835 protein-coding genes, 14 tRNA genes, 1 other RNA gene and 9 pseudogenes (2 of these 859 cut by a window edge) are annotated in these 905,959 nt (G+C 63.7%); 347 read left to right on the top strand and 512 right to left on the bottom strand.

Features of this window, described 5'->3' with window-relative positions:
• The 5 genes from ACMGT0_RS12035 to ACMGT0_RS12015 all read left to right on the top strand — a co-directional run.
• Nucleotides 1-186: the 3' portion of a YXWGXW repeat-containing protein gene (locus tag ACMGT0_RS12035; RefSeq protein WP_054064207.1), read on the top strand. The gene continues 135 nt to the left of window position 1, outside the view; 186 of the gene's 321 nt are visible here — the last part of the coding sequence; its start codon lies off the left edge, out of view; the stop codon is at nt 184-186.
• A gap of 81 nt (nt 187-267) precedes the next feature.
• On the top strand, nt 268-849 hold the full coding sequence (locus ACMGT0_RS12030; protein ID WP_054064206.1) for an RNA polymerase sigma factor: 582 nt from the start codon (nt 268-270) through the stop codon (nt 847-849).
• Nucleotides 846-1,283: a hypothetical protein gene (locus tag ACMGT0_RS12025; RefSeq protein WP_054064205.1), complete on the top strand. Its 438-nt coding sequence runs from the start codon at nt 846-848 to the stop codon at nt 1,281-1,283. Before ACMGT0_RS12030 ends, ACMGT0_RS12025 begins: the two co-directional genes overlap by 4 nt.
• On the top strand, nt 1,280-1,753 hold the full coding sequence (locus ACMGT0_RS12020; RefSeq protein WP_416772734.1) for a periplasmic heavy metal sensor: 474 nt from the start codon (nt 1,280-1,282) through the stop codon (nt 1,751-1,753). Before ACMGT0_RS12025 ends, ACMGT0_RS12020 begins: the two co-directional genes overlap by 4 nt.
• 90 nt (nt 1,754-1,843) lie before the next feature.
• Nucleotides 1,844-2,053, top strand: a complete 210-nt coding sequence (locus tag ACMGT0_RS12015; RefSeq protein WP_054060818.1) for a YXWGXW repeat-containing protein — start codon at nt 1,844-1,846, stop codon at nt 2,051-2,053.
• A gap of 118 nt (nt 2,054-2,171) precedes the next feature.
• Here ACMGT0_RS12015 and ACMGT0_RS12010 read toward each other — a convergent pair whose 3' ends face one another.
• The 4 genes from ACMGT0_RS12010 to ACMGT0_RS11995 all read right to left on the bottom strand — a co-directional run bounded on the left by ACMGT0_RS12010 (nt 2,172) and on the right by ACMGT0_RS11995 (nt 6,602).
• Complete coding sequence (locus tag ACMGT0_RS12010; protein WP_054060819.1) at nt 2,172-2,438, bottom strand: hypothetical protein; 267 nt, start codon at nt 2,436-2,438, stop codon at nt 2,172-2,174.
• Between the two features lie 129 nt (nt 2,439-2,567).
• Nucleotides 2,568-3,908, bottom strand: a complete 1,341-nt coding sequence (locus tag ACMGT0_RS12005) for an ArnT family glycosyltransferase (protein WP_416772731.1) — start codon at nt 3,906-3,908, stop codon at nt 2,568-2,570.
• Nucleotides 3,909-4,039: 131 nt separating this feature from the next.
• Nucleotides 4,040-5,272 (bottom strand): diaminopropionate ammonia-lyase, encoded by a 1,233-nt coding sequence (locus ACMGT0_RS12000; protein ID WP_054064202.1) that lies wholly within the window; start codon nt 5,270-5,272, stop codon nt 4,040-4,042.
• A gap of 79 nt (nt 5,273-5,351) precedes the next feature.
• The gene (locus ACMGT0_RS11995) at nt 5,352-6,602 is read right to left on the bottom strand and encodes a Zn-dependent hydrolase (RefSeq protein WP_054060822.1); all 1,251 of its coding nucleotides are present in this window, start codon (nt 6,600-6,602) and stop codon (nt 5,352-5,354) included.
• A 167-nt stretch (nt 6,603-6,769) separates the two neighbouring features.
• Here ACMGT0_RS11995 and ACMGT0_RS11990 point away from each other — a divergent pair, with 167 nt between their 5' ends.
• The 4 genes from ACMGT0_RS11990 (at nt 6,770) to ACMGT0_RS11975 (ending at nt 10,374) form a co-directional block, all read left to right on the top strand.
• The gene (locus ACMGT0_RS11990; protein ID WP_054060823.1) at nt 6,770-7,237 is read left to right on the top strand and encodes an Lrp/AsnC family transcriptional regulator; all 468 of its coding nucleotides are present in this window, start codon (nt 6,770-6,772) and stop codon (nt 7,235-7,237) included.
• 93 nt (nt 7,238-7,330) lie between these two features.
• Entirely contained in the window at nt 7,331-7,897 is a 567-nt protein-coding gene (locus ACMGT0_RS11985; protein WP_416772729.1) for an antibiotic biosynthesis monooxygenase, read from the top strand.
• A 156-nt stretch (nt 7,898-8,053) separates the two neighbouring features.
• A complete protein-coding gene (locus ACMGT0_RS11980; RefSeq protein ID WP_416772727.1) occupies nt 8,054-8,950 on the top strand; it encodes a glyoxalase in 897 nt (298 codons plus the stop codon).
• 17 nt (nt 8,951-8,967) lie between these two features.
• Nucleotides 8,968-10,374: an alginate export family protein gene (locus ACMGT0_RS11975; protein WP_054060826.1), complete on the top strand. Its 1,407-nt coding sequence runs from the start codon at nt 8,968-8,970 to the stop codon at nt 10,372-10,374.
• Nucleotides 10,375-10,812: 438 nt separating this feature from the next.
• Here ACMGT0_RS11975 and ACMGT0_RS11970 read toward each other — a convergent pair whose 3' ends face one another.
• From ACMGT0_RS11970 to ACMGT0_RS11960, 3 genes are all read right to left on the bottom strand, one after another.
• Nucleotides 10,813-12,096 (bottom strand): MFS transporter, encoded by a 1,284-nt coding sequence (locus ACMGT0_RS11970; protein WP_054060827.1) that lies wholly within the window; start codon nt 12,094-12,096, stop codon nt 10,813-10,815.
• Nucleotides 12,097-12,141: 45 nt separating this feature from the next.
• A complete protein-coding gene (locus ACMGT0_RS11965) occupies nt 12,142-13,281 on the bottom strand; it encodes a mandelate racemase/muconate lactonizing enzyme family protein (RefSeq protein WP_416772725.1) in 1,140 nt (379 codons plus the stop codon).
• Between the two features lie 100 nt (nt 13,282-13,381).
• The gene (locus tag ACMGT0_RS11960) at nt 13,382-15,256 is read right to left on the bottom strand and encodes an alpha/beta fold hydrolase (protein WP_416772723.1); all 1,875 of its coding nucleotides are present in this window, start codon (nt 15,254-15,256) and stop codon (nt 13,382-13,384) included.
• A gap of 105 nt (nt 15,257-15,361) precedes the next feature.
• Between ACMGT0_RS11960 and ACMGT0_RS11955 the strand changes: the two genes are divergently transcribed.
• Nucleotides 15,362-16,213 carry a LysR family transcriptional regulator gene (locus ACMGT0_RS11955; protein WP_416772721.1) on the top strand — a complete coding sequence of 284 codons (852 nt, stop codon included), beginning with the start codon at nt 15,362-15,364 and terminating at the stop codon, nt 16,211-16,213.
• Nucleotides 16,214-16,288: 75 nt separating this feature from the next.
• Here ACMGT0_RS11955 and ACMGT0_RS11950 read toward each other — a convergent pair whose 3' ends face one another.
• From ACMGT0_RS11950 to ACMGT0_RS11940, 3 genes are read right to left on the bottom strand one after another with little or no spacing between them, the layout of a single operon-like run.
• Nucleotides 16,289-17,347, bottom strand: coding sequence for an NAD(P)H-dependent flavin oxidoreductase (locus ACMGT0_RS11950; protein WP_416772719.1), 1,059 nt, complete (start codon nt 17,345-17,347; stop codon nt 16,289-16,291).
• A gap of 45 nt (nt 17,348-17,392) precedes the next feature.
• On the bottom strand, nt 17,393-18,562 hold the full coding sequence (locus tag ACMGT0_RS11945) for a YbfB/YjiJ family MFS transporter (protein WP_416772717.1): 1,170 nt from the start codon (nt 18,560-18,562) through the stop codon (nt 17,393-17,395).
• A 14-nt stretch (nt 18,563-18,576) separates the two neighbouring features.
• A complete protein-coding gene (locus ACMGT0_RS11940; RefSeq protein ID WP_416772715.1) occupies nt 18,577-19,434 on the bottom strand; it encodes a LysR family transcriptional regulator in 858 nt (285 codons plus the stop codon).
• Between the two features lie 239 nt (nt 19,435-19,673).
• Here ACMGT0_RS11940 and ACMGT0_RS11935 point away from each other — a divergent pair, with 239 nt between their 5' ends.
• The 3 genes from ACMGT0_RS11935 to ACMGT0_RS11925 all read left to right on the top strand — a co-directional run bounded on the left by ACMGT0_RS11935 (nt 19,674) and on the right by ACMGT0_RS11925 (nt 21,601).
• On the top strand, nt 19,674-19,937 hold the full coding sequence (locus tag ACMGT0_RS11935; protein WP_054060951.1) for a CopG family ribbon-helix-helix protein: 264 nt from the start codon (nt 19,674-19,676) through the stop codon (nt 19,935-19,937).
• 34 nt (nt 19,938-19,971) lie between these two features.
• Nucleotides 19,972-20,142 carry a hypothetical protein gene (locus ACMGT0_RS11930; RefSeq protein ID WP_239688124.1) on the top strand — a complete coding sequence of 57 codons (171 nt, stop codon included), beginning with the start codon at nt 19,972-19,974 and terminating at the stop codon, nt 20,140-20,142.
• A gap of 295 nt (nt 20,143-20,437) precedes the next feature.
• Complete coding sequence (locus ACMGT0_RS11925) at nt 20,438-21,601, top strand: hypothetical protein (RefSeq protein WP_416772713.1); 1,164 nt, start codon at nt 20,438-20,440, stop codon at nt 21,599-21,601.
• Here ACMGT0_RS11925 and ACMGT0_RS11920 read toward each other — a convergent pair.
• From ACMGT0_RS11920 to ACMGT0_RS11900, 5 genes and pseudogenes are all read right to left on the bottom strand, one after another.
• Nucleotides 21,590-21,891 (bottom strand): annotated as a pseudogene (locus ACMGT0_RS11920) (IS5/IS1182 family transposase); the annotation flags it as partial. The gene ACMGT0_RS11925 and the pseudogene ACMGT0_RS11920 sit on opposite strands and share 12 nt — an antisense overlap.
• Nucleotides 21,892-22,093: 202 nt before the next feature.
• The gene (locus ACMGT0_RS11915; RefSeq protein WP_416772711.1) at nt 22,094-24,388 is read right to left on the bottom strand and encodes a UvrD-helicase domain-containing protein; all 2,295 of its coding nucleotides are present in this window, start codon (nt 24,386-24,388) and stop codon (nt 22,094-22,096) included.
• Nucleotides 24,375-25,175, bottom strand: a complete 801-nt coding sequence (locus tag ACMGT0_RS11910) for a hypothetical protein (RefSeq protein WP_416772709.1) — start codon at nt 25,173-25,175, stop codon at nt 24,375-24,377. Before ACMGT0_RS11910 ends, ACMGT0_RS11915 begins: the two co-directional genes overlap by 14 nt.
• Nucleotides 25,176-26,118: 943 nt before the next feature.
• A complete protein-coding gene (locus tag ACMGT0_RS11905) occupies nt 26,119-26,397 on the bottom strand; it encodes a DUF3077 domain-containing protein (RefSeq protein WP_416772707.1) in 279 nt (92 codons plus the stop codon).
• Between the two features lie 442 nt (nt 26,398-26,839).
• Nucleotides 26,840-28,327, bottom strand: coding sequence for a Fic family protein (locus ACMGT0_RS11900; protein WP_416772705.1), 1,488 nt, complete (start codon nt 28,325-28,327; stop codon nt 26,840-26,842).
• A 282-nt stretch (nt 28,328-28,609) separates the two neighbouring features.
• Between ACMGT0_RS11900 and ACMGT0_RS11895 the strand changes: the two genes are divergently transcribed.
• Nucleotides 28,610-29,797, top strand: coding sequence for an MFS transporter (locus ACMGT0_RS11895; RefSeq protein WP_273820663.1), 1,188 nt, complete (start codon nt 28,610-28,612; stop codon nt 29,795-29,797).
• Between the two features lie 97 nt (nt 29,798-29,894).
• Here the strand turns inward: ACMGT0_RS11895 and ACMGT0_RS11890 are convergent, their stop codons facing one another.
• Nucleotides 29,895-30,908 carry a zinc-binding alcohol dehydrogenase family protein gene (locus tag ACMGT0_RS11890; RefSeq protein WP_416772702.1) on the bottom strand — a complete coding sequence of 338 codons (1,014 nt, stop codon included), beginning with the start codon at nt 30,906-30,908 and terminating at the stop codon, nt 29,895-29,897.
• A gap of 140 nt (nt 30,909-31,048) precedes the next feature.
• Here ACMGT0_RS11890 and ACMGT0_RS11885 point away from each other — a divergent pair, with 140 nt between their 5' ends.
• Nucleotides 31,049-31,984, top strand: coding sequence for a GlxA family transcriptional regulator (locus ACMGT0_RS11885; protein ID WP_416772700.1), 936 nt, complete (start codon nt 31,049-31,051; stop codon nt 31,982-31,984).
• A gap of 28 nt (nt 31,985-32,012) precedes the next feature.
• On the opposite strand, the gene ACMGT0_RS11880 is transcribed toward ACMGT0_RS11885, so the two are convergent.
• Entirely contained in the window at nt 32,013-32,930 is a 918-nt protein-coding gene (locus tag ACMGT0_RS11880) for a LysR substrate-binding domain-containing protein (RefSeq protein ID WP_273820661.1), read from the bottom strand.
• A gap of 181 nt (nt 32,931-33,111) precedes the next feature.
• Here ACMGT0_RS11880 and ACMGT0_RS11875 point away from each other — a divergent pair, with 181 nt between their 5' ends.
• The 4 genes from ACMGT0_RS11875 to ACMGT0_RS11860 all read left to right on the top strand — a co-directional run bounded on the left by ACMGT0_RS11875 (nt 33,112) and on the right by ACMGT0_RS11860 (nt 37,120).
• Nucleotides 33,112-33,861 carry an SDR family NAD(P)-dependent oxidoreductase gene (locus ACMGT0_RS11875; protein WP_416772698.1) on the top strand — a complete coding sequence of 250 codons (750 nt, stop codon included), beginning with the start codon at nt 33,112-33,114 and terminating at the stop codon, nt 33,859-33,861.
• A gap of 86 nt (nt 33,862-33,947) precedes the next feature.
• Nucleotides 33,948-35,246 carry an MFS transporter gene (locus ACMGT0_RS11870; protein ID WP_416772696.1) on the top strand — a complete coding sequence of 433 codons (1,299 nt, stop codon included), beginning with the start codon at nt 33,948-33,950 and terminating at the stop codon, nt 35,244-35,246.
• A gap of 18 nt (nt 35,247-35,264) precedes the next feature.
• Nucleotides 35,265-36,116, top strand: a complete 852-nt coding sequence (locus ACMGT0_RS11865) for a transketolase (RefSeq protein ID WP_416772694.1) — start codon at nt 35,265-35,267, stop codon at nt 36,114-36,116.
• Nucleotides 36,113-37,120 (top strand): transketolase family protein, encoded by a 1,008-nt coding sequence (locus tag ACMGT0_RS11860; protein WP_054060735.1) that lies wholly within the window; start codon nt 36,113-36,115, stop codon nt 37,118-37,120. Before ACMGT0_RS11865 ends, ACMGT0_RS11860 begins: the two co-directional genes overlap by 4 nt.
• Nucleotides 37,121-37,201: 81 nt before the next feature.
• On the opposite strand, the gene ACMGT0_RS11855 is transcribed toward ACMGT0_RS11860, so the two are convergent.
• Together ACMGT0_RS11855 and ACMGT0_RS11850 are read right to left on the bottom strand one after the other, a co-directional pair.
• On the bottom strand, nt 37,202-37,969 hold the full coding sequence (locus ACMGT0_RS11855; protein ID WP_416772692.1) for a carboxymuconolactone decarboxylase family protein: 768 nt from the start codon (nt 37,967-37,969) through the stop codon (nt 37,202-37,204).
• 48 nt (nt 37,970-38,017) lie between these two features.
• Nucleotides 38,018-38,461, bottom strand: a complete 444-nt coding sequence (locus ACMGT0_RS11850; RefSeq protein ID WP_416772690.1) for a cupin domain-containing protein — start codon at nt 38,459-38,461, stop codon at nt 38,018-38,020.
• Nucleotides 38,462-38,562: 101 nt separating this feature from the next.
• On the opposite strand from ACMGT0_RS11850, the gene ACMGT0_RS11845 reads away from it, so the two are divergent.
• Together ACMGT0_RS11845 and ACMGT0_RS11840 are read left to right on the top strand one after the other, a co-directional pair.
• On the top strand, nt 38,563-39,450 hold the full coding sequence (locus tag ACMGT0_RS11845; protein ID WP_416772688.1) for a LysR family transcriptional regulator: 888 nt from the start codon (nt 38,563-38,565) through the stop codon (nt 39,448-39,450).
• 271 nt (nt 39,451-39,721) lie between these two features.
• On the top strand, nt 39,722-40,639 hold the full coding sequence (locus ACMGT0_RS11840) for a LysR substrate-binding domain-containing protein (RefSeq protein ID WP_416773472.1): 918 nt from the start codon (nt 39,722-39,724) through the stop codon (nt 40,637-40,639).
• A gap of 30 nt (nt 40,640-40,669) precedes the next feature.
• Here ACMGT0_RS11840 and ACMGT0_RS11835 read toward each other — a convergent pair whose 3' ends face one another.
• A complete protein-coding gene (locus ACMGT0_RS11835) occupies nt 40,670-41,110 on the bottom strand; it encodes a cupin domain-containing protein (protein ID WP_416773471.1) in 441 nt (146 codons plus the stop codon).
• A gap of 493 nt (nt 41,111-41,603) precedes the next feature.
• Here ACMGT0_RS11835 and ACMGT0_RS11830 point away from each other — a divergent pair, with 493 nt between their 5' ends.
• Entirely contained in the window at nt 41,604-42,362 is a 759-nt protein-coding gene (locus ACMGT0_RS11830) for an SDR family oxidoreductase (RefSeq protein WP_416772686.1), read from the top strand.
• A 122-nt stretch (nt 42,363-42,484) separates the two neighbouring features.
• On the top strand, nt 42,485-42,703 hold the full coding sequence (locus tag ACMGT0_RS11825; RefSeq protein WP_416772684.1) for a tautomerase family protein: 219 nt from the start codon (nt 42,485-42,487) through the stop codon (nt 42,701-42,703).
• A 121-nt stretch (nt 42,704-42,824) separates the two neighbouring features.
• Here ACMGT0_RS11825 and ACMGT0_RS11820 read toward each other — a convergent pair whose 3' ends face one another.
• The 5 genes from ACMGT0_RS11820 to ACMGT0_RS11800 all read right to left on the bottom strand — a co-directional run bounded on the left by ACMGT0_RS11820 (nt 42,825) and on the right by ACMGT0_RS11800 (nt 48,976).
• A complete protein-coding gene (locus ACMGT0_RS11820; RefSeq protein ID WP_416772682.1) occupies nt 42,825-43,844 on the bottom strand; it encodes an XdhC family protein in 1,020 nt (339 codons plus the stop codon).
• 11 nt (nt 43,845-43,855) lie between these two features.
• Complete coding sequence (locus ACMGT0_RS11815) at nt 43,856-45,208, bottom strand: c-type cytochrome (protein ID WP_416772680.1); 1,353 nt, start codon at nt 45,206-45,208, stop codon at nt 43,856-43,858.
• A 16-nt stretch (nt 45,209-45,224) separates the two neighbouring features.
• The gene (locus ACMGT0_RS11810) at nt 45,225-47,471 is read right to left on the bottom strand and encodes a molybdopterin cofactor-binding domain-containing protein (RefSeq protein ID WP_416772679.1); all 2,247 of its coding nucleotides are present in this window, start codon (nt 47,469-47,471) and stop codon (nt 45,225-45,227) included.
• The gene (locus ACMGT0_RS11805) at nt 47,471-47,929 is read right to left on the bottom strand and encodes a (2Fe-2S)-binding protein (RefSeq protein ID WP_054057671.1); all 459 of its coding nucleotides are present in this window, start codon (nt 47,927-47,929) and stop codon (nt 47,471-47,473) included. The genes ACMGT0_RS11810 and ACMGT0_RS11805 overlap by 1 nt, the downstream gene beginning before the upstream one ends.
• A gap of 105 nt (nt 47,930-48,034) precedes the next feature.
• Nucleotides 48,035-48,976 carry an AraC family transcriptional regulator N-terminal domain-containing protein gene (locus ACMGT0_RS11800; protein WP_416772677.1) on the bottom strand — a complete coding sequence of 314 codons (942 nt, stop codon included), beginning with the start codon at nt 48,974-48,976 and terminating at the stop codon, nt 48,035-48,037.
• A 340-nt stretch (nt 48,977-49,316) separates the two neighbouring features.
• On the opposite strand from ACMGT0_RS11800, the gene ACMGT0_RS11795 reads away from it, so the two are divergent.
• Both ACMGT0_RS11795 and ACMGT0_RS11790 read left to right on the top strand, forming a co-directional pair.
• Nucleotides 49,317-50,726: a hypothetical protein gene (locus ACMGT0_RS11795; RefSeq protein WP_416772675.1), complete on the top strand. Its 1,410-nt coding sequence runs from the start codon at nt 49,317-49,319 to the stop codon at nt 50,724-50,726.
• 307 nt (nt 50,727-51,033) lie between these two features.
• Entirely contained in the window at nt 51,034-52,260 is a 1,227-nt protein-coding gene (locus ACMGT0_RS11790; protein ID WP_416772674.1) for an aminotransferase class V-fold PLP-dependent enzyme, read from the top strand.
• Between the two features lie 16 nt (nt 52,261-52,276).
• Here the strand turns inward: ACMGT0_RS11790 and ACMGT0_RS11785 are convergent, their stop codons facing one another.
• The 11 genes from ACMGT0_RS11785 to glnT form a co-directional block, all read right to left on the bottom strand.
• Nucleotides 52,277-52,870 (bottom strand): Lrp/AsnC family transcriptional regulator, encoded by a 594-nt coding sequence (locus tag ACMGT0_RS11785; protein ID WP_416772673.1) that lies wholly within the window; start codon nt 52,868-52,870, stop codon nt 52,277-52,279.
• Between the two features lie 215 nt (nt 52,871-53,085).
• Complete coding sequence (locus ACMGT0_RS11780; RefSeq protein ID WP_054058037.1) at nt 53,086-53,469, bottom strand: VOC family protein; 384 nt, start codon at nt 53,467-53,469, stop codon at nt 53,086-53,088.
• Between the two features lie 55 nt (nt 53,470-53,524).
• Entirely contained in the window at nt 53,525-53,962 is a 438-nt protein-coding gene (locus ACMGT0_RS11775; protein WP_416772671.1) for a YqaA family protein, read from the bottom strand.
• Nucleotides 53,963-54,043: 81 nt separating this feature from the next.
• On the bottom strand, nt 54,044-54,232 hold the full coding sequence (locus tag ACMGT0_RS11770; RefSeq protein WP_054058039.1) for a DUF1289 domain-containing protein: 189 nt from the start codon (nt 54,230-54,232) through the stop codon (nt 54,044-54,046).
• Nucleotides 54,233-54,235: 3 nt separating this feature from the next.
• Nucleotides 54,236-55,165: a CDF family Co(II)/Ni(II) efflux transporter DmeF gene (gene dmeF / locus ACMGT0_RS11765; RefSeq protein ID WP_054063687.1), complete on the bottom strand. Its 930-nt coding sequence runs from the start codon at nt 55,163-55,165 to the stop codon at nt 54,236-54,238.
• A gap of 7 nt (nt 55,166-55,172) precedes the next feature.
• The gene (locus ACMGT0_RS11760; protein WP_273820629.1) at nt 55,173-55,448 is read right to left on the bottom strand and encodes a metal/formaldehyde-sensitive transcriptional repressor; all 276 of its coding nucleotides are present in this window, start codon (nt 55,446-55,448) and stop codon (nt 55,173-55,175) included.
• Between the two features lie 137 nt (nt 55,449-55,585).
• Nucleotides 55,586-56,911: an ammonium transporter gene (locus tag ACMGT0_RS11755; RefSeq protein WP_273820628.1), complete on the bottom strand. Its 1,326-nt coding sequence runs from the start codon at nt 56,909-56,911 to the stop codon at nt 55,586-55,588.
• Nucleotides 56,912-57,247: 336 nt separating this feature from the next.
• Entirely contained in the window at nt 57,248-58,582 is a 1,335-nt protein-coding gene (locus ACMGT0_RS11750) for an FMN-binding glutamate synthase family protein (RefSeq protein WP_054058043.1), read from the bottom strand.
• A 15-nt stretch (nt 58,583-58,597) separates the two neighbouring features.
• The gene (locus ACMGT0_RS11745) at nt 58,598-59,281 is read right to left on the bottom strand and encodes a protein glxC (protein ID WP_054058044.1); all 684 of its coding nucleotides are present in this window, start codon (nt 59,279-59,281) and stop codon (nt 58,598-58,600) included.
• Nucleotides 59,278-60,198 (bottom strand): class II glutamine amidotransferase, encoded by a 921-nt coding sequence (locus tag ACMGT0_RS11740; RefSeq protein WP_416772667.1) that lies wholly within the window; start codon nt 60,196-60,198, stop codon nt 59,278-59,280. Before ACMGT0_RS11740 ends, ACMGT0_RS11745 begins: the two co-directional genes overlap by 4 nt.
• Before the next feature lie 73 nt (nt 60,199-60,271).
• Nucleotides 60,272-61,606: a type III glutamate--ammonia ligase gene (glnT, locus tag ACMGT0_RS11735; RefSeq protein WP_054058046.1), complete on the bottom strand. Its 1,335-nt coding sequence runs from the start codon at nt 61,604-61,606 to the stop codon at nt 60,272-60,274.
• A gap of 287 nt (nt 61,607-61,893) precedes the next feature.
• Here glnT and ACMGT0_RS11730 point away from each other — a divergent pair, with 287 nt between their 5' ends.
• From ACMGT0_RS11730 to ACMGT0_RS11700, 7 genes are all read left to right on the top strand, one after another.
• Nucleotides 61,894-62,499, top strand: a complete 606-nt coding sequence (locus tag ACMGT0_RS11730) for a helix-turn-helix domain-containing protein (RefSeq protein WP_054058047.1) — start codon at nt 61,894-61,896, stop codon at nt 62,497-62,499.
• Between the two features lie 261 nt (nt 62,500-62,760).
• Entirely contained in the window at nt 62,761-63,627 is an 867-nt protein-coding gene (gene purU, locus ACMGT0_RS11725; protein WP_054058048.1) for a formyltetrahydrofolate deformylase, read from the top strand.
• Nucleotides 63,624-64,529: a bifunctional methylenetetrahydrofolate dehydrogenase/methenyltetrahydrofolate cyclohydrolase FolD gene (gene folD, locus ACMGT0_RS11720; RefSeq protein ID WP_054058049.1), complete on the top strand. Its 906-nt coding sequence runs from the start codon at nt 63,624-63,626 to the stop codon at nt 64,527-64,529. The genes purU (ACMGT0_RS11725) and folD (ACMGT0_RS11720) overlap by 4 nt, the downstream gene beginning before the upstream one ends.
• On the top strand, nt 64,511-65,752 hold the full coding sequence (locus tag ACMGT0_RS11715; RefSeq protein ID WP_054058050.1) for an FAD-dependent oxidoreductase: 1,242 nt from the start codon (nt 64,511-64,513) through the stop codon (nt 65,750-65,752). The genes folD (ACMGT0_RS11720) and ACMGT0_RS11715 overlap by 19 nt, the downstream gene beginning before the upstream one ends.
• A gap of 10 nt (nt 65,753-65,762) precedes the next feature.
• Nucleotides 65,763-66,068 carry a sarcosine oxidase subunit delta gene (locus ACMGT0_RS11710; protein ID WP_054058051.1) on the top strand — a complete coding sequence of 102 codons (306 nt, stop codon included), beginning with the start codon at nt 65,763-65,765 and terminating at the stop codon, nt 66,066-66,068.
• Nucleotides 66,065-68,962, top strand: coding sequence for a 2Fe-2S iron-sulfur cluster-binding protein (locus ACMGT0_RS11705; protein WP_416772663.1), 2,898 nt, complete (start codon nt 66,065-66,067; stop codon nt 68,960-68,962). The genes ACMGT0_RS11710 and ACMGT0_RS11705 overlap by 4 nt, the downstream gene beginning before the upstream one ends.
• Nucleotide 68,963: 1 nt before the next feature.
• Complete coding sequence (locus ACMGT0_RS11700) at nt 68,964-69,566, top strand: sarcosine oxidase subunit gamma (RefSeq protein WP_054063690.1); 603 nt, start codon at nt 68,964-68,966, stop codon at nt 69,564-69,566.
• 80 nt (nt 69,567-69,646) lie between these two features.
• Here the strand turns inward: ACMGT0_RS11700 and ACMGT0_RS11695 are convergent, their stop codons facing one another.
• Nucleotides 69,647-70,558 (bottom strand): LysR substrate-binding domain-containing protein, encoded by a 912-nt coding sequence (locus tag ACMGT0_RS11695; protein WP_152973065.1) that lies wholly within the window; start codon nt 70,556-70,558, stop codon nt 69,647-69,649.
• 156 nt (nt 70,559-70,714) lie between these two features.
• On the opposite strand from ACMGT0_RS11695, the gene ACMGT0_RS11690 reads away from it, so the two are divergent.
• On the top strand, nt 70,715-73,768 hold the full coding sequence (locus ACMGT0_RS11690; protein WP_416772661.1) for an FAD-binding and (Fe-S)-binding domain-containing protein: 3,054 nt from the start codon (nt 70,715-70,717) through the stop codon (nt 73,766-73,768).
• Here ACMGT0_RS11690 and ACMGT0_RS11685 read toward each other — a convergent pair.
• The 8 genes from ACMGT0_RS11685 to ACMGT0_RS11650 form a co-directional block, all read right to left on the bottom strand.
• Entirely contained in the window at nt 73,755-74,744 is a 990-nt protein-coding gene (locus tag ACMGT0_RS11685; protein WP_416772659.1) for a 2-hydroxyacid dehydrogenase, read from the bottom strand. The genes ACMGT0_RS11690 and ACMGT0_RS11685 overlap by 14 nt on opposite strands.
• An 11-nt stretch (nt 74,745-74,755) precedes the next feature.
• Nucleotides 74,756-76,036 (bottom strand): MFS transporter, encoded by a 1,281-nt coding sequence (locus ACMGT0_RS11680; protein ID WP_054061479.1) that lies wholly within the window; start codon nt 76,034-76,036, stop codon nt 74,756-74,758.
• A gap of 63 nt (nt 76,037-76,099) precedes the next feature.
• On the bottom strand, nt 76,100-77,050 hold the full coding sequence (locus tag ACMGT0_RS11675; RefSeq protein ID WP_416772657.1) for a sugar kinase: 951 nt from the start codon (nt 77,048-77,050) through the stop codon (nt 76,100-76,102).
• Nucleotides 77,043-77,822, bottom strand: a complete 780-nt coding sequence (locus ACMGT0_RS11670) for a sugar phosphate isomerase/epimerase family protein (protein ID WP_054061481.1) — start codon at nt 77,820-77,822, stop codon at nt 77,043-77,045. Before ACMGT0_RS11670 ends, ACMGT0_RS11675 begins: the two co-directional genes overlap by 8 nt.
• A 61-nt stretch (nt 77,823-77,883) precedes the next feature.
• Complete coding sequence (locus ACMGT0_RS11665; protein WP_416772655.1) at nt 77,884-78,906, bottom strand: LacI family DNA-binding transcriptional regulator; 1,023 nt, start codon at nt 78,904-78,906, stop codon at nt 77,884-77,886.
• Nucleotides 78,907-79,109: 203 nt separating this feature from the next.
• A complete protein-coding gene (locus ACMGT0_RS11660; protein ID WP_054063697.1) occupies nt 79,110-80,408 on the bottom strand; it encodes a cytochrome c in 1,299 nt (432 codons plus the stop codon).
• 13 nt (nt 80,409-80,421) lie between these two features.
• Nucleotides 80,422-82,206 (bottom strand): GMC family oxidoreductase, encoded by a 1,785-nt coding sequence (locus ACMGT0_RS11655; protein ID WP_054056573.1) that lies wholly within the window; start codon nt 82,204-82,206, stop codon nt 80,422-80,424.
• Between the two features lie 3 nt (nt 82,207-82,209).
• A complete protein-coding gene (locus tag ACMGT0_RS11650; protein WP_054056574.1) occupies nt 82,210-82,950 on the bottom strand; it encodes a gluconate 2-dehydrogenase subunit 3 family protein in 741 nt (246 codons plus the stop codon).
• A gap of 335 nt (nt 82,951-83,285) precedes the next feature.
• Between ACMGT0_RS11650 and ACMGT0_RS11645 the strand changes: the two genes are divergently transcribed.
• From ACMGT0_RS11645 to ACMGT0_RS11635, 3 genes are all read left to right on the top strand, one after another.
• A complete protein-coding gene (locus ACMGT0_RS11645; protein ID WP_192842646.1) occupies nt 83,286-85,376 on the top strand; it encodes a TonB-dependent siderophore receptor in 2,091 nt (696 codons plus the stop codon).
• A 15-nt stretch (nt 85,377-85,391) separates the two neighbouring features.
• The gene (locus ACMGT0_RS11640) at nt 85,392-86,114 is read left to right on the top strand and encodes a DUF4198 domain-containing protein (protein WP_054063700.1); all 723 of its coding nucleotides are present in this window, start codon (nt 85,392-85,394) and stop codon (nt 86,112-86,114) included.
• Between the two features lie 337 nt (nt 86,115-86,451).
• Nucleotides 86,452-88,161, top strand: a complete 1,710-nt coding sequence (locus ACMGT0_RS11635; protein ID WP_416772652.1) for an amidase — start codon at nt 86,452-86,454, stop codon at nt 88,159-88,161.
• Between the two features lie 70 nt (nt 88,162-88,231).
• Here ACMGT0_RS11635 and ACMGT0_RS11630 read toward each other — a convergent pair whose 3' ends face one another.
• Genes ACMGT0_RS11630 through ACMGT0_RS11610 form a run of 5 tightly spaced genes read right to left on the bottom strand, consistent with a single transcriptional unit; the run spans nt 88,232 to nt 94,822 of the window.
• Nucleotides 88,232-89,758 carry an APC family permease gene (locus ACMGT0_RS11630; protein ID WP_054063701.1) on the bottom strand — a complete coding sequence of 509 codons (1,527 nt, stop codon included), beginning with the start codon at nt 89,756-89,758 and terminating at the stop codon, nt 88,232-88,234.
• Between the two features lie 59 nt (nt 89,759-89,817).
• The gene (locus ACMGT0_RS11625; RefSeq protein ID WP_054063702.1) at nt 89,818-90,573 is read right to left on the bottom strand and encodes a gamma-glutamyl-gamma-aminobutyrate hydrolase family protein; all 756 of its coding nucleotides are present in this window, start codon (nt 90,571-90,573) and stop codon (nt 89,818-89,820) included.
• A 47-nt stretch (nt 90,574-90,620) separates the two neighbouring features.
• Nucleotides 90,621-91,898, bottom strand: coding sequence for an NAD(P)/FAD-dependent oxidoreductase (locus ACMGT0_RS11620; protein WP_416772650.1), 1,278 nt, complete (start codon nt 91,896-91,898; stop codon nt 90,621-90,623).
• Nucleotides 91,899-91,931: 33 nt separating this feature from the next.
• Complete coding sequence (locus ACMGT0_RS11615; protein WP_054056581.1) at nt 91,932-93,425, bottom strand: aldehyde dehydrogenase; 1,494 nt, start codon at nt 93,423-93,425, stop codon at nt 91,932-91,934.
• An 11-nt stretch (nt 93,426-93,436) separates the two neighbouring features.
• On the bottom strand, nt 93,437-94,822 hold the full coding sequence (locus ACMGT0_RS11610) for a glutamine synthetase family protein (RefSeq protein WP_054056582.1): 1,386 nt from the start codon (nt 94,820-94,822) through the stop codon (nt 93,437-93,439).
• Between the two features lie 206 nt (nt 94,823-95,028).
• On the opposite strand from ACMGT0_RS11610, the gene ACMGT0_RS11605 reads away from it, so the two are divergent.
• A complete protein-coding gene (locus ACMGT0_RS11605) occupies nt 95,029-95,916 on the top strand; it encodes a LysR family transcriptional regulator (protein ID WP_054056583.1) in 888 nt (295 codons plus the stop codon).
• 35 nt (nt 95,917-95,951) lie between these two features.
• Here the strand turns inward: ACMGT0_RS11605 and ACMGT0_RS11600 are convergent, their stop codons facing one another.
• Both ACMGT0_RS11600 and ACMGT0_RS11595 read right to left on the bottom strand, forming a co-directional pair.
• A complete protein-coding gene (locus tag ACMGT0_RS11600; protein ID WP_416772647.1) occupies nt 95,952-96,245 on the bottom strand; it encodes a metal-sensing transcriptional repressor in 294 nt (97 codons plus the stop codon).
• A 58-nt stretch (nt 96,246-96,303) separates the two neighbouring features.
• Nucleotides 96,304-96,654: a DUF3147 family protein gene (locus tag ACMGT0_RS11595; RefSeq protein WP_054056585.1), complete on the bottom strand. Its 351-nt coding sequence runs from the start codon at nt 96,652-96,654 to the stop codon at nt 96,304-96,306.
• A 693-nt stretch (nt 96,655-97,347) separates the two neighbouring features.
• Between ACMGT0_RS11595 and dusA the strand changes: the two genes are divergently transcribed.
• On the top strand, nt 97,348-98,349 hold the full coding sequence (gene dusA / locus ACMGT0_RS11590) for a tRNA dihydrouridine(20/20a) synthase DusA (protein WP_081005861.1): 1,002 nt from the start codon (nt 97,348-97,350) through the stop codon (nt 98,347-98,349).
• Between the two features lie 178 nt (nt 98,350-98,527).
• On the opposite strand, the gene rssC is transcribed toward dusA, so the two are convergent.
• Both rssC and rssB read right to left on the bottom strand, forming a co-directional pair.
• Nucleotides 98,528-99,010 (bottom strand): anti-sigma factor antagonist RssC, encoded by a 483-nt coding sequence (gene rssC / locus ACMGT0_RS11585; protein ID WP_054056588.1) that lies wholly within the window; start codon nt 99,008-99,010, stop codon nt 98,528-98,530.
• Nucleotides 99,010-100,191 (bottom strand): two-component system response regulator RssB, encoded by a 1,182-nt coding sequence (gene rssB / locus ACMGT0_RS11580; protein ID WP_054056589.1) that lies wholly within the window; start codon nt 100,189-100,191, stop codon nt 99,010-99,012. Before rssB ends, rssC begins: the two co-directional genes overlap by 1 nt.
• Before the next feature lie 275 nt (nt 100,192-100,466).
• Between rssB and ACMGT0_RS11575 the strand changes: the two genes are divergently transcribed.
• Nucleotides 100,467-100,763: a PilZ domain-containing protein gene (locus ACMGT0_RS11575; RefSeq protein ID WP_054056590.1), complete on the top strand. Its 297-nt coding sequence runs from the start codon at nt 100,467-100,469 to the stop codon at nt 100,761-100,763.
• A 129-nt stretch (nt 100,764-100,892) separates the two neighbouring features.
• Here the strand turns inward: ACMGT0_RS11575 and ACMGT0_RS11570 are convergent, their stop codons facing one another.
• On the bottom strand, nt 100,893-101,579 hold the full coding sequence (locus ACMGT0_RS11570; RefSeq protein ID WP_054056591.1) for a VacJ family lipoprotein: 687 nt from the start codon (nt 101,577-101,579) through the stop codon (nt 100,893-100,895).
• 197 nt (nt 101,580-101,776) lie between these two features.
• On the opposite strand from ACMGT0_RS11570, the gene ACMGT0_RS11565 reads away from it, so the two are divergent.
• Both ACMGT0_RS11565 and ACMGT0_RS11560 read left to right on the top strand, forming a co-directional pair.
• Nucleotides 101,777-102,385: a hypothetical protein gene (locus ACMGT0_RS11565; protein WP_054056592.1), complete on the top strand. Its 609-nt coding sequence runs from the start codon at nt 101,777-101,779 to the stop codon at nt 102,383-102,385.
• Between the two features lie 121 nt (nt 102,386-102,506).
• A complete protein-coding gene (locus ACMGT0_RS11560; protein ID WP_054056593.1) occupies nt 102,507-102,770 on the top strand; it encodes a DUF4404 family protein in 264 nt (87 codons plus the stop codon).
• Between the two features lie 77 nt (nt 102,771-102,847).
• On the opposite strand, the gene ACMGT0_RS11555 is transcribed toward ACMGT0_RS11560, so the two are convergent.
• The 8 genes from ACMGT0_RS11555 to ACMGT0_RS11520 form a co-directional block, all read right to left on the bottom strand.
• Complete coding sequence (locus ACMGT0_RS11555) at nt 102,848-107,704, bottom strand: NAD-glutamate dehydrogenase (RefSeq protein WP_054056594.1); 4,857 nt, start codon at nt 107,702-107,704, stop codon at nt 102,848-102,850.
• A gap of 373 nt (nt 107,705-108,077) precedes the next feature.
• Nucleotides 108,078-108,932 (bottom strand): hypothetical protein, encoded by an 855-nt coding sequence (locus ACMGT0_RS11550; protein ID WP_241494417.1) that lies wholly within the window; start codon nt 108,930-108,932, stop codon nt 108,078-108,080.
• Nucleotides 108,922-110,346: a hypothetical protein gene (locus tag ACMGT0_RS11545; protein WP_054063796.1), complete on the bottom strand. Its 1,425-nt coding sequence runs from the start codon at nt 110,344-110,346 to the stop codon at nt 108,922-108,924. Before ACMGT0_RS11545 ends, ACMGT0_RS11550 begins: the two co-directional genes overlap by 11 nt.
• Entirely contained in the window at nt 110,343-110,981 is a 639-nt protein-coding gene (locus ACMGT0_RS11540) for an ABC transporter ATP-binding protein (RefSeq protein WP_054063797.1), read from the bottom strand. The genes ACMGT0_RS11545 and ACMGT0_RS11540 overlap by 4 nt, the downstream gene beginning before the upstream one ends.
• Before the next feature lie 88 nt (nt 110,982-111,069).
• Nucleotides 111,070-111,849 carry an ABC transporter permease gene (locus tag ACMGT0_RS11535; protein ID WP_416772641.1) on the bottom strand — a complete coding sequence of 260 codons (780 nt, stop codon included), beginning with the start codon at nt 111,847-111,849 and terminating at the stop codon, nt 111,070-111,072.
• Between the two features lie 37 nt (nt 111,850-111,886).
• The gene (locus tag ACMGT0_RS11530) at nt 111,887-113,236 is read right to left on the bottom strand and encodes an ABC transporter ATP-binding protein (protein WP_416772639.1); all 1,350 of its coding nucleotides are present in this window, start codon (nt 113,234-113,236) and stop codon (nt 111,887-111,889) included.
• Nucleotides 113,226-113,972: an ABC transporter permease gene (locus ACMGT0_RS11525; RefSeq protein WP_416773469.1), complete on the bottom strand. Its 747-nt coding sequence runs from the start codon at nt 113,970-113,972 to the stop codon at nt 113,226-113,228. Before ACMGT0_RS11525 ends, ACMGT0_RS11530 begins: the two co-directional genes overlap by 11 nt.
• Before the next feature lie 154 nt (nt 113,973-114,126).
• The gene (locus ACMGT0_RS11520; RefSeq protein WP_416772637.1) at nt 114,127-115,047 is read right to left on the bottom strand and encodes a glycosyltransferase family 2 protein; all 921 of its coding nucleotides are present in this window, start codon (nt 115,045-115,047) and stop codon (nt 114,127-114,129) included.
• A 311-nt stretch (nt 115,048-115,358) separates the two neighbouring features.
• Here ACMGT0_RS11520 and ACMGT0_RS11515 point away from each other — a divergent pair, with 311 nt between their 5' ends.
• The 10 genes from ACMGT0_RS11515 (at nt 115,359) to ACMGT0_RS11470 (ending at nt 128,434) form a co-directional block, all read left to right on the top strand.
• Entirely contained in the window at nt 115,359-115,715 is a 357-nt protein-coding gene (locus ACMGT0_RS11515; protein ID WP_054056597.1) for a hypothetical protein, read from the top strand.
• Between the two features lie 178 nt (nt 115,716-115,893).
• Entirely contained in the window at nt 115,894-116,853 is a 960-nt protein-coding gene (locus tag ACMGT0_RS11510; protein ID WP_054056598.1) for an AAA family ATPase, read from the top strand.
• An 8-nt stretch (nt 116,854-116,861) separates the two neighbouring features.
• On the top strand, nt 116,862-117,806 hold the full coding sequence (locus ACMGT0_RS11505; RefSeq protein ID WP_054063801.1) for a DUF58 domain-containing protein: 945 nt from the start codon (nt 116,862-116,864) through the stop codon (nt 117,804-117,806).
• A complete protein-coding gene (locus ACMGT0_RS11500) occupies nt 117,803-118,297 on the top strand; it encodes a DUF4381 domain-containing protein (protein ID WP_054063802.1) in 495 nt (164 codons plus the stop codon). The genes ACMGT0_RS11505 and ACMGT0_RS11500 overlap by 4 nt, the downstream gene beginning before the upstream one ends.
• Entirely contained in the window at nt 118,290-119,366 is a 1,077-nt protein-coding gene (locus ACMGT0_RS11495; protein WP_416772633.1) for a vWA domain-containing protein, read from the top strand. The genes ACMGT0_RS11500 and ACMGT0_RS11495 overlap by 8 nt, the downstream gene beginning before the upstream one ends.
• Nucleotides 119,363-121,126: a tetratricopeptide repeat protein gene (locus ACMGT0_RS11490; RefSeq protein WP_054063804.1), complete on the top strand. Its 1,764-nt coding sequence runs from the start codon at nt 119,363-119,365 to the stop codon at nt 121,124-121,126. The genes ACMGT0_RS11495 and ACMGT0_RS11490 overlap by 4 nt, the downstream gene beginning before the upstream one ends.
• Complete coding sequence (locus tag ACMGT0_RS11485; protein ID WP_416773465.1) at nt 121,126-122,772, top strand: BatD family protein; 1,647 nt, start codon at nt 121,126-121,128, stop codon at nt 122,770-122,772. Before ACMGT0_RS11490 ends, ACMGT0_RS11485 begins: the two co-directional genes overlap by 1 nt.
• A 159-nt stretch (nt 122,773-122,931) precedes the next feature.
• Entirely contained in the window at nt 122,932-124,176 is a 1,245-nt protein-coding gene (locus ACMGT0_RS11480; RefSeq protein ID WP_054063805.1) for an exonuclease SbcCD subunit D C-terminal domain-containing protein, read from the top strand.
• Nucleotides 124,173-127,814 (top strand): AAA family ATPase, encoded by a 3,642-nt coding sequence (locus ACMGT0_RS11475; RefSeq protein ID WP_416772631.1) that lies wholly within the window; start codon nt 124,173-124,175, stop codon nt 127,812-127,814. The genes ACMGT0_RS11480 and ACMGT0_RS11475 overlap by 4 nt, the downstream gene beginning before the upstream one ends.
• Complete coding sequence (locus ACMGT0_RS11470) at nt 127,811-128,434, top strand: glutathione S-transferase (RefSeq protein ID WP_416772629.1); 624 nt, start codon at nt 127,811-127,813, stop codon at nt 128,432-128,434. The genes ACMGT0_RS11475 and ACMGT0_RS11470 overlap by 4 nt, the downstream gene beginning before the upstream one ends.
• Nucleotides 128,435-128,455: 21 nt before the next feature.
• On the opposite strand, the gene ACMGT0_RS11465 is transcribed toward ACMGT0_RS11470, so the two are convergent.
• From ACMGT0_RS11465 to ACMGT0_RS11410, 12 genes are all read right to left on the bottom strand, one after another.
• Nucleotides 128,456-128,662, bottom strand: a complete 207-nt coding sequence (locus tag ACMGT0_RS11465; RefSeq protein WP_054059167.1) for a hypothetical protein — start codon at nt 128,660-128,662, stop codon at nt 128,456-128,458.
• 281 nt (nt 128,663-128,943) lie between these two features.
• Complete coding sequence (locus ACMGT0_RS11460; protein WP_054059168.1) at nt 128,944-129,123, bottom strand: hypothetical protein; 180 nt, start codon at nt 129,121-129,123, stop codon at nt 128,944-128,946.
• A gap of 157 nt (nt 129,124-129,280) precedes the next feature.
• Nucleotides 129,281-130,453 carry a lactonase family protein gene (locus ACMGT0_RS11455; protein ID WP_054059169.1) on the bottom strand — a complete coding sequence of 391 codons (1,173 nt, stop codon included), beginning with the start codon at nt 130,451-130,453 and terminating at the stop codon, nt 129,281-129,283.
• The gene (locus ACMGT0_RS11450) at nt 130,443-130,727 is read right to left on the bottom strand and encodes a DUF5629 family protein (protein ID WP_273820535.1); all 285 of its coding nucleotides are present in this window, start codon (nt 130,725-130,727) and stop codon (nt 130,443-130,445) included. The genes ACMGT0_RS11455 and ACMGT0_RS11450 overlap by 11 nt, the downstream gene beginning before the upstream one ends.
• A gap of 195 nt (nt 130,728-130,922) precedes the next feature.
• Nucleotides 130,923-133,298 (bottom strand): efflux RND transporter permease subunit, encoded by a 2,376-nt coding sequence (locus ACMGT0_RS11445; RefSeq protein ID WP_054063808.1) that lies wholly within the window; start codon nt 133,296-133,298, stop codon nt 130,923-130,925.
• Between the two features lie 21 nt (nt 133,299-133,319).
• A complete protein-coding gene (locus tag ACMGT0_RS11440; RefSeq protein ID WP_416772625.1) occupies nt 133,320-134,372 on the bottom strand; it encodes a WD40/YVTN/BNR-like repeat-containing protein in 1,053 nt (350 codons plus the stop codon).
• A gap of 437 nt (nt 134,373-134,809) precedes the next feature.
• The gene (gene pepN / locus ACMGT0_RS11435; protein WP_416772623.1) at nt 134,810-137,467 is read right to left on the bottom strand and encodes an aminopeptidase N; all 2,658 of its coding nucleotides are present in this window, start codon (nt 137,465-137,467) and stop codon (nt 134,810-134,812) included.
• 12 nt (nt 137,468-137,479) lie between these two features.
• Nucleotides 137,480-138,310, bottom strand: a complete 831-nt coding sequence (locus tag ACMGT0_RS11430; protein WP_416772621.1) for a DUF2797 domain-containing protein — start codon at nt 138,308-138,310, stop codon at nt 137,480-137,482.
• Nucleotides 138,307-138,567: a YeaC family protein gene (locus ACMGT0_RS11425; protein ID WP_054059175.1), complete on the bottom strand. Its 261-nt coding sequence runs from the start codon at nt 138,565-138,567 to the stop codon at nt 138,307-138,309. Before ACMGT0_RS11425 ends, ACMGT0_RS11430 begins: the two co-directional genes overlap by 4 nt.
• Before the next feature lie 33 nt (nt 138,568-138,600).
• Nucleotides 138,601-139,479 (bottom strand): rhomboid family intramembrane serine protease, encoded by an 879-nt coding sequence (locus ACMGT0_RS11420; protein WP_416772619.1) that lies wholly within the window; start codon nt 139,477-139,479, stop codon nt 138,601-138,603.
• Nucleotides 139,476-140,450 carry a metallophosphoesterase gene (locus tag ACMGT0_RS11415; RefSeq protein WP_416773463.1) on the bottom strand — a complete coding sequence of 325 codons (975 nt, stop codon included), beginning with the start codon at nt 140,448-140,450 and terminating at the stop codon, nt 139,476-139,478. The genes ACMGT0_RS11420 and ACMGT0_RS11415 overlap by 4 nt, the downstream gene beginning before the upstream one ends.
• Complete coding sequence (locus ACMGT0_RS11410) at nt 140,447-141,337, bottom strand: NAD(+) kinase (RefSeq protein ID WP_054063812.1); 891 nt, start codon at nt 141,335-141,337, stop codon at nt 140,447-140,449. The genes ACMGT0_RS11415 and ACMGT0_RS11410 overlap by 4 nt, the downstream gene beginning before the upstream one ends.
• Before the next feature lie 106 nt (nt 141,338-141,443).
• On the opposite strand from ACMGT0_RS11410, the gene ACMGT0_RS11405 reads away from it, so the two are divergent.
• Complete coding sequence (locus tag ACMGT0_RS11405; RefSeq protein ID WP_054063813.1) at nt 141,444-142,394, top strand: DUF1853 family protein; 951 nt, start codon at nt 141,444-141,446, stop codon at nt 142,392-142,394.
• A gap of 16 nt (nt 142,395-142,410) precedes the next feature.
• Here the strand turns inward: ACMGT0_RS11405 and ACMGT0_RS11400 are convergent, their stop codons facing one another.
• Nucleotides 142,411-143,694 carry an arsenic transporter gene (locus tag ACMGT0_RS11400; protein WP_054061558.1) on the bottom strand — a complete coding sequence of 428 codons (1,284 nt, stop codon included), beginning with the start codon at nt 143,692-143,694 and terminating at the stop codon, nt 142,411-142,413.
• Between the two features lie 286 nt (nt 143,695-143,980).
• Here ACMGT0_RS11400 and ACMGT0_RS11395 point away from each other — a divergent pair, with 286 nt between their 5' ends.
• Nucleotides 143,981-144,532: a cytochrome b gene (locus ACMGT0_RS11395; RefSeq protein WP_054061559.1), complete on the top strand. Its 552-nt coding sequence runs from the start codon at nt 143,981-143,983 to the stop codon at nt 144,530-144,532.
• 181 nt (nt 144,533-144,713) lie between these two features.
• On the opposite strand, the gene ACMGT0_RS11390 is transcribed toward ACMGT0_RS11395, so the two are convergent.
• Together ACMGT0_RS11390 and ACMGT0_RS11385 are read right to left on the bottom strand one after the other, a co-directional pair.
• Nucleotides 144,714-145,631: a 1-aminocyclopropane-1-carboxylate deaminase/D-cysteine desulfhydrase gene (locus ACMGT0_RS11390; protein ID WP_416772616.1), complete on the bottom strand. Its 918-nt coding sequence runs from the start codon at nt 145,629-145,631 to the stop codon at nt 144,714-144,716.
• 82 nt (nt 145,632-145,713) lie between these two features.
• Nucleotides 145,714-147,750, bottom strand: coding sequence for an NADPH-dependent 2,4-dienoyl-CoA reductase (locus tag ACMGT0_RS11385; protein ID WP_054061327.1), 2,037 nt, complete (start codon nt 147,748-147,750; stop codon nt 145,714-145,716).
• 209 nt (nt 147,751-147,959) lie between these two features.
• Between ACMGT0_RS11385 and ACMGT0_RS11380 the strand changes: the two genes are divergently transcribed.
• The 3 genes from ACMGT0_RS11380 to ACMGT0_RS11370 all read left to right on the top strand — a co-directional run bounded on the left by ACMGT0_RS11380 (nt 147,960) and on the right by ACMGT0_RS11370 (nt 151,523).
• Complete coding sequence (locus ACMGT0_RS11380; protein ID WP_054061328.1) at nt 147,960-149,099, top strand: nitrilase-related carbon-nitrogen hydrolase; 1,140 nt, start codon at nt 147,960-147,962, stop codon at nt 149,097-149,099.
• Nucleotides 149,096-150,136, top strand: a complete 1,041-nt coding sequence (locus ACMGT0_RS11375; protein ID WP_416772614.1) for an AraC family transcriptional regulator — start codon at nt 149,096-149,098, stop codon at nt 150,134-150,136. The genes ACMGT0_RS11380 and ACMGT0_RS11375 overlap by 4 nt, the downstream gene beginning before the upstream one ends.
• 349 nt (nt 150,137-150,485) lie before the next feature.
• Nucleotides 150,486-151,523 (top strand): transketolase-like TK C-terminal-containing protein, encoded by a 1,038-nt coding sequence (locus ACMGT0_RS11370; protein ID WP_416772612.1) that lies wholly within the window; start codon nt 150,486-150,488, stop codon nt 151,521-151,523.
• Between the two features lie 63 nt (nt 151,524-151,586).
• Here the strand turns inward: ACMGT0_RS11370 and ACMGT0_RS11365 are convergent, their stop codons facing one another.
• Nucleotides 151,587-152,057, bottom strand: coding sequence for a MarR family winged helix-turn-helix transcriptional regulator (locus ACMGT0_RS11365; RefSeq protein ID WP_054061442.1), 471 nt, complete (start codon nt 152,055-152,057; stop codon nt 151,587-151,589).
• Nucleotides 152,058-152,232: 175 nt separating this feature from the next.
• Here ACMGT0_RS11365 and aceE point away from each other — a divergent pair, with 175 nt between their 5' ends.
• Nucleotides 152,233-154,911 (top strand): pyruvate dehydrogenase (acetyl-transferring), homodimeric type, encoded by a 2,679-nt coding sequence (aceE, locus tag ACMGT0_RS11360; RefSeq protein ID WP_416772609.1) that lies wholly within the window; start codon nt 152,233-152,235, stop codon nt 154,909-154,911.
• A gap of 9 nt (nt 154,912-154,920) precedes the next feature.
• Here the strand turns inward: aceE and ACMGT0_RS11355 are convergent, their stop codons facing one another.
• A complete protein-coding gene (locus ACMGT0_RS11355; protein WP_273820522.1) occupies nt 154,921-155,829 on the bottom strand; it encodes a DUF2242 domain-containing protein in 909 nt (302 codons plus the stop codon).
• 84 nt (nt 155,830-155,913) lie between these two features.
• On the bottom strand, nt 155,914-156,813 hold the full coding sequence (locus ACMGT0_RS11350) for a LysR family transcriptional regulator (protein WP_054063819.1): 900 nt from the start codon (nt 156,811-156,813) through the stop codon (nt 155,914-155,916).
• A gap of 124 nt (nt 156,814-156,937) precedes the next feature.
• Between ACMGT0_RS11350 and ACMGT0_RS11345 the strand changes: the two genes are divergently transcribed.
• Nucleotides 156,938-158,131 (top strand): MFS transporter, encoded by a 1,194-nt coding sequence (locus ACMGT0_RS11345; protein WP_416772607.1) that lies wholly within the window; start codon nt 156,938-156,940, stop codon nt 158,129-158,131.
• Nucleotides 158,132-158,225: 94 nt separating this feature from the next.
• Here ACMGT0_RS11345 and ACMGT0_RS11340 read toward each other — a convergent pair.
• The 19 genes from ACMGT0_RS11340 to leuC all read right to left on the bottom strand — a co-directional run bounded on the left by ACMGT0_RS11340 (nt 158,226) and on the right by leuC (nt 177,217).
• Nucleotides 158,226-158,302: transfer RNA gene (locus ACMGT0_RS11340), tRNA-Asp, on the bottom strand.
• 117 nt (nt 158,303-158,419) lie between these two features.
• A tRNA-Asp gene (locus ACMGT0_RS11335) sits at nt 158,420-158,496 on the bottom strand.
• A 72-nt stretch (nt 158,497-158,568) separates the two neighbouring features.
• Nucleotides 158,569-158,644: transfer RNA gene (locus ACMGT0_RS11330), tRNA-Val, on the bottom strand.
• A 136-nt stretch (nt 158,645-158,780) separates the two neighbouring features.
• Nucleotides 158,781-159,539 carry an SDR family oxidoreductase gene (locus ACMGT0_RS11325; RefSeq protein WP_192842717.1) on the bottom strand — a complete coding sequence of 253 codons (759 nt, stop codon included), beginning with the start codon at nt 159,537-159,539 and terminating at the stop codon, nt 158,781-158,783.
• 17 nt (nt 159,540-159,556) lie between these two features.
• A complete protein-coding gene (locus tag ACMGT0_RS11320; protein WP_054058660.1) occupies nt 159,557-160,768 on the bottom strand; it encodes an O-succinylhomoserine sulfhydrylase in 1,212 nt (403 codons plus the stop codon).
• Between the two features lie 197 nt (nt 160,769-160,965).
• Nucleotides 160,966-162,471 carry an amidophosphoribosyltransferase gene (purF, locus tag ACMGT0_RS11315; protein WP_017904424.1) on the bottom strand — a complete coding sequence of 502 codons (1,506 nt, stop codon included), beginning with the start codon at nt 162,469-162,471 and terminating at the stop codon, nt 160,966-160,968.
• A 41-nt stretch (nt 162,472-162,512) separates the two neighbouring features.
• Complete coding sequence (locus ACMGT0_RS11310; protein WP_054058661.1) at nt 162,513-163,070, bottom strand: CvpA family protein; 558 nt, start codon at nt 163,068-163,070, stop codon at nt 162,513-162,515.
• Nucleotides 163,071-163,164: 94 nt separating this feature from the next.
• On the bottom strand, nt 163,165-163,878 hold the full coding sequence (locus ACMGT0_RS11305; RefSeq protein WP_416772604.1) for an SPOR domain-containing protein: 714 nt from the start codon (nt 163,876-163,878) through the stop codon (nt 163,165-163,167).
• Entirely contained in the window at nt 163,862-165,169 is a 1,308-nt protein-coding gene (gene folC / locus ACMGT0_RS11300) for a bifunctional tetrahydrofolate synthase/dihydrofolate synthase (RefSeq protein ID WP_416772602.1), read from the bottom strand. Before folC ends, ACMGT0_RS11305 begins: the two co-directional genes overlap by 17 nt.
• Complete coding sequence (gene accD, locus ACMGT0_RS11295) at nt 165,166-166,086, bottom strand: acetyl-CoA carboxylase, carboxyltransferase subunit beta (RefSeq protein ID WP_054058351.1); 921 nt, start codon at nt 166,084-166,086, stop codon at nt 165,166-165,168. The genes folC and accD overlap by 4 nt, the downstream gene beginning before the upstream one ends.
• A 106-nt stretch (nt 166,087-166,192) precedes the next feature.
• The gene (locus ACMGT0_RS11290) at nt 166,193-166,813 is read right to left on the bottom strand and encodes a phosphoribosylanthranilate isomerase (protein ID WP_054058350.1); all 621 of its coding nucleotides are present in this window, start codon (nt 166,811-166,813) and stop codon (nt 166,193-166,195) included.
• Nucleotides 166,814-166,876: 63 nt separating this feature from the next.
• A complete protein-coding gene (gene truA / locus ACMGT0_RS11285; protein WP_054058349.1) occupies nt 166,877-167,701 on the bottom strand; it encodes a tRNA pseudouridine(38-40) synthase TruA in 825 nt (274 codons plus the stop codon).
• 138 nt (nt 167,702-167,839) lie between these two features.
• Entirely contained in the window at nt 167,840-170,461 is a 2,622-nt protein-coding gene (locus ACMGT0_RS11280; protein ID WP_416772599.1) for a FimV/HubP family polar landmark protein, read from the bottom strand.
• A gap of 208 nt (nt 170,462-170,669) precedes the next feature.
• Nucleotides 170,670-171,671 (bottom strand): aspartate-semialdehyde dehydrogenase, encoded by a 1,002-nt coding sequence (locus tag ACMGT0_RS11275; RefSeq protein ID WP_054063825.1) that lies wholly within the window; start codon nt 171,669-171,671, stop codon nt 170,670-170,672.
• A gap of 232 nt (nt 171,672-171,903) precedes the next feature.
• A complete protein-coding gene (gene asd / locus ACMGT0_RS11270) occupies nt 171,904-173,016 on the bottom strand; it encodes an aspartate-semialdehyde dehydrogenase (RefSeq protein WP_054059667.1) in 1,113 nt (370 codons plus the stop codon).
• Nucleotides 173,017-173,084: 68 nt separating this feature from the next.
• Nucleotides 173,085-174,167 carry a 3-isopropylmalate dehydrogenase gene (leuB, locus tag ACMGT0_RS11265; protein ID WP_416772597.1) on the bottom strand — a complete coding sequence of 361 codons (1,083 nt, stop codon included), beginning with the start codon at nt 174,165-174,167 and terminating at the stop codon, nt 173,085-173,087.
• A gap of 57 nt (nt 174,168-174,224) precedes the next feature.
• Entirely contained in the window at nt 174,225-174,989 is a 765-nt protein-coding gene (locus ACMGT0_RS11260) for a class I SAM-dependent methyltransferase (protein WP_054063827.1), read from the bottom strand.
• Between the two features lie 154 nt (nt 174,990-175,143).
• Nucleotides 175,144-175,788, bottom strand: coding sequence for a 3-isopropylmalate dehydratase small subunit (leuD, locus tag ACMGT0_RS11255; RefSeq protein WP_017906554.1), 645 nt, complete (start codon nt 175,786-175,788; stop codon nt 175,144-175,146).
• Nucleotides 175,789-175,798: 10 nt separating this feature from the next.
• On the bottom strand, nt 175,799-177,217 hold the full coding sequence (gene leuC, locus ACMGT0_RS11250) for a 3-isopropylmalate dehydratase large subunit (protein ID WP_054059671.1): 1,419 nt from the start codon (nt 177,215-177,217) through the stop codon (nt 175,799-175,801).
• 154 nt (nt 177,218-177,371) lie between these two features.
• On the opposite strand from leuC, the gene ACMGT0_RS11245 reads away from it, so the two are divergent.
• Nucleotides 177,372-178,262: a LysR family transcriptional regulator gene (locus ACMGT0_RS11245; RefSeq protein WP_054063829.1), complete on the top strand. Its 891-nt coding sequence runs from the start codon at nt 177,372-177,374 to the stop codon at nt 178,260-178,262.
• A gap of 65 nt (nt 178,263-178,327) precedes the next feature.
• Entirely contained in the window at nt 178,328-181,600 is a 3,273-nt protein-coding gene (locus tag ACMGT0_RS11240; protein WP_054059673.1) for an EAL and GGDEF domain-containing protein, read from the top strand.
• Between the two features lie 83 nt (nt 181,601-181,683).
• Here ACMGT0_RS11240 and ACMGT0_RS11235 read toward each other — a convergent pair whose 3' ends face one another.
• The 10 genes from ACMGT0_RS11235 to gltX all read right to left on the bottom strand — a co-directional run bounded on the left by ACMGT0_RS11235 (nt 181,684) and on the right by gltX (nt 187,652).
• Nucleotides 181,684-182,133, bottom strand: a complete 450-nt coding sequence (locus ACMGT0_RS11235; RefSeq protein WP_054059674.1) for an Hsp20 family protein — start codon at nt 182,131-182,133, stop codon at nt 181,684-181,686.
• Between the two features lie 124 nt (nt 182,134-182,257).
• A complete protein-coding gene (locus ACMGT0_RS11230; protein WP_054059675.1) occupies nt 182,258-183,217 on the bottom strand; it encodes a tRNA dihydrouridine synthase in 960 nt (319 codons plus the stop codon).
• Nucleotides 183,218-183,293: 76 nt separating this feature from the next.
• Nucleotides 183,294-183,728 (bottom strand): acyl-CoA thioesterase, encoded by a 435-nt coding sequence (locus tag ACMGT0_RS11225; RefSeq protein WP_054063831.1) that lies wholly within the window; start codon nt 183,726-183,728, stop codon nt 183,294-183,296.
• Nucleotides 183,729-183,771: 43 nt separating this feature from the next.
• Complete coding sequence (locus ACMGT0_RS11220) at nt 183,772-184,605, bottom strand: alpha/beta fold hydrolase (RefSeq protein WP_273824979.1); 834 nt, start codon at nt 184,603-184,605, stop codon at nt 183,772-183,774.
• A gap of 30 nt (nt 184,606-184,635) precedes the next feature.
• The gene (locus tag ACMGT0_RS11215) at nt 184,636-185,175 is read right to left on the bottom strand and encodes a TetR/AcrR family transcriptional regulator (protein ID WP_054057980.1); all 540 of its coding nucleotides are present in this window, start codon (nt 185,173-185,175) and stop codon (nt 184,636-184,638) included.
• 187 nt (nt 185,176-185,362) lie between these two features.
• Nucleotides 185,363-185,438 (bottom strand) — tRNA-Glu (locus ACMGT0_RS11210).
• 125 nt (nt 185,439-185,563) lie between these two features.
• Nucleotides 185,564-185,639, bottom strand: a tRNA-Ala gene (locus ACMGT0_RS11205).
• Between the two features lie 56 nt (nt 185,640-185,695).
• Nucleotides 185,696-185,771: transfer RNA gene (locus tag ACMGT0_RS11200), tRNA-Glu, on the bottom strand.
• Between the two features lie 85 nt (nt 185,772-185,856).
• Nucleotides 185,857-185,932: transfer RNA gene (locus tag ACMGT0_RS11195), tRNA-Ala, on the bottom strand.
• Nucleotides 185,933-186,170: 238 nt separating this feature from the next.
• Nucleotides 186,171-187,652, bottom strand: coding sequence for a glutamate--tRNA ligase (gene gltX, locus ACMGT0_RS11190; protein WP_054057981.1), 1,482 nt, complete (start codon nt 187,650-187,652; stop codon nt 186,171-186,173).
• Between the two features lie 229 nt (nt 187,653-187,881).
• Between gltX and ACMGT0_RS11185 the strand changes: the two genes are divergently transcribed.
• Together ACMGT0_RS11185 and ACMGT0_RS11180 are read left to right on the top strand one after the other, a co-directional pair.
• Nucleotides 187,882-188,928 (top strand): HlyD family secretion protein, encoded by a 1,047-nt coding sequence (locus ACMGT0_RS11185; RefSeq protein ID WP_416772591.1) that lies wholly within the window; start codon nt 187,882-187,884, stop codon nt 188,926-188,928.
• A gap of 49 nt (nt 188,929-188,977) precedes the next feature.
• Nucleotides 188,978-190,468, top strand: a complete 1,491-nt coding sequence (locus ACMGT0_RS11180; RefSeq protein ID WP_192842754.1) for an MDR family MFS transporter — start codon at nt 188,978-188,980, stop codon at nt 190,466-190,468.
• 127 nt (nt 190,469-190,595) lie between these two features.
• Here the strand turns inward: ACMGT0_RS11180 and ACMGT0_RS11175 are convergent, their stop codons facing one another.
• A complete protein-coding gene (locus ACMGT0_RS11175) occupies nt 190,596-191,495 on the bottom strand; it encodes a LysR family transcriptional regulator (protein WP_054059829.1) in 900 nt (299 codons plus the stop codon).
• 103 nt (nt 191,496-191,598) lie between these two features.
• On the opposite strand from ACMGT0_RS11175, the gene ACMGT0_RS11170 reads away from it, so the two are divergent.
• The 7 genes from ACMGT0_RS11170 to ACMGT0_RS11140 all read left to right on the top strand — a co-directional run bounded on the left by ACMGT0_RS11170 (nt 191,599) and on the right by ACMGT0_RS11140 (nt 199,495).
• The gene (locus ACMGT0_RS11170; protein WP_416772589.1) at nt 191,599-193,023 is read left to right on the top strand and encodes an aldehyde dehydrogenase family protein; all 1,425 of its coding nucleotides are present in this window, start codon (nt 191,599-191,601) and stop codon (nt 193,021-193,023) included.
• 175 nt (nt 193,024-193,198) lie between these two features.
• The gene (locus ACMGT0_RS11165) at nt 193,199-194,143 is read left to right on the top strand and encodes a 2-hydroxyacid dehydrogenase (protein ID WP_054059831.1); all 945 of its coding nucleotides are present in this window, start codon (nt 193,199-193,201) and stop codon (nt 194,141-194,143) included.
• Nucleotides 194,140-194,343 carry a hypothetical protein gene (locus ACMGT0_RS11160; RefSeq protein ID WP_204375748.1) on the top strand — a complete coding sequence of 68 codons (204 nt, stop codon included), beginning with the start codon at nt 194,140-194,142 and terminating at the stop codon, nt 194,341-194,343. The genes ACMGT0_RS11165 and ACMGT0_RS11160 overlap by 4 nt, the downstream gene beginning before the upstream one ends.
• 107 nt (nt 194,344-194,450) lie before the next feature.
• Nucleotides 194,451-196,277: a glycoside hydrolase family 15 protein gene (locus tag ACMGT0_RS11155; RefSeq protein WP_416772586.1), complete on the top strand. Its 1,827-nt coding sequence runs from the start codon at nt 194,451-194,453 to the stop codon at nt 196,275-196,277.
• A 186-nt stretch (nt 196,278-196,463) separates the two neighbouring features.
• Complete coding sequence (locus ACMGT0_RS11150) at nt 196,464-196,967, top strand: hypothetical protein (RefSeq protein WP_054059833.1); 504 nt, start codon at nt 196,464-196,466, stop codon at nt 196,965-196,967.
• A 334-nt stretch (nt 196,968-197,301) separates the two neighbouring features.
• Nucleotides 197,302-198,561 (top strand): Nramp family divalent metal transporter, encoded by a 1,260-nt coding sequence (locus ACMGT0_RS11145; RefSeq protein ID WP_416773459.1) that lies wholly within the window; start codon nt 197,302-197,304, stop codon nt 198,559-198,561.
• 70 nt (nt 198,562-198,631) lie between these two features.
• On the top strand, nt 198,632-199,495 hold the full coding sequence (locus ACMGT0_RS11140) for a LysR family transcriptional regulator (protein ID WP_416772584.1): 864 nt from the start codon (nt 198,632-198,634) through the stop codon (nt 199,493-199,495).
• 103 nt (nt 199,496-199,598) lie between these two features.
• Here the strand turns inward: ACMGT0_RS11140 and hcnC are convergent, their stop codons facing one another.
• From hcnC to ACMGT0_RS11115, 5 genes are all read right to left on the bottom strand, one after another.
• Nucleotides 199,599-200,867 (bottom strand): cyanide-forming glycine dehydrogenase subunit HcnC, encoded by a 1,269-nt coding sequence (gene hcnC / locus ACMGT0_RS11135; protein ID WP_416772582.1) that lies wholly within the window; start codon nt 200,865-200,867, stop codon nt 199,599-199,601.
• Nucleotides 200,868-200,870: 3 nt separating this feature from the next.
• Nucleotides 200,871-202,268: a cyanide-forming glycine dehydrogenase subunit HcnB gene (gene hcnB, locus ACMGT0_RS11130; RefSeq protein ID WP_416772580.1), complete on the bottom strand. Its 1,398-nt coding sequence runs from the start codon at nt 202,266-202,268 to the stop codon at nt 200,871-200,873.
• Complete coding sequence (hcnA, locus tag ACMGT0_RS11125) at nt 202,265-202,579, bottom strand: cyanide-forming glycine dehydrogenase subunit HcnA (protein WP_054059842.1); 315 nt, start codon at nt 202,577-202,579, stop codon at nt 202,265-202,267. Before hcnA ends, hcnB begins: the two co-directional genes overlap by 4 nt.
• A 317-nt stretch (nt 202,580-202,896) precedes the next feature.
• Nucleotides 202,897-203,319, bottom strand: a complete 423-nt coding sequence (locus ACMGT0_RS11120; RefSeq protein WP_416772578.1) for a hypothetical protein — start codon at nt 203,317-203,319, stop codon at nt 202,897-202,899.
• 93 nt (nt 203,320-203,412) lie between these two features.
• Nucleotides 203,413-203,488, bottom strand: a tRNA-Asn gene (locus ACMGT0_RS11115).
• A gap of 243 nt (nt 203,489-203,731) precedes the next feature.
• Between ACMGT0_RS11115 and ACMGT0_RS11110 the strand changes: the two genes are divergently transcribed.
• Entirely contained in the window at nt 203,732-204,352 is a 621-nt protein-coding gene (locus tag ACMGT0_RS11110; RefSeq protein ID WP_054059839.1) for a glutathione S-transferase family protein, read from the top strand.
• A gap of 225 nt (nt 204,353-204,577) precedes the next feature.
• Here the strand turns inward: ACMGT0_RS11110 and lepB are convergent, their stop codons facing one another.
• From lepB to ACMGT0_RS11070, 8 genes are all read right to left on the bottom strand, one after another.
• The gene (gene lepB / locus ACMGT0_RS11105) at nt 204,578-205,246 is read right to left on the bottom strand and encodes a signal peptidase I (protein ID WP_416772576.1); all 669 of its coding nucleotides are present in this window, start codon (nt 205,244-205,246) and stop codon (nt 204,578-204,580) included.
• Nucleotides 205,247-205,458: 212 nt separating this feature from the next.
• On the bottom strand, nt 205,459-206,490 hold the full coding sequence (locus ACMGT0_RS11100) for an alpha/beta fold hydrolase (protein ID WP_193394223.1): 1,032 nt from the start codon (nt 206,488-206,490) through the stop codon (nt 205,459-205,461).
• Between the two features lie 29 nt (nt 206,491-206,519).
• On the bottom strand, nt 206,520-207,266 hold the full coding sequence (locus ACMGT0_RS11095) for a putative DNA-binding domain-containing protein (protein WP_416772573.1): 747 nt from the start codon (nt 207,264-207,266) through the stop codon (nt 206,520-206,522).
• Complete coding sequence (locus ACMGT0_RS11090; protein WP_054057654.1) at nt 207,263-208,114, bottom strand: DUF692 domain-containing protein; 852 nt, start codon at nt 208,112-208,114, stop codon at nt 207,263-207,265. Before ACMGT0_RS11090 ends, ACMGT0_RS11095 begins: the two co-directional genes overlap by 4 nt.
• A gap of 83 nt (nt 208,115-208,197) precedes the next feature.
• The gene (locus tag ACMGT0_RS11085; RefSeq protein ID WP_054057655.1) at nt 208,198-208,464 is read right to left on the bottom strand and encodes a hypothetical protein; all 267 of its coding nucleotides are present in this window, start codon (nt 208,462-208,464) and stop codon (nt 208,198-208,200) included.
• A 53-nt stretch (nt 208,465-208,517) separates the two neighbouring features.
• On the bottom strand, nt 208,518-209,285 hold the full coding sequence (locus ACMGT0_RS11080) for an alpha/beta fold hydrolase (RefSeq protein ID WP_054057656.1): 768 nt from the start codon (nt 209,283-209,285) through the stop codon (nt 208,518-208,520).
• 76 nt (nt 209,286-209,361) lie between these two features.
• Complete coding sequence (locus tag ACMGT0_RS11075) at nt 209,362-209,799, bottom strand: DoxX family protein (protein WP_054057657.1); 438 nt, start codon at nt 209,797-209,799, stop codon at nt 209,362-209,364.
• A complete protein-coding gene (locus ACMGT0_RS11070; RefSeq protein WP_017906588.1) occupies nt 209,796-210,071 on the bottom strand; it encodes a DUF2282 domain-containing protein in 276 nt (91 codons plus the stop codon). Before ACMGT0_RS11070 ends, ACMGT0_RS11075 begins: the two co-directional genes overlap by 4 nt.
• Nucleotides 210,072-210,386: 315 nt before the next feature.
• On the opposite strand from ACMGT0_RS11070, the gene ACMGT0_RS11065 reads away from it, so the two are divergent.
• Genes ACMGT0_RS11065 through ACMGT0_RS11050 form a run of 4 tightly spaced genes read left to right on the top strand, consistent with a single transcriptional unit; the run spans nt 210,387 to nt 213,405 of the window.
• Nucleotides 210,387-211,607 (top strand): SpoIIE family protein phosphatase, encoded by a 1,221-nt coding sequence (locus ACMGT0_RS11065; RefSeq protein ID WP_416773457.1) that lies wholly within the window; start codon nt 210,387-210,389, stop codon nt 211,605-211,607.
• Nucleotides 211,604-212,173: a SiaB family protein kinase gene (locus ACMGT0_RS11060; protein ID WP_054057658.1), complete on the top strand. Its 570-nt coding sequence runs from the start codon at nt 211,604-211,606 to the stop codon at nt 212,171-212,173. Before ACMGT0_RS11065 ends, ACMGT0_RS11060 begins: the two co-directional genes overlap by 4 nt.
• Before the next feature lie 19 nt (nt 212,174-212,192).
• Nucleotides 212,193-212,582 carry a DUF1987 domain-containing protein gene (locus tag ACMGT0_RS11055; protein WP_054057659.1) on the top strand — a complete coding sequence of 130 codons (390 nt, stop codon included), beginning with the start codon at nt 212,193-212,195 and terminating at the stop codon, nt 212,580-212,582.
• A 22-nt stretch (nt 212,583-212,604) separates the two neighbouring features.
• Nucleotides 212,605-213,405, top strand: a complete 801-nt coding sequence (locus tag ACMGT0_RS11050; RefSeq protein WP_416772569.1) for a GGDEF domain-containing protein — start codon at nt 212,605-212,607, stop codon at nt 213,403-213,405.
• Here ACMGT0_RS11050 and ACMGT0_RS11045 read toward each other — a convergent pair whose 3' ends face one another.
• The 3 genes from ACMGT0_RS11045 to ACMGT0_RS11035 form a co-directional block, all read right to left on the bottom strand.
• Entirely contained in the window at nt 213,406-214,731 is a 1,326-nt protein-coding gene (locus ACMGT0_RS11045; RefSeq protein ID WP_054063843.1) for an OprD family porin, read from the bottom strand. It abuts the gene before it with no gap.
• A 370-nt stretch (nt 214,732-215,101) separates the two neighbouring features.
• The gene (cfa, locus tag ACMGT0_RS11040) at nt 215,102-216,289 is read right to left on the bottom strand and encodes a cyclopropane fatty acyl phospholipid synthase (RefSeq protein ID WP_273825005.1); all 1,188 of its coding nucleotides are present in this window, start codon (nt 216,287-216,289) and stop codon (nt 215,102-215,104) included.
• Between the two features lie 337 nt (nt 216,290-216,626).
• The gene (locus tag ACMGT0_RS11035) at nt 216,627-217,823 is read right to left on the bottom strand and encodes an amino acid aminotransferase (RefSeq protein ID WP_054057662.1); all 1,197 of its coding nucleotides are present in this window, start codon (nt 217,821-217,823) and stop codon (nt 216,627-216,629) included.
• 337 nt (nt 217,824-218,160) lie between these two features.
• On the opposite strand from ACMGT0_RS11035, the gene uvrB reads away from it, so the two are divergent.
• Complete coding sequence (gene uvrB / locus ACMGT0_RS11030) at nt 218,161-220,176, top strand: excinuclease ABC subunit UvrB (RefSeq protein WP_054057663.1); 2,016 nt, start codon at nt 218,161-218,163, stop codon at nt 220,174-220,176.
• A gap of 126 nt (nt 220,177-220,302) precedes the next feature.
• On the opposite strand, the gene ACMGT0_RS11025 is transcribed toward uvrB, so the two are convergent.
• Nucleotides 220,303-221,112 (bottom strand): sulfite exporter TauE/SafE family protein, encoded by an 810-nt coding sequence (locus ACMGT0_RS11025; RefSeq protein WP_416773455.1) that lies wholly within the window; start codon nt 221,110-221,112, stop codon nt 220,303-220,305.
• A gap of 108 nt (nt 221,113-221,220) precedes the next feature.
• Here ACMGT0_RS11025 and ACMGT0_RS11020 point away from each other — a divergent pair, with 108 nt between their 5' ends.
• Entirely contained in the window at nt 221,221-221,976 is a 756-nt protein-coding gene (locus ACMGT0_RS11020; RefSeq protein WP_054063844.1) for an AraC family transcriptional regulator, read from the top strand.
• A gap of 84 nt (nt 221,977-222,060) precedes the next feature.
• Entirely contained in the window at nt 222,061-223,029 is a 969-nt protein-coding gene (locus tag ACMGT0_RS11015) for a hypothetical protein (RefSeq protein ID WP_416772566.1), read from the top strand.
• Nucleotides 223,030-223,034: 5 nt separating this feature from the next.
• Here ACMGT0_RS11015 and ACMGT0_RS11010 read toward each other — a convergent pair whose 3' ends face one another.
• Nucleotides 223,035-223,610: a hypothetical protein gene (locus tag ACMGT0_RS11010; protein ID WP_416772565.1), complete on the bottom strand. Its 576-nt coding sequence runs from the start codon at nt 223,608-223,610 to the stop codon at nt 223,035-223,037.
• A 190-nt stretch (nt 223,611-223,800) separates the two neighbouring features.
• Nucleotides 223,801-224,793 (bottom strand): diaminopimelate epimerase, encoded by a 993-nt coding sequence (locus tag ACMGT0_RS11005; RefSeq protein ID WP_416772564.1) that lies wholly within the window; start codon nt 224,791-224,793, stop codon nt 223,801-223,803.
• A 158-nt stretch (nt 224,794-224,951) separates the two neighbouring features.
• On the opposite strand from ACMGT0_RS11005, the gene ACMGT0_RS11000 reads away from it, so the two are divergent.
• Nucleotides 224,952-225,599 carry a carboxymuconolactone decarboxylase family protein gene (locus ACMGT0_RS11000; RefSeq protein ID WP_054063846.1) on the top strand — a complete coding sequence of 216 codons (648 nt, stop codon included), beginning with the start codon at nt 224,952-224,954 and terminating at the stop codon, nt 225,597-225,599.
• A 22-nt stretch (nt 225,600-225,621) separates the two neighbouring features.
• Here ACMGT0_RS11000 and gudD read toward each other — a convergent pair whose 3' ends face one another.
• Both gudD and ACMGT0_RS10990 read right to left on the bottom strand, forming a co-directional pair.
• The gene (gene gudD / locus ACMGT0_RS10995; protein WP_416772563.1) at nt 225,622-226,974 is read right to left on the bottom strand and encodes a glucarate dehydratase; all 1,353 of its coding nucleotides are present in this window, start codon (nt 226,972-226,974) and stop codon (nt 225,622-225,624) included.
• A gap of 46 nt (nt 226,975-227,020) precedes the next feature.
• Entirely contained in the window at nt 227,021-228,376 is a 1,356-nt protein-coding gene (locus ACMGT0_RS10990) for an MFS transporter (protein ID WP_416772561.1), read from the bottom strand.
• Nucleotides 228,377-228,726: 350 nt separating this feature from the next.
• Between ACMGT0_RS10990 and ACMGT0_RS10985 the strand changes: the two genes are divergently transcribed.
• Nucleotides 228,727-229,443 carry a FadR/GntR family transcriptional regulator gene (locus tag ACMGT0_RS10985; protein ID WP_054063848.1) on the top strand — a complete coding sequence of 239 codons (717 nt, stop codon included), beginning with the start codon at nt 228,727-228,729 and terminating at the stop codon, nt 229,441-229,443.
• Nucleotides 229,444-229,447: 4 nt separating this feature from the next.
• Here the strand turns inward: ACMGT0_RS10985 and ACMGT0_RS10980 are convergent, their stop codons facing one another.
• On the bottom strand, nt 229,448-229,894 hold the full coding sequence (locus ACMGT0_RS10980) for a winged helix-turn-helix transcriptional regulator (protein ID WP_416772559.1): 447 nt from the start codon (nt 229,892-229,894) through the stop codon (nt 229,448-229,450).
• A 101-nt stretch (nt 229,895-229,995) separates the two neighbouring features.
• Here ACMGT0_RS10980 and ACMGT0_RS10975 point away from each other — a divergent pair, with 101 nt between their 5' ends.
• Nucleotides 229,996-231,198, top strand: a complete 1,203-nt coding sequence (locus ACMGT0_RS10975; protein WP_416772557.1) for an MFS transporter — start codon at nt 229,996-229,998, stop codon at nt 231,196-231,198.
• Nucleotides 231,199-231,200: 2 nt separating this feature from the next.
• Here the strand turns inward: ACMGT0_RS10975 and ACMGT0_RS10970 are convergent, their stop codons facing one another.
• Nucleotides 231,201-231,740 (bottom strand): cytochrome b, encoded by a 540-nt coding sequence (locus ACMGT0_RS10970; protein ID WP_054061563.1) that lies wholly within the window; start codon nt 231,738-231,740, stop codon nt 231,201-231,203.
• Nucleotides 231,737-232,816 (bottom strand): catalase family peroxidase, encoded by a 1,080-nt coding sequence (locus ACMGT0_RS10965; protein WP_416772555.1) that lies wholly within the window; start codon nt 232,814-232,816, stop codon nt 231,737-231,739. Before ACMGT0_RS10965 ends, ACMGT0_RS10970 begins: the two co-directional genes overlap by 4 nt.
• Before the next feature lie 185 nt (nt 232,817-233,001).
• On the opposite strand from ACMGT0_RS10965, the gene ACMGT0_RS10960 reads away from it, so the two are divergent.
• Together ACMGT0_RS10960 and ACMGT0_RS10955 are read left to right on the top strand one after the other, a co-directional pair.
• The gene (locus tag ACMGT0_RS10960) at nt 233,002-233,508 is read left to right on the top strand and encodes an RNA polymerase sigma factor (RefSeq protein ID WP_416772553.1); all 507 of its coding nucleotides are present in this window, start codon (nt 233,002-233,004) and stop codon (nt 233,506-233,508) included.
• Nucleotides 233,505-234,254: an anti-sigma factor family protein gene (locus tag ACMGT0_RS10955; RefSeq protein WP_054063852.1), complete on the top strand. Its 750-nt coding sequence runs from the start codon at nt 233,505-233,507 to the stop codon at nt 234,252-234,254. The genes ACMGT0_RS10960 and ACMGT0_RS10955 overlap by 4 nt, the downstream gene beginning before the upstream one ends.
• A gap of 168 nt (nt 234,255-234,422) precedes the next feature.
• Here ACMGT0_RS10955 and ACMGT0_RS10950 read toward each other — a convergent pair whose 3' ends face one another.
• On the bottom strand, nt 234,423-235,259 hold the full coding sequence (locus ACMGT0_RS10950) for an IclR family transcriptional regulator (protein ID WP_054061314.1): 837 nt from the start codon (nt 235,257-235,259) through the stop codon (nt 234,423-234,425).
• Nucleotides 235,260-235,504: 245 nt separating this feature from the next.
• On the opposite strand from ACMGT0_RS10950, the gene ACMGT0_RS10945 reads away from it, so the two are divergent.
• From ACMGT0_RS10945 to ACMGT0_RS10905, 9 genes are all read left to right on the top strand, one after another.
• On the top strand, nt 235,505-236,533 hold the full coding sequence (locus tag ACMGT0_RS10945) for an ABC transporter ATP-binding protein (protein WP_416772550.1): 1,029 nt from the start codon (nt 235,505-235,507) through the stop codon (nt 236,531-236,533).
• Nucleotides 236,530-237,405, top strand: coding sequence for an ABC transporter permease (locus tag ACMGT0_RS10940; RefSeq protein ID WP_054061316.1), 876 nt, complete (start codon nt 236,530-236,532; stop codon nt 237,403-237,405). The genes ACMGT0_RS10945 and ACMGT0_RS10940 overlap by 4 nt, the downstream gene beginning before the upstream one ends.
• On the top strand, nt 237,406-238,200 hold the full coding sequence (locus ACMGT0_RS10935; protein ID WP_054063854.1) for an ABC transporter permease: 795 nt from the start codon (nt 237,406-237,408) through the stop codon (nt 238,198-238,200).
• Nucleotides 238,201-238,207: 7 nt separating this feature from the next.
• Nucleotides 238,208-238,498: a (2Fe-2S)-binding protein gene (locus tag ACMGT0_RS10930; protein WP_054063855.1), complete on the top strand. Its 291-nt coding sequence runs from the start codon at nt 238,208-238,210 to the stop codon at nt 238,496-238,498.
• Nucleotides 238,495-239,850 carry an FAD-dependent oxidoreductase gene (locus tag ACMGT0_RS10925; protein WP_416772548.1) on the top strand — a complete coding sequence of 452 codons (1,356 nt, stop codon included), beginning with the start codon at nt 238,495-238,497 and terminating at the stop codon, nt 239,848-239,850. Before ACMGT0_RS10930 ends, ACMGT0_RS10925 begins: the two co-directional genes overlap by 4 nt.
• Nucleotides 239,847-240,962 (top strand): NAD(P)/FAD-dependent oxidoreductase, encoded by a 1,116-nt coding sequence (locus ACMGT0_RS10920; protein WP_416772547.1) that lies wholly within the window; start codon nt 239,847-239,849, stop codon nt 240,960-240,962. Before ACMGT0_RS10925 ends, ACMGT0_RS10920 begins: the two co-directional genes overlap by 4 nt.
• Nucleotides 240,963-240,995: 33 nt before the next feature.
• The gene (locus ACMGT0_RS10915; RefSeq protein WP_054057401.1) at nt 240,996-242,048 is read left to right on the top strand and encodes an ABC transporter substrate-binding protein; all 1,053 of its coding nucleotides are present in this window, start codon (nt 240,996-240,998) and stop codon (nt 242,046-242,048) included.
• Nucleotides 242,049-242,367: 319 nt separating this feature from the next.
• Complete coding sequence (gene zapE / locus ACMGT0_RS10910) at nt 242,368-243,492, top strand: cell division protein ZapE (protein WP_416772545.1); 1,125 nt, start codon at nt 242,368-242,370, stop codon at nt 243,490-243,492.
• Between the two features lie 83 nt (nt 243,493-243,575).
• Nucleotides 243,576-244,883 carry a leucine-rich repeat-containing protein kinase family protein gene (locus ACMGT0_RS10905; protein ID WP_416772543.1) on the top strand — a complete coding sequence of 436 codons (1,308 nt, stop codon included), beginning with the start codon at nt 243,576-243,578 and terminating at the stop codon, nt 244,881-244,883.
• Nucleotides 244,884-245,006: 123 nt separating this feature from the next.
• Here ACMGT0_RS10905 and ACMGT0_RS10900 read toward each other — a convergent pair whose 3' ends face one another.
• Nucleotides 245,007-245,711 (bottom strand): YebC/PmpR family DNA-binding transcriptional regulator, encoded by a 705-nt coding sequence (locus tag ACMGT0_RS10900; protein ID WP_054057399.1) that lies wholly within the window; start codon nt 245,709-245,711, stop codon nt 245,007-245,009.
• A 216-nt stretch (nt 245,712-245,927) separates the two neighbouring features.
• On the opposite strand from ACMGT0_RS10900, the gene ACMGT0_RS10895 reads away from it, so the two are divergent.
• A complete protein-coding gene (locus tag ACMGT0_RS10895) occupies nt 245,928-247,733 on the top strand; it encodes a type VI secretion system Vgr family protein (RefSeq protein ID WP_416772542.1) in 1,806 nt (601 codons plus the stop codon).
• 16 nt (nt 247,734-247,749) lie between these two features.
• Here the strand turns inward: ACMGT0_RS10895 and ACMGT0_RS10890 are convergent, their stop codons facing one another.
• Nucleotides 247,750-248,607: a LysR substrate-binding domain-containing protein gene (locus ACMGT0_RS10890; RefSeq protein ID WP_054063860.1), complete on the bottom strand. Its 858-nt coding sequence runs from the start codon at nt 248,605-248,607 to the stop codon at nt 247,750-247,752.
• Nucleotides 248,608-248,721: 114 nt separating this feature from the next.
• On the opposite strand from ACMGT0_RS10890, the gene ACMGT0_RS10885 reads away from it, so the two are divergent.
• Together ACMGT0_RS10885 and phnX are read left to right on the top strand one after the other, a co-directional pair.
• Nucleotides 248,722-249,876, top strand: a complete 1,155-nt coding sequence (locus tag ACMGT0_RS10885; protein WP_054063861.1) for a 2-aminoethylphosphonate--pyruvate transaminase — start codon at nt 248,722-248,724, stop codon at nt 249,874-249,876.
• 10 nt (nt 249,877-249,886) lie between these two features.
• A complete protein-coding gene (gene phnX / locus ACMGT0_RS10880) occupies nt 249,887-250,714 on the top strand; it encodes a phosphonoacetaldehyde hydrolase (RefSeq protein WP_416772539.1) in 828 nt (275 codons plus the stop codon).
• Nucleotides 250,715-250,965: 251 nt separating this feature from the next.
• On the opposite strand, the gene ACMGT0_RS10875 is transcribed toward phnX, so the two are convergent.
• Nucleotides 250,966-251,523, bottom strand: a complete 558-nt coding sequence (locus ACMGT0_RS10875; protein WP_054057395.1) for an NADPH-dependent FMN reductase — start codon at nt 251,521-251,523, stop codon at nt 250,966-250,968.
• 219 nt (nt 251,524-251,742) lie between these two features.
• Here ACMGT0_RS10875 and ACMGT0_RS10870 point away from each other — a divergent pair, with 219 nt between their 5' ends.
• Complete coding sequence (locus ACMGT0_RS10870; protein WP_416772537.1) at nt 251,743-251,979, top strand: hypothetical protein; 237 nt, start codon at nt 251,743-251,745, stop codon at nt 251,977-251,979.
• Between the two features lie 99 nt (nt 251,980-252,078).
• Nucleotides 252,079-252,975 (top strand): LysR substrate-binding domain-containing protein, encoded by an 897-nt coding sequence (locus ACMGT0_RS10865; RefSeq protein ID WP_054057393.1) that lies wholly within the window; start codon nt 252,079-252,081, stop codon nt 252,973-252,975.
• A gap of 3 nt (nt 252,976-252,978) precedes the next feature.
• Here ACMGT0_RS10865 and ACMGT0_RS10860 read toward each other — a convergent pair whose 3' ends face one another.
• The 5 genes from ACMGT0_RS10860 to ACMGT0_RS10840 all read right to left on the bottom strand — a co-directional run bounded on the left by ACMGT0_RS10860 (nt 252,979) and on the right by ACMGT0_RS10840 (nt 258,008).
• Complete coding sequence (locus tag ACMGT0_RS10860; protein WP_054063864.1) at nt 252,979-253,551, bottom strand: GNAT family N-acetyltransferase; 573 nt, start codon at nt 253,549-253,551, stop codon at nt 252,979-252,981.
• A 19-nt stretch (nt 253,552-253,570) separates the two neighbouring features.
• Nucleotides 253,571-255,826 (bottom strand): Orn/Lys/Arg decarboxylase N-terminal domain-containing protein, encoded by a 2,256-nt coding sequence (locus ACMGT0_RS10855; protein ID WP_416772535.1) that lies wholly within the window; start codon nt 255,824-255,826, stop codon nt 253,571-253,573.
• 118 nt (nt 255,827-255,944) lie between these two features.
• On the bottom strand, nt 255,945-256,685 hold the full coding sequence (dnaQ, locus tag ACMGT0_RS10850) for a DNA polymerase III subunit epsilon (protein ID WP_054057390.1): 741 nt from the start codon (nt 256,683-256,685) through the stop codon (nt 255,945-255,947).
• Nucleotides 256,678-257,130, bottom strand: a complete 453-nt coding sequence (gene rnhA, locus ACMGT0_RS10845; RefSeq protein ID WP_054057389.1) for a ribonuclease HI — start codon at nt 257,128-257,130, stop codon at nt 256,678-256,680. Before rnhA ends, dnaQ begins: the two co-directional genes overlap by 8 nt.
• 119 nt (nt 257,131-257,249) lie before the next feature.
• Nucleotides 257,250-258,008: a class I SAM-dependent methyltransferase gene (locus ACMGT0_RS10840; protein WP_054063866.1), complete on the bottom strand. Its 759-nt coding sequence runs from the start codon at nt 258,006-258,008 to the stop codon at nt 257,250-257,252.
• Nucleotides 258,009-258,082: 74 nt separating this feature from the next.
• On the opposite strand from ACMGT0_RS10840, the gene gloB reads away from it, so the two are divergent.
• The 7 genes from gloB (at nt 258,083) to ACMGT0_RS10805 (ending at nt 268,024) form a co-directional block, all read left to right on the top strand.
• The gene (gene gloB, locus ACMGT0_RS10835) at nt 258,083-258,862 is read left to right on the top strand and encodes a hydroxyacylglutathione hydrolase (protein ID WP_054057889.1); all 780 of its coding nucleotides are present in this window, start codon (nt 258,083-258,085) and stop codon (nt 258,860-258,862) included.
• A gap of 100 nt (nt 258,863-258,962) precedes the next feature.
• Nucleotides 258,963-260,375, top strand: a complete 1,413-nt coding sequence (locus ACMGT0_RS10830; RefSeq protein ID WP_054057846.1) for a LysM peptidoglycan-binding domain-containing protein — start codon at nt 258,963-258,965, stop codon at nt 260,373-260,375.
• 267 nt (nt 260,376-260,642) lie between these two features.
• Nucleotides 260,643-262,472: an extracellular solute-binding protein gene (locus tag ACMGT0_RS10825; RefSeq protein ID WP_054057847.1), complete on the top strand. Its 1,830-nt coding sequence runs from the start codon at nt 260,643-260,645 to the stop codon at nt 262,470-262,472.
• Complete coding sequence (locus ACMGT0_RS10820) at nt 262,469-264,316, top strand: extracellular solute-binding protein (protein WP_054063868.1); 1,848 nt, start codon at nt 262,469-262,471, stop codon at nt 264,314-264,316. Before ACMGT0_RS10825 ends, ACMGT0_RS10820 begins: the two co-directional genes overlap by 4 nt.
• 1 nt (nt 264,317) lies before the next feature.
• Entirely contained in the window at nt 264,318-265,391 is a 1,074-nt protein-coding gene (locus tag ACMGT0_RS10815) for a microcin C ABC transporter permease YejB (protein ID WP_054057849.1), read from the top strand.
• 1 nt (nt 265,392) lies between these two features.
• On the top strand, nt 265,393-266,412 hold the full coding sequence (locus tag ACMGT0_RS10810; RefSeq protein WP_054057850.1) for an ABC transporter permease: 1,020 nt from the start codon (nt 265,393-265,395) through the stop codon (nt 266,410-266,412).
• Nucleotide 266,413: 1 nt separating this feature from the next.
• Nucleotides 266,414-268,024 (top strand): ABC transporter ATP-binding protein, encoded by a 1,611-nt coding sequence (locus ACMGT0_RS10805; protein WP_416772528.1) that lies wholly within the window; start codon nt 266,414-266,416, stop codon nt 268,022-268,024.
• 202 nt (nt 268,025-268,226) lie between these two features.
• Here ACMGT0_RS10805 and ACMGT0_RS10800 read toward each other — a convergent pair whose 3' ends face one another.
• The 9 genes from ACMGT0_RS10800 to ACMGT0_RS10760 all read right to left on the bottom strand — a co-directional run bounded on the left by ACMGT0_RS10800 (nt 268,227) and on the right by ACMGT0_RS10760 (nt 277,390).
• Entirely contained in the window at nt 268,227-270,086 is a 1,860-nt protein-coding gene (locus ACMGT0_RS10800) for a SurA N-terminal domain-containing protein (RefSeq protein WP_416772527.1), read from the bottom strand.
• Nucleotides 270,087-270,321: 235 nt separating this feature from the next.
• Complete coding sequence (locus ACMGT0_RS10795) at nt 270,322-270,594, bottom strand: HU family DNA-binding protein (RefSeq protein WP_017906642.1); 273 nt, start codon at nt 270,592-270,594, stop codon at nt 270,322-270,324.
• A gap of 149 nt (nt 270,595-270,743) precedes the next feature.
• Complete coding sequence (lon, locus tag ACMGT0_RS10790; RefSeq protein ID WP_054057853.1) at nt 270,744-273,140, bottom strand: endopeptidase La; 2,397 nt, start codon at nt 273,138-273,140, stop codon at nt 270,744-270,746.
• A gap of 166 nt (nt 273,141-273,306) precedes the next feature.
• On the bottom strand, nt 273,307-274,590 hold the full coding sequence (clpX, locus tag ACMGT0_RS10785) for an ATP-dependent Clp protease ATP-binding subunit ClpX (RefSeq protein ID WP_017906644.1): 1,284 nt from the start codon (nt 274,588-274,590) through the stop codon (nt 273,307-273,309).
• A gap of 112 nt (nt 274,591-274,702) precedes the next feature.
• Nucleotides 274,703-275,338 (bottom strand): ATP-dependent Clp endopeptidase proteolytic subunit ClpP, encoded by a 636-nt coding sequence (clpP, locus tag ACMGT0_RS10780; RefSeq protein ID WP_010445788.1) that lies wholly within the window; start codon nt 275,336-275,338, stop codon nt 274,703-274,705.
• An 87-nt stretch (nt 275,339-275,425) separates the two neighbouring features.
• Complete coding sequence (gene tig, locus ACMGT0_RS10775) at nt 275,426-276,736, bottom strand: trigger factor (RefSeq protein ID WP_054057854.1); 1,311 nt, start codon at nt 276,734-276,736, stop codon at nt 275,426-275,428.
• Between the two features lie 325 nt (nt 276,737-277,061).
• Nucleotides 277,062-277,146 (bottom strand) — tRNA-Leu (locus tag ACMGT0_RS10770).
• Between the two features lie 58 nt (nt 277,147-277,204).
• Nucleotides 277,205-277,280, bottom strand: a tRNA-His gene (locus ACMGT0_RS10765).
• 33 nt (nt 277,281-277,313) lie between these two features.
• Nucleotides 277,314-277,390: transfer RNA gene (locus ACMGT0_RS10760), tRNA-Arg, on the bottom strand.
• Between the two features lie 290 nt (nt 277,391-277,680).
• On the opposite strand from ACMGT0_RS10760, the gene folD (ACMGT0_RS10755) reads away from it, so the two are divergent.
• Nucleotides 277,681-278,535, top strand: a complete 855-nt coding sequence (gene folD, locus ACMGT0_RS10755; protein WP_273826350.1) for a bifunctional methylenetetrahydrofolate dehydrogenase/methenyltetrahydrofolate cyclohydrolase FolD — start codon at nt 277,681-277,683, stop codon at nt 278,533-278,535.
• A 193-nt stretch (nt 278,536-278,728) separates the two neighbouring features.
• On the opposite strand, the gene cysS is transcribed toward folD (ACMGT0_RS10755), so the two are convergent.
• Together cysS and ACMGT0_RS10745 are read right to left on the bottom strand one after the other, a co-directional pair.
• A complete protein-coding gene (gene cysS, locus ACMGT0_RS10750; RefSeq protein WP_416772523.1) occupies nt 278,729-280,111 on the bottom strand; it encodes a cysteine--tRNA ligase in 1,383 nt (460 codons plus the stop codon).
• Between the two features lie 18 nt (nt 280,112-280,129).
• A complete protein-coding gene (locus tag ACMGT0_RS10745; RefSeq protein ID WP_054059617.1) occupies nt 280,130-281,827 on the bottom strand; it encodes a glutamine--tRNA ligase/YqeY domain fusion protein in 1,698 nt (565 codons plus the stop codon).
• Between the two features lie 242 nt (nt 281,828-282,069).
• On the opposite strand from ACMGT0_RS10745, the gene ACMGT0_RS10740 reads away from it, so the two are divergent.
• On the top strand, nt 282,070-282,573 hold the full coding sequence (locus ACMGT0_RS10740) for a peptidylprolyl isomerase (protein ID WP_054059618.1): 504 nt from the start codon (nt 282,070-282,072) through the stop codon (nt 282,571-282,573).
• A complete protein-coding gene (lpxH, locus tag ACMGT0_RS10735) occupies nt 282,570-283,319 on the top strand; it encodes a UDP-2,3-diacylglucosamine diphosphatase (RefSeq protein WP_054059619.1) in 750 nt (249 codons plus the stop codon). The genes ACMGT0_RS10740 and lpxH overlap by 4 nt, the downstream gene beginning before the upstream one ends.
• A 109-nt stretch (nt 283,320-283,428) precedes the next feature.
• Here lpxH and ACMGT0_RS10730 read toward each other — a convergent pair whose 3' ends face one another.
• The 4 genes from ACMGT0_RS10730 to ACMGT0_RS10715 all read right to left on the bottom strand — a co-directional run bounded on the left by ACMGT0_RS10730 (nt 283,429) and on the right by ACMGT0_RS10715 (nt 288,178).
• Nucleotides 283,429-284,958 carry a DHA2 family efflux MFS transporter permease subunit gene (locus ACMGT0_RS10730; protein WP_054059620.1) on the bottom strand — a complete coding sequence of 510 codons (1,530 nt, stop codon included), beginning with the start codon at nt 284,956-284,958 and terminating at the stop codon, nt 283,429-283,431.
• 63 nt (nt 284,959-285,021) lie between these two features.
• Nucleotides 285,022-286,221, bottom strand: a complete 1,200-nt coding sequence (locus ACMGT0_RS10725) for an efflux RND transporter periplasmic adaptor subunit (protein ID WP_416772521.1) — start codon at nt 286,219-286,221, stop codon at nt 285,022-285,024.
• A gap of 15 nt (nt 286,222-286,236) precedes the next feature.
• Nucleotides 286,237-287,706: an efflux transporter outer membrane subunit gene (locus ACMGT0_RS10720; protein ID WP_416772519.1), complete on the bottom strand. Its 1,470-nt coding sequence runs from the start codon at nt 287,704-287,706 to the stop codon at nt 286,237-286,239.
• On the bottom strand, nt 287,696-288,178 hold the full coding sequence (locus ACMGT0_RS10715) for a MarR family winged helix-turn-helix transcriptional regulator (protein WP_273826346.1): 483 nt from the start codon (nt 288,176-288,178) through the stop codon (nt 287,696-287,698). Before ACMGT0_RS10715 ends, ACMGT0_RS10720 begins: the two co-directional genes overlap by 11 nt.
• 364 nt (nt 288,179-288,542) lie before the next feature.
• Between ACMGT0_RS10715 and ACMGT0_RS10710 the strand changes: the two genes are divergently transcribed.
• A complete protein-coding gene (locus ACMGT0_RS10710; protein WP_054060717.1) occupies nt 288,543-288,947 on the top strand; it encodes a type II toxin-antitoxin system HicB family antitoxin in 405 nt (134 codons plus the stop codon).
• Nucleotides 288,948-289,105: 158 nt separating this feature from the next.
• Here ACMGT0_RS10710 and ACMGT0_RS10705 read toward each other — a convergent pair whose 3' ends face one another.
• On the bottom strand, nt 289,106-289,711 hold the full coding sequence (locus ACMGT0_RS10705) for a tRNA-(ms[2]io[6]A)-hydroxylase (protein WP_054060711.1): 606 nt from the start codon (nt 289,709-289,711) through the stop codon (nt 289,106-289,108).
• 216 nt (nt 289,712-289,927) lie between these two features.
• Between ACMGT0_RS10705 and ACMGT0_RS10700 the strand changes: the two genes are divergently transcribed.
• Entirely contained in the window at nt 289,928-290,788 is an 861-nt protein-coding gene (locus tag ACMGT0_RS10700; RefSeq protein WP_054060712.1) for a universal stress protein, read from the top strand.
• An 18-nt stretch (nt 290,789-290,806) separates the two neighbouring features.
• On the opposite strand, the gene ACMGT0_RS10695 is transcribed toward ACMGT0_RS10700, so the two are convergent.
• Nucleotides 290,807-291,277, bottom strand: coding sequence for a DUF1289 domain-containing protein (locus ACMGT0_RS10695; RefSeq protein ID WP_054060713.1), 471 nt, complete (start codon nt 291,275-291,277; stop codon nt 290,807-290,809).
• A gap of 454 nt (nt 291,278-291,731) precedes the next feature.
• On the opposite strand from ACMGT0_RS10695, the gene acnB reads away from it, so the two are divergent.
• Entirely contained in the window at nt 291,732-294,332 is a 2,601-nt protein-coding gene (gene acnB / locus ACMGT0_RS10690) for a bifunctional aconitate hydratase 2/2-methylisocitrate dehydratase (RefSeq protein WP_054060714.1), read from the top strand.
• 128 nt (nt 294,333-294,460) lie between these two features.
• Here the strand turns inward: acnB and queF are convergent, their stop codons facing one another.
• Together queF and ACMGT0_RS10680 are read right to left on the bottom strand one after the other, a co-directional pair.
• Entirely contained in the window at nt 294,461-295,291 is an 831-nt protein-coding gene (queF, locus tag ACMGT0_RS10685) for an NADPH-dependent 7-cyano-7-deazaguanine reductase QueF (RefSeq protein WP_054060715.1), read from the bottom strand.
• Between the two features lie 81 nt (nt 295,292-295,372).
• Nucleotides 295,373-295,903: a cupredoxin domain-containing protein gene (locus tag ACMGT0_RS10680; RefSeq protein WP_054060716.1), complete on the bottom strand. Its 531-nt coding sequence runs from the start codon at nt 295,901-295,903 to the stop codon at nt 295,373-295,375.
• A 155-nt stretch (nt 295,904-296,058) separates the two neighbouring features.
• Between ACMGT0_RS10680 and ACMGT0_RS10675 the strand changes: the two genes are divergently transcribed.
• Together ACMGT0_RS10675 and ACMGT0_RS10670 are read left to right on the top strand one after the other, a co-directional pair.
• Complete coding sequence (locus ACMGT0_RS10675) at nt 296,059-296,739, top strand: heavy metal response regulator transcription factor (protein WP_416772515.1); 681 nt, start codon at nt 296,059-296,061, stop codon at nt 296,737-296,739.
• Nucleotides 296,739-298,100: a heavy metal sensor histidine kinase gene (locus tag ACMGT0_RS10670; protein WP_054063876.1), complete on the top strand. Its 1,362-nt coding sequence runs from the start codon at nt 296,739-296,741 to the stop codon at nt 298,098-298,100. The genes ACMGT0_RS10675 and ACMGT0_RS10670 overlap by 1 nt, the downstream gene beginning before the upstream one ends.
• Nucleotides 298,101-298,210: 110 nt before the next feature.
• Here ACMGT0_RS10670 and ACMGT0_RS10665 read toward each other — a convergent pair whose 3' ends face one another.
• The 3 genes from ACMGT0_RS10665 to ACMGT0_RS10655 all read right to left on the bottom strand — a co-directional run bounded on the left by ACMGT0_RS10665 (nt 298,211) and on the right by ACMGT0_RS10655 (nt 301,464).
• Nucleotides 298,211-299,455, bottom strand: coding sequence for a lipoprotein-releasing ABC transporter permease subunit (locus ACMGT0_RS10665; RefSeq protein WP_054060450.1), 1,245 nt, complete (start codon nt 299,453-299,455; stop codon nt 298,211-298,213).
• A gap of 67 nt (nt 299,456-299,522) precedes the next feature.
• Nucleotides 299,523-300,206, bottom strand: coding sequence for a lipoprotein-releasing ABC transporter ATP-binding protein LolD (lolD, locus tag ACMGT0_RS10660; protein WP_162491352.1), 684 nt, complete (start codon nt 300,204-300,206; stop codon nt 299,523-299,525).
• 7 nt (nt 300,207-300,213) lie between these two features.
• Entirely contained in the window at nt 300,214-301,464 is a 1,251-nt protein-coding gene (locus ACMGT0_RS10655) for a lipoprotein-releasing ABC transporter permease subunit (protein ID WP_273826391.1), read from the bottom strand.
• 95 nt (nt 301,465-301,559) lie between these two features.
• Between ACMGT0_RS10655 and ACMGT0_RS10650 the strand changes: the two genes are divergently transcribed.
• Together ACMGT0_RS10650 and ACMGT0_RS10645 are read left to right on the top strand one after the other, a co-directional pair.
• On the top strand, nt 301,560-302,147 hold the full coding sequence (locus tag ACMGT0_RS10650) for a PilZ domain-containing protein (RefSeq protein ID WP_054060448.1): 588 nt from the start codon (nt 301,560-301,562) through the stop codon (nt 302,145-302,147).
• A gap of 64 nt (nt 302,148-302,211) precedes the next feature.
• Nucleotides 302,212-302,934 carry a glycerophosphodiester phosphodiesterase gene (locus ACMGT0_RS10645; RefSeq protein ID WP_054060447.1) on the top strand — a complete coding sequence of 241 codons (723 nt, stop codon included), beginning with the start codon at nt 302,212-302,214 and terminating at the stop codon, nt 302,932-302,934.
• A gap of 42 nt (nt 302,935-302,976) precedes the next feature.
• On the opposite strand, the gene sthA is transcribed toward ACMGT0_RS10645, so the two are convergent.
• Nucleotides 302,977-304,371 (bottom strand): Si-specific NAD(P)(+) transhydrogenase, encoded by a 1,395-nt coding sequence (gene sthA, locus ACMGT0_RS10640; RefSeq protein ID WP_054060446.1) that lies wholly within the window; start codon nt 304,369-304,371, stop codon nt 302,977-302,979.
• A gap of 166 nt (nt 304,372-304,537) precedes the next feature.
• Complete coding sequence (locus ACMGT0_RS10635; protein ID WP_416772511.1) at nt 304,538-305,560, bottom strand: FAD:protein FMN transferase; 1,023 nt, start codon at nt 305,558-305,560, stop codon at nt 304,538-304,540.
• Nucleotides 305,561-305,871: 311 nt separating this feature from the next.
• On the opposite strand from ACMGT0_RS10635, the gene ACMGT0_RS10630 reads away from it, so the two are divergent.
• On the top strand, nt 305,872-307,158 hold the full coding sequence (locus ACMGT0_RS10630) for an MFS transporter (protein ID WP_017906674.1): 1,287 nt from the start codon (nt 305,872-305,874) through the stop codon (nt 307,156-307,158).
• 179 nt (nt 307,159-307,337) lie between these two features.
• Here ACMGT0_RS10630 and ACMGT0_RS10625 read toward each other — a convergent pair whose 3' ends face one another.
• Nucleotides 307,338-308,801 carry a glyceraldehyde-3-phosphate dehydrogenase gene (locus ACMGT0_RS10625; RefSeq protein WP_054057095.1) on the bottom strand — a complete coding sequence of 488 codons (1,464 nt, stop codon included), beginning with the start codon at nt 308,799-308,801 and terminating at the stop codon, nt 307,338-307,340.
• A gap of 351 nt (nt 308,802-309,152) precedes the next feature.
• Between ACMGT0_RS10625 and mfd the strand changes: the two genes are divergently transcribed.
• Genes mfd through ACMGT0_RS10610 form a run of 3 tightly spaced genes read left to right on the top strand, consistent with a single transcriptional unit; the run spans nt 309,153 to nt 315,891 of the window.
• The gene (gene mfd / locus ACMGT0_RS10620; RefSeq protein ID WP_054063877.1) at nt 309,153-312,602 is read left to right on the top strand and encodes a transcription-repair coupling factor; all 3,450 of its coding nucleotides are present in this window, start codon (nt 309,153-309,155) and stop codon (nt 312,600-312,602) included.
• A 12-nt stretch (nt 312,603-312,614) separates the two neighbouring features.
• Nucleotides 312,615-313,181 (top strand): CsiV family protein, encoded by a 567-nt coding sequence (locus ACMGT0_RS10615; RefSeq protein ID WP_054057093.1) that lies wholly within the window; start codon nt 312,615-312,617, stop codon nt 313,179-313,181.
• Nucleotides 313,182-313,212: 31 nt separating this feature from the next.
• Nucleotides 313,213-315,891 (top strand): SNF2-related protein, encoded by a 2,679-nt coding sequence (locus ACMGT0_RS10610; RefSeq protein ID WP_416772508.1) that lies wholly within the window; start codon nt 313,213-313,215, stop codon nt 315,889-315,891.
• A 127-nt stretch (nt 315,892-316,018) separates the two neighbouring features.
• On the opposite strand, the gene nagZ is transcribed toward ACMGT0_RS10610, so the two are convergent.
• The gene (gene nagZ / locus ACMGT0_RS10605) at nt 316,019-317,017 is read right to left on the bottom strand and encodes a beta-N-acetylhexosaminidase (RefSeq protein WP_193394224.1); all 999 of its coding nucleotides are present in this window, start codon (nt 317,015-317,017) and stop codon (nt 316,019-316,021) included.
• Between the two features lie 166 nt (nt 317,018-317,183).
• The gene (psrA, locus tag ACMGT0_RS10600; RefSeq protein WP_054057091.1) at nt 317,184-317,891 is read right to left on the bottom strand and encodes a transcriptional regulator PsrA; all 708 of its coding nucleotides are present in this window, start codon (nt 317,889-317,891) and stop codon (nt 317,184-317,186) included.
• A gap of 251 nt (nt 317,892-318,142) precedes the next feature.
• On the opposite strand from psrA, the gene lexA reads away from it, so the two are divergent.
• Both lexA and sulA read left to right on the top strand, forming a co-directional pair.
• Entirely contained in the window at nt 318,143-318,751 is a 609-nt protein-coding gene (gene lexA, locus ACMGT0_RS10595; protein WP_026145583.1) for a transcriptional repressor LexA, read from the top strand.
• Between the two features lie 10 nt (nt 318,752-318,761).
• Nucleotides 318,762-319,226: an SOS-induced cell division inhibitor SulA gene (gene sulA / locus ACMGT0_RS10590; RefSeq protein ID WP_273824092.1), complete on the top strand. Its 465-nt coding sequence runs from the start codon at nt 318,762-318,764 to the stop codon at nt 319,224-319,226.
• Nucleotides 319,227-319,370: 144 nt separating this feature from the next.
• Here sulA and ACMGT0_RS10585 read toward each other — a convergent pair whose 3' ends face one another.
• The 7 genes from ACMGT0_RS10585 to ACMGT0_RS10555 all read right to left on the bottom strand — a co-directional run bounded on the left by ACMGT0_RS10585 (nt 319,371) and on the right by ACMGT0_RS10555 (nt 327,800).
• Nucleotides 319,371-319,607 carry a hypothetical protein gene (locus ACMGT0_RS10585; RefSeq protein ID WP_054057089.1) on the bottom strand — a complete coding sequence of 79 codons (237 nt, stop codon included), beginning with the start codon at nt 319,605-319,607 and terminating at the stop codon, nt 319,371-319,373.
• Between the two features lie 185 nt (nt 319,608-319,792).
• A complete protein-coding gene (locus tag ACMGT0_RS10580; RefSeq protein WP_054057088.1) occupies nt 319,793-320,314 on the bottom strand; it encodes a DUF6586 family protein in 522 nt (173 codons plus the stop codon).
• 179 nt (nt 320,315-320,493) lie between these two features.
• Nucleotides 320,494-323,115, bottom strand: a complete 2,622-nt coding sequence (gene topA / locus ACMGT0_RS10575) for a type I DNA topoisomerase (RefSeq protein ID WP_054057087.1) — start codon at nt 323,113-323,115, stop codon at nt 320,494-320,496.
• A gap of 115 nt (nt 323,116-323,230) precedes the next feature.
• Nucleotides 323,231-323,467 carry a DUF1653 domain-containing protein gene (locus tag ACMGT0_RS10570; RefSeq protein WP_054057086.1) on the bottom strand — a complete coding sequence of 79 codons (237 nt, stop codon included), beginning with the start codon at nt 323,465-323,467 and terminating at the stop codon, nt 323,231-323,233.
• 86 nt (nt 323,468-323,553) lie between these two features.
• The gene (gene fadA, locus ACMGT0_RS10565; protein WP_054057085.1) at nt 323,554-324,729 is read right to left on the bottom strand and encodes an acetyl-CoA C-acyltransferase FadA; all 1,176 of its coding nucleotides are present in this window, start codon (nt 324,727-324,729) and stop codon (nt 323,554-323,556) included.
• A 29-nt stretch (nt 324,730-324,758) separates the two neighbouring features.
• Nucleotides 324,759-326,906 (bottom strand): fatty acid oxidation complex subunit alpha FadB, encoded by a 2,148-nt coding sequence (gene fadB / locus ACMGT0_RS10560; protein ID WP_054057084.1) that lies wholly within the window; start codon nt 326,904-326,906, stop codon nt 324,759-324,761.
• A 456-nt stretch (nt 326,907-327,362) separates the two neighbouring features.
• Nucleotides 327,363-327,800 (bottom strand): hypothetical protein, encoded by a 438-nt coding sequence (locus tag ACMGT0_RS10555; protein WP_416772505.1) that lies wholly within the window; start codon nt 327,798-327,800, stop codon nt 327,363-327,365.
• Between the two features lie 107 nt (nt 327,801-327,907).
• On the opposite strand from ACMGT0_RS10555, the gene ACMGT0_RS10550 reads away from it, so the two are divergent.
• Nucleotides 327,908-328,348, top strand: a complete 441-nt coding sequence (locus tag ACMGT0_RS10550) for a universal stress protein (protein WP_054057082.1) — start codon at nt 327,908-327,910, stop codon at nt 328,346-328,348.
• Between the two features lie 216 nt (nt 328,349-328,564).
• Here the strand turns inward: ACMGT0_RS10550 and ACMGT0_RS10545 are convergent, their stop codons facing one another.
• Nucleotides 328,565-330,484 (bottom strand): ATP-binding cassette domain-containing protein, encoded by a 1,920-nt coding sequence (locus ACMGT0_RS10545; protein ID WP_416772503.1) that lies wholly within the window; start codon nt 330,482-330,484, stop codon nt 328,565-328,567.
• 229 nt (nt 330,485-330,713) lie between these two features.
• Between ACMGT0_RS10545 and ACMGT0_RS10540 the strand changes: the two genes are divergently transcribed.
• The gene (locus ACMGT0_RS10540) at nt 330,714-332,642 is read left to right on the top strand and encodes a transglycosylase SLT domain-containing protein (RefSeq protein WP_416772501.1); all 1,929 of its coding nucleotides are present in this window, start codon (nt 330,714-330,716) and stop codon (nt 332,640-332,642) included.
• An 82-nt stretch (nt 332,643-332,724) separates the two neighbouring features.
• Here the strand turns inward: ACMGT0_RS10540 and ACMGT0_RS10535 are convergent, their stop codons facing one another.
• Complete coding sequence (locus ACMGT0_RS10535; RefSeq protein ID WP_054057079.1) at nt 332,725-333,531, bottom strand: MOSC domain-containing protein; 807 nt, start codon at nt 333,529-333,531, stop codon at nt 332,725-332,727.
• A gap of 112 nt (nt 333,532-333,643) precedes the next feature.
• Nucleotides 333,644-334,579, bottom strand: coding sequence for a chemotaxis protein CheV (locus ACMGT0_RS10530; RefSeq protein ID WP_054057078.1), 936 nt, complete (start codon nt 334,577-334,579; stop codon nt 333,644-333,646).
• 574 nt (nt 334,580-335,153) lie between these two features.
• On the opposite strand from ACMGT0_RS10530, the gene ACMGT0_RS10525 reads away from it, so the two are divergent.
• The 3 genes from ACMGT0_RS10525 (at nt 335,154) to ACMGT0_RS10515 (ending at nt 337,623) form a co-directional block, all read left to right on the top strand.
• Complete coding sequence (locus tag ACMGT0_RS10525; protein WP_416772499.1) at nt 335,154-335,618, top strand: hypothetical protein; 465 nt, start codon at nt 335,154-335,156, stop codon at nt 335,616-335,618.
• Between the two features lie 458 nt (nt 335,619-336,076).
• A complete protein-coding gene (locus ACMGT0_RS10520) occupies nt 336,077-336,967 on the top strand; it encodes a sensor histidine kinase (protein WP_416772497.1) in 891 nt (296 codons plus the stop codon).
• Complete coding sequence (locus ACMGT0_RS10515; protein ID WP_054057075.1) at nt 336,964-337,623, top strand: response regulator; 660 nt, start codon at nt 336,964-336,966, stop codon at nt 337,621-337,623. Before ACMGT0_RS10520 ends, ACMGT0_RS10515 begins: the two co-directional genes overlap by 4 nt.
• On the opposite strand, the gene yegS is transcribed toward ACMGT0_RS10515, so the two are convergent.
• Nucleotides 337,607-338,500 (bottom strand): lipid kinase YegS, encoded by an 894-nt coding sequence (gene yegS / locus ACMGT0_RS10510; RefSeq protein ID WP_273824100.1) that lies wholly within the window; start codon nt 338,498-338,500, stop codon nt 337,607-337,609. The genes ACMGT0_RS10515 and yegS overlap by 17 nt on opposite strands.
• 437 nt (nt 338,501-338,937) lie before the next feature.
• On the opposite strand from yegS, the gene ACMGT0_RS10505 reads away from it, so the two are divergent.
• From ACMGT0_RS10505 to ACMGT0_RS10445, 13 genes are all read left to right on the top strand, one after another.
• Nucleotides 338,938-340,374, top strand: coding sequence for an undecaprenyl-phosphate glucose phosphotransferase (locus ACMGT0_RS10505; RefSeq protein ID WP_054057073.1), 1,437 nt, complete (start codon nt 338,938-338,940; stop codon nt 340,372-340,374).
• Between the two features lies 1 nt (nt 340,375).
• A complete protein-coding gene (locus tag ACMGT0_RS10500) occupies nt 340,376-341,833 on the top strand; it encodes a mannose-1-phosphate guanylyltransferase/mannose-6-phosphate isomerase (RefSeq protein ID WP_054063886.1) in 1,458 nt (485 codons plus the stop codon).
• A gap of 69 nt (nt 341,834-341,902) precedes the next feature.
• Nucleotides 341,903-342,676 (top strand): polysaccharide biosynthesis/export family protein, encoded by a 774-nt coding sequence (locus tag ACMGT0_RS10495; protein ID WP_416772493.1) that lies wholly within the window; start codon nt 341,903-341,905, stop codon nt 342,674-342,676.
• Between the two features lie 18 nt (nt 342,677-342,694).
• Nucleotides 342,695-344,689: a GumC family protein gene (locus ACMGT0_RS10490; protein ID WP_416772492.1), complete on the top strand. Its 1,995-nt coding sequence runs from the start codon at nt 342,695-342,697 to the stop codon at nt 344,687-344,689.
• Entirely contained in the window at nt 344,689-345,879 is a 1,191-nt protein-coding gene (locus ACMGT0_RS10485; protein ID WP_416772490.1) for a glycosyltransferase, read from the top strand. Before ACMGT0_RS10490 ends, ACMGT0_RS10485 begins: the two co-directional genes overlap by 1 nt.
• On the top strand, nt 345,869-347,203 hold the full coding sequence (locus ACMGT0_RS10480; RefSeq protein ID WP_416772488.1) for a beta-galactosidase: 1,335 nt from the start codon (nt 345,869-345,871) through the stop codon (nt 347,201-347,203). The genes ACMGT0_RS10485 and ACMGT0_RS10480 overlap by 11 nt, the downstream gene beginning before the upstream one ends.
• A complete protein-coding gene (locus tag ACMGT0_RS10475) occupies nt 347,200-348,420 on the top strand; it encodes a glycosyltransferase family 4 protein (RefSeq protein ID WP_054061496.1) in 1,221 nt (406 codons plus the stop codon). The genes ACMGT0_RS10480 and ACMGT0_RS10475 overlap by 4 nt, the downstream gene beginning before the upstream one ends.
• Nucleotides 348,411-349,511, top strand: coding sequence for a glycosyltransferase family 4 protein (locus ACMGT0_RS10470; RefSeq protein ID WP_054061493.1), 1,101 nt, complete (start codon nt 348,411-348,413; stop codon nt 349,509-349,511). The genes ACMGT0_RS10475 and ACMGT0_RS10470 overlap by 10 nt, the downstream gene beginning before the upstream one ends.
• Nucleotides 349,511-350,899, top strand: a complete 1,389-nt coding sequence (locus tag ACMGT0_RS10465; RefSeq protein WP_416772486.1) for an O-antigen ligase family protein — start codon at nt 349,511-349,513, stop codon at nt 350,897-350,899. Before ACMGT0_RS10470 ends, ACMGT0_RS10465 begins: the two co-directional genes overlap by 1 nt.
• Nucleotides 350,896-351,717: an acyltransferase gene (locus tag ACMGT0_RS10460; RefSeq protein WP_054059648.1), complete on the top strand. Its 822-nt coding sequence runs from the start codon at nt 350,896-350,898 to the stop codon at nt 351,715-351,717. Before ACMGT0_RS10465 ends, ACMGT0_RS10460 begins: the two co-directional genes overlap by 4 nt.
• A gap of 9 nt (nt 351,718-351,726) precedes the next feature.
• Nucleotides 351,727-353,151, top strand: coding sequence for a lipid II flippase MurJ (locus tag ACMGT0_RS10455; RefSeq protein ID WP_416772484.1), 1,425 nt, complete (start codon nt 351,727-351,729; stop codon nt 353,149-353,151).
• A gap of 3 nt (nt 353,152-353,154) precedes the next feature.
• A complete protein-coding gene (locus tag ACMGT0_RS10450) occupies nt 353,155-354,081 on the top strand; it encodes a glycosyltransferase (protein ID WP_054060349.1) in 927 nt (308 codons plus the stop codon).
• Nucleotides 354,082-354,232: 151 nt separating this feature from the next.
• Complete coding sequence (locus ACMGT0_RS10445) at nt 354,233-354,565, top strand: hypothetical protein (protein WP_416772482.1); 333 nt, start codon at nt 354,233-354,235, stop codon at nt 354,563-354,565.
• A gap of 51 nt (nt 354,566-354,616) precedes the next feature.
• On the opposite strand, the gene recR is transcribed toward ACMGT0_RS10445, so the two are convergent.
• The 4 genes from recR to ACMGT0_RS10425 form a co-directional block, all read right to left on the bottom strand.
• Nucleotides 354,617-355,219, bottom strand: a complete 603-nt coding sequence (gene recR, locus ACMGT0_RS10440) for a recombination mediator RecR (protein WP_054060348.1) — start codon at nt 355,217-355,219, stop codon at nt 354,617-354,619.
• 134 nt (nt 355,220-355,353) lie between these two features.
• On the bottom strand, nt 355,354-355,692 hold the full coding sequence (locus tag ACMGT0_RS10435) for a YbaB/EbfC family nucleoid-associated protein (protein ID WP_054060347.1): 339 nt from the start codon (nt 355,690-355,692) through the stop codon (nt 355,354-355,356).
• Between the two features lie 63 nt (nt 355,693-355,755).
• Nucleotides 355,756-357,858: a DNA polymerase III subunit gamma/tau gene (dnaX, locus tag ACMGT0_RS10430; RefSeq protein ID WP_416772480.1), complete on the bottom strand. Its 2,103-nt coding sequence runs from the start codon at nt 357,856-357,858 to the stop codon at nt 355,756-355,758.
• A gap of 209 nt (nt 357,859-358,067) precedes the next feature.
• Complete coding sequence (locus tag ACMGT0_RS10425) at nt 358,068-359,768, bottom strand: putative bifunctional diguanylate cyclase/phosphodiesterase (RefSeq protein ID WP_416772478.1); 1,701 nt, start codon at nt 359,766-359,768, stop codon at nt 358,068-358,070.
• Nucleotides 359,769-360,195: 427 nt separating this feature from the next.
• Here ACMGT0_RS10425 and ACMGT0_RS10420 point away from each other — a divergent pair, with 427 nt between their 5' ends.
• Nucleotides 360,196-360,510 carry a helix-turn-helix domain-containing protein gene (locus tag ACMGT0_RS10420; RefSeq protein WP_054056846.1) on the top strand — a complete coding sequence of 105 codons (315 nt, stop codon included), beginning with the start codon at nt 360,196-360,198 and terminating at the stop codon, nt 360,508-360,510.
• A 6-nt stretch (nt 360,511-360,516) separates the two neighbouring features.
• Here ACMGT0_RS10420 and ACMGT0_RS10415 read toward each other — a convergent pair whose 3' ends face one another.
• Nucleotides 360,517-361,512, bottom strand: coding sequence for a DMT family transporter (locus ACMGT0_RS10415; protein ID WP_416772476.1), 996 nt, complete (start codon nt 361,510-361,512; stop codon nt 360,517-360,519).
• Nucleotides 361,513-361,618: 106 nt separating this feature from the next.
• Between ACMGT0_RS10415 and ACMGT0_RS10410 the strand changes: the two genes are divergently transcribed.
• The 4 genes from ACMGT0_RS10410 to ACMGT0_RS10395 all read left to right on the top strand — a co-directional run bounded on the left by ACMGT0_RS10410 (nt 361,619) and on the right by ACMGT0_RS10395 (nt 365,012).
• Nucleotides 361,619-362,494, top strand: a complete 876-nt coding sequence (locus tag ACMGT0_RS10410; protein WP_416772474.1) for a LysR family transcriptional regulator — start codon at nt 361,619-361,621, stop codon at nt 362,492-362,494.
• Nucleotides 362,495-362,578: 84 nt separating this feature from the next.
• Nucleotides 362,579-363,481 carry a DUF2167 domain-containing protein gene (locus tag ACMGT0_RS10405; protein WP_416772472.1) on the top strand — a complete coding sequence of 301 codons (903 nt, stop codon included), beginning with the start codon at nt 362,579-362,581 and terminating at the stop codon, nt 363,479-363,481.
• Between the two features lie 161 nt (nt 363,482-363,642).
• Nucleotides 363,643-364,188 carry a kinase inhibitor gene (locus ACMGT0_RS10400; RefSeq protein ID WP_416772470.1) on the top strand — a complete coding sequence of 182 codons (546 nt, stop codon included), beginning with the start codon at nt 363,643-363,645 and terminating at the stop codon, nt 364,186-364,188.
• A gap of 2 nt (nt 364,189-364,190) precedes the next feature.
• A complete protein-coding gene (locus ACMGT0_RS10395) occupies nt 364,191-365,012 on the top strand; it encodes a helix-turn-helix transcriptional regulator (protein ID WP_416772469.1) in 822 nt (273 codons plus the stop codon).
• Nucleotides 365,013-365,150: 138 nt separating this feature from the next.
• On the opposite strand, the gene ACMGT0_RS10390 is transcribed toward ACMGT0_RS10395, so the two are convergent.
• The 3 genes from ACMGT0_RS10390 to ACMGT0_RS10380 are packed head-to-tail and all read right to left on the bottom strand — an operon-like array spanning nt 365,151 to nt 367,006.
• Nucleotides 365,151-365,459, bottom strand: coding sequence for a YciI family protein (locus tag ACMGT0_RS10390; protein WP_054063898.1), 309 nt, complete (start codon nt 365,457-365,459; stop codon nt 365,151-365,153).
• Between the two features lie 26 nt (nt 365,460-365,485).
• Nucleotides 365,486-366,115 carry an FMN-dependent NADH-azoreductase gene (locus ACMGT0_RS10385; protein ID WP_054056853.1) on the bottom strand — a complete coding sequence of 210 codons (630 nt, stop codon included), beginning with the start codon at nt 366,113-366,115 and terminating at the stop codon, nt 365,486-365,488.
• Nucleotides 366,116-366,172: 57 nt separating this feature from the next.
• The gene (locus tag ACMGT0_RS10380) at nt 366,173-367,006 is read right to left on the bottom strand and encodes an alpha/beta fold hydrolase (protein WP_416772468.1); all 834 of its coding nucleotides are present in this window, start codon (nt 367,004-367,006) and stop codon (nt 366,173-366,175) included.
• A 127-nt stretch (nt 367,007-367,133) separates the two neighbouring features.
• On the opposite strand from ACMGT0_RS10380, the gene ACMGT0_RS10375 reads away from it, so the two are divergent.
• Nucleotides 367,134-368,132: a GlxA family transcriptional regulator gene (locus tag ACMGT0_RS10375; RefSeq protein WP_054056855.1), complete on the top strand. Its 999-nt coding sequence runs from the start codon at nt 367,134-367,136 to the stop codon at nt 368,130-368,132.
• Between the two features lie 194 nt (nt 368,133-368,326).
• Here the strand turns inward: ACMGT0_RS10375 and ACMGT0_RS10370 are convergent, their stop codons facing one another.
• The 14 genes from ACMGT0_RS10370 to ACMGT0_RS10305 form a co-directional block, all read right to left on the bottom strand.
• A complete protein-coding gene (locus ACMGT0_RS10370) occupies nt 368,327-368,923 on the bottom strand; it encodes an anthranilate synthase component II (protein ID WP_416772466.1) in 597 nt (198 codons plus the stop codon).
• The gene (locus ACMGT0_RS10365; protein ID WP_416772464.1) at nt 368,920-370,395 is read right to left on the bottom strand and encodes an anthranilate synthase component I family protein; all 1,476 of its coding nucleotides are present in this window, start codon (nt 370,393-370,395) and stop codon (nt 368,920-368,922) included. The genes ACMGT0_RS10370 and ACMGT0_RS10365 overlap by 4 nt, the downstream gene beginning before the upstream one ends.
• A gap of 1,691 nt (nt 370,396-372,086) precedes the next feature.
• On the bottom strand, nt 372,087-373,001 hold the full coding sequence (locus ACMGT0_RS10360; RefSeq protein WP_416772462.1) for an alpha/beta fold hydrolase: 915 nt from the start codon (nt 372,999-373,001) through the stop codon (nt 372,087-372,089).
• A 6-nt stretch (nt 373,002-373,007) separates the two neighbouring features.
• Nucleotides 373,008-373,895, bottom strand: a complete 888-nt coding sequence (locus tag ACMGT0_RS10355; protein WP_416772460.1) for a DMT family transporter — start codon at nt 373,893-373,895, stop codon at nt 373,008-373,010.
• Nucleotides 373,896-373,902: 7 nt separating this feature from the next.
• Nucleotides 373,903-374,514 carry a flavodoxin family protein gene (locus ACMGT0_RS10350; RefSeq protein ID WP_416772458.1) on the bottom strand — a complete coding sequence of 204 codons (612 nt, stop codon included), beginning with the start codon at nt 374,512-374,514 and terminating at the stop codon, nt 373,903-373,905.
• Between the two features lie 4 nt (nt 374,515-374,518).
• Nucleotides 374,519-375,205, bottom strand: coding sequence for an iron-containing redox enzyme family protein (locus tag ACMGT0_RS10345; RefSeq protein ID WP_416772456.1), 687 nt, complete (start codon nt 375,203-375,205; stop codon nt 374,519-374,521).
• Nucleotides 375,198-375,752, bottom strand: coding sequence for an acetyltransferase (locus ACMGT0_RS10340; protein ID WP_416772455.1), 555 nt, complete (start codon nt 375,750-375,752; stop codon nt 375,198-375,200). The genes ACMGT0_RS10345 and ACMGT0_RS10340 overlap by 8 nt, the downstream gene beginning before the upstream one ends.
• Nucleotides 375,753-375,765: 13 nt before the next feature.
• Entirely contained in the window at nt 375,766-377,121 is a 1,356-nt protein-coding gene (locus ACMGT0_RS10335; protein WP_416772453.1) for a phenylacetate--CoA ligase family protein, read from the bottom strand.
• A gap of 475 nt (nt 377,122-377,596) precedes the next feature.
• An RNA gene (ffs, locus tag ACMGT0_RS10330) (signal recognition particle sRNA small type) lies at nt 377,597-377,693 on the bottom strand.
• 349 nt (nt 377,694-378,042) lie between these two features.
• A complete protein-coding gene (locus ACMGT0_RS10325; protein WP_416772451.1) occupies nt 378,043-378,357 on the bottom strand; it encodes a DUF6124 family protein in 315 nt (104 codons plus the stop codon).
• A 722-nt stretch (nt 378,358-379,079) separates the two neighbouring features.
• Entirely contained in the window at nt 379,080-381,437 is a 2,358-nt protein-coding gene (gene ligA / locus ACMGT0_RS10320; RefSeq protein ID WP_416772449.1) for an NAD-dependent DNA ligase LigA, read from the bottom strand.
• A 151-nt stretch (nt 381,438-381,588) separates the two neighbouring features.
• The gene (zipA, locus tag ACMGT0_RS10315) at nt 381,589-382,455 is read right to left on the bottom strand and encodes a cell division protein ZipA (protein WP_054056862.1); all 867 of its coding nucleotides are present in this window, start codon (nt 382,453-382,455) and stop codon (nt 381,589-381,591) included.
• 259 nt (nt 382,456-382,714) lie between these two features.
• Entirely contained in the window at nt 382,715-386,203 is a 3,489-nt protein-coding gene (gene smc, locus ACMGT0_RS10310; protein ID WP_416772447.1) for a chromosome segregation protein SMC, read from the bottom strand.
• Nucleotides 386,204-386,205: 2 nt separating this feature from the next.
• The gene (locus tag ACMGT0_RS10305) at nt 386,206-386,865 is read right to left on the bottom strand and encodes a GntR family transcriptional regulator (protein WP_054056864.1); all 660 of its coding nucleotides are present in this window, start codon (nt 386,863-386,865) and stop codon (nt 386,206-386,208) included.
• 395 nt (nt 386,866-387,260) lie between these two features.
• Between ACMGT0_RS10305 and ACMGT0_RS10300 the strand changes: the two genes are divergently transcribed.
• The 6 genes from ACMGT0_RS10300 (at nt 387,261) to guaD (ending at nt 395,525) form a co-directional block, all read left to right on the top strand.
• Complete coding sequence (locus ACMGT0_RS10300; RefSeq protein ID WP_054063904.1) at nt 387,261-388,277, top strand: terpene synthase family protein; 1,017 nt, start codon at nt 387,261-387,263, stop codon at nt 388,275-388,277.
• A gap of 19 nt (nt 388,278-388,296) precedes the next feature.
• On the top strand, nt 388,297-389,148 hold the full coding sequence (locus tag ACMGT0_RS10295; RefSeq protein ID WP_054056866.1) for a geranyl diphosphate 2-C-methyltransferase: 852 nt from the start codon (nt 388,297-388,299) through the stop codon (nt 389,146-389,148).
• 277 nt (nt 389,149-389,425) lie between these two features.
• The gene (xdhA, locus tag ACMGT0_RS10290) at nt 389,426-390,880 is read left to right on the top strand and encodes a xanthine dehydrogenase small subunit (protein ID WP_054056867.1); all 1,455 of its coding nucleotides are present in this window, start codon (nt 389,426-389,428) and stop codon (nt 390,878-390,880) included.
• A complete protein-coding gene (gene xdhB, locus ACMGT0_RS10285; protein WP_416772443.1) occupies nt 390,873-393,269 on the top strand; it encodes a xanthine dehydrogenase molybdopterin binding subunit in 2,397 nt (798 codons plus the stop codon). Before xdhA ends, xdhB begins: the two co-directional genes overlap by 8 nt.
• A 100-nt stretch (nt 393,270-393,369) precedes the next feature.
• Nucleotides 393,370-394,212, top strand: coding sequence for a xanthine dehydrogenase accessory protein XdhC (gene xdhC, locus ACMGT0_RS10280; RefSeq protein WP_054056868.1), 843 nt, complete (start codon nt 393,370-393,372; stop codon nt 394,210-394,212).
• A gap of 8 nt (nt 394,213-394,220) precedes the next feature.
• Nucleotides 394,221-395,525, top strand: a complete 1,305-nt coding sequence (gene guaD, locus ACMGT0_RS10275; protein ID WP_416772441.1) for a guanine deaminase — start codon at nt 394,221-394,223, stop codon at nt 395,523-395,525.
• Nucleotides 395,526-395,782: 257 nt separating this feature from the next.
• On the opposite strand, the gene ACMGT0_RS10270 is transcribed toward guaD, so the two are convergent.
• Nucleotides 395,783-396,538, bottom strand: coding sequence for a GntR family transcriptional regulator (locus ACMGT0_RS10270; protein WP_054056870.1), 756 nt, complete (start codon nt 396,536-396,538; stop codon nt 395,783-395,785).
• Between the two features lie 218 nt (nt 396,539-396,756).
• Here ACMGT0_RS10270 and ACMGT0_RS10265 point away from each other — a divergent pair, with 218 nt between their 5' ends.
• Nucleotides 396,757-397,947 carry a benzoate/H(+) symporter BenE family transporter gene (locus ACMGT0_RS10265; RefSeq protein ID WP_054056871.1) on the top strand — a complete coding sequence of 397 codons (1,191 nt, stop codon included), beginning with the start codon at nt 396,757-396,759 and terminating at the stop codon, nt 397,945-397,947.
• 131 nt (nt 397,948-398,078) lie between these two features.
• Here the strand turns inward: ACMGT0_RS10265 and ACMGT0_RS10260 are convergent, their stop codons facing one another.
• The 4 genes and pseudogenes from ACMGT0_RS10260 to ACMGT0_RS10245 form a co-directional block, all read right to left on the bottom strand.
• Nucleotides 398,079-398,783, bottom strand: coding sequence for a methyl-accepting chemotaxis protein (locus ACMGT0_RS10260; protein WP_416773452.1), 705 nt, complete (start codon nt 398,781-398,783; stop codon nt 398,079-398,081).
• Between the two features lie 204 nt (nt 398,784-398,987).
• Nucleotides 398,988-399,890 (bottom strand): annotated as a pseudogene (locus ACMGT0_RS10255) (HAMP domain-containing protein); the annotation flags it as partial.
• A 268-nt stretch (nt 399,891-400,158) separates the two neighbouring features.
• Nucleotides 400,159-401,583, bottom strand: coding sequence for a PLP-dependent aminotransferase family protein (locus tag ACMGT0_RS10250; protein WP_054056873.1), 1,425 nt, complete (start codon nt 401,581-401,583; stop codon nt 400,159-400,161).
• 250 nt (nt 401,584-401,833) lie between these two features.
• On the bottom strand, nt 401,834-402,595 hold the full coding sequence (locus ACMGT0_RS10245; RefSeq protein ID WP_054063909.1) for an SDR family oxidoreductase: 762 nt from the start codon (nt 402,593-402,595) through the stop codon (nt 401,834-401,836).
• Nucleotides 402,596-402,845: 250 nt separating this feature from the next.
• Here ACMGT0_RS10245 and ACMGT0_RS10240 point away from each other — a divergent pair, with 250 nt between their 5' ends.
• Nucleotides 402,846-403,853, top strand: a complete 1,008-nt coding sequence (locus ACMGT0_RS10240) for an NADP-dependent oxidoreductase (RefSeq protein WP_054056875.1) — start codon at nt 402,846-402,848, stop codon at nt 403,851-403,853.
• 83 nt (nt 403,854-403,936) lie between these two features.
• Here the strand turns inward: ACMGT0_RS10240 and pyrF are convergent, their stop codons facing one another.
• Nucleotides 403,937-404,635, bottom strand: a complete 699-nt coding sequence (gene pyrF / locus ACMGT0_RS10235) for an orotidine-5'-phosphate decarboxylase (RefSeq protein ID WP_416772438.1) — start codon at nt 404,633-404,635, stop codon at nt 403,937-403,939.
• Between the two features lie 260 nt (nt 404,636-404,895).
• Between pyrF and eat the strand changes: the two genes are divergently transcribed.
• From eat to ACMGT0_RS10220, 3 genes are all read left to right on the top strand, one after another.
• Nucleotides 404,896-406,260 (top strand): ethanolamine permease, encoded by a 1,365-nt coding sequence (gene eat / locus ACMGT0_RS10230; protein ID WP_054056877.1) that lies wholly within the window; start codon nt 404,896-404,898, stop codon nt 406,258-406,260.
• A 121-nt stretch (nt 406,261-406,381) separates the two neighbouring features.
• Nucleotides 406,382-406,549 (top strand): DUF2897 family protein, encoded by a 168-nt coding sequence (locus ACMGT0_RS10225; RefSeq protein WP_081005883.1) that lies wholly within the window; start codon nt 406,382-406,384, stop codon nt 406,547-406,549.
• Between the two features lie 99 nt (nt 406,550-406,648).
• Nucleotides 406,649-407,209, top strand: coding sequence for a TetR/AcrR family transcriptional regulator (locus ACMGT0_RS10220; protein ID WP_017906749.1), 561 nt, complete (start codon nt 406,649-406,651; stop codon nt 407,207-407,209).
• Between the two features lie 68 nt (nt 407,210-407,277).
• Here the strand turns inward: ACMGT0_RS10220 and ACMGT0_RS10215 are convergent, their stop codons facing one another.
• From ACMGT0_RS10215 to mtnA, 13 genes and pseudogenes are all read right to left on the bottom strand, one after another.
• A complete protein-coding gene (locus tag ACMGT0_RS10215) occupies nt 407,278-407,604 on the bottom strand; it encodes a ComEA family DNA-binding protein (RefSeq protein ID WP_054056878.1) in 327 nt (108 codons plus the stop codon).
• Nucleotides 407,605-407,715: 111 nt separating this feature from the next.
• Complete coding sequence (locus ACMGT0_RS10210) at nt 407,716-409,710, bottom strand: polysaccharide biosynthesis protein (RefSeq protein WP_416772435.1); 1,995 nt, start codon at nt 409,708-409,710, stop codon at nt 407,716-407,718.
• An 80-nt stretch (nt 409,711-409,790) separates the two neighbouring features.
• Nucleotides 409,791-410,810 (bottom strand): MraY family glycosyltransferase, encoded by a 1,020-nt coding sequence (locus ACMGT0_RS10205; RefSeq protein ID WP_416772433.1) that lies wholly within the window; start codon nt 410,808-410,810, stop codon nt 409,791-409,793.
• 614 nt (nt 410,811-411,424) lie between these two features.
• The gene (gene ihfB, locus ACMGT0_RS10200) at nt 411,425-411,721 is read right to left on the bottom strand and encodes an integration host factor subunit beta (protein ID WP_054056881.1); all 297 of its coding nucleotides are present in this window, start codon (nt 411,719-411,721) and stop codon (nt 411,425-411,427) included.
• A 133-nt stretch (nt 411,722-411,854) separates the two neighbouring features.
• Nucleotides 411,855-412,136 carry a hypothetical protein gene (locus ACMGT0_RS10195; protein WP_416772431.1) on the bottom strand — a complete coding sequence of 94 codons (282 nt, stop codon included), beginning with the start codon at nt 412,134-412,136 and terminating at the stop codon, nt 411,855-411,857.
• 194 nt (nt 412,137-412,330) lie between these two features.
• Nucleotides 412,331-414,016 (bottom strand): 30S ribosomal protein S1, encoded by a 1,686-nt coding sequence (gene rpsA, locus ACMGT0_RS10190; RefSeq protein ID WP_010449734.1) that lies wholly within the window; start codon nt 414,014-414,016, stop codon nt 412,331-412,333.
• A gap of 120 nt (nt 414,017-414,136) precedes the next feature.
• Nucleotides 414,137-414,826 carry a (d)CMP kinase gene (gene cmk / locus ACMGT0_RS10185; RefSeq protein ID WP_017906411.1) on the bottom strand — a complete coding sequence of 230 codons (690 nt, stop codon included), beginning with the start codon at nt 414,824-414,826 and terminating at the stop codon, nt 414,137-414,139.
• Between the two features lie 20 nt (nt 414,827-414,846).
• Nucleotides 414,847-415,764 (bottom strand): annotated as a pseudogene (locus ACMGT0_RS10180) (prephenate dehydrogenase/arogenate dehydrogenase family protein); the annotation flags it as partial.
• Nucleotides 415,765-415,774: 10 nt separating this feature from the next.
• On the bottom strand, nt 415,775-416,887 hold the full coding sequence (gene hisC / locus ACMGT0_RS10175) for a histidinol-phosphate transaminase (RefSeq protein WP_054056884.1): 1,113 nt from the start codon (nt 416,885-416,887) through the stop codon (nt 415,775-415,777).
• Between the two features lie 11 nt (nt 416,888-416,898).
• On the bottom strand, nt 416,899-417,993 hold the full coding sequence (gene pheA / locus ACMGT0_RS10170; protein ID WP_017906408.1) for a prephenate dehydratase: 1,095 nt from the start codon (nt 417,991-417,993) through the stop codon (nt 416,899-416,901).
• Nucleotides 417,993-419,078, bottom strand: coding sequence for a 3-phosphoserine/phosphohydroxythreonine transaminase (serC, locus tag ACMGT0_RS10165; protein ID WP_416772427.1), 1,086 nt, complete (start codon nt 419,076-419,078; stop codon nt 417,993-417,995). The genes pheA and serC overlap by 1 nt, the downstream gene beginning before the upstream one ends.
• 202 nt (nt 419,079-419,280) lie before the next feature.
• A complete protein-coding gene (gene gyrA, locus ACMGT0_RS10160) occupies nt 419,281-422,079 on the bottom strand; it encodes a DNA gyrase subunit A (RefSeq protein WP_054056885.1) in 2,799 nt (932 codons plus the stop codon).
• 324 nt (nt 422,080-422,403) lie between these two features.
• Nucleotides 422,404-423,480, bottom strand: a complete 1,077-nt coding sequence (gene mtnA, locus ACMGT0_RS10155) for an S-methyl-5-thioribose-1-phosphate isomerase (protein WP_054063915.1) — start codon at nt 423,478-423,480, stop codon at nt 422,404-422,406.
• 114 nt (nt 423,481-423,594) lie between these two features.
• On the opposite strand from mtnA, the gene ACMGT0_RS10150 reads away from it, so the two are divergent.
• From ACMGT0_RS10150 to ACMGT0_RS10130, 5 genes are all read left to right on the top strand, one after another.
• Nucleotides 423,595-424,926 (top strand): TRZ/ATZ family hydrolase, encoded by a 1,332-nt coding sequence (locus ACMGT0_RS10150; RefSeq protein ID WP_416772426.1) that lies wholly within the window; start codon nt 423,595-423,597, stop codon nt 424,924-424,926.
• Nucleotides 424,927-424,990: 64 nt separating this feature from the next.
• Nucleotides 424,991-425,689, top strand: a complete 699-nt coding sequence (ubiG, locus tag ACMGT0_RS10145; RefSeq protein WP_273824137.1) for a bifunctional 2-polyprenyl-6-hydroxyphenol methylase/3-demethylubiquinol 3-O-methyltransferase UbiG — start codon at nt 424,991-424,993, stop codon at nt 425,687-425,689.
• A 3-nt stretch (nt 425,690-425,692) separates the two neighbouring features.
• The gene (mupP, locus tag ACMGT0_RS10140) at nt 425,693-426,364 is read left to right on the top strand and encodes an N-acetylmuramic acid 6-phosphate phosphatase MupP (RefSeq protein WP_054060541.1); all 672 of its coding nucleotides are present in this window, start codon (nt 425,693-425,695) and stop codon (nt 426,362-426,364) included.
• 124 nt (nt 426,365-426,488) lie between these two features.
• Nucleotides 426,489-427,229 (top strand): YciK family oxidoreductase, encoded by a 741-nt coding sequence (locus ACMGT0_RS10135; protein WP_054060542.1) that lies wholly within the window; start codon nt 426,489-426,491, stop codon nt 427,227-427,229.
• 363 nt (nt 427,230-427,592) lie between these two features.
• Nucleotides 427,593-428,519: a GGDEF domain-containing protein gene (locus ACMGT0_RS10130; protein WP_054060543.1), complete on the top strand. Its 927-nt coding sequence runs from the start codon at nt 427,593-427,595 to the stop codon at nt 428,517-428,519.
• Nucleotides 428,520-428,576: 57 nt separating this feature from the next.
• On the opposite strand, the gene ACMGT0_RS10125 is transcribed toward ACMGT0_RS10130, so the two are convergent.
• The 7 genes from ACMGT0_RS10125 to ACMGT0_RS10095 form a co-directional block, all read right to left on the bottom strand.
• Nucleotides 428,577-429,332, bottom strand: a complete 756-nt coding sequence (locus tag ACMGT0_RS10125) for a TenA family transcriptional regulator (RefSeq protein WP_416773450.1) — start codon at nt 429,330-429,332, stop codon at nt 428,577-428,579.
• Nucleotides 429,333-429,415: 83 nt separating this feature from the next.
• On the bottom strand, nt 429,416-431,875 hold the full coding sequence (locus tag ACMGT0_RS10120; protein ID WP_416772423.1) for an EAL domain-containing protein: 2,460 nt from the start codon (nt 431,873-431,875) through the stop codon (nt 429,416-429,418).
• A gap of 209 nt (nt 431,876-432,084) precedes the next feature.
• Nucleotides 432,085-433,884: an ABC transporter ATP-binding protein gene (locus ACMGT0_RS10115; protein WP_416772421.1), complete on the bottom strand. Its 1,800-nt coding sequence runs from the start codon at nt 433,882-433,884 to the stop codon at nt 432,085-432,087.
• Nucleotides 433,877-434,479, bottom strand: a complete 603-nt coding sequence (locus ACMGT0_RS10110; RefSeq protein WP_192842784.1) for a DsbA family protein — start codon at nt 434,477-434,479, stop codon at nt 433,877-433,879. Before ACMGT0_RS10110 ends, ACMGT0_RS10115 begins: the two co-directional genes overlap by 8 nt.
• Nucleotides 434,480-434,515: 36 nt before the next feature.
• Complete coding sequence (locus tag ACMGT0_RS10105) at nt 434,516-435,454, bottom strand: rhodanese-related sulfurtransferase (RefSeq protein ID WP_054060548.1); 939 nt, start codon at nt 435,452-435,454, stop codon at nt 434,516-434,518.
• A 101-nt stretch (nt 435,455-435,555) separates the two neighbouring features.
• Nucleotides 435,556-435,852, bottom strand: coding sequence for a BolA family protein (locus tag ACMGT0_RS10100; protein WP_054060549.1), 297 nt, complete (start codon nt 435,850-435,852; stop codon nt 435,556-435,558).
• Nucleotides 435,853-435,864: 12 nt separating this feature from the next.
• On the bottom strand, nt 435,865-436,386 hold the full coding sequence (locus ACMGT0_RS10095) for a DUF2059 domain-containing protein (protein WP_017906393.1): 522 nt from the start codon (nt 436,384-436,386) through the stop codon (nt 435,865-435,867).
• Nucleotides 436,387-436,581: 195 nt separating this feature from the next.
• Here ACMGT0_RS10095 and ACMGT0_RS10090 point away from each other — a divergent pair, with 195 nt between their 5' ends.
• On the top strand, nt 436,582-437,976 hold the full coding sequence (locus ACMGT0_RS10090) for a class II fumarate hydratase (RefSeq protein WP_416772418.1): 1,395 nt from the start codon (nt 436,582-436,584) through the stop codon (nt 437,974-437,976).
• Between the two features lie 151 nt (nt 437,977-438,127).
• Here ACMGT0_RS10090 and ACMGT0_RS10085 read toward each other — a convergent pair whose 3' ends face one another.
• Complete coding sequence (locus ACMGT0_RS10085; RefSeq protein ID WP_416772416.1) at nt 438,128-439,090, bottom strand: DMT family transporter; 963 nt, start codon at nt 439,088-439,090, stop codon at nt 438,128-438,130.
• Between ACMGT0_RS10085 and ACMGT0_RS10080 the strand changes: the two genes are divergently transcribed.
• Together ACMGT0_RS10080 and ACMGT0_RS10075 are read left to right on the top strand one after the other, a co-directional pair.
• Nucleotides 439,089-439,274 carry a hypothetical protein gene (locus tag ACMGT0_RS10080; RefSeq protein WP_416772414.1) on the top strand — a complete coding sequence of 62 codons (186 nt, stop codon included), beginning with the start codon at nt 439,089-439,091 and terminating at the stop codon, nt 439,272-439,274. The two genes, ACMGT0_RS10085 and ACMGT0_RS10080, sit on opposite strands and share 2 nt — an antisense overlap.
• 26 nt (nt 439,275-439,300) lie before the next feature.
• Complete coding sequence (locus tag ACMGT0_RS10075) at nt 439,301-439,504, top strand: DUF6316 family protein (RefSeq protein WP_017906389.1); 204 nt, start codon at nt 439,301-439,303, stop codon at nt 439,502-439,504.
• 76 nt (nt 439,505-439,580) lie between these two features.
• On the opposite strand, the gene ACMGT0_RS10070 is transcribed toward ACMGT0_RS10075, so the two are convergent.
• Together ACMGT0_RS10070 and pap are read right to left on the bottom strand one after the other, a co-directional pair.
• The gene (locus ACMGT0_RS10070) at nt 439,581-440,765 is read right to left on the bottom strand and encodes a thiolase family protein (protein WP_273826122.1); all 1,185 of its coding nucleotides are present in this window, start codon (nt 440,763-440,765) and stop codon (nt 439,581-439,583) included.
• Nucleotides 440,766-440,867: 102 nt separating this feature from the next.
• Complete coding sequence (pap, locus tag ACMGT0_RS10065; RefSeq protein ID WP_054060554.1) at nt 440,868-442,394, bottom strand: polyphosphate:AMP phosphotransferase; 1,527 nt, start codon at nt 442,392-442,394, stop codon at nt 440,868-440,870.
• Between the two features lie 139 nt (nt 442,395-442,533).
• Here pap and mnmC point away from each other — a divergent pair, with 139 nt between their 5' ends.
• Nucleotides 442,534-444,528, top strand: coding sequence for a bifunctional tRNA (5-methylaminomethyl-2-thiouridine)(34)-methyltransferase MnmD/FAD-dependent 5-carboxymethylaminomethyl-2-thiouridine(34) oxidoreductase MnmC (gene mnmC, locus ACMGT0_RS10060; protein WP_416772411.1), 1,995 nt, complete (start codon nt 442,534-442,536; stop codon nt 444,526-444,528).
• Nucleotide 444,529: 1 nt separating this feature from the next.
• On the opposite strand, the gene ACMGT0_RS10055 is transcribed toward mnmC, so the two are convergent.
• Nucleotides 444,530-449,362: an NEL-type E3 ubiquitin ligase domain-containing protein gene (locus ACMGT0_RS10055; RefSeq protein ID WP_416772409.1), complete on the bottom strand. Its 4,833-nt coding sequence runs from the start codon at nt 449,360-449,362 to the stop codon at nt 444,530-444,532.
• A 271-nt stretch (nt 449,363-449,633) separates the two neighbouring features.
• Here ACMGT0_RS10055 and ACMGT0_RS10050 point away from each other — a divergent pair, with 271 nt between their 5' ends.
• The 4 genes from ACMGT0_RS10050 to ACMGT0_RS10035 all read left to right on the top strand — a co-directional run bounded on the left by ACMGT0_RS10050 (nt 449,634) and on the right by ACMGT0_RS10035 (nt 454,879).
• On the top strand, nt 449,634-451,406 hold the full coding sequence (locus tag ACMGT0_RS10050; protein WP_416772407.1) for an N-acetylglutaminylglutamine amidotransferase: 1,773 nt from the start codon (nt 449,634-449,636) through the stop codon (nt 451,404-451,406).
• A 4-nt stretch (nt 451,407-451,410) separates the two neighbouring features.
• Complete coding sequence (gene ngg, locus ACMGT0_RS10045; RefSeq protein WP_054063923.1) at nt 451,411-453,156, top strand: N-acetylglutaminylglutamine synthetase; 1,746 nt, start codon at nt 451,411-451,413, stop codon at nt 453,154-453,156.
• Between the two features lie 215 nt (nt 453,157-453,371).
• Nucleotides 453,372-454,565, top strand: coding sequence for an osmoprotectant NAGGN system M42 family peptidase (locus ACMGT0_RS10040; protein WP_054057769.1), 1,194 nt, complete (start codon nt 453,372-453,374; stop codon nt 454,563-454,565).
• An 86-nt stretch (nt 454,566-454,651) separates the two neighbouring features.
• Nucleotides 454,652-454,879 (top strand): YheU family protein, encoded by a 228-nt coding sequence (locus tag ACMGT0_RS10035; RefSeq protein WP_017906378.1) that lies wholly within the window; start codon nt 454,652-454,654, stop codon nt 454,877-454,879.
• Between the two features lie 10 nt (nt 454,880-454,889).
• On the opposite strand, the gene csrA is transcribed toward ACMGT0_RS10035, so the two are convergent.
• Nucleotides 454,890-455,087, bottom strand: coding sequence for a carbon storage regulator CsrA (gene csrA / locus ACMGT0_RS10030; protein WP_054057770.1), 198 nt, complete (start codon nt 455,085-455,087; stop codon nt 454,890-454,892).
• Nucleotides 455,088-455,272: 185 nt separating this feature from the next.
• On the bottom strand, nt 455,273-456,088 hold the full coding sequence (locus ACMGT0_RS10025; protein WP_054057771.1) for an SDR family oxidoreductase: 816 nt from the start codon (nt 456,086-456,088) through the stop codon (nt 455,273-455,275).
• 317 nt (nt 456,089-456,405) lie between these two features.
• Between ACMGT0_RS10025 and ACMGT0_RS10020 the strand changes: the two genes are divergently transcribed.
• Nucleotides 456,406-456,558, top strand: a complete 153-nt coding sequence (locus tag ACMGT0_RS10020; RefSeq protein WP_081005919.1) for a DUF3309 family protein — start codon at nt 456,406-456,408, stop codon at nt 456,556-456,558.
• Nucleotides 456,559-456,633: 75 nt separating this feature from the next.
• Here the strand turns inward: ACMGT0_RS10020 and ACMGT0_RS10015 are convergent, their stop codons facing one another.
• The 5 genes from ACMGT0_RS10015 to ACMGT0_RS09995 form a co-directional block, all read right to left on the bottom strand.
• Nucleotides 456,634-458,715, bottom strand: a complete 2,082-nt coding sequence (locus tag ACMGT0_RS10015) for an LTA synthase family protein (RefSeq protein ID WP_054057772.1) — start codon at nt 458,713-458,715, stop codon at nt 456,634-456,636.
• Nucleotides 458,716-459,057: 342 nt separating this feature from the next.
• Entirely contained in the window at nt 459,058-459,249 is a 192-nt protein-coding gene (locus tag ACMGT0_RS10010) for a PLDc N-terminal domain-containing protein (protein ID WP_010449788.1), read from the bottom strand.
• 218 nt (nt 459,250-459,467) lie between these two features.
• Complete coding sequence (locus ACMGT0_RS10005; protein WP_054057773.1) at nt 459,468-459,998, bottom strand: hypothetical protein; 531 nt, start codon at nt 459,996-459,998, stop codon at nt 459,468-459,470.
• Between the two features lie 93 nt (nt 459,999-460,091).
• Nucleotides 460,092-460,610: an ankyrin repeat domain-containing protein gene (locus ACMGT0_RS10000; protein WP_054057774.1), complete on the bottom strand. Its 519-nt coding sequence runs from the start codon at nt 460,608-460,610 to the stop codon at nt 460,092-460,094.
• Nucleotides 460,611-460,718: 108 nt separating this feature from the next.
• Nucleotides 460,719-462,557, bottom strand: coding sequence for a long-chain-acyl-CoA synthetase (locus tag ACMGT0_RS09995; protein WP_416772402.1), 1,839 nt, complete (start codon nt 462,555-462,557; stop codon nt 460,719-460,721).
• Nucleotides 462,558-462,936: 379 nt separating this feature from the next.
• Here ACMGT0_RS09995 and ACMGT0_RS09990 point away from each other — a divergent pair, with 379 nt between their 5' ends.
• Nucleotides 462,937-463,209: a DUF3509 domain-containing protein gene (locus ACMGT0_RS09990; protein ID WP_017906369.1), complete on the top strand. Its 273-nt coding sequence runs from the start codon at nt 462,937-462,939 to the stop codon at nt 463,207-463,209.
• An 18-nt stretch (nt 463,210-463,227) separates the two neighbouring features.
• Here ACMGT0_RS09990 and ACMGT0_RS09985 read toward each other — a convergent pair.
• The 4 genes and pseudogenes from ACMGT0_RS09985 to aroC form a co-directional block, all read right to left on the bottom strand.
• Nucleotides 463,228-463,407: pseudogene (locus ACMGT0_RS09985) on the bottom strand (helix-turn-helix domain-containing protein); the annotation flags it as partial.
• A gap of 397 nt (nt 463,408-463,804) precedes the next feature.
• Nucleotides 463,805-464,350, bottom strand: a complete 546-nt coding sequence (locus ACMGT0_RS09980; RefSeq protein WP_054063927.1) for an acireductone dioxygenase — start codon at nt 464,348-464,350, stop codon at nt 463,805-463,807.
• 24 nt (nt 464,351-464,374) lie between these two features.
• Nucleotides 464,375-465,529 carry an MFS transporter gene (locus tag ACMGT0_RS09975; RefSeq protein ID WP_054063928.1) on the bottom strand — a complete coding sequence of 385 codons (1,155 nt, stop codon included), beginning with the start codon at nt 465,527-465,529 and terminating at the stop codon, nt 464,375-464,377.
• Nucleotides 465,529-466,620 carry a chorismate synthase gene (gene aroC, locus ACMGT0_RS09970; RefSeq protein ID WP_054057779.1) on the bottom strand — a complete coding sequence of 364 codons (1,092 nt, stop codon included), beginning with the start codon at nt 466,618-466,620 and terminating at the stop codon, nt 465,529-465,531. The genes ACMGT0_RS09975 and aroC overlap by 1 nt, the downstream gene beginning before the upstream one ends.
• A gap of 82 nt (nt 466,621-466,702) precedes the next feature.
• Here aroC and ACMGT0_RS09965 point away from each other — a divergent pair, with 82 nt between their 5' ends.
• Together ACMGT0_RS09965 and ACMGT0_RS09960 are read left to right on the top strand one after the other, a co-directional pair.
• The gene (locus tag ACMGT0_RS09965) at nt 466,703-467,704 is read left to right on the top strand and encodes an alpha/beta hydrolase (protein ID WP_192842685.1); all 1,002 of its coding nucleotides are present in this window, start codon (nt 466,703-466,705) and stop codon (nt 467,702-467,704) included.
• A gap of 100 nt (nt 467,705-467,804) precedes the next feature.
• A complete protein-coding gene (locus ACMGT0_RS09960; RefSeq protein ID WP_054057781.1) occupies nt 467,805-468,596 on the top strand; it encodes a hypothetical protein in 792 nt (263 codons plus the stop codon).
• A 110-nt stretch (nt 468,597-468,706) separates the two neighbouring features.
• On the opposite strand, the gene prmB is transcribed toward ACMGT0_RS09960, so the two are convergent.
• Entirely contained in the window at nt 468,707-469,615 is a 909-nt protein-coding gene (prmB, locus tag ACMGT0_RS09955; RefSeq protein WP_054063930.1) for a 50S ribosomal protein L3 N(5)-glutamine methyltransferase, read from the bottom strand.
• Nucleotides 469,616-469,834: 219 nt separating this feature from the next.
• Between prmB and ACMGT0_RS09950 the strand changes: the two genes are divergently transcribed.
• The 5 genes from ACMGT0_RS09950 to ACMGT0_RS09930 all read left to right on the top strand — a co-directional run bounded on the left by ACMGT0_RS09950 (nt 469,835) and on the right by ACMGT0_RS09930 (nt 472,611).
• Nucleotides 469,835-470,425, top strand: coding sequence for a cysteine hydrolase family protein (locus ACMGT0_RS09950; RefSeq protein ID WP_054057783.1), 591 nt, complete (start codon nt 469,835-469,837; stop codon nt 470,423-470,425).
• Nucleotides 470,426-470,557: 132 nt separating this feature from the next.
• Nucleotides 470,558-470,881 (top strand): hypothetical protein, encoded by a 324-nt coding sequence (locus ACMGT0_RS09945; RefSeq protein WP_416772398.1) that lies wholly within the window; start codon nt 470,558-470,560, stop codon nt 470,879-470,881.
• A gap of 75 nt (nt 470,882-470,956) precedes the next feature.
• The gene (locus ACMGT0_RS09940) at nt 470,957-471,514 is read left to right on the top strand and encodes a Smr/MutS family protein (RefSeq protein ID WP_054057785.1); all 558 of its coding nucleotides are present in this window, start codon (nt 470,957-470,959) and stop codon (nt 471,512-471,514) included.
• A 78-nt stretch (nt 471,515-471,592) separates the two neighbouring features.
• On the top strand, nt 471,593-472,138 hold the full coding sequence (gene folE / locus ACMGT0_RS09935) for a GTP cyclohydrolase I FolE (RefSeq protein ID WP_416772396.1): 546 nt from the start codon (nt 471,593-471,595) through the stop codon (nt 472,136-472,138).
• A 101-nt stretch (nt 472,139-472,239) separates the two neighbouring features.
• Nucleotides 472,240-472,611 (top strand): glutathione S-transferase N-terminal domain-containing protein, encoded by a 372-nt coding sequence (locus ACMGT0_RS09930; protein ID WP_054057786.1) that lies wholly within the window; start codon nt 472,240-472,242, stop codon nt 472,609-472,611.
• Nucleotides 472,612-472,670: 59 nt separating this feature from the next.
• On the opposite strand, the gene ACMGT0_RS09925 is transcribed toward ACMGT0_RS09930, so the two are convergent.
• From ACMGT0_RS09925 to ACMGT0_RS09915, 3 genes are all read right to left on the bottom strand, one after another.
• Nucleotides 472,671-473,066, bottom strand: coding sequence for a lysozyme inhibitor LprI family protein (locus tag ACMGT0_RS09925; protein WP_054057787.1), 396 nt, complete (start codon nt 473,064-473,066; stop codon nt 472,671-472,673).
• Between the two features lie 107 nt (nt 473,067-473,173).
• Nucleotides 473,174-473,776 (bottom strand): glutathione S-transferase family protein, encoded by a 603-nt coding sequence (locus ACMGT0_RS09920; protein WP_054057788.1) that lies wholly within the window; start codon nt 473,774-473,776, stop codon nt 473,174-473,176.
• Nucleotides 473,777-473,786: 10 nt separating this feature from the next.
• Nucleotides 473,787-474,953, bottom strand: coding sequence for a PLP-dependent aminotransferase family protein (locus tag ACMGT0_RS09915; protein WP_416772393.1), 1,167 nt, complete (start codon nt 474,951-474,953; stop codon nt 473,787-473,789).
• An 83-nt stretch (nt 474,954-475,036) separates the two neighbouring features.
• Between ACMGT0_RS09915 and ACMGT0_RS09910 the strand changes: the two genes are divergently transcribed.
• The 3 genes from ACMGT0_RS09910 to ACMGT0_RS09900 all read left to right on the top strand — a co-directional run bounded on the left by ACMGT0_RS09910 (nt 475,037) and on the right by ACMGT0_RS09900 (nt 477,840).
• Nucleotides 475,037-475,477 (top strand): MarR family winged helix-turn-helix transcriptional regulator, encoded by a 441-nt coding sequence (locus tag ACMGT0_RS09910; protein ID WP_054057790.1) that lies wholly within the window; start codon nt 475,037-475,039, stop codon nt 475,475-475,477.
• Nucleotides 475,478-475,789: 312 nt separating this feature from the next.
• A complete protein-coding gene (locus ACMGT0_RS09905) occupies nt 475,790-477,139 on the top strand; it encodes an NCS2 family permease (RefSeq protein WP_054057791.1) in 1,350 nt (449 codons plus the stop codon).
• Nucleotides 477,140-477,213: 74 nt separating this feature from the next.
• Nucleotides 477,214-477,840 carry a LysE family translocator gene (locus tag ACMGT0_RS09900; protein ID WP_054063934.1) on the top strand — a complete coding sequence of 209 codons (627 nt, stop codon included), beginning with the start codon at nt 477,214-477,216 and terminating at the stop codon, nt 477,838-477,840.
• A 113-nt stretch (nt 477,841-477,953) separates the two neighbouring features.
• Here ACMGT0_RS09900 and uraH read toward each other — a convergent pair whose 3' ends face one another.
• On the bottom strand, nt 477,954-478,307 hold the full coding sequence (gene uraH / locus ACMGT0_RS09895) for a hydroxyisourate hydrolase (protein ID WP_054057793.1): 354 nt from the start codon (nt 478,305-478,307) through the stop codon (nt 477,954-477,956).
• 408 nt (nt 478,308-478,715) lie between these two features.
• Between uraH and puuE the strand changes: the two genes are divergently transcribed.
• The 14 genes from puuE to ACMGT0_RS09825 all read left to right on the top strand — a co-directional run bounded on the left by puuE (nt 478,716) and on the right by ACMGT0_RS09825 (nt 493,159).
• Entirely contained in the window at nt 478,716-479,654 is a 939-nt protein-coding gene (gene puuE / locus ACMGT0_RS09890) for an allantoinase PuuE (protein WP_054057794.1), read from the top strand.
• Nucleotides 479,651-480,166, top strand: coding sequence for a 2-oxo-4-hydroxy-4-carboxy-5-ureidoimidazoline decarboxylase (uraD, locus tag ACMGT0_RS09885; RefSeq protein ID WP_416772389.1), 516 nt, complete (start codon nt 479,651-479,653; stop codon nt 480,164-480,166). The genes puuE and uraD overlap by 4 nt, the downstream gene beginning before the upstream one ends.
• 78 nt (nt 480,167-480,244) lie before the next feature.
• Complete coding sequence (alc, locus tag ACMGT0_RS09880; protein WP_054057796.1) at nt 480,245-481,246, top strand: allantoicase; 1,002 nt, start codon at nt 480,245-480,247, stop codon at nt 481,244-481,246.
• 160 nt (nt 481,247-481,406) lie between these two features.
• Nucleotides 481,407-481,919 carry an ureidoglycolate lyase gene (locus tag ACMGT0_RS09875; protein WP_416772387.1) on the top strand — a complete coding sequence of 171 codons (513 nt, stop codon included), beginning with the start codon at nt 481,407-481,409 and terminating at the stop codon, nt 481,917-481,919.
• Nucleotides 481,920-482,051: 132 nt separating this feature from the next.
• Complete coding sequence (locus ACMGT0_RS09870; RefSeq protein ID WP_054063936.1) at nt 482,052-483,353, top strand: urate hydroxylase PuuD; 1,302 nt, start codon at nt 482,052-482,054, stop codon at nt 483,351-483,353.
• Nucleotides 483,354-483,579: 226 nt separating this feature from the next.
• Nucleotides 483,580-484,935 carry a nucleobase:cation symporter-2 family protein gene (locus ACMGT0_RS09865; protein WP_416772385.1) on the top strand — a complete coding sequence of 452 codons (1,356 nt, stop codon included), beginning with the start codon at nt 483,580-483,582 and terminating at the stop codon, nt 484,933-484,935.
• Between the two features lie 203 nt (nt 484,936-485,138).
• Nucleotides 485,139-485,924, top strand: coding sequence for an outer membrane protein OmpK (locus ACMGT0_RS09860; RefSeq protein ID WP_054063938.1), 786 nt, complete (start codon nt 485,139-485,141; stop codon nt 485,922-485,924).
• A 271-nt stretch (nt 485,925-486,195) separates the two neighbouring features.
• Nucleotides 486,196-487,449 (top strand): OprD family porin, encoded by a 1,254-nt coding sequence (locus ACMGT0_RS09855; RefSeq protein WP_416772383.1) that lies wholly within the window; start codon nt 486,196-486,198, stop codon nt 487,447-487,449.
• A gap of 259 nt (nt 487,450-487,708) precedes the next feature.
• Nucleotides 487,709-488,533, top strand: a complete 825-nt coding sequence (locus tag ACMGT0_RS09850) for an NAD-dependent epimerase/dehydratase family protein (protein ID WP_054059544.1) — start codon at nt 487,709-487,711, stop codon at nt 488,531-488,533.
• Nucleotides 488,534-488,565: 32 nt separating this feature from the next.
• Entirely contained in the window at nt 488,566-489,453 is an 888-nt protein-coding gene (locus tag ACMGT0_RS09845) for an SMP-30/gluconolactonase/LRE family protein (RefSeq protein WP_054059545.1), read from the top strand.
• Between the two features lie 78 nt (nt 489,454-489,531).
• Nucleotides 489,532-490,503, top strand: a complete 972-nt coding sequence (locus ACMGT0_RS09840) for a TRAP transporter substrate-binding protein (protein WP_054064100.1) — start codon at nt 489,532-489,534, stop codon at nt 490,501-490,503.
• A gap of 71 nt (nt 490,504-490,574) precedes the next feature.
• Complete coding sequence (locus ACMGT0_RS09835) at nt 490,575-491,102, top strand: TRAP transporter small permease (RefSeq protein ID WP_054059547.1); 528 nt, start codon at nt 490,575-490,577, stop codon at nt 491,100-491,102.
• Nucleotides 491,103-492,383, top strand: coding sequence for a TRAP transporter large permease (locus ACMGT0_RS09830; RefSeq protein WP_054059548.1), 1,281 nt, complete (start codon nt 491,103-491,105; stop codon nt 492,381-492,383).
• 167 nt (nt 492,384-492,550) lie between these two features.
• The gene (locus ACMGT0_RS09825; RefSeq protein WP_054064099.1) at nt 492,551-493,159 is read left to right on the top strand and encodes a TetR/AcrR family transcriptional regulator; all 609 of its coding nucleotides are present in this window, start codon (nt 492,551-492,553) and stop codon (nt 493,157-493,159) included.
• Between the two features lie 118 nt (nt 493,160-493,277).
• Here ACMGT0_RS09825 and ACMGT0_RS09820 read toward each other — a convergent pair whose 3' ends face one another.
• On the bottom strand, nt 493,278-493,718 hold the full coding sequence (locus ACMGT0_RS09820) for a GlcG/HbpS family heme-binding protein (protein ID WP_054059550.1): 441 nt from the start codon (nt 493,716-493,718) through the stop codon (nt 493,278-493,280).
• Nucleotides 493,719-493,979: 261 nt separating this feature from the next.
• Between ACMGT0_RS09820 and gcl the strand changes: the two genes are divergently transcribed.
• The 7 genes and pseudogenes from gcl to ACMGT0_RS09785 all read left to right on the top strand — a co-directional run bounded on the left by gcl (nt 493,980) and on the right by ACMGT0_RS09785 (nt 500,880).
• The gene (gcl, locus tag ACMGT0_RS09815; RefSeq protein ID WP_416772382.1) at nt 493,980-495,755 is read left to right on the top strand and encodes a glyoxylate carboligase; all 1,776 of its coding nucleotides are present in this window, start codon (nt 493,980-493,982) and stop codon (nt 495,753-495,755) included.
• A gap of 142 nt (nt 495,756-495,897) precedes the next feature.
• Nucleotides 495,898-496,680: a hydroxypyruvate isomerase gene (gene hyi, locus ACMGT0_RS09810; protein WP_416772381.1), complete on the top strand. Its 783-nt coding sequence runs from the start codon at nt 495,898-495,900 to the stop codon at nt 496,678-496,680.
• A 42-nt stretch (nt 496,681-496,722) separates the two neighbouring features.
• Nucleotides 496,723-497,613, top strand: a complete 891-nt coding sequence (locus ACMGT0_RS09805; protein ID WP_416772380.1) for a 2-hydroxy-3-oxopropionate reductase — start codon at nt 496,723-496,725, stop codon at nt 497,611-497,613.
• A gap of 234 nt (nt 497,614-497,847) precedes the next feature.
• Nucleotides 497,848-497,964 (top strand): annotated as a pseudogene (locus ACMGT0_RS09800) (hypothetical protein); the annotation flags it as partial.
• Entirely contained in the window at nt 497,954-498,832 is an 879-nt protein-coding gene (locus ACMGT0_RS09795) for an urea transporter (protein ID WP_416772379.1), read from the top strand. The pseudogene ACMGT0_RS09800 and the gene ACMGT0_RS09795, both read left to right, overlap by 11 nt.
• Nucleotides 498,833-498,967: 135 nt before the next feature.
• Nucleotides 498,968-499,792, top strand: coding sequence for an ion transporter (locus ACMGT0_RS09790; RefSeq protein WP_416772378.1), 825 nt, complete (start codon nt 498,968-498,970; stop codon nt 499,790-499,792).
• A 92-nt stretch (nt 499,793-499,884) separates the two neighbouring features.
• Nucleotides 499,885-500,880 carry a sulfate ABC transporter substrate-binding protein gene (locus ACMGT0_RS09785; RefSeq protein ID WP_054064095.1) on the top strand — a complete coding sequence of 332 codons (996 nt, stop codon included), beginning with the start codon at nt 499,885-499,887 and terminating at the stop codon, nt 500,878-500,880.
• Nucleotides 500,881-500,997: 117 nt separating this feature from the next.
• Here ACMGT0_RS09785 and ACMGT0_RS09780 read toward each other — a convergent pair whose 3' ends face one another.
• The 10 genes from ACMGT0_RS09780 to ccmA are packed head-to-tail and all read right to left on the bottom strand — an operon-like array spanning nt 500,998 to nt 508,349.
• Nucleotides 500,998-501,393 carry a hypothetical protein gene (locus ACMGT0_RS09780; protein WP_054064094.1) on the bottom strand — a complete coding sequence of 132 codons (396 nt, stop codon included), beginning with the start codon at nt 501,391-501,393 and terminating at the stop codon, nt 500,998-501,000.
• 10 nt (nt 501,394-501,403) lie between these two features.
• Nucleotides 501,404-502,612 carry a c-type cytochrome biogenesis protein CcmI gene (gene ccmI / locus ACMGT0_RS09775; RefSeq protein ID WP_273819365.1) on the bottom strand — a complete coding sequence of 403 codons (1,209 nt, stop codon included), beginning with the start codon at nt 502,610-502,612 and terminating at the stop codon, nt 501,404-501,406.
• Nucleotides 502,609-503,079, bottom strand: coding sequence for a cytochrome c-type biogenesis protein (locus ACMGT0_RS09770; RefSeq protein ID WP_273819364.1), 471 nt, complete (start codon nt 503,077-503,079; stop codon nt 502,609-502,611). The genes ccmI and ACMGT0_RS09770 overlap by 4 nt, the downstream gene beginning before the upstream one ends.
• Nucleotides 503,076-503,612 (bottom strand): DsbE family thiol:disulfide interchange protein, encoded by a 537-nt coding sequence (locus ACMGT0_RS09765; protein ID WP_054060537.1) that lies wholly within the window; start codon nt 503,610-503,612, stop codon nt 503,076-503,078. Before ACMGT0_RS09765 ends, ACMGT0_RS09770 begins: the two co-directional genes overlap by 4 nt.
• The gene (locus ACMGT0_RS09760) at nt 503,609-505,582 is read right to left on the bottom strand and encodes a heme lyase CcmF/NrfE family subunit (protein WP_273819363.1); all 1,974 of its coding nucleotides are present in this window, start codon (nt 505,580-505,582) and stop codon (nt 503,609-503,611) included. Before ACMGT0_RS09760 ends, ACMGT0_RS09765 begins: the two co-directional genes overlap by 4 nt.
• Before the next feature lie 2 nt (nt 505,583-505,584).
• Nucleotides 505,585-506,040, bottom strand: a complete 456-nt coding sequence (gene ccmE / locus ACMGT0_RS09755) for a cytochrome c maturation protein CcmE (protein ID WP_054064092.1) — start codon at nt 506,038-506,040, stop codon at nt 505,585-505,587.
• Nucleotides 506,037-506,213, bottom strand: a complete 177-nt coding sequence (gene ccmD, locus ACMGT0_RS09750) for a heme exporter protein CcmD (RefSeq protein WP_054064091.1) — start codon at nt 506,211-506,213, stop codon at nt 506,037-506,039. Before ccmD ends, ccmE begins: the two co-directional genes overlap by 4 nt.
• Nucleotides 506,210-506,968, bottom strand: a complete 759-nt coding sequence (locus ACMGT0_RS09745) for a heme ABC transporter permease (protein WP_192842782.1) — start codon at nt 506,966-506,968, stop codon at nt 506,210-506,212. Before ACMGT0_RS09745 ends, ccmD begins: the two co-directional genes overlap by 4 nt.
• Before the next feature lie 44 nt (nt 506,969-507,012).
• Nucleotides 507,013-507,681, bottom strand: a complete 669-nt coding sequence (gene ccmB / locus ACMGT0_RS09740) for a heme exporter protein CcmB (protein ID WP_054060532.1) — start codon at nt 507,679-507,681, stop codon at nt 507,013-507,015.
• Nucleotides 507,678-508,349 (bottom strand): cytochrome c biogenesis heme-transporting ATPase CcmA, encoded by a 672-nt coding sequence (gene ccmA / locus ACMGT0_RS09735; RefSeq protein ID WP_162491354.1) that lies wholly within the window; start codon nt 508,347-508,349, stop codon nt 507,678-507,680. Before ccmA ends, ccmB begins: the two co-directional genes overlap by 4 nt.
• A 161-nt stretch (nt 508,350-508,510) precedes the next feature.
• On the opposite strand from ccmA, the gene ACMGT0_RS09730 reads away from it, so the two are divergent.
• Complete coding sequence (locus ACMGT0_RS09730; RefSeq protein ID WP_416772374.1) at nt 508,511-510,082, top strand: flagellar hook-length control protein FliK; 1,572 nt, start codon at nt 508,511-508,513, stop codon at nt 510,080-510,082.
• Nucleotides 510,079-510,408, top strand: coding sequence for an EscU/YscU/HrcU family type III secretion system export apparatus switch protein (locus tag ACMGT0_RS09725; protein WP_416772373.1), 330 nt, complete (start codon nt 510,079-510,081; stop codon nt 510,406-510,408). Before ACMGT0_RS09730 ends, ACMGT0_RS09725 begins: the two co-directional genes overlap by 4 nt.
• A 76-nt stretch (nt 510,409-510,484) precedes the next feature.
• Here ACMGT0_RS09725 and ACMGT0_RS09720 read toward each other — a convergent pair whose 3' ends face one another.
• From ACMGT0_RS09720 to ACMGT0_RS09405, 64 genes are all read right to left on the bottom strand, one after another.
• The gene (locus ACMGT0_RS09720; protein ID WP_054060529.1) at nt 510,485-510,877 is read right to left on the bottom strand and encodes a DUF2802 domain-containing protein; all 393 of its coding nucleotides are present in this window, start codon (nt 510,875-510,877) and stop codon (nt 510,485-510,487) included.
• A complete protein-coding gene (locus ACMGT0_RS09715; RefSeq protein WP_010449884.1) occupies nt 510,878-511,360 on the bottom strand; it encodes a chemotaxis protein CheW in 483 nt (160 codons plus the stop codon). It lies immediately after the preceding gene.
• Nucleotides 511,361-511,439: 79 nt separating this feature from the next.
• Complete coding sequence (locus tag ACMGT0_RS09710; RefSeq protein WP_416772371.1) at nt 511,440-512,312, bottom strand: CheW domain-containing protein; 873 nt, start codon at nt 512,310-512,312, stop codon at nt 511,440-511,442.
• 69 nt (nt 512,313-512,381) lie between these two features.
• Complete coding sequence (locus ACMGT0_RS09705; RefSeq protein ID WP_054061402.1) at nt 512,382-513,170, bottom strand: ParA family protein; 789 nt, start codon at nt 513,168-513,170, stop codon at nt 512,382-512,384.
• A gap of 52 nt (nt 513,171-513,222) precedes the next feature.
• Entirely contained in the window at nt 513,223-514,110 is an 888-nt protein-coding gene (gene motD, locus ACMGT0_RS09700) for a flagellar motor protein MotD (protein ID WP_054061401.1), read from the bottom strand.
• Nucleotides 514,111-514,120: 10 nt separating this feature from the next.
• Nucleotides 514,121-514,861, bottom strand: a complete 741-nt coding sequence (locus ACMGT0_RS09695; protein ID WP_054061400.1) for a flagellar motor protein — start codon at nt 514,859-514,861, stop codon at nt 514,121-514,123.
• Complete coding sequence (locus ACMGT0_RS09690; RefSeq protein ID WP_054064089.1) at nt 514,861-516,003, bottom strand: protein-glutamate methylesterase/protein-glutamine glutaminase; 1,143 nt, start codon at nt 516,001-516,003, stop codon at nt 514,861-514,863. The genes ACMGT0_RS09695 and ACMGT0_RS09690 overlap by 1 nt, the downstream gene beginning before the upstream one ends.
• Before the next feature lie 52 nt (nt 516,004-516,055).
• Complete coding sequence (locus tag ACMGT0_RS09685) at nt 516,056-518,371, bottom strand: chemotaxis protein CheW (protein WP_416772368.1); 2,316 nt, start codon at nt 518,369-518,371, stop codon at nt 516,056-516,058.
• Between the two features lie 14 nt (nt 518,372-518,385).
• Entirely contained in the window at nt 518,386-519,174 is a 789-nt protein-coding gene (locus tag ACMGT0_RS09680; RefSeq protein ID WP_054061318.1) for a protein phosphatase CheZ, read from the bottom strand.
• A 22-nt stretch (nt 519,175-519,196) separates the two neighbouring features.
• Nucleotides 519,197-519,568, bottom strand: a complete 372-nt coding sequence (locus tag ACMGT0_RS09675) for a chemotaxis response regulator CheY (protein ID WP_003183998.1) — start codon at nt 519,566-519,568, stop codon at nt 519,197-519,199.
• A 191-nt stretch (nt 519,569-519,759) separates the two neighbouring features.
• The gene (fliA, locus tag ACMGT0_RS09670) at nt 519,760-520,500 is read right to left on the bottom strand and encodes an RNA polymerase sigma factor FliA (RefSeq protein WP_054064087.1); all 741 of its coding nucleotides are present in this window, start codon (nt 520,498-520,500) and stop codon (nt 519,760-519,762) included.
• Entirely contained in the window at nt 520,497-521,330 is an 834-nt protein-coding gene (fleN, locus tag ACMGT0_RS09665) for a flagellar synthesis regulator FleN (RefSeq protein ID WP_017902274.1), read from the bottom strand. The genes fliA and fleN overlap by 4 nt, the downstream gene beginning before the upstream one ends.
• Before the next feature lie 121 nt (nt 521,331-521,451).
• Complete coding sequence (gene flhF / locus ACMGT0_RS09660; RefSeq protein WP_054061320.1) at nt 521,452-522,780, bottom strand: flagellar biosynthesis protein FlhF; 1,329 nt, start codon at nt 522,778-522,780, stop codon at nt 521,452-521,454.
• Between the two features lie 11 nt (nt 522,781-522,791).
• The gene (flhA, locus tag ACMGT0_RS09655) at nt 522,792-524,921 is read right to left on the bottom strand and encodes a flagellar biosynthesis protein FlhA (RefSeq protein ID WP_054061321.1); all 2,130 of its coding nucleotides are present in this window, start codon (nt 524,919-524,921) and stop codon (nt 522,792-522,794) included.
• A 128-nt stretch (nt 524,922-525,049) separates the two neighbouring features.
• Nucleotides 525,050-526,189 (bottom strand): flagellar biosynthesis protein FlhB, encoded by a 1,140-nt coding sequence (gene flhB / locus ACMGT0_RS09650; RefSeq protein ID WP_416772364.1) that lies wholly within the window; start codon nt 526,187-526,189, stop codon nt 525,050-525,052.
• A 2-nt stretch (nt 526,190-526,191) separates the two neighbouring features.
• A complete protein-coding gene (gene fliR / locus ACMGT0_RS09645) occupies nt 526,192-526,974 on the bottom strand; it encodes a flagellar biosynthetic protein FliR (RefSeq protein ID WP_054061323.1) in 783 nt (260 codons plus the stop codon).
• A gap of 1 nt (nt 526,975) precedes the next feature.
• The gene (fliQ, locus tag ACMGT0_RS09640; RefSeq protein ID WP_054061324.1) at nt 526,976-527,245 is read right to left on the bottom strand and encodes a flagellar biosynthesis protein FliQ; all 270 of its coding nucleotides are present in this window, start codon (nt 527,243-527,245) and stop codon (nt 526,976-526,978) included.
• Between the two features lie 20 nt (nt 527,246-527,265).
• Nucleotides 527,266-528,018, bottom strand: a complete 753-nt coding sequence (gene fliP, locus ACMGT0_RS09635) for a flagellar type III secretion system pore protein FliP (protein WP_054061325.1) — start codon at nt 528,016-528,018, stop codon at nt 527,266-527,268.
• Entirely contained in the window at nt 528,018-528,452 is a 435-nt protein-coding gene (gene fliO / locus ACMGT0_RS09630; RefSeq protein WP_054064085.1) for a flagellar biosynthetic protein FliO, read from the bottom strand. The genes fliP and fliO overlap by 1 nt, the downstream gene beginning before the upstream one ends.
• Nucleotides 528,453-528,911 carry a flagellar motor switch protein FliN gene (fliN, locus tag ACMGT0_RS09625; protein ID WP_054061282.1) on the bottom strand — a complete coding sequence of 153 codons (459 nt, stop codon included), beginning with the start codon at nt 528,909-528,911 and terminating at the stop codon, nt 528,453-528,455.
• 54 nt (nt 528,912-528,965) lie between these two features.
• Complete coding sequence (gene fliM / locus ACMGT0_RS09620; RefSeq protein ID WP_054061283.1) at nt 528,966-529,934, bottom strand: flagellar motor switch protein FliM; 969 nt, start codon at nt 529,932-529,934, stop codon at nt 528,966-528,968.
• Nucleotides 529,935-529,943: 9 nt separating this feature from the next.
• A complete protein-coding gene (gene fliL / locus ACMGT0_RS09615) occupies nt 529,944-530,456 on the bottom strand; it encodes a flagellar basal body-associated protein FliL (RefSeq protein ID WP_054061284.1) in 513 nt (170 codons plus the stop codon).
• Nucleotides 530,457-530,658: 202 nt separating this feature from the next.
• Nucleotides 530,659-532,071 carry a flagellar hook-length control protein FliK gene (locus ACMGT0_RS09610; protein WP_273819354.1) on the bottom strand — a complete coding sequence of 471 codons (1,413 nt, stop codon included), beginning with the start codon at nt 532,069-532,071 and terminating at the stop codon, nt 530,659-530,661.
• A gap of 87 nt (nt 532,072-532,158) precedes the next feature.
• Complete coding sequence (locus ACMGT0_RS09605) at nt 532,159-532,518, bottom strand: Hpt domain-containing protein (RefSeq protein WP_081006041.1); 360 nt, start codon at nt 532,516-532,518, stop codon at nt 532,159-532,161.
• Nucleotides 532,519-532,547: 29 nt separating this feature from the next.
• Nucleotides 532,548-534,254 (bottom strand): ATP-binding SpoIIE family protein phosphatase, encoded by a 1,707-nt coding sequence (locus ACMGT0_RS09600; RefSeq protein WP_416772360.1) that lies wholly within the window; start codon nt 534,252-534,254, stop codon nt 532,548-532,550.
• A 5-nt stretch (nt 534,255-534,259) separates the two neighbouring features.
• On the bottom strand, nt 534,260-534,565 hold the full coding sequence (locus tag ACMGT0_RS09595; RefSeq protein ID WP_054059747.1) for an STAS domain-containing protein: 306 nt from the start codon (nt 534,563-534,565) through the stop codon (nt 534,260-534,262).
• 134 nt (nt 534,566-534,699) lie between these two features.
• Nucleotides 534,700-535,149: a flagellar export protein FliJ gene (gene fliJ, locus ACMGT0_RS09590; protein ID WP_273819352.1), complete on the bottom strand. Its 450-nt coding sequence runs from the start codon at nt 535,147-535,149 to the stop codon at nt 534,700-534,702.
• A gap of 7 nt (nt 535,150-535,156) precedes the next feature.
• The gene (gene fliI, locus ACMGT0_RS09585) at nt 535,157-536,515 is read right to left on the bottom strand and encodes a flagellar protein export ATPase FliI (protein ID WP_054059745.1); all 1,359 of its coding nucleotides are present in this window, start codon (nt 536,513-536,515) and stop codon (nt 535,157-535,159) included.
• The gene (gene fliH, locus ACMGT0_RS09580) at nt 536,505-537,287 is read right to left on the bottom strand and encodes a flagellar assembly protein FliH (RefSeq protein WP_054059744.1); all 783 of its coding nucleotides are present in this window, start codon (nt 537,285-537,287) and stop codon (nt 536,505-536,507) included. Before fliH ends, fliI begins: the two co-directional genes overlap by 11 nt.
• Nucleotides 537,288-537,297: 10 nt before the next feature.
• Nucleotides 537,298-538,317, bottom strand: coding sequence for a flagellar motor switch protein FliG (gene fliG / locus ACMGT0_RS09575; RefSeq protein WP_017902256.1), 1,020 nt, complete (start codon nt 538,315-538,317; stop codon nt 537,298-537,300).
• Nucleotides 538,310-540,091, bottom strand: coding sequence for a flagellar basal-body MS-ring/collar protein FliF (fliF, locus tag ACMGT0_RS09570; RefSeq protein WP_416772356.1), 1,782 nt, complete (start codon nt 540,089-540,091; stop codon nt 538,310-538,312). Before fliF ends, fliG begins: the two co-directional genes overlap by 8 nt.
• A 15-nt stretch (nt 540,092-540,106) precedes the next feature.
• The gene (gene fliE / locus ACMGT0_RS09565; RefSeq protein ID WP_054060745.1) at nt 540,107-540,436 is read right to left on the bottom strand and encodes a flagellar hook-basal body complex protein FliE; all 330 of its coding nucleotides are present in this window, start codon (nt 540,434-540,436) and stop codon (nt 540,107-540,109) included.
• Nucleotides 540,437-540,571: 135 nt separating this feature from the next.
• Nucleotides 540,572-541,972, bottom strand: coding sequence for a sigma-54-dependent response regulator transcription factor FleR (gene fleR / locus ACMGT0_RS09560; RefSeq protein ID WP_416772354.1), 1,401 nt, complete (start codon nt 541,970-541,972; stop codon nt 540,572-540,574).
• 2 nt (nt 541,973-541,974) lie between these two features.
• On the bottom strand, nt 541,975-543,162 hold the full coding sequence (locus tag ACMGT0_RS09555; RefSeq protein WP_162491356.1) for a sensor histidine kinase: 1,188 nt from the start codon (nt 543,160-543,162) through the stop codon (nt 541,975-541,977).
• Nucleotides 543,163-543,290: 128 nt separating this feature from the next.
• Nucleotides 543,291-544,766: a sigma-54 dependent transcriptional regulator gene (locus tag ACMGT0_RS09550; RefSeq protein WP_054060748.1), complete on the bottom strand. Its 1,476-nt coding sequence runs from the start codon at nt 544,764-544,766 to the stop codon at nt 543,291-543,293.
• Between the two features lie 172 nt (nt 544,767-544,938).
• The gene (locus tag ACMGT0_RS09545; RefSeq protein ID WP_054064080.1) at nt 544,939-545,235 is read right to left on the bottom strand and encodes a hypothetical protein; all 297 of its coding nucleotides are present in this window, start codon (nt 545,233-545,235) and stop codon (nt 544,939-544,941) included.
• Nucleotides 545,236-545,248: 13 nt separating this feature from the next.
• Entirely contained in the window at nt 545,249-545,644 is a 396-nt protein-coding gene (fliS, locus tag ACMGT0_RS09540; RefSeq protein ID WP_054060750.1) for a flagellar export chaperone FliS, read from the bottom strand.
• A 129-nt stretch (nt 545,645-545,773) separates the two neighbouring features.
• Nucleotides 545,774-547,249 (bottom strand): flagellar filament capping protein FliD, encoded by a 1,476-nt coding sequence (gene fliD, locus ACMGT0_RS09535; protein ID WP_054060751.1) that lies wholly within the window; start codon nt 547,247-547,249, stop codon nt 545,774-545,776.
• Nucleotides 547,250-547,331: 82 nt separating this feature from the next.
• On the bottom strand, nt 547,332-547,709 hold the full coding sequence (locus ACMGT0_RS09530) for a flagellar protein FlaG (protein WP_054060757.1): 378 nt from the start codon (nt 547,707-547,709) through the stop codon (nt 547,332-547,334).
• A gap of 73 nt (nt 547,710-547,782) precedes the next feature.
• Nucleotides 547,783-548,643 carry a flagellin domain-containing protein gene (locus ACMGT0_RS09525; RefSeq protein ID WP_054060752.1) on the bottom strand — a complete coding sequence of 287 codons (861 nt, stop codon included), beginning with the start codon at nt 548,641-548,643 and terminating at the stop codon, nt 547,783-547,785.
• 236 nt (nt 548,644-548,879) lie between these two features.
• The gene (locus ACMGT0_RS09520) at nt 548,880-549,149 is read right to left on the bottom strand and encodes a hypothetical protein (RefSeq protein WP_416772350.1); all 270 of its coding nucleotides are present in this window, start codon (nt 549,147-549,149) and stop codon (nt 548,880-548,882) included.
• A complete protein-coding gene (locus ACMGT0_RS09515; RefSeq protein ID WP_416772349.1) occupies nt 549,146-550,438 on the bottom strand; it encodes a motility associated factor glycosyltransferase family protein in 1,293 nt (430 codons plus the stop codon). Before ACMGT0_RS09515 ends, ACMGT0_RS09520 begins: the two co-directional genes overlap by 4 nt.
• A 74-nt stretch (nt 550,439-550,512) precedes the next feature.
• On the bottom strand, nt 550,513-551,439 hold the full coding sequence (locus ACMGT0_RS09510; protein ID WP_416772347.1) for a ketoacyl-ACP synthase III: 927 nt from the start codon (nt 551,437-551,439) through the stop codon (nt 550,513-550,515).
• Nucleotides 551,440-551,670: 231 nt separating this feature from the next.
• Nucleotides 551,671-552,723 carry a pseudaminic acid synthase gene (gene pseI / locus ACMGT0_RS09505; RefSeq protein WP_054060756.1) on the bottom strand — a complete coding sequence of 351 codons (1,053 nt, stop codon included), beginning with the start codon at nt 552,721-552,723 and terminating at the stop codon, nt 551,671-551,673.
• Nucleotides 552,716-554,221, bottom strand: coding sequence for a UDP-2,4-diacetamido-2,4,6-trideoxy-beta-L-altropyranose hydrolase (pseG, locus tag ACMGT0_RS09500; protein ID WP_416772344.1), 1,506 nt, complete (start codon nt 554,219-554,221; stop codon nt 552,716-552,718). Before pseG ends, pseI begins: the two co-directional genes overlap by 8 nt.
• Nucleotides 554,218-554,928 (bottom strand): pseudaminic acid cytidylyltransferase, encoded by a 711-nt coding sequence (gene pseF / locus ACMGT0_RS09495; protein ID WP_054060555.1) that lies wholly within the window; start codon nt 554,926-554,928, stop codon nt 554,218-554,220. Before pseF ends, pseG begins: the two co-directional genes overlap by 4 nt.
• Nucleotides 554,925-555,545 (bottom strand): pseudaminic acid biosynthesis-associated methylase, encoded by a 621-nt coding sequence (locus ACMGT0_RS09490; protein WP_054060556.1) that lies wholly within the window; start codon nt 555,543-555,545, stop codon nt 554,925-554,927. The genes pseF and ACMGT0_RS09490 overlap by 4 nt, the downstream gene beginning before the upstream one ends.
• Nucleotides 555,546-555,578: 33 nt before the next feature.
• Entirely contained in the window at nt 555,579-556,748 is a 1,170-nt protein-coding gene (gene pseC / locus ACMGT0_RS09485; RefSeq protein WP_054060557.1) for a UDP-4-amino-4,6-dideoxy-N-acetyl-beta-L-altrosamine transaminase, read from the bottom strand.
• A 130-nt stretch (nt 556,749-556,878) separates the two neighbouring features.
• On the bottom strand, nt 556,879-559,821 hold the full coding sequence (locus ACMGT0_RS09480; protein ID WP_416772341.1) for a TIGR00180 family glycosyltransferase: 2,943 nt from the start codon (nt 559,819-559,821) through the stop codon (nt 556,879-556,881).
• Nucleotides 559,822-559,874: 53 nt separating this feature from the next.
• Nucleotides 559,875-560,609 carry a cephalosporin hydroxylase family protein gene (locus ACMGT0_RS09475; RefSeq protein ID WP_054060559.1) on the bottom strand — a complete coding sequence of 245 codons (735 nt, stop codon included), beginning with the start codon at nt 560,607-560,609 and terminating at the stop codon, nt 559,875-559,877.
• A gap of 20 nt (nt 560,610-560,629) precedes the next feature.
• Nucleotides 560,630-561,700: a class I SAM-dependent methyltransferase gene (locus ACMGT0_RS09470; protein WP_054060560.1), complete on the bottom strand. Its 1,071-nt coding sequence runs from the start codon at nt 561,698-561,700 to the stop codon at nt 560,630-560,632.
• A complete protein-coding gene (locus ACMGT0_RS09465; protein ID WP_081006077.1) occupies nt 561,690-562,547 on the bottom strand; it encodes an NAD-dependent epimerase/dehydratase family protein in 858 nt (285 codons plus the stop codon). The genes ACMGT0_RS09470 and ACMGT0_RS09465 overlap by 11 nt, the downstream gene beginning before the upstream one ends.
• A 5-nt stretch (nt 562,548-562,552) precedes the next feature.
• The gene (locus ACMGT0_RS09460; protein ID WP_416772339.1) at nt 562,553-563,779 is read right to left on the bottom strand and encodes a methyltransferase domain-containing protein; all 1,227 of its coding nucleotides are present in this window, start codon (nt 563,777-563,779) and stop codon (nt 562,553-562,555) included.
• Nucleotides 563,776-564,336, bottom strand: a complete 561-nt coding sequence (locus ACMGT0_RS09455; RefSeq protein WP_054064067.1) for a dTDP-4-dehydrorhamnose 3,5-epimerase family protein — start codon at nt 564,334-564,336, stop codon at nt 563,776-563,778. The genes ACMGT0_RS09460 and ACMGT0_RS09455 overlap by 4 nt, the downstream gene beginning before the upstream one ends.
• Entirely contained in the window at nt 564,333-565,415 is a 1,083-nt protein-coding gene (rfbG, locus tag ACMGT0_RS09450) for a CDP-glucose 4,6-dehydratase (RefSeq protein WP_054064066.1), read from the bottom strand. Before rfbG ends, ACMGT0_RS09455 begins: the two co-directional genes overlap by 4 nt.
• Nucleotides 565,397-566,170 (bottom strand): glucose-1-phosphate cytidylyltransferase, encoded by a 774-nt coding sequence (rfbF, locus tag ACMGT0_RS09445; RefSeq protein ID WP_416772335.1) that lies wholly within the window; start codon nt 566,168-566,170, stop codon nt 565,397-565,399. The genes rfbG and rfbF overlap by 19 nt, the downstream gene beginning before the upstream one ends.
• Before the next feature lie 255 nt (nt 566,171-566,425).
• Nucleotides 566,426-570,013 (bottom strand): glycosyltransferase, encoded by a 3,588-nt coding sequence (locus tag ACMGT0_RS09440; protein WP_416772333.1) that lies wholly within the window; start codon nt 570,011-570,013, stop codon nt 566,426-566,428.
• Nucleotides 570,014-570,129: 116 nt separating this feature from the next.
• On the bottom strand, nt 570,130-571,707 hold the full coding sequence (locus tag ACMGT0_RS09435) for a flagellar hook-associated protein 3 (RefSeq protein WP_273819336.1): 1,578 nt from the start codon (nt 571,705-571,707) through the stop codon (nt 570,130-570,132).
• A gap of 13 nt (nt 571,708-571,720) precedes the next feature.
• Nucleotides 571,721-573,781: a flagellar hook-associated protein FlgK gene (gene flgK, locus ACMGT0_RS09430; protein ID WP_273819335.1), complete on the bottom strand. Its 2,061-nt coding sequence runs from the start codon at nt 573,779-573,781 to the stop codon at nt 571,721-571,723.
• Nucleotides 573,782-573,791: 10 nt separating this feature from the next.
• A complete protein-coding gene (gene flgJ, locus ACMGT0_RS09425) occupies nt 573,792-575,090 on the bottom strand; it encodes a flagellar assembly peptidoglycan hydrolase FlgJ (RefSeq protein WP_054064061.1) in 1,299 nt (432 codons plus the stop codon).
• A 10-nt stretch (nt 575,091-575,100) separates the two neighbouring features.
• The gene (locus ACMGT0_RS09420) at nt 575,101-576,210 is read right to left on the bottom strand and encodes a flagellar basal body P-ring protein FlgI (protein WP_017902224.1); all 1,110 of its coding nucleotides are present in this window, start codon (nt 576,208-576,210) and stop codon (nt 575,101-575,103) included.
• Nucleotides 576,211-576,222: 12 nt separating this feature from the next.
• Nucleotides 576,223-576,918, bottom strand: coding sequence for a flagellar basal body L-ring protein FlgH (gene flgH, locus ACMGT0_RS09415; protein WP_054061206.1), 696 nt, complete (start codon nt 576,916-576,918; stop codon nt 576,223-576,225).
• A gap of 53 nt (nt 576,919-576,971) precedes the next feature.
• The gene (gene flgG, locus ACMGT0_RS09410; protein ID WP_010449983.1) at nt 576,972-577,757 is read right to left on the bottom strand and encodes a flagellar basal-body rod protein FlgG; all 786 of its coding nucleotides are present in this window, start codon (nt 577,755-577,757) and stop codon (nt 576,972-576,974) included.
• Between the two features lie 46 nt (nt 577,758-577,803).
• A complete protein-coding gene (locus ACMGT0_RS09405) occupies nt 577,804-578,544 on the bottom strand; it encodes a flagellar basal body rod protein FlgF (protein WP_054061204.1) in 741 nt (246 codons plus the stop codon).
• A gap of 329 nt (nt 578,545-578,873) precedes the next feature.
• On the opposite strand from ACMGT0_RS09405, the gene ACMGT0_RS09400 reads away from it, so the two are divergent.
• On the top strand, nt 578,874-579,740 hold the full coding sequence (locus ACMGT0_RS09400) for a hypothetical protein (RefSeq protein WP_054061203.1): 867 nt from the start codon (nt 578,874-578,876) through the stop codon (nt 579,738-579,740).
• Entirely contained in the window at nt 579,737-580,459 is a 723-nt protein-coding gene (locus tag ACMGT0_RS09395; RefSeq protein WP_054061202.1) for a TylF/MycF/NovP-related O-methyltransferase, read from the top strand. The genes ACMGT0_RS09400 and ACMGT0_RS09395 overlap by 4 nt, the downstream gene beginning before the upstream one ends.
• Nucleotides 580,460-580,532: 73 nt before the next feature.
• Here ACMGT0_RS09395 and ACMGT0_RS09390 read toward each other — a convergent pair whose 3' ends face one another.
• A complete protein-coding gene (locus ACMGT0_RS09390) occupies nt 580,533-582,089 on the bottom strand; it encodes a sigma-54-dependent transcriptional regulator (protein ID WP_054061201.1) in 1,557 nt (518 codons plus the stop codon).
• Between the two features lie 322 nt (nt 582,090-582,411).
• Here ACMGT0_RS09390 and phhA point away from each other — a divergent pair, with 322 nt between their 5' ends.
• From phhA to ACMGT0_RS09360, 6 genes are all read left to right on the top strand, one after another.
• Nucleotides 582,412-583,197 carry a phenylalanine 4-monooxygenase gene (gene phhA, locus ACMGT0_RS09385; protein WP_054061200.1) on the top strand — a complete coding sequence of 262 codons (786 nt, stop codon included), beginning with the start codon at nt 582,412-582,414 and terminating at the stop codon, nt 583,195-583,197.
• Between the two features lie 102 nt (nt 583,198-583,299).
• Nucleotides 583,300-583,656, top strand: a complete 357-nt coding sequence (locus ACMGT0_RS09380; RefSeq protein WP_017903286.1) for a 4a-hydroxytetrahydrobiopterin dehydratase — start codon at nt 583,300-583,302, stop codon at nt 583,654-583,656.
• Complete coding sequence (locus ACMGT0_RS09375; RefSeq protein WP_054064059.1) at nt 583,656-584,849, top strand: amino acid aminotransferase; 1,194 nt, start codon at nt 583,656-583,658, stop codon at nt 584,847-584,849. The genes ACMGT0_RS09380 and ACMGT0_RS09375 overlap by 1 nt, the downstream gene beginning before the upstream one ends.
• Before the next feature lie 192 nt (nt 584,850-585,041).
• Nucleotides 585,042-585,173: a hypothetical protein gene (locus ACMGT0_RS09370; protein ID WP_275044058.1), complete on the top strand. Its 132-nt coding sequence runs from the start codon at nt 585,042-585,044 to the stop codon at nt 585,171-585,173.
• Between the two features lie 85 nt (nt 585,174-585,258).
• Entirely contained in the window at nt 585,259-585,441 is a 183-nt protein-coding gene (locus tag ACMGT0_RS09365; protein ID WP_054061197.1) for a hypothetical protein, read from the top strand.
• Between the two features lie 99 nt (nt 585,442-585,540).
• Nucleotides 585,541-586,746 (top strand): MFS transporter, encoded by a 1,206-nt coding sequence (locus ACMGT0_RS09360; RefSeq protein WP_081006113.1) that lies wholly within the window; start codon nt 585,541-585,543, stop codon nt 586,744-586,746.
• Nucleotides 586,747-586,924: 178 nt separating this feature from the next.
• On the opposite strand, the gene arfB is transcribed toward ACMGT0_RS09360, so the two are convergent.
• From arfB to ACMGT0_RS09325, 7 genes are all read right to left on the bottom strand, one after another.
• A complete protein-coding gene (gene arfB, locus ACMGT0_RS09355; protein ID WP_416772326.1) occupies nt 586,925-587,338 on the bottom strand; it encodes an alternative ribosome rescue aminoacyl-tRNA hydrolase ArfB in 414 nt (137 codons plus the stop codon).
• A gap of 85 nt (nt 587,339-587,423) precedes the next feature.
• On the bottom strand, nt 587,424-588,845 hold the full coding sequence (locus ACMGT0_RS09350) for an amino acid permease (RefSeq protein WP_054061195.1): 1,422 nt from the start codon (nt 588,843-588,845) through the stop codon (nt 587,424-587,426).
• Nucleotides 588,846-589,452: 607 nt separating this feature from the next.
• Nucleotides 589,453-590,661 carry a 23S rRNA pseudouridine(2605) synthase RluB gene (rluB, locus tag ACMGT0_RS09345; RefSeq protein ID WP_054064058.1) on the bottom strand — a complete coding sequence of 403 codons (1,209 nt, stop codon included), beginning with the start codon at nt 590,659-590,661 and terminating at the stop codon, nt 589,453-589,455.
• A gap of 265 nt (nt 590,662-590,926) precedes the next feature.
• A complete protein-coding gene (gene scpB / locus ACMGT0_RS09340) occupies nt 590,927-591,988 on the bottom strand; it encodes an SMC-Scp complex subunit ScpB (RefSeq protein ID WP_054064057.1) in 1,062 nt (353 codons plus the stop codon).
• Nucleotides 591,989-592,000: 12 nt separating this feature from the next.
• Entirely contained in the window at nt 592,001-592,699 is a 699-nt protein-coding gene (locus ACMGT0_RS09335) for a segregation and condensation protein A (protein ID WP_192842678.1), read from the bottom strand.
• A 120-nt stretch (nt 592,700-592,819) separates the two neighbouring features.
• On the bottom strand, nt 592,820-593,449 hold the full coding sequence (locus tag ACMGT0_RS09330; RefSeq protein WP_054057593.1) for an L-threonylcarbamoyladenylate synthase: 630 nt from the start codon (nt 593,447-593,449) through the stop codon (nt 592,820-592,822).
• 13 nt (nt 593,450-593,462) lie between these two features.
• Nucleotides 593,463-594,329, bottom strand: a complete 867-nt coding sequence (locus ACMGT0_RS09325; RefSeq protein WP_054064055.1) for a PHP domain-containing protein — start codon at nt 594,327-594,329, stop codon at nt 593,463-593,465.
• Nucleotides 594,330-594,413: 84 nt separating this feature from the next.
• On the opposite strand from ACMGT0_RS09325, the gene ACMGT0_RS09320 reads away from it, so the two are divergent.
• From ACMGT0_RS09320 to ACMGT0_RS09295, 6 genes are all read left to right on the top strand, one after another.
• Nucleotides 594,414-595,010 (top strand): septation protein A, encoded by a 597-nt coding sequence (locus ACMGT0_RS09320; RefSeq protein ID WP_054057595.1) that lies wholly within the window; start codon nt 594,414-594,416, stop codon nt 595,008-595,010.
• A gap of 1 nt (nt 595,011) precedes the next feature.
• Nucleotides 595,012-595,311, top strand: coding sequence for a YciI family protein (locus ACMGT0_RS09315; protein WP_054057596.1), 300 nt, complete (start codon nt 595,012-595,014; stop codon nt 595,309-595,311).
• A 109-nt stretch (nt 595,312-595,420) separates the two neighbouring features.
• Nucleotides 595,421-595,828 (top strand): translation initiation factor 2, encoded by a 408-nt coding sequence (locus ACMGT0_RS09310; RefSeq protein WP_416772322.1) that lies wholly within the window; start codon nt 595,421-595,423, stop codon nt 595,826-595,828.
• Nucleotides 595,829-595,862: 34 nt separating this feature from the next.
• On the top strand, nt 595,863-596,540 hold the full coding sequence (locus tag ACMGT0_RS09305) for a response regulator transcription factor (protein WP_054057598.1): 678 nt from the start codon (nt 595,863-595,865) through the stop codon (nt 596,538-596,540).
• A gap of 163 nt (nt 596,541-596,703) precedes the next feature.
• Nucleotides 596,704-597,138: an LTXXQ domain protein gene (locus ACMGT0_RS09300; RefSeq protein WP_054057599.1), complete on the top strand. Its 435-nt coding sequence runs from the start codon at nt 596,704-596,706 to the stop codon at nt 597,136-597,138.
• Nucleotides 597,139-597,260: 122 nt separating this feature from the next.
• Nucleotides 597,261-598,598: a sensor histidine kinase gene (locus ACMGT0_RS09295; RefSeq protein WP_054064054.1), complete on the top strand. Its 1,338-nt coding sequence runs from the start codon at nt 597,261-597,263 to the stop codon at nt 598,596-598,598.
• 83 nt (nt 598,599-598,681) lie between these two features.
• On the opposite strand, the gene ACMGT0_RS09290 is transcribed toward ACMGT0_RS09295, so the two are convergent.
• Entirely contained in the window at nt 598,682-599,242 is a 561-nt protein-coding gene (locus ACMGT0_RS09290) for an NAD(P)H nitroreductase (RefSeq protein WP_054064053.1), read from the bottom strand.
• A gap of 119 nt (nt 599,243-599,361) precedes the next feature.
• Between ACMGT0_RS09290 and ACMGT0_RS09285 the strand changes: the two genes are divergently transcribed.
• Nucleotides 599,362-600,816: a TrkH family potassium uptake protein gene (locus ACMGT0_RS09285; RefSeq protein ID WP_054061179.1), complete on the top strand. Its 1,455-nt coding sequence runs from the start codon at nt 599,362-599,364 to the stop codon at nt 600,814-600,816.
• On the opposite strand, the gene ACMGT0_RS09280 is transcribed toward ACMGT0_RS09285, so the two are convergent.
• On the bottom strand, nt 600,773-601,834 hold the full coding sequence (locus tag ACMGT0_RS09280; protein ID WP_416772319.1) for an AraC family transcriptional regulator: 1,062 nt from the start codon (nt 601,832-601,834) through the stop codon (nt 600,773-600,775). The genes ACMGT0_RS09285 and ACMGT0_RS09280 overlap by 44 nt on opposite strands.
• A gap of 319 nt (nt 601,835-602,153) precedes the next feature.
• On the opposite strand from ACMGT0_RS09280, the gene ACMGT0_RS09275 reads away from it, so the two are divergent.
• Entirely contained in the window at nt 602,154-602,465 is a 312-nt protein-coding gene (locus ACMGT0_RS09275) for a DUF962 domain-containing protein (protein ID WP_054061177.1), read from the top strand.
• 21 nt (nt 602,466-602,486) lie between these two features.
• Here the strand turns inward: ACMGT0_RS09275 and ACMGT0_RS09270 are convergent, their stop codons facing one another.
• Entirely contained in the window at nt 602,487-603,308 is an 822-nt protein-coding gene (locus tag ACMGT0_RS09270) for a UDP-2,3-diacylglucosamine diphosphatase (protein WP_054061176.1), read from the bottom strand.
• A gap of 131 nt (nt 603,309-603,439) precedes the next feature.
• Here ACMGT0_RS09270 and ACMGT0_RS09265 point away from each other — a divergent pair, with 131 nt between their 5' ends.
• From ACMGT0_RS09265 to ACMGT0_RS09255, 3 genes are all read left to right on the top strand, one after another.
• Nucleotides 603,440-604,195, top strand: a complete 756-nt coding sequence (locus ACMGT0_RS09265) for an AraC family transcriptional regulator (RefSeq protein ID WP_273819325.1) — start codon at nt 603,440-603,442, stop codon at nt 604,193-604,195.
• A 78-nt stretch (nt 604,196-604,273) separates the two neighbouring features.
• Nucleotides 604,274-605,164, top strand: coding sequence for a DMT family transporter (locus ACMGT0_RS09260; protein WP_416772316.1), 891 nt, complete (start codon nt 604,274-604,276; stop codon nt 605,162-605,164).
• Nucleotides 605,165-605,309: 145 nt separating this feature from the next.
• Nucleotides 605,310-605,606 (top strand): hypothetical protein, encoded by a 297-nt coding sequence (locus ACMGT0_RS09255; protein ID WP_054061538.1) that lies wholly within the window; start codon nt 605,310-605,312, stop codon nt 605,604-605,606.
• Between the two features lie 56 nt (nt 605,607-605,662).
• Here the strand turns inward: ACMGT0_RS09255 and ACMGT0_RS09250 are convergent, their stop codons facing one another.
• From ACMGT0_RS09250 to recQ, 4 genes are all read right to left on the bottom strand, one after another.
• On the bottom strand, nt 605,663-605,947 hold the full coding sequence (locus ACMGT0_RS09250; RefSeq protein WP_054061539.1) for a SelT/SelW/SelH family protein: 285 nt from the start codon (nt 605,945-605,947) through the stop codon (nt 605,663-605,665).
• 9 nt (nt 605,948-605,956) lie between these two features.
• Nucleotides 605,957-608,167 carry a FimV/HubP family polar landmark protein gene (locus ACMGT0_RS09245; RefSeq protein WP_416772313.1) on the bottom strand — a complete coding sequence of 737 codons (2,211 nt, stop codon included), beginning with the start codon at nt 608,165-608,167 and terminating at the stop codon, nt 605,957-605,959.
• A 129-nt stretch (nt 608,168-608,296) separates the two neighbouring features.
• Complete coding sequence (locus ACMGT0_RS09240) at nt 608,297-608,731, bottom strand: MarR family transcriptional regulator (RefSeq protein ID WP_054058297.1); 435 nt, start codon at nt 608,729-608,731, stop codon at nt 608,297-608,299.
• Nucleotides 608,732-608,884: 153 nt separating this feature from the next.
• The gene (recQ, locus tag ACMGT0_RS09235; protein WP_416772311.1) at nt 608,885-611,014 is read right to left on the bottom strand and encodes a DNA helicase RecQ; all 2,130 of its coding nucleotides are present in this window, start codon (nt 611,012-611,014) and stop codon (nt 608,885-608,887) included.
• Between the two features lie 281 nt (nt 611,015-611,295).
• Between recQ and ACMGT0_RS09230 the strand changes: the two genes are divergently transcribed.
• Together ACMGT0_RS09230 and ACMGT0_RS09225 are read left to right on the top strand one after the other, a co-directional pair.
• Complete coding sequence (locus ACMGT0_RS09230) at nt 611,296-611,883, top strand: YecA family protein (protein ID WP_054058299.1); 588 nt, start codon at nt 611,296-611,298, stop codon at nt 611,881-611,883.
• A gap of 16 nt (nt 611,884-611,899) precedes the next feature.
• Nucleotides 611,900-612,295 (top strand): YbaN family protein, encoded by a 396-nt coding sequence (locus ACMGT0_RS09225; protein WP_054058300.1) that lies wholly within the window; start codon nt 611,900-611,902, stop codon nt 612,293-612,295.
• Here ACMGT0_RS09225 and ACMGT0_RS09220 read toward each other — a convergent pair.
• Together ACMGT0_RS09220 and ACMGT0_RS09215 are read right to left on the bottom strand one after the other, a co-directional pair.
• Complete coding sequence (locus ACMGT0_RS09220) at nt 612,292-612,894, bottom strand: tRNA-uridine aminocarboxypropyltransferase (RefSeq protein WP_416772309.1); 603 nt, start codon at nt 612,892-612,894, stop codon at nt 612,292-612,294. The two genes, ACMGT0_RS09225 and ACMGT0_RS09220, sit on opposite strands and share 4 nt — an antisense overlap.
• Nucleotides 612,895-612,908: 14 nt before the next feature.
• Nucleotides 612,909-613,802 carry a LysR family transcriptional regulator gene (locus ACMGT0_RS09215; RefSeq protein WP_054058302.1) on the bottom strand — a complete coding sequence of 298 codons (894 nt, stop codon included), beginning with the start codon at nt 613,800-613,802 and terminating at the stop codon, nt 612,909-612,911.
• A 167-nt stretch (nt 613,803-613,969) separates the two neighbouring features.
• Between ACMGT0_RS09215 and speB the strand changes: the two genes are divergently transcribed.
• The 5 genes from speB to ACMGT0_RS09190 all read left to right on the top strand — a co-directional run bounded on the left by speB (nt 613,970) and on the right by ACMGT0_RS09190 (nt 618,905).
• Nucleotides 613,970-614,920 (top strand): agmatinase, encoded by a 951-nt coding sequence (speB, locus tag ACMGT0_RS09210; protein WP_054058303.1) that lies wholly within the window; start codon nt 613,970-613,972, stop codon nt 614,918-614,920.
• A 9-nt stretch (nt 614,921-614,929) separates the two neighbouring features.
• Nucleotides 614,930-615,340: a YybH family protein gene (locus ACMGT0_RS09205; protein ID WP_054058304.1), complete on the top strand. Its 411-nt coding sequence runs from the start codon at nt 614,930-614,932 to the stop codon at nt 615,338-615,340.
• A 54-nt stretch (nt 615,341-615,394) separates the two neighbouring features.
• Nucleotides 615,395-616,906: a purine-cytosine permease family protein gene (locus ACMGT0_RS09200; protein WP_054058305.1), complete on the top strand. Its 1,512-nt coding sequence runs from the start codon at nt 615,395-615,397 to the stop codon at nt 616,904-616,906.
• Nucleotides 616,907-617,052: 146 nt separating this feature from the next.
• Nucleotides 617,053-618,432 carry a sodium:solute symporter gene (locus ACMGT0_RS09195; protein WP_054058306.1) on the top strand — a complete coding sequence of 460 codons (1,380 nt, stop codon included), beginning with the start codon at nt 617,053-617,055 and terminating at the stop codon, nt 618,430-618,432.
• Nucleotides 618,433-618,665: 233 nt separating this feature from the next.
• A complete protein-coding gene (locus tag ACMGT0_RS09190) occupies nt 618,666-618,905 on the top strand; it encodes a hypothetical protein (RefSeq protein WP_054058307.1) in 240 nt (79 codons plus the stop codon).
• Between the two features lie 129 nt (nt 618,906-619,034).
• Here the strand turns inward: ACMGT0_RS09190 and ACMGT0_RS09185 are convergent, their stop codons facing one another.
• The 4 genes and pseudogenes from ACMGT0_RS09185 to ACMGT0_RS09170 all read right to left on the bottom strand — a co-directional run bounded on the left by ACMGT0_RS09185 (nt 619,035) and on the right by ACMGT0_RS09170 (nt 621,764).
• The gene (locus ACMGT0_RS09185; protein ID WP_273819320.1) at nt 619,035-619,163 is read right to left on the bottom strand and encodes a PA1414 family protein; all 129 of its coding nucleotides are present in this window, start codon (nt 619,161-619,163) and stop codon (nt 619,035-619,037) included.
• Between the two features lie 166 nt (nt 619,164-619,329).
• Nucleotides 619,330-619,761: pseudogene (locus tag ACMGT0_RS09180) on the bottom strand (methyl-accepting chemotaxis protein); the annotation flags it as partial.
• A gap of 111 nt (nt 619,762-619,872) precedes the next feature.
• Nucleotides 619,873-620,643: pseudogene (locus ACMGT0_RS09175) on the bottom strand (PAS domain-containing protein); the annotation flags it as partial.
• 284 nt (nt 620,644-620,927) lie between these two features.
• Nucleotides 620,928-621,764, bottom strand: coding sequence for a S1 RNA-binding domain-containing protein (locus tag ACMGT0_RS09170; protein WP_416772306.1), 837 nt, complete (start codon nt 621,762-621,764; stop codon nt 620,928-620,930).
• Nucleotides 621,765-621,981: 217 nt separating this feature from the next.
• On the opposite strand from ACMGT0_RS09170, the gene ACMGT0_RS09165 reads away from it, so the two are divergent.
• Complete coding sequence (locus ACMGT0_RS09165) at nt 621,982-622,842, top strand: DUF6279 family lipoprotein (protein ID WP_416772304.1); 861 nt, start codon at nt 621,982-621,984, stop codon at nt 622,840-622,842.
• Between the two features lie 18 nt (nt 622,843-622,860).
• Here ACMGT0_RS09165 and ACMGT0_RS09160 read toward each other — a convergent pair whose 3' ends face one another.
• Nucleotides 622,861-623,253, bottom strand: coding sequence for a hypothetical protein (locus tag ACMGT0_RS09160; RefSeq protein WP_054058311.1), 393 nt, complete (start codon nt 623,251-623,253; stop codon nt 622,861-622,863).
• A 108-nt stretch (nt 623,254-623,361) separates the two neighbouring features.
• Nucleotides 623,362-624,708, bottom strand: a complete 1,347-nt coding sequence (locus tag ACMGT0_RS09155; RefSeq protein ID WP_416772302.1) for a DEAD/DEAH box helicase — start codon at nt 624,706-624,708, stop codon at nt 623,362-623,364.
• A 196-nt stretch (nt 624,709-624,904) separates the two neighbouring features.
• On the opposite strand from ACMGT0_RS09155, the gene ACMGT0_RS09150 reads away from it, so the two are divergent.
• The gene (locus ACMGT0_RS09150; RefSeq protein WP_054058313.1) at nt 624,905-626,203 is read left to right on the top strand and encodes a mechanosensitive ion channel family protein; all 1,299 of its coding nucleotides are present in this window, start codon (nt 624,905-624,907) and stop codon (nt 626,201-626,203) included.
• Between the two features lie 111 nt (nt 626,204-626,314).
• On the opposite strand, the gene ACMGT0_RS09145 is transcribed toward ACMGT0_RS09150, so the two are convergent.
• The 4 genes from ACMGT0_RS09145 to ACMGT0_RS09130 all read right to left on the bottom strand — a co-directional run bounded on the left by ACMGT0_RS09145 (nt 626,315) and on the right by ACMGT0_RS09130 (nt 629,688).
• Nucleotides 626,315-627,133, bottom strand: coding sequence for an HDOD domain-containing protein (locus ACMGT0_RS09145; protein WP_054058314.1), 819 nt, complete (start codon nt 627,131-627,133; stop codon nt 626,315-626,317).
• Nucleotides 627,134-627,381: 248 nt separating this feature from the next.
• The gene (locus tag ACMGT0_RS09140; RefSeq protein WP_416772300.1) at nt 627,382-628,257 is read right to left on the bottom strand and encodes a carboxylate/amino acid/amine transporter; all 876 of its coding nucleotides are present in this window, start codon (nt 628,255-628,257) and stop codon (nt 627,382-627,384) included.
• 369 nt (nt 628,258-628,626) lie between these two features.
• Nucleotides 628,627-629,226, bottom strand: coding sequence for an FMN-dependent NADH-azoreductase (locus tag ACMGT0_RS09135; protein ID WP_054058316.1), 600 nt, complete (start codon nt 629,224-629,226; stop codon nt 628,627-628,629).
• Between the two features lie 147 nt (nt 629,227-629,373).
• Nucleotides 629,374-629,688 carry a hypothetical protein gene (locus ACMGT0_RS09130; protein WP_054058317.1) on the bottom strand — a complete coding sequence of 105 codons (315 nt, stop codon included), beginning with the start codon at nt 629,686-629,688 and terminating at the stop codon, nt 629,374-629,376.
• A gap of 49 nt (nt 629,689-629,737) precedes the next feature.
• Here ACMGT0_RS09130 and ACMGT0_RS09125 point away from each other — a divergent pair, with 49 nt between their 5' ends.
• The 4 genes from ACMGT0_RS09125 (at nt 629,738) to ACMGT0_RS09110 (ending at nt 633,966) form a co-directional block, all read left to right on the top strand.
• Entirely contained in the window at nt 629,738-630,661 is a 924-nt protein-coding gene (locus tag ACMGT0_RS09125; protein ID WP_054064042.1) for a LysR family transcriptional regulator, read from the top strand.
• 14 nt (nt 630,662-630,675) lie between these two features.
• Nucleotides 630,676-631,479: an alpha/beta fold hydrolase gene (locus ACMGT0_RS09120; RefSeq protein WP_054058318.1), complete on the top strand. Its 804-nt coding sequence runs from the start codon at nt 630,676-630,678 to the stop codon at nt 631,477-631,479.
• A gap of 3 nt (nt 631,480-631,482) precedes the next feature.
• Complete coding sequence (locus tag ACMGT0_RS09115; RefSeq protein ID WP_054064041.1) at nt 631,483-632,049, top strand: peptidylprolyl isomerase; 567 nt, start codon at nt 631,483-631,485, stop codon at nt 632,047-632,049.
• A gap of 84 nt (nt 632,050-632,133) precedes the next feature.
• Nucleotides 632,134-633,966 carry an ABC transporter ATP-binding protein gene (locus tag ACMGT0_RS09110; protein ID WP_054058320.1) on the top strand — a complete coding sequence of 611 codons (1,833 nt, stop codon included), beginning with the start codon at nt 632,134-632,136 and terminating at the stop codon, nt 633,964-633,966.
• Between the two features lie 15 nt (nt 633,967-633,981).
• Here the strand turns inward: ACMGT0_RS09110 and ACMGT0_RS09105 are convergent, their stop codons facing one another.
• From ACMGT0_RS09105 to aceK, 5 genes are all read right to left on the bottom strand, one after another.
• Nucleotides 633,982-635,106: a GNAT family N-acetyltransferase gene (locus tag ACMGT0_RS09105; RefSeq protein ID WP_416772296.1), complete on the bottom strand. Its 1,125-nt coding sequence runs from the start codon at nt 635,104-635,106 to the stop codon at nt 633,982-633,984.
• Nucleotides 635,107-635,487: 381 nt separating this feature from the next.
• Nucleotides 635,488-636,855, bottom strand: coding sequence for an OprD family porin (locus ACMGT0_RS09100; RefSeq protein WP_054058322.1), 1,368 nt, complete (start codon nt 636,853-636,855; stop codon nt 635,488-635,490).
• Between the two features lie 284 nt (nt 636,856-637,139).
• Nucleotides 637,140-638,261: a beta-ketoacyl-ACP synthase III gene (locus tag ACMGT0_RS09095; protein ID WP_054064040.1), complete on the bottom strand. Its 1,122-nt coding sequence runs from the start codon at nt 638,259-638,261 to the stop codon at nt 637,140-637,142.
• Between the two features lie 200 nt (nt 638,262-638,461).
• Nucleotides 638,462-642,373, bottom strand: coding sequence for an ATP-dependent RNA helicase HrpA (hrpA, locus tag ACMGT0_RS09090; protein WP_416772293.1), 3,912 nt, complete (start codon nt 642,371-642,373; stop codon nt 638,462-638,464).
• 85 nt (nt 642,374-642,458) lie between these two features.
• A complete protein-coding gene (aceK, locus tag ACMGT0_RS09085) occupies nt 642,459-644,180 on the bottom strand; it encodes a bifunctional isocitrate dehydrogenase kinase/phosphatase (RefSeq protein ID WP_054058325.1) in 1,722 nt (573 codons plus the stop codon).
• Between the two features lie 144 nt (nt 644,181-644,324).
• On the opposite strand from aceK, the gene ACMGT0_RS09080 reads away from it, so the two are divergent.
• The gene (locus ACMGT0_RS09080; protein WP_416772291.1) at nt 644,325-645,233 is read left to right on the top strand and encodes a DMT family transporter; all 909 of its coding nucleotides are present in this window, start codon (nt 644,325-644,327) and stop codon (nt 645,231-645,233) included.
• Between the two features lie 158 nt (nt 645,234-645,391).
• Here ACMGT0_RS09080 and ACMGT0_RS09075 read toward each other — a convergent pair whose 3' ends face one another.
• The 3 genes from ACMGT0_RS09075 to cysK form a co-directional block, all read right to left on the bottom strand.
• A complete protein-coding gene (locus tag ACMGT0_RS09075) occupies nt 645,392-646,255 on the bottom strand; it encodes a DMT family transporter (RefSeq protein WP_054058326.1) in 864 nt (287 codons plus the stop codon).
• A gap of 360 nt (nt 646,256-646,615) precedes the next feature.
• Nucleotides 646,616-647,554 carry an aspartyl/asparaginyl beta-hydroxylase domain-containing protein gene (locus ACMGT0_RS09070; protein ID WP_054058327.1) on the bottom strand — a complete coding sequence of 313 codons (939 nt, stop codon included), beginning with the start codon at nt 647,552-647,554 and terminating at the stop codon, nt 646,616-646,618.
• Nucleotides 647,555-647,810: 256 nt separating this feature from the next.
• Nucleotides 647,811-648,785: a cysteine synthase A gene (gene cysK, locus ACMGT0_RS09065; RefSeq protein ID WP_054058328.1), complete on the bottom strand. Its 975-nt coding sequence runs from the start codon at nt 648,783-648,785 to the stop codon at nt 647,811-647,813.
• Between the two features lie 127 nt (nt 648,786-648,912).
• On the opposite strand from cysK, the gene ACMGT0_RS09060 reads away from it, so the two are divergent.
• From ACMGT0_RS09060 to ACMGT0_RS09050, 3 genes are all read left to right on the top strand, one after another.
• Nucleotides 648,913-649,992, top strand: a complete 1,080-nt coding sequence (locus ACMGT0_RS09060) for a DUF748 domain-containing protein (RefSeq protein WP_416772288.1) — start codon at nt 648,913-648,915, stop codon at nt 649,990-649,992.
• Between the two features lie 151 nt (nt 649,993-650,143).
• Nucleotides 650,144-650,989, top strand: a complete 846-nt coding sequence (locus tag ACMGT0_RS09055; protein WP_054058329.1) for an AAA family ATPase — start codon at nt 650,144-650,146, stop codon at nt 650,987-650,989.
• A 20-nt stretch (nt 650,990-651,009) separates the two neighbouring features.
• Entirely contained in the window at nt 651,010-652,188 is a 1,179-nt protein-coding gene (locus ACMGT0_RS09050; RefSeq protein WP_416772286.1) for a vWA domain-containing protein, read from the top strand.
• Nucleotides 652,189-652,312: 124 nt separating this feature from the next.
• Here ACMGT0_RS09050 and ACMGT0_RS09045 read toward each other — a convergent pair whose 3' ends face one another.
• From ACMGT0_RS09045 to ACMGT0_RS09035, 3 genes are read right to left on the bottom strand one after another with little or no spacing between them, the layout of a single operon-like run.
• Entirely contained in the window at nt 652,313-653,230 is a 918-nt protein-coding gene (locus tag ACMGT0_RS09045; protein ID WP_416772284.1) for a biotin-dependent carboxyltransferase family protein, read from the bottom strand.
• Nucleotides 653,227-653,931: a 5-oxoprolinase subunit B family protein gene (locus ACMGT0_RS09040; RefSeq protein ID WP_416773445.1), complete on the bottom strand. Its 705-nt coding sequence runs from the start codon at nt 653,929-653,931 to the stop codon at nt 653,227-653,229. Before ACMGT0_RS09040 ends, ACMGT0_RS09045 begins: the two co-directional genes overlap by 4 nt.
• Before the next feature lie 11 nt (nt 653,932-653,942).
• On the bottom strand, nt 653,943-654,695 hold the full coding sequence (locus ACMGT0_RS09035; RefSeq protein WP_416772282.1) for a 5-oxoprolinase subunit PxpA: 753 nt from the start codon (nt 654,693-654,695) through the stop codon (nt 653,943-653,945).
• 145 nt (nt 654,696-654,840) lie between these two features.
• On the opposite strand from ACMGT0_RS09035, the gene ACMGT0_RS09030 reads away from it, so the two are divergent.
• Nucleotides 654,841-655,758: a LysR family transcriptional regulator gene (locus ACMGT0_RS09030; RefSeq protein WP_054064035.1), complete on the top strand. Its 918-nt coding sequence runs from the start codon at nt 654,841-654,843 to the stop codon at nt 655,756-655,758.
• A 105-nt stretch (nt 655,759-655,863) separates the two neighbouring features.
• Here the strand turns inward: ACMGT0_RS09030 and ACMGT0_RS09025 are convergent, their stop codons facing one another.
• From ACMGT0_RS09025 to ACMGT0_RS09015, 3 genes are read right to left on the bottom strand one after another with little or no spacing between them, the layout of a single operon-like run.
• A complete protein-coding gene (locus tag ACMGT0_RS09025) occupies nt 655,864-656,397 on the bottom strand; it encodes a DUF2937 family protein (protein ID WP_054058335.1) in 534 nt (177 codons plus the stop codon).
• Entirely contained in the window at nt 656,388-657,185 is a 798-nt protein-coding gene (locus ACMGT0_RS09020; RefSeq protein ID WP_054058336.1) for a class II glutamine amidotransferase, read from the bottom strand. The genes ACMGT0_RS09025 and ACMGT0_RS09020 overlap by 10 nt, the downstream gene beginning before the upstream one ends.
• A gap of 32 nt (nt 657,186-657,217) precedes the next feature.
• Nucleotides 657,218-657,715, bottom strand: coding sequence for a hypothetical protein (locus ACMGT0_RS09015; RefSeq protein ID WP_054064032.1), 498 nt, complete (start codon nt 657,713-657,715; stop codon nt 657,218-657,220).
• A gap of 89 nt (nt 657,716-657,804) precedes the next feature.
• Between ACMGT0_RS09015 and ACMGT0_RS09010 the strand changes: the two genes are divergently transcribed.
• Nucleotides 657,805-659,856, top strand: coding sequence for a S9 family peptidase (locus ACMGT0_RS09010; RefSeq protein ID WP_416772279.1), 2,052 nt, complete (start codon nt 657,805-657,807; stop codon nt 659,854-659,856).
• An 83-nt stretch (nt 659,857-659,939) separates the two neighbouring features.
• Entirely contained in the window at nt 659,940-660,413 is a 474-nt protein-coding gene (locus tag ACMGT0_RS09005) for a cyclic nucleotide-binding domain-containing protein (protein WP_054061379.1), read from the top strand.
• Here ACMGT0_RS09005 and ACMGT0_RS09000 read toward each other — a convergent pair.
• Nucleotides 660,410-660,682 (bottom strand): hypothetical protein, encoded by a 273-nt coding sequence (locus tag ACMGT0_RS09000; RefSeq protein ID WP_054061380.1) that lies wholly within the window; start codon nt 660,680-660,682, stop codon nt 660,410-660,412. The two genes, ACMGT0_RS09005 and ACMGT0_RS09000, sit on opposite strands and share 4 nt — an antisense overlap.
• On the opposite strand from ACMGT0_RS09000, the gene ACMGT0_RS08995 reads away from it, so the two are divergent.
• The 4 genes from ACMGT0_RS08995 to ACMGT0_RS08980 all read left to right on the top strand — a co-directional run bounded on the left by ACMGT0_RS08995 (nt 660,672) and on the right by ACMGT0_RS08980 (nt 662,418).
• A complete protein-coding gene (locus tag ACMGT0_RS08995; RefSeq protein WP_416772277.1) occupies nt 660,672-661,016 on the top strand; it encodes a hypothetical protein in 345 nt (114 codons plus the stop codon). The genes ACMGT0_RS09000 and ACMGT0_RS08995 overlap by 11 nt on opposite strands.
• Entirely contained in the window at nt 661,013-661,387 is a 375-nt protein-coding gene (locus ACMGT0_RS08990) for a YajD family HNH nuclease (protein ID WP_054061381.1), read from the top strand. Before ACMGT0_RS08995 ends, ACMGT0_RS08990 begins: the two co-directional genes overlap by 4 nt.
• 117 nt (nt 661,388-661,504) lie before the next feature.
• A complete protein-coding gene (locus ACMGT0_RS08985) occupies nt 661,505-661,972 on the top strand; it encodes an RNA methyltransferase (protein ID WP_054064031.1) in 468 nt (155 codons plus the stop codon).
• Nucleotides 661,973-662,043: 71 nt separating this feature from the next.
• The gene (locus ACMGT0_RS08980) at nt 662,044-662,418 is read left to right on the top strand and encodes a DUF2892 domain-containing protein (protein WP_416772274.1); all 375 of its coding nucleotides are present in this window, start codon (nt 662,044-662,046) and stop codon (nt 662,416-662,418) included.
• Between the two features lie 148 nt (nt 662,419-662,566).
• On the opposite strand, the gene ACMGT0_RS08975 is transcribed toward ACMGT0_RS08980, so the two are convergent.
• Entirely contained in the window at nt 662,567-663,805 is a 1,239-nt protein-coding gene (locus ACMGT0_RS08975; protein ID WP_416772272.1) for a hypothetical protein, read from the bottom strand.
• 23 nt (nt 663,806-663,828) lie between these two features.
• Nucleotides 663,829-664,278: a YcgN family cysteine cluster protein gene (locus ACMGT0_RS08970; RefSeq protein WP_054061384.1), complete on the bottom strand. Its 450-nt coding sequence runs from the start codon at nt 664,276-664,278 to the stop codon at nt 663,829-663,831.
• Nucleotides 664,279-664,556: 278 nt separating this feature from the next.
• Here ACMGT0_RS08970 and ACMGT0_RS08965 point away from each other — a divergent pair, with 278 nt between their 5' ends.
• Nucleotides 664,557-665,150: a nitroreductase family protein gene (locus ACMGT0_RS08965; RefSeq protein ID WP_054061385.1), complete on the top strand. Its 594-nt coding sequence runs from the start codon at nt 664,557-664,559 to the stop codon at nt 665,148-665,150.
• 103 nt (nt 665,151-665,253) lie between these two features.
• Here ACMGT0_RS08965 and ACMGT0_RS08960 read toward each other — a convergent pair whose 3' ends face one another.
• The 8 genes from ACMGT0_RS08960 to ACMGT0_RS08925 all read right to left on the bottom strand — a co-directional run bounded on the left by ACMGT0_RS08960 (nt 665,254) and on the right by ACMGT0_RS08925 (nt 671,861).
• On the bottom strand, nt 665,254-666,186 hold the full coding sequence (locus tag ACMGT0_RS08960; protein WP_054061386.1) for a D-2-hydroxyacid dehydrogenase: 933 nt from the start codon (nt 666,184-666,186) through the stop codon (nt 665,254-665,256).
• Between the two features lie 161 nt (nt 666,187-666,347).
• Entirely contained in the window at nt 666,348-666,641 is a 294-nt protein-coding gene (locus ACMGT0_RS08955) for a YcgL domain-containing protein (RefSeq protein ID WP_054061387.1), read from the bottom strand.
• On the bottom strand, nt 666,638-667,771 hold the full coding sequence (gene rnd / locus ACMGT0_RS08950; protein ID WP_054064028.1) for a ribonuclease D: 1,134 nt from the start codon (nt 667,769-667,771) through the stop codon (nt 666,638-666,640). Before rnd ends, ACMGT0_RS08955 begins: the two co-directional genes overlap by 4 nt.
• Nucleotides 667,772-667,912: 141 nt before the next feature.
• Nucleotides 667,913-668,590, bottom strand: coding sequence for a class I SAM-dependent methyltransferase (locus tag ACMGT0_RS08945; RefSeq protein ID WP_054064027.1), 678 nt, complete (start codon nt 668,588-668,590; stop codon nt 667,913-667,915).
• 143 nt (nt 668,591-668,733) lie between these two features.
• Nucleotides 668,734-670,116, bottom strand: a complete 1,383-nt coding sequence (locus tag ACMGT0_RS08940; RefSeq protein ID WP_416772270.1) for a glutamine synthetase family protein — start codon at nt 670,114-670,116, stop codon at nt 668,734-668,736.
• Between the two features lie 97 nt (nt 670,117-670,213).
• Nucleotides 670,214-670,399 (bottom strand): hypothetical protein, encoded by a 186-nt coding sequence (locus ACMGT0_RS08935; protein WP_054060237.1) that lies wholly within the window; start codon nt 670,397-670,399, stop codon nt 670,214-670,216.
• 105 nt (nt 670,400-670,504) lie between these two features.
• A complete protein-coding gene (locus ACMGT0_RS08930; protein WP_416772268.1) occupies nt 670,505-670,864 on the bottom strand; it encodes a 5-carboxymethyl-2-hydroxymuconate Delta-isomerase in 360 nt (119 codons plus the stop codon).
• A gap of 73 nt (nt 670,865-670,937) precedes the next feature.
• A complete protein-coding gene (locus ACMGT0_RS08925) occupies nt 670,938-671,861 on the bottom strand; it encodes a LysR family transcriptional regulator (protein WP_054060235.1) in 924 nt (307 codons plus the stop codon).
• Between the two features lie 342 nt (nt 671,862-672,203).
• Between ACMGT0_RS08925 and ACMGT0_RS08920 the strand changes: the two genes are divergently transcribed.
• The 4 genes and pseudogenes from ACMGT0_RS08920 to ACMGT0_RS08905 form a co-directional block, all read left to right on the top strand.
• A complete protein-coding gene (locus tag ACMGT0_RS08920) occupies nt 672,204-672,527 on the top strand; it encodes a type II toxin-antitoxin system RelE/ParE family toxin (protein WP_054060234.1) in 324 nt (107 codons plus the stop codon).
• On the top strand, nt 672,524-672,901 hold the full coding sequence (locus ACMGT0_RS08915) for an addiction module antidote protein (protein WP_054060233.1): 378 nt from the start codon (nt 672,524-672,526) through the stop codon (nt 672,899-672,901). Before ACMGT0_RS08920 ends, ACMGT0_RS08915 begins: the two co-directional genes overlap by 4 nt.
• Before the next feature lie 469 nt (nt 672,902-673,370).
• Nucleotides 673,371-673,856: a LasR-specific antiactivator QslA gene (locus ACMGT0_RS08910; protein ID WP_416772266.1), complete on the top strand. Its 486-nt coding sequence runs from the start codon at nt 673,371-673,373 to the stop codon at nt 673,854-673,856.
• A gap of 86 nt (nt 673,857-673,942) precedes the next feature.
• Nucleotides 673,943-674,125: pseudogene (locus ACMGT0_RS08905) on the top strand (helix-turn-helix domain-containing protein); the annotation flags it as partial.
• A gap of 174 nt (nt 674,126-674,299) precedes the next feature.
• On the opposite strand, the gene ACMGT0_RS08900 reads toward ACMGT0_RS08905, so the two are convergent.
• From ACMGT0_RS08900 to dapA, 5 genes are all read right to left on the bottom strand, one after another.
• Nucleotides 674,300-674,389, bottom strand: a tRNA-Ser gene (locus ACMGT0_RS08900).
• Between the two features lie 84 nt (nt 674,390-674,473).
• Complete coding sequence (gene purC, locus ACMGT0_RS08895) at nt 674,474-675,187, bottom strand: phosphoribosylaminoimidazolesuccinocarboxamide synthase (RefSeq protein WP_416772265.1); 714 nt, start codon at nt 675,185-675,187, stop codon at nt 674,474-674,476.
• Nucleotides 675,174-675,974, bottom strand: coding sequence for an MBL fold metallo-hydrolase (locus tag ACMGT0_RS08890; protein ID WP_054064105.1), 801 nt, complete (start codon nt 675,972-675,974; stop codon nt 675,174-675,176). Before ACMGT0_RS08890 ends, purC begins: the two co-directional genes overlap by 14 nt.
• Before the next feature lie 6 nt (nt 675,975-675,980).
• Nucleotides 675,981-677,093 carry an outer membrane protein assembly factor BamC gene (bamC, locus tag ACMGT0_RS08885; RefSeq protein ID WP_416772263.1) on the bottom strand — a complete coding sequence of 371 codons (1,113 nt, stop codon included), beginning with the start codon at nt 677,091-677,093 and terminating at the stop codon, nt 675,981-675,983.
• A 17-nt stretch (nt 677,094-677,110) separates the two neighbouring features.
• Nucleotides 677,111-677,989 (bottom strand): 4-hydroxy-tetrahydrodipicolinate synthase, encoded by an 879-nt coding sequence (gene dapA / locus ACMGT0_RS08880; protein WP_416772261.1) that lies wholly within the window; start codon nt 677,987-677,989, stop codon nt 677,111-677,113.
• A gap of 330 nt (nt 677,990-678,319) precedes the next feature.
• Here dapA and ACMGT0_RS08875 point away from each other — a divergent pair, with 330 nt between their 5' ends.
• The gene (locus tag ACMGT0_RS08875; RefSeq protein ID WP_054060229.1) at nt 678,320-678,880 is read left to right on the top strand and encodes a glycine cleavage system protein R; all 561 of its coding nucleotides are present in this window, start codon (nt 678,320-678,322) and stop codon (nt 678,878-678,880) included.
• 9 nt (nt 678,881-678,889) lie between these two features.
• On the top strand, nt 678,890-679,363 hold the full coding sequence (locus ACMGT0_RS08870) for a peroxiredoxin (RefSeq protein ID WP_054060228.1): 474 nt from the start codon (nt 678,890-678,892) through the stop codon (nt 679,361-679,363).
• A 187-nt stretch (nt 679,364-679,550) separates the two neighbouring features.
• Here ACMGT0_RS08870 and ACMGT0_RS08865 read toward each other — a convergent pair whose 3' ends face one another.
• Together ACMGT0_RS08865 and ACMGT0_RS08860 are read right to left on the bottom strand one after the other, a co-directional pair.
• Nucleotides 679,551-680,621 (bottom strand): AI-2E family transporter, encoded by a 1,071-nt coding sequence (locus tag ACMGT0_RS08865; protein WP_054060227.1) that lies wholly within the window; start codon nt 680,619-680,621, stop codon nt 679,551-679,553.
• A 32-nt stretch (nt 680,622-680,653) separates the two neighbouring features.
• Nucleotides 680,654-680,893, bottom strand: a complete 240-nt coding sequence (locus ACMGT0_RS08860; RefSeq protein ID WP_054060226.1) for a sulfurtransferase TusA family protein — start codon at nt 680,891-680,893, stop codon at nt 680,654-680,656.
• A 129-nt stretch (nt 680,894-681,022) separates the two neighbouring features.
• Here ACMGT0_RS08860 and ACMGT0_RS08855 point away from each other — a divergent pair, with 129 nt between their 5' ends.
• On the top strand, nt 681,023-682,456 hold the full coding sequence (locus ACMGT0_RS08855; protein ID WP_416772257.1) for a M48 family metalloprotease: 1,434 nt from the start codon (nt 681,023-681,025) through the stop codon (nt 682,454-682,456).
• Nucleotides 682,457-682,673: 217 nt separating this feature from the next.
• Here the strand turns inward: ACMGT0_RS08855 and nadA are convergent, their stop codons facing one another.
• Entirely contained in the window at nt 682,674-683,732 is a 1,059-nt protein-coding gene (gene nadA, locus ACMGT0_RS08850) for a quinolinate synthase NadA (protein ID WP_416772255.1), read from the bottom strand.
• 386 nt (nt 683,733-684,118) lie between these two features.
• Here nadA and coaA point away from each other — a divergent pair, with 386 nt between their 5' ends.
• Entirely contained in the window at nt 684,119-685,045 is a 927-nt protein-coding gene (gene coaA, locus ACMGT0_RS08845) for a type I pantothenate kinase (protein ID WP_054060223.1), read from the top strand.
• A gap of 68 nt (nt 685,046-685,113) precedes the next feature.
• Here the strand turns inward: coaA and ACMGT0_RS08840 are convergent, their stop codons facing one another.
• On the bottom strand, nt 685,114-685,656 hold the full coding sequence (locus tag ACMGT0_RS08840; RefSeq protein WP_416772253.1) for a hypothetical protein: 543 nt from the start codon (nt 685,654-685,656) through the stop codon (nt 685,114-685,116).
• A gap of 269 nt (nt 685,657-685,925) precedes the next feature.
• Here ACMGT0_RS08840 and gspE point away from each other — a divergent pair, with 269 nt between their 5' ends.
• Genes gspE through gspD form a run of 11 tightly spaced genes read left to right on the top strand, consistent with a single transcriptional unit; the run spans nt 685,926 to nt 695,902 of the window.
• Nucleotides 685,926-687,629, top strand: a complete 1,704-nt coding sequence (gene gspE, locus ACMGT0_RS08835) for a type II secretion system ATPase GspE (RefSeq protein WP_416772251.1) — start codon at nt 685,926-685,928, stop codon at nt 687,627-687,629.
• Nucleotides 687,630-687,631: 2 nt separating this feature from the next.
• Entirely contained in the window at nt 687,632-688,846 is a 1,215-nt protein-coding gene (locus tag ACMGT0_RS08830) for a type II secretion system F family protein (RefSeq protein ID WP_416772249.1), read from the top strand.
• Nucleotides 688,847-688,858: 12 nt separating this feature from the next.
• Nucleotides 688,859-689,278 carry a type II secretion system major pseudopilin GspG gene (gene gspG, locus ACMGT0_RS08825; RefSeq protein WP_416772247.1) on the top strand — a complete coding sequence of 140 codons (420 nt, stop codon included), beginning with the start codon at nt 688,859-688,861 and terminating at the stop codon, nt 689,276-689,278.
• A 2-nt stretch (nt 689,279-689,280) separates the two neighbouring features.
• On the top strand, nt 689,281-689,736 hold the full coding sequence (locus tag ACMGT0_RS08820) for a GspH/FimT family pseudopilin (protein ID WP_273819291.1): 456 nt from the start codon (nt 689,281-689,283) through the stop codon (nt 689,734-689,736).
• Nucleotides 689,733-690,104, top strand: a complete 372-nt coding sequence (locus tag ACMGT0_RS08815) for a type IV pilus modification PilV family protein (protein WP_416772245.1) — start codon at nt 689,733-689,735, stop codon at nt 690,102-690,104. Before ACMGT0_RS08820 ends, ACMGT0_RS08815 begins: the two co-directional genes overlap by 4 nt.
• Nucleotides 690,101-690,718, top strand: a complete 618-nt coding sequence (locus ACMGT0_RS08810; RefSeq protein WP_416772243.1) for a prepilin-type N-terminal cleavage/methylation domain-containing protein — start codon at nt 690,101-690,103, stop codon at nt 690,716-690,718. Before ACMGT0_RS08815 ends, ACMGT0_RS08810 begins: the two co-directional genes overlap by 4 nt.
• Nucleotides 690,715-691,440, top strand: coding sequence for a general secretion pathway protein GspK (locus ACMGT0_RS08805; RefSeq protein WP_054064013.1), 726 nt, complete (start codon nt 690,715-690,717; stop codon nt 691,438-691,440). Before ACMGT0_RS08810 ends, ACMGT0_RS08805 begins: the two co-directional genes overlap by 4 nt.
• Nucleotides 691,437-692,525 carry a PilN domain-containing protein gene (locus ACMGT0_RS08800; protein WP_416772241.1) on the top strand — a complete coding sequence of 363 codons (1,089 nt, stop codon included), beginning with the start codon at nt 691,437-691,439 and terminating at the stop codon, nt 692,523-692,525. The genes ACMGT0_RS08805 and ACMGT0_RS08800 overlap by 4 nt, the downstream gene beginning before the upstream one ends.
• The gene (gene gspM / locus ACMGT0_RS08795) at nt 692,500-693,123 is read left to right on the top strand and encodes a type II secretion system protein GspM (RefSeq protein ID WP_416772239.1); all 624 of its coding nucleotides are present in this window, start codon (nt 692,500-692,502) and stop codon (nt 693,121-693,123) included. Before ACMGT0_RS08800 ends, gspM begins: the two co-directional genes overlap by 26 nt.
• Complete coding sequence (locus ACMGT0_RS08790; RefSeq protein ID WP_273819286.1) at nt 693,120-693,620, top strand: general secretion pathway protein GspN; 501 nt, start codon at nt 693,120-693,122, stop codon at nt 693,618-693,620. The genes gspM and ACMGT0_RS08790 overlap by 4 nt, the downstream gene beginning before the upstream one ends.
• Nucleotides 693,621-693,643: 23 nt before the next feature.
• Nucleotides 693,644-695,902 (top strand): type II secretion system secretin GspD, encoded by a 2,259-nt coding sequence (gene gspD, locus ACMGT0_RS08785; RefSeq protein WP_416772237.1) that lies wholly within the window; start codon nt 693,644-693,646, stop codon nt 695,900-695,902.
• A gap of 174 nt (nt 695,903-696,076) precedes the next feature.
• Here the strand turns inward: gspD and ACMGT0_RS08780 are convergent, their stop codons facing one another.
• On the bottom strand, nt 696,077-696,406 hold the full coding sequence (locus ACMGT0_RS08780; RefSeq protein ID WP_192842643.1) for a hypothetical protein: 330 nt from the start codon (nt 696,404-696,406) through the stop codon (nt 696,077-696,079).
• Nucleotides 696,407-696,805: 399 nt separating this feature from the next.
• On the opposite strand from ACMGT0_RS08780, the gene ACMGT0_RS08775 reads away from it, so the two are divergent.
• Entirely contained in the window at nt 696,806-697,207 is a 402-nt protein-coding gene (locus ACMGT0_RS08775) for an antitoxin Xre-like helix-turn-helix domain-containing protein (RefSeq protein ID WP_054056489.1), read from the top strand.
• Nucleotides 697,201-697,899 carry an RES family NAD+ phosphorylase gene (locus ACMGT0_RS08770; protein WP_054056490.1) on the top strand — a complete coding sequence of 233 codons (699 nt, stop codon included), beginning with the start codon at nt 697,201-697,203 and terminating at the stop codon, nt 697,897-697,899. The genes ACMGT0_RS08775 and ACMGT0_RS08770 overlap by 7 nt, the downstream gene beginning before the upstream one ends.
• Before the next feature lie 385 nt (nt 697,900-698,284).
• Here the strand turns inward: ACMGT0_RS08770 and ACMGT0_RS08765 are convergent.
• From ACMGT0_RS08765 to ACMGT0_RS08675, 19 genes and pseudogenes are all read right to left on the bottom strand, one after another.
• Nucleotides 698,285-698,545, bottom strand: a pseudogene (locus ACMGT0_RS08765) (transposase); the annotation flags it as partial.
• Nucleotides 698,546-698,616: 71 nt separating this feature from the next.
• Nucleotides 698,617-698,692: transfer RNA gene (locus ACMGT0_RS08760), tRNA-Lys, on the bottom strand.
• Between the two features lie 63 nt (nt 698,693-698,755).
• Nucleotides 698,756-699,445 (bottom strand): 7-cyano-7-deazaguanine synthase QueC, encoded by a 690-nt coding sequence (gene queC, locus ACMGT0_RS08755; protein ID WP_054064004.1) that lies wholly within the window; start codon nt 699,443-699,445, stop codon nt 698,756-698,758.
• 1 nt (nt 699,446) lies between these two features.
• Nucleotides 699,447-700,094: a 7-carboxy-7-deazaguanine synthase QueE gene (gene queE / locus ACMGT0_RS08750; RefSeq protein ID WP_416772234.1), complete on the bottom strand. Its 648-nt coding sequence runs from the start codon at nt 700,092-700,094 to the stop codon at nt 699,447-699,449.
• Between the two features lie 164 nt (nt 700,095-700,258).
• The gene (ybgF, locus tag ACMGT0_RS08745) at nt 700,259-701,083 is read right to left on the bottom strand and encodes a tol-pal system protein YbgF (protein WP_054064003.1); all 825 of its coding nucleotides are present in this window, start codon (nt 701,081-701,083) and stop codon (nt 700,259-700,261) included.
• 6 nt (nt 701,084-701,089) lie between these two features.
• A complete protein-coding gene (pal, locus tag ACMGT0_RS08740) occupies nt 701,090-701,587 on the bottom strand; it encodes a peptidoglycan-associated lipoprotein Pal (protein ID WP_054056494.1) in 498 nt (165 codons plus the stop codon).
• A 52-nt stretch (nt 701,588-701,639) separates the two neighbouring features.
• Entirely contained in the window at nt 701,640-702,890 is a 1,251-nt protein-coding gene (gene tolB / locus ACMGT0_RS08735; protein ID WP_054056495.1) for a Tol-Pal system beta propeller repeat protein TolB, read from the bottom strand.
• 240 nt (nt 702,891-703,130) lie between these two features.
• Complete coding sequence (gene tolA / locus ACMGT0_RS08730) at nt 703,131-704,189, bottom strand: cell envelope integrity protein TolA (protein WP_054056496.1); 1,059 nt, start codon at nt 704,187-704,189, stop codon at nt 703,131-703,133.
• The gene (tolR, locus tag ACMGT0_RS08725; protein WP_010444249.1) at nt 704,189-704,641 is read right to left on the bottom strand and encodes a protein TolR; all 453 of its coding nucleotides are present in this window, start codon (nt 704,639-704,641) and stop codon (nt 704,189-704,191) included. Before tolR ends, tolA begins: the two co-directional genes overlap by 1 nt.
• 14 nt (nt 704,642-704,655) lie before the next feature.
• Entirely contained in the window at nt 704,656-705,351 is a 696-nt protein-coding gene (gene tolQ / locus ACMGT0_RS08720; RefSeq protein ID WP_054056497.1) for a protein TolQ, read from the bottom strand.
• Nucleotides 705,341-705,808 carry a tol-pal system-associated acyl-CoA thioesterase gene (gene ybgC, locus ACMGT0_RS08715; protein WP_054056498.1) on the bottom strand — a complete coding sequence of 156 codons (468 nt, stop codon included), beginning with the start codon at nt 705,806-705,808 and terminating at the stop codon, nt 705,341-705,343. Before ybgC ends, tolQ begins: the two co-directional genes overlap by 11 nt.
• Nucleotides 705,809-705,946: 138 nt before the next feature.
• Nucleotides 705,947-707,005 (bottom strand): Holliday junction branch migration DNA helicase RuvB, encoded by a 1,059-nt coding sequence (gene ruvB, locus ACMGT0_RS08710; RefSeq protein ID WP_054056499.1) that lies wholly within the window; start codon nt 707,003-707,005, stop codon nt 705,947-705,949.
• On the bottom strand, nt 707,006-707,620 hold the full coding sequence (gene ruvA, locus ACMGT0_RS08705; RefSeq protein WP_054056500.1) for a Holliday junction branch migration protein RuvA: 615 nt from the start codon (nt 707,618-707,620) through the stop codon (nt 707,006-707,008).
• Between the two features lie 114 nt (nt 707,621-707,734).
• Nucleotides 707,735-708,259: a crossover junction endodeoxyribonuclease RuvC gene (gene ruvC, locus ACMGT0_RS08700; RefSeq protein ID WP_054056501.1), complete on the bottom strand. Its 525-nt coding sequence runs from the start codon at nt 708,257-708,259 to the stop codon at nt 707,735-707,737.
• Between the two features lie 150 nt (nt 708,260-708,409).
• Complete coding sequence (locus tag ACMGT0_RS08695; RefSeq protein WP_054056502.1) at nt 708,410-709,156, bottom strand: YebC/PmpR family DNA-binding transcriptional regulator; 747 nt, start codon at nt 709,154-709,156, stop codon at nt 708,410-708,412.
• Between the two features lie 134 nt (nt 709,157-709,290).
• Nucleotides 709,291-711,066, bottom strand: a complete 1,776-nt coding sequence (gene aspS, locus ACMGT0_RS08690) for an aspartate--tRNA ligase (protein ID WP_054056503.1) — start codon at nt 711,064-711,066, stop codon at nt 709,291-709,293.
• 94 nt (nt 711,067-711,160) lie between these two features.
• On the bottom strand, nt 711,161-711,382 hold the full coding sequence (locus tag ACMGT0_RS08685; RefSeq protein WP_026145498.1) for an FmdB family zinc ribbon protein: 222 nt from the start codon (nt 711,380-711,382) through the stop codon (nt 711,161-711,163).
• 181 nt (nt 711,383-711,563) lie between these two features.
• Nucleotides 711,564-711,899, bottom strand: a complete 336-nt coding sequence (locus ACMGT0_RS08680; protein ID WP_054056504.1) for a ribbon-helix-helix domain-containing protein — start codon at nt 711,897-711,899, stop codon at nt 711,564-711,566.
• A gap of 240 nt (nt 711,900-712,139) precedes the next feature.
• The gene (locus ACMGT0_RS08675; protein ID WP_054056505.1) at nt 712,140-712,610 is read right to left on the bottom strand and encodes a Dps family protein; all 471 of its coding nucleotides are present in this window, start codon (nt 712,608-712,610) and stop codon (nt 712,140-712,142) included.
• A 296-nt stretch (nt 712,611-712,906) separates the two neighbouring features.
• Here ACMGT0_RS08675 and ACMGT0_RS08670 point away from each other — a divergent pair, with 296 nt between their 5' ends.
• The gene (locus tag ACMGT0_RS08670; RefSeq protein ID WP_054056506.1) at nt 712,907-713,512 is read left to right on the top strand and encodes a cold-shock protein; all 606 of its coding nucleotides are present in this window, start codon (nt 712,907-712,909) and stop codon (nt 713,510-713,512) included.
• Between the two features lie 83 nt (nt 713,513-713,595).
• Here the strand turns inward: ACMGT0_RS08670 and ACMGT0_RS08665 are convergent, their stop codons facing one another.
• Both ACMGT0_RS08665 and ACMGT0_RS08660 read right to left on the bottom strand, forming a co-directional pair.
• Nucleotides 713,596-713,802, bottom strand: coding sequence for a SlyX family protein (locus tag ACMGT0_RS08665; protein ID WP_054056507.1), 207 nt, complete (start codon nt 713,800-713,802; stop codon nt 713,596-713,598).
• The gene (locus ACMGT0_RS08660; protein WP_054056508.1) at nt 713,799-714,230 is read right to left on the bottom strand and encodes an HIT domain-containing protein; all 432 of its coding nucleotides are present in this window, start codon (nt 714,228-714,230) and stop codon (nt 713,799-713,801) included. The genes ACMGT0_RS08665 and ACMGT0_RS08660 overlap by 4 nt, the downstream gene beginning before the upstream one ends.
• Before the next feature lie 949 nt (nt 714,231-715,179).
• Here ACMGT0_RS08660 and ACMGT0_RS08655 point away from each other — a divergent pair.
• Nucleotides 715,180-716,523 (top strand): OprD family porin, encoded by a 1,344-nt coding sequence (locus ACMGT0_RS08655; protein ID WP_416772226.1) that lies wholly within the window; start codon nt 715,180-715,182, stop codon nt 716,521-716,523.
• Nucleotides 716,524-716,796: 273 nt separating this feature from the next.
• Here ACMGT0_RS08655 and ACMGT0_RS08650 read toward each other — a convergent pair whose 3' ends face one another.
• Together ACMGT0_RS08650 and ACMGT0_RS08645 are read right to left on the bottom strand one after the other, a co-directional pair.
• Nucleotides 716,797-717,639, bottom strand: coding sequence for a mechanosensitive ion channel family protein (locus ACMGT0_RS08650; protein WP_054056510.1), 843 nt, complete (start codon nt 717,637-717,639; stop codon nt 716,797-716,799).
• 123 nt (nt 717,640-717,762) lie between these two features.
• A complete protein-coding gene (locus ACMGT0_RS08645) occupies nt 717,763-718,248 on the bottom strand; it encodes a YajQ family cyclic di-GMP-binding protein (protein ID WP_054056511.1) in 486 nt (161 codons plus the stop codon).
• Nucleotides 718,249-718,369: 121 nt separating this feature from the next.
• Between ACMGT0_RS08645 and ACMGT0_RS08640 the strand changes: the two genes are divergently transcribed.
• From ACMGT0_RS08640 to ACMGT0_RS08625, 4 genes are all read left to right on the top strand, one after another.
• Nucleotides 718,370-719,323, top strand: a complete 954-nt coding sequence (locus tag ACMGT0_RS08640; RefSeq protein ID WP_054056512.1) for a diguanylate cyclase domain-containing protein — start codon at nt 718,370-718,372, stop codon at nt 719,321-719,323.
• The gene (locus tag ACMGT0_RS08635) at nt 719,323-720,240 is read left to right on the top strand and encodes a putative 2-dehydropantoate 2-reductase (RefSeq protein WP_416772223.1); all 918 of its coding nucleotides are present in this window, start codon (nt 719,323-719,325) and stop codon (nt 720,238-720,240) included. Before ACMGT0_RS08640 ends, ACMGT0_RS08635 begins: the two co-directional genes overlap by 1 nt.
• 151 nt (nt 720,241-720,391) lie before the next feature.
• Nucleotides 720,392-722,428: a sensor histidine kinase gene (locus tag ACMGT0_RS08630; protein WP_054061140.1), complete on the top strand. Its 2,037-nt coding sequence runs from the start codon at nt 720,392-720,394 to the stop codon at nt 722,426-722,428.
• 2 nt (nt 722,429-722,430) lie between these two features.
• Complete coding sequence (locus ACMGT0_RS08625; protein ID WP_054061139.1) at nt 722,431-723,015, top strand: cob(I)yrinic acid a,c-diamide adenosyltransferase; 585 nt, start codon at nt 722,431-722,433, stop codon at nt 723,013-723,015.
• A 123-nt stretch (nt 723,016-723,138) separates the two neighbouring features.
• Here ACMGT0_RS08625 and ACMGT0_RS08620 read toward each other — a convergent pair whose 3' ends face one another.
• The 3 genes from ACMGT0_RS08620 to secA all read right to left on the bottom strand — a co-directional run bounded on the left by ACMGT0_RS08620 (nt 723,139) and on the right by secA (nt 728,260).
• Nucleotides 723,139-724,080, bottom strand: a complete 942-nt coding sequence (locus tag ACMGT0_RS08620) for a Nudix family hydrolase (protein ID WP_416772221.1) — start codon at nt 724,078-724,080, stop codon at nt 723,139-723,141.
• Between the two features lie 100 nt (nt 724,081-724,180).
• Nucleotides 724,181-725,398, bottom strand: a complete 1,218-nt coding sequence (gene argJ / locus ACMGT0_RS08615) for a bifunctional glutamate N-acetyltransferase/amino-acid acetyltransferase ArgJ (protein ID WP_054063997.1) — start codon at nt 725,396-725,398, stop codon at nt 724,181-724,183.
• 120 nt (nt 725,399-725,518) lie between these two features.
• Nucleotides 725,519-728,260: a preprotein translocase subunit SecA gene (secA, locus tag ACMGT0_RS08610; protein ID WP_273819271.1), complete on the bottom strand. Its 2,742-nt coding sequence runs from the start codon at nt 728,258-728,260 to the stop codon at nt 725,519-725,521.
• A gap of 308 nt (nt 728,261-728,568) precedes the next feature.
• Between secA and ACMGT0_RS08605 the strand changes: the two genes are divergently transcribed.
• The gene (locus ACMGT0_RS08605; protein WP_054061135.1) at nt 728,569-729,024 is read left to right on the top strand and encodes a DUF721 domain-containing protein; all 456 of its coding nucleotides are present in this window, start codon (nt 728,569-728,571) and stop codon (nt 729,022-729,024) included.
• 4 nt (nt 729,025-729,028) lie between these two features.
• Here ACMGT0_RS08605 and ACMGT0_RS08600 read toward each other — a convergent pair whose 3' ends face one another.
• From ACMGT0_RS08600 to purU (ACMGT0_RS08590), 3 genes are all read right to left on the bottom strand, one after another.
• Nucleotides 729,029-730,516: a helicase HerA-like domain-containing protein gene (locus ACMGT0_RS08600; RefSeq protein ID WP_054061134.1), complete on the bottom strand. Its 1,488-nt coding sequence runs from the start codon at nt 730,514-730,516 to the stop codon at nt 729,029-729,031.
• 228 nt (nt 730,517-730,744) lie between these two features.
• On the bottom strand, nt 730,745-730,921 hold the full coding sequence (locus ACMGT0_RS08595; protein WP_192842815.1) for a hypothetical protein: 177 nt from the start codon (nt 730,919-730,921) through the stop codon (nt 730,745-730,747).
• 41 nt (nt 730,922-730,962) lie between these two features.
• Nucleotides 730,963-731,811: a formyltetrahydrofolate deformylase gene (gene purU / locus ACMGT0_RS08590; protein ID WP_054061143.1), complete on the bottom strand. Its 849-nt coding sequence runs from the start codon at nt 731,809-731,811 to the stop codon at nt 730,963-730,965.
• A 328-nt stretch (nt 731,812-732,139) separates the two neighbouring features.
• Here purU (ACMGT0_RS08590) and mvaT point away from each other — a divergent pair, with 328 nt between their 5' ends.
• A complete protein-coding gene (mvaT, locus tag ACMGT0_RS08585) occupies nt 732,140-732,517 on the top strand; it encodes a histone-like nucleoid-structuring protein MvaT (protein ID WP_054061133.1) in 378 nt (125 codons plus the stop codon).
• Between the two features lie 92 nt (nt 732,518-732,609).
• Here mvaT and sbcB read toward each other — a convergent pair whose 3' ends face one another.
• Nucleotides 732,610-734,046 carry an exodeoxyribonuclease I gene (sbcB, locus tag ACMGT0_RS08580; protein ID WP_416772216.1) on the bottom strand — a complete coding sequence of 479 codons (1,437 nt, stop codon included), beginning with the start codon at nt 734,044-734,046 and terminating at the stop codon, nt 732,610-732,612.
• 162 nt (nt 734,047-734,208) lie between these two features.
• Here sbcB and ACMGT0_RS08575 point away from each other — a divergent pair, with 162 nt between their 5' ends.
• From ACMGT0_RS08575 to ACMGT0_RS08550, 6 genes are read left to right on the top strand one after another with little or no spacing between them, the layout of a single operon-like run.
• Entirely contained in the window at nt 734,209-734,934 is a 726-nt protein-coding gene (locus ACMGT0_RS08575) for an RDD family protein (RefSeq protein WP_054064103.1), read from the top strand.
• Nucleotides 734,931-735,911: a stage II sporulation protein M gene (locus ACMGT0_RS08570; protein ID WP_416772214.1), complete on the top strand. Its 981-nt coding sequence runs from the start codon at nt 734,931-734,933 to the stop codon at nt 735,909-735,911. The genes ACMGT0_RS08575 and ACMGT0_RS08570 overlap by 4 nt, the downstream gene beginning before the upstream one ends.
• Nucleotides 735,898-737,430: a DUF4129 domain-containing protein gene (locus ACMGT0_RS08565; RefSeq protein WP_416772212.1), complete on the top strand. Its 1,533-nt coding sequence runs from the start codon at nt 735,898-735,900 to the stop codon at nt 737,428-737,430. The genes ACMGT0_RS08570 and ACMGT0_RS08565 overlap by 14 nt, the downstream gene beginning before the upstream one ends.
• Entirely contained in the window at nt 737,427-738,590 is a 1,164-nt protein-coding gene (locus ACMGT0_RS08560; protein WP_416772210.1) for a DUF4350 domain-containing protein, read from the top strand. The genes ACMGT0_RS08565 and ACMGT0_RS08560 overlap by 4 nt, the downstream gene beginning before the upstream one ends.
• Nucleotides 738,587-739,603: an AAA family ATPase gene (locus ACMGT0_RS08555; RefSeq protein WP_054063990.1), complete on the top strand. Its 1,017-nt coding sequence runs from the start codon at nt 738,587-738,589 to the stop codon at nt 739,601-739,603. The genes ACMGT0_RS08560 and ACMGT0_RS08555 overlap by 4 nt, the downstream gene beginning before the upstream one ends.
• A 13-nt stretch (nt 739,604-739,616) precedes the next feature.
• On the top strand, nt 739,617-740,948 hold the full coding sequence (locus tag ACMGT0_RS08550; protein ID WP_416772208.1) for a DUF58 domain-containing protein: 1,332 nt from the start codon (nt 739,617-739,619) through the stop codon (nt 740,946-740,948).
• A gap of 181 nt (nt 740,949-741,129) precedes the next feature.
• Here ACMGT0_RS08550 and ACMGT0_RS08545 read toward each other — a convergent pair whose 3' ends face one another.
• Together ACMGT0_RS08545 and ACMGT0_RS08540 are read right to left on the bottom strand one after the other, a co-directional pair.
• Entirely contained in the window at nt 741,130-741,489 is a 360-nt protein-coding gene (locus tag ACMGT0_RS08545; protein WP_054057269.1) for a PilZ domain-containing protein, read from the bottom strand.
• Between the two features lie 225 nt (nt 741,490-741,714).
• Entirely contained in the window at nt 741,715-742,089 is a 375-nt protein-coding gene (locus ACMGT0_RS08540) for a tetratricopeptide repeat protein (protein ID WP_054057268.1), read from the bottom strand.
• A gap of 172 nt (nt 742,090-742,261) precedes the next feature.
• Between ACMGT0_RS08540 and pyk the strand changes: the two genes are divergently transcribed.
• Complete coding sequence (pyk, locus tag ACMGT0_RS08535; protein WP_054057267.1) at nt 742,262-743,713, top strand: pyruvate kinase; 1,452 nt, start codon at nt 742,262-742,264, stop codon at nt 743,711-743,713.
• 171 nt (nt 743,714-743,884) lie between these two features.
• Here the strand turns inward: pyk and ACMGT0_RS08530 are convergent, their stop codons facing one another.
• The 3 genes from ACMGT0_RS08530 to ACMGT0_RS08520 are packed head-to-tail and all read right to left on the bottom strand — an operon-like array spanning nt 743,885 to nt 746,731.
• Nucleotides 743,885-744,634 (bottom strand): enoyl-CoA hydratase-related protein, encoded by a 750-nt coding sequence (locus ACMGT0_RS08530; protein WP_416772205.1) that lies wholly within the window; start codon nt 744,632-744,634, stop codon nt 743,885-743,887.
• Nucleotides 744,635-744,693: 59 nt separating this feature from the next.
• Complete coding sequence (locus tag ACMGT0_RS08525; protein WP_054057265.1) at nt 744,694-745,632, bottom strand: iron-sulfur-binding ferredoxin reductase; 939 nt, start codon at nt 745,630-745,632, stop codon at nt 744,694-744,696.
• Nucleotides 745,625-746,731 carry a sensor domain-containing diguanylate cyclase gene (locus ACMGT0_RS08520; RefSeq protein WP_054057264.1) on the bottom strand — a complete coding sequence of 369 codons (1,107 nt, stop codon included), beginning with the start codon at nt 746,729-746,731 and terminating at the stop codon, nt 745,625-745,627. Before ACMGT0_RS08520 ends, ACMGT0_RS08525 begins: the two co-directional genes overlap by 8 nt.
• 330 nt (nt 746,732-747,061) lie before the next feature.
• On the opposite strand from ACMGT0_RS08520, the gene ACMGT0_RS08515 reads away from it, so the two are divergent.
• Entirely contained in the window at nt 747,062-748,585 is a 1,524-nt protein-coding gene (locus tag ACMGT0_RS08515) for a fumarate hydratase (RefSeq protein ID WP_416772202.1), read from the top strand.
• A gap of 78 nt (nt 748,586-748,663) precedes the next feature.
• Here the strand turns inward: ACMGT0_RS08515 and ACMGT0_RS08510 are convergent, their stop codons facing one another.
• Entirely contained in the window at nt 748,664-749,578 is a 915-nt protein-coding gene (locus tag ACMGT0_RS08510; RefSeq protein ID WP_416772200.1) for a LysR family transcriptional regulator, read from the bottom strand.
• Nucleotides 749,579-749,681: 103 nt separating this feature from the next.
• Between ACMGT0_RS08510 and ACMGT0_RS08505 the strand changes: the two genes are divergently transcribed.
• Nucleotides 749,682-750,176: a DMT family transporter gene (locus ACMGT0_RS08505; protein WP_054063986.1), complete on the top strand. Its 495-nt coding sequence runs from the start codon at nt 749,682-749,684 to the stop codon at nt 750,174-750,176.
• A gap of 84 nt (nt 750,177-750,260) precedes the next feature.
• Here ACMGT0_RS08505 and yiaY read toward each other — a convergent pair whose 3' ends face one another.
• Nucleotides 750,261-751,409 (bottom strand): L-threonine dehydrogenase, encoded by a 1,149-nt coding sequence (gene yiaY / locus ACMGT0_RS08500; RefSeq protein ID WP_416772198.1) that lies wholly within the window; start codon nt 751,407-751,409, stop codon nt 750,261-750,263.
• A 154-nt stretch (nt 751,410-751,563) separates the two neighbouring features.
• Here yiaY and ACMGT0_RS08495 point away from each other — a divergent pair, with 154 nt between their 5' ends.
• Nucleotides 751,564-752,568, top strand: coding sequence for a DUF4917 family protein (locus ACMGT0_RS08495; RefSeq protein WP_416772196.1), 1,005 nt, complete (start codon nt 751,564-751,566; stop codon nt 752,566-752,568).
• Between the two features lie 100 nt (nt 752,569-752,668).
• Here ACMGT0_RS08495 and ACMGT0_RS08490 read toward each other — a convergent pair whose 3' ends face one another.
• The 16 genes from ACMGT0_RS08490 to ACMGT0_RS08415 all read right to left on the bottom strand — a co-directional run bounded on the left by ACMGT0_RS08490 (nt 752,669) and on the right by ACMGT0_RS08415 (nt 770,864).
• Complete coding sequence (locus ACMGT0_RS08490; RefSeq protein ID WP_416772194.1) at nt 752,669-754,009, bottom strand: LLM class flavin-dependent oxidoreductase; 1,341 nt, start codon at nt 754,007-754,009, stop codon at nt 752,669-752,671.
• Entirely contained in the window at nt 754,002-755,423 is a 1,422-nt protein-coding gene (locus tag ACMGT0_RS08485) for an MFS transporter (RefSeq protein ID WP_416772192.1), read from the bottom strand. The genes ACMGT0_RS08490 and ACMGT0_RS08485 overlap by 8 nt, the downstream gene beginning before the upstream one ends.
• Nucleotides 755,424-755,587: 164 nt before the next feature.
• A complete protein-coding gene (locus ACMGT0_RS08480; RefSeq protein ID WP_054061371.1) occupies nt 755,588-756,337 on the bottom strand; it encodes a tRNA-dependent cyclodipeptide synthase in 750 nt (249 codons plus the stop codon).
• Between the two features lie 4 nt (nt 756,338-756,341).
• Nucleotides 756,342-757,112, bottom strand: a complete 771-nt coding sequence (locus ACMGT0_RS08475) for a 2OG-Fe(II) oxygenase (protein ID WP_054061370.1) — start codon at nt 757,110-757,112, stop codon at nt 756,342-756,344.
• A 10-nt stretch (nt 757,113-757,122) separates the two neighbouring features.
• A complete protein-coding gene (locus ACMGT0_RS08470; RefSeq protein ID WP_239688158.1) occupies nt 757,123-758,091 on the bottom strand; it encodes an aliphatic sulfonate ABC transporter substrate-binding protein in 969 nt (322 codons plus the stop codon).
• A complete protein-coding gene (locus tag ACMGT0_RS08465) occupies nt 758,091-760,556 on the bottom strand; it encodes a TonB-dependent receptor plug domain-containing protein (protein WP_054063981.1) in 2,466 nt (821 codons plus the stop codon). The genes ACMGT0_RS08470 and ACMGT0_RS08465 overlap by 1 nt, the downstream gene beginning before the upstream one ends.
• 28 nt (nt 760,557-760,584) lie before the next feature.
• A complete protein-coding gene (locus tag ACMGT0_RS08460) occupies nt 760,585-761,082 on the bottom strand; it encodes a RidA family protein (protein ID WP_054061367.1) in 498 nt (165 codons plus the stop codon).
• An 89-nt stretch (nt 761,083-761,171) separates the two neighbouring features.
• Nucleotides 761,172-762,749, bottom strand: a complete 1,578-nt coding sequence (locus ACMGT0_RS08455; RefSeq protein WP_054061366.1) for a flavin monoamine oxidase family protein — start codon at nt 762,747-762,749, stop codon at nt 761,172-761,174.
• Nucleotides 762,750-762,947: 198 nt separating this feature from the next.
• Complete coding sequence (locus ACMGT0_RS08450) at nt 762,948-764,129, bottom strand: dipeptidase (protein ID WP_054061365.1); 1,182 nt, start codon at nt 764,127-764,129, stop codon at nt 762,948-762,950.
• A gap of 134 nt (nt 764,130-764,263) precedes the next feature.
• On the bottom strand, nt 764,264-765,226 hold the full coding sequence (locus tag ACMGT0_RS08445; RefSeq protein ID WP_416772188.1) for an ABC transporter substrate-binding protein: 963 nt from the start codon (nt 765,224-765,226) through the stop codon (nt 764,264-764,266).
• Nucleotides 765,227-765,240: 14 nt separating this feature from the next.
• Nucleotides 765,241-766,059, bottom strand: a complete 819-nt coding sequence (locus ACMGT0_RS08440; RefSeq protein ID WP_241494427.1) for a class II aldolase/adducin family protein — start codon at nt 766,057-766,059, stop codon at nt 765,241-765,243.
• The gene (locus ACMGT0_RS08435) at nt 766,049-766,987 is read right to left on the bottom strand and encodes a D-isomer specific 2-hydroxyacid dehydrogenase family protein (protein WP_416772185.1); all 939 of its coding nucleotides are present in this window, start codon (nt 766,985-766,987) and stop codon (nt 766,049-766,051) included. The genes ACMGT0_RS08440 and ACMGT0_RS08435 overlap by 11 nt, the downstream gene beginning before the upstream one ends.
• A complete protein-coding gene (locus ACMGT0_RS08430; protein ID WP_416772183.1) occupies nt 766,984-768,189 on the bottom strand; it encodes an acyl-CoA dehydrogenase family protein in 1,206 nt (401 codons plus the stop codon). The genes ACMGT0_RS08435 and ACMGT0_RS08430 overlap by 4 nt, the downstream gene beginning before the upstream one ends.
• On the bottom strand, nt 768,186-768,962 hold the full coding sequence (locus ACMGT0_RS08425; protein ID WP_054063976.1) for an ABC transporter ATP-binding protein: 777 nt from the start codon (nt 768,960-768,962) through the stop codon (nt 768,186-768,188). The genes ACMGT0_RS08430 and ACMGT0_RS08425 overlap by 4 nt, the downstream gene beginning before the upstream one ends.
• A gap of 2 nt (nt 768,963-768,964) precedes the next feature.
• Nucleotides 768,965-769,786 carry an ABC transporter permease gene (locus tag ACMGT0_RS08420; protein ID WP_416772181.1) on the bottom strand — a complete coding sequence of 274 codons (822 nt, stop codon included), beginning with the start codon at nt 769,784-769,786 and terminating at the stop codon, nt 768,965-768,967.
• 184 nt (nt 769,787-769,970) lie between these two features.
• The gene (locus ACMGT0_RS08415; RefSeq protein WP_054061348.1) at nt 769,971-770,864 is read right to left on the bottom strand and encodes a LysR family transcriptional regulator; all 894 of its coding nucleotides are present in this window, start codon (nt 770,862-770,864) and stop codon (nt 769,971-769,973) included.
• A gap of 106 nt (nt 770,865-770,970) precedes the next feature.
• Here ACMGT0_RS08415 and ACMGT0_RS08410 point away from each other — a divergent pair, with 106 nt between their 5' ends.
• The 5 genes from ACMGT0_RS08410 (at nt 770,971) to ACMGT0_RS08390 (ending at nt 777,487) form a co-directional block, all read left to right on the top strand.
• On the top strand, nt 770,971-771,606 hold the full coding sequence (locus ACMGT0_RS08410; protein WP_054061349.1) for a cysteine dioxygenase: 636 nt from the start codon (nt 770,971-770,973) through the stop codon (nt 771,604-771,606).
• Nucleotides 771,603-773,186: a rhodanese-related sulfurtransferase gene (locus tag ACMGT0_RS08405; protein ID WP_416772178.1), complete on the top strand. Its 1,584-nt coding sequence runs from the start codon at nt 771,603-771,605 to the stop codon at nt 773,184-773,186. Before ACMGT0_RS08410 ends, ACMGT0_RS08405 begins: the two co-directional genes overlap by 4 nt.
• A gap of 123 nt (nt 773,187-773,309) precedes the next feature.
• Nucleotides 773,310-773,849: an RNA polymerase sigma factor gene (locus ACMGT0_RS08400; protein ID WP_273819235.1), complete on the top strand. Its 540-nt coding sequence runs from the start codon at nt 773,310-773,312 to the stop codon at nt 773,847-773,849.
• A complete protein-coding gene (locus ACMGT0_RS08395) occupies nt 773,846-774,805 on the top strand; it encodes a FecR family protein (RefSeq protein ID WP_273819234.1) in 960 nt (319 codons plus the stop codon). Before ACMGT0_RS08400 ends, ACMGT0_RS08395 begins: the two co-directional genes overlap by 4 nt.
• A 117-nt stretch (nt 774,806-774,922) precedes the next feature.
• Nucleotides 774,923-777,487 carry a TonB-dependent receptor gene (locus ACMGT0_RS08390; protein WP_054058275.1) on the top strand — a complete coding sequence of 855 codons (2,565 nt, stop codon included), beginning with the start codon at nt 774,923-774,925 and terminating at the stop codon, nt 777,485-777,487.
• A gap of 149 nt (nt 777,488-777,636) precedes the next feature.
• On the opposite strand, the gene ACMGT0_RS08385 is transcribed toward ACMGT0_RS08390, so the two are convergent.
• Both ACMGT0_RS08385 and ACMGT0_RS08380 read right to left on the bottom strand, forming a co-directional pair.
• On the bottom strand, nt 777,637-777,942 hold the full coding sequence (locus tag ACMGT0_RS08385) for a ribbon-helix-helix domain-containing protein (protein WP_017905997.1): 306 nt from the start codon (nt 777,940-777,942) through the stop codon (nt 777,637-777,639).
• A 14-nt stretch (nt 777,943-777,956) separates the two neighbouring features.
• A complete protein-coding gene (locus tag ACMGT0_RS08380) occupies nt 777,957-778,538 on the bottom strand; it encodes a DJ-1/PfpI family protein (protein ID WP_054058276.1) in 582 nt (193 codons plus the stop codon).
• Nucleotides 778,539-778,742: 204 nt separating this feature from the next.
• On the opposite strand from ACMGT0_RS08380, the gene ACMGT0_RS08375 reads away from it, so the two are divergent.
• Complete coding sequence (locus ACMGT0_RS08375; RefSeq protein WP_054058277.1) at nt 778,743-779,654, top strand: DMT family transporter; 912 nt, start codon at nt 778,743-778,745, stop codon at nt 779,652-779,654.
• On the opposite strand, the gene ACMGT0_RS08370 is transcribed toward ACMGT0_RS08375, so the two are convergent.
• From ACMGT0_RS08370 to ACMGT0_RS08355, 4 genes are read right to left on the bottom strand one after another with little or no spacing between them, the layout of a single operon-like run.
• Complete coding sequence (locus ACMGT0_RS08370) at nt 779,642-780,859, bottom strand: class I SAM-dependent methyltransferase (RefSeq protein ID WP_416772174.1); 1,218 nt, start codon at nt 780,857-780,859, stop codon at nt 779,642-779,644. The two genes, ACMGT0_RS08375 and ACMGT0_RS08370, sit on opposite strands and share 13 nt — an antisense overlap.
• Nucleotides 780,860-780,913: 54 nt before the next feature.
• Nucleotides 780,914-781,531 (bottom strand): TPM domain-containing protein, encoded by a 618-nt coding sequence (locus tag ACMGT0_RS08365; protein ID WP_054058279.1) that lies wholly within the window; start codon nt 781,529-781,531, stop codon nt 780,914-780,916.
• A 28-nt stretch (nt 781,532-781,559) separates the two neighbouring features.
• Entirely contained in the window at nt 781,560-782,270 is a 711-nt protein-coding gene (locus ACMGT0_RS08360) for a TPM domain-containing protein (protein ID WP_054063972.1), read from the bottom strand.
• A gap of 28 nt (nt 782,271-782,298) precedes the next feature.
• The gene (locus tag ACMGT0_RS08355) at nt 782,299-782,907 is read right to left on the bottom strand and encodes a LemA family protein (RefSeq protein ID WP_273819226.1); all 609 of its coding nucleotides are present in this window, start codon (nt 782,905-782,907) and stop codon (nt 782,299-782,301) included.
• Nucleotides 782,908-783,143: 236 nt separating this feature from the next.
• On the opposite strand from ACMGT0_RS08355, the gene bglX reads away from it, so the two are divergent.
• The 6 genes from bglX to ACMGT0_RS08325 all read left to right on the top strand — a co-directional run bounded on the left by bglX (nt 783,144) and on the right by ACMGT0_RS08325 (nt 791,685).
• On the top strand, nt 783,144-785,435 hold the full coding sequence (gene bglX, locus ACMGT0_RS08350; protein ID WP_416772171.1) for a beta-glucosidase BglX: 2,292 nt from the start codon (nt 783,144-783,146) through the stop codon (nt 785,433-785,435).
• Between the two features lie 152 nt (nt 785,436-785,587).
• Nucleotides 785,588-787,354: a sensor histidine kinase gene (locus ACMGT0_RS08345; protein ID WP_054063970.1), complete on the top strand. Its 1,767-nt coding sequence runs from the start codon at nt 785,588-785,590 to the stop codon at nt 787,352-787,354.
• Complete coding sequence (locus tag ACMGT0_RS08340) at nt 787,348-788,673, top strand: sigma-54-dependent transcriptional regulator (protein ID WP_273819224.1); 1,326 nt, start codon at nt 787,348-787,350, stop codon at nt 788,671-788,673. Before ACMGT0_RS08345 ends, ACMGT0_RS08340 begins: the two co-directional genes overlap by 7 nt.
• Before the next feature lie 289 nt (nt 788,674-788,962).
• A complete protein-coding gene (locus tag ACMGT0_RS08335) occupies nt 788,963-790,285 on the top strand; it encodes an MFS transporter (protein ID WP_054060843.1) in 1,323 nt (440 codons plus the stop codon).
• Nucleotides 790,286-790,617: 332 nt separating this feature from the next.
• Nucleotides 790,618-790,890: a hypothetical protein gene (locus ACMGT0_RS08330; RefSeq protein WP_416772168.1), complete on the top strand. Its 273-nt coding sequence runs from the start codon at nt 790,618-790,620 to the stop codon at nt 790,888-790,890.
• A 165-nt stretch (nt 790,891-791,055) separates the two neighbouring features.
• Nucleotides 791,056-791,685: a flavin reductase family protein gene (locus ACMGT0_RS08325; protein WP_054060845.1), complete on the top strand. Its 630-nt coding sequence runs from the start codon at nt 791,056-791,058 to the stop codon at nt 791,683-791,685.
• Between the two features lie 14 nt (nt 791,686-791,699).
• On the opposite strand, the gene ACMGT0_RS08320 is transcribed toward ACMGT0_RS08325, so the two are convergent.
• Both ACMGT0_RS08320 and ACMGT0_RS08315 read right to left on the bottom strand, forming a co-directional pair.
• Nucleotides 791,700-791,930, bottom strand: coding sequence for a hypothetical protein (locus ACMGT0_RS08320; RefSeq protein WP_054060846.1), 231 nt, complete (start codon nt 791,928-791,930; stop codon nt 791,700-791,702).
• Between the two features lie 39 nt (nt 791,931-791,969).
• Entirely contained in the window at nt 791,970-792,335 is a 366-nt protein-coding gene (locus ACMGT0_RS08315; RefSeq protein WP_054060847.1) for a putative quinol monooxygenase, read from the bottom strand.
• 347 nt (nt 792,336-792,682) lie between these two features.
• Here ACMGT0_RS08315 and ACMGT0_RS08310 point away from each other — a divergent pair, with 347 nt between their 5' ends.
• Nucleotides 792,683-793,612, top strand: coding sequence for an AraC family transcriptional regulator (locus tag ACMGT0_RS08310; protein ID WP_054060848.1), 930 nt, complete (start codon nt 792,683-792,685; stop codon nt 793,610-793,612).
• A gap of 18 nt (nt 793,613-793,630) precedes the next feature.
• Here ACMGT0_RS08310 and ACMGT0_RS08305 read toward each other — a convergent pair whose 3' ends face one another.
• Together ACMGT0_RS08305 and ACMGT0_RS08300 are read right to left on the bottom strand one after the other, a co-directional pair.
• Complete coding sequence (locus tag ACMGT0_RS08305; protein WP_416772165.1) at nt 793,631-795,079, bottom strand: aldehyde dehydrogenase family protein; 1,449 nt, start codon at nt 795,077-795,079, stop codon at nt 793,631-793,633.
• On the bottom strand, nt 795,079-796,716 hold the full coding sequence (locus ACMGT0_RS08300) for a 5-guanidino-2-oxopentanoate decarboxylase (RefSeq protein ID WP_054063967.1): 1,638 nt from the start codon (nt 796,714-796,716) through the stop codon (nt 795,079-795,081). The genes ACMGT0_RS08305 and ACMGT0_RS08300 overlap by 1 nt, the downstream gene beginning before the upstream one ends.
• A 138-nt stretch (nt 796,717-796,854) precedes the next feature.
• Here ACMGT0_RS08300 and ACMGT0_RS08295 point away from each other — a divergent pair, with 138 nt between their 5' ends.
• Nucleotides 796,855-797,745, top strand: coding sequence for a LysR substrate-binding domain-containing protein (locus ACMGT0_RS08295; protein ID WP_054057989.1), 891 nt, complete (start codon nt 796,855-796,857; stop codon nt 797,743-797,745).
• Between the two features lie 149 nt (nt 797,746-797,894).
• Here ACMGT0_RS08295 and ACMGT0_RS08290 read toward each other — a convergent pair whose 3' ends face one another.
• On the bottom strand, nt 797,895-798,509 hold the full coding sequence (locus ACMGT0_RS08290; protein ID WP_054057988.1) for an NAD(P)-dependent oxidoreductase: 615 nt from the start codon (nt 798,507-798,509) through the stop codon (nt 797,895-797,897).
• Nucleotides 798,510-798,614: 105 nt separating this feature from the next.
• Complete coding sequence (locus tag ACMGT0_RS08285; protein WP_416772162.1) at nt 798,615-799,499, bottom strand: MBL fold metallo-hydrolase; 885 nt, start codon at nt 799,497-799,499, stop codon at nt 798,615-798,617.
• Between the two features lie 113 nt (nt 799,500-799,612).
• Between ACMGT0_RS08285 and ACMGT0_RS08280 the strand changes: the two genes are divergently transcribed.
• Nucleotides 799,613-800,518, top strand: coding sequence for a LysR family transcriptional regulator (locus tag ACMGT0_RS08280; protein WP_054057986.1), 906 nt, complete (start codon nt 799,613-799,615; stop codon nt 800,516-800,518).
• 90 nt (nt 800,519-800,608) lie between these two features.
• The gene (locus ACMGT0_RS08275; RefSeq protein WP_192842693.1) at nt 800,609-800,785 is read left to right on the top strand and encodes a hypothetical protein; all 177 of its coding nucleotides are present in this window, start codon (nt 800,609-800,611) and stop codon (nt 800,783-800,785) included.
• 146 nt (nt 800,786-800,931) lie between these two features.
• Here ACMGT0_RS08275 and ACMGT0_RS08270 read toward each other — a convergent pair whose 3' ends face one another.
• A complete protein-coding gene (locus tag ACMGT0_RS08270; protein ID WP_054057984.1) occupies nt 800,932-801,810 on the bottom strand; it encodes a helix-turn-helix domain-containing protein in 879 nt (292 codons plus the stop codon).
• Nucleotides 801,811-801,972: 162 nt separating this feature from the next.
• Between ACMGT0_RS08270 and pobA the strand changes: the two genes are divergently transcribed.
• Together pobA and ACMGT0_RS08260 are read left to right on the top strand one after the other, a co-directional pair.
• A complete protein-coding gene (gene pobA, locus ACMGT0_RS08265; RefSeq protein WP_054063962.1) occupies nt 801,973-803,157 on the top strand; it encodes a 4-hydroxybenzoate 3-monooxygenase in 1,185 nt (394 codons plus the stop codon).
• Between the two features lie 84 nt (nt 803,158-803,241).
• On the top strand, nt 803,242-804,756 hold the full coding sequence (locus ACMGT0_RS08260; RefSeq protein WP_416772159.1) for an MDR family MFS transporter: 1,515 nt from the start codon (nt 803,242-803,244) through the stop codon (nt 804,754-804,756).
• Between the two features lie 161 nt (nt 804,757-804,917).
• On the opposite strand, the gene ACMGT0_RS08255 is transcribed toward ACMGT0_RS08260, so the two are convergent.
• Nucleotides 804,918-805,769 (bottom strand): cache domain-containing protein, encoded by an 852-nt coding sequence (locus tag ACMGT0_RS08255; protein WP_416772158.1) that lies wholly within the window; start codon nt 805,767-805,769, stop codon nt 804,918-804,920.
• A 175-nt stretch (nt 805,770-805,944) separates the two neighbouring features.
• On the opposite strand from ACMGT0_RS08255, the gene ACMGT0_RS08250 reads away from it, so the two are divergent.
• From ACMGT0_RS08250 to ACMGT0_RS08225, 6 genes are all read left to right on the top strand, one after another.
• Nucleotides 805,945-807,435: a sensor domain-containing diguanylate cyclase gene (locus ACMGT0_RS08250; protein ID WP_054058930.1), complete on the top strand. Its 1,491-nt coding sequence runs from the start codon at nt 805,945-805,947 to the stop codon at nt 807,433-807,435.
• Nucleotides 807,428-807,640, top strand: a complete 213-nt coding sequence (locus ACMGT0_RS08245; RefSeq protein ID WP_054058929.1) for a cysteine-rich CWC family protein — start codon at nt 807,428-807,430, stop codon at nt 807,638-807,640. Before ACMGT0_RS08250 ends, ACMGT0_RS08245 begins: the two co-directional genes overlap by 8 nt.
• A 38-nt stretch (nt 807,641-807,678) precedes the next feature.
• Nucleotides 807,679-808,371 (top strand): pseudouridine synthase, encoded by a 693-nt coding sequence (locus ACMGT0_RS08240; protein ID WP_054058928.1) that lies wholly within the window; start codon nt 807,679-807,681, stop codon nt 808,369-808,371.
• Between the two features lie 310 nt (nt 808,372-808,681).
• Complete coding sequence (locus ACMGT0_RS08235; RefSeq protein WP_416772155.1) at nt 808,682-809,569, top strand: alpha/beta fold hydrolase; 888 nt, start codon at nt 808,682-808,684, stop codon at nt 809,567-809,569.
• A 263-nt stretch (nt 809,570-809,832) separates the two neighbouring features.
• Nucleotides 809,833-809,906, top strand: a tRNA-Gly gene (locus ACMGT0_RS08230).
• 250 nt (nt 809,907-810,156) lie between these two features.
• Nucleotides 810,157-810,981, top strand: a complete 825-nt coding sequence (locus ACMGT0_RS08225) for a 2OG-Fe(II) oxygenase (RefSeq protein ID WP_054058926.1) — start codon at nt 810,157-810,159, stop codon at nt 810,979-810,981.
• A gap of 98 nt (nt 810,982-811,079) precedes the next feature.
• On the opposite strand, the gene ACMGT0_RS08220 is transcribed toward ACMGT0_RS08225, so the two are convergent.
• The 7 genes from ACMGT0_RS08220 to ACMGT0_RS08190 form a co-directional block, all read right to left on the bottom strand.
• On the bottom strand, nt 811,080-812,354 hold the full coding sequence (locus ACMGT0_RS08220; RefSeq protein WP_416772152.1) for a diguanylate cyclase domain-containing protein: 1,275 nt from the start codon (nt 812,352-812,354) through the stop codon (nt 811,080-811,082).
• A 79-nt stretch (nt 812,355-812,433) separates the two neighbouring features.
• Nucleotides 812,434-813,072 carry a LysE family translocator gene (locus ACMGT0_RS08215; RefSeq protein WP_054058924.1) on the bottom strand — a complete coding sequence of 213 codons (639 nt, stop codon included), beginning with the start codon at nt 813,070-813,072 and terminating at the stop codon, nt 812,434-812,436.
• A gap of 80 nt (nt 813,073-813,152) precedes the next feature.
• Nucleotides 813,153-814,310: a phospholipase D-like domain-containing protein gene (locus ACMGT0_RS08210; protein WP_416772150.1), complete on the bottom strand. Its 1,158-nt coding sequence runs from the start codon at nt 814,308-814,310 to the stop codon at nt 813,153-813,155.
• A 3-nt stretch (nt 814,311-814,313) separates the two neighbouring features.
• The gene (locus tag ACMGT0_RS08205) at nt 814,314-814,892 is read right to left on the bottom strand and encodes a YceI family protein (protein ID WP_273826213.1); all 579 of its coding nucleotides are present in this window, start codon (nt 814,890-814,892) and stop codon (nt 814,314-814,316) included.
• A gap of 63 nt (nt 814,893-814,955) precedes the next feature.
• Nucleotides 814,956-815,285 carry a hypothetical protein gene (locus tag ACMGT0_RS08200; protein WP_054058921.1) on the bottom strand — a complete coding sequence of 110 codons (330 nt, stop codon included), beginning with the start codon at nt 815,283-815,285 and terminating at the stop codon, nt 814,956-814,958.
• Complete coding sequence (locus ACMGT0_RS08195) at nt 815,282-816,382, bottom strand: serine hydrolase domain-containing protein (RefSeq protein WP_416772147.1); 1,101 nt, start codon at nt 816,380-816,382, stop codon at nt 815,282-815,284. The genes ACMGT0_RS08200 and ACMGT0_RS08195 overlap by 4 nt, the downstream gene beginning before the upstream one ends.
• Nucleotides 816,383-816,441: 59 nt before the next feature.
• The gene (locus tag ACMGT0_RS08190) at nt 816,442-817,320 is read right to left on the bottom strand and encodes an acyl-CoA dehydrogenase (protein WP_416772145.1); all 879 of its coding nucleotides are present in this window, start codon (nt 817,318-817,320) and stop codon (nt 816,442-816,444) included.
• A gap of 130 nt (nt 817,321-817,450) precedes the next feature.
• Here ACMGT0_RS08190 and olsB point away from each other — a divergent pair, with 130 nt between their 5' ends.
• Both olsB and ACMGT0_RS08180 read left to right on the top strand, forming a co-directional pair.
• A complete protein-coding gene (olsB, locus tag ACMGT0_RS08185; RefSeq protein ID WP_054058919.1) occupies nt 817,451-818,206 on the top strand; it encodes an L-ornithine N(alpha)-acyltransferase in 756 nt (251 codons plus the stop codon).
• Nucleotides 818,206-819,012, top strand: coding sequence for a lysophospholipid acyltransferase family protein (locus tag ACMGT0_RS08180; protein WP_054058918.1), 807 nt, complete (start codon nt 818,206-818,208; stop codon nt 819,010-819,012). Before olsB ends, ACMGT0_RS08180 begins: the two co-directional genes overlap by 1 nt.
• Before the next feature lie 101 nt (nt 819,013-819,113).
• Here the strand turns inward: ACMGT0_RS08180 and ACMGT0_RS08175 are convergent, their stop codons facing one another.
• Entirely contained in the window at nt 819,114-819,701 is a 588-nt protein-coding gene (locus tag ACMGT0_RS08175; RefSeq protein ID WP_054058917.1) for an ACP phosphodiesterase, read from the bottom strand.
• A 156-nt stretch (nt 819,702-819,857) separates the two neighbouring features.
• On the opposite strand from ACMGT0_RS08175, the gene ACMGT0_RS08170 reads away from it, so the two are divergent.
• From ACMGT0_RS08170 to ACMGT0_RS08140, 7 genes are all read left to right on the top strand, one after another.
• Nucleotides 819,858-820,160 (top strand): ArsR/SmtB family transcription factor, encoded by a 303-nt coding sequence (locus tag ACMGT0_RS08170; RefSeq protein WP_054058916.1) that lies wholly within the window; start codon nt 819,858-819,860, stop codon nt 820,158-820,160.
• Nucleotides 820,161-820,173: 13 nt separating this feature from the next.
• Nucleotides 820,174-821,340, top strand: coding sequence for an MFS transporter (locus tag ACMGT0_RS08165; RefSeq protein WP_054058915.1), 1,167 nt, complete (start codon nt 820,174-820,176; stop codon nt 821,338-821,340).
• A gap of 20 nt (nt 821,341-821,360) precedes the next feature.
• Nucleotides 821,361-822,410: an alkene reductase gene (locus tag ACMGT0_RS08160; RefSeq protein ID WP_416772142.1), complete on the top strand. Its 1,050-nt coding sequence runs from the start codon at nt 821,361-821,363 to the stop codon at nt 822,408-822,410.
• A 232-nt stretch (nt 822,411-822,642) separates the two neighbouring features.
• A complete protein-coding gene (locus tag ACMGT0_RS08155; RefSeq protein WP_054058913.1) occupies nt 822,643-823,101 on the top strand; it encodes a hypothetical protein in 459 nt (152 codons plus the stop codon).
• A gap of 171 nt (nt 823,102-823,272) precedes the next feature.
• The gene (locus ACMGT0_RS08150) at nt 823,273-824,487 is read left to right on the top strand and encodes an ABC transporter permease (RefSeq protein WP_416772140.1); all 1,215 of its coding nucleotides are present in this window, start codon (nt 823,273-823,275) and stop codon (nt 824,485-824,487) included.
• Nucleotides 824,488-824,545: 58 nt separating this feature from the next.
• Nucleotides 824,546-824,986 carry a hypothetical protein gene (locus tag ACMGT0_RS08145; RefSeq protein ID WP_054058911.1) on the top strand — a complete coding sequence of 147 codons (441 nt, stop codon included), beginning with the start codon at nt 824,546-824,548 and terminating at the stop codon, nt 824,984-824,986.
• Nucleotides 824,987-825,047: 61 nt separating this feature from the next.
• Nucleotides 825,048-825,908, top strand: a complete 861-nt coding sequence (locus ACMGT0_RS08140; RefSeq protein WP_152974355.1) for a hypothetical protein — start codon at nt 825,048-825,050, stop codon at nt 825,906-825,908.
• A 15-nt stretch (nt 825,909-825,923) separates the two neighbouring features.
• Here ACMGT0_RS08140 and ACMGT0_RS08135 read toward each other — a convergent pair whose 3' ends face one another.
• Together ACMGT0_RS08135 and emhR are read right to left on the bottom strand one after the other, a co-directional pair.
• Entirely contained in the window at nt 825,924-826,811 is an 888-nt protein-coding gene (locus ACMGT0_RS08135; protein WP_054058909.1) for a DMT family transporter, read from the bottom strand.
• Nucleotides 826,812-826,973: 162 nt separating this feature from the next.
• Nucleotides 826,974-827,606, bottom strand: coding sequence for an efflux system transcriptional repressor EmhR (emhR, locus tag ACMGT0_RS08130; RefSeq protein WP_054058908.1), 633 nt, complete (start codon nt 827,604-827,606; stop codon nt 826,974-826,976).
• A 254-nt stretch (nt 827,607-827,860) separates the two neighbouring features.
• On the opposite strand from emhR, the gene ACMGT0_RS08125 reads away from it, so the two are divergent.
• The 4 genes from ACMGT0_RS08125 to ACMGT0_RS08110 all read left to right on the top strand — a co-directional run bounded on the left by ACMGT0_RS08125 (nt 827,861) and on the right by ACMGT0_RS08110 (nt 835,182).
• On the top strand, nt 827,861-829,024 hold the full coding sequence (locus ACMGT0_RS08125; RefSeq protein ID WP_054058907.1) for an efflux RND transporter periplasmic adaptor subunit: 1,164 nt from the start codon (nt 827,861-827,863) through the stop codon (nt 829,022-829,024).
• 3 nt (nt 829,025-829,027) lie between these two features.
• Nucleotides 829,028-832,180 (top strand): efflux RND transporter permease subunit, encoded by a 3,153-nt coding sequence (locus ACMGT0_RS08120; RefSeq protein WP_054058906.1) that lies wholly within the window; start codon nt 829,028-829,030, stop codon nt 832,178-832,180.
• Complete coding sequence (locus tag ACMGT0_RS08115) at nt 832,177-833,628, top strand: AdeC/AdeK/OprM family multidrug efflux complex outer membrane factor (protein ID WP_054063949.1); 1,452 nt, start codon at nt 832,177-832,179, stop codon at nt 833,626-833,628. The genes ACMGT0_RS08120 and ACMGT0_RS08115 overlap by 4 nt, the downstream gene beginning before the upstream one ends.
• Nucleotides 833,629-833,919: 291 nt before the next feature.
• A complete protein-coding gene (locus ACMGT0_RS08110; protein WP_416772136.1) occupies nt 833,920-835,182 on the top strand; it encodes an OprD family porin in 1,263 nt (420 codons plus the stop codon).
• 153 nt (nt 835,183-835,335) lie between these two features.
• Here ACMGT0_RS08110 and ACMGT0_RS08105 read toward each other — a convergent pair whose 3' ends face one another.
• The 10 genes from ACMGT0_RS08105 to pcaR form a co-directional block, all read right to left on the bottom strand.
• The gene (locus ACMGT0_RS08105) at nt 835,336-836,235 is read right to left on the bottom strand and encodes a polysaccharide deacetylase family protein (protein WP_192842797.1); all 900 of its coding nucleotides are present in this window, start codon (nt 836,233-836,235) and stop codon (nt 835,336-835,338) included.
• A gap of 271 nt (nt 836,236-836,506) precedes the next feature.
• Complete coding sequence (gene pcaC / locus ACMGT0_RS08100) at nt 836,507-836,899, bottom strand: 4-carboxymuconolactone decarboxylase (protein WP_054060792.1); 393 nt, start codon at nt 836,897-836,899, stop codon at nt 836,507-836,509.
• Between the two features lie 11 nt (nt 836,900-836,910).
• Nucleotides 836,911-837,705, bottom strand: a complete 795-nt coding sequence (gene pcaD / locus ACMGT0_RS08095) for a 3-oxoadipate enol-lactonase (protein WP_416772134.1) — start codon at nt 837,703-837,705, stop codon at nt 836,911-836,913.
• Nucleotides 837,706-837,716: 11 nt separating this feature from the next.
• Entirely contained in the window at nt 837,717-839,075 is a 1,359-nt protein-coding gene (locus ACMGT0_RS08090; RefSeq protein WP_416772132.1) for a 3-carboxy-cis,cis-muconate cycloisomerase, read from the bottom strand.
• A gap of 46 nt (nt 839,076-839,121) precedes the next feature.
• Nucleotides 839,122-840,417, bottom strand: a complete 1,296-nt coding sequence (locus ACMGT0_RS08085) for an MFS family transporter (RefSeq protein WP_054057639.1) — start codon at nt 840,415-840,417, stop codon at nt 839,122-839,124.
• 174 nt (nt 840,418-840,591) lie between these two features.
• Nucleotides 840,592-841,797 carry a 3-oxoadipyl-CoA thiolase gene (gene pcaF, locus ACMGT0_RS08080; RefSeq protein WP_192842682.1) on the bottom strand — a complete coding sequence of 402 codons (1,206 nt, stop codon included), beginning with the start codon at nt 841,795-841,797 and terminating at the stop codon, nt 840,592-840,594.
• Nucleotides 841,794-842,576 carry a CoA-transferase subunit beta gene (locus tag ACMGT0_RS08075; protein WP_416773442.1) on the bottom strand — a complete coding sequence of 261 codons (783 nt, stop codon included), beginning with the start codon at nt 842,574-842,576 and terminating at the stop codon, nt 841,794-841,796. Before ACMGT0_RS08075 ends, pcaF begins: the two co-directional genes overlap by 4 nt.
• A complete protein-coding gene (locus ACMGT0_RS08070) occupies nt 842,573-843,430 on the bottom strand; it encodes a CoA transferase subunit A (RefSeq protein WP_054057636.1) in 858 nt (285 codons plus the stop codon). Before ACMGT0_RS08070 ends, ACMGT0_RS08075 begins: the two co-directional genes overlap by 4 nt.
• Before the next feature lie 177 nt (nt 843,431-843,607).
• Nucleotides 843,608-844,954 carry an MFS transporter gene (locus ACMGT0_RS08065; RefSeq protein ID WP_054064824.1) on the bottom strand — a complete coding sequence of 449 codons (1,347 nt, stop codon included), beginning with the start codon at nt 844,952-844,954 and terminating at the stop codon, nt 843,608-843,610.
• A gap of 296 nt (nt 844,955-845,250) precedes the next feature.
• Complete coding sequence (gene pcaR / locus ACMGT0_RS08060) at nt 845,251-846,093, bottom strand: pca regulon transcriptional regulator PcaR (RefSeq protein WP_054057634.1); 843 nt, start codon at nt 846,091-846,093, stop codon at nt 845,251-845,253.
• Nucleotides 846,094-846,689: 596 nt separating this feature from the next.
• Between pcaR and ACMGT0_RS08055 the strand changes: the two genes are divergently transcribed.
• Both ACMGT0_RS08055 and ACMGT0_RS08050 read left to right on the top strand, forming a co-directional pair.
• Complete coding sequence (locus ACMGT0_RS08055; RefSeq protein WP_081005909.1) at nt 846,690-846,905, top strand: hypothetical protein; 216 nt, start codon at nt 846,690-846,692, stop codon at nt 846,903-846,905.
• A gap of 371 nt (nt 846,906-847,276) precedes the next feature.
• Nucleotides 847,277-848,752 carry an inorganic phosphate transporter gene (locus ACMGT0_RS08050; protein ID WP_416772129.1) on the top strand — a complete coding sequence of 492 codons (1,476 nt, stop codon included), beginning with the start codon at nt 847,277-847,279 and terminating at the stop codon, nt 848,750-848,752.
• Nucleotides 848,753-849,653: 901 nt separating this feature from the next.
• Here ACMGT0_RS08050 and ccoM read toward each other — a convergent pair.
• Together ccoM and ACMGT0_RS08040 are read right to left on the bottom strand one after the other, a co-directional pair.
• Entirely contained in the window at nt 849,654-849,770 is a 117-nt protein-coding gene (ccoM, locus tag ACMGT0_RS08045; protein ID WP_010449458.1) for a cytochrome c oxidase subunit CcoM, read from the bottom strand.
• A 144-nt stretch (nt 849,771-849,914) separates the two neighbouring features.
• Nucleotides 849,915-850,076, bottom strand: coding sequence for a hypothetical protein (locus ACMGT0_RS08040; protein ID WP_192842680.1), 162 nt, complete (start codon nt 850,074-850,076; stop codon nt 849,915-849,917).
• A gap of 174 nt (nt 850,077-850,250) precedes the next feature.
• On the opposite strand from ACMGT0_RS08040, the gene ACMGT0_RS08035 reads away from it, so the two are divergent.
• The 3 genes from ACMGT0_RS08035 to ACMGT0_RS08025 all read left to right on the top strand — a co-directional run bounded on the left by ACMGT0_RS08035 (nt 850,251) and on the right by ACMGT0_RS08025 (nt 852,915).
• A complete protein-coding gene (locus ACMGT0_RS08035; RefSeq protein ID WP_416772126.1) occupies nt 850,251-851,123 on the top strand; it encodes a LysR substrate-binding domain-containing protein in 873 nt (290 codons plus the stop codon).
• 89 nt (nt 851,124-851,212) lie between these two features.
• Entirely contained in the window at nt 851,213-851,683 is a 471-nt protein-coding gene (locus ACMGT0_RS08030) for a RidA family protein (RefSeq protein WP_054057630.1), read from the top strand.
• Entirely contained in the window at nt 851,680-852,915 is a 1,236-nt protein-coding gene (locus ACMGT0_RS08025) for an aminotransferase class V-fold PLP-dependent enzyme (protein ID WP_054061774.1), read from the top strand. The genes ACMGT0_RS08030 and ACMGT0_RS08025 overlap by 4 nt, the downstream gene beginning before the upstream one ends.
• Here ACMGT0_RS08025 and ACMGT0_RS08020 read toward each other — a convergent pair.
• Nucleotides 852,885-853,226 (bottom strand): hypothetical protein, encoded by a 342-nt coding sequence (locus ACMGT0_RS08020; RefSeq protein WP_054057628.1) that lies wholly within the window; start codon nt 853,224-853,226, stop codon nt 852,885-852,887. The two genes, ACMGT0_RS08025 and ACMGT0_RS08020, sit on opposite strands and share 31 nt — an antisense overlap.
• 240 nt (nt 853,227-853,466) lie before the next feature.
• Here ACMGT0_RS08020 and rapA point away from each other — a divergent pair, with 240 nt between their 5' ends.
• Nucleotides 853,467-856,313, top strand: a complete 2,847-nt coding sequence (rapA, locus tag ACMGT0_RS08015) for an RNA polymerase-associated protein RapA (RefSeq protein ID WP_416772123.1) — start codon at nt 853,467-853,469, stop codon at nt 856,311-856,313.
• A 162-nt stretch (nt 856,314-856,475) separates the two neighbouring features.
• Here rapA and ACMGT0_RS08010 read toward each other — a convergent pair whose 3' ends face one another.
• Complete coding sequence (locus ACMGT0_RS08010) at nt 856,476-857,822, bottom strand: spinster family MFS transporter (protein ID WP_054057626.1); 1,347 nt, start codon at nt 857,820-857,822, stop codon at nt 856,476-856,478.
• Nucleotides 857,823-858,034: 212 nt separating this feature from the next.
• Here ACMGT0_RS08010 and ACMGT0_RS08005 point away from each other — a divergent pair, with 212 nt between their 5' ends.
• Nucleotides 858,035-858,403, top strand: a complete 369-nt coding sequence (locus ACMGT0_RS08005; protein ID WP_054057625.1) for a YkgJ family cysteine cluster protein — start codon at nt 858,035-858,037, stop codon at nt 858,401-858,403.
• 122 nt (nt 858,404-858,525) lie between these two features.
• Nucleotides 858,526-860,817, top strand: coding sequence for a putative bifunctional diguanylate cyclase/phosphodiesterase (locus ACMGT0_RS08000; RefSeq protein ID WP_054061776.1), 2,292 nt, complete (start codon nt 858,526-858,528; stop codon nt 860,815-860,817).
• On the opposite strand, the gene ACMGT0_RS07995 is transcribed toward ACMGT0_RS08000, so the two are convergent.
• Nucleotides 860,705-861,604 (bottom strand): NAD(P)-dependent oxidoreductase, encoded by a 900-nt coding sequence (locus tag ACMGT0_RS07995; RefSeq protein ID WP_081009776.1) that lies wholly within the window; start codon nt 861,602-861,604, stop codon nt 860,705-860,707. The two genes, ACMGT0_RS08000 and ACMGT0_RS07995, sit on opposite strands and share 113 nt — an antisense overlap.
• A 197-nt stretch (nt 861,605-861,801) precedes the next feature.
• Here ACMGT0_RS07995 and ACMGT0_RS07990 point away from each other — a divergent pair, with 197 nt between their 5' ends.
• Nucleotides 861,802-863,976 carry a hypothetical protein gene (locus ACMGT0_RS07990; RefSeq protein WP_054061012.1) on the top strand — a complete coding sequence of 725 codons (2,175 nt, stop codon included), beginning with the start codon at nt 861,802-861,804 and terminating at the stop codon, nt 863,974-863,976.
• A gap of 251 nt (nt 863,977-864,227) precedes the next feature.
• On the opposite strand, the gene ACMGT0_RS07985 is transcribed toward ACMGT0_RS07990, so the two are convergent.
• Nucleotides 864,228-864,533: a DUF2288 domain-containing protein gene (locus ACMGT0_RS07985; RefSeq protein ID WP_054061013.1), complete on the bottom strand. Its 306-nt coding sequence runs from the start codon at nt 864,531-864,533 to the stop codon at nt 864,228-864,230.
• A 349-nt stretch (nt 864,534-864,882) separates the two neighbouring features.
• On the opposite strand from ACMGT0_RS07985, the gene ACMGT0_RS07980 reads away from it, so the two are divergent.
• From ACMGT0_RS07980 to ACMGT0_RS07945, 8 genes are all read left to right on the top strand, one after another.
• Nucleotides 864,883-866,001 (top strand): branched-chain amino acid ABC transporter substrate-binding protein, encoded by a 1,119-nt coding sequence (locus ACMGT0_RS07980; protein ID WP_054061011.1) that lies wholly within the window; start codon nt 864,883-864,885, stop codon nt 865,999-866,001.
• Nucleotides 866,002-866,229: 228 nt separating this feature from the next.
• Complete coding sequence (gene livH / locus ACMGT0_RS07975) at nt 866,230-867,153, top strand: high-affinity branched-chain amino acid ABC transporter permease LivH (RefSeq protein ID WP_054061010.1); 924 nt, start codon at nt 866,230-866,232, stop codon at nt 867,151-867,153.
• Nucleotides 867,150-868,403 carry a high-affinity branched-chain amino acid ABC transporter permease LivM gene (locus ACMGT0_RS07970; protein WP_054061777.1) on the top strand — a complete coding sequence of 418 codons (1,254 nt, stop codon included), beginning with the start codon at nt 867,150-867,152 and terminating at the stop codon, nt 868,401-868,403. Before livH ends, ACMGT0_RS07970 begins: the two co-directional genes overlap by 4 nt.
• Nucleotides 868,400-869,167, top strand: a complete 768-nt coding sequence (gene livG / locus ACMGT0_RS07965; RefSeq protein WP_054061008.1) for a high-affinity branched-chain amino acid ABC transporter ATP-binding protein LivG — start codon at nt 868,400-868,402, stop codon at nt 869,165-869,167. Before ACMGT0_RS07970 ends, livG begins: the two co-directional genes overlap by 4 nt.
• Nucleotides 869,168-869,869 (top strand): ABC transporter ATP-binding protein, encoded by a 702-nt coding sequence (locus ACMGT0_RS07960; protein WP_054061007.1) that lies wholly within the window; start codon nt 869,168-869,170, stop codon nt 869,867-869,869. It begins immediately after the preceding gene.
• Nucleotides 869,870-870,035: 166 nt separating this feature from the next.
• Nucleotides 870,036-870,341 carry a DUF2282 domain-containing protein gene (locus tag ACMGT0_RS07955; RefSeq protein ID WP_054061778.1) on the top strand — a complete coding sequence of 102 codons (306 nt, stop codon included), beginning with the start codon at nt 870,036-870,038 and terminating at the stop codon, nt 870,339-870,341.
• A gap of 8 nt (nt 870,342-870,349) precedes the next feature.
• Entirely contained in the window at nt 870,350-871,234 is an 885-nt protein-coding gene (locus tag ACMGT0_RS07950; protein WP_416772117.1) for a DUF692 domain-containing protein, read from the top strand.
• On the top strand, nt 871,231-871,992 hold the full coding sequence (locus tag ACMGT0_RS07945) for a DNA-binding domain-containing protein (RefSeq protein WP_416772115.1): 762 nt from the start codon (nt 871,231-871,233) through the stop codon (nt 871,990-871,992). Before ACMGT0_RS07950 ends, ACMGT0_RS07945 begins: the two co-directional genes overlap by 4 nt.
• Here ACMGT0_RS07945 and ACMGT0_RS07940 read toward each other — a convergent pair whose 3' ends face one another.
• A complete protein-coding gene (locus tag ACMGT0_RS07940; RefSeq protein ID WP_416772113.1) occupies nt 871,993-872,907 on the bottom strand; it encodes a LysR family transcriptional regulator in 915 nt (304 codons plus the stop codon).
• A 106-nt stretch (nt 872,908-873,013) separates the two neighbouring features.
• Between ACMGT0_RS07940 and ACMGT0_RS07935 the strand changes: the two genes are divergently transcribed.
• From ACMGT0_RS07935 to tsaA, 4 genes are all read left to right on the top strand, one after another.
• The gene (locus ACMGT0_RS07935) at nt 873,014-873,613 is read left to right on the top strand and encodes a short chain dehydrogenase (protein WP_416772111.1); all 600 of its coding nucleotides are present in this window, start codon (nt 873,014-873,016) and stop codon (nt 873,611-873,613) included.
• Between the two features lie 69 nt (nt 873,614-873,682).
• The gene (locus ACMGT0_RS07930; protein ID WP_416772109.1) at nt 873,683-874,357 is read left to right on the top strand and encodes a COG3650 family protein; all 675 of its coding nucleotides are present in this window, start codon (nt 873,683-873,685) and stop codon (nt 874,355-874,357) included.
• Nucleotides 874,358-874,465: 108 nt separating this feature from the next.
• Nucleotides 874,466-876,079, top strand: a complete 1,614-nt coding sequence (locus tag ACMGT0_RS07925; RefSeq protein ID WP_416772107.1) for an NAD(P)/FAD-dependent oxidoreductase — start codon at nt 874,466-874,468, stop codon at nt 876,077-876,079.
• An 11-nt stretch (nt 876,080-876,090) separates the two neighbouring features.
• A complete protein-coding gene (tsaA, locus tag ACMGT0_RS07920) occupies nt 876,091-876,786 on the top strand; it encodes a tRNA (N6-threonylcarbamoyladenosine(37)-N6)-methyltransferase TrmO (RefSeq protein WP_416772105.1) in 696 nt (231 codons plus the stop codon).
• A gap of 116 nt (nt 876,787-876,902) precedes the next feature.
• Here the strand turns inward: tsaA and fpr are convergent, their stop codons facing one another.
• Nucleotides 876,903-877,682, bottom strand: a complete 780-nt coding sequence (fpr, locus tag ACMGT0_RS07915) for a ferredoxin-NADP reductase (RefSeq protein ID WP_016966062.1) — start codon at nt 877,680-877,682, stop codon at nt 876,903-876,905.
• A gap of 122 nt (nt 877,683-877,804) precedes the next feature.
• Here fpr and ACMGT0_RS07910 point away from each other — a divergent pair, with 122 nt between their 5' ends.
• Nucleotides 877,805-878,731: a LysR family transcriptional regulator gene (locus tag ACMGT0_RS07910; protein WP_054060998.1), complete on the top strand. Its 927-nt coding sequence runs from the start codon at nt 877,805-877,807 to the stop codon at nt 878,729-878,731.
• Here ACMGT0_RS07910 and ACMGT0_RS07905 read toward each other — a convergent pair.
• Together ACMGT0_RS07905 and erdR are read right to left on the bottom strand one after the other, a co-directional pair.
• Nucleotides 878,728-879,093, bottom strand: a complete 366-nt coding sequence (locus tag ACMGT0_RS07905) for a diacylglycerol kinase (RefSeq protein WP_416772103.1) — start codon at nt 879,091-879,093, stop codon at nt 878,728-878,730. The two genes, ACMGT0_RS07910 and ACMGT0_RS07905, sit on opposite strands and share 4 nt — an antisense overlap.
• Nucleotides 879,094-879,168: 75 nt before the next feature.
• A complete protein-coding gene (gene erdR / locus ACMGT0_RS07900; protein WP_054060996.1) occupies nt 879,169-879,819 on the bottom strand; it encodes a response regulator transcription factor ErdR in 651 nt (216 codons plus the stop codon).
• A 241-nt stretch (nt 879,820-880,060) separates the two neighbouring features.
• On the opposite strand from erdR, the gene ACMGT0_RS07895 reads away from it, so the two are divergent.
• Entirely contained in the window at nt 880,061-880,963 is a 903-nt protein-coding gene (locus ACMGT0_RS07895) for a DMT family transporter (RefSeq protein ID WP_054060995.1), read from the top strand.
• Here ACMGT0_RS07895 and ACMGT0_RS07890 read toward each other — a convergent pair.
• Entirely contained in the window at nt 880,938-881,657 is a 720-nt protein-coding gene (locus ACMGT0_RS07890; protein ID WP_054061782.1) for a tRNA-uridine aminocarboxypropyltransferase, read from the bottom strand. The genes ACMGT0_RS07895 and ACMGT0_RS07890 overlap by 26 nt on opposite strands.
• 230 nt (nt 881,658-881,887) lie before the next feature.
• Between ACMGT0_RS07890 and ACMGT0_RS07885 the strand changes: the two genes are divergently transcribed.
• Nucleotides 881,888-882,313, top strand: a complete 426-nt coding sequence (locus ACMGT0_RS07885; protein WP_416772100.1) for a PA3611 family quorum-sensing-regulated virulence factor — start codon at nt 881,888-881,890, stop codon at nt 882,311-882,313.
• Here the strand turns inward: ACMGT0_RS07885 and ACMGT0_RS07880 are convergent, their stop codons facing one another.
• Nucleotides 882,314-882,508, bottom strand: a complete 195-nt coding sequence (locus ACMGT0_RS07880) for a hypothetical protein (protein ID WP_054060992.1) — start codon at nt 882,506-882,508, stop codon at nt 882,314-882,316. It abuts the gene before it with no gap.
• Nucleotides 882,509-882,799: 291 nt separating this feature from the next.
• Between ACMGT0_RS07880 and ACMGT0_RS07875 the strand changes: the two genes are divergently transcribed.
• A complete protein-coding gene (locus ACMGT0_RS07875) occupies nt 882,800-883,918 on the top strand; it encodes an LOG family protein (RefSeq protein ID WP_416772097.1) in 1,119 nt (372 codons plus the stop codon).
• Here the strand turns inward: ACMGT0_RS07875 and recX are convergent, their stop codons facing one another.
• The 26 genes from recX to ACMGT0_RS07745 form a co-directional block, all read right to left on the bottom strand.
• A complete protein-coding gene (recX, locus tag ACMGT0_RS07870; RefSeq protein ID WP_416772095.1) occupies nt 883,919-884,386 on the bottom strand; it encodes a recombination regulator RecX in 468 nt (155 codons plus the stop codon). It abuts the gene before it with no gap.
• 8 nt (nt 884,387-884,394) lie between these two features.
• Nucleotides 884,395-885,456, bottom strand: a complete 1,062-nt coding sequence (gene recA / locus ACMGT0_RS07865) for a recombinase RecA (protein WP_054060989.1) — start codon at nt 885,454-885,456, stop codon at nt 884,395-884,397.
• 85 nt (nt 885,457-885,541) lie between these two features.
• The gene (locus ACMGT0_RS07860; protein WP_416772093.1) at nt 885,542-886,072 is read right to left on the bottom strand and encodes a CinA family protein; all 531 of its coding nucleotides are present in this window, start codon (nt 886,070-886,072) and stop codon (nt 885,542-885,544) included.
• A gap of 292 nt (nt 886,073-886,364) precedes the next feature.
• Nucleotides 886,365-886,580: a lysis system o-spanin lipoprotein Rz1 gene (rz1, locus tag ACMGT0_RS07855; protein ID WP_026145515.1), complete on the bottom strand. Its 216-nt coding sequence runs from the start codon at nt 886,578-886,580 to the stop codon at nt 886,365-886,367.
• Nucleotides 886,581-886,835: 255 nt separating this feature from the next.
• Nucleotides 886,836-887,399, bottom strand: a complete 564-nt coding sequence (locus tag ACMGT0_RS07850) for a glycoside hydrolase family 19 protein (RefSeq protein ID WP_054056820.1) — start codon at nt 887,397-887,399, stop codon at nt 886,836-886,838.
• 96 nt (nt 887,400-887,495) lie between these two features.
• Nucleotides 887,496-887,777: a hypothetical protein gene (locus ACMGT0_RS07845; protein WP_054056819.1), complete on the bottom strand. Its 282-nt coding sequence runs from the start codon at nt 887,775-887,777 to the stop codon at nt 887,496-887,498.
• Nucleotides 887,778-887,785: 8 nt separating this feature from the next.
• On the bottom strand, nt 887,786-889,414 hold the full coding sequence (locus ACMGT0_RS07840; protein ID WP_416772090.1) for a hypothetical protein: 1,629 nt from the start codon (nt 889,412-889,414) through the stop codon (nt 887,786-887,788).
• A 136-nt stretch (nt 889,415-889,550) separates the two neighbouring features.
• Nucleotides 889,551-889,919: a tail fiber assembly protein gene (locus tag ACMGT0_RS07835; RefSeq protein ID WP_273819521.1), complete on the bottom strand. Its 369-nt coding sequence runs from the start codon at nt 889,917-889,919 to the stop codon at nt 889,551-889,553.
• Nucleotides 889,916-891,964, bottom strand: coding sequence for a phage tail protein (locus ACMGT0_RS07830; RefSeq protein WP_416772088.1), 2,049 nt, complete (start codon nt 891,962-891,964; stop codon nt 889,916-889,918). Before ACMGT0_RS07830 ends, ACMGT0_RS07835 begins: the two co-directional genes overlap by 4 nt.
• A gap of 13 nt (nt 891,965-891,977) precedes the next feature.
• Complete coding sequence (locus ACMGT0_RS07825) at nt 891,978-892,577, bottom strand: YmfQ family protein (RefSeq protein WP_416772086.1); 600 nt, start codon at nt 892,575-892,577, stop codon at nt 891,978-891,980.
• Nucleotides 892,565-893,605, bottom strand: coding sequence for a baseplate J/gp47 family protein (locus ACMGT0_RS07820; RefSeq protein ID WP_416772084.1), 1,041 nt, complete (start codon nt 893,603-893,605; stop codon nt 892,565-892,567). Before ACMGT0_RS07820 ends, ACMGT0_RS07825 begins: the two co-directional genes overlap by 13 nt.
• Nucleotides 893,595-893,993 carry a phage GP46 family protein gene (locus ACMGT0_RS07815; protein WP_054061787.1) on the bottom strand — a complete coding sequence of 133 codons (399 nt, stop codon included), beginning with the start codon at nt 893,991-893,993 and terminating at the stop codon, nt 893,595-893,597. The genes ACMGT0_RS07820 and ACMGT0_RS07815 overlap by 11 nt, the downstream gene beginning before the upstream one ends.
• Nucleotides 893,993-894,502: a phage baseplate assembly protein V gene (locus ACMGT0_RS07810; protein WP_054056814.1), complete on the bottom strand. Its 510-nt coding sequence runs from the start codon at nt 894,500-894,502 to the stop codon at nt 893,993-893,995. Before ACMGT0_RS07810 ends, ACMGT0_RS07815 begins: the two co-directional genes overlap by 1 nt.
• A gap of 153 nt (nt 894,503-894,655) precedes the next feature.
• Complete coding sequence (locus ACMGT0_RS07805) at nt 894,656-895,705, bottom strand: phage baseplate assembly protein (RefSeq protein ID WP_416772081.1); 1,050 nt, start codon at nt 895,703-895,705, stop codon at nt 894,656-894,658.
• 3 nt (nt 895,706-895,708) lie between these two features.
• The gene (locus ACMGT0_RS07800) at nt 895,709-897,007 is read right to left on the bottom strand and encodes a DNA circularization protein (RefSeq protein ID WP_416772079.1); all 1,299 of its coding nucleotides are present in this window, start codon (nt 897,005-897,007) and stop codon (nt 895,709-895,711) included.
• The gene (locus tag ACMGT0_RS07795; protein WP_416772077.1) at nt 896,997-898,625 is read right to left on the bottom strand and encodes a phage tail protein; all 1,629 of its coding nucleotides are present in this window, start codon (nt 898,623-898,625) and stop codon (nt 896,997-896,999) included. The genes ACMGT0_RS07800 and ACMGT0_RS07795 overlap by 11 nt, the downstream gene beginning before the upstream one ends.
• A gap of 130 nt (nt 898,626-898,755) precedes the next feature.
• Nucleotides 898,756-899,052 carry a phage tail assembly protein gene (locus ACMGT0_RS07790; protein ID WP_026007905.1) on the bottom strand — a complete coding sequence of 99 codons (297 nt, stop codon included), beginning with the start codon at nt 899,050-899,052 and terminating at the stop codon, nt 898,756-898,758.
• On the bottom strand, nt 899,049-899,396 hold the full coding sequence (locus ACMGT0_RS07785; RefSeq protein ID WP_010451233.1) for a phage tail tube protein: 348 nt from the start codon (nt 899,394-899,396) through the stop codon (nt 899,049-899,051). The genes ACMGT0_RS07790 and ACMGT0_RS07785 overlap by 4 nt, the downstream gene beginning before the upstream one ends.
• A 65-nt stretch (nt 899,397-899,461) precedes the next feature.
• Entirely contained in the window at nt 899,462-900,958 is a 1,497-nt protein-coding gene (locus tag ACMGT0_RS07780; RefSeq protein WP_054061792.1) for a phage tail sheath subtilisin-like domain-containing protein, read from the bottom strand.
• Entirely contained in the window at nt 900,958-901,140 is a 183-nt protein-coding gene (locus tag ACMGT0_RS07775) for a DUF2635 domain-containing protein (protein WP_054056811.1), read from the bottom strand. Before ACMGT0_RS07775 ends, ACMGT0_RS07780 begins: the two co-directional genes overlap by 1 nt.
• A complete protein-coding gene (locus tag ACMGT0_RS07770; RefSeq protein WP_273819511.1) occupies nt 901,137-901,721 on the bottom strand; it encodes a hypothetical protein in 585 nt (194 codons plus the stop codon). Before ACMGT0_RS07770 ends, ACMGT0_RS07775 begins: the two co-directional genes overlap by 4 nt.
• Before the next feature lie 93 nt (nt 901,722-901,814).
• Nucleotides 901,815-902,825 carry a phage late control D family protein gene (locus ACMGT0_RS07765; protein ID WP_416772073.1) on the bottom strand — a complete coding sequence of 337 codons (1,011 nt, stop codon included), beginning with the start codon at nt 902,823-902,825 and terminating at the stop codon, nt 901,815-901,817.
• 10 nt (nt 902,826-902,835) lie between these two features.
• The gene (locus tag ACMGT0_RS07760) at nt 902,836-903,048 is read right to left on the bottom strand and encodes a tail protein X (protein ID WP_054061795.1); all 213 of its coding nucleotides are present in this window, start codon (nt 903,046-903,048) and stop codon (nt 902,836-902,838) included.
• Nucleotides 903,041-903,424, bottom strand: coding sequence for a phage tail protein (locus tag ACMGT0_RS07755; RefSeq protein WP_054056807.1), 384 nt, complete (start codon nt 903,422-903,424; stop codon nt 903,041-903,043). Before ACMGT0_RS07755 ends, ACMGT0_RS07760 begins: the two co-directional genes overlap by 8 nt.
• The gene (locus ACMGT0_RS07750; protein ID WP_416772071.1) at nt 903,424-905,649 is read right to left on the bottom strand and encodes a phage tail tape measure protein; all 2,226 of its coding nucleotides are present in this window, start codon (nt 905,647-905,649) and stop codon (nt 903,424-903,426) included. The genes ACMGT0_RS07755 and ACMGT0_RS07750 overlap by 1 nt, the downstream gene beginning before the upstream one ends.
• 128 nt (nt 905,650-905,777) lie before the next feature.
• Nucleotides 905,778-905,959, bottom strand: the 3' end of a protein-coding gene (locus ACMGT0_RS07745) for a phage tail assembly protein (RefSeq protein WP_416772069.1). 400 nt of this gene lie beyond the right edge of the window; only the last 182 of its 582 coding nucleotides appear in the window; the start codon falls outside the window, past its right edge; the stop codon is at nt 905,778-905,780.

The following is a 905,959-nucleotide window of genomic DNA, read 5'->3' as shown; positions in this document are numbered from 1 at the left end:
GAAGCCATTCCTGTCGAACGCCCCGGCTACGCCTGGGATCGCGGGCACTGGCGCTGGGAAGGCCGCGGTTACGTCTGGGAGCCGGGCCACTGGCAGCGCGTGCGCTACAACGCCCGCTGGGAACCGGGCCACTGGGCGCCGCGCGGGCCGAACTGGGTGTGGGTCGAAGGCCACTGGATCCGCTGAATGCAGGCCCCCGGCTGCGCGCCCCGCAGCCGGGCCATCCGCTCAATCCGAAGCTGAGCCACCGGACCGGGATTTGCCATATTGAAAGAAACTGATCCGGACGTTGAATTGCTGGCCCGCATCGGCAACAACGAACCGGCGGCCGTCAACGAGATGGTGTCGCGCAAGCTGCCCCGTCTGCTGGCGCTCGCCGCGCGGATCCTCGGCGATGCCGAAGAGGCGCGGGATGTGGCCCAGGAGAGCTTCCTGCGCATCTGGAGGCAGGCGGCGAACTGGCGCAGCGGCGAGGCGCGCTTCGACACCTGGCTGCACCGGGTCGCGCTGAACCTCTGTCACGACCGCCTGCGCCGGCGCCGGGAACGCCCGCTGGCCGACGACGAGGAGCCGATCGAGGTGCCCGACAGCACGCCGGCGCCCGACGAACAACTGGAAGCGGCCGCCCGCAGCGAACAGATGGCCGCGGCGTTGGCGGCGTTGCCCGAACGGCAGCGCGAAGCCATTGTGCTGCAGTATTACCAGGAGCTGTCGAACATCGAAGCCGCGGCCCTGATGAACATCAGCGTCGAGGCACTGGAGAGCCTGCTGTCGCGGGCCCGGCGCAACCTGCGCGGCCACCTTGCCGAGACGCTCGGCGATGCCGGACTGGGGAGGGAAAGACGATGACGCCCGAACGATTCGCCCAACTGGCCGAGGCCTACGGCGCAGACCTGCGGCGCTGGCCGGCTACCGAGCGGGCCGGCGCCGAGGTATTGCTCGAACAGCGCGACAGCAGCGCCCTCGCCGCCCTCGATCAGGCGCGCCTGCTCGACAACCTGCTGGACAGCCACCAACTGCCGGCACCGGACCCGGCCCTGATCCGCCGGATCCGTCTCTCGGCCGGCCAGAACCGCGCGCCCTCCTTCTGGCAGCGCTATGCTGGCTGGCTGTCTCCGGCCGGCGTCGTCGGCGTCGGCGTGGCCGGGATCGCCGCCGGCATCCTGGTGGCCTCCCTGAGCCTGCCGTTGCCCCTGCATTCCGCCGAAGTGCTGCCCAGTGTCTTCGACCACGGCGATGCCGACATCGTCTTTACCGTCAACGCCGAGGAAACCGAGCAATGACCCCACCCAAGTACCTGAAGCCGCTGCTGGCCGTGTCATTGCTGCTCAATGTGTTCCTGATCGGCGGCGTCGGCGGCGGCCTGTATCACTGGCTGGTCAACGCCCGGCCGGCCGAGGTCGCGGTCAACCAGCATGGCTTGCGTCAGGCGCTGATGCAGTTGCCCGAGCCGCGGCGCAAGCAACTGCGCCAACTGCTCAGGCAGAACCAGGCGAACAGCCAGCCGCTGATCCTGGCCGGGCGTGAAGCGCGCCAGGACGTGATCCGCCAGCTGGAAGCCCCGACCCTGGACCGCAACGCGCTGCTGGCCGACCTGGCCCGGGCCCGGGAAGCGGACAACTCGCTGCGGGTGCTGATCGACAACACCCTGGCGGACTTCGCCGACAGCCTGCCGCTGGATGAACGCCAGGAACTGGGCAAGGCCTTGTACCAGCACGGGCAGGCCAAGGCGAAAATCGCCCGAAAGGAGTGATGACCGCGACGGATTGCGCAGGCCCATGCGTTTAACCGACAGAAGCCCGCCAACCGGGCGTCGGCCCTATCGTCACCCAGGAATCACGCCATGTCCCGAATACTCAAGAGCACCCTTGCCGCCGCCCTGGTGGCGGCCACCCTGTCCGGTTGCGTCGTCGAGCCGGTTCATCCACGCCGCCCGCCACCGATTGTCGAGGTCGTCCCGGTGGCCCCGGCGCCGGGCTACCACTGGGTCGCCGGGCACTACCGCTGGGGTCGCGGCCAGTGGGTCTGGGTGCCGGGGTATTGGCGGTACTGATAGGAGCTGGTGATTTAAAAACGAACAGCAAGACCTGACGACCGATGAGCGCAAGGCACTGCGAGCAATCATCGAACAGGGGAGAACGCCAGCCGGCACCGGGCCGCGTGGCTGCCGGCTAGAGGTCGTCCTGGCCCCCATCCCTGTGCCCCGCTTCCAGGGCGGCGACCTCCTCCACCCGGTCCATCTCGCTGCGCACCACATCGCACAGGTCCTCGCAACAACGGAAGTAGGCACGCTCGGCAATCTTGACCGCCTTGAAGCCCTCCTCCAGCGCTTGCGGTTGCGTCTTGCTCAGGGAGGCCACCGTCAACCGCCAGGCTGCGCGGGCACTGTCCCTGGCCGCCAGATAGGGCTTCAAGCGTTCCGAGTCGATCATCGTCATGGGTGGCTCCTGCCGGGGGCGCTCAACTGTTGTCTGTCTGCAATCAATGTAGTGCGGATCAGGATTATTGCCTCCCTATTTGCGCCCCACCGCCGTCACCGCCAGGCGATCGACCGCACTGACAATGTCTTACCAGAACCAGTACGGCAGAAACTTCGGCGTCGGCTCGTTCGCCAACTCCAGGTGATAGGTGATGGAGTTGAAGAAGAAGGCATCCAGCGCCAGGAACGTGGCGACACCGAACGCCAGGATGATCAGTTCACGATGCCGATGTTCGGCGCAGTGTTTGCCAAGCAGATGACGGGCAACCAGCAGCACGGCCAGACTGCCGAGCACGGCGGGATAGTTGGGCAGGAGTGGATGCACCGCGAAGAAGTTATAGGCAAAGACAAACGCAACCAGTCCAAGGCCAATCCACGGCAGCCTCAGGCAAAAACGCAGCAAGCCGTTCTTCGCACCCTCGAACAGACCGCTCCTGTCGACGAAGATATACGCCGCCAACAGGGAAATCGCTGGCGTGATCGACAGGATATAGCGGGCCTTCTTCGCGTTCGGGATGGTGAAAAACAGGATCAGCGCCATGAACCACGCCGCCAGGTAAAACAGCAAGGCGGTATCGCTCTTGCCAGGCGCGCGAAAGAACGTCCTGTACTTGCGCGCGACGACATACAGCGTGAAAAACACCGTCACGCCATAAGTCACCAGGCCGCTGCTGAAGTAGAAGTAGTAGCGCGGCGCATGGCCGCCGGCGAGGCGATCCAGCCCCTGCATCATCAGCACGTCGTGCAGGAAATCCATTCCCCCCTGCACATAGGCGGCCCACGACAGCAAGGCGACTGCGGCGACCAAAATCAGCCCGGACAGCAACGAAAACAGCCCCAGCGCACGCCACTGCCGGCTCAGCAGGTAGTAGCAGCCGACCACGATCGACGGCCCGATCAGGCCGATAGGCCCGCGAAACGCAAAGCCCAGCGCCAGCCCGAGAAACACCAGGGGCAGCCGTGAAGGGTCCTGTTTCACATCACCGCGATACACCAGGTAAAAGCAGATCAGCGTAAACAGCGCCGGATAGACATCCAGTGCCAGCGAGTTGACGCTGTCGAGGAATGACCAGGTGAATAATGAAAAAAGTGCCCCGTACAGTCCCCACTTGCGGTCGTGCAATGCACCCAACTTGTAGATGAACACCAGTATCAGGGCGGCCGTGATGCAATAAGGCAGGCCCATAGACAACACCGAGACCCGACCGAAAGGCAGGGACACCAGATACATCAGCAGCGTATTGGCAATCGTGTAGTCGGGATAAGGCTTCAAGTCGTCGGCAATGGGAAACAGCGTCACGCCGTGATACAGCATGTATTCGGCGAAATCGACGAAGCGGGTGGTGTAATTGAGAATGGCGGGCTTGTACTGCAGGCCCATGAACACCATCAGCGAGAGCAGGAAAATACTCAGACAGGGCTTCTTCATGACCCGTCCGGTCAAGGCGTCCATAGCGTCAGGGCTTCCAGAAAAAGGCGGATGTTACAGCGGCCCTGGATGGAACACCATGAACATCCGCAGCGCCTGGCGCTGTCGCCATCATTCGACAGCCTGCTCCTTCAAGTGGCGGCGCCTGGGCAATGCGGCGTCCAGGCGTGCTGGCGCTCCAGCACGGCGTCGGCGGTTTCACCCAGCAACTCGGCGTACACCCCGGGAGCGGTGGCGCCTTCGGTGTTGATGATCAGCACCCGTGAGTTCGCATCGAGGCCGACCGCCGCCGCACCACCCTCCTTGACCAGGCGTACGAGCCCGGCCAACCCGGCGACACCGGACTCGCCCGCTACCAGCGGGATGTCGCCGGCACTGCCAGCCGCCAGCCGCCCCATGGCCGCCACCGCTTCGTCGTCCTCGATGGTCATGAAGAAATCGACACAAGGCTCAAGGAACCGCCAGGCCAGCGGCGAGGTTTCCCCGCAGGCCAGGCCCGCCATCACCGAGTCCACCGAGCCGGTGGCTTTCGCCGGCTTGCCCTGCAACGCGCTCTGGTACAGGCAGTCGGCCTGCTCCGGCTCGACCATGACGAAGCTCGGGCGCTGCGCCCCCTGCTGCTGCCACAGGTAGCTGGCGATACCGGCGGCCAGGCCACCGACACCGCCCTGCAGGAACACATGGGTAAACGCCGGAACCTGCGCATCGGCGGTGGCCTCGACGATTTCCGCAGCGATGGTGCCGTAGCCCTGCATCACATCGCGGGGGATCACTTCATAACCTTCGTAGGAGGTGTCGGAGACCACGGTCCAGCCATGGGCTCGCGCCAGTGCCGCAGCCTCCTGCACCGACTCGTCGTAGTTGCCGGCGATGCGCACGATGGTCGCGCCATAGGCGGCAATCGCCTGTTCGCGCTCGATGCTGACATGGGCATGCAGGACGATCACACAGCGGCAACCGATACTCTGCGCCGCAGCCGCCAGGCCCTTGCCATGGTTGCCGTCGGTGGCGCTGATCACGGTGAAGTCCGCCAGTGCCTCGGCGTACCGGCCGTCGAGCAGTTTGTGCGGTTCCAGGCGCCGTTCGGGAAAGGTGCCCAGGATCAGCCGCAGCAAGGCGACCGGCGCCCCCAGCGCCTTGAAGCTGCCCAGCGGCGACCGCACCGACTCGTCCTTGACCGACAGGTGCGCAATGCCCAGTTCCCGGGCCAGGTCGGGCAGCGAATACAACGGCGTGGCGCCGGCATTCAGGCGCTTCCAGGGTGCCAGCCACTGGCGACTCTCCTGGGCCTTGGCGATGCTCATCAGCGACTGGAGCGAATCGGGGTACGGCTGGCGGGTGGCCTTGGGGTTGGCGATCAACATCAGGAGCTCCTGTTGAGAGACAAAGGGGGACCGATACCGCTGGACGCGATGTTCAGCGGCTCGGCGTGACCGGGTGAAATCAGGCAGCGCCAAGGCGGCGACGGACGACGTCGAGCAGCACCTGGGCGCCCTGGATCAGTTGTTCGTCGTCGGTGTGCTCGCGCGGGTTGTGGCTGATACCGCCACGGCTGGGGACGAAGATCATCGCCGCCGGCGCGATGCGCGCGATCATCTGCGCATCGTGGCCAGCACCGGAAGTCATGCGCCGATGGCTGAAGCCGAAGCGTTTGGCGCTGGCCTCGATCTCGTCGGCCAGCTCGGCGTTGAAGACCACCGGCTCGAACCGCACCAGGCGCTCGGTGGTGATGCTGACCCCTTCGCGTTCGGCAATCTGTTCGAGGCAGCGGCTCAGGCGCTGTTCGGCACGGACCAGGCGGGCTTCGTCGGGGTCGCGCAGGTCGACGGTGAAGGTCGCCCGGCGCGGGATGACGTTGATCACATCGGGCTCGAATTTCATGCAGCCGACCGTGGCCAGGGTCGAGCCAGCCTCCACGGCGATGTTGCGCAGCTCGGCGACGATAGAGCAGGCGACGAACCCGGCATCATGGCGCAGACGGGTTGGCGTGGTGCCGGCATGGTTGGCGTTGCCCCGGACCTCGACCTGCTGCCAGGAAATGCCCTGCAGGTTCTCGACCACGCCGATCAGGGTGTTCTCGGCTTCGAGGATCGGCCCCTGCTCGATGTGCAACTCGAGGTACTCATGGGGCACGATGGCACCCGGCTCCAGCGAACCGGCATAACCGATGCGCTGCAACTCGTCGCCCAGGCGCGTGCCATCGGTGCCGATGCTGTCCAGTGCTTCTTCCACCGAAAGGCCGCCGGCATGCACCAGCGAGCCCAGCATGTCCGGCTGGTAGCGCACGCCCTCTTCATTGGTGAAGGCGCCGACGCTGATCGAGCGCTGCGGCAGCAGGCCGGCCTCGCGAAAGGCGCGGATCACCGCCAGGCCGGCCAGCACGCCATAGCAGCCATCCAGGGCACCGGCGTTGGTCACGGTGTCGATATGCGAGCCCATCATCAGCGGGCGCTGATCGCCGCTGTCCTGGGCCGAACGCAGGGTGCCGAAGATATTGCCGATGCGATCGACCTGAACCTCCAGGTCGAGCTCACGCATCCAGCCGACCAACAGATCGCGGCCGGCCTTTTCCGCGTCGGTCAGGGCGATCCGGGTGCGCCCGCCCTGCTCGGCATCGACGCCGACCTGGCCCAGTTCCCGGATCTGCCGCAGCAGCCGCCGGCCATCGAGTTGCAGGGGTGTACTCGCCTTCATCCGCCATATCCTCCGGGGCCGCGCGCGTCGGTGCGCCGCCCCCTGTTATCGATCATGGGAGAATCTTATTCGTTGCCGGCGTACGAAAAGCTTGATTTTCAGGTGATGAATGCAATTTTATTGCGCCACCACGGCACCACTCGCCGTTTGCCTACGGAGCGCTCCCCATGGACCTCGATCACTTCGACCTGGCCCTGCTCGATGCGGTGCAACGCGATGCAGGCACCTCGCAACTGGACCTCGGCGCCCAGGTGAACCTGTCCAGCGCCGCCGTCAACCGGCGCCTGAAGAAACTCTGCGCACAGGGGGTGATCCAGGGCACGGTGGCCCAGGTCGATGCACGGGCGCTGGGTTACCCACTCACGGTCATTACCGAGGTGGAGGTGGAGAACGAGCGTCTGGATCTGCTCGACGACATGAAGAAGACCTTCCTCGCCTGCCCGCAGGTGCAGCAGTGCTACTACGTCGCCGGCGAGTGCGACTTCGTGCTGATCATGCTGGTGCGGGACATGGAGCAGTACACCCAACTGACCCGGCAGCTGTTCTTCGAGAGCAACAACGTCAAGCGCTTCAAGACGCTGGTGGCGATGAGCAACGTCAAGACCGGGCTGTTCGTGCCGACGCTGAGCGAGTGACCGCCGGATCGGGGAAAACAGCACAGGAGTCCAATCACGGATAGTTCTCACTCTCTATCCTGCGCTCATGTTTTCCCTGTGCGAGATTGCCTGATGCCGACCCAGACCGCCCCCCATGACATCGTGACACTCGTGGTCCGGCACCGCGTGCGTGCGCAGTACCTCACCGAGTACGAGGCCTGGCTCAAGACCTCGGTCCGCGCGGCCATGTCCCAGGACGGCCACCTGGGCGTCAACGTCATCCGCCCCGGCGAAGCCGACAACACCTTCACCACCATCGTCCGCTTCATCGACTCCGCCCGCCTGCAGGCCTGGATCAACTCGCAACTGCGCGAGCAACTGATCCGCGAAGTCGCGCCGCTGCTGGAAGAGGAAGATCACCCGGAAATCGAAACCCAGGCCGAGTTCTGGTTCACCCCCAACCACGCCGACTCCAAACAGCCGCCCAAGTGGAAACAGGCGCTGCTCAGCTACGGGGTGATCGCGCCGCTGTCCATGGTCATTCCGCAGCTGTGGGGCCCGGTGTTCCAGGCCAATCCCGTGCTGGGCGGGATCGTGCCCAGCAACCTGATCATCACCGCCTGCATCGTCGGCCTGGTCACCTACCTGATCATGCCCAAGGTGACCCGCTGGCTGGCGCCGTGGCTCGCCGCCAAATAAGCGCGCCCCCTCTGCGACGGAGGGCGCGTTCGGCGCTCCGTCACAACCGAACTACCGCAACCCGATAGCCCTGACTCTCAAGCCATCCGGAACGACGTGGCGCCCGCCATTCGCCATGGGCGCCCTCACCGCCAACCTCCAATGAAAGGGTATTCAATGAAACATTCACTCAAACCGCTCTCCCTGGCCCTGGCGCTGGGCCTCACCGCCTCGCTCCCGGCCCACGCCGCCACCTCCGCCAGCGTGGCCGTCGCGCCGCAATACGACACCAGCCACGTGTATGTCGCCCCGGGCGACGTCGATGCCTTCGTCAAGAGCTTCCTCGCCACCTTCGGCGGCAAGAGCACCCCGCAGGTGGTGGTCAACGTGCTGCCGGTGCCGAGCAGCACCACCTCGCAGTTGCTGCAGACGCCGGTCGGCACCGTGTCGCTGTTCGGTTTCACCACGCCGGTGCCGTACCCGTTCGGCGCCGAACGTAACGGCTACCTGGTCAAGGACCTCGACGTTGCCCTGGCCGAAGCCAAGAAGCATGGCGCCGACGTCATCGTCCACGACTTCCCCGATCCGATCGGCCGCGATGCCGTGGTGCAATGGCCGGGCGGCGTGAACATGCAACTCTACTGGCACACCAAGACCCCGGATTACGCGCCGTTCCAGACCGTGCCGGAGAACCGCGTGTACCTCTCCGAGCAGCGCGCCGACGCCTTCATCAAGGGCTTCGTCGGTTTCTCCCACGGCAAGGTCGTGGCCGATGAAAAACGCCTGGACGGCGCCGTGGTCGGCGAGCCGGGCAAGCCGATCCGCCGGGTCAGGCTGGAGTCCGACTTCGGCAAGATGGTGGTATTCGTCACCGACGGCCACCTGCCCTACCCGTACGGTCGGGAAACCACCGGTTACGAGGTGAGCGACCTGGCCGCGACCCTGGCCAAGGCCGAAAGCTCGGGCGCCCATCTGGTGGTCGAACCCAAGGCCGAGCCGGGCCGCCAGTCGGCCATCGTCGAGTTCCCGGGCGGCTACGTCGCCGAGATCCACCAGCCCGTCGCGGCCAAGTGATTGAAGAGAGGTGAACCATGAGCCGACGCCCTTCGCATAGTCGTTATGCCTGGGCTCTGGCCGTGCTGTGGCCGCTGGGAGTTTCCAGCGGCCATGCCGCCGAACCCGCCGAACGCCCCGTGCTGAAAACCAACCGCTGGCAGGAAGACTGGTCGGTGCTGCAGAACCCGGCCCTCAAGACCGCGCCGCTGGACGATCTCAAGTACATCCCCTTGTCCGCGGACAATCCGGACAGTTACCTGTCGTTCGGCGCCACCCTGCGCGAGCGTTTCGAACTCAACGATGCCGCCGGTTTCGGCATTGGCGGGCGCTCGCGCGACTCCTGGCTGATCCAGCGCCTGCAGGCGCATGCGGATCTGCACCTGAACGAACACTGGCGCGTGTTCACCCAACTGGAAGACGCCCGTGCCTTCGGCAAGGAGGCCATCGGCGGCGCCGACCAGAACCACCTCGACCTGCGCCTGGCGTTTGCCGAGTACGTCGACCAGACGGCCGACCACACCTTCAAGGCGCGGGTCGGCCGCCAGGATTTCGCCTTCGACCTGCAGCGTTTCATTTCCTCGCGCGACGGCCCGAACGTGCGCCAGTCGTTCGATGCGGTATGGGGCGACTGGGAGACCGAGAACTGGCGTTTCATCGGCCTGGCCAGCCACCCGGTGCAGTACCTGGACGGCCGCCACTTCGACGACAAGTCCAACGCGGACGTGGCCTTCCACATGCTGCGGGTCGAGCGGCTGATCGGCGGCAAGAACGAGCTGTCCGCCTACTACGGCCTCTATGAAGAACGCGACGCGCGCTACCTTGATGCCCAGGGCGACGAGCACCGCAACATTTTCGACGTGCGCCTGGGTGGCGCTTCGGGCCCTTACGACTGGGACGTGGAAGCGATGGTCCAGAGCGGCTCGGTCGGTTCCAAGGACATCCGTGCCTGGGGTGGCGGCAGCCGCCTGGGCTACACCTGGCAATCGACCCCGTGGAAGCCGCGCCTGGGCCTGCAACTGGATGCGGCCTCGGGTGACCGACACCCCGGCGACGGCACGCTGAACACCTTCAACCCGCTGTTCCCCAACGGCTACTACTTCTCCCTGGCGGGCTATACCGGCTACAGCAACCTGATCCACGTCAAGCCGTCGATCACCGTCAAGCCGGTCACCGACCTGTCGGTCCAGGCGGCGGTCGGCCTGCTGTGGCGCCAGACCACCGAGGATGCCGTCTACACCCAGCCCAACCTGCCGGTGGCCGGCACCGCCGGACAGGGTGGACGCTGGACCGGTTACTACGACCAGCTACGGCTGGACTACGCGTTCAACCGCAATCTGAGTGGGGCCATCGAGGCAGTGCATTACGAAGTCGGCCAGGCACTGCGCGATGCCGGTGGGGATGACAGCAACTACCTGGGGGTTGAGCTGAAGTTCATGTGGTAGACCGGGCATGCTCGGGTATCCGCAAGTCTTCTGGTGAAGCCGGGGGCCTCTTCGCGGGCAAGCCCTGCTCCTACAGGTCTGCGTCGCACACAGAAGCTGCATACGACACACGTCCCTAGGAGCAGGGCTTGTCGGAACGCCGCACCGCCACACCACCGCGAAGCTCTGGCTTTTTCTTTTGCTTTTGCTTTTGCTTTTGATCTACCCGCCCCGTTCCCAGCCGGCTGAGTGGAGGTTCTGTTTCGAGAGTCGCCCGGCAGGGATGCCGGGCGAGCCGTGTTGGGCCATGGATGGCCCGTCACGGCGTGCTCTCGAAACAGAACCGGAGCGAAGGAACCCTCGCGCAGCGAGGGCCAATGGAGGGGCAAGCGTTTTTGGTTACTTTTGCCGCGACTGGCAAAAGTGACTCGCCCGTAAGGGGCGAAACCGTAACATCAGCTAAACGCGCAAACGGATATACACACCGCCTCCGGCGTCACGCCCCTTCACGGCAACCACAACCACCAGCCCACCGACCGCACAGACCACCGCCGCGACACCGAACGCCCCGCTGTACCCCCCGCCATACTGCACCAGCAGCCCGGTCAACGACGGCGCGATGATGCCCGCGATGTTCGCCAGCAGGTGCACGAAGCCACCGGTACCACCGACGCGATTGCTCGGCACGATGTCCTGGATCAGCGCCCAGCAGATCTGCGGGGTGACGAACAGGAACACACTGGACACGGTGATGCAGGCCACCGCCATGTGCAGCGAGGTCACCCGCGTGGTCAGCAGCACGCAGGTGGCCGCCACCCCCAGCCCGACCACCAGCATGATCTTGCGTGCCCGAATGACGCTGCCCAGTTTCTTGCTCAACACATCGGTCAACACGCCACCCCCGAGGAAGCCCACGGCCGCCCCCAGCCAGGGAATGACGCTGACGATACTCATGCTCTTGATGTCCAGGTGCTGATAGTCCATCAGGTAGCTGGGCAACCAGGTCAGGAAGAAATACAGCACATAGTTGAAGCAGAAGAACGCGGTGGCCACCGCCAGTACCGGTGCCGAGAAGATGCACGAGACCAGGCTGCGCTGCTCCTGCACACCTTCGACGGCGGAAGTGGCGCGGCTGCTGCGAATCAGCTCGCGCTCGGCTGCTGACACCTTCGGATGCTGGTCCGGCGTGTCCTTGAAGAACATCAGCCAGGCCGCCAGCCAGACCATGCCCAGCAGGGCAATCACCACGAACGAAATGCGCCAGCCGAAGTTCAGCGCCACGATCCCGACAATCGGACCGGCCAGCGCCGCCCCCAGCGGCTGGCCGCAGTTGGTCAGGCCCAGCGCGCGTCCCGCCTCTTCCCGTGGGAACCAGTTGGAAATCGCCTTGTTGGTCGTGGTGCCCATCGGCCCCTCGCCCATGCCGAACAGCACCCGGAACACCAGCAACTGGAAGTAGCCGGTGATCAGCGCAGTGGCGCCACAGAACGCCGACCAGGTGCCGGCCGCCAGCGCAAAAACCCGCTTGGGCCCGAACCGGTCAGCCGCCCAGCCGCCGATGAAGCAGAAGGCACAGTAGCCGATGAAGAAACTGCTGAAGATGAAGCCCATCTGGGCGTCGTCAATGTGCAACTCGGTCTTGAGCAGCGGAGCGACCACGGACAGCGCGGCTCGGTCCAGGTAGTTGAGGATGCCGGCGAAAAACAGCAGCCCGGCGATCTTCCAGCGGTAATTGCCCATCATGGTTGTAGTGCCTTTTATAGTTATTCGGACAGGTGATGCGGTGGCTCAGTCGATGACGGCCCTATCGATGCAGTAGGTTTCCAGTACTTCGAGGTCAGGTTTGAAGCCCAAGCCCGGGGTGGTGCCCAGGCGCAGACGCGGTTGGAACGCCAAGGCAGGGAACAACAGGCGTTCGAACTCGATGAAGGGCACTTCCACCGCCACCTCTTCCGGCAGCAGCGTGCACAGGTGGGCCACCGCCAGCAGTCCGGGCCCGTAGTAGAAACAATGCGGCACGGCTTTCACGCCGTATTGCTGGGCCAGCTCGAAGACCTCGAGCATGGCGCCGATGCCACCGATCTTGGCGACACTCGGCTGCACCACATCGATCGCATCCTGGTCGAGCAAGGCGCGCACGCCGTTGACGCCGGCGGCGTTCTCGCCCGCCGACAGCGGCACGCCCCTGGCGCGCACGGTCGCCAGGCCACGGGCATCATCGGGCGGCCACACCGGCTCTTCCAGCCAGGTCAGATCCAGCTCGCGCAGGCGGTCAGCCATGGCCCCGGCCTCTTCCACCGTCCACGGGCAATTGACGTCGACCATCAGCTCGCCCTCCGCAGCCGGCAGCGCCTCACGGGCGGCCGCGATGGAGGCGTAGGTGGTCTCGTGCAGCTTGATCTTGCGAAAGCCCCGGTCGCGGGCACGGCGCACCTGGCGGTACACCTCCTCGGGATCGCCGCCGTAGCTGACCAGGCTGGCGTACAGCTCCAGCTCTCTGGGCGTACCGCCGAGGTAGTCGTAGAGCGGCTTTCCGGCGGCCTGGGCCGCCAGGTCCCAGAGGGCGATATCGACACCCGAGAGCGCATAGAAAATCGGGCCGGTGCTGCCAAAACCGTGCAGGGCGCGGCGGGCCTTCTCCATCTGCGCCCGGTGGTCGGCCACCGCACTGCCGATGAACTGCGGCGCGACCACATCGGTCAGCGCCTTGAAAGTGGCGGGGTTGGAGCCGTGGCCGAAGGCCTCGCCCCAGCCTACCCGGCCATCGTCGGTGGTGACCTTGATCGCCAGGCACTCCATGCGGCGGTGCCGGGGCGAGGCGGCATTGAAGGCATCATCATCCTTGGCCTGGCCCTGGGACTGGCGTTCGACCGTCCCGGCGCTGAAGGGAATGCTCAGGCGGATGATCTCGATACGGCGGACTTTCACAAACACACGCTCCGGTAGCACTTATTGGGGGATTTATTGGCTCGGCTTTGAGGTACGTTATCGTACAACACAAGCAAGAGCCAGTCCCGAGTGCGGCATTCTAACGCACCTGCCCCATTCTCCCGCCCACCAGAACCTCATCGAGCCATCGCGACACTACCTTGAAAATGTCGTCGCAATTGCGCTCGTAGATCAGGCCGTGGCCGTTGCCATGGATGCCCAGTGCGGGCAGATCCAGATGATCGACCCGCGCGCCGGCGGTACGCAGGAACGGCACGATGCTGCTGGCGAAAGAGGCGAACACCGACGTTTCGCCAGTCAGCAGCGCCACCGGCAGCCCCTCGAATGCCGGGATCCGCAACGTCGCCGGGTCAGCTGCACGCACCTCGTCAGCCGTCGCCCGGGGCGGGTCGAAGGTGATCGGCGCCGCGGTCAGCCCCCAGTCCAGGGCGCCGATACCTGGCGTTTCGCCAAACACCGGGCCCATCGGCTCGACCGTGACGATGGCCGCCACCCGTTCCGGCCGTCGATCCGCCAGCAACCAGCCATCAGGGCCCGAGGCGGAATGGGTGACGATAATGGCCTTGCCGATGCGGTCCAGCAGTTGCGCCAGGCGATCCGCGTCGAGGGTCTGTGACGCCGCCAGGTCCGCCGGCATGGGGCCGTAGGCGGCGATGAAGGCATCGAAGGCGGCTTCGTCATCGGCCGCGAACGGCCACTGGGTTTCCTGCCCGCCCTCGGGAAAGTACACCTCCCGGGCCCGCTCGTAGGAAAACGCCGGGCCCATCGGCCCCATGATCTGCGAATGATAGGGCGAGCGCCCATGGCCCGGCCGGTCGACGCAGAACACCACATGGCCGGCCTCGACGAAACGCTGGGCCCAACCCGGGCGCCCATCAGGGGTATCGAGCCATTCGGTGCCCTGCAATGTACCGCCGTGCACCAGCACCACCGGGTATGGCTGGGTGATGTGCTCGGGTGCTTCCCAGGCAACGAACATCGGGCCCTTCTGGAAGTGCCTGCCCGCCTGAGCCACCCGCGGCCCGGTGACCCAGAAATGCCCACGCCGTGAAGTGGTGGGCGCGGCGCTGTACCAGGGGGCCCGGCGCGGATCGGCGGCGCCGGGTTGCAGGGGCACACTGGCGAAGGCTGACCAGTCCCGATCGCCCAGCCCCCCGGCCATGGCCGCCGACATCCTCGAACGCACGACGCTCGCCGCCGGTAACGACAGGCCCTGGTCGGCAGCGGCCGCCAACGCCAGATTGACATCCTTGAGGCCCAGGGCCAGCTTGAAACCCGGCTCGTACTGCTCGTGGACGATGTTCTGCCCGTAGCGTTGATAGCTGGGGCAGGCAAACAGCGTCTGGGTCATGAGTTCGATGAAGGCAGCGGCCTCCAGCCCATGGCAACGGGCCAACGCGCTGGCTTCGGCCAGGGACTCGATGGCCTGGGTGATCATCAGGTTGCCGGCGATTTTCGCGATACAGGCCTGCACCGGCTGTTCGCCGAGCCTCCAGGTTTTCTTCCCGAGCACATCGAACAGCGGCTGTACCCGTGCGATCGCCGCCTCGGCCCCTGCCGCCAGGATGTTCAACTCCCCCCTGGCCGCCACGGCCGGCACGCCGAACACCGGCGCGGCCACCAGCGCCAGGCCCAACTCGGCATGGCGGGCCTGCAAGCGCTCCACGAGCCGAGGCGACAGGGTCGACATCAGCACATGCGTGCAGCGTCCATCGGCCGCCTCCAATACCCCGGCGGCCAGCAGCACGTCCTCCACCGCCCGGTCATCTGCCAGCAGGCTGATCACCACGTCCACCTGGAACGCCGCCGCTGGCGAAGCCAATTCCACCACCCCTTCCAGCCCCTCCAGGGTCTGGGGGCTGCGGTTCCAGGCCGCCACCCGATGCCCCGCCCGAACCAGCCGCGGGATGATCGCCCGCCCCATGCTGCCCACGCCAATAAAGCCAATGTTCATCGCAGTGCTCTCGATTAGGTGCCTGGGCCTATTGTGCGAAGCGCGGGGTTGCGACGGGACTGCCATTGCTGCATCTTCGCCGTTCATTTTTGTACGAGGTGCGCCGTGGACTGGAACGACTTGCGCGTTTTTCTGGCGATTGCCCGCAGCGGCTCGCTGGGCGCGGCCGCCCGGCAACTGGGCGTCAGCCACCCGACCGTCGGCCGGCGCCTGCAGGTGCTGGAGCAGGCCAACGGCCAGGTGTTCTTCCGCCGTACCGGCCAGGGGCTGGTGCTGACCGCCGCCGGTGAGAGCATCCTGCACCTGGCCGAAGAGATGGAGCGCAGCGCCCTGGCCATCGAGCGACGCATCGCCGGCGACAGCGACCAGCCCGAAGGCCTGCTGCGGATCTCCTGCGCGGACTGGTTCGCCGGCTATGTCCTGGCGCCGGTCCTGGCCGAGCTGCAACAGCGCTACCCGCTGATCGTCGCCGAAGTGATCGCCGGCCACCGCCTGTTCGACCTGGCCCGGCGGGACGCCGACCTGGCCTTTCGGATCGTGCCATTCACCGAACCCGACATCGTGCAACGGCGCCTGACGACCCTGCGCTACGGGCTCTACAGCGCCCACCTGCCCGCTCCCACTGCCGCGCAGGGCGAGCAGCCCGGCCTGATCCTGATGAACACCGCGCAGGCGCATTACCCCGACGTGCTCTGGCTACAGAGCCGCTATCCCAGGGCGAAAACCGTCTTCACCAGCAGCAGCCGCACCGTGCAGGCACGGATGTGCGCCATGGGGCTGGGCCTGGCGGTGCTGCCGCGGGCGCTCGGCGACCAGTCGCCGTTGCTCAGGCGCCTGGATATCGACGAAGAGCCGCCCACCCGCAATATCTGGATGGGCTACCACCGGGACATGCGCCAGATGGACCGACTGCGTGCTCTCGCCGACCTGGCCGTGGAGCGGCTCGGCGACGACTGACACGGCCGCTGATAGGCCATCGCGTACCACACCGCCGGTGTTCGCGGCGCCGTTGCAAAAGCCCCCAGCCGTGCTTCAGGGCTGGAGCGCCGCCAGTTCGGCCATGAGCACCTGGACCAGCGCGGCAGCGGGCAGCTCCCGGGCCAGCGGTGCCGCCTGCCCCGCCCATTGCGCCGCGAAGTCGTGACAGCCTTTCGCGGTGGCGGCGGCGTTCAGTTGCTTGTTCGCATCATAGGCATAGGGATAGGCGGCCACCGCCACCTCCCGTCCTTCCAACAGGGTGAAATTGCGGTTGACCAGTCCCCTGGCCGGCCGCCCGGAAATCACGTGGGTGACTTCGGTACGCTCGGCCGCGCTGCCCTTCAAGGCAGCACGGTAGGCCGCATTGGCCGACGACTCCGGGCAAAGAATGAAGGCCGTGCCCAATTGGACGGCCGACGCGCCCAAGGTCAATGCGGCACGGATACCGGCCCCGTCCATGATCCCGCCAGCGGCGATCACCGGCAGCGTGCTGCGGGCCACCAGCAGCCTCGTCAGCGCCAGGGTGCCCATCTTCGTATCCTCGCCGGGGTCGAAGAGGCCGCGATGACCGCCGGCCTCATAACCCTGCGCCACCAGCGCATCGACGCCCGCCTGCTCGGCCAGCCTCGCTTCGGCCAGGCTGGTCACCGAGCAGAGCAGCGTCGCGCCGATGCCCTTCAATGCCGCGATAGTGGCCTGGGGCGGCAGCCCGAAATGAAAGCTGACCACGGCCGGCTTCTCCTCCAGCAGCATCTCCAACATCGGCGCATCGTCCAGGAACGAGCGATAGATCTCGCGCAGCGCCGTGGGTGGCTCGGCGCCAAACTCACGAAACAGCGGGCCCATGACCTGCAACCAGCCCGTGTCCCTGGCCGGGTCGGGCAACGCGGGCTGGTGACAGAACACATTGACGTTGAACGGCTTGTCCGTGAGCGCCGCCGTCTCGCGGATCGCCTGACGCGCCTGCTCGACACTGGAGGCGCCGATTCCCAGGGAGCCCAGCCCTCCGGCATTGGACACCGCCGCCGCCAACTGCGGCGTCGAGACACCGGCCATGGGCGCCTGGATGAGGGGAAGGTGCACATTCAGCAAGGACAGCAGCGTATTCGACATGGCATCACCTGAATGACTGGATGAAAATAACCTGCATGACGCGCCTCACTCGCGCGTAACCGGGCCGACGGTCAAGGCCGCCGCCAGCCAGAGCGCCAGGGTCGCGGTCCACAGGGAGGGGTTGAAGGAATGGGTCCGCGCATAGAGGGCGCCAGCGATCAGCGGTCCGAGGATCTGGCCGATGCCGTGCGCGGCGGTCATCACCGCCATGATGTTCATCCGGAAGTCGGCCGAGACCCGCTTGGCCGCCGGCATCGCGATGGTCACCGTGCCCATGAACGTCGCCCCCACCACCAGGGCACTGGCGATATAGGCCGCGGGCGTCTGGGTGATGGCCGGAAGCAGCACACCGATGCCCTGCAACGACAGGTTGCCGCGCAACGCCGCGCGCGTCCCGAAACGCCCATGAACCCGATGCCAGACGTAGCAGGACGGCGCCGCGCCGAGCCCGAACACCGCCCACAGGTGCACCGGGTTGACCGAACCCAATGCATCCTTGACCAGCAACGGCAGGTAGGTCGCGGTGATGATGTAGCCGAGCCCCGACAGGCCATAGAGGCCGATCAGGCGCCAGGCGGCCAGGGGCAGGTGATCGAGTCGCAACGTCGCTGCCTGCGTCGGTCGCGACGCCAGCGGTCGCCCGTCGAGCAGGAGCGCCCCGCCGCCGCCCAGGATCAGCGACGCGACCGCGAGCACGCCCCACAACTGGTAGGCATCGAGGGCAAACCGCTCGCCGACCGCCAGCAGCTCGGCGGACAAGGCAATCCCGACGCCCACCCCCGCATACAGAATCGGCGCGCCCTCCGGATGAGCCCGGTGCTGCAACAGCCAGAGCGAGGCGGCAATCATCGACAAGGCACTGAACACCCCCGCCGCGCCTCGGATCAGGATGATTGCCCAGGGACTGGAAACCCCACCCAGCAACCCTAGCGATATCACCGTCGCCACCACCGACACCAGTCCCCAGTGACGGGCACTCGGCGCCTGCAGCCGGGCCGCCAGCAAGGCGCCGATCAGGTAGCCCAGGTAATTGGCCGAGGCGGCGAGCGTGCCATCACTGACCGAAAGCACGCCCTCCCCGACCATGACCGGATACACGCCGGTAAAGGCAAAACGACCGAAGCCCATGCCCACCGCGATCACCGCGGCGGCAGCCAGGGCGGAGGTGAAAGGGCGATTCAGCGAAGCAGACGTGTCGAGCGGCGAAGCGAGCATGGCGCCCCCTTTATCTACGAGGCCAGGGCGAGATCCGTGAAGGCGCCGATAGCGGCCGTCCGGCTGCCCTTGCGGTACACCAGCCACGTCGCCACGTTGGCGATCGGCCGGGTGGTGACCGCCGGCGACGGCGGCTGCAGGGCCAGCAGGCTGGTCGGCGCGATGCACAGGCTCTGCCCGGCCACCACGCAGGCGAACATGGCGTGATAGGAGGCCACTTCATGGGTCATGGATACGGCCAGTTCGCCCTGCTCGGCCAGCCACTGCTGACCGACACGACGATAGGTGCAGCCTGCGGCGAAGGCCGCCAGCGTCAACGGCGCCTTGCCCTGCCCCACCGGCATGACGGCCACCAACTGTTCCTCGAAGACCGGCACACCGGCCAAACCGCGATGGGCCAGATCCTCCTCGATGGGGGTGCCCTCCTCGCCCGTCAGCGCCACCAGGGCGCAATCGACCAGGCCATCACCGAGCAAGTCCAACAGCGCCTGGCTGGTACCGGTCTTCACCGCCAGACGCACATTCGGCCAGCGTTGCTGGAAGGCCGTCAGCACCCCGGGCAAGCGGGCGGCCGCCGTGCTCTCCATGCTGCCGATGCGCAACGTGCCTTGCGGCTGCGCGGGATGCAGCACCTGCACTGCCTCCTCCGCCAACGCCAGCAGGCGCTGGCTGTAGTCCAGGAACAGCTTGCCCTGGTCGGTCAACGACAAGCGCCGGCCTTCGCGAACGAACAGGTCGACGCCCAGTTGCTGCTCCAGTGCCTGGATACGGGTGGTGACGTTCGATTGCGCACGGCCCAGGACGACGGCGGCCTTGGTCACGCTCAGTTCGGCGGCTACGGTCTGGAAGATTTCGAGGGAGCTCAGGTCCATTTTAATTCTCTAAAAGAGATTATTAAAAACACTATATTCTCAAATAAAGATTAAATGAAGTGCCAATCGTCTACCAGCCCGGCCCTTCGCCTGGAGTGCCCCGCTCGCCCATTGCCTGGACCTGCGCCTTGATGCTCCTGGCTGGACGATCGCTTGGCGCATCGGGTTTGGTTGAAAGCACTGCCTCCAAAGGCCTACATTTTCCGTTCACGCATGCGTTTTCAGAGGAGGACATGACCATGGCATCGCCCGTACTGTCATTCCGCGTGGAGGATGGGTTGGTTGAGAAGCTTGAGCGTTTGGTTCAAGCAACGGACCGGGATCGCCAATACCACCTGAAGCGTGCTCTGGACCGTTACCTTGAGCCCGAATGCTGGCACATGGACGCCATTGCCGAGGGCATCGCTGACGCGGATGCGGGCAACCTCACTGATCTGAAGGTCATCAAAGCCAAATGGGTGAACCGCGCCAAATATTGTGTTGGCGGACATAGCGGGCAGTGACTTTGAAGCCAGTCATAAATGCTGCGAAACGCGCATGGGTGTGGCGTCGGCCGATGCAGTCATCACCGAGATGATCGAGGCGCTGGAATGCCTGGAAACGTTCACTGGTTTGGGCAGGCCCTCCCAGACGCCAGATGTCAGGGAGCTGATCTTCGCTCGCTATCCTTTCATCGCGCCTTGCCGGTTGCGCTATGGCGAGGTGTAAGCGCTTTGCATTCTGAGCAAGAGGACAGAGCGGGCTGAGGAGTGTTGAATCAGATCCGATCTGCGCTGCGTCCACAAAGTAGGAGCATTCATTTCCGAGTCTGGCTCGGCAGACAAATACGTCCCCTTTCGCTCTCCATACGCTTATTAGTCGCCGACTTCCAGCCTCTGCCAGTGAGAAGATAGGGAAATCTCGTAATCAAGTAGCGGTGCTGATTTTTCTTACGAGCATGTAGTAGCATCCAGAATAGAAAATTTAATCGTAGCGCTGCTTTTTGGAAGGAAGCCATCAAGAAATGAAAGTTTTTTTAAACAGCAAACGCAAAAAAATTTTACTTTACCTATTAATTATATTCATGTCACTAGGGATATTTATTCCCTTGGCAGTGCTGACCAAATACTATTTGAAGCTTGGAAATATTTCTGGAGACCCTCAAGACTGGTCAGCTTTCGGATCTGTACTATCAGGCTCATTCACTTTCCTTGCTGCTATTTCAACAACCGCAACCTTCTTGTTTTTGATATGGCAAAAGAAGGAATCCGACGAAGTGGTCGCAAAACAGATTACCGCCATGCAGTTTGAGCAATACATTAAGCATAGAGCGATATTCATGGAAACCTTAGATGAGCTGGAAACAAAATACGACAAGGACTTTATATTCAGAGAGCGCAATGAACTGTATCGCCTCTTATTCCCAGAGAATGGTGCATTCCACATATCCTATAAAGGATCCAGCTTCTGTGAGTTTTTAGTAGAGAAACTTCAGGATGTATGGAACACACAAAATAAGCTTATCTGTAGCGTAGATGTTTATCATGCAGAGGAATTCTGCTGGACTCTGCGGCAGCTGCATGAGCGACTGGGAATTAACTGGGAGAGGAGGGATCGGGAAGGTGACATCAGTGTATTCGAGACACATATCGATGACAGGGGGAAAAAGAAGGCGGGTTTAAACTTACTCAACATAGCGAACGACTTGGAGCGCACTGACTACATAGTGAGAACCTTACTGGAGTTTTCGGCACAAGAAGAACTATATATAACGATGCGTCGCTACCTCACCGACCTGACCGTTCTTTTCGAGAATCTCTACAATTCAGCATTGGAGCGCGACCAAACCGGAGTGAGCTTTTATTCGGAAACTGATAATGGACTGAGCGCGCTTTATGAACTTTACCAGTACTCCAAGCTCACCATGCATAGAAACGAAAGGATATTCGATCCGATTTATAGCCGTCTCCATGAGGTCATACACAAAGGTAGAGGCGATAAAATTTTTTCGTCTACTGAGACTCTGAGAAATTTTTCTGAGTCATGCAGAAGTCTTGTGATCGACATACAAAAGGATCTTGCAAAAAAAACCGAATCAAGAATAGACATCACAGTGGACGGACTGAATTTTTTAGAAATATACAAAAAAATCAACGACCTAGGCACTGTAAGAAAATTAATGTCGTAAACACCGTCGCCAGCAAGCGAGTGTGGCCATCGTTACAAAGATTTCGGCCAACTTGCAGTAGTGAGCATCCCTGCCGGTGGTGCTCCTTTAATCTGCTGAATAATCGCTCGATAGCGTTGCGCTGTCGGTATTTGGGCCCGTCACACAGACGCGATAAGCCCGGCTTGGGTTTGCGTTTCATGTCACGTAGTGGAATCTCGATAGCGGTCGTAATAGTGCCGTAAGGACTTCGTGCCATAGCCCCTATCGGCCAGGAACCAGCGGCATCGCTTACGTGGTCGGCCTCGTGAGCCGAAAACGAAAACCGGGACTGAAAGCCGCAGAAAACTCGGACACCTATCAGTCGGTCTCGAGTCAAGGTCAAAAGCCACCAATGGAAAAGCGGGACGTATCAAAATAAATCCGTCCCCTTTCCGGTCCCCTTTCCGAAAATAAATCCGTCCCCTTTCCGCGTCCCCTTTCCGGTCAGTCCCCTTTCCGGTCAAAGACAATTCAGAAGCTATAATTCCCCTGTATCATAATTTTTTTATTATGAACTGCAGACTCAAGCACTTCTGAAGACCCGCGAATTTCCTCCCCTATAATCCAGACAACATTTCTTGCGCGCGTCACGGACACATAAAGCCTGTTGTGCGATATATAATTTTGATACATTTTGCTTGCAGTCGATGTGATATTTGCGGTATTTGGCACCCTACCTTTATCAACTCCAGCCAATATAACCGCCTCGAACTCCAACCCCCCAATATAGTCTGATATAGCAACTATATTTGCCGAGCTTTTTTCAGCTATTTTTATCGCTTCTATATCTCCCCGCTTTACAATCTGCGAGATGGGTTTTTTGTTCTCTGCGGCATACCTTAGAGCTTCAGAAAAAACAATTCTATCAAAAAATATAATTGCAATTTGATGTCGCTTTAGCCCTTTTGTAGTGCGTAATTTTTCTGCAGCTTTGAAAGTCTGCTCTAATAGGTTCTTCTGATTGTTCAACATGAAATATTGTGGAACCTCTTCCTCTGAGAGACTCCCGTATATATATGGTGTCTGCGATATTGGATTGTCGAAATTTGTGAAAATATTTGCCCCATGAGACGTAATCGAAAAAGCTAAATCGGTAATAGATGGGGAGCACCTAAATACCGCACTCAGCGTGGTTTTTTCTTCGGATGAATTAATTCCTAAAGACTCGTGGAATTCGGCATCGTTCCATGCAATGTCCCCGAGCGCTTGAGACAAATCAATAGCATATGCTATTGGCGTGGTCTTTGAATTTTTCGTTAAGAAATGAACAAGCGAAAGCTCATTCATATTGAAAAGATGAACTTCGTCTATGAAAATTGAATCGTAACCCTCTTGACTTCGCCTTCTGCGCCATATAGGTGAGTCTAGTTTTGAAATGGCAGAGATTGCAATATCGTCTACGTCGAATTGAGAGAGTTGATTTAGTATTTCTGAGTACTTGCTAAATATATTAAATATAAAACGGCGATCTTCCTCAGATTGTATTGGAAGGCCATAGGCGGGACGTGAGACTAACCGGTAATTATCAAAAGTTTCGTCGCATCGTCCTTTTATCACAACGCTGATCTCATGGCGCATCAGCTCAGCCACTTTGAACAAGTCGTCATTTTCAAGAAAATTATAAAGTTCTTTAGATATGAAGTCCTTATGACCTGCCAAATCCGATGTGTATTCTTGCAGCACTTCTACCAAATGGAGAAGCTGAATGTTTTTTGATTCAAATGTATCTTCATCCAATAGCTCGGATTCATGGATATCATTTTTCAAAAAATCACCACAAACATCTTGGAGAGTTTTTATCTCTACCTTTTGATAGTCATTAACTTTATTGAAGCTTTGGTCTCTATCTAAAACCTCAAAGAAGTATTGGACGTTTTGTGCCATTTCTTGGCTTGGCACAATAAAAAGGAACTTGACTGCGCTTCCGGATCTGTGGGCATCTCTAAGCCAATGTAAGCATTTCAATACCAAACAAATGGTTTTACCACTGCCTGCAGGGCCTTCGATCCTAGAGGGTAGATTGAAGGGTTTATTAATGAATTCAAGCTGTTTTGAAGATAGCTTTTTATATGGATCTTCCGCTCCTAGCAACAGTGATGTTGAAAGTTGCTCCCCTTCTAAAGTTGTGGTATTGAAAAATAAGCTGGTTTGAGGGGATGACTCGGGCTCGGTTTTGTACAGCGCGCGATCAAATATCGCCTCAATCGATTTATTAAAGTTTGTAGTAGAAAACTCTTCTTTGGCGCCATTTCCTTCAGAAGTTCCAAACTTGTAAGTCAGTAAGTGCTTCCCTAGGAAGCGTTTTGAAAGCCTACGCTCCCCTGCACTTCGCTCCACGGTTAGCCGGTAGGAGGTGCCTGCTGTTATTGGGAACGGAAAAACTATTGCTTTTGTTGAGCCGGGCGGGAGGTACTCATTATTATTAAGATTTAAATTATTCCAGAACTTTATAGCGAACCTTAGTAATTTTTGTATTGCCGTTAGAATCATTGCAGGCGATACATCACTAAAGCTTAGCGTTTCAAAATCAATGGTAATTGTGTTCTTTTCGGAGTTATACGATTCCCCAGGCGCCAAGAGAATCTGTCCGTTTTTATAGGAGATGAGTTTTAACCCTATAGCTCCGGCGTCTTGGGGTTCTCCACGACCACAGAGAATATTGATAAGAGATGCAGAGGTCTCAAAATCAATGCTCTGCAATTCCCTATTGCTTATTATCGCCTTGGCTGACTCTTCCGTGACACCTAAAAATTCACTCAATTTCATATAGCCTCCTTACTATGGCCAGATCGTCTTTTGAAATATCTTGAGTGCCGACCCTGCTGTAGAGATGTGAAAAACGTTGAAGTAGCAGTTCTACATGGGGCGATACCAAGGTGGAAATGAAGCATGCTTGCTCATTCGGTCTTACAATTATGTTTTTATAGCTTGTATCTTTTTCTCTCTCGTACTTTACGTGCTCAAGCCCCTTGGATATCTCTCCCAAGGTTTTTTTAGAAATGCATATAGGCTCAGATAGATCTACTACGTAGCCTTTTGGAGGCTCGCTGTCGTGTATTATTCTTTCTAAGAAAAAAGTGTCATTGCGCGTATTTTTGATAATGGCTTCTAGGTACTTTTTCCGATTTTCTTTTATTATTTTATTTTTTGTGGTTATTTCTTTTTTCTTAATAAAGCCTTCAAGATCTTCAAGCTTTAGCCTATCTTGCACCTTGACGCTTTTTTGATCTAAGATCTCTAAAGCCTTATCAAAACCGTAAATTTCAATTGCCACTTTTGAAATCTCGTATTTCTCAAGTATTTCAGAAACAAGGTTTTTAATAGCAGAACTGGACTGATCCGCGACTTCGGCATTCCCTCTTTTTTGCATCCACTCAGATAGTTGATAAATAGGCAGACAGACGAGAGGGCGTGTTTTTTGCTGCGCGATGTCGCATCGAGCAGTTACGATTATTCCGAATTGTGCACTTCCATCTGAAACTTGGAGGCAGTTGAAAATTGATCCCTGAGTATACTTACCCACCGGCGTTTCTTTAGTCAATACTCGCATCATGCCCTCTCAACATTCCCTAATGCTGCATGATGGCAATTTGAACCCACAAGTATCAACAAAAAAATCCACAGAATGAGAGAGAAAACGTAATTTTTTGGGGTGTGCGGGGGTTTTCGCGTGGGGCTGATCTGGTTGCAGGCGTTGACCGAGCTTGGCGGCTATCTGACCAACAACGAGGGCACCATTGCTCACCGCGATGAGGTCCAACCTGCTTAGATCACTTAGGCTCTGTACGAAGATGATGTCGTAAACACTGCATAGCGCAGGCCAGAGAGACCATTGCCGCGTAGTTTTTTGCGAGCTTGTTGTGAAAAATGTGGAAAAATGAGACACCCATCAGCCAGTCTCGTGTCAAGGTCAAAAGCCCCCTCCCCCTGCTATTTTTAAAGGTAGGGTTTGTCCTTCAACTCAACCTGATCGTTGAACCCGTCGAACCCGTTTTCTCATGGTCTGGCTACGACCGAGTCGTGCCTGACACCCATTTGGATCAAGCGATCGCGATACTGCGCGCGCCGCCCTGGCAGCTAACTGCCCCAGAGAAACGTTGGTGCCGCCAAGATGTCCAAAACGCGTCACAGAACTGTGGCTCGTGCTAATACACGTCCAGTCCCAACGGGCTCACTTGGCAGACGACCCGGTTACAACACACTCAGGCGGTGACAGCCGGCTTCCACTCAGATTTTGTGGTTCACGCCCAGTCCCGTTTTGGTTGGCCGGCCATCACCTTAACTCGTCCTTTAGACGAAACAGCGCTTGGCATCGAAAGGCTGTTTCTCCTTCAGGATGTGGTAGCTCGCCCGTGCCAGCTTGTGAGCCAGCGCTTTGGTGGCGAATACGGAATTGACCAAAAAGGGGACTGACCGAAAAGCGAAAAGGGGACAAATTTATTTTCTGTATCTGACTCGTAAGAAAATAGATCCATCTCCTTTCCGTGCCCCCTACCCTACATTGACACCCTAACCAGCATCCCCTGCGTCAGATCATCGATGATCGCTTTACCCATTTCGCTCAAATAATGCGCTGCCCAAGCATAGCGCTCACCATCATTTTCCAGAGCAGCATCAAGGGAAAGTGCTTTGGCGCAGTGGAGCAAAACAGAGGCGTGCTCCATGGCTTCCAGGATAGGCACGTCCGGATTCACCCGAAATAGCTCTCGGCCTTGGGAGCCGCATTGGGAGAAGGTCGTAACGCCGAGGGTTGTGGCTGGGACTGAATCAGTCATTGCTCACCTCCAGCCTGGACCTGGGTGCTGAGTGTTCAACGGGGAATCTTGTTTGAGTGAAGCCGTACATGTGCGAACTCCTATACCCGAGGTAAGAGCTGCCACGTTCGTTTCCAAGCGAATGGGTGGCAGCTGTGCGCAGGTTGGAAAACCGGGGGTATAGGTCCCGGCAGGACCGAAGTCCTCCCGCGCACAGCCGCCATAGCACGACATTGCAGACGAAAAAATAGCGCCTGCCATCGTGGTGGGGCGCCAGTGCGCCTATACCCTGTATTCGGGTTTCCAAGCCCGGTCGTTGAATTGGCAACGACACGGCAAAGGTAGCGCGCACCATCAGAGGCGGCAATGCGACTGGCGGTGCGTATTTAAGTCGAAAAATGTCAATCGGTACAGAGGAACACTTCAGGAGTTGGGTATGCCTTCATATGCCTTCGTCAGAGGATTATGCATCTTCCTCTTGTTCTCTGAGCAAGGCTTGTGTGACCTGCTCGATGTAGTCGAACACTCCTTCCTGGACCGAATACTTGTACTGCTTGCGACGGTGCTTTGAGACCGTGCCGTTTTGCGATAAACACATCATCACCAGGCTGGACAGGTCGCTACCCCGGACGTCGTAGCGTTCGTTCACCGCCTTGATGATCCTGTCGTAGCGCTCAAGGAAAACCGTCTCCTCTCGCAACTCGACTTCGAGAGCGCGCTTGGCCATTTCCAATGTGAATTGCACGCCTGGCGTCGCATCCCAAAAGCGATAAATGGCCGGATGACCGGTGAAGTTGAACGACAGATTGCCCTGGTCGATCCAGCGCACATCCCAGTACTCACGCGCAGGCCGAGAGAACACCTGCAATGTTTCCAGATACAGGCGCTCCTCGCGCTTCATGGCAACCGAAACCGGCAGCAGCAAGCCATTTTCCAACGCACCGGCACGGCATAACGTCTGGTGGATCAGGAAGCGGGAAAGGCGACCGTTTCCGTCCATGAACGGGTGCAAGAGCACAAAACCAAACGAAATGACTCCAGCAGCCACCAGTGGGTCGATCTGCGTGGCGGCGTCATTTCCCAAGGTCATCAATTGTTCCATCAGCTCCCGGCACAGGTCGGGTGGAGGCGGAACATAGCTGACACCAGCAGCACCTTGCAGGCCGTTTGCTAGATGATTCTGTTCATGCCGGAACGCGGCAGCCATGTCGTAAGGATTGGAGAGTGTGGCGTTCTGAAGAGCAACCAGATATTCCTCGCTCAGTGGAGTGCGATCATGTGCCTGCTTGAGCAACTGGATGAAACGTCGAGACTTGTCCTCGCTAGGGGACTCTTTCTCGATCGCGAATGAATCCTGGGTTTCATGCAGGTAGGCCCAGTTGATCGCACGATCCATCATCCCGGATGGCAGGTTCGCGATGAAGTCATGTGCACGAGCAAGAATGTCATGTCCAAGTAGTTCCAGGATTTTAGGTGTGCGCTCGACGGTGGCGCAGTAGGCTAGTGTGCCAATACCGTTGAACTCCACGCGCCAGCGGGAGTTACGCTCGCCGGGCATCGTAACGTATTGCTCCGGATCGAACAGAGGTATGAAACCACCTTTGACTGGAGCATGTTGATTCAGCTCGGCGCCGGTAAAGGCCTCGTAGAGAAAGCAGGCCTTGCGGATGTAGATTCCGTTTGGAGCGTTATGCAACTCGGTTTCCAGTGCAGCAGCGGGAATCTGGGGTAATGCCTGGGCCAGGATGGCGAGATTGACACCCTCATGTTTCAGGGCGAATAGTACGTGTCCCAACAGGTCATCAGGTGCCGGCGCCATTCCAGGTGGCACTGCCAGCGTCCCACCGATCCGTTCAAGGCGAGTGACGGGTTGCACCCTGGCCGGCTGGCGCAAGGGAAAAGCGGAGAGCCGTAACCCGTCCTGCAGCCAGGCATATCCAGCCGTGTTCATGGAGCAAATCCTCATTTTTGATCAATCCGCACAGTTTTTTTTAAGCGGACCAAGAAAATCTTAAGAATTGCAGGTTATCCCAACTTTTTCTTAAGTATCCAGCTCTATCTCATCGTCGTCCGCTTGAGACTGGCCCAGTCAAGTGCGCAAACCCACTTCGAATACACCATCTATTTATAGAACCCCGGCCCTTCATTGACCGCCATCAATCCTCGACGCCCCCACCCCCCATTGTCTAAGATCGGACCTTTAACGTTTCAGCGTATTTCAACAAGGATCCCGATGTCTGTTCATGAGGCGCCACCCGCCACCTACTCGAAAAGCACCGTCGCCAAGATGGAGGCGGCCATGGCGCTGGGAAGCTTTGCCATTGGTACCGGCGAATTCGCCATCATGGGGCTGATGCCGGACATCGCCCACAACCTGCAATTGACCGAACCCCAGGTCGGCCATGCGATCAGCGCCTATGCCCTGGGCGTGATGGTCGGCGCGCCGACCCTGGCGATCCTCGGCGCCAAGCTGCTGCGCAAGCACATGCTGCTCCTGCTGATGGCGCTGTATGCGCTGGGCAACCTGGCGACCGCGTTCGCGCCGTCGTTCAGCAGCCTGGTGGCCTTCCGGTTCATCAGTGGCCTGCCCCATGGCGCCTACTTCGGTATCGCCGCGGTCATCGCGTCGAGCATGGTGGCGAGCAATCAGCGCGCCGGAGCCGTGGCCCGGGTGATGATGGGCCTCACCCTGGCGATGCTGCTGGGCAACCCGATTGCCACCTTCCTCGGACAGTTCTTCGGCTGGCGCTCGGCGTTCGTGCTGGTGGGGGCGATTGCGCTGTGCACCATCGCGCTGGTCTGGCGCTTCGTGCCGCAGCCGCACGACGAGCCCCGTAGCGATCCGCGCAAGGAACTCCAGGCCTTTCGCCTGCCACAGGTGTGGATGGCCCTGGGCATCGCGTCCATCGGCTTTGCCGGGATGTTCTGCGTGTTCAGTTACCTGGCGCCGACCATGCTGGAGGTGACCCAAGTCTCGCCGCAGTGGATTCCGTTCGGCCTGGCGGCCTTCGGGGTAGGCGGCATCATCGGCAATATCGCCGGCGGCAAGCTGTTCGACCGCCTGCAGTTCCGCGCCGTCGGGCTGGTGCTGGTGTGGTCGATCGGGGTGCTGCTGTTCTTCCCCTTCGCCGCCAGCTCGCTGTGGTCGCTTCTGCTGGGCATCGGCCTGGTCGGTACCATGGTCGCCCTGGCCGCGCCGCTGCAGATCCGCCTGATGGACATCGCCCACGAAGCGCCGAGCCTGGCCGCCGCCTCGAACCATGCCGCGTTCAACCTGGCCAACGCCCTGGGCCCATGGCTGGGCGGGATGGCGATCACCGCCGGCCTGGGCTGGACCAGCACCGGCTACATCGGCGCCGCCACGGCGCTGATCGGCCTGGGCCTCTACGGGGTGGCCCGGCGGATGAAGGGCGGGCACTGAGCCCGGACGGCGCCCTCCTCCGGGCGCTGCCGACAACCACCGACGAGCCGCCACGGTGCGGCCCGTCGGGGTCTCGCGGCGCCTCCAGGCGCGCCGCTCAGTCCGGGTTCACTTCCAGTACGAGCTTGCCCTGGGCCCGGCCACTCTCGATGAGGGCGTGAGCCCGACGCAGGTTGTCGGCGTTCAACGGGCCGAAGTGCTCGCCCACCGTGGTGCGCAGGATGCCGTCATCCACCAGCAGGGCCACCCGTGTCAGCAGCGCCTGTTGCAGGGCCTGGTCCTCGGTGCGGTACATCGAGCGGGTGAACATGAACTCCCAGTGCAGCGAGATCGACTTGCGCTTGAGCGGCATGGCATCCAGCGACGCCGGGTCATCGATCAGCGCCAGCTTGCCCTGGGGCTTCAGCACTTCGACCAACTGCGGGTAGTAGTACTCGGTATGGGTCAGGCTGATCACGTAGTCGACCTGGGCCACGCCCAACTCCTTCAGTTGGGCCTGCAAGGGCTGACCATGATCGATCACATGATGGGCCCCCAGCTCGCTCACCCAGTCGCGGGTCTGCGGGCGCGAGGCCGTGCCGATGACGGTGAGCCGGGTCAGCCGGCGCGCCAACTGCACGAGAATCGAGCCGACGCCACCGCCTGCGCCGATCACCAGCAGCGACTGGCCCAGCCCGCCCCCTTCCGCCACCCGCAGGCGATCGAAGAGCAGTTCCCAGGCGGTGATCGCGGTCAACGGCAGTGCCGCGGCCTCGGTCGCGCTGATCGATAACGGACGCCGGGCAGCGATACGCTCGTCGACCAGCCCGTAGTCGGCATAGCAGCCCGGCCGGGTGATGTCGCCCGCATACCAGACCGGGTCACCGACCACGAAACCGCTGACCTCGGCACCCACCCCCTCCACCACGCCGACGGCGTCCCAGCCGAGGATGCGCGGCGCAGCGGGCTGCACGCCCAGACGCAACTTGCTGTCCACCGGGTTGACGGCAATCGCCTGGATTTTCACCAGCAGGTCCCGCGGCCCGGGCACGGGCTTTTCCAGTTCGATTTCGTACAGCGCCCGGGGATCGGCCAGGGGCAACCCGGCCTGATCGTAGACAAAGGCTTTCATTGACGTACTCCTGCGTTGGGCTCGCGGCTCATGAGCCGCAGGCGGCTGTTGGCTGATTCCTGGCCATCATCGTGCCGTCCGTTGACCCGAAAACAAATGACATATAGGGTCATGATTCTAGACATCAGGCGATTACGGACATGCATCGAATAGGCTACCTGCTGAGCGAGGGTTTTCAGGTGATGGCGCTGGGCACCCAGACGGTGTTCGAGTTCGCCAACGTGGTGGCCCAGGAGCCCATCTACCAACTGACCAATTACTCGATGGAGGGCGGCCAGGTCCGCTCCTCGATCGGTGCCGTCGTCGACACCGAACGCGCTGACGGCCAGGCCGCCGATACGTGGGTGGTCTCCGGGGTGGTCGACCCGCTGGCGCATGAGGTCAGCCAGGCCCAGTTGCAATTCGTGCGCGAGTCCGCCGAACACTGCCGACGCACCGTCGGGCTCTGCACGGGTTCGTTCGTGCTGGCCGAAGCCGGGCTGCTCGATGGTCGGCGGGTCACCACCCACTGGGCGTATGCCGATGCGCTGCGCCAGCGCTACCCGGCGGCGCGTGTGGAAGTCGACCGGATCTTCATCGAGGACAAGGGTGTCTGGACCTCGGCCGGCCTCACCGCGGCCATGGACCTGGCGCTGGGCATCGTCGAAAACGACCTGGGCCCGGAGCTGGCCACCCAGGTGGCGCGGGTGCTGGTGATGTATCACCGGCGCAGCGGCGGCCAGTCGCAGCATTCGCGCATGCTGGCGCTGGCGCCCAAGTCCGACCGCGTGCAGGCGGCCCTGGAGCACGCCCGCGCCAACCTGGCCGGCGACCTGACCCTCGAAACCCTGGCCGCTACCGTGCACCTGAGCCCGCGCCAGTTCAGCCGGGTGTTCCTCGCCGAAACCGGGCTGTCCCCGGCCAAGGCGGTGGAACAACTGCGGGTGGAGTCGGCCCGCCACATGATCGAGCGGGGCCGGCATTCACTGGAGGTCATTGCCCGGGAGAATGGTTTCCGTGACCGCCGACACCTGCGCGAGGTGTTCGTGCGCACGCTGGGCGTTTCACCCCTGTCGCTGCGGCGCGAGAAGGCCTGAACAGGGTTGCGGCGACCGCGGCCCCGCGTCAGAAATCGAAGCCGTGTCCCAGCTCCTTCTCCATCCACTGCAGGAAACGCCGCACCCGGGAGAAGTTCGAATGGGCTTTGGGGAACACCAGGTGGTGGGCCGCCACCGGGGCGCTCAGCGATTCGGGTGACACCTTCACCAGTTCGCCGGAGTCGAGGTACTTGCGCGCCAGCAAAGCGCTCTCCAACGCAAAACCCAGACCATGGCTGGCCGCTTCCAGGGTCATGTAGGAACGGTCGAAACTCAACGCGTAGGGTTTCTCCGGACGGGCCAGGCCGTGCTGGGCAAACCAGGCCGGCCATCTGAGCAAGGTGGCCTCGGAGAGAATCAGCTCGCGGTCCAGCAGGTCCATGGCGCTGCTCACCGGGTGTCGCGCCAGCAGTTTCGGCGCCGCCAGCACCTCGAAGGTTTCGTTGCGCACCGTGCGCACTTCGTAGCTGGGCCAGTTGGGCTCGCCATGGCGGATATCCACGTCGATCTTGTCGCGGCTGAAATGCAGGGACTCGTAGGAGCACGACAGGTTGATCTGGATATCCGGATGCTCATCCCGGAACGCCTCCAGACGCGGCATCAACCAGAGCAGGCCGAAGCTCGGCGAGGAATGCAGGCGCAGGCAGTCCAGGCTGACATCGCTGCTGGCCCGTTCGGTCGCCACGGCCAGGCTGTGCAGCAGGCCGGACACCTCCTTCAGGTACTGTTCGCCCACCGGCGTCAGAGTCACGCCGCGTGCCCCGCGCACGAACAGCTGGCGGCCGATCATGGCTTCCAGTTTGGCCAGTTGATGGCTGACCGCAGAGGGCGTGAGGTCCAGCACCTCGGCCGCGCGGGCGACGTTACCGAAGCGCGCAGCCTGCTCGAAGGCCTGAATAGCCCTCAGCGGAGGAAGGGGCGGCGCCGTATCGTCGAGAGAGCGCATGGCAAGGGGTCCGCATGTTTTGTGGCTTTCCATTCAACCACCAAGCCGATCGGCTGACGAGTGCTGAATTTTCTTCAGCACTCAATGATTTTTGCGTTATTGCTCACGCTTCGGCCGAGGACCAAGCTGCGCCTATCGATCTCGCGGATCGACTCCATAAAAACAATCAGGGGTTCTCTTCATGCTGCTGCAAGACAAAGTCATCCTCATCACCGGTGCCGCCTCTGCCCGCGGTATCGGCCGGGCCACCGCCAGTACCTTCGCCGCCCACGGTGCCCGTGTCGTCATCCTCGACCTGGACGAAGCCGCCGCCCGCGATGCCGCCGCGCAACTGGGCGAAGGCCATCTCGGCCTGGCCGCCAACGTGGCCGACGAAGCCCAGGTGAACAAGGCCGTGTGCCGGGTCATCGAGCACTACGGCCGCATCGATGGCCTGGTCAACAACGCCGGCATCACCCAGCCGCTGAAAATCATGGACATCCGCCACAGCGACTACGACAAGGTGCTCGACGTCAGCCTGCGCGGCACCCTGCTGATGTCCCAGGCGGTCATTCCGCTGATGCGCGAACAGGGGTGCGGCAGCATCGTCTGCATGTCGTCGGTGTCGGCGCAACGCGGCGGCGGCATCTTCGGCGGCCCGCACTACAGTGCCGCGAAAGCCGGCGTGCTCGGCCTGGCCAAGGCCATGGCCCGCGAACTGGGGCCGCACAACGTGCGCGTCAATTCGATCGCCCCCGGGCTGATTCACACCGACATCACCGGCGGCCTGATGCAGGACGAGCGCCGCCACGCGATCATCGAAGGCATTCCGCTGGGCCGCCTCGGCGAAGCCGGGGACGTGGCCAATGCCGCCCTCTTCCTGGTCAGCGACCTGTCGTCCTACCTGACCGGTATTACGCTGGATGTGAACGGCGGCATGTTGATTCACTGATGAGCCTCACGCCGGCCCGGCGGCTGGCGTTGTTCTGAATCCAGGGCAGCCCCGCGCGGCCCATAACAACAAGAGATCAGACCCTCATGAGTACCCTCTCCCTGGAGGCGGCCGTGTCCGTCCGCTCCACTGCCTATCGCAAGACCGCCTGGCGGCTCATGCCGTTTCTCATGCTGTGCTACCTGTGCGCCTACCTCGACCGCGTCAACGTCGGTTTCGCCAAGCTGCAGATGATGAACGACCTGGCCCTGAGCGAAACGGTCTACGGCCTCGGTGCCGGCATCTTCTTCCTCGGCTATTTTCTCTGCGAAGTGCCCAGCAACCTGATCCTGCACCGTGTCGGCGCCCGCCGCTGGATCGCCCGGATCATGATCTCCTGGGGCCTCATTTCCGCCCTGTTCGCCTTCGTCGAAACCGCCTGGCAGTTCTACGCCCTGCGCTTTCTCCTGGGTGTCGCCGAAGCCGGGCTGGCCCCCGGCCTGCTGCTGTACCTGACCTATTGGTTCCCCTCCTACCGCCGGGCCAGGATGACCGTGCTGTGGTTCGTCGCCATTCCCCTGTCGGGCATGATCGGTGGCCCGCTATCGGGCTGGATCATGAACCACTTCGCCGGCGTGCACGGCTGGGCCGGATGGCAATGGATGTTCGTCATCGAGGCGCTGCCGACCGTGATCGTCGGCCTGCTGGTGCTGAGCTATCTCAAGGACGGCGTGCACCAGGCGACCTGGCTCACCGACGAGGAAAAGGCCCTGGTCAACCGCGAACTGGCCGAGGACAACAGCCGCAAGGTCACCCACGCCTCGGCCCGGGAGTTCATTCGCGACCGCCGCCTGTGGCTGCTCGCGGGCATCTACTTCTGCGTGGTCATGGGCCAGTACGCGATTACCTTCTGGCTGCCGACGCTGGTGCGCAACGCCGGGGTTTCCGATCCCCTGCACATCGGCCTGCTGACCAGCCTGCCGTACCTCTGCGCCATTGTCGCGATGCTGCTGATGGGGCGTAGCGGCGACCGTCACCAGGAACGTCGCTGGCACCTGGTGCTGCCGATGATTGCCGGCGCCCTCGGGCTGACCCTCGCGGCCCTGCTGGGCGGCAACCTGCCGCTCTCGATGCTCAGCCTGTGCCTGGCCGCCGCGGGCGTGCTGTCGGCGTCCTCGCTGTTCTGGATGCTGCCCACCACGCTGCTGGGCGGGGTCTCGGCCGCCGCCGGTATCGCCGGCATCAATAGCTTCGCCAACCTCGCGGGCTTCTGCTCACCCTATCTGATCGGCTGGATCACCACCTCGACCGGGGCCAGCGCCCTTGGCATGTACCTGATCACCGGTGTGCTGCTGTTCGGCGCCACGCTGGTCCTGCGCATCCCGGCCGCCCAGGTCAACCGTTAAGTTCCCGGAGTCATCACCATGAGTGTGCATTCATCCTCTACCACGGCGCCCTCGCTTGCCGAACGCGCCTACAACATCCGTCGCCATGCCCTGCGCATGGGCCAGGTCCAGGGCCAGGGTTATGTCGGCCAGGCCCTGGGCGCTGCCGACCTGCTGGCCGTGTCCTACTTCCATGCCCTGCGCTATCAGCCGCACGACCCCGAGTGGGAGCAGCGCGACCGTTTCTACCTGTCGATCGGCCATTACGCCATCGCCCTCTACGCGGCGCTGATCGAGGCCGAGGTGATTCCCCTGGACGAGCTGGAAACCTACGGTTCGGACGACAGCCGCCTGCCGATGTCGGGCATGGCGGCCTACACGCCGGGTATGGAAATCACCGGCGGTTCCCTCGGTCACGGCCTGGGCATCGCGGTCGGTGCCTGCCTGGGCCTCAAGCGCAAAGGGTCCGACGCGTTCGTCTACAACCTGCTGTCCGACGGCGAACTGAACGAAGGTTCGACCTGGGAAGCGGCCATGTCGGCCTCGCACTGGAAGCTGGACAACCTGATCGCGATCATCGACGTCAACAACCAGCAGGCCGATGGGCACTCCAGCGAAGTGCTGGCCTTCGAACCCATCGTCGATCGCTGGCAGGCCTTCGGCTGGTTCACCCAGCGGGTCGACGGCAACGATATCCCGGCGCTGGTCGCCGCCTTCGATGCCGCCCGCCAGCACACCGGGCCACAACAGCCGCGGGTGATCATCTGCGATACGCGCATGGGCAAGGGCGTGGACTTCCTCGAATCCCGGGAAAAAACCCACTTCATCCGCGTCGACGAAAACGAATGGGATCTGGCACTGCAAAACCTTCAGGTCGGGAGAACCGCATGAGCACCGCAAACACCCCTCAAACCGGCAAGAAGCGCCTGACCACCTCGGCGATGATCGCGTCCATCGCCGCCGAAGGCCAGGCCACCCGCTCGGCGCCGTTCGGTCACGCGCTGGCGGCACTGGCCGAGCAGCGCCCGGAGATCGTCGGCCTGTCGGCGGACCTGTCCAAGTACACCGACCTGCACATTTTCGCCAAGGCCCACCCGGAGCGTTTCTACCAGATGGGCATGGCCGAGCAGCTGCTGATGAGTGCCGCCGCCGGCATGGCCCGCGAAGGCTGCATACCCTTCGCGACCACCTATGCGGTGTTCGCCTCGCGCCGGGCCTATGACTTCATCTGCATGGCGATCGCCGAGGAAAACCTCAACGTCAAGATCGTCTGCGGCCTGCCGGGGCTGACCACCGGCTACGGGCCAAGCCACCAGGCTACAGACGATCTGGCGATTTTCCGGGCCATGCCGAACCTGATGATCATCGACCCCTGCGACGCCCTGGAAATCGAACAGGCGGTACCGGCCATCGCCGCCCACCAGGGCCCGGTGTACATGCGTCTGTTGCGCGGCAACGTACCGCTGGTGCTGGACGAGTACGGCTACCGGTTCGAGATCGGCAAGGCCAAGACCCTGCGCACCGGCAACGATGTGCTGATCATTTCCACCGGGCTGATGACCATGCGCTCGCTGGAAGCGGCGCAGAAACTGCAGGCCGACGGTGTCGACGTGGCCGTACTGCACGTGCCGACCATCAAGCCCCTCGACGAGCAGACCATTCTCGCCGAAGCGCGCAAGCCGGGGCGGCTGGTGGTGACGGCGGAGAACCATTCGATCATCGGTGGGCTGGGCGAGGCCGTGGCCGGCCTGCTGCTGCGCAACGGCGTCACCCCGACCTTCCGGCAGATCGCCCTGCCGGATGCCTTCCTCGATGCCGGGGCACTGCCGACGCTGCATGACCGCTATGGTATTTCCACTGACGCGGTCAGTGCCCAGATCAAGGCCTGGCTGTAGTCGTGAAGGCTTGCCCAAGGCCGCCTGAACCAGGCGGCCTTGGGCGGCAAAACCATCCTCCCCGCCAGCGCCACGGCGTGTTCAGCGCCGACTCACCTGCGCCAGCGCGTCCCGTGCTCTCGCACCGGCCTCGACGCCGACGCGCTCGGCCAGCACCCGGATCAGTTGCTGCAACTGCTCGACACTCAACCCGGTGTTCAGGCTGATGCGCATATGCGCCTGCAATTGCGGCTCGACACCCTCCAGCGCCGAGAGCATGCCCACCGTCGCCAGTTCACGGCTCTGCCAGTCGAGGTTGTCGCGCTCGAAGATGTCGCCGAACAGGTGGCTGCGCAGGTACTGGTTGGCCACGGGGGCGAAGTCGAACAACGGCCCCTGCACCGGTGCGCCGGACAATCGCGTCTGGTTGGCGGTGCCCGCCGCCAGCAAGGCATCGCCCTGGGGAATGGGCCGCGAGGGCTCGCGGCCCGGCAGGTCGTGGATCCCCTGTTGCCGGCGCGCCTGCTGGACCTTCATCAACTCGCCCAGGGCATTGAGGCTGCGGGGAAAACCGGCATAGGCATACAGCTGCACCAGGATTTCCCGGACATCGCTGATGCTCAGGCCGGCATCCAGGCCCTGGTGCAACGCCGGGCTCAGCCGTGCGAGGTCGCCGGCCGCGGCGAACGCGGCGATCGGGATGATCGCCTGCTGTCGGGCATTGAGTGGTTGATGGTCTACGGAGGCTGTTTCAGCACCACGCATCGAAGGTTTCTCCTCGGCCATTGCCGTCTGTGAAAGTTCGCTCAGCCCCAGCGCCAGGGTGATGGCACCGAGCGCCAGGACGGCCTTGCTTCGTCCACATTCCATTGCCTGTTTCATCGGTCACGGTCTCCCTCCAGTCCCTGCCAAAACGCTTCAGGCCCTTTCCAGCGGCCCGCCCAGGTACACCTCGTCGCCGACCGGCTCCTGCCAGTCGACGGCCTTGCCATCGAGCAGTTCGTTGACCGCCACATGCTGCATCGCCGTGGTCGGTGACGCGCCATGCCAGTGACGGCGGCCGCAGTTGCACCAGATCAGGTCGCCGGGACGGATCTCGGTCTTCGCCCCGCCTTCACACTGCGTCCAGCCCACGCCATCGGTCACCAGCAGCGCCTGGCCCAGCGGATGGGTGTGCCAGTGGGTGCGGGCACCGGGTTCGAAATTGACCACCGCGATGCCGATGCGCGCCGGTGCCGGGGCGGTGAAGATGCGGTCGATGCGCACCCGGCCGGTGAACCAGTCTGCCGGCCCGGCGATGGCGGGGCTCGACCCTGCCCGGTGAACCTGCATGTCGGCCTTGGCCAAATCGCTGTCAGTCATTGCACTACTCCTGAATCAGTAAGGGATAGGGCACTGTAGAGCTGGCTGATTGATTGCTGTAGAGGCAAAATACTGAATTCGGTATGAAGCAGGGCTTAACAATGTCGATCAATGGCCTGGATGACCTGAGCGTGTTCGTTGCCGTGGCGCGCGAAGGCAACTTCACTCGCGCGGCGGCCCGGCTGGGCGTCTCGCCCTCGGCGGTGAGCCAGACCATTCGTGGCCTGGAAACGCGCCTGGGCGTGCGCCTGCTGACCCGCTCGACGCGCAGCGTGACCCGCACCGAAGCCGGCGAACGGTTGCTGCGCGATATCGCCCCGCTGCTCGACCAGATCGAGATGCACCTGGGTAGCATCGCCGAGCTGCGCCAGCGTCCGTCCGGCACGGTGCGCATCACCGCCGATGAAATCGCTATCCATCAGGTGCTGTGGCCCAGGCTGCTGCCGCTGCTGGAGGCCTATCCGGACCTGACCCTCGAACTGGTCACCGACTATGGGCTGACCGACATCGTCGCCGAGCGCTTCGATGCCGGCGTACGCCTGGGTGGCATCATCGACAGCGACATGGTTGCGCTGCCCATCGGTCCGTCGATGCGCATGGTCACGGTCGCCGCCCGCGCCTACCTGGCCCGACAAGGCACGCCCCAGCGCCCTGAGGAGCTGACCGAACATCGCTGCATCAACCTGCGCCTGCCGACCCACGGCGGCCTCTACCCGTGGGAGTTCTCCAGCGCGGGCAACGAGTTTCGCGTGCGGGTCAAGGGGCCGTTGATCCTCAACAGCGCCGTACAGATGCTCGACGCCTGCCGGGCCGGGGTCGGCCTGGCTCAGGTGACGGACCTGCAGGCACAGCCGCACCTGGACGACGGCAGCCTGGTCGAGGTGCTGGCCGACTGGTCGGAGCCGTTTCCCGGTTATCACCTGTACTACCCCAGCCGCCAGCAGACGGCGGCGTTTCGGGTGGTACTGGAGCAACTGCGCTTGAGATGAATGACCTGGAAGCAAGTCGGCAATGCCTTCACCCCAACAGGTAACCGTCCTGGTCTTGTCGCCCGATCGCTTGAGCAATAGGCCCAGTGAGCCGATGGCAGCCAATTCAGGCTGCTCGGTGCCTTCCGGTGGCAACTAGCGGACTCAAGGTCGCCCCTGAACCCGTCGAGGTTGAGCACGAATCAAGCGGGTCGAAATCACGGCAGCGCTCATGGCCAGCAGTGCGCTGACGATGGCAAAATACGAAGGCACACATGAAGGAATCTCATTAATGGCGCGTGACCACTACAGCGGATTGATTGCATTCGTCACTGTGGCCCGTGAAGGCAGTTTTACCCGGGCGGCTGCCGTACTCGGTGTTTCCCAATCCGCCCTCAGCCATACCATTCGGACACTTGAAGAAAGTCTCAACCTGAGGCTCCTGACCCGAACAACGAGAAGTGTCAGTCCAACAGAGGCCGGCGAGCAGCTGTATCGGAATATCTCGACGCAAATTGCTGAAATCGATGCGCAAGTTCAAGCATTGAGTCAATTTCGAGAAAAACCCTCAGGCACCATTCGAATCACCGCGACCGATTACGCAATACGCACCCTCTTGTGGCCGAAGGTGGCGAAGTTTCTTAAAGAATATCCAGATATCACCGTCGAACTGTTTAATGAATACGCATTGGCAGATATCGCCGCTCAACGTTACGACGCAGGCGTTCGGTTCGGTGAGCAACTTGCACAGGACATGATCGCCGTTCGTATTGGCCCTGATGAGCGTTTTGCCCTCGTCGCCACGCCCGACTACCTTGAGGCTCACCCCGCGCCGCATACACCCGACGACCTGATGAAGCACCGGTGCATCAATCTTCGCCTGCCAACCCACGGCGGCCTGTACGCCTGGGAGTTCGCCAGGGACGGAGGCCGGGAAGTCAAGGTCAGAGTCAACGGCCCTCTGATCTTCAATGGGATCTATGAGGTGCTTGAGGCCTGCGTGGCCGGCTTCGGATTGTGTTACGTCCCGGAGTCCATGGTTCTGCCCTACCTGGCTGACGGACGTCTGGTCCGGGTCATGGAAGAGTGGTGTCCGAGGTGGTCTGGCTACCACCTCTACTACCCGAGCAGACGGCAGCCATCCCATGCCATGAGCCTTCTCATCGACGCCTTGCGCTACCAGCCGAGTGACGATCCCAAAGAGCCCTGACGGGTGACCCATTGCAGAGGGCAAGACGGGTTAAACATCACCGGCCGGCGGCAGGTAGTCGGCCTGGGAGACTTCCTCCATCCACTCGACGTTTTTCCCCTCATGCATCGGCGTGATCGCAATGTGGCTCATGCCGTTCTGGTCCGTTGCGCCATGCCAGTGTTTTACCCCCTCGGGGATCCACACGGCGTCGCCTGCCTTGACCCGTTTTCTGGGCTGCCCGATTTCCTGGACCCAGCCAGAACCAGCGGTAATGAACAACCATTGGCCGGCCGGATGGCTGTGCCAGACCGTGCGTGCGCCAGGTGCGAAGGCCACCAGGCCAGAACCGGCAAATGCTGCGCTGCCCGGCGTGGTCAGGCCATCGATGGTGACGTTCCCGGTAAATTGCGCGGGTGTCCCGATGGCGGAGGGAGCGGAGCCGGCGGGCTTGACCTGAATGCTGTCGGCCTGGGCCTCACCTGCCAGCATCAGTGCAGCGGCTGCGGCAATCATGGATTTTTGCATATCGGGTCCTCGCCTGAGTGTCCTGGGCCTCAATGCCCTTGGACCAATCGTTAAATGAAACAAGCATGAAGCTTCTTGTGTTCTTCAGAGATATCAGATGATCCCTCGGGTGATTAGGGCCTGATCACGCAAGCAACCATGAACCCTTTGCATGAATCCTCATCCGACGGGTGCGTTCGTCTTCCCGAACAGACCACCGTCACTCTCCGCAGGCCCCGAAGGGCGGGCGCGTCAACGCCCTTGAGCACATTAAATGCACGCCCTGGCATGGGTTTGCACAACCCCGGTCATGGAGACCCGACGCGATTGATCACACAGCCATTCATGTGAATTTTTCATAGGTGCTAGCGCAGATTGTGCATTTACCCTGCCGAGCGCCGCGTCTCTAATACTTCCACTCGGCGTTGTCACCAGGGTTCATGTTCGGCAACAGCCTCAACGCCAGCATTTAACTTTCTTGGATAAGGAATCGGTTAAATTGACTTCGAACATTGAAGGCAAAGTCATCGTGATTACCGGCGCAAGCAGTGGCCTGGGAGAAGCAACGGCAAGGCTGTTGGCCAAACAGGGCGCCAGGCTCGTACTGGGTGCCCGCCGCCACGATCGTCTTCAGGCACTGGCCGCCGACCTGGGGCTCGGCGAAGAGGCCATCGTGAAGACTGACGTGACCCGCCTCGCGGACGTGCAAAGGCTGGTCGACCAGGCCCTTGCGCTGCATGGCCGAGTCGATGTCCTGATCAATAATGCGGGGCTGATGCCGAGTTCGATGCTGGAGAACCTGCATATCGACGAGTGGGATCGCATGATCGATGTGAATATCAAAGGCGTCCTGTACGGCATTGGCGCCGCCCTGCCAGTGATGAAGCAACAGAAAAGCGGCCACATCATCAACGTTTCGTCAGTCGCCGGGCACAAGGTCGGCCCCGGTGGAACGGTCTACGCGGCGACCAAGCATGCCGTGCGGGTGATTTCCGAAGGGCTGCGCCAGGAGGTCAAGCCCTACAACATTCGGACCACCATCATCTCTCCGGGGGCTGTCGCCACTGAGCTGATCGAGACCATCACCGATCCGGTGATCGCCGAAAACATGCGCAAGACCTACCAGAACGCCATTCCCGCAGACTCATTCGCGCACACCGTGGCGTTCGCGATCAGCCAGCCGGAAGACGTCGATATCAACGAGATCCTGTTCCGCCCGACCAGCCAGGCCTACTGAAAACCCGTCAAACTGATGTACGCTGGAATGATTCAGGCGTCCGTTCACCAGGCCGTAGCCGCGTTTATCCAATAGAGCGCCGCTACGGCTGCCTTCGTCCCCCTGCCACCTATAGGTATCCCATGCCACACGTCATCATCAAAATGTTCGCTGGCCGTTCGAGTGCAGATAAGCAGGCCATTACTCAAGCGGTCTCCGACGCCCTTCAATCGACTGGCATCGCCGAGGACTCGATTTCGGTGGCAATCGAGGACGTCAAACCCGCTGACTGGACGGAAAAGGTTTATCGACCCGATATTCTGAGCGCAGGCGACACCTTGTTCAAACACCCCAACTACTGAGCCCTCCAGGAACGCACGACTCCCGCCGGCAGCCGATGCCGCGCGGCTGAAGTGCCAGGCAATGGGCACCGTTTCGGGTGGTGCTGGAGCGGTTGCGCCTGCGCGGATGCGCGCTGCGACGCTACGCCGAAGACAGGCGCTCGTGCACCTGCTTGGCCCTGGCGACGGTGACGGTATCGGGCAGCTCGATGCCATTCTTGGCGGCCAGAATCTCCGCCATCACGCTCACCGCGATCTCCGCCGGTGTCTTGCTGCCGATGTACAGGCCGATGGGCCCGTGCAGGCGTTCGAGGCTGGCCTCGGTCTCGCCGAAATGCTCGATCAGGCGCTCGCGGCGCAACTGGCTGTTGCGTCGCGAGCCGATCGCACCGATGTAGAACGCCGGGCTGTGCAAGGCTTCGAGCAACGCTAGGTCATCGAGCTTGGGATCATGGCTGAGCGCGACGATGCCGGTGCGCAGGTCGACGGCAAAATCGCGCACGACATCGTCCGGCATGCCGACGAGGTGTTCCACGCCCGGCACGGACCAGGTCTCGATGTATTCCGGGCGCGGATCGCAGACCGCGACCTTGAAGCCGTTGAACAGCGCCATGGTCGCCAGGTACTCGGCCAGCGCACCGGCCCCGATCATCAGCAGCCGATAACCGGGGCCAAGGGTATTGAGCATCCGCTGGCCATCGAAGCTGAACTGCTCCGGCGTCGCGGTGGTGGCAAGGGTCACCTCGTTGGAGGCCACCGCCAGGCAGCGGCGCACCAGGCGACCGGCGTCGAGCTGCACCAGCAGGTCGTCCAGCGCCTGCCGGCTCGGCCGGAATTCGAGGATCAGCTCCAGCGTACCGCCACAGGGCAGGCCGAAACGATGGGCCTCGTCGGCCGTGACGCCATAGCGCACCACCTCGACCGGCCCCTCGCCCAGGCCACTGCCACCATGGGCCGTGGTGTAGCGGTGGATCAGGTCGTCCTCGATACAGCCACCGGACACGCTGCCCACCACTCGCCCGTCGTTACGCAGGGCCATCATCGAGCCCACCGGCCGTGGCGACGAACCCCAGGTGTGCGCCACGGTGGCGAGCAGCACGCGCTCGCCGGCGGCCAGCCAGTCGCGTGCGGTGCGCAGGACCAGCAGGTCGATGCTTTCCATCCGGGCCTCCTTCAGCGCATCTGCAGGATGATCGGGCTGCTGCTGGCCGGATCGGTGTGCCCGCGCAGCTTGCCCACCGCCTGCGCGTCCACCGCGCCAGCCTGGTTGCCCCAGGTGCTGCGCACGAAGGTCAGCACCTCGGCAATCTGCTGGTCCGACAGTTGCTCGCGGAACGCCGGCATGCGGTAGGCGTCCGGCACACCGGCCGCGACCACCCGTTGCGAGCCGTTGAGGGTGATGTTGATCGCCGAAGCACTCTCCCCCGCCAGCGCGGATGTCGCCCCGGCCAGCGGCGGCATCGAGTCGGGCTGGCCCTTGCCGTCCAGGCCATGGCAGGACGCGCAGCGGGTCACGTAGGTGTGGGCGCCGGGGCGCTCCAACTGCGTTGCCGCGGAGGCCGCCTGGTACTGCCTGGGGGCACCGTCGCGCTGGCGGTCGCCGGGCAGCGACTTGAGGTAGCGGGCAATCGCCGCCAGGTCGTCATCGCTCATGAACTGCGTGGAGTTGTTGAACGCCTCGGTCATCGAGCCGAACACCACCGCGTGCCGGTTGCGGCCGGTCTTGAGGAACTGCACGATCTCCGGCTCGCTCCAGCGGCCCAGGCCGGTGTTGTGGTCGGCGCGCAGGCTCGGTGCATACCAGCCATCGAGCAAGGCGCCGGCGAGGAACGGTGCACCGGACTCGTCCAGGGCCTTCTCGTTGAACGCCAGGCCCCGAGGCGTATGGCAACTGCCGCAGTGGCCGGCACCCTGGACGATGTAGGCGCCGCGGTTCCACAGCGGGTCCTGGGCCGGTTTGTCGGTGTAGGGAGCAGAGTCGGTAAACACCGCGTTCCACAGCGCAATCGGCCAACGCAGGTTCAATGGCCAGGGAATCGAACTCTCGGCATTGGCCTGCTTGACCGGTGCCACGCCCTTCATGAAGAACGCGTACAGCGCACGCACATCGTCATCGCTGAGCTTGGCATAGGACGGATACGGCATCGCCGGGTACAGGCGCCGACCGCCCGGCGCGACACCGTGGCGCACGGCGCGGTCGAAGTCCGCCAGGCTGTAGCGGCCGATACCGGTGGCCGGGTCCGGGGTGACGTTGGTGGCGTGGATCACCCCCAGCGGCGTGGCCATTTCCAGGCCACCGGCGAACGGCGCACCGCCCGGCACGCTGTGGCAGGCCACGCAGTCGCTGAGGCGGGCGACATATTCACCACGGCTGACCAGCACCGGGTCGATGTCGGCCACGGCCAGTGGCGGGTGTTCCAGGGACGAGACGGGCTCGCGGGTGACATACCAGGCCAGCAGGCCCGCCGCGACCAGGCACGGCACAGCCAGCCAGGCAGCGGTTCTTGCGAATCGACTGTTGTTCATGAAGGCTCCGCGCAGGTCAGGTGAAGGTGTAGCGGCTCAACGGCAGGCTGCGGATACGCTGCCCCGTCAACCTCGCCACCGCGTTGGCCACGGCGGGCGCCACCGCCGGCAATGGCGGCTCGCCAATGCCGCCCATCTTCTCCCCGCTTTCGACCACCCGTACGTGCACCCGTGCCATGCGCGCCGGCGGCAGGATTGGGTACAGGTCGTAGTTGCGTGCCTTGGGCTTGCCATCGAGCCACACCGCTTCCTCGACCAGCGTCTGCGACAGGCCCAGCGCCACGGCGCCGTTGACCTGCGCCTCGACAATCGCCGGGTTGACGATGCTGCCCGGGTCGATGGCCTGCCAGATGTCATGCACCTTGACCTGGCCGTTCTCGATCGAGACCTCGGCGATCACCGCCGTCTGGGTACCGAACGGCGAGGCCATGGCCACCCCACGGGCACGCTTGCTGCCATCCTCGGCGGTGAACGGGCCACGCTTCCAGCCGCCCGACAGCTCGCCCACCGCGTTGAGCAGCGTGGTCAGGCGCGGGTTGTCGCGCAGCAGGTGCAGGCGCAGCTCGAAGGGGTCCTTGCCGCCCTTGTCCGCCAACTCGTCGAGGAACGCCTCGTAGAAGAAGTCGTTGAGCGAGTTGCCCACCGAGCGCCAGTAGCCGAGCATGGCCGGGCCCTTGACGTAGATCTGCGCAATGCGCTTGTTGGCAATCGCATAGGACTTGCCCGCCAACCCTTCGACGGCGGTGGGGTCGATCTTGTCGCCCTGCTTGCCGGCCAGGGCCTCGGTCGGCCCTTCAGTCGCGCTGATCGCCTCGATAGCGACGGGGAAGCCGTTGTCGTCCAGCGCACCGCGGAACCGCACCGCCGCGATCGGCCGCAGCACATCGCGCAGGAACTCCTCCTCGCGGCTCCAGATCAGCTTGATCGGGCGCCCGACCGCCTTGGCCAGGGCAATCGCCTGGGGATAGGGGTTGGCCGAGCCATAGAGGAAATGCCGACCGAAGAAACCGCCCAGCAGCGGCGAATGCAGGGTGATGCGCGAAGCATCGAGCCCGGTCAACTTGGCGATATCGTTGCGGAACATGTCCGGGGCCTGGTTGGGCAACCAGACCTCCAGCGAACCGTCGGCATTGAACTGCGCCAGGGCCGAAGGCGGCTCCAGCTGGGCATGGTTGAGGTACTGGTTGTGGTAGCTGGCCTCGACGACATTTTTGGCGCCGGCCAATACCTTGGCGACATCGCCCTCGTTTTCGGCATCACGGGCCGGGCCCTGCTCGCTGGCCAGGCGCTGCACATGGGCCTCGCTGGAAAAGTCCGCCGGCATCACCCGCAGCGGTGAATCGGCGGCCGCCTCCTTCCAGTCGACCTGGAGGGCTTCCACCGCCCGCTTGGCGTGCCACCAGCGCTCGGCGACCACCGCCACCGCGCCCGGCAACTGATGCACCGAATGCACGCCCTTCATGGCCTTGACCTGTTCTTCGTTGCGCAGGCTGCCGACGCTCATGCCCAGGCGTGGCGCGTGCTGCACCGCGGCGTGGAGCATGCCGTCGACCTTAAGATCGATGCTGTAGAGCGCACGTCCCGTGGACTTGTCGTAGGCATCGACGCGCTTGACCGGCTTGCCGATCCAGCGGAACTGGCTGGGGTCACGCAGCTTGACGCTGGCCGGATCCGGTACCGGCAGGTCCATGGCGCGTTCCGCCAGTTCGCCATAGGCGAGCGAACGACCGGAGGCTGCATGCAGCACCTTGCCCGGCTCGGTCGACAGTTCCTTCACCGGCACGCCGAGCTGCTGCGCAGCGGCCTGCAGCAACATCGCCCGGGCCAGGGCGCCCAGGCGGCGCATGGTCGGGTAGCTCATGCGCACCGACATGCTGCCACCGGTGATGCGCATGCCGTTTTCCATGACCACATAAGCCTCGCCGGGCGGCGCGCTGTCGACCACGAAGGTGGCCGGGTCGGCGTCCAGCTCCTCGCCGACGATCTGCGCCATGGCGGTGTAGGTGCCCTGCCCGCCTTCCATGAAGGGGCACAGCAGGCGCACGCTGTTGTCCGGACGAATCTCCAGGAACGCCGGCACCTGGGTGCCGCGCTCGACCGCCGCCGCAGCCGCCTGCACCCGCGCCGAGCCCAGCGGCAGGCCGAAACCGAGGACCAGGGAGCCCACCGCCGTGCCAATCAGGAAGCGGCGCCGGGACAGGTTGACCGGGTCGGCCGACAGTTGGCTGAGGACCTCTTCGGCCCCCTCGATACGACTGTTCATCAGGCTTCTCCCTTCTGCGTAGCCAACTCGTGCACGGCGCTATGGATGGCGTTGTAGGTGCCGCAACGGCACAGGTTGACCATCGCGGCCTCGATCTGCGCATCGCTGGGCTTGGGGTTCTGCTTGAGCAACGCGGTGGCGGCCATGACCTGTCCGGACTGGCAGTAGCCACACTGGGCGACCTGGTGCTCGACCCAGGCGGCCACCACGCGCTTGCCCACCTCATCGGCCTCGATCGCCTCAATGGTGGTCACCTCCCGGCCGACCACGCCGGCCACCGGGGTGACGCAGGCCCGCACCACATTGCCGTCCACCAGCACAGAGCAGGCGCCGCACTGGGCCAGGCCACAGCCGTACTTGGTGCCGGTCATGCCCAGGTCATCGCGGATCACCCACAGCAGCGGCGTGTCGGCGTCGGCATCGACCTGATAGGTCTTCTGGTTGATTCGTAGTTCCATGGCTCACCCGCTCATCATCGGTTGATGTTTCTTCGTTATAGGCGGTGAGGCGCCGGCCGGCGCCCCACCGATCGGTACGCCCAACGGCCGCGTACCCTGAAGCGTTCAATAGGCCGCGACCGCCTCGCCGGTGGGCGAGATTTCGGAGGCCTGGCCTCGCAATGCCGCAATGTCGTGACTGGGCGCGGCACCGAAGAGCCGAGCGTATTCACGACTGAATTGCGAAGGACTCTCGTAGCCCACCGCGAACGCCGCCCGCGACACGTCCAGGCGTTCATTGAGCATCAGCCGCCGCGCTTCGTTGAGGCGCAGCCACTTCTGGAACTGCAGCGGGCTCATGCTGGTGAGCTGGCGGAAATGGTGATGAAAGGTCGGCGCGCTCATCTGCACCCGGGCCGCCAGTTCATCGATACGCAGGGGCATGGCGAAGTTCAACTTGAGCCAGTCGATGGCCTTGGCGATCCGATAGCCCTGGCCGTCGACGGCGGTGATCTGTCGTAACCGCGCCGACTGCTCGCCGTGCAGCAGGCGATAGTGAATTTCGCGCAGCACCAGCGGCGCCAGCACCGGGATCGCCTCCGGCTCATCGAGCAGCGCCAGCAGGCGCCCCACGGCCATTTCCAGGGTCGGGGTCATGTTCGCGATGCCCACGCCCTTGCCCGCGCCACGATCACGGGTCGGCGGCGGCAGGCCGCCCTTGGCGATCAGTTCGGCGAGGATGGACACGTCCAGTTTCAGCACCACGCCGACGCAGGGCTGTGCCGGGCTGGCCATGACCACCTCGGAGTTGGCCGGCAGGTCCAGTGAGGTGACCAGAAACCGCGATGGGTCATAAGCGTAGCCCTCGCCGCCGATCCACAGGCTCTTCTGTCCGCGTGCGACCAGGATCAGGCTCGGCTCGACCATGCACACCGAGGGGGGTATCGGCTGGTCACGTCGAAACAGCACGAGGCCGGGGATCGCGGTCGGGCAATCCCCTTGTTGGCTGATGTGTCGATCGATACTCGGTGCCAACGGCGATACCGGGCAGTGTTGGGGCTGGTTCATGGCAACGGACTCCTTCGGTCAAACTCTAGACCGCAGGCAGGGGCTTTCCTATGCATCACCCTGCAACTCCAGAGGATTAGGCAAGGATTCGATTGGATTGAGCGACGACGGCGGGGTGTCGGCCAAGAAATAGGGCCTGATGCAAGGGTTCCACCCGGGCACTGATGGCCACAGGCCCTGTTCTGCCCCACACAACCTGGCCCCCTGGTCCTCCTTCCCGCGTCGGCCCCGTCCGATAGCGGGTGCTATCTATCTACCACTACTGTAGCGACCGGCATGACGACGCCGCCCCGGCGGCGAACGGACATGCTCTTCAGATCAATCCGTACAGGCGTGACATGTGAGCGTAGGTAGCATCATTTCATCGGCCCCCCGGCTGGTGCAGAACAGTGAATCACGGGCAGGGCACATACCCTCGGTGCGCGAGCCGGATCGGACGCAGGCGGACGATGGCCCGGGTGGGGCCGGATCCGCCGAGAGGGCGTCGCCCCCAGGGCAAGCCGGGCAGTCGGCGTTCCGTGCCCTGCTGTCGACACCCGCAGCCGCCTCGGCGCTGATACAGCAGGAGAAGATCGACGTCCTGATCGAACCGCTGAAGCAGGCCAATGCGGTGTTCGCGCAGATATCACGTCCCAGCCCGCTGCAGGACGCACGGCAGGCATTCGAAAAGCACTTCCCGCACGCACCACGGCCGGTGGACCTCAACCATATCCACCTGAAGGTTCATCAGTTGGCCGATACCGCGCAAGCGGAAGACAAGCTGGTCGCCTCGCCCAGCGTTGCCGAGCTGATCGTCGCGCACTACAGCGGCCGGGATATCGACGACCTGCATGGCCGGTACCCGTTCGCTCCCGGCACCTTGTACTACAACCCTGGAAACAGCTACCGACGCGGCGAGGCAACGGCCGCGAGTGACGGGAAGCCACTGCTGCCCGGCTTCACCAGCACACAGGATATCCTTCATTTCATCCGGCAACTGCCATCGAACCAGGCCACGGACCTGGCCAGGCAGCAGACCCGGGCCTTCATCACTCCCGACAAAAACGGCAGGACGCCACACGAGGTCCTGGGAGACATCCGCAAGCAGCAGATAACACTGGAGGCGCGGCAGCAGGACAACGACAGCATCCTCGGCAAGGCGAGCAAGGCGCTGGTCGCAGCGATCGCGAACCACCCGTCCGCGGCCGACCTTGCACGGGCCTACCCCGACGAGCACTCGCGGCCCAGGGTCCACGGCCTTTCAGTCCGCGCCAGCAGCGGCAACCACGTCTTCCCTCCCCTGACGTTGCCGGGGCCGTTCGTGATGGAGCAGCCAGGGAGTGGCGACGAGGGCAGTCTCTTCGTGCTGTGCCTGCCGGGATGGGGACTCAAGGAGTTCGGATCCCGACAGGAACTGATGGCGTCTGTCGCCGCCTCACCGGCACTGTCGAAATTCCTGCCCGAGGAGGTGCAGGCACGCTTGCCGGATGGCACACGCCATGAATTCAACGCGCTCGAACCGATCCCTTCCGACACCCGTATCTTCGCGCACAGTGTCCGCCAGCAGCTCGACAAGCTGGAGCGCGACACCCGCTATCGGCTGGAACAGGCGGGCAAACGCGGGGTGAGCCTGGACGAGTTCGACGGGATCGTCGGTCATTCGGCACGGGATCTTCGCCGGTCGTTCGAACCGCCCCGCTTCGTGTCCCATCCTCCGGTTCAACGCCAGCCCGGGGCCAGCGTGCTGACGGCAATGCCCCTCAGGGCTTGAGACCTTTCAGCCGCCAAAAGGCACGAGGCCATCCCGGCGCCCCGATTGGAACCGGCTTGCCCAGACCCACCGGGGCGCCTCACGCCATGAGCCCGTCAGATGCCGAGATATCAGCCTCGGCGGCCTGGGCCAGACGGATAGCAGCACATCCGTTGAGCCGGACGAATCAAATGCAGTATTCAAACCGCTGAATATGCAGGATTCCTGCATGGAGCCAGTTCTTTCGCCCGCTTTTGCCGACTTCGTGCGCGGCTCAAGCCTTAGGCTATGCCCTATCGAATCCCCGCGCACAACAGGAGTCTTGCCAATGCCCGCCCTGGATCTTTCGTTCATCCGCCGCCAGTTCCCGGCCTTTTCCGAACCCTCCCTGCAAGGCCAGGCGTTCTTCGACAACGCTGGCGGTTCCTACGCCTGCCAACCCGTGATCGACCATCTGGACCGCTTCTATCGTCGGCACAAGATGCAGCCCTACGGCGCCCACCCGGCCTCGCGCCTGGGTGGCGAGCAGATGGATCGCTCGCACGCCGAAATCGCCGCCTATCTCGGCGTGTCGCCGGAAGAGGTGCACCTGGGCCCCTCCTCCTCGCAGAACACCTATGTGCTGGCCGAGGCCTTTGCCAATCGGCTCGAGGCGGGAGACGAAATCATCGTCACCAACCAGGACCACGAAGCCAACAACGGCGTCTGGCGGCGGCTGGCCAAACGCGGAATGGTCATTCGGGAATGGCAGGTCGACGCCACCACCGGCTCCCTCGACCCGAGCGAACTGCAGAAGCTGCTGAGCCCGCGCACCCGGGTGGTCGCCTTCACCCACTGCTCTAATATCCTGGGTGAGATCAACCCGGTGCGGGAAATCTGCGAGATCGTCCATGCCGCAGGTGCCCAGGCGGTGGTCGATGGGGTTTCCTACGCCGGCCATGGTTTCCCGGACGTGGACGCGCTCGGCGCCGACATCTATCTCTTTTCGCTGTACAAGACCTTCGGCCCGCACCTGGGGGCCATGGTCATTCGCCGCCCGTTGATGGACTGGCTCGGCAACCAGGCGCACTACTTCAACGAGGCCTACCTGGCGAAGTGGTTCGTCCCCGCCGGCCCCGACCATGCCCAGGTCGCTGCCGCCAGCGGCGTCACCACCTACTTCGACCAGGTGCATGCCCATCACTTCCCCGCCGCCGACCGCCGCGAGCGCGCCGCCAACGTGCGCCAGCTGTTGCGCTGCGCCGAGGCGGCGCTGCTGCCGCCATTGCTGGAGTTCTGCGCCGGGGATTGCCGCGTGCGCCTGCTCGGCCCAAGCGACGTACGGAACAAGGCCGCCACCGTCTCCCTGCAAACCCTGAACGCCAGCCCGCGCGAGATCGCCGCCCGGCTGGCAACGCGAGGCATCATTGCCGGCGCGGGCCACTTCTACGCGGTGCGCCTGTTGCAGGCGCTGGATGTCGACCCGCAGGAAGGCGTGCTGCGCCTATCCTTCGTGCACTACACCGCCGCCGAAGAGATGCAGCAGTTGATCCAGGCCCTGGACGCGTCGCTCTGACCAGCGACCCTCGCCGTCAGGCCTGGGCGCTGTCCACCACGGCGCCCGGGCCGGCCATGCTGGTCAGCCCGCCCACCAGGTCATCCAGGCAGATGAAGGACTGCGTGCTGCTGATGTCCGGGTGGTTGTTCAGCTCGTCGATGAGGATTTTCGAGAAATCGGCCATCCGCGGGGCGACGACGCGGATCATGAAATCCACATCGCCGGTGACGCCGGTGGCCAGCCGCACCCAAGGGCGGTTTTTCAGCAGCAGGGCCACCCGCTCCCGGGCGCCAGGACTGTTGCGCTGCAGTTTGACGATCACCCAGGCATTGATGTCGTTGCCGAGCCTGTTTTCATCGATGACCGCCGAATAGCCCAGGATCACGCCCTCCGCTTCCAGCCGTTTCACCCGGCGCAGGCATTGGGAAGGCGAAAGGCCCACTTTCAGCGACAGCTCCTGATGGGAAATCCGGCCGTTCTTGCGCAAGACGCCCAGAATCTTCGTGTCCATTCGATCCAGCTTCAGGTCATTCATGTTGGCGCCCGCATAAGATTCCGGCACTAGGCTATGTACGAAATTGTTTGAAACTTGGTTATGCGGCGTTAAAAACCGGCTCGGAATGCTCATTTACTCCAGTAAAGTCGGGCGCGACCCCGGCCGTTCCTCGCCGGTTTTTGCCTTGCCTAACCTGCGTTTCAAACAATTTCGTACACAGCCTAGCCTGCCATGAAATCGCCATAACTGCCCGGCAAAGGTGCAAGACTGGCCGCGAAAGGTTTCCAGGCGGCCGTCAGCGCCAGGCCAGGTGCCGCGCGATCAGGCCATGTCGCCCGCAGCAGCCCTCAGGCACTCAAAGGCTCGGAAATCTCGATCAGGTTCAGGTCCGGGTCCCGCACATAAACCGAACGGATCGGTCCGGTCGCGCCGGTTCGCTGCACCGGCCCCTCGACGATCGGCCACTGCTGCGCCTGCAGGTGCGCGATCACCGCGTCCAGCCCCTGGCTGGCGATGAAGCACAGATCCAGGGCTCCGGGCACCGGTAGATGCGCCTTGGGCTCGAACTCCTGGCCGCGCACATGCACGTTGATCTTCTGGTTGCCAAAGCGAAACGCCAGGCGGCCCTGGCCAAAGGTTTCAAGGCTCATGCCCAGCACGCGAAGGTAGAAATCCTTGCAGGCCTCGACATCGAAAGTGGTCAGTACCAGGTGGTCCAAGTGATCGATCATTGCGTGCTCTCTTGGTTGAAAGGGATCGTCTGTCGACTGCGCGTCGATTCTGCGCTCATGCCCAACCCAGCGTAATCAGGTACAACACACCATAGCGGGCAGCCTTGGCCAAAGTGACGATCGCCAGGAAGCTCCACAAGGGCTCTCGCATCAGGCCGGCGACCACCGTCAGCGGGTCACCGATCACCGGCACCCAACTGAGCAACAGTGACCACCGGCCATAGCGATGGTAGGTGCGCTGGACACTCTCCAGCCGTTGGCCGGACACCGGGAACCAGGCCTTGTCCCGCCAATGCTCCAGATAGCGCCCGAGCACCCAGTTCACCAACGAACCGGCGACATTGCCGACCGTGGCGACACACAGCAGGGCCAGGGCCGGGTGCTGCCCGGCCCAGAGCAGCGCGACCAGAACGGCTTCCGATTGCAACGGCAGCAGCGTGGCGGCGCCGAAAGCCGAAATGAAGAGGCCGAGGTATCCGGTCGTTTCCCACATGATCTCAACCCGTCGGATCCGCAGCGCAGCCTGGCATTCGGCTACCCCATCGGCATTGGATGATTTGCCCGTGGAGACCCACTAGCCCTTGTTTTTCTTCTTGTTGATGCTTTTCATGCGGGCGCTGGCCCGCTGCACCGTCGCCATCTTTTCCGGGCGTTTCATGCCACGCCATTTGCGGATTTCCTCGCGGGTGCGCCCGCAGCTCACGCACATTTCGCTGTTCAACTGGCACAGCGAAACGCAGGGGTTTTCAATGTCCTTCGCCATGGATCAGGCAGCCCGGTATTCGACCGTGAGGTGAGTCACCTCGTGGACCGGCTTCAAGGCCTCGCGCACATCCTCGGCCGACAGCTCCGGGGAGCCCTGCACGCTGACGATCGCCGCTCGCGCCTCAGGCCCGACACGCCAGACATGCAGGTCGGTGATCCTGAGTTTGCCCGACTGGTCGAGCAACTCGCGGATCTCCTCGGCCACGTGCTCGTCGGTCCGGTCCAGCAGCACCGAAGCGGTGTCCTGCATCAGTACCCAGGCCCAGCGCGCGATGACGACGGCACCGACGATACCCATGACCGGGTCGAGCCAGACCCAGCCCAGGTATTTGCCGGCCAGCAGCGCGACGATGGCCAGGACCGAGGTGACCGCATCCGCCAGCACGTGGACATAGGCGGAGCGCAGGTTGTTGTCTTCGCCGTGGGCGTGTCCGTGATGAGGGTCATGCCCGTGACGGTGCCCATGGCCGTGATCATGGCCGGCGCCGCCCGCCAGCAGCAGCGCGCTGACGATGTTCACCGCCAGGCCGATGACCGCGATCAGCGTGGCCGTGCCGAAGCGGACCTGGGTCGGCTCGAACAGGCGCATGAGCGATTCGATGCCGATCCCCAGCGAGATCAGGCCGAGAATCAGCGCCGAGGCGAAGCCGCCCAGGTCACCGACCTTGCCGGTGCCGAAGCTGTAGGCGGCGTTGCCTGCATGCTTGCGCGCGAACGCGTAGGCTGCCGCGGCGATGCCCAGGGCGCCGGCATGGGTCGCCATGTGAAAACCGTCGGCCAGCAACGCCATGGAGCCGGTGATGTACCCGGCGGCAATCTCACCGACCATCATCACGACGGTGAGGATCACCACCCAGAGCGTACGCCGGGCGTTGTCATCGTGGCCGGCGCCAAGGAAGTCGTGGCTGTGCAGAGAGTTCGTGGTGCTCATGGCGACCTCACTTCGAGTAACGGCGAATGGCTTCGAGCAGGTCTTCAACCCCCTGCGCCCGCTCTTCGTCAGTGAGCCCCGCCCGCGCGACATGCTCGCGGGCGTGGTCCTCGATGATCTCGTCGAGCAGACCATTGATTGCCCCACGGGTCGCGGCCACCAGGTGCAGGGTCTTGGCGCACTCTGCATCGCCTTCCAGGGCACGCTCGATGGCCTGGACCTGGCCGGCGATGCGCCTGACCCGCTTGAGCAGGTCGTCCCGGTTGGATTTCATGTGCGACATAGCATACCCCCCTACCCTATATTGAGGCCTATGATGCCGCTCGGCTGTTCCCTTGGCAAGGCAACAATCCTCAAGGGGCGAGTGAAGCCCCTGATCCAGACCGACATGGGCGGCAGAACCTGTCTGCCGCCCCCCACTCAGTGGTTGTAGGCCCGCTCGTTATGCTCGGCCAGGTCCAGCCCCATCTCCTCGACGTGTTCGTCGGCACGCAGGCCGACCAGCAGCTTGACCACCTTCAGAATGATCCAGCTGACCACGAAGCAATATATTGTGGTGAACAGCACGCCCTTGATCTGCGCGACCACTTGGCCGCCCAGGGTCACGCCTTCCACCAGGCCACCCAACGACGGCACGCAGAACACGCCGGTGAGCACCGCACCGATCATGCCGCCGATGCCGTGCAGGCCGAACACGTCCAGACTGTCGTCATAACCGAGGCGTTTCTTCAGCACGGTGACGCTCAGGTAGCAGAACACCCCGCACAGCAGGCCGATCGCCAAGGCGCCGCCGACGCCGACATAGGCACAGGCCGGGGTGATGCCCACCAGGCCGGCCAGGGCGCCGCTGGCCAGGCCCAAGGCACTCGGCTTGCCGACCTTGAACCACTCGGTGAACATCCAGCCGAGAATGCCGGCACAGGCCCCCAGCTGGGTGTTGAGCATGACGATACCGGACAGGCCGTTGAGCCCCCCGCCCGAGCCGATGTTGAAACCGAACCAGCCGACCCAGAGCATCGCCGCGCCGGTCATGGTCAGGCTCAGGTTGTGGGCCGGCATCGGCGCGTTGGCATAGCCCTTGCGCTTGCCCAGCATCAGGCAGGCCGCCAGCGCCGCGACGCCGGCATTGATGTGCACCGCGGTGCCGCCGGCGAAGTCCAGCACGCCCCAGTTGTGCATCAGGGCCCCGGCGCCGCCCCAGACCATGTGCGCCACCGGTGCGTAGACCAGGGTGAACCAGACGGCCATGAACAGCAGCGCCGCCGAGAACTTCATGCGTTCGGCGAACGCACCGGCGATCAGCGCCGGGGTGATGATGGCGAAGGTCATCTGGAAGGTCACGAACACCCCTTCCGGAATGTCGCCGACCAGGCTGTCCGGGGTCATGCCGGCGAGAAACGCCCGGCTCAGGCCACCGACGAAGCTGTTGAAACTGACCTGCCCCTCGACCATGTTGGTGGTGTCGACCACCATGCTGTAGCCGAAGATCACCCACAGCACGCCGACCAGGCCGGCAATGCCGAAGCACTGGGTGAACAGCGACAGCATGTTCTTGGCCCGCACCAGCCCGCCGTAGAACAGCGCCAGCCCGGGCAGGCACATGAACAGCACCAGGACCGCCGCCGTGACCATCCAGGCGGTACTGCCGGTGTTCAGGATCGGGGTATCGGCGGCCTGGGCCAGGGGGGCGCACGCGCCAAGCGCGAGCAGTGCGAGAAGGGATTTGCCGGGTAGACGATTCACCATTTTCGAAGCTCCTGCAATGAGATGGAAAAGTGCCGGGCAGAAAGCGCTGTAAAGATGTGTCGGGCCCTGGAGGCCTCTTTTCGTTGTAGGACTCGAAGCCTGGGGGAGGCTCCCGGGTTCCTGACCAGGCTCACGTGCCTGTTCGCGGATGAGTCCGGCGCCCCGATCGTTCCCACGCTCTGTGTGGGAACGATCAAAGCCCCTATGGTTTGAACGCCTGTTCGCGGCGGTGCGGCGTTCCGACAAGCCATGCTCCTACAGAGGGAGCAGGACTCCCGTTTTGCGTTCGGCGCTGTCCCTGTGGGAGTCGGCCTGCTGGCGCGGCTACGCCAGCGTCTAGTACTGCTGCCCGGGAATCCACGAGGTCCCGGCCAGCGGCACCCGGGCCATGGCCGCGGACTCCACGGTCAAGGCCACCAGGTCCTCGGGGTCGAGGTTATGCAGGTGGGACTTGCCGCAGGCACGGGCCATGGTCTGCGCCTCCAGCACCAGGACACGCAAATAGTTGGCCAACCTGCGCCCACCCTCGACCGGATCCAGGCGTTTCGACAGTTCCGGGTCCTGGGTGGTGATGCCCGCCGGGTCACGGCCGTTCTGCCAGTCGTCGTAGAAACCGGCCGCCGAGCCGATCTTCTTCAACTCCTCGTCCAGCCGCGGGTGGTTGTCACCCAGGGCGATCAGCGCCGCCGTGCCGATGGCCACCGCGTCCGCGCCCAGGGCCATGGCCTTGGCCACGTCGGCCCCGTTGCGGATGCCGCCGGAGACGATCAACTGCACCTTGCGGTGCATGCCCATTTCCTGCAGGGCCTGCACCGCCTGCGGAATCGCCGGCAGAATCGGGATACCGACGTGTTCGATGAACACTTCCTGGGTCGCCGCGGTACCGCCCTGCATGCCGTCGAGCACGATCACGTCGGCGCCGGCCTTGACCGCCAGCTTGACGTCGTAATACGGGCGGCTGGCGCCGATCTTCACGTAGATCGGTTTTTCCCAGTCGGTGATCTCGCGGATCTCGGCGATCTTGATCGCCAGGTCGTCCGGGCCGGTCCAGTCCGGATGACGGCAGGCCGAACGCTGGTCGACACCGATCGGCAGGGTGCGCATGCCGGCGACCCGCTCGGTGACCTTCATGCCCAGCAGCATGCCGCCGCCGCCCGGCTTGGCGCCCTGCCCCAGGACGATCTCGATGGCGTCGGCCTTGCGCAGGTCGTCCGGGTTCATGCCGTAGCGCGACGGCAGGTACTGATAGACCAGGTGCTGCGACTGCCCGCGCTCTTCCGGGGTCATGCCACCGTCTCCGGTGGTGGTGCTGGTGCCGGCGATGGTCGCGCCACGGCCCAGGGCCTCCTTGGCGTTGGCCGACAGCGCGCCGAAGCTCATGCCGGCGATGGTCACCGGAATCTTCAGGTGGATCGGCTTCTTGGCGAAGCGGTTGCCGAGAATCACATCGGTGCCGCACTTCTCGCGATAGCCTTCCAGCGGATAACGGGAAACGCTGGCACCGAGCAGCAGCAGGTCATCGAAATGCGGCAGCTTGCGCTTGGTGCCACCGCCGCGGATGTCATAGATGCCGGTTTCGGCGGCGCGCTGGATTTCCTGGATGGTCAGGCGATCGAAGGTGGCCGACTCGCGCAGCACCGGAGCGGCTTTCGGGGTAGTGGATTCACTCATGTTCTGGCTCCTGGATCAGTAGGCGCTGGCGTTGTCGACTTTGAAGTTGTACAGCTGGCGGGCCGAACCGTAGCGCTTGAAATCGCTGGCCTTTTCGTTGAAACCGGCCTGATTCAGCAGGGCCTGCAGCTCTTCGAGGTGTTCGGGGCGCATCTCCTTCTCGATGCAGTCCGAGCCCAGCGACTCGACCTTGCCCTTGACGAAGATCTTCGTCTCGTACAGCGAGTCGCCCAGCGCATCGCCCGCGTCGCCGCAGACCACCAGGCGCCCGGCCTGGCCCATGAAGCAGCTCATGTGGCCGATGCTGCCGCCGACCACGATGTCGATGCCCTTCATCGAGATGCCACAACGGGCACCGGCGTCGCCCTCGATCACCAGCAGCCCGCCATGGGCGGTGGCGCCCGCCGCCTGCGAGGCACTGCCCTTGACCCGCACGTAGCCGGACATCATGTTCTCGGCGCAACCGACCCCGACGTTGCCATGCACGGTGATCGAGGCCTTCTGGTTCATGCCGGCGCAGTAGTAGCCGGCGTGCCCCTGGATATCCACGGACACCGTTTCGTTGATGCCGACCGCCAGGTTGTGCGCGCCGTTGGGGTGGGTGACCCGCCACTCACGCTCTTCGAGCTGCCGGGCCTGGTCGTGCAGGGCCTGGTTCAGCTCACGCACGGTGCTGGTGGAAAGATCGATGGTTTTCATGGGCGTGCTCCTTGAGCCGATTCGCGTTCCCAGATGTAAAGGGTGGCGGGAACAGGTTCCCAGACCTTGGCCTTGTCGATGCCCGGCAGGCTCGACAGCGCCTGGTATTCCGAGGCCATGGCGACGTAGTCGGCGGTCTCGGCGAGGATCGCCGGCTTGCAGGCGATCGGGTCGCGGATCACCGCGAAGCCGTTGCGGGTGCCGATGGCGAAGGTGAAGAAGCCGTCGAGGTCTTCCAGGGACTTGTCCAGCGCGGTCTTCAGCGAGTCGCCCTGTTGCAGGCGCCAGGCCAGGTAACCGGCCGCCACCTCGGTGTCGTTCTCGGTCTCGAAGTGGATGCCCTCGCGGCGCAGGTTCTGGCGCAGGCGCGAGTGGTTGGACAGCGAGCCGTTATGCACCAGGCACAGGTCGGCCCCGGTGGAGAACGGGTGGCTGCCTTCCAGGGTCACCGCGCTTTCGGTGGCCATGCGGGTGTGGCCGATGATGTGGCTGCCCTTCATCGAGGCCAGGCCGAAACGCTCGGAAATTTCCCGGGGCAGGCCCATACCCTTGAGGATCTCGATGCTCTGGCCGACACTCATGATGCGCACCTGCGGTGCCAGCTCCGCCAGTGCGGCACGCACCGGCGCCTCTTCGGCACGGATCTTGAGGACAATGGCGCTGGCGTTCTGGAACCAGTCCAGCGGTGCCGCCAGCCGGGCTTGCAGCGCCTCGACCAGGGCCTTGAAGTCATAGCCGTCGCGGGTGGCCTGCAAGGTCAACTTGACCCAGCCCTCGCCCACTTCATCGCCATAAATGGCGAAACCGGCACTGTCCGGCCCGCGGTCGGTCATGGCTTCGAGCATCGGCTCGAAAAGCTGGCCGAGCCGGGATTCCAGCGCCGGATTTTTCAGGTAAAGCCCCACAATTCCACACATATCGCAAACTCCCGGGCAGAAGACGCCCTACCCACTTGCAGGGCGTCGGAAACGGTTGGTTGAAACGGCTGGATCAGAAGAATTCGGTGTAGCGCTGCACTTCCCAGTCACTCACATGGCGGCTGTACTCCACCCACTCCATGCGCTTGAGCTTGATGAACTCGCCGACGATCTCTGCGCCCAGTACCTCGGCGAACAGCGGATCGGCTTCCAGCGCATCGCAGGCTTCCTTCAGCGACTGCGGCAGGGTCTTGATGCCGCGGGCGGCGATCTCCTCCAGGCTCAGCTTGTAGAGGTTCTCGTTGCAGACGTTGTCGATTTCCAGCTTGCGGTCGATGCCATCCAGACCCGCGGCGATGATCGCGGCGCTGACCAGGTACGGGTTGCACCCGGCATCCGGCAGGCGGAACTCCAGGCGGCCATAGGGCACCCGGACCATGGCCGAGCGGTTGTTGGCGCCAAAGGCGATAAAGGCTGGCGCCCAGGTGGCACCGGACAGCGAGTTGCCGACCACCAGGCGCTTGTAGGAGTTGACCGTGGGCGCGGCGAACGCGCACAGCGCCGGGCCGTGGGCCAGCAGCCCGGCGGCGAAGTGATAGGCCAGCTTCGACAGGCCCATGCCGCTCGGGTCGCTGGGATCGTGAAACAGGTTCTTGCTGGTCGCGCTGCTGATCGACAGGTGGAAATGCATGCCGTTGCCCGCCCGTTTCGGATCGGGCTTGGGCATGAACGAGCAGATCATGCCCATGTCGTTGGCGATCTCGCCGGCGGCCATGCGGAAGAAGGTGAAGCGGTCCGCCGACTCCATGGCATCGCTGTAGGTGTAGTTGATCTCGAACTGGCCGTTGGCGTCCTCGTGGTCGATCTGGTAGATGTCGAAGCCCACCGGTTGCAGAGCTTCGGTCAGGCGTTCGAGGAATTCGCGCGAGCGCGACAGGCCCTTGTAGTCGTAGCACGGCTTGTCCAGGGCATCGCTGGCGTCGACCAGTTGCAGGGCGCCGCTGGCGTCACGGCGGAACAGGCTGAACTCCGGTTCGAGGCCGGTGTTGAGCGTCCAGCCGCGATCGCTCAGGCGCTCGACCTGGCGCTGCAGCACGTAGCGGCTGTCGTAGGGCCAGGGCTTGCCCTCGACGTGGCCGATGCACACCACCCGACCGTAGCCCTTCTGCCAGGGTACCGGGGTCAGCGACGACAGGTCGCCCTTGGCCATGAAATCCGGCCCGTGAGGTTCCATGCCCATGCCACAGATGGCAAACCCGGCGAACCCCGCCCCCTCTTCGGCAACCATCTCCAGACCCGAAACCGGCACCGATTTGGTCTTGGACGAACCGTGGATATCGACGAACTGGGCCAGCACGTATTTGATCCCGTGCTCCGCGATCAGCCGCTGTGTTTCGGGTGGCAACATGAGCGTTCACTCCTGGCGAAAGGCAAGACGTTATGGTTTGAACCGTCGCTTGCTTCCTGGCCGGAACTTATTCCAATCAGGAAACTTACTTTCCCAATAGGAATGCAATGGCCTTGCCAAGTTTGTCGCTTGGGGTCTGCGGAGCCGCGATTGCGGCTTTTCCTCTGTATATATGGGAAACTCGTTTTCACCGAGGGAATATTCCGCCGCCGAACAAGCGGCCGAGGCCCGAATCGCACATTACTGGTGCGAATTTAAAATTATTGAACGGAAACCGTGCAAAGCCGATGAACACGCCTGACGAAGCACAACCCAAACTCAAGCTCGAGCAGTACCTGGGCATCCAGATCAAGCGCCAGCGCCAGGCCCAGGAACTGAAACTGGCCGATGTGGCGCGCATCGCCGGGATCAGCCAGGGCATGCTGAGCAAGATCGAGAACGCCCAGGTGTCCACCAGCCTGGATATCCTCAGCCGCCTGTGCGACGTGCTCGGCATGCCGATGTCCAAGCTGTTCAGCCAGTACGACCAGCAAGGCGGCAGCGCGCTGCTGGTCAAGCGCGACGAGGGGCTGGAGGTAGTGCGCCGCGGCACCGAGAAAGGCCATACCTACCACCTGCTCAACCACACCCGCGGGCCGAAGAAGAGCTTCGAGGCGTACATGGTGACCATGGACGATGCCAGCGAGGAGTTCCCGACCTTCTCCCACCCCGGCACCGAGTTCCTGCATCTGCTCGAAGGCGAACTGGTCTACCGCCACGGCAACCAGCTCTACCCGATGGAGGCCGGCGACAGCCTGACCTTCGACGGCGAAATTCCCCATGGCCCGGAGAAGCTGGTGCAGGTGCCGATCCGGCTGTTATCGATCATGAACTACGGCACCTCCGGGGAGTAGAGCCGAGCGCTCCCTTCACTGGCCCGCGACGGCCCCAGGGCCACACCGCAACGGTGCTCACGTCGCGGGCAACCACCCCGCAAAATTTCCCACCAGTTAAAAAAGTTTCCAGAAACTCTGGACGCGTCATTGGCTTTCGCCTATAAACCGCACAAAAGAATATTTAATTCCTCGTGGGAATTTTTATTCACCTACAACATCGCCGTTCACCCCTGAATTTCGCCTTGCGCCGAGCTGCCGCCACTCTCCAGAGGACATGCCATGCAACACGAAAAGAACCCTTTCATTCTCAAGATCAGCTGTCCGGCGACCTCCGGCATCGTCGCGGCGGTGACCTCGTACCTGGCCGGCAATGGCTGCTACATCGGTGAAATGGCGCAGTTCGACGACGACTTCAGCGGCAAGTTCTTCATGCGCGCGGTGTTCCGCTTCAACGACGGCCACAGCGGCGACATCGCCCGGCTCAAGGCCGGTTTCGCCGAGGTCGCCCAGGCCTTCGACATGCACTGGGAACTGCACGACACCCGCGAGCCGATGCGCGTGCTGCTGATGGTCAGCAAGTTCGACCACTGCCTCACCGACCTGCTGTACCGCCACCACAAGGGCGAGATGGACATGACCATCACCGCCATCGTCTCCAACCACCTGGACCTGCGGCCCATGGCCGAGCGCGAGGGCATCCGCTTCATCTACCTGCCGGTGACGAAGGAAACCAAGGCTCAGCAGGAAGCGGCGCTGATGAAGGTGGTCGATGAAACCGGCACCGAGCTGGTGGTGCTCGCCCGCTACATGCAGATCCTCTCGGACGATTTGTGCAGGCAACTCTCGGGCCGGGCGATCAACATCCACCACTCGTTCCTGCCCGGTTTCAAGGGTGCCAAGCCCTATCACCAGGCCTACGAGCGCGGCGTGAAGCTGATCGGCGCCACCGCGCACTACGTCACCAGCGACCTGGACGAAGGGCCGATCATCGAGCAGGAAGTTCAGCGGGTCGACCATGCCTATCTGCCGGACCACCTGGTCGCCACCGGTCGCGACACCGAGACCGTGGCCCTGTCCAAGGCGGTGCAGTACCACCTGGAACATCGCGTCTTTCTCAACAACGACAGAACGGTGATCTTCCGGTGAATACCTCCAAGCTGATCGATGGCAAGGCTGCGGCGGCGCGGGTGCTGGCGCGGGTCAAGGCCGAAGTCCGGGAGTTGAAGCAGGCCGGCATCGAGCCTGCGCTCGCGGTGATTCTCGTGGGGCAGGACCCGGCCAGCCAGGTCTACGTGCGCAACAAGATCCTGCGTGCCGAAGAGGCCGGGATCCGCTCGCTGGAATACCGGCTGGGCGCCGACACGACCCAGGCGCAGTTGCTCAGTCTGATTGCCGAGTTGAACGAGGACGACAGCGTCAACGGCATCCTGCTGCAATTGCCGCTGCCGGCCCATATCGAGGAAACCCGCGCCCTGCAGGCCATCGCCCCGGGCAAGGATGTCGACGGGTTCCACAGTGAGAACGTCGGCGGCCTGAGCCAGGGCCGCGAGGTGCTGACGCCCTGCACCCCCAGCGGCTGCATGCAGTTGCTCGAAGACGCCTGCGGCGACCTGAGCGGCAAGCACGCAGTGGTGATCGGCCGCTCGAACATCGTCGGCAAGCCCATGGCCGCCCTGCTGCTCAAGGCCCATTGCTCGGTCACCGTGCTCCATTCGCGCAGCGTCGAGGCCCAGGCCCTGTGCCGCCAGGCCGACATCGTGGTCGCCGCCGTCGGCCGCCCGCGGCTGATCGACGCCAGTTGGCTCAAGCCCGGTGCGGTGGTGATCGACGTCGGCATCAACCGCATCGACGACGGGGAACGCAGCCGCCTGGTCGGCGACGTCGACTTCGACAGCGCCCTGCCCCAGGTCTCGGCCATCACCCCGGTGCCCGGTGGCGTCGGCCCGATGACCATCGCCTTCCTGATGAAGAACACGGTGACCGCTGCCGTTCAGCAGGCCCACGCCCAACGCAGTCACCTGGAGGCCCTATGCCATTCCATCTATTGAAATACGGACTCGGTTCGCAGTACCCGGTCGAGGTCGACCTGCCGCCGCCGAAGGAACTCAAGCCGGCCTACGACGTGGTGATCATCGGCGGTGGCGGCCACGGCCTGGCCACCGCCTACTACCTCTCCAGGTACCACGGCATCAGCAACATCGCGGTGCTGGAAAAGGGCTACCTGGGCGGCGGCAACACCGCGCGCAACACGGCGGTGATCCGCTCCAACTACCTGACCAGCGAAGGGGTGCGCTTCTACGCCGAATCGGTGCGGATGTTCGAGGGCCTGTCCAACGAGTTCGACTTCAACATCATGTACTCCCATCGCGGCCAACTGACCCTGGCCCACACCGACGCGACGGTGCGGTCGTTCCGCCAGCGCGCCGAGGTCAACAAGCACTTCGGCGGCCGCACCGAAATGCTAGACCGCCAGCAGATCCGCGAACTGGTGCCGACACTCAACCTCGACCCCGGCCACCTGCCGGTGCTCGCCGGCCTGTGGCACATCGACGGTGCCACCGCCCGCCACGACGCGGTGGCCTGGGGTTATGCCAAGCAGGCGGCCAAGCGGGGCGTGGAGATTCACCAGCTCACCGAAGTCCAGGAACTGGTGATCGACAACGGCACGATCACCGCGGTGAAGACCAACCGCGGCACCGTCCGCTGCGGCTGCGTGGTCCAGGCCGTGGCCGGCATGAGTTCGCAACTGATGAAGAAGGCCGGCATCCGTTCGCCGATCCAGACCTTCCCGCTGCAGGCCATGGTCACCCAGCCATTCAAGCCGTTCCTCGACCCACTGGTGAGCTCCTCGGCCCTGCACTGCTACGTACAGCAGACCAGCCGTGGCGAAGTGGTGTTCGGGGGCGGTTCCGACCCCTACCCGCTGTTCAATACCCGCTCGACCCTGGACCTGAAGGAAAGCCTGCTGGCCCACGCCATCGAGATGTTCCCGTTCCTGGCCAACGCCAGGCTGATGCGCCAGTGGGCCGGGATCACCGACATGACCCCGGACTACAGCCCGATCATGGGTCTGTCGCCGGTGAAGAACTACTACCTCGACGCCGGCTGGGGCACCTGGGGCTTCAAGGCCACGCCGATCTGCGGCAAGACCATGGCCGAGCTGGTCGCCAGCGGTGGCCGGGTACCGGAGCTGATCAGGCCGTTCGGCCTGGAGCGCTTCGCCACCTTCCAGCAAGTCAACGAAATGGGCGCGACAGCGGCCAGCCACTGAGGAGCGGCACATGAAAGTGATGAATTGCCCGCTCAACGGGCCGCGCAATATCAGCGAGTTCACCTACGGCGGCGAATTCAAGCGGATGCCCGATCCGCAGACCTGCAGCGATGCCGAATGGGCCGACTACGTGTTCAACAGCGAAGACACCCTCGGCGTGGTCCGCGAATGGTGGCTGCACAACCCGTCCAGCTACTGGTTCCTGGCCGAGCGTCACACCGGCAGCGACGAGATCCTGCGCACCTTCGACCCGCGGGAACTGTTCGACAGCCGCGTTGAATTCACAGCCGCGAACACCCAGGAGACCGTGCGATGAACCGCCTCCCCGTACCCATGGGCCTGCTGATCGACCGCAGCCAGCCCCTCGATTTCAGTTTCGATGGCAAGCCCTACCAGGGCTTTGCCGGTGACAGCATCGCCAGTGCCCTGCTCGCCAATGGCCGCTTCCTGCTCTCGCGCTCGTTCAAGTACCACCGCCCGCGCGGCCCGCTGACCATGGCGGGACAGGACGCCAACACCCTGGTGCAACTGCCGCGCGAACCCAACGTGCTGGCCGATACCCAGTTGCTGGAAAGCGGCGTGCAGGTGACCGGGCAGAACTTCAGCGGTTCGCTGGACCATGACCGGGATGCCTACCTCGGCAAGTTCTCCAGGTTCATGCCGGTGGGTTTCTACTACCGCTCGTTCTACAAGCCCCGGGGCGCCTGGAAGCTGTGGGAGCCGATCATCCGCAAAAAGGCCGGCCTGGGCGTGCTCGACCAGAGCTTCCAGCCCGAGTACTACGACAAGGCCTACCTGTTCACCGACCTGGCGGTGATCGGGGCCGGCCCGGCCGGCCTGCAGGCGGCGTTGACCGCGGCGAATGCCGGGGCCAAGGTGCTGCTGGTCGAGCAGCAGCCGATCCTGGGGGGTTCACTGACCTACGCCCGCTTCGACCTCGAAGGCCGGCGTGCCGACAGCCTGCGCCAGGAGCTGGTCGATGCGGTGCAAGGCCACGCCAATATCCGCGTGCTGAAGCAGGCCACCTGCAACGCCTGGTTCACCGACAACTACCTGCCGGTGATCCAGGGCAAGCGGATGTACAAGGTCCGCGCCACCCAATGCCTGGTCACCAGCGGCTCGTTCGACCAGCCGGTGATCTTTCGCAACAACGACCTGCCCGGGGTGATGCTCAGCAGCGCCGCGCAACGGTTGATGAAGCTCTATGCGGTCAAGCCGGGCCAGCGCGCCGTGGTCCTGACCGGCAACGACGACGGCTACCTCGCCGCGCTGGACCTGGATGACCAGGGGGTCGAGGTCGCCGCCCTGGTCGACATGCGCCCTCATCCGGCCAACCGCGAGCTGCTGCTGGAACTGGAAAAACGCGGCATCCCCTGCCACTCCGGCAGCACCGTGTACGAAGCCCTGCACGAAAAGGGTCTGCGCCATGTCAGCGGCGTCGACATCCGCGCGATCACCGGGCAAGGCCAGGTCGCCCAGCAGGGGTTGATCCTGGACTGCGACCTGCTGTGCATGTCCGGCGGCTACATGCCGGTCTACCAGCTGTTGTGCCAGGCGGGTGGCAAGCTGGCCTACGACGACCCGTTGGCGGAGTTCACCCTCAGCGGCCTGCCGCAGAACCTTCGCGTCGCCGGCTCGGCCCATGGCTACCACGCCCTGGACAACGTGCTGGCCGATGCCATCGACGCGGCGGCGCAGATCGTCACCGCGCTGAACCTGGAACTTGTCGCCAAGCCCTTGCCGCTGCGTGCCGAAGCCCCGGTCAACTTCCCCTGGCCGATCTTCCCGCACCCCAAGGGCAAGGATTTCGTCGATTTCGATGAAGACCTGCAGGTCCGCGACATCGTCAATGCCACCCGCCTCGGCTACCGCGACGTGCAACTGGTCAAGCGTTTCTCCACAGTCGGCATGGGCCCGTCCCAGGGCCGCCATTCGGCCCTGCCGACCGCGCGACTGGTGGCCTCGTCGACCCGGCGCAGCGTCAGCGAGACCGGCGTGACCACCGCCCGGCCGCCGTTCGAGGCGGAAAAGCTGGCCCACGTCGCCGGCCGTGCCTTCGACCCGTACCGGCAGACGCCGATGCATCGGCGCCACCTCGAGGCCGGGGCGAAGATGATGCCCGCCGGGATCTGGCAGCGCCCGGCCTACTACGGCAAGCCCGGCCAGCGTGATGCCTGCATGCAGGCCGAGGCGCAACACGTGCGGCACAAGGTCGGCATCATCGACGTCTCGACCCTGGGCGGCCTGGACGTGCGGGGTCCGGACGCCGCCGAACTGCTCAACCGCATGTACACCTTCGCCTTTCTCAAGCAGCCGGTGGGGCGTTCGCGCTATGCGCTGATGACCAATGAACAGGGTGTGGTGATCGATGATGGTGTCTGCGCGCGCTTCGCCGACCACCACTTCTACGTGACCGCCACCACCAGCGGCGTGGACCGCATCTACCAGCAGATGCTCAAGTGGAATGCCCAGTGGCGGCTGGATGTCGATATCGCCAACGTCACCGCGGCGATTGCCGCAGTCAACGTCGCCGGACCGGACTCGCGCAAGGTACTGGAGAAAGTCTGCAGCGACCTCGACCTGTCGGCCGAAGGCTTTCCCTACCTGGCGGTGCGCCAGGGCACCGTGGCCGGGATCAAGGCGCGCCTGCTACGGGTCGGCTTCGTCGGTGAGCTGGGTTATGAAATCCACGTTCCGGCGCGCCATGCGCTGCAACTGTGGGACGCGCTGATGGCGGCCGGCAAGGCCCATGACATCCGCCCGTTCGGCGTCGAGACCCAGCGCCTGCTGCGCCTGGAAAAAGGCCACGTGATCATCAGCCAGGACACCGACGGCATGACCCACCCGGCCGAGATCGACATGGGCTGGGCGGTCAGCCGCAGCAAGCCGTTCTTCGTCGGCCGCCGCTCGATCGACATCCTCGAGGCCCAGCCGCAGAAGCGCAAGCTGGTCGGTTTCACCCTGCCCAGGACCAGCCCGCAACCGCTGGAGGGCCACCTGGTGCTCAAGGGCCCGGACATCAGCGGCAACGTCACCTCCTGCGAGTACTCGCAAACCCTCGACCGGATCATCGGCCTGGCCTATGCCGCCTTCGACCAGGCCACGCCGGGGCAGCAGATTCCGATCCGGGTCGAGGGCGGCGTGATCGTCCAGGCCACGGTGGTGAAGCTGCCGTTCTTCGACCCTGAAAACCAGCGCCAGGAGCTCTGACATGTCCACCCTCATCAGCGAACGTCCCCTCACGCCGGCCCGACTGGCCGAGGGCGCCTTGCAACAATGTGCCCTGATCGACCTCACCGACCTGCCACGGGTCGGCTTTCGCGGCCCGCACAGCGCCGCCTACCTGCAGGCCCGCGGCTTCAGCCTGCCCGAGGCGCCCAACCGCGCCGTCACCCAGGCCGACGGCAGCCATGTGGCGCGCCTGTCGCAGAGCGAGTACCTGCTTCTCGGCAGCCTGGCCGACCGCGGCGCGCGCATCGCCGACGAGGAAGCGCGCTGGGTACTGGACCGCAGCGCCAACTACCTGCTGCCACGCCAGGACAGTCATGCCTGGCTGCAGTTGAGTGGCGTGTGCAGCGCCGAGGTCATGGCCAAGCTATGCGGCGTCGACCTGCGCGCCCAGGCCTTCGCCCCCGGCGCCGTGGCCCAGACCTCGGCGGCGCGGATCAACGTGATCGTGGTCAACCTCGGCGGCAGCGCCGAGCCGACCTTCCAGATCCTCTGCGACCGCGCCTCGCTGGCGTACTTCAGGGAGGCGCTGCTCGATGCCATGGCCGAGTTCGACGGGCAACTGCTGAGCCTGGACGCCCTGTAGCCATCGTCCACGGTGGGTGCCCGCCGGGATGTCGAACGGCTACCGGCCATGGCGCGCTGTCGAGGCGGGCGGCCGTCAGTTCAGCCCGCCCCTTCGGGAAACGGCAGGCTCAGCAGCCACTCGCTGAAGGCGACCAGCGAAGGCAGGTTCTGGTAGCGGTTGGCATACGCCAGGTAATAACTCCTGCCGCTTTCCATGGGCTCGAACAGCACGACCAGGCTGCCCGCGCGGATCTCGTCCTGCACCAGCACCTGCGGCACCAGGCCGATGCCGATACCGGCGACCGCCGCCTGGATGAGGTGGCTGGTGAGTTCGAAGCCGGGCCCCGGGCGCATCAGGCGATGATCCAGGCCGTTGTGCTCGAACCAGTCCGACCAGGCATTGGGCCGGGACACGACATTGAGCAGCGAATGGCTGGTGGCGATCTCGGCCGGCGTCGTCGTGCGGTATTCGGGCAGGGCCGAAGGACTGGCGACGACCACCAGTTCCTCGGTGAGCAGCTTGTGCGACATGAACCCCGGCCAGGAGCCGGAACCGGCGTAGATGATCGCGTTCATCTCGCCGGCGGCACTGGCCAGGTCGGCCTGGATGATCCGCGAATGGATGTGCACGACGATGTCCGGATGCCGGGTGTAGAAGTCATTCATCCGCGGCAGCAGCCACTTGGAGCCGAACGTCGGCAGCACGCCCAGGTGCAGCACGCCTTCCTGGGAACGAAAGGCGATGGTCTTCAGGGTCGCGCTGCGAATCCGCCCCAGGGCCGCCGACAGCTCATGCTGGTACAGCGCCCCCGCCGCCGTCAGCTCGATGCGCCGGCCGTCACGCAGGAACAGTTCGACCCCCAGCAGCGTCTCCAGCGCCTGCACCTGCCGGCTGACTGCGCTCTGGGTCAGCAGCAGCTCATCGGCCGCCTTGGTGAAGCTGCCGTGGCGGGCCGCTGCTTCGAAGGCCACGAGCACCGACATGGAGGGAGTGAGGCGTCTTGGGTTCATTCATAAAGCTCATGCAAAGGCTGCGTGTTTTACGTTTGTCAGCAGCGTGCCATCCGCGAATAATCGAAACTATACCGTTTCGCCCTGACGCTGGCTCAGCCTTGAGCATACGTTAAGCGAATATAAAAACGAATCAGCCTGCAGGAACCGCCACGAATGATCGCCCGCCTCGCCCCCTCCCACGGTCAGACCGACGCCTACGACCGCTTCCTGAAACAACTGGCCAGCGAAGGCTTCGAGGGGGAAATCGCCGGCGACCTGGGCTCCCGGGCGGTGCTGGCGACCGACAACTCGATCTACCAGCGCCTGCCCCAGGCGGCGGTGTTCCCGAAAACCTACGCGGATGTCGAGCGGGTGGCGAAACTCGCCGCCCAGCCGCAGCACCGCGCCGTGGTGCTCACCCCCCGCGGCGGCGGCACCGGCACCAACGGCCAGTCGCTCACCGACGGCATCGTGGTCGACCTCTCCCGGCACCTGAACGGCATTCTCGAGATCAACGTCGAGGAGCGCTGGGTGCGGGTGCAGAGCGGCGTGGTCAAGGACCAGCTGAACGCCGCCCTCAAGCCCCACGGCCTGTTCTTCGCCCCCGAGCTGTCGACCTCGAACCGGGCGACCATCGGCGGGATGATCAACACCGACGCCAGCGGCCAGGGCAGTTGCACCTACGGCAAGACCCGCGATCACGTGCTTGCCCTGTCCACCATCCTGCTGGGGGGCCAGCGCCTGGACAGCCAACCCCTGGCCGCCGAACAGGCCGACCGCGAGGCGGCCCGGCAGGACCTGGTCGGCAGTGTCTATCGCTGCGCCCGCGATATCGCCGACCGGCAGGCGCAACTGATCAGGGACACCTTTCCGCCGCTCAACCGCTGCCTGACCGGCTACGACCTCGCCCACCTGCGCGAGGAGGACGGCGGCTTCAACCTCAACAGCATCCTCTGCGGCTCCGAGGGTTCGCTGGGCTTCATCATCGAAGCCAGGCTCAATGTGCTGCCGATCCCGCGCCACAGCATCCTGGTGAACGTGCAATACGCCGGCTTCATGGATGCCCTGCGTGACGCCAAGGCGCTGATGGCGCTCAAGCCGCTGTCCATCGAGACCGTGGACTCCAAGGTGCTGAAGCTGGCGATGCAGGACATCGTCTGGCACGGCGTGGCCGAGTACTTCCCACCGGTCCCCGGCCAGCAGACCCTGGGCATCAACCTGATCGAATTCAGCGGCGACGACCAGCAGAACCTGGAACGACAGGTCCATGACTTCATCGAACACCTGAAAACCGACACCAGCGTGGTGCGCCTGGGCCACACCCTGGCCGTCGGCAGCGAGGCCGTGAAGCGCGTCTACACCATGCGCAAGCGCTCCGTGGGCCTGCTCGGCAATGTCCAGGGCGAAGCCCGTCCGCAGCCGTTCGTCGAAGACACCGCCGTGCCGCCGGAAAACCTCGCCGACTTCATCGCCGAGTTCCGCGCCCTGCTCGACTCGCACCAGCTCGAATACGGCATGTTCGGCCACGTCGACGCCGGCGTGCTGCACGTGCGGCCGATCCTCGACATGAAGGACCCGCGCCAGGCGGCACTGATCCGCCCGGTTTCCGATGGCGTGGCCGCCCTCACCCGCAAATACGGCGGACTGCTGTGGGGCGAGCATGGCAAGGGCCTGCGCTCGGAGTACTCGCCGGCCTACTTCGGCCCGCTGTACCCGTCGCTGCAGGCGATCAAGGCGGCGTTCGACCCGTTCAACCAGCTCAACCCGGGCAAGATCGCCACGCCTTCGAGCATCAGCGACGCCAGCCTGACCAAGGTCGATGGCGTGGTCCTGCGCGGCGAACTCGACCGGCAGATCGACGAGCGGGTCTGGCAGAGCTACCAGAGCGCCGTCCACTGCAACGGCAACGGCGCCTGCTACAACTTCGATCCCGACGATGCGATGTGCCCGTCCTGGAAAGCCACGCGCAACCGCATTCACTCGCCCAAGGGCCGTGCCTCGCTGGTACGCGAGTGGCTGCGCCTGCAGGGCGCCCAGGGCGTCGACCTACTGGGCAGCGTCGCCACCCGCTTCAGCGTCGGCAACCTGCTGGCCAAGGTGCGCAATAGCCTGGGCAAGCGCCTGGGCGAGCAAGATTTCTCCCATGAGGTGTACGAGGCGATGGCCGGCTGCCTGGCGTGCAAGTCCTGCGCGGGCCAGTGCCCGGTGAAGGTCAACGTGCCGGACTTCCGCTCGCGTTTCCTCGAGCTCTACCACCAGCGCTACCTGCGGCCGCTGAAGGACTACGTGGTCGGCTCGCTGGAGTACAGCATTCCCTATATCGCCCGCTTCCCGCGGCTGTACAACGCGATGATGAATGCGCGGCCGGTGAAGTTTCTGCTCGAACACCTGGTCGGCATGGTCGACAGTCCGCTGCTGAGCCTGATGGATTTCCACCAGGTCTGCGCGCGCTGGAACGTGCAGGTGGCGACGGCGCACAAGCTGTCGCAACTGAGCGAAGAGCAGCGCCAGCGCAGCGTGATCATCGTTCAGGACGCCTTCACCCGCTACTTCGAAACCTCGCTGGCGGCCGAGTGGATCGAGCTGATCGCCCGCCTGGGCTACACCCTTTACCTGGCGCCGTTCGCCCCCAACGGCAAGCCACTGCAGGTGCAGGGCTTCCTCGGTGCGTTCAAGAAGGCCGCGAGCCACAACGCCAAGGGCCTGAAGGCACTCGAAGCCTACGGCATCCCGCTGGTGGGACTCGACCCGGCGATGACCCTGGTGTATCGCCAGGAATACGCCAAGACCCTGGAGCAGGATGCCGCGCCGCGCGTGGTGCTGGCCCAGGAGTGGCTGGCGACCGCCCTGCCGCAGTTGGAAAAACCGCAGGCGCCAGAGACCTTCCACTTCCTGCCGCACTGCACCGAGCGGACCAACGAGCCGGCGAGCGTCGAGCAGTGGAAGAAGGTCTTCGACGGCTTCGGCCTGAAGTTGCAGGTGCTGGCCAGCGGCTGCTGCGGCATGTCCGGCACCTATGGGCATGAAACCCGCAACGCGCAGACCTCGCAGGTCATCTACTCGCAGTCCTGGCAACCCCTGGTGGAGCGCTACCAGCCCAGCGGCCGCCTGCTCGCCGATGGCTATTCCTGCCGCAGCCAGGTCAAGCGCCAGGCCGGTAAAGTGGTGCTGCATCCGTTGCAGGCCTTGCTGGGCCAGCTTCGCCAGCACGCGCCTATCGAGGCGTGAGGGCGTCCCAGGCGCCTTCGTTGACCAGGTTGGCCGGGCGTTTCCCGGCCAGTGCCTGCAGCAGGTTCTCCACCGCACAGCGGGCCATCGCCTCGCGCGTCTCCTGGGTGGCGGAGCCGATGTGCGGCGTCGCCACGACGTTATCCAGGCCGAGCAGGGGCGAATCCGGCGCAAGGGGCTCCTGGCTGAACACGTCCAGGCCCGCCCCGCGAATGCGCCGCTCGCGCAGGGCGTCGATGAGTGCGGCTTCATCCACCACGCGGCCACGCGCGATGTTCACCAGGATCGCTTCGGGCTTCATCAGGGCGAGTTCACGTCGACCGATCAGGCCCTGGGTTTCGGCATTCAAGGGCACGGTCAGGCAGACGAAATCCGCCTGACGCAACAGCTCATCGAGGCTGCAATGACGCGCTGCGTAACGGGCCTCCACCTCGGGCCTGGCGCCTCGACTGTGGTACAGCACGCGCATGCCGAAGCCCGCCGCGCCGCGCCTGGCCAGTGCCTCGCCGATGCGTCCCATGCCGACGATACCCAGCGTCTTGCCATGTACATCGCTGCCAAACTGGGCCGGCCCCAGGCTCGCCCGCCAATGGCCGTCACGCACCCAGCCGGCCAGTTCGACGACCCGGCGGGCGCTGGCCAGGATCAGGGCGAAGCCGGTATCGGCGGTCGTTTCGGTCAGCACATCCGGGGTATTGGTCAACAACACGCGACGACGGCTCAGCTCGGCCAGGTCATAGTTGTCCACGCCCACCGACACGCTGGAAATCACCTCCAGCTGGGGCGCCAGGTCCAGCAGGCTGCCATCGATCCGCAGGCTGGCGCCGAGCAGGCCCCGGGCCCCGGGCAAGGCATCGCGCAAGCGCGCCAGCCCATCGGGCTGGGCGATGTCGACCCAGGTCACTTCGACCTGCTCCTGCAAACGCGCCATCAGATCGTCAGACAGCCGCTTGTACAGCACGATTCTCTTCTTCATTGCAGTATTCCCTAGAGTGTCACGGCGAGACGGGCACCACGGCGCCGCGTCTGCGCGGGGTTGAGCACGGCCGTCAGCACCACGGCGGTCAGCAGCGCGCCACACATGAACAGGTAGGAGGCCCCCGGCCCGCCGGTGACCCCGTTGAGGTAGCCCACCAGCCACGACCCGCCAAAGGAACCCAGCGCGCCCATGCTGTTGATCAGCGCCATGGCGCCACCGGCGACGTTGCTGGGCAGGATCTCCGGCACGATGGCGAAGAACGGACCATAGGGGGCGTACATGCAGGCCCCGGCGACCACCAGCAGCGCGTAGGACAGCCAGAAGTGCTCGGTACCCAGCGCGTAGGAACCATAGAACGCCAGCGCGGCGATCAGCAGCGGCGGCCAGACGAAGCGCTTGCGCTTCTGCAGGCGATCGGAGGCCCAGGAGACGCCGATCATCGCCAGCACCGCCGCCAGGTAGGGCACCGCCGACAGCCAGCCGGCCTGGACGATGTCGACCTTGGCCGCCTGCTTGAGAATGGACGGCAGCCAGAGCACGAAGCCGTACACGCCAATGCTCCAGCAGAAATACTGCAGCGACAGGACGATCACCTGCGGGGTGCGGAAGGCCTCACGGTAATTTTTCACCGGCCGGATGCCCTGCTGCTCGGCCGCCAGCGCCGCCTGCAGATTCGCCTTGTCCGCCTCGCTCAGCCAACGGGCCTGGGCCGGCCGGTCGTCCACCAGGCGCCACCAGAGCAAGGCCCAGATCACCGCGGGCAAGCCTTCGATGATGAACATCCAGCGCCAGTCGAAGTGCTGGATGAGATAGCCGGACACCACCGACATCCAGAGGATGGTGGCCGGGTTGCCGAGGATCAGGAAGGTGTTGGCCCGCGAGCGTTCCGCCCGCGTGAACCAGTGGCACAGGTACACCAGCATGGCCGGCATCACCGCCGCCTCCACCACCCCCAGCAGGAAGCGGATGGCGACCAGCATGTAGACGTTGCTGACCATGCCGGTGAGGGTCGCCAGGCCACCCCAGAGGATGAGGCTGACGAAGATCAGTTTCTTCACGCTGCGTTTTTCGGCGTAGATGGCCCCCGGCACCTGGAAGAAGAAGTAGCCGAGGAAAAACAGCGCCCCCAGCAGCGACGACAGCGCCGGGGTGATGTGGAGGTCTTCGGCCATGCCCGAGGCAGCGGCGAAGCCGTAGTTGGCACGGTCCAGGTAGGCCAGGCTGTAGGTGATGAAGACGATGGGGATGATGTACCACCAACGGCGACGGGCGAGGCTTGTCGTTTGCATGATTCACTCTCCTGAGCTTGTTATTGTTGTCGCAACAGGTTTCGGCAATCCGGTCGGAATGGCTCAAGCGCTCCGGCGCTTGTCCCGATCCTCGAGTTCATGCCGCAAGGGCAGGCCCTCCATGTCTCCGCGGAACTGGACGGCGCGGCTGCCGCACCAGTTGCCACGCGCAACCGCCATCGGCAGCTCCAGCCCTTCGAGCAGGCCACTGAGCACGCCGACGGCAAATGCATCGCCGGCACCGACCGTGTCCACCACCTGCGGCACCGGCACGGCGGCGACCTGTCCCTCATCGCGCAGCGTACGGAAGTAGGCGCCCTGCTCTCCCAGCTTGATCACCACCCCTTGCGCGCCTCTATCCAGGTAGAACGCCGCGATGTCGGCAGGTTCGCGCTGCCCGGTCAGCAGGCGCCCTTCCTCCAGCCCCGGCAGCAGCCAGTCGGCCTTCAGCGCCAGGGCGTTGACTTCACGCACCATGGTGGCGGTGTCCGGCCACAGGGACGGACGCAGGTTCGGGTCGAAGGAGATGCTCCGACCGGCTTCACGCATGGCCTCCACCAGGGCATGGGAGAGCGCCCGGCAGGTCGGTGACAGCGCCAGGGGAATACCGGTGGCATGCAGATGCCGCACCTGGAACCGTTGCCCGGCGATCATCGCCGGCGACAGGTGGCTGGCCGCCGAGTTGCGCCGGAAGTACTCCACGCTCGGGTCGCGGCCATCGTCGCGGCGCTCCTTGAGCTGGAAGCCGGTGGCGTAACGCGGATCGATCTCGACACCTTCACAGTCCAGGCCTTCCTGGCGCAGGCTGTCGATGACGAAACGCCCCAGCGAATCGTCACCGACGCGGCTCAGCCAGCGCACCTTGAAACCCAGCCGGGCCAGGCCGATGGCGACATTGCTGTCCGCCCCCGCGATCCGTTTGCTGAACTGGCTGACATGGGCCAGATCGCCAGGCTGGTCCGCAACGAACATCGCCATGGTTTCCCCGAAGCACAGCACATCGTGTTCAAACATGGCTGACCTCCGCCACCAGCCCGAGCCGGGCCAGGTTGTCGACCTGGGCCCGTGTGACCGCCAACAGGTCATCGCCCACCAGGGGGTACTCCACGGCCCGCACGACGCCGGGGGTGAATTCGCCCAGCAGCGCATCCCAGGCCATCAGGTCCGCCGCACGCGGCCTTACGGCGACCAGGCGCCCGGTGGGTTGGCGCTCCACCGCCTTGCAGTGCACATAGCGCACCCAGCGACCGAGCTGCCGGGCGGCCTGGGTCGCCGACTCGTTCTGCCACTGCCAGTTGCCGATATCGAAGGTCATGCCTACGGGAAGCGCCAGGGCCTCGACCTGTTCGAAGAACGCCAGCAGCGCCGCGATCCGCCCGCCTTGCGGGGTCTGGTCATTTTCCACCAGCAGCCTGGGGACGTCCCGAGACACCAGCCCGCGCAAGGCCGAGACATCGCAACGGGGTTGGTAATGCCCCAGGGACACCTTCAGCGCTACCGCCCCCAGTCGGCTTGCCAACGCCAGCTTCTGCGACAGCAGCGGGTTGAGTTCGCCCTGTTCGGTCCACAGTTCCAGCGGCGAGGAGAACAGGCACTCCAACTGCAGTGCGCCTATCGCGCCGGACAGGGCCGTGGTGTCCGGTACGCCATCGAACAGCTCCTCGCGCAGCTCGACACGCGCCACACCGGCAGCCGCCAGCAACTCAAGAAAACTCTCCTGGCCGGACTGCCGAACGAAGTCGGCACCATAGCTGGAGAGACTGATGGAAACGGGGTTCAAGCGCATTGTTGTGATCCTTTGAAACCGGTTTCATTTTTGGTCGGCAGGCAACCCCCTGCGCAACCGCTCACATACTCAGGTGGGTGGATCCTCGAACGATCAGTTCAGCCTTGAGGTCGATTCGCTTCGGCGCGTCGCCTTCTCCCCGCAGGCGCGCGAGCAGGCATTCGAACGCCGTCACGCCAATCGCCTCGGTCGGCTGGGCCAGGGCGGTGATGCCGCTGCCCACCAGCGGGTACCAGTCCAGCTCGTCCAGCGCCAGCAGGCCGACGTCGTCGAACAGGCGGCAGCCCCTGCTGTGCAGGGCACGCGTGACGGCCAGGGTGGCCACGCCGTTGCAAGTGAAAATGGCCTGTGGGCCGTGGCCGTTCGAGCCGAGGAACCTGGCCAGGTCCGCCTCGAGTTCCGCGCTGATCTCGAGGATCTGCTGGCGAATGCCCGCACGGCGCTGAAGGGATGCGCTAAAGGCCCGCACCCGCTCCAGGCGCGAGCTGGTGCCATCGAGGGGTTCGGTCACCGCCAGGATGTCGCGATAACCGCAAGCCTGCAGGTGATCCAGGGCCTGCTCGACCGCATCGGCATTGTCCAGGCCGACCATGTCGACATTCAGCTCCGGCAACTGGCGGTCGATCAGCACCATGGGCACGTCCCGCTGCAGCTCGACCAGTTCACCCCGATGGTGCCCGAGGGTGTTCACGATCAGGCCTTCGATGTTGTACGACTGCAGCATCTGCAGGTGATGGCGCTCCTGCTCGTCGTCGCGGTTGGTGTTGCACAGCAGCAGGGTGTAGCCATGCTGTCGGCAGGCTTTCTCGACGCCGCGCATGACCGCGACCGAATAGGGATTGAGGATGTCGGCCACCAGCATGCCGATCAACCGCGTCTGACCACGCTTGAGCCCCCGGGCCATCTGGTTGGGGCGGTAGCCCAGTTGCTGGATGACGTCTGCGAGGCGTTGTGCGGTCGCTTCGGCCAGCAACTGACGATCGCCGCCGATGTAGCGGGAAACGGTCGCTTTCGACACACCCGCGGCGCGCGCGACCTGGCTGATGGTGACTCGCTCGCGCGAGCTGGAAGGAAAATCCGTCATCGAAGGGCTCTTGTGATTGTGGTCCGAGACGATGAATGAAACCGGTTTCAATACATCAAAACTGGCTCCAAACGTCATCTACCGTTCGTCGGATGTTAACAAACATTCGACGTCCACAAGCCGCCCGCCTTCGCCGGCCCCTCCCGGCAGCACCGCGCAGAACCCGGGCCGGCCAGAGAGCACCGGCCGGCCCGGGTGGCCTGCTAGCGGTTGGCGTTCCCCGTGTCGCTGCCCGCGGTCCTGGCCGTTTCAGGCGTGCGCAGCCGGGCCACGTCGGCAGCCGTCACGGCAGCGCCCTGGTTGCCCCAACTGGAGCGGATGAAGCTGACCACTTCGGCCACCTCCTGATCGCTCAGGCGCCAGCCGAAGGCCGGCATGCTGATGGTCGATGGCGCCGCGTGCGTCGCCGGCACGGTGCCACCGGCCAGCACCACGTGGATGAGCGAGGTCGGGTCCTGGGTCTGCAGCACCGGGTTGCCGGCCAACGCCGGGAAGAACCGGGTGTAGCCATGGCCGTCGGTGCGGTGGCAGGCCGCGCAGTTGTCGATATAGATCGACGCCCCCGGCTGGCTGTCATCGCCCTTCCACAAGGCGTCCGCGACCTGCTTGTCATAGACGTGAGGCCCGTCATCCGCCCGGCTCGGCGGCAGCGTCTTCAGGTAGCGGGCGATGGCGGTCAGGTCGGCATCGGTCAGGTACTGCAGGCTGTGCTCGACCACGTCGCTCATGCCGCCGAACACCGCGCTGCGCTCACTGCGACCGGTCTTGAGGAACTGTACCAACTGCTCCTCGCTCCAGTTGCCCAGGCCATCCTTGTGGTCACCCCGCAGGTTCTTGGCAATCCAGCCCTCGAGTGGCGCGCTGCCGGCCAGGAACTGCTCGCCGTCCTGCGGGTTGAGGGCCTTTTCCTGCATGGTCAACGCCCGCGGGGTATGGCAGGCACCACAATGCCCCAGGCCCTCGACCAGGTAGGCGCCCCGGCTGACGACCGGATCGGCGTTGGCGGGAGCGACCCAGGCCTTGGCTTCTGGCGCGAACAACCCACGCCAGATCGCCAGCGGCCAGCGCATGCTCAGCGGCCAGGGAATATCGGTGGCCCGGTTCGGCTGCGCGACAGGTTCGACACCCTTCATGAAGTAGGCGTAGAGCGCCTGCATGTCTTCGTCAGTGACGCGGGCGTAGGACGGGTACGGCATGGCCGGGTACAGCGTGCTGCCGTCCTTGCCGATACCCTTGCGCACCGCCTGGTCGAACGCTTCGAAGCTGTAGTGACCAATGCCGCTGGCATCCGGGGTGATGTTGGTGGAGTACACGGTGCCGATCGGCGTCGGCATCGCCAGGCCGCCGGCAAAAGGCTTGCCGCCCTTGGCGGTATGGCAGGCCACGCAGTCGCCGGCACGGGCCAGGTACTCGCCGCGCTTGACCAGCGCAACGTCGGTTTCGGCAGCCTGGGCCGTAGCGCCGGCACCGACCAGGAGGGCTGCGATCAACAGTCTCTTCATGTTCTCTCGCTCCTCAAGCCTGGACCAGCGGGCCGGGATTTTTCAGGTACTGCTCGCGAATGGCCCGGGCGGACCAGTAGGTCAGCGCCGCCACCAGGCCGGTCGGGTTGTACCCCAGGCCCTGGGGAAACGCCGAGGCCCCAGGGACGAACACGTTGTGCACGTCCCAGCTCTGCAGGTAGCGGTTCAGGGCGCTGGTCTTCGGGTCGGTGCCCATGATCGCGCCGCCGTTGAGGTGGGTGGTCTGGTAGCTGGCCGTGTTGAAGTGCTCCTTGACCTTCTTGCCGAGGATGGCAATGGACTTGGGGTTCATCGCCTGGGCGATCCTGCTCAGCTTGTCGACCATGAACCGGTTCATCCTGATGTCGTTTTCCTGCCAGTCAAAGGTCATGCGCAACAGGGGTTGGCCGTAGGCATCGCGGTAGGTCGGGTCCAGGTCCAGGTAGTTGCCGCGGTACGACTGGTGCGCGCCGTGGGCGTCCATCGAGACCTGGTGGGTGTAGTAGTCGGCGGTGGCCTTTTTCCAGGCACTGCCCCAGGCAGGGGTACCCGGCGGGTTGGCAACCCCGGCGATCGGCCGGCTGCCGGCCTGGTTCACCCACATCGGCGAGCCGCCGACGAAACCATGGGGGCCGTGGTCGAAGTTGTCCGCGTTGAAGTCATCGATCGCGATACCGTTGCCGCCAGCACCGATGAAGTTGTTGGTGTAGGTGTCCTTGTCGAAGAACGCCTTGACCGTGCCCATGTTCTGGTAGGCGAAGTTGCGCCCGACCACCCCCTCGTTGCTGATCGGGTCGTAGGGTTTGCCGATGCCGGAGAGCAGCATCAGGCGCACGTTGTTGAACTGGAAGGCGGCGAGAATCACGAGGTCCGCCGGCTGTTCGATTTCGCGGCCCTGGGCGTCGATGTAGGTCACGCCGGTGGCCTTGCGCTTGCTGTCGTCGAGGTTTACCCGCAACACATGGGCGTTGGCGCGCAGCTCGAAGTTCGGCACCTGGCGCAGCGCTGGCAGGATGTTCACGTTCGGCGAGGCCTTGGAGTACATGTAGCACACATAACCGCTGCAGAAACCGCAGAAGTTGCACGGCCCCATCTGCGCGCCGTAGGGGTTGGTGTAGGGCCCGGAGGTGTTGGCCGAAGGCAGGTTGTACGGCTTGTAGCCCAGGTTATGCGCCGCCTGCTCGAACAGCCGGGCCGACACCACGTTCTTCTGCGAGGGCAGCGGGAACGGGTTGGAGCGGTCCGGCGCATAGGGGTTGCCGCCCTTGCCTTCGCCGACCACCTGACCGTTGACGGTCCAGGCCTGGCCCGAGGTGCCAAAGACCTTTTCCGCGAAGTCGAAATAAGGCTCAAGCTCCTCGTAGCTGACACCGAAGTCCTGGATGGTCATGCCTTCGGGAATGAAGCGCTTGCCGTAGCGTTCCTCGTAGTGGCTGCGCAGGCGCAGCTCGATCGGGTCGACGCGAAAATGCACGCCGGACCAGTGCAGCCCCGCCCCGCCGACGCCCTTGCCCGGCAGGAAGGCGCCCAGTTGTCGATTGGGCAGTGCCACGTCATTGACGCTGTGGCGGATGGTCACCGTCTCCTTCGAAACATCGACGAACAGCTTCTTGCGCACACTGTAGGTCAGCTCGTCGATGACCTGCGGGTAGCTGCCCTCCGGGTAGGTGTCCTGCATCGGTCCGCGCTCCAGCGCCACCACCTGCAGCCCGGCCTCGGTGAGTTCCTTGGCCATGATCGCACCGGCCCAACCGAAACCGACGATCACCGCGTCGACCTTTTTCATTGCGTTAGCCATGCCTTATGCCCTCTCGCCGCGAATCGAGACGGCCGGGAACGGGTAAGGCTCGTTGCGCTCGACCCAGTCCATGAAATCTGCCCGGGCACCGGGGAAGCCGATCTGCGTCCAGCCGACCATGCCGCGGTTGCCGCCGTGAATCGGGTCGCAGAAAAACCCTTCGCGGGTGTTCTGCACCAGCAGACTGAAAAACACCTTGGCCGGCACTGGCTCGAAAACGGCCTCACCAGACTCGATCTGGCGAAGAACATGGTCTCGGGTAGCGCTGTCTTGCTCGGCAAAATTTTTACCGGTGGTGGTTTTGCACCAGGCCTGCGCGGCGGCGATGCCCAGGCGGTAGATCTGCTGCGGACTGAGTTGCAACTGGTAGCCCAGCTCCGGGGCGGCGTCGGCCTTGAACGGGCCTTGCATGTACCACTGGGCACCCGTGGCGTAGGGCGTATTCATCTGCCGGTCGATGAACTCGGCAGCGCCCGCTTCCAGTGCCCCTGGACCGAGCTCGTCGGCCGGGATGATGCGCGACACCGCCGCCTGCAGGAATGCCCACTCTTCAGTGGTGAAAAAGGTTGGCTGGTACTGGCTGGGCGGCGGCGTCGCCGGAACCCGCGGCTCACGCACGGGCGCCGCACTCAGCGGGCTGGAGCCGAGGCTCAGTCCGGTGCTCGCCACCGTCACGACGGGTATGAGGGTCAGCGTTTTGCGCAGGAAGTCCCTGCGCGGGTTATCGGGAGCATGCTCGGGCATTTTGATTCCTCATCGACTTCGGGCGACTGCTGAGCGACGCCTTCTGATTTTCGACTGGTCAGGGCTAAAGGGAGGGGGACTGCGTACAGCCGGCTAATTTAGCGTTTTTGCAGGTGCTTTGAAACCGGTTACATCCGCGATACCACTGGAAAGGCTCCAGCCTCCCCGGATCGCCCGATACGCCATCAGCGGTGGAACGCTGGCTGGCCTGGTGGTCGTCAACCCGTTGCCGGCGAGTCCTGGCCCTCCAGCCAGGGTTGCCACCCCCAATCCCGGGCATGGAATTTCCTCGCCTCATAATGTTATGTTATTACGTAATTAATGGAGATTTCACCTTGAGACAACGCGCACCGCTGCTGGCAGGCTTCACCCTCGGACTTCTCGGGCAACCGGTATCAGCAGCCCCCACCCTGATGCTGGAAGACATCACCATCACCGATTCGTACGTCGAAGAACGCGCCGAAGGCCCCGTGCGGGGCTATCGAGCCACCCGCTCGGCCACCGCAACCCGCACCGACAGCGACCTGCGCGACACCCCACAGAGCATCGACGTGGTGCCGGCCCAGGTGATCAGGGATCTCAATACGACCCGTATCGACCGTGCGCTGGACTTTGCCGGCGGGGTCTCGCGACAGAATAACTTCGGTGGCCTGACCTTCCTCAACTACAGCGTGCGCGGCTTCACCACCGGCGAACTGTACAGGAACGGATTCGCCATCAACCGCGGCAGCTACAGCGCCCCCGACACGTCCGGCATCGAACGCATCGAAGTGCTCAAGGGCCCCGCCGCCAGCCTCTACGGGCGCGGCGATCCCGGTGGCCTGGTGAACATCGTGAGCAAACGTCCGCAGGCCGAAACCTTCAGCACCCTGAACATCAGCGCCGGCTCCTGGGACCGCTACCGCGGCAGTCTCGACGTCAACTCGCCACTCGACAGCGAAGGCCAGTTGCTGGGGCGGGTGAACATGGCGGTGGAGGACAACGGCAGCTTTCGCGACCATGTCGACAGCGAACGCCGCATCGTCAGCCCGTCATTGAGCTGGCAGCTCTCGCCGGATACCCGGCTGATGCTCGACAGCGAATTCTCCCGCACCGAAGCGGTGTTCGACCGCGGCATTCCGGCCGTCAACGGAGAACTGGGTTCGGTCGGGCGTTCGACGTTCATGGGGGAACCGAACGACGGACAGATCCGCAACGATAACCAGACCCTCGACCTGGCCCTCGAGCACTACCTGAACGATGACTGGAAGCTGCGCCTGGCCAACCACTACACCCAGGGCACGCTCAAGGGCGCAAGTTCCGAACCGCAGGCGCTGGTCGGTACCACCCTCACCCGCTTCTACCGCGAGCGCGATTTCGAATGGAATGACAACATCACCCAGGCCGAGCTGCATGGCACCTTCGACTGGGCCGGATGGCAGCACCAGACCCTGACCGGCCTGGAGTACGAAAACTACCGCAACAGCCAGAAGTATCCGCAGAGCGCCACGCTGCTGAGCTATGGCCTGGATATCCACAACCCCGTCTACGGCCAGCCCAAGCCGGCCCTGACCCGGCCCAACGACTTCTTCGAGCGCACCGAGAGCTACGCCCTCAACCTGCAGGACCAGATTGCCTTCACCGACCGCCTGCGCGGCCTGGTGGGCGTACGCCTGGAGCGGATCAGGCAGACCTCGCTGAACCGCGCGACGGCGGTCAGCAACAGCCAGGAGAAGAACGTGGCCACGCCACGCGCCGGCCTGCTCTACCAGCTCACCCCGCAGGTCGGTGTGTTTGCCAATGCCTCGACCTCCTTCAAGCCCAACGCCATCGGTACCCAGGGCCAGGTGTACCAGCCGGAGAAAGGCCTGGGTTATGAAACGGGGCTCAAGCTCGATCTGTTCGACAGCCGTATCGGTGCCACGGTCGCGCTGTTCCGGATCGACAAGGAAAACGTCGTCACCACCGATGCCACGGGTGAAAGCGTCGCCGCCGGCAAGGCCCGCAGCCAGGGGCTGGACCTGCAGTTCAGCGGCCAGGTCAGCGATGCCGTGCGGGTGATCGGCGCCTATGCCTACATCGACGCCGAAGTCACCCAGGGCGACACCGCCGTCCCCAAAGGCAGCGACCTGCTCGGCATCCCACGGCACAGCGGCAGCCTCCTGGGCGTCTACGAATTCCAGGACGGCCTCCTGCACGGCTCGGACATCGGCGCCGCCTTCAATTACGTCGGCGAGCGCTCCGGCCAGGCCGGCAGCCGCTTCACCCTGCCCGCGTACAGCACCGTCGACCTGCTGGCGCACTACAAGGCCAGCGAACAGCTCACCCTCGGCCTGAACCTGAACAACCTGTTCGATCGCCATTACTACGAGCGCGCCTACAACAGCACCTGGGTACTGCCTGGCGAACCGCGCAACTTCAGTCTCAGCCTCACCCTCAACCTCTGACAGAAAGGACTCACCATGCAACTGCCACTCAAACTTGTCGGCGTCCTGGCGCTGCTCACCGCCACCCACGTGAACGCCCACGGTCTATGGACCGAACAGCGTCGGGGCAATATCGAAGTCGTCTACGGGCACGGCGCGGAAGACGATGCGTTCCAGGCGCAGAAGGTCAAGCGCGCCTGGGCCTTCGACACGGCCGGCAAGATGATACCGGTGACCGTCCAACGCCTGTCCGACCATGCCCGCCTGCAGCCGCTGAAGCCGGCGGCGGTGATGGCGGTGGTGCTGGACAACGGCCCCTGGTCGCAGACCCCGGACCAGCGATGGGTGAACAAGGACCGCACCCAGGTGCCCAACGCCATCGACTCGACCCATGCGCTCAAGTACAGCCTGGCCATCAACCAGCCAGGCGCCCGCTTGCCCAAACTGGACATGCTGCGGTTGGCGATCATTCCGCAAACCGATCCGCTGACGGTCGGCCCGGGCAATGAACTGGACGTGCAGGTGCTGGTCGATGGCAAGCCCGCTGCGGGCATCGAGCTGTATGCGGATTTTCGCGGGGCGCCTGATGAAATCGGCGGCAAGACCGACGAGGCCGGCCGCGCCCGCATCAAGGTCCGCAACGAAGGCCTGAACGTCATCGCGGCCAAGGCCACGCTGACACTGCCCGACAACGGACCGGTGGCCAAGGAGAGCCTGTTCGCCTCGCTGACGTTCCTCGGCGAGGAACACCATGAATGAGCCGTGCCCGGGCTGAACCGATGCCCGCCCTGGAGAACCTCCCGCCGCCCTGCCATGGCGGCGTGTCCGGCACCTGATCGCAGCCAGGCGACTGCCGGGCAGGCAAGGCCGCCTTCCTGCCCGGCACCACCGAAAGCTTGCACCGCTGAAATGTCACCTTTCGGCCTTGCCAATGTCGCCCCCGACGCCATGCACTTATTCTGCCTGCGAACGGCCAGGCCTGGGAGGCAGGGCGCTGCCGGGGCCCTGGTCCGCTTCCGGCAGCGCCCCCATGCCCATGGGCAAGCGTCTCCAGACCCGCGGCGGATCTTTCTATAAAAAGCAAATGGCATACACCATGATCGAAGTGACCGAACGCTCCATCGCCGAGCTGCGCGATGCCCTTGAATCCGGCAGAACCACTGCGGTGCAGTTGGTAGAAGCCTATCTGGCGCGGATCGACGCCTATGACACCCCGGACACCGCCACCGCACTGAACGCCGTGGTGGTGCGCAACCCTTACGCGCTGGACGAGGCGGCCGCTTCGGACGTGCGTCGGGCGCAAGGCAAGACCCTGGGCCCACTGGATGGCATTCCCTACACCGCCAAGGACAGTTACCTGGTCAAGGGCCTGACCGCGGCGTCGGGCAGCCCCGCCTTCAAGGACCTCGTCGCCCAGCGGGACGCCTTCACCATCGAGCGCCTGCGCGCCGCCGGGGCGATCTGCCTGGGCAAGACCAACATGCCGCCGATGGCCAACGGCGGCATGCAGCGTGGTGTCTACGGCCGGGCCGAGAGCCCGTACAACGCCGCCTACCTGACCGCACCCTTTGCCTCCGGCTCGTCCAATGGTGCCGGTACCGCCACCGCGGCCAGCTTTTCCGCTTTCGGCCTGGCCGAGGAAACCTGGTCCAGTGGCCGTGGCCCGGCTTCCAACAACGGGCTGTGCGCCTACACGCCGTCGCGCGGGGTGATTTCGGTCCGCGGCAACTGGCCGCTGACGCCGACCATGGACGTGGTGGTGCCGTACGCCCGGACCATGGCCGACCTGCTGGAAGTGCTCGACGTGGTGGTCGCCGACGACCCGGACAAGTCCGGCGACCTGTGGCGCCTGCAGCCGTGGGTGCCGATCCCGGCTGCCTCGACCGTGCGTCCGGCTTCCTACCTGAAGCTCGCCGCCACTGCCGATGCCCTGGCTGGCAAGCGTCTCGGCGTGCCCCGCCTGTTCATCAACCGGGACCCCGAAGCCGGCACCAGCGAGAAGCCGGGCATCGGTGGCCCGACCGGCCAACGCATCCATACCCGCCCCTCCGTCATCAAACTGTGGGAAGCGGCCCGCCAGGCTCTCGAAGCGGCGGGCGCCACGGTGGTGGAAGTCGACTTCCCGCTGGTGTCCAACTGCGAAGGCGACCGCCCCGGCGCGCCGACGGTGTACAACCGCGGCCTGGTTTCGAAAGCGTTCCTGCATGAAGAACTGTGGGAGCTGTCCGCCTGGGGTTTCGACAACTTCCTGCGCGACAACGGCGACCCGGCGCTGAACCGCCTGGCCGATGTCGATGGCCCGAGCATCTTCCCCCACGACCCCGGTACCCTGCCCAACCGCGAGGACGACCTCGCCGCCGGCATGGCCGAATACGTGCGCATGGCGCAACAGGGGATCAAGCCGTGGCATGAACTGCCGTCGTTGCCGGACGGACTGCGCGGCCTGGAACGGACCCGCCAGGTCGACCTCGAGGACTGGATGGAGGACCTGCAGCTCGACGCCGTGCTGTTCCCGACGGTCGCCGACGTCGGCCCGGCCGATGCCGATGTGAATCCGGTGTCCGCGGACATCGCCTGGAGCAACGGGATCTGGGTGGCCAACGGCAACCTGGCAATTCGTCACCTGGGCGTGCCGACCGTGACCGTGCCCATGGGCATCATGGAGGATATCGGCATGCCGGTCGGCCTGACCTTCGCCGGCCGCGCCTATGACGACAACGCGTTGTTGCAACTGGCCTCGGCCTACGAATCGACCGGTTCGAAACGGCTCATCCCGCCACGCACCCCGCCGCTCAAACGCGGCTGACCCTGCCATGCCTCGCAGCAGGCTCATCGGTTGCCGATGACGCCTGCCGCGAAGGACCAGCGCCCTCTTCTCAGTGCCTGGTCACCACCGACAAGGTACTGCCCAGGAAAAACGCCGGGGTCCGCCAACGGGCGAACAGCATCAGCACCAGGCCCAGCAGCAGGATGGTCATGGCGATGATGAACACCAGCCCCACGCCCGCGATATGCGAACCACTGCCGAACTCGGGGGAGATGCTGTCGAACGCCGTCTGCCAGAAGATCACCGAGAGCATCGTCGCCCCGAGCAACGGGCACAGGCCGCGCATGAGGAAATGCCGCAGGCTGAAGAACAGGCTGTGGCGGAAATACCAGACGCAGGCGAACGCCGTCAGCGAGTAGTAGAAGCAGATCATCATGCCCAGGGCGGTGATGGTGTCCGCCAGCACGTTGTCGCTCAGGGTGCGCATGGTCACGTAGAACGCCCCGGTGGCGATGCCCGCGGCGATCGTGGCGTAGCGCGGAGTGCGCGAGCGTGGGCAGATGCTGGCGAAACGTTGCGAAACCGCCCCGTAGTAACCCATCGCCAACAGGGTGCGCGCCGGCGAGATGAAGGTCGATTGCAGCGACGCGGCGGTGCTCGCCAGTACCGCCACCGACATCAGGATCGCCAGCGGCCCCATCACCGGACCGGCCAGGTGGGCGAAGACGTTTTCCTGGATCTGCGGATTGCCCAGGCCCCAGCCCGTCTCGCCAATGCCGGCGAACTGCAGGGTCGCGGCAGCGGTGAACAGGTACAGCGCCAGGATCACCAGCACCGTCAAGGTGGCGGCACGTCCGGGCACTTTTTCGCTGCCGACCGATTCCTCACTGACGGTCAGGCACAGGTCCCAGCCCCAGAAGATGAAGATCGACAACGACAGCCCCGCGGCGAAGGCCGAGAACGACTCGATGTTGAAGGGGTTGAACCATTCGGCATGGAACACCACCGGTGCCGAGGGGGGCGCGGCCTGGAACGCCGCGACGGAGAAGCCGATCAGCACCAGCAACTGCAGGGCGACCAGGGCATACTGCACGCGCATGGTCATGCCGATGCCGCGGCAACTGATCCACACCGCGATGGAGATGAACACGCAGCAGGTGACGATGTTGACCAGCAGGTTTTCCCGCATCTGCGCCAGTTCCGGGATACCGGTGAGCTGGGCGAGGAACAGGTAGAAGAAGTCCACGGCCACGCCGGCGAGGTTGGACAGCACGATGGTGGTCGCCGTGACCAGCCCCCAGCCGCCGATCCAGCCGATCATCGGGCCGAACGCCCGGGCCGACCAGGTGAACGAGGTGCCACTGTCCGGCTCGGCCGCGTTCAGTTCGCGATAGCCCAGCGCGACCAGCAGCATCGGCAGGAAGCCGACGATGAACACCGCGGGCAGATACACGCCCACTTCCCGCACGGTGGGCCCCAGTGCGCCGGTCAGGGTGTAGACCGGCGCGATGGTCGATATGCCCAGCACCACACAGGCCAACAGCCCAACCTTGCCCTGGGCCAGGCCCTTGGCGTTCACGGAGTCGTCCGTGCCAGTTATCTCGCGGCCCCGGGCGGCCTCGATGTATTCACTCATAAGCCTTTGTCACCTTTTGGAATTATTTTCAGTGCCGCTGGATCAGGTCCAGGCTCCCGTCAGCGCGCCGCACGTGCCTCGGCGTAGCGTTGGCAGGCCGCCCTGAATGCCTGGAACAGCGTGAGCGACTCGGGGTTGTCCTCCAGGCGCCACTCCGGATGCCATTGCACCCCCACGACAAAGCCTCGCGAGTCATGGACGGAAACGGCTTCGACCAGACCATCCGGGGCCAGCGCCTCGACCCGCAGGGCGGGCGCCAGGCGGTCGATGCCCTGGCTGTGCAGCGAGTTGACGCGAAACTCGGCTGGCAGGCCAAGCTGCTCGAACACGCCGCCGGGTTGCACGTGGACCGCATGTTGCGGCGCGTAGTGTTCGGCCAGCGTTTCCCCTTGCGGTTCGCGGTGATCGAGGAAACCGGGCAGCTCCTGCACGCGCTGGTGCAGCGAACCGCCCAGGCTGACGTTGAGTTCCTGGAAGCCGCGGCAGATGCAGAACACCGGGATGCCCCGGTCGATCGCCAGGCGCAGCAGCGGCAAGGTGTTGGCGTCGCGGGCCGCATCGTGGGCGGTACCTTCCAGGCTCGGCTCACCCTGGTAGAGGGAGGGATGGACGTTGGAAGGCGAACCGGTGAACAGCAGGCCATCGAGGTGTTCCAGCAGATCCCGCGGATCGCTGGGCCTGCTGCGCGCCGGCAGCAACACCGGCAGCCCGGCCTGGGCTGCGGCTTCGACATACTTGTCGCCGACGGTGTGGGAATCGTATTTGCCGAGCAGTTGTCGGCAGGCGGTGACACCGATCAGGGGCACGCGGGACATGGTCAATCTCCAGAAAATGCCGCCGGCGCAGGGCCGACGGCCGACACTCAGATACCCAGGCGATCACGCAACTGGTAGTAGGCGGCGCCCATGGCCGTGAACGGCACGCGCAGCAGTCGCCCACCCGGGAAGGGGTAGTGGGTCAGGCCCGCCAGGGCGTCGAAACGCTCGGCCTGGCTGCGCAGGGCCTCGGCCAGCACCTTGCCGGCCAGGTGGGTGTAGGTCACACCGTGCCCACTGCAGCCCTGGGAGTAGTAGATGTTGTCGCCCAGGCGACCGACCTGCGGCAGGCGCGACAGGGTCAGCAGGAAGTTGCCGGTCCAGGTGAAGTCGATCTTCACGTTCTTGAGCTGCGGGAAGGTCTTGAGCATTTTCGGCCGGATGATCGCCTCGATATCCGCCGGATCACGCGCGCCATAGACCACGCCACCGCCGTAGATCAGGCGGCGGTCGGCGGTGAGGCGGAAGTAGTCGAGGAGGTAGTTGCAGTCCTCCACGCAGTAGTCCTGCGGCAGAAGGCTGCGCGCCAGGTCCTCGGGCAGCGGCTCGGTGGCGAGCACCTGGGTACCGCACGGCATGGACTTGGCAGCCAACTCCGGCACCAGCCCGCCGAGGTAGGCGTTGCCGGCCACCACGACGAACTTGGCCCGCACCTGGCCTTTCGGTGTGTGCACCACCGGGTGCTCGCCCCGCTCGATCCGGGTCGCCGGGCTCTGTTCGTGGATGGCGCCACCCAGCGAGGCGACGGCCGCCGCTTCACCCAGGGCCAGGTTGAGCGGATGAATGTGACCGCCGCTCATGTCGAGCATGCCGCCGACATAACGGTCGGTGCCGACCACCTCGCGGATCCGCCGCTCGTCCATCAGTTCGAGTTGGGTGTGCCCGTAGCGCTCCCAGAGCTTCTTCTGCGATTCCAGGTGAGCCAGTTGCTTGGGGGTGATGGCGGCGAACACGCCGCCGTCCTTCAGGTCGCAGTCGATACCGTAGCGCGCGACGCGCTCACGGATGATCCGCCCGCCCTCGAAGGCCATTTCGCCCAGCAGTTGTGCCTGGCGGGCACCGGTCTGGCGCTCGATGACATCGATATCGCGGCTGTAGCTGTTGACGATCTGCCCGCCATTGCGGCCCGAGGCGCCGAAGCCGACCTTGGCCGCCTCCAGCACCGTGACCCTGAAGCCGTGCTCCAGCAGGAACAGCGCGGTGGACAGCCCGGTGTAGCCCGCGCCGATGATGCAGACATCCGTCTCCACCGACTCGGTGAGGGCTGGATAGTCGGTGTTCAGGTTACGCGACGCCGCGTAGAAACTTGCAACGTGATTGTTCATAGCGAAATTCCTCGAACATGAAAGCGATGCCCGTCAGAGCTTGATCCAGGTCGCCTTCAGCTCCGTGTATTTGTCGAAGGCATGCAGCGATTTATCGCGACCGTTACCGGACTGCTTGAAGCCACCAAACGGCGCGGTCATGTCACCGCCGTCGTACTGGTTGACCCACACACTGCCGGCGCGCAACGCCCGCGCCAGGCGATGGGCCCGCGACAGGTTCTGCGTCCACACGGCAGCCGCCAGGCCGTAGGGGGTGTCGTTGGCGATACGCACGGCTTCGGCCTCGTCGTCGAAATCGATGACCGAGAGCACCGGGCCGAAAATCTCTTCCCGAGCGATGCGCATGGCGTTGTCAACGCCGTCGAAGACCGTCGGCTCGACGTAGCTGCCACCGGTATCCTGCAACGCCCGCCGGCCACCACTGACCAGTTGCGCCCCCTCCTGCCGGGCGGACTCGATGAAGCCCAGCACCGTTTGCAGGTGGCCGTCGTCGACCAGGGCACCGACGCGGGTGTCCGGGTCCAGGGCGTGGCCGGGTTTCCACTGTTGCAGCGCCTTAATCACCAGCGGCAGGAAGCGGGCCTTGACCGAGCGCTCGACCAGCAGGCGCGAGCCGGCGATGCACACTTCGCCCTGGTTGAAGGCGATGGCCGCGGCGGCGGCTTCGGCGGCGGCCTGCAGGTCCGGCGCATCGGCAAACACGATGTTCGGGCTCTTGCCACCGGCCTCCAGCCAGACCCGCTTCATGTTCGACTCGCCGGCATAGACCAGCAGTTGCTTGGCAATGCGGGTGGAGCCGGTGAACACCAGGGTGTCCACGTCCATGTGCAGGGCCAGGGCCTGCCCGACGGTGTGGCCGAAGCCCGGCAGCACGTTGAACACACCCGCCGGAATGCCTGCTTCGAGGGCCAGTTGGGCGATACGAATCGCCGTCAGCGGTGATTTCTCGGAAGGCTTGAGGATCACCGAGTTGCCGGTGGCCAGCGCTGGGCCGAGCTTCCAGCAGGCCATCATCAGCGGGAAGTTCCACGGCACGATGGCCGCGACCACGCCGACCGGCTCACGGGTGACCAGGCCCAACTGGTCAGGGGGCGTCGGGGCGACTTCGTCATACACCTTGTCGATGGCCTCGGCGCTCCAGCGAAGAGCGTTGGCCGCCGCAGGCACGTCGATGCTCAACGAGTCGCCGATGGGCTTGCCCATGTCCAGGGTTTCCAGCAGCGCCAGCTCCTCGGCATGGGCCAGCAGCCGGTCGGCGAAACCGATGAGCACGCGCTTGCGTTGCGCTGGCGCCTGGTTGCGCCAGTCACCGCGCTCAAAACTGGCCCGGGCGGCCTGCACCGCCAGCTCGGCGTCTTCGGCCATGCAACTGGCGATGTCCGCCAGCAGCCGACCGTCCACCGGGCTGGACTTGGCGAATGAACCACCGGCCACAGCGTCCCGATAGCTGCCGTCGATGAAGGCCCGACCTTCGATGCTCAAGCCGTTGAAGCGCTGTTCCCACTGTTCACGTGTTGTCGCTTTCATTGCCGGCTTCCTCAGACGGTGTGCAGGTACCAGTTGTATTCGAGGTCCGAAATGGTGGTTTCGAACTCCTGCATCTCGGCCTCCTTGCACGCCACGAAGATGTCGATGTACTCGGGGCTGATGTACTGGTTCAGCACCTCGCTGTCGTCCAGCTCGCGCAAGGCGTCGCGCAGGTTGTTCGGCAGGCTCTGCTCCAGTTGCTCGTAGGCGTTGCCATCGATGGGGTCGGTGGGTTCGAGCTGGTGGGTCAGGCCGTGGTGAATACCGGCCAGGATCGACGCCATCATCAGGTACGGGTTGGCATCGGCACCGGCGACGCGGTGTTCGATACGAATGGCATCGGCGCCACCGGTGGGCACGCGTACCGCCACGGTGCGGTTGTCCAGGCCCCAGCTCGGCGCGTTGGGCACATAGAACTGGGCGCCGAAACGGCGGTAGGAGTTGACGTTGGGGCAGAGAAAGGCCATCGACGCCGGCATGGTTTCCAGCACCCCGGCGATTGCGTGGCGCAACGGCGCGTGGGTCTGCGGGTCGTCGGTGGCGAAGATGTTCTTGCCGGTCTGCTTGTCGATCAGCGAGATGTGCACATGCAGGCCGTTACCGGCCTGGCCCGGATAGGGCTTGGCCATGAAGGTCGAGTCCATCTCGTGGTCGTAGGCGATGTTCTTCACCAGGCGCTTGAGCAGCACCGCGTAGTCACAGGCCTTGAGCGCATCCTCAACGTGGTGCAGGTTGACCTCGAACTGCGCAGGGGCACTTTCCTTGACGATCGCGTCGGCCGGGATGCCCTGCTCCTTCGCCGCTTCGAGCATGTCCTGGAGGCAGTCGACGTACTCGTCGAGGTCGTCGATCAGGTACACCTGGGTCGACATCGGCCGCTTGCCGGAGATCGGCGAGCGTGGCGGCTGCGGCCGGCCGTTCACGTTTTCCTGGTCGATCAGGTAGAACTCCAGCTCGAATGCCGCGCAGATGGTCAGGCCCAGCGCATCGAACTTCTGCACCACCTGCCGCAGCACTTCCCGCGGGTCGGCGAAGAACGGCCGACCGTCGAGCTCGTGCATGGTCATCAGCAATTGCGCGGTCGGGCGCTTCTGCCAGGGCTCGGCGCTCAGGGTGTTGGGGATCGGGTAGCAGATGCGGTCGGCATCGCCGATGTCCAGGCCCAGGCCCGAGCTTTCGACGGTGGAGCCGTTGATGTCCAGGGCGAATAGCGAAGCGGGAAGATTGATGCCTTTCTCGTAAACCTTGTGCAGGCTGCCGCGCTCGACGCGCTTGCCACGCACGACACCGTTCATGTCGGTGATCAGCAGGTCGACGAACTGAATGTCGGGGTTCTCCTTGAGGAAGATATTCGCTTCATTGAGCTGCACGACACGAGGGGAGACTGGGGAATTCATGACGGGGTACATCCTTGGCGCTGACGGGCTCCAGCGAAACGGTTCGCGAGCCTGCACAGCGTATTTGTTATTTGGCCAACGGCGGGCGGTGGTCCTGCACAGACCTGCGCGCCCGTCCGTGTGCCATTGATTCGCAGTAGCACGCCGAGTATAAGATGGCACCAACGCAAGCCACATCGGCAAACTGGCAAAGGAAGATTGCAACGATGCAATATCAAGTCACCCACAGTGACCTGCACCTGGTGCTGGCACTGGTGCGCGGACGCACCCTGGCCAGGGCCGCCGAGCAACTGCAGGTGGACGTCTCGACGGTGTTCCGGGCGATCCGCAAGCTGGAGGCCAACCTCGAAGTCGCGCTGTTCGACAAGAACCGCCGCGGCTACACCCCCACCGAAAGCGCCAAGGCGATCGCCGAGCAGGCCGAACGGGCCGAGCAGGCGCTGGAGACGGCGCGCATCGCCCTGGCCCATGGGGAAAACGTCATCAGCGGCACGGTGCGCCTGACCTGCACCGATGCGGTGCTGCGCAGCCTGCTGCTGCCCGGGCTCTCGACGCTGATGCCGCGCTACCCGGCCATTTCCTTAGAGATCGCCACCTCCAACAACTTCGCCAGCCTGAGCCGGCGTGACGCGGACATTGCCCTGCGCCTGTCCAACTCGCCCCCCGAGCACCTGGTGGGACGGCGCCTGGGCAAGAGCTCCTACTTCGTCTGCGGGCACGCGAGTTTTCGCGAGGGCTATCGGCAGTCACCCACCGAGCAGCCCTGGATCGCCCCGAACGACTCCCTGGCCGAGCATATCTCGGTGGTATGGCGCCAGCAGGTCTACCCTGGCCTGGTGCCACGCTATCGTTGCAGCAGCATGTCCTCGGTCGGCGGCCTGGTCGGCGCCGGCCTGGGCGTGGCGGCCCTGCCCGACTTCATGGTCAACAGCCTGGAAGGCGTGGAACGGCTGAGCGGGCCGCTGGAGGGGTGCGATACGGATATCTGGCTGCTGACGCGGCCGGACAACCTGTCGTTGCGTTCGGTGCAGATCCTGTTCGACGAGATGGCCAACCTGCTCAGGGGCATGATCGAAACCGGCGGGGCACAGTAGACAACTGGCCGGTCACGCAGATGGCGCGCAGCGCCTTACAGGTACTTGGTGATCTGCCGGAACTCTTCCAGCGGCGCCCTTTCGCCATCGGCCAAGGCACAGACGGCGTGCTCCAGGCAATGGTCGATATGATCCTGGATCAGCGTACGCTTGGCCTGGCAGACCGCCTTTTCGACCGCGTGCAGTTGCTGGGCGATATCCACGCAGGCACGGCCATGCTCGATCATCGTGACAATGCTGCGCAGGTGACCTTCGGCGCGCTTGAGGCGCTTCACGATGGCCTCATGCGATTGATGCGTGTGGTCATGCGGCGGTGTGGGTTGGCTCATGGCACGGTCCGGCGGGAATAAACACTCAGTATCCCCCAGGAGGGGTTGCTCTCCAAGCTCAAAGCAAGTCGATGCCGAATCGACGCAACACCAGGGCGAACAGCAGGAACGCCGCCAGGCTGATCAGGATCCCGACCAGCAGCGCCCACCAGAACCCCAGCCGCGCCAGCAGCAGCGGAAACACCAGGAACATCGGCAGCGTCGGCACGACGTACCAGAAGGTGTACCAGGCATGATTGGCGATCTTTTCCGGGCTCTGCTGCTCATAGTACAGCCAGATCAGCGTCAACAGCGTCACCAGCGGCAGCGCCGCAACCAGCCCGCCCAGCCTGTCACTGCGCCTGGCGAACTCCGACACCAGCACGACGATGGCGGAGGTGACGAAGTACTTGGTGAGTAGCCAGGTCATGGGCTTGGCGTCCGGGGGCGTAGTAGCTTGGGAATACCCTCATCCTATCCCTCCAGGGGGGATACCTCAATACCTATCGACACTGATGGGAAATTGGGACGGACTTATTTTTATAAGTACGGCAGGTGTAAAAGTAAGCCTTCTCCCGTCTTCCAAATATATGCTACGCCAGGCTCTGAAAATGTATGCCGGAGGTAAGCTGCGATGAGTCCTTCCACCATGGTTGGCGATTGCGATGAGGTATTCACTGGCGTGCTCACGACACGAGAAGTCTGCCAAGTGCTGCGAGATGTCGTTCTTGGACGACGAACGATGGTGAAAGCCGGCAGACAAACCGGGAACGGGGCCGACACCGGCCACTTTGCGGTCGATGTCGAGGGGTGGCAAATCACGATTTGCAACGATGGCGATAAGCTCGACTATTGCGAGCAGACTCAGAGCCCGGATGGGAGAACGTGGCAGCTCGCTCCTGGAGATCGATACGGGACTGATCCCATTGCCCTGCTCAGCACCTGGGAGCACAGGGTGCTGGAGGGACTACTGAGAGCGCTTTGATCGCAATCCTGCTCTCTTATCCTACCCCCTTCCTGTGAGCCACCCCATATTCTGGTAAACTCCCCCATTCAGCCCCACGCCACTCAAGCCAGCGCTCTGCTCATTCGCGCCGGCCGCGCCCACAGCGACCGATTTTCCATGCCCTTGAACGACGTTACCTCCTCCCGCCCCGAGCCCTCGCGCCGCTTCAGCGTGGCGCCCATGATGGACTGGACTGACCGCCATTGTCGGTACTTTCTGCGCCTGCTTTCCAGGCACACCCTGCTCTACACCGAGATGGTCACCACCGGCGCCATTCTCCATGGCGATCGTGAACGCTTCCTGCGCTACAACGCTTCCGAGCACCCGCTGGCACTGCAACTGGGCGGCAGCGTACCGGCCGACCTGGCCGCCTGCGCGCGGCTGGCCGAGGACGCCGGCTACGACGAGGTCAACCTCAATGTCGGCTGCCCCAGCGACCGGGTGCAGAACAACATGATCGGTGCCTGCCTCATGGGCCATCCACAGTTGGTGGCCGATTGCGTGAAAGCCATGCGCGATGCGGTGTCGGTTCCGGTGACGGTCAAGCACCGTATCGGCATCAATGGCCGCGACAGTTATGAAGAACTCTGCGATTTCGTCGGCACGGTGCGCGAGGCCGGTTGCGGCAGTTTTACCGTGCATGCGCGGATCGCGATCCTGGAGGGGCTGTCACCCAAGGAGAACCGCGAGATTCCACCGCTGCGCTATGACGTGGCGGCGCGCTTGAAGCAGGACTTCCCGCAGCTGGAGATCGTGCTCAACGGCGGGATCAAGACGCTGGAGCAGTGCCAGGAGCACCTGCAGACCTTCGACGGGGTGATGCTGGGGCGCGAGGCCTATCACAACCCGTACCTGCTGGCTGAAGTGGATCAGCGGCTGTTCGGCAGCACGGCACCGGTGATTTCCCGGGCCGAGGCGCTGGCGCAGTTGCGGCCGTATGTGGCCGAACATATTGCCAGTGGCGGGGCCATGCATCATGTGACCCGCCATGTGCTGGGGCTGGGCACCGGCTTTCCGGGGGCGCGGCGGTTCCGCCAGTTGCTGTCGGTGGATATTCACAAGGCGCAGGACCCGCTGGCGTTGCTGGATCAGGCGGGGGCTTTGCTGGAGGGACGGTGATTGCTGTCCTGGGAGTCAGCTGGAGCGGTGTTATCGTTCCCGACGCCTCGGTGAATCCTCCTTCCACAGCAGATCATCCCCCTGGAAAGCACGGACTAGCCTTTGACATGGCCAGCGCAAAAAGGGCGACATCCGTGGGGATGTCGCCCTTTTTTGTACGCCCTGAGGCGTCAGTGGCTCAACTGCGCTCCAGCGCGTTCACCAGGTCGTGAAACGCTTCGCGGTTGGAGTCGTTCAGCCCCATCAGGATCTTGTGCGCTTCCAGCACCTTGACCCGCACCACTTCTTCCGACTGGTCCTGCGAGGGCAGGTCGGTCAGGCATTCCGGGCACGGGATCGGGCGGTTCACGATGTTGAACACCTGGTCGAAGCCCATGGACTGCAGCAGGCGGGTAATGTCGTCGTGGACAGTCACCAGCGTCGGCAACAGGCCGACTTTCTGCCGCGACAGGATCGAAAGCTTGGCCAGCAAGCCCAGCGTGGTACTGTCGATGCTGCGGGTTTCGGTCAGGTCGATCACGATCGCGGTGAAGTTCAGCGCCGTGAAGATCTTCTCGATCGTGGCATCCAACGCCGAACACAGGGTCAGGCGCACTTCACCCACGAACTTCAGAACGAAGGTGCCATCCTGCTCGGCGAATTGGATTCTACCGGTACTCATCAAAGGTTCCTGCTCAACACTAACAGGGCGATATCATCCGGCATCTCCCCTAGCGTGGCCAATCCAAAAACCTGGCGCAAGCCATCCAGGCTGCCCCCGGCTGTTCTCACCAGTTCAGGCAAGGCAGCCTCTTTCTCTTTGAGTGTATCTTGTTGCAAAAGGTCCAGAATGCCATCAGACATCAGTGTAAGACTGAATGTCGGCGGCAGCTCCAGAATGTGATCCTCGTAGGCGGCCTCGTTGAAGAGGCCGACCGGCAGACCACGCCCCTCCAGGTAACGCACGCTGTCCGGGGTGTAGAGCACCGGCAGCGGCAGGTGGCCACCGATGCTGTAGGTCAACAGCCCGGTTTCCTCGTCGATCACGCCACCGACCATGGTCACGTGCTTGCCCAGCTTGCAGTTGATCAACCCGCGGTTGATATGGCCCAGCACCTGCGAGGGCTTGAACTCCGGCAGCGTGCCATTGCGCTTGGACTCGAACAGCAGGCGCGTGGTCATGAACTTCAACAGGACGGTGACGAACGCCGACGAAGCGCCATGCCCCGAGACATCCGCCAGGTAGAACGCCACCCGCCTCTCGTCGACCCGGAAGTAGTCGACGAAGTCGCCGGACAGGTACAGGGACGGGATGATCTGGTGGGCGAAGTGGAAATCGTCGATGCTCCACGGGCTGACCGGCAGCATGTTCATCTGCACCTGGCGCCCGGCGTTCTGGTCTTCCTGCAGCAGGTGAAGGCTGGCTTCGAGCTCGCGGTTGGCGGCTTCGAGCTTTTCGCGGTAGCGCTGGTTCTCCAGCAGCAGGCGCGCCCGATCGAGGGCCCGGCGCACGGAGTGCTCCAGCACGGCGAGGTCTTCGAGGGGCTTGATCAGGTAGTCTGCCGCGCCCAGGCGCAGGGCCTCGACGGCATCGTTCATGACGCCAGCGCCCGAGACCACGATCACCGGTGTCTGCGGCGAAAGGTCGGAGACCTGGCGGATCAGTTCCAGGCCGCCCATCTGGGGCATGCGCAGGTCACAGATCACCAGGTCGGGCCTTGCTTGCTCGAATACCTGAAGTCCCTGCAGGCCGTTGCCGGCTTGCAGGACGCTGAATCCGCTGTCTTCCAAATAGGCCGCAAGGCTTGCGCGCACTACTTCGTCGTCATCTATTATCAGCAGCGTGGCACTGGTTTTCTGCATGTGGGCAAACGGCGCCAGAATTAGGTTGGCGTAGACAGCAGGGCCTGGACCCCGCTCGTACTACTGGATTCGCTTTCTAGCCTCTCCGGTTCGAGCCGACCGAACGATCAGGTCCGGTGCATCGGTATCAGAGGTGCCCTTCTAAGGCGCAGACGGTACTCTCATCCACCGGGCGTTTCAAGCTCATGCCGATGGTCGCTTGAGGTCTTTACACCTCAAATCACCGGGAGTTATAAGAAGTGTGAAAACCACAACGGAATCGAAGGATGGAGTCGATGAGCCAAACCGATCGTGACTACGAGGAAAAGCGTGATTACATCCGGATGCGCGTCGATGCCGACGTGACGCTGATCCATGCCGGGCTGGAGATTTCGGCGGTGTGCGTGGACCTGTCCAGCAGCGGGATGCAGGTGGCGGCGCCGCGGGCGTTCAAGGCCGGCGATCAGTTGCTGGTGAGGATCGACTCCGATCATCCGTCGCTGAGGGGGCTGGAGGCGGAGACCGAGGTGGTTTGGGTGCGGGATCAGGATGGTGGGCAGCGGTTGGGGTTGCACATTCTCAAGATGAGTTGAGGCAGATCCCCGGGATCTCGGCGGTTCGCCGGCAAACCCGGCGCCCGCAAGGGCCAGCGGCGCTTGCGAAGCGGGTGTGAAATGAAAAAGGCGACTCCAGGAGTCGCCTTTTTGTTGGCCGGCCGACAACTAGAAGTCGTCGACGACCTTGCCGTCCTTCACCTTGAACTCGCGGTTCTGCAGGTAGGCGTTGCGGATGAAGATGTACTTGTCGCCGCTGATCAGCTTCTCGCTCGACAGCAGGCTGGCACGGGTGTCGATCACGTCCAGGCCCATGGTGATGTTGCGCGCTGGCACGTCGTGGATATAGCGGTAGGGTTCGGTGTAGCTGTCGACCACCTTGGCCGGTGCATCGCGCAGGGTGCTCGGGCCGAAGAATGGAATGACCACGTAAGGGCCGCTGTCCAGGCCCCAATGGCCGAGGGTCTGGCCGAAGTCTTCATCGTTGCGCTGCAGCCCCATTTTGGTGCCGACATCGAAGAAGCCGCCCACACCCAGGGTGGTGTTGAACAGCAGGCGCGCGGTATCGACACCCGCCGCCTGGGGCTTGAATTGCAGGACGTCGTTGACCAGGTTGCCGACGTCGCCGAAGTTGCGGAAGATGTTGTGGATGCCGTCTTCCAGGAATTGCGGGGTCACGGCCTGATAGCCCTGGGCCAAGGGTTTCAGGGCGTAGGTGTCCAGCGTATCGTTGAACTTGAAGATTGGACGGTTGACGCTTTCCCACGGATCTTCGTCGGCCGCGTGCGCGGCGAATGGCACCAGCGCCATGCTGGCACACAAAGACACTTGAGCTAGACGATCGATCCAGCGCATAAAAAGAAACTCCTTGGACGAGACGGGATGCGGGCGCCATGCCCTGACAATTGGGGTCAGTATAAAGCGGATACCTGCATTTAGGCAGTATGACCCAGACAAGTCCTACAAAGAATTACAAGTAGGACCGACAGCAAGGAGTCACTCAACTGTCATGGCAACGCCTTATTCTGCGAAGTTATTTCAAGGACGTTGCCATGCCACTCACCGCCGCCGCACCACTGCCCAACCCCACTGCCCTGCTGTTCGGCCTAACCGGCTGCCTGGTGGATTTCGGTGCCCGCGCCCGACATGGCCAACGCCCGGATGAACACAGCCATGCCACCCCTGGCGCACTGGAAGTGTTGCAGGATATGCAGCAGCTCGGCGTACCCTGCGCCTGGATGGATGAATTGCCCCATGAGGTCAGCACGCCCCTGGCCGCGACCCTGCCGGCCTGGGTGAAACCGGCTGGCGCCTGCCCTGATGCCCGTTGGCCATCGCCCAACGCCTGCTGGCAGGCATTGATGGGCCTTGGCGTGCCGCAACTGGAGGGCTGCGTGCTGGTCAGCGGCGAGCCGCGCCTGCTGCAGTCGGGGCTCAATGCCGGGCTGTGGACCATCGGCCTGGCCTCCTGCGGCCCGCTGTGCGGCCTGACCCCGGTGGAATGGCAGGCACTGAGCCGCCAGGAGCGGGAAAGCAAGCGCGGCAAGGCGACCGTGGAACTGTTCAGCCTCGGCGTGCATTCGGTGATCGACCACCTCGGCGAACTGTCCACTTGCCTCGCCGACATCGCCCTGCGTCGCCTCAAGGGCGAGAAGCCCTGATACGTGGCATTGATGGGGATCAGGCACGAATCGCCGCGGTGGATTACGCTGAAAGTCAGGCACCGACCTTTATCGCGTCACGAAGGTCTATGCCAGAGACTATCCATAGAAGGAAACCACCATGCCTGCCCGCGAACTGCAAGAACAACTCGACACCCTGCGCGAGCAACTTGAACAGAACCCGCCGCTGTCCGAGGCCGAGCGCGCCCATCTGCAGGACCTGATGCAGCAGATCGCACTGCAGTTGCAACTGGAAAGCGCAACCCAGGACACCAACCTGGCCGACGGGGTGAACCTGGCGGTCGAGCGCTTCGAACTCGAACACCCGACCATTGCCGGCACCCTGCGCAATATCGTGCGGACCCTGGGCGATATCGGTATCTGACCCTCCACCCGAACCCGAAAAAAAACCCCGACTCTCACGAGCCGGGGCTTTTTTTGATGACAGCTTGTTTCAGGCTATCACAGCCCTGATTGACCACTCAGGGCCAGGTCCATCAGCTCACGGTTGGCGACCGCGTACATGGCGTAGTCGGTGCCGCTGGCGGCACGGATCTCCACCAGCATCGCACGCCAGCGATCGGCCATGCTCGCGTTCTGCTCCAGCCACAGGGCCACACGGGCCTCCATGTCCTGCGGCGCATCGGCCAGCTTGAGCACCGAGATGGTGATCGCACGCTGCTGCCAGTCGACATCGTCGCGGAACGCCTCGCGGGCCTGGGCCTGCCAGTTGTTGGCCACGCGCAGGTCGCTGATCTGCTGGGAGTACCAGGTCAGGTCCAGGGCACTGCCCACCGCGAAGTAGGCCTTGGCCACTTCGGCAGCGTCGTGACCGGTGACGTCGGCGGCTTCGATGATCGGCAACAGGGTGTACAGGTGCGTGGTGCCGGCCACCATGCGTGCCAGCAGTTCCGGTACGCCAGCCTTGACGTAGGCCTGGTAGCGGGTCTGCCAGACTTCACGGGTCGGACCTTCCAGCAGTTCGTCGAGCTTGAGGCCCAACGCCGCCAGGTGCGGACCAAAGTGCGCGACGTCACGGGCGGCGTCCTGCTCGTTGCGACGGCTACGCAGGAACCAGCGGGTGGCACGACGGCCCAGGCGCATCAGCTCGTCCATCAGTTCCAGCTGGGTCTCGGCCGCGACCTTGTAGTCCAGGGCCTCGATCTGACGGAACCAGTGCGGCAGGTGGAAGATGTCCCGCACGATCACATAGGCACCGGCGACGTTCGCCGGGCTCATGCCGGTGGACTCCTTCAGGCGCTGCACGAAGGTGATGCCCATGTGGTTGACCAGGTCGTTGGCGATCTGGGTGCTGACGATCTCGCGCTTGAGGCGGTGACGGCGCATGGCATCGGCGAACTTGCTCACCAGCATCGGTGGGAACGCGGTTTCCATGTCGCGGGTCAGGTAGTCGTCATCCGGCACCTTGGAGTCGAGCAGCGCGGCCTTGAGGTCGATCTTGCTGTAGGAGATCAGTACCGACAGCTCGGCACGGGTCAGGCCCTGGCCGGCGGCAACGCGTTCGGCCATCTGCTCTTCCGACGGCAGGAACTCGATGGCACGGTCCAGCTTGCCACGGCCTTCCAGGTCGCTCATCAGGCGCTTGTACTCGGCGATGCGGTCGTAGGCACGCCGCGCCGCCAGGGACAGGGCCTGGGTCTGCTTGTAGTTGTTGCCCAGCACCAGGCCGCCGACTTCGTCGGTCATGCTGCCCAGCAGCTGATTGCGCTGCTTCTCGGTCATATCGCCGGCCTGCACCACTTCGTTGAGCAGGATCTTGATATTCACCTCGTGGTCGGAGCAGTCCACGCCACCGGCGTTGTCGATGAAGTCGGTGTTGGAGCCGCCGCCATTGAGGCCGAACTCGACGCGACCGAGCTGGGTCATGCCCAGGTTGCCGCCCTCGCCCACCACCTTGCAGCGCAGTTCGTTGCCATTCACCCGCAGGGCGTCGTTGGCCTTGTCGCCGACATCGGCGTGGCTTTCGCTGCTGGCCTTGACGTAGGTACCGATACCGCCGTTCCACAACAGGTCTACCGGCGCCTTGAGCAAGGCGTTGAGCAGCTCGGTCGGGGTCAACTTGTCGGCGCTGATGTCGAAGCGCTCTTTCATCTGCGGGGTGATGGTGATGCTCTTCGCGCTACGCGAGAAGATACCGCCGCCCTCGGACATGATGCTGGTGTCGTAGTCCGACCAGGCCGAACGCGGCAGGTCGAACAGGCGCTTGCGCTCGGCGAAGCTGGCCGCCGGCTCCGGGTTCGGGTCGATGAAGATGTGCAGGTGGTTGAACGCCGCGACCAGCTTGAGCTTGTCGGACATCAGCAGGCCGTTGCCGAACACGTCGCCGGCCATGTCGCCGATGCCGACCACGGTCACGCTGTCTTCCTGGACGTTGATGCCACGCTCGCGGAAGTGACGCTGCACGCCGACCCACGCGCCCTTGGCGGTGATGCCCATCTTCTTGTGGTCGTAACCGGCCGAGCCGCCGGAAGCGAAGGCGTCGCCCAGCCAGAAGCCGTAGTCGATGGCGATGCCGTTGGCGATGTCGGAGAAGGTCGCGGTGCCCTTGTCCGCCGCCACCACCAGGTACGGGTCATCGTCGTCATGCCGCACGACGTTGGCCGGTGGCACCAGCGCGCCGTCCTTCAGGTTGTCGGTGATGTCCAGCAGGCCGGAGATGAAGATGCGGTAGCAGGCGATGCCTTCGGCCGCGATCTCGTCACGGCTGCCGCCCAGCGGCAGGCGACGTGGCAGGAAGCCGCCCTTGGCGCCCACCGGCACGATCACCGAGTTCTTCACCTGCTGGGCTTTTACCAGGCCCAGTACTTCGGTACGGAAGTCTTCCTCGCGGTCCGACCAGCGCAGGCCGCCGCGGGCGACGTTGCCGAAACGCAGGTGCACACCCTCGACCCGTGGCGAATAGACGAAGATCTCGAATTTCGGCACCGGCTTGGGCAGCTCGGGGATCGCGTGCGGGTTGAACTTGAAGCTGAAGTACGACTTGTTCTGGCCGTTGGCGTCGGTCTGGTAGAAGTTGGTCCGCAGGGTCGCCTTGATCAGGTCGAGGTAGCGACGCAGGATGCGGTCTTCGTTCAGCACCTGGACGTCGTCCAGCGCGGTCAGGATCGCCTGCTCCAGGCGCTGCTGCTTGTCGTCGAGGTCTTCGGCGCTGAGCTTGCGGGCCAGGTAGAAACGGGTCTTGAACAACCGGGTCAACTCGCGGGCGATATCGGTGTGGTTGTTCAGGGTGCTGGCGATGTAGCCGAGGTCGAAGCCCAGGCGGATCTGCTTGAGGTAGCGGGCGTAGGCACGCAGCAGCGCCACATCGCGCCATGGCAGGCCGGCGGTCAGTACCAGGCGGTTGAACGCGTCGTTCTCGGCATCGCCACGGACGATGTGGACGAAGGCGTCCTGCAGGGTGTCATTGAGCTGCTGGATATCCAGGTCCAGGCCTTCGGCGGCGCTGAAGGCGAAGTCATGGATCCAGAATTCGCGACCGTTGCTGTGGCGCAGGCGGTAGGGGAACTCGCCCAGCACGCGCAGGCCGAGGTTCTCCAGGATCGGCAGCACGTCGGACAGCGCCAGCGGGGTATCGGCGTGGTAGAGCTTGCAATGCAGCTCACGCTGACCGACCTGGCCCAGCGGCTGGTAGAAGCTCATGACCAGAGGGTTGGCTTCGGTCAGGCTCAGCAGGTGCTGCATGTCGACCACCGCCGAGTGCGCGGCGAAACGCTCGCGATAACCGGCCGGGAAGCCTTTCGGGAAGTCGGTCAGCACGTTGGTGCCATGGGCCTCGCCGAAGCTCTCGACCACCAGGCTGGCGTAATCGTCCTGCCAACTGCGGCAGGCCTGGATCACTTCCTTCTCCAGCAGCACCGGATCGATGTCCAGTCGGTTCTTCGGGTCGACCCGCAGGATCAGTTGCACACGGGCCAGCACGGATTCGGAGAAGAAGGTCCAGAACTCGCAGTCGCTGGCCTTCAGGCGATCCATCAGCACCTGCTGGATCTTCTGGCGCACTTCGGTGGAATAGATGTCACGCGGCACATAGGCCAGGCAGTAGCAGAAGCGGCCGTACGGGTCCTTGCGCAGGAACACGCGGATCTTGTTGCGCTCCTGGATCTGCACGATCGACATCACGGTGCTGAACAGCTCGTCCACCGGGGTCTGGAACAGGTCGTCGCGCGGCAGCACTTCGAGTACCTGGGCCAGTTCCTTGCCCAGGTGGGCCTTGGACTGGAAGCCGGAACGGCGTTCGATTTCCTCGACCTTGCGACGGATGTACGGGATCACCCGCACGCTCTCGCCATAGACCGAGGAGGTGTAGAGACCGAGGAAGCGGCATTCCTTGATCACCTTGCCGTTGGCGTCGATCATCCGCACGGAGACGAAATCCGGATAGGCCGGACGGTGTACACGGCTTGGGTGGGCGGCCTTGGCGAACGACAGCGGGGTCGGTTCGGCCAGGTAGGCGACGGCGTAGTCCTCGATGCGCAGGTCTTCGGCGGTGAGGCCGGCGCGCAGCAGCTTGGTCAGGCCGAGGAAGGAATTGGGGTCATACTCGATGTGACCGCCGTCCTGGTCGCCGTGGACCACGAACTCCTCGTAGCCGAGGAAGGTGAAGTGGTTGTTCACCAGCCATTCGAGGAAGCTCTTGATTTCGGCCTTCTCATCGGCGGCGATGGCGAACTGGCTGTTGTCGATGCCCTGGATCAGCTCCTGGACCTTGGCCTTCATCGGCTCGAAGTCGGCGACCGCGACCCGGACTTCCGCCAGCACCTGCTCCAGCTCCTTGGACAGCACGTTCAGCTCGGCGGCGTTGGCGCAACGGTCGATCTCCAGGTACATCAGCGATTCGTTGAGAATCCCTTCGCCCTGGGTACCCTTTGGCAGAATCTCCAGCAATTCGCCCTTGCTGCCACGACGCACGCTGAGCACGGTGGTCTGCAGGGTATGGATGCTGTAGCCGCGGCGGTTGAGTTCGGTGCGCACCGAGTCCACCAGGAACGGCAGGTCGTGGTGCAGGACTTCCACGGCGGTGTGGGTCGATTGCCAGCCATGGCGTTCATAGTCCGGGTTGTAGACCCGTACTTGGGACTGGGCGTGGTCGAAGCGCTCGAGCAGGCGCCAGGCTGAGAGGGTGCAACCGGCGAGATCGGAGAGTCGACGCTGGGTCAGTTCGTCCAGGGAAATGATGCCGAAGAACTGTTCAGCAAACAGCGCCACTTGTGGCAGTGCCTGCTCGCTGATGTGCTGCGCCAGTGCCGCTTGCAGTTGATGCTGGAAGTCGGCCTTGCTGGCTGCGGTGAAGAACGCCATCTGTGGTACTCCGCTTGGGCTTTGTTTTATATAGAGAGAAGCGTCGCGAGTTTCCCCCGCAAAAGGGGGGGCCTTCATCACTGGGCAGGTGTAGCTTGGGCAGTGCACAGTGACAGGTTGATGATGCTGATCGCGACCCAGGGGTCACATCCACGTTCGAAGATTAGCCTCTTCCACGGCCGCCGCCGGTTTTACAGGCCGGGGCCGGGGAAAAACTATCCGTTGCGAAGCTTAACGAGAGGGCCGACAGGCGTTCTTGCGACGCTGCGACATATTCGGACATTGACAGGCAGCACCGAACGGCTACGGGAGACTTTCAGCCGACGACGCCCACCCATGCGCCTCACCAGGCCAGGAAAGGGACCGGCCGCCTTCAGCCGTCGCGTTTGCCGGCCCCCTGAAGGCCGGCAATCTCAGCGTCCAGTGCCTGCCTGAACTTGTGCAACAGCGCCAGGTAGTTCATCGGATCACGGGCATGGTCGAAAAACCAGGTCTTGTAGCGGCCATACCTGAGCTCATCCAACTGCAACTGGTTTTCGACAAAATCACCGCCGGGCAATACACTGCGGTTGGGCCCCACCCCTTTCCTGATGAAGGCCACACCGGGATAGACATGCAGCGCCTCGATCTCCCAGCTCGGGATCAGTGCTTTCATCTCCTGGGAAAGCAGATTGTTCCGGTTGATGATATCGATGGTCTGCTTGAGCCAGCGCACGGGCGTGTCGAGGAAATCCTTGGCCAGCGTTGAGCCGTCATAAACCGGCCAGTAGGACGTGAAGTAATCCTCAAGAATGTAATACCCTCCAGCCACCACCCCCGTGATCAGATTGAACAGGCTGGTCAACTGGTCGCTGCGCCGGTGACTGCCATCATCGATGATGATGTCGAACGGGCCGTATCGCTTCATGAAACGATCCAGTGCGAGCGGGTCGCCTTGGTCGACCACAAAGGTTTGGATTCTGTCGCTGTCAAGTTCACGCTTGTCGTAGATGTCCAGACCATGGATGGTCGCCAGGGGAAAAACCTCGGCCCAGAGCTTCAGCGAGGCACCGCCCGGGTCGGCGCCCTCGCCTCCCACGCCTATTTCCAGCAGTTTGAAAGGGCGTCCCACGTAATCCAGCAAGTGATTCGCGTAAAACCGGTGGTAATGGTGCGTGACCACCTTGTCACAACCATATCGGCTCCCTACGGCCTGGAGACGCTCTTCAAGGTCCTTTTTACCTGGCATCGGCAAAAACCTCGCGAATGAATGTTCGATGTTTTTCGGTCCAGGTTTCTGCCCACGACCTAGGCCAGTTCACGACGGCATTCTCATAGCGTGACTGGATATCATCCGTCCGTTTGACGCCCTCGATAATGGCTGAAGACAATCGATGCAGATCGGGCGGGACCGCAATGATGTTCCTCGATATGGCGGCGAGGTAGTCCGGCGTCTTGGTCGCAAACGTGTTGGTGACGACGATGGCACCGGAAGCGGCAAGGTCCATCGGGATCAGGCTGGGGTGTGGCGAGGACATCAGGGTCAGGCACAGGTCGAAGGTCTTGGTGACGGCCTCATATTCATCCAGGGGCATCCTGGGCAACTGCACCACCTCCACGCCTTCGGCCAACCGGACAGAGGCATTGCCGATGCCCATCCCGTAGAACTCCCAGTCGCCCTCGTCGAACGCGCCCTTCTTGAACGCCTCGATCAAGGCCAGCGCCGCCATTTCGAACATGTTCCGGTTCACCGCCGGGCGACTGTAGAATACGAACCGCTTACGGCCTTTGCTCTTTTGCTCATAAAACTCTTCCTGCGCGTAAATCGAGGAGGAGCAGGCATTGTCGAAACTCATCGATCGCAGGGGCTGCCGCTCAGGAATGATGGCATTGCTCTTGAGATAGTTTAAAAGGGCACTCGACGACGACAAGGTGTGATAGTTGAAGTCGTAGGAGTTCCTGGAAATACAATACTGACTATTGAATGGATGAAAGGCCGCTTCAAAATCCTGAATCAGATAAAGGAATGGACGCGCGCCCGTCAACTGGGCAATCCTGTTGGCAAAGTAAGCGCTATACCAGACCGTAGCGACACAGTTGTCTCTTGGCGACACCCTCAACGGCACGAGACGCGAACCGATGTACTCGACCTCCATCAATTCGAACAGACGCTCCATGGAGGGAAATTTTTGCAATGCCTTGCGGAACTCGTCTTCGACATAATAGAAATTGTCGAACAGTACCAGTCGCACGCGATAACCCTGTTGGGCGATAAACATCGCCACATTGAAGACCCCAAAGAACCCTGCGGAAATGGTATTGATCGTAAATGCCGGCACCAGCACATTTATGCGCACGGGCGCCTGCTGATCGACGATCACATCGGGCAGGTCATAAGCCCTGTTGACCATCAGGTTGAGCAAGTGCTCGTCATAGAGTTGTGGTCGTTCGAGTTCCGACTTTTCCTGCTCGCGCATCAAGGCGGGCAATGGAAGGAATACATTCGCCACTTTCAATAGGTAGTAAGCCAGCCTGACCCGTGACGGGAGACCGGACAGCGACTTGCCTTCGCGCAGGCTCGCCAGGGCGAGACGGCAGGCATAGGGCCCCAACAGCTCGAATGCGGTCGCCTTGGCTATCCTGAAAATTGCGGCCTTGCTCATACGCTCTCCTTGATCGACTCAATCGCCACGATGCTGCCGGATTCGAGCCTGATGGTTTTATTGCAGAACTTGTTGAGCAACTCCTTCGAGTGAGAGGCCATGACCACGATCTTCGAGCGGTGCATCATGCTTTCCATTCGCTGCCTGGCTTTCTCCTGGAAGGATTCGTCGCCCACGCCGAAGACTTCATCGATCAGCAGGATGTCGCTGGAATAAAGTGTCGAGATGGCAAAGATCAGCCGCAGTTGCATACCCGAGGAATAGGAGCGGATCGGCAGATCCAGATAGCCGCCCAATCCAGAAAACGCCTCGATCTCGGCAATATCCGCCTGCACCTGGCGCAACGGATAACCGTACAGTCGCGCCAGGCGATCGATGTTCGCCCGCCCCGACAATTCATGGTCCGTGCCGACGCCGAGTTCGAACAGGGCACGCACGCTGCCCTGCAGATGACGGGTGCCACTGGAGGGCATGTAGATCCCGGCCAATGTCCGCAGCAGACTGCTCTTGCCCGAACCGTTGTGACCAATCAGCCCCACCCGGTCGCCATCGACCAGCGTGAGGTTGATATCTTTCAGTGCCTGGATGTGAACCGTATGGGAGTCATCCCTGGAAATAATGCCTCCGGTACTCATCCTGACCAATTGCGTCCTGAGAGAGGCGCCCGCTTCGGTAATGACGGGAAAACTCAGCGCAAGATTCTTCAACTGTATGAATGCCATATCAGACCCAAAAGACGATGTTTTTTTTATACCGCCCAAAAACCACGACGGCCAAAATCCAGCCAGCCAGGCTGAGAACAGCCATGCTGCAGTAATCGAAGGTCTCGATCGGCAATGACAACAATGGATTCTTGACCAGGGAAAACAGCGTGGCGATGGGATTCAAGGCGAACCAGGAAAGACTGGAAACGACATCGGACTTCTTGTAGAGGATGGGCGTCATGAAGAACAGGATCGGCATCAACGCCTCGATACAAGGCCCAAGATCCCGAAACCTGGCCCCCAGGGTGGCGATCAACAAGGCGATCCACCAAAGATTCACGATAACCAGCAGAAGACCGAGCAACGCCCAGCCCACATTCGCAACGGTTGGAAAGCCATACAGGCAGAACACGATTAGAACAATCGATATATTGTGTGAGAAGTTGATCAGATGTTTGGAAAGCAAACGCAAGGTATGCAGTGACAGTGGCAACGAATAATTTCGAATGATGGCCGACTGATTGACAAAGCAATTCGACGATTCGGCAATGATCCCGGAAATCATGAACCACAGGACCAGGCCCACGGCGAGATTGGGCAGCATCGCCCGCAGCTCCAGGCCCATGACCGCACTCCATACCAACCCCAACCCAATGACGCCGAGCCCGGTACCCAGGGTGATCCACCAGGGCCCCAACGTACTTCTCGCGTAACGCGCCCGAGTGTCACCGAGGGCAAAACTCAACCAGATATCCCGCCTGGAGACTGCCGCAAGCAGATCCCTGAGTCCCTCCGTCATGGGTGGTTCCCTGTCTTTGTCGAATGCATGGAATTCTTCACAAGCCACTCCTGTTCAGGCCGCTGCCCACGAGGACAGTGTCGTGGGGCTCCTCCGCCAGAGGGTCATGGGTGGATCTGATCAGCAAGGCTTCGTCACACCAGTGCAACTGCCTATGATCGTTGCGCTCGCCATCGGCGATGGCGACCTGGATGACATAGTCGCCCCGGACCAGCCTCGGCATGGGAAACTCGAACGCCACCGACAGGCAGGCACCCGCCGCAGCGGCACCCGGCTTGCCCTGGGGACCGGTGCAGGCGTTATCGCCGAATAGTGTCTGGCCCAGGGCATCCCTGACGGAAAACCCGATGACGGGCTGTTCTATGTGGACATGCACCTCGGCTTCGATCGTGAGGGTGACCCGTTCGCCGCCGGCCACCCAACTCAAAGCGACACCGGCACGATCATTGAGCCCGACATGAACGATGCGTGCCTCCCGCCCACCAAAGGTTCCCGGGGCCTCGGGATCAAAACGGAACACCTGCAGATCGCCCGCCAGACCACAGGCATTGATCTCGCCGATACGCCGGGCCGGGGCCGGCGAAAACCAAGGACCGGTTGGTTTGAAAAGACGCCCATATCCATCCGCATCAGCCCGCCGACCGACCGCCGTCGAGGCCCGCAGGTCCTCCAGATAGGCCGCACAGACCGGGCCAGGCTCGCCGATCCGCCGCTGGGTGCCACGGTCCAACCAGATCACCCGATCACACAGGCCGGTGATCGCCGCGATATCGTGACTGACAAGAATCACCGAATGCCGCTGCTTGAACTCACGAAGAAAGCGCAGGCATCGTTCGACAAAGCCGTCCTCAGCAGCCGCCAGCGCCTCGTCAATCAGCAGGATATCGGCGTCGACATGAGCGATCACTGCAAACGCCAGGCGCACATGCATGGCGCTCGAATAGGTACTCGCCGGCTGCTCCATGAAGCCGCCGATATCGGCAAAGGCGGCAATCGCGGAAAACCGCTGGTCGATCTCCTCCTTGCCCAAACCATGCAGGGTAGCGACCAGGTAGACGTTTTCGCGCCCGCTGAGCCGAGGATCGAATCCGCTCCCCGACTCCAGCAACGCCGCAACACGCCCCGCGGCGAAAATGTGTCCCGAGCTGGGGCTCAGGGTCGCGTCGATGAGCTGCAACAGCGTTGACTTGCCGGCGCCGTTGCGGCCGACGATACCGATAGCCTCACCCCTGTGCATGTCGAACGAAACCTGCTCCAGTGCCCGGAACTCACGACAGGGGCAGTCACGTACCAACGGCAGCATCTGCAGCAGGCGGTCGCGGGGCCGACCATAGCGCCGGTAGCACTTGCCCACCTCCTCGACCCGCAGGACGATCTCAGAGGACATCGGAAAACCCTCCGCGAGTTCTCTGGAAAAACGCCAGTCCGCACCACGCCACCCCTGCACTGGCCAAGACTGACCACAACCAGGCAGAGATATCTGGCAACCGCCCCCAAAGCATCACCAGTCGGGCGTTCTCGATCACCTGGGCGAGCGGATTGAGACCCATGAGGGGACGAAAGGATTCGGGCACCGCCTCGATCGGATAGAAGACCGGCGACAGAAACAGCAGCGCGGTCAGCAATACGCCGACCAACGCACCCAGATTGCGCAGGTAGGTCCCCAACGATGCCAGGATCCAGGACAGCCCGAGGGTGAAGAGCGCCAGTGGCAGCACCACCAGCGGCAACAGCAGAGAGGTCAGGGGCGGTATCTGAAAAAACAGCCCGCACAGGATCAACCAGACGCAGAGATTGATCAGGAACTGGAGAACCGCCCCCGCCAGCAATGCCAGCGGCAATACCTCGAAAGGGAATGCGATTTTCTTCACGTAGTAGCCGTGGGCAAGCACCAGATGAGGTGACCGCCCCAGGCATTCGGCAAAAAGACTGAAAACGATCAAACCGATGAAGATCGTCAGGGAGAACGGCAGAAATAAACTGCCATCCGTTCGCCAATGAGACTGGAGCACCACCCCAAAGACAAAAACATAGATAGCCGACATGAACAGCAGATTGGCCAATGACCGCAACAGTTTCCCGAACGAACCATGGCAACGCCTGGAGAGTTCGTGCCGAACCAATATCAATATAAGACTTCGCTGGTGCCACAACCCTCTGGAAATATCGCTCGTTCTATTCGCGAGTGGGAGCATGCAGTCGAACCCCTGACAATAAAAAAACACCTGGCTTGCAACCAGGCCAGACAAATAGCCAATGAACATCAGATACGGCTGTTCAGATTTTCCTGATCAGCACCGCGAACATCAGCCCCAGGTTTCCAACAGGCGTCTGCCTGTGCACTCCGGAACGCCTGATACCCGAGATCCGGTGAAACAGCGGTTGCTCACGGGCGGTTTTGAAGAGCGACAATATTTCGACATTGCTTCTATCCAGGCGATGTCCCATCAATTCCAGGGCGCGGATGTTCTGCCGATTCCAGTCGTGAAAACGACCATGGACCAGCATGCGGATCCGATGGAGCCGGGCCAGCCACCCGGCATTGCTGCCGACCAGGTTGGCCTTGTGCTGGCGGTAGAGTGTCTTGGGTTGCGGGTCATAGAAGACCACTCCGTCCCGGGCCCCGGACACCAACTGGTAGGCCCACCAGTCATGGGAGGGAATGCAGACATCGGGCCCGGCTTCGCGCAGCAGTTCGCGGGCGGCATGGTTGAACACCATGGTGTTGCCACCCCCGATGTTCTGGACCAGCGCATTGGCGAAGTCCGGAGGCTGGGAGAAACAGGGAGACCGACCGGCGTCGATGCCCAATTCCGAGATCAACCGGGTACGCCCGCAATACAGCGCCGGCACATGCCCGGGTACACTCTGCAACCACATCAGCGCGGTTTCGAGCTTGTCTTCGTTCCAGATATCGTCCTGATCCGACCAGGCATAGAAATCCGCCTGAACTTCGGGACGAAAGGTCAATGACAGGAAGTTGGCGACAAAGCCCTTGCGCGGACCGGAAAAGACCTTCAGCCGTCCTGCTGGCCAATCACCGGTACAACTGTCGACTATTTCCAGTGTGGCATCACTGGAGCCATCATCGGATACCGCCAGGCTCCAGTTGCAATGACTCTGGCGTTCAAAGGAGTTGATCTGCTCGGCCAGAAATCGCTGGCCATTATAGGTGCACATCAGGATCGAGACTTTCAAGACCTTATTCCTCCGTGGAAGATTTTCGGGAAAATCTTGAACCGGACAACGCAGGAACTCGGCTTGGCGATGATTATCAAGACTTCGTCGCACATCGTCTACTGTCAGAAATGACAGGTCTATACGAGAACTCTGAACATAAAATGGAATGAGTGAAGTTAGAACTAAGACACTTCCTACATAATGCCTCCTGGCGGTCGGCGAAGCGAAACCGCGAGCCGATTGCCGGGCCGTCGCCATCGGTTCCTGAAAAATATTGCGGATACAGGCAAAATATCGCCTCTCCCCCGCTCCCCACAGGACACCAGCCCATGCCGTTCAGTACCGCCCACCTCATCGCCAACCCCTGCGACGATGAAGAAGACAACATGGCCATGCTCTGCTGCCACAGTGACAAGGGCGAGATGTTCCTGATGACCCGCTACCCGGACGAGGACGAGCTGGAAATCACCCTGGACGGCGAACCGTCGACCCTGGACGGGGTCAAGGTCACCTTCGGCGCCACCCGCCTGCTGATCGAAGTCGCACCGGGCGACGCCGATGCGCTCAATGGCGCGGACCACCTGGAAATCCTGCACCGCACCGACGCCGCGGAACTGGCCGAGATCGAGCAGACCCTCAGGAACATCCTGGAAGGTACCGGCACCTACGTCAGCGAACTGGGCTGAAAAGCGCAGGTGCGCTGCATCCGTGAGAAATGACTCTCAACAACGCAGGATTTTTCCCGAAAAATCAGAAAAATCCCGTTGTCCGTTAGTCGCCACGACCCTCGATGGATTAAAGTAACGCCCCCGGCGACGACATTTATCCGCATGCCGTCGCCCCCCTCTCCAGGAACACTCATCGATGGAACATCGTGAAGCGCTGCTGGCGCTGCGAACCTTTCTCTCAGCGCAGATTCTCGGCCAGGAAAAGCTCATCGAGCGCCTGCTGATCGCCCTGCTGGCCGACGGCCACATGCTGGTCGAGGGCGCCCCCGGCCTGGCCAAGACCAAGGCCATCAAGGAGCTGGCCGAAGGCATCGAAGCGCAGTTCCATCGCATCCAGTTCACGCCCGACCTGCTGCCCGCCGACATCACCGGTACCGAGATCTATCGGCCCGAAACCGGCAGCTTCGTGTTCCAGCAGGGGCCGATCTTCCACAACCTGGTGCTGGCCGACGAGATCAACCGGGCCCCGGCCAAGGTCCAGTCGGCGCTGCTCGAAGCCATGGCCGAGCGCCAGGTCAGCGTTGGACGCAGCACCTATGACCTGTCGCCACTGTTCCTGGTGATGGCGACCCAGAACCCGATCGAGCAGGAGGGCACCTATCCATTGCCGGAAGCCCAGCTCGACCGTTTCCTGATGCACGTCAAGATCGGCTTCCCGGATGCCGCCGTCGAACGGCGGATCCTGCAGCAGGCCCGCGGTGAAGCGCTCAACGGCGAGGCCAAGCCCGAACGCCGGGTCAGCCAGCAGGCGATCTTCGCCGCGCGCAAGGAAATCCTCGGCCTGTACATGGCCGACGCCGTGGAGGAGTACCTGGTCCAACTGGTGATGGCGACCCGCAGTCCCGCCAAGTTCGACGCGGAAATGGCCGAGTGGATCGCCTACGGCGCCAGCCCCCGCGGTTCGATCGCCCTCGACCGCTGCGCCCGCGCCCACGCCTGGATGGCCGGACGCGACTTCGTCAGCCCGGAAGATATCCAGGCGGTGCTGTTCGATGTACTGCGCCACCGCATCATCCTGTCGTTCGAAGCCGAGGCGGCGGGGATCGACCAGGATCGGGTCGTCCAGCGGATTCTCGACGTCGTCGCCGTCGCCTGACCCCGACAATGATCACCCCGCTACCCGCCGAGCCCGGCATCCGTACCACTCTCGCCGAGTTGATCGAGATGCGTCATCGCGTGCGCGAAGTACGGCTGTTCTCGACGCCGAGCCAGCGCAGCCCGCTGATCGGCCTGCACCATTCGAAACTGCGCGGCCGTGGTGTGGACTTCGACCAGGTGCGGGTCTACCAGGCCGGCGACGACGTGCGCACCATCGACTGGCGGGTCACCGCGCGAACCCAGGAACCGCATACCAAGCTGTTCCACGAGGAGCGCGAGCGACCGATTTTCATCCTCGTCGAGCAGAGCCGGCAATTGTTCTTCGGCTCCGGGCAGATGTTCAAATCGGTGCTCGCCGCCCAGGCCGCCAGCCTGATCGGCTGGGCCGCGCTGGGTCATAACGACCGGGTCGGCGGGCTGGTCTACGGCGACAACGAGCACTATGAAATCAAGCCGCGGCGCAGCAAGCAGAGCCTGTTGCAACTGCTCAACCGGCTGGTGCGGGTCAACCATTCGCTGCACACCGACGTCGCCGCCGGCCAGGATACCCTGGGCCAGGCGCTGATCCGTGCGCGGGAAGTGCTGCGCCCGGGCAGCCTGGTGATCGTGATCTGCGACGAGCGCGCGCTGACCGATGCCGCCGAACGTCAGTTGAGCCTGCTGTCGCGTCATTGCGACCTGTTGCTGCTGCCGGTGTCCGACCCGCTCGACCACGCCCTGCCCGCCGCCGGCCTGCTGCGCTTCGCCGACCGTGGCGCGCTGCTGGAGCTCGACACGCTGAACCCGGAACTGCGCCAGGCCTATCGTGCCCAGGGCGACGCGCGGGCCGCCCGCTGGGAACTGCTGGCGCAGAAGCTGCGGGTGCTGTTGATGCCCCTGAGCACCCAGGGCGAAATGGTCGAGCAGTTGCGCGAGTACCTCAACCCGCAACGGCCGGGAAAACCGTCATGAGCGGCCTGGACCAGTTGCAACCGCTGATCACCCCACCGGTACAGGGTTTCTGGCCGCCAGCACCGGGCTGGTGGCTGCTGATGCTGGCGATGCCGCTGCTGGGCGTCGGCCTCTGGTACCTGCGACGCTGGCTGCTGGCACGACGTCCGCTGCCGCGTGCCGAACAGCCGCTGGACCCGTTACGGCTGGCCGCGCTGGAGGAGCTCGCGCGCCTGCCCAAACCCTACGACGGCGCTCCGGCCGGCGCCTGGCTGCAGCAACTCAACGGACTGCTCAAGCGCCTGTGCCGCAACCACTACCCGGGCAGCCAGAGTCATACGCTCAATGGCCGCCAGTGGCTGGCCTTCCTCGACAACCGCTGCCCGGCCGCCGGCCTGACGCGCTGGATGGTGCTGGTGGAGGGCGCCTACAAGCCCGAGTGCAAACTCGACGACAAGGCCATCGCCGGCCTGAACCAGGCCATCGACACCTGGATCCGCAAGCATGTTTGAGTTCGCCTGGCCGTGGATCTTCGCCCTGTTCCCGCTGCCCTGGCTGCTGCGGCTGGTGCTGCCGGTGGCCGACAGCGGCGAGGCGGCGCTGAAGGTCAGTTTTCTTGCCGATCTCGAAACCCTGGCCCGCCGTCGTGCCCGCCTCAACCTGCCCGGCTGGCGCCAGCAGGCGCGCTTCGTGCTGCTCTGGCTGCTGCTGTTGATCGCCGCCGCCCGACCGCAGTGGCTGGGCGAACCCTTGCCGATCGCCGCCAGCGGCCGCGACCTGCTGGTCGCGGTGGACGTCTCCGGCTCCATGGAATATCCCGACATGCGCTGGCAAGGTGAAGACGTCAGCCGCCTGAGCCTGGTCCAGCACCTGCTGGGCGACTTTCTCGAAAGCCGCGAAGGCGATCGGGTCGGGCTGATCCTGTTCGGCAGCAAGGCCTACGTCCAGGCGCCGCTGACTTTCGACCGGCGCACCGTGCGGGTCTGGCTGGATGAAGCGAAGATCGGCATCGCCGGCAAGAACACCGCCATCGGCGATGCCATCGGCCTGGCCCTCAAGCGCCTGCGCCAGCGGCCGGCCCAAAGCCGGGTGCTGATCCTGGTGACCGATGGCGCCAACAACGGCGGCCAGATCGACCCGATCACCGCGGCCCGTCTGGCGGCCGAGGAGCAGGTGAAAATCTACCCGATCGGCATCGGGGCCGACCCGGAACAGAGCGGCAGCCTGTCGATGCTCGGACTGAACCCGAGCATGGACCTCGACGAACCGGCCCTCAAGGAAATCGCCCAGATCACCGGTGGCCAGTATTTCCGCGCCCGCGACGGCCAGGAACTGCAAAACATCCGCAGCACCCTGGACAAACTCGAACCGGTGGCCCAGCAACCGACCCAGGCCCGCCCCGCCCGCGCCCTCTATCACTGGCCGCTGGCCCTGGCATTGGCCCTGAGCCTGCTGCTGGTGGCCCGCGAGCAGTGGCCGGACAACCTGCTGCAACGCTGGCTGGCGCGTCGCCAGTTCCTCCCGCAGCACCCCGAGTGGCGTGAACGCCTCAAGCGCCTGCGCCTGCGGAGGCGCCGATGAGCGGCGAATTCCTCTCAGGCCTCTGGCCACACTGGTTCCGCCCCGCCTGGCTGGTGCTGTTGCCCCTGCTCGGCTGGTTGTTGTGGCGGCTCTGGCATCGGCAGAAACGGGCCGGACGCTGGCAGATGATCCTGCCGCCGGCCTTCCATCGCGTACTGCTCGGTGGCGGCAGCGGTCGCGAGAGCCGGCTGCCGTGGGTGGTCCTCGGCCTGGGCTGGGCCCTGGCCCTGCTGGCCCTGCTCGGCCCGAGCTGGCAGCGCATCGAGCAATCGACCCAGAAGCCCCAGGACCCGCTGGTGGTGCTGCTGGAGCTGACCCCGGACATGCTCGCCACCGATATCGCACCAAACCGCCTGGAACAGGCCCGGCGCAAGCTGTTCGACCTGATGCGCGCGCGCAGCGATGCGCAGACGGCGATCATCGTCTATGCCGGCAGCGCCCACACCCTGGTGCCGCTGTCCGATGACATGGGCACCAGCCGCAACCTGCTGGATGCGCTGAAGCCATCGATCATGCCCGAACCGGGCCATCGCGCCGACCTCGCGGTCGCCAAGGCGCTGACCCTGCTCGAACGCGGCGCCCAGGGCCAGGGACGGCTGCTGCTGATCGGCTCGTCCCTCAGTGAACAGGAACGCGAAGGCATCCGCCAGGCCCTGGCGCAACAGCCCCACAGCCTGCTGATCCTCGGTGTCGGTACGCGCGACGGTGCCCCGGTCGCCGAGGAGAATGGCGGTTTCCTCAAGGATGCCCAGGGCGCGATCCGCGTACCGCGCCTCGACAGCCCGGGCCTCAAGGCCTTCGCCACGGAAGTCGGCGGCCGCTATCGCCAGAGCCGTGTCGACGAAAGCGACCTGCGCGGCCTCGGCCTGCTCGACGGGCCACGGCATCTGCGCGACGATGGCCAGTTCGTCCAGCTCGACAGTTGGGAAGACCAGGGCTACTGGCTGCTGCTGCCCTTGCTGGTGCTGGCCGCCTGTGCCGGCCGGCGCGGCTGGCTGTTCTGCCTGCCGCTGTTGCTGATGTTCCCGCCACCGAGCCAGGCCTTCGAATTCACCGACCTGTGGCTGCGTCCGGATCAACAAGGCATGCGGCTACTGGAGCAGCAGCGCCCGCTGGAGGCGGCCAGGCATTTCGACGACCCGCAATGGCAGGGCCTGGCGCTCTACGAAGCCGGCGACTATACGGCAGCGGCCCGCAAGTTCGCCGAAGGCGACGATGCCAACGCCCATTACAACCGCGGCAATGCCCTGGCCCAGGGCGGCGAGCTGGAGGCCGCCCTGGACGCCTATGAACAGGCCCTGGAACGCCAGCCCGACCTGCGCCCGGCGCTGAGAAACAAGGCCCTGGTGGAGCAGATACTGGAAGAGCAACGCAGCCGCTCCGAACCCCAGCCGGTCAAGCCCGACGAAACCGCCGCCACCGGCGAGCCGTCCTCCACTCTGCACGACGCCTCCTCCAGCAGCGCCACACCCGCGCAGCCACAGGCAGCCGAGGCCGTGCCACAGACCCAGGACCCGCCGCCGAACACTGCATCGACCGATGCCTCGGCCGCGCCAACAGGTGATAATGAGGTACCGGGCAGCGAGCTGGACGACGAACGGACCACCCGCCCACCGCTGCGCAGCGCCGCGCAGAATATCGAGGGCGAACAGCGCCAGGCCCTCGAACAATGGCTGCGGCAGATCCCCGACGATCCGGGCGAGCTGCTCAGGCGCAAATTCTGGTACGAACAACAGCTCCATCAGGACAAGACCCGATGATCAACCGCTTTTCCGCCCTCTTGCTGTGGCTGCTCTGCTGGAGCCTGCCGGCCCATGCCGACGGGCTGCTCGCCAGCGTCGACCGCACGCGCGTGAATTCCGGTGAATCGGTGGAACTGACCCTGGAATCGCGGGATGTCACGCAGTTCGGCAAGCCGGACCTGGAGCCGCTGGCCGGCGAGTTCGAAGTGCGCGGCACGCGCCAGGTCAACCAGTTGACCACCCTGGGCGGCGACAAGCAGGCGACGACCCGCTGGATCATCACCCTGCTGCCACGACACAGCGGCGACGTGGTGATTCCCGCCTTGCAACTGGGCGAACTGCAGAGCCAGCCGATCACCCTGCAGGTGGTGCAGAGCGACCAGCAGGAACCGACCAACAGCCTGGCCTCGGTGTTCATCGAAACCAGCCTTGACCAGGACAGCGTCTATGTCCAGGCCCAGGCGGTGCTGACCCTGCGCATCTACCATTCGGTGTCGCTGTATGACGACAGCAACCTCAGCCCGCTGCAACTGGGCGATGCACGTATCGAGCAGTTGGGCGAATCGCGCACCTACGAGAAGCTGATCAACGGCGTGCGCCATGGCGTGATCGAGCTGCGCTATGCCATCTACCCGCAGCACAGCGGCAAGCTGGCGATTCCGGCGCTGGTGTTCAGCGCCACCCTGGCGGAGACCGGCCAGGGCCAGAATCAGGGCCAGACACCGGCCGGCCCCAAGCCCGGCAAGCTGATTCACGTCAGCTCGGCCGAGATGACCCTCGACGTCAAACCGCAACCGGCGGCCTGGCCCGCCGATGCACCATGGCTGCCGGCGCGCAGCCTGAGCCTGGGCGAAAGCTGGAGCCCGGAGCCGGACCACAGCCAGGTCGGCGACTCGCTGACCCGCAGCCTCACCCTCAAGGCCGAAGGCCTGTCCAGCGCCCAGTTGCCACCGCTGCCGGCCACCAGTATCAGCGGCCTGCGCCGCTACCCGGACCAGCCGCAACTGAGCAACCAGAACAGCGAACGCGGCCTGATCGGCAGTCGCGAAGAACGTGAAGCCCTGGTCCCGACCCACAGCGGCACCTTTGAGCTGCCGGCGATCAGCGTGGTCTGGTGGAACACCCACGAAGAGCACGTGGAGCGCACCACCCTGCCGGCGCGCAGCCTGCAGGTCACGAACAACCCGAGCCTGGCAGTGGATACGCCGGTCAACAGCGTACCGGCGAACATCGCCGCCGACGCGGCGAGCCTGTGGATCTGGAAGCTCAGCACGCTGCTGCTGGCCTGCACCACCCTGCTCGGCTTCGGCCTGTGGTGGCGCGCCCGCTCGCAGCCGGCGGTGCACCGCGCCGCCCAGGCCGGACCGAGCCCGCGGACCCTGCTCGACGACCTCAAGCGCACCTGCCTGGCCAACGATCCCCAGGCCACGCGCCAGGCGCTCGATGCCTGGGCCCGGCAGCAGCCGGAGACCCTGGCCGAGATGGCCGCGCGCTTCGTACCGCTGTCCGATGCCCTGGACGGCCTGAATGGCGCGTTGTACAGCGAGACCGGCCAGTACTGGCAAGGCGAGGAACTGTGGCGGGTGGTTCGCGCCATCCCGGCGGCCGAACGGGTCCAGGCCCCGGTCGGCGACAGCGGGCTACCGCCGCTGTACCCCAAGTAAGCCCGGCACAGGGGAAGGCGAAAAAAGGGCGCCAAGGCGAAATTTCCTGATGCCTCAAAACCCGTATCGCCACTCCCCGCGGATTTACCAGTAGACTTGTCGGTCTTTCGCACCGCCACCTTGTCCTGAGCGGTCGCCACCGTCTTCGCGGAGTTTGCCTTGCGCCTGTTTCATACCTCCGACTGGCACCTGGGCCAGAACCTTCATGGCCAGGAACGGGATTTCGAACACGCCTGCTTCCTGACCTGGCTGCTCGCCCAGCTGGCCAGCCAACGACCGGACGTACTGCTGATCGCCGGCGATATCTTCGACACCGTCAACCCGCCGGTCAAAGCCCAGGAGCGCCTCTACGACTTCATCGTCAGCGCCCACGAGCAACAGCCGCAACTGACTATCGTGATGATTGCCGGCAACCACGACTCCGGCTCCCGCATCGAACTGCCGGCGCCGCTGATGCGCCGCCTGCGCACCCACGCCCTGGGCCGGGTGCTCTGGCTAGAGGACGGCCAGCTCGACAGCGAGCGCCTGCTGATCCCGCTGCCCGCCGCCAACGGCGAGATCGCCGGCTGGTGCCTGGCCCTGCCCTTCCTGCGCCCGGCCGAAGTCACCGGCGCGCTGCTGGGCGACGATTACCTGCGTGGCATCGGCCAGGTCCACCGCTGGCTGATCGAGGCGGCCAAGGCCAGGCGCCAGCCCGGCCAGGCACTGGTCGCCATCAGCCACGCGCACATGGCCGGCGGCTCGGTTTCCGAAGACTCCGAACGCAGCCTGATCATCGGCAGCGCCGAGGCCCTGCCCGCCAGTCTGTTCGATGCCAGCGTCAGCTACGTCGCCCTGGGTCACCTGCACAAGCCGCAGAAGGTCAACGGCGAAGAACGTATCCGCTACAGCGGCTCACCCATCCCGCTGTCGTTCTCGGAGATCGGCTACAAACACCAGATCCTCGATATCGTGCTCGACGGCGAAACCCTGGTCAGCGTCGAACCACGCCTGGTACCACGCGCCGTCGACCTGCAACGCCTGGGCCCGCTGCCCTTCGCCGAAATCCTGGAAAGGCTCGCCGAGCTGCCCGATGTCGACCTGCTGGCCGACCTGCAACGCCAACCCTGGCTGGAGGTGCGGGTACGCCTCGACGAACCGCAGCCGGACCTGCGCCAGCAGATCGAAAGTGCCCTGCAGGGCAAGGCCGTGCGCCTGGTGCGCATCGCCGCCGAATACGCCGGCCGCGGTGCACGCGAAGACGAGGAAGATAACGCACGCCTGGTCGAGCTCGACCAGCTCAGCCCCCAGGACCTGTTCAGCCGCGCCTGGCAGGACCACTACGGCAACGAAGTGGACGCGCAGACCCTCGATGACTTCGCCCTGCTGTTGCAGGAAGTGCAGCTGGAGGACGAGCAGCCATGAAGATTCTTGCCATTCGCCTGAAGAACCTCGCCTCCCTGGCCGGCCCGTTCGAACTGGACTTCACCGCCGAGCCGCTGGCCAGCACCGGCCTGTTCGCCATCACCGGACCGACCGGCGCCGGCAAGAGCACCCTGCTCGACGCCCTCTGCCTGGCACTGTTCGGCGCCGTCCCCCGGCTGAACACTGCCTCGCGCGATGCCAAGGTGCCGGATGCCGATGGCGAAATCAGCACCGGCGATCCCCGCACCCTGTTGCGCCGCGGTACCGGTGCCGGCTTCGCCGAAGTCGATTTCGTCGGGATCGACGGTCGCCGCTACCGCGCCCGCTGGGAAGCCAACCGCGCCCGGGACAAGGCCAATGGCAAGCTGCAGGCCAGCCGCCAGAGCTTGCGCGACCTCGACAGCGATCAGTTGCTGGCCAGCCAGAAAGGCGAATATAAGGCCCAGCTGGAAGCCTGCCTCGGCCTGAACTTCGAGCAGTTCACCCGCGCCGTGCTGCTGGCCCAGAGCGAGTTCAGCGCCTTCCTCAAGGCCGATGACAACGAACGCAGTGAACTGCTGGAAAAGCTCACCGACACCGCGCTCTACACTCGCCTCGGTCGCCGCGCCTTCGACAAGGCCAAGGAAGCCCGCGAAGCCCACAAGCTGTTGCAGGACCAGGCGGTGGGCCTCACCCCGATGAGCCCCGAAGCCCGCGCCGAACTCGACGAACGCTTCGACAGCGCGCAGCGACAGTTGGAACTGCACAAGGCCCGACTGCGCCAGCTCGAACAGCAGCACGGCTGGCTCAAGGAATTGCAGCAGTTGCAGGACGCCCGCCAGGCGGCTGCCGAACAACTGGAAAGCCTCCGGCAACAAGAGCAGGCACTGGCCGACGAGCGCCTGAAGCTGACACGGCTGGAGCAGTTGGCCCCGCAACGGCACCAGTTTGCCCGCAAGCTGGAAATCGATGGGCAACTGCCGCCCCTGGCCGAGCAGATCACGCAGCAGCGCCAGCAGCATGAGGCGCTGAGCGAACGCCAGGCACAGCTGGAACAGGCTCTGACCACCGCCCAGGCCGCACTGAACAGCGCGCAACAGCAGCAGAGCGGCAGCGCCCCGCTGCTGCGCCAGGCCTTCGACGAGCAAGGCAACCTCGCCCGACTGGCCAGGGATGCGGCACTCGCCGCCCAGGCACAAGACACTGCGCAGCAGGCCCGGGACCAGGGCCAGGCGACCATCCAGGCCCTGCAGGAGCGGCAGCAGCAGATTGCCGAGCGCCTGCAACAGATTGCCACGCAACTGGAGCACAGCAGCGATCTCGCGCCCTTGAGCGAGGCCTGGACCGCCTACCGCGACCGCCTGCAGCAGTTGATGCTGATCGGCAACCGGCTCAACCAGGGCCAGGCCGAACTGGCCGGCCTCGAACGCACCGCCGGCGAAACCGCGCAGGCGCTGGGCACCCAGAAACAGCAACTGGAAGTCCTCTATCAGGAGGCTGCCGCTGAACCGGACGCCGTGGCCGAGCAGATCGGCATTCTCGGCAGCCTGCTGCAGGACAACCGCAAGCAGTTGCGGGCCGTCGAGGACCTGGCCCGGCTATGGTCCAGCCAAAAGGACCTGGACCAACGCGCCGCCCAATTGCAGCAACGCCTGAGCAGCGCCCAGCAGGAGCGTGAGCGCCTGACCCAGGACGGAGTCAGGGCCAAGGCCGAACTGGAGGTGGCCGAACAGACGCTCAACGTCACCCGCGAACTGCTCGAACGTCAACGCCTGGCCCGCAATGCCAGCGTCGAGGAACTGCGCGCACAGTTGCAGGATGACCAGCCCTGCCCGGTCTGCGGCAGCCACGAACATCCCTACCATCAGCCCGAGGCACTGCTGCAGAGCCTTGGCCGCCACGATGAAAGTGAACAGGCCAATGCCCAGGCTGCCGTGGACCGGCTCAAGGAACGGCTTACCGAACTGCGTGCCGAGGTGGGTGGGCTGATCGCCCAGCAGAAGGAACTGCTGGCCCAGCAGGAGCACTTGACGAGCCAGCAGCAGGCCCTGGCGCCCAGCCTGGAAGCGCATCCGCTGGCGGCCCAACTGCTGGACCAGCACGCCGACCAGCGCGATGCCTGGCTGGAGCGGCAAACCAGCCAGTTGAACCAGAACCTGACACGCGACGAGCAGCGCCAGAACGCCCTGCTCACCCTGCAGCAGGACGCCGCGCGACTGACCCAGCAACTGCGCCAGGCCGAAGCCGCGCACCAGCAGGCCGCCGGGCAACTGGAGCAGCAGCAGCGCGAACTGGCCGGCGACCGCCAGCGCCTGGACGATGAACTGGCGGCCTTCGCCACCCTGCTGCCGGCCCCGACCCTGGAGGCCCTGCGCAACGAACCGGCGGCGACCTTCCTGCAACTGGACCGGCAGCTGGCCGAGCGCCTGCAGCAACGGGAACAGCAACGCGATGAACTGGCCGAACAGCAACAGCGCCAACAGGCCCTGGAGCTGGAACTGGAGCGCCAGCAAAGCCGCGAACAGCAGTGGCAAGGCGCAAGGCAACAGTTCGAGGCACTGGCCGCGCAGCAGCAGGCCAGCCAGCAGCAACTGAGCCAACTGCTCGGTGGACACGACAGTGCCGATCACTGGCAGCAGCAACTCGAGCAGGCGGTGGAACAGGCGCGCCAGGCCGAGAGCAGCACCACCCAGGCGTTACAGGACACGCGCACGCAACGGGTACAAATCGCGACCGAGCTCAAGGCCCGGGAGGAGCATCAGCAGGCCCTGGAACAGGAGGCCAACGCGCTGGCGGGGAAGATCGCCGAATGGCGCACCGGCCACCCGGAACTGGACGACAGCGCCCTGCAGAGTTTGCTGGCACTGGACGACAGCCAGGTCGCCGAGCTGCGCCAACACCTGCTGCGCAACGAAAAGGCCGTCGAACAGGCCCAGGTTCTGCTGCAGGAGCGCGAACAGCGCCTGCAGGCGCACCAGGCCCAGCACAACGGCAACCCCGACGCCGAGCAGTTGGCCAGCGCCTTGGCCGACTGTCAGCAGCAGTTCGCCGCCAGCGAACAGCACTGCGCCGAACTGCGGGCCGAACAGGTCGACGACCAACGTCGGCAGGATGCCAACCAGGCGCTGGCGCAGCGCATTGCCCATGCCTATGCCGAGTACCAGCGCTGGGCGCGCCTGGATGCGCTGATCGGCTCGGCGACCGGCGACCGCTTCCGCAAGCTGGCCCAGGCCTACAACCTCGACCTGCTGGTCCACCATGCCAACGTGCAACTGCGTCAGTTGGTGCGGCGCTACCGCCTCAAGCGCGGCGGCAGCATGCTCGGGCTGCTGGTGCTGGACACCGAAATGGGGGACGAACTGCGCTCGGTGCATTCGTTGTCCGGCGGCGAGACGTTCCTGGTGTCGCTGGCCCTGGCCCTCGGGCTTGCCTCGATGGCTTCGAGCACGCTGAAGATCGAATCGCTGTTCATCGACGAGGGCTTCGGCAGCCTCGATCCGCAATCGCTGCAACTGGCGATGGACGCCCTCGACGGTCTGCAGGCCCAGGGGCGCAAGGTCGCAGTGATTTCCCACGTGCAGGAAATGCACGAACGCATCCCGGTGCAGATCCAGGTGCAACGCCAGGGCAACGGCCTGAGTACCCTGGAGGTGAAATGAAAACGGCGCTGCTCTACTCCTTCCGCCGCTGCCCCTACGCCATGCGTGCGCGCCTGGCGCTGCGCTACTCGGGCGTGGCGGTGCAGATCGAGGAAGTCAGCCTCAAGGCCAAGCCGGCGGCGATGCTCGCGCTGTCAGCCAAGGGTACGGTGCCGGTGCTGGCCTGCGGCGATGGGCAGGTGATCGAACAGAGCCTGGAGATCATGCACTGGGCGCTGGCCCGGCATGACCCTGAAGATTGGCTGCTACAGGGCGACCCGCTGGCCGCCCGGGCCGCAATGGCCCTGATCGAGGAAAACGACGGCGACTTCAAGCGGCGGCTGGACCGCTACAAATACGCGGTGCGCTACCCGGCGTTTCCGATGGAGCACTACCGGGCCGAGGCCGAGCCGTTCCTGCGTAAACTGGAAGATCTGCTGCAACAGCGCGACTGGTTGATGGCCGAGCATCGCAGCCTGGCTGACATGGCCCTGGCCCCCTTTGTCCGGCAGTTCGCCCATGTCGATCGGGAGTGGTTCGCGCAGACACCCTATCGGCGACTGCGGGACTGGCTGGAGCGGTTTCTCGCCTCACCGCTGTTTATCGCGGTAATGGCCAAGCCGGCTACAGCTGCCGACTGACCCGCTAGCGTCAGCCGTGAATCAGGCCCCGGCGTCGGCGTTGTGCGCGAGCACGCCGGCGGACTGAGTCTTGTGTTCGAGCGGAATGCTCGGCGTCGCCAACTGGATCGCCGCATCGTCCGAGCCGTGCAGCAGGCTCGACAGACTGATGACGAGCACCAGCGCCACATACAGGCCAATAGCCAGGTAGGCGCCGTGTCGGGCAGATGTCAGGAGGTTGCTGGCCATGGTGTTCTTTCTCCACAGGCGAATGTCATGCCTATAGGATCCATCATAACCGCATAACTAAGTAGGCAACTATTTAAATAGTCGTTATCAGCAATATTAATCGCCAAGAGTCAATAAGCCAGCGTCAAATTTAATCCCGGCTTATATGAATCCTGTTATCGGGTTGAAACAAAAACGGCAGAAACGACAACGCCGGGGCGAATTCACTCTCATGGCAGGCGGTCAATGGACCAACTGCCGAATGAGTGCATTCGCTCCGGCGTTGCGGGCTGGTTCAGCGCTCAGTGTTGAGCCTTGTGATCCAGGGCGGCGTAGAAGTTGGCGCTTTGTTGCAGGTACTTGGGGGTGTAGCTCTGGGTATGGGATTTTTTCTCGCTGATCTCGACGCTGGCACTGGCTGGCAGGGCAACGCTGGCAGAGATGGCGGAAGCGGCGATGATGGAGAAGAGATTGAAGTTCATGTCGAAAACCCTCGAATGTCAGTTGGCTTGCTTGCCCTTTCAGGCCGTGAGTCCAAAGTACATCCGAGAGCTGTTCGGGTTGAAATTCATTGCAGCAGTAGCGGATATCAGCGTGATTAATAGAAGTGCAAGCCCCTTGTAAACCGGGGCCTGCGGTCTATTGTCGCGGCAGGAAGCCGAGGTAGCTCGGCGCCTCGAAGGGCAAGGTCTGCACGGTTTTGCCCAACAGGCCGGTGTCGGCATCGCGCTCGATGACCACGATCTGGTTGCTCTTCTGGTTGGCCACCAGCAGGAACCTGCCGCTCGGATCGAGGGTGAACTCACGCGGGTGATCGCCTTCCACCGAACGCCGTTGCAGTTCCTTGAGCTCGCCGCTGGCCGGGTCGATGGCGAACACCAGCAACTGGTTGGCGGTGCCACGGTTGCTGGCATAGAGGAACTTGCCGTCCTTCGAGGCATGCAGGGCCGCGGCGGCCTTGTCCGACAGCGGCTGCTGGTCAGCCAGTTCCACCCGCTGCTTCTGGGTGAGCTTGCCGTCCTGGTAGTCGAACACGGTGATCTGCGCGCTCATTTCGGTGCTCAGCCAGGCATGCTTGCCATCGGCGCTGAACAGCAGGTGTCGTGGACCACTGCCCGGCGGCAATTGCACGTAGGCCGGGTTGGCCGGGGTCAGCGGCCGTTCCGGGTTGGCCTTGGGGTCATACCGGTAGACGAAAATCCTGTCCGCACCCAGGTCGCTGGCGAAGACGAAACGCCCGTCCGGCGACGACACCACCGAATGCACATGGGCCGAAGCCTGCCGCTCCAGGTTGACCAGGCTGGCCGGGTGGCTGCTGAGCTGGACCGGCGGCGACAGCTTGCCCTTGGCATCCACCGGCAGTACCGCCAGGCTGCCGCCCGGATCTTCCAGTACCGAATAGTTGGCGACGAACAGGTAGCGCTGGTCGCCGCTCAGGCTGGCATGGGTCGGCTCGCTGCCCAGGCTCTGCACCTGGTTGATCGGCTTGAGCTGGTGGCTCCTGGGGTCGATCGAGTAGCTGCTGACCCGGCCGACCGGGTCCTTCTGGCCGGGGCCGTTTTCATTGACCGCGTACAGCCGACGCTGGTCGCCGGAGAGGGTCAGCCAGGAAGGATTGGCGGTCTTGATCACCTGCAGCGGCTTGGGGTCGAGCTTGCCGGTGCGGCTGTCGAACTGCAGGCGGTAGATGCCTTCGCTCCTGCCGGCGGTGTAGGAGCCGACCAGCAACTGGACGGTGTCGCCTGGGGCCGCCAGGACCGGCATCGAGCCGATGCTGCCGGCCATCAGCAGGGGCCAGAACTTACGCATCATCCTGTTCATCCTCCGCTTGCTCCCGGGCACTGAACGCACTCAGGCACACCAGGCGATGCTCGCCGGAGTCGCCGACCACGACCCAGCTCTGCAGGGTCTCGTCGAAGGTGGCCGCCTGCACCTGGGCCAGGCTGAAGCTCCAACGCTTGGCGGCGCGCCCATCCATGCACTCGATCAGCAGGCCGGCATCGTCGAGGGTGAAATCGAAGGCGTGCAGGCCGTCGATTTCCAGCATGTCGCAGGCTTCAAGGGCAGTGGGCAAGGTGTCGATCATGGCGGTTTCTATCATTTTTCGGGAAAGGGGCAATGATAGGCGATATTGCGTCGCAGCGGGTGCCCGCCAGGGGCGGTTCGCGGGCAGGCCCGACGCCTACAGGTCCGTGCCAGGCACAAGACCGAGGTGCACACCGCCCCTGTAGGAGCTGGCGGTGCGGCGATCCGACTTGCCCGCGAAGCTTTTCTGACGGTCTCAATGGGCCAGCAAGGATCCCCCTACCTTGCCCGCCAGCTTCTGCGGCTTGATCAGGAACCGCGCCAGCGCCGGCAGCAGCCACAGCGCCCCGAACATGTTCCACAGGAGCATGAAGGTCAGCATCAGGCCCATGTCGGCCTGGAACTTGATCGCCGAGAAGATCCAGGTGCAGACACCGATCGCCAGGCACAGGCCGGTGAACAGCACCGCCTTGCCGGTGGAACGCAGGGTCTGGTAGTAGGCCTCCTGCAACGACAGCCCGGCACGCAGGAAACTCTCCAGGCGGCTGTAGATGTAGATCCCGTAGTCCACGCCGATGCCCACGCCCAGCGCCACCACCGGCAGGGTCGCGACCTTCACGCCGATCCCCATGAAGGCCATCAGCGCGTTGCCCAGCACCGAGGTCAGCACCAGCGGCAGGACGATGCACAGGGTCGCCGCCCAGGAGCGGAAGGTGATCATGCACATGGCCGCGACGCAGATGTACACCAGGATCAGAATGGTCAGTTCCGCCTGTTTGATCACCTCGTTGGTCGCCGCCTCGATCCCGGCGTTACCGGCCGCAAGCAGGAATTCCAGGCCCTCCCTGCTGTTCTCCTTGGCAAAGTCCTGCACCGCATGAACCGCCCGGTCCAGCGTGGCAGCCTTGTGGTCGTTGAGGAACACCAGCACCGGCGCCAGCGAGCAGTCGGCGTTGTACAGGCCATCGGCGCGGGAGATGGAGTTGTTCAGCACATCCGGGTTGCGCGACAGGGTCTCCCACTTCAGGTTGCCCTCGTTCATGCCCTTGATCATCTGCTTGGACACGGTCACCAGGGAGATCGCCGACTGCACGCCCTCGGTGTTCTGCATCTTCCACATCAGTTCGTCGATCGGGGCCATGGCCGCGTAGCGCGAGCAACCCTCGGACGTGGTCTTGACCATCACCACCAGCACGTCGGAGCTGGTGGAGTAGTTGTTGATGATGAAGCTGTTGTCCTTGTTGTAGCGCGAGTCGGGACGCAGCTCCGGCGCACCCTGGTCGAGGTCGCCGATCTTCAGGTTCTGGCTGTACCAGAGGCCGCCACCGAAGGCCAGCAGGGCCAGGAAAATCGACACCGGGGCCACCCGGGGGCTGGCGAAGTTCGACAGCAGGCGCCAGAACGGGTGTTCGCGGGTCGCGTCCTTCTTGCTGCGCTCGACCGCCTTGCCGCTGATGCCGACATAGGAAATCGCCACCGGCAACAGGATCAGGTTGGTGAACACGATCACCGCCACGCCGATCGACGCGCCGATCGCCAGTTCGCGGATCACCCCGATATCGATGATCAGCAGCGTGATGAAGCCCACGGCATCGGCCAGGATCGCGATCATCCCCGGCAGGAACAGTTGCCGGAAGGTTCGCCGCGCCGCCGTCAGGGCATTGTCGGCCTCACTGGACTGCAAGGCGATACCGTTGATTTTCTGCACGCCGTGGGAGATGCCGATGGCGAAGATCAGGAACGGCACCAGCATCGAGTACGGATCCAGGCCGAAACCGGCGGCATGCATCAGCCCCAGTTGCCAGATCACCGCCACCAGGGTGGTGATCAGCACCGCGATGGTGCTGCGGATACACCAGGTGAACCAGTACAGCAGCACCAGGGTGATGACGAAGGCCACGCCGAAGAACATCACCACCATGATCAGGCCGTCGATCAGGTCGCCGACCTTCTTGGCGAAACCGACGATGTGGATCTTCACGTTGGGGTTCTGCGCTTCGAACTTGTTGCGGATCTTCTCTTCGAGCTGGTGGGAAAACTTCTGATAGTCCAGTTTGAGCAGCCTGCCCTGGTCCTGCGGGTCCGGGTAGGACTCCAGCAGCGGGATATCGACGATGCTCGACTTGAAGTCGTTGGCCACCAGGCGCCCGACCTGGCCGGACTTGAGCACGTTGTTGCGCAGCTGGTCGAGACTGTCGGCCGAGCCGTTGTAGCTCTGCGGGATCACCTCGCCGCCGGCGAAGCCCTCCTCCGTCACTTCGGTCCAGCGCACGCTGGGGCTCCACAGCGACTTGAGGCCGGAGCGATCGACACCGGGGATGTAGAACACCTCGTCGTGGATCTGGCGCAGGGTGTCCATGTATGCCTTGCTGAAGATGTCGCCGTCCCGGGCCTCCACCGAAATGCGCACGGTGTTGCCGAGGTTGGCCAGGTCGTTGCGGTGCTCCATCATCTTTTCAATGAACGGATGCTTGAGCGGAATCATTTTCTCGAAGCTGGTGGACGGACGGATCAGCGTCGCCTGCCAGAACAGGAAGATGCTGACCAGCAGGCAGATCACGATCACTGCCGGGCGGTTGTTGAAAATCAGGCGTTCGAGAAACGTCGCCTTGTCCTGATGATGACTGCTCATGTGAAACTCCCCGCCTTCTTGTTATTTGCCCTGCTCACTGCCGGTTGGCGAGGCGACATGGGCGCCCCCCTGGCCGACCAGGATCAGGTTGCCGTTGCCGGCCGTGGTGACCGCCGATAGGGAAATGCGGTCGGGACGATTGAAGACACTGAAGGTCACGCCGTCATCGGTGCTGCGGATCACACTGCCACCATTGCCGACGATCACCAGCGAACCGTCGGCCAGCAGGGCGCCGCCGGACAGACCGAACTCCAGCGCCCCGCGGGCGGCCTTGAGTTCGACCGGCTCCCAGTTGGAGCCGAAATCGCTGGAACGATAGAGGTTGCCGCGCAGGCCGTAGGCCAGCAGGGTGCTCGGCTCGGCGGTACCGAGCACGCCGAACAGCGAGCCCTGGTAGGGACCGTCGAGGCGTTCCCAGGTCTGGCCCCAGTCGGCCGAGCGGAACATGCTGCCCTGCTCGCCGACGATGAACAGGCCGGAGTCCTTGACCGCGGCGATGGCGTTGAGGTGGTACTGGTCTTCGTTGTCGAGGCGGTCGCTGGCATCTTCCCAGTGCTGGCCGCCATCAGTGGTTTCGAGCAGGGCCCCATAGGCGCCGACGGCGAAACCGGTGTTGGCATCCTTGAACCAGACGTCCAGCAATGGCGCTTCGCGCTTGAGGTCTTCGAACTGCTTGCTCCAGGTGGCACCGCCGTCGTTGCTGGCGAGGATCTGCGCATCGTGGCCGACGGCCCAGCCGTGCTTGTCGTCGACGAAATAGACCGCCGTGAGCAGTTGTCGGGTCGGCACCCGGGCCTGGGTCCAGGTCGTGCCCTGGTCATCGGAAAACAGGATATGCCCGCGATCCCCCACGGCGACCAGGCGGGCACCGGCGTGGACCACGTCGAGCAACAGGCCCTTGGCGGCCTTGGAGGATTCGATGGAGTAGACGCCGTCGGCCGTGCCGGCCTCGGCGGCGCAAAGCGAACCGGCCGGCAGCCCCAGCCCGGACAGAGAGAGCATCGAGGTCAGCAAGACCGCACGCCGCCAGCTCGGCGGACGACGGGAACCCGTACTCTTCACAGGCTCATTCATAGACCTTTTCCCCCTTATTATTGTTAGGTCATCCAACCCTTCAGGGCGCCTTCGAGGACGTTTTCAGCACTGCCGATCGTCTGAAACCGGCAATCTAGAGCCCCTTCCAAGGCTGGAACTATCCTATCGGGCTTTGGAATCGTCTGACAATCGACGCCACGTTATCTTTTGTTAACCCGGGGGTATCGCGGGGGGACATGAATATCGGGGCATCAGGAGGGATGATGAACAAGGACTACGGATGATGCTTCACACGCTCTGCCTGGGAGCACAGCCGTGATGCTGTGCGTCACAAGAGCGGACGCCGAGCGTCCGGGGAGGCATTCCCACGCGGAGCGCGGGAACGATCACAGGCCAGGGGAACAGGATTCATCCGCGAAGGGGCCTTCCGAGCGCTAAAGGCTTCGCGGATAAATCCTGCTCCCACCCGGTACGGGTTAGGCCAGGCTCTTGCTGACCACCTCGAAGACGTCCGCCGACAGCTCGCCCGAAGCACGGATACGCTCCAGCTCGGCCTTCATCAACGCCTGGCGGGCCTTGTCGTATTTGCGCCAGCGGGTCAGCGGCGCCAGCTGGCGCGAGGCGATCTGCGGGTTCAGCGCGTTGAGCTGGATCACGATGTCCGCCAGGAAGCGATAGCCGGAACCGTCCGCCGCATGGAAGTTGACCAGGTTCTGCCCGGCGAACGCACCGATCAGCGCACGCACCTTGTTCGGGTTGCGCAGGGTGAACGCCGGGTGCTCCATGAGTGCCCTGACGCGCTCCAGGCCACCGGGCAGCGTGCTGCCGGCCTGCACGCTGAACCACTGGTCCATGACCAGCGGGTTGTCCTTGAAGTGCTCGGCGAACACCGCCAGGGCCTTGGCTTTCTCCTCCTCGAACGGCGAATTCACCAGCACCGCCAGGGCGGTCAGGCGTTCGGTCATGTTGTCGGCGGCGTCGAACTGCTCCAGGGTCGCGGCCAGTACCTGCGGCTGGCCACTGAGCATCAGGTAGGACAGCGCGATGTTCTGCAGCGCACGACGGGCGAAATGCTCGTTCTCGGCGATGTAGGCGGTGTTCCTCGATACCTCGCGGTTGGCCTGGTAACGCTGCCACAGGCTGTCGAACAGTTGCTCGGCCAGTTGCCGGCGGGCAAATTCGCGGGCCGCGTGAATCGAGTCGACCTCAGCCACTTCGCTGATCTCGGTGAGGTAGGCTTCGCTCGGTAGCGACAGCATCTCGGCGACCATCGCCGGGTCCAGTTGCTCGTTGGCCAGTACACTGCGCAGGGCCACGACCAGGCGCTGGTCGAGCACCAGTTCCTCGCCCTTGCGGTGCTGCCCGATCAGGTCCTGCAGCACCTGCACCGACAGTTGCTGGCCGGCATCCCAGCGGTTGAAACCGTCGCTGTCGTGCTGCATCAGGAACATCAACTGATCGCGGTCGTAGGGGAAGCTCAGCCTGACCGGGGCCGAGAAGCCGCGCAGCAGCGACGGCAACGGCTTGGCGGCAATGCCGACGAAGGTGAAGGTCTGCTCGGCTTCGCTCACCGAGAGCACGCGACTGGTGGCCCCCGGCACCGCCTCACCCGCCAGTTGCAGAGCGATCTCGGCGCCCTGGGCATCCAGCAGGCCCAGCTCCACGGGTATCACGAACGGCAGTTTTTCCTGCTTGTCCGGTGTCTGCGGGCAGCTCTGGCGGAAGGTCAGGCTGTAGGTCTGCGCCTGCGCATCGTAGCTGTCGCTGACCGCCAGGCGCGGGGTGCCGGCCTGGCTGTACCAGCGCTTGAACTGGGTCAGGTCGACACCGTTGGCGTCCTCCATGGCCTTGACGAAGTCGTCGCAGGTCACCGCCTGGCCGTCGTGGCGCTCGAAGTACAGGTCGCTGCCCTTGCGGAAGCCTTCGGCACCGAGCAGGGTGTGGATCATGCCGACCACTTCAGAGCCCTTCTCGTAGACGGTCAGGGTGTAGAAGTTGGAAATCTCGATGAAGCTGTCCGGCCGCACCGCGTGGGCCATCGGGCCGGCGTCCTCGGCGAACTGGTGGGTGCGCAGGTAGGCGACGTCCTGGATGCGCTTGACCGTACGCGAGTTCATGTCCGAGGAGAACCCGGCATCGCGGAACACGGTGAAACCTTCCTTGAGCGACAGCTGGAACCAGTCGCGGCAGGTCACGCGGTTGCCCGACCAGTTGTGGAAGTATTCGTGGGCGACGATCGCCTCGACCCGCTGGTGCGCGGCGTCGGTGGCGGTTTCGGCACGGGCCAGCACAGCGCTGGAGTTGAAGATGTTGAGGCCCTTGTTCTCCATCGCGCCCATGTTGAAGTCGTTGACCGCGACGATCATGAAGATGTCCAGGTCGTACTCGCGGCCATAGACCTCCTCGTCCCAGCGCATGGACTTCTTCAGGCTGTTCATGGCGTGCTGGCACTTGTCGATGTTTTCCGGTTCGACATAGATGCGCAGCGCGACATTGCGCCCGGTCATGGTGGTGAAGCTGTCCTCGACGCACCACAGGTCACCGGCCACCAGCGCGAACAGGTAGGCTGGCTTCATGAACGGGTCTTCCCAGGTCGCCCAGTGCCGTCCGTCTTCCTGCGGGCCGCTGCCGACCGGGTTGCCGTTGGACAGCAACACCGGGTACTGGTGCTGCTCGGCAATCACCGTGGTGGTGAATTTGCTCATCACGTCCGGGCGATCGAGGTAGTAGGTGATCTTGCGGAAACCCTCGGCTTCGCACTGGGTGCAGAACATGCCGCTGGACTTGTACAGGCCTTCCAGGGCGGTGTTGCTCTCCGGGTGGATCTTCACGCTGGTATCGACGGTGAAACGCTCACTCGCCGGTTGCAGGGTCAGGTGATTGTCGTCCAGCTGGTAGTCCGCGGCGCCCAGCTCGCGGTCGTCCAGGCTGACCGACAGCAGTTCGAGCAACTGGCCATCGAGCACCAGCGGCGGCAGGCCCGCCCCGCGTACCGGGTTGCGGCGCATCAGCAGTTGCGCATGGACCAGGGTATGGTCCTCGAACAACTCGAAGGTCAGGTGCGTCTCGTCTATCAGGTACTCGGGGGCCTGATAGTCCTTCAGATAGATCATCTTCGGCTGTTCGGTGCGCATGGGTGCGTCCTTTTACTGATGCACGGCGAGCTGGTAGGCCGTGTATTTACGGATATTGATCACGCCGGTATCGAAGATCAGGTATTGGCCCTTGATCCCCATCAGCGTGCCTTCGGCAATCGGGTTCTTGTCCAGGTTGAAGCTGACGATCTTGGTCGGGTAGGCCTCGATCGGGTAACGGATTTCCAGTGGCTCGACGTCCTGCACCGGCTGGATCGCCTGCAGGCCGAAACGCTCCTGCAGGGCCAGCAGGCCCTCGGCGCAGAACTCGAAGAGCTGGTCGCGCACCTGGCGCAGGTCCACCGCCGGCGCATCGCCCTTGAGCAAGGCGCGCCAGTTGGTCTTGTCGGCCACCTGACTGCGAAACAGGTCCTCGACGAAGCCGGACTGCTGGCGGGTCGCCACGCGCATGATCGGCAACGCCTGGCTGGCGCCCTGGTCGAGCCAGCGGGTCGGCAACTGGGTGGCCCGGGTGATGCCGACCTTGATCCCCGACGAGTTGGCCAGGTAGACCACGTGGTCGGTCATGCAGAACTGCTCGCCCCAGGCCGGCTCGCGGCAGGTGCCGGCGTCATAGTGGCAGCGTTCCGGGCTCATGATGCAGGTGTCGCACTGCGCCAGTTGGGTCATGCACGGGTAGCAGTAGCCCTGGCTGAAGCTGGTCTTGGTCTTGCGCCCGCAGTGGCTGCAGTGAATGGCGCCGAGGAACTCCAGGCGCAGCTTCTGGCCGATCAGCGGATTGACCGGCACCTCGCTGTCGCCCAGGCGGAATGTATATTGCACGGTCGACGCGTCCAGACGCGTCGCCATCTTGCTGACTGCACCACGGCCGAGCTCGATCAATGGATGGCATCCGACTTGAACAGGATGTTCGGAATCGGCGCCGACTTCGACGCGCACTCCTGCGGGCCCATGTAGCCGGTGCGTTCCTCTTCCGGCAGGTTCTGGGTTTCCCAGGCGATCATCGCCTGCAACGACAGCTCCCGCTGTTCGGTGGTGAGCTTGCGGCCGTCGGACCATTTGCCGATTTCCACCGCCAGTTTCAGGCTCTGGTAGATATCGGGGGTGATGTTTTCAATCATTTCGATGAAAGAGGACATTGAAAGTCTCCAGACTTTTTCAAGACATTCGAATCAGGCGGCCAGTTTACGCCGGGACCACAGCCCACCCAACAGACCGGTGAAACATCCGATGAGCAGTCCACCGACGTGGGCGCCGTTGGCGATCTCGCCGAAACCGATGAGAGAGATCACTCCGGACAGGCACACCAGCAACCAGATCAGCATCATCGCCAGCACCCCGCGGGGCAGCCGGTAGACCGGGTTGGGCGCCAGCCACTGGTAGATCCAGCAATGCCCGAGCAGGCCGTAGAGCACACCGGACAGGCCGCCGAACAGGGTCGGGCCACTGACGTAGTATTGGGCGAAGTTCGACACCAGGCTGAACAGCAGGGTCAACCCCAGCAGGTTGATGCCGCCCTGGCGCAGTTCGATGCGCTTGCCCAGTTCCCAGTACCACATACCGTTCATGGCGCTGTGCAGGAAACCGAAGTGCAGCAGCATCGGCGTCACCAGGCGCCACCACTGCCCCGCCGCCAGGCCATCGTCCAGGGGGGTGAACTGGATGTATTCGCCGCTCACGCGAAAATCGAGAAAGGTGAACCAGTGCAGCGTCGCCAGGCTGTCGCCCAGCCAGGTGATCGCACCGACCACCAGGGTCAGCAACAGCACCAGTGCGGTGACCGGGCTGTGGCGCACCTGTTGGGCCAGGCTCGGCCGAACGGGCGCCTGCGCCACGGGCAGTGACGGCACCTCCAGTTGATTGTGCGGATCGCCGTCGGGGAAGCGCTGATAAAGCGCCAGCACATCGGCACTGACCGACTCCGGCACCCACAGCACCTGCTCCCCGCGTTCCTCGTTGACCCGATGCGGCACCTGCAGGCGCTGCAGCAATTGCACGAAGCCGCTGAGGTCGGTGCCCAGTGGCAGGCGCAGGACAGCGGTGGCGGTCATTTCGGAACCTCGGGGCGTTCGACGTCGACCCAGACGAACTTGTTCGGGTCGAGTCGGGTTTCCTGGTCCAGCCGATAGGCCGCCAGCTTGCCGTAGAGCACCGCGCTGTAGTCCAGGCAGGCCAGGTTGGGACGGATCGGCATCGGCCGGCCACTGCGCCAGTAGTGACCGACGAACAGCATCGGTTCCTCCAGGCCGTAGCGCAGCAAGGCGCTCTTCTCCCGCGGCGACAGCGGCTTGCGCGCCACCTGCTCGGGCAGGGCGTCGGGCTGGAAGACGATGTCGCCGTAGGTCTGCGGATCGTCCTCCCAGAATTTGGTGCGGAAGAACGCGCGGGTCAGGCCGTCGCCACCGGTCAGGGTCAGGCCGTCCGGCAGGCGCATGTCGGTGCCGCGCAGCAGGCGATCGAACACGGTGCAGGCAAAGCTGCCGGACACCGCCGACGCCTGGACGAAGTGCTCGTCGATGCGGCCGTGCGGATACTGCGCGCGCAGCGGCTCGATCAGCCCGCCATCCCAGCAGGCATGGACGACGCGGAAACGTCCGGCATCGAGAAACAGCGGCAACTCATAGAACCAGCCGAGGAAATCGTGCCAGTCGGCCGGGTGCCCCTCGAACTGGGTCAGGGTCTCGTGCAGCAGGCGCGCGTGGCGCGGCGTGTGCTCACGGACGAAGTGCTTGCCACTCTCCGGCGGCGCCGGCGTGGTCCAGCCCAGGGCGTTGAACTCGTGGTTGCCCATGATGCACAGCGCCTGCCCGGCCTCGACCATGTCGTGGACGATGTGCAACGCCTCGCGAATGCGCGGGCCGCGGTCGATGATATCGCCGAGGAACACCGCCATGCGCGAGGCATGCCGCCAGACACCGCCCAGCTTGTGATAGCCGAGCATGTCCAGCAGATGTTCGAGAGTATGAGCGCAACCGTGCACATCACCGATCAGATCGTAGCCACGTGCGGGATCGAGCATCAGTCGCCTCCACCACCCAACCGGCTGCCCCAGCCGAGCTTGGTCCTGCAGACTTCGTAATAGTTGTGATCCAGCGGGTGGATCAGGCGCAGTTTCTGCGGCTTCTTGCTGATGGTCACCGTATCACCCGGCGCGCAGGTGAAATGGTTCTGGCCGTCGCAGGAGACTTGTGGGTAGATCTGCATGTCCCGGGATACCACGATTTTCAGTTCGCTGTTGCCATCCACCACGATGGGGCGGCTGGACAAGGTATGGGGGTACATCGGCACGATCACAATGGCATCGAGCTTGGGATGCATGATCGGGCCGCCGGCCGACAGCGCGTAGGCGGTGGAACCGGTGGGGGTGGCGACGATCAGGCCGTCGGCCTTCTGGCTGCAGACGAACTGGCCGTCGATGTACAGCTCGAACTCGATCATCCGCGTCGACTTGCCGGGGTGCAGCACTACATCGTTGAGCGCATCGCCCTGGCCGATGGCTTCCGCGTGGCGGCGCACTTCGGCTTGCAGCAGGAAGCGGTTCTCCACCAGATAGTGGCCGTCGAGGACCTTGGCCACCTCGACCTCGAGGTCGTCCGGACGGATATCGGTGAGAAAGCCCAGGTTGCCGCGGTTGATCCCCAGCACCGGCACGTTGTGCCGCGCCAGCGCGCGGGCGGCGCCCAGCAGGCTGCCGTCGCCGCCGACGACGATGACCATGTCGCAGACCTCGCCGAGCATCTTCCGGGAAGACGTCTGCAGGCCGTGGCCCGGCAGCACTTCGGCGATGGTGTCCTCGAGGATCACATGCATGTGCCGCTCGAGCAGGAAACGCTTGAGACGGCGAACGGTATCCAGCACCTGCGAACTGCCCAGGCGGCCAATGATGCCGATATTGCGAAATTGCTCCATGGGGCTCCTGAAAAAGGTTCTGCGGCAGGCAAAAGAACGATTATGGGCGAAACCCGGTCCGAGACAAAATCCTTTCAGCCTCGAAGCAAACGGCTATGCTCGCAGAATGATCCTGTTTCCCGGCTTGCTCAACCTTCCCCGGCAGTTGCGCCACCCCGAAGTGCGCGACCTGGCCTGGGTCATCCTGGCGCCGCCGATGCTCCTCGACACGCCCTGGCCCCAGCGCCACCCGCTGGCCGGCAGCGACTGGGTGCAGTCGCCCGCACAGCTGGAACACTGGCTGCGCGAACTGGATCGCGACAGTGCCGGGCTGCAGCACTGGCTGGCCCAGGCCACCACCCGGCGACTGGGGCTGTACTATGAGCGGCTCTGGCAGTTCGCCGTGCGCCACGCACCGGGTATCGAACTGATCGGCGCCAACCTGCCGATCCGCCGCGAAGGCCATACCCTGGGCGAACTCGACCTGCTGCTGCGCGACCGCGACGGCGTGCATCATCTGGAGCTGGCGATCAAGCTCTACCTGGGGCCGCAACAAGGCCGTGGCGAAGCGCCGGAGCGCTGGCTCGGCCCCGGCTGCCATGACCGCCTGGACCGCAAGCTGGCACACCTGAGCGAGCACCAGTTGCCGATCTCCGCCCGCCCGGAAAGCCGCGAAGCGCTGGCGGCGCTGGGAGTCGGGCACTTCAGTGCACAGCTGTGGCTCGGCGGTTATCTGCTGTATCCGTGGCCCGGCAATTCGTGTCCGCCGCGCGGGGTGCATCCACAGCATCTGCACGGGCGTTGGCTGCATCAGCGCGACTGGGCGGACTTTCGCGTGCAGAGCCCGCCAGGGCGCTGGCAGCCGCTGCCGCGCCACGCCTGGCTGGCTCCGGCGCACTACGGCGAGGAGCAGGCCTGGACCGAAGAGCGGCTGGATGACTGGCTGGACCAACTTGCACCCCAGGCGCCGGCGCAACTGCTGGTACGCCTGACCCGCAATGGCGCGGGGGACTGGGAGGAAGCCGAGCGGCTGTTCCTGGTGGCCGATCTGTGGCCGAACGTGCCGGGGTCGGTTTGAGGGCCCTCGCGGCGATCTACACGGACAAGCGCAGGGCCAGCGCCGCCAGGGTCACCAGCAGCACCGGCAAGGTCAGCACGATCCCGACCCTGAAGTAGTACCCCCAGCCGATGCGAATATCCTTGCGCTCCAGCACATGCAGCCAGAGCAGGGTCGCCAGGCTGCCGATCGGGGTGATCTTCGGCCCCAGGTCGCTGCCGATGACGTTGGCATAGATCATCGCATCCTTGACCACCCCGCCGGCATGGCTGGCGTCGATGGACAGCGCGCCGATCAGCACGGTCGGCAGGTTGTTCATGATCGACGACAGAAACGCGGTCAGCAGCCCGGTCCCCATGGCCGCGCCCCAGACCCCGTGCTCGGCGAAACGGTCGAGCCAGCCGGCGAGATAGCCGGTCAACCCGGCATTGCGCAGGCCATACACCACCAGGTACATGCCCAGGGAGAAAATCACGATCTGCCACGGAGCCTCGCGCAACACCTTGCGCGTGGAGATCCGGTGGCCACGGGCGGCGATCCCCAGCAGCAGCGCGGCGCAGACCGCCGAAATGGCGCTGATGGGAATGCCAAGCGGCTCGAGGGCGAAACAGCCGACCAGCAGGATACCCAGCACCCACCAGCCGGCAATGAAGGTTGCCCGATCGTGGATCGCGCTGGTCGGAGCCTCCAGTTGCTCGGGGTCGTATCGCGCCGGAATGTCACGGCGGAAAAACACCATCAGCACCAGCAGCGTCGCCGCCACGCTGACCAGGTTCACCGGCACCATGACCGCCGCATAGGCGTTGAAACCGATGTGGAAATAGTCCGCCGAAACGATATTCACCAGGTTCGACACCACCAGCGGCAGGCTGGCGGTGTCGGCGATGAAGCCGGCGGCCATGACGAAGGCCAGGGTCGCCGCCTTGGAGAAACGCAACGCCAGCAGCATGGCGATGACGATCGGGGTGAGGATCAACGCCGCGCCATCGTTGGCGAACAACGCCGAGACCAGCGCCCCCAGCAGGACGAAGGCGGCGAACAGGCGGCGTCCGCTGCCCTGCCCCCAGCGGGCGACATGCAACGCCGCCCAGGCGAAAAAGCCGGCCTCGTCGAGCAGCAGGCTGATGATGATCAGGGCGATGAAGGTCGCGGTGGCATTCCAGATGATTTGCCAGACCAGCGGGATATCGCTGAGTTGGACCACTCCACTGAGCAGGGCCAGCAGCGCACCGAGCATGGCGCTCCAGCCCACGCCGAGCCCCTTGGGCTGCCAGATCACCAGGGTAATGGTCAGCAGGAAAATCAGTACGGCTATCAGCATGAAAAACAGGGTCCGTGGGTTCGGCGGGAGATTCGTGGAGGACGGTTCAGCAAACAGAGTGCCGGACCGGGGAGATAATTCCGCAGGCAGGCGATAAAACACCATCGCCTCTTCACGGGCAAGCCCGTGAAGGGAGCCGCAGGGAGAAAGTCATTTTCATTCACGAAACTTCACAACGCCCCTGCCAATCTGCCTCAGGCAAAGGGCACGAAAGCGTATTAGAGTGTAGGAACGACTCCGCCGCTCAAGAACGGAGCGTCACGCCCTGATGAGTGAGGAACAATCCATGCCCTGGAAGAACACCGACAGCCGCTACAGCAGCATGTCGATCGCCCTGCACTGGTTGATGCTGGTGCTACTGGTCATTGTCTATGGCTGCATCGAGTTTCGCGGCCAGTTTCCCAAAGGCAGTGGTGGCCGGGCGCTGATCGTCGAATTCCACTACATGCTCGGGCTGACCGTGTTCGCCCTGGTCTGGCTGCGGCTGGTGGCCCGGGCCATCGGCGTGGCGCCGAAGATCGTACCGAACCCGCCGACCTGGCAAAGGCTGCTGTCGAAGCTGATGCACATCGCGCTGTACCTGTTCATGATCGCCACGCCGCTGCTCGGCTGGCTGGTGGTCAGCGGCCTGGGTCACCAGGTGATGTTCTATGGCATCGACCTGCCGACCCTGATCGCCGAGAATCGCCCGCTGGCCAAGGAAATCAAGGGCTGGCACGAACTGGCCGGCACCCTGGGCTACTGGTTGATCGGTTTGCACGCCCTGGCCGGGCTCTATCACCACTATGTGGTGCGCGATAACACCCTGGTGCGGATCATCCCCGGCCGCCCATCCTGAGGCACCGCGCCGGCGGCCGAGAGTGGGCCATGCATGGCCCGCCCTGAACAGGCCCCATGCCGAATTCGTGGCCCACACGCACCTGTAGGAGCCCGGCTTGCCGGCGAAGGGGCCCTTCGATCGCCAGGAGGCTGGCAAGCCAGGCGCCTGCGGGTTCGCATGGCCCGTGGAGGGCGTGCCGCTACAGGATCAGACCCCGGCGGCCCTGCAGGCCACCGGTATGTACGAAGACCAATCGCGTACCCGCAGCGAAGCGTGCGGCCTCCACCTGTTCCCGCAAGGCCAGCAGGGCCTTGCCTGTGTACAGGCACTCCAGCGGCACGCCGCCTTGTCGCTCGCTCTCGGCGACAAAGGCCTGCAGGTGCGGGTCGACCCTGGCGAAACCGCCACGGCAGGCATCGACCAGTTCGTAGCCGCTGTCCGCCACGCCGGCCTCGTCGAGGATCTTCGTCATCGAGGGCGCGACACCGTGGTCTGCCGGTACCGCCAGTGCGGCATGGACCCCTCGCCGGCCCGCCTCGGCCAGCACCAGTCCGGCGGCGGTGGTGCCGGTTCCGGCCGCCAGCCACCAGCCGTGGAAGTCATCCCAGCCGAGCCTTGGCAACTGTGCCTCGACCATGGCGGGCAGCACCGTGCAACCGCGCGCGCCCGCCAGTCCGCCGCCGCCCTCGGGCACCCCATGCAGGTGGGGGTAACGGCTGCGCCAGGGCGACCAGAAGTCCGGCGCATGGCGCTTGCGATAACCCTCATAGCCGAGCCAGTGCAACTCCATGCCAAAGGCCTGGAGATCGAGCACCGTCGGGGTTTCGACTGGATGACCACGCAGCAGCCCGACGGTGGCAAAGCCCAAGCGCTTGCCGGCGGCGGCCAGGGCGTGCAGGTGGTTGGAGTGGGCGCCCCCCAGGCTGATCAGGCCTGTGGCATTGACCTGGCGGGCGGCGGCAATGTGCTCGGTGAGCTTGAACCACTTGTTGCCGCTGATCAGGGGATCGATCAGGTCCAGGCGCAGGACCGCCACCTCGACGCCGGCCCGGGCGAGCCAGTCGAGGTGAAGGGGTTCAAGTGGCGCGTGGGGACGCCAGTCGGGCGGAGGCAACATCGGGGGACCGCAACCTGGAAAACGGCGCCCAGTCTATCAAACTGCCCCCCCCTCTGAAGTCAATTGCGGGACACGGCCGGGATCAGAGTTCGGCGGCCAGGCGCGAACCCTGGTTGATCGCCCGCTTGGCATCCAGTTCGGCCGCAACATCCGCACCACCGACCAGATGCACGTTCTGCCCTGCTGCCACCAGGCCTTCCTGCAGCTCGCGCAGCGGGTCCTGACCGGCACAGATGACCACGTTGTCCACCGGCAGCACCTGCGGCTCGCCCTCGCCGATACGGATATGCAGGCCTTCGTCATCGATCTTCAGGTACTCGACGCTGTTGAGCATCTGCACCCGCTTGTTCTTCAGCCCGGTGCGATGAATCCAGCCGGTGGTCTTGCCCAGGCCATCACCGACCTTGGAGGCCTTGCGCTGCAACAGGAACACCTGGCGCGCCGGCGCATGGACCTCCGGCTTGATCCCGGCGATGCCGCCCCGTGCCTCGAGCCCGGTGTCGATCCCCCACTCGTGCCAGAACGCCTGGCGATCCTGGCTGGTGGCAACGCCCTGGTGCACGAGGAACTCCGAGACGTCGAAGCCGATGCCACCGGCGCCGATCACCGCCACCTTGTCGCCCACCGGCTTGCGCCCGAGCAGCACGTCCAGGTAGCTCAGCACCTTGGCATGCTCGACGCCCGGAATGGCCGGCACCCGCGGGCTGATGCCGGTCGCGAGGATGATCTCGTCATAACCGCCGGCCACCAGTTGCGCGACGTCCACGCGGGTGTCCAGGCACAGTTCGACATGGGTGGTCTGCAGCTTGCGCTTGAAGTAGCGCAGGGTTTCGTAGAACTCCTCCTTGCCGGGCACGCGCTTGGCGACGTTGAACTGGCCGCCGATTTCGCCGGCCGCATCGAACAGCGTCACCTGGTGCCCACGTTCGGCCGCCACGGTGGCCGCCGCCAGGCCGGCCGGGCCGGCGCCGACCACGGCGATCTTCTTGATCTGCCTGACCGGCAGGTAGTTCAGCTCGGTCTCATGGCAGGCCCGCGGATTGACCAGGCACGAGGTCAGTTTGCCGCCAAAGGTGTGGTCCAGGCAGGCCTGGTTGCAGCCGATGCAGGTGTTGATCTCGTCGGCACGCCCGGCGGCGGCCTTGTTGACGAAGTCCGGGTCGGCCAGAAATGGCCGGGCCATCGACACCATGTCGGCATCGCCCTCGGCCAGCACCTGCTCGGCGACTTCCGGGGTATTGATGCGGTTGGTGGTGATCAGCGGGATCGACACCGAGCCGCGCAGCTTGGCCGTGACCTTGGTGAACGCGGCACGCGGGACCTTGGTGGCAATGGTCGGGATCCGCGCCTCGTGCCAGCCGATCCCGGTATTGATGAGCGTCGCACCGGCACCTTCGATGGCCTTGGCCAGTTGCACGATCTCGTCCCAGGTGCTGCCGCCTTCCACCAGGTCGAGCATCGACAGGCGGAAGATGATGATGAAATCGGTACCGACCGCCTCGCGCACCCGCCGCACGATTTCCACCGGCAGGCGCATGCGGTTCTCGTAGCTGCCGCCCCAGCGGTCGGTGCGGTGGTTGGTATGGGCCGCCAGGAACTGGTTGATGAAGTAGCCTTCCGACCCCATGATCTCGACGCCGTCGTAACCGGCGGACTGCGCCAGGCTCGAGCAGGTGACGAAATCGGCGATCTGCTTCTCGATGCCCGCCTCATCCAGTTCCCTGGGCTTGAAGGGGTTGATCGGTGCCTGGATCGCGCTCGGCGCCACCTGTTTCGGGCTGTAGGCATAACGCCCGGCGTGAAGGATCTGCATGCAGATCTTGCCGCCCGCCTCGTGCACCGCGCGGGTGACGATGCGGTGCTGCTCCGCCTCCTCGCGGGTGGTCAGCCGGGCCGCCCCGGAGTAGACCCCACCCTCCTCGTTCGGCGCGATGCCGCCGGTGACCATCAGGCCGACACCGCCACGGGCGCGTTCGGCGAAATAGGCCGCCATGCGCTCGAAACCACCGGGTTTTTCCTCAAGGCCGGTGTGCATGGACCCCATCAGGGTGCGGTTGCGCAGGGTGGTGAAACCCAGGTCGAGCGGGGCCAGCAGGTGCGGGTACGAAGTGGCGGTCATGGCAAACTCCAGGACAGGCTAGATCACGGAATGCGGGGGCTCTGCGGCTCCCGTCTGATGTATGACTGGCACATTAAAGAGCCGTCGAGGGCGGCTCAATGATCGAAACTGACAAGTTATTGATCCAAATGCGCAGTCCTGCTTGGCAACTGCCGCCATCAGCCCTACCCTAGTCGATGAATTCCGCCCACGGCCGCCAGCTTTACCCCATGCGCAAATTTTTCGTCGGTACCCTTCTCGTGGCCCTGATCGCCGCACTGACCAGCTACGGCCTCTGGACCAGGCAACGCAGCAGCGGCCACTACCTGTCCGACCTGCGTATCCGGCTCACGCTGAACCAGGGCGTGCCCGGCGAGCATGGCAACCTGCTGGGCATCCAGCCGGAACTGTTCCCCAGCGACTACCAGAGCCTGCCTCGCCTGCACCGCAAGCTCGCCGCCTACCTGCAACAGGCGCGCAGCCTGGGCCTGCTCAACGCCAGGACCGTGGTGGTATTGCCCGAGCATGTCGGTACCTGGCTGGTGCTGCGTGGAGAAAAGGACGACCTGTTCCAGGCCCTCGACCAGCAGGAAGCCATGAACTGGCTGATGGTCAGCAACCCGCTGAAATTCACTGGCACGCTGTTCAAGGCCAAGGGCCGCAGCCGCCCGGACGATGCCCGGCTGCGCATGAAGGCCAAGGCCATGGCCAGCGACTACCAGGCGCTGTTCGGCGGCCTGGCGAAGGAATTCGGGGTGACCCTGGTGGCCGGCACCATCCTGCTGCCCACTCCGTTCGTCGAGCAGGGCACGCTGAAATTCGGTCGCGGCTCGCTGTACAACGCCAGCCTGACCTTCGGCGCCGATGGCCTGCCCCTCGGCCAGCCACAACGCCAGCTGTACCCGACCTTCGAACAGCGCGGCTACGTGCTGGGCGCCGCCGACCAGGGGATGAACGTCGTCGACACCCCGGCCGGCCGCCTGGGCATTCTCATCGGCAGCGACAGCTGGTACCCGAACGCCTACAGCCAGCTCGACGCCCTGGGGGTCAAGCTGATCGCGGTACCGGCCTATGTCGCCGGCAAGGGTAGCTGGGACCGGCCCTGGCGTGGTTTCAGAAGTGCCGTCACCCCGCCCGAGATCAGCCTGCGCCCCGGTGAACTCAGCGAGGGCGAGGCCTGGCACCGCCTGACCCTGATCGGTCGGCCCGCGGCCAGCCAGTCCATCGCCGGCATCAGTGTGTTCCTGCGTGGGCAGCTCTGGGACCAGCGCAGCTCGGGGCAGAGTTTCATCAGCTATAACGGACAGACCTTCACCCAGGACGACGCTGCCGGTCGCGGCGCCCGCCTGATCAACCTGTGGTTGCCATGAAGCCGGTCGCCATGCGCCTCGGCGACCTGTCGGTGGGCTTCGTCCACAGCCTCGCCGACGCGGTGCGCGAGCTGGGTCGCGACCCCGGCGAGTTGCTGGAACAATATGGCCTGGACCCGGCCCGCCTGGCCGAGCCCGGTGCCCGGCTGTCGATCCCGCGCTACATGCGTCTGGGTCACGCCGCCATCCAGCTCACCGGCAACCCGGCACTGGGCCTGCACATGGGTCGCCTGAGCCGCCTGAGCCAGGCCGGCCTGGCCGGCATCACCGCGGCCCAGGCGCCGACCGTGCGCGAGGCGGCCCGCACCCTCACCCGTTTCGAACCGCTCTACGGTTCCAACTACCGCGGCCAGTCGAGTTTCCACGAGGATGCCGAGGGTGCCTGGCTGCGTTTCTATTCCATCAGCCCGTACAACGCCTATAACCGCTTCGTGGTCGACTCGATCATCGCCGGCTGGCTGAAACAGCTGTCCAGCGTCGCCGGCCAGCCCTTGCGGGCCGCACGGATCGACATTGAATTCGGCGCCCCCGACTACGCCGTCGAGTACCACCTGCTTGGCGAGTGCCCGCTGCAGTTCGGCGCCGACATCAACCAGCTACGCCTGGACCAGGCCAGCCTCGGCCTGCGCAATCCGGAACATTGCCCGAGCACCTGGCGACAGCTGCTGCAACTGTGCGAACGGGAACTGGAGCAATTGACCCGCACCCGCAGCCTGCGTGAACGCATCACCCGGTTGCTGGGGCCGTTGCTCAATGGTGGCCGGGAACCCGACCTGGAAGAAGTGGCGGCACGCCTGAAGCTGCCGACCTGGACCTTGCGGCGCAAGCTGGCCGAGGAAGGCACGCAATTTCGCGCGATTCTCAACGATACCCGCCGCGACCTGGCGATGACCTACATCCGCGATACGGAACTGGCCTTTGGCGAAATCGCCTACCTGCTCGGCTTTGCCTCGGCCGAAGCCTTTCAGCGTGCCTTCAAGCGCTGGAACGGCCAGACGCCCGGCGAGTTCCGCCGCAGCCAGCGACATTCCGCCTGAGCAAAAAAAACGCCACCGTTTACAGCTCGGTAGCGTCGTCTGCCGGTTCGACAGGGTCCATCTCGAAAGCGTGGAATTCCAGCAGTTCTTCTTGATAGTCATCCATTGTGAAGCTCCTTGTATTCGCAGGTAAAAGCGCTTGTATTACCGACCCGCCGGGCCAGCATAAGTTGCCCGTATGAAGAAAAAATGAAGCGCTCCCTTACCAGACGAACTCCTCCCTGAAAAAACTAGCAGATGGGTCAGGTTTTTTTCCAGTCATTTTTCATTCATGACACACTTGATTGCATTTGCAATCAAGTGCACAACTGCCTTAAGGTAGAAGGCCCTCCTCCAGGCAGCCCCGAACATGAATGCACTACCCAGCACCACCGAGACCGCCCGTGCCTGTATCGAGGCATTGCAGGCCCTGCCCCAGGTCGGCGGCTCGCCACTGTCCAGCGTGCTGGAGATCGCCGACCGGCTGGAGCATGACCTCGCCGTACCGCAGCGGGCCTGGGTGATCCGCAACCACCGACACCCCGCGGCGACACCGTCGTCCCGGATCAGCGCCTGGTCGATCCGCTTTTCCCGCCAGCACGCTGAAAGGCCCCTGCTGTACCTGCTCAGTGTGGAGCATTCCGCCGGGCTCTGCGCGGTGGCCGAGGAAACCCGGCAGCGCGGCATCTTCTGCAACGATATCGAGACCCTGCCCTCGCGCTGGCCCAAGGGCGCGCAGCCTTCGCTGCCGTTGTGGCTGGCGGGCAATCCGCGCTGCCAGCCGTTCGATCCGGCGTCTGCGGCCGAGGCCAGGGCGATCGTGCTCGGCGCCCTGCAACGACTGTATGTCGAGGGGGATCCGGGTTTCTACTACCTGGCATTGCATGATCGCGAACAGGGGTCGGCGCTGACACCAGAGCAGGCACGGGATGCGTTCAACGGCATGTATTGCCTGGGCGAACGGCATTCTGCGCAGATCCGCCTGCTTGGCGCGGGTCGCGCACTTGAAGAAGTGTTGGCGGCCGCCCGCCTGCTGGAGCAGGACTGGGGCGTGATGGCACAGGTCTGGAGTTGCCCCAGCTATACCCGCCTGGCTCGCGATGCCAGTCGTGCCGAGCGCTGGAACCGCCTGCACCCGAGCGCCCGGAAGCGGCGCTCGCACCTGGCGGACTGCCTGGGAGACAGCAAGGCTCCGGTGATTGCGGTGACCGGTTATCCGCAGACCGTGGTTGCGCCGTTGGCCGGGCCTATCGGCGTGCGCTTCGTTGGGCTCGGCGCGGGATCGGTCGGGCCGGGGGCGCCGGATCGATACTGGATCACCGCCCTGGCCCTGGGGGCGCTGGCGGATGAGCGTCAGATTCCGGCGCAGGTCGTCAGGCAGGCGCACGAGCGTTACAGGCTTGAGTGAAGGCCGCGACCATGTACTCGATACTGTGGGAGCCGGAAGCAGTCAAAGGACCGGCGGGATCTCTCAGGCCTTGCCGCGCTTGCGCGACGCGCTACCGGCACTGCGCGCCAGCTCGGCGGTACGCTCCAGCGCATCGGCAAAGCCACGGCGCTGACCATCGTCGAGTTGCGACAGAAACAACTCGGCCACCGCCTCCTCGTAGATCGCCCACATGCGTTTGCGCAGCACCCGACCCGACTCGGTAATCGATGCCAGGGCCCCACGCCCATCGCCCTCGGAACGCGAGCGCTGCACCAGGCCATCCTTCTCCAGCCGGTCGACCAGCCGCGTAAGGTTGTAGCGCTCGATGGCCATGACATCCGCCAGTTCATGCATCCGCCGGCTGCCATCCGGGCCGCTCTCCAGCCCCCACAGGGCGTCGTACCAGGCATAGGGCGGCAGCCCGGCCTCGGCCAGGCGCCGCTCTATCTCACGGATGACCGTGCGGTGAGCCCGGACAAAGCGAAACCATACATCGGGCTCGTTGGAAGCCATGAATACCCTCCGGGGAAATCAGGAAGGTTGCAATGGTAGCGCATGACGGGATAAATTCGGACATGTAGTTGCAATTGCAATCATTTACGGCGACAGCGCGACACCACCCACCCGGTTCGAGCGTCACCTGCGCGCCGCCATCACGCTGCCCATCGGCAGCCTCCAGGAGCCCGGCATGACTCACCCCAACGCCCTGATTCTCGACGACGACCCACAGGAAACCCGCGAGTGGCTCGAATCGATCGAGTCCGTCCTGTCCACCGAGGGTCGCCCTCGCGCGCACTACCTGATCGACCAGTTGCTGGATTTCGATGTCAACCGTCATGGCGACTTCCACGGTCGGGTCACCACCCCCTACGTCAACACCATCAGCCCCGAGCGGCAGAAACCCTACCCCGGCAACCTGGCCATCGAGCGCCGGCTGAACGCCTACATCCGCTGGAACGCGATGGCCATGGTGCTGCGCGCCGGCAAGCATTCGGGCGTAGGCGGCCATATCGCCACCTACGCTTCGGCGGCGGTGCTGTACGACGTCGGCTTCGATCACTTCTTCCGTGGCCGCACCGACAGCTTCGACGGCGACCTGATCTATATCCAGGGCCACTCTTCGCCAGGCATCTATGGCCGTGCCTACCTCGAAGGCCGGATCAGCGAAGCCCAGCTCGACAACTTCCGCCGCGAAGTCGGTGGCGACGGCCTGTCGAGCTATCCGCACCCGCGGCTGATGCCGGACTTCTGGCAGTTCCCCACCGTGTCCATGGGGCTCGGCCCGATCACTGCGGCCTACCAGGCGCGTTTCATGCGCTACCTGGAATATCGCGACCTCAAGCCGCACCAGGGGCGCAAGGTCTGGGCCTTCCTCGGCGATGGCGAGATGGACCAGCCGGAATCCCTGGCGGCGATCTCCCTGGCCGGGCGGGAAAAGCTCGACAACCTGATTTTCGTCGTCAACTGCAACCTGCAGCGCCTGGATGGCCCGGTACGCGGCAACGCCAAGGTGATCCAGGAATTCGAAAGCCTGTACCGCGCTGCCGGCTGGAACGTGATCAAGGTGATCTGGGGCAGCGGCTGGGATGCACTGCTGGAGAAGGACCGCAGCGGCCTGCTGCGCCAGCGCATGATGGAATGCGTGGACGGCGAGTACCAGAACTACAAGTCGCAGGACGGCGCCTATGTGCGCGAACACTTCTTCGGCAAGTACCCGGCACTGCTGGAACTGGTGGCCGACCTGAGCGACGACGATATCTGGAAACTCTCCCGTGGCGGCCACGACCCGGAGAAGGTCTACAACGCCTACGCCGCCGCGATGCGCCACAGCGGCCAGCCGACGGTGATCCTCGCCAAGACGGTCAAGGGCTTCGGCATGGGTGAAGCCGGTGAAGGCCAGAACATCAACCATCAGTTGAAGAAAATGGACCTGGACGCGGTCAAGGCCTTTCGCGACCGCTTTGGCCTGGAGGTCTCGGACGAACAACTGGCCGAGGAAATCCCCTACCTCAAGCCGCCGGTCGACAGCGAGGAAGCCCGCTACTTCGCCGCCCGCCGGCAGCAGCTCGGCGGTTACCTGCCGGCCCGCAGTTCGCGGTGCGCAAGCCTGCCGATTCCGCCGCTGGACAGTTTCGAGGCGCAGTTGAAAGGCACCGGCGAACGCGCGATCTCCACCACCATGGCCTTCGTGCGCATCCTCGGCACCCTGCTCAAGGACCGGCAGATCGGCAGGCTGGTGGTACCGATCGTGCCGGACGAGTCACGCACCTTCGGCATGGAAAGCCTGTTCCGCCAGATCGGCATCCACTCGGCCGTAGGCCAGCTCTACACCCCGCAGGATGCCGGGCAGTTGAGCTATTACAAGGAAAGTCGCGACGGCCAGATTCTCCAGGAAGGCCTCAACGAGTCCGGCGGCATTTCCTCGTGGATCGCCGCCAGCACGTCCTACAGCAACCACGGCCTGATGACCGTGCCGTTCTACATCTACTACTCAATGTTCGGTTTCCAGCGGGTCGGCGACCTGGCCTGGGCCGCCGGTGATGCCCGGGCGCGCGGTTTCCTGCTCGGCGCCACCTCGGGCCGCACCACGCTGATGGGCGAAGGCCTGCAGCACGACGACGGCCACAGCCACGTGCTGTCCGCGACGATTCCCTGCTGCGTCTCCTATGACCCGACCTTCGCCTTCGAGCTGGCGGTGATCATCCGCGAAGGCATGCGGCGCATGTACGTCGAGCAGGAAGATATCTACTACTACATCACCCTGCTCAACGAGAACTACCCGCACCCGGCGATGCCCGAGGGCATCGAGGACGGCATTCTAAAGGGGCTCTACCTGCTCGAACGTGGCGCCGAACCGGTCGACGGGCAGCCCCGCGTGCAGTTGATGGGCAGCGGTTCGATCCTGCGCGAAGTGCTCGCCGCGGCCCAGTTGCTGCGCAGCGATTTCGGCGTGACCTGCGATGTATGGAGCGCCACCAGCCTGACCGAGCTACGACGCGAAGGGCATGCGGTGGAACGCTGGAACCTGCTGCACCCGCAGGAGGAACCGCGCAGCAGCTACGTGGAAAGCTGCCTGGGCGGGCACGAGGGGCCGCTGGTGGTGGCGACGGACTACATGAAGATCTTCGCCGACCAGATTCGCCCGTTCGTCAACGACCGACGTTTCGTCGCCCTGGGCACCGACGGTTTCGGCCAGTCGGATACCCGCGAGGCCCTGCGGCAGTTCTTCGAGGTGGATCGCCACTTCATCGTTCTCGCTGCGCTCAAGGCCCTGGCCGATGACGGGCAGGTTCCGCGCAGCAGCGTGGCGCAGGCTATCAGCCGCTACGGAATCGAGGTCGACAAACCCGATCCCGCGGCGATCTGAAGCGACGCCTCACTGGGCCGGCGCAGCCGGCTCGGTGGTGGCCGGCGTGGTGGCCGGAGCGGACTCGGTGGCCGGCGGCGTCGTTGCCGGCTGGGCCGGTTTTTCATTGGCCGGTGCAGATTCGGCTGGGGCTGCCGGTGTGGCAGGCGCGGCTTCCGGCAGCGGCTTGATCTGCTCTGGAACGGCTGGAGCGGTCAAGGCAGGCGCGGCGGGGCTTGGCTCTACATGGGCAGGTTCTGCATGAGCCGGTGCCGCTTGAGCCGGTGCCGCATGGGCCGGCTCGGCCGCCTTGGCCGGTTCCGGCGCCGCTTCAGGCCGGGTCGCCGCGGCACTCTCCGGCACGCCGAGATCGGCCTTGGGTTTCTCGTCGGTGTGCTGCTCCTTCTTCACCTCGGGCGGCAGGAACAGCTCCACCAGGTTGAAGAAGCGGTCATAGAAAGTCGCCGAGGACACCGTCTCACTGGCCACCTTGACCATCGAATCATCCGTCGAGCCGATCGGCATCGACACCGAACCCAGCACGCCCACACCCAGGCTCGCCGAGTTGTTGAGCTTCTTCAGCGCGTAACGGTCCTGCAGGGCATTGGCGAACACCGTCGAACGCTTGCCACTGCTGCCATCGGCCGCACAGACGATGCTGAAACTGATCTGCAGGTGGGTATCGCCGGTCTGCTGGAAACTCTTGTTGCCGGTGATCAGCTTGGGGTCGGTGCTGGTGATGATATAGCCCTGGCTGAGCAAGGCGCGTCGGGCCGCCTCGCAGGAGGCCTTCTCGTTCACCGAGTAGTTGCGCGAGAAGGTTCCGGAATCGTCGAAATTCTCATGTTCATAAACGGCGGTCTTGGGCGAGGAGCAACCTGCGGCGCCCACCAGCACCAGGGCCAATGCCAGGGTACGCAAGTGGAATGATGTCGACATTGATAATCCTGAGTAAAACGGTCCGGGGCGTATTGTGCATCAGATCGCCATTCCAGAGCGCGCGCTTTTAGTGTCTTAAATACCTTACGACAGCGATTTTTCAGGAAAAAGACCTTCGCTCAGGTGGTCGATCAGTACCCGCAGTTTTGCAGAGGCATGACGACTTGACGGCCAGAGCATCCAGAAAGTTCCGCTGTGCTCCAGGTAATCGTCGAGCACCCGCACCAATCGTCCCTCGGCCACCGCCTCGTGGATCATGTAGTCCGGCAGGCAGGCGATCCCCAATCCTTGCTGGGCCACGTAACCCAGCACCTCGATCGGCGAGGAGATCATCAGCGTCTTCATCGCCGGCTCCGCCTCGCCCGGAGCCAAGCGCAGCGGCCAGGGTTCCAGCTTGCCGGTGGCGCAGAACTTGTGCCGCAGGCTGGCATGCCCGGCCAGGTCGGCCGGCACCCGTGGCGTGCCGTACTGGCGAAAATAGTCGGGCGCCCCCACCAGTGTCAGTTGGTAGCGCCCCAGGGCGCGGGACATCAATCGCGAGTCCTGGGGCTGGCCGGTGCGCACCACGGCATCGAAGCCCTCCTCGATCACGTCCACCATGCGATCGGACAGGTCGACTTCCAGCTCGATCTGCGGGTAACGCCGCATGAATGCCACCAGCACCGGCATCACCAGCCCGCGCGACTGCGGCAGGCTGATGCGCAGCTTGCCATGGGGCTCGCGGGTGGTGTCGATCAGTTCCTGCTCGGCGGCCTCGGCCTCGGCCAGGATGCGCCGGCTGCGTTCCAGGAACAGTGCGCCCTCGGCAGTGAGCGTGATACTGCGGGTACTGCGGTGAAACAGCCGCACACCGAGCCGGGCTTCAAGACGGGCAATGCTTTTGCCCACCGCCGAGGAGGACACCCCGAGCACTCGGCCCGCCTCGGTGAAACTGCGGGTGTCGGCAACCTGCACGAACACCGAAATACTGCCCAGGCTATCCATCGTCTGGCTCTCCAGGATTACGGACATCAACGTCCGATAAGTTTGGAACTCTAGCCTGTTTTTCTCCCTGGCGCCGTTCTCTAACCTCGCAGCCTTGTCTCGCCCATCACCGACAAGGACTCCCATGAACACACAGCGCTGTAGCGCCACCTCTTCGGCAGAAACCGACCGCCTGCCGCTTTCCGGGCTGCTGGCCCTGGCCGCGGCCGGTTTCATCACCATCCTCACCGAGGCGCTGCCGGCCGGACTGCTGCCGCAGATGAGCACTGACCTGGGCGTCAGCCAGGCGCTGGTCGGACAATTGATCACCGCCTACGCCCTCGGCTCGCTGCTCGCCGCCATTCCCCTGACCCTGCTGACCCAGGGTTGGCGGCGTCGGCCGCTATTGCTCGGCGCTGTCGCCGGCTTTGCGCTGGTCAATGCGGTCACCGCGGTGTCGAGCCACTACTGGCTGACGCTGCTCGCCCGGTGGCTGGCCGGAGTGTTTGCCGGGCTGCTGTGGGCATTGCTGGCCGGTTATGCCAGCCGCATGGTGGCCAGCCACCTGCAAGGCCGGGCAATCGCCATCGCCATGCTCGGAGCGCCCTTGGCCCTGTCCCTGGGCATTCCCCTCGGCACCTTCCTCGGCAACAGCTTCGGCTGGCGCCTGAGCTTCGCGATCATGAGCGCGATGACCCTGCTGCTGATCGGCTGGGTCCGCTGGCAGGTGCCGGACTTCGCCGGGCAGAGCGCCAACCGACGCCTGCCGCTGCTGAAGGTGGCCAGCCTGCCCGGCGTGCAGGCGGTGTTGCTGGTGACCTTCCTCTACGTGCTGGGGCACAACATCCTGTACACCTACATCGCGCCGTTCCTGGCACCGGCTGGCCTGGTCGAACGGGTTGACCAGGTCTTGCTGGTATTCGGCCTCGCCGCCCTGTTCGGCATCTGGGGGACCGGCCTGCTGATCGATCGCTGGCTGCGGCAACTGACGCTGATCAGTTGCATGCTGTTCGGCGGCTCGGCCGTGGCACTGGGATTATGGAATGCCTCGGCCATCCCGATTCATGTCGCTGTCGCGGTCTGGGGGTTGTCCTTCGGTGGCTTGCCGGCGCTGCTGCAGACCGCCCTGGCGAAAACAGCCGCAGAAGCCGCCGACATCGCGCAATCGATGCTAGTCACGGTGTGGAACCTGGCAATTGCCGGTGGCGCCATGAGTGGCGCGCTGGCGCTCAATGGACTGGGCGTGCAGGCCCTGCCGTGGATAGTGGCCGGCTTGCTGGCCGTGGCGTTACTGACGACCGCCCAGGCCCGGCGCAGTGGCTTCCCCGCCAGGGGCTGAAGCGTCGAAGGCGTTCTCGCAGGCAAAAAAAAGCCCCGATAAATCGGGGCTTCTTCTTTCGCTTCGAGGAGTTCAAGGGCCTCGAAGCCTTGTATGGCGCAGCGGACGGGACTCGAACCCGCGACCCCCGGCGTGACAGGCCGGTATTCTAACCGACTGAACTACCGCTGCGTATCGCTCGGACTTGCGTCCGTTTGAAACTTTCAAACCCGTGACAAGGAAAGCTTCGGTACCTTCCCTGTCGCAGATCGTCTGTTTGCTCACCAAACAATCGATCTGTACAAAATATGGCGCAGCGGACGGGACTCGAACCCGCGACCCCCGGCGTGACAGGCCGGTATTCTAACCGACTGAACTACCGCTGCGCGTCGGTTGGAGGTTCTTCACAGAACTTCCGATTCTCTTGCGAGATGCTTTCTTGCGAAAGACTCGAGAAGTGGTGGGTGATGACGGGATCGAACCGCCGACCCTCTGCTTGTAAGGCAGATGCTCTCCCGGCTGAGCTAATCACCCTTTGCTTCGTCGAGGCCGCGAAATTTACGCAGGTAGAGAACCTAAGTCAATAGCCTGCTTGAAGTTTTTCTGAAAAAGACACATTCATGTCAGTTCCGGTACCACGAAAACCTCATGCCAAGCGGGCTGCAGCGCCCTACTCGGCGTAAATCATCTTCCGGCTCATGCCGCCATCGACCACGAATTCCTGGCCGGTGACAAAACCCGCGCCCTTGGACAACAGCCATGCCACCATTGCCGCCACATCCTCGACCGTGCCGACCCGGCCCACCGGGTGCTGGGCATGGTCGCTCTCGCTCAACGGCTCGGCCCGACGCTGCGCCGGGTCACGAGCATCGATCCAGCCCGGGCTGACCACGTTCACCCGGATCTCCGGCCCGAGGCTCATCGCCAGCGCATGGGTCAATGCCAGCAGGCCACCCTTGCTCGCCGCATACGCCTCGGTATCCGGCTCCGACTGCGTGGCCCGGGTCGAGGCGATATTGACGATGGCCCCGCAATGGGCGCGCAGATACGGCGCACAATGCTTGGCCAGCAGCATCGGCCCGCTGAGGTTGACCGCCAGCACCCGATTCCAGTGCGCCAGGTCGAGGCTTTCGAGGGTGATGTTGTGCGGATCGGCAATCGCCGCGTTACAGACCAGCGCATCGAGCCGGCCGAAGCGCCCGAGCACCTCGGCCACGCCCCGGGCCACTTGCGCCTCGTCGGAGACGTCCATGGCGATGAAGCAGGCGTTCTCGCCAAACACCTCGGCCACCTTGCCACCGCGCACCGGATCCAGGTCCGCCAGCACCACCTGCCAGCCCTCGCTGATCAGCCAGGCCGCGATGCCCAGGCCGATGCCCCGCGCCGCGCCGGTCACCAGCGCGACGCGGCCGTTGTTGCCAACGCCCACCTCGAAACCCAACTCGATCACAGTGCAGCCAGGCCGCGCGCCAGGTCGGCCTGCAGGTCAGCCACGTCTTCCAGGCCGACCGCAACGCGGATCAGGCTGTCGCGGATCCCCGCCGCTTCTCGCTCCTGCGGCGACAGACGGCCGTGGGAAGTGGTGCTCGGGTGGGTGATGGTGGTCTTGCTGTCACCCAGGTTGGCGGTGATCGAGATCATCCGGGTGGCGTCGATGAAGCGCCAGGCGCCCTCCTTGCCCCCCTTGACCTCGAAGCTCACCACCCCGCCGAAACCACGCTGCTGGCGCTGGGCCAGTTCGTGCTGCGGATGGCTCTTGAGGCCGGCGTAATGGACTTTCTCGATGCCGTCCTGCTGCTCCAGCCATTCGGCCAGGGCCAGGGCATTGGCACAGTGGGCACGCATGCGCAGGTTGAGGGTTTCCAGGCTCTTGAGGAAGATCCAGGCGTTGAACGGACTGAGGCTCGGGCCAGCGGTGCGCAGGAAGCCGACGACTTCCTTCATCTGCTCGTTACGACCGCAGACCACGCCTCCCATGCAACGGCCCTGGCCGTCGATGTACTTGGTCGCCGAATGCACCACCACATCCGCCCCCAGCTTCAGCGGCTGCTGTACCGCTGGCGTGCAGAAGCAGTTGTCGACCACCAGCAGCGCGCCCTTGGCGTGGGCGATTTCCGCCAGGGCGGCGATGTCCACCAGCTCGGCCAGCGGGTTCGACGGCGATTCGACGAACAGCAGCCTGGTGTTGGGCCTGATCGCCGCATCCCAGCCGGACAGTTCCGCCAGCGGCACGTAGTCGACCTCCACGCCAAAGCGCTTGAAGTACTTCTCGAACAGGCTGATGGTGGAACCGAACACGCTGCGCGACACCAGCACATGGTCGCCGGCGCTGCACAGGCTCATGACCACGGCCATGATCGCCGACATGCCGGTCGAGGTCGCCACGGCCTGCTCGGCACCTTCCAGCGCGGCAATGCGCTCTTCGAAGGCACGTACGGTCGGGTTGGTGTAGCGCGAATAGACGTTACCCGGCACATCGCCGGCAAAGCGCGCGGCCGCGTCGGCGGCGGTGCGGAAAACGTAGCTGGAGGTGAAGAACAGCGGATCGCTGTGCTCGCTCTCCGGGGTACGGTGTTGACCGGCACGGACGGCCAGGGTGTCGAAGGCTACGCCGTCGAGATCGCTGTCCAGCCGACCGGCATCCCATTCCTGACTCATGCTGCCACTCCTTGCTCTCAATCTTTGGAAGATACGGAACCGGCCCCTGGAGAGACGCATATGACTGTAGGAGCAGGGCTTGCCCGCGAAGAGGCCGCCCAAGGCCGCCAAAAGCTTCGCGGGCAAGCCGCGCTCCTACAGGGATCGCGGCCTGGAACGCGGCATACCAGACGCCGCGCCACAGGGCCGGGTTCCAATCAGTTGTTGTACAGATCGATAATCGCGCTGACCGCCTGGGTCTTGGCCTTGGCCGCGTCGTTGCGCGCCTGCTCGATCCGGTTCAGGTAGTGCTCGTCGATATCGCCGGTGACGTACTTGCCGTCGAATACCGCGCAGTCGAACTGTTCGATCTTGATCTTGCCACCGCCCACGGCTTCGATCAGGTCCGGCAGGTCCTGATAGACCAGCCAGTCGGCACCGATGAGGTCGGCAACGTCCTGGGTGGTACGGTTGTGGGCGATCAGTTCGTGGGCACTCGGCATGTCGATGCCGTAGACGTTGGGGTAACGCACAGCCGGGGCCGCCGAGCAGAAGTAGACGTTCTTCGCCCCGGCTTCACGGGCCATCTGGATGATCTGCTTGCAGGTGGTGCCGCGAACGATGGAGTCGTCCACCAGCATCACGTTCTTGCCGCGGAATTCCAGCTCGATGGCGTTGAGCTTCTGCCGTACGGATTTCTTGCGCGCCGCCTGGCCCGGCATGATGAAGGTCCGGCCGATATAGCGGTTCTTCACGAAACCTTCGCGGAATTTCACGCCCAGGTGGTTCGCCAGCTCCAGGGCCGCGGTACGGCTGGTGTCCGGAATCGGGATGACCACGTCGATGCCATGGTCGGGACGCTCGCGCAGGATCTTCTCGGCCAGTTTCTCGCCCATGCGCAGGCGCGCCTTGTACACCGACACGCCGTCGATGATCGAGTCCGGACGCGCCAGGTAGACGTGTTCGAAGATGCACGGGGTCAGGCTCGGGTTGGTCGCGCACTGACGGGTGTGCAACTTGCCGTCTTCGGTGATGTAGACCGCTTCGCCCGGAGCCAGGTCACGGATGAGGGTGAAGCCGAGCACGTCCAGGGACACGCTCTCGGAGGCGATCATGTACTCGACGCCTTCATCGGTGTGACGCTGGCCGAACACGATCGGACGAATGCCATGGGGGTCGCGGAAGCCGACGATACCGTAGCCGGTGATCATCGCCACCACCGCGTAGCCGCCGACGCAACGGTTGTGCACGTCGGTCACTGCGGCGAACACGTCTTCCTCGGTCGGCTGCAGCTTGCCGCGCAGGGCCAGCTCGTGGGCGAACACGTTGAGCAGCACTTCCGAGTCGGAGTTGGTGTTGACGTGACGCAGGTCGGACTCGTAGATCTCCTTGGCCAACTGTTCGACGTTGGTCAGGTTGCCGTTGTGCGCCAGGGTGATGCCGTAAGGCGAGTTGACGTAGAACGGCTGGGCCTCAGCCGAAGTCGAGCTGCCGGCAGTCGGGTAGCGCACATGGCCGATGCCCATGTGGCCCACCAGGCGCTGCATATGGCGCTGCTGGAATACGTCACGGACCAGTCCGTTGTCCTTGCGCAGGAATAACCGGCCGTCATGGCTGGTCACGATACCGGCAGCGTCCTGGCCGCGGTGCTGGAGCACGGTTAGCGCGTCATACAGCGCCTGATTGACGTTCGACTTACCGACGATACCGACGATGCCACACATGCGACGCAACCCCTACTTAATGAATCTGAACTGAACGACTCTTACTGGGCGGGTTTGCCCGGCAAGAGATGCTCCTTGAACGGAATATCAGCGGGTACGCTGATTCCGCTGGCCAGCCACTGACTGCTCCACCCCAATATGAGGTTCTTTGACCAATCTGCAACCATTAAAAATTGTGGCACGAGCCGGGACTCCTGCCACCACGGATCCTGCTGTACCGGCCCGAGGCTGAGCAGCCCGACCGCGACGACCACCAGCAGCGCGCCACGCGCGGCGCCGAAGGCCATGCCGAGAAAGCGATCGGTCCCGGACAGGCCGGTGACGCGAATCAACTCGCCGATAAGGTAATTGATCATGGCGCCGACCAGCAGGGTCGCGACGAACATGATTGCACAGCCCGCGATCACGCGAGCCGAAGGTGTCTGGATGTAGTCGGTGAGGTACACGGACAGCGAGCCACCGAACATCCAGGCGACCACACCGGCGATGATCCAGGTGAGCAAGGACAAGGCTTCCTTGACGAAGCCGCGACTCAAGCTGATCAAAGCAGAAACGACGATTACCGCGATAATCGCCCAGTCAACCCAGGTAAATGGCACAGTGCAGCCTACAGACGGATAAGGCGGCGCATTTTAGCAGAGCGCCGCCTTGCTGGTAAGGCAGTTGTTCGGTGGATTTCGTACAACCCGGCGCTTAACCGCGCTCGGGCTGGAAACGAACGACAAAACCCTTCAGGTTCTGCTGGCGACCGAGCAGGTCGCGCAGGCGATCAGCCTCCGCACGCTCGATCAGGGGACCGACGAAGACCCGGTTCTTGCCATCGGCGGAACGGATATAGGCGTTGTAGCCCTGGCTGCGCAAGCTCTTCTGCAGGCTCTCGGCACCCTCCCGGCTCGACAGGCTGGCCAGTTGTACCGACCAACTGATCGGCAGACCGTTGGGGTCGACGCGATTCTGCGTGGTATCGAGCTTCGCCGGAGCCTGCGCCACCACCTGGGCCGGCGTCTGCGCGGGTACCGCGGCGGGCTTGGCCGCCGAAGCAGGCACGGACGCCGGGGTCGCCGGCTTGGTCGCCGCAACCGGAGCCCCCGGCTTGGTCGCAGGGACAACTGGAGCGACCGGCGTCGCAGTGGCCGGCTTGGCCGCAGGCGCTGCCGGAGCAGCCACGACCTCGTCGTCCTCTGGCGGCAAGGGGTCCTGGGGCAGGTTTTGCGGCTCCGGCACGGCCACCGGCTCGACATGCACCTGGGGCACCACGGGGGCCTGTGGCGCCGCTGGCGGGTCGACACGCACCTGGCGCTGTTCATCCTGACGGGAAAACAGCATCGGCAGAAAGATCACCGCCAGCGCCACCAATACCAGCGCGCCGACCATCCGCTGCTTGTACGCCCTATCCAGCAATGCCATCTGCAGCTTCCTCCGTGGCGCGCCGGGCCAGCCATTCCAGCGCCTCGGCTACGCAAAAGAACGATCCGAACAACAGAATCTCATCATCGACCGTGGCCTGGGCACACTGCCCTTCCAGCGCCGCGGCCACGCTTTCATACACCGTCACCGCCGCGCCGCGGGCCTGCAAGGCAACCTGCAGGTCCGCAGCCGGGCGGCTGCGCGGCGACTGCAGCGGCGTGACCGCCCAATGCTGCACATGGCCATCCAACTGCGCCACCACGCCGTCGAGATCCTTGTCCGCCAGCAGGCCGAACACCGCCAGGCGTCGTCCGGCCAGCGGCTGGCGTGCCAGACGCTGGGCCAGGTACTCGGCGGCATGCGGGTTATGCCCGACATCCAGCATCAGCCTGACCTGCCTACCCTGCCAGTTGACGGTCCGCCGGTCCAGTCGACCCACGATCCGCGTCGCCTGCAGGGCGGCACCGATGCGCTCGGGCTGCCAGGGCAACCCCATCAGCGCATAGGCCTGGAGTGCCAATGCAGCATTCTCCATCGGCAGGTCCAGCAACGGCAGGTCGTGCAGTTCGAGCGGCAGGCCCTGGCCGTCGACACCGCGCCACTGCCAATGACGGTCGGTGGACGCGAGGTCGAAATCGCGGCCGCGCAGCAACAGCGGGCTGTTCAGCTCACGCGCCTTGTCCAGCAGCGGCTGGGGCGGATTCAGGTCACCGCACAGCGCCGGCCGGCCCGCACGGAAGATCCCGGCCTTCTCGTAGGCCACCGACTCGCGGGTGTTGCCCAGGTACTCGGCATGATCGACGCCGATACTGGTCACCAGGGCGAAGTCGGCGTCGACCACATTGACCGTATCCAGGCGCCCGCCAAGACCGACTTCCAGCACCACGGCATCCAGCTGTTCACGCTCGAACAGCCAGAACGCCGCCAGGGTGCCCATCTCGAAGTAGGTCAGCGAGGTATCGCCACGGCCGGCTTCCAGCGCGACGAAGGCCTCGCACAGCTGGGCATCGCTGGCCTCGACACCGTTGATCTGCACGCGCTCGTTGTAGCGCAGCAGGTGTGGCGAACTGTAGACGCCGACCTTGAGACCTTGCGCCATCAACAGCGAGGCGACGAAGGCGCAGGTCGAGCCCTTGCCGTTGGTGCCCGTAACGGTCACTACCCGGGGCGCCGGCTTGCCCAGCCCCATGCGGTTCGCTACCTCTTGCGAGCGCTCCAACCCCATGTCGATGGCCGATGGATGCAGTTGCTCCAGGTAGGCGAGCCAGTCGCCCAGGGTACGTTCGGTCATACTTTTGCCGGTGCCGGTGGAACAACGACAGGCTCGACAGGTGCCGCCACGTACACAGGCGTCGGCAGGCCCATCATCTGCGCCAGCAGGCTACCCAGGCGCGGACGCAGCTCCTGGCGTGGGATGATCATGTCGATGGCACCGTGTTCCAGCAGGAACTCGCTGCGCTGGAAGCCTTCCGGCAGTTTTTCCCGTACGGTCTGCTCGATCACGCGCGGGCCGGCGAAACCGATCAGCGCCTTCGGCTCACCGACGATCACGTCGCCGAGCATCGCCAGGCTGGCGGAAACCCCACCGTAGACCGGGTCGGTCAGCACGGAGATGAACGGCAGGCCTTCTTCGCGCAGGCGTGCCAGCACGGCCGAGGTCTTGGCCATCTGCATCAGCGAGATCAGCGCTTCCTGCATCCGCGCACCGCCGGAAGCCGAGAAGCAGACCATCGGGCAACGTTTTTCCAGGGCGTAGTTGGCCGCACGAACGAAGCGCTCGCCGACGATGGCGCCCATGGAGCCACCCATGAACGAGAATTCGAACGCCGATACCACGATCGGCATGCCCAGCAGGGTACCGCTCATCGAGACCAGGGCGTCTTTTTCGCCGGTCTGCTTCTGTGCCGCGCTCAGGCGGTCCTTGTACTTCTTGCCATCGCGGAACTTCAGGCGGTCGACCGGCTCCAGGTCAGCCCCCAGCTCGACGCGGCCTTCGGCGTCCAGGAAGATATCGATGCGGGCGCGGGCGCCAATACGCATGTGGTGGTTGCACTTGGGGCAGACGTCCAGGGTCTTTTCCAGCTCCGGACGATAGAGCACCGCGTCGCACGACGGGCACTTGTGCCACAGGCCCTCGGGCACCGAGCTCTTCTTCACCTCGGAACGCATGATCGAAGGGATCAGTTTGTCTACTAACCAGTTGCTCATGCTTTCTTTCTCCAATTCGTTTTCGGCCCGTCGGACAACCGGGCCCGCCTGTTTTCTGTGGCGGTAAGCATGGACGGCGGCAGATTGCCGCCCGTCACATCGGCAATCAACTGGCGCGCACCGCCTGGATGAATGCCTTGATCTTCGCGGGGTCCTTGATGCCCTTGCTCTGCTCGACCCCGCCGCTGGTATCCACGGCATACGGCTTGACCTGGGCAATGGCCTGCGCCACGTTGTCCGCAGTCAGGCCACCGGCCAGGATGATCGGCTTGCTCAGGCCCTGCGGCACCAGAGACCAGTCGAAGGCCTCGCCGGTTCCACCCGGCACGCCTTCGACATAGGTGTCGAGCAGGATGCCGCTGGCACCGGGATACGCCCGGCAGGCCGCAGCGATGTCGTCACCGGCCTTGACCCGCAGCGCCTTGATGTACGGCCGGTTGAAGCCCTCGCACTGCGCGCCGGTCTCATCGCCATGGAACTGCAACAGGTCCAGCGGCACCGCATCGAGAATCTCGCCCAGCTCGCAACGACTGGCGTTGACGAACAGGCCCACGGTGGTGACGAACGGCGGCAGTGCGGCAATGATCGCCCGCGCCTGCTGGAACGTCACCGCCCGCGGGCTCTTGGCATAGAACACGAAACCGATGGCATCGGCTCCGGCCTCGACCGCGGCCAACGCATCTTCAATGCGGGTGATTCCGCAAATTTTGCTGCGAACGGCGGACATGTCGTCAGAACCCCAAGGTTTTCCGGATAAAGGCCCGGATGGTAGCAAATGCTTTTCCAGGCGTCAGCCGGCAAGCTCCGAGAAACCGGTGAGGAAGTGTGGCCCGATATAACGTTCGGGCAACTCGAACTCGTCGCGGTACTCCACCTGCACCAGGTACAACCCGAACGGATGCGCCGTCACCCCACCCGTACGACGGATGCGACTCTCCAGCACCTCGCGCGCCCATTCGACCGGGCGTTCACCGGCACCGATAGTCATCAGCACACCGGCGATATTGCGCACCATGTGGTGCAGGAAGGCGCCGGCACGGATGTCGATGACGATCATCTTGCCGTGCCGGGTGACCCGCAGGTGGTGCACTTCCTTGATCGGCGACTTGGCCTGGCATTGCCCGGCGCGGAAGGCGCTGAAATCGTGGGTACCGACCAGGTAGCGTGCGGCCTCGGCCATGCGCTGCTCATCCAGCGGCCGATGGTTCCAGGTGATTTCCTCATTGAGGTGCGCCGGACGGATCTGGTCGTTGTAGATCACGTAGCGGTAGCGCCGGGCGATGGCCTTGAAGCGGGCATGGAAATGCGCCGGCATGACCTTGGCCCAGGTGACACTGATGTCATGGGGCAGATTGATATTGGCGCCCATGGTCCAGGCCTTCATCGAACGCTCGGCGCGGGTATCGAAATGCACCACCTGCCCGCACGCATGCACACCGGCGTCGGTGCGCCCGGCGCACATCAGCGAGACCGGCGAGTCCGCCACCTTCGACAGCGCATCCTCCAGGGTTTCCTGGACCGACAGCACGCCCGAGGCCTGGCGCTGCCAGCCACGGTAGCGCGAGCCTTTGTATTCCACTCCCAGGGCGATGCGGAAAAAGCCTTCGGCCGCCATTTCGGCAGCCGGGTTATCTATATTTGCCAAGAACTTGCAGCCTGATGATTAACGCAAAGGCGTGCATTATAAGGCGCGCGCCCATAACGACAACGGCAGCCCGTGGGCTGCCGCTGTTTTTACCGTTATCGGATCGACTCAAGCCAGGCGCTTGAGCATCGCCCTGGCTTCGCTCTTCTGCGCATCGCTGCCTTCGCTGATGACCTCGGCCAGAATATCGCGGGCGCCATCCTTGTCATCCATGTCGATGTAGGCCTGGGCCAGATCGAGCTTGGTCGCCGCCTCGTCGGTTCCGGCCAGGAAATCGAACTCCGGCTCATCATCCCCCAGGGCGGCGTCCTGCTCGGTAAAGCTCGGCGTCGCCAGCGGCGGCTGCTCCAGGCTCTGGGACAGGCGATCCAGCTCGGCGTTGACATCGTCGAGCTCGTCGGTGAAGGCGTTCGGCCCGGTGTCGGCCAACAACTCGTCAGCCAGCAGATCATCCGCCGCCAGGTCGTCAGTCGCCAGGTCATCGGCCAGCGAAAGATCGAAGTCCGCCGGCAGCCCCAGATCATCCAGCGCGTCGAGGGTCGGCACCTCACCCTCCGGTGCCTTGGGATCATCGGCCAGCCCGAGCAGGAAGTCGTCATCGGCCTGGGCCGCAGCCACCGGTTCGTCACCGCCCAGATCCAGGTCGAAGTCGGAGAGATCGTCCAGACCGCTCAGATCATCCTTGGCTTCGGTCTGCTGCGCCAGTACCGACTCGAAGCTCAGATCGTCGTCGAGCTGCAGGTCATCCAGGCTTTCCTCGACAGCCGGAGCGGCGACTGGCGCCACCGACGGAGAGACGGCCTCCAGGTCATCCAGGCTGAGGTCGAAGTCGTTGTCGAATTCATCCACAACCGGCTCGGGTGCCGCAGCAACCACAGGCTCCGGTGCAGCGACCGGGGCCGGCTCGTCATCCTGCAGCAGCTCCTGGACGAACTGCTCGTCCAGTTCGGCGGCGGCAGCGGCTGCGCCCAGGCCTGCCGCAGCAGCGGCGGCCACGGCCACCATGGCAGGGAAGCGGCTCTTGAGCTGTTCGACCCGAGCCTGGTTATCGCCATTGGCCGGCAGTTGCCGCTCCTGGCGCACGAAGGCATCGCGGTCACCCTGGCGACCGTAGACTTCCATCAGTTTCAGGCGCAGATCGCTGCGCTGCGGCTCGAACTTGACCGCCTCCTCCAGCAGATCGGCGGCCTGGTTCAGATGACCGCGTTCGATATGCAGCTCAGCCTGACCCAGGACATCGGTCGGACGTTCAGCGACGGGAGCCGGCGCCGGGGCCGGCGCCAACTTTACATTGGGCGCGGGTACCTCCAGGCCCTCGAAGCTGCTTTCCGGCATGTCCAGGTCGGCCGCGAAGTCGGTCTCTTCCGACAACGCCTTGGCCATGCGCTGATGCTTCTCGGCTTCCTGCTGGGCCTTTCGACGACGAACCAGCAACAGCAGGAGCAGCAGCGCCACCAGCACCACGGAACCGGCAATCAGCCCCATCAGGATCGGGCTGGACAGCAGGTCGTCGAGCTTGCGCTCTTCGCTCGGTGCCGGCTGGACCGCTGGCTCGACCGGCTTGGCCGCCTCGGCGGGAGCCGGTGCAGGGGTGGCGACGACCGGAGCGGGCTCAGGCTTGGCCACCAGTTCGGCCGACACCGCCGGCTGGGTCGGCGCAGGTGCCGGAGCGGCAGCGGCGGCCGCCCCTTCGGCCTGCAGCTTGGCCAACTGGTCGTTCTTCAGATCGATGAGGCGCTGCAGCTTGTCCAGCTGGCTCTGCAGGTCTTCCATGCGGCTTTTCAGTTCGGCGTTGTCGCGACGGGTCGCGTCGAGGCTCTCCTGGGTCACCGCCAGCTTGTCGCTCAGGGCCTTGCTATCGCCGGCCGCCCCCTTGCCGCCCTTCTTGCCGTTCTCGGCGGAAACCAGGCTCAGCTTGTCCTTGCGCTCGCCCGCGACAGGCGCGCCCTCCCCGCCCTTGTGCCGGGTGGCGTCGAGCTGCTGCTTGCCAGCGGCATGGCCGGCACGACGTCCCTGGCGCCAGGCGGCGTTCTGCGCGGCCACCTCGGCGATCGCCTTGGACTGCGGCAGCGCAGTGCTTTGTACGGTATCCGGCAGACGCAGCACCTGGCCGGTCTTGAGGCGGTTGATGTTGCCATCGACGAAGGCCCCCGGATTCAACGCCTGGATCGCCAGCATGGTCTGCTGCACGGAAGCGCCATTACGCTCCCTGGCAGCGATTTCCCAGAGGGTATCCTTGGCCCCGGTGGTGTACTGCTTGGCCCGGGTCGGTGCGGTGACCGGCGCGTTCGGCGCGACAGCCGGCTTGGCGGCCTCGCCTGCCGGTGCGTATCTGGATGGATCGAGCAACACGCTGTAGTCGCGCATCAGCCGGCCCTGGGGCCACTGCACCTGGACCAGGAAGCGTACGTAGGCCTCGGACAGCGGCTTGCTGGAGGTCACTCGAACCACGCTGCGACCGTTGGGATTGACGACGGGCGTGAAGGTCAGGTCATTCAGGAAATCCTGGCGGTTGACGCCGGCATCGCTGAACGCCTGGGGAGAAGCCAGGCTGGGCACGATATCGGAAGCGCTGAGACCACCGACATCCTGCAATTCGATTTCCACCAGCAGCGGCTGGTTCAGGGTCGACTTGAGGGTCATCTCCCCAAGCCCGAGGGCATGCGCCATACCGGAAGACAGCGCCGAAGCGGCCGCTATTGCTAACACCAGTTTGCGAACTTGAACCATCAGCCTCTTCCTTTGTTTGTGCGTTCCTCGGCCAGCGAGAAGGTGGTGTAGCTGCCTTGCGGCATGGTGTGCGGCCGTGGAAATACGAGCGCATCACCCTGTTGTCGCCGATGCCCCTGCAAGTGCCCGTGGGGCAGCTCACCTTCAGCAACCAACCTGAGCATAGCGTCAGGCCAGAATCATTCTGCAAATTGTCGCCAAGTATCTTTTACAGCGGGTCTTTTATCAACAGCTCGGCCAGTTGCACGGCGTTCAGCGCGGCGCCCTTGCGCACGTTGTCCGTGGTCAGCCACAGGTTGAGCTGTGCCGGATCATCCACGCCATGACGAACCCGTCCGACATAGACCACATCCTGGCCCACGGCGTCACCGACCGCGGTCGGATAATCGTCGCCATCGACCAGCTCGATACCCTCGGCGGCCTCGAGCGCCGCGTTCACCGCTTGCAGATCGACGTCGGCAGCGGCCTGCAGGGACACACTATAGCTATCGCCAAAAAACACCGGGGCTTGAACGCAAGTGACTGAAATTTTTAGTAAAGGTGCTTGCAGCAGTTCGCGCAACTCGTTGACCAGGCGTTTTTCCAGGGGAACATGGCCCCGGGCATCCGGCTTGCCGACCTGGGCCAGCAGGTTGAAGGCCACCTGACGGTCGAAAACCCGGGGTTCCAGCGGGCGCATGTTCAGCAGTTCGGTGGTCTGCCGGGCCAGCTCGCTGACCGCTTCACGCCCCTGGGTGGACATTGCCAGGCAGGCGGTCAGGCTCACCTGGCGAATCTCCAGCAAACCCTTGAGCGGTGCCAGGGCCACGGCCAGCGCGGCGGCCGAAGCGCTCGGGCTGCCGACCTGCAGCGGCCTGCCCAGGCCCGACAGCACCTCGGCATTGGCTTCCGGCACCACCTGCGGCGCCGGCAAGGCGCCCGACAGGTCGATCACCGTGCAGCCAGCCGCCGTCGCCCGTGGCGCAAAACTGAGGGTGACCGCCGGCCCCGCGGCAAAAAACACCAGCCGGGCCTTGGCGAAGTCGAACTCATCGACTTCGCGAACACGCACGTTCTTGCCCCGGAATGGCACCGATTGCCCGGCCGACTCGCTGCTGGCCAGCAGATGCAGGTTGGCCACCGGAAAATCCCGCTCTTCGAGGATCTGCACCAGGGTTTCGCCGACCGTGCCGGTGGCACCGATCACGGCAACATCAAGGGACTGGCTCATGGGATTCTCCTCAGGCAAAACGGGGGGTGCGCACTTTACCCGTGACCGCGCGGTCAGGCAATTTGCCGGTACCTCTGCAGGAGTGGGCTTGCCCGCGAATACACCCCTGAAAGACCGGAAGCTTCGCGGGCACGCCCGCTCCCACAGGGACCACGCCACCGTGAGCGCACCACAGGAAACAAAAAGCCCGCGGCTCTTGCGAGTCGCGGGCTGTCTTCGAGCCTTCAGCGAATCAACGCTCCAGCAGGATCCGCAGCATGCGGCGCAGCGGTTCGGCAGCGCCCCACAGCAGCTGGTCGCCGACGGTGAACGCGCCGAGGAACTGCGAGCCCATGTTCAGCTTGCGCAGACGGCCCACCGGGATGTTCAGGGTACCGGTGACCTTGGTCGGGCTCAGCTCCTGCATGCTGATCTCGCGCTGATTCGGCACCAGCTTGACCCAGGGGTTGTGCTGGCTGATCAGGCCTTCGATGTCGGCCATCGGCACATCCTTGTTCAGCTTGATGGTCAGCGCCTGACTGTGGCAACGCATGGCGCCGATGCGCACGCAGATGCCGTCCACCGGGATCGGGTTCTTGAAGCGACCGAGGATCTTGTTGGTCTCGGCCTGGGCCTTCCACTCTTCGCGGCTCTGGCCGTTCGGCAGTTCCTTGTCGATCCACGGAATCAGGCTGCCGGCCAGCGGCACACCGAAATTCTCGGTCGGATAGGCATCGCTGCGCATGGTCTCGGCGACCTTGCGGTCGATGTCGAGGATGGCGCTGGCCGGGTTGGCCAGGTCATCGGCGACCGCCGCGTGGGTCGCGCCCATCTGGCGGATCAGCTCACGCATGTTCTGCGCACCGGCACCGGAAGCGGCCTGATAGGTCATGGCGCTCATCCACTCCACCAGGCCAGCCTCGAACAGACCGCCCAGGCCCATCAGCATCAGGCTGACGGTGCAGTTGCCGCCGATGAAGTTGCGGGTACCGGTATCCAGTTGCTGGTCGATGACCTTGCGGTTGACCGGGTCGAGGACGATCACCGCGTCATCCTGCATCCGCAGGCTGGACGCGGCATCGATCCAGTAGCCCTGCCAGCCGGCTTCGCGCAGCTTGGGGAAGACCTCGCTGGTGTAGTCGCCACCCTGGCAGGTCAGAATCACGTCGAGGGTTTTCAGCTCTTCAATGCTGTAGGCGTCCTTCAGCGGAGCAATATCCTTGCCCACGGCAGGGCCCTGGCCACCGACATTGGAAGTGGTGAAGAACACCGGCTCAATAAGATCGAAGTCCCGCTCTTCCAGCATCCGCTGCATGAGCACGGAACCGACCATACCGCGCCAACCGATCAGACCTACACGTTTCATCGCAACTACACCTTTTACAAAAGTGGGTCACCGCTTCCGGGGATGAAAGAGGCGGTGGGCCCGAGAGATTACAGATTCCGCAGCGCCTCGGCTACTGCGTTACCCATTTCCTGCGTTCCGACCCGGGTACAACCCTCGGACCAGATATCGCCGGTGCGCAAGCCGCGGTCCAGCACCAGGCTTACCGCCTGCTCGATGGCGGCGGCCGCTTCGTGCAGGTTGAAGCTGTAGCGCAGCATCATCGATACCGACAGGATGGTTGCCAGCGGGTTGGCAATGCCCTGCCCGGCGATGTCCGGAGCCGAACCGTGGCAAGGCTCGTACATGCCCTTGTTGTTGGCATCCAGGGACGCCGACGGCAGCATGCCGATCGAACCGGTGAGCATCGACGCCTCGTCGGAGAGGATGTCGCCGAACATGTTGTCGGTGACGATCACGTCGAACTGCTTCGGCGCACGCACCAGTTGCATCGCCGCGTTGTCGACGTACATGTGGCTCAGTTCGACGTCCGGGTAGTCCTTGGCGACCTCCTCGACCACTTCACGCCACAGCTGGCTGGATGCCAGGACGTTGGCCTTGTCCACCGAGCAGAGCTTCTTGCCACGCACGCGGGCCATGTCGAAGCCGACCCGGGCGATACGGCGGATTTCGCTTTCGCTGTACGGCAGGGTGTCGTAGGACTGGCGCTCGCCATTCTCCAGCTCGCGGGTACCACGCGGTGCGCCGAAGTAGATGCCGCCGGTCAGTTCGCGCACGATCAGGATATCCAGGCCGGCGACGATTTCGCGCTTGAGGCTCGAGGCATCGGCCAGTTGCGGGTAGAGGATCGCCGGACGCAGGTTGCCGAACAGGCCCAGTTGCGCACGGATCTTCAGCAGGCCGCGCTCCGGGCGGATGTCCCGCTCGATCTTGTCCCACTTCGGCCCGCCAACGGCGCCCAGCAGCACCGCATCGGCAGCGCGGGCACGTTCCAGGGTCTCGTCGGCCAGGGGCACGCCGTGCCTGTCGATGGCCGCGCCACCGATCACGTCGTGACTCAGTTCGAAGCCCAGGTCGTACTTCTCGTTGGCCAGTTCCAGCACCTTGACCGCTTCGGCCATGATTTCCGGACCAATACCGTCGCCTGGGAGAATCAGAATCTGCTTGCTCATGCTTTCCTCATGTCATCTGTCGGCGCACCGGTGATACCGGGCGACCTGGAAAAAAGTCTATCGCTCGGCCCACAGCACCAGTACATCTGTACTGAACGAACCATCGGCCTCAATCTCAAAATATTCCCGCACTTCGGCGCCCATCGCCTGCTGCAGCTCGCGAATCGCCACCCGCAACGCTGCCGGGGTGCGCATGCGCTCGACCCAGGAGGTGTACTCCAGACGCAAGCGCTGGCGGCTGGTGCTGCGCACGTGCAGACCCGCCTCGCTGACCTGGCGCGCCCACTCGGCGGCCGAATAATCGCGCACGTGGCTGGTGTCGCGCAGCACCTCGACGGCCTGCAGGTAGGTGTCGAACAACGGGCTGCCAGGCGACATGACGTCGATAAAGGCTGCGACGCCACCGGGTTTCAAAACCCGCCGCACTTCCCGCAGGGCCAGGCCGAGATCGCTCCAGTGATGCGCCGAGTAGCGGCTGAAGACGAAATCGAATTCGCCATCGGCGAACGGCAGGCTCTCGGCCGCGCCGCGCACCGTCACGATGTTGTCCAGGCCACGCTCCGTGGCGGCCGCGGCGACCACGTCGAGCATCTGCTGCGACAGGTCATAGGCCGCCACCTTGGCCACCAGCGGCGCAACGTGGAAGCTCACATGGCCGGCGCCGCAGCCCAGATCCAGCACCCGCGCGTCGGCGCGCCCGGCCAGTTCGGCCTGGAGCAGCGCGAACTCGGCGCCCTGGGCGTGTACGGCGCTGCTCAGGTAGGCAGCCGCCTGTTCACCGAACTGCTTTTGTACCACTTGGCTGTGGGCATTGCTGGTCATGGGGTGGTCCTTCTGTCGGGTTGCCAGGGCGTTGCAGGGGTTTGAGGGCCTCTTCGCGGGCAAGCCCGGCTCCTACAGAGTTGTGCCGAATATACGCACCCAACCTGTAGGAGCCGGGCTTGCCCGCGAAGAGGCCCGCCCCGCCTACATCGGATCAGGCGTCGCGAAACAGCCAAGGCTGGCTGGCACGATGCCTGGCCTCGAACGCCGCGATCGCGTCGCCGTCCTGCAGGGTCAGGCCGATGTCATCCAGGCCGTTGAGCAGGCAATGCTTGCGGAACGCATCGACTTCGAAGTGATAGACCTTGCCATCCGGACGGGTCACGGTCTGGGCCGCGAGATCGACGGTCAGTTGGTAACCCGGGGTGGCCTCGACCTGCTGGAACAGCTCGTCGACTTCGCTGTCGCTGAGAATGATCGGCAACAGGCCGTTCTTGAAGCTGTTGTTGAAGAAGATGTCGGCATAGCTCGGCGCGATGATGCTGCGGAAACCGTACTCGTCCAGGGCCCACGGCGCGTGCTCGCGGCTGGAGCCGCAACCGAAGTTCTCCCGGGCCAGCAGCACACTGGCACCCTGGTAGCGCTCGGCGTTGAGCACGAAGTCCTTGTTCAGCGGACGCTTGGAGTTGTCCTGGTAGGCATAACCGACGTCCAGGTAGCGCCACTCGTCGAACAGGTTGGGACCGAAGCCGGTACGCTTGATCGACTTGAGGAACTGCTTGGGAATGATCTGATCGGTATCGACGTTGGCACGGTCCAACGGCGCGACGAGACCGGTGTGCTGGGTAAAGGCTTTCATGTGTTTTTCCTCAGATCAATTCGCGAACGTCGATGAAACGGCCATTGATGGCAGCCGCCGCGGCCATGGCCGGACTGACCAGGTGGGTACGCCCACCGGCACCCTGGCGCCCTTCGAAGTTGCGGTTGGACGTCGAGGCGCAGTGCTCGCCGCTTTCCAGGCGGTCCGGGTTCATCGCCAGGCACATCGAGCAGCCCGGTTCACGCCACTCGAAACCGGCTTCGAGGAAAATCTTGTCCAGGCCTTCCGCTTCGGCCTGGGCCTTGACCAGGCCGGAGCCCGGCACCACCAGCGCCTGCTTGATGGTCGAGGCCACCTTGCGACCCTTGGCGATCGCCGCCGCCGCCCGCAGGTCCTCGATCCGCGAGTTGGTGCAGGAACCGATGAATACCCGGTCCAGCTGGATGTCGGTGATCGCCTGGTTGGCGGTCAGGCCCATGTACTTGAGCGCGCGCTCGATGGAACCGCGCTTGACCAGGTCCGGCTCCTGGGCCGGGTCCGGTACGTTCTGGTCGACGGCGAGCACCATTTCCGGCGAGGTGCCCCAGCTGACCTGCGGCTTGATCTGGGCGGCATCGAGCTCGACCACGGTGTCGAACACCGCATCGGCATCGGATACCAGGTCCTTCCAGGCCTCGACGGCACGCTCCCACTCCGCGCCTTTCGGAGCGAACGGACGGTCCTTGACGTAGGCGACGGTCTTTTCGTCGGCCGCCACCAGGCCCACGCGGGCACCGGCCTCGATGGACATGTTGCAGATGGTCATGCGGCCTTCGATGGACAGGTCGCGGATGGCGCTGCCGGCAAACTCGATGGCATGGCCGTTACCGCCAGCGGTGCCGATCTTGCCGATGACGGCCAGCACGATGTCCTTGGCGGTCACGCCGAGCGGCAACTGCCCCTCGACGCGGACCAGCATGTTCTTCATCTTCTTCGCGACCAGGCACTGGGTGGCGAATACGTGCTCGACCTCGGAGGTGCCGATACCGTGGGCCAGGGCCCCGAAGGCGCCGTGGGTCGAGGTATGCGAGTCACCGCAGACCACGGTCATGCCCGGCAGGGTCGCGCCCTGCTCCGGGCCGATCACGTGGACGATGCCCTGGCGCACGTCGTTCATCTTGAATTCGGTGATGCCGAACTCGTCGCAGTAGTTGTCGAGGGTCTGCACCTGGATACGCGACACCTGGTCGGCGATCGCCTCGATGCCGCCCTTGCGCTCGGGGGTGGTCGGCACGTTGTGGTCCGGCGTGGCGACGATCGAATCGACCCGCCATGGCTTGCGCCCGGCCAGCTTGAGGCCTTCGAACGCTTGGGGCGAGGTCACTTCGTGGATGATGTGACGGTCGATGTAGATCAGCGACGACCCATCATCGCGCCGTTTCACTTCATGGGATTCCCAAAGCTTGTCGTAAAGCGTTTTGCCGGCCATCAGACGTTTCCTCATCAGCTTGTTTCTATGCCCCGGGCTTATTGATGACTGTTCTCAATAACCCTTTGGCTTGTGAGGTCGATGCTATGAGGTTAGAGTGAATAACTCAAATTCATAATTTTTATGCTTCGGATAGCCATCTGGAATACCGATCATGGACCTGGCCAACCTCAACGCCTTTATCGCCATCGCCGAAACCGGCAGCTTCTCCGGGGCCGGCGAACGCCTGCACCTGACCCAGCCAGCCATCAGCAAACGGATCGCCGGCCTGGAGCAGCAACTCAACGTGCGCCTGTTCGACCGGCTGGGCCGTGAGGTCGGCCTGACCGAGGCCGGTCGCGCCCTGCTGCCGCGTGCCTACCAGATCCTCAACGTGCTCGACGACACCCGCCGGGCCCTGACCAACCTCACCGGCGAAGTCAGCGGCCGCCTGACGCTGGCCACCAGCCATCACATCGGCCTGCACCGCCTGCCTCCGCTGCTGCGGGCCTACACCCGGCAGTACCCCAAGGTGGCGCTGGACATTCAGTTCCTCGATTCGGAAGTCGCCTACGAGGAAATTCTCCACGGCCGCGCCGAACTGGCGGTCATCACCCTGGCGCCGGAGCCCCATCACCTGGTCCGTGCCGTGCCGGTGTGGGACGACCCACTGGATTTCGTCGTCGCCCCCGAGCACCCGTTGGCCAGCAACGACCAGGTCAGCCTGCGGGACATCGCCCACCGACCGGCGGTCTTCCCCGGCGGCAACACCTTCACCCACCACATCGTCCAGCGCCTGTTCGAGGCCCAGGGCCTGACGCCGAACATCGCCATGAGCACCAACTACCTGGAAACCATCAAGATGATGGTGTCCATCGGCCTGGCCTGGAGCGTGCTGCCACGCACCATGCTCGACGACCAGGTCGCGCGCATACCTTTACCGGGCATACAGCTCAGTCGCCAGCTAGGCTATATCCTGCATACCGAACGGACGCTGTCGAATGCCGCACGGGCCTTTATGGCTTTATTGGATGCGCAGACGGATTTGCCGACCCTTACGGCATAAGCCGGCTCGTCTCAGCCCAGGCCTCTTGCAGCAATAACGTGCCTTTCACCCAAGGACTGCCGTTGATGCCCAAGAACGCTAGCCGTATTCCGCCCTTGCCGCGCATCCATGCCCTCGACCCTCACGAGTCGGAAAAGAGCTGGGAAAGCGCCCCGCAGTTGCTGGCCGCCCTCAACGGTGCGCGCCTGGGAGCCTGGTCCTGGGACATCGAGAACGGCCAGGTCAGTTGGTCCCGCGGCACCCAGGCACTGTTCGGCTTCGACCCGCACCAGCCACTGCCCAAGGATATCGACTATCTCGACCTGCTGCCGCCCGAGGACCGCGCCCGCACGCTGCGCGCCTTTCATGCGGTACTCGCCGGCGAGCCGGTGGAACAGGCGATGCACCACCGCATCCGCTGGCCGGACGGCAGCCTGCACTGGCTGGAAATCAGCGGCAGCCTGCTGCCGGACAAGAACGGCAAGCAGCGGATGATCGGGGTGATCCGCGAGGTCACCCAGCAGCGCCAGCGCGAGCAGGCCCTCAGCAGCTCGGAAAAACGCTTTGCCACCCTGTTTCACCTGAGCCCCAACATGGTGCTGCTGACCCGTGAGGAAGACGGCCTGATCAGCGAGGCCAACCAGTATTTCGAAAGCCTGTTCGGCTGGCCGGCGCTGCAGGTGATCGGCATGACCACCCTGGAACTGGGTCTGTGGGTGCACCCGGAAGAACGGGCAAGGCTGGTCAGGTCCTTGCGCGGCAGAACCGACCCGGTCAGCCAGGAGGTGCAGTTCCGCGCCAGCAACGGCCAGATCCACGACGGCATTCTCAGCGCCCAGCGGGTCGAACTGGAGGGCCAGGCCTACCTGCTCAGCACCTTTCTCGATACCACCGAGCGCAACAACGCCGCCCAGGCCCTCAAGGACAGCCAGGAGCGCCTCGACCTGGCCCTGGACTCGGCCCAACTGGGTACCTGGGACTGGCACATCCCCAGCGGCATGCTCTATGGCTCGGCACGCGCGGCGCAATTGCACGGCCTGGAACCACACCCCTTCCATGAGTCCTTCGATGCCTTTTTTGACGGCGTCCCTCCCGAAGAACGCGAAAACATGCGCGATGCCTATCGCAGCCTGCGCGAAGGCCCGGCAGGCAGCTACCAGGTCACCTACCGGGTGCAACTGGAAAATGGCACCTCGCGCTATCTGGAAAGCCGCGCCAGGCTCTACCGCGACAGCGAAGGCAAACCGCTGCGCATGGCCGGAACCCTGCTCGACATCACCGAGCAGGTAGAGCGCGAGCAGCGCCTGCAGGCTTCGGAAGAAAAGTTCGCCAGCCTGTTCCAGGCCAGCCCCGACCCGATCTGCGTGACCCTGCAGGACACCGGCCAGTTCATCGAGATCAACCCGGCCTTCACCCAGACCTTCGGCTGGAGCCTGGACGAGATCCGCCACCGCAGCGCCGACCAGATCGGCCTCTGGGAAGACTCGGCCAAGCGTCTGCAACGCATCCAGCAGGTGATCCGCGACCAGGCGCTGAACAATGTCGCGGTGGTCGTGCACCACAAGAGCGGCCAGGCCCTGACCTGCGTGATCAGCAGCCGGCAGATCGAGGTCGAGCAGCGTCCCTGCATCGTCACCACCCTGCGCGACATCACCCAGCAGCAACGGGCCGAAGCCGCACTCAAGGCCAGCGAGGAGAAATTCGCCAAGGCCTTCCACTCCAGCCCCGACGCCATCACCATCATCGAACGCCAGAGCGGCCGCTATCTGGAGGTCAACGATGGCTTCTGCCGGCTGACCGGCTATTCCAACGCCGAGGTCATCGGCCGCACCGTGTATGAACTCGGCATCTGGGCCGACCACAAGGAGCGCACCTCACTCCTGGAGGAGCTCAAGGAACGCGGCCACGTTCCCCATCGCGACATGCTCGGGCGCAACAAGCGCGGCGACGTGCTGACGGTGGAGATCTCGGTCGAGCCGATCACCCTCAACGAAACCGCCTGCCTGCTGCTGACCGCCCGGGACATCAGCCAGCTGAAGAACGCCCAGGCACAGATCCGTCACCTGGCCTACCACGACCCGCTGACCAACCTGCCCAACCGGGCCATGCTGACCGACCGCCTGAGTCAGCAGATCGCCCTGCTCAAGCGCCACAACCTGCGCGGCGCCCTGCTGTTTCTCGACCTCGACCACTTCAAGCACATCAACGATTCACTCGGCCACCCGGTGGGCGATACCGTGCTCAAGGTGGTCACCGCCCGCCTGGAGGCCAGCGTGCGCATCGAAGACACCGTGGCGCGGCTCGGCGGTGACGAATTCGTGGTGCTGCTCAGCGGCCTGGAAGGCTCACGCAGTGAAGTGACGCAAAAGGTTCGCGACCTGGCGGACACCATCCGCGAGCTGCTGGCCGAACCGATGTTCCTCGACGGCCAGCGCCTGCAGGTGACCCCGAGCATCGGCGTGGCACTGATCCCGGACCATGGCTCGACCCCCGCCGACCTGCTCAAGCGCGCGGATATCGCGCTGTACCGGGCCAAGGACTCCGGCCGCAACATCACCCAGATGTTCCACAGCACCATGCAGAAGGCCGCCAGCGAACGCCTGCGCATGGAGAACGACTTGCGCCAGGCGCTTTCCCGGGGCGAGTTCAGCGTGCACTTCCAACCCCAGGTGGACGCCCGCGACAACAGCATCGTCGGTGCCGAGGCGCTGGTGCGCTGGCACCACCCGGAACTCGGCGCACAATCGCCCACCGAATTCATCAAGGTCCTGGAGGACAGCGGGCTGATCCTCGAAGTCGGCACCTGGATTCTCGACCACGCCTGCGAGGCCTTTGGCGTGCTGTTGCGCGAAGGGTTGATCGCCCACTCCTTCAGCCTGTGCGTGAACATCAGCCCGCGGCAGTTCCGCCAGGCCGATTTCGTCGAACGGGTGGAGCGCTGCCTGCTGCAGCACAACGTGCCATCCTCGATGCTCAAGCTGGAAATCACCGAAGGCATCGTGATCCAGAACATGGAGGACACCATCAACAAGATGCGCCGCCTGAACAAGCTCGGCGTCAGTTTCGCCATGGATGACTTCGGCACCGGCTATTCGTCGCTGACCTACCTCAAGCGCCTGCCGGTGGATGCGCTGAAGATCGACCAGTCGTTCGTGCGTGACGCCACCCACGACCCCAACGATGCGGAGATCATCCGCGCGATCGTCGCCATGGCCCGCAGCCTGGGGCTGACGGTGATTGCCGAAGGGGTGGAACTGCCGGAACAGTTGATGTTCCTCGAAGGCCTGGGCTGCCATCTGTACCAGGGTTACCTGCACAGCCGGCCGTTGCCGCTGGAAGACTTCAAAAGACTTTTGTGAACCCCGCAGCCCCCTTGCGGGAGACGGCCGGGCCGCCAACAAAAAGCCCCGCCGAAGCGGGGCTCTGTCCTGCAGACTCGAGCTTAGTGCTGCAGGGCCGGTTGCTGCGTCCCACCGATCGGGATGCGCTTGGCTTTCGCCTCTTCCGGTACGACCCGCAGCAGGTCGATGTTCAACAGACCGTTGCTCAGGCCGGCAGCCTTGACCTCGATATGGTCGGCCAGGCGGAAGGACAACTTGAAGGCACGCTGGGCTATGCCCTGGTGCAGGTAGCTGACGTGTTCAGCCTTGGCTTCGCGCTTGCCGCCACTGACGGTCAATACGCCCTTCTCGACTTGCAACTCCAGGTCTTCTTCCTGGAAACCGGCGGCCGCGACGACGATGCGGTACTGGTCTTCGCCGTGTTTTTCAACGTTGTAAGGAGGGTAGCTGCTGCCCGGCTCGTTGCGCAGCGCGGTTTCGAACAGATCGTTGAAACGGTCGAAGCCAACGGAGGAACGGAACAGTGGAGCCAGGGAAAATGCGGTAGTCATGTCAATCTCCTGAAATTCAGCGAGTGGTTTGATTCGCGACCCGAATTCGGCATCGCGTACCCCTTAGATAGGAACGCCCAAACGCATTTCAAGAGATTGTCGAAAAATTTTTCTGGCGCCCGCGTCAGGCCGCTTCGGACAGCGGCACCTGCAGCAGACGGCTTACCGTGTCGCAGTCAGTCTCGCGGCGCACATGGCTGAACAGCTCAACCGCCTCCGGGTAGTTGCGCGTCAACATCGCCAGCCACTGCTTCAGGCGACCCGGCGCCTGGCGCGGCGTGAGCTGCGCCCGGGCCTGCAGCCAGAAGTCCTGGAGCAGCGGCAACAATTCGCCCCAGCTCATCTCGACCACTTCTTCACCGGCGCTCTCGGCCGCGATCTGCCGGGCCAGGTCCGGGCGCGACACCAGACCGCGACCGAGCATGAAATCCTTGGCGCCACTGACCTCGCGACAGCGCCGCCAGTCTTCCAGCGACCAGATGTCACCGTTGGCGAACACCGGCACCTTGACCACGTCCTGCACCCGCGCCACCCACTCCCAATGGGCCGGCGGCTTGTAGCCATCGACCTTGGTGCGCGCATGCACGACGATCTGCGCGGCACCGCCTTCGGCCAGGGCCGTACCACAGACCAGCGCGCCATCCGGGCTGTCGAAACCCAGGCGCATCTTCGCCGTCACCGGAATGTGCGCCGGTACCGCCCGGCGCACATGCTCGACGATGCTGTTGAGCAGTTCCGGCTCCTTGAGCAGCACCGCCCCGCCCCGGGACTTGTTCACGGTCTTGGCCGGGCAACCGAAGTTCAGGTCGATCACCTGCGAGCCCAGCTCGCAGGCCAGCGCCGCGTTTTCGGCCAGGCACACCGGATCGGAACCGAGCAGTTGCACGCGCAGCGGCACGCCGGCGGCGGTGCGGGCGTCGGTGAGCAGTTCGGGGGCGAACTTGTGGTAGTAGGCCGGCGTCAGCAGCGAATCGTTGATACGGATGAACTCCGTGACGCACCAGTCGATGCCGCCGACGCGAGTCAGGACATCGCGCAGGATGTTATCGACCAACCCCTCCATGGGCGCCAGGGCAATTTGCATGGGTGACTCTCATTGAAAAAGGCGGATATCGAAAGGCGCGGCAGTTTACGGGGTTCCACAGCAAACCGGTACACCCTCAGGCCGACTGCAGCGCCGGCCCGTATCCCTGGAGAAACTCCTCAGGCATGCGCCTGGGCTTGCCGCTGGACAGCTCGATGCAGACGAAGGTGGTCTGCGCACGCAATAGGGTCAGGTTGTCGCTGGGGCGTACCAGCTGGAAGCGTCGGGTCATTTTCAGGCGCTGGTCCCAATCGACGATCCAGGTCGCCAATTGCAGTTCATCACCTTCGTAGGCGGCAGCCAGGTAGTCGATTTCATGACGCACCACGGCCATCGCCCGGTCCAGTCGGCGGTACTCGCTCAGGTCCAGCCCCAGGCGCTGGGAATGCCGCCAGGCACAGCGCTCCAGCCAGGTGACGTACACCGCGTTGTTGGCGTGCCCGAGGCCGTCGATGTCCTCGGCGGCCACCTGCAGGTCGAGGATGAAGGGTGTCGCCAGATCCCAGCTCATGTACCGCTCCCGGTCGATTCAAAGACCGGGCCAGTGTAACGGATCAGGCCGACTGGCGCTGCGCCATGCTACGCCCGGCCAGCAGCGCGAGCACGCCATCGATCAGCCGCGGATCGGCCAGCACCCGCTGATGGCCGCCGCTTTCCAGGCGCAACAGGCGGCTGTCGAACCAGGCTTCGTGAATACGTCGCGATTCATCCACCGCCACCAGTTGATCGTCTTCGGCATGCACGATCAGGCCGGGCATGTCCATCTGGTAATGCCCGATATCCAGGTGCTCGGCACGCATCCCGACATCCCGTTCGACTTCCCGGATAAACGCCGAACGCGCCCGTGGCGGCAAGCCGACATGCCGGGCGAAGCCCCGCAATACGCCCAGCACCCGTGCCGGAGCGGCAATGCTGACCAGCGCCTCGGTACGCAGCCCGAGCTGGGTGGCGAGCATCGCGCTGGCACCGCCCATGGAATGGCCGATCACCGCCTTGAGCGGCGGCAGCTCGGCGGCGGCCTCGAGCAGCGCGCGGGCAAACGCCACCACATTCGCTTCGTGCCCAGGCGACTGGCCATGAGCCGGGCCGTCGAGGGCCACGGCGGTGTAACCGGCGGCCACCAGCGCCTCGATCAGGCTCGCGAACTGCGTGGGTCGCCCTTCCCAGCCATGCATCAGCAGCACGGTGGGGCCTTGCCCCCAGCGCAGCGCGGAAAGACCGAAACGCAGGGTGATCCTTTCGGCCGTCGCCAGCAACGGCAACTCCCAATCCCGCGGCGAACGCTCGCGGGGCGTCATGAAAACCTGACGCATCCGGCTCGCGGCCACCCGCGGTGCCACTCGTCCCAAGGTGCCATTGATGCCACGTATCCAGCGCAAAGTGTTCATCGGGTATTACCTCAGGCCAGGTCGAAACCTTCAGCGCACCGCCGACTTGGCGGCACGCAGCAATCTGTCGGACAACTCTCCCGGGCCCAGCGCCCGGGCCACGGCCAGGCCACCGATCATCAGGGCGATATCGGCCAGGGCCTTGTCGGTGTCCTCGGGACTGGCCGCCAGTTGCGCGACCATCAATTCCACATGTTCGTTGAGCGCCTCGCGAAAGCACTCCGGCAGGCTGCCGATCTCTCCCACCACCGCCGGCAGCGGGCAGGCATGGTCGACCGCATCGCGATGCTTGCGCGACAGGTAGAACGCGGCAAACAGGGCCCGCCGTTCTTCGCCGCTCAGCGCGTCGTCGACTTCATCCATTTTCGCCCGACGCTGCGCCAGCAATTGCTTGAATGCCTCGAGCATCAAGGCGTCCTTGCTCTCGAAATGCGCGTAGAAGCCACCCACGGTCAGACCGGCGGCGGCCATCACCTCACTGACACTCGGCTCGGCCGGGCCACGCTGGATCAACGCGGCACTGGCAGCCTGCAGGATGCGCTCACGGGTCTGGGCCTTTTTGTCGTTCATTGCCATCTCCAGATATTACATCGGAAATATTATTCTCATAATATTTTTTCGCAAGGTCTTCGCATGACCGCTGGTCTGACTGAAAAATGCGAAAAGGAATTCACTGCGGAAAATAAAAATTTCGGAAAAAACAAAAGGGTCATTCAAAGATGAATGACCCTTAAAAATCCCGCAGAGCGGGTAATCGTGGCGTCCCCTAGGGGACTCGAACCCCTGTTACCGCCGTGAAAGGGCGGTGTCCTAGGCCACTAGACGAAGGGGACGCAAACCCTTCTTTCATTGCAGGAGTCGGCTTGTTGGCGACTTTTGCTGCCCGGTGACTGGATGCACCTGCAGTATCCTGCAACATCAGTTCAGTACCGGTGTGGCCAGGTACTGAACCGTAAATTGGTGGAGCTAAGCGGGATCGAACCGCTGACCTCTTGCATGCCATGCAAGCGCTCTCCCAGCTGAGCTATAGCCCCGGATTTTTCGCCTCTCGGCGCAGCGACATCAAGCTGCAATGTCACTTGTGTGAAACTGGCGTCCCCTAGGGGACTCGAACCCCTGTTACCGCCGTGAAAGGGCGGTGTCCTAGGCCACTAGACGAAGGGGACGTAACCCTTGTGTACCCTATCGGCGCTGGTTCCGATTCGCGGCACAAACTCCAGATCAGTGTAGCGTAACCTGAAGCTTCTAATTTGGTGGAGCTAAGCGGGATCGAACCGCTGACCTCTTGCATGCCATGCAAGCGCTCTCCCAGCTGAGCTATAGCCCCACAGTGTCAGACTTCACTTCATCTCAGCGTTGTCGCTGTGTTTCCGTGTTGTCTTGTGGACGGGGCGCATATTAAGTGCGACCCACTCCCCTGTCAAACTTTTTTTGAACATTTTTCAAAAATTTTTTCCGCGATAACAATCACTTACCGCAATCCCCCGGAAAACCGGGGGTTGTCGGCCACGTCCACAACCGGCAAAGACGGCTATGACGTGGCCACTACCGGCTCAGGCGCCGATTCAGGCAATAGTGCCCAGCAGCTTTTCCCATTCCTTGTTTTCCTTCTTCGACACGCCACCCAGCAGTTCCAGGGCCTGGCGCAGACGGAAGCGCGTCAGGTCCGGGCCGAGGATTTCCATCGCGTCGAGCACCGACACCGAACTCGCCTGCCCGGTGATCGAGGCGAAGATCAGCGGCATGGCATCACGCAGCTTCAGCTCCAGGGCATCGACCACCGCCTGGATGGTCGCGGTGATGCTGTCCTTCTCCCACTGGCGCAGGCTTTCCAGTTTCCACAGGATCAGTTGCATCAGCTTGCGCACATCCTCCGGCGAGAGTTTCTTGTGCTCGAACAGCTTGGCATCCAGCGGCAGGCTGCCGGCGAAGAAGAAATTCGCCAGGGGCGCGACCTGGCTGAAGGTCTCGACGCGGCTCTGCACCAGCGGCGCGATCTTCATCAGGTACTCGGGGTTGAACGCCCAGTTCTGCACGCGGCGGGCGAACTCTTCCACCGGCAGGTCGCGCAGCCACTGGCCGTTGAGCCAGGACAGCTTCTCGATATCGAAGATCGGCCCGCCGAGGGAGACGCGGGACAGGTCGAAGTGGTCGACCATTTCCTGCAGCGAGAACTTCTCGCGCTCGTCCGGCATCGACCAACCCATGCGGCCCAGGTAGTTGAGCATTGCCTCGGGCATGAAGCCCATGCGCTCGTAGAAGGTCACCGAGGTCGGGTTCTTGCGCTTGGACAGCTTGCTCTTGTCCGGGTTGCGCAGCAGCGGCATGTAGCACAGCTTCGGTTGTTCCCAGCCGAAGTACTCGTAGAGCAGGATCAGCTTGGGTGCCGATGGCAGCCACTCTTCACCGCGCAGCACGTGGGTGATGCCCATCAGGTGGTCGTCGACCACGTTGGCCAGGAAGTAGGTGGGCAGACCGTCGGTCTTCATCAGCACCTGCATGTCCATGCGATCCCACGGGATCTCGACATCGCCACGCAGCATGTCCGGCACCACGCAGACGCCTTCGGTCGGCACCTTCATGCGGATCACATGGGGTTCGCCGGCGGCCAGGCGACGGGCCACCTCCTCTTTCGACAGCAGCAGCGCACGACCGTCGTAGCGTGGGGTTTCGCCGCGGGCAATCTGCTCGGCACGCATCTGGTCCAGCTCTTCGGCGGTGCAGAAGCACGGGAAGGCATGGCCCATGTCGACCAGTTGCTGGGTGTACTTCCTGTAGATCTCGCTACGCTCGCTCTGCCGGTACGGACCGTGCGGGCCGCCGACGTCCGGGCCTTCGGCCCAAGTAATGCCCAGCCAGTTCAACGCATCGAAAATCTGCTGTTCGGACTCGCGGGTCGAGCGCAACTGATCGGTATCTTCGATCCGCAGGATGAACTCGCCACCATGCTGCTTGGCAAAGCAGTAGTTGAACAGGGCGATGTAGGCGGTACCAACGTGGGGATCGCCAGTGGGCGATGGCGCGATGCGAGTGCGGACAGTGGTCATGGATGGTCTCGAAATAGAGATAAAACAAAGGGCGAATGGTAACAGGCCGACCGCCCTCGCCTCCAGCATGGGCGGCAGGCAGAGGGCATATAAGCCAAGCTTCGGTCGAAAAAGGGTCTCAGGCCACTAAAACCGGGGGTTTCTCAGTTGGTGGCATTTACCCACTAAGGGCGCTGTGCCAGATTTATCTACCGAGAAGTTCACTAATTATTCCGATCGTTGCCTGCCCATGCCCGCCCAACTCAAACGCCGCCTGTTCGTGTTCCTGCTGCTCGTCCTGCTGATCGCCCTGGGCTTCTTCGCCGAGTGGTTCTGGCGCGGGCGCTTTTATGAAAGCACCGACAATGCCTACGTCCAGGGCGAGATCACCCGGGTTTCCAGCCAGCTCGCGGCGCGCATCGACCAGGTGCTGGTGGCCGACAACCAGCCTGTCGAGCAAGGCCAGTTGCTGGTCCGGCTCGAAGCGGCCGACTTCCAGCTGGCGGTCGAGCGCGCCAACGCCACCCTCGCCACCCGCGAGGCCGAACGGCTGCAGGCGCAGAGCAAGCTGACCCAGCAGGCCAGCCTGATTGCCGCCGCCGATGCCCAGGTCGCCGCCAGCCAGGCCAGCCTGGGCCGCTCGCAGCTCGACCTGTCACGGGCACAGGCCCTGCGCAAGCCCGGCTACGTTTCCGAGGAGCGGGTCACCACCCTGTCCGCCGACAACCACATCGCCCGCTCCCAGGTCGCCAAGGCCCAGGCCGACCTGCAGAGCCAGCGCCAGCAGGTCAACGCCCTGACCGCCGAACTCAAGCGTCTCGACGGCCAGATCGCCAGCGCCCGCACCGAACTGGCCCAGGCCGAACTGAACCTGAGCCGCAGCGAAATCCGCGCGCCGATCAGCGGCCTGGTCGGCCAGCGCGCGGCACGCAACGGCCAGTACGTGCAGACCGGTGCCTACCTGCTGTCCATCGTTCCGGACCAGGCCATCTGGGTCCAGGCCAACTTCAAGGAAACCCAGATCGGCCACATGCACCCCGGGCAGAACGCCACGCTGCGGTTCGATGCCTATGAGGACACGCCGATCCAGGGCCGGGTCGACAGCCTGTTCGCCGCTTCCGGCGCGCAGTTCAGCCTGCTGCCGCCGGACAATGCCACCGGCAACTTCACCAAGGTGGTGCAGCGCATTCCGGTCAAGCTGGTGTTCGCCGCCGACAACCCGCTGCACGGCCTGATCCGTCCGGGCATGTCGGTCACCGTCAAGGTCGATATCCGCGATAACGGCAATGGCCGGTGATGCCCTGATCCGCCCGGTCGGCGAACCGACCCGGCGCGACTGGATCGCGGTGATGAGCGTGATGCTCGGTGCCTTCATGGCGGTGCTCGACATCCAGATCACCAACTCCTCGCTCAAGGACATCCAGGGCGCCCTGTCGGCGACCCTGGAGGAAGGCTCGTGGATCTCCACCTCCTACCTGGTGGCGGAAATCATCATGATCCCGCTCACCGCCTGGCTGGTGCAACTGCTCTCGGCCCGGCGCCTGGCGACCTGGGTATCGCTGGGCTTCCTCGCCTCGTCGCTGTTGTGCTCGATGGCCTGGAACCTGGAGAGCATGATCGTGTTCCGTGCCATGCAGGGCTTTACCGGCGGCGCGCTGATCCCGCTGGCCTTCACCCTGACCCTGATCAAGCTGCCGGAACACCACCGCGCCAAGGGCATGGCGATGTTTGCCATGACCGCCACCTTCGCCCCGTCGATCGGCCCGACCCTGGGTGGCTGGCTGACCGAGAACTGGGGCTGGGAATACATCTTCTACATCAACATCCCGCCCGGCCTGATCATGATCGCCGGCCTGCTCTACGGTCTGGAGAAGAAGGACGCGCACTGGGAACTGCTCAAGAGCACCGACTACGCAGGGATCGTCACACTGGGCGTCGGCCTGGGCTGCCTGCAGGTGTTCCTGGAGGAAGGGCATCGCAAGGACTGGCTGGAATCGGAGTTGATCCTGGCCCTGGGCAGCATCGCCCTGCTGAGCCTGATCACCTTCGTCATCCTGCAACTGTCCAGGCCCAACCCGCTGATCAACCTGCGCATTCTGCGCAATCGCAACTTCGGCCTGTCGAGCATTTCCAGCCTGGGCATGGGGGTCGGTCTGTACGGCTCGATCTACCTGTTGCCGCTGTACCTGGCGCAGATCCAGAACTACAACGCCCTGCAGATCGGCGAGGTGATCATGTGGATGGGCGTGCCGCAGCTGTTCCTGATTCCGCTGGTGCCCAAACTGATGAAATTCGTGTCACCGAAGATGCTCTGCGCCGTGGGTTTCGGCCTGTTCGGGCTGGCGAGTTTTTCCTCGGGGGTACTCAACCCGGACTTCGCCGGCCCGCAGTTCAACCAGATCCAGATCATCCGCGCCCTGGGCCAGCCGCTGATCATGGTGACCATCTCGCTGATCGCCACCGCCTACATCCAGCCCCAGGATGCCGGCTCGGCCTCCAGCCTGTTCAACATCCTGCGCAACCTCGGCGGCGCCATCGGCATCGCCCTGCTCGCCACCCTGCTGGATGCACGAACCCGGGAATACTTCGACTACCTGCGCGAAGCCATCGTCCCGGCCAACCCGCAAGTGGCCGAGCGCCTGGCACTGCTGGCGCAGAAGCTGGGCAGCGATGCCGCGGCACTGGGCAAGCTCAGTGAAATCACCCACCAGCAGGCGCTGATCATGGCCTACAACGACGCCTTCCATTACGTCGGGCTGGCACTGGGCATCAGCATGCTCGCGGTGCTGCTGACCCGGGCGCTGCCGGCGGGCGTCAAGGCCGGGGAGGCGCATTGAGTTCAAGGGCCCCTTCGCGGGCAAGCCCGGCTCCTACAGGGGGAGCGTCGTACACACCATTGGCGGACACCTCATCACTGTAGGAGCCGGGCTTGCCCGCGAAGAAGCCAACACAATCCCGCAGTAACTACAGAAGCGCCCCGCCGCGCTCGCGGATCAGCTCGATCAACGCCCGCAACCCCGCCGGCACGTGTCGGCGGCCCGGGTAGTACAGCGACAGACCATCGAGCGCTGGTGTCCAGTCCCGCAGGACCGGGACCAGAGTCCCCGCCGCCACATCGGCCGCCGCGTTCCACTGCGAGATAAAGGCCAGTCCCAGCCCGGCCCGCGCGGCCTCCAGGACCAGGCCCGGCTCATCCAGGGTCAGCACGCCCGGCACATCCACCTCCAGGCTCTGGCCGTGGCGCGAGAATTCCCAATGGTAGATCCGGCCGCTCGGCATGCGCAGGCGAATGCAACGATGCTGGTACAGATCGGTCGGTGTCTGCGGCAGCGGATGCCGCGCCAGATAGTCCGGGCTGCCCAGCACCAGCAGGCGCAACGGCAGCCCCAGGGGAACGGCGATCATGTCCTGGGGCACACTCTCGTGCAGGCGAATGCCGGCATCGAAACCTTGCGCCACGATATCGATCAGCTTGCTCTCGGTGACGATATCCACATTCATCTGCGGATAACGCCGCATGTATTCGATGAACAACGCCATCGCCTGGTTCGCCGCCCCCACCGACGTGTTGATGCGCAACGTCCCGCTGGGCACACCGGCATGGCTGCCGGCCTGCTCCATGGCCTGACGGATGGTCGACAGTGCCGGCGAGATGCGCTCGACGAACTGCGTCCCGGCCTCGGACAAGGCCACGCTGCGGGTCGTGCGGTTGAACAGGCGGGTGCCGAGCCGCCCCTCCAGCGCCGACACCGCATGGCTCAATGCCGAGGTCGACACGTCCAGGTCGGCGGCCGCCGCGCGAAAACTGCGGTGCCGGGCCACCGCCAGCACCGCTTCCAGTTCACTGAGCCCTGATGTGCGCATTATCCCAAATCACTCACCAAGTCATGCCGATTTATCCCACTTATCAGGCCAATGCTAGTCGCTTACCGTATTCGACACCACCCGAACACGCTTTGGAGCCGCCATGCAACGCATTGACCAGATCTACATCAACGGCACGTTTGTCACCCCCCATGGCCAGGAATGGTTCGACCTGTTCAACCCGAGCACCGCCCGGGTCATCGGCCAGGTCCGTCTCGCCGACGAGCACGACGCCGATGCCGCCATCGCGGCCGCCAAGGCGGCCTTTCCGGCCTTCTCCCGCACCGGCAGGACGGAGCGTGTCGCCCTGCTGCTGCGCATGCATGCCGCCATCTCCGCCCGTGAAGAACAACTCAACGAGGCGATCATCGAAGAGTACGGTGCCCCTGCCTCGCGCTCGCTGTGGATGGCCCGGCACGCGGCGAGCGTGCTGCAGGAGGCGGCCCGGGTCCTGCAGGACTATGACTTCATCCGCCAGGCCGGCAGTGCCCAGGTGAGCATGCAACCGCTCGGGGTCGCCGGCCTGATCACCCCGTGGAACAGCAACGCCGGCTTCATCTGCGGCAAGCTCGCCGCCGCCATCGCCGCCGGCTGCACGGCGGTGATCAAGCCCAGTGAAATGAGTGCCCTGCAGACCCGCATCGTCAGCGAGGCGCTGCATGAGGCCGGCCTACCGCCCGGAGTCTTCAACATCGTCACCGGGCGCGGCGAAACCGTTGGTGCGCGGCTCAGCAGCCACCCGGACGTGGCGAAGATTTCCTTTACCGGCTCGACCGCCGTCGGCAAGCACATCCTGCGCTCGGCCGCCGACAGCCTGAAACGGGTCACCCTGGAGCTGGGCGGCAAGTCACCGGTGCTGATCCTCGACGATGCCGACTTCGACCAGGCCATCCCCCTGGCCCTGCAGGCCGGCTTCATGAACAGCGGCCAGGCCTGCATCGCCGGCACCCGGATCCTGGTACCGGAGCAACGCCTGGCCGAGGCCGAGGCGGCCGTGCTCAAGGCCATTGCCGGGATCCGTAGCGGCGATCCGCGGTCGGCGGACACCAGCATCGGGCCGATGGTCAGCGAGAAGCAGTGGCAGCGGGTGCAGCGTTACATCCGCATCGGCCTCGACAGCGGCGCGCGCCTGCTGAGCGGTGGCGAAGGCCTGCCCGAAGGTCTGGAAGCCGGCTGGTTCGTCCGGCCGACGGTGTTCAGCGCGGTGACCAACGACATGACCATTGCCCGCGAGGAAATCTTCGGGCCGGTGCTGTCGATGATCACTTACCGTGACGAGGAGGATGCCCTTCGTATCGCCAACGACACGCCCTACGGCCTGCAGGCCTATGTGCTGGGCCACGATATCGAACGGGCCCGCAAGGTTGCCGAACGGATCGAGGCCGGGCGCGTGCTGATCAATACCCTGGCCCACGAGCCGAAGGCTCCGTTCGGTGGGTTCAAGCAATCGGGGATTGGCCGCGAGTACGGTACCTATGGCATGGAAGCCTTTCTCGAACCCAAGGCGCTGCTCGGGCTGCCTGCCTGAAATGCGATCCCTGCGGGAGCGTGGCTTGCCCGCGAACAGGTACTCAAGCCTTGCGCAACACCCGGGAATCGCCCACAAGGACCAGGTGGCAATCAGAATCAACTGACAGGCTTGCCCCGGCGGTCCCTCGGCGTTAGGTTGGCCGACATTCACTGGCCAACGGGCGGAGAGCCGCATGTCCAACGTCGTACTGGTGTTGACGGAGACCGTCACCGAATACCTGCCGATCATCGAGCGCCATGGCTTCGAACTGATCCTCGCGCCCACCAGCGCCCTGCGCGCCGAAGCCATCGCCACCCAGGGCGCACGCATCAACGCCGTGCTGACCCGCGGCCCGCTCGGCCTGTTCGCCGATGAAATCGCCGCCCTGCCACTGCTGGAGATCATCTGCGTGATCGGCGCCGGCTATGAAAAGGTCGACCTGCACGCGGCCAGGCAACGCGGCATCGTCGTGACCAACGGCGCCGGCGCCAATGCCTCGTCGGTGGCCGATCACGCCCTGGCCCTGCTGCTGTCGCTGGTCCGTGATATACCCAGGGCCGACGCCTCGGTACGTCGCGGCGAATGGCGCAAGCTGATGCGCCCGTCACTGGCCGGCAAGCGCCTGGGTATCCTCGGCATGGGCGCCGTGGGCCTGGAAATTGCCCAGCGGGCCGCACGGGGTTTCGGCATGGCGGTGAGCTACCACAATCGTCGTCAGCGCGAGGCTATCGAATATGCCTACTGTGCAACGCCAGTCGAGCTGGCTGCCGCCTCGGACTTCCTGATCGTCGCCACGCCGGGCGGTGCCGCGACCAACGGCCTGATCGGCCGAAAGGAACTCGATGCCCTCGGGCCGGACGGTTTCCTCGTCAACATCGCCCGCGCCAGCGTGGTGCTCACCGACGAACTGGTCGCCGCCCTGCAGCAGGAGCGGATCGCCGGTGCAGCGCTGGATGTCTTCGACGACGAGCCGAACGTGCCGGACGTGCTCAAGGGCTTGCCCAATGTGGTGTTGACACCCCACGTCGCCGGCCTGTCGCCGGAGGCTTCGCAGGCGACGGTCAGCCTGGTGGCGCAGAATCTGCTGGCCTATTTCTCTGGCCAGCCGGTCCTTACACCCGTTGCCCTGCCCGAGTGATCGCCCCCCTTTCCCAACGCCCCAAGATCATTCCCGGCGATGGTGTCACCGTCCATGCCAGCACCGAGGACGGCTGGGCCCAAGTCATGTACGTTGCCCGGAACGGTGAGGATTTTACCGGCTGGATCGAGGAAGACCGCCTCAAGCTCGGCGATCACCTGGGTGGCAACCTGGAGCCGGATGACGCCCCTGAGCAGTAAGTCTGCCCTCGGTCTGAACTTCCGTCGAGCCATACCGGTCAGCTCAGTGAGTGCCGCCACGCTGCGCACTCAACCAAGCCTGTTCCTCGACCCGGAGTCCCGCGGCCATGACCGAGCGTTCCAACGAACCCCAGAGCCCAATCGAAGCCCACGGCATCATCGGCGACAGGGGCAGCGCCGCGCTGGTCAACGACCGTGGCAGCGTCGATTTCTTCTGCTGGCCGGCCTTCGACAGCCCGGCGATCTTCTGTGCCCTGCTGGACACGCCCGACGCCGGGATCTTCCAACTGGCCCCGGACCTGCCCGACGCACGCCGCGAGCAGATTTACCTGCCCGACACCAATATCCTGCGTACCCGCTGGCTGAGCGCCCAGGCGGTGGTGGAGGTCACCGACCTGCTGCCGGTCAGCGATGACCAGGACGACCTGCCGCTGCTGATCCGCTGTGTGCGGGTGGTCAGCGGCCAGGCGACGTTCCACCTGCGCTGCGCGGTCCGCCATGACTACGCCCGCGCCGCCACCATCGCCCGCCCCGACGGCAACGACGTCTGCTTCGATGCACCGGGCCAGCCGAGCCTGCGCCTGTGCGCCGACCAACCCTTGCAGGTGGAACGCAATGCCGCCGTCGCCAGCTTCCAACTGGGCCAGGGCCAGGAAGCCGAATTCCTTCTCGGCGCCCTCGACGACCCACGGGTCCGGCTCGGCGACAGCCAACTGGCCCTGCAGCACACCCTGACGTTCTGGCGGCACTGGATCGGCCGCTCCACCTACCGTGGCCGTTGGCGCGAAGCGGTCAACCGTTCGGCCCTGGCCCTCAAGCTGCTGACATCGCGCAAGCACGGCGCGATCCTCGCCGCCGCGACCTTCGGCCTGCCGGAAAGCCGCGGCGGCCAACGCAACTGGGACTATCGCTACACCTGGATCCGCGATGCCTCGTTCACCATCTACGCCTTCATGCGCCTGGGCTATGTCGAGGAGGCCAACGACTTCATGCGCTGGTTGCGCGGGCGTGTCGGCGACGGCTGCGAGCAAGCCATCAAACTCAATATCCTTTACGCCATCGACGGCACCCGGCAGTTGCCCGAAATCGAGCTGACGCACCTGTCCGGCTACGGCGACGCGCGCCCGATACGCATCGGCAACCAGGCCTGGGAGCAGGTCCAACTGGATATCTTCGGTGAGCTGATGGATGCGGTGTACCTGACCAACAAGTACGGCGAAGCGATTTCCCACCAGGACTGGCTGCGTGTCGGCCAGCTCATCGACCACGTCTGCGCCAACTGGAACAAGCCCGATGTCGGCATCTGGGAGATGCGGGGCGGCCCGCACCACTTCCTCCATTCGCGACTGATGTGCTGGGTGGCCCTGGACCGCGCCATCCGCCTGGCCTCCAAGCGTTCGCTGCCGGCGCCGTTCGCCCGCTGGGACCAGGCCCGCCAGGCCATCCACAACGATATCTGGAACAACTTCTGGAATGCCGAACGCGGACATTTCGTCCAGCACATCGGCGGCACCGGCCTGGACGGCTCGATGCTGCTGATGCCGCTGGTACGCTTCGTCGGCGCCACCGACCCGCACTGGCTGGCAACCCTGGACGCCATCGAGAAAAGCCTGGTACGCGACGGCCTGGTGTACCGCTACCGCAACGACGACCACCCCATCGACGGCCTGCCGGGCAACGAAGGCGCCTTCGCCGCCTGCTCGTTCTGGTACGTCGAGTGCCTGGCCCGCGCCGGCCGCGTGGAGCAGGCGCACCTGGAGTTCGAACAGTTGCTGCGCTACGCCAACCCGCTGGGACTGTATGCCGAGGAATTCGATCCCCAGGCCCGGCACCTGGGCAATACGCCACAGGCCCTGACCCATCTGGCACTGATCAGCGCGGCGTGCTTTCTCGACCGCAAGCTCAGCGGCGACGTCACGCCGTGGCAGCCTTGAGCGGCAAGGCTGGGGGCATTTGTATGAAGTTTGTAACGAAACTGAATATAGTTCATGGCCCGTCGATACACTGGGTTGGAATTCTTTCAATCACCCGACATTCGACAGGACATTTCCCATGGTTTTCTCACCAGAAACCGGGCAGGACGCCAAGGCCGCCAGCCACCTTAACGCTGGGGGTCGGGTATGAGCGTAGGTTCGATCACCGCGTGGGCCACCGAGATGCGCTCGCGGGTCCTCAAGCAGGGTACCGCGGCGGCGGAAAAGGCCGCCAAGCAGAAGGTCAAGACCGACGAGGTGCTCAAGGACATCAAGCCGGACCCGAAGGCACTCGACACGGCCAAGATGGCCAAGGACAAGTTGCAGTCGAAATTCCAGGGCTTCGACCCGAAAGCGGTCACCCCCGAGCAGTTGTCCAAATACAGCGACATTCTCAAGGAACAGGGCCTGATCAGTGCCTCCACGGCGAACCTGCTGTCCAGCGCCGGCACGCAGAAAAAGCCGAACGAGAAGTTCAACGCCCTGGACTATTTCGCCAACCAGATCAGCACGCTGCAGAGCGGCCCGAGCAAGAACGAGCCGTTCGCCAACGTCATGATCCCCGAGTACAAGCGGGCGATCAGCGTGATGCTCAACCTGCAACAGTTCGCCAACTCCGGCGCCAGCCTCTCCATCGACACCAAGGCCTGAGGGCCTTGTCTCCATCCGTGGCGCCAGGCGCCACGGGTTGCCTGCCGACAATCCCCCGCAGCTTTCGTGTACCCGTCTGCCTTCTCGCGCCGCGCCTGAAGCGCAAATGATCTTTATCTATCAATGCAAATGATTATTATGTAGATTGAAATCCGACCGATTCGCGCAAACTGGAGCACCCGCAAGATGCCGAGCACAATCAACCGGGCTTGGGCCGGAGCCTGCAAGCGTCTAAGCTGGGGACCCCATTCCTTCAGCCTTGGATCGCCGTGTGAAATTCAGCCTGCCGAAAGTTGCCACCGCCCCCTTCTGCCCTTCTGAAGTGAACGGCTCGATCGCAGTCGACAGCGGCGCGCCGTTCTTCAAGCGCGTGCTGCGCTTCGCCGGCCCCGGTCTGCTGGTCTCCATCGGCTACATGGACCCGGGCAACTGGGCCACGGCCATCGAGGCCGGCTCGCGCTATGGCTACAGCCTGCTGTTCGTGGTACTGCTGGCGAGTCTGGCGGGCATGGCGGTGCAGTGCCTGTGCTCGCGCCTGGGGATCGCCACCGGCCGGGACCTGGCGCAACTGTGTCGGGACCGCTACAGCCCGCGCTCGGCCAAGGCCCAATGGTTGCTCGCGGAAATTTCCATCATCGCCACGGACCTGGCCGAGGTGCTCGGCTGCGCCCTGGCCTTCCACCTGCTGCTGGGCTGCTCGCTGACCTTCGGCATCGTCCTGACGGCTTTCGACACACTGCTGATCCTGGCCTTGCAGAACCGCGGTTTCCGCCGCCTGGAAGCGATCATGCTGGTGCTGGTGGCAACCATCGGCGTGTGCTTCTTCATTGAACTGGTGCTGATCAAGCCCTACTGGCCGCAGGTGTTCGACGGCTTCAAGCCCTCGGTCTCGGCCCTGAGCGAAGCCGCTCCGCTGTACCTGGCCATCGGCATCCTCGGGGCGACCGTGATGCCGCATAACCTCTACCTGCACACCTCCATCGTGCAGACCCGCCTGGTCGGCCAGGACCTCGCCAGCCGCCGCGATGCGGTGCGCCTGGCGCGCTTCGACACCATCGGCTCGCTGGCCCTGGCACTGCTGGTGAACGCGGCGATCCTGATCCTCGCGGCGGCAGCCTTCCACCAGTCCGGACACACCGAGGTGGTGGAGATCCAGGACGCCTACCACCTGCTCGATCCGCTGGTGGGCGGCGCCTTCGCCAGTATCCTGTTCGGGATCGCGCTGCTGGCTTCGGGGCAAAGCTCGACCTTCACCGGCACCATTGCCGGGCAGGTGATCATGGAAGGCTACCTGAACCTGAAGATTCCCTGCTGGCAGCGCCGCCTGATCACCCGCGGCCTGGCCCTGATCCCGGCGTTCATCGGCGTCTGGCTGATGGGCGAAGGCGCCGTCGGCAAGTTGCTGGTGCTGAGCCAGGTGGTGCTGAGCCTGCAACTGCCGTTCGCCCTGTACCCGCTGATCCGCATGACCGGCGACGAACGCCTGATGGGCGAATTCGTCAACCGCTGGTACACCCGGGGCCTGGCCTGGCTGCTGTTCGTGGCGATCAGCGCGGCGAACGTGTGGCTGATCGCCCAGGTGTTCAGCGACTGACCGAGCGGCGCGCAGACCTGGTCGGGTCGCTAGCGGTTACACTGTGCTTCCCTTGCTCCCGGGACGATCCATGGATATCGACCTCGCCCGCACCTTTCTCGAAATCGCCCGCTGCGGCAGCCTGGTGGCTGCCGCCGAGAAGCTGCACGTGACCCAGACCGCGATCACCGCCCGGGTGCAGAAACTCGAAAGTCAGCTCGATGCCAGACTGTTCGTGCGCAACCGCGCCGGCGCCCGGCTGACCGCCGACGGCGAGGCCTTCTTGGTCTACGCCAACCAGCTGGTGCAGACCTGGGATGCCGCCCGCCGCAATCTGCCGCTGCCGGAAGGGTTCAACAACATGCTGCACATCGGTGGCGAAGTCAGCCTGTGCAACCCGCTGATTCTCAGTTGGGCGAAGGCCCTGCGCGAGCACATCCCCACCCACGCCCTGCGCACGGAAATCCGCGACGGCGAGCAGTTGCTGCGCCAGCTCGAACTGGGGGTGCTCGATGCCGCGCTGGTCTATCAGCCCACCTACTGGCCGGGGCTGCAGGTGGAACAGTTGCTGGAGGAAAAGCTGATCCTGGTGCGTCTGGTGGAACAGCCCGACCCTTACGTGTACATCGACTGGGGCGAGAGCTTCCGTCGCCAGCATGACGCCGCCCTGCCGGACAAGGCCCGGGCCGCCGCCAGCTTCAACCTGGGCCCGGTGGCCCTGCAGTTCATCCTGGGCAATGGCGGCTCCGGCTATTTCCGCACCCGCGTGGTCCAGAGCTACCTGGACAGCGGCGTGATGGAGCGGGTGCCCAAGGCGCCGGAGTTCAGCTACCCGACCTACCTGGTGTATGCCCGCGAACGGGACTCGGCCGCTCTGCAGAAGGCCTTCGAGCTGCTGCGCGAAATCGTCAGGGCCGATACCGACTGGTCCCAGCGCTGGGACCCGACGACCTGAACCTCAGGCCGGGCTGACACTGGCACGTCGCCCGTGCCTGGCGAGCACGCTCTGGATGAGCCCCTCTTGCGCAGGCCTCCCCGCGTCAACGCTCCCACAGGTTTCAGGCGGGTGCGAGATCCTTGTGCGGCACTGCCCCCAGGGTCGCGGCAGCGTCGAAGCGATCCGCCAGGAACGGCGTGATATCCAGCGGCAGTGGCTGCTCATTGACCAGGCGTTCGAGCATCACCCCGGTAATCGCCGAGGTCAGGATCCCGGTACGGAAATGGCCGCAGGCATTGAGGTAGCCCTCGACACCCGCCATCGGTCCGAGGATCGGCAGTTCATCGGGCGAACCCGGACGCAGGCCGGCCCAGCAGCGCTTGAGGTTGATGCCCTGCAGTTGCGGTACGCAGCGCACGGCCCCCTGCACCAGCCCGGCCACTTCCGGGAAGGTGGTGGTCACGTCGAAGCCCTTGTCCTCGGTGGTGCTGCCGATCAGGATCTCGCCGTTGTCCTTCTGCGCCATGTAGCAATCGCTGGTGGTCAGGCAGCCACGCAACAGGCCGGGCATGCGTTCGGTCAGGAGGATCTGCCCCTTGACCGGCTTGACCGGAATTGCGATCCCGGTGGCCTGCCGGCTCAGTTCGGCAGCCCAGGCCCCGGCGGCATTGATCAGCGTGGAGCAATGGAACTCGCCCTCCTCCGCCGTCCTTACACCACTCACGCGGCCGCCGTGGTGCAGCACGTCGGTGACGTTGGTGTTGAAAAACAGATCGACACCATTCTGCCGGGCGCCCTCGGTGTAGGCATCGGCCAGGCGGAACGGGTTGACCTGATGGTCGCAGAGAAACTCCAGCGCGCCTTGCGCCTCGCCACTCACCGCCGGCTCGGCTTCGCGCAGGGCGTCACGGTCCAGCCAGCGCAACTGGTCGGCCAGGTGCGGGATGTGCGAGACGATATGTTCGGCATAGAGCCGATCCTCCTCGTCATAGATCACATACTTAAGGCCGGTGCGTTCGAACTTGCAGTCCATGCCGTGACGTTCGAGCAGTTCGCGATGCAACTGCGGGTACAACGCATTGGACTGCAGGGCGAAGTCGAAGAACGACTGCGGCAGGATATGCGGGGTGCTGGAGTCCACCGCCACCGCCGCACCATGGGCCTCGCGACGGCGCCGGGCGGACATCATGCGAAAGAAGATCACCCCGCAGCCCAGTCCCACCGATTCGCCGATGGCCCACAGGCCGCCGGCTGATGCGCGGGTCGCGTTGCCCGGACGCTTGGCATCGATCAGGGCGATCCGCAGGTTCTTCTCACGGGACAGGTGATAGGCGCAGGAAGCACCGATCACCCCACCACCGGCAATCACGACATCGTAGGTTCTGTTCATGGTTCAGGCGTCCTTGCCCAGTTGCTCGAAAGCGGAAAAAGGAATCGGCTCGATAGGAAAACGTGGTCGCAACCAGCCGACGTCGGCACGACCAGTGGCATCACGCAGGCGGTCGCTGCAGTAGCCGACACACATCCGTCCCTGGCAATCGCCCATGCTCACGCGGGTACGCATCTTCAGCGCGGCCATGTCCTGCACGCCCTGGGACAGTGCCAGGTCGATGTCGGCACGGGTGGCGTGTTCACACCGGCAGATCACCGTGTCGGGCCTGGCCAGGTCGATCTGCCGGGTGCCGCGCCGGGTGTAGCGGTCGATACCGGAACGGAACTTGCGGATCTTCGCCAGCCGTTCGAGATAACCCTGGCGCAACGCCAGGGCCGCGTCGGCATCGAGCACATCCCGCTGCATCAGGATGGACACCGCGGCGATCCGTCCGGCCAGCATGGCCGCTTCGCCGCCGCGAATGCCGCCCATGTCGCCGGCCAGGTGAATGTGCGGCTCGCTGCTCTGCTGCCAGACATTGGTCTCGGCGCACAGGTAGCCGTCGGCATTGAAGGCGTGGGCCAGGCCCATCTGCTGGCTGAGCTGGGTGCGTGGGATGAAGCCGTAGCCGACGGCCAGGGTCTGGGCTTCGAGCTGATGCGCCCGTGCCAGGTCCGGTTGCCAATCCTCGGAATACGGCGCCAGGGTCACGTGGGTCAGTTCGTCCTGGCCCCGTGCCTCGACCACGCCCCAGCCGTAGTGCACGGGGATGCCGTGCAGCTTCAGGTAGGCCAGCATGCTCAGGCCATCGAGGAACATCTGCGGCTTGTTCAACAGCACCAGGCTTTCCCGGGCAATGCGGCCAAAGGCGCTGGCTTCGTAGATGCCCGCCACCGGCACACCCGCGGCATGCAGCTGGCAGGCCACCAGTGGCAGCAACGGCCCGGTGCCGGCAATCACGGTCGCGCCCAACGGCTTGACCACGCCACTCTTGATCTGCAACTGCAGACCGCCAAGCAGCATCACCCCAGGCAGGGTCCAGCCGGGAAACGGCACGTTGCGCTCATGGCAGCCGGAGGCCAGCAGCAGTTGCGGATATTCGACCGGATACAGGCATTCATCGGCATCCAGCGCCATCAGCGTCCGTGCGCCCTCGCCGCCGACGATGCGGGTGTTGAGGCGCACATCGACCCGGTCGGCACAGGTGGCGAATTCACCGTGCAGTTTCTCCAGGGTCGAACTGTAGCGCGCCCCCAGGTAGTCGAGATCGACGCCACTGCGCAGGGGCCCACGATAGACCACCCCACCCAGGCGCGAGGCTTCTTCGAACAGTACGCTGGACACCCCATGGCGTGCCAGTTCGATGGCAGCCGACATGCCCGCCGGGCCACCGCCGACGATGACTGGGAGCTGGCTCATAGCACCTCCAGCGCGGCAAAGCGGCTGACGCCGGTTTCGATACGCATGCCGGGTTTGACCAGGGTCTGGCAGGCTCGGCGCTTGAGCCGGCCATCGATCGACACCAGGCAGCTCTGGCACACCCCCATGCCGCAGAAGGCACCGGCCACTTGCCCATGGTCATTGCGCGAAACCTGGCGCAGGCCGACCGACTGCAGCACCGAAAGCACGGTCTCGCCTTCTGCCGCGGGCACATCCTGGCCATTGAGGTGGAGGGTCATATCCGCCCGGGGAAGCGGCTGAATATCGTATTTTCGATCCAGGTTCTGCATGTTCTGCATCATCCATGATTGACGTGAGTGGACGGCCACCCTGAGCCCGGCACTTCCTGGCCCGGCCACGACACACATATGGCGCATCGCGGCCACAGAGTGGTGGTTCGCCGCTGCGCGGGGAACCGATGTCCATCACGTTAAGGGGTTGTCCGGGACAAAACCTTGATCCAGGCCAGTAAAGGTGGGGAAAACCCTACCGGCCGTCAGGGCTGCACAGAGGATTGCAGTCCACAGCAAGTCAGTGCCACAAGCAGGGTTGGCACGCGACTGCCGCTTGCAGAGACGGCAGTCGAGGTATCAAAGCGGCTTGAGTATTACTCGGCGACCGCCTGCAGCAACCACTCGCCATCGCGCTCCACGATCAGGCCGCTGGCCAGCAGCAACGGGCGCAGGCGGACATGCAATTCGGGCTTGACGAATTCCTGCACCCGGGACAGGTCCAGCAGGCCCGGCACTTCCAGCTCGGCCTTGAAGAACGACAGCCAGGCTTTCTTCAGCGCCAGCAGTACGTCGCTCGGGGTGGTCCTGGCGAACTGGCGGTTGACCACCTTGCCCAGCTCGAAGGTGTGCTGGAAGGCATAGCCGGTCTCGACGCCCGAATTCTCCACGCAGCGCAGGCACCGGCACGGACCGTCGGCGAACGCCTGGAGCAGGAAGGCGTTGAAGTCCATCACCGGCTTGAGGGAAAGCCGCTTGTCCACCTGAAACAGATCGTCCTGCTGGGCCATGTCCGCCATGCTGATTTCCTCGACTGTGAGCGACCGCCAGTCGCAGCCGCCTGAATTTCGGGCAAAAAAAAACCTGCATCGCTGCAGGTTTTTTCTTCTATCTGGCTCCACAACCTGGACTCGAACCAGGGACCCAATGATTAACAGTCATTTGCTCTACCAACTGAGCTATTGCGGAATGGCGCCTATGTTACTGATATAAAAAGAGAAGTCAACCCCTGGTCGACAACGGCCGGCCCCTGCCCCACGACGGCCGTGTATCACAGTGTGTCTCCACGGCGTGGCGACACACGTCCTCAAGCATCCAGCGAATGCCGAACACATCCCGGATACATCGACGCGATGAACTATGCCGGTCCCCAGTCCCCCACCGCGGGCGGTCTGGCTACCACAACACCGATTCATCCAGGAGGTCAGCATCATGAGCATCACCCTTTACGGCTTCAGCGGCAGCACCTACGTCCGTACCGTCAGAATGCTTCTCGCCGAAAAAGGCGCGGACTATCGCCAGGTTCCGGTGGACGTCATCCAGGGCGAGCCCCATCACCCCGAGCACCTGCTGCGTCACCCGTTCGGCAAGGTGCCGGTGATCGAGCATGAGGGCTTCAAGGTGATCGAAACCGGCGCCATCACCCACTACCTGAACGAGGTCCTGCCCGGCCCGTCGCTGCTTCCGGACACCGCCCAGGGGCGCGCCCGTGCCAACATGGCGATCGGTATCTACGACGCCTACGGTTACAACGCCCTGGTGGCGGTGGCCGGTTACCACCTGTTCCCCGACTTCATCGGCGGCAGGAACGAAGCGGCTCGCGAGGCCGGTATCGAGAAAGGGCGCCAGGTGCTGCGCGAGCTGATGAAGATCAGGGGCCGGGACCGCTTCATTGCCGGACCGAACGCCTCCCTGGCGGACTTCTACCTGGTGCCGTTCTGCAGCTACATCTCGCAGACCCCGGACGCCGCGCGGCTGTTCGATATCGAGGGCTTTGCCCAATGGTGGGAGCAGGTCCAGGCGCTGCCGAGCTTCCAGGCCACCCAGCCCTGACTCCTGCGCCGGGCCCGCTCAAGGAGCAAGCCTCTTGAGCGGGCCCGCCGTTCCAGCGCCTATCGCCGGCAAGCGGAGCGCCGTCCGGCCATCTCCCGCCCGGAGACCGGGTGGAACACCTGACCGATCTACGACACAACGCCTGCAGGAGCCTGGCTTGCCAGCGAACAGGCCCTCAAGCCTTGCCCAACCCCCGGATTTCCCCCTTCCCACACTCCTGTCCTTTCAGAGAATCCGCTTGCCGGTACGGTCCAGGCGCGGCATCCAGTGGTCGAGGATATCGGCCGAGACCACGATGTGGTGGGCCCGGCCGATCAGCAGGCGGCGTGGCACGAAGCCGATGTAGCGCGAGTCGGCACTGTTGTCGCGATTGTCCCCCAGCATGAAATAACTGTCCGCCGGCACGGTGATCGGGCCGAAATCCCGGGCTGCCGCGACGCCGTGCAGGAACTGCACCCGACGCACGCTGTTGTCCGACGCCTCGGTCACCGACACGCCAGGAATGTCCACACCCTGACCGCTCGGCTCGGCGATCTCCCGGCTATCGCTGTAGCGCGCTGCCACGCCGTTGACGTACAGCACCTCGTTGCGCATCTCCAGCACATCGCCCGGCACGCCAACCAGCCGCTTGATCAGCCGTATGCCGTCCTTGGGCGAGGTGAACGTCACCACGTCGCCGCGCTGCGGATTGCCCAGCGCGGCCAGGGAGATATCGCTCAGGGGCAGCTTGAGGTCGTAGGCCAGCCGATTGACCAGCACCACATCGCCTTCCAGCAGGGTCGGGCGCATCGAGCCCGAGGGAATCGGATTCCAGTCCGCCATGGACGTGCGGAAGATGCCGAAACACAGGAGAAAGATCAGCAGCCCACGGTTATTGACGATCCAGCGTTTCATGGCGACCTCTGAACAGGATGACGTTGCAGAGGTTCTTGTAGCACCCGGCCCCGGGCCGAGCCAAGCGCCTTGTGCAGCGGATCGTCAGTGTTCAGGATCGGTTCAGGCAAGCCGCCCGCATCGCCCATTGACCGAGCACGCGGGCGACTCCAGGCAAACGCCGCCATCGCCCACTCGAGGGCGATGACGGCGACATTGTCCGGCTGGCGGGATCAGGTGCGCCACTTGCCGCCATGCACCAGGTCGGCCACCGCCTCGGCAAAGACCCCGGGCGCCTCCTGGGGCAGGTTATGGCCGACACCGGGAACCTGCCGGTGACTGCGCGGGCCGCTTAAACGTGCTGCGGATGCCTGGCCATCGGTGCCGTCGAGGGTGATGGTCGGCACACTGAGCGCCGGCAGCAGCGCGAGTTTCCGCTCGGCCTCGGCGTAGCTCGGATCACCCTCGGCCAGTCCCATGCGATGCCGATAGGAATGGATGACCACATCGACATAATCCGGGTTGTCGAAAGCCTCGGCTGCCCGTTCGAAGCTCGGCTCGTCGAAATGCCAGGTCGGCGAATGGTTGCGCCAGAGAATTCGGGCGATATCGCGACGATGGGCGGCCAACCCGGCGCGGCCGCGTTCGGTCTGGAAGTAGTGCTGGTACCACAGGCCCCATTCGACTTCGGCCGACAACGGGCTGGCAGCCCTGGCGATGTCCTGGATCAGGTAGCCACTGGTCGACACCAGCCCCACGCAGCGGCTCGGCCGCAGCGCCGCCGCGACGCAGGCCGCACGACCGCCCCAGCCGTAGCCGGCCAGTACTGCCTCGGGGATGTGCAGTTCGTTCATCAGGTCCAGCACATCCTGGCCGAGGGCCGCCTGCTGGCCGGAACGCGGCGTCGCGCTGTCGAGGAAACGGGTGCTGCCGTGCCCGCGCAGGTGCGGCACGATCACCCGGAAACCCTGGGCCGCGAGCAGCGGCGCGACTTCGGCATAGCTGTGGATGTCGTAGGGAAATCCGTGCAGCAGGATTACCGGCCGACCGTTTTCCGGCCCGGTCTCGTGGTAACCGATATCCAGCAGGTCGGTACGCACCTGGCGAATGGGCAGGCGCGCCAGCGGCTTGCTCGACGCTCCGGCACGAGGCGCGGCCTGCCCGGTCGACGCCAGCGCCGGGGCCATGTCGGCCAGGCCGATGGCGGCCGCACCGGCGGCGGCGGACAGCAGGAAGCGACGGCGATTGAACAGAGACTCGGACATGAGGCAGTTCCTTGGCAAAGAGAATGGGGTCAGTCGATCGCGACGATCAGTTCGCTGGCGAGCCAGCCGGCCAGCAGCGCACCCGCCCGGGCCACGCCCTCGGACTCGCCGAGACGCTCGACCAGCCACTGGCACAGGCCGGCGAAACTGCCGTTTGCCTGCACTCGCAGCAGCGCCTGGTACTCCAGGGATTCCAGCGGACGCAGGCGCGAGGTGAATTGCCGACGCCAGACGATCACCCCGCCCGGCTCGGCGAGCATTTCGCTCGCAGGCGGCGGCGTCTCCTCGCACAGCGCCGCCCAGATCGGTTCGGCATTGGTGGTCAGCGCATGGCTCCTGAAAGACGGCGTCAGGCACAGCCGCGCCGTGTCCCAGTCGATGCTCGCCAGCGCCTCCAGTGGCAGGGCCTGGGCATCCTCGGCGACGAAGGCATCGTTGAGCGCCGACTCGATCCAGGCCAGCTCATGCACATCGGGATTGTTTGGAAACAGCTCGACCAGGCTGGCATGGAAGCCCTGCGGGTAGGCATCCAGCGTCCAGGCATGGGGTGGCTGCCGGTCGATATGGGTGATCGCCGCAGCGAGAAACGCCTCGTCACCGATCCACCGGCGCACCTGGGGAAATGACTGCTCCAGGCAACCCACCAATTGCGCCCGGTAGTTGTTCTGGTACACCGCCAGGCCGACTTCCAGGCCCTCGCCGAGACGTCCTGCGGCTTCGTCGGACCCGGTCACCAGCCATTGCCGGAACTGCTGTTGCAATTGCGCCAGGTTCATACCGCCCTCCGCAGGCCGCCACGGGCATTCGCCGCGCCGATGGCACGGGCGATATCCAGTTCCGCCAGCAGCTCGGCCAACGGCGGGATATGGTCGTCGCGCTCGATCATGGTCGCGGCGGTGCCGAAGCGCGCCACCGCCTCGGCATACAGCGCCCAGACCGCCTCACAGACCGGGCTGTCATGGGTGTCGATCAGCAGGTGCTCGCCCTGGCTGTGCCCGGCCAGGTGCATCTGGCGCACGCGGTCGGCGGGCAAGCCGTCGAGAAAGGCCAGGGCATCGAAACCATGGTTGCTGGCACTGACGAAAACATTGTTGACGTCGAGCAGCAGGCCGCAGCCGGTGCGCTCGGCCATCGCGCCGATGAACTCCCATTCGGTCATCGAGGCACCGTCGAAGGCCAGGTAGCTCGACGGATTTTCGAACAGCATGGAACGGCCGAGGGCATCCTGGGCCATGGAAATATTGCGGCAGACGATCTCCAGCGCCTCCTCGGTGTACGGCACCGGCAGCAGATCGTGGGCGTTGAAGTGGCCGATACGCGACCAGCTCAGGTGGTCGGAAACGAACAGCGGGTCGATCTCGTCGACCAGTTGCCGCAAACGACGCAGGTAGTCCGGGTTCAGGCCGTCCGCCGAGCCGATGGACATCGACACGCCGTGCAGCACCACCGGATGCCGCTCGCGGACCTGGCGCAGGATGTGCCGGGGCTGGCCGCCTTCGACCATGAAGTTCTCGGAGATGACTTCGACGAAATCGACCGGAACCTCGGTCTCCAGGAAGTCCCGATAGTGTTCCTTGCGCAGGCCCAGGCCGAAGCCCGAGAAAACAGAAGTGGAAACCGACATCGCAGGTACTCGCTTGAGAGGGAAGCTTGGGTATCCGTGTGGATGCGTGGGGCCACAGGAGTAGCCCCACCACCGGCTTGCGCTTACTTCGGCTCGGTCAGGGTGCCGCCGGCCTTCAGGCACTCGCTCGGGGTTTTCACCACGACGCCCTGCCCCTTGCAGCCGTTCAGGCCCTTGCAGTCGTTCTTGGCGGTGGCGCAGAGGCTTTCGCCCTTGCAGCTGTTGACGCCGTAGCAGCGGCCCGGCTGCTCCTTGTCGGCGGCGCTGGCCGAAACGGTGAAGGAAGCGGACGCCAGGGCGATCAGGGCGGCGGCAGTGGCGAGGCTCAGGCGGGAAGCGGTAGTGGTCATGGTGTCTCTCCAGATAAACAGGGTTGTGGGTGAAGCAATGGGGGTCAGTGGACTTACTTGGCGTTCAACGCGGCTTGCTCGATGACTTTCGCCACCGCCTCAGGCTGCGAGATGTACACGGTGTGGCTGGCCTTGATCTCGGTGACCTTGGAACCGGCACGCTTGTACATCCAGCGCTGCAGGTCGGGGTTCAGGGCCTTGTCGTCGGTGGCGACGATTCCGTAGCTCGGTTTCTTGTGCCAGGCGGCCGCCCAGTTCTGCGTACCGAAGGTCGCGGCAGCGGCCGGTACCTGCGAGGCCGCCAGGAAGTCGGTGCGGTTGGTGGTCTGGTCGGCGGCGAAGTCCTCGCCGAACTTGGCCCGGTCGACGAACAGCAGGCCGTCACGGGTGGCGTGGATGTCATTGCTCGGCGACGGCATGGAGCCGAGCAACTGGCCCAGGGTCTCGCCGACCTCCGGTTGCAACCCGGCGACATAGACCAGTGCCTTGACCTTGTCCCGGTCGCCGGCGATACCGATCACCGCACCGCCGGAACTGTGGCCGACCAGCACCACCGGACCGACCTGCTGGTCGAGGATTTCCCGGGTGGCGGCGACATCGGCATCCAGGCTGGTGGCCGGCTGGTGCACCACGGTGACGTGGTAGCCCTTGTGGATCAGGATGTCGTGCACCACCCGCCAGCCGGAGCCGTCGACGAACGAGCCATGGACGATGACGATGTTCCTGGCACCCGCCGGTGCGGCCGGCTCGGCGGCGGCACTGGCGAACATCGGTGCCGCCAGGGCCAGGGCGCTGAAGGCCAGGATGGGTAACTTGCGCATGCTGCATCTCCTCAAGCCGTCATGGCTTGATGTTGTGGTTGAAAATCTTCAGTTCGAGAGGGCGTCGGACGGCGGGTCAGTTCGAGCCGCGGCGCAACAGCCCATCCAGCGACCACTTGCCGCCGCCGTAGGCGATCAGGGGCAACAACAATCCGGCCCAGGTCAGGTGCGTCGGCCACGCGTCGGGGTAGACGAACACCTCGATCACCGCCGTCATGCCCAGCAGGGCCAGCGCCGCCGGCCGGGTCAGCAACCCCAGCACCAGCAGGATCGGGAACAGGTGCTCGGCATAGGTCGCCAGGTGAGCCGCCAACTCGGGCGAAATCAGCGGCAACGCATACTCCGAACGGAACAGCACGTAGGTCGTCGGTTTGATCGTCAGCAGGCCTTCGACCTTGGTTCGTCCCGACAGGAAGAACACCGAAGCGATCCCGACCCGGGCCACCAGCAGCAACAGGGACTCGGGCAACAGCCGGCCGAGGCCGGCGGTCACCGCGCCGGCACTGCGGCTCATGGTTGCTCCGTCAGGGAACCGAAGCCCTTGGGTGTCTTGATCTGGGTGCAGGTGCCCTTGTCCACCAGGACCCAGGCGTTGCCCTGGTAGTCGGTCTTGGCGGTGCCCGCGCAGGACGTACCGGCACCGGCGGCGCAATCGTTCTGACCGGCCTTGGACACGCCGTAGCATTTTTCCTTGGGGGCCTGGTCATCGGCGGCATGGGCCCCGACCGCGAAGGCGCTGAGGGAAATGGCGAGGGTGGCGGCGAGGGCGGCGTATTTGCTCTTCATGGTGTTCTCCTTGATCAACGATGGGGTGAGCGAATCAGCGGCTCAAGCGGCTGCGCTGTTCGACAGGCAAAGTTAATCGCGGGCGTGTATCCCCTCTGTGTCGCACAACCGGCCAGGGCGTCGCCGGATGTATCAGTCAGCAGTGCGTACACACTGTGATACACAGCCGCGCGGCAGCCGGATCATTCGTTGGCGAATCAGCGGGTTCGGGAGAGCAGACGAGAGATCGTCATACAAGCGTCATATTGGAGCGATAGCGTTGTGCCTTCACTTTGCCCGGCGATTCCCAGCATGCGTGCAGAAAGCTTCTCCTTCATGCGTCCACAACGCTCCCGAGATCACCGTTGTGCCGGAGATCTCTGCCTGCAGATGCCGGCGATAGACGCCAGCAGCACCAACGCCCTGGTGATGGAAACCTTCAGTTCGCAGAAGGAGGTGGCCTGCCTGGCAGTGGTGGAAGAGGCACGGCCCATCGGCCTGATCAATCGCAACATCTTCCTGTCGATGATGAGCAAGCCGTTCCACCGCGAGCTGTACGACAAGAAGAGCTGCATCGCCTTCATGGACAAGGAGCCGCTGATCGTCGACGCCGGCATGAGCATCGAGGAACTGACCTTCAAGACCGTGGAATCCGGGGAAAAGGCCCTCTCCGACGGCTTCATCGTCACCCGCGACGGACGCTTCGCCGGGCTCGGCAGCGGCCTGCAACTGATGGCGGTGGTGGCGGCCATGCAGGCCGAGAAGAACCGCCAGATCATGCAGAGCATCGAGTACGCCAGCGTCATCCAGCGCTCCATGCTGCGCGCCTCGCGGGACACCCTCAAGGCGACCCTGGACGACGCTGTCCTGCTCTGGGAACCCCGGGATGTGGTCGGTGGCGATTTCTATCATTTCTGCGCCTACCCCGATGGCTGGTTCGGCGCGATCGCCGACTGCACCGGCCACGGCGTGCCCGGCGCCTTCATGACCCTGATCGCCTCCTCGTCGCTGACCCAGGCGCTGGCCCGGCTCGGCCCCCGCGACCCCGGTGCACTGCTGGCGGCGGTGAACCGCAGCGTCAAGGAACTGCTCGGCCAGGTGCACAGCAGCGATGGCACACCGGAATCCGATGATGGCCTCGATGCCGCGTTCCTCTGGTTCGACAACGCCAGCCAGACCCTGAGCTTCGCCGGCGCGCGCATGGCGCTGCACGTGCTGCCGCCGGCGGCCGAACAGATGGAAACCCTGGCCGGGCAACGGGTCGGCGTCGGCTACGTGGACAGTGCCATCGACTACCAGTGGCCGGTGAACCGCATCGCGCTGGCGCCGGCCAGCCTGGTGTTCATCGCCACCGACGGCCTCACCGACCAGATCGGCGGCCCGCGCAACATCGCCTTCGGCAGGAGCAAGGCCTTCAACACGATACTGGAGCAGCGCAATCAGCCGGCGACCGTGATCGGCGAAGCCCTGCAACGCACGCTGGCCGATTGGCAGGGAGAGCAGGCCCGGCGTGACGACCTCACCCTTTTCTGTGCGCGTCTTGGAAACGAACCATGATCAATTCGAATGCTGCCCACCCCGACTACCACTTCTTCGATCTGGCCCAACAGCGCAACGTGATCTTCTATCACATGGGCTATTTCTCCCACACCATCGTCAGCGCGATGGCCGAGGTGGTCCGGCTGCAACTGGAGATCTCCGGGGTGAACGGGCCGACGCGGCGCAAGCTGTTCTCGTCCTTCGTCGAACTGTCGCAGAACATCATTCACTACTCCTCCGACTCGCTGCCCGGCGAGCCCGGCGAAGAGTCCGCGCTGCGCCAGGGTGCGGTGTGCATCAGCAGCGAAGGTGACCGCCACCTGATGCTCTGTGCCAACCCCATCGCCAGCGGCGACGTCGAGCGCCTGCGGGAAAAACTCGAGCCGCTGCGCAACATGTCCCTGGAAGAGATCAAGCAGGCCTACAAGGTCACCCTGCGCGCGGAAACCCCGCTGGAAAGCAAGGGCGCGGGCCTGGGTTTCCTGACCATGGCGCGTGACTCGAGCGCACCGCTGGAGTTCGACTTCTACCCAAGGGCAGACGAGCCTGGCACCACGCTGTTCTGCCTCAAAGCAACTATCTGATCAGAGTGACACCATCACCATGGACAATTTCTACATCGAAGCAACCGCCACCTCACCGGAAGTCGACTTTCGTTTCGATCAGAACCTGCTGACGATCAAAGGCGAGTCCTACCCGGAAAATGCCGCCGCCTTCTATGCCCCTGTCCTCCAGCAACTGCGCAGCTACCTCGCCTCCCGCGAGGACACCGTGATCACCACGCACATTGCCCTGGCCTACTTCAACAGCTCCAGCACCAAGATGCTGTTCAGCATCTTCGATGCCCTGGACCAGGCGGCTCAATCGGGCAACGAGATGCAGGTGCACTGGTACCACGACGAGGAAGACGAGACCATTTTCGAGTTCGGCGAAGAACTGAAGGCCGACTTCACCGCGATCGTCTTCAACGACCACGCCACGACCCCCCAATGATTCCCCGACAAGGATGATGAGCATGACCGCTTCAGTCACTCGCGCAGGCGCACAGGCACAGGACGAAGCCGAACCCGACCTGTTCCGCAGCGAAACTGACGCCCTCGAACACGCCCGTTCGATCCTCGCCCTGACTGAGGCCGACGCCACGGTGTACCGGCAGGCGCTCGCCGACCTCACTGTCCACTTCGAGCGCCTGATGCGCGAGACGCGCCGGCTGATCCGCCGCAGCGACCGTGCCGAGCGCGAGATGAACACGCTCAACGCGCAGTTGCAGACCCTGGCACGCCAGCTCGAGTACCGCGCCACCCACGATGCCCTCACCGGTGTGCTGAACCGCGGCGCGGTCATCGACCTGACCGTGCAAGCCCTGCAGAAAACCGGAGCGGTGATGGTGGTGCTGGACATCGATCACTTCAAGCAGATCAACGACGAGTTCGGCCACCCCGCCGGCGATGCGGTGATCCAGGGCATCGTCGGTTGCCTGCGACAGATCGTCGGCAATGCCGGGTTCATTGGCCGGGTGGGTGGCGAGGAGTTCACCGTGCTGATTCCCGGCGGGACGCTCGAAGCCGGCCTGGAACTGGCCGAAAGCCTGCGCCAGACGGTTGCCACGCACGTCTTTGGGGCGCCGGTGAACCGGCAGATCACCGCCAGTTTCGGCGTCAGCGCCAGCCCCATGGGCACCCGCTTCGATTGCGCCTATGGCCGGGCGGATGCCGCCCTGTACCAGGCCAAGCGCACCGGCAGGAACCGTGTGGAAGCGGCGCGGGCGGACACGCCGCCACCGGCCGGAGCAACGCCCTCCTCCCCCGCCGCCTGATCAGAACACCGAGATCGGGTAATCGGCGATCAGCCGCAGCTCGTTGTTGTTGCCCTCGGCCTGGTCGGCGTTGCCGCGATGGAACGACTGGCGCAGGCGCAGGGACAGGTCCTTGGCCGGACCGCCCTGCACCACGTACTTGGCCTCGACATCGGTTTCATGGTGCTCGCCGTCGGCGCCATAGCCATAGGCCCGGTAGGGGCTGTCCGCCGCCATTTTGGTGCCATCGATGTCATCACCGTGGACATAGCGGGTCATGAAGCTCAGGCCCGGCACGCCATAGCTCTGCATGTTCAGGTCATAGCGCGCCTGCCAGGACTTCTCCCCCGGACCGTTGAAGTCCGAGTACTGCACCGAGTTGGCCAGCAGGATCGAGTCGCCGCCGTCGCCGGGGCCGTTGGTGCCGAAGCCGGCATAGTCGAATGGCGTGTCACCATGCACTTTCTGGTAGGCCAGGGTCACCGTGTGAGCGGTCAGGAAGGTGTAGGCGGTAGCGAAGGAGAACGTGGTGTTGTTGATCGCGCCGGCCTTGGCCTGGCCCTCGTCGAGGGTACGGTAGAGGTTGAAGTCGAAGTTCAGCGACTGCCCCGGCGAGAGCGGCAGGGTGTAGTTGGCGTTGGTGTAGTACTGGCGCCAGATGTCTTCGAACTCGGAGCCGTAGAGGGTGAAGTTCAGGTTGTCGCTGACGCTGTACTTGCCGCCCAGGAAGCTGACCGCGTTGGTCGGGACGTTGGCGTAGGTGGCATACAGATCATGGTCGCGGCTGGTGGTGACCACCCCGGTGCCGCTGGTGAAGTGGCCGGCCTCCAGGTCCAGCCCCTTGATCTCGCTGCTCTGCAGGTCGAAGCCGGTAGCGGTTTCCGGGATCAGCCGGGTGCCGCCGGCGGCGAACACCGGCGCGGTCGGCTGCATGTCGCCATAGCGCAGTTCGGTCTTGGAAACCCGCAGCTTGAGCGCACCGCCGGCCTTGGCATAGTCATCCTCGGGAGAACCATCGCGGCCGATCGGCAGGTTGCCGGTGCCTGCGGTACCCGGGCCGCCATCGAGCTTGATGCCCCAGTAGCCGAAGGCATCCACGCCGAAACCGACGGTGCCCTGGGTGAAGCCGGAGCTGTAGTTGCCGAAGATCCCCTGGGTCCAGTCCTTGAGATCGGATTTGCCATCCTTGCGGTCACGGTCGAAATACTGGTTCTTCAGGTGCAGGTTGAGGCTGCTGTCTTCGACGAAGCCCTTGGCGTCACTCTGGTCGGCGATGGCATCGGCCATCGCGACCTGGGCCAGGCCCAGCGATACCGCCAGCGTAAGCAAGTTGATCTTTACCGACATCGTTATTATCCCCTGGTCAATGAAGTTTCACTCTTTTGTTGAAGCGAACGGCAGCGCGCACGCCGTCATCCGCGCGGAGAGTGGAAACGCGAAGCATGGAAAATGGCAGAGAGGCCCGAAGGCCAAGGACAATCTTCAAAAGTACGCAAGCGGGGGATCTGGCCGGGCTTTGTCTGTCGCGCTCCGAAGCACGCCGCTGGGGCGTCCTGGACAGGAACCGGAACATTTCAGAGTGCCGACCAGAGGCCTCTGTTGTTATTTTTCACTGCCGGTTTCTATATATATTTTTCCATTGATTCGAACCATGTTCGAGGCGTTAATTAGCCATGAAAGATTATTCATCGATCATTAACTCGACGCTGCACGGAACTCAGGACACGCGCTGATAACCGCCGATCACGCCCTGTTTCGACAGTACCCACTGCCATAGCTGGATGTCCCTGGCGCGGAACGCCCCGGCGCAGGACAACAGGTAGTAGCGCCACATGCGACGGAAACGCTCGCCCATCTGTGCAGCGAAGCGTGGCCAGGCCGCTTCGAAGTTCTCGTACCAGGCCATCAGGGTCTTGTCGTAATCGGCGCCGAAGTTGTGCAGGTCCTCGACGACGAACAGGCCATCGACGGCATCGCCGATCTGGCCGATGGAAGGCAGGTCGCCGTTGGGGAAGATGTACTTGTCGATCCAGCGGTCGGTGGTGGAATGGCGGCGGTTCTTGCCGATGGTATGCAGCAGGAACAACCCATCGTCCTTGAGGCAGCGCGCGGCGGTTTCCATGTAGACCCGGTGGTTCTTGCGCCCGACATGCTCGAACATGCCGATGCTGACGATATGGTCGAACTGCTCGTCGACATCACGGTAGTCCTGCAGGCGGAATTCCAGCGGCAACCCGGCATAACGCTGCTGCGCCCAAGCGGCCTGGTCCCGGGAAATGGTCACGCCGACGCACTCCACACCATAGTTCTGCGCCGCATAGGACATGAAGCTGCCCCAACCGCAACCGATGTCCAGCACGCGCATGCCCGGCTCCAGGCGCAGCTTGCGGCAGATCAGGTCGAGCTTGGCATTCTGCGCCTCGACCAGGTCTTCGGCTTCGCGCCAGTAGCCGCAGGTGTAGGTCATCCGCGGGTCGAGCATGCTCGCGTAGAAATCACTGCCCAGGTCATAGTGCTGTTCACCGACCTGCCAGGCCCGCTTGCGGTTCTGCAGGTTGAGCAGCCTGACCCGGGCGGCGTGCAACAGCATCGCCATCGGGTTGACTCCATCCGCCAGCCCCGAGCGCAGCAGCCGGGCAAAGAACTCATCCAACTGGTCGGCGTCCCAGTCGCCATCCATGTAGGCCTCGCCCAGCCCCAGGCTGCCTTCGGACAAGGCCCGCTCCGGCACACCCGGTCGATTCAGGCGCATGTCCCAGGGTGCCCGACCGTCCAGGCGCAAGCCGGCCTTGTCGAGCAGCGCTTCGGCCAGTCGATGGGAGCTGCTGGGCGGGGTACGGTCAGGGGAAATATCGGGAGTATCACAGGGCCGGGAGGCTAAAGAATCTTCGCACTTTGACTGCATCGGGAATCCTTACTTCTCAACTTGCACTGGAAGTGGACATCGAGGCCATTGTTCAAACCGTGGACGCAGGCGCTCAGGTTGACTATCGAAGCTCCAGGAAGCTTATGTCCGGGCTCTGGAGCCTGACAAACAAGGATTTGATAAAAGTGCTTTACCGAACTTGTAACAATTTATGAATCCACCGAAGGTGCGGCAGAGAGGCTGATACCTGGGAGTTTGCCGGTAAGGCTTGCCCGCGAAGGGGCCGGCCGGGCGGGAAACGCAAACAGAAAAGCCCGCATCGCTGCGGGCCTTTCCTGCATCCGAAGAGCATGGCGGGAACGGCCCCGCCCCGCGATCAGATCACCTGGACGATGGCCTTGACCACGGTCTCGATGTTGCGCTGGTTCAACGACGCCACACAGATACGGCCGGTATCCAGGGCATAGATGCCGAACTCGCTCTTCAGGCGTGCCACCTGCTCCACGGTCAGACCGGAGTAGGAGAACATGCCGCGCTGACGACCGACGAAGCTGAAGTCACGCTTGGCGCCATGCTGGGCCAGCAGATCGACCATCTGCATGCGCATGTCACGGATGCGATCGCGCATCTCGGCCAGTTCCGCTTCCCACTGGGCACGCAGCTCAGGGTTGTTCAGCACGGTCGCGACGATGGTCGCACCGTGGGTCGGCGGGTTGGAGTAGTTGGTACGGATCACGCGCTTGACCTGGGACAGGACGCGGGCAGTCTCTTCCTTCGATTCGCTGACGATCGACAGCGCCCCGACGCGCTCGCCGTACAGCGAGAACGACTTGGAGAACGAGCTGGAAACGAAGAAGGTCAGGCCCGACTCGGCGAACAGGCGCACGGCGGCGGCGTCCTCGTGGATGCCGGCACCAAAGCCCTGGTAGGCCATGTCCAGGAACGGCACCAGGTCCCGGGACTTGATCACGTTCAGCACGTCCTGCCAGTCGGAGGGGCTCAGGTCGACGCCGGTCGGGTTGTGGCAGCAGGCGTGCAGCACGACGATGGACTTGGCTGGCAGCGCGTTGAGGTCTTCCAGCAGGCCGGCACGGTTCACGCCGTTGCTGGCGGCATCGTAGTAACGATAGTTCTGCACCGGGAAACCGGCGGTTTCGAACAGCGCGCGGTGGTTTTCCCAGCTCGGGTCGCTGATGGCGACGGTGGCGTCCGGTAGCAGTTGCTTGAGGAAATCGGCCCCGATCTTCAGTGCGCCGGTACCACCGACCGCCTGGGTGGTGAGCACGCGACCGGCGGCGATCAGCGGCGAATCCTCGCCGAACAGCAGGGTTTGCACGGCCTTGTCGTAGGCGGCGATGCCGTCGATCGGCAGGTAGCCACGGGAAGCATGCTGAGCCGCGCGCTGGGTCTCGGCTTCGACAACGGCACGCAACAGTGGGATCTTGCCACTTTCGTCACAGTAGACACCCACACCGAGGTTGACCTTGTCGGTACGGGTGTCGGCATTGAATGCTTCGTTGAGGCCCAGGATAGGATCGCGGGGTGCCATTTCGACAGCGGAGAACAGGCTCATTATTGCGGCGGCTCTGAATGGAGGGTGATCGGGGGTGACAACGCTCCAGCCGATTGCACTAGAGCGGTGCACAAACGGGGAGCTAGTATAGAGGCCATCACCGGCGACGGCGACCGGCTATTGTCGGATTCCGACAAGTTTTTTGGATTTATTTTACGCCCGACAGTCGAAATGTAACCCGACGTCCGACAGACGCCTGCCTTGAAAGCGATCGGACGAAACACCATTTCCAGGCTTATGATGCCTTTTTCCGCGACATGCCGTCGTGGACGATCCTTTTCGTCGCTGCGCGGCCTGCCGGGCAGCAGTGCCGGCGCGGCACATCAAGAGGTACGTTATGTCCCAATTCCAGCTCGTCACCCGCTTCCAGCCCGCCGGCGACCAGCCCGAGGCGATCCGCCAGATGGTCCAGGGCATCGAGGCCGGCCTGGCCCACCAGACCCTGCTCGGGGTGACCGGCTCGGGCAAGACCTTCAGCATCGCCAACGTGATCGCCCAGGTCCAGCGCCCCACCCTGGTGCTGGCACCGAACAAGACCCTGGCCGCGCAGTTGTACGGCGAATTCAAGACATTCTTCCCGAACAACGCCGTCGAATACTTCGTTTCCTACTACGACTACTACCAGCCGGAAGCCTACGTCCCCTCCTCCGATACCTTCATCGAGAAGGATGCGTCGATCAACGACCATATCGAGCAGATGCGCCTGTCGGCGACCAAGGCCCTGCTCGAACGCAAGGACGCCATCATCGTCACCACGGTGTCCTGCATCTACGGCCTGGGCAGCCCGGAAACCTACCTGAAGATGGTCCTGCACGTGGACCGCGGCGACAAGCTCGACCAGCGCGCCCTGCTGCGCCGCCTGGCCGACCTGCAATACACCCGCAACGACATGGACTTCGCCCGGGCGACCTTCCGCGTGCGCGGCGACGTGATCGACATCTACCCGGCCGAATCCGACCTGGAGGCGATCCGCGTCGAGCTGTTCGACGACGAGGTGGAAAGCCTGTCGGCCTTCGACCCGCTGACCGGCGAGGTGATCCGCAAGCTGCCGCGCTTCACCTTCTACCCCAAGAGCCACTATGTGACGCCGCGGGAAACCCTGCTCGAAGCCGTCGAGGGGATCAAGCAGGAACTGCAGGAACGCCTCGAATACCTGCGCAACAGCAACAAGCTGGTGGAGGCCCAGCGCCTGGAGCAGCGCACCCGCTTCGACCTGGAGATGATCCTCGAACTGGGCTACTGCAACGGCATCGAAAACTACTCGCGCTACCTCTCCGGACGCGAAGCCGGCGCCCCGCCGCCGACCCTCTACGACTACCTGCCGCCGGATGCGCTGCTGGTGATCGACGAATCCCACGTCAGCGTTCCGCAGGTCGGCGCCATGTACAAGGGCGACCGCTCACGCAAGGAAACCCTGGTGGAATACGGCTTCCGCCTGCCGTCGGCGCTGGACAACCGGCCGATGCGCTTCGACGAGTGGGAGGCGGTGAGCCCGCAGACCATTTTCGTCTCCGCCACCCCCGGCAACTACGAGGCCGAGCACGCCGGCCAGGTGGTCGAGCAGGTGGTACGCCCCACCGGGCTGGTGGACCCACAGGTGGAGGTGCGCCCGGCACTGACCCAGGTCGACGACCTGCTCTCGGAGATCAACAAGCGCGTGGCCCTGGAAGAGCGCGTGCTGGTCACCACCCTGACCAAGCGCATGGCCGAGGACCTCACCGACTACCTCGCCGACCACGGTATCCGGGTGCGCTACCTGCACTCGGACATCGACACCGTGGAGCGGGTGGAAATCATCCGCGACCTGCGCCTGGGCACCTTCGACGTGCTGGTGGGTATCAACCTGCTGCGCGAAGGCCTGGACATGCCGGAAGTGTCGCTGGTGGCGATTCTCGACGCGGACAAGGAAGGCTTCCTGCGCTCCGAGCGGTCGCTGATCCAGACCATCGGCCGCGCCGCGCGCAACCTCAATGGCAAGGCGATTCTCTACGCCGACAACGTCACCGGCTCCATGCAGCGGGCGATCGGCGAGACCGAACGGCGTCGTGACAAGCAGATCGCCTTCAACGAGGCCAACGGCATCACCCCCAAGGGCGTGGTCAAGGACGTCGCCGATATCATGGAAGGCGCCACCGTGCCCGGCTCGCGCAGCAAGAAGCGCAAGGGCATGGCCAAGGCTGCCGAGGAAAACGCCCGCTACGAAAACGAACTGCGTTCGCCGAGCGAGATCAGCAAGCGCATTCGCCAGCTGGAAGAAAAGATGTACCAACTGGCCCGCGACCTGGAGTTCGAGGCGGCGGCGCAGATGCGCGACGAAATCGCCAAGCTGCGTGAGCGCCTGTTGAACGTGTAGCCCTCGATCCCTGATCGCTCCCACGCTCTGCGTGGGAGCACAGCCCGTGACGCTCTGCGTCACCAGAGCGGATGCGGAGCGACCCGCAGGGGCTTGCCCGCGAACAGCCTCACGCTCGGCGCCTCGTCAGCCGAGCACCATCGCCAGCAGCACCAGCCCCAGCAAGCCGATGTAGAACCCTGCATGCAGCCGGTCCGGGATACGCCCGATCAGGGGCGTCGCCAGGCGCATGCCGAGCAGCGAGCCGAGGATCAGCAGGGCGAATGCCGGAAGGTTCACGTACCCGGCGAACCAGGGCCCCAACCCCAGGGGATGGACCCCGGCCAGGAGCACGTAGGTCAACGTCCCGACCACCGCCACCGGCACGCTCAACGGATTGGCCATGGCCGTGGCCAGCGTCATGCTCAGGCCGCTGCGCCTCAGCAACGGCACGGTCATGACGCTGCCGCCCACCCCGAGCAAGGTCGCCACGCTACCGATCAAGACGCCACCCAGCACCGTCACGCCAGGCGTCAATGGCCTAACCGGACGGGTCGCCTCCGCCCGGATGAAACCTTGCCGCGCCAGGCAGTCAAGCAAGGTCAATCCCAGGTAGACGATGAAGGCCCAGCGCAGCACCTCACTGCTGAGCCAACTGGCCAGCACCGCCCCCAGTACCGCGCCCAGGCCGATGAAGCCGGCGAACGGCCAGATCCACTCCCCGCGCAGATTGCCGGCACGCCGGTGCTTGCCGGTGGCGATCAGCGCATTGACGATCATCACGCAGGTCGAGGTCGCCACCGCGATCTGCATCGCCGCCCCGCTGACAGCCGGGTCCGGGCTGTCACGCAGGGCCCGGTACACCAGCGGTACCACCACGAAACCACCACCGAAACCGAACAGCACGCTGGTCACGCCGGCCAACCCGCCCAACAACGCCAACAGCCCGTAAAGCATCATGTCAGGTCCTTTGAGGAACGAAGCCCGCATATTGCTTCGCCAGGGCTTGGCGCGCCTGCGCAAGTCAGCCAATATCATTCGTGATTCGGCCAGACCGCCATCCCCATGCTCAATAGCCCACTCGCCCTGTACGACCACCTGCCCCGGGCGGTGATCGCCATCGGCACCGACTATCCCCGGGGCCACCTGCTGGCCCGCCATCAGCACCGGCGGGCGCAATTGCTCTACGGCGCCAGCGGGGTGATGCATGTGCTGACCGACGACGGCAACTGGATCGTGCCACCGCAGCGGGCGGTCTGGATTCCTCCTCAGGTGCCGCACCAGGTGCTGATGCTCGGCGTCAGCACCCGCAGCCTGTACATCGAGCCCGCTGCGGTCGCGACGATGAGTGCCAGTTGCCAGGTGCTGGAGGTCTCGCCGCTGCTGCGCCAACTGCTGCTGGCCGCCGTCGAGATGCCGGTGGAGTACGCCGAACAGGGCCGCGACGGGGCCCTGGTCAGCCTGTTGCTGCATGAACTGGCCGCCGCCGGCAGCCTGCCGCTGCATATCCCCCTGCCCCAGGACCCGCGCCTGCTGCCGCTGTGCCAGGCCTTCGTCGAACAGCCGGATATCCGCCAGTCGCCCGAGGCCTGGGCGGCGCGGTTGCATATGAGCCTGCGCAGTTTCGGCCGGCTGTTCCACGGCCAGACCGCCCTGAGCTTTTCCCAGTGGCGCCAGCGGGTCTGCGTGGTCCTGGCCCTGGCGCGACTGGCCGAAGGTGAAGCGGTGACGCGCATTGCCCTGGATTTCGGCTACCAGAGCCCGGCAGCGTTCTCGACCATGTTTCGTCGCACCCTGGGCCGGGCGCCCACCGACTACTGAAACGGCAACGGGCCGGACCGACAGGTACACGACGCCAGAATGCCTGTGATATTAATGACCTACCGCGCCGCCGATGGACCGAGCATGAAATTCGACAAAGCCTACTGCGTCAGCCTCGACGAGAAACTGACAATCTACGATGTCCGCGACCTGAACTTCGACGAGACCGTACCCTTCGATTCGGACACGGAAATCTTCCAGTGCCCCAACGATGCCTGCCGCAACGCCTTCGACCGCAGCAACCACCTGACCACCTTCAATGCCCGTCGGGTGCGCTTCAAGCGCACCCCGCACTTCAAGAACACGCCCAGTACCCGGCACCTGGCGGACTGCCCCTACCTCAGCCCGGAAACCGCACCCGACCTGCTCGACCCGGACCAGGCGCCGGACGGGATCGAAGGCGAGCAGAATTTCCCGGTGGAGTTGCTGCTGAGCCGTCGCGTCTACACCCGCAAGCCCAACACGCCAGCCGACTCCGCCCACCCGGAGCCGAAGGAGGCAACCCGCCCGGCGGGCGACAGCAGCGCCACCAGCACGCCCAGGGCGACACCGAATCGCACCAGCGTGTTCGCCCACCCGGTGGAATGCTTCGTCTCCAACTTCGCCAACAAGGATCTGCTCAAGCGCATGCCGCTGACCATTGGCGAGCTGAGCCTGAACTACAACGCCTTCTTCAAGCGGGTCGAGTATTGCCAGGATCGCAAGGGGCTGATCTACTGGGGCAGGATCAAGGAGATCAAGGACTACAGGAGCAGCTTCAGCGTGGTCTTCGACAAGCCGGTCTGGGCCGACCGCAAGCGCTATTCGGTGAACGTCTACCTGAGCAAGAGCCTGATCGAAAACTACCGCCAGCGCACGGCGTTCCTCGAGGAGATCAAGAGTGTGATCGACCAGGCCGATGACCTGTACTGCTTTTTCTACGGGGTGACGCCGGAGCTGAAACAGGTGCCGAGCAAGAAGAACCCGGAGCAGACCTTCAGCGTGTTCAGCTGTGAAATCGAGAACCTGGATCACTTCCTGATTCGCGAAGCGTCAGCCCTCGATACGCCTTGACCGGATCACTCGGCCGCCGTGGCCCGGGTGACCGTGGCACCGGCCCACTGGTAGGTCTTGTGGGCCGCGCAACGGCTGTCGCTGGCCTTGGAGCGGTCGAAGATGAACTCGAAGGTCACCGCCCCCTGGTAGTCGGTGCGCACGATGCGGTTGACGTCCAGCAGATGCCAGTTGCCATCCTGCTTGAGCGAATCCGGCGAGTGATAGACGTCGTTGCCCCTGACCACACCCTGGCGATTGAGCGTGTCCAGATGGAAATTGATATTGGCCTTGTTGCCACCGCCCTCGCCCCCGCTGCGCACGATGCGGTATCTCACCGTACTGACATCGAAATAGGCCGAGCTGCCGGCGGAGGCGAAGGCCACCCTGGCCTCCAGCTCGCCCCGGAAACGCCCGACCGAGCAGGAGAAATAGTCGGTGCGGATTCCGCCCAGCACCTCCGCGGGACTCGGCTCGACACCGTCGGGGGCGGTGGAGGACGCCGCCAGTTGCTCGCCGTTCGCCTGCCCACCCTGGGCCACCGCCGCAAACATCAGCCCCGCACACAACAACGTACCGCATAAACCTCTGAGCGCTTTCATCGCAAATTCCATTTGATCGGGTTGAGAATCCGGGCCCGTTCTTGTGACCCGGTCCGGGAACGGCCGTTATCGGCCGGCGATCCCGTCGATTCATCAAGCCAAAAAGCGCCCGGGGCGGACAAGGGTGCAACGCCCCGGTGGCGAGAGAGGGGAATCCGAACAACACGTCAGCGGTGTTTGGTCGGGACGATCAGACCTGGCGCCGGGCCGTGCCGAACAGGTGCACGCCCTGCAGTTCGCCGCCCTGTTCCAGCAGGCGGATCGGCGCGGTACCGCCCGGCATTTCGACCCGAACCTCGCCCGCGGCGACCCAACCGACCCTCCAGGCCGCACAGGCCACCGCACTGGCGCTGGTGCCCGAGGACGCGGTCGGCCCCTCGCCGCGCTCGAACACCCGCGCCTGCAGGTGCCCCGGCGCCACGAGCATCGCCCACTGCAGGTTGACCCCGGCCGGGCACGGCTCGCCCGCCCCCACCGGTGGCGCAAAGGCAATCGCGGTCAAGCCCTGCTCCAGCGCCGCCTCCAGCATCTGTGGGTTGCTCGGCAATGCCGAGAGCTGCTCCACCAGGGTCACGCAATGGGGATTGCCGACCCGCACGAACTGGCTGCGCTGCCAGGCCTCGTTCAAGCGCGCCAGGGGCGCGACATGGCTCAGTTGACGGCCATTCAACCCGGCCTCCCCGGTGCCGCAGGCAGCGACTGCCGCGGGGCCGAATTCCGGTTTGCCCAGCGCCAGCCAGAAGCCCGGCTGGCCCTCCACCTGCGCCGGTTCCACCGCCGTCGCGACAGGAGACGAACCGCCCGGCTGATCGTGATGGACCCGCAACAGGCTGCTGCCTTCGGCCGCCAGCAGACCCTGCTCGCTCAATGCCTGGGAAAAGATCGTCAGGCCGTTGCCACTGCGCTCGGCCAGGGTGCCGTCGGTATTGACGATCAGCAGATCGAACGGCGCCGCGCACTGGAACGGCCCGACCAGCAAACCGTCGGAGCGATGGTGCTTGCCTCCCCGTCCCGGCTCCTGCCCCGCCCAGCCGCACAGCGCTTGCACCGCCGCAACCGACCAGTCGCGCCGATGCAACGCCGCCCGGGCGGCATCCGCCGGTACGTCGAGCCCCAGTACGCGCAACTCCTCAGGGCTCGCCACCGCATAGATGTTCCCGCGTGCATCATAAAACGTCGCCATGGTCCCGCTCCGGCAAAACCCTCACTTTAGCCGCGATCCCCGTGGGGAAAAACACCCGGGCGTTAGCATTTTCCAGCGGATTGGCTAGGCTGCCAGCTGTCGATGTCCTGCTGTCGTCGACGCGCGAAGGATTCCCCGGATCGCCAATAGGAGACAGCATGAACGACAAAGCCCCCATGGCCGAGCTCTACTGCGAAGGCCGCAAGCAATTCATCGACCTGGTGCCCAACGGCGGCGCCCGCCTGGATGCGCTGTTCCACACCACGCCCGCTCTCGGCGAGCTGGCGGTCGGCGTGGTCTACGGCCACCTGCACCAGCGCCCCGGCCTCGATCCCCGACTGCGGGAGGCCGCGACCTTCGCCGCCATCGTCGCGGCGGGGATGGTCGGCCCGCCCCTGAGTGTACACTTCAAGACCGGCCTGGCCTCGGGGCTGGCCCCGGGCGAATACACCGAACTGCTGTTGCAGGCCTCGGCCTTCACCGGCTTTCCCAGGGCCGTGGCCACCGCCGACAGGCTCAACCAGCTGTTCGCCGAGGAAGGCATGACTTCACCACCCGCGCCGGCGCCACGCGCGGTGGTGCTGGAATTCTGCGACGCGGTGCGGGACAACCGCGAGCACTTTCCGGTCTCGCCACAGATACGCGCGCTACTGCGCCCACCCCACCAGTTGCAGGTCACCGCCACGGCGGCGGACCAGGTGCTGGTGGAGAGTTATCAGAAAGGTCATCCGCTGCCACGGGGCCTGCTGCTGGTGCGCGTCGACGGCGAGCGGATCGTCGCCGTGACGCTGTTCGACCCCGTATAGGGGCCTGTGTGGCCACTAGCAGTCAGCGCACCAGGCAGGGACGCTTGTTGTCGAACGACCAGCCGGGGATCAGGCACTGCATGGCCACGCTGTCGTCCCGGGCGCCAAGGCCCATGTGGCGGTAACACTCATGGGCGCGGGCCACCGCGTCCATGTCCAGCTCGATCCCCAACCCCGGCTTCTGCGGCACCTGGATGAAGCCGTCGACGATCTGCAACGGCTCGCGGGTCAGGCCCTGGCCGTCCTGCCAGATCCAGTGGGTGTCGATGGCGGTGATCTCGCCCGGCGCCGCCGCGGCGACATGGGTGAACATCGCCAGGGAAATGTCGAAGTGGTTGTTGGAGTGCGAGCCCCAGGTCAGGCCCCACTCATGACACATCTGTGCGACCCGTACCGAGCCCTGCAGGGTCCAGAAATGCGGGTCGGCCAGCGGGATGTCGACGGCGTGCAACTGGATCGCATGGCCCATTTCACGCCAGTCGGTGGCGATCATGTTGGTCGCCGTCGGCAGGCCGGTGGCCCGGCGGAACTCGGCCATGACTTCGCGCCCCGAATAGCCGTTTTCCGCACCGCAAGGGTCCTCGGCATAGGCCAGCACCCGATGCTGGTCGCGACACAGGGCAATCGCCTCCCTGAGCGACCAGGCGCCATTCGGATCGAGGGTGATGCGGGCCTCGGGGAAGCGCTCGGCCAGGGCCGTCACCGCTTCCATCTCGCGAGCGCCCTCGAGCACGCCGCCCTTGAGCTTGAAGTCGTTGAAACCGTAGCGCGCCTGGGCAGCCTCGGCCAGGCGGACGATCGCCTCCGGGGTCATCGCCTGCTCGTGGCGCAGGCGGAACCAGGCGTCCTCGGCCTCGGCCTCATTGCGGTAGGCCAGGTTGGTGCGCTGCCGGTCGCCGATGTAGAACAGGTAGCCGAGCACCTTGACCGCTTCCCGCTGCTGCCCCTCGCCGAGCAGCGCCGCCACCGGTACGCCGAGGAACTGGCCGAGCAGGTCGAGCAGCGCCGCCTCCAGGGCGGTGACCGCATGGATGGTGATGCGCAGGTCGAAGGTCTGCAGCCCGCGGCCACCGGCATCACGCTCGGCAAAAGTCTGGCGGACCTGGTTGAGCAGCTTCTGGTAGTTGCCGATGGACTGGCCCAGCAGCAGGCCGCGGGCGTCCTCCAGGGTCGCGCGGATCCGCTCGCCGCCGGGCACCTCGCCGACGCCGGTGCGGCCGCTGCTGTCGGTGATGATGACGAGATTGCGGGTGAAGAACGGGCCGTGGGCGCCACTGAGGTTGAGCAGCATGCTGTCGTGGCCGGCCACCGGGATGACCTGGAAGCCGCTGATGACCGGGGTCTGGCCGGCAGTGCCGAGCGTCTGTGCATTCATGATGGGTACCTGTCTGGCGAAACTGTCGTTTCGAAAAAAGTGTCGTTCAGTGGGATTCGTTCAGGGCCGGGCCGATGCTGCCCGGCACGCCCTGCCCGGGTTTGGGCCGAGTGCGGGCAAAGAACACCAGGATCGCCGCGATCACCGAGGTCGCCGCCAGGCCGTAGAGGCCGCCCTGGATCGAACCGGTGTTCTGCTCCAGCAGGCCGAAGGTGGCCGGTGCGACGAAGCCGCCGAGGTTGCCGGTGGAATTGATCAGGGCAATCACCGCCGCCGCGATCCGCGCATCCAGGTAGGCCTGGGGGATCGGCCAGAACAGCGACGAGGCGGACTTGAAGCCGATGGCGGCGAAACACACCGCGACGAAGGCGAACACCGGCCCGCCGGTGGTCGACATGAACATCCCGGCCGCCGCCACCAGCAGCGCCGTGGCAACCCAGGCCTGCTGGTGCTTCCACTTGCCCGAGGCCGCCGCGAAGGCATACATGGCGATGATCGAGATCAGCCACGGAATGGAGTTGAGCAGCCCCACCTGCAAATCGCTGAGCGCACCCATTTTCTTGATGATGCTCGGCAGCCAGAAGGTCGCCGCGTAAATGGTCAGTTGAATGCAGAAGTACAGCAGGCAGAACAGCAGGATCTGCCGGTCCTTGAGCAGGCTCCAGGTCGACGGCCTGATCGGCATCGACGCCTCGCGGGCCCGCTGCTCCTCGTCGATCGCCTGCACCAGCGCCTCCTGCTCGGCACGGCCCAGCCATCTGGCGTCGCGTGGCGCGGAGTCGAGCCAGAACCAGGTGAAACCACAGAGCACCACCGAGGCCATTCCCTCGATGATGAACATCCACTGCCAGCCGTGCCAGCCCAGGCCTTCGACCTGCAGCAGGGCGCCGGACAGCGGACCGGAGATCAGCGAGGCCAGCGCCGAGCCGCTGAGAAAGATTGCGATGGCCTTGCCCCGCTCCACCCCCGGCAGCCAGCGGGTGAAGTAGTAGATCACCCCGGGAAAGAACCCGGCCTCGGCGATCCCGAGCAGGAAACGCAGGATGTAGAAATGGGTTTCGTTCTGGACGAAGGCCATGGCCGTGGCGACCACGCCCCAGCTGAACATGATGCGGGTCAGCCAGAGCCGTGCGCCGACCTTCTGCAGGAGCAGGTTGGAAGGCACCTCGAACAGCGCGTAACCGATGAAGAACAGCCCGGCACCGAAGCCATAGGCGGCGGCACCGATGCCCAGGTCATGCTCCAGATGCGTGCGCACGAAGCCGATGTTGACCCGGTCGATGTAGTTGACGATGAACATGATGACGAACAGCGGCAGGACATGGCGCTTGACCTTCGCCACGGCGACGGCCAGCAGTGAATCGTGTGCCGCTGACGCGGACGGATCGAGGGTGTGGTTCACGACGGTCTCCCACGGATTATTGTTGTGTGCGGGGTGCTGGCCAACTCAAGCCAGTCGACAGTCATCATACGAGTAGAAAAATCTGCTAACAAGCACTTCGATGTTGTGGCACGCCCTCAACGCTCAGGAAAACGCTCGGAATAAAAATCTAATTAGTTGTTTTATAACAACTAATTTCCAATAAATATATTTTCTCTGGTGAGCCTTTTCATTTGAACCGGACGGGACTGACCCGGCCTTCACGGGAAAAACACCTGAAAGACCGAACTTGTCATACATGTATCGCCGCCACTCACACCACTTGTCGTACGAGTGTTAAGCTTTCCCCCTCACACCCCCACGATACGACCATGAGCACTGACAGCGATCTCCCCACCGCGCGCCGCAAGCGCACGCCCAACCTGGCCACCGACCTGGTCAATCACCTGACTCAGCGGATACGCCTGGGCGAGTTGAAACCGGGCGAAAAGCTGCCGTCGGAAAGCGCGATCATTCGCGAGCACAAGGTCAGTCGCACAGTGGTGCGCGAGGCGATCTCCAAGCTGCAGGCCGCGGGCTGGGTCGAGACCCACCACGGCGTCGGCAGTTTCGTGCTGGAACGCGAGGAGGGCCACGGCCTGCGCCTGAGCGCCGACACGGCCATGAGCGTGCGGGGCCTTCTCGAATTGCGCCTGGGCCTGGAAACCCAGGCCGTCGCCCTGGCGGCCCGCCGACGCACCGATGAACAGCTGCGGCAGATGCGCGCGGCGCTGGACGAGTACCAGAGCCTGCTGGCCAACAACGACAGTTGCGTACCCGCCGACCAGCGCTTCCACCTGCTGATCGCCGAAGCCACCGGCAACCCGTATTTCGTCGAGATCCTGCTGCATCTGGGCAACTCGATGATCCCGCGGACCCGGGTGCACGCAGCCGAACGCGGCAATGCCGACCTGCAGGCCCTGGGCCGCTTGGCCAATCAGGAACACGAGGCGATTCTCGCCGCGATTCGCCGCCAGGATGCCGATGCGGCACGGGCGGCGATGTGGACGCACCTGAGCAACAGCCAGGAGCGTTTCGCCGGCGATTAGACGGTCAGACGGCCGGGATTCGCCGGCAGTCGCCCGGCCCGAGCAGGCGACCGTCCTCGGCGCGCAGTTCCAGCGGCCTGAGCGGCAACCCCTGCTCGCGGTCGACCATGACCGAGTGCGGCTCCTGCGGCCCATAGCAATGCGCCTCGCCCCACTGGCGCAAACCGATGATCAGGTTGAACAGACCCCGGCCCTTTTCCGTCAACACGTACTCCTGGTACGCGCTGCCATCCGACGCCGGAACGATGTCCAGCACCCCCAGCCCGACCAGGCTCTTCAAGCGCGTGGCAAGAATGTTGCGCGCCAGCCCGAGGTTGCGCTGAAACTCGCCGAAGCGGCGAAGGCCGTCGAACGCATCCCGAATGATCAGCAACGACCAGCCATCGCCAATGGCCGCCACCGAGCGGGCCACCGGGCATTCGGCGGCTTCCAGGCTGGAACGTTTGACCATGGCAAGGGACTCCGGCAGAAAAATGTGGTTGCAATGTAAAACCAGCCTCTCTAGGGTACAAGTAGTTTTAAATTGAAACCACCTACTCGAGGAGCCTTGCCATGACGCTTGAAGCCCCGGCCAGCACCGATATCGCGCAGACCGGCAGCCGACTGTCCAGGGTCACAGTGCTGCTGTTCGCCGTCGCCTGCGGACTGTCGGTAGGCAATGTGTACTACGCCCAGCCCCTGCTGGATGCCATGGCCGATACCTTCGCCATGGATCACGCCACGGTCGGCATCGTGGTCAGCCTGAGCCAGGTCGGCTACGGCCTGGGCCTGCTGTTGCTGGTGCCACTGGGCGACCTGTTGAACCGCCGACGGCTGATCGTCGGCCAGATGCTGCTGTCGGTGCTGGCCCTGCTGCTCGCGGCCCTGGCCCCCGACAGTGCCTGGCTGTTGCTGGGCATGAGCCTGATCGGCCTGCTGGCGGTGGTGACCCAGACCCTGGTGGCCTATGCGGCACAACTGGCGGCGCCAGGCGAGCGCGGCCAGGTCGTCGGCAGCGTCACCAGTGGCATCGTCGTCGGCCTGCTGCTGGCCCGCACCGTCGCCGGGGGCATGGCCGACCTGGCCGGCTGGCGTTCGGTCTACCTGTTGTCGGCGCTGCTGACCCTGCTGATGGCCGTGGCACTCTGGCAGGTGCTGCCCCGGCATGAGCCACCCAAGCCGCGCCAGGGCTACGGCGCGCTGATCGTCTCGCTGCTCGGGCTGTTCCGCGAGGAAAAGGTCCTGCGCGACCGGGCGGTGCTGGCCATGCTGATCTTTGCCGCCGGAACCGTGCTGTGGACTCCGTTGGTACTGCCCCTGAGTGCACCGCCGCTATCGTTATCGCATACCGGGATCGGCCTGTTCGGCCTGGCCGGTGCGGCCAGCGCGCTGGGGGCGGCGCGCGCCGGGCATTGGGCGGATCGTGGCCGGGCGCAGTGGGTCAGCGGCCTGGCGCTGACGATGATGCTGCTGTCCTGGTTGCCGATCGCCTTTACCCAATCGTCGCTCTGGGCCCTGCTGCTCGGCGTGGTCACCCTCGACCTGGGCCTGCAGGCGGTGCATGTGACCAGCCAGGCGCTGATCTACAGCGTCCGACCCCAGGCGCAGAGTCGGCTGGCGGCGGGCTACATGCTGTTCTATTCGGTGGGGAGTGCCAGCGGTGCCGTGGGGGCCACGGCGATGTATGCCTGGGGCGGGTGGCCGGGCGTCTGCCTGTTGGGGGCCGCGATCAGTGCCACGGCCCTGGTGTATTGGGGGTGGTCCGTGAGGGAGTGAACTCAGTCCTTGCCCCGCAGCATACTCTCCAGTACCCCATCCCGGCGGATCCAGCCATGGAACAGTGCCGCCGCCAGGTGCATCAGCACCGTCAGGAACAGCAGGTAGGCCAGGTAGCCGTGGGCCTTGCGCAACCAGGCAAAGGTCGCGGCATCCGCCGACAACAGTGCCGGCAGGCGGATCGAACTGCTCAGCATCACCGGATCACCCGCCGCGCCAATCATCGCCCACCCCAGCAACGGCAGCACCAGCATCAGCGCATACAGCAGCACATGGGAGAGCTTCGCCGCCAGCACCTGCCACCCCGGCAGATCCGCCGGCAGCGCCGGCTGCCGCGTGCCGAAGCGCACGGCAAGCCGTACGATCGCCAGTACCAGAATCGCAATCCCCAACGGCTTGTGCAGGTGGATCAGCCACTCGTGCCGTGCCGACACCGAGGCCACCATCCCGGCGCCGATGAACAGCATCGCCAGGATCATCAGCGCCATCAGCCAGTGCAGCAGGCGCGCCAGGGGAACGAAATGTTTCAACGGGGCGCTCATGGACGGGACTCCTGTTGGGCGTGAGTGGCGGGCATCTGGCCGACTTCGCTGGTGCGACGCAGGTAGGAACTGGAATACGCCGCCGAACGCGCCGCCAGCAGCGGGTCGGCCGAGGCCTCGATACCGCTGGGCAGGACCAGCGGGTCGTAGTTGATGTCACGGCAATCGCCGCTGTCCTGCGGTTGCGTGCTCTCCAGCACCAGGGTGCCGGCGTTGAGCACCTTGTGCTCGCCGGTCCAGGCCTTGCTCGCATCGTCGATCGGGTCGCCGGGGTTGGCCAGGGTGATGCGCAGCTCCCATTTCAGCGGACCGGCCGCCAGACGCTGTACCAGATCCTTTTCCAGGAAGTCGGCAGCGGCCGGCGCCACCGCGCCGGGGGTGTCCTGACTCAACGGCACATAGCCCCAGCGTACCGCCTGGCGCTGGCCCGCGGCATTGACCAGGTAGAAGGCGTTCAGCGCGTTGTAACTCTCGGTGGCATAGCTGGCCGAAGGCTTGGCGGTCTTGACCCATTGCAGGAACGGACCGGTTTCCGGATGCGCGGCAAAGAACGCCGCCAGCGCCGCCGGGTTCGGCTTGCCGGTCGCCGGGTCCGGCGCGGAAGCCTTGAGCTGCTCGTAGAAGGCTTGCGGCGTACTCACCGGGAATACCGGCATGCTGTTCATCCCGCTGCGCCATTGCTGGCCGTTGGCGAGAATGAAGCGCAGCCCCAGACTGCGGATCGGCACGCTGCTGTCCGCGGCGTAGGGGTTACCCCCCGGCAGGGCGAAACGCCCTTCCACCGGCACGCTGCCTTCGGCGAAGACCTTGGCGATGGAGTACGGACGGGCTTCAGCGCTGCTTTCGAAGTAGCCCGCGACGCAGACGCCCTTGGCGTGGTTGCGCCGCAGCCCCGGATAGTGGCCGCTGTTGTCCTCCAGCGTATCGACGATGCGCGCGGGCGTCAGGCGTTGCGGATCGAGCCGGCCACCGACATAGCCGAGGGCGCCGGCCAGCGCCGCCACGACCACGGCGATACCGGCCAGACGCAAGACCTTGCTCGTACCGCTCAGTGGCGGCGGGGTGTGATCTACCATGAAAAACTCCAGGGCCCTGGGCGGCCACACGGTTGGGGAGCGAGTAGGACGCAGGTCGTCAGGGGTTATTCCCGGGCGTCGATAATTTATTTCGATCAATATTTTTCCGCTGGCTGGAATAACCTTCAGGCACGGACGTCTTCCTGCATCCAGCGTAGTGACTGACCAGAACCCTGCAGGTTTCCATGAACGATCTCGACGAACAGCTACGTGAACTGATCCCGCGCATGCGGCGCTTCGCCGTGTCCCTGACCGGCAACCCGAGCAGCGCCGACGACCTGGTCCAGGCCAGCCTGGAGCGGGCCCTGTCCAGCTGGGGCAGGAAACGCCCGGACGGCGACCTGCGCGCCTGGCTGTTCTCGATCCTCTACCGGCAGTTCCTCGACGCCCACCGGCGCCAGCGCCGTTATGCGCGAATGCTGGAATTCTTCACCGGCCGCGACGACAGCGAACCTTCGGCGGAACGCACGGTGATGGCACAATCGACCCTGGCCTCCTTCGAACGCCTGCCGGTGGAACAGCGCGCGCTGTTGCTGTGGGTCTCGGTGGAAGGCCTGAGCTACAAGGAAGTCGCCGAGATCCTCGACGTCCCCCTCGGTACCGTGATGTCGCGCCTGTCCCGCGCCCGCCAGGCGCTGCGCCAGCTCAGCGACGGCGAAATCGCCAGCCCTTCCCTGCGGATACTCAAATGATCAGCATGCCTCCCAGCGAACGCGACCTGCACGCCTATGTCGACCATCAGCTCAGCGATGCCGACCGGCAACGGATGGACACCTACCTCGCCAGCCACCCGGACCTGGCCCGCCAGGTCCGCGACTGGCAGCGCGATGCCCAGCACCTGCGCGCCGCCCTGGGGGCGACCCTGCGGATGCCGGCCAACCCCGACCTGGACCCGGTCGCCATCCGCCAGCGCCGCCGTGACCGCTCCCGGCGCCACCTGGCCAGCGCCGCGGTGCTGCTGATCGCGGTGAGCCTCGGTGGCGTGAGTGGCTGGCAGGCCCGCCAACTGACCTTGCCGACCCCGTTGCCCATGGCCGACGCGATGCAGGCCTACCGGATGTTCGCCACCCAGGACATCCTGCCGGCGGACTTCAAGGTCGACGGCAACGGCGACCTGCAGGGCTGGCTCGACCGCTACTTCAGCCGAGCCAATCGCCTGCCGAACCTGGCCGACGCCGGATTCAAGCCGGTCAGCGCACGGCTGCTGAGCACCGAGCAGGGCGCGGCGGCGATGGTCCTCTACCAAGACCCGCAAGGCCGGCGGATCACCTACTACATGCGCCCGCCAGGGCCGCAGAATCACCTGCTCGAACGGGGTCACCGCCGGGACGGCGAATTGCAGGCCGAGTACTGGTCCGGACCCGGCTACAACTACGCCATGGTGGCACCGGCCGATACGCCGGTGGCACAGGTGTTGCGGCAGGCCACGCCGTTCTAGAAAGTCGTGCTCCGGGGTGAACCGTTCGCGGATAAATCCTGCTCCCACAGGGCCAGCGTCTTTCGCAGGATTCATGCACGGCGCAAGCACTTGTGGGAGCCGGATTCACCGATGCGTCGGACCGCCGCGAAACGCTCTTGAAGTCAGCACAGAAACCAGCGGAAGCCGCTATTCCGGGGTACCGAAAATCTGCGAAGGCCTGCGCAACAGCGGGTCGAACGGATTGATCCGCGGTCCGATAGCCGCCGCCTCGCGCTTGAGCAGCTCCACCACCGTCGGCAAACGGTCCGGCCCGAGACGGTCGCTGATGGTCGCCACGCTCAACGCCGCGACCGCCCGCCCATCGCGATCGAGAATCGGCACCGCCACCCCCGCCATGCCCTGCAAGACACCGGTGTTGCGCCCGGCATAGCCGAGCTTGCGCACGCTCTCGACTTCCGAGCGCAGGAACACTTCGTCGTACAGGTGAAAATCCCGCAGCCGCGGCAGGTTGTAGCGGATCACCGTTTCCCGCTCGTCTTCCGGCAGGAACGCCAGGATCGCCAGGCTGCCCTGCCCCACGCCCAGGGCCACCCGGCCACCGATGTCGCCGGTGAAGGTACGGATCGGGAACGGCCCCTCGCTGCGATCCAGGCAGATCGCATCGAAACCGCTGCGCGCCAGCAGGAACAGCGAATCGCCGAGCGAAGCGGACAGCCGCAACAGCGCCGGGCGCACCAGTTCGCGCAGGTTGCCACTGCGCCCGGCACGGGCCGCCAGGGCAAAGAACTCCAGGCTCAGGCGATAGCGCTTGCTGCGCGCGTCCTGCTCGACCATGCCCTCGTCCATCAGGCTGCGCAGGAGCCGATGGGTGGTCGGCTGGGACAGGCCGATGCGTTCGGCCAGTTGCGTGACCCGCTCGCCCTCTTCCGGCGAGTCACCCAGACTGCGCAACACCGCAAACAGTCGGGAGACCGCACCGACTCCGACTTCATTCGATTTTTCATTCCGATCAGTGGAATTCATATGGATATTTCTCACCTAAAAATCTACTGAATGAATGAAACTGAAAATAATCATTCTTTCAGTGAAATTCACTCTTTCCCACATCCTAGGCTTCGTCCTACTCTGCGTCCACAAGGGGCGATTCGAACAACATCGGTAGCCGACAGACGTCGAGCACCACGCACCCACGCAATGCCCTTTCGTCTCTGCCCATGACAAGAAACGTGCGCCTCGCCGCGCACACCAACCAAAGGTGGAACGCAGTTATGGCCTTTCTACGACTTGAAGGCGTTTGCAAGCGCTATGGCGCCCTCGAAGCGGTGGTCGCCACCAACCTGGCGGTGGAAAAGGGCGAGTTCGTCTCGCTGCTGGGCCCCTCCGGTTGCGGCAAGACCACGACCTTGCAGATGGTCGCCGGCTTCGTCGAGGTCAGCGCCGGGCGGATCCTGCTCGACGACCGCGACATCACCCATGCCAAGCCCAGCAGCCGCGGCCTGGGCGTGGTGTTCCAGAGCTATGCGCTGTTTCCCCACATGACCGTCCAGGACAACGTCGCCTTCGGCCTGCGCATGCGCAAGGTACCGGCCGCCGACGTACAACGGCGAGTGGCGACGGTGCTGCAACTGGTGCGCCTTCACCGGCATGCCGAACGCTACCCCCGCGAGTTGTCCGGCGGCCAACGCCAGCGCGTCGCCCTGGCCCGCGCACTGGTGATCGAACCGCCGGTGCTTTTGCTCGACGAACCCCTGTCGAACCTCGACGCCAACCTGCGCGAGGAAATGCAGTTCGAGATTCGCCGTATCCAGCGCGAGGTCGGCATCACCACCCTGATGGTCACCCACGATCAGGCCGAGGCACTGTCGATCAGCGACCGGGTGGTGGTGATGCAGGCCGGCCGTATCACCCAGGTCGACGAGCCCTACCGCCTCTATGAACACCCGCGTACCCGCTTCATCTCCGGCTTCGTCGGCAAGGCCAACCTGTTGCCGGGCGACCGTGACGCCAGCGGCTGTCCGCAGGTCCGGCAACTACCCGGAGAAGGCTCGCTGACCCTCAGCCTGCGGCCGGAAAAGATCGACCTGCTGGCCGCCGGCTGCGGGCGCCTGCAGGGGCGGATCCGCACGCGCTTTTTCCTTGGCAGCCAGTGGCTGTACCGGGTCGAGACCGCCCTGGGCGAGCTCAGCGTGGTTCGCCGCAACGACGGCTCGCCCCCCCTGGAGGAAGGCGGCCCGGTCGGCCTGGACTGGCCCGGCGAACTGCTGCGGGTCCTGGACACCGACGAGGTGTTGGCATGAGCCTGCTGGCGCGGATGCGCCAGGGCCGGCATGGCTACCTGCTGTCGGCACCGGCCCTGGCCCTGTATGTCGGCCTGCTGGTTCTGCCGCTGGGATTGACCGCCGTGCTGTCGCTCAACGTCTTCGACTACCAGAGCGGCGTGCGCAGCGACGCCTACACCCTGGAGCACTACGGCGCGCTGTTCAGCGATCCCTACTTCTACGAGATCTTCCTGCGCACCTTCTGGATCAGCGGCCTGACCACCCTGCTCTGCGTGCTGATCGGCGTCCCCGAAGCCTACATCCTCAGCCGCATGGGCCGTCCGTGGCGCTCGATCTTCCTGATCCTGATCCTCACGCCACTGCTGATCTCGGTGGTGGTGCGGGCCTTCGGCTGGAGCCTGCTGCTGGGCGCCGACGGCCTGGTCAACCAGAGCCTGCAGGCCATTGGCCTGGCCCCGATGAAGCTGCTCTACACGCCGTTCGCGGTGGTGATCGCGCTGGTCCATGTGATGCTGCCGTTCATGATCATCCCGGTCTGGACCTCGTTGCAGAAGCTCGACCCGTCCGCCGAACAGGCCGCGCTGTCCCTCGGCGCCAGCCACGCCAAGGTGATGCGCCTGGTGGTGCTGCCGCAGGTCATGCCCGGCGTGCTGTCCGGCACGCTGATCGTGTTCGGCCTGTCCGCCAGCTCTTTCGCGATTCCCGGCCTGCTCGGCGGACGCCGGCTGAAGATGGTCGCGACGCTGGTCTACGACCAGTACCTGTCGGAACTCAACTGGCCGATGGGCGCGGCGATCGCGGTGACGCTGCTGCTGCTCAACCTGCTGATCATGCTGTCGTGGAACCGCATGATCGAACGTCGCTACAAGAAATCCCTGGGGGCCGCGTAAATGTCCAGAAACGGCCCGTTGGCCCTGCTGTTCCACAGCCTGATCGTGGTGTTCATGCTCGCTCCGCTGGTGGTGGTGTGCCTGGTGGCCTTCACCCCGGAAAACACCCTGAGCCTGCCGACCACGGATTTTTCCCTGCGCTGGTTCCGCGCCGTGTTCGAGCGTGCGGACTTCGTCCAGGCGTTCTACAACAGCCTGCTGCTGGCCTTCAGCGCCGCCAGCCTGGCGACGGTGATCGCGGTGCCGGCCGCCCTGGCGATGACCCGTCATCAGTTCCCCGGGCGGGACTTTCTCAATGGCCTGTTGCTCTCGCCGATCATCATTCCGCACCTGGTGCTCGGCGTGGCGCTGCTGCGGCTGTTCGCCCTGATGGGGGTCAATGGCAGCTTCAGCTGGCTGATCCTGGCTCACGTGCTGGTGATCACCCCCTATGTGCTGCGCCTGGTGCTGGCCGCCGCCATCGGCCTGGACCGCAGCGCCGAGCAGGCCGCCGAATCCCTCGGTGCCGGGCGCTTCACGCTGTTTCGCCAGATCACCCTGCCGATGATCCTGCCCGGCGTCGCCGGCGGCTGGCTGCTGGCGTTCATCAACAGTTTCGACGAGGTGACCCTGTCGATCTTCGTCACCTCCCCTGCGACCCAGACCCTGCCGGTGCGCATGTACGTGTACGCCACCGAATCCATCGACCCGATGATGGCGGCGGTGTCGGCCCTGGTGATCGCGCTCACGGCATTGACGATGATTCTGCTCGACCGGGTCTACGGCCTCGATCGGGTCCTGGTAGGCAAACAATGAGGCCGCTATGGCGCTGCTGAAACGACTGGCCGAGGCACAACGCCCGGCCCTGGACTTCACCCTCGACGGCCAGCCGGCCCGCGGCCTGCAGGGCGATACCCTGCTGACCGCGCTGCTCACCGCCGGCGAGCACCTGCGCCACAGCGACTTCGGCGGCGAACCCCGGGCCGGCTTCTGCCTGATGGGCGCCTGCCAGGACTGCTGGGTCCGGCTGGCCGATGGGCGCCGGGTCCGCGCCTGCTCGACGATGCTCGAAGCCGGGCAACAGGTGAATCGCGAAGGGAGGTCGAAAGCATGAAACCCGTGCTGATCGTCGGTGCCGGTCCGGCCGGGATTCGCGCCGCCCAGACCCTGGTCGAACATGGCCTGCGACCGATTCTGCTGGATGAATCGCCACGGGGTGGCGGGCAGATCTACCGGCGCCAGCCGGAAAACTTCCGCCGTTCGCCCGGACAACTGTATGGCTTCGAGGCCGGCAAGGCCGAAGCCATCCACCAGGCCCTCGATGAGCTGCGCGAACAGCTCGACTATCGCCCCGACACCCTGGTGTGGAACGCCGAACACGGCGGTCTCGACACACTGCACCAAGGCCGCGCCGAACACCTCGAATACGCGGCGGTGATCGTTGCCACCGGTGCCACCGACCGCGTGCTGCCGGTACCCGGCTGGACCTTGCCGGGCGTCTACAGCCTGGGCGCGGCGCAGATCGCCCTGAAATTCCAGGGCTGCGCCATCGGCGAACGGGTGGTCTTCGCCGGCAGCGGCCCCCTGCTCTACCTGGTGGCCTATCAATACGCCAAGGCCGGGGCGAAGGTCGTCGCGGTGCTCGACAGCTCACCCTTCGCCGCACAATGCCAGGCCCTGCCGGGGCTGCTCAGGCAACCGCTGACCCTCGCCAAGGGCCTGTACTACCGGGGCTGGCTGAGCGCCCACGGCATTGCCGTGCACCAGGCCGCGCAACTGCAACGGATCGATGGCGAACAGCGGGTAGGCGGGCTGAGCTGGCGCCAGGGCGAGCAGTCGCACGCCCTCGACTGCGACGCCGTGGCCTTCGCCCATGGCCTGCGCAGCGAAACCCAACTGGCCGACCTGCTGGGGTGCCGGTTCAGTTGGAATCCCCTGAACCGCAGTTGGCTGCCGGAACGCGACCGCGCCGGGCGCAGCAGCGTGGCCGGGATCTACCTGGCTGGCGACGGTGCCGGCATCATGGGCGCCGACGCCGCGGAAATCGCCGGCGAACGGGCCGCCCTGGCACTGCTGGAAGACCAGGGCTACAGCGTCGACCCCGACCGTACCGCCGACCTGGAAAACCGCCTGGAACGCATCGGCCAGTTCCGTACAGGCCTGGAGAACGCCTTCCCCTTTCCCGAACACTGGGCCCGCCAGGCGCCGGACGAGCTGATGCTCTGCCGCTGCGAGGAAGTGCGGGTCGGCGAGGTACGCACGGTGGTTCGCGAAGGGCACTGGGAGATCAACCGGGTCAAGGCCCACTGCCGGGTCGGCATGGGCCGCTGCCAGGGCCGCATCTGCGGTGCGGCGGCGGCGGAGATCATTGCCTGCGAGAGCGGCCGGCCCCTGGAGGCCATCGGCCGTCTGCGGGCCCAGGCACCGATCAAGCCACTGCCGTTCGGGCTGGAGGTGGCGCCATGATCGAAGTCGAGGTGGCCATCCTGGGCGGTGGTATCGTCGGTTCCTCGGCCGCGCTGGCGCTCAGGCGCCAGGGGCGCAGCGTGGCCCTGCTGGAGCGGGATTTCTGCGGCAGTCATTCCAGCGGCGTGAACTATGGCGGGGTACGTCGCCAGGGCCGCCCGCTGTCGCAGTTGCCCTTGTCCCAGCGCGCCCACGAGATCTGGAGCCGCCTGCCCGAACTGATCGGCATCGATGGCGAATACCAGCGCTCCGGCCATCTCAAGCTGGCCCGCAGCACGGCCGACCTGGCCGCCCTGCAGGCCTACGCCGACAGCAGCCAGGGTTTCGGCCTCGACCTGCAGATACTCGATCGCGCGCAACTGCATCGGCGTTTTCCCTGGGTCGGGCAGATCGCCGAGGGCGCCTCGTTCTGCCCCGACGACGGTCACGCCAACCCGCGCCTGGTGTCGCCGGCCTTCGCCCGGGCCGCACGCCAGCTCGGGGCGACCGTGCTGGAGCAGAGCGAGGTCAGCCGGGTCGAACACGATGGCCGGCGCTTTATCCTGCACACCGGCCATGGCCAGGAAATCCGCTGCGCCTGGCTGCTCAACTGCGCCGGCGCCTGGGCCGGCAGCCTCGCCGCGAAGTTTGGCGAGCCGGTGCCGATTCACGCCGGCCACCCGGCCATGCTGGTGACCGAACCGTTGCCGCTGGTGATGGATGCCAGCACCGGCGTCGAGGGTGGCGGCATCTATGCCCGCCAGGTCAGCCGCGGCAACTGCGTGCTGGGCGGCGGCCAGGGTTTTGCCCTCGACAGCGCCCGGGCCCGACCGGGCCAGCAGGCGGTCCTGGAAATACTCCGCCAGGCCGTCGAACTCTACCCGTTTCTCGAAGGTGCCCAGGCGATCCGCACCTGGAGCGGCACCGAGGGCTACCTGCCCGATCGCCAGCCGGTGATCGGCCCGAGTTCGACCCAGCCCGGTCTGCTGCACGCCTTCGGTTTTGCCGGGGCGGGCTTCCAGATCGGCCCGGCGGTGGGCGAAGTGCTCGCCGAACTGGTCTGCCAGGGCCAGTCCTCGACGCCGATCGAGGCCTTTTCCATCCACCGTTTCCACGCCATTCCCGCCGCTTGAGCGGGCCGTCAGAACCCAGAGGAAGATCGCGCCATGAACCATGCCCCACGCAATGCCCTGATCGGTTTGTCCTGCCTGCCGCTCGCCGCCCTGCTCCTCGCCACGCCGGCCCAGGCGGAGCCGACGCTGTACCTGGGCATGAACGGCGGGACCATGGAACGGCTGTACGCCGACAAGGTACTGCCGCCCTTCGAAAAGGCCAACAACGTCAAGGTGGTGATCGTGCCCGGCACCTCCGCCGACATCCTCGCCAAGGTCCAGGCGAGCAAGGACAACCCGCAACTGCACGTGATCTTTCTCGATGACGGGATCATGTACCGGGCGATCTCCATGGGCCTGTGCAGCAAGCTGCAGGACAACCCGACCCTGGCGCAGATTCCGGCCAAGGGCCGGATCAAGGACGAAGCGGTGGCGGTCAGCCTGGGCGTGACGGGGCTGGCCTACAACACCCGCCTGTTCAAGGCAAAGGGCTGGGCCGCCCCCACCTCGTGGATGGACATGGCCGACAGCAGATACAAGGACAAGCTGGTGTTCCAGTCGATGTCCTCCTCGACGTTCGGCCTGCACGGTTTCCTGATGTTCAACCGGCTCCAGGGCGGCAACGAGACCAATGTAGACCCGGGCTTCAAGGCCTGGCCGACGAGCGTGGGGCGCAACGTGCTGGAGTACATTCCCAGCTCGGCCAAGCTGTCGGAGATGGTCCAGACCGACGAGGCCGCGCTGTTCCCGCTGACGCCGACCCAGGTCACCGCGCTCAAGCTCAAGGGCATCCCGGTGGAGTACGCGCAGCCCAAGGAAGGCGCGGTGGTGCTGAACGTCGCCGAATGTGCGATTGCCAACAACAACCAGCCGGAGCTGGCGCAGAAGCTCGCCGAGTTCCTGCTGACGCCCGAGGCCCAGGCGGCGGCGCTGGAGGATGGCGACCAGATCCCGTCCAACCCCAATACCCCGACCAGCGAGCGCACCCGTGGCCAGGTCGAGGCGATGAAGCAGTACCTGGAAACCGCCGTGGCGATCGACTGGGATCAGGTCAACCTGCTGCGTCCGGAGTGGAACGCCCGCTGGAACCGCAGCATCGAACGCTAGAATCGTCGGGGCCCGCCGATGCCGCCCCGGCAGGTCGGGGATGCCGGGGCGGGCAATATCGTGCCGGGCCCCGCGTTCACCGCGTAACGTGCAGAACAAACGAGATAGCCATATGCCGGCGCTGTTTTCCGCGCCCGCCGGCACAGGGCATTCGTCGCCCCGGCAGCCATTCCCTTTAGAGATTGCTGGCCGCCCCATTTTCTATTGGTAGAATCGCGGCAGTCCCCGGCAACATGGCACTGCACCACCCAAGTTGCAGCGTTGCCCGGGAGACCAGCACCGCAACGCTCGGAATCTTCACGCAAGGGGACTTTCTCCGTTGGCCGCCACACCTCCTCACCGCCCAGGCAGCAAATCACGCTGGCCGGCACTGCGCCGTCTCTTCGGCAAGACGGCGCCGGGCAAGGCTGGCGTTGCCAAGCCACACCACGATGTCCATGAATACTTCCGGCGCAAGGCCAGCCACCAGGGCTATACCCTGAGCCACAGCCAGCAGCGGGTCATCGAACGCATGGCGCAACAGGCCACGACCCTGTTACAGGGCGCTCCCTCGCAGTTGCGCAGCCTGTACCTGCACGGTGCCGTTGGCCGGGGCAAGAGTTGGCTGCTGGACGGTTTCTTCCAGGCGGTGCCGGTCGCCGAGAAACAGCGGCTGCACTTCCATGATTTCTTCGCCCGCCTGCACCAGGGCATGTTCAGCCATCGCGAAAACCCGGATGCCCTGGGCGCCACCCTGGATGAACTGCTCGTCGACTGCCGGCTGCTGTGCTTCGACGAGTTCCATGTCCATGACATCGGCGACGCCATGCTGATCACCCGGCTGTTCAAGGCCCTGTTCCAACGCCAGGTGCTGCTGGTGGTGACATCCAACTACCCGCCCGAGGGGCTGCTGCCCAATCCGCTCTATCACGCGCGGTTCAAGCCGGTCATCGACCTGATCAACGCACGCATGGAGGTGATGGAGGTTGGCGGCCCCCACGACTATCGCAGCCAGTCGCGCAGCCACACGCAGCAGCAGTTCACCCATGGCCAGTACATCTGGCCCGGCAGCGCCGAGCAGCGCCAGGCTTTGTGCTTGCCGGAACGGGGTGTGCCGGCAAGCCCGCTGACGGTCGGTGCGCGGCAACTCAAGGTGCGCCAGACCCACGACCGCTGCGTGCGCTTCGAGTTTGCCGACCTGTGCGAAGAGCCGACAGCGGTGATGGACTATCTGGAACTGTGCCGACGCTTCGACAACTGGATCATCGACGAACTGCCCAGCCTGGAAGACTGCCCGATCGCCAGCCAGCAACGCTTCATCAACCTGATCGACGTGCTCTACGACCAGGACAAGCGCCTGCAACTGATCGGCGCCCGGCCCCTGCGCGACAGCCTGGGTGGCAACGCCATCGACCTGGCGCGCACCCGCAGCCGACTGGGGCAACTGGTGGAGGTCGGCCCCTGAGCGCGACAACGAGCAAGGTCGCGCCCGGACGGCTATGATGGCGGCCTTTTTCGATGATCGTGACCCGTACGGAACGCCCGCTCATGCACACCCTTGATCAACTGCGCGCCGGCCAATTGGCCGGTATCCGGCGACTCGACCTGTCCTGCGGGCTGACCGAGTTTCCCCGGGAGATCTTCCAACTGGCCGACTCCCTGGAAATTCTCAACCTGAGCGGCAACCGCCTGAGCAGCCTGCCGGACGACCTGCATCGCCTGCCGCACCTGCGTATCCTGTTCTGTTCCGACAACCTGTTCACCGAACTGCCCGGTTGCCTGGGCCGATGCGCCCAACTGAGCATGGTCGCGTTCAAGGCCAACCGGATCGAACACGTGCCGGCGGCGGCGTTGCCGCCGTTGCTGCGCTGGCTGATCCTGACCGACAACCGCATCGCCGAACTGCCCGACGAGCTGGGACGCCGCCCTCGGTTGCAGAAGCTCATGCTCGCCGGCAACCGGCTGCGACAACTGCCGGCCACCCTGGCCGACTGCCACAACCTGGAACTGATCCGGATCGCCGCCAACCAGCTGGACGAGTTGCCGCCATGGCTGCTGACCCTGCCGAGCCTGGCCTGGATCGCCTATGCCGGCAATCCGCGCCTCGACCACACCGGCGAGGTACTGGCCGGTGATACCACGCCGAATATCGACTGGGCGCAACTGCAGCTCGAACAGCGGCTGGGCGAAGGCGCCTCGGGGGTGATCAGCCAGGCCCTGTGGAACCGTCCTTCGGCTGCGGCCAAGGCGGTGGCGGTCAAGCTGTACAAGGGCAGCATGACCAGCGACGGCTCGCCCCTGAATGAAATGAACGCCTGTATCGCCGCCGGCCTGCACCCCAACCTGATCCGGGTCGAAGGCCGCATCAGCGGTCATCCCGATGAGCAGGCCGGGCTGGTGATGGAACTGATCGATCCACGGTTCGCCAACCTCGCCGCCCTGCCCAGCCTCGACTCATGCAGCCGCGACGTGTATCGCGACGACACCCGCTTCAGTCCCGCGCAGGCGCTGCGCATGGCGCGCGGCATAGCCTCGGTGGGTGCACACCTGCATCGCCTGGGGCTGTGCCATGGCGACCTGTATGGACACAACATCCTCTACAACAGCGACGGCGATTGCCTGCTGGGGGATTTTGGCGCAGCGTCGTTCCATTCGCCGACCGATAGCCTGGAAAGCTGTGCGTTGCAGCGGATCGAGGTGCGGGCGTTCGGGATTCTGCTGGGGGAATTGCTGGAACGGGTCGACGGGGATTTCGAATCTGGAGTGTTGGAATCACTGCAGGGTCTGCAAGAGCGTTGCATTCAGCCGGATGTCTTGGCGCGGCCGGGTTTCGAAGATATTTGCGCGCAGCTCTAAGTAGTGCGGGCCCCTGTCGCGGATAAATCCTGCTCCCACAAGCTTTGCGGCGTCCACAAGATTTGTGGTCACCGCGATACAGGGTGGGAGCAGGATTTATCCGCGAACGGGCCGCAACAGGAATCAGCCCGCCAGGCCGACGAACATGTCCTGCACGTCGTCATGGTTGTCCAGGCCTTCGAGGAAGGCTTCGACTTCAGCCATCTGCTCGTCGCTCAGGCCGCTGACCGGGTTCTTCGGCTGGTAGCCCAGCTTCGCCGACAGCACGGTGAAACCCTGCTCCGGCAAGGCCTTCTGCACCGCGTCGAGGTCGGTGGTCTCGGTGATGAACAGGGTCGCGCCGTCTTCACCCGGCTCGAAATCCTGGGCGCCGGCTTCGATGGCCGCCACTTCCGGATCGGCGTCCGGGCTGTCCGGCGAAGCCTCGATCAGGCCGACGTGGTTGAAATCCCAGGACACCGAACCGGAAGCACCCAGTTGGCCCTTGCGGAACGCCACGCGGATTTCCGCCACGGTGCGGTTGACGTTGTCGGTGACGCACTCGACGATCAGCGGCACCTGGTGCGGAGCAAACCCTTCATAGGTCACACGGTGGTACTGCACGGTTTCGCCCAGTTGGCCGGAACCTTTCTTGATGGCGCGCTCCAGGGTGTCGCGAGGCATCGAGGCCTTCTTCGCCTGCTCGACCACCAGGCGCAGGTGCGCGTTGGTGGCAACGTCCGCACCATTGCGCGCAGCGATGGTGATTTCCTTGACCAGCTTGCCGAACAGCTTGCCCTTGGCGTTGGCTGCCGCCTCTTTGTGTTTAACCTTCCACTGTGCGCCCATTACTCACTCTCTCGATCAGTGGCGTCGTGACATTTATTGGCCGACGCTTTGCGCGCAGTTTATACGGCAAAAAGTCACGGATCGACCAAAACCTGACAATCGCTACGACTCTGCGCAGATGATCGTAGGCAATTTCCCAAAAGCTGTTTTGCTGGGTCCCGATATCTCCGTCATTTCGTACCCTCTGCCACAACGTCCCCGACAAAAAGAGATGAAATGGCTCAGGACAAGGCACGACAGATCTCACTGGCAATCGCTTCCCTTCCCGCCCCCCTGCAGGTGATTCGCTTCAGTGGGCACGAAGCCCTGAACCAGCCCTATCGCTTCGACATCGAGCTGCTGGGCGATGACCCCGAGCGGGACCTGCAGACCTTGCTGCATCAACCGGCGTTCCTCGGTTTCGGCCAGCCAGGGGCAGGTATCCATGGGCTGATCCATGAAATCGGCAGTTGCTACCTCGGCGCCAGCCGCTGCCACTACCAGGTGGTGCTGGGGCCACGCCTGGCGTTGCTCGAAAACAGCGCCAGGCGTCGGGTGTTCCATGACCTGAGTGTCCCCGAGATCCTCGCGCGACTGCTCGACAGCCATGGCCTGAAACCCGTCGACTATCGCCTCGAACTCGGCCAGGGGACCTACCCGCCCCGCCCGTACTGCCAGCAGCATGAGCAGGACGACCTGCAGTGGCTGAACCGGCTCTGCGAGGAAGAAGGTATCCACTATCACTTCGAGCACAGCCCCCGGCAGCATGTCGTGGTCTTCGCCGAGGATCCCCAGGCCTTCCCCGAACGGCCGGGCCTGCTGCGCTACAGCGAAACGCCGTTCAATGGCCAGCCGGCGGTCCACCGGTTGCATGAGCGGCATGCGATGCCTCGTCCGCTCGACAGCCGGCGATCGCCCGGGAGCGGCTGCTCGCCCTGGCCGTCCCCGGTCTGCCACGGGCCATCGGACCCTCATGGCGCAGCCAACCAGGCCGGGCCCTACGGCCTGCACTCGACGCCCGGCGATCCACGGCAGCGCCACGAACGGCAATGCAGCCGTCGCGCCCTGGAACGCCTGCGCTGTGACAGCCGACTGATCCAGGGCAGCAGCGACCTGGGCGAACTGCACAGCGCCGATGTGCGCCATCTGGGCAACCATCCCCGCCAGGCATTCAACGACCAGTGGCTGATCACCGAAGTCCGGCACTGGGGTGAACAACACGTCGACGGCGAGCTGCCCCAGACCCTCCCACACGACGCAGGCCTCGGCCCCCCTGGCTATCGCAACCACTTTCGGGCGATCCCCTGGGCCACCCCCTTCCGCCCGCCTCTGCGCCAGCCCCGCCTGCAACCACGGGGCTACCAGTTGGGAACCGTCCTCGGCCCCGCGGGACAGTCGGCCCGGCCCGATGCCCAGGGACGGCTGCATGTGCAGTTGCAGGATGCCCTGCACGCGCCGGACGCCGCTCCCGGCTGCTGGATTCCTCTCGGGGTCGCCGAAGGCAGGGCCCCGATGGTAGGCAGCCAGGTGCTGATCGGGTGTGTCGACCACGACCCCGAACAGTTGGTGATCTGCGGTTTCCTGAGCGATCGGCAGCCGAAACTCCAGGCGCCGCCCGAACCGCGGAGCGAGGACGAAATGCCCGGGGAAATCTACCTCTACGAACAGCCACGGCAGCCCGGCACCTGCCTGGGCAACAGCGTCTGGTACATCGTGCGCATGCCGCGGCCCGGGCTCGGGGAACTGGCACGCCTGAACCGCGAAGACATCCTGCTCGAAGGCAGCAGCGATGCCCGCGGCATGGCCATGCTGAGCCCTTGCCAGCGACATCGGCTGGCACTGGAACTGGCCGACACGCCGGAACAGCTCTGGCTGCTCTACCCCGGCCAGTGCCTGGCCGTGCACGAATACCTGCGCCAGCACTGGAGCCCCGCGCAGCGCCGGGCGTTTCTCCAGGCAAGCCTGAACAGCCTCTCCGGCAGTTGTGGCGCAGAACTGAACAGCGTCTACGAATGGCTGATCAGGCCCTCGGCACCGGACTGAAGAGCCTAACCGGGGATCACGCCAGCAGCCCGAGAAACGCCTGGATCAGGCGCAACTCGGTACGCCGCTCCAGGCAACCGACCATGTGCCGGTTGCGCAGGCCGTCGCCGATCAGCGGCACGGCCCTGACCCTCGGGTCGTGGCTGACCTCCAGCGAGGAAACGATCCCCAGCCCCAGGTCGGCGGCCACCGCTTCGGTCACCGCTTCACGACTGTCCAGCTCCAGCAGCACCCGCGGATGCACCCCGGCCAGGCCACACGCCTGGTCGAAGGTCCGCCGGGTGATCGACGAAGGTTCACGCAGCACCATGATCATCTGGTCCAGGCGTTGCAGCGCGATACCCTCGGGTTCGTCCTGCCAGGGATGACCGGCCGGCACCAGCACACAGATCCGCGATTCGTTCAAGGCCTGAAGATGCAGCCCCTTGCGCGGCTCGACTTCGGTCAGCACCGCGACGTCAGCATGTTCGGCGAGCAACGCCGCCAGGGTTTCCTGGGCATTGCCCAGCCGCAGGTTGACGGTGACCCCCGGATAACGCTCGCGCAGCCGGGCGAGCATCGGCATCACCAGGTGCGGCCCATCCGCCGCGACCTCCAGGCGCCCGGTCAGCAACTGGCGGTTGGCTTCGAGCATGACCCGCGCCTCTTCGGCCAGGCCGAACATTGCCCGGGTGATCGCCGCCAGCCGGGTGCCCTGCTCCGTCAACTCCACCCGCCGTGCCGTCCGGCGCAGCAACGTGACCTGGTAATGCTCCTCCAGAGCCTTGATATGCCCGGTGACCGCCGGCTGGCTGATGAACAGCCGGGCGGCGGCACGGGTAAAGCTGCCCTCGCGGGCCACGGCATCGAATGCACGGAGTTGGAACAGGTTCATTGTTATCGGCCTCACTGATAGCTCGCATAACAACAAACAATTTGATTGATGACAAGGCAAACCGCAACGTATGCCGAGTATCCCGTCAATGATCAGCGCTGCAAGGAAATCCCCATGAGTACCGCCCCCCTCCTGCTGACTCCCGGCCCGCTCACCACCTCGGCCCGTACCCGCCAGGCGCTGTTGCTGGACTGGGGCTCGTGGGACGAGCGCTTCAACCGGCTGACCGCCAGCGTCTGCGAACGCCTGCTGGCCATTGTCAACGCTGCCGACAGCCATCACTGCGTGCCGTTGCAGGGCAGCGGGACCTTTGCCGTGGAGGCCGCCATCGGTACCCTGGTGCCCCGCGACGGCAAAGTGCTGGTGCTGGTCAATGGCGCCTACGGCAAGCGCCTGGCGAGCATCTGCTCGGTGCTGGGCCGGGCCTTCTGCACCCTCGAAAGCGCCGAGGACCAGCCGAGCGACGCGGCCGAGGTCGAACAGCGACTGCTCGCCGACCCGGCGATCACCCATGTCGCGCTGATCCACTGCGAAACCGGCACCGGCATCCTCAACCCGCTGGAGCCGATCGCCGAGGTCGTCGCCCGCCATGCCAAACGCCTGATCATCGACGCCATGAGTTCCTTCGGCGCCTTGCCCATCGACGCCCGGCTGGTGCCGTTCGATGCCCTGATCGCCGCCTCCGGCAAATGCCTGGAAGGCGTGCCGGGCATGGGCTTCGTATTGGCCCACAAGGCCAGCCTGGCCGAGGCCGGTGGCAACTCGCATTCGCTGGCGCTGGATCTGCATGACCAGCAGACCTACCTGGCACGCACCGGCCAGTGGCGCTTCACGCCGCCGACCCATGTGGTCGCCGCCCTGCATGAGGCCTTGCAGCAATATGCCGAGCAGGGCGGCCAGCCGGCGCGTCTGCGACGCTATGCCGACAACTGCCAGGTGCTGCTCGAGGAACTCGGCAAGCTCGGCCTGCGCAGTTTCCTGCCGGAAGCGATCCAGGCACCGATCATCGTCACCGTGCATGCACCACAGGACCCGCACTATGAGTTCAAGGCGCTTTATGAGCGGGTCAAGGCCAAGGGCTTCATCCTTTATCCGGGCAAGCTGACCGAGGTCGACACCTTCCGCGTCGGCTGCATTGGCGACATCACCCGCCACCACCTGCAGGCCGCGGTCCAGGCCATCGGCGAGGCCCTGCACGAGATGGGCGTGGCGACCTTGCGCGTGCCGGGCGTTGCCACGCCCACCCTGAACAGCCACTTCCGTGCTTGAGGCAACCACCATGAACTACACCCGACCAACCCGGCTGCAAGCGGCCATCCTCGACTGGGCCGGCACCGTCGTCGACTTCGGCTCGTTCGCCCCCACCCAGATCTTCGTCGAAGCCTTCGCCGAGTTCGACGTGCAGGTCTCCATCGACGAGGCGCGCGGACCGATGGGCATGGGCAAGTGGGATCACATCCGCACCCTGTGCAACCAGCCACAGATCGCCGAGCGCTACCGCAAGGTGTTCGGCCGCACGCCCAGGGATGTGGATGTGACGCAGATCTACCAGCGCTTCATGCCCTTGCAGATCGAAAAGATCGCCGAGCATTCGGCGCTGATTCCCGGCGCACTCGAGACCATCGCCGAACTGCGCCGACAGGGGCTGAAGATCGGTTCGTGTTCCGGCTACCCGGCCCAGGTAATGGCCAAGGTGGTCGAGCTGGCGGCCAGCAAGGGCTATGTGGCCGACCATGTGGTGGCCACCGATGAAGTGCCCAACGGCCGCCCCTGGCCGGCCCAGGCATTGGCGAACGTGATTGCCCTGGGCATCGATGACGTCGCCGCTTGCGTGAAGGTGGACGATACGGTTCCGGGCATTCTCGAAGGCCGCCGCGCGGGCATGTGGACGGTGGCCCTGGTCTGCTCCGGCAACGCCCTGGGACTGGACTACGAGGCCTACCAGGCACTGGACAGCGCCAGCCTGGCGGCCGAGCGCCAGCGCATCCATGGCTTGTTCGAAGGCTCCCGCCCCCACTACCTGATCGACACCATCAACGAGTTGCCGCAGGTGATTGCGCAGATCAACCAGCGGTTGGCGAACGGGGAGATGCCACAGGCCTGCTGATTTCCAGTAACGGCCTGAATCGCTAAACGCTTCGCGGATGAACCGGACCGCCGACACCCAGAGGGTTACACCCGTGTGGTAGGAGCGGCCGGCCGACGCTCGGTTGCCCGCGAAGCTTCTGGCGCATTCAAGACCGCCTTCGCTGGCCCCATCGGGACTTGTGGCGTTCACCCGGCTTGCGCTCCCCCCAATACCCCGCGGGAGCCGGCGATCCTGCGCTCCGATTTATCCGCGAAAGGGCCCTGGAGCCATCAGGCCTTCTGGTGCTGCTCCACCCACTGCCCATAGGCATTGATGAAGCCCTGCAGGAACGGCCTGCTCTGCTCCGACAACTTGCCCGTCTCATCGAACGCACTGCCCGCCCCGCCGAAATAGGCCTCCGGCTGCTGCATGCAAGGCACGTTGAGAAACACCAGCGACTGGCGCAAATGGTGGTTGGCGCCGAAGCCGCCAATCGCCCCCGGCGATACGCTGATCACCGCCCCCGGCTTGCCGCTCCAGGCGCTTTTGCCGTAAGGCCGCGAACCGACGTCGATGGCATTCTTCAGCGGGGCGGGCACCGAACGGTTGTACTCCGGGGTCACGAACAACACAGCATCGGCCGCGGCAACCTGCTCGCGGAAAGTGGTATAGGCCGCCGGCGGCGTGCCATCAATATCCTCGTTATACAGCGGAAGGTCGCCGATCTCGACAATCCTCAGCTTCAGATTGGCCGGTGCCAACTCGGCCAGGGCCAGGGCCACCTTGCGGTTGATCGACTCTTTTCTCAGGCTGCCAACCAGCACAGCGACGGTATGGACATTACTCATGGGCACTCCTGATACGTGGGACAAGGGAGCTTTAGGTATAGATGATCAGCCGCAACCAATGTCGGATTTTTTCCCAGCACAACGCAGGATATGGCCCCTTGCCAACGCTGTAACCGGCAGGATCGGCCGACTATTTTTTTCCCGGGACAAAACTTCCCGGAGCCGGGCAAGGTCTACAGAACCGCAAATCGGCAGTTAATTTCCAGAGGTTCAATACAGATGGCTGCAGTACTCGTCGGACAATTTCATGCACGGGACGCGGAAGGACGCGTGTACTCCGTGCATGAGTTCCAGGAATCCATGCCTTCGGAGGGAGGCCTGGCCGGCACGGAGCCCGTCACCACCTACAAACTGGCCATTGGCGATCGGGTCAATAAACTCGACGACAACGAGTTCCTGCTGGTCCAGTCGGGCATCACCCTGATTCGCGAGCCCGATACCCTTTCCACCCCTTGATGGCGCATGGCTGAACGCACGGTGACCTGCAGTCTTGCAGGCCAACTTGGGGTAGGATCAGTCCACTGACCTCCTCCGTGCGGGACATGGACTTCAAGCATGCGTCTACGCCATATCGAAGCAATCCAGGCCATCCTGCAGACCGGCAACCTCGGCCCCGCCGCCGAGTTGCTGCAACTGCCGGCGTCCACGCTCAGTGCCACCCTGCAGGAGGCCGAGCAGCAACTGGGCTTCCTGTTGTTCGCCACGGTGCGCGGGCGTATGCAGGCGACGCGTGAAACCCGCGAGCTGCAACCGCAGATCAGCCACCTGTACCGGGAACTGGAACCGTTGCGGCGCCTGGCCGCGGAGTTGCGCCAGCATCAGGCGCCGCCCCTGCGGGTGACCTGCACCCCGACGCTCGCCCAGCATCTGCTGCCGCAAGGCATCGCCGCCCTGCGCCGACGCTTTCACGACACCCCTTGCACCCTGGCCAGCCAGCACACCCGCGACATCGTCCGCAGCCTGCTGTTGCGCGAGATCGAACTGGGCCTGAGCCTGCACGATCCCGAACATCCGCAGATCCGCTGCGAGGCGCTGGCCCAGGGCAAGCTGCAACTGCTCGCCCCCCACGGCTGGTTGCAACCCCGGCAGAAGTACATCTCCCTGCAGGATCTGGCGGGTCAATCGATGATCGGCCTGGAACAGCAGGACACCCTCAGCCTGCTGCTCGACAGCAAGCTGCAGGGGCTGCGCCCGCCCCCCCAGGTGCAGACGCGGGTACAGACCTACCAGATGATGCGCAGCATGGTCGAGGCCGGCGAAGGCCTGGCGATCGTCGACCCGTTCACGGCGGTGGGGGCCAGGGATGGCGGGCTGGATGTCTGCCCGCTATCGCCGGCCATCCCCATCACCCTGCATGCCCTGACCCTCGGGGAGCGCGAGCCATCACCCGCGCAGAAGGCCCTGCTGGAAATCATCGGCGAAAAGGCCGCGGCCATGCTGGCGCCGACCTGACCGTCAGATCTGCGGCGCGAACAGCAGGTACCAGAACAGCGCCACTTCGCGGGTCTGGGCGTCGATCCCGCGGTAACGCAGGTGGTCCATCCCACCCAGCACGTAGCCGCAACGCTCGTACAGGCGACAGGCGCCCAGGTTGTTGTTCTGGGTTTCCAGCATCACCCCCGACAGGTTCTTCCTCTGGCTCCAGAAGCGCACCTCGTCGAGCAGGGCCCTGGCCACGCCGTGACGCCGCGCACGGGCATCCACCGCCAGTTCGTCGACATGGGCAAAGCCGTTCCAGTTGGTGCTGACCACCACATGTCCGGCAGGACGGCCATCGAGGTAGGCCATGAAGATCGCACTGTCCGCCTTGCCGCGGTAGCTGGCGAATTCCTCGGGATCGATGCCATAGCACTTGCGGTAGGGAGCCACGGTGCTCAGGGGCCACTGCTCGACCTTGCGGCCCATCTCGGCGCGGCCATAGGCCCTGACCTCGAAGCTGAAATCGCTGCCCCAGATGTACTCGGAGAAGCCCTCGTCGGCCACCCGGACCGAGACTTCAGGGTCTTTCGGGTTCATGACTAAATGCATAGGGCGAACTGTCCTGTCCTCATTCCTTGATGCAATCGACGGTATAGCAGCGGCCATCACCGTTGTCTTCATGTTGCAGGCCGTGCACATCCGCGACGAAACCGGGGAAACCACTGTCGAACGCCCGGGCAAAGGCCAGGTAGTCGATGATCGAACGGGTCGCCTCGGTAAAACGTTCGCCCGGCATGATCAGCGGAATACCCGGCGGATAGGGTACCAGCATGACCGCCGCGACCCGCCCTTGCAACGCATCGATCGACACCGCCTCGACCTCGCCACGGACCAGCCGATCATAGGCATCGGCGGGTTTCATGGCGACCTCGGGCAGTACCGTGTACATGCGCTTGAGATGCCTGGCCGTGGCATTGCTGCGATAACAGCCATGCAGTTGGTCGCACAGCTCGCGCAGGCCCATGCCCTGGTAACGTTGCGGCCCCTGCCGGGCCACCGAGGGCAGGCAACTGGCCAGGCCGACATTGGCGTCGTAGTTGCGCTTGAACTCCAGCAACTCCGTAAGCAGCGTGCTCCATTTGCCCTTGGTGATCCCCATCGAGAACAGCACTAGGAACGAATAGAGACCGGTCTTCTCCACCACCAGCCCGCGCTCCCAGAGAAACTTGCTGACCACCGCCGCCGGAATGCCATGCTCGCCCAGGGCACCGCCGGCGGTGAGCCCCGGCATCACCAGGGTGACCTTGATCGGATCGAGCAACACATAGTCCTCGGCAACGTCACCGAAACCATGCCAGTCGGCCTGCGGTTCGAGCAGCCAGTCGGCGGTCTCGACCCTGTCGATGCCTTCCACCCGCGGCGCCTGCCAGATGCTGAACCACCAGTCATCGGCGGCAATGTGCTGGCGCAGATTGGCCAGGGCGCGGCGAAAACTCAGCGCTTCATCGAACATTTCCTGGAGCAGCGAGCGTCCCGCCGGCCCTTCCATCATGGCCGAGGCCACGTCCAGGGAAGCGATGATGCTGTATTGCGGCGAAGTGGAGATGTGCATCATGAACGCTTCGTTGAAACGGTCGCGGTCCAGCTGTCGCGCCCCGCCATCCTGGACATGGATCATCGAGGCTTGGCTGAAGGCCGCGAGCAGCTTGTGGGTCGAGTGGGTGGTGAACACCAGCGGGCTGTCCGCAGTGCGCGTGGTGCCCATGCCATAGCGCCCGGCAAAGAATTCATGGAAAGCCGCATAGGCATACCAGGCTTCGTCGAAATGCAGGACCTCGACGCTGCTGCCCAGGCTCTGCTTGATCAGTTCGGCGTTGTAGCAGAGGCCGTCGTAGGTCGAGTTGGTCACCACCGCCAGCTTCACCCGGGGTAGGCGCCCACGGGTGAGCGGGCTGGCGTCGATCTTTGCCTGGATCGACTCGTGGCTGAATTCGCTCAGGGGAATCGGGCCGATGATCCCCAGCTCATTGCGCTCCGGACACAGGTACAGCGGAATCGCGCCGGTCATGATGATCGAATGCAGCACCGACTTGTGGCAGTTGCGGTCCACCAGCACCAGGTCATCCCGGCCGACCATCGAATGCCAGACGATCTTGTTCGCGGTGGAGGTGCCATTGATCACGAAGAACGTGTGGTCGGCACCGAAGTTGCGTGCGGCACGGGCTTCGGCCTCGGCCAGCGGGCCGGTATGGTCCAGCAGCGAACCCAGCTCCGGCACGGAGACCGAAAGGTCGGAACGCAGGGTGTTCTCCCCGAAGAACTGGTGAAACGCCTGCCCCACCGGACTCTTGCGGTAGGCCACACCCCCGCCGTGGCCGGGCGTATGCCAGGAATAGTTGGAATCGGCGGTGTGCTGCACCAGCGCCCGGAAAAACGGTGGCAGCAGGCCATCCAGGTAGTTGCGCGCCGCCCGGGCGACTTGCCGGGACAGGAACGGTACGGTGTCTTCGAACAGGTAGAGGATGCCGCGCAGCTGGTTGAGCTCGCTCATGGCATCGGCCGGTGCATTTTCAAGGGTGACCTGCTCGCCCAGGGCGAAGATCGGCAGGTCGGGAGCGCGGACCCGCGCCAGGCGGATCAACTCGACCATGTTCTGCAGCAGGTGGGTGTTTTCCCCGGCGCCCTCGGCGGCGATCAGCAGGCAGGCCAGGCCATGATGGGTTGAGGCGACCAGGCGGCCCTCGGCGTAATCGACAGCGCAGAAAACGCTGAAACCGTCCTGTTCGAGCTCTTTGGCGATTCCCCGTACCCGATCCCCGGCGACCGTGTCCGCCTTGATGTCGCGGTGCACGATCAGGATCGGAAACTTCAAATCCTTGTACATGGTTTTTTCAATCCTGAAGCGACGAGACACCGCCCGTCTGTTCCTTCAGGGTAGAAGCTGTTTGTCCTACATGTGAAGTTGAAACAGGAGAAAGGAGATCTCTTGTAACAAACAACCCCTACTGCGCTGCAGCTTCCGCCAGTTGTGTCCAGAGCGCCGGTGCGCCGGCGGACTTGGCAATGATCTCCAGGCGCGCCTGGTGCTCGGCCAGTTCGCTCTCGCTGGCACGGATGATCCGGCCCGGCTTGCGCTCGGCAGACAGCCGACGGATTTCACTGGCCTGGCCAGCTCCACCTTCGGCACCGTCGCCGCTGTTGCCGGCCAGGGACAGGCTGGTCTGGCCACCGGTCATGGTCAGGTAGACGTCGGCGAGAATCTCCGAGTCGAGCAAGGCGCCGTGCAGTTCACGGCCGGAGTTGTCGACGCCGTAGCGCTTGCACAAGGCATCGAGGCTGTTGCGCTGTCCCGGATGGCGCTCCCGGGCCATCAGCAGGGTGTCGAGAATGCTGCAATGCTGGCTGATATCGGCGCGGTCGTGCTGCCCCAGCAGGGCGAACTCGTTGTTGATGAAGCCAACGTCGAACGCCGCGTTGTGGATGATCAGTTGCGAGCCCTTGATGAACTCGAAGAACTCGTCGGCCACCTCGGCAAAGCGCGGCTTGCCGATCAGGAACTGGTCGGTGATACCGTGGACGCCGATCGCCCCCTCGTCGCTTTCGCGGTCCGGTTGCAGATAGACGTGGAAATGCCGCCCGGTCAGGCGGCGGCCGATGATCTCGACGCAACCGATCTCGATGATCCGGTGGCCGTCGGTCACCGGCATACCGGTGGTTTCGGTATCGAGTACCACACTACGCATGCTTGACTCCTCGCACTTCATCCACACCGCGGTTGGCCAGTTGGTCGGCGCGTTCGTTGCCCGGGTGGCCGACGTGCCCGCGTACCCATTTCCATTTCACGTTGTGGCGGTTGACCTGCTCGTCGAGCTGCTGCCACAGGTCGGCATTTTTCACCGGCTCCTTGGCCGCGGTTTTCCAGCCGCGCTTCTTCCAGTTGGTCATCCACTCGGTGATGCCTTTCATCACGTACTGGGAGTCGGTCACCAACAGCACTTCACACGGCCGCTTGAGCTCTTCCAGCCCACGAATCGCGCCCAGCAGTTCCATGCGGTTGTTGGTGGTATTGGCCTCGCCGCCCCAGAGTTCTTTCTCTACCCCCTTGAAGACCAGCAGTGCGCCCCAGCCGCCCGGGCCGGGGTTGCCCTTGCAGGCGCCATCGGTGAAGAGTTCAACGGTATCGCTCATTACAACCTTTCCATCGAAAAATGCCCTGTGGGCCATCGGCGACTGGCCGATGGCGCCCGGACCGGCAAGGCCGGCCCGCGAAAGAAAACTGCCCGGGTTGCAGGTGAAGGCCCGCGGTATCAGGGCTCGCTGGGCCGCCGGTTGACCTTGGCCAGCGGCAGCGGCACCAGTTTGCCGACCGGTTCGCGTCGGACCTGCTGGACCGGCCGCAGGCCGATCATGATCTTGCGGGCGACCAATAGATAGAAGCCGCCACCGGCCAGTTGCCAGCGACCGGCGACACGTTCCCAGCCCGCCAGCCGCGCCTGCCAGGCAGGTGAAGCCAGCGGCGGACGATAGCACCCGAAGCGACGTTTCTCCAGCGCGAAGCCCAGCAGGTTGAGCCAGTCGGCGACCCGCGAGGGCGAAATGCAGCGGGCCTGGCGCAGGGCATCGTGGGCGAACACATGCCGCAGCCCCCAGGCGCTCCAGGGGTTGATCCCGACGATCAGCAGGTGCCCGCCGGGGCGCACGCTGGCCGCCGCTTCGCGCAGCAGGCCATGGGGCGACAGGCAGAAATCCAGGCCATGCTGCAGCACCACGACATCCGCCGCGTGCTCGCTCAGCGGCCACGCCCGTTCGTCGCAAACGATCTCCACACCCGGCAACGGCGCCCCCAGGCGCACGTTGCGGCGCACCTGCTGCGCTTGCGGCGGGTTCTCGGCCGATGGCCCGTAATGGACCAGGTAACCGCCGAAGTAACGCCCGAGTTCCTCGTCGAGCATGCGCCGCTCTTCATCGAGCAGCAGTTGCCCCAGCGGCCCGGACAACCAGTCACGGGCCGCGCTGACCAGTGCCAGCCAGTCAGGATCGGCCTGAGCGAACGCTTTATCGGTCATTGTCTGCTCCAACTCGCCATGAGCCATACCAGCCTCTAAGATGCGCCAATGTTTTCCGCTTGGCGACCTCCAACATGATACAGATCGATGCACTGCCCGCCTTCACCGACAACTATATCTGGCTGCTGCGCGACGATGCGCAACGGCGCTGCTCGGTGGTCGACCCGGGTGACGCGGCACCGGTGCTGGCCTGGCTGGAAGCGCATCCGGGCTGGCGACTGGACGACATCCTGATCACTCACCACCACCATGACCATGTCGGCGGTATCGAACGCCTGAAGCAGGCCACCGGTGCCCGCGTGCTCGGCCCGGCCCACGAGAACATCCCGGGCCGGGACGTGGCGCTGCAGGACAACGACCGGATCAGCGTACTCGATCGGCCATTCCAGGTGCTGGCCGTGCCCGGCCACACCCTGGGGCATATCGCCTTCTATCAGGCGAATGAGGAAACGCCGCTGCTGTTCTGCGGCGACACGCTGTTCGCCGCCGGCTGTGGACGACTGTTCGAGGGCACGGCCGAGCAGATGCACGCGTCCCTGAGCCGGCTGGCGGCCCTGCCGGCCAACACCGCGGTGCACTGTACCCATGAATATACCCTGGGCAACCTGCGCTTCGCCCAGGCCGTCGAGCCGCAAAATCCGGATATCGCCGCGCGACTGGAACAGGTCGGCCAGTGGCGTGCCGAAGGGCGGATCAGCCTGCCGTCGAACCTGGCCCTGGAACTGCGCACCAACCCATTCCTGCGGGTCGGCGAAACATCTGTTAAAGAAAAAGCGGACGAACGGAACGGCCGCGACAACCGGTCGCCGAGTGAGGTTTTTGCTGCCCTGCGGGCCTGGAAAGACCAGTTCTGAGGCACGGCGGTGGGCGGTTCGGGCAGGCTCGATAGTTGACCGGACCCTGAGCGCTTTCTAGAATCGCCCGACATTTTTGCCCGGAACTACCTTCCAGCCAATGTCGTCACCTAACCGCAAACCCATCAATTCAGGCACATTGACGCGATTGGCTCAGGCGGTCGCCGTGGCTGTGTCCGCCACTTTGGCGGGTTGCCAGGGCTTTCATCATCCCTCGGACAACGGCAACGAACCGACGCCGAATCTCAACGTCCGGCTCAAGCAGAAACCGATATGGGCCGGCGAGAAAGCCAACCCGACGCCGCCACAGGATGTCTGGGAGCGCATGCGCCAGGGCTTCAAGCTGCAGGACGGCCTGGGCGTGAACCCACGCATCGAGCAGCAGCGGCTGTGGTTCGCCAGCAACCCGTCGTTCCTGGAAAACGCCAGCGAACGCGGCACACTCTATATCCATTACATCGTCGAACGTCTCGAAGAACGCAACATGCCGCTGGAGCTGGCGCTGCTGCCAGTCATCGAGAGTGCCTACAACCCGATGGCCTATTCCCGAGCCGATGCGGTCGGCCTCTGGCAGTTCATTCCCTCCACCGGGCGCAACTTCAACCTGCGCCAGGACCGTTTCTATGATGGGCGCCGCGATATCACCGCCTCGACCATCGCGGCGCTGAACTACCTGACCCGCCTGCACGACATGTTCAACGGTGACTGGCTGCTGGCCATGGCCGCCTACAATGCCGGCGAAGGCACGGTCAGCCGGGCCATCGAGCGTAACGAAAAGCTCGGCCTGCCCACCGACTACTGGAACCTGCCGCTGCCCCAGGAAACCCGTGACTACGTGCCCAAGCTGCTGGCCCTGTCCCAGGTGGTGATGTCGCCGGAAGCCTATGGCGTGAACCTCAACCCGATCGCCAACGAACCCTACTTCGCCAGCGTCGAGGTCAACCAGCCGTTGGACCTTTCCCGGGTCGCGGCACTGGCCGAGATCGACGAGGACGAAATGATCCAGCTGAACCCGGCCTACAAGCAGAAGGCGACCCTCGACGGGCCGCAGCACCTGCTGGTGCCGAGCTCCAAGGCGCAGTTGCTGACCGCCAGCCTGTCGAACCTCAAGCCCGAGGAACTGGTGAGCATGCGGCCGAAGAAGCCGGTTTTCGAGAACGTCGCCAGCAATGGCCCGGCTCGCCTGAACCGTCGCTACAAGGTCAGGAACGGCGACAGCCTGTCGTCGATCGCCAAGGCCAACAAGGTCGATGTCAAGGAACTGCAGCGCTGGAACAAGCTGTCCGGGCACAAGCTGAAGGTCGGCCAGACCCTGGTGATGGAGGACAACGTCCGCGCCTCGGTCAGCAGGAAGCCAGCGACCCCCACGACCTACAAGGTGCAGAAAGGCGACTCCCTTTATATTGTCGCCAAGCGTTTCAACGTTGAAATGCAGCACCTCAAGCGCCTCAACCCGCGTACCGGCCAGGCCCTCAAGCCAGGGCAGATCCTCACGGTTTCCCAGCCGCGCTGATCACCCATCACCAAGGCACCTGTGTATGAGTGAACTGTAGGCTGGGGGAGCCGGATTCATCCGCGAAGCTTTTAGAGGCCTCAAGGGCCATTCGCGGATAAACCGGGGCGCCGGACCGGCGGCTCCCACAGGGGTTTGTGAAGAGTCAACCATGGCGGATAGCCAGCAAGTCCGTTCCGACAAAAGTAGCGGCCTTTTTCCTGCCGATACAAGCTGTTAAGGTAAGATCCATAGAGCCCAAGCAGTCTGGACCGGATCCCTGAGCTGATGCGTCCCCTCCTCCCGTTCTTCATCAGCCTGGCCTTGAGCTTCCCCGCAAGCGCGACAATCAGCGAAAGCCACGGTTATGCGCAGTTCGGTACGCTCAAGTACCCCGCCAGGTTCACCCACTTCGACTGGGTCAACGCCGATGCGCCCAAGGGTGGCACCTTGCGGGTCATGGCCTTCGGTACCTTCGACACGCTCAACCCCTACACCTTCAAGGGCACCAGCCCGGTGTCGACGCCGAACTTCCTGCAGTATGGCGTCAACGAACTGAACGAAACCCTGATGGTCGGCACCGGCCAGTATGCGCCGTCCGGCGACGAGCCGACGTCCAGCTACGGGCTGATCGCGCAAACGGTGGAGTACAGCGAGGATCGCAGTTGGGTGGTGTTCAACCTGCGCCCCGAGGCGCGTTTTCACGACGGAACGCCGATCACCGCCTATGACGTGGCGTTTTCCTATCGACTCCTGCTCAAGGAGGGGCACCCGCAATACCGCACCAGCCTGCAGGAAGTGTCGCGGGTCGATGTGCTCGGGCCGCAGCGGATCCGCTTCGTCTTCAAGCGTTCAGGCAACCCGCTGCTGATCCTGCGCCTGGGTGAGCTGCCGGTGCTGCCGCAACACTACTGGCAAGGCCGCGACTTCAAGGCCACCACCTTCGAGCCGCCACTGGGCAGCGGCCCCTATCGCATCACCCGGGTCCAGCCGGGCCGGCAACTGGTATTCGAACGGGTGAAAAACTGGTGGGGCGAGAACCTGCCGGTCAATCGCGGCAAGTACAACTTCGACCGGGTCGAGGTCGAGTTCTACCGGGACAGCGATGTCGCCTTCGAGGCCTTCAAGGCCGGTGAATTCGATATCTACATCGAGCATCAGGCCAAGAACTGGGCCAGTGGCTACAGCTTTCCCGCCGTGCTGCGCGGCGACGTGATCAAGGCACAGATCGCCCACCAGATCCCGACGCAGACCCAGGGCCTGTTCATGAACAGCCGCCGCAGCGCCTTCGCCGAGGACAAGGTGCGCGAGGCCATCGGCCTGATGTTCGATTTCGAGTGGACCAACCGCACGCTGTTCAACAATGCCTATCAGCGGGCCATGAGCTACTACCCCAACAGCGAGTTTTCCGCCAGCGGGCTGCCGGTCGGGAAGGAGTGGCTGCTGCTCTCGCCCTATCGCGAGCAGTTGCCCGCCGCCCTGTTCACCCAACCCTTCAGCCTGCCGCGCACCGATGGCCGCGGCATTCCCCGCGAAACCATGCGCCGCGCCCTGGGGCTGCTCGCGCAGGCCGGCTGGAAGCTGGACGGTCAACGCCTGGTGAACGGTGCCGGGCAGCCGCTGCACTTCGAAATCCTGCTGGTCAACCCGAACCTCGAGCGGATTCTCCAGCCTTATGTCGAAAACCTTGCCAGTATTGGCGTGGACGCCCACCTGAGAACCGTGGATCGTGCCCAGTACAAACAGCGCCTGGATCAGTTCGATTTCGACATGATCCTGATGACCCTCGACCAGACGCTCAGCCCCGGCCTGGAACAATGGCAGTACTTCCACTCCAGCCAGGCAACCGTCAAGGGCAGCAAGAACTACGCCGGCGTCGCCAACCCGGTGGTCGACCGCCTGCTCGAAGCCCTCCTGGCCGCACAGTCACGGGACGAGCAACTGGCCGCCGGCCGCGCCCTGGACCGGGTGCTGCTGTGGCAGCACTACATGATTCCCAACTGGTACCTCAACTATCACCGCCTGGCCTACCGCAACCGGTTCGCCTTCGTCACCACGCCGCCATACACCCTGGGCCTGAGCGCCTGGTGGATGAAAGCTTCGGAGAAAGCCCAATGATGCCCTTGCGCGCCCTACTGCTCTGTGCCGGTGGCCTGCTGTCGATCGGTATGACCGGTTTCGCCGGCGCCGCACCACAACATGCCCTGACCCTTTACGACGAACCGCCGAAATACCCCGCCGACTTCAAGCACGTCGACTTCGTCAACCCCGATGCGCCCAAGGGCGGTACCTTCCGCGAGTCGGCCTCCGGCAGCTTCGACAGCCTCAACCCGTTCATCAACAAGGGCGTGCCGGCCGATGGCATCGGCATGATCTACGACACCCTGGCCCGCCAGGGCCTGGACGAACCCTTTACCGAGTACGGACTGGTCGCCGGCAAGATCGAGAAAGCCCCCGACAATAGCTGGGTACGCTTCTACCTGCGGCCCGAGGCGCGTTTCCACGATGGCCACCCGATGCGCGCCGAGGACGTGGTGTTCAGCTTCGAAACCCTGATCAAGGACGGCGCCCCGCTCTACCGCGCCTATTATGCCGATGTCGCCGAGGTGGTCGCCGAGGACCCGCTGCGGGTGCTGTTCAAGTTCAAGCACACCAACAACCGCGAGTTGCCACTGATTCTCGGCCAGTTGCCGGTATTGCCCAAGCACTGGTGGGCCACCCGCGACTTCAACAAGGGCAACCTGGAGTTCCCCCTCGGCAGCGGGCCGTACAAGCTCGCCGAGGTCAAGGCCGGACGCTCGGTACGCTACGAGCGGGTCAAGGACTACTGGGCCAAGGACCTGCCGATCAACCGCGGGTTCTACAACTTCGATGTGATGACCACCGACTACTACCGCGACAGCAGCGTCGCCCTCGAAGCTCTCAAGGCCGGGCAGTTCGACTACTGGCTGGAAATGAGCGCGAAGAACTGGGCCAATGCCTACAACACCCCGGCCGTGGCCCAGGGACGGCTGATCAAGGAACAGATTCCCAACGGCAACCCGACCGGCATGCAGGGTTTCGTCTACAACCTGCGCAAGCCGATGTTCCAGGACGTGCGCGTGCGCGAGGCATTGAGCCTGCTGTTCGACTTCGAGTGGAGCAACAAGCAGTTGTTCAACGGTGCCTATACCCGCACCCGCAGCTATTTCGAGAACTCGGAGATGGCCGCCACCGGCCTGCCGGACAAGGCGCAACTGGCAATCCTCGAACCGCTGCGCGGCAGGATTCCCGACCAGGTATTCAACCAGGCCTACCAGCCGCCGGTGTGCGACGGCAGCGGGATGATCCGCGACCAGCAACGCCGCGCCTACCAACTGCTGCTCGACGCCGGCTGGCATATCGTCGACGATCGGATGGTCGACACCGAGGGCAAGCCGGTGCGCATCGAGTTCCTGCTGGCCCAGACCGATTTCGAACGGGTGCTGCTGCCGTTCAAGCGCAACCTCGGCGACCTGGGGATCGACCTGGTGATTCGCCGGGTCGATGTCTCCCAGTACATCAACCGCCTGCGCTCGCGGGACTTCGACATGGTCGTCGGCAGCTTCCCGCAGTCGAGCTCGCCCGGTAACGAACAGCGCGAATTCTGGATGTCAGCCAGTGCCGACAAGCCCGGCAGCCGCAACTTCATGGGGCTCAAGGACCCGGCCGTGGACACCCTGGTGGAACAGTTGATCAATGCCGACTCAAGGCAGAGCCTGGTCGACCACGCCCGGGCGCTGGACCGGGTGCTGCAGTGGGGCTTCTACGTGATCCCGAACTGGCACATCAAGACCTGGCGTATTGCCTACTGGGATCATGTCGCCCATCCGAGAGTCTCGCCGACCTACGATGTCGGCACCTCCACCTGGTGGATCAAGCCGGACGCAAAACCGGTGGCTTCGCCGGAAAACACCAACGGCACCGGCGCGGGGCAACCATAAGATGCTGGCTTACATTCTACGGCGACTGCTGCTGATCATCCCGACCCTGTTCGGCATCCTCCTGATCAACTTCGTGATCATCCAGGCCGCCCCGGGTGGCCCGGTAGAGCAGATGATCGCCAAGCTCGAAGGTTTCGACGGTGCCACCAGCCGGATCGCCGGCGGCGGCTCGGAGGTCTCGGTGGCCGGTTCCAGCTATCGCGGGGCGCAGGGCCTGGACCCGGCACTGATCAAGGAAATCGAGCACATGTACGGCTTCGACAAGTCGGCGCCGGAACGCTTGTGGATCATGATCAGGAACTACGCGACCCTGGATTTCGGCGACAGCTTCTTTCGCGACGCCAAGGTCATCGACCTGATCAAGGAGAAAATGCCGGTATCGATCTCCCTTGGCCTGTGGAGCACGCTGATCATGTACCTGGTGTCGATTCCCCTGGGCATCGCCAAGGCGACCCGGCATGGCAGCCACTTCGACGTCTGGACCAGTTCGGCGATCATCGTCGGTTACGCGATCCCGGCGTTCCTGTTCGCCATCCTGCTGATCGTGGTGTTTGCCGGCGGCAGCTACCTGAACTGGTTCCCCCTGCGCGGGCTGACCTCGGGCAACTTCGACCAGTTGAGCCTGTTCGGCAAGGTCTGCGACTACTTCTGGCACCTGGCCCTGCCCGTCACCGCCCTGGTGATCGGCAACTTCGCGACCATGACGCTATTGACCAAGAACAGCTTCCTCGACGAGATCAACAAGCAGTACGTGATCACCGCCAGGGCCAAGGGCCTGACGCAACGTCGCGTGCTCTACGGCCACGTGTTCCGCAACGCCATGCTGCTGGTGATCGCCGGCTTTCCCGCGGCCTTCATCGGCATCTTCTTCACCGGCTCGCTGCTGGTGGAAGTGATCTTCTCCCTCGACGGCCTGGGCCTGATGAGCTTCGAGGCGGCGATCAACCGCGACTACCCGGTGGTCTTCGGCACGCTGTTCATCTTCACCCTGCTGGGCCTGGTGATGAAACTGATCGGCGACCTGACCTATACCCTGGTCGACCCACGTATCGACTTCGAACATCGGGAGCATTGAGATGCAGCTTTCCCCCCTCAATCGCCGACGCTTCGAGCGTTTCAAGGCCAACAAGCGCGGCTGGTGGTCCCTGTGGCTGTTCCTCGGGCTGTTCGTCATCAGCCTCGGCGCCGAGCTGATCGCCAACGACAAGCCGCTGGTGGTGCACTATGACGGCGGCTGGTATTTCCCCGCCCTCAAGCGCTACCCGGAAACCACCTTCGGCGGCGAGTTCCCGCTGGAGGCCAACTACAAGAGCCCGTACATCCGCGAACTGCTCAAGGCCAAGGACGCCTGGGTGCTGTGGGCGCCGATCCCCTTCAGCTACCAGAGCATCAACTACGACCTCAGGGTGCCGGCCCCCGCCCCGCCCTCGGCCGACAACCTGCTGGGCACCGATGACCAGGGCCGCGACGTGCTGGCGCGGGTGATCTACGGCTTCCGCATCTCGGTGCTGTTCGCCCTGACCCTGACGGTCCTCAGTTCGATCATCGGCGTGGTCGCCGGCGCCCTGCAGGGCTTCTACGGCGGCTGGGTCGACCTGGCCGGGCAGCGCTTCCTGGAAATCTGGTCCGGCCTGCCGGTGCTCTACCTGCTGATCATCCTCGCCAGTTTCGTCCAGCCCAACTTCTGGTGGCTGCTGGGGATCATGCTGCTGTTTTCCTGGATGAGCCTGGTGGATGTGGTCCGTGCCGAGTTCCTCCGTGGCCGCAACCTCGAGTACGTAAGGGCGGCCCGGGCGCTGGGCATGCAGAACGGCGCGATCATGTTCCGCCATATCCTGCCCAATGCCATGGTCTCGACCATGACCTTCATGCCGTTCATTCTCACCGGCGCCATCGGTACCCTGACCGCCCTGGACTTCCTCGGCTTCGGCCTGCCACCGGGGGCGCCATCGCTCGGCGAGCTGGTGGCCCAGGGCAAATCCAACCTGCAGGCGCCATGGCTGGGTATCAGTGCGTTCGCCGTGCTGGCGATCATGCTCAGCCTGCTGGTGTTCATCGGCGAGTCCGCCCGCGATGCCTTCGATCCGAGGAAATGAGATGAATCAGGACAATCTGATCGAAATACGCGACCTCGCCGTGGAGTTCGTCGTTGGCGAACAGCGCCAGCGGGTGGTCGAAAACGTCAGCTTCGATATCCGTCGCGGCGAGACCCTGGCCCTGGTCGGCGAGAGCGGCTCCGGCAAGTCGGTGACCGCACACTCGATCCTGCGCCTGCTGCCCTACCCGCTCGCGCACCACCCCAGCGGCAGCATCCAGTACGCCGGCCAGGACATGCTGACACTCAAGGAAAAGACCCTGCGGCACATTCGCGGCAACCGTATCGCGATGATCTTCCAGGAGCCGATGACCTCGCTGAACCCGCTGCACTCGATCGAGAAGCAGATCAACGAAGTCCTCGCCATCCACAAGGGCCTGACCGGCAAGGTCGCCACCAAACGCACCCTGGAGCTGCTGGAACTGGTCGGCATACCCGAACCGCACAAACGCCTCAAGGCGCTGCCACACGAGCTCTCCGGCGGCCAGCGGCAGCGGGTGATGATCGCCATGGCCCTGGCCAACGAGCCGGAGCTGCTGATTGCCGATGAGCCGACCACGGCGCTGGACGTCACCGTGCAACTGAAGATCCTCGACCTGCTCAAGGAACTGCAGGCGCGCCTGGGCATGGCCCTGCTGCTGATCAGCCATGACCTCAACCTGGTGCGGCGGATCGCCCACCGGGTGTGCGTGATGCAGCAGGGGCGCATCGTCGAGCAGGCCGACTGCGAAGCGTTGTTCAGCCAACCGCAGCATCCGTATACCTGCGAACTGCTCAGCGCCGAACCGAGCGGCGCACCCGCGGCCAATCCGGTGGGTGCACCGCTGCTGGAAATCGAGGACCTGAAGGTCTGGTTCCCCATCCGCAAGGGTCTGCTGCGGCGTACCGTCGATCACGTCAAGGCGGTGGACGGCATCAACTTCAGCCTGCCCCAGGGCCAGACCCTGGGGATCGTCGGCGAGAGCGGTTCGGGCAAGTCGACTCTGGGCCTGGCCATCCTGCGGCTGATCGGCAGCCAGGGCGCCATCCGCTTCGAGGGCCAGGCGCTGGACGGCCTGTCCCAGCAACAGGTACGGCCGTTGCGGCGGGAGATGCAGGTGGTGTTCCAGGACCCGTTCGGCAGCCTCAGCCCGCGCATGTGCGTCAGCGAGATCGTCGGTGAGGGCCTGCGCATCCACAAGATCGGCACCCCGGCCGAACAGGAACAGGCGATCTTCGCCGCCCTGAAGGAAGTCGGCCTCGACCCGCAGACCCGCCACCGCTATCCCCACGAGTTCTCCGGAGGCCAGCGGCAGCGGATCGCCATCGCCCGGGCCCTGGTGCTCAAGCCGGCGCTGATCCTGCTCGACGAGCCAACCTCGGCCCTGGATCGCACCGTACAGCGCCAGGTGGTCGAACTGCTGCGTTCGCTGCAGGTCAAGTACAACCTGACCTACCTGTTCATCAGCCATGACCTGGCGGTGGTCAAGGCACTGAGCCACCAGTTGATGGTGGTCAAGCACGGACAGGTGGTGGAGCAAGGGGATGCAAGGGAGATATTCGAGGCGCCGCAACACCCCTATACCCGGCAATTGCTGAAGGCTGCGTTTCTTACACCCGAGAAGGCCTCGTAGGCCTGCTCGGGCCCCTTCGCGGGCAAGCCCTGCTCCTACAGGATCAGTGTCGCTCTCAGTTTCCACATACGACACAAAACTGTAGGAGCAGGGCTTGCCCGCGAAGAGGCCGGACACCGCGCCACAGCATCTGGATTGACAGAAACAGGAAGGCCGCTCGATTGAGCGGCCTTCCTGTTTACGGCGAACGGTATCAGCGACTTCAGAAGCGCTTGATCTCCGCCTCGCCTTCCAACTGCTTGCGATACGCGGCGAAGTCCTGCTGGCCGATACGCGAAGCGAGGAAGCGACGGTAGGACGCCTTCTCCTGATCGGTCGGCGCAGCACCTTCGTTGACGCCGCTCAGGCGCACGATGACCAGGTTGCCATCAGCGAGGGTCACGGTGTCGAAGGTCGGCTTGTCCTTGGCCGCAGGCTTTGGCATGCGGAACAGGGCCTGCAGCACCGCAGGATCGACACCTTCCTGGCCACGGGTGACGGCTTCCTGGACCTTCCAGGACTGACCGGCCGGCAGCGCCTTGCCTTCACGCAGGCTGGCGATCAGTTCGTCGGCCTTGACCTTCGCCGCCGCGGTGGCGTGCTCCTTGGTCAGTTGCTTGCGAATGCTCGCATCGACACTTTCCAGCGGCAGTTGCTCCGGCTTGCGGTGCTCCTTGGCGCGCAGGACGATGACAGTGTCCGGGTCCAGGTCGATGGCGCTGCTGTTGGCACCCTCATCCAGAACCTCCGGGCTGAACGCGGCGGTCACCACGGCACGGTTGGCCGCAATGCCTTCGCCGCCTTCACGACCGAACGGCGCGGTGGTCTGTACCTTCAGGTTCAGGTCCTGGGCTGGCTGGGCCAGGTCGGAAGCCTCGAACGACGAGTCCTCGAGCTGCTTGGTCGCCTCGACGAAACGCTGCTCGACCTGCTGGGCCTTCAGCTCGCGGGTCAGCTTGTCCTTGAGGCTGGCGAAGGTCGGCACTTCAGGTGCCTCGACGCCCAGCAGCTTGATCAGGTGGTAGCCGAACTCGCTGCGTACCGGGCCCGATACCTGCCCCTTATTCAAGGCATACAGCGCCTTTTCGAAAGCCGGATCGTAGACGTCAGGGCCGGCGAAACCGAGGTCACCGCCATTGTTGGCCGAACCCGGGTCCTGGGAGAACTGCTTGGCCAGGGCCGCGAAGTCCTCACCCTTGGCCAGGCGCTGCTGAATCTCCTCGATCTTCGCCTTGGCCTGGGCATCGGTGACCTTGTCGTTCACTTCGATCAGGATGTGCGCCGCACGACGCTGTTCGGCCAGGTTCGAGGTTTCCTTCTTGTACAGGGCCTGCAGGTCCTCGTCCTTGACGCTGACCTGGTCGAAGAAGGAAGACTTCTTCAGCTCCAGATAGTCCACGACCACCTGGTCCGGCGTCATGAATTCCTTGGCGTGCTTGTCGTAGTAGGCCTTGACCTCGTCATCGGTCAGCTTGACCGCAGCCGGGTCGCTCTTGACGGTCAGGGAGGAGAAATCACGGGTCTGCTTCTCCAGGCGGGCGAACGCCAGCACCTGGTTGTCAGTCACGAAACCGCTGCCCGCCAGACCGGCGCGTACCTGGCCAATGAGCATTTCCTGAGCCAGCATCTGGCGGAACTGCATCCGGCTGTAGCCCAGTTGGCGAATCACCTGGTCGAAACGATCGGAATTGAATTTGCCATCCACCTGGAATTCAGGCGTCAGCAGGATGACCTGGTCCAGCGCCGCTTCGGAGAAGGCGAATTTCGATTTCTCGGCGCCTTGCAACAGCAGCTTGCGATCGATCAGCCCCTTGAGAGCCGATTCGCGGAGCATTTTTTCATCCAGCAGCGATGGGTCGAAATCCTTGCCCAGTTGCTGCATCAGCTGGCGACGTTGCATGTCGACGGCCTGGCTCAGCTCGTTCTGGGTGATTTCCTCACCATTGACCTTGGCCGCGTCCTGACTGGTGGAGGTGGCCCGGAAAATGGCATCGAAACCGGTCAGCGCCATCAACAAAACGATGACCCCGATAATGGTCTTGGCAATCCAGCCTTGTGAATTGTCCCTGATATTTTGCAGCATGCGTCCCCCAGAAACGGTTGAACCTCAAGAATGGACAACCGTGGAGCGTGGGTAGAGTCCGGATAGAAGAAAGGCGCATCCGAGGATGCGCCTTCTCGTAACTGGCGGAGCGGACGAGGATCGAACCCCGGTGTGACAGGTCAGCAGCCCTGGTGGGCCTGGCCAACCGCTTTACCGCTCCGCTGCCAGGTCGGGAGCGAGCCCGACCTGGTACAGGCAAAGGCGTTGAAGAAACTCAGTTGACCGCTTCTTTCAGTGCTTTACCAGCCTTGAAACCTGGCTTCTTGGCAGCCGGGATTTCCAGCGTCTTACCGGTCTGTGGGTTACGACCAGTGCGAGCAGGGCGATCGGTCACGGAGAAAGTACCGAAGCCAACCAGTACAACGGAGTCGCCGGCCTTCAGAGCGCCAGTGACGGATTCGATTACTGCGTCCAGCGCACGGCCAGCAGCGGCTTTCGGGAGATCAGCAGATGCGGCGATAGCATCAATCAGTTCCGACTTGTTCACTCTAAGTCCCCTTATATCTATTGAGTATGTTTCTAAGTTTTTGGTGAAAGCTAAAACAGGTGCTGAATGGCCTACAGCCACTTATAAGAGCCGCTTTATAACAAGGGCTCTAAAAAGCTGTCAAGGAAGCCCCCCAGGCAAGATCTCTACTAATGGGTACTGATTCTTTCCTTGGAATCCGAATCGCGTTTCTCATCCTTCGCGACGATCTCCGGAACCACATCTGGCAAGGGCTCCGGGGCGTATTGCAGCGCAATTTGCAGGACTTCGTCAATCCATTTAACCGGTTTAATCTGAAGATCCTGCTTAATATTGTCAGGAATTTCCTTCAGATCGCGCACGTTCTCTTCCGGAATGATCACGGTCTTGATCCCACCACGGTGAGCGGCCAACAATTTCTCCTTCAGCCCACCAATCGCCAGCACCTGGCCACGCAGGGTGATCTCGCCGGTCATGGCGACATCCGCACGCACGGGAATACCGGTCAGAGCCGACACCAATGCGGTACACATTCCTACACCGGCGCTCGGACCATCCTTAGGCGTGGCCCCTTCCGGCATGTGGATGTGGGTGTCGCGCTTCTCGTGGAAGTCCAGCGGAATACCCAGGCTCTTGGCCCGGCTGCGCACCACGGTCTGGGCGGCGGTGATCGACTCGACCATCACATCGCCCAGGGAACCGGTCTTGATCAGTTGCCCCTTGCCCGGTACCACCGCAGCCTCGATGGTCAGCAGCTCGCCACCGACCTGGGTCCAGGCCAGGCCGGTCACCTGCCCCACCTGGTCCTGCTGCTCGGCCAGGCCATAGCGGAACTTGCGCACGCCCAGGAAGTGCTCCAGCAGGTCGGAAGTGACCTTCACCGAGAAGCGTTTTTCCACGGCATGCTCTTTCACCGCCTTGCGGCAGACCTTGGCGATCTGCCGCTCCAGGCCACGCACACCGGCTTCGCGGGTGTAATAGCGGATGATGTCGCGGATCGCGTCCTCTTCGAACTCCAGCTCGCCCTTCTTCAGGCCGTTGGCCTGGATCTGCTTGGGCGACAGGTACTTGGTCGCGATGTTGATCTTCTCGTCCTCGGTGTAACCCGGCAGGCGGATCACTTCCATCCGGTCCAGCAGCGCCGGCGGGATATTCATCGAGTTGGAGGTGCACAGGAACATCACATCGGACAGGTCGTAGTCGACTTCCAGGTAATGGTCGTTGAAATTGTGGTTCTGCTCGGGGTCCAGGACCTCCAGCAGTGCCGAGGCCGGGTCGCCACGCATGTCGCTGCCCATCTTGTCGATTTCATCGAGCAGGAACAGCGGGTTGCGTACCCCCACCTTGGTCATTTTTTGTATCAATCTTCCCGGCATCGAACCGATGTAGGTCCGACGGTGACCACGGATTTCCGCTTCGTCGCGCACGCCACCGAGGGCCATGCGGACGAACTTGCGGTTGGTCGCGTTGGCGATCGACTCCGCCAGGGAAGTCTTGCCGACACCCGGAGGACCGACCAGGCACAACACCGGCCCGCGAATCTTCTTCACGCGCTTCTGCACGGCGAGGTACTCGAGGATCCGCTCCTTGACCTCTTCCAGGCCGTAGTGATCGGCATCGAGGATGTCCTCGGCCCGCTTGAGGTCCAGGCGCACCTTGCTCTGGGCCTTCCACGGTACCTGTACCAGCCAGTCGAGGTAGGAACGCACCACGGTGGCCTCGGCGGACATCGGCGACATCTGCTTGAGCTTGTTCAGCTCGGCCTGGGCCTTGGCCAGGGCGTCCTTGGGCAGGCCGGCGTCATCGATGCGCTTCTTCAGCTCCTCGATTTCGTTGTGGCCCTCGTCGCCATCGCCCAGTTCCTTCTGAATGGCCTTCATCTGCTCATTCAGGTAGTACTCGCGCTGGCTGCGCTCCATTTGTTTCTTGACGCGGCCACGGATGCGTTTTTCGACCTGCAGCAGGTCGATTTCCGCGTCCAGCAGCGCCAGCACGTGCTCGACACGGGCCGGCAGTTCGATGATCTCGAGGATTTCCTGCTTCTGCTCGATCTTCAGCGCCATGTGCGCGGCCATGGTGTCGACCAGGCGGCTGGGCTCATCGATGCTGTTGAGCGAGGACAGGACTTCGGCCGGAACCTTCTTGCCCAGTTGCACATACTGCTCGAACTGCGAGAGAAGGCTGCGCACGAACACTTCGGATTCACGATCCGGCGCCTCGGTTTCCTCGATCAGCGCCACCTGTGCACGGCAATGGCCGTCGATTTCGCTGAAATGCTCGACAGTACCGCGCTGCTCGCCCTCGACCAGCACCTTGACGGTGCCATCAGGCAGCTTGAGCAGTTGCAGCACGGTCGCCACGGTGCCGACCCGATACAGCGCGTCTTCGCCCGGGTCATCATCGGCAGGATTACGTTGGGCCAGCAGCAGGATCTGCTTGTCGCCCGTCATCGCGGCCTCGAGGGCTTCGATAGACTTCTCGCGCCCCACGAACAGCGGGATAACCATGTGCGGATACACCACGACATCACGCAATGGCAGGAGAGGCAATTCGATGGTCGTCTTCATGATTTCGCCTCTACGGCGGCCCTGAGGCCGGAAACAGGTGGAAAGAAAGCTTGGGACCAAGATGGGGGCTACCCGGAAAAAAAACAAGCGCCCCTCTTCGCAAAAGCCCGCGCAAAAGCAAAAGGGGGCCCTGAGGCCCCCTTTTTCGGGTCACGCACGTCAGCACTCAGGCGTCAGGTGCGGCCTTGGCGGTCGGCTCGCTGTTTTCATAGATGTACAGCGGCTGGGACTTGCCTTCTATGACGCTTTCGTCGATCACCACTTTACTCACGTCGGACTGCGACGGGATCTCGTACATGGTGTCGAGCAGGATGCCTTCGAGGATGGAACGCAGGCCACGGGCACCGGTCTTGCGCTCCAGGGCACGACGGGCCACGGATTTCAGCGCATCGGCACGGAACTCGAGGTCGACGCCTTCCATTTCGAACAGCTTGGCATACTGCTTGGTCAGGGCGTTCTTCGGTTCGGTGAGGATCTGCATCAGCGCGGCCTCATCCAGCTCGTCCAGGGTCGCCAGCACCGGCAGACGGCCAACGAACTCGGGGATCAGACCGAACTTGACCAGATCGTCAGGCTCGACTTCACGCAGGGACTCGCCGACCTTCTTGCCCTCTTCCTTGCTGCGGACTTCGGCGCTGAAACCGATGCCGCCCTTGGTCGAACGGTTCTGGATGACCTTTTCCAGGCCTGAGAACGCACCACCGCAGATGAACAGGATGTTACGAGTGTCGACCTGCAGGAATTCCTGCTGCGGGTGCTTGCGACCGCCCTGCGGCGGCACGGAAGCCACGGTACCTTCGATCAGCTTCAGCAGGGCCTGCTGCACCCCTTCGCCGGAAACGTCGCGGGTAATCGACGGGTTGTCGGACTTGCGGGAAATCTTGTCGATTTCGTCGATGTAGACAATGCCCATCTGGGCCTTTTCCACGTCGTAATCACACTTCTGCAGCAGCTTCTGAATGATGTTTTCCACGTCCTCGCCCACATAGCCCGCCTCGGTGAGGGTGGTTGCGTCAGCGATGGTGAACGGCACATTCAGCAGGCGTGCCAGGGTTTCGGCCAGCAGGGTCTTGCCCGAGCCGGTCGGGCCGATCAGCAGGATGTTGCTCTTGCCGAGTTCGACGTCGTCACTCTTCTTGTCGCGCTGGTTCAGGCGCTTGTAGTGGTTGTATACCGCTACGGCCAGAACCTTCTTGGCACGCTCCTGACCAATGACGTACTGATCAAGGATGCCGCTGATTTCTTTAGGCGAAGGCAATTTATGCGCGCTGCTCTCGGCCTGTGCCTCCTGCACCTCCTCACGGATGATGTCATTGCACAGGTCGACGCACTCGTCGCAGATAAAGACCGAGGGGCCGGCAATCAATTTGCGCACTTCATGCTGGCTTTTGCCACAGAAGGAGCAATAAAGCAGCTTGCCGTTGTCCTCGCCGTTGCGGGTGTCAGTCATTCGTTCGATCCAAATCCGATAGGCTTGCAACACAAGATGAAGGCTATTGCGGGCTTTTTCAAGCCCGCAGGTGATCGGACCGGCCGACCACCCCTGTTTTGTGCCGCTTATTTCACGCGGGACGCTTTTCGATCACTTCGTCGATCAGGCCGTATTCACGTGCGGCGGTGGCGCTCATGAAGTTGTCGCGGTTGGTGTCGCGCTCGATTTCTTCGAGCGTACGCCCGCTGTGCTTGGCCATCAGCGTGTTGAGGCGCTCGCGGATGAACAGGATTTCCTTGGCATGGATTTCGATGTCCGATGCCTGGCCCTGGAAACCGCCCAGTGGCTGGTGAATCATCACACGCGAGTTCGGCAGGCAGAAACGCTTGCCCTCGGCCCCCGCGGTCAGCAGGAACGCACCCATGCTGCAGGCCTGGCCGATGCAGGTGGTCGATACGTTCGGCTTGATGAACTGCATGGTGTCGTAGATCGACATGCCCGCAGTCACCGAACCGCCTGGGGAGTTGATGTACAGATGGATGTCCTTGTCCGGGTTTTCCGCTTCAAGGAACAGCAGTTGCGCACAGATCAGGTTGGCCATGTAGTCTTCCACAGGACCCACCAGGAAAATCACTCGCTCCTTGAGCAGACGCGAGTAGATGTCATAGGCGCGCTCGCCACGAGCAGACTGCTCGACAACCATCGGGACCAGGCCGCCGGCGGCCTGGATATCAGAGTTCTGCTGAATATAAGAATTACGGAACATGCTCTGCACCCAAATAGTCATGTCTTGAATACGCATAAGCCAGCACGAGGCTGGCTTATGGTGTGTATTTTCCAACGAGTCAGAAAATCAGTCGGCTTTTGGAGCTTCCGCCGGCTTGACTGCTTCTTCGTAGGAGACCGATTTATCGGTCACTTTCGCCTTCTGCAGAACAGTATCCACAACTTGTTCTTCCAGCACAACCGAACGAACTTCGTTCAGCTGCTGCTCGTTCTTGTAGTACCAGGACACAACTTGCTCGGGTTCCTGATAGGCCGAAGCCATTTCCTGGATCAGTTCGCGAACGCGCTCTTCGTCAGGCTTGAGGTCGAATTGCTTGACCACTTCAGCCACGATCAGGCCCAGAACCACACGGCGCTTGGCCTGCTCTTCGAACAGTTCGGCCGGCAGTTGGTCAGGCTTGATGTTGCCACCGAACTGCTGAACAGCCTGCACGCGCAGACGGTTGACTTCGTTGACCAGCAGAGCCTTTGGCACTTCGATCGGGTTGGCAGCCAGCAGGCCGTCCATTACCTGGTTCTTGACCTTGGACTTGATCGCCTGACGCAGTTCGCGCTCCATGTTCTTGCGAACTTCGGTGCGGAAGCCGTCCAGGCCGCTTTCCTTGATACCGAACTGGGCGAAGAAGGCTTCGTTCAGCTCAGGCAGGGTTGGCGCGGAAACAGTGTTCACGGTGACGGTGAACTCGGCGGCCTTGCCAGCCAGGTCCAGGTTCTGGTAGTCCTCGGGGAAGGTCAGGTTCAGAACGCGCTCTTCACCGGCCTTGGCACCGACCAGGCCGTCTTCGAAGCCCGGGATCATGCGGTTGGAACCCAGAACCAGCTGGGTGCCCTTGGCGGAACCGCCAGCGAAGGCCTCGCCGTCGACCTTGCCGACGAAATCGATGTTCAGTTGGTCCTCGTTCTGGGCAGCGCGCTCGGCCACTTCGAAACGGGTGTTCTGCTTGCGCAGGATTTCCAGCATGTTGTCCAGGTCGGCATCAGCCACTTCGGCGCTCAGGCGCTCGACGGCGATGGAGTCGAAACCGGCAACGGTGAACTCCGGGAACACTTCGAAGGTAGCGACGTATTCCAGATCCTTGCCTTTTTCCAGCACCTTCGGCTCGACCGAAGGCTGGCCAGCAGGGTTCAGCTTCTGCTCGACCACGGCTTCATAGAAGGAAGCCTGGATCACGTCACCTACCGCTTCCTGACGGGCATCAGCTTCGAAACGCTGACGGATCACGCTCATTGGCACCTTGCCAGGGCGGAAGCCTGCAATCTTGGCCTTTTGGGCAGTCTGCTGCAGACGCTTGTTGACCTGGGTCTCGATGCGCTCAGCTGGCACGGTGATGCTCATGCGGCGCTCAAGAGCCGATGTATTTTCAACAGAAACTTGCATGGATATTCCTCGTTGCACAGACGTTAGCCGGCCGTTTCCGACCTCAGAAGCAAGGGCATGCATTCTAGTGGGTCATACTCAAGAAGTCACCCCGCTGAAAACGAGCAGGAAACAGCCGGTAATTATTCGTCGGAACAGGCTGTTGGCATCCTTTTCCGACAACACGCAATCACTCGTGCCAGAGCCGTCGCCGCCCTTCTCCCCGATGGAAGAAGCAACCGGCCGACACCCGGGCCGGCAGCCTTGCGGACCTGCCGAGCGCTGAAACAAAAACGGCGCAGCCCTTGTTCAGGTGCTGCGCCGTCTTTTGTATTTGAAGCCAATCTGGTGCGGACGAAGAGACTCGAACTCTTACGCCTCGCGGCGCTGGAACCTAAATCCAGTGTGTCTACCAATTCCACCACGTCCGCGGGTCAAACCGTTAAAGCAAAGACGCCAGATGATTAATCTGGCGTCTTTATTCGAATATGGGGTGGACGATGGGGATCGAACCCACGACAACAGGAGTCACAATCCTGTGCTCTACCAACTGAGCTACGCCCACCATATTGCGTTACTTGTGCCAAAGCTGCCTGAATGGCGCACCCGGCAGGACTCGAACCTGCGACCATCCGCTTAGAAGGCGGATGCTCTATCCAGCTGAGCTACGGGCGCCTTATTAATTTGTACTCTACAATGACTACAAACTAAGAGCTTTCAATCTTGCTGAGCCAGACTGTAACATCCGCCTATTCAGCTCGACCTTCTCAACCAGTGCTAGGCTGTGCCCGACAAGTGCGACGAATGTTATAGACGAGTCGGAAGGTCGTCAACTCTTTTTTGAAAAAAATTTAGAAATATAAAGGAGTTAGGGGAATATCCAGACCAAGCGCCTTTGCCCTCGCGCCCTGGCGTGCGAGAATGTGCACTCTTTTTCCACCCCTTTCGATGGTTAATCACGCGTCATGACTGCACAACTAATCGACGGCAAGGCGATCGCCGCTCGTCTGCGCCAGCAGATCGCTCAACGTGTCGCCGAGCGTCGCCAGCAGGGTCTGCGTACGCCAGGCCTCGCAGTGATTCTGGTCGGCAGCGATCCTGCCTCCCAGGTATATGTCTCGCACAAGCGCAAGGATTGCGAAGAAGTCGGCTTCATTTCGCAAGCCTATGACCTGCCTAGCGAAACCACGCAACAGGCACTGACCGAGTTGATCGACCGCCTGAATGACGATCCGAGCATCGACGGCATCCTGCTTCAGTTGCCGCTGCCCGAGCACCTGGATGCATCCAGACTGCTGGAACGCATTCGCCCGGACAAGGATGTGGACGGTTTCCATCCTTATAACGTCGGCCGCCTGGCCCAGCGTATCCCGCTGCTGCGCCCCTGCACCCCGAAAGGCATCATGACCCTGCTGGAAAGCACCGGTGCCGACCTCTACGGAATGAATGCGGTAATCGTTGGCGCTTCCAACATCGTCGGCCGCCCGATGGCCATGGAACTGCTGCTGGCCGGCTGCACCGTGACCGTGACCCACCGCTTCACCAAGGATCTGGCCGGCCACGTCGGCCGCGCCGACCTGCTGGTGGTGGCCGCCGGCAAGCCGGGCCTGGTCAAGGGGGAGTGGGTCAAGGAAGGCGCCATCGTCATCGACGTCGGCATCAACCGCCAGGAAGACGGCAAGCTGGTGGGCGACGTGGTCTACGAGACCGCCCTGCCCCGCGCCGGCTGGATCACTCCGGTTCCGGGCGGCGTTGGCCCGATGACCCGCGCCTGCCTGCTGGAAAATACCTTGTATGCGGCCGAATCGCTGCATGCCTGACAGGTGATAGCAGTCAAGACAGGGCACCTTCGGGTGCCCTTGTTGTTTGTGGCGGCCCTGTTCGCGGATGAACGCGACGCACAAAGGGCTTGTGTTCAGTGGGAGCAGGATTCATCCGAGAACAGGGCCCTACCAGACACCCCAAAACACAAAAACCCGCACAAGGCGGGTTTCTGTTCACTCAGCGCAAGGCTCAGTCAGCCAGCCGCCAGGTCGTACCGCCCTTGCCGTCTTCCAGCACCACGCCCATGGCGGTGATCTGGTCGCGGATCCGGTCGGATTCAGCCCAGTCCTTGTTGGCCCGCGCAGCCAGGCGCGCCTGGATCAGTGCCTCGACCTGTGCCGCATCGACACGACCTTCGGCACCGGCCTGCAGGAACTCGTCCGCCTCCAGCTGCAACACGCCCAGCACGTCGGCCAGTTGCTTGAGACGCGCCGCCAGCCCCGCCGCCGCCTCGACATCGATCTCGCGCAAGCGGTTGATCTCGCGCACCATCTCGAACAGCACCGCACAGGCCTCGGGGGTACCGAAGTCGTCGTTCATTGCCTGGGTGAAACGCTCGACGAACGCCTCGCCACCGGCAGCCGGCACGTTCGGCAGGCCCTTCAATGCATGGTAGAAACGCTCCAGGGCGCCCTTGGCGTCCTTGAGGTTATCTTCCGAATAGTTGATGGCACTGCGATAGTGGCTCGCCACCAGCAGGTAACGCACGACTTCCGGATGGTACTTGTCCAGCACGTCGCGAATGGTGAAGAAGTTGTTCAGGGACTTGGACATCTTCTCGCCATTGATGCGGATCATGCCGCAATGCATCCAGGCATTGGCGTAGGTCTTGCCGGTGGCCGCCTCGCTCTGGGCGATCTCGTTCTCGTGGTGCGGGAACTCCAGGTCGCTGCCGCCACCATGAATGTCGAAGGTCTCGCCCAGGCAGCAGGTCGACATCACCGAGCATTCGATGTGCCAGCCCGGACGCCCGGCGCCCCAAGGCGATTCCCAACTCGGCTCACCCGGCTTGGCCGCTTTCCACAGGACGAAGTCCAGCGGGTCCTGCTTGGACTCGCCAACCTCGATCCGCGCACCGATGCGCAGGTCTTCGATCTTCTTGCGCGACAGCTTGCCGTAGCCCATGAACTTGCCGACACGGTAGTACACGTCGCCGTTGCCCGGGGCGTAGGCATAGCCCTTGTCGATCAGGGTCTGGATCATCGCGTGCATGCCGGCGATATGGTCGGTGGCCCGCGGCTCCATGTCCGGCTTCCTGATATTCAGGCGCGCCTCATCCTCGTGCATTGCCGCGATCATGCGCTCGGTCAGCGCTTCGAACGACTCGCCGTTCTCGTTGGCCCGGTTGATGATCTTGTCGTCGATGTCGGTGATGTTGCGCACATAGGTCAGGTCATAACCGCTGAAGCGCAGCCAGCGGGTCACCAGGTCGAAGGCGACCATGCTGCGGCCGTGGCCCAGGTGGCAGAAGTCGTACACGGTCATCCCGCAGACGTACATGCGCACCTTGTTGCCGTCCAGCGGCTTGAAGACTTCTTTGCTCTTGGTGAGCGTGTTGTAGATCGTAAGCACGTTAATTCCTTGACTGAATCACTGACCCCAGGAGTCGCGCAGGGTCACGGTACGGTTGAATACCGGGGCACCTGGTTTCGAGTCCTTGATATCCGCGCAGAAGTAGCCTTCGCGCTCGAACTGGAAACGGTCTTCCGGCTGTGCGTTGCCCAACGAGGGTTCGGCACGACAACCGGTGAGGACCTGCAGGGAATCAGGGTTGATGTTGTCCAGGAAACTTGCGCCGTCTTCGGCCTTCTCCGGGTTCGGCGAGCGGAACAGACGATCGTACAGGCGCACCTCGCACTCGACGCTGGCAGCCGCCGGCACCCAGTGGATCACGCCCTTGACCTTGCGACCCTCGGGGTTCTTGCCCAGGGTGTCCGGGTCATAGGAGCAGCGCAGTTCGACGATGTTGCCATCGGCATCCTTGATCGCCTCGTCGGCACGGATCACGTAGCTGCCGCGCAGGCGCACCTCACCCGCCGGCTCCAGTCGCTTGTAGCCCTTGGGCGGCTCTTCCATGAAATCGTCGCGATCGATGTAGATCTCGCGGGCGAACGGCAACTGGCGCACCCCCATGTCTTCCTTCGGATGGCAGGGCAGTTCGAGGTTCTCGACCTGGCCTTGCGGGTAGTTGGTGATCACCACCTTCAGCGGACGCAGCACGCACATGGCACGTGGCGCGCTCTGGTCGAGGTCGTCACGGATGCTGAATTCCAGCATGCCGAAGTCCACCACACCGTCGGAACGGTTGGTGCCCACCATCTCGCAGAAGTTGCGGATGGATTTGGGCGTGTAGCCGCGACGACGGAAGCCTGACAGGGTCGACATGCGCGGGTCGTCCCAACCATTGACGTGCTTCTCGTCCACCAGTTGCTTGAGCTTGCGCTTGCTGGTGATGGTGTAGTTCAGGTTCAGCCGCGAGAACTCGTACTGGCGCGGCTTGCACGGCACCGACAGGTTGTCCAGGAACCATTCGTACAGCGGACGATGGCCTTCGAATTCCAGGGTGCAGATCGAATGGGTGATACCCTCGATGGCATCCGACTGACCGTGAGTGAAGTCATAGTTCGGGTAGATGCACCACTTGTCACCGGTCTGGTGGTGATGGGCATGGCGGATGCGGTAGAGGATCGGGTCACGCAGGTTCATGTTCGGCGAGGCCATGTCGATCTTGGCCCGCAATACACGCTCGCCGTCCTTGAACTCACCGGCCTTCATGCGCGCGAACAAGTCGAGGTTCTCCTCGACGGAACGCTCGCGGAACGGGCTGTTCTTGCCCGGCTCGGTCAGGCTGCCGCGGTATTCCTTGGCCTGCTCTGGAGTCAGGTCGTCGACATAGGCCTTGCCGGCCTTGATCAGTTCGACCGCCCAGTCATGCAGTTGATCGAAATACTGCGAGGCGTAGCGCACTTCGCCGGCCCACTCGAAACCCAGCCACTTGACGTCACGCTCGATGGCGTCGATGTACTCCTGATCTTCCTTGGCCGGGTTGGTGTCATCGAAACGCAGGTGCGTGACGCCACCGAACTCCTGGGCCAAACCGAAGTTCACGCAGATCGACTTGGCGTGACCGATGTGCAGGTAGCCGTTGGGCTCAGGCGGAAAACGCGTGACGATCTGGGTGTGCTTGCCCGAATCCAGGTCGGCCTGAATGATCGGGCGCAGGAAGTTGACCGGGACAGCCGGGCCGGTCTTGGCGTTCGAAGTAGGGTCGACAGTGGGCTTGCTCATAAGATCCTTGGACGTAACAAGTGCGTGGCCCGGATAGGCCGGGTCAATCAAAACTCCTATCATAGCCGAACCTGTCAAGCCCCTGACAGGGCCAGCCGGAAAACCGCTGCTTTTAATACCGGCGGTATAAAAACCCTCGAAATGCCCGGCAAGCACGTTAAACTCCCCGCCCAGGTTGTGGCGCAGCCCCTTGAAGGGGCCGGCCACGTCCCACGAATTTCCTGAACAGAGCGATAGCTACCATGACTCAAGTCAAACTGACCACCAACCACGGCGAGATCGTTCTCGAGCTGAACGCCGAAAAAGCCCCGCTGACCGTTGCCAACTTCGTTGAATACGTCAAGGCCGGCCATTACAGCAACACCGTGTTCCACCGCGTCATCGGCAACTTCATGATCCAGGGCGGCGGTTTCGAGCCAGGCATGAAGGAAAAGAAAGACAAGCGCCCAAGCATCCAGAACGAAGCGGACAACGGCCTGTCGAACGACAAGTACACCATCGCCATGGCCCGTACCATGGAGCCGCATTCGGCTTCCGCGCAGTTCTTCATCAACGTCACCGACAACGGTTTCCTCAACCACAGCGCCAAAACCGTTCAGGGCTGGGGCTACGCGGTATTCGGCAAGGTGATCGCCGGCACTGAAGTGGTCGACAGCATCAAGGGCGTTGCCACCACCATGAAGGCAGGCCACCAGGACGTACCGGCAGAAGACGTGATCATCGAGAAAGCCGAGATCGTTGAGTGATACTGCTGATTTCAGACTTGCATCTGGAAGAGGAGCGCCCGGACATCACCCGGGCGTTTCTGGATTTCCTCGCCGGACGCGCCCGTTCGGCACAAGCGTTATATATCCTTGGCGACTTCTTCGAAGCCTGGATCGGCGACGATGCCATGACCCCTTTCCAACGCTCGATCTGCGCGGCACTGCGCGAGGTCAGCGAGGGCGGCACCCCGATTTTCCTGATGCACGGCAACCGTGATTTCCTGCTCGGCAAGGCCTTCTGCAAGGCAGCCGGAGCCACGCTGCTCAAGGACCCGAGCGTGGTGCAGATCAATGGCGAGCCGGTGCTGTTGATGCACGGCGACAGCCTGTGCACCCGCGACGAGGCCTACATGCGCCTGCGTCGCTACCTGCGCAACCCCATCAGCCTGTTCATCCTGCGGCACCTGCCGTTGCGTACCCGGCACAAGCTGGCGCGCAAGCTGCGCAGCGAAAGCCGGGCGCAAACCCGGATGAAAGCCAACGACATCGTTGATGTGACCCCGGAGGAGATCCCGCGGATCATGCAGCAGTATGGCGTGCACACCCTGGTCCACGGCCACACCCACAGGCCGGCGATTCACAAGCTGCAGCTCGGCAGCCAGGCGGCGAAGCGAATCGTGCTGGGTGACTGGGATCGCCAGGGCTGGGCATTGCAGGTTGACGAGCAGGGATTCCACCTGGGCGAGTTCGAGTTTCCGCCACCGCCGGCGTTGCCCCTGCTCCAGTAAAAAGCTTCGCGGGCAAGCCCGGCTCCTACAGATTCACGTCTTACATTAATGCATCAAACGACGTTGAACTGTAGGAGCCGGGCTTGCCCGCGAATGGGCCTGACTCGGATTAATGCCCGGCCGACGCTGGCCCGGCCTTCGCCGCGAACGGCGGCTTGGCCAGCCAGACCAGCAGCATCAAGCCCATGAAGCCCCACCCGAGCAGCGTAAAGTAGTCCACGGTCGACAGCATGTAGGCCTGGCTGTTGAGAATCTGATCCAGCTGGCTGTAGGCCTGGCTCCCCGCGCCACCGAGATTGTTCAGCGCCTCGCGCGTCGCCGGGTCGAACGGCGTGATGCTTTCGCTCAGGTAGGCATGATGCTGGTCCGCCCGGCGAATCCAGATCCAGGTGGTCAGGGATGCGGCAAAACTGCCGCCGAGCGTACGCAGGAAGGTCGCCAGGCCGGCACCGTCGGCGATCTGCTGCGGCGGCAGGTCCGACATCAGGATGCTCAAGGTCGGCATGAAGAACAGCGCCACGCCGATCCCCATGAACAGTTGCACCAGCGCCACGTGCTCGAAGTCCACCTCGTTGGTGAAGCCGGCACGCATGAAGCAACTCAGGCCGATGGCCAGGAAGGCGATCCCGGCCAGCAGGCGCAGGTCGACCCGGTTGGCGTACTTGCCGACGAAGGGCGACATCAGCACCGGCAGGATGCCGATCGGCGCCACCGCCAGCCCCGCCCAGGTCGCGGTATAGCCCATCTGGGTCTGCAACCACTGCGGCAGAATCAGGTTGATGCCGAAGAACCCGGCGTAACCGAGGATCAGCACGATGGTGCCGATGCGGAAGTTGCGGTAGGCGAACAGCCGCAGGTTGACCACCGGATGCGCATCGGTCATTTCCCAGATGACGAACACCGCCAGGGCGATCGCCGAAATCACCGCGCCGATGACGATGAAATTCGATTCGAACCAGTCCAGGTCGTTACCCTTGTCTAGGATCACCTGCAGCGCGCCGACACCGATGATCAGGGTCAGCAGGCCGACATAATCCATCGGCTGCCGACTGATCACCACCGGCCGCGCCTTGAGCTGCTGACGCACCACGGCGGCGGCAAAAATGCCGATCGGCACGTTGATGAAGAAAATCCACGGCCAGCTGTAGCTGTCGGTGATCCAGCCACCGAGGATCGGCCCGGCAATCGGCGCGACCACCGTGACCATCGCCAGCAACGCCAGGGCCATGCCTCGCCTCGCCGGCGGATAGACGGCGATCAGCAGCGTCTGGGTCATCGGATACAGCGGGCCGGCCACCAGCCCCTGGAGCACTCGGAAGCCCACCAGTTCGGGCATCGAGGTGGAAATACCGCAGAGAAACGAGGCCAGCACGAACAGCAACGTGGCCCAGATGAACAGCTTCACCTCACCGAAGCGCCGGCTCAACCAGCCGGTCAACGGCAGGGCGATGGCGTTGCTGACGGCAAAGGAAGTGATGACCCAGGTGCCCTGCTCCGAACTCACCCCCAGGTTGCCGGAAATGGTCGGCAGCGCCACGTTGGCGATGGTGGTGTCGAGCACCTGCATGAAGGTCGCCAGCGACAGGCCGATGGTGCTGAGCAACAGGCTCGGCGGGGAAAATGATGCGTTCGAACTCATCGCGAATCCTTTGGAACGGGGCAGGCGCTGCGACCGCGAGGGCCGCAGCGGGGGACTGGCGACTCAGCGCTGCGCGGTCTTGGCCGCCGTTGCGCTGTTCTCATGGATCAGGCGGTTGATCACCGCATCGGCGTCAGCCAACTGCTGCTGATAGACGTTGGTGCTGAACGAAGCCTTCTGGGGCGGCTGCTGTGCCAGCACCGGACCACTCTGGTCGTGCAGGTCGACCTCGACCTGGGTCGACAAGCCGATCCGCAGCGGATGCTTGACCAGATCCTCGGCGTTGATGTGCACACGCACCGGCACCCGCTGGACGATCTTGATCCAGTTACCGGTGGCGTTCTGCGCCGGCAACAGGGCGAAGGCGCTGCCGGTACCGGCGCCGAGGCTGTCGATGGTACCGCTGTATTTCACGTCGCTGCCGTACAGATCGGCCTCGATGTCCACCGCTTGGCCGATCCGCATCTGGCGCAGCTGGGTTTCCTTGAAGTTGGCATCGATCCACAACTGGTCCAGCGGAATCACCGCCATCAATGCGGCCCCCGGCTGTACACGCTGACCGAGCTGCACGGTGCGCTTGGCGACATAACCGGTCACCGGCGCGACCAGCGTGCTCCGGGCATGAGCCAGGTACGCCTGGCGCAACTGAGCAGCGGCCGCCTTCACATCGGGATGGTTGGACACCACCGTGTCGTCGACCAGTGCATTGCTGCTGTTGAGTTGCTGCTCGGCGTTGCTCAAGGCGCTCTGGGCCGAGGTCAGGTCGTCACGGGCGTGGGACAGTTCCTCCTGGGAGATCGCACCGCTGGCGGCGAGATTCCTGCGGCGGGTGTAGTTTTCCTGGGCCTTCTGCACGGCCGCCTTCTGCGCCACCACCTGGGCCTTCATGCCGTCGACGTTGCTGTACAGGCCGCGCACCTGGCGCACGGTCTTGGCCAGATTGGCCTCGGCGCTCTGCAGGCCGACTTCGGCATCGCTCGGGTCGAAGTTCACCAGCACCTGCCCCTCATGGACCAGGTCACCGTCATCGGCACCGATGCTGACCACCGTACCGGTGATCTGCGGCGTGATCTCCACCACGTTGCCATTGACATAGGCGTCGTCGGTACCTTCGCTCCAGCGGCCATAGAGTTCGTGCCAGCCCCAGACCGCCGCGCCGCCGACGGCGACCAGGGCGAGGGCCAGGAGCATGATCTTGCGTTTGCCGGAGTTGGCGGCACCGGGGTTGTTTTCAACGGAGTTGTTTTGGGCAGGGTTAGCCATGACAAGTACCTTGAATTAGTGGGTCCGTGCAGCCGGGCTCGAATCGCCCAGGGCGATGTTCTCGGCGTGAAATCCACCGCCCAGGGCCTGCATCAGTTGAATGGAAAGGTCGATCTGCTGGGCATTCAGTTCCGCCAGCTGGCGCTGGGCCTGCAACAGGGTCTGCTCGATGGTCAGCACGTCCAGGTAGTTGCCGATGCCGGCGCCATAACGCTGGACCACGGTGTCATAGGACTGCTGGGCGATATCCGCCGCATGCTGCTGGACAGCGATCTGCCGGGCGATCTCGCGCAACTGCTGGATCGTGTCGCTGACATCCCCAAGCGCCTTGACCAGGCTCTTGTTGTACTGCGCCACCGCCAGGTCGTAGTCGGCATCCTTCGCATCGAGCCCGGCGCGCAGGCGGCCGCCGTCGAAGATCGGCAGCGAAACGGTCGGCGCGATGCTGAAGAAACGGCTGGCCGAACCGAACAGGGCGTCGCCCAGCAAGGCCTCGGTGCCGGCCGCGGCACTCAGGTTGAGATTGGGGTAGAAACGCGTCTTGCCGGCGGCGATATCCTTGCTCGCGGCCTCGACCCGCCAACGCGCGGCCACGAGGTCCGGACGCCGGCCCAGCAGCTCGGCCGGCAGGCTCGAAGGCAGGGCGACCACCGCAGGCTGGAGGATTTTCGGCCGGGCCAGCTCGTTGCCGCGGTCCGGCCCCTTGCCCAGCAAGACGGCCAGGGCGACCTTGGCGCTCTGCAGTTTCTTGCGTGCATCGATCACCTGCTCCTCGGAGCTGGCGGCCAGGCTTTCGGTCTGCTGATACTGGTAGTGGCTGTCGATTCCGGCACTCAGGCGGCGCTGGCCCAGTTCGAGCATCTGCCGGGTGCGCTTGAGATCATCGTTGGCCAGGTCATAGACGATATGCGCCTCGCCCAGGTTGCTGTAGGCCCGCGCCACATCGCCGGCCAGGGTCAGGCGTGCCGCCTGCTGGTCGACCTCGGCGGCCCGCGCCTGACCGAGCGCGGCCTCCCAGGCGTCACGCTGGCCGCCCCAGAGGTCGAAGGTGTAGTTGAAGTCCAGGCCCAGCTTGCGCACGGTGTCGTAGTTGCCACCCTGCCCGCTCGGGTCCTGGTCACGAGGCAGGCGGGAACGGGTCACCCCGGCGCTGGCATCGAGGGTCGGCAGGCGGGCGGCATCGGCGGCATAGGCCGCGGCGCTGGCCTGGTGGGTCCGCGCACTGGCGACCTGCATGTCCGGGCTGTCGCGCAGCGCTTCCTGGATCAGCCCGTCGAGCTGCGGGTCGCCCAGGCTTTTCCACCAGTCGGTCGACGGCCAGGCCGCCGGCGACAGCCGGATACCCTTGAGCGACTGTTCAGCCTTGAGATCCTTCGCCTCCAGGCTCACTCCAGACGTCGTCAGCCCCTGGTAGCTGGCACAACCCGCCAGGGCCATCGCCAGGAACATCAGACTGAAACCGCTGCGCAAGGTTTTACCGTTCATTTTTTTCACCCAGCCGCAACTGGGTGATCGAGTCCCCGGCTGCCAGCAAAATCTTCTTGAGAATGTCTTCCAGGGTCTGCAGCTCGTCCCGGGTGATCGCACCCGCCAATTCGTTCATGGCGTCGGCGCCGATTTCCGGCAGGCGGTCCGCCAGGGCCTGGCCCTGTTCGGTCAGTACCAGACGGACCTGACGCCGATCGCCCTCCGAACGCTGGCGCACCAGCAGTTCCTTCTGCTCCAGGCGATCGAGCATCCGCGTCATCGAGCCGCTGTCGATGGACAGGTGGCGGCACAGCTCGGCCGGCGAATCGACGCCGAACTGGGCCATGATGATCAGCACCTTGAACTGCGCCGCGGTAATGCCGTACGGCACCATGTGGGTATCGATGATCCGGTCCTTGAGCAACGCCGCGCGCCCCAGGAGCAGGCCGAGATGGCAGTTGTGAAAGTTTTCCGGAAGGAAATGCTTCATAGAGTCACCAGAAAGCTGCCTAGGCAGAGAGTTGCTCAGATATTACTGCCTAGGCAGTTAATGTCAAAGAAATTGTTAGCAAGCTTTTCAAACAACCGATGGAAGGCACCGGCTGATAGCCGGCGGAAATAGGCAGCCTCCGGCTTGGACGAAAGCGCACTGAACTCCGGCCCTGCCACCTCGCCTCACCTGCCGGGAGACGAGTGGCGCCGACTTTCGAGAAATAACTCTGGGAACACCTTCGAAATCGCTGTCTGATGGAAGGACAGTCAGGCTTTCCTGAACCAGTTGGTCAGGGCTTCAAGGGTTGAAAAACAAGGAAACGGGCGGGCCTGCCATGAACCGGCTCACCCAGGAGGACATCATGCAATATCCCATTGCCATTGAATGGGGTGATGAACACACCGCCACCGGCGTACAGATCCCGGACATTCCAGGCGCCGTGACCGCCGGCGACAGCTTCGAGGAAGCCTATGACGCCGCCATCGAGATCGCCCACATCCGCCTGGAGGAAATCGCCTCGAGCGGCGAGCGGGTACCGATGCCGTCGCCATTGCTGGCCCACCGGCAAAACCCCGACTTTGCCGAAATGGGTTGGGGCCTGCTGGAAATCGATATTTCGCCCTACCTGGGCAAGACCGAGAAGGTCAACGTGACCCTTCCCGGCTTCGTGATCCAGCGCATCGACCGCTACGTGCGCGACCACCGGATCAAGAGCCGCTCGTCGTTCCTGGCCGAGGCGGCACTGGAAAAGCTGGTTCGCGCCTAGTGGCCTGTACGGTTAATTCGAATACTCAAATTCGGGTACAGGGGTTTGCCAGGCAAGGCGCCATGACGAGTCGTAGCCGAGCTACGGCCAGGAATGGCAACGCAGTCTGGCGAAGCCCTGGACCCGGCGTTGAGTGCGCGAATTAGCCACACAGGCCACTAGACAGCCGGGACGCCGCTGTGGAAGCGAAACTCGACGTCCGGCGACTCGATCAGCTCCTGCTCCACCAGCCGGACCTTGTGGATCACCCGGGCGATATCCGCAGCGTCGCCATACTGGTAGGCCAGCTTCAGATAACCCTGGAAATGCCGGGCCTCGCTCTTGAGCAGGCCGAAATAGAACTTGCCCAACTCTTCATCCAGGTGCGGCACCAGGGCCTCGAAACGCTCGCAACTGCGGGCCTCGATAAAGGCCCCGACCACCAGCGTGTCCACCAGTTTCACCGGCTCGTGGTTGCGCACCACCTTGCGCAGGCCCGAGGCGTAGCGGCCGGCGGAAAGCTGGCGCAAGTCGATCCGACGACGCTTCATCAGGCGCATCACCTGCTCGTGGTGCACCAGTTCCTCCCGCGCCAGCCGCGACATCATGTTGATCAGGTCGACATGCGAATGGTACTTGGCGATCAGGCTCAGGGCCGTGCTCGCCGCCTTGAACTCGCAGTTCTTGTGGTCGATCAGCAGGGTTTCCTGATCGGCCAGCGCCGCCTGCACCCAGGCGTCCGGCGTGCGACAGCCGAGAAACTCATGAATTTCCGGCAGGTTCACAGGAAGGCTCCCGGCAGTGCGCAGCGAAGGGGGTCGAACAACGAAAGAATCGGCAACATGGGGCTCACAAGGGATCAGGCAACTCAAGGCCGCCGATTATACGGGTCCCGGGGCGGACCACCAGCCATCGTCCTTGATATGCATCAAGTTCGGGGCGAACGCAGGGCAACTATAGTTAGGTCATGCCGTCTTCGAACCTCTGGGAGCACGCTGACCATGCAAGCCATTCGCAGCATTCTGGTGATACTCGACCCCGATCACGCCCACAGCCTGGCGCTCAACCGCGCCAAACTGATCGCCAAGGTCACGGATGCCCACCTGCATCTGCTGATGTGCGACCCGCGGCACGACCATAGCGCCCTGCTCTCGCTGCTCAAGAGCCAGTTGCATGACGACGGCTACAGCGCCACGGCGGAACAGTCCTGGGACAAGACCCTGCACGACACCATCATCGGCGTGCAACAGGCCGAAGGCTGCGGCCTGGTGATCAAGCAGCACCGCCCCGACAGCCCGCTGAAAAGGGCCCTGCTGACCCCTTCGGACTGGAAACTGCTGCGTTTCTGCCCCTGCGCGGTGCTGATGGTCAAGACCGAGACGCCCTGGGCCGGCGGGGTGATTCTCGCCGCGGTGGATGTCGGCAACGCCGACGAGGGCCATCGACACCTGCATGCGAACATCATCGATCATGGCTATGACATAGCCAGCCTGGCCAAGGGCCACCTTCACGTGATCAGCGCCCATCCCTCGCCGATGCTCTCGGCCGCCGATCCGGTGTACCAGTTGCGGGAAACCATTGAGGCGCGCTATCGCGAGCAATGCCGGGCCTTCCAGGCGGAATTCGACGTCGATGACGAACACCTGCACATTGCCGAGGGGCCGGCGGACGTCTTGATTCCGCACACGGCCCACAAGCTGGGCGCAGTGGTCACGGTGATCGGCACGGTGGCGCGGACCGGGATTTCCGGGGCACTGATCGGCAATACCGCGGAAGTGGTGCTGGACTCACTGGAAAGTGATGTGCTGGTGCTCAAGACCCAGGAGATCACCGACCACCTGGAGGAACTGGCCAGGGGCTGAGGCCTGCCGGCGTCCGGTTCAGGGGCCCAGCGCCTCCTTGAGAAACCCCGGCGCGATATAGCGCTCGTAGTGCGCCTCGGACAGCAGGAAGAACTCGCGATCGATGGCATCGCGCAACTCCGGCAGCCCCCAGTCACGAAACTCCGGCAGCAGCACCATGCCATAGGCCTCCAGCTGGTTGATCACCCGCGCTCCTCGCGCAATCAGCTGATAGGCCCAGCAATACTCCGACTGATGGGGCACGAAGCGGATCTTGCGCGCCTCCAGTTGCTGGCGCAGCCTGAGCGGGTCGAACACCTCCAGCTTGGCCACCATCACCTGCACCAGCAACTGTTCCAGACGCAGCCACACCGCACGCTTCTGCTCCTCGCTGTAGCCATTCCAGTGGATCACTTCATGGTGGAAGCGTTTGCAGCCGCGACACACCAGGTCACCGTAAACCGTGGAGCAGAGGCCGACGCAGGGGGTCTTGATAGTCTGATTGGGCATGGGCAGGACAAACGCGCGGAAGCAAAACAGGCCCGCATGTTAGCCCTTTGTCTAACAAGGGTCACCCCCGAACCTGTAGGGCTTACCTTACCTTTCTTTGGAATATGCCGTAGAATCGTTCTGCCTTTTTAGGCGCCAATGTCCGTTGGAAGCTGTTTTCAAAGCGTCACGAGCACAGTTTAGGGTGGAACCGTCCCAGGGCGCTTCATCCGCCGGGTGTCAGTCACCCTCATCCTGAAGAACGACGTTGGCTCGGGAATTTCCGCCCGGAAGTTCCCGCGCCGACCCTCATCTGCTCCGTTCCGAAGGCGTAAAACTTTGAAAACAGCTTCTGTTGGAAATCGCGGAAACTCTGGCCAAGCGGCCCAAAAAGCCCCTACAGCGCATGAGTGCCGTGCATTTCTGGATGAGCGTCCCGGACACCCATTTGGGACCACTGATGAGGGTAATAACTGTGCTTGAAGCCTACCGCAAACATATCGAAGAGCGCGCAGCCCTGGGTATCGTGCCCCAGCCGCTTAACGCCGAACAAACCGCAGGCCTGGTCGAGCTGCTGAAGAACCCCCCGGCTGGCGAAGAAGCTTTCCTCGTAGACTTGATCACCAACCGCGTTCCGCCTGGAGTGGACGAAGCCGCCTACGTCAAGGCCGGCTTCCTTTCCGCCCTGGCCAAGGGCGAAGCCAAGTCCCCGCTGCTGGACAAGAAGCGCGCGGTTGAACTGCTCGGCACCATGCAGGGCGGCTACAACATCGAGACCCTGGTTGCCCTGCTGGACGACGCCGAGCTGGCGCCGGTTGCCGCCGAGCAACTCAAGTACACCCTGCTGATGTTCGACGCTTTCCACGACGTGGCTGAAAAAGCCAAGGCTGGCAACGCCCACGCCAAGGCCGTCCTGGAATCCTGGGCCGCCGGTGAATGGTTCACCGCCCGTCCGGCCATCGCCGAGAAATACACCCTGACCGTGTTCAAGGTGCCTGGCGAAACCAACACCGACGACCTGTCCCCTGCCCCGGACGCCTGGTCGCGCCCCGACATTCCGCTGCACGCCCTGGCCATGCTGAAAATGGCCCGCGACGGCATCGAGCCTTCCCAGCCAGGTTCGGTCGGCCCACTGGCACAGATCGAAGCGGTCAAGGCCAAGGGCTTCCCGGTTGCCTACGTCGGTGACGTGGTCGGTACCGGTTCCTCGCGCAAATCCGCCACCAACTCGGTGCTGTGGTTCTTCGGCGACGACATTCCGTACGTACCGAACAAGCGCGCCGGTGGCTTCTGCTTCGGCACCAAGATCGCCCCGATCTTCTACAACACCATGGAAGACGCCGGCGCCCTGCCGATCGAATTCGACTGCACCAACCTGGCTATGGGCGACGTCATCGACGTCTATCCGTTCAAGGGCGAAGTGCGCCGCCACGGCAGCGACGAGCTGGTCACCAGCTTCGAACTGAAAACCGAAGTACTGCTGGACGAAGTCCGCGCCGGCGGCCGTATTCCGCTGATCGTCGGTCGCGGCCTGACCGGCAAGGCTCGCGCCGAGCTGGGCCTGCCACCATCGGACCTGTTCAAGGCACCTGAAGCACCGGCGGCCAGCACCAAGGGCTTCACCCTGGCGCAGAAGATGGTCGGCAAGGCTTGCGGCGTCGAGGGCATCCGCCCGGGCACCTACTGCGAACCGAAGATGACCACCGTCGGCTCCCAGGACACCACCGGTCCAATGACCCGTGACGAACTGAAGGACCTGGCCTGCCTGGGCTTCTCCGCCGACCTGGTGATGCAGTCCTTCTGCCACACCGCGGCGTATCCGAAGCCGATCGACGTCAAGACCCACCACACCCTGCCCGACTTCATCATGACTCGTGGCGGCGTGTCCCTGCGTCCAGGCGACGGCATCATCCACAGCTGGCTGAACCGCATGCTGCTGCCTGACACCGTCGGCACCGGTGGCGACTCCCACACCCGCTTCCCGATCGGTATCTCCTTCCCGGCCGGTTCCGGCCTGGTGGCCTTCGCGGCCGCCACCGGCGTCATGCCGCTGGACATGCCCGAGTCGGTACTGGTTCGCTTCAAGGGCAAGCTGCAGCCTGGCATCACCCTGCGCGACCTGGTTCACGCCATCCCTTACTACGCGATCCAGCAGGGCCTGCTGACCGTAGAGAAGAAAGGCAAGAAGAACATCTTCTCCGGCCGCATCCTGGAGATCGAAGGCCTGAACGACCTGACCGTCGAACAAGCCTTCGAACTGTCCGACGCCTCGGCCGAGCGTTCCGCTGCCGGCTGCACCATCAAGCTGCCGGAAGAGGCGATCGCCGAATACCTGAAGTCGAACATCACCCTGCTGCGCTGGATGATCGGCGAAGGCTACGGCGATGCCCGCACCATGGAGCGTCGCGCCCAGGCGATGGAAGCCTGGCTGGCCAAGCCCGAACTGCTGGAAGCCGACAAGGACGCCGAGTACGCCGCGGTCATCGAGATCGACCTGGCCGACGTCAAGGAGCCTGTGCTCTGCGCGCCGAACGACCCGGACGACGCCCGTCTGCTGTCCACCGTTGCCGGTGACAAGATCGACGAAGTGTTCATCGGTTCGTGCATGACCAACATCGGTCACTTCCGCGCTGCCGGCAAGCTGCTGGACAAGGTCAAGGGCGGCATCCCGACCCGTCTGTGGCTGGCTCCGCCGACCAAGATGGACGCTCACCAGCTGACCGAGGAAGGCTACTACGGCATCTACGGCAAGGCCGGTGCGCGCATGGAAATGCCGGGCTGCTCGCTGTGCATGGGTAACCAGGCACGTGTGCAGACCGGTTCGACCGTGGTCTCCACCTCGACCCGTAACTTCCCGAACCGCCTGGGTGACTCCACCAACGTCTACCTGGCTTCGGCCGAGCTGGCGGCGGTCTCTTCGATTCTCGGCAAGCTGCCGACCGTCGAGGAGTACATGGAGTACGCGAAGAACATCGACAGCATGGCTGCCGACATCTATCGCTACCTGAGCTTCGACCAGATCGCCGAGTTCCGCGAAGCCGCGGCCAACGCGAAGATCCCGGTCGTTCAGGCCTAAGCGACAGCGCAATGGAAAAAGCCCCGACTCGTCGGGGCTTTTTCATGCCTGCTCACTTGGCCTGACCCGCTGCGCAGAAGCCGTCAGCTCTGAGGGGAACCGCCTCCCACAGAGGCGTACCAGATGGGTTACTGGCGCACCAGCCGCCGGTTCTGGAACGCCACCACCTCGGTACTGCGGTACGGGTTGATATCCAGCCCGCCCCGGCGTACGTAGCGCGCATAAACCGTCAGTTTTTCCGGCTTGAGCAACCGCTGCAGGTCGAGGAAGATCCGCTCCACGCACTGCTCGTGGAAGTCCGAGTGCTGACGGAAACTCACCAGGTACGCCAGCAGGCTGGCATGGTCCAGCGCCGCCCCACGATATTCCACCACCACGCTGCCCCAGTCCGGCTGGCTGGTCACCGGGCAGTTGGACTTGAGCAGATGGCTGTGCACGCTTTCCTCGACCACGCGCGACGGATCGCAACGCAGCAGCTCAGGACGCGGATGGGCGTAGTCACTGACACTGATATCCAGGTCATCGATACAGGTGCCCGGCAAGGCCACCACACCTTCTGCCTGTACGTCGCCCAGCCGACGAATACGCACCCCCACCGGCTTGCCCGCCGCCGCCGACAGATCGGCGCGCAGCACCGCCTCCAGGCTCGGGATATCGGCAAATGGCGTCTGGTTCAGGGAGTTGAGATACAGCTTGAACGACTTGGACTCGATGATGTTCGGCGAGTCGGCCGGAATGCTGAACTCGCCGATGGCCACCACCGGCTTGCCGGACGGCAGCAGCCAGGACAGCTCGAAGCAGTTCCAGAAGTCCACGCCGTGATAGGGCAAGGTCTCGGCACTCAACCCCAGCTCGGCCCATTTCGCGGCGCGCGGAATCGGGAACAGCAAGGAAGGCGTATAAGTGGCGATGTATTCACTGGACTTGCCCAGCGGCGAATGTTCGGCTGCGGGATGCATAACGAAAACCTGAAAGAATGAACCCGACAAGTCTATCGGGTTTACGCCCGGCTTTCAGCGTGCAAAGGCAGACGACCTGCCTCAGCGGTCAATTTTCAGCCGGCCAACCATGCCCGCCTGGTAGTGACCGGGGATATTGCAGGCGAACTCCAGGCTGCCGGCCTTGCTGAAGGTCCAGGTCAGTTCGGCGGTCTTGCCCGGCTCGACCAGCACGCTGTTGGGGTCGTCATGCTTCATCATGCCGTGATCCATGGCACCGCCCGCCATGCTGGAATGATCCATCGCCGGCATCTTCATGCCGGTCGGCGTCAACATGCCGCTCTGCTGCATCTTGAGCATTTCCTGCTGGTGCGCGGCATGCATCGCCGCCTCACCCAGGTTGAACTCATGCAGCAATTGACCCTTGTTGACCAGCACGAAACGCACGGTCTCGCCGGCCTTGACCTCCAGCTCCTTGGCATCGAAAGCGATATCGGTCATGGTCACTTCGATGGTACGGGTCGCCTTCGACGCCGGCGCCGGCTGACCGAAGTCATAATGCCCGGCGGGCGAGGCCAGGGCCGCGGAACTCAGCAGCAGGCCGGCAAACACGAGGCTGTTGCGCACAAACATGGTCACACTCCAATGGAATAGGTTTCACTCTGTGCAAGACTGTAGAACCAGAGCGCTGCCACCAGCCTGACCGGCAGATTACAACTTTGTCAGCTTGGGCCCGAAGCGCCGGACGACCTGTATAACGTTACCGTTCCATTTGCCACGAGTCATCCATGAAACTGCTGATCGTCGAAGACCAAGCGAAAACCGGCCAATACCTGCGCCAGGGCCTCAACGAGGCCGGCTTCAACTGCGAGCTGGTGGCGGATGGCACCAGCGGCCAGCACCTGGCGCTGACCGGCGACTACGACCTGCTGATCCTCGACGTCATGCTGCCCGGCCGCGACGGCTGGCAGATCCTCCAGACGGTGCGCGCCGCCGGCCTGGAAATCCCGGTGCTGTTCCTCACTGCCCGCGACGCGGTAGAAGACCGGGTCCACGGCCTGGAACTGGGTGCCGACGACTACCTGGTCAAGCCCTTCGCCTTTTCCGAACTGCTGGCCCGGGTCCGCAGCCTGCTGCGCCGTGGTGGCGGCAATACCCAGGACACCAGCCTGCAGGTTGCCGACCTGCGCCTGGACCTGATCCGCCGCCGGGTCGAACGGGCCGGCCAGCGCGTCGACCTGACCGCCAAGGAATTCGCCCTGCTGGAAATGCTCCTGCGCCGCCAGGGCGAAGTGCTGCCCAAATCGCTGATCGCTTCCCAGGTCTGGGACATGAATTTCGACAGCGACACCAATGTCATCGAGGTCGCCATCCGCCGCCTGCGCCTGAAAATCGATGATACCCACTCCAACAAGCTGATCCATACCGTGCGCGGCATGGGCTACGTACTCGAAGAACGGGCCCTGTGATGCGGCGTCTGTCTCTCGCCGGGCGCCTGGCGCTGCTGTTCGCCGCCTGTACCGCAACGGTGTCGCTGGTGGCCGGCGTGCTGTTCAGCCGGGCCAGCGAGTCGCACTTCGTCGAACTCGACCAGCAGTTGCTGGATGGGCGCCTGGCCGAACTGCGCAGCCTGCTGGGCCAGGTGGCCGACCTCGGCGACTTCCAGCCGCTGCACGAGCGCCTGCAAGGCGAAATCAACCTGCGCCCCGACCTGGCCCTGAGAATCCACGGCGCCGACGGCCAGCTCTGGTTCGACAGCGCCCGCGCCCTGCCCGAGAAACTGCCCGCCCAAGCCGGACTGAACAGCCTGCTGAGCGGCACCAGCGCCTACCGGATCTTCAATGTACCGCTGACGCCGGGCCGGGCGGACTCCGCCCAACTGACGCTGATCCTCGACATCACCCATCACCAGCATTTCCTGCAGCGCATGCAGCAGTTGATCTGGCTGACGGTCGGCCTTTCGGCCCTGGCCACCGCCCTGCTCGGCGCCTGGGCCGCCCGCAGCGGCCTGCGCCCCCTGCGACGCATGAGCGAAGTGGCGGGCGGCATCTGCGCCCACTCGCTGACCCAACGCCTAGGCATCGGGCAGATGCCGGCGGAGCTGGCCGAGCTGGGGCAGGCCTTCAACGCCATGCTCGGGCGCCTGGAGGACTCGTTCCAGCGACTCTCGGCGTTCTCCGCCGATATCGCCCACGAACTGCGCACGCCGCTGTCGAACCTGCTCACCCACACCCAGGTCACCCTGACCCGACCACGCCCACTCGAGGACTATCGCGAGGCGCTGCACAGCAACCTCGAGGAACTGCAATGGATGGCGCAACTGGTCAACGACATGCTGTACCTGGCCAAGGCCGACCATGGCCTGCTGAACCCGAGGTTCGAGCAGCTGGAACTGGCCGACGAGGCCGATGTGCTGCTGGAGTTCTTCGCACCACTGGCCGAAGACAACCAGGTCCGCGTGAGCCGCAGCGGCACGGCGAAACTGCTGGGCGATCGCAGCATGTTGCGCCGGGCGCTGTCCAATCTGCTGGACAACGCGCTGCGCTTCACGCCGATGGGTGGTGAAATCCGGATCAATCTGGAGACGACGGCAGCAGGCCTGCGTGTCAGTGTGCAGAACAGCGGTGAAGGGATCGCGGCGCAAGCGCTGCCGCGGCTGTTCGACCGGTTCTATAGGGCGGATCCGGCCCGCCATGAAGGGAGCAACGAGCATGCCGGCCTGGGACTGGCGATTACCCAGTCGATCGTGCGGGCCCATGGTGGGCGGATTCATTGTGAATCGGAGGGAGGCTGGACACGGTTCATCATCGAATTGCCGTGCCAGGCTTGAGGGCCTCTTCGCGGGCAAGCCCGGCTCCTACAGTCCGGCGTCGTTCACCCATGATGCATACGACACCGATCTGTAGGAGCCGGGCTTGCCCGCGAAAACGGTATCCCGGCTTACGAGTAGCGCAACGCCTGCGCCGGCTCGGTCTTCGCCGCGCGATACGCCGGATAGAGCGTCGCGAGAAAGCTCATGATGAACCCGGCCGAACAGATCAACACCACATCTCCCCCCTGCAACTGCGACGGCAGGTTGCTGACGAAGTACACGTCGGAACTGAAGATGTGCTGCCCGCTGATCCGCTCGATCCAGCCCACCAGCTCACTGACGTTCAACGCCGCGATCACGCCGAGCACACCGCCGATCAGGGTGCCGACGATACCGATCACCGTGCCCTGAACCATGAAGATCGCCATGATCTGCCGCGGTGTGGCGCCGATGGTACGCAGGATGGCGATGTCCGCGCCCTTGTCGTTCACCACCATGATCAGCGTCGCGATGATGTTGAACGCCGCCACCGCGACGATCATCAGCAGCAACAGGCCGATCATGGTCTTTTCCATCTTCATCGCGCTGAACAGGCTCCCCTGGGTGTGAGTCCAGTCATCGGCCTTGTAGCCGGCGCCCAGGTCGCCGGCGATGGCGGTGGAGACCTGCGGCGCGGCATACAGGTCCTTGACCGCCAGGCGCACGCTCTGCACCTGGTTCGGCTGCCAGTGCTGGATCTGCGCCGCGTCGGCCATGTGGATCAACGCCATGGAACCATCCAGTTCGGCACCTACCTTGAACACGCCCACCACGTTCAGGCGCTGCATGCGTGGGGTGATGCCACCCGGATCGGGGCTCACTTCCGGGACGATCAGGGTCAGCTTGTCGCCGACATTGAGGCGGAAACGCCGGGCGGTGATCTCACCGATCACCACGCCGAACTCGCCCGGCTTCAGGTCTTCCAGCCTGCCCTGGACGATATGCTGGGCAACGATCGAGACCTTGCCTTCCTGGGCCGGGTCGACCCCGCTGATCTGGATCGGCTGCATCGCCCCCTTGTACGACAGCATGCCGTCCATCTCGGTGAACGGCACCGCCGCGGTGACCTGGGGATTGCGCATCGCCGCGGCAGCCACCGGCTGCCAGTCGTCGATGGGCTTGACCCCGACGATGGTCGCGTGGGGCACCATGCCGAGAATCCGCGACTGCATTTCCTTCTGGAAGCCGTTCATCACCGACAGCACCACGATCATCGCCAGCACGCCCAGGGCGAGGCCAATCATCGAGGTCATCGAGATGAACGAGACAAAACGGTTGCGGCGTTTGGCACGGGTGTAGCGCGTGCCGATGAAAATCGATAACGGTCTGAACATTCGCAGGCCACCGTAGAAAATAATCGAGCCGGCCACCGAGGACACCCACGGGGCCGGCCAGGGCGAATCAGATTGCGACCAGCTTGCCGTCGGTCAGGTGCAGCACACGGTCCATCTGGCGCGCCAGGTTCATGTCATGGGTCACCACCAGAAACGCGGTCTGCATCGAAGTGCTGAGCTCCAGCATCAGGTCCTGGATACCCTGGGCGGTATGGTGGTCGAGGTTGCCGGTCGGCTCGTCGAGCATCACCAGGCCGGGCTTGTTCACCAGTGCCCGGGCGATCGCCACGCGCTGGCGCTCACCGCCGGACAACTCGGCCGGCTTGTGCTCCAGGCGATGCCCCAGCCCTACCCGCTCCAGCAACGCCGTGGCGCGCTGACGCGCCTCGGGGATCGCCGTACGGCCGATCAGCAGCGGCATGCAGACGTTCTCCAGGGCGGTGAATTCCGGCAGCAGGTGGTGGAACTGGTAGACGAAGCCCAGCGCACGGTTGCGCAGCAATCCACGGGCCTTTTCGCCCAGCGCCGACAACTCCTCGCCGGCCAGCCAGACACTCCCCTTGGACGGCGTATCCAGCCCGCCCAGCAGGTTGAGCAAGGTACTCTTGCCCGAACCGGAACTGCCGACGATCGCCACCCGCTCGCCCGCGTACAGCTCAAGCTGCAGACCGGACAGCACCACCACCGACTCCGGGCCCTCCTCGTAGGATTTGCCCAGGTTGCGGCAACTCAGCACTGCTTTATCACTCATGCCCAACTCACTCATAACGTAGCGCCTCCGCAGGCTGGGTGCGCGCCGCACGCCAGGCTGGATACAGGGTGGCGAGGAAACTCAGGACCAATGCCGCGCCACAGACCATCAACACGTCCTCGGCCATCAGTTGGGACGGCAGGTAGTCGATGAAATACACGTCGGCATTGAGGAACTTGTGGCCGATCAGGCCTTCGAGGGCGGAGATCGCGGCACTGACATTCAGCGCGGCGAAGATCCCCACCGCCGCACCAATGAGTGTGCCGACCACGCCGATCACACTGCCCTGGACCATGAAGATCGCCATGATCTGCCCGGGCGTGGCGCCCAGGGTGCGCAGGATCGCGATATCGCCCTTCTTGTCGTTCACCACCATCACCAGCGTCGAAATGATGTTGAACGCGGCAACCGCGACGATCAGCAGCAACAGCAGGCCGATCATGGCCTTTTCCATCTTGATCGCCTGGTACAGGTTGCCGTGGGTACGGGTCCAGTCACGAGCGTAGTAATGGTTGTCGCCCAACTGCTGGGCGATCTCCCAGGCCGTGCGCGGCGCCTGGAACAGGTCGTCGAACTTCAGCCGCAGCCCCTGGACCTGGTCCGGCTTCCAGCGGTGCAGGCGCGCCAGGTCGTCGAGGTTGGTCAGGCCCAGGTAGCCATCCAGCTCGCCGGCACCGACATGAAAGATCCCGACCACGGTGAAGCGCTTCATCCGCGGGAACATGCCCGCCGGCGTCACCGAAACCTCCGGGGCGACGAAGGTCAGCTTGTCGCCAAGGCCGACGCCAAGCTTGGTCGCGGCCTTGTCACCGATGACGATGCCGAAGCTGCCCGGCGCCAGGGCATCGAGCTGGCCCTGCTGCATGAAGCGGTCGATGATCGACACCTTGCGCTCCTGCGCCGGGTCGATGGCGTTGAGCAGCACCTTCTGCACCTGGCCGTTGTTGGTCAGCAGCCCCTGCATCTGGGTGAAGGGTGCCACGGCGGCCACCTGCGGGTTCTGCCGGACCTTGTCCGCCAGGCTCTGCCAGTCGCTGATCGGCTCGCCCGATTCGATGGTGGCGTGGGGCACCATGCCCAGCACGCGATCGCGCATTTCCCGGTCGAAGCCGTTCATCACCGACAGCACCACGATCATCACCACCACGCCCAGGGCGAGGCCGATGATCGAAGTCAGGGAGATGAAGGAGACAAAATGGTTGCGACGCTTTGCACGGGTATAACGCGTACCGATAAATACGAAGAGTGGTCTGAACATGTCGGGGGCTGGTTCGAAGGAAAAGAAGACGTCCATGTGGCGAGGGCGGGTCAGCAGCTTTACACTCAGACCATTGCCTCTGCCTTGGGTTCGCCATGTCGACATTAGATGAAGAAGATCGCCGCGAATACTACCGTATCGAGGACACGATCGCACTGGAAATCCGCCCCCTGTCCGCCGCCGACGCAGCGGGCAAGGATGTGTTGCAGGATGCGTCGCCGCTCTTCAACCTGTTGAGCGAACTGCACCTGAGCGAGTTCGAGTCGCAGCACCTGCTGCGCCAGGTCACCGAGCGCGACCGCGCCCTCTCAGCCTACCTGAAATCCCAGAACAAGCGCATCGATCTGCTGAGCCAGGTGATGGCCATGACCATCCTCGGCGAAATCGGCGAGCCGCAGTCGGTGGTCCTCTCCGAAGGCGGCATCGAGTTCGGCCATGACGTGGCCTACCCGGCCGGCACCCGACTGGCGATCAAGCTGGTGCTGATGCCGCAGGCACTGGGCCTGTTGCTGCGGGCCAAGGTCACCCATTGCGAACCGCAGAGCCTGGGCTCGTTCGAAATCGGCACCGAGTTCGAATCATTGACCGATGCCCAGCGCCAGTTGCTGGCCCGCTATATCTTGCAGAAACAGGCGCAGCAACGGCGCCTGGCCCGCGAGCAGAACGACCCCGAGGCCCATTGAGCCTCGGGGTCATCGTGCGCCCCCGATTACTTGCCGAATCATTTTTCCCTTGTAAGGAGCAGTCGTGACTCTGATTTATGGCCATCGTGGCGCCAAAGGCGAAGCGCCGGAAAACACCCTGACCAGTTTCCAGGAATGCCTCAAACACGGCGTCCGCCGCTGCGAGTTGGACTTGCACCTGTCCATGGATGGCGAACTGATGGTCATCCATGACCCGACCCTCAAACGCACCACCGACCGGCGTGGCAAGGTGGTCGAGCACACCGCCGCCGAGCTGGTGACCTACGATGCGCGCAAGGGTGGCCCCGGCTGGCTCACCGCCTGCCCGATCCCGCGCCTGGAGGAACTGTTCGAGCAGTGCGATTTCGAGCACTGGCAACTGGAGGTCAAGAGCGCCTCGCGCACCCGCGCGGCGACCACGGTACTGGCGATTCGAGAACTGGCACAGCGCTTCGGCCTGCTGGACAAGGTCACCATCACCTCCAGCTCCCGCGAAGTGCTCAAGGCCGCCCTGGAGCTGACCCCGGACCTGTCACGCGGCCTGGTGGCCGAATATGCCTGGCTCGACCCACTGAAGGTCGCCCAGAGCTATGGCTGCGAGTTCCTGGCACTGAACTGGACACTCTGCACCCCGGAACGCCTGCTCAAGGCCCAGCGTCAGGGTCTGCACGTGTCGGTGTGGACAGTCAACGAGCCGGCGCTGATGCGCAGGCTCGCCGACTTCGGCGTCGATAGCCTGATTACAGACTTTCCCGGTTTGGCCACGGCCACACTTGGGAAAGGCTGAAATCGGTCTCCCCGGCCGGCTCAGGCCACCGGCCGGAGCCGCTCAAAAAAGCCGGTTCAGGCCATCGTAGGCAGCTACCCGATAGGCTTCGGCCATGGTCGGGTAGTTGAAGGTGGTGTTGACGAAGTACTTCAGGGTGTTGTTCTCACCCGGCTGGTTCATGATCGCCTGGCCGATGTGGACGATCTCCGAAGCCTGGTAGCCGAAGCAGTGCACACCGAGCACTTCCAGGGTCTCGCGGTGGAACAGGATCTTCAGCATGCCTTGCGGCTCGCCGGCGATCTGGGCGCGGGCCATGCTCTTGAAGAATGCCTTGCCCACTTCGTACGGCACCTTGGCCTTGGTCAGCTCATGCTCGTTCTTGCCGATCGAACTGATCTCCGGAATGGTGTAGATACCGGTTGGCACATCGTTGACATACCGCCAGCTGCCGTTGTCGACGATGCTGCCCGCGGCCGAGCGGCCCTGGTCGTGGGCGGCACTGGCCAGACTCGGCCAGCCGATCACGTCGCCGGCACCGTAGATGTTCGGCTGGCAGGTACGGTAGTTCTCGTCCACCTCGATCTGGCCACGGCCGTTGACCTTGACGCCGATGTTCTCCATGCCCAGCTTGTCGGTGTTGCCGGTACGGCCGTTACACCAGAGCAAGGCGTCGGCCTTGATCTTCTTGCCCGACTTCAGGTGCAGGATCACCCCGTTGTCCAGGCCCTCGACCCGGTCGTACTCCTCGTTGTGGCGCACGGTGATGTTGTTGTTGCTGAAGTGATAGCTCAACGCCTGGGAGATTTCCGAATCGAGGAAGCTCAGCAACTGGTCACGGTTGTCCACCAGCTCGACCAGTACCCCCAGGCCACTGAAGATCGACGCGTATTCGCAACCGATCACCCCGGCACCATAGATGATCAGCTTGCGCGGAGTGTGGCCCAGGCTGAGGATGGTGTCGCTATCATAGATACGCGGATGGTTGAAATCGATGTCGGCCGGGCGATAGGGGCGCGAGCCGGTGGCGATGATGATGTGCTTGGCCACCAGTTTTTCGACCACGCCGTTGGGGCAGACCACTTCGACGGTCTGTTCGTCAGCGAAGCTGCCGGTACCGAAGAACAGGTCGACCCGGTTGCGGGCGTAGTAGCCGGTGCGCGAGGCGACCTGCTTGGCGATCACCTTCTCGGCGCTTTTGAGCACGTCCGGGAAGGAGAACCAGCGCGGCTCCCCGATGGCCCGGAACATCGGGTTGGTGTTGAACTGCATGATCTGCCGCACGGAGTGACGCAAGGCCTTGGACGGGATGGTCCCCAGGTGGGTGCAGTTGCCACCGACCTGACGGCGGCTGTCGACCATCGCGACCTTGCGCCCTGCCTTGGCGGCGTTCATTGCCGCACCCTCTCCAGCGGGGCCGGAACCCAGTACCACTACGTCGTAGTTGTAGACAGCCATGCGTACTCCTCAGAACAGGCCGAGGCACCCCTCTGGCACCTGCGGCTAAATCACGTCGCGGCAGCGACATGAAGGATCAAATCTCGGTGTGCAGTCTATAGATGCGTGAACGCCGCGCACATTAACCCTTGGTCGCGTCGTAAGCCAGCTTTGCCTGCACTACATGTTAATGCGCAGCAGCCTTCGGCAATCTGTCAAACGCCGAATTCGTTCGTGTGACGAAAGCTTTATCGGCACGGATCACAAAAAAAGCAGCGATATCGTGTTTTTCCGCATAGTCCCAACCCCGCTCCGGGCCGAGGATCAGCAACAGCGTCGACAAGCCATCGGCCATCAGCGTCGAGGGATGAATCACCGTGACCGCCGCCAGGTCATGGGTGACCGGCGCGCCGGTCAACGCATCGAAGGTATGGGAATAGCGCTTGCCATCCTGCTCGAAATAATTGCGATAGTCACCTGAAGTGGACACCCCATAACCGTCGATGTCGACGATCCGTTGCGCGACCTGCCGATCGTCCCGCGGCACCTCCAGGGCAACCCGCCAGGAACCGCCATCGGGCTTGCGCCCCACGGCCTTGAGCTCGCCCGTGACCTCGACGAGAAAACTGTCGATCCCCATCTGCGCCAGCTGCGTGGCAATCCGGTCCACAGTGTAGCCTGCGGCAATGCTGTCGAAATCGACCTCCACCGCGGCGTCCTTGCACAGGCGTTCGCCATCGACATGCAGATGGGCATGGCCGACCCGCTGGCGGGCCGCCGCCAGTTGCGCGGCATCCGGGACCTTTTCCACACGCCCCTGCGGGCCGAAGCCCCAGAGATTCATCAGCGGTTCGACCGTCAGGTCGTAGGCACCGTCACTCGCAACGGACAGCGCCTCCCCCGTGCGCACCAGTTCGAGAATCGACGCCGGCATGACCTGACAACGGTTGGCCGGCAAAGCATTGAAGCGGACGATGTCCGAGTCGCCGCGATAGGTCGACATCTGCCGGTCGACCTGGGCCAGGATCGCCTCGACCTCGTCCTTGACCCTGGCAGGCGCCGGCCCGCCAGCACGGCGCACATACTGGAGCGAGTAGCTGCTGCCCATGGTCGGGCCGCCAAAACGCTCCAGCGCGCCCTGCCCGTCGCAACCGGTCGACAGCGCCAGGACCGCACCCGCCAGCCATGGGCCGGGTGATCGCAGAACCATCCTGAAGAACTGAAGAGAGGGCATAGGCTCGCAGTCTGCACAATTCAGAGCTACCCATTATGCGCCAAATTAAAGCAGGCCCAGTATTCATCAGGGCAATGCATGCTTCCCACTTCCCTAAGATCCACGGCGAACGCTCTACCCCGTGGCTTATGCCATTTAGCCAGCAAGCTCGTTTTTTTGTTGCCCGACAACCTTAATACACATATCGTTACAAAACTGTTCTGCCAGCGTGTGCATGCTTGAAAGAGTCAGTAAGGACGAGCAAAACGAAGGATTGCTTATAAGACAGCCAAAGTGAGTGAATAAAAATGGCCTCGAATACGGGCAAGGGCAAGGCGATCTTTCGCGTTGTCAGCGGCAACTTCCTTGAGATGTTCGACTTCATGGTCTATGGCTTCTACGCCACGGCCATCGCTAAAACCTTCTTCCCCTCCGACAGCGCCTTCGCTTCCCTGATGCTCTCGCTGGCCACCTTTGGCGCCGGCTTCCTGATGCGTCCATTGGGGGCGATTTTCCTCGGTGCCTACATCGACCGCCACGGTCGCCGCCAGGGCCTGATCATCACCCTGGCCCTGATGGCCGCCGGTACGGTGCTGATCGCCTGCGTGCCGGGCTACTCGACCCTCGGTGTCGCCGCTCCCCTGCTGGTGCTGCTGGGCCGCCTGCTGCAAGGCTTTTCCGCGGGCGTTGAACTGGGCGGCGTCTCGGTCTACCTGGCCGAGATCTCGACACCGGGCCGCAAGGGCTTCTTCGTCAGTTGGCAGTCCGCCAGCCAACAGGCCGCGGTGGTCTTCGCCGGCCTGCTGGGCGTGGGCCTGAACCACTGGCTGAGCCCCGAGCAGATGGGGGAATGGGGCTGGCGCGTACCGTTTCTGGTCGGCTGCCTGATCGTTCCGGCGATCTTCATCATCCGTCGCTCGCTGGAGGAAACGCCCGAATTCCAGGCACGCAAGCATCGCCCAACCCTGTCGGAAGTGATGCGCTCGATCGGCCAGAACTTCGGCCTGGTCCTGGCAGGCATGGCCATGGTAGTGATGACCACGGTGTCCTTCTACCTGATCACCGCCTACACCCCGACCTTCGGCAAGGCCGAACTGCACCTATCGGATTTCGATGCTCTGCTGGTGACCGTGTGCATCGGCCTGTCGAACTTCTTCTGGTTACCGGTGATGGGCAGCGTTTCCGACAAGATCGGCCGCAAGCCACTGCTGCTGGCGGCGACCATCCTGGCCATCCTCACCGCTTACCCGGTGCTGTCCTGGCTGGTGGCCGACCCGAGCTTCAGCCGACTGCTGATCGCCGAACTGTGGCTGTCGTTCCTCTACGGTTCGTATAACGGTGCGATGGTGGTGGCCCTCACCGAAATCATGCCGACCGAAGTGCGTACCACCGGCTTCTCCCTGGCCTACAGCCTGGCGACCGCGACCTTCGGCGGTTTCACGCCGGCGGCCTGCACCTACCTGATCCATGTACTGGACAACAAGGCGGCACCGGGCATCTGGCTCAGCGGCGCAGCGGTGCTGGGGCTGATCGCGACGCTGGTACTGTTCCGTGGCAACAAGCATGCGCTGCGCACCGCGCAGACCGCGGCGTAAGATAAGAGAAGCTTCGCGGGCAAGCCCTGCGCCTACAGGTTTGGGTCGTACATTGGATTCAGGTACGACTTCGGACTGTAGGAGCAGGGCTTGCCCGCGAAAGATGTCCTGCAAACCATCCTTGAATACGCCTCAAAAAAAACGCCCCGACAAGTCGGGGCGTTTTCATTTGCAGTCGCTTAGCGTGGGAACGCTGGCGGGTTGACCCCGGCCATGTCTTCCATCACGCGGACCACCTGGCAGCTGTAACCGAATTCGTTGTCGTACCAGACGTACAGGACAACACGATTGTCGTTGCAGATGGTCGCTTCGGCGTCGACCACACCGGCGTGGCGCGAACCGACGAAGTCGGTGGAAACCACTTCCTGCGAGTTCACGAAGTCGATCTGCTTGTGCAGGTCCGAGTGCAGCGCCATGTAGCGCAGGTACTCGTTGATCTCTTCGCGAGTGGTGGCGGTGCCCAGGTTCAGGTTCAGGATCGCCATCGACACGTTCGGCGTCGGAACGCGGATCGCGTTACCGGTCAGCTTGCCGGCCAGCTCAGGCAGGGCCTTGGCGGCAGCGGTGGCAGCGCCGGTTTCGGTGATGACCATGTTCAGCGCGGCGCTGCGGCCACGGCGATCGCCCTTGTGGAAGTTGTCGATCAGGTTCTGGTCGTTGGTGTACGAGTGAACGGTTTCAACGTGACCGTTGACGATACCGAACTTGTCGTTGACCGCCTTCAGTACCGGAACGATGGCGTTGGTGGTGCAGGACGCCGCCGAAACGATCTTGTCCTCGGCCGTGATCTCGGCATGGTTGATACCGTGCACGATGTTCTTCAGCTTGCCCTTGCCCGGCGCGGTCAGGACCACGCGGTCGATACCCGGGCAGGCCAGGTGCTGGCCCAGGCCGTCGGCGTCACGCCATACACCGGTGTTGTCCACCAGCAGGGCGTCCTTGATGCCGTACTGGGTGTAGTCCACCTCGGTCGGGTTCTTCGCGTAGATAACCTGGATCAGGTTGCCGTTGGCGGTGATGGTGTTGTTTTCCTCGTCGATGACGATGGTGCCGTTGAACGAACCATGCACCGAGTCACGACGCAGCAGGCTGGCGCGCTTGGTCAGGTCGTTGTTGGCACCCTTGCGTACGACGATGGCACGCAGGCGCAGGCCGTCGCCGCCACCGGTCTTCTCGATCAGGATGCGGGCCAGCAGGCGACCGATACGACCGAAGCCGTACAGCACCACGTCGGTACCCTTGCGGGCGGCCGCGTTCTGCTGGCCAACCACGTCGGCCAGTTCTTCACGGACGAACTGCTCGGCGCTACGGCCGTTGCCTTGTTCCTTGAATTTCACCGCCAGCTTGCCCAGGTCCACCGAAGCGGCGCCCAGCTTGAGCTCGCTCATGGCCTTGAGCAGCGGGAAAGTCTCGTGGACGGACAGTTCGGCATCGTCGCTCTGACGATGACGAGCAAAGCGGTGAGCCTTGAGAATCGCGATGACAGACTGGTTGATCAGGCTGCGGCCATAGATCGAGCTCACCACATTGTTGTTGCGGTAGAGCTGACCGATCAGCGGAATCATCGCTTCTGCAAGTGCTTCACGATCAATCCACTCACCAAGACACTGGTCGGGCTTCTGAGTCACGGGAACCTTCCACATGTAGGGGCTTAAAAAAGGGGCTACATTATGCCGCCGAGTCGCTCTGCGAGCAATGCGCGACTGTCGCCCTTCGTCACACAAAATTCCCTCGAAAAAATCACGACCCTCACGCAGGCCAGTAAACACGCGGCTTTCAGAGCGCCCTATTTTGGGGCGAAGGACATGACTTGTCTGTAACCCTCCGAAACACAGCTGCAATACCGCACTACATATTCAGGAAAAAACCACCTTTTTTTGTCATAGCCACTACATTTTCCTCGCCACGCAATAGACACAGTCTGCGACTGACAGGCGGCACCCGGGGCCGTTACAATTGATGAATTTGCCGCAACGCTTGGAGCTCAACCTTCCGTGCCCGTTCTGCGTCTACCGCTACTGCCTGCCGCGACAGGCAAACAACACTGGGGCAACCTCCCCGGTGCCGCCCTGAGCCTGGCCATTGCCGAGGCTGCCAGCGCCGCCGGGCGCTTCACCCTGCTCCTGACCGCCGACAGCCAGAGCGCCGAACGGCTGGAGCAGGAACTGAGTTTCTTCGCCCCCGATCTGCCGGTGCTGCATTTCCCGGACTGGGAAACCCTGCCCTACGACCTGTTCTCGCCGCACCAGGACATCATCTCCCAGCGTATCGCCAGCCTCTACCGGCTGCCGGAACTGGAGCATGGCGTGCTGGTGGTGCCGATCACCACCGCCCTGCACCGCCTGGCGCCGACCAAATTCCTGCTCGGCAGCAGCCTGGTGCTGGATGTCGGCCAGAAGCTGGACGTGGAGCAGATGCGCACCCGCCTGGAGGCGGCCGGCTACCGCTGCGTCGACACCGTCTACGAACACGGCGAATTCGCCGTGCGCGGCGCCCTGGTCGACCTGTTCCCGATGGGCAGCAAACTGCCCTATCGCATCGACCTGTTCGATGACGAGATCGAGACGCTGCGCACCTTCGACCCGGAAAACCAGCGCTCCATCGACAAGGTCGATTCGGTACGCCTGCTGCCGGCCAAGGAATTCCCGCTGCAGAAGGAAGCACTGATCCGCTTCAAGGCGCGCTTTCGCGAACGCTTCGACGTCGACTTCCGCCGCTGCTCGATCTTCCAGGACCTCAACAGCGGGATCACCCCCGCCGGCATCGAGTACTACCTGCCGCTGTTCTTCGAGGAAACCTCGACGCTGTTCGACTATCTGCCCCAGGACACCCAGGTATTCTCCCTGCCGGGCATCGAGCAGGCCGCGGAGAACTTCTGGAACGACGTGCGCAACCGCTACGAGGAACGCCGTATCGACCCGACCCGGCCACTGCTGCCGCCGGCCGAACTGTTCCTGCCGGTGGAAGACTGCTTCGCCCGCCTGAAGAGCTGGCCACGGGTCGTCGCCAGCCAGCAGGACGTGGAAACCGGTGTCGGCCGCGAGCGCTTCGCCGCCCGCGAGCTGCCGAACCTGGCGATCGAAGCCAAGGCCAACCAGCCGCTGGCGGCGCTCTCCGGCTTCCTCGAGCAGTTCCCCGGCCGCGTGTTGTTCACCGCCGAATCCGCCGGTCGCCGGGAAGTCCTGCTGGAACTGCTCGAACGCCTCAAGCTGCGGCCGAAAACCGTCGACAGCTGGCCGGAATTCGCCGCCGGCAAGGAACGCCTGGCGATCACCATCGCCCCGCTGGACGAGGGCCTGGTCCTCGACGACCCGGCCCTGGCCCTGATCGCCGAAAGCCCGCTGTTCGGCCAGCGCGTGATGCAGCGCCGCCGCCGGGAAAAACGCGCCGACGCCAACAACGACGCGGTGATCAAGAACCTCACCGAACTGCGCGAAGGCGCACCGGTGGTGCACATCGACCATGGCGTCGGCCGCTATCTGGGGCTGGCGACCCTGGAAATCGAAAACCAGGCCGCCGAATTCCTCACCCTGGAGTACGCGGAGGGCGCCAAACTCTACGTGCCGGTGGCCAACCTGCACCTGATCGCCCGCTATACCGGCAGCGACGATGCCCTCGCCCCGCTGCACCGCCTGGGCTCGGAAACCTGGCAGAAAGCCAAGCGCAAGGCCGCCGAACAGGTTCGCGACGTGGCGGCCGAACTGCTCGACATCTATGCCCGCCGTGCCGCCCGCGAAGGCTATGCGTTCAACGATCCGAAGGCCGACTATGCGACCTTCAGCGCCGGTTTCCCGTTCGAAGAGACGCCGGACCAGCAGAGCGCCATCGAGGCGGTACGCGCCGACATGCTGGCGGCCAAGCCGATGGATCGTCTGGTCTGCGGCGACGTCGGCTTCGGCAAGACCGAAGTGGCCATGCGCGCGGCCTTCATCGCCGTACACGGCGGCAGGCAGGTGGCTATCCTGGTGCCGACCACCCTGCTCGCCCAGCAGCATTACAACAGCTTCCGCGACCGCTTCGCCGACTGGCCGGTGACCGTCGAGGTGATGAGCCGCTTCAAGTCCGCCAAGGAAGTCAGCGCTGCCGTCGCCGACCTCGCCGAAGGCAAGATCGACATCGTCATCGGCACCCACAAGCTGTTGCAGGACGACGTGAAGATCAAGAACCTCGGCCTGGTGATCATCGACGAGGAACACCGTTTCGGCGTACGCCAGAAGGAACAGCTCAAGGCCCTGCGCAGCGAGGTCGACATCCTCACCCTGACCGCCACGCCGATTCCGCGCACGCTGAACATGGCCGTGTCGGGCATGCGCGACCTGTCGATCATCGCCACGCCGCCGGCGCGCCGGCTGTCGGTGCGCACCTTCGTCATGGAGCAGAACAAGAGCACGGTCAAGGAAGCGCTGCTGCGCGAGCTGCTGCGCGGCGGCCAGGTCTACTACCTGCACAACGACGTGAAGACCATCGAGAAGTGCGCCGCCGACCTCGCCGAGCTGGTGCCGGAAGCGCGTATCGGCATCGGCCACGGGCAGATGCGCGAGCGCGAACTCGAACAGGTGATGAGCGACTTCTACCACAAGCGCTTCAACGTGCTGATCGCCTCGACCATCATCGAGACCGGTATCGACGTGCCGAGCGCCAACACCATCATCATCGAGCGGGCCGACAAGTTCGGCCTGGCCCAGTTGCACCAGTTGCGCGGCCGGGTCGGACGCAGCCACCACCAGGCCTATGCCTACCTGCTGACGCCGGGTCGCCAGCAGATCACCGCCGACGCGGAGAAGCGCCTGGAGGCGATCGCCAACACCCAGGACCTGGGGGCCGGCTTCGTCCTCGCCACCAACGACCTGGAAATCCGCGGCGCCGGCGAACTGCTGGGCGACGGCCAGAGCGGGCAGATCCAGGCGGTGGGTTTCACGCTGTACATGGAAATGCTCGAGCGCGCGGTGAAGGCCATCCGCAAGGGCGAACAGCCGAACCTCGACCAGCCGCTCGGTGGCGGCCCGGAGATCAACCTGCGCCTGCCGGCGCTGATCCCCGAGGACTACCTGCCGGATGTGCACGCGCGCCTGATCCTCTACAAGCGTATCGCCTCGGCGACCGACGAGGAGGGCCTCAAGGACCTGCAGGTGGAGATGATCGACCGCTTCGGCCTGTTGCCCGAGCCCACCAAGAACCTGGTGCGCCTGACCCTGCTCAAGCTGCAAGCCGAGCAACTGGGGATCAGGAAGATCGATGGCGGCCCGCAAGGCGGACGCATCGAGTTCACCGCGGACACACCGGTCGATCCGCTGGCACTGATCAAGCTGATCCAGGGGCAACCCAACCGTTACAAATTCGAAGGCGCCACGATCTTCAGGTTCATGGTGCCGATGGAGCGTGCGGAAGACCGCTTTAATACACTGGAGGCGCTGTTCGAGCGCCTCACCCCGAAATCTGCCTGATAAGGACGCCGTATGCGCCTGATCCCATCGCTGGCCGTGTTGTTGGCCCTGCTCACCCCGGCCGCCTTCGCCGACGAGCCGTACCAGGTCGAAATGATCCTGGTACGGCAGAACCTCGAACAACCCTTCCAGAGCCAGCCGGCACCGGAAGACTGGGCGCGGGGGGCGAAAGCCATCACCGCCAGTGACGAGCGCACCCCCAGCCTGAACGACATGGCGGCCAAGCTCAGCGCCAGCGGCAACTACGAGGTGCTGCTGCACAAGGCCTGGCAACAGAACCTCGGCGACCAGCCGAGCGTCGTGTCGATCACCGCAGGCCAGGAGCAGTTCGGCCAGTTCCCGGTGGAAGGCACCCTGAGCCTGACCCTCAAGCGCTTCACCGAGGTGCAGGCGCAGTTCTGGGTCAACGGCTTCGACAGCAACGGCGTGGTCAATGCCAGCGAACGCCTGAACCAGACCAGCCAGACCAAGAACGGCCAGCTCAATTTCCTCGACGCCGGCCACCTCGGCCTGCTGCTCAAGGTGACCTCGCTGAACGCCTCCCGCCGCGAAGCGCCGTCCCAGAACCTCGACCAGTGACCGTCCGATGCCGTCGCCCGTGACGCCTGCCATGACCAAGCCGCTCGCCCCGTCATGGGCCAGCCGCTTCAAGGAACAGAGTCTGGAGCGCGGTCGCCGCTACGCGATCGAAAACCGGGTGAGGATCGTCGAGGCGGCCGACAGCACCATCACCGCCAGTTGCGAAGGCTCTGGCGGCAACATCTATCGGCAGACCATCCATCTTCGCGAGTCGGCCAAGGGCACCCTGCTGATCGTCGACGCGACCTGCACCTGCCCGGTGCGCAGCAACTGCAAGCATACGGCGGCGGTCCTGCTGAAGGTGCAGCAGACCCTGGCCTATCCGGCCGCGGAGAAAGACGCCGAACTGCTGGAAAAGCTCCAGGCGGTGCTCGACTCGCGCCCGCCACCCCCGCCCCAGGAGCTGCTCGAGGACGTGCAGCCGGTACCACGGCTATGGCTGGCCAGTGTCGAATTCAGCGCCTTCGAGCCACGCAATGGACGCATGCAGCGCTACATCCAGCACCGCGCGGCGCTGTCCTTCAACTACCTGGGCGAGTACGCCAGCGGCCAGAAGAACGCCGACATCCTCCTGCGCCAGGAACATCGGAACCTGCGCATCCGACGCCAGCCCGAGGCGGAAAAAGCCTTTCGCGAACAGCTGCGCCTGCTCGGCTTCAAGGTCGCCACCCGGCAAAGCAAGGCCCTGCCGGAAAGCGCCGGCGAGCTGTACGAGATGGTCAACGACAGCGCCTGGCTGACCTTTACCCTCAATGAGCTGCCAAACCTGCGCGAACAGGGCTGGGAATTGCAGATCGACGAAGACTTCGGCTTCGACCTCAGCCCCGTCGACGACTGGTACGCCACCGTCGACGAAGCCCCGGAACGCGACTGGTTCGACCTCGAACTGGGGATCATCGTCAATGGCGAGCGCCTGAGCCTGCTGCCGATCCTGCTCAACCTGATGCGTTCGCACACCGAACTGCTCAACCCCGAGCGACTGGCCCGACGCCGGGACGACGAACTGATCCTGGTGAACATTCCCGCCTCGCCCAGCGGCAGCCATGGCCCGCTGCAGGTGGCCCTGCCCTACGGGCGCCTCAAGCCGGTACTGAACACCCTCGGCGAGTTCTACCTGGAAGAACCCGGCACCACCACACTGCGCCTGAGCAACGCCGATGCCACCCGGCTCAACCCGCTCGACGGCCTGCCGCTGTTGTGGGAGGGCGGTGCCCAGATCCGCAGCCTGGCCGAACGACTGCGTGATATCCGCGAATACAGCGCGAGCATTCCCGAAGGCCTCAACGCCACCCTGCGCCCGTACCAGCACGAGGGCCTGAGCTGGATGCAGTCGCTGCGGCAACTGGAGGTCGGCGGAATCCTTGCCGACGACATGGGCCTGGGCAAGACCCTGCAGACCCTGGCCCACATCCTCAGCGAAAAGAACGCCGGTCGCCTCGACCGTCCGTGCATGGTGGTGATGCCCACCAGCCTGATCCCCAACTGGCTCGACGAGGCCGCGCATTTCACGCCGCAGCTCAAGGTCCTGGCGCTCTATGGTGCAGCGCGCAAGAAGCATTTCGAACGGCTGGGTGAGTACGACCTGATCCTCACCACCTACGCCCTGCTGCCCAAGGACATCGACACGCTCAAGGCCCAGCCACTGCACGTGCTGGTGCTCGATGAAGCGCAATACATCAAGAACCCCGGGAGCAAGGCCGCCCAGGCGACCCGCGAACTCGAGGCGCGGCAACGCCTGTGCCTGAGCGGCACGCCGCTGGAAAACCACCTGGGCGAACTCTGGTCACTGTTCCACTTCCTGCTGCCGGGCTGGCTGGGCGATGCCAAAAGCTTCAATCGCGACTACCGCGTGCCCATCGAGAAACATGCCAGCGAAGTTCGCCTGCAACACCTGAACGGACGGATCAAACCGTTCCTGCTGCGCCGCACCAAGGAACAGGTGGCCACCGAACTGCCGCCCAAGACCGAGATCATCCACTGGGTCGAACTCAACGAGGCGCAACGCGACGTCTACGAGACCATGCGCCTGGCCATGGACAAGAAGGTCCGCGACGAAATCACCCGCAAGGGTGTGGCGCGCAGCCAGATCATCATCCTCGAGGCGCTGCTCAAGCTGCGCCAGGTCTGCTGCGACCTGCGCCTGGTCAGCGACGCCACGCCACCGACCCGCGGCAGCGCCTCCGGCAAGCTCGACAGCCTGATGGAAATGCTCGAGGAACTGTTCGCCGAGGGCCGACGGATCCTGCTGTTCTCGCAGTTCACCTCGATGCTGTCACTGATCGAGGCCGAGCTGAAGAAACGCCATATCGCCTACGGCCTGCTGACCGGCCAGACGCGGGACCGACGCGCGCCGGTGAAGGACTTCCAGAGCGGCAAACTGCAGATCTTTCTCATCAGCCTCAAGGCCGGTGGCGTCGGCCTGAACCTGACCGAAGCCGACACCGTGATCCACTACGACCCGTGGTGGAATCCGGCGGCGGAAAACCAGGCGACCGATCGGGCGTACCGGATCGGCCAGGAAAAGCCGGTTTTCGTCTACAAGATGATTGCCCGGGGTACGGTCGAGGAAAAGATCCAGCACCTGCAACAGGAAAAATCCGACCTGGCCGCCGGCGTGCTCGACGGGCGCCAGGCCGGCGACTGGCAGTTGCAGAACGAGGATATCGAGGCGCTGTTCGCGCCGTTGCCGGACAAGAAAGCCGGGCGTTGACGTCCTTTAAAAGCTTCGCGGGCAAGCCCGGCTCCTACAGATTCGTGCCCTACACCTATCCGATGTACGACACATACCCTGTAGGAGCCGGGCTTGCCCGCGAATGGCCCCTCGACTATGACGCCACTCAATCGATGAGCTGAGCCTCGCGCAGCGCCCCAAGCGCCTCCAGCCACCGCGGTTCCTGGCGATAATCGGTCCGCGCAAACCCCTGTCCACGCATCCGCGCAATCCGCGACGATGGCGTCACCTTAAGACGCTGCGCCGCGCTCAGGGCCAGCTCCGCCGCCGCCCGGTCATTGCACACCAGCCCCATGTCGCAGCCAGCCGACAAGGCCGCCTCGATACGGCTCGCCGCATCCCCCACCACATGGGCACCGGCCATGGACAGGTCGTCACTGAAGATCACCCCGTCGAACTTCAGCTCACCGCGCAGAATCTCCTGCAACCAGCGCCGCGAGAAACCGGCGGGTTGCGCATCGACCTGTGGATAGATCACATGGGCCGGCATCACCGCGGCCAGTTGCTGGCCCAGGCGGGCGAAAGGCACCAGGTCACGGGCGCGAATGGTCTCCAGGCTGCGCTCGTCGACCGGAATCGCCACATGGGAATCCGCCTCGGCCCAACCGTGCCCGGGGAAATGCTTGCCGGTCGCCGCCATGCCGGCTGCCTTCATCCCGCGAATGAACGCCCCGGCGAGTTGGGCCGCACGCTCGGGATCGCCCTCGAAGGAACGGCTGCCGACCACCGCACTGCGCTGATGATCCAGGTCGAGCACCGGGGCAAAACTCAGATCGAGCCCAACCGCCAGCACCTCCGTCGCCATCAGCCAGCCACAGTGCTCGGCCAGGCGCTCGGCATTCGGGTTATCGGCAATCGCCCGCATCGCCGGCAGGCGCACGAAGCCCTGGCGCAAACGCTGCACCCGCCCACCCTCCTGGTCGACGGCGAGCAGCAGGTCCGGACGAATCGCGCGGATCGCCGTGCTCAGCTCACGAACCTGGCGCGGGCTCTCGATGTTGCGCGCGAAAATGATCAGCCCGCCCACTTGCGGCTGGCGCAACAACTGGCGATCTTCGGCCGTCAGCCAGGTGCCGGCGATATCGACCATCAGGGAGCCTTGCAGGGCAGTACTCATAGGAAATCCTTGTGAAGAAAAGCCAGGCGCGTGAACGCCCTGCCGCGGAGGGCATCCGGCAGATGAACGGGAAAAAGGAAAAGAGGGGGAGGAAAGGAATCGCGCATGGGCGGCAAGCTTAGCCGATCAAGGCCAGCGCGCCCACCCGAATGCGTCAGGCCTTGACGACAGGTGCCGCCGACTTGCTGCGTGGACGCAATTGTGCCGCAGCCATGGCCTCGTCGGTCACGCCGCTGTCGGCACGCATGCCGGCCGCCAGAAAGGGCACCATCAGGCGCATCACCGTCTCGATCGAGGTGTTGACGCCGAAGTCGGTCTCGGCGATCGCCCGCAACGCCTTGATCCCGGACATGCTGAAGGCGGCCGCACCGAGCATGAAGTGCACGCGCCAGAACAGCTCGATCGGTGGAATACGAGGGGCCGCTTCATTGACCAGCAGCATGTAGCGGCGAAACACCTTGCCGTACATGTCTTCCAGGTAACGTCGCAGGTGCCCCTGGCTCTGGCTGAAGGCCAGGCCCAGCAGGCGCATGAAGATCGACAGGTCGTTACCGCTGCGCGGCTGAACCACCAGGGCCTGTTCAACGAGGATTTCCAGCAGTTCTTCCAGGGTCGGCTTGACCTCCGGCTTGGCCTGGCGGCGCTCCAGCTCGCGATCGAGGCTGACACAGAACGGCCCGAGGAAACGCGAGAAGACCGCCTGGATCAGGGCCTTTTTCGAGCCGAAATGGTAGTTCACCGCCGCCAGGTTGACCCCTGCCTTGCTGGTGATCAATCGCAACGAGGTCTCGGCGAAACCTTTTTCCGCGAACAATTGCTCGGCAGCATCGAGAATGCGTTCAACGGTTTCCGACTGGGCCATGGCTACTCCGCCTGACAAACACTTGTTTGAAACATACGTTTCAGCCCACGGAATGTCAAGTCTGCCGGTCCATTTCCGGCCAGTCAGTCAGGTATTAAATCATAGAACCGGCCACCTGTAGCAGCACGCTCACGATGGCGGCCGACACCCTCCCCGACAACCGTCCGGCGGCCACCGTGAAAAGGAGGATTGCCAAGCGCCTCCCACTGTATATAATTCCAGTCACTGTATAAAAAGACAGAGCCATCAAAATGCTAAAACTGACGCCCCGCCAAGCTGAGATTCTGGCTTTTATCAAACGCTGCCTGGATGACAACGGCTATCCGCCCACCCGTGCGGAAATCGCCCAGGAACTGGGCTTCAAGTCGCCGAACGCGGCCGAGGAGCACCTCAAGGCCCTGGCCCGCAAGGGCGCGATCGAAATGACGCCGGGCGCCTCACGGGGCATTCGCATTCCCGGCTTCGAAGCCAAGGTCGACGAATCCACCCTGCCGATCATCGGTCGCGTCGCCGCCGGTGCGCCCATCCTCGCCGAGCAGCATGTCGAGGAATCCTGCAACATCAACCCGACCTTCTTCCACCCCCGGGCCGACTACCTGCTGCGCGTTCACGGCATGAGCATGAAGGACGTCGGCATCTTCGACGGCGATCTGCTGGCCGTACACACCTGCCGCGAGGCCCGCAACGGCCAGATCGTGGTGGCGCGCATCGGCGAGGAAGTCACCGTCAAACGCTTCAAGCGCGAAGGCAGCAAGGTCTGGCTGCTGGCGGAAAACCCCGAATTCGCCCCTATCGAAGTCAACCTGAAAGAGCAGGACTTCGTCATCGAAGGTTTGAGCGTCGGCGTCATTCGCCGCTGAAGGAGGCATCATGCAATTCCAGACTCCACAACACGCCCAGTTGCCCCTGTTCGAAGCGTTCATGATGCAGCCGCTGGCCCCCGTCCTGAAGGACGTGGTCGAAACACCCTGGAGCACCGAGCCCGAGGCCTTCAGCGAATTATCGCTGCGCGGTGGGAATTGCCTGAGCCTGCTGGCTCCTATCCTGCGCGAGCTGAGCCAGGACCAGGATGCCCGCTGGCTCACCCTGATCGCCCCGCCCGCCAGTGTCACCCAGGCCTGGCTGCGGGAAGCCGGGCTGAACCGCGAGCGGATTCTGCTGCTGCAGCCCGGCAGCGCACAGAACGCCCAGCAACTGGCTTGCGAAGCCTTGCGCCTGGGGCGCAGCCACACCGTGGTGAGTTGGTTGAACCCGCTGAACAGCAGCGCTCGTCAGCAACTGATCAACGCCGCGCGCAAGGGCGACGCACAGAGCCTGAATATTCGCCTGGGTTGAAGTGGACTTGAAGCGGGGCCAGGGACAGCCAGGAAAGCCAGGCAGGCTCTTTGTACCTACCCACAAGGCTTCTCCAGGGCAGAGAAGCCAATCAGGACCAACGACTCGTTACCGATAGGTGCCCGAGCCAGGCATGAGCGCTACTCAGTGAAGAACCCGCGGGCCGTCGTCTTCTTTCTCGAGTTCGCCTTCCACCAGACGCCCCGCCATCTGCACGCCAACACTCAGCATGGCCTTGGCCACTTCGACATGCTGGCCCTGCAGGAAAGCCTTGGCGTCTTCGGAGAAGTTCAGAGTGACCAGAGAACCTTCGTCCTCGGCGCGGCGCAGCTCGATACGGCCGTCCGGCAGCTCGACAATTTCTAGAAAGGACGTAGGCATAAAAGTCTGTTCTCCACGAAAGGCTGGTGGCCTGTAGGGTCAATTCGGATGGATGCACGCGAATTCAGCCAATAGGCCACTAATATCATACCAGTCATTCATGGCAACTCGCTCAAGATCTCAACAGCTTTCGTTACCGCCTGATGAACAACTGACAGACGGAACCTACATCCTGAGCGTGCGAATCAGCACTCGCTCAGCCCGTCACGGAAGCGAATCGCCAGGGCCTTGAGGTTCTGCCGCCAGCTTTCCAGCTCCTCGCGTCCCAACTCCGGCGCGACCTCCTCGTCCAGACTGACCGCCTCGATCAACGGCTGCAACACGTCACCCTTGGGCTTTCTTGGCGCCTGGGGCGGCAGGTAGAGCGCAGAGTGGGCAGCGATCAGTCGTGCCAGCCAGCTTTGCGGGCTGTGGGCCAGCTCCACCAGCTCGGCCATTTCCGGAATGGCGATGGATTCCAGCACCTCCCGGGTCAGCAACAGCTCGGCGCGCGGGGCACTGGCCTGGGGCAGGCGGTAGAAGCCGGCGATCTCATGGCACAGCCCGAGCAAGGCGCCGTAGAGATGGAATACCGCGGCTTCGCGCTCGGCCTGGGTCAGCGCCAGCGCGTTCATCGCCCGGCTCTCCTCGGCCTTGCCCAGGGCTTCCAGAGCGAGGCCGGCGTAGAAGATCTTCTGGTTGGTACGGGTATAGAGTTCGTTGGCCATGATGGCGCACTCCCAAAAAGAGATCACACAGGCCCTTCCGGCAGGAGCCGGGCTTGCCCGCGAATGCGCCTTCAAGGACGCCAGAAGCTTCGCGGGCAAGCCCGGCTTACAGGGAGGGAGCACCGGGTTTTGCATCAGGCCCGGCCCTGCGCGGGCCAGGGCCTCAACCGACAACCGGGTCAGGCGCCCTGACGCTTGTCTTCCACCTTCCACTTGCCACTGTCGTAGAACGCCTTCCAGCCGGTCGGCTTGCCGTCGACCTCGCTCTGCACGTACTGCTCCTTGGTCTTGCGGCTGTAGCGGATGACCGCCGGACGACCGTCCGGGTCCTTCTGCGGCGCTTCGCAGAGGAAGTGGTACTTCGGATCGATCTCAGCCTTGTGCGGGACGATCTCGAGCACCAGCGGCGCACGGGTCTCGCGGTTTTTCGGGAACTGGCTCGCCGCCAGGAACAGGCCCGAAGCACCATCACGCAGGATATAGGTGTCGTCGACCTTCTCGCACTTGAGCTCCGGCATCTTCACCGGGTCCATCTTCGGCGGCGCCGCATCGCCGCTCCTGAGCAACTTGCGGGTGTTCTTGCAGGTCGGGTTGGTGCAACCGAAGAACTTGCCGAAACGGCCGGTCTTGAGCTGCATCTCGCTGCCGCACTTGTCGCACTCCAGGCTCGGCCCTTCGTAGCCCTTGATCCGGTAGTTGCCCTCCTCGATCTCGTAGCCGGCGCAATCCGGGTTGTTGCCACAAATGTGCAGCTTGCGCTTCTCGTCCAGCAGGTAGGCATCCATCGCCGTGCTGCAGATCGGGCAACGATGCTTGCCGCGCAGCACCAGGGACTCCGACTCGCCCTCGTCGTCCGCGGCGATCTCGTCACCCGGGACCAGGTTCACGGTGGCCTTGCAACGCTCTTTCGGCGGCAGACTGTAGCCCGAGCAACCGAGGAACACGCCGGTCGAGGCGGTACGGATCTGCATTGGCCGACCGCAGGTCTGGCATGGGATATCGGTCATCACCGGCTGGTTGGCGCGCATGCCGTTTTCCGCGCCCTCGGCCACTTCGAGCTTCTTCTTGAAGTCGCCGTAGAACTCGTCGAGCACGTTCTTCCAGTCGCGCTCGCCCTGGGCCACGTCATCGAGGTTCTCCTCCATGTCCGCGGTGAAACCGTAGTCCATCAGGTTCGCAAAGCTTTCGGCCAGGCGCTCGGTGACGATGTCGCCCATCTTCTCGGAATAGAAGCGACGGTTGTGCAGCGCCACGTAGCCGCGGTCCTGGATGGTGGAAATGATCGCCGCATAGGTCGAAGGACGACCGATGCCGCGCTTTTCCATTTCCTTGACCAGGCTGGCCTCGGAATAACGCGCCGGCGGCTTGGTGAAGTGCTGGCTCGGATCGAGCTGGATCAGCTTCAGCACCTCGCCCTGGGCCATGTCCGGCAGGACGTCGTCGTCGCCCGGCTTGCTCAATTGTGGCAGGACCCGGGTGTAGCCGTCGAACTTGAGGATACGGCCCTTGGCACGCAGCTCGAAGTCGCCGGCGGCGACGCTGACGGTGGTCGACAGGTACTGCGCCGGCAGCATCTGACAGGCCACGAACTGGCGCCAGATCAGCTCGTACAGGCGCTCGGCGTCACGCTCCATGCCCGACAGCTTGCTTGGATCGGTATTGACGTCGGAAGGCCGGATCGCCTCGTGCGCCTCCTGGGCGCCTTCCTTGCTGCTGTAGACGTTGGGGGCGGACGGCAGGTATTTCGCGCCGAATTCGCTCTCGATATAGGTCCGCGCCATCGCCACGGCGTCGGCCGAGAGATTGGTCGAGTCGGTACGCATATAGGTGATGTAGCCGGCTTCGTAGAGACGCTGGGCCATCATCATGGTCTTCTTCACCCCGAAGCCCAGGCGGTTGCTCGCCGCCTGCTGCAGGGTGGACGTAATGAACGGTGCCGACGGCTTGCTGCTGGTCGGCTTGTCCTCGCGCTTGGCGATTGTGTAGGCCGACGCCTTGAGCTTCTCCAACGCGGCCATGGCCTGGGCTTCGTTCAGCGGCTTGAAGGCCTCGCCGTTCTCGCGAGCCACTTCGAAGCGCACCTTGGCACCCTTGCCCGTGCCGAGGTCGGCATGCACTTCCCAGTACTCTTCGGGGATGAACGCACGGATCTCGCGCTCGCGCTCGACCACCAGCTTCACCGCCACCGATTGCACACGGCCGGCGGACAGGCCACGGGCGATCTTCGCCCACAGCAGCGGCGAGACCATGTAGCCGACCACGCGGTCGAGGAAGCGTCGCGCCTGCTGGGCGTTGACGCGGTCGATATCCAGCTCGCCCGGTGCCGAGAAGGCCTCCTGGATCGCCTTCTTGGTGATTTCGTTGAACACCACGCGCTTGTAGCGGCTGTCATCACCACCGATGGCTTCGCGCAGGTGCCAGGCAATGGCTTCCCCCTCGCGGTCCAAGTCGGTTGCGAGATAGATGGTGTCGGCATCCTTGGCGAGGCGGCGCAGTTCCTCGATCACCTTCTCCTTGCCGGGAAGGATCTCGTAGCGGGCCTTCCAGCCGTGGTCCGGGTCGACGCCCATGCGCGCCACCAGTTGCTTGCGCGCCTTCTCTTTCGCCGAGAGCGCAGGCGCCTCGCCGGCAGCGGCCTTGCCGCGCTTGGCGGCAGGCTCCTTGACGGCACTGGCCGAACCGCTGGTGGGCAGGTCTCGGATATGGCCGATACTCGACTTCACCACGTACTGGGTTCCCAGATACTTGTTGATGGTCTTGGCCTTAGCCGGGGATTCCACAATGACCAGCGATTTGCCCATGGATCGGAAAATTCCTGAATGCTAGAAGTGAGAGCGCAGCCCGCGCCTGGCGCGGCACCGCTATATATAGTGGCAACAAGGTGAGGTCAAGCACAGGGTGCTGCGCGACCAGCCCTCAAGCCCTGGAAAAAATACTCGGCTCGGCCTGCACCAAAGCAAAGCGTGGTACCCGTTCGCCGTCAACCTCGACCGACTCCAGGAACATGCTCAAGGGGCGTACCCAGAAACCGTATTCGCCATACAGCGCCTGGTAGAACACCACTTCCTCCTCGGTCTCGGAATGCCGCGCCACACTGAAAACGCGGTACTGCGGCCCCTTGTAGTGCTGATAGAGCCCGGGTTGCAAAGTCATGTATCGGCCCTCTTACAAAATAAAATAAAAAAAATCGGAAAAACAAAAACCGGGGCACCAGGCCCCGGTTTCCGTCATCGAAACGCTTAGACGCGTTCGAAGACGGTGGCAATGCCCTGGCCGAGGCCGATGCACATGGTGGACACCCCGAAAGTCCCGCCGTTCTGTTTCATCACGTTCAGCAGGGTGCCGGAAATCCGTGCACCGGAACAACCGAACGGGTGACCCAGGGCGATGGCACCGCCGTGCAGGTTAACCTTCTCGTCCATCTTGTCGAGCACTTTCAGGTCCTTCAGCACTGGCAGGGCCTGTGCGGCGAAGGCTTCGTTGAGCTCGATGAAGTCGATGTCGGTGATCGACAGACCGGCACGCTTGAGCGCCTTCTGGGTCGCCGGCACCGGACCATAACCCATGATCGCCGGATCGACACCGGCCACCGCCATCGAACGGATCACCGCCAGTGGCTGGATACCGAGGTCCTGGGCGCGCTGCGCCGACATCACGATCATGCACGAGGCACCATCGGTGATCTGCGACGACGTACCCGCAGTCACGGTACCGCCCTTGGGGTTGAACGCCGGCTTCAACGCCGCCAGGCTTTCCAGGTTGGTTTCCGGGCGAATGGTCTCGTCGTAGTCGAAGACCTTCAGGAAGCCGGCCTCGTCATAACCCTGCATCGGGATGATCTCGTCCTTGAACTTGCCTTCCACGGTCGCCTTGTGGGCGAGCTGGTGGGAGCGCACGCCAAAGGCGTCCTGTGCTTCACGGGTGATGCCGTGCATCTTGCCGAGCATCTCGGCGGTCAGGCCCATCATGCCCGAGGCTTTCGCCGCGTACAGCGACAGGTGCGGGTTCGGGTCGACACCGTGCATCATGCCGACATGGCCCATATGCTCGACGCCGCCAACGACGAAAACGTCACCATTGCCGGTCATGATCGCCTGGGCGGCGGTGTGCAGCGCGCTCATCGACGAACCACACAGGCGGCTGACGGTCTGGCCGGCCGCGGTGTGCGGGATCTGGGTCATCAGCGAGGCCATGCGCGCGATGTTCCAGCCCTGCTCCAGGGTCTGGTTGACGCAGCCCCAGATCACATCCTCGACCTCGTTCGGGTCGACCTTGGTGTTGCGTTCCAGCAGCTTGCTGATCAGGTGCGCGGACATGTCCTCGGCACGGGTGTTGCGGTGCATGCCGCCCTTGGAGCGGCCCATCGGAGTACGACCGAAGTCGACAATCACGACGTCTCTAGGATTCAAGCTCATATAGTTCACTCTCGCTCTAGTGTGGGCGCTTAACCGAAGAACCGCTGGCCGTTCCTGGCCATTTCACGCAGCTTCGCGGTCGGGTGGTACAGCGCGCCCAGATCGGCGTACTGGTCAGCCAGGGCAACGAACTCGGCCACACCGATCGAGTCGATGTAGCGCAGCGCACCGCCACGGAAGGGAGGGAAACCGATGCCGTAGACCAGGCCCATGTCAGCCTCGGCGGCGGTGGCGACGATACCGTCCTCCAGGCAGCGCACGGTTTCCAGGCACAGCGGGATCATCATCCAGTTGATGATGTCCTCGTCGGTCACTTCACGCTGCTCGTAAACGATCGGCTTGAGCACTTCCAGCACCGACGGGTCGGCGACCTTCTTCTGCTTGCCGCGCTTGTCGGTCTCGTAGGCGTAGAAGCCCTTGCCGTTCTTCTGGCCCAGGCGCTTGGCGTCGTACAGTGCGTCGACAGCCGAACGACGATCGTCCTTCATGCGATCCGGGAAGCCCTCGGCCATAACGTCGCGACCGTGGTGACCGGTATCGATACCGACCACGTCCATCAGGTACGCCGGGCCCATCGGCCAGCCGAACTTCTCCATGATCTTGTCGATACGGACGAAGTCCACGCCGGCGCTGACCAGCTTGGCGAAACCGCCGAAGTACGGGAACAGGATACGGTTGACCAGAAAGCCCGGGCAGTCGTTGACCACGATCGGGTTTTTGCCCATCTTCTTGGCATAGGCCACGGTGGTGGCGATCGCCTGTTCGCTGGACTTCTCGCCACGGATCACTTCCACCAGCGGCATCATGTGCACCGGGTTGAAGAAGTGCATGCCGACGAAGTTTTCCGGACGCTTGAGGGCCTTGGCCAGCAGACTGATGGAGATGGTCGAGGTGTTGGACGCCAGTACGGCATCTTCCTTGACCTGGGCTTCCACTTCAGCCAGCACCGCCTGCTTGACCTTCGGGTTCTCGACGACCGCTTCGACCACCAGGTCGACGTGGCCGAAGTCACCGTAGGACAGGGTCGGACGGATGCCATTGAGCACCTCGGCCATCTTCGCCGCGGTCATGCGGCCTTTCTCGACACGGCTGACCAGCAGCTTGGCGGCTTCGGCCAGGCCCTGCTCGATACCGTGCTCGTTGATGTCCTTCATCAGGATCGGCGTACCCTTGGACGCCGACTGGTAGGCGATACCGCCCCCCATGATGCCGGCGCCGAGTACGGCGGCCTGCTTCACGTCCTGGGCGATTTCGTCGTAGGCCTTGGCCTTCTTCTTCAGTTCCTGGTCGTTGAGGAACAGGCCGATCAGGCTCTCGGCCGCCGAGGTCTTGGCCAGTTTCACGAAGCCCGCGGCTTCGATTTCCAGGGCCTTGTCGCGACCGAAGTTGGCGGCCTTCTGGATGGTCTTGATCGCCTCGACCGGTGCCGGGTAGTTCGGGCCAGCCTGGCCAGCGACAAAGCCCTTGGCGGTTTCGAAGGCCATCATCTGCTCGATGGCGTTGAGCTTGAGCTTGTCCAGCTTCGGCTGGCGCTTGGCCTTGTAGTCGATCTCGCCGGAAATGGCGCGCTTGACCAGGTCCAGGGCGGCCTGCTGCAGTTGCTCAGGCGCCACCACGGCATCGACGGCGCCGACTTTCAGGGCGTCTTCGGCACGGTTTTCCTTGCCGGCGGCGATCCACTCGATGGCATTGTCCACACCGATCAGGCGTGGCAGGCGCACGGTACCGCCAAAGCCCGGGTAGATGCCCAGCTTGACTTCCGGCAGACCGATCTTGGCGCTGCCGGACATGACCCGCAGGTCCGCGGCCAGGCACATTTCCAGACCGCCGCCCAGGGCGATGCCGTTGATCGCGGCCACGGTCGGAACGGCCAGGTCTTCGAAATCGCTGAAGATCCTGTTGGCTTCGAGGTTACCGGCCACGAGCTCGGCATCGGGCAACTTGAAGTTGTCGACGAATTCGGTGATGTCGGCGCCGACGATGAACACGTCCTTGCCGCTGCTGACGATCACACCCTTGACCGAGGCATCGGCCTTGATGGTGTCCACCGCCTGACGCAGTTCGTTCAGGGTGAGACGGTTGAACTTGTTGACGGACTCACCCTTGAGATCGAACTTGAGTTCGACGATGCCACTTTCAAGAGCCTTAACCGTGATGGCTTTACCTTCGTAAATCATCAACTGATCTCCACGATATGGAAGCTGAACAGTACACGTCGGTCGCTAACTTCCGGCCCGCATTGACGTCACCGTCACTGCCACGCCCAGCCGCCAGGCACACCCGCCGACGCGATAGTCGGGATTCTGTAAGAGCCGTCTGTCAGACAAACGCTCAATTCATACGCCCGTTTGATTTGGGTGTGGACACCTTCACGGAATTCGCGGCAATTGTCAATTGCCGAAAACACCCCGAAAAATACGACTTTCCGGTCACTTTCCAGGCGCGCAGGTGCCGCCGCAGCCGGCCTGATGAAGCTTCATTCATGAAATCAATAACAGGCGAAGCGACCAGATCAGGCATAAAACCAGGAACGGGCCTACCAGACTCCAAGAAAGAGCCTAGTGGAAAATATGGACACTTTTTATGAAGGGAAGGTGCCAGAGCGGTTGGGCCGATGAACTGCCCCCTGTCGGTCAGGCCAGCGCCTTGAGCACGGTGGCGATATCCTGGAGCACCTGCGCATCACCACGCTCGCCCCAGCAGAGCGCGATCATCTGTGTATCCGCCTCGACCTTGTAGACATTGGCCGGCAACGTCCGCAAATGCGCCAGCAGAGCCTCGTCCGTGAGCACTTCCCGCCACCGGTTGAGCCAGACTCCCGGCTCGCCCTGCCAGTAACACCAGCATTGCGGCGCCTTGCCGCGTCGCGGCCGATGGTATTGCGCACACGGGCTCGGCGGCTGCGGGGACAGCCAGTGCGGCCACTCCTGAGGCGCCAGCTGCATGCCCAGGCCGATACGGCGCGCTTCCATGCGCAGGGCCATCCGATCGCTCTGGCGGCGCGACGGACGCAACCATGCCAGAGGACTGAGAACCACCGCCAGGATTGACACCACTATCCAGACCGTCATATCTCTACTCCCCGAAGATTATTCATGAGCGATTGATTCAGGGCAGAACCAATCAGCTTGAAACGAGCCATAATCAATACAATTGCGATCCTCAGGAGGTGCCTGCAATGCCCTACAACCACATTCTGGTTGCCGTCGACCTGACGGAAGAGTGCGACCCGGTCATTCATCGCGCACGTGAACTGTCGGTCAGCAACAACGCCAAGCTCTCGCTGGTCCATATCGTCGAGCCCATGGCCATGGCCTTTGGCGGCGACGTCCCGATGGACCTGTCTCAATTGCAGCAACAGCAGTTCGACCAGGCCAAGGAGCGCCTGGAGCGGCTGATCAACAAGTACCCCGAGATCTCGAAAGACACCTGCCACCTGACCTACGGCCAACCGCGCCAGGAAATCCATCACCTGGCCAAGGAGCAGCACTGCGACCTGGTGGTGGTCGGCAGCCACGGCCGCCACGGCCTGGCCCTGCTGCTCGGCTCCACGGCCAACGACGTGCTCCACGGCGCCCCCTGTGACGTCCTCGCCGTGCGCCTGCAGAACAAGGGCTGAACCCCGACACCCCTTTGACAGACACCCAAACCCCGTGGGAGCGGGCTGGCCCGCGAAGCAGACAACACAGTGCAACTGATTCCCCGCGAAAGGCCATTCGCGGGGAATCAGACCCCCACAAGGGCCACGCCCGGCAAGCCACGGGGCAAAAACGGCTCCTGCAAAAAGCCCGGCCTCACCTGGTGAAGCCGGGCTTTTTTATCCCCTCCCGATCAATCAGGCATCCAGCTCGGCCCAGCGCTCGACCATCGCATCCAGTTCGGTCTGCAGCGTTTCCAGCCTGGCCAGCACGGCGGTCGTTTCGGCAACCGGGCGCTGATAGAACCCCGCCTCGGCCATCTCGGCCTGCACGGCGGCGATTGCCTGCTCCTTGGCATCGATCTCGCCCGGCAGAGCTTCCAGCTCGCGCTGCAGCTTGTAGCTGAGCTTCTTCTTCGCCGCTGGCGCTTCGACCACCGGCGCCACCTGCGCAGGGGGCGCCGTGACGATCGCCGACTCGAGCCCGGCCTTGCCGGACTTGCTCTCGGTCACGCCCAGCAAACGTGGCGAACCGCCCTGGCGCAGCCAGTCCTGATAGCCGCCGACGTACTCGCGAACCTTGCCCTCGCCTTCGAACACCAGGGTGCTGGTCACCACGTTGTCGAGGAAGGCCCGGTCGTGGCTGACCATCAGCACGGTGCCCTGGAAGGTCAACAGCACTTCTTCCAGCAGCTCGAGGGTTTCCACATCGAGATCGTTGGTCGGCTCGTCGAGCACCAGCAGGTTGGCCGGCTTGCTGAACAGCTTGGCCAGCAGCAACCGCGCCCGCTCGCCACCGGACAGCGCCTTGACCGGCGTGCGCGCCCGCTGCGGGCTGAACAGGAAATCGCCGAGGTAACTGAGCACATGGCGGCTCTGGCCATCGATCTCGATGAAGTCACGACCTTCGGCGACGTTGTCGACCACGGTCTTTTCCAGGTCCAGCTGATGGCGCAACTGGTCGAAATAGGCCACCTCGATGCGGGTGCCCTCCTCGACCTTGCCGCTGGTCGGTACCAGACCGCCGAGCATCAGCTTCAGCAGCGTGGTCTTGCCGGTGCCGTTGGCCCCGAGCAGGCCGATACGGTCGCCACGCTGCAGGACCATGGAGAAATCCTTGACCAGGAACGGGCCGTCCGGATGGGCGAAGCTGATGTTGTCGAGCACCATCACCTGCTTGCCGGACTTCTCCGCGGCTTCCAGCTGGATGTTCGCCTTGCCGGTGCGCTCGCGCCGTTCGCTGCGCTCGACGCGCAGTGCCTTCAACGCACGGACGCGGCCTTCGTTACGGGTACGCCGGGCCTTGATGCCCTGGCGGATCCACACCTCTTCCTGGGCCAGGCGCTTGTCGAACAGCGCGTTGGCAGTCTCCTCGGCCGCCAGCATGGCTTCCTTGTGCACCAGGAAGCTGGCGTAGTCGCCGTTCCAGTCGATCAACCCGCCGCGGTCCAGTTCGAGAATACGGGTGGCCAGGCTCTGCAGGAAGGAACGGTCGTGGGTGATGAAGAGCACCGCGCCCTGGAATTCCTTGAGGGCATCTTCCAGCCAGGCAATCGCGCCGATATCCAGGTGGTTGGTCGGCTCGTCGAGCAGCAGCAGGTCCGGCTCGGCCACCAGCGCCTGGGCCAGCAGCACGCGACGACGCCAGCCACCGGACAGCTCGGCCAGGGTCTTGTCGGCCGGCAACTGCAGACGGCTCAGGGTGCTTTCGACCAGGGTCTGCAGGCGCCAGCCATCGCGGGCCTCGAGGTCATGCTGGACACGCATCAGCTTGTCCAGGTCGGCATCGGTGACGATGTTCTGGCTCAGGTGATGATACTGCGCCAGCAACTCCCCTACGCCGTCCAGCCCCTGGGCGACGACGTCGAACACGGTGCGCTCGTCGGCCACCGGCAGTTCCTGCGGCAGTTCGCCGATCTTGAGCGCAGGCGCGCGCCAGACGGAGCCGTCGTCGGGCTTCTGGTCGCCCTTGACCAGCTTCAACATGCTGGACTTGCCTGTGCCGTTGCGGCCGATGATGCACACCCGCTCACCACGGGCGATCTGCCAGGACACCTTGTCCAACAACGGCATGGCGCCGAAAGCAAGGGACACATCGCTGAATTTGAGCAGGGTCATGAGCTTCTCCAAAAACCGGGCGCGCATTCTACCCGATGTTGAGCGGCGAGGCGGCCGCGATTTTCGCCAGCGGTCGAAGCCCGCGTCGCCTGCCACATGACATTTGGTATCAAGTTGCGTACACGAGGCCGGCAAAACTTTCGCCCCCCGCCGGCAAAAGGCTAAGCTACCCGACAATCAGTACCGGCCTTGCGGCCTGTGCTTGTCCGTTTTTTTGCCCGGAAGTCTCATGCGCAGCCGTCTTTTCAACTTCTTATCGTGTCTGCTTCTTTCCACCTGCGCCGTCCAAGCTGCACAGGCCGTCGACCTCGCCCAGCAACGTCAACTCTACGATGACGCCAAGCGCGCCCTGGCCAAGGGCGATTCAGGCCCGTATTTCCAATACCGCAGCGCCCTGCAGAGCTACCCGCTGGAGCCCTACCTGGCCTACGACGAACTGACCGCGCGACTGAAGACCGCCAGCAACGCCGAGATCGAGCAGTTCCTCGCCGAGCACGGCGACCTGCCCCAGGCCAACTGGATGAAGCTGCGCTGGTTGCGCTGGCTGGCCGAACGTGGCGACTGGGCCCCCTTCGTCAAGTACTACGACCCCAAGCTGAACTTCACCGAGCTGGACTGCCTCAACGGCCAGTACCAGCTCAGCCACAACCTGCGCGCCGAAGGCTTCGCCACTGCGGAAAAGCTCTGGCTGACCGGCAAGACCCAGCCCAGCGCCTGTGATGCCCTCTTCGACAGTTGGGCCGCGCAGGGCCAACTGACCGAACAGAAGCGCTGGCAACGCGTCAAGCTGGCCGCCGAGGCCCGCAACTACGGTCTGGCCACGGCCCTGGTGAAAGGCCTGAACACCCTCGGCCCACAGGGCCGGCTGATGATCGAGGTGGCGCAGAAACCCGATCTGCTGAGCCAGCCGGCGCGTTTCGTACCCGCGGACGAGGCGATGTCCGACGTGGTCGGTCTGGGTCTGCGCCGACTGGCACGCCAGGACCCGGACAAGGCCATGGCGCTGCTCGACGGTTATGCCACGAGCATGCACTTCTCCCGTGACGAGAAAGTGTCCATCGCCCGCGAGATCGGCCTGACCCTGGCCCGCCGCTATGACGGCCGCGCCCTGGAAATCATGACCCAGTACGACCCGGAATTGCGCGACAACACCGTCACCGAATGGCGCCTGCGCCTGCTGCTGCGCCTGGGCCGCTGGGAAGAGGCCTACCAGTTGACCCGCCGCCTGCCGCAGGACCTGGCCAGCACCAACCGCTGGCGCTACTGGCAGGCCCGCAGCCTGGAACTGGCCCAGCCGCAGAACCCGCAGGCGCAGGTACTGCTCAAGAACGTCGCCCGCGAGCGTGACTTCTATGGCTTCCTCGCCGCCGATCGCTCGCAGACCCCTTACCAGTTGACCAACCGGCCACTGGTCCTCAGCCAGCAGTTGATCAACAAGGTCCGCAACACCCCGGGCGTGCGCCGTGCCCTGGAATTGCACGACCGCGGGCAGATCGTCGATGGCCGCCGCGAGTGGTACCACGCCAGCCGCCACCTCAGCCGCGACGAAATGGTCGCCCAGGCCAAGCTGGCCTACGACCTGAAGTGGTATTTCCCGGCGATCCGCACCATCAGCCAGGCGCAGTACTGGGATGACCTGGATATCCGTTTCCCCATGGCCCACCGCGACACCCTGGTCCGCGAGGCCAAGCTGCGCGGCCTGCATTCGAGCTGGGTGTTCGCGATCACCCGCCAGGAAAGCGCCTTCATGGATGATGCGCGCTCCAACGCCGGGGCTACCGGCCTGATGCAACTGATGCCCGGCACCGCCAAGGAAACCGCGCGCAAGTTCAGCATCCCGCTGGCTTCGCCGCAGCAGGTGCTGGATCCGGACAAGAACGTTCAATTGGGCGCGGCCTACCTGAGCCAGGTGCACGGCCAGTTCAACGGCAACCGCGTACTGGCCACCGCCGCCTACAACGCGGGCCCGGGGCGGGTAAGGCAGTGGCTCAAGGGGGCGAACCACCTGAGCTTCGATGTCTGGGTGGAGAGCATTCCGTTCGACGAGACCCGCCAGTACGTGCAGAACGTGCTGTCCTACGCGGTGATCTACGGTCAGAAACTCAATGCGCCGCAGCCGCTGGTGGATTGGCACGAGCGGTTCTTCGACGATCAGTGATCCGTGGAACTTGAGCAGGGCTTGCCCACGAATGAGCCGGTAAGCCCGACACGAAACCCGGGCTCCACCGAGACTCGGTGGCTCACTCGAGAATCGTCACCGGCATTCCCACTTCCAGCCGCCCCACCCCGTCATTGACCAGGTTCTGCCCGAAAAACACATTCCCGTCCTTCTCCCGGTAGGTCTTGAGGGTGGTCAATGGCTCGCGGTCGGCGCTGCGCTCACCGGACTGCGGATCGATGGTGGTGAGGATGCAGCGCGAACACGGCTTGACCAGCCGAAACTCGATCTCGCCAATCCGGATCCGCTTCCACTGGTCCTCGGCAAACGCCTCGCTGCCCTCGATGACCAGATTCGGCCGAAACCGCAGCATCTCCAACGGGCGCCCGACCCGCCGGGACAGGTCCTCCAGCGACGCCTGTCCGATCAACAGCAAAGGAAAGCCATCGGCAAACGCCACACGGTCATCATCGCGACCATAACCGGCCTCGGTGCTGCGCGCCCGCTCCTGTGGCACATGGACCAGCCTTACCGGCTTGCCGATGAAGCCGCTCAACCAGGCCGCGGCTTCATCGCCGGCATCGGGCACCCGCAGGGTATCGTTCCAGATGGTCACGCCACGCAATTGCTCATCGGCGGCCGGCAACGCCACCTCCAGCGGCGCATGCCCCGGCGCGCTCAAGGTCAGCCCGCCCGCGGCACTCCACAGCGCCGACAACTGGCTCATGCCGGACACGGCACGCTGGGTCAGGAAGCGTCCGCTGGCCTCGTCCACGAGCATCCAGCGTCGATCCCCCGCCAGCCCCAACTCATCGAGCGAGGCATGAGACAAGTGTTCGCCCTTGGCAGACTTGAGTGGATAACGATACAGCGCGCTCAGACGCAACATGAGAACCGGCTCCGGGATAAAAGACCACGATATACGAGCCGTTCGCCCAATCAAAGGCAACGCAACGATAACAACGACCAGGGGCGGGCCTTACACCTGCCCCCAGGTTCGGTCAGGCGCCGGGATGATCCAGCAGCAGGCGCTGGCGAACCACATCCACCAGCTTGTCCGGCTGGAACTTGGAGAGGAAGTTGTCGCACCCGACCTTCTTCACCATCGCTTCGTTGAAGCTGCCGGACAGCGAGGTGTGCAGCACCACATACAGGCCACGCAGGCGCGGGTCGTTGCGGATCTCGGTGGTGAGGCGGTAGCCGTCCATTTCCGGCATTTCCGCATCGGTGAACACCATCAGCAGTTTCTCGGTCATCACCGCACCGGAATCGGCCCAGGTCTTGAGCATGTTCAGGGCCCTGAGGCCGTCACTGGCGATATGCAGCTTCACCCCCAACTGGCCCAGGGTGTCGCGCAACTGCGACAGGGCCACCTTGGAGTCGTCGACCAGCAGCACCTCGCGCCCACGGGCGTGCTCCATGATCGGATCATCGAGTTTTTCCCGGGAAACCTTGGCGTTGTACGGCACGATTTCGGCAAGGACTTTTTCCACGTCGATGATTTCCACCAACTGGTCGTCGACCTTGCTGATGGCGGTCAGGTAATGCTGGCGCCCGGCGCTGCCCGGCGGCGGCATGATCGCCTCCCAGTTCATGTTGACGATGCGGTCCACGCCACCGACCAGGAACGCCTGCACCGAACGGTTGTACTCGGTCACGATAATGGTACTGTCGGGGCCCGGCACCAGCGGACGCATGCCGATCGCCTGGGACAGGTCGATCACCGGCAGGGTCTGTCCACGCAGGTTGACCACCCCGCAGACAAAGGGATGGCGCTGGGGCATCAGGGTCAGTTTGGGCAGTTGCAGGACTTCCTGCACCTTGAACACGTTGATCGCGAACAACTGGCGACCGGCCAGGCGGAACATGAGAATCTCCAGACGATTCTCTCCCACCAGTTGCGTACGTTGGTCTACCGTGTCGAGAATGCCGGCCATCAATCACTCCTGGGGCGCTGATACAAAGAACTTCATTATGAGAGTTATCGGCCGCTTTCGCCGGACCTTGACCCCCATGCAAAATGTCACGCAAAACGTTTGATGTCACATTAACATCATGCTTTACTGAGTGCACTGTCCGGACTCGACACATCTCGCGCGAGGCGACCACCGGATCGGCTTTTTGTTCCCCTGCCTAGGGGAATCCCCTAGCAACAATCAGGTGCAACCTGATATTCGCAATATCCAATAGCCATTAATGTGACGCCATTCTCATTACATGAATGGAGTCAGGCTTTTGCTTTCAATCGCGGGACGGTGGCCGGAAAACCAGGCAAAACGCCTCACAGCTCTGGTTAAGACGCTCTGGATCGGTCCTCTTGGGCGATCTTTGCACTCGCCGCGAGTGGGCCTGTCGAGCATCGACCGCACCTGCCTGAGAATTCTTCGCAATCACTCTGCACCGAAACAATCGGCAGCAGACTGCCGCTCCGCCCTGTTGACTGACATCAACTTAATGCCGTTCGCCAAGCGCGACCTTCTATCGCCTGCCGATGTTTCATGGAGATAAAGCATGCTGAACGGTAAAGAATGGCAGGCCAAACTGCCGGAATTTCTGGTGGAAGCAGAGCAACTGCAAACAAAGATGCAGGAGTGCTGCCAGCATCTGGCGCTGATCCGCAACGACAGGGATGCCATCGACTGCCTGCTGGCCGCCCTGCACAAGCTGAGCGGCCGGGCCGACGTACTCGGCGTGCACTGCATGGCGAACTTTTCCCGGCATGTGCACGACGTGCTGAACCACGCGCCCGAACGGCTCAACCTGCACGACGACGCCTTGCAGGCCCTGCAGGGCTGCCTGACCCTGCTGGCGTGGCAACTGGAACTGATCGACCCACATACCGGCCAGTTAGGCCTGGACGACAGCGAACAGGCCGAACTGATTGCCGACCTGGCGGCACAGATCGAAGTCTCGACAACCCTGCTTGCCGAGGCGAAAGACTTCACGCTGATCACCTTTCCCGGGCCTTCCGCCTGAACCGCAGAGCCCTGGTCAAGCCTCTCGCCAGGCCCGGGCACTCCCCTCAAACAAAGCCAAGACCAACTAACGAACAACTTTCGGTGTTTTGAGCCGGGCGTTCTTATGCGCGCAAATAACAGCGCGATAAACTGCAGCGATTTCAAACATAAACCGATAGCCAAAGCGGCTGGCGAGTCATCTGGAACCGGCGTGCAGAAAGTTGACCGAGCGGACATATATCAATAGGGACGACCAACCTTAAACGAAGTGCTACTATGCTGCCCGCTTGCTTATGTACTTGATGGCAAAATGAATTCCGGGACAACGGCATAGGATCCAAAAGGTAATAGCACTTAGCCACAACCCCTATATCAAGTTGTACATTAATATTGAACCGTAACGTTTTTTCAAACGGAGTCCTGCCAGTGGTTACGGCCGGACTCTTCGCCCCGGACACTTATTTGGCTCCACACGCTATGTACGCCAGACTCCAGTCACTAAAGCCTTGGCTCACCTCACGCAAGAATGCCCGCCGGCTGACCGTCGTGCTGTGCGTCGCCTCGGCCATCGCCAGCCTGGCGCTTTACCTCAATGGCTCGCCGCTGTCCCTGGGGTTGCTGCTGTTGAACCTCGCCATGCTGGCCAGTCTCTGGCTGCAGTATCGCGATTCGCGCACCTCGATCAATTTCCAACCCCAGGAGCTGGCCGACCGCCTGCTGCAGGTGCAGGAGAACGAACGCCATCGCCTGAGCCGCGAGCTGCACGATGACATCGGCCAACTGCTGACCGCCGCCAGGCTGCAGACCCAGTGGCTGCAAGGACGACTGCCGGAGCAATTGCGCAGCCACTGCGCGGATCTGAACAACACCCTGGACGAAACCCTGGCCAAGGTGCGGGATGTCTCGGCCATTCTCAACCCACGCCAGTTGACCAGCCTCGGACTGGAGGCCAGCCTGCGCGCGCACCTGCTCAAGACCCTGGGCAACACCAGCCTGCACTGGAGCCTGGAATGTCATCAGCAGTTGACCGGGCTGCCCGAGGAGATGGCCGTGACCGCCTTTCGCGTGACCCAGGAGGCTGTCACCAATGTGCTGCGCCACGCCAGGGCCGACAACCTGCTGGTACGCCTCAAACGTCTTCCCGAAGGCCTGTCGCTGTACATCGCCGATGACGGACAGGGTTTTTCCCCGGCCGCCAACCCCGCCGAACAGGGGCAACGTGGCATGGCCGGCATGCTCGAGCGTGCCGAACAACTGGGCGGCCGATTGACAGTCACCAGCGGACCCGGCAAAGGTACGCAAATCGAAGCCCTTCTTCCCTGGGCCCCCCGCGCCCTCGAACGAGCCAGTACGAATAAGGTTCTATGACCTGCAACTTACTTCTTGTGGATGACCACTCACTGATCAGGGCCGGGGTCCGCGCCCTGGTGCTGGAGATTCCCGGCTACGCCGTGATCGGCGAAGCCAGCGATGGCGCGCAGTTGCTCGAAGCCGTCGAACGCCTGAATCCGGATATCATCCTGCTCGACCTGTCGATGCGCGACACCGGCGGGCTCGATGCCCTGCGCCAATTGCAGGCGGTACGTCCGCAGAGCAAGGTGCTGATCCTGTCGATGCACACCGACCCACAACTGATCATGCAGGCCCTGGAAATCGGGGCCCACGGCTACCTGCTCAAGGACACCACCGCGACCGAACTGGCCCAGGCCCTGGAGGCCCTGCGCAACAACGAGCGCTACCTCAGCCCGGCGATCGCCCATACGGTGATCAACCAGGCCCTGACCCAGGCCCAGCGTCATTCACCGGTACCGGCCCAGAGCCACAACCTGACCGGGCGCCAGCTGGAAATCCTCAGGTTGATCGTACGCGGCAAGTCCACCCGGGAAATCGCCCAGGGCCTGGGCCTGAGCATCAAGACCGTGGAGACCCACCGCGCACAGATCATGAAGCGCCTGCAGATTTTCGACGTCGCCGGCCTGGTGCTGTTCGCGGTCCGCGAGCGGATCATCAGTCTCGACGACTGAGCAGCGGCGAATCCACCGGCAGGTGCACCCGCAATGCACCGGGACGGGCCTCGAAACGCAGACTGTCGCTCTCCAGGGGCTCACCGTCGAGGTTCAGGTACAGGCCCTCGGCGACCTTGATCTCGACCCAGGGCAGGCGTGCCCGGACGAACATGTTGTCCAGGCCCCAACCGTCGCTCATCAGCCGTCGCAAGGTACCGACCACCTCCTGGGGAGCCGGCAGGATGCTGATGTCGAGCAGGCCGTCATCGACCAGCGCCTGCGGACACAACACATGCCCGCCACCGGCCTGGCGGCCATTGCCGATACCCAGCGCCAGCAGCTCGCCACGCCAGTGGAAATCCGGCCCCTGCAGTTCGCCATAGGCGGCATGCAGCTCACCGAAGCGCGACAGCCCGGTGAACAGATAGGCCGCGCCGCCCAGCACCTTCTTCAGGTCCTCGGAGGTATTGGCCGTCACCTGGCTGCCGAACCCACCGGTGGCCATATTCAGAAACAACTGTTCACCTACCGCGCCGAGATCGATCGGCCGCGCCGGTACATCCAGCAACTGCAAGGCCGCGGCCGGCTCCAGCGGCACGCCGGCGGCACGGGCGAAATCGTTGGCGGTGCCCAGCGGCATCAACACCAGGCTGGCCTCGGTCCCGGCCAGCGCCTCGGCGATATCGCGCAAGGTGCCATCACCGCCACCGGCAATCAGCTGCCGGTAGCCCATGTGCAGTGCCTCATGGACCAGGCGTTGGGCATCGCCCGCTTCCCAGGTCAACCGAACGGCCAGCTCCCAGCCTTCACGGCGCCGGGCCTCGACCGCTGCCCTGACTTCCTCGTTGAGAGCCTGCTTGCCGTGCAGAATCAGCAATGCCTTGCGCTCGCTCATCGGCGTTTTCTCCTGTGTCGATGGCCTTGACAAATGTGGACCGCAGCCGGATGAAAACGACTTGCCGTGACGGGGATTTATTTCATCGCCGGCCCCCGCGTCGGCTCTAGACCGGCCTCGACCGTCAATACAGCGACGTCGGAAATTTTTTTCAGTGACAGGGTGTCATTCAATTAGCGACCGACTGTTTCATGAGCTTTACTCAAGCCTATACCCTGTACACAGGAGGAAAAAATGTACACATGTGTGGGTGAATACGACTAGAGCAGTCAGACTTGTCCTTGATTGGATGACAGTCAGGACCGGTTGCATCTGACAGAAGAACCGTCTACCAGGGATGGGGCAGCGCAATAAACCTGGAGCGTTGCTATAGGAATTACCTACCGAAGTGCTTCGTAGTTGCCATTTCGAGAGGGTAGAAAAGGAAGGGGGTCTCAATGCGCTTGCAACCAGTCGACAGTCTGTTCCTTACCCGGCCCAGCATGGTCGAGTACTTTCTGTTCGGCATTCGCCTGGTCCATGGGCTCACCGCCATCCTGCCCGGCCTGCTGCTCCTGGTTTACCTGCGCAAGCAAACCCCCGACATCACCGAGAGCTACCTGGCCATCCTGCTGTTCTTCGGTGTCATCAGCGTACTGATCTTCCAGGCACTGGGCGTCTACGCCGAAGCGATCTTCAGCAACATGCTGCGCTTCCAGATCACCCTGTTCGCCTGGTCCTCGGCGTTCTGCCTGCTGCTGTTCATGCACCATGGCCTGCAACTGTTCAACTACCTGGACAACACGCAACTGCTGGTCTGGTTCATCGCCAGCCTGACGTTGTTCGGCATCGAGCGGCTGATCCTGCTGGCGCTGTTCCAGCAACTGATGCAACGCGGCATTTTCCTGCAGAACGCGGTGATTCTCGGCGCCACCGAGAACGGCCAGCGCCTGGCCGAATACCTGTCCCAGCACCAGGACATCCGTTCCGGGGTGATCGGTTTCATCGACGACCGTATCGGCCGGCTGCCCAAGACCATGGTCAACCTGCCGCTGCTGGGCAACTCCAGCGACCTGGAACAACTGATCCGGGAGGAGAAGGTCACCCAGGTGCTGGTCGCCCTGCCCTGGTCGGCGGAAAACCGCATGGACTACATCATTCGCGAACTGCGCCGGTTGCCGGTCAACGTCTTGCTGGTGCCGGACATGGTCGCCTTCCGCCATGCCCACAACCGCATCACCGAAGTCGCCAACCTGCCGATGTTCAATGCCTCCGAAGTCCCCCTGCGCGGCTGGTCGCCGATGTTCAAGCGCCTGGAGGACATGGTGCTGTCGAGCCTGGCGCTGATCCTGCTGTCACCGATCATGCTGCTGGTGGCGATAGCGATCAAGATCGACTCGCCGGGGCCGGTGCTGTTTCGCCAGAAGCGCTACGGCTACAACAACCGGCTGATCGAGGTGTTCAAGTTCCGCTCGATGCACCAGCACCAGGCCGACGCCAACGCCGAAAAACAGACCACCCGTGGCGACCCGCGAATCACCCGGGTCGGACGCTTCATCCGCAGGACCAGCCTCGACGAACTGCCGCAACTGTTCAACGTGTTCGTCGGCAGCATGTCCATGGTCGGCCCGCGCCCCCATGCGACGGCGACCAAGGCCGCCGGCATCCTGTTCGAGGAAGCGGTGAAGGAATACACCTCGCGCCATCGGGTCAAGCCGGGTATCACCGGGCTTGCGCAGATCAACGGCTACCGTGGTGAAACCGATACCCTGGAGAAGATCGAGAAACGGGTGGAGTTCGATCTGGAGTACATCGAAAACTGGTCGATCTGGTTCGATCTCTACATTCTGTTCCGCACTGTCCCGGCAGTGCTCCTGACACGCGAGGCCTTCTGAAATGAGCCTGCTCATTCCCTGCATCATCGCCGGCGGTGCCGGTACCCGACTCTGGCCGGTTTCCCGCGAAGCGATGCCCAAGCCCTTCATGCGCCTGCCGGACGGCGAGAGCCTGCTGCAGAAGACCTTCCGCCGCGCCACCGGCCTGGCCGACGTGCAGCGCCTGCTGACCGTGACCAATCGCGAGGTGTTCTTCCGCACCCTGGATGACTACCGTCTGCTGAACAAGGGCGGCACGGCCCTGGATTTCATCCTCGAGCCCTTCGGCCGCAATACCGCACCGGCCATCGCCGCCGCCGCCCTGCATGTCAGCCGGTTGTACGGCGAGGATGCGCAATTGCTGGTACTGCCGGCGGATCACCTGATCAAGGACCTGGAGGCCTTCGCCAAGGCCGTGCAGAGCGCGCGCAAACTGGCGGATCAGGGCTGGCTGGTGACCTTCGGCCTGGTGCCGACCCAGGCGGAAACCGGCTTTGGCTATATCGAGAAGGGCCAGGCCCTGGACGACGGCAGCTTCCAGGTCGCGCGCTTCGTCGAGAAGCCCGATGCGGCCACGGCCCAACGCTACGTCGACGGCGGCCTGCACCTGTGGAACGCCGGCATGTTCTGCATGCGCGCCGACGCGGTACTGCGCGAACTGCAGGAGCATGCCCCGGATGTGCTGGCGGCCATGAACGAATGCCTGGCCCACAGCCACAGTCGCGAAGGCAGCCAGGAATTGCAACTGGAACTGGACAGCAAGACCCTGGGGCTCGCCCCGGATATCTCCATCGACTATGCGCTGATGGAACGCTCGCGCAAGGTCGCGGTGGTGCCCTGCCAGCTCGGCTGGAGCGACATCGGTTCCTGGCAGGCGGTACGCGAGTTGACCCCGGCCGATGCCAACGGCAACCAGTGCAACGGCGAAACCGTGCTGTACGACGTGAACAACTGCTACATCGACTCGCCCAAGCGCCTGGTCGGCGGGGTCGGTCTCAAGGACCTGATCATCATCGACACCCCTGACGCCCTGCTGGTCGCCGACGGCAAGCGCAGCCAGGACGTGAGACTCATCGCCCAGGAGCTCAAGCGCCAGGGCCACGAAGCCTACCGCCTGCACCGGACGGTGACCCGGCCATGGGGGACCTATACCGTGCTCGAGGAGGGCAAACGCTTCAAGATCAAGCGCATCATGGTCAAGCCCAACGCCTCGCTATCGCTGCAGATGCACCACCACCGCAGCGAACACTGGATCGTCGTCAGCGGCATGGCGCGGGTCACCAACGGCGACAACGAATTTCTGCTCGACACCAATGAATCGACCTTCATCAAGCCGGGCAAGACCCATCGCCTGGTCAACCCCGGGGTGATCGACCTGGTGATGATCGAGGTACAGAGCGGCGAATACCTGGGCGAGGACGATATCGTGCGCTTCACCGATATCTACGGGCGGGCTCCCGTCGAACCCGGCAAATCCTGAAGCGCGGCAAGCGCACCAACACCAAGCCCGTCAGGGAGCTGTAAACATGCACGACAGGACGACCGACCAATGAAAACCCCCTTGCTGATCTTCAGTGTTCTATTACTCAGCGCTTGCAGCATCCCGGCCAAGGTGGTGCTGCCGCAGAAAAACGTGCTCGAGGAAGGTCACAGGGCTGGCGAGGCGCTGGCCGGCAAGCCCCTGCCGGCACAGCGGATCCGTGCCGGCGATACCTTGCGCATCGTACGCAACACCGGCGAGGCACCCTCGATCTCCGCCTTCACCGCCAACTCCATCTATGAGTTGACGCTGTTCACCGTGATGAACGACGGCAGCTTCGCCTACCCCTACATCGGCAACGTCAAGGCCGCGGGCCTGACTCCGCAGGAGCTGACCCTGTTCCTGCAGGACAAGCTCAAGAACATCTACCAGGACTCGGCGCTGACCGTGAACATTTCCACTTCACCGGGCAACACCGTGTTCGTCGGGGGGTCGGTGCGCAACCCGAACAACCTCTCGGTGACCACCGCCACCACCCTGGAACAGGCGCTGATCGGTGCCGGCGGCCTGCTGCCGGTGGGTGACAGCCGCAACGTCGCGCTGCTGCGTCAGGAAGACAACGGCCGCTACAAGACCTATTTCTTCGACTACCGCGACACCATGCTCGCCGGCATCAGCAACCGCCCGCCGGTACTGCTGCAACGCGGCGACGTGATCTTCGTGCCCAAGTCCCACGTGGGCAACGGCATCGAGTGGGTCGACCTGTACCTGAACCAGCTGATTCCGTTCCAGAAATCGATTGGTATCGGGGTGAACTACAACCTGCGTGAAAACAGCAACTGATCGTTAAGGACAACAGACATGATCAATATCCGCTCCTTCCGCGATTTGTTGCGCCTGTTCTTCATCTTCAAGCACGAAGTGAAAATCACCGTGCTGGTGACGCTCATCATCATCCTGCTGGGCGCCTTCCTGCTGCCCAACCGCTACGAGTCCACCGCATTGCTGCTGGTCAAGCCGGGACGCGACACCAGCACCCTGCCGATCGAGATCTCCGATCGCCAGGCGACCATCATTCCCAGTGCCCAGCGCGATCCGATTCTCGACGAGGAGCGCATGCTCACCGGGCGCCCGATCGCCCGCCTGGTGGCCGAGCAGTACCTCAACGAGCTGTCCAGGATGCCGCCACAGGAAGGCTTCCTGGCGACGGTCAAGACCCTGGTCAAGAGCACCGTGCAAGCGCTGGCCGATGCCGGTCGCGGGCTCCTGCAACTGCTCGGGGTGGTGGAGAAGCAGACCCCGGTCGAACGCCTGGCCGACCAGTTGCTGAAGAACTTCAGCGTGACCCACGCCCCCGGCTCTTCGGTCATGGAAATCAGCTTCACCTGGAACAACCCGGCGGTGGCACAGACCATCGTCCAGAGCTGGATCGAGCAGTACGAGCAGGAACGTACCCGCAGCCTCGGACGCAAGAGCCTCTATACCTTCTATGAAAGTGAAAGCAAGGCGACCCAGGCGCGGATTCTCGACTACAAGAAAAAGATCGAGGCCCACCTCAACGAACTGGGGGCGGTGAGCATCTCCGAGCGCCTGAACGATATCTCACGCAATCTCAACAACCTGCGCGGCGAACACCTGAACACCACCCGTGCCGTGGCCTCGACCCGCAGCGGCCTGGAGCGGATCCAGGCGCAGCTCAACAGCATGAAGAAAGAAATCAGCATCGGTCGGCAGATGAGTATCAACCCCGACCGCCAGGACCTGCAGCAACGGATCAACTCCAAGCAGATCGAACGTCAGGAAATGCTGCGCACCTTCAAGGAAGGCGCGCCACCGGTGAAGGCCATGGACACCGCCATCGCCAACCTGGAGAAGCTGCTCAAGGCGCAGAATGCGGTGGTCCAGCGCTCCGACAACCTGGCCCCGAACCCGGTCTACACCCGCCTGCAGAACAGTTTCGCCGACCAGCAGGCCAGCCTCAGCCGCCTGCAGACCCAGGCCGCGCAGCAGAAGACCCAGCTTGAACAACTGGAACAGGACCGCCGCCAGGCCCTGGCGCTCGAACCGGAGATGTCGCGCCTGCAACGCGAACTCGATGCCGCCGAGAAGAGCTTCGCGCTGTACAGCGAGAGCACCGAGAAAGCCCGCATCGACCGCGAACTGGACAAGAGCCGGATCAGCAACATCGCGGTGATCGAACAGGCCACCCTCAACGAAGCCCGGGTTTTCCCCAAGAGCCTGAGCATGATCCTGCTGGCGATTCCCCTGAGCCTGGCCGTCGGCCTGCTGGCGCTGTATTTCTTCTATCTGCTGGACCAGCGTATCCACGACGGCGACAAGATCGAGTCGCGCTTCGGGGTCAAGGTCTGGACCAGCCTGCAGGACATCAGCGACGACAACCCGCAGCGGCGTACCGCCTTCACCGCGAGCATGTACCGGCTCTACGGCGTGCTGCCGCTGGAACGGGTCGCCGAGCACGGCCTGAGCATCGGCCTGACCTCGGCCCGCCGCGGCGAAGGGGTCACCTTCGTCATCGAACACCTCGGCGAACTGCTGCGCCAGCGCGGCCACAACGTGCGGATCGAAGGCGATGGCCCGGCGCAACCGGGGGAGATCCTGCTGCTCAATGCCGGCGCGTTCTTCTCCAACCAGGAAGCCTTCGTGATCCTGCGCCAGGCCGACCTGATCACCCTGATCATCGAAGCGGAAACCACCACCGTGCCGATTCTGGAAAATGCCCTGACGACCCTCAACACCGCCTTCAAGCGGGTCGACGGCATCATCCTCAACCGGCGCCGCTTCGAGATTCCGGAGCGGGTTCTCAACACCCTGGCACGGTTGCGGAGTCACGCCTGATGCATATCGCTCTGCTCGCGCCCCTGCCGCCGGAACAGAACGGCATCGCCGACTATGCCGGCCACCTGAAGACGGCCCTGGAGAGCCAGGGCGTGCGCGTCAGCACACCGCTGGCCGGGCTGGGCAACGACCCGCAGCGGGCGGTCCGGGCGGTGGCCGACCACGACTGGCAGGGCATCGACCTGGTGCACGCGGAAATCGGTGGCGGCCGGCTCGCCGAGTTCAGTGCACTGAAGGCCTTGCGTGCACGCTTTGCGCGGTTGCCACTGACGGCCACCATCCACGACCCGGAACGCCTGGTCTGGCGGCGCGAACGCCTGCCCTGGCCGCTGTCACTGGCCAGCCGCCTGCCCTCGCCCCTGCCGCAGGTGGCCACGGTGCTGGCCGACCCGCTGTGCCTGCGCGAGGAACGGCAACTGGCCCGCAGCCTGACCCGGCTGATCACCCTGACCCGATCGGGCAGCCAATGCCTGCGCCAGCGCATGGGCCTGCGCGGCGAACAGATGGCGGTGATCCCCCACGGCAACCTGGCCATCGAACCCGCGCCGCTGCCACCGCTGGAGCCGCTGAAATTGCTGTATTTCGGCTTCATCTACCGCGGCAAGGGCATCGAGGACCTGCTCGACGCCCTGGCGATCACCCTCACCCAGCAACCCGAACTGCGCAGCAGGCTGCGCCTGACCCTGGCCGGCGGCAGCGAACCGGAAATGGCCTTCGGCCCGTCCGGCAGCTACCTCGATCAACTGCGCCAGCACATCCGGCGCCTCGGCCTGCAGGACAGCATCGACTGGCAGCTCGACCTGCCGGCCGCGGACATCCCCCAGGTGATCCAGGCCCACCACGTGATGGTGCTGCCCTATCGCGAGTCGAGCAAGCTCAAGCTGCTCGGCCAACTGCGTGGCACCAGCGGCGCCTTGTCCTGGGCCGCCGCCTGCGGGCGCGGCGCGATCACCTCCGACGCCCGCTCGTTCGCCGAGGAAGTCGCCCAGGGCAACGGCGTGATCTTTCCCCAGGGCAACGTCACCGCCCTGGCGGCCGAGATCAGTCACCTGTGCGCCAGCCCGGAACTGGCGATCCGCTGGGCCGAACACGCCAGCATGATCGGCAACCAGCGGGTCTGGAGCCAGACCGCCAACCGTTTCCTGCAGGTGTTCGAGCAGGCCTGTCGAGGGCATGAAAATGTGGCGTAAACCGATTCTCTGGGTGCCGTTGCTGGTCGCTCTGGCCGGCGTCCTCAGCAGCCTGCAGTGGCGCGACACCGATGCCCAGTCCTCCTCCCAGGTGCTGCTCAAGGCGCCGCGGGCAATCGAGTGGAAGGACTTCCTCGGGGTCAATGTGCAGTTCCAGTATTTCGAGCCGGATATCTACCAGAAGCAGATGAGCCGGCTCGACGAGCTGGGCCTGAACTGGGTGCGCCTGACCATCCACTGGCCGATGATCGAGCCGCAGCAAGGGGTCTATGACATCGCCGCCCTCGATGCGGCGATGAAGCAGATGCAGGCGCACAACTACAATATCCTCGCCTACCTGGTGGGCTCGCCGGCCTTTGCCAGCAGCGCACCGGCCGGCGCCAGCAATACCGACCAGTACCCGCCCAGGGACTTCAACCTGTTCGCCGATCGCATGGCGACCCTGGTCGAACGCTATCCCCAGGTGAACACCTGGCAGGTGTGGAACGAGCCGAACATCATCTGGCTACCCAAGGAAGATCCCACCGCCTACTACCAACTGCTGACCACCACCGCCAGGGCGATCCGCGCGAAGGTCCCGGGCAAGCCGGTGGCCACCGCCGGCCTGGCCTACTACAGCCAGATGCACAGCACCCCGGGGCTGATGCTCGACAACCTGGTCAGCCAGGGGCTGGCCAGCCAGAACCTCATCGCCGCCTACCACCCCTATTCCGAGCTGCCCGAGGGCGACAGCGCCACGGCCAGGGACTTCCTGACCAAGGGCAACAGCCTCAACAAGTCGCTGCACGGCGCCGGGGTATCGCAGGTATGGGCCACCGAATGGGGCTGGTCGAGCTATGCCGGGCCCAGGGAAATGCAGGCGCTGATCGGCATCTCCGGCCAGCAGGACTACACCCTGCGTCGCCTGGCCCTGATGAGCGCGATGGACTACCAGCGGATCTTCCTGTTCAACCTCAGCGACCTCGACGCCCGGGCCACCCCGCGGGATCAGTTCTACGGCCTGGTAGACCTCGACGGCGAACCCAAGCCGGTCTATACCGCGCTGAAGAACTTCCTCGAAGTGACCGGCCCGAAACTGCAACCGGCCGACACGCCCAACCTGCGCAATGCCCCCGACGACCTGTTCAGCGTCACCTGGACCCGCAACGACGGAGCGCGCGTGTGGATGTTCTGGAGCGCCAGCGGCAGCAGCCTGCAGTTGCCCGGGGTCACCCAGGCAGCCCTGTACGATCCACTGGCCGGCAGCCGTACCGACCTGAGCGACGGCCAGGCCGTCACCGTACCGCTGAAAACCAGCCTGCAACTGTTGGTGTGGTCGCCATGAAGATACTCTGGACTCTGCCCTACCTGCCCTGGCCCACCACCAGCGGCGGCAAGACCCGACAATTCCACCTGCTGCGCAGCCTGGCCGCCCGTGGGCACCGGATCACCCTGCTGGTGCAGTCCAAGAGCGCGCTCGACGAGGCCACCCGCCAAACCCTGCTGCCGCATCTGGAACGACTGATCGTGGTGCCGCGGCGGCCGCTGCGCAGCCTGCGCACACTGCTCACCGCGCTGCTCGCGCCCTACCCGATGCTGGCCGCCGTCAACGGCTCGGCGCCGCAGTTGCAGCAGCAGTTCCGCCAGTTGCTGGAGGAACACTGGGACGTGATCCAGATCGAGCACAGCTACAGTTTCCAGCCGTTCGAGCAACCACTGATCGACAGCGGGCGCGACTTCATCCTCACCGAGCACAATGTCGAGTCGGCCCTCGGTGCGGCCAGCTACGACCGGCTGCCCGGCTGGCTGAAACCCTTCACCCTGTACGACCAGTGGCGCTACCGGCGCTGGGAGGCCCGGGTGTTCGGCCAGGCCACCGAGCTGGTCGCGGTGACCCACGCCGATGCCGATGTTCTGCACGGACAGACCGGCAAGCCGGTGGCCGTGGTGGTCAACGGCGTCGACACCGGCCATTACGCCGGCGTGACCCCTGACCTTGCGGCCCAGCGCCTGCTGTTCATCGGCAACTACGAATACAGCCCGAACCTGGATGCGGTGGAGTGGGCCCTGGAGGAAATCCTCCCGGCACTCTGGAAGCTCAATCCGCAGGTACGCTTCGCCATTGCCGGCTACGGCCTGCCGGACGCCTGGCGCCAGCGCTGGAGCGACCCACGCATCGAGTGGCAGGGCTTCGTGCCCGACCTGCGCACCCTGCAAAGCCGCGCCTCGGTGTTCTTCGCCCCGTTGCGCCAGGGTGGCGGCTCCAAGCTCAAGGTGCTGGAAGCCATGGCCGCCGGCCTGCCGGTGGTCACCACCGACCAGGGCAGCTCGGGCCTGAAGGTCGAGAACGGCCGCCACTACCTGGGCAGCGAGGACCCGCAAGTGCTGGCCCGGATACTCGCCGACGCCCTGGCCGACCCGGCGCGCCTGCAACAGATCGCCGACGCCGGCCGGGCCTACGTCAGGGCCGAACACGACTGGGCCGTGGCCGCCGCACAGCTCGAAGCGGTCTACACCCGACTCCCACAGCTCAAGAAAGAAGAAGTGTCCGTATGCGCATAGGCCTGGATTACCGCCCGACGGCGGGCTACACCCAAACCGGCATCGGCCGTCAGAACCTGGCACTGGAAGAGGCCCTGCGGGCCAACCCCGCGGTGCAACTGCAACTGTTCGGTGTGGCGCCCTATGATCATCCGTTGCGCCGCCGCGTTCATTGCCCACGCTGGGAGGCGCCGCTGCAAGGCATTCACCGGCTGCCCCTGCGCCTGAAGTTCGAAGCCGGCTTCCTTCCCGGTGCCCTGCGCGAGGCCGGGGTGGAAGTCTATATCTGCAACTTCAACATGGGCCTGCCCCTGGGCCGCAAGCCGGCCGGCATGCGCTATGTGCTGCAACTGCACGACCTGTTCCAGCTGACGCTGCAGAACAGCCACGGCTCGCAGATCAAGAGACGGATCTATCGCGCCACCGACCGGCTGTCGATCGGTCACTCGGTGAAGGTCGCCGACCGGATCTGGACACCCTCGCAGTACACCGCCGACGAACTGGTCAAACTGTTCCCGCAGGCCCGCGACAAGGTCCGGGTCCTGCCCAACCTGGTCGATGGTTTCAGCGGCGAGCCGGCCGACATCACCGACCTGCAGTTGCCGGAGCGCTACTGGCTGGCAGTCGGGACCCGCGAGCCGCGCAAGAATATCCCCTGGTTCGTCAGTGCCTGGCAGACCGCCCGCCAGCAATCGGACCAGGTCCCGGAACTGGTGCTGATCGGCGACCCCGAGCACCTGCCCTCGCCGCTGCGGCACCTGCCGGGGCTGCACTACCTCAGCGGTATCAGCGATGCCCAGTTGCACGCGGTGTACCGCCAGGCCCAGCGGTTGTGGCAACCCTCCTACGCCGAAGGGTTCGGCCTGCCGGTGGTCGAGGCGCTGAGCGTCGGCACGCCGGTCGCGGTCGCCAGCGGTTCGTCGCTGGATGAAATCACCCCGCCGCACAGCCCGCGCTTCTCGCCCACCGACAGTCCGGCACTGACCGCCCTGATGCTGAGCCTGGCCGAGGCCCCGGCCGAAGATTCCGGCGCCTTGCGCGAGTGGGCCGCCCGTTACGCCACGGCCGCCTACCGGGAACGCTTCAACCAATTGCTCGGGGAGCTGCAATAATGCCGATCGCGATGCCCATAGCACTGCTGTTCAGCCTGGTCTTCGGTGTGCTGGTCTGGCTGCTGCCGGCCTTCAAGGTGCTGATAGTGCTGGTCGGTATCGCCGGGATCGTGACGATCATCCGCCACCCGCTGTGGGGCCTGTTGCTGTTCAGCGTACTCGCCACCTTCCTGCCCTACTCGACGGTGCAGATCGGCATCCGCACCACGGTGTCCGAGGCGCTGATCCTGCTGGTCTGGGGCAGTGTGCTGGTGCAGGCCATGTTCAACAACCTGCCGGACAAGCCGCCGTTGCTGCGTACCGAGCGCCTGCTGGTGGCGTTGATGCTGTTCAGCGCCTTTCCCTTCGTCGTCGGCCAACTGACGGTGAACGCCGAAGGCAACGGCCCGGTGAACTGGATCCGCTGGTTGCTCAACCTCTCGGTGCTGTTCCTGGTGCCACGCCTGCTGAATACGCCGAAGGCCCGCGAACAGGTGGTGACCGGCCTGCTGCTGGGCACCCTGATGATGCTCTTGCTGTCGATCCCGGTGTTCCTCAAGAACGGTACCGCCACCAGCATGACGCCGATCCTGGAAAGGCTCGGTTATGGCGGTATCGCGGTGCTGGGCGACAGCCTCAGCGCGATGTCCAATCGCATGGGCTCGCCATGGATGCACCCCAACGTCACGGGCGGCGCCATGGCCCTGCTGCTGCCAGTGGCCTTCTGCTTCGGCCTGACACGGCAGGGCTGGCCACGGGCGCTGGGCTTCGCCGTCGCCGGCCTGGGCGCGGTGGCCCTGCTGCTGAGCGGCTCGCGCGGCGCGCTGCTGAGCCTGATCGTGGTGCTGATCTGGCTGGCGCGCAAGCGCGTGCCCTACACCGGTCGCCTGCTGATGGGCGGCGTGGCCTTCGGCGCCCTCCTGCTGATGTTCTATCCGCCGCTGCAGGATCGCCTGCTGACCCTCTTCTCCACCAACGATGCCAGTACCAGCGTGCGCTTCGACGAGTACGCGCACTTCCCGCAGGCCATGGCGATGTTCCCCTTCGGTATCGGCTTCAAGACCGAGCCCCCAGTGCCCGGTACCGGCCTCTGGGGGATATCCAACCTGTGGCTGAACTTCATCTACAAGCTCGGCATTCCCGGCATGCTGCTGTTCGTCACGGTCATCTGGAACTGGTGGCGGGAAACCCGCCCCCACCAGGAGACCATCCGCCTGACTGCGGACAATGCCCTCTGGCTCGGTAGCACCGCCGGCCTGGTGGCCGCCCTGCTCAGTGGTATCTTCGACCACTATTTCAGCTTCACCCAGGTACTGATCGCCCTGTTCTGGCTGCTGCTGGGCCTGAACCTGCACGAAGCCCGACGCCTCAAGCCCAAGGCCTCGAGCCTTTCTGGAGCCCGCCCATGAAACACCGTATGTTGCACTCGCAGAACCTGCGAGAGGCCCTGCCCGAATATGCAGAGAAGATGGCCGTCAGCCTGGAGGAACTGCAAGCCGCCTATGAGTGGATGCTGGAAAACGATGTCTGCTTCGAACAACCGCTCAAGGGCAACGTGCTGTGCTTCATCAGCTACCTGAACATCGAACCACGTATCGAAAACCCGCTGGCCCGGCGTTTCTATGCCCTGCTGGGGCGCGAGATCAAGGGCGCGCTGATCCCGCTCTACGGCATCAACTGGCCGACCCTGCGCGACCGCATGCTGCGCTGGTGGGAACTGGCCTACAACATCCTCATCTGCAAGATCCCCAGTCACACCCTGCGCCTGCTCTGGCTGCGTCTGGGCGGGGCGAAAATCGGCAAGGGCTCGACGGTCTGGCGCAACACCGAGGTGCTGGGTGTCGACAGCCTGCGCATCGGCAACGACAGCACGGTCGGCTGGCACTGCCAGCTGGATGCCCGCGGCGGACTGATCATCGGCGACCACGTGACCATTGCTTCCCACGTACTGATCATCGCTGGCGGGCATGATGTCCACGCGCCGGAATTCTGGGCGGTCGGTGGGCCGGTGTATATCCGCGACTATGCCTGGATCGCCAGCCGTGCGCTGCTGTCCTTCGGTGCCGACATCGGCGAGGGCGCGGTGGTCGGTGGCCAGTGCGTGGTGTCCAAGCCGATTCCGGCCTACGCCATCGTCGGCGGCCCGGATGCGGCGATCAAGGGCGAACGTTGCCGTGGCCTCAACTACAAGGTGGGCGGCAAAGGCCTGTTCACTTTGTTCCACTGAGCCACGCCGATGTTCGGATCGACCCTCTGGCTGACCCTGGCGACCCTCACCGGCCTGGCCGCCGGTTTCGCCCGCGAATGGCTGCTGGTGGCCGCCTGGGGCGCCGGTGGGCGCAGCGACAGTTTCCTCGTCGCGCTGTTTCTGCCGGAAGCCCTGCGCATGGCGCTGGCCGCCGGCCTGCTCAGCGCGGCGGCACTGCCGCTGTACCAGCAACGCTCGGTTGGCGACCAGGCCAACTGGCTCGGGGCGCTGGCGCCGCGCCTGCTGCTGGGCGGCGTGCTGGTGGGCGGCGTACTCAGCGTCGGCGCGCCGCTGTGGGTCCGACTGATCGGCCCCGGCCTCGACAGCCAGGGCTATCAACTGGCCAGCGGCAGCCTGCACTGGCTGGCCTGGTGCGCGCCGGGCTTCATCCTCCATGGGCTGTTCTGCGTGCCCTTGCAGGCGCGTTCGCGCTTCGTCCTGGCCGGGCTCGGCTCACTGCTGTTCAACCTGCCGCCGGTACTGTACCTGGCCATTCTGCGCCATGCGGCGACGCCGACCGGCCTGGCCGGCGCCTGCGTGCTGGGCAGCCTGCTGATGCCGACGGTGCTGCTGCCGTCGTTGTTGCGCAGCGGCTGGAAACCCTGGCAGGCGGCACACGCCCCCGGTGCCGGCCGCGAGTTGCTCAAGCAGATCGGCCCGCTGCTGAGCAGCAACCTGGCGAGCCAGGGCCTGGCCCTGCTGGAACGGATGGTCGCCTCGCTGCTGGGTGAAGGCGCGGTCACCTGGATCAACCTGGCGCGCAAGCTGATCAACCTGCCGCTGATCGCCCTGATGAGCCTGAACCAGGTACTGCTCGGACTGATGAGCGGCAGCGCCGGCAGCGAGCGTCTGTCGTTGCTGCGCAAGGGCCTGGCCAGTGCCACCCTGCTGACCCTGCCGGCCGTGGCCGGGTTGATCGGCGCCGCCGCCGCGCTGGTCAGCCTGCTGCTGCCCAACCAGGCCGCCGACAGCCCGCTGCCGGAACTGCTGGCGTGGTTCGCCGTACCGCTGATGTTCGGCGCCTGGAACGCCCTGCTCGCCCGCTACGCCTACGCCGCCGGCGATACGCGCATGCCGCTCAACTGCGAACTGGCCGGCAGCCTGCTCAACGCCCTGCTGCTGGCAGTGCTGCCGTATGTCTTCGGTCTGGTCGGAATCGCCCTGGCGGCCGTCTGCGGCGTGATCCTCACCGGCCTGCTGCTGATGCGCCGCCAGCAACTGCTGGCCGAAGTGCCCTGGCGCAGCCACTGGCTGCTGGGGCTCGGCGTGATGATCAGCGCCGCCCTGGTGCTGCACCCTCTCTCGGGGACCTGGCTGCAACTGGGCCTGAGCACCCTCTACAGCCTGGCGCTGCTGATCGCCCTGGCCTGCTGGTTGCGTCCCTGGCGGCCGGCGGCAATTCCTGGAGGCTGAACCATGTCGACTCTCAAAGTGGCCTGTGTGATCCCGACCTATAACGGCCGTCGGGACCTGGAACGCCTGCTCGACTCCCTCGACCGCCAGACGGCGGTGTTCGATACCCTGATCGTGGACTCCAGCTCCAGCGACGGCACCTTCGAGCTGGCCGAGTCCCGCTGCCCCAATGTCCTGCGCATCGACAGCAGGGACTTCAACCACGGCGGCACCCGGCAGATGATGGTCGAGCGCCACCCGGAGTACGACGTCTACGTGTTCATGACCCAGGATGCCTACCTGGAAGATCCCGAGGCACTGGCCAACATCGCCTGGCCGTTCACCGACGAACGCATCGGTGCGGTCTGCGGCCGGCAACTGGCACACCTGGACGCCAGCCCGCTGGCCGAGCACGCGCGGCTGTTCAACTACCCGCCCACCTCCCAGGTCAAGAGCCTGGAGGACGCGCCACGCCTGGGCATCAAGACCGCGTTCGCTTCCAACTCCTTCTGTGCCTACCGGCGCCAGGCACTGGTGCAGGTCGGCGGTTTCCCACAGCACGTGATTCTGTCCGAAGACATGTACGTAGCCGCGAAGATGCTGCTGGCCGGCTGGAAAGTCGCCTACGAGGGCAGCGCCTGCTGCCGGCATTCGCACAACTACACCCTCTGGGAAGAGTTTCGCCGCTACTTCGATATCGGCGTGTTCCATGCCCGCGAACCGTGGATTCGCCAGGCATTCGGCGGCGCGGGCGGCGAAGGCTTGCGCTATGTGCTGTCCGAGCTGAAATTCCTCGGCCCCAGGCGCCTGGCGGCCTGGCCTGGCTCGCTGCTGCGCAATGCGGTGAAGCTGTTCGCCTACAAACTCAGCCAGCAGGAGCGCTACCTGCCCAAGGGCCTGAAGAAAAGCCTGGGCATGTACAAGCGCTACTGGGACGGCCCCTATGCCTGACCGGACAAGCCACTGCCGCCCTGGCGACTTTTCCGATAGATATCAGGGAATCGCCTCAATTGACCCGCCAGCCAAATAGAGCGAGTTTTTGAAGTGTCTTTTATCCGGGCGATGGCGCCCGGAGCCTGGACCTTCGAGGACAAAAAATCACATGGAAGTCGAGCTCAAGCGCTATGTCACACCGCACCTGCAACCTGCCTACCGGTGGCCGGACAACCACGATCCCGTGCAGCCATCCGCCGGTCCCGACAGCCTGGCCAAGCAGAACGCCGCCTCTGGAGGCAGCACCCTGGAACCGCGCATCACCGAACTGGAAACCCGCTTCGAATACATCCACCGTGACCTTGGCGAAGTGCGCAGCGATGTAAAATCCATCCGTGCCCGTCTGGCCTACATGGCTGGCGGTGCGACCCTCCTGGGCACGCTGGTGGCCTGGGTGGCCAACACCCGCCTGGACCAGATCATGCTGTTGCTGACGTCCTGAAGCCGACAGCAACACCAGGCGTGTCGCCCCTCATCGGGACGGCCGCTGCCCTTACAAGGTGATCGGTTTACGACCGGCGAACGAATGTGCCAGGGTGCCGCCGTCCACCAACTCCAGCTCGCCGCCCAGCGGCACGCCATGGGCGATACGCGAGGTGACCAGCCCCTTGTTGGTCAGCAACTGGGCAATGTAGTGCGCCGTAGCCTCGCCCTCGACCGTCGGGTTGGTGGCGAGGATGACCTCGGTGAAACTGCCCTGCTCTTCGATCCGCGCCAGCAGTTGCGGAATACCGATAGCCTCCGGGCCGAGGCCGTCGAGCGGCGACAGGTGGCCCTTGAGCACGAAGTAGCGACCGCGATAGCCGGTCTGCTCCACCGCATAGACATCCATCGGCCCTTCGACCACACACAGCAGGCTGTCGTCACGCCGAGGGTCGGCGCACTGCGGGCACAGGTCGTCCTCGGTCAGGGTGCGGCACTGACGGCAGTGCCCGACCCCGTCCATGGCCTGGGCCAACGCCTGGGCCAGGCGCGCACCGCCGCTGCGATCACGCTCGAGCAGTTGCAGGGCCATGCGCTGGGCGGTTTTCTGGCCGACACCGGGCAGAACCCGGAAAGCGTCGATCAGTTGGCGAATCAGGGGGCTGAAGCTCATGGGCGATAGGTCCGACAAAACTGCGAGAGGCGGTTTATACCCGCGGCTCCGGCCAGCGTCAAATACGCCGGCCGCGAGCCCCGGAAACGACGATGCCAGGCGTCAAGCCTGGCATCGTTCAACAGCAAGCGGCCTTAGAATGGCAGCTTGAAGCCCGGTGGCAGTTGCATGCCAGCGGTCATGCCGGACATCTTGTCGGCGCTGTTGGCTTCGATCTTGCGCACGGCATCGTTGACCGCGGCGGCGAACAGATCCTCCAGTACTTCACGGTCGTCATCGCTGACGCCTTCGAGCAGGCTCGGGTCGATGCTCACGCGCTTGACGTCATGACGGCCGGTCATGACCACGCTGACCATGTCGCCGCCGGCCTTGCCGGTGACTTCGGCGTTGGCCAGCTCTTCCTGCATCTTGGCCATTTTTTCCTGCATCTGCTGCGCCTGCTTCATCAGGCCGGCCATGCCACCCTTCATCATGGGAATCACCTCAAAGTTGCTTGGACAAGCGGTGCGAGGCGGTTGCCTCGCACCTTTCAGTTATTAGCCCTGGGTCACCAGGGCATCGACAGGTTCAATAGTATCGTCACGGACCACCGCGCCGAACTGTTGCATCATTTGCTGGATGAACGGATCGGCATGAATCGAGGCGATGGCCTCGTTCTGTCGCTCGTGCCGACGACGCGCGGCCGCCTGGGCCGGGGTTTCCTGCTCGGGCTTGATCAGCTCGATGCTCAGTTTCAGCGTGCGCCCGTGATACTGGTTCAGCGCTTCATTGAGGCGCCGTTGCTGCGTCGGGTTGAACAGGGCGCTGTGGGCCGGGTCCAGGTGCAACAGCCAGTCGTCACCGTCGACCGCGATCAGCGTGCAGTTGGCGGCGATGCTGCCGGTCATGCCGGAAATCGGCAGTTTCGGGAACAGCTGCAGCCACTCCAGGGCCAGGCCGGTTGCCGGTTGCGCCGCGGGCAGCGGTTCGGGCTCGGGCTGCGGCTCCAGCTCGGCGGCGTGTTCGGTCGCCAACTCATCCAGGTAGCTGTAGGCCGAATCCATGTCCGGCTCGATGTAGTCTTCGTCCAGCGGCGGCTCATCGTCGCGATCGGGGCCCGCCGCGCTGCTGCTCATCGGCTCTGGAATCGACTCGGGGATCGGCGCGGCCGCCCATTCCGGAGCCGTTGACTGCGCATGCGGCGCTTCCGGTTGTTCGGCAACGACCTCCGGCACCGGCTCTTCGACCGGCTCGGGCTCGGGTGCCTGCGGCTGTGGCGCAGCCTGGGCAGGCTCATTCCACGGCAGGTCGATTTCCTCGACGGCCGCAGCAACGGGCTCGGGCTCCGGCTCGCAGGCAACCGGCTCGGGCTCGGGCTCGGGTACAGCCTCGACCACCGCAGCCGGGGCCGGTGCTGGCGGAGCCGAGGGGGCAACTGGCGCGGCAGGCGTCTCGACCACGGGAGCAACGGCCGCCGGCGCGGCAGTGGCCGGCCCAGCCACCTTGCTCGCGGAATCAACTGTGGCCTGGCTGATCCCCACTGGCTTTAGTGGCTGCCTGGGCGCCGCGGCGCTGTCGGCCGGGCGGAAGGCGAGCATCCGCAGCAGGACCATCTCGAAGCCACCACGCGGATCCGGTGCCAGCGGCAGGTCGCGCCGACCGATCAGGCCCATCTGGTAGTAGAACTGTACGTCCTCGGCCGGCAGCGCCTGGGCCAGGGCCAGCACCCGGTCGCGGTCGCCATGGCCGTTGTCGACACCCTCGGGCAGCGCCTGGGCAATCGCCACCCGGTGCAGCACATTGAGGATTTCCGAAAGCACGCCGTTCCAGTCCGGCCCCTGCTCGGCCAGGTGGCGCACGGCTTCGAGCAGCGCCTTGGCATCGCCGTCGATCAGCGCATGCAGCACATCGTAGACCTGGCCATGGTCCAGCGTACCGAGCATCGCCCGCACATCACTGGCCAGGACCTTGCCTTCACCGAAGGCGATGGCCTGGTCGGTCAGGCTCATCGCGTCGCGCATCGAACCGTCGGCCGCGCGCCCGAGCAGCCACAGGGCATCGTCTTCGAACGGCACGTTCTCGACCCCGAGTACATGGGTCAAATGCTCGACCACCCGCTCCGGGGTCATGTTCTTCAGGGAAAACTGCAGGCAACGCGACAAAATCGTTGCAGGGAGTTTCTGCGGGTCGGTGGTCGCCAGGATGAACTTGACGTAGGGAGGCGGCTCTTCCAGGGTTTTCAGCAAGGCGTTGAACGAGTGGCTGGAGAGCATGTGCACTTCGTCGATCAGGTAGACCTTGAAGCGCCCGCGGCTCGGTGCGTACTGCACGTTATCCAGCAGCTCGCGGGTATCCTCGACCTTGGTCCGGCTCGCGGCGTCGATCTCGATCAGGTCGACGAAGCGCCCTTCATCGATCTCGCGGCATACCGAACAGGTCCCGCAGGGCGAGGAAGTGATGCCGGTCTCGCAGTTCAGGCACTTGGCGATGATCCGTGCGATGGTGGTCTTGCCCACCCCGCGGGTGCCGGTGAACAGATAGGCATGGTGCAGCCGCTGGCTGTCCAGAGCATTGATCAGCGCCTTGAGCACATGGGTCTGGCCGACCATTTCGCGGAACGAGCGCGGACGCCATTTACGTGCAAGAACCTGATAACTCATCGATAACCGTCGCATCTGGAAAGCGGAAGACCGCTAATGCTAGCGGAGCAGGGGGGAAATTGCATCCAGCGCGGTTCTCTAATCTGTCCTGGCTGCCCGACCCGCAAAGCGACTATATATGAGGCGTGCCGCTGCTGATGCCTGCTGGCGATCCGCCGCAGGCGGCCAGCCAGTCAATTGCGTGGCCGTTATCGCCAGCAAGCCAACGCCTACACGATGTCGGGCGCTGTACGCCACAGTGGCGAGGGAACGAACCCGGCGACCCAACCCGGCACCGCCTGCGCCGCCATCGGTCGGGCAATGAATCCACCCTGCGCCACGTCGCACCCCAGGCTGATCAGCAGTTGCCCCTGCTCGGCCGTTTCCAGCCCCTCGGCAATCACCTCGCGGCCAAACGCCCGGGCCAGGCCGATGATCGCCGTGGTCAGGGCCAGGTCATCCTGGTCGTGGAGAATATCGCGAACGAAGGAGCGATCGATCTTGATGGTCTGGGTCGGCAGGCGCTTGAGGTGGCTCAGCGACGAATAGCCGGTGCCGAAATCATCCAGGGAAAAGCGCACCCCCAGCGCCTGGCACGCCAGCAGGCACTGGCTCACCCGCTGGATGTTCTCGATGGCCACCGATTCGACGATCTCCAGGTCCAGCATCTGCGCCGGCACCTCGGCATAACGGGCCAGCAATGCCTGCAGCCGCGCCACGAAATCCGCGCGCTGGAAGTGCCGCGCCGCGATGTTCAGGCTGACCGGCCAGTGGTAGCCCACCCGCCGCCAGGCCTGTATCTGCGCCAGGACACCATCGATGACCCATTCGCCGATCTCGCCGATCACATCCGTCTGCGCCACCAGCGGCAGGAACTCGTGGGCTTCGAGCAGGCCGCGTTGCGGATTCTGCCAGCACACCAGCGCCTCGAAACCGAGCACCTGGCCGGTACGCAGGTTGACCTTGGGTTGATAGACCAGCCGCAGTTCATCGGCGGCCAGGGCCTGGCGTATCAGTTCAACGGTCTGGTAGGTGGCCCTGATCTCCTGGTCCAGCGACACATCGAACAGGTGGAAGCGGTTGCGCCCGCCCTGCTTGGCCATGTACATGGCCTGGTCGGCGTGACGCAGCAGGGTGTCGGCATCCTCATCATCTTCCGGGAACAGGGTCACGCCGATGCTGGCATAGACGTGGAGTTCCTGCCCGCGAATCGAGTACGGCGCCGAGATCGCCCACAGCACCCGCTGCAAGGCGGCGCGCAACGCCTGGCTATCGTGCACGTAGCGCAGGATCAGCACGAACTCATCGCCCGCCAGGCGCGCCACCACATCCTCGCCGCGCATGATCCCGCGCAACCGCGCGGCGACTTCCACCAGCAACGCATCGCCGCAGGCATGCCCGTAGCTGTCGTTGACCGCCTTGAAGCCATCGAGATCGAGCATGCACACCGCCAGGGGAATCCGCTCGCGCCGGGCGAAGTCCAGGGCCTGGTTCAGCAGTTCGGAGAGAAAGGCCCGGTTGGGCAGGCCGGTCAGCACGTCATGGCCTACGCGCCACTGCAAGGTCTGCAGCAAACGCTGCTTTTCACTGACATCGAAGCGGATCGACATGTACTTGCGCACCTGCCCCGTCACATCATCCAGCAGCGGCACCATGGTGCTGTCTAGCCAGAACAGCGAGCCGTCCTTGGCGCGGTTGCACACTTCGCCCTTCCATACCTGCCCACGGGTCAGGGTGCGCCACATGTCGTCAAAGAATTCGGTCGGGTGAAAGCCGGAATTGAGCATCCGGTGGTTCTGCCCCAGCAGCTCCTCGCGGCTGTAGCCGGAAATGGCACAGAACGGCTCGTTGACGTAGGTGATCCGGCCGTTCAGGTCCGTCTCGGAGAAAATCGCTGCTGCATCCACCACCTTGCGGTACGTCTCGTCCATGAGTCAGTTCACTTGGGCAATTCGGTTGAACCGCTCGACCGGGCATCCGCCCCCGCAGAGACCAGCACCCGTTCGCCACCACAGCCGAGCCCGCCCCCACAAAGGAGCAATGCACGCTGTTCGGCAGAACTTCGACGAAGATCAACTAGAGTTAAACCGAGGTTGTCAGCAGATCGAAGCATGGACCGCTGAAACCCGCAAAATAGACACCCGAAGGCTCGGTTTGGCGCGCCTGGCATGCCGCCCGGGGAAATACAAGGATTTCCCGGCTTGCAAAACGGCCGCTTCAAACCCGATCACCAAAAATCTGTCCGATCCGCCGATTCTACGAATTACATCACATTATGCAATAGAAGGTGATGAATCATGGTGTTGCCTAATGCAAAGATTTATCGTTAAGTTCTTGATTCTAAATGGGAATTGAGCGATGGAAATTTCAAGTTTGGGTATGGCCATTAGACGCTATCGCAAGGTAGCGGGGCTGACTCAGGCTGAACTTGGCGAGAGAACCGGTTTTGACCCCAAAACCATCAGCCGCTTCGAAACCGGCAGCTACACCCCAAGCGTGGACGCGCTGTTTCTGTTCGCCGATGTGCTGGGGGTAAAACTGAAAGTGTTTTTCGCGGATATGGGCGACGAGGACGAGCAGCGTGCCTACCTGTTCGGCGTCATTCACAAAGCCCCCTCAAAGGACCTGGGAAAACTGATCGCCGCGGTCGATCTCGCCTTGTCCAAGCCCTGAATCACCTCACTTCAGGTCCGCCCCACGGGGCCGGACCTGGGGCACAAGCTCCTCCGACGCCATCCCACGGGCACCCTCGCCCCTGTGGGGACGGGCTTGCCGTGGCACCGAACCGCCGCGAATCGTGTCCCCCTTGCGCCCTTCCAACTGCAACGCCAGCACGCTCCCCAGCACGATCGCCCCACCCAGCAGCACCATCGGCGATACGCCAACCCCCAACACCAGCGCCGCCATCACGATCGCCACCGGTGGAATCAGGTACAACGCAACCGCTGAACGGCTGACCGCCGAATGCGTCAGCACATAGGCCCAGGCCAGGTAGGCCAGGGCGCTGGGAAAGATCCCCAGCACCAGCACCGCGACATTCACCCGCAGCGACGCCTGGGTCACCGCCTGCCCCAGCCCCGGCAGATAGACGCACAGCAGCAGCGTGCCGGCCCAGACCATGTAGCACACCGTGGTCAGCCCGCTGTAGTGATGGGCGTAGTGTTTCTGCAAGGCGAAATAGATGCTCCAGGACAGCGCCGCCAGCACGATCAGGAACCCCTGGGGATTGAACGTGCCAATCCCGCGATCCCCCCAGATCACCACCAATACCCCGACGAACCCGGCAAGCACGCCCAGCCAGCGCCAGCCGCTCACCGACTCCCTGAGCCAGAAATACGCGATCAGCGTACTGAACAACGGCGTCGACTGGGCCAGCACACTGCCCGCTCCCGGCGTGACCCATTGCTGGCCATAATTGATGCTGACGTGATGGAGGAAAATCGCGAAAAAACCCAGCACGAACAGCCACGGCAGATCGCGCAGGCGGGGCAAGGCGATGCCCTTTGCCAGCGCCACGCCGGCCATGAACAGCGAGGCGATCAGAAACCGCAGCAGGGCCAGGTGCCCCGGGCTGTAGTTTTCCAGGCCGATGTGGATACCGGTGGGCGAATAGGCCCAGCAGAGAATGACCGAGGCGGTGGCAAGGGAAACTTTTATCGAAGACAGGGCTTTCACGGCAGGACGACATCCAAGATGATCTAGGGAATGCCTCCAGTCTCGAGCGGCCTGGCGATCAGCACAATTGACGAATATTGAGACGAGAATTCACCGGGAGTGAATCATGGAACTGGCGCAAATGCGCATGGTTAAAGCCGTTGCCGAAACCGGCAGCATCGCCCTCGCCGCGCAACGGCTGCATTGCGTGCCGTCCAACATCACCACGCGCATCAAGCAACTGGAAGGCGAACTGGGCACCGAACTGTTCGTGCGCGCCGGGCGCGGCCTGAGCATCAGCCCGGCCGGACAGATTTTCCTGGAGTACTGCGCGAAGATCCTCAACCTGGTGGACGAAGCCAAGCGTGCCGTCGACGCCAACACCCGCCCTTGCGGGACCTTGCGCATTGGCGCCATCGAGTCCTGCGCGACCGTGCACCTGCCGGCGCTGCTCGCCGAGTACCACCAGGCCTACCCCGAGGTCAGCCTGGAGCTGATCACCGGCACCTGGACGCAGTTGATGGAGGACGTCCGCCAGCGCCGCCTCGACGGCGCCCTGGTGGCCGTCGACATCCATCACCCGAAAATCGCCAGCGCTGCGCTCTACCGCGAGAACCTGGTGCTGATCAGCGCCGCCGGCAGCCCAGCGATCCACAGTGCCCATGACCTGCTGGGCCGCACCCTGATCATGTGGCCCAGCGGCTGCCCCTATCGCGCTGCGCTGAAGAACTGGGTACAGGAACACGATCGCAACCCGCCGATCGCCAGCTATGGCAGTTGGGGCACCATCATTGGCTGCGTGAACGCCGGGGCCGGCGTATCGCTGGTGCCGGAAGGCATCCTGCGCCGCTTCGAGCAATCGACGGGGCTGGCGACCTATCGTTTCGACGAACTGACACCGGTGCAGAACAGCTTCATCTGGCACAAGGAAACCACCCGCCACCCAGCCCGAGAGGCCTTCGCCCGGCTGTTGCAGGAGCGCCTGGAGACCACGCCGCAGTAGGCTGTGGACACGACAATCTGGCGATTGACCAGTCCTTTCGGTTATCCTGCCCGACCAAATTAATTCAAAATGTAAGGGACTACGATGAAACACCTGCGCCAGTTGTTGGTGGCAGTGTTGCTCAGCGCGACCACTTTGCCCGCCATTGCCGCCAACACCCCCGCGCCTGCACCAACCGCCAGCGAGCAGCCGCACCAGACCGCCGAACAATGGCTGGCCACCCTCAAGCAGCAGCACGGCAACATCACCCTGCCCAGCGGCATCGCCACCCTGCAGCTCAACAAGGAGTTCTACTACCTGTCGCCGGACGACACCGAGCGGCTGCTGACCGAAGCCTGGGGCAACCTGCCAGGCCACAAGACCCTCGGCATGATCATCCCGACCGCCGTCAGCCCGCTGGCCGACAATGGCTGGGGCGTGATCATCAGCTACAAGAACGACGGCCACATTTCCGACGATGACGCGGCCAAGATCGACTACGCCGACCTGCTCAAGCAGATGCAGGCCGATGACGAGGAAGACAACAAGGAGCGGCGCAAGCAGGGCTACGCCGGCCTGACACTGCTGGGCTGGGCCGAGCCCCCGAGCTACGACCAGGGCACCCACAAGATGTACTGGGCCCGCGAGCTGAAGGCCGACGACGCCGACCAGACCACCCTGAACTACAGCATCCGCGTGCTGGGTCGCGAGGGCGTGCTGGAACTCAACGCCGTGGCGGCGATGGCCGACCTGCAGACCATCAAGCAGGAAACGCCGAAGATCCTCGCCTTCACCAACTTCACCGACGGCAATCGCTACGCCGACTACGACGCCAAGACCGACAAGCTGGCGCCGTACGGCCTGGCCGCCCTGGTCGCCGGCGGCATCGCCGCCAAGGCCGGCCTGTTCGCCAAGATCGGCGTAGCCCTGCTGGCCTTCAAGAAGTTCATCATCCTGGGCCTGGTGGCCATCGCCGGCTTCCTCGGCAAACTGTTCAAACGCAAATGATCCTTCCGGCAGCCCGCCTCCCCCTGTGGGAGCGGGCTTGCCCGCAGAAGCCCTCACCCTGACACTACCCGAGCGTTTCGGCACAACACCCGAGCGCCGCGGCACAACACCGGCTTGCGCCACCCCATAGACTCGCCTTTCCACCCAAAGACGAGACGCCCATGAAAATCCCCTTCCTCCTCGCCGCCCTCACCATGAGCGTTGCCGCCCAGGCCGCCGACTTCACCGTCAGCAGCCACGACATCAGCGACGGCAAGCCACTGACCAGCCGCGAAGTCTTCCAGGGCTTCGGTTGCACCGGCGGCAACACCTCGCCGCAACTGGCCTGGCAGAATGCCCCGGCGGGCACCCAAAGCTTCGCCATCACCGCCTACGACCCGGACGCCCCGACCGGCAGCGGCTGGTGGCACTGGACCGTGGTCAACCTCCCCGCCACCACCCATGAACTGCCTTCCGGCGCCGGCAGCAAGGGCGGCCAGTTGCCCGCAGGCTCCGTGCAGGGGCGCACCGACTACGGCCAACCCGGCTTCGGCGGCGCCTGCCCACCGCCAGGCGATAAACCGCACCGTTACCAGTTCACCGTGTGGGCCTTGAAGACGGATAGACTGCCGGTCGACGAACAGTCCAGCGGCGCCCTGGTAGGCTACATGCTCAACGCCAACGCCCTGGGCAAGGCCACCCTCACCGCCACCTACGGACGCCCGTAACCATGCACGCACCTGCCGGCCCCCAGCATCGCGAAAGCCGCCTCGGCACCAGCGTAATCCAGGCCCGCCAGCCCCATGCGCTGCAGCGGGTGCCGATCTTCGTCACCACCCTGTGCCGGATTCGCCAGGGGGAAAAGCTGATGAGCTGGGACGACCGGCAGATGCGCGTAGGCTCCAGGCACCTGATCCTGCTGCCGGCGGGGCGTGAACTGGCGATCAACAACTTTCCCGGTACGCAGGGTTACTACATCGCCGACACGGTGAGTTTCCCCACGGAACTGCTACGCGCCTTCAGCGCTCGTCACGGCCAGCAGATCAACACCCTGCCCGCCCAGGTCGGCCCGCAGGAACTCTGCGTACCACTGGACCGGCACATCACCGGTGCCTGGGAAAGCCTGCTGGAAGCCATCAACACCGACGCGCCGGAGGCCTTGCGCATTCATTACGCCGAAGCGGTGCTGCTGGCGCTGACCCTGGGCGGCTGGGCCGGGCCGGTACTGCTGGACCGCCGCGACCCGCTGTGCGAACGCGTGCAGCAGATCGTCATGAGCGCTCCGGCACGGGACTGGACGGTGGCCGATGTCGCCGAACGCCTGCATCTGGGGGCCTCGACCTTGCGGCGCCAACTGGCGAACGAGGACGACAGTTTCAGCAATATCCTGGAAAACGTCCGGCTGGGCATGGCGCTGCACTGGCTGCAGACCACGCCAAGGCCGATTGGCGAGATTGCCGCGGCGAGCGGGTATGCCTCGGCGTCACGCTTTGCGGTGCGGTTTCGCAAGCATTACGGGTTGTCGCCGAGGGAGTTGCGGGCGGCAATCTAGGCTATGTACGAAATCGCTTGAAACTTGGTTATGCAGCGTTAAAAACCGGCTCGGAATGCTCATTTACTCCAGTAAACTCCGCTTCCTCGCCGGTTTTTGCCTTGCCTAACCTGCGTTTCAAACAATTTCGTACACAGCCTAGACCGCCCTGGCCTCCGGCGCCCACTGTTCGGGAAAGCTGCTGGAACGGATCGCCGGCTCGCAGCAGCGAATGTCGAAAGTCACCAGTTGGTAAACAACGAACGGATCCTCGGCCAGCATCCGCTCGATATCGGAAACACCCTCTCCCTGCGCGAGGATGAACCCGCCGCCCTGCTGTTGCAGTGGCCCGGCCACCAGGATGCGGCCGGCCTTGATGAACTGCACCAGCCAGTCCTTGTGAGCATCCAGATGAGCCTTGACCTGCTCGATCGGACGAGTGTAGCTCAGCGTAATGGCAAATAGCATGGGTCTATCCTCATCAAGGTGTGGAGTCAGGCGGAAACCGGCAAACCGCTCAGCACATCGGCAATGGCCAACCTGGCCCGTGTGATCCCCTGCTGTCGTACCTGGTCGCCTTTCGACGCCCCTTCGGCACGAACAAACTGCACATCGCCAATCCCCAGGAAACCGAAGAACGCCTTGAGATAGTTCTCCTGGAAGTCCATGTGGGCGAAAGGGCCTTGCGCATAGAAACCGCCGCGCGCCGAAACCACGATCACCCGCCTGCCGGCCGACAGGCCAACCGGACCGTTTTCCGTGTACTTGAACGTGCGCCCCACCTGGGCAATGCGGTCCAGCCAGGCCTTTAACTGGCTCGATAGCGAAAAGTTGTACATGGGCGCGCCGATCACCAGCAGGTCGCTGTGCAGAAACTCGGTCACCAGCGTTTCGGAAACCTGGTGCTCGCGCACCGTGGCCTCATCCCACTCGCCGCCCCCCGGCTGCCGGAACCCGGCGGCGATGGCACCGTTCAGGTGACGGACTTCGTGCTCGGCCAGGTCGCGGTACGTGACCCTGGCAGTGGGATGGCGGGCACGCAGTTGCGCCACAAGCTCGGCAGACAGCTCGCGCGTCACGGAGCCCTCGCCCAGGATGCTGGAGTCGATATGCAGAATGTTCATTCACACCTCACGTTCATCGGTTGGGTTATCCCGTTCTCCAGGTTTCCCTGAAACGGCTCACTGGCCGGCCTCCCTTGCCGCTCGATCGATCAAACCGGCCACCGCATCGGGGTGGGAAAGCAACGACAGGTGGCTGGAATCGACTGAAGTGATCCTGGCGCCCATTCGCTGGGCGAGGGCTTGTTGCACATCCGGGCGCAGGGCCTGGTCACTTGTCGTCTTCAGGTACCAGCTCGGCTTGTCGTGCCACGCCGCATGCCGGACCTTGCCGGCAAAGCTGGCGACGGCGATCGGTTGCTGGGTCGCGGCCAGCACCCGCACCTTATTCAGCGGCAGGTCAGCGGCCATCACTTGCTGGAACACCTGCGGATCCTCCAGCCAGATCAGCCCCTCGCTGTCCGGCGTCAGGCCATCCATCGGCGCCTTGAATTTTTCCAGCAGGTCCGCCACCGATTCGCCGCTGTCGGGTGCCAGGGCGGAGAGATAGACCAGGCCTTTGACATTGCTGGCATTACCCGCCTGGCTGATCACCGCGCCGGCCCAGGAATGCCCCACCAGCAGCACGTCGCCCTGTTGCCGCCGCAGGACGCGCACGGTGGCGCCGACATCGTCGGCCAATGAAGTCAGGGGGTTCTGCACCGCCGTAACGTGGTAGCCCTTGGCTTGCAGCCGGGAGATAACCTGCGACCAACTGGAGCCATCGGCAAAGGCACCGTGCACCAGCACGATATTGCGCACACTCCCCGCAGCGGGTGCGGCGCTGACCGGCGCGCCGCTGAAGAGCACCGTCAGCCCGACCGCGGCTGCCAGGCGCCCCAGCCATTTGAAAGAGTGAGGCCCATTGCCAACCTGAAGCCTGGTGGAACGATGTGAACACATGAACCCATTCATGACGCAGTGCCTTGATCCGTTGATGGGAGCCAGTCTATCGAGGCACTTGCAACGACAGCAGATGGCAAACAAGCCATGTTTCATGCAAAACTCGCCAAACCTGTCACCTCACCGAGCCACCTTTCCCATGCGCATTGCGATTGTCGCGGTAGAAGGCAGTTTGCTGTCTGCGATCACCGGCCTGGCCGATCTGTTCTGGATCACCAACCAGGCCCTGCGCTCACCGCCGGAGGGAACGGTGGCAAGCCTGCCGGATCCAGGCCGGGTGGAATTCCAGACCACCATCGTCAGCGCGGATGGCCAGGCGCTGCGCGATCCCCAGGGTCGCCTGATTCCGGTGGACGGTTCATTCAATGACTTGGCCCGGTGCGATGTCGCCCTGGTCACCGGCATGGCGCTGGGTGCCGACAAGTTGCCACCGCTCTCGGACTCGATTCGCCAGGCGGCGGGCTGGCTCAAGGAACGGCATGAAAATGGTGGGCTGGTGGGCGCAGCCTGTGCCGGCACCTTCGTGTTGGGCGAAGCCGGACTGCTTGATGGCCGACGCTGCACCACCACCTGGTGGCTGCACCATGCCTTCAAGCAGCGTTTCCCCAAGGCCCGGACCGTGTGGGGCACGGCGGTCGAAGAACAGGATGGCATCATCACCACCGGCGGCCCGTTATCCTGGGTCGACCTGGCGCTGCATGTCATCCGTCGCCAGGCCGGCCCGGCGGTGGCCAAGTTGGCGGCCGATGTTTCGGTGGCCGACAGCCTGCCGCTGCCCCAGGCCATCTATGCGCCGCGAGGTTTTATCAACGCGGCCGATCCCCTGCTGCTTCAGGCCGAACAGATCGTCCGCCATGCCCATCCGGGGATAACTGCCGAAGGCTTGGCCAATGCCCTGAACCTGAGCGAAAGAACCCTGCACCGGCGCCTCAGGGAACTGAGCAACGAGTCGCCCAAGACCTTTATCACCCGCGTGCGCATCGAAACGGCCTGCGTGCTGCTGGAAACGCCGGGGGCCAGCGTCAAGCAGGTGGCGCTCAAGTGTGGGTACAGTGAGGAAACCTCGTTCCGCCGAGCTTTTATTCAACTGACAGGGATGACGCCAGCGGATTACAAGCGCTGGGCGAGTGGCCGTTAAAACACCCCGATCACCCCCCCCACTGTGGCGAGTGGACTTACCCACGCTCGACGGCGTAGCCGTCGTAAACCGGGCTACGCCGAAACCGCAGGGATAGTCTCACCTTGAAAGCCAGAAACGCGAAAGCCGCCATGATCGGCGGCTTTCTTCTGAATGCTGACAGGCAATCAGCCAGCTAGTCGGCCCATTGTTCGTTATTTATGACCTGACGGACGACAGTGCTGCTCTATGAAGCTTTTGAATATTCCAAGTCCATCCTCCGTCAAAATACTCTCGGGATGAAACTGAACACCCTCTATCGGATATTCTACGTGCCGAACACCCATGATGTATCCATCATCCGTTGACGTAGAGGTCACTGCCAATTTCTGCGGCAGCCTCTGCCTATCAATGATCAGTGAATGGTAGCGGGTCGCTTTGACCGAGCGCCCTTCGGTGTGAGCGTAGACACCGAGCCCATCGTTCTCGATGCTACTGATCTTGCCATGCATGACATGAGCGGCCCGAATGACCGAGCCGCCGAATGCCAGGCCGATGGCTTGGTGCCCAAGGCATACTCCCAAAATGGGCAGGCGCCCTTTGAAGTGTTGGATGACCTCGATGTAGCCGGCATCTTGCGGATGGCCAGGTCCCGGCCCCAGGACGCAAAAGTCTGGAGAGTAGGCCTCAATACGTTGGATAAGGTTCGGAACATCATTACGTTCTACATGGGTTTCCAGCCCCAACTGCTCAAGGTACTGGCTGATAATGAAAACAAAACTGTCATAGGCATCAATCAGGAAGACCTTCATTGCAGCATCTCCTTTCCGGTAACGGCACGGTATACAGAACCCATCTTGTGGAAGGTTTCAACCCACTCTTTATCCGGAACCGAGTCAGCGACCACACCCGCCGACGCTCGCAGGTAATAGGTACCGTCCTTATGGACCGCTGAGCGAATACACAACGCCGTATTAATACTGCCGTCGAAGCCAATCAAACCGACCGCCCCGGCATATATTCCACGACGGTTTTTTTCCATGCTTTCGATAATCTGCATTGCACGGATTTTCGGTGCTCCGGTCATTGTTCCGGCAGGAAAAGAAGCCTTGATCACGTCAAAAGCATCAAAGCCTTTTCGCAGTAAACCTCGGACATTGGACACCATGTGATAGAGGTGGGAGTACTCCTCCACCAGCATCAATTCATCCACCTCGAGTGAACCTGGCTGGCAAACTCGGCCGATATCATTGCGGCACAGATCCACCAGCATCAAATGCTCTGCCCGTTCTTTTTCAGAACGCGTCATGCTCAGGACCAACTCACTGGCCGGCATGCCAGGGACCTTGCCCACGGTGCCGGCGATAGGCCGCATTTCAACCAGCTCGTCCTTGATGCGAATAAACAATTCAGGGCTGGCACCGATCAGATCAACGCCCCCCAGGTTGGCCAGATACATGTAGGGAGAAGGATTGTTCTTGCGTAACGCGCGATAGACATCGAAGGGTGTGACCGACGTATCCACCTGCACCTCATGGCCCAACTGGATCTGGTAGATGTCACCTTGGCGAATGTGCTCCAGCGCCTTGTCGACCCAGCCCAGAAACTGCTCCTTTTGTACCGTGTCACGTGCGACCGTAATCGATGGGTAACTGATCGGCGTATCATCCGCCGGCACCCCGGCAGCATCTGCCAGCAAGGCAACATAATCCTCTGTGCTACGGGATTTCCATAGGGCGCTGTTGTTGACCATCACATCCACAGTTGCATTGGCGTGGAAGTACACCAGCGTCTGAAACACGGTCAATGCAATGATGGGATAGTCATGGGTTCGCTCAGTGAGATCAGGAATATTCTCCACAAACCGAACGCAGTCGTAGGACAGGTAACCAAAAAAGGCCAGGCTGGGATGAGTCTGGCGCGGAACATCAAAAGGCGCTTGTAACGCACGTAACAAATCCCAGACCGCGTCGTTTGAATCAATCGTGATGCGCGCGGCGGCGTCTAGAACTATCCCGGCCTGCGACAATGCACCTCTTAGAAAACGGATCAGTTGCCCATCACCCTCCAGTGACGCAGAACGCTCGTAAATTTTTACAGCCAACAGAGGTTCTATCCCGATGATCGTCGCCTTACGATCGCGGCTGGGACCAGAGAGCGATTCGAGAATAAAACTCTTATCGGTCCCGAGTGTCTTTGTCGCCGCCTCATATACGACAAGCGGATCACATTTCCTACACTCGCTATGTAGTTGAACACTCACAGGTATGCTTATTTCACGCATGACTTCACTCCTTTTTATTGATAAAAGCTCACACAGTAGAAAATCGAACGCACAGGGCGACGTCTCAGACTGCCAGGCAGTTCAACTCGCCAAATACTGAACTGAAAAACTCATTAACCACACGCCCACTCGAAACCCACGAAAGTTGAAACTCAAAAAAGAGACACAATTTCAGCACACCATTCGTGCATTACGATTTTCATGGAGACAGCCACGAAAGATCGAACAGCAGCGTTCGGCTATTAATGAGTAATTATTTATGGGTGTTTGACTGAAAAAGACAGCTAGACACCGGCGATTGCTGGATTAGCGACGCCAGATATTGCTTTTGAAAACCGAGAGACGGGCAGTATTGAAATTGCAGAGAGTACCGAGCGTATTTTTCAGCACTGATAGTCGGTAGTACATTTAAGACTTCCTGTATCTTGAGGGCACGCTGGAATAATTCCTGAATGCCTGCTGGATACTACTCATAGGTTTGTTGAAGGTCAACCTCCATTACCTACGTTTCATAGGTGCTCTCATCGGGATTCAAGCAACGGCCATCAGACGGGAAACACCGGAGCACCTGCAGGGTTTGCTCATCATACTCTAGGTAAGGGACATGCCCTGCTTACTCAGTGATATAGATGCTGCATGGTGGCTAGGTGGGATAGTGGGTCAATTTACATTGGCGGCGACATGAAATCGAAAGGGAGATTTCCCAAGAACTCAATCCAGATTGTTTTCTGCCACTTTTTCGAAAAATATTTCGGAAAGCACCTACAGAATGTCAAGACGATACCGAGCCCTAATCATGCCGATATCAAGGCAACTTTTAAGTTCTGTTCAAGAACCGAGCAACTGGAAAGTTAGGCCATCCATGCAAATCGACCGGGTATACATGATCATTGCTCATCGGGGTGCGATCTTCTACATCAAGGAGGTGTCGGACCACAGCACTCGCCCACCACTTTGATACTTAAGAGTTGAGGTTCGTCATGCTTGTACCCCCAGAGCAGCTCGCGTTGATGTTCGTGGCAGCGTACGTGGTTGATCGATGGATAAAACCACCTCGATCGCGCAAATGGCTTGGCATCCTATCTGCGCTGGCAGGATTGCTCAGCGTTCTGTTCCCAACGGCTTGGCTGCCTCACGGCGATGCTCTGATCATCTGGAAGACTTTCGTCATGATCACGGGGGGGGGGGTGTCTTTTTTCTCGTCGTAACCTTCATGTCGAGCGGTCGTAGTGGGTACGACATGGGGTAGACCGCGTTAAGTGATGGATCACAATCAGCCTTCCCGCTGTCCAGTCTCAGCTTTACCTTGAACCCCGGAAACGCGAAAGCCGCCATGGTAGGCGGCTTTCTTTTGAGTGCTTATAGGCAATCAGCCAGCTAGTCGACCAACTGGCTCGAACTCAGCACCTTTGGCAAGGACGATGCCCAGGAACCACCCGGATTTTGCCTTACGCTTTGCCAAGGCAGCACGGGCCTCAGCTTGGAAGCGTGCGGCCATCAACGGCTTGGGTTCATGCTTTGTTTTTTTCACAGACACCTCACGGAGCTCGACACTGGTTATGATGGTATTACTGCTAGGCAGCTATGAAACGGTGTCCCGTCGGATCAAAAGCGAAACACAGCAACTCAGGCACGAAAATAATCCGTCCCGCTTTTAGTCCGACCCGCTTTTAGTCCATAACCTCAATTACCTACGTTTTATAGGTGCTCTCTCCGGGGTTCAAGCAACGGCCATCAGACAAGAAACGCCGGAGTGCCAGCAGGGTTTGCTCACCATACTCCAGGTAAGGAACATGCCCCGCTTCCTCAATGATGCAAATGCTAGCCTGCGGCAAAGAGCAGTACACCTCATGCAGGCACGAAACATCAAATATACGATCATTACGCCCCCACACTACCAAGGTTGGGGCTTTAACCTGAGCCAATCGCCGTTGAAGCGGATAAAGCCCGGATCCCTGAAAGTCCTCCAGTATTTTCCCGACCCTCCCGTAACGCATAGCTCCCTTTGCAGCCAGCACTCGGGCCAGAAATGCTGGAACCTTAGGCGGCCGAGTGAACACCATTTCCCAAAAGCCTTGCAGTTCGCCGACAGTTTGATAGCTGAAAGGATGTTTCCCAGACGCCAGAAACTGTCTCATCGCCGAGCTGTGTCGTGTTGCTGACAACCCGGCAGGCGCCATGGCGACTAAACGGGACACATCTGCCGGATAACAGGCCGCGTAGAGACAGGCAATACAGCCGCCAATAGAACTGCCTATCAAGACAAGATCCTTGAAATCCTGTGCGTCGAAAAACACCTTCAGCCGCTCGACCTGTGCCGCGGGGCAGTAGCTTTGTGAGTCGTCAAACGACGACTCACCTTCACCCGGCAAGTCCAGAAACACACAATTGCTCGTGCGTACCATCGAGTAAATGTGCGGCCCCCACTGATCCTTGCTAGCACCCAACCCATGCAGGAACACCAGGGTAGGTCCGACCCGCTTGCCGCTCGACTGCAAGTAGGTTAAGTCGTAGCCGTGCCCCTGCCATCGCCGAGCTTTGAGCCTGTAACGAAATCGGTTGTGCTCACGCAGGGCAAGCAATACCCAAAGACCTGGCCAAATCATCACGTCTCACCTCGGCGTCGGAGTGTTTTCGGTGGGCGCCTGACGTGATGGTAAACGCACCTGACACAGTGCAACCCCCAAAAGTACCGCAACGCCACCGACCATAAGGCTCAGCGAAACCCCCTCCTGCAAAAGCAACTGGCTGACCGCAACCGCAAACACCGGCACCAATAACAGGAACGGTGTCAAGCGCTGGACCGGGTGTCGGCCCAAAAGCCAGTACCACAGACCAAAGCCGATCAGCCCGCCGCTGACTGCGGTGTACAGCACCGCTGCCCAGGCCTTCGGGCTGGCCGTCAACACCGAACCCCATGTGTGCCCCTCAACCGCAGCGGAAACCATCAACAACTCCGGCGCGGCAATCAATGCCGTCCAAGCGCTGATCGCCACGGGATTAAAGGCGCCCCAGCGCTTGGTCAGAACGGTTCCCACCGCAAAAACAAAAGCCGCCACAATCACCAGCAAAACACCCGACACAGCACCGCCACGGCCAACGCCGCCCATTACCGTCAGCACGCCAAGCAGCGCGATAACAATCCCGACCACCACCTGCACACCAATTCGTTCCTTCAATACGGCGAAAGCCAACAACAGCGTAAAAGGCGTCGACAGTTGGTATGCAATGGCGGAAGTAGACGCATCTACCCGAGAAATGCCGCAATACAACAGCCCGAAATGCACCGCCCCTACCAACGAGGCAATCCAGAAGACCGGGCGCCATTCACCGCGCTTGGGAAATCCACAAAACGGCACCAAAACAACCGCCATCAAGAAAAAACGCATGGCGACCATCAGAATCGGCGGGAGCTCTTGGCCCCCGATTTTAACCGCCGTCACCTGGGCACCCCATAAAAAGGCCACTAGTACAGCTATCAACGAATCACGAATAGGCATTTATCCATCATCCCGTTTGAAATTGGACTTGTTTGAGCAGGCGCTGACGCTCAACGCCTTGGCGTGGCCATTCGTGCAATTTGTGAAAGTGCTCGAGAAGGCGATCCAGGGTTTCACACAGGGCCTGTTCGGCTTCGGAATCCTGGACCAATTGCGTGTTGAACGTGGCTGGAAATCCAGAGCCCACCAGCACCATCTTGTTCAGCAGAACGTTGAGCACCACTTGGCCAAAGACCGCAGTGTGCCCATAGCGACGTCCCACCACGGCCACCGCGGCCAGCTTGTTCCGCAACGGGCGTTCCCGGGGACGCATGAAGCCGTACCCCACCCGCTCCAGAAACGCCTGGAACCGACTGTTGGTGCCGTAAGCATGCATTACCGGCAGGTACAGGATGGCGTCCGCCTTGACCATCTCATCAGCAATCGCGCAGACATCGTCCTTCACCAAGCAATCGGTGTGTGCACATGCGTTATCGGCATCGCAATAGTCGATACGATAATCACGCAACCAAAGGTCCTGGACCAACGCACGCCCTTCCAGATGGCGTCGAACCAGCGACACCACGTGACTGCTGACCCCGTGCGATCGACTTGAACCGACGATGACGATCAGCTTCATCGGTTCAGGACGCCTTGGCCAACGACGCTTGGGCTAGTTGCTCATATTCCAGCAACGACTCTTCCAGCAACTGACCGGTGAGGTACAACGTCACCCGCGTAACCTCCTTGATCAACACCCGCTCTTCATCGGTTTTCACCGAATGCTGCATCGCCAGGCGCACCTCTTCGGAGTGCTTTTCATCGATAGTCGAATGAGCAACGAAAAAGGTCATCTGCTCATCCTTGAGCTCCAGGTCAGCGCGAAACTTGTTCAGGATTGGCTGTATATGCTCGTACACCTCTTCCGCCCAGTAGCTGTAGCCCAAGCGGGCAACAGGCCCGAGGCGAATGGCAACGTCATTCAAGTACGCAATCAGGGCCTGGGTAGGTGGCAGCGGTACAGGCAGTGTGGCCGGCAGGGCACCGATGGACTCCAAGTCACGAATGACCATTTTTTCGTGGCCCAACTCTTCCAGTGCATGCTTGTAAACAAAGCGCAGCAGCGTAGTCTGGGTGGGGTCCACGCTGAAAGCACAGGCGGCCTGGTTGATCGAGTTGAACCGAGTGTAGTGATAAACCTGAAGCATCACCTGCTGATACAGTTCAAGAGTGATCGGCTGCTCAAGGCAGTGACTCCAATAACGACCCTTCTTAATCTTGGCCCAGCCGCTATCAACAATCGCATCCAGTTCCTTGAAAAACTTATCCATGCGCTACTTTCCTTTTGAGGACATTAAAGACAGTGTCCAGCTCTAGATAAACCAAACTGTAATCACGTGATAGCTGACAGTTTTCCCAAATAATATTTCTGACCAACACACGCCCTCCTATATCGACATATAAGGTAGCCAGTCGACCACGACATAATGCCGAAATATACTGAAACTGCGTATTGACCTTCAACCAGATTGCAGCATGCAGAAGAAAAATTCTTAAGTGCACACCCCCTCTGCACTTCTCATCCAGCACTAGCCGATTGGCATCAAAAGAATCCATGGGATGAGAAAAGTAATCCCCCACATCAACAACACGCTCGACGAAACTCATGCCATGCCCCAACGGCGTAATACGAATAGCCCCGACTATTTCGTCGCCATCCAGATAAACCATGTGATACGAACAAGAATCACGTAACGCTTCGGCCTCGGAAAAATCTTCTTCATTGGCCGGGTTGTCACCAATGTAACGAGACCTTAAGGCGCGGACGTTCTGAAACAATTCACTTTTCGTCGAAACGTTTTGCACGGACATACTCATTCGCTGCCCTCGACTATCTATTACGCTGATCGACAATTCGCGCTTCTTTCCAGCTGAACCAACTGCCCAGATTCACATGGTCATCCAGATCATCGACCACCATAACAGTCGCATCGACACCCAGGCGTTCCCGGACGCGCTCACGAATCAGCAGGGTCAATTGGCTGCGATCGCCTTGGTAAAACCTGGACATTTCCATCTTGGCAATCACCGTGTCCCTGCCGTTCACGCAGTTGATGACGATTTGATAGCCCAGGCATTGCTCCACACCCTCAAGCAGCGCCTGCTCGATATGACCAGCAGTGAAAGACATACCATTGAGGGTCATCGCATCCTTCACACGCCCGACCACTTTCATGACCTGAGCCTGCGCGATCGGATTTTTCGGATTCTTTTGAATGGAGACCAAGTCGCCAGTGCGGTAGCGAATCAACGGTTTCACACCCGCGATCAACATAGTCACGCACAGTTCACCTTCACCGCTGTCGCCCAGGCTTTCGCCCGTCTGCGGGTTCAGCACCTCAATGATGTAGTTGAGCCGATGAGGCATCAATTGGTCGCTGGCGTTGGCGGCGGCAATGATCATTGCCTCCTGCGAGCCATATAGGCTGTTATAGGCTTCACAGCCCCAGAGACTGTACAAATTGTTTTTCAAGGCGGGCGTACACAACTCACCACTCATCATGAACGCGCGCAAATGAAAATCTTTGCGCGGATTGAAACCTAGTCGCTCAGCCTCCTTGGCCAGCGTAAGCAACAACCCTGGCGCCGACGCAACCACGCCAATCCGCAAATCCTTCATCAACTGCAAGGTCTTGGAATATCCGATAACCGGGGAATGCGGCCAGATCTTGGCGTTACACACCCCGAGTTGATGACAGACATCACCCAAGGTATCGCCAAACGAATGCACTTCAGTCGGTCCCATAATACCAACAACAGTCTTCTCGGCAGGGAAGTGCTTCTCTAGCACCACCTGATAAGCCATGGCCAGCTGTTTATTGCTGGCATAACTTTCTTTCTTATCTCGCGGGCACGGAGTTGCCGGGCCAGTGGTGCCCGTGGTTTCATAGTAATAAATACTGTCTTGCAAAGCACCCGAAAGAATATCCGCCATGGACTCTCGCAAATCGCCTTTGGTGGTGAATGGCAAAGAAGAAAGGTTCGTCAGGGTGATATTTTCAACGTCGACATCTTTAAAATGCCTGCCGTAGAATACAGAATTATTTTTGACGTGACGCAAGACTATTCTAAGCTGGGCTTCATGCCAGCACCTAAGCTCGCATTCACTTAACGTACCTGCCCAATAAGCCTTGTGGATTTCATCATATTTAAAAATAAATTCGTCAAACACATTTACCGCCCCCATTAGAGTTCCCTCATCGGCATAAGCTTTTCGCCATTACGGTTTTCCATCCGAGATGAGGACACTAGCAAGGTGTGAAAAACCAAACACCTATCTAATCGGTCAGTTGTATACTCGAAAACTATATGCTACGGGGGGGGGGGATCCTGAAAGATTCACCGGCTAAGCAAAGGTCGCTCCGATTGCTAGTAATACGAGACTGCATCACGATCAAGGCCGAATATATAACTTGCATATCTAGTAGCATCTGGCCGTACCGGCAATTGCGAATCACGCAGAGCTAACACAGAAAAACAGCAAGCACATCGGAGGTACCCAGCGTCGAGACTGACCTGAGGACAACGATTATTGGAGAGAGGAATGAGCGGAGCTAAAACGCTCAGCACGGCACAGCACTTAGGTACGCTTAAAAGCTATTAGGCTTTGAGATTTTTTACTGAGAATCCTTGAGGATTCAAGGACTTAGGAGTGGAGGCAACCCCACCAGCCACACCCCGGCACACAATGTTCCCGCTGTGGCTGCTCCCTTCCGGGCCTGACCAGGTTGACGGGTAATCGTTGCGGGGGGACCGATGGGGTCACCATGACAACACTCGCCTGGCAGCGAGCCGCGCCATTGTACCTGGATAACGGGAAGTTACAACCGCCAGATGCTGTAAAAATTCGATGGGGGTCAAGCACTTGTCTGTTTGGGGGCAGGCCGGAAGAGCATCGGCACCCGGACAGGCGGCAGAGATGTGGGAGGCTCCAGGGTCGTCAGCGGTGCTTGAGGGCCTATTCGCCGGCAAGTCGGGTCGCCGCACCGCCGGCTCCTGCAGAAAGGTGTCGGGCCAACGCGTGTGAACGACGCGGTGCTGTAGGAGCGCGGCTTGCCCGCGAATGGGCCGGCAAGCCCTGCTCCACTTCTGGAACCTGGCACCGAGATCAGGTGGCTATCTGTTTTGCATCCAGAAGCTCGTCGACGCGGACCTGGGCCAGGTCGACCAGGTGCACGACGGCCAGGGCCAGTTTGCGGGTGGTGCCTTGCAGGTGATCCGCGCATTCGTAGGCGGTCGCGGAGGCGGATTGGAGGATTTCGTGGATTTGGGCCAGGGTGTCTTCGGCCGCCAGCGGTTCGCGTCGTGAGCGTCGCCTGGTCAGGGAGGAAAGTTCGTAGTGGGCGAAGGCTCGGTCGACGGCGCGTTGGCCGGCGGGGGATGACAGGTCTTCGGCTGGGGGGTTGGGGGTGATCTTGAACATGGTGATGCTCCTTAATGCCAAATGGAGCCGCCACCGTTCGCTTGCACACGAAAGAAGGTGGCAGCTATACGCGGGTGTGCAAGACCGGTGGCAAAGGAGCATTCCCGGCAGATCCCGAAGATCTCCCACGTACAGCCGCCATAACACAAGACCCAGACACCGAGATGCCTGAAAACCCTGGATATATGCTGCGCTCCACCAAACCGGACTTGCACGTCCGTATCACCGATTTTGCGGTGACAAGACGCAGACTAGAGCCCAGCCGGAACAGGCGCAACGGGTTCGGATTTTCTAGGAAACTTCACGCAAGTTAAAGAGATCTTTCGACAATTAGCACCTGGAAGAAGGCTCTGCGGCGCCCTTCTCTGCATTGGCGTGAATGGGTAGGAAAATCCGCTGCACTTGAGGATTTTTCTGACTGACAGGCAGTGAAAAATCAGCCAGGCAGAATACTGGTAACAGGGAGCCAGGCAGTGTTTGTGAAGGCGTATTCGCGGATGAATCCCACCAGTGCTCGCGCCGTGCATGAATCCGGCGAACGACGCTGGCACTGTGCCGATCATTCCCACGCTCCGCGTGGGAATGATCAATCGACAGGGCACTGCGGGCCTTCAGGGAGCCCGCGTGACCGTTCTTCGCGGGCAAGCCCGGCTCCTACAGGTGAATGCAAGCCACGGTACAGGCCGGTGCAGTGCCCAGGCGGGAGCAAGCCTGGCGCGACCTCAGGCTTCGATGCCGTGGGTTTTCAGGAGGGCGACGAACGCCTCTTCATCCAGCACCTTGAGGCCCAGTTCGTTGGCCTTGGTCAGCTTTGAGCCGGCGCCGGGGCCTGCGACCACGCAATGGGTCTTGGCCGAGACGGAACCGGCGACCTTGGCCCCCAGGCTTTCCAGCTTGTCCTTGGCCACGTCGCGGCTCATCAGTTCCAGCGAGCCGGTCAGCACCCAGGTCTGGCCGGTCAGCGGCAGGCCTTCGACGGTCTTTTTCTCACTCTGCCAGTGCATGCCGAAATCACGCAGTTGCGCCTCGATCGCCAGCGCCCGTTCGGCATTGCCCGGTACGTCGAAGAACTCCCGTACGGCCTTCGCCGGCTTTTCATTCAGGGCCTGGCGCAGGTCCAGCCAGTCGGCCTTGATGATGCCTTCGACCGAGCCGAACTTCGCCGCCAGTTTTTCCGCCGCAGTCGGTCCTACCGAGCTGATGTCGAGCTTGGCGATGAGCCCACCGAGGGTGGTGCTGGCGGCGAACTCGGCGCCCAGCTCGCCCTGGTCCTGCAGCACCAGGCCGCGTTCGAGCAATTGGCCGATCACCGTGCGGTTGTGTTCGTCCTCGAAAAAGCTGTGGATCTCGTGGGCCACTTCCAGGCCGATGTCCGGCAGGTAGGTCAGCACCGATGGCAGCGCTTGCATGACCCGCTCCAGCGTACCCAGGGAGCGTGCCAGGACCTTGGCGGTCTCCTCGCCAACGTCCGGGATGCCCAGGGCGTAGATGAAGCGCGCCAGGCTCGGTTGCTTGCTGTCGGCGATGGCTTGCAGAAGGTTGCTGGTCGACAGTTCGGCGAAGCCTTCGAGGTCGACGATGTCTTCGCGCTTGAGGGTATAGAGGTCGGCCGGCGAGGCGATCAGGTTTTCGTCCACCAGTTGTTCGATGGTTTTGTCGCCCAGGCCTTCGATGTCCATCGCGCGGCGGGAGACGAAGTGGATGATCGCCTGCTTGAGTTGCGCGCCGCACGCCAGGCGACCGACGCAGCGGTACACCGCGCCTTCGCTGATGGTTTCGCGGCCCTTGCTGCGCTTGATCAGTTGGGTGCGTTCGACGTGGGAACCGCACACCGGGCAGCTCTCGGGAATCTGCACGGCGCGGGCGTTTTCCGGGCGGCGCTCGGTGACCACCTGGACCACCTGCGGGATGACGTCGCCGGCGCGGCGGATGATCACGGTGTCGCCGATCATCAGGCCCAGGCGCGCCACTTCGTCCATGTTGTGCAGGGTAGCGTTGGAGACGGTCACACCGGCGACCTTGACCGGCTTCAGCCGGGCCACCGGGGTGACCGCTCCGGTGCGGCCGACCTGGAATTCGACGTCGAGCAGTTCGGTGAGTTCTTCCATCGCCGGGAATTTGTGGGCGATCGCCCAGCGGGGTTCGCGGGCACGGAAGCCCAGCTCGCGCTGGGAGGCCAGGCTGTTGACCTTGAACACCACGCCGTCGATTTCATAGGGCAACGCATTGCGCCGCTCGCCGATGGCGCGGTAGTAGTCCAGGCATTCGTCGACGCCCTTGGCCAGCTTCAGTTCGTGGCTGATGGGCATGCCCCAGGCCTTGAGCTGTTGCAGGTTGCCGATGTGGCTGTCGGCGATGTCGTGCGACACCTGGCCCAGGCCATAGCAGCAGAACTCCAGCGGGCGGCTGGCGGTGATCTTCGAGTCGAGCTGGCGCAGGCTGCCCGCCGCGGCGTTGCGCGGGTTGGCGAAGGTCTTGCCGCCCGCCTCCGCCTGCGCGGCGTTGAGGCGTTCGAAGCCGGCCTTGGACATGAAGACTTCGCCGCGCACTTCGAGGGTCGCCGGCCAGCCAGTGCCCTGCAGTTTGAGGGGAATGTTGCGCACGGTGCGCACGTTGACGCTGATGTCTTCGCCGGTGGTGCCGTCGCCCCGGGTGGCGCCGCGCACCAGCAGGCCGTCCTGGTACAGCAGGCTGACTGCCAGGCCATCGAGTTTCGGTTCGCAGCTGTATTCGACGGCACCGCCGCCACCGAACAGGTCGCCGGCCGGCAGGTCGAGGCCTTCGCTGACCCGCCGATCGAATTCGCGCATGTCGACTTCTTCGAAGGCGTTGCCCAGGCTCAGCATCGGGACTTCATGGCGGACCTGGGTGAACGCCGTCAGCGCGGCACTGCCGACGCGCTGGGTCGGCGAGTCGGCGGTGACCAGTTCCGGGTGTTCGGCTTCCAGGGCCTTGAGCTCGTGGTACAAGCGATCGTATTCGGCGTCCGGGATGCTCGGTTCGTCGAGCACGTGGTAGCGGTAGTTGTGCTGATCCAGTTCAGCACGCAGCTCTAGAATACGGGTCTGGGCGGAGGTCATGGAGGTCTCTCGGAAAGCAAAAGAGCAGCCGGGGCTGCTCAATATGTTAGTGCGGTTTCGGCGGTGAGCTGGAGGGCCTATTCGGGGGCAAGCCCGGCTCCTACAGAATCTGGGCTTGCCCGCGAAAGGGCCGGCAAGCCTGTCCAACCAATCAGCGCTTCTGGGTCAGCGCGCGGCGTTCGAACTCGACGATGCGCTGGCGGTAGTGCTCGATGGTCTGGGCGGTCAGCACGCTGCGCTGGTCGTCCTTCAGTTCGCCATTGAGTTCCTGGGACAGCTTGCGCGCCGCAGCCACCATCACGTCGAACGCCTGCTTCGGATAACGCGGGCCAGGCAGGCCGAGGAAGAAGCTCACCGCCGGGGTGGTGAAGTGGTCGATGTCGTCGAGGTCGAACACGCCAGGCTTCACCGCGTTGGCCATGGAGAACAGTACTTCGCCGTTGCCGGCCATGCTTTCGTGGCGGTGGAAGATGTCCATCTCGCCGAAACGCAGGCCGCTTTCCAGGATGTTCTGCAGCAGGGCCGGCCCCTTGAAGCCGTTCGGGTCGCGGCTGATCACGCTGATCACCAGCACTTCCTCGGCCGCCGGCTGCTCCTTGTCGTGACGCTCCTTGTCCTGGCGCGCGGCCGGCTTGTGGTCGTCGACGAAGTCGTCATCACGGCTGCTGAAGCTCGGGCCCTGTTCTTCGAGGTCGAGATTCAGGTTCAGGTCGCCCTGGGTCGGCTCGCTGGCACGCTTGCCGCGCTTGGACGGTTTTTCCCGTGGCTCGCGCGCCGGCATGCTCACCGACGGCAGGTCATGCTCGTCCAGCTCGGGTTCCTTGTGGGTTTCCAACACGCGGGCCGGGCCCAGCAGTTCGGGATTGGAGTCATCGTCCGGCAGGTTCGAGAAACTGCGGTCCAGACGAAACTTGAGCTTGCCCTTGCCACCGCGCATCCGGCGCCAGCCATCAAAAAGAATACCGGCGATGACAATGATGCCGATGACGATCAGCCACTCGCGCAGACCGATTTCCATGTATCCCGTGCCTCTAAAATAATGGTTCTATGAAGAAAGGGCGGAAAACCCTTTAAAGCGTGGTGCCAACTCTATGTTCTGACAGGCATTTTTTCCCACGCACAAGAAAATTGGACATTAAATTAACACGACCAAAGGCAACTTTACACCGTCTGTCGTACAGGGTATGCATTAATAAGTCCCCAATGATCGGTGCTAGTTCCCGCAAGGCATGAGGAAAGCACCTTGCGCCTTGAATCCGTTGCCCTCGCCGGCCGCCTCAGGCGTCGACCATTGCCATGGCCTCCTCGACATCCACCGCCACCAGCCGCGAACAGCCGGGCTCGTGCATCGTGACCCCCATCAGTTGATCGGCCATTTCCATGGCGATCTTGTTGTGGGTGATATAGATGAATTGCACCGACTCGGACATTTCCTTGACCAACCGGGCATAACGTCCAACGTTAGCGTCATCCAGCGGTGCGTCAACTTCGTCGAGCATACAGAACGGTGCCGGGTTCAACTTGAAGATGGAGAACACCAGGGCCAGGGCGGTCAGGGCCTTCTCGCCACCGGACAACAGGTGAATGGTGCTGTTCTTTTTCCCCGGCGGCCGCGCCATGATGGTCACGCCGGTATCGAGCAGATCGTCGCCGGTCAGGTCCAGATAGGCGCTGCCACCGCCGAACACTTTTGGAAACAAAGCTTGCAGACCACCGTTGATCTGGTCGAAGGTGTCCTTGAAGCGATTGCGGGTTTCCCTGTCGATCTTGCGGATGACGTTTTCCAGAGTCTCCAGGGCTTCGACCAGGTCGGCGTCCTGCGCATCCAGGTAACGTTTACGCTCGGATTGTTGCCGATATTCATCGATGGCCGCGAGGTTGATCGCCCCCAGGCGCTGGATACGCCCGGCAATGCGTTCGAGCTCTTCCTCGGCGTCCTTCTCGCTGGCCCCGGCGACCAGGGTGGCGAGCACCCCATGCAGGTCGTAGCCATCTTCCAGCAACTGGTCCTGCAGGGCCTTGCGGCGTACCGTGAGGGCCTGCCACTCCATCCGTTGCTGTTCGAGCTGGCCGCGAATCAGCTGGGCCTGCTGCTCGGCCTGGCTGCGGCGCTTCTCGGCGTCGCGCAGTTCGCGGTCGGCATCTTCCAGGGCGAGTTGCGCGGTCTTGAGTTCGACATCGACGCTCATGCGCCGGTCGAGCAGCTCCTCGAGCTTGAGGCGCAGTTCCTCGAGCGGGGCCTCACCCTCCTCCAGGTTCAGGCTCAACTGCTCGCGTTTTTCCATCAGGCGTTCGGATTGCAACTCCAGGCGTTCGAGGGCCTGGCGGGTGGAGTCGTGCTGGGCCTTCAGCGACCCCAGGCGTACCGCCAACTGGTGCGCGTGATCCTTGTGCTGGCGGGCTTCCTGGCGCACCCGGTCGAGGCGTTCGCGCAGGCTGTCACGCTCGGCCAGCAGCAGCTCACGCTGCTCGGCATCCACCGCCATCGCATCGAGGGCTTCCTGCAACTGCAGGCGGGCCTCGCCGGTTTCTTCGTGTTCCTGGGCGCGCTGCGCGGCCAGCTCTTCCACTTCCTCATCGAGCCGGGTACGGCGCAGTTGCAACTGCTCGACCTTGGCCCTGGCGGCGGACAGTTTGGCTTTCAGTTCGCCCTGCTGGCGGGCTTCGTCCTGCAGCAGCCGGCGCAGGTGCTCGCGACCGGTTTCCTGCTGACGCTGGGTGGCGCGCAGGGTTTGCAGCCGGGTTTCGAGGGTCGCCAGGGTTTCCTCCAGGGCTTCGCGATCGAGCTGCAATTGCTCGATTTCCTGCCCTCGGGCGAGCACGCCGCTTTCCGCTTCGCTGGCGCGGCGCACCCGCAGGAAATGCCGACCAACCCAGTAACCGTCGCGGCTGATCAGGCTCTCGCCGACCGCCAGTTGCCCACGCAAGGCCAGGGCCTGTTCCAGGCTGTCGACCGGCTTGACCTGGCCCAGCCAGGGCGACAGGTCGATATCGGCCTCGACCTTTTCCAGCAGGCTGCCGGCAATGCGGATCCCGTCCGCCGCCGGGCTGAGCAGGCGCAGGTCGCCCTGCTGGAAACCGCCGAGGTCGAGGCCGGCGAAGTTGTCCACCAGCACCGCCTGCAGGTCGGCACCGAGCACGGTTTCCACCGCCAGCTCCCAACCCGGCTGCACCTTCAGCCCCTGCGCCAGGCGCGGGCGCTCGGCCAGATGCTGTTCACGCAGCCATTCGGCGGTGCCGGTACCGGGATCGAGTGCCGCCTGCTGCAAGGCCTCCAGCGACGCAAGACGGCCAACCAGCCGTTGCAGGTCGCCCTGGGCCTGTTGCTGTTCCTGGGTGGCGTTGTGCAGGTCCTGGCGCAGTTGCTCCAGGCGCTCGACCTGGCCCTCCTCGCTGGCCTGCAGGTCTTCCAGGGTCTGTTCGCTCTCGGCCAACTGCTCGGTGAGTTCGAGGATCGCCTCGTCTTCCGGGTCTGCCGCGAGCAACGCGCGTTCCTCGACCAGACGTCGCTGTCGCTCGCCCAGGCGCTCCATGCTCGCTTCCAGTTGCTGGATGCGCGACTGCTGGACTTCCGCCTGGCGCCGCGGCTCGGCCGAACGCAGGTTGAAACCGTCCCACTGTTCCTGCCAGGCGTGCATGGTGGCCTCGGACTCTTCCAGCGCGGCGGCGGCCTCTTCGGCGGCGGCGCTGGTCAGTTCCTGCTCGGGTTCGAGCATCGCCAGCTCTTCGCCGAGGGTCGCCAGCAGGGTGCGGTCATGCCCCAGGTGCGACTCGGTTTCCAGCCGCGAACGCTCGGCCTCGCGCAGGTCGTCCTGCAACTGGCGCAAGCGCTGCTGGCCGTGCTGGATGCTCTGCTCGACCCGGGCGATATCGCCACCGACCGAATAGAAGCGTCCCTGCACCTGGTTGAAGCGTTCCGACAGTTCATGGTGGCCGTCACGCAGGCGCTCGATGCTGGCATCGGCGTTGCGCTGTTCGGCCACCAGGGCTTCGAAGCTGATTTCCTGGTTGCCGATGATCGACTCGCGCTGGCCGACCTGGTCGTTCAACGCCTGCCAGCGCAAGGCCGACAGTTGTGCCTTGAGCTGGCGCTCCTCGGCCTTGTATTCCTGGTACTTTTCGGCGGCCTGGGCCTGGCGGTGCAGACGTTCGAGCTGGCGCTCGAGTTCTTCCCGCAGGTCGGTCAGGCGCGCCAGGTTTTCGTGGGTGCGGCGGATACGGCTTTCCGTTTCGCGTCGACGCTCCTTGTACTTGGAGATGCCCGCGGCTTCCTCGATGAAGTTGCGCAGGTCTTCCGGCTTGGCCTCAATCAGCTTGGAGATCATCCCCTGCTCGATGATCGAGTAGCTGCGCGGCCCGAGGCCGGTGCCGAGGAAGATGTCGGTGATGTCCTTGCGCCGACACTTGGTGCCGTTGAGGAAATAGCTGTTCTGGCTGTCGCGGGTGACCTTGCGGCGGATGGAGATTTCCGCGTAGGCCGCGTACTCGCCAACCAGCGTGCCGTCAGAGTTGTCGAACACCAGCTCGATGCTCGCCTGGCTCACCGGCTTGCGGCTGGTGGAGCCGTTGAAGATGACGTCGGTCATCGACTCGCCGCGCAGGTTCTTCGCCGAGCTCTCGCCCATCACCCAGCGGACGGCGTCGATGATGTTCGACTTGCCGCAGCCGTTGGGGCCGACCACTGCCGCCATGTTACTGGGGAAAGTCACCGTGGTCGGGTCGACGAAGGATTTGAACCCCGCCAACTTGATGCACTTGAGCCGCACGTTTAGTCGACCGCCAGGGCAGACAGCACGATGTCACAGCTGCGCTGGGCGTAGCTGGCCAGCACCGAGCGGATCAGCGGCAGGTCGCGGGCGAGGACCGCCGCCAGCAGCCGGGCGAACAGTTCCAGGTACTCGCTCATCTCCGCCTTGCGCCGCTCCAGCGCCAGGTAATAGGCGCGGCTCATGGCCGGCTGCAGGTTCTCGACGGTTTCCTGCAGGTACGGGTTGTCGGCGAACGGGTACGCGGCGCGCATCACGTTGAAGCTGTCTTCGACGAAGGTGCGGATGTCCTGGCGCTCGTAGCTGTCGGTCAGGCGCTGCTGCAACTGCAGGAATGGCGCGAGGTCGGCCTGCTCCTGCCAACGCTGGGCCACGGCATTGCCGAGCAGGATGTACAGTTCGCTCATCAGGGTGCACAGGCTCTGCACCTTGTGGGCGGTCAGCTCGGTCACGTGCGCACCCCGTCGCGGCAGGATCGCGATCAGGTGGCGGCGCTCGAGAATCAGCAGCGCTTCGCGCACGGAGCCGCGGCTGACATTGAGGGCCAGCGTGACCTTCTGTTCCTGGATGCGCTCTCCGGGTTTGAGTTCGCCGCGAATGATGCGCTCGGCGAGGTGTTGAGCAATCTGCTCGGCGAGGCTGTCCGGCGCCTTGAACGTCATGGTTTTCCTTCAAAAATCTTTGGTCAGTGCAAGCGGCGCAGTGTAGCGCAATTGCCACATGATGGCGCAGAGCCAAATGGTCGGATTTGGCGGTTTGCCGGAGAACGGCACACCGTCATTGACAGCTGCATTTTCCGGGTGCTATGAAACACTTCTCCATACACCGCCGCGCGGTGTCGATTGGCAAGGTGGTCGATCGAACGTTGCGCCGAGAGGATGCCCGCAAGCTTCTCAGGTAGAGTCTGGTGCTGGAGGGTCCTGCATCCGCCGTTCGATGAGCGATCCGTCTCCCGCCCTGTGGACCACCGTCCGGTCCGTCGCAGTCGTCAAGCCCTTCGTCCCTCAGTGCCCGTTGGAAAGTCCGTTATCGGCTTTTGCAAGGGAGGCACCGGCCCATGCCAGGGGTCAAGCAGGCACCGCCCCGGGGCTACCTGGAGCAGCAATGGGGCGACGGTACGGCACCGCCGCTTTACTGCCCTGCCCGCCAGCGCGACGACGAAGTGCTGGCCGGCGCGCTCGACCAGCGCCTGGTTGCCTGGTTGCAGCAGGCCGGTTTCGCCGATAGCACCGTGACCGCCGTGCGCCGGATGAGCCTCGGACGCTTCGTCGCTTCCAGTTACGCCAGTGGCGACGACCTCGACCGCCTGCTGTTGTGTGCCCAGTTGAACGCCGCCTGGTGGATGGCCGACGACTACTATACCGACGACAGCAGCCTGGGCGCACAACCCGAACACCTGTCCGAACGCCTGTCACGGGCGATGGCAGCCATGAGCCCGCTGGCCCCAGTGGCGGACTACACGCGCCAACTCGAAGCGCAATGGACGAGTGACCCCGTGCTCATGGCCCTCAGGTCGGCCACCGACCACCTGCGCCAACGGGCCTCGCCCACCCAGGTGGGACGGGTCTGCCACACCGCGTTCGGCATGTTCATGAGCTGGACGGTCTATGGCGAATGGAAGCGCCGGGGCGTGTGTCCATCGACCCGGGAATACCTGGCCACCCGGCAGTTCGACAGTTTCTACACATCGCTGATCCTCATCGATATCGCCGGTGGCTATGAGCTGCCGCCGAATGTCTTCTACGACCCGCGAGTCCGCCAGGCCCTGTTTCAGGCCGGCCTGGCGGCGGTGATCGTCAACGACCTGTATTCGGCCCGCAAGGAAGCCGCGGATGGCGTCCCCATGGGTAACCTGGTGCTGGTGATGGCCGCCGAGCACCGCTGTTCACACAGCGAGGCCGTCGCCATGGCGGTGGCCTTGCACAACAATCTCACCCGCGATTTCGAGGTCGCCTGCCGGGGGCTCGCAAACGAGCCGTCGGTAGAGCTGCAACGTTATCTGCAGGAAGTCCGAGCGTGGATGGGAGGTTCACTCGCGTGGCACGACTGGTGCCCGCGTTATCACCAACCGTGAAACCGCAAGGAATAGACAGATGACCAGAGACCGCGCCATCAAGACGCCCTACCAGCAGTCGATCGCCGACTACTGGAACCGGGAACAGAACCCCGTCAACCTCCTGCTGGGCGACATCGACGGGCTCTACCATCACCACTACGGGATCGGCGACGTCGACACGACGGCCATCGGTGCCGATACCGCCGAGGACTATCCACAACGCGTCATCGCCGAACTGCACCGACTGGAGACCGCGCAAGCCGATTTGCTCCTCGACCACCTGGGTGACATCCAGCCCGGGGACCACCTGCTCGACTCGGGCTCGGGCCGGGGCGGTACCAGCCTGATGGCCCACCAGCGCTTCGGTTGCCGGGTCGATGGCATCTCCATTTCGCAGAAGCAGGTGGATTTCGCCAACCGCTGCGCCACCGATCGTGGCGTGGCGGACCGGGTACAGTTCCACCTGCGCAACATGCTCGACACCGGCTTCGGGACGGCCCGCTTCCGAGCGGTCTGGAACAACGAGTCGACCATGTATGTCGAGTTGGCGCCCCTGTTCACGGAGTACCGGCGCATCCTCCGCCCGGGTGGGCGCTACGTGACGATCACCGGCGCCTGGAACGACCGCTTCGGCATGCCGCCGGCGGCGGTGAGCCTGATCAATGCGCGTTATGGCTGCAACGTGCACTCCCGGGACGAATACCTGCACGAATTGAAGGCATATGGCTTGCAGGTGATCGAGATGACTGACCTGACGACACGCACCCTGCCCTACTGGAAACTGCGCCGGGCCTCCGCGCTGGCCACCGGCGTGGAGGACGCCTTCATCGAAGCCTATGAAGAAGGCAGCTTCCATTACCTGTTGATCGCAGCCGACCGGTTGGCATGAAGGCCGACCTGGCACGCAATACGCATCTAGACTTCCCCGTAGGAATCGGCGCAGCAGCGTCCCGACCGGTCGGAACGCTGCTGCGCCGTGAACGGGCTCTCAAGCCCGGCCCATAACCGCCGAACCACCCACAACCCGGAAACCCATTCGAATCGAACGTTTCATATCTGCCGCACAAAATCCTGACCTTTAGGTCAGAAATTTATTGACCGAAAAGTCAGATATCACTAGATTCTGCTCATCGGTCAATAACAATAACGAGTCTGCGAGGCCATCCGTGATCCAGTTTCTACTCAACCAGGAGCTCCGCCGCGAGCAGAGCCTGGACCCGAATCTGACGGTACTCAACTACCTGCGTGAACATCTGGGCCGCCCCGGCACCAAGGAAGGTTGCGCCAGTGGCGACTGCGGTGCCTGCACCGTGGTGGTCGGCGAGCTGCACACCGACGAGACAGGCACCGAACGCATCCGTTATCGCAGCCTCAACTCGTGCCTGACCTTCGTCGCCGCGCTGCACGGCAAGCAACTGATCAGTGTCGAGGACCTCAAGCACCAGGGCCAATTGCACAGCGTGCAACAGGCCATGGTCGACTGCCACGGCTCGCAGTGCGGCTTCTGCACGCCGGGCTTCGTCATGTCGCTGTTCGCCCTGCAGAAGAACAGCGAAGCACCGGACACCCACAAGACCCATGAGGCCCTGGCCGGCAACCTCTGCCGCTGCACCGGCTACCGGCCGATCCTCGCCGCCGCCGAACAGGCCTGTTGCAACAAGCCGGTGGACCAGTTCGATGCCCGGGAGGCACAGACCATCGCCCGCCTGAAGGCCATCGCCCCCCACGACACCGGCGAGCTGAACAGCGGCGACAAGCGCTGCCTGGTGCCCCTGACGGTCGCCGACCTGGCCGAGCTGTATGAATCCTATCCACAGGCCCGGCTGCTGGCCGGTGGCACCGACCTGGCCCTGGAGGTCACCCAGCTCCATCGGCCGCTGCCGGTGATGATCCACGTCAGCCAGGTCGCCGAACTCAAGCGTATCGATCGTTTCGACGACCGCCTGGAAATCGGCGCGGCTGTCCCGCTGTCCGATTGCTACGCCACGCTCAAGGCCGAGTACCCGGATTTCGGCGAACTGCTGCAACGCTTCGCCTCACTGCAGATCCGCAACCAGGGCACCCTCGGCGGCAACATCGGCAACGCCTCGCCGATCGGCGACTCCCCGCCCCTGCTGATCGCCCTGAACGCGCAACTGGTGCTGCGCAAGGGCAACACCCGCCGCAGCCTGGCGCTGGAGGACTACTTCATCGACTACCGGGTGACCGCCCGCCAGGACAGCGAATTCATCGAGCAGATCGTCGTGCCAAGGGCCAGCGCCGCCTGGCAGTTGCGCGCCTACAAGGTGTCCAAGCGGCTCGACGACGATATTTCCGCGGTGTGCGCCGCGTTCAACCTGCGCCTCGACAACGGTGTGGTCGCCGAGGCGCGGATCGCCTTCGGCGGCATGGCGGCGATCCCGAAACGGGCTCGGGCCTGCGAAGCCGCACTGGTCGGTAAACCCTGGAACCAGGCCAGCGTCGAACGCGCCTGCACGGCACTGGCCGAGGACTTCACGCCGCTGTCGGACTTCCGCGCCAGCAAGGAATACCGCCTGCTCAGTGCGCAGAACCTGCTGCGCAAGTACTTCATCGAACTGCAAACGCCGCATATCGAGACCCGGGTGACCGCTTATGTCTAACCATCCTGTCGCGGAAAAAACCCAGGCCGAACTCGCCGAACTGTTCGCCCGGGACCTGAACAGCGGCGTCGGCCGCAGCGTCAAGCACGAGAGCGCCGCCAAGCATGTGACCGGCGAGGCGGTGTATATCGACGACCGCCTGGAATTCCCCAACCAGTTGCATGTGTATGCGCGGCTCTCCGACCGTGCCCACGCGCGCATCCTGCGGGTCGACACCACGCCCTGCTACGCCTTCGACGGCGTACGCATCGCCATCACCCATGAGGACATCCCCGGCCTCAAGGACATCGGCCCGCTGCTGCCCGGCGACCCGCTGCTGGCGATCGACAAGGTCGAGTTCGTCGGCCAGCCGGTGCTCGCCGTCGCCGCGCGGGACATGGAAACCGCGCGCCAGGCGGCCATGGCCGCCATCGTCGAGTACGAGGACCTGGAGCCGGTGCTGGACGTGGTCGAGGCCCTGCGCAAGCGCCATTTCGTCCTTGAAAGCCACACCCACAAGCGCGGTGACTCGGCCAGCGCCCTGGCCAGCGCCGAACACCGGATCCAGGGCAGCCTGCATATCGGCGGACAGGAACACTTCTACCTGGAAACCCAGATTTCCTCGGTGATGCCCACCGAGGACGGCGGGATGATCGTCTACTGCTCGACGCAGAACCCCACCGAAGTGCAGAAGCTGGTGGCCGAAGTGCTCGACGTACCGATGAACAGGGTGATGGTCGACATGCGCCGCATGGGCGGCGGCTTCGGCGGCAAGGAGACCCAGGCGGCCAGCCCGGCGTGCCTGTGCGCGGTGGTCGCGCACCTGACCGGGCAACCGACCAAGATGCGCCTGCCGCGGGTCGAGGACATGCTGATGACCGGCAAGCGCCACCCCTTCTACATCGAGTACGACGTCGGCTTCGACAGCCGCGGCCGGCTGCACGGAATCAATCTCGAACTGGCCGGCAACTGCGGCTGTTCGCCGGACCTCTCGGCGTCGATCGTCGACCGCGCCATGTTCCACGCCGACAATGCCTACTACCTCGGCGATGCGACCGTCAACGGCCACCGCTGCAAGACCCACACCGCCTCGAACACCGCCTACCGCGGCTTTGGCGGCCCGCAGGGGATGGTCGCCATCGAGGAGGTGATGGACAACATCGCCCGCCACCTCGGCCTCGACCCGCTGGCGGTGCGCAAGGTCAATTACTACGGCAAGACCGAACGCAACGTCACCCACTACTACCAGACCGTCGAGCACAATATGCTCGAGGAAATGACCGCCGAGCTGGAAGCCAGCAGCCAGTACGCCGAGCGCCGGGAAACCATCCGCCGCTACAACGCCCACAGCCCGATCCTGAAAAAGGGCCTGGCGCTGACCCCGGTGAAGTTCGGCATCTCCTTCACCGCCAGCTTCCTCAACCAGGCCGGTGCGCTGGTGCACGTCTATACCGACGGCAGCATCCACCTGAACCACGGCGGCACCGAGATGGGCCAGGGTCTGAACACCAAGGTCGCCCAGGTGGTGGCCGAGGTGTTTCAGGTGGAAATCGACCGGGTGCAGATCACCGCCACCAACACCGACAAGGTGCCGAACACCTCGCCCACCGCGGCCTCCAGCGGTGCCGACCTGAACGGCAAGGCAGCGCAGAATGCCGCCGAGACCATCAAGCAGCGGCTGGTGGAATTTGCCGCGCGGCAGTACAGGGTCAGCGAGGAGGATGTCGAATTCCGCAACGGCCACGTGCGGGTTCGCGACCAGATCCTCACCTTTGAAGCGCTGATCCAGCAGGCCTATTTCGCCCAGGTGTCGCTGTCCAGCACCGGTTTCTACAAGACGCCGAAGATCTACTACGACCGCAGCCAGGCCCGTGGCCGACCGTTCTACTACTACGCCTACGGCGCGGCCTGCGCCGAGGTGATCGTCGACACCCTGACCGGCGAGTACAAGATGCTGCGCACCGACATCCTGCATGACGTCGGCGCTTCGCTGAACCCGGCCATCGACATCGGCCAGGTCGAGGGCGGCTTCGTCCAGGGCATGGGCTGGCTGACCATGGAGGAACTGGTATGGAACGCCAAGGGCAAGCTGATGACCAACGGCCCGGCCAGCTACAAGATCCCGGCGGTGGCCGACATGCCAGGCGATCTGCGGGTGAAGCTGGTGGAGAACCGCAAGAACCCGGAAGACACGGTGTTCCACTCCAAGGCCGTCGGCGAGCCGCCGTTCATGCTCGGGATTGCCGTATGGTGCGCACTCAAGGACGCGGTGGCGAGCATCGCCGACTACCGGCTGCAGCCGAAGATCGACGCGCCGGCGACACCCGAGCGGGTGCTGTGGGGCTGCGAACAGATGCGCCAGGCCAGGACGGAGAAACCGGCCACCGAAGTGGAATTGATTTCTCAATGAAAAACTTCGCGGGCAAGCCTGCGCCCACAGGCAGCGTGCTCGCGGGTGGGAGCGGGCCTGCCCGCGAAAGCGGCCGAACAGACAACCCGGAGGTGTCTCCATGAACGATTGGCTCAGTGCCCTCGCCGACCTGCAGAACCAGGGCCACCCCTGCGTGCTGGTGACCATCATCGAAGAACAGGGCTCGACCCCGCGCAACGCCGGTTCGAAGATGGTCGTCAGCGCCACCGGCACCTTCGACACCATCGGCGGCGGGCACCTGGAATACAAGGCCACGCAGATCGCCCGCGACCTGCTCGCCAGCGGCCAGCAGGGCACCCGCCTGGAGCGCTTCAGCCTGGGCGCCAGCCTCGGCCAGTGCTGCGGCGGCGCCACCGTGCTGCTGTTCGAACCGCTGGGCCAGGTCCAGGCACAAATCGCCGTGTTCGGCGCAGGCCATGTCGGCCGTGCCCTGGTACCCTTGCTCGCCAGCCTGCCCTGCCGGGTGCGCTGGATCGACTCGCGCGAGCAGGAATTCCCCGCGCTGATTCCCCAGGGTGTGCGCAAGATCGTCAGCGACGAGCCGCTGGAGGAGATCGACCATCTGCCCGCCGGCTGCTACTGCGTGATCATGACCCACAACCACCCGCTCGACCTCGAACTCAGCGCCGCCCTGCTCAAGCGCAACGACTTCGCCTACTTCGGCCTGATCGGTTCGAAGACCAAGCGGGTGAAGTTCGAACACCGCCTGCGTGAACGCGGCTTCGACACCACGGCGCTGCAACGCATGCGTTGCCCGATGGGGCTGGCCGAGGTCAAGGGCAAGCTGCCGGTGGAAATCGCCATCTCCATCGCCGGCGAGATCATCGCCACCTACAACGCGAATTTCGGCCTGCACACCGCGAGCGCCGGCCCCATCGCCAAATTGCTGCCGGCCTCGCGCCGCAGCCAAGCCACGAATTGAGAAAGCCCATGCCTGCAAACCGCAAAGCCTATCGCGCCGCCCTTCTGCACAGCCTCGCCGACCCGGCCGAGGCCGGTATCGAGGCCTCCTACGAGTATTTCGAGGATGGCCTGCTGGTGGTCGAAGACGGCAGGATCAGCGCCATCGGCCACGCCAGCGAGTTGCTGCCGAGCCTGGCGGCCGATGTCGAGGTCAGCCACTACCGCGATGCGCTGATCACTCCCGGCTTCATCGACACCCACATCCACCTGCCCCAGACCGGCATGGTCGGTGCCTATGGCGAGCAACTGCTCGATTGGCTGAACACCTACACTTTCCCCTGCGAAAGCCAGTTCGCCGACCCGGCCCATGCCGCCGAGGTGGCGGATATCTTCATCAAGGAACTGCTGCGCAACGGCACCACCACCGCACTGGTGTTCGCCAGCGTGCATCCGCAATCGGTCGAGGCCTTCTTCGAGGCCGCGCAAAAGCTCGACCTGCGGATGATCGCCGGCAAGGTGATGATGGACCGCAATGCGCCGGACTACCTGACCGACAGCGCCGAATCGAGCTACACGCAAAGCAGGGCGCTGATCGAGCGCTGGCACGGCAAGGGCCGCCTGCACTACGCGGTGACCCCGCGCTTCGCACCGACCTCGACGCCGGAACAACTGACCCTCGCCGGCCAGTTGCTCGGCGAGTACCCGGACCTGTACATGCAGACCCACATCAGCGAGAACCTGCAGGAGATCGAGTGGGTCAGGGAACTGTTCCCGGAGCGCAAGGGCTACCTGGACGTGTATGACCATTACCGACTGCTGGGCGAGCGCTCAGTGTTCGCCCACGGCGTGCACCTGTGCGACGACGAGTGCGCGCGGCTGGCCGAGACCGGCTCGGCAGTGGCGTTCTGCCCGACGTCGAACTTCTTCCTCGGCAGCGGCCTGTTCAACCTGCCGATGGCCGAGAAGCACAGGCTCAACGTCGGGATCGGTACCGATGTCGGCGCCGGTACCAGCTTCTCGATCCTGCACACGCTGAACGAGGCCTACAAGGTGATGCAGTTGCAGGGCGCGCGGTTGAGTCCGTTCAAGTCGCTGTACCTGGCGACCCTCGGCGGTGCGCGGGCACTGCGCCTGGAAGAACGGATCGGCGACCTGCGGCCGGGCAGCGATGCCGACTTCCTGGTGCTCGACTACCACGCCACGCCGCTGCTGAGCTATCGCCTGCGGCAGGCCCGCGACATTGCCGAGAAGCTGTTCGTGCTGATGACGCTGGGGGATGACCGCACGGTGCTGCAGACCTATGCGGCGGGGAGGCTGGTGCACCAGCGCTGATATCACGCCCGGCCCTGTGGGCCACACCATGCTGTGGGAGATCCGGCTCCCACAGGTTGCTCCGGTACACGCAGAATATGTGCCTGCCCCTTGTACAGGAACCTCAGTTAAGACCTAGGCTATGTACGAAATCGCTTGAAACTTGGTTATGCGGCGTTAAAAACCGGCTCGGAATGCTCATTGACAACCAGTCAACTGCGCTTCCTCGCCGGTTTTTGCCTTGCCTAACCTGCGTTTCAAACAATTTCGTACACAGCCTAGGGCCTTGCCGACGGCCGCTTGGTCTGCAGCAGGTGCGAAAACACCGCATGCAGATCATCCGATGCACTGTCGTCGTCGAGATTGAGCTTGCTGTCGATATGGTCCATGTGGTGCATCATCAGCTCCACCGCCTGCGCCGCATCCCGCGCCTCGATGGCATCGATCAGTTGGCTGTGCTCGTCATAGGAACAGTGCGAGCGATTGCCGCTTTCGTATTGGGCAATGATCAGCGAAGTCTGCGACACCAGGCTGCGCTGGAAGCTGATCAGCGGGGCATTCATCGCCGCTTCCGCCAGCTTCAGGTGGAACTCGCCGGACAAGCGGATCCCCGCCCCGCGATCCCCCCGGGAAAAGCTCTCGCGCTCGTCGCGGACCATCTGCCGCAGCTCGGCCAACTGCTCGGCCGTCGCATGCTGCACCGCCAGTTCGGTGATCGCCTTTTCCACCATGCGCCGGGCGAAGAACACCTGGCGGGCTTCCTCGACGCTCGGGCTGGCCACCACCGCGCCGCGGTTGGGCCGCAGCAGCACCACCCCTTCATGGGCCAGGCGCGAGAGGGCGCGACGAATGATGGTCCGACTGACCCCGAAAATCTCCCCCAGCGCCTCTTCGCTCAGTTTGGTGCCGGGCGCCAGGCGCTGTTCGAGGATCGCCTCGAAGATATGCGCGTAGACGATATCGTCCTGGGTCACGCTGCGGCCGGCCTTGCCTGCTCGCGGTTGTTTCTTGAGGGGCTGCAACTGTTCGTTCATGGGTGCTCGAGTCGAAAACGGGGCAATGGACTGTCATTAGCCACAATGGATCGCTGACAAGTATCGCGTAAAATCATGGCATATTGTACACAACCTGGAGCACCAACACGACTGTACGGCTGTTTGCGGTCACGGCTGTACTGCAATAAACAGTTACCTTTGCGTTTAGGCTGCAAGTGCCATCAACGCCCCGTTTTATCCGTACAAGGAAAGCCCCCATGACCGACCTCACTCACGCGCGATTGCGCCCGCTGGCCGACACTTCGCCTTCCGCGGTGGTCGCCGGCTTCATCGCGATGATGACCGGCTACACCAGCTCGCTGGTGCTGATGTTCCAGGCCGGCCAGGCCGCCGGCCTGAGTGCCGGGCAGATCTCCTCGTGGATCTGGGCCCTGTCGATCGGCATGGCGCTCTGCAGCATCGGCTTGTCCCTGCGCTACCGCACGCCGGTCACCGTTGCCTGGTCGACACCCGGGGCGGCCCTGCTGATCACCAGCCTGTCCGGCGTCACCTACGGCGAAGCGATCGGCGCCTATATCACCTGCGCCGTGCTGGTCACTATCTGCGGCCTCACCGGCAGCTTCGAGCGCCTGGTCAGGCGCCTGCCCGCCTCGCTGGCCGCGGCGCTGCTGGCCGGCATCCTGTTCAAGATCGGCAGCGAGATCTTCGTCGCCGCCCAGCACCGCACCGGTCTGGTGCTGGGCATGTTCTTCACCTATCTGCTGGCCAAGCGCCTGTCGCCGCGCTACGCGGTGCTCGCCGCCCTGCTGGTCGGCACCGCCCTGTCCGGGCTGCTGGGCCTGCTGGACTTCAGCGGTTTCCAGCTGGAGGTGGCGACGCCGGTCTGGACCACGCCGTCGTTCTCCCTGGCGGCGACCATCAGCATCGGCATCCCGCTGTTCGTGGTGGCCATGACTTCGCAGAACATGCCCGGCATCGCCGTGCTGCGGGCCGACGGCTACAACGTCCCGGCCTCGCCGCTGATCAGCGTGACCGGCATCGCCTCGCTGCTGCTGGCACCGTTCGGCTCCCACGGCATCAACCTGGCGGCCATCAGTGCGGCGATCTGCACCGGCCCGCACGCCCATGAGGACAAGAGCAAGCGCTACACCGCGGCCGTCTGGTGCGGGATCTTCTACGGCATCGCCGGCATCTTCGGCGCCACGCTGGCGGCGCTGTTCGCCGCGCTGCCCAAGGAACTGGTACTGTCGATCGCCGCCCTGGCGCTGTTCGGCTCGATCATCAACGGCCTGAGCATCGCCATGAACGAGCCCAAGGAGCGTGAAGCCGCGCTGATCACCTTCATGGTCACCGCCTCGGGTTTCACCCTGTTCTCGGTGGGCTCGGCGTTCTGGGGTATCGTCGCCGGCGTGCTGACGCTGCTGATCCTCAACTGGCGCAAGGCCTGACAGCAAGGGCACGCCGGTCCGCCTTCGACACCGCACCTGTAGGAGCAGGGCTTGCCCGCGAAAGGGTCCTTGAGGCCGCTAAAAGCTTCGCGGGCAAGCCACGCTCCTACAAAAATTGCAGACAAGTCCTACTAAGTGCGGAAGTGCCCGACCATACCCTTCAGTTCCATCCCCAACTGCGCCAGCTCGATGCTGGACGCCGCATTGCCCTGCATCGCCACCGCCGACTGATCGGCACTGGCGCGAATGCTGGTCACGCTGCGGTTGATCTCTTCGGCCACCGAACTCTGCTGTTCGGCCGCCGCGGCGATCTGCTGGTTCATCTGCTGGATCAACGACACCGCCGAGGCGATGCTGCCCAGCGCGCTCTCGGTCTGCAAGGCATCGCTGACCGCCAGCTTCACCAGGTCGCCACTGCTGCGGATCTGCTCCACCGAGGACTGCGCGGCCGCCCGCAAGGCGCTGACCAGCCGCTCGATTTCCTCGGTGGATTGCTGGGTACGCCGCGCCAGGGCCCGCACCTCATCCGCCACCACGGCAAACCCGCGGCCCTGCTCACCGGCACGGGCCGCTTCGATGGCGGCATTGAGCGCCAGCAGGTTGGTCTGCTCGGCGACGCTCTTGATCACAGCGAGCACGGTGCCGATGTTCTGGATTTCCGCACTGAGGCTTTCGATGCTTGCGCTGGTCGAGTTGGCCGAGTCCGCCAACTGCTCGATGCGCTGCATGCTCTGGCGCACCACCTGCTGGCCACTGTCGACCTTGTCGTCGGCGGTCTGCGCGGCATGTGCCGCCTCTTCGGCATTGCGCGCGACATCGTGGACGGTGGCGGTCATCTGGTTCATCGCCGTCGCCACCTGTTCGGTTTCTTCCTTCTGGGTACTGACTTCCAGGTTGGTCTGCTCGGTGACTGCCGACAGGGAATGAGCCGAATTCGCCAACTGTTCGATCCCGGCCTGCAGGCCACTGACGATGCTGCTCAGTCCGGCAGCCATCTGTTGCATCGCCTGCATCAACTGACCGATCTCGTCACGGCGCCGCACCTCGATCGTCGCGCTCAGATCACCGGCGGCGATCTGCTGCGCCACACGGATCACACTGCGCAACGGCGCGACGATCAGGCGGGTGATCACCAGCGCCGCCACCAGACCGACCAGCAGCGCCAGCGCCGAGGAAGCGATGATCAACAGCGAGTTCTTCTTCAGCTCGGCCTGCATCGACTGGTCTTCGGCAGCATAGGCCTGGTTGACCCGCTCGACCACCTGGGCCGCGCGCTCATGCAGTTGCTGGTAGACCTTCTTTTCCTGCGCCAGCAGGTCGGTGTATTCGGTGAGCTTGTCATTGAAGCTGGCGATATGCCCCCCGACCTCGTTGAGCACCGTCTGGTAGCCGGCGTCCTTGACCGTGCCCTTGAGTTGCTCGACGCCAGCCAGTGCCTGCTCGGCCTGCTCGATCCTGCCCTGGTTCTGGTTGTCCTCATCGCCCTTGCGGCTCTGGTCGAGGCGCACCCGCGCCTCGTTCATCGCCTGCAGCATCAGTTGCGAGACGTGACTGACCTGCGCGGCCTGCTCGAGGAATTCATTGCCGTCCTGGCCCTGGGACTGCTTGAGGGTGTAACTGCCGTCATCGGCCAAGCCGGCCTGCAGCACATCCAGGTTGTTGGCCACGCTGGACACCGACCAACTGGCCATTTCCAGCGCCAGGTCCTTGGCCTGGGTCAGCCCGACGAACTCGTCGAAGGCCTTGCGATAGGCCGCCAGGGCCTGCTCGACATCATTCATCACCGCGACGTTGGCCGGCGACTGCGCCTTGAGCGCCTGTGCCTGGGTGGCCAGCGCATCGACGCCCTCATGCAGGGCATCCACCGTCTTGGGGTTGGAGTGCAGGGCATAATCCTGTTCGAGCAGACGCACCCTGAGCAGGCTGCTGTTGAGCGCCGACATCTGCTTGAGCCCGTCGAAGCGCAGGCTGACGGCCTGCAAGGACCAGACGCCGATTGCCGCCACTACCCCGGTCAGCAGCAACACGAGGGTAAAACCGATACCCATCTTCTTCGCCATACCGAGGTTGGCGAAATGTCCTTGCACGGCAGAAATCATGGGGCGTAATCTCCGGTCGAATGCTGAAGGCGCAAGCCATTCAAGATTCGTGCAGATTCGCAACCACGGCCAGTGAAACACAAGCCTTTGGCGCCGGAATAATGGCCAAAAGCTACATCTGCGTCGTTTTCAGAATCGTCGAGGTCGATCCGGTATCACCCAGCAACCGGAAGAATTTCCGCGCCCGGCAATCCATCGCATACGCCACGTTGATCCGCAACCAGCCGGCAGAAGTCGCCCGCGGTGTGAAGGCCGAGTCCTGGGCGAGCAACACCCCGAGCTGGCGGGCACCGGCCTGGACCTGCGCCGGGTTGTAGCGTCGGCTGCGAGCCCAGACGAACATGCCGGCGGAGGGTTCGCTGAACACTTCCCAGCCGCTTTCCTCGAGCACGTCCAGGGTCGCGGCCATTTCCGTGCCCAGGCGCTGGCGCAGACGCTGGACCAGTTTGCGATAGGCGCCATTGGCCAGCAACGTGGCAACGACGCACTCGGTGAACCGCGAAGCGCCCAGGCTGGTGATCATCTTCACTTCGGCCAGGCGCTGGATGAGCCCGGAATGGGCGCGGATGAAGCCGACCTTCAACGAACTGCTCAGGGTCTTGGAGAAACCACCGAGGTAGATCACCCGCTGTTCGCCATCCAGCGCCGCCAGTTGCACCCCCGGCCCACCCTGCAGGTCGCTGCAGACGCCATCCTCGACGATCAGGAAGTCCTCCTCCTGGGCCAGTTGCAACAGTTGCGTGGCGACCGGCAGGGTCAGGCTGCTGCCCGTGGGGTTGTGGCAAAGGCTGTTGATGAACAGGCACTTGGGCCGGTGCGTGCGCAGCAATGCCCGCAACACGTCGATGTCGGGCCCCGAACGGGTGCGTGGCACTTCCAGCAGTTCGATGCCCTGCAGCGTCAGTAGTCGGTAGAGATTGCCATAGCCCGGCGTTTCCACCATGACGCAGTCACCCGGTTTGAGCAGCGTGCGCACCAGCAGGTCGAGGCCCTGGGTGACTCCCAGGGTGGTCAGCACCTCGCCGTCCACCGAATGGATGCCCTTCTGGGTCAGCCGCTTGTGCAGTTGCTGGCGCAAGGCCGGCAGCCCCAGCGGCGTGCTGTAGTGGAACAGGCCCTGCATCTGCGTACGACTGACCTCGCGCACGGCATAGCCGATGTCGTCGCTCTCGCGCCAGCCCTGGGGGATCCAGCCACAGCCAAGTTTCAACTCGCCCAGAGGATGCTCGTTGAAGGTCCCCCACTTGGCCTCCAGCCCCTCGTACCACTCCGGCTCGCTGGAAGCCCGGGACGCGCCAGGCATTTCCGCGACGATGAACACCGAGCCGTTGCGTGACGCCAGTACTCCCTGGGTCACCAGGCGCTCGTAGGCCTCGCTGACATTGGCCTGGCTGAGGGAGTTTTCCTTGGCCAACTGTCGCACCGATGGCAGGCGGGTGCCCGGACAGGCCCTGCTCCGGCGGATCCATTCGACGATGGCGTTGACGATTTGCTGCACGACAGGCACCAGGGCCTGCCGATCGATTTCCAGATCCATTGTATGTGACGCTCCAACGCACGGTTATTTCCCGTTAAACAGTTAACCATACAAAGCCACCACCGCCGCTTGCACAAAAAGCCTTTCCAGGCCTCGCTGCAAGTCACGCCAATCGTGGCCTGCAGCATACTCCCTGCATGAATGAGCGAATGCTCCGACGGCACGCGCAACATCGACGGACATAAAAAAACCCGCATGTGCGGGTTATTTTTACTCTGGAACTACAGCCATCGACGAATGATGCAACCGGTCAAATGGCCGTGGCGCCGCCGTCCACCGCCAGGGAGTGACCGGTGGTGAATGCCGCACCGTCACTGCACAGGTAAAGCACCGCGCTGGCGATCTCCTCGACCTTGCCGATCCGCCCCACCGGATGCATGGCCGCGGCGAACTCGGCTTTCTTCGGGTCGGCCTCATAGGCCCGGCGGAACATGTCGGTGTCGATCACCGCCGGGCACACGGCGTTCACCCGGATGCCCCGTTTGGCATATTCGATCGCCGCCGACTTGGTCAGGCCGATCACCGCATGCTTGGACGCGGCATAGATGCTCATCTTCGGTGCGGCTCCCAGGCCGGCCACCGACGCCGTGTTGACGATGGCGCCACCGCCCTGGGCCTGCATCAGCGGCAACTGGTACTTCATGCACAGCCAGACGCCCTTGACGTTGACGCCCATGATCGCGTCGAACTCGTCCAGGGTGCCATCGGCCAGCTTGCCCTTCTCGATCTCGATCCCGGCATTGTTGAAGGCGTAGTCGACCCGGCCGTAGGCGGCGATCGCCTGCTCCATCAGCTTCTGCACCTCGGCTTCCCGGGTGACGTCACAGCGTACGAAAACCGCCTCGCCACCCGCGGCCCGAATCGACTCGACGGTGCCTTCGCCACCCGCCACGTCGAGGTCGGACACCACCACCTTCAACCCTTCGGCTGCGAAAGCCTGGGCGGTCGCCCGGCCGATTCCGGCGGCCGCGCCGGTCACCAGGGCCACCTGGCCGGAAAACGTCATGCTCATGGTTCTTGTCCTCGCAGAGTGCGTGAGAGATCGTTCGGGCTGAGTCTAGCCAGAGGCCGGCATCACCGGGCAGCACTATCAGGAGGCCGGTTACCGCTTCATGCACCGGAGTGATAAGTTGTGGTGATAACCGCCCGCGTATCACTATCAACGCAGTGGATCGCCCCCTATTCGCCCGACCGGCAAAACTTGCCCTGGCGGCGCTCAGGGTCTATCTACAAGGCTTCATTGACCTCATCGAGTACCTGCCATGACCACCCAGAACAATCGCCAATTCCTGCTGGCCAAACGTCCGGTCGGGGCCGCGACCCGCGAGACCTTTACCTACCAGGAAGTCCCCGTGGGTGAGCCGGGCGCCAACCAGATCCTGGTCAGGAACGAATACCTGTCCCTCGACCCGGCCATGCGCGGCTGGATGAACGAAGGCAAGTCCTACATCCCGCCGGTGGGCCTGGGCGAAGTGATGCGGGCACTGGGCGTCGGCCAGGTGATCGCCTCGAATCACCCGGGCTTCGCGGTCGGCGACTACGTCAACGGTGCCCTGGGGGTGCAGGACTACTTCCTTGGCGAGCCACGCGGTTTCTACAAGGTCGATCCGAAACTGGCACCGCTGCCGCGCTACCTGTCGGCACTGGGCATGACCGGGATGACCGCCTACTTCGCGCTGCTGGATGTCGGTGCGCCGAAAGCCGGTGAAACCGTGGTGATCTCCGGTGCCGCCGGGGCGGTGGGCAGCATTGCCGGGCAGATTGCCAAGCTCAAGGGCTGCCGGGTGGTCGGGATTGCCGGAGGGGCCGAGAAGTGCCGCTTCCTGGTCGACGAACTGGGCTTCGACGGCACCATCGACTACAAGAGCGAGGATGTCGGCGCCGGGCTGAAACGCGAATGCCCCAAGGGCGTCGACGTGTATTTCGACAACGTCGGCGGCGACATCCTCGATGCCGTGCTGACCCGTCTGAACCTCAAGGCCCGTGTGGTGATCTGCGGTGCGATCAGCCAGTACAACAACAAGGAAGCGGTGAAGGGCCCGGCCAACTACCTGGCGCTGCTGGTCAATCGCGCGCGTATGGAGGGGTTCGTGGTGATGGACTACGCCGCGCAGTTCGCCGCCGCCGGGCAGGAGATGGCCGGCTGGATGGCCAAGGGGCAGCTCAAGAGCAAGGAAGATATCGTCGAGGGGCTGGAAACCTTCCCCGAGACGCTGGCGAAGCTGTTCAGCGGGGAGAACTTCGGCAAGCTGGTGCTGAAGGTGTCCTGAGCCTGCCCGCCAAGGCGCAGAGCACCTTGCCTGGAGAAGCCGGCGATGCGCCGGCTTCTCCAGAAACGCGGGGGCTGTGCTGATCAGGCCAGCTCGGCGACCACCGCAGCCAGCGCCTGCGCAGGATCGGCTGCCTTGCTGATCGGCCGGCCGATCACCAGGTAGTCGGAACCGGCCTCCAGTGCCTCACGCGGCGTCAGGATGCGACGCTGGTCGTCCAGCGCACTGCCAGCCGGACGAATCCCCGGCGTCACCAGTTGCAGGCCGGGATGCGCGCTCTTCAGCGCGCTGGCTTCCAGCGCCGAGCACACCAGGCCATCCAGCCCGGCCTTCTCGGCCAGGGCTGCCAGGCGCAATACCTGCACCTGTGGCTCGACGTCCAGGCCGATACCGGCCAGGTCTTCACGCTCCATGCTGGTCAGCACGGTCACGCCGATCAGCAGTGGCTTGGGCCCGCTGCGCTGCTCCAGTACCTCACGGCAAGCCGCCATCATGCGCAGGCCGCCGGAGCAGTGCACGTTGACCATCCACACGCCCATCTCCGCCGCAGCCTTGACCGCCATGGCGGTGGTGTTGGGAATATCGTGGAACTTGAGGTCCAGGAACACCTCGAAACCCTTGTCGCGCAGGGTGCCGACAATCTCCGAGGCGCAACTGGTGAACAGTTCCTTGCCGACCTTGACCCGGCACAGTTTCGGGTCCAGCTGATCGGCCAGTTTCAGGGCGGCGTCACGGGTGGGGTAATCCAGGGCGACGATGATGGAAGTCTGGCAGGCGGACATGGAGGGCTCTCAGGCAAGTCGAAATCGGCGCGCATTGTAGCGGAACGCGGGGACGATCGGGACCCGGTGATCGGCAAATGTGCCTAACACGCGCCATAAACGCCCGCACTTGCACCAATTAAAGTCGAAATCCGGGGCAACCTCGGCGAAATATCCTCGATACGACAGCCTTTCCGGCTTTGCGACACACCTTGCGTCACTGGCACGCCCGCTGCAAACGCCTGATCCGAGCAGTATCCAAACGGTTCAGGGAGAAACACATGAACACTCGACTCAAGCCCACGCTGGGCACGTTGCATCTATGGGGCATCGCGGTAGGCCTGGTGATTTCCGGCGAATATTTCGGCTGGAGCTATGGCTGGGGCGTGGCCGGCACGCTCGGCTTCCTGGTGACCTCGCTGATGGTCGCGGCGATGTACACCTGCTTCATTTTCAGCTTCACCGAGCTGACCACCGCCATTCCCCATGCCGGCGGGCCATTTGCCTACAGCCGACGGGCGTTCGGCGAGAAAGGCGGGCTGATCGCCGGCCTCGCGACCCTGATCGAGTTCGTCTTCGCGCCACCGGCCATCGCCCTGGCCATCGGTGCCTACCTGAACGTGCAGTTCCCGGCGCTCGATCCCCGGCATGCCGCCGTCGGCGCCTATATCGTGTTCATGGGCCTGAACATTCTCGGCGTCCAGCTGGCCGCCACCTTCGAGCTGGTGGTTTGCATCCTCGCGGTGGCTGAACTGCTGGTGTTCATGGGTGTGGTCGCCCCGGCTTTCAGCTTCAGCCATTTCGTCCTCAACGGCTGGGCCGGTGCGGACAGCTTCGGTGCCCCGGCGATTGCCGGGATCTTCGCCGCCATCCCCTTCGCCATCTGGTTCTTCCTGGCGATCGAAGGCGCGGCCATGGCCGCCGAGGAAGCCAAGGATCCGAAACGGACCATTCCCAAGGCCTACATCAGCGGCATCCTGACCCTGGTATTGCTGGCCATGGGCGTGATGTTCTTCGCCGGCGGCGTCGGCGACTGGCGCACCCTGTCGAACATCAACGACCCGTTGCCCCAGGCAATGAAAGCCGTGGTCGGCGACAGCTCGGGCTGGCTGCACATGCTGGTCTGGATCGGCCTGTTCGGCCTGGTGGCGAGCTTCCACGGAATCATTCTCGGCTACTCGCGGCAGTTCTTCGCCCTGGCCCGCGCCGGCTACCTGCCGGCGTCGCTGGCGAAACTGTCGCGCTTCCAGACCCCGCACCGTGCCATTATCGCCGGCGGCCTGGTCGGCATCGCCGCCATCTACAGCGACGGCCTGATCAACCTGGGCGGCCTGACCCTGACTGCGGCGATGATCACCATGGCGGTGTTCGGCGCCATCGTCATGTACATCATGAGCATGCTCAGCCTGTTCCGCCTGCGTCGGACCGAGCCGGCACTGGAACGCACCTTCCGCGCGCCAGGCTATCCGTTCGTGCCCGCCATCGCGCTGGTCCTGGCGGTGATCTGCCTGATTGCCATGGCCTGGTTCAATGCCCTGATCGGCCTGATCTTCGTCGCTTTCATGGCCGCCGGTTTCCTTTACTTCCTGCTCACCGGCCAACTGCGCGCTGCTGCCCCGGCAGATGCGATGCTGACCGGACTGTGAGCATCATCGGGGCCTGACGGGTTTACAATTGAACCACTGAGAAAGCGCTTCACTCAAAGTGGCAAGGGCCGCCATCGCGCACGAACCGTTCGTGCCGCAGCGGCCCATCGAGGAGAACCCTATGCCCTGGTATGCCTGGTTGATCATCGTGGTGGCGGTCGGCTCCATCGTTGGCGGCCTGATGATGCTGCGTGACACCGCCAACAAGGTGGAACTGACGGACGAACAGCGCCGACGCGTCCAGCAACGCAACGCCGAGGCGGATGCCAAGGACGCGCAGAACCGCTGACAGCCGCTGCTTGAACAATATTGAACACTTCAACAAAAAAGTATGGCAATTCACCTCCAAGTCGCAGTTATCATTGACTGCAGATTTGGAGGCTCCGCCATGCGCTATTCGCAAGACCATAAAGCCCAGACCCACGAGCGCATCATCAAGGAAGCGGCGGCCCGTTTTCGCCGCGACGGCATCGGTGCCACCGGCCTGCAGCCGCTGATGAAAGCCTTGGGGCTCACCCATGGCGGTTTCTACGCGCACTTCAAGTCCAAGGATGAACTGGTCGAAAAGGCCTTGCAGGAAGCGGCGGCGGAACTGGACGTACATTGCGACATGCTGTTCAGCCAGGACAAGCCCCTGCAGTCGTTCATCGACAGCTACCTCTCAGAGTGGCACCTGACCACCCCCGAACACGGCTGCCCGATTCCGACCATGTGCTCGGAGCTGGGCCAGCGTGGCGAGCCCAGCCCAACCACCGATACGGTGATCGAATCGCGCCTCAAGCAGGTGGAAACCGCACTGGGCTCGGGGCCGGATGCCGAAGAGCAAAGTATCGTCATGCTGGCGACCCTGGTGGGCGCACTGGTGATGTCGCGCAGTGCCGAAGATCCGGAGCTGGCGAAGAAGATCCTGGAAGTGACCAAGGCGCACCTGAAGGATCAGGTCGAATAGGGCTGCAAGCTCCCCATCGCTACAGGAGACCGGTCTTTCGACCAGCCTCCAGCCTCAGTCAAACAACGTCAATTGATATCCAGCTGGTCGCGATTCCTGTCGAGAATCGCCTTGCCGATGCCTTTCACCTCAAGCAATTCATCCACCGAAGAGAAAGGTCCGTTCGCCTCCCGATGGGCAACGATGGCCTGGGCCTTGGCTTCGCCGATACCGGACAGCTCGCGCTGGATGGTTTCGGCATCGGCGGTGTTGAGATTGACCTTGCCGACCTTGGCCGCAGGCGCGGCCTGGCTGGGCACCGGGGTCTGCTGCTGAGCCGCCGGTGCGGCATTGACGGCACCGCTGGCGCCGAGCAGAAGGGTTAACAGCAGGGAAGGAAGAACGCCTGTACGCATAAATGTCACTCCATGGCATCGTAGGGGAAAAGCAGCTTTTCCGAAGCTGCATTTCAAACCTAGGTGATGCCCGGAGCCTGTCAAAAGCCAGGCCGTTACCGGGTGTGTAGCTCAGGGCTCCATGCGGCGCTGCTGGTAGATCCAGTCGACGATCTCGCCATCCGGGGCATAACCACTGACCGTTTCCCGCAGCAATTGCCGGACCCGTGCGTAATCATCGTTTTCCACGGCCGCGAGCAGTTCGGCCAGGCGCAACTTGAGCACATCCCAGGGCAGCATGTCTTCATGGGCGGTCATGATCATCGGATGGGGGGTCGCCGCCACGTTGTCGCCAATCAGCAACTCTTCGTAAAGCTTTTCTCCCGGACGAAGACCGGAGAACTCGATGGCGATATCGCCATGGGGGTTCTTGTCGGAGCGGATGCTCAAGCCGGAAAGATGAATCATCTTCTCGGCCAACTCGACGATCCGGACCGGCTCACCCATGTCGAGGACGAACACGTCGCCGCCCTGCCCCATGGAGCCGGCCTGGATCACCAGTTGCGCGGCCTCGGGGATGGTCATGAAGTAGCGGGTGATCTTCGGATGCGTCACCGTCAGCGGGCCACCCGCCTTGATCTGCTTGTGGAACAGCGGGATCACCGAGCCCGACGACCCCAGCACGTTGCCGAAGCGGACCATGGTGAAACGGGTCTTGTTGACCCGCGATACGTTGCCCGAGTCACCGAAAAGCACTGGCGCATGTTCGCGACTGAGAGCCTGCAAGGTCAGCTCGGCCAGTCGCTTGGTGCTGCCCATGACGTTGGTCGGGCGCACCGCCTTGTCGGTGGAAATCAGCACGAAGTTGGCCACCCCCGCCTGCAATGCCGCCTGGGCGGTGTTGAGCGTGCCGATCACGTTGTTCAGTACGCCTTCGGCGATGTTGTGCTCGACCATTGGCACATGCTTGTAGGCCGCGGCGTGATAGACCGTTTCGACATGCCAGGTCTTCATCACCGACAGCAGCTTGTCCTGGTTGCGCACCGAACCGAGGATCGGCAGCAGGCGCACGGACAGCGACTCACGATCCACCCGGCGCTCGAGCTCGGACAGAATGCTGTAGAGATTGAACTCGCTGTGCTCGAACAGCAGCAGCGTCGTCGGGCGCAGGGCCAGGATCTGCCGGCAGAGTTCCGAGCCGATGGAACCGCCAGCCCCTGTCACCAGAACCGAACGCCCCTTGATGCAATGTTCGAGCAGCTCGGCCTGGGCAGGCACGGCATCACGCCCGAGCAGGTCGGCGATGTCGACTTCCTGGATGTCATCGACCTTGACGCGCCCGCTGGCCAGGTCCATGAAGCCGGGCACGCTGCGCACGTGCAACGGAAAGCCCTCGAGAAGAGCGAGAATCTCCCGACGCCTGGCACGCGAAGAAGAAGGAATCGCCAGGAGGATTTCCTGAGCCCCGGTGGCGTCGATCATCTGCTGGATATGCTTGGGCTTGTAGACCTTCAAACCCGAGATACTGCGGTCGGCAATACTGTTGTCATCATCGATGAAAGCGACAGGCTGCATGGCCCGCCCCATCCGCAAGGCCGCAACCAGCTGGTTGCCGGCGGCTCCGGCGCCGTACACCGCCACCTTCGTCAAACCGTTGTCACGGTTGGCAAACGGCATGTGCTGGGTGGTACCGAACCAGTCGCCAAGGAAATACTGGCGCATGGCCAAACGCAGGCCACCGATCATGATCAGGCTCAGCCACCAGTAGTTGAACATGATGGATCGGGGAACCAGCGTCTGGTGATTGCTGTAGAGGTAGACCACAACCCCGAGGATCAACGCGGACAGGCTCACGGCCTTGACGATGGCGATCAGCGCATCATTGCCGAAATAGCGCATCACGGCACGATACAGGCCGAACTTTATGAACAATGGAATGGACACAACGGGAGCGGAGAGAAACAACCAGCGGTGTTGAGCGAGCGGGTTGATCACATCGTCCAGCCCCAGCCTGACGACGAACGACATCCACAGGGCCAGCCAGACCAGGAAGATGTCGGCAATCACCTGAAGAATGCGCTTTTGCCGACGCGGGAGACCCAGCAAAAAGGCTCGAATCTTATCCATAATCCCTCTAAAGCCTATATCCGAAAAAGCAGCACATACCGCCATCAATACATTGAGCCACAACCTGGGAAAACCTTGGCTCAGCCCGCTTTCTCCAGCTCACCGGCATGAAACCTGAACGCCAGAAAGACCAGTGGCACATAGGCGATCAGCAACCCGGTGATACCGTCGAGTATCGACAGCCCGACGCACAAGGCGATCGGCAGCAACCAGCAAACGTTGATGGCTGCCACTGCCAGTGTCACCGGCAAATGGCTGCCCAACTGCCGTGACGCATACTGATAGGCATGGCTGCGATGAGCCTGGTAGACCTTGTCCCCACGCAAGAGACGTCGCACCAGGGTGAACGTGGCATCGACCACGAAGACCCCCAACAGAATCAGCCAGACCCAGAGCAGTTGGGGTTTGACCCAGGCGGCATGAAGGGAAAGCCCTCCAAGCACCAGCCCCAGAAAACCACTGCCAGCATCACCCATGAATATACGGGCAGGTGGAAAGTTCCAGTATAGAAAACCACACACAGCCAGGGCCAACAGTAATGACGGCCAGACCAGGGCTGTCTCGCCCCCGAGCATATGGACAAGACAGGCTCCCAGACAGGCTGTCACCGCCTCGACGCTGGCAATCCCGTCGATGCCATCCATGAAGTTGTAGAGATTGAGCATCCAGACCAGATAGAACGCCGCCAGAATCGAGCCTGCCACTCCCAGGCTGACCTGGACGCCAAAAATCTCCAGCGGTGGCAAGCCACCCAACCAGAAAAGCAGCCATGCCGCACTGGAAAAGTGCGCCAGCAATCGCCAACGCGCAGCGATATGCCCATGATCGTCGAGAAAACCGACTACAGCGACGGCGCCGCCGCCCCCCAGAAATCCCCAGACCGTCAGCCAGGGCAGAATACCCATCAGCGCCAGAATCGGCAAAACCGCCAGGAAGCTGATGACAATCGCCACGCCACCACCGCGGGGAGTCGCAACGGAATGGGAACTGCGCTCGTTGGGAACATCCATCAGGCTGCGTGCCAATGCATAACGGCGAAGCGCTCCTGTCAAAAACAGCGACACCGTCAAAACGATCAGACAGCACAAGAAAATCATCATCAGACTCAAGATCCCGGACACACTCAAAATAAGATATTCAGGAAAGCTCGCCGCCCACTCGACCCGACAAGTTCCAAACAAACGCAGGAAACATGAAATTACGCCCAGAAGGCGATCTGCCCTGACGCAAAGTCAATGGCATCGAGGTAACCGAGTGCAGCTCACCCGGCAGAGAAGCTTGCTTCATCGGCCAATCGCAGCCTCAGAAGCGGTGCATGCAAGGCCTGAACTCGGAGCAAGGGCGCATTCTACGCAACAACTCGATGCTTGCCATCACGAACAGGAAAAGCGGAAGACAAAAAGACAGGGACGAAACGCGAGGGGTATGGGCATTCCGGCCCGTCGCACTCCCCAAAACAGGATGCCAACCAGCCCAGGAAAAACAGCCCGTTCAGTATCGGGAGGAAAAACCAGCAATATACAACTCAATGGAGCAAGTCAGTATGGCGAAACTTCCTACCTCTATCAGAGCGCTAGCTCAGAAAGGCCTGAGTTCCAATTCTGATCGGAGAATATTGCCAACTACACCTTCAGGCGATCCAGGAACACACCGCTACCAAGCAGTCGTGATACGTACCGCCACAATCAACAGGCCATTGAACCTGGCAAGCTGATCAGTGATCGCTCTCCTCTTCTTCGTTCACCCGATCACGCAACTCCTTGCCCGGCTTGAAATGCGGCACGAACTTGCCGTCCAGGCTGACCGATTGACCGGTCTTCGGGTTACGCCCTACCCTTGGTGCGCGATAATGCAGGGAAAAGCTACCGAACCCACGAATTTCGATCCGATCTCCGGTCGCCAGGCACTGGGACATCTGCTCAAGCATGGTCTTGATGGCCAGCTCGACATCCTTGGACGAGAGCAGGCCCTGATGGGTGACAATTCGTTCGATCAACTCCGACTTCGTCATATTTTTCCCTTCTTTTTCAAGCAGCTAGGAAAAGCATTTCGAAGGTTGTAGCACGGCTGGATGGTTTTGAACAGCCCACCCATTGACTTATCTGCATACAAGATGCGTCGAGGTCCGAGAGGGCCCGTAGCGGTTAATTACAGATGACCAGCATGGTGCGGGTGACGGAGCCCGCAGGGTTCCAGCCGAACAGATAGTCGCCCTCCTCATCCTTTGCATCACTGGATTTGGTCACGACCTTGTAGCCCTGAGCCTTGCACTCGCGAGCAGCGCGCTTGTAGCACTTGCCCCAGCCGGAGCCAAGCCCCGAGCAATCGATCTCGATACCACTCACCCCATGCCTGACGTGAGTCTTGGTATTGGTGGTGCACCCGGCGAGCAACGCCAGGGCGATTACCGCTATGAGCTTGCTCATTTACATCCTTATCCAGGCAACGCCCTGAGAAAAGCCACTGACAACGAAACAACGACTGCCTCAGACACCAACATCTTTACACTTATAAATATGACAGTCGCAAGATCGATTTTGTTTCGCGCCGGATACAGGCAAATCCCAGGCACAAAAAAAGGCGACCGAAGTCGCCCTTTTTTTCAACAGTCAGACAGAACTCAGTTCTGTTTGGCCATTGCCTGACGCAGCAGAGCAGCCATGGTGGTGTCAGCTGCTTCACCTTCCGGAGCGGCTTTCAGGCTCTGGATGGCTTCTTTCTCGTCTTCAACGTCTTTCGACTTGATCGAGAGCTGGATTACGCGGCTCTTACGATCAACGCTGATGATCTTGGCTTCTACTTCTTCGCCTTCTTTCAGGACGTTGCGCGCGTCTTCAACGCGGTCACGGCTGATTTCGGAGGCTTTCAGAGTTGCTTCGATATCGTCGGCCAGAACGATGATGGCGCCTTTGGCGTCAACTTCTTTCACGGTGCCTTTGACAACAGCGCCCTTGTCGTTGACCGAGACGTACTCGGAGAACGGATCGCTTTCCAGCTGCTTGATACCCAGGGAGATGCGCTCACGCTCTGGGTCAACCGACAGGATGACGGTGTCCAGCTCGTCGCCCTTCTTGAAGCGACGTACGGCTTCTTCGCCGACTTCGTTCCAGGAGATGTCCGACAGGTGAACCAGACCGTCGATACCGCCGTCCAGACCGATGAAGATACCGAAATCGGTGATCGACTTGATGGTACCGGAGATCTTGTCGCCCTTGTTGAACTGGCCAGAGAAGTCTTCCCATGGGTTCGACTTGCACTGCTTGATGCCCAGGGAGATACGACGACGCTCTTCGTCGATGTCCAGAACCATGACTTCCACTTCGTCGCCGACTTGTACGACTTTCGAAGGATGGATGTTCTTGTTGGTCCAGTCCATTTCCGAAACGTGCACCAGACCTTCAACGCCTTCTTCCAGCTCAGCGAAGCAGCCGTAGTCGGTCAGGTTGGTGACACGCGCGGTCACGCGGGTGCTTTCTGGGTAACGAGCCTTGATGGCAACCCATGGGTCTTCGCCCAGTTGCTTCAGGCCCAGGGAAACACGATTGCGCTCGCGATCGTACTTCAGAACCTTGACATCGATCTCGTCGCCAACGTTGACGATTTCCGATGGATGCTTGATGCGCTTCCAGGCCATGTCGGTGATGTGCAGCAGGCCATCGACGCCGCCCAGATCAACGAATGCACCGTAGTCGGTGAGGTTCTTGACGATACCCTTGACCTGCTGGCCTTCCTGCAGGGATTCCAGCAGAGCTTCACGCTCGGCGGAGTTCTCGGCTTCCAGGACGCTGCGGCGGGAAACGACAACGTTGTTGCGTTTCTGGTCGAGCTTGATGACCTTGAACTCGAGCTCTTTGCCTTCCAGGTGCGTGGTGTCGCGCACTGGACGGACGTCAACCAGGGAACCTGGCAGGAACGCACGGATGCCGTTAACGTCGACAGTGAAGCCGCCCTTAACCTTACCGTTGATAACGCCCTTGACCACTTCCTCGGCTGCGAAGGCTGCTTCCAGAACGATCCAGCATTCAGCGCGCTTGGCTTTTTCACGGGACAGCTTGGTTTCACCAAAGCCATCTTCAACCGAATCCAGCGCCACGTGAACTTCGTCACCGACGTTGATGTTCAGTTCGCCAGCATCGGTGTAGAACTGTTCCAGCGGGATCAGAGCTTCAGACTTCAGACCAGCGTGGACAGTTACCCAACGAGCTTGGTAATCGATATCAACGATAACACCGGTGATGATCGAACCAGCCTGAAGATTCAGGGTCTTCAAGCTCTCTTCAAAGAGTTCCGCAAAGCTTTCGCTCATTTTAATTCCTGTTGATGAGGGCGAAGAATACGCCCATCTGCCACACCCCAGACGATGTGGGTTACGTTCATATGAAAGAGGCCATGCAGGACTATGACTGGTCCCCTGCACCCCTCTTGGTCACCCGGCGATATCGCGAATGGCGATCTCGCTCATGATGCGTTCCAGCACCTGCTCGATGGACAACTCCGTGGAGTCCAGCTGTATCGCGTCGGCCGCCGGCTTGAGCGGGGCCACCGCGCGCTGGGTGTCACGCTCATCACGCGCACGTATCTCATCCAGCAGACTCGACAGACTAACATCATCGCCCTTGGCCTTCAACTGCAAGTAACGGCGACGGGCACGTTCCTCGGAGCTGGCGGTCAGGAAGATCTTCAATGGCGCATCGGGAAACACCACGGTGCCCATGTCGCGGCCGTCGGCCACCAGGCCGGGCGCCTCGCGAAATGCCCGCTGGCGTTGCAGCAGCGCATCGCGTACCGCCGGCAGGGAAGCGACCTGGGAAGCACCGGCACCGATCGACTCGTTGCGGATGTCCTGGGTGACGTCATCCCCTTCCAGGATGATGCGCTCCGGCTGACCGTCGGTCGCACCGATGAACTGCACATCGAGATGCGCGGCCAGCAACTTGAGGGATTCCTCGTTGGTCAGGTCGACGCCATGATTACGCGCCGCGAAGGCCAGCAACCGGTAGAGCGCGCCGGAGTCCAGCAGACACCAGCCCAGACGCTTGGCCAGCAAACCGGCGATGGTGCCCTTGCCCGAGCCGCTAGGTCCGTCGATGGCGATGACTGGAGCTTGAATATTCACGACTGAGCCTCTTTCTGATCATCGTTGACGTTCATTGTGTCCTTGCGGGCCCGTCGGGCCAAGATCCTGCCGAAATGTTCGCGCGCCGCCCGGGCCCGCTTGAACACATCCAGCAGTTGATGCCCGTCACCTGCATCGACGGCATCGCGCAGGACGTCCAGGTCGCCGCGGAAGGTATCCAGTGCACGCAGAACCGCATCGCGGTTGGCCAGGAAGATGTCGTGCCACATGACCGGGTCGCTGCCGGCGATCCGCGTGAAGTCACGGAAGCCGCCTGCGGCGTAACGGAAGATCTCCAGGTTCTCGTTGCGCTTGGCCAGGGAGTCGACCAGACCGAAGGCCAGCAGGTGCGGCAGATGACTGGTCGCCGCCAGCACTTCATCGTGCCGCTGGACATCCATGTGCTCCACATCCGCCCCCAGCGCACGCCACAGCGCATCGACCGTGGCCAGCGCCTGCGCGTCGGTCTCGGCCAGCGGCGTCAGGATCACCTTGTGCCGCCGGAACAGCCTGGCATTGGAGGCCTCGACCCCGCTCTGCTCGGAGCCGGCAATCGGGTGACCGGGCACGAACCGCGTCGGCATGGCGCCAAACGCCTCGCCAGCGGCACGCACCACGTTACCCTTGGCGCTGCCCACATCGGTAAGAATAGCCTGACCCAGGTCCATGCCCGCCAACAGGCCGAGCATCTTCTCCATGGCCAGGATCGGCACCGCCAGCTGGATTACATCGGCACCGCGGCAAGCGGCCGCCAGGTCTTCCTCGCAGCGATCGACCACCCCCAGCTCCACCGCCAGGCGGCGCGACTGCGGATTCAGATCGACCCCCACCACTTCCCGGCACAGGCCGCTTTCACGCAGGCCCTTGGCAAAGGAACCACCAATCAGCCCGAGACCGACCACCACCAGGCGGCCGATCATAGGCGTCACAGATTGCATCGGCATGACATCAACCACGAGCCAGAACCTTGCCCAGAGCCTCGAGCAAACGGCTGTTTTCACTGGCCAGGCCAATACTGACGCGCAGATGCCGCGGCAACCCGTAACCCCCGATCGGGCGCACGATCACGCCTTCGCGCAACAGGTCCTGGTAGACCGGCCCGGCATCGCGACCGACATCGACCGCGATGAAGTTGGCCCGCGAAGGAATCCACTCCAGGCCCAACTCACGGAAACCGGCTTCCAGCTGCCGCATGCCAGCCTCGTTCAACTCGCGACTGCGAGCGACGTACTGGACATCGTCCAGGGCCGCACGCGCGGCAACCAGGGCCAGGCTGTTGACGTTGAATGGCTGGCGCACGCGATTGAGAATATCCGCCACCGCCGGCGACGACAGCCCGTAGCCGACCCGCAGCGCCGCCAGGCCATAGGCCTTGGAGAAGGTACGGGACACCAGCAGGTTCGGATAGCGCGCCAGGTAGTTCAGGCCATTGGGCAGATCATCACCCGCGGCGTACTCGATATAGGCCTCGTCCAGCACCACCAGCACACGCTCGGGAACCGCGGCCAGGAAAGCTTCCAGCGCCTGCGGCCCGAACCAGGTCCCGGTCGGGTTGTTCGGGTTGGCGATGAACACCACCCGGGTGTTCTCATCGATCGCCGCCAGCATCGCCGGCAGGTCGTGGCCGAAATCCCTGGCCGGCGCCACACGGGCATCGGCAGACACAGCCTGGGTCACGATCGGGTAGATCGCAAAGGCATGCTCACTGAACACCGCGTTCAGCCCCGGGGCCAGGTAGGCCCGGGCGACCAGTTCGAGAATATCGTTGGAACCGTTGCCCAGGGTCACCTGACTGGCCTGCACACCGCACAGCTCGGACAGGCGCTGCTTCAACTCGAAGCCATTGCCATCCGGGTAGCGGGTCAGTTCGGCCAACGCGTCGGCAATCGCCGCCAGCGCCTTGGGACTGGCGCCCAGCGGGTTTTCGTTACTGGCCAGCTTGATGATCTTCGCCGGATCGATATCCAGCTCGCGCGCCAATTCATCCACGGGCTTGCCCGGAACGTAAGGCGAAAGTTTTTGCACGCCCGGCTGCGCCAGGGCGAGGAAGTCGCCACTCATGTTCAACGTCCTTACAGAACCGCTTTCGGGTAGGAGCCCAGCACCTTCAGCGCCACCGCTTCCTGACTGATCTTCTCCAGCACACCCTTGACCAGCGGGTCGCGGTGATGGCCGACGAAGTCGATGAAGAAGACATAGGTCCACTTGCCGCTGCGCGAAGGGCGGGTTTCGATTCGCGTCAGGTCGATGCCATTGTCGTGGAACGGCACCAGCAGCTCGTGCAGCGCACCCGGCTTGTTGCTCATGGAGACGATGATCGAGGTCTTGTCGTCGCCGGTCGGCGGCACTTCCTGGTTGCCGATCATCAGGAACCGCGTGGAGTTGTCCGGACGGTCCTCGATCTTCTCGGCCAGGCGGGTCAGACCATACAGGCCAGCCGCCATGTCCCCGGCGATCGCCGCCGAGTTCCACTCGCCCTTGACCCGCTTGGCCGCCTCGGCGTTGCTCGACACCGCCACGCGCTCGACATTCGGGTAATGGGCGTCCAGCCACTTGCGGCACTGGGCCAGGGACTGGGCGTGGGAGTAGATGCGACTGATACTGTCGGTCTTGGTGTTCTCACCCACCAGCAGGTGATGGTGAATGCGCAGCTCGACTTCGCCGCAGATCACCATGTCGTGCTCGAGGAAGCTGTCGAGGGTGTGGTTGACCGCGCCCTCGGTGGAGTTCTCCACCGGCACCACGCCGAAATTCACCGCACCGGCGGCAACCTCGCGGAACACCTCGTCGATCGCCGCCATCGGCTTGCTGATCACCGCATGGCCGAAGTGCTTCATCGCCGCCGCCTGGGTGAAGGTTCCCTCGGGGCCCAGATAGGCCACTTTCAGCGGCTGCTCCAGGGCCAGGCAGGAGGACATGATTTCGCGGAACAACCGCGCCATTTCCTCGTTGCCCAGCGGCCCCTGGTTGCGCTCCATGACGCGCTTGAGCACCTGGGCCTCACGCTCGGGACGATAGAAAACCGGCACTTCGCCCTCGGCCAGCGAGCCCATCTTCACTCGTGCGACTTCCTGGGCGCAGCGGGCACGCTCGCTGATCAGTTCGAGAATTTTCTCATCGAGACTGTCGATACGCAGGCGCAGCGCCTTGAGTTCCTGTTCAGCCATCAGCCGTGTTCCTTCTCGAACTCTGCCATGTACGCCACCAGCGCGTTGACCGCATCGATGCCCACGGCGTTATAGATGGAGGCACGCATGCCGCCCACGGAACGGTGCCCCTTGAGGTTCAGCAGGCCGCGAGCGTCGGCACCGGCCAGGAACGGCTTGTCCAGGCGATCGTCGGCCAGACGGAACGGCACGTTCATCCACGAGCGGTTGCTCTTGTTGACCGGGTTGCTGTACAGGCCGCTGGCGTCGATGAAGTCATACAGCGTGCGCTGCTTCAGATCGTTGAGCCTGCCGATGGCCTCGACACCGCCCTGCTCCTTGAGCCACTGGAACACCAGGCCCGAGAGGTACCAGGCCAGGGTCGGCGGGGTGTTGTACATCGAGCCGTTGTCGGCCGCGACCTTGTAGTCGAGCATGGTCGGGCAGATCGAACGGGCACGACCCAGCAGGTCTTCACGCACGATATTGACGACGATACCGCTCGGGCCGATGTTCTTCTGCGCACCGGCGTAGATCATGCCGAAACGGGAAACGTCCACCGCACGCGAGAGAATGTTCGAAGACATGTCGGTGACCAGCGGCACGTCGCCGGTTTCCGGAATCCAGTCGAACTCCAGGCCGCCGATGGTCTCGTTCGAGACGTAGTGAACATAGGCAGCGTCTTTCGACAGCTTCCACTCGTTCTGGCCAGGAATGGCGAAGTAATCGTAGGACTTGGCGCTGGCGGCGACATTGACGTTACCGAAACGCGAAGCCTCCTCGATGGCCTTCTTCGACCAGATACCGGTCTCGATGTAGTCGGCCTTGCCGGTTTCCGGCAGCAGGTTCAACGCAACCTGGGCAAACTGCTGGCTGGCGCCGCCCTGCAGGAACAGCACCTTGTAGTTCGAGGGGATATCCAGCAGATCGCGCAGATCCTGCTCGGCCCGCTCGGCGATGGAGACGAACTCATCGCTGCGATGGCTCATTTCCATGACCGACAGCCCCTTGCCTTGCCAGTCCAGAAACTCCGACTGGGCACGCAACAGGACAGCTTCAGGCAGCGCAGCAGGACCTGCGCAGAAGTTATAGGCTCGTTTGCTCACATCCACTCTCGCTATGCTTGAAGATATACATGCCGCCAGGCCTGCCCGGCACCCTGCAGGAACGACTCGCCGGCTTCAGCGAATCTCGATACTCCTGACACGACAAAGCGGTCCGACAACGACCGCTCCGCGTTCGATCACGACCCACCGTCCAACGATGGGTTGCCCTACAGTAGCTACAACGTCAGGCGCAGGCGTTTAATTAATCCTGCCGTTCAACTTCATCGGCCGCCTCGTCCGAAGACGAATCGCCGACCACGCCGTCGATTGGCATTTCGCCATCAACCTCGACGTCCGCCGCAACCTCCAACTCCTCGCCCTCGACTTCCGACGGCTCCTGGACCCGTTCCAGGCCGACCAGCGTTTCGTCATTGGCCAGCTTGATCAGGGTCACGCCCTGGGTGTTACGACCCAGGCTGGAAACTTCGTCGACACGGGTACGAACCAGGGTGCCCTGGTCGGAAATCAGCATGATCTCCTCGCCTTCCTGCACCTGGATCGCACCGATCAACTGGCCATTGCGGTCCTTGGTGACCATGGCGATCACGCCCTGGCCGCCACGACCACGACGCGGGAACTTGCTCAGCGGCGTACGCTTGCCGAAACCACGCTCGGAAGCGGTCAGGATCTGCGCACCCGACTCCGGAATCAGCATGGAGATCAGCTTCTGCCCCTTGCCGATCCGCATGCCACGGATACCACGGGCACCACGCCCCATCTCGCGGACGCCGCTTTCGGCGAAGCGAATCACCTTGCCAGCATCAGAGAACAGCATGACTTCCTTGGCACCGTCGGTGATCGCGGCGGCGATCAGGGTATCGCCCTCCTTCAGCTTCAGGGCGATCAGGCCGCTGGTACGCGGACGGCTGAACTGGGCCAGCGGGGTTTTCTTGACCGTACCGAACGCGGTGGCCATGAAGATGTAGGCACCGGTCGGCTCGGCCACCAGCTCGGCGGTATCACCGTCGACTTCTTCGGCGGCATCGGCAACGTCATCGGCCTCGATCACTTCGCCCTCGATCACCGAATCATCGGCATCGTCCAGTTCGTCATCGGCACCGGCGCTTTGCTGCAGAGCCTCCAGGTCGATCTGCAGCATGGTGGTGATGTACTCACCCTCGTCCAGCGGCAACAGGTTGACCAGCGGGCGACCGCGGGCGGCGCGGGACGCCTCGGGAATCTCGTAGGTCTTGAGCCAGTAGACCTTGCCCTTGCTGGAGAACAGCAGGAGCGTGGCATGGCTGTTGGCAACCAGCAGGTGGGAGATGTAGTCCTCATCCTTGACGCCGGTCGCCGACTTGCCCTTGCCGCCACGACGCTGGGCCTGATAGGCCGACAGCGGCTGGGTCTTGGCGTAGCCGCTGTGGGAGATGGTCACCACGCGCTCTTCTTCAGGAATCATGTCGCCGAGAGTCAGGTCGAGGCGGGCATCGAGAATCTCGGTGCGACGCGCGTCGCCGTACTCGGCACGGATCACCTCCAGCTCTTCGCGGATCACTTCCATCAGGCGCACGGCGCTGTTGAGGATGCGGATCAGCTCGCCGATCTGGTTGAGGATCTCCTGGTACTCGGCCAGCAGCTTCTCGTGCTCCAGGCCGGTCAGGCGGTGCAGGCGCAGCTCCAGGATAGCCTGGGCCTGCTCCGGCGACAGGTAGTACTTGCCGTCACGCAGGCCGTATTGCGGATCGAGGTTCTCCGGACGGCAGGAATCGGCGCCAGCGCGCTCGACCATGGTCATCACCGCGCTGGACTCCCAGGGCGTGCTGACCAGCGCTTCCTTGGCTTCCGACGGCGTCGGCGAAGCCTTGATCAGGGCGATCACCGGGTCGATGTTCGACAGCGCCACGGCCTGACCTTCGAGGATATGGCCACGCTCACGCGCCTTGCGCAGTTCGAACACGGTACGCCGGGTCACCACTTCGCGACGATGGCGAACGAAGGCTTCCAGCAAGTCCTTGAGGTTGAGGATCCGCGGACGGCCGTCGACCAGCGCCACGATGTTGATACCGAACACGCTCTGCAACTGGGTCTGGGCGTAGAGGTTGTTGAGCACCACCTCCGGCACTTCGCCCCGGCGCAGCTCGATAACCACGCGCATGCCTTCCTTGTCGGATTCGTCGCGCAGCTCGGTGATGCCTTCGAGTTTCTTTTCCTTGACCAGCTCGGCGATCTTCTCGATCAGGCGGGCCTTGTTCAACTGGTAAGGCAGCTCGGTAATGACGATCTGCTGGCGACCGCCGACCTTGTCGATATCCTCGACGGTCGAGCGGGCACGCATGTAGATGCGCCCGCGACCGGTGCGATAGGCCTCGATGATGCCGGCACGGCCGTTGATGATGCCCGCGGTCGGGAAGTCCGGACCGGGGATGTACTGCATCAGTTCATCGACGGTGACATCGGGGTTGTCGATCAGCGCCAGGCAACCGTCGATCACTTCGCCGAGGTTGTGCGGCGGGATGTTGGTCGCCATGCCCACGGCGATACCGCTGGAACCGTTGACCAGCAGGTTGGGGATACGGGTCGGCATGACCGCCGGGATCTGCTCGGTGCCGTCATAGTTGGGCACCCAGTCCACGGTTTCCTTGTGCAGGTCGGCCAGCAGCTCGTGCGCCAGCTTGGTCATGCGCACTTCGGTGTATCGCATGGCCGCGGCGTTGTCGCCGTCGACGGAACCGAAGTTGCCCTGGCCGTCGACCAGCAGGTAGCGCAGGGAGAATGGCTGCGCCATCCGAACGATGGTGTCGTATACAGCGGTATCACCGTGCGGGTGATACTTACCGATCACGTCACCGACCACACGGGCAGATTTCTTGTACGGCTTGTTCCAGTCGTTACCCAGCTCGCTCATCGCGAACAGCACACGCCGGTGCACGGGCTTCAAGCCATCACGCGCATCGGGCAGTGCCCGTCCGACGATCACGCTCATCGCGTAGTCGAGGTAGGACTGTTTCAGCTCGTCTTCGATATTGACCGGGAGGATTTCTTTGGCCAGTTCGCCCATGAGAAGCCTGATTCCTTTTTCTGGTGAAACTTCGTCACATCCATATGGGACGAACGAAGCTTGTCGCTGCCGACCTGATGCCTGGCAGCGACTTACGACAAATCAACGAGTTATGCCATGGATCTGCGCAGTAAGGGCAGCCGGTTCGGGCAACCCTGGAAACCGCCGGATGTTATCACAATCGCCGCCACGCACCTATCCCCGGATACACAAGGAACCCGACAGGCGACCAACGAAACCCTCCGAGAGCGCATCCGGAGGGGCTTAGAAGCAAAATGCGGGCATTTATCGCCGGGAAAAGCCAGTTGGCCGGAAAAAATCGGATCAGTGCAGACGCTTGCGGCACATCAGTTGAGCGATCTTGGCGGTGTCCGGCCGCTCGACGACGCCCTTCTCGGTCACAATGACATCGATCAGATCCGCCGGGGTCACGTCGAAGACCGGACTGAAGGTCTCCATGGAGACATCGAGGCGCTTCCCGTCCGCCCCCAGCAATTCATCGCCGCCCTGCTCCTGCGGGGCGATTTCCTCGCCGCTGGCCAACGCCAGGTCGATGGTCGAACTCGCGGCCACCACCATGAAGCGCACGCCGTGATGCATGGCGCAGACGGCCAATTGGTAAGTACCGATCCTGCTTGCCACATCACCATTGGCGGCAATGCGGTCGGCACTGATGACGACCCAGGTCACGCCCCTGGTTTTCATGACCTGGGCGGCGGCGGCATCGGCGCTCACGGTCACCGGGATGCCTTCGCTGGCCAGCGCCCAGGCGGTCAGGCGCGAACCCTGCTGCCAGGGCCGGGTTTCATCGACATAGACCCGCTCGACCATGCCCTCGACGAAGGCGCCGCGAATCACCCCCAGCGCCGTGCCGAAACCACCGGTGGCCAGGGCCCCGGTATTGCAATGGGTAAGAATCGCCTGGGCATTGCCCTGATGCTTGCGAATCAGCTCGACGCCCAACTGCGCCATGGTCAGGTTGGCTTCGCGATCGCTGTCGTGGATGGCGACCGCCTCGGCCTCCAGCGCCGCCAGCGGATCGGCGCCCTCGCGAAGCCGGCCCAGCCGCTCGCGCATGCGCCCCAGCGCCCAGGACAAACTGTCCGCAGCCGGACGTGAAGCGGCCAGCACGGCGAAATCCTCCTCCAGCGCCGCAGTCCAGTCGCCCCCTTCGGCAAGCCGTGCCCGCGCCGCCAGCACCACGCCATAGGCCGCACAGATGCCGATGGCCGGGGCGCCGCGCACGGCCATCAGCCGAATCGCCTCGGCGACCGCCACGGCGCTGCCGCAATCCAGCCAGTTCTGCTCGAACGGCAGAATGCGCTGGTCGAGCAGGCGCAAGGTCCCCTGGCACCAATCGATGGCCTTGACCTTTTCCGCTGCCAACAACCGATCGCGCATGACTCACTCCGCAGTGATGAAACAAAAGCCGTCGATTATAGCGATCACCCCGCCTGGACGCTCGGGTATACTTCGCTGTCTCAATATATGCATGAAGCCTGGAAGCCGCCCCCGATGCCAAACATCGCCGCCCCGCTCGACCTGCTGTTGTTGCCCACCTGGCTGGTACCTGTCGAACCGGCTGGCGTGGTCCTCAAGGAGCACGGCCTGGGCATCCGTGACGGGCGTATCGCGTTTATCGGCCCGCGGGCCGAGGCCTTGAAGCTGGCGACCGAAGAGGTCCGCGAACTGCCGGGGACACTGCTCGCTCCGGGCCTGGTCAATGCCCACGGGCATGCCGCCATGACCCTGTTCCGCGGCCTCGCCGATGACCTGCCGCTGATGACCTGGCTGGAGCAGCATATCTGGCCGGCCGAAGGCAAATGGGTCAGCGAGGACTTCGTCCGCGACGGCACCGACCTGGCTATCGCCGAACAGATCAAGGGCGGGATCAGCTGTTTTTCGGATATGTACTTCTACCCGAAAGTTGCCAGCGAGTGCGTGCATGACAGCGGCATCCGTGCACAGATCGCCATGCCGATCCTCGATTTCCCGATCCCCGGGGCCGCCAGCACCGACGAAGCCCTGCGCCAGGCCATCGAACTGTTCGGCGACCTCAAGCACCACCCCCGAATCAAGATAGCCTTCGGCCCACATGCACCTTATACCGTGGGTGACGAAAACCTGGAAAAAATCCGCGTGATCGCCGAAGAACTCGACGCGGCAATCCACATGCACGTGCATGAAACCGCCTTCGAGGTCCAGCAGGCGCTCGAGCAGCACGGTGAGCGCCCCCTCGCCCGGCTGGCCCGGCTCGGCCTGCTGGGACCGCGCCTGCAAGCCGTGCACATGACCCAAATCAGCGATGAAGACCTGGCTTTGCTGGTAGAAAGCAACACCAGCGTGATCCACTGTCCGGAATCGAACCTGAAACTGGCCAGCGGCTTCTGCCCGGTCGAACGCCTGTGGCAGGCCGGTGTCAACGTGGCCATAGGTACCGATGGCGCGGCGAGCAACAATGATCTCGACCTGCTCGGGGAAACCCGCACCGCCGCCCTGCTGGCCAAGGCCGTCGCCGGTTCGGCCAGCGCCCTGGATGCCCATCGCGCCTTGCGCATGGCCACCCTCAACGGCGCACGGGCCCTGGGCCTGGACAACGAAATCGGTAGCCTGGAGGTCGGCAAGGCCGCGGACCTCGTCGCCTTCGACCTCGGCGGACTGGCCCGGCAACCGATTTACGAGCCGGTGTCCACGCTGATCTACGCCGGCGGACGCGACTGCGTGCAACACCTGTGGGTCGGCGGCAGGCAACTGCTCGACGACCGGCGCCTGACCCGCCTGGATGAACAGCGACTGATCGCCGCGGCCCGGGACTGGGGCCAGCGCATCGGCGGACACGCCTGCTGAATTATCGTCCCGGGCGCCAACAGCCCGGGATCACCCTGATTTTCAAGCTTTGGAGAAGAACCCCATGAGCAACGTCGACCACGCCGAAATCGCCAAGTTCGAAGCCCTGGCCCACCGTTGGTGGGACCGCGAGAGCGAATTCAAGCCGCTGCACGACATCAACCCGCTGCGGGTCAACTGGATCGACGAGCGGGTCAAGCTGGCCGGCAAGAAGGTCCTCGACGTCGGCTGCGGCGGCGGTATCCTCAGCGAAGCCATGGCCCAGCGCGGTGCCACCGTCATGGGCATCGACATGGGCGAAGCGCCACTGGCCGTGGCCCAGTTGCACCAGCTGGAATCGGGTGTCGATGTCGAATACCGGCAGATCACCGCCGAAGCCCTGGCCGAGGAAATGCCCGAGCAGTTCGACGTGGTCACCTGCCTGGAGATGCTCGAGCACGTGCCCGACCCGTCGTCGGTGATCCGCGCCTGCTTCCGCATGGTCAAACCCGGCGGCCAGGTGTTCTTCTCCACCATCAACCGCAACCCCAAGGCCTACCTGTTCGCCATCGTCGGTGCGGAATACATCATGGGCCTGCTGCCGCGCGGCACCCACGACTTCAAGAAGTTCATCCGCCCATCCGAGCTGGGAGCCTGGAGCCGCCAGGCCGGCCTGGCGGTCAAGGACATCATCGGCCTGACCTACAACCCACTGACCAAGCACTACAAGCTGGCCGCGGACGTGGGCGTGAACTACATGATCCAGACCCTGCGCGAGGAGTGACCGATGCGCTTGAGAGCGGTTCTCTTCGACATGGATGGCACCCTGCTCGATACCGCGCCGGACTTCATCGCCATCTGCCAGGCCATGCTGGCTGATCGCGGGCTGCCGCCGATTGCCGACAAGCTGATCCGCGACGAGATCTCCGGCGGCGCCCGGGCGATGGTGGCGGTGACCTTCATGATGGACCCCGAGTCACCGGGCTTCGAGGAACTGCGCCAGGAATTCCTCGAGCGCTACCTCAAGGCCTGCGCGGTGCACAGCAGGCTGTTCGACGGCATGGGCGAACTGCTGGAGGATATCGAGAAGGCCAGGCTGGTCTGGGGTGTGGTCACCAACAAGCCGGTGCGCTTCGCCGAGCCGATCATGCAGCAGCTCGGCCTGGCCGAGCGCTCGGCGCTGCTGATCTGCCCGGATCACGTCACCCGGAGCAAGCCGGACCCCGAGCCGCTGATCCTCGCCTGCAAGATGCTCGACCTCGACCCGGCCAGTGTCCTGTTCGTCGGCGACGACCTGCGCGATATCGAATCGGGTCGGGATGCCGGGACCCGCACCGCCGCCGTGCGCTACGGTTACATCCATCCGGACGACAACCCCGATCACTGGGGCGCCGATGTGGTCGTCGACCATCCGCTGGAACTGCGCCGCGTGCTGGACAACGCCCTGTGCAGTTGCTGACCCTGCAGGAGCCGGCTTGCTGACGATCCAGACGCCGCGGTCGAACAGCCGCACCGCGTCAAGCGATCGCCAGCAAGCCGGCGCCTACCGGTAGCGCCCCTCCCCAATTTGTTGAGGTTTAGCCATGTTTGATTATTCCGCCCGCCCCGAACTGCTCAAGGACCGGGTGATCCTGGTCACCGGCGCCGGCCGCGGCATCGGTGCGGCCGCTGCCAAGAGCTACGCCGCCCACGGCGCCACGGTACTGCTGCTGGGCAAGACCGAAGCCAACCTGACTCAGGTCTACGACGAAATCGAGGCCGCCGGCCACCCGCAACCGGTGGTGATTCCCTTCAACCTGGAAACCGCCCTGCCACACCAGTACGACGAACTGGCGGCGATGATCGAGAACGAGTTCGGCCATCTCGACGGCCTGCTGCACAACGCTTCGATCATCGGCCCACGCACCCCGCTGGAACAGCTCTCGGGCGACAACTTCATGCGCGTCATGCAGGTCAACGTCAATGCGATGTTCATGCTCACCAGCACCCTGCTGCCACTGCTCAAGCTGTCCCGGGATGCCTCGGTGATCTTCACGTCCAGCAGTGTCGGTCGCAAGGGCCGCGCCTACTGGGGCGCCTATGGCGTCTCCAAGTTCGCCACCGAGGGCCTGATGCAGACCCTCGCCGACGAGCTGGACAACGTCGCGCCAGTGCGCGCCAACAGCATCAACCCGGGCGCCACCCGTACCAGCATGCGCGCCCAGGCCTACCCCGGCGAAAACCCGCTGAACAATCCGACCCCGGAAGAGATCATGCCGGTCTATCTCTACCTGATGGGCCCGGACAGTACCGGCATCAACGGCCAGGCCTTCAACGCCCAGTAGGCTCCCGTCCTGCGCACCGTGCCGGAATACCGGCACGGCACGTAATAAATCTCAAAAAGCCACTACGGCAAGTCAAGGAACTGCCGCCCCGCCTTGTCTTATTCCGCTTCCAAAAAACAAGTCACTGAATTTAAACGACTTATATTCAAGTGAACGGATTGGCACGACTTTCGCTCTAACTTCCTTCAGACACGCCAGGTGAACGCCATGGGGCATTCCATCGGCCAGGCCCGCAAAGCCCGGCCCGAGCGACTAGACTGATGCCAAAGGTCCTACGGGACTGATGGACCAGTACGCTGCGCAGCCCCAAGCCGCATTCGCCAGCCTGTAAGACTGCATGCTGAGCCCAGGGGGCCCGCTACCATGAAGACACCGATCCAGACCAACGCCATTGATTTCGATAGCGCCAAGCTGCAGCGCCTGGGTTTCGGCCAAGCCCCCTCCCTGTTCCACCGCCCGACCACACTGACGCAATTGCGCCAGCAATTGATGCTGCAATTGCAGACCAGCCTGGAGCCGGAGCGCATCCTCGGCCTGTTTTTCCGCGAGATCCAGCGCCTGGTGCCGCTGCAGTCGCTGGTCTACACGCACCAGCCGAGCGATTTGCGCCTGGAGTTCGGCCAGCGCGGCCACCACTCGGTGAGCTACAGCCTCAGCCATGAAGGCGAACACATGGGCGAACTGCTGTTTCGGCGCAGCCAGCGCTTCACCGAACAGGAGCTGGGCAACCTCGAATCGCTGCTGTCCTGCCTGCTCTACCCGATGCGCAACGCCCTGCTCTATCGCGCCGCGACCCAGAGCGCCCTGCGCGACCCACTGACCGAAACCGGCAACCGCATCGCCATGGACCAGACCCTGCAGCGGGAAATCGACCTGGCGCGCCGCCATAGCCAGCCGCTGTCGCTGCTGATGCTGGATATAGATCACTTCAAGCGCATCAACGACAGCCACGGTCACGCGGCCGGCGACCAGGTACTCAAGGCCGTCGCCACCTCGATCAAGGAGCAATTGCGCAACATCGACATGATCTTCCGCTACGGTGGAGAAGAATTTCTCGTCGTCCTCTCCAACACCGGCCGGGAGGCAGCGGCGCTGGTGGGCGAGCGCCTGCGCCAGACCGCACAGTCCCGGGATTACGCCGCCAACGAGCAGACCATCGCACTGACGGTGAGCCTGGGTTGTGCCACCCTGCTGCCCGGGGAGTCGCTGCAGAGCCTGCTGCGCCGCGCCGACAGCGCCCTGTATGTCGCCAAGCGCGAAGGTCGCAACCGACTGGCAATGGCGGGCTAGCCCTCTGGCGTCGCTTGCGGGGCCAGCCCGCGGAACGGCCCGCCGTCCTTCATCGACTCAACTGCCGACGAGTTCTGCCACGCGCTCACGGGCGACCGGGGTCTTTTCCAACTGCATGCACCGCTCCAGGAACAGGTACATGTAGTCGTAGCTCTTGCAGATGGCCTGACGCAGCTCGGTCTGCAACGCCTGGCTCGGATGGGTACCCGCCAGGGTGCAGACGATCTCCAGCGCTTCCCAGGGGTGGGCATCGTCATACTGGGCGTGCATCTTCAACCACTTCATCGCGCGCTTGCGCTCTTCCTCGGGGAACGCCGCCGCATAGACGCCGGTCGAGCAGACCAGTGCCGACCACTCGCCGGTGGCCCCCTCGATGGCATAGTTGGTGGCGGCAATGGCCACCACCAGCGAATCCGCCGAACTGGTATGCCAGCACCAGTGGCTCAGGGCATGCAGCTCCGGGGGCACCTGCTGCGCCTGCAGGTCTTCCAGTGTCACGCCATGGGCCCGGCTCCAGTGCACCCAGTAGTCGGCGTGGTTCAGCTCCACGCGGATGTTACGCATCAACCAGCGGCGCGCCATGTCTTCGCCAGGATGACGGGCAAAGCGGGTCTTGGTGAGGTTCTGGGCCATGTACAACGCAAACTGCTCGACCACCGGCCAGCCACCGATCAGGTACTGGCGCATGGTTTTCGCGCTCAGCTTGTTGTCGCGCATCCGCTGGTAAAGTTCGTGTTCGACAACACGGCGCTTGCTCTCGCTACAGTCCCGAATGAGCTGTTGTGCCCAGGCCGGATAGCTGGTGGCTTCCATAAGCGGGCCGGTTCTGCTGAATGCGTCGATCACTGTTGAGCTCCTTTCCTTTTGAGTGGTGATTAGGCCGATCTGGAAGGGTTTCAGCGGAAAGTGCCGGGCGCCTTGAACAACAGCGGACGAGTCCGGGCAGGGCGACGCAACAGACTGTCGCAGGTGAACAACTGCGGGCGTTCGATCACGTAGCCCTGGGCATAATCGACGCCGATCTCCAGCAAGGCCTGCTCGATCTGCGGCGTTTCGACAAACTCTGCAATCGTTCGCTTACCCATCACATGCCCGATGTGGTTGATCACCTCGACCATGGCCCGGTTAATCGGGTCGTCCAGCATATCCTTTACAAAACTTCCATCGATCTTCAGGAAGTCTACAGGCAAATGTTTTAGATAGGCGAACGAAGACATACCGGCGCAGAAGTCATCCAGCGAGAAGTGACAACCCAAGCCCTTGAGCTCATTGATAAAACGAATCGCACTGCCGAGGTTGGAGATGGCGCTGGTCTCGGTGATCTCGAAACAGATCATCTGTGGCGAAATACCATGCAACGCAAATTGTTCGTGGAGGAACTCCAGGAACCCCTCGTCGCCGATGGTCGTGCCTGACAGATTGATCGCACACATGGCCATCGGCTCCGCACGCCCCTGGGCGCTGCACTCGGCAACCACCTTGAACACGTTCTGCACGACCCAGCGATCCAACTGGCTCATCAGGCCGTAACGTTCAGCGGCCGGAACAAAACTGTCGGGCAGGATCATGCGCCCGGCTTCATCGTGCAGGCGTAGCAGGATCTCTACATGACCACCTGCGGGATCGGTCTGACCCAGCGGGGAAATTTCCTGCGAATACAGACAAAAACGGTTCTCCTCAAGCGCCATGTGCAGGCGCTGGACCCAGGCCATTTCCCCGAATCGCAGGGACAGCTCGGAATCGTCGGCGTGATACACCTGAATCCGGTTACGACCCTTTTCCTTGGCCATGTAGCAGGCCATGTCCGCCGCCCGCAGCGAGGCTTCGAGGGTGGCGGGCATCTGGTGCAGGTGCACCAGGCCAATACTGACGGTGGTCACGAAAGGTCGGCCCTTCCAGACGAAGTGCAGGTTCTGTACGGTCTGACGCAGGTTTTCCGCAATTTTTTCAGCCGCGTCTGACGGACAATTCTCAAGCAAGATTCCGAATTCATCTCCACCCAGTCGCGCCAGGGTATCGCCCTCGCGCAGGCCGGACTGCAGCAGCGCACAGATATGCCGCAACAGCTCGTCGCCGGCCGCATGCCCGCAGGTGTCGTTGACCAGCTTGAACTGGTCCAGGTCGAGGAACATCAGCACATGCCGGGCCGGCTGGCGCGTCAGGTTGTGCAGGGCCTGCTCCAGCCGGTATTCGAACTCGCGACGGTTGGCCAGGCCGGTCAAGGCGTCATGGGTGGCCTGCCAGGACAGGTTGGCGATGTACTGCCGCTCCTGGGTCATGTCATGCAGCACCAGCACCGCGCCACTGACCTTGCCGGCATTGCGGATCGGCGCCCCGACCAGGGTCACCGACACCGTGCTGCCATCGAGGCGCTGGATCAGCTTGGAATGCTCGCTGCCACCGCCCAGCCGCCCGCCGAGAATATGCTCGATCAGCATGAAGCCTTCGTCCTGGGCATTCTCGTCGAGCAGGTTGAACAGCGCTCCCAGCGGCAAGCCATAGGCCTGCCCGGCCTTCCAGTGGGTCAGTTGCTCCGCAGCCGGGTTCATGTAGACGATGGCCCCCTCCACATCGGTGGTGATGACGCCGTCACCGATCGATTCCAGGGTGATCTGCGCCCGCTCCTTTTCCACCTGCAGTGCATCGGCAAAGGCATGGCGCTGAGCCAGCAGTTTGTGGGTACGCAGCAAGGCCAGGATGATCAGTACCAGGGCCGTCGTGACGTTGGTGACCAGCAGCAGGCGCAGAATCACCCGCGAGCCCTCACCCAGGGCATCGCTGAACGCCTTCGCCGCCGGGGTCACGCCGTCGTTGATGGCGAAGATATGGTTTTTCCAGCGCTTGATGTCGGCCGTCGTGGCCCGGTTGGCGGAAATGGCCTGATGCATCTGCCGGGCGACTTCATCCAGTTGCACCAGGTAGCTGTCGCCCACCGTCCACTTCTCGATCGCCCGCTCGAGGTAGCTGAAGTGGCGAAAATTCAGATACAGCCAGATGATGCTGGAGACATCATCGGGGTGGTTGCCGCCCTGCAGGATGCCCCGGCGTGCCGCCTCCAGGTCCGGGATCGGCGCATCCAGGGCGATACGCAACTCATGCCCGCCCTGGGGGACGGCAATAGCCTGCTGGTACTTGAGGAAAATCGCCTCGTCGCGGCTGTCGGCATACAAATTGAGGTAGTAGATGGCGTCCTTCTGGCCCTTGGACCAGAGACTCTCGCCCGCCACATAGCCACGCACCGCCGAAAGCACATAAAGACTGAGGCAGCCCAGCAGTGCCTGCAACAGGACGACGGCGATAAAAGGCCAGACGATGCCCAACAGCCGGGGCGTTCCGAGAGTCTGCTTGCGCTTCATGGGTACCCTTGCACCAGTGCCGCCGGATGAACAGCCGAGAGTTTTCGCCCCTGAAAGCACAGCCTAGGCTAATTTCGACAACCTCGGATGGATTGTTGATCAGCTGGCTACCCGTGCTTTTGGCCGGTTGCGCGACCCTACCGGGAAAACTCGTTTATTGTCATTAATTCAACCACCGGGCATGGAAAATCGAGTCAAACCCGAGGGCGTCAAATTTTCTGCAGGTGCCCGTAGAGCTTGGCGTACAGCCCCCCGTCGGCAATCAGTTGCTGGTGGTCGCCATCTTCGGCGATTCGCCCGCCATCGAAGACCAGCACCCGGTCCGCCTGTTTCACCGCCGACAACCGATGCGCAATGATCAGCGTGGTACGGCCGTTGAGAAAGCGGCCCAGGGCCTGGTGCAGGTTGTATTCGGTCGCGGCGTCCAGAGCCGAGGTGGCCTCGTCGAGAATCACCACCTTGGGCTCGGCCAGGACCATCCGCGCGATAGCCAGGCGCTGGCGCTGGCCGCCGGACAGACGCACGCCGGAACGCCCGACGATGCTGTCCAGGCCCTGTGGCAGGCCGCGAATGGTGCTCTCCAGCTGGGCGATCTCCAGCGCCTGCCAGCAGGCTTCGTCACTGCGCTCGCGGCCCATGGTCAGGTTGGCACGCACCGTGTCATTGAACAGGGCCGGATGCTGCAGCACCACGGCGACATGCTCGCGCACGGTTTCCAGGCCGATCTCGGCCTGGGTCGAACCACCGAAGCGGATGGTTCCGGACTGCGGCACGTAGAGCCCGAGAAGCAGTTGCACCAGGGTGCTCTTGCCGCCACCGCTGGCACCGACGATCGCCACCTTCTCGCCGGGCGCGATGGACAGGTCGAGCTGGTCGAGAACCGGCTCCTCGGTGTAGGCGAAGCTCAGTCCACGCACCTCGATGCCCACCGTTTCGCGCCCGACGAAGGGATCGACACCCCCCGGGTACGCCGGCTCGTCGGCCCGTGCCAGCAACTCGTTGATCCGCGTCAGCGCGCCGCCGGCGGCGTAGTAGGCGTACTGCAGGTTCAGCAACTGCTCCACCGGACCGATCATGAACCACAGGTAGCTGAAGACCGCGAGCATCTGGCCGATCGACAGGTCCGAGAACAGCACGGTCAGCATGGCCGCGGCACGGAAGATGTCGATGCCGAACTGGAACAGCAGGCCACTGGCCCGCCCCGAGGCATCGCTTTTCCACTGCGAGGCCACGGCATAATCGCGCACCTCACGAGCCCGCTGCCCGAGACGGCCGAGGAAAAATCCCTGGCGATTGCCGGCGCGGACTTCCTGGATGGCCTCGAGGGTTTCCGTCAGCGCCTGGGTGAAGCGCGAGGTGCTGTCGTTCTCCAGTTTCTTCAGGTGTTTGACCCGCTTGCCCAACTGCACCGTGAAATAGATCACCAGCGGGTTGAACAGCAGGATCAGCAAGGCCAGCTTCCAGTGCATCCACACCAGGATGGCGGAGGTGCCGAGCAGCGTCAGCATCGCCACCAGGAAACGGCTGAGGGTTTCCCCGACGAACTTGTCCAGGGTGTCCAGGTCGGTGACCAGGTGAGTGGTCACCGTGCCGCTGCCGAGGCTTTCATACTCGCCGAGGGAGATCCGCTTCAGGCGCTCGATCAGGCGGATACGGATGCGATAGACGATGTCCTTGGCCAGGCCGGCGAACAACCGCGCCTGCAGGACGTTGAACAGCAGCGCGGCACAACGCAGGCACAGGGTCGCCAGCAACATCAGGCCGATGTAGCCGACGGCGGTCTGCCAGGGGCCGGGCAGCAGGTGATTCATCACCTGCAGTGCCGCGTCGCCGTGCTTGAGCAGTACCTCGTCCACCAGCAGTGGCAACAGCAACGGGATGGGCACGCTGCACAAGGTCGCCAACACGGCGACCGAGTTGGCGATCCACAGGGCCTTGCGGTGTTGCAGTGCCAGACGGCGAATCTCCGCCCAGCTCAGGCGGTCCTGCGCCGATGCCGCGTCAGGCACAGGCCGCGCGCTCCAGCCAACGGCCGAGCAGCGGCGACAACTCGGAAAGCGGCTGGTAGCCATTGGTCAGCAGGGCCAGTTGGCCATTGCGTTCGGCCAGCATCGTCGGGAAACCGGCGATACCCAGGTCCTGGACCCAGGTGAAATCGGCGGCGGTGGCTGCATGCTGCTCGGCGGTATCGAAAGCGCCGGCGAACTCGATGCGCGGCAGTCCGGCCTTTTCCGCCAGTTCCACCAGTACCGAGGCCTGCGTGACGTCACGCCCCTCGACATAGAAGGCTCGCTGGATCAGCCCCACCAGCGCCCACGCGCAGTCCGGCGCCAGGCTGCGGGCGGTGATCACTGCCCGGCAGGCCGGCTCGGTGTCGTAGACGAAACCGTCCGGCAGGGCCCCGTCGAGCGTGAACGGCTGGCCGGTGGTCTCGGTGACCGCCTGCCAGTGCTCGAGAATGTAGCGCCGGGTATTGGGCTCCAGCGCGGCACCGCTGCCGGTGCGCAGGCCGCCCATCACCAGGTGCAGTTCTACCCCGGCTTCCTGCGCCTGCCTGACCAGCGCCTCGGCCACCGGGGCGAAACCCCAGCACCAGGAGCACATCGGATCCATCACATAGAGCAGGCGCGCGGACATGGTTCAGGCCTCGGAAGCTTGACGATAGTTATAGCCGATCGGGTGCGGTTGGTTGCGCGCCTTGGCCAGTTCGATCTGCTTCTGCCGGTCGATGGCACTGCGACGGGTCTTCTCGCTCAAGGTGTTCCAGCAATGCGGGCAACTGATGCCGGGCACATAGTGCTCCGAGGCGCGATCCTCGACGCTGACCGGAGTACGGCAGGCGTGGCACTGGTCGTAGTCGCCCTCACTCAGGTCGTGCCGCACGGTCACGCGGTTATCGAAGACGAAACAGTCACCGCGCCACTGGCTTTGTTCCTGAGGCACCTCTTCGAGGTACTTGAGGATGCCACCCTTGAGGTGGTACACCTCCTCGAAACCCTCGCCGAGCATGTAGCTCGAGGCCTTTTCACAACGAATGCCGCCGGTGCAGAACATCGCGACCTTCTTGTGCCTGGCCGGATCGAAGTTGGCCTTGATGTAGTCGGGGAACTCGCGGAAGCTGGTGGTCTTGGGATCGATGGCGCCTTCGAAGGTGCCGATCGACACCTCGTAGTCGTTGCGGGTATCGATCAGCAGCACTTCCGGATCGGCGATCAGGGCGTTCCAGTCCTGTGGCTCGACATAGGTACCGACCCTTTTGTTCGGGTCCACGCCTTCGACGCCGAGGGTGACGATTTCCTTCTTCAGCTTGACCTTGGTCCGATAGAACGGCTGCTCGTCGCAGTAGGACTCCTTGTGATCCAGGTCCACCATGCGCGGGTCGTTCTTCAACCAGGCCAGCAGGCCGTCGATGCCTTCGCGGCTGCCGGAAACGGTGCCGTTGATGCCTTCTTCGGCGATCAACAGCGTGCCCTTGATACCGTTGGCGAGCATCGCCTGCAGCAGCGGTTCGCGCAAGGCGACGTAATCTTCGAGGGTGACGAACTTGTACAGTGCCGCCACGACGACAGGTTGAGTCATGGGTATTTCTCTCCAGGTGGCTGCCCTCGCAAAGGGCGAACCGGATGCAAAAAAAACGCGCCGACGAAGCGGCGCGTTGCGGATTCTAACAAAAGGCGAGCCTAGTGTCCTCCGCCGGCGCAGGTCGGCGACGCCGGTGCCACGCCGATTTTTGCCCACTCCTCGGGGGTGTAGGTATGCAGGGCCAACGCATGGAACTGCCCCATCAGGTCACCCAGGGTGGCGTAGACCTTCTGGTGGCGCTTGACGCTGTTCAACCCGGCGAACTGCTCGCTGACCAGCACCGCCTTGAAGTGGGTCTCGGTCCCGCGACTGTGCATGTGGCTTTCATCCAGCACCTGCAGGTGCTCGGGGTGCAACGCGCCCAGGGCGGTCTCGATACGTTGTTGCATGCTCATCCCGGGCCCCGCTTACTTCTTCTTGGCCGGTGCGGCAGGCTTGGCCGGCGCCAGCTCGTTGGTCATGTCTTCCAGCAGCTTGTTGACCACCGGTACCGCGCTCTCCAGCTTGGCCTGGGTCATCTGGGCCGATTGCTGGGTCAGTTGCGGCATTTTCTCCAGGACTTTCTTGCCCAGCGGCGACTGGTAGAAGGCCACCAGGTCCTTGAGCTCCGACTCACTGAAGTTGCTGGTGTACAGCTTGACCATGTCGGGCTTGAGCTTGTCCCAGCCGATCGCCTGGTCCAGGGCGGCGTTGGCCTTGGCCTGGTAGGTGTCGAGCAGCGGCTTTTTCGAGTCCGGCGCCTGGGTCTGGGCAAAGCGCTGGGCGAACATCTGCTGCACTTGTGCGTAGACCGGGGTTCCGAGCTTGTCGGCGTGGGCCAGCGTCAGGAAAGCTTCGGCACTGGCGTTGTGGCTGGCGGTATCGGCGAAAACCTGGCCGCTGGCACATACCAGAGCAACCGCGGTACAGATGGCACGAAGACGGGTCATCGAGTTTCCTTTCTAGCAGGCGAGGTAAAACCCCAAGAACGCCCATTCTGCGCCTAACAAAGTGTGTCACTCAACCCCGACACCGATTGTGACAGGTTCCAGCGTCCCTGCTCCGGTAAAACCTGTATGGGGAACCTGGCCGGCAGATCACGGCCTAAACTTCACCAATCAGTCATTTAAGGAAGAGCGTGTCCGATGAGCCGTATCGAAACCGACAGTCTTGGCCAGGTGAATGTCCCGGAAGAAGCCTACTGGGGGGCACAGACCCAGCGCTCGCTGATCAACTTCGCCATTGGCAGCGAAAAGATGCCGCTGGCGGTGATGCACGCCCTGGCCCTGATCAAGAAGGCCGCGGCGCGGGTCAACGACCGTAACGGCGACCTGCCCGCCGACATCGCCCGACTGATCGAACAGGCGGCCGACGAAGTGCTCGCCGGCGAACACGACAACCAGTTCCCGCTGGCGGTCTGGCAGACCGGCAGCGGCACCCAGAGCAACATGAACGTCAACGAGGTCATCGCCGGACGCGCCAACGAACTGGCCGGCAAGGGCCGTGGCGGCAAGTCGCCAGTGCACCCGAACGACCACGTCAACCGCTCGCAAAGCTCCAACGACTGCTTCCCCACCGCCATGCACATTGCCGCCGTCCAGGCGGTGCACCGGCAGTTGCTGCCGGCGATCGCCGAACTGTCCGGCGGCCTGGCCGAACTGGCGGCGCGGCACATGAAGCTGGTCAAGACCGGGCGCACCCACATGATGGATGCGACGCCGATCACCTTCGGCCAGGAGGTTTCCGCCTACATCGCCCAGCTCGACTACGCCGAACGGGCGATTCGCGCGGCCTTGCCGGCCGTCTGCGAACTGGCCCAGGGCGGCACGGCGGTGGGCACCGGGCTCAACGCGCCCCATGGTTTCTCCGAAGCGATCGCCGCGGAAATCGCCGCCCTCGCCGGCCTGCCCTTCGTCAGCGCGCCGAACAAGTTCGCCGCGCTGGCCGGCCATGAACCGCTGACCAGCCTGTCCGGGGCACTGAAGACCCTGGCCGTGGCCCTGATGAAAATCGCCAACGACCTGCGCCTGCTCGGCTCCGGGCCCCGCGCCGGGTTCGCCGAGGTCAAGTTGCCGGCCAATGAACCGGGCAGTTCGATCATGCCCGGCAAGGTCAACCCGACCCAGTGCGAAGCGCTGTCGATGCTCGCCTGCCAGGTCCTGGGCAATGACGTGACCATCGGTTTCGCCGCCAGCCAGGGCCACCTGCAGTTGAACGTGTACAAGCCGGTGATCATTCATAACCTGCTGCAGTCGATTCAGTTGCTGGCGGACGGCTGCAGCAACTTCCAGGCCCACTGCATCGCCGGGCTGGAACCCGACCCGCAACAGATGGCTGCGCACCTGGAGCGTGGGCTGATGCTGGTCACCGCGCTGAACCCGCATATCGGCTACGACAAGGCGGCGGAAATCGCCAAGAAGGCCTATGCCGAGAACCTCACCCTGCGCGAATCGGCGCTGGAGCTGGGCTACCTCACCGACGAAGAGTTCGACGCCTGGGTCCGCCCCGAAAACATGCTGGAGGCAGGCAAGAACGGCTGACCCGGCTCTGCCGCCGACAAGCCCGGCGCACAACCTGTAGGTGCCGGCTTGCTGGCGACCGGCCAACGGCGGCCATCCAGCACTTCCTGTGCTGTCGGACAAGGCCGCCATCGCCAGCAGGCCGATTCCCTGGGCCTGCGTGGATCACCGGCTACGAGGTGGACAACCCTCTGGCCCGTCGCGCCTTGAGCCCGGCAATCAGCGATGGCCCCAGGGCCACCAGCGCCGAACCGAGCACCACCAGCAATGCCCCGCCGTAACCCAGGCCATTGATGTCCTCGGCGTGCACGTAGTCCGGCCAGATCCAGGCGGCCAGGGCCACCGAGCCGAACGTGATCAGCGGCGTGATCGCCAGCGTCGCGCTGACCCGTGAAGCCTCCCAGTGCGCCAGCGCCTCGGCAAAGGCCCCATAGGCCACCAGCGTATTCAGGCAGCAGCCCAACAGCAGCCAGCCCTGCAACGGGCTCAGTTGCAGGATTTGCGCCGGATGCGCCCAGGGTGTCAGCAACAAGGCACAGCACAGGTAGATCACCATCATCACCTGCAAGGAGTTCCACGCCGTCAGCAGTTGCTTCTGGCTCAGGGCATAGAAGGTCCAGACCGTGGACGCCAGCAACACCAGCAGCACCCCGGCGGTGTAATTGCCCAGGGACGTCAACAACTCCTCCAGGCGCTGGTTGAAGAACAGCCCAAAGCCGATCAGCAGCACCGCCAGACCGATCCCCTGCCCCAGGTTGAAACGCTCCTTGAACACGAACAGGCTGGCGACCAGCAGGAAGATCGGCCCCATCTGCACCACCAGTTGCGCGGTGCCGGGGCTCAACAGACTGAGCCCCATCAGGTACAGGACATAGTTGCCCACCAGCCCGAACACCGCCAGCAGCACCAGCCAGCCGCCCCGTGGCCCCAGGGCGCGCCAGTTCGGCAGCCGTTTGCTGGCCGCCAGGTAGAAGAACAGAAAACCGCCGGAAACCATCAGCCGGCACCAGGTCACGCTGACCGGGTCCATCACCTGCAACACCTGCTTGAGCTTGATCGGCAGGATGCCCCAGAGCACGGCGGTGAGCAGGGCAAGAAACAATCCGTAGCCCCAACGGCCGGATGAAATGTGCATGGACAGTCCCGTGGAGCGATGGATTCGTGTCGCCATTCTAAGCGGCTCAGGCGCATTCCCACAGCCATCCACGCCGATTGAAAACGACATCGAGCAACGTCAGAACGGCGCCAACCACTTGACTTCTGCCGTTGATCGTTCGATCGAGCATCCTATCTGCAGAAGATTTATGCTGATTATCTGACACCATCCCTAGCGGAGTTTTTCTCCATGTTCGGCAAACGCGCCCAGGACAGCACCGAGGCCGTGCACTTTCGCAGCGACCGCGTCAGTGCGATCAATGGCCTGTACTTTTTCAGCACCCGGGAGAACACCCTGGAAGGGCCGTTTTTCAGCCGGACCGATGCGGAGCGCGGCAGCCAGCTCTACATCAAGCGCATGCAACTGGCGCAGGATATCCAGGACTTCCTCTGAGCTCGCGGATCCTGTGGGAGGTTCCAGGGCCGGGAGGGCAAGCCTTGCTCCCACCCCGGAATTTCCCGCAGAACCGTCAGCGTACAGCCTCGAACAGCCCCGTGGCGCCCATCCCGCCGCCCACGCACATGGTCACGATGCCGTAGCGCAGGTTACGCCGCTGCAGCTCGCGCACCAGGTGCCCGACCTGGCGTGAACCGGTCATGCCGAACGGGTGGCCGATGGAAATCGAACCGCCATTGACGTTGTACTTCGCATTGTCGATCTCCAGCCGGTCGCGGCTGTACAGGCACTGCGAGGCAAAGGCTTCGTTGAGTTCCCACAGGTCGATATCCGCCACGGTCAGCCCCTTGGCCTTGAGTAACCTGGGGACCGAGAACACCGGGCCGATACCCATTTCGTCCGGCTCGCAGCCGGCCACGGTGAAGCCGCGGAAGAACGCCTTGGGCTTGAGCCCCAGGGCCAGGGCCCGCTCCAGGCTCATGACCAGAGTCATCGAGGCGCCATCGGACAGTTGCGACGAGTTGCCCGCGGTCACCGAACCGTCCTCGGCGAATACCGGCTTCAGGCCGGCCAGGCTCTCCAGGGTGGTGTCCGGCCGGTTGCAGTCGTCCCGGTCGACCACGCCCTGCACCTGCTGGATCTGCCCGCTGGCCTTGTCCTCGACGGCATAGGTCACCGCCATCGGCACGATCTCGTCGACGAACAGCCCGGCGGCCTGGGCCGCTGCGGTGCGCTGCTGGCTCTGCAGGGCATAGAGGTCCTGCTGCTCGCGGCTGACCTGATAGCGCCGGGCGACGATTTCCGCGGTCTGTCCCATCGGGAAGTAGAGGCCCGGCACCTGCTCCTTGAGCAACGGGTTGATCAGGTTGTCGGTATTGACGCTCTTGAGGGTCAGGCTGATGGACTCGACGCCCCCGGCGACGATGATGTCGCTGCAGCCGGAAGCGATCTGGTTGGCGGCAATGGCGATCGCCTGCAGGCCCGAGGAACAGAAACGGTTGAGGGTCATGCCCGCCGTACCGGTCCCCAGTTGCGACAACACCGCCACGTTGCGGCCGATGTTGTAGCCCTGGGCACCTTCGTTGGAGCCGGCGCCGACGATGCAGTCCTCGACACTCGCCGGGTCGATGCCGCTGCGCGCCAGCAGCGCATTGACGCAATGGGCGGCCATGGCGTCCGGCCGGGTCTGGTTGAACTTGCCGCGAAACGACTTGGCCAGGCCGGTACGCACGCTATCGACGATCACCACTTCACGCATGGGACACCTCATTGTCATTGTCGGTCCAGGAAAGCCTGAGCATAGGCTCGACTGATCCGGAACCGCGACAATCATTCACTCGGCGTATGCGCCACCATCGACCTACTTCGCCTTGCGGTCCTTCTTGCCCTTCTTGTCATGCTTGTCACGCTGGGCGAAGGCGTCCTCGATCGCCTGGTTGATCGTACGCAGCACCTTGACCCGTGCCCAACGCTTGTCGTTGGCCTCCACCAGGGTCCAGGGCGAAATCTCGGTACTGGTGCGATCGACCATGTCGCCCACCGCGGTGCGGTAGAGGTCCCACTTGTCGCGGTTGCGCCAGTCGTCCTCGGTGATCTTGAAACGCTTGAAGGGAATATCCTCGCGCTGCTGGAAACGCTCCAGCTGGGTCTGCTTGTCGATCGCCAGCCAGAACTTGACCACGATGATCCCGGCATCACTCAACTGTTCCTCGAAATCGTTGATCTCGCCATAGGCGCGCATCCAGTCGTCGGTGCTGCAAAAGCCCTCGACCCGCTCCACCAGCACCCGGCCGTACCAGGAACGGTCGAACACGGTGAACTTGCCGCGCGCCGGGATCTGCCGCCAGAAGCGCCACAGGTATGGCTGGGCACGCTCGTCCTCGCTGGGCGCGGCAATCGGCACGATGCTGTACTGACGCGGGTCGAGCGCCGCGGCCAGACGACGGATCGCCCCGCCCTTGCCTGCCGCGTCGTTGCCTTCGAACACCGCGACCAGGGCATGCCGGCGCATGCGCTTGTCGCGCATCAGGCCCGACAGCCGCGCCTGTTCGGTGATCAGTTGTTCCTCGTAGTCGGCCTTGTCCAGTGCCAGGCTCATGTCCAGGCTGTCGAGCAGGCTCATCTGGTCGACGCCCGACGGCAGCGGCGCGGTATTCGGCACGGACGGGGTCCGGGCTCTCTTCAGCGCCGCCTGCAGGCCTTCGAGCAGGATCTTGCCCACGGTCAGGCTGCGGTAATGCGGGTCGGCGCCCTCGATCACATGCCAGGGCGCGTAGTCGCGGCTGGTGCGGCGCAACACCCGCTCGCCGAAATGCACGAAGGTGTCGTAGGTCTCAGATTGCTGCCAGTCCAGCGGGCTGATCCGCCAGCTGTGCAGCGGGTCGTCCTTGAGGGCCTTGAGCCGGGCCTTCATCTGCTTCTTGGACAGGTGGAACCAGAACTTGAAGATCAGCGCCCCTTCATCGCAGAGCATCTTCTCCAGGCGCTCGGCCCCGGCGATCGCCTGGTCGAGCACCGCGTCCTTGAACAGGCCATGCACCCGGCCCTGCAGCATCTGGCTGTACCAGTTGCCGAAGAACACCCCCATCCGCCCCTTGGCCGGCAGCATGCGCCAGTAGCGCCAGGCCGGTGGGTGGGCCAGTTCCTCGTCGCTCTGCTGGTCGAAGGTGCGCACCTCGATCAGGCGCGGGTCCATCCATTCGTTGAGCAGCTTGACCGTCTCGCCCTTGCCGGCGCCCTCGATGCCGTTGATCAGCACGATCACCGGGAAACGCTTCTGCTGCTGCAATTCGAACTGGGCTTCGAGCAGGGCTTCGCGCAGGGCGGGCACCTCGGCTTCGAAGGTTTCCTTATCAATGGCGTGACCGATTTCAGCGGATTCGAACATGGGTGGCTCCTTCCAGAATTGCCCAAGATTAACGGATCGGACCGCACGGTGGGCGGCGAAATCCCCGACATTTGTCGTGGATCAATCCGACCCGGACCAATCGGCTAGAATGGCCGACTGTTTGCCGATGAGTTGCTCCATGAACCGCGTACCGCCACACGCCCAGCTCGACTGGGACGACCAGGGACGACCCCGCTCCCGGGTGTTCGATGATGTGTACTTTTCCGACGACTCGGGCCTGGAAGAGACCCGTTATGTCTTCATCGAGCAGAACCGCCTGCAGGAGCGCTTCCAGGCCCTGCCGCCGGGTGGCCGGCTGGTGATCGGCGAGACCGGTTTCGGCACCGGGTTGAATTTTCTCTGCGCCTGGCAGTTGTTCGAGCAATGCGCACCGCAGGATGCACGGTTGCATTTCGTCAGCGTGGAAAAATATCCCCTGAGCCACGCCGACCTGCAACGCGCCCTGGCGCTGTGGCCGGAACTGGCGAGCTTCGCCACCGCCCTGCTTGAACAATACGTGGCGATCCACCCGGGTTTCCAGCGCCTGCTGCTGGACAACGGCCGGGTCAGCCTGACCCTGCTGATCGGTGATGCGCTGGAACAGTTGCCGCAACTGGACGCCCGGGTCGACGCCTGGTTCCTCGACGGTTTCGCGCCGTCGAAGAACCCCGAAATGTGGAGCCCCGAGCTGTTCGCCGAACTGGCGCGACTGGCCGCCCCAGGCTCGACCATCAGCACCTTCACCAGCACCGGCTGGGTCCGCCGCTCGCTGAACGCGGCCGGCTTCAGGATGAAACGCACGCCGGGCATCGGCCACAAGTGGGAAATCCTGCGCGGCGAGTTCCTCGGCTGGCCGGAGGACGCGGCCAGGCCGGTGCCGGTGCGGCCCTGGTTCGCCTACCCCGAGCAGTGGGTCAAGGAGCGCCGGGCCCTGGTGATCGGCGGCGGCCTGGCCGGTTGCGCCAGCGCCGCCAGCCTGGCCGCCCGCGGCTGGCAGGTGACCCTGCTGGAGCGTCGCGAAGCCCTCGCCCGGGAGGCCTCGGGCAACCCGCAAGGCGTGCTTTACCTCAAGCTGTCGGCCCACGGCACCGCCCTGTCGCAACTGATCCTCAGCGGCTTCGGGCATACCCGGCGCCTGCTCGAACGACTGCACAAGGGCCTCGACTGGGACGGTTGCGGCGTTCTGCAACTGGCCTTCGACGAGAAGGAAGCCGGCCGCCAGGCGCAACTGGCCGCGGCGTTCAGCCCCGACCTGCTGCACGTGCTGGACCGTCCGGCCGCCGAGGCGCAAGCCGGTATCGCCCTGGAGCACGGCGGGCTGTTCTTCCCCGAGGGCGGCTGGGTGCATCCGCCGGCCCTGTGCGGCTGGCAAGCCAGCCACCCGAACATCGAGGTACGCCCCCACAGCGACGCCATCGAACTGCGCCGGGGCGACGGTCAGTGGCAGGCCTGGAACGCCGACACCCTGCTGGGCAGTGCGCCGGTGGTCATCCTCGCCGCCGCCGCCGACATCAAGCGCTTCGCGGCGACGGCGCCACTGCCGCTCAAACGCATTCGCGGGCAGATCACCCGCCTGGCCCAGACCACCGGCAGCAGCACCCTGCGCACCGTGGTCTGTGCCGAAGGTTATGTCGCCCCGGCACGCCTGGGCGAACATACCCTGGGGGCCAGCTTCGCGTTCAACAGCGAGGACCTGATCCCGACCACGGCGGAACACCTCGGCAACCTGGAGCTGTTGCGGGAGATTTCCCCCGATCTGGCCGAACGCCTGCAGGTGGCCGCGCAAGACCCCGAGCAGTTGCAAGGCCGCGCGGCCTATCGCTGCACCAGCCCGGACTACCTGCCGATCATCGGCCCGCTGGCCGACGCCGGGCGATTCGCCGAAACCTATGCGGTGCTGGCCAAGGATGCCCGCCAGATACCGCCGCAGGCCTGCCCCTGGCTGGAGGGCCTGTACGTCAACAGCGGTCACGGCTCACGCGGCCTGATCACCGCGCCGCTGTCGGGCGAACTGCTCGCCGCCTGGCTGGAAAACGAGCCGCTGCCACTGCCCCGCGCCGTCGCCGAAGCCTGCCACCCGAACCGCTTCGCCTGGCGCGAGCTGACCCGCGGCAAGGCGCGGACCGGCCACTGAATCAACTGCCCGGTGCAGGCGCGGGATGCTCGTACATTTCCTGGCGGGTCAGGCTGATGAGAAACATCTGCTCCTCGGCCCTGTGGCTGTCCATCAAGGCCTCCAGGTGCCGGAAGTAACGCTCGCTGTGCATGGTGGGAGACTCCCTGAGCAGTTGTTCCTCCTGATCGTGGAAGGGCTGGTTGAACCGGGAAAAATCCCGCGGGTATTTCTTTTTCAGATAATCGATCCAGAAATCGCGCCCGGCGATGAAGGTCGTCAGGCTCGGCGTCTGCTCGGCCTGCAGGATACGTGCATGCGCTGCCTGGATCTGCTCCTCGGTGACATGGGCGATGGACCTGAACAGCATTTCCCTCGGCTGCCCGGGCACGTGCATCAGGCGCGCCAGGCCAATCCGGTAGGCCAGGTTCACTTCGATTTCATCGACCGCGCTCGACGACGGCACCTCCGGGTTTTCCGCCAGTGCCCGGACATGACTCCGCGCGATGGCATCGATCTGCTCCAGCCGGAACAGGCCCCGTGCCAACTTCAGCAACTGCACCGGTTCATCGCCCTCTATCGCCAGTGCCCGTGCCTTGGCCAGCAATACGCGAACCTCCAGATGGCTGAAACTCTGCGCCGCACTGTCGACGCAGGTCAGCGGATTGGCCGCCAGGTCGAACAATTCCCGGCGCAGCCCACCGTCCTCACCCGCCGCCTCCAATACCTCCCAGACCCGTCGTGTCAGGTCGCTACGGGTCTTCAGGTAGTCCGCGCTGCCGCCCAGGCGCCCCAGCAGATCGAACAGTTCCTGGCTGCCCGGTTCATGCCACAGGCCCTGCCAGAGTGATTGCAGCTGGGCACGCCGCTCCCCCTCGACATCCGCCAGCCAACGCAGGCGCGAACTGTATTCGTCGAGCGCCAGTTCCGACTCCGGTATGCCAAAGGTGATGCCGGTGCGCAAACGATAGGCGGCCAGCGGACTCTGGTTGGCGGGCCCCAGCGGATTATGACGCAGGATGATGCGCCGAGTGATCGGCGACGGCGCATCGTAGAGTTCGGCGGGCAATTGCTGAATCAGGTTGCCACGCAAGTCCGCCGCGGACAGACTGGTACGGGTCAACAGCCCTTCCGGCAGGTGGTCGATACCGGTACCGCGCAGAAACAGCCGGCGCAGGTGCGGCATTCGCACGACATCCAGGCGGCCGACATCGGAGTTGCCGTTCAGGTTGAGCACTTCCAATTGCTGCAGGGTGGAAAGCTGGGCCGCCGCCTCGCGGGTGAGCACGATCCGGTTTTCCTGCAGATGCAGTTCGCGAAGTTCGTCCATATGCGCAATGGCTGGCGGCAGCGTACGCAACCGGTTGTTGCCCAGGTCCAACTTGCGCAGTTGGGGAAACCGCCTCAGGAAGCTGCTCGGGATGGTGGTCAGGTCCATGCTCTTGAGGGACAGTTCGGTGACATGCTCGAAACTGATCGACTCGGGCAGTTCCGGCAGGCTGACCACCCGCAACCCCTCCAGGCTCAGGCCATAGCCGATCGCCGCACCGCTGTCGTCATAGGTTCTGGGGGTTTGCCGGCGCCAGCAACGCTCGAGAATCTGCGAGGCCTGCATGCGGCCTTCCTGCATGCCTCCGAGCCAGATGGACTGCCCCCGTTGCTCGAAAGACCGGCCATACCAACTGTTCAATAACGAGCGCAACAGTTCCAACTCCAGTTCCAGCGAGCGAATCCGGTTGCGCACCAGTGCCGAATCGTCACCCAACTGCAACATGAAGGCGCGGACCTCCGCCTCGCATAAATCGGGATACAGACGGGTCACCCGCCGCAACCCGCGACGAGTCGTCTCGATCCCGCCACGCCGGATGCGTGAACAACCGGAGCGGTCCATCCGGCGCCAGGGGGCCGGCTCATGGTCAGCTTTTCGCGCTGCCAGGCCCAGCGTCGCCTCCAGTTCCTGACGAGGCCGCGTCATGGCCGTGCTGAGCAACAGCTTATGCAGTTGGGCCTCCTCCTCCAGCCTCATGCCCATTGCCATGCGTTCACTGACGCTCAACGAGCCCAGCAGGGCTGCGCTCAGGGCGTCGTTGCCGGTCGCCCGTTGCCCGAGCGCACTGCCGCTCGCGTCGAAGGCCTGGTAGCCCTCTTCGGTCCTGACGAAAATCCGCCGCCTGGGCAGACCGACGTTGCCCAACTCGGCCAGCAGCGGGCCGCTGACGGCATCCTGGCGTAATTCGATCCGCAGATCGAGCGGCCATCCCAGCAACTTCTCGAGCACGGGCAACTGCAACCTGGCGGTATCGGGATTCACGGTCGACTGCAGGAAGCCGCCCTCCAGGGCCCGATCGACCCGAACCTCGCGGGCGGCGTCGGTGAGGTCCTCGACCAGTTGCAGGGGCAGGCGCGAATCGACCAGCAGGCGATCCTTCACACTGACACTGGATTGCTCGGCCACCTCGCGCAGTACGCCACTCGGCAACTCGGGGAAACGTTGGCGCACACTCTCCGGCAACCCATCGGCCAACAGCCAGCGCAGCCGGTAGACCCGCTCGAACAAGGCATGACGATGCGTACGCACATGCTGCTGCAACGCACGTTCGAGCCCAGGCAGCTCCTCGCCAGGTTTCACCGGCTCGCCGAGCAGGGCCTGCCTGTGCGCAGGATCAAGCACGTCGATCAGTGCCTGCAGGCCGCTCGACTCCAGATCCCTGGCCGCCACCTTGAGTGGCCTTGGCTGCGAGGTCAGGTCGACGCCGTACTCATACAGCGGCTTGTCCGCAGCATCCAGCAGCAGGATCGTGCGCCCCCGGGGCCAGCCCGGCAGGTCCGGCAGGATCTGCAGCTTCAGGTCCAGCAGGCGTCGCGCCGGCGGGGCATCGGCAGCATCGGCCAGCCAGCCGAGTTCGCGGTCCAGGCGAAAACGCCGGATCGAGTCGAGCACCGTCGCCGGGATTTGCGCCCTGTTCATGTGCAGACGATGCAACAGCGGCGCATCAAGACGGTGGATCGACAGAATCCGCTCGATGTCCACATCGTCCAGCCAGGCGGCCTCGGGCCTCAGGCGACGCAACAGGTAGGCCGGATCCTCCCAGCCCGGAGGCCATTCATGGGCCAGGCGCCAGCCGCCCGCACCATTGTGTTCCAGCAGCGGTTCGTAGGCCGTGGGGCGGCTGCGATGACGCAGGCGCCAGGCATCGGCAGCCTCGTCCCGATAGGCCCGATAAGGGCGACCGGCGATATCCAGGTAACGATGCCCGTCATCGCTGACCTCCGGGTAGAAGCCCTGCGTGTCCGGGTCCTGCCGGGCGAGCAAGGGCTCGTCATGGGCATAGGGTTCCAGGCTGGGCTGCCAGAGCCGGTAGCGCCCATCGTCCGAGCGCACCGGCACCAGCTCATCGAAGAACGCCGACTCCTGGCGAAACAGGCCCTTGACCAGCTTGCCACCCACCTGCAGGGCCGTGCCCAGGGCAATCATCGTCGCGAGGTCCTCGGCCACCGCCATCATATGGGTGATAGCCTTGTCATGATCACCACGCTGCCAGTCCTGGTAGCCCTCGTAGACTTCCGCCAGCATTTCCCCGACCGCCACCCCCATCATCAGCAGCCCCAGCCAGGGGTTGGCGAAGGAGGCCAGGTTCAGCAGGGTCATGCCCAGCCCCAGGCGGGCCTGGTAACGGGCGTTGCGGGCGTCCTGGTCGACATCCTCGGTCGGCACGGCAACCGCCCGGGCATCGTCCTGCAAGCGCTGCAGTTGCTGTCGATGGAGCAGGGAAAACAGCTCGTCGTTCGACGGCAGCAAGCGCAACTTCAGGTCGGCCTGCCGATTGAGCAAGGCCTTGGCGCTCAGGGTTTCCCGGCTCAGGCTGCGACGCAACGCGGCAAGAAACGCCGGCAGATCGCGCTGCTCGACCAGACGACTGAAGAATGCCTCGTAGGACGGCTGCCACAGGCGCTCGCATAACTCGGCGCGAAAATCTTCGAGCGAGGGGTAGAACCTGAATCGGCTGAGCGGATCGTTGGGGATGTGAACCAGCAACCCGCGATCCCCATCCGACGGCCCCGTGTGCAGGGTGAACAGACGTACGCGCGACAGCGTCACGCCCAGCATCTGCAATTCGTTGACCTGTATCCGCGCCCCATCGGCGGCAACGCTGACGTTCGATTCGATCAACCGGCAAAGCTGCGTATGGGCACTCTCGTCCAGTTCCTTTTTCATCAAGGCGATGGTGGCATCCACCAGCATGTCCGCCTTGGCCTGCTGCTGCATGGCGAACTCGATCCTGGCACCTTCAGCGTCCAGTTCCTGCCCGGCTTCGAGTGGCAGATGCAAGACCCTGCACAAGTGCTGCTGATAACGTCCACCGAGGTCCAGTTCGCGTACCAGATCGATGAAGGCCTGTGGCGTGAACTCCGGCCTGGCGCTGCCGGAGAAGCGCAGGTACGTTTGCGGTGGAAACTGCTCCTCCGCGGCGAAGTTCTGCAGCGCGGCATCCAGCAGGCCGTGCTGGGTGAAGGTCATCGGAAAGACAACGGGGGCACCAAGCGGAGACGGAAATTCGGGCCAGCGATCGGCGATGACCAGCATGTCCGTGTGCAGGTCCAGCCCCGCTCCGAATCGCTCCTGCAGCCTCTGTGCGAGCAACGGCTCACAGAACGCCCGGACCGGCTTCAGCTCCCTGAGCCAGGCCGACACATCATCCTTGAACAATTGGCTGCGGCTCATGTACTCGCGCAGCTGTACGATCCTTTCCGGGCGGGCCAGCAACAACCAGTCGGGAGCATTGGCCCGGATCACCTCCTCGTTTTCACTGAACTCGTCCAGCCCGGGTGGCACCGGCAGTTTAACGGCTGACATTTCAAAACTCCTTCTATCCATGAGTCTTGAAGGTATCAATCACGGCGTCCTGGAAAATCTCAAAAACCTGTTGCATATCAGCCTGTTGCATCAGGAATTCAGGGCTTTCGCATAACCCGCTGGCACCCTTGTGCGCGAGTGCCCATGGCCACGCCCCCCCGCTTGGCCCGCTGTTCGGCGGATCGCTTATAACGGATTGATATAAAACTCCCCCGTCCTCAGCGAGTCAGTTCCAGAGTGACCCTCCCCAACGGATAACCGGTAAGGACTTATGTGCGCAATTGCTGGAGAACTACGTTTCGATCGACACCCCGCGGACCTGGCCGCCCTTGAGCGGATCACCCACCACATGGCCCCACGCGGCCCCGATGCCTGGGGCTTCCATAGCCAGGGGCCGATTGCCCTGGGCCACCGTCGACTGAAAATCATGGACCTGTCGGATGCCTCGGCGCAGCCGATGATCGACCCCGACCTGGGCCTGTCCCTGGCCTTCAACGGGGCCATCTACAACTTCCCCGAACTGCGCCGGGAACTGGAGCAGTTGGGCTACGCCTTCTACTCCGGTGGCGACACCGAAGTGCTGCTCAAGGGCTACCACGCCTGGCGCGAAGCCCTGCTGCCCAAGCTCAACGGCATGTTCGCCCTGGCGATCTGGGAACGCGATGCGCAACGCCTGTTCATCGCCCGCGACCGTCTCGGGGTCAAGCCGCTGTACCTCTCCCACAACGCCCAGCGCCTGCGCTTCGCCTCAAGCCTGCCGGCACTGCTGCAAGGTGGCGACATCAACCCGCTGCTCGACCCGGTCGCCCTCAACCACTACCTGAACTTCCATGCCGTGGTACCGGCGCCGCGCACCCTGCTGGCGGGCATCGAGAAACTGCCACCGGCGACCTGGCTGCGCATCGACGCCAACGGCCAGCGCGAACAGCACACCTGGTGGTCGCTGAACTATGGTCCGGCGCCTGATGAACTCGACCTGGGCCTGGAAGACTGGCGCGACCGGGTACTCGCCAGCACCCGCGAAGCGGTGGCGATTCGCCAGCGGGCGGCGGTGGATGTCGGCGTGCTGCTGTCCGGCGGCGTCGACTCGAGCCTGCTGGTCGGGCTGCTGCGTGAAGCCGGGGTGGAACAGTTGTCGACCTTCTCCATCGGCTTCCAGGATGCCGGTGGCGAGCGCGGCGACGAATTCCAGTACTCGGACCTGATCGCCCGCCATTACGACACGCGGCATCACCAGTTGCGCATCGACGAACGGGAAATCATCGAGCAGTTGCCGGCGGCGTTCCGCGCCATGAGCGAGCCGATGGTCAGCCACGACTGCATTGCCTTCTACCTGCTGTCGCGGGAAGTGGCCCGGCATTGCAAGGTGGTGCAGAGCGGCCAGGGTGCCGACGAACTGTTCGCCGGCTACCACTGGTATCCGCAGGTGGACGGTGCGGCCGACCCGTGGGCGGCCTACCGCGAAGCCTTCTTCGACCGCAGCTACGACGACTATGCCGCCACCGTGCAGCCGGCCTGGTTGCTCGGCGAGGACGCGGCGGGCGATTTCGTTCGCGAGCACTTCGCCCTGCCCGGGGCCGATGCCGCCGTGGACAAGGCGTTGCGCCTGGACAGCACGGTGATGCTGGTGGACGACCCGGTCAAGCGCGTCGACAACATGACCATGGCCTGGGGCCTGGAAGCCCGCACGCCGTTCCTCGACTACCGGCTGGTGGAACTGTCGGCACGCATCCCGGCCCGCTTCAAGCTGCCGGACGGCGGCAAGCAGGTGCTCAAGGAAGCCGCCCGCCTGGTCATTCCCAGCGAGGTCATCGACCGCAAGAAGGGCTACTTCCCGGTGCCCGGCCTCAAGCACCTGCAGGGTGAGACGCTGGCCTGGGTCCGCGAGCTGCTGCTCGACCCGAGCCAGGACCGCGGCCTGTTCAACCCGGCGATGCTCGACCGCCTGCTGACCGACCCACAGGGTCAGCTCACTCCGCTGCGCGGCTCCAAGCTGTGGCAGTTGGCGGCCCTCAACCTGTGGCTCAGCGAACAAGGGATCTGATCGGATGAAAGCTCACGCCACGACCTACAGCCAACGCCTGCTGCGCGGCCAGCCGCCCTCCTACGAACGCCTGCAGGCGCGCCTGGCCGAGGACGGCAACGAGCCGGCCCCGGAACCGGTGGCCGTGCACTGCGGCTGGGGCCGGCTGCTGGTCGGCCACACCTTCGCCGACCCGGCCGCGCTGGCCGAGGAACTGCTCAACGAGCAGTCCGGCGAACGCGATATCGCCCTGTATGTCGCCGCACCGCAGCAAGTGCTGGCCCAGGCGCCTCAGCAACTGTTCCTCGACCCGTCGGATACCCTGCGCCTGTGGTTCAGCGACTACCGCCCGGCCACCCGGGTGTTTCGCGGTTTCCGCATTCGCCGGGCACAGAGCCCCGAGGACTGGCAGGCGATCAACCAGTTGTACCTGGCCCGCGGCATGCTGCCGATCGACCCGGAACTGCTGACCCCGCGCCACGAGGGCGGGCCGGTGTACTGGCTGGCGGAGGACGAAGACAGCGGTGCGCTGATCGGCAGTGTCATGGGCCTCAACCATCGCAAGGCCTTCCACGACCCGGAGCACGGTTGCAGTCTCTGGTGCCTGGCGGTCGACCCGCACTGCAGCCGCCCGGGCGTCGGCGAGGTGCTGGTGCGGCACCTGGTCGAGCACTTCATGAGCCGTGGCCTGGACCACCTCGACCTGTCGGTGCTGCATGACAATCGCCAGGCCAAGAGCCTCTACGCCAAGCTCGGCTTCCGCACCCTCAGCACCTTTGCCATCAAGCGCAAGAACGGTATCAACCAGCCGCTGTTCCTCGGTCCGGGGCCGGAAGCCGGGTTCAATCCCTATGCCCGGATCCTGGTGGAAGAAGCCCACCGGCGCGGCATCGACGTGCAGGTCGACGATGCCGCCGCCGGCCTGTTCACCCTCAGCCACGGCGGGCGCCGGGTACGCTGCCGGGAATCGCTGACCGACCTGACCAGCGCCATCAGCATGAGCCTGTGCCAGGACAAGAGCCTGACCCACCGGGTGCTCAGCGAGGCCGGCCTGAACGTACCGCAGCAACAGCGTGCGGCGAGCGCCGAGGACAACCTGGCATTTCTGCGCGCCCACGGGCGCATCGTCGTCAAACCCCTGGACGGCGAGCAGGGCCAGGGGGTGGCGGTGGACCTGCGCAGTGCCGAGGAAGTCGAACAGGCGATCAAGGCCGCCCGCGCCTTCGACAGCCGAGTGCTGCTGGAGAGCTTTCATGAAGGTCTGGACCTGCGCATCGTGGTGATCGGCTTCAAGGTGGTGGCCGCCGCGCTGCGCCACCCGGCCCAGGTGGTCGGCGATGGCCAACACAGCATCGGCGCCCTGATCGAGGCCCAGAGCCGCCGACGCCAGGCCGCCACCGGCGGCGAGAGCCGGATCCCCCTCGATGCGGAAACCCAGCGCACCCTGCATGCCGCCGGCTACGACTACAACACCGTATTGCCCAGGGGCGAACAACTGGCGGTGCGCCGCACGGCCAACCTGCACACCGGCGGCAGCCTGGAAGACGTCACCGCGATCCTGCACCCGACGCTGGCAGAAGCCGCCGTGCAGGCCGCGCGGGCCCTGGACATCCCGGTGGTCGGCCTGGACCTGATGGTGCCGGCGGCGGACCAGCCGGAGTACGTGTTCATCGAGGCCAACGAACGCTGCGGGCTGGCCAACCACGAACCCCAGCCGACCGCGGAGCGGTTCATCGACCTGCTGTTTCCCCATAGCCGGCCCACGCAGTAGACAACCCCGGCCACTGTCCCATCGTGGAAGACGCCCGGCTCTTGGCCAAGGTCGACAGACGTCTTCGCGGACAAACCCGGCTCCTACGGGTTACGGGTGCTCATCCGGCTTGATGCACCGCATTGCACTGTAGGAGCCGGACTTGCCCGCGAAAGCGCCCTCCAGCCTGGACCAGGATCCCGGCCCACCACGTCCCCTGATACAAAGGAGTCGCCATGACCCATCCACTCCCCCATCCCGACCTCGACTACCTGCAACGGGTGCTGCTGGAAATGCTCGCCATCCCCAGCCCGACCGGCTTCACCGACACCATCGTGCGGTATGTCGCCGAACGCCTCGAAGAACTCGGCATTCCCTTCGAACTGACGCGCCGCGGCACTATCCGCGCCACCCTCAAGGGTCGCCAGAGCAGCCCGGACCGCGCCGTGTCGGCACACCTGGACACCATCGGCGCCGCCGTGCGGGCGATCAAGGACAATGGCCGGCTGAGCCTGGCGCCGGTGGGCTGCTGGTCCAGCCGTTTCGCCGAGGGCAGCCGGGTCAGCCTGTTCACCGATACCGGAGTGATCCGCGGCAGCGTGTTGCCGCTGATGGCCTCCGGGCACGCCTTCAACACCGCCGTGGATGAACTGCCGGTCAGTTGGGATCACGTCGAACTGCGCCTGGATGCCTATTGCGCGACCCGCGCCGATTGCGACGCGCTGGGCATCGGCATCGGTGATTTCGTCGCCTTCGACCCCTTGCCGGAGTTCACCGAGAGCGGCCACATCAGCGCCCGGCACCTGGACGACAAGGCCGGCGTCGCGGCCCTGCTCACCGCGCTCAAGGCGATCGTCGAAAGCGGCGTGCAACCGCTGATCGACTGCCACCCGCTGTTCACCATCACCGAGGAGATCGGCAGCGGTGCGGCGGCGGCCCTGCCCTGGGATGTCAGCGAGTTCGTCGGCATCGATATCGCCCCGGTCGCGCCCGGCCAGCACTCGAACGAACACGCGGTGAGCGTGGCGATGCAGGACTCCGGCGGTCCCTACGACTACCACTTGTCACGCCACCTGCTGAACCTGGCGGCAGCCAGTGAACTGCCGGTGCGCCGCGACCTGTTCCGCTACTACTTCAGCGATGCCCATTCGGCGGCGACCGCCGGGCACGACAGTCGCATGGCGCTGCTGGCCTTCGGTTGCGATGCCACCCACGGTTATGAACGCACCCATATCGACAGCCTGGCGGCCTTGAGCCGCCTGCTCGGCGCCTACCTGCTCAGCCCGCCGGTGTTCGCCAGCGATGCGCAGCCGGCCAGTGGCTCCCTCGACCGTTTCAGCCGGCAACTGGAACACGAGACCCAGATGGAAAGCGACACCCGGGTGCCGACGGTGGACAGCCTGATCGGCCAGCGCAACCCGCTCGACTGAGGGCAAACGCGGCTGCCGGCCGATTACCGGTAGCCGTGCCCGGCCAGTCGCAGTAGGATCACGGCGATTCCCGAAGAGAGCCTTTCATGCTGATTCCCCACGACCAACTCGAGCCCGATACCCTGACCCGGCTGATCGAGGATTTCGTCAGCCGCGACGGCACCGACAACGGCGACGATACGCCCCAGGAAACCCGTGTGCTGCGGGTCCGGCAGGCCTTGAGCAAGGGCCAGGCAGTGATCTTCTTCGACCTGGAAAGCCAGCAGTGCCAGTTGCTGCCCAAGCACGCGGTGCCCAAGGAGTTCTTCGACTGAAGCGGCGCCCCTAGCGCTGCGCCACCGGATCACGGACGGAGTCGACCTTCGTCAGGATCCGGCGGTAGATCTCGGCACGATGGACATTGACGTTCTTCGGCGCTTCCACGCCAAAACGCACGTGGTTGCCATTGACCGCGAGAATCCGCACGGTGATGTTATCGCCGATGGAAATCTTCTCGCCCACGACACGGCTCAATACAAGCATGGCACTTATCCTCAAGGGTTTATGAGTGCCCAAGACTGCCCGGCCGGTTCAGCGCCTTCAATGCAACAGCGGCAAATCAGCCCGCCCTTACCGACACGGCCGATTCGCCCTACAGAATCAGATTTCATACTGCGCCCCATCAGACTTTTCGCCACAGCGATGTCCGAGCGGAGCGCCCTGCCCGCCTACTGGCCGGATTGCCTGGCCTTGGCCCGCATCTTGTTGGCCATCACGGTCATTTCGTCATAGAGCAACTGCGGGTTCTTCTGCTTCAGGGCCCAGGCCATGCGACCCTGCTCATGGGGCAGGATCAGGAACTCACCCTCGGCGACACGCTGGTAGATGTAGTCGGCGATGTCGCTGGCGGTGATCGGCGAACTCTCCAGCAGCTTGCCGACCTGGGCTTTCATGGCGGGCGTCGGGCCACGGAAGGAGTCCAGCAGGTTGGTCTGGAAAAACGACGGGCAGACCACGTGAACGCCGATTTCCTCCTGCGCCAGTTCCACCAGCAGGCTCTCGGACAAGGCCACCACGCCAGCCTTGGCGACGTTGTAGTTGCTCATCGCCGGGCCCTGCATCAGGGCGGCCATGGACGCGATATTGATGATCCGGCCCTTGCTCTGCTCCAGCAGCGGCAGGAACGCCTTGCAGCCCTTGACCACCCCCATCAGGTTGATCGCGATCTGCCACTCCCAGTCTTCCAGGGACAGTTCGCTGAAGAAGCCCCCGGAAGCCACGCCGGCATTGTTGACGATCACATCGATGCCGCCGAACTTGTCCTCACAGGCCTGGGCCAGGGCCGTCAATTGGCTGTAGTCACGCACATCGCAACGCTGGGTGAAACCGTCGCCGCCCGCCTCGCGCACCCGCGCGAGGGTTTCCAGCAACCCGGCTTCGCTGACATCGGACAAGGCCAACCGCCAGCCTTCACGCGCCCAACGCAGGGCGATTTCGCGACCCAGGCCGGAGCCTGCGCCAGTGATCATGATGCGATTTTGCATAGGAGGATGCCTTGTGCGTTCGGAAGAAGTGAGCCGCAGTGTAGCGAAGGAATATCACCCACCCATGCACCATCAGATTGCTGAATACTGGAGGCAAAGTCGCGCCCGAGGACAACTTCCGGGGGTGCCGCAAGCGTCACGGGTGAACCGCCGAAAGTGCATCGACGACATGGAGCGAAGGCAATCGATGGCGGAAAAATACCTGAATAAAAAACTGAATTTTCCCTGCGGAGTGCCAGTCGGAAATTTAAACCGGTTCGTTATTTGAATGATGAATCGAATCGTTTACTGACGGGACAACCAACAAGGAAAACACCATGGGTACTATTCTGATTGTCATCCTGATTCTATTGCTGATAGGCGGTCTGCCGGTGTTCCCGCACTCCAGGAACTGGGGCTACGGCCCATCGGGCGTCATCGGTACCGTGCTGGTGATTCTGCTGATTCTGGTTCTGCTCGGGAGGATATGACGCCAGCACCCGGCAATGAAAAACGCCCCGAAGTCTCGGGGCGTTTTTCATGTTGCAGGAATAACCGGCCAGGTGTTACTTGGTCGGTGCCACACCCGCGGTGTTATCCAGCAGGCTCTTGGTCGCGGTCTGGATGAAGGAACCGAGTTTCTGCTTCAGCTCGGCTTCGTCCGGCGAGTTCGGCAGCAATTCGCCACCTGGGGTGGCGCCCAGGTGGTAGCTCCACAGACGCGCCGGCACATCCTTGGGCTGCACCAGCACACGGTCGCCGGTGACCAGCGCCACGGTCGGCTCGCTGCCCGACGGCTTGATCATGCCGATACCGTGGTCGCCTTCCGGCAGGTTGAGCAGGTCACGCCCCCAGCACTGCTGGCGGAACTCGCCGCCCAGGCGGCCCATGATGGTCGGGACGATATCGATCTGGGTACCGACGGTGTCGCGGCGCGCGCCGAATTTCTCCTGGATGCCCGGGCCGATCAGCAGCAGCGGCACGTTGAAGCGTCCCAGGTCCATTTCGGTGATCTGCTCCTCGTTGCCGAAACCATGGTCACCGACCACCACGAACAGGGTGTCCTTGAAGTAGGGCTCCTTGCGGGCCTTCTCGAAGAACTGGCCCAGGGCCCAGTCGGAGTAGCGCATGGCCGTCAGGTGCTCGTTGAGCGTGCCACGATCGGTGACGCGCTCGACCGGCAGGGGCGTCGGCAGTGCGTACGGGGTATGGTTGGACAGGGTCTGCAGCAAGGCATAGAACGGCTTGCCGCTCGCCTCCCGGGCCTTCAACTCTTCCAGGCTGCGGTTGAACATGTCCTGGTCGGACACGCCCCAGGTCGGGTCGGAGAATACCGGATTGACGAAGTCGTTGCGGCCGATGAAGGTGGTCATGCCCTGGCTGCCGAAGAAGCCCGACTGGTTGTCCCAGGCGAAATCGCCGTTGTAGACGTACACGTCGTCATATTTGCGGGCGCTGAGCAGTTGCGGCAGGCCGGACAGCTTGTGGCTGCCTTCCGGCGTCTGCATCAGGTACTCGAAACCGGGCAGGTTCGGGAAGCACGCCATGGTGGCGAACATGCCCTGGTGGGTGTGGGTACCGTTGGAGAAGAACCGCTCGAACAGCAGGCCCTCCTTGGACAGCTTGTCGAAATAAGGGGTGATGTTGCCGGGACGGCCGAGGGCGCCTACCGAGTGACCGGCGAAGCTTTCCATCAGGATCACCACGACGTTTTTGATCGGCAGGGTGTTCTGCGCCGGTGGCAGGGTGTCGCGGCGGATCGCGGCGATATCGCTGTCGACCAGCTTGTCATTGGCGGTCAGCAGCATGTCGCGCACGGTCTGCTGGGCCAGCGGCTGTTGCAGGGTGGCTTTCCAGATATTGTCGCGATCATCGGACAGGCGACTCTGGGCCGCCGAGATCAGCGTCAGCGTCCCATTGAGGCCCAGCTGGTTGGCGAAGTTCGATTCGGTGGTGTAGGCATCTCCCCAGCGCAGTGGCGGGCCCTGGCGCAGGGTGCCGCGGGCGGCGACGACGCAGACCAGCAGCAGCACTACGAACAGCACGGTACGCGCATACCAGGGGGCGACGGCACGGCTGCCGGTGCTCGCCGCGAAACCGCCACGGGGACGGGTGATCCGGTCGGCGCCGCGGAACAGCAGGCTCAGCACCACGGTACCCACGGCCCAGGCCAGCAGGTAGCGGACCACCGGGAAACCGTACCAGAGCATGCTCATCACGGTTTTCGGGTCTTCCTTCACGTACTGGAACACCAGGCCGTTGAGGCGCTGGTGGAACTCGCGGTAGAAGTCCATTTCCATCAGGCCGAAGAACAGCGCCAGGCTCGAGGTCACCGTCAGCCAGAAGCGGAACAGGCCGCGTGCGGCCATGGCCCGGGCGCTGAGGAACGCCAGCGTCAACGGAATACAGAGGTAGACCACGATACGGATATCGAAACGCAGGCCGTTACCGAACGCCTCGAGGAAGGTCGAGGCCGGGGTGTCGAGGATCATCTCGCGGTTGTAGACCAGCAATGCCACCCGCAGCAGGGTGAACATCACCATCATGATCAATGCACACAACAGCGTGTAAGCCAGGTGAGACTTGACTGACGGTTGCGGCAGGCGCGTTGAGGAGCGCTGCGTGCTCAGGGCGTCCGGGTTTGCCATGTCGATTGGAGACTCGTTGGATTCAGGTTGAGAAGTCGGGTTCTGCGGCGCCCTGCCCTCCCTGTGACGCGAGAGGGGCGCGAAGCCGGCAAATGTTGCACGATCATCGGTGGTTTACCACCCATGTATCGTCATTAACCGTTGAAATTCTCTCTCACCAAAGGAAAAACCTTTTCAGAACAACGGATTGCAGTATGAGAGAGCGCTAAATCAAGCGAAGGAATTGTCGTAGACGGAATGTGAAAATTTCGTTGGACGCATGTTTTGACACACAAAAAGGAACGGCCTGCCGAAGCGCGCCGCGCCACTCCGGCAGGAAACGCCCGACCGCCACCCAGGCCGCTAGATCCGTACGTTGCCCCGTGGCCCCGCAATCGCCCAGATGATCAGCCCCAGTACCGGCAGCAGGGCGATCAGCAGTACCCAGAGGATTTTCATCCCGGTTTCGGCACCGCTTTTCAGGACGTTGAGAATGGCCCAGATATCCAGGGCCAGGATGATCAGGCCAACGAGGCCATTGAAGGTCGAACCCATGGTGCTGCTCCCGAATGATGAGGACTGGCATTAGGCTATGTACGAAATCGCTTGAAACTTGGTTATGCGGCGTTAAAAACCGGCTCGGAATGCTCATTTACTCCAGTAAACTCCGCTTCCTCGCCGGTTTTTGCCTTGCCTAACCTGCGTTTCAAACAATTTCGTACACAGCCTAGTAGGATAGCCGGCCACGACCAGGGTTCCGTCCAATTCCCGCCTCAGACGTGCAGCGCGATCCGCAGGGCTTCCAGGGACGGTGCGGCGGCGATGCCGACCTGCTCGCACAACTCCAGCACCCGTGGCAGGTCATTACCGTAGACCAGCACCGCCTGCAGTTCATCATCCAGCAGTTGGCTGAAGTTCAGCAGCACATAGCCACCCATTTCCGGGTTCATGCTCGAAAGCTGGATCTGGATGCGGTTCAGTGCCGTCAGCGCCTCGACCTTGGCCAATTGCTTGGGCTTGATGTTGAACGGCACGTCCTTGCCGAAGGACGCGACGATCTGGGCAAACAGGTCCATGTAGGTGTCCGCCTGGAACAGCACGGTCTCCGGCAGGCTGCCGACCACGACCCACTCACCCAGGGGGATCGGGAAGCTGTCGTCGTAGTTGATATCCGGATTGGCCGCCAGGAAACCGGCCTCGTCCGCATAGGCCTGGGCGGCCTCGTCGGCGATCTGCAGGATCTCGGCTTCGCCCATGCAGCCGGAGCTGATTTTGGTGATGAGTTCGATAAGGGCGGTTTTCATGGAGACACTGCGACCTGGGGCTGTTCGGGGGCGCGAAGGATAGCGCAAATAACGGCGCCGCGCAGGTACAGGACCGGCACGACGCCGGCAAGCTCAGGCCTCCAGTTGCTGCAACTGCGCGGCCGTGTCCGTCGCGCCCATGGTCCGGGCCGCCGCCAGCGCCGTGACACCATTGGCATCCGTGGCCCGGGGGTCGGCTCCCTGGCTGAGCAGGTACTCGACGATCGCGGTGCGGTTGAACATCGCCGCCATCATCAAGGCCGTACGACCGTCCGCCGATGCGCCCTCGACCTGCGCGCCGCCTTCGATCAGCAGCCTGACCATCGGCAGGTCGCCCTTGAAGGCGGCTCCGGCAATCGGGCTCTGGCCGTTGGCATTGCGGATTTCCGGATCGGCCTTGTGTTCGAGCAGCACCCGCACCGCATCGACATGGCCATGGTAGCTGGCGAGCATCAGCAGGGTGTCACCCTTGTGGTTGCGCAGGTTGACCGGCAGGCCGCTGCTCAGCAGCGCGGCCAACATGGCGGCATCGCCCTTGCGCGCCACGTCGAACACCTGTTCGGCAAATTCGGCGGCTTCTTCTTCGGTCATTTGTCGGGCTTGATCGGACATCTCGGAACTCCCTGTGGCTGAACGGGAAACGGCTCATCTATGGAGCCAGTTTCCCGACCTTGAGTTTCCCTGTCATGCCTTATTTTTCAAGCCCTTCCATAGCCAGAATCAATAACGGAACTTGCCGGCATGAATCTCTTCGTGAATCCGCCCGGTCACCTGCACATAGGTGTCGGAGCCCGGCAGCCAGGCGTAGATCGGATCGTCGCCGACCTTGCCGGGGTCGAAGGCCTCGTCCCGCAGCCGACCCTTCTGGTATTTGAAGGTGCCGGTGGTTTCCATCTTCAGCTTCACCCGCAGGAACAGCGGAATCGCATAGCTCGGCATCTGCTGGCGGGCGAAACTCAGCAACTCGGCGAAATCCAGGGTGGCCAGCGACTCGGCAGGCGTGATCGCGGCCATTCCCGCCCGGCCGTTGGTGTTGCTGATTTCCACCCCGTAGGCCACCACTTCGGCGATATGCGGGTGTTGCAGCAGGATATTCTCCACTTCGGTGGTGGACACGTTCTCGCCCTTCCAGCGGTAGGAGTCACCCAGGCGGTCGACGAACTGGGCATGCCCGAAACCGATGTCGCGCAGCAGGTCGCCGGTATTGAAATAGCGGTCGCCCTTTTCGAACACGTCGCACAGCACGACCTTCTGGGTCTTGGCCGATTCGGTGTAGCCGTCCAGCGGCGCCTTGTCGTCGATCCGCGCCAGCAGCAGGCCCTGGCCACCCTTGGGCACCTTGCGCATGAAACCGTCGGCGTCGCGCAGCGGTGTTCCGCAATCCGGGGCGTATTCCACCAGGGCCCAGGACATCAGGGAAAAGCCGATGGTGTTGTTGAAGTTGAGCGCGTTGGTGAAACCGATGTTGCCATCGCTGGCGGCATAGAATTCGCTGATGTGGTCGATGTCGAAACGCTGCTTGAACTCCCGCCAGACGCTCGGGCGCAGACCGTTGCCGATCATCTTCACCACCTTGTTGTGCTTGTCCGCGGCGCTGGGCGGCTGGTCCAGCAGATAGCGGCACAACTCGCCCACGTAACCCAGGGTGGTGGCGTTGAAACGCCGTGCCTCGTCCCAGAACTGGCTGGCGCTGAACTTGCGCCGGAAGGCGAACCCCGACGCCCCGGCAATCGCCGAGCCCCAGCACACGCACAGGCCCGTGGCGTGATACAGCGGCAGGGTGCAATAGAGGACATCCTGCAGCCCCATGTCGAGGGCGATAAGGCCGAAGCTGGCGTAGGTCTTCATCCAGCGACCATGACGGAAGATCCCGGCCTTGGGCAGACCAGTGGTGCCGGAGGTATAGATATAGAAACAGGGGTCATCACAGAAGACCTGCTGGCTGCTGGCCGGGTTCGCCTGGTCCTGGCCGAGGCTGGCGCTCATCAGGTTGATCCAGCCCGCGGGCGCTTCACCCGGATCGGCATCGGTGTCCTGATCCGCCACGAAGTAGTGCCGGGCCGGGTCGATCGCCACCTGCTCGCGCACGGCCGAATAGGCCCCGAGCAGTTCCGCCCCGACGACCATCGCCACCGGCGACACCAGCGTGATGCTGTGGACCAGCGCCCCCTGGGTCTGGGAGGTGTTGAGCATCGCGCAGACCCCGCCCACCTTGGCCACCGCCAGGATCGTCACCAGCAACTCGATGCGGTTCTCGATCAGCACGCCAATCACATCGCCCTTGCCGATGCCCTGAGCGATCAGGTAATGGGCTATGCGGTTGGCCCACTGGTTGGTCTGCTGATAAGTCAGGGAACGGTTGCCATACAGCAGCGCCGCTCCCGAAGGATTGCGAGCCACCGCCTGTTCGAAACTCCAGGCGAGCCCGCAGGGCTGGTCGGGGGCTTTCACCTTGGACAGCTTGAGCCCGCGAATGACACGCGGCAGTGCCTTGGCAACGGTGGGAAGCTTGCGGAGCATCATGCCCCAGGTGATCACGTCATCGGTTTGAACGTTCATGGGTCACATCCTGTCTTTTATTATTATCGAGCGAACGTCGTCCGGGCCGACAACCTCGCCCACCGTCCTTGTTGCAGCCCCGGGATTCGCAGCGTCGCCGGGGGCCCGCCTCGAATCGAAAATACGGCAACCCTGGCGAAGCTGTACACGAAGGTTTTGCAAAGTTTTGTATCCTCGCGCCCGTCAGGGGCGGCATCGGCCGGCGCTGGGCAAAATGCAGGATGCACGACGGCCGATCTTGCATTTTGCACGACACAACAAAACCAATAAAACAATAACCTATTGATTTTAAAGGGATTTATAAAAAAGGAATACTGGCACAATCACTGCACCTCTCACTCCATCCCTAGTCATTCACTAGCTGACGGAGTCGATCGACATGGACCTGATCCAGGAAAAATTCTCTTCTGTATTCTCCAATTACGAAGTCACCACCCAGCCACGCCCTGATGGCGGCGTGCTGCTCACGTTGCGTGACCGCGACGGCAAGCAGATGAAACGCTCGATCTCCTACGCCCAGTTGCACACCGCGGAACAGCTGACCTGGGTGATCAGCGCGATTCGCCGCGACCTCGCCGGCCAGCCCAGCGAACTGCCGGCCATTTCCCTGCTGCAGAGCCAGAACCGTTTTGCCCTGCCCTCCTATCATTGAGCCCGCACGGCAGGTGAGCTAGACGAGGCCGCGATGGACGGCCTCGCCAACGGCGTGGGCACGGTTGCTCACCCCCAGCTTGTGATAGATATTGCGTAGATGAAACTTCACCGTGGCTTCGGACACGTTGCGGATCACGCTGATTTCCCACACCGTCTTGCCCGCCTTGGCCCACTTGAGCACTTCCAGCTCCTTCTCGCTCAGGGTCGGGGCCTTGGCGAGGCGGTTGCGGCGATTTTTCTTCAGAGCCGGCAATAGCACCACCTGAACAACATCCTGTTTAAGCGGGTCCCTCGACTCCTTGATATCGGCCGGTCGAGGCCGGGCCATCTGCGCGACGCCCGCCGCCGATAGAGTGGGAATGCTCATGTCTGTTCCTCCCTGTGACTTTCAACAGTTCGCACAGTTGTTGCCCGAACAACCGCCGAAAACAGAGAGTTACACAGAAGTGGGAATTAACAACCGACCACAAACATAAACAGGGATGGCCGACATTTCATTAGGCAGCATCCTACAAATTGAAACATTCACTTCCGACTCAAGTTTTAATCACTCAAGCCGTGTGGCGACTGTTTAATGTCGGCGCTCCAGACCTTCAGTCGTCCAGGCGGGGAAAACGCCCGGCGATATCGTCCTCGACCGGGCTGGCAACCCGCCCCTCAGTCTTGTCGAACAGCCGGACCGCCACGCAACGCGGCTCCTCGCCCAGGTCGAACCAGTACGACGTACCGGCCGCAATGGTGATCAGATCGTTCCTTTCGCACAGCACCGCATAAACATAATCACCAATATGCAGGCTGAGCAGCCCGCGCCCGCCAAGGAACCACCGCACCTCATTGGCCTGCTGGCGCTGCTCACGCAACAGCTGCGCACAGCGCTCGAGCTTCTGCGGGTGACTGTTGTCGAGGCTGATGACCTCGACCGCGACACTGCCGTGCTCGCTCATCAGGGGATCGAGCTGGGCCCGACAGGCTTCGAGCACGTCTTCCTCAGGGGTGCCGGGGCGAATCGGCGTAGCGACGGACAAACGCTCGAAGCGAACGCCCTGCTCCGCCAGGGTCGCAGTGATATCGTCGACGTGGGTCAGGACCTTGTTCGCAAGTTCCGGGCTGCTGACGGGGTAAACGGACAGAATGCTCATGGCTTCTATTTCCTCGGGAAAGGCTCAGGGCCGATCCTCTTGCATGCGGGTGGCAATGATAATCGCGGCGGCCAGGACCGCCAGGCTGGCGATACTGAAAGTCAGGGTCGGCCCCAGGGCATTCCAGCTGTAGCCGGCATACAACGCGCCCAGTGCCCCGCCGGTGCCGGACAGTGCGGCGTAGAGCGCCTGGCCCTGCCCCTGCTGGCGCGAGCCGAAACTGCGCTGGACAAAATGAATGGCCGAGGCGTGGAAGCTGCCGAACGTGGCCGCGTGCAACAACTGGGCGAACAGCAGCACCCCCAGGTGTTCGGCGAAGGAGCCCAGCAGCAGCCAGCGCAAGGCCGCCAGGAGAAAGCTCGCCAGCAGCACCCGGCGCACGGAAAACCGCGCGAGAATCCGGCTCATGCCGAGGAACATCAGCACTTCGGCCACCACCCCCAGGGCCCAGAGCATGCCGATCAGCCCGCGGCTGTAGCCGAGGTTTTCCAGGTGCAGGGTCAGGAAGGTGTAGTAGGGACCGTGGCTCAGTTGCATCAACGCGACGCATAGGTAGAAGGCCAGCACGCCCGGGCTGCGCAACTGGCCGAGAAAGCCCTCGCCCGCGGGCCGGCTTTCATGGCCGGCCGGTTGCGCATTGGGCACCCAGGCGGTGCTCAGGGTGATGCCGGCCATGATCGCCACGATCGTCAGCGGATAGATATCCAGGCTCAACCATTCGAACAGGCGCCCGAGCAGCACCACGGCCAGGATGAAACCGATCGAGCCCCACAGGCGGATCTGGCTGTAGCGCCCGGGCTGGCCCTGCAGGTGCGCCAGGGTGATGACCTCGAACTGCGGCAGCACGGCGTGCCAGAAGAACGCGTGCAAGGCCATCACCAGCGCCAGCCAGGCGTAGCTCTTGTCGAGGAAGATCAGCGAGAACGCCAGCAGCGTACAGGCCGCGCCGCAGCGCACGATCAGCAGGCGCCGGCCGGTGTAGTCGCCCAGCCAGCCCCAGATGTTCGGCGCCACGCAGCGCATCAGCATCGGAATGGCCACCAGCTCGCCAATCCGCGCCGGGGCGAACCCCAGATGATGGAAATACAGCGCCAGGTACGGCGCCGTGGCGCCGAGCAGGGCGAAGTAGAACAGGTAGAAACCGGACAGCCGCCAGTAAGGGAGCGGCGCTCCCGACATTACAGCTGGCCCAGCACCGGGGTGCTGACACGCACATCCGCATTCTGCGCGCGATGACGCAGCAGGTGATCCATCAGCACGATCGCCATCATCGCTTCGGCGATCGGCGTGGCACGGATACCGACGCACGGGTCGTGACGGCCCTTGGTGATCACGTCCACCGGGTTGCCGTGAATGTCGATGGAACGACCCGGCGTGGTGATGCTGGACGTCGGCTTGAGCGCCAGGTGCGCAACGATCGGCTGGCCGGAGGAAATGCCGCCGAGAATGCCGCCGGCGTTGTTGCTGAGGAAACCTTCGGGGGTCAGTTCGTCGCGGTGTTCGGTCCCACGCTGGGCGACGCTGGCGAAACCGGCGCCGATTTCCACCCCCTTGACCGCGTTGATGCTCATCAGCGCATGGGCCAGTTCGGCATCCAGGCGGTCGAAGATCGGCTCGCCGAGGCCGGGCATCACCCCTTCGGCCACCACGGTGATCTTCGCGCCGACCGAGTCCTGGTCGCGGCGCAACTGGTCCATATAGGCCTCCAGCTCCGGCACCTTGTCCGGATCGGGGCTGAAGAAGGCATTCTGCTCGACCGAGTCCCAGGTCTTGAACGGAATCTCGATCGGGCCCAGTTGGCTCATGTAGCCACGGACGACGATGCCCCGGCTGGCCAGGAACTTCTTGGCGATGGCACCGGCAGCCACGCGCATGGCGGTTTCCCGGGCGGAACTGCGGCCGCCGCCGCGGTAGTCGCGTTCACCGTACTTGTGGTGGTAGGTGTAGTCGGCGTGGGCCGGGCGGAACAGGTCCTTGATCGCCGAGTAGTCCTTGGACTTCTGATCGGTGTTGCGGATCAGCAGGCCGATGGCGCAGCCGGTGGTCCGTCCTTCGAAGACCCCGGAAAGGATCTCCACCTCGTCGGGCTCCTGGCGCTGGGTGGTGTGCCGGCTGGTGCCGGGCTTGCGCCGATCGAGGTCGCGCTGCAGGTCTTCCAGCGACAGCTCCAGGCCGGGCGGGCAGCCATCGACAATGGCGACCAACGCCGGACCATGGCTTTCGCCAGCGGTGGTGACAGTGAACAGCTTGCCGTAGGTATTGCCGGACATGCAGGGCGCTCCGCGAATCAGATCTAGATAACCGAGCGGCCCAGTATACGCAGGCTGACCGACGAGTTCATCCTCGAACCTTATCGACGGTTGCGAGTCCAACCGGCACCTTGTCCATGATGGCCCGATGATGCTGCGTATTCTGCTCCTGACCTTGACCCTCTTCAGCGGCCTTGCCCAGGCCGGTGTCGTCCTGCAACGGCCGATCGAACTCGATACCGGCACCGGTGAACTGTTCGGCTCGCTGCTGCTGCCCAAGTCCGACCGGCCGGTACCGGTGGTGTTGATCGTCGCCGGCTCCGGGCCCACCGACCGTGATGGCAACAACCCCGATGGTGGACGCAACGACAGCCTCAAGCGCCTGGCCTGGATGCTGGCCCGCCACGGTATCGCCAGCGTGCGCTACGACAAGCGTGGCGTCGCGGCCAGCCTGGCGGCCACGCCCAATGAGCGCAACCTGAGCGTGCAGGCCTATGTCGCCGACACCGTGGCCTGGGGCGAGAAGCTCAAGGCCGATCCACGCCTGGGGCAGTTGATCCTGCTCGGCCACAGCGAGGGCGCGCTGATCGCCACGCTCGCCGCGCCGAAGCTGGCGGCCGCCGGGGTCATTTCCGTGTCGGGCAGCGGTCGCCCGGTCGACCAGGTACTGCGCCAGCAACTGGCCAGGCGCCTGCCACCGGCGCTGATGCTGCGCAGCAACGAACTGCTCGACAGCCTCAAGGCCGGACACCCGGACGCCAATATCCCGCAGCCGCTGGAGCCGATCTTTCGCCCCAGCGTCCAGCCCTACCTGATCAGCCTGTTCCGCCAGGACCCGGCGGTGGCCTTCAGCCACCTGACGATGCCGGCCCTGATCGTCCAGGGGCGCAACGACATCCAGGTCAGCGTCGATGACGCCAAGGCGCTGCAGGCGGCCAAGCCGGATGCGCAACTGGCGATCATCGACGGCATGAACCACATCCTGCGCATCGTGCCCGACGATATCCGGCAGCAGTTGGCCTCCTACAATAACCCGCAGTTGCCGCTGGCCGCCGGCCTGGAAAAGCCGATTACCGGCTTTATCGACGGACTTGCTCGCCATTGAGATGATTTTTGCCCTCCAGTCCTGGCAGAAGCGGCCGATAAGGCCATTGCCGGTATCGATATTGTGACTGGCAAGCTGGACACGGACAGGATCTCGCCGAATGACAGAAACTCAAGCGTCACCCGAAAGCAACGCCGAAGCCGTCGAACCCGCGCCGGTGGAACTGCCGTGGGCCGATGTGCAACCCGAGCACTTCAAGATGCTGCGCCTGGCCCCCCTGGCCACCGACCGCAACACCGGCGGACGGCCGCTGCGCTTTGTCCAGTTCGGCTACGCCGAGCGCAACGGCAAGGAACGCAGCCTGTTGCGCATGAGCATCCAGTTGCCGGCGCAAAAGGTGCGCAAGGAACAGAACCAGCTCGACATGTGGGTCGACCACACCACCAAACGCGTGCACTTCGGGCCCGAGGGCGGCCTGCAGGTGGAACCGTGGAACCGTGGAATCGGACGCTTCCTGGTGGCCCAGGCGGCGATCTGGGCGCAGAAGAAATGGTCGCACTACCGCATCGACGGCGCCCCCCTGCAGAACAAGGACGCGCTGAACGAAGACACCCGCCTGCGCCGCGACCACTTCCTGCGGGTCCAGGGTTTCGACGTGGTCTACGCCGACCCGCAGCACCTCAAGGGCAGCTACAAGGACATGCAGGTTGGCGAACTGCTGGCCCAGTGGAACACCGAGAAAGTGCAGTTCGTGGAGATTCTCGAAGCCTCGCAGATGCTCCAGCAGGCCGAGCAGAATCTGCAGGAGCAGGAAGTGAAACTGCGCCAGCAGGAAGAACGGGTCAGCAAGCTCAAGCGTGAAGACAGCGGGCTGCGCTTCACCATCACCTGCCTGGTGGCCTTCGCGGTGTTCCAGGCCGGGCTGCTGATCTGGATCGCCACCCACCGCTAGCCAGGTGGATATCCCCCAGCCAGTTGGCTCCCACAAGTGCTCGCGCCGCGCATGAATCCTGCGAACAACGCTGACACTGAGGGAGCAGGGTTCATCCGCGAACGGGCAACCTAGATCTTCGAGGCGAACAGCGCCTGGTGCTCGCGGCACTGCTGCGCCGTCAGCATGAACACCCCGTGCCCGCCACGCTCGAAGTCCAGCCAGGCAAAGTCCACCTGCGGATACAAGGCCTCGACATGCACCTGGCTGTTGCCCACCTCGACGATCAGCAGCCCCTTCTCGGTCAGATGGTCCGCCGCTTCGGCGAGCATCCGCCGCACCAGGTTCAAGCCGTCGTCACCACAGGCCAGGCCCAGTTCCGGCTCATGGTGGTACTCCGCCGGCATGTCGGCGAAATCCTCGGCATCGACATACGGCGGGTTCGAGACGATCAGGTCGAAACGCTGGCCCGGCAAGCCGTCGAAACCATCGCCCTGAACCGTGAACACCCGCTCGTCGACGCCATGGCGCTCGATGTTGCGGTTGGCCACTTCCAGCGCGTCGAAGGACAGGTCCGCCAGCACCACTTCGGCCTGCTCGAACTCATAGGCACAGGCAATCCCGATGCAACCCGAGCCGGTGCACAGGTCGAGGATGCGGGCCGGCTCCGCACCCAGCCAGGGGGCGAAGCGGTTCTCGATCAGTTCGCCGATCGGCGAGCGCGGGATCAGCACCCGCTCGTCAACGATGAACGGCAGGCCGCAGAACCAGGCTTCGCCCAGCAGATAGGCGGTCGGCACGCGATCCTCGATCCGACGCTTGAGCAGGTGCTGCAGATGTGTCAGTTCCTCGTCCTCCAGGCGGCAGTCGAGGTAGCTGTCGGCGATTTCCCAGGGCAGGTGCAAGGCGCCCAGCACCAGTTGCCGAGCCTCATCCCAGGCATTGTCGGTACCATGACCGAAAAACAGCTCCGCACCGTGAAAACGGCTGACAGCCCAACGGATATGGTCGCGCAGGGTGCGCAGGCGGGAAGTGATCACGGGTAGACTCCTGAAAAAACGACTGGCAATTCTAACAGCCAAACGGACGCCGGGTGGAAACCCGGCAAAAAGACCTCGGCGCGGACCTTTCCGACCGTCGGCGCCCACCTCTTGACATGGCTGCAGGCCAGTAACCACGGCGCTTGCGTCGGTAGCGATTCACATAAACGCTCAGCCGGAGGACAATGGGTAAAAGCCCCACGCACAGGAGCCCCTCGAATGTCCGTTCCAAAGACGATGTTTCAACTCAGTGGCCGAGGTTATGCGGCAGCCAACCTGAGCCACGCCACCCTGTTGATCATCGACGCCCAGAAAGAATATCTGAGCGGTCCGCTCGCGTTGTCCGGCATGGCGCAAGCCGTCGACAACATCAAGCAACTGGTCGCTGCGGCCCGCGCGGCCGGCCGGCCGATCGTGCACATCCGCCACCTGGGTACCGTCGGCGGCCTGTTCGATCCACAGGGCGAACGCGGCGAGTTCATTCCCGGCCTGGAACCCCAGGGCGACGAAACGCTGATCGGCAAGCTGCTGCCCAGCGCCTTTCATGGCACCGGCCTGGAAAAGCACCTGCAGGACCTCGGCTCGCTGGACCTGATCGTCTGCGGCTTCATGAGCCACTCCAGCGTCAGCACCACCGTGCGCGCCGCCAAGAACCTGGGCTTTCGCTGCACCCTGGTGGAAGACGCCTGCGCCACCCGCGACCTGCCCCACAAGGGCGAGATCATCAGCGCGGCCCAGGTCCAGCGCACCGAAATGGCAATCATGGCCGACAATTTCGCCACCCTGGCACTGACCAGAGACCTCATCTGAGCCCGTCGGGATGGGCGCTCCAGGCGATCGCCCATCCCTTGGCGCCGCACTCATTTTCCGATTTCCCCTTCACGTCCGGAACAAGCCGACCATCTCCCGGTCGAACGGCCGATAATCAAAGAGGAAATCGGAATGAAGATATCCGATGATGGATTCGACGCCCGCCGGCTGCGCCCCAAGGGCGAAAGCAACTGGCGTTCGCGTCTGTGCGCCGGTTTCGCGGCGCTGTTGGCGACTTTCGGCGTATTGCTGGTCATGGCCGGCACCGCCAGCCTGCTGGGGCACGCCCCAGCCATGGGCGAGCTGAACACCAACCCCGGCGCCTCGGCGGCGATCCTGGTGGCGGGCCTGCTGGTGCTGTACGTCGGCGTCTGGCTGTGGCGGCGCTGCCGTCGGCGCAGACGCCGTGGCCAGGCGCTGAACATGGCCCCGCACCTGATGAAAAGGCACGACTGATCCCGACCTTCGAGGAATCGCCTGTGACGTGAAGCCCGGCACTTGGGTAAACTGGCGGTTCCTGCGGAGACTGACATGCAAGACGACGATTTTTCCCTGTTTCAAAGCGAGATCCGCGGCGTAAAGCCGATCAAGCACGATCGTGCCGATACCGGCAAACCCAGGTCCGACCGCGCCCAACTGGCCAAGCTGCGCCAGGCGGCAACCGTGCGCAGCGAAGTCGCCACGGTGGACGGCCTGTCCGACCAGTTCGTGATCGACGTCGGCCCCGAAGACGAGCTGTACTGGTCCCGCGACGGCGTGCAGGAAAGCCAGATGCGCAAGCTCAAGGCCGGGCAGATCCCCTTCGAAGGCAGCCTCGACCTGCATGGCATGACCGTGGAAAAGGCCCGGGAAACCCTCTGGGCGTTCCTCGCCGAAGCGACCAGATTCGAGATCCGCTGCGTGCGCGTCACCCACGGCAAGGCCGTGCGCCTGGACGGCAAGCGCCCGATGATCAAGAGCCACGTCAACACCTGGCTGCGCCAGCACGCCCAGGTGCTCGGTTTCACCTCCTGCCAGGCCCGGCACGGCGGGGCCGGAGCGGTGTATGTGATGCTCAAGCGGACGATGATGGAAGGCCGCGACGAGTAACCGGACTGTCATCGAATTTGCAGGCGGCTGCCAGCCGCCGTATCCTTGGCCTTTGCGTAAACTCCCACAGGTAGATTCATGTCCCTGGAACATAATTACACGGCGATCCTCGGTCAACTCGGCGAGGACGTCTCCCGCGAGGGTTTGCTCGACACGCCCAAGCGTGCCGCCAAAGCCATGCAGTACCTTTGCCGCGGTTATCAACAGACCCTGGAAGAAGTCACCAACGGTGCCCTGTTCAGCTCCGATAACAGCGAAATGGTGCTGGTCAAGGACATCGAGCTCTACTCGCTGTGCGAACACCACCTGCTGCCCTTCATCGGCAAGGCCCACGTGGCCTACATTCCGAGCGGCAAGGTGCTGGGCCTGTCGAAGGTTGCGCGGATCGTCGACATGTACGCCCGCCGCCTGCAGATCCAGGAGAACCTCAGCCGCCAGATCGCCGATGCGGTCCAGCAGGTCACCGGCGCCCTGGGCGTTGCCGTGGTGATCGAGGCCAAGCACATGTGCATGATGATGCGCGGTGTCGAGAAGCAGAACTCGTCGATGATCACCTCGGTGATGCTCGGCGAATTCCGCGAGAATGCAGCGACCCGCAGCGAATTCCTCGCCCTGATCAAGTAACACCGGGCGACCTGAAGAAACCGGCGTTCATCGCCGGTTTTTTTCGCCTGGGGAAAATCAGGTAAGCTGCCTGCCTCCTCCACCGCCCACGAGGCTATCGCGTGTTAGTCAAAGCCCTTCGAGTCGGCCTGGGCCAACTCATCATCCTCATCGACTTCCTCACCCGCCCGCGCAAGCAGCAACGCAGCGCCGAGAACCAGGCCAAGGTCGACGCCGCCGCCAAAGGCCTGACCCTGTATCAATTCCATGCCTGCCCGTTCTGCGTGAAGACCCGCCGTACCCTGCACCGCCTGAACGTGCCGGTGGCCCTGCGCGATGCGAAGAACAACGAACAGGACCGCCAGACCCTGCTCGAACAGGGTGGCAGGATCAAGGTGCCGTGCCTGCGTATCGAGGAAAACGGCCAGACCACCTGGATGTACGAATCCAAGGTGATCATCGACTACCTGGACAAGCGTTTCGCCGCGGCCTGAAAAGGCCGCGTCAGAACTTCGGCACCTGCAGGAACCTGTTCGCGGCGGTCACACCCTTTTCAGTTGGGGCACTGATCGTATTCGCCGCGGCACTCGGTATAGGCCTTCAACTGCGCGGCACGCTGGCGGGTCAGCTCGGTTCGGCACTGCAGGTCGCGCATCGGCCACATCGAGCCGCCCTCCTCCGGCTTGCCGACCCGATACCGGCAGTCGGCATCGCGCAAGGCCAGCCACTTGCGCTGGGCATCCCTGAGCGCCTCCTTGCCGGCCGGGCCTTTCAGATAGTCCATCTGCGCCTTGTAGTACCGGTTCAGGTCGTCGTCGGCCCGCTTGAATGCCTGGGCCGCGCAGGTATTCATCGACGCCTGGCTGGCATCACAACCGTCAGCCGCCTGGGCGACAGCGGCCAGGCCCGACAGGGCGAACGTCAGGAAGGCTGCAAGCGGATATTTCATGGATGTCCCCATGTCGGTGGATAGGCCCTTGAGTTTGCGCCAGGCCCTCGCCGCCGGCAAAAGAAAACCGGCCCTGGGGCCGGTTCAAGTGTTTGCAGACTTTTCGCTCAATCCAGCATACCGACATGCCGGGGATGGCTCGCCACCCGCTGCAGCCAGGCCTGGATCGCCGGGTAGATGCTCAGGTCGAAGCCGCCCTGGTGCGCGACGTGGGTGTAGGCGTACAGCGCGATATCGGCGATCGAGTAGTGCTCGCCGACCAGGTAAGGGGTCTGCTGCAACTGCTTCTCCATGACCTTCAGGGCCTTGTGCCCGCGCTTCTGCAACTTGAGGTACTCCTCGCGCCGCTCTTCGGGCAAGCCCAGGTAGAACTCGATGAAACGCGCCACCGCGATGTAGGGCTCATGGCTGTACTGCTCGAAAAACTGCCATTGCAGCACCTGGGTACGCAGGCGCGGCTCGCTCGGCAGGAACTCGCTGCCGTCGGCCAGGAAGTTGAGGATGGCATTGGATTCCCACAGGCAGGTGCCGTCCTCCAACTCCAGCACCGGCACCTTGCCATTGGGGTTCTTCGCCAGGAATTCCGCCGTCTCGGTGTCGCCCTTGAGAATATCCACCGGGTGCCAACGGTACTCCTGACCCAGCAGATGCAGCATCAACTTGATCTTGTAGCAGTTGCCCGACTGGTAATCCCCGTAAACCTTGTACATGGCCCTCCCCTTAAGCCGCTCTTGCGGCCTGTGCATGACGTACGACAGCAGCCAGTCGGCCCAGACCTTCGTCCAGGCGCTCCGGCGCGATATGGCTGAAATTCAGACGCAGATTACCCGGATTACGCTCCGGTTCGGCAAAAAAAGGCTCGCCAGGCATGAACGCGACATCCCGGGCCAGGGCGGCATCGAGCAGGGTCCGGGTGTCCAGCGGCTGCTTGAGGGTCAACCAGAAGAACAGCCCGCCCTGGGGCACCTGCCAGTCGGCCAGGTCGGCGAAATGCCGCTGCAGGGCCTCGGCGAACGCATCCCGGCGGGTCCGGTAGAAACTGCGCAACGCCTGCAGGTGCTGGCGATATTTTTCCGTGCCGATCCACTGCAGCGCCTGCCACTGCCCGACGCGGTTGGTATGCAGGTCCGCCGACTGCTTGAGCTTGAGCAGGTGCGGGAACAGGTCGGGACTGGCGATCAGGTAGCCAACCCGCAGGCCGGGGGCCAGGGTCTTGGAGACCGTGCCGGTGTAGATCCAGCTGGCCTTCTTCAGACGGGCGACGATCGGCACGGCATCGACCCCGTCGTAGCTGAGTTCACGATAGGGTTCGTCCTCGATCAGGGTCACGCCGAACTCGTCCAGCAACGCCGCAACACCGGCGCGCTTGGCCTCGCTGTAGCAGACGCCGGACGGATTCTGGAAGGTCGGGATCAGGTAGACGAACGCCGGCCGGTGTCGCTCCAGGCGGGCGCGCAACTGCTGCAGGTCGGGTCCGTCCGATTCCTGGGGAATGCTCAGGCAGTCGGCCCCGAACAACTGGAAGATCTGCAGGGCCGCCAGGTAGGTCGGCCCTTCCAGCAGGATCTCGGTGCCCTTGTCGATGTGCAGCTTGGCGGCCAGGTCGAGGGCCTGCTGGGAACCGCCGAGCACCAGCACCTGGCTGGCCTGGCAGTCGACACGCAGGGCCCGCGCCTGGGCCGCCAGCACTTCACGCAGGGCCAGCTCGCCCTCGCTCATGCCGTACTGGCCCATGGCCCGCGGCATGCCCTCCCACTCCAGCGTCGGCAGCATCGCCTCGGCCGGCAGCCCACCGGCAAACGACATCACCTCGGGACGCTGGGCGGCAGCGAGGATTTCACGAATCAGCGAGCTTTTAAGACGCGTAACACGTTCGGAGAAGGCCATGACAGGTCACCGGTAGCGGAGTGAAAGGAAAATACGTCAAACTGCTTGACCGAAATTACGACGCCACGGACCAATACGTCAATATGCTTGACCTTAAAAATTCCAACACCCAACAGGACGCCATGGAGGCGTTTTTCTTCGGCTACCAGGCATTCACCGCCAAGGCCGACGAAATGCTCGAACGGCGTGGCCTGAGCCGGGTGCATCAGCGGATCGTGTTTTTCATCGGACGTTATCCGGACCTCAGCGTCAAGGAACTGCTCGATCGCCTGGGCGTCAGCAAGCAGGCGCTGAACATGCCGTTGCGCCAGTTGACCGAGATGGGACTGGTGCAAGGCGTCGCCTCACCGACGGACAAGCGCAAACGCCTGCTCTGCCTGACCCCCGACGGGACCAGCCTGGAAGAGTCGTTGCGCCGCGAGCAGGTCAAGCTGTTGCAGAAGGCCTTCGCCCAGGCGGGCGAGGCGGCGGTGGATGGCTGGATGGCGGTCAATCGGGCGTTGGGTGACAGCCGCCAGGCCTGACCACGCCGAGCGCTTCGCGGCAAGCCCGCTCCCACAGCCTTTGTAGCGGCTGTGTGGGCTTGCCCGCGAAGCCATCAGCCCTCTCAAGACCCATCTGCCCCTGCCGACCAGCAGCCCATATAGCCCGCCCCGCCGAAATATCGCACACACCGTCAAAAACATTATTTGCTTTCTTTGTATACAAAAGCATAATCCGCTTCGTGTAAGTTCCTGACCTTTCGGTCAACAAATCCGCGCTCCCTCAAGGAGCCGCTGCCCACCATGACGTGTCCGGCCCTGGAAATAACAATAAAACCCTGAGGAGTAATCGCTGTGGAAAGCCGCAAATCCGAAGCACCCACGCTGGATCTCTCGCCGCCTTCGAGCACCGGCCTGCTGGAGCGCCTGTTCAGGCTCAGGCTGCATGGCACCACGGTCAGGACCGAACTGATTGCCGGGGTGACCACCTTCATCACCATGGCCTACATCATCTTCGTCAACCCCAACCTCATGGCCGATGCCGGCATCGACCATGGCGCCGCCTTCGTCGCCACCTGCATCGCCGCCGCCCTCGGCTGCCTGCTGATGGGGCTCTACGCCAACTGGCCGGTGGGCCTGGCGCCCGGCATGGGGCTCAACGCCTTCTTCACCTACACCGTGGTCGGCACCATGGGCTATCACTGGGAGACCGCCCTCGGCGCGGTGTTCATTTCCGGCGTGCTGTTCATGGCCCTGACCCTGTCCCGGGTCCGCGAATGGCTGCTCAACAGCATCCCGGTCAGCCTGCGCCATGCCATGGGCGCCGGGGTCGGGCTGTTCCTCGGGCTCATCGGCCTGAAGACCGCCGGGATCGTCGTCGCGAGCCCTGCCACCCTGGTCCGGCTCGGCGCCCTGCATGAGCCCGGCCCGCTGCTGGCCGCCGTGTGTTTCCTGATGATCGCGATCCTCAGCTACCACCGGGTGTTCGGCGCCATCCTGATCAGCATCATCAGTGTCACCCTGATCGGCTGGGGCCTGGGCCTGGTCGAGTACCACGGGGTGTTCTCCACCCCGCCCAGCCTGGCGCCGACCTGGATGGCCATGGACCTGGCGGGCGTCTTCAACGTCAGCATGATCAGCGTGGTCCTGGCCTTTCTCTTCGTGCACATGTTCGACACCGCCGGAACCCTGATGGGCGTCGCCCAGCGCGCCAACCTGGTCAACGCCGACGGCCGCATCGAGAACCTGTCGCGGGCGATGAAGGCCGACAGCGTATCCAGCGTATTCGGTGCGGTGGTCGGCGTGCCACCGGTCACCAGCTACGTGGAAAGTGCTGCCGGCGTTGCAACGGGTGGTCGGACTGGTCTGACCGCTGTTACTGTAGGCATACTGTTCGTGGCCGCGATGTTCTTCGCGCCGCTGGCTGGCATGATCCCTGCCTACGCGACCGCAGGTGCACTGATTTACGTGGCGATGCTGATGATGGGCAGCCTGGCGCATATCGCCTGGGAAGAAGCGACGGAGAGCATTCCGGCGATCGTCACCGCGATCATGATGCCGCTGACCTTCTCGGTCGCCGACGGGATCGCCCTGGGCTTCATCACCTACGTGGCGTTGAAGGCGGGAACCGGCAAGTTCAGGGACATTTCCGTCAGTCTGTGGGTCCTGTGCGTCATTTTCATCGCCAAGTTCATCTTCCTGTAGGAGAAGACTGGCGTAGCCGGCAACCAAACAACCGGCCCCATTGCGATGGGGCCCTTGCATGAGGAAGAAACCTGATGAGCCTGGAAACCTGGTTGTTGTTCAGCGGAGCCGCCCTGGTGGTGATCCTCATTCCCGGGCCGCTGTCGCTGCTGATGATCAGCAACAGCCTGAACTATGGATTGCGCCGTTCGTACCCGGCCTTCCTGGGCGGCGTCAGCGCCTCGATCTGCCTGCTCAGCGCCTCGGCCCTGGGCCTGGGGGCCGTGTTGCTGGCCTCGGAGCAACTGTTCAGCACACTGAAGGTCGTCGGCGCACTGTACCTGTTCTACCTCGCCTGGCAGAGCTGGCAGCAGTCGCGCCAGCCGGCACGGGCGGCGAACGTGCCCGAAGCTGCACCTGTGCCGCGCTTTCGTGCCCTGTTTGGGCGCGCTTTCGTGCTGGGGGCGAGCAACCCCAAGGACATCCTGTTCTTCGCCGCCTTCCTGCCGCAGTTCCTCAAGGCCGACCAGCCGTTCCTCGGCCAGTTGCTGGTGATGATCGCCACCTGGACCGTGCTCGACCTGCTGTGCAAGCTGACCTACGGCCTGGGCGCCCACGGCGCGGCGAAATACCTGCGTAGTGGCAAGGGGCAGAGCTGGTTCAATCGGGTCAGTGCCGGGTTGTTCAGTGGGGCGGGGGCGGCTTCGCTGTTGAGCCGGTAGAGCGCATGACGCGAAAGGGCCCGAAAATCCCACACAACAACCGGGCAAAAAAAGCCCGCAGTGTGGGCGGGCAAGAGGAACCGAAGAAGTGGTTGCGCAGTTCTTGAGGGGATCTAACTTCCTCTATAGGTCGAATAGCTGTAGGGCGAGATCAGCAAGGGAACGTGGTAGTGCTCCTGCTCGGCACTGATGCCGAAACGCAGCACCACCACATCGAGAAAGGCCGGCTCCGGCAGCGTCACGCCGCGGGCCCGATAGTAGTCACCGGCATGAAATTGCAACTGATAGACCCCGGAACGGTAGTCATCGCCCTGCAGCAGCGGTGTATCGCAGCGGCCGTCGCCGTTGGTCACGGCCCTGGCGACCAGCTCCAGCACGGTGCCTTCGACCCGATACAGCTCGACCTGGATCGAGCTGCCGGGGCAGCCATGCGCGGCATCCAAAACATGCGTAGTCAAACGTCCCATTGCTTCTGCGTACCCGCCCGCCTGCGGCAGACCGGGTCTCGCGCCTCCCGGAGTCAGTGGATGAAGGAGATGCCGGACCGGCGGGGAAAGCCCCGGAGATACGGCAATGAAATGATTAAGACACTTTTACGAAAAATTGTACACAATAAATTTCACGCTTTTCCGGGTTTCCATCCGTCGGCATGAATCTTGACAGAAGCCCAGTGAGTAGCCGACCTTGAATCCATTAGCTGACCGATCAGACAGGTTTTCAGTGACGAACGGAACAGGTAGGATCAGCAGCATCTGGAAAAAAACGGGCTTACAAACCGGCGATAAAGTTGTATACAATCAATTCATCGCCGTGACGCCACCCGACCAGAACGGGACGCCACGCAACCGTCACCACGAACAAGAAGGAAGACTGCAGTGAGCGCTGACTACCCACGCGACCTGATCGGTTACGGCAGTAACCCTCCTCACCCCCGCTGGCCGGGCAATGCCCGTATCGCCTTGTCCTTCGTGCTCAACTACGAGGAAGGCGGCGAGCGCAACATCCTGCACGGCGACAAGGAGTCCGAGGCGTTCCTGTCGGAGATGGTCGCGGCGCAACCCCTGCAGGGCCAGCGCAACATGAGCATGGAATCGCTCTACGAGTATGGCAGTCGCGCCGGGGTCTGGCGGATTCTCAAGCTGTTCAGGCAACTCGACATCCCGCTGACCATCTTCGCCGTGGCCATGGCCGCCCAGCGCCACCCGGATGTCATCCGCGCCATGGTCGAGGCCGGTCACGAGATCTGCAGCCACGGCTACCGCTGGATCGACTACCAGTACATGGACGAGGCGCAGGAGCGCGAGCACCTGCACGAAGCCATCCGCATCCTCACCGAAATCACCGGCGAACGCCCGCTGGGCTGGTACACCGGCCGCACCGGCCCCAACACCCGTCGCCTGGTGATGGAGGAAGGCGGCTTCCTCTACGACTCGGACACCTACGACGACGACCTGCCCTACTGGGAACCGAACAACCCGACCGGCAAGCCGCACCTGGTGATTCCCTACACCCTCGACACCAACGACATGCGCTTCACCCAGGTGCAGGGCTTCAACCAGGGCGACGACTTCTACCAGTACCTCAAGGACGCCTTCGACGTGCTCTACGCCGAGGGTGCCGAGGCGCCGAAGATGCTCTCCATCGGCCTGCACTGCCGGCTGATCGGGCGCCCGGCGCGCCTGGCCGCGCTGCAGCGTTTCCTCGACTACGTGAAGGGCTTCGACCAGGTCTGGTTCGCCCGTCGGGTGGACATCGCCCGCCACTGGCACGCTAACCACCCCTACCAGCCCGCCTATCAGGAGCCGGCGCAATGAGCGCGTTCCAGACCCTCAAGCCGTCGACCCTGGACCGCGCGGCCTTCGTCGCGGCCTTCGCCGACATCTACGAACACTCGCCATGGGTGGCCGAAAGGGCCTTCGACCTGGGCCAGGACGCGACGCTCGACCAGATCGAGACCTTGCACCAGCGCATGAGCGACATCCTGTTGAGCGCCGATCATGCCAGCCAGCTGGCCCTGATCAACGCCCACCCGGACCTGGCCGGCAAGGCCGCGATCCAGGGCCAACTGACCGCCGCCAGCACTCACGAACAGGCCGGCGCCGGTATTCACCAATGCACGGTCGAAGAGTTCCAGCGCTTCACCGAGCTGAACGAGGCCTACAAGGCCAAGTTCAGGTTTCCCTTCATCATGGCGGTAAAAGGCAGCAACCGGCATCAGATCCTTGCCGCGTTCGAAACGCGCATCCACAACCCGGTGGACACCGAGTTCCAGTGCGCGCTGGCCGAGATCAACAAGATCGCCCTGTTCCGATTACTGACCCTATAGCGCGCCACGCCCCGGCGCCGAGGAGGCCCGGGGTCCGGCGAACATCCCCAGCCACTTGTTCAAAGGCAGACAAGAAAAATGAAAGCTTACGCCGCACCTTTCGAAAAATTCGTCAACCTGGCCGACGCCCGCCTGGGCACCCGGATCATTTCCGTCACCGACGACTGGTTCGCCGATGCCAACCGCCTGTTCCAGCCAACGCCGGCGGTATGGAAGGAAGGCGTGTTCGATGACAACGGCAAGTGGATGGATGGCTGGGAATCGCGCCGCAAGCGCTTCGAAGGCTACGACAGCGCCGTGATCCGCCTGGGCGTACCCGGCTCGATCAAGGGCGTGGACATCGATACCTCGTTCTTCACCGGCAACTACCCGCCCTCGGCGTCGCTGGAGGCCTGCTTCCTGAGCGAAGGCGAGCCGGACGAAAACACCCGGTGGGTCGAAGTACTGCCGGCCGTCGAGCTGCAGGGCAACAGCCACCACTACCATGAAATCCACAACGAGCAGCACTTCAGCCACCTGCGCTTCAACATCTACCCGGACGGTGGCGTGGCCCGCCTGCGGGTGCATGGCATTCCATACCGCGACTGGTCGGCCGTGGGCGACAACGAACAGGTCGACCTCGCCGCCGCACTCAACGGCGGCCGCGCCCTGGCCTGCTCCGACGAACACTTCGGCCGCATGAGCAACATCCTCAACCCGGGCCGCGGCGTCAACATGGGCGACGGCTGGGAAACCGCCCGCCGTCGCACGCCGGGCAATGACTGGGTGATCGTCGCCCTGGGGCATCCGGGCGAGATCGAGAAGATCATCGTCGATACCCTGCACTTCAAGGGCAACTACCCGGACAGCTGCTCGATCCAGGGCGCCTACGTCAAGGGCGGTACCGACAGCCAGATCGAGACCCAAAGCCTGTTCTGGCGCGAACTGCTGCCGAGCCAGAAGCTGGAAATGCACGCCGAGCACACCTTCGCCGAGCAGATCAAGGCGCTGGGCCCGATCACCCACGTCCGCCTGAACGTGTTCCCCGATGGTGGTGTGAGCCGCCTGCGCCTGCTGGGCAAGGTCGCCAGACAAGGCTGAGGCAAACCCTGCAGGAGCCTGGCTTGTCGGAGCGCCGAACCGCCGCGAATGGGCCCGCAAGGCCGCTGAAAAGCTTCGCGGGCCAGTCGGATCACCGCATCGCCGGCTCCTGCGGGACCGTGCGGTAACGAACCAACGAATTAGAGAACAGAAGAACAGCATGCGCACACTGACGATTGAACCGCTGACCAAAGAAGCCTTCGCCCCTTTCGGTGACGTGATCGAAACCGACGGCAGCGACCACTTCATGATCAACAACGGTTCGACCCAGCGCTTTCATCGCCTGGCCACGGTGGAAACCGCGACGCCCGACGACAAGGCGATCATCAGCATCTTCCGCGCCGATGCGCTGGACATGCCGCTGACCGTGCGCATGCTCGAACGCCATCCGCTGGGCAGCCAGGCTTTCATTCCGCTGCTCGGCAACCCCTTTCTGATCGTGGTCGCGCCACTTGGCGATGCACCTGTATCAGGTCTGGTCCGCGCCTTCATCACCAATGGCAGGCAGGGCATAAATTACCATCGCGGCGTCTGGCACCATCCGGTCCTGACGATCGAAAAGCGGGATGACTTCCTGGTGGTTGATCGCAGTGGCAGCGGTAACAACTGCGACGAGCATTTTTTCACAGAGGATGAGCAGTTGATCCTCGCCACCCACCAGCGGACGGAGTGAAAACCCTGTGCCAGGCAAGGCTGCGCTGAACACCGCCCCGGCTTGCCATCGCTCGCTGCGTTTTCACACCGTCTTCAATAAGAAAAGGCCTGATCGCTCTGCAAAAAGTGCGACGGGAGAGAGGTAAAGACTGTGGAAGCACATCTGTTGGAATGGCTGAACCTGAGCGTACGCTGGGTTCACATGATCACCGGCGTCGCCTGGATCGGCGCTTCGTTCTACTTCGTCTGGCTGGAAAACAACCTCAACCGGGTCAACCCCAGGACCGGCCTGGCCGGCGACCTGTGGGCCATCCACGGCGGCGGCATCTACCACCTGGAGAAGTACAAGCTGGCCCCGCCGAGCATGCCGGAGAACCTGCACTGGTTCAAATGGGAAGCCTACTTCACCTGGATGTCGGGCATCGCGCTGCTGTGCGTGGTGTTCTACTCCAATCCCCTGCTCTACCTGGTCGCCCCCGGCAGCGGCCTGAGTGGCGCGCAAGGCATTGCCATCGGCGTCGGCGCACTGGTCGCCGGCTGGTTCGTCTATGACTTTCTCTGCGACTCGCCGCTGGGCAAGCGGCCGGCCCTGCTCGGCCTGATCCTGTTCATCCTGCTGATCGCCGCGGCCTACGGCCTGAGCAAGGTGTTCAGCGGACGCGGAGCCTACCTGCACGTCGGGGCGATCATCGGCACCATCATGGTCGGCAACGTGTTCCGCATCATCATGCCGGCCCAGCGCGCGCTGGTGGCGGCCATCGCCGAGAACCGCACGCCGGACCCGGCCCTGCCGGCCAAGGGCCTGCTGCGCTCGCGCCACAACAACTACTTCACCCTGCCAGTGCTGTTCATCATGATCAGCAACCACTTCCCGAGCACCTACGGCAGCCCTTACAACTGGCTGATCCTGGCCGGGATCGCGGTGCTGGCGGTACTGGTGCGGCACTACTTCAACACCCGGCACAACAGCCAGAAGTTCGCCTGGACCCTGCCGATCGCGGCGCTGGGCATGATCTGCCTGGCCTACGTCACCGGCCCGGCATCGAACCCGAGCGCCCCCGAAGTCGCCAGGACGCCGGCGAAGATCGAGTACCAGCCCTTGCCGGAAACCGCCCTCGGCGGTGGCCTCAAGCCGGCCCCGGCAGTGGAACCGAGCCCTCCCGCACCGGCGGCGACACCAGCCGCTGATGCCGTCGCCTTCGACAAGGTGCACAGCGTGATTCAGGAGCGTTGTGCGGTCTGTCATTCGGCCAAGCCCACCAGCCCGCTGTTCAGCAGCGCGCCGGCCGGGATCATGTTCGACACCCCGCAACAGATCCAGCAACTGGCCCCGCGTATCCAGGCCCAGGCCGTCGCGACCCAGATCATGCCCCTGGGCAACATCACCCAGATGACCCAGCAGGAACGTGACCTGATTGGCGCCTGGATCAACCAGGGGGCACACACACCCTGAGGAGCACCAGGCCCCTGCAGGAGCAGGCGATGCGGCGATCCGACTTGCCCGCGAAAGGCCCCTCAAGGGCGCCAGGGACTTCGCGAGCAAGCTCGCTCCCACAGGTCAGCGGGCGACCTCGAGATCAGCGACCCGCCGTGAAACGCCTGCCTTACCGACAACAGCAAGCGCTGTCGGCAACCACACAGCGCCAGAACCACAAGAATAAAAACATCCGAGGTGTTGCATGTCCGAGCTATCCGAACCGCGCATACCCGAAGCACCTGCCCTTGCCCGCCTGCCCCTGTTGCAGTTGCTGCTGGTGGGCCTGCAACACGTCCTGCTGATGTATGGCGGGGCCGTCGCCGTACCGCTGATCATCGGACAGGCCGCCGGCCTGAGTCGTGAGGAAATCGCCTTTCTGATCAATGCCGACCTGCTCGTGGCCGGCATCGCCACCCTGGTGCAATCCTTCGGCATCGGTCCGCTGGGCATTCGCATGCCGGTGATGATGGGCGCCAGCTTCGCCGCCGTCGGCAGCATGGTGGCCATGGCCGGCATGCCCGGCATCGGCATGACCGGGATCTTCGGCGCCACCATCGCCGCGGGCTTCTTCGGCATGCTGATCGCACCGTTCATGTCCAGGGTGGTGCGCTTCTTCCCGCCACTGGTCACCGGCACGGTGATCACCGCCATCGGCCTCTCGCTGTTTCCCGTGGCGGTCAACTGGGCTGGTGGCGGCAGCGCCGTGGCGCAGTTCGGCTCGCCGATCTACCTGACGGTCGCCGGCCTGGTGCTGGCGACCATCCTGCTGATCAACCGCTTCATGCACGGTTTCTGGGTGAACATCTCGGTGCTGATCGGCATGGTTCTGGGCTACGTGCTGTCCGGCCTGATCGGCATGGTCGACCTCAGTGGCCTGGCCCAGGCACCGTGGCTCAAGGTGGTCACGCCGCTGCATTTCGGCCTGCCGCAATTCCACCTCGCGCCGATCCTCTCCATGTGCCTGGTGGTGGTGATCATCTTCGTCGAGTCCACCGGCATGTTCCTCGCCCTGGGCAAGATCACCGGCCAGGAAGTCACCCCACGGATGCTCCGCCGCGGCCTGCTGTGCGATGCCGGCGCCTCGTTCTTCGCCGGTTTCTTCAACACCTTCACCCATTCCTCGTTCGCCCAGAACATCGGCCTGGTGCAGATGACCGGCGTGCGCTGCCGTTCGGTGACCATGGTCGCCGGCGGCTTGCTGATCGTCCTCAGCCTGCTGCCCAAGGCGGCCTTCCTGGTGGCCTCGATTCCACCGGCAGTCCTCGGCGGCGCGGCCATCGCCATGTTCGGCATGGTCGCCGCCACCGGGATCAAGATTCTCCAGGAGGCCGACATCTCCGACCGCCGCAACCAGTTGCTGGTGGCCGTGAGCATCGGCATGGGCCTGATCCCCGTGGTCCGTCCGGAGTTCTTCGCGCACCTGCCGCAGTGGATGGGGCCGATCACCCACAGCGGGATCGCCATGGCGACCCTCAGCGCCGTCACCCTGAACCTGCTGTTCAACGTCCTCGGCGGCGCCGAACGGGCCGCCCTCAGTGGGCACGTGCACCCGCACTGAGTGACCGGGGCGGCACGCGACAGGCTGCCCCGGTGCCAGCCTGAAACCTGTCGCCCGGCCCGGCGACGCTCTGTCGCGCGGGCTTGAGAGCACCGGCGTGCCTCTGTATCCTGCGCGCCCTCTCGTTTACAGCCGAAAAAAGGCGCCACACCAGAGCGCCGGACGACTTCGACGTCGAACTTCTTAACTTTGGGAGCAACCTGATGAAACGTACTTGCACGAGCCTGATGCTCGCGGGGACCCTGCTGTCGACCGGTACCGCCGTGGCCGACGACCTGCTGCAGTGGCAGAACAACAGCCTGACCTACCTGTGGGGCAAGAATTTTGCGGTCAACCCGCAGATCCAGCAGACCGTCACCTTCGAGCACGCCGACGCCTGGAAATATGGCGACAACTTCTTCTTCCTCGATCGGATCTTCTACAACGGCAAGGCCGACGGCAACGTCGGCCCCAACACCTACTACGGCGAGTTCAGCCCACGCCTGTCGTTCGGCAAGATGCTCGACCAGAAACTGGAATTCGGCCCGATCAAGGACGTGCTGCTGGCACTGACCTACGAGTTCGGCGAAGGCGACAGCGAATCCTACCTGTTCGGCCCGGGCTTTGACCTGGCGATCCCCGGTTTCGACTACTTCCAGTTGAACTTCTATCAGCGCCAGACCGAAGGCAACCGCCCTGGCGACAACGTCTGGCAGATCACGCCGGTCTGGTCCTACACCATCCCGGTGGGTGACTCCAATGTGCTGATCGACGGTTTCATGGACTGGGTGGTCGACAACGACCAGACCTCACGCGGCACCTACCACGCCAACCTGCACTTCAACCCGCAGATCAAGTACGACCTGGGCAAGGCTCTGCACTGGAGCGCCAAGCAGTTGTACGTGGGTATCGAGTACGACTACTGGAAGAACAAGTACGGCATCGAGGATTCCGGTGCGTTCAAGACCAACCAGGACACCGCGAGCCTGCTGGTCAAGTACCACTTCTGAGGCAGAACGGGAGCCCGCCGGGCTCCCCGTTTGCGGCGTCGCCCCGCACGCCATCGCATCACCGCAAAAAATACCTCCCCCTCTCCCGTCGGGCCCGACAGCTCCAACTCAAGCCTCCAAGCCAGGTTGCCCGCACTTCCTTGTGGCTTCCCCCTGTTTCCCGGCCTGCCTGCACGTTGACAAGGCGTTTTTCAGCTGTTGATAATCCGCTCAATGTTGTACGACGACGTATAACACCAATAACAATAAAAACCGCAGGAGCTTCACCCTCATGATGATGCGCCCCTCCCGATCGCTGTTGCTGTCCGGCACTGCAAGCCTCGCCCTGACCCTCCCCTCCCTGGCCTGTGCCGAGGGTTTCGTCGACGATGCCAGCGCCAACCTGAATCTGCGCAACGCCTACTTCAACCGCAACTTCACCAACCCGGCCTACCCCCAGGGCAAGGCCGAGGAATGGACGCAGAACTTCATCCTCGACGCCCGCTCCGGCTTCACCCAGGGCACCGTCGGTTTCGGCGTCGACGTGCTCGGCACCTTTTCCCAAAAGCTCGACGGCGGCAAAGGCACCGGCGGCACGCAACTGCTGCCGCTGGACCGTGACGGGCGCCCGGCGGACAACTTCGGCCGCCTGGACGTGGCGTTCAAGGCACGGATTTCCAAAACCGAGCTGAAGGTCGGCGAATGGATGCCGGTGCTGCCGATCCTCCGCTCCGACGACGGCCGCTCGCTGCCGCAGACCTTCCGCGGCGGCCAGGTCACCTCGAAGGAGATCGACGGCCTGACGCTGTACGGCGGCCAGTTCCAGAAGAACAGCCCGCGCAACGATTCGAGCATGACCGACATGTACATGCAGGGCAAAGCCGCCTTCACCTCCGACCGCTTCAACTTCGCCGGCGGCGAATACACCTTCAACGACAAGCGCACCCTGATCGGCCTCTGGAATGCCCAACTGAAGGACATCTACCGCCAGCAGTACGTCAATCTGGTCCACAGCCAGCCACTGGGCGACTGGACCCTGGGCGCCAACCTCGGTTTCTTCTACGGCAAGGAAGACGGCAGCGCGCTGGCCGGCGACCTGGAGAACAGAACCTGGTCGGGGTTGTTCTCGGCCAAGTACGGCGGCAACACCTTCTACGTCGGCCTGCAGAAGCTCACCGGCGACAGCGCCTGGATGCGGGTCAACGGCACCAGCGGCGGCACCCTGGCCAACGACAGCTACAACAGCAGCTATGACAATGCGCAGGAAAAGTCCTGGCAGTTGCGCCATGACTACAACTTCGCCGCGCTGGGAATTCCGGGGCTGACCCTGATGAACCGCTACATCCGCGGTGACAACGTGCATGTCGGCGCGGTCACCGACGGCAAGGAATGGGGGCGTGAGTCGGAACTGGGCTACACCGTCCAGAGCGGCACCTTGCGCAACCTGAACATCCGCTGGCGCAACTCGAGCATCCGCAGGGACTACAGCACCAACGAGTTCGACGAGAACCGCCTGTTCATCAGTTATCCGATTTCGCTGCTGTAGCAGCGGTAGTCATTGTGAATGCATGACCTGTGGGAGCGCCGCCCGGCCGTCTCCCACAAGGGTCATGAATGAAAACCCAGACATGGGGAAACCTCGCCCCCTGAACTCGAAACATCTTGCAAAATCTACGACCGGCAATCACGACGAATCACTCACCCCATTACATTGACAAAGCCGTTTCGCGCTGACGATAATCCAGAAAAATGTCGTACGACAACGGACGACAACACAACAATAAACCTCCGACCAGGGCCTCGCCATGACCCCAGCGACACCGACCCCGCCGCCCTTCAACCGTCTTCTGCTCACCGGCGCGGCCGGTGGCCTGGGCAAGGTACTGCGCGAGAGCCTGCGCCCCTACGCCCGTATCCTGCGCCTTTCCGATATCGCCGAAATGGCTCCGGCCATCGACGACCGCGAGGAAGTCCATCCCTGCGATCTCTCCGACAAGCAGGCGGTACATCATCTGGTCGAAGGCGTGGACGCGATCCTGCACTTCGGCGGCGTCTCGGTGGAGCGCTCCTTCGAGGAGATCCTCGGCGCCAACATCTGCGGCGTCTTCCACATCTACGAAGCCGCCCGCCGCCACGGCGTCAAGCGCGTGATCTTCGCCAGTTCCAACCATGTGATCGGCTTCTACAAGCAGAGCGAGACCCTCGACGCCCGCGCCCCGCATCGCCCGGACAGCTACTACGGGCTGTCCAAGTCCTACGGCGAGGACATGGCCAGCTTCTATTTCGATCGCTACGGCATCGAGACCGTCAGCATCCGCATCGGCTCGTCGTTCGCCCAGCCGCAGAACCGCCGCATGCTCAGCAGTTGGCTGAGCTTCGACGACCTGACCCAACTGCTCGAACGCGCCCTGTATACCCCGAACGTCGGCCACACCGTGGTCTACGGTGTCTCCGCCAACCGCTCCATCTGGTGGGACAACCACCTCGCCGCCCACCTCGGCTACCAGCCCAGGGACAGCTCCGAGCCGTTCCGCGCCGAGATCGAGGCCCAGCCGGCACCGCCGGCGGACGACCCGACGCTGATCTACCAGGGCGGCGCCTTCGTCGCAGCCGGTCCCTTCGGCGACTGAGCAAGCCCCCATCTTCCGGCAAGGGAACCGCCATGGACGCTGAACTGATTCTCGACGCCCGCAACGCCACCGGGGAAAGCCCGGTGTGGAGCGTGCACGAACAGGCCCTCTACTGGGTCGACATCCCCGCCCGCCGCCTGCACCGCTGGAGCGCCGACAGTCGGCAGACCCGCAGTTGGCAAGCGCCGGAAATGCTCGCCTGCATCGCCCGCAGCCGCGACAGCAGCTGGATCGCCGGCCTGGAAAGCGGCCTGTTCCGCCTGCAGGCGGGCACCGAAGAACGCCTGCACAGCCAGCGGCTCACGGCAGTTCCCCATGCCCTTCCCAACATGCGCTTCAACGATGGCCGCTGCGACCGCCAGGGCCGCTTCTGGGCCGGCACCATGTTGATGGACATGGGCCTTGGCCGCCCGGTCGGTGCGTTGTATCGCTACGAGGCCGGGCAGACAGCACCGCTGGTGGCACAACTGGACGGGCTGATCGTGCCCAATGGCCTGGCGTTCAGCCCGGAGGGCAGGACGATGTACCTGTCCGACTCACACCCCGGCGTGCAATCGATCTGGGCCTTCGACTACGACCCGGACAGCGGCACGCCCTACAACCGCCGGCTGTTCGTCGACATGCGGCAACATCCGGGACGCCCCGACGGCGCCGCCATGGATGTCGACGGTTGCTACTGGATCTGCGGCAACGACGACGGCCTGATCCATCGCTTCACGCCCGAAGGTCGCCTCGACCGCTCCCTCGCGGTGCCCGTGAAAAAGCCGGCCATGTGCGCCTTCGGCGGCCGCGACCTGGGCACCTTATTCGTCACCTCGATCCGCCCCGGCGGCGATCTGCACGACCAGCCACTGGCCGGCGGCGTGTTCGCCCTGCGGCCCGGCGTCCAAGGCCTGGAGGAACCTTTTTTCAACGCCTGATTCCCGGCGCCCAGCGGCGCCTGCAGCGAGTTTTGAACGAAGCAGCCAGACAATAACAACAAGACGGAGAATTGCCCCATGGACTTCAGACGCAAGCTTCTTGTCGCCGCACTCCCCCTCGCCCTTGGTTTCAGCCACCTGGCCCAGGCCCTGGAAATCAAGTTCGCCGACGTGCACCCCGCCGGCTACCCCACCGTGGTCGCCGAGGAAAACATGGGCAAGGCCCTGACCCGGCAGAGCAACGGCCAACTGACCTTCAAGATGTTCTCCGGCGGCGTGCTCGGCTCGGAAAAGGAAGTGGTCGAGCAGACCCAGATCGGCGCGATCCAGATGGCCCGGGTCAGCCTCGGCATCGTCGGCCCGGTGGTGCCGGACGTGAACGTGTTCAACATGCCCTTCGTGTTCCGTGACCAGGCGCACATGCGCAAGATCATCGACGGCGAGATCGGCCAGGAGATCCTCGACAAGATCACCCAGTCCGAATTCAACCTGGTGGCCCTGGCCTGGATGGATGGCGGCACCCGCAACCTCTACACCAAGAAACCGGTACGCAGCCTGGCCGACCTCAAGGGCATGAAGATTCGCGTACAGGGCAACCCGCTGTTCATCGAAACCATCAACGCCATGGGCGGCAACGGCATCGCCATGGACACCGGCGAAATCTTCAGCGCCCTGCAGACCGGGGTCATCGATGGCGCGGAAAACAACCCGCCGACCCTGCTCGAACACAACCACTACCAGAACGCCAAATACTACGCCCTGACCGGTCACCTGATCCTCCCGGAACCGCTGGTGATCTCCAAAAGCACTTGGGAGAAGCTCACCCCCGAACAGCAGACCCTGGTCCGCCAGGCCGCCCGCCAGGCGCAGCTGGAACAGCGTGACCTGTGGGATGCCAAGTCCGCCAGCAGCGAAGAGAAGCTCAAGGCCGCCGGCGTCGAGTTCGTCGAAGTCGACAGGAAACCCTTCTACGAGGCCACCGCCCCGATCCGCCAGAAATACGGCGCCCCCTACGCCGAGCTGATGAGCCGCATCGAAGCGGTCGAGTAACGCCCCCACCCACATGGAAGGCCCGCCGCCATGCGCGTCCAGCGCGGACCGGCGGGTAACGGTGAAATCCGATGAAGAATCTCGTGCTGCTGATCAACGATCGGCTCTACATGGCCTGTGTCTGGGTCGCGGGCCTGGCGATCCTCGCCATCAGCCTGATCATCCCCTGGGGCATCTTCGCCCGCTACGTCCTCGGCACCGGCTCCAGTTGGCCGGAGCCCACCGCGATCCTGCTGATGATGGTGTTCACCTTCATCGGCGCAGCCTCCAGCTACCGCGCCGGCGCGCACATGGCCGTGGCCATGCTGACCGACCGCCTGAACCCTGCCCTGCGCTCGGCTGCCGCGCTGGTCGCGCAGGTGCTGATGGCGACCATCTGCCTGTTCATGACCGTCTGGGGCGCCAAGCTCTGCGCCTCGACCTGGAACCAGTTCATGAGCGCGCTGCCGACCTTGCGGGTCGGCATCAGCTACATGCCGATCCCCGTGGGCGGTTGCCTGACCCTGGTGTTCGTCCTGGAAAAACTCCTGCTGGGCGACCAGAGCCAGCGCCGCGTGGTGCGTTTCGACCTGGTCGAAGAAAACGAAGGAGCCGTGTGAATGGACGCCGTGATCCTGTTGGGCAGTTTTATCCTGCTGATCCTCATCGGCATGCCGGTGGCCTACGCCCTCGGGCTCTCGGCGCTGATCGGCGCCTGGTGGATCGACATCCCGTTCCAGGCCCTGATGATCCAGGTCGCCGGCGGCGTGAACAAGTTCTCGCTGATGGCGATTCCGTTCTTCGTCCTCGCCGGCGCGATCATGGCCGAGGGCGGCATGTCGCGGCGGCTGGTGGCGTTCGCCGGGGTGCTGGTGGGTTTCGTCCGCGGCGGCCTGTCCCTGGTGAACATCATGGCCTCGACCTTCTTCGGGGCGATTTCCGGTTCGTCGGTGGCCGACACCGCCTCGGTCGGCTCGGTGCTGATTCCGGAGATGGAGCGCCGCGGCTACCCGCGCGACTTCTCCACCGCGGTCACGGTCAGCGGCTCGGTCCAGGCCCTGCTGACCCCACCCAGCCACAACTCGGTGCTCTACTCGCTGGCGGCCGGCGGCACGGTGTCCATCGCCTCGCTGTTCATGGCCGGGGTGGTGCCGGGACTGCTGATGAGCGCCTGCCTGATGGTGCTGTGCCTGATCTTCGCGAAAAAGCGCGACTACCCCAAGGGCGAGGTCATTCCCCTGCGCCAGGCCCTGAAGATCTGCGCCGATGCGCTATGGGGCCTGATGGCCATGGTGATCATTCTCGGCGGGATTCTCTCGGGGGTGTTCACCGCGACCGAGTCGGCGGCGATTGCGGTGCTCTGGTCATTCTTCGTAACCATGTTCATCTACCGCGACTACCAGTGGCGCGAGCTGCCCAAGCTGATGCATCGCACCGTGCGAACCATCTCCATCGTGATGATCCTGATCGGCTTCGCCGCCAGCTTCGGCTACATCATGACCCTGATGCAGATCCCGGCGAAGATCACCACGCTGTTCCTGACCCTGTCGGACAACCGCTACGTGATCCTGATGTGCATCAACGCCATGCTGCTGTTGCTCGGCACGGTGATGGACATGGCGCCGCTGATCCTGATCCTCACGCCGATCCTGATGCCGGTGATTCTCGGCATCGGCGTCGACCCGGTGCACTTCGGCATGATCATGCTGGTGAACCTGGGGATCGGCCTGATCACCCCGCCGGTGGGCGCGGTGCTGTTCGTCGGCTCGGCGGTGGGCAAGGTCAGCATCGAGAAGACCGTGACCGCACTGCTGCCGTTCTACGGCGTGCTGTTCCTGGTGCTGATGGCCGTGACCTATATCCCGGCGCTGTCGCTCTGGCTGCCGCGCCTGGTGCTGTAGACTCGCCATTGCCGAGAACCGCCGAAACAGGCGCCCGGGTGAAGAAAAACCGCCTGCCATGCCCGCCTCGCCTGCCTTGCCGGGTCTGCGGGCAGGCAATCTTGGCCTGCCGCAGACCCGGTGCTACCATGCCCAACCGCCCGGACAGGCAAGGAATCAGCTGGTTTATGAGCACCATCCGCGAACGCAACAAAGAACTGATCCTGCGCGCAGCCAGTGAAGAGTTCGCCGACAAGGGGTTCGCTGCCACCAAGACCAGCGACATCGCCGCCCGGGCCGGGCTGCCCAAACCCAACGTCTATTACTACTTCAAGTCCAAGGACAACCTCTACCGCGAGGTCCTGGAAAGCATCATCGAACCGATCCTGCAGGCCTCGACGCCGTTCAATCCCGACGGCGTGCCCGGCGAGGTGCTGGCCGGCTACATCCGTTCGAAGATCCGCATCTCCCGCGATCTGCCGGCGGCGTCCAAGGTGTTCGCCAGCGAGATCATGCACGGCGCTCCGCACCTGAGCCCCGATCTGGTCGAACAGCTCAACGCCCAGGCCCGGCACAACATCGAGTGTATCCAGAGCTGGATCGACCGCGGCCAGATCGCCCCGGTCGATCCCAACCACCTGATGTTCACCATCTGGGCCGCGACCCAGACCTATGCCGACTTCGACTGGCAGATCTCGGCGATCACCGGCAAGGCCAAGCTCGATGACGCCGACTATGAAGCGGCGACGCAGACCATCGTGCGGCTGGTGCTCAAGGGATGCGAGCCCGACCAGTAAAACGAGGCGCCCCTTTCGCGGGCAAGCCACGCGCCTACAGTACGGGGCGAACACCAGATTTGTGTGCACACGTTTCCTGTAGGAGCAGGGCTTGCCCGCGAAAAGGCGCTCACCTGAATCAGGCTGATACCCCCGCATCCGCCGTCAGCCCCAATGCCTCGATCGCACTGATCGCGCACTGCTCGTCGATATCCGACGTATCGCCACTGATGCCGATTGCCCCCACCACCTGCCCGGCCTGATCGCGGATCAGCACCCCACCCGGCGCCGGTACCACACTGCCCTGCCCCAACCCGTTCAAGGCGGCGATGAATGCCGGCCGCTGCTGCGCATCCAGCGCCAGCAGACGCGAGCCCTTGCCCAGGGCGATCGCGCCCCAGGCCTTGCCGATGGCGATCTGCGGCCGCAACAGACTGGCTCCGTCCTCCCGCTGCAAAGTCACCAGATGCCCGCCACCATCGAGTACCGCAATGGTCAGCGGCGCCGCGCACATCATCCGGCCCGCAGCGATCGCCTGACCGGCCAGGCTGACTGCGACTTTCAGGGTTAAAGCGCTCATGGGTGCCGTCCTCATTGTTTTGGAAAGTCTTTGGCGCTCCGCGCGGGAGCAATTCCGCATCACAAATAGAACACAATAAAGTATATTTTTGTATACAAAAAATTCAAATCAATGACAAAATGTCGCAAGCTCCGCGGTTTTTGTGATCCGGACGAATGCCACGCCGATTCAAGAAAATGAATTGACCTGCGCCATTGGCCGTGAATACACTCGATGAAAAGCCACTTGTATACAATTACAGAACCTAAGAGGCACAAAACAATGAGCAAAATGAGAGCAATCGAAGCTGCCGTGTGGGTGATGCGCCGCGAAGGGGTCGACACCGCCTTCGGCATTCCCGGCGCCGCCATCAACCCGCTGTACTCGGCACTACAGAAAGTCGGCGGCATCGATCACGTCCTCGCGCGCCACGTTGAAGGTGCCTCGCACATGGCCGAGGGCTATACCCGCACCAAGGCCGGCAACATCGGCGTGTGCATCGGCACCTCGGGCCCAGCCGGCACCGACATGGTCACCGGCCTGTACAGCGCCAGCGCCGACTCGATCCCGATCCTCTGCATTACCGGCCAGGCGCCCCGTGCCCGCCTGCACAAGGAAGACTTCCAGGCCGTGGACATCACCAGCATCGTCAAGCCGGTGACCAAGTGGGCGACCACCGTGCTGGAGCCGGGCCAGGTGCCCTATGCCTTCCAGAAAGCCTTTTACGAAATGCGTTCGGGCCGCCCCGGCCCGGTGCTGATCGACCTGCCCTTCGACGTGCAGATGGCCGAAATCGAATTCGACATCGACGCCTACCAGCCGCTGCCGCTGGTCAAGCCCGGCGCCACGCGGATCCAGGCCGAGAAGGCTCTGGCCCTGCTCGACCAGGCCGAACGGCCACTGCTGGTGGCCGGCGGGGGGATCATCAACGCCGACGCCAGCGAACTGCTGGTGGAGTTCGCCGAGCTGACCGGCATCCCGGTGATCCCGACCCTGATGGGCTGGGGCAGCCTGCCCGACGATCACCCGCTGATGGTCGGCATGGTCGGCCTGCAGACCTCGCACCGCTACGGCAACGCCACCCTGCTCAAGTCCGACCTGGTGCTGGGCATCGGCAACCGCTGGGCCAACCGCCACACCGGCTCGGTGGAGGTCTACACCGAAGGCCGCAAGTTCATCCATGTCGATATCGAGCCGACCCAAATCGGCCGGGTATTCACCCCCGACCTGGGCATCGTCTCCGACGCGGCCTCGGCCCTGACCGTTTTCATCGACGTGGCCCGCGAATGGCAGGCCGCCGGCAAGCTGAGGAACCGCAGCGCCTGGCTCAAGGATTGCCAGCAGCGCAAGGCCACCCTGCAGCGCAAGACCCACTTCGACAACGTGCCGGTCAAGCCGCAACGTGTCTACGAGGAGATGAACCTGGCGTTCGACAAGGACACCTGCTACGTCAGCACCATCGGCCTGTCGCAGATCGCCGGTGCGCAGTTCCTCCACGTCTACAAGCCGCGCCACTGGATCAACTGCGGCCAGGCCGGCCCACTGGGCTGGACCATTCCGGCCGCGCTCGGGGTGGTCAAGGCCGATCCGCAGCGCAAGGTGGTGGCGCTGTCGGGCGACTACGACTTCCAGTTCATGATCGAAGAGCTGGCGGTGGGTGCACAGTTCAAGCTGCCGTACATCCACGTGGTGGTGAACAACTCCTACCTGGGGCTGATCCGCCAGGCCCAGCGCGGCTTCGACATGGACTACTGCGTGCAGTTGTCCTTCGACAACCTGAACGCGCCACAACTGAACGGTTATGGCGTCGACCACGTGGCCGTGGCCGAGGGCCTGGGCTGCAAGGCGCTGCGCGTGTTCGAGCCGGACCAGATCCAGCCGGCACTGCGCCAGGCCCGGGAACTGATCGAGGAGTTCAGGGTACCGGTGGTGGTCGAAATCATCCTCGAGCGCGTCACCAACATTTCCATGGGCACCGAGATCAACGCCATCAACGAGTTCGAGGACCTGGCCCTGGTCGGCAACGATGCGCCGACCGCTATCGCGCTGCTCGACTGACTCCTCTGTGAATGTGGGAGCGGCCGGCCGACGCTCGGTTGCCCGCGAAGCGCCTGAAGACCCGCGGCCCTCTTCGCGGGCAAGCCCGCTCCTACACCGCCTGAGTAGCCAGCAACCCGCCGTATCAACACCGGAGACCGCCATGCCACGTTTTGCCGCCAACCTGTCCATGCTGTTCACCGAACAGGACTTCCTCGCCCGCTTCAAGGCCGCCGCCGATGCCGGCTTCAGCGGCGTGGAATACCTGTTCCCCTACGATTTCAGTTCCGCCGAGATCAAGGCGCAACTCGACGCCCACGGCCTGACCCAGGTGCTGTTCAACCTGCCCGCCGGCGATTGGACCAAGGGTGAGCGCGGCATCGCCTGCCACCCGGATCGCGTCGAGGAATTCCGCGGCGGTGTCGACCTGGCCATCGCCTACGCCCAGGTGCTCGGCAACAGCCAGATCAACTGCCTGGCCGGGATTCGCCCACAGGGTTTCGACGAAGCCTTCCTGGAGAAGACCCTGGTCGAGAACCTCAGGTACGCCGCGGACAAGCTCCAGGCCGCCGGCATCCGGCTGGTGATGGAAGCGATCAACACCCGCGACATTCCCGGTTTCTACCTCAACACCACGGCCCAGGCCCTGTCGATTCGCGAACAGGTCGGCAGCGCCAACCTGTTCCTGCAATACGACATCTACCACATGCAGGTCATGGAAGGAGACCTGGCCCGGACCCTGAGCAATCACCTGGGCGAAATCAATCACGTCCAGCTCGCCGACAACCCGGGCCGCAACGAGCCCGGCACCGGCGAGATCAATTACCGCTTCCTGTTCGAACACCTGGACCGCATCGGCTACCAGGGCTGGGTCGGCTGCGAATACAAGCCGCTGACCACCACCGAGGCGAGCCTCGGCTGGCTGAAGAGCCACAACGCGATCTGAACGCTTCCCCTCCTTTGGCACAGGTAACAAGAGGATTTTCTCATGGCTAAAATCGGTTTCATCGGCACCGGCATCATGGGCCACCCCATGGCTTCGAACCTGCAGAAGGCAGGCCACAGCCTGTTCCTTTCCCAGCACCACGCCAGCGCTCCGGCCGACCTGGTCGCCGCCGGTGCGGTGGCCCTGGCCAACCCCCGGGAAGTGGCCCAGGAGGCCGAGTTCATCATCGTCATGGTGCCCGACACCCCGCAGGTGGAAGACGTGCTGTTTCGTGCCGACGGGATTGCCGCCGGCGCCGGCCCGGGCAAGATCGTCATCGACATGAGCTCGATCTCGCCCAGCGCCACCAAGGCCTTCGCCGCGAAGATCAACGAAAAAGGCGCGCAGTACCTCGACGCACCGGTGTCCGGCGGTGAGGTCGGGGCCAAGGCCGCGACCCTGAGCATCATGGTCGGCGGCGACAGCCAGGCCTTTGCCCGCGCCTTGCCGCTGTTCCAGAACATGGGCAGGAACATCACCCTGGTCGGGGCCAACGGCGACGGCCAGACCGCCAAGGTGGCGAACCAGATCATCGTCGCCCTGAACATCCAGGCGGTGGCCGAGGCACTGCTGTTCGCGGCGAAGAACGGTGCCGACCCGGCCAAGGTGCGTGAAGCGCTGATGGGCGGCTTCGCCTCGTCGAAGATTCTCGAAGTCCATGGCGAACGCATGATCAAGGGCACCTTCAACCCGGGCTTTCGTATCAACCTGCACCAGAAGGACCTCAACCTGGCCCTGGCCGGCGCCCGCGAGCTGGGTATCAACCTGCCCAACACCGCCAACGCCCAGCAGGTGTTCAGCACCTGTGCGGCCATCGGTGGCAGCGAATGGGACCACTCGGCGCTGATCAAGGGGCTGGAGCATATGGCCAACTTCTCGATCCGCGACCAGTAACTCCCGTTTCCCGCTCGGAACCTGCACCTGTGAAACGCCTGCTTCTGTGGGAGCAGGATTTATCCGCGAACAAGCGCCACCCGCTTCGCGGATGAGTCCGGCCCCCACAGGGGTGAGCCTCGACAGCATTCGGTCCCTACAAGAATCTTGCCCGCCATGACATAACAATAAATCCGGGAGCCCGCCATGTCGGTCGATCCGCAAGAATTCCTGCGTCAGTTGTTTGCCACGGCCTTCGCCGCGCTGGACGCGCTGGTCGTCACCGAGCCGACCCGAACCAACGTCAACGACCTGCGCGCCATCCTGATTTTCGACAGCGCGAGCCAGGGGCGCACTGCACATGACGCCTGACAAGAAAGTCAAAACCCTCGCCACCCCCGGCCCGGCCACCTGCGACTGCCCCGACTGGGCCACCGCCCTGTTCAACGGTTTCAGTCAGATCGTTCTCCAGCGCCATCCGCTCTGCGGCCTGTTCTGCCTGCTGGCAATCCTCTGCGGCGCCCCGGGCCTGCTCGGCGGCGCCCTGCTCGGTGGTCTCGCCGGCCTGATCACGGCCCAGCGCCGTGGCTATCCCAAGGCCGAACGCCAGGCCGGCCTGTACAGCTACAACGGCGTCCTGCTGGGCCTGCTGATCGGCCTGCATCTCCCCTGGTCACCGCTGTTGCCGCTGCTGATCATCGCCGCCGGCGGCCTGAGCGCGATACTCGTGCGCCACTGGCCGAGGAGCCTGCCGACCTATACCGCGCCCTTTGTCCTGCTCGGCTGGACACTGCTGGCGTTCAGCACGCACCTTGCGCCAGAGGCAGCCCCGGCCGAAGCGGATCTGCCCAGGCTGCTGCAAGCGATCTCCAAGGGTTTCGGGCAGATCATGTTCCTCGACGAGCCACTGGCAGGCGGCCTGATACTGACCGGCTTGCTGCTGGCCAACCGGCGGGCGGCGCTGTGGGCAGTGCTCGGCAGTGGCATGGGACTGGTGTTCGGCCTTTGCAGCGAAGCCAGCCCGGCCCTGGCGGGACTGAACGGCTACAACGCCGCCCTCGCCGGACTGGCCCTGAGCCCATTGCAGCGCCGCCCCTGGCTGGCACTGGGCGGCATGCTCCTGGCGATCCTGCTGACACCGGCCCTCGCCAGCCTGGGCCTGTCGCCACTGACCGCACCGTTCATCCTCGCCTGCTGGCTGAGCCGGGCCGTGGCGCGGATGCGGCGTCCGCCCCTGTGAAAACGGCGACAGCCGGGACGGCACGCAAGGCCTGGGGCCGCCGTAGTGCGCGGTAACGCACCCACGCCGGTCCCGGCTTGCGGATTGCCCGCCCTTGCCCCACCCTTGCGGCATCGACCACTTGGGCAACACCTCATGAACAGCAACAACGACTGGCGCCAACGGCTCTACGTCATGATTTTTCAAACCGATACCGTCGCCGGCAGGCGCTTCGACAAGATCCTTCTGCTGATCATCCTCGCCAGCCTGGTGACGGTGGTCCTGGACAGCATCGAGAACATCCACCAGAACTACGCCGGCCTCCTCGCCGGGATCGAATGGGGCTTCACGCTGATCTTCGCCGCCGAGTACCTGGTGCGCCTCTACTGCTCGCCACGGCCGCTGCGCTATGCCTTCAGCTTCTATGGGCTGGTCGACCTGCTGGCGATCGTGCCGGGGATCCTCGCGCTGTACTACAGCGATGCGCAGTACCTGCTGATCATCCGCATCATCCGCATGCTGCGGATCTTCCGCGTGCTCAAGCTCGCACCCTATCTCAGGCAGGCCCACTACCTGCTCGACGCGCTGCGCGGCAGCAAGCAGAAGATCCTGGTGTTCCTGTTCGGCGTGTGCACCCTGGTGACCGTGTTCGGTACCCTGATGTATGTGATCGAAGGCCCCGAGCACGGCTTCACCAGCATCCCCAAGGGCATCTACTGGGCGATCGTCACCCTGACCACGGTCGGCTATGGCGATATCGTGCCCAGGACCGTGCTGGGGCAGATCATTTCGTCGCTGGTGATGATCACCGGTTACTCGATCATCGCCGTGCCCACCGGGATCTTCACCGCCGAACTGGCCACGGCCCTGCGCGGCGAACAGCTCAAGCATGCGTGCCCGGTGTGTCGCAAGGACAGCCATGAACCCGCGGCGGCCTTCTGCTCCCGTTGCGGCAATGCGTTGTTCAAGAAGCTGGAATAAGCAAAGTACTTTTTAATCTTTTAGCGACTATGCGCTCGCCGTTATAGTTGCTGGCAAATTGCCCTCTCTCTGACCCGAACAAGGAATGCGCAGTGAAAAAACTCTTTGGCGCCTCGCTCCTGGCCGCTGGCCTGGCCTTCGGTGGCATCGCCCAGGCCGCCCCGACCCTGCTGAACGTGTCCTACGATGTGATGCGGGACTTCTACAAGGACTATAACAGCGCCTTCCAGAAGCACTGGCAGGCCGAGCACAACGAAAACGTCACCGTGCAGATGTCCTTCGGCGGCTCCAGCAAACAGGCGCGTGCCGTGATCGACGGCCTGCCGGCGGATGTGATCACCATGAACATGGCGACCGACATCAACGCCCTGGCGGACAACGGCAAGCTGGTACCGGAGAACTGGGTCACCCGTCTGCCGAACAACAGTGCGCCGTTCACCTCGGCCACCGTGTTCATTGTGCGCAAGGGCAATCCGAAGGCATTGAAGGACTGGCCGGACCTGCTCAAGGAAGGCGTGCAAGTGGTCGTGCCGAACCCCAAGACCTCGGGTAACGGTCGCTACACCTACCTGTCGGCATGGGGCTATGTGCTGAAGAACGGCGGCGACGAGAACAAGGCCAGGGACTTCGTCGGCAAGCTGTTCAAGCAGGTGCCGGTGCTGGATACCGGTGGCCGTGCCGCCACCACCACCTTCATGACCAACCAGATCGGCGACGTGCTGGTGACCTTCGAGAACGAAGCGGAAATGATTGCCCGCGAGTTCGGTCGCGACCAGTTCGAAGTCATCTACCCGAGCGTTTCCGCCGAGGCCGAGCCGCCGGTGAGCGTGGTCGACAAGGTGGTGGACAAGAAAGGCAGCCGTGCGGCGGCCGAGGAATACCTGAAGTACCTGTGGTCACCGGAAGGCCAGGAAATCGCTGCGGCGAACTACCTGCGTCCGCGTGATCCGAAGGTACTGGCGAAGTTCACCGACCGCTTCCCGAAAGTCGACTTCCTCTCGGTGGAGAAGACCTTCGGCGACTGGCGCACGGTGCAGAAGACCCACTTCAATGACGGTGGCGTGTTCGACCAGATCTATGGCAAGTAAGTAATACCCCGCCCCCCGAGCATTCCCACGCTCCGCGTGGGAATACCTCTCTGGACGCTCGGCGTCCGCTCTTGTGACGCAGAACGTGTACGCCTTGCAGCGCCGGGCGCCTAGAGGTTACTGCGCGAACTGCTTGCCCAACCCCGGCGGCACGCCGTGGATGTCGGTTTCTTCCCAGGGCCCGTTGGGGCTGATCGAACGGCTCCAGCCGTTGTCCCAGCGATAGTAGGTGCGCTGGCGATAGAAGGTGTTGGGCTGGTTGTCGAGCACGTACACGCCCATCTGCCCGTCCCAGTGGCTGCGACCGCCAGGCGGTGGGGCAAAGGTCGCCGAAGTGCTCGGACGCGGCTTGGTCGCCGGAATCGGCTTGCCCGGTGTTGCCGGGGGATAGGGCTTGGTCGTCGGAACGGACGGCGGGATCGTCGGGCCCGTCGGTGCCGACGGGCGCTGGACCGTACAGGCGCTCAACCCCAGGACCAGCGTTAACAGGGTGAGGCGAGCGATGGCGGTCATGGCGGGTTCTCTATTTGTCCGGGCTGTCGATGGTCAGGTTCTGTTGCGCGGCGGTACTGCTGGCCAGGGGCTGGCTACGTCCGATCCACTCGCCGGCCGTCGGCTGGCCGGCGCGGGAGATCCGTGCAACCAGTTGGACTTCAGGAAAGTTCGACAGTTTCAATTGCGGCATCATTGCGTCGGCATCGCCCAGCTCCACCGTGGCCGGCAGGTCGGCCACCGTCAGGCGCTTGGCCGCCAGCGGTGCCGGCGGCCCCTGGGTGGCACGGGCGAAGACGAACACGCTGTCGCCCGGCTGGACCTTGGCCTTGAGCTGCGCCGCCAGGTCGACACGCACCTTGAGCAGCGCGCCCTTTCCGACCGCGGCGGCAGGCGCCGCGGCAACCTTGCCGCCACTGGCGAGCAGCTTCTCGGTCGCCCGGTCGATCCCGCCCTGCAAGGCGGCGCGGGACGGATCCTGCGCCGGCAGTTGCACCAGCAGGCGCTTCCAGTGGTCGATCGCCTCCTGGTAACGCTCGCCCTCGAAGGCGGCGATCCCCAGCAGGCCAAGGCTGGTGACTTCGTTGGGATCGGCCTTCAGCGCCTCGTCGGTCAACGCCTGGAGCTGCGGCGACCAGCGCTTGCCATCGGCGAAGTAGCGCGCCTGCGCCCACTGCCCGAGCAACTCGGGCTGGCGCCCGGCGAGCTTGACGGTACGCTCGAAGAGGTTCGCCGCGTCCGCCGGCCGGTCCTGGGCCATGTACGCCCGCCCCAGGAAGTACAGGCCTTCGGCCGAGTCCGGCTGGGCGGCGACCGCACGCTCCAGGCGGCGGGTCATGTCTTCCATCGATTGCGGAGCCTGGGCGAATTCGCGGGTCAGTTCGACCTTGTCGCTGGCACCGAAGTGCAGGTACAGCACCAGCCCGAGCACCGGCACCAATAGCGCCGCCAGCAGCGGCAGCGGCCTGCCCAGCCGCGAAACCGGCGCCGGGGCCACGCCATCGGTATCGGCCAGCAGCTCGCGGGCCGCCTCGGCACGGGCACTGTCCATCTGCTCGGCCGTCAGTACGCCGTCGTCGCGCTGAGCCTGCAGCTCAGCCACACGCTCCTGGTACAACGACACGTTCAGCGCGGTGCGATCCTCTTCCTGGCGGACGCGGCGATCGCGCAGGATCGGGATCAGCAGGAAACTCAGGGCAATCAGTAACAACAGACCGGTAGCAAGCCAGAAATCAATCATTCGCGGTTCTTATCCAGCAGGTGGTCGAGGCGCTCGCGCTCCTCGGCGGAAAGCACGTCCGGGGTTTCGCTGCGCTGGGCGCGGCGCCGACGGACGATCACGGCGATCACGACCAGGCCCCCCAGCAGCAGCCCGGCCGGGCCGAACCAGAGCAGCGCGGTCTTGCCGGTCAGGGCCGGTTTGTAGCGCACGAAGTCGCCATACCGATCGACCATGAAGTCGATGATCTGCTGATTGTCCTTGCCCTCGCCGAGCATGCGGAAAATCTCCCGGCGCAGGTCGGCGGCAATCGGCGCATTGGAGTCGGCGATGTCCTGGTTCTGGCACTTGGGGCAGCGCAGTTCCTTGGTCAGGTCGCGGAAACGCTCGCGCTCGGCCTCGCTGGCGAACTCGTAGGTGTCGATGGCGGCGTGGGCCACGCCGGTCAGGGTCAGGCCCAGGGCCACGGCGGCCAGCCAGCGCTTCATGGTCGCGCCTCGTCCACCAGTGCCTGGTACACCGGTGCCAGTTGCTCGCGCCAGACCACTTCGTCGATCACCCCGACATACTTGTGGCGGATCACGCCCTTGGCATCGATGAAGAAGGTCTCCGGTGCGCCGTACACGCCCAGGTCCAGGCCCAGGCTGCCCTGCTCGTCACGGATATCCAGCTGGTACGGATTGTGGAAGTCCTTCAGCCACTTCAGCGCCTCGGCGTTGTCGTCCTTGTAGTTCACCCCGTAGATCCGCACGCCCTGCTGCGCCAGCTTGTTCAGCACCGGGTGCTCGACCCGACAGGAGATACACCAGGTGCCCCAGACGTTGACCAGCGCCGGCTGGCCATGCAGGTCGAGCTGGGTCAGGGTCTTCCCGCCCTGCACATCGGGCAGGGAGAACGCCGGGAACGGCTTGCCGATCATCGCCGATGGCAACTCGGCCGGGTCCAGGTACAACCCGCGATACAGGAACACCGCCACCACCAGGAACACGGCCAGTGGCACTACCATTATCCAACGCTTCATGCAGTCGCTCCGCTCATGCCCAATGCTTCCTTGACCCGGCTCTTGACCTTGAGCCGGTAACGCCGGTCCAGCGCCGCCAGCGCACCACCGAGGGCGGTCAGCAGGCCACCGAACCAGATCCAGCGCACGAACGGCTTGACGTGCACCCGCACCGCCCAGGCACCATCGCCCAGCGGCTCGCCGAGGGCGACGTAGAGGTCACGGGTGAAACCGGCATCGATGCCGGCTTCGGTCATCATCGATTGCTGCACGGTGTAGAGACGTTTCTCGGGGTGCAGCACGGCCACCTCCCGGCCCTTGTCGAGCACCCGGATGGTGCCCTTGTCCGAGGTGAAGTTCGGCCCCTCGAAGTGCCTGGCGCCTTCGAAGACGAACTGATAACCGGCCAGCTCCATGGCTTCACCCGGCGCCAGGCGCAGGTCGCGCTCGGCGCTCTCCTGGCTCGACAGCACCACGCCGAGGGCGCAGACGGCGATGCCCAGGTGCGCCAGATGCATGCCCCAGTAGCTGCGGGTCAGACTCGGCAGGCCCTTGAACAGGCCCTTGTGACGGGTCTTGTCGAGAATGTCCCGCACCCCCGCCAGCACCACCCAGGCCGCCAGCAGGAAGGTCGCCAGCACCGCCCAGTTGAAATCGCCGTAGACCAGGCCGGCCACCGCCGCCAGCGCCACGCTGCCGAGCAGGACCGGGGTCAGCATGCCCACCAGCCATTTCACCGGGGTGTCTTTCCAGCGCACCAGCACCCCCACCGCCAGCACCGCCATCAGCACCGCCATCAGCGGGATGAACAGCGCGTTGAAGTATGGCGGCCCCACCGACAGCTTGGCCCCGCTCAAGGCATCGAGCACCAGCGGATACAGGGTCCCCAGCAGGATCATCGAGGCAGCCACCACCAGCACCAGGTTGTTGGCCAGCAGCAGCGTCTCGCGGGACCACAGGCCGAAGCCGACATGACTCTTCACCACCGGCGCACGCAGGGCGAACAGCGTCAGCGAACCGCCGACCACGAACAGCAGGAAGATCAGGATGAACACCCCACGGGCCGGGTCGGAAGCGAACGCGTGCACCGAGGTCAGCACACCCGAGCGGACCAGGAAGGTCCCCAGCAGACTGAGGGAGAATGCGGCAATGGCCAGCAGCACCGTCCAGCTCTTGAACACGCCGCGCTTTTCCGTGACCGCCAATGAGTGGATCAGCGCCGTGCCGACCAGCCAGGGCATGAACGAGGCGTTTTCCACCGGGTCCCAGAACCACCAGCCGCCCCAGCCGAGTTCATAGTAGGCCCACCAGGAGCCCAGGGTGATACCGAGGCCGAGGAAGGCCCAGGCGACAATGGTCCACGGCCGCGACCAGCGCGCCCAGGCCGCGTCGAGGCGGCCGCCGAGCAACGCGGCGATGGCGAAGGCGAAGGCCACGGAGAACCCGACATAGCCCATGTACAGCATCGGCGGATGGACGATCAGGCCGATATCCTGCAACAGCGGGTTGAGGTCGCGACCGTCCGCCGGAATCTGCGGCAGGATGCGCGAGAACGGGTTGGAGGTGAGGATCAGGAACAGCAGGAAGCCGGAACTGATCATGCCCATCACCGCCAGCACCCGCGCCAGCATCGCCTGCGGCAGTTGCCGCGAGAGCACCGACACGGCGAAGGTCCAGCCACCGAGGATCAGCGCCCAGAGCAGCAGCGACCCTTCGTGGGCGCCCCACACGGCACTGAACTTGTAGTACCAGGGCAAGGCGCTGTTGGAGTTGTTGGCGACATAGCCGACGGAGAAGTCGTCGGTCATGAACGCGTAGGTCAGCACGCCGAAGGCGAAGGCGAGAAAGGCGAACTGCCCCCAGGCCGCCGGCTGCGCCAGGCTCATCCACAGGCGGTCGCCACGCCAGGCGCCGAGCAGCGGGACGCTGGCCTGCACGAGGGCAAAGCACAGCGCCAGGATCATGGCCAGGTGGCCAAGCTCGGGAATCATGATCAACCCTCCTTCGCAGGCGTCGGGGCGGCCTGGCCGCTGTCCTTGAGTGCCTTGGTCACTTCCGGCGGCATGTATTTCTCATCGTGCTTGGCCAGCACCTCGTCGGCCACCACCACGCCCTGGGCGTTCAGCTTGCCGAGGGCGACGATACCCTGCCCTTCGCGGAACAGGTCGGGGAGAATGCCGCGGTAGCTGATGGTCACCGACTTGTTGAAATCGGTGACGACGAATTTCACGTCCAGCGAGTCGCTGGAACGCACCAGCGAACCTTTCTCCACCATGCCGCCGGCGCGGATGCGGGTATCCAGCGGTGCTTCGCCATTGGCGATCTGGGTCGGGGTGTAGAACAGGTTGATGTTTTCCTGCAGCGCACTCAGGGCCAGGCCGACGGCGGCACCGACCCCGACCAGGATCGCCAGGATGATGATCAGACGTTTCTTGCGCAGCGGGTTCACTGACTCTTCTCCCGGCGCAGACGACGCGCCTCCTGTTGCAGGTAACGCCGACGGGCGAGCAGCGGCGAGGCGACGTTGATGAGCAGGACCGCCAGGCAGATGCCATAGGCCGACCAGACGTACAGGCCGTGATGGCCCATGGCGAGAAAATCGCCGAATGAAGTAAAACTCATCGGGCCGCCTCCAGTTCGTTCAGGACCTCGGCCTTGACCCAACTGGCCCGGGCCTCGCGCTTGAGCACTTCAAGGCGCATGCGCAGCAGCACCACGGCACCGAAAAAGCAGTAGAAACCGAGCACGGTCAGCAGCAGCGGCAGCCACATTTCCACCGGCATCGCCGGCTTCTCGGTCAGGGTGAAGGTCGCGCCCTGGTGCAGGGTGTTCCACCACTCCACCGAGTACTTGATGATCGGGATGTTGATCACGCCGACGATCGCCAGCACCGCACAGGCCTTGGCCGCGCTGTCACGGTTGGTGATGGCGTTGCCCAGGGCGATCAGGCCGAAATAGAGGAACAGCAGGATCAGCATCGAGGTCAGGCGCGCATCCCACACCCACCAGGCGCCCCAGGTCGGCTTGCCCCAGATGGCGCCGGTGACCAGCGCCACGGCGGTCATCCAGGCACCGATGGGTGCCGCGCACTGCAGGGCGACATCGGCCAGTTTCATCTTCCACACCAGCCCCACCACCCCGCAGACCGCCAGCATCACATAGCAGGACTGGGCGAGCATGGCCGTCGGCACGTGGATGTAGATGATGCGAAAACTGTTGCCCTGCTGATAGTCCGGCGGCGCGAAGGCCAGCCCCCAGACCACGCCGCTGCCGATCAGCAGTACGGCGGCGATGCTCAGCCAGGGCAGCAGGCGCCCGCTGATGCCATAAAACCATTTGGGCGAGCCCAGCTTATGAAACCACGTCCAGTTCATCACGGTACATCCAGGGTCTTTGCTGGCCGGAAACCGGCCAGACCTCATTATTCGCCGACGCTGATCTTCAGGCCAGCCGCTATTGCAAAAGGTGCCAGGGTCACCGCCAGGGCGGCCAGGCTGCCGAGCCAGAGCAGATAACCCGTTGCCGGCATGCCCTGCAACGCGGCCTGCAGGGCCCCGCTGCCGAGAATCAGTACCGGGATATACAGCGGCAGGATCAGCAGCGCCAGCAGCAGGCCGCCGCGCTTGAGTCCCACCGTCAGCGCCGCGCCCACCGCACCGAGCAGGCTCAGCACCGGCGTACCCAGCAGCAGCGATGACAGCAGCACCGGCAGGCAGGCCGTCGGCAAGCCGAGCATCAGCGCCAGCAAGGGTGACAGCAGCACCAGCGCCAGCCCGGAAAACACCCAGTGTGCCAGCACCTTGGCCAGCACCAGAAGGGCCAGGGGGTGCGACGAAAGGACCCACTGTTCCAGGGAACCATCCTCGAAATCACCGCGGAAAAGCCCGTCCAGCGAGAGCAGGACGGACAAAAGCGCCGCGACCCAGACCAGCCCCGGAGACAAGGTTTGCAACATATTCGTCTCGGGACCGACCGCCAGCGGAAACAGCGCGATCACGATGGCGAAGAACACCAGCGGGTTGGCCAGCTCGGCCGGACGGCGGAACAACAGCCGCGCCTCGCGGGCAAACAATAGACCGAAAACGCTCATACCGCCCACCGCCCGAGATCGAGGTCGCGGTAACCGGCCGGCACCCGCGTCAGGCTGTGGTGGGTGGTCAGCACGATCATGCCGCCCCGCTCGCAATGACCGGCCAGGTGCTCTTCCAGTTGCGCCACGCCCTGCTTGTCGAGGGCGGTGAAGGGTTCGTCGAGAATCCACAGCGGCGGGCTGTCCAGGTACAGCCGGGCCAGGGCCACGCGGCGCTGCTGGCCGGCGGACAGGGTATGACAGGGCACATCCTCGAAACCGCGCAGGCCGACAGCGGCCAGGGCCTGCCAGATCGCCTCGCGCTCGGCCGGCCGGTGCAGTGCACAGAGCCAGCGCAGGTTCTCCTCGGCACTCAGCAAGTCCTTGATCCCGGCGGCATGGCCGATCCACAGGAGCGTGCGCGCCAGTTCGCTGCGCTGGCTGTTCAGCGGCTGGCCATTGAGGCGGATCTCGCCGCTGGTGGGCTGCATCAGGCCGGCCAGCAGGCGTAGCAGGCTGGTCTTGCCGCTGCCGTTGGGGCCGCTGATCTGCAACATGTCGCCGGGACTCAGGCGCAGTTCGAGGTTCTCGAACAGCATCCGCCAATCACGCTCACAGGCAAGCGCTACGGCTTCTAGAAGAGGGCTGGTCAAATGATCGAAGCCTTTTGCGGTTCTCAAGTCGGCCATGACGCGGCCGTTAACGTAAGGCAGCATAAATGCTTTTGCAGCCCGTTCCAGAGAGCTGGGTCAATTTATGCGATAGTTTGAACATTGTTTCGGGAGACGGCGCGGCATTATACATGCATTGCCCTACTCCCAAGAGGGCTATCTCGACAGGTTGCGACCCGATGACAGGCGAATTCAATATCCCTGGGCTGGCCCAGTTGATTCCGGCCGGCAGCCGCCCGGCAGTGCTCGCCGGCGAATTGCTGAAGCTGACACTGCCACAGGAAGGACTGATCGCCCCCGGGCAAAGCGCCAGGGCCGATGTGCTGTCGCTCAAACAGACCGACCAGACCTTCCAGCTGCTGCTCAAGCTGACCACCGACAACGGCCGCCAGACCACCGTGCAGGCCAGCAGCAACCAGCCTCTGCCCCAGGGCGCCCAGTTGACCGTGACCCAGCCCTCGGCCGGCAACCTGGCGATCACCGTGCAACAGGCGCTCAGTGCCAGCGTCGCCGCCCTGACCCGCCTCGACACCACGCAACTGCCGGTCGGCACGCTGTTGCAGGGCAAGGTCCTGACCAGCCAGGCATTGCCGCAGGTACCGGGCCAGCCGCAGGTCTATCGTTCGCTGGTGGGCCTGCTCAACACCGCCCTCAGCGGCACCACGCTGACCCTCGACAGCCCGCAACCGCTGCGCATCGGCAGCCTGCTCAGCGCCCTGGTCGAAGGCTCGCAGAGCCTGACCTTCGTACCGCAGGGCGCACGCCTGGACCAATTGGCGGTGACCCAACAGTTGCTCGCCCAGCAAGGCCGCCAGGGCTCGCTGGAAGGCCTGCTCAACAGCCTGCAGAACCTGCCGGATAGCGCCGGGCTGCCGGCCGAACTGCGCAGCGCCATCGCCACCCTGCTCGGCGACCTGCCGGACATCAGCCAACTGAGCAATCCCAGGACCCTGGCCCAGCTCCTGCAGAACAGCGGGCTGTTCCTCGAGGCCAGGCTGCTGGCGGGCCAGAACCCGGCCATGGTGCCCGACCTCAAGGGCAACCTGCTGCGCCTGATCGCGCAGATCATGCCGCAGTTGCCGGACGGTGCCGCGAGCAACCCGGGCGCCAGCGCCGCGGTGCTCGCCCAGGCCCTGCCGGGCTTTGTCCGCAGCGCTCTGGGTGCGCTCGGCCAGGTCGGCGGCAAGCCACAGCCGATCAGCTTTCCGCTGCCCTCGCGGCTGCTGCAGAACCTGGCCGGCGAAGGCGACCTGGAGAACCTGTTGCGCCTCGCCGCGGCAGCCGTCTCACGCCTGCAGAGCCACCAGCTGTCGAGCCTGGAACAGACCGGCCGCACCCCTGATGGCAACCTGCAGACCACCTGGCAACTGGAAATTCCCATGCGCAACCTGCAGGACATCGTGCCCCTGCAGGTCAGGATCCAGCGCGAGGAACGGGAAGAACGGCCATCGTCCGAGAAGGCCGAGCCACGCGAACAGAAAGCCCAGTTGTGGCGCGTGGAGCTGGCCTTCGACCTCGACCCGCTGGGCCCGCTGCACGTCCAGGCGCAACTGCTGAGCGGCAGCCTGTCCGGCCATCTCTGGGCCGAACGCGAGCAAACCGCAAGCCTGATCGAAAGCCAGCTGGACGCCCTGCGCGAGCGCCTGCTCGCCTCCGGGCTCAACGTCGGCGAACTCGACTGCCACCGGGGCACGCCGCCGCAGGGCAATCAAACCCGACTGGAACAACGCTGGGTCGACGAAACCGCATGAGAAACCCCAACCCCCCACGCCAGGCCATCGCCCTCAAGTACGACGGCCAGCAGGCCCCGACCCTGACCGCCAAGGGCGACGAGGCACTGGCCGAAGCCATCCTCAAGCTGGCCCGCGACTACGAAGTGCCGATCTACGAGAACGCCGAGCTGGTGAAACTGCTGGCACGCCTGGAACTGGGCGACAGCATTCCCGAGGAGCTGTACCGAACCATCGCGGTGATCATCGCTTTCGCCTGGAATCTGAAGGGCAAGATACCCCAGGGTTTCGAGCCGCTGCCGCAGCCGTTGGAAAAGGACGTGACCGAGCGGGGCGACGATTACTGAATGTGAAGGCAGGCCGGGAGGCCTGCCTGAACCCTGCCCTATCCGCCAGCCGACCACGGACGGAGCTGCGTCCGGCTCAACTGCGATGCAGCTTGCTCATCAGCTCGGCTTCGGCCTGGGTCAGCCCACAGGCCTGGGTCAGTTCATCGACGCTGGCCCCCATGCCGACCAGCCGGGCGGCCTGGGCGAAGGACAGGGTCGAGGGATCGCGCTGTTCCAGTTGGGCCAGCTTGTCCGGCAGGGGCGCGACCACCGCACGCAACTCGTGCAGATCCTCGCCCATGCGCACCGTGCCGTTCTGAAAGTTGTCGACCCGACGGGCCAGTTCCTTGATGCGCTGGTCTCGCAACGCATCACCCTCGGCCTGCTGTGCGGCAATCTTCTGCTGATTGCGCACGTGGATCAGGAACATCACCACTGTCCCGATCCACAACAGGACCAGGAGGATGACCACGACCTCAAGAATCAATCAGATGCTCTCCAGCTCGGACCATTCTTCTTCAGTCATCATCTTGTCCAGCTCGACCAGGATCAGCAGTTCGCCGTTCTTGTTGCAGACGCCCTGGATGAACTTGGCCGACTCTTCGTTGCCGACGTTCGGTGCGGTCTCGACTTCCGACTGACGCAGGTAGACCACTTCCGCCACGCTGTCGACCATGATCCCGACCACCTGCTTGTCGGCCTCGATGATGACGATACGGGTGTTGTCGTTGACCTCGGTCGGCATCAGGCCGAAACGCTGGCGGGTGTCGATCACGGTGACGACGTTGCCGCGCAGGTTGATGATCCCCAGCACGTAGCTTGGCGCACCCGGTACCGGGGCGATTTCGGTATAGCGCAGGACTTCCTGGACCCGCATCACGTTGATGCCGTAGGACTCATTGTCCAGCTTGAACGTCACCCACTGCAGGATTGGATCATCGGAACCCTGTGAAGACGCTGACTTATTCATACCCCTGCCCCTCGATTACCGTTGATACGGTGTGTGTGCTGTCTGACGCCCTGGCGCACTGGTCGCCCTGGGCTGTTGTTTATGTCGGCTTGTTCAACTGCATTTGCTTGACGGCACCGCTGGCGATCAACTCGGCCAGCTCGGAGACGTCGAGCAACGCACACATGTGTTCGATGACCGTGCCAGCCAGCCACGGCCGCTGCCCACGCTGGGTGCGCCATTTGATCTCGTTGGGGTCCAGGCGCAGCGAACGGCTGACCTGATGCACCGCCAGCCCCCACTCATAGCCCTGAACCGAAATAACGTATTGCAGCCCCTGGCGGAAGTCGTCGCGATAGCGATCGGGCATCACCCAGCGGGCGGTATCCAGCACCTTCAGGTTACCGGCCTGGCTCGGCAGTATGCCGAGGAACCATTCCGGTTGCCCGAACAGTGGCGTCAGCTCCTGGCCGGCCAGGGAATAGATCGACCCGAGGCAGACCAGCGGCACCGCCAGGGTCAGCCCGGCGACGTCGAACAACAGGCATTCGAACGGCTCCGCCGCCCAATACGGACGCGAATCGCCCGCCACCGGCGGCGGTGGCGTGTGCTCGGCGGGAGGCAGATGCACCTCGACCACCGGCTCCACCAGCACCGGCGCGACCGGCTCGGCCACCGGCACCTCGGCCCGGGCCACTGGCACGTCGACCTTGGCCAGCGGCGCCGACGCAATCGCCAGCGCCTGGGCGGCCAGGGCATCGCGGGCCTGTTCCTCCAGCACCGCGGCCTGGAATTCATCCAGCTCGCTGACCGGCTCGGGTTCGACCGGCAGCGGGATCTCGACTGCCGGCTCGACCGCCAGCTCCACCGGCAGTTCTTCGGTCGCCTCCTGGAGCAAGGCGTCCAGATAGGACTGCAGCGCCAGTTGCGGACGGGTAGTGATATCGACGGGACGGATCATCTGAATGCCCATGAAAATGTCCCGCTACAGTGTCCTGTAGGAGTTATCGGCTGAAACGGCAGGTGACTTGAGTGCAACACGTCAGGCCACCTGCGGTACGAGCTGCTGGGCCAGCAGATGCTTGAGCAAGGCACGGTAGGCCAGCACGCCCCGGCTCTTGCCGTCGAACTGCGAGGGCGTGACCCCTGCCCGGCTGGCATCGCGCAGGCGTGTGTCGACCGGTATGTAGCCTTGCCAGATCGCCTCGGGAAACTTGTCGCGCAGTACCCGCAAGGTGCCCATGGAGGCCTGGGTACGCCGGTCGAACAGGGTCGGCACGATGGTGAACGGCAAGGCCTGGCGGCGCGATCGGTTGATCATCGCCAGGGTGTTGACCATGCGCTCCAGGCCTTTCACCGCCAGGTGTTCGGTCTGGACCGGCACCACCAGCTGCTGGCTGGCCGCCAATGCATTGACCATCAGCACGCCCAGCAGCGGCGGGCTGTCGATCACCGCGTAGTCGAAGTCCTGCCACAGCTGCGCCAGACTCTTGGCGATCACCAGGCCAAGGCCGCTCTGGCCCGGCGACAGACGCTCGAGGGTCGCCAGCGCGGTGCTGGACGGCAGCAGGGAAATCCGTTCGTCACTGGTGGACAGCAGCAACTGGCCCGGCAGGCCCTCGGGCACCTGGCCCTTGTGCTGGAACAGGTCGAAGTTGCTGTGCTCCAGAGTGTCCGGATCGTAGCCGAAGTAGCTGGTCATCGACCCGTGCGGGTCGAGGTCGACGACGACCACACGCTTGCCCGCCTCGGCCAGCAGCCCGGCCAGAGCGATGGAGGAAGTGGTCTTACCGACGCCACCTTTTTGATTGGCTACTGCCCAGACTCTCATTCAGTGTGTTCCTCCCGGCCAAACCCCAGGCCCGCCGAGAAATAGCGCCAAGTTATAGAGCAGGTGCCGGAGAATTGACGGAGCTCTCGCGTACCGCTTGCTTTACCGCTGGCGGTGCAGTTTGTGTGCCAGCCCGCTTCAATGCCGCATCGGGTGTTGCATTGGCGGTGCCGGTACCGGTCAGGCTGCGTCGCACGTCGAGGTTGCGCGACACCACCAGTACCACCCGGCGATTGCGCGCGCGCCCTTCGGCCGTGGCGTTGTTGGCCACCGGCTGGAACTCGCCATAACCCACCGACGCCATGCGCTGCGGGTTGACCCCTTCCATCGCCATCATCCGCACGATGCTCGACGAACGCGCCGAGGACAGTTCCCAGTTGGTCGGATACTGCGCCGTGCGGATCGGCTGATCATCGGTGAAGCCCTCGACATGGATCGGGTTGTCGAACGGCTTCAGGATTTTCGCCACCTTGGCGATGATGTCGAACGCCTTGTCGCTGGGCAAGGCATCGCCGCTGCCGAACAACAGACCGGAATTGAGTTCGATCTCCACCCACAGTTCGTTGCCGCGCACAGTCATCTGGTTGGAGCTGATCAGGTCGCCGAACGCCGCGCTGATATCGTCGGCGATGCTCTTGAGCGGGTCCGCCGCGCCCTGCCCCAGGGCCGCGTCGGTCTGCTCGGCATCCTTGATCAGCGGATCGGCCGGCTTGACGGTGACCGGGCGCTCGTTGCCGATGGGGATCGGCTTGATGCTGCGGTCGGCATCGGTGAACACGCCGACCAGCGCCTGGGAAATGATCTTGTACTTGCCTTCGTTGATCGACGAGATCGAATACATGACCACGAAGAACGCGAACAGCAGGGTGATGAAGTCGGCATAGGAGACCAGCCAACGCTCGTGGTTCACATGCTCTTCGTGGTGGCGACGCCTGGCCATGACTACTCCATCAATCCATGAAGCCCTGGAGCTTCAATTCGATGGAGCGCGGGTTCTCGCCTTCGGCAATCGACAGGATGCCTTCGAGCAGCATCTCGCGATAGCGCGACTGGCGTACCGCGATCGACTTCAGCTTGCTGGCGATCGGCAGCAGCACCAGGTTGGCACTGGCCACGCCGTAGATGGTGGCGACGAAGGCCACGGCGATGCCGTTGCCCAACTGCGACGGATCGCTGAGGTTGCCCATGACGTGGATCAGGCCCATCACCGCACCGATGATGCCGATGGTCGGGGCGTAGCCGCCCATGCTTTCGAAGACCTTGGCGGCTTCGATGTCACGGCTTTCCTGGGTGAAAAAATCCACCTCGAGAATGCTGCGGATGGCTTCCGGCTCGGCGCCGTCGACCAGCAGTTGCAGGCCCTTGCGCGAGTAGCTGTCGGGTTCGGTATCGGCCACGCCTTCCAGGCCCAGCAGGCCTTCCTTGCGCGCGGTGAGGCTCCAGTTGACCACCCGGTCGATACCGCCGGCCAGGTCGACCCGGGGCGGGAAAAAGATCCAGCCGAGAATCTGGATGGCACGCTTGAAGGCGCTCATCGGCGACTGCAGCAACGCCGCGCCGATGGTCCCGCCGAGCACGATCAGCGCCGCCGGGCCGTTGGCCAGGGCGCCGATATGACCGCCTTCGAGGAAGTTGCCGCCGATAATGGCGACAAAGGCCATGATGATACCGATGAGGCTCAACACATCCATCAGAGACAGGCCTCGACCAGGTGCTTGCCGATATCGTCCAGGCTGTAGACGGCGTCGGCCAGGTCGGCCTTGACGATCGCCATTGGCATGCCATAGATCACGCAGCTCGCTTCATCCTGGGCCCAGACCGCACTGCCGCCCTGCTTGAGCAGGCGCGCGCCTTCGCGACCGTCGGCACCCATGCCGGTCAGCACCACCGCCAGAACCTTGTCGCCGTAGGACTTGGCCGCGGAACCGAAGGTGATGTCCACGCAAGGCTTGTAGTTGAGACGCTCGTCGCCCGGCAGGATTTTCACCGCGCCGCGGGCGTCGACCATCATCTGCTTGCCACCTGGCGCCAGCAGGGCCAGGCCCGGACGCAGGATGTCACCATCCTCGGCTTCCTTGACGCTGATCCGGCAGAGCTTGTCCAGGCGCTCGGCAAAGGCCTTGGTGAAGGCGGCCGGCATATGCTGGATCAGCACGATCGGCGCCGGGAAGTTCGCCGGCAATTGCGTCAGCACGCGCTGCAGGGCCACCGGCCCACCCGTCGAGGTACCGATCGCCACCAGCTTGTAGGCCTTGCGCTTGGGCGTGCCGGAAGTGCTGGCGGTGGCGGCCGGTGGCGCGCTGCGGCTGGGCGGCGGCGCATTGCGTACCGGCGCGGGAGCCGGGGCATGGCTGCTGGAGAAACTGCTGGTGGCGGACGGTGCCGGAGCGGCAGCGGGCTGCGGCGCCGGGGCACTGTAGCTGCTGAAACGACGGTTGCTGCGCGAGATGCTGTGAACCTTCTCGCACAGCAGTTGCTTGACCTTCTCGGGGTTGCGCGAGATGTCTTCGAAGTTCTTCGGCAGGAAGTCCACGGCACCGGCATCCAGCGCGTCGAGCGTGACGCGGGCGCCTTCGTGGGTCAGGGAGGAAAACATCAACACCGGAGTCGGGCAGCGCTGCATGATGTGCCGCACTGCCGTGATGCCATCCATCATCGGCATCTCGTAGTCCATGGTGATCACATCCGGCTTGAGCGCCAGCGCCTGATCAATCGCTTCTTTACCGTTGGTCGCCGTACCGACGACCTGGATGCTCGTATCCGCCGAAAGGATTTCCGAGACGCGGCGGCGGAAAAAACCCGAGTCATCCACCACCAGGACCTTGACTACCATAAACACTCCGTTAGACACGGCGCAGGACTCATGTCCTGTCGCCGTACCAGAATCAAATACGCCGCGCGGCGTAACGCTTGAGCATGCTCGGCACATCGAGAATCAGCGCGATGCGACCGTCACCGGTGATGGTGGCGCCCGACATGCCCGGGGTTCCCTGCAGCATTTTGCCCAGAGGCTTGATTACCACTTCCTCCTGGCCAACCAATTGATCGACGACAAAGCCGATGCGTTGGGTGCCGACGGAAAGGATCACCACATGGCCCTCGCGCTGCTCTTCATGAACAGCGGAACTGACCAGCCAGCGCTTGAGATAGAACAGCGGCAAGGCCTTGTCGCGCACGATCACCACTTCCTGGCCGTCGACCACGTTGGTGCGCGACAGGTCGAGGTGGAAGATCTCGTTGACGTTGACCAGCGGGAACGCGAAGGCCTGGTTGCCGAGCATGACCATCAGGGTCGGCATGATCGCCAGGGTCAGCGGCACCTTGATGACGATCTTCGAGCCCTTGCCCTTGGTCGAGTAGATATTGATGGTGCCGTTGAGCTGGGCGATCTTGGTCTTCACCACGTCCATGCCGACGCCGCGGCCGGACACGTCGGAGATCTCGGTCTTGGTCGAGAAACCCGGGGCGAAGATCAGGTTGAAGCAGTCGGTCTCGCTCAGGCGATCCGCCGCATCCTTGTCCATCAGGCCCTTCTTCACGGCGATGCTGCGCAGCACGTCGGCATCCATGCCCTTGCCGTCATCGGAGATCGACAGCAGGATGTGGTCGCCTTCCTGTTCGGCCGAAAGCACCACCCGACCACTGCGCGGCTTGCCCATCGCTTCGCGGTCGGCCGGCTCTTCGATACCGTGGTCGACCGAGTTGCGCACCAGGTGGACCAGCGGGTCGGCCAGTGCCTCGACGAGGTTCTTGTCGAGGTCGGTTTCCTCACCCACCAGTTCCAGGTTGATCTCTTTCTTCAACTGCCGGGCCAGGTCACGGACCAGGCGCGGGAAGCGGCCGAAGACTTTCTTGATCGGCTGCATGCGGGTCTTCATCACCGCGGTCTGCAGGTCGGCGGTCACCACATCGAGGTTGGACACCGCCTTGGACATGGCCTCGTCGCCGCTGTTGAGCCCCAGGCGCACCAGGCGGTTACGCACCAGCACCAGCTCGCCGACCATGTTCATGATCTCGTCCAGGCGCGCGGTGTCGACCCGCACCGTGGTTTCCGCTTCACTGGCAGCCGGCTTGTCGCCTGCGCCCGCGGCGGCTGGTGCCGGGGCACGGGCCGGAGCCGGGGGCGCCGCGGCGGCAGCCGGGGCGGGTGCCGCTTTCGCCGCTGGCGCCGGTGAGGCCGCAGCCGCTGCCGCCGGAGCCTTGGCGGCCGGGGCGGAAGTGGCCGAGGCGGCGGCCGGTGCAGAGACGGCGGCCGGCTTGGCGACGGCCGGCGCGGCGGCACTGGCCGCCACATCGGTGAACTTGCCCTTGCCGTGCAGTTCGTCGAGCAGGGACTCGAACTCCTGATCGGTGATCAGGTCGCTGCCGGAGGCACCGGTCACTTCCGCGGCCTGGGCCGCCGCCGCAGCGGTGTCGATCCCCTCGACCTTGAACGTGCCCTTGCCATGCAACTGATCGAGCAGGGCTTCGAATTCGTCGTCGGTAATGTCGCCGCTGTCAGGCTGCTCACCGGCCGCCTCGGCGGTCGGTGCCTGGGCCGAAGCCGCCACGGCGTCGGGCGCGAACTGGCCCTTGCCATGCAACTGGTCGAGCAGGGACTCGAACTCGGCATCGGTGATTTCATCGCTCTCGGCCTCGCCTTCGCTGGCGGCTTGTGGCGCATCGGCCTTGCCACCGTCGAGGGAGTCGAGCAACTGTTCGAATTCATTGTCGGTGATGTCGCCGGACGGGCTTTCGGCGACCGGTTCGGCCACCGGTTCCGGCTCGGCTGCCGCGACCTCGGCCACGGGCTCCGGCGCCGGTTCGGCACCGGCGGGTTCCGCCAGGCGCGACAGGGCCGCCAGCAGCTCCGGGGTCGCTGGAGTGATCGGGCTGCGCTCGCGCACCTGGCCGAACATGCCGTTGACCGCATCGAGCGCTTCCAGGACCACGTCCATCAGCTCGGCGTCGACGCGACGCTCACCCTTGCGCAGGATGTCGAACACGTTCTCGGCGATGTGACAGCACTCCACCAGCTCGTTGAGCTGGAGGAAGCCGGCGCCCCCTTTTACAGTGTGAAAACCGCGAAAGATGGCATTGAGCAGGTCAGCATCGTCCGGCCGGCTTTCCAGCTCGACCAGTTGTTCGGACAGTTGCTCAAGAATCTCGCCGGCCTCAACCAGGAAATCCTGAAGGATCTCTTCATCGGCGCCGAAGCTCATGTGTATGGGTGCTCCTAGAATCCAAGGCTGGAAAGCAAATCGTCGACATCGTCCTGGCCGGACACAACGTCTTCACGTTTATCGGCATGAATCTGCGGACCTTCACCCTTTGCCATTTGTTTTTGTGGATCTTTTTGCGCAAGGATCGCTTCACGGTCATGTTCGATGCCGGCAAAGCGATCCACATGGCTGGCCATCAGCACCAGCTTGAGCAGGTTGCTCTCGACCTCGGTGACCATCTGCGTGACGCGCTTGATCACCTGGCCGGTCAGATCCTGATAATCCTGGGCCAGCAGGATGTCGTTGAGCTCGCTCGAAACCGCCTGGGTTTCCTGCTCGCTGCGCGTCAGAAAACTGTCGACCCGGCGGGCCAACGCACGGAATTCCTCGGCACCGACCTCGCGCCGCATGAACCGCCCCCAGTCGGCGCTCAGCGCCTTGGCCTCGTCATTCAGGCCATTGATCCGCGGGGTCGCGCTCTCCACCAGATCCATGGTGCGGTTGGCCGCAGCCTCGGTCAGCCTGACCACATAGGACAGGCGCTCGGTGGCATCGGTGATCTGCGAGACTTCCTCGGCTTGCGGCATGGTGGGATCGATCTGGAAATTGACGATCGCACTGTGCAGCTCGCGGGTCAGCTTGCCGACTTCCAGATACAAGCCGCGGTCACGGGCCTGGTTCAGCTCATGGATCATTTGCACGGCGTCGCCGAAGCGGCCTTTTTCAAGGCTTTCGACCAGCTCACGAGCATGTTTTTTCAGGGTCGATTCAAAATCGCCCAGAGAGGATTCGTAGTGCTCCATAGCGCCCCCGTGGCGGACTTCATCAACCGATGCGTTCGAAGATCTTCTCGATCTTCTCTTTCAACGCCTGGGCCGTGAATGGTTTGACCACATAGCCGTTCACACCGGCCTGTGCGGCCTCGATGATCTGCTCGCGCTTGGCCTCGGCCGTTACCATCAGGACCGGCAGGTGCTTGAGTTTCTCGTCGGCACGCACGTGACGCAGCAGATCGATGCCGGTCATGCCGGGCATGTTCCAGTCGGTGACCAGAAAGTCGATGCTGCCACTGTTCAGCACCGGAATGGCGGTAGTACCGTCATCGGCCTCGACAGTGTTGGTGAACCCGAGATCACGCAACAGGTTCTTGATGATCCGCCGCATCGTTGAAAAGTCATCAACAATGAGGATTTTCATGTTCTTGTTCAATTCGACCTCCAAGCAGTCTTAAACGCGTTTCAGCACCTGGACGCGCTGTTAAATCAATTCGGCACAACACTCGACAAGGCTCTGTACCCTACTGCATGGAAACCACAACCGGCCGAGCCGCCGATACACCGTCACACGCTGCATCGGTCTCGTTCGCAGTGTCCCCACACACTGCCCCGTCAACGCGCTCGCCACTCTCCCAAACGCCCCCGCAAACGGGCTGCGCACTGGCTATGCAACTGGCTGACCCGTGATTCGCTGACCCCCAGGACCTCACCGATTTCCTTGAGGTTCAACTCCTCGTCGTAGTACAGCGACAACACCAGCCGCTCACGCTCCGGCAAATTGGCGATCGCGTCCGCCAGTGCGGCCTGGAAGCGTTCATCCTCCAGATCGCGCGACGGTTCGAGATGAGCACTCGCGCCATCCTCATGCAACCCTTCATGTTCGCCGTCCTGCAACAGGTCGTCGAAACTGAACAGGCGGCTGCCCAAGGTATCATTCAAAATCCCGTAATAATCATCGAGACTCAACTGGAGTTCGGCTGCAACTTCATGATCTTTAGCGTCGCGACCGGTTTTCGCTTCAATTGCGCGGATTGCGTCACTGACCATGCGGGTGTTGCGGTGTACCGAACGGGGTGCCCAGTCGCCCTTGCGCACCTCGTCGAGCATCGCGCCACGAATGCGGATACCGGCATAGGTCTCGAAACTCGCGCCCTTGCCCGAGTCGTACTTGGTCGAAACCTCGAGCAGGCCGATCATCCCGGCCTGGATCAGGTCCTCGACCTGAACACTGGCCGGCAGCCGTGCCAGCAGGTGATAGGCGATGCGCTTGACCAGCGGCGCGTATCGCTCGATCAATTCATACTGGCTGTCACGCGAAGACTTGGAATACATGCGATAGCCACTTGCAGTCATAGCACCGGTCCCGCACTCGTTTGAAGTACCAGACGTTCGACGAAGAACTCCAGGTGCCCCCGCGGGTTGGCGGGCAACGGCCAGGTGTCGACCTTCTGCGCGATAGCCTTGAACGCCAGGGCACATTTCGAACGTGGGAAGGCTTCGTAGACCGCACGCTGCTTCTGCACGGCCTTGCGAACGCATTCGTCGTAGGGAACGGCGCCGACGTATTGTAGGGCCACGTCAAGGAAGCGGTCCGTGACCTTGGTCAACTTGGCGAACAGGTTGCGCCCTTCCTGCGGGCTCTGGGCCATGTTGGCCAGCACCCGGAAACGATTCATGCCGTAGTCGCGGTTGAGCAGCTTGATCAGCGCGTAGGCGTCGGTGATCGAGGTCGGCTCGTCGCAGACCACCAGCAGCACTTCCTGGGCCGCGCGGACAAAACTGACCACCGAGTCACCAATACCCGCAGCGGTGTCGATCACCAGCACGTCGAGATTGTCGCCGATATCGCTGAACGCCTGGATCAGGCCGGCATGCTGGGCCGGATTGAGATTGACCATGCTCTGGGTGCCGGAGGCCGCCGGCACGATACGGATCCCGCCAGGCCCCTGCAGCAGCACATCGCGCAACTCGCAGCGGCCCTCGATCACATCGGCCAGGGTCCGTTTCGGGGTCAGCCCCAGCAGAACGTCGACATTCGCCAGGCCCAGGTCGGCATCCAGCAGCATGACACGCCGGCCAAGCTCAGCCAGCGCCAGGGACAAGTTCACTGACACGTTAGTCTTCCCGACGCCACCCTTGCCGCCGGTCACCGCAATCACCTGTACGGGATGCATGCTACCCATGTTCTCTTCTTACCTTGTCTTGCGTAGACGGAAGGCCACATAACTGGCTGCGCGCTCCCGAGGGAGACTAATGCCTGGCAGACCATCGATGTAGATGCGTTGCAACGTCTTCATGGTTACCTCACCCCACTCGTTTGGAGGGGCTGTGGTAGATGTCAGCGAACATATCGGCCATGGCCTCTTCGCTGGGTTCTTCCTGCATCTGCACACTCACCGCCCGGCTCACCAGCTGGTGACGGCGTGGCAGATGCAGATCGTCCGGGATCCGCGGGCCATCGGTCAGATAGGCCACCGGCAGTTCATGGCTGATGGCCAGGCTCAGCACTTCGCCGAGGCTTGCCGTCTCGTCCAGTTTGGTCAGGATGCAACCGGCCAGGCCACAGCGCTTGTAGCTATGGTAGGCGGCGGTGAGCACCTGCTTCTGGCTGGTGGTGGCCAGGACCAGATAGTTCTTCGCCTTGATCCCGCGACCGGCCAGGCTTTCCAGCTGCATGCGCAAGGCCGGGTCGCTGGCCTGCAGGCCGGCGGTGTCGATCAGCACCACGCGCTTGCGCAGCAGCGGATCGAGGGCCTGGGCCAGGGACTGGCCGGGGTCGACATGGGTCACGGAGACATTGAGAATCCGCCCCAGCGTCTTGAGCTGCTCCTGGGCGCCAATGCGGAAGCTGTCCATGCTTACCAGCGCGATATTCTGTGCGCCGTACTTGAGTACGTAGCGTGCGGCCAGCTTGGCCAGGGTCGTGGTCTTGCCCATGCCGGCCGGGCCGACCATGGCGATCACCCCGCCCTCTTCCAGCGGTTCGATCTCGGGCGTGACGATCATGCGTGCCAGGTGCGCCAGCAGCATGCGCCAGGCCTGGCGTGGGTCCTGGATGTCGGTGATCAGTGCCAGCAGGTCGCGCGACAGCGGCCCGGACAAGCCGATGCGCTGCAGGCGTCGCCACAGGTTGGCCTGCTCCGGCTGACGCCCCTGCAACTGGTTCCAGGCCAGCGAGCCGAGCTGGACTTCCAGCAGTTCACGCAGGCCGTTGAGCTCCGAGCGCATCGACTCGAAAACCCGCTGGTCCACCGCCGGGGCCGCTGCAGCCGGGGCCGGAGCCGGACGGCGTGGCTCGTCGAAGGTCGGTTCGATCAGCGGTTCCGCCGCGGTCAGCGGCAGGCCGGCGAACAGTTGGCGGTTGGTGCCTGCATCGCTTTCACCTTCGCTGCGCAGGCTCAGTTCGGCCTGGGCGGTGACGATCCGCGACTGGGTCTTGCGCAACTCGTCCTCGAGCTCCATGTTCGGAACCCGTGGGGCCAGGGCCGAGAGCTTGTAGTCGAGCGCAGCCGTCAGCTCGACACCGCCGGCGATCCGGCGGTTGCCGATGATGGCCGCGTCCGAGCCCAATTCGTCACGAACCAGCTTCATGGCCTGACGCATATCGGCGGCGAAAAAACGCTTAACTTGCATAACCCACTACCTCAGCCGTTGGGCCCTACTGTCGCAACGATGGTGACTTGCTTGTTGTCCGGAATTTCCTGGTAAGCCAGCACATGCAGGCTGGGTACCGCCAGGCGTCCGAACCGCGAAAGCATCGCGCGAACCGGACCGGCTACCAGCAGGATCACCGGCTGCCCCTGCATCTCTTGACGCTGGGCGGCCTCAATCAGTGAACGCTGAAGCTTTTCAGCCATGCTCGGTTCGAGCAGAACGCCCTCTTCCGAGCCTTGTCCGGCCTTCTGCAGACTATTGAGCAATATTTGTTCCAACCTGGGTTCCAAGGTGATCACAGGCAGCTCGGAGTCAAGCCCTACAATGCTTTGGACGATTGCGCGGGATAAACCGACACGCACGGCGGCAACCAAAGCGGCAGTATCTTGACTCTTGGAGGCATTGTTGGCGATCGCTTCGGCAATGGTGCGGATATCGCGCACCGGCACGTGTTCGGCGAGCAACGCCTGCAGCACCTTGAGCAGGTGCGACAGGGAAATGATCCCCGGCACCAGTTCCTCGGCCAGTTTCGGCGAGTTCTTGGCCAGCAGTTGCATGAGTTGCTGGACTTCCTCGTGACCGATCAGCTCGCTGGAGTGCTTGTACAGAATCTGGTTGAGGTGGGTCGCGACCACGGTACTGGCATCGACCACGGTGTAGCCCAGCGACTGTGCCTGGGCGCGCTGGCTGATCTCGATCCAGACCGCATCCAGCCCGAAGGCCGGGTCCTTGGCGGTAATCCCGTTGAGCGTGCCATAGACCTGCCCCGGGTTGATCGCCAGTTCGCGCTCGGGATAGATCTCGGCCTCGGCCAGTATCACCCCCATCAGGGTCAGGCGGTAGGCGCTGGGCGCCAGGTCGAGGTTGTCACGAATATGCACGGTGGGCATCAGAAAGCCCAGGTCCTGGGACAGCTTCTTGCGCACGCCCTTGATCCGCGCCAGCAACTGCCCGCCCTGGTTGCGATCCACCAGCGGAATCAGGCGGTAGCCCACTTCCAGGCCGATCATGTCGATCGGGGTCACGTCGTCCCAGCCCAGTTCCTTGGTTTCCATGGCGCGGGCCGGCGACGGCAGCAGTTCCTGCTGGCGCTGGACTTCGGCCAGGGCCTGGGCCTTGGCAACATTCTGTTTTTTCCAGACCAGGTACGCCGCACCACCGGCCAGCAGCGCCAGGCTGAGGAAGGAGATGTGCGGCATGCCCGGCACCAGCCCCATGACCGCCATCAGGCCGGCCGCCACGGCCAGGGCCTTGGGCGAAGCGAACATCTGCCGGTTGATCTGCTTGCCCATGTCTTCCGAGCCGGAGGCACGGGTCACCATGATGGCCGCGGCTGTGGATAACAACAGTGATGGCAATTGCGCCACTAAACCGTCACCGATGGTCAGCAGGGCGTAGACCTTGCCGGCGTCGGCGAATGTCATGTTGTGCTGGAAGATGCCGACCGCCATGCCGCCGATCAGGTTGATGAACAGGATCAGCAGGCCGGCGATGGCGTCACCGCGGACGAATTTGCTGGCACCGTCCATCGAACCGTAGAACTCGGCCTCCTGGGCCACTTCCGCACGGCGCGCCTTGGCCTGGGCCTGGTCGATCAGGCCGGCGTTGAGGTCGGCATCGATCGCCATCTGCTTGCCGGGCATCGCATCGAGGGTGAAACGCGCGCTCACCTCGGAAATCCGCCCGGCACCCTTGGTGACCACGACGAAGTTGATGATCATCAGGATCGCGAAGACCACGATACCGACCACGTAGTTACCGCCGATCACCACCTCACCGAAAGCCTGGATCACCTTGCCCGCGGCGGCATGGCCTTCCTGGCCATGGAGCATGACCACCCGGGTCGATGCCACGTTCAGCGCCAGGCGCAACAGCGTGGCGACCAGCAGGATGGTCGGGAACACCGCGAAATCCAGCGGCCGCAGCGCATACACGCAGACCAGCAGGACGACGATCGACAGGGCGATGTTGAAGGTGAAGAACACGTCCAGCAGGAAGGCCGGCACCGGCAACATCATCATCGCCAGCATGACCAACAGCAGCAGCGGCACACCCAGGTTGCCCCGACCGAGGCCGGCCAGGTTGCTGCGTGCAGTGTTGATGAGTTGAGTGCGATCCACCGGTATTCCTCGTCACCTTGAAGCAAACTTTTGACGCCTGCGGGCGTCGTGGAGCTGCTTCTGCAAGAAGCTCTCCAACTATGACGAAGACGTTGAAAATGCGGGGGAAAGCAAGACTTGCGGGCCCATCAGGAATCGCGGCGCAACTCCGGCGGAATCGGCAGGTCGTCCTTGAGCGGGTCCGGCCGGCGACCCTTGCCCGCGCGGAACTGGCGGATCTGGTAGACGTACGCCAGCACCTGCGCCACCGCCAGATACAGCCCCGCCGGAATCTCCTGCTCCAGCTCGGTGGAGTAGTAGATCGAACGGGCCAGGGCCGGTGATTCGAGCAGCATGATCTCGTGTTCGACAGCGATCTCGCGGATCTTCAGGGCAATGAAGTCGTTACCCTTGGCCAACAGGATCGGCGCCCCGCCCTTTTCCGAATCGTACTTGAGCGCGACCGCGTAGTGGGTCGGGTTGGTGATGACCACGTCGGCCTCGGGAATCGCCGCCATCATCCGACGCTGGGACATCTCCCGCTGCAACTGGCGAATCCGCTGCTTGACCTCGGGACGCCCTTCCTGATCCTTGTATTCGTCGCGCACTTCCTGCTTGGTCATCAGCAGCTTCTTGTGGCTTTCCCACAACTGCACCGGCACATCCACCGCAGCGATCAGCAGCAGGCCGAGGGACATCCACAAGGCACTCCAGCCGACCAGTTGCAGACTGTGGATAATCGCCATTTCCAGGGGCTCATGGGCTATCCGCACCAGATCGTCGATATCCGACGACAGCACCGCCAGCGCCACCAGCAGGACGATGAAGAATTTCGCCAGGGCCTTGAGCAGTTCCACCAGGGCCTTGGTCGAGAACATCCGCTTGAGACCGGCCAGCGGATTCATCCGGCTGAACTTGGGTGCCATGCTGCCGGCGGCGAACAACCAGCCACCCAGGGAAATCGGCCCGACGAAGGCGGCGATCAGCAGAGTCAGCAGCAGCGGCTGCACCGCCAGGATCGCCAGCTTGCCCGACTGCATGAGGAAGATCGCCATGTAGCGCTGGTCGAGCACCACCTCGCGCGACAGGGTGAAGTTCAAGCGCATCAGCTCGGCCATCTGCTGCGCCAGCGTACCGCCGAAGACCAGCAGCCCACCCGCCCCGGCCAGCATCACCGCGAGCGTATTGAGCTCCTTGGAGCGGGCGATCTCACCCTTTTCCCGGGAGTCCTTCTTGCGTTTCTCCGTGGGCTCTTCTGTCTTGTCCTGACCGCTCTCGCTCTCTGCCATGCTCAGCGCGCCCGTGCCAGTTCACGTAAAAACTGCAGGGCCTCGACGACCAGCGGTTGATACTGATTGAGAATATCCCCGAGGCTGACCCAGAGGATCAGCATCCCCAACGCCAGGGTCAACGGGAAGCCGATGGAGAAAATGTTCAGTTGCGGCGCGGCGCGGGTCATGATGCCGAAGGCCACGTTGACCACCAGCAGCGCGGTGATCGCCGGCAGTACCAGCATCAGCGCCGCGGCGAGTACCCAGCCGAGCTTGCCGACGATCGTCCAGAAATCCGTGGTCGCCAGGCCACTGCCCACCGGCAGGGTGGTGAAGCTCTCGGTCAGCACCTCGAACACCACCAGGTGACCGTTCATCCCGAGAAACATCAGGGTCACCAGCATGGTGAAGAACTGCCCGATCACCGCCGTCGAGACACCGTTGACCGGGTCGACCATGGAGGCGAAGCCCATGCCCATCTGGATCGCGACGATCTGTCCGGCCACCACGAAGGCCTGGAAGAACAGTTGCAGGGAGAAACCGAGCAAGGCGCCGATGATGATCTGCTCGGCGATCAGCATCAGCCCGCTGAGATCGAGCGGGTGGACTTCGGGCATCGGCGGCAGGCCGGGCGCGATCACCACGGTAATGGCCAGGATGAAATACATCCGGATCCGTCGCGAAACCAGGGTGGTACCGAAAATCGGCATGGTCATCAGCACCGCGCCGACCCGGAACAGCGGCAACATGAAGCTCGCGACCCAGGTGCTGATCTGCGCGTCGGTCAGCGCCAGCAGCGACATGTCAGCCGATGACCTGCGGGATGCTGCCATAGAGCGACTGGATGTACTCCATGAACTTCTGCACCAGCCACGGCCCGGCCACGATCAGGGTAATCAGCATCACCAGCAGGCGCGGCAGGAAACCCAGGGTCTGTTCGTTGATCTGCGTGGCGGCCTGGAACATCGCCACGATCAACCCGACGATCAGGCTCGGCACCACCAGCACCGAAACCATCAGCGTGGTCAGCCAGAGGGCATCACGGAAAATATCAATGGCTACTTCAGGCGTCATGGCACGCTACCCGTAAATATCTAGACACCACCAAAACTGCTGGCCAGGGTACCGATGATCAGCGCCCAACCATCCACCAGCACGAACAGCATGATCTTGAACGGCAGGGAAATGATCAGCGGCGACAGCATCATCATCCCCATCGCCATCAGCACACTGGCGACCACCAGGTCGATGATCAGGAACGGGATGAAGATCATGAAACCGATCTGGAACGCGGTCTTCAGCTCGGAAGTGACGAAGGCCGGCACGATGATGGTCAGCGGCGCCTGGTCCGGCGAGGCGATGTCGGTGCGCTTGGACAGGCGCATGAACAGCTCCAGGTCACTGCTGCGGGTCTGCGCCAGCATGAAATCCTTGAGCGGCCCCTGGGCCTTGAGCACCGCATCCTGGGCCGTCATCTTCTCGGCGAGATAGGGCTGCAGGGCCTGCTGGTTGACCTTGTCGAACACCGGCGCCATGACGAACAGGGTCAGGAACAGCGCCATGCCGGTGAGGATCTGGTTCGACGGCGTCTGCTGCAGGCCCAGGGCCTGGCGCAGGATCGAGAAGACGATGATGATCCGGGTGAAGCTGGTCATCAGGATGACGAACGCCGGGATGAAGCTCAGCGCCGTCATGATCAGCAGGATCTGCAGGCTGACCGAGTATTCCTGCTGGCCGTTGGCGCCCGTGCCGACGGTGATCGCCGGGATCGACAACGGATCGGCAGCGAACGCCAGCGGCGTGGCCAGCACCAGCGCCAGGGTCAGGATGAAACGCAACGCAACCATCACTTCTTGTCCTTACCCAGCAATTCCATCAGGCGTTGGGCGAACTCCGGGGCCGCCGGCTCGCCATTGGGCACCTGGACCGGCTCCTTGAGCACGTGCAACGGGGTGATCGTACCCGGCGTCAGGCCGAGCAGGATCTGCTCCTTGCCGACCTGCACCAGCACCAGCCGGTCACGCGGCCCGAGCGCACGGGAGCCAACGACTTCGATCACCTGCCCCTTGCCCGCCGGCCCCGCCTGCTGCACGCGGCGCACCAGCCAGGCGAGGACGAAGATCACCGCCAGCACCAGCAGCAGGCCCAGCACCAGTTGCGTCAACTGCCCGGCCATCCCGCCACCGACCGTCGACGCAGGGGCCGCTGCCGCCGTGGCCGCGGGCTCGGCGGCCAGCGCAGAGACCGGCAGCCACAGGAGTGCGCCGAGGAACCTGCTCATTCAGCGCAGCTTCTTGATGCGTTCGCTCGGGCTGATCACGTCGGTCAGACGGATACCGAACTTTTCGTTCACCACCACCACTTCACCGTGGGCGATCAGCGTACCGTTGACCAGCACGTCCAGCGGCTCGCCGGCCAGGCGGTCGAGCTCGATCACCGAACCCTGGTTCAACTGCAGCAGGTTGCGGATGTTGATATCGGTGCTGCCGACTTCCATGGAGATCGACACCGGAATATCCAGGATCACGTCCAGGTTCGGCCCATCGAGGGTGACCGGGTCCTGGCTCCTCGGCATGCTGCCGAACTCCTCCATCGGCAGGCGGTTGGAGCCCGGCGCGGTGGCCGCATCGGCCGCCAGCAGGGCGTCGATATCGGCCTGGCCGGATTCACCGGACTCTTCCAGGGCGGCCGCCCATTCGTCAGCCAGGGCCTGGTCGTTCATATCGTGTTCGTCAGCCATGAGTCATCCTCGGCGGGCAGAAATTCAGTTAACGGTACATGCCTGATCGGGCGCTCAACGGCGCTCGATCGGCGAAATCACTTGCAACGCCAGGTTGCCCTTGTGGGAACCGAGCTTGACCTTGAACGACGGCACGCCGTTGGCGCGCATAATCATGTCCTCGGGCAACTCCACCGGAATCACGTCCCCCGGCTGCATGTGCAGGATATCCCGCAGGCGCAGCTGACGGCGGGCCACGGTGGCACTGAGCGGCACGGCCACATCCAGCACGTCTTCGCGCAGGGCCTTGACCCAGCGCTCGTCCTGGTCGTCGAGGTCCGACTGGAAGCCGGCGTCGAGCATTTCGCGCACCGGCTCGATCATCGAATACGGCATGGTCACGTGCAGGTCGCCGCCACCGCCGTCGAGTTCGATATGGAACGTGGACACCACCACCGCCTCGCTCGGGCCGACGATGTTGGCCATGGCCGGGTTCACTTCCGAGTTGATGTACTCGAAGTTGACTTCCATGATCGCCTGCCAGGCTTCCTTCAGATCGACGAAGGCCTGCTCCAGCACCATGCGCACCACCCGCAGTTCGGTCGGGGTGAACTCGCGGCCCTCGATCTTGGCGTGACGCCCGTCGCCGCCGAAGAAGTTGTCCACCAGCTTGAACACCAGCTTGGCGTCGAGGATGAACAACGCAGTGCCGCGCAGCGGCTTGATCTTGACCAGGTTGAGACTGGTCGGCACGTACAGCGAGTGCACGTATTCGCCGAACTTCATCACCTGTACCCCGCCCACCGCCACGTCGGCGGAACGGCGCAGCATGTTGAACATGCTGATACGGGTATAGCGGGCGAAACGCTCGTTGATCATCTCCAGGGTCGGCATGCGTCCACGGACGATGCGATCCTGGCTGGTCAGGTCGTAACTTTTGACGCTGCCGGGGTCGGCAACGTTTTCGGTCTGTACCAGACCGTCGTCGACACCATGCAAGAGGGCATCGATCTCATCCTGGGACAGCAGGTCCTGCACGGCCATGTCGTGATCCTACTGCAGTACGTAGTTAGTGAAGAGCAACTGTTCGACCACGACCTTGCCCACCTCTTTCTGGGCCACTTCCTGCACGCTGGCAGTGGCCTTCTGGCGCAGCAGTTCCTGACCGACCGGAGTCGCGAGGGTTTCGTAGGTCTGCCCGGAGAACAGCATGACCAGGTTGTTGCGGATCACCGGCATGTGCACTTTGAGGGCATCCAGATCAGCCTGGTTGCGCGCCAGCAGGGTGATGCTCACCTGCATGTAGCGCTGGCGGCCGGTGGCGTCCTTGAAATTGGCAACGAAGGCTGGCGCCATCGGCTCGTAGATCGCCGGCTGCTTGCCGGCCGGGGCCGCCTCGGCATGCGCCTCCGGTGCGGGCTTGCTCTGGGCACTGTGCATAAAATACCAGGTCGCCCCCACGGACAGACCGATGGCCAGCAACAGCGCCACCACGATCACGATAATCAGCTTGAGTTTGCTTTTCCCGCCTGGTTCCTTTACCGCTGCTGCTTCGCTCTTCGCCATGCCAATAATCCGTCACTATTCGGTTTTTCACAGTCGCACGGCTAGGCAGGAGCAAGTGTTATGCCAGAGTTGGCGAAAGAAAGGACGAGAGCGGCACCGGGCGGCAAAGACGCCCGCCCGACCGCTTCCATGAAGGCGTGCAGCTCCCGGCAGGAGCCGGCGGTACGACACCTGCAAGGACAAGGCGCTGAAAGGCGCGGCCTCAGGCGTAGTAGTCGACCGCGCTGGAGCCCACCACGACGCTGGTGCCGGCCGCCGCCGCTGCGTCACCGACCGCTGCGACGGACAGCTCATCATCGCCACCGTCAACGCGGGTGCCACCGTTGCTGCTGCCCTTCTGGGCCTGCTGTTGCTGCTGTTGCGGGTCCTGCCCCTGGCCGGCCCAGCCACGCGCCTGGTCGGACACGCTGACATCGGTCTGGCCCAGGCCCTGCTGCTGAAGCATCTCGCGCAGACGGAACAGGTTGCCTTCCAGCGCATCACGAACACCGGCATGACCGCTGATGAAATTGATCTGCGTGGTCTGATCGGCCGCCATGTTGACCTTGATGTCCAGCCGCCCGAGCTCCGCCGGCTCCAGCTGGATATCAGCGGACTTGAGGTTGGCACTCGACAGGTACATGACCCGGTTGACCACTTCCTCGGTCCAGCCGCTCTGGTGCATGGCCAATGGCTGGTTGACCGGCAGGGCATTGGCGGTCTTGGGTACCGCTGCCTGGGTCAAGGCCGCCAGGCGATTGGCGAAATCATCGACACGGGTGTCGCTGGAAGCGCTTTTCAGATCCTTCAGGCCATCTTCGATCAGGCCCTTGAAGGACTTCTCGCCGCCCTGTTCGGTGGTACCGGTGTCGGTTTTCTGATCCACCAGCATACCCAGGTTACCGGCCAGGTTCTGCGCCTGGGTCGGATCCTGGTCGCCGTTGCCGGCGGTCTTGGGGGTGGTCGATTGGCTGGCGGCCGACACGTGACCGCTCTGCTCCATCGCCAGGCGCACGACCGGCAGGTTGTCCAACGGATCGGCGTTCGGGTCGAAGTCGTCGGTGCTCGACGGTGTCGTGGCAGCCTGCGCCGGCGCTGCGGTCACAGCCGCCGCCAGCGGCGCCTCCACCACCGGTTGCGGCTGCACCGGCACGGGCGGCGTTTGAGCAGCCGGCGGCGTGACGACGGCCTGGATCAACGCCGGATCGACAACCGGATCCACCGGAGCGGCATCCGCCACCGCAGCGCTGCCACTGGTGTCCTTGCCGCTGTCGTCGGTGCTCGCCTGGTCATCACTGCCAGCCTGAGCGGTATCGCTGCCGGTGGCGGTCTTGTCATCGGTCTTGCTGGCAGGCAAGGAATTGCCGCTATCGGCAACCGCCGGCTTTGCCGCATCGTCCTGCTTGCTGGCGATCGCGTCCTTTTTTGCCGGTACCGCGGCACTGCTGTCCCGAGTCGACTTGACCACGCTATCGGCTACTTTGGCCGGTTTGCTCTGGGTGTCCTTGTAGACCTGGGCAAAGCTGGACCCGTTGTCCTTGGGCTGCGCAGCCGGAGTCGGCTGGCTGCTCGCGAGGTCCACCTTGGACTTGGCCGCAGCGTTGGCCTGGAGAAAAGGATTGGGAGCGAGGGGCATAACACAGTCTCCGCTGCACAGGGATCGTGAATTCGATGCAGTGAGTGCAAGCAAGGTTCGGGCCAGCTTACCCGGCAACCGCGCGAACTACTGTTTGACCGGGAATCGCTCGCGCTCGCGCGCATACAAGTAACGCACCTGCTCGTACTCGCGATCGATCTGCCCGAGCAGAGCTTCGACCTCCGGCAACGGCAGCTGCGCCGCCTGCTCTTCCAACTGCCGGCAAAGGTCGGCCAGATGGAACGCGCCCATATTGCTGCTGCTGCCCTTGAAGCTGTGGGCAACCAGGCCCAGCTCGGTCGGGTTGTCAGCCTGATGCAACTGGCCCAGGCGCTTTTCCGAATCGTCAAGGAAGGTGTCCAGCAGCACCGGATACTCGTCCTCCATGACTTCCTGCAATGCGCTGAGCACATCGTAGTCGAGGTGTTCTTCCTGATTGACGCTCACTGATTCGCTCCCTGATCAACACCCGTGAATTATGCCTGAGGCCCCCACGAAAACTCCACGTGGGCACACCGGCCGCCCTTCGACCAGCGGGCGCTGTGGCCGAGTTGCCGGACCAGCCCGACCCCACGCCCCGACAACCGTTCAACCTCCGGCGGGCGCTCCATGACCCGTTCGAAGTCGAAACCGGCACCACTGTCCTCGACCTCGATGGACAGTCGTCCACCCGCTCCCTCCGGACTCACCCGCAGACTGACGCGGACAAACCCCTCGCTCAGGTCGAGCAGACGCTGGTTGCGCTGTTCATAGTATTGCGCAAAGCCGCGCACATCGCGCTTGAGGCTGGAGTCCAGGCCCAGCACGCCATGCTCCAGGGCATTGGAATACAGCTCGGCGAGTACGCTGTACAACGCACCGCTGAGGGCCCGCAGCCCATGCACCTCCATCAGCAGTTGCAACAGATAGGGCAAGGGGTTGAAACGCCGCAGCGTCGCGGCGCGGAACTCGAAGTTGACCGACCAGTCCAGCGGACAGAACTCGCCGCTGTCGGAATAGACCACCGCCGTCGGCAACTGCACGCCGATCTCGGGCAGGCCGATTTCGACCAGGCTGATATCGTCGCGGGCCACCCCACCGAACTGCCTGAGCGCCTCCTGCACCTCCTCGAACAGCCGATCCGGATCCCGGTTGCGCTCGAACACCTGGTGCAGACGCTCCACACCGAACAATTGCTCATCGCCGTTGCAGGTATCGATGACACCGTCCGACAGCAGGATGATCCGGTCCCCCCGGGCCATGGGATAAACCTCGGTGCGGTCGTCGAAGGCCTTGGCCCCCAGCACCCCCAGCGGCAGGTGTCGGGCCTCCAGCGGGCGCCGTTCGCCCGAGGCGACATCGTGCAGATAGCCGTCGGGCATGCCGCCGTTCCACACCTCGACCGCCCGTCGCTGCGGGCTCAGGCGCAGAAAGGTGGCGCAGCAGAACATGTCCACCGGCAGGATGCGCTTGAGCTTGGCGTTCATCTCCCGCAGGGTTTCCGCCGGCCCGTAGCCCTTGGCGGTCATGCCATAGAAAACTTCCGCCAGCGGCATCGCGCCGACGGCGGCCGGCAGGCCATGGCCGGTGAAATCGCCGAGCAGGATGTGCATGTCGCCACCCGGCGTGTAGGCCGCCAGCAACAGGTCGCCATTGAACAACGCGTAGGGCGATTGCAGGTAACGGATATTCGGCGCCCGCAGGCAGCCGGAGTGGGCGACCTTGTCGAACACCGCCTTGGCGACCCGCTGCTCGTTGAGCAGGTAGTCATGGTGCCGGGCGATCAGGTCGCGCTGCTGCAACACGGTCGCCTGCAGCCGGCGCAGGCGGTCCATTGCCTTGATCTTGGCGGCCAGGATGATCTGGTTGTAGGGTTTTGCCAGAAAGTCGTCACCGCCCGCCTCCAGACAACGAGCCAGTGCGCTGCTTTCGGTCAGGGAGGTGAGAAAGATGATCGGCACCAGCGACTCGCCGGCCAGCCGCTTGATCCGACGCGCTGCCTCGAAGCCATCCATCACCGGCATCAGGGCGTCCATCAGCACCAGTTGCGGCCGCTGCGCCTGGAACACCTCGACGGCCTCGGCGCCATCGCTGGCGGTGAGCACCGTATGCCCCTGACGTCGCACGATGTTCGACAGCAACAACCGGTCCGCCGCACCATCCTCGGCAATCAGTACCGTCAGCGGCTCCTCGTCGGACTGCATGATCGTCAGGCGATGTCGAAGAGCTTGTCGAAATTGGAGATGGCGAGGATCTTGCGCACGTCCGAGTTGCTGTTGATCACACGGATATCGGCGCTGTCGCCGCCCGCATGATCACGCAACAGGAGCAGCATCCCCAGGGCCGAACTGTCGAGGTAGGTGGCATCCTTCAGATCGACGACCACCGAGTCGGGTTTGGTGTCCACCCGCTCGTAGGAATCGCGAAATTCCTGATGCTTGCCGAAATCGAAGCGCCCCTTGATGGAGATCGTCAATTTCCTGCCGTTGTCACTTACTGCAGACTCTACAGCCATGATCCAGCTTCCTTGTCAGTGGCAATGTGTACAAGGTTTAGCACCCCGCTGACGGCAGGGCAACCAAGACCGTCAAAATACCTGCGGTTGACCTGCGACCCCGCCTGGAATGTGGGGTTCAGGGTGCCTCACGCTCAGTAGGCGTCATGGCGCGGCAGGCGCTGGGACAGTTCGTCCAGCAGTTTCTGCTCGCGCTTGTCCTCCAGCATCCGCGCCTCTTCGATATAACGCTGGACCAGCTTGCGCAGGCCTTCGACACGGGCATAGGCTTCCTGCCAGGTCACCCGGCCCTTGTCGAGGTTGTTCTGGTGCCAGGCCAGGCTCTGGCGCTGCTGGGCCACCGCGGTGTCCAACTGGCTGAGAAACTGCTGGTAGCCCAGCAGCCACTGGCTGGACACACCGTGCCGACCACGCTCGATCCACTGTTCCTGATACTGCAGGCGAAATCCCTCGAGGTCAGCCAGCTTGTTCTGCGCCAGTTGCACCTGCCCCTGGAAATACCCCAGGCGCTGGGCAGCCGTGCGCTCCTTGCTCTCGGCCATCTCCACCACCGGCGCCAGGCGCGCGGCACGACTCTGGGCCATGACCGAATCAGCCGCCCGGCGCCGGGGCGAAGATCGTCGACAGGTGTGCGTCGCTCTCGCCGAGGCTGACGTTGTCGTTGAGGCCCTGGCGCAGATACTGGACCATCGACGGCTGCAGCGAGATCGCCGTGTCGGTCTCGCGGTCACCGCCGGCCACATAGGCACCGACGCTGATCAGGTCGCGGGCCTGTTGATAACGCGACCAGAGCTGCTTGAAGTATTGCGCACGCTTCATGTGTTCGGGGCTGACCACCGCCGGCATGACCCGGCTGATGGAGGCCTCGATGTCGATGGCCGGGTAATGCCCCTCTTCGGCCAGACGCCGCGACAGCACGATATGCCCGTCGAGCACACCCCGCGCCGAGTCGGCGATCGGGTCCTGCTGGTCGTCGCCTTCCGACAGCACGGTGTAAAACGCGGTGATCGAACCGCCACCCGCCTCGGCATTACCGGCCCGCTCCACCAGTTTCGGCAACTTGGCGAACACCGAAGGCGGATAACCCTTGGTCGCCGGCGGCTCGCCGATGGCCAGGGCGATTTCCCGCTGGGCCTGGGCGAAACGCGTCAGCGAATCCATCAGCAGCAGGACATTCCTGCCCTTGTCGCGGAAATATTCGGCGATCCGCGTGCAGTACATCGCCGCACGCAGGCGCATCAGTGGCGCATCGTCGGCAGGGGACGCAACCACCACCGAACGCTTGAGGCCTTCCTCGCCGAGGATGTGCTCGATGAACTCCTTCACCTCGCGACCCCGCTCGCCGATCAGCCCCACCACAATGATGTCGGCCTCGGTGAAGCGGGTCATCATGCCCAGCAGCACACTCTTGCCGACGCCGGTACCGGCGAACAGCCCGAGACGCTGGCCACGACCCACCGTCAACAGTCCGTTGATGCAACGAATGCCCACGTCCAGCGGCTGGTGGATGGGGTCACGATTGAGCGGGTTGATGGTCGGGCCGTCCAGCGGCACCCAGTCCTCGGCCTTCATCCCGCCCTTGCCGTCCAGCGCCCGCCCGGCACCGTCCAGGACCCGCCCGAGCATGCCCATGCCCATCGGCAGGCGGCCGGTATCGGCCAGCGGCACGACCCGGGCCCCCGGCGCGATACCGGCGACGCTGCCCACCGGCATCAGGAATACCTTGTTGCCGGAAAAGCCCATGACCTCGGCTTCGACCTGCACCGGATGGTAGCTGTCGTCGTTGATCACCACGCAGCGCGCCCCCATGGCCGCGCGCAAGCCCTCGGCTTCGAGGGTGAGGCCGACCATGCGCAACAGGCGCCCTTCGAGAATCGGTTGCCCCGGCAGGTTGATCGCATCGGCGTAAGTGCTCAAGCGCTTGCCGAAGCTGGTCCGTTCAAGACGCATCGGCGGGTTCCGGAGTGCCGAGCGGCACGTGGAATTCACCCAGGTCGACCTCGAGGTCAGGCTGGGCCGGATGCAGCGACTGTTCGTGCATCTGATCGAACAGTTGCGCAATCGCCTGTTCGATCCGCGTTTCGACGCTGGCATCGATCCGGCTATGCTCGGTCTCGACCCGGCAACCGCCCGGCAGCAGCGCCTCATCCTCGACGATGCGCCAGGACGCTTCGTGACGTTCGCGCAAGGCCTTGACCTGCTCGAAGTCCTGCGGATTGATGTACAGCCGCACGTTGTCGACCTCCAGCGGCAACAGTTTCAGCGCTTCGCGCAGCACATGCTCGATCTGGCTGGAATCGCTCTTGAGTTCGCGCTGGATGACCTGCCGGGTGATGTGCCCGACCAGCCCCACCAGGGCTTTCTCGATCTGCTGGTCCTGCTCGGCGATGGGCTGGAACAGGTTGCTCATCAGCCGCTCGAGGTTGGCCAGCTTGACGCCCAGGGCCACCTCGGCCTCCTGGCGGACCTTGATCTGGGTGCTGTGGAAGCCTTCGCGCTCACCCACCGCGAAGCCTTCGTTGTAGGCTTCCTGGCGAATGGTCTCGAGTTCCTCGAGGGTCAGCGGCTGGACTTCCTCCAGTGGCACCTCCTCGATCTCGGCCTGCGGCTCTTCCTCAGGTTCCGGCTCGGGCTCTTCGACATGCGGGTCGAAACTGGGCAGCGACCACAGGTCGAAGCCGCTGACGTCTCGCGCGCGGATCAGATCGGTTGGATCAGTCATGGCTTGATCCTTAGATCATCTCTTCGCCGCCCTTGCCGCCGAGCACGATTTCTCCGGCTTCGGCCATACGGCGGGCGATGGTGAGGATTTCCTTCTGCGCGGTTTCCACGTCGCTGACGCGGACCGGGCCCTTGGCCTCGAGGTCGTCGCGCAGCAGTTCCGCCGCACGCTTGGACATGTTCTTGAAGATCTTTTCCTTGACGTTTTCGTCGGAGCCCTTGAGCGCCAGCACCAGCACGTCCGAGGAGACCTCGCGCAGCAGCGCCTGGATGCCGCGGTCGTCGACGTCGGACAGGTTGTTGAAGACGAACATGAGGTCTTCGATCTGGGTCGACAGATCCTCGTCCACTTCGCGGATCGAATCCATGAGCTGGCCTTCGATCGAGCTGTCGAGGAAGTTCATGATGTCCGCGGCACGCTTAATACCGCCCAGGGTGGTACGGGCCGCGTTGGAGTTGCCGGAGAACTGTTTCTCGAGGATCTGGTTGAGTTCCTTCAGGGCCGCCGGCTGCACGGTGTTCAGCGAGGAAACCCGCAGGATGATGTCCAGACGCACCTTGTGGTCGAAGTTGTTCAACACTTCGCCGGCCTGGTCCGGGTCGAGGTAGGCCACCACGATCGCCTGGATCTGCGGGTGCTCGTAGCGAATGACGTCGGCCACGGCGCGCGGCTCCATCCACTTGAGGCTGTCCAGGCCGCTGGTGTTGCCACCGAGCAGGATGCGGTCGATCAGGCCGTTGGCCTTGTCCTCACCCAGGGCCTGGGTCAGCATCTTGCGCACGTAGTCGTCGGAACCGACGCCCAGGCTGGTCTGGTCGCCGACGATGTCGACGAACTCGCTCATGACCTGCTCGACCTGCTCGCGATGCACGTTGCGCATCTGCGCCATGGCCACGCCGACACGCTGGACCTCCTTGGGCCCCATGTGACGCAATACCTGTGCAGCATCGGCCGACCCCAGCGACAGCAGCAAAATCGCGGCTTTATCGACCCGGGTCAACTTCTGGGTGACGGCGGCGTTATTACTCATCGGCGTTAATCCACTCTTTGACGACCTGTGCCACACGGCCCGGATCTTCGGCTACCAGACTCTTGATGGCGTTCAACTGCGCGTCATAACCTTCGCTCGGGCTTGGCAGCAGGATGCTCTGCGGACCGCCGAGGCTCACGCGGTCGTTGGCCAGCTCGCCATCCAGGCCGCCCATGCCACCGAGCTCGACGTCGCCGAGACCGGCCAGCTGCTTGCTCTTGCCACCATTGGTGATGTTGTTCAGCACCGGACGCAGCACACCGAACACCAGGACCAGGATAAACAGCACGCCCAGCACCTGTTTGACCACATCCCAGAACCAGGGTTGCGAGTAGAACGGAATATCGGCGATCACTTCCCCGCGCTCGGCGGAGAACGGCACGTTGATCACACTCACGCTGTCGCCGCGGCTGGCGTCGAAACCGACGGCATCCTGCACCAGGCGGGTGAAGCGCGCCAATTCGTCGGCGCTCCACGGATTGCGGGTGGTTTCGCCGTTGGCCGGGTTGACCTTGACCTGGTCGTCGACCACCACCGCCACCGACAGACGGGTCAGACGACCCTGCTGCTGCTTGGTATGGCTGATGGAACGATCCAGCTCGAAGTTCTTGGTGGATTGTTGACGCTTGTCCGACGGATACGGCGCCAGCATCGGCTGGCCCGTGGCCGGGTCCATGATCTGCTGCCCGTTGGCATCGAGCAGTGGCTGGCCAGGCTGCACCGCGCCGGCCGAGGCGGTGGCGCCACCGGTGGTCTGCGGCGCCGAGGCCGGTGCCGGCGGCTGGTTGCTCAAGGCACCGGGCACGCCCTGCGGGCCGTTGCTGGCGGTGCGCTGTTCGCTGGTCGACTGTTCGCTGCGCAGCGCCGGCTGGTCCGGGTTGAACTGCTCGGAAGTCGACTCGACCGCGCTGAAATCGACATCAGCCGATACCTCGGCCTTGTAGCGATCGTTGCCGAGGATCGGTTGCAGGATGTTGTGCACCCGCTGGGTCAGCATGCTTTCCATGCGGCGGCTGTAGTCGAACTGCTTGCCGGCCATGGTCAGTTCGGAGTTCTGTACCTGGTCGGAGAGCAGGTTGCCCTTCTGGTCGACCACGGTGATCTGCGACTTGTTCAGTTCGGGGACGCTGGTTGCCACCAGGTTGATGATCGCCACCACCTGGCCCGGCTCCAGGGAACGGCCAGGGTACAACTCGACCAGTACCGAGGCGCTTGGCTTGCGCTCGTCACGGACGAACACCGAGCTCTTCGGAATCGCCAGGTGCACACGGGCCGCCTTGACGTTGTTCAGGCTGGAGATGGTCCGCGCCAGTTCGCCTTCGAGGCCGCGCCGGTAACGGGTCGCCTCCATGAACTGGCTGGTCCCCAGCCCCTGGTCCTTGTCGAGGATTTCGAAGCCGATAGTGCCATCGGTCGGCGTGACACCGGCGGCCGCCAGCTTCAGGCGGGCGCGGGACACGTCCTCGGACTTGACCAGCAGCGCGCCGGAATTCGGTTCAACGGTGTAGGGGATGTCCGCCGCCGCCAGGGTTTCGGTGACCTGCTTGGCATCCATCCCGGCCAGGCTGCCGTAAAGCGGCCGATAGTCAGGTTGCTGGGACCACAACACCACGGCAAAACCAATCGCCACGCTGGCAGCCAGGCCGACCATCAGGCCGACCTGACGCAGCATGGTCATCTCGGAAAGGTTTTCCAGAAAGGACAAACCGAACAGCGGCTTGCTCTCTGTCGCGCCGGCCTTGGCCGGTACGTTATCGGCGACTGCTTCTGCCATGACTCAATCTCGCCCTTAAACCGGCATCTGCATGATGTCTTGATACGCCTGCACCAGCTTGTTGCGGACCTGGGTCAGGGCCTGGAACGAGACGCTGGCCTTTTGCGAGGCAATCATCACGTCCGTCAGGTCGACGCCGCTCTTGCCGATTTCGAAGGCATTGGCCAACTGGCTCGAAGCCTGCTGGGTATCGTTGACCTTGTTGACGGCCTGGCCGAGCAGATCGGCAAAGCTGCTGCCGGCGACTTCTGGCGCGGCCACAGCCGACTTCGGCTGAGCCATGGCATCCATTTGCATGGCGCGCATGTCCAACATCAACCGATTAAATTCAATACCCTGGCTCATGAACTACTCTCTCCGGCAACCTGCAATTTTTTGACACTCGTGCAGCGGTTAGTGGAGGTGTTAGCAACAAGGGTGCCATCTCCTTATCGCCTCCGAATAAAAACCGATACACGACCGTATAACGGGTGAAGCGACTCAAGTGGCGAACAGATAGGCTTCCACATCCATGCCGGCATCGCGCATCTGCGCCAATTTGTAGCGCAGCGTACGCGGACTGATACCCAGCCGCTCGGCCGCCTCCTTGCGACGCCCGCGCTCGGCGCGCAGGGTGTCGATGATCATCTGGAACTCGCGCCGGCGCAGGTCGTCGCCCAGCGCCCCGGCGGATTCCGCCACCGCCATTTCACTGGCGTCCACCTCCGCCGATGGCGCCCGCGCCGCCGGCAATGGCGCACAGCCGATCGGCCCGGCCAGGCAGAAGTCCTCGGCCTGGATCACACCGCCCTGTTGCAGAATCAACGCTCGCTGGATCGCATTGTCGAGTTCGCGAACATTGCCCGGCCAGGCATAGCCAACCAGACAGGCCTGGGCCCCAGGCGACAATCTGACGGCGGCATGTTTCATTTTCGCGCTGTGCTTGGCCAACAGGCGCTCGGCCAATGGCAGGATATCGGCAGTCCGCTCGCGCAGTGGACGCCAGGCCAACGGAAAAACCGACAGACGGTAATAGAGATCCTCGCGGAACCGCCCTGCCGCCACCTCGGCCGCCAGATCACGGTTGGTGGTGGCCACCACCCGGATATCCAGGGCAATCGGCTTGCGCGCACCGACCCGCTCGACCTCACGCTCCTGCAACACCCTCAGCAGCTTGGCCTGCAACCCCAGGGGCATCTCGGAAATCTCGTCGAGCAGGAGGGTGCCACCGTCGGCCTGTTCGAACTTGCCCGCCTGGGCCGCGATCGCGCCGGTAAAGGAACCCTTCTCATGACCAAACAGCGTAGCTTCGAGCATGTTGTCCGGGATGGCCGCGCAGTTGATCGCGACAAACGGTTGCCCCGCCCGCTGGGATTGCTGGTGGATGAAACGCGCCAGCACTTCCTTGCCGGTCCCCGACTCGCCGGAAATCAGCACCGTCGAATCGCTGCGGGCCACCCGCGCAGCCAGCTCCAGCAACTGCGCACTGGCCGGCTCGGCGGCGACCGGACCCTCGCTCTCCGCCGCACCGGACAACCCCAGCGCATGACGCTCCACCAGCTCCAGCAGCGCCCTGGGCTCGAACGGCTTGACCAGATAGTCGGCGGCGCCCTGACGCATCGCTTCCACGGCGCGCTCGACCGCACCATGAGCCGTCATCAGCAGCACCGGCAGCAATGGCTGGCGGGCCCGCAGCAGGCCGAGCAGCTGGTGCCCATCCATGCCCGGCATGTTCACGTCGCTGACCACCAGGCTGAACGACTCCTGCGCCACGGCCTGCAACGCCTCCTCGGCGCAGGCCACCGCGCGAAAGTCATGCCCGGCCAGCAGCAAGGTGTCCGCCAGCGCCTCGCGCAGCGCCCGATCATCCTCGACCAACAGAACCCTGATCCGTGCCGCCATCACTATGCCTCCGTGGCGCCGGGAATCAGCGGCAGGCACAACATCGCGCAGGTGCCACGCCCCGGACGTGAACGTAATTGCATGTCGCCCTGGTGCGCCCGGGCGACAGCCTTGACCACCGCCAGGCCGAGGCCGGTACCGGTGGTCTTGGTGGTGAAGAAAGGTTCGCCGAGGCGCGCCAGCACCTGCGGCTCGATCCCGCTGCCGTTGTCGCTGATGCTCAGGCGCAGGGTATTGCCCCGACTGTACAGGTGCACCTTGAGGCGCACATCGGCACCACTGGCCTGCATGGCGTTTTCGATCAGGTTGAGCAGCGCGCCGACCAGGGTGTCGCGATTGCACAGCAACTCGCCGTCGTGACTGTCGCACTGCCAACGGATCGCCACACCCTGCACATGAGTCTGCGCCGCCGCCTGCAGGGTCTGCAGCAAGGTCGCCGGCGTCAGACGGTCGGTCAGCGGCAGCTCACCGCGGGCGAACACCAGCATGTCGCGCACCTGATGCTCAAGCTCGTGCAGGCGCTCCTTCAGACGCCCGGCGAAACGCTGCTGGGTTTCCACCGGCAAGGCCTGTTCATTGAGATGGCTGGCGTACAGCAACGCCGCCGACAGCGGCGTGCGAATCTGGTGGGCCAGGGAGGCGACCATCCGCCCGAGAGAAGACAGACGCTCGTGACGAGCCAGTTGATCCTGGAGACGACGGGTTTCAGTCAGGTCATTGAGCAGCACCAACTGCCCCGGCTCGCCTTCCAGCGACCGCGTGGCGATCGACAGGCGGCGACCATCCTTGAGCGAGATCTCATGACCGTCGTCCTCGCGCGGCGCGAAGCAGCGGGCGATCACCTGGCGCCACAGCTCGCCTTCCAGCGGCTCGCCAAGCAGTTCGCGGGCCGCCGGATTGGCCTCGCAGACAAAACCATGGGAATCGATGACGATGACGCCACCCGGCAGCAGGTCCAGAAGGTTCTGCAGACGGTTGGCCAAGCGCTCCTTTTCCGCCAGCTCAGCCATGCGCTGGGCGCTGACCACGGCCAGTTCACCCTTGAGTTCGGTGACCCGCGCCTCGAGCATGCTGTAGGAATCGGTGAGTTGCGTAGACATCTGGTTGAACAGCGCAAACGCCTGCTCAAGGCCCAGCCGGCTTGCCTGCTCTACGGAAGGTTGCCCCGCGACATCGGGGACAGGAGGCATCTGGGCGGCTTGGGGCATCGTCATCTCTCGCTTGACTGACCGTCATTTAAACGGAAGGTTGCGGGAGACTTAGCAATACCCGTGCCTAAAAAAAACCGCCCAATTTTCAGTAACTTGAAAAACAGGCGTCAATCATCCGCCTGTTCATCACCTTCACGGCGGCTCATGCCGTACTTGCGCATCTTCTCCACCAGGGTGGTACGCCGAATACGCAGACGCTCGGCGGCCCGGGCGACGATACCATTGGCATCGTCCAGGGCCTGCTGGATCAACCCCTGCTCCAGGCCACCCAGGTAGTCCTTGAGGTCCAGGCCTTCGGGCGGCAGCATCGCCGAGGTGCTGAAGTCCGGCGTATGGCCGTTGATCGCCACGCGCTCCTCGAGGTCGCTGCGCAGGCTGTCGACCATCTGCTCGTCTTCGTCATCGACGTAGCGGAATTTCTTCGGCAGTTCGGCCACGCCGATCACCCCATAGGGGTGCATGATCGCCATGCGCTCCACCAGGTTGGCCAGCTCGCGGACGTTGCCCGGCCAGCCATGACGGCACAGCGACATGATCGCGGCCGAGTTGAAGCGGATCGAACCGCGCTTCTCGTGCTCCATGCGCGAGATCAGTTCGTTCATCAGCAGCGGGATATCCTCGACCCGCTCGCGCAGCGGCGCCATCTCGATCGGGAAGACGTTCAGGCGGTAGTAGAGGTCTTCACGGAAACTGCCCACCTCGATCATGCTTTCGAGGTTCTTGTGGGTCGCCGCGATGATCCGCACATCGATGCTCTGGGTCTTGTTGCTGCCCACGCGCTCGAAGGTACGCTCCTGCAGCACGCGCAGCAGCTTGACCTGCATCGGCAGCGGCATGTCGCCGATTTCGTCGAGGAACAGCGTACCGCCATTGGCCAGCTCGAAGCGCCCGGCCCGGCTGGTGATGGCGCCGGTGAAGGCGCCCTTCTCATGACCGAACAGCTCGCTTTCCAGCAACTCGGCCGGAATCGCCCCGCAGTTGACCGGAACGAAGGGCGCGTCGCGCCGCTTGGAATGGTAGTGCAGGTTGCGCGCCACGACTTCCTTGCCAGTACCGGACTCACCGAGGATCAGCACGCTGGCATCGGTATCGGCCACCTGCTGCATCATCTGCCGCACGTGCTGGATCGCACGACTGGTACCGACCAGGCTGCGGAACAGGTTCGGTTCGCGCTGGCGACCGCGCTCGCGGGCCTGGTCATACATCTCGCGATAGACCTGGGCACGGTGCAGGGAGTCGAGCAGCTTGCTGTAGCTGGGCGGCAGTTCAAGGCTGGAAAGCACCCGGCGGCGCAGGTCTTCGGGCAGCTCGGCAGAACTATTTTCACCCAAAAGCAGAACAGGAAGGAACTCATCCCAGGTTCCGAGTGTCTTAAGCAAGCCCGATAGCCCCGCGCTCGCGTTGACAGTCCCGATCAGGACGCACAACACCTCGCGGCTGGACGCCAGGGACTCGGCCGCCTGCTGCCAGTCATTGCTGCCGCAGGACAGGTTGTCTTCGCCGAGAAAATTTAGAATCACCGCCAAATCCCGGCGGCGAACGCTATCGTCATCGATCAGCAGAATTTTGGTTTCACGCCACATGCAATAGCAACTTCCCTAGTCAACTCGATGCCCGGGATGGATGGGCAACACTTGACGCCCGAGGTGGGCTATCACCTTCAAAGACGACTGAAATCGGAAAAACAGCACTAGTTAAGTCAAAAAATCGTGCGTAGTCAAATTTATGGCGCAATACGTTTCGATTAACCCTGTGTCAACCGAACAAATGGTAAACCTTCGCCGCGTTCTGCGCCTGTTGCAGGTGCTGCATCTCGTCGACTATCGCCTGCCGCTCCGCCATCGCCGTCTCCAGCAACTGTCGATAGACGTGCAACAGCTCTTCCAGGTTACTGCGCAAGGCATCCTCATCGACCGATGCCTCATTGAGCACATCCTCCATACAGGCACGGCATGCAAGGTCCAGCTCGGCAATGCTACCCCAGTCACGCTCGGCAAGGGCCTTCACCAAGGCTTCACGGGTTTCCTGGATACGCTGCAGTACGAGGCTCATGACGCTGTGCTCCCTAGAACTGTGGAGTGGGCGCGCCAATGGCGTCCCAACCCTCTTTGACCGTGCTGAGCAGGCCTGCGACTTCATCAAGGATCTTCGGATCGGACTTGATGTTGGCTTCGGCCAGACGCTTCATCATGTAGGCATAGAGACTGTCCAGATCAGCCAGGGCATCCGCCTGCTTCTCCAGGTCCAGCCCCTCACGCAGGCCACCGACGATACCAATGGCCTTGCCGATCGCCACGCACTTGGCGGGGATATCATTGCGCGCGATAGCCCCCTTGGCCTGCGCGATGCGATCCAGGCCACCTTCCATCAGCATTTGCACCAGACGGTGAGGACTGGCCTCGGAGGTCTGTGCCTGGGCCCCCACTTTCTGATATTGCCGAAGGGCTAACATCGGGTTCATGTCGTACCTCGCTGCCACTCTAAAAGTTCGTATGACCAGTGTATCGCCTTCGAGTCAAAAAACTTTAACCCGAAAGGCAAAAACCCGGCGCGCCATTCAGCGTAGCCGGGTTTTTGGCGTCAGCCCAGATTACTTGGCGGACTGTTGCGCGTTCAGCGAGGTGAAGAACGAGGTGATACTGGACGCCGTCGCTTTCATCTGCCCGACCAACAGATCCATGGCGTTGTACTTGGCCGTCAGGGTCTTGGTCATGTTGGCGACCCGCAAGTCCAATGCCGCCTGCTGCTCGGTCAGGTTCTTGGCCACCTTCTGCAGGCTGGTGTTGCGGTCGTCGAGCAAACCACCCGTACGCAGGCTGGTTCCGGCGACCTGTTTACCCAGGTAGGTGTCGAGGGTGTTACCGATGCGCGAAAACAGGCCATTGGTCGAGTTGGTACCGTTGAACAACTGCTGCACCTGACCGCTCATGCCTGGCTTGGCCATGGCCTTGTTGAACGCGGCGGTATCGAGGGACAGATTACCGGAATTGCTGGCATCACTGCCCGCCACCGTCAACACGCCCAACTGCGACAGCACCGACAGCGCCCCACCCGGCCCCGGAGCCGTAAGCTGCTCGCGAATGTCGGAAATCAGCGAACGCGGCAGGGAGTCACCGGTGAACGCCGCAGACACCGTCAGCTTGCCATTGGCATCCGCCGTCGCCTTGGACAGGGAGTTGATGGTACTCATCAGGGTGTTGTAGGAATCGACGAACGACTGGATCGATTTCTGCAGGCCGTCGGTATTGGTCGCCACGGTGACCGTCGAGCTGGCACCGACGCCGGGAGCACCGGCCGACAAAAGATTCAGGGTCAGGCCGCTGATCGCACCGGTCACGGTATTGCTCTTGCTGGTCACTTTCAGGCCATCGACGGTCAGCGAAGCATCCGTGGCCAGGGCACTGACCGCACCGGAGTCCGTCGATGACGGAGTACTGCTCATCACCTGGGTACCGTCAATCTCCAGGCCGGCGATACCGCTGACCTTGATGTCGGAGCCCGCACCCGTGGTGGTCGAACTGATCACCATGCGCGAAGCACCGCTGCTGTCGGTGACGATGTTGGCCGAGAAGCCATTGCCCGCCAGCTTGTTGTTGATCAGGTCCCGGGTACTCTGCAAGGTGGCATTGGCCGGGATGTCGACATTGTAGTTAGTGCCATTTTGACTGATAGTCAGGGTACCACTCGGAATGGCACTGCTGGCACCGCCGGCAAATGCGGCGCTGGCCACCTTCGAACCCGTGGCCAGGCTCGACACGACAACGTTGTAGGTGCCTGGAACGGCGGTGTTATCGGCAGTCGCGCTCAGCGTGGTCGCCGTACCCGAGGTCGCCGTATAACCGGCGAACGCGGTGAGCGAAGCACTCAGGTCGGTCATGGTCTTCTGGAACGCAGCCAGGGCGCTCTTCAGGGACGCGACACCGGAAATCTTCAGTGTGTTGGTTTTTGTCGCGGTGTCGATCTGCGTCTGCTTCGCCGACTTGTCGGCGTTCACCAGCGCGGTAACGATCGAACCGATATCCAGACCCGAGCCTAGGCCCGTTCCCGGTAAAATTGGACTTGCCATGTGCCTCTCCCGTCAGATTGCTGCCGATCTTTTGACCTTTATCAACAGCCAAAGATCCAGCAAACACTATTCATGCCAGTTGTCAGGCTTTTCCGTCGAACAGTAGGCTGCTCGCCGAACTCAGGCTGTCAGCCAACTTCATGGCCTCGGCGGAAGGGATCTGCCTGACCACCTCGCCCGTCTCGCTGGCGATGACCTTGACGATGACTTTCCCGGAATGTTCGTCAATCGAGAACTCCAGGTTACGCTTGATCGACTGCACGAACTTTTCAATATCCTGAACAGCCCGCTTGAGTCTTTCGGAGGAATCCGCATCCTTGTTGGTGGCGTCGGTGTCTGGAGCCGCTTGCACCTTATCCGCCTGAGGTGCCGCAGCCGTCTTATCAACCACAGTGGTGCTGTTGGAACTGGCTGGCAGAACAGCTGGATAAGACAGATTAAGCTTTACACTCATGTCCATCTTCATCACCTCTCAACGTAAAAAGGCGAGAGAGCGTGGCAAGCACACTCCCCCGCCAAAACTCATTCCGAAATTACTGAAGCAGCTTCAGTACAGCGGAAGGCAGTTGGTTAGCCTGAGCCAGAACAGAGGTGGAAGCCTGTTGCAGGGTCTGCTGCTTGGTCAGGTTAGCAGTTTCCGCGGCGAAGTCGGTATCTTGTACGCGACCTTGTGCAGCAGTGGTGTTTTCGTTGATGTTCTGCAGGTTGGAGATGGTGCTGGTCAGACGGTTCTGCGAAGCACCCAGGTTGGCACGGGTAGCACCGATGGTAGCGATTGCCGCGTCGATAGCGGTGATCGCGTTGTCGATGTTGTCCGAGGCCGAACCTGCACCAGTACCGGTGGTACCGGTCAGAACCACAGTACCGCTACCTACCGACAGGCTGGCGGCGTCGAATTTCGAGCTCAGAACCAGGTCGATGTGGTTGGCGGTGCCGGTGTTGGCGCCGACTTGCAGGGTCACGGTACCAGCCGAACCGTCCAGCAGGAATTTGCCGTTCAGGTTGGTGGACTGAGCGATACGAGTCAGTTCGTCAGACATCTGAGCGAATTCGGCGTTGGTCGCGGTCTGGTCGGCAGTGCCGTTGGTTCCGTTACGGGCTTTAACAGCCAGTTCACGCATACGCTGCAGGATGTCGGTCGAAGCTTGCAGAGCGCCTTCAGCGGTCTGGGCAACGGAGATACCGTCGTTGGCGTTCTGCACAGCCTGGTTGTTACCACGGATCTGCGAAGACATGCGGTTGGAGATCTGCAGACCAGCGGCGTCGTCTTTGGCGCTGTTGATTTTCAGACCGGAAGACAGGCGCTGCATGGAGGTAGACAGGGCATCGGAAGCACGGTTCAGGTTCTTCTGAACGTTCAGCGACGTAGTGTTGGTGTTTACAGTTAAAGCCATGACGAATTCCTCGTTGGGTGGTGTACTACGGCTTCCGGCCCTGGCATCCGCCGGGTGTGGCCTAGAGAACCTTCGTAATAGTTATCGTCGGTATGGCAGGTTGCTTGAGGGCTTTTTTCAAAAAATTTGCTAGCAACCTGCCACCCCTCTAAAAACAAAGGCTTAGCGCATAGCGCCAACAGGAAAAATGGCGCCAGAGAACCGCCCATGCCCAACCGTTCGTCACCAGGGCATCCTCACGCCCCCTGGACCACCTCCAGCAGCTCGACCAATTCGTATTGCAGGGTATCGGCCAATCCGAGCCAGTCCTGGCGCTCCTGGCAGTCGAGCATCGACACCAGCAGTTGCGTCCATGCCTGTTGCACCTCGGCAGGTGCCTGCTGCAGCAGCGCCTGGATGCCGTCGAAGACCTCGACCATCACCAGCGCCGCCTCGACATCGCGACCGAAGCGGAACAATGCCGAGCAGCGCCGCGCTTCGCCGATACTGTATTCGAAGGGCTTCATTGCACGAACTCCTGGTCGAACCCGCTGCCGATAATCCGCGCGCCCGCCCGGCTGCTGTTGAGGAAACGCACCTGCGGATGCGCGGCGATATAACGCTCCAGTTCGCAGAGATAGCGACGGAAATTCAACTGCGTGCGCACCCGCTGGCCATTGCCATCGAGCACCCAGTGCCGCGCCTCGTTGACCCCCGGACCGAGCTCGCCATCATTCCAGCCGGCGTGGGTCTTGTTCATCGGGAAGGCGAAATCGGCGCCGAACAGGGTAATGGTCGCGGCCCCCATCTTCACCGCCAGATCCACGGCCGGGTGCAGCACGCTGCCGCCGACATACAGCATGCCCCGCTGGAACTGTTGGCGAACCGCCCCATAGACCGGGCTGGCGGAATAGCCCCCATAGCGCGGCCCCTGCCAGGCCCGGAGCACCTGGGGATCGCTCATGGGCATGTAGACCAGCGCAATCCCCTCGGACGCCTCGGGCGGCAGGTGCCTGAAGCCGATACGCTGGTCGATGCTCACCACTAGGTCGGGCTTGATGCCCTGCTCCTGCAACGGCCGGTAGGCGGTATCGACACTGATGAACAGAGGGCGCTGCGCCTGGGCGCGAACCGCGCGCAACTTGTCCAACTGCTGTTCGAGGCTCGGCCCGGTGCCGATCACGTAGAAGTGCTGCCCCGCTCGCGTTGCGAACAACTCGGCAACATCGCGATCGGCAGCGAAGATCCCGCAACTCTCATCCAGGCGCTGAAGTATCTCCGGGGATTGCGGGTCGAACTCGCGGTTGTTGAAACTCAGGTGCACTTCGGCCACCAGCCGGTCGCGCATCCGCGCATTGCAATCGTCGGCCAGGACCAACTCGGCCGGCAGCGCAAAAAACGGGAAGAGGATTTCCGGATGATCGGCCGCATAACCCAGTTCGACCCGCGGATCGGCCAGCCAGCCATCCTGCTCCAGCAGCCCGAGCACCCGCTTGAACAACGCGCCATTGAGCACATGCACGTTCAGCCGCTGCAACTGCGGCGACTCCAGCAGCACCTGCTGCAGATCACCCAGCCCCGTGCCATAGACATGCAGCGTGGCACTGCCAGGCGGCAGGCAGGCGGCCTGCAGGCGCGCCTCGGCGATACGGTCATGCCGACTGGTCAGTTGCACGCCGCCGACACTCAGCGTCGAACCCAGCCCCTCGACCAGCTCGATGGCCAGCCGGTCGCTCTCCTCGGCCAGCAGGCGCTGCCACACCCGCGGCCAGCGCGCCTCGATGATCCGGGCATTCCGCTCAAAGCTATCGCTCATCCTGCCTCGCTCCGCGCAAAAAAATAGCGCTCAAGGTTAACTCACCCGGAGCGCTATTTTGCAGCCCTGTGGAATCAGGGTCGATGAATGATCGCCGAGCCCCACGACAGGCCAACGCCGAAGCCACTGAGGGCGACGCGCTTCCAGGTCGAGTTGAGCACGTGCTTTTCCAGCAGCAGCGGAATGCTCGAGGACACGGTGTTGCCGGTCTCGGTCATGTCCTTGATGAACTTCTCCGGCTTGTCCTCGAAACGCCGCGCCACCGCATCGACGATCGCCGCACTGCCCTGGTGGATGCAGAAGGCGTCGATACCGCTCGGCTGCAGGCCCGAGTCCTCGAGCAGTTCGTGCAGGTGCGCCGGCACCTTGAGCAGGGCGAAGTTGAACACCTGGCGGCCGTTCATGAAGAACACCCCGTCGCTGACCTTCAGGTGCGGCGCGCCGGAGCCATCGGTACCGAACTTCGACTTGCCCAACTGCCAGGGCGCGTCTTCACCCATCCAGGTCGCGGTCGCGGCATCGCCGAACAGCATGGTGGTGTTGCGGTCTTCCGGATCGACGATTTTCGAATAGGGGTCGGCGGTGATCAGCAGGCCATTCTTCAGGCCGGCGGCCTCCATGAAGCCCTTCATGGCATAGATGCCATAGACGTAGCCGGAGCAGCCCAGGGAAATGTCGAACGCCGCCACGTGGGTCGGCAGGCCGAGCTTGTCCTGGACGATCGCCGCGGTATGCGGCAGGCCTTCCTCGTCACCGTTCTGGGTGACGACGATCAGCGCGTCGATGCTCTCGCGCTTGAGTTGCGGATTGCTGGCGAACAAGGCATTCGCCGCTTCGACACACAGGTCCGAGGTTTCCTGCCCGGCGTCTTTGCGCGGCAGGAAGGCGGAACCGATCTTGCCCAGGATGAACTCTTCATCCTTGGCGAATTTGGCACCCTGAGCGTAGTTGTCCACGCCGGCTGTCGGCACGTAACTGGCAATGCTTTTTATGCCAATCATTATGAATTCCCAATAATAAACAGCTGAATATCACCGCTCGCAGGCATCGAGGGGCGCCGATCAACAGGGATTTTCCGTCACCCCAAGACAGGGCGAAAACGGCGGATACAACGGGGCGATCACCGACCGAAAAGGCTCAGGCGCCCGCATCCCCGGAAAATACAATACTGTGAAGATGCACGTCATGACTCACAAGTCACGCCTATTTTGCCCGAATCGATGCCAAGGAGGCTATTGGATCAACGACCAGTCCAGGGGCGTACCGCGTTTCAGGGCCGCCCGGGCCTTGCGCCCGAGCACAGACTCGGCATGTTTGGGCGCCAAACCCAGGCCGGGGCGGATCGCCCGCACGTTCTGCACGGTGAAGGGCTCGCCCTCGGCGACGTCCTGCACCACGTACAGCGAACGCCGGTAGACCAGGGATTTGCGCTCCGCCTCGGTGGCGCCATAACGCACCTGGCCCAACGCCTGCCAGGCCCGCTCGGTCTCCACCACCAGGCTGGCCAGTTCGGCCGGTTCCAGGGAGAAACTGGCGTCCACCCCGCCGGCAGCACGATCGAGGGTGAAGTGTTTCTCCACCACGGTCGCCCCCAGGGCCACCGCCGCCACCGCGACGCCAACCCCCATCGAATGGTCGGACAGCCCCACCTGGCAGCCGAACAGTTGCTGCAGGTGGGCAATGGTGCGGATATGGCTGTTGAGCGGTGACGCCGGGTAGGTGCTGGTGCACTTGAGCAGCACTAGGTCGCGACAACCGGCGGCTCGCGCGGCACGGACCGTTTCATCCAGCTCGGCAACGCTGGCCATGCCGGTGGAGATGATCAACGGCTTGCCCGTCGCGGCGACCCGACGAATCAACGGCAGGTCGGTGTTCTCGAAACTGGCGATCTTGTAGGCCGGCACCTCGAGGCTTTCGAGGAAATCCACGGCCGTTTCGTCGAAAGGCGTGGAAAACGCCAGCATGCCCAGCTCTTTCGCCCGGGCGAAGATCGGCGCATGCCACTCCCAGGGCGTGTGGGCCTTCTCGTAGAGTTCATACAGCGACGAGCCGGCCCACAGGCTGCCGGGGTCCTTGATGAAGAACTCGCCCTCGGCCAGGTCCAGGGTCATGGTGTCGGCGGTGTAGGTCTGCAACTTCAGCGCATGGGCGCCGGCCCTGGCCGCCGCCTCGACGATCTGCAGCGCCACCTCCAGCGACTGGTTGTGGTTGCCGCTCATTTCGGCGATGACGAACGGCGGTGCGTCCGGGCCAATCACGCGCTGGCCGATCTTGAAACTAGTCATGGAGCTGATCCTTCACTACACGCTCGAAACGGCTGACCGACTGGACATAACCGCTGTTGCGAAACAATTCGATCGATGCCGGGTTATCCGGCAGCACACGGGCGTCGATCACCGTCACCTGCGGCCAATGCTCGCGCAAGGCCCGTTCGCCACGGGCCAGCAGCGCCCTGCCCCAGCCCAGCCCCAGGCGGCCCTCGAACAGGTACAGGGAAACCTCGGCGCGCTCGTCCGCCAGGTCATAGCGCAGCACGCCCACCGGGCCATCCGCCGCTTCGGCGATCAGCAGCAGGCAGGTGCGATCGCGCAGCTTCGCCGCCAGCCAGGCCTGATGCGCCGGCCACTCGATCGGCGCGCTGTTCAGCGACGCCCGACGGACCGGCTCATGGTTGCGACCATCGAACAAGCGCCGTGAATCCTCTGGTGTCACCTGCCGCACGTCGAGGCCCGCCCCCAACAGGGCGACGGCAAAACGTCGGGCACCGAGCCCGTCGACCAGGCCACGCGAGCGCTCGGCCAGGCTGCGGCGCAAGCCGACATTGCCCAGCACGAAACCCACCGCCCGCTTCAGGTGATCGACATCCACCGCCTGGCTGGTACCCAGATAGATATGCGCACCCGCCGCCGCCAGCCGTTCGGCGTTGGCCTGCTGGTTCTCGGCCACCGCGATGCACAGGGTCGGCAAGCCCAGTGCGGCCCGCTCCCAACTGGTGCCGCCACCGGCCCCGATGAACAGATCGGCGCCGGCCATCAGCTCGGCAAAATCCTTGACGAAGGTCTGCACCCGCCACGATGGGCGATCCGCGGCCATCGCCTGCAGTTGCGCCAGCCGTGGGTTGGCCGTGCCGGCGACGAAATCAACCTGCAGATCGTGGAAATCCGCCAGGGCCAGCATCGCCTTCCAGGTCTCCCCGGCCCCGTCGAGCCCGCCGAAATTCACCAGTACCCGCCCGGCCTGGACGTTGATCGGCACCGGGGGGCGGCGGAACTCGTCGCGAATCAGCGCGTAGCGTGGGCCGAGCAGTTGCCGGCAAGGCGCCAGGGTCCGTGCGGCATACTCGGGGTCGCCGGCGGTGAAATTCTGGTCGAAGAGAAGGTCCACCGCATGCTGGCGGTTGTTCAGGTCATCGATCGCCGCGATCCGCCCTGCCCAGCGTCGAGCGGCAGTCTGCCAGCGATGGTCGAGGCCATAGTGGTCGACGACGATCCAGTCGAATGCCGGCTCCCCCGCCAGGCTGCACTCCAGGGCCTCGATATCGGCCTGCCAGGGCAACGGCGCCTCGATACCCAGGGCGGGCTCTTCACCCGGATAGGCACCCGGCAGGACCACACTGCGCCACCCCTCCCCGGCCAGCCGGGCCAGGGCATTGCCGGGCAGGTCCCGACAGGCGAACAGCACCTGGGCACCGCCGGCACGCAGGATCGCGGCCAACGTCAGGCAACGGGCAACGTGCCCGCTACCAATGGCGGCCGAAGCGTCAGCCCGAAACAGCACTCTCACGACTGCAACTCCCCTGCGGCCTGCAAGGCCGAGTACAGGTACTCCGCCCGGAGCCAATCCTCAGGCGTATCGATATCCTGGACCAGATGGCGCGGCAGCAGGACCGGCAGGCTCATCTCGGAAAACAGTACATCGCCACGCAACCAGGCGGCGCAGCGCCCCCAGTAGAACTGCCCGGCATCCTGGAACGCCGGCGGCAGATCCTGGGAACGGGTCTGGCGGTGCTCCGGGTAGAGCGCGGTCAACGCCCCCTCGTCCGTCAGGGTCAGTGCGCGCTGGATCGGAAAGCCGAACTCGCAGACGGAGAACGCGAAAGAGCGCTCGGGATGCCGCTCCAGCAACTCGAAGCCTTCGCGCAGGAAACGCCCCTGCAACAGCGGCGCCGTGGCATAGATGCAACAGGCATAGTCGAAAACCTGGCCCTGCTGCACCAACGCCTCGACGGCATGGGCGATCACCGCCGCAGTACCGGTGAAATCATCGGCCAACGTTGCCGGCCGCATGAACGGCACGCGCGCGCCCTGCTCGCGCGCCACCTCGGCGATCTGCGCATCGTCGGTACTGACCACCACCTGCTCGAACAGCCCGCTGTTCAGCGCCAGCCGGATCGAGCGCGCGATCATCGGCTCGCCATGGAACAGCTTGAGGTTCTTGCGCGGGATCCGCTTGCTGCCACCCCGCGCGGGGATGATCGCCACGGCGCTCAAGGACGTTTTTCCAGCAGGAACCAGTTCAGATCGTCGACCGGGAACTGCCGGTCGCGGTGGTAACCGAAGCCATAGTCGAGCAACTGCAGGTCGCGGTAGCGATCGAGCATCTCGCCGGCGAAGTCGCGCTTGAACAACTTGCCGCCGTGACCGCGATAGGACACCTCGACCGGCACCGGGTTGTAGTACTCGGCCAACAGGATGTAGCGCCCGCTCAGTTCGTAGAGTTGCTCATAGGCCGCCGCCAACAGCTCGGGCGCCAGATGGATCAGCACGCCCTTGCTCAGCGTCAGGTCGAAACGCTGCTCGCGCGGATAGTCGAACAGCGAGCCGTGCCAGACCTCGGCGATGCCCAATCCGTTCGCCTGCTCGCAGGCCCTGGCGTTGATTTCCACGCCCTGCAACCGGCAACCGGGCAGCAACTGGTGCAAGGCCCGCAGGTTGTTGCCGGTGTTGGTGCCCAGCTCCAGCAGGCTGTCGAGCCGGACCGTGCGTGCCAGCGCCTTGGCGAACAACGCCAGGTTGGCGGCGATCAGTTCATGGCCCTGGTTGCGCCCCAGGTACTCATCACCGAACTCGCCGCGCCAGAAGGCTTCCTGCTCGCTGAACTCACGCATGGCTGACTCTTTCCTCGAAGCAATGAACATCGTTTAACCGACAAGGTTTCGCAACTGCTCGACCACATAGTCCTGTTGCTCCTCGGTGAGCAGCGGGAACAACGGCAGGCTGACCGCTTCGCCGAAGTAACGCTCGGCTTCGGGAAAATCGCCATCCTTGAAACCCTGCTCACGGTAGTAGGGCTGCAGGTGCACCGGGATGTAGTGCAGGTTCACACCGATTCCGGCGGCCCGCAGGGTGTCGAAGACCTCACGCTGACTGACCCGGATACGTTCCAGTTGCAGACGCACCACATACAGGTGCCAGGCCGACTCGGCCCCCGGCTGCGCCACCGGCAGGGTCAATGGCAGGTCGGCCAGCAGACGGTCGTAGCGCGCCGCCAGCTCGCGCCGCCGGGCGACGAAACTGTCGAGCCGGGCAGCCTGGGACAGCCCCAGTGCCGCGTGCAGATCGGTCATCCGGTAGTTGCAGCCCAGTTCCAGCTGCTGGTAGTACCAGAGGCCATGCTCGGGCACGTTCATCTGCGCCGGATCGCCCGTGATGCCATGGCTACGCAGGCGGCGCAGGCGTTCGGCCAGTTCGGCACTGTTGGTCAGCACCATCCCGCCCTCGGCCGAGGTGATGATCTTCACCGGATGGAAACTGAAGATGGTCATCGCCGCGTAGTCGCCACAGCCCACCGGCCGACCGAGATAAGAGGCGCCCACTGCATGGGAGGCATCCTCGATCAGGGTGAATCCGTACCGCTCGGCCAATTCGGCAATGGCGCGCATGTCGCAGCTCTGCCCGGCGAAGGCGACAGCCACCACCACCTTGGGCAGACGACCGGCCGTCGCGGCACTCTCCAGCTTGCGCGCCAGCAAGCCGGCACTGAGGTTCAGGGTCTGCGGGTCGATATCGACGAAGTCCACCTCGGCCCCGCAATAGCGGGCACAGTTGGCGGAGGCGACGAAAGTGTTCGGACTGGTCCACAGAAGATCCCCCGCCCCCAACCCGGCCGCCAGGCAGGCGATGTGCAGGGCGGCGGTGGCATTGCACACCGCTACCGCGAAGTCGGCCTGACAATGTTCCGCCAGGGCTGCCTCGAAGCGTGGAATCGTCGGCCCCTGGGTCAGCCAGGGCGACTTGAGCACCTCGACCACCGCGTCGATGTCAGCCTGTTCGATACTCTGATGACCATAGGGAATCTGATAGGGGGTCATGGCTGCACCTCTGGCCGAAACGGCTCACGCAGTGGATCAGGAAAGTTGCCAGCGAGGAACTCGCCAGCAACGGCGACAAGCATCGATTTGCTCTTGCACATACCCTGAGTTCCTTTCTTCGAATGCCGGCCTACACCAGCAACTGCGCCCAATCCACGTGGTAAGCCGCGCCCAGGGTGAAACCCTTGCCCTGCAACGCCAGGTTCGAGTTGTACGCCGGGTCGGCCGCCAGGTTCGCCGCCCACTTCTCGCGCAGTGCCGCCAGGGCCAGTGGCGCCTTGGGCAGCACGCCCGGATGCAGAACCTGCACCTGCGGCGTCCACGACACCAGGTATCCGGCCTGACCGATGTTCAGGCACAGATCGACTTCACTGAAGCCCTCGGCAAAATCGCCCTCGTCCAGACCACCCAGCGCATCGAAGAGCGCCTTGCGCACCATCAGGCACACCGCCGAGACTGCCGAGTAGTTCTGCTCGACCGCCAGGCGTTGCATATAGCCCTTGGCGTCCTTCTTCTCGCCCACGAACGGTGAGTCGATGCCCTCGTTCAGGCCGAGAATCAGACCAGCCTGGGAGATCTTGCCATCGCGGTTATAGAACTTGGCACCGACCACCCCGACTTCCGGACGCAGCGCCTGGTTGAGCAACGACTCGATCCAGTTGGGGTTGACCACCTCACTGTCAGCCGCCAGCAGCACCAGGTATTCGCCACTTGCCTGACGCGCCGCGGCATTGCAGAAGGCCGGAGTGCTCGACCAGTCAGACTGCAGCACCCTGACCTTGCTGGCCTGCGGCTGCCCCAGCAGCCAGCTGGACAACGCCTCGGCACGGCTCGGGTGATCGGCCACCAGCACTTCGTAGTTCAGGTAACGCGTGCGCTGCAGCACTGCAGTCAGGCAGCGCTCCAACTCGTCGAATTCCGCCGCGCCATGGATGACGATCGAGACCAGCGGACGTTCAGTGTGCCGGTAGTCGATCATGTAGGTACCCGGCTCCTGGGAGCTGACCTGGGCCTTGTAGCCACGCACGCCGAGGTGGCGCAACAGCGTCGAGCGCTCGTGGGCGTTCTCCTTCAGCTCCGGCTTCGCGCAAATCAGCAGAGGCTCGTCCAGGTGTGCAAGTCCGGCCAGACCGCCCTGCTCGATCAACCGCAGCAGCAGGTCGAACTCCAGGGCATCGCGGTAGTCGGCACTGTAGCCGCCGGCCTCGACCAGCACATCACGCCGGATCAACCAGTGCCGCGCCATCAGGGCCGGTACGCTCAACAGCAGGTCGGGGTTGAAGCCCGGGCGGAAGACATCGGTCAGCGCACCATTTTCATCGCGCTGGATTTCATCGATGCATACCGCGCGGCAGCCCTCGGCGTGACGCAACTCCAGGCCGGCCTTCAGCAGGCCGCTGGCAGTGAACTCGTCGCCAACCTGGGCCAGCATCAACCAGTCGCAGGACGACTGGCGGGCGAACTGGTTGAGCTTGTCGACGTAGTTGCCCTCGGTCACCCGGATGAAGTGCAGGGTATTCTGCAGCGTCGTCGCCGCCTGTGGTTCACCCGTAGTGAAGACCGCGATGCGAAAGGCCTTGCTGTGCCCTTCCAGCAGACTGTCGAGGGTCACCTGAAGCTTGTCGACATCGTCCGTGAGGTCCAGCAGCATCAGGCCGAACACCGGACCACTGCCCTGTTGGGCCTGATACTCGGCAATCGCCTGGCGTTCGCCGGCATCCGGTTCACGCGCATCCAGCCAGTGCAGCAGGCGCCCCGAGAGCATGGCATCGAACGTCGCCCGGTTGTCTTCGCTCGACACCGCATCCAGACGCTCGCTCCAGGCGGCGATACGCTGGGCATCGTCATGTTCACCGAGGACCTCGAGCTGTTGCGCCAGGGCCCTGATCACCCGCCGGTTGAACAGGTTGCAATCGTGGGCCTGCCACAGCCGATCGACCACGCTTTCCGGGGTGTCGTTGTTGTGTGGGCGCATGAGCGCCTGTTGACGGGTCCAGGCCGCTTCCAACCGCTGCAACTGCGAACGGCCGGCGGGCATGGCATGCAACAGGAATTCGAACCGGGTCAGTTGATCGAAGAAAATCTGATTGTAGAACGGCATCTCCATGTACTGCTTGGGTCCGAAGCGCCGCTGTGGCGGCTCATCGATGCTGTTCCAGGTCGAGTCGAAGATCATCTCAACAGTCAGCGCCCGACCGCTGCGCAGGCTGTCGACCATAGCCTCGAAGCTTTCCAGGGCGAAGGCCTTGGTCTGGGCCTGATCCAGGCCCTCAATGCCGGTGGGCAGTGTCGCCAGGAACTCGGCGAACGCTTCACGCTCGGCGGTCGACTTGGCATCGGTGTAGGACAGCGAGTGGTAGACTTCGGTACTGTGCTCCGAATCACCATAGTTGAGCTCGCGCACCACGTAGGGGGTTGGCAGGATCCGCGCCTTGGCCCGGGCCAGCATGTAGTAGACGTGACCGATTTCCTGCCACTGGAAACTCGTCTCCTTGGGCATCGCCGAGTGCCAGTCGCGCATCAGGTCCGTACGGTGCACCGCGTAGAACGGCGGCAGGTACTGGCCCATGTAGCTCAGCACGCGGTCCTGCGCATGCTCGGAACCATAGTCCTCGCAGACCTTCTTGTCACGGCGGTAGTAGAGGACACTGTTGGCCAGGGTCAGGTACATCAGGCAGTAGCCGTGGCACATGCCGTAGTCGGGATGATCCTCCAGGAAGGCCACGGACTGGCTGAGTGAGTCATGAAGAATGAAATCGTCGTCGGCGGCGAACACCATGTAGGGCGTCTTCACGCTCATCACGCCGTGGGCGAACTTGTCCTGCAGCTTCCAGTAGTCGTATTGCGGTACGTGCAGGTACTCGACCGAAGGGCGACCCTCGGCGACCTCGGCGCAAGGCTCGGCCGACGAGTCGAGAATCAGCAGCTTGCAAGGCAGGGCACTGTAATAGACCACCGCCCGGCGCAGGAACGCCGGCCGATTATGGGTGACCATCACCACCGTCAACAGATCACCCAGGGATTCCCCATCCCCCAGGAGCCGCGCCTGCTCGAAAACGTACTTGCCTTGCATAACCTATCCCCAAACTGCCGAATCGACCAATGAACCCAAGATGATGTGGCGGCTCAACGCACCCGGCGCAGATAGCCATCCGGTGCGACAGTGACCAGCAACTTGTTCTCCAGTTGCTTATCGATCTCGAAATCGCGGTTCTCTTCCAGGTAGGCCCAGACCGCGGTCTTCGGGTTGTCGCCAGGGCCCCACGGGCGATCGGGGAAGAACTCCGGCGGCATGTCCTCCACCACGGTGTCCATCACCACGCAATAGCTGCCGACCGAAACCAGCGGCGCGTACAGGCGCAGCTCTTCCAGCACGTGCTCGTGAGTGTGGTTGGAGTCCAGAACCAGGATCACCTTCTTGCCGACAGCCGCGGCACGTACCTGCTCGACCACCGCCGGGTCGATGCTCGACCCCTCGATCATGCTGATGCGCTTGCTCATCGGGTGGCTTTCGATCGCCTCGCGGTTGTGCGGACGGATGTCACGATCGATCCCCAGCACCTCGCCATGGCCCTGCAGCTCCAGCAGCGAGGCGTAGTAGATGATCGAACCGCCGTGGGCGATACCGCACTCGATCACCAGGTCCGGCTTGACCTGCCAGATGATCTCCTGCATCGCCATCATGTCCTGGGGCAACTGGATGATCGGTCGCCCCATCCAGGAGAAGTGGTAGCTGTACTTGTGCCGGGCGGATTCGTTGAAGAATTCGCGGGCCAGGCCCTGGAGTTTCTCATCCTGGCCCTGGGCGGCGATTTCAGCCTTGCACTCGGCTTCGAAAGCTTGAATCGGGTTATTGCTCATGGGTTCTTTCTCGCAAAAGTTCATTGAAAGGAGGCGCTATCGACGGCGTGGTAGACGTAGCGTCCACCGGTCATGCGCTTGATTTCTTCGAGGTAATTGGAATTCATCACAAACAGGTTGGCGCCTTCAGGCAAGACGGCCATTGCCTCCTGCGGCGACGACACGCGCATACCGCTCAGGGGTAGATAACGCCCCTGCTTGGCCGGGTTGATATCCACCACCCGGTCCACCGACACCCCCGCCCGTTGCAGGGCCAGCGAATAGATCACACCCTTGGACGAGGCCCCCCAGATACAGGAGCACTGCCCGGGTGCCTCACGGATAATGCGCACTGCCCGGTCCAGGCTGGCGCTGAAATCATCCGGCAACTGCTGGCGGCGCACCGGCTCGCTCGGCGTCAGGCGCAGGCTGCCGAGGTCGGCGACGATGTACAGGTACTGCCCACCAAACAGGTGACCGGCCTCGTGCACGGTGCCGAACAGGCGGCGCAAGTCATCCAGGCGGAAGTAGTTCACATGCTCATAGAACAGGTCGAACCAGGCCCGGTGCTCGACGATCCAGTCGAAGCACGGCACCTCGATATAGATCTGCCCACCCTGATTGGCCTCGGCCATCGCCGCGAGGAACGCCAACGGGTCGGCAATGTGCTCCAACACATGCCGCAGCACCAGCGCATCGGCAGCCAGGCCCAGGCCACGGGTGAACGGTGCCTTGATCACCTCGGGGTTGCTGCCCTCGTAGGCCGGGTCGATGCCGGTGATGCGGTAGCCCAGCCCGCGCAGCAGTTCGAGGAAATAACCCTTGCCACAACCGACCTCGATCAGGCTCCGCCCCTTGAAGTGCCGGGCAATGATGCCTTCCACATCGTTCAGGTGCCGCTGGAATTGACCGGAGTGGGCCTGCTCGTTCTGATAATCGCTGTCGTAGCTCAGCTTGTCGGCATCGAAAGCCTGGTTGAAGATCAGCCCGCTGACCTCGTCCTGTACCAGGACCATGTCGGCACTGGCCGAAGCCCTGGCCGAGGCCGCGTCGGTAAAGGTACGGTTCTGCAGCACCGGCAAGCCGCTTGCCCGATACAACTCATGCGCCATGTTCGACTCCCAATAGCTGTTGCAGCCGCTGCGCAACGCCCCAGAACGCCATGGGCTCGTGGCTGGGGTAACCATAGTGACCCAGGTTCAGGGCGATCGAGGCACCGCGTTCGCGCAGGCGTCGTTCGACCAGGGTCCTGACCGCTATCGGCTGGCCGCTTGCACAATTGACCACTCCGGAAAAATCCCGCTGCTCCAATAACCGCGCCAGGTAGCCGGCGGCCACCTCGATCGGCAGGTAGTCCCGCAGTTGCTCACCTGCCGACATATCGAAGCGCTCGGCACCGGCGTCAATGGCCCGGTCCAGGCTGGCCAGCAGGCTCTTCGGGTTCTGCCCCTCGCCGTACAGGTAGAACAGCCGAACCCACTGCAGATTGAACGGCAGTTGCTGGCGCAGCGCCTCCAGGAACAGGCGCAGGGTATTCTTCGCCAGACCGTAGGGATTGCTCGGCTGCGGCATCGCCGCCTCACTCAGCGGACCGCTCTGCATGCCGTACTCGAAACAAGTGCCGGTGACCAGCACCTGGGGCACGCCGGCCTCGACCGCCCGCTTGATGAAGCGGTAGTCGGCAAACAGGTTGTGCTCGAAGTGGAACAGCGCCTGATAGTTCGGCAGGCCTGGCCAAGCCAGATGCACCAACGCATCGACACCAGCCGTCAAGCTGACTAGGTCGAGGTCTTCGGCGTGCACATCGGCAGCGATGAACTCGACATCGTCGATCCACGGCAGTTTTCCCGCAGCCTGTCCATTGCGTGCCACAGCCCGCACCGAATGCCCACGGGCGAGCAACGCCGCAACCAGATGGCGACCGACAAAACCGGTCGCTCCCGTGACCAGTACCTTCAAGCCGCTCACAGGACGGTCAACTCGGGCACGGCGACGACGAAGTGGCCGCCCCACTCGCGCACAACCGCCTGCTGCTGACTGACTTCCTGCAACAGGTTCCACGGCAGCACCAGTACATAGTCCGGCTTCTCGGCGGCGATACGCTGCGGCGAGACCACCGGAATCCGGCTACCCGGCAGGAACTTGCCCTGCTTGTGCGGGCTGGCATCGGCGACCCAGGCCAGCAGGTCCGGACGCACCCCGGCGTAGTTGAGCAGGGTATTGCCCTTGGCGGCCGCGCCATAGCCGACCACGCGCTTGCCTTCGGCCTTGGCCTTGAGCAGGAAACGCAGCAGATCGTGCTTGATGCGTTCGGCGGCGGGCGCCAGGGTGGCGTAGAACGCCGGGGTCTTCACTCCGGCGGCCAGTTCGGCGTCCAGCACCTGGCGCACCACCGGCAGCACGTCGCGCCGCTCACCGTCGGCGCGCTGCACGAATACCCGCAGCGAACCGCCGTGGGTCGACAGGCCGCCGACGTCGAAGACTTCCAGGCCATTGCGCTCGCACAGCACCTGCACGGCGGTCAGCGACAGGTAGGAATAGTGTTCGTGATACAGGGTGTCGAACTGGTGCCCGGCCATCAGTGCCAGCAGGTGCGGGAACTCGAAGGTCGCCACGCCCGTCGGCTTGAGCAGGGTTGCAAAGCCCTGGAGGAAATCGTTGATGTCCGGCACATGGGCCAGCACGTTGTTGGCCGCCATCAGGTCGGCGGCCCAGCCCTCCTCGCGCAACTGCCGGGCGGTGTCCCGGCCGAAGAACAGCTCGCGGATCTCCAGGCCCTTGTCCCGCGCCGCCTGGGCGGTGCTGCGGGTCGGCTCGACCCCCAGGCAGGGAATGCCGCGGCCGGCCACGTACTGCAGCAGGTAGCCATCGTTGGCCGCCACTTCCACCACCCGGCTGTCGCCGGTCAGGCCGAAGCGTTCGACCATCTCGGCCACGTAGCGCTCGGCATGGGCCAGCCAGGTGCTGGAGAACGAGCTGAAATAGGCGTAGTCGGCGTCGAACAGCGTGTCGGCGCGGGTGTAGTCCTCGGTCTGTACCAGCCAGCAGCTCTGGCACACCGCAACCTTCAGCGGTACCCAGGCCTCCGCCTGCTCCAATTGCTCGGCCCGCAGGTAGGCGTTGGACGGCGGCGACGTGCCGAGATCGATCAACGGCAGGACCAGTGGGGTGCCGCAACCTCGGCAGTTCATAGACGCACTCCAGGAAAAGACGCGTCGATCAGCGGATGGCTGGCATCCCTGGCCGACAGATTTTTGACAGCCTCGGGCCAGGTGATCGCCAGGCGCGGGTCGAGCACCGACAACCCGCCTTCACTCTGCGGCGTGTAATCGGCACTGTGCAGGTACAGCAGTTCGGCATCGTCGCTCAGGGCCTGGAAGCCATGGGCAAAACCGGCCGGTAGCAGCAGGCTGCGGCCATCGCCGGCACACAGGTGCTCGGCATGCCATTGCAGGAAGGTCGGCGACTCCGGCCGCAGGTCCACCGCGACGTCCCAGACCTCACCGCGCAGGCAGGTGATCAGCTTGGCTTCCGGGGCCTGGGCATTCTGGTAATGCAGACCGCGCACGCTGCCGCGCTCACGGGTGCAGGAATGGTTGATCTGGCGGATGTGAAAAGGCTCGCCGAAGGCACTCAGGCTGCCCTCGCAGAACAACCGGGAGAAATGCCCACGCGAGTCGGCGTGGCGTTTGTGCTGCACGTTGAACAACCCCGCCAGCGGCAAGGCCTGGATCAGGAACTCGCTCACAGCGCCCCCCGATAGAGGTCCAGCTGGGCCAGGGTGATCGCCCGCATGTCGGCGCCGCCCTGCCAGGCCAGGTGCCAGTCGAGGGTCTGCTCCAGGCATTGCTGCAACGACCAGCGTGGTTGCCAGCCGAGCAACTGCCGCGCGCGGCTGCTGTCCAGACGCAACAGCCCGGCCTCGTGCAGCTCGCTTGGCTCGACCCGCAGTCCGGGAGCCTGCGGCCAGCGCCCGGCGAGCCGTGCGACCACGTCGCCGACGCTGCACATGTCATCCTCGCCCGGCCCGAAGTTCCACGCACCGGCCAGGTCCGGCCCGCGCTCATACAGCGCGGCGGCCAATTGCAGGTAGCCCGCCAGCGGTTCCAGCGCATGCTGCCAGGGTCGTACGGCCTGGGGATAACGCAGGGTCACCGGCTCGCCCGCCGACCAGGCGCGCAGCACGTCGGGAATCAGCCGCTCCGGCGAAAAGTCGCCGCCGCCAAGAACATTGCCGGCCCGCGCGGTTGCCACCGCCAGGCCATGCACGTCATAGCGCTCGGGCGGAAAAAAGGACGCCACGTAGGACTGCGCCAGCAACTCGCAGCAGGCCTTGCTGCTGCTGTAGGGATCATGACCGCCGAGGGCTTCGTTCTCGCGATAGGGCCAGGCCCATTCCTGGTTGGCGTAGACCTTGTCGGTGGTGATCAGCACACAGGCACTCACGCCGCCGACCTGGCGAATCGCCTCGAGCAGGTTGAGCGTGCCCATGACGTTGCTCGAGTAGGTGCCGAGCGGGTCGCGATAGGCCTCACGCACCAGCGGCTGGGCGGCCAGGTGCAGGACGATCTCCGGTTCGGTTTCGGCAATCAGTTCCAGCAGCGCGCCGAGGTCGCGCAGGTCGCCACGGCGATCGTCCATGCCCTCGCCGACCCGTGCCAGGTCGAACAGGTTCGGTTCGGTCGCCGGTGCCAGGGCGAAACCGCTGACCTGGGCACCCAGGCTCTGCAGCCAGAGCGCCAGCCAACTGCCCTTGAAGCCGGTGTGGCCGGTCAACAGGACCCGCTTGCCGTTCCAGAACGCCCGGCTCAGTCCCACTGCTTCCACGGGGCCTCCCCGCTCTGCCAGAGCTGTTCGAGGTGATTCTTGTCGCGCAGGGTGTCCATCGGGTGCCAGAAGCCGTCATGCTGGAAGGCATTCAACTGCCCATCGGCGGCCAGGCCCATCAGCGGCTCGGCTTCCCAGACGGTGGAGTCACCACTGATCAGCGGCAGGACCCTGGGCGACAGGACAAAGAAGCCACCGTTGATCCAGCCGCCGTCGCCACGGGGCTTTTCGATGAAACCGCGAACACTGTCGCCATCACGCTCCAGCGCGCCATAGCGGCCAGGCGGTTGCACGGCGGTGACCGTCGCCAGCTTGCCGCTGGCCCGGTGGAAATTCACCAGCGCACCGATATCGAGATCCGAGACGCCGTCACCGTAGGTGAAGCAGAACGCGTCCTCGTCCTGCAGGTAGCGGCCGGCGCGACGCAGGCGACCACCGGTCATGGTTTCCTCACCGGTGTCGATCAGGGTCACGCGCCACGGCTCGCTGTAGTTCTGGTGAACGTCCATGCGGTTGTTGCACATGTCGAAGGTGACGTCGGAAGTGTGCAGGAAGTAGTTGGCGAAGAAGTCCTTGATCGCGTAGCCCTTGTACCCCAGGCAGATCACGAAATCGTGGATGCCGTGGGCCGAGTACTGCTTCATGATGTGCCAGAGAATTGGCTTGCCACCGATCTCGATCATCGGCTTGGGCTTGAGATGCGACTCCTCGCTGATCCGCGTACCCAGGCCGCCCGCCAGAATTACTGCCTTCATCAACGTCCCCTTATTCTTCAGCACAGGACCAGCTCGGGCCCTGTGGGACTTCCCAGACTGCCGGGTCAAATCGTGAGCAGTAGCGCCAGGCCATGACGCCAAGTGCACGATTTATGGCGATATGAAGGGGGGCTTGCAGGAAACGCGCCAGCTCCACGGACTTGTGGGAGCTGGCTTGCAGGTAGTGAGTCGGCCAGATCGCTTCGCGGGGGAAGCCCTGCAGCTACAGCGGTTACATGCGACCAGGCGCAGACCTCAATCGGCCAGCCAGCCCTGCTCCCAGTAGCGGACGTTGTCGCCCTGCAGCATGTAGTCACGCAGGACAGTTTCGCGCAGCTCGTCACCCATGCGATAGCTGGCATCCGGGTCGGCCAGGTGCATGCGGATGGCCTGAATCCACTCGTCGGTGGTGTTGGTACGGATCCGTGTGCACGGCAGGTAACCGGCATAGGCCTTGGTATCGGTACAGATCACCGGATAGCCGCAGGCCCCGTACTCCAGCAGGCGCAGATTGCTCTTGCAGTCGTTGAAGATATGGAACTCCAGCGGCGCCAGGGCCAGGTCCAGATTCAGGCTGGCCAGCTTCATCGGGTAATCCTTGAGGTCGATCACCCCGTGGAACTGATGCATGTACGGCCGCAGTTCTTCCGGACACATACCGAAGAACACCCAGTCCACCTCATTGGCCAGTTCACGCACCACATCGGCGATGACCGCCAGGTCGCCCGCGTGACTGGTACCACCACCCCAGCCTACCCGTGGTTTCTTCGTAGTCCTGCGCTGGCTGCGCAGGCCGGTCCACATGTGCGGCGCCAGCATGTTCGGTACTACGCGGATATCCTGGTGCATCGACGACAGCGCGTCGGCCAGTGGCTGGGTCGACACCACCACCCGATCGCACAGGCTGATCCCGCGACGAATCAGGCGCTCCATCTCATCCCGTTGCGGCAGGTTGCGGATATGCCCGTTCTTGCGCGGCGGATCGATGACATAGTCATCGAGTTCATAGATGCGTCGCGCGTTGCTGTAGCTCATCAGCACCGCGATTTCCTCGATCGGCTGCGCCGTGTAGCGCCCCTGCTGGACGATAACGTCCGGCGACTGTCGCTCAACCTCGATGATTGACGGCAGGTTGTAATAGGTACGGCCGGTCGCCCGGCCGGAGGCTTCCAGCTCGATCAATGGCTGCGTCATCCGGTAATGGCCGACGGCCGAGGCGTTGATCGGCAGCGCCATGATCTTCGGCAGGTGACGGGCGCAGAACGGGCTCCAGCCATCACGCAGGCCCGGCTCGAGACTGAAGCTCGGACCGTTGAGGCCATCCAGCGTCAGGCTCGGATTGTAGGCCGGGTCACGGGCGATGATCGGCAACCAGCGCTGGTAGAAACTCTGCTCCTCGAGCTGGCGCCGGGCATTCTGCTCGGTTTCGAGCTTGACCTCGGGTGCGGTGCCCAGGGCCAATTGTGCGAATGGCGTCCAGACCACCAGGTGATTGCTCTGGCCAACCCGCAGACAGAAGTCCACCTCGTTGAGGGTCTGGGCGAAGCTCTCCTCGTCCAGCCCGCCGAGGCCTTCGAACAGCGACTTGCGTATCAGCATGCAATCGGCACCGACCGCGCTGAAATCCTGTACTGCCTGCAGCCGATGCATATAACCGGTCGCCTGCATCACTTCACCATAGAACGGCAGGCCTGCCGGCCCGCGCAGGCCGAGAATCACCCCGGCGTGCACCACCCGCCCCTCTGGACTGAACAGCTTGGCGCCTACTACGCCGACCTCCGGACGCTGGGCCTGGGCCAGCATCTCGTCCAGCCACTGCGTATTGGTGATCACGGCATAAGGGTTGAGCAGCAGCAGATATTCGCCACGAGACTGCTGCGCGGCGAAGTTGCGCACGGCGGCGGGATTGCCCTGCTGAGGGTATGACAGCACCCGCAGGCGTTCACTGCCCAACTGGGCCATGTTGTCGAACCAGGCCCGCGCGCTGGCACTTTCACTGCCGTTGTCCACCAGCAACAACTCGTAGTCGGCATAGGCGGTACGCTCCAGCAAGGTATCGATGCAGCGCTGCAGGGCCGCACACTGGTCCTTGCTGACCAGGATGATCGACACCAGCGGACGACTCGCGTGAAGGTAATCGATACGGGTGAGCGGAGAATCGTCCCCCGGATGAATCCGGTGGGCGATACCCAGGCGATTCAGGTGAGCCTCGGTCACCTGCGGTGCGAGCGCCAGCACCTCTGGCGAAGACAGCCATCGGGCCAGCGAAAAAAGCGACTCCACCTGAACCTCGGCTATATGCTCCACCGCACGGGTGCCATCGCTTTCCACCATGCGCCAGAGCAGATCGTGGGGTGCCATCTCACCCCGGACGATATCGAACCCGTCCAGCTCGACGAAGCCCTTGCGCTGGAAGGCCAGCGCGCGGCCAACGTAGGGATAGCTGCGCATCAGGTCGAGGTTGAAGTCCGGCTTGAATACCGGATCGGCGGACTCACCATCGCGCAGGGCACCCTCGTCGCTGTAGATGCAACGGACCGCCGATGAAACCAGGATACGCTCGGCCAGCACCAGCAGCGCAGGCTCGCGCAGGCGATCGCCAGCGCGCAGCAGATAGAACCAGTCGGCACCGTCGAGTTGCGGCAGCAACCCGTTCAACTGCTCGCGCCAGTCATCCGCCAGCGGCAGACGGAATACCTTGCCGTCGAGGCTCGCCTCGGAGCAGGTACTGGACAGCAACAGGGTCAACTCGGGAGCGTAGAGCTGTTCCTCGATACTGCGCAGGGTGATATCCAGACTGGCGCTGCCGCCCTGTTCGTCGATCACCACCGGGACGATCCTGGGCTGCCGGGCCCAACCCGCCAGGGTATCGGGCAGCAGTTTTTTCTGCGGCTCGGGCAGGGTCCGACAAGCCAGCCATTCGGTATACAACTGGGTGAAGCTCTCACTGGCAATACCGACACGCCACGGCTGGGTGGTCTGCTTGTTGCCCAGGGTACGACTCAGCGGCAGCTCATCCCACTCGCGCGGCAAGCCGGCAGCGTTGGCCAACGGCAGGTAACGCACCCAGCCTGGGGCCGGCGCCGACTCGCCGCTACGCGCCTTGAGCATCTGCACCAGCCATTCCATCTCCGTGGCGGCCGCATCCTTCATCGCCTGCTGGCGATTCATGCGTTCCGGATAGAGACGCTCAATGCTCAATACGTTGTTCAGCATCGCCAGGGTACCGCGACGGAACAGGCAGATGTATAGAGCCAGGTCGAGGGAAGCGACAAAGCAGTGACCCGGCTGGGTCAGTGCCGGCAACAGCTCGACCAGGTCGGCGCGTCGGAACATCGCGCAGGTCAGCCCGCCAAAGAAGTTCACCGGGAAGTTTTCGCAGATGGCCAAGAGGTCTTCGCCCTTGAACAGGCCGGAAGCCGGCGACAGCGCGGTGTTTTCCAGCCGCGACGGCAACTGCAGGCCATCGGCATCCCAAAACAGTCGCTGCGCAAGCACCAGGTTGACGTCCGGCTGTTCGAGGAACACCTGGACCTGCTGCGCCAGGATATCGGACAGCAACTGGTCATCTTCCATCAGGAATTTGACATATTCGCCCTGCGCCTGTGCCAGGCAGGCATGCAGGTTGCCGATGTAACCCAGTGGCTGCGGGTTGCGCACATACCGTACGGCCTTGCCAATACTCTCGCTCAGCTCCAGGACCGCCCGCTCGATTTCGTCGCCGCAACTGTCGTCGCAGACGATGACCTCGAAATTGCCATAGGCCTGACTCAGTACGCCACTGAGGGCCCTGGAGAAAAACCGTGGATTGGAGGCGGGAATGGCGACACTGACAAGCGGCATGGAATTCACGGCGGGACTCTCGAGCGGAGGGTACCCTCCCGGCCGGGAGGGGCCCTGAAGCCGCTAAATGCAGCGGCTGGCAGACGACAAGGGGGGCGCTGATGCGCCCGATGTCATCAGATCTTGTTGAACAGCCCCAACTGGCTGACCTTGCTGAAAGCCAGCTGGGCGGCCTGCAGCATGGTCTGCTGCAGGGTCAGGCGGGTCATCACTTCGGCCGGATCGGAGTCGCGGATCGCCTGCTGACTGCTGGTGTTGGCCAGGGTCAGGCTTTCGTTGGTGGCCGCCTGGTTATCCAGCGCCGCTCCACGTGCACCGACAGTGGTCCGTGCCGAGCTCACCTGTGCGAACGAGCTGTCGATGTTGCTGATCCCGGCATTCATCGTCGCCAGTTGCTTCTGCTGGGCAGCCGGATTGCCATCGACCGGCGTGTTCAGGGCACTGATCATCGACGTCAGGGTGTCGAGGATGTTCTGGGTCTGGTGATTGTTGGACTGGACCATGAACTGGTCACCCGCCGACGCCGCGCCACTGAAGGTGAACGTGACCCCGGCTGCGGTGATGGTCTGTGCCGCCGGTGGCGCAGCCATGGTGCCCGAGGAAATCGGCTGGCTGGTCGAGGTGATCGGCGTGGCATACACGTCATAGGCACCACCGGCACCGAACTTGATGGTCGCCCCACCGTTGGGGAACGTGCTGGTGTAGGCGGTCTGGTTGGTGGTGGTCGCCCCGGTGATCACCGTGGTCGACGGGTTACCGGCACTGCGGGTGGTATTGAAGGTGTCCGGCTGTGCGGTCAGGGTGAAGGTATGACCGGCAATCACTGTGTCCGGTACATCGCCCGACTTCAGGTTGATATTCAGGGCCAGGTCGAGACCACGGAAGTTCACCGACTGGTTGGCACCACTGCTATTGCTGACGACACCGTTCTGGCTCGCTTCCGACGTCACGTCGTTGCCCAGCGCATCGGTGATCTTCAACTGCGTACTGCTGAGGAAGGTCACGGTGTACGGTTGGCCAGCGGTGAACTTGGCATCGTAGGTGGCACTGTTGCTGACCAGACCGTTGGACAGCGTCACCCGGCCATCATCGACCGCCGGAGCGGTCATCGTGACACTGGTGCGCGCGGTGTTGATCGATTGCTGGAAGGCTTCCCAGCCCGTGATGTTGCTGCCCAGCGACAGGTTTTCACCCACCTGCAGGCTCAAGGTCGACTGGTCACCGTTGTAGCTGAAGGTACCGTCAGCGTTGGCGGTGTACGGCGCTGCGCCGGTCTTCGAGCCACCAAAGAGGAAGTTGCCATCGGAATCCTGGCTGTTCATCAGGCCGAGGATCGTATCCTGCAACTGCGCCAGCTCCTGGGCGACCGCCTTGCGATCGGTGTCGGTCTTGGTGCCGTTGTTGGCCGACAGGGCCAGCTCACGGGCACGCTGCATCGCATCCTGGATCGACTGCAGCGCGGTTTCGCTCTGGCTGTACTGGGTCTTGAGCGAGTTAGCGTTGGTGGTGTACTGCACCAGCGCAGCGCTCTGCTGACCCAGTTGCAACAGGCGCGCGGCCCCGACCGGGTCGTCGGCGGCAGTATTGACCTTGGTCAGGCTGCTCGCTTCGGCCGCACTCTTGAGCATGCCGTCGTAGCCGCGCTGATAGTTGGCGGCGGTCGTTTCGTAATACTGGGCGGTGGAAATGCGCATGGATTACGACTCCTTAAAGACTGTTGATCAGCACGCTGAAGGTTTCCTGGGCCGCCTTGATGATCTGCGAAGAGGCGGTGTAGTACTGCTGGTACTTGACCAGGTTGCCGGTTTCCTCGTCGAGGTTGACCCCCGACAGCGAGTCCCGGGCGCCCTTGGCGGTCGTCAGCACGGTGGTGGTCGCCTCGCTGTCGGACTTGGCCTGGGCCGCCTTGGTGCCGACATTGGAGATCAGCTTGCCATAGGCATCCGACAGACTGATGCCCTTGCTCGCGGTACCGGTGTCGACCGTCTGCTTGGTCTGCAGGCCAATCAGGGCTGCGCTGTTGCGGTTGTCCGAGGAAGCGGCGCCGGTCATCGAGATGGTGTAGCTCTCGCCGGCCTTCGGGTTGCCACCCACGGTGGTCTGCACGGTGAAGGTCTTCTGCACGGGTGGCGTGACCGTGTTGTCCATCACCGGGTTGCCCGAGGCGTCGACCATGTTGATCTTCAGGTTCAGGGTGTTGCCCTGGCCCGGCACGATGGTGCCGGTACCCATGACGTTGCCCTTGGCGTCGGTCAGGGTGTAGCCCTGGGTGCCGGCCGCAGCGCCGGTACCGGCGGCGTCGAACACCAGTTTGACCGGGGTACCGTACTTGATGGCGTCCTGCAACTGCGCGTTATTGGTCGCGTTGGAAGAGCCCAACTGGTCGACCAGCACCGGCTGGGTGTAGGTCCCGCCATTGTTGGCGCTGGTTACGCCGGTCAGCGCCGCCGCGGCAGCGATGCTCTTGGAGTCGGTCATCACCATCTGGATATCGCTGGCGCCGCTGCGGGTCGGGGTGACCTTGAAGCTGTCACCGGCGGTCATCGGCGTGGCGCTGTTCGGACTCAGGGTAAAGCCGTCGATCACCGGTGCCGGCGTGGTCGTGGTACTGAAAGACCCCATGTTGGTACCGTCGGAACGCTTGACGGTGTAGTCGGTTCCGTTGGTGAAGGTCACCTGGTAGTCATAGGTGGTCAGCGCGCCGGTGTTGCTGATGTTGACGTTCAGGTTGCCGGAAGCCGGGTTGTTGGTCGACTTGGCGATGCTGCGCTGACTGACCAGCGCGGCGCTGTTGATGTCGTTGAAGATCGCCGTACCGAAATTGCCGTTCTTGTCGATACCCTGGGCGTTCTGCTTGTTCATCTGGTCGGCCAGGACCATGGCCACGCGCCCCAGCTCGTTGAGCGAAGGGTTCAGCACCTCGGTACGATAGCGCAGCAGACCGCCGATCTCACCGCCGCTCACCGTGTCGGTGATGTCGATGGTGCTGGAGGCACGGTCCAGTTGCAGCGAGTAGCGGCTCGGGTCGTCCTTGCTCGGGACGGCCGACAGGGTGTTGGTGGAGTTGCCCATGACCAGCGGCTGGCCGTTGGCCAGGTACACGTCATAGTTGGAACCCCGCTCGGTCACCGAGGTGCCGACCAGCTCGGACAGTTGGCGCACGGCATCGTTGCGCTTGTCCATCAGGTCGTTGGGCGCACCGGCGGATGGGGAAATCTTGGTGATCTGCTCGTTGAGCTGGGCGATGCTGGTCGCCAGCTTGTTCACCTGGTCGGCCATGTCCGCCAGGTTGGTGTTGATCCCGGTGTTCTGGTCGTTGAGCTGCTTGGCGATGGAGTTGAAGCGATCGCTCAGGGCCTTGGCACTGCTCAGAGTGTTCTGGCGGGCGGCATCATCGGTCGGCTTGGTCGAGACGGCCTGCAGGGAGGTGAAGAAGCTCTGCAGGGACGCGGTCATGCCGGTGTTGGTGTCGGACAGCATCGAGTCGGTCGGCGTGACCTGGGCCAGGTACGACGAGGCATCGCTGTTGAGCGAGGTCGCGGTGTGCAGTTGCGATTCCAGGTAGGCGCTGTAGACCCGGCGCACATCCGCCAGGGTGGTCCCGGTGCCGATGAAAACGTTGCCGTAACGCTGCGAGGCTGCAGTGGTCTGCACGGTTTGCTGACGCGAATAACCGGCCGTGTCGACGTTGGCAATGTTGTTACCCGTAGTCGTCAGGGCCGAGCTGGCAGCGTTCAACCCCGTCATCCCGATATTGAGCAAACTCATGATTCAGACCTTATAAATTCGTGGAAGCGCCCGTCACCGCAGCGTAGTTCTGGTAGCTCTTCATCTGTTTTGCTATTTGCGTGATCTTGCTGGCGTAATCCGGATCGGTTGCATACCCGGCCTTTTGCAGCTCACGCACAAACTGTTCAGGTTTATCGGCCGACTTCAGCACATCTTGATAGCGACTGTTGCTCTGCAGCAGGGTCACCAGGTCGTGGAAGCTGTCCTGATAGGACGCATAGGAACGGAAGTCCGCTGTTTCCTTGACCATCTGCCCGTCGCGGAACTCACTGGTAATGGCCCGCGCCTGCGGCCCCTGCCAACTGCTGCCGGCCTTGATGCCGAACAGGTTGTGACTGCTGCTGCCATCCTGCTGACGCATGACCGACTTGCCCCAGCCGGTTTCCAGCGCGGCCTGGGCCACCAGGTAGCGCGGATCGACACCGATACGCTTGGCGGCCTGCTCGGCCATCGGCAGCATGGTGGCGACGAATTCGTCAGGCGAGCTGAAGGCGCGCTTGGCCGGCGCCAACGGCGGCTGGGCCACCGCGCGACCATAGATCTGCATGCGTGCCGCCGGCACGGCGATGCTGCGGGCCGCCAGGCTGTCGTTCTTCAGCGCCGCATCGGCGGAGGCAGTGCTGCGCTCCGGCACGGCGTAGCCGGCCGCGGCGACCTGGCTGGCATCGGCGGACGGCACCAGGCCGGCCAACAGCCGGTCGGTGAGCTTGCTCGGCAGCGCCAGGCGCCGGGCATTGAGCTTGGCCACGTCATTGCGCAGGGTGCCATCGGCGGCATTGCCATGGGCAACCCGCGAGGCCCACAAGGCGTGCTGACCGTTGGAACGGGTGAAAGGCGAACCCGGCGTCGAAGTGACGGTACCCGCGGCGATCGGCGTCTCGACCGGTGCGGCAGGCGCTGCGGTCGTGCCGGCCGGCGGTCCGACCGTCAAGCCGCTGTCGGAGGGCCTGGTGTGCTTTTCCTTCGACATCTGGCGCATCAGCACATCGGCCAGGCCGATCCCCCCCCCCTGGCGGGACATGGTCACCGCCAGCTGCTGGTCATACATTTCCTGATACTGCTTGGCCGTCGGGGTATTGAGCGGGTTGTCCTGGCCCAGCACCTCGGTGGCCGAACGCATCGACTTGAGCATCTGGCTGAGGAACAGTGATTCGAATTCCTGGGCCACCTTGCGCAGGTTGCCGTCGCTGGTGCGATCGCCGACCTTCAGGTTGTTCAGGCGATTGAGGTCGGTGTACGCCCCCGAGTCACTGACGTTGACGATCCCGCTGTTACGAATATCGACCATGGAATCGACCTCAGATCACGATCAGGTCGGCCTGCAGCGCGCCGGCCTGTTTCAATGCTTCGAGAATCGCCATCAGGTCGCCTGGCGCCGCCCCCACCTGGTTCACCGCACGGACGATCTCGTCCAGGGTGGTTCCCGGGCCGAACTTGAACATCGGTTTGGCTTCCTGCTGGGCATTGACCCGCGAGCGCGGGACGACCGCCGTGGTGCCATTGGACAGCGGCCCCGGCTGGCTGACGATCGGGTCCTCGGTGATGGTCACCGTCAGGCTGCCGTGGGTCACTGCCGCTGGCGAAACCTTGACGTTCTGACCGATCACGATGGTGCCGGTGCGCGAGTTGATGATGACCTTCGCCACCGCCTGACCCGGATCGACCTCGAGATTTTCCAGGATCGAGATGTAGTCGACACGCTGGCTCGGGTCCAGCGGCGCGGTCACCCGTACCGAACCACCGTCAATGGCCTGGGCCACGCCAGGGCCGAGCATGTCGTTGACCTTGTCGACGATGCGCTTGGCGGTGGTGAAGTCGGAACGGTTGAGGTTCAGGGTCAGGCTGTTGCCCTGGTTGAAGCCGCTCGGCACCGCCCGCTCGACGGACGCACCACCGGGGATCCGGCCAGCCGACGGAACGTTGACGGTGATCTTCGAACCGTCACGCCCCTCGGCATCGAAGCCACCCACCACCAGGTTGCCCTGGGCGATGGCGTAGACGTTGCCGTCGATACCCTTCAAAGGCGTCAGCAGCAGGGTGCCGCCCCGCAGGCTCTTGGCGTTACCGATGGAGGACACGGTGATGTCGACCACCTGCCCCGGCTTGGCGAACGCCGGCAGGTCGGCACTGACCGACACCGCCGCGACGTTCTTGAGCTGGACACTGCCGGAGTTGGCCGGCACCTTGATGCCGAACTGCGACAGCATGTTGTTGAAGGTCTGCAGGGTGAACGGGGTCTGGGTGGTCTGGTCACCCGTACCGTTCAGGCCGACCACCAGACCGTAGCCGATCAGCTGGTTGGAACGTACGCCGGAGATACTGGCGATGTCCTTCAACCGTTCGGCCTGGACACTGAGGGCGGTCGACATCAGCAGCACGGCCGCCATCAGATGCTTGAAGTTGAACATGATCGTCGGCACCTAGAAAGGCCAGAGTGGGCTGAGGAAGAAACGGTCGAACCAGCCCGGCTGACTCGTATCGGCAAAGGAGCCGGTACCCGAATAGGTGATGCGCGCATCGGCCACGCGGGTGGACGGCACGGTGTTATCGGTGGCGATGTCGTCGGCCCGGACCAGGCCGGCGATCCGTACCAGCTCGTCGCCGGTATTGAGGGTCAGCCACTTCTCGCCACGCACGGCAATGATGCCGTTGGGCAGCACATCGGCCACGGTGACGGTGATCGAACCGGTCAGGCTGTTGCTCTGGCCGGCCTTGGCGGAGCCGTCGCTGGCACGGTTACCGGTATAGCCGGCATTCAGGGTGAGGTCGCCACTGCCCAGCGGGTTGTTGGTGTTCGGCACACTGCCAAACAGCGAAGTCAGGCCCAGGCTGTTGGAGCTTTTCTTCGACAGGTTGGAGTTGGCGTTCTTGCTGGCCTGGGTGGCTTCGTTCAGGGTGATGGTGATGATGTCACCGACCCGGAACGCCTTGCGGTCGCCATACAGGTTCTGTTCGAAACCGGCCTGGTAGATCGAGCCGTTGTTCGCCGCGGCTGGCAGCGGGGTCCGCGGCAACACCGGCGCATAGTACGGGTCATTGGGTTTGGGCGGCGGGCTTACGCACCCCGCCAGCGCAGCAATCCCACTCAGCGCGAGAATAGAAAACAACCGATTCATGACCCTTACCTCACGGTGTTGCCGGCGACCCCGGGGCCGCCACATAGACTTGATTACAGATTCTGCGCGACGAACGAGAGCATCTGGTCGGCGGTGGAGATCACCTTGGAGTTCATTTCGTAGGCACGCTGGGTGGTGATCATGTTGACCATCTCCTCCACGGTGCTGACGTTGGAGGTTTCCAGGGTGCTCTGCTCGGTGGTACCGAAACCGTTCAGGCCCGGCGTGCTGACCTGCGGCGCGCCGCTGGCGGCGGTCTCCAGGAATAGGTTGCCACCGATGGCCTGCAGGCCGGCCGGGTTGATGAAGTCGGCGGTCTGCAGGTTGCCGATCACCTGCGAAGCCGGGTTGCCGGCGGTGGTGATCGAGACGGTGCCGTCCTTGCCGACGGTGAAGGTCTGGGCGTTGTTCGGGATCACGATCGCCGGCTGCAGGGCGAAACCTGCGGCGGTGACGATCTGGCCGGTGTTGTCCAGGTGGAAGGTGCCGTCACGGGTATAGGCCGTGGTGCCGTCCGGTTGCAGGATCTGGAAGAAACCACGGCCGTTGACCGCGATATCCAGGGGCTGGTCGGTGGTCTGCAGGCTACCGGCGGCGAAGTTCTTCTGCGTACCGACGATGCGCACACCGGTACCCAGTTGCAGGCCCGACGGCAGTTCGCTGTCCTGGGTCGACTGGGCGCCAGGCTGACGCTTGATCTGGTACAGCAGGTCCTGGAACTCGGCACGATCACGCTTGAAGCCGGTGGTCGAGACGTTGGCCAGGTTGTTGGAAATGGTGGTCAGGTTGGTGTCTTGCGCCGCCAAACCTGTTTTTGCAACCCATAGAGCCGGAAGCATTCTGTTCTCCTTCGCGCGCCTGTTTTACGGCGCTACGTTGTGGTGATTAGCTGATCTGCAAGACCCGAGCCATTGCCTGGTCATCGTCTTTCGCGGTGTTCATCATCTTGATGTGCAGTTCGAACTGCTTGGACAGGGCCAGCACCGCGGTCATCTCTTCGACGGCATTGACGTTGCTCGCCTCGAGGAAACCCGACTCCAGCTTGACGCTGGCATCGACGGCCGCCGGCTGCCCATCCTTGGTGTGGATCATGCCGTCCAGGCCCTTGGTCATGTTCTTGAGATCGGGCTTGACCAGTTTGATGCGGTCGACCACGGCCACCACGCGTGGCCCCTCGCCCATCGAGCGGATGCTGATGGTGCCGTCCTGGCCCACTTCGATCTTCGACTCGGGCGGCACGGCGATCGGGCCGGCGTTGCCGATCACCGGCATGCCGTTGCCGGCACGCAGCACACCGAGCGCGTCAATATTCATGCTTGCGGTACGCACATAGGCTTCGCCACCGTCCGGGGTCTGCACCGCCATCCAACCGTCGCCGCCCACGGCCACGTCGAGATCGCGCCCGGTTTCCTGCATCGCGCCCGGCGAGAAATCGGTTGCCGGCCGCTCGCTCATGGCAAACGCTCGCGCCGGAAAGACGTCACCGAACACCGGCATCGACCGGGCCTGTTCCAGGTCACGCTGAAAGCCGCTGGTAGAGATGTTCGCCAGATTGTTGGCATGCGCCTTTTGCGCCAGGGCGTTCTGGCTGGCGCCGGTCATTGCCACGTAAAGGTACTTGTCCACAGTCTTTCCTCTTGCTGACGGACGTTTGCCGCCCACCGCTGTACGGCGAGAGGCTTAGCAATTTCTGCACCAACATTGCTATAAGACCGGCACAGCACAGGCCGGACGGGCCTCCCAAGCCAGTGGAGGGCTTTCGCAAGCTTGGAATCGAGACGAAAAAACGGCGCGGTCATGCCGCTAGCGGCAAGTGGCGGCCAGTTTGGACAGCGCCCATCATCCCGCCCCCGGTTCGGGAACGGACCTTGCAAGACGGGCCGGCAAATGACTGATTTCAGTTTGCCAGGGTACGGCCGACACCTAGATCAGCCGACGCATTCAGGAGGGCTACCGTGAACCTGTACATCAACCAGTTGCAGAAAAAGGCCGACTTCAAGGAAGCCATCTATTCGGGAGCGGTGTTCCTGGACACCAACCTGGCGACGACCAGGCAGCTCTGCGGCTTCGCCCAGGAAAGCATCACGGCGGCCTTCGATGGTGAAACCGATCACCCGTCCCTGCACAAGATGATGCCAGTCGAGGAGTTCGTGGCCCGGGTGACCCGCCTCAAGGGTCAGTTCACCAACAGCCAGCGCGTCAAGGATCTGATTCTCGGTTTCATCCACGAACTCGATCTCGACCCGCACGAATACATTTTCGACGTGCCGCGCCTGCGCGTCGTGCCCAACTACGATTACCTGCACGCCGGCGTCAGTTACGCCTACAAGCCGCACCGTGACACCTGGTACGGCAGCGTCGATTGCCAGATCAACACCTGGATGCCGGTCTACACCATCGTGCCGGAACAGACCATGATGATCAACGCCGCCTACTTCGAGAAACCGGTGCTCAATACCTCGAAGGACTGGAGCCTTAACGACTGGATCAACAACCAGCGGCACAAGGCCAAGGATAACCTGACCGAAGAAGTGCGCGTGCACCCGGTACCGCTGGGCGAGATCGACCATTCCTCGGAAATGCGCATTGCCGCCAACACCGGCGAGATGCTGACCTTCTCCGGCTCGCACCTGCACGGCACCGTCGCCAATTTCACCGACCGCACCCGCTTCAGCGTCGACTTCCGCCTGATGCACCTCGACGACCTGCGCCACAATCGCGGCGCGCCCAACGTCGACAGTGCCTGCCCGGACGTCGGTGCCGGTTTCAAAGACTACTTCCACGCCCACGACTTCTCGAACTTCCAAGGAATACAACAATGACCAAGCGCCGTATCACGCCTGCCGAAGCCCAGTACAACGAAACCCGCGCCGGCGTCCTCAAGCGGGTCGACGCCGAGTACGTGGCCGATGCGCCCTTCGTGTTCGCCAACCGCATCAACGTGACCGCCGCGCTGTCGCGCATGGAACTGTTCAAGAAGGTCATGGACGTACCGGGCGCGATCATCGAGTGCGGCGTGTACAAGGGCAACTCGCTGATGCTCTACATGCACCTGTCGATGATCCTGGAACCCTACGCGATCAACCGTTCGATCGTCGGTTTCGATACCTTCGAAGGCTTCACCAGCATCAACAAGGACGAGGATCCGTCCGACATCAACGAGAACATGTTCTCCGACACCGACCAGTCGCTGATCCAGGAGATGATCGACGCCAACGACCTGCTGCGCCCGGTCAACCGCATCCCGCGTTGCGAACTGGTCAAGGGCGACATCTGCAAGACCGTGCCGGAGTTCGTCAAGAGCCGTCCGGACCTGGTCGTGGCGATGCTGATCCTCGATACCGACCTGTACGAGCCGACCAAGGTCGCCCTGGAAACCTTCCTGCCGTACATGCCCAAGGGCGCCATCGTGGTCCTCGACGAAGTCGCCTACCGCAACTTCCCGGGCGAAACCAAGGCCCTGCGCGAAGTGTTCGACATGAACAAGATCGAACTCAAGCGCCTGCCGTTCGACTCGTGCGTGGGTTACTTCCACATCTGAGTGACACCGGCCCTGATGCGTCGCATCAGGGCCTCGTGGAAACCGGCTTGCCGGCTCCTGCAGAAATTCCCAGCTACTCCTCCTTGAGCACCTCGTAGGCCTTGAGCTTGTTGGCAATGGTGGTATGGGAAACCCCCAGGCGCTTGCCCAGCGACCGGCTGCTCGGATGTTCCGAATACAGCCGTTCCAGCACCGCCTTCTCGAACCGCCCGACGATCTCGTCCAACCCGCCCTCCAGGGAAAAATCCCCCAGTGGCTGGCGAACGCCGTAGTCCGGCAGGCGGATATGCTCGGCCTTGACCAGGCCGCCATCGCACAACGACACCGCCTGGAACAGCACGTTTTCCAGTTGGCGGACATTGCCCGGCCAGTGGTAATGGCTCAGCCGCTCCATCGCCGCCGGCGCCAGCTTCGGCAACGGGCAACCGATCTGCCGGCTGGCCTGGTCAAGGAAATGCTCCACCAGCGGCGTCAGGCCATCCAGGCATTCGCGCAACGGCGGAATATGCAGCGACAGCACATTGAGGCGGTGATACAGGTCCTGGCGAAACTCGCCGCGGGCGCACAGCTCCGACAGATCGACCTGGGTCGCGCAGATCACCCGCACGTCGAGGTAGACCTCCTCGTCGCTGCCGACCCGACGGAAGCCACCATCCTGCAGAAAGCGCAGCAGCTTGGCCTGCAGCCGCGGGCTCATCTCCCCCACACCGTCAAGAAACAGCGTACCGCCCGCCGTGAGTTCCAGCAGGCCGAGCTTGCCCTCGGCCCGCGCCCCCTCGAACGCGCCGGGACCGTAACCGAACAGTTCGGTCTCGGCCATAGACTCCGGCAGGCCGGCACAGTTGAGCGCCATCAAGGGCGCCTGACCACGCGGACTGGCCAGGTGGCAGGCACGCGCCAGCAACTCCTTGCCGGTGCCGGTCTCGCCCTCGATCAGCAGCGGCGCATCCAGGGGTGCCATGCGCCGGGCCTCGCGGACCACCGCCGCCATCACCCGTGAACTCTGGAAGATGCTGTCGAACCCGCGTAGCTCCTGCTTGCGCACGTTGTAGATCCGTTCGCCGACCTGGTCGGCCCGGTGCAGCGTCAAAACCGCGCCGGCCATGGCTTCGCTGTCCTCGTGCTCGGGCTGCAACGGGGCGATATCCGCCAGAAACACGTCACCCTTGACCTTGACCCGCAAGCCATTGATCCGCGACTTGTTGCTGCGCACCAGTTCCGGCAGGTCGAAATCCGGCGCATAGCGGGACAGGGCAATCCCCGGCACCTCGTCGACCCGCACCCCGAGCAACTGTGCCGCCGCCCGGTTCGCCGCGACGATGCAACCGCCCATATCGATGGACAACACCGGAAACTCCAGCGCGCCCAGCAAGGCATTGAGTTCCATGTGCCGGCGCTCGCTGGGCATCAGCCCGACCCGTTTCACGCCGAAGACCCCGGCGATGGTCTCGAACCGCGGCCGCAGCGCCTGGAACTGCAGATTGATCAGGTTGGGACAATGCAGGTAGATCGCATTGCCCTGGTCGCCGCCGACCTCGCCCCGGGCCACGTTGATGCCGTAATCCACCAGCAGGTTGAGGATGTCGCGAAGGATGCCGATGCGGTTCTGGCAGTGCACTTTGATACGCATGAAAAAAGCCCGGGAAGGTGATCAGGACTGCTCGACGGGAACGAAACCTCCACCCAGACGGGTCTGGCGGGATCGATCCGAGAACTTTTTGGGTGGCGCCGCAGTTTTTCGTAAAGATTACGTGACACCGATCAACAAAACCACCCAGGAAAAATGCCGACCACCGGGCACAACGCGACATTTGTAACGATTACTTTACGGAAAAAGCCCGCCTGCGCCACTTCCTATACCCGCCAGCCCGGTGCATTCGCGACCATGGCGGATCAACACTTAGGCACAACGCTGGACATAACAAGAACGATCCCTCTAGCAGGAGAGCTGTATGAAGCAGACGCAATACGTGGCTCGCGAGCCCGATGCGCAAGGGTTTATCGACTACCCGGCCGCCGAGCACGCGGTGTGGAACACCCTGATCACCCGGCAGATGAAAGTGATCGAGGGTCGTGCCTGCCAGGAATACCTGGACGGTATCGAAAAGCTCGGCCTGCCCCATGACCGGATTCCACAACTGGGCGAAATCAACGCCGTACTGGCCGCGACCACCGGCTGGCAGGTGGCCCGGGTGCCGGCGCTGATTCCCTTCCAGACCTTCTTCGAACTGCTGGCCAACAAGCAGTTTCCGGTAGCGACCTTCATTCGCACCGAAGAGGAGCTGGACTACCTGCAGGAACCGGACATCTTCCACGAGATCTTCGGCCACTGCCCGCTGCTGACCAATCCCTGGTTCGCCGAATTCACCCACACCTACGGCAAGCTCGGCCTCAAGGCCACCAAGGAACAACGGGTGTACCTGGCGCGGCTGTACTGGATGACCATCGAATTCGGCCTGGTCGATACCCCGCAAGGCCGACGCATCTACGGCGGCGGCATCCTCTCCTCGCCCAAGGAGACGGTCTACAGCCTGTCCGGCGAACCCGAACACCAGCCGTTCGACCCGCTGGAAGCCATGCGCACCCCCTATCGCATCGATATCCTGCAGCCGGTGTACTTCGCCCTGCCGGACCTCAAGCGCTTGTTCGACCTGGCCCACGAGGACATCATGGGGCTGGTCGAACAAGCCATGCAACTGGGCCTGCGGGCCCCTAAATTCCCGCCCAAGGCCGCTTGACCGGCGACCTTCGGCCACCTCCCGAGAGCCCTCGCGCCGATGCCACCGACCGGTATCGCCGAGGGGCGTGCAACGAACAAGAACGACAGACAGGAATACACCATGACCACCCTCACCCAAGCCCACTGCGAAGCCTGCCGCGCCGATGCCCCACAGGTCAGCGACGAGGAACTGCCGGTACTGCTGCGGCAGATTCCGGACTGGAATATCGAAGTTCGCGACGGCATCATGCAGTTGGAGAAGGTCTACCGCTTCAAGAACTTCCAGTTCGCGCTGGCCTTCACCAATGCCGTCGGCGCCATCTCCGAAGCCGAGGGCCATCATCCGGGCCTGTTGACCGAGTGGGGCAAAGTCACCGTGACCTGGTGGAGCCACTCCATCAAGGGCCTGCACCGTAACGATTTCATCATGGCGGCACGCACCGACGAGGTCGGCAAAACCGCCGAGGGCCTTAAATAATGCATTTCAACGCCATCGCGCGCGTACCCGGCGACCCGATCCTCGGTCTGCTGGAGGCTTATGCCCAGGACCCGAACCCGAACAAGTTCGATCTCGGTGTCGGCGTCTACAAGGACGCCCAGGGCCTGACGCCCATCCTGCAGTCGGTCAAGCTGGCCGAGCAGAAGCTGGTGGACGGGCAACTGACCAAGTCCTATATCGGCGGCCATGGCGACCTGCGTTTCGGCAGCCTGTTGTGCGAACTGGTGATGGGCGCGGATTCGCCGCTGATCGCCGAGCGCCGGGTCGGTGCCACCCAGACCCCGGGTGGCACCGGCGCGCTGCGCCTGAGCGCGGACTTCATCGCCCAGTGCCTGCCGGGACGCGGCATCTGGCTGAGCGACCCGACCTGGCCGATCCACGAGACCATCTTCAACGCCGCCGGCCTGAAGATCAGCCACTACCCCTACGTCGGCGCGGACAACCGCCTGAATGTCGACGGCATGCTCGCGGCCCTGGAACAGGCGCCCAAGGGCGACGTGGTGCTGCTACACGCCTGCTGCCACAACCCGACCGGTTTCGACCTGTCCCATGCCGACTGGCAGCGGGTGCTGGAGGTCGTTCGCCGGCGCGAGCTGCTGCCACTGATCGACTTCGCCTACCAGGGCTTTGGCGATGGCGTCGAGGAGGATGCCTGGGCGGTCCGCCTGTTCGCCAGGGAACTGCCGGAAGTGCTGATCACCAGTTCCTGCTCGAAGAACTTCGGCCTGTATCGCGAACGTACCGGCGCGCTGCTGGTCTGCACCGCCAATGCCGAGAAGCTGCTGGATGTGCGCAGCCAATTGGCGGCGGTGGCGCGCAACCTCTGGTCCAACCCGCCGGATCACGGCGCCGCGGTGGTGCTGACCATCCTCGGCGATGCGCAGTTGAGACAGCTCTGGGCCGAGGAAGTCGAAGCCATGCGTGCGCGCATCGCCCAACTGCGCAGCGGCCTGGTCGAGGCACTTACGCCCCATGGCCTGGCGGAACGCTTCGCCCATATCGGTGTGCAACGCGGGATGTTCTCCTACACCGGCCTGTCGCCAAGCCAGGTACAGCGGCTGCGTGACGAGTACAGCATCTACATGGTCAGCTCCGGCCGGGCCAACGTCGCCGGCATCGACGCGACCCGCCTGGATGCACTGGCCGAGGCGATCGCGGCCGTCTGCAAGTAAGCCCATGCGCTCCCCCACCCGGGGGAGCGCACTGGCGGGCAGCATTTGTTCAATGCCCCGGCGACGAATGGCCGAGCCGCATGAAAGATAAAAAATCTTTCTGTCACCTGCAGTGCTGTATCCTGCCCAGGCTTTTTAAAAGCGCGGATCTACCCAGCGATTTAAAAACAGACTTTGCAAGGAGTGACGAAGATGCACGAAATACCCAACTTCCCCTTCCCGAGCCTGCACGAAACTGAGCAGAAAACCCCGCAACAAGCCAGCGCCGAACAGCCTGAAACCCATGAGGCTGCCGACAGCCTGAAGGCCGACAGCAAGGACTGAGGCCTGTAAGAACTGACCGTGTGAAAAACCACCAGCTGATGTTTTTTCACACGGCCAGGCAGAACCCATCCTCCAGGAACACACCGTGACCGACACCTTCGACGAAACCCAGGCCAACCTGCTGATCGGCACCGCCGAACAGATGATCGCACTGTGGAACAACCTGTCCGAGGAAAAGCAGGCCGCCCTGCTCGCCCGCTTCGGCAGCCAGGAAAATGCCCTGGCCGCACTGGTGACCACCCGCTTGCTGGCACAGCCGCAATCCTGATGCCCTGTCCGACGTTTTTTTCGATTTAACGCCCTACAACTCTCTTAGCCTCGTTATCATAAGCAGCCTATCTTTACCCTTCGCTGCCATGGTGAGCCTTTGCCCACGTCAGATTCCCAGCGCCCCCTCGCGGTGACGCTGCAAGTCGTTTCCATCGTCCTGTTCACCTTCATCGGTTACCTGAACATCGGCATCCCGCTGGCGGTACTGCCAGGTTACGTCCACAGTGAGCTGGGTTTCGGCGCGGTTATCGCCGGCCTGGTGATCAGCGTGCAGTACCTGGCGACGCTGCTCAGCCGCCCTTACGCCAGCCGGATCATCGACAACCTGGGCAGCAAGCGCGCGGTGATGTACGGCCTGGCCGGCTGCGGCCTGAGCGGGGTGTTCATGCTGCTGCCGAGCTTCCTCCAGGGTGTGCCGGCCCTGAGCCTGGCCAGCCTGTTCATCGGTCGGCTGATCCTCGGCAGCGCCGAGAGCCTGGTCGGCTCCGGCTCCATCGGCTGGGGCATCGGCCGGGTCGGCGCGCAGAACACCGCCAAGGTGATTTCCTGGAACGGCATCGCCAGCTACGGCGCCCTCGCCGTCGGTGCGCCGCTGGGGGTGTGGCTGGTCAACCAGTTGGGGCTGTGGAGCATGGGTGTCAGCATCCTGCTGCTGGCGAGCCTCGGCCTGCTGCTGGCCTGGCCGAAGCAGGCGGCCCCGATCGTCGCCGGTGAGCGCCTGCCGTTCCTGCACGTCCTCGGTCGGGTACTGCCCCATGGCACCGGGCTGGCACTGGGCTCCATCGGCTTTGGCACCATCGCAACCTTCATCACCCTGTATTACGCCACCCGGCATTGGGGCAACGCCGTGCTGTGCCTGACCCTGTTCGGCGCGAGCTTCATCGGCGCCCGGCTGCTGTTCGGCAACCTGATCAACCGCCTCGGCGGCTTTCGCGTGGCGATTGCCTGCCTGTCGGTGGAAACCCTAGGCCTGTTGCTGCTGTGGGTTGCGCCGGATGCCCACTGGGCACTGGCCGGCGCGGCGCTGAGCGGGTTCGGTTTCTCGCTGGTGTTTCCGGCGCTGGGCGTGGAAGCGGTCAACCTGGTACCAGCCTCCAGCCGCGGTGCGGCAGTGGGCGCCTATTCGCTGTTCATCGACCTGTCGCTGGGCATCACCGGCCCGCTGGTCGGCGCAATCGCCGCCGGCTTCGGCTTTGCCTCGATTTTCCTGTTCGCCGCGCTGGCCTCGGTTTCCGGCCTGGGCCTGAGCCTCTACCTGTATCGCCAGGCCCCTAAACGTCGCGAGCAGCGCGACCAGGCCTGAGCCCGACGTGGGAGGTGCCAGGGTTCCGTGCAAGGCTTGTGGGCCCATTCGCGGGCAAGCCCGGCTCCTACAGGACATGCGGCAACCAAAAGTCTTGTGTACACCGCACATTCTGTAGGAGCCGGGCTTGCCCGCGAATGGGCCAGCACAGTCACCGCCGCCCCAAAGGCTTTAAGCGTCAGTAGTCCACCTTGCCGCGCCCGGCCTTGATCGCCCCGCGCTGGGACTTGCTGTCCAGGCGGCGCTTTTTCGAGCCCAGGGTCGGCTTGGTCGGACGGCGCTTCTTCTCCACCTTCGTCGCCCCCTGGATCAGCTCCACCAGGCGCAACAGGGCATCGGCGCGGTTCTGCTCCTGGGTCCGGTATTGCTGGGCCTTGATCACGACCACCCCGTCGCCGGTGATACGGCTGTCGCTCAGGGCCAGCAGGCGCTCCTTGTAGAACGGCGGCAGCGACGAGGCCGGAATGTCGAAACGCAGGTGCACCGCGCTGGAGACCTTGTTGACGTTCTGCCCACCGGCCCCCTGGGCACGAATCGCCGTCCACTCGATCTCGTGGTCGGGCAGTTGCACGTTGTTGGAAATCACCAGCATGGAAAAGACGTCCGCGATCAGAGCGTTCAGGATACAGAAATGACAAACCCGGCACAGGGCCGGGTTTGTCGGTGACAGGTGCCGTCTACTTCACGGCGGAGCCTGCAACCGGCAGGCCCTGCTGGGCACCGCGACGGTTCTTGATGCCGTAGCAGACCCACATGAACACCAGCCACACCGGAATCGCGTACACCGAGACCTGGATGCCCGGGATCATCAGCATGATACCGAGGATGAACACCACGAACGCCAGACAGATGTAGTTGCCGTACGGGTACCACAGCGCCTTGAACAGCGGCGCCTGCCGGGTACGATTCATGTGCTGGCGGAACTTGAAGTGCGAGTAGCTGATCATCGCCCAGTTGATCACCAGGGTCGCGACCACCAGCGACATCAACAGCTCCAGCGCATGCTGCGGGATCAGGTAGTTCATCAGCACCGCGACGAAGGTCACCAGCGCCGAGGCGAGGATCGACCACACCGGCACCCCACGCTTGTCGATGCGGGCCAGCAGCTTCGGCGCGTCGCCCTGCTCGGCCATGCCCAGCAACATGCGGCTGTTGCAGTAGGTACCGCTGTTGTACACCGACAGTGCCGCAGTCAGGACCACGAAATTGAGGATGTGCGCCGCGGTGTTGCTGCCCAGCATCGAGAACACCTGGACGAACGGGCTGCCACTGTAGGCATCGCCAGAGGCGTTGAGGGTGGTGAGCAGGCTGTCCCACGGCGTCAGCGACAGCAGCACCACCAGGGCACCGATGTAGAAAATCAGGATCCGGTAGATCACCTGGTTGATGGCCTTGGGAATCACGGTCTTCGGCTTGTCGGCTTCCGCCGCGGTGAACCCGAGCATCTCCAGGCCACCGAAGGAGAACATGATGATCGCCATGGCCATGACCAGGCCGCTGACGCCGTTGGGGAAGAATCCGCCGTGCGACCACAGGTTGCTCAGCGCAGCCTGCTCGCCGCCGTGACCGCTGACCAGCAGGTAGCTGCCCAGGGCGATCATGCCGACGATGGCCGCGACCTTGATGATCGCGAACCAGAACTCGGCCTCACCGAAGACCTTCACGTTGGCCAGGTTGATCAGGTTGATCAGCACGAAGAAGCCTGCCGCCGACGCCCAGGTCGGCACGTCCGGCCACCAGTAGTGGATGTACTTGCCGACCGCGGTCAGCTCCGACATGCCCACCAGGATGTACAGGATCCAGCAGTTCCAGCCCGACAGGAATCCGGCGAAACCGCCCCAGTACTTGTGGGCGAAGTGGCTGAAGGAGCCGGCGACCGGCTCTTCGACGATCATCTCGCCCAGTTGGCGCATGATCATGAAGGCGATGAAGCCGCAGATCGCGTAGCCGAGGATCATCGACGGACCGGCGGACTTCAGCACCCCGGCCGAACCGAGGAACAGACCGGTACCAATGGCCCCACCGAGGGCGATCAGCTGGATATGACGATTTTTCAGGCCGCGTTTCAGCTCGCCCGAAGGAGGAAGGGTTCCACTCATTGGAAAGGGTCTCACGCAAGGTTGGATGATGTTCGTGGGCGTCGAGGTATCAGCGATAAGCGATAGACGAAACCCTGGGGACAAACACCAGGCCGCGGCGTGGACGCCAGGTATTCAGAGGGCAGTGATTGCGAGGATTGCTACAAGTCATGCGTCACCTGTTTGTTTTTATCTGTGACGAAATCGAACCCATCGTGCTTGTGACAGGATGGAGTGAACAAGGCGGATAACCTTGAGGGTATTGGCTTCGGAGGCGTCGCAAGGCAGCCACCGGACAGCACAAAATGCGCGAGTACGCAGTTGGGTCACAGTTAAAACGGCGCGCATTGTACACCGCCAGACCACCACCGGCAGGTATGGGGATATCACACCGCCGCCGCTGGCGGCGGACAAGAGGCCTTGCCAGGGCAAAAACCAGGATCGCCCGGCGCCTCGGAAACTATTCCTTACAGGGCGTCGAAGCCAATGAATTCAGGGGGTTTTCCCGACTAACTCGTCAATTTTTCCTGACGACGTGTAACGAAAATTTTCCACTTCGCGCAGCGAAAAAATCTGCAAAAAAAAAACGCCAATCGGACGATTGGCGTTTTCTCAAGACGCTTGGCGCTTATTCAGGCTTGCGCCGACCGAAGCCGGGACGCTGGCCGGAACCGGCCGGTGCACCACGCCGCTTGCCCGAAGGCGTGCCGTTGTCCACCAGGCCAATGCCCGGGCGCTTGGACTTCGGCGCCGGCTTGCCCGGGCGCTTGCTGTCCGCCGGGCGCTCGGCCACCGGCGTCCCCCGGTTCGCCGGACCACGGCCAGCCGGGCGCGGTGCCCGCGGAGCCCGCTCGCCATCCTGACGGGACGGCTTGCGTGCCGGACGCTCGCCTTCGATCTGCGGCTCGCGACTCGGACGCTCGGCAGCGTCGCCGATCGCCGGACGCAGGGTCCGCACACGCTCGCTCCGGGCCATCGGACGCGAGGACTTGCGCTGCATGCGCTCCAGCTTGTCCTTGCTCTTGGCGTTCAGTTGCGGCATCGCCACCGGGGTCAGGCCGACTTCGGCACTGAGGATATCGACCTCGGACTGGCTCATTTCGCGCCAGCGGCCCATCGGCAGGTCGGAGTTGAGGAACACCGGACCGAAACGCACGCGCTTCAGGCGGCTGACCACCAGCCCCTGGGATTCCCACAGGCGACGGACCTCACGGTTGCGGCCTTCCATCACCACGCAGTGATACCAGTGGTTGAAGCCTTCGCCACCGGGCGCCTGCTGGATGTCGGTGAACTTGGCCGGGCCGTCCTCGAGCATGACCCCAGCCTTGAGGCGCTCGATCATCTCGTCGTCGACTTCACCCCGCACACGTACCGCGTACTCGCGGTCCATCTCGTAGGACGGGTGCATCAGGCGGTTGGCCAGTTCACCGTCGGTGGTGAACATCAGCAGGCCGGTGGTGTTGATGTCGAGGCGGCCGATGTTGATCCAGCGCCCGTCTTTCGGCCGTGGCAGCTTGTCGAACACGGTCGGACGGCCTTCCGGGTCGTCACGGGTGCAGATCTCGCCATCGGGCTTGTTGTACATGATCACCCGGCGCACCGACTCGGCGGCCTCTTCGCGCTTGATGACCTTGCCATCGATGGTGATGGCGTCGTGCAGGTCGACGCGTTGGCCGAGGGTGGCCTCGCTGCCATTGACCTTGATCCGGCCCTGGCTGATCCAGCCTTCCACGTCACGGCGCGAGCCCACGCCGATACGGGCGAGGACCTTCTGCAGTTTTTCGCCTGCGGGGCGGATGGGTTGGCTGTCCTGGTCTTGCAGATCGTTGTCACTCATCTGGGCACCTCCCGGTGTGTCGATTCAGGCCTGGCCTGATAGAGATAAAAAACTGTCGTGGACGAACGGGTTCGTCGAAGGGCCGCGAATCATACGCGGATCTTCGACGTTGCGCATCATGTAGTAGCCGGGCTTGCCCGTGAACCGTCGAAGGCGGCCTGCATGCAGGTGCCCTGGCATGCCCGGGCGCCATGGCGTGACCAGCCGATCCGACCGCTCATCGCAGACGAGCCAAAGACACTTGGCCCCCGCACACAAGGTTACCTCAATCCTCCCACTGGCGCCGTTCGTTCTCGATGGCTTCGGCCAGTGCCTGGGCCTCGGCTTCCTCTTCGCTCAGTTCGGTGGCCGGTTCAGGCGCCGGCTTGCCGGCATCCAGCGCGGCGACCGCAGCCAGCAGACGCTCGCGGGCTTCGGCGGCACCGACCAGGTCCTCCTCCGGCCCGTCCTCGATTTCGTCCGGTTCCGATTCAGGCTCCGCCCCAAACCCGTCATCCAGCCCGGACTCCGCCTCCTCCTCCCGCTCCGGCAGGTCGAAGGCCCCAGGCGACGACAAACCGGGCTCGTCCGCAAACGCCCCCGTCGACGCTGGAGCCTCGCCATCCCGGAGCAGGTCGTCGAAGTCGGTCTTGATCCCCTCCTCCATGGAGTCCAGCTCCAGCAGCAGGGTATGGAAGCTGGTCTCCTCCTTCTTCGGCTCGTCTTCCGCGTCCGGATCGACACTGGCATCGGCCAGCGCCTGCAGCCCCTCGGGCACCGGCGCGTCGTCGAAATCGAGCACCGGGTCCGGTTCCAGCTCGCGCAGTTCCGCCAAGGGTGGCAGGTCGTCGAGGTTCTTCAGGTTGAAATAGTCGAGAAAGGCCTTGGTGGTGGCGAACATCGCCGGCTTGCCCGGCACCTCGCGATAGCCGACGACGCGAATCCACTCGCGCTCCAGCAGGGTCTTGACGATCTGACTGTTGACCGCAACGCCCCTTACATCCTCGATCTCGCCACGGGTGATCGGCTGGCGATAGGCGATCAGCGCCAGGGTTTCCAGCATCGCCCGCGAATAGCGCTGCGGACGCTCCTCCCAGAGCCGACCGACCCACGGCGCGAATTTCTCGCGAATCTGCAGGCGGTAACCGGAGGCCACCTCCTTGAGCTCGAAGGCACGGCCCTCGCAGGACTTGGCGAGGATCGTCAGGGCTTTCTTGAAAACCGGCGGTTCCGGGCGCTCGCCCTCCTCGAACAACTCGTACAGGCGTTCCATCGATTGCGGCTTTCCCGAAGCCAACAGGAAGGCTTCAAGCAGCGGGGCCAGCTCGCGGGGTTCAGTCAGGTTCATTGATTAAGCTCGTTATTCGGCGCGGGCACGCACATGGATCGCCGCAAAGGGCTCATTCTGCACCAGCTCGACCAGGGATTCCTTGACCAGCTCGAGGATCGCCATGAAGGTCACGACCACGCCGAGCTTGCCCTCCTCGGCGCTGAACAGCTCGACGAAGGGCACGAAGCCGCCACCCTTGAGACGTTCGAGCACATCGCTCATGCGCTCGCGGGTCGACAGCTGCTCACGCGTGACCTGGTGGCTTTCGAACATGTCGCCACGGCGTAACACTTCGGCCATGGACATCAGCACCTCTTCCAGGGCGACATCCGGCAGCAGCTTGCGCGCACGGGCCTCGGGGGCGTCCAGTTGCGGCACGATGATCTCGCGGCCGACCCGGCTCAGGCCATCGATACCTTCGGCGGCATTCTTGAAGCGCTCGTACTCCTGCAGCCGGCGAATCAGTTCGGCCCGCGGGTCCTCTTCCTCCTCCTCGACCTCGGCAGAACGCGGCAGCAGCATGCGCGACTTGATCTCGGCCAGCATGGCCGCCATCACCAGGTACTCGGCGGCCAGTTCCAGGCGCACCGATTGCATCAGTTCGACGTAGCCCATGTATTGGCGGGTGATTTCCGCCACCGGAATGTCGAGGATATCGATGTTCTGCTTGCGGATCAGGTACAGCAGCAGGTCCAGCGGGCCTTCGAAGGCTTCGAGGAAAACTTCCAGGGCATCCGGCGGAATGTACAGGTCCACCGGCATTTCCATGACCGCCTGGCCATAGACCATGGCGAATGGCAGTTCCTGCTGGGCTCCGGCCTGGCTCTCGACAGTTTCAACGGCGGACATTCAGGCCTCGACCATGAACGGTGCCGGGTCGCCGCAGCCAACCCGCACAACCTGCGGATCACCGTCGGCCAGGTTGATCACGGTGGACGCCTTGAGGCCGCCAAAACCGCCGTCGATGATCAGGTCGACCTGGTGCTCCAGCACCTGGCGGATCTCGTAGGGATCGACCATCGGCTCGCTTGCGTCCGGCAGGATCAGGCTCACGCTCATCAGCGGCTCTCCCAGTTCGGCCAGCAGCGCCAGGGCGATCGGGTGGCTGGGAATGCGCAGGCCGATGGTGCGCTTTTTCGGGTGCAGCAACAGCCGCGGGACTTCCCGGGTGGCGTTCAGGATGAACGTGTAGGGCCCCGGTGTGTGCGCCTTGAGCAGGCGGAACAGGCCGGTGTCGACCTTGGCGAACAGGCCGAGCTGCGACAGGTCGGCACAGATCAGCGCAAAGTTGTGCTTGTCATCCAGTTGCCGCAGCCGGCGCACGCGCTCGACCGCGCTCTTGTCGCCGATCTGGCAACCAATCGCATAGGACGAATCGGTCGGGTAGATCACCACCCCACCCTTGCGGATGATTTCCACCGCCTGCTTGATCAGGCGCGCCTGGGGATTTTCCGGATGTATCTGGAAAAATTGACTCACGTTGTCTTCCTGTTCAGACGCGTGCGGTTGATGGCTGGTCATGTTTGAACCGACACCAGAGTGGCGGCAGATCGTCGGGAAGCGGGCGGTACTCACCGATCTCGGACCAGCCTCCAGGGCCATGAAAGTCGCTGCCGGCACTGACCAGCAGCCCGAATTCACGGGCCAGGATCGCCAGGCTGCCGACCTGCTCGGCCGGCTGGTGCCCGTTGACCACTTCGATTGCCTGGCCTCCCGCTTGAATATAGTCGGCAATCAGCTTGCGACGCTTGCTGCGGGTGAAATCGTAGTGCCAGGGATGCGCCAGGCTGACCCAGGCACCGGCGGCGCGCAGGGTCCCGACGGTGTCCTCCAGGGACGGCCAGTGCAACTTGACGTCGCCCAGCTTGCCGGCCCCCAGCCATTTGCGAAAGGCCTCGGCGCGGTCCTTGACGAACCCGGCGCGCACCAGGAAATCGGCGAAATGCGGGCGCGCCGGGGCGTTGCCGCTGTCACCCAACTCCTGCTGGATCGCCCGCGCGCCTTCCAGGGCACCGGGCATGCCCTTGAGGGCCAGCTTGCGGGCGATCTCCTCGGAACGCAGCCAACGGCCCTCATGCAGGCGGGCAATCGCCTCGACCAGCGGCGGCGCCTGTTCATCGAAGCCGTAGCCGAGCACATGGATGGTCGCTCCGCCCCAGGTGCAGGACAGCTCGACCCCGTTGACCAGTTGCATGCCCAGGGCCTGCGCCGCTTCGCGGGCCTCGGCCAGGCCTTCGAGGGTGTCGTGGTCGGTCAGGGCCAGAACCCGCACGCCTCTCTCGTGCGCACGGGCAACCAGAGCCGCTGGCGCCAGGGCGCCGTCGGAGGCCGTGCTATGGCAGTGCAGGTCGATTTCCACGGGAACTGAATAACCTCTGGGTGGCGCTTTCGCTGACAAGTATGTTTGTTATTATGCCGCTACATCCTGCTTCTGGCTGCCACTGTGAAACAATTCATCGATTTCATCCCGCTGTTCCTGTTCTTCATCGTCTACAAAATCGAACCCCGCCTCATCGACATCGCCGGCCACAGCGTGACGGTCGGTGGCATCTACAGCGCCACGGCGGTGCTGATCGTCAGCTCGCTGGTGGTCTACGGTGCCCTGTTCATCAAACAGCGCAAGCTGGAGAAAAGCCAGTGGCTGACGCTGATCGCCTGCCTGGTGTTCGGCAGCCTGACCCTGGCCTTCCACAGTGAAACCTTCCTCAAGTGGAAGGCCCCGGTGGTCAACTGGCTGTTCGCCCTGGCCTTCGCCGGCAGTCATTTCATCGGCGACCGCCTGCTGATCAAGCGCATCATGGGCCACGCCCTGAGCCTGCCGGAACCGATCTGGCTGCGCCTGAACCTGGCCTGGATCGTGTTCTTCGTGTTCTGCGGTGCCGCCAACCTGTTCGTCGCCTTCACCTTCCAGCAGTACTGGGTCGACTTCAAGGTGTTCGGCAGCCTGGGCATGACCCTGCTGTTCCTGGTGGGCCAGGGCATCTACCTGTCCCGCCACCTGCACGACGCCGATTCGACTACGCCCAAAACCGAGGACTGACATGCTCTACGCGATCATTGCCACAGACGTCGAGAATTCCCTGGAAAAACGCCTGGCGGCACGCCCGGCGCACCTTGAGCGGCTGCAGCAGCTCAATGCCGAAGGCCGCGTGATCCTGGCCGGCCCGCACCCGGCCATCGACAGCAACGACCCGGGCGCCGCCGGCTTCACCGGCAGCCTGATCGTCGCCGAGTTCGACTCCCTGGCAGCGGCCCAGGCCTGGGCCGAGGCCGATCCGTTCGTTGCCGCCGGCGTCTACGACAACGTCGTGGTCAAGCCGTTCCGCCGGACCCTGCCGTGATACCGGCCTGCACGACCCCCACTGGCCGGGTGTCGTGCAGGCAATCGCTCATTATTCCCGCCCGACAGCCGACAACATCCTGAATACCGATTGGAATCAGGAGTTTCCGATGCGTAAAGGTCCGTTGTATCTGCTGTTGATCACGTTGTCGCTGGGTGCGACCGCCCTGGCCGAGGAAGGCAGTGCGGGCAACGCCGTACCGCTGTCGCTGAGCGCCGCGAGCCAGATCAACGATCTGCAGCAGCGCCTGAAGGAAAGCGAGCGTTTGCGCGAAGAGCTGGGCAAGCAACTGTCCAGCGCCGATGCCGAACGCGAAAGCCCCCAACTGAGCCGCTTGCGCCAGGAGAACCAACGCCTCAAGCTGCAACTCAAGGAAGCGCTGGCCAACCCGGCTCCGCGCCTGCTGACCGACCAGCAGCAATGGTTCATCACCGGCGGTGGAGTTGCACTCCTGGCCATGCTCTGCGGTATCTTCGCCAGTGGCGGACGCCGACAACGTCGGCAATGGTTGAATTGAGAGCGCCCGAGGGCGATCTGTTATCGAGAACTTCATGAGCGACCTGTTACTGATTGACGATGACCAGGAGCTGTGCGAACTCCTGAGCAGTTGGCTGAGCCAGGAAGGCTTCCAGGTACGTGCCTGCCACGACGGCCTCAGCGCCCGCAAGGCCCTGGCCGACAGTTCCCCGGCGGCGGTGGTGCTGGACGTGATGCTGCCCGATGGCAGTGGCCTGGAACTGCTCAAGCAGTTGCGCAGCGATCATCCGGAACTGCCGGTAGTGATGCTGTCGGCCCGGGGCGAGCCGCTGGACCGCATCCTCGGCCTGGAGCTGGGCGCCGACGACTACCTGGCCAAGCCCTGCGACCCACGGGAACTGACCGCCCGCCTGCGCGCCGTATTGCGCCGCAGTCATCCGACCGCAACCCCGAGCCAATTGGAGCTGGGCGACCTGTGTTTCAGCCCGGTACGCGGCGTGGTCACCATCGATCAGCAGGACTTTACCCTCACCGTCTCCGAAAGCCGCCTGCTCGAAGCGTTGCTGCAACAGCCGGGCGAACCGCTGGACAAGCAGGAACTGGCGCAGATCGCCCTCGGTCGCAAGCTGACTCTCTACGATCGCAGCCTGGACATGCATGTCAGCAACCTGCGCAAGAAGATCGGCCCGCATCCGGATGGAAGGCCGCGGATTGTGGCGCTGCGTAGTCGCGGGTACTACTACGCACCCTGATGCGAGGGGTGGATGACCGCCTTTGGTGGCCATCCACCTCCAATGTCAGCTCCCCCACAAAACGTCTTTACCCAAGCTTTACCCTCCGCTGACTGCCGCTGACCTTGATCTCCTTAATCTGTACTCACCCGGACCGACCGGAACCGAGACAAGGAGAAACACCATGCGCAAGACCCTTATCGCCCTGATGTTCGCTGCTGCCCTGCCGACCGTTGCCATGGCCATGCCCGAAGGTGGTGGCCCGCTGGGCGGCCCTGGTGGCCCTCATGGCGGCGAGCCTCACTGGAAAGCCCCCTACGGCCAACTGGACCTGAGCCGCGAACAGCGTCATGCCATCGGCAGGCTGATGGGCGAACAGATGCACGCTCGCAAGGAACTCACCGAGAAGTACCTGGCCAAGCTCTCGCCAGCCGACCAGGCGGCCTTCCAGGGCGAGCTGGACGCCGCCCGCCAGAAAACCGACGGGGAAATCCGCGCCCTGCTCAAGCCTGACCAGCAGAAGACCTTCGACGAGATCCAGAAAAAACGCGCCGAACGCCGCGCCGAATGGGCCGAATTCAAGGCCTGGAAAGCACAGCACGCGCAAAAGGCGCAATAATCCGCTGTACAGTGGCCTGTACGGTTGATTCCAGTATCCGAATCCGCCACACAGGCCACCCGCCCGACGGCCAACGCCGCCGGGCTTTGCCTGTTTCCACCGGATTGATTTGAGGACTTGCCGTGCGTTCACTGTTCTGGCGCATCCTGGCCAGCTTCTGGCTGGCCATTGCCCTTGTTGCGGGGTTGTCGATTCTGCTCGGGCACATGCTCAACCAGGATGCCTGGATTCTCAGCCGCCACCCGGGCCTGGCGACCCTGGCCGAGGACTGGACCCAGACCTACGAAGAACAGGGCGAGGACGCCGCCCAGGACATCCTCGAACAACGCAAGAAGCAGTACCACATCGACGTCCAGGTGCTCAACGAAAGCGGCGACCCGGTGGTACGCGGTACCTTCCCGCGCCGCGCGGCCGCCTTCGAGGCCCGCCAGCACAACGATGATCGACGCCTGCCCTGGCGCCGGCTGACGGTGGAGTACACCAGTCCGAAAAGCGGCGACACCTACCTGCTGATCTACCGTATCCCGCACCCGGAACTGGATGCCTGGCACCGCGGCAGCCTGCTCTGGCCACTCAGTGCCCTGGGGATCGCGCTGGTGGTGCTGACCCTGTTCAGCCTGCTGGTGACCCTGTCGATCACCCGCCCGCTCAGTCGCCTGCGCGGCGCGGTGCATGACCTCGGCCAGACCGCCTACCAACAGAACAGCCTGGCCAGGCTGGCCTCGCGTCGCGACGAGTTCGGCGTGCTGGCCAAGGACTTCAACCTGATGGGGGCACGGCTGCAGAGCCTGATCGGCAGCCAGCGGCAATTGCTGCGCGATGTCTCCCACGAACTGCGCTCGCCACTGGCGCGCCTGAAGATCGCCCTGGCCCTGGCGGAGCGCTCGTCGCCCGAGGAACGCGAGCGACTGTGGCCGCGCCTGACCCGCGAGTGCGATCGGCTGGAAGCGCTGATCAGTGAAATTCTCGCCCTGGCCCGTGTCGATGCCGACCAGGCCAGCGCCGAACAGGTCGACCTCAATCAGCTGCTGCAGGAACTGCAACAGGAAACCCTGCTCGGCAACCCGCAGCAACCGGTGCAGTTGCAGGCCGAGCAGGCGCTGAGCCTGCGAGGCTGGCCGACCATGATCGAACGGGCGGTGGACAACCTGCTGCGCAACGCCCAGCGTTTCAATCCCGACGGCCAGGCCATCGAGGTTCTGGCCCGACGCCAGGGCGAGCGGATCGAAATCAGCGTGCGTGACCACGGACCCGGCGTCGAAGCCGAGCACCTGGCGCAGTTGGGTGAGCCGTTCTTCCGTGCCCCGGGCCAGACCGCCGCGGGTCACGGCCTGGGCCTGGCGATTGCCCGGCGGGCGGCGGAACGCCACGGCGGCAGCCTGACCCTGGCCAATCATCCGCAGGGCGGTTTTATCGCCACATTGGACCTGCCGCTGGAGCCGGGAGCCGCAACGGCCTGAGGCGAAGGCCGGGGGATTTGGGGTGCTTTTGCCGGCCCTTTCGCGGGCAAGCCCGGCTCCTGCAGCGAAAGAGCCTGAAGGCCTCAGGCCGACCAGGCGCTGACGAATTGCGTCAGGTCGACCTTGGGCGCGGCCCGCAGTTCGTTCTGTGGCGTGCCGAGGTAGAGGAACGCGATCACTTCCTCGTCATCGCTCAAGCCCAGGCCCTTGGCCACATGCCGCGAGTAGGACAGCTCGCCGGTGCGCCAGACCGCGCCGATCCCCTGGGCGTGCGCCGCCAGCAGGATGCCGTGCGCCGCGCAGCCGGCAGCCAGCAGTTGCTCGGACTTCGGTACCTTGAAGTGCTCCTGCAGGCGCGCCACCACGACCACCACCAACGGTGCCCGCAGGGGCATCGCGTGGGCCTTGTCCAGCGCCGCCTGGGTCACCTCGCCCCCCTTTTCCTGCACGGCTTCGGCCAGCAGTTGGCCCAACTGCTCACGTGCCGCGCCCTCCACGGTCAGGAAGCGCCACGGCTGCAATTGGCCGTGGTCCGGCGCCCGCATGGCCGCCTGGAACAGCACTTCGCGCTGGGCCGCCGTCGGTGCCGGGTCGAGCAGGCGCGGTGCGGAAACACGGTTGAGCAAATTGTCGAGAGCCTCCATGGGCTACCTCCTGAGGAAAAATGTGCGGCTATTCTAGCCATATCTGCCCAGGCCCTGGCGGTTTACATGGACAGGTCCGCAGGTAGAATGACCGCCTTTCCCTGCCCAGAGCTCATTTCATGGCGTTGCCGACCCTGCGCATCATCGGTTTCATCATCGGCATATTCCTGATCACCCTCGCCATCAGCATGGTCGTGCCCATGCTGACCCTGGTGATTTTCGACCGCACCGGCGACCTGCCCTCGTTCCTCTGGGCCAGCACCCTCACCTTCGTGGCCGGCCTGGCCCTGGTGATCCCCGGGCGCCCGGAACAGGTGCACCTGCGTCCCCGGGACATGTACCTGCTCACGGTGTCGAGCTGGGTGGTGGTGTGCGTCTTTGCCGCCCTGCCGTTCCTGCTGACCCTGCACACCAGCTATGCCGACGCCTTCTTCGAAAGCATGTCGGGCATCACCGCCACCGGCTCGACGGTGCTCAGCGGCCTGGACGACATGTCCCCCGGCATCCTGATCTGGCGCTCGCTGCTGCACTGGCTGGGCGGCATCGGCTTCATCGGCATGGCGGTGGCGATCCTGCCGCTGCTGCGCATCGGCGGCATGCGTCTGTTCCAGACCGAGTCCTCGGACCGCTCGCAGAAGGTCATGCCGCGCTCGCACATGGTGGCCCGGCTGATCGTCACCGCCTATGTCGGCATCACCATCCTCGGCACCCTGGCCTTCTGGTGGGCCGGCATGAGCCTGTTCGATGCGATCAACCATTCGATGTCGGCGATTTCCACTGGCGGCTTCTCGACCTCCGATCAATCCCTGGCCAAATGGCACCAGCCGGCGGTGCACTGGGTCGCAGTGGTGGTGATGATTCTCGGCAGCCTGCCGTTCACCCTCTATGTCGCGACCCTGCGCGGGCACCGCAAGGCCCTGATCAAGGATCAGCAGGTCCAGGGTTTGCTGGGGCTGCTGCTGGTCACCTGGCTGGTCCTCGGCACCTGGTACTGGTGGACCACCGACCTGCACTGGCTCGACGCCCTGCGCCACGTGGCGCTGAACGTGACCTCGGTGGTCACCACCACCGGCTTCGCCCTGGGCGACTACAGCCTGTGGGGCAATTTCTCGCTGATGCTGTTCTTCTACCTGGGTTTCATCGGCGGCTGCTCGGGGTCGACGGCAGGCGGGATCAAGATCTTCCGGTTCCAGGTCGCCTATATCCTGCTCAAGGCCAACCTCAACCAGTTGATCCACCCGCGGGCGGTGATCAAGCAGAAGTACAACGGTCACCGGCTCGACGAGGAAATCGTCCGCTCGATCCTGACCTTTTCCTTCTTCTTCGCCATCACCATCTGCGCCATTGCCCTGGCCCTGTCGCTGATCGGCCTGGACTGGATGACCGCACTGACCGGTGCCGCCAGTACCGTGTCCGGGGTCGGCCCGGGCCTGGGCGAGGTGATCGGCCCGTCAGGCAACTTCTCCAGCCTGCCGGATGGCGCCAAGTGGATCCTCTCGGTGGGCATGCTGCTGGGGCGCCTGGAGATCATCACAGTGTTCGTGCTGTGTATTCCGGCGTTCTGGCGTCACTGATCGGCACCACCGTACCCTGCAGCCGCGCCCGGTACTCGCCGGGCGTCACCTCGAACCAGCGACGGAAGGCGCGGAAGAAATTGCTCGGGTCGGCAAAGCCGAGCAGGTAGGCAATCTCCAGCAGGGTCATGCGCGGCTGCGCCAGGTACTGCTCGGCCAACTCGCGGCGGGTGTCGTCGAGCAGCGTCTGGAAACTCGTGCCCTCCTCCTGCAGGCGCCGCTGCAGGGTACGCTGGGACAGGTGCAGGGTCTGCGCGACGATCTCGCGCTTGGGCTCGCCCTGGGGCAGCAACCGGCACAGCACCTGCCGTGCCTTGTGGGTCACCCGGCTCTCGGAAAAACGGGCCAGGTACTCACCGGCGAAGCGATCGTGCAACTGGGCCATGGCCTCATTGGCCGTCGGTAACGGCGCTTCCATGTCGGCCTTCTCGAAAATCAGCGCATCATAGGGCGCATCGAACACCAGCGGCGCGTGGAACGCCTGGCGGTAGGGGTTGATATCCTCCGGTTGCGAGCCCTGCAGCAGCACCTTGCGCGGCTGCAGGGCTCGCCCGGTCAGCCACCTGCATAACGACAGCGCACAGGCCAGTGAGGCCTCGGCACTCTGCCGGGTTGGCGGCAGATGATCGCCGTGGACGGTCAGGATCAGCGCATAACCTTCAGGCAGCAGGCGAAAACTCAGGTCCGCACTCTCGGCGATGATCCGCTGGTAGCGCACCAGGCGCATGAACCCTTCGGCCAGGGTCCGGCTGGACATCAACGCATAGCCGGCGACATGGAAGGACGCCGGACGTACCACCTTGCCCATGTTCAGGCCGATCGCCGGGTTGCCGGAAAGCGCCACCGCACGCTGCCAGAGGCGCGTCATCGAGTCCTGGGGGAAACGTGCATCGGGGTCCTCCAGTGCGGCGTAATCGAGCCCCAACTGCTGGAAGAGGGCCCGGCAATCCAGACCGTCCATTTCCAACGCCTTGACAATCCCCATCGCCCAGCTTGCAGAAGTGGTTCTCTCGCTCATGGCCTGTTCTTTACATGGTGTGCCGCATACAACGACTGATGGCCCAAGGATACTAAAGTGGCGCCTATTGTCACTGGTCGTCACCGCCACACAAATCTAGGCTGTGTACGAAATTGTTTGAAACGCAGGTTAGGCAAGGCAAAAACCGGCGAGGAACGCCCGGGGTCGCGCCCGACTTGACTGGTTGTCAATGAGCATTCCGAGCCGGTTTTTAACGCCGCATAACCAAGTTTCAAGCGATTTCGTACATAGCCTAGACTGAAACAGGCTCCCCAAGGAGCGACCCAACGCCGCCAATAAGAAGTACGGAGAGTACTCAATGGAAAACGTCAGGAAATTCAACAGCTTTAGTGAGTTTTACCCGTACTACCTGAACGAGCACGCCGACAGCACCTGTCGCCGCCTGCATTTCGTCGGGACCACCCTGGTGATCTTCATTCTCGCGCTGATCATCGGTCGCGGTGCCTGGGCACTCCTGCCCCTGCTGCCACTGGCCGGCTACGGGTTCGCCTGGGTCGGGCACTTTTTCTTCGAGAAGAATCGCCCGGCAACCTTTCAGCATCCTTTCTACAGCCTGCTGGGCGATTTCGTCATGTACCGAGACATGCTGCTCGGGCGCGTCCCTTTCTAGGGAAAAAAGGGTGTCGGGGGCTCAGCCAGGCTGAGTGACCTTCTGCAGGTCCAGCCTGAGCTGGGCCTCTTTCGCCTGGGCATCGGCCAGCCGATACAGCTCGATGGTACCGTCCCAGTGCTCGATCAGTGCCGTGCAGGATTCGACCCAGTCACCGCAGTTCAGGTACTCCACGTCGCCGACCTGGCGGATTTCGGCATGGTGGATATGGCCGCAGATCACGCCATCGAGCCCACGCTTCACGCATTCGTGGGTGATGGCTTCCTCGAAGTCGCTGATGAAATTCACCGCGGTCTTGACCTTGTGCTTCAGGTAGGCCGACAGCGACCAGTAGCCATAGCCGTAGCGGGCCCGCCAATGGTTCAGCCAGCGGTTGAGGGTCAGGGTGAACTCGTAGGCCGAATCGCCGAGAAACGCCAGCCAGCGGTGGTAACGGGTGATCACATCGAACTGGTCGCCGTGGATCACCAGCAGCCTGCGGCCATCGGCGGTCACGTGCACGGCTTCGTCCACCAGCTGGATATTGCCGAGGATCAGCTTCGAGTAGCGACGCAGGAATTCGTCATGGTTGCCGGTGACGTAGACCACCTCGGTGCCGCGCTTGCTCATGGTCAGCAGGCGGCGGATCACGTTGGTGTGCGCCTGGGGCCAGTACATGCCGCCCCGCATCTTCCAGCCGTCGATGATATCGCCGACCAGGTAGATACGGTCGGCATGATAGCCCTTGAGAAACTGCGACAGATGCTCGGCCTGGCAATCCCGGGTGCCGAGATGCACATCGGAAATCCACAGGGTTCGCACACGCTGCTTGCGACTGGGTTTGGCGAGCTCCGCACGGGTCATGGGCATTCTCCGGATTTTTCCTGAGCTTGCACCGGGGCAGTGAACTGACCATGACAGGCAAACGACAGTCTTGTGACAGCCGCCGAACCGGCCCAACCGGTGTAGACTGAACCTCTGCCGAGGAGACCGCCATGGGCCCGTTCCTGACCCTGCGCCAATACAGCGAAGAACTGATCGTCCACAGCCACGCCCATGCCCAGCTGGTGTTCGGCCTGTCCGGCCGGCTCGATTTCGAGATCGAGGGCCGCGGCAGCCGGGTGGTGCAGCAGAGCGTCGCGGTGGTCCCCTACGATGCCCATCACACCTGCGGCAGCCCGGACGGCAGCCGCTGCCTGGTACTCGACGTGCCGGACGAGCACTGGCTGGTGCAATCGCTGGGGGAACACGCCGACGCCAGCCGACGGCTGATCGACCGGGCCGGTTCGCTGGCGCTCAATGCCAGCCAGGGCCGCCTGGTCGACTGGCTGGCGAACAGCCCGGTGCAGGATCCGCTGATCGCCCGCCAGGGCGCGGTGCTGCTGTTGGCCAGCCTGAACGCTCCGGCTGTGGTGATCGCCGACAAGCGCCTGCCTCTGGCGGCCCTCGACGCGCATATCGATCGCTACGCCGCCCGCCCGCTGGAGGTCGCCGACCTGGCGCGCATCGCCGGCTTGTCCAACGCCCGGTTGCATGCACGGTTCATGGCCGAGTGCGGGCAGACACCGATGGATTACATCCGCACCCGGCGGCTACGGCTCGCCCTCGGCCTGTTGCGCGAGTCCGCGCTGCCGGTCGGCGAGATCGCCGCGCGTGTCGGCTACAGCTCGCAGAGCGCCTTCTGCGCCGCCATCCTGCGCGAGTTCGGCGCTTCGCCGACAGCCTTGCGCCGCGAGTCTGGCGACAACTGACGCGAGTCCCGCGACAGACGGCGCCATACCCCGCGCCCTAGACTGCCAGCTCGTGCCCAAACGTTCTCAAGGATCGCCATGACTCCCCGCTCCGCCCTCGGCGCCCTGCATATCGGCGCACTGATGTTCGGCCTGACCGGTGTGTTCGGCAAACTCGCCACCACCTCCGCCACCCTCATCGTCTTTGGCCGCGCCGGCTTCGCCGTGCTCGCCCTCGCGGTGTTCGCCCGCCTCGCCCGCAACAACGGCTGGCAGCGCCTGCCGGGGCGGGACTGGGGCCGACTGCTGGTCAGCGGCCTGCTGCTGGCCGGGCACTGGATCAGTTTCTTCCTCGCGGTGAAGGTCGCCGGCGTCGCCGTCGCCACCCTGGGCTTTGCCAGTTTCCCGGCGTTCACCGTGATTCTCGAAGGGGTGATTTTCCGCGAGCGCATCCGCCTGAACGAGATACTCCTGGTGCTGCTGGTCAGCATCGGCCTGGTGCTGGTCACCCCCGAGTTCGACCTCGCCAGCCAGGCCACCAGCGGGTTACTCTGGGCCGTGCTGTCCGGGCTGCTGTTCTCGCTGCTGTCGCTGAACAATCGGGCCGGCTCCGGGCGCGTCAGCGCGGTCCAGGCGGCGCTGTGCCAGAACCTGGTGGTCGCCTTCTGCCTGCTGCCCTGGGCGGCGCCTCACCTCACCGGGGTCCGCGCGCTGGACTGGCTGTGGCTCGGCCTGCTCGGCGTGTTCTGTACCGCCGTCGCCCACAGCCTGTTCGTCGCCAGCCTGGCGGTGATCAAGGCACGCACCGCCGCGGTGGTCTTCGCCCTGGAACCGGTGTACGGGATCGCCGCCGCGTGGTGGCTGTTCGGCGAAAACCCGAGCCCGCGCATGCTGCTTGGCGGTGTACTGATCATCGTCGCGATCGTGCTGTCGAGCCTGCTGAGCGGCGCGCCACGCCCAAAAAACCTGGAAGTTGCCGCCGCGCCGTGATTTTCCGCGACTGTCCTATACTTGCAGCATCCGCAACAGTCAGCCGTCGTTACCCGGATAACAGGGCTGCTCGGCGACGGCGGCAGTGATCCAGCAGTAGCTCGATGCCAGTTGCCCTCCAACTCACACTGTGGAGGGTTCATCCATGGAATTCATCAGTCTCCTGATTCAGCTGGTCAGCGGTGCGGTGGGTGGCAATATCGCCGGCGCCGCCACCGACAAGTACAGTCTCGGCCCCTGGTTCAATTCACTGGCGGGCGGCATTGGTGGCGTGGTGCTCAGCCAGGTGCTGTCAGTCATCACCAACGGCAGTTTCGGTGGAGACGTCGGCAACCTCGACCTGAGTTCGATTGCCAGCGGTATCGCCAGCGGCGGGGTCGGCGGCGCGATACTGAGCCTGGTGGCGGGCTTCATCAAGGCCAAGCTCAGCCGTTCCGAGTGAGTCCGGCCGGCATGACGTCGTTGTCAGTCAACAGGTGGCAATGACGTCAGCGCCTCTCAGCGAGCGTCGTTATGGCCCAGGTCGCGCTCCGGGTCGATCTGGTCGCGCACCCGTTGCTTGAGCACCTTGGCCTCGGGAAAACCGCCATCGGCCTTGCGCTCCCAGATCTGCACGGCATCGCAGGTGATGCGAAACACACCGCCGGTCCCCGGCTCCAGGGACACCTTGCCCAGGTCGTCGCAGAAAGTGCTCAGCAACTCCTGGGCTAGCCAGGCGGCCCGCAGCAGCCACTGGCACTGGGTGCAATAGGTGATGACGATTTCCGGTTTGCCTGCACTCATGATGCGCTCCTAGCGGATACTGGCCAGGAGGGTCCGGGCCGTCTGCTTCAACGGCTCATCCCCTTCCCTGAGCAGTTCATGCAACAGTTGGCTGGCATGATCCAGGTCGCCGACATTGATGAAGGTCTGCGCCTGCTCCAGCTTGCTGGCCGAGGCCTGCTCACGCTCCAGGCTGTCGAAATCCACTTCCAGCGGTTCGATATCCAGGGGCTGCTCATCGCTCATGAAGCTGTCGAGGAACTCGTCGTCCAGGGTGTCTGCGTCCAGCGACAGGCTCAGTTCGTTTGCCGCCGGCCGCTCGGGTTCCGGCTCGGCGAAATCGCTGAGAAACTGCTCGTCGGGCATCTCGAACACATGCGGCAGTTCGTTGAGGTTGCTGGCGAACTGCGGGTCGACGCCGGACAGCGTCGACGGCTCCTCGGCGGCCTTGCCCCGCTGCGGCAGGGCGTTGTCGAACGGGCTGACCAGATCCCAGTCCGAATCCATCGACAGGTCGTCGAGGTTGAGCTGGAACTCGTCTTCCAGTGGCGCGGGCTCAGGCTCGGATTTGGCCTCGGGCTCCTTTTCCAGCCAGTCGGCGGCGAGCACCGGGGCGGCCAGCGTCGCAGCGGCTGCCACGGCGGCAGGAGCAGTGACCGGAGCCGGTGCCGGAGTCGACGCAATTGCCGCCGGAGCGGCTGTCGGTGCCGCGGGAACGGCCTGCGGTGCGGGCGCCGCATGCAGTTTCGGATGCTTGGCCCGCAGGTCGCGCAGGGTCGACTCGCTGAAACCCGTGTCGAGCAGATGCTGTTCTTCAATCGTGTAGGCGTCGTTGTCCCCCTGCTGGGCCAGCACATCCAGCAGACGCAGGCGCAAGTCGGTGCGCTGCGGCTCCTTGAGTATGGCCTCGCGCAGAATCCCCGCCGCTTCCTTGAAACGTCCGTAGGCGATGTAGATGCTCACGCCTTCCAGGGCATCCGGGACCTCACTGGTCTCGCGGCGTGCCACCGTTGCCAGCGGCTCGGCCAACGGCTCGTTGTGCTCCGCCGGAGCAACGGCGGCGCTGGCGGGTAGCACACGACTGACCATGGGCGGGTCCTGGGGCAGCGGCGCGGGCTCGACCGGCAGTGGCGTCGAACGGCGCCGACGACGCACCACCAGGGCGGCCGCCAGCAACAGGAGCAGCACGGCCAGGGCGGCCAGGAGCAGCAGATTCAGGCCGCCGGACTGTTCGGCGACCACCGGAGCAGCAGCGACAGGAGGCACCACCGGTGCTGGTGCAACCGGGGGAGCCACCGGCTTGGCCTTGAGTTCCGCCAACTGGGCCTGCAACTCACCCAGCTGTTTCTGGTCGATGGCGATCTGCTCGTCCTGGGTCTTCAGGCGCGCCTGCAGCTCCTCGATGGTTTTTTGCAGTTGCTGGTTTTCCAGGGTCGCGGCGGCAAGTTGTTCAGCACCCTGCGCGGCGTTTTGCGCCGCTTCGGTCAACGCGGTCGCAGGCGCCGCGGCCGTCGCCGGGGGGCTGGCCGGGACCACGGCAACATCCGGCAGCAACAGGCTCTGGCCGGCCGCCAGCCGCTCGCTGCCCGGATTGAGCGCGCGAATGCCCTGGGACAACTCATTGACACTGGCCTTGCTGCCCGCCTCGTTCAGGCGCCTGGCGATGCTCCAGAGGCTATCGCCCCTGGCCACGGTGTAGCGCTTGCCCTGGGTCGCCGGCGGCGGCACCCTATCGGCGACGGGCGCTGCCTGTTCCACCGAACTGTTGCGCGCCGGCGGGCTGTAGGTCCCGCTGCCCGGTGGATCGAGCAGCACCGTGTATTCGCGCAGCAGGCGGCCGTTGGGCCGGTTGACCTGGATCAGGAAATTCAGGAAGGGCTCGCTGACCGGCTTGCTCGACTGTACCCGGATGAAGCTGCGATTGCCCTGCAGGACCGGCGTGAAGCGCAGGTCGTTAAGGAAGAACAGCCGCTCGACGCCAGCGCGGGAAAACTCCTCGGGTGTCGCCAGGCTGACCGACAGTTCGCCTTCGCTCAGATCACCGGGATCGACCAGGGCGATTTCCGCATTGAGCGGCTGGCTGAGCGCCGAATGCAGGGTGATCTCCCCCAATCCCATGGCCGACGCCAACGCCGGATGCAGCAATGACAGTGCCGCCACGGCCATCCAGCGCCGCCGGACCGCGGTCACCAGGGGCTTTTCAGTGGAACACCGCAACGCGGACTGCAAACTCTCGAGCATGAGTATCCCTTAAAGGCCCGACATCACCCCACGGCCAGCGGGGTCCGAATGCCGACACAATACACAGAACCAGTAAATCTTATAGTCTGCCGGCCAGGGATTCTCCAAATCCGGCAGAGCGGGAATGCCTCAGGATTTTTCCAGGTTCGCCAGGATCCGGCTGTGAACCCGCATGCTGATGCGCAATTCCTCTTCGTCGACGCCCTCGAACAGTTCGTGACGCAAGGCGGTGGCGATGGTTTCGATCTGTTCGATCAGCGGTCGCGCCGGGGCACAAAGCACGATCTTCTTGGCCCGGCGGTCCTCCACGACCGAGTGGCGCTGGACCAGCCCCTGGGTTTCCAGGCTGTCGAGCAGACGGGCCAGGGTCGGCCCTTCCACACCAACGCTCTGCGCCAGTTCGCGCTGGGTCGGCGCCTCGGAAAAACGCGCCAGGTGCAGCAATACCAGCCAACGGGCCTGGGACAATCCCAGGCCGGCCAGGCGGCGATCCAGTTCGGCACGCCAGCCACGGGACATTTGCGCCAGTTGCATGCCAAAACGGTGTTCATCGGTTAACGACATAAGGAACTCATGGTCAGACTTAAAAATAGATAAAACTAATTATTAGTCAGCTAAGCATGGAGCCTGGCCGGAGGCAAGGGCTCAGCTGTGTACAAACATGACTTGTCGCAAATAACCCAGAGATAGGCCGGGGAATATTCCATTTCCCTCTCCTCATAGTTCGAATTCGGCTTGCAGGGCCGCTCGCACGCAATACAGGACACCCTCGGGCACCCGTCCGGCGAACAGTTCGGCGACCTCGCTCACGGCAGGCAGTTCGCCCTCGCCATCGAGGAAGGTGTCCTGGATTTCCCCCAGCAGATCCTCGGGCAGGTCCAGGGCCTGCTCCAGCGACAACTGCTGGCGGCCAATCGCCTCGGCCAGCAGCGTATAGACGTTCTTCTCCGAGCACTGCAACTGGCCGGCGATCTGCAAGGGAGTCATGCCGGCACGGGCCAGGCTGATCAGTTCGTGACGAATGTCGACGACCACCCTGGGCGTCTCGGCCTCGCCGGCCAGGACTTCGAGGAACGCCTCGCCATAGCGCTCCAGCTTGCGCGCACCGACGCCGCTGACCCTGGCCATCTCGGCCATGGTCGTCGGCTGGCTGCGCAGCATTTCCAGCAGCGTCGAGTCGGGGAAGATGACATACGGCGGCACCGCATGCTCCTGGGCCAGCTTGCGCCGCAGGGCACGCAGGGCCTCCCATTGCTCGCGCTCCTCGCCACGCACCAGTTGGCTGGCCGGGCTGGCGGAAACGCTCTTGGCGGCGACCTGCGGCTTGAGGTCACGACGCAGTTCCAGGCTGACCTCGCCACGCAATAGCGGCCGGCAAGCGTCGCTCAGGCGCAGGCCGCCATAGCCCTCGATGTCGATATCGGCCAGGCCGCGCGCCACCAGCTGGCGGAACAGCGAGCGCCACTCGCCCTCGCTGAGCGCCTTGCCCACGCCGAACACCGCCAGGTGCTGGTGGCCGAAACTGCGGACCTTGTCGTTCTCCTTGCCCAGCAGCACATCCACCAGGTGGCCGACGCCGTAGCGCTGGCCGGTGCGGTAGATCGCCGACAGCGCCTGGCGTGCCGGCTCGGTGGCATCCCAGGTCTGCACGCCGTCGACACAGTTGTCGCAGTGACCACAGGGCTGTGGCAGGTCCTCGTCGAAATACGCGAGCAGCGTCTGGCGACGGCAGCGGGTCTCCTCGCACAGCGCCAGCATCGCGTCGAGCTTGTGGTGCTCCAGACGCTTGTGGCGCTCGTCGCCCTCGGAGTTCTGCAGCATCTGCTTGAGCATCACCACGTCCTGCAGGCCGTAGGCCATCCAGGCGTCCGCCGGCAGGCCGTCACGCCCGGCCCGCCCGGTTTCCTGGTAGTAGGCCTCCAGGGACTTGGGCAGGTCGAGGTGGGCGACATAACGCACGTTGGACTTGTCGATACCCATGCCGAAGGCAATGGTCGCGACCATGATCAGCCCTTCCTCGTTGAGGAAGCGCTTCTGGTTGTCCGCGCGGGTCTCTGCGGGCAGCCCGGCGTGATACGGCAGGGCCGGAAAACCCTGTTCGCAGAGCAGCGCGGCGACCTCGTCGACCTTCTTGCGCGACAGGCAGTAGACGATGCCGGAGTCGGCACGGCGCTGCGCGAGGAACGCCAGCAACTGCTTGCGCGGCTGTTCCTTGGGCACGATGCGGTAGAAGATGTTCGGCCGGTCGAAACTGGAGAGAAAACGCTCGGCGTTCTCCAGGTGCAGGCGATTGACGATCTCCTCGCGGGTGCGCTTGTCGGCGGTGGCGGTCAGGGCGATGCGCGGTACGTGGGGGAACATCTCGGCCAACTGGCCCAGTTGCAGGTATTCCGGACGGAAGTCGTGGCCCCATTGCGACACGCAGTGGGCCTCGTCGATGGCGAACAGGGCGATATCGAGGTTCTGCAGGAACGCCAGCATGCGCGGCTGCACCAGGCGCTCGGGCGCCAGGTAGAGCATCTTCACCTCGCCGCGACGAATCCGCGCCGCCAGTTCGCGCTGCTGCTCGGCACTCAGCGTCGAGTTCAGCGCCGCCGCCGCCACGCCGAGTTCCTCCAGCGTCGCGACCTGGTCGTCCATCAGTGCGATCAACGGCGACACCACCACCGCCAGGCCATCGCGCAGCAGGGCCGGGACCTGGTAGCACAGCGATTTGCCGCCGCCGGTCGGCATCAGCACCAGGGCATCGCCGCCGCTGGCCACGCGCTCAATAATGGCACCCTGGCGACCGCGAAAGCTGTCGTAACCGAAGATGTCCTTGAGGACGCGTTGAGCCTGTTCGAGCATAGCCACTCCAAAAATCACCGAAACGCCCTGCAAAGGCTGGTCGAAAAGCCGCTGTCCTGACGGAAAAAACCGTAAGCGGGAATTTCTCCAGCCGTCGCGACCCGCGATGGGGCATCACAAAACGCGGCAGTATACCCGAGCGTCATCCGGCAGAGGGGCCTGCCGGTCGATCAGCGACTATCCTTGTTGAAGAGTAAAACCGCGCAAATCTATGTGTTTGCTGGCCTGCGAGCTCAAGAACGCCTAGAATTCAGCATCGTTTATTCCCAAGGTAGCCCCCCATGTCCTTCGCTGAGCAACTCACCCGCCTGCAAGCCTTCCTCGACGCCGACGAGCTGCACGAAGAAGCGCTGGACTACGTGGCCGCCCACGGCTACCTGACTGCGCTGTCGATCTGCTCCGAGGTGGTCCCCGATCGCGAATGGATCGACGCGCTGTTCGCCGAAGAGCCGCACTACAAGGATGCCGCCCAGCGCGAGGAAATCGAAGCCACGCTGATCCAGCTCAAGGCCCATATCTCCCGCCAGTTGGCTTCCGACGAGGAATTCGAGCTGCCCTGCGACCTCGACCTGGGCGACGACCCGGACGACTCCGAACTGCGCGGCTGGTGCATCGGTTTCATGGAAGGGGTGTTCCTGCGTGAGGAAGCCTGGTTCGAAACCGCCGAGGAAGAAGTCAGCGAAATGCTCCTGCCGATCATGGTCGGTTCGGGCCTGTTCGACGAGCAGCCGGAGTTCTCCGACATCGCCGCCGATGCCAACCTGATGGACGACATGATCGTGCAGATCCCGGAGGCGCTGACCGCCCTGTACCTGCTGTGCAATGCGCCCGACGAGAAGCCGGCGATCCTCAAGCCCCGCCACCACTGAGTCACGTCCGGTGGCGATGCGCCCCACGGGCAGTCGCTCGCCATTCCTGCGCTACGCGCTGCTGGCCATCGGCTGGCTGAGCGTAGCGCTGGGGGTACTGGGCATTTTCCTGCCGGTCCTGCCGACCACGCCATTCCTGCTGCTGGCGGCCGCCTGTTTCGCCCGCAGTTCGCCACGCTTCTACCACTGGCTGGTGGAGCACCCGCGCCTGGGGCCATGGGTCCGTGACTACCTGGACGGCAATGGCATCCCGCTCAAGGGCAAGGTCTATGCCATCGGCCTGATGTGGCTGAGCATCGGCTTTTCCTGCTACCTGGTGCCGCTGTTCTGGGCACGCCTGTTCATGCTGACCAGCGCCGTGCTGGTCAGTGTCTATATCCTGCGGCAGAAAACCCTCGAGCCGCGGCGCTAGCGCTCGCCGTGGTTGCGCTGGTAGGTATCGTGGCCCATGGCCCGGATCTGCCCCTCGATCAACGCTTCGAACGGCTTGAGCAAGGCCTCGAACGAAACCGGCTGCTCCAGGGTTTCCAGGGCCCGGGCAATCGCTTCCACCGTCGACAGCGCTCCCGGCTCCGGCGCCTTGCGCAGGCGATAGCGCGATCGCGCGCCCGGTTCCAGGCTGACCCTCGGCAGGCTGGCCAGCAGCGGATTGAGGTGCAACAGCTTGCGCGCCTTGCGCCAGGTGCCGTCGGGGACCACCAGCAACAGTGGCCGTTCGTCGTCCGCCGCTGCGTACGGTTGCAGCAGTTGTGCATCATCCGCCGGGAACAGCAACCGGGCCTGGTAACCCGGCTGGTCGAGCAATGCCGGCAGATCATCGAACACCTCCCCCACCCGCAACTCGGCATTGGTCAGGCCCAGGGTCGCCAGTCGCGCGGTATTCAGGGCATGACCGACCTCGCTCGGGTGCTGCAGCACCAGCACGCGGGTGCGGCTGTCGAGCTGCGGGATCAGCGCGCAAAGGCAGTGGCTCTGGGGACGCAGGCAGCGTTCGCAGCAGGCTCTGGACATAGGGTCGACTCCGATCAGGGCTGGTTGAGCTGCGCCTTGAGCAGGTCGCGGAAGGTCTGGATCAGCGGCTCGCGGCTACGGCCACGGCGCAGGATCATCGAAAAGGGCGCCTGGTAGCCAAAGGTCGCCGGCAGCAGCACGCGCAGGTCGCCCTTGTCCGCCCAAGGCTGGGCGTAGTGTTCCGGCAGATAGCCGATATAGGCGCCGGACAGCACCAGGATCAGTTGCGCCTCCATGCTTTCCACGGTCGCCGCACTGTGCTTGAAGCCGTGCCGGGCCAGTTCCGCCTGGCTCCAGTAGCCGCGGCCGACCATGCGCTGCTGGGTGATGACCTGCTCGGGAATCCGCCGCTCGTGGTACAGCGGATGGCGGTTGCTGCAGTACAGCCAGTGCTGCTCGCGATACAGCGGCTGGTAGACCAGCCCGCTCATGCGCGTGGAGAAGGCTCCGATGGCCAGGTCCAGGCGGTTGTCCTGCACGCCAAGCTGCAGTTCGTAGGGGCTCAGCACCGACAGGTGCAGGTGCACCCCCGGATGTTCCTGGCTGTAGGCACCGATGGCTTCGGCCAGGGGCAAGGCCGGCTCGCTGACGGTGGAGTCGATCACCCCGAGGTTCAGCGTGCCGCGCAACTCGCCCTTGAGAGCGGCGGCGTACTGTTCGAAGCCCTCGAGTTCACCGAGCAGGCGCAGGGTTTCCTGGTGGAACAGCTCACCCTTGCTGGTCAGGCTGAACCCGCCGCGGCCGCGGTGGCACAGCACCAGGCCCAGGGTCGACTCGAGCTGGCTCATGTAGGTGCTGATGGCCGATGTCGACAGGTTGAGTTCCTGCTGGGCGTTGGCGAAGCCCTGGTGGCGCACCACGCTGACGAAGATGCGCAATAGTTTCAGGTCGGGTAAAGCGTTGGCCATGGGGGGTCCTGGGTAGGGTCAACGGTGCCGGAAGCCAGTCCGTCGGCACAGTGTCCCATTAGTTCAGAAAAATCTGAACTAAGTATTTGCCGACAGCGATTTTTCCCGCCCGGCGTCTTTCGCAGAATCGGTCCCCTGATAACCAGAACAAACGATGAGGCTTACCCGTGGACAAGATTCTTCACCAACCACTGGGCGGTAACGAAATGCCGCGCTTCGGCGGCATCGCCACCATGATGCGCCTCCCCCACCTGCAATCGCCCGCCGGCCTCGATGCCGCGTTCGTCGGCGTACCGCTGGACATCGGTACCTCGCTGCGCTCCGGGACCCGCTTCGGTCCACGGGAAATCCGTGCCGAGTCGGTCATGATCCGCCCCTACAACATGGCCACCGGTGCCGCGCCGTTCGACTCGCTGTCGGTTGCCGATATCGGTGACGTGGCGATCAACACCTTCAACCTGCTCGAAGCCGTGCGCATCATCGAGCAAGCCTATGACGCCATCCTCGAGCACAATGTCATCCCGCTGACCCTGGGCGGCGACCACACCATCACCCTGCCGATCCTGCGGGCGATCCACAAGAAGCACGGCAAGGTCGGCCTGGTGCACATCGACGCCCACGCCGATGTCAACGATCACATGTTCGGCGAGAAGATCGCCCACGGCACCACCTTCCGCCGTGCCGTCGAAGAAGGCCTGCTGGACTGCGACCGCGTGGTGCAGATCGGCCTGCGTGCCCAGGGCTACACTGCCGAAGACTTCAACTGGAGCCGCAAGCAGGGTTTCCGCGTGGTCCAGGCCGAGGAGTGCTGGCATAAATCCCTCGAGCCACTGATGGCCGAGGTTCGCGAGAAGGTCGGCAATGGCCCGGTGTACCTGAGCTTCGACATCGACGGTATCGATCCGGCCTGGGCACCGGGTACCGGCACCCCGGAAATCGGCGGCCTGACCACCATCCAGGCCCTGGAAATCGTTCGTGGCTGCCAGGGTCTCGATCTGGTCGGTTGCGACCTGGTGGAAGTCTCGCCCCCCTACGACACCACCGGCAACACCTCGCTGCTGGGCGCCAACCTGCTGTACGAAATGCTCTGCGTACTCCCAGGCGTGGCCCACCGCTGAGGCGTTACCATGAACGACCGTGACCAGGTTCTCAAGGCCGCCGCCGAACTGGTAGCCGCCTTTGCCGCCAACGACCGCGAAGCCTACTTCGGCGCCTTCAGCGCCGATGCCAGCTTCGTCTTCCACACACTCGAACAACCGCTGCTGTCGCGCGACGCCTACCAGGCGTTGTGGGACCAGTGGCGTACCAGGGATGGCTTCGAAGTGCTGTCGTGCACCTCGAACAACGCCTTCGTCAGCCTGCAGGGCGACGTGGCGATTTTCATCCATGACGTGGCCACCGAGCTGCGTCTGCAAGGGGAGCACCTCTTCAGCCAGGAACGCGAAACCATCGTGTTTCGCAAACAACAAGAACAGGGCCACTGGCTGGCCTGCCACGAACATTTGTCAGCGACACCCCAAGGACTGCCCTCCCCTTAGCCAACAGCGGCAGCCCCCGCGGAAGATGGGGGCGCCGCAATGATCGGAGCGATCATGAATAACAACAACAACGACAAAAGCCTTAGCAGCATTGAAACCAACGGGGTCGAACAGATCCCCGACAACGAACGTGACGCCCGGCCCGGTGACCTGTTTCGCCTGATCTTCGGCGGCGCCAATACCTTTGCCACCGCCGTGCTCGGCAGCTTTCCGGTGCTGTTCGGCCTGTCCTTCCAGGCCGGTGTCTGGGCGATCGTCCTGGGCGTGGTAGTCGGCGCGCTGATCCTCGCGCCCATGGGCCTGTTCGGCCCGATCAACGGCACCAACAACGCGGTATCCTCCGGCGCGCACTTCGGTGTCCACGGGCGTATCGTCGGTTCGTTCCTGTCGTTGCTGACCGCCATCGCGTTCTTCTCGCTCTCGGTGTGGAGCTCGGGCGACGCGCTGATCGGCGGCGCCAAGCGCCTGATCGACCTACCGGAAACCGACCTGACCCTGGGCCTGGCCTACGGCCTGTTCGCGATCCTGGTGCTGACGGTGTGCATCTACGGCTTCCGCTTCATGCTGTGGGTCAACCGCATCGCCGTGTGGGCGGCCAGCCTGTTGTTCCTGCTGGGCATCTTCGCCTTCGCCCCGGCGTTCGACAGCCGTTTCGCCGGCACCGTGGCCCTCGGCCAGGCCGGGTTCTGGGCGGCGTTCATCGGTTCGGCACTGGTGGCGATGAGCAACCCGATCTCCTTCGGTGCGTTCCTCGGCGACTGGTCGCGCTACATCCCGCGGGAAACGCCGAAGGGACAGATCCTGCTGGCGGTGATCGCCGCGCAACTCGCCACGCTGATCCCGTTCCTGTTCGGCCTGGCCACCGCGACCATCGTGGCGGTCAAGGCACCGGACTACATCGCGGCGAACAACTATGTCGGCGGCCTGCTGGCCGTATCGCCGAGCTGGTTCTTCCTGCCGGTATGCCTGATCGCGGTGATCGGCGGCATGTCCACCGGCACCACCTCGCTGTATGGCACCGGCCTGGACATGTCCAGCGTGTTCCCGAAGATGCTCTCGCGGGTCAAGGCGACCCTGCTGATCGGGATTCTGTCGATCGCCTTCATCTTCATCGGACGCTTCGCCGCGAACCTGGTGCAAAGCGTGTCGACCTTCGCCGTGCTGATCATCACCTGCACCACCCCGTGGATGGTGATCATGCTGATCGGCCTGCTGGTGCGTCGCGGCTTCTACTGCCCGGATGACCTGCAAGTCTTCACCCGTGGCGAAACCGGTGGCCGCTACTGGTTCAACCACGGCTGGAACTGGCGCGGCCTCGGGGCCTGGATCCCCAGCGCACTGGTCGGACTGTGCTTCGTCAACCTGCCGGGGCAGTTCGTCGGCCCGCTGGGCAACCTGGCCGATGGCATCGACATCAGCCTGCCGATCACCCTCGGGCTGTCGGCACTGATGTACCTGGTGCTGCTGAGCCTGTTCCCGGAATCGCCGGCGGTGTACGGGCCGGATGACCCGCGCAGCCGAGGTTCCAGCTCGACGAAGAAGCCGGTCGCACAGCAAACGGCCTGAACCGAAGCCCCAACCGAACCTTGCATTCCCTGTGGGAGCGGGCTTGCCCGCGAACGGGACCGGAAGCCGCCACAACGCTTCACCGGCCAGCACGCTCCCACAACCGACTGTTCCACCATAACAACTACAATCGGAGACACGCCATCATGGCCCTGGATTTATTGGTTGTACTCATTTATGCCGCTGGCATGCTCCTGCTCGGTTACTACGGCATGCGCAGAGCCAAGACCAACGAAGACTACCTGGTAGCCGGACGCAACCTCGGCCCGACCCTGTACATGGGCACCATGGCCGCCACCGTGCTGGGCGGTGCCTCCACCGTCGGCACCGTACGCCTGGGCTACGTTCACGGCATTTCCGGTTTCTGGCTGTGCGCAGCGCTGGGCCTGGGGATCATTGCGCTGAACCTGTTCCTCGCCAAACCGCTGCTCAAGCTGAAGATCTACACCGTCACCCAGGTGCTGGAAAAGCGCTACACCCCCCTGGCCCGCCAGGCCAGCGCGGTGATCATGCTGGCCTATGCCCTGATGATCGGCGTGACCTCGACCCTGGCCATCGGCACCGTGCTGCAGGTGCTCTTCGGCCTGCCGTTCTGGGTTTCGGTGCTGCTCGGCGGCGGCGTCGTGGTGGCCTACTCGACCATCGGCGGCATGTGGTCGCTGACCCTGACCGACATCGTCCAGTTCATCATCAAGACCGTCGGCCTGATGTTCATCCTGCTGCCGATCTGCCTGTACCGCGTCGGCGGCTGGGACGAGCTGGTGAGCAAACTGCCGGCGGCGAGCTTCAGCTTCACCACCATCGGCTGGGACACCATCATCACCTACTTCATGATCTACTTCTTCGGCATCCTGATCGGTCAGGACATCTGGCAACGGGTGTTCACCGCCAAGGACGAGAAGGTCGCGAAATACGCCGGCAGCGTCGCCGGGCTCTACTGCATCGCCTACGGCCTGGCCTGCGCGCTGATCGGCATGGCCGCCCACGTGCTGATCCCGCAGTTGGACAACGTCAACAACGCCTTCGCCGCCATCGTCAAACTGTCGCTGCCGGACGGCATCCGCGGCCTGGTGATCGCCGCGGCCCTGGCGGCGATGATGTCCACCGCCAGCGCCGGCCTGCTCGCTGCCTCCACCGTACTGACCGAAGACCTGCTGCCCAAGCTGCGCGGCGGCAAGCCTTCGAGCCTGGGCCTGAACCGCCTGTTCACCTGCCTGACCGGCCTGGTGGTGCTGGGGATCGCGCTGGTGGTGAGTGACGTGATCAGCGCCCTGACCCTGGCCTACAACCTGCTGGTGGGCGGCATGCTGATCCCGCTGATCGGTGCCATCTACTGGAAACGCGCGACCACCGCCGGTGCCATCGGCAGTATGGCCCTGGGCTTCGTCACCGCATTGGTGTTCATGTTCAAGGACGGCCTGGACGCCAATACGCCGATCTACTACAGCCTGGCCGTCGGTCTGGTCAGCTTCATCGTCATCAGCCTGATGTCACGGCGCCCGGCGACCGTGGCCAGCGCCATCTGATACTGCGTTTACTTCAGCGGGTGCGACGTCGGTTGTCGCATCCGTTTTTTTTGCCTCCAGCTCTCCGACCAATGGTTGGATGCATTTGAAGCAACCTGTGCTGTACTGGCACTTAGCGACTGCCTTTGGCATTAGCCAAAAGGTACAAGGATCGCTGGTGTCATGCTCATGACAGCTATCGCAATGCCCTGGGAAAGGGATCCGTGACCCACATCCTTTCCTGTGAGGCAACCATGAACAGGCTCGAAATCCATCAGCAGATCTGCCACTCCATCGAACGGCAACTGGCGCTGAAATGGCTGCAAGACCCTTCCCAGGCTGAAGAAAACAGCTACTCCCTCGATATCGCCGCCCTGTTCCACGAACTGGAATCACAATTCCACGTGCAACTGGATCTCAAGCGAGACCTGCGCGGTATCAACACGATTGAGGACTTGAGCCGTTTTATCTACGCGAAAACCCGGGCCGCCTGATGCCCGGGCACCGGCTCAACGTGGATTTTCATTGCTTTCGAACAGGTCGGGACACGGACGTGTCCCGGTGTCGTACAGCCAGGGGCACCCGTGCCCGGCTCAGGAGGAAGTCGCGAGCCGGCGGGGTGCTTAGCGACGTGGCTGCGGCCGGCGGCGGCGGTCGTCGTCGGTGCGGATCGGCACCGGTTGCAGGGGAGGCTCGATCAGGCCGAGGGCGACACCGAGGTCGTGGAGCCAGGTTTGCAGTTTGTCTTTCATAAAGCCCCCTTCAGGGTAATGCGAGCGACGTGGTTCTTGGCCGCCTCACACAGATCATAGCTCCAAGTCCCAGGTAATGCTTGCTTTCCAAGACGTTGATTACGCTAAATCATGGCAAAAAGCTACAAGCTGACGCGCGGACAGCGATCAAGCTGACTGGCGGCACTCATTTCAGTTGATTGGCGAAGCGCCCTACCGCGCCCACCACCTGTTTGGCACCGTCCTGGATCTCGACGATCACTTCACCGGCCTGGTTGGCCAGGGACAAGCCCTGTTCAGCCTTGACGCGGCTGGTGGACATGTCCCGCACGGCCTCGTCCACCAGTTTCTGGTTCTGCTGGACCACCGTGACGATCTCCTCGGTGGCCGCACTGGTACGCCCGGCCAACTGCCGGACTTCATCGGCCACCACCGCGAACCCACGCCCCTGCTCGCCGGCCCTGGCGGCCTCGATGGCCGCATTGAGCGCCAGCAGGTTGGTCTGCGCGGCGATACTGCCGATGGTCTGGACCATCGAGGTGATCAGCATCGACTGCTTGCCCAGCGCCTCGATACCTTCCGAGGCAGACTGCATCTCCTCGGAAATTTCCTGCATGGTCGCCACCGTGTTCTTCACCACCGTGGCGCCACGCTGGGCCGTGGTGTCGGTCTGCTGCGAAATGCCATAGGCGATCACCGCCGCCTCGCCGACCTCTTTCTCGCGGAGCACCTGGTCGGTCACCACGTTGGCGAACTTGACCACCTTGTAGAGCTGGCCCTGGGCGTCGTGCACCGGGTTGTAGGTGGCCTCCAGCCACACGTCCCGTCCCTGGCTGTCGAGACGCTTGAAGCGATCGGCGACATACTCTCCGCGGTTGAGCCGGGCCCAGAATGCCTGGTACTGGCTGGAATTGGCCTCTTCGGTCGAACAGAACATGCGGTGGTGCTTGCCGACGATCTGCGCCAGCGAGTAGCCCATGGCCCGCAGGAACTGATCGTTGGCGGTGATGACCTCGCCATCGAGGGTGAACTCGATCACCGCCGTGGAGCGCAGCAGCGCCTTGATGAACGCCTCGTTCTCCTTCATGGTTTCGACCGTATGCGTGACATCGCGGGCGAAGCACTGGATATGCAGCAGGTCACCCTTCTCGCTTTTCACCGGCTGCCAACTGCCATGCAACCAGGCCAGGCTGCCATCAGCCCGCAGGAACCGGTAGTTGTCGCTGACCGAAACGCCCTTGGCCACCGCGGCCTGCAGGTTATGAAAGCAAGGCAGGTTCTTGACGTAGGCCGGGACGAAATTATCCAACGGGCGATTCCTCATTTGCTCGTCCTTGTAGCCCAACAGGTCGAGGAAGCGCTGATTGAAGTCGATGACGCGAAACTGCGGATCGAGCACCACTGAAATCATTTCAGCCGTCATGCCGTGGAACAACTGCTTCAGCTCGAAAAGCTCTTCTTCTTTGCTCTCTAGAATCTTCTTCAGATTAGAATTGAACATGACTGCAAGAATCCCTTTTTGCCTCGCTATTCCAAGGCTATCGGTTCCTTCAGGCAATCACTGATGACCATCCGTCGCCTGGAAACCGGCGCCGCAGATTGCTTGAAAAACCGACAGCCCCCCGTCACCGCCCCATACAGTTCAAGCGGGGTAACGAGAAACATAGCCGAGATCGGGAAGACTTGCTGGAAGAGAATAAAAGTGGACTTTCTCGGGGAAAATCCCACGCTTGCGCGTGCCCCCAAAGGCCTCGGCAGCTTCGCCGGGGCCTTGGCGGCAACGGTTCAGTTCAGCTCGATGCGATCGGCATGAATGACGATCTGGCCCTGCTTGTACAGCGCGCCGATGGCTTTCTTGAAATTGCCCTTGCTGACCCCGAACAGGTCGCTGATCAGCGCCGGGTCGCTCTTGTCGCTGACCGGTAGCACACCGTTGCTCTCACGCAGCTTGGCGAGGATCTTCGCATTCAGGCTGCCGGCGGCTTCTTCACCGACCGGCTGCAGGCTCAGGCTGATCTTGCCGTCGGCACGGATCTGCTTGATGTAGCCCTTTTCCCGTTTGCCGGACCGCAGGAACTTGAACACCTCGTTCTTGTGGATCAGGCCCCAGTGCCTGTTGTTGATGATGGCCTTGTAGCCCATGTCGGTGGTTTCGACCACCAGCAGGTCGACTTCCTGGCCGACCTTGTAGTTGGCCGGGGTCTTGTCCAGGTAGCGGTCCAGCCGCGCGGTGGCGGTGATGCGACGGGTGTGCTTGTCGAGATAGACGTGCACCACGCAGTAGTCGCCGGCATTCAACTGGCGCTTTTCCTCGGAGTACGGCAGCAGCAGATCCTTGGGCAGGCCCCAGTCGAGGAACACGCCGATGCTGTTGACCTCCTTGACCTTGAGGCTGGCGAACTCGCCGACCTGGACTTTCGGCGTCTCGGTGGTGGCGATCAGCTTGTCGTCGCTGTCCAGGTAGATGAAGACATTCAGCCAGTCCTCGTCCTCACTGGGAACGTCCTTGGGGATATAGCGATTGGGCAGAAGAATCTCGCCATCCTGCGCACCATCCAGGTACAAGCCGAAGTTAGTGTGCTTGACCACTTGCAAGCTGTTGTAGCGCCCGATTAAAGCCATTTCCGATACCCTCATTGCGTGGCGGGCATTCTACCCGAGTTTGCCCGCGGCTGTTTCACGCCCTGCACGGCAGGCTGTGGGAACCGGCGGTTCATCCGCGAACCGGCTCACACCTTGCCCACACCCCGGGAGCCTGCCGCAAGGCCATGCATCTTTGCATTGAACCGCCGGGCCATACGGTGTTCTATGGGGAGAACGCCCCAGCAAGGATTCGCTCATGCCGTGCCGTCGCGCCCTACTGCTCTGCTGCCTGCTCCTGAGTCTGGCAATCGCCGCCTGTACCCGGATCGGCCTGGCCTATCGCAACCTCGATGTGATCATTCCCTGGACCCTCGGCGACTACATCGAGATGCATCGCGAGCAGAAAGGCTGGCTTAACGAGCGCCTCAGGGAGCATCTGCAATGGCACTGCACCACCCAGTTGCCCGACTACCTGCACTGGCTGGACCGCGTGCAGGCAATGATCGAGAACGGCCAGGTCGATGACGCCCACTTGCAGGCGCGCACCGTCGAGGCCCGGACGGCGATCGCCCAGGTGGCCCGGGAGATCACCCCATCGGCCGTCGAGCTGCTCAGGGGCCTGGACGATCGGCAAGTCGCGGAGATGAACGAAGCCTTCGCCAAGGAGCAGCGTGAGCGCCAGGCCGAATATGTCGCGCCGCCGCTGGAGGAACAGATCCGCGATCGCGGCGAACGGATGAGCAAGCGCCTGAAGGCCTGGATCGGCCCCTTGAGCCTGAGCCAGCAGCAGCGGGTCATCGCCTGGTCGACGGCGCTCGGCGAGCAGAACCGTCTGTGGATCGCCAACCGGGCCTACTGGCAGGCGCAACTGAGCGAGGCGGTCGCCGAACGCCGCAATGCCGAGTTCGAGCAGAGGATCGCGCAACTGCTGCAGCATCAGGACAGTCTGTGGACGGCGGAGTATCGCCAGGCCTACGAGCGCACCGAGCGGGCGACCCGCAGCCTGATAGTCGATCTGGTGGCCGAGAGCAGCCCGACCCAGCGGCAGTTGCTGCTCAAGCGGATCGCCGATCTGCGGCGGGACTTCAGCGAGTTGAAGTGCCTGAAGGGGGGTTGAGCCCCCTCCCCGAAGGCCTCAGGCAATCTGCGCCTTGGACGCCAACTCGTCGAACACCCGCGGATCCAGCGCATCCTGCTGCTCATCCAGCACCAGCCGTGGGTGGTCATTGCCGGGGATGCTGCTGTCGATAAGGCTCAGCAGGCTAGATCCCCTCGGCGTGAGGACAAAGTTCTCGCCGTTGCCTCCCTCCTCTTCCGGCCGCGGCGCGATGAAACCGTTCCTGAGCAGCACCCGCTCGTAATCGGCAGCCAGGGCCTTGAGCTCATCGAGATTGCCTGGCGGCTCACCTGCAGCCGCCTGGGCCGTGGCGTGTTGCTCGGCATAGGCCCGTGGCGCGAAGTTGTGGCCGGCACTGTTCTGCACTTCATGGAGCAGACGTTCGATCAGTTCCCAGTTGTAAGTCGTCATCCTGATGCAACCTCCCACTGTTGAAAGGAAAAATCTCCCTTGTCAGTAGTGGACAGGCGACAACCGTGGCCGTTCAGCCAGCCCTGGCCTCCCGCCGATGACCGGCGCCTACTCGCCGGTCGAGGCCTGTGGCTTGCGGCGCTTGAGTGGCGCCATGCCGTCCTGGCTGACCAGCGCCGGCGCATCGCTTTTCGGCCGGTTGGCAGTCTTGCGCCGGGTCGGTGTCTTGGCCGACGACTTCTTCTTGTCACCCTTGGCGTCGGTCTTTTTCTTCTTGGTGCCGGCGGCCTTGCCCGACGCCTTGACCTTCTTCGGCCCGCTGTAGGTGCCCTTGACCTCCTTGATGGTGCGGCGCTCGAAGTTCTGCTTGAGGTAGCGCTCGATGCTCGACATCAGGTTCCAGTCGTTGTGGCAGATCAGCGAGATCGCCAGGCCGTCGTTGCCGGCACGCCCGGTACGGCCGATGCGGTGCACATACTCGTCGCCGCTGCGCGGCATGTCGAAGTTGATCACCAGGTCCAGGCCATCCACGTCCAGGCCGCGGGCGGCGACGTCGGTGGCGACAAGGATCTTCACCGCGCCCTGCTTGAGGCGGTCGATGGCCAGCTTGCGGTCCTTCTGGTCCTTCTCGCCGTGCAGCACGAACGCCTTGTAGTGCTGGGCGACCAGACGGCCGTAGATACGGTCGGCCATGGCCCGGGTGTTGGTGAAGATGATCGCCTTCTCGTAGGTCTCGTTGGCCAGCAGCCAGTTGACGATCTGTTCCTTGTGGTGGTCGTGGTCGGCGGTGATGATCTGCTGGCGGGTGTTCTCGCTCAATTGGCTGACGGCATTGAGCTGCAGGTGCTCGGGGTTGTTCAGCACCTTGCCGATCATCTCGCGCAGGCCGGAACCGCCGGTGGTGGCGGAGAACAGCAGGGTCTGCTGGCGCTTGGCGCACTCGTCGACCAGGCGCTGCACGTCGTCGGCGAAGCCCATGTCGAGCATGCGATCAGCTTCGTCGAGCACCAGCACCTCGACTTCCTTGAGGTCCAGGTTGCCGGCGTTCAGGTGCTCGATCAGGCGCCCCGGGGTACCGATCAGGATATCCGGCACCTTGCGCAGCATCGCAGCCTGCACCTTGAAGTCTTCGCCGCCGGTGATCAGGCCGGACTTGATGAAGGTGAACTGCGAGAAGCGCTCGACTTCCTTGAGGGTCTGCTGGGCCAGCTCGCGGGTTGGCAGCAGGATCAGGGTCTTGATGCTGACCCGGATCTTCGCCGGGCCGATCAGGCGGTTGAGGATCGGCAACACGAACGCGGCGGTCTTGCCGCTGCCGGTTTGCGCCGTCACCCGCAGGTCACGCCCTTCGAGCGCGAGCGGAATGGCCGCGGCCTGCACCGGGGTAGGCTCGACAAAGTTAAGCTCGGCCACGGCTTTGAGCAGGCGTTCGTGCAGGGCGAATTGGGAAAACACGGGGGCTGACCTCGAAGAAATGCAAAATATCAGCTGCATAGGTTAACGGTTTCCAGCGCCAAGGCCGAGTTTCTTTGCACAACCCCCGATAAACAGTGACGTTTTTGTGAACGGACGTGTCTTCAACGGTCATCTTCACCCGGTTAAATGCTCTAATCCCTCTCGGCCATTTCCTGCAGAAGAATCCTCATCCCTCATGGATATGAAAAAGCTCTGGATCGGCGCCCAGGACCTCTGGGGCGCCCTCGATCAACATCCCCTGCTGCACACCGGGCTGGCCCTGGCGTTGCTGCTGCTCGTCGCGCTGGTGCTCGGTCGGCTGGCGCGCTACCTGATCCTGCACGCCACCCGCCTGCTGGGCCGGCAACCGGCGATGCACTGGCTCAACGACCTGCGCCAGAACAAGGTGTTCCACCGCCTGGCGCAGATGACCCCGTCGCTGGTGATCCAGTTCGGCCTGTACCTGGTACCGAACCTGGGCAAGACCGGCCTGCTGTTCCTCGGCAACCTGGCGCTGGCGGTGACCATCCTGTTCCAGATGCTGGTGCTGAGCGCCCTGCTCAACGCCCTGCTGGACATCTACGCGCGTACCGAACACGCCCGCACCCGCTCGATCAAGGGCTACGTGCAGTTGGCGAAGATGGTGCTGTTCGTGCTCGGCGCCATCGTCATCGTCGCCACCCTGATCGACCGCTCGCCGCTGTTGCTGCTGTCAGGTCTGGGTGCCATGTCGGCAGTGATCCTGCTGGTCTACAAGGACACCCTGCTGTCGTTCGTCGCCAGCGTGCAACTGACCAGCAACGACATGCTGCGGGTCGGCGACTGGATCGAGATGCCCCAGGTCGGGGCCGACGGCGACGTGGTCGACATCACCCTGCACACGGTCAAGGTGCAGAACTTCGACAAGACCATCGTCTCGATCCCGACCTGGCGGCTGATGTCCGAGTCGTTCCGCAACTGGCGTGGCATGCAGCAGTCCGGTGGGCGGCGGATCAAGCGCAGCCTGTTCATCGACGCCAGCGGCATCCGCTTCCTGCATGACGACGAGGAACAGCGCCTGGGCCAGGTGCGCCTGCTCACCGACTACATCGGCCGCAAGCAGGCCGAGCTGAAAACCTGGAACGAGGCCCAGGGCAACGTCGCCGCCATGTCGGCCAACCGCCGGCGCATGACCAACCTCGGCACCTTCCGTGCCTATGCCCTGGCGTACATCAGGAACCACCCGGAAATCCAGCAGAACATGACCTGCATGGTCCGCCAGATGCAGACCACGGCCCAGGGCGTGCCGCTGGAGATCTACTGCTTCACCCGCACCACCGTGTGGGCCGACTACGAGCGGATCCAGGGGGATATCTTCGACTACCTGCTGGCGGTGTTGCCGGAGTTCGGCCTGAGCCTGTACCAGCAGCCGAGTGGCGGCGACTTGCGGGCGGGGATGTTGCCGGCGCTGCTGGGGGCCAGCCATGTGCCGGAGCCGCAGAGCCGGGCCCTGTAGGAGCCGGCTTGCTGGCGATGGCGTCCCACCGGGACGCCAAGGTGCCCCCTCGGCAGCGGGCATAGACGAACGCTCTACGTGAAACAGAGCGCTCGGCGCAATGATCACCTGTCAGGCAAGGAAATCGGCAAAGGCCTTGTCCTGTTCCAGCACCAGGGGCAGCTTGTCGAACAGCGCGTCGAGGTCGACGCCGTCGAACAACGGGCCGCCCAGGGCGTTGCGCGCCTCGGCATTCGGCCCGCCGTGCTGTTCCAGGGCATCGCAGATTTCCATGGCCTGGGCGGTGACCCGTGCGTAGGGCTGGCCCTCGGGGGCCAGGTGCGGCTGGGCCTGGTAGCGGATGGCCGACTGGAGGGTCAGCGGCAGGTTCCAGCGCTTGCCCAACTCCGCGCCGACTTCCGGGTAGCCGAAGCCCAACTGCTGGGTTTCGCTGGCGGCACGACTGGTGGTGCCACTGGCACCCTTGATGCGCGCGGCGTAGTCCGGGGCGCCGGTCTGGATCAGCAGCTCGCCGATGTCGTGCATGACCCCGCAGGTGAACGCCACTTCAGCATCGAGCCCGGCCTGGCGGGCCAGCAGCCGGCTCACGCTGGCGACCTGGAAGCTACGCCCCCAGAACACCTTGAGGTCGAAGCCCGGCGCCGACTTGAACGCCCCGGTCACGGCCGAAGCCAGGACCAGGGTGCGCAGCACGTTGAAGCCCAGGCGCATCGCGGCGTCTTCGATGCTGGCCGACTCGCGGGCACCCTTGAAGCGCGCCGAGTTCGCCAGGCGCAGCACCTTGGCGGCAATGACCGGGTCGCGCTCGATGTTGCGCGCGACCTTTTCCAGGCTTTCATGGGGGTTGTCGAATTGCTGGACCAGTTCCAGGGCGACTTGGGGAATGCTGGGAAGGCTATGCAACTCCGCAAACAGCGTCTCGATATCCATGGCAAGGGTCTCTTCGTCCGGTGGAGACTCTTTACGATAGGCAATTTTTCGCCGTCTGCACGTCGCCTTCGAATACCGCCGCAAAGCCGAAAAAAAGGGTTCCCATCAGCAGATTCGGCAGCCCTGGGCGGTGACAGGCCATGGGAAACCATGCGCCTGCTGAAGTTTTGAAATAGTTTTTCCTTCCCTGGGCCGAATCCTGGATCGGGTTCGATGGCAGTTATAGCAGATTGCCAGCAAGTCGATTCCTACAAGGAGCGTTGCAGGCTGGCAGGCCGACGCACGCCCAGGCGGCTGATCCAGACGGCGGCCAGAATGACGCCGCCGCCCACGAACAGGCGCAGCAGGTCTTCCTGCAGGTTCCAGATCAGCAGGTTCATCAGCAGACCCACCGGCACGTGCAGGTTGTTCATCACCGCCAGGGTGCCACCGTTGACCAGGCAGGCGCCCTTGTTCCACCAGTACATGCCCAGCGCGGTACTGATCACGCCGAGGAAGCCCAGTACCAGCCACTGCGGGGTACCGTCCGGCAGATAGCGGGCCTTGCCGAACAGCAGGAAGGCCGGCAACGCCACCGCCAGGGCACCGAGGAAGAAGTAGCCGAAATGCCGATAGTGCGGCTGGTCGCTGGGGTGGCGCGCCACCAGGTGCTTGTACATGACCTGGCCGGCGGCATAGGTGAAGTTGGCCAGTTGCAGCAGCACGAAGCCCATGAAGAAGTCCGGGTTGATCCGGTCGTAGCGAATCACCGCCGCACCGCTGACCGCCACCAGGGCCGCGACCAGCGCCCAGGGGTTGAAGCGCCGGTTGAGCGCGTCTTCGATCAGGGTCACGTGCAACGGGGTGAGAATGGTGAACAGCAGGACCTCCGGCACGGTCAGTACGCGGAAGCTCAGGTACAGGCAGACGTAGGTGATGCCGAACTGCAGGGCGCCGATCAGCAGCATGTCGCGCATGAAGGCCGGCGGCACCTGGCGCCAGCGGGTCAGCGGGATGAAGATCAGCCCGGCCAGCACCACCCGTACCAGCACCGCGAAGTAGCTGTCGACATGGCCGGCGAGGTATTCACCGATCAGGTTGAAGGAAAACGCCTGGATCAGCGTGACGATAAGCAGGTAACCCATAAATGCCCCATAGATGTGGTGACCAAGCCCGATTCTTGTAGGAGCAGGGCTTGCCCGCGAAGGGGCCCCTGAGGCCGCTAGAAGCTTCGCGGGCAAGCCCGGCTCCTACAGGATCGGGGCGCCTTCGAGCAAGTCGTGCCATTGCTGAAAGGATCGGGAATGTCGCCCCCCAAAGAATGGCCGCGACCTTAACGGCTTTTGCGCCACGCGGCCATAAAAAAACCCGATCGGGCAGCGGGGCCGGATCGGGTTACATGCACTCAGGAGCAACCAGTGCAAAGGGAGGTTCGATGCGCAAACAACATGAAGGGGCTGTTTGATGAACTTGCAGACAGTTAACCCCTTCGCGATTAGCTGAAGATTAAGACCTCAGGCAATCTGGGCCAGACGGGCTTTCGCCTGGTTCAGGCCCTTCTCGTGGAGGTCGCCGCCCATGTTCAGGCCTTCGGCATGGATGAAGTCCACGTCATGGATGCCGATGAAGGCCAGCACCTGGCGCAGGTAGGGTTCCTGATGATCGTGGGTGCCACCGGCATACAGCCCGCCACGGGCGGTCAGCACGTAGGCTTGCTTGCCGGTCAGCAGGCCCTGAGGGCCGGTTTCGGTGTACTTGAAGGTCACGCCGGCACGCAGCACGTGGTCCAGCCAGGCCTTGAGGGTGCTGGGGATGGCGAAGTTGTACATCGGCGCGGCCAGCACCAGCACGTCGGCGGCCAGCAGTTCGTCGGTCAGTTCGTTGGAGCGCTCCAGAGACGCCTGTTCTATCGCATTGCGCTGTTCCTGCGGCTTCATCCAACCACCCAGCAGGTTGATGTCCAGATGCGGCACCGGGTTCTGCGCCAAGTCCCTTACAGTGATTTCGTCGGCGGGATGCGCGGCTTTCCACTGGCTGATGAATTGCTGGGTCAGTTGACGGGAAACCGAGTCTTGCTGGCGGGCGCTGCTTTCGATGATCAGTACGCGGGACATGGGAAGTGCTCCATCGGTGAAGGCGTTAAGTCGATGGAGCAAAGATTAAACAGGACTATATCGATTAAAAAGCGGAAAAATCTGCTTCAATCTATCTATAAATTTGTTAATAGAAAGCGCATGCTTGTCGGTAACCCGCCCGTGCTTTCATTTCGCCGTGCAGCTGAGGTTCATTCGCAGCCGGATGATCTTGCGGTTGAACTTGGCGGTGACGTTCACGGTTTTCCCGGCCGATACCTCCACCTGGCGGGTCTTCGGCGCCTCGGGACCGTTGATGAAGACCACCTTGCACACCGCATCGGTCTTGCCGTAGTTGTTCAACTGGAGGGAGCCGATGTCCTGGTCGGTGTCATGGGCCGTGTAGTCGATGCTCAGGCCATTGAGCTGTTTCTCGACATCGATCGGGTAGGCAAGGGCACTGACCGGCAGCAGGGCCAGCAATACGCAACAGAACTTTCTCATTCGACGGTCTCCAATGTGGACCGCCAGCTTAGGACAAGAGGAACCCAACTTGAAAGCGCCCCGCGTGACCCTCGATCAATGGCGAACGTTGCAGGCCGTGGTCGATCACGGAGGCTTCGCCCAGGCGGCCGAAGCCCTGCACCGCTCGCAGTCGTCCGTCAGCTACACCGTGGCCCGCATGCAAGATCAGCTCGGCGTGCCGCTGCTGCGCATCGACGGGCGCAAGGCGGTGCTGACCGAAGCCGGCGAGGTGCTGTTGCGGCGCTCGCGGCAACTGGTCAAGCAGGCCAGCCAGCTCGAGGACCTGGCGCACCACATGGAGCAGGGTTGGGAGGCCGAGGTTCGCCTGGTGGTCGACGCCGCCTACCCCAACGCCCGGCTGGTGCGGGCGCTGACCGCGTTCATGCCGCAGAGCCGCGGTTGCCGGGTGCGTCTGCGCGAGGAAGTGCTGTCCGGGGTCGAGGAGGTGCTGCTTGAAGGCGTCGCCGACCTGGCCATCAGCAGCTTCAATATCCCCGGCTACCTGGGTACCGAAATGAGCGCGGTGGAGTTCGTTGCCGTCGCCCATCCGGAACACGCCCTGCACCGCCTGCAACGGCAACTGACCTTCCAGGACCTGGAAAGCCAGCTGCAGGTGGTGATCCGCGACTCCGGGCGCCAGCAGCCACGGGACGTCGGCTGGCTCGGCGCCGAACAGCGCTGGACCGTCGGCAGCCTGGCCACCGCCGCCACCTTCGTCGGCAATGGCCTGGGCTTCGCCTGGCTGCCGCGCCACCTGATCGAGCGGGAAATCCGCGAAGGGCTGCTCAAGCAACTACCCTTGGATCAGGGCGGCAGCCGCCACCCGACGTTCTTCCTGTACTCGAACAAGGACAAACCCCTGGGGCCGGCCACGCAGATTCTCGTCGAGCTGCTGCGCACTTTCGACACCGCGCCGCTGGACGCACCGTTCGCCGCGCCCCTGCAAGCCTGACAGGACGTTGACCGATGGCCTATTTCGAACACGACGGTTGCCTGCTGCACTACGAAGAGCATGGCCAGGGTACTCCGGTGCTGCTGGTCCACGGCCTGGGCTCCAGCGGCCAGGACTGGGAACTGCAGGTGCCGGTACTGGCCGAGCACTACCGGGTGATCGTCGTCGACATCCGTGGCCACGGCCGCTCCGACAAGCCGCGCCAGCGCTACAGCATCGCCGGCTTCACCGCCGACGTGGTGGCGTTGATCGAGCACCTGGAGCTGGGCCCGACACACCTGGTGGGCCTGTCGATGGGCGGCATGATCGGTTTCCAGCTGGCGGTCGACCGCCCCCGGCTGCTGCGCAGCCTGTGCGTGGTCAACAGCGCCCCGGAGGTCAAGGTACGCAGCGCCAACGACTACTGGCAGTGGGCCAAGCGCTGGAGCCTGGCGCGCCTGCTGAGCCTCAACAGCATCGGCAGGGCCCTCGGCTCCATGCTGTTCCCCAAGCCGGAACAGGCCGAACTGCGCCGCAAGATGACCGAGCGCTGGGCCAGCAATGACAAGCGCGCCTATCTCGCCAGCTTCGACGCCATCGTCGGTTGGGGCGTGCAGGAACGACTGTCGGCGATTACCTGTCCAACCCTGATCGTCAGCGCCGACCGGGACTACACGCCGGTCTCGCTCAAGCAAAGCTATGTCAAACTTATTCCCGATGCCCGACTGGTAGTCATCGCCGACTCCCGTCACGCTACCCCACTGGACCAACCCCAGGTCTTCAACCGGACCCTGCTCGAGTTTCTGAGCGCAGTCGAAACCACCACCCAGGATCACTGAACCATGCTGAAAAAAATCGCCCTGTTCACCGGCTCCGTCCTGTTCGCCGCCAACCTGATGGCCGCCACCGAGGCGACCAAGGCGCCTCACGTGCAACTGGTGACCACCAACGGCACCATCGAAATCGAACTGGACCCGGTCAAGGCGCCGATCAGTACCAAGAACTTCCTGTCCTATGTGGACAGCGGTTTCTACAACAACACCATCTTCCACCGGGTGATTCCGGGCTTCATGGCCCAGGGCGGCGGTTTCACCGCGCAGATGGTGCAGAAACCGACCCAGGCGCCGATCCGCAACGAAGCCAGCAACGGCCTGCACAACGTGCGTGGCACCCTGGCGATGGCGCGGACCTCGGACCCGAACTCGGCCACCAGCCAGTTCTTCATCAACGTCAAGGACAATGACTTCCTCGACCCGGGCCGCGACGCCGGCTACGCGGTGTTCGGCAAGGTGGTCAAGGGCATGGAGGTGGTCGACATCATCGTCAACTCGCCGACCGCCAACAAGCAGGGCATGTCCGACGTGCCGGTGGACCCGGTGTACATCAAGTCGGCCAAGCGCATCGACTAACGGCAGCAGCCGGCCGCGGGCAGGAAGCCCCGGCCGGCGCGGCTTCACCTCCAAGGAGAGCCCGATCGACGGGCATCAGACCCCATGCTCTATCGTCGCTTTGAACAACTGATCGACATCTTCCGCGACGCTCCCACCGCCGCGCCTCCGAACAAGGTCCTGCCCTTCTACCTGTATTACCTGCGCCAGGTCTGGCCGAGCTTCGTCGCCCTGCTGATCGTCGGGCTGTTCGCCGCGCTGATCGAAGTGGCCCTGTTCAGCTACCTGAGCCGGATCATCGACCTGGCCCAGGGCACGCCCAATACCGAGTTCTTCTCGGTGCACGGCGGCGAGCTGCTGTGGATGCTGGTGGTCGCGCTGGTGCTGCGGCCAATCTTCTTCGGCCTGCACGACCTGCTGGTGCACCAGACCATCAGCCCGGGCATGACCAGCCTGATCCGCTGGCAGAACCACAGCTACGTGCTGCGCCAGAGCCTGAATTTCTTCCAGAACGATTTCGCCGGGCGCATCGCCCAGCGCATCATGCAGACCGGCAACTCGCTGCGCGACTCCGCCGTGCAGGCGGTCGATGCGCTGTGGCACGTGCTGATCTACGTGATCAGTGCGCTGGTGCTGTTCGTCGAAGCCGACTGGCGCCTGATGATCCCGCTGCTGCTGTGGCTCGCCGGCTACTGCGGTGCGCTCTACTACTTCGTGCCGCGGGTCAAGCAGCGCTCGGTGGAGTCCTCCGACGCGCGCTCCAAGCTGATGGGGCGGATCGTCGACGGCTACACCAACATCACCACCCTGAAGCTGTTCGCCCACACCCATTTCGAGCAGCAGTACGCCCGCGAGGCGCTGGTGGAGCAGACCGAGAAGACCCAACTGGCATCACGGGTGGTCACCAGCATGGACGTCGCCATCACCAGCATGAATGGCCTGCTGATCGTCACCACCACCGGCCTGGCGCTGTGGCTGTGGACGCAGTCGCTGGTGTCGGTCGGCGCCATCGCCCTGACCACCGGCCTGGTGATCCGGATCGTCAACATGTCCGGCTGGATCATGTGGGTGGTCAACGGCATCTTCGAGAACATCGGCATGGTCCAGGACGGCCTGCAGACCATCGCCCAGCCCATCACCGTCACCGACCGCGAACAGGCGCCACGCCTGGCGGTGAGCCGTGGCGAGGTGCGTTTCGAGCATGTCGATTTCCACTACGGCAAGCGCAGCGGAGTGATCTCGGACCTCAACCTGACCATTCGCCCGGGCGAGAAGATCGGCCTGATCGGCCCTTCCGGGGCCGGCAAGTCGACCCTGGTCAACCTGCTGCTGCGCCTGTATGACCTACAGGGCGGGCGCATCCTGGTGGACGGCCAGGACATCGCCCAGGTCGCCCAGGAAAGCCTGCGCGAGCACATCGGCATGATTACCCAGGACACCTCGCTGCTGCACCGCTCGATTCGCGACAACCTGCTCTACGGCAGGCCGGATGCCAGCGATGCGCAACTCTACGAGGCGGTGCTCAAGGCCCGGGCCGACGAGTTCATTCCACTGCTCTCGGATGCCGAGGGGCGAACCGGCTTCGATGCCCATGTCGGCGAGCGCGGGGTGAAACTCTCCGGCGGCCAGCGCCAGCGCATCGCCATTGCCCGGGTACTGCTCAAGAACGCGCCGATCCTGATCATGGACGAAGCGACCTCGGCGCTGGACTCGGAAGTGGAAGCGGCGATCCAGGAAAGCCTGGAAACACTGATGGAAGGCAAGACGGTGATCGCCATCGCCCACCGCCTGTCGACCATCGCCCGCATGGACCGCCTGGTGGTACTGGAGCATGGGCGCATTGCCGAAACCGGCAGCCATGCCGAGCTCTTGGCGCGCGGCGGCCTGTATGCGCGCCTGTGGCAGCACCAGACCGGTGGCTTCGTCGGGATCGACTGAGCGTGCCCTCGAGGGTCAGGCCTGCCGGTAAGGCAGCGCCGCCCTCGCCTGCTCGGCATATTCCAGGATGCCGACCCGCTCCCGTTCGAGGAAATCCGCCACCGCCGCCTTGAGGCCGGGGTGGCGCAGGTAGTGCCAGGAGTGGGTGATCACCGGTTCGAAGCCGCGAATCAGCTTGTGCTCGCCCTGGGCTCCGGCATCGAAGCGTTTCAGGCCCTGGGCGATGGCGTAGTCCATGCCCTGGTAGAAACAGGTCTCGAAGTGCAGGCGGTCGAACTCCGCCAGGCAACCCCAGTAGCGCCCGTAGAAGCTGTCGCCGCCGATCAGGCTGAAGGCCATGGCCACCGGCCGCCCTCCCTGATGGGCCATGACCACCCGGATCGCCTCCGGCATGCGTTCGGCCAGCAGGCTGAAGAACGCCCGCGTCAGGTATGGCGCCTGGCGCCGCACCGCGTAGGTGTTGGCGTAGCAGGCGTAGACGAAGTCCCATTGCGCCTGCGTCAACGCCCTGCCCTCCAGCCACTCGAACTCGAAACCCTGGGCCAACACCTGCTCGCGTTCCTTGCGCATCTGCTTGCGTTTGCGTGAGCTCAAGGCGTCGAGGAAATCCTGAAAATCCCGGTAGTCGCGGTTCTGCCAGTGGTACTGGCAACCCAGGCGCTGCAGCCAGCCCGGTTGCCCGGCCAGGGCGGCATCGGCCAGGGCGTCGGTGAAGTTGATGTGAGCGCTGGACAGTTCCTCGATCTCCAGATAGCCCGGCAACGCCGACAGCAACTCGACACCGTCCTCGGCGCTGGCCGCCAGCAGCCGTGGGCCGCCGACCGGGCTGAACGGCACGGCGGTGAGCAGCTTGGGGTAGTAGGCGATACCGGCACGCAGGCAGGCGTCGGCCCAGGCATGGTCGAACACGTACTCGCCGTAGGAGTGCCACTTGCGATAGCTGGGCAACGCGGCGATCAGCCGCCCCTGCTCGATATGCAGCAGATGCTCCGGCTGCCAGCCGGAACGCTCGCCGAGGCTGCCGCTGTCCTCCAGGGCGCTGAGGAAGGCGTGACGCAGGAAGGGTTGCCCCGACGGCACCAGCGCATCCCAATCCTCGGGCGCGATCTCGGCAAGGCTTTGCAGGCGTTGTAACGGCATCGATATCCCCAGGGCAGGTGCATTCGCCGGGGCAGTATCGCGCAGGGAGAGGAGATTAAAAACTATTTCATTGGACTGGGGACGGGGGTGGGAACACCATGGTGCAACGAGTTCAGACAGACGTTGCAGAGATGATTTGCGGATGATGGGCTAACGGGACTTGTAGCGATTGTGGGGGGCCTCTTCGCGGGTAAGCCCTGCTCCTACAGGGCAGCGCCGTGTGCAGGACTCGTGCAAGACGCGACTCTGTAGGAGCAGGGCTTGTCGGGGCGCCGAACCGCCGCGAAGACGTCCGTAATGACAGCGCAAAAGGCAAAAAAACGCCCTGCCGGCAGTGTGCCGAGCAGGGCGTGAAGTGAAAAAGAGCTTACACAACAGTGCTTACAGCAGTGGAATCGAGTAGCTGACGATCAGGCGGTTTTCGTCCTGGGTGCTGGAAGCCACGGCCGAGTTGGTACGCCACATGGCGTTTTTCCAGGCAAAGCCCAGGTTCTTGAAGGTGCCTTGCGGGATCACGTAGGCCAGGCTGATGTCACGCTCCCACTCGCTCTGGTCACCCGCGGCGTTCTGGATGTTGTCGCCGTGCAGGTAGGTCACGCCGGCGGTCAGGCCAGGTACGCCAACCTTGGCGAAGTCATAGGCGTAGCGAGCCTGCCAGGTACGCTCGCCAGCACGGGCGAACTTCTGGATCTGGGCGTCGGTGATGGTGCTGTTGGACGAACCGTCACCCTGGTTCAGCCAAGGGAAGTCGCTGTCACCCTTGGTGTACTGGTAGCCGGCACCGAAGGTATGACCTTCGATCGAGTACAGGGCCAGGTAGCTGTACAGGTCGTTGTCGACCTTGCCCTTGGTACGGCTGTTGGCTGGCTTGTCATCGTAGTAGCCCGTGGTGAAGTAGGCGCTGGTATCACCATTGGCACCGTTGTCACGGCTGCGGTAGTAGCGCAGGTCGCTCTTGAGTACGCCAGGGCCGATTGCCCAGTTGTGCACCAGGCCCAGGAAGTTCTGCGAGTAGAAGTCCTTCAGCTCGCCGTGGTAGAACGAAGCGGTCAGGTCCTTGGTGATCTTGTAGTCGGCACCACCGTAGTAGAACTTGTTGCTGCGACGGCCGCTCGAGGTCGGGCTGTTGGCACCGGCGAGGGACAGGCCTTCGTCGTTGCTGGAGTTACGGCCCTTGGCCGCTTCCACCTGGCCAGCGACCAGGGTCAGGTCCTTGATTTCGTTCGACTTCAGCTCGCCACCGGTGAAGGTCTGCGGCAGCAGGCGACCGTCGTTGTACTTGATGACCGGGTTGTTCGGCATCAGGGTACCGACTTTCAGTTCGGTCTGCGAAACGCGCACCTTGCCAGTCACGCCCAGGCTGCCGAAATCGTTGACGGCCTTGGCGTTCTTGCCATCGGTGGATTCGGCCGGGAACATGGTGGTGCCGTAGGAAGTGGTGGTGGCGCCGTTGGTGCCACGACCGGAATCCAGGCGAATACCTTCCAGAGCGATCACATCCAGACCGAAACCGACGGTGCCCTGGGTGTAGCCGGAGTTGAAACGCAGGTCGAAGCCCTGGCCCCATTCCGACACCAGGCTCTGGGCCGGCTTGCCGCTGCGGTTGTCGGTGTTGATGTAGTAGTTACGCAGACCCAGGGTCGACGTAGCACCTTCGATGAAACCTTTGGCGTCAGCCTGGCTCTCGGCAAATGCTTGTTGGGACAAAACCCCTACGGCCACTGCCAGGGCCAAGGTGCACTTGTTCATTGTTTCGCTCCTCTGGATTCAAACGCTTCGGGTCTTTTTTGCGACGTCCGCTGTCATCGTGCGGGGGCACGGCTGTTGCCGGGGACTGACCCGCTTTGTTGGGAGGGAATCTTGGCGTGGGGTTATTTCAGGACCGTTGCCTTTATATAAAGCTTTTATGACAGCGGAACTTTTTCGAGCCGACAGAAAAAAGCGCAAAGTCCCGGTTTACGGGGCTTTGCGCTTTCAGTAGTGGCTTTTTGAGACTATCGCGACGCTGTCTTTTTCCACATGCCGCCGCTCGATCAGCGCTTGCGCAGAATCACGCTGCCAATCGAATAGCCGGCACCGAACGAACTGAGCACTGCCAGGGAACCGGCCGCCAGATCGTCCTGGTTCTTGTGGAACGAGATCACGGAACCGGCCGAACTGGTGTTGGCGTAGGTGTCGAGGATCACCGGGGCTTCCTCTGCGGTGGCGTCGCGACCCAGCAGTTTCTTGACGATCAGATGGTTCATGCTGAGGTTGGCCTGGTGCAGCCAGAAACGCTTCACGTCGCCGACATTCAGCTGGTTCTCCTGCAGGTGCTCGCTGATCAGCTCCGCCACCATCGGGCAGACATCCCGGAACACCTTGCGCCCTTCCTGGACGAACAGCTTGTCGCGGGCGTCGATCCCCTCTTCTCCCGCGCGGTTGAGGAAGCCGAAGTTGTTGCGGATGTTGTTGGAGAACTGGGTCAGCAGCTTGGTGCTGACGATATCGAACTGGTGGGCCGAGGTGGCCAGGTCCGCCCGTTCGATGATCACCGCCGTCGCCGCATCGCCGAAGATGAAGTGGCTGTCGCGGTCGCGGAAGTTCAGGTGGCCGGTGCAGATCTCCGGGTTGACCATCAGGATCGCCCGGGCCTGGCCCAGTTGCACGCTGTTGCAGGCGTTCTGGATGCCGAAGGTCGCCGAGGAACAGGCGACGTTCATGTCGAAACCGAACCCCTGGATACCGAGGGCTTCCTGGACCTCGATGGCAATCGCCGGATAGGCGCGCTGCAGGTTGGAGCAGGCGACGATCACCCCGTCGATGTCCGCGGCGGTCCTGCCGGCCCGTTGCAGGGCCTGTTCGGCGGCGGCCACGGACATCTGGCAGAGGATCGACCACTCGTCATTGCTGCGCTCGGGCAGGCGCGGCTTCATGCGCCGCGGATCGAGAATGCCGTCCTTGTCCATGACGAAGCGGCTCTTGATGCCCGAGGCCTTTTCGATGAAGGCGGCGCTGGACTCGGTCAAGGCCTGAACCTCGCCGCGCTCGATGGCCGCCGCATTTTCTTCATTGAACTGTTGTACATACGTATTGAAAGAGTGCACCAGCTCTTCGTTGGAAATGCTGTTGGCCGGGGTGTACAGGCCGGTGCCGCTGATGACGACGTTATGCACGGTCGTTCCTCTATGTTCTGTTCAGGCAGAAGGCATTGGTACAGTCGTACCAACATGTAAAAAGGCCAACCCCTGACAACGGGGATGACGCCGGGTGGTTTTCTTGCGGCTCAATCGCTGAACCGGGCATTTATCCGCGAAGTGTGCCATAAACACGGGAGTTTGGCCCATTGTGAAGATCAATGGGCCTTTGCCCATGGTCAGGCTTCCACTTGACTCCACTGCTTGTTCAGGCGCTTGTCCGAGATCGGTGCCCGGGTCCCCAACTGCTGGGCGAAGAGCGAGACCCGGTACTCCTCCAGCCACCAGCGATACAGTTCCAGTTGCGGGTCGCGCTTGCCTTCCTGGGCATGCTTGGCCGCGCGGGCCTGGTACTGGCTCCACAGGCCGCCCAGCTCGGTACTCCAGACCCGATCCTTCTGCACCTGGGCCGGCAGCTTCTCCAGGCGCAACTCGATCGCCTTGAGATAGCGCGGCAATTCCTTCAGCCAGAGCCCCGGCGTTTCCCGGACGAACCCGGCGTAGACCAGGTGGCTCAGTTGCTGCTTGATATCGTTGAGCGCCACCGCCTGGGCCAGGTCGATCTTGCCCTTGAAGCGCTTCTGCAGGCCGTGCCAGAGCTTGAGGATCTCCAGGGTCAGGCGTGCCAGGCGCTCGGCATGCTCGGTCCAGTGGCCGCGCTTGCGCTCGGCCAGGGACGCCAGGCCGGCACCGTCGCGGGGCAGCGGGTCTTCACCGTCGAGGATGCAACTGTCGAGGCTGGCCAACAGGATGTCTTCCACCAGCGCTTCGACACGACCCAGCTCGCGATACAGCAGGCCCAGCTCGGTCAGGCCCGGCAGCTTGCCGCGCAGGAACTTCGCCGACTCGGCCAGTTGCTGCAGCAACAGCCGCTGCAACGCCCGACGATGCTGGAACTCGGCTTCGGCCGGGGTGGAGAAGCGCCCTTCCTTGACCGTACCCGCCTCTTCCACCAGTGCCGGATAGACCGTCATCGACAGGCCGGCGATCTTCTGCTGGGTGGTCTCGGCGACAGCGGCGAAACCCTTGGCTTCCACCGGCTGCTGGCTTTTCGCGGTTTGCGGCACGGCCAGCGCCGCCTGGCTGGCCTGGGCGAAGCGCGCGGTCAGTTCCGCCAGGTCACGGCCTTCGCCGAGGAACTTGCCCTGGGCGTCGACCACTTCGAGGTTCATCTTCAGGTGGCTTTCCACCTGCTGCGCCGCTTCGGCCCAGGCCTCGTCGCTGACCCGCGCGCCAGTCATGCGCAGCAGCTCACGCCCCAGCGCCTGGGGCAGCGAACCCTCGGCGAAGTCGATGCGTTGCAGCGCCGCCTTGACGAAGTCCGGCACCGGCACGAAGTTCTTGCGCAGGGCCTTGGGCAGGTTGCGTACCAGGGCGATGCACTTGGCCTCGATCAGGCCCGGCACCAGCCACTCCAGGCGCTCGGCGGGCAACATCGGCAACAGCGGCGCCGGCACGCGCAGGGTCACACCGTCGCGGGGGTGGTTGGGTTCGAAGTGATAGCTCAGCGCCAGGGTCAGATCGCCCAGATGCAGGGTGTCCGGGTACTGCGCGGCGGTGACTTCACTGGCCTCGCGGGCCAGCACGTCTTCTTCGCGCATGATCAGCAGTTGCGGATTCTTCTGGCTGTGGACACGGTACCAGCTGTCGAAGGTCGCGGTCTGGTGGATCTCCGCCGGCAGGCGCGCGTCGTAGAAGGCGAACAGGGTTTCCTCGTCGGCGAGGATGTCGCGTCGACGGGCCTTGGCCTCCAGTTCATCGAGCTGTTCGAGCAGGCGGGTGTTGGCGCCCAGACACTTGGCCCTGGACTGGATTTCGCCGCGCACCAGCGCCTCGCGGATGAACAGTTCGCGCGAAACCACCGGGTCGACCGGGCCGAAATGCACCGGCCGCCGGCCGACCACGATCAGGCCGAACAGGCTGATCTGCTCGAAGGCCACTACCTGGCCGCGCTTCTTCTCCCAGTGGGGTTCGAAGTGGTTCTTCTTGATCAGGTGCCCGGCCAGCGGCTCGATCCAGTCCGGCTCGATCTTGGCGACCATGCGCGCATAGAGCTTGGTGGTTTCCACCAGTTCGGCGGTCATCAGCCACTGCGGCCGCTTGCGGCCCAGGCCCGAGGACGGGTGGACCCAGAAGCGCCGCTGGCGCGCGCCGAGGTAGTCGCCTTCCTCGGTCTTCTGGCCGATCTGGCTCAACAGGCCGGACAGCACCGCCTTGTGCAGCTTGGGATAGTCGGCCGGTTCCTTGTTGATCGCCAGTTGCAGGTCGCGGCAGATCAGCGCCAGTTGGCGATGGGAGTCACGCCATTCGCGCATGCGCAGGTAATTGAGGAAGTTCTTCCGGCACCAGTTGCGCAAGGCACTCGCCCCGAGGGCTTGGCGCTGCTCCTCGAAACCGCGCCAGACGTTGATCAGCCCGGCGAAGTCCGAATCGGCGTCCTTCCACTGCGCGTGGGCCTGGTCGGCGGCCTGCTGGCGCTCGGGCGGGCGCTCGCGCGGGTCCTGCACCGACATGGCGCTGGCGACGATCAGCACTTCCTGCAGGCTGCCGAGTTTGGCCGCCTCCAGCAGCATGCGGCCCATGCGCGGGTCCACCGGCAGGCGCGCCAACTGGCGGCCGAGCGGGGTCAGCTGGTTGTCGCGGGTAACCGCCGAGAGTTCCTGCAGCAGGTTGAAGCCGTCGCTGATGGCCTTGCCGTCCGGCGGCTCGATGAACGGGAACGCGGTGATCTCGCCCAGGCGCAGGTGCAGCATCTGCAGGATCACCGCCGCCAGGTTGGTGCGCAGGATTTCCGGATCGGTGAACTCCGGCCGGCCGTTGAAATCCTCTTCGCTGTACAGGCGTACGCAGATCCCCGGTTCGACGCGCCCACAACGGCCCTTGCGCTGGTTGGCGCTGGCCTGGGAGATCGCCTCGACCGGCAGGCGCTGGACCTTGGCGCGGTAGCTGTAGCGGCTGATACGCGCGGTGCCGCTGTCGATCACGTAGCGGATGCCCGGTACGGTCAGCGAGGTTTCCGCGACGTTGGTCGCCAGCACGACCCGACGCCCCGCGTGGGACTGGAAGATCCGCTGCTGCTCGGCCGGTGTCAGCCGCGCATATAAAGGAAGAATCTCGGTGTGCTTGAGCTGGGCCTTGCGCAGCATCTCGGCGGCATCGCGGATCTCGCGTTCGCCGGGCAAAAACACCAGCACGTCGCCGGGGCTCTTGCGCTCATGGCGCTCATGGGCGGCGATCTCGTCGAGGGTGGCGAGGATCGCCTGATCGACGGTGAGGTCGTCCTCGACCCGGTTGCCTTCCTCGTCCTGCTCGGAAGTCATCGGCCGGTACCAGGTCTCCACCGGGAAGGTGCGCCCCGACACCTCGACGATCGGTGCATCGTTGAAGTGCTTCGAAAAACGCTCCAGGTCGATGGTCGCCGAGGTGATGATCACCTTGAGATCCGGGCGCCGCGGCAGCAGGGTCTTGAGGTAGCCGAGCAGGAAGTCGATGTTCAGGCTGCGCTCGTGGGCTTCGTCGACGATGATCGTGTCGTAGCGTTCGAGGTAGCGATCGTTCTGGGTTTCCGCCAGCAGGATACCGTCGGTCATCAGCTTGACCAGGGTGTTGGAATCGCTCTGGTCCTCGAACCGCACCTGGTAGCCGACCAGGCTGCCCAGCGGTGTCGCCAGTTCCTCGGCGACCCGGCTCGCCACGCTGCGCGCAGCGATACGCCGCGGCTGGGTATGACCGATCAGGCCATGCTGGCCGCGGCCGATTTCCAGGCAGATCTTCGGCAACTGGGTGGTCTTGCCCGAGCCGGTCTCGCCGGCGATGACCAGTACCTGGTGCTTGAGCAGCGCCGCCTTGATCTCGTCGCGCTTGGCGGCGATGGGCAGGCTGTCGTCGTAGCGAATCGTCGGCACGCTCTGGCGCCGCGCCGTGACCAGGGCGCAGGAAGCCTGCATTCTCTCGACCCACTGAGCCAGCCTGGCTTCATCGGGTTTCTTGCGCAGGTCGAGCAACTGCCGCCGCAGGCGGTGGCGGTCGGCGATCATGGCAAGGTCGAGGTTTTTCAGCAGTTGGTCGATAGTGGGCGATTCGTCGGTCATCGGCTCGGCAAGGGTCGTCTATGTAGGCAGGGGGCGGATTGTCGCAGATTTGCCCCCCTCTGTGGCGAGCCCGCCTTGGCCAAGCCTACTCGTTGTCCAATGCCCGCCGCCGATACGGGAACACATCGATGACCTTGCCGGCGAGAATCGCCTCCTGCAGTCCCTTCCAGTAATCGGCGTCGTACAGCTCGCCGTGCAACTGGGCGAACAGCCGGCGCTGGCCGATATCGGCGAACAGGAAGGGCGGGAACTCCTCGGGGAATACGTCCAGCGGACCGATGGAGTACCAGGGCTCGGAGGCCATTTCGTCCTCCGGGGTGCGCGGCGGCGGGATATGGCGAAAGTTGGCTTCGGTGAGGAAGCAGATTTCATCGTAGTCATAGAACACCACCCGGCCATGGCGGGTGACCCCGAAGTTCTTCAGCAGCATGTCGCCGGGGAAGATGTTCGCCGCCGCCAGTTGCTTGATCGCCAGGCCATAGTCATCCAGCGCCTCGCGCACCTGGGCTTCGTTGGCGTTGTCGAGGTAGAGGTTCAGCGGGGTCATGCGCCGCTCGGTCCAGCAGTGGCGGATCAGCACCGTCTCGCCCTCGACCTGCACGGTGGACGGCGCCACCTCCAGCAACTCCTCAAGGCAGGCCGGATCGAACTTGCCCAGGGGGAAACGGAAGTCGGCGAACTCCTGGGTATCGGCCATGCGCCCGACCCGGTCGACGCTCTTCACCAGCCGGTACTTCTCGATCACCGTGGCCCGGTCGACGTTCTTCGAGGGCGAGAAGCGGTCCTTGATGATCTTGAACACCGTGTTGAAGCCCGGCAGGGTGAACACGCTCATGACCATGCCACGCACCCCGGGCGCCATGATGAAACGGTCGTCGGTGTTGGCCAGGTGGTCGATCAGCGCCCGGTAGAACTCCGACTTGCCGTGCTTGTAGAAACCGATCGAGGTGTACAGCTCGGCCACGTGCTTGCCCGGCAGGATGCGCTTGAGAAAACCGACGAACTCCGCCGGCACCGGCACATCGACCATGAAATAGGAACGGGTGAAGGAGAAGATGATCGACACCTCGGCCTCGTCGGTGATCAAGGCATCGATACGGATCCCGCGGCCCTCGCGGTGCAGGAACGGGATCACCAGCGGCCACTGCTCGTCGTGAGTGTAGATGCGCCCCACCAGGTAGGCGCCCTTGTTGCGATAGAGCACCGAGGAAAACAGCTCGACGCTCAGTTCCGGGTCCTTGCACACCCAGTCCGGCAGGCTTTCGCGCAGTTGCGCTTCGAGGCGCCGCAGGTCGCCGGACAGGTCGGCGTAATCCTCGCTGAAGCGATAGTCGGTGAAGATCCGTTCGAGCATGCCCGACAGTTCGCCCTGCGGGCGATAGATCCGCGTCTGCGCCGCCCGCGCGCGCCGCAGGGACGGCCGGGTGGTGTGGATGAACATGCAGCCGTCGCTGATCAGGTCGTGACTGAACAGGCTGCAGAAGGCCGAGTTGTACCAGGTTTCCGCCAGTTCATCGTCAAAGCGCACATCGATCAGGCTGATATAGGCGCTTTTCACCAGCGGCCAGATGCCCACATCGAGCAACGACTCGGCCTCGAACCCGGCCCGCAGCCGGGCATTGACCTCGGCGACCTTCTCTTCGTAAAGATTGATCCGCGCCGCCGATGCCGCCTGCGCCTCCTGCCAGCGTGCGCCCTCGAAGCGGGCACGGGCGCCATCGGTGATCTGGCGAAAATGCTCGCGATAGTTATCGAAGCCATCAAGGATCGTACGGGCGATATCGGCGGCCGGCCATTGCTGCGGCATAGTCAAACCTCTGCGGGATTTTTCGTTCGTTGTTCTGGTCGCGAGCCCGTTGAGCTTAGAAGCCTGTCATCGTGTTGTGCAACCTTGCCCTGAACGTAACATCCCGACACACTTGCTCGCCCTAGCCTGCCAAGGAAGCCCACCGTGAATCCCGCCGATATCGTCCGCATGTTCAGCCTGGCTGCCGTCTGGGGCGCCAGCTTCCTGTTCATGCGCATCATTGCCCCTGTGTTGGGTGCGTTTCCCACTGCGTTCTTTCGTGTATCGATCGCGGCTGTCGGCCTTCTGGCGATGCTCGCGCTGATGCGCGTGAAATGGGACTTCAAGGGCAAGTTCAAGGTCTGCCTGCTGCTCGGGGTGATCAACTCGGGGCTGCCGGCGACCCTGTATTCGGTGGCGGCCAAGGTGCTGCCGGCCGGCTACTCGTCGATCTTCAACGCCACCACGCCGTTGATGGGGGTGCTGATCGGCGGCCTGTTCTTCCACGAAAAGCTCACGCTGAACAAGCTGCTGGGGATTTTCCTCGGGCTGTTCGGTGTGGCGGTGCTGACCCGGGCCGGCCCGGTGACCTTCGACCTCGACCTGCTGCTGGGTGCGGGCGCGTGCCTGCTCGCCACCACCAGCTATGGCTTCGCCGGTTTCCTGACCCGGCGCTGGCTCGACCATCAGGGCGGGCTCGACCCGCGGCTGTCGGCCCTGGGCAGCATGTTCGGTGCGACGCTGGTGATCCTGCCGTTCTTCGCCGCCAGCGCCATCACCCAGCCGCCGGCAAGCTGGGGCGGCCCTGAAGTCTGGGGTGCGCTGCTGGGGCTCGGCCTGATCTGCACGGCGTTCGCCTACATCGTGTATTTCAAGCTGCTGAGCAATATCGGGCCGGTGAAATCGATGACCGTGACCTTCATGATCCCGGCATTCGGAGTGTTGTGGGGGGCATTGTTTCTCGATGAGCCGCTGTCGATGGCGCATCTGTACGGCGGGGTATTGATCGCGGTGGCGTTGTGGCTGGTGTTGAAGCCGGCGGTGGCGAAAGCCGGCGCCGTGGCGCAGCGGTAACGCTGCAGGGAATTTGAGGGCCCATTCGCGGGCAAGCCCGGCTCCTACAGATTGTGGGTCGCACGGAGCGACGCCATCCTGTAGGAGCCGTGCTTGCCCGCGAATGCTCCGGAACAGGCACAACAGCACCAGGCTGCCGTACCCGTTCCACAGGCGCCTCAAGCCGCCTTGCGGAACACGAACACAAGGCCGACGATGATCAGCCCCATCCCCAGCATGCTCAGCAACGCCAGCCGGTTACCGAAGATCAGGTAATCCATGACCGCCGTCACCGCCGGCACCAGGTAGAACAGGCTGGTGACATTCACCAGATTGCCCCGGGCGATCAGCCGGTACAGCAACAACGTCGCCAGCACCGACACCACCAGCCCCATCCACAGCACCGGAATGATGAAGCCACTGCCGGTCTCGACATGAAACGGCTGGAACGGCACGAACACTCCGCACAACAGCAGCCCGGCCAGGTACTGCACCGGCAGCGTGCCGAGGGGATTGTCGGTGATGCGCTTCTGCATGATCGAACCGAAGGTCATGCTCGCCAGCGCCAGCAGGCCGAAGAGCATCCCGGCCAGCGACATGCCCGCCAGGCCGATGCCCTGGTAGACCACCAGGATCAGCCCCGCCAGCCCCAACCCGAGACCGAACATCCGGCTCCAGGAGCGCTGGCGTTCCATCAGCACCGCCGTGAGGATCGGCTGCACGCCCATGATCGTCGCCATGACGCCCGGCGTGACCTTCAGGTCCAGCGCCAGCAGATAGAAGATCTGGTAGGCGCCGAGCAACACCAGCCCCGTCGCCGCGGCATAACGCAGCGGCTTGCCGCCTTTGGGCAACTTGAACTTGAGCAGCGGGACCAGCAACAGCAGGCCCAGCAGGGCAATGGAAAAACGCACCAGCAGAAAGGCGAACGGCGAGGCATGGGCCAGGCCCCACTTGGAGAAGATAGCCCCGCTGCTCCAGAGCAGCACGAACAGACTCGTCGAAGCCGCCGCAGTCGCGGATTGCTTTGAAATGACCAACATGGATACCACCTGTGATTCAGGCAAATGCCAACTCAGCTGTGAAGCTGAAGATTCAGTAGGTTTTTTCAGGCGGGCAGGCAGGAAAACAGCAACGCTGGCTGATCAGCCCCGAATGCCAACGACGCCTGGCGGTGATACGACGGCGCACACCGGCGTGCTACTGACAGGTGGTGGGTAATGACTGATCTGCAGCGGTTGCAGGCTTCCGCACGGCACTACGCCAGCGTTGAGCGCTGGAACGACGACCGCGTTGAGGGAGGAAGCTGGCATAGGCAGATCTTCAGTGAGGGGAAACGACGGTGAATCAGGCGATGCACCGAGCGCTGACTATAACCAGCGCTCGCCACCTATTGCAACAGATCAGCCGAACAGCCAGTAGCCGAGGGCCCAGGCCACCAGGACCGCCAGCACCGGACGCATCACGCGGTAGGCCTTGGGATGCTTGCGCTTCCACTGCTTGACCACGCTGCTGAAGTTGTCGCTGAAGCGCTTGCTCCAGGCATAGGCCTGGTTGATCCCGCCCACGCGCTCGTCATCGACGTTCTGCGGTGCGGTGGCACGGCCCAGGAAGGCGCTGACCGAACGGTTGATCGAGGTCATCAGGCGGTTGCTCAACGGCCGTTCGACGTCGCAGAACAGGATGACCCGGGTCTGCTCGGTTTCGTTCTTGACCCAGTGCACGTAGGTCTCGTCGAACATCACGTCTTCACCGTCACGCCAGGCGTAGACCTGGCCATCGACGAAAATCCGGCAATCGTCGGAGTTCGGCGTCGACAGGCCCAGGTGATAACGCAGCGAACCGGCGAACGGATCGCGGTGCGGGTTCAGGTGGCTGCCGCCGGGCAGCAGGGCGAACATCGCGCCCTTGACGTTGGGGATGCGGCTGACCAGCTCGACGGTCTTCGGGCAGAGCATTTCGGCCGACGGCAGCGGCTTGTCATACCATTTGAGGTAGAAACGCTTCCAACCCTTCTTGAAGAACGAACCGAAGCCGGCGTCGTTGTTCTTCTCGGCGGCCCGGATGTAGCCCTCGTCGAACAGGTGCATGGCTTCCTCGCGGATCACCTGCCAGTTGTCCTTGAGCACATCCAGCTCGGGGAACTTGCTGCGGTCCAGGTACGGTCTGGACGGCACTGCGGAAAACAGGTACATCAGGGCGTTATACGGAGCGAACAGCGCCGAATGGTTGACGAACTGGCGCAATACCGGCAAACGCGCCTTGCCCCGCAGATGCACGTAGAGCGTACTGCCCACGAACAGCAGCAACACGGCGGCCTTGGCGGCGAAGGAAAAGGTCATTCAGCACTCCTTGAAAATGGGCGACGTCCGGGTAGGAAAAATCCACGAGACGTGGCAGCCGGCCATGATAAACATTACCGACCGCCGGAAAAACCCGCGCAACTCAACAATCAGCGTTAAGAACTGCGCAACAAAGCGTTAATTAGCATAAGGCGCCTGAAGGCGGACTGATGCAGGTCAGGTCAATCCATGATCGCCCACAGGCCGGCCCACCGGGAGCCGGCCTGTGGGGAAAAGGCCGGCGTCGACCCGCCTGTTACTGCTGGTTTTCCTGCTCGGTGAACAGGTCGCTGAAGAGCATGCTCGACAGGTAGCGCTCGCCGGAGTCCGGCAGCACCACGACGATGGTCTTGCCCTGCATCTCCGGGGTTTCCGCCAGGCGCACGGCCACCGCCATCGCCGCGCCACAGGAGATGCCACAGAGGATGCCCTCCTCCTGCATCAGCCGCAGGGCCATGGCCTTGGACTCCTCGTCGGTCACCAGCTCGACCCGGTCGACCAGCGACAGGTCGAGGTTCTTCGGCACGAAACCGGCACCGATGCCCTGAATCTTGTGCGGCGACGGCTTGACCTCCTGCCCGGCCAGGGTCTGGGTGATTACTGGCGACGTCACCGGTTCCACCGCCACCGAGAGGATCGGCTTGCCCTGGGTCTGCTTGATGTAGCGCGAAACGCCGCTGATGGTGCCGCCGGTGCCGACGCCAGCCACCAGCACGTCGACCGCGCCATCGGTGTCGTTCCAGATTTCCGGACCGGTGGTCTTTTCGTGGATCGCCGGGTTGGCCGGGTTGTCGAACTGCGCCGGCATGAAGTACCGGGCCGGATCGCTGTTGACGATTTCACCGGCCTTCTCGATAGCGCCTTTCATGCCCTTGGCCGGCTCGGTCAGCACCAGTTCGGCCCCCAGGGCCTTGAGCACCTTGCGCCGCTCGATGCTCATGGACGCCGGCATGGTCAGCAGCAGCTTGTAACCGCGGGCGGCGGCGACGAAGGCCAGGCCGATGCCGGTGTTGCCGGAGGTCGGCTCGACGATGGTCATGCCCGGCTTGAGGCGGCCGCTGCTTTCGGCGTCCCAGATCATGTTCGCGCCGATCCGGCACTTCACCGAATACCCCGGGTTGCGCCCTTCGATCTTGGCCAGGATGGTTACGCCGCGGGGGGCGATGCGGTTGATCTGAACCAGGGGCGTATTACCGATGGAATGGGCGTTGTCGGCAAAAATACGGCTCATGACAGGTCCTATGTTCATTTGAGAATTAGCCCACAAGGGTATGCCCCGAGGTGACGGGCGTCCAGTCATGCGAACGTCTCGCGTTGCCGGGGGTCCATCGCCTATGGACAGTCTGCGGGGCACGTCGATGAAACGTCGTTACAGTTGGCCGTTGTGGGGCCTGGCAATTGTTGTTCTGCTGGTGGTGGCGGTGAACCTGGCCCTGCCCTACCTGGTACGCAACTACCTGAATGAAAAGCTCGCCGACATGGGCGACTACCGCGGCCAGGTGACGGATGTCGACCTGGCCCTGTGGCGCGGCGCCTACCGGATCAACGGGCTGGAAATCGTCAAGGTCGCCGGCAAGGTGCCAGTGCCGTTCCTCAAGGCGCCGCTGATCGACCTGTCGGTGAGCTGGAAAGCCCTCTGGGAAAACCATGCGGTGGTGGCCGAGGTGCAGTTCGTCGAACCGGAACTGAACTTCGTCGACGGCGGCGCGAACAATCGCCAGTCTTCGCAGACCGGTCAGGGCACCGACTGGCGCGCCCAACTGGGCAAACTGCTGCCGATCACCCTCAACGAGGTGCGCATCGACAACGGGCGCATCACCTTCCGCAACTTCAACTCCCAGCCACCGGTCAACCTGCAGGCCACCCAGGTCAATGCCAGCCTCTACAACCTGACCAACATCGTCGACCTCAAGGGCCATCGCGATGCGCGTTTCGAAGGCAAGGCCCTGCTGCTCGGCCACGCGCCCCTGGAAACCACCGCCACCTTCGATCCGCTGAGCAACTTCGAGGATTTCGAATTCCGCCTGCGGGCCACCGGCATCGAGCTGCGCAAGGTCAACGACTTCGCCGCGGCCTACGGCAAGTTCGACTTCAACGGCGGCAGCGGCGACGTGGTGATCGAGGCCCAGGCCGACAAGGGCCGGCTCACCGGCTATATCAAGCCGTTGCTGCACGATGTCGAAGTGTTCGACTGGCAGCAGGACGTCGAGAACCAGGACAAGAGCCTGCTGCGCTCGGTCTGGGAAGCCATCGTCGGCGCCGGCGAGACCCTGCTGAAAAACCAGAAGAAGAACCAGTTCGCCACCCGCGTCGAACTCAGCGGCAGCGTCCACCAGCAGGATATCAGCGCGTTCGCCGCCTTTTTGCAGATATTGCGCAACGGTTTCATCCAGGCCTTCAATGCCCGCTACGAGCAGCCCAAGCCCGGCACCGGCTGACGGGCCTGACCAGGTCAGGATGTGACGCTCCATTCAGAGACTGAATAAGCCGTCTGCGTTCACACTCGACCGGACACCGCGTTATAGTCGGAACATGGAATTTCCCCCGCCGCCCGCTGCCGGGCCGGCGCTACCGTTCGAGGAAGCACAGATGAAGTTCGAAGGCACCCAGGCCTACGTCGCCACCGCTGACCTGAAGCTGGCCGTCAACGCCGCCATTACCCTGGAGCGTCCACTGCTGGTCAAGGGCGAGCCCGGCACCGGCAAGACCATGCTCGCCGAGCAACTGGCCGAGTCCTTCGGCGCCAAGCTGATCACCTGGCACATCAAGTCCACCACCAAGGCGCACCAGGGCCTCTACGAGTACGACGCGGTGAGCCGCCTGCGCGATTCGCAACTGGGCGTGGACAAGGTCCACGATGTGCGCAACTACCTGAAGAAGGGCAAGCTCTGGGAGGCCTTCGAGTCCGAGGAGCGGGTGATCCTGCTGATCGACGAGATCGACAAGGCCGATATCGAGTTCCCCAACGACCTGTTGCAGGAACTCGACAAGATGGAGTTCTACGTCTACGAGATCGATGAAACCATCAAGGCCAGGCAGCGCCCGATCATCATCATTACCTCCAACAACGAAAAGGAACTGCCGGACGCCTTCCTGCGCCGCTGCTTCTTCCACTACATCGCCTTCCCGGACCGCGAAACCCTGCAGAAGATCGTCGACGTCCACTACCCGGACATCAAGAAAGACCTGGTCAGCGAAGCCCTCGACGTGTTCTTCGATGTACGCAAGGTGCCGGGCCTGAAGAAAAAGCCGTCGACCTCCGAGCTGGTGGACTGGCTGAAGCTGCTGATGGCCGACAACATCGGCGAGGCGGTGCTGCGCGAGCGCGATCCGACCAAGGCCATCCCGCCGCTGGCCGGTGCGCTGGTCAAGAACGAGCAGGATGTCCAGCTACTGGAACGCCTGGCCTTCATGAGCCGTCGCGGCAGCCGTTAAACCATTGAAGGGCAATAGCCATGCTGCTCAACCTGTTCAATGAAATGCGCGCGGCCAAGGTACCGGTGTCGGTGCGTGAGCTGCTCGACCTGATCAACGCGCTGAAACAGCGCGTGACCTTCGCCGACATGGACGAGTTCTACTACCTGGCGCGGGCGATCCTGGTCAAGGACGAACGGCATTTCGACAAGTTCGACCGGGCCTTCGGCGCCTACTTCAACGGCCTGGAAAAGCTCGACGACCACCTGCAGGCGCTGATCCCCGAGGATTGGCTGCGCAAGGAGTTCGAGCGCTCGCTGAACGACGAGGAACGCGCGCAGATCCAGTCCCTCGGCGGCCTGGACAAGCTGATCGAGGAGTTCAAGAAACGCCTGGAGGAACAGAAGGAACGCCATGCCGGCGGCAACAAGTGGATCGGTACCGGCGGCACCAGCCCGTTCGGCTCGGGCGGTTTCAACCCGGAAGGCATTCGCGTCGGCGATGCCGGCAAGCGCCAGGGCAAGGCGGTCAAGGTCTGGGACCAGCGCGAATACAAGAACCTCGACGACCAAGTCGAACTCGGCACCCGCAACATCAAGGTGGCCTTGCGGCGCCTGCGCAAGTTCGCCCGCCAGGGCGCCGCGGAAGAGCTGGACATCGACGGCACCATCGACCATACCGCCCGTGACGCCGGTCTGCTGAACATCCGGATGCGGCCGGAGCGGCGCAACACGGTCAAGCTGTTGCTGCTGTTCGATATCGGCGGCTCGATGGACGCCCACGTGAAAATCTGCGAGGAACTGTTCTCGGCCTGCAAGACCGAGTTCAAGCACCTGGAGTACTTCTACTTCCACAACTTCATCTACGAGTCGGTGTGGAAGAACAACCTGCGCCGCAGCTCGGAGCGCACCTCGACCCAGGACCTGCTGCACAAGTACGGCGCCGACTACAAGGTGGTGTTCGTCGGCGATGCGGCGATGGCGCCCTACGAGATCACCCAGGCCGGCGGCAGCGTCGAGCACTGGAACGAAGAGCCGGGCTACGTGTGGATGCAGCGCTTCATGGAGAAATACAAGAAGCTCATCTGGATCAACCCGTATCCGAAGGACACCTGGGGGTACACATCTTCGACCAACATCGTGCGCGACCTGATCGAGGACCAGATGTATCCGCTGACCCTGCGGGGCCTGGAAGAAGGGATGCGGTTTCTGTCCAAGTGAGGTGAAATCGCTTGATGGCCTATTCGCGGGCAAGCCAAGCCCCTGCAGGGCGCAGACGTTCATCGGACTTGTGAACGATCAACACCCTGTAGGAGCATGGCTTGCCCGCGAAGCTTTTGGGGCCTCAGGCAAACCGGCTGATGAACTCGATGTGCTGCCGGTGCGCCGACTCCTGCACCGTCGGTACCAGTCGCACCCCACTGCCCGGCAGGCACTGCGCCAACCGCGCCAGCGACAATGGCGTCAAGGCGCCCAGGCGCGGATAACCGCCGATGGTCTGCCGATCGTTGAGCAGCACGATCGGCTGCCCATCCGGCGGCACCTGGATCGCCCCCAGCGGTATCCCCTCGGAAATCATCGGCCGCCCCTGGTACTTCAACTCCGCCCCGAGCAGGCGGATCCCCATGCGGTCGCCGCGGCTGTCGAGGGTCCAGGGACTGTTGAACGCATCGAACAGGCTCTGCCCGCTGAATTCGCCGATCTGCGCACCGAGCACCACCTGCAGCGTGGCCTCGGCCTGGAAGTCGGGAACCTGCGCGGCCGGCACCGCCGCTGGCGTCACCGCTGTCCCGGCATAGCGCAGGCTATCGCCCTTGTGCAACGGCTGCCCCAGGCCATCCAGGCCACCCAGTTCCTCACGCGCCACACAGGCGCTGCTGCCCAGTACCTTCGGCGCGACGAAACCGCCGGGCGCCGCAAGATACGCCCGCGCGCCCAGCAGTGGCTGGGTAAATTGCAGGCGCTGCCCGGCCTCCAGGATAAAGCTGCGCCAGGGCGCCAGCGCCTGCCCGTCCACCTGGGCCCCGAGATCGGCCCCGGCCAGGGCCAGGCAGCAGGTTTCCCGCGCCACCACGGCAAAGCCGCCGAGGGTGATCTCCACCACCGGCGCATCCGGCGAGTTGCCCAGCAGGCGGTTGGCCCAGGCCATCGACACCCAGTCCAACGCCCCACCCTGGGTCACACCCAGATGACGCACACCGAACCGCCCACGGTCCTGCAACAGGCACAGCCGGGTGCTGGCCTCGATCGACAAATGGCTCATGCCAGGGCCTCCAAAGGCGTATCGTCGCCACCCAGGCGGATGAACTCGGCGTGCTCGACCGCCGCAAAACGCACCGTATCGCCCGGCTGCATCAGGCTGTAGCCGTCCCGCTCGCGGTCGAACAGCTTGCTCGGGGTACGCCCGATCAGGTTCCAGCCACCGGGTGATACCACCGGGTAGGCAGCGGTCTGGCGCTCGGCGATGCCGACGCTGCCCGCCGCCACCTTCTTGCGCGGGGTATCGAGCCGCGGCGCCGCCAACGGTTCGACCACCAGGCCCATGAAGGCGAACCCCGGCGCAAAGCCGAGGGCGAACACCTGGTACTCGCGCTCGCTGTGGCGGCGGATCACGTCACTCACCGACCAGCCGCTGCGCTCGGACAGCAGGCGCAGCTCCGGGCCGACACTCGGGTCATACCACACCGGAAGTACGTGGCATTGCCCGCCGGCGGTGGCGTTCGGCTGCAGATCGTCCAGCGCTTCGGCGATCAGTTCCCGGGCCTGGGCCGGGCTCAGTTGCGTCAGGTCGTAATGCACCATCAGGGTGGTATAGGACGGCACCAGGTCGATCAACTGACCGGCAAAACCGGCCCGCAGACGCTCGCTGGCGGCGAGCATCCACGGCATGTTGTCCTCGGCGATCACCTCGAACAGACGCACCATCAGGCAATCGATCGCCACCACTTCGATACGCGGCTTCATCGGCGCCGCGCTCATGGGGTCGCCTGCCGGTCGAGGGCCTCGCGAATGCGCTGAACGGCCTCGACCGAACTGGCATTGTCGCCATGCACGCACAGGGTGTCGGCGTGCAGGCGCAGGGCACTGCCGTCGCTGGCGGTCAGGTCGTCGCCACGGGCAATGGTCAGGGCCTGCTCGATGATCCGCTGCGGCTCATGGTGCACGGCCCCCGGCAACTGCCGGGACACCAGACGACCTTCGGGGTCGTAGGCGCGATCGGCAAAGGCTTCGAACCACAGGGTCACGCCGAACTCGTCGGCCAGGGCCTGGGCCGCGCTGTTGTCGCGCATCGCCAGCAGCATCAGGGGCAGTTCGCGGTCGTAGGCGGCGATCGCCTGGACCACCGAACGCAGCTGCTGCGGGTTGGCCATCATGTCGTTGTACAGCGCGCCATGGGGTTTGACATAGCTGACCCGCGCGCCCTGGGCCCGGCAGATGCCGTCCAGTGCGCCGATCTGGTAATGCAGCAGGTCCTGGATTTCCTGGGGCGTGCAGGCCATGGAGCGGCGGCCGAAACCGACCAGGTCCGGATAGGCCGGATGGGCGCCGATCCGCACGTCATTGGCCAGGGCCAGGCTGACGGTCTTGCGCATGATGCTCGGGTCGCCGGCGTGATAGCCGCAGGCGATGTTGGCACAGTCGATGAAGGGCATGACTTGCGCATCCAGACCCATGGTCCAGTTGCCGTAACTTTCACCGATATCGCAATTGAGTAGCAGGCGGCTCACGGTAGCTGCTCCTGTGGGCTGTGGGCATTGCCCTGGGGGTCGGCAATGCTTATGGTAATTCGTCGGCCTGGGCCATTCTCGAGGGTGCCCGCCCGGCGCGTCCAACTAATAAAAGCCGTTCCCAGACATAAGAAAAGTTGATTGCATGAATCTCAAGTTTCTCGAAACCTTCGTCTGGGTCGCCCGGCTCAAGAGTTTCCGCCTGACCGCGGACAAGCTGTTCACTACCCAGGCCGCCATTTCCAGCCGGATCGCCGTGCTCGAAAGCGAACTGGGGGTCAAGCTGTTCCTGCGCGATTCACGCGGGGTCAAGCTGACGCCCGAAGGGCTGAAGGTGCTCGACCACGCCGAACGCATGCTCGATACGATGCAGGCGCTCAAGCACGCCATCGAACCCGGCTCGACCAAGGTCGGCCGCCTGCGGATCGGCGTGATGGACACGGTGATCCACACCTGGCTCAGCCCGCTGGTGGCACAGCTGACCGAGCGCTTCCCGCGGGTGGAGATCGAGCTGGTGGCCGATACCGCGCTGAACCTGGCCGAGCAGTTGCACAAGGGCTTCCTCGACCTGATCCTGCAGACCGACCCGCTGCGTCAGGAGTCCATCCGCAGCCTGGAGCTGGCCAGCTACCCGATGGGCTGGGTGGTGGCGAGCCATTCGCTCTACAACCGCGAGTACCTGAGCCTGACGGATGTTGCGCAGGAGCGGATCGTCACCTTCTCGAAGAACTCCCGGCCGCACCAGGAACTGCTCGCCCTGCTGCAGGCCCATGGGGTTTCTGCGCCACGACTCAATTGCGTGAACTCGGTGTCGGCGATCACCCGCCTGCTGCGCGATGGCTTCGGGATCGGCGCCTTACCGCTGGCGCTGGTCAGCGAGGAACTGGCCCGGAACGAATTGACCCTGCTGGCGTTGCAGGAGCGCCCACCGAACCTGGAGGTGGTGGTGTCCTGGCGGGCCGGCGAAGAGCTGGTGGAGGAGATCGTCGCACTGTGCCAACAGGTGCTGCATGATTATGCCGACAAGATGGGGCAGCAGCATGTGGTGCTGAAGAAGGCGTGACCGCCAGGGCTGCACAAGGCTCTGTAGGAGCGTGGCTTGCCCGCGAATGGGGCCTCAAGACCGCTAAAAGCTTCGCGGGCAAGCCACGCTCCTACAGCGGCGGGGTTACCAGCCCCGCTCGCGCCGCGCCAGGCGCTCACGCTGGCGCTTGCCGCCCAGCACCACCCAGTCCACCAGGCGGAAGAAACCTTCGATCACGAAGGAGAAGAGCAACGCACCGCCCATGGCCCAGCCGATCGCCTCGGGCGACAGCAATACCTGGTAGGTGTAGCCCTGCAGGGTTTCCTGGCGGATCGCCGGGTCGGCGGCGTAGGCCACCTGCAAGGCGCGCTTGTACCAGGGCCCCTGCATCGCCTGGAACTGGTCGTCGAGCAGGCGCTGGCGATTGAGCAGGCTGCCGAGGCTGTCGGCATCGCTGCGGAACACCGGGTCGTCGCTGGCGCGATAGTGCGCCACCAGTTTCTGCAGGTCACCACCGAAGAACTGCTCGGCGGTCTTCTGGAAGCCTTGCAGGCTGGTCTGCGCCTCGATCAGGTGGGCCTCGACCCGCTTGGTGTAGTCACTGAGAAAGCCGGGCACCTGGACGCCGAGCAGCAGCCCCAGGGTAAACAGTATCAAGCGCAGGTAACTCAACCACATGACAGGTGTCCTTGTTCAGTCCGGCCCTGGCTGACGCATTCGCCGCGTCGCCACAGGCTCCATTGCCCCGGCTCGTAGCGGGTCCAGGTCTCGTTTTCGGTCAGGGGTTCGGTGGCGATCACCGTGACCACATCGTTGGGCGTGGTCTCGGCCTGGAAGTCGACGATCACGTCGACGTCCTTCAGGCGGGCCGGGCCGAACGGCGCGCGCCGGGTGATCTGCGCCAGCTTGGTCGAGCAGTAGCAGAACAGCCAGTCGCCGTCGCTGAGCAGGCAGTTGAACACACCCTTGCCGCGATACTCGGCGCAGGCGGCCACCAGCGATGGCAACAGTTGCTCCACTTCCACCGGTTCGGGAAAGGCTTCGCGGATACGGTTGAGCAGGTCGCAGAAGGCCGCTTCGCTGTCGGTGTCGCCGACCGGGCGATAGAAGCTGTGCCGCGGCTGGAAGTCCGCCAACTGGCCGTTATGGGCAAAACACCAGTTGCGCCCCCACAACTCACGGACGAACGGATGGGTATTGGACAGGCAGACCTTGCCGACGTTGGCCTGGCGGATATGCCCGATCACCACTTCGCTCTTGATCGGATAACGCTGCACCAGTTGCGCGACTTCCGAATCGCAGCTCGCCGCCGGATCCTGGAACACCCGCAAGCCGCGCCCTTCGTAGAAACCGATGCCCCATCCGTCGCGATGGGGGCCGGTACGCCCGCCGCGCTGCATCAGCCCGGTAAAGCTGAAAACGATATCGGTCGGCACATTGGCGCTCATGCCCAACAATTCACACATGCTCGGACTCTCGCTTGAATGCTGCAACGCGCCTACAAGCGCGGCTCGACCCGCTGGCGGCCGGCACCAGCGGCAGGCGGCGGACGGCGTGGACGCTCCTGGCGCTCGGCGGCGAACGGCTGGTCGTCGGCCTCGATCTCGGCACGGGCCGCAGCGGCAGCGGCTTCGGCCTGCAGCTTGCGGGCCTTGCTCGAACGCTCGAGCGGCCAGCGGATCAGGACGAAGACCAGGTACACGCCGGCGGCGATGACCAGGTACATGAACAGGTCGGAAACCGCACGCCAGGCGTTGTTGCCGACCTTGAACAGCAGGTCCAGGGCAGTAATGGCGACCGCCGGGGCGAACCGCTCCTTCACCGGGTCGAGAATGGTCGGGCTGAACAGCAGCACCGCCACCAGCAGGCGCAGCGGCTCGCGCAACCAGCGCCAGGTCCAGCGGGTCAGGCGAAACCACACCAACAGGCAGCCCAAGGCGGCAAAGGCGTAGCAACCCCAGGCGATCAGATAGTCGTTCTCGGTCATGGTGTCCATGGCAAGGCTGGCAATGAGGGGCTTATGATAACGGCTTTTCGCCGGCCCGGCTGCATCGCCGTCAGCGATCCTCAAGACAGAGAGTGCCCATGTCCCGCAAAGCCGCCATCAGCAGCGCCCCGATTGCCCGCAAGGACCAAGGTCCCGATCCCTACGCCTGGTTGCAGGAGCGCGACAGCGAGGCGGTGCTCGATTACCTCAAGGCCGAAAACAGCTACCAGCAGGCGCAACTGGCCGACCAGGCCGAACTGCGCGAAACGCTGTTCGAGGAAATCAAGGGACGGATCCTCGAAACCGACCTGTCCCTGCCCTCGCCCTGGGGGCCGTTCCTGTATTACACCCGCACCACCGCCGGCGACGAGTACGCCCGCCACTACCGCTGCCCACGCCCGGCCGATGGCAGCCTGACGGTGGATGAAGGTGCCGAGCAACTGCTGCTCGACCCCAATGTGCTGGCCGCTGGCGGCTTCCTGTCACTCGGCAGCTTCAGCGTCAGTCCGGACCACCAGCGCCTGGCCTACAGCCTGGATACCAGCGGCGACGAGGTCTACCGCCTGTACGTCAAGGAACTCGACAGCGGCAGCGTCAGCGAGCTGCCCTTCGACGACTGCGACGGCAGCATGACCTGGGCCAACGACAGCCGCACGCTGTTCTTCGGCGAACTGGACGACACCCACCGCCCACACAAGCTGTATCGCCATGTGCTGGGCCAGGAGGGTGCCGAGCAAGTCCTGCATGAGCCAGACGGCCGCTTCTTCCTGCACTGCTACCGCAGCAGCTCCGAACGGCAACTGGTGGCGATGCTGGGCAGCAAGACCACCAGCGAAGCCTGGGTGCTCGACGCCGACACGCCGGACCAGCCCTTCGCCTGCCTGGCGACGCGGGTCGAAGGCCACGAATACTCCGTCGACCACGGTCGCTACCAGGGCCAGTGGCGCTGGTTCATCCGCAGCAACCAGGACGGCATCAACTTCGCCCTGTTCCATGCCGCGGACGATGGCATTCCCCGTCGCGAGGACTGGCAACGGCTGGTGCCCCACAACGACCAGGTGATGCTCGAAGGGGTCACGCTGAACGCCCGGGCCCTGTGCCTGACCCTGCGCGAAGGCGGCCTGCCGATCATCGAGGTACGCCCCGAAGGCCTGCCGGCCTATCGCGTGCAACTGCCGGACGCGGCCTACAGCCTCTACGTGCAGGACAGCCTGGAATTCACCAGCGACTGCATCCGCCTGCGCTACGAAGCCCTCAACCGCCCGGCCCAGGTCCGTCAACTGACCCTGGCCAATGGCGAACAGGCTGTACTCAAGCAGACGCCGGTACTCGGCCCGTTCGATGCCGACGCCTACGTCAGCCAACGGCTGTGGGCCCGCGCACCGGACGGCACCCGGGTGCCGATCAGCCTGGTGGTCAAGCGCGAGCTGCTGGGCCAGCCCACCCCGCTCTACCTCTACGGCTATGGGGCCTATGGCGAAAGCCTCGACCCCTGGTTCTCCCATGCCCGCCTGAGCCTGCTCGAACGCGGCGTGGCCTTTGCCATCGCCCATGCGCGCGGGGGCGGCGAACTGGGTGAAGCCTGGTATCGCGCCGGCAAGCAGGAGCACAAGCAGAACACCTTCGACGACTTCATCGCCTGCGCCGAACACCTGATCGCCGAGGGCCTGACCACCTCCGGACAACTGGTGATCAGCGGTGGCAGCGCCGGCGGTCTGTTGATCGGTGCCGTGCTCAACCAGCGCCCGGAACTGTTCCAGGCGGCGATCGCCGAGGTGCCGTTCGTCGATGTGCTGAACACCATGCTCGACCCCGACCTGCCGCTGACCGTCACCGAATACGACGAATGGGGCAACCCGCAGGAACCCGAGGTGCATGCCCGGCTCAAGGCCTACGCGCCCTACGAGAACGTCCGCGCCCAGGACTACCCGGCGATGCTGGTGATCGCCGGCTACAACGACAGCCGCGTGCAGTACTGGGAAGCGGCCAAGTGGGTGGCGAAATTGCGCGCGACCCGCACCGACGAGCATCTACTCCTGCTCAAGACCGAGCTGGGCGCCGGCCATGGCGGCATGAGCGGGCGCTACCAGGGATTGCGTGACGTAGCGCTCGAATATGGCTTCGTATTCAAGGTTCTGGGCATCGCCTGAGGAACTCTGCCCGGCGCCATGGTCATAGACCATGACGCTGCGCCGCCGGGCCGGGAACGGACAACAACAATAGATCGTGAAACATGTCAGAACCGACTTCACTGAATAACGAAATTCGCGACATGCTGATGGACTGCGGTCTGTTCAGCCAACTTCTGCCCGCCGACTGCCAGGCGGCCGCCGGCTACTTCAGCATCAGCAGCGTGGACAAGGGCGAGGAAATCTTCCACGAAGGCGATGCCGGCACCTTCATGTGCATCATCCACCACGGCAGCGTCAACGTGCAGAAACTCAACGAGGCCGGCCAGGCCGTGGTGATCGCCACCCTGCGCGCCGGCCGGGCCTTTGGCGAGATGGCGGTGCTCGACGGCGAACGACGCTCGGCCAGTTGCGTCGCGGCCAGCCACTGCCAGTTGTTGAACCTGGGCAAGGACTCCCTGGAAAAGATGCTCAACGAAGCGCCGAAAATCGCCGCCAAGATCATTCGCGCCATCGCCATCGCGATGTCCAGGCGCCTGCGCATGGTCGACGGGCAGTTGCTCTCGCAGCAGGTTTAACTCGAACTCGGCTTGGCCTTGTCCGTCTTGTCGTTCTGCTCCAGGCCCGGCAGGGTCTGGTCCTTGGGCGGCGACGGCAACTCGATGCTCGGCAGGGCTTCGCCCGGCTTGGGTGGCGTGCGTGGGGTGACCTGCGGGTAGGGTGTCGGGGTCGCGGTGCCCGGGGAGCCCGGAGCGGGTGTCACGGGGGCCGGCGCAATGTCCTCGGCCCATGCCGACGTCATCGTCAGCGCGGCCCACACAACGGCCGCCAGGGTCATGCCTTTCATCGATAGCTCCAGCAATCTGTCTGCTACAGGCTACTCGCAACGCGAACATTTTGCCTCGCTCAATCACCTCCCGATGAAATCCATCCTCGCCGCGCCCCGTGCCGCACGGCGCCATTCACCGAAAAGCCGGGGAACTGCGCTAGGCTATGTACGAAATCGCTTGAAACTTGGTTATGCGGCGTTAAAAACCGGCTCGGAATGCTCATTTACTCCAGTAAACTCCGCTTCCTCGCCGGTTTTTGCCTTGCCTAACCTGCGTTTCAAACAATTTCGTACACAGCCTAGACTTCACGGCATGACCGTCATCAATCCATTCGACAAGGTGAACCCATGAGTTCGACCAACCCTCCCTCCCCTACCGCCAAGCTGGACCGCATCCTCGCCGATGCCAAACGCGACAAGGAGATGGGCTATCGTGACAAGGCGCTGAAGATGTATCCGCACGTCTGCGGCCGCTGCGCCCGTGAATTTTCCGGCAAGCGCCTGAGCGAACTGACCGTGCACCATCGCGACCACAACCACGACAACAACCCGCAGGACGGCTCCAACTGGGAACTGCTCTGCCTGTTCTGCCACGACAACGAACACTCGCGCTATACCGACCAGCAGTATTTCGGCGACAGCTCCCTGAGCAGCCCGAAGATCGCCAAGGCCACCCACAACCCGTTCGCCGCCCTGGCCGGGATGTTGAAGAAAGACGAGTAAGCCCCGCACCGTAGCCCGTCACCCGGCGGGCAGCCTCCAGCCCTCGATCGCGACAGGCATCACGCCCGGCAGCGTTGCCGGTATACTCGCGTCTTTTTCCTGGAAGGCACCCGGCTCGTGGCAAACAAAAGGTACAGCTGCATCGGTTTGTATAACCCCAAGTCACCGGAGAACGTCGGTTCGGTGATGCGTGCGGCTGGCTGCTACGGCGTGGCCTCGGTGTTCTACACCGGCAAGCGCTACGAGCGGGCCCGGGATTTCGTCACCGACACCAAGAAGGTGCACCAGGACATCCCGCTGATCGGCATCGACGACCTGAAGAAGATCCTGCCCCTGGGCTGTATCCCGGTCGCCGTCGAACTGGTGGAAGGCGCCCGCCCGCTGCCGGAGTACACCCATCCCGATCGCGCGCTGTACATCTTCGGCCCGGAAGACGGCTCGCTGGACAAGGACATCCGCGACTGGTGCGAGGACGTGGTGTACATCCCCACCACCGGCTGCATGAACCTGGCCGCCACCGTCAACGTGGTGCTCTACGACCGCCTGGCCAAGGGCAACAACACCCGTTCGGGCCCCAGGTTCTGAGTACCTGGAGGAACCTGTCGCAGGTTCCGGCAGTCTGCAGTCTATCCACCCGCCACTTGAGGAGACAGATCATGAGCGACAGAAAAACCCTGCAGCGCATCGACTCCACGCCGTTCCAGTCCCCGGCAACGCAACAGAACGTCCAGGGCTGGGAGCGGCTCGGCTCCCTCGCCGGCGGCGTGGTCATGGTCGGCAAGGGCCTGCGCCGTGGCGGTGTGTTCGGCCTGATCCAGGTCGCCATCGGCGGCGTCGCGCTGGCCCGTGGCATCACCGGTCACAGCTCGGCCAAGAGCCTGCTGGAGAAAGGCCGTCGCGACCTGGAAGGGGTGCGTGGCAAGGTCGAGCGGGCGGCGGACGAGCTGCGGCAGATGAAGGCCAATGCCGAAATGGCGACGCGCACCGCGACGGTGACGGGCAACGATTCGCTGGAAACACCGAAGGCCTGATTCAGGCGACGCGCCGTAAGGCCCTTTCGCGGATAAATCCGGCTCCCACAGCTTTGCATCGTTCATGGAATATTGATCGCTGCGATACCTTGTGGGAGCCGGATTTATCCGCGAACAGGTACTCAGCTTCGCCACAAACCCAAAAGGTTTACTTCAGCAGGTCGGTCGCCAACACCTTCGACGACCCACCCAGCACGCTTTCGCTCAACTGGATGAACTCCTCGGTGGTCACCGTATCCAGGCGCATCGCCGCCCGGCTCACGTCGTCCAGCGAGTGCCGGTTGTCGGTCTGCTGGCGAATTTCCCGGTCCAGTTCCTGCAGCAGCAAGACCGCCCGGGCCACCGTCGCCCCGCTCACCTGCTCGCCCCGCAAGCTGGCGACCTTGTGTCCGCTGCGCGCCAGCTTCGCCTGCACCGCCCGGTAGCGCTCCTCGCTCATGCCCCCGGCGCGTCGCACCAGCTCGATGGCGTAGTACTCCGCCAGGCCTTCGCCGATCCAGTCGCTGCGGTGGCTATCGTTGATCCGGCCAAAGACATGCACCAGTTCCCGCACCAGCGGGCTGGCCCCCGACTCGCCGATCAACGGCCCGGTGCTGTGCAGGTAGATCGAGTCATGGCTTGCGCGGCCCCCCCGCACCATGGGTTCCCCGGCCCCGACCACCAGCAGTTTCGCCGGGTTGCGCGGAAACACCTCCTGCAGCTTGGGCCAGACGAAAGTCAGCAGCGTGAGCACATCCATCCGCCGCATGCCCTCGCCCCGCGGCGCAGCGACCGTCACCTCGGTTTCGCCCAGCCGTGTGCGCCGGCTGCCGAGATCGCCGGCCAGCAGCCAGCCGGTCGGGCGGTCGAACAGCCGCGAGACGTTATCGACGCGAAAGCGGTTCCTGCCGATCCGCGGCCAGGCGGTCTCGACGCTTTTCCAGCCGTTGGGCAGTTCCACGTCCAGTCGCGACACCAGCTCGGTACCGTCCTGCTGGTCCAGGTGCGCCGGTGGGACCAGTTCCTCGCCCCGCAGCAGGGCCCAGTGACTGGTCATGCGGGTATCGAAGGTGCCATTGCGGCGCGGGTGGCTGATGCTCACCCGATAGCTCAGGCTCGCCTTGCCGGCGGCCGGACGCCAGATGCCGCGACTGCTGGTGCCGGCCTGATCCGGCCGCGTCAGCCATTGGCCGTCGGCCTTGAAGTCGGTGTAGTAGCCCTGGGCGCCGAGGTCGAAATCCAGGCTGCGCACCGCCGCCCCCTGGGCCAGGGTCAGGCGCACTTCGACCTGGTCGCTCTGCGGCAACAGGCGCAAGTGGTAATCCAGGTCGACTTTCTTCCCGGCCCAGGCGGAGCCGGCCAGCATCAACAGCAGCGACCCCGCCAACAGTCGGCAACGCACCGGCATAAACACTCCCTCAGGCCCGCCGATCAACCGGCGCGGAAAATCAGATGGTCTTCCCAGTCGTCCTCGGGCACGCTGCCCTCGGCCAGCATCCGGCCGGACTGGGAAATGCGCTCGTGGTGTACCGCGTCGCGATCGCCGCAGACCAGATGGTGCCAGAGCGGCAGGTCCTTGCCCTCGCTGACCAGTCGATAACCGCAGGTCGGCGGCAACCACTTGAACTCGTCGGCCTTGCCCGGCGTGAGCTGGATGCAGTCGGGCACCGAAGCGCGGCGGTTGCTGTAGTCGGTGCACTGGCAGGTCTTGAGGTCCAGCAGCTTGCAGGCGATCCGCGTGTAGTAGACGCTGTTGTCCTCTTCATCCTCGAGCTTTTGCAGGCAGCACAGGCCGCAGCCGTCGCACAGCGACTCCCATTCTTCCTGATCGAGCTGATCGAGGGTCTTGCGTATCCAGAAGGGTTCGACTTTTGCGGCCATGGTTCAGACATCTGCATCGGGTAGTGAAAAGGTCGCCAGTCTAGTGCCCGGGCCGCAAAGGGCCAAGCATTGGCGACTGTCGGTTGATGAAAGCTTGTCAGCCGCGCCCGGGCACAGTAGTTTTGATGGCCCCAAAGCCCGCTAGCCAACTGCCATTAGCGCTCCTCCGCGCCGCACGAAGCGGACTGTAGACGGGCCGGGCATCACGACCGGACACCGCGCCAGCGGCCAGGGTCGCCCCAACTCCCTTCACTTCGGACTCCAGTCAGGAATCGCCCATGAGTGCCAACCCACGTGTCGCCGACTATCCCATCGACGCCCAGTTCACCCAACGCTGGTCGCCCCGCGCCTTTACCGGCGAAGCCATCCCGGAGGAAACCCTGCTGAGCTTCTTCGAAGCCGCACGCTGGGCGCCATCGGCCTACAACTCGCAGCCATGGCGCTTTCTCTACGCCCGTCGCGACACGCCGAACTGGGAACGCTTCCTCGGCCTGCTCAACGAGTTCAACCGCGGCTGGGCGCAGCATGCGTCGGCGCTGGTAATCGTGATCTCGAAAACCACCTTCAAGGTGCCTGGCGCCGCCGAGGAAACCCCGGCCCTGTGGCACACCTTCGACACCGGCACGGCCTGGGGCTACCTGGCCCTGCAGGCCAGCCAGAGCGGCTGGCACACCCACGGCATGGCCGGCTTCGATCAGGAACTGGCCCGCAAGGAGCTGAAGATTCCGGACGGCTACGCCCTGCACGCGGCGGTGGCGGTCGGCAAGCTGGGCGACAAGGCCAGCCTCGCCGAATACCTGCAGGCCCGGGAAGTACCGAGCCCACGCGAGCCGGTGAGCGCACTGGCGGCCGAGGGTGATTTCAGCCTGTAATCGGCAGTGAAAACGCTGGCTGACCGAGAGGGTGCTGGCGCTTTTCGATCGTTCCCACGCGGAGCGTGGGAACGATCAACTGAGGGAGATGGCAGTCGCAGGCCTAGTAACCGCGCTCGAACCGCACTTCGCCGCGCAGCGGCTGGCTCGCCTGGTACGCCCGCAGGTTCTCGACGAACAACTGCACCATCATCGGCGGGGAGGTCGGCGCCGAGCTGTGACCGGTCAGCAGCAATCCCCAGGCCGTCCAGAACGGATGGCGCTGCGGCAACGGTTCCTGGCGGCAGACATCGATCACCGCACCGGCCAGATGGCCCTCCTTCAACGCTTGCACCAGGTCCGCATCGACCACCGACACGCCGCGCCCGGCATTGATGAACAGGCCGGTCGGCTTGAAGCGCTTGAACATCGCCGCGTCGTACAGGTCATGGGTCGCCGGCGTATTGGGCAACAGGTTGACCACGTAGTCCACCTCGCCCACCCGCTCGCCCAGCGCCTCCAGGTCATCGACCCGGATGAACGGCGCCTGCTCGCGGGCCTCGCTGGCGATGCCGTACAACTCGACACCGAACGGCTGCAGGAACTGCGCCACGCTCTGGCCGATATCGCCCGCGCCGACAATCAGCACCTTGCGCCCCGCCAGCCCCAGGCCGGTGCGGTTATCCCACTTGCGCTCGACCTGGCTGACCAGCCGCGCCAGCACCTCGCGCTCATGGCCGAGCATGTAGGTCAGGACGTACTCGGCCATCAACTGGCCGAAAATGCCGACCGCCCGGGTCAGCCGGTAGTTGCGCGGCAGGCCTTCGGCCAGCAGCGGCGTGATCCCCGCCCAGGTCGACTGCAGCCACTGCGGCCGGTGCCCCTGGCGCAACAGGCTGGCCATCAGGTCCGGCTGGCCGAGCCAGACCGGGCAATCGGCCGCCATTCCCGACAGTACCGCCGAATCGCCGCTGGTCATGACTTCAAGTTCGGGCTGCGCCTGACGCAGCAGGCGGGCATACACGGCGTGGTCGTGTTCGGCAATCAGAACGCGCATGGTTCAAACCTTTCAAAAACGGTGCAGACGGCCGCCGATGAAGCGCTCTCCATCGTGCTCGGCGACCGCCGGAAATGCATTCCATTGAAATGGAGCGCCCGGGTGGCCTGTAGGGTTGATTCGCATCAACCCGCACAGGCCGGGACACTCAGGGGTGTGGCTCAGACCGGGTCATTGCGCCGCAACAACTCTTCGGGCAGGTGCTCGATGTACTCGTCCTCGGCCGGTGGCATCTGCAGGTGATAACCCTGCTTGTCGAGGTTTTCCAGCACCTTGTGGATATCTTCGCGCGCCAGCTTGCGCTCGGGGGTCAGCACCAGGTCGAAGGCATGCTGCGGCTTGCCGAACACCTGCAGGAGGGTTTCCGGTACGCGCTCCAGGGCTTCGCTCTTGAGCACGTAGAGGTACATTTCGTTCTTGCGGGGGCTGCGATAGATCGAGCAGATATGTTTCAAGGCTGTTCTCCGGCAGTCGCCAGGCTGTCGAGCAGGGCCTGGCCCAGCAATTCGCGACGCCAGCCACGCAGCGAATCGGGCAATTGATAGGGTCCGTCAGGGAAGCCGCTCTTGATCAGCGCCTCCAGGGTTTTCTTGCGCAGCATCAGTTCCGGCACGATGTTCATCCGCTCGGCCGCCGCCTGGCCCACCGCGCGCAGGCGCTTGACCAGCGCTCCGGCCTCGATCGGCAGGGGCTCGGGCACCGCCGGCGGCCACTGGTCCATCGGCAGGCTGGCCGCGCGCCTGATCAGTTCGAGCAGGAACTCGCCGTCCTGGCGCACGGTGCGTGGGTGCATGTCTTCGATGCGGGCCAGGGTCACCAGGTTGTCCGGCTGGCTCTTGGCCAACGGCCACAACGAGTGCTCGCGGATGATCCGGTTGCGCGGCAGGTCGCGGGCACGGGCCTCGCGTTCGCGCCAGGCACAGAGTTCCCGCAGCACCGCCAGTTGCGCCCGGGACAGTTTCCAGGCGAGCTTGGCGTCGCGATAGATCTCGTTGGGGTCGACCTCGCGGCGCAGGTTGGCGACCAGTTCGGCACCATCCTCCAGCACCCAGGCATACTTGTCGTCGGACAGTTGCGGGCGCAGGCGGCTGTAGACCTCGGCCAGGTGCAGCGCATCCTCGGCGGCATAGCTGACCTGGGTGTCCGACAGCGGGCGTTGCAGCCAGTCGGAGCGGGTTTCGCCCTTGGGCAGCTCGATACCGAGAACTTCCTGGACCAGCCGCGAATAGCCCATGGAAAAGCCCAGGTTCAGGTAGCCCGCGGCCAGCTGGGTGTCGAACAACGGCGTCGGCAGGCTGCCGGTCAGGCGCAACAGGACTTCGAGGTCTTCGCTGCAGGCGTGCACGACCTTGACCACTGCCGGGTTGTCCAGCAGCGCGGCCAGGGGTTGCCAGTTGTCGATGGTCAACGGGTCGATCAGGTAAGCGCGCGCGCCATCACCGATCTGGATCAGCCCGGCGATGGGATAAAAGGTGTCGACCCGCATGAATTCGGTGTCGAGGGCAACGAAAGGTAGTTGCTGCCATTCAGTGCAATGCCGACCGAGGCTATCGTTGTCGCGGATCCAGTGAATATCGATGGCCACACGGCTCTCCCTTGAAGAATGGCGCGCAGTATATATCGCTGCAGGCGATTTCCGAGCATCCGCGCTGCAAGTGCGTGAGCGAATGCCTCGCTGCGCTGAAAGAATAGTCTTACTCGTCAAGTTCGCAGGGCCCGGAAGATGTCAGCTGTCCTTGCGCAGGACATAGACCCGACGCATGGCACACCCCGGCAGGAAGTCACGATGGCCGACGATCTCGAAACCGGCTTCGTGGAACTCGGCTTCGATCTGCGCCTTGCCCAGCAGCACCGGCTGGTTTTCCAGTTCCGGACGAACGGTCGCGTGGCGGTGGCGCCAGGCCATGAGATTGCCGCCCAGGCACACGGACAGGATCACCGTGTCGCGACTGACCCGGTGAAACTCGCCGAGGATCGCCAGGCGGTGCTCGCGCTCGGCGATATGGGCGAACAATGGCACGCAGAAAATGCAGTCCACCGCATTTTCCGGCAGGCCGATGGCGAACGCCGAACTCTGGAAGGTCCTGACCCGCCTGAACAGCTCGGGCGAATGATGCACCGCGCAGTGTTCGAGCATTTCCCGCGACGAGTCCGCCGCCAGCACCACGCGGTTGCCACGCTTGGCCAACACCGGCCAGAAACGCCCGGCCCCACAGGGCAGGTCCAGCACCAGGCCCGGTTCACCGGCCATCTTCAGCGCCTGGCGCACCAGGCACTCTTCACGCCAAAGCCCAATGCGCGCCAATATGCCCTGGGGATGAGCATCACGGCACACCCGTGCATGCTCGCGCGCATGCTGGCGGGCGAACTCAAGCTCGACAAGTGAAGGCGATGGCGCTGACATGTCTGACGGACTCTGTTGCATTGACCGACGATCGGAAGCGCTGTCGCGAGCGGGGAAGCTTCTCCCGACAGCACTCGAACCTTAGTCAGGTGGGCATCAACATTTCGTGAAAAATACGCCGCGGCCGCATCAAGCCGTGACTTTCACGCCGGGTGCAGGTACCAGCGCCAGTCCTGCTCGCCCACCTCGCCCATGAATTGCCGATACTCGGCACGCTTGACCGCCAGATAAACGCCAAGGAACTCGTCGCCGAATGTCTCGCGCGCCCAGCGGGAACCCTCCAGCGCCCGCAGGCTGGTCAGCCAGTCGGTGGGCAGGCGCTCGCCGGCCTGGGCATAGCCGTTGCCTTCGATCGGCGCGCCGGGATCCCGTTGCGCAACGATGCCGTGATGGATGCCCGCCAGGATCGCCGCGGCCGCCAGGTACGGATTGGCATCGGCGCCGCAGATCCGGTGTTCGATATGCCGCGACGCCGCCGGCCCACCCGGCACCCGCAGGCTCACGGTGCGGTTGTCGATCCCCCAGGTCGCGGCCAGCGGCGCGTAGCTGTTGCTCTGGAAACGTCGGTAGGAGTTGGCATGGGGACAGAACAGCAGCAACGAATCGAGCAGGGTCGCGAGCATGCCGCCCACCGCCTGCCTGAGCAGCGGCGTGCCCTCGGCCGCGTCGCTGGCGAACAGGTTGTTCCCTTCCCTGTCGGCCAGGCTCACGTGCATGTGCATGCCGGTACCGGCCTGGTCATCGAAGGGCTTGGCCATGAAGCAGGCGATCATCCCATGCTTGTGGGCCACGCCCTTGACCAATCGCTTGTAGCGCACCGCCTCATCCATCGCCTGCAAGGCATCGGCACGGTGTTCGAGGGTGATTTCCACCTGGCCGGGGGCATATTCGGAAATCGCCGTGCGCGCGGGAATGCCCTGCAGCTTGCAGGCCTCGTAAAGGTCGGCGAGAAATGGTTCGATCTGCTCCAGCTCGCGCAAGCCATAGACCTGCGTGGTCCGTGGCCGCCCACCATCGGCGTCGCGGGCCGGCTGCGGGCGGCCGTTGCTGTCGCGCTGCTGGTCGAGCAGGTAGAACTCCAGTTCGGCCGCCATCACCGGGTAGTAGCCTGCGGCCTGGAGTTGCCCGACCACCTTGGCCAGCAACTGGCGTGGATCGGCCACCGCCGCTGGCAGCCCCTCGCTGGGGTGCATGCCGACCTGCACCGCCGCAGTCGGTATCCGCCGCCAGGGCATGCGCTGCAGGCTGCCAGCGATGGGATAGGCACGACAGTCGATATCGCCGACATCCCAGACCAGCCCGGAGTTTTCCACATCGTCGCCGTTGAGGGTCAGGCCGAGGATCGTGCTCGGCAAGGGCCGGCCGCCGGCATACACCGCCAGCAGTTCGTCCCGGTGCAGCAACTTGCCGCGCGGCACACCGTTGTTATCGATGATAAACAGCTCGAACATTTCGATATCAGGGTTCCGTTCCAGGAACGACCGGGCTTCTTCCAGCGCAGCGAAGGACTGACAGGCAACACTCATGGGGCGTTTTCTCCTATTCCGCGTCAGGCGGGCGCAACGACGCCCGCCATGTCGACCCGGGCGGCGGACAAGGGCCGCCCGCAGTCAGTGAAATGACTCAACGGGAAGGGAGAACATCCGGCGGACGCGCATGGCGGCAATGCCACAGCGCCCAGAAGGCCAGTTCGCAAGGCAGCGCGACCGCGCTGGGCAGGGCCGCCATCGACAGACCGGCAGCATCGATACCCGGCGCCTGGCCAACGGCCGACACGTCCTGCCTGATCGGGTTGATGCGCGCGTCCATGAGCCTGCCGCAGTGAACAGAAGAGCTGCAGACTCACACGCCGGAATCAGCCATTAAATACAGTTTTCATGATGCTCGGTTGCCCAGCGACTAAACAATGTCAGGTCAGAGCGTGATTTCTCCGTAAGACTCACGATCCAGGTCCACCAATTCCACCGACAGTTGCACTTCGACCGATGCTGGCCAATTGCCGAGTTCCTGCAAGCCGGCCAGCAGGCTCTCGGAAAGTTGTGCCTTGACTTGCGCAGAGCGCCCACTCAGCAGGGCCAGTTTCACATGCACGAAACCACGCACATTCAGGCCGGTGCCCACGCGAAAGCTCTCCACCCGGGTCGCCCGGCTCTTGATGGTGGACTCCGCCGCGAACTGACCGGACGCCACCAGCACATGGTTGATCCGTAGCAGGGCGCTGTCGGGCTCGAAATCGGTCAGGTTCGAGGTGTATTCCAGGAAAACGTGAGGCATGCGCTAGCTCCGAAAGGTCGGTGGACAAAGCGAAAGGTATAGCACGCGTCCTGTCGAAGCGGTCAGAAAAACCTCACGCAAGCGCCGGGGGCAGGCGGTCGCTCATGAATTGCTCCAGCCGCGAACGCAGCCAGCGTTCAGCCGGGTCGGTGTCGACGATGCCGAGCCAGACCATCGACAGGTCGAGAGTCGGCGTCTTGAACGGCAGCGGTTCGGCAAACACCGAGCCCGACGCGGCCATCGCCAGCGCCGCGTAGTCCGGCAGGCCGGCGATCAGGTCGGTCCCCGCCAGCAGGGCCGGCAAGGCGCTGTATTGCGGTACCGACAGCACCACATGGCGCTTGCGGCCGATTTCCGCCAGCCACTCATCGGCCAGGCTGCTGACGTTCGCCGTGTGGGACACCAGCACATGCGGGCGGGCACAGTATTCATCCAGGCTCATGGGCGTCGACGAGGCATCGGCGCGCAGCAGCATCGGCTGGATGTGCCGCAGCAGCTTGCGCTTGGCGTTGGCCGGCAGGCCGCGGGTCTGGCTGATGCCGACCGTGATATCGCCGGAGGCGAGCAGGTCCGGAATACGCCAGTAGTCGACGTGCTGGACCACGATCATCACATTCGGCGCCTCCTGGCGCAGGGCGCGCAGCAGGTTGGGCAACAGGCCGAATTCGACGTCGTCCGACAGCCCGATGCGAAAGGTCATGGTGCTGCTGGCCGGGTCGAAATCGTGGGTCAGGCTCAGGGCATTGGACAGCGAGTCGAGGGCCGGCGACAGGTACTGGATGAGCTCCTCGGCCCGGGCGGTCGGCTCCATGCGATGGCCGACGCGGATGAACAGCGGGTCGTTGAACATCGTCCGCAGGCGATTGAGCGCCGAACTGATGGTCGGCTGGCCCAGAAAGAGCTTTTCCGCCACCCGCGTGACATTGCGCTCCAGCATCAGCGCCTCGAACACCACCATCAGGTTGATGTCGGCCTTGCGCAGCTCGTTGCGATTCATCCGCTACTCCCCCTCTCCCCGGAACACCCCCCAGTGTACAAGGGGTGTTTCAGGAAATCCCGCCCAGTGACGGGGGGGCACGCACCAGCCATGGCGCGCACAGCGAAAAAACCTACGAAGCAATAAGAGCCGCACGCGATGCTGCATAGCCGACGCCTGACTGTGAGGCTGAGGCCACCGGCGCTAGCCTGATTTCGTCAGCGCTCCCTCGAGCCTCGTCCCTACGCCCCAAGCCCTTTCACGGCTACTCGGCGCTACCGATACGGGTGGCTACCTCACCCAACCAGCGAGATCCATACAAAAATCCAATCAACCAGATGTCTCTTTTAAGGTACATTCAGGATGTACGAGGTGGAACACTTACTGTCTGCCAATGGCGTGGATATCTACCAGGCCTGGCTCGATAGCGTGCGAGACGTTCGCACCAGGGCAAGAATCACCGCCCGGGTCGACCGTGCCTCTCTCGGCCATTTTGGCGTAACCGAACCGGTGGGCGATGGCGTGTTTGAAATGAAGCTCGATTTGGGTCCTGGCTACCGTGTCTATTACGCCCTGGAAGGCCGAAAGGTCATTTTCCTGCTGGGTGGAGGCTCCAAGGACAGACAGCAGAACGACATCAATCAAGCCAAGGCTCTCTGGATAAACCACAAGGTGAAAGGAAAATGACGACCCGGACTCGTTCTCACGAAGACAGCGTTCTTGAAATGCTTCGAGACGACGAAACATTTGCCCTTGAGTATCTGTCTGTCGCGCTCGAGGAAATCGACGAGGTCGGCGGGGAAGACGCGTTTCTTATCGCCATCCGTCGTCTTGTAGAAGCGAGGGGTGGCATGAGCAGCCTCTCTCAAAACACCGGCCTGGCCAGGCCGAATCTCTACAGGTCCCTGGCGACCGGTGGCGACCCGAAACTGTCGACCGTGCTGAAGGTGCTCCAGGCCCTGGGAGTCGGCCTGTCCAAGGTAGTCTCCCATCGCCCCGTCTCGGGAACGGAAGCCGCAGCGCCCGATACGGCATGCAACGGACACCAGGTGAATCCGTAACGCTGCGTGGTATACCCCTAAACCAAGGGCGCTGGCTTGCGCCCTCCGCTAAACGAAAAGTCCTACAAAACAATAAGACCCGCACTTCCATTGCGTAGCCGATACCTGACTATTAGATTGGCAGCGCCGCCACTAGCCTAGTCTCGCCGCAGTCAATCCTGTGGTCGGGTGTGACAACCTGAAAGTGTTCGAGGCGCGGTATCGCGTCATGGCTGTTTAGCTGCCGTCTGTTGGCGCCCGGCTAGTACACCTATGGCGGACCGTGTGGGGCAGGCTTAGGCCTGGCCGGTTCCCTCGGACGCCGGTTTGTCACCCTCGCACGGTCTGCCTCCCTAATCCGCGTGACAACGGTGGGAGTCAGTTCCTAAATCGTCCGAGGAGACAAGGAGAATGGCCTACCCCCCTTTTACGCACGGGCACCGCCCGCTACGTCCAGCTTCGTTGCATCGCGATCACGGAGGCCCCCTCCATGATTGATCGCTCACTACTGTCTCGCCTACCGCCGTCCGACCTGATCCGGCTGGCCTCTCTGAATCCTCTGGAAGCCGCCGCACATTTTCGAGTCGCCGCCAAGTTCTGCCTGGACGGCGCACGCTGCGTGGCCTTTCGTGACCCGGAACAGGAACGCCTGGCCCATCGCCTGATCGCCGATGGCATTGCGCTCTACACCCTGGCCCTTCAGCGACTGGAATCGCCCCAGCCCCGCGCTATCCACATCCCGGCAACACGCCGCGCCGCCAACGACACCCACGAACCACCGACGCCCTGGGACAACCACTACGCCCGCCAACTCGCCGAGGGGGCCCGCGAGGCCGAACGCTGGCTGCAGCAGGCCGATGCCTCGCCACTCTGGGCCGAACTGGCGCGACGGCGCCGGCTTTATCTCACGCAAACTGGTCGAGACGCATTCGAAGCCGGTTTTCTGCGGCGTATTCAAGGCTATCTGCAGGCCTGAACCCAGGCATTCTGAAACTCACATTTTCTCAAGGTTTGCGCCTGGCACTCCCAGGATTGACGGGATTTGATGCCAATACAGTCGAATTGAGGATGGAGCAATCTGGACTGTCAGCGGCTGACCTTGTGCCTGCCATTGGCCGGCAGAATAGAGTCTATGAGGTACTGAATGGTAAGCGAGCCCTGACGCTGCCCATGATCTGGAAGCTGCATGAGATGTTTGGAATTCCAGCGGAGAGCCTGATCAGGCCAATGAAAGCAGTCGGATGAGGCGAGTTCAAACATGTAGCGACACCGCTCGCACTCGAATAGGTTATAGCCACATGAGAATCAAGCATAAACCAGAGGTCGAGCCGGTATCGCTGCACGAGGCGTAAAAAATTGAGTGACGCCAATATGCAAAAAGCCCCTGGAGTCTCGCGACTTCAGGGGCTTTTCATGTTATGGCGGAGAGATAGGGATTCGAACCCTAGGTACCCGCGAAGGTACAACGGATTTCGAATCCGTCCCATTCGGCCACTCTGGCATCTCTCCAATGGCGCGCATCATACCAACACTTTTGCCGGAAGCGAACCCCCTGAAGCAAAAAAATTCCGTGCTATCAGATGCTTGCGTCGATTACAGCGGTACACCCAGGCGATGGGCGACTTCTTCGTAGGCTTCGATGACGTCACCGAGGCCCTGGCGGAAGCGGTCCTTGTCCATCTTCTTCTTGGTGTCCTTGTCCCACAGGCGGCAGCCGTCCGGGCTGAACTCGTCGCCCAGAACGATGGAGCCGTCGCTGAACACGCCGAATTCCAGCTTGAAGTCGACCAGCAGCAGGCCTGCGTCATCGAACAACTTGCTCAGGATCTCGTTGACCTTGAGCGACAGTTCCTTCATGCGTGCCAGTTGCTCGGCGGTGCCCCAACCGAAGGCCACGACGTGGGATTCGTTGATGAACGGATCGCCCTTGGCGTCGTCCTTGAGGAACAGTTCGAAGGTGTAGGGGTTGAGCTTCATGCCCTCTTCCACACCCAGACGCTTGACCAGGCTGCCGGCCGCGTAGTTACGCACCACGCATTCCACCGGAATCATGTCGAGCTTTTTCACCAGCGACTCGTTGTCGCCCAGCAGCTTGTCGAACTGGGTCGGTACACCGGCCGCTTCGAGTTTCTGCATGATGAAGGCGTTGAACTTGTTGTTCACCATGCCCTTGCGATCGAGTTGTTCGATGCGCTTGCCGTCGAACGCCGAAGTGTCGTTGCGAAACAGCAGGATCAAGCGGTCGGCGTCGTCGGTCTTGTAAACCGACTTGGCTTTGCCGCGGTAGAATTCTTCACGTTTTTCCATGATGGGCTCCGCTTGTTAAATTGTTGGGCCCGGCGATATGTCGCCAGTCGAGCCCTGAATCTTGATCGGCCAGTTGCAGCCAGTCCGGGTCGCACCCGAGGGTGTCGACAAAACATTGCCGGGCCAGCTGCGGCAGGTTGTTCTTGCTGCTCAGGTGGGCCAGCACCAGGTGTTGCAAGCCCTGCCAGCCCAGCTCGGCCACCAGGTTGGCAGCCTGGTGGTTGTTCAGATGTCCTCGTTCACCGCCCACCCGCTGCTTGAGAAAGTACGGGTAATGCCCCCGTGCCAGCAGGTCGCGGCAATGATTGGCCTCGATCATCAGTGCATCGAGGCCGCTGTAGCGGTCCATGACGGTCCCACAGTACGAACCCAGGTCGGTCAGCAGGCCGAAACGCCGCTGGCCGTCGCTGAACACGTATTGCGTCGGTTCCAGGGCATCGTGGGCGACGCAAACCACCTCGATCGCCAGCGCGCCGATCTGCAGCGTTTCGCCCCCCGCCACGAACCCCGCGGGCTCCACAGGCTTGCGCATCCCGCGCAAGGTGCCGCGACTGAGGTACACCGGTAGATTGTAGCGCCGAGACAGCAAACCCACGCCATGCACATGGTCGGCATGTTCGTGGGTTACCAGGATCGCGCTCAGTTGCGCCGGGTGCATACCCAGGCGCGCCAGGCGCCGCTCGGTTTCCCGCAGGGAGAAACCACAATCGACCAGTACACAGGTGTCGCCACTGGCTATCAGTGTGCCGTTCCCTTGGCTACCACTGCCGAGAACGGCAAAACGCATCGGCAATCAGCCCAGGTTGTCCTGAATCACACCCAGCACCCGACGCGCCACGTCAGCCGGCGCCACGGTGTTGATATCCTTCTCGACGGTGACCTGCACGCTGTCGCCGACCTTGCTCAGGCGAACCTGGTAGCGCTCGGCACGGGCTTCGATCTCTTCCTTGGCCGGTTTGCTGCCGAACAGCTTGCCGAAGAAGCCAGGCTCCTCGTTCTTGCGCTCGGCCTTTTCCGCCAGGTTGATGTAGTACAGGCCAAGGCTGCGGTTGATGTCTTCGACACGCCATTGGCCCTGCTCCAGGGCACGGCCGACGCTGGACCAGGCACGATCGAGGTCTTCGCCGACGTTCAGTACCGGGTTGCCGCTGCCGTCCTGGCTCAGGCTGACGCGGCTCGGGGTATCGAAGTCGCGGGCGGCCAGCAGGGACACCGAACCGCCCTTCTCGGCGCTGCGGCTCATGCTCGAGAGCATTTCGTCGACCAGGGCCGAATCCAGGCCGGTGTTGACCGAACGCGCGGTGAAGTCGACGTTGGCCGTGCTGCCCACCGGACGCTCGGCGCTGACCACGTAGATTTCGCTGGTATTGCGCTGCACGCCCGGCTCGATACGTACCCGCACGCGGGTTTCGTTGCCGGCTGCGCCGCTGCTGCCCAGGCGCTTGGCCAGGCTCGCCGACAGCTCGTCGGAGTGCTGCCAGGCGGTGGTGAATTCACCGGTCTGCGGACGTTGCGAGTCAATGCGGAAACCGTTGTCCTGGAAGAACTGCATGGCCACCGACCAGACTTCGGCCGGCGGGTGCTGGCCCAGGATCCAGCTCGAGTCGCCGCTCTTCTGCAGGCTGTAGTCGCTGGCACTGGCCGCGAGCTGCAACGGCTGCGGACGTGGCACCTCGTACGGGCCCTTGACGGTTTCGCTGGCGACGTTGCGCGGGATCGGCAACAGCGGGTCAAGACGCTTGCCCGTGGTGACGTCCGGCGGCAGCTGCATGGCTGGCGTCTGCTGCGCCTCCAGGTAGTCGCTGCCACGGTCGCGGAAATAGCCTTCCGGGCCCCAAAGCCAGCCACAGCCACTGGTGCTGGAGATAATCAAGGCAAGTGCGGAAAGTCCGGCCAATCGCTTCATGCGGTGTGTTTCCTCAATTAAACCAGGACGCCGGACTGGCGCATGGCCTGCCGCAGCGATTCGTGACAGGTGGCGCTGAGCCAGGTGAGCGGCAGACGGATACCGTCCGGCATCAGGCCCATCTCATGCAACGCCCATTTCACGGGGATCGGGTTGGATTCGATGAACAGGGTCTTGTTCAGCGGCATCAGTTTCTGGTGGATCGCACGGGCGGTCTCGGCATCGCCACGCAGCGCGGCGGCGCACAACTCGCTCATTTCACGCGGGGCGACGTTGGCGGTCACCGAGATATTGCCCTTGCCGCCGAGCAGCATCAGCTCGACCGCGGTGGCGTCGTCGCCGGAGTAGACCAGGAAGTCGCTGCTCACGCCGGCCAGGATGGCCTTGGCGCGCTCCAGGTCACCGGTGGCTTCCTTGATGCCGATGATGTTCGGCACGCTCGACAGGCGGATCACGGTCTCGGCCTGCATGTCGCAAGCGGTACGGCCCGGCACGTTGTAGAGGATCTGCGGGATGTCGACCGCTTCGGCGATCGCACGGAAATGCTGGTACAGGCCTTCCTGGGTCGGCTTGTTGTAGTACGGGGTCACCAGCAGGCAGGCATCGGCGCCGGCGCTCTTGGCGTTGCTGGTCAGCTCGATCGCTTCGCGGGTCGAGTTGGCGCCCGTGCCGGCGATCACCGGGATGCGCCCGGCAACCTGGTCGACCACACGACGAATGACTTCGATGTGCTCGTGCACGTCGAGGGTCGCCGACTCACCCGTGGTGCCGACCGCGACAATGGCATTGGTGCCGTTTTGCAGGTGGAAGTCCACCAGCTTGGTCAGGCTGTCCCAGTCAAGATTACCCTGTGCATCCATGGGTGTGACCAGTGCCACCATACTGCCCGCAATCATGCAACCGCTCCTGCCGGAAAAAGAGAGCGGTAATGGTACTGGCGCCATCAGCCTTGTACAAGCGAAGTACTCGCCATGAGCATTCCCCTTGGCGCCGGTTTTCGCTACCCTTCAGACTTTGATCGGTACTGAGTCAGTCATGTGCCGGGTTCCAGACTCCCTTTTCGCCGCCCGAAACCCGCTCCAGCCTTGCCGCCGCCCGCTCTCGCCCGCACCTGAGAGGCCGATGCAAGGGTTTGACGCGTTTCCCGGCCGTCGAGCATCACGCGGGGCAGGAGCCGAACCATGACGCCCCGACGTACCGACCGCTCATCGCTTTAGGAATGCTGCATGTCCACCCCCACTGTCCGCGAACAATTCCTTGTCATCAGTGCCCTCGGCGCCAACCCCATGGAGCTGACCAACGTCCTGTGCCGCGCCAGCCATGAAAACCGCTGCGCCGTGGTGACCTCGCGCCTGACCCGCCATGGCGAGTACAGCGCGCTGGTCCTGCAGATTTCCGGCAACTGGGACGCCCTGGCCCGCCTTGAGGCCGCCCTGCCGAACCTGGCGAAGAAGCACAACCTGACCGTCAACGTGGTGCGCAGCGGTGCCCTGGAGAACCGTCCCCAGGCCCTGCCGTATGTCGCCTATGTCAGCTCGGCCTACCGTTCGGACATCATCAACGAACTGTGCCAGTTCTTCATCGACCACAACGTCGACCTGGAGAACCTGACCTGCGACACCTACCTGGCCCCGCACACCGGCGGCACCATGCTCAACGCCACCTTCACCGTGACCCTGCCGCCCGGCGTGCAGATCAGCTGGTTGCGCGACCAGTTCCTGGATTTCGCCGACGCGATGAACCTCGATGCGCTGATCGAACCGTGGCGCCCACAGAACCCCATGTAAGGAGCCAGCATGGCCGTTGTCATCAATGAAGCCGTAACCGATTTCCAGGCACCTGCCACCAGCGGCAAGACCGTCAGCCTGTCCGAGTTGAAGGGCAAGCAGGTGGTGATCTACTTCTACCCCAAGGACAGCACCCCGGGCTGCACCACCGAGGGCCAGGGCTTTCGCGACCAGTACGCGGCATTCCAGGCGGCCAACACCGAGGTTTTCGGCGTTTCGCGCGATGGTCTGAAGTCCCACGAGAACTTCAAGTGCAAGCAGGCGTTTCCCTTCGAGCTGATCAGCGACAAGGATGAGGCGGTCTGCCAGCTGTTCGACGTGATCAAGCTGAAGAAGCTCTACGGCAAGGAATACCTGGGCGTCGACCGCAGCACGTTCCTGATCGATGCGAAAGGCGTGCTGCGCCAGGAATGGCGGGGCGTGAAGGTGCCGGGCCACGTGGACGAGGTACTGGCCGCGGCGCAGGCGCTGAACAAGGCCTGACCGGTTGGGCCGCTAGAAGCTTCGCGGGCAAGTCGGATCGCCGCACCGCCTGCTCCTACAGGCTGGTGTAGTACGTGAATGTTGTGATCGACACCGAACTGTAGGAGCAGGGCTTGCCCGCGAAGAGGCCCGCAAGACCGCCAAAAGCTTCGCGGGCAAGCCCGCTCCCACAAAAAAGCCAATCCTCCTACAGCAACGGCGCCACGATCGGCTCCCTGCGCGGCCAGGCATCCAGCACGGCCTTGAACAGCGTCGCCAGCGGAATGGCGAAGAACACCCCCCAGAAGCCCCACAACCCGCCAAACAGCAGCACCGCGCAGATGATCGCCACCGGGTGCAGGTTCACCGCCCCGGAGAACAGCAGCGGCACCAGCACGTTGCCATCGAGGGTCTGGATGATCCCGTAGACCGCCATCAGGTAGATGAACTGGTCGCTCCAGCCCCACTGGAACAGCGCGATCAGGGTCACCGGCACGGTCACCACCACCGCGCCGACATACGGCACCACCACCGAGAGCCCCACCAGCAGGGCCAGCAAGGCGGCGTAATTGAGGCCCAGTGCGACGAAAGCGATGTAGGTGACCCCACCGCAGATGATGATCTCGATCACCTTGCCACGGATGTAGTTGGCAATCTGCCGGTTCATTTCCTCCGCCACCCGGGTGATCAGCGCCCGCTCGCGCGGCAGGTAGCCACGCACCCAGTCGCGGATCTTCGCCCGGTCCTTGAGGAAGAAGAACACCAGGATCGGCACCAGCACCAGGTAGATCATCATGTTGACCAGCAGCGGCAGGCTGGACAGCGAGAAGGTCAGCGCCCACTGGCCGAACTTGCCGATTTCGCCCCGCGCCACCTCGATCGCCTGCAACACCTGCTCGTCGGACACCAGGTGTGGATAACGTTCCGGCAGCAACAGCAGCAACGACTGCCACTTGGCCAGCATCCCCGGCAACTCGTTGAACAGCGTGATCAACTGGTGCCAGAGCAGCGGCACCACCACCAGCATGAACAGCAACAGGCAACCCATGAACAGCGCGAACACCAGGCCGACCGCAGCCGCGCCAGGCAGGCGCATGCGCTCCAGGCCAAACACCAGGCCCTGCATCAGATAGGCCAGAACCATGCCCGCCAGGACCGGCGCGAGCATCTTGCCCAGGGTCAGCACGGCCGTGAACGCCAGGAACAGCAGAACGGCCAATACCACCGCTTCCTCGTCGGAAAAGTAGCGCTGGATCCAGTCACGTAACACTTTGAACATCAATAATCCCTAACGATTTAAGTGCTGGACATTCAGGCCTTGCGCAGCCAATAGCGATAGACCCCGGCGTCTTCCTCCTCGCGCAACAGCGTATGCCCGGCCAGTTTGGCGAAGGTGCGGAAATCCCGCTGCGAACCGGCATCGGTGGCGATCACCTTGAGTACCGCGCCGCTGGCCAGGCGATTGAGTTCAAGCTTGGCCTTGAGCAGTGGCAGCGGGCAGTTCAGGCCGCTGGCATCCAGCTCGGCGTCGTACTCTACAGCGTCGGTCATTGCTTCACTCCTGGCGGCGTGTCGGATCGGAGGGTTCGAGCCGCCTAGGATAACCCAAGCGATACCACCTCTGGTCGTCGACGTGGTGTGCGGCTACAGTAAGGGCTTTGCCGAACTAGAGCCCTGTGCATGACATTTCTGCGCCCCACCCTGCTGACGCTCGCCTGCCTGCTCGCCTCCCCCGGCTTCGCCGACGACCTGCCGTCACTCGGTGACGCCAGCTCCGCCATCGTCTCGCCCCAGCAGGAATACCAGTTGGGCCGCGCCTGGCTGAGCCTGCTGCGCAGCCAGGTCAAGCAACTGAACGATCCGCAGCTCAAGGACTACGTGGAAACCACGGTCTACAAGCTGGTCGAAACCAGCCAGGTACAGGACCGGCGCCTGGAATTCATCCTGATCGACAGCAACCAGCTCAACGCCTTCGCCGCACCCGGGGGGATCATCGGGATCAACGGCGGCCTGTTCCTCAACGCCCAGACCGAAGGCGAGTATGCTTCGGTACTGGCCCACGAACTGGCGCACCTGTCGCAACGCCACTTCGCCCGCGGCGTCGAAGCCCAGCAACGCATGCAGTTGCCGATGATGGCAGCCCTGCTGACCGGGATCATCGTCGCCGCAGCCGGCGGCGGCGATGCCGGTATCGCCACCATCGCCGGGACCCAGGCCGCCGCCTTCCAGGAGAAACAGCGCTTCTCCCGCCAGAACGAGCAGGAGGCCGACCGGATCGGCATCCTCAACCTGGAGAAGGCCGGCTACGATCCGCGCAACATGCCGACCATGTTCGAACGCCTGATGCGCATCTACCGCTTCGATGCCAAGCCACCGGAATTCCTGTTGACCCACCCGGTCACCGAATCGCGGATCGCCGACACCCGCAACCGCGCCGAACAGGCCAAGCCCGGCGGTATCGAGGACAGCCTGCGCTACCAACTGATTCGCGCCCGGGTCATGCTCTCCTACGAGGATTCCCCGGGGCTGGCGGCCAAGCGCTTCCGCGCCCAACTGGACGAAAACCCCAAGTCCGAGATCGCCCGCTATGGCCTGGCCATCGCCCAGATCAAGGGCAGCCAGTTGAATGATGCGCGGGAGAACCTCAAGCAACTGCTGGCCAAGTCGCCCAACGAAATCATCTACAACCTGGCCCAGATCGAGCTCGACATCAGCAGCGGCCGCCTGCCGGATGCCGCGCAGCGCACCGAGCGGATGCTGGCCCTGTATCCGGGCAACTATCCGCTCAAGCAGCTCCAGGTCGACCTGCTGGGCAAGCAGAACAAGCCTGCCGAAGCCGAGAAGGTGCTGGTCGACCTGCTCAAGACCCGTGCGGATGACCCGGACATCTGGTACCAGATCGCCGAAACCCGTGGTCAGTCCGGCAACATCATCGGCCTGCACCAGGCGCGGGCCGAATACTTCGCCCTGGTTGGCGACTACAAGCAGGCGATCCAGCAACTGGACTTCGCCAAGCGCCGGGCGCCGAACTTCCAGCTGGCCTCGCGGATCGACGCACGGCAGAAGGAAATGATCGACCAGGAACGCCTGGTCAAGGACATGATGGGCGGCTGACGCAAGCGCTGGCGCTCACACCGGATCCGAGGGTGATGCCGGTGGCTTGGGGGGCGAGCCAGGCTTGCGACTGTATTCGCGGGCAAGCCGCGCTCCTACGGATTTGCGTCGTACACCGTTTGGCGCATGACACTATCCCTTGTAGGAGCGAGGCTTGCCCGCGAAGAGGCCGCTAAGCCCTACCCGGAACCCGCACACCTCGCAAAGCGAAAACGGCTCAGGCGTTGCCGCTCAGCTTCATCCGTGCCGCCTGGGTGAAGTCCAGCATCCGCTTCAAGGGGCGTACCGCCCGCGGAATGATCGACGGATCGACGAAGATCTCGTTGCTGCCCTCGCGCAGGCACTGCAGCGTGCGCTCCAGGGTATTCATCGCCATCCACGGACAGTGGGCGCAACTGCGGCACGCCGCACCGTTACCGGCGGTCGGCGCCTCGATGAAGACCTTCTCCGGACACAACTGCTGCATCTTGTAGAAGATGCCGCGATCGGTGGCGACGATGAAGGTCTTGTTCGGCAAGGTCTGCGCCGCCTTGATCAACTGGCTGGTGGAGCCGACCGCATCGGCCAGGTCGATCACCGACTCGGGCGATTCCGGGTGGACCAGGATCGCCGCATCGGGGTACAGCGCCTTCATGTCTTCCAGTTGCCGGGACTTGAATTCCTCGTGAACGATGCAGGCACCGTCCCACAGCAGCATGTCGGCGCCGGTCTGCTTCTGGATATAGCGGCCCAGGTGCTTGTCCGGCGCCCAGATGATCTTCTCGCCGTTGTCCATCAGGCTTTCGACGATTTCCAGCGCGCAACTGGAGGTCACCACCCAGTCCGCCCGCGCCTTCACCGCCGCCGAGGTGTTGGCATACACCACCACGGTACGCTCCGGATGCTGGTCGCAGAAGGCGGAGAACTCGTCCACCGGACAGCCCAGGTCCAGCGAGCAGGTCGCGTCCAGGGTCGGCATCAGAATGCGTTTTTCCGGCGTGAGGATTTTCGCCGTCTCGCCCATGAAGCGCACACCGGCCACCAGCACGGTCTTGGCCGGGTGAGCGGCGCCGAAACGGGCCATTTCCAGGGAGTCGGACACGCAACCGCCGGTTTCCTCGGCCAGGGCCTGGATGATCGGGTCGCAGTAGAAGTGGGCCACCAGCACCGCGTCCTGAGCCTTGAGCTCGGCGGCGATTTCGGCACGGAGCGTCGCCTCCTGCTCGGCACTCAACGGTTTGGGTTGCTTGGCGTCGAGGTGGGCTTGAACCAGAAGGCGTTCGGAAATTTGCGTCATGTTCGCAAGACCTGCAAGCGCGTGAGCGCGAAAGTCGAGTATACCCCGGCCCCCGCCTCTTTCCGAAGCGGGATATTAGGCTATGTACGAAATCGCTTGAAACTTGGTTATGCGGCGTTAAAAACCAGCTCGGAATGCTCATTTACTCCAGTAAACTCCGCTTCCTCGCCGGTTTTTGCCTTGCCTAACCTGCGTTTCAAACAATTTCGTACACAGCCTAGGTGAAGCAGCGACCGGGAAGGTGAATCCATCAGGCATGGAGTGCTTTTCAGCGCCGCAAGGCTACAGAATATCCAATGGATTCAAAAGATTATTCTGACCTTCGGACAGACAGGGGCAACTCGTTGGATAATCAGCCGATTGAACAGGACGTGGAACAATAACCAATGACCGCTGATGACTATCTGGTAATGAGCCGCACGGAGTGGGCCGGACTGCGCGCCAACACCCCGCTGACGCTGTCGGAAGACGACCTGGCGGCCCTGCGCGGAGTCAACGAGGACATTTCCCTCGAGGACGTTGCCAACGTCTACCTGCCGCTGTCGCGCCTGATCAGCCTGCACGTCGGCGCGGCCCGCAACCTGGCCGGCATCAAGGACACCTTTCTCGGCCGCGCCAGCCCGCGCGGCCCCTACATCCTGGCGATCGCCGGCAGCGTCGCGGTGGGCAAGAGCACCTTCGCCCGCGTCCTGCAGGCCTTGATGGCGCGCTGGCCGGACCACCCGAACGTGGCCCTGGTCACCACCGACGGCTTCCTCTACCCCAACAGCAAGCTGGTCGCCGACGGCATCATGCACCGCAAGGGCTTCCCGGAAAGCTACGACCGCCGGCAGATGGTCAAATTCCTCGCCAACATCAAGGCCGGCGAAGACGAGGTGCGGGCGCCGATCTATTCCCACGTCAGCTACGATATCGTTCCGGACCAGTACCAGGTGGTGAATCGGCCGGACATCCTGATCTTCGAGGGGCTGAACGTGCTGCAGACCCATGGCAACGACGGCGCGCGGCCGAGCACCATCGTCTCCGACTTCTTCGACTTCTCGATCTACCTGGATGCCGACGAGCAGGATATCGAGCAGTGGTACGTCGACCGCTTCCTGCTGCTGCAGAAGACCGCGTTCCGTGCACGTGGCGCCTACTTCCGCAAACTGGCCGACCTGCCGCCCGAGGAGGCTCCGGAGGCCGCCCGGCAGATCTGGCACGACATCAACCGGGTCAACCTGCTGGAAAACATCCTGCCGACCCGCGAGCGCGCCGACCTGGTGGTGCGCAAGTCCCGCGATCATTCGGTCAGCGAGATCTGGTTGCGCTGAGCGGGCCGGGCGCAGGCACTTCAAGCGCTTGAAACGGGGGGAGCCCTGCTCCCCCGTTTTCGATGGCCTCAGATCACAACGAAGGAAATCGGGAAGCCCAGGTGCCGGACCGGTGCCGCGCCGGGAAGTAGGCAGGCCGCCAGTGCAGCGCTTATGGACGGTACCCCCGTGATGACCATCGTATGGCCAGCAGCATGTCCGCTAGTGATCAGGAAACTGCCCGCAAGAGGCCCCGGCAACAAAAAGGTCAACGGGTTGGAAGGGGCAAAGGTCGCCGCGCTCGTCGAGTTGTCATCCCAGGTGATCGTCATGTTGGTGCTCCCCGGATTCAACGTAAAACCGGTACATGAGCCGGAGCTCACGGTCGCACTCAGTTCCAATCTGGCAGGCTGAACGGTGGTCCCCACCAGGGTGCAAGTCGCCGAGGAAACGATGCTGGCTTGCACCTCTCCGACCTGAGGCGCGGCAACCGAAGTGAGGCCTGGGTCGAGGGCACCATCCAGCGTCCCCGTGCATGACACGATCACGTTGGCCGAAGCCGGTAATGCGGACAAGAGGCCCAACAGCAGAAAAACCGGGCCCAACACTTTTCTAGCAATAGAAGTGGACATGATATCGCTCCTGCGAATCTGACCATCGACCGAATGGTCGAAGGAATGGAAACCAAAACTCCTCCATCCACGCCAAGCTATCCCTGCACCTGAAAGGCCGCCTACTGTCATTTCTGACAGTTCGGACCAATGGTCATGGGGCCTTGGCGGCATCCCAGAGCCCCCCGACAAACCGACCAACGGTCAGCGGAACTGTCATTTCTGACAGTAGGCGCCCGAGGCCATCGGATTCATGCTGTACCCGAGGCATGGAGCCTGGAGAGCGCAGCATGAACGCCCTGATGTCCCCGAATCCGGACAGACTGGCCATCGACTGGCTGGTCAGCGAAGGTCGCCTGAAACGCATCGATATCGAGCGGACCCAGCAGTTGCAGGACGGCAACGCACGGCACGACTCGACCGAACTGCTCGCACGCCTGGGCCTGGTGTCCGAGCAGGACCTGGCCCAGGCCTGGTCGACCCTGCTGGAGACGCCCGTGCTGACGCTGGCGGACGCCCCCGCGCAGTTGGAGACGCCACCGGAGCTGGCACCGCGCTTTCTCAAGGAGCATTGCCTGGTCCCGCTGTCCTGCCCGGGCAGCGAGCTGCATGTGTTGATCGCCAACCCGAACCAGCCCGATGCCCTGCATGCCCTGGCCTATGCCTGCCAATGCCCGGTGCGCCTGTCCATCGGCCAACGCGGCGATATCGAGCAACTGATCGAGCGCTACTACGGACGAGGCCGCAGCGCGATGGGCACCCTGATCGAGAATCTGGAGGAAGATACCGGCAACCAGAAAACCGATATCGAACACCTCAAGGATCTCGCCTCCGAAGCCCCGGTGATCCGCCTGGTCAACCTGCTGCTGCAACGGGCCGTCGAACAACGGGCCTCGGACATCCATATCGAGCCGTTCGAGAACCAGCTCAATATCCGTTACCGCGTCGATGGCGTGCTCCAACTGGCCGAGGCGCCCCCCGTCGGCTCATCGGCCGCGGTGATCTCGCGTATCAAGATCATGGCTCGGCTGGATATCGCCGAACGCCGCCTGCCGCAGGACGGCCGCATCATGCTGCGCATGCAGGGCAAGGAGCTGGACCTGCGGGTCTCCACCGTGCCCACCAGTTTCGGCGAGTCGGTGGTGATGCGCCTGCTCGATCGCCAGACCGTGACGTTCGATTTCCCGAGCCTGGGCTTCGATGGCGCGCGCCTGGACGCCCTGCTGGGCGTGCTCGAACGGCCCCACGGCATCCTGCTGGTCACCGGCCCTACCGGCTCGGGCAAGACCACCACCCTGTACACCGCCCTGTCGCGGCTCAATACCGCCAAACGCAAGATCATCACCGTCGAGGACCCGGTCGAATATCAGTTGGAGGGGATCAATCAGATCCAGGTCAAGCCGGGTATCGGCCTGGATTTCGCCAAAGTACTGCGTTCCATCGTGCGCCAGGATCCGGACGTGATCATGATCGGCGAAATGCGCGACCTGGAAACCTGCCGGATCGCCATCCAGTCCTCGCTGACCGGCCACCTGGTGCTGTCCACCCTGCACACCAACAGCGCCGCCGCCAGCATCACCCGCCTGCTCGACATGGGCGTCGAAAGCTACCTGATCGCCTCGACAGTCAACGGCATTCTCGCCCAGCGCCTGGTGCGCAGGCTGGACCCCGAGTGGCGGGAAAGCTTCGAGGCGCCAGCGGAGCTGGTGGCCGAGCATCAACTGCAGCGCTTTACCGACGAACGTCCGATCCGCCTCTACCGCCCCCGCGCGGATGCCCCCGGCAGTGGTTATCGCGGGCGCAGCGCCCTCAGTGAACTGCTGGTGATGAACGACAGCCTGCGCTCGCTGCTCATGCGCCACGCCGATGCCGCGACCCTGGAACAGGCGGCCCGCGCCGGCGGGCTGCGAACCCTGTACGAGGACGGCTTGCGCCAGGCCCTGGCGGGTATCACCAGCCTGGAAGAAGTCCTGCGCGTCACCCAGGGCGAATAACCATGGAACACTATCGCTATCGCTATCGCGCCCTCGACCCGAACGGCAACCCCCTCGACGGGGCACTCGATGCAGCGGACGACGACGAAGCCGCCAGCCAGTTGCAGGAACGTGGCCTGCTGATCCTGCAACTCGAACCGGCGCTGGCCGGCAGCGCCGTCAGCGGGTCGTGGTTCCATCCTGCCCCCCTGGCCGGCCAGGACCTGGAGCGGTTCACCCTGCAACTGGCCACGCTGCTCGATGCCGGCCAGCCGCTGGAGCGAGCGCTCACGACCCTGGTTCGCCAGCCGGGCAAACCCCAGGCGCGGCGCCTGCTCGAACGCCTCCATGAGGGGGTCAAGGGCGGCCAGCCGTTGTCGGCGGTCATGGCCGCCGAGGGCCCATCCTTCTCGCCGTTGTACCTCAGCCTGGTGCGCGCCGGAGAAGCCGGCGGTGCCCTGGGCGATACGCTGGGACACCTGGCCGCCTACCTGGAACGGACCCGGAAAGTCCGTGGCGAGGTGATCAACGCACTGATCTATCCGGCCTTCCTGCTGGTTGGCGTGCTGGGTTCGCTGGTCCTGCTGCTGGCCTATGTGGTGCCGCAGTTCGTGCCGATCTTCAGCGGCCTGGGCGTACCCGTCCCGCTGATCACCGAAGTGATCCTCGCCCTCGGCCAGTTTCTGGGCCACTACTTCCTGCATCTGCTCGGGGCCATGCTCCTGCTGCTCGCCTGGCTGGGCCAGCACCTGCGAACGACCCGGGGTCGCCTGCAATACCACCGCCTGATGCTCCGCGCACGGGTCATCGGCCCCCTGCTGTTACGCCTGGAAACCGCGCGGCTGGCCCATACGCTGGGCACGCTGCTGGGCCAGGGAGTCGCCCTCGTCGGCGCGTTCGACATCGCCCGCCAGGTCTGCCGCAACCAGGTACTGCGCGATGCGGTCGAGCAGACCATCGTCAAGGTCAAGGACGGCAGCCCGTTGTCGACCGCCCTGCACGCCACCGCGACCTTCCCGGAACTGGCGATCCAGATGATTCAGGTCGGTGAGGAGTCGGGGCAACTGGAACGGATGCTGCTCAAGGTCGCGAGCATTTTCGACGCCGAGGCCAAACGCCATATCGATCGCCTGCTCGCCGCCCTGGTCCCCGGCATGACGCTGCTGATGGCGGCGCTGGTGGGCGTGATCATGCTGGCGATCATGCTGCCGCTGATGAGCCTGACCAATAACCTCTGAAGGGAATCCACCATGCGTCGCAAGCATTCGCTGTACCGTCACCCCGGTTTCACCCTGCTGGAAATGCTCGCCGTGATCGTGCTGCTCGGGGTGATCGCCACCATCGTCGTGCGCCAGGTCGGGGCCAATATCGACAAGGGCAAGTACGGCGCGGGCAAGGCACAACTGGCCAGCCTGTCGATGAAGATCGAAGGCTACGCCCTGGACGTCGGCGCGCCGCCCAGGGAACTGCTCGACTTGACGAATGCGCCGGCCAATGTCCACCACTGGAACGGGCCCTATGCCAAACCCAGCGACCTGCTGGACCCCTACGGTCATGGCTTCGGCTATCGCGTCCCCGGTGCCCATGGTGCCTTCGACCTGGTCTTCCTCGGCAAGGACGGACAACCCGGCGGCGATGGCTACAACGCCGACCTGGGCAACTGGGAATAGCCATGACCGGCCTCGGTGTCGCACGGGGGTTCACCCTGCTGGAAATGCTGGTGGTGCTGCTGATCATCGCGACCGGTGTCAGCCTGCTGGCCCATGGCGTTGCCGGCGGCCTGGACAACGCCCGCGAACGCCAGGCCCGACGCGAACTGGGCCTGGCCCTGCGCAGTGCCCGCAACCACGCCGTGCTGAGCGGGCAACCGGCCACCTTGCACGTGGATCTGCTGCGCAACAGTTATCGAGTCGACAACCAGGCCGAACAGCGCCTGCCCGAAGACATGCACCTGCGCCTGACCACCGCCGCCGACCTGTCATCGTCCCGGGAGGGGGCGATCGAGTTCTACCCGGATGGCGGCTCCAGTGGCGGCAACATTTACCTGCAACGCGGTGCGAACAGTTGGCGGGTGGATGTCGCCTGGCTGACCGGCAAGGTCAGCTGGCAGGACGGGGCGCGGCCATGAACGGCGCGACCGAGAACGGTTTCACCCTGCTGGAGATGCTCGCCGCCGTGCTCCTGCTGAGCATCGGTTTTACCGTTTACCTCAACGCCATGGGCACGACGAGCCAGGCCTTGCTGCACGACGAGCAGAGCACCCGCATGGCCCTGCTGGCCAGGAGTCTGTTCGACGAGCAGCGTCGCGACCCGCTCAAGCCGGGGCAGTGGCACGGCAGCCTGGCGCAGGTGCAATGGCAACTCACCGCTACTGTCCAACCCGGCGCTGCGCCGGTCGACCTCTATCGGCTGGAACTGGTGCTGGAACAGGATGGCCGCCAGGAGCGCTTCGTCACGTTGCGTGCCCAGGGCCAGGTCGCGGGAGCCCGACCATGACAGCACGCCAGCACGGCTTCACCTTGCTGGAAGTGCTGATCGCCCTCGGCCTGCTCGGGCTGCTGATGCTGCTGATCGCCTCGACGCTGACCGCCAGCAGCCGTACCCAGGAGCTGGGCGAACGTTATTCCAGCCGCCTGGACGAGATCCGCTCGGCCCAGGACTTTCTCAGAAGCTCAGCGCAACAGGCCTACCCCACCGCGTTTCGCCGGGATGACACGAACAACGGCACAGTGTTCGAGGGTGAGCACGAACAGTTGAGCCTGGTCGCCCCACTGCCGACACGGCTGGCAGGTGGCCTGCCCCTGCAGGTGTTCTCGCTGATCCAAGACCGTAACGGATCGAAGAACCTGCAAGTGGCCTTCTTCCAGTTCGACGACCGTGGCCTGCATCCCTGGGCAGAACCGCAGGTCCTGCTGCACGATCTGGAGCACTGGCAGTTGAGCTACCGCGGCCTGGACAATGCCTTGCACCCCACCGACTGGCTGCCGCGCTGGCCGTGGCCGGAGCGCCTGCCGCTGGCGCTGCGTATCGAACTGCAACCCGATGGCCCGATCAGTTGGCCGCCATTGGAGATCGCCCTGCGCCTCAGCGACACCCAGGCCTCGCCATGAAGACCCCGAGCCTGCACGACACCCGCGGGGCCGCACTGGTCCTGGCGCTCTGGGCCCTGGCGCTGCTGAGCCTGATGATGGCCGTGGTGGTGGGTTCGGTGCGCCTGGAAAACCGCCAGAGCGCCTACGCCCTGCAGCGCACCCGTGCCCTGCTCGCGGCCGAGTCGGGGCTGGCCCGGGTGGTGCAGGATCTCTCAGGCAAAACGCCCACCATGATCGCCGATGGCCGCCGCTATCACCTGACGATCGAAGACGCCCAACTGAGCCTCGAACTGCACAGCGAACGCGGCAAGATCGATCTGAACCAGGTCAGCGCCGAAGACTTCGAGCAAGTCGTGCGGTACCTGGGGGCCAGCCCCGGGCAGGCTCGCCGGTTGAGTCGGGAGCTGGCGGAACGGCGCAGCGCCAGCAACCCGCCAAGGAGCGTCGAGGCGCTTCAGTTGTTCGCGGCGATGGATCGTCCGCTCTACGCCCGCCTGGCCCCGAACCTGACGCTCTGGACCGGCCAGGCGCGGCCCGATCCGGACCTTGCCACCGCGCCGCTGCGAGCCGCGCTCAAGCTACCGCCCCCCGTACTCGAAAGCCCTGCCGGCCCCCTCTACAGCGCCCGGATAAAGGCCACGTTGCCCTCAGCGGTTTCGGCAACCCTGAGCGTGACCTTCCTGCTCAATCCCCAGGCAGGCGGCCTGCAGCTCTATCGCGTGTTGCGGTGGCAGGAATGAAGACACCCGAAAACCGCTGGCTCGGCCCACTGCGGCAGGCCACACGTCAGTTCTCGCAGCGCTGGCACGCTTCGCCTCTGCCACGGTTCCTGCGCTGGTGGCGACGGGAACTGCTGGGGTGCCTGCCCCGGCGCTGGCGCGAGCGCCTGGCCGCGGCGAACCGGGAACAGTTGCTGCGCTGGCCCGAACAGGGTTTGCCTAGCCCCCGCACGGCCGATGAGTCGCTGGCGGGCCAGCGCCAGGTCCTGCTGATGCCCAACACGCAGGTCCTGCTCGCCCACGTGCAACTGCCCCATGCCGCCGCCCTGCAGGTGCATGCGGCCCTGGCCTTCGAAATGGACAAGTACACGCCGTTCAAGGCTGCCCAGGTCTATTTCGATGCCGTCTGCGATAACCCGCCGGAGCGGACTCGAGCGGTGTTCGACCTGACCCTGGTGGCCGCCCTGCGCGAGCGGATCGACACGATCCTCGATGAAGCCGCACGACACGGCTGGCGCATCGATGCCATCGACGCTCTGGATCGCGACGGTTCGCGCCTGAACGTCAACCTGCTGGTACTGCACCGCCGTCCGCAGGCGCGCCACCCGGTCCGCCGGCTGCAATTGGGGCTCGCCCTGCTCGGCGCCGGGCTGGTGCTGCTCGCCATGTTGCTGTGGGTGCATGGTCGCCAATCGGCACTGGATACCATGGGCGCCGAGGTCGACGCGCTGCGCAACGATACCCGACAGCTTGAAGTATTGCGCCAACGGCTCGATGAACTGCTCGACACCGGGCGCTACGTGCAGACCCAAAAAGCCCAGTCGCTGCCCAGGACGGCCCTGCTGCAGGAACTGACCGACTGCATACCCGCCGACACCTGGCTGGAACAGTTGACCATCGATGCCCAGGATCGCCTGACCCTCAGCGCGCAAAGCAGCCGGGCCAGCGAGCTGATCGGCAGGATGAAGCACTGCGCGCACCTGCAGGACCTGCAATTCCAGGGCGTGATCCAGGCCGATGCGAACACCGGCCTGGACCGCCTCAATCTCACCGCCCGACTGCGTTCCCGGGAGGCACGACATGCCGCTACGCCTGACACACCGTGACCAGCGGGCGGCGGCCCTGATACTGGCCGTACTGTGCCTGAGCGCCGTCTATTTCATCGGTATCCACTGGTGGTTCACCGCCCCCCTGCAATCGATCGAGGCGAACATGGCGGCATTGCGCATCCAGCACCAGCGCTACCAGGCGCTTGAAGCCCATCGCCCACGGCTGCAGGCGCAACTGGCCCAGGCCCGGAACACGCCGGCGGGCAACGACAGCCTGCTGCCGGATGCCGACGCTGGTACCGCCACCGCGCAGCTCATGCAGTGGGTGGTGGCCAAGGTCCAGGCGCTGCCGCCGGACAACGGTGGTTGCACGATGAACAACCGTATCCCGATGGCCGTCGCAGACAACGCGCCCTATCGCCAGGTCAAGGTCAGCGTCAGCCTGGACTGTGCCATTGCCCCGCTGGTGACGCTGCTCCACGGCCTGGAGAACCAGCAGGTGGCGCTGTTCGTCGAAACCCTCGACATACGCAGGAACCCGCTTGCGGCGACCGGGACCGCCCAGCGCCTGGCGGTACAACTGCAAATCAGCGCCTACCTGGGCAACCCGCCGGATAAAACCCTCCCCACCCGGAAAGGGGCGCCGTCCACATGAAAATCCCCGACCGACTCACGCTTTGCCTGGGCGCTTTCGTGGTGTCGATGGCGACCCTGTGCCTGGCCTTGTTCGAGGGGCTTGGCACGGGTATCGAGTGGGGCCCAGAGCCGGAGGCCCCGCCGCCGGTGGTGCCGGCGGCCACCGTGAAGCCCGAAGCGGCACCTGCGCTGTCGTCCTATGCCGGGATATGGCAGCGACCGCTGTTCAATCGCGACCGCCAGGCCGATCCGTCGGACCCGGCAGCCACTGGCGACCACGATACGCAAGCGCTCGCCGGCCTGTCGCTGAACGGCATCGCCGTTTCCACGAGCTTGCGCAAGGCGCTGTTCAAGACCTCCGACGGCAAGAGCCTGAGCGCCGCGCAGGGCGATGTCCTGCCCAACGGCTGGCGGGTCGAACGGATAACCGCTGAAAAAGTCTCGCTGAGCTTCAGGTCCAGCGAGCAGGAACTGAGCATCCCCGTTTTGAAATTGCCGGCCACCGCCGCGCATTAGGCGCTCTACAAGGATGAATCGATGTGATCGAACGAATCGCCCGGCCCTGCCTGATCAGCGTCATCCTGCTCGCGGGCTGCACCTCGCCCGTGACCGATGAAGTTCAAGATGACCTGTTGCTGCGCCAGGGACTGGCGGGCACGGGCACGGATCGACCGCGCCAGGAACCCGCGACGGTACCTGCCGCGGTCCCCCTGGCGCCCTACCCGGCACCGCCGGTTTCAGGCCCGTCGATCATCCGCAGCAGCACGGGTGTGGCCAGCCATGACCGCGCGACCGCAAGGCCGCGCCCGTCCCCGGCAGACGATGCCGGAACGATGCTCAACTTCGCCAACGTACCGATCCAGGCGGTGGTCAACGTCATCCTCGGTGATGTGCTCAAGCAGAACTATGGTATTGGCCAGGGGGTGACGGGGGACGTGACCTTCTCGACCTCGAAACCGGTGGACAAGGCCCAGGCCTTTTCCATTCTCGAAACGCTGCTGTCCTGGACCAACAACGCGATCGTCCGCCAGGGCGAGCGTTATCTGGTTCTGCCGGCCAACCAGGCGGTCGCGGGCCAGCTCACGCCCAGCCAATCCATTGCCCCCCCAGGCAACGGCCTGAGCGCGCGTTTTTTCGTGCTGAACTACATCGCAGCGCTCGATATGCAGAAACTGCTCAAGCCGTTTGCCCGCGAGAGTGCCTTTTTGGTCGTCGATACCTCGCGCAATGCGCTGGTGATGGCCGGCACCCCGGAGGAACTGAACAACTACCAGCAGACCATCGACACCTTCGACGTCAACTGGCTCAAGGGCATGTCCATCGGCGTCTTCAATCTCAAGCGGGCCAATGTCACGCAACTGATGCCTGAACTCGATCGCCTGTTCGGCGCCCAGAGCGGTACACCGCTGGCGGGCATGCTGCGCCTGCTGCCCATCGAACGCACCAATGCGATTGTCGCCATCTCGTCACAACCGGAATACCTCAACGATGTGCGCCGCTGGATCGACACCATCGACCAGGGCGGCGGCGATGAGCCGCAGATGTATGTCTACGACGTGCGCAACATGAAGGCGACCGACCTGGCCCGTTACCTGCGCCAGATCTATAGCGACGAGCCGGTCACCGAGGATGCCGCGGCGCAGGTCGCGCCGGGGTTGCGCACCGTGACGCTGACCAGTAACGGTTTCGGCAACGGGCCGGGCGCAGCGGCCGGCAACGGCCTCGGGTTGCCCGGCAACACCGGTGGCAGCCAGAGCCTGCCGCCGCCAGTGAGAAACGACGCCGACACCCCTGTCTCGCCGGACCGGGCAGCGGACGACTTGCAACTGGGGCCACCCACTGCCGCGAATACCTCAAGGGCGAGGCCCGACGCCAGCAACCCGACGAACTCGGTACGCATTTCCGCGCAAAAAAGCAGCAACCAATTGCTGGTGCGCAGCCGGCCGAGCCAATGGGCCGAGATCCAGTCGGCCATTCAACGGCTCGACAACACACCGCTGCAGGTACAGATCGAAACGCGGATTCTGGAAGTCAGCCTGACCGGCTCGCTGAACCTCGGGGTGCAATGGTACCTGGGGCGCCTGGCCGGCAACGCCACCACCAAGGGCATCGAAAACGCCTCCGGCAGCCAAGGCGCGCTGGGCCAGGGCGGCGCGGCCCTGGGCAGCACCGACGCGCTGTTCTACTCGTTCGTCAGCAACAACCTGCAAGTGGCCCTGCACGCCCTGGAGACCGAGGGCAACACCCGCGTGCTGTCGGCCCCGTCGCTGGTGGTGATGAACAACCAGCAGGCGCAGATTCAGGTTGGCGACAACATCCCGATCAACCAGACCACCATCAACACCAACACCACCACCATCAGCACCAGCTCGGTGCAATACATCCAGACCGGCGTGATCCTCGACGTGGTGCCCCGGATCAACCCCGGCGGCCTGGTGTACCTGGATATCCAGCAACAGGTCAGCAACGCCAGCAGCACCGTCGATGCCAACGGCAACCCGACCATCTCCACCCGGGCGGTGTCGACCCAGGTGGCGGTACAAAGCGGGCAGACCATCCTGCTCGGCGGCCTGATCAAGCAGAACGAAAATGGCAGCGACAACAGCGTGCCGTACCTGGGTCGGGTTCCCGGCCTGCGCTGGTTGTTCGGCAATACCCGTCGCCAGCGTGGTCGCTCGGAACTGATCGTGCTGATCACGCCCCGGGTGATCACCGGCAACAGCGAGGCCAGGCAGATCACCGACGAGTATCGCCAGCAGATGCAGTTGATGAAGCCCATTCAGGCCAAGGTCAGGTAGGTTCGCCAGCGCCCATGAATCGTCGGATCAGTTGGGACGGCTCGACACGCGGGCTGGGAATGGAGGGCCGGACTTGCCGCGCTACAGTTCTGTGGCGACGGTCTTGGCTTTCTTCGGCGTGACGCCGTACCGTTGCTTGCAGGGCTTGATGAAGTGGGAGGTATTTTCATATCCCTACTTTGCGATCAGCTTGTCGTCGAAAAACAGCAGCACCGCCTCGAAGATATCGCTGCCAGTCACGTAGTCCGACACCGTATAAACGCCTTTGGAGAGGAAGATCAGATGATTCTCGTCGACGACATTGGCCACGCTGTCATAGTCGCGAATAATCTGCTTGCCCTGCTTGATGTAGACGATCAACGGCGTGGCGATATAGATCGCCTTGTTTTCCAGATTCGTTTCAAGTGTTTTATGGAGGATGGACGAGCCATCGTCAGCAAGAACAGGCTTTACGTTGCGCATCGAGTAAAGCGCTGCCGGTAAGACTTCGAGTGTCATTGCCATGGCTACTCACCAGGGACAGCATCGCGTAGCGCGGCATAACGTTCCATCGACCGCTCGAGACCAACTGGTCGACGTGGATGCCATGCATTTCACGCGAATCCCAAACCTCCACCAGCGTGAACGCGAGCGGATGAGATTTTTAGAGCCAAAATCGAGTGTCTGTTTGCGAGGCGCCAAACCCAAGCACCGGACAATTCCCTTTTCCTCGCCTGAACACTCCTGGAAAGCCCTCTCGCCTTGTGCCTGGTCCGCTCAATAGTCTTTCGCCTGTCGCTGCAAGGCCTGCGATCCAGGTCTGGAAACCTGAAATATCCCTGTGGCCGGACAAGCGCAAAATTGATCTGAAGACTAAATATTCGTATATTTCAATCCAAAGACCAAGCAATCGGAGTGCCAGACATGAGCCAAGCCCCCCCTGCACGGACACCGTCCACAAAGGATGCCGGCGCAGTTGCGCTGCGCACCGCAGTCACCATCATGGAACGCTGGAAAGCAACCCCCAAGGAGATCGAGAACACCCTTCGCATATCGCGCAGCACCTACTCGCGCGTCAAGGAACAAGGTCGCACCGTGAGCCTGGATGATGACCAGCTCGCCCGTATCAGCCTCATCCTGAACGTTCATGGTGCGCTTAGGACGGTCTTCGACAACCCGGAAAACGTGTATGGCTTTCCACGGATGACCAACGACAACGATTTTTTCGAAGGCAGAACCCCGCTGGAAATCATGGCCACCGGCTCGTTCATCAACCTGTACGAAACTTTCCGTCGAATTGACGCCTTGCGAGGCGCCCAATGGTAAACGCCGCTGATCTGAACGTGCTGCGCAGTGAGGGCGCCATCAAGTCGTATCGGCTGGTGAACTCCAAGTTTCCTCCTATCGCTCTGTTCGATGACGTGGCCAACGCTGACGAGTTCGATATTCTTTACCAAGTTCAGGCCTTGACCAATCCCCGCCTGCAAAACGAAGTGGGCACCATCAACCTGATTCCGCTCAGCGAAATCCCTTTTGGCATCACCGGCTGCTCCTACGCCACCGCGCCATTTACCCACGTGAACCCTGATGGTTCCCGCTTCGGCGATGGATCGTTCGGCATGCTGTACCTGGCTGACACCATGGATACTGCCATCGCCGAGGTTCGCCATCACCAAGAGGCGTACTGGAGTAAAGTGCAAGGACTGAACTACGAGCGCTTCGTCTTTCGTGGTCTGACTTGCCAATTCGATGAGGTGGGTGTGCTGGACGCTACTGTGCTACCCATGACGCACCCGATTTACGCACCAGACGATTACAGCGCTTCCAGAGCGCTCGGCCGTGATGTGAAGAAGGCCAAGGCCCCAGGCCTGCGCTATCGCTCCGTTCGTTCGCCGGGCAATATCTGCTGGGCGCTGACCACCCCTCGACACGTTGCCTCGATCATCCAATCGAGCCATTACGAAATGATTTGGAACAAGCAAATCACCAGCGTGAATAAGCTCGTGTCAAGTGCGTGATGTCGAGTAGAAAATAAATCTGAGAATCATCTAGCCGGACTCCCCACCTCACAGAGGTAGCACAAGATTCAAGGTGCGAATATTACTTTTTGCTACGAGGAGGCCATGATGAAATTCTGTGGCATAGACCTGCATTCGAACAATAGCGTTGTGGGGTTACCCACGAAATGGATCGAACCCAGGTCAGTCGACTCTGTCCCAACGAGTTAACGAATATCCTCGATCTGCTTGAGCCCCATCGCACCGAGCTGGTCGTGCAGTATACGCGTCAACCTACAACTGGTATTGGCGGGTGGATGGCCTCATGGCCGCTGGCTACGACGTCCGACTGGCCAATCCGGTTGCAATGAAACGCTACGAGGGTTTAAAGCATTCTGACGACAAGGATGCCCACCACCTCAGGGCGACGTTTGATCTCGGCGTTCAACCGCCCCATCGGGGTTGGTGCTGTGAAGCTGCTGCCAGTGGGCCTTGAAGGCCATGTGCGCCAGCCCTTCACTCTCGCAGCCGTTCATCAACGTTGCGATCTTGGGGTATTTTTCGCGCAACTGATCGGCGACCAGGCACCACTGCTGGTGGCATTCGGAGCGGCTGTCCCGGGCGAACGCCGTACGCAGAGCGCCGCCACCATGGTGCGCGCCCCTTCTGCAGACGAAAAAAAAATCCGGAAATCCTCACTTTCGTGGGCCTTCCGGATTCTTCGAGTACTGCTGAATATGGTGGGTCGTGTAGGATTCGAACCTACGACCAATTGGTTAAAAGCCAACTGCTCTACCAACTGAGCTAACGACCCGCTGTGTGGTGGCGCGTATAATACTGATTTATAACGGGAATTCAACACCCTACGCGAAAAAAATTAAAAATATTTCGTGGGGTCGTCGATTCCGGCCGCGGCGAAGCCTTCCGCGCGCAGACGGCAGCTGTCACATTTCCCACAGGCAAAGCCGTTGGCATCCGCTTGATAGCAGGACACGGTCAGCGAATAGTCGACCCCTAGGCGCACACCTTCACGCACGATATCGGCCTTGCTGAGGTTCTGAAGCGGTGCCTGGATCCGGAAGCCGTCGCCCTCGACGCCGGCCTTGGTCGCCAGGTTGGCCAGGGTTTCGAAGGCCTCGACGAACTCGGGACGGCAATCCGGGTAGCCGGAGTAGTCCACCGCGTTCACCCCGATGAAGATGTCCCGCGCACCCAGCACCTCGGCCCAGCCCAGCGCCAGGGACAGGAACACCGTGTTGCGTGCCGGCACGTAGGTCACCGGAATGCCCTCGCCCGGCGTTTCGGGCACGTCGATGGAACTGTCGGTCAGCGCCGAGCCGCCAATGCCGTTGAGGTTCAGGCCGATGACCTTGTGCTCGATCGCCCCCAGGTCACGGGCCACCCGCTCGGCGGCTTGCAGTTCGGCACGGTGACGCTGGCCGTAGTCGAAGCTCATGGTGTAGCAGCTGTAGCCCTGGGCCCGTGCCATGGCCACCACGGTCGCCGAGTCGAGGCCGCCGGACAGCAGGATTACCGCTTTCTTTTCAGTACTTGCTTGAGTGGTCATGTCAGCGCCCCGGCTCGTCGTTCCAAAGATATTTGTGCAACTGCATCTGCAAGCGCACCGGCAGGTTGTCCGCAACGATCCAGTCCGCCAGGTCGCGTGCCGACAGGTCGTGGTGGCTCGGCGAAAACAGCACTTCCCCCGCCCGCTTCTCCAGACCGTACTGGATCAGCTTGGACACCGACCAGTCGTAGTCCTCACGGGAACAGATCACGAACTTGACCTGGTCGTTGCGGGTCAGCAGCTCGATGTTCTCATAACGATTGCGATGGACTTCCTTCGAGCCCGGGGTCTTCAGGTCGACCACCCGGCTGACACGGGTATCCACCGGCGAAATGTCCATCGAACCGCTGGTTTCCAGGGATACCTCGTAGCCGGCATCGCAAAGCCGCTTGAGCAGGGGAATGGCGTTGGGCTGGGCCAGCGGCTCGCCGCCCGTCACGCAGACGTAGCGCGGCCGGTAGCTGGCGACCTGGTCGAGGATGCTGTCGAGCGACATGATGCTGCCGCCACTGAAGGCGTAGGCACTGTCGCAATACTGGCAGCGCAGGGGGCAACCCGTCAGGCGCACGAATACCGTGGGCAGCCCAGCAGTCCTCGTTTCACCCTGTAACGAGTAAAAAACTTCGGTGATTCTCAATGTGTCTTGCATATCCGCCACGGGCGTAACAGCTAAACAGGCTGTCCGCCTCCGTCAGGCACCGCAATGAACCTGCAATCGCATAATCCAGAACGGCGTGTTTCATAAAAAGGGCAACAATTCTAACGAAAAAACCCGCGGCAGGCGCGGGTTTCTTGATTCGGGTCGACAACGCCTTACATGCGCTGCAGGTCCCGCTGGGCCAATTGGGCTGCCGAGGTCCCCGGATACTGGGAAACGACCTGCTGCAGAATGCCCTTGACCTTGTCGGTGTGACCCAGGCGACGCTCTACGTCAGCCAGCTTGTACAGCGAGTCAGGCACCTTGGCATGCTTGGGATACAACTGGCTGACCTTGGCAAAGGCCTGGCCGGCACCTTGCAGGTCACCCTTGGCCAGGTTCACTTCACCCAACCAGTACTGGGCATTGCCGGCGTACTGGCTGTTCGGGTATTTGCGCAGGAACGCGCCGAACGCCTGGCTGGCCTTGTCGAAGTCCTTGGCCTTGATCAGGTCGAAGGCCGCATCGTAGTAGAGCTTTTCCTTCGCCGGATCACCAGGTTCGCTGCTGGCCGCTGGGGCCTGGGCAGCAGGTGCAGCACCGGCGGCGGCATTCGTGTTGCCACCGCTGGAAGAATTGTCAGGCGTTGCAGCCGCCGGAGCGACGCCACTGCCTATGCGACGATCAAGATCCTGGTATCGCTCCAGGTTTTCCTGCTTCATGCGCGCGATATCATTTTGCAAAACCTCGATCACGCCCTGTTGTTGCGCAATCTGGTCCTGCATGCGTTGCAACTGGTTGAACAGTTCGCCCTGTGCCGAGACAGGAGCCGCAGCCCCTGACCCGGCATAGGCGCCGTTCGTACCGTAACCCGCTGGCGGATAACTTCCACCGCTATTGTTATAGCCGGAGTTGTCATCGACCACAGGAACCGCAGCCCATGCCGCAAGCGGCAGGAGGCTGAGAGCCAATACAGTTACAGCACGACGGCACGTTCGCATGACGAATTACTTACGCAGTTCGACGCGACGGTTTTGAGCCCAGGACTGCTCGTCGTGGCCGGTAGCGACTGGACGCTCTTTACCGTAGGAAACCAGCTCCAGTTGAGCTGGGGAAACACCTTGCAGAACCAGGTAGCGCTGAACGGCTTTCGCACGACGCTCGCCCAGTGCCATGTTGTACTCACGAGTACCACGTTCGTCGGTGTTGCCTTCCAGGGTAACGCGGTTGCCGTTGGCTTTCAGGTCCTTGGCGTGAACGTCCAGAGCGCGCATGGCTTCTGGCTTCAGGTCCGAGCTGTCGTATTCGAAGTAGAAGGTGGTGATTGCGCGCAGAGCGGCTTCTTCGCTCAGGGAGCCGTCGACGGCACCGGTGTTTGCACCGTAGCCAGCGTTAGGATCAACAGCGCCTTGACCAGCGTTGTCGCCGCCTTTGGACGAGCAACCTACAGCTACAGCCATGGCCAGGGCCAGCGCAGCAAATTTACCAAACTTCAGCATTTCCATCGTGAAACTCCTAATGAACCCCAGTGTGTTAAGTAAAACGTATAGCGCCGCGTCAGTTCAGGTAAGGGGACCAGGAAGGTTCTCTGACTTCGCCTTGAGCGGTAGGAAGCGGGAGCCTTACGCGTCCGTTGATGGACACGAGCATCAAGACTCCCCGGCCCTGCTGGGCGGTGGCGTAGATTACCATGGTGCCGTTTGGCGCAACAGTAGCTGACTCATCAAGGTTGGTGTCTGTAAGGATTTTTACGCTACCGCGCTGCAAATCCTGAGCTGCCACCCGGAAGTTGGTGAAACCATCCTGGCGATGAATCATCACCAGCGTTTTTTCGTCAGCCGAAAGTTTCGGGTTGGCGTTGTAGTTGCCGATGAAAGTTACCCGCTCGGCACCACCACCATTGATGTTGGTCTTGTAGATCTGCGGCTTGCCGCCACGGTCGGAGGTGAAGTAGATGGTCGAGCCATCCTTGCCCCAGAACGGTTCGGTGTTGATGCCCTGGCCGCTGGTCACGCGACTGATCTGGCGCGAAGCCAGGTTCATCACGTAGATGTCCGGGTTGCCGTCCTTGGACAGCACGAACGCCAGGCGGGTACCGTCCGGCGACCAGGCCGGGGCGCCGTTCAGGCCTTCGAAGTTGGTCAGCTGCTCACGGCGACCGGTATCGATGTGCTGGATGAAGATGCGCGGACGCTTCTGCTCGAACGAGACATAGGCGATGCGCTTGCCATCCGGTGCGAAACGCGGCGACAGGATCGGCTCGCGCGACTGCAGCAGGGTCACTGCACGGGCACCGTCATAGTCGGAACGCTGCAGGGTGTAGCGCGTGTTGTTCACCGAGAAGCGTTCGGCCGTCACGTACAGCATGCGGGTGGAGAACGCCCCCTTGATGCCGGTGAGCTTTTCGAACGACTGGTCGGAGATGTAGTGCGCCATGTCGCGCAACTGGTCGACGCTACCCGAGACGCTGCCGGTCAGCACTTGCTGCTCGGTGGCGACGTTGAACAGGGCGTACTGCACCTGCAGGCGACCACCGGCCGGCACAATGCTGCCGACCATGATGTACTGGGCGCCCAGGGCCTTCCAGTCACGGTAGATGATTTCGCCGGCCTGGGTCGGCAGGCTGATCATGTTCTGCCGCGGGATCGGCGAGTAGTAACCGGAGTTACGCAGGTCGTCGCCGATGATCTGGGCCATGTCGTCCGGCAGCACGCTGCCGCCCTGGAAGCCGAACGGCACGACGGCGATCGGGGTCGCCCGATCGGTGCCGCTGGTGACCAGAATGTTCTTTTCATCTGCCACTGCCATCCCTGCCAGACAGCAGATCAGGACAAGCATTCCTCGAAGAAGGTTTCTCACAAGGCTAGATCCTCAGGTGTAAATGTCATCTTGAAGGAACGAAAAGGAACCGGATCGCTCGATTTCATTCCCTGCATTTCCATCAGGCAACCAATACTCTTGACCACCGCTGCCGCCGATACGTCGAACCGACCATCGCCCCTGCGGCCTTAAGACAACCCAGGGGCGATAGCATTCGAAAGAGACGCCTTACGGTGCCAGATCGTCAGGCGTGAAGGTCATCTTGAACGAACGATAAGGAGCAAAGTCGGCCGGTTTCAATCCCTGCATCTCCGTCAGACGACCAATGTTCTTGACCGCTGCCACCGCAGAGGCGTCGAACGGACCATCACCGCTGCCCTTGACCACCGAAACCGTCGTCACGGTGCCGTCAGGCAACATGCCGATCTGCAGCGTCACCGCCATGCCCTTGCGTGCCGAAGGTGGACGCGTCCAGCCTTCCGCCGCCCGGATACGAATCAGATCGTCGAAACTGCCCGCGGTCTCATCACCCTGCTCATCCGCCAGGGCCTGCTGACGCTGCGGCGTGTCGGAAAGCAAGTCGGCCAGTGCCTGCGCCTTCTTCTCTTCGGCGGCCTTGCGTGCGGCGTCCTGCTTCTTCTTGGCCGCATCGGCTGCTGCTTTCTTCTTCGCGTCTTCGGCGATCTTCTTCTTCGCCTCTTCAGCTTCAGCTTTCTTCTTGGCGTCTTCCGCGGCTTTCTTCTTCGCGTCCTCGACTATCTTTTTCTTCGCTTCTTCAGCGGCCTTTTTCTTGGCCTCTTCTTCAGCGGCTTGCTTGGCCTCTTCCTCGGCCTTTTTCTTGGCTATGTCAGCCTGTTTTTTCTCTTCGGCCTTCTTGGCTTCGGCAGCCTTCTTCGCGTCATCGGCTTTCTTGGCTTCATCCGCCTTTTGAGCCTCTGCCGCTTTCCTGGCTTCTTCGGCCTTTTGAGCCGCCTCTTCTTTCTTTTGTTCCGCCGCCTTTATCTCTTCCTGCTCGACCTTCTTCTGCTCCAACTGCTCGACTTCGGTCTGGCGCGCGGCAGATTTCTTCGCCTCACCCGCAATCTTCTGATTGGTCTGGGTGGTTGCCTGGCTTTTCGACTTCAGTTGGTACAGGGTCGCCTGGACGAGCGGTTTGGCCGGGGGCAGTTCCGGAGTCATGGCGAAGCTGACGAACAGCAGGCCAAAGATCAGGACGTGCAGGCCAATCGCCCAGACGCTGGGCCAGAAGTAGCTTTCCGAGGCGGACGGCTCTCTCTGTTGGTGCATCAGGGCGCCTCGGTAATCAGACCGACGTTACCGACACCCGCTTTCTGCAGACCCCCCATCGCACCCATCACGGCGCCATAGTCGACACTCTTGTCGCCACGAATGAAGACCTGGGTGTGCTTGCCGGCTTCGTTGCCGGCACGAATGATCTTGGTGACCGCATCGGTCATCTGCGGCAAGGTCATCGCCTTGTCCTGCTGCTTGTCGGTGTCGACTTCGCTGCCAAGGTTCCAGTAGTAGGTCTTGTCAGCCTTGATCGAAATGGTCAGGACCTGGGTGTTGTTGTCCTGCGGCAAGGCTTCGCTGGAAACCTTGGGCAGATCGACCTTCACACCCTGGTTGAGCATGGGTGCGGTCACCATGAAGATAACCAGCAATACCAACATCACGTCGATGTATGGCACCACGTTCATCTCGGCGACCGGCTTGCGTTTGTGGCGAACTCGGGCCATGGGGATCTACCTGCCTACTCTTCGCTGGTGTGCACTTTACGGTGCAGGATCGCCTGGAACTCGTCGGCGAAGGTGTAGTAGCGACCGATCAGGGTTTCACCCCGGGCCGCGAAACGGTTGTAGGCCACGACAGCCGGAATCGCGGCGAACAGGCCGATCGCGGTGGCCACCAGGGCTTCGGCAATACCGGGAGCCACGGTGGCGAGGGTCGCCTGCTGGACAGTGGCCAGGCCGCGGAAGGAGTTCATGATCCCCCACACGGTACCGAACAGACCGACATACGGGCTGACCGAACCGACGGTGGCGAGGAACGGCAGGCTCTGCTCGAGCTTTTCCTCTTCACGGGAGATGGCCACGCGCATGGCACGGGCCACGCCTTCCATCACCGCTTCCGGCTCGACGCCAGGCTGCTGGCGCAGACGGGAGAATTCCTTGAAGCCGGCGCGGAAGATCTGCTCGACGCCCGAATCCGGATCCGGATTGCTGCCAGCCTGACGGTACAGCTTGGACAGGTCGATCCCCGACCAGAAGCGCTCTTCGAAGCTCTCCAGGGCACGACGACCGGCGCGCAGCAGATTGCTGCGCTGGAAAATCATGATCCACGAGGTGACTGAGGCAGCCACCAGGATCAGCATGACCAATTGCACCACGATGCTGGCATTGCTGACCAAACTCCACATGGAGGAATGGTCGACGACGTTAGCTTCCACGCTTTATCTCCTGCTCTAAGTGAGTACCCGCGCCGCTTGTGTCGGCAAAGGCCGACCGCAAGGCTTCTGGAATGGCCCGGGGTTTCAAACTGTCGGCGCGCACACAGGCCACCAGGAACTGCCCTTCGCAGAGCAGCGTTAAATCCGTTGCACGACGAACCTGCTGCTTGAAACGCAGGCTCGCACGGTTCAGTTCAATGACATCCGCACTGACCAACAGCTCGTCGTCCAGTCGCGCCGGCACGTGGTAGCGTGCTTCGCTGGAATGCACGACGAACAACAGGTTCTCCCCCACCAGCTCGGACTGGGCGAAGCCCAGCTCCCGTAGCCGCTCGGTTCGAGCCCGCTCCATGAACTTTAGGTAATTGACGTAATAGACGATGCCGCCGGCATCGGTGTCCTCGTAATAAACGCGACAGCGATGTGCGAACGACTGAAGCCCGTTTTGCGCGCGCATACTCTAGTGCTTACTCCTCAGGTTGCCAATCCGGCCAGGCAACTGTTTTTCATACTTATACGACTTTTTACATGAAGAATCGTGATGCCAGCCCGTAGGACAGCACGAACCACGAATAAATCAGTTCCGGTCGCCCGCTCAGCCATCCAACGCATCGAGAAACTCGTCTGCAACAGGCGTTTCGCCCAGCCGCGACGGCACGTTCAAACCGAAATGCAGATACGCGTGACGGGTCACCACCCGCCCGCGTGGCGTGCGCATGATGTAGCCCTGCTGGATCAGGTACGGCTCCAGCACGTCCTCGATGGTATGACGCTCTTCACCAATCGCCGCCGCCAGGCTGTCGACCCCTACCGGGCCGCCGTCGAACTTCTCGATCATGGTCAGCAGCAGGCGCCGGTCCTGATGGTCGAAACCGTGTTCGTCGACATCCAGCAGGTTCAGTGCCAGGTCCGCCACGCCCTTGGTGATATGCCCCTTGGCCCGCACCTCGGCGAAATCGCGAACACGCCGCAACAGGCGGTTGGCGATCCGCGGCGTGCCGCGCGCACGCCGGGCGACCTCGAAGGCGCCTTCGGCATCCAGCGGCAGGCCGAGAATGCCCGCCGAACGACTGACGATCGTCGCCAGGTCCGCCGTGTTATAGAACTCAAGACGCTGGACGATACCGAAACGGTCACGCAACGGGTTGGTCAGCATGCCCGCACGGGTGGTCGCCCCGACCAGGGTGAACGGCGGCAGGTCCAGCTTGATCGAGCGCGCCGCCGGGCCTTCGCCGATCATGATGTCGAGCTGGAAGTCCTCCATCGCCGGGTACAGCACCTCTTCGACGACCGGTGAAAGCCGGTGGATTTCGTCGATGAACAGCACGTCATGGGGCTCGAGATTGGTCAGCAGCGCCGCCAGGTCGCCTGCCCGCTCCAGCACCGGGCCGGAAGTGCTCTTGATCGACACGCCCATTTCCTGGGCGATGATGTTGGCCAGGGTGGTCTTGCCCAACCCTGGCGGGCCGAAGATCAGCGTATGGTCCAGGGACTCGCCACGCGCCCGGGCGGCCTGGATGAACAGCTCCATCTGCTCCCTGACCGTGGGCTGGCCAATGTACTCGGCCAGGCTCAGCGGGCGAATCGCCCGGTCCTGGACCTCCTCGCGGTCACGGCCGCCGGAAGCGGTTATCAAACGATCGGCTTCAATCACTTAAATCATTCCCCTCAGGGCGCGACGAATCATCTCTTCGCTGCTCAAGCCTTTTTCCTTGATGGCGGAAACCGCCTTGCTCGCTTCCTGTGGCTTGTAGCCCAGGGAGATCAGCGCACTGACCGCATCGGTCTCGGCGCTGGCGACCGGCGCCGCTGGCGCCCCGTCCGGCTGGTTCGGTACCAGGGCGAAGATGCTCGGCACGGTTTCCCAGGCCTTGAACCGGTCCTTGAGTTCGACCAGCAGACGCTCGGCGGTCTTCTTGCCGACACCCGGCACCTTGACCAGCGCCGAGGCATCCTGGGCCGATACGCAACGCACCAGCTCATCGACCTCCAGGCTGGACATCAGCGCCAGCGCGAGCTTGGGCCCAACCCCATTGAGGCGGATCAGCTCGCGAAAGAAGTCGCGCTCGCGCTTGCCGACGAAACCATAGAGTAACTGGGCATCCTCGCGCACGACCAAATGCGTGTGCAGCGTCAGCGTTTCGCCGACCGACGGCAGGCGGTAGAGCGTGGTCATCGGGACTTCCACTTCATAGCCCAGGCCATTCACATCGAGGATAAGGTGCGGCGGCTGTTTTTCAGCCAGGGTGCCGCGCAAACGTCCAATCACGTATCAGGTCCTTATTGCCGGCCGGGCCGGTGACTGATGAACAGAACGATAGATTCGCCATCATCCGGCAGGAAGCTCTATCGACAAGCAAAATTGTTTAAGCTGATGATGCTATCAGAGACGCAGGCGACCGCCACGGGTCCTTGCCGCCCCCAATCCGTGGGGCAACAGGCTCGAACGGGTGTGGGCATGACACAGGGCGATCGCCAGGGCGTCGGAGGCGTCGACCTGCGGCTTGCTGGTCAGCTTGAGCAGATGCATCACCATCAGCATCACCTGCTCCTTGTTGGCCCCACCCGTCCCGGCAACCGCCTGCTTGACCTGGGTCGCGGTGTATTCGGCGATTTCCAGGTTTTCCTCGGCACCGGCAACGATCGCCGCGCCACGGGCCTGGCCGAGCTTGAGTGCCGAGTCGGCGTTTTTCGCCATGAACACCTTTTCGATGCCCATGGTCACCGGGCCGTAGGTCTGGATCACCTCGCGCACGCTGCGGTAGACCACCTGCAAGCGCTCATGCAGCTCACCGCTGCCGGTACGGATGCAGCCCGACGCCACATAGACACAACCACGCCCGGTATCGCGCACCACACCGTAACCGGTGATCCGCGAACCTGGGTCGATACCAAGAATAAGAGTCATAACGCCTGCGGTTCGATCGAGAAAGCCTGCCAATGACGCGCAGTATCTACTGTATATGCATGCAGGTCGATAGAGGACTGCCGGGAGGATAGCGCCCCGCTCCTCCCGGACAGCGGATCAGGCCCCTGGGGAACAGGGGCATTGCAGCGGTCAGCCGAGCTGTTCCAGCACCGCCTGGGGAATGTCGGCGTTGGAATAGACGTTTTGCACATCGTCCAGGTCTTCGAGCATGTCGATCAGCTTCAGGACCTTTTCCGCCCCTTCGAGATCGAGTTCGGCGCTGGTGGTCGGCAACATGACGATTTCCGCGTCACCCGCCTTGAAGCCGGCCGCTTCCAGGGCGTTGCGCACGGCATAGAAACCGGAGAACGAGGTAAACACGTCGATTGAGCCGTCCTCGTTGGTTACCACGTCGTCGGCATCGGCCTCCATGGCGGCTTCCATGAGCGAGTCCTCATCGATACCCGGCGCAAAGGAGATCTGCCCCTTGCGTTCGAACAGGTAGGCCACCGAACCGTCGGTACCGAGGTTGCCGCCACACTTGCTGAACGCATGACGCACGGCGGCGGCGGTACGGTTGCGGTTGTCGGTCATGCATTCGACCATCACCGCCACCCCGCCCGGGCCGTAGCCTTCGTAGCTCAGCTCGACCATGTCGTCGGTGTCGGCGTTGCCGGCACCCCGGGCGACCGCGCGATCGATGATGTCGCGGCTCATGTTGGCGCCCAGGGCCTTGTCCAGCGCCAGGCGCAAGCGCGGGTTGGAACCCGGATCAGCGCCGCCCTGGCGGGCAGCGACCGTCAGCTCACGAATCCACTTGGTGAAGATCTTGCCCTTCTTGGCATCCTGACGTTCTTTGCGGTGCTTGATGTTCGCCCACTTGGAATGACCCGCCATAACTCGCTCCGATGCTCTTTTGAAATATTGCCGTGAAACATTGCCCGTCGCGCCATGGGCGCCGACCGACAAACAGAAATTTCGAACCGTATAAAAGAAAGGGCGCATCCTAGGATGCGCCCACAAGAGCCGGATTACTCGGCCTTGGGTGTTTCGCGCAGGCGAATGTGCAATTCGCGCAGGGCCTTGGCGTCCACCAGACCTGGAGCCTGGGTCATGACACAGGCCGCGCTCTGGGTTTTCGGGAAGGCGATCACTTCACGGATCGACTGGGCGCCGGTCATCAGCATCACCAGGCGGTCCAGACCGAAGGCCAGGCCACCATGGGGTGGAGCACCGTACTTCAGGGCGTCGAGCAGGAAGCCGAACTTCTCTTCCTGTTCCGCTTCGTTGATGCCCAGCAGACGGAACACCGCCTGTTGCATTTCCTTGCGGTGGATACGGATCGAACCGCCACCCAGCTCGGTGCCGTTCAGGACCATGTCGTAGGCACGCGACAGGGCGCCGGCCGGGTTGGCCTCCAGCTCTTCAGGGGTGCACTTCGGCGCGGTGAACGGGTGGTGCAGTGCGGTGAAGCTGCCGTCGTCGTTCTCTTCGAACATCGGGAAGTCGACGACCCACATCGGTGCCCACTCGCTGGTGAGCAGCTCCAGGTCGTGACCGACCTTGATCCGCAGCGCGCCCAGGGCCTCGCAGACGATCTTGGTCTTGTCGGCGCCGAAGAACACGATGTCGCCATCGACCGCACCCACGCGATCGAGGATGACGTTGAGGTTGGCCTCGGGGATGTTCTTGACGATCGGCGACTGCAGGCCTTCCACACCCTTGGCGCGCTCGTTGACCTTGATGTACGCCAGACCCTTGGCACCGTAGATGCCGACGAACTTGGTGTAGTCGTCGATCTTGCTGCGCGGCATGCTCGCGCCGCCAGGCACGCGCAGTGCGGCGATACGGCACTTCGGATCGTTGGCCGGGCCGCTGAAGACCTTGAATTCGACGTCCTTGAGCTGGTCGGCAACGTCCACCAGCTCCAGCGGGATACGCAGGTCCGGCTTGTCGGAACCGTAGCGGCGCATGGCCTCGTCCCAGGTCATGTGCGGGAATTCACCGAATTCCAGACCCAGCACTTCCTTGAACAGGTTGCGGATCATGCCTTCGGTCAGGCCCATGATGTCCTTTTCATCGAGGAAGCTGGTCTCGATGTCGATCTGGGTGAATTCCGGCTGGCGGTCGGCGCGCAGGTCTTCGTCGCGGAAGCACTTGGCGATCTGGTAGTAGCGGTCGAAGCCGGCCACCATCAGCAGTTGCTTGAACAGCTGTGGCGATTGCGGCAGGGCGAAGAAGCTGCCGGCGTGGGTACGGCTCGGTACCAGGTAGTCGCGGGCGCCTTCCGGGGTCGCACGGGTCAGGATCGGCGTCTCGACGTCGAGGAAGCCGTTCTCGTCCAGGTAGCGACGGATGCTGGTGGTCATGCGCGAACGCAGGCGCAGCTTCTCGGCCATTTCCGGACGACGCAGGTCGATGAAGCGATAGCGCAGGCGGGTTTCCTCGCCGACGTCGGAGTATTCGTTGAGCGGGAACGGCGGGGTTTCCGCTTCGTTCAGCACTTCCAGCTCGTAGCCCAGCACTTCGATCATGCCCGACGCCATGTTGGCGTTGCCGGCACCGGCCGGACGCAGGCGCACCTTGCCGGTGATCTTCACCACGTACTCGCTGCGCACACGGTCAGCGGTGGCAAAGGTCTGGGCGCGATCCGGGTCGAAGACCACCTGGGCCAGGCCCTCGCGGTCACGGATATCGAGGAAAATCACCCCGCCATGGTCGCGACGACGGTGGACCCATCCGCAAAGGGTGACTTCCTGGCCTTCCAGGCTCTCGTTCAGTTGGCCGCAATAATGGCTGCGCATCATGGTCGTGGTTTCACTTCTCGTAATTCGAATTCGGTGGAGGTCTGGCACACCCCGGTGTCCCTGGCGTGTCAGAGCCCGCTCGTGTCGCTCATTTTCAGTCGGCTTTGTCGCCACCGGCCAGGTTTTTCTTGGCGCCGGTCTTGAAATCGGTCTCGTACCAACCGGTACCGCTGAGGCGGAAGCCCGGCATAGAAAGCATCTTCTTCAGCTCTGGCGCCTGGCAGGCAGGGCAATCGACCAGAGGAGGGGCGCTGATTTTCTGAATGGCTTCCAGCTGATGACCGCAGGAAGCGCATTGGTAGTCGTACATGGGCATGGGGCGTCTCGACAATCAGATAACGACATCACTGCTGCCCGAGCCCAGAGTCGGGCCATGCAGCAAAGAGCGGGATTATATCTGTTAAATCGAGGCTTTGCAGCCGTATGACCGGCCATCCCGCTCCCTCCAGTCGCCTACCCCATCACGACCGGTGGCTGGCGGCACGGGAGAGACACCTTCAGGTCGAATGCTGCAAGCGGCCCAGCGTCAGCAGGTGCACCATGCAGACGACGCGTATCAGGCCACTGAAATTCTTTACCCCCCCATAACGCAGATGCACTTCCATATCGACATTGGACAGCAATGCATTGACCGTGCACTTGTTGATGCCGGCCATGTCGGCCAGCACTTTCCAGTACACCTCTTCAAGGCGCAGGCAGGTCGCAAAGCCGTTCAGGCGAACGGACCGCGAAACCGGCTTGGCCAAGCCGATATCAAACTCCAGCAACATGGGATCGGGCCTGGCCTTGCGAAACAGACCGGAGTCCCCCAAACACTGATTCAACTGCACCATCTTCCTCGCACTCCGTCGCTGCACGCCCTTGAATAAGGGCGCTCTTGGAAAATCTCACCTACATGAAACATTAGGCAAAATTCCTTATCCAGCAGACCGAACCATGGCCTGCGTAGGATGAAGCGACCAGAAAACGAGGAACGTCGGCGCCGTACGGCAAGAATGGCTGCCGCCCTGATCCATGGGCATGTTTCGCGGGGCCCGCACGAATGAGCCGGCGGCTCACCCGTGCGCCACGTATCAGTCTTCCAGCAGGGCCCGCAGCATCCAGGCGGTCTTCTCATGCACCTGCATGCGCTGGGTCAGCAGGTCGGCGGTCGGCTCATCGCTGACCTTGTCCAGCAACGGGAAAATGCCACGCGCGGTACGAGTCACCGCCTCCTGCCCCTGCACCAGCTGCCGGATCATCTCCTCGGCGCTCGGCACCCCTTCCTCCTCCTTGATCGAAGACAGGCGGGCATAGGTCGAATAGGTACCCGGAGCCGGGAAGCCGAGCGCCCGGATCCGCTCGGCAATCAGGTCCACGGCCAGCGCCAGCTCGTTGTATTGCTCTTCAAACATCAAGTGCAGGGTCCGAAACATCGGGCCGCTGACGTTCCAGTGGAAGTTGTGGGTCTTCAGATAGAGCACATAGGTATCCGACAGCAGACGGGAGAGCCCTTCGACGATGGACTTGCGGTCTGCTTCGCTGATACCGATATCAATAGCCATATGCATCCCCTTGACGTGATTGAAGTCACACCTTGAAGGTGTAGGACCACTCTAGCAAGACTCGCCGGCCCGTGCAGCACCGGGGAACTGCGCCCCAGAGCCCTTCAGGACCGCTCAAGCCGTTGATTTGAGAAGGCCCGGGCTTTGCTGTTAAATAGATAGCGTGTCGTCATGCCGCACCTTGGCACGACGCATAGGCTGGTAGAACACGTGCCCAACGCCTCACCTTTTTTTGTCAGAAGCGAACCGTGGGCTGCCAGCTCTTCCGTGTTATCAATCTTGAGTGAGTCAATCAAATGTTGAAAATCGTCCACCTGCTAACGGGCGCCGTCGCCCTGCTGCTTTCCTTTATACCCAGCCTGCGATCCGAAGCCCTGCCCTACCTGCAACAACCCGATGCGCTGTACCTGGCATTCTTCGGCTTGCTCAACCTGATCCTCGCACCAGTGATTCCCTACTGGAACAAGGGTCCTCGTCATCAACTGCAAAACCTGGTCAGCGCCCTGCTGATCCTCGCGGTCGTGCTGCAGATCCTGGTACTGCTCGCCCCCCTGCCGATGATCGCCGGCCAGCCTGCCGTACTGCTGAGCCTGGCAGCCGCGGTGATTGCCGTACTGCTGCATCTGGCGGTCAGTTTCTACAAGAAGTCCTCGCCATCGACCGCTTCGCACAACTACGACATGAGCAACCGCGATACCGGCACCGTGAAGTGGTTCAACACCTCCAAGGGCTTCGGCTTTATCTCGCGGGACTCCGGCGATGATATTTTCGTGCACTTTCGCGCCATTCGGGGCGAAGGCCACCGCGTTCTGGTCGAAGGCCAGCGCGTGGAGTTCTCGGTGATGAACCGGGACAAGGGCCTGCAGGCCGAAGACGTGGTGGCGGCATCGCCGCGTCGCTGAGTCTTTTCCCGCTCGAAAAAAAACCGCGATGCCGTCAGACGGCTCGCGGTTTTTTCATGCCTGCCAACCCGGTCTGGCCAGCTTCAGTAATGGGGCGGTGGCGCCTCATCCTCGGCAATGCCGAATTGCCCCAGCATTTCCTCATGACGCTTGATCAGGGCGGCCATCTGCAATTGCAGACGCTCCACTTCCCGCTGCTGCCCCACCAGCACATCGTTGAGCGCCTGGATGGTGTCATCCTGGAACGCCAGACGGGTTTCCAACTCGGTAACACGCTCTTCCAGGTTCATGACTGCGCCTGCACAGAGGAAAAGCCGTCGGCCAGTACCGAACCCAGCCGCTCGCGGATCGCGGCAACCTCCGCTTCGGCATAAGGCCTGGCCGGGTGCTTGCCCCAGACTGGCGCAGGCCAGGCCGCATCGCCCCGATGACGAACGATGACATGCATGTGCAACTGGCTGACCACGTTGCCCAGGGCCGCGACATTCATCTTGTCCGCCTTGAAGGCCTGCTTGAGAGCCTGGGCCAGCGCGGCGGTTTCATGCCACAACTGCGCCTGGTCCGCTGCGTCCAGCTCGAACACCTCGCTGATGTCCGCACGCCGCGGCACCAGAATGAACCAGGGGTAGTTCGAATCGTTGGATAACAGCAGGCGACACAACGGAAAGTCGCCCATCGGCAAGGTGTCTTGTTGAAGACGCGAATCGAGAACGAACACCGTAAACACTCCTGCTTGACTGGTTGGCCTGCCCGGGCCGGCAGTCCGACGACGACCGCCCCGCAGGCAAGACGCTCAGGATACCCGCGTTCGCCCGCCAGTTCACCGTACGGCTGCCGATAGCGGCGAATGATTCGGCCCACGAACGGGCCCCGACCATCACGCACCATTACGGAACCGGTCTGCACCGTTCTCGGCCGGCAGCAAAAAAATGCTGCGGCATAATCAAAGCGTCATCTTTTCCTGAAAACCTTTCCTGATACGCCATGCCATCCTTGGCACAGCCTTTCACAGGAAAGCGGTGACTGTACGATCGGCAACAGCCTACAGGCAGCTCTGCACCAAAAGCACACAGAGCGACTATTCTTGGTGCACCTTTTGCCCACCGGTTACCCCGCAGGCGGTGTGAACCGGTAACATTTTTGGCTTTTTACAGGTAATCAATGGATTAGCAGCACAACGGAAAGTAATACGTCAAGCACCACGAACCACGGTGCTGCCCCCAGGTTTCATAAGGGTTTCAGCGTGACCAGGCAGTCAGGGAAATATTTTCTGGCGATTTATCCACTTTGTGCATGCTTGTTGCATTGAGTTACGACACAGTCGCCACAGAGGGCCTGATCGGACGCTGAAGCTCCGCGACACGGTAACAAAGCAGTACAGTGCAACCAGGGACAGTTCGGAGCTTGAACATATGTGTTTCTTATCTATGCTCATGGGTTCGAAAACTGCGCTGAAGTTGCACAGCCAATAAAAGGCTGTGTATTTGCGACATGGAGCGAGCTTTTTGCGACACGCTCGTAAAGAAGCCGCAAGGATAGGTGAGCAAGTATCGCCAAGTTTGTCAGCGTGATATAAGTTTGCGCCGACACAAAAAGAAAGAGCCGCCCAGATAAAAATACAGGTGGGACGGCAGTACTCTTCCTAAAAACCAAAGGAGCAAATCACGATGCGCGTGATGAAGTGGAGCATGATCGCCCTGGCCGTTTCGGCAGCAGGCACTCAATTGGCAATGGCTGAACCTTTCGTGACCGACCAGGCCGATGCCAAGGGTTTCGTTGAAGGCGCTTCGGCAGGTGTGGTTCTGAAGAACTACTACTTCAACCGTGACCGCAAGGCCGGTGCCAACGACCAGGAAGACTGGACCCAAGGCTTCCTGGGCAAATTCAGCTCTGGTTACACCCAGGGTACTGTCGGTGTGAAAGTTGAAGGCTTCGGCGACGCCGGCTACCTGCTGAGCGGTAAAGACTCGGAGTCGGGTTCGGGCAACATCAGCCGTTCCGCCAATGGCGACAACAACAGCAGCTTCGGCAAAGCCGGCGCAGCCGTCGCTGTTCGCGTATCCAAAACCGAACTGAAATTCGGTGACCAGCAGCCTAGCACCGCTCCAGTATTCGCAGTGGGCGGCAGCCGTCTGTTCCAACAGACCGCTCGTGGCTTCCAACTGCAGAGCAGCGAGATCAAGGATCTGGACCTGGAAGCAGGCCACTTCTACGCAGCCAGCAGCCAGGATAAAACCGCAATGGACGGTCGCCTGTGGACCCAGTATGCCGGTACCGAGGTTTCTGCAGCCGACTACGTAGGTGGCAAGTACGGGATCAACGAGAACCTGACCGTTTCCCTGTACGGTGCCAAGTTCAAGGACACCTGGAACCAGTACTACACCAACGCGAACTACACCCTTCCGTTGGCTAGCGACCAGTCCCTGAACTTCGACTTCAACCTGTACCGCACCACCGACACCGGTTCCGCCAAAGCAGGCAAGATCGACAACACCACCTACTCGCTGGCAGCCGCGTACTCTTTCCTGGAGGCGCACACCTTTACCCTGGCCTACCAGAAAGTCCACGGCGATACGCCATTCGACTACGTCGGTGTGGGTAACAACAACCGCGGCGGCGACTCGATCTTCCTGGCGAACTCGATTCAGTACTCCGACTTCAACGGTCCGGAAGAGCGCTCCGTCCAGGCTCGTTACGACCTGAAAATGGCCAAGTACGGTGTTCCTGGCCTGAGCTTCATGACCCGTTACGTCCACGGTGAAGGCATCGACGGCACCAAAATGGCCGCTGACAGCCCATACCGTGCTTATGGCTACGGCGAAGACGGTCACCACAACGAAATCAACCTGGAAGCCAAGTACGTAGTTCAGAATGGCCCGCTCAAGGATCTGTCCTTCCGCGCTCGCCAAGCCTGGCATCGTGGCAACGCCGACCAGGCTGAAGGCAACATCAACGAGTTCCGCCTGATCACCGAGTACCCACTCGACCTGATGGCTATCGCCAAGAAGTAATCAGCGATACTCGCTTGAAGAAAGGCCCATCCTTGTGATGGGCCTTTTTATTTGCTTGTGGAAAAGAAAACCATCGCTAACTACTGAATAGCCAGCTAACAAAAACAACTCATTGAATGCACAGCTGTTTCCGGTACTTGTCTTCCCTCATACCACTCGGCGCCAGCTGGAAATACACCACCCGAAGCCTTCATTAAAATGCTAACAATAAAAAGGGACCCTCTTGGGGTCCCTTTCATTGATACCGGACTGCTCGCGCAGATATGGGCCAGCTTATTTAACCGGCGTTTCCTGCATCACCCGAATGACCCGCTGTGGAAACGGAATATCGATTCCGGCTTCCTTGAGGCGATCCCGTGCATGTTCATTGAACTTGAACATCAGGTCCCAGTAATCGGAGGTCTTCGTCCACACCCGCAGGGAAACGGTGATCGAACTGTCGCCCAACGCCGAGACCACCGCCGCCGGCGCGGGGTCGGCGAGTACGCGCTCGTCCTTGGCCAGCTCCAGCAACACTTCGCGGGCCTTCTGCAGATCGGCCTCGTAATCCACGCCCACATCGAACACCACCTTGCGCGTGGCCTGGCGGTTGATGTTGGTGATGATGCCGTTCGACAGGTTGCCGTTGGGCATGATCACCGTCTGGTTGTCGCCGGTGCGCAGGATGGTGTGGAAGATCTGGATGTTGTCGACGGTACCGGTAATGCCTTGCGCGGTGATCGTGTCACCGATGCGGAACGGCCGGAACATCAGGATCAGCACGCCGCCGGCGAAGTTCGCCAGGCTGCCCTGCAACGCCAGGCCGATGGCCAGGCCCGCGGCACCGATCGCGGCCACGAACGACGTGGTCGCCACGCCGATCATCGACGCCACACTGATGCTGAGCATGACCTTGAGGGCGATGTTCGAGAGACTGCTGATGAAGCCCTGCAACGCCAGATCGGCATTGCGCAAGGCCAGCAGCTTGCCCAGTTTGGCGGTCAGCTTGTTGATCAGCCACCAGCCCACGGCCAGGGTGACGATCGCCAGCAGCACCCGGCTGCCGTACTCCATGATCATCGGTATCCAGGCCTGGGAGGCCTTGATGAGATGATCCATTTCCGCGTTCAGATCCATTGTTCTCTCCTGTTATCGTGCGATTGCCCGGTGAAACGACCGATACCCCACGGGCTCAACCGTTTCTGCCGCGCCTGGGCCCTCCGACGCCGATAACTTCCAGAGGTTCCCTGGCGGACCGTATCAGTCGCGGAAGTTGTTGAATTGCAGCGGCAGGTCGAATTCCTTGGCCCGCAGGTTGGCAATGGCTTCCTGCAGGTCGTCACGCTTCTTGCCGGTGACGCGGACCTGCTCACCCTGGATGGCCGCCTGCACCTTCAGCTTGGAATCCTTGATGTGCGCGACGATCTTCTTCGCCATCTCCTTGTCGATGCCTTCCTTGAAGGTCGCTTCCTGCTTCATCACCTTGCCGGAAGCGTAGGCATCCTTGACCTCCAGGCATTTCACATCGATCTTGCGCTTGACCAGAGCCATGCGCAGGATCTCCAGCATCGCCTCCAGCTGGAACTCGGCCTCGGCCGTCATGCTGACGGTCTGTTCCTTGTCCTTGAACTCGAAGGAGCCCTTGCCCTTGAGGTCATAACGGCGGTCCAGCTCCTTGACGGCGTTCTCGACGGCGTTGGTGACTTCGTGTTTGTCCAGTTCGGATACCACGTCGAACGACGGCATGCGATTTCTCCAAATTTAATCTTGGCGCGCCCGATACCGATGGAGCGCGCCGGGTTTGACGGTTAAGATCCGCCAGCATTATAACGGTTCTTCCTCCCACTCATTCACTTAAGAGCCCCCCATGCCTAACCCGGACCTGAGCATTTTGCTGGTGAGTGATGATCATCTGGTGAGCAGCGCCTTTGGCAGCAGCCTCCAGCGTGCGGGATATCAGGACATACGCCAGGCCAACGACGCGATCCTGGCCCTGGAACAGATCGACCAGCGTGCCGCCAGCGTGGTGGTCTGCGCCGGCGAGTCCGGGCTGAAGCTGGCGGAAAAGGTCAGGCAGCGCGACGAGATGAACGATCACTACACCTATGTGTTGCTGATCAGTTCGCAAGCGCCGCTCGCTCTGCTCGATGATGCTTCGCCCAACGACATCGACGACCTGATCGCCCCGGAAGATATCGAGCGCCTGTTGTTGACCCGCGTACTGGCTGCCGATCGCCAGTGCAGCACCCTGCAGCGCCTGCGCCAGGAAAACCGCCTGCTGCGCCAGAACATTGCCAGCCTCGAACAGCGCAACCTCGTCGACTCCCTGACGGGCCTGGGCAACTCCCGCTACCTGCGCCAGAAGCTGACCGACAGCCTGCGCCAGGTGCAGGCCCGTGGCGGTGCCATCTGTTACCTGCTGATCGGTGTCCAGCAGGCGGGCGAGCTGCAGCGCGAGTATGGCATCGACTTCTACGACGAGCTGCTGCAAGGCATCGCCCGCCGCCTGCAGCAACTGGTGCGGCCGCTGGATGTGCTGGCACGCCTGGATGACCAGCATTTCGTGCTCATGACCATGCCGCCCGACCTGCGCGATTGCGCCCCGAGCAGCTTCAAGCGCCTGTATGACGGCCTGAATCTCAAGCCGTTCATGACCAACGAGGGGCCGGTCGAGCTGAAGGCCGGCATCAGCCTGGTGGGCCTGGACAGCAAGTGCCTGCCCCTGGACCAGCAGACCCTGTTCGATGAAGCCGCGCAACTGCTGGCGCAGTCCTATGCCGACGGCGTGGTCAGCGCCAAGCGCCTGCCGGCCCGCGACTGATGGGCAGCCCCTGGCATGTCCTCGGTGCCGGCAGCCTGGGCAGCCTGTGGGCCGCACGCCTGGCACGGGCGGGGCTGCCGGTCAGGCTGATCCTGCGCGACCCGGCCCGTCTGGCAGCCTACGAGGCCAGTGGCGGCCTGACCCTGGTGGAACAGGGCCAGGCACAGTCGTTCGCCATTCCCGCCGAGACCGGCGACGCCAACGAACCCATTACCCGCCTGCTGGTCGCCTGCAAGGCCTATGACGCGCCAGCCGCGGTGGCCCGGCTGCTCCCGCGCCTGAGCGACAATGCCGAGCTGATCCTGCTGCAGAACGGCCTCGGCAGCCAGGATGCGGTGGCGGCACTGGCTCCGGGCGTCCGTTGCCTCTTCGCCTCCAGCACCGAAGGCGCGTTTCGCGAGAAAGACTGGCGGGTGGTGTTCGCCGGCCATGGCTTCACCTGGCTCGGCGATGCGGCCCACCCCGAGCCGCCCCTGTGGCTGGAAGACCTGACCCGGGCGGGCATCCCCCACGAATGGAACACCCGGATCCTGACCCGGCTGTGGCGCAAGCTGGCGCTGAACTGCGCCATCAACCCATTGACGGTGCTCTACAGCTGCCGCAACGGTGGCCTGCTCGAGCATCATTGCGAAGTGGCCACCCTCTGCGCCGAACTGACGGAACTGCTGGAGTGCTGCGGCCAGCCAGCGGCCGCCGAGGACCTGCACGCTGAAGTGCAGCGAGTGATACAGGCCACGGCCGCGAACTACTCCTCCATGTACCAGGATGTCGCCCACGGTCGGCGTACCGAAATCAGCTACCTGCTGGGTTATGCCTGCGCGGCGGCGGCACGCCACCAGTTGAGCCTGCCGCACCTGGAACAACTGCACGAGCGGCTGACCACGCACCTGGCCAGCCACGGCTTGCCAAGCGACTGATCGACAGTCGGGCTACCCTCATATCGCTGCGAAGCGTTCAATCCGCGCCTTTGCAAAAGCCGCGGCAAAAATCGACGGTTTGATACACTCAGTGACGGTCAGGCCCGATCGAGGCCCGCCGCTTCCTTACCCTTGCCAGACAGGACCCGTGATGCCCCTGCGCCAGCGCCTAGAAAACCTCCCGGTCGGTCAGAAACTCCTCGCCGCGTTGCTGGTACTGCTGATCACCGTACTGCTGGTCGCCAACCTGACCTTCATCAGCGCCGCCTACTGGATCTCCCAGGAAAGCATGGCCCCCCAGGCGCTGCAGACCATTGGCCGGCTGGTATCGAACCCGAGCCTCGCCAGCCGGGCCCTGGAATCCCCGGACAACGCCGAAGCCCTGCTCAAGGAACTCAACACCTATTCACCCCTGCGGGCCGCCGCCATCTATGACGGCAAGGGCGAGCGGCTGGCCCAGCTGCAACACAGCGACCGCCTGAAATTGCCGGAACGCTATCGGCACGTCGAGGCTTGGCGCCTGACCGAGTTTCGCAGCAACCAGGTCATCGACATGCCCCGTCCCGGGCAAGCCCCCGGGCACCTGCTGCTGGTGGCCAGCAGCGAACTGCCGGTGGCCTTCTACACCGGGACCCTGACCGCCAGCCTCGGCATCCTGATCTTCAGCGTGCTGCTGTGGCTGATCATCGCCCGGCAGATCAAGCGACTGATCACCCGCCCCATCCATGAACTGGAGGAACTGTCGCGCCAGGTCACCCGCGAAGAAAACTATTCGCTGCGCGCATCACGGGGCAACCACGATGAGATCGGCAGCCTGGCCGAAGCCTTCAACACCATGCTCTCGCGCATCGAAGCCCGCGAGCAGCAGCTCAAGCGCGCCCGCGACGAGTCCCAGGCGGCCTACGACCAGGCCCAGGGGCTGGCCGAAGAAACCCGCCATACCAACCGCAAGCTCGAACTCGAAGTCCAGGTCCGCAGCAAGATCGAGAAGAAACTCACGGGCTTTCAGAACTACCTCAACAGCATCATCGACTCCATGCCCTCGGCGCTGATCGCCCTCGACGAACAGCTGTACGTCACCCAGTGGAACCAGGAGGCCAGCGCGCTTTCCGGGACCCGCCTGGACGAAGCGCTGAACCAGCCGATCTTCCTCGCCTTCGAACCGCTCAAGCCCTTCCTCCCGCAACTCAAGGACACCGTCGAGCAGCACACCGTGGCGAAGATCGAGCGGGTCACCTGGATCAAGGACGACGAAGCCCGCCACTATGCGCTGACCTTCTACCCGCTGATGGGGGGGGCCGGCCGCGGCGTGGTGATCCGGATCGACGACATCACCCAGCGCCTGTCCCTGGAAGAAATGATGGTGCAGTCGGAGAAAATGCTCTCGGTCGGCGGGCTGGCCGCCGGCATGGCCCACGAAATCAACAACCCCTTGGGCGCGATCCTGCACAACGTGCAGAACATTCGCCGACGACTGTCCTCGGAGCTGCCGAAGAACCTCGAGTACGCCGAGCAGGCGGGCATCGACCTGGGCACCGTCAACCAGTACCTCACCAGCCGCGAAGTGCCGCAGTTGCTCGACGGCATCCAGCAGGCCGGGGCACGGGCGGCGAAGATCGTCACCCACATGCTCAGTTTCAGCCGGCGCAGCAAACGGGAAATGGCGCCTTGCGACCTGCCGGCGCTGATCGACCAGGCCGTGGAGATCGCCGGTAACGATTTCGACCTGGCCATCGGCTTCGACTTCAAGGGCCAGGCCATCATCCGCCAGTTCGATCCGCTGCTCGGGCCGGTGCCCGGTACCGCCAACGAACTGGAGCAAGTGCTGCTGAACCTGCTGAAGAATGCCGCCCAGGCCATCCACCAGCGTGACGACGACCGCGAACCGGGGCGCATCACCCTGCGCACCCGGCTGAATCCGCCCTGGGCGGAAATCCAGGTCGAGGACAATGGCATCGGCATGCCCGAAAGCATCCGCAAGCGCACCTTCGAACCGTTCTTCACCACCAAGGAGATCGGCCAGGGCACCGGCCTCGGACTGTCGGTGTCCTATTTCATCATCACCAACAACCACAAGGGCCAGATGGAAGTGCAGTCGACTCCCGGCCAGGGCACCTGCTTCACCCTGCGCCTGCCGCTGGCCAGCAACCAGGCCCTGCTTCCCGAACTCAATAAAACGGAGTTGTAACCATGGGTTTTCGCCTGTCGAAGATTTATACAAGGACCGGTGACACCGGCGAAACCGGGCTGGGCGACGGTCGTCGCGTACCCAAGAACCATCCACGGATCGAGGCCATCGGCGAGGTCGACAGCCTCAACAGCCAGCTTGGGCTGCTCCTGGCGGGGCTGGCGGAACTGGTGGTGATCCACCCGGAACTGGAGGAGGTGATCGAGGTGCTTGCGCCTTGCCAGCATCGGCTGTTCGACCTCGGCGGCGAGTTGGCCATGCCGGAGTACCAGGCGCTGGACAAGAGCGAAATCGAACGGCTGGAAGCCGTCATCGACCGCTGGAACGAAGAACTCGGCCCCCTGGAGAATTTCATCCTGCCAGGCGGGTCGATGCTGATTGCCCAGGCCCACGTCTGCCGCAGCCTGGCACGCAGTGCCGAACGCCGCTGCCAGGAGCTCAATGCCCTGGAGCCGCTGGGCGGCGTGGGCATGGCCTACATCAATCGACTGTCGGATCTGTTTTTCGTCACCGCCAGGCTGATTGCCCGACGCGAGAAGATTGCCGAGGTCCTGTGGGAAGCGGCCAAGAAGCCGGTTTCCCACTGACAATCCCCTCCCGATCTTCCTGTGAAAACGGGATAACGGTGGAAGCCGGATTTATCCGCGAATGCGCCGGTACTGCTGGAGCATGGCCCGAGGGCCATCCGCGGATAACTCCGGCTTGTGTCTTCAGTCCGGCCAGAACGCCCGAATGCCGGCCACACCCTGGGCACCGCTTTCCCAGGCACGCGACAAATCACCAGGGCCAACCCCACCCAGCAGATACACCGGCCTGTTGAAACCGGCGATCAGTTGCCCGGCCCGCTCCCAACCCAGAGGCTGCGCATCCGGGTGGGTCCGGGTTGGCTGCACCGGCGACAAGGTAACGAAATCCACGCCCATCTGCTCGGCCAATGCCAACTCCTCGGCATCATGGCAGGAGGCCGCCAGCCAGCGCTCCCTGGGCAGCGGACGTCCGGCAGCCGCGTACTTGCGCAGTTGTGCGGAGGTGATATGCCAACCGGCCGAAGGGAAATCCCCCAGCCACTCGAACGGCCCCTTGAGCATCAATTGCGCCTTGCCGGCACACAGCCCGACCGCATCGACCGCCAGATCGCGGTACTTGGGATCGAAACCATTCGGTGCACGCAACTGGACCAGCCTGATGCCGCCGGCAATCGCCTTCTGGATGCCCTGCAACAGTTGCGCAGTCTCCAGGCCATCCGGGGTGATCAGGTATTCGCCCGGCAAACGGGCAGCGGCGACGATCGGCTGGTTGGCCGCCGGGAACTCGTAGTTCGGCAATTCCCGCGCCGTCACCCAGGCCAGTGGCTGGCCCTCGGCACCGTGAGGCTCGCCGGTGAAGGCCGAAACCTCCCAGACATCCAGCAACACCTGCTTATCCGGATAGTCGTGCTGCACCTTGATCAGCGGGCGGGCTTCGGTCACCACGATGCCCAGTTCTTCCAGCAGCTCGCGGGCCAGTGCCGCCCGGACCGCTTCGCCCTCCTCGACCTTGCCTCCGGGGAATTCCCACAGGCCACCCTGGTGCTGGGAGTCGGCACGCCGGGCGATCAGGATCCGCCCATCGTTGCCTCGAATAACGGCCGCAGCCACATGTACGCGTTTCACGCTGAAAGCTCCTATAAATCTGCCATCCACCGAAGCTGAACAGCCTCGTCCGGCAAGCCGTGGGAGCCATTCGCGATGACTCCCACAGGGACGCGGGTACTTACGTACGGTATTCCGCGTTGATCTTCACGTATTCGTGGGACAGATCGGTGGTCCAGATGGTTTCGCTGCAGTCACCGCGGCCCAACTCGATGCGGATGGTGATTTCTTCACGGGACATCACCGCCGCCCCCTGCTCCTCGGTGTAGGTCGCGGCACGGGCGCCACGGCTGGCGATGCACACTTCGCCCAGGAACACGTCGATCTTGCTCACGTCCAGGTTCGGTACGCCGGCACGCCCCACCGCCGCCAGGATACGACCCCAGTTCGGGTCGGAAGCGAACAGCGCGGTCTTGATCAGTGGCGAGTGAGCCACGGTGTAACCGACATCCAGGCATTCCTGGTGGGTGCCGCCACCGTTGACTTCGACAGTGACGAATTTGGTTGCACCTTCACCATCGCGAACGATGGCCTGGGCCACTTCCATGCAGACTTCGAACACCGCCTGTTTCAGCGCGGCGAACAGCGGGCCGCTGGCTTCGGTGATTTCCGGCAGGTTGGCCTGACCGGTGGCGATGAGCATGCAGCAGTCGTTGGTCGAGGTGTCGCCATCGATGGTGATGCGGTTGAACGACTTGTTGGCGCCGTCGAGCATCAGGTTCTGCAGGACTTCGCGGGAAACCTTGGCATCGGTGGCGATGTAGCCGAGCATGGTCGCCATGTTCGGGCGAATCATCCCGGCGCCCTTGCTGATGCCGGTCACGGTGACGGTCACGCCGTCATGCTGGAACTGGCGGCTGGCGCCCTTGGGCAGAGTATCGGTGGTCATGATGCCGGTGGCGGCAGCGGCCCAGTTGTCCACGGACAGGTCGTCCAGGGCCGCCTGCAAGGCACCCTCGATCTTCTCGACCGGCAGCGGCTCGCCAATCACCCCGGTGGAGTACGGCAGCACGGCCTCGGCATCGACACCCGCCAGCTCGGCCAGCTTGGCACAGGTGCGCGCGGCAGCGGCCAGGCCGGGCTCACCGGTGCCGGCGTTGGCGTTGCCGGTGTTGGTCAGCAGGTAACGTACCGTGCCCTGCACGCGCTGCCTGGCCAGGATCACCGGCGCCGCGCAGAAGGCATTGAGGGTGAACACGCCAGCCACCGTGGAACCTTCGGCACAACGCATCACGACCACGTCCTTGCGCCCGGGGCGCTTGATTCCGGCCGAGGCGATACCGAGTTCAAAACCGGCGACCGGGTGCAACGTTGGCAAAGGACCAAGACCAACAGCCATGAATGCGCTCCTCTCAAGGTGATATGCACTGTCGCCACAACGGACAGTGGTTCAAATGGAAAAACGCCGCGACGGCTGATGCCGGTCGCGGCGCGGGTGTTTCAGTGTCCGGCAGAAACCTTAGTTGATCTGGCCGTGACAGTGTTTGTACTTCTTGCCCGAACCGCAGTAGCACAGTTCGTTGCGGCCCAGTTTCTGTTCGTTGCGTACCGGTGCGGTGGCCAGGGCGACATCGACCTCTTCACCCTGCTGCTCGGCTTCCGACGCTTCCAGGCCAGGCGCCTCGGCGTGCTGGAACTGCATGCGCTGGGCCAGTGCCTCGGCTTCGCGACGCAGGCGGGCTTCCTCTTCGGCCGGATCTTCGCGGCGCACCTGAACATGGGAGAGCACGCGGATCGAGTCGCGCTTGATCGAGTCCAGCAGTTCGGAGAACAGGGTGAACGACTCGCGCTTGTACTCCTGCTTCGGGTTCTTCTGCGCATAACCGCGCAGGTGGATACCGTGACGCAGGTGGTCCATGGTCGACAGGTGGTCTTTCCACAGGTCGTCCAGCACACGCAGCACGATCTGCTTCTCGAAGGTGCGCAGGGCTTCGGCGCCGGCCTGATCTTCCTTCTCGTTGTACGCCGCCAGCAACTCGTTGAGCAGCTTCTCGCGCAGGGTTTCCTCGTACAGGTGATCGTCTTCGTCGAGCCATTGCTGGATCGGCAGCTTCACGCCGAAATCGCTCTCGATGGCCGACTCCAGGCCCGCCACATCCCACTGCTCGGGCAGCGACTGTGGAGGAATATGGGCGCTGACGGTGGCGTTGAGCACGTCCTGACGGAAGTCGGCGATGGTTTCGCCGATATTGTCGGCAGCCAGCAACGTGTTACGCATGTGATAGATCACTTTACGCTGTTCGTTGTTGACGTCGTCGAACTCGAGCAGTTGCTTGCGGATATCGAAGTTACGGCCTTCGACCTTGCGCTGGGCCTTCTCGATGGCGTTGGTCACCATGCGGTGCTCGATCGCCTCGCCCGGCTGCATGCCCAGGGCCTTCATGAAGTTCTTCACCCGATCGGAGGCGAAGATACGCATCAGGCTGTCTTCCAGGGACAGGTAGAAGCGGCTGGAACCGGCGTCGCCCTGGCGACCGGCACGACCGCGCAACTGGTTGTCGATACGCCGCGATTCGTGACGCTCGGAAGCGATCACCTGCAGGCCACCCGCCTCGAGCACCTGCTGGTGGCGCTTCTGCCAATCAGCCTTGATCTGCGCGATCTGCTCCGGTGTCGGGTTCTCCAGGGAGGCGACTTCGACTTCCCAGTTGCCGCCCAACAGGATGTCGGTACCACGACCGGCCATGTTGGTGGCGATGGTCAGCGCGCCCGGACGACCGGCCTGGGCAATGATTTCCGCTTCCTTCTCGTGGAACTTGGCGTTCAGGACCTTGTGCTCGATGCCCTTCTGCTTGAGCAGGTTGGACATGTGCTCGGAGGTCTCGATGGTCGCGGTACCCACCAGCACCGGACGGCCCTGCTTGAGGGACTCCTCGATGTCGGCAATGATCGCCGCGTACTTCTCTTCGGCGGTCAGGAACACCAGGTCGTTGTAGTCCTTGCGCGCCAGCGGCTTGTTCGGCGGGATCACCATCACCGACAGACCGTAGATCTGATGGAACTCGAACGCTTCGGTGTCGGCGGTACCGGTCATGCCGGACAGCTTGGTATAGAGACGGAAGTAGTTCTGGAAGGTGGTCGAAGCCAAAGTCTGGCTTTCGGCCTGGATGTTCAGGTTTTCCTTCGCTTCGATGGCCTGGTGCAGGCCCTCGGACAGGCGGCGGCCCGGCATGGTACGACCGGTGTGCTCGTCGACCAGGACCACCTGGCCATCCTGCACGATGTACTCGACGTTGCGGTGGAACAGCTTGTGCGCACGCAGGCCGGCATAGACGTGGGTCAACAGGCCCAGGTTGTGCGCCGAGTACAGGCTCTCGCCCTCGGCCAGCAGTCCGACCTGGGTGAGCATTTCCTCGATGTACTGGTGACCGGCCTCGTTCAGTTCGACCTGGCGGGTCTTCTCGTCGATGGTGAAATGACCTTCCTGGGTCACCACGCCCTCGACTTCCTCGACGTGCTGGGTCAGTCGCGGGATCAGCTTGTTGATCTCGGTGTACAACCGCGAGCTGTCTTCGGCCTGGCCGGAAATGATCAGCGGGGTACGGGCTTCGTCGATCAGGATGGAGTCGACTTCGTCGATCACGGCGAAGTTCAGCTCGCGCTGGAACTTCTCTTCCATGCTGAACGCCATGTTGTCGCGCAGGTAGTCGAAACCGAATTCGTTGTTGGTGCCGTAGGTGATGTCGGCGGCGTAGGCGGCACGCTTCTCTTCCGGCGGCTGGAACGGGGTGACCACCCCTACCGTCAGACCGAGGAATTCATACAACGGACGCATCCAGTTGGCGTCGCGGCGAGCCAGGTAGTCGTTCACCGTCACCACGTGCACGCCCTTGCCGGACAGTGCGTTGAGGTAAACACCCAGGGTTGCCACCAGGGTTTTACCCTCACCGGTACGCATTTCCGCGATCTTGCCTTCGTGCAAGGTCATGCCGCCGATCAACTGCACGTCGAAGTGGCGCATGCCCATGACACGCTTGCCGGCCTCACGGGCAACGGCGAAAGCCTCCGGCAGGATCTTGTCGAGGGTTTCACCTTGGGCTATGCGGGCCTTGAACTCTCCGGTCTTGGCGCGCAACTGCTCGTCCGAAAGGGCCACCATTTGCTCTTCGAAGGCATTGACGATCTGTACCGTCTTGAGCATGCGTTTGACTTCACGCTCGTTCTTGCTTCCAAAAAGTTTCTTTAACAAAGGCGCAAACATATCGGCAGGTTCTTCCACACATAGGGATGGAGGGCGGCCCCAAGAGTCGCCCGAGCAGCCCTCATGGCCGCATGCGAACGAGTATTCTACCCGGAAACGGTGGTGAGAAAAGTGGCGTTATTCCACGATACTGGCACAGCGCTTTTACGGGGCCACTCTAAAATAGGGTCTTTTTCCCGAACTTCAAGCCATCAAGCCCGGAACTTGGGTGCAGACTTTAGGGGCAAAGCCGGCCCGCATCAATGGGGACCGGCTGTGCAGGCGGTTTCTGCTACCATGGCGGCTCTGTTACCTAAGGTGTCCAAATCATGGCATTTCGCCCTCTCCCGGCCCGGGCGCCCGCCGTCCTGCTTCGCGAAGCCAAGCCGCTGAAGGCGATTTTCGGCCACGCCCAGCGCCTCGCGCACCTGCAGCGACTGGTGGAAACCCAGTTGCAGCCGGCTGCCCGCGAGCACTGTCACGTGGCGTCGTGGCGTGAAGGCACCCTGTTGCTGATCGTCACCGACGGGCACTGGGCGACCCGCCTGCGCTACCAGCAGAAGCGTCTGCAACGGCAGTTGCAGGCCTTCGACGTGTTCAGCGGGCTGATCCGTATCCTGTTCAAGGTGCAACCACCGACCGTCCAGCAGGGCGCCGCCGGTCACACCCTGGACCTCTCCGCCAACGCGGCGCAAACCATCCAGGAGACGGCCGAGGGCATCAGCGACCCGAAACTGCGCGCCGCCCTCGAACGCCTGGCCAGCCACGCCCGCCCCAAGGCCTGAGTCGTCAGCGCCGCTTGCTGCCGCCGAGCAGCGAGCCCATCAAGCCGCGCACCAGTTGTCGCCCCAACTGATTGGCGGCCTGACGCACGGCGGACTTGAGCGCCTGCCCGGCCACCGACCCGAGAAACTCGCCCGCCTTGTCCGCCAGGCTCGGGTCTTCGCCAGCCGGCTTTTCAACGGGAGACGCAGGCTCCGCCCCCGGCGTGTTGCGAGCCAGGAGGATTTCATAGGCCGACTCACGATCGATGGGCCGGTCATATCGACCGAGCAGCGGCGAGCCGGCGATCAGCGCCGCTCGCTCGGCCCCGCTCAACGGGCCTATCCGCGACTGTGGCGGCGCGATCAAGACACGCTGGACCATGGCCGGCGTGCCCTTGTCCTGCAAGGTTCCCACCAGCGCTTCGCCGATCCCCAGTTCCGTCAGCACCGACAAGGCATCGAACGCCGGATTGGGACGAAAGCCCTCGGCAACGGCCCGCAACGACTTCTGTTCCCGCGCGGTGAAGGCACGCAAGCCATGCTGGATACGCAAACCCAACTGCGCCAGGATGCTGTCGGGCAGATCACCCGGCGACTGGGTGACGAAGAATACCCCGACCCCCTTCGAGCGAATCAGCCGGACAACCTGCTCCAGGCGGTCCTGCAGGGCTTTGGGGGTTCCGGCGAACAGCAGGTGCGCTTCGTCGAAAAACAGTGCCAGCAGCGGCTTGTCGGCATCGCCACGCTCGGGCAACTGCTCGAACAATTCCGCCAGCAGCCACAACAGGAAGGTCGCATAGACCTTGGGCGCCTCATGCACAAGACGGCTGGCATCGAGCAGATGAATCCGCCCACGACCGTCGCCGGCCGGCTGCAGGATATCCTCCAGTTGCAGGGCCGGCTCACCGAACAAGGCCTCGGCGCCCTGCTGCTCCAGGGTGGCCAGGCGCCGCAGCAACGCCTGGCTGGAGCCGGTGGTCATCAGGGCCGCGTCCTCACCCAGCAGTTGCGGATGCTCCTTGAGATGATTGAGCAGGGCCTTGAGGTCCTTCAGGTCCAGCAACAGCAAGCCTTCGCGATCGGCCACCTTGAAGGCGGCGTACAATGCCGACTGCTGGCTGTCCGTCAGTTCCAGCAAGGCACCGATCAGCAAAGGCCCCATCTCGCTCAGGGTTGTACGCAACGGATGACCGGACTGCCCGTGGATATCCCACAAGGTCAGTGGGTAACCCCCAGCCTTATAGTCGAGCCAGGGCATGCCGGCGATCCGTTCGGCAATCTTGCCCTGGGGATTGCCCGCAGCTCCGAGGCCACAGAGATCGCCCTTGATATCCGCTGCGAACACCGCAACGCCAGCCTCGCTGAACGCCTCCGCGAGGCGCTGCAGGGTGACGGTCTTGCCGGTTCCGGTCGCACCGGCGATCAGACCGTGGCGATTGCCCAGGCGCAAGGCCTGGCCGACGGCGAGACCATCGGGGCCGGCGCCGAACACAAGCTGCGAAGCATCATTCATGTCATCTCCCCCAATCGATTCTTGAGCCTGCCCAACTGAAAACGAGGGGATCGATCCGCAAACGCTCGACAGCACGAACCGCACGTCCCCTGGGGAGCAGAGGCCTTATCAGCTTAGGCTCAATCCGGCTCGGCGCACGCAACCTTCCATCGCATGCCTGGACACTGGAATCCTGAGCTCAGCATCGGGCTCGGTAGGGGGGATATCGGAAAGGGAACAGGCCTGGGCTCAGGATGCGGGCTTGTCGGTTGCAGGGGCTTCCTGCATCTGCCGCCAGAGTTCGGCGGCACCGGGAAACTCGGTGCCGTCCTCGCTGCTCATGGCCTCGGGGTCGTAACGGCTGAGGCAGCCTTCACCGAGGGTCGGCGGTGCCTTGGAGGTGGCCTTGTCGAGTGGGTCGCCCATGATCAAACCTCCAGGCCCGCCAGCGGGCTATCAAACGGCTATCAGAACACCACGGTCTTGTTGCCGTGCACCAGCACACGGTCTTCCAGGTGGTAACGCAGGCCACGGGCCAGCACCATCTTCTCGACATCGCGGCCGAAACGCACCATGTCTTCGATACTATCACTGTGGCTGACCCGAACCACGTCCTGCTCGATGATCGGACCGGCGTCCAGCTCTTCGGTCACGTAGTGGCAGGTCGCGCCGATCAGCTTCACCCCACGCATCGAGGCCTGGTGGTAGGGCTTGGCACCGACGAACGACGGCAGGAAGCTGTGGTGGATGTTGATCACCTGGTGAGCATACTCCTGGCACAACTGCGGCGGCAGGATCTGCATGTAGCGCGCCAACACCACCACATCGGCTTCATGGTGCTTGACCAGGCGCGAGACTTCGGCGAACGCCGGCGCCTTGTCCTGCGGATTCACCGGCACGTGGTAGTAGGGGATACCGTGCCATTCGACCATGCTGCGCAGGTCGTCGTGGTTGGAGATCACGCAGGCGATATCGCAGTCCAGCTCGTCGCTGTGCCAGCGGTGCAGCAGGTCGGCCAGGCAGTGGGACTCGCGGCTGGCCATCAGCACCACGCGTTTCTTCTGCTCGGTGTCGGTGATACGCCAGGTCATGGAAAACTCTTCGGCGATCGGCGCAAACGCCTCGCGGAAAGCCTCCAGGCCGAACGGCAGGCTGTCGGCACGAATTTCGTGACGCATGAAGAACCAGCCGCTCTGATTATCGGAATGATGGCTCGCTTCGGTGATCCAGCCGTTGTAGGACGCCAGGAAATTACTGACTTTGGCAACGATGCCAACGCGGTCGGGGCAAGCGATCACCAGCCGGAAAGTGCGCATGAGGGGGAAACTCCAGAACTTCGCAAAGGCGGCCATTCTAGCGATTGCGCGGCAAAACTGCAGTATTCCTTGCAAGAGCACGCCGGCCGGGCCTCACCGGACGCATACAGCTACAGGCCCCGTGGCAATTCCGATAGTTCAGCCCTCCCACGCGCCAGACTATTTTCAGGGGAGCCGGGCACAACATCTAACTGGCACACATCGGCAATCGACAAAGTTTAAAGTATCAAATGCAACAAACATTCTCTTACTTGTTTACTTAGGCAAATTGTCTGACTACTATTACAGCACTGTCCCTGTCATACACGAATCACATAAGGTAGTCCTCATGTCCCTGATCAACAAATATCGCGCCACTGAAGAAGCTATCAAAGAACTGCAAGCGCAGATGGCTGCGATGGAAAAAGACGGCGCCCTGAAAAAGGAAATGGAGTTCGAAGAGCAACTGCGCGCCCTGCTGGCCAAGTACGGCAAGTCGCTGCGCGACTGCCAACTGATCCTCGACCCACACGCCAAGGAAAAAGCCCCACGTGGCGGCGCGGTCAAAACTACCGGCACCAAGCGTGCGCGCAAGGTCAAGCAGTACAAGAACCCGCACAACGGCGAAGTCATCGAAACCAAAGGTGGCAACCACAAGACTCTGAAAGAGTGGAAAGCCAAGTGGGGTGGTGACGTGGTTGAAAGCTGGGCCACTCTGCTGGGCTAAGCGAAAGACCCGTCGTAGAGCCTCACGCTCCGTCAGAAAAACGCCAGCTTGCTGGCGTTTTTTTATTGACTCGTTTTCCCCTGCCGGCCTGTTCAGTCCAGCGAGACGTTAAAACGAGCGCACAAATACTGTGCATGATGCTGCCATTCGTCGAGCACTTTTGCCTGCTCCGCCGTGGCATTGGAAAAACTGCTGGCGAGTGCCTGCCGAAATTGCTCCAGGGTATTCGGCGCGCCCCGGCTGGCGTCACTCAGGCGCTCTCGGCAAAACCTCTGCCAGCGCTGTTGCTCTTCTTCACTCAAGCTCCCGGGAAAGTTGCGCGCGCGATAACGGAAAAGTAATTCAGGCAAGCGCTCATCATCGAAAGGCCACTGATCGCGAGCCAGTTGCTCGGGCCCGGAATTGCGGACTTGTTCACATAAACGACGATCCCGGTCACCGAGAAAACCGTCGTATAACTGCTGCTCCGGGTCCTCGCTGGGCGTGAAATCCTCGGCCGCGTAAATCGCCTGGACTTTATCCCGCCAAACTTCCTGTGCGGCATTCAGTCGCAGGCTCCGGGATTCATAAAGCGCCATATCCAGTTGCAGGCGCTGCCGGTCCGGCTCGCGCAAAACATTCATCGGCGCCACGACCGGGCAGCGATTGACATGAATCAACTTGAGCGGTACCGGCAATTGCCCCTCGGCCATGTCCTCGCGGCGGGTATAAAGATGTCGACGCAACGACTCGGCATCGAGGTCCAGCAGCGGCTGCGGATCCTCATGCAGGTCACAGACGATCAATGCGTTGCGGTTGCGTGGATGCCAGGCCAGCGGCAGAACCACACCCAGGTAGCTGCGGGCGGCGGAAAAACGTCCGGAGATATGCACCATGGGCTGCAACAGGCGAATCTGATCGAGCACACGCTGCTTGCTGCGCAACTGGAACAGCCAGTCATACAGCCGCGGCTGCCTTTCCCGGATCAGCCGGGCCAGGGCGATGGTCGCCCGCACATCGGAGAGGGCCTCGTGGGCATGACCATGGTCGATGCCGTTGGCCGCGGTCAGCCGCTCCAGCCTGAGGGTCACCCGCCCGTCCTCCTGCGGCCAGACGATCCCCTCCGGACGCAGCGCATAGGCGGTACGCACCACGTCGATCAGATCCCAGCGGCTGTTGCCCCCCTGCCATTCGCGGGCATAAGGATCGAAGAAATTCCGATACAGGCTGTAGCGGGTCACCTCATCGTCGAAACGCAGGGTGTTGTAGCCGGCGCCGCAGGTCCCCGGCCGCGCCAGTTGGGCGTGCACCCGTGTCATGAAATCGGCCTCGTCCAGGCCCTGGCTGGCCAGCAGGCCCGGGGTGATACCGGTAATCAGGCAGGCCGCCGGATGAGGCAGGATGTCCTCGCTGGGCCGGCAATAGAGGTTGACCGGTTCATCGATCTCGTTGAGCTCGGCATCGGTACGGATGCCTGCCACCTGCAGGGCGCGATCGTTGCGCGGATTGATCCCGGTGGTTTCGTAGTCGTACCAGAAGATGGAGGTCACGGCGGATTCCTGAACAAAAGACTGCAGCAGTCTAGGCGCTCGACCGTCCGCTGGGCCAGACGCACGGCACAACTTATCCATACAAGCGATTGCAGGGCCGCGCAGCAAGAGTTCAGTTGCGCAGCCCGCCAGCGCTGGCTAGGATCGGCCCACATGCCGATCATGTGCCAGACTTCACGCCTGACAAGGAATGCACCGCTGCCAACGCCACTGGACACCCGTCACCAGGTCGAAACCCCGGAGGGTATCGACCTGCCCCTGCGCCCGGCCGGCCTGCCGGCGCGGGCGGTCGCCTTCGCCATCGACCTGGGCGTCCGTGGCGTGATCCTCGGGGTGCTGCTGTCGGTCCTGGCGCTGCTGGACAAGCTGGGCGCCGGACTCGGCTCGATCCTGCTGTTCCTGGTCAGTTGGTGGTACATGGTGCTGTTCGAAGTGCTCAACCAGGGCCGTTCGCCCGGCAAGCAACTGATGGGGCTGCGGGTGGTGCACGACGACGGTACGCCGATCGGCTGGTCCGCCTCGCTGACCCGCAACCTGCTGCGCTTCGTCGACATGCTGCCGTTCGGCTACTGCCTGGGCGCACTCAGTTGCCTGCAGCACCCGGCGTTCAAGCGCCTCGGTGACCTGGCCGGCGGCACCCTGGTGATCTACCGCGAACAGGCGTTGAAACGCCCCAGCCTGCCTGATGCCATGCCACGCACCGCGGCATTCGCCCTGCGCCTGCACGAGCAGCGGGCCCTGCTGAGCTTTGCCGAGCGCCAGGGCGAACTGTCCGCCGAGCGGGTCGAGGAACTGGCCAGCCTGCTGGCCCCGGTACTGCGGGTGCCACCGTCGCTGGCGGTGAGCGAGCTGAACGGCATTGCCCGCGGCCTGTTGGGGCCGACATGAAACAGGGTCTGTTCGAAAGCCGCCACCAGCCCGAGTGGCAACGTTTCGGCGAGCTGCTCGAGCAACTCGAGCGCGGCAAGGCCAAGGCCGATGCGAGCACGGAGTTTCCCACAGCCTATCGGCGGCTGTGCCATCAACTGGCCCTGGCCCGGGAACGCGGCTACAGCAGTCACCTGGTCGACCCGCTGCAGCAACTGGCCCTGCGCGGGCACCAGCAACTCTACCGGCATCGCAGCCGCCTGGGCGGCCAGTTGCTGGGCTTCGTCCTTGCCGATTTTCCCCGACTGGTGCGCCAGCAATGGCCGTTCGTCCTGGCGGCCTGCCTGCTGTTCTTCGGCAGCCTGCTGCTGACCGGCGTACTGGTCTACCTGTTCCCGGACCTGGTCTATAGCGTCGTCAGCCCGCAGCAGGTCGCCGACATGCAGAGCATGTACGATCCCGACGCCAGCCGACTGGGTCGCACCGCCGCCCGGGCCTCCAGCGAGGACTGGGCGATGTTCGGCTACTACATCATGAACAACATCGGCATTGCCTTCCAGACCTTCGCCGGCGGCCTGCTGTTCGGCCTCGGCAGCCTGTTCTTCCTGCTGTTCAATGGCCTGACGATCGGCGCAGTGGCCGGCCACCTGACCCAGATCGGTTTCGGTCAGACCTTCTGGTCCTTCGTCATCGGCCATGGTGCCTTCGAGCTGACCGCCATCGCCCTGGCCGGCGCTGCCGGGCTGCAACTGGGCTGGTCGCTGCTGGCGCCAGGCCGCCTGCCCCGCGGCGAAGCCCTGCGCCTGGCGGCGAAAAGCAGTATTCGCCTGGTTGCCGGGGTCATCCTGTTCCTGCTGATCGCCGCCTTCATCGAAGCCTACTGGTCCTCCCTGACCCGGCCGACGAACACGGTGAAGTACCTGGTGGGCGGCGGCCTGTGGCTGCTGGTCGGCGGCTATCTGCTCTGCGCCGGACGGAACCGCCATGCGCCTGACTGACGCCAGCGTCGCGATCCGCCCGCGCAGCACCTGGGAGGCCATGGACCTGGGCATCCTGCTCGCACGGCAACACCGTGGCCTGCTGATGATCAGTTGGGCGATCGTCACCCTGCCGGTCTTCGCCCTGCTCAGCCTGCTGTTCTGGGAACACCCGTCGATTGCCCTACTGCTGTTCTGGTGGCTCAAGCCGGCCTTCGAACGCTTGCCGCTGCACATCCTGTCCAGGGCGCTGTTCGGCGACACCCCGACTTTGAAACAGGCGCTGCAGGCCTGGCCCCGACTGCTCAAGCCGCAACTGCTGGCGAGCCTGACCTGGCGCCGCCTGAGCATGAGCCGCAGCTTCACCCTGCCCGTGCAGCAGCTCGAAGGGCTCGGCGGCGAGGCCCGCCAGCAACGCCTGCGCGTCCTGCTGCCCCAGGCGAGCCGTGGCGCCCACTGGCTGACGCTGATCGGCGTGCATCTGGAAACGGTGCTGTGGATCGGCTGCATGGCACTCTTCTATCTCTTGCTGCCGCGCCAGGTCGAACTCGACTGGGACTGGCAGAAAGTGGTGTTCGCCGCCCAATTCGACTGGTGGTGGCTGGAGCACCTGACCAATCTGTTCTACGCCCTGGTGCTGATTGCCTGGGAGCCGGTCTACGTCGCCTGCGGCTTCAGCCTCTACCTGAACCGGCGCACCGTGCTGGAGGCCTGGGACATCGAGCTGATCTTCCGCCAACTGCGCCAGCGACTGGCACCGGCCATTGCCAGCCTGATGATCGGCGGCCTGCTGCTGATCGGCAGTCCGAGCCCGAGCCTGGCCGCCGAACCGCCAGCACCGAACAGTCCGCGCCTGCTGCAACAACCGCTGAGCAGTCAGCAGGCCCATGACTCGATCACCCGGTTGCTGGACGCGCCCCCCTTCAGGAACCGGGAAACCATCACCCGCTGGCTATTGGCGCAACCTCCCGAAGAACCACACCCCAAGGCGGCTCCCGGCTGGCTGCAGAGCCTGCTTGGCCTGCTCGACAGCCACACTTTCGGCCGACTCGCCGATGGCCTGTCGGTGCTGCTCTGGGGCACGGTATTCGGCCTGACCGCCTGGCTGCTCTGGCGTTACCGCGACTGGCTGCAGACCTTCGTCAGCCGCCGCCCGAAGCCACCGGCCAAACCACGGGGCGATGCCCCGGCGCAGTTGTTCGGTCTCGAACTGGGCGTCGACAGCCTGCCCGAGGACATCGCCGCCAGCGCCGAAGCGCTCTGGCCCAGCCAGCCACGCGAGGCCATGAGCCTGCTCTATCGCGGCCTGCTGAGCCGCCTGCTGCATGATTTCCAACTGCCGCTGAAAAGCGCCGACACCGAGGGCCAGGTCCTGGCACGGGTCGCGCAACTGCAGCAACCGGCACTCCAGGCCTTCAGCCAGCAACTCACCGACCACTGGCAGAATCTCGCCTACGGCCACCACCTGCCGCCGCCTCACCTGCAACAGCAGTTGTGCAACGGCTGGCGCGTGCTGTTCGGCCCGCAGGTGCGCCCATGAAGCGCCGCTCCTGGTTGCTCGGCACCGGACTGATCGGCGGCCTGCTGCTCGGCCTGGGCCTGTACGTCTATCACCGGGTGGAACCCCATGAGGTGGTCATCGACCATGGCCCCTCGCCCGAGGCCCGCGCCTATCCCTATCTCGCCGCGGAAAGCTTTCTGCGCGAGCGGGGTCTCGCGGTCAGCCATGCCAACGATCTGCGCATCCTGCCGGACCTCAAGCCGCGCCACCACACCCTGATGCTGCTGGGCGATCGCTCGGACATGACCCCACGCCAGGCCGACCAGTTGCTCAACTGGGCACGGGCCGGAGGGCGCCTGCTGTTCGTCGCCCAAGCGCTGTGGGACCCGAAACTGGGACGCAGCGGCGACCTGCTGCTGGACCGTGTGCAACTGCGCCAGACCCTGAGCCGGGACCTCAAGGGCGACGGACCGGAACCCGAAGACCCGTACTACCCGAAACTGACCCGCATGTACCTTGAGGATGAAGAAGCCCCCGCCTACTTCAGCTTCGACACCGCCTTCCATCTGTCCGATCCGAAGAACCTGGTGCAATCCTGGGCCAACAGCGCCACCTCCACCCATCTGATGCAGATGAATTACGGCCTGGGCTCGGTCACCGTACTGACCGACGCAGACCTCTGGACCAACGCCGCCATCGGCCGCTACGACAACGCCTGGCTGCTCTGGTACCTGGCTCAGGACAGTGCCGTCACCCTGCTGTTCAACACCGCCCACGACAGTCTGTTCAGCCTGCTGCTGCGCTACTTCCCCCAGGCGCTGACGGCCCTCGCCGCGCTGATTGCCTTGTGGCTGTGGCATGTCGGCCTGCGTCATGGCCCCTTGCAGGCGCCGGCACCGAAAGCTCGTCGACAATTGCAGGAACACCTGCGGGCCAGCGCCGACTTCCTGTTGCGCCGCAGTGGCCAGCAGGCGTTGCTGCGGGTCCTGCAACAGGACATCCTGCGCCGTGCCCGCAGGCGCCACCCCGGTTTCGAACGACTGGCCGTCGCCGACCAGTGGCAGGTACTCGCCCGCCTGACCCGCCAACCCACCAGCGCCATCAGCCAGGCCTTGCGCCCGCGGCCGAAACAGCGACTGTCCAGCGCCGACTTCAGCCGCCAGGTCGCCCACCTGCAAACTCTCAGGAATGCCCTATGAGCGAACATCCAACGGAACCGTCGACCCCGGTCGACGCCGAAGCCCATGCCCTGCAGCAGCGCCACCGCGCCAGCCAACTGGTCCAGGCCGTGCGCCATGAGCTGCGCAAGGCCCTGATCGGCCAGGACGCGGTGATCGACGATGTGCTCACCGCGCTGATCGCCGGTGGCCACGTCCTGCTCGAAGGCGTTCCCGGACTCGGCAAGACCCTGCTGGTGCGCGCACTGGCCCGCTGTTTCGGCGGCGAGTTCGCGCGCATCCAGTTCACCCCGGACCTGATGCCCAGCGACGTCACCGGCCACGCGGTCTACGACCTGCAGACCGAACAGTTCAAGCTGCGCAAGGGGCCGCTGTTCACCAACCTGCTGCTGGCGGACGAGATCAACCGGGCCCCGGCGAAAACCCAGGCGGCGTTGCTCGAAGCCATGCAGGAGCGCCAGGTCACCCTGGAGGGACGCGCACTGCCCATCGCCCAGCCGTTCATGGTGCTGGCGACGCAGAACCCGATCGAACAGGAAGGCACCTACCCGTTGCCCGAGGCCGAACTGGACCGTTTCATGCTCAAGCTGCGCATGGACTACCCCGATGCCGAGCAGGAACTGGAGATGGTCCGCCAGGTCGCCCGCTCGACCAGGGCCGACATGCTCGACGTGCAGCCGCTGCGCACCGTGCTGCAGGCCAAGGACGTGCTGGTCGTGCAACGTATTGCCAGCGACCTGCCGCTGGACGGGCAGGTCCTCGACTATGCCGTGCGCCTGGCCCGCGCCACCCGCAGCTGGCCCGGCCTGACCCTTGGCGCCGGCCCCCGCGCCTCGATCGCCCTGGTGCGCGGCGCCCGTGCCCGCGCCCTGTTGCGCGGTGGCGAGTTCGTGATCCCGGACGATGTGAAGGGCTGTGCCCTGGCCGTCTTGCGCCATCGGGTGCGTATCGCTGCGGAACTGGACATAGAAGGCCTGTCGGTCGAACAGGTGCTGCGGCAACTGCTCGACCAGGTCCCGGCACCACGCCTGTGAGCAGGCACCCGCGATGAAACCGTCACGACTGCTGCTGACCTGGCTGGGCGTGCTGCTCGGGCTCGGCATCCTGCTCGGCTCGCTCAAGGCACTCGCCGTCGAACTGCCGGAAAGTCTCGACTCGATTGGCTGGGGACTGCTGCTGGCGCTGTTGCTGCTGGCTTCGCTCGATGCCGCGCGGCTGCGGCGCCTGCCGTCACCACGCCTGTTACGGCAGGTACCCGGCAGCCTGGCGCTGGGCCGCTGGGGCGAGATCCGCATCGAGCTGCAGCACGATTATCCGCAGGCACTGCGGCTGCAGGTCTTCGACCACGTCCCCGAGGGCCTGGGCTTCGAGCACCTGCCGCAGTCCATCGTCCTGCGGCCGGGGGAAAAGGGCGAGCTGGGCTACCGCGTGCGCCCCGTACGCCGTGGGCATTTCACCTTCGAACGCTGCGAAATCCAGCTGCCGAGCCCGCTGGGGCTCTGGTCCGGGCGGCGTTATCTGGCGCTCGATGACGCCACCCGGGTCTACCCGGATTTCGCCCGTCTCTACGGCGCACGCCTGCTGGCGGTGGACAACTGGCTCAGCCAGCTCGGGGTGCGCCAACGCCAGCGCCGCGGACTGGGCCTGGAATTCAATCAGTTGCGCGAATTCCGCGAGGGTGACAGCCTGCGCCAGATCGACTGGAAGGCCACCGCCCGGCAACGCACGCCGATTGCCCGCGAATATCAGGATGAGCGCGATCAGCAGATCATCTTCATGCTCGATTGCGGCCGCCGGATGCGCAGCCAGGATGGCGAACTGGCGCATTTCGACCACGCGCTCAATGCCTGCCTGCTGCTCAGCCATGTCGCCTTGCGCCAGGGCGATGCGGTCGGCCTGAGCACCTTTGCCGGCGACCAGCCGCGCTTCCTCGCGCCGGTCAAGGGCCAGGGCCAGCTCAACCTGCTGCTCAATGCCGTCTACGACCTGGACAGCAGCCAGCGCCCGGCGGATTACCAGGCGGCGGTGAGTCAGGTCCTGGCCCGACAGAAACGCCGGGCTCTGGTGGTGCTGATCACCAACCTGCGTGATGAGGACGACGAGGAGTTGCTGACGGCGGTCAAGCGCCTGGGTCGCCAGCATCGCGTGCTGGTGGCCAGCCTGCGCGAGGAAATCCTCGACCAGCTATGCCAGAACCCGGTGCAGACGCTGGACGAGGCCCTCGCCTACTGCGGCACGGTCGATTACCTCAATGCCCGCGCCCACCTGCATGAGCGGCTGAACGCTCACGGCGTACCGGTGCTCGATGCCCGCCCGGGCGAGCTCGGTGCCGAACTGGTCAGCCGCTATCTGAGCTGGAAAAAGGCCGGCACCCTCTAGGCTATGTACGAGATCGCTTGAAACTTGGTTATGCGGCGTTAAAAACCGGCTCGGAATGCTCATTGACAACCAGTCAAGTCGGGCGCGACCCCGGGCGTTCCTCGCCGGTTTTTGCCTTGCCTAACCTGCGTTTCAAACAATTTCGTACACAGCCTAAGGCCGGGCCTGGGCATCGAGGCCACTAGGCCGAGGCCTCCAACGGATAGAAGCTGAAGTAGTGCTGCAACGCCTCCACCAGCTTGTAATACGCCTCGGGCGGCTCGTGCAGAACGAAACCGGAGTCGTAATAACACGGCGTCGCCTCTTCATGCGACCACAGGCATCGGGCGTTCAGGTCAATGAGCTGAACAGTGTCGTCGGGACCGGGAAGTTTCAATTGCAGTTCGAAGTCGGCATTCACCAGCAATGGCAACTGGCTGATCAACATCAGCCCCTTGTCGGAAACATTGCCCAGATAGCCAATGGGCCTGTCGGTGAAACGGTTGAACACCCTGAGGAAGTACGGCAATTGGTGCCGCTCGATTCGACGCTCGGTAGGCATGTTGATAATCGCTATACAAGACCATTCAGCATGGCCGCGCTAGTGCTTCGGAGCAGGACTGGCCGCCCCGCTCTCCCTTGGCCTCGGCGCGACGACAGCCCTGTGCTGCGTCACAAACCTCTACCGAGCCATGGTTTTCAACTCAAACGAATTGATAAAACTGAAACCATACACCCGAACTTTAGCTGAAAGCTGGCAGAGAGCCAGTTCATATTTCATTTGTCATCACAACGGTGCCGGCCGCGGCTGGGCGGGCACGGCCGCGTCAGTATGCCCCAGCTGGCGCAACGTCTCCAGGCGGGCCTGGGCGCGGTAGGCATACTCGCTGTACGGGTACTGGGTAATGATGAAACGATAGGTCTGCACCGCATCGACGAACAGTTTCTGGCGTTCCAGGCACTGGCCGCGCAACATCGAGACTTCCGGCTGCACATAAGGCCGGGTACGGCTTTCGCGATCCACCTGGGACAACTGCAGCATCACGTCTTCACAGTTGCCACGATCGTAGGACCGATAGGCATTGTTCAGGTGGCTGTTCATCGACCAGCGGGTGCAACCGACGACACTGGCTGCCAAGACTAAAACGAGCAAAATGCGCATGGGTATCTCCTGTTCTTGGCAGTGTATCGACCCGTTGGCGAAAATCTTCAGCATGTTCGCCAAACAACATATCCGAAAAAAACTTCTTCGCTGAAAAGTAGTGCAAATGAACAATGACTACAGCACGGGACCATAGTAGCCTCTTGTTGCGCTTGAACTCAGGAGTCTCTGCATGTCCGTTCGTCGTACAAAAATCGTCGCCACACTGGGCCCGGCCAGCAACTCGCCGGAAGTTCTGGAACAGCTGATCCTGGCTGGCCTGGACGTCGCCCGCCTGAACTTTTCCCACGGCACCCCCGACGAGCACAAGGCTCGCGCCAAGCTGGTCCGCGATCTCGCCGCCAAGCACGGGCGCTTCGTCGCGCTCCTGGGTGACCTGCAGGGTCCCAAGATCCGTATCGCCAAATTCGCCAACAAGCGTATCGAGCTCAAGATCGGTGATCAATTCACCTTCTCCACCAGCCATCCGCTGACCGAAGGCAACCAGCAGGTCGTCGGCATCGACTACCCGGACCTGGTCAAGGACTGCGGTGTAGGTGACGAACTGCTGCTCGACGACGGTCGCGTGGTCATGCGCGTCGATACCGCCACCGACACCGAACTGCGTTGCATCGTCACCGTCGGTGGCCCGCTGTCGGACCACAAGGGTATCAACCGTCGTGGCGGTGGCCTGACCGCTCCGGCCCTGACCGACAAGGACAAGGCCGACATCAAGCTGGCTGCCGAAATGGAAGTGGACTACCTCGCGGTGTCCTTCCCCCGTGACGCCGCCGACATGGAATACGCCCGCAAGCTGCGCGACGAAGCCGGCGGTACCGCCTGGCTGGTGGCGAAGATCGAGCGTGCCGAAGCCGTGGCCGACGACGAAACCCTCGACGGCCTGATCCAGGCCAGCGACGCGGTCATGGTTGCTCGTGGCGACCTCGGCGTGGAAATCGGCGACGCCGAGCTGGTGGGCATCCAGAAGAAGATCATCCTGCACGCACGCCGCCACAACAAGGCGGTGATCGTCGCGACCCAGATGATGGAGTCGATGATCCAGAACCCGATGCCGACCCGCGCCGAAGTGTCCGATGTTGCCAACGCCGTGCTGGACTACACCGACGCCGTCATGCTGTCGGCCGAGAGTGCCGCCGGTGCCTATCCGCTCGAAGCGGTACAGGCCATGGCGCGTATCTGTGCCGGTGCGGAAAAGCACCCGACCAGCAAGACCTCCAGCCACCGCATCGGCAAGGTCTTCGAACGCTGCGACCAGAGCATCGCCCTGGCGGCCATGTACACGGCCAACCACTTCCCGGGCGTCAAGGCGATCATCGCCCTGACCGAAAGCGGCTACACGCCGTTGATCATGTCGCGGATCCGTTCCTCCGTACCGATCTACGCGTTCTCCCCGCACCGTGAAACCCAGGCGCGCGCGGCGCTGTTCCGGGGTGTCTACACCGTACCGTTCGATCCGGCATCGCTGCCGCCCGAGCAGGTCAGCCAGGCGGCGGTCGACGAGCTGCTCAAGCGCGGCGTGGTCGAACAGGGCGACTGGGTGATCCTGACCAAGGGCGACAGCTACCACACCATCGGTGGCACCAACGGCATGAAGATCCTGCACGTCGGCGACCCGCTGGTCTGATTGACCTCTCGCTGCACCAAAGCCTCGCCGCATTCTGCCGCGAGGCTTTTTAATGCCTGGAAAATGACGCACTGCAGGCTTTTGCTATTTCTCCTGTGCTGCCGATCCTGATCGGGCCTCATGCAGCCCAGGCGTCAGGCAGAACTGACCAGGCAAGGCCGGCACCCGGCATCAGCGCCTGGCCAGGAATCCCGAAAGCGCTGCAATCGCTTCAGGCGAACGCAGGCGCTGGACGAACAGCTTGCCCTCGGCCTCCACCACCTGGCGCAACTGCTCGCGATCCGGTGACTTCATCAACGCCTTGCTGACCTGCACCGCCGACGGCGCCAACTGCTCGAAACGCAAGGCGGCTTCCCTGGCCTTGAGCAAGGCCTCGGCCCCGCTCGGCAAGGCCGCCGTCGCCAGCCCCCAGGCCGCCGCCTGTTCCCCGCTGAAACCTTCGCCCAGCAGCAGCAACTCGGTAGCCTTGGCATGCCCGACCAGGCGTGGCAACAGCAGGCTGGAACCGAACTCGGGGCACAGCCCGAGATTGACGAAGGGCATGCGCAAGCGGGCATCGGCGCTGACATAGACCAGATCGCAATGCAGCAGCAGGGTCGTGCCGATCCCCACTGCGGGCCCTGCCACGGCAGCGACCACCGGCTTGCGGCAATCGAGCAGGTTGCGCATGAAATGGAAGACCGGGCTGTCGAGATCGCTGGGCGGCTCCTCGAGGAAGTCGGCGATATCGTTGCCACTGGTGAAGCACTCGTCGCTACCACGAATCAGCACCGCCCTGACCGCCGGGTCCTCGTCGGCCAGTTGCAGGGCCTGGCCCAATTGACCGTACATGGCTCGGGTCAGGGCATTCTTCTTGTCGGCACGGTTCAGGCGCAGGGTCAGCAGGCCACCTTCGCGCTCTATCACAATCGCGTCAGTCATCTCGGCTCTCTTGTCATGGGCTCCACGTTCGCGCAAAGCAGGTTCCGCCCAACAGGGACTCAACCACGTGGCAGGAACACATCCGCCAACAGCTGGTTGCGCGGCAATCCGGCCAGGTACAGACGCCGGGCAAAGGCCTCGACACTGCTGGGGGCACCACAGAGTAGAGCCAGGGTCTGTCGGGAGACAAGCCGCAGTTTGGCCAGAAACTCCGGCAGTTCGGCAGCACTCAGGCATTCGACCGTGAGAGGGGCGTGGCTTGCCGCCAGCGCGGTCAGTTCGGCAGCCAGGTAGTGCTCAGTGCTGTCATGGGCCAGGTGTACCAGACGAATCGGTCCCTCATGCCCCTGGCGCAACGCCTCGCGCAGTACGCCCCACAATGGCCCCAGGCCGGTACCGGCCGCCAGCAGCCAGAGCGGCCTGGCGTGCCAGTCGGGATCATAGTGCAGGGCACCACCACGCAACTCGCCGAGACGAATCGCCTCTCCCTGGCTGAACCCCCGGGCCGCATCGCAGAACTCGCCGGGCTGACGGCAATCGAGGTGGAACTCCAGGCAGCGATCCTCCTGCGGCAGGCTCGCCAGCGAGTAGGGACGTGCCACCCCCTGCGCCGTCCACAACACCAGATGCTGGCCGGCGCGATAACGCAAAGGCCGCTCCGGCAGGACGCGCAGACGCAATACCGTCGGGCTCACCCAGTCGAGCCCGGCAATATGGGCCAGGGCACCGTCGCGCAGCGGGTCGAACACTTCCAGGCACAAGTCCTCATGCACCTGGCACTGACAGGCCAGGCGCCAGCCACGTTCACGCTGCTCGGCCCCCAGGGCATCGGGCTGACGGTCCTGCGGCTCGCCCTGCAGGCAGTGCACCAGGCAGGCATGGCAACTCCCGGCACGGCAGCTGTAGGGAACCCTGACGCCGGCCTGGTTCAGGGCATCGAGCAGATTGCTGCCCGCCGCCACCGACCAGGCCCGCTCACCGACCCGCAACTCAGGCATCGCTGAACTCCCAGGCGGCACAACAACGATTGCGCCCATCCCGCTTGGCGCGATAGAGCGCCTGGTCGGCGCTCTGCAGGGCATCGTCGAGATCGTCGTCCTCACTGACCAGGGTCATGCCCACCGACAGGCTCAGGTTGCCGACCGCCAGTCCGACCAGTTCGACCTGGGTGAAGGCCAGGCGCAGGCGCTCGCAACAGGCCGTCAGGCGGTCGGGATCGGCATTGGGCAGCAGCAGCACGAATTCTTCGCCACCGTAGCGCGCCAGCACATCACCCTCGCGCACGCAGGCCCCGGCCACCCCGGCAAAGGCCTGCAACACCTGGTCGCCGGCCGCATGCCCGTGCACATCATTGATGCGCTTGAAATGATCGAGATCGATCAGCGCCAGGCCATGCACCGTGCCCGGCTCCATCAACTCCAGCTCACGGGACGCCAGGCGCAGGAAATGCCGTCGGTTGTACAGGCCGGTCAGTTCGTCGGTGGCCACCAGGTCTTCCAGCTGGCGCATCATGCCGCGCAAGGTGTCCTGGTGAGCCTGCAGGGCGAACCGCCGCTGGCGCATGCGCAGGCGCGAGGCCTGCACGTAGCTCGCATACAGGCACAACCAGGCCAGCACCACGAACAGCACACCGACCTGCAAGGCCGCCAGCCCAGGGTCGGGCAGGCGGAACTGGTAGCCCTCCCAGAGGTTGAGCGCGGCAAAGCTGAAAAACACCAGCACCGCGCAACGCACGAATTTGCGACGCGGCAGATGAAACAGCCCGAACAGCAGAATCAGCGGGTAGAACACCAGGAAAGTGCCCCGGGCCTGCTCGAGGTTGGCCATCATCCAGGTTTGCCAGGCCAGCCCCAGCAATACCTGGAACTCGGTCAGGCTGGGATCGCGAAAACGCAGGTTGCGGCCGCTGAAGAACAGCCAGCCGAGCACACCCTGGCTGGCGACCACCAGGCCGGTGGTGACCAGGCCCTGGGTCACGCTGGCCCGGTAGTAACCGGCAAAAATCGCCGCCCAGACCAATAGCAATGCCAGCCCGTAGGTAGCGGCAGCCAGGGCGAAACGTTTGCGTAGAAGACTCTGTATGGCTTTATGGGTCAATCTATGACTCACCGTGCGCTGAGGGCTCATGGGACATCCTTCCCGTACAGGCCACTTGCCACTCTAGTGATCCGGATCAAAAATAACCATTCAATTTTCATAACTTGTACAGTTCTTGCTGTACCTGGACGCACGTGCCGATCCCCCACCCGACCATGGTTTGACCACTGACGGATGTGTCCGGCTGCTGGCCGGGTTATACTGCCGCGCCGTTTTTGTGCCGGCCCCGCGTGCCCGGCCCGCCTCAAAAGATGTTTTCGACAGACCAGATGCAAAAAGGTCGCAAACACCTTACTTAAATGTTCCCGTCTTCATAGAGGAGCGCGACCCATGACCGTGATCAAGCAAGACGACCTGATACAGAGCGTTGCTGACGCCCTTCAGTTCATTTCCTACTACCATCCCGTGGATTTCATCCAGGCCATGCATGAGGCCTACCTGCGGGAAGAGTCGCCAGCCGCCCGTGACTCCATGGCGCAGATCCTGATCAACTCGCGCATGTGCGCCACCGGCCACCGGCCGATCTGCCAGGACACCGGTATTGTCACCGTGTTCGTCCGCGTCGGCATGGACGTGCGCTGGGATGGCGCCACCATGAGCCTGGACGACATGATCAACGAAGGCGTGCGTCGCGCTTACAACCTGCCGGAAAACGTCCTGCGCGCCTCGATCCTGGCCGACCCGGCCGGCAGCCGCAAGAACACCAAGGACAACACCCCCGCGGTCATCCACTACTCCATCGTCCCGGGCAACACCGTGGAAGTGGACGTGGCGGCCAAGGGCGGCGGCTCCGAGAACAAGTCGAAGATGGCCATGCTCAACCCGTCCGACTCGATCGTCGACTGGGTGCTCAAGACCGTTCCGACCATGGGCGCCGGCTGGTGCCCACCGGGCATGCTCGGCATCGGCATCGGCGGTACCGCCGAGAAGGCCGCGGTGATGGCCAAGGAAGTGTTGATGGAATCCATCGACATCCACGAACTCAAGACCCGCGGCCCGCAGAACCGCATCGAGGAACTGCGCCTGGAACTGTTCGAGAAGGTCAACCAGCTGGGCATCGGCGCCCAGGGCCTGGGCGGCCTGACCACCGTGCTCGACGTGAAGATCATGGACTACCCGACCCACGCCGCCTCTCTGCCGGTGTGCATGATCCCCAACTGTGCCGCCACCCGTCACGCGCACTTCGTGCTCGACGGTTCCGGCCCGGCCGCCCTGGAAGCGCCTCCGCTGGACGCCTACCCGGAAATCGTCTGGGAAGCCGGCCCGTCGGCTCGTCGCGTCAACCTCGACACCCTGACGCCGGAAGAAGTGCAAAGCTGGAAACCGGGCGAAACCGTGCTGCTCAACGGCAAGATGCTCACCGGTCGCGACGCCGCGCACAAGCGCATGGTCGAAATGCTCAACAAGGGCGAAACCCTGCCGGTGGACCTCAAGGGCCGCTTCATCTACTACGTCGGCCCGGTTGATCCGGTGCGCGAGGAAGTCGTCGGCCCAGCCGGTCCGACCACCGCCACCCGCATGGACAAGTTCACCCGGCAGATCCTCGAGCAGACCGGCCTGCTGGGCATGATCGGCAAGTCCGAGCGTGGCCCGACCGCCATCGAGGCGATCAAGGAGCACAAGGCCGTCTACCTGATGGCCGTGGGTGGCGCCGCCTACCTGGTGGCCCAGGCGATCAAGAAGTCCAAGGTCGTCGCCTTTGCCGAACTGGGCATGGAAGCGATCTACGAGTTCGAGGTCAAGGACATGCCGGTGACCGTCGCCGTCGATGCCAAGGGCGAGTCGGTGCACATCACCGGCCCGGCGATCTGGCAGAAGAAGATCAGCGACAGCCTGGCGGTGGAAGTGCAGTAAGCGCTTTCGCTACAGGTGCAGTGGCAGATGCGAAAACGGCCCGGTTGATCCGGGCCGTTTTTTTTGCCCGCAAGAACCTCAGCCGGACACCTGCACAACCGCCTGCATCTGCTCCCGCAGCCACTTCAGCGCCGGGTCCCCTTCCCGACGCTGATGCCAGACAAAGATGAAATCGAACGCCGGAATCTCGAACGGCGGCGGCAAAACCACCAGCCGCTGTTGATCGATCGCCCGCAGGTTGCGCGAGGCCACGGTCAGGATCAGGTCCGTCCCGGCGATCAGTCCCGGCGCCACGCTCCAGTGCGGCAGGCTGATCGCCACCCGACGCCGCTGGTGGATCGCGCTCAGCGCACGTTCGATTTCCGCGGTGCCGCTGCCACGCATTTCCAGCAACACATGGGGCCGTGCCAGATACGCCTGAAGCCCCAGCCCCTCCTCCCCCGCCACACTCTCCCGGTCCACCAGGCAGGCATAGCGCTCGCGAAACAGATGGACGCTGCGCAGTTGCGGCGACAGGTCGGGAAAGACTCCCGCCGCCGCATCGATATCGCCATTGAGCAGCAACTCCAGCATGCCTTCGCGACTGGCCTGGGTGATCTGCAGGTCGATGCCCGGCGCCTGGCTACGCAGCACCGGCACCAGCCCCGGCAAGAGCATCGCTGCACCGTAATCCGACATGGCCAGGCGAAAGGTACGGCGGGCCGAGGCCGGATCGAATCCCGGCGGCGCCAGCAGGTCCTGCACCCGTTCCAGGGTATCGCGCAGCGGCTGGGCCAACGCCAAGGCCCGTGCCGTCGGCACCAGCGTGCCACCGACCCGCACCAGCAGCGGATCGCCGAGCAGGTCGCGCAGGCGAGCCAGGGCATGGCTGACCGCCGGCTGGCTCAAGTGCAGGCGCTGGGCAGCCCGGGTGACATGCTGCTCGGTGAGCAGCGCATCGAGAATCACCAGCAGGTTGAGATCGATACGACGAAGATCATTCATATCGTGCATCTTCAGGATACTTTCTTTGAATTTAAATTTTTACAACGAATACCCTAGCATGCTCTCTCGACAATAACCGCCCAATCCGGGCGATGCCTGTTGGAGAACGAACATGAATACCTTGAGTGGAATGGGACTGCTGGCCCTGGCCGCGATCGCCGGCGCGGTCGTGCCCTTTCAGAGTGCGATCAACGCCAATCTGGGGCGCGGCCTCGGCCATCCGTTGTGGGCGACCCTGGCCTCGCTGCTGGTCAGCCTGGCGGTGCTGCTGCCGGTGATGCTCGCCCTGCGCCTGCCCTTGCCAAACCTGACCTTCGCCGGCAAGGCACCGGCCTGGGTCTGGCTCGGCGGTGTGTTCGGCGTAGGCTTCGTGGCCCTGGCGGTGCTGCTGGTGCCGCGGCTGGGAGCCGGCGGCTTCGTGGCCCTGGCGCTGGCCGGGCAGGTCATCGCCTCGCTGATCCTGGACCATTTCGGCCTGTTCGGACTGGCGGCGCGTCCTGTCGACGGCGTACGCCTGGTCGGCGCCCTGCTGCTGATCGCCGGTGTGCTGACGGTTCAGATCGGCCCAGGCATCGTCGCTGGCACGGCGGCCAGTGCACGGCTTTGAAACGCTTCGCGGGCGAACCCGCTCCCACAATGGAACGCACGGTTCCCTTGTGAGAGCGGGCTGCCCGCGAAGAGGTGCTATCGGCTAGAACGCATTACGGAAGATCTCCTCGATCTGCCGCTGGTCCGCCGAACGCGGATTGGTCAGGCCACAGGCATCCTTGAGCGCATTGGCCGCCAGCACCGGAATATCCGGCAGCTTGGCCCCCAGCTCGCGCAGGCCGGCCGGGATTTCCACGTCCCCGGTCAGCGAACGGATCGCCGTAATGGCCGCCTGGGCGCCCTCCTCGGGACTCAGGCCGGCGACGTCGGCACCCAGCGCCCTCGCCACGTCGCTCAGCCGCTGCGGACAGACCGAGGCATTGAAGGCCTGCACATGGGGCAACAGCACCGCGTTGCACACGCCATGGGGCAAGTCATAGAAACCGCCCAACTGGTGCGCCATGGCATGCACATACCCCAGGGACGCGTTGTTGAACGCCATGCCCGCGAGGAATTGCGCGTAGGCCATGTTTTCCCGGGCCTTCAGGTCGGCACCGTCACGCACCGCCAGGCGCAGGTTGGCGCTGATCAGCTCGATGGCCTTGATCGCGCAGGCATCGGTGATCGGCGTCGCCGCCGTCGACACGTAGGCCTCGACCGCATGGGTCAGCGCATCCATCCCGGTCGCCGCCGTCAGCCCCTTGGGCATGGCGACCATCAACGCCGGATCGTTGACCGACAGCAGTGGGGTGACATTGCGATCGACAATCGCCATCTTCACATGCCGCGACTCGTCGGTAATGATGCAGAAACGGGTCATCTCACTGGCCGTACCGGCCGTGGTATTGATCGCCACCAGCGGCAACTGCGGCTTGGCCGAGCGATCGACCCCCTCATAGTCACGGATATGCCCGCCATTGGTGGCGCACAGGGCAATACCCTTGGCGCAGTCATGGGGCGAACCACCGCCCAGCGACACCACGAAATCGCACTTGCCGTCCTTGAGCGCGGCCAGGCCCTGCTCCACGTTGGCGATGCTCGGGTTGGGCTTGGCCCCGTCGAAGACCAGCGAGTCGATATCGCGCAGCGCCAGCGCCTCGGCGATCCGCGCCGCCACACCGGCCTTCGCCAGCCCGGCATCGGTCACGATCAACGCCTTGCGAAAGCCATGGTTGCGGATGGCATCCATCGCCTCGTCCAGGCAATCGATGCCCATGATATTCACGGCCGGAATGAAAAATGTGCTGCTCATGGCAAATCCTCTTGGCGTTGACCGGGGCTGCCTGCCCCGCGATGAGCACAGCATCGACCGCTTGCCCGTCAGGGTTGTTGATCTGGCTCAATGTCAGGTCGTGATAAAGTCGCCGCCTGTCCACCTTCTGCCCTTGAGACGACGAATAGCGATTATGGAACTCCAGGAATTTGATGCCGAACTTGAAGACTGGAACGCCGTGCGTGCCGACCTGCCCTTCACCGGGCTGTTGATCGGCAACGGCGCGAGCCTGGCGGTGTGGCCGGGCTTTTCCTATGACTCGCTGTTCGAGAACGCCCAGCGCACCAGGAACCGCCCGCTGGGGCTGAGCGAACTGGCGGTGTTCAAGACCCTGGAGACCAGCAGTTTCGAACTGGTGCTCAGCGCGCTGAAGAACACCATCAAGGTCAACGCCGCCCTGTCCATCAGCTCGTCCTCGCCGCGCAATCGCTACTTCGCGATCAAGGAAGCGCTGATCCATGCCGTGCGCGGCGTGCACATTCCCTGGAAGCTGGTGCGCCCCGAGAACCTGGCGCGGATCAACGCCGAACTGGGCAACTACCGCACGCTCTACTCCACCAACTACGACCTGCTCAACTACTGGGCGATCATGCAGGCACCGCAGCCGTTCAAGGACCTGTTCCAGAACGACGAGGCGACGTTCGACCTGGGCAACACCGAAACCCAGGGCACGCGCATCCTCTACCTGCACGGCGGCCTGCACCTGGTGAAGAACATCGATGGCAGCACACGCAAGCTGCTGTCCTCGGAGAGCACCCTGCTGGGCAGCTTCGCGGTCAACGCCCTGGGCGACGTGCCGCTGTTCGTCAGCGAAGGCAATGCCGAGGACAAGCTCAAGGCGATCCGCAACTCCGACTACCTGTCGTATTGCTACGGCCAGCTGTGCCAGCACCAGGGCGCCCTGTGCATCTTCGGCCACAGCCTGGGCGAACAGGACCGGCACATCGTCCAAGCCGTGCAAGACGCCGGCATCCAGACCCTGGCGATCTCGATCTACCCGCGCAGCAAGGCGTTCATCCAGCACCAGAAGCGCCACTACGCGAAGCTGTTCGTCGGCCATGCGGTGAACCTGCGCTTCTTCGACGCCAAGAGCCATCCGCTGGGTGCTCCGGAGCTGCTGGTCGCGCCCGAGGATTGAAGCCATTTCGCGGATAAATCCTGCGACCACAATGATCGTGCCGACGTAAAGCCCGGGTACAACACAAACGGTGGGAGCCGGCAACCACAAGGAACGGCAGTCAACCTCGGAAATAGCGGTTCGGCACCCGCCGCAAGCCGAGGTTTTCCCTCAGGCTGCGGCCCTCGTATTCACGGCGGAACAATCCCACCCGCTGCAACTGCGGCACCACTAGCTCGACAAAATCGTCGATGGCCCCCGGCAGATGGGTGAACAGCACATTGAAGCCATCAGCGGCCTCGGCCTCGTACCAGGCGGCCAGTTCGTCGACGATCTGCGCCGGCGTTCCCACCAGCACCTTGTGCCCACTGGCCGACAGGCTGCGCAGCAGTTGCGCCACGGTCGGCCGCTCGCGGCGGATCAACTCGATGACCAACTGCTGGCGGCTCTTGTGCCGCTCGGTCGACGGCAACTGCTCCGGCAACGGCACCGGGGCATCCAACGGCAATGCCGAAAGATCGAGGCCCAGATCGAGCAGATAGGACAGACCCTTGAGCTGCGCCTGCGGATCGAGCAGTTCCTGCAGGGCCTGGTACTTCTCCTCGGCCTCACTGAGGGTACGCCCGATCGTCGGCGCAATGCCGGGGAAAATCTTCAACGCCGCCTCATCACGTCCGTAACGCGCCAGACGATTCCTCAGATCGGTGCAGAACGCCTGCCCTTGCTCCAGCGTCTGCTGGGCAGTGAACACCAGCTCCGCCGTCCGCGCCGCCAGCTCGCGGCCGGCCTCGGATGAGCCGGCCTGGGCAATCACCGGCCAGCCCTGTAACGGCCGTGGTGCATTCAGCGGCCCGTGCACCTGGAAGTGCCGGCCCTGATGCTCCAGCACCCGCATTTTCGTTACATCGAGCCAGATCCCCGAAGCCTTGTCCCGCACGAAGGCATCGTCGGCCCAACTGTCCCACAGCCCGCTGACCACATCGAAGAACTCCTGTGCCCGCTGGTAACGCTCGGCGTGCTCCAGGTGTTCGTCACGATTGAAGTTCTCGCCGCCGATCAGCGCCGTCACCAGGTTCCAGCCGGCCCGGCCGCCAGACAGGTGATCCAGCGAGGCGAAGGTCCGCGCGAGGTTGTAGGGCGCGTTGTAGCTGGTGTTGGCCGTGGCGACCAGGCCGATATGCCGGGTGGTCATCGCCAGCGCCGGCAACAGGGTCAGCGGGTCCCAGCGCAGGCTGTGGGAGCTGCGGGCCAGGACCTGCGGATCGAGGCTGCCGACCGCCACGTTGTCGTTGAGGAACAGCGCATCGAAGCGCCCACGCTCCAGGGCCTGGGCATAGTCGACATAGCGCTGCACGTTCAGCGAGGCATCGGCATCCGCCTCAGGATGCCGCCAACTGGCGCCATGGGCACCGGAGCCCGACAGAAACCCGCCAAGGCGAATCTGCCCGGCTCGTCTAGCCACGGCTGGAACCCTCGGCCAGCGCCTGCGCCGCCGGCACCCGCAACAGGCCGCTGACCAGCGCCCAACCGGCCAGTACCACCAGTGCGAGGAACAGCATCACCGCACGATAGCCCTGGATAAAGGCGCCTTGCACGTCATCCAGCGGCTGCCCGGAAAAAGCGTGGTAGATGCCTACCCCGAGCGCCAGCCCGAGGCCGCCGCCGATATTGTGCAGGGTCATCAGCGAACCCATGGCCACCGACGAGACGTTCTGCGGCACCGAGGAAATGCCCAGAACCGTCGACGGGCCGAGAATGCTGGCCCACCCCAGGCCCATGACCACGAATGCGGCCAACAGGTAGGCCAGCGACGTCTGCCGGTCGAACCCGGCCTGCAGCAGCGCCGAGAGCAGGAACAGCGACAGCCCGGCCTTGATCAGCAACGCCGGGCCTTTCCTGTCCACCAGCCGCCCCACCACTGGCGACAGCACCGCCACGCCCAGCGTCGTCGGCAACAGCAACAGACCGCTGGCCTGCACGCTTTCACCACGGACCAGCGCCAGGTACAGCGGCATGACGAAAAAGGCCACGCAGTAGAACACCGCCAGGCTGAAACTGGCGACCACCCCGGCGACGAAGCGCCGGTTGGCGAACAACTGCAGGTCGATGATCGGTGCCGCCACGCGTTTCTCCACCGCGACGAAGGCCGCCAGCGCCAGCACCGCCAGGGCGATCAGCCCCAGGGTCAGGGGCGAACTCCAGCCCCAGGCCGCGCCCTGGACGATCACCAGGACCAGACCCGGCAGGCCGATCAGCAGCAGTGCCGCGCCGAACCAGTCGAGCCGGGCGCCCTCCTCCTGCGAACGCGATTCGCTGACGCTGAAACCGCTGATGCCCAGGCTCAGCAGGACGAAGGGCACGTTGATCAGGAAGATCCACTGCCAACCGAAGGCGCTGGTGATCAGCCCGCCGAGCACCGGTCCCACCGCCAGTCCCACCCCGTTGACCCCGAACAGAATGCCGAAGGCCTTGCCCTGCTCGGTACTGTCGAAAGTATTGGCGACGATCGCCCCCGAGGCGGTGTAGAGCACCGCACAGGCGGCGCCCTGGAGGATCCGCGCGGCGATCAGCAGATCGATGTCACTGGCCAGCCCGGCCCCCAGGGAGGCCAGCCCGAATACGCTCAAGCCGATGAACAGCACCCGCTTGCGCCCGTGCAGGTCGGCCAGCCGGCCCACCAGCACCATGAAACTCGACAGCGCCAGGATGAATCCGTTGATCACCCATTGCAGGCTGTCCACCGATGCCTGGAGATCGGCCTGCAGGGCCGGCAGCGCGGTGTTGACGATGGTGAAATCGACGCAGCCGAGAAAACTGGCAATGCTCACGCCGAGCAATGCCCACCATTTGCGTTGCTGTTGCGCAAAAACGCCCATGGGGAAACTCCTTTTTTCAGTTGAATATCGGGAGACCTTGTCGATGCCTTCGCGGGCAAGCCCGGCTCCTGCAGGCCAGTGAGTACGCAAGCCTCATGTACGACGCCAACCTGTAGGAGCCGGGCTTGCCCGCGAAGAGGCCCGCACGGTCCCCACACCAGGACTCAAATGGCAATCGCGCTACTGGACCAGTTCGGATGCACGATCCCCGGCAAGGTGAACGGAATCGGAATCCCGCGCTTCTTGAACTTCAGCGGCAGCCAGCGCACCCGGTCCGGGCTGTGGGGGGCGATCAGCAGGTCGCGGCTGGTCGCCATCGCCGCCGTCATCTGCTGCGGGTACAGCACATAGTGATAACCCTCATCCGCCCACAGCGGCAGGATGATCGGGATCTCTTCGAGAATGTATTCGCGGCACTGGGCCGCGGCCTTTTCAAGGTCGGCGTGTTCGTCACGCAGGCGCAATCGCTCGGTGAACACGCCGATGGTCTCGTCGATGGCCGCGCGCAGTTCCTCGCGGGTCCGGTAGACCTCGTCCAGTTGCTGGCGCAGTTCGGCATAGCGGTCACTGGCCAGTTCCTGGTTCCAGCGGGTGACGTGATACGGCACCCGCAAGCCGTCGAGAATGCCCTGGTTGCGGGCCAGCCAGGCATCGCCATCGCGGATCGATGCCGACAGCGCCTCGCCCGGCGACTTGCCGTGCTTGTTGTGGCGCTGCAGGGTGTCGGCCACCACCACCTTCACATGGCTGAAGCCGGACTGGTTGATCAGGTGGATGGTGGAACGCAGTTTCTGGTCCTCGTGGTACTCCTGGCCGACGCTGACCGCCAGCACCACGCGCTTGCCGTCGAACTCATGCTCTTCGCCGCCCTTGTTGAAATACGCCTTGAGGTTGATCTCTTGCACAGTGCTCATGGGTTTAGCTCCAGTAGGCCAAAGGCTGGTTTTCGCCGTAGTAACCGATAAAGACGCCGAGGGTGATCCGTGTACTGGTGGCCGACGGGCGCACCGCATGGATCAGCCGCGGGTTGAGCAGGATCAGGTCGCCGGGTTCCGGCTTGACCACGAAATCCGGCGGTGGCAGCAGGTGGCGCTCGATGCCGTAGGCACGTTCGCCACGCAGGCGCCTGTACTCCTCCTCGTCGGGCTCGATGCCCCAGATCTCCAGCTCGCCACCGTCCTCGGGGATCTGCAGGTAGATGTTGGTGGACAGTTGGCTCAGCAATTGCCGGCCATGCCCCGGCGGCGTGTTGCGTTCCAGGTCGTCGGTATGCGGCGTGAGGTCGACCCCCGAGCCCTGGAAACGGGCAATGCCGACGAAGCATTTCTGCCCCTCGACCTGCAGCAGGTGCGCACCGCTGGGCCAGACCTCATCCAGCAGCAGGCGCAGTTCGTCGATGGGCGAGGCCAACGGCCGGAACAGGTTGCGGATCCTGCGGATGTTGGGCAGCGCCAGCGCGTGGTACTCGGCCCGGCTCTGCTCGTCGTCGATCTCGATATAGGCCTTGCCGACCCGGACGAACTCGTTCTGCCCACTGAAGGCACTCTTGAGACCGGCGAGCTTGTCCCTGGCCAGTTGCAGGGTGTCCGGCGGGCAGAAGCCCTTGAGCTGGACACCATAGGAGCGTTTCTCCACAACATCGACGATATGTCGGGCCTCGAGCTGTTCGGCAGTGGTCACGGTAAACATGAAACCCCCTTCAATTCCCTGAAAGTGATGGACTGGATACAGACGTGTTGAAGCGTTGATCGAAATGCTGGTCGGCCTTGAATGCGGCCTGAATGACGCCCTCCTCCCGATACAGGTCGGCGGTGTGTTGCACGTCGTCGATCACCGTCGGCCCGACATCGATGCGATGGGCCTGGGCGAAGCGATTGGAACGTTCGTGGATTTCCAGCGGCAGGCCGCTATAGCCGGCCTGGATCGCGGAAAAGCCTTGCTGGTGGGCATTGGCCCAGTCGTAGGCACGGGCCAGGCGACGCAGGAAGTCGTCGATCTGCGCCGGCTTGTCGCGAATCGCCGCGTCATTGGCCACCAGCAGCATGTGCCCGGCGAACAGCCCGGCACCACTGACCAGCACCCGCGTGCCGCCTTCGAGCCGGACCATGCTTGTATAGGGGTCCCAGGTCGACCAGGCATCGGCCTGGCCGTTGGCGAGCAAGGTCCGCGACTCGCCCGGGGCGAGGAAGATGAACTGCGCATCGCCCGCGTGCAGCCCCGCCGAACGCAGCGCCGCCAGGGCCAGGAAATGACCGATGGAACCGCGGGTGGTGGTGATGCGCCGGCCCTTGAGATCGGCGGCGTCCTTGAGCGGCGAGTCGTCCCTGACCACGATGGCCACGGCAGTCGGGGTGACGTTGACCTTGATCACCCCGACGGTTTTCAGCGGCGCGCCGGCCGCGGTGGCGAACACGAACGGCGCATCCCCCAGGCTACCGAGGTCCACCGCGCCGGCCGCCAGGGCTTCGGCGGTAGGCGCGGCAGCGGCGAACGAGGCGAACTCGATCGGGTACGGCAGGTTGTCCAGTTCGCCGGCCGCCTGCAGCAGGATCTTCAGCGACTGCTTCTGGCTGGAGACCCGCAGCGGTTCGGCGGCCTGGGTCGCGCCGCAGAGCAGCAGCACCGCCAGCAAGCCGGCCAACCGTGTATCGGCGCGCAGATTCATCATCAGAACGCCAGGCTGATACGGCTGTAGTAGTACCCGCCACCCAGCCCGTACGGCGAAAACATGCCGTACTCGTAGGTGCCGGCCCAGGCCTTGAGGCCGATCTTGTCCGGGTACACGTCGAACAGGTTGTTCGCCCCCACCGCCACCGTCAGGTTCTGATTCACGTCATAGGCCACGTCCAGGTCGGTGATCCACTTGGCGCTGTAGGTGCGGTCGTCCGAGGGTTTGTTCGCGCCCTCGGTGTACTCGCCGAAACGGGTCAGTTGCAGGTTGGTGGTCCAGTTGCCGAGCTTGTAGTTGCCGGACAGGATCCATTTGTCCTTGGGCGTCGCCTTGGTCAGGTCGATCTGTTGCTGGCGGTCGAACAGCACGTACTGCGAGCCCAGGCTGGCCAGCGCCGCCGGGGTGTCGGCAAGGCTGCGGATGGTGGTCTTGTTGCGGTTGTAGGCCACGCTCCACTTCGCCGCACCGTACTCGCCGAAGGATTGGCTGTAGTCCGCCACCACATCGAGCCCCTTGGTCCGGGTGTCGGCGGCGTTGGCGTAGTACTGCCCGGCCAGGTTCGGCGACAGGCCGTTGTTGACCAGGATCTGCGAGACCGCCGGGCCGCTGAGGATGCCGGTCTGCAGGATCCGCTTGTCGATGTCGATCAGGTAGAAGTCCGCCGTCAAGCGCAGGCGCTCCGCCGGCTCGGCGGTCAGGCCGATGCTGTAGTTGCGCGAGGTTTCCGGCTCCAGGTCCTTGGCCCCCAGCGCACGGCCTTCGGGCGAGTCCGGACGCATCTGCTTGGTGCGCACGTTGGTGGTGCTGCCGCTGGTGAACTGGGTCACGGTACTGGTGGTGGAGAACACGCTCTGGGCCAGGGACGGAGCCCGGAAGCCATTACTGACCGCCGCCCGCACGGCATAACCCGGCAGGAACTCGTAGCGGGTGGTGAGCTTGCCGCTGGCGGTTTCACCCACCCCGAGGTTGTACTTCTCGTAACGGGCGGCTGCGCCCACATACCACTTGGACGTGATGTTCAGGCCCAGGTCGATATAGGCCGCATCGCTGTGACGCTGCAACGAATAGGCGTCTTCCGGGGTCGTGCCGTTGACCGAGAACAGCCCCGGGTCCGGCACCCGGCCGGCAAACGGTCCGGTGGTCGGCACGTAGCTGCCAAAGTTGTAGGCGTTCGGTTCGCCTTCCTCCAGGGCATACTTCTCCCAGCGGTGCTCGATGCCGAAGGAGGTTTCCAGCGGGCTGCTCCAGCCGATGTCCAGCGCGCGACTGAAGTCCAGGTTGGTGGTCCACTGGTCGAAGATCAGGTTGCCCAGGTGGAAGTCATGCTGGCTGTAGGGGCCGTTGGAGATGTTCAGGTTGTTGGCCGTATCCAGTACCGCGCGATCCTTGCCGTAGGTGCTGCTCAGGTCCCAGTCCCAGTCACCGACCAGGCCCTTGGCACCACCGGCGATCTGGAAGTCGACCTCGTGGATCTCGCGCCGGGCCTGGCCGCCGTCGGGGTACGGTGCGCCGGGAATGCCGGCCAGGCTGGTAATGTCGGTCGGCCGGCGGTGGCCGAGGTCCTTGTTGCTGTTGCGGTAGCTGAGGGTGGAAAACGAGTACAGCTTGAGGTCGTTCTCCAGCGGCAGCTCCAGGTTGTAGGCCAGGCTGCTGGTGCGGTCACGACCCAGGCCGTACTCGCCGCCCCAGCCGTGCCGGTTGCTTTCCCGCGGATCGGGCGAGCCGTCAGCCTGATTGAAGTACAACTGGCCGCTGGCGGCGGCGGCGCGCTCGTAGGGTTCCTGGAGCTTGCCGTCGAACGACAGATTGAAAAAGCCGCCGTTCTCGCCGAGAGTCGTCCCCCAGTTGACCGCTTCGTGGCCGGTGGCACCGTCACCGTCGTAGTACTGGCCCACGGTGGTGTCGGAAGTGAGGCCGTCGGCGTTGCGCTTGAGAATGATGTTGATCACCCCGGCGATCGCATCCGAACCATACTGCGCTGCCGCACCGTCGCGCAGCACTTCGATGCGTTCGATGGAGGCGGTGGGAATCAGGTCGAGGTCGACCGGCACCGAGGCGTTGCCGACCCGCGCGCCGTTGTTGATCAGCGCCGAGTTGTGCCGGCGCTTGCCGTTGACCAGGATCAGCACCTGGTCGCCGCCCAGGCCGCGCATGCTCACGCCGCGGACCAGGAAGGCGGTGCCGCCGCCATTGATGGTCGGGACGTTGAACGAGGGCAGCAGGCGCCCGAGCATCTCCTTCAGGCCGTTCTGGCCGATGGTGCGCAGTTGCTCGCCGCTGATCACGTCGATCGGTGCCGGGCTGTCGGTGACCGTACGCTGCTGGCTGCCGCGCACCCCGGTGACGACCACGGTGTCGAGGGTCGGATCAGCGGCGAACAGCGCCTGGGACGTCGCCAGGCTGAGCAGCGCGGCGCCGAACGGCGCGGCAAGGCGGGTGTTGCCAAAAGAACTGGAAACCATGACTCGAATATCCTTCCTGTGGATCGGCTCAGCGCGCCTTGGCGGCAACGGTCTCGACTTCGATCAGCGCACCGGGCAGTACCAGCCCGGCCACCTGCACCGTGGTGCGGGCCGGCTTAAGCGGCTGTTTGTCGGTCCCGAAGAATTCGCGGAAGGCGGTTTGCAGGCCGTCGAAATCCAGCTTGCCGCCCAATGCCGGGTCGCCCACCAGGTAGATGCGCAACTGCACCACATCGCCCAGCCCCAGGCCCTGGCTGGCGAGGATCGTCTCGACCTTGCGCAGCACCGCGCGGGCCTGGCTCTCGGTGTTGCCGGCGGCCCGGATCTGCTCCTTGGCGGCCTTGGGATCGACCGGGTCGGGCAGCAGCCCGGAGAGATAGGTGACTTCGGCGTTGCCCGGCAGGGTCACCGATTGCAGGATCGGCGAATTCGGATAGGTGGATGGCACCCGTTGGATCGAGGCGGCTTGCGAGCCGCTCGCGGCGAATAGGATCCCCAACCCCAGCAAGGCTTTCTTGAACGACATAAGGACACTCCAAGGTATGTTTTATGCCGGCCTCGGAGGTCCGCTACCCGGCAAATCGGTGTGGCTGTTTGAGTGAGAGCGCGGCTTTTTCAGGCCGTTTGCTTGATGGGCGAGCCCTGTGCCCGCTCGAATAGATGACGGACCACCCGCCGCGCGGCGGCGGCGGCGGCTTCCTGCCAGATCCCGACACCGCTGTGGGCCAGGCCGTCGCTGGTCAGGTAGACCCGGCCCTGGGCCTGGTTGAGCAGGCTGTAGTCCGGGTCGGCCACTTCGTGATTGATCCACGGGCCGAGGTTGTAGGGGATCTTGGCCCAGGCGATCGCCAGCGGTTTGCGCAGCTCCCGGGCGTGGCCGGGATGCAGCAGTTCCACCGCCTGGCGTGACAGTTCGATCTGTTCGGCCAGGGGCCTCTCGCCGAACCGGCGGGCGGTCTCGCCATTGTTGTAGGCCGCCACCAGCACCCCTTCAGCCTGGTTGAAACCGCCGCTGGGGTACCACAGGCCGGAGGACTCCTGGTTGATGAAGGAAAGCCCGCCGTAGATCTGGTAGTCGCGCTCCCAGAAGCGCCGGGACTGCCAGGCGACCTTGTTGGCGTAGCCGAACTGGACCGCGGCGATCGCCTGCTGTACCGGCCGGGCCAGGTTGTTCCTGACCTTGGCCAAAAGCGGCAGCGGCAGGCTGCTGATCACGTAGTCGGCCTTCAGCGCCTGCTTGCGCCCTGTATGACGGTCGAGGTAGCCGACCTCGACGACGTCCGTCCGGTTGTCGATCGACAGCACTTCGGCGCCCAGCCGCAGTTGCGCCTTCAGGTGCCGTTCGAAGGCTTTGGCGATGCGGTCCATGCCACCGACCGGCTGGAACATGGTCGGGGAGAACTCCGGGTATTCGTCGATCATCAGCGCGGTGGTCAGCGCCGGGTTGAGCAGGGTCTGCAGCGGCAGCGGGTCGCGTTTCTGCGCCAGTTGGTCGCCCGCTCCCGGCCAGACCTTGTAGCCGGAGCGGGCCGAACCGAGGTATTCGAGCTTGTCCGAAAGGTCGCCCCAGGTTCTCAGGAAGCTCAGCAGGTGCTCACGGTCGGCGGGGCTCAGTTCCTGGTCCAGCGCCTGGCGATTGACCGCCTTGGCCAGCAGCTCGGAAAAATGTCCGCGGCTGTCGTTGACCGCCTGGCGGATCTGGATGGCCGGCGCGTTGAGATCGGGGCGCACCAGGGCATTGCGGCTGGTGTTGACCAGCACCTCCAGCTCGACGCCAAGTTCGCGGCAGTAGCCGAGCATCAGTTGATGGTGGCTGGGCAAGCGACCGGGGCCGGCATTGAGGTAGAACCCCTGGTCGAAGTCGACGACCTGCACGCTGCCATCGGTGTACTCGACGCGATCGCCCTGGCGCACGGTCCAGTTGCGACCGCCGACGCGGTCGCGGGCTTCGAGCAGGGTCACCTTGAAACCGGCCTTGTTCAGCTCATAGGCACTGACCAGGCCGCCGATGCCGGCACCGATCACGATCACGCTGGCACCGCGGCCGACGGCGGCGGTCGGCAAGGCGGCGTAGTTTTCTTCACCGGCCGCAGCCTGGCGGTCCACTCCGAGCAGGCCCATCACCGCCGTTGCCGCCTGCAGGCCGCCAACGGCGGCGACGCGGGCGATCAGTTGTCTTCTGGTCAACGGCATGCAAGCGCTCCCTGCCTGTGTGGTGGATAGTTCATTCCGTTATAGCCCGCCGAAACATTCAGTTACTTCGGTCTATGGAGGCCATCCTAAAGAGCGCAACTTAATAAGAGAAATACATTTTAGGCATATGCAAATATTACTTTGTTTCATATTTTATGACGCGGATATTGCACGAAATGCATAGAGGAAGGGCGACTGCTACTCCCCGCGAGCCTGGGCCTCAGCCAACACCCGCAGCAGGTTGCCACCCCAGATGTTCGCCAAATCCCGCTCCCCATAACCCGCCGCCAGCAGGCGCTCGGTGATCTTCGGCAATTGCGCGACATCCTCCAGCCCCTCGACCCCGCCACCACCATCCCAGTCGGCCCCGATGCCGACATGCTCCGGCCCGACCACCGCGAGGATATGCAGCAGGTGCTTCATGTAGTCATCAAGCGTCGCCCGCGGCTCGGGAAAGCGTGCCTCCACGGCGCGGATCCGCGCCGCCAGGTCCGCCACCTGCGCTGGCGTCATGCTCGCCGCCAGACGGAATTCCCGGTACAGCGGCCCCAATGCCTTGGCACGCTCCGGATCGGGCCGCTGGTCGATCAGGTCGCTGGGAAAGCTGTTCACCTGGATCACCCCGCCCTTGGCCGCCAACGCCTTCAGGCGCCGGTCATCCAGGTTGCGCGGGTGCGCGGTGATCGCCCGGCTGGAGGAGTGCGAGGCGATGATCGGTGCCGTGGACAGCGCCAGTACCTGGTCGAACACCTGGTCCGAGGCATGGGAAACATCCAGCAGGATCCCCAGCCGGTTGGCCTCGGCCACCAGCGCCCGGCCCTGGGGACTCAGGCCATGCCATTGCGGCAACGCGGTGGCCGAATCGGCGAAGTCGTTGTTCGCCGAATGCACCAGCCCGAGCATGCTCAGGCCCAGGCGTCGATAGGTCAGCAGCCGCCCGGGGTCGGCCGCCAGCGGTTCGGCATTCTCCATGCTGATGAACACCACCCGCTGGCGCCGGGCGACGATGGCCGGGACATCCTCGGCCTTCAGGGCCAGGGCGAACTGCTGCGGGTGGGCGGCGACCATGTCGCGAATCCGCGTGAGCACCGCCAGGCCGTGTTCGCTGGCCAGGGTACGACCTTCGGCAGTCAGCGGCCCCTGGGGCGTGAAGATGGCCCAGAAGCCCCCGTCCAGTCCACCCTCCTCCATGCGCGGCAGGTCGACCTGGGACAGATCGTCGGCGTAGCGGTGGCGCTCGGTGATGTCCCAGCCGGGACGCGCCAGTTGCATCGGCGTGTCGAGGTGGCTGTCGAGAACGGTGAGGCGCTGGTGCAGGGTGTCGGCGGCCTGAACTTGCGAGACCAGCAGCAACGCAAGGGCGAGGGTTTTCTTCAACATCGGGATCATCCATGACTACCTGGAGCCGGCCTGCTGCGCACGGCGCACTCTGCAGGAGCGTGGCTTGCCCGCGAAGAGGTGCTCAAGCCTTGCGCAAAACCAAAACGACATAAAGAGCAGAAGGGAGCAGTGTCTCAGGCCGGCCCCCAGCGAAAACTGCGATCCCACAACCCGCTCACGTCCAGCTTCTGCGGCAGCACCCCGGCCTCGAAGAACAGGTCGGCGACATCCTGCTGCGAACGCACCGCCGCATCGTCAACCGGCTGCAGGATCCGCGGTCCGCTCTGGGCCTTGTACTGCGCCAGGAACACCTCCCTCGGCATCCCGAGGATCTTCGAACTCTTGGTCGCCCATTCCTCGGGATGCGCGGCAATCCATTGCCAGGAGCGGTACTCGCGCAGGATGTAGTCGGTGATCGCCGCATGCTTGAGCGGGTCGGCGATGCTGTTCTGGTTGGCCGCGATCACGTAGTTGCCCGACAGGTAGCCCTGCCCGGTCTTCAGCACCCGCGCCCCGGCGCGCAACTCGGCGAGCTGGATGAAGTAGCCGAAGCTGACCCAGGCATCCACCGCGCCGTTCTGGAACGCGGCGAAGCCATCCTGGGGCGTCAGCGCCATGGGCACGATGTCGTCGAAGCCCAGCCCCTGCTCCTTCAGCGCCTTGAGCAGAAAGTAGTGGGAACTGGTGGAGCGGATATAGGCGATGCGCTTGCCCTTGAGCTCGGCCACCGACTGCACCGTCGAGCCCTTGGGCACGATGAACGCCTGGTTGTTGACGTCGCCGGTGAGCACCGCGATCAGCTTCACCGGCGCATGATTCCTGATACCGAAGATCGGCGGGATCTCGCTCATCGGTGAAATGTCCAGGGTACCGCTGACCAGCGCCTCGAAACTCAGGTTGCCGCCGTTGAACTCGGCATACCTGACCTTGTACGGCGCCGGGCCGATGCCGGCCTCGGGGAAAAACGATGGCGCCGCGCCCTTGTAGGTCGCGACATTCAGGGTCACCCCACTGAGGTCCTGGGCCCGGCCGAGGCTCGGCAACGCGGCGCCGAGCCCGGCCAGGGCCGAAAGCTGCAGAAAACGACGACGGTCCATCAGGCTGACTCCTGTCACAGAAAGGCATCCGGCTCGTTGCGCAGAACCCGATCCCAGTAAGGTTGAAAACTGAACCAGCCGCCGAACTCGGTGCCGACCTGGCGCGCGGTGTGACGCGCCACCTCGGGCGGAATCGGTCGCGGCGTGCCGGCGGCTTCGGCCAGCAGTTGGGTATGGGCGGCGTTGTCCATGGCGATGAAGCGCCAGACAGCGGCCTCGACCGTCTCGCCCACCGTCAGCAGACCATGGTTCTGCAGGATCAGCGCCTTGTGCTGGCCAAGCGTGCGGGCAATCCGCGAGCCTTCGCTGCTCTCCAGCACCACCCCGGAGAAATTGTCGAACAGCGCGTGCTTCTCGTAGAAGGCGCAGGCGTCCTGGGTCAGCGGATCGAGCAGGCGCCCCAGGCTCGACCAGGCCTTGCCGTGCAGCGAATGGGCATGGGCCGCCGCCACCACGTCCGGGCGCGCCTCGTGCAGGGCGGCATGGATGGCGAAGGCCGCCAGGTTCAACGCGCCCTCGCCTTCGACGATCTCGCCATGGGGATTGACCAGCAGCAGGTCGCAGACGCGGATATGGCCGAAGTACACGCCCACCGGGTTGACCCAGAAATGATCGGGGCGCTGTGGATCACGCACGGTGATATGCCCGGCGCCGCCCATGTCGAAACCGAGCCAGGCGAACACCCGAAAGGCCGCCGCCAGGCTCTGCTTGCGGCGCAGCCTTTCCAGTTCGACGGTCGCCTGCTGCGGCGGGTGTTCCCAGCGGAACACGGTGTGCCCGTCACGGGGCAGCCCGTAGGCACTCGGTTGATGTCTCGGTGATTCAATAGCCACGTTCGGCCTCCACGCGGTTTTCCAGGGGCAGGCCATTGGCCTCGCGGGTGATGTTGTCCAGCACCAGGCGGGCGAGGTTCAGATAGACCTGGGGTGAGTTGGCGCTGGTATGCGGCGACAGATGGATACGCGGGTGCCGATAGAAGCCATGCCCGACCGGCAGCGGCTCCGGGTCGCTGACATCCAGGCTGGCCAGGCTCAGTTGCCCACTGTCCAGCGCCTCCAGCAGGGCCTCCTGGTCGATCAGGCTGCCACGGGCGATGTTGATCAGGTGCAGGCCGGGACGGGCCGAACCGAGTACATCACGGTCAATGACACGACGGGTCAGTTCGGTCGCCGGCACCGCCAGCAGCAGGTGATCGCAGCGGGCGAACAACTCATGCAGATCGGCGACTCTCTGCACGCCGGGCACCTCGAAAGGCGCCGGCGAACGCCTCAGTGCCAGCACCTCCATGCCCAGGGCCAGGGCCTTGGGCGCCAGGGCTCGGGCAATGCTGCCGAAGCCGAACAGCCCCAGGGTGCTGCCCGCGACCTGCGCCAACGGCCGTTGCCGCCAGTGCGCCGCGTCGTCGATCCAGATCTGCGGCACCTGCTTGGCCGCCGCGAAGATGGCCGCCAGGGCGAACTCGGCAATGCTCTCGGCGGTGACGCCACGGGCGCTGGCCACCGGCAGGCTGTCGAACAGCCAGCGGGGAAAGTAGTCCAGCCCGGAGCTCGCCAGTTGCACGAAGCGCAACCCGAACGGCCAGCCCGCGGGCGCCTGGGGCGCATCGCGGAACTCGGCGTGGGGCGCCGCCAACAGCACCCGCACATCCGTCGGCAGCTCGCGCGGCAGGCCCCGGGGCAGTTCCAGCACCTCCAGTCCCAGGTTGCGCAAGCGCACGTTGAACGAGGCGTCCAGTTGGCTGGCGATGCGTGCCCCGCTCACGCCTGGCCCCCACGAGCAGGCAGGGCGAAGGCGGCACGGCCGACCGCCGCGAGAATCGCATCGTTCTGCGGTGTATGAATCCGGCTGCACAGCACATCGCGGTAGTGCCGCTCGAGCGGATTGCCACGGGCCAGACCGGGATTGCCGATGGCCTCGATTCCCAGTTCCACCGCGCTGATGGCATTGCCGGTCACCAGGTACTTGATCTGGGTCGCCTCGCTCGCGGCGATCCGTCCCTCGGCGGCGGCATCGAGCAGGACCCGGTTGGCCAGCAGCAGCGCATCGATCCTGCCGATCAGCTCATGGAAACGCGGCAGGCTCGACAGCGGCGCCCCGAGGTTGGCCGGGGTCCGCTCGCCCAGCCAGACCACCAGCCAGTCACGGGCCGCCCGGGCCACGCCGTCATAGATCGACGACAGCAGCACCGCCAGCCAGAGCACGCCACTGCTGTCCAGTTCGGACGGGCGCGGGGTGCTGGCCGGCTGGATATCCACGGCGAACTCGCTGGCGACGAACACATCCTCGAACACCACGTCATGGCTGCCGGTGGCGCGCATCCCGAGGTGATCCCAGGTCTGCTCGATGCGAATGCCCGGGGTGTCACGGTGCACCAGCCAGGTACCGACCCTGGGCTCGGGCTCGTCGCTGCGCGCCCACACCGACAGCCAGGTCAGCCCGGGAATGCCGGTGGAGTAGATCTTGCGGCCATCCAGCCGCCAGCCGCCCTCGACCCGCCGGGCGAGGGTGCCGGGCAGGCCGCCACGGGCCGGGGTGCCGAGGTCCGGTTCGACCCGCAGCGCATTGATCAACGCGCCCTGTTCCACCGCCTCGCGGGCGACCCGCTGGCGCAGGTGCAGCGGCCAGGCCTGGTTGCCCTGCAGGCGGGTGTGCTGCAGGTACTGCATCACCAGCACCAGCGCCGTCGATGGCTCGCCCCGGGCCACCGCACCGATGACCCGCCGTGCCTGGGCCAGGGTCGCCTCGCCGCCACCTAACTGGCGCGGCACGGTCAGCGCCAGCAGGCCGTGCTCATGCAGCCGATGCAGATTGGCATGGGGGAACTCGCTGTGCCGGTCGTAATAGGCGGCGGTACCGGCGAACTCCTGGCTGAGCTGCTCCAGCAGGTCGGTGAAGGCCGGGGAATCGAGGTCGAGGCTCGCTCTGGCATGGGTCCTGGGCGATTGCACGGTGGTTGGGCTCATCGATGGGCGATCCTGCTGAGAAAGTGAAGGCGACCGTCATCGACGGCGGCCACGGGTTGTTCGACGCCGAGCAGCTCCAGCAGGCGCGCACGCAGCGTCTGGAAGGTCGGGCTGGCCACCTGGCGCGGACGCGGCAGGCGGATGGGAATCTGTTCGGCGATCCGGCCGTTGGCCAGGACCACCACCCGGTCGGCCAGCAGTACCGCCTCGTCGACATCGTGGGTCACCAGCAGCACCGCCGGCTCATGGGCGCGCCACAGGTCGACGATCAATTGGTGCATGCGAATCCGCGTCAGCGCGTCGAGGGCGGCGAAGGGTTCATCGAGCAGCAACAGCTTCGGCTCACGGACCAGCGCCCGGGCCAGCGCCACCCGCTGGGCCTCGCCGCCGGACAGGGTGTGCGGCCAGGCCCCGACCCGGTGCGCCAGCCCGACCTCCGCCAGCGCCGCCAACGCCCGGGCTTTCGGCTCGGTCCCCCGCAGGCCGAGGGCGACATTGCGCCAGGCGCGTTTCCACGGCATCAGCCGGGGTTCCTGGAACACCGCCGCCAGCGGCTCGGGCACGGCCAGCCTGCCTTCGTCGATACGATCCAGGCCGGCCAGGGCGCGGAGCAAGGTGGTCTTGCCCGAACCGCTGCTGCCCAGCAGGGCGACGAATTCGCCGGGAGCGATCTCAAGGTCGAGGGCATCGAGCACCGCCTGCCCGCCGAAACGGCGGCTGACCTGCTGGCATTCGACGGCCGGACGCTGGGAACGCGAAAGAGAGAGGCTCATGATCAGTTCCTGATGAAGGATGGCCGCCAGGCCAGGGACAGGCGCTCGAGCAGACGCACCAGGCCATCGATACCCAGCCCGAGCACGCTGTAGATCAGCAGGCAGATCACGATCACATCGGTGCGCATGAAGTCCCGGGCATCATTGACCAGGTAGCCGATACCGGCGCTGGCGTTGATCTGCTCGACCACCACCAGGCCCAGCCAGCTCAGGCCGAAGGCGTAGCGCAGGCCAACGAAGAAGGATGGCAGGGCACCGGGCAGGATCACGTGCCAGATCCGCTCGCGCCGGGACAGCCCCAGCAGGGTCGCCGCCTCCAGCAATTTGGGATCGAGGCCACGGATGCCGGCAAACAGTGTGAGGTAAACGGGAAACGTGGTGCCCAGGGCGATCAGGGCGATCTTCGGCGTCTCACCCACGCCGAACCAGAGGATGAACAGCGGCACGATGGCGAGAAATGGCAGGGTGCGCAGCATCTGCACCGGCGAGTCGATCAGCAGCTCCCCCCGCCGTGACAGTCCCGAGAGCAGGGCCAGCACGGTGCCGATGCTGACACCGATGGCCAACCCGCCCAAGGCCCGTTGCAGGGAAACCCACAGGTGACGACCCAGCTCGCCGCTGCCGAGCATCTGCCACAAAGTGCCACCGATGGTGCTGGGTGCGGCGATGATTCGGCTCGGCAGTAACCCGCTGCGCGATGCCAGTTCCCAGAGCAGCAGCAACACCAGCGGACTGATCAGGCGCAGCGCCGGTTCGCGCCAGCCGGTCCAGCGGGCCAGCGTACGCAGGCCGGATCGAGGGGAGACAAGGTCTTGCGCGGGCATGCTGACGTCCTGTTCTGTAGCGCGTGGATGACCATGCTAACTACATAAAAAACGTCCGTGAAATTCGCTTTGGTTCTAATCTAATATACAAAAATTGCATTTATAAAAATAACAATTATGCAAACAATAGATTAACAGGCCTGCGCAGTGCCCGTCCGAGGAAGGCCAGGGGGCAGTCCCGGCTTCAGGACTTGCCGACCCGCTGCGCGACCATCTCGCCGAACGCGCTCACCGGCTCCTGCAGGTTGCCGAGGAAACGCGGGTGGATCAGCCACAGGTCGATCACCGGCTTGAAGTCCGTCACCGGCACGATCTCCAGCTTGTTGCGATGACCGCTGTTTTCCAGCAAGGGGGCCGGCACCAGCCCGTAACCCAGGCCATTGGCGATCAGTCCCAGTTGCAGTTCGGTGCCGAAGGTTTCCAGGTTGATCTGCAACGACAGGCCCTGGGCACTCAGGGCCCGCTGCAAGCCGGCGCGAAAACCGCAGCCATCGGGGTTGAGCACCCAGCCGCGCTGGTACAGGTCGGCCAGCTTGCATGAACGGCGGGTCACCTCACCCTTCGCCGCCACCACCACCAGGTTCATGCTGCCCAGCGAGCGCCCGACCACCCCGTCGGGGAACACCTTGCCCGCCGGGAACAGTGCCGCCACCACGTCCAGCTCACCGTTCTCGACCTTGCCCAGCAGGTGGCTGCCCCAGCCGGTGGCGACCGAGGTCTGCAACTGCGGGTAGAGATTCTTCAACTGGCTCAGGGCATCGAGCAGCACCACGTCACCGATGGTCTGCGGCACGCCGATACGCAACGCCCCGCTGGGCGCGCCGTCATTGGCCACCAGTTCGCTGAGGCCATCGAGCGCGCGCAGCACTTCCAGGCACTGCCCATAGACCCGCAGGCCCATGCTGGTGGGCTTGAGCGGCTTGGTGTTGCGGTCGAGCAACTCCACCCCCAGCGCCTCCTCGAAATTCTGCACACGCCGGGTGATGGCCGGCTGGGTCAGTTGCAGCGAATCGGCGGCCTGGCTGATGGTCTGGCAACGGATCACCGCCACGAATGCATTGATATCATCTATCTTCATTCTTTATTCGCATAATAAATAAGTGGAAAAATGCCAGGAAAGAATAATACCTTTTAGCCCACTCGTGTAGTTCACGTCGTATCCGACTGTCCACGGAGGGACCTCAATGCCTCGACAATCCCATCGCCCCGTTGCCACGCCAGCGGCCCCGAACCTCGGTCGATTACGCCACTTCATCGACCAATTGGCCGCCCTGCTCGCTACCCGACCTGGCGAAGAACAGGTACTCGCGGATGGCAGCCGGCTGCTGCAACAACTGGTCGCCCATGACGACTGGCTGCCCGCGGCGTTCGCCCAGCCCGATCCGCAGCGCTACCAGCAGTTCCTGCTGCATGCCGATTCGCGCCAGCTGTTCTCCATCGTCAGTTTCGTCTGGGGCCCGGGCCAGAGCACGCCGATTCATGATCATCGGGTCTGGGGGCTGATCGGCATGCTGCGCGGCGCCGAATATTCCCAGGGTTTCGAACGCCGCGCCGACGGCAGCCTGCAGCAAGCCGGCCAGGCAATTCGCCTGGATCCCGGTCAGGTCGAGGCGGTCTCGCCGCGCATTGGCGATATCCACCAGGTATCGAATGCATTCGACGACCGGGTGTCGATCAGCATCCACGTCTATGGCGGCAACATCGGCGCGGTGAAGCGTGCGGTGTACCACCCGGACGGCAGTGAAAAACCGTTCATCTCCGGCTACTCCAACAGCCTGCTACCTAACCTCTGGGACCTGTCGAAGGAGCCCCCGCAATGACCGAGATCCGCACCCGCCATTACCAGGACATTCGTCAGGCCCTGCTGGCCCGCCAGGAACTGGCCCTGCTCGATGTCCGCGAAGAAGCCCCCTTCGCCGAGTCCCACCCACTGTTCGCCGCCAACATCCCGCTGTCGAAACTGGAACTGGAGGCCTATGCCCGGATTCCCCGCGGGGACACGCCGGTGACCCTCTACGACAATGGCGAGGGCCTGGCACAACGGGCCGCTGCCGTGCTGCATGAGCTGGGCTACAGCGATGTGGCCCTGCTCGAGGGCGGCCTGGCCGGTTGGCAGCAAGCCGGTGGCGAGCTGTTCAAGGACGTCAACGTGCCCAGCAAAGCCTTCGGCGAACTGGTGGAGTCCGAGCGCCACACGCCATCGCTGGCCGCCGAGGAAGTCCAGGCGCTGCTGGATGCCGAGGCCGACCTGGTGATACTCGATGCCCGTCGTTTCGACGAATACCAGACCATGAGCATCCCCGGCGGCATCAGCGTACCCGGTGCCGAACTGGTGCTGCGGGTCGCCGAGCTGGCGCCCGACCCGCAAACCCGGGTCATCGTCAATTGCGCCGGACGCACCCGCAGCATCATCGGCACCCAGTCGCTGGTCAACGCGGGCATTCCCAATCCGGTCGCCGCGCTGCGCAACGGCACCATCGGCTGGACCCTGGCCGGGCAGGCGCTGGAGCATGGGCAGGCACGGCGCTTTGCCGACGTCGGCGAGGACAATCGCCACGCCGCGCAAAAGGCCGCCCGGGCGGTGGCCGACCGGGCCGATGTGGGCCGCGCCAGCCTGGCCGAGCTGCGCCAATGGCAGGCCGAACGCGGCCGTACCACCTACCTGTTCGACGTGCGCACCCCGGAGGAATTCGAGGCCGGCCACCTGCCCGGCGCCCGCTCCACGCCCGGCGGCCAGTTGGTGCAGGAGACCGATCACTTCGCCAGCGTGCGCGGCGCCCGGCTGGTACTGGTGGACGACGACGGTGTGCGGGCGAACATGAGCGCCTCTTGGCTGGCGCAGATGGGCTGGCAGGTGAAGGTACTCGACGACCTCGCGGCGAGCGATTTCAGCGAGCAGGGTCCCTGGCAGCCACCACTGCCCGCGCGCCCCGGAGCCCGCTTCGTGGACGCCGCGACCCTGGCCAGCTGGTTGCGCGAGCCGGGCACCCAGGTGCTGGACTTCACCGCCAGCGCCAACCATGTACAACGGCATATCCCCGGTGCCTGGTGGGCATTGCGCAGCCAGCTCGCCCAGGCGCTGGCACGGATTCCCCCGGCGGAGCGTTATGTACTGACCTGTGGCAGCAGCCTGCTGGCCAACTTCGCCATCCCCGAGGTCCAGGCCCTGACCGGTAAACCGGTGTGGCTGCTGAACGGCGGGACAGCGGCCTGGATCGCCGCCGGGCTACCGTTGGAAAGCGGTGAACAGCGCCTGGCCGCGCCGCGTATCGACCGCTACCGCCGTCCCTATGAAGGCACCGACAACCCACGGGAAGCCATGCAGGACTATCTCGACTGGGAATACGGTCTGGTGGCCCAACTGGGCCGGGACGGCACCCACGGGTTCTTCGTGATCTGATACCCGCATCCGTGGCGGGCAAGGCCGAAGAGGCGGTTCATTTCAGACGAGACAAATAGCAATAATTCTCGATATCATTCACGACTTTCCAGCCCTGCCACCTGAAGTCGTGAAGGTTCCGCCATGTCTCGTCCCAAGCCCGACCCGCTGTCGGCTGAAACCTTTCGCGGGTTCTATGCGGACATCCTGCATTTCCTGCGCAAACGCACGGACAACGCCAGCGATGCGGCGGACATGACCCAGGACGTCTTCACCCAGTGGCTGGACTACGACCAGCAGGCCAAGGTCGAACAGCCACGGGCCTTCCTGTTCCAGATGGCACGCAATCTGCTGCGTGATCACTGGCGCAAGCAGAAGGTCAGGCAGGCGGTGCACAGCGAACAGGCCGACCCGGAGCAGGAACCGGTGGCCGACGAGCGCAACGACCCGTTGGCCGCCGCGCAGCGCCTGCAACGACTGGAGCAATTGAAAGAGGTGCTCGCCGAACTCTCGCCTCGGCGTCGAGAAGCCCTTATGCTTGCCCGTTTCGAGGGCTTGAGCCAGGCCCGGATCGCTGAACGTATGGGGATTTCCGTCAGCATGGTGGAAAAACATATCGCCTTTGCCTTGCTGCACTGCAAGCAGCGCCTGGAACAGGAGCAGGGCAAGGAGCAGCCGGAATGACCCGCGCCAACGATATCGAATTCGATGAAAACAGCATCGACGCCCAGGCTGCCAGCTGGTTTGCCCGCAATCGCGCCGAGCAGGCCCCAGGCACCGACAAGGACTTCGAACAATGGCGGGCCGACCCGGCCCACGCCAAGGCCTATGCCGAGTTCGAGGCCCTGTGGGCCGACCTCGTCGAGCTCCAGCAACTGAACCGGCCGGTGCCCCTGCCCGCACGCCGCAAGAATCCCTGGCGCTCGGCCCTGGCCAGCGCGGCCGCCCTGGTCTGTGCGCTGTTGGCAAGCCATGTCGGTGCGCCCAACAGCGCCTACCACCACCAGGTCGCCGCCCATGCCGAAGGCACCCGCACCCTGAAACTGCCGGACGGCAGCACCCTGTACGTGAACGCCAACACGCGCCTGCGCATCAACTTCCGCAGCCTGCAACGGGACATCTACCTGGACCAGGGCCAGCTCTACCTGGAGGTCGCCGCCGACAAGGAACGCCCACTCTGGGTGCACGCCGGCAACGCGCGGGTGCGCGTGGTCGGCACCGCCTTCGATGTGCGTCGCGGCCAGAAGCAACTGGTGGTCAGCGTCGCCCACGGCCAGGTGGCCTTCGAACCCGAAGGCGATCCGGGCAAGGCGACTCTGCTCGAAGCCCGCCAACGCGGAATCTACGACTACGCCAGGGGCACCGTGCAGCAACAGCCGGTCAGTGCCGAGGAGGTCGCCGACTGGCGCAGCGGTCACCTGACCTTTCGCAATCGCGAACTGCTCAGCCTGATCGACGAATTGAACCTGTACCGCAGCAAGCCGGTGCAACTGGCCGATGGGCCGCTGGCGCATTTCAAGGTGTCCGGCAGCCTCGATGCCCAGGATCCGGATGCCCTGCTCAACGCCCTGCCGGTGCTGATCCCGGTGCGAACCGTGGCCCTGGACGACGGCCAGGTGCGGATCGAAAGCCGCAAATGAGCACACATGAGAATATTTTTCATTCGCAGGTGAGGTTTTCTTTCACTGCCGCGTCTTCCTCCCCGATTACGTTCTGAACGAACGCCTTTTTGGCCTTTGGCCACACCGGGGGATTCAATGTTTCGCGCCGCTCACGAGTTGTTCCATCACTGTTCCCGTCCAACCCTGATCGCCGCCTGCCTGATGGCCAGCCTGCCGGTCCAGGCCGCCGACAAGGTCGCCATGAGCCTGCCGGCGCAGTCGCTGGCGACCTCCCTCAGCCAGGTGGCACAGAAGACCCACATCCAGTTGCTGTTCGACGAGGAACAGTTGCACAACATCCAGGCCCGCGCGCTGGAAGGTCAGTTCACCGCCCAGGAAGCCATCGGCCTGCTGCTCAAGGGCGGCAACTTCAAACTGCTCATGGTCGGCAACACCTTCGTGATCCGCAAGGCCGACGCTGAGCCAACCCCCGACAAGGGCGCCATCCAGCTGGGCGCGGTGAGCATCCTCGGCGACGGCAAGGAAGTGGACTCCAGCAGCGTCGGCCGCTCGACCCTGACCAAGGACGATATCGAGCGCAGCCAGCCGGGCAACATCCCCTCGCTGCTCTCGACCCTGCCCGGCATCAGCATGGGCGGCTCGATGAAGCCCGGCGGGCAGACCATCAATATCTGGGGCCTGGGCGACGCCGAGGACGTGCCGCTGACCGTCGACGGCGCCACCAAGAGCAGTTTCGAGCGCTACCAGCAGGGCACCATTTTCATCGAGCCGGAACTGATCAAGAGCATAGAGGTGGAAAAGGGCCCGCACTCGCCCGAAACCGGCAATGGCGGCTTCGGCGGCACGGTGCACATGGAAACCAAGGATGCTCCCGACCTGCTGGAAAAAGGCCGCAACAGTGGCGCCATGGTCAAGTACGGCTACGCCAGCAACAACCATGAGCAGACCTACAGCGGCGCGACCTACGGCCGTACCGACGATGGCAAGGCCGACGGCCTGGTATTCCTGACCAAGCGTGACGGCGGTGACCTGAAACTGGCCGAAACGCCACCCAATCCCAACAACCAGTATCCGATCAATCCCAAGCGCCTTCCCAACAGCGCCCAGGACCTGGATGCGGTGCTGCTCAAGCTCAACCTGAATCTCACCGACGAGCAGAGCCTCAAGCTCTCCTACTCGCGCTCCAACAGCGAGCGCTGGACACCGTTCTCGGCCCAGAGCTACCCGACACCACCGACCGCTTCCAACATCCGCCAGTACGGCTACGAGGGCGCGTTGAAACGGATGCTGGCCAATCGTGAAACCATCGACACCACCTGGTCGGGCAAGTACGAATACAAGCCACTGGACAACCCGCTGGTGGACTTGCAGATCAAGTACTCGCAGTCCAACACCGACCAGACCGACGAGCGCAACGCCAGCGCCTTCTTCAGCCTGGCCACCGGCGGACGCAAGATGGACACCGAATACCGGGACCGCGAACTGGAGATCAAGAACACCAGCCTGTTCGACACCGGTTCCCTGCAGCACGCGCTGACGGTCGGCACGCAGATCCGCAAGCACGCCCGCGAAACCGAGATGTGGATGCCGGGCAGCACCTACAACACCGCCCGCTACAACTACGGCCACTTCCAGCCGGGTTTCATGCCCCACGGCAAGGTCGACGCCAATGCCTTCTTCATCGAGGACGCCGTGACCCTGGGCGACTTCACCCTGACCCCGTCGCTGCGCTACGACCACGTGCGCAACCGTGGCGAGGCCAACGACGCACCGTACTATTCCAACCCCGATCCGGCCATCGGCCACGACTACAGCGACCGCACCTACACCGGCTGGTCGCCACGCCTGGCGGCCTTCTGGCGGGTGACGCCGACCCAGGGCCTGTACGCCAACTACAGCAAGACCTGGCGGGCCCCGGTGATCGACGAGCAATACGAAGTCCAGGGGCTGGGCAGCCGCACCGCCACCAGTGTCGACCTCGACCCCGAGCGCATCACCGCGCTGCGTTTCGGCAGCATCAGCAACTTCTCCAAGCTGCTGACCGACAACGACGACCTGATGATCCGCACCACCTTCCTGCACAACCGCATCGAGGACGAGATCTTCAAGGCCACCGGCGTGGGCTGCGCCAACCAGGCGATCAATGGCGGTACCATCAGCACCGCCTGCCCGCCGGGCCCGATGTCCAACTACCGCAACGTCGGCGGCACGACCATCAAGGGCTTCGAGGTCGAAAGTTTCTACGACTCCAGCTACCTGTTCGGTCAATTGTCCTATAGCTACCTGACCGGCAAGCGCGACAACCCGTACACCAACCCCTGGGGGCCATCGGTCTGGGCACGGGACATTCCGCCGGCCAAATGGGTGGTACTGCTCGGTACCAAGATCCCGAGCCTGGATGCCCGCGTCGGCTGGCAGGGCGTCTACGTGCGCAAGACCGACCGGGTACCCAGCGACAAGTACAGCCGCGGCCCGGGCACCAGTGTCGGCGATGCCTTCTACGACCAGTACGAAAACGACAGTTACGTGGTGCAGAGCGTGTTCGCCCAGTGGAAACCGCAGCAGCGCTACCTGAAGGGCACGGAAGTGAACCTGACGGTGGATAACCTGATGAACCGCAGCTACCGCCCGGAATTGAGCGGCGACCGGGCCTACAGCGTGGGGCGCAACCTCAAGGTCAGCCTGACACGCTACTTCTGACCCTCACCTGACCTGGTGAAGGCAGCTTTCCTGTGGGGACTGCTTTCCTGTGGGAGCGGGCTTGCCCGCGAATAGGCCCTTGAGGGCGCCAAAAGCTTCGCGGGCAAGCCCGCTCCCACATAAAGCCAATGGGGCCGGCCATGGCCCCATCAGCCGGCGTTCGCCCGCACCACGCTCAACTCCCGGACCTGGGCCCGTTTCTGGCTCAGGTAACGGGTACAGCCGACCCGCAGGAACGAAGCGAAATTCACCACCTCGCCGCGATAGTCCATCACCTCCTCATACAGGCGGGTGATCATCTGGTTGGTGGTCACGCCCTCCCCCTCGGCCATCTCGCTGAGGATGTCCCAGAACTGATTTTCCAGGCGCAGGGTGGTCACCACGCCACCGATGCGCAGTGATCGGGAACGCGACTCGTAGAGGATCGGATCGGCCTTGACGTAGAGTTCGCACATCGGCGCTGCCTCGCTTACAGGGTGATTTGGGTGCCCAGCAGGCCAAGGAACGCCGCCAGCCAGCTCGGATGCGCCGGCCAGGCCGGGGCGGTGGCGAGGTTGCCCTGGACATGGGCCTGGCTGACCGCGATATCGATGTAGCGGCCACCGGCCAGGCGCACTTCCGGGGCACAGGCCGGGTAGGCACTGCACTCGCGACCTTCAAGGATACCCGCCGCCGCCAGCAATTGCGCGCCGTGGCACACTGCGGCGATCGGCTTGCCGGCCTGGTCGAAGGCCTGTACCAGTTGCAGCACCCTGTCGTTCAGGCGCAGGTATTCCGGGGCACGACCACCGGGAATCAGCAGGCCGTCGTAATCGGCGGCATCGACCTGGGCGAAGTCGAAGTTCAGCGCAAACAGGTGCCCGGGCTTCTCGCTGTAGGTCTGGTCGCCCTCGAAATCATGAATCGCGGTGCGTACGGTCTGGCCGGCGGTCTTGTCCGGACACACGGCATGCACCTGGTGACCGACCATCTGCAGCGCCTGGAACGGCACCATCACTTCGTAGTCTTCGACGTAATCGCCAACCAGCATCAGGATCTTTTTCGCGGCCATGGGGTGAACTCCTCTGGGTGAACGCTTGGGCAGACAAGAGTAGCCAAGGTAGCCCCTGAGCACCCGGGCGGGTAATCGCCGGCTACTACGGTTGTCCGCCCCCGAACTGTACGGACAACTCTGTGCCCAGCTGTAGCAGCCCCCGCCGCAGGGTTTATGGCTGAATGAACACCCGTTCTCCAGCCTACTTTCGGTTCTCTCCCTATGTCTTCCCGTGAAAACACCGGCATGCTGCTCGGCCTGCTGGGCGTCGTGATCTTCAGCCTGACCCTGCCCTTCACCCGCATCGTGGTGCAGGAAATCAACCCGCTGCTCAATGGCCTCGGCCGAGCCCTGGTGGCGGCGATTCCGGCGGCGGCACTGTTGTTGTGGCGACGGGAGAAATGGCCGACCTGGAGCCAGTTCAAGGGCCTGTGGCTGGTGATCGCCGGGGTGATCCTCGGTTTCCCGGTGCTTTCGGCGTGGGCCATGCAGAGCCTGCCGGCCTCCCACGGTGCGCTGGTCAACGGCCTGCAACCTTTGTGCGTGGCGTTGTATGCAGCCTGGCTGTCCCATGAGCGGCCATCGAAAGCCTTCTGGGCCTGCGCGGCCCTGGGCAGTGCGCTGGTGCTCGGCTATGCCCTGCTCAGCGGCGCCGGCAGCATCCAGGCCGGTGATCTGCTGATGCTCGGCGCCATCGCGGTCGGCGGCCTCGGCTATGCCGAAGGTGGGCGCCTGGCCCGGGAAATGGGCGGCTGGCAGGTGATCTGCTGGGCACTGGTGCTGTCGGTGCCGGTATTGATCGGACCAGTGCTGTACCTGGCGGTGCAACACCAGGGCGCGGTTTCCGCCAGGACCTGGTGGGCCTTCGGCTACGTGGCGATGTTCTCGCAGTTTCTCGGGTTCTTCGCCTGGTACGCCGGGCTGGCCCTGGGCGGCATCGCCCGGGTCAGCCAGATCCAACTGCTGCAGATCTTCTTCACCATCGCCTTCTCGGCGCTGTTCTTCGGTGAGCATGTCGAGCCGGTGACCTGGCTGTTCGCCGCCGGCGTGATCGTCACGGTGATGCTGGGGCGCAAGGCCGGGGTACGCCCGGCGCAACCGGGCCAGCTGCCGTCCGGGGTTCAGCTCAAGTAGCCATCGGCGCGCAGCAGGGTTTCCAGGCAATGCTCCTGGATGGCATAGAACGCCTTGAGTTCCTCGATCTTCGCCAGCAGCCGGGCCGGGTCCTGGGGCTCGGCCCGCTTGACCGCGAGGATCATTTTGTTCTTGTTGGTGTGTTCCAGGGAGATGAACTCGAAGACCTTGGTCTCGTAGCCACAGGCCTCGAGGAACAGCGCCCGCAGGCTGTCGGTGACCATCTCGGCCTGCTGGCCCAGGTGCAGGCCGTATTGCAGCATCGGCTTGAGCAGCGCCGGGCTCTGGATCTGCTGGCGGATCTGCTTGTGGCAGCATGGCGAGCACATGATGATCGAAGCCCCGGAGCGGATACCGGTGTGGATCGCGTAGTCGGTGGCGATATCGCACGCATGCAGGGCGATCATCACCTCCAGTTCGCTCGGCGCCACGCTGCGCACATCGCCGCACTTGAACACCAGGCCGGGATGCTCCAGGCGGGCCGCGGCCGCGTTGCACAGGGTGACCATGTCCTCGCGCAGTTCGACGCCGGTCACCTCGGCCACCGCCTGTCGGGTGTTGCACAGGTAATCGTGGATGGCGAAGGTCAGGTAGCCCTTGCCCGAACCGAAGTCCGCCACCCGTACCGGCCGGTCGAGCGGGATCGGTGAACTGCCCAGGGCGTGTGAAAACACCTCGATGAACTTGTTGATCTGCTTCCACTTGCGCGACATCGCCGGGATCAGCTCATGCTGGCGGTTGGTCACGCCCAGGTCGACCAGGAACGGCCGGCTCAGTTCCAGGTAGCGGTTCTTCTCGCGATTGTGCTCGGCCGAGGGCACCTCGCGCTCCTGCCGGGCCTTGCCCTTGAACAGCGTGCTCTTGCCCTTCTTGCCGTATTCGAGCTGGATCTCGTCGGTCAGCGACAGCAGGTGGGCGTTCCTGAACGACGCCGGCAGCAGCGCCGCGACGTTCGCCACGCCTTCGGCCAGGGGGAAATTCTTGGTGATGTCGCGGGTCTTGTAGCGGTAGACGAAGGACAGGCAGGGCTGGTCCCTGACCGTCAACTGCTTGATGATCAACCGCTGCAGGTCTGCCTCGGCGCCGACATGCCTGGCCAGCACCAGCTTGATGAAGGCATTCTGCGCCAGGCTGGTTTCGAGCAGTTCGATGAACTGGGCGTGATGGTCCGGCACGGACTGGGCGGGTTTTGCAGTGACTGACATGTAGGGAAACGCCTCGGGCGTGCGGAATCTGATCTGGGAATGCCGGGCATTGTATCAGCCCAGCACCACCAGGCGGTTCGGCAACTCGTTGCGCGTCTGGGTCAGGGGTACATGGGTGATCAGCAGCTTGCCGCAGTCCTCGATGCAGGAGAGAAAGCCCTGCAGCGTCTGTCCCTGCCTGACCTGCTCGGTGAACGCCTTGACGATGGGTTCCCAGACGCTGTTGTCCAGGCGTCGGGCAATGCCCTCGTCCACCAGGATCTCCACATAGCGCTCGGCCTCGCTGACGAAGATCAGCACCCCGGTGCCGCCAACCGTGTGGTGCAGGTTCTGTTCGAGAAACTGCCGCCGCGCCAGCCCCGAGGCGCGCCAGTGCCGCACCGAGCGCGGAATCAGCCGGCTGGTGACCGACGGGATGCGAAACAGCAGGCACAGCACGATGAAGCTGCTCCACTGCACCGCCAGCAAGGCGTGTCCGTTCAGCCAGCCGAAGACGAAGTTGATGACGCCCGGTACCAGCAGCGCCAACAGGCTGGCCCAGAGCAACGGGATATAGGCGTAGTCGTCGGCACGGCTGGCCAGCACCGTCACCAGTTCCGCATCGGTCTGGCGCTCCACCCGCGCGATCGCCTCGGCGACCTGGCGCTGTTCGTATTCACTGAGTAAGGCCATGGTTGTGCTGCTCTCTCATTATTATGGGTTACCAACTGCCCGACGATCCGCCGCCGCCAAAACTGCCACCGCCACCGCTGAAGCCACCGCCGGAACGACTGCCACCGCCGCCGCCCAGGCCACCGGACCCGCCACCCCTGGGCCCATAGCCCATCAGTTGCATGATCGCGCAGAACAGCACGAACAGCACGCAGAGCAAGCCGACCAGGAACGGGTGTCGCGAACCGAAGTCTCCCTCCGGCTCGGGTTCGTCCTGTACCTTGCCGCCCAGGGTATCAAGCATCGCCTCGACCCCGGAGCGGATACCGCTGGAAACATGACCACGCTTGAACTGCGGCACGATCAACTGGTTGATGATCAGCGAAGCGCGGGCATCGGTCAGGCGTTCCTCAAGGCCGTAACCGACCTCGATACGCACCTTGCGCTCGTCACGGGCGACGATCAGCAGCGCACCGTTGTTGCGATCCTTCTGGCCGATGCCCCAGTGCCGGCCCAACTGGTAGCCGAATTCCTCGATGGTGGCGCCCTGCAGGTTCGGCAGGGTGACCACCACGATCTGCTCGCCGGTGGCCTTTTCGTGGGCCTGCAACTCCCGGCTCAGGTCCTCGGCCACCGCGGCGTCGATCATCCCGGCATTGTCCACAACCCGTCCGGTCAGTTCGGGAAACTGCAAGTCGGCCCTGGCCACCATTGCCAGCGTGCAGAGCAACAGCCACAGGGCGCTCTTGAAAATACGCATGCCTACCTCATCCGTGATGACACTGCGGTCAGAACTTCACTTGCGGTGCCTTGTCGGCATCCTGGGCGGTCGCCTCGAAGTTCGGCCGCAGCGGCAGGTCGCTGTACATCAGGCTGTGCCAGAGACGGCCGGGAAAAGTGCGGATCTCGGTGTTGTACTTCTCCACGCTGAGGATGAAGTCGCGCCGGGCCACGCTGATGCGGTTCTCGGTGCCTTCGAGCTGGGACTGCAGGGCGAGGAAGTTCTGGTTCGACTTGAGGTCCGGATAACGCTCCGACACCACCATCAGCCGGCTCAGCGCGCCGGTCAGTTGGCCCTGGGCATCCTGGTACTGCTTGAGCTTCTCCGGGTTGTCCAGGGTACTGGCATCGACCTGCACCGAGGTCGCCCGCGAGCGGGCCTCGATCACCGCGGTCAGGGTGTCCTGCTCCTGCTTCGCGTAGCCCTTGACCGTTTCCACCAGGTTCGGAATCAGGTCCGCGCGCCGCTGGTACTGGTTCTGTACCTGGGCCCAGTTGGCCTTCACCTGCTCGTCGTAGGTGGGAATGTTGTTGATGCCGCAGCCCGCCAGCATGCTGGCCAGCAGGGCCAGGGCGGCGATTCTCCAGCTCGAACGCAAACCTTGGAGTGCATGCATGCTCGAAACGCTCCTTGAAACGATAAAAAGGGACAATGGCCAGGGCCTTGCGTAGGGCATAATCCGCCCCCGCCACTGGAATGTATGAAGCCAATCAGCTAAAAGATGCCCAGCGCGAAAAACAGTTCAGCAGTGTGCTGGATTTATTGGCACAACAATAGCCGCTCCCAATAACGAAACAGCCCGGCCGGCGCCCAACGAGCAGTCGCTGAATCGGACTCCCGAGATAATCATTCATGAAGAAGCTGTGTTTGCTGGGCCTTGCTGTCGGCCTGGCCAGTCTCCCGGTTGCGGCGGACACGAAGTCCGCTCCCATCGAAAACAAGGACGCCTTCATCGCCAACCTGATGAAGCAGATGACCCTCGAGGAAAAGATCGGCCAGTTGCGCCTGATCAGCATCGGTCCGGAAATGCCCCGCGAACTGATCCGCAAGGAAATCGCCGCGGGCAACATCGGCGGCACCTTCAACTCCATTTCCCGCCCGGAAAACCGTCCGATGCAGGACGCGGCCATGCGCAGCCGGCTGAAGATCCCGATGTTCTTCGCCTATGACGTGATCCACGGCCACCGCACCATCTTCCCGATCAGCCTGGGCCTGGCCTCCAGCTGGGACATGGACGCCATCGGCCGCTCCGGGCGTATCGCCGCCCAGGAAGCCAGTGCCGACAGCCTCGACATCACCTTCGCGCCGATGGTCGACATCTCCCGCGATCCGCGCTGGGGCCGCACCTCCGAAGGCTTCGGCGAAGACACCTACCTGGTCTCGCGCATCGCCAAGGTGATGGTCCAGGCCTACCAGGGCAAGAGCCCGAGCGCGCCCGACAGCATCATGGCCAGCGTCAAGCACTTCGCCCTGTACGGCGCGGTGGAAGGCGGCCGCGACTACAACGTGGTCGACATGAGCCCGGTGAAGATGTACCAGACCTACCTGCCGCCCTACCGCGCCGCCATCGACGCCGGCGCCGGCGGGGTGATGGTCGCGCTGAACTCGGTCAACGGCGTGCCCGCCACCTCCAACACCTGGCTGATGCAGGACCTGCTGCGCAAGGACTGGGGCTTCAAGGGCCTGGCGGTCAGCGACCACGGGGCGATTTTCGAATTGCTCAAGCATGGCGTCGCCAAGGACGGTCGCGAAGCGGCCAAGCTGGCGATCAAGGCCGGCATCGACATGAGCATGAACGACTCCCTGTACGGCAAGGAACTGCCGGGGCTGATCAAGTCCGGCGAAGTGCCGCAGCGCGAGCTGGACAACGCCGTGCGTGAAGTGCTCGGTGCCAAGTACGACATGGGCCTGTTCAAGAACCCGTACCTGCGTATCGGCAAGGCCGAAGACGATCCGGCCGACACCAATGCCGAGAGCCGCCTGCACCGCGCCGAAGCCCGCGACGTGGCCAAGCGCAGCCTGGTGCTGCTCAAGAACGAGAAACAGACCCTGCCGCTGGCGAAGTCGGCGAAGATCGCCGTGGTCGGTCCGCTGGCCAAGGCCCCGATCGACATGATGGGCAGTTGGGCCGCCGCTGGCCAACCCGCGCAATCGGTCACCCTGTTCGACGGCATGAGCCGCGCCCTGGGTGACAAGGGTCAACTGGTCTATGCCCGCGGCTCGAATATCACCACCGACAAAAAGATCGTCGATTACCTCAACTTCCTCAACTTCGATGCGCCGGAAGTGGTCGATGACCCGCGTCCCGAGCAGCAGTTGATCGACGAAGCGGTCAAGGCCGCACAGCAGGCCGACGTGGTGGTGGCCGCGGTGGGCGAATCGCGCGGCATGTCCCACGAATCGTCGAGCCGTACCGACCTGAACATCCCCGAGACCCAGCGCAAGCTGATCGCCGCCCTCAAGGCCACCGGCAAGCCGCTGGTGCTGGTGCTGATGAACGGCCGTCCGCTGACCATCGGCCAGGAACAGGACCAGGCCGACGCCGTGCTGGAAACCTGGTTCAGCGGGACCGAAGGCGGCAACGCCATCGCCGACGTGCTGTTCGGCGACTACAACCCGTCGGGCAAGCTGCCGATCACCTTCCCGCGCTCGGTCGGCCAGGTGCCGATGTACTACAATCACCTGACCATCGGCCGGCCGTTCACGCCGGGCAAGCCGGGCAACTACACCTCGCAGTACTTCGACGAGGAAAACACCCCGCTGTATCCGTTCGGCTACGGCCTGAGCTACACCGACTTCAGCCTGAGCAACATGGCGCTGTCCTCGACCACGCTGAACAAGAGCGGCAAGCTCGACGCCAGCATCACCGTGCGCAACACCGGCAAGCGTGATGGCGAGACCGTGGTGCAGTTGTACATCCAGGACGTGGCCGGCTCGATGATCCGTCCGGTCAAGGAACTGAAGAACTTCCAGAAGGTGATGCTCAAGGCCGGGGAAGAGAAGGTCATCCACTTCACCATCGACGAGAACGACCTGAAGTTCTACAACACCCAGCTCAAGTACGTGGCCGAGCCGGGCAAGTTCAACGTGCAGATTGGCCTGGATTCCCGGGACGTGACGCAACAGAGCTTCGAATTGCTGTAACAGGGTTACCCGTGCCCTGAGGGCTCCCCACCGTGGGAGCCTGACTCTGTGGGAGCGGGCTGCGGCGCCCACCGCACCACCCGCCCCTTCTGCATCCCCCGCTCCATGGCGTGTTATCTTTCCCGCCCTCTCTCCAGCCTGTCATTGCCCGCATGCCGCCGATCCCTCGTTCCCTGCGCCTGCTGCTCCATACCCTGCTGATTCTCGCGGGCACCGTGCTGGCCGCCGGCTGGGCAATGCACCGTGCCACGCAGCAGGCACTGCTGGACGATGCCGTCCGCGGACGGGGGCAGCTGGCGCTGTACGCCAACTCCCTGCACACCCTGATCGAACGATACCGCGCCATGCCGGCCGTGATCGCCCTGGACCCGGAACTGCGCCAGGCCCTCAACGGACCGCTCACCGCGCAACAGCAGGATGCGCTCAACCGCAAGCTGGAACGCATGAACGGCGCCGCACGTTCCTCGACCCTGCAACTGCTCGATCGCAACGGCCTGTCGGTGGCCGCCAGCAACTGGCGCCTGCCCAGCAGCTACGTCGGCCATTACTACGGCTTTCGCCCCTACTTCAACCAGACCCGCAGCGAAGGCAGCGGGCATTTCTACGCGGTCGGGGTGACCAGCGGGATTCCCGGCTACTTCCTCTCCAGCGCGGTGCTCAACGACAACGGCGAGTTCATCGGTGCCATGGTGGTCAAGCTGGAGTTCCCCGAGATCGAACGCGAATGGGGCAAGGGCAGCGACATCCTGCTGGTCAGCGACGCCCGCGACATCGTGTTCATCTCCAACCAGCCGGCCTGGCGCTATCGCCTGCTGCGCCCACTGTCGGACAACGACCGCAGCGAAATCGGCCGCACCCGCCAGTACGACAAGCAGCCACTGAGCACCATCGAGCATCAGACCCTGCGGGTGTTCGACAGCCACAGTTACCTGAGCCGGGTGGCCACGCCCGATGGCAGCGCCGATCTGCTCTGGGAATCGCTGCCGCTGGACACCGAGAACTGGACCCTGCACCTGCTGCGCAAGCCGCAACTGGCCGCCGAGGAACGGCGCAATGCCGGGCTCGCCGGTGCCGGCCTGTGGCTGACCCTGGTGTTTCTCGTCCTGTTCCTCAGCCAGCGCTGGCGCCTGGCCCGCCTGCGCCAGCGCAGCCGCGCGGAGCTGGAACGACTGGTGGAGGAGCGCACCCGCGACCTGCGCACGGCCCAGGATGGCCTGGTGCAGTCGGCCAAGCTGGCGGCGCTGGGACAGATGTCCGCCGCCCTGGCCCACGAGATCAACCAGCCGCTGACCGCCCAGCGCATGCAACTGGCGACCCTGCGCCTGCTGCTCGACCACGGTCGGCTCGACGCCGCCCGGGAAGCACTGGCCCCCCTGGAGCAAATGCTGACCCGGATGGCCGCCCTCACCGGCCATCTCAAGACCTACGCCCGGCAAAGCCCCAGCGGCCTGCGCGAGCCGCTGGACCTGGCCGGCGTGGTCGACCAGGCGCTGCACCTGCTCGACCCGCGCCTGCGGGAGGACAACGTCAGCATCGCCCTGCACCTGACCCGGCCGGCCAGGGTCCGCGGCGATGCGATCCGCCTCGAACAGGTGCTGATCAACCTGCTGCGCAACGCGCTCGACGCCATGCGTGACAAGCCGCTCAAGCGCCTGGAAATCCGCATCGAGGCCGACCAGCAACTGTGGCTGTTGACGGTGGCCGACAGCGGCGGTGGAATTGCCGAGGAACATCTGGCCAAGGTCTTCGATCCGTTCTTCACCACCAAGCCGGTCGGCGAGGGCCTCGGCCTGGGGCTGGCGGTTTCCTATGCGATCGTCCATGAACAGGGCGGCCGCCTGAGCGTCGTCAACCGGCACGACGGCGCCTGCTTCACCCTGGCCCTGCCAATCGCCGTGGAGGTCCGTGAACCATGTTGAACTCGGTAATCGTGGTCGATGACGAAGCCAGCATTCGCACGGCCGTGGAACAGTGGCTGAGCCTGTCGGGCTTCTCGGTCCGGTTGTTCAGCCGCGCCGAGGAGTGCCTGGCGCAACTGCCGGCGCACTTTCCCGGGGTGATCATCAGCGACGTGCGCATGCCCGGCCTCAGCGGCCTGGAACTGCTGGCGCGGGTGCGGGCACTCGACGCCGACCTGCCGGTGATCCTGCTGACCGGCCACGGCGACGTGCCGATGGCGGTCGAGGCGATGCGTGACGGTGCCTACGACTTCCTGGAAAAGCCCTTCAGCCCCGAAGCCCTGCTCGGCAGCCTCGGCCGTGCCCTGGAGAAACGCCGACTGGTGCTGGAGAACCGCCGCCTGCACGAACAGGCCGACAGCCGCTCACGCCTCGACGCCTGCCTGCTGGGCGTGTCCCGCAGCCTGCAGACCCTGCGCCGGCAAGTGCTGGAACTGGCGCCCCTGCCGGTCAACGTGCTGATCCGCGGCGAGACCGGCAGCGGCAAGGAACGGGTCGCCCGCTGCCTGCATGACTTCGGGCCGCGTTCGAGCAAACCGTTCGTCGCGCTCAACTGCGCGGCGATTCCCGAGCCACTGTTCGAAGCCGAGTTGTTCGGCCATGAGAGCGGCGCCTTCACCGGCGCCCAGGGCAAGCGGATCGGCAAGCTCGAATATGCCCATGGCGGCACCCTGTTTCTCGACGAGATCGAGAGCATGCCACTGGCCCAGCAGGTGAAACTGCTACGGGTGCTGCAGGAACAGAAGCTCGAACGCCTGGGTTCCAACCAGAGCATCCCGGTCGACCTGCGCATCGTTGCCGCGACCAAGCCCGACCTGCTGGAAGAGTCCCGGGCCGGACGTTTCCGCGAGGACCTGGCGTATCGGCTGACGGTGGCCGAACTGCGCCTGCCACCCTTGCGCGAGCGGCGCGAAGACATCCCGCTGCTGTTCGAACACTTTGCCCAGGACGCGGCCGAGCGCCTGGGGCGCCGTGCGACGCCATTGAGCGGGTCGCAACTGGTCCGGCTGCTGAGCCATGACTGGCCGGGCAACGTCCGCGAACTGGCCAACGCCGCCGAACGCTCGGTGCTCGGCCTGGGCGAGCCGGAACCGGTCAATATCGATCCGGGCCAGTCCCTCGCGGCCCAGCAGGAGGCCTTCGAGGCGCAGTGCCTGCGCTCGGCCTTGACCCGGCACAAGGGTGACGTCAAGGCGGTGCTCGAAGAACTGCAACTGCCAAGGCGCACCTTCAACGAGAAGCTGCAACGCCACGGACTGACCCGCGAGATGTTCCTGTAGCAACGACGCAACCTGTAGGAGCCGGGCTTGCCCGCGAAAAAGATGGCGCGGTCGCTCAGCCATACCCCGTCATCGTTCTTCGCGGGCAAGCCACGCTCCTACAGATAGCGTCGTTCGTATCGGCGGTTTTCCGCTCACGCCCCACTCCGGCATAAGCGGATTTCCGCTCACCCAATCCTGCCAACCGCTCTGGAACGGGCCTTACAGCCCTGGCATGGCTCCTGCTATGGAGGGGTCAGGCTGCGCTCCCGCGCGCTCTACAACAACAATGACTCATAAGGTTCCCTAGATGGATAACTCCACTACCCTTCCCCTGGGGTCGGCGGTCGCGCCGGCACAAGAAAGAACCACCGCCAGCCGCCTGAAATCGATTTTCAGCGGATCGGTCGGCAACATGGTCGAGTGGTACGACTGGTACGTCTACGCCGCCTTCTCGCTGTACTTCGCCAAGGTCTTCTTCCCCAAGGGCGACACCACCGCCCAACTGCTCAACACCGCCGCGATCTTCGCCGTGGGCTTCCTGATGCGCCCGATCGGCGGCTGGCTGATGGGCCTGTACGCCGACCGCAAGGGCCGCAAGGCGGCCCTGATGGCCTCGGTCCTGCTGATGTGCGCAGGCTCGCTCATCATCGCCCTCACCCCCGGTTATGAAACCATCGGCATCGGCGCGCCGATCCTGCTGGTGGTTGCCCGCCTGATGCAGGGGCTGTCGGTCGGCGGCGAATACGGCACTTCCGCCACCTACCTCAGCGAGATGGCCACCAGGCAGAGCCGTGGTTTCTATTCCAGCTTCCAGTACGTGACCCTGATCTCCGGCCAGCTCATCGCCCTGGCGGTGCTGATCGTGCTGCAGCAGGTTCTCAGTGTCGAACAACTGCAGGACTGGGGCTGGCGGATTCCCTTCGGTATCGGCGCCCTGTGCGCGGTGGTCGCGCTCTACCTGCGTCGCGGCATGGAAGAAACCGAGTCGTTCGTGAAGAAGAAGGAAAAGCCGAAAGAGAGCCTGATGCGCACGCTGCTGCGTCATCCCAAGGAACTGCTGACCGTGGTCGGCCTGACCATGGGTGGCACCCTGGCGTTCTACACCTACACCACCTACATGCAGAAGTACCTGGTGAACACCGTCGGCATGAGCATCTCCGACTCCACCACGATCTCGGCGGCAACGCTGTTCCTGTTCATGTGCCTGCAGCCAGTGGTCGGTGCGCTCTCGGACAAGGTGGGCCGGCGGCCGATCCTGATCGCCTTCGGGATTCTCGGGACACTCTGCACCGTACCGATCCTGAGCACCCTGCACACCATCCAGACCTGGTGGGGCGCATTCTTCCTGATCATGGCGGCGCTGATCATCGTCAGCGGCTACACCTCGATCAACGCGGTGGTGAAGGCCGAGCTGTTCCCCACCGAGATCCGCGCCCTGGGCGTGGGCCTGCCCTACGCACTGACCGTATCGATCTTCGGCGGCACCGCCGAATACATCGCGCTGTGGTTCAAGAGCATCGGCATGGAGACCGGCTACTACTGGTACGTGACCGCCTGCATCGCGGTGTCGCTGCTGGTGTATGTCACCATGAAGGACACCCGTCGGCATTCGCGGATCGAGACCGACTGATAACCTTTGCTCGTGTCGGCCTTCCATGACGGGCCGACACTGCTCTTGGCTGGGAGCCGGTTTGCCGGCTCCCAGCCCCCCCCCCGTGCAATGCTCAAGACTCTTGGCAATTAATAGCCCGTTAATTCCCGCCCCTCATCCTGATCCTACGCCGAATCGACTTGCGCACCCGCCCCCCAGGCATCCAGTGACCGCCGTCTGATCGCGCCGCCCACAACATCGAATAATTCGATTTGTTTAAGCACTAATTTGCGCTTTTTAATCAAATTAACAAGCGTAATATCACTTCCACACCCACTGAGCAAAACCAAAACCCAACTGGAGCAACCACCATGAACACCAAACTGATCCTCGCCCTGACCCTTTCCGTACTGGCCGCCAATACCTACGCTGCCGATGGCTACAGCCACACCCCAGCCGCCTATCGCGTGGCTGCCGATGGCTACGACAAGACTCCCGGTGCCAACGCCATCGCGGCCGACGGCTACGACAAGACTCCTGGCGCCAACGCTGTGGCTGCCGATGGCTACGACAAGACCCCCGGCGCCAACGCCATCGCGGCCGACGGCTACGACAAGACTCCTGGCGCTGCGGCAATCAGCTGACAGACCCGGATGGCATCACAGCCCGGCTCAGGCCGGGCTTAGTCATTTCTGGAGGGAAGGAAAATCCGCACGCCAGAGGCAACGTCCTGCGAACGGCCTATCGCCTTTGTCCGCGATGCCAAGCACACTATCGATCCCCGATTGTCCCTGCGGAACCCGCGAACCATGCCTGACGATATTCACTATTACGAACCTGCCAATGGCCACGGCCTGCCCCACGATCCGTTCAACGCCATTGTCGGCCCACGCCCCATCGGCTGGATCTCCTCACAGAGTGCCGAGGGCCGGCTGAACCTGGCGCCCTACAGTTTCTTCAACGCCTTCAACTACATCCCACCGATCATCGGCTTCTCCAGCGTCGGCCGCAAAGACAGCCTGAACAACATCGAACAGACCGGCGAATTCGCCTGGAACCTCGCCACCCGCCCGCTGGCCGAGGCGATGAACCAGAGCTGTGCCGCCGTACCGCCCGAGGTCGATGAGTTCCAGTTGGCCGGTCTGACGCCCGTGGCGTCGAAGGTGATCAGCGTACCGCGGGTGCAGGAAAGCCCGGTGTCCTTCGAATGCAAGGTCACCCAGATCATTCAGTTGCAACGCGCAGACCAGGCCCTGGTGCCGAGCTGGCTGATCCTGGGTGAAGTGGTTGCCGTGCATATCGCCAGGCATCTGCTCAAGGATGGGATCTACGATACCGCCGCCGCCGAACCGATCCTGCGTGGCGGCGGCCCGGCGGACTACTTCCAGCTCGGTCCGCAAGCCCTGTTCAAGATGTACCGTCCACAAGTGACGGGTTGATCACTGCGGCCCCATCACCAGGACAGTTCGCCCTCGGCGTCGACGTCGATCAGCCGCGCCAGTTCCTGCTCGGCGGCCTGATCGGCCTCGAGGGCGGTCTTGAATGTCTGCTCTGCAAGGATTTTATGAAAACGCGGTGGCTCGAAACCGCCCAGGGCCTTTACCGCAATCGCCGCGTTGTAGCCGGCTTCGCCGCGAACGGCTGCTGAAACTGCTTCGAACTGTGCAAACTCTCTACGTGCCATGCCTGTTATCCCGGCCAATTGATCGGCCGGCATTCTAAATCAGCTGGCCAGCCGTTGCAGGGAACCTGCGCTGGACAAGTGATAGTCGCACTGGGCACGGGCGGCGGACACCTCGCTGAAGGTATGGAAATCCAGGCTGTCGACCACCAGGTCCTGCACCAGCTCACCGAACACCTGCATGGCCGGCGTGTTGAAGTAGGCGGTCATGGCCGGCTGGTTGGCCCAGAAACCGGAGACCAGCCAGAGGTCGGCATCGGCCAGGGAGTGTTGCAGGGAGAACTGCAGGCAACCGGGTGCCTGGCGGGACGGTTCGATCAGGCTGCTCAGACGGGCGCCCAGCTCGGCGGAGCGCCCCGGGCGTGCGCGAACGAAGGCCATGTGACTGACAGGGATATGCTTGGACATGCTCGGCTCTCCCGAAAGGAATGTTGTTCTCGCGCCATCAACCGCCGGGACGACGGCAACGCAAACATAGATTAGTGCCCCCGGCGAGGGGTCGTTAGTCGATTCCTGTCAGCTTATTGCACAATCCTGCCGCAGCGCCTTGCCCCTCGGGTACAGCGCCAGGCCAGCGCTCTGCTGGCGGGTCCGGAGTTTTAAGCAAGCCTGGTCTGCGGTCAGCGCAGTCATCCGGCGGTCATGACGGGTCGCGGCAGGATCAGGCAAGAATTGCGCAGGATCCGGCTGGCGATCCCCCTTGCCCAAACTTAAGCTATGGCCCGTTGAAAGTGACTTTCCCGAGGGGATTCTGCATGCCACTGTCCGAACTGCCGCAAGAACCGATCCCCCCGGAGATGGAAAAACAGCGCCAGGAACTGGCCGACATCATTCGTCGCCACGCCACCGAGGACGGCAACTACCAGACCGCCGTCGACTCGCTGGTGCTGGGGCGCCACAGCCACCCCTATGATTTCGCTCCCGTGCTGGCGCAACCGGCGCTGTGCATCATGGCCCAGGGCCGCAAGGAAATACGCCTGGGCGACGGCCATTTCATCTATGACCCGCTGCATTACCTGGTGGTCTCGGTGTCGATGCCCCTCGCCGGGCGGGTGGTGAATGTCACACCCGAGTCGCCGATCCTGTCCTTGCGCCTGGATATCGACCCGAATGAAATCAGCGCGCTGATCGCCGAAGCCGGTCCCCTGGGTGTGCCCAGCCGACCAACCGGGCTGGGGCTGTATGTCGAGCGTGTGGATACCCCGATGTTCGACGCCCTGCTGCGCCTTTCGCGGCTGCTCGATGCGCCCAAGGACATTCCCATGCTCGCGCCGCTGGTGCGCCGGGAGATCCTCTATCGGCTGTTGCGCAGCCCGCAGGGATATCGCCTGTACGAGATCGCCATCGCCAACAGCCAGGGGCATCGGGTGAACCAGGCGATCAAGTGGTTGAACAGCAACTTCGAGCAGCCGCTGCGCATCGACGACCTGGCACGGGAAGTCAACCTGAGCGTTTCGACGTTGCATCACCGCTTCAAGGCGATGACCGCCATGAGCCCACTGCAGTACCAGAAGCAGTTGCGCCTGCAGGAAGCACGGCGGCTGATGCTCGCCGAAGGGCTGGACGCCTCGGCGGCGGGTTATCGAGTCGGCTACGAAAGCCCGTCGCAGTTCAGCCGCGAATACAGCCGGCTGTTCGGCGCTCCGCCGCTGCGGGATCTGGCGCGGCTGCGCCAGAGTGTCTGAAATGGGAGGTGGCCCTGTTCAGCGGGCCCGCACCACGTGCTTGATCTCCTGGAACGCCTGCAGTCCCCAGGGGCCCAGCTCCCGCCCCAGGCTGCTGCGCTTGTAGCCACCCCACGCCGCCTGCGGGAAGATCACCTGCGGTGCATTGATCCACACCAGGCCGGCCTGCAAGGCATTGGCGATGCGGTCCGCCGCCTCGCCATCGGTGGTGACGACACTCGCCACCAGGCCGAACTCGCTGTCGTTGGCCAGGGCGATCGCCTCGGCCTCGCTGGCGAAACTGCGTACGCAGACCACCGGCCCGAAGATTTCCTCGCGCCACAAGGCGCTGTCCAGCGGCACCTCGGTAAACACCGTCGGCTTCAGGAAGTAGCCGCGGGACAACCCCGGCGGCCGCCCACCGCCACAGACCAGCCGTGCGCCCATGCTCAGGCCACGATCGATGTGCCCCAACACCCGCTGATACTGCGCCTGGTTGACCAGCGCGCCCATCTCCACCTCGGGAGCGAACGGATCGGCCACGCGAATGGCTTCAGCCCGCGCCTTCAGGCGCAACAGGAACTCGTCGGCGATCTCGTCGGCGACCAGCACCCGGCTGGTCGCCGAGCACATCTGCCCGGCGTTGAAGAAGGCGCCGCCACTGGCGATTTCGACCGCCAGGTCAAGGTCGGCGTCGGCCATCACCAGCAGCGACGATTTGCCTCCCAGTTCCAGGCTGACGCCCTTGATGGTTTCCGCCGCCCGCTGCATCACCTGGACACCCACCGCATTGCTGCCGGTGAAGGAGATCTTCGCCACCCGCGGGTCGGCCGCAAGCGGCGCACCCACCGCCAGGCCGGTGCCGCAGACGAGGTTGAACACCCCGGCCGGCAGGCCGCTGTCGGCAATGATCGAGGCCAGTTCCAGCTCCGGCAACGGCGTCACCTCCGATGGCTTGAGCACCACGCAGCAGCCCGCAGCCAGCGCCGGCGCGAGCTTCCAGGCGGTGGTGACCATCGGGAAGTTCCACGGCACGATCAACCCGACCACGCCACACGGCTCGCGGCGCACGCGAGCGGCGAAGTCGTCGCTGGGCAACGCCACGTCCTGGTCCTGCCGCTCATCCAGGCCCTCGGCCAGGCCGGCGTAGTACTCGAAGGTGGCGATCACGTCATCGACGTCGATCGCCGCCTCGAACAGCGGCTTGCCGTTGTTGGTCGATTGCAGTTGGATCAGTTTCTCGCGACGTTCGCGTACTCCCTCGGCAATTCGCCGCAGTATCGCGCCACGCTCGGCGGCCCGGCTCGCCGACCAGCCGGCGAACGCCCGCACCGCCGCCGCCACCGCCTGCCCGACCGCCTGCTCATCGCCACCGGAAACGCTGCCGAGCAAGGCTTCGGTGGCCGGGTTGATCACGCGCAGCTGTTCGCTGCCGGAACGCCACTGACCATCGATGTAGAGGCCGTCCTGATTCATTTGCGCTTTCATCACTGCCCCCTTCCGTTCATCCAGAGCGCCTGGTCGACTTCAATCAGCGTGGGGCCCGAACGTCCTGCTGCGGCACGCAGGGCGCTGCGCAGGCTTTCCTCGCTGCTGGCGGCCTCGGCGGCACAGCCCAGGCCCTTGGCGACCGCGACGAAGTCCGGGGTATGGATATCCACACCCACTGGCGTGATGGCGCGGTTGACCATGTATTTCTTGATCTCTTCGTACCCCTGGTTATTCCACAGCAGGACGATCACCGGCGTGCTCGCCTCGACCGCGCTGGCCAGTTCCGGCAGGGTGAACTGCAGGCCGCCGTCACCGATCAGGCAGACCACCGCGCCGCGCTCGTCACGCCGGGAGGAACGCCCGAGCCAGGCGCCGATCGCCGCCGGCAAGGCGTAGCCAAGGGTGCCGTAGCCGGTGGAGGCGTTGAACCAGCGCCGCGCCTGCCGCGGGTTGAGCGTCAGGTTGCCGGTGTACACCGGCTGGGTCGAATCGCCCACCAGCACCGCATCCGGCAGCACCTCGAGAATGGTTTCCAGAAAGCGCGTCTGGGCACGGGTCGGCGCATCCCACTGGCTGTCGAGTTCGGCACGCAGGGCCGCAGCGCGGCGGTGCCCCCAATCGTCGCGGCGCGCAGCCAGGCTGCGACCATCGAGCGCGACGAGCAACGCTTCTGCCGCCACTTGCGAATCGGACACCAGGGCGACCTTGGGCGGGTAGTTGCGCACGGTCTGGTCCGGGTCGATATCGATGCGCAGCAGGGTACCGGGGATTTCGAAACCGCCGGCGAAGGTGATGTCATAGTCGGTTTCCGCCAGCTCGGTGCCGATCGCCAGGACCACGTCGGCCTCGGCCACCAGGGCGCGGGTGGCGACCAGGGACTGGGTCGAGCCGATCAGCAGCGGATGCTCGCCGGGCAGCATGCCCTTGGCGTTGATGGTCAGGGCCACGGGCGCGTCGAGCCGTTCGGCGAGCCGGGTCAGGGCCGGCGCGGCGTCGATGGCACCGCCACCGGCGAGGATCAGCGGGCGTTTGGCAGCCGCGAGCCAGTCGGCCATTTGCGCCACGGCGGCGGGTGCCGCACCGGCCCGGGCAATGTTCACCGGCTGGCTGTCGAGCAAGGCGTCGGCGTTTTCCACTAGCACGTCGAGCGGGATCTCGATATGCACCGGACGCGGCCGCCCGGCCTGGAACAGGGCGAATGCCCGGGCCAGCACCGCAGGCAGCTCAGCCGCCGACATCAGGGTATGGGAGAACGCCGCCACGCCGGCCACCAGGGCGCTCTGGTTCGGCAGTTCATGGAGTTTGCCGCGCCCGCCGCCCAACTGGCTGCGCGACTGCACGCTGGAGATCACCAGCATCGGGATCGAGTCGGCATAGGCCTGGCCCATCGCGGTGGTGATATTGGTCATGCCGGGGCCGGTGATGATGAAACATACCCCGGGCTTGCCGCTGGTGCGCGCATACCCGTCCGCCATGAAGCCGGCACCCTGCTCATGCCGTGGCGTGATGTGCTCGATGGTTGAGGTTGCCAGGCCGCGATACAGCTCCACGGTATGCACGCCGGGAATGCCGAACACCTGCTCGACCCCGTAGCCCTCCAGTAACTTGACCAATACTTCGCCGCACGTCGCCATCGCTTGCCCCCCTGTTGTTCGTCTTGACCGTGGCAGCGCGGGCCACGGTGGTGGCGTTATTGGAGCGTCCGGGTGATGGCGGGCACAACGCAAAAATAGTCATACTAGCCATGTCCTGTCGTCATGCCTGAGTCCGCCATGAAACGTCTTCCACCCTTGCCGGCGCTGCATACCTTTCTGATCACCGCCCAGTGCTGCAACTTCACCCGGGCGGCCGAGCAGTTGCACATCACCCAGGGTGCGGTGAGCCGACAGATCGCCGGGCTGGAGCAGCACCTGGGTTATGCGTTGTTCCAGCGCCAGGCCCGCGGCCTGAGCCTGACCGCCCAGGGACGCGAGCTGTTTCCACGGATACAGGAAGTGTTCCGGCAGATCGAAGAGGCGGTGGACCACGTGGGCGCCGGGCATCCGGCGCTGAAGCTCAAGGCGCCGATCTGCATGATCCGCTGGCTGTTGCCGCGCCTGCTGCACTGGCGCAAGGAGCGTCCGGATGTGCCGGTGGAACTGACCACCAGCCTGCAGCACGGGGTCGACTTCCGCCGCGAGGACTTCGACGTGGCGGTGATCTATGGCGCCCCGCCGGGCCCCGCGGTGACCGCCCACCATCTGTTCGACGAGCAACTGACACCGGTCTGTTCACCCCAGTTGAGGCAGGGCGCGATCGCGCTGGAGCAGGTCACTGACCTGGAGCACCACACCCTGCTGCACCCCACGCTGGACCAGCAGGACTGGCAGACCTGGCTCGAGGCGGCCGGTGTCAGCCTGGGCAATATCGGCCAGGGCCAGCACCTGGAGACCATGGACGTGGCGATGTCCCTGGCGTCCCAGGGCACGGGCGTGGCGATCGGCGACTGGGCATTGATCGGCGAGGACCTGAGTGCCGGCCGACTGATGATGCCGTTCGATTTGCGGGTGCGTACCGGGCAGGCGTACTACCTGGCGTATCCGAAGCGCTCGGAGGGGTCGGCGGCGCTGCATGAACTGAGGGAGTGGCTGGTGGGGCAGGCGGCGCAGCGGACTGATCGGTAGGGGCGATGCAACGTTCCGCTATCGCCAGCAAGCCGGCTCCCGGAGTGTCGGCGTCGTCCACCCGTCTTGTGTACAACGCACAACCTGCAGGAGCCGGCTCGCTGGCGATCCGCCGAAGGCGGCCATTTTCCGGCCGCCAAAGGACGGGATCAGTAACCGACGGCGAAACGCTGACGCGAGTGGGCGGGTTGCTCGATTTCGTCCAACAGGGCAATCGCATAGTCGGCGAAGGTGATCCAGCTGCGCCCTTCGGCACTCACCAGCAGATGATCCTTGCCCAGACGGAAACGGCCGGTGCGCTCACCCTCGACGAACTCCGCCGAGGGCGAGAGGAAGGTCCAGTCCAGTTCCTTTTCCTGGCGCAGGCTCTCCAGGAATGCCGCCCCGGCGCTCGCCTCGGCCTTGTACTCCGGCGGGAAGCCGGGGCTGTCGATGACCCGGCTGTTGTCCGGCAGCAGCAGCGAACCGGCCCCACCGACCACCAGCAGGCGCTTGACCCCGGCCTTCTTCACCGGGCCGATCACCGCCGCCGCCGGCAACGTGGCGAAGTGTGCGGCACTGATGACCACGTCATGGCCGGCGACCGCCGCTTCCAGCGCCGCGGCGTCCAGCGCATCGACCGCCTTGCTGACCACACCCTCGCGATGGGCGATCTTGGCCGTGTTGCGGGCAATGGCCGTGACGCTGTGGCCGCGACGCAGGGCTTCTTCCAGCAGTTGGCTACCGGCACGACCGGTGGCACCGATGATTGCAATCTTGCTCATGACACTCTCCAGTTCCAATCGAATGACGCTGTGCGTCGAGGGAGTCGCCCTGTCCGGGAACAGGGCGCCTGATCCGCAAACCCTTTTGTCAGTGGCCGGGCCGGCTCACCACTTCATTTCACCCTTGGCGACCTTGGCGCTGAGTTCCAGGGAGGATTCCTCGCCGAGGTTCGGATAACGCTGTTTCATCGCCGCGATCAGTTGCGCCGAGTCCTTGGCCTTGGCCGTTTCCTCGTCGAAGGCCTTGATGTAGTCCGCCGTGAATTGTGCGGCGGCCAGCGTATGCGGGCCGTCACCCAGGAAATGGCCCGGCACCAGGATCTTCGGCCGCAGCGCCTGGATCCGTTGCAGCGTCGCCAGCCAGTCCCGGTGGGACTGGGCGGACTGGGTGTCGGCCATCCACACGTGGATGTTCTGTGCGACCACCACGCCGCCGACCACCGCCTTGAGCGACGGGATCCAGACGAAGCTGCGATCCGGCTGCGGGCCATCCAGGCCGATCACCTCCAGCTCGCGTCCTTCCAACATCAGACGATTGCCCTGGAGGACCTCCGGCACGATGGTCCTGGCGGGAGCATCAGTTCCCATTTTCGGCCCCCAGAACGCCAGCTTGCCGTCGACCGTGGCCTTGATGTGCGCCACGGTCGGCGCCGACGCCAGCACCTTGGCCTGGGGAAAGGCCCTTGTGAGGGTGTCCAGGCCGAAGTAGTAGTCCGGGTCACCATGGCTGATGTAGATGGCGGTCAGTTGCTTGCCACTGGCGCGGATCTTCTCCACCACCTGTTCGGCCTGGGACTTGCCGAACTGGGCGTCGACCAGCACCGCTTCCTTGCTACCGCTGACCAGTACCGAACTGACCGGGAAAATCGCCGAGGTGCCGGGGTTGTAGACATCCAGGGTCAGCGCCGGCTCGGCGGCGGCCGCGTGGGCGGCAAAACCCAGCACCGCGCTGGCGAGCAGGAGGCGGCGAAGTGAGGTGAATCCAATCATGTAACGCTCCGGTATCTGTAGGCCGTGATAGGCGATGGACAGAGCTTAGTTGCCCGAACCGATACAAAAAATGCGATGCTGGGACATAGTTTGTTTCTCAAAGCGAGCAAATCATGGATCGTCTCACCGCCATGCGGGTGTTCGTCACAGTGGTCGACCTGGGCAGCCAGTCGGCGGCGGCGGACCATCTGGAAATGTCACGCCCGGTGGTTTCGCGCTACCTGGCAGAACTGGAGGACTGGATCGGTGCACGGCTGATGCATCGCACCACCCGCAAGCTGAGCCTGACTGCGGCCGGCACTGAAACCCTGCCGCGTTGCCGGCAACTGCTGGAGCTGTCCGGCGACATGCAGGCCGCCGTGAGCATCCCCGACGAGGCGCCGCGCGGCCTGCTGCGGATCAGCGTCAGCACCTCGTTCGGCCAGGCCCAGTTCGCCGACGCGATGACCGAGTACGTGCGCCGCTTCCCCGGCGTCAACATCGACCTGCAGATGCTCGACCGCACCGTCAACCTGGTGGACGAGCGCATCGACCTGGCCATCCGCGCCAGCAACGACCTGGACCCGAACCTCATCGCCCGGCGGCTGACCGTCTGCCGCTCGGTGATCTGCGCCTCGCCGGCCTACCTGCGCGAACACCCGGCACCACAGCGGGTGGAGGACCTGAGCCGCCACAACTGCCTGACGCATTCCTACTTCGGCAAGAGCCTCTGGCACTTCGAACAGGACGGCGAGCAGGTGTCGGTCCCGGTGCAGGGCAATATCAGCGCGAACGAGGCCAGCACCCTGCTGCGTGCCGCCATGGCCGGTGCCGGTATCTCGATGCTGCCCACCTACCAGGCCTGGGCATACCTGCGCAGCGGCGAACTGGTGCGCCTGCTGGCCCACGCCGAACCGCGCACCATGGACATGTACGCCGTGTATGCCTCGCGCAAGCACATGCCGGCAACGCTGCGCAGCATGCTCGATTTCCTGGTGGTGCGGTTTCCGGAAACACCGGCCTGGGACAAGGACCTCTGATCGAGGAAAAGCTGGCAAGTGGCGGCAACTGGCCTAATCTTGAACTCAGTACTTCTCGCGAACCGGGTTCGACAGTCAGAGGTCTGCGTCATGAATATTCTAAAAACAAGAACATGTGCCGCCGTACTTGCCATCGGCACCGTACTGGCTCTGTACGCCACCGCGGCCTGGCGGGTCGAACAGATCAGGCAGGCGCCCCACGCCGTCGCCAGCTGCAACCTGGAGCACTGCGTGCCGCACACCGCGAGCCTCAGTGCCTTGAGGTAAGGCCCTAGGCTATGTACGAAATCGCTTGAAACTTGGTTATGCGGCGTTAAAAACCGGCTCGGAATGCTCATTTACTCCAGTAAACTCCGCTTCCTCGCCGATTTTTGCCTTGCCTAACCTGCGTTTCAAACAATTTCGTACACAGCCTAGCGGTCGATCCCGGCGCGAAAGGCGCTGGGCGAAAGCCCGGTCATGCGGCGGAAGAACCGGGCGAAGTAGGCCGGGTCGGCAAAACCCAGCTCGTCCGCCACCCGGCTGACGCTCATGCGCGTGTAGATCAGGTTGCGCTTGGCTTCCAGCAACAGCCGCTGGTGGATCAGTTGCAACGCCGACTGCCCCGCCCATTCCCGACAGATGCCGTTCAGGTGCGCCACCGAGATCCCCACCTGGTGAGACAACTGCTCGACCGTCGGATGCTCGCGAAAATGCGCCTCGACCAGCCCGTTGAAACGGCTCAGGTACTCGCGCCCTCGTCCGGCCGACTGACCCGCCGCCTCACGGCGGATCACCTGGCGACTGAGCCACACCAGCAACACGCTGACCAGCGAGCGCAGGAGCAGGTCCCGCGCCGGCTGGTTCGCCGCGTATTCGCTCTGCAAGGCACTGAACAAGCGGTTGAGGTAGGCCCGGTCGCGCCCCGCCGGGTAGCTGGCGGCCAGCGCCAGCGCGTCCGGCGAACTGCCCAGTTGCTGTTGCAGTTGCGCCACCAGCGGTGCGGCCAGGGTCAGCACATGGCCGTCGATGTTCTCGGAAAACTGAAAGCCGTGCACGCACAGGGGCGGCACCACCTGGATCGCCGATTCATTCAGGGTGGTGCGCTGCCCCTCGATATCGACCCGGGCCTGGCCCTTGTTCAGAAACAGCAACTGGCACAGATCAGCATGCCGGTGCGGCTGGATTTCCCAATGATGCAGGCGGCTGCGCTTGGGAATGGTCTCGCAGTGCAACAGGTCGGGGGCGATCCAGTCCTGGTCCTCTCCGTAGAGCTTGAACACCGGGATCGGTGCCGTCACTGGCTTTTCCATCTGTGCACGAGCCTTGGGCGATAATCGCCCTTATTGTTGAAAAGTACCGATAAAGGCGCAGTTTTCACCTTCTAAAGCGTCTTTTTCAAGCGAAAAATGCAAGCACAAATCATAACAACCTACTCACCGGCCCGCCGCGTGAAGCTTGCAGAGAGAACAACAATGAAAACTCAAGTCGCCATTATCGGTGCCGGTCCGTCCGGCCTGCTGCTCGGCCAGTTGCTGCACAACGCTGGCATCGACACCGTGATCATCGAACGCCAGACTCCGGAGTACGTGCTCGGCCGCATCCGCGCCGGGGTGCTGGAACAGGGCATGGTCGATCTGTTGCGCCAGGCCGGGGTCAATCGCCGGATGGACGCCGAGGGCCTGGTGCATGGCGGCTTCGAGCTGGCCTTCGACGGACGCCGGGTTCATATCGACCTCAAGACCCTGACCGGCGGCAAGAGCGTGATGATCTACGGCCAGACCGAGGTCACCCGCGACCTGATGGCCGCCCGCGAGGCTGCGGGCGCCCGGACCGTCTACAGCGCCAGCAACGTCCAGCCCCACGGCATGAAGACCGACGCGCCCTGGCTGACCTACGAGAAGGACGGCCAGACCCACCGCCTGGACTGCGACTACATCGCCGGCTGCGACGGTTTCCACGGTGTGGCGCGGCAGTCGATTCCGGCCGAGGCGCTGAAGATCTTCGAGCGGGTCTACCCGTTCGGCTGGCTGGGGATTCTCGCCGACACGCCGCCGGTCAGCGAGGAACTGGTGTATGCCAATCACGAGCGCGGCTTCGCCCTGTGCAGCATGCGTTCACCGACCCGCACCCGCTACTACGTGCAGGTGCCGGCCGACGAGAAGGTCGAGGACTGGTCCGATGCGCGCTTCTGGGAAGAGCTCAAGGCGCGTCTGCCAGACAGCCTGGCCCGGGGCCTGGTCACCGGTCCGTCGATCGAGAAGAGTATCGCGCCGCTGCGCAGCTTCGTGGTCGAACCCATGCAGTACGGCCGGATGTTCCTGGTCGGCGACGCCGCCCACATCGTTCCGCCGACCGGCGCCAAGGGGCTGAATCTGGCGGCCAGCGACGTCAGCACGCTGTTTAATATCCTGCTCAAGGTCTACCGCGAAGGGCGCAGTGAGTTGCTGGAACAGTATTCGCGGATCTGCCTGCGGCGGGTGTGGAAAGCCGAGCGTTTCTCCTGGTGGATGACCTCGATCCTGCATCGCTTCCCCGATACCGATGCCTTCAGCCAACGCTTGCAGCAGACCGAACTGGAGTACTTCGTCAGCTCCGAGGCCGGGCGTCGGACCATCGCGGAAAATTACGTCGGCCTTCCGTATGAGGCTATCGAATAGCAAGCTATCGAGTAAACTGACACGCATTCCCGCACCCGGCGCAGCCGCCCGAGTGCGGGCCCACTTCCGCGTGCAGGTTATACCGTGACCAACCTCAATCAGCCCGGCCAGACGAAGCCGGCGATTCGCAGCCTACTGATCGCCCTGATGCTGGCGATCTTCCTTGGTGCCCTCGACCAGACCATCGTTGCGGTCTCGATGCCGGCCATTTCCGCGCAGTTCAAGGATGTCGGCCTGCTGGCCTGGGTGATTTCCGGCTACATGGTCGCCATGACCGTAGCCGTGCCCATCTACGGCAAGCTCGGTGACCTCTATGGCCGCCGCCGGCTGATGCTGTTCGGCATGGGCCTGTTCACCCTGGCCTCGCTGTTCTGCGGCCTGGCCCAGAGCATGGAGCAACTGGTGCTGGCGCGGATCATTCAGGGCATCGGTGCCGGCGGCATGGTTTCGGTCAGCCAGGCGATCATCGGCGATGTCGTGCCACCGCGGGAACGCGGTCGCTACCAGGGCTACTTCAGCAGCATGTATGCGCTGGCCAGCGTCGCCGGCCCGGTGCTGGGCGGCTACATGACCCAATACCTGTCATGGCGCTGGGTGTTCCTGACCAACCTGCCGCTGGGGCTGACGGCCTGGTGGGTCGCCCACCGGGTGCTGGTCGGGCTGCCGGTGCCGCAGCGCAAGCCGATCATCGACTACCTCGGCACGGTGCTGATGGTCATCGGCCTGACCGCCCTGCTGCTGGGCATCACCCGGATCGGCCAGGGCCACCACTGGAGCGACAGCGATGTGCTCGGGCTGCTGGCCATTGCCGCAGTCGGCCTGACGCTGTTCGTCCTGCACGAACGACGCACCCTCGAACCCTTGCTGCCGATGCACCTGTTCCTCAACCGCAATGCCGTGCTGTGCTGGTGCACGGTCTTCTTCACCAGCTTTCAGGCGATCTCGCTGACCGTGCTGATGCCGCTGCGCTTGCAGAGCGTGACCGGCGCCGGTGCCGACAGTGCGGCACTGCACCTGCTGCCGCTGGCGATGGGCCTGCCCATGGGGGCCTACTTCGCCGGGCGCATGACCTCGGTAACCGGCTACTACAAGCCGTTGATCCTCAGTGGCGCGCTGCTGATGCCGCTGGCCATTCTCGGCATGGCCTTTACCGCACCCCAGGCGGTGCTGCTGAGCAGCCTGTTCATGCTGCTGTGCGGCATTGCCGGCGGCCTGCAATTCCCGACCTCGCTGGTGGGCACCCAGAACTCGGTGGAACAGCGCGATATCGGCGTTGCCACCAGCACCACCAACCTGTTCCGCTCACTGGGTGGCGCCGTGGGCGTGGCGCTGATGTCGGCGCTGCTGCTGGCCCTGGTGCAGGGCTCGGGCCTGACCCATCTGGCCAGCGGCGCGGTGCTCGGCGAAGGCAGCGCGGGCAATGCCCTGCTCGACGGACTCAACGCCGCCGGTCCGGCCCGGCAAGCCCTGCGGGCCGAGTTGCTGCTGACCTTCCGCCATCTGCTGCTGATCAGCGCCGGGGTTGCCCTGCTCGGGCTGGCCGCGGCGATCGCCATGCCCAACCGGGTATTGCGTGGGCGGGAGGACAAGGCCCGCTGAAGGGGCTCTGGTATCGGCTTGTGGCGATGGCCTCCCCTGGGCAGGGCTTGCGGACGTATTCGCCGGCAAGCCGGGTTCCTACAGGGCACGAGCCGGACGCCAGTCCGGGGTCGCCCCGGGTGGGAGCCGGCTCCCACCCGGGGCAGTCGATAGACTCGACTTCAGGAGCGGTAGTACCCGACCGCCACCAGCACCTGCCCGACCCGCTTGAGGTAGGTGTGCTTGTTTTCGACCTTGCCGGTCACCGGGTTCTTCCAGCGATACTCGTACTCGCCCTCCGCCTGCCTGTTCATCAACGCCAGGATCGGTTCTCCCACCGGCTTGCCGTCGGGGTCCCGGACCTTGGCGAAATCGGTATTGACCAGACGCTGATTGGTGCCATGGGCCAGGTATCGACGGGTCTTGAGATCCACCACGAAGACATACAGGTCATCCTGCAGGAAACCGCCCGGCAGGGCGTTGATCTCATCGAGCAACCCCTGGCGGTCCCTGTCCAGTTCGGTCGCCGCCCGGGCCAGAAATGCCCTGGCTTCCTGCGCCGACGCCCGGGGCAGGTAGTAGCCGACCGCCAGGATGCGCTCGCCGACCCGCTGGTAGAACACCCGCTTGCGCTCGACCTTGCCATCCTTCCAGTTCCGCCAACGATATTCGGCCTCCCGGATTCCAGCGTTTTCCGGCGTGTTCAGCGCGGCCTTGAACGCCTCGCGCAAATCCGCACCGAGCACCTCGGAAACGTCCCGGCCGATCAGCGCCGAGGACGGTCCGCCACTGGCCAGCATCACCCCGTGGGTATCGACCACGAAGACATAACGATCCTGGTCGACGAACTCTCCCTGGCGGCTGAAGGCGGCAAACGCCTTGTCGCCCTGCTCGCGGTAATAGGCCAGGGCCTTTTCCAGCAGGGCCCTGGCCGCCGGCGCCTGATCGTCCGACGCGGTCGCCGCCAGCACCGGTCCCAGGCACAACAGCATCATCAGACAGCCCGACAAGGCCCGAATCAAACCCAACCCCATGGTGCAGTCCCCCTTCCTGTTGATCTGCCAGCAGCGTAGACCGTCGCGGCCTATACGGAAGCATTCAGCAGACAGGGGTCGCCTCGACAGCCGCGGATAGCCGTCAAAATTGAGCGGTTATTTTCCAGAGGCCGCACTAGAATGCGTCCATCGCACACCCGCCGATGGAATCGTGATGCCGTTTCGCTCCGTGATCTACTCGCAACGCTCCCTGGTCGTGACACTGATCGCTCTGCTCGGCTGCGGCTTCCTGGCCACCTCGCTGCTCAGCTACTACGCCTCGCGGGCCTCGATCCGCGACGGCATCATCAATACCGAACTGCCGCTGACCTCCGACACGGTCTACTCGGAGATCCAGAAGGACCTGGTACGGCCCATCCTGATCTCCTCGATGATGGCCCGCGACACCTTCCTGCGCGACTGGGTCATGGCCGGTGAGCGCGACCCGCAGCAGATGACCCGCTACCTCAACGAGGTCATGACCCATTACGGCGCCTATACCGCCTTCTTCGTTTCCAACAGCAACCTGACCTACTACCAAGCCAAGGGCGTGCTGAAAAAAGTGCGCAGCAACGAGCCACGCGACCTCTGGTACTTCCGTGTGCGGGACATGAAGGAACCCTACGAGATCAACGTCGACCCGGACATGGCCAACCATGACAGCCTGACGTTCTTCATCAACTACAAGGTGTTCGACTACCAGGAAAACTTCATCGGCGCGGCCGGAGTCGGCCTGACGGTCGACGCGGTGGTCAAGCTGATCGACAAGTACCAGCAGCGCTATCAGCGCAGCGTGTACTTCGTCGACAACTTCGGCCGCCTGGTGCTCACCGGTGCCGACGGCGGCCCCGAGGGCGCCCGGGTCGGCCAGTCGCTGAACCATCTGCAAAGCCTGCAGAACCTGCAGGCCAAGCTGCCCAAGCCTCACGACGGCAGCTATGAATACGCCGAGCCGGACGGCAAGAAGCACTTCCTCAATGTGCGCTTCATTCCGGAACTGAACTGGTACCTGTTCGTCGACAAGCGCGAGGACGGCGCCCTCAGCGGCATTCGCCAGTCGCTGTACCTGAACCTGCTGATCTGCCTGGTGGTGACCCTGATCGTGCTGGCCCTGCTCAATCGCGTGATACATCGCTACCAGCGCAAGATCCAGGCCCTGGCCACCCAGGACAGCCTCACCGGCCTGCCCAACCGTCGCGGTTTCGACCTGCTGGCGGCCCAGGCCCTCAACGAGGCCCAGCGCGAGCCCAAGCCGCTGACCGCCTTGCTGCTGGACCTGGACCACTTCAAGCAGCTCAACGACAGCCATGGCCACCTGGCCGGCGACGTGGTGCTGAGCGGCTTCGCCCGACACCTGGAAAGCTGCCTGCGCCAGTCGGACATCATCTGCCGCTGGGGTGGCGAGGAATTCATCGTCCTGCTCAAGGACACCGATAGCGCCAGCGCCCATCTGATCGCCGAGAAGATTCGCCAGCACATCGAACAGCAACGCTACGGCTACAACGGCAAGAGCCTGCACCTGACCGTCAGCATCGGTCTGACTTCACTGCACACCGACGATACCCTGCACACCCTGCTGGCCCGCGCCGACCAGGCGCTGTACCGGGCCAAGCAGAGTGGGCGCAACCGTGTCTGCAGCGACGTGGCGATCCCCGCCCATGCCTGACGCCAGCCTCTGCCCCGCCTGCGGTGCGCGCAATGACTGCACCCTGGCCGATCCGCGCACCGCAACCCGGCCCTGCTGGTGCTACAGCGTCAGGATCGACCCGGCCGTGCTCGAGGCCCTGCCCGCCGAACTGCGCAACGCCGCCTGCCTGTGCCCGCGCTGCGCCCAGGTGGATGAACAGCTGAAGCAGCCGCCGCCATCATGACGTAGAATGCCGGCCCGTTTTCCCGCGATCATCCCTCCATGCGCCTGGACCGATTCCTCAGCAACCTGCCCCGCTTCAATCGCCAGCAGGTCCGCCTGCTGCTGGCGGAACGGCGGGTACGGGTCGACGGCCTGGTCACCGCTGATCCACACCACGAAGTGCGCGAATTCAGCCGGGTCGAGGTGGACGACGAGGTCCTGCAGGCCGGCCGCCCGGCACGCTATTTCATGCTGCACAAACCCACGGGGTGTGTCAGCGCGACCCGCGACCCGCAGCACCGCACCGTGCTCGACCTGCTCGAGGAACCGGATGTCGACGAGTTGCACATCGCCGGGCGCCTGGACTTCAACACCACCGGCCTGATGCTGCTGACCAACGACGGCCAGTGGTCCAGGCGCCTGACCCGGCCAGAGACCAAGCTGCCCAAGGTCTATTACGTGGAAACCGAGCAGGAGATCGGCGCGCAGTACGCCGAGACGTTCGCCCGAGGCCTGTACTTCGCCTTCGAAGACCTCACCACCCAACCCGCCGAACTGCAACGACTGGGGCCGCGCAGCGCCCGGCTGAGCATCGTCGAAGGCCGCTATCACCAGGTCAAGCGGATGTTCGGCCACTTCGACAACAAGGTCCTGCGCCTGCACCGCGAACGCATGGGTCCGCTGGTGCTCGACGACGCGCTCGCCCCCGGGCAATACCGCCCGCTGACGGCCGAGGAAATCGCCCTGGTTTGAGTCACCTACCGTTGAGCAGAAGTGAGCCGCTTATGCCAAATCGCTCCTTGCGAAATCGCCGGACCACTGCTTGAATCAGTCCGTCAGCCAAAAAATGACTGACAGGTCACCGCCTAGCTGCAAAAAACTTTTCGTCGGCGCCAGGGCTTGCCAGCCGTGGTTTTCCGACCGATTGCCCGCCTATAACAACACCCGCCGGCCAGCGCGTCACCGGACCGGCATGGGCTGAAAATTCCAGGCAAATGCCTACCTGTCATATATCTCGTGCACAGTCAGTTGCGCGCATACCCGCTTGCCAGGAGTCTTTGACATGACGCCAGAAATCGCTGTGTTGGATATACAGGGTCAGTATCGGGTTTACACGGAGTTCTATCGCGCGGATGCCGCGGAAAAGACCATTATCCTGGTCAACGGCTCGATGGCCACGACTGCGTCATTTGCCCAGACCGTGAAAAACCTGCACCCGCAGTACAACGTCGTGTGCTACGACCAGCCCTACGCCGGCCGGTCCCGACCGCACAACCACCACGAGAAGATGCTCACCCGGGCAATCGAGGGGCAGATTCTGCTGGAATTGATCGACCACTTCGCCGCCGAGCACGTGATGTCGTTCTCCTGGGGCGGCGCCGCCACCCTGGTCGCCCTGGCCGAACGGCCACGGCGCATCGAGAAGGCGGTGATCAGCTCGTTTTCGCCGGTGATCAACGAGCCGATGCGCGACTACCTGGAGCGTGGCGTCCAACACCTGGGAGCCTGTGACCGCGCCCAGATCGCCCAACTGGTCAACAGCACCATCGGCAAGCATCTGCCATCGCTGTTCAAGCGCTTCAACTTTCGGCATGTCAGCAGCCTGGCCGAGCATGAATATGGCCAGATGCACTTCCACATCCGCGAAGTGCTCGAAAGCGATCGCCAGGGCTGCCTGAAGTCGGCGAGCAGGATCGACATCCCGGTCCTGTTCGTGAACGGCGAATGGGACGAGTACACCACACCCGAGGATGCCCGGCAGTTCGGCAGGCATGTGCGCCAGAGCCACTTCAGCACCATTGCCACGGCCGGCCATTTCCTCGACATGGAGCACAAGTCCGCCTGCCGTGACACCCGTCACGCGCTGCTCGGCTTTCTCAGGCCCAGCCACCAGGAAAGCCGGGCGCGCTACTACCGGTACGTCCAGGAGCACCATGCGCAAGCCATGTGAGCAGGCCAGGTCACGGGCAACGGTCGGCCAGGAACACCCCGGCCTGCAGCCGTTTGCCCGTGATCAGCCCCGGTGCGGTTCGCAGCTGAAACATCCGCTAAAACACAGATTTTCAAAGAAAAACTTCAATTGCGCGGCAACATCTGGTACAAAGTGGCCACCCGAGCGGGTGTCATGAAATGGCATCACGCAAGCGGTCCGAACTGATAACCCGTGTTTTCGTTCGGACAAGCCGCTTCGGTGAGCAGAGAGACATGTAAAAAGCGGGTATAGTTTAGTGGTAAAACGAAAGCTTCCCAAGCTTTAGTTGAGGGTTCGATTCCCTCTACCCGCTCCAGATCGCATCAGGTCCGACGTTGCCCACAGTGGCGATGAAGACTGAAAACCGGCCCACAGAGGCCGGTTTTTTTATGGACAGATTTTGATCGCTGCTCCGGATTGGCGTTTAACCGCCTCATCCTCACCCACGATCAGTCTGTCGTAGTATTCTTCAGCCCAACCCTGATTTCACTTTGGCATTCACTGCGAATCCAGGGAAAATCGCTCCCACGTAAAACCTTTCTTCACCTGAGCCCAGGATCCGCTGAATGGACGCCCCTCAAATTGCAGCTCTTATTGTTGAACGCTTGAACGAGCTGAGCGCCGACATCCAAAGCCAATGGAGCAACCCGCAAGGTACCCAGACCCGTCATTTCATCATCGACGGGCTGCTCTCCGACGATATGGCTCAACAGATCTACGATGCCTTCCCGAAAAATGCCGATGGCTTCTTCGACAGACAGTCATTCCGCGAGAAAAAGAAAACCCTCGGCAACCTGGCCGAACATCCCGAGATACTCAGTTCGATCACCTTCGCGATACAGCATCCATCAGTCGTGGGCAGGATTGCCGAACTGGTGGGCATCGAAGGCATCCTGCCGGATCCGACCCTCTACGCCGGGGGCCTGTCGATGATGTTCAAGGGCGACTTCCTCAACCCGCATATCGACAACAGCCATGATGCCGCCCGAGCCCTGTACCGCCGGCTGAACCTGCTCTACTACGTGGCACCGGACTGGTCTCTGGAGAACGGTGGGAACTTTGAACTCTGGGACCCACAGGTCAAGGTACAGAAAACCCTGGTTTCGAAGTTCAACCGTCTGGTCGTGATGGAAACGAACAAATACTCCTGGCATTCGGTGAGCAAGGTGCAGGTGGAGGGACCACGTTGCTGTGTCTCCAACTACTACTTCTCCAAGGAATCGCCTGACGACGATGACAAGGAATACTTCCATGTCACGTCATTCAACGGCCGCCCCGATGAACCGGGACGTCGTGCCCTTGGCGTCGTCGACAACACCTTGCGCAATGCCGTGTCCAAACTGTTTCGTATAGGTCGAGGCAAGGACCAGGCTGGAAAACCGAAGCCCTGAAGAGGCATCAAGCCTGAGAACGGCAGCCATTGCGCGCGCTCAGGCTTTGCTCCCTCGAACTGGACAGCCTCGCCAGGCCGAGATCCAAGCAGCGCTGTTCAGTGCACCCGCACTCCACGCTTCACCCCATACATCGCTTCATCCGCGTGCTTGAACAGCTGTTGCGCCTCCTCGCCGTTCTCCGGATACAGGGCAATGCCGATACTGGGCATGATGCTCAGCTCGCACTCGTCCCAGACCATCGGCTCGTTGAGCAGGCTGCGGATCTTGTCGGCGACCTGCGCCGCCGATTCGCCCAGGTGCAACTGTTCCAGCAGGATGACGAATTCATCGCCGCCGATCCGCGCCACGGTGTCGGTTTCACGCACGCATTGCTGCAGGCGCCGCGCGACCTCCTGGAGCAGAAGGTCGCCGACCGCATGGCCGAAGTTGTCGTTGACCTGCTTGAACTTGTCCAGGTCGACATACAGCAATGCCAGTTGCCTGTGTTCCCGGCGCGCCCTGCTCAGCGCCGCCTTCAGGCGCTCCTGCAGAAAGCCGCGATTGGGCAGGTGAGTCAGTTGGTCATAACGGGCCATGTACTGCAGCCGGGCATGCAACTGCTTGCGTTCGATGGCCGCCGCCACCTGGGCGGAAACGAACTGCAGCAGGTCCTGGTCGTGCCCGGTATAGCGTTCGCCCGCCGAACTCCTGGCCAGCAGCGCACCGATGATGCCGTTCTGCGAGGCCAGGGGAACACCGAGGCAAGGTGCTTCGGCTTCGTTGTACAGCAACGGCTGACCGCTGCGCACGATCTGCGCGCAATGACCGTCGACGTTGCACGGCGTGCGGCGGTCGTCCATGTGGTAGGGAAAGCTCAACTGGTCACGCGCACCGTCGTACAGCGCCACACAGAAACTCTGCGCCGGCAGCCACTCGCCAACGATCTGGTGCACCCGCTCGAACAGCGCCAACAGGTCTTCGGTCGCATGGGCGGCCTCGGAAATCGCGTAAAGCGCCGCCTGCTTCGCCTCGGCCAGCTTGAGCTCGGTGATATCGCGGGCAACGGCGATGCGCAGTTGGTCGACCTCCGACCAGCGCGCCGACCACATGATATGCACCACCTGGCCATCCTTGCGCACGTAGCGGTTTTCGAAATGCGGCTTGGGCTCGCCGGCCATGATCTGCGCGGCGGCGTTGAGGGTGCGCTCACGGTCGGCAGGCAGTACCAGCTCGATCATCGAAGTGCCGATCAGTTCGGCCGGGGTGTAGCCGAAGATCCGCTCGCAAGCGGCGCTGACGAACACGAAGCGCCCCTCGACGTCGACGGCACACACCGCATCGAGCAGCAGGTCGAAAAAGCTGGAAACCGGTGTGACAGTTCTGCTTTCCATCAGGAAGACATCGCCCGAAAAATTAAGCGTCAGTATCTGTCCCTTGGAATATCCCGGCGTCCTGCCCCGCGCCGTCGACTCAAGCCCTGTTCGGCAACAACCCCGGCAACGCGTGAGTCAGTGCATTTATGGCAAAGCCGATGAACATCACCCCACACAAACGCGTGATCGTCAATTCATGTCGCTGGTACAACACCCGCACCCGTTGCGCACCGACGACACCGATGAGAATAGCGTATGCCGCGACCCCGCCCAGGAAACTGAGAAAAATCAGCCCCGGCAGCATCGACCAGGTCAGCAGTTCGGCACGGCTGGAAAGCAGCGCGGTAAAGGTCGCGACCGCCACCGGGTAGGCCTTGGGATTGGTCAGGCCGAACAGGATGCCGTGCCAGAACGGCTGCCGGGCCGCACCCTGGGGCGTTTCACCATTGGCCCGGCGGCTGCGCAACGCCCGCCAGCCGAGCCAGAACAGGTAGAGGCCGCTGATGACACCGAGCACATCGAAGGCGCCGCTGCCGATTTCCCGCGCCCCGACGATCGCGACCAGAGCCGTGCCGCACCAGATCACGTCGCCCAGCAGATGACCGCAAAGGAACCCTGCCCCGGCCCGTCGTCCCCGCGCCGCACCGATGCCGAACACCGCCAGCACACCAGGGCCTGGAGTGATGCCATAAATGAAACCCGAGGCGAGAACGGCCATGAGCAATGAAGGGGTCATAGAAGGCTCCGCGGCAGGAGGAGGGATAGCCTGGAGTCTATCCCAGGTCAACCCGTCGCAATACCCTGAAGTGACAACGATCAGTTGCGTCGGTCCAGTACGTTCACCACCAGGCGGTCGATCCAGCCCCATACCCGCTGCTTGATCCGACGCCACAGCGGCCGCTTCTTCCAGTCGGCGAGACTGACCGGCTGGCTGAGGTCGAAGTCGGCGACGAAGCTGGCCTTGACCGCCGCGGTCAGGGATGGGTCAAGGGCCTCGAGATTGGCCTCCAGGTTGAAGCGCAGGTTCCAGTGATCGAAATTGCACGAGCCGATGCTGACCCAGTCGTCGACCAGCACCATTTTCAGGTGCAGGAAACAGGGCTGGTACTCGAAGATCCGCACGCCGGCCCTCAGCAGGCGAGGATAGTAGCGATGGCCGGCGTAACGCACCGAGGGGTGGTCAGTACGCGGCCCTGTCAGCAGCAGCCGCACGTCAACTCCGCGCTGGGCGGCCCGGCGCAGCGAACGCCGGACCTTCCAGGTCGGCAGGAAATACGGGGTTGCCAGCCAGATCCGCTGCTTGCCGCTGTTCAGTGCGCGTACCAGCGATTGCAGGATATCGCGATGCTGCCGGGCGTCGGCATAGGCCACCCGGCCCAGGCCCTGCCCGGCTGGAGGCAACCTCGGCAGGCGCGGCAGGCCGACATCGGCGAACGGTTTCCAGGCCGTGCGCTGTTCGTTGGCCAGCCATTGACGGTCAAACAGCAACTGCCAGTCGAGAACCAGCGGACCGCGAATCTGCACCATGACCTCATGCCATTCGAAACGGTCGTCCCTCGGGGTCCAGAATTCATCGGTGACGCCCGTACCGCCGACCACCGCCAGGGTGCTGTCCACCAGCAACAGCTTGCGGTGATCGCGATACAGGTTACGCATCCCGCGGCGCCAGCGCAGGCGGTTGTAGAAGCGCAGTTCGACACCGGCCTCGACCAGCCGTCGGCGCAGGCTCAGGGTGAAGGCAAGGCTGCCATAGTCATCGAACAGGCAGCGCACCCGCACCCCTCGCTCGGCAGCCTGGACCAGCGCCTGGACCATCGCATCGGCGCACTCGCCGGCCTCGACCAGATAGAGTTCCAGCTCGATCCGGGATTCGGCCCTGGCGATCGCCACCAGCATGCGCGGGAAAAACGCCGGCCCGTCGACCAACAGCTCGAAGGCATTGTCGCTGCGCCAGGGAAAGACCGCACCGGCCATGGTTCAGCGCGCCGTGAAAATCAGTACCGCACCCACCGGTACCGACAGACTGATGGCCGACAGGCCGGCGAGCTTGCGCAACTGCGCAAGGCCAGGCAGCAGGCCGAAGTCCTCGGCGTGCACCACCAGCGGCTCCAGGGTCACCACCTGGAAGCGACGGTCGTCGAGACGGGTTGCCAGCAGTTCGGCGTTGTAGCTGTGCTCCTTGCCATGCAGGCGTACCACCAGCGGCAGACGCAGTTCCAGTTGGGCGCCGGGCGCCAGGTCGTTGATCGGCTGGACGTTAATCTGCGCAGTGACCTGCGCCTCGGGATACTGCCTGATCTCGAACAGCTCGCGCCGCAGGCGCTCATCACGCAGGGGAATCCCGGTGCTGACCGACTCCAGCTCGACATCGAGGGTTGCCACGCCCTGGCGATCGACCTTGCCGTGCAAGGTCAGGAAACGATGCACTTCAGAAATATCGGCATTCTTGGTGCTGACAAACGACAGGCGTGAGGACTCGTTGTCCAGATACCAGTTGGCGTGGGCCGGCAAGGCCAGCACCCCGAGCAGGGCCAGAAGAAGGCGGGACCGGTGCATGCAAGCTCCTGATTGAACGTAGGCGCCACCTTACCCGGCCAAGAGGGCGCCAGTAAACGGTGTTCAGGGTTTGAGCCGGCAGCCTTCGCGTTCGTTCACCCAGACGGCCGTGGCCTCGCGCCCCAGACCCTCGACGCTGACCCGGCGTTGGCGCGGGTCATCCAGCAGGCGACTGACCGGCACCGATTGCTTCACATAACCCAGGCAATAGTCGACGGTGTTGTCCATCACATACCGGCAGGAACAATACTCCTTGGCGGTATAGGCGCTGATGATCTGCGGGAACGCACGCAGGGCCACGCGCTCGTGCCAGATCCAGCCGAGCAGCGCCACCAGCAGCAACACCAGCAGGCTGATGAACGGGTGACGACGAACGAAGCGGGTGGACCTCATGGCAACACCTTCGGCCCGAAAGCCGCCATGGCCAGCCTGAGCAGTTCGTTGTGCCGATAACTGCCATCGCGGTCATCGCCGTACCGCACGATCACCAGGCCCGCGCTGGGAATGATGTACAGCGCCTGGCCCCAGTGCCCGAGGGCGGCGAAGGTGTCGGAAGGCGCGTCCGGCCAAGGCTTGCGCGCGCCGTCGATCGAGCGATTGAGCCACCACTGGCCACCGCCCACCGCTTCATCCTGCCCGGGCTTGTAACCGGCAAACGCCCGGCGATTGAACTCCACCCAGGCCCTGGGCAACAGTTGCCGGTCCTGCCAGCGACCGTCGCGCTCCATCAGCAGACCGATGCGCGCCAGGTCGCGGGCCGTCAGATAGGCATAGGACGAAGCGACGAAGGTGCCGCTGCCATCTCGCTCCCAGACCGCCCCCCGGATGCCCAGCGGATCGAACAGCGCGGTCCAGGGATAGCCCGGGTAACGCTGCTCACCGACGATCCCGCGCAGGGCCGCCGCCAGGGCATTGCTGTCGCCGCTGGAATAACGGAAGGAGCGACCGGGCACCGCGTATTCAGCCTGCGCGGCGGTATAGCCGGCCATGTCGGCATGACCGAGGGTGTACAACATCGCCACCACCGAGGAGTTGAGCGGGGCATATTCATAGTCTTCCTGCCAGTCGATGCCCGACGACCAGTTCAACAGATGCTCCAGGGTCACCTTGGGGTGCGCCTGGAACGCGGGGTAGAACCTCGCCACCGGATCGTGCAACTGGAACAGGCCTTCGCCATAGGCGACGCCCAGGACCGTGGCCATGATGCTCTTGCTGATCGACCAGGTCAGGTGCGGCGTATCGACACGGGTCGGCCCGGCATAACGCTCGTAGACGATCTGTCCGTGCCGGATCACCAGCAGGGCATCGGTGCGCACGCCTTTTCGGCTGCTGTCATCCCGTGCCGCAAAGGCATAGGCCTGCAGGGCCTCGACAGCAGGGCCGGCGGCCTGCGGACCTGGGGCCCATTGAGCACCAGGCCAGCTCTCGGCACGGGCGATGGCGGTGACACACAGCAGGAAAACCGCAAGGAAGGTCGAACCCCTGGACATTGGGCGAGCTCGGAGAAATAGCTTTGGACCAGTCTAGCGGAACCTGATGACAGTTCTGCTCACGCGCCCGCCCACGCCTTCGCCAGGCGCCTGGCCCGGGCGCCCGCGGCAATGTCCAGCACACCGCGGTCGCGCTGCCACATCTCCCGCCATGCTGGCGGACCTGCCGCGAAGGCCTCATCCAGTTCGCCCTTGAGCCCATCGAACTGGGCGAACAGCCCGCCGAGCAGGACGTGCCCCGCCGTTGCCGCCGGGTTTTGCCGGCTGGCTTCGGACAACCCGGCCAACAGGCCGAGCAGGCGCAATTGCAGGGCCTGTGGCCAGTCGCTGTGCTGGCCGACACCCAGCAACCAGGCCGTCAGCGCGCCGAGCACATAGATGTCCTCCAGGGTGCGGAACGGTTTGACATAGGCCTCCCAGCCATCCCCGGCCAGACGCTCGCAGGCGGCCTGGTCGAAATGCACCCGGCCGTGACCGATCTCCGGCATCAGTGGCAGGGCCGGCAGGCTCTCCAGGCGGATACCGGGTTCGCCGGGGTAGACGATCACCAGGCTCAGCCGTGGCGCCTCGCCCTGCTCCTCACTGCGCGCGGCCACCAGCAGCCAGTCGGCGGCCGTGCCGGCGGTGACGAAATCCTTGCGCCCGCAAAGCCGCAAGCCTTCGACACGCGTCTGCATGTCGGCCGGACGCAGGCTGCGCTGCTCGGTGGCGCACAACGCGCCGAGGCTGCCCGGAGCGCTGGGCCAGAGCATGCGCAACGCGGCCTGGTACCCCACCAGGAACGCCAGGCCGGGGGTGGCCATGACATGACCGCCACGCACCGCCAGTTCGAACGGCGTCACCGTGCCCAGGGTGTCGAGCAACTGCGCGTAACCTTCCGCCAGATCGGTGGGCACGGGCTGGCGTTGAGGCGGGTCGAGCAGGAAGGACCAAGGCATGGCGGGCTCCTGGGAGGCTGTCATATAAGCATCACCAAAGCTTCATGGCGATGACACCGGGGCTACATAGCCTGACTTTGCACAACAAAGTCGACTGGCCGCAACCCTGGCCGGCAACCGGAGACGCGTCATGACTCAGATCGCCCGCATCAGCGACACCGGCAATGAACGCCGCCTGCAAGCCGAACGCCTGTTGGGCGCCGCGGCCTTGCAAGAAGCCCAGGCCTTGCGCTTCAACGTTTTCAGCGGCGAATTCAATGCCAAGCTGAAAGGCGCCGAGCTCGGCCTGGACATGGATGATTATGATGTGCACTGCAGCCACATTGGCGTGCGCGACCTGAACAGCGGCCGCCTGGTGGCGACCACCCGTCTGCTCGACCACAAGGCCGCCAACACCCTGGGGCGTTTCTACAGTGAAGAGGAATTCAGCCTGCATGGCCTCGGCCACCTGCAAGGCCCGATCCTGGAAATCGGCCGTACCTGCGTCGACCCGGCCTACCGCAACGGCGGCACCATTGCCGTGCTCTGGGGCGAACTGGCCGAAGTGCTCAACGAGGGTGGCTACAGCTACCTGATGGGCTGCGCCAGCATCCCGATGCAGGATGGCGGTATCCAGGCCCAGGCGATCATGCAGCGCCTGCGCGAACGCTACCTGAGCACCGAACACCTGCGCGCCGAACCGAAAAAACCGCTGCCGACCCTGGATATCCCCGGCAACGTCATCGCCGAAATGCCACCGCTGCTCAAGGCCTACATGCGCCTGGGCGCGAAGATCTGCGGCGAGCCGTGCTGGGACCAAGACTTCCAGGTGGCCGATGTATTCATCCTGCTCAAGCGCGACGAGTTGTGCCCGCGTTACGCCCGGCACTTCAAGGCGGCCGTGTAATGAGGCGGCTGCGGGTGTACGTTCGGATCGCCCGGGTCCTGCTGGTGGTGGCGCTGGGTTTGAGCATGGCCAGCGTGTTCGGTGCCTTCGAGCGCCTGGGGATTGCCAATTCGATGGCGCGTCGCCAGAGCTGGTCGCGGTTCTTCATGGCGCGGCTGAGTCATGCCCTGCCCTTTCGCGTGACGGTCCGCGGCAAGCTGCCGACGCAACCGATGCTGTGGGTCAGCAACCACGTGTCCTGGACCGATATCGCCCTGCTCGGCGCACTGGCCCCGCTGTCCTTCCTGTCCAAGGCCGAAGTCCGTACCTGGCCGGTGGCCGGCTGGCTGGCGGCGAAGGCCGGCAGCCTGTTCATCCGCCGGGGTTCGGGCGACAGCCAACTGGTGCGCAAGCAGATGACCCGTCACCTGGAGCAGGCCCATCCGCTGCTGATGTTCCCGGAAGGCACCACCACCGACGGCCGCTCCCTGCGGACGTTCCATGGTCGCCTGCTGTCGGCGGCCATCGATGCGGGCGTTTCGCTGCAACCGGTAGCGATCCGCTACACCCGCGATGGGCAGGCGGACAAGCTGGCCCCGTTCATTGGCGACGACGACCTGTTGTCGCATCTGATGCGCCTGTTCTCCAATGACCAGGGCGAGGTGGAAATCCAGTTGCTGCAGCCTATCCCCTGCAATGGCCAGGAACGTGCGTCCCTGGCCTTCCAGGCCCAGCAGGCGGTACAGATGGCCTTGTTCGGCGAGGCCGCCGAAGTGAAACGTCCGGTAGCGCGCCCAGTGGCCACCAGCGAGGCGGAAGCCGCCTGACCGTTCGGCGCCTTCGAAGACGCTTTCGCTGGGGTGACACCCGCCGTCCCGAGAACGCTGAGTAACCTGTAGGAGCAGGTGGTGCGGCGATCCGCCTGCCTCTACAGGATGGTGTCGATACGACGCTCCTGCGCGAAGGCCTGCAACCGGGGATAGAACAGTCGGAAGTCCTCGCTCAACGGTTCGTACAGCGCCTCCAGTTCCCCCATCGCATGGACCAGTTCCTCCGGTCGTGACAAACGCCGGGAGATGCCCCGCAACACCTGCCCCAGCACCTCGAAATGGCGATAGGAACCGAGCCAGTCATCCGCCGCCATGTAAGGCGCGATCTGCGCCAGGCGCCCGGGCAGGCGCGGCTCACGCGCCAGCACCCGATAGACCCCGGCGGTGAAACCCTCCAGCGGGCCCTCGGCATACAGGGCCCAGTCCCGCGCCAGGCAATGGTCGAAGAACACATCCAGGACGATCCCGGCATAACGTCGACGGGTCAGCTCGAAACGCGACAGCGCCTGGTCCACCAGGGGATGGCTGTCGGTAAAGACATCGATCCGGCGATGCAGCAGGATCGCAGCCTCGATCGAAGGCGTGAACTGCCCCTCCACGCGCCCCTTGACGAAGTCGCCATAGAGGCTGCCGAGCAGTTGTTCCGGGTGCTGTCCGCCCAGATGAAGATGTGCGAGATAGTTCATGGCTCCCAGCTTAGCACTCGCCACCTCTGTATCGTTATAACCCGATATAGCGATTCATGCTGAACACAGAGCAAAATCATATTGGCATATCGCGAAATAGCGATTTATATTTCGCCCCATCGCGATATACCGTTTTATCACCCCTGAGACACCGCCATGACCCTCGACCTCGACGAAATAATAAAAGCGCTGGCGCACCCAGTACGCCGAGACATCCTCCACTGGCTGAAAGACCCGAAAGCCCAGTTCCCCGACCAGTTGCACAACCACGAGTACGGTATCTGCGCCGGGCAGATCGACCAACGCTGCGGCCTGTCGCAGTCGACCGTGTCGGCGCACCTGGCGACGCTGCAGCGGGCCGGTCTGATCAGCAGCCAGAAGGCGGGCCAGTGGCATTTCTTCAAACGCAACGAGGAAACCATCCAGGAATTCCTCCGCATCATGAGCCAAGAGCTCTAAAGGATCGCATACGATGCCCCTCCCGCTACTCATCCTGGCCCTGAGCGCCTTTGCCATCGGCACCACCGAGTTCGTCATCATGGGCCTGCTGCCCGATGTGGCGACCGACCTCGGCGTGTCGATTCCCGGTGCCGGCTGGCTGGTGACCGGCTACGCTCTGGGCGTGGCGATCGGCGCACCGTTCATGGCCATGGCCACCTCGCGGCTGCCACGCAAGGCGGCCCTGGTGGTACTGATGGGGATCTTCATCGTCGGCAACCTGCTTTGCGCGGTGGCCAGTGACTACAACGTGCTGATGCTGGCACGGATCATCACCGCCCTGTGCCACGGTGCCTTCTTCGGTATCGGCTCGGTCGTCGCCGCCAACCTCGTGGCACCGGACAAGCGTGCCTCCGCCGTGGCCCTGATGTTCACCGGCCTGACCCTGGCCAACGTGCTCGGCGTACCGCTGGGCACCGCCCTGGGGCAACAGGCCGGCTGGCGCTCGACCTTCTGGGCGGTGACTGTCATCGGCGTGATCGCGCTGATCGGCCTGATCCGCTTCCTGCCGGTGAAACACGACGAGGAAAAACTCGACATGCGCGCCGAACTCGGCGCACTCAAGGGCGCCGGCCTATGGCTGTCGCTGAGCATGACCGCACTGTTCTCCGCCGCCGTGTTCGCCCTGTTCACCTACATCGCGCCGCTGCTCGGCGAAGTCACCGGCGTGTCACCACGGGGCGTGACCTGGACCCTGGTGCTGATGGGCCTGGGCCTGACCCTCGGCAACATCCTCGGCGGCAAACTGGCGGACCGCAACCTGGCCGCGACGCTGATCGGCGTGTTCATCGCCATGGCCGTGCTGGCGACCGCCCTGACCTGGAGCAGCGTGCTGGTCATTCCCGCCGAGCTCACCCTGTTCCTCTGGGCCACGGCCTGCTTCGCCGCCGTCCCGGCGCTGCAGGTCAACGTGGTGACCTACGGCCAGGCCGCCCCCAACCTGGTCTCGACCCTGAACATCGGCGCCTTCAACGTCGGCAACGCTCTCGGCGCCTGGGTCGGCGGCAGTGTCATCGCCCATGGCCTGGGCCTCACCAGCGTGCCCCTGGCCGCTGGCGCACTGGCAGTGCTCGCGCTGCTGGTGACCCTGATCACCTTTCGCCAGAACGGCCCCGCCGAACTGGTTCCAGCTAGCAACTAATCATCAAGAGGGTTGTACCCATGGCAACTATTTTCGATCCGATCAAACTGGGCGATCTCGAACTGCCGAACCGCATCGTCATGGCTCCGCTGACCCGCTGCCGGGCCGACGAAGGCCGTGTGCCGAACGCGCTGATGGCCGAATACTACGTACAGCGCGCCTCCGCCGGGCTGATCCTCAGCGAGGCCACCTCGGTCACACCGATGGGCGTCGGCTACCCCGACACCCCCGGGATCTGGTCCAACGACCAGGTCCGCGGCTGGACCAACGTGACCAAGGCCCTGCATGCCGCCGGTGGCCGGATCTTCCTGCAACTGTGGCACGTGGGGCGAATTTCCCACCCGTCGTACCTGAACGGTGAATTGCCGGTCGCACCGAGCGCGATCCAGCCCAAGGGCCACGTGAGCCTGGTCCGTCCGCAAGCGGACTACCCGACCCCACGCGCCCTGGAAACCGCCGAGATCGCCGACGTCATCGAGGCCTTTCGCGTCGGTGCGGAAAACGCCAAGGCCGCCGGTTTCGATGGCGTGGAAATCCATGCCGCCAACGGCTACCTGCTCGACCAGTTCCTGCAGAGCAGCACCAACCAGCGCACCGACCACTACGGCGGTTCCCTGGAAAACCGCGCCCGCCTGCTGCTCGAAGTGACCGACGCCGTGGTGGAAGTCTGGGGCCCCGGCCGGGTCGGCGTACACCTTGCTCCCCGTGCCGACTCCCATGACATGGGCGACGACAATCTCGCGCAAACCTTCACCTACGTCGCCCGGGAACTGGGCAAGCGTGGCATCGCCTTCATCTGCTCGCGGGAGAAGGAAGCCGACGACAGCCTCGGCCCACAGCTGAAAGCGGCGTTCGGCGGCACCTACATCGCCAACGAACGCTTCACCAAGGACAGTGCCAATGCCTGGCTGGCCGAAGGCAAGGCCGACGCGGTGGCCTTCGGCGTCCCCTTCATCGCCAACCCGGACCTGCCGGCCCGCCTGAAGGCCGACGCCGAGCTGAACGCGGCGCACCCGGAAACCTTCTACGGCAAGGGTCCGGTCGGCTACATCGACTACCCGACGCTGTAAACTCAGAAACGTCAGTAGTGTGTGCAGGCCCCGACTCGCAAGAGCCGGGGCTTTTTCGTTGTAGTTGAATGTCCCGGCCTGGATATCGGAAAACACTCACAGAACAGAGAGTGGTTCACCGCGAGCTTTTTTTGTCCCGATCCTCATACTTGCCTGGCGCTATCCGACTGCGGAAAAGCGTGCAGCGTCACGGAATGGCGCTGCCACCGCGATCCACCCAAAAGGACTTAACATGTACCTCATGCAATTGCTGGGCGTAGCCCTGTCCTGCGCGGCCCTCTCCGGCCTGCTGTCATTTGCCGCCTATGCCGCGGGCACCGAGCCTTCGGCGACGGTCATCGTGGAAATCAGCAACGAGTCGCCACAACCACTCGAACTGCTCGGTACCGGCCTGGACCTGAAGGGTGCTCCGGTTTCGAACTTCTCGATCGCCAGCGGCGAACGTCGGGAACTGCGCCTGGAAGGGCCGCGGGCCTGGTTCATCTACGGCTCCGGGCCACGCAAATGCCGGTTCGTCGCCCAGCACTCGCTGAAGCAGCGCTTCACCGACTCGGAACACACCAGCTACCTGCCCACCTGGTCCCGCCAGGCCGAGTCGATCGGGGAACATGCGGCTTCCTGCAAGGCCCGCCTGAGCAAGACACTCAAGGTCCCGCCCTACAGCTATAGCGTGAAATTCAGCATGGGCTGAGCCTATCGAAGCTGGATGAATCACCTCCACCAGGGCTGTCGATGTCACTCAAAACGCTGACAGCCATGGAAAATTCCCACGCAACAAACGGAAACCATTCCTATTTAGTCCCCTTCCCAGCGGCCGATTCTTGAAGCATCTGCACAGTGATCGGTTCAACGGAAGGATCGCATGATCGACCTCGAACACTACGGCCCCCTGCCGCACCAGGTACTGGCCGAGGCCATCGACAACCTGCGGCTGGCCGGCCGGCGCGCCTGGCTCAGCCTGTTGGGACTGACCATCGGCAGCGGCTCGATCATCGCCCTGCTGAACATCGGCAACAGCGCACAATCCGAAGCCCTGCGTGCGTTCCAGGCCATGGGCACCGACATGCTGGTGGCCCGGTTTTCGCCGGGGCGCAAAACCTCCCTTCCCCCGCCCGTGACATTCGATGCGCAGACCTTGCGCAGTTCCCTCCCACAACTGATCGATATTGCGCCTGTCAGCCTGTATTCGGTCCGCTTCAGGCATTCGGCAATCGAGGTCGATGCCGCCCTGGTCGGTACCTCTGGCGACCTGGCAAAGGCCCTCGACCTGAAGCTGCAGAACGGTCGACTCCTGAACCCATTCGACCATCAGGAAACATTTGCCGTGGTCGGCGCTCAGGTCGCGCACCAACTCTCGATGAAAGGCCGCCCCCTGCAACTCCAGGATCGACTGCCCATCGAAGGCTATCTGTTCAGCGTTGTCGGTATCGTGGCAGAGCATTCCGGCAACCCATTGCTTCCAGTGGATATCGATCACTCGGTCCTGATCCCCGCAGAGGGGCTGCGACGGTTGTTCCCTGAACCAAAGATCGACAGCCTGATCGTGCGGATCGCAACGCATGCCGATCCGGATCTGACGGCACAAGCCCTGAAAAACCAACTGCCGGCGCTGCTCCATGGCCAGAAAGTCGAGATACAGATCCCACGACAGTTGCTCGACGGCCTGAAACGCCAGGCCGTGACCTTCTCTCGCCTGCTGGCCGGTCTGGGCGGCATCGTCCTGCTGGTGGCGGGCGTCGGTGTCATGAACGTGATGCTGATGAACCTGGCCGAACGGCGCCGGGAGATCGGCCTGCGCCTGGCGCTCGGTGCCCGCTCCCGGGATATCCGCAATGCCTTTCTCTGCGAGGCACTGTGCCTGTCGCTGCCCGGCGTCCTCGTTGGGGCGGTGCTGGGCAGCCTCGCCGCACTGATTTTCAGTCACTTCGCCAATTGGCCCTTGCGCCTGAGCCTGGAAGCCCTGCTGCTCGGTACTGGCAGCTCGCTGCTGACCGGTGTGTTCTTCGGCCTGCATCCGGCCCTGAAAGCCTCCCGCCTGCAACCCATGGAAGCACTACGGGAGACTGCTTCTGAATAACTGAAACCGGCATCACATTTAAAACCTAAACACCTACTCATTTTTCAGGAACATCGTCATGAAAAAGATGCTTTCGCTCGCCCTGATTTTGGCCAGCACTCAAACTTTTGCAGCGGATGCCAGTATCACCAAGTCGAAAAGGCCACCCAGTCTCTATAGCTATGCAGATACGGCAACATCCAGGCATAGCCTACTACTCGCCGATTTCACTCATCCGATCAACGTTCAGATGAAGCTGAGAGAAATTCGCTGGAGCACGACGTTCTATCCTGATGCACCAAACGAAGAGGTAAAAATTTGCTATATCGATTCGCCTTCCAACATAGAAGGCGAGTGTCAAATCATCATCCCAAATGCAACAGGAAGCACCAAACTCTTCAATCAAAAACGCTTTGGACATGGAGTAAGCGTACATATCACCCACATCTCAAAAAACCTGAAAGAAACTGCTCACCCTGCAGGAGAAGACAGCGTCACCTTTGAGTACAGCTACCACTGAGAAGTCGCTCCGCCAGCAGAAAAAACTGGCGGAGCCTCTATGAACCCACAAGGTCAACAAGATGAAAATCACTCAAACAGACAACTTATACAACTATACTTCCCAAACAACCAAAGCCCCGCAAAAGACGCCCGAAAAAAATGCCTCCACCACCGAGCCTCCATCAGTTTCAATCAGTGGCTACGCATTGTTGATCACTCACATATACAACGGGGAGCTCAACCCGCACTTTGAGACAAAGTTCGACACAGACAAGAGTGACAAATACTACCTGACTCAAGCCGACCGGGATCTATTGGCACGCATTTACGAATTCGCTCAGGAACAGGGAGCATCCCCCAGACATGTCACATCCCTGGCGTGGGACCTGGCAGATTATCGTAAATATCAAAACGGGAGGATGATGGGCAATCTGAACAGTGGCCACATGTACGATAATGAAGGACATCGACTAAGCTACAGTTTCATTGAAAAAGACGCTGCAACAGCCGACAGGGTTCTCAAGGGTGAAGCCATGAAAGGCAGCCTTCTGGATCAAGGCTTCATACGTTACACGACGGACCCCGGCCTCGGGACTCACCACTTCTGCGATTTCGACTTTCTGGAAAAAGTCATCACCCGCTTTTCCAGTACCGGCGATCCGGATGTGAAACTGCCGCCTCAGTTCCAGACCTACGAGCGCAAACAAGGCTACATCGAGCACAAGTCCAAGGAAATTCTCAACACAACGGTACTGGAACGCATGGCCAAAAAGCAGCAGGCTGCCACCGCCGAGAACAGCACCACGCCCTCCGCCGAGCCCGGCGCAACAACCACCGAAACCCTGAAAGACGTCTGGCACAGGGCCCTGCTGCAGATGATGCGCAAGGGCGGCTGGCAATCGTCATTGGCCACGTTTCTCAGCGGCAATCGCAACGGCTGACGGCCGCCCCTGGGGTCAGCCGCGCTTGCGCTGTCCCCAGGCCACCAACAATCCGCTCAGGCAGATCACCCCGATACCGACCACGGCGAACACGTCCGGCATGTGGTCGAAGACCAGGTAGCCATACATGCCGGCGAAGAGAATCTGCCCGTAGCTGAACGGCGCCAGCATCGCCGGCGGGGCATGCCGGAACGCCTGGGTCAGCAGCAGGTGGCCGAGCATGCCGCAGGTGCCCAGGCCAATCATGAACAGGCCATGGACCAGGGTCGGCGCGCTCCAGAAGAACGGCAGCATGGCCGTCATGATCAGGCTGTTGAGAATGCCGGTGAGGAAGTTGCTGGTGGTCGGGCTGTCGATGCCGCTGAGCATGCGGGTCAGCAACTGGTAGAAACCGAAGCACAACGCCGAGCACAGTGGCAGCAGAATCGCCGGGGTGAACAGCGCACTACCCGGACGAATGATGATGAGCACCCCGACAAAACCGGCGATCACCGCCGCCCACTGACCGCGGCTGACCCGCTCACCCAACAGCGGCACCGACAGGGCGGTCACCAGCAGCGGCGCGAGGAAGTTGACCGAGGTGGCTTCCGCCAGCGGGATGTAGCGCAAGCCGGTGGTGAACAACAGGCTGGTGCCGATCAGGCACAGCGCACGCAGCAGCTGCAGCCCCGGGCGCTTGGTGCGTACCACCGCCGACAGGCCGCTGCGCGGCACGAACACCACCAGCATCAACAGGGTATGGACCACGTAGCGGGCCCAGACCACCATCACGATCGGGTAGAAGGCCGACAGGTACTTGGACAGCGCATCGTGGCTGGCGAACAGCAGTACCGCCCCACAGATCAGCGCGATGCCCTTGAGCGGCTGCTCGGAGCCCTTGTGCAGCAGGTTCGGTACATTCATTCACAGGCTCGCAACAAATTCACTACAAAATACTTAGCACACTAACTACCAAGATGCAGCGCGGCGGTATATAAATGATGCCCGCTGTCGAGGCACGCGCCGTCGGGTTGAGGTGACTGGCACAGGATACTGGCAGCGCTGGACTCAGTTACACATTTTGACTCAATTGCGCAGGCTGGGGCTCAGACGCAGCATGTCCAACCCTGTATCGACCCAGCGCTCGGCATCTTTATTCAGGTCGAAGCTGTCCGGCGCCAGCAGCCATTGATAGAGGATGCCATCGATCCAGGCATGGAGACTGATGGCCGCGCGGGCCGTATCGAGATTCTCGGGAAGCTGTCCTCGGTTCACCGCATTACGCAAGGCCAGTTCGATGTGCGCGTTGCAGTCCAGGCTGACGGCACGACGCTGGCGGCGCAGGTCACACATTTCATCGGTGAACTCGCACTTATGAAACAAAATTTCATTAATGCGTCGGACTTTCGGGTCGAGAGCAATCTGCTGAAACAAATGAATCAGCAATTGGCGCATGCAGCCCAACGGGTCGGGCTCGTCCTGATCCTCACTGGCCTTGGCCATGTCATCCAGCGGCTCGCGCAGCGAGTCGAGCATCGCCTGCACCAGGTCGGCCTTGTTGCTGAAGTGCCAGTAGATGGCACCGCGCGTGACCCCCGCCAGGGTCGCGATGTCGGCCAGGGTGGTACGCGCCACACCGCGCTCGTAGAACGCCTTCTCGGCAGCTTCGAGAATCTGCCTGCGGGTTTCCTGAGCTTCTTCTTTGGTACGACGAACCATGGCAGTAAAACCTCGATCAGGGTGCCGCGGACTCCCCCTGGGTTTAATCCGGGCTTAACGACGGGAGGCGATTTTTGTGCCTTTTCCCGAGATGAAATCCGTGCTTTGTAACGACTTTTGGCAAAAGTTCAAGCCTTTACAAACAAACGTGAATGTAAGTATATTCATTAGCAACCTATTAATCCAGTCGGATCACCCTTCATACCCTTCCACCCTTCTTGTGCGCTTCACGCGCGCCTGACCCGAGGATCTTCATGCAACTCAAGCCAGCTGTTACCGCTCTGGTCACCGCCGTCGCCCTGGCATCGCTGCTCAGCGGATGCAATAAAAAGGAAGAAGCCGCTCCGGCGGCCGCCCCCGCCCCTCAGGTCGGCGTCGTGACCCTGCAAGCCCAACCCTTCACCCTGATCTCCGAGCTGCCCGGCCGTACCACGGCCTATCGCATCGCCGAAGTCCGGCCGCAGGTCAATGGCATCATTCTCAAGCGCCTGTTCAAGGAAGGCGGCGACGTCAAGGCCGGCCAGCAGCTCTATCAGATCGACCCATCGGTCTATGAAGCGACGCTGAAAAGCGCCGAGGCGAACCTGCAGTCGACCCGGTCGATCGCCGACCGCTACAAGCAACTGGTGAACGAGCAGGCCGTCAGCCGCCAGGAATACGACACGGCCGTGGCCAACCGCCTGCAGTCGGAAGCGAACCTGCAAAGCGCGCAGATCAATGTGCGCTACACCAAAGTGCTGGCCCCGCTGTCCGGCCGCATCGGCCGCTCCTCGGTGACCGAAGGCGCACTGGTCAGCACCGGCCAGAGCGATGCCATGGCGACGATCACTCAGTTGGACCCGATCTACGTCGACATCACGCAATCCACCGCCGACCTGCTCAAGCTGCGGCGCGAACTGGACAGCGGTCGCCTGCAGAAGGCCGGCGACAACGCGGCCATGGTCAAGCTGACCCTGGAAGACGGCAGCACCTACGCCCAGCCGGGCAAGCTGGAGTTCTCGGAAGTCACCGTGGATGAAACCACCGGTTCCGTGACCCTGCGCGCGGTGTTCCCGAACCCTGACCACTCGCTGCTGCCCGGCATGTTCGTCCATGCCCAGTTGCAGTCCGGAGTGAACAGCGCGGCGATCCTCGTGCCGCAACAAGGCGTGACCCGTGACCTCAAGGGCACCCCGACCGCACTGGTCGTCGGCCCGGACAACAAGGTCGAGCTGCGTCAGCTCAAGGCCAGCCGTACCCAGGGCAGCCAGTGGCTGGTCGAGGACGGCCTAAAGTCGGGTGATCGGGTGATCACCGAAGGCCTGCAGTTCGTGCGCCCAGGCGTCGAGGTCAAGGCCAGCGAAGCCACCAACGTCAAAACCGCCAACCCGGCCCCTGCCCCGGCAACCGACAAAGCCGCGGGCAGCAAAGGGGAGTAAACCATGTCGAAATTCTTTATCGACCGCCCGATCTTCGCCTGGGTGATCGCCCTGGTGATCATGCTGGTCGGCGCGCTCTCGATCCTCAAGTTGCCGATCAACCAGTACCCGGCGATTGCGCCACCGGCCATCGCCATTTCCGTGACCTACCCGGGCGCCTCGGCGCAGACCGTGCAGGACACCGTGGTCCAGGTGATCGAACAGCAGCTCAACGGTATCGACAACCTGCGTTATGTCTCCTCGGAAAGCAACTCCGACGGCAGCATGACCATCACCGCCACCTTCGAGCAGGGCACCAGTTCCGACACAGCCCAGGTCCAGGTCCAGAACAAGCTGAACCTGGCCACGCCCCTCTTGCCGCAGGAAGTGCAGCAGCAGGGTATCCGCGTCACCAAGGCGGTGAAGAACTTCCTGATGGTGATCGGCGTGGTGTCGACCGACGGCAGCATGACCAAGGACGACCTGTCGAACTACATCGTCTCCAACATGCAGGACCCGATCTCGCGGACTGCCGGCGTCGGTGACTTCCAGGTGTTCGGTGCCCAGTACGCGATGCGGATCTGGCTCGATCCGGCCAAGCTGAACAACTACCAGCTGACCCCGGTGGACGTGAAGACCGCCGTGGCCGCACAGAACGTCCAGGTGTCTTCCGGGCAACTGGGTGGCCTGCCGGCATTGCCTGGCCAGCAACTGAACGCCACCATCATCGGCAAGACCCGCCTGCAGACCGCCGAGCAATTCAAGAATATCCTGCTCAAGGTCAACAAGGACGGCTCGCAAGTGCGCCTGGGTGACGTCGCCGATGTCAGCCTGGGTGGCGAGAACTACAGTGTCTCCGCCCAGTACAACGGTAGCCCGGCATCGGGCCTGGCGGTCAAGCTGGCCAACGGCGCCAACGCCCTGGACACCGCCAAGGCGCTGCGCAAGACCATCAGCGACCTGGAACCGTTCTTCCCGCCCGGGATGAAAGTGGTATTCCCGTACGACACCACGCCGGTGGTGAGCGAATCGATCAAGGGTGTGGTTGAAACCCTGATGGAAGCGATCGTGCTGGTGTTCCTGGTGATGTTCCTGTTCCTGCAGAACTTCCGCGCCACCATCATCACCACCATGACCGTGCCGGTGGTCCTGCTGGGTACCTTCGGGATCCTCGCGGCGGCCGGCTTCAGCATCAACACCCTGACCATGTTCGGCATGGTGCTGGCCATCGGCCTGCTGGTGGACGACGCCATCGTCGTGGTGGAGAACGTCGAACGGGTGATGAGCGAGGAAGGTCTCTCGCCCAAGGAAGCGACCAAGAAGTCCATGGGCCAGATCCAGGGGGCACTGGTGGGTATCGCCATGGTGCTCTCGGCGGTACTGCTGCCGATGGCGTTCTTCGGCGGCTCCACCGGTGTGATCTACCGCCAGTTCTCCATCACCATCGTTTCGGCCATGGGCCTGTCGGTGCTGGTGGCGCTGATCTTCACCCCGGCGCTGTGCGCCACCCTGCTCAAGGCCATTCCCCATGGCGAGCATGGCACACCGAAACGCGGCTTCTTCGGCTGGTTCAACCGCAATTTCGACCGCAGCGTGCGGGCCTACGAGCGCAGCGTCGGCGGCATCCTGGCGCACAAGGCGCCGTATCTGCTGGCCTACGCCCTGATCGTGGTCGGCATGATCTGGCTGTTCGCCCGTATCCCCACCTCGTTCCTGCCGGAAGAAGACCAGGGCGTACTCTTCGCCCAGGTCCAGACCCCGGCCGGCTCCAGTGCCGAGCGGACCCAGGCGGTGGTCGACAAGATGCGCGCCTACCTGCTCAAGGACGAAACGGGAGCCGTGAGTTCGGTATTCACCGTGACCGGTTTCAACTTCGCCGGCCGTGGCCAGAGCTCGGGTATGGCCTTCATCATGCTCAAGCCGTGGGACCAGCGTAACGCCGACAACAGTGTGTTCAAGCTGGCGGAACGGGCCCAGGCGCATTTCTTCAGCTTCCGCGACGCGATGGTGTTCGCCTTCGCCCCGCCGGCGGTGCTGGAGTTGGGTAACGCCACCGGTTTCGACGTCTACCTGCAGGACCGTGCCGGCGTCGGCCACCAGAAGCTGATGGAAGCTCGCAACCAGTTCCTTGGCATGGCGGCACAGAGCAAGGTCCTCGCGGCGGTCCGTCCCAACGGCCTGAACGATGAACCGCAATACCAGTTGAGCATCGACGACGAGCGCGCCAGCGCCCTGGGCGTGAGCCTGTCGGACATCAACAACAGCCTGTCGATCGCGCTGGGCGGCAGTTATGTCAACGACTTCATCGACCGCGGTCGGGTGAAGAAGGTCTACATCCAGGGCAAGCCTGCCTCGCGGATGAGCCCTGAGGACCTGCAGAAGTGGTACGTGCGCAGCAGCAGCGGCACCATGGTTCCATTCTCGGCATTCGCCAAGGGCGAGTGGGTCTACGGCTCGCCCAAGCTGGCGCGCTACAACGGCGTCGAGGCGATGGAAATCCTCGGTGCCCCGGCACCGGGCCACACCACCGGTGAGGCCATGGCGGAAGTCGAGGCCATCGCCAAGAAGCTGCCGGCGGGTGTCGGTATTTCCTGGACCGGCCTGTCGTACGAGGAACGCCTGTCCGGTTCCCAGGCGCCAGCGCTGTTCGCCCTGTCGCTGCTGATGGTGTTCCTGTGCCTGGCGGCGCTGTACGAAAGCTGGTCGATCCCGATCGCGGTGGTACTGGTGGTACCGCTGGGGATCATCGGTGCACTGCTGGCGACCACCCTGCGCGGCCTGTCCAACGATGTGTACTTCCTGGTGGGGCTGTTGACCACCATCGGTCTGGCGGCGAAGAACGCCATCCTGATCGTCGAGTTCGCCAAGGAACTGCACGAACAGGGCAAGAGCCTGCGCGATGCGGCGATCGAGGCCTGCCGCATGCGTCTGCGTCCGATCATCATGACCTCGCTGGCGTTCATTCTCGGCGTGGTACCGCTGGCGATCTCCACCGGCGCCGGCTCCGGCAGTCAGCACGCCATTGGTACCGTGGTGGTTGGCGGTATGATCAGCGCAACCGTCTTGGCGATTTTCTGGGTTCCGTTATTCTTCGTTGCCGTCTCGGCCATTGGTGGCGAGAAGAAGCACGCGAAACCAGCAACCCCTGAAACTCCACAGCATGAGGCTGGCCAATGAGCAAGTCCCTTCTCTCTGTAGCGGTCGCGGCCTTCGTGCTCAGCGGCTGCTCGCTGATCCCCGACTACCAGCGCCCCGAGGCGCCGGTAGCGGCGCAGTACCCGCAAGGACCGGCCTACTCGCCGGCCCAGGCGGCGAACGTCGCCGCGGCCGAACAGGGTTGGCGCCAGTTCTTCAACGACCCGGCGCTGCAGCAACTGATCCAGGTGGCGCTGGAAAACAACCGCGACCTGCGGGTCGCGGCGCTGAACATCGAAGCCTACCGGGCCCAATACCAGATCCAGCGCGCCGACCTGTTCCCGGCCGTCAGCGCCGACGGCAGCGGCAGCCGCCAGCGGGTCCCGGCCGATGCCTCGGGCACCGGCAAGGCTGCGATCACCAGCCAGTACTCGGCGACCCTTGGCGTCAGTTCCTATGAACTGGACCTGTTCGGCCGTATCCGCAGCCTGAGCGAACAGGCGCTGCAGACCTACTTCGCCAGCGAAGAGGCCCGCCGTACCACGCAGATCAGCCTGGTGGCCAGTGTCGCCAACGCCTACCTGACCTGGCAGGCCGACAAGGAACTGCTCAAGCTGACCCAGGAAACCCTGGCGGCCTACGAGGAAAGCTACAGGCTCACCTCGCGCAGCAACGAAGTCGGCGTGGCCTCGGCCCTGGACCTGAGCCAGGCGCGGACCTCGGTGGAAGGCGCACGGGTCAAGCTGGCGCAGTTCACCCGCCAGGTCGCCGAAGACCAGAACAGCCTGACGCAACTGCTGGGCACCGGTATTCCGGCCAACCTGCCGGCGGCCCAGCCGCTGTCGGCCAAACTGCTCAGCGAACTGCCAGCCGGCCTGCCTTCGGACCTGCTGCAGCGGCGTCCGGACATCCTCAGCGCCGAGCACCAGTTGATGGCGGCCAACGCCAACATCGGCGCGGCACGTGCGGCGTTCTTCCCGAGCATCAGCCTGACCGCCAACGCCGGCACCCTGAGCCCGGACCTGGGCGGCCTGTTCAAGGGCGGTTCGGGCACCTGGCTGTTCTCGCCGAAGATCAGCATCCCGATCTTCAACGCCGGCAGCCTGAGAGCCAGCCTGGATTACTCCAAGATCCAGAAGGAAATCAGCGTCGCCAACTACGAGAAGGCGATCCAGACCGGCTTCAAGGAAGTCTCCGACGGCCTGGCCGCACGCCAGACCTTCAACGAACAGTTGCAGGCCCAACGCGACCTGGTCGCCGCCAACCAGGACTACTACCGCCTGGCCGAGCGTCGCTACCGCATTGGCGTCGACAGCAACCTGACCTTCCTCGATGCCCAGCGCTCGTTGTTCAGCGCCCAGCAATCGCTGATCAGCGATCGCCTGTCGCAGCTCACCAGCGAGGTCAACCTGTACAAGGCCCTCGGCGGTGGCTGGAACGAACAGACCGGCCAGGCCCGGCCGATCGACGAGACGCCACCGAAAGGCTGAGGTCGTTCACGCTGCACAAAAACCCGCCATTGGCGGGTTTTTTCATGCCCGCACTGTTCCGTTCGATAATCGCCCAAAACCGTCAAACCCCGATTGAACACGCGGTTCGATCCGCCGCACCATGCCAGCGCATCGACCCATACCAATAACAACAGGTTCACCCGCCATGTCCCGACGCCCTGCCCTCAGCGGCTGATCGCAGCCGTTCGTTCCCCCTGTAAGCCCCTTGTCTGCAACCCCCGGGTTGCGGCTGCGCCCTGCTTCACCCCTAACAATTAGAGAGACCGATCCATGAAGCCACTGAACCACAGCAACCGTCCCCCACTTGCCCTGCTGACCCTCGCCCTCGCCGGTGCGGCCCTGCCGGCCATGGCCGAGGAACATGGCTTTGTGGAAGACGCCCAGGCCAACCTGAACCTGCGTAACTTCTACATCAACCGCAACTTCACCAACCCGGCCTACCCCCAGGGCAAGGCCGAGGAATGGACGCAGAACTTCATCCTCGACGCCCGCTCCGGCTTCACCCAGGGCACCGTCGGTTTCGGCGTCGACGTGCTCGGCACCTTTTCCCAAAAGCTCGACGGCGGCAAAGGCACCGGCGGCACGCAACTGCTGCCGCTGGACCGTGACGGGCGCCCGGCGGACAACTTCGGCCGCCTGGACGTGGCGTTCAAGGCACGGATTTCCAAAACCGAGCTGAAGGTCGGCGAATGGATGCCGGTGCTGCCGATCCTCCGTTCCGACGACGGCCGCTCGCTGCCGCAGACCTTCCGCGGCGGCCAGGTCACCTCGAAGGAGATCGACGGCCTGACGCTGTACGGCGGCCAGTTCCAGAAGAACAGCCCGCGCAACGATTCGAGCATGACCGACATGTACATGCAGGGCAAAGCCACCTTCACCTCCGACCGCTTCAACTTCGCCGGCGGCGAATACACCTTCAACGACAAGCGCACCCTGATCGGCCTCTGGAATGCCCAACTGAAGGACATCTACCGCCAGCAGTACGTCAATCTGGTCCACAGCCAGCCACTGGGCGACTGGACCCTGGGCGCCAACCTCGGTTTCTTCTACGGCAAGGAAGACGGCAGCGCGCTGGCCGGCGACCTGGAGAACAGAACCTGGTCGGGGTTGTTCTCGGCCAAGTACGGCGGCAACACCTTCTACGTCGGCCTGCAGAAGCTCACCGGCGACAGCGCCTGGATGCGGGTCAACGGCACCAGCGGCGGCACCCTGGCCAACGACAGCTACAACAGCAGCTATGACAATGCGCAGGAAAAGTCCTGGCAGTTGCGCCATGACTACAACTTCGCCGCGCTGGGAATTCCGGGGCTGACCCTGATGAACCGCTACATCCGCGGTGACAACGTGCATGTCGGCGCGGTCACCGACGGCAAGGAATGGGGGCGTGAGTCGGAACTGGGCTACACCGTCCAGAGCGGCACCTTGCGCAACCTGAACATCCGCTGGCGCAACTCGAGCATCCGCAGGGACTACAGCACCAACGAGTTCGACGAGAACCGCCTGATCATCAGCTACCCGATCTCGTTGCTGTAACCGGTTGGGCTGACTTTGAGAGCAGGACTTCAGGGCCTATTCGCGGGCAAGCCCTGCTCCTACATGAGTGGAGTCTTACGCGGGCTTGCATGCGACACAAATCTGCAGGAGCAGGACTTGCCCGCGAACCGGCCACCGGCAACACTGCTCGACTCAGTGCGAATCGCGGTCCCACCACCAATCCCAGAAACCGGGCAAGTGTACCGGCGTGGAGCTGCTCGGCACCGTACGCGCCAGTACCGCCCGCAGCAGCGCCGAACGATCGGTGTAGAACGGCTGCTCGGCAGTCCGCACACCGGTCTCCCGCGCACAATCCATCAGGATCTGCAGGTACTCCTGCATGTGCCGGGCGGTATAGCGGTTGAGGTCGTGGAAGGTCACCACCACCGGAATCACCCCATCGACCACCGGCATCTCGCCCCGGGCGATCTGCTCGCGCACCTCGGCCAGGTGCTTGAGCAGGTTGGCCCGGCGCTGCGGGCTCGCGGTGATCCCCCAGACCTTGCCATCGTTGGCACTGAGGTCAGTCAGCAGCACGTGCAGCCCATGCTGCCGGTAGGCCGCGAACGTGCGCTTGTCGTAGTTCCAGAACGGCGGCCGCAGGAGGGTCGGCGGAGCACCGGTGATCGCTGCGATAACGGCACTGCCATCGTTCAGTGACTGTTCCAGTTCCTGCGGATTCAATGAACGATGGTTGGTGTGCCAGTGCCCCGCCGTATGAAAGCCGAGGACATGCCCCTCGGCATGTTCGCGCCGCATCAGCGCCCGGCCTATGTCGCTGTTGCCGGCCCTGGGGGCACCGGTCTGGACGAAGAACACCGCCTTGATGCCCGGCTGAATCGGGTTATGGGCCAGGTCGTCGAGCACCGACGCGGTCGGGTTGTAGAAACTCGACGCACTGGGCCCGTCATCGAAGGTCAGCAGGAAACGGATCGGCGGCTGCGTGCGTAGCGCCTGTTCGGTGCTCGGGCTCAGGGGGATCGGCGGGCCGATACAGCCGGCCAGGCCCGTGGCGAGCGCAAGCACCAGGAATGAGGTCAAAAGCGATTTCATGAGGTTGGCCTGGTCCAGGTCACAACAATTGCAGAACCAAGATGTATTCAAGCCATCGTCATGCAGAACGGAATGGGAACTTGAGTGCGCATCTTACCGACAGGATGGCGCAACGTCCCTGCCCTCCGCCATCACACGGAGGGGCCATCGTTCCTGTCAGATCAGCGAAAACGCCAAGTGTTCCGGGATGGGCGTTTTTTCAGACGAATGAGAAAGGACCGCCGCCACGGCCTGTTCCCAGGCAGGCGCATGGGAACAGGCCGTGGAGGGCTTACTGACGCGATTCCACGCCCAGTTCGTCCCACACCGATTCCGCCAGGTGGAAGGTCGCGTTGGCCGCCGGGATACCGCAATAGATGGCGCTCTGCATCAGCACTTCCTTGATCTCTTCGCGGGTCACGCCGTTGTTGGCCGCGGCCCGCAGGTGCAACTTGAGCTCCTCGTTGCGGTTCATGCCGATCAGCATGGCGATGGTGATCAGGCTGCGCGTGTGCCGGGGCAACCCCGGGCGGGTCCAGATATCACCCCAGGCATGGCGGGTGATCATCTCCTGGAACTCCGAGTTGAACTCGGTCAGGTTGTTCAGGCTGCGGTCGACATGGGCATCCCCGAGCACGGCACGCCGCACCCGCATCCCCTCGGCATAACGTTGTTTCTCGTCCACGGACACTCTCCTCAAACCCGGTCCAGCAGGAAATCCAGCGCGCGCTGGCTGAAGGCATCGCCGGCCTGTACGTTCGACAGGTGGGCGGCATGGAATTCGGCGTACTCGGCGCCCTTGACGTGCTGCTGGATGAACAGACTGCCGCTGGGCGGCGTTACCGCATCCTCGCTGCCGGCGATCACCAGCACCGGAGCGCGGATCCTGTCCAGTTGCTCGCGAAAATCGGCATCGCGCACCGCCGCGCAGTTGGCCGCATAGCCTTGCGGCGACGTGGCGGCGAGCATGTCGGTGATCGGCTTGACCTGCTGTGGCTGCGCGGCGGAAAACTGCGGCGTGAACCAGCGGGCGATCGCCCCGTCGCGCAAGGCGGCCATGGCCGCCGCGCCATCGCGCAACACGGTCTCGATGCGCGGATTCCACATCGCCGGGTCGCCGATCTTCGCCGCCGTGTTGCACACGATCAGCCTGTTCAAGCGCTGGCCGGCATGGATACCCAGCCACTGGCCGATCAGCCCGCCCATGGACAGGCCGCAGAAGTGCGCCCGCTCGATACCCAGCGCATCGAGCAGGGCCACTACGTCACGGCCCAGTTGCTCGATGCTGTACGGACCTTCGGTCACCAGCGAACGACCATGGCCACGGGTGTCGTAGCGCAGCACCCGGAAGTGTTCGGCGAACGCCGGGATCTGGGTGTCCCACATGCCCAGGTCGGTGCCCAGGGAGTTGGAGAGCACCAGCACCGGTGCCTCCTGCGGACCGTCGAAGCGGTAGTGCAGTTCGCCATCAGCCAGTTGTACAAAAGCCACGACAATCTCCTTCAGGTAAAAGCCAGATGCTCGGCCACCGCACGCTCGATCCAGGTACGGGCCTGGCCGAGGTAATGGGCCGGATCGAGCAGGTGGTCCAGTTCTTGCGCGGATAGTTGCGCGGTGATTTGCGGTTCGTCGCCCAGCACAGCCCGCAAGTGGCGCTGCTCGGCCACCGCGCGCTGACAGCACTGCTCCAGCAGGTGGTGGGCGGCCTCGCGCCCCAGGCGCTGGGCGAGGACGATACTCACCGCCTCCGCCAGCAACAGGCCACGGGTCAGATCGAGGTTGCTCAGCATCCGCGCCGGGTCCACTTCCAGGCCTTCGGCAACGATCAGCGCCTGCTGCAGCGAGCCCGAGACCAGCCGGCAGATTTCCGGCAGGGTCTCCCATTCGGCGTGCCACAGGCCGAGGCTGCGCTCGTGTTCCTGGGGCATGGCGCTGAACAGGGTCGAGAGCAGGCCCGGAACCCGGGTCGCGGTGCCGATCAGTACCGCGGCGCCCACCGGATTGCGCTTGTGCGGCATGGTCGAGGAACCGCCCTTGCCCGGTGCCGACGGCTCGAAGACTTCGGCGGCCTCGGTCTGCATCAGCAGGCTGACATCGCGTCCCAGTTTGCCCAGGCTGCCGGCAATCAGGCCGAGGACGGCACCGAATTCCACCAGGCGGTCGCGATGGGTGTGCCAGGGTTGTTCGGCAAGGTTGAGCTGCAGCTCCTCGGCCAGCGCCTCGGCCACCGGCATCGCCTGTTCGCCGAGGGCGGCCAGGGTGCCCGAGGCACCGCCGAACTGCAGGCACAGCAGCCGCGGTTGCAGTTCGCGCAGACGCTGGCGATGGCGGGTGACCGCGCCCAGCCAACCGGCGATCTTCATGCCGAGGGTGACCGGCGTGGCCTGTTGCAACCAGGTCCGCCCGGCCAGCGGTGTGTCCGCATACCGTTGGGCCTGGGCTGCCAATACGTCAGCCAGGCGTTGCAGGTCGGCGTCGATCAACTGCCAGGCACTGCGCAGTTGCAGCACCAGGCCGGAGTCCATGACGTCCTGGCTGGTGGCGCCCAGATGCACATAACGCTCGGCCCCGGCATCGGCGGCAGCGATCCGCTTGCCCAGTGCCTTGACCAGCGGGATCGCCGAATTGCCGGCCGTGGCGATCGCCTCGCCGAGAGCGGCGTAATCGTAGAACCCGGCCTCGCATGCCGCGGCAATCGGCGCGACCGCCGCCTGGGGAATCAGCCCGACCCGCGCCTGCGCACGGGCCAGCGCGGCCTCGAAGTCGAGCATCGCCTGGACCCGGCCCTGGTCGGAAAACACCTGGGCCATATCGCGGGCGATAAAGTAGGCATCGAACAGTTGGTTGCTCGGTCGTTGCATGGAAGATCCCTGGTAAAGGCGCGCCCATCACGGGCGCGCAGGTCGATCAATGATCGTGGTGCAGATACGCCGCCTGTTTCGGCAGGCGCAGGCTGAACAGGAAGGCGACCACCATCATGACGGTCACGTACCAGTAGAAGGCGTTCTCCATCCCCATCGATTTGAGGTTCAGCGCCACGTACTCCGCCGAACCGCCGAACACCGCGTTGGCCACCGCATAGGCCAGCCCCACCCCCAGCGCACGCACCTGGACCGGGAACATCTCGGCTTTGACCAGGCCGCTGATCGAGGTGTAGAAGCTGACGATCGCCAGAGCCAGGCTGATCAGCACGAAGGCCAGGAACGGACTGGTGACGGTCTTCAGGGTCAGCAGGATCGGTACCGTGCACAGTGCCCCCAGGGCACCGAACCAGAGCATCGAGTTGCGCCGGCCGATCCGATCCGAGAGCATGCCGAACACCGGTTGCAGGCACATGTAGAGGAACAGGGCGCCGGTCATCACGAAGCTCGCGGTCTTGGCGCTCATCCCGGCGGTGTTCACCAGATACTTCTGCATGTAGGTGGTGAAGGTGTAGAAGATCAGCGAGCCGCCAGCGGTGTAGCCGAGCACGGTGACGAACGCCGCCTTGTGGTCACGGAACAGCGCCCGCAGGCTGCCGGCGTCCTTGTCCTGGCGGGTTTCCCTGCTGGTGGTTTCCTTCAGCGAACGACGCAGCAGCAACGAGATCACCGCAGCGACGGCGCCGATCACGAACGGGATGCGCCAACCCCAGGCCTTGAGTTCGGGTTCAGTGAGAAACTGTTGCAGGATCACCACCACCAGCACCGCCAGCAACTGGCCGCCGATCAGGGTCACGTACTGGAACGAGGCGAAGAAACCCCGCTGGCCACGCAACGCCACTTCGCTCATGTAGGTTGCGGTGGTGCCGTACTCGCCACCCACCGACAGGCCCTGGAACAGCCGCGCCACCAGCAGCAGCGCCGGCGCCCAGGCGCCGATGCTGGCGTAGGTCGGCATGAAGGCGATGACCAGGGAGCCACCGCACATCATCAGCACCGAGATCATCATCGAATTCTTGCGCCCGTGCTTGTCGGCCACCCGGCCGAACAGCCAGCCGCCGATGGGACGCATCAGGAAGCCGGCCGCGAATACACCGGCAGTGTTCAGCAACTGAACCGTCGGGTCATCGGAAGGGAAAAAGGCGGGGGCGAAATAGATGGCACAGAAGGCATACACGTAGAAGTCGAACCATTCGACCAGGTTGCCCGAAGAAGCACCGACGATGGCAAAGATCCTTTTGCTACGTTCCTCACCGGTGTACGGCGTCGTTGTTGTTGTCATGTTCACTCACTCGTAAGGGATAGTTGCAGTCTAGACATACTTTGCAACAAGCCTGTTCCCCCGGCACACCAGACCTTTGTAGAAGCCTGCCTGCGGGCGATCAATACGACACGGAATCTCTGCTACACCCCATCGTCCTGATCACCAGCAAGCCGGTTCCTACAGAGGTGGGCTTCAGACCCGCTCGATAGCCAGCGCCAGGCCCTGGCCAACGCCGACGCACATGGTCGCCAGGCCCTTGCGGCCGCCGGTTTTTTCCAGGTGATGCAGCGCGGTCAATACCAGGCGTGCACCACTCATGCCCAGGGGATGGCCGAGGGCGATGGCACCGCCGTTCGGATTGACCTGGGCCGCATCGTCGGCGATCCCCAGCTCGCGCAACACCGCCAGGCCCTGGCTGGCGAAGGCTTCGTTCAGTTCGATCACGTCGAACTCGCTCACCGCCAGCCCGAGGCGCTCGGTCAGCTTGCGCACCGCCGGCACCGGGCCGATGCCCATGACCCGCGGCGCCACCCCGGCACTGGCCATGCCGAGCACCCGCGCCCGTGCGGTCAGGCCATGCTTCTTCACGGCCTCGGCGGAAGCCAGGATCAGCGCCGCCGCGCCATCGTTGACGCCGGAGGCGTTGCCGGCAGTGACGGTCTTGTCGGGGCCATTGACCGGCTTGAGTTTCGCCAGGGCCTCCAGGGTGGTATCGGCGCGCGGATGCTCATCCTGCTCGACCACGGTCTCGCCCTTCTTGTGGGCGATACGCACCGGCACGATCTCCTCGGCGAAGAACCCGGCGGCCTGGGCCGCGGCAGTCCGCTGCTGGCTGCGCAGGGCGAACGCGTCCTGGTCGGCGCGGGACACCCGGTAGTCGTCGGCGACGTTATCGGCGGTCTGTGGCATCGCATCGACCCCATACTGGGCTTTCATCAACGGGTTGATGAAGCGCCAGCCGATGGTGGTGTCTTCCAGTTTCATGTTGCGGGAAAACGCCGCATCGGCCTTGCCCATCACGAACGGAGCCCGGGACATCGACTCGACGCCACCGGCGATCGCCAGCTCCATTTCGCCGCTGGCGATGGCGCGGAAGGCATTGCCGATCGCTTCCATGCCCGAGGCACAGAGACGGTTGAGGGTCACGCCGGGAACGCTCTCCGGCAGCCCAGCCAGCAACAGGGCCATGCGCGCGACGTTGCGGTTGTCCTCGCCGGCCTGGTTGGCGCAGCCGAGGAACACCTCGTCGACCTCGCTCCAGTTCACCGACGGGTTGCGTTCCAGCAGCGCCTTGATCGGCACGGCGGCCAGGTCATCGGCACGCACACCGGCCAGGCCGCCGCCGAAACGGCCGATGGGGGTACGGACGGCGTCACAGATAAAGACTTCGCGCATCAGGCTTCTCCCGGGGCTTGGCCATAGGCCGCGGCAGTGCGGGCCTCAAGATCGCGCAGGGCGCTGAGCTCGACGTCGGTCGGCTCGGCGGTGCTGGCGACCTGCTCGGCGAACCGTACCGGCCAACCGGTGGCGGCAATCACCTGCTCACGGGTCACGCCCGGGTGCAGGGAGGTGACGAGGAACTCGTGGGTCCCGGCTTCCGGTTCCATGATGCACAGGTCGGTGATGATGCCTACCGGACCGGCACCCGGCAGACCGAGGCGCTGACGGGAATCGCCGCCCTCGCCGTGACCGACCGAGGTGACGAAGTCCAGCTTGTCGACGAAGGAGCGCGCCGACTGCTTGAGGATGATCAGCACGCTCTTCGCCGAACCGGCGATCTCCGGTGCGCCGCCAGCCCCGGGCAGACGGACCTTCGGCGAGAAGTAGTCACCCACCACCGTGGTATTGATATTGCCGAAACGGTCGACTTGGGCCGCGCCAAGGAAACCGACATCGATGCGACCACCCTGCAGCCAGTAGCGAAAGATCTCGCCGGTCGGCACCACGGTATCGGCGGTTTCCGCCAGCTCACCGTCGCCGATGGACAACGGCAGCACGCTGGGCTTGGCGCCGATCGGGCCGGACTCGTAGATCAGCACCACATCCGGCGAGGACGTCAGGCGCGCCAGGTTGGCCGCCTTGGACGGCAGGCCGATGCCGACGAAACAGACCGAACCGTTCTTCAGGCGACGGGCGGCGGCAACGGTCATCATTTCATTGGTGGTGTAGGTCATTATTTTGCCTCCGAGGCTTGGGCCAGCTTGGCCCGGAACTCGGCGAAGTCCGCCGTGCCATGGATGTAGTCGGCGATCCAGGCGGTGAAGGTTTCCCGGTCGCGGGCAATCGGATCCCAGGCCTGGTAGAAACGGTTGTCGCGCTCGCTATAGCCATGGGCATAGGACGGGTGGGCGCCGCCCGGGACATGGCAGACCGCGCTGACGGCCCAGGTCGGCAGGACGCAGGCGTTCATCGGAGCCTGCAGATCGTCGACGATCTCCTCGACGGTGACGATGCAACGCCGGGCCGCCAGCACCGCTTCCTTCTGCACGCCGAGAATGCCCCACAGCAGGACGTTGCCCTTGCGGTCGGCCTTCTGCGCATGAATCACCGTGACATCGGGACGTACCGAAGGTACTGCGGCCAGCACTTCACCGGTGAACGGGCAGGTCACACTCTTGATCAGCGGGTTGACCTTCGGCAGGTCGGAGCCGGCATAGGCACGCAGCACCGCGAATGGCAGGCCGGAAGCGCCGGCGACGTAGGCATTGGCCAGGTCGGCGTGGCTGTGCTCCTCGATTTCCAGCGCATGAGGCCACTGCTTCTCGACCGCATCGCGCAGACGGTGCAGGGAACCGACCCCCGGGTTGCCGCCCCAGGAAAACACCAGCTTGCGAGCACAACCGGCACCGATCAGTTGGTCGTAGATCAGGTCGGGGGTCATCCGCACCAGTGTCAGGTCTTTCTTGCCCTGACGAATGATTTCATGACCCGCCGCAGTCGGAATCAGGTGAGTGAAGCCTTCGAGCGCGACGGTATCGCCGTCATTGACGAATTGCTTCACCGCGTCATGCAGCGAAAGTATTTCAGCCATGGATACAGACTCCCGGTTTCAACAAGCCAGCTTGGAAGAAAAAGGCGCGAGGTCAGCGCCGAAGTGAAGCCAGATTAAGCCGGGGCTCGGCCCGCAAACAATCCGATAATCGCTTATGTGTTCGATAATCGAACCAATTGTTTGCAGGCTATCGACTCCCCCTCACACCCGGTCGACTCAGGTCGCATCCGCGTGGCTGACCCGGCCCTTGATCAGCACGCCAGCCGTCGCCAGCGCCGCCGGTACCACCAGCACGGTCAGCACCTGCTCGAAGTTCCAGCCCATGCCCAACAGCGTAGCGCCCATCCAGGCGCCGAGAATCGCGCCAAAACGACCGATCCCGAGCATCCAGGACACACCCGTGGCCCGCCCCTGGGTCGGGTAGAAGCGTGCCGCCAGCGAAGGCATCGCCGATTGCGCGCCGTTCACGCACATGCCGGCCGCCAGCACCAGGGTTCCGAGCAGGGCGATGTGGCCCAGGCTCTGGCCGACCGCGTAGGCAAAGATCCCGGCCAACAGGTAGAAAGTGCCGATGACCTTGTGCGGGTTGAAGCGGTCCATGGCCCAACCCACCCCGACCGCACTCAGCACCCCGCCGAACTGGAACAGGGCGCCGATGAACGCGGCCTGTTCCAGGCTCGCGCCGCTGTCACGCATCAGCGTCGGCAGCCAGCTGGTCAGCAGGTAGACGATCACCAGGCCCATGAAATAGGTCAGCCACAGCAGCAGGGTGCCGGCGCTGTAGGTGCCGGAGAAAATCACCGCCAGCACATTGCGCGCCTTGACCGTCTTCTGCTCCGGCACGCTGAAGCTCGCCGCCGCGGCCACCTGCTGTGGCGCGATCGGCGCCAGGGCCTTGCGTATCCTGTCCACGCCGCGGTTGCGCACCACCAGAAAACGCGCCGACTCCGGCAGCCAGAGCAACAACACCAGCACCAGCAACAGCGGCAGCAGCCCACCGATCAACAGCAGGCTGTGCCAGCCGAAGGCCGGGATCAGCTTGGCCGAGACGAAACCGCCACCGGCCATGCCCAGGTTGAAACCGCAGAACATGCTGGTCACCAGCAGCGACTTGTGCCGCTCCGGGGTGTATTCCGAGAGCAGCGTCGTGGCATTCGGCATGCCCGCGCCCAGGCCCAGCCCGGTGAGGAAGCGCAGCACCAGCAACTGGTCGACATTGCTGCTGTAGGCCGAGGCCAGGCTGAAGGCGCCGAACAGCAGAACCGCGCCCACCAGCACCACCTTGCGTCCGAAGCGGTCCGCCAGGGGGCCGGAACCGAGCGCGCCGAAGACCATGCCGATCAGCGCCGCACTCATCACTGGCCCGAGGCTGGCACGGTCGATGCCCCAGTCCTGGGACAGCGCCGGCGCGATGAAGCCCATGGCCGCCGTGTCCAGGCCATCGAGAAAAACGATCAGGAAACACAGGATCACCACCCGCCACTGGTACCTGGACAGCGGTTGGCTATTGATAAGGGACTGCACATCGAGGCAGTGACCGACAGTGGATTGAGGCTGGTTCATTATTTTTATTTCCACACAAGCGCGCAGACGAACAGGCGCCGACCGGGCCGGCGACGTTGGATGAAGCGGGTTGGTTCAGGCGTGCCGCGTCAGGACGGCGAACACGCGGGAGAGGTATCGGGAGAGATGTTCATGGCGGTCTGGCCTCTTCATTATTATTAGAGCGGCCCGGAGCGAGCCTTGCAGGCTCGTCAATTCAGGGCGCTGCCGCGACATTAATCAGCGGTATTCAACCGCGCAATTCGATAAACGCGTAACTGGGCGGTTATCGAACAGCTTTGCTGAGGAGCCGGCCATCAGGCGAACAGTTGGGCACTCAGGTCACGGCTGGCGGCGAGCATGTTCGGCAGGAAACGCTGTTCCAGCTCGCTGCGGCTGACACTGCCGGCATGGGTGCTCACGTTCAGGGCCGCGAGCACCTGGCCCGAGGCGTCGTAGACCGGTACGGCAATCGAACGCAGGCCCTGCTCCAGCTCCTGGTCGACGATGCACCAGCCCTGTCGACGCACCTGCTGCAGGCATTCGAGCAGCGCTTCGGGGGTATGCAGGGTACGGCTGGTCTTGGGCTGCAGGTCGGCATGTTCGAGGTAGTCCTGCAGCGACGCATCATCCAGCGCGGCCAGCAGGATCCGGCCCATCGAGGTGCAGTAGGCCGGCAGTCGCCCGCCGACGGACAGATCGACCGAGATCAGCTTCTGCGGCGTGGCCGAGCGGGCGATGTAAAGAATGTCGTCACCCTCGAGGGTGGCCATGTTGCAGGCCTCGTGGAGCTGCTCGCTCATGCGGTCCAGATAAGGCTGGGCCGACACCGCCAGGGGTGTCGAGGACAGATAGGCATGCCCCAGGGTGAGCACCTTGGGCAACAGCGAATAGGTGCGCCCATCGGTGGTGGCATAGCCGAGCTTGATCAGTGTATGCAGGCAACGTCGCACGGCCGCCCGGGGAATCTCCGTGCGGTGGCTGATCTGCGCGATGGTCAGGTGCCGCTTGCGCTCCTGGAACGCCTGTACCACCGCCAGGCCACGGGCCAGCGACGTCATGAAATCCGGGTCGCCGGTAAAGGCCTGAATCCGCTTGGCGGGCGAGGCGACGATAGGCGGCGCGACGGAATTGAAGGCAGTACGCAGTGGGTCGTTCATTCCAGGTCCTTGTTCACACTGTCAGCCGCTATTACAGGCCGCCGACAGCCGATAGACAAGCCATGCAGGCCCTACATTGTGCGATTATCGAACATACGGCCGATAATCGCAATTGACCTGGGCGGTCCCGAGGCTTATAACGTTGCCTTGCCGCTCTGCGATTCCCGGCATACTGGTCAGGTACCCACCGGGGAACTCACCGGCACGGCCTTACCCACGAAGTAAGGCCGTTCTCCCCTCCCCCCTTTGCATTGCTGGTGATACAAACTTCCCTATACAACTGTTATTACCCAGCCAATTAGCTGGTATCAAAAACTTCCAGCGAAAGTTTGCCGCCGGGAAACAGGCAGCACTTGCCCAAGCCCTCAAGTTACAGTTCAAAACTCCTACGTGACAAAGCCCCTGGACAAAGTTGACGGGCTCTCCCCTCTTCGCGGTAATATTGTTCAAACCGACCGATATACTCTACGTACGCTGCGTGCCATCAGGCGCCCTCGTGGCCGTGGGAGCCGGGCTCAGCCCTGTCAGGCAAGTCCATCCCGCGCGGTCGTGTTTACAGAGACGGAAAAACCCTTCAATTCAAATTAGGTAACACTGTGACGAAAGACGAACTGCGCGCGGAACTTGAGCGCCAGGAACAACGTTACAAGGATGTTTACGGCGGAGAAGTCACCACCTACGCCGCGCAACCCGAACCGGAACGCAAACCCTGGCGTAAACGGGCCAGTCTTCGCGACCAGGCCTTTAGCCAGGAACTGCAAAAGATGGAACAGGAACTCAAGGCGCAACAGGCCCAGGCGACTCAGCCTTGACACCGTGAGGCTTGCCTCCTGCAGCCTGTCATCCTACCCGGATCCTGCCAGGCTCCCGCATGTCAACGGCTTGTGCTATCCGCGACGAGCCCTGGAAGCCGCCCCACCCAACGGGCTGATTGACGCCAGGCAGGTCCTCACACAGAAATTTCATACAGCCGTTTCGGCCCAGAAGCCCTGCGCCGAAACCTCGCGTCTTCCAGATATTTCCAATGAAATCAGAAGCTTGCCAGAGCCCCGGAAAACCTGGGTTTGCAGGGTTTCCTACATTTTTTTTCATTGAAGAATGTTACCGATGGGCAGCTAGTGCATCGATTAGCGGGCTTTTCTGGCATAATCGCGCCCCCTTATGACCGGGTCAGAAAACCTACATGATCGATTTATTCAGCGGACTGGATGCTTGGGTCCTCGTGAGCCTGCTGCTCGCCCTGGCCTTTGTCCTCAGCTTCGAGTTCATCAACGGCTTTCATGACACCGCTAACGCGGTGGCCACAGTGATCTACACCAAAGCGATGCCGCCCCATCTCGCGGTGTTCTCCTCCGGTGTATTCAATTTCCTCGGGGTTCTGCTCGGCGGGGTCGGCGTTGCCTATGCCATCGTCCACCTGTTGCCGGTGGAACTGCTGATCAACGTCAACACCGGACATGGCCTGGCCATGGTGTTCTCGCTGCTGGCTGCGGCCATCACCTGGAACCTGGGAACCTGGTATTTCGGCATTCCGGCCTCGAGTTCCCACACCCTGATCGGTTCGATCCTCGGTGTCGGCCTGGCCAATGCCCTGCTCAACGACATTCCGTTGGGCGACGGGGTCAACTGGCAGAAAGCGATCGATATCGGTGCCTCGCTGGTGTTCTCGCCGCTGGCCGGCATGCTGGTGGCAGGCCTGGTTCTGGTCGCCCTGAAGTGGTGGCGTCCGAAGTCGAAGATGCACAAGACGCCGGAACAGCGCCGCAAGATCGACGACAAGAAGCACCCTCCGTTCTGGAATCGCATGGTACTGGTGGTTTCGGCCATGGCCGTGAGCTTCGTGCACGGCTCCAACGACGGTCAGAAAGGTATCGGCCTGATCATGCTGGTGCTGATCGGTATCGTGCCGGCGCAGTTCGTACTTGACCTGAGCACCACCACCTACCAGATCGAACGCACCCGCGACGCGACCCTGCACCTGAGCCAGTTCTACCAGCGCAACAGCGCCACCCTGAGCGAGTTCCTGGCACTGGGCAAGAGCGTGCAGGACGACCTGCCGGGCAAGTTCAGCTGCAATCCGCAGCAGACCGAACCGACCATCGCCGCGCTGCTGAACGATCTCAAGGGCGTCAACGACTACCATTCGCTGTCACCTGAAAAGCGTATCGAAGTGCGCCGCTACCTGCTCTGCCTGGACGACACCGCGAAGAAGGTCGGCAAGCTGCCAGGCCTGGACGCGCGCGAGAAGGCGGACCTGGAAAAACTGCGCAAGGACCTGACCGCCACGACCGAATACGCACCGTTCTGGGTGATTCTGGCGGTGGCCCTGGCCCTTGGCCTGGGGACCATGGTCGGCTGGAAACGGGTGGTGCTGACCATTGGCGAGAAGATCGGCAAGCAGGGCATGACCTATGCCCAGGGCATGTCGGCCCAGATCACCACGGCCGGGATGATCGGCCTGGCGAACATCTTCGCGCTACCGGTTTCGACGACCCACGTGCTGTCGTCGGGTGTGGCGGGGACCATGCTGGCGAACAAGAGCGGGCTGCAGAGCAGCACGATCAAGACCATTCTGCTGGCCTGGGTACTGACCTTGCCGGCGACCGTCGGGTTGTCTGCCGGTTTGTTCTGGCTCGCTTCGAAGATTATCGGCAGTTGAGTTGACTGCCGTGATCTGAAAATCAAGGTGCCACCTTTTGGGGCACCTTTTTTTTCGTCTCGGTTTTTAATGCTGGTGTTTAAGTTTGGGGGATGCGTGTGTATCCGTTTGCGCGTTTAACTGGTGTAACGGTTTCGCCCCTTACGGGCGAGTTACTTTTTTTCAGACGCCAAAAAAAGTAACCAAAAAACGCTGCCCCTCCATTGGCCCCCCGCTACGCGAGGGGTTCCCTCATTCCACCCTCGCTCCGTGGGTCGCGCCGCATGGGCATCCATGCCCATCGGCGCTAACTCGGCATCCATGCCGAGTTCCCCACTACACGAGGGCTCCATTCGGCCTGCTGGGAACGGGGCCGGTAGAGCAAGAGCAAGAGCTTCGCGGGCAAGCCCGGCTCCTACAAGTTTGCGTCGTACACGGAGGCTGCATACGACACCCATCTGTAGGAGTCGGGCTTGCCCGCGAAGAGGCCATTGAAGTCGCCGAAAAACTTCCAGATTCCCCCTCTGCTTTTGATCTTGCTTTTGCTTTTGATTTACCGGCCCCGTTCCCAGCCGGCTGAGTGGAGGTTCTGTTTCGAGAGTCGCCCGGCAGGGATGCCGGGCGAGCCGTGTTGGGCCATGGATGGCCCGTCACGGCGTGCTCTCGAAACAGGACCGGAGCGAAGGAACCCTCGCGCAGCGAGGGCCAATGGAGGGGCAAGCGTTTTTTGGTTACTTTTTTTGGCGTCTGAAAAAAAGTAACTCGCCCGTAAGGGGCGAAACCGTTCCATCAGTTAAACGCGCAAACGGATATGTACACCCAGTAACAATTACTCCCCCCAAAAAAGCCCAGAAACGCGAGACAAAAAAAAGGGCGACCGAAGTCGCCCAAAATGCCTTGCGTGCTCGTTCTCTGAAAAGACCTAAGGTTTCTTCCTCTTATGTGAGTCTTTCCAGATAAAAAATCCAAAACCGCCGAGGAACACCACCATGAGGCCAACCGTCAGCACTCCGGCAATTACCACGTTATCGAAAAACATGACTGGCCTCCTGCACTCGCCCTGTTGCGATGTGGCTAAGTTACCCAAATGGGCACGGAGGAAAATTGACCGGCGTCAATGCCGCCCGGAACCGGGTGCGGGGAAAGGAAATTAACTGACTTGCATCAAGTTTCAGCGCAGATATCAGCGCTTTTTCGGCTTGTTCTTCGGCTTTTTCCTGCCCTTGCCCAATGGCATCGCCTGCTCGAAGGCCTGGCGTACTTCATTCAGGCGTTTCTCGTTCAGGTCATGGACACGCTTGGCCCGTTCCGCATTCAGGTCGATCAACTTGTCGTCTTGGCTCATGATTACTACATCGCTATCGGTCGAATTCAGCCAGGCCCGCCCCCGGCTCACGCAATACCCCCATAATGCGGGCAAGCGTCGGCGCTGACCAGCCGGGAAATGATCGAGCTATGTCCGCCATGCCCGTTTGCGCGCAAAATCGCCCACTCAGTATGGCTACCAAGGATCGTTGAAGTGACACTGCCCAAGGACCTCCCCCCGCTCATGGCCCTACGCGCCTTCGAATCGGTGGCCCGCCACCTGAGCTTCATCAAGGCCGCCGATGAGCTGTCGGTCAGCCAGAGCGCGGTAAGCCATCAGATCCACAAGCTTGAGCAGTACCTCGACCAGCGCCTGTTCATCCGCAGGACCCGTGCCATCGACCTCAGCGACGCCGGCAGCCGCTATTACCAGCAGATCCGCCCGGCCCTGGAACAGATCGCCGAAGCCAGTCGACAACTGCGCGCACCGACATCCCCACGGGTGCTGCGGATCGGCCTGCTGGCGTCTTTCGCCACGCTCTGGCTGGCACCGCGCCTGACCGACTTCATTACCCGCCACCCGCACATCCAGGTTGCCCTGGAGCCGTCGATCCAGCTCGCCGATGTCGCCGGCGCCCAGGTCGACCTCGCCATCCGCTACGGCAAGGGCGGCTGGCCGGATGTCGATGCCCAGCGGCTGATGAGCGAACGCCTGTTCCCCGTCTGCAGCCCGGCCTTCAAGGCCGCATCCCACGGGCCGGGCCCGTTGCTGATGGCCCAGGCCCGGCAACCCTTCGAATGGATCGATTGGGCCCGGCACCATCATTTCGATCTGCAGCGCTACCCCACGGCCATGCTCCATGACTACAACATCGTGGTCGAAGCCGCCATCGCCGGCCAGGGTATCGCCATGGGCCGCCAGCGCCTGATCGATCGCCGGCTCAAGGACGGCTCGCTGGTACCGGCATTCGACAGCCCCCCTTATGAGAGCGAGATCGGCTATTGGCTGATCAGACCCAACACCGCGCTCTGCGCGGAAGCCGAAATCTTCTGCACCTGGTTGATGGAACAATGCGCGGACACATGAGCCAATCAGATACGTCCGATTGAATCTATCCGTTTGTCGGCCAATTCCGCGCCGAGCATGCTGAAACCTTCTTCAAGGAGGTTTCCCCCATGAGCAATTCCCTGTCAGATCGCGTCAGTCAACTGGGCCTGAACCTGCCGCAGCCCAGTCAGCCGATTGCCAACTATGTGAATTACGTGATCAGCAACAACCAGCTGTTCATCTCCGGGCAGATCCCCCTGCAGGATGGTCAGCCCGCCGGCATTGGCCGCCTGGGCGATACCCTGGGCGAAGAGGAAGGCGCAAGGGCAGCGGAGCTGGCGGCCCTAGGCCTGCTGGCGCAATTGCATCACGCCATCGATGACAACCTGTCGAAGCTGGTGCGCATCGTCCGCCTCGGCGTCTTCGTTGCCGCCAGCCCGGACTTCAAACGCCAGGGCGTTGTGGCGAACGGCGCATCCAACCTGCTGGTCAACGTGCTGGGTGAAAAAGGTCGGCACGCCCGGACCGCGATCGGCGTATCGAGCCTGCCCAGTGGCGTCGCCGTGGAAATCGACGCGATCTTCGAGCTGCAGCCATGATCGTCGACGATTGGTCGGAAAGCGAAATCGCCCACCTGCGTGCCGCGACTCCCGGCTGCTCGCGGGTGATCCATTTCAATCACGCCGGCGCCTCGCTCCCCAGCCAGGCCACCCTGGAGGCAATGACCGCCCAGTTGCGACTCGAGGCAGGCATCGGCCCGATGGAAGCCGGCCCCCAGGGCGCGCGACTGGAGGAGGAAGCCCGTCAGGCTGCCGCCGAGCTGCTCAACACCAGCGTCCAGAGCATCGCCTTTGCCAGCAGCGGCTCAGCCGCCTGGGGCCAGGCCTTCGCCGCACTGGGCCCCTGGCGTGCCGGCGACCGGATCCTGGTCGGGCGTCATGAATGGGCCGGCAACCTGGCCTGCATGGCCGAAGCGGTCAAGGCCGGCGCTCGTCTGGAAGTGATCCCGTGCGATGAAACCGGTGCGGTGTCGGTCTCTTCCCTGGAACAGATGATCGACGCCCGCGTGCGCCTGATCGCCCTGACCTGGCTACCGGCCAATGGCGGCCTGATCAACCCCGCCGAGGCCATCGGCCAGGTGGCGCGACGCCATGGCATCGCCTACTTCATCGATGCCGGACAGGCGCTCGGCCAACTGCCGTGCGATGTCCAGGCCCTGGCCTGCGACGTGCTCAAGGGTGCCGCCCGCAAGTTTCTCCGGGGCCCGCGGGGTACCGCGCTGCTGTATGTGCGCGAAGGCTTTCTCGAACAACTGACCCCCCGCTACCTCGATGTGTCATCCGCGCCCTGGGACGATCACGGCTTCACGCTGCGCAACGATGCCCGCCGCTTCGAAACCAGCGAGCGCTCGCTGGTGTTGATGGCCGGCCTGGCCAATGCGCTGAAGGAGGCCAATCAGTTGGGTATCGCGCGTATTCGCGGCAGGATTCAGCGGTTGGCGACAGGATTGCGCGAAGCCTTGCGCAAGATCCCCGGGCTGGAACTGCACGACCTGGGCCTGCCCGGACAGCAGTCGGGCCTGATTGCGTTCACTCTGGAAGGATGGGATGCCTTGGCGCTGAAACAACGGCTGGCCGAAAGCGCTATCAACATCGGTGCCAACGGCACCGCCTACACGCCTCTGGACATGCAGGCCCGCGAACTGCCGGCGATTGCCCGGGTCGCGGTGAGCTATCTCAATACCGAACAGGAGATCGGCTTGCTGCTGGAGGCCCTTGGGCAACTGGCCGAAGAGCGCCGTCAGACCTCGACGTCGACCAGCAGGCCCTGACGCGGCTGCTCTTCCATCAATGCGACCACCGGTACGGTGTTGTCGGCGTTCAATTCGTCGCCCGGCACCGCCAGGTGCAACTGCGGATCATCCTCGGCCTCACGCCGGCGTTGCTGCTGTTGCTGCTGGCGCCGCTGTTCCTCGCGCAACTGCCACGCGGCCTCTTCCGGGTCGCGCTTCTGCAGGTCGATGGTGCTCTCGTTGGAGCTTTCCTGCACGGGCACCACAGGCGGGATATCCGGTCGCGGTCGGATCGGGTCCTGCTGGGAAGTGACCGGCACGGCACTCAGGGGTAACATCGGTGGCAGCATGATTTTTTCTCCTGTCGGCAGGCTTTCGGCGGCGGCCCCCGTGACTTGAGCCGTCAGTCGCGAAACTGTGACCCGGTTATCGCTAAAGGGTGCAATACGCTCCGACGAACGTCATGCTCAACGACCTTTCAGCCTGGGTCGGTGTACTTTCTCGGATCAGTCCTTTCGATCAAGAGCTTTGGCCTGAAAGCGTCGATTCCGTTAAGATAGTCGGCTTTTTCAAGGCGGGAGTCAGGCAGCATGGCGCAGCAGTATCAACCGGGGCAACGCTGGATCAGTGACAGCGAAGCCGAGCTGGGTTTGGGCACCGTTCTGGCACAGGATGGCCGCTTGTTGACCGTGCTCTATCCGGCCACTGGCGACACTCGCCAGTACGCGCTAAGGAATGCGCCCCTGACCCGCGTGCGATTCTCGCCCGGGGACAGCATCACCCACTTCGAGGGGTGGAAGATGACCGTGCGCGAAGTCGAGGATGTCGACGGGCTGCTGGTCTACCACGGCCTCAACGTGCAGAACGAAGTCGTCGCGCTGCCGGAAACCCAGCTGTCGAACTTCATCCAGTTCCGCCTGGCCAGCGACCGGTTGTTCGCCGGGCAGATCGACCCGCTGCCATGGTTCTCGCTGCGCTACCACACCCTGGAACACACCAGCCGCCAGTTGCAATCGCCGCTCTGGGGCCTGGGTGGCGCCCGTGCGCAACCGATCGCCCACCAGTTGCACATCGCCCGGGAAGTCGCCGACCGTATCGCGCCACGGGTCCTGCTGGCGGACGAAGTGGGCCTGGGCAAGACCATCGAGGCCGGCCTGGTGATCCATCGCCAGTTGCTGTCCGGTCGCGCCAGCCGCGTGCTGATCCTGGTCCCGGAAAACCTCCAGCACCAGTGGCTGGTGGAAATGCGCCGGCGCTTCAACCTGCAGGTCGCGCTGTTCGATGCCGAGCGCTTCATCGAGAGCGATGCCAGCAACCCGTTCGAAGACACCCAGTTGGCCCTGGTGGCCCTGGAGTGGCTGGTCGAGGACGAAAAGGCCCAGGATGCGCTGTTCGCCGCCGGCTGGGACCTGATGGTGGTCGACGAGGCGCATCACCTGGTCTGGCATGAAGACAAGGCCAGCCCGGAATATACGCTGGTCGAACAACTGGCCGAGACCATTCCCGGCGTACTGCTGCTGACCGCCACCCCCGAACAGCTGGGCCAGGAAAGCCATTTCGCGCGCCTGCGCCTGCTCGATCCGAACCGTTTCCACGACCTGGCCGCGTTCCGCGCCGAAAGCGAGAACTATCGCCCGGTGGCCGAAGCGGTGCAGGAACTGCTGGACCAGGGCCGTCTGTCCCCGGCCGCCCACAAGACCATCCAGGGTTTCCTCGGCAACGAAGGCGAGGCCCTGCTCACCGCGGTCAACGACGGCGACAGCGAAGCCAGCGCGCGTCTGGTACGCGAACTGCTCGACCGTCACGGCACCGGCCGCGTGCTGTTCCGCAACACCCGCGCCGCCGTCCAGGGCTTCCCGGAGCGCAAGCTGCACGCCTACCCGCTGCCGAACCCGGACGAATACCTGGAGCTGCCGCTGGGCGAACACGCCGAGCTGTACCCGGAAGTCAGCTTCCAGGCCCAGACCGAAGGCGGTGACGAGGAACGCTGGTGGCGCTTCGACCCACGGGTCGAGTGGCTGATCGACCAGTTGAAAATGCTCAAGCGCACCAAGGTGCTGGTGATCTGCGCCCACGCGGAAACCGCCATGGACCTGGAGGACGCCCTGCGCGTGCGTTCCGGCATCCCGGCCACCGTGTTCCACGAAGGCATGAACATTCTCGAGCGTGACCGCGCCGCCGCCTACTTCGCCGACGAGGAATTCGGCGCCCAGGTGCTGATCTGCTCGGAAATCGGCAGTGAAGGCCGCAACTTCCAGTTCGCCCACCACCTGGTGATGTTCGACCTGCCGGCGCACCCGGACCTGCTGGAACAGCGCATCGGCCGCCTGGACCGGATCGGCCAGAAGCACGTGATCGAGCTGCATGTGCCGTACCTGGAAACCAGCCCGCAGGAACGCCTGTTCCAGTGGTACCACGATGCCCTGAACGCCTTCCTCAATACCTGCCCGACCGGCAATGCCCTGCAGCACCAGTTCGGCCCACGCCTGCTGCCGCTGCTCGAAGGCGGCGACGACGGCGAGTGGCAGAAGCTGGTGGACGAGGCCCGTGCCGAGCGCGAGCGCCTGGAAGCCGAATTGCACACCGGCCGCGACCGCCTGCTGGAACTCAACTCCGGCGGTGCCGGTGAAGGTGAGGCCCTGGTCGAGGAGATCCTCGAGCAGGACGACCAGTTCGCCCTGCCGATCTACATGGAGACGCTGTTCGACGCCTTCGGCATCGACAGCGAGGACCATTCGGAAAACGCCCTGATCCTCAAGCCGAGCGAGAAGATGCTCGACGCCAGCTTCCCGCTGGGCGACGACGAAGGCGTGACCATCACCTACGACCGCGGCCAGGCGCTGTCGCGCGAAGACATGCAGTTCATCACCTGGGAACACCCGATGGTGCAAGGTGGCATGGACCTGGTGCTGTCCGGCTCGATGGGCAACACCGCCGTGGCGCTGATCAAGAACAAGGCACTGAAACCGGGCACCGTGCTGCTGGAGCTGCTGTACGTCAGCGAAGTGGTCGCACCGCGCTCGCTGCAACTGGGCCGCTACCTGCCGCCGGCCGCCCTGCGCTGCCTGCTGGACGCCAACGGCAACGACCTGTCGCCACGCGTCGCGTTCGAAACCCTGAACGACCAGCTGGAAAGCGTGCCCAAGGCCAGCGCCAACAAGTTCATCCAGGCCCAGCGCGACAGCCTGGCGCCGAAGATCAACGCCGGCGAAGCGAAAGTCGCCCCTCGTCACGCCGAACGCGTGGCCGAGGCACAACGTCGCCTGGCGGCCGATACCGACGAGGAACTGGCGCGCCTGACCGCGTTGCAGGCCGTCAACCCGAGCGTGCGTGACAGCGAGCTGGTCGCACTGCGCAAACAGCGTGAACAGGGGCTGGCGATGCTGGAGAAGGCGGCGCTGCGCCTGGAAGCGATCCGGGTGCTGGTCGCCGGTTGATATGACGGTGCGCTGTGGGGCGGGATTCGTTTAGGGCTTCAGGGCCCCTGTTCGCGGATGAATCCGGCTCCCACAGGTCCAGTGGTGATCACAAAATCTGTGAACACCGCTCCACTGTGGGTGCCGGATTCATCCGCGAACAGGCCCCCATTCAACTGACTATCAAGCCGTTACAGGTGCCACGCCTTCCTGCTCCTGCCCCATCCCCTCGCGCATCCGCGCCGCATCCCGACTGAAACACCGTGCCGCCTGGAACAGGAACAGCAGCGTCAGCAGCAACGCCGCCGGAATCAGATACATCGCGTCATGCAGACCCACGGCCTTGAATGCCTCGGTCATTTCCTGCGCACCTGCCGCCAGCATCGCCGCATGGGCGAAATGGTCGGACAGCAGGCCGACCACCACCGGCCCCAGCCCGCCACCCAGCAGATACAGGCCGGCGAAATACACCGCCATCGCCATCGCCCGCAGCCGCGGCTCGACCACGTCCTGGATCGCGGTATAGACGCAGGTGTAGAAGTTGTAGGCAAACAGCCAGCCGACACTGAATACGGCGACGAACACACCGATCTCGATCCGCCCGGCATGCAGTGCCCAGGCCGTGGCCAGGGTCGACACCACCAGGCTCACGGCCGCGAACAGCAGGCGTCCGTTGGCGATGCGCTGGTGAATCTTGTCCGCCACCCAGCCGCCCAGGGTCAGCCCGACCAGGCCGGTCACACCGACGATCACCCCGGTGGCCACCGCCGCTTCCTGCAACGGCATCTGGAAGTAGCGCTGCAGCATCGGCACCAGGAAGGAGTTGCAGGCGTAGGTGGCGAAATTGAAGGTCAGCCCCGCCAGCACCAGCCAGAGAAAGGTCGGGATCGCCAGCAGGCGCCGTACCGGCCGCTCGATCCGTGTCTGGGCGACCTGTACGGTTTCCGCCGCGCCGCGCTTGGGCTCCCTGATGAAGAACATGAACAGCGCCAGCACCAGGCCGGGGACCGCCGCAATGAAGAACGGCGCCCGCCAGCTGTCGAACGCCTTGACCATCGCGCCGATGGTGAAGAACGCCAGCAACAGCCCCAACGGCAGGCCCAGCATGAAAATGCCCATGGCCCGTGCCCGGCGATGGGCCGGGAACAGATCGCCGATCAGCGAATTGGCCGCTGGCGCATAGCTGGCCTCACCGATCCCGACGCCCATGCGCACCAGCAGGAAGCTCCAGAAACTGCCCACCAGGCCATTGACCGCCGTCAGCCCGCTCCAGACCGCCAACCCCCAGCCCATCAGCTTGCTGCGCGAACCGTTATCGGCCATGCGCCCCAGGGGCAGGCCGGCAATGGCATAGACGATGGTGAAGGCGGTGCCGATGATGCCGATCTGGAAATCGCTCAGGTGCCACTCCATGCGGATCGGTTCGATGATGATCGCCGGGATGGTCCGATCGAAGAAATTGAATAGGTTGGCAAGGAACAACAGGAACAGAATGCGCCAGGCATTCGCCGCTTGGGTCGAGTTCTGCATGGGGTCCGTCTCTTTATTGTTATAGGGCTTGGCTGCCACTCAATCTAGTCAGCCTGATATCGCCTGTCTGCCACCATTCGCGGCGCTGATACCGGCCAATGGAGGCTCTATCGGGACCCGTAAAAATACTTGTAACACCCCCTTACAAAGCCGCGGCCGAAGCCTAGAATAGTGCCAAACTCCCTCCCTTCTTCTTTCTCCGTTGACCTTCCATGTCTGATGCTAATCCGTGTCTGAATTGCGGTGCCTGCTGTTCCTATTTCCGTGTCTCGTTCTATTGGGGAGAGTGCGTGTCGGGCGGCGGCCTGGTGCCCGACGAACTGGTCAGCCAGATCAGTCCGAGCCGCGTGGCCATGAACGGTACCGAAGGGAAAAAGCCGCGCTGCACCGCTCTTGAAGGTGAAGTCGGTAAAGGGGTCAGTTGCTCGATCTACCACCAGCGCTCCAGCCCCTGCCGCGAATTCGATGCCGCCTGGGTCAACGGTGAACCCAACGAACGCTGCGATGCGGCCCGCGCCGCCTTCGGCCTGCCGCCCCTGGAGCCCGAACAGCAGCCCGGCTTAGTACCAATCGCTATTTAGCTCATCGCCAAATCATTGGGAGCACTCTGCCATTAGGGCTCCCGGCTCCAGACGAGCCTCTATACTCCAACCCATTGGTCGGCGCGCAGCGTCGGTAGTCCAAGGGCGGAATAGGACAGGCTATGGAGTGGCTGGGTTTGCATTTTGTCGACAAACTTCCCGAGCAAGGGCAGTTGCTGCTCGACTGCAGCCACGATCCGCTGCTGGTCATGCTGGCCTATCTGGTGGCCTGCGCCGCGGGCTTCGCCACGCTCGACATGGCCGAACGGGTCGGTCATGTGGAAAAACCGGCGCAACAGCGCCTTTGGCGCTGGGTCGGTGCCTGTTGCCTGGCGGGCGGCATCTGGGCCATGCACTTCATCGCCATGCTGGCGTTTCGAACGCCCATCGCGATGAGTTACGACCTGCCCACCACCATGGTCTCGCTGCTGATCGCCCTGTTCGCCTCGTTTCTCGCCATGCACACCCTCGGTCGCGCCGAACTGCGCCCTTCCCAGACCGTTCGCGCCGCCCTGTCGATGGGGCTGGGGATCGCCGCCATGCATTACGTCGGCATGTCGGCCTTGCGTTCGACTGCACAGCAGTACTATCAACCCGGCCTCGTCGGCCTGTCGGTACTGATCGCCATCGGCGCCAGCCTGGCGGCCCTGCTGCTGGCCAGGCACTTTCGCACCGGTAGCGGCATCTTCCATCAACTGCTCAAGTACAGCGCCAGCCTGGTGATGGGCGCCGCCATCGTCAGCATGCACTTCACCGGCATGTGGGCACTGCGCCTGGTCGTCCCGGAAGGCGACGTCCTTGGCGCCGCGGTGCAGAACAACCATCTGCAACTGGGCATGACCATTGCGCTGATCACCCTGCTGATCATCGGCAGCAGCATCAGCGCGGCCCTCTCCGACAAGAAGCTGCAGCACAAGGAACAGGACCTGCGCCGGGTCAACGCGCTGCTCAGCCAGTTGGACCAGGCCCGCCTGTCCCTGGCCCAGGTCGCCCACTACGATGCCCTGACCAACCTGATCAACCGACGCGGCTTCAACCAGATCTTCGCCGAAAGACTGATCGAGCGCAGCAGCAATGGCGGCATGCTGGCGGTGATGTTCCTCGACATCGACCACTTCAAGCGGATCAACGACAGCCTCGGCCACGACGCCGGTGACGAGCTGCTCAAGGTCATCGCCGCGCACATCAAGAGTGCCACCCGCAGCCATGACGACGTGGTCGCGCGCTTTGGCGGCGACGAGTTCTGCATCCTCATCAGCCTGCACAAGCGCGACGAAGCCCGGCACATGGCCCAGCGCATCATGCAGAAGATGAAGGAACCGATCGAACTGGCCGGCCGGCGCATGGTGATGACCACCAGCATCGGGATCGCCGTGTTCCCCGAGGACGGCCAGACCTGCGAGGAACTGCTGAAGAACGCCGACCTGGCGCTGTACCAGTCCAAGGAAGCCGGACGCAACAGCCTGCATTTCTTCAACGCCAACCTGAAGACGAAGGCGACCCTGGAACTGCAACTGGAGGAACAACTGCGCCAGGCGCTGCGCGACGGCCGCGAGCTGCAACTGTTCTACCAGCCGATCTGTGCGGTCAGGACCGGCCAGGTCGCCAAGCTCGAGGCCCTGGTACGCTGGAACCATCCGCAACACGGGCTGCTGGCCCCGGACCGCTTCCTGCACATCGCCGAAGCCAACGGCCTGATCGCCGATCTGGACAAGTGGGTCCTGCGCACCGCCTGCCAGGACCTGGCGGCACTGGACGAACAGGGCTACAGCGACCTGATGGTCAGCACCAACTGCTCGTCCCTGAACCTGGCACGCGAGGAACTGGCCGACGACATTGAAAACATCCTGCGCAGCACCGGCGTTTGCGCCAACCGGCTGGAGCTGGAGGTCACGGAAAACGCGCTGATGGGCAATATCACCAATACCCTGCAGCTGTTGCGGCAGATGCGTACCCTCGGCGTCTCGCTGTCCATCGACGACTTCGGCACCGGCTACTCGTCCCTGGCCTACCTCAAGCGCCTGCCACTCAATACCCTGAAGATCGATCGCTCGTTCATCCTCGACATCCCCAAGTCGGCCCCGGACATGGAGATCATCCAGGCGATCATTGTCATGGCCCACACCCTGCATCTGCAGGTGGTCACCGAAGGCGTCGAGACCCAGCAGCAATACGAGTTCCTTGCCGAGTACGACTGCGACTACATCCAGGGCCACCTGTTCAGCCGGCCGGTGCTGTTCGAAGAGCTGCCCGCGACCATCAGGCAGCTCAACCAGCGCCCACCACCCAGCGTCACGCCACTCACTCCGCCGGCGACGGCGGCTCGCGATACAGATTCACCAATGTCGCGGGATCCTTTTGCAGATACCCCTGGCTACCATGCAGGCGCATCAACTGTGCGGCCAATCCGCTGATGGGCGCCGCCGAACCCTGTTCACGGGAGAACTTCACGGCACCGTCCAGGTCCTTGAGCAAGGTGCGCACATGCCATTTGATCGGTTCGAAACGGCTTTCGGCCATCTGCGGCGCGAGGATCTGCAACGGCCTGGAGTCGGCGAAGCCACCGCCGAGCGCTTCGGCCAGCAGGCTGGCATCCACCCCGGAGCGTTCCGCCAGCGCCACCACCTCGGCAATCACCAGGGCATTGCAGGCCACGATCATCTGATTGCAGGCCTTGGTCACCTGCCCGGCACCCACCGCCCCCATGTGGGTGACGCGCTGGCCAAGGGTCAGCAAGACCGGGCGAACCCGTTCCAGATCGGCCACTTCCCCACCGGCCATGATCGCCAGGCTGCCGGCCTCGGCCCCGGCGGTGCCGCCGGAAACCGGCGCATCCAGCCAGCGCACACCGCGCTCGGCCAGCAGGCGCGCGGCCATTTGTCGCGTCGCCGTGGGCTCCAGGCTGGAAAAATCCACCAGCAGTTGACCCGTCTTCGCCGCCTGCGCCACCCCGTCGACCCCGAAAACCACCTCCTGCACCACCGCGGTATCGGCTAGGCACAGCATCACCACGTCCGCCTGCGCGCACAGCTCGGCAGGGGTGGCGACCTGCCGCGCACCGGCCGCCACCAGTTCGGCGCATTTGTGCGGCGACCGGTTCCACACCGTCAAGGGGTACCCCGCGGCCAGCAAGCGACGGCACATCGGCAGCCCCATCAGGCCGATTCCGGCGAACCCCAGGGCAGGTAGTACAGAATTCATAAAAAGTTCCCCGTCAATTAAAGAACGTCAAATACTGGCCGATTCAACGATATCCAGAGCAGGGTTTAGCCCTAGGGAAACCTAGGGCCAACCCCTATCGATCAAGCCAATATCGCGCGTTAAAGTCGCGATCTCTCACCGTGATGGCGCGTTGATATCCCCTCGACCGCCCAACCAGACCAGGCATATGGCGCACAATGACCTCCAAAAATAACCCAGCCAACGCAGTATCCGATCTGATGTCGCCCGCGGTCGTGGAAAAAACCTACAAGGCCTACTCGACGCCCCGTCCACTGGCGACGCAGCAGTACCTTTATTTCACCGAAACCAATACGGATCGTATCCTCGACAACCTCGACGGTCTGCGCGACATGGTATTTCCGCGCCCACCGCACCTGGAGGTGGAGAACGAGGCCCGTCGCGAACAGGAATTCCCCTCGGTCTGCCTGATCGGCCTGGGCCGCTGCGGCTCGAACATCGCACTGGATGTCGCCGAACTGGTCTACAACGCCCGCAAGTTCTACCTCAACGAATTCAACAACGACGACAAGTCCGTCGACAAGGGCTACCGCCCCGCCCAGTGGATCCGCAATAACCTGCGCCTGGTGCAGAGCAAGTCCGCCAAGCCGGTGTTTCTGGTCGAACCGCTGGTGATGCTCGGCGACCTGGACAAGGACATCGCCGGCCGCATCCGCTTTTCGCGCAAGGGCGAGAAAAGCGGGTTCATCCGCGACTACAGCAAGATGAAGATCATGGACCTGTCCGAGGTGCATGCCGGTGGCGCGGGTAACGCCCCGATCCTCGGCCAGTACCTGGCCAAGATCATCCTGAACAAGGACACCCAGCGCTTCTCCAGCCCCGACTGGAAGATGATCCACTCGTACCTGATCGACTCCTGCGGCATCAAGGCCAACCAGTCGCGCCTGTACTTCTCGATCTTCAGTGCCGGCGGTGGTACCGGTTCGGGCATGGCCTCGGAATTCGGCCTGGCCCAGCAGTACTCGTACATGAACAAGACGTTCGACACCAAGCCGATGGACGAGCACGACAGCAAGAGCGGCCACTCCTTCGTCTTCGAACCGATCTTCACCAGCGGCATCTGCGTGCTGCCGAACATCTCCGACCATCGCAGCGAAATGTCCGAGGCCCTGCACATCAACGCCGGCCGCCTGCTCTGCAAGTACCTGTCGGAAGAGTGGGACTTCTCGTACAACTTCGACAATGAAGACAGCAGCGAAGCCAGCGTCATGGGCCGTATCCGCCCATGGAACGCGATGATGCTGATCTCCAACGACATCATGCGTTATGCCGAAGAGAACGATGACGGCAATATCCAGAACATCGATGTCAATGCCATGGAGAAGCACGCCAACCAGTACATCTCCCAGCAGATCTTCAACATCCTGACCGCCCAGGCGGTGACCACCGACTACGACCAGAACTACTTCCGTCGTGCCGGCATCGACATCGGCGAGACCATCCGCCTGGACGCCAACGACCTGTTCATGAGCCTGGCAGGCCCCGTGGCGATCGCCTACGCCGAATCCGTGGTACCGGAACAGCCGGCGCCAACCGGCGACAAGTTCAAGGTGTTCGAAAAGGAACAGCAGCGGTTGAACATCGACGACCTGTTCTTCCGCTCCATCGACCTGCCGCACTTCAACAAGGTCACCCAGGCCATCGAAGGCATCAGCCTGCTGCCGATCGAGTCCAAGCGCTACCGCGCCGCCCTGGAGCAGTACAAGGCTTCGGGTTACGACGCCGCGGCGCTGCACGACCTGCATTTCTTCAAGAACTGCTCGTCGGTGGTTTCGATCGTCTCGCTGCCCAAGGACTACAAGCTGTCCTACATGGACCTGAACCGGCTCAAGACCCACCTCAACAGCCTGTTCCCCAACACCACGCTCAAGCGATACGCCCTGGTGATCGGGGCCTCGGCCAACCTGTCGCTGACCACGCTGATTGCCAAGAGCCCGTGCCTGTCGGACGACTTCCTGACCCTGATCGTGGCCTTCATCAAGCGCTGCTTCGCGCGCAACCCGTACCGCTTCGACGACACGCTGGACAACTCGATGCTCGAGTTCATCACCCGCGACGAGTTCGACGAAGGGCATATCGACGACCTGCTCAACGAGTTCGAGAACCCGGCGAAGATCCTGGATACCAACTGGTACGCGATCAAGCCGATGTACGAGAAGAAGTACCGCGAACTGATCAACGACAAGGACAAGTTCGTCTCGATCAACGATATCCGCCTGTCCCGCGATTGCGTGAAGAAGGCGATCAAGTATCTGCGCGAGATCTACCGTCACCGCATCGGCAAGACCAAGGTCATCTCCTTGAACAGCCACACCGGTCGGACCGAGTACTGAGCCGACCGCCCCCCCATCACCCTGTAGGAGCCCGGCTTGCCGGCGAATGGGCCCTTGAGGCCGCCAGAAGCTTAGCCGGCAAGCCGGGCCCTACAGAATCGGATGTCGTGGCAGGGAAGCTGCGATATGCCTGTCAGGGACTGTGGATTTTCTCCACGGGCAAACTGCCATTACTGCTGCATGCGGTTACTGGCCTACACACTCGTAGGCCATAAACGCATAACGCATATGCACCATTACAGTGCCTTGAATTACCCAGTTGCTCTTTCCTGGATCATCACCCAGGGCGATACCACCACCGCCCACAGGCTCGGATCACGCTCGAGAAGATCCTGGGCCCGCGTTTCAGACACCTTGGCCAACGCTCCGGTGGCCAGCCAATCCGCTACTTTCTCGGTCTGATTCTCGGCCATGGCCTGCGCCGCGGCGATCAGATCCAGCGACGGTTCGACCCACAATAGGGCACCCCGGGCAAAGAACGGTTGCAGCTCCTCCCAGCGGATAGATGCAGTTTCACCAAGCAGCTTGGCATAGAGGGTGCTAGGTTCTTCAATCATGGGAGTTCCACCTGAGAAAAAATCGGCGCAATCATAACGTCGCGACTCAAGGTAGAAAAACCCGGATGTAAAGGTTGGGGTGAAAGAAGGATCAGGGTTGCAGGGATTGCCGTGAAAGCTCAGCAACATCCAGATAATAATCTGCATGGCCATCTGCCGCTATTCTGTCTCTTTCTTTCATTTAAGCGACATCTCCCGATTTTGTCCCCGGCAGCCCGCTATCCAAGCGATAAACGAGCGCTCTAAACTGTATCGGTACAGTTGCCGGGTAAAATCGGGTTGTCAAAACCCGGTTCTGCCGCCCTGGCGTCAGGACTATAAAAATTACAACAGCAAGAGTGGAGCACTAATGACTAAGCAGATTTCCAAACTGTTCGCCGCTATGGTTCTGGCCGGTATCGCCAGCCATTCTTTCGCTGCAGACACCATCAAGATCGGCATCGCCGGCCCCAAGACCGGCCCTGTGACCCAGTACGGTGACATGCAGTTCACGGGCGCGAAACAGGCCATCAAGGACATCAACGCCAAGGGCGGCGTCGATGGCAAGAAACTCGAAGCGGTCGAATACGACGACGCCTGCGATCCGAAACAGGCCGTGGCCGTCGCCAACAAGGTCGTCAACGATGGTGTCAAGTTCGTCATCGGCCACCTCTGCTCCAGCTCCACCCAGCCCGCTTCGGACATCTACGAAGACGAAGGCGTGATCATGATCACCCCGGCGGCCACCAGCCCTGAAATCACCGCCCGTGGCTACAAGCTGGTGTTCCGCACCATCGGCCTGGACAGCGCCCAGGGCCCTGCCGCCGGCAACTACATCGCCGACCACGTGAAACCGAAAGTGGTTGCCGTACTGCACGACAAGCAGCAATACGGTGAAGGCATCGCCACCGCGGTCAAGCAGACCCTCGAGAAGAAAGGCGTGAAAGTCGCGGTCTTCGAAGGCCTGAACGCCGGTGACAAGGACTTCTCCTCGATCATCCAGAAGCTCAAGCAGAACAACGTCGACTTCGTCTACTACGGCGGCTACCACCCAGAGCTGGGCCTGATCCTGCGCCAGTCCAAGGAAAAAGGCCTGAACGCCAAGTTCATGGGTCCGGAAGGCGTCGGCAACGACTCCATCTCGCAGATCGCCCAGGACGCTTCCGAAGGCCTGCTGGTTACCCTGCCGAAGTCCTTCGATGCCGACCCGGAGAACAAGGCCATCGTCGACGCCATCAAGGCTGACGGCAAGGATCCGAGCGGTCCGTTCGTATTCCCGGCCTACTCTGCTGTCGAACTGATCGCCGACGGCATCAAGAACGCCAAGAGCGAAGACACCGCCAAGGTGGCTGCCGCTATCCACGCCGGGACCTTCAAGACCCCGACTGGCGAGCTGTCCTTCGACGAGAAGGGCGACCTGAAGAACTTCAAGTTCGTGGTCTACGAATGGCACTTCGGCAAGCCGAAGACCGAAGTATCCCCTCAGTAACTCAGGCCTGACAGGTCAACAAGCCCACTGTTTGCACAGTGGGCTTTGTTTTACGAGGTTTATGGGCCTGACACCCGCGATCCGGGAGCTGGCTCACCTGAAAATCTTAAAACCGTCACCAGCGGTTCGCTGGCAAACGCTCGTGCCAACGTGGCGACAGACCACGCCCGACGAGCCGGAACATGACTCCACCAGTGAAATGCGTATCGGGTTTTTAGGAGCGCTGTAATGCCTGAGATCTATCACTTCTTCCAACAGCTGGTTAATGGCCTGACCATTGGCAGCACCTATGCCTTGATAGCCATTGGCTACACAATGGTTTACGGCATCATTGGAATGATCAACTTCGCCCATGGCGAGGTCTACATGATTGGTTCCTACGTGGCCTTCATCGTCCTTGCCGGGCTGGCCATGATGGGAATCCACTCCCTGCCGCTGCTGATGACCGCCGCGTTCATCGCGACGATCGTCGTGACCAGTGCCTATGGCTACAGTATCGAACGCGTTGCCTACCGCCCACTGCGCGGCAGCAACCGTCTGATTCCGCTGATTTCCGCCATCGGCATGTCGATTTTCCTGCAGAACACCGTACTGCTGTCCCAGGACTCCAAGGACAAGTCCATTCCCAACCTGATCCCGGGGAGCATCTCCTTCGGTCCGGGGGGCGCAGAGGAAGTCCTGATTTCCTACATGCAGATCCTGGTTTTCGTGATCACCCTGATCGCCATGACCGGACTGACCCTGTTCATCTCCCGTTCACGCCTGGGCCGCGCCTGCCGTGCCTGCGCCGAAGACATCAAGATGGCCAACCTGCTGGGGATCAACACCAACAACATCATCGCCCTGACCTTCGTCATCGGTGCCGCCCTGGCCGCGGTCGCCGCCGTGCTGCTGAGCATGCAGTACGGGGTGATCAACCCCAACGCCGGCTTCCTGGTGGGCCTGAAGGCCTTTACCGCCGCAGTACTGGGCGGTATCGGCAGCATTCCGGGCGCCATGCTCGGCGGGTTGGTGCTCGGTGTGGCCGAAGCCTTTGGTGCCGACGTGTTCGGCGACCAGTACAAGGATGTGGTGGCGTTCGGTCTTCTGGTCCTGGTGCTGTTGTTCCGTCCGACCGGCATCCTGGGCCGTCCGGAGGTTGAGAAAGTATGAACAGATATCTCAAACAGGCGCTGTTCAGCGCCCTGCTGGTCTGGGCCGTGGCCTTTCCGGTACTCGGCCTGAAGCTGAGCATCGTCGGGATCAACCTCGAAGTGCATGGCACCGGTCCCCTGACCCTGACCGTCATCGCCCTCTGCTCGGTGCTGATGTTCCTGCGCGTGCTGTTCAGCCAGCAGGTCAGCACGATGTTCAAGTCGTCCCGTGGCCCGCTGGTGTCGCCCAAGGTCGGTCAGTTCCTGACCCTGCCACGGACCCAGCGCTGGATCATCATCGGCCTGATCGTGGCCGCACTGATCTGGCCGTTCTTCGGCTCGCGGGGGGCGGTCGATATCGCCACCCTGATCCTGATCTACGTGCTGCTGGGCCTGGGCCTGAACATCGTGGTGGGCCTGGCCGGCCTGCTCGACCTGGGTTATGTCGGCTTCTACGCGGTGGGCGCCTACAGCTACGCGCTGCTGTCGCACTACTTCGGCTGGAGCTTCTGGCTGTGCCTGCCGGTCGCCGGCCTGATGGCCGCGACCTTCGGCTTCCTGCTCGGTTTCCCGGTGCTGCGCCTGCGCGGTGACTACCTGGCCATCGTGACCCTCGGCTTCGGCGAGATCATCCGGCTGTTCCTGCGCAACCTCACCGACCTCACCGGCGGCCCGAACGGCATCAGCAACATCCCCAAGCCGACCTTCTTCGGCCTGAGCTTCGAGCGCAGTGCCGCCGAGGGTGTGAAGACCTTCCACGAGTTCTTCGGGCTGGCCTACAACCCGGTGAGCAAGGTGGTCTTCCTGTACCTGGTCGCCCTGCTGCTGGCGCTGTTCGCGCTGTTCGTGATCAACCGCCTGCTGCGCATGCCGATCGGCCGCGCCTGGGAAGCCCTGCGTGAAGACGAGATCGCCTGCCGCGCCCTGGGCCTGAACCCCACCGTGATCAAGCTCTCGGCATTCACCCTGGGTGCCTGCTTCGCCGGTTTCGCCGGCAGCTTCTTCGCCGCCCGCCAGGGCCTGGTGACCCCGGAGTCGTTCACCTTCATCGAATCGGCGATCATCCTCGCCATCGTCGTGCTCGGCGGCATGGGCTCGCAACTGGGGGTGATTCTCGCAGCGATCGTGATGATCCTGCTGCCGGAGCTGATGCGTGAATTCAGCGATTACCGCATGTTGATGTTCGGCGCCATGATGGTGCTGATGATGATCTGGCGTCCACAGGGTCTGCTGCCGATGCAACGTCCACACATGGAGCTGCGCAAATGAGCCGCGAGATCCTGAAAGTCGAAAACTTGAGCATGCGCTTCGGCGGCCTGCTGGCGGTCAACGGCGTGGCCCTGACCGTGAAAGAGAAACAGGTCGTGGCACTGATCGGCCCCAACGGTGCCGGCAAGACCACGGTGTTCAACTGCCTGACCGGCTTCTACAAGCCCAGCGCCGGAAGCATCATCCTCGACGGCCAGCCGATCCAGGGCCTGGCCGGCCACGAGATCGCCCGCAAGGGCGTGGTGCGGACCTTCCAGAACGTGCGTCTGTTCAAGGACATGACCGCCGTGGAAAACCTGCTGATCGCCCAGCACCGTCACCTGAACACCAACTTCCTGGCCGGTCTGTTCAAGACCCCGTCGTTCCGCAAGAGCGAAAGGGAAGCCATGGAATACGCCGCGTACTGGCTGGACAAGGTCAACCTGACCGAATTCGCCAACCGCCCGGCCGGCACCCTGGCCTATGGTCAGCAGCGTCGCCTGGAAATCGCCCGCTGCATGATGACCCGTCCACGGATCCTCATGCTCGACGAACCGGCGGCCGGCCTGAACCCCAAGGAAACCGACGACCTCAAGGCGCTGATCAGCGTGCTGCGCGAGGAACACGGCGTCACCGTGCTGCTGATCGAGCACGACATGAAACTGGTCATGAGCATTTCCGACCATATCGTCGTGATCAACCAGGGCACGCCGCTGGCCGATGGCACACCACAACAGATCCGCGACAATCCCGATGTGATCAAAGCCTACCTGGGGGAAGCGTAAATGCTGCAGTTCGAAAACGTTTCCACCTTCTACGGCAAGATCCAGGCCCTGCACAGCGTCAACGTGGAAGTCCGCCAGGGCGAGATCGTCACCCTGATCGGCGCCAACGGCGCAGGCAAGTCGACCCTGCTGATGACCCTCTGCGGTTCGCCGCGGGCCCACAGCGGCAGCATTCGCTACATGGGCGAAGAGCTGGTGGGGCAGGAGTCCTCGCAGATCATGCGCAAGAGCATCGCGGTGGTGCCGGAAGGCCGCCGTGTGTTCTCGCGCCTGACCGTGGAGGAAAACCTCGCCATGGGCGGTTTCTTCACCGACAAGGGCGATTACCAGGAGCAGATGGACAAGGTCCTGGAACTGTTCCCACGGCTCAAGGAGCGCTTCAGCCAGCGCGGCGGCACCATGTCCGGCGGCGAACAGCAGATGCTCGCCATCGGCCGGGCGCTGATGAGCAAGCCCAAGCTGCTGCTGCTCGACGAGCCGTCGCTGGGTCTGGCACCGATCATCATCCAGCAGATCTTCGATATCATCGAACAACTGCGCAAGGACGGAGTGACGGTGTTCCTGGTGGAGCAGAACGCCAACCAGGCGCTGAAGATCGCCGATCGCGCCTACGTGCTGGAGAACGGCCGGGTGGTGATGGAAGGCAGCGGCAATGACCTGCTGACCGACCCGAAAGTCCGCGAAGCGTACCTGGGCGGTTGATTCCACTGCCGTGCAACGAGAAGGCCCCGTTCTGTCGGGGCTTTTCTTTGCCCGGAACATCGTGTCCGTACCCTCGCCGCCCATAATCGATTATGTTGGCCGCACCCCGCCTACCCTCGCTGCCCACACCAGACAGGAAGGCGCCCTCTTCAATTGGAGATCGACCATGAGCAACGCCACCAGCCGTACGCTGTCCGCCGCCACCCTCGCCCTGACCCTGGGCTCCGCCCTGAGCATCGCCGCACTGCCGATGACCGCCCACGCCGGGGACACCGAGAAATGCTTCGGTGTCGCCGCCAAGGGCCAGAACGACTGCGCCGCCGGCGCCGGTACCAGCTGTGCCGGTACCTCGACCCAGGACAACCAGGGCAGCGCCTGGAAACTGGTGCCCAAGGGCACCTGCGAGAAAACCGCCAGCAGCACCTCGCCGACCGGTTTCGGCCAACTGCAGGCCTTCACCGAAAAAGGCTGACACGCGCAATGCCGCCGTCAGCGCAATCCGCGCCCATTGATTGCGCCCGCGCCCACCCGCTCCCATCCAGGGTCGGGCTGGGGCTCAAGAGCGAGCACTTCCAGGTGGTCCTCGACAGCCGCCCCGACCTCGGCTTCTTCGAGGTGCATGCCGAGAACTACATGGTCGCCGGCGGCCCGTTCCACCATTACCTGGGGCGGATTCGCGAAGACTATCCGTTGTCGCTGCACGGGGTCGGCCTGTCCATCGGCGGCGAAGGCCCGCTGGACCGGCAACACCTCCAGCGCCTGGCCAGGCTGATCGAGCGCTACCAGCCACAGTCGTTTTCCGAACACCTGGCCTGGTCGGGACACGGCCCGGTGTTTCTCAACGACCTGCTGCCACTGGCCTACGACCCGGCCACCCTGCAACGGGTCTGCGAACATGTCGACCTGGTGCAGAACACCCTGAAACGCCCGATGCTGCTGGAAAACCCGGCGACCTACCTGCAATTCCAGCGCTCGACCCTGGACGAGACGGACTTCATCGGCGAGATCATTCGCCGCACCGGCTGCGGCCTGCTGCTGGACGTGAACAACGTGTATGTCTCCTGCGTCAACCATCAACGCGATGCACTGGCCTACATCGGGGCCCTGCCGTTGCGAGCCGTCGGCGAGATTCACCTGGCCGGCTTCGCCGAGGACCGTGACAGCCTCGGCGACCGTCTGTTGATCGACGATCACCGCGCGCCCATCGATTCGGCGGTCTGGGCCCTTTACCAGCAGGTGCTGGCCAGGACCGGGGCGCTGCCGACCCTGATCGAGCGCGACAACCGCGTCCCGGCCTTCAGCGAATTGCTCGTTGAAGCGGCACGAGCCCAGGCCCTGCTCGATGGTGTCGAGGTACGTCGATGAGTGACCTGGACCGCTTCAGCGCGGCATTGCTCGACCCGCAACAGCCGTGCCCGCCCGGCCTGCACAGCCGCAACGGTGCCGATCCGGCCAGCCGTTTCGCGGTGTACCGCAACAATGTCCAGAGCTCGCTGATCAACGCCCTGGCCGACAGTTACCCGGTGGTCCGGGCACTGGTCGGCGACGAGTTCTTCCGGGCCATGGCCGCCGTGCATGTCCGGCAGCACCCGCCCCGCAGCCCGATCCTCAACGACTACGGTCGGGAGTTCGCCACGTTCATCCGCGGCTTCGCGCCAGCGGCCAGCGTGCCGTACCTGGCCGACGTCGCGTGCCTGGAGCGCCTGCGGATCAACGCCTATCACGCCGCCGATGCCACGCCCTTGAGCCCGGAACAGATCGGCCTGCACCTGACGGCACCGGAGTCGCTGGGCCGCCTGCTGGTCGGCCTGCACCCCAGCGTCGCGGTGCTGGAGTCACCCTACGCGACGCTGTCGATCTGGCTGGCGCACCAGGGCGAAGGCCGGTTGGAGCAGATCGACCCGAGCCGGGGTGAAGCGGCACTGGTACTGCGTTGCAACTGGCAGGTCGAGGTGTTCAGGCTCGACCGTGGCAGCCGGGTCTTCATCCAGGGCCTGCTCAATGAACAAGCGCTGGAAAGCGCCATGACCCACGCCCATGAAGCCGACCCCGAATTCGATCCGGCCCAGACGCTGGGCCTGCTGATTCGCTACGGCGCCATTACCCGGCTGCAAGCGGCATGACTACAGCTCAAGCCGCTCCAGTGCCTCGCTGCTGCGCTTGAACCAACCGATCAGGTAGTCGGCCAGCACCTGGGTGCGCCGCGGCAGCCCGCCCTGGTAGGGATGCACCAGGTACGCCGGCATGTCGCGGGTGTGATAGTCGCGCAACAGCCAGCGCAAACGCCCGTCTGCCAGCTCTGCGGCCAGCGCGTAGGACGGCAGCCGGGCGATACCGGCACCGGCCAGCGCGGCCTTCTTCAGCAGGCTGTAGTGGTTGCTGGCAAACGTGCCACCCACCCGCACCCGCAGCAGTTCATGCTGGCGATGGTATTGCCACTCCTCGCGCCCACTGTAGTGGCTGTTGAGCAGGCAACGATGGTTGGCAAGCTCCTGGGGCGTCTGCGGCTCACCATGGGCCTCGAGGTAGGCCGGACTGGCACAGGTCAGTTCGTTGATCACCAACAGCGGCCGGGCCACCAGTCGCTCATCGCGGCCAGTCTCGGTGCGAATCGCCAGGTCAAAGCCCTCGCGCACCAGGTCGCGGAAGCTGTTGCTCAGGTCCAGCTCGATCTGGATATCGGGGTAATTGCGCGAGAACTCCAGCAGCAGTCCATCGAAAAAGGTTTCGCCCAGGGACACCGGCACCGTCATGCGCACCGGGCCGGCGATATCGTCCTTGAGCCGGGCCAGCGCCTGGCGCGCCCGTTGCACCTGCACCACCAGTACCTGGGCCTGGGGCAGCAGGGCCGCTCCGGCGGCGGTGAGACTCAGGCGCCGGGTGGTGCGGTGCAGCAGTTGCACCGCGAACTGTGTTTCCAGGTGGCTGATGCGCTTGGACAACTGCCCCTTGCTGCACCCCAGTTGCTCGGCGGCCAGCGTGAAGCTGCCCGCTTCGACCAGCACGGCAAAGGCTGCCAGGTCATCCATTTCGCTCACGGGATTGTTTCCAGAATAAAACCAAAGGTTGCCTATTAGCACGCTTATCCGGGGAAAAATCCAGCCTAGACTGAATGTTCAATCCCCCCACAGGAGCAAGCGCAGGATGAAAATTCTCTTGATTGGTGCCAGCGGCACCATCGGTTCGGCCATCAAAAAGGAACTAATCCAGCGACACGAGATAATCAGCATCGGCCGCACCAGCGGCGACCTGCACGTGGACATCAGCGACAGCGCCTCGATTCGTCAATTGTTCGAACAGACCGGCAAGTTCGATGCCTTGGTCTGTGCCGCCGGCAACGTCAGGTTCGCCCCGCTGGCCGAACTGACCGAAGAGGATTTCGCGGTGGGCCTGCAGGACAAGCTGATGGGCCAGGTCAACCTGGTGCGGATCGGCAGCGCATACGCCAGTGACGGCGCCTCGTTCACCCTGACCACCGGCGTCCTCAGTCATGACCCGATCCGCTTCGGCGCCTCGGCCAGCCTGGTCAACGGCGCCATCGACAGCTTCGTCAAGGCGGCGGCGATCGAATTGCCGCGGGGTCTGCGGATCAACTCGGTGAGCCCGACCGTGCTGGTCGAGGCGATGGACGAGTACGCGCCCTACTTCCGTGGCTTCAAGCCGGTAGCGGCGGTGGACGTGGCGCTGGCCTACGCCAAGAGCGTGGAAGGCCTGCAGACCGGCCAGACCTACCGCGTCGGTTGAGCCGGTTCCCACAAGGCTTGTGATGCGGGTCCAGGCTGGGTAACGTGGCGGCACTTGCCAGGAGACCCGATGATGCGTGCCGCCCGTTCCTTGATGATTTTCGCCCTGCCCCTGTTCGCCGCCGGTTGCCAGATGCTCGCCCCCAGCGGCCCGCACCCCACGGCCGGACTGAACCGCATGCAGGGCGAACTGAGCAGTGTCGATGGCAAGCTGCTGTTCCAGCCCTGCCAGGAACAACGCCGCTTCATCGTCAACGACAGCGGCAACACCAGCATCGCCCAGCAAGCCGCGACCTTCGCCGGCAAGCCCGGCAAACTGTTCGTCGACCTGCGCGGCAGCTTCTCGTCGAGCAAGGCCGACGGCTCCGACGGCCAGTTGAACCTGCAGCAACTCTACCGTCTGGAACGCGATACCGGCGGCTGCGCCGACCTCGACTTCCGGCGCCAGACCGTGATCGCCAGCGGCCATGGCCCGGACTGGTCGTTCAAGGCCAGCGGCAAGGGCATGATCCTCGAGCGCGACAAGCAGCCGCCCCTGGTCCTGCCCTACCTGGAAGAGCAATTGGGTGACGGGCGCTTCAGCCTGAGCACCGAAGCCAACAACCAGCACATCGAGCTGTGGGTGGCACCGCAGCGCTGCGTCGACAGCACCACCGGCAGTGTCCGCCACCTCAGCGCCGAATTGCGCATCAACGGCCAGGTGCAGCGCGGCTGCGCCACGTTCGGCGGTGCCCGCAACGACTGATTCGGACCAGCAGTCATTCAAGCCTCACGGAAAACCGCCGTTGGGGCTTATAATCTCCGGTTTGTTGTAAAGCCGGCGCGCCCGCGTGGCCGCATACTGGACCCTGTCATGTTACGAATCACCGAACTCAAGCTGCCGCTCGACCATCCCGATGAAGACCTGCGCTCGGCCATCGTCCAGCGCCTGGGCATCGCCAGCGCTGACCTGCTGGACTTCACCGTGTTCAAGCGCAGCTACGACGCCCGCAAGAAGTCGTCCGAACTGCTGTTCATCTACACCATCGACCTGGCGGTGCGCAACGAAGAAGCCCTGCTGAAGCAGTTCGCCGACGACCACAATGTCGGTCCGGCGCCGGATGTCAGCTACAAGGTGGTCGGCCAGGCGCCGACCGACCTGCGTGAGCGGCCGATCGTGGTCGGTTTCGGCCCCTGCGGCATCTTCGCCGGCCTGCTGCTGGCGCAGATGGGCTTCAAGCCGATCATTCTCGAACGCGGCAAGGAAGTGCGCCAGCGCACCAAGGATACCTGGGGCCTGTGGCGCAAGAGCGTGCTCAACCCCGAGTCCAACGTACAGTTCGGCGAGGGCGGTGCCGGGACCTTCTCCGACGGCAAGCTCTACAGCCAGATCAAGGACCCGCACCACCACGGCCGCAAGGTTCTGCAGGAGTTCGTCAAGGCCGGCGCGCCGGAAGAGATTCTCTACGTCAGCAAGCCGCACATCGGTACCTTCCGCCTGACCGGCATGGTCGAGAACATGCGCAAGGAAATCGAGGCTCTGGGCGGCGAAGTACGCTTCCAGCAGCGGGTCACCGACCTGCTGCTCGATGGCGGCCAACTGACCGGCGTGGTGCTCGACAGCGGTGAACAGCTGCATTCGCGCCACGTGGTCCTGGCCCTGGGCCACAGCGCCCGCGACACCTTCCGCATGCTGCACAGCCGCGGCGTGTTCATGGAGGCCAAGCCGTTTTCCATCGGTTTCCGCATCGAGCACCCGCAGTCGCTGATCGACAGCGCCCGCCTGGGCAAGTATGCCGGCCACCCGAAACTCGGCGCCGCCGACTACAAGCTGGTGCACCATGCCAGCAACGGCCGTTCGGTCTACAGTTTCTGCATGTGTCCGGGCGGCACCGTGGTCGCCGCCACCTCCGAGCCGAACCGGGTGGTGACCAACGGCATGAGCCAGTATTCGCGTAACGAGCGCAACGCCAACTCCGGCATCGTCGTCGGCATCACCCCCGAAGTCGACTACCCGGGCGGCCCGCTGGCCGGTATCGAGCTGCAGGAGCGCCTGGAGTCCCACGCCTTCGTGCTCGGCGGCAGCAACTACGAGGCTCCGGCGCAACTGGTCGGCGACTTCATCGCCGGCAAGCCGTCGACCGCCCTGGGCAGCGTCGAGCCGTCCTACAAGCCGGGCGTGGCCCTCGGCGACCTGGCCCTGGCGCTGCCGGACTTCGCCATCGAAGCCATCCGCGAGGCCCTGCCGGCCTTCGAGCGGCAGATCAAGGGCTACTCGCTGCACGATGCGGTACTGACCGGGATCGAAACCCGCACCTCGTCGCCGCTGCGCATTACCCGCGACGCGTCGATGCAGAGCCTGAACGTCAAGGGCCTGTTCCCGGCCGGTGAAGGCGCCGGTTATGCCGGCGGCATTCTCTCGGCCGGCGTCGACGGTATCCGCATCGCCGAAGCGGTGGCGCGCAATATCCTCGGGATCGAGGCCTGAGGCCTGCCGCGATGAGCTACAGCGTCTCGCCGATCGGTTTCGTGCGCTCCTGTTTCAAGGAGAAATTCGCCATCCCGCGCCAGCCACAACTGGCGCCGGCGGCACGCGGCGTTCTGGAACTGCTGGCACCGTTCGACCAGGGCGATGCGGTACAAGGCCTGGAACAGGTCAGCCATGTCTGGCTGCTGTTCCTGTTCCACCAGGCCCTGGAGGCCAAGCCGCGGCTCAAGGTGCGGCCGCCACGCCTGGGCGGCAACAAGTCCATCGGTGTGTTCGCCACCCGGGCGACGCACCGGCCGAACGGTATCGGCCAGTCGGTGGTGCGGCTGGACAAGGTCGAAGGCCATCGGCTGTGGATCTCCGGTATCGACCTGCTGGACGGCACGCCGATTCTCGACATCAAGCCCTACGTGCCCTATGCCGACAGCGTTGCCACGGCCGTCAACGACATCGCCAGCGCGGCGCCGCAGCTGATTCCCGTGCAGTGGGCGGACAGCGCCCTGCACCAGGCCCAGGCGCACGCCCGGCGCCTGGGCGAGCCACTGATCGAGCTGATCGAACAGTGCCTGGCCCAGGACCCGCGTCCGGCGTACCAGACCCCCACGCCCGAGCGGGAATACGGCGCGCAGTTCTGGGACCTGGATGTGCGCTGGCACTACCCGCAGGCGGGCGTGATCCGCGTGCTGGAAGTCGTGCCCGCCGAGTAGAAACGCCAGAAACGAAAAAGCCCGCGCTGCCTTTCGGCAACGCGGGCTTTTTTCTGTGAAGCCGGCTTGCGGACGCTATCGCCGGCAAGCCGGCTGCCACAGGTCCGAAACGGACCTTACTTCTCGACGAAAGCGCGCTCGATCAGGTAGTCACCCGGCTCGCGCATACGCGGCGAAACGGTCAGGCCGAAGCTGTTGAGCACTTCGCTGGTCTCTTCGAGCATGCTCGGGCTGCCGCACAGCATGGCGCGGTCGTCCTGCGGGTTGATCGGTGGCAGGCCGATGTCGCGGAACAGCTTGCCGCTGCGCATCAGGTCGGTCAGGCGACCTTCGTTCTCGAACGGCTCGCGGGTCACGGTGGGGTAGTAGATCAGCTTCTCACGCAGCGCCTCGCCGAAGAATTCGTTCTGCGGCAGGTGCTCGGTGATGAATTCGCGGTAGGCGACTTCGTTGACGTAACGCACGCCGTGGCAGAGGATCACTTTCTCGAAACGCTCGTAGGTTTCCGGATCCTGGATCACGCTCATGAATGGCGCCAGGCCAGTGCCGGTGCTCAGCAGGTACAGGTGCTTGCCCGGCTTCAGGTCGTCGAGCACCAGGGTACCGGTAGGCTTCTTGCTGATGATGATCTCATCGCCTTCCTTCAGGTGCTGCAGTTGCGAGGTCAGCGGACCATCCGGCACCTTGATGCTGAAGAATTCGAGATGTTCTTCCCAGTTCGGGCTGGCGATCGAGTAGGCGCGCATCAGCGGCCGGCCGTTGGGCTGCTGCAGCCCGATCATCACGAACTGACCGTTTTCGAAGCGCAGGCCCGGATCGCGGGTGCACTTGAAGCTGAACAGAGTGTCGTTCCAGTGGTGAACACTGAGGACACGCTCGTGATTCATGTTGCTCATTGGGATAGGGCTCCTGGAGATTTGGCCTGCGCTATCAATGAGCGCAATTGCATAGCATTCTAATGGCGGCGACAATATCTGTTAAATGAATTATCAAGATAAGGGTTATCGGTTATATAGATATGCGATTTACTCTCCGTCAACTTCAAGTATTCGTCGCCGTCGCCCAGCAGGAAAGCGTATCACGGGCCGCCGGCCTGCTCGCGCTTTCCCAGTCCGCCGCGAGCACCTCGATCACCGAACTGGAACGGCAATCGAGCTGCCAACTGTTCGATCGCGCCGGCAAGCGCCTGAGCCTCAATGCCCTGGGCAAGCAACTGCTGCCCCAGGCCGTGGCCCTGCTCGACCAGGCCAAGGAAATCGAGGACCTGCTCAACGGCAAGTCCGGCTTCGGCTCCCTGGCCGTCGGCGCGACCCTGACCATCGGCAACTACCTGGCGACCCTGCTGATCGGCAGCTTCATGCAGTTGCACCCGGAGAGCCAGGTGAAACTGCATGTGCAGAACACGGCGAACATTGTGCAGCAGGTGGCGCACTATGAAATTGATCTGGGTCTGATCGAAGGCGACTGCAGCCACCCCGATATCGAGGTGCAGAGCTGGGTCGAGGATGAACTGGTGGTGTTCTGTGCTCCGCAGCATCAATTGGCCCGACGCGGCCAGGCGAGCCTGGAGGAACTGACCCGTGAAGCCTGGATCCTGCGCGAACAGGGCTCGGGCACCCGGCTGACCTTCGACCAGGCTATGCGTCATCACCGCAGCTCACTGAATGTGCGCCTGGAGCTGGAACACACCGAAGCGATCAAGCGTGCGGTGGAATCGGGGCTGGGCATCGGCTGCATCTCGCGCCTGGCGCTACGCGATGCCTTCCGCCGCGGCAGCCTGGTGGCCGTGGAAACCCCGGAACTGGACTTGGCGCGGCAGTTCTACTTCATCTGGCATAAACAGAAGTACCAGACCTCGGCAATGCGCGAATTCCTGGAGCTGTGCCGCAACCTCACCGCCGGCGTACGCCGCAGCGATGAGATCGTGCTGCCGAGCCTGGTCTAGAGCAGGATCACCGCCCAGACCAGGGCGATCATGCTCAGGGCCACGAACTGCGCGGCGCTGCCCATGTCCTTGGCGTTTTTCGACAGGGGGTGACGGTCGAGGGAAATGCGGTCGATGGCCGCCTCCACCGCCGAGTTGAGCAACTCGACGATCAGCGCCAGCAGGCACACGGCAATCAGCAAAGCACGCTCGACCCGGCTGACGTTGAGGAAGAACGCCACCGGGATCAGGATCACGTTCAACAACACCAGTTGGCGGAACGCCGCCTCACCGGTGAAGGCGGCACGCAGGCCATCCATGGAATATCCCGACGCGTTGAGGATACGTTTTAAACCGGTTTGACCTTTAAAAGGCGACGACATAGGTAGGCAACTGAGCAAAATGGTGTGGGAAAGCTAGTTCAACCAAAGTCAAAAAAGCGTGAATAACAGGCGTTTTTACTGGCTCGAAATTGACTCAAGTTGTTGCAGGAGCAACGCCGCCTGAGTTCGGGTACGCACCCCCAGCTTGCGGAAGATCGCCGTCACATGAGCCTTGATGGTCGCCTCGGACACACTCAGCTCATAGGCGATCTGTTTATTCAGCAGGCCTTCGCAAACCATGGTCAACACCCGGAACTGCTGGGGCGTCAGGCTCGACAGGCCGGCACTGGCGGCCTTGGCCTCATCGGAAACGCTGACCGCCTCGAACGCCTGGGGCGGCCACCAGACTTCGCCGTCGAGCACATTGCGCACGGCCTGCTGAATCACCTCCAGGGAACTGGACTTGGGGATGAAACCGCTGGCACCGAACTCTCGGGAACGCACTACCACCGCGGCTTCCTCCTGGGCCGAAACCATCACCACCGGAATCTGCGGGTATTGGCCACGCAGCAGCACCAGGCCGGAGAAGCCATAGGCGCCGGGCATGTTCAGGTCCAGCAGGACCAGGTCCCAGTCGGCTTTCTCGGTCAGGCGGGTTTCCAGCTCGGCGATGCTCGCCACCTCCACCAGCCGCACCTCGGGGCCGAGCCCGAGGGTCAAGGCCTGGCGCAGTGCGCTGCGAAAGAGAGGATGGTCATCGGCGATCAGGATTTCGTATGTGGTCATTTTTCAAATGATCCTGTTTTCTAGGCGGCATCGATCGGATCGATACACGCCGAGGCATCTCGAAGCGACGGCCTGAGAAGGCCATGCGTCAAAGGGCACGTGATACGCCTGGGGCCCGGAGGAACCGGCGTTCGAACATTCTGCCGCACCCGAATCGGCGCCAAGCATGCCCAGCACGGGCGGGGTGGTCAAGTTCGATGCTTTACGGCAAAGTCACCGGCTATCTGACAAGAGTGCCCTTATGCGAAGCCAAGCCCTGCGTGCCGATATCCTGATGCTGTTGACCGCCATGATCTGGGGCTCCGGCTTCGTCGCGCAAACCTCGGGCATGGAACATGTCGGCCCCTTCCTCTATTCCGGCCTGCGTTTCGCCCTCGGCTCGCTGTGCCTGCTGCCGCTGGTTTTGCGCCGCCCTCCCCAGCAGATCCGGCCCGAGCCGTTTCTCACCCGCGGCCTGTTGCTCGGCGGCATGCTCATGGGCCTGGCCCTGGCACTGGGCATCAACCTGCAGCAGGTCGGCCTGCTGTTCACCACCGTGACCAACGCCGGTTTCATCACCGGCCTCTATGTGATTGTAGTGCCGCTGCTGGGACTGTTCATCGGCCACAAGACCGGTATCGGTACCTGGCTGGGAGCGCTGCTCGCAGTGGTCGGCATGTTCCTGCTGAGCGTCGGCGAGCAGTTCCAGGTGTCGCCGGGAGACTGGCTGCAACTGATCGGCGCCTTCGTCTGGGGCGGGCACGTGATTCTGGTGGGGGTGTTCGCCAGGCGCCACGACGTGATCCGCCTGGCCTTCCTGCAGTTCGCCACCTGCGCCGTGGCCAGCCTGGTGCTGGCCCTGTGCCTGGAGCCGATCCACTGGCCGGCCATCGTCGCGGCCGGCCCGGCGATTCTTTATGGTGGCGTCGTCGCGGTCGCCATCGGCTACACCCTGCAGGTCATCGCCCAGAAGGACGCGATCGCTTCCCATGCCGCCATCATCTTCTCGCTGGAGGCGGTATTCGCCGCCATCGCCGGGGCCTGGCTGCTCAACGAGTCGCTGCACCTGCGCGGCTATATCGGCTGCGCCCTCATGCTGGCCGGCATGCTGGTCGCCCAACTGTGGCCGCAGGCAACGGCTACGGCGCCGGGAGAAAAGGCCTGAGTCGCCGGTGGGCTTCGTCGTCGAAATCGATCGGCAGTTGGAACTTGGCGCCCAGGTAATGGGTGGTGAAGACCTCCAGCAAGGCGCTCACCGCCTCGCCAGCGCGGGTATCGCCGGCCAGTTCCAGGCACAGGGCGCCGACCTCCGCCGTGCAGAAGTGATCGTCACGCTTGGAGCGGCGCAGCTTGTAGCGTGACAGTTGTTCCGATTCCAGACTCAGCACCGGGAAACGCTCCAGGTACGGGCTCTTGCGAAACATCTTGCGTGCCTCGGTCCAGGTCGCATCCAGCAGGATGAACAGCGGCCGTTTGCCCTCCACCGGCTGTACCTCGGTCACCACCCGCTGCGGGGCGACGAATTCGCCGGGAAACACAATGAACGGCTGCCATTGCGGATCGTCCAGCAGCGCCAGCAATTGCGGGTCGACTTCGGTACGCGACCAACTGAAGGCGGTGGTATCAGCCAGCACGTCGGCGATCAGCCAGCCAGTATTGCTCGGTTTCATCGGTTCCACGTCATGCATCAGCAGGCAGATCGCCGAGCGTGCCGGTACCCGCGCAAGCCAGCCACACAGGCAGTATTGGGGGATCACACGACACCGTTCACAACGCTCGGCTCGCGAGCCGCGGGCAGTGAATGGCGCTTTCGCGCGGGCCAGGCGCTCGGCGCGCAGACGGGAAACAGCGTGGCTCATAGGGGGCCACGCTGGCGGCAGGAAGGATTGGACACGAGGAGTACGGCTCACAGCGGTGAAAAGTCCGCGCAGTCTAACAGAGGCCGCCAACGGGTTTGCGCGGCTTGATCTCGGCATTTTCCTTCAGCAGCGAGCTAGTAGGTCCGACAACGGCCCTCTATACTTCGCGACCACTGAACGCACAGCCCGACAATGGGTCGAAGCACCAGTTACCGAACCAGGAGAGTTGCATGCTGCGCCTTACCGTACCGTCCATCGCCCTTTTGCTGGCGTTGCCTTTCAGTGCCCAGGCGGCATCGCTGAAGGATTTCGAACTGAACAAGATGCTCAAGGACGTCGCGCAGAAGAGCAACGAAACCCTGCCTCGCGAGATCAACGAGCACATCCTGGAAGTTGCCTACACGGTCGAGGACAATCAACTGATCGACCACCTGAGCGTGCAGTCCGACTACGCCCAGAGCATGCGTGACAACCCCAAGGTGGTCTACCTGCAAATGGGTGCGAGCGTCTGCCGCAACGTCAACTACCGCAAGCTGATGGCCCAGGGCGCGATCATGCGCTACGAATTCACCGAGAATAAGAGCAATCGCCCCGTCGCCTCGGTCCGCTTCGTGGAGAGCGACTGCCCGAAAGAACCACCGGCGAAGAAGAAGTAATTACTGCCGGGCCTGGCGCCGCTGTTCATCATCGGCGCGCAGTTCCGCCACCAGGGCCTGCAGGTAACGCGAACGCCGGTCAGCGCCCTCCAGGCGCCGCAGGCATTCCTCCTCGAGGCTGAGGTGATTGGCCTGCGCGGCCATTCTTAACAGCTGATACAACTCGGTATCGACTTCCAGTGTCACTCTCTCCATTACCCGCCTCCGTGCGCCGCACCCGAACCGGCCAACCCCGATGCGACGTTTCCGCTCGACCCGAGGTTAAGTAAATCAGAGCCGCGCCCCCGAGGCAGTGCTTCTGACGAGCGGCACAAATCATCCGCAATGAAACAACAAGCGGTTGCCGACAAGGCCTGCTGGGCCCATGATCAATTCGCCAGTTGTCATGCACAGGCATCAGACTGGATGTACAGCGACACATGCAGTGTCGCGGCGCCGGCGACGATTTCGGCCGCGCCAGAGGTTCCGTGCAGAAGGAGACATTACATGCCCTACGAACCGAATGACTTGCTGTCCCGTCATTTCCAGAACAACGGTGTCGACCTGACGAAACAGGTCGAAGAACAACTCCAACAGATTGCCCCCGACAGCCCCAACCTTCCGCTCTATCGCGACATGATGCTGACCGTCCTGCGCATGGCCCAGGACGACCGCAACCGCTGGAACGCCAAGATCGTCCTGCAGGCCCTGCGCGAACTGGAGAACGCCTTCCGCGTGCTCGACCAGTTCAAGGGCCGCCGCAAGGTCACCGTGTTCGGCTCCGCCCGCACGCCCATCGAACATCCGCTGTATGCCCAGGCCCGTGAGCTGGGTGCCGCCCTGGCCAAATCCGACCTGATGGTCATCACCGGTGCCGGCGGTGGCATCATGGCCGCTGCCCACGCCGGTGCCGGCCTGGAGCACAGCCTCGGCTTCAATATCACCCTGCCCTTCGAACAGCATGCCAACCCGACCGTCGACGGTACCGTCAACCTGCTGTCCTTCCACTTCTTCTTCACCCGCAAGCTGTTCTTCGTCAAGGAAGCCAACGCGCTGGTGCTGTGCCCGGGCGGTTTCGGTACTCTCGACGAAGCCCTGGAGGTGCTGACGCTGATCCAGACCGGCAAGAGCCCGCTGGTACCTGTGGTATTGCTGGATACACCCGGCGGGACCTTCTGGCAGAGCGCCATCGACTTCATCCGCAACCAGCTGGAAGCCAACCGCTACATCCTGCCCAACGACCTGAAGCTGGCCCGCCTGGTGTACAGCGCCGACGAGGCGGTGGCGGAAATCAACCAGTTCTACAGCAACTTCCACTCCAGCCGCTGGCTGAAGAACCAGTTCGTGATCCGCATGAATCATCCGCTCAACGAGCAGGCCCTGGCCCGACTCGACGAATTGTTCGCCGACCTGTGTGTCAGTGGGGGTTTCCATCAGCATGGCTATGCGGGCCAGGAACACGACGAAGCACAATTCAGCCATCTGTCACGGCTGGCGTTTCACTTTACGGCACGGGATCAGGGACGCTTGCGGGAACTGGTGGACTTCATCAACCAGCCGGAAAACTGGAGCAAGCCGGCGGTGACCGCGCAGCCGCGCGTAAGGGAACCGATCAAGGCGACCTGATCAGTCATCCAGCCCTCGGCCGCTCAACAGGCGGCCGATCATGTCCATGGAATAACCCCGGTAACTGAGGAAGCGGCCCTGCTGGGCACGCTCGCGGGCATCGGCCGGCAAACGCCCGGCGAACTTGCGCCGCCAGGTTTCTTCCAGTTGCGCCTGCCAGTCGAGGCCACTTTCACGCAAGGCCAGCTCGATATCGGAACGCTGCAGGCCACGCTGGCTCAACTCGTCGCGAATGCGCAGGGGTCCATAGCCGGAACGGGCACGGTAGGAAACGAAGCTTTCGAGGTAACGGGATTCGGACAGCAACCCCTCGTCCGTCAGGCGGTCAAGTTCGCTGTCGATCATTTCAGGCGGGGCGCCGCGCTGACGCAACTTGCGCGTCAGCTCGACTCGACCGTGCTCGCGGCGCGCGAGCAGGTCCATTGCAGCACGCCGTACGGCGACCGGGGTATCCAGTACGGCGCTCATCGGCTCACTCAGATATCGGCGTCAGCCAGATCGTCTTCGGTTTCGTCGGCAGTGGCACTGCCTTTGAAGTCCGCAGGAGCATTGGTGTTCAGCAGCTTGTCACGCAGTTGCTTCTCCAGCGCCGCAGCGACGTCCGGGTTCTCTGCCAGGAACTTGGCCGCGTTGGCCTTGCCCTGACCGATCTTGCTGCCGTTGTAGCTGTACCAGGCACCGGACTTCTCGACGAAGCCGTTCAGCACGCCCAGGTCGATCATCTCGCCATTGAGGTAGATGCCCTTGCCGTACAGGATCTGGAACTCGGCCTGACGGAACGGCGAAGCCACCTTGTTCTTCACGACCTTGACGCGGGTTTCGCTGCCCACCACTTCGTCGCCTTCCTTCACCGCGCCGGTACGGCGGATGTCCAGGCGAACCGAAGCGTAGAACTTCAGCGCATTACCACCGGTGGTGGTTTCCGGGCTACCGAACATCACACCGATCTTCATGCGGATCTGGTTGATGAAGATGACCAGGCAGTTGGCGTTCTTGATGTTGCCGGTGATCTTGCGCAGCGCCTGGGACATCAGGCGAGCCTGCAGGCCCACGTGCATGTCACCCATCTCGCCTTCGATCTCGGCCTTGGGTACCAGGGCCGCCACGGAGTCGACGATGATCACGTCAACCGCGTTGGAGCGCACCAGCATGTCGGTGATTTCCAGGGCCTGTTCGCCGGTGTCCGGCTGGGAAACCAGCAGGTCGTCGACGTTCACACCCAGCTTGCCGGCGTATTCCGGATCCAGGGCGTGTTCGGCGTCGACGAAGGCGCAGGTGGCGCCAGCTTTCTGGGCCTGGGCGATAACGGAAAGCGTCAGGGTGGTCTTACCCGAGGATTCCGGACCGTAGATCTCGATGATCCGGCCTTTCGGCAGGCCGCCGATACCCAGGGCGATGTCCAGGCCCAGGGAACCGGTGGAGATCGAAGGAATAGCCTGGCGCTCATGATCGCCCATACGCATCACGGCACCCTTGCCGAATTGACGTTCGATCTGACCCAAGGCCGCAGCCAAGGCTTTCTTCTTGTTGTCGTCCATTAAAGTCCTCACGTAATCAATAAGGCCTGTGACGGCCAACACCTGTATAAGTAGACAGTATTATTCCACAGCCTTGGCGACTCGCCTACCCCTGATTTGCGATTTCTGCTTCCGCCCGTCGCAACAGCCCTTCCAGGGCGGCCTGCACCGTCTGCCGACGCACCGCATCACGGTCGCCGGGGAACTGGCGGCGCTCGGTGGTCAGTTCATCGCCGACGCCCCAGGCCAGCCAGACGGTGCCCACCGGTTTCTCGGCGGAACCGCCATCCGGCCCGGCGACGCCGCTGACCGCCACGGCGAAACGCGCCCCACTGTGGGCCCGGGCGCCACGGACCATGGCCTCGACCACCTCGCGGCTGACCGCGCCGACCTGGCCGAACAATGCCTCTGGCACCTGCAACTGACGGGTCTTCTGCTGGTTGGAGTAGGTCACATAGCCGCCCTCGAACCAGGCCGAGCTGCCGGGAATCCGCGTGATCGCCTCGGCGATGCCGCCGCCGGTGCAGGACTCGGCGGTGGTGACCTGGGCCTTGAGGGTCTGCAGGCGCTTGCCAAGTTCGCCGGCAAGCCGGGTGATGTCGTCCACGTTGCTCTCCTGTCCAAAGATAAACCGCATCCTCTCCTGATTCGAGAGAGGCTCATCTGGCCCTCTCGCGGGCAAGCCCGGCTCCTACAGGATTCGCGTCGAACCCCCATGCTGCGTACAACCCAGCTCTTGTAGGAGCCGGGCTTGCCCGCGAAAGCGGCCGCAAGCCTTACCCACAAACCGGCAATCGCCCGCAAAAACCTGTCGCCGGCGCCGCGAAATAAACACCCTACACGAGCCAATCGGGCTTTCAAGACGCACTTTGCATCCGAATGTCAGCGCGAAACCTTCCCGGCATACGCCTGGCAAGCCTGCAGGGCGATCAGGGCGCGGTCGCCGTCGTCGGTGATGGCGACAATTCGTTGAGCATGCGCCGGGTCAAGTCGGGCGCGTGGGGCTGCATGAACCACGCCGCCGGTGGCGGTGGTGGCAGGCAACGCACAGCCGCTGGCGGGGTCGCTGCGGTCGAGGAGGACTGACAGCCGCAGATCGGCAGTAGCCAGGCGATCACGCAGGCGAGCCTGATCCTGTTGCACATCGTTCAACTCCTTGGAGTGGGTTTGGTCACTGGCCTGGAGCTGCTGCTCCAGGGCCAGGCGCTTGTCCTGTTCGGCACGCTGTTGCGTCGCCGCAGCCAGGGAAATCTGTTGCAGCGCATTGGCCTGCAACCGGGCCTGATGCTCCAGTTGCAGGCCGTAACGCAAGCCTTGAATCCGCCAGGCCAGTGCCGCCGAACCACCGGCCACCAGGGCCAGCAGCACGACGACAGCGAACAGACGGTAAGGCGCCGGGATCAGGTCGAGGAGGCGCATAGCACCGCCCTCGCCCGTGCCCAGAGTTGCAGGCGGTCATCGAGGCCGTTGAGGCCGCCGTTGATCCTGCGGGTGATGCTGTTGAACTGGTCGGCGTCGGCCAACCCGTTCAACCCTTGCTGCTCCCAGAACCAGGCTGCCGACTCGGCGGCCCATTGTGGCTGCTCCAGGAGTTCCGGTTGTTGCAGCAGACGCTCGTCGCCGAACAGCGCGAGGCTACATTGACGGTAGTTGCTGCGACCGGTGACCTGAATCAGCCCGCGACCGCGATAGCGCTGGCCATCGCCGTCGGCGTCCGGGGTGTTGCCCAGGCGCAGGGCCAGGGCGCCTGTGTCGTACTTGCTCAGGTACTGGTCACTGCCCAGCTCACGCACGTAACGCAGTTGCGCGGACTCATGGCCGATCTGGGCCAGGAAGGCGGCGATGCGCCTGGGGGTGGTGATACCGTGCCGGGACATGGCGGTGTTGAGAGCGGGTACGAAAACGCCGGCTTTGGGGCCGGCGTTGGGCATGATGCGTAATAGTTGTAGCTCAGTGATAACCATTTATGCCTATCTCTTACAGACATTGGCTTCCTTACAAATAAACTCAATATATGCAAGGAGTGATAAAGCAAAAATCAGCGATAACAACACTTGAGATTACAATTTCAATCTCAACTGCTCGATCCTATCATCAACTCCCCGGATAAAGCTCTTGTCTTCGGAAAGCAATGCCTCACGCACTCTACGCGGAGTAACCTGCTGCTCCAGCTCTACGATTTCCCGAATGACCTCATCTCTAGGATCATCACTTGTGGACTGCCAAGCCTTGAAAGCATCCTCTGTAATCGGCTCAAGTGCAGGATCAATGAAATCATCCTGAGAACCATCTGCCTCATATGCAAAAACCTTTCCGTCGGTCCTATCAATAAAATACTTCATATCACCTCCTATCTAAGCTCAGTCCACTGACTGAGCCCGTTGCCTGTAGCTGAATAAATAGCACCAGGAGGCACGATAAACGAAATGAACGAGCACGGCCCTCCCGAATTTGGATAATAGCTATTGGAAGTTCCCACATTGACCCCCCCAACAGTAGCGCTAAGCTGACTAAACTGCGCAGCATTGGAAATGGCAACCATGATCGGCCGACCACTGGTGTTGGTATAATTGACACCATAAGCCCGACTGCTCAACAGGTTCCTCCAAGTCTGGGTGTAGGAAAAGCTATTGCTTGCCCCGCCCCCAAGTCCTTGGACAAGTGTTGGCGCCGTGGCCCATGTGCCCGCTGCTGCCTGGGAAAGATCAACATATCCAACGACCCTGAAGGGTACGCCCGTACGTGCAACCGCAGAGTAGACAACTCCCGCAGAATTAGCACCGGGGCCCATCGACGAGGTATTGATCAAGGTTCCCTCATCGAGGTTAATCCCCCCCGACATATTGACAACCGCAAGTTCGACAACCCCAAGGTTATCAATTGCGATTATCGCCAGGCGGCTTGCTTGTGCAGCAACGGTACCCAAGGTTGCCCCCGCAGGTACCACCAGCGAAATGCTGGAAACCACCGACCTGGAATTCACGTCACCGCTCATCAACATGGGCGACCTGAAGTCCAGGGCCGTTGGGTTGAGCGACAGGGTCAGGGCATTGGAACTGACCACGGCCGAAACCGGGAAAATCTGTTTGGCTGCCACGTCCGAGGCGTTGGCCTGAAATACACTTACCCCATTGCAATACAACAGCAAGGCCACATCAGGTGCCACAACAACACCCGCACCAGACGAGGTCCTGACTGTCACACTGAAGGAGCCCGACGTGTTGTTCGCCAGGATCCAGGATTTGCTGGCGGAAGGTACGACCAGATCAATGTTCGCGGTCAGCGCCCCCGTGAGCGTGATGATGGGATAACGCCCTTCAACCGCTGTCAGCGTAACGGTTGAACCTCCAGTGACGTTCTTGCTCAGCATGGAACCAGCCAGCAATTGGGCATACTCGGTGGTTGCCATCATCGTCGAGCTGTCACCAAAAGCGGCTGTGGTACCGTAACTGCCCGCCGGTAGCTGATCCGCCCCACCGGAGCTCTGCAACAAAACCCAGGCACCGGTTACGTTCAGGGAAGAGTTCCAGACCAACGTCACATTCCCGTTGGCGACGATCTCACCACCGGTAAGTGCAGCATGCTTCCTGCTCCAGATTGGCGCTGGAGAAAAACCATTGGGGCTGAAGGTACTTGCCGTCGTGTTGGCAGTCTTGGCCTTGAAGCGCAGCACCATTCCATCAATCAGTTGTGCCAAAGTACGCGAATAACTAACCGCATACGCATTCGCAACACCGGTATCGATGCCATACCGACTAGAATCATCCTGGTTGATGATACGAATGGCATCAAGCAGTTGAGTGAGCGTGAACTCATCAGGATTGATGCCAGCCCCCTTGATAACGCCGAGAATTTCATCTGTAACGCCGTTTCCCCATTCGGAAGGTATCAAGGATCCAGGGGCACCCGTCAGGGGATTGTCATCGACAAACTTCCCGTTGACCAGCCCGACACCGGGAACACTTTTTGGATAATCCATTTACATCTCCTCTAACCATCATTGATATGCACCCTCCGCTTAATAAAAGGTGCGCTATCTCGGGCATTTCTGCCCGAGAAAAAAATACCGGCTCGTGGCCAGTTGTACTCGTTCATCAGATAGTCACTCAGTAAGGTCAGGCAGGAAGCACGGGCCACTCGATGGTTTCTGGATAACCTGTCTGCTCTGGCAGGCGATTGAGTGCGACGCGATAGCGCTTCCACTCTTTGAGCTGCGCTACTTCGATCTGGGTGGCCTCACCAAGATCCACTGCGTCCTGCAATGGAGCAATCCTCAGCCCGGCGACAGATAGCAACTGATTCGCCTGCCCCCTTACTCGATCCAGCACTTCTTCCGGCGACTCTTTCGGTCTCTCCGGCATGACTTCCGAGTAGTTCTCAAACGCTGGATCCGGAAACAACTTGGAGTCGTCATTCGGATCAGCAACAGGTATATCTACGGCCCTGAAGCCTGTTCCGTCCTTCCTTACTGCCCAACCGCTCATAGATTGTCCTCCCACCCCATGCATTGAAGAATTCCAGTTGTTGCCGTAGATCCATACATCACTGAGGAGCCCTCAATAAGAAGCTCGCCGTGAATTGTCGTAACAGGACCACCTGAGTTGTAGCCGCCTGCAATTGGAGCGGCAGTCAGGTATGACGTACTCAGATACTGGTTGACAGCAGAGCTGAAAGCGGCACTTGGCGAGACATTGATCTGGCCTGAGGTGGTACCGCCGGTCAGTTTGATCATTGAGGCGCCAGGCGGCACAACCCCCGAAATCGAGGCAGCCACCGCTGGCGATGCAATTCCCGAGGCAATAGTGGGGTAGGCCGTAACGTTGGTTCCTGCGGTCACGATATAACCGACTCGGCCGCCGACCTGACTGAACCTGAACGGGTATTTGTTCGCAGTGGCGTCTGTCCGAACCCATCCGACCCGGGCCTTGTGCGTATAGCCTGATGGCAACGTAGGTGCTGTCGCACTGAGAGACAGCAGCCCAGCCACACCGCTCGCGCTGCTCCAGATAACCCAGACGCTGTACCAATTGGACGCAGCCAGCGCGCCGCTATCCAAACCATTGACGCCTATGACAGCTGAGTTGATGCTCAGGCTTAAGGCGCTCAGAACCTTGAATGACGCATCGTTGCCTACCACCAACTGGTCTGCAGCAACATTTACCAACGAACTCTGCCCTGATGCCGAGGCGGTCAGTCCTTTATATGCACCTGCAATTGCAACCCTCTGCAGGTTCTGCACTTGGGCAACCAATGCAGCAACATCGACGTTCCCTTGGTTGACCGGAGAGTTCCAGGCCTTGATACACCACATGACAGAGATGTTCCGAGGACGTGTTTCCGCTCCTCCAGTCTTGTCGGTTGCTACACCAGACGCACCTCTGGCAAAAGCGTTAAGTCCCCCTGAACCCTGATTGCTAGGAAGGTTGTTGACGCCATTCTGAGTATGGTCGTGCGACTGAATATCAAAGTTCTGCCAGGATCCTATGGTTCGGCCAGAGTCCACACCTCGTCCGTGATCCCAACCCCGTAGAAACTCCCCACGCGACTCCGGCAAGCGGAAGTACCCCGCAGGCTCATCTCCCCTGTTGAACGTGCTCCCCAGATACGCCGCCAGGTCCGGATAGGACGCACTGCTCTGCAAGCTGCCATCGGCCTCCAGGTAACCTGGAGGCACCACACCTCTGGGGAATGACAACATGGAACCGATAGGTACCGAAGCTTTCAACTTCTGCACTTCGTCGACCAGGGCTCCCACATCGATCTGACCTTGGTTAACTGGTGCATTCCAGGCCTTGATGCACCACATCACCGACAAGTTACGAGGGCGTGTTTCAGCTCCGCCAGCGGCTCCTATTGTTGTCACCGCCCCTTGGCTACCCGCACCCCAGGAGTTAGCGCCAGTTCCGCCGTTAATGTTCAACATGAGCCCAGGCGAAGTTCCGTGAGAATGGCTCTTATATTCGTCAGACTGCCAACTTCCAAGCGCTCGCCCAGCATCCCCCCCCCGCCCATGATCCCAACCACGCAGAAACTCCCCGCGCGACTCCGGCAACCGGAAATTCCCCGCCCCTTCATCCCCCTTGTTGAACGTCGTCCCCAGATACGCCGCCAGGTCCGGATACGTAGCAATGCTCTGCACACTACCATCGACCTCGAGGAACCCATTCGGCACCACGCCCTTGGGAAACGCCATCATCGCCCCGACCGGCAACGCCGTGGCGTTCTTGAACAGCGCCTCGACCTCCGCCTTGGTATACGCATCGGTAATCCCGTAGGCCGCCAATGTCGTGCGAATCTGCTCCGGCGGCAGCGAGCTCTGGATGATGGTCCGGATGGCTTTCAGCAGTTGGTCATGCTCAGCCTCCGCAGGCTCCAGCCCACCCGCCTGGACCACATTGAGCAATTCCTCGGTCACCGCATTCCCCCACACCGCCGGAATCAGCGATCCAGGCGAACCATTGACCGGGTTCTCATCGACAAACCTGCCATTGACCAACCCAACGCTGGGCGTGCTTTTTGGATAATCCACGTATCCGTCCTCTTCAGTCGTAATTGATGTGCACCAGCGTGTGCGCCGGCGCTGTGCGGTGAATCAGGCATTCCAGGGCGCTACCCGGGTTGGCGCCGAAGCGCTCGCCCCAATAGCTGGCGCCGAAGCGACGGCCCATGAGCAGGCGGCCGCCGGTGTTGAGCGTCCACATGAACTGCGCCTGCCAGGTGCCGAACCGCGCCCGGCCCAAGCGGGCGCGGCCCATGCGCGGGGTCTGCTGTTCGGTGATGGTGGCGTTGGGGTAGCCCTGGCTGCGGGCGATATCCAGGAAGTAGCCGATGCTCTGGTCGCCCACCGCCAGCAGGCGCCGACGCACCGCCAGGCGGCGGTCGTCGAACAGCGGCTTGGGTCCCAGGCACGGGTCGGGCAGGTTCATCACCCGTTCCCAGTCCGGGACCAGTTCGCTGACGGTCGCCGGGTCCACCTCGTTGAGCAGGTCCACCGCCCGGGCATCGACCCGGGCCAGTTCCTGGGCGATGCCCAGCAGCACCTGCTGGATCTCCGGCACCAGCTCCGGGTCCCAGGCGGGACCGGCCGGCAGCAGGCTGCGCAGTTGCTCCTGGTATTGCGCGGCAGTTCTTATTCCAGCCATACGCAGCCTCCGAAGGTCAGCAACTGATTGGTGGCTGCTGGCACATCGGCGGACGGGCTGACCAGCAAGTGGTCGTTCTCGCCCGTGGCGCTGCTGATGGATTCGGCGATATGGGTCAGCAACAGGGTCTCGCCGAGACCGCCCTCACGCTTGTGCAGGTCGCGCAACTGCGCTTCCACCGCGGCACGGGTCGCGCTGGTATCCGGCACCAGGCGCAGGGTGTAGGTCACCAGCACCTGCACCGGCGCCAGCACATGCAACTCGGCGGTCACCGGCCGCAGCGGCTCGATGTAGGCCTGAACCACCGCCAGTTGCGTGGCATCGGGAATCGGTACCGGGTCGTCGTCACGCATGACGAACAGGCCGACGGTGCCCGGCCCGAGGTAGTTGCCGCGACACCAGGCCCGGGTGATCCCCGGACACTCCAGCGCCCAGGTCTCGTAGTCGGAAGCCGCCCCGCCATGGGGAATGATCCGATAGGAACGAATCACCCGCGAACGCAGGGACTCGAGGCTTTCCGCCGCCACCCCGCCGCTCAGCCCGGGGGCGAGCACGGTGAAGGTGTTGCCGATGCCCTGCACCGGTTGGACCGGAAACAGCGTCAGGCCGGCGTCGGCATTGCCCAGGCTGCCGGCATCCAGCGCCTGGATCTGCGCGGTATTGCTACCGGCGCGGGTGGTGCCTCCCTGGGTCACCTTGTAGCTGCGGCCGTCGTTGCTCTGCAGCAGGGTGTCGACGTCCAGCACCGCTCCGGCGGCAGCGGTGAAACTCACGCTGCCGGTGGCCGCCTGGGCGGCCTTGCGCGGTTGGTGCAGACGAAGCGCGGCAATGCGCTCCAGGGTGGATTCATCGGCGGTGTCGGGCAGGATCTGCGCGGCAATCCAGTCGAGGTATCCATACAGGCCGAAGGCCGCGCCGCTGAGGGTACGGGCCAGGACCTGGGCATCGGACTGGCGCAGCGCATCGCTGGCCAGGTCGCTTTGGGTGCGGTTGATCAGCACCGGCAGCGAAGGGGTTTCAAACGGCATAAGTCACCTGCCAACTGTGGTTCGGGTTGATATCCAGGCGCTCGCCGTTGGCCAGGGTCAGAACCGTGCGCAGGTTCAGCCGCTGGGCGTCGAGCCGTTCGGTTTGAATCTCGATGGCGCTGCAATGGCCGTCGTCGATCAGCCATTGCAAGGCTTCACGGGCATAGAACTCGGCATCGAGCCGGGTCTGCGCGGTCAGCTTGACCCGCCGCAGCAGCCACAACCGCGAGCCGATGCGGTCGTTGGCGACCATGGGGAAACTGTCGCCCCACCAGCCGTAGCGCTCATCGTCGTCGATCGGGTCGTCGCTGTTGGCCCGGCGCCAAGTGAACAGGCTGATCAGCACCGAGCGGGTCAGCGCCGCCTTGAGGTCGTTGGACACGAACATCACGCACCTCCCGCCGGTACGCCGGTCTGGCCGTTGCCTGGCTGGATGCCACCGTGCACGTGCTGTATCTGGCTGATGCCGCCGGCGACCTGGTCGCCCTGGGAGACGATCCTGCCGGTCTGGGTCAGGGTCGGGCTGTCGAGGTGAATGGCGGTACTGGCGCGGATGTTCAGGGTGCCGGTCTCGATATCGATGATCCGGCCGCGCTTGAAGTGGATCCGGTCGCCTTCGTCGGTGTAGAGGGCGATTTCGCCGGGGGCGAGGTTCTGCAGGCGGTAGCGGCGGTCGGCGACCACCAGCACGATGCCATGGGAACGGTCGCCGCCGAGGAAAGTGGCGATGCCTTCGGCGCCAGCCAGCGGGTTGCTGGTGAAACCGTAGGGTTCGAAGTGTTCCATGTCGTCGTTCACTTCACCGGCGGTCAGGCGCATTTGCAGCGATTGCAGTTTGTTGGCCGAGTTGGCGAGCACGACGGTGCCGCGCGCCAGCAGGCGGGTCAGTAGGCTCATGAGGGGTTCCTTGGGCGAGCGGTGTGTCAGAGGGGCACCTTTCGCGGATAAATCCGGCTCCCACAAGGTTCAGCGGTTGTCACAAGGGATGTGAATGCCGGAACACTGGGGGAGCAGGATTTATCCGCGAAAGAGGCGCCGCGAAGAGGGGGGTTACCTGGCCTTGCTCCGGGCCTTCGTCGGCGTCGCCTCGAAGACTTCCGGCGGTGCCACTTCCAGGGTGGTGAGCGAGCCCTGCCCGGACAGCGAGTAGGTGATCTTGGAGATCAGCATGTCCTGGTCGACGTCGAGCACCGGGTCCTTTACCCGCACCAGCAGGTTGTGCCGCCACAGGTCACCGTTGGACTGTCGCCAGCCCTGCACGGTGTAGGTGGTGGCCAGGGCCTTGCCGGCACGGGTGGCCCGTTCCCAGTCGGCCCGTTGCTGGGCCAGCTCCGGGGTGAGCTGGACGCTTTCGCTGATCACCGTGACGCGCCTGCGCTGCGGATTGCTCTCGCTGGACACGCCGCTGACTTCACTCACCGCACTGCCGCTCTTCTGGTCGCTGCCCTTGTGCTGGCCGATCACCCGGTACTCGGAGAACACCGCGCTGAAATCCCTCGCGGTACTGGCCGAGAGAATGTTTCTGCCCAGTTCCAGCACATCGCTGGCGCGCCCGGCACTGCCAGGCTTGGCCAGCACCAGGTTGCCGCTCGCGTCATCGGTGGAGAACACCCGATACAGGGTCAGCAGGCGGTCGATGGACTTGAACACCGTTTCCCCCGGCACGATGCTGTGGGTCTGCAGCCGGGTGGTCTCCGGGATCTCGCTGCGCACGTTGACCTTGTAGGGTTTGGCGAGCGCCTCGACGATCGTCAGCAGGCCCTGCTGACGCCATTGGCTCGGCTGGTTGATGGCCGCGCAGTCCACCAGGTCGCGGGTCAGCGAACTGCCCTCGATGGTCAGGCTGATCTGCTTGCCGTCATAGCTGATGGGCGCCTGGTAGACATGCCCGGTGAGCACCAGGTCGCAGCCGATCAGCACCTGGCAGCGGGCCCCGGCCTTGATCGGCACAGCCAGGGTCTGCCCCGGCCATTGCCAGGTGATGCCCAGCTTGAAGGTGCGGAACTGGCGCTCGAGATCGGCACTGATTTCGATGGCCTTCCAGCCCTCGTAGCTCAGGCCGTCGACCAGCAGGACGACGGCGTTGTCGATGTCGTTCATGGCTTACTCCCGGGAGATCTGCAGGGGCGTCGGCGGGATGAAACCGGGGTGGGCAATGCGGTTGCGCTGCACCACTTCCCCGACCCGCGTGGCGTCGCCGAAGTTCCTGTAGGCCACCACCAGCGCCGGCAGGTTGCTCTTGGGCACCAGATCAATCAGTCGCACACCGTTGGAGGCCACCGCGTTGAGATGCTGCACCAGCGCCTGGCGCACGCTGTTGAGCGCCTGGTAATGCACCGAATCGGCCTTGAGTGCCGCTTGCCAGATCGCCTCGTTGAGGCTGTCGCGCAGCGCCAGCACGTCATCGACCACCGGCACGTCGGCGCGTTGCACCGGTTGCTGGGCCTGTTGCGCCAGCGACGGGGTGACGGCCAGTTTCACCGCCTGGGTCGCCGCGGGTATCACCGACACCAACTGGGCGATCTGCACCAGCAAGGCATCCTGGATCAGGTTCACCGTGGCCTGCGAGGCCGCGGCGGTGTCCTTGCCGATCGCCAGTTGCGAAGCGTCGAGGGACTTGGCGTCCTCGACCTGTTTCGACAGGTCGGCCAGCATCCCGTGATAACCCTGGACGGCGAAGTCCTTCAATCCACGGACTTCACCGACCAGCCCACGGACCTCGCCGACCAGGCCGTTGAACTCGGCCTTGACCTCGCCGAGTACGCCCTTGACCGCCGCGCTGACCTGGTGAGGAAACTCCTTGACCGTACGGACCAGCGCGTAGACATTCGCGTAGGTCTCGATCAGCGGCTGCAACTGCTGTTCGATCACCTGGTACGCCTGGGTGATGCCCTTGCGCAGGTTCTCTACGCCGACCCGGGCCTGGTTGACCAGCTTCATCGCCTCGTCGAAACGGCCCACCGAGGCGTCGAGCAACCTGCTCGACGCCACCTGCAGTTGCTCCTGGGTGTCGACCACCGGCTTGGGAAACTGCAACGGCTCGTCCGGGTAGAACTTCAGGTTGAAGGTCACCAGTCCACCATCCTGGCGGGTCTGGGTCATGTCACATTCGCCAACCTTGACCTGCATCCGTCCCAGCCATGGATGGACCAGCTCGCCGCTGCCCTCCTCCAATGCCTTGAGCAGGTTGTCACGCTGCTCCAGGCAATCGGCACCGACGATGAAGGCGGTCAGGTCATGGATTTTCGCCTGCTGACCAAGCCGTTCGAAAAACGGCTGGTCGCGCTGGGGATATTCATGCAACTGGCCTTTCTGGCCGACCGGGGTTTTCGCCTGGTCGACCCAGAACGGCACGCCGCGAAACGACGCCGGCAACAGGCGATCACGCCAGTTAGTCGCCATAGGCACCTCCGAAGGAAAGCGAGCGGTAGCCGACGGCAGGCGTCAGATTCAGGCCCGGCTGGTTGGTCTGGGGTTGGTCGACGCGCAGGCCCTGCGGTGCGTTTTCGAAACGCACGGTCAGGCCGCCTTCGAGTTGAGTACGGTTATTGGTGGCGGCTTGCTGAATGAGGGAACCTGAACTCTGAATCAGACCGGAACCGGCCTGGGCGTTGCGCACCTCCTGCTGCTGCGCCAGGCTGTCGACTTCACCGGTGACCTTGGCGATAAAGCCACCAAAGCCGCCACTGAACAGCTCCCGTATTGGCGCGATAAAATTCTGCAGGCGGTTCCACAACTCACCGAACCAGCCAACGATCGGCTCCCAGTTCTTGATGATCAGCCCCAGTGGCGACCACTCGAACATCCCCTGGAGAAATGCGACCACCGGTTCCGCCAGACTACGCAGCACATTCCACAAGGCCGCAAACGCCTCAGTGAGCGGTTGCCAGTTGGCGATGATCAGGCCTATGGGAGACCAGTCGAATAGTGTCTTCAGAACACCCGGCACCGGAGCGACGGCCGCCACGAGCGCTGTCCAGAGGCCATCGAAAAATCCACTGATCGGTCCCCAGTTGTTGACGACCATGCCCAGCGGCGACCAGTCGAACAGCGTCTTCAGAAAATCCGTCACCGGAACCGCCAACGCCTTGAGTAATCGCCAGATCGAATCGAACAGCGCCGTCAGCGGCTCCCAGTTGGCGATGAAGATGCCCAGCGGGCTCCAGGAAAACAGCGTCTCGAAAAAGTCGACCACAGTGGTTGCCGGGCCCTTGAGCGAATCCCAGAGCCCGGTGAAAAAATCGCTGATCGCTCCCCATCCTGCAGTAAGCAGCGGCATCGGCGACCAGGCGAGCACCGTGGGCAGTACCGACATGACGGTCGCAGCAGCACTCTTGATGCCCTCCCACAGTCGACCGAAAAAGCCTGAAATCGGCTCCCAGTAAGCAACGATCAGTGCAGCCGCCGCAGCAATGCCCAAGGCAACCAGGCCAATCGGCGAGGCCAGCATGGCGACCTTGGCCAACTCCATTGCCGCCATTACGCCCGTCACCGCGCCCCGTAGGGCCGTAAACGCCAGGGCTCCTGCAGCCAGTCCCTGGACAAGGTTCGGGTTCGCCGCCACGAACTCGGCAACCCGGTTGACCAACGGCACCAGCGCGGTGACCACCGCATTGACCGCTGGCAACAACGCCTGACCGAACTTGACGGAAACACTGTCGAGGGCGTCATCCAAGTTCGCCAGATTCTGTGCGGTATTCCCCAGCGCGCGCTCCTTGGCCCCAGTGCTCTCGGCCTGCTTGCGCGCCGTGGTCAGTTTGTTTTCTTCCTCAATGGCGGCCTGAACACCAGCCACAAAGGGGGCTGCTAGCCCTCCGCCCTTGAATACGGCGGAAATGTCCAGCGTGCCCAGGCCGCTGTCCTCCAGGCGTTTCTTGAATGTCTCGACCTTCGTGGTGACCTTGGCCATTTCGGTCTCCATTTTCTGGACACCGTTGATGACCACAGCCATGTTGACGAGAGTCTGGGTATTCAGCACCCGCAGCACATTTTGCTGGGTGTTGTTGATTGTCGTAGCCATCACTCCACCTGCTGCATCGCATTGATCCGTTGCGCGTGCTCCAGGGACTCCCGGAGCACATCCAAGGGCCTTGCCATCATCTGTTCGGGGTCAACCTTCCAGAACCAGGCCAGGTCATAGGCGACCGCAATCAGTTCGCCGATGGCTGCGATGCCGCACTCATGAAAAAACCGGCCACCGCCCAGCTCAAGGTGTTGAGGTCGGACAGGTCCAGCTGGTTGACCGACGACGGCGGGATACCGGCGCAGACCGCGATGTACTTGGCCGCGACATCCATGTCGAGGCTGACTTCTTCGCTCTTGTCGATCTTGTACGGCAGCGCCTTGATCGCCCGCACTTCCTGCACCGTCGGACGGCGCAGGGTGAGTTCGTCGAGGGTCGCGCCGTGGGCTTCGATGGGCACCTGCAGCTTCATCGGCTCGCTCATTGCCAGGTCCCCTTGATGCCTTCGAATTTCAGCTCGATGGCCGCGTCATCACCCTTGATGACCGGCTCCTCGACCAGGTAGGCGCCGGCCAGGACATAGACCTTGCCGTTGCTGAACTCGCAGGTGACGGTCATGTCGGAACCGGCGATCAGTTGCTTGAGCGGGAAGTCCGCGGTGTGCAGCGCGGTGACCTTGAAGGAGGGAGCGATGTCGGTTTCCTTGTAAAAACCCGGTACCACCGTTTCCCGCTTGACGGCCATCAGCGGGGCTTCGCAGCCGCCGTTGATGGTCAGTTGAGCGCCGTCCACTTTGACGTAGCAGGTGCCCGCAATCAGTTGACCCATGATGTATCTCCGAAAAATAAGCCCGCTCAAGGCGGGCTGGAATGAAACCGTGAGGGAGACGCGGCTCAGGCCGCCGCGTCGTACTGCAGGCGGAACTGGTTGAGCAGCGCGAACACGCGCAGGCCGTTGACGTAGTCAGGCGGGAACAGCACGTTGACCCGGCTCGGATCCTGGCTGTCGCGCTCGACGATCAGGTGCTCGGCGAACAGCTCGGCGTTTTCCACATGGCCTTCCAGTTCGAGCTTGGCGTACTGGGCGATCAGTTCACCGCGAATGGTGCTCGGGGTGACGATCGGCTGGCCGGCGCCGAAACGGGTGCCATCGGCAGCCAGCTTGTGGCGGCCATACTTGCTGGTGATCACGCTTTGCAGGCGGCGCACGATGTAAGCCGACTGGTGCATCGTCTCGCTGTCCAGGTAGGAGTTGTCCGCCTGACCGTAGGCATTCTTCTGGTAGGTGGTGATCGCCCGCTGGATGCGCACGTAGCCGCCTTCGTAGTAGGCGGTGGCAATGCCGTAGCTGAGCAGCGACTGGCGCTCGGTCAGGGTGAAGCGCTCGCTGGCTGCGGCCGGATCGATACCCGGCAGGCTGCCGCTCTGGGTCGGACGGCTGGCGTCGGCCGAGATGAACACCGAGGTCCGTGCAGCCAGCGCAGCGGCCTGGACCCAGACCGGTTGCGGTACGCCCTGTTCCATCGCCAGCACGGTGACGTGCTGGTCGTTGCGCGCCTGGCCGGCGGCGACCAGGGTGCCGACGGTGCCACGCTTGGCGGTGTAGACATGGCCGAACAGCTGCTTGGACCACGACCAGCGACCGACGCTGTCATCCATCGCCGCCTGCCAGGCGTTCAGCGAGGCAACGTCGGACCAGGGCTGGCAGATGAACTCGAACGGCTCGTCGCCCAGGGCCGCGAGGGCCGCGACCTGGTCCGGCACGCCGGCACCACCGGCCATCTTCGCGCTGACGATGGTCAGGCCGGCCGGGGTTTCCTCGCCGTTGCTCTTGCCCAGGCGATTGAACTGCAGGCTGATGTCATTGCCGCTGTCACCGGTCCACTTGCAGCTCAGGGTGACGGTGCCATCAGTGGCCACGGCGCTGACCGGCAGGTCGGCGGCGGCATTCACCTGCAGCGCCAGGGTGGTGGCGACCTGGGCGGCGGTCTGGCCGCTGACCACCGCGGCCTGCACGCGGACACCGCCGACATACAGGTTGAGCACGCCGCTTTCGGTGGCGGAGCCGGTGAGTTTCAGGTCGGCCTTGGCGATCGCGCCGGTGGTGTTGCGCACTGGCAGGCACCAGATCTCGCCGACCGGGTCGGCCTTGCGCCAGGTGTCGTACATGGCGGCGAGCATCGAGCCTTGACCGCCGATACTTTTTGCCAGGGCGACGCTGGAGACCAGTACCAGGCTGCCGATTTCCGGGCTGGTGGCGTTGTCGTTGACCTGGGCGACGATCAGTCGACGCAGGGTCGACGACGCGCTATTGGCCGCCGAGTTGTCCATTTCGGCATAGAACAGCGGAACACGCAGGTCCGCGGGGATGTTGCTGAATCCGATAGCCATTACTGGGCTTCCTGTGGTTGTGCCGCTTGCACGGCGGAAAGGGTGATATCGCCATCGGCCTGGCGACGGCGCCACCAGGCGCTGTCGGCCACTTCGCGACCGGCGGCCGGCAGCAGGTCGCCCGCCTCCGGGTCCGGTACGGCACGGCCGGCGGCCGGTACTACGGTGATGCGTTGAGTCATGGTTTTACGTTCCCTGAAAAGGCCAGCTCCAGGCGCCCGTCGGGGCCTGGGCGGTGCAGATTGGGGTCAGCGGGGTCGATGGCATCGACCCGTACCGTCACCCCGGTAAAGGACGGCAAGCCGTCCAGTTCACGCTCATGCCAGGTTTCCGCCGGGTCGGTGGCGTGGTTGCGCCCCAGTTGGAACTCGGCGAAGAAACGCAGGCGATAAAGCAAGCGAGTGGCGTTGATCGACACCAACCGGCCGCCGCCGTATTGGAGGGGCGTGTAGAAGGTGTCGGGTTTGAACCCCACCAGCGCGCGCCACAGTTCGGCGCGCAGGGCGTGGAGTCGATCGAAAGGCGCCTGGCCATTGCTGGCGTCGAGCACCAGGGTCAGTTCCAGGCGGTCGCGAAGGGTCTGCCGGGAAACGTTCTGTGCGGTGTTCTCGGCGGCCAGGTCGCAACGAAGGGTGATGAAGGCCGACGGGGTCGGCAGCGTGGTATCGCCTTGCAGCAGGTCCAGGTCGAGGCCGGTGGAAATGTGCTGGGCAAGGCTGGGGCATTCAGCACGCAGTTGCGTGATGATCGGGGTAATGTTCATGGGGAGTTTCCAATTCGTCTGGAAAGACCCGGCACAGGCCGGGCGAATGATGCAGGGCCCAGTCCGACTATCGGGCGGCGGGAGCCGAACTCGCTAGCGGTCCAGGCAACTGGCGCAAATGCTGCAGCGGTAACTGTTGGCGCGGTTGCCGCTGGCCGTCACCTTGTCGATGGACCAACGCCCCTGCATGAAATCCGGCCAACTGCTGTCCAGCAGGATCAGGCCTTCGGCCGCCAACGCCGGATTTCCCGGGCAGTCGATACGCAGCTTCAGGGCTTCGCGCTCCATGCGCCGCACCTCGCCTTCACCGGCAGCTCGCGCCTCGTCCTCGGAGGGGTAGCGCTGGCGAAGTTTCTTGAAGGGTTTCACACCGGTCTCGACCACACGTTCGCGCCCGGCTGCCGCGTCCCACCAGGTGGTCTGGCAGCCCTGGTACTTGCCACGGCTGCTGTCGTCCAGGGTGGCGGCGACAAAGGCCGGATCGCCCGGACGATTGTCGCGAGTCACCGACAGGCGCACGTCTTCCAACTGCTTGCCGGACAGCGACTTGACCTGGCCACGCCGGGCCAGCACGTACAGCTCGTTGACCGGTTTGGTGACCGCATCGAAGCGACGGGCAATCCGCGTGAGAAAGCCCATGTCGGTCTCATTGGACTGGTCCAGGTGAGTGATGCGGATGGCATCCAGCTCCGGCGCCACCCTCGGCGAAAAGCCATGCCGGGAGGTCAGTTGCCGAAACAGCGCACCCAGGGTGGTCGGGCCATGGCTGACGCTGCGGCGGACCCTGAAGCCGGTTTCATCGTTCACCTTGAACGGTGCCGCGGTAGCCAGCAGGGTCAGACGCAGGGGGAACAGCATCGGTGTACGCCGGGTGACGATGAACTCACCCTTGTCGACCAGCCCGGACTCCCAGTAGCCGATGCGCAGCCCCACCCTTGCACCGAGGCTGGGCAGCCCCGACAGGCCTTCGATATCCAGTGTCAGCTTGAGCTGGTCGGATTCGATACCCGCGGCATCGGTGTATTCCCAGTCGATCAGGCGTTCGTTGAGCCGCGCGGCATTGGCGCCATACAGCTGTACCTCAGGGGTAAATCCCAGGCTCATGACGTCCTCCTCAATCCCAGGCCGACACGGGCGCGGCAATCAGGTTCCGCGCCTCGACCTCGGGCAGGGTCACCCAGACACCGGCCGGCAATACCGCGCCATATTCGGCAAGTCGCGGATTGAGGCGCCAGAGCGCCTCTTCCATCACATCGTCACAACGCCCCTGCTCGCGGTACAGCAACAGGTTCACCGAATCGCCGGCGACGCTTCGTACCCTACGCATTGACGAACTCCTTCAGTTCCACCGTCCAGTCGACGATCATCGCGGTGCCGTCATCGATGATCAGGCCCTGGGTCTCCGATACATTGTCGATTCGCCACAGACCCCAGTTGCGGCCGATCCCATCGACCAGCGGCAGGGGCACGGCACGGGCCTGCAGGGCACGCAACTGGTCGAGCCGTTCCATGCCGGCAGCGCCCATGGCCTTGCCGCCGATGGTCAGGCTCTCCAAACCGGGACCGGTCTGGCTGGACTTCGGTTTGCTCTGCAGAATGTTCAGTTCGACCCAGCCGCCGGTGGTCTTGCGGATCAGCGAGCTGTAGGCGAAATCCCGGGACAGGCCGAAAATGAAATCGCCCAACGCCATTTGCTGTCGCATCAGTCACCTCCATCGGTCAGGGCCGTACCGCGCCGTGCGGCAAGGGGGTCGGCCATCATCATCGGGACGAATTGCGCCTGCATCTGCTGCATCACGGTATCGGCCAGTTGTCGGGCAGTGGCCTGGTCCAGGCCGTTGATCTGGATCACCGGGGCGAAGGTGACCTGGCGGTTGTCCGCAGGCTTGGCGGTCAACTCGCTGCCGACCGCACCCGGATCGGGCAGGCGGTTGCCAGGGCCACTGATTCTGTTGCCCAACTTGTCGCCCAGCCACGAGCCGATATCGCTGCCGGCAATACCGCCAAGCACGCCGCCCAAGGCACCGCCAACGGCTGTACCGACACCCGGAAAAATCAGCGTGCCGAGAGCAGCACCCGCCGAAGCCCCGGCGGAGGCACCCGCCCAGCCACCGCCGGCCACGCCGAGGCCGCTGAGCATGGATCGGGTATCACCTTCGCGTACTGCGTCGAATACCTGCATGCCGGCGTCCATCACTCTCAGGGGCCCCGGCAGGCGGCCACGCAAGGCGCGTGTTCCGGCCATGAGGCGTTCACCCGTGGTCGAGGCGAGCGTGTTCATCGGACGCGCCCCGGCGAAGCCCAGCGTCAGGGAAGAGCCAGTCGGCTTACGCTGTGAAGCCGACGCCGGTGGAGCAGCCTTGCGGTCGGTCGGTGCCTTTTTCTGAACCTTGATGTCGAGTTTGCCCCGAGATTCGTTCCGCGGTTTCTTCACAGATCCGATCCCGGCCCTGGGACCGCGCTTGCCTCGGCGATTCCTCGGGTTCCTGCGGCGAGCAGGTTGCCCGGACGAATCGGCCTTGTCGGTGCTCTCGGGCCCCAGCTTTTCGGCGATACGCCGATTGATCGCCGCCGCCGCGGTCTCCAGGCCATTGGCGAGCATGCCCCCTGCCAGGGCCTTGAGCCCCACTGCCGTCAACGCAACGACGCTGGCGGTAGCCGCCACCGCCAGTTTGGGCATGCTTTCGGCCAGGCCACTCAAGCCGTCGATCAGCTCACCCAGCGGCACCAACAGCCCTTCGACCACAGGCGCAAAGGCGTTGCCCAGCGTCGTCGAAAATCGACTCAGGCTGGCCGAAAACCGGTTCCAGTTGCCCGACAGGGAATCGCTGCCATTTTCCGCCGCCTGGTTGAGGGCGCTTTTGTCCCCCAGCACGGAACTCGCATAACGCCCCTTGTCGGCAACCTCGGCAAAAGCCGTCTTCAGCGGTGCCGGATCCTTCTGCAGGGCCAGCAGCGCCTCGTCATTGCCGAACAGGCTCTTGGCCAGACCGGCCTGCCGGCCGGCAGGCGCCTTGCCCAAGGCCTCCAGCAGAGAAACCATCGCGGCCGGTGCATCCTGCTTCATCGCCAGGGACAACTCGTTGCGATCCAACCGGAGTTCGGCAAACGCTGCCTGCTGTTGCGAGGAAGCCTGCGTACCCAGGGCAGCGCTGAAGGTCTTCAAGCTGCCGCTCGCCTGGTCCTTGTTCATGCCGGCCTGCAACAGCACGGCAGAAAACGCCGCCGTCTGCTCCGGCGAAAGCCCCGCCTCGGCAGGAGTGGTGCCCGCCTGCCGAATGACAGCGCCGATATCCGTGGGCATCACCCCGAACTTCTGCGCCAGCAGACTGGAGGCATCCGCCAGATCGCGCACCTGGGCCTGATCGAGTTTCAGTTCGGTACGCCAGCCGGCCATGAGTTCTGCCGACTGTTCGGCGCCGATCCGAAAGGCCGACGCCATGAGCGCGGCATCGCGGGTAAAGCCCAGCACGGCGTCGCGCCGCTCGCCGGAGCCGGTCAACTCCTTGCCGATGCCTGCCGTGACCGCGCCCTTCTCTATGCGGGCCAGGTCCGCGGCGCTGATGCCCCTGGCAGCCAAGGGGCGCTCGCTGACCATCTTCAGATTGGCCTGTGACAGAGCCTCGCGCTCGCTGCGCTCAAGCTTCATCACCACGGCCAGATCAGCCATCGCCGTGTCCAGCGCGACGGCCGACTGGAGCAGTGGGGGCGGCTTGCGCTCATCGCCCGACGCCGGCTTGCCTGCTCCGGCGGCCGGCGCCGACAGCGTGCGCGCGGCGGCCAGCGAGCTGTTCAGCGATTCGATCGCCGTGCGCAACTGTCGCTGTTCGACGGTCAACAGGGCAATCTGGCTGCCCAGTGACAGATCGAGCGTGGCCCAGCCCTCGCTGACCGCGCTGGGTCGCCAGGAAATGCTATCTTGTGCCATCCGGCGCTACTCCTCTTTCAACCCCAGGCGTGCCACCGCTATGTCGTAGCGGCGTAGCGCCTTCGCGGCGTCCCACTCGAGGATCTCCGCCTCGCTCGCCAGGTAGACGAGCGGCACGATGTCGAGGATCAGCTCGATGTCGCGCTCTGAAAGAAGGCCGCCGGTTTGTTTAAAAAATCGTCGATACGTACCTGCAGCTGGGTCCAGTCGGGTACGGTGAGATGAGCCAGGTCCGGGATCATCAACCCGGTACAATGGGCAGTGATGAACTCGGCCCGCTCCTTGGCCGTCTTCAGCGTCTTCATCACCT

This window comes from Pseudomonas sp. RHF3.3-3, from assembly GCF_048069595.1.
Lineage (GTDB): Bacteria > Pseudomonadota > Gammaproteobacteria > Pseudomonadales > Pseudomonadaceae > Aquipseudomonas > Aquipseudomonas fuscovaginae_B.
This window is presented reverse-complemented; position numbering and strand designations above follow the sequence as displayed.

Coding starts and splice junctions, on each gene's coding strand:
- ACMGT0_RS12025 (WP_054064205.1), top strand. CDS start 846: ATGACGCCCGAACGATTCGCCCAACTGGCCGAGGCCTACGGCGCAGAC.
- ACMGT0_RS12020 (WP_416772734.1), top strand. CDS start 1,280: ATGACCCCACCCAAGTACCTGAAGCCGCTGCTGGCCGTGTCATTGCTG.
- ACMGT0_RS12015 (WP_054060818.1), top strand. CDS start 1,844: ATGTCCCGAATACTCAAGAGCACCCTTGCCGCCGCCCTGGTGGCGGCC.
- ACMGT0_RS12010 (WP_054060819.1), bottom strand. CDS start 2,438: ATGACGATGATCGACTCGGAACGCTTGAAGCCCTATCTGGCGGCCAGG.
- ACMGT0_RS12005 (WP_416772731.1), bottom strand. CDS start 3,908: ATGAAGAAGCCCTGTCTGAGTATTTTCCTGCTCTCGCTGATGGTGTTC.
- ACMGT0_RS12000 (WP_054064202.1), bottom strand. CDS start 5,272: ATGTTGATCGCCAACCCCAAGGCCACCCGCCAGCCGTACCCCGATTCG.
- ACMGT0_RS11995 (WP_054060822.1), bottom strand. CDS start 6,602: ATGAAGGCGAGTACACCCCTGCAACTCGATGGCCGGCGGCTGCTGCGG.
- ACMGT0_RS11990 (WP_054060823.1), top strand. CDS start 6,770: ATGGACCTCGATCACTTCGACCTGGCCCTGCTCGATGCGGTGCAACGC.
- ACMGT0_RS11985 (WP_416772729.1), top strand. CDS start 7,331: ATGCCGACCCAGACCGCCCCCCATGACATCGTGACACTCGTGGTCCGG.
- ACMGT0_RS11980 (WP_416772727.1), top strand. CDS start 8,054: ATGAAACATTCACTCAAACCGCTCTCCCTGGCCCTGGCGCTGGGCCTC.
- ACMGT0_RS11975 (WP_054060826.1), top strand. CDS start 8,968: ATGAGCCGACGCCCTTCGCATAGTCGTTATGCCTGGGCTCTGGCCGTG.
- ACMGT0_RS11970 (WP_054060827.1), bottom strand. CDS start 12,096: ATGATGGGCAATTACCGCTGGAAGATCGCCGGGCTGCTGTTTTTCGCC.
- ACMGT0_RS11960 (WP_416772723.1), bottom strand. CDS start 15,256: ATGAACATTGGCTTTATTGGCGTGGGCAGCATGGGGCGGGCGATCATC.
- ACMGT0_RS11950 (WP_416772719.1), bottom strand. CDS start 17,347: ATGTCGAATACGCTGCTGTCCTTGCTGAATGTGCACCTTCCCCTCATC.
- ACMGT0_RS11945 (WP_416772717.1), bottom strand. CDS start 18,562: ATGCTCGCTTCGCCGCTCGACACGTCTGCTTCGCTGAATCGCCCTTTC.
- ACMGT0_RS11940 (WP_416772715.1), bottom strand. CDS start 19,434: ATGGACCTGAGCTCCCTCGAAATCTTCCAGACCGTAGCCGCCGAACTG.
- ACMGT0_RS11935 (WP_054060951.1), top strand. CDS start 19,674: ATGGCATCGCCCGTACTGTCATTCCGCGTGGAGGATGGGTTGGTTGAG.
- ACMGT0_RS11930 (WP_239688124.1), top strand. CDS start 19,972: ATGGGTGTGGCGTCGGCCGATGCAGTCATCACCGAGATGATCGAGGCG.
- ACMGT0_RS11925 (WP_416772713.1), top strand. CDS start 20,438: ATGAAAGTTTTTTTAAACAGCAAACGCAAAAAAATTTTACTTTACCTA.
- ACMGT0_RS11915 (WP_416772711.1), bottom strand. CDS start 24,388: ATGAAATTGAGTGAATTTTTAGGTGTCACGGAAGAGTCAGCCAAGGCG.
- ACMGT0_RS11910 (WP_416772709.1), bottom strand. CDS start 25,175: ATGATGCGAGTATTGACTAAAGAAACGCCGGTGGGTAAGTATACTCAG.
- ACMGT0_RS11905 (WP_416772707.1), bottom strand. CDS start 26,397: ATGACTGATTCAGTCCCAGCCACAACCCTCGGCGTTACGACCTTCTCC.
- ACMGT0_RS11900 (WP_416772705.1), bottom strand. CDS start 28,327: ATGAACACGGCTGGATATGCCTGGCTGCAGGACGGGTTACGGCTCTCC.
- ACMGT0_RS11895 (WP_273820663.1), top strand. CDS start 28,610: ATGTCTGTTCATGAGGCGCCACCCGCCACCTACTCGAAAAGCACCGTC.
- ACMGT0_RS11890 (WP_416772702.1), bottom strand. CDS start 30,908: ATGAAAGCCTTTGTCTACGATCAGGCCGGGTTGCCCCTGGCCGATCCC.
- ACMGT0_RS11885 (WP_416772700.1), top strand. CDS start 31,049: ATGCATCGAATAGGCTACCTGCTGAGCGAGGGTTTTCAGGTGATGGCG.
- ACMGT0_RS11880 (WP_273820661.1), bottom strand. CDS start 32,930: ATGCGCTCTCTCGACGATACGGCGCCGCCCCTTCCTCCGCTGAGGGCT.
- ACMGT0_RS11875 (WP_416772698.1), top strand. CDS start 33,112: ATGCTGCTGCAAGACAAAGTCATCCTCATCACCGGTGCCGCCTCTGCC.
- ACMGT0_RS11870 (WP_416772696.1), top strand. CDS start 33,948: ATGAGTACCCTCTCCCTGGAGGCGGCCGTGTCCGTCCGCTCCACTGCC.
- ACMGT0_RS11865 (WP_416772694.1), top strand. CDS start 35,265: ATGAGTGTGCATTCATCCTCTACCACGGCGCCCTCGCTTGCCGAACGC.
- ACMGT0_RS11860 (WP_054060735.1), top strand. CDS start 36,113: ATGAGCACCGCAAACACCCCTCAAACCGGCAAGAAGCGCCTGACCACC.
- ACMGT0_RS11855 (WP_416772692.1), bottom strand. CDS start 37,969: ATGGAATGTGGACGAAGCAAGGCCGTCCTGGCGCTCGGTGCCATCACC.
- ACMGT0_RS11850 (WP_416772690.1), bottom strand. CDS start 38,461: ATGACTGACAGCGATTTGGCCAAGGCCGACATGCAGGTTCACCGGGCA.
- ACMGT0_RS11845 (WP_416772688.1), top strand. CDS start 38,563: ATGTCGATCAATGGCCTGGATGACCTGAGCGTGTTCGTTGCCGTGGCG.
- ACMGT0_RS11840 (WP_416773472.1), top strand. CDS start 39,722: ATGGCGCGTGACCACTACAGCGGATTGATTGCATTCGTCACTGTGGCC.
- ACMGT0_RS11835 (WP_416773471.1), bottom strand. CDS start 41,110: ATGCTGGCAGGTGAGGCCCAGGCCGACAGCATTCAGGTCAAGCCCGCC.
- ACMGT0_RS11825 (WP_416772684.1), top strand. CDS start 42,485: ATGCCACACGTCATCATCAAAATGTTCGCTGGCCGTTCGAGTGCAGAT.
- ACMGT0_RS11820 (WP_416772682.1), bottom strand. CDS start 43,844: ATGGAAAGCATCGACCTGCTGGTCCTGCGCACCGCACGCGACTGGCTG.
- ACMGT0_RS11815 (WP_416772680.1), bottom strand. CDS start 45,208: ATGAACAACAGTCGATTCGCAAGAACCGCTGCCTGGCTGGCTGTGCCG.
- ACMGT0_RS11810 (WP_416772679.1), bottom strand. CDS start 47,471: ATGAACAGTCGTATCGAGGGGGCCGAAGAGGTCCTCAGCCAACTGTCG.
- ACMGT0_RS11805 (WP_054057671.1), bottom strand. CDS start 47,929: ATGGAACTACGAATCAACCAGAAGACCTATCAGGTCGATGCCGACGCC.
- ACMGT0_RS11800 (WP_416772677.1), bottom strand. CDS start 48,976: ATGAACCAGCCCCAACACTGCCCGGTATCGCCGTTGGCACCGAGTATC.
- ACMGT0_RS11790 (WP_416772674.1), top strand. CDS start 51,034: ATGCCCGCCCTGGATCTTTCGTTCATCCGCCGCCAGTTCCCGGCCTTT.
- ACMGT0_RS11785 (WP_416772673.1), bottom strand. CDS start 52,870: ATGAGCATTCCGAGCCGGTTTTTAACGCCGCATAACCAAGTTTCAAAC.
- ACMGT0_RS11780 (WP_054058037.1), bottom strand. CDS start 53,469: ATGATCGATCACTTGGACCACCTGGTACTGACCACTTTCGATGTCGAG.
- ACMGT0_RS11775 (WP_416772671.1), bottom strand. CDS start 53,962: ATGTGGGAAACGACCGGATACCTCGGCCTCTTCATTTCGGCTTTCGGC.
- ACMGT0_RS11770 (WP_054058039.1), bottom strand. CDS start 54,232: ATGGCGAAGGACATTGAAAACCCCTGCGTTTCGCTGTGCCAGTTGAAC.
- dmeF (WP_054063687.1), bottom strand. CDS start 55,165: ATGAGCACCACGAACTCTCTGCACAGCCACGACTTCCTTGGCGCCGGC.
- ACMGT0_RS11760 (WP_273820629.1), bottom strand. CDS start 55,448: ATGTCGCACATGAAATCCAACCGGGACGACCTGCTCAAGCGGGTCAGG.
- ACMGT0_RS11755 (WP_273820628.1), bottom strand. CDS start 56,911: ATGGTGAATCGTCTACCCGGCAAATCCCTTCTCGCACTGCTCGCGCTT.
- ACMGT0_RS11750 (WP_054058043.1), bottom strand. CDS start 58,582: ATGAGTGAATCCACTACCCCGAAAGCCGCTCCGGTGCTGCGCGAGTCG.
- ACMGT0_RS11745 (WP_054058044.1), bottom strand. CDS start 59,281: ATGAAAACCATCGATCTTTCCACCAGCACCGTGCGTGAGCTGAACCAG.
- ACMGT0_RS11740 (WP_416772667.1), bottom strand. CDS start 60,198: ATGTGTGGAATTGTGGGGCTTTACCTGAAAAATCCGGCGCTGGAATCC.
- glnT (WP_054058046.1), bottom strand. CDS start 61,606: ATGTTGCCACCCGAAACACAGCGGCTGATCGCGGAGCACGGGATCAAA.
- ACMGT0_RS11730 (WP_054058047.1), top strand. CDS start 61,894: ATGAACACGCCTGACGAAGCACAACCCAAACTCAAGCTCGAGCAGTAC.
- purU (WP_054058048.1), top strand. CDS start 62,761: ATGCAACACGAAAAGAACCCTTTCATTCTCAAGATCAGCTGTCCGGCG.
- ACMGT0_RS11715 (WP_054058050.1), top strand. CDS start 64,511: ATGCCATTCCATCTATTGAAATACGGACTCGGTTCGCAGTACCCGGTC.
- ACMGT0_RS11710 (WP_054058051.1), top strand. CDS start 65,763: ATGAAAGTGATGAATTGCCCGCTCAACGGGCCGCGCAATATCAGCGAG.
- ACMGT0_RS11705 (WP_416772663.1), top strand. CDS start 66,065: ATGAACCGCCTCCCCGTACCCATGGGCCTGCTGATCGACCGCAGCCAG.
- ACMGT0_RS11700 (WP_054063690.1), top strand. CDS start 68,964: ATGTCCACCCTCATCAGCGAACGTCCCCTCACGCCGGCCCGACTGGCC.
- ACMGT0_RS11695 (WP_152973065.1), bottom strand. CDS start 70,558: ATGAACCCAAGACGCCTCACTCCCTCCATGTCGGTGCTCGTGGCCTTC.
- ACMGT0_RS11690 (WP_416772661.1), top strand. CDS start 70,715: ATGATCGCCCGCCTCGCCCCCTCCCACGGTCAGACCGACGCCTACGAC.
- ACMGT0_RS11685 (WP_416772659.1), bottom strand. CDS start 74,744: ATGAAGAAGAGAATCGTGCTGTACAAGCGGCTGTCTGACGATCTGATG.
- ACMGT0_RS11680 (WP_054061479.1), bottom strand. CDS start 76,036: ATGCAAACGACAAGCCTCGCCCGTCGCCGTTGGTGGTACATCATCCCC.
- ACMGT0_RS11675 (WP_416772657.1), bottom strand. CDS start 77,050: ATGTTTGAACACGATGTGCTGTGCTTCGGGGAAACCATGGCGATGTTC.
- ACMGT0_RS11670 (WP_054061481.1), bottom strand. CDS start 77,822: ATGCGCTTGAACCCCGTTTCCATCAGTCTCTCCAGCTATGGTGCCGAC.
- ACMGT0_RS11665 (WP_416772655.1), bottom strand. CDS start 78,906: ATGACGGATTTTCCTTCCAGCTCGCGCGAGCGAGTCACCATCAGCCAG.
- ACMGT0_RS11660 (WP_054063697.1), bottom strand. CDS start 80,408: ATGAAGAGACTGTTGATCGCAGCCCTCCTGGTCGGTGCCGGCGCTACG.
- ACMGT0_RS11655 (WP_054056573.1), bottom strand. CDS start 82,206: ATGGCTAACGCAATGAAAAAGGTCGACGCGGTGATCGTCGGTTTCGGT.
- ACMGT0_RS11650 (WP_054056574.1), bottom strand. CDS start 82,950: ATGCCCGAGCATGCTCCCGATAACCCGCGCAGGGACTTCCTGCGCAAA.
- ACMGT0_RS11640 (WP_054063700.1), top strand. CDS start 85,392: ATGCAACTGCCACTCAAACTTGTCGGCGTCCTGGCGCTGCTCACCGCC.
- ACMGT0_RS11635 (WP_416772652.1), top strand. CDS start 86,452: ATGATCGAAGTGACCGAACGCTCCATCGCCGAGCTGCGCGATGCCCTT.
- ACMGT0_RS11630 (WP_054063701.1), bottom strand. CDS start 89,758: ATGAGTGAATACATCGAGGCCGCCCGGGGCCGCGAGATAACTGGCACG.
- ACMGT0_RS11625 (WP_054063702.1), bottom strand. CDS start 90,573: ATGTCCCGCGTGCCCCTGATCGGTGTCACCGCCTGCCGACAACTGCTC.
- ACMGT0_RS11620 (WP_416772650.1), bottom strand. CDS start 91,898: ATGAACAATCACGTTGCAAGTTTCTACGCGGCGTCGCGTAACCTGAAC.
- ACMGT0_RS11615 (WP_054056581.1), bottom strand. CDS start 93,425: ATGAAAGCGACAACACGTGAACAGTGGGAACAGCGCTTCAACGGCTTG.
- ACMGT0_RS11610 (WP_054056582.1), bottom strand. CDS start 94,822: ATGAATTCCCCAGTCTCCCCTCGTGTCGTGCAGCTCAATGAAGCGAAT.
- ACMGT0_RS11605 (WP_054056583.1), top strand. CDS start 95,029: ATGCAATATCAAGTCACCCACAGTGACCTGCACCTGGTGCTGGCACTG.
- ACMGT0_RS11600 (WP_416772647.1), bottom strand. CDS start 96,245: ATGAGCCAACCCACACCGCCGCATGACCACACGCATCAATCGCATGAG.
- ACMGT0_RS11595 (WP_054056585.1), bottom strand. CDS start 96,654: ATGACCTGGCTACTCACCAAGTACTTCGTCACCTCCGCCATCGTCGTG.
- dusA (WP_081005861.1), top strand. CDS start 97,348: ATGCCCTTGAACGACGTTACCTCCTCCCGCCCCGAGCCCTCGCGCCGC.
- rssC (WP_054056588.1), bottom strand. CDS start 99,010: ATGAGTACCGGTAGAATCCAATTCGCCGAGCAGGATGGCACCTTCGTT.
- rssB (WP_054056589.1), bottom strand. CDS start 100,191: ATGCAGAAAACCAGTGCCACGCTGCTGATAATAGATGACGACGAAGTA.
- ACMGT0_RS11575 (WP_054056590.1), top strand. CDS start 100,467: ATGAGCCAAACCGATCGTGACTACGAGGAAAAGCGTGATTACATCCGG.
- ACMGT0_RS11570 (WP_054056591.1), bottom strand. CDS start 101,579: ATGCGCTGGATCGATCGTCTAGCTCAAGTGTCTTTGTGTGCCAGCATG.
- ACMGT0_RS11565 (WP_054056592.1), top strand. CDS start 101,777: ATGCCACTCACCGCCGCCGCACCACTGCCCAACCCCACTGCCCTGCTG.
- ACMGT0_RS11560 (WP_054056593.1), top strand. CDS start 102,507: ATGCCTGCCCGCGAACTGCAAGAACAACTCGACACCCTGCGCGAGCAA.
- ACMGT0_RS11555 (WP_054056594.1), bottom strand. CDS start 107,704: ATGGCGTTCTTCACCGCAGCCAGCAAGGCCGACTTCCAGCATCAACTG.
- ACMGT0_RS11550 (WP_241494417.1), bottom strand. CDS start 108,932: ATGCCAGGTAAAAAGGACCTTGAAGAGCGTCTCCAGGCCGTAGGGAGC.
- ACMGT0_RS11545 (WP_054063796.1), bottom strand. CDS start 110,346: ATGAGCAAGGCCGCAATTTTCAGGATAGCCAAGGCGACCGCATTCGAG.
- ACMGT0_RS11540 (WP_054063797.1), bottom strand. CDS start 110,981: ATGAGTACCGGAGGCATTATTTCCAGGGATGACTCCCATACGGTTCAC.
- ACMGT0_RS11535 (WP_416772641.1), bottom strand. CDS start 111,849: ATGACGGAGGGACTCAGGGATCTGCTTGCGGCAGTCTCCAGGCGGGAT.
- ACMGT0_RS11530 (WP_416772639.1), bottom strand. CDS start 113,236: ATGTCCTCTGAGATCGTCCTGCGGGTCGAGGAGGTGGGCAAGTGCTAC.
- ACMGT0_RS11515 (WP_054056597.1), top strand. CDS start 115,359: ATGCCGTTCAGTACCGCCCACCTCATCGCCAACCCCTGCGACGATGAA.
- ACMGT0_RS11510 (WP_054056598.1), top strand. CDS start 115,894: ATGGAACATCGTGAAGCGCTGCTGGCGCTGCGAACCTTTCTCTCAGCG.
- ACMGT0_RS11505 (WP_054063801.1), top strand. CDS start 116,862: ATGATCACCCCGCTACCCGCCGAGCCCGGCATCCGTACCACTCTCGCC.
- ACMGT0_RS11500 (WP_054063802.1), top strand. CDS start 117,803: ATGAGCGGCCTGGACCAGTTGCAACCGCTGATCACCCCACCGGTACAG.
- ACMGT0_RS11495 (WP_416772633.1), top strand. CDS start 118,290: ATGTTTGAGTTCGCCTGGCCGTGGATCTTCGCCCTGTTCCCGCTGCCC.
- ACMGT0_RS11490 (WP_054063804.1), top strand. CDS start 119,363: ATGAGCGGCGAATTCCTCTCAGGCCTCTGGCCACACTGGTTCCGCCCC.
- ACMGT0_RS11475 (WP_416772631.1), top strand. CDS start 124,173: ATGAAGATTCTTGCCATTCGCCTGAAGAACCTCGCCTCCCTGGCCGGC.
- ACMGT0_RS11470 (WP_416772629.1), top strand. CDS start 127,811: ATGAAAACGGCGCTGCTCTACTCCTTCCGCCGCTGCCCCTACGCCATG.
- ACMGT0_RS11465 (WP_054059167.1), bottom strand. CDS start 128,662: ATGGCCAGCAACCTCCTGACATCTGCCCGACACGGCGCCTACCTGGCT.
- ACMGT0_RS11460 (WP_054059168.1), bottom strand. CDS start 129,123: ATGAACTTCAATCTCTTCTCCATCATCGCCGCTTCCGCCATCTCTGCC.
- ACMGT0_RS11455 (WP_054059169.1), bottom strand. CDS start 130,453: ATGATGCGTAAGTTCTGGCCCCTGCTGATGGCCGGCAGCATCGGCTCG.
- ACMGT0_RS11450 (WP_273820535.1), bottom strand. CDS start 130,727: ATGATCGACACCTTGCCCACTGCCCTTGAAGCCTGCGACATGCTGGAA.
- ACMGT0_RS11445 (WP_054063808.1), bottom strand. CDS start 133,298: ATGAGCAGTCATCATCAGGACAAGGCGACGTTTCTCGAACGCCTGATT.
- ACMGT0_RS11440 (WP_416772625.1), bottom strand. CDS start 134,372: ATGAATGAGCCTGTGAAGAGTACGGGTTCCCGTCGTCCGCCGAGCTGG.
- pepN (WP_416772623.1), bottom strand. CDS start 137,467: ATGCGCACCGAACAGCCGAAGATGATCTATCTGAAGGACTATCAGGCC.
- ACMGT0_RS11425 (WP_054059175.1), bottom strand. CDS start 138,567: ATGTCCTCTTTCATCGAAATGATTGAAAACATCACCCCCGATATCTAC.
- ACMGT0_RS11420 (WP_416772619.1), bottom strand. CDS start 139,479: ATGACCGCCACCGCTGTCCTGCGCCTGCCACTGGGCACCGACCTCAGC.
- ACMGT0_RS11410 (WP_054063812.1), bottom strand. CDS start 141,337: ATGGAGCAATTTCGCAATATCGGCATCATTGGCCGCCTGGGCAGTTCG.
- ACMGT0_RS11405 (WP_054063813.1), top strand. CDS start 141,444: ATGATCCTGTTTCCCGGCTTGCTCAACCTTCCCCGGCAGTTGCGCCAC.
- ACMGT0_RS11400 (WP_054061558.1), bottom strand. CDS start 143,694: ATGCTGATAGCCGTACTGATTTTCCTGCTGACCATTACCCTGGTGATC.
- ACMGT0_RS11395 (WP_054061559.1), top strand. CDS start 143,981: ATGCCCTGGAAGAACACCGACAGCCGCTACAGCAGCATGTCGATCGCC.
- ACMGT0_RS11390 (WP_416772616.1), bottom strand. CDS start 145,631: ATGTTGCCTCCGCCCGACTGGCGTCCCCACGCGCCACTTGAACCCCTT.
- ACMGT0_RS11385 (WP_054061327.1), bottom strand. CDS start 147,750: ATGACCGCCACTTCGTACCCGCACCTGCTGGCCCCGCTCGACCTGGGT.
- ACMGT0_RS11380 (WP_054061328.1), top strand. CDS start 147,960: ATGCGCAAATTTTTCGTCGGTACCCTTCTCGTGGCCCTGATCGCCGCA.
- ACMGT0_RS11375 (WP_416772614.1), top strand. CDS start 149,096: ATGAAGCCGGTCGCCATGCGCCTCGGCGACCTGTCGGTGGGCTTCGTC.
- ACMGT0_RS11370 (WP_416772612.1), top strand. CDS start 150,486: ATGAATGCACTACCCAGCACCACCGAGACCGCCCGTGCCTGTATCGAG.
- ACMGT0_RS11365 (WP_054061442.1), bottom strand. CDS start 152,057: ATGGCTTCCAACGAGCCCGATGTATGGTTTCGCTTTGTCCGGGCTCAC.
- aceE (WP_416772609.1), top strand. CDS start 152,233: ATGACTCACCCCAACGCCCTGATTCTCGACGACGACCCACAGGAAACC.
- ACMGT0_RS11355 (WP_273820522.1), bottom strand. CDS start 155,829: ATGTCGACATCATTCCACTTGCGTACCCTGGCATTGGCCCTGGTGCTG.
- ACMGT0_RS11350 (WP_054063819.1), bottom strand. CDS start 156,813: ATGGATAGCCTGGGCAGTATTTCGGTGTTCGTGCAGGTTGCCGACACC.
- ACMGT0_RS11345 (WP_416772607.1), top strand. CDS start 156,938: ATGAACACACAGCGCTGTAGCGCCACCTCTTCGGCAGAAACCGACCGC.
- ACMGT0_RS11320 (WP_054058660.1), bottom strand. CDS start 160,768: ATGAGTCAGGAATGGGATGCCGGTCGGCTGGACAGCGATCTCGACGGC.
- purF (WP_017904424.1), bottom strand. CDS start 162,471: ATGTGTGGCATCGTCGGTATCGTCGGTAAGTCGAACGTCAATCAGGCG.
- ACMGT0_RS11305 (WP_416772604.1), bottom strand. CDS start 163,878: ATGGCATTGCTGGATAGGGCGTACAAGCAGCGGATGGTCGGCGCGCTG.
- folC (WP_416772602.1), bottom strand. CDS start 165,169: ATGACCGAACGTACCCTGGGCGACTGGCTCGCCTACCTGGAGCAACTG.
- accD (WP_054058351.1), bottom strand. CDS start 166,086: ATGAGCAACTGGTTAGTAGACAAACTGATCCCTTCGATCATGCGTTCC.
- ACMGT0_RS11290 (WP_054058350.1), bottom strand. CDS start 166,813: ATGTCCGCCGTTCGCAGCAAAATTTGCGGAATCACCCGCATTGAAGAT.
- truA (WP_054058349.1), bottom strand. CDS start 167,701: ATGGCGGCCGAAGGCTTTTTCCGCATCGCCCTGGGAGTGGAATACAAA.
- ACMGT0_RS11280 (WP_416772599.1), bottom strand. CDS start 170,461: ATGGTTCAAGTTCGCAAACTGGTGTTAGCAATAGCGGCCGCTTCGGCG.
- ACMGT0_RS11275 (WP_054063825.1), bottom strand. CDS start 171,671: ATGAGCCAGTCCCTTGATGTTGCCGTGATCGGTGCCACCGGCACGGTC.
- asd (WP_054059667.1), bottom strand. CDS start 173,016: ATGAAACGTGTAGGTCTGATCGGTTGGCGCGGTATGGTCGGTTCCGTG.
- leuB (WP_416772597.1), bottom strand. CDS start 174,167: ATGAGCAAGCAGATTCTGATTCTCCCAGGCGACGGTATTGGTCCGGAA.
- ACMGT0_RS11260 (WP_054063827.1), bottom strand. CDS start 174,989: ATGACCAGCAATGCCCACAGCCAAGTGGTACAAAAGCAGTTCGGTGAA.
- leuD (WP_017906554.1), bottom strand. CDS start 175,788: ATGAAAGCCTTTACCCAGCACACCGGTCTCGTCGCGCCGTTGGACCGT.
- leuC (WP_054059671.1), bottom strand. CDS start 177,217: ATGGCCGGCAAAACGCTTTACGACAAGCTTTGGGAATCCCATGAAGTG.
- ACMGT0_RS11245 (WP_054063829.1), top strand. CDS start 177,372: ATGGACCTGGCCAACCTCAACGCCTTTATCGCCATCGCCGAAACCGGC.
- ACMGT0_RS11240 (WP_054059673.1), top strand. CDS start 178,328: ATGCCCAAGAACGCTAGCCGTATTCCGCCCTTGCCGCGCATCCATGCC.
- ACMGT0_RS11235 (WP_054059674.1), bottom strand. CDS start 182,133: ATGACTACCGCATTTTCCCTGGCTCCACTGTTCCGTTCCTCCGTTGGC.
- ACMGT0_RS11230 (WP_054059675.1), bottom strand. CDS start 183,217: ATGCAAATTGCCCTGGCGCCCATGGAGGGGTTGGTCGATAACATCCTG.
- ACMGT0_RS11225 (WP_054063831.1), bottom strand. CDS start 183,728: ATGAGCTGGGATCTGGCGACACCCTTCATCCTCGACCTGCAGGTGGCC.
- ACMGT0_RS11220 (WP_273824979.1), bottom strand. CDS start 184,605: ATGAACACTTTGCGCTGGATACGTGGCATCAATGGCACCTTGGGACGA.
- ACMGT0_RS11215 (WP_054057980.1), bottom strand. CDS start 185,175: ATGAACGACAAAAAGGCCCAGACCCGTGAGCGCATCCTGCAGGCTGCC.
- gltX (WP_054057981.1), bottom strand. CDS start 187,652: ATGACCACTGTCCGCACTCGCATCGCGCCATCGCCCACTGGCGATCCC.
- ACMGT0_RS11185 (WP_416772591.1), top strand. CDS start 187,882: ATGCCCGCCCAACTCAAACGCCGCCTGTTCGTGTTCCTGCTGCTCGTC.
- ACMGT0_RS11175 (WP_054059829.1), bottom strand. CDS start 191,495: ATGCGCACATCAGGGCTCAGTGAACTGGAAGCGGTGCTGGCGGTGGCC.
- ACMGT0_RS11170 (WP_416772589.1), top strand. CDS start 191,599: ATGCAACGCATTGACCAGATCTACATCAACGGCACGTTTGTCACCCCC.
- ACMGT0_RS11165 (WP_054059831.1), top strand. CDS start 193,199: ATGTCCAACGTCGTACTGGTGTTGACGGAGACCGTCACCGAATACCTG.
- ACMGT0_RS11155 (WP_416772586.1), top strand. CDS start 194,451: ATGACCGAGCGTTCCAACGAACCCCAGAGCCCAATCGAAGCCCACGGC.
- ACMGT0_RS11150 (WP_054059833.1), top strand. CDS start 196,464: ATGAGCGTAGGTTCGATCACCGCGTGGGCCACCGAGATGCGCTCGCGG.
- ACMGT0_RS11140 (WP_416772584.1), top strand. CDS start 198,632: ATGGATATCGACCTCGCCCGCACCTTTCTCGAAATCGCCCGCTGCGGC.
- hcnC (WP_416772582.1), bottom strand. CDS start 200,867: ATGAACAGAACCTACGATGTCGTGATTGCCGGTGGTGGGGTGATCGGT.
- hcnB (WP_416772580.1), bottom strand. CDS start 202,268: ATGAGCCAGCTCCCAGTCATCGTCGGCGGTGGCCCGGCGGGCATGTCG.
- hcnA (WP_054059842.1), bottom strand. CDS start 202,579: ATGCAGAACCTGGATCGAAAATACGATATTCAGCCGCTTCCCCGGGCG.
- ACMGT0_RS11120 (WP_416772578.1), bottom strand. CDS start 203,319: ATGGCGGACATGGCCCAGCAGGACGATCTGTTTCAGGTGGACAAGCGG.
- ACMGT0_RS11110 (WP_054059839.1), top strand. CDS start 203,732: ATGAGCATCACCCTTTACGGCTTCAGCGGCAGCACCTACGTCCGTACC.
- lepB (WP_416772576.1), bottom strand. CDS start 205,246: ATGAAACGCTGGATCGTCAATAACCGTGGGCTGCTGATCTTTCTCCTG.
- ACMGT0_RS11100 (WP_193394223.1), bottom strand. CDS start 206,490: ATGTCCGAGTCTCTGTTCAATCGCCGTCGCTTCCTGCTGTCCGCCGCC.
- ACMGT0_RS11095 (WP_416772573.1), bottom strand. CDS start 207,266: ATGAACCTGGCGCAATTGCAACAGCAGTTCCGGCAATGGCTGGTGACC.
- ACMGT0_RS11090 (WP_054057654.1), bottom strand. CDS start 208,114: ATGTCGGTTTCCACTTCTGTTTTCTCGGGCTTCGGCCTGGGCCTGCGC.
- ACMGT0_RS11085 (WP_054057655.1), bottom strand. CDS start 208,464: ATGACCACTACCGCTTCCCGCCTGAGCCTCGCCACTGCCGCCGCCCTG.
- ACMGT0_RS11080 (WP_054057656.1), bottom strand. CDS start 209,285: ATGCGCAAGTTACCCATCCTGGCCTTCAGCGCCCTGGCCCTGGCGGCA.
- ACMGT0_RS11075 (WP_054057657.1), bottom strand. CDS start 209,799: ATGAGCCGCAGTGCCGGCGCGGTGACCGCCGGCCTCGGCCGGCTGTTG.
- ACMGT0_RS11070 (WP_017906588.1), bottom strand. CDS start 210,071: ATGAAGAGCAAATACGCCGCCCTCGCCGCCACCCTCGCCATTTCCCTC.
- ACMGT0_RS11065 (WP_416773457.1), top strand. CDS start 210,387: ATGCGTCCACAACGCTCCCGAGATCACCGTTGTGCCGGAGATCTCTGC.
- ACMGT0_RS11060 (WP_054057658.1), top strand. CDS start 211,604: ATGATCAATTCGAATGCTGCCCACCCCGACTACCACTTCTTCGATCTG.
- ACMGT0_RS11055 (WP_054057659.1), top strand. CDS start 212,193: ATGGACAATTTCTACATCGAAGCAACCGCCACCTCACCGGAAGTCGAC.
- ACMGT0_RS11050 (WP_416772569.1), top strand. CDS start 212,605: ATGACCGCTTCAGTCACTCGCGCAGGCGCACAGGCACAGGACGAAGCC.
- ACMGT0_RS11045 (WP_054063843.1), bottom strand. CDS start 214,731: ATGTCGGTAAAGATCAACTTGCTTACGCTGGCGGTATCGCTGGGCCTG.
- cfa (WP_273825005.1), bottom strand. CDS start 216,289: ATGCAGTCAAAGTGCGAAGATTCTTTAGCCTCCCGGCCCTGTGATACT.
- ACMGT0_RS11035 (WP_054057662.1), bottom strand. CDS start 217,823: ATGAGCCTGTTCTCCGCTGTCGAAATGGCACCCCGCGATCCTATCCTG.
- uvrB (WP_054057663.1), top strand. CDS start 218,161: ATGTCCCAATTCCAGCTCGTCACCCGCTTCCAGCCCGCCGGCGACCAG.
- ACMGT0_RS11025 (WP_416773455.1), bottom strand. CDS start 221,112: ATGCTTTACGGGCTGTTGGCGTTGTTGGGCGGGTTGGCCGGCGTGACC.
- ACMGT0_RS11020 (WP_054063844.1), top strand. CDS start 221,221: ATGCTCAATAGCCCACTCGCCCTGTACGACCACCTGCCCCGGGCGGTG.
- ACMGT0_RS11015 (WP_416772566.1), top strand. CDS start 222,061: ATGAAATTCGACAAAGCCTACTGCGTCAGCCTCGACGAGAAACTGACA.
- ACMGT0_RS11010 (WP_416772565.1), bottom strand. CDS start 223,610: ATGAAAGCGCTCAGAGGTTTATGCGGTACGTTGTTGTGTGCGGGGCTG.
- ACMGT0_RS11005 (WP_416772564.1), bottom strand. CDS start 224,793: ATGGCGACGTTTTATGATGCACGCGGGAACATCTATGCGGTGGCGAGC.
- ACMGT0_RS11000 (WP_054063846.1), top strand. CDS start 224,952: ATGAACGACAAAGCCCCCATGGCCGAGCTCTACTGCGAAGGCCGCAAG.
- gudD (WP_416772563.1), bottom strand. CDS start 226,974: ATGAATGCACAGACGCTCGGCACTGCCGGCCAGACCCCGGTCATCAGC.
- ACMGT0_RS10985 (WP_054063848.1), top strand. CDS start 228,727: ATGAGCACTGACAGCGATCTCCCCACCGCGCGCCGCAAGCGCACGCCC.
- ACMGT0_RS10980 (WP_416772559.1), bottom strand. CDS start 229,894: ATGGTCAAACGTTCCAGCCTGGAAGCCGCCGAATGCCCGGTGGCCCGC.
- ACMGT0_RS10975 (WP_416772557.1), top strand. CDS start 229,996: ATGACGCTTGAAGCCCCGGCCAGCACCGATATCGCGCAGACCGGCAGC.
- ACMGT0_RS10970 (WP_054061563.1), bottom strand. CDS start 231,740: ATGAGCGCCCCGTTGAAACATTTCGTTCCCCTGGCGCGCCTGCTGCAC.
- ACMGT0_RS10965 (WP_416772555.1), bottom strand. CDS start 232,816: ATGGTAGATCACACCCCGCCGCCACTGAGCGGTACGAGCAAGGTCTTG.
- ACMGT0_RS10960 (WP_416772553.1), top strand. CDS start 233,002: ATGAACGATCTCGACGAACAGCTACGTGAACTGATCCCGCGCATGCGG.
- ACMGT0_RS10955 (WP_054063852.1), top strand. CDS start 233,505: ATGATCAGCATGCCTCCCAGCGAACGCGACCTGCACGCCTATGTCGAC.
- ACMGT0_RS10950 (WP_054061314.1), bottom strand. CDS start 235,259: ATGAATTCCACTGATCGGAATGAAAAATCGAATGAAGTCGGAGTCGGT.
- ACMGT0_RS10945 (WP_416772550.1), top strand. CDS start 235,505: ATGGCCTTTCTACGACTTGAAGGCGTTTGCAAGCGCTATGGCGCCCTC.
- ACMGT0_RS10940 (WP_054061316.1), top strand. CDS start 236,530: ATGAGCCTGCTGGCGCGGATGCGCCAGGGCCGGCATGGCTACCTGCTG.
- ACMGT0_RS10935 (WP_054063854.1), top strand. CDS start 237,406: ATGTCCAGAAACGGCCCGTTGGCCCTGCTGTTCCACAGCCTGATCGTG.
- ACMGT0_RS10930 (WP_054063855.1), top strand. CDS start 238,208: ATGGCGCTGCTGAAACGACTGGCCGAGGCACAACGCCCGGCCCTGGAC.
- ACMGT0_RS10925 (WP_416772548.1), top strand. CDS start 238,495: ATGAAACCCGTGCTGATCGTCGGTGCCGGTCCGGCCGGGATTCGCGCC.
- ACMGT0_RS10920 (WP_416772547.1), top strand. CDS start 239,847: ATGATCGAAGTCGAGGTGGCCATCCTGGGCGGTGGTATCGTCGGTTCC.
- ACMGT0_RS10915 (WP_054057401.1), top strand. CDS start 240,996: ATGAACCATGCCCCACGCAATGCCCTGATCGGTTTGTCCTGCCTGCCG.
- ACMGT0_RS10905 (WP_416772543.1), top strand. CDS start 243,576: ATGCACACCCTTGATCAACTGCGCGCCGGCCAATTGGCCGGTATCCGG.
- ACMGT0_RS10900 (WP_054057399.1), bottom strand. CDS start 245,711: ATGGGCGCACAGTGGAAGGTTAAACACAAAGAGGCGGCAGCCAACGCC.
- ACMGT0_RS10895 (WP_416772542.1), top strand. CDS start 245,928: ATGGCTCAGGACAAGGCACGACAGATCTCACTGGCAATCGCTTCCCTT.
- ACMGT0_RS10890 (WP_054063860.1), bottom strand. CDS start 248,607: ATGAACCTGTTCCAACTCCGTGCATTCGATGCCGTGGCCCGCGAGGGC.
- ACMGT0_RS10885 (WP_054063861.1), top strand. CDS start 248,722: ATGAGTACCGCCCCCCTCCTGCTGACTCCCGGCCCGCTCACCACCTCG.
- phnX (WP_416772539.1), top strand. CDS start 249,887: ATGAACTACACCCGACCAACCCGGCTGCAAGCGGCCATCCTCGACTGG.
- ACMGT0_RS10875 (WP_054057395.1), bottom strand. CDS start 251,523: ATGAGTAATGTCCATACCGTCGCTGTGCTGGTTGGCAGCCTGAGAAAA.
- ACMGT0_RS10870 (WP_416772537.1), top strand. CDS start 251,743: ATGGCTGCAGTACTCGTCGGACAATTTCATGCACGGGACGCGGAAGGA.
- ACMGT0_RS10865 (WP_054057393.1), top strand. CDS start 252,079: ATGCGTCTACGCCATATCGAAGCAATCCAGGCCATCCTGCAGACCGGC.
- ACMGT0_RS10860 (WP_054063864.1), bottom strand. CDS start 253,551: ATGCATTTAGTCATGAACCCGAAAGACCCTGAAGTCTCGGTCCGGGTG.
- ACMGT0_RS10855 (WP_416772535.1), bottom strand. CDS start 255,826: ATGTACAAGGATTTGAAGTTTCCGATCCTGATCGTGCACCGCGACATC.
- dnaQ (WP_054057390.1), bottom strand. CDS start 256,685: ATGCGTAGTGTGGTACTCGATACCGAAACCACCGGTATGCCGGTGACC.
- rnhA (WP_054057389.1), bottom strand. CDS start 257,130: ATGAGCGATACCGTTGAACTCTTCACCGATGGCGCCTGCAAGGGCAAC.
- ACMGT0_RS10840 (WP_054063866.1), bottom strand. CDS start 258,008: ATGACCGATAAAGCGTTCGCTCAGGCCGATCCTGACTGGCTGGCACTG.
- gloB (WP_054057889.1), top strand. CDS start 258,083: ATGATACAGATCGATGCACTGCCCGCCTTCACCGACAACTATATCTGG.
- ACMGT0_RS10830 (WP_054057846.1), top strand. CDS start 258,963: ATGTCGTCACCTAACCGCAAACCCATCAATTCAGGCACATTGACGCGA.
- ACMGT0_RS10825 (WP_054057847.1), top strand. CDS start 260,643: ATGCGTCCCCTCCTCCCGTTCTTCATCAGCCTGGCCTTGAGCTTCCCC.
- ACMGT0_RS10820 (WP_054063868.1), top strand. CDS start 262,469: ATGATGCCCTTGCGCGCCCTACTGCTCTGTGCCGGTGGCCTGCTGTCG.
- ACMGT0_RS10815 (WP_054057849.1), top strand. CDS start 264,318: ATGCTGGCTTACATTCTACGGCGACTGCTGCTGATCATCCCGACCCTG.
- ACMGT0_RS10810 (WP_054057850.1), top strand. CDS start 265,393: ATGCAGCTTTCCCCCCTCAATCGCCGACGCTTCGAGCGTTTCAAGGCC.
- ACMGT0_RS10805 (WP_416772528.1), top strand. CDS start 266,414: ATGAATCAGGACAATCTGATCGAAATACGCGACCTCGCCGTGGAGTTC.
- ACMGT0_RS10800 (WP_416772527.1), bottom strand. CDS start 270,086: ATGCTGCAAAATATCAGGGACAATTCACAAGGCTGGATTGCCAAGACC.
- lon (WP_054057853.1), bottom strand. CDS start 273,140: ATGAAGACGACCATCGAATTGCCTCTCCTGCCATTGCGTGATGTCGTG.
- clpX (WP_017906644.1), bottom strand. CDS start 274,590: ATGACTGACACCCGCAACGGCGAGGACAACGGCAAGCTGCTTTATTGC.
- clpP (WP_010445788.1), bottom strand. CDS start 275,338: ATGTTCCGTAATTCTTATATTCAGCAGAACTCTGATATCCAGGCCGCC.
- tig (WP_054057854.1), bottom strand. CDS start 276,736: ATGCAAGTTTCTGTTGAAAATACATCGGCTCTTGAGCGCCGCATGAGC.
- folD (WP_273826350.1), top strand. CDS start 277,681: ATGACTGCACAACTAATCGACGGCAAGGCGATCGCCGCTCGTCTGCGC.
- ACMGT0_RS10745 (WP_054059617.1), bottom strand. CDS start 281,827: ATGAGCAAGCCCACTGTCGACCCTACTTCGAACGCCAAGACCGGCCCG.
- ACMGT0_RS10740 (WP_054059618.1), top strand. CDS start 282,070: ATGACTCAAGTCAAACTGACCACCAACCACGGCGAGATCGTTCTCGAG.
- ACMGT0_RS10730 (WP_054059620.1), bottom strand. CDS start 284,958: ATGAGTTCGAACGCATCATTTTCCCCGCCGAGCCTGTTGCTCAGCACC.
- ACMGT0_RS10725 (WP_416772521.1), bottom strand. CDS start 286,221: ATGGCTAACCCTGCCCAAAACAACTCCGTTGAAAACAACCCCGGTGCC.
- ACMGT0_RS10720 (WP_416772519.1), bottom strand. CDS start 287,706: ATGAACGGTAAAACCTTGCGCAGCGGTTTCAGTCTGATGTTCCTGGCG.
- ACMGT0_RS10715 (WP_273826346.1), bottom strand. CDS start 288,178: ATGAAGCATTTCCTTCCGGAAAACTTTCACAACTGCCATCTCGGCCTG.
- ACMGT0_RS10710 (WP_054060717.1), top strand. CDS start 288,543: ATGCAATATCCCATTGCCATTGAATGGGGTGATGAACACACCGCCACC.
- ACMGT0_RS10700 (WP_054060712.1), top strand. CDS start 289,928: ATGCAAGCCATTCGCAGCATTCTGGTGATACTCGACCCCGATCACGCC.
- ACMGT0_RS10695 (WP_054060713.1), bottom strand. CDS start 291,277: ATGCCCAATCAGACTATCAAGACCCCCTGCGTCGGCCTCTGCTCCACG.
- queF (WP_054060715.1), bottom strand. CDS start 295,291: ATGCATCCCGCAGCCGAACATTCGCCGCTGGGCAAGTCCAGTGAATAC.
- ACMGT0_RS10680 (WP_054060716.1), bottom strand. CDS start 295,903: ATGTTTGTGCGCAACAGCCTCGTGTTTGCCGGCCTGCTGCTGAGTTCC.
- ACMGT0_RS10675 (WP_416772515.1), top strand. CDS start 296,059: ATGAAACTGCTGATCGTCGAAGACCAAGCGAAAACCGGCCAATACCTG.
- ACMGT0_RS10670 (WP_054063876.1), top strand. CDS start 296,739: ATGCGGCGTCTGTCTCTCGCCGGGCGCCTGGCGCTGCTGTTCGCCGCC.
- ACMGT0_RS10665 (WP_054060450.1), bottom strand. CDS start 299,455: ATGTTCAGACCGTTATCGATTTTCATCGGCACGCGCTACACCCGTGCC.
- lolD (WP_162491352.1), bottom strand. CDS start 300,206: ATGAGTGATAAAGCAGTGCTGAGTTGCCGCAACCTGGGCAAATCCTAC.
- ACMGT0_RS10655 (WP_273826391.1), bottom strand. CDS start 301,464: ATGTTCAGACCACTCTTCGTATTTATCGGTACGCGTTATACCCGTGCA.
- ACMGT0_RS10650 (WP_054060448.1), top strand. CDS start 301,560: ATGTCGACATTAGATGAAGAAGATCGCCGCGAATACTACCGTATCGAG.
- sthA (WP_054060446.1), bottom strand. CDS start 304,371: ATGGCTGTCTACAACTACGACGTAGTGGTACTGGGTTCCGGCCCCGCT.
- ACMGT0_RS10635 (WP_416772511.1), bottom strand. CDS start 305,560: ATGGTTCTGCGATCACCCGGCCCATGGCTGGCGGGTGCGGTCCTGGCG.
- ACMGT0_RS10630 (WP_017906674.1), top strand. CDS start 305,872: ATGGCCTCGAATACGGGCAAGGGCAAGGCGATCTTTCGCGTTGTCAGC.
- ACMGT0_RS10625 (WP_054057095.1), bottom strand. CDS start 308,801: ATGTGGAAGGTTCCCGTGACTCAGAAGCCCGACCAGTGTCTTGGTGAG.
- ACMGT0_RS10615 (WP_054057093.1), top strand. CDS start 312,615: ATGCGCCTGATCCCATCGCTGGCCGTGTTGTTGGCCCTGCTCACCCCG.
- ACMGT0_RS10610 (WP_416772508.1), top strand. CDS start 313,213: ATGACCAAGCCGCTCGCCCCGTCATGGGCCAGCCGCTTCAAGGAACAG.
- psrA (WP_054057091.1), bottom strand. CDS start 317,891: ATGGCCCAGTCGGAAACCGTTGAACGCATTCTCGATGCTGCCGAGCAA.
- lexA (WP_026145583.1), top strand. CDS start 318,143: ATGCTAAAACTGACGCCCCGCCAAGCTGAGATTCTGGCTTTTATCAAA.
- sulA (WP_273824092.1), top strand. CDS start 318,762: ATGCAATTCCAGACTCCACAACACGCCCAGTTGCCCCTGTTCGAAGCG.
- ACMGT0_RS10585 (WP_054057089.1), bottom strand. CDS start 319,607: ATGCCTACGTCCTTTCTAGAAATTGTCGAGCTGCCGGACGGCCGTATC.
- ACMGT0_RS10580 (WP_054057088.1), bottom strand. CDS start 320,314: ATGGCCAACGAACTCTATACCCGTACCAACCAGAAGATCTTCTACGCC.
- topA (WP_054057087.1), bottom strand. CDS start 323,115: ATGGGCAAATCGCTGGTCATTGTGGAATCCCCGGCTAAGGCCAAGACC.
- ACMGT0_RS10570 (WP_054057086.1), bottom strand. CDS start 323,467: ATGACTTTGCAACCCGGGCTCTATCAGCACTACAAGGGGCCGCAGTAC.
- fadA (WP_054057085.1), bottom strand. CDS start 324,729: ATGAGCTTGAATCCTAGAGACGTCGTGATTGTCGACTTCGGTCGTACT.
- fadB (WP_054057084.1), bottom strand. CDS start 326,906: ATGATTTACGAAGGTAAAGCCATCACGGTTAAGGCTCTTGAAAGTGGC.
- ACMGT0_RS10555 (WP_416772505.1), bottom strand. CDS start 327,800: ATGACGGTCTGGATAGTGGTGTCAATCCTGGCGGTGGTTCTCAGTCCT.
- ACMGT0_RS10550 (WP_054057082.1), top strand. CDS start 327,908: ATGCCCTACAACCACATTCTGGTTGCCGTCGACCTGACGGAAGAGTGC.
- ACMGT0_RS10545 (WP_416772503.1), bottom strand. CDS start 330,484: ATGACCCTGCTCAAATTCAGCGATGTGTCCCTTGCTTTCGGCGCCATG.
- ACMGT0_RS10540 (WP_416772501.1), top strand. CDS start 330,714: ATGCGCAGCCGTCTTTTCAACTTCTTATCGTGTCTGCTTCTTTCCACC.
- ACMGT0_RS10535 (WP_054057079.1), bottom strand. CDS start 333,531: ATGTTGCGTCTGAGCGCGCTGTATCGTTATCCACTCAAGTCTGCCAAG.
- ACMGT0_RS10530 (WP_054057078.1), bottom strand. CDS start 334,579: ATGGCCGGCATTCTCGACACGGTAGACCAACGTACGCAACTGGTGGGA.
- ACMGT0_RS10525 (WP_416772499.1), top strand. CDS start 335,154: ATGCTGAACGGTAAAGAATGGCAGGCCAAACTGCCGGAATTTCTGGTG.
- ACMGT0_RS10520 (WP_416772497.1), top strand. CDS start 336,077: ATGTACGCCAGACTCCAGTCACTAAAGCCTTGGCTCACCTCACGCAAG.
- ACMGT0_RS10515 (WP_054057075.1), top strand. CDS start 336,964: ATGACCTGCAACTTACTTCTTGTGGATGACCACTCACTGATCAGGGCC.
- yegS (WP_273824100.1), bottom strand. CDS start 338,500: ATGAGCGAGCGCAAGGCATTGCTGATTCTGCACGGCAAGCAGGCTCTC.
- ACMGT0_RS10505 (WP_054057073.1), top strand. CDS start 338,938: ATGCGCTTGCAACCAGTCGACAGTCTGTTCCTTACCCGGCCCAGCATG.
- ACMGT0_RS10500 (WP_054063886.1), top strand. CDS start 340,376: ATGAGCCTGCTCATTCCCTGCATCATCGCCGGCGGTGCCGGTACCCGA.
- ACMGT0_RS10495 (WP_416772493.1), top strand. CDS start 341,903: ATGAAAACCCCCTTGCTGATCTTCAGTGTTCTATTACTCAGCGCTTGC.
- ACMGT0_RS10490 (WP_416772492.1), top strand. CDS start 342,695: ATGATCAATATCCGCTCCTTCCGCGATTTGTTGCGCCTGTTCTTCATC.
- ACMGT0_RS10485 (WP_416772490.1), top strand. CDS start 344,689: ATGCATATCGCTCTGCTCGCGCCCCTGCCGCCGGAACAGAACGGCATC.
- ACMGT0_RS10480 (WP_416772488.1), top strand. CDS start 345,869: ATGTGGCGTAAACCGATTCTCTGGGTGCCGTTGCTGGTCGCTCTGGCC.
- ACMGT0_RS10475 (WP_054061496.1), top strand. CDS start 347,200: ATGAAGATACTCTGGACTCTGCCCTACCTGCCCTGGCCCACCACCAGC.
- ACMGT0_RS10470 (WP_054061493.1), top strand. CDS start 348,411: ATGCGCATAGGCCTGGATTACCGCCCGACGGCGGGCTACACCCAAACC.
- ACMGT0_RS10465 (WP_416772486.1), top strand. CDS start 349,511: ATGCCGATCGCGATGCCCATAGCACTGCTGTTCAGCCTGGTCTTCGGT.
- ACMGT0_RS10460 (WP_054059648.1), top strand. CDS start 350,896: ATGAAACACCGTATGTTGCACTCGCAGAACCTGCGAGAGGCCCTGCCC.
- ACMGT0_RS10455 (WP_416772484.1), top strand. CDS start 351,727: ATGTTCGGATCGACCCTCTGGCTGACCCTGGCGACCCTCACCGGCCTG.
- ACMGT0_RS10450 (WP_054060349.1), top strand. CDS start 353,155: ATGTCGACTCTCAAAGTGGCCTGTGTGATCCCGACCTATAACGGCCGT.
- ACMGT0_RS10445 (WP_416772482.1), top strand. CDS start 354,233: ATGGAAGTCGAGCTCAAGCGCTATGTCACACCGCACCTGCAACCTGCC.
- recR (WP_054060348.1), bottom strand. CDS start 355,219: ATGAGCTTCAGCCCCCTGATTCGCCAACTGATCGACGCTTTCCGGGTT.
- ACMGT0_RS10435 (WP_054060347.1), bottom strand. CDS start 355,692: ATGATGAAGGGTGGCATGGCCGGCCTGATGAAGCAGGCGCAGCAGATG.
- dnaX (WP_416772480.1), bottom strand. CDS start 357,858: ATGAGTTATCAGGTTCTTGCACGTAAATGGCGTCCGCGCTCGTTCCGC.
- ACMGT0_RS10425 (WP_416772478.1), bottom strand. CDS start 359,768: ATGGACGAGACGTACCGCAAGGTGGTGGATGCAGCAGCGATTTTCTCC.
- ACMGT0_RS10420 (WP_054056846.1), top strand. CDS start 360,196: ATGGAAATTTCAAGTTTGGGTATGGCCATTAGACGCTATCGCAAGGTA.
- ACMGT0_RS10410 (WP_416772474.1), top strand. CDS start 361,619: ATGGAACTGGCGCAAATGCGCATGGTTAAAGCCGTTGCCGAAACCGGC.
- ACMGT0_RS10405 (WP_416772472.1), top strand. CDS start 362,579: ATGAAACACCTGCGCCAGTTGTTGGTGGCAGTGTTGCTCAGCGCGACC.
- ACMGT0_RS10400 (WP_416772470.1), top strand. CDS start 363,643: ATGAAAATCCCCTTCCTCCTCGCCGCCCTCACCATGAGCGTTGCCGCC.
- ACMGT0_RS10395 (WP_416772469.1), top strand. CDS start 364,191: ATGCACGCACCTGCCGGCCCCCAGCATCGCGAAAGCCGCCTCGGCACC.
- ACMGT0_RS10390 (WP_054063898.1), bottom strand. CDS start 365,459: ATGCTATTTGCCATTACGCTGAGCTACACTCGTCCGATCGAGCAGGTC.
- ACMGT0_RS10385 (WP_054056853.1), bottom strand. CDS start 366,115: ATGAACATTCTGCATATCGACTCCAGCATCCTGGGCGAGGGCTCCGTG.
- ACMGT0_RS10380 (WP_416772468.1), bottom strand. CDS start 367,006: ATGAATGGGTTCATGTGTTCACATCGTTCCACCAGGCTTCAGGTTGGC.
- ACMGT0_RS10375 (WP_054056855.1), top strand. CDS start 367,134: ATGCGCATTGCGATTGTCGCGGTAGAAGGCAGTTTGCTGTCTGCGATC.
- ACMGT0_RS10370 (WP_416772466.1), bottom strand. CDS start 368,923: ATGAAGGTCTTCCTGATTGATGCCTATGACAGTTTTGTTTTCATTATC.
- ACMGT0_RS10365 (WP_416772464.1), bottom strand. CDS start 370,395: ATGCGTGAAATAAGCATACCTGTGAGTGTTCAACTACATAGCGAGTGT.
- ACMGT0_RS10360 (WP_416772462.1), bottom strand. CDS start 373,001: ATGATTTGGCCAGGTCTTTGGGTATTGCTTGCCCTGCGTGAGCACAAC.
- ACMGT0_RS10355 (WP_416772460.1), bottom strand. CDS start 373,895: ATGCCTATTCGTGATTCGTTGATAGCTGTACTAGTGGCCTTTTTATGG.
- ACMGT0_RS10350 (WP_416772458.1), bottom strand. CDS start 374,514: ATGAAGCTGATCGTCATCGTCGGTTCAAGTCGATCGCACGGGGTCAGC.
- ACMGT0_RS10345 (WP_416772456.1), bottom strand. CDS start 375,205: ATGGATAAGTTTTTCAAGGAACTGGATGCGATTGTTGATAGCGGCTGG.
- ACMGT0_RS10340 (WP_416772455.1), bottom strand. CDS start 375,752: ATGAGTATGTCCGTGCAAAACGTTTCGACGAAAAGTGAATTGTTTCAG.
- ACMGT0_RS10335 (WP_416772453.1), bottom strand. CDS start 377,121: ATGGGGGCGGTAAATGTGTTTGACGAATTTATTTTTAAATATGATGAA.
- ACMGT0_RS10325 (WP_416772451.1), bottom strand. CDS start 378,357: ATGTTCAAGATCACCCCCAACCCCCCAGCCGAAGACCTGTCATCCCCC.
- ligA (WP_416772449.1), bottom strand. CDS start 381,437: ATGACCTCCGCCCAGACCCGTATTCTAGAGCTGCGTGCTGAACTGGAT.
- zipA (WP_054056862.1), bottom strand. CDS start 382,455: ATGGAAATCGGTCTGCGCGAGTGGCTGATCGTCATCGGCATCATTGTC.
- ACMGT0_RS10305 (WP_054056864.1), bottom strand. CDS start 386,865: ATGACGTTCAAGGCGCCGGACAGCCTCGCCGAGCAGATTGCTCAACAC.
- ACMGT0_RS10300 (WP_054063904.1), top strand. CDS start 387,261: ATGCCAGGGGTCAAGCAGGCACCGCCCCGGGGCTACCTGGAGCAGCAA.
- ACMGT0_RS10295 (WP_054056866.1), top strand. CDS start 388,297: ATGACCAGAGACCGCGCCATCAAGACGCCCTACCAGCAGTCGATCGCC.
- xdhB (WP_416772443.1), top strand. CDS start 390,873: ATGTCTAACCATCCTGTCGCGGAAAAAACCCAGGCCGAACTCGCCGAA.
- xdhC (WP_054056868.1), top strand. CDS start 393,370: ATGAACGATTGGCTCAGTGCCCTCGCCGACCTGCAGAACCAGGGCCAC.
- guaD (WP_416772441.1), top strand. CDS start 394,221: ATGCCTGCAAACCGCAAAGCCTATCGCGCCGCCCTTCTGCACAGCCTC.
- ACMGT0_RS10270 (WP_054056870.1), bottom strand. CDS start 396,538: ATGAACGAACAGTTGCAGCCCCTCAAGAAACAACCGCGAGCAGGCAAG.
- ACMGT0_RS10265 (WP_054056871.1), top strand. CDS start 396,757: ATGACCGACCTCACTCACGCGCGATTGCGCCCGCTGGCCGACACTTCG.
- ACMGT0_RS10260 (WP_416773452.1), bottom strand. CDS start 398,783: ATGACCGCCACCGTCCACGATGTCGCGCGCAATGCCGAAGAGGCGGCA.
- ACMGT0_RS10250 (WP_054056873.1), bottom strand. CDS start 401,583: ATGGATCTGGAAATCGATCGGCAGGCCCTGGTGCCTGTCGTGCAGCAA.
- ACMGT0_RS10245 (WP_054063909.1), bottom strand. CDS start 402,595: ATGAGCATGACGTTTTCCGGCCAGGTGGCCCTGGTGACCGGCGCGGCC.
- ACMGT0_RS10240 (WP_054056875.1), top strand. CDS start 402,846: ATGACCACCCAGAACAATCGCCAATTCCTGCTGGCCAAACGTCCGGTC.
- pyrF (WP_416772438.1), bottom strand. CDS start 404,635: ATGTCCGCCTGCCAGACTTCCATCATCGTCGCCCTGGATTACCCCACC.
- eat (WP_054056877.1), top strand. CDS start 404,896: ATGAACACTCGACTCAAGCCCACGCTGGGCACGTTGCATCTATGGGGC.
- ACMGT0_RS10225 (WP_081005883.1), top strand. CDS start 406,382: ATGCCCTGGTATGCCTGGTTGATCATCGTGGTGGCGGTCGGCTCCATC.
- ACMGT0_RS10220 (WP_017906749.1), top strand. CDS start 406,649: ATGCGCTATTCGCAAGACCATAAAGCCCAGACCCACGAGCGCATCATC.
- ACMGT0_RS10215 (WP_054056878.1), bottom strand. CDS start 407,604: ATGCGTACAGGCGTTCTTCCTTCCCTGCTGTTAACCCTTCTGCTCGGC.
- ACMGT0_RS10210 (WP_416772435.1), bottom strand. CDS start 409,710: ATGGATAAGATTCGAGCCTTTTTGCTGGGTCTCCCGCGTCGGCAAAAG.
- ACMGT0_RS10205 (WP_416772433.1), bottom strand. CDS start 410,810: ATGATGATTTTCTTGTGCTGTCTGATCGTTTTGACGGTGTCGCTGTTT.
- ihfB (WP_054056881.1), bottom strand. CDS start 411,721: ATGACGAAGTCGGAGTTGATCGAACGAATTGTCACCCATCAGGGCCTG.
- ACMGT0_RS10195 (WP_416772431.1), bottom strand. CDS start 412,136: ATGAGCAAGCTCATAGCGGTAATCGCCCTGGCGTTGCTCGCCGGGTGC.
- rpsA (WP_010449734.1), bottom strand. CDS start 414,016: ATGAGCGAAAGCTTTGCGGAACTCTTTGAAGAGAGCTTGAAGACCCTG.
- hisC (WP_054056884.1), bottom strand. CDS start 416,887: ATGAGTGGCGACTTCCTCGCCCTGGCGCAGCCGGGCGTGCAAAAACTT.
- pheA (WP_017906408.1), bottom strand. CDS start 417,993: ATGGCTGAACAGGAACTCAAGGCGCTGCGCCTGCGTATCGACAGTCTC.
- gyrA (WP_054056885.1), bottom strand. CDS start 422,079: ATGGGCGAACTGGCCAAAGAAATCCTCCCGGTCAATATCGAAGACGAG.
- mtnA (WP_054063915.1), bottom strand. CDS start 423,480: ATGCGCGATCGGTTGTTGGCAGCGGAAAAGGTCAAGGCCATCGATTGG.
- ACMGT0_RS10150 (WP_416772426.1), top strand. CDS start 423,595: ATGCCAAACATCGCCGCCCCGCTCGACCTGCTGTTGTTGCCCACCTGG.
- ubiG (WP_273824137.1), top strand. CDS start 424,991: ATGAGCAACGTCGACCACGCCGAAATCGCCAAGTTCGAAGCCCTGGCC.
- mupP (WP_054060541.1), top strand. CDS start 425,693: ATGCGCTTGAGAGCGGTTCTCTTCGACATGGATGGCACCCTGCTCGAT.
- ACMGT0_RS10135 (WP_054060542.1), top strand. CDS start 426,489: ATGTTTGATTATTCCGCCCGCCCCGAACTGCTCAAGGACCGGGTGATC.
- ACMGT0_RS10130 (WP_054060543.1), top strand. CDS start 427,593: ATGAAGACACCGATCCAGACCAACGCCATTGATTTCGATAGCGCCAAG.
- ACMGT0_RS10125 (WP_416773450.1), bottom strand. CDS start 429,332: ATGGAAGCCACCAGCTATCCGGCCTGGGCACAACAGCTCATTCGGGAC.
- ACMGT0_RS10120 (WP_416772423.1), bottom strand. CDS start 431,875: ATGAAGCGCAAGCAGACTCTCGGAACGCCCCGGCTGTTGGGCATCGTC.
- ACMGT0_RS10110 (WP_192842784.1), bottom strand. CDS start 434,479: ATGTGCTCCTGGTGCTGGGGTTTCGCCCCGGTGGCCGAGGCGCTGGTC.
- ACMGT0_RS10105 (WP_054060548.1), bottom strand. CDS start 435,454: ATGACTCAACCTGTCGTCGTGGCGGCACTGTACAAGTTCGTCACCCTC.
- ACMGT0_RS10100 (WP_054060549.1), bottom strand. CDS start 435,852: ATGAGCATGCAACAACGTATCGAGACCGCCCTGGGCGCGTTGCACCCC.
- ACMGT0_RS10095 (WP_017906393.1), bottom strand. CDS start 436,386: ATGACCCGTCTTCGTGCCATCTGTACCGCGGTTGCTCTGGTATGTGCC.
- ACMGT0_RS10090 (WP_416772418.1), top strand. CDS start 436,582: ATGAGCCGTATCGAAACCGACAGTCTTGGCCAGGTGAATGTCCCGGAA.
- ACMGT0_RS10080 (WP_416772414.1), top strand. CDS start 439,089: ATGGACAGTCCCGTGGAGCGATGGATTCGTGTCGCCATTCTAAGCGGC.
- ACMGT0_RS10085 (WP_416772416.1), bottom strand. CDS start 439,090: ATGCACATTTCATCCGGCCGTTGGGGCTACGGATTGTTTCTTGCCCTG.
- ACMGT0_RS10075 (WP_017906389.1), top strand. CDS start 439,301: ATGTTCGGCAAACGCGCCCAGGACAGCACCGAGGCCGTGCACTTTCGC.
- ACMGT0_RS10070 (WP_273826122.1), bottom strand. CDS start 440,765: ATGCGTGAAGTGGTGATCGTCGATAGCGTGCGTACCGGCCTGGCCAAG.
- pap (WP_054060554.1), bottom strand. CDS start 442,394: ATGTTCGAATCCGCTGAAATCGGTCACGCCATTGATAAGGAAACCTTC.
- mnmC (WP_416772411.1), top strand. CDS start 442,534: ATGAACCGCGTACCGCCACACGCCCAGCTCGACTGGGACGACCAGGGA.
- ACMGT0_RS10055 (WP_416772409.1), bottom strand. CDS start 449,362: ATGTCAGCCGTTAAACTGCCGGTGCCACCCGGGCTGGACGAGTTCAGT.
- ACMGT0_RS10050 (WP_416772407.1), top strand. CDS start 449,634: ATGTGCGCAATTGCTGGAGAACTACGTTTCGATCGACACCCCGCGGAC.
- ngg (WP_054063923.1), top strand. CDS start 451,411: ATGAAAGCTCACGCCACGACCTACAGCCAACGCCTGCTGCGCGGCCAG.
- ACMGT0_RS10040 (WP_054057769.1), top strand. CDS start 453,372: ATGACCCATCCACTCCCCCATCCCGACCTCGACTACCTGCAACGGGTG.
- ACMGT0_RS10035 (WP_017906378.1), top strand. CDS start 454,652: ATGCTGATTCCCCACGACCAACTCGAGCCCGATACCCTGACCCGGCTG.
- csrA (WP_054057770.1), bottom strand. CDS start 455,087: ATGCTTGTATTGAGCCGTGTCGTGGGCGAGAAGATTTCCATCGGCGAT.
- ACMGT0_RS10025 (WP_054057771.1), bottom strand. CDS start 456,088: ATGCAAAATCGCATCATGATCACTGGCGCAGGCTCCGGCCTGGGTCGC.
- ACMGT0_RS10020 (WP_081005919.1), top strand. CDS start 456,406: ATGGGTACTATTCTGATTGTCATCCTGATTCTATTGCTGATAGGCGGT.
- ACMGT0_RS10015 (WP_054057772.1), bottom strand. CDS start 458,715: ATGGCAAACCCGGACGCCCTGAGCACGCAGCGCTCCTCAACGCGCCTG.
- ACMGT0_RS10010 (WP_010449788.1), bottom strand. CDS start 459,249: ATGGGTTCGACCTTCAATGGCCTCGTTGGCCTGATCATCCTGGCCCTG.
- ACMGT0_RS10005 (WP_054057773.1), bottom strand. CDS start 459,998: ATGAAAACCGCCCTTATCGAACTCATCACCAAAATCAGCTCCGGCTGC.
- ACMGT0_RS10000 (WP_054057774.1), bottom strand. CDS start 460,610: ATGTCCGATCAAGCCCGACAAATGACCGAAGAAGAAGCCGCCGAATTT.
- ACMGT0_RS09995 (WP_416772402.1), bottom strand. CDS start 462,557: ATGAACGTTCAAACCGATGACGTGATCACCTGGGGCATGATGCTCCGC.
- ACMGT0_RS09990 (WP_017906369.1), top strand. CDS start 462,937: ATGGACCTGATCCAGGAAAAATTCTCTTCTGTATTCTCCAATTACGAA.
- ACMGT0_RS09980 (WP_054063927.1), bottom strand. CDS start 464,350: ATGAGCATTCTGTCCGTTTACCCCGTCAGCAGCCCGGAACTTGCGAAC.
- ACMGT0_RS09975 (WP_054063928.1), bottom strand. CDS start 465,529: ATGTCGGGAGCGCCGCTCCCTTACTGGCGGCTGTCCGGTTTCTACCTG.
- aroC (WP_054057779.1), bottom strand. CDS start 466,620: ATGTCCGGCAATACCTACGGCAAGCTGTTCACTGTCACCACCGCTGGC.
- ACMGT0_RS09960 (WP_054057781.1), top strand. CDS start 467,805: ATGACAGAAACTCAAGCGTCACCCGAAAGCAACGCCGAAGCCGTCGAA.
- ACMGT0_RS09950 (WP_054057783.1), top strand. CDS start 469,835: ATGTCCGTTCCAAAGACGATGTTTCAACTCAGTGGCCGAGGTTATGCG.
- ACMGT0_RS09945 (WP_416772398.1), top strand. CDS start 470,558: ATGAAGATATCCGATGATGGATTCGACGCCCGCCGGCTGCGCCCCAAG.
- ACMGT0_RS09940 (WP_054057785.1), top strand. CDS start 470,957: ATGCAAGACGACGATTTTTCCCTGTTTCAAAGCGAGATCCGCGGCGTA.
- folE (WP_416772396.1), top strand. CDS start 471,593: ATGTCCCTGGAACATAATTACACGGCGATCCTCGGTCAACTCGGCGAG.
- ACMGT0_RS09925 (WP_054057787.1), bottom strand. CDS start 473,066: ATGAAATATCCGCTTGCAGCCTTCCTGACGTTCGCCCTGTCGGGCCTG.
- ACMGT0_RS09920 (WP_054057788.1), bottom strand. CDS start 473,776: ATGTACAAGGTTTACGGGGATTACCAGTCGGGCAACTGCTACAAGATC.
- ACMGT0_RS09915 (WP_416772393.1), bottom strand. CDS start 474,953: ATGGCCTTCTCCGAACGTGTTACGCGTCTTAAAAGCTCGCTGATTCGT.
- ACMGT0_RS09910 (WP_054057790.1), top strand. CDS start 475,037: ATGCTTGACCTTAAAAATTCCAACACCCAACAGGACGCCATGGAGGCG.
- ACMGT0_RS09900 (WP_054063934.1), top strand. CDS start 477,214: ATGAGCCTGGAAACCTGGTTGTTGTTCAGCGGAGCCGCCCTGGTGGTG.
- uraH (WP_054057793.1), bottom strand. CDS start 478,307: ATGGGACGTTTGACTACGCATGTTTTGGATGCCGCGCATGGCTGCCCC.
- uraD (WP_416772389.1), top strand. CDS start 479,651: ATGAGCGCGTTCCAGACCCTCAAGCCGTCGACCCTGGACCGCGCGGCC.
- alc (WP_054057796.1), top strand. CDS start 480,245: ATGAAAGCTTACGCCGCACCTTTCGAAAAATTCGTCAACCTGGCCGAC.
- ACMGT0_RS09875 (WP_416772387.1), top strand. CDS start 481,407: ATGCGCACACTGACGATTGAACCGCTGACCAAAGAAGCCTTCGCCCCT.
- ACMGT0_RS09865 (WP_416772385.1), top strand. CDS start 483,580: ATGTCCGAGCTATCCGAACCGCGCATACCCGAAGCACCTGCCCTTGCC.
- ACMGT0_RS09860 (WP_054063938.1), top strand. CDS start 485,139: ATGAAACGTACTTGCACGAGCCTGATGCTCGCGGGGACCCTGCTGTCG.
- ACMGT0_RS09855 (WP_416772383.1), top strand. CDS start 486,196: ATGATGATGCGCCCCTCCCGATCGCTGTTGCTGTCCGGCACTGCAAGC.
- ACMGT0_RS09850 (WP_054059544.1), top strand. CDS start 487,709: ATGACCCCAGCGACACCGACCCCGCCGCCCTTCAACCGTCTTCTGCTC.
- ACMGT0_RS09845 (WP_054059545.1), top strand. CDS start 488,566: ATGGACGCTGAACTGATTCTCGACGCCCGCAACGCCACCGGGGAAAGC.
- ACMGT0_RS09840 (WP_054064100.1), top strand. CDS start 489,532: ATGGACTTCAGACGCAAGCTTCTTGTCGCCGCACTCCCCCTCGCCCTT.
- ACMGT0_RS09835 (WP_054059547.1), top strand. CDS start 490,575: ATGAAGAATCTCGTGCTGCTGATCAACGATCGGCTCTACATGGCCTGT.
- ACMGT0_RS09830 (WP_054059548.1), top strand. CDS start 491,103: ATGGACGCCGTGATCCTGTTGGGCAGTTTTATCCTGCTGATCCTCATC.
- ACMGT0_RS09825 (WP_054064099.1), top strand. CDS start 492,551: ATGAGCACCATCCGCGAACGCAACAAAGAACTGATCCTGCGCGCAGCC.
- ACMGT0_RS09820 (WP_054059550.1), bottom strand. CDS start 493,718: ATGAGCGCTTTAACCCTGAAAGTCGCAGTCAGCCTGGCCGGTCAGGCG.
- gcl (WP_416772382.1), top strand. CDS start 493,980: ATGAGCAAAATGAGAGCAATCGAAGCTGCCGTGTGGGTGATGCGCCGC.
- hyi (WP_416772381.1), top strand. CDS start 495,898: ATGCCACGTTTTGCCGCCAACCTGTCCATGCTGTTCACCGAACAGGAC.
- ACMGT0_RS09805 (WP_416772380.1), top strand. CDS start 496,723: ATGGCTAAAATCGGTTTCATCGGCACCGGCATCATGGGCCACCCCATG.
- ACMGT0_RS09795 (WP_416772379.1), top strand. CDS start 497,954: ATGACGCCTGACAAGAAAGTCAAAACCCTCGCCACCCCCGGCCCGGCC.
- ACMGT0_RS09790 (WP_416772378.1), top strand. CDS start 498,968: ATGAACAGCAACAACGACTGGCGCCAACGGCTCTACGTCATGATTTTT.
- ACMGT0_RS09780 (WP_054064094.1), bottom strand. CDS start 501,393: ATGACCGCCATCGCTCGCCTCACCCTGTTAACGCTGGTCCTGGGGTTG.
- ccmI (WP_273819365.1), bottom strand. CDS start 502,612: ATGATTGATTTCTGGCTTGCTACCGGTCTGTTGTTACTGATTGCCCTG.
- ACMGT0_RS09770 (WP_273819364.1), bottom strand. CDS start 503,079: ATGAAGCGCTGGCTGGCCGCCGTGGCCCTGGGCCTGACCCTGACCGGC.
- ACMGT0_RS09765 (WP_054060537.1), bottom strand. CDS start 503,612: ATGAAGCGTTGGATAATGGTAGTGCCACTGGCCGTGTTCCTGGTGGTG.
- ACMGT0_RS09760 (WP_273819363.1), bottom strand. CDS start 505,582: ATGATTCCCGAGCTTGGCCACCTGGCCATGATCCTGGCGCTGTGCTTT.
- ccmD (WP_054064091.1), bottom strand. CDS start 506,213: ATGAGTTTTACTTCATTCGGCGATTTTCTCGCCATGGGCCATCACGGC.
- ccmB (WP_054060532.1), bottom strand. CDS start 507,681: ATGAGCGTTTTCGGTCTATTGTTTGCCCGCGAGGCGCGGCTGTTGTTC.
- ccmA (WP_162491354.1), bottom strand. CDS start 508,349: ATGGCCGACTTGAGAACCGCAAAAGGCTTCGATCATTTGACCAGCCCT.
- ACMGT0_RS09730 (WP_416772374.1), top strand. CDS start 508,511: ATGACAGGCGAATTCAATATCCCTGGGCTGGCCCAGTTGATTCCGGCC.
- ACMGT0_RS09725 (WP_416772373.1), top strand. CDS start 510,079: ATGAGAAACCCCAACCCCCCACGCCAGGCCATCGCCCTCAAGTACGAC.
- ACMGT0_RS09715 (WP_010449884.1), bottom strand. CDS start 511,360: ATGAATAAGTCAGCGTCTTCACAGGGTTCCGATGATCCAATCCTGCAG.
- ACMGT0_RS09710 (WP_416772371.1), bottom strand. CDS start 512,312: ATGGGCATTCAGATGATCCGTCCCGTCGATATCACTACCCGTCCGCAA.
- ACMGT0_RS09705 (WP_054061402.1), bottom strand. CDS start 513,170: ATGAGAGTCTGGGCAGTAGCCAATCAAAAAGGTGGCGTCGGTAAGACC.
- motD (WP_054061401.1), bottom strand. CDS start 514,110: ATGGCCAGGCGTCGCCACCACGAAGAGCATGTGAACCACGAGCGTTGG.
- ACMGT0_RS09695 (WP_054061400.1), bottom strand. CDS start 514,861: ATGGATGTGTTGAGCCTCATCGGTATCATCATGGCCTTTGTCGCCATT.
- ACMGT0_RS09690 (WP_054064089.1), bottom strand. CDS start 516,003: ATGGTAGTCAAGGTCCTGGTGGTGGATGACTCGGGTTTTTTCCGCCGC.
- ACMGT0_RS09685 (WP_416772368.1), bottom strand. CDS start 518,371: ATGAGCTTCGGCGCCGATGAAGAGATCCTTCAGGATTTCCTGGTTGAG.
- ACMGT0_RS09680 (WP_054061318.1), bottom strand. CDS start 519,174: ATGGAGCACTACGAATCCTCTCTGGGCGATTTTGAATCGACCCTGAAA.
- ACMGT0_RS09675 (WP_003183998.1), bottom strand. CDS start 519,568: ATGAAAATCCTCATTGTTGATGACTTTTCAACGATGCGGCGGATCATC.
- fliA (WP_054064087.1), bottom strand. CDS start 520,500: ATGACTGCAAGTGGCTATCGCATGTATTCCAAGTCTTCGCGTGACAGC.
- fleN (WP_017902274.1), bottom strand. CDS start 521,330: ATGGGTAGCATGCATCCCGTACAGGTGATTGCGGTGACCGGCGGCAAG.
- flhF (WP_054061320.1), bottom strand. CDS start 522,780: ATGCAAGTTAAGCGTTTTTTCGCCGCCGATATGCGTCAGGCCATGAAG.
- flhB (WP_416772364.1), bottom strand. CDS start 526,189: ATGGCAGAGAGCGAGAGCGGTCAGGACAAGACAGAAGAGCCCACGGAG.
- fliR (WP_054061323.1), bottom strand. CDS start 526,974: ATGTCGCTGCTGGCGCTGACCGACGCGCAGATCAGCACCTGGGTCGCG.
- fliQ (WP_054061324.1), bottom strand. CDS start 527,245: ATGACGCCTGAAGTAGCCATTGATATTTTCCGTGATGCCCTCTGGCTG.
- fliP (WP_054061325.1), bottom strand. CDS start 528,018: ATGGTTGCGTTGCGTTTCATCCTGACCCTGGCGCTGGTGCTGGCCACG.
- fliO (WP_054064085.1), bottom strand. CDS start 528,452: ATGAGCAGGTTCCTCGGCGCACTCCTGTGGCTGCCGGTCTCTGCGCTG.
- fliN (WP_054061282.1), bottom strand. CDS start 528,911: ATGGCTGACGAACACGATATGAACGACCAGGCCCTGGCTGACGAATGG.
- fliM (WP_054061283.1), bottom strand. CDS start 529,934: ATGGCCGTGCAGGACCTGCTGTCCCAGGATGAGATCGATGCCCTCTTG.
- fliL (WP_054061284.1), bottom strand. CDS start 530,456: ATGGCGAAGAGCGAAGCAGCAGCGGTAAAGGAACCAGGCGGGAAAAGC.
- ACMGT0_RS09610 (WP_273819354.1), bottom strand. CDS start 532,071: ATGCCCCTCGCTCCCAATCCTTTTCTCCAGGCCAACGCTGCGGCCAAG.
- ACMGT0_RS09600 (WP_416772360.1), bottom strand. CDS start 534,254: ATGCAGTCCGACGAGGAGCCGCTGACGGTACTGATTGCCGAGGATGGT.
- ACMGT0_RS09595 (WP_054059747.1), bottom strand. CDS start 534,565: ATGGCTGTAGAGTCTGCAGTAAGTGACAACGGCAGGAAATTGACGATC.
- fliJ (WP_273819352.1), bottom strand. CDS start 535,149: ATGGCCCAGAGTCGTGCCGCGCGCCTGGCGCCGGTGGTGGAGATGGCC.
- fliI (WP_054059745.1), bottom strand. CDS start 536,515: ATGCGTCTTGAACGGACCAGCTTCGGCAAGCGCTTGAGCACTTACGCC.
- fliH (WP_054059744.1), bottom strand. CDS start 537,287: ATGACTGATCCAACCGATCTGATCCGCGCGCGAGACGTCAGCGGCTTC.
- fliG (WP_017902256.1), bottom strand. CDS start 538,317: ATGAGTAATAACGCCGCCGTCACCCAGAAGTTGACCCGGGTCGATAAA.
- fliF (WP_416772356.1), bottom strand. CDS start 540,091: ATGGCAGAAGCAGTCGCCGATAACGTACCGGCCAAGGCCGGCGCGACA.
- fliE (WP_054060745.1), bottom strand. CDS start 540,436: ATGAGCCAGGGTATTGAATTTAATCGGTTGATGTTGGACATGCGCGCC.
- fleR (WP_416772354.1), bottom strand. CDS start 541,972: ATGGCGGCACGGATCAGGGTTCTGTTGGTCGAGGATGATCGGGCGCTG.
- ACMGT0_RS09555 (WP_162491356.1), bottom strand. CDS start 543,162: ATGCCTCCTGTCCCCGATGTCGCGGGGCAACCTTCCGTAGAGCAGGCA.
- ACMGT0_RS09550 (WP_054060748.1), bottom strand. CDS start 544,766: ATGTGGCGTGAAACCAAAATTCTGCTGATCGATGACGATAGCGTTCGC.
- ACMGT0_RS09545 (WP_054064080.1), bottom strand. CDS start 545,235: ATGAGCCTCGTACTGCAGCGTATCCAGGAAACCCGTGAAGCCTTGGTG.
- fliS (WP_054060750.1), bottom strand. CDS start 545,644: ATGAACCCGATGTTAGCCCTTCGGCAATATCAGAAAGTGGGGGCCCAG.
- fliD (WP_054060751.1), bottom strand. CDS start 547,249: ATGGCAAGTCCAATTTTACCGGGAACGGGCCTAGGCTCGGGTCTGGAT.
- ACMGT0_RS09530 (WP_054060757.1), bottom strand. CDS start 547,709: ATGGACATGAGTGTAAAGCTTAATCTGTCTTATCCAGCTGTTCTGCCA.
- ACMGT0_RS09525 (WP_054060752.1), bottom strand. CDS start 548,643: ATGGCTTTAACTGTAAACACCAACACTACGTCGCTGAACGTTCAGAAG.
- ACMGT0_RS09520 (WP_416772350.1), bottom strand. CDS start 549,149: ATGAAGCCCTTCGAATACAGTATCGGCGAAGCGCGGCGCTGCTCGGCA.
- ACMGT0_RS09515 (WP_416772349.1), bottom strand. CDS start 550,438: ATGAGCGATAGCTTTGAGCGGAATGCCCGGATCATCGAGGCGCGCTGG.
- ACMGT0_RS09510 (WP_416772347.1), bottom strand. CDS start 551,439: ATGATTGGCATAAAAAGCATTGCCAGTTACGTGCCGACAGCCGGCGTG.
- pseI (WP_054060756.1), bottom strand. CDS start 552,723: ATGACTAGTTTCAAGATCGGCCAGCGCGTGATTGGCCCGGACGCACCG.
- ACMGT0_RS09490 (WP_054060556.1), bottom strand. CDS start 555,545: ATGCGTGAGTTCAGCGAGCAGGAAGCCTTCTGGCGCGGCGAGTTCGGT.
- pseC (WP_054060557.1), bottom strand. CDS start 556,748: ATGACCCCCTATCAGATTCCCTATGGTCATCAGAGTATCGAACAGGCT.
- ACMGT0_RS09480 (WP_416772341.1), bottom strand. CDS start 559,821: ATGCAAGGCAAGTACGTTTTCGAGCAGGCGCGGCTCCTGGGGGATGGG.
- ACMGT0_RS09475 (WP_054060559.1), bottom strand. CDS start 560,609: ATGAGCAATAACCCGATTCAAGCTTTCGAAGCCGAGTGCAAGGCTGAA.
- ACMGT0_RS09470 (WP_054060560.1), bottom strand. CDS start 561,700: ATGGCGCATGAGTTGTATCGGGCAAGCGGCTTGCCGGTGCTGCAGAAC.
- ACMGT0_RS09460 (WP_416772339.1), bottom strand. CDS start 563,779: ATGAACTGCCGAGGTTGCGGCACCCCACTGGTCCTGCCGTTGATCGAT.
- rfbF (WP_416772335.1), bottom strand. CDS start 566,170: ATGAAGGCAGTAATTCTGGCGGGCGGCCTGGGTACGCGGATCAGCGAG.
- ACMGT0_RS09440 (WP_416772333.1), bottom strand. CDS start 570,013: ATGCCGCTTGTCAGTGTCGCCATTCCCGCCTCCAATCCACGGTTTTTC.
- ACMGT0_RS09435 (WP_273819336.1), bottom strand. CDS start 571,707: ATGCGCATTTCCACCGCCCAGTATTACGAAACGACCGCCGCCAACTAT.
- flgK (WP_273819335.1), bottom strand. CDS start 573,781: ATGAGTTTGCTCAATATCGGGATGACGGGGTTGAACGCTGCCAGCTCG.
- flgJ (WP_054064061.1), bottom strand. CDS start 575,090: ATGGTCGATATTCGTAACAGCGGGATCGTCAACGTCAGTGACTCGGGG.
- ACMGT0_RS09420 (WP_017902224.1), bottom strand. CDS start 576,210: ATGTTCAACTTCAAGCATCTGATGGCGGCCGTGCTGCTGATGTCGACC.
- flgH (WP_054061206.1), bottom strand. CDS start 576,918: ATGAATCGGTTGTTTTCTATTCTCGCGCTGAGTGGGATTGCTGCGCTG.
- flgG (WP_010449983.1), bottom strand. CDS start 577,757: ATGCTTCCGGCTCTATGGGTTGCAAAAACAGGTTTGGCGGCGCAAGAC.
- ACMGT0_RS09395 (WP_054061202.1), top strand. CDS start 579,737: ATGACCAAGCGCCGTATCACGCCTGCCGAAGCCCAGTACAACGAAACC.
- ACMGT0_RS09390 (WP_054061201.1), bottom strand. CDS start 582,089: ATGCGTATCAAAGTGCACTGCCAGAACCGCATCGGCATCCTTCGCGAC.
- phhA (WP_054061200.1), top strand. CDS start 582,412: ATGAAGCAGACGCAATACGTGGCTCGCGAGCCCGATGCGCAAGGGTTT.
- ACMGT0_RS09380 (WP_017903286.1), top strand. CDS start 583,300: ATGACCACCCTCACCCAAGCCCACTGCGAAGCCTGCCGCGCCGATGCC.
- ACMGT0_RS09375 (WP_054064059.1), top strand. CDS start 583,656: ATGCATTTCAACGCCATCGCGCGCGTACCCGGCGACCCGATCCTCGGT.
- ACMGT0_RS09370 (WP_275044058.1), top strand. CDS start 585,042: ATGCACGAAATACCCAACTTCCCCTTCCCGAGCCTGCACGAAACTGAG.
- arfB (WP_416772326.1), bottom strand. CDS start 587,338: ATGCTGGTGATTTCCAACAACGTGCAACTGCCCGACCACGAGATCGAG.
- ACMGT0_RS09350 (WP_054061195.1), bottom strand. CDS start 588,845: ATGAGTGGAACCCTTCCTCCTTCGGGCGAGCTGAAACGCGGCCTGAAA.
- rluB (WP_054064058.1), bottom strand. CDS start 590,661: ATGAGTGACAACGATCTGCAAGACCAGGACAGCCAACCCATCCGCCCC.
- scpB (WP_054064057.1), bottom strand. CDS start 591,988: ATGAACCTGACTGAACCCCGCGAGCTGGCCCCGCTGCTTGAAGCCTTC.
- ACMGT0_RS09315 (WP_054057596.1), top strand. CDS start 595,012: ATGCTCTACGCGATCATTGCCACAGACGTCGAGAATTCCCTGGAAAAA.
- ACMGT0_RS09310 (WP_416772322.1), top strand. CDS start 595,421: ATGCGTAAAGGTCCGTTGTATCTGCTGTTGATCACGTTGTCGCTGGGT.
- ACMGT0_RS09305 (WP_054057598.1), top strand. CDS start 595,863: ATGAGCGACCTGTTACTGATTGACGATGACCAGGAGCTGTGCGAACTC.
- ACMGT0_RS09300 (WP_054057599.1), top strand. CDS start 596,704: ATGCGCAAGACCCTTATCGCCCTGATGTTCGCTGCTGCCCTGCCGACC.
- ACMGT0_RS09290 (WP_054064053.1), bottom strand. CDS start 599,242: ATGGAGGCTCTCGACAATTTGCTCAACCGTGTTTCCGCACCGCGCCTG.
- ACMGT0_RS09285 (WP_054061179.1), top strand. CDS start 599,362: ATGGCGTTGCCGACCCTGCGCATCATCGGTTTCATCATCGGCATATTC.
- ACMGT0_RS09280 (WP_416772319.1), bottom strand. CDS start 601,834: ATGAGCGAGAGAACCACTTCTGCAAGCTGGGCGATGGGGATTGTCAAG.
- ACMGT0_RS09275 (WP_054061177.1), top strand. CDS start 602,154: ATGGAAAACGTCAGGAAATTCAACAGCTTTAGTGAGTTTTACCCGTAC.
- ACMGT0_RS09270 (WP_054061176.1), bottom strand. CDS start 603,308: ATGACCCGTGCGGAGCTCGCCAAACCCAGTCGCAAGCAGCGTGTGCGA.
- ACMGT0_RS09265 (WP_273819325.1), top strand. CDS start 603,440: ATGGGCCCGTTCCTGACCCTGCGCCAATACAGCGAAGAACTGATCGTC.
- ACMGT0_RS09260 (WP_416772316.1), top strand. CDS start 604,274: ATGACTCCCCGCTCCGCCCTCGGCGCCCTGCATATCGGCGCACTGATG.
- ACMGT0_RS09255 (WP_054061538.1), top strand. CDS start 605,310: ATGGAATTCATCAGTCTCCTGATTCAGCTGGTCAGCGGTGCGGTGGGT.
- ACMGT0_RS09250 (WP_054061539.1), bottom strand. CDS start 605,947: ATGAGTGCAGGCAAACCGGAAATCGTCATCACCTATTGCACCCAGTGC.
- ACMGT0_RS09245 (WP_416772313.1), bottom strand. CDS start 608,167: ATGCTCGAGAGTTTGCAGTCCGCGTTGCGGTGTTCCACTGAAAAGCCC.
- ACMGT0_RS09240 (WP_054058297.1), bottom strand. CDS start 608,731: ATGTCGTTAACCGATGAACACCGTTTTGGCATGCAACTGGCGCAAATG.
- recQ (WP_416772311.1), bottom strand. CDS start 611,014: ATGCTCGAACAGGCTCAACGCGTCCTCAAGGACATCTTCGGTTACGAC.
- ACMGT0_RS09230 (WP_054058299.1), top strand. CDS start 611,296: ATGTCCTTCGCTGAGCAACTCACCCGCCTGCAAGCCTTCCTCGACGCC.
- ACMGT0_RS09225 (WP_054058300.1), top strand. CDS start 611,900: ATGCGCCCCACGGGCAGTCGCTCGCCATTCCTGCGCTACGCGCTGCTG.
- ACMGT0_RS09220 (WP_416772309.1), bottom strand. CDS start 612,894: ATGTCCAGAGCCTGCTGCGAACGCTGCCTGCGTCCCCAGAGCCACTGC.
- ACMGT0_RS09215 (WP_054058302.1), bottom strand. CDS start 613,802: ATGGCCAACGCTTTACCCGACCTGAAACTATTGCGCATCTTCGTCAGC.
- ACMGT0_RS09205 (WP_054058304.1), top strand. CDS start 614,930: ATGAACGACCGTGACCAGGTTCTCAAGGCCGCCGCCGAACTGGTAGCC.
- ACMGT0_RS09200 (WP_054058305.1), top strand. CDS start 615,395: ATGAATAACAACAACAACGACAAAAGCCTTAGCAGCATTGAAACCAAC.
- ACMGT0_RS09195 (WP_054058306.1), top strand. CDS start 617,053: ATGGCCCTGGATTTATTGGTTGTACTCATTTATGCCGCTGGCATGCTC.
- ACMGT0_RS09190 (WP_054058307.1), top strand. CDS start 618,666: ATGAACAGGCTCGAAATCCATCAGCAGATCTGCCACTCCATCGAACGG.
- ACMGT0_RS09185 (WP_273819320.1), bottom strand. CDS start 619,163: ATGAAAGACAAACTGCAAACCTGGCTCCACGACCTCGGTGTCGCCCTC.
- ACMGT0_RS09170 (WP_416772306.1), bottom strand. CDS start 621,764: ATGGCTTTAATCGGGCGCTACAACAGCTTGCAAGTGGTCAAGCACACT.
- ACMGT0_RS09165 (WP_416772304.1), top strand. CDS start 621,982: ATGCCGTGCCGTCGCGCCCTACTGCTCTGCTGCCTGCTCCTGAGTCTG.
- ACMGT0_RS09160 (WP_054058311.1), bottom strand. CDS start 623,253: ATGACGACTTACAACTGGGAACTGATCGAACGTCTGCTCCATGAAGTG.
- ACMGT0_RS09150 (WP_054058313.1), top strand. CDS start 624,905: ATGGATATGAAAAAGCTCTGGATCGGCGCCCAGGACCTCTGGGGCGCC.
- ACMGT0_RS09145 (WP_054058314.1), bottom strand. CDS start 627,133: ATGGATATCGAGACGCTGTTTGCGGAGTTGCATAGCCTTCCCAGCATT.
- ACMGT0_RS09140 (WP_416772300.1), bottom strand. CDS start 628,257: ATGGGTTACCTGCTTATCGTCACGCTGATCCAGGCGTTTTCCTTCAAC.
- ACMGT0_RS09135 (WP_054058316.1), bottom strand. CDS start 629,226: ATGTCCCGCGTACTGATCATCGAAAGCAGCGCCCGCCAGCAAGACTCG.
- ACMGT0_RS09130 (WP_054058317.1), bottom strand. CDS start 629,688: ATGAGAAAGTTCTGTTGCGTATTGCTGGCCCTGCTGCCGGTCAGTGCC.
- ACMGT0_RS09120 (WP_054058318.1), top strand. CDS start 630,676: ATGGCCTATTTCGAACACGACGGTTGCCTGCTGCACTACGAAGAGCAT.
- ACMGT0_RS09115 (WP_054064041.1), top strand. CDS start 631,483: ATGCTGAAAAAAATCGCCCTGTTCACCGGCTCCGTCCTGTTCGCCGCC.
- ACMGT0_RS09110 (WP_054058320.1), top strand. CDS start 632,134: ATGCTCTATCGTCGCTTTGAACAACTGATCGACATCTTCCGCGACGCT.
- ACMGT0_RS09105 (WP_416772296.1), bottom strand. CDS start 635,106: ATGCCGTTACAACGCCTGCAAAGCCTTGCCGAGATCGCGCCCGAGGAT.
- ACMGT0_RS09100 (WP_054058322.1), bottom strand. CDS start 636,855: ATGAACAAGTGCACCTTGGCCCTGGCAGTGGCCGTAGGGGTTTTGTCC.
- hrpA (WP_416772293.1), bottom strand. CDS start 642,373: ATGACCGACGAATCGCCCACTATCGACCAACTGCTGAAAAACCTCGAC.
- aceK (WP_054058325.1), bottom strand. CDS start 644,180: ATGCCGCAGCAATGGCCGGCCGCCGATATCGCCCGTACGATCCTTGAT.
- ACMGT0_RS09075 (WP_054058326.1), bottom strand. CDS start 646,255: ATGTTGGTCATTTCAAAGCAATCCGCGACTGCGGCGGCTTCGACGAGT.
- ACMGT0_RS09070 (WP_054058327.1), bottom strand. CDS start 647,554: ATGACCTTTTCCTTCGCCGCCAAGGCCGCCGTGTTGCTGCTGTTCGTG.
- cysK (WP_054058328.1), bottom strand. CDS start 648,785: ATGAGCCGTATTTTTGCCGACAACGCCCATTCCATCGGTAATACGCCC.
- ACMGT0_RS09060 (WP_416772288.1), top strand. CDS start 648,913: ATGAAACGTCGTTACAGTTGGCCGTTGTGGGGCCTGGCAATTGTTGTT.
- ACMGT0_RS09055 (WP_054058329.1), top strand. CDS start 650,144: ATGAAGTTCGAAGGCACCCAGGCCTACGTCGCCACCGCTGACCTGAAG.
- ACMGT0_RS09050 (WP_416772286.1), top strand. CDS start 651,010: ATGCTGCTCAACCTGTTCAATGAAATGCGCGCGGCCAAGGTACCGGTG.
- ACMGT0_RS09045 (WP_416772284.1), bottom strand. CDS start 653,230: ATGAGCCATTTGTCGATCGAGGCCAGCACCCGGCTGTGCCTGTTGCAG.
- ACMGT0_RS09040 (WP_416773445.1), bottom strand. CDS start 653,931: ATGAAGCCGCGTATCGAAGTGGTGGCGATCGATTGCCTGATGGTGCGT.
- ACMGT0_RS09030 (WP_054064035.1), top strand. CDS start 654,841: ATGAATCTCAAGTTTCTCGAAACCTTCGTCTGGGTCGCCCGGCTCAAG.
- ACMGT0_RS09025 (WP_054058335.1), bottom strand. CDS start 656,397: ATGTGGTTGAGTTACCTGCGCTTGATACTGTTTACCCTGGGGCTGCTG.
- ACMGT0_RS09020 (WP_054058336.1), bottom strand. CDS start 657,185: ATGTGTGAATTGTTGGGCATGAGCGCCAATGTGCCGACCGATATCGTT.
- ACMGT0_RS09015 (WP_054064032.1), bottom strand. CDS start 657,715: ATGGACACCATGACCGAGAACGACTATCTGATCGCCTGGGGTTGCTAC.
- ACMGT0_RS09010 (WP_416772279.1), top strand. CDS start 657,805: ATGTCCCGCAAAGCCGCCATCAGCAGCGCCCCGATTGCCCGCAAGGAC.
- ACMGT0_RS09005 (WP_054061379.1), top strand. CDS start 659,940: ATGTCAGAACCGACTTCACTGAATAACGAAATTCGCGACATGCTGATG.
- ACMGT0_RS08995 (WP_416772277.1), top strand. CDS start 660,672: ATGCCTTTCATCGATAGCTCCAGCAATCTGTCTGCTACAGGCTACTCG.
- ACMGT0_RS09000 (WP_054061380.1), bottom strand. CDS start 660,682: ATGAAAGGCATGACCCTGGCGGCCGTTGTGTGGGCCGCGCTGACGATG.
- ACMGT0_RS08990 (WP_054061381.1), top strand. CDS start 661,013: ATGAGTTCGACCAACCCTCCCTCCCCTACCGCCAAGCTGGACCGCATC.
- ACMGT0_RS08980 (WP_416772274.1), top strand. CDS start 662,044: ATGAGCGACAGAAAAACCCTGCAGCGCATCGACTCCACGCCGTTCCAG.
- ACMGT0_RS08975 (WP_416772272.1), bottom strand. CDS start 663,805: ATGCCGGTGCGTTGCCGACTGTTGGCGGGGTCGCTGCTGTTGATGCTG.
- ACMGT0_RS08970 (WP_054061384.1), bottom strand. CDS start 664,278: ATGGCCGCAAAAGTCGAACCCTTCTGGATACGCAAGACCCTCGATCAG.
- ACMGT0_RS08965 (WP_054061385.1), top strand. CDS start 664,557: ATGAGTGCCAACCCACGTGTCGCCGACTATCCCATCGACGCCCAGTTC.
- ACMGT0_RS08960 (WP_054061386.1), bottom strand. CDS start 666,186: ATGCGCGTTCTGATTGCCGAACACGACCACGCCGTGTATGCCCGCCTG.
- ACMGT0_RS08945 (WP_054064027.1), bottom strand. CDS start 668,590: ATGTCAGCGCCATCGCCTTCACTTGTCGAGCTTGAGTTCGCCCGCCAG.
- ACMGT0_RS08940 (WP_416772270.1), bottom strand. CDS start 670,116: ATGAGTGTTGCCTGTCAGTCCTTCGCTGCGCTGGAAGAAGCCCGGTCG.
- ACMGT0_RS08935 (WP_054060237.1), bottom strand. CDS start 670,399: ATGGACGCGCGCATCAACCCGATCAGGCAGGACGTGTCGGCCGTTGGC.
- ACMGT0_RS08930 (WP_416772268.1), bottom strand. CDS start 670,864: ATGCCTCACGTTTTCCTGGAATACACCTCGAACCTGACCGATTTCGAG.
- ACMGT0_RS08925 (WP_054060235.1), bottom strand. CDS start 671,861: ATGAATCGCAACGAGCTGCGCAAGGCCGACATCAACCTGATGGTGGTG.
- ACMGT0_RS08920 (WP_054060234.1), top strand. CDS start 672,204: ATGTACGAGGTGGAACACTTACTGTCTGCCAATGGCGTGGATATCTAC.
- ACMGT0_RS08915 (WP_054060233.1), top strand. CDS start 672,524: ATGACGACCCGGACTCGTTCTCACGAAGACAGCGTTCTTGAAATGCTT.
- ACMGT0_RS08910 (WP_416772266.1), top strand. CDS start 673,371: ATGATTGATCGCTCACTACTGTCTCGCCTACCGCCGTCCGACCTGATC.
- purC (WP_416772265.1), bottom strand. CDS start 675,187: ATGGAAAAACGTGAAGAATTCTACCGCGGCAAAGCCAAGTCGGTTTAC.
- ACMGT0_RS08890 (WP_054064105.1), bottom strand. CDS start 675,974: ATGCGTTTTGCCGTTCTCGGCAGTGGTAGCCAAGGGAACGGCACACTG.
- bamC (WP_416772263.1), bottom strand. CDS start 677,093: ATGAAGCGATTGGCCGGACTTTCCGCACTTGCCTTGATTATCTCCAGC.
- dapA (WP_416772261.1), bottom strand. CDS start 677,989: ATGATTGCGGGCAGTATGGTGGCACTGGTCACACCCATGGATGCACAG.
- ACMGT0_RS08875 (WP_054060229.1), top strand. CDS start 678,320: ATGTCCACCCCCACTGTCCGCGAACAATTCCTTGTCATCAGTGCCCTC.
- ACMGT0_RS08870 (WP_054060228.1), top strand. CDS start 678,890: ATGGCCGTTGTCATCAATGAAGCCGTAACCGATTTCCAGGCACCTGCC.
- ACMGT0_RS08865 (WP_054060227.1), bottom strand. CDS start 680,621: ATGTTCAAAGTGTTACGTGACTGGATCCAGCGCTACTTTTCCGACGAG.
- ACMGT0_RS08860 (WP_054060226.1), bottom strand. CDS start 680,893: ATGACCGACGCTGTAGAGTACGACGCCGAGCTGGATGCCAGCGGCCTG.
- ACMGT0_RS08855 (WP_416772257.1), top strand. CDS start 681,023: ATGACATTTCTGCGCCCCACCCTGCTGACGCTCGCCTGCCTGCTCGCC.
- nadA (WP_416772255.1), bottom strand. CDS start 683,732: ATGACGCAAATTTCCGAACGCCTTCTGGTTCAAGCCCACCTCGACGCC.
- coaA (WP_054060223.1), top strand. CDS start 684,119: ATGACCGCTGATGACTATCTGGTAATGAGCCGCACGGAGTGGGCCGGA.
- ACMGT0_RS08840 (WP_416772253.1), bottom strand. CDS start 685,656: ATGTCCACTTCTATTGCTAGAAAAGTGTTGGGCCCGGTTTTTCTGCTG.
- gspE (WP_416772251.1), top strand. CDS start 685,926: ATGAACGCCCTGATGTCCCCGAATCCGGACAGACTGGCCATCGACTGG.
- ACMGT0_RS08830 (WP_416772249.1), top strand. CDS start 687,632: ATGGAACACTATCGCTATCGCTATCGCGCCCTCGACCCGAACGGCAAC.
- gspG (WP_416772247.1), top strand. CDS start 688,859: ATGCGTCGCAAGCATTCGCTGTACCGTCACCCCGGTTTCACCCTGCTG.
- ACMGT0_RS08820 (WP_273819291.1), top strand. CDS start 689,281: ATGACCGGCCTCGGTGTCGCACGGGGGTTCACCCTGCTGGAAATGCTG.
- ACMGT0_RS08815 (WP_416772245.1), top strand. CDS start 689,733: ATGAACGGCGCGACCGAGAACGGTTTCACCCTGCTGGAGATGCTCGCC.
- ACMGT0_RS08810 (WP_416772243.1), top strand. CDS start 690,101: ATGACAGCACGCCAGCACGGCTTCACCTTGCTGGAAGTGCTGATCGCC.
- ACMGT0_RS08805 (WP_054064013.1), top strand. CDS start 690,715: ATGAAGACCCCGAGCCTGCACGACACCCGCGGGGCCGCACTGGTCCTG.
- ACMGT0_RS08800 (WP_416772241.1), top strand. CDS start 691,437: ATGAAGACACCCGAAAACCGCTGGCTCGGCCCACTGCGGCAGGCCACA.
- gspM (WP_416772239.1), top strand. CDS start 692,500: ATGCCGCTACGCCTGACACACCGTGACCAGCGGGCGGCGGCCCTGATA.
- ACMGT0_RS08790 (WP_273819286.1), top strand. CDS start 693,120: ATGAAAATCCCCGACCGACTCACGCTTTGCCTGGGCGCTTTCGTGGTG.
- ACMGT0_RS08780 (WP_192842643.1), bottom strand. CDS start 696,406: ATGGCAATGACACTCGAAGTCTTACCGGCAGCGCTTTACTCGATGCGC.
- ACMGT0_RS08775 (WP_054056489.1), top strand. CDS start 696,806: ATGAGCCAAGCCCCCCCTGCACGGACACCGTCCACAAAGGATGCCGGC.
- ACMGT0_RS08770 (WP_054056490.1), top strand. CDS start 697,201: ATGGTAAACGCCGCTGATCTGAACGTGCTGCGCAGTGAGGGCGCCATC.
- queC (WP_054064004.1), bottom strand. CDS start 699,445: ATGACCACTCAAGCAAGTACTGAAAAGAAAGCGGTAATCCTGCTGTCC.
- queE (WP_416772234.1), bottom strand. CDS start 700,094: ATGCAAGACACATTGAGAATCACCGAAGTTTTTTACTCGTTACAGGGT.
- ybgF (WP_054064003.1), bottom strand. CDS start 701,083: ATGCGAACGTGCCGTCGTGCTGTAACTGTATTGGCTCTCAGCCTCCTG.
- pal (WP_054056494.1), bottom strand. CDS start 701,587: ATGGAAATGCTGAAGTTTGGTAAATTTGCTGCGCTGGCCCTGGCCATG.
- tolB (WP_054056495.1), bottom strand. CDS start 702,890: ATGGCAGTGGCAGATGAAAAGAACATTCTGGTCACCAGCGGCACCGAT.
- tolA (WP_054056496.1), bottom strand. CDS start 704,189: ATGCACCAACAGAGAGAGCCGTCCGCCTCGGAAAGCTACTTCTGGCCC.
- tolR (WP_010444249.1), bottom strand. CDS start 704,641: ATGGCCCGAGTTCGCCACAAACGCAAGCCGGTCGCCGAGATGAACGTG.
- ybgC (WP_054056498.1), bottom strand. CDS start 705,808: ATGCGCGCGCAAAACGGGCTTCAGTCGTTCGCACATCGCTGTCGCGTT.
- ruvC (WP_054056501.1), bottom strand. CDS start 708,259: ATGACTCTTATTCTTGGTATCGACCCAGGTTCGCGGATCACCGGTTAC.
- ACMGT0_RS08695 (WP_054056502.1), bottom strand. CDS start 709,156: ATGGCGGGTCATTCCAAGTGGGCGAACATCAAGCACCGCAAAGAACGT.
- aspS (WP_054056503.1), bottom strand. CDS start 711,066: ATGATGCGCAGCCATTATTGCGGCCAACTGAACGAGAGCCTGGAAGGC.
- ACMGT0_RS08685 (WP_026145498.1), bottom strand. CDS start 711,382: ATGCCCATGTACGACTACCAATGCGCTTCCTGCGGTCATCAGCTGGAA.
- ACMGT0_RS08680 (WP_054056504.1), bottom strand. CDS start 711,899: ATGGTGCAGTTGAATCAGTGTTTGGGGGACTCCGGTCTGTTTCGCAAG.
- ACMGT0_RS08675 (WP_054056505.1), bottom strand. CDS start 712,610: ATGGCTATTGATATCGGTATCAGCGAAGCAGACCGCAAGTCCATCGTC.
- ACMGT0_RS08670 (WP_054056506.1), top strand. CDS start 712,907: ATGTTGAAAATCGTCCACCTGCTAACGGGCGCCGTCGCCCTGCTGCTT.
- ACMGT0_RS08665 (WP_054056507.1), bottom strand. CDS start 713,802: ATGAACCTGGAAGAGCGTGTTACCGAGTTGGAAACCCGTCTGGCGTTC.
- ACMGT0_RS08655 (WP_416772226.1), top strand. CDS start 715,180: ATGCGCGTGATGAAGTGGAGCATGATCGCCCTGGCCGTTTCGGCAGCA.
- ACMGT0_RS08650 (WP_054056510.1), bottom strand. CDS start 717,639: ATGGATCTGAACGCGGAAATGGATCATCTCATCAAGGCCTCCCAGGCC.
- ACMGT0_RS08645 (WP_054056511.1), bottom strand. CDS start 718,248: ATGCCGTCGTTCGACGTGGTATCCGAACTGGACAAACACGAAGTCACC.
- ACMGT0_RS08640 (WP_054056512.1), top strand. CDS start 718,370: ATGCCTAACCCGGACCTGAGCATTTTGCTGGTGAGTGATGATCATCTG.
- ACMGT0_RS08635 (WP_416772223.1), top strand. CDS start 719,323: ATGGGCAGCCCCTGGCATGTCCTCGGTGCCGGCAGCCTGGGCAGCCTG.
- ACMGT0_RS08630 (WP_054061140.1), top strand. CDS start 720,392: ATGCCCCTGCGCCAGCGCCTAGAAAACCTCCCGGTCGGTCAGAAACTC.
- ACMGT0_RS08625 (WP_054061139.1), top strand. CDS start 722,431: ATGGGTTTTCGCCTGTCGAAGATTTATACAAGGACCGGTGACACCGGC.
- argJ (WP_054063997.1), bottom strand. CDS start 725,398: ATGGCTGTTGGTCTTGGTCCTTTGCCAACGTTGCACCCGGTCGCCGGT.
- secA (WP_273819271.1), bottom strand. CDS start 728,260: ATGTTTGCGCCTTTGTTAAAGAAACTTTTTGGAAGCAAGAACGAGCGT.
- ACMGT0_RS08605 (WP_054061135.1), top strand. CDS start 728,569: ATGGCATTTCGCCCTCTCCCGGCCCGGGCGCCCGCCGTCCTGCTTCGC.
- ACMGT0_RS08600 (WP_054061134.1), bottom strand. CDS start 730,516: ATGAATGATGCTTCGCAGCTTGTGTTCGGCGCCGGCCCCGATGGTCTC.
- ACMGT0_RS08595 (WP_192842815.1), bottom strand. CDS start 730,921: ATGGGCGACCCACTCGACAAGGCCACCTCCAAGGCACCGCCGACCCTC.
- purU (WP_054061143.1), bottom strand. CDS start 731,811: ATGCGCACTTTCCGGCTGGTGATCGCTTGCCCCGACCGCGTTGGCATC.
- mvaT (WP_054061133.1), top strand. CDS start 732,140: ATGTCCCTGATCAACAAATATCGCGCCACTGAAGAAGCTATCAAAGAA.
- ACMGT0_RS08575 (WP_054064103.1), top strand. CDS start 734,209: ATGTGCCAGACTTCACGCCTGACAAGGAATGCACCGCTGCCAACGCCA.
- ACMGT0_RS08570 (WP_416772214.1), top strand. CDS start 734,931: ATGAAACAGGGTCTGTTCGAAAGCCGCCACCAGCCCGAGTGGCAACGT.
- ACMGT0_RS08565 (WP_416772212.1), top strand. CDS start 735,898: ATGCGCCTGACTGACGCCAGCGTCGCGATCCGCCCGCGCAGCACCTGG.
- ACMGT0_RS08560 (WP_416772210.1), top strand. CDS start 737,427: ATGAAGCGCCGCTCCTGGTTGCTCGGCACCGGACTGATCGGCGGCCTG.
- ACMGT0_RS08555 (WP_054063990.1), top strand. CDS start 738,587: ATGAGCGAACATCCAACGGAACCGTCGACCCCGGTCGACGCCGAAGCC.
- ACMGT0_RS08550 (WP_416772208.1), top strand. CDS start 739,617: ATGAAACCGTCACGACTGCTGCTGACCTGGCTGGGCGTGCTGCTCGGG.
- ACMGT0_RS08545 (WP_054057269.1), bottom strand. CDS start 741,489: ATGCCTACCGAGCGTCGAATCGAGCGGCACCAATTGCCGTACTTCCTC.
- ACMGT0_RS08540 (WP_054057268.1), bottom strand. CDS start 742,089: ATGCGCATTTTGCTCGTTTTAGTCTTGGCAGCCAGTGTCGTCGGTTGC.
- pyk (WP_054057267.1), top strand. CDS start 742,262: ATGTCCGTTCGTCGTACAAAAATCGTCGCCACACTGGGCCCGGCCAGC.
- ACMGT0_RS08530 (WP_416772205.1), bottom strand. CDS start 744,634: ATGACTGACGCGATTGTGATAGAGCGCGAAGGTGGCCTGCTGACCCTG.
- ACMGT0_RS08525 (WP_054057265.1), bottom strand. CDS start 745,632: ATGCCTGAGTTGCGGGTCGGTGAGCGGGCCTGGTCGGTGGCGGCGGGC.
- ACMGT0_RS08515 (WP_416772202.1), top strand. CDS start 747,062: ATGACCGTGATCAAGCAAGACGACCTGATACAGAGCGTTGCTGACGCC.
- ACMGT0_RS08510 (WP_416772200.1), bottom strand. CDS start 749,578: ATGCACGATATGAATGATCTTCGTCGTATCGATCTCAACCTGCTGGTG.
- ACMGT0_RS08505 (WP_054063986.1), top strand. CDS start 749,682: ATGAATACCTTGAGTGGAATGGGACTGCTGGCCCTGGCCGCGATCGCC.
- yiaY (WP_416772198.1), bottom strand. CDS start 751,409: ATGAGCAGCACATTTTTCATTCCGGCCGTGAATATCATGGGCATCGAT.
- ACMGT0_RS08495 (WP_416772196.1), top strand. CDS start 751,564: ATGGAACTCCAGGAATTTGATGCCGAACTTGAAGACTGGAACGCCGTG.
- ACMGT0_RS08485 (WP_416772192.1), bottom strand. CDS start 755,423: ATGGGCGTTTTTGCGCAACAGCAACGCAAATGGTGGGCATTGCTCGGC.
- ACMGT0_RS08480 (WP_054061371.1), bottom strand. CDS start 756,337: ATGAGCACTGTGCAAGAGATCAACCTCAAGGCGTATTTCAACAAGGGC.
- ACMGT0_RS08475 (WP_054061370.1), bottom strand. CDS start 757,112: ATGTTTACCGTGACCACTGCCGAACAGCTCGAGGCCCGACATATCGTC.
- ACMGT0_RS08470 (WP_239688158.1), bottom strand. CDS start 758,091: ATGATGAATCTGCGCGCCGATACACGGTTGGCCGGCTTGCTGGCGGTG.
- ACMGT0_RS08465 (WP_054063981.1), bottom strand. CDS start 760,556: ATGGTTTCCAGTTCTTTTGGCAACACCCGCCTTGCCGCGCCGTTCGGC.
- ACMGT0_RS08460 (WP_054061367.1), bottom strand. CDS start 761,082: ATGTCGTTCAAGAAAGCCTTGCTGGGGTTGGGGATCCTATTCGCCGCG.
- ACMGT0_RS08455 (WP_054061366.1), bottom strand. CDS start 762,749: ATGCCGTTGACCAGAAGACAACTGATCGCCCGCGTCGCCGCCGTTGGC.
- ACMGT0_RS08450 (WP_054061365.1), bottom strand. CDS start 764,129: ATGTTGAAGAAAACCCTCGCCCTTGCGTTGCTGCTGGTCTCGCAAGTT.
- ACMGT0_RS08445 (WP_416772188.1), bottom strand. CDS start 765,226: ATGGACCGTCGTCGTTTTCTGCAGCTTTCGGCCCTGGCCGGGCTCGGC.
- ACMGT0_RS08430 (WP_416772183.1), bottom strand. CDS start 768,189: ATGAGCCCAACCACCGTGCAATCGCCCAGGACCCATGCCAGAGCGAGC.
- ACMGT0_RS08425 (WP_054063976.1), bottom strand. CDS start 768,962: ATGAGCCTCTCTCTTTCGCGTTCCCAGCGTCCGGCCGTCGAATGCCAG.
- ACMGT0_RS08420 (WP_416772181.1), bottom strand. CDS start 769,786: ATGCCCGCGCAAGACCTTGTCTCCCCTCGATCCGGCCTGCGTACGCTG.
- ACMGT0_RS08415 (WP_054061348.1), bottom strand. CDS start 770,864: ATGAAGATAGATGATATCAATGCATTCGTGGCGGTGATCCGTTGCCAG.
- ACMGT0_RS08410 (WP_054061349.1), top strand. CDS start 770,971: ATGCCTCGACAATCCCATCGCCCCGTTGCCACGCCAGCGGCCCCGAAC.
- ACMGT0_RS08405 (WP_416772178.1), top strand. CDS start 771,603: ATGACCGAGATCCGCACCCGCCATTACCAGGACATTCGTCAGGCCCTG.
- ACMGT0_RS08400 (WP_273819235.1), top strand. CDS start 773,310: ATGTCTCGTCCCAAGCCCGACCCGCTGTCGGCTGAAACCTTTCGCGGG.
- ACMGT0_RS08395 (WP_273819234.1), top strand. CDS start 773,846: ATGACCCGCGCCAACGATATCGAATTCGATGAAAACAGCATCGACGCC.
- ACMGT0_RS08390 (WP_054058275.1), top strand. CDS start 774,923: ATGTTTCGCGCCGCTCACGAGTTGTTCCATCACTGTTCCCGTCCAACC.
- ACMGT0_RS08385 (WP_017905997.1), bottom strand. CDS start 777,942: ATGTGCGAACTCTACGTCAAGGCCGATCCGATCCTCTACGAGTCGCGT.
- ACMGT0_RS08380 (WP_054058276.1), bottom strand. CDS start 778,538: ATGGCCGCGAAAAAGATCCTGATGCTGGTTGGCGATTACGTCGAAGAC.
- ACMGT0_RS08375 (WP_054058277.1), top strand. CDS start 778,743: ATGTCTTCCCGTGAAAACACCGGCATGCTGCTCGGCCTGCTGGGCGTC.
- ACMGT0_RS08370 (WP_416772174.1), bottom strand. CDS start 780,859: ATGTCAGTCACTGCAAAACCCGCCCAGTCCGTGCCGGACCATCACGCC.
- ACMGT0_RS08365 (WP_054058279.1), bottom strand. CDS start 781,531: ATGGCCTTACTCAGTGAATACGAACAGCGCCAGGTCGCCGAGGCGATC.
- ACMGT0_RS08360 (WP_054063972.1), bottom strand. CDS start 782,270: ATGCGTATTTTCAAGAGCGCCCTGTGGCTGTTGCTCTGCACGCTGGCA.
- ACMGT0_RS08355 (WP_273819226.1), bottom strand. CDS start 782,907: ATGCATGCACTCCAAGGTTTGCGTTCGAGCTGGAGAATCGCCGCCCTG.
- bglX (WP_416772171.1), top strand. CDS start 783,144: ATGAAGAAGCTGTGTTTGCTGGGCCTTGCTGTCGGCCTGGCCAGTCTC.
- ACMGT0_RS08345 (WP_054063970.1), top strand. CDS start 785,588: ATGCCGCCGATCCCTCGTTCCCTGCGCCTGCTGCTCCATACCCTGCTG.
- ACMGT0_RS08340 (WP_273819224.1), top strand. CDS start 787,348: ATGTTGAACTCGGTAATCGTGGTCGATGACGAAGCCAGCATTCGCACG.
- ACMGT0_RS08335 (WP_054060843.1), top strand. CDS start 788,963: ATGGATAACTCCACTACCCTTCCCCTGGGGTCGGCGGTCGCGCCGGCA.
- ACMGT0_RS08330 (WP_416772168.1), top strand. CDS start 790,618: ATGAACACCAAACTGATCCTCGCCCTGACCCTTTCCGTACTGGCCGCC.
- ACMGT0_RS08325 (WP_054060845.1), top strand. CDS start 791,056: ATGCCTGACGATATTCACTATTACGAACCTGCCAATGGCCACGGCCTG.
- ACMGT0_RS08320 (WP_054060846.1), bottom strand. CDS start 791,930: ATGGCACGTAGAGAGTTTGCACAGTTCGAAGCAGTTTCAGCAGCCGTT.
- ACMGT0_RS08315 (WP_054060847.1), bottom strand. CDS start 792,335: ATGTCCAAGCATATCCCTGTCAGTCACATGGCCTTCGTTCGCGCACGC.
- ACMGT0_RS08310 (WP_054060848.1), top strand. CDS start 792,683: ATGCCACTGTCCGAACTGCCGCAAGAACCGATCCCCCCGGAGATGGAA.
- ACMGT0_RS08305 (WP_416772165.1), bottom strand. CDS start 795,079: ATGAAAGCGCAAATGAATCAGGACGGCCTCTACATCGATGGTCAGTGG.
- ACMGT0_RS08300 (WP_054063967.1), bottom strand. CDS start 796,716: ATGGCGACGTGCGGCGAAGTATTGGTCAAGTTACTGGAGGGCTACGGG.
- ACMGT0_RS08295 (WP_054057989.1), top strand. CDS start 796,855: ATGAAACGTCTTCCACCCTTGCCGGCGCTGCATACCTTTCTGATCACC.
- ACMGT0_RS08290 (WP_054057988.1), bottom strand. CDS start 798,509: ATGAGCAAGATTGCAATCATCGGTGCCACCGGTCGTGCCGGTAGCCAA.
- ACMGT0_RS08285 (WP_416772162.1), bottom strand. CDS start 799,499: ATGATTGGATTCACCTCACTTCGCCGCCTCCTGCTCGCCAGCGCGGTG.
- ACMGT0_RS08280 (WP_054057986.1), top strand. CDS start 799,613: ATGGATCGTCTCACCGCCATGCGGGTGTTCGTCACAGTGGTCGACCTG.
- ACMGT0_RS08275 (WP_192842693.1), top strand. CDS start 800,609: ATGAATATTCTAAAAACAAGAACATGTGCCGCCGTACTTGCCATCGGC.
- ACMGT0_RS08270 (WP_054057984.1), bottom strand. CDS start 801,810: ATGGAAAAGCCAGTGACGGCACCGATCCCGGTGTTCAAGCTCTACGGA.
- pobA (WP_054063962.1), top strand. CDS start 801,973: ATGAAAACTCAAGTCGCCATTATCGGTGCCGGTCCGTCCGGCCTGCTG.
- ACMGT0_RS08255 (WP_416772158.1), bottom strand. CDS start 805,769: ATGGGGTTGGGTTTGATTCGGGCCTTGTCGGGCTGTCTGATGATGCTG.
- ACMGT0_RS08250 (WP_054058930.1), top strand. CDS start 805,945: ATGCCGTTTCGCTCCGTGATCTACTCGCAACGCTCCCTGGTCGTGACA.
- ACMGT0_RS08245 (WP_054058929.1), top strand. CDS start 807,428: ATGCCTGACGCCAGCCTCTGCCCCGCCTGCGGTGCGCGCAATGACTGC.
- ACMGT0_RS08240 (WP_054058928.1), top strand. CDS start 807,679: ATGCGCCTGGACCGATTCCTCAGCAACCTGCCCCGCTTCAATCGCCAG.
- ACMGT0_RS08235 (WP_416772155.1), top strand. CDS start 808,682: ATGACGCCAGAAATCGCTGTGTTGGATATACAGGGTCAGTATCGGGTT.
- ACMGT0_RS08225 (WP_054058926.1), top strand. CDS start 810,157: ATGGACGCCCCTCAAATTGCAGCTCTTATTGTTGAACGCTTGAACGAG.
- ACMGT0_RS08220 (WP_416772152.1), bottom strand. CDS start 812,354: ATGGAAAGCAGAACTGTCACACCGGTTTCCAGCTTTTTCGACCTGCTG.
- ACMGT0_RS08215 (WP_054058924.1), bottom strand. CDS start 813,072: ATGACCCCTTCATTGCTCATGGCCGTTCTCGCCTCGGGTTTCATTTAT.
- ACMGT0_RS08210 (WP_416772150.1), bottom strand. CDS start 814,310: ATGGCCGGTGCGGTCTTTCCCTGGCGCAGCGACAATGCCTTCGAGCTG.
- ACMGT0_RS08205 (WP_273826213.1), bottom strand. CDS start 814,892: ATGCACCGGTCCCGCCTTCTTCTGGCCCTGCTCGGGGTGCTGGCCTTG.
- ACMGT0_RS08200 (WP_054058921.1), bottom strand. CDS start 815,285: ATGAGGTCCACCCGCTTCGTTCGTCGTCACCCGTTCATCAGCCTGCTG.
- ACMGT0_RS08195 (WP_416772147.1), bottom strand. CDS start 816,382: ATGTCCAGGGGTTCGACCTTCCTTGCGGTTTTCCTGCTGTGTGTCACC.
- ACMGT0_RS08190 (WP_416772145.1), bottom strand. CDS start 817,320: ATGCCTTGGTCCTTCCTGCTCGACCCGCCTCAACGCCAGCCCGTGCCC.
- olsB (WP_054058919.1), top strand. CDS start 817,451: ATGACTCAGATCGCCCGCATCAGCGACACCGGCAATGAACGCCGCCTG.
- ACMGT0_RS08180 (WP_054058918.1), top strand. CDS start 818,206: ATGAGGCGGCTGCGGGTGTACGTTCGGATCGCCCGGGTCCTGCTGGTG.
- ACMGT0_RS08175 (WP_054058917.1), bottom strand. CDS start 819,701: ATGAACTATCTCGCACATCTTCATCTGGGCGGACAGCACCCGGAACAA.
- ACMGT0_RS08170 (WP_054058916.1), top strand. CDS start 819,858: ATGACCCTCGACCTCGACGAAATAATAAAAGCGCTGGCGCACCCAGTA.
- ACMGT0_RS08165 (WP_054058915.1), top strand. CDS start 820,174: ATGCCCCTCCCGCTACTCATCCTGGCCCTGAGCGCCTTTGCCATCGGC.
- ACMGT0_RS08160 (WP_416772142.1), top strand. CDS start 821,361: ATGGCAACTATTTTCGATCCGATCAAACTGGGCGATCTCGAACTGCCG.
- ACMGT0_RS08155 (WP_054058913.1), top strand. CDS start 822,643: ATGTACCTCATGCAATTGCTGGGCGTAGCCCTGTCCTGCGCGGCCCTC.
- ACMGT0_RS08150 (WP_416772140.1), top strand. CDS start 823,273: ATGATCGACCTCGAACACTACGGCCCCCTGCCGCACCAGGTACTGGCC.
- ACMGT0_RS08145 (WP_054058911.1), top strand. CDS start 824,546: ATGAAAAAGATGCTTTCGCTCGCCCTGATTTTGGCCAGCACTCAAACT.
- ACMGT0_RS08140 (WP_152974355.1), top strand. CDS start 825,048: ATGAAAATCACTCAAACAGACAACTTATACAACTATACTTCCCAAACA.
- ACMGT0_RS08135 (WP_054058909.1), bottom strand. CDS start 826,811: ATGAATGTACCGAACCTGCTGCACAAGGGCTCCGAGCAGCCGCTCAAG.
- emhR (WP_054058908.1), bottom strand. CDS start 827,606: ATGGTTCGTCGTACCAAAGAAGAAGCTCAGGAAACCCGCAGGCAGATT.
- ACMGT0_RS08125 (WP_054058907.1), top strand. CDS start 827,861: ATGCAACTCAAGCCAGCTGTTACCGCTCTGGTCACCGCCGTCGCCCTG.
- ACMGT0_RS08120 (WP_054058906.1), top strand. CDS start 829,028: ATGTCGAAATTCTTTATCGACCGCCCGATCTTCGCCTGGGTGATCGCC.
- ACMGT0_RS08115 (WP_054063949.1), top strand. CDS start 832,177: ATGAGCAAGTCCCTTCTCTCTGTAGCGGTCGCGGCCTTCGTGCTCAGC.
- ACMGT0_RS08110 (WP_416772136.1), top strand. CDS start 833,920: ATGAAGCCACTGAACCACAGCAACCGTCCCCCACTTGCCCTGCTGACC.
- ACMGT0_RS08105 (WP_192842797.1), bottom strand. CDS start 836,235: ATGAAATCGCTTTTGACCTCATTCCTGGTGCTTGCGCTCGCCACGGGC.
- ACMGT0_RS08090 (WP_416772132.1), bottom strand. CDS start 839,075: ATGCAACGACCGAGCAACCAACTGTTCGATGCCTACTTTATCGCCCGC.
- ACMGT0_RS08085 (WP_054057639.1), bottom strand. CDS start 840,417: ATGACAACAACAACGACGCCGTACACCGGTGAGGAACGTAGCAAAAGG.
- ACMGT0_RS08070 (WP_054057636.1), bottom strand. CDS start 843,430: ATGGCTGAAATACTTTCGCTGCATGACGCGGTGAAGCAATTCGTCAAT.
- ACMGT0_RS08065 (WP_054064824.1), bottom strand. CDS start 844,954: ATGAACCAGCCTCAATCCACTGTCGGTCACTGCCTCGATGTGCAGTCC.
- pcaR (WP_054057634.1), bottom strand. CDS start 846,093: ATGAACGACCCACTGCGTACTGCCTTCAATTCCGTCGCGCCGCCTATC.
- ACMGT0_RS08050 (WP_416772129.1), top strand. CDS start 847,277: ATGATCGATTTATTCAGCGGACTGGATGCTTGGGTCCTCGTGAGCCTG.
- ccoM (WP_010449458.1), bottom strand. CDS start 849,770: ATGTTTTTCGATAACGTGGTAATTGCCGGAGTGCTGACGGTTGGCCTC.
- ACMGT0_RS08040 (WP_192842680.1), bottom strand. CDS start 850,076: ATGAGCCAAGACGACAAGTTGATCGACCTGAATGCGGAACGGGCCAAG.
- ACMGT0_RS08030 (WP_054057630.1), top strand. CDS start 851,213: ATGAGCAATTCCCTGTCAGATCGCGTCAGTCAACTGGGCCTGAACCTG.
- ACMGT0_RS08025 (WP_054061774.1), top strand. CDS start 851,680: ATGATCGTCGACGATTGGTCGGAAAGCGAAATCGCCCACCTGCGTGCC.
- ACMGT0_RS08020 (WP_054057628.1), bottom strand. CDS start 853,226: ATGCTGCCACCGATGTTACCCCTGAGTGCCGTGCCGGTCACTTCCCAG.
- rapA (WP_416772123.1), top strand. CDS start 853,467: ATGGCGCAGCAGTATCAACCGGGGCAACGCTGGATCAGTGACAGCGAA.
- ACMGT0_RS08010 (WP_054057626.1), bottom strand. CDS start 857,822: ATGCAGAACTCGACCCAAGCGGCGAATGCCTGGCGCATTCTGTTCCTG.
- ACMGT0_RS08005 (WP_054057625.1), top strand. CDS start 858,035: ATGTCTGATGCTAATCCGTGTCTGAATTGCGGTGCCTGCTGTTCCTAT.
- ACMGT0_RS08000 (WP_054061776.1), top strand. CDS start 858,526: ATGGAGTGGCTGGGTTTGCATTTTGTCGACAAACTTCCCGAGCAAGGG.
- ACMGT0_RS07995 (WP_081009776.1), bottom strand. CDS start 861,604: ATGAATTCTGTACTACCTGCCCTGGGGTTCGCCGGAATCGGCCTGATG.
- ACMGT0_RS07990 (WP_054061012.1), top strand. CDS start 861,802: ATGACCTCCAAAAATAACCCAGCCAACGCAGTATCCGATCTGATGTCG.
- ACMGT0_RS07985 (WP_054061013.1), bottom strand. CDS start 864,533: ATGATTGAAGAACCTAGCACCCTCTATGCCAAGCTGCTTGGTGAAACT.
- ACMGT0_RS07980 (WP_054061011.1), top strand. CDS start 864,883: ATGACTAAGCAGATTTCCAAACTGTTCGCCGCTATGGTTCTGGCCGGT.
- livH (WP_054061010.1), top strand. CDS start 866,230: ATGCCTGAGATCTATCACTTCTTCCAACAGCTGGTTAATGGCCTGACC.
- ACMGT0_RS07970 (WP_054061777.1), top strand. CDS start 867,150: ATGAACAGATATCTCAAACAGGCGCTGTTCAGCGCCCTGCTGGTCTGG.
- livG (WP_054061008.1), top strand. CDS start 868,400: ATGAGCCGCGAGATCCTGAAAGTCGAAAACTTGAGCATGCGCTTCGGC.
- ACMGT0_RS07960 (WP_054061007.1), top strand. CDS start 869,168: ATGCTGCAGTTCGAAAACGTTTCCACCTTCTACGGCAAGATCCAGGCC.
- ACMGT0_RS07955 (WP_054061778.1), top strand. CDS start 870,036: ATGAGCAACGCCACCAGCCGTACGCTGTCCGCCGCCACCCTCGCCCTG.
- ACMGT0_RS07950 (WP_416772117.1), top strand. CDS start 870,350: ATGCCGCCGTCAGCGCAATCCGCGCCCATTGATTGCGCCCGCGCCCAC.
- ACMGT0_RS07945 (WP_416772115.1), top strand. CDS start 871,231: ATGAGTGACCTGGACCGCTTCAGCGCGGCATTGCTCGACCCGCAACAG.
- ACMGT0_RS07935 (WP_416772111.1), top strand. CDS start 873,014: ATGAAAATTCTCTTGATTGGTGCCAGCGGCACCATCGGTTCGGCCATC.
- ACMGT0_RS07930 (WP_416772109.1), top strand. CDS start 873,683: ATGATGCGTGCCGCCCGTTCCTTGATGATTTTCGCCCTGCCCCTGTTC.
- ACMGT0_RS07925 (WP_416772107.1), top strand. CDS start 874,466: ATGTTACGAATCACCGAACTCAAGCTGCCGCTCGACCATCCCGATGAA.
- tsaA (WP_416772105.1), top strand. CDS start 876,091: ATGAGCTACAGCGTCTCGCCGATCGGTTTCGTGCGCTCCTGTTTCAAG.
- fpr (WP_016966062.1), bottom strand. CDS start 877,682: ATGAGCAACATGAATCACGAGCGTGTCCTCAGTGTTCACCACTGGAAC.
- ACMGT0_RS07910 (WP_054060998.1), top strand. CDS start 877,805: ATGCGATTTACTCTCCGTCAACTTCAAGTATTCGTCGCCGTCGCCCAG.
- ACMGT0_RS07905 (WP_416772103.1), bottom strand. CDS start 879,093: ATGTCGTCGCCTTTTAAAGGTCAAACCGGTTTAAAACGTATCCTCAAC.
- erdR (WP_054060996.1), bottom strand. CDS start 879,819: ATGACCACATACGAAATCCTGATCGCCGATGACCATCCTCTCTTTCGC.
- ACMGT0_RS07895 (WP_054060995.1), top strand. CDS start 880,061: ATGCGAAGCCAAGCCCTGCGTGCCGATATCCTGATGCTGTTGACCGCC.
- ACMGT0_RS07890 (WP_054061782.1), bottom strand. CDS start 881,657: ATGAGCCACGCTGTTTCCCGTCTGCGCGCCGAGCGCCTGGCCCGCGCG.
- ACMGT0_RS07885 (WP_416772100.1), top strand. CDS start 881,888: ATGCTGCGCCTTACCGTACCGTCCATCGCCCTTTTGCTGGCGTTGCCT.
- ACMGT0_RS07880 (WP_054060992.1), bottom strand. CDS start 882,508: ATGGAGAGAGTGACACTGGAAGTCGATACCGAGTTGTATCAGCTGTTA.
- ACMGT0_RS07875 (WP_416772097.1), top strand. CDS start 882,800: ATGCCCTACGAACCGAATGACTTGCTGTCCCGTCATTTCCAGAACAAC.
- recX (WP_416772095.1), bottom strand. CDS start 884,386: ATGAGCGCCGTACTGGATACCCCGGTCGCCGTACGGCGTGCTGCAATG.
- recA (WP_054060989.1), bottom strand. CDS start 885,456: ATGGACGACAACAAGAAGAAAGCCTTGGCTGCGGCCTTGGGTCAGATC.
- ACMGT0_RS07860 (WP_416772093.1), bottom strand. CDS start 886,072: ATGCGGTTTATCTTTGGACAGGAGAGCAACGTGGACGACATCACCCGG.
- rz1 (WP_026145515.1), bottom strand. CDS start 886,580: ATGTGCAACAGGATCAGGCTCGCCTGCGTGATCGCCTGGCTACTGCCG.
- ACMGT0_RS07850 (WP_054056820.1), bottom strand. CDS start 887,399: ATGGTTATCACTGAGCTACAACTATTACGCATCATGCCCAACGCCGGC.
- ACMGT0_RS07845 (WP_054056819.1), bottom strand. CDS start 887,777: ATGAAGTATTTTATTGATAGGACCGACGGAAAGGTTTTTGCATATGAG.
- ACMGT0_RS07840 (WP_416772090.1), bottom strand. CDS start 889,414: ATGGATTATCCAAAAAGTGTTCCCGGTGTCGGGCTGGTCAACGGGAAG.
- ACMGT0_RS07835 (WP_273819521.1), bottom strand. CDS start 889,919: ATGAGCGGTTGGGCAGTAAGGAAGGACGGAACAGGCTTCAGGGCCGTA.
- ACMGT0_RS07825 (WP_416772086.1), bottom strand. CDS start 892,577: ATGGCTGGAATAAGAACTGCCGCGCAATACCAGGAGCAACTGCGCAGC.
- ACMGT0_RS07820 (WP_416772084.1), bottom strand. CDS start 893,605: ATGCCGTTTGAAACCCCTTCGCTGCCGGTGCTGATCAACCGCACCCAA.
- ACMGT0_RS07815 (WP_054061787.1), bottom strand. CDS start 893,993: ATGTTCGTGTCCAACGACCTCAAGGCGGCGCTGACCCGCTCGGTGCTG.
- ACMGT0_RS07810 (WP_054056814.1), bottom strand. CDS start 894,502: ATGAGCCTACTGACCCGCCTGCTGGCGCGCGGCACCGTCGTGCTCGCC.
- ACMGT0_RS07805 (WP_416772081.1), bottom strand. CDS start 895,705: ATGAACGACATCGACAACGCCGTCGTCCTGCTGGTCGACGGCCTGAGC.
- ACMGT0_RS07800 (WP_416772079.1), bottom strand. CDS start 897,007: ATGGCGACTAACTGGCGTGATCGCCTGTTGCCGGCGTCGTTTCGCGGC.
- ACMGT0_RS07795 (WP_416772077.1), bottom strand. CDS start 898,625: ATGGCTACGACAATCAACAACACCCAGCAAAATGTGCTGCGGGTGCTG.
- ACMGT0_RS07790 (WP_026007905.1), bottom strand. CDS start 899,052: ATGAGCGAGCCGATGAAGCTGCAGGTGCCCATCGAAGCCCACGGCGCG.
- ACMGT0_RS07785 (WP_010451233.1), bottom strand. CDS start 899,396: ATGGGTCAACTGATTGCGGGCACCTGCTACGTCAAAGTGGACGGCGCT.
- ACMGT0_RS07780 (WP_054061792.1), bottom strand. CDS start 900,958: ATGGCTATCGGATTCAGCAACATCCCCGCGGACCTGCGTGTTCCGCTG.
- ACMGT0_RS07775 (WP_054056811.1), bottom strand. CDS start 901,140: ATGACTCAACGCATCACCGTAGTACCGGCCGCCGGCCGTGCCGTACCG.
- ACMGT0_RS07770 (WP_273819511.1), bottom strand. CDS start 901,721: ATGAACATTACCCCGATCATCACGCAACTGCGTGCTGAATGCCCCAGC.
- ACMGT0_RS07765 (WP_416772073.1), bottom strand. CDS start 902,825: ATGAGCCTGGGATTTACCCCTGAGGTACAGCTGTATGGCGCCAATGCC.
- ACMGT0_RS07760 (WP_054061795.1), bottom strand. CDS start 903,048: ATGCGTAGGGTACGAAGCGTCGCCGGCGATTCGGTGAACCTGTTGCTG.
- ACMGT0_RS07755 (WP_054056807.1), bottom strand. CDS start 903,424: ATGCGACAGCAAATGGCGTTGGGCGATTTCATTTTCGGCCTGTCCCGG.
- ACMGT0_RS07750 (WP_416772071.1), bottom strand. CDS start 905,649: ATGGCACAAGATAGCATTTCCTGGCGACCCAGCGCGGTCAGCGAGGGC.